This window comes from Chachezhania sediminis (assembly GCF_009765275.1).
Classification (GTDB): Bacteria; Pseudomonadota; Alphaproteobacteria; order Rhodobacterales; family Rhodobacteraceae; genus Chachezhania; species Chachezhania sediminis.
Map to the genome: position 1 here is coordinate 1 of NZ_VOPH01000002.1, position 908,793 is coordinate 908,793.

General features: G+C 66.0%; 840 protein-coding genes, 7 tRNA genes, 5 pseudogenes and 2 riboswitches (1 of these 854 only partly in view). Of the genes and pseudogenes, 425 read left to right on the forward strand and 427 right to left on the reverse strand.

The features are described 5' to 3' along the window. The 3 genes from FQK05_RS04990 to FQK05_RS05000 form a co-directional block, all read right to left on the reverse strand. A partial coding sequence (locus tag FQK05_RS04990) for a GTP-binding protein (RefSeq protein WP_233270435.1) occupies window positions 1-123 on the reverse strand: 123 nt, incomplete at its 3' end. Between the two features lie 161 nt (window positions 124-284). After that, complete coding sequence (locus FQK05_RS04995; protein WP_158964824.1) at window positions 285-992, reverse strand: hypothetical protein; 708 nt, start codon at window positions 990-992, stop codon at window positions 285-287. A 103-nt stretch (window positions 993-1,095) separates the two neighbouring features. Then, window positions 1,096-3,459 (reverse strand): DNA topoisomerase IV subunit A, encoded by a 2,364-nt coding sequence (locus FQK05_RS05000; protein WP_158964825.1) that lies wholly within the window; start codon window positions 3,457-3,459, stop codon window positions 1,096-1,098. A gap of 177 nt (window positions 3,460-3,636) precedes the next feature. Between FQK05_RS05000 and FQK05_RS05005 the strand changes: the two genes are divergently transcribed. The 4 genes from FQK05_RS05005 to FQK05_RS05020 all read left to right on the forward strand — a co-directional run bounded on the left by FQK05_RS05005 (window position 3,637) and on the right by FQK05_RS05020 (window position 6,081). Further along, the gene (locus FQK05_RS05005; protein WP_158964826.1) at window positions 3,637-4,296 is read left to right on the forward strand and encodes an SH3 domain-containing protein; all 660 of its coding nucleotides are present in this window, start codon (window positions 3,637-3,639) and stop codon (window positions 4,294-4,296) included. Window positions 4,297-4,366: 70 nt separating this feature from the next. Continuing rightward, window positions 4,367-5,197, forward strand: a complete 831-nt coding sequence (locus FQK05_RS05010; protein ID WP_158964827.1) for an SDR family NAD(P)-dependent oxidoreductase — start codon at window positions 4,367-4,369, stop codon at window positions 5,195-5,197. Between the two features lie 98 nt (window positions 5,198-5,295). After that, window positions 5,296-5,505: a twin transmembrane helix small protein gene (locus tag FQK05_RS05015; RefSeq protein WP_158964828.1), complete on the forward strand. Its 210-nt coding sequence runs from the start codon at window positions 5,296-5,298 to the stop codon at window positions 5,503-5,505. Between the two features lie 3 nt (window positions 5,506-5,508). Further along, window positions 5,509-6,081: a cob(I)yrinic acid a,c-diamide adenosyltransferase gene (locus tag FQK05_RS05020; RefSeq protein ID WP_158964829.1), complete on the forward strand. Its 573-nt coding sequence runs from the start codon at window positions 5,509-5,511 to the stop codon at window positions 6,079-6,081. A gap of 10 nt (window positions 6,082-6,091) precedes the next feature. Here FQK05_RS05020 and FQK05_RS05025 read toward each other — a convergent pair whose 3' ends face one another. Then, window positions 6,092-6,571 (reverse strand): GyrI-like domain-containing protein, encoded by a 480-nt coding sequence (locus tag FQK05_RS05025; RefSeq protein ID WP_158964830.1) that lies wholly within the window; start codon window positions 6,569-6,571, stop codon window positions 6,092-6,094. Between the two features lie 305 nt (window positions 6,572-6,876). Between FQK05_RS05025 and FQK05_RS05030 the strand changes: the two genes are divergently transcribed. The 5 genes from FQK05_RS05030 (at window position 6,877) to FQK05_RS05050 (ending at window position 13,699) form a co-directional block, all read left to right on the forward strand. Beyond that, the gene (locus FQK05_RS05030) at window positions 6,877-7,635 is read left to right on the forward strand and encodes an electron transfer flavoprotein subunit beta/FixA family protein (RefSeq protein ID WP_158964831.1); all 759 of its coding nucleotides are present in this window, start codon (window positions 6,877-6,879) and stop codon (window positions 7,633-7,635) included. After that, entirely contained in the window at window positions 7,635-8,561 is a 927-nt protein-coding gene (locus FQK05_RS05035; RefSeq protein WP_158964832.1) for an electron transfer flavoprotein subunit alpha/FixB family protein, read from the forward strand. Before FQK05_RS05030 ends, FQK05_RS05035 begins: the two co-directional genes overlap by 1 nt. A 207-nt stretch (window positions 8,562-8,768) precedes the next feature. Further along, window positions 8,769-9,836: an HlyD family secretion protein gene (locus FQK05_RS05040; RefSeq protein ID WP_158964833.1), complete on the forward strand. Its 1,068-nt coding sequence runs from the start codon at window positions 8,769-8,771 to the stop codon at window positions 9,834-9,836. After that, window positions 9,833-12,583, forward strand: a complete 2,751-nt coding sequence (gene rbbA, locus FQK05_RS05045) for a ribosome-associated ATPase/putative transporter RbbA (protein WP_158964834.1) — start codon at window positions 9,833-9,835, stop codon at window positions 12,581-12,583. The genes FQK05_RS05040 and rbbA overlap by 4 nt, the downstream gene beginning before the upstream one ends. 3 nt (window positions 12,584-12,586) lie before the next feature. Further along, entirely contained in the window at window positions 12,587-13,699 is a 1,113-nt protein-coding gene (locus FQK05_RS05050) for an ABC transporter permease (RefSeq protein WP_158964835.1), read from the forward strand. Between the two features lie 320 nt (window positions 13,700-14,019). On the opposite strand, the gene FQK05_RS05055 is transcribed toward FQK05_RS05050, so the two are convergent. Then, window positions 14,020-14,094, reverse strand: a tRNA-Thr gene (locus tag FQK05_RS05055). A gap of 84 nt (window positions 14,095-14,178) precedes the next feature. Here FQK05_RS05055 and FQK05_RS26010 point away from each other — a divergent pair. The 7 genes from FQK05_RS26010 to FQK05_RS05090 all read left to right on the forward strand — a co-directional run bounded on the left by FQK05_RS26010 (window position 14,179) and on the right by FQK05_RS05090 (window position 19,056). Next, entirely contained in the window at window positions 14,179-14,388 is a 210-nt protein-coding gene (locus FQK05_RS26010; protein ID WP_158964836.1) for a hypothetical protein, read from the forward strand. Window positions 14,389-14,393: 5 nt separating this feature from the next. After that, complete coding sequence (murA, locus tag FQK05_RS05065; RefSeq protein ID WP_158964837.1) at window positions 14,394-15,662, forward strand: UDP-N-acetylglucosamine 1-carboxyvinyltransferase; 1,269 nt, start codon at window positions 14,394-14,396, stop codon at window positions 15,660-15,662. Then, window positions 15,659-16,138 (forward strand): DUF2948 family protein, encoded by a 480-nt coding sequence (locus FQK05_RS05070; RefSeq protein WP_158964838.1) that lies wholly within the window; start codon window positions 15,659-15,661, stop codon window positions 16,136-16,138. The genes murA and FQK05_RS05070 overlap by 4 nt, the downstream gene beginning before the upstream one ends. Window positions 16,139-16,218: 80 nt before the next feature. Next, window positions 16,219-17,517 carry a histidinol dehydrogenase gene (gene hisD / locus FQK05_RS05075; RefSeq protein ID WP_158964839.1) on the forward strand — a complete coding sequence of 433 codons (1,299 nt, stop codon included), beginning with the start codon at window positions 16,219-16,221 and terminating at the stop codon, window positions 17,515-17,517. Window positions 17,518-17,531: 14 nt separating this feature from the next. Continuing rightward, window positions 17,532-18,011 carry a UPF0262 family protein gene (locus tag FQK05_RS05080; protein WP_158964840.1) on the forward strand — a complete coding sequence of 160 codons (480 nt, stop codon included), beginning with the start codon at window positions 17,532-17,534 and terminating at the stop codon, window positions 18,009-18,011. Between the two features lie 2 nt (window positions 18,012-18,013). Then, complete coding sequence (locus FQK05_RS05085; RefSeq protein ID WP_158964841.1) at window positions 18,014-18,475, forward strand: arsenate-mycothiol transferase ArsC; 462 nt, start codon at window positions 18,014-18,016, stop codon at window positions 18,473-18,475. After that, on the forward strand, window positions 18,448-19,056 hold the full coding sequence (locus tag FQK05_RS05090) for a GNAT family N-acetyltransferase (protein WP_158964842.1): 609 nt from the start codon (window positions 18,448-18,450) through the stop codon (window positions 19,054-19,056). The genes FQK05_RS05085 and FQK05_RS05090 overlap by 28 nt, the downstream gene beginning before the upstream one ends. Before the next feature lie 115 nt (window positions 19,057-19,171). Here the strand turns inward: FQK05_RS05090 and FQK05_RS05095 are convergent, their stop codons facing one another. The 3 genes from FQK05_RS05095 to leuD all read right to left on the reverse strand — a co-directional run bounded on the left by FQK05_RS05095 (window position 19,172) and on the right by leuD (window position 22,114). Next, complete coding sequence (locus FQK05_RS05095; protein ID WP_158964843.1) at window positions 19,172-20,224, reverse strand: MBL fold metallo-hydrolase; 1,053 nt, start codon at window positions 20,222-20,224, stop codon at window positions 19,172-19,174. A gap of 167 nt (window positions 20,225-20,391) precedes the next feature. Further along, entirely contained in the window at window positions 20,392-21,489 is a 1,098-nt protein-coding gene (locus tag FQK05_RS05100; RefSeq protein ID WP_158964844.1) for an endonuclease/exonuclease/phosphatase family protein, read from the reverse strand. Between the two features lie 19 nt (window positions 21,490-21,508). Continuing rightward, on the reverse strand, window positions 21,509-22,114 hold the full coding sequence (gene leuD / locus FQK05_RS05105; protein WP_158964845.1) for a 3-isopropylmalate dehydratase small subunit: 606 nt from the start codon (window positions 22,112-22,114) through the stop codon (window positions 21,509-21,511). A 178-nt stretch (window positions 22,115-22,292) separates the two neighbouring features. Here leuD and FQK05_RS05110 point away from each other — a divergent pair, with 178 nt between their 5' ends. Beyond that, entirely contained in the window at window positions 22,293-22,574 is a 282-nt protein-coding gene (locus FQK05_RS05110) for a hypothetical protein (protein ID WP_158964846.1), read from the forward strand. A gap of 392 nt (window positions 22,575-22,966) precedes the next feature. Here FQK05_RS05110 and FQK05_RS05115 read toward each other — a convergent pair whose 3' ends face one another. Both FQK05_RS05115 and leuC read right to left on the reverse strand, forming a co-directional pair. Then, window positions 22,967-23,488 carry an HdeD family acid-resistance protein gene (locus tag FQK05_RS05115; protein ID WP_158964847.1) on the reverse strand — a complete coding sequence of 174 codons (522 nt, stop codon included), beginning with the start codon at window positions 23,486-23,488 and terminating at the stop codon, window positions 22,967-22,969. A 149-nt stretch (window positions 23,489-23,637) separates the two neighbouring features. Continuing rightward, entirely contained in the window at window positions 23,638-25,041 is a 1,404-nt protein-coding gene (gene leuC, locus FQK05_RS05120; RefSeq protein WP_158964848.1) for a 3-isopropylmalate dehydratase large subunit, read from the reverse strand. Window positions 25,042-25,439: 398 nt separating this feature from the next. Between leuC and rsfS the strand changes: the two genes are divergently transcribed. The 7 genes from rsfS to FQK05_RS05155 all read left to right on the forward strand — a co-directional run bounded on the left by rsfS (window position 25,440) and on the right by FQK05_RS05155 (window position 31,745). Then, window positions 25,440-25,832 (forward strand): ribosome silencing factor, encoded by a 393-nt coding sequence (rsfS, locus tag FQK05_RS05125; protein WP_233270436.1) that lies wholly within the window; start codon window positions 25,440-25,442, stop codon window positions 25,830-25,832. Window positions 25,833-25,892: 60 nt separating this feature from the next. Then, a complete protein-coding gene (rlmH, locus tag FQK05_RS05130; RefSeq protein ID WP_158964849.1) occupies window positions 25,893-26,363 on the forward strand; it encodes a 23S rRNA (pseudouridine(1915)-N(3))-methyltransferase RlmH in 471 nt (156 codons plus the stop codon). 304 nt (window positions 26,364-26,667) lie between these two features. Next, window positions 26,668-28,125: an FAD-linked oxidase C-terminal domain-containing protein gene (locus FQK05_RS05135; protein ID WP_158964850.1), complete on the forward strand. Its 1,458-nt coding sequence runs from the start codon at window positions 26,668-26,670 to the stop codon at window positions 28,123-28,125. 75 nt (window positions 28,126-28,200) lie between these two features. Then, the gene (locus tag FQK05_RS05140; RefSeq protein WP_158964851.1) at window positions 28,201-29,322 is read left to right on the forward strand and encodes an FAD-binding protein; all 1,122 of its coding nucleotides are present in this window, start codon (window positions 28,201-28,203) and stop codon (window positions 29,320-29,322) included. Between the two features lie 8 nt (window positions 29,323-29,330). Beyond that, window positions 29,331-30,626, forward strand: coding sequence for a glycolate oxidase subunit GlcF (gene glcF / locus FQK05_RS05145; RefSeq protein ID WP_158964852.1), 1,296 nt, complete (start codon window positions 29,331-29,333; stop codon window positions 30,624-30,626). Between the two features lie 155 nt (window positions 30,627-30,781). Beyond that, the gene (locus tag FQK05_RS05150) at window positions 30,782-31,261 is read left to right on the forward strand and encodes an Hsp20 family protein (protein ID WP_158965953.1); all 480 of its coding nucleotides are present in this window, start codon (window positions 30,782-30,784) and stop codon (window positions 31,259-31,261) included. A 256-nt stretch (window positions 31,262-31,517) separates the two neighbouring features. Continuing rightward, window positions 31,518-31,745: a DUF2798 domain-containing protein gene (locus FQK05_RS05155; protein ID WP_158964853.1), complete on the forward strand. Its 228-nt coding sequence runs from the start codon at window positions 31,518-31,520 to the stop codon at window positions 31,743-31,745. Window positions 31,746-31,944: 199 nt separating this feature from the next. Here the strand turns inward: FQK05_RS05155 and FQK05_RS05160 are convergent, their stop codons facing one another. Next, window positions 31,945-33,180 (reverse strand): argininosuccinate synthase, encoded by a 1,236-nt coding sequence (locus FQK05_RS05160; protein WP_158964854.1) that lies wholly within the window; start codon window positions 33,178-33,180, stop codon window positions 31,945-31,947. A gap of 129 nt (window positions 33,181-33,309) precedes the next feature. Between FQK05_RS05160 and FQK05_RS05165 the strand changes: the two genes are divergently transcribed. Together FQK05_RS05165 and FQK05_RS05170 are read left to right on the forward strand one after the other, a co-directional pair. Then, on the forward strand, window positions 33,310-34,080 hold the full coding sequence (locus FQK05_RS05165; protein WP_233270383.1) for a hypothetical protein: 771 nt from the start codon (window positions 33,310-33,312) through the stop codon (window positions 34,078-34,080). Between the two features lie 118 nt (window positions 34,081-34,198). Continuing rightward, complete coding sequence (locus FQK05_RS05170) at window positions 34,199-34,954, forward strand: hypothetical protein (RefSeq protein ID WP_158964856.1); 756 nt, start codon at window positions 34,199-34,201, stop codon at window positions 34,952-34,954. A gap of 3 nt (window positions 34,955-34,957) precedes the next feature. Here FQK05_RS05170 and FQK05_RS05175 read toward each other — a convergent pair whose 3' ends face one another. Further along, window positions 34,958-35,278, reverse strand: coding sequence for an Hpt domain-containing protein (locus tag FQK05_RS05175; RefSeq protein ID WP_158964857.1), 321 nt, complete (start codon window positions 35,276-35,278; stop codon window positions 34,958-34,960). A 223-nt stretch (window positions 35,279-35,501) separates the two neighbouring features. Between FQK05_RS05175 and FQK05_RS05180 the strand changes: the two genes are divergently transcribed. Next, window positions 35,502-36,761 carry a PP2C family protein-serine/threonine phosphatase gene (locus FQK05_RS05180; RefSeq protein WP_233270437.1) on the forward strand — a complete coding sequence of 420 codons (1,260 nt, stop codon included), beginning with the start codon at window positions 35,502-35,504 and terminating at the stop codon, window positions 36,759-36,761. Window positions 36,762-37,091: 330 nt separating this feature from the next. Here FQK05_RS05180 and FQK05_RS05185 read toward each other — a convergent pair whose 3' ends face one another. From FQK05_RS05185 to FQK05_RS05210, 6 genes are all read right to left on the reverse strand, one after another. Beyond that, window positions 37,092-37,556 (reverse strand): PTS sugar transporter subunit IIA, encoded by a 465-nt coding sequence (locus FQK05_RS05185; protein ID WP_158964859.1) that lies wholly within the window; start codon window positions 37,554-37,556, stop codon window positions 37,092-37,094. Window positions 37,557-37,613: 57 nt separating this feature from the next. Then, window positions 37,614-38,177, reverse strand: a complete 564-nt coding sequence (hpf, locus tag FQK05_RS05190) for a ribosome hibernation-promoting factor, HPF/YfiA family (RefSeq protein ID WP_158965955.1) — start codon at window positions 38,175-38,177, stop codon at window positions 37,614-37,616. A 271-nt stretch (window positions 38,178-38,448) separates the two neighbouring features. Beyond that, on the reverse strand, window positions 38,449-39,210 hold the full coding sequence (gene lptB / locus FQK05_RS05195; RefSeq protein ID WP_158964860.1) for an LPS export ABC transporter ATP-binding protein: 762 nt from the start codon (window positions 39,208-39,210) through the stop codon (window positions 38,449-38,451). After that, on the reverse strand, window positions 39,207-39,686 hold the full coding sequence (lptA, locus tag FQK05_RS05200; RefSeq protein ID WP_158965957.1) for a lipopolysaccharide transport periplasmic protein LptA: 480 nt from the start codon (window positions 39,684-39,686) through the stop codon (window positions 39,207-39,209). Before lptA ends, lptB begins: the two co-directional genes overlap by 4 nt. 25 nt (window positions 39,687-39,711) lie before the next feature. Beyond that, window positions 39,712-40,371, reverse strand: a complete 660-nt coding sequence (locus tag FQK05_RS05205) for a hypothetical protein (protein WP_158964861.1) — start codon at window positions 40,369-40,371, stop codon at window positions 39,712-39,714. Between the two features lie 58 nt (window positions 40,372-40,429). Continuing rightward, window positions 40,430-41,044 carry a ribonuclease D gene (locus FQK05_RS05210; RefSeq protein WP_158964862.1) on the reverse strand — a complete coding sequence of 205 codons (615 nt, stop codon included), beginning with the start codon at window positions 41,042-41,044 and terminating at the stop codon, window positions 40,430-40,432. A gap of 159 nt (window positions 41,045-41,203) precedes the next feature. On the opposite strand from FQK05_RS05210, the gene FQK05_RS05215 reads away from it, so the two are divergent. The 4 genes from FQK05_RS05215 (at window position 41,204) to hemP (ending at window position 45,256) form a co-directional block, all read left to right on the forward strand. Continuing rightward, window positions 41,204-42,259 carry a GSCFA domain-containing protein gene (locus FQK05_RS05215; protein ID WP_158964863.1) on the forward strand — a complete coding sequence of 352 codons (1,056 nt, stop codon included), beginning with the start codon at window positions 41,204-41,206 and terminating at the stop codon, window positions 42,257-42,259. 4 nt (window positions 42,260-42,263) lie between these two features. Next, the gene (locus tag FQK05_RS05220) at window positions 42,264-43,070 is read left to right on the forward strand and encodes a hypothetical protein (RefSeq protein WP_158964864.1); all 807 of its coding nucleotides are present in this window, start codon (window positions 42,264-42,266) and stop codon (window positions 43,068-43,070) included. An 84-nt stretch (window positions 43,071-43,154) separates the two neighbouring features. Next, window positions 43,155-44,705 (forward strand): sialate O-acetylesterase, encoded by a 1,551-nt coding sequence (locus tag FQK05_RS05225; RefSeq protein ID WP_158964865.1) that lies wholly within the window; start codon window positions 43,155-43,157, stop codon window positions 44,703-44,705. A gap of 383 nt (window positions 44,706-45,088) precedes the next feature. Then, window positions 45,089-45,256 (forward strand): hemin uptake protein HemP, encoded by a 168-nt coding sequence (hemP, locus tag FQK05_RS05230; RefSeq protein ID WP_158964866.1) that lies wholly within the window; start codon window positions 45,089-45,091, stop codon window positions 45,254-45,256. A gap of 122 nt (window positions 45,257-45,378) precedes the next feature. On the opposite strand, the gene FQK05_RS05235 is transcribed toward hemP, so the two are convergent. After that, on the reverse strand, window positions 45,379-48,753 hold the full coding sequence (locus FQK05_RS05235) for a transglutaminase family protein (RefSeq protein WP_158964867.1): 3,375 nt from the start codon (window positions 48,751-48,753) through the stop codon (window positions 45,379-45,381). Window positions 48,754-48,866: 113 nt separating this feature from the next. Here FQK05_RS05235 and FQK05_RS05240 point away from each other — a divergent pair, with 113 nt between their 5' ends. From FQK05_RS05240 to FQK05_RS05250, 3 genes are read left to right on the forward strand one after another with little or no spacing between them, the layout of a single operon-like run. After that, entirely contained in the window at window positions 48,867-50,282 is a 1,416-nt protein-coding gene (locus FQK05_RS05240; protein WP_158964868.1) for a circularly permuted type 2 ATP-grasp protein, read from the forward strand. After that, window positions 50,279-51,265, forward strand: coding sequence for an alpha-E domain-containing protein (locus FQK05_RS05245; protein WP_158964869.1), 987 nt, complete (start codon window positions 50,279-50,281; stop codon window positions 51,263-51,265). The genes FQK05_RS05240 and FQK05_RS05245 overlap by 4 nt, the downstream gene beginning before the upstream one ends. Window positions 51,266-51,314: 49 nt before the next feature. Continuing rightward, window positions 51,315-52,046 (forward strand): peptidase, encoded by a 732-nt coding sequence (locus FQK05_RS05250; protein WP_158964870.1) that lies wholly within the window; start codon window positions 51,315-51,317, stop codon window positions 52,044-52,046. Window positions 52,047-52,454: 408 nt separating this feature from the next. Here the strand turns inward: FQK05_RS05250 and FQK05_RS05255 are convergent, their stop codons facing one another. The 4 genes from FQK05_RS05255 to FQK05_RS05270 form a co-directional block, all read right to left on the reverse strand. Continuing rightward, window positions 52,455-54,866 carry a glycosyltransferase family 2 protein gene (locus FQK05_RS05255; RefSeq protein ID WP_233270384.1) on the reverse strand — a complete coding sequence of 804 codons (2,412 nt, stop codon included), beginning with the start codon at window positions 54,864-54,866 and terminating at the stop codon, window positions 52,455-52,457. A gap of 2 nt (window positions 54,867-54,868) precedes the next feature. After that, window positions 54,869-55,756, reverse strand: coding sequence for a hypothetical protein (locus FQK05_RS05260; RefSeq protein WP_158964872.1), 888 nt, complete (start codon window positions 55,754-55,756; stop codon window positions 54,869-54,871). A gap of 3 nt (window positions 55,757-55,759) precedes the next feature. After that, window positions 55,760-56,410: a class I SAM-dependent methyltransferase gene (locus tag FQK05_RS05265; protein ID WP_158964873.1), complete on the reverse strand. Its 651-nt coding sequence runs from the start codon at window positions 56,408-56,410 to the stop codon at window positions 55,760-55,762. A gap of 223 nt (window positions 56,411-56,633) precedes the next feature. Beyond that, window positions 56,634-57,518, reverse strand: a complete 885-nt coding sequence (locus FQK05_RS05270) for an AraC family transcriptional regulator (RefSeq protein ID WP_233270385.1) — start codon at window positions 57,516-57,518, stop codon at window positions 56,634-56,636. A gap of 81 nt (window positions 57,519-57,599) precedes the next feature. On the opposite strand from FQK05_RS05270, the gene FQK05_RS05275 reads away from it, so the two are divergent. Beyond that, complete coding sequence (locus FQK05_RS05275) at window positions 57,600-58,970, forward strand: SLC13 family permease (protein ID WP_158965959.1); 1,371 nt, start codon at window positions 57,600-57,602, stop codon at window positions 58,968-58,970. 12 nt (window positions 58,971-58,982) lie between these two features. Here FQK05_RS05275 and FQK05_RS05280 read toward each other — a convergent pair whose 3' ends face one another. Then, window positions 58,983-60,152 carry a S8 family serine peptidase gene (locus FQK05_RS05280; protein WP_233270386.1) on the reverse strand — a complete coding sequence of 390 codons (1,170 nt, stop codon included), beginning with the start codon at window positions 60,150-60,152 and terminating at the stop codon, window positions 58,983-58,985. Between the two features lie 215 nt (window positions 60,153-60,367). On the opposite strand from FQK05_RS05280, the gene FQK05_RS05285 reads away from it, so the two are divergent. Beyond that, a complete protein-coding gene (locus FQK05_RS05285; protein WP_158964875.1) occupies window positions 60,368-60,940 on the forward strand; it encodes a hypothetical protein in 573 nt (190 codons plus the stop codon). A 12-nt stretch (window positions 60,941-60,952) separates the two neighbouring features. Here the strand turns inward: FQK05_RS05285 and FQK05_RS05290 are convergent, their stop codons facing one another. After that, a complete protein-coding gene (locus FQK05_RS05290; RefSeq protein ID WP_158964876.1) occupies window positions 60,953-61,504 on the reverse strand; it encodes an RNA polymerase sigma factor in 552 nt (183 codons plus the stop codon). A gap of 189 nt (window positions 61,505-61,693) precedes the next feature. Next, on the reverse strand, window positions 61,694-62,128 hold the full coding sequence (locus tag FQK05_RS05295) for an NUDIX hydrolase (protein ID WP_158964877.1): 435 nt from the start codon (window positions 62,126-62,128) through the stop codon (window positions 61,694-61,696). 78 nt (window positions 62,129-62,206) lie between these two features. Between FQK05_RS05295 and hslO the strand changes: the two genes are divergently transcribed. The 8 genes from hslO to FQK05_RS05335 all read left to right on the forward strand — a co-directional run bounded on the left by hslO (window position 62,207) and on the right by FQK05_RS05335 (window position 71,686). Then, entirely contained in the window at window positions 62,207-63,214 is a 1,008-nt protein-coding gene (gene hslO, locus FQK05_RS05300; protein ID WP_158964878.1) for an Hsp33 family molecular chaperone HslO, read from the forward strand. 25 nt (window positions 63,215-63,239) lie between these two features. Further along, window positions 63,240-63,878, forward strand: coding sequence for a CoA pyrophosphatase (locus FQK05_RS05305; protein WP_158965963.1), 639 nt, complete (start codon window positions 63,240-63,242; stop codon window positions 63,876-63,878). Continuing rightward, window positions 63,878-65,044 carry a CCA tRNA nucleotidyltransferase gene (locus tag FQK05_RS05310; protein ID WP_158964879.1) on the forward strand — a complete coding sequence of 389 codons (1,167 nt, stop codon included), beginning with the start codon at window positions 63,878-63,880 and terminating at the stop codon, window positions 65,042-65,044. Before FQK05_RS05305 ends, FQK05_RS05310 begins: the two co-directional genes overlap by 1 nt. Before the next feature lie 129 nt (window positions 65,045-65,173). Beyond that, window positions 65,174-67,027 (forward strand): ABC transporter ATP-binding protein, encoded by a 1,854-nt coding sequence (locus FQK05_RS05315; protein ID WP_158964880.1) that lies wholly within the window; start codon window positions 65,174-65,176, stop codon window positions 67,025-67,027. Beyond that, window positions 67,024-68,895 carry an ABC transporter ATP-binding protein gene (locus FQK05_RS05320; RefSeq protein WP_233270387.1) on the forward strand — a complete coding sequence of 624 codons (1,872 nt, stop codon included), beginning with the start codon at window positions 67,024-67,026 and terminating at the stop codon, window positions 68,893-68,895. Before FQK05_RS05315 ends, FQK05_RS05320 begins: the two co-directional genes overlap by 4 nt. A gap of 9 nt (window positions 68,896-68,904) precedes the next feature. Continuing rightward, window positions 68,905-70,128, forward strand: a complete 1,224-nt coding sequence (locus FQK05_RS05325; RefSeq protein WP_158964881.1) for a class I SAM-dependent RNA methyltransferase — start codon at window positions 68,905-68,907, stop codon at window positions 70,126-70,128. Window positions 70,129-70,163: 35 nt separating this feature from the next. Beyond that, entirely contained in the window at window positions 70,164-70,994 is an 831-nt protein-coding gene (locus FQK05_RS05330) for an ion transporter (protein ID WP_158964882.1), read from the forward strand. 188 nt (window positions 70,995-71,182) lie between these two features. Beyond that, window positions 71,183-71,686 carry a L,D-transpeptidase family protein gene (locus FQK05_RS05335; protein ID WP_233270388.1) on the forward strand — a complete coding sequence of 168 codons (504 nt, stop codon included), beginning with the start codon at window positions 71,183-71,185 and terminating at the stop codon, window positions 71,684-71,686. A gap of 83 nt (window positions 71,687-71,769) precedes the next feature. Here the strand turns inward: FQK05_RS05335 and dalA are convergent, their stop codons facing one another. Further along, the gene (gene dalA / locus FQK05_RS05340) at window positions 71,770-72,354 is read right to left on the reverse strand and encodes a divisome-associated lipoprotein DalA (protein WP_158964884.1); all 585 of its coding nucleotides are present in this window, start codon (window positions 72,352-72,354) and stop codon (window positions 71,770-71,772) included. A gap of 244 nt (window positions 72,355-72,598) precedes the next feature. Between dalA and FQK05_RS05345 the strand changes: the two genes are divergently transcribed. The 3 genes from FQK05_RS05345 to FQK05_RS05355 all read left to right on the forward strand — a co-directional run bounded on the left by FQK05_RS05345 (window position 72,599) and on the right by FQK05_RS05355 (window position 74,040). Beyond that, window positions 72,599-73,207, forward strand: a complete 609-nt coding sequence (locus tag FQK05_RS05345) for a L,D-transpeptidase (RefSeq protein WP_158964885.1) — start codon at window positions 72,599-72,601, stop codon at window positions 73,205-73,207. A 272-nt stretch (window positions 73,208-73,479) separates the two neighbouring features. After that, window positions 73,480-73,662: a hypothetical protein gene (locus tag FQK05_RS05350; protein ID WP_158964886.1), complete on the forward strand. Its 183-nt coding sequence runs from the start codon at window positions 73,480-73,482 to the stop codon at window positions 73,660-73,662. A gap of 195 nt (window positions 73,663-73,857) precedes the next feature. After that, on the forward strand, window positions 73,858-74,040 hold the full coding sequence (locus FQK05_RS05355; protein WP_158964887.1) for a hypothetical protein: 183 nt from the start codon (window positions 73,858-73,860) through the stop codon (window positions 74,038-74,040). A gap of 107 nt (window positions 74,041-74,147) precedes the next feature. Here the strand turns inward: FQK05_RS05355 and hemH are convergent, their stop codons facing one another. Further along, window positions 74,148-75,173 carry a ferrochelatase gene (gene hemH / locus FQK05_RS05360; RefSeq protein WP_158964888.1) on the reverse strand — a complete coding sequence of 342 codons (1,026 nt, stop codon included), beginning with the start codon at window positions 75,171-75,173 and terminating at the stop codon, window positions 74,148-74,150. An 84-nt stretch (window positions 75,174-75,257) separates the two neighbouring features. Then, window positions 75,258-76,085: a methyltransferase domain-containing protein gene (locus FQK05_RS05365; protein WP_158964889.1), complete on the reverse strand. Its 828-nt coding sequence runs from the start codon at window positions 76,083-76,085 to the stop codon at window positions 75,258-75,260. Here FQK05_RS05365 and FQK05_RS05370 point away from each other — a divergent pair. The 4 genes from FQK05_RS05370 to FQK05_RS05385 all read left to right on the forward strand — a co-directional run bounded on the left by FQK05_RS05370 (window position 76,076) and on the right by FQK05_RS05385 (window position 78,521). Next, complete coding sequence (locus FQK05_RS05370) at window positions 76,076-76,834, forward strand: double zinc ribbon domain-containing protein (protein WP_158964890.1); 759 nt, start codon at window positions 76,076-76,078, stop codon at window positions 76,832-76,834. The two genes, FQK05_RS05365 and FQK05_RS05370, sit on opposite strands and share 10 nt — an antisense overlap. A 69-nt stretch (window positions 76,835-76,903) precedes the next feature. Beyond that, window positions 76,904-77,164: a glutaredoxin 3 gene (gene grxC, locus FQK05_RS05375; RefSeq protein WP_158964891.1), complete on the forward strand. Its 261-nt coding sequence runs from the start codon at window positions 76,904-76,906 to the stop codon at window positions 77,162-77,164. Window positions 77,165-77,180: 16 nt separating this feature from the next. Then, entirely contained in the window at window positions 77,181-78,026 is an 846-nt protein-coding gene (locus tag FQK05_RS05380) for a carbon-nitrogen hydrolase family protein (RefSeq protein ID WP_158964892.1), read from the forward strand. 39 nt (window positions 78,027-78,065) lie between these two features. Then, window positions 78,066-78,521, forward strand: a complete 456-nt coding sequence (locus FQK05_RS05385; protein ID WP_158964893.1) for a MarR family winged helix-turn-helix transcriptional regulator — start codon at window positions 78,066-78,068, stop codon at window positions 78,519-78,521. Window positions 78,522-78,591: 70 nt separating this feature from the next. On the opposite strand, the gene ubiG is transcribed toward FQK05_RS05385, so the two are convergent. After that, entirely contained in the window at window positions 78,592-79,335 is a 744-nt protein-coding gene (ubiG, locus tag FQK05_RS05390) for a bifunctional 2-polyprenyl-6-hydroxyphenol methylase/3-demethylubiquinol 3-O-methyltransferase UbiG (RefSeq protein WP_158964894.1), read from the reverse strand. A 49-nt stretch (window positions 79,336-79,384) separates the two neighbouring features. On the opposite strand from ubiG, the gene pip reads away from it, so the two are divergent. The 7 genes from pip (at window position 79,385) to FQK05_RS26485 (ending at window position 87,461) form a co-directional block, all read left to right on the forward strand. Continuing rightward, the gene (gene pip / locus FQK05_RS05395; RefSeq protein ID WP_158964895.1) at window positions 79,385-80,362 is read left to right on the forward strand and encodes a prolyl aminopeptidase; all 978 of its coding nucleotides are present in this window, start codon (window positions 79,385-79,387) and stop codon (window positions 80,360-80,362) included. Continuing rightward, the gene (locus tag FQK05_RS05400; RefSeq protein ID WP_233270389.1) at window positions 80,362-81,228 is read left to right on the forward strand and encodes an ABC transporter substrate-binding protein; all 867 of its coding nucleotides are present in this window, start codon (window positions 80,362-80,364) and stop codon (window positions 81,226-81,228) included. The genes pip and FQK05_RS05400 overlap by 1 nt, the downstream gene beginning before the upstream one ends. A gap of 178 nt (window positions 81,229-81,406) precedes the next feature. Further along, window positions 81,407-82,012, forward strand: a complete 606-nt coding sequence (gene rimP, locus FQK05_RS05405) for a ribosome maturation factor RimP (RefSeq protein WP_158964896.1) — start codon at window positions 81,407-81,409, stop codon at window positions 82,010-82,012. Window positions 82,013-82,024: 12 nt separating this feature from the next. Further along, complete coding sequence (nusA, locus tag FQK05_RS05410; protein ID WP_158964897.1) at window positions 82,025-83,665, forward strand: transcription termination factor NusA; 1,641 nt, start codon at window positions 82,025-82,027, stop codon at window positions 83,663-83,665. A 28-nt stretch (window positions 83,666-83,693) separates the two neighbouring features. After that, entirely contained in the window at window positions 83,694-84,317 is a 624-nt protein-coding gene (locus tag FQK05_RS05415; protein ID WP_158964898.1) for an RNA-binding protein, read from the forward strand. 5 nt (window positions 84,318-84,322) lie between these two features. Next, window positions 84,323-86,881 carry a translation initiation factor IF-2 gene (infB, locus tag FQK05_RS05420; protein ID WP_158964899.1) on the forward strand — a complete coding sequence of 853 codons (2,559 nt, stop codon included), beginning with the start codon at window positions 84,323-84,325 and terminating at the stop codon, window positions 86,879-86,881. Window positions 86,882-87,257: 376 nt separating this feature from the next. Next, window positions 87,258-87,461, forward strand: coding sequence for a YjhX family toxin (locus FQK05_RS26485; RefSeq protein ID WP_407644488.1), 204 nt, complete (start codon window positions 87,258-87,260; stop codon window positions 87,459-87,461). Window positions 87,462-87,888: 427 nt separating this feature from the next. Here FQK05_RS26485 and FQK05_RS05430 read toward each other — a convergent pair whose 3' ends face one another. The 3 genes from FQK05_RS05430 to FQK05_RS05440 are packed head-to-tail and all read right to left on the reverse strand — an operon-like array spanning window position 87,889 to window position 90,377. Next, window positions 87,889-88,287 carry a (deoxy)nucleoside triphosphate pyrophosphohydrolase gene (locus tag FQK05_RS05430; RefSeq protein ID WP_158964901.1) on the reverse strand — a complete coding sequence of 133 codons (399 nt, stop codon included), beginning with the start codon at window positions 88,285-88,287 and terminating at the stop codon, window positions 87,889-87,891. Further along, window positions 88,284-89,510: a bifunctional glutamate N-acetyltransferase/amino-acid acetyltransferase ArgJ gene (argJ, locus tag FQK05_RS05435; RefSeq protein ID WP_158964902.1), complete on the reverse strand. Its 1,227-nt coding sequence runs from the start codon at window positions 89,508-89,510 to the stop codon at window positions 88,284-88,286. Before argJ ends, FQK05_RS05430 begins: the two co-directional genes overlap by 4 nt. A gap of 6 nt (window positions 89,511-89,516) precedes the next feature. Beyond that, window positions 89,517-90,377, reverse strand: a complete 861-nt coding sequence (locus FQK05_RS05440; RefSeq protein ID WP_158964903.1) for a peptidylprolyl isomerase — start codon at window positions 90,375-90,377, stop codon at window positions 89,517-89,519. Window positions 90,378-90,549: 172 nt separating this feature from the next. On the opposite strand from FQK05_RS05440, the gene secA reads away from it, so the two are divergent. Together secA and FQK05_RS05450 are read left to right on the forward strand one after the other, a co-directional pair. After that, window positions 90,550-93,279 (forward strand): preprotein translocase subunit SecA, encoded by a 2,730-nt coding sequence (gene secA, locus FQK05_RS05445; protein WP_158964904.1) that lies wholly within the window; start codon window positions 90,550-90,552, stop codon window positions 93,277-93,279. Between the two features lie 133 nt (window positions 93,280-93,412). Then, complete coding sequence (locus FQK05_RS05450) at window positions 93,413-94,978, forward strand: phosphate ABC transporter substrate-binding/OmpA family protein (protein ID WP_158964905.1); 1,566 nt, start codon at window positions 93,413-93,415, stop codon at window positions 94,976-94,978. Window positions 94,979-94,981: 3 nt separating this feature from the next. On the opposite strand, the gene radC is transcribed toward FQK05_RS05450, so the two are convergent. The 8 genes from radC to dnaK all read right to left on the reverse strand — a co-directional run bounded on the left by radC (window position 94,982) and on the right by dnaK (window position 103,320). Beyond that, window positions 94,982-95,743, reverse strand: a complete 762-nt coding sequence (gene radC / locus FQK05_RS05455; protein ID WP_158964906.1) for a RadC family protein — start codon at window positions 95,741-95,743, stop codon at window positions 94,982-94,984. Between the two features lie 66 nt (window positions 95,744-95,809). Then, window positions 95,810-96,289: a MarR family winged helix-turn-helix transcriptional regulator gene (locus FQK05_RS05460; protein WP_158964907.1), complete on the reverse strand. Its 480-nt coding sequence runs from the start codon at window positions 96,287-96,289 to the stop codon at window positions 95,810-95,812. 18 nt (window positions 96,290-96,307) lie between these two features. After that, complete coding sequence (locus FQK05_RS05465) at window positions 96,308-96,868, reverse strand: maleylpyruvate isomerase N-terminal domain-containing protein (RefSeq protein ID WP_158964908.1); 561 nt, start codon at window positions 96,866-96,868, stop codon at window positions 96,308-96,310. Then, entirely contained in the window at window positions 96,865-97,950 is a 1,086-nt protein-coding gene (locus FQK05_RS05470; protein WP_199252606.1) for a cupin domain-containing protein, read from the reverse strand. Before FQK05_RS05470 ends, FQK05_RS05465 begins: the two co-directional genes overlap by 4 nt. 30 nt (window positions 97,951-97,980) lie before the next feature. Next, the gene (locus FQK05_RS05475) at window positions 97,981-98,676 is read right to left on the reverse strand and encodes a fumarylacetoacetate hydrolase family protein (RefSeq protein ID WP_158964909.1); all 696 of its coding nucleotides are present in this window, start codon (window positions 98,674-98,676) and stop codon (window positions 97,981-97,983) included. Between the two features lie 19 nt (window positions 98,677-98,695). Continuing rightward, entirely contained in the window at window positions 98,696-99,904 is a 1,209-nt protein-coding gene (locus FQK05_RS05480) for a 3-hydroxybenzoate 6-monooxygenase (RefSeq protein WP_158964910.1), read from the reverse strand. 282 nt (window positions 99,905-100,186) lie between these two features. Beyond that, window positions 100,187-101,335: a molecular chaperone DnaJ gene (gene dnaJ, locus FQK05_RS05485; RefSeq protein ID WP_158964911.1), complete on the reverse strand. Its 1,149-nt coding sequence runs from the start codon at window positions 101,333-101,335 to the stop codon at window positions 100,187-100,189. Window positions 101,336-101,409: 74 nt separating this feature from the next. Further along, window positions 101,410-103,320, reverse strand: a complete 1,911-nt coding sequence (gene dnaK / locus FQK05_RS05490; protein WP_158964912.1) for a molecular chaperone DnaK — start codon at window positions 103,318-103,320, stop codon at window positions 101,410-101,412. A gap of 299 nt (window positions 103,321-103,619) precedes the next feature. On the opposite strand from dnaK, the gene FQK05_RS05495 reads away from it, so the two are divergent. Continuing rightward, window positions 103,620-104,222 carry an alpha-ketoglutarate-dependent dioxygenase AlkB gene (locus FQK05_RS05495; RefSeq protein ID WP_158965970.1) on the forward strand — a complete coding sequence of 201 codons (603 nt, stop codon included), beginning with the start codon at window positions 103,620-103,622 and terminating at the stop codon, window positions 104,220-104,222. A 109-nt stretch (window positions 104,223-104,331) separates the two neighbouring features. Further along, window positions 104,332-104,421, forward strand: a tRNA-Ser gene (locus FQK05_RS05500). A gap of 319 nt (window positions 104,422-104,740) precedes the next feature. Here FQK05_RS05500 and FQK05_RS05505 read toward each other — a convergent pair. From FQK05_RS05505 to FQK05_RS05520, 4 genes and pseudogenes are all read right to left on the reverse strand, one after another. Then, window positions 104,741-105,241: pseudogene (locus tag FQK05_RS05505) on the reverse strand (recombinase family protein); the annotation flags it as partial. A 202-nt stretch (window positions 105,242-105,443) separates the two neighbouring features. Then, complete coding sequence (locus FQK05_RS05510; protein WP_158964913.1) at window positions 105,444-106,361, reverse strand: plasmid partitioning protein RepB C-terminal domain-containing protein; 918 nt, start codon at window positions 106,359-106,361, stop codon at window positions 105,444-105,446. Continuing rightward, window positions 106,358-107,266, reverse strand: coding sequence for a plasmid partitioning protein RepB C-terminal domain-containing protein (locus FQK05_RS05515; RefSeq protein WP_158964914.1), 909 nt, complete (start codon window positions 107,264-107,266; stop codon window positions 106,358-106,360). The genes FQK05_RS05510 and FQK05_RS05515 overlap by 4 nt, the downstream gene beginning before the upstream one ends. Then, window positions 107,266-108,789: a recombinase family protein gene (locus FQK05_RS05520; protein WP_158964915.1), complete on the reverse strand. Its 1,524-nt coding sequence runs from the start codon at window positions 108,787-108,789 to the stop codon at window positions 107,266-107,268. The genes FQK05_RS05515 and FQK05_RS05520 overlap by 1 nt, the downstream gene beginning before the upstream one ends. 145 nt (window positions 108,790-108,934) lie before the next feature. Between FQK05_RS05520 and FQK05_RS05525 the strand changes: the two genes are divergently transcribed. Next, window positions 108,935-109,345 carry a hypothetical protein gene (locus FQK05_RS05525; RefSeq protein ID WP_158964916.1) on the forward strand — a complete coding sequence of 137 codons (411 nt, stop codon included), beginning with the start codon at window positions 108,935-108,937 and terminating at the stop codon, window positions 109,343-109,345. A 581-nt stretch (window positions 109,346-109,926) separates the two neighbouring features. Here FQK05_RS05525 and FQK05_RS05530 read toward each other — a convergent pair. The 3 genes from FQK05_RS05530 to FQK05_RS05540 form a co-directional block, all read right to left on the reverse strand. Beyond that, window positions 109,927-110,412, reverse strand: a complete 486-nt coding sequence (locus FQK05_RS05530; RefSeq protein ID WP_158964917.1) for a MarR family winged helix-turn-helix transcriptional regulator — start codon at window positions 110,410-110,412, stop codon at window positions 109,927-109,929. A 7-nt stretch (window positions 110,413-110,419) separates the two neighbouring features. After that, the gene (locus FQK05_RS05535) at window positions 110,420-110,845 is read right to left on the reverse strand and encodes an organic hydroperoxide resistance protein (protein ID WP_158964918.1); all 426 of its coding nucleotides are present in this window, start codon (window positions 110,843-110,845) and stop codon (window positions 110,420-110,422) included. 444 nt (window positions 110,846-111,289) lie between these two features. Next, complete coding sequence (locus FQK05_RS05540; RefSeq protein WP_158964919.1) at window positions 111,290-111,949, reverse strand: hypothetical protein; 660 nt, start codon at window positions 111,947-111,949, stop codon at window positions 111,290-111,292. A 238-nt stretch (window positions 111,950-112,187) separates the two neighbouring features. Here FQK05_RS05540 and FQK05_RS05545 point away from each other — a divergent pair, with 238 nt between their 5' ends. Then, window positions 112,188-113,156: a hypothetical protein gene (locus tag FQK05_RS05545; protein WP_158964920.1), complete on the forward strand. Its 969-nt coding sequence runs from the start codon at window positions 112,188-112,190 to the stop codon at window positions 113,154-113,156. 2 nt (window positions 113,157-113,158) lie between these two features. Here FQK05_RS05545 and FQK05_RS05550 read toward each other — a convergent pair whose 3' ends face one another. From FQK05_RS05550 to FQK05_RS05625, 16 genes are all read right to left on the reverse strand, one after another. Further along, window positions 113,159-114,742: a formylglycine-generating enzyme family protein gene (locus FQK05_RS05550; protein WP_233270390.1), complete on the reverse strand. Its 1,584-nt coding sequence runs from the start codon at window positions 114,740-114,742 to the stop codon at window positions 113,159-113,161. Further along, complete coding sequence (locus FQK05_RS05555) at window positions 114,739-115,941, reverse strand: ABC transporter permease (protein ID WP_158964921.1); 1,203 nt, start codon at window positions 115,939-115,941, stop codon at window positions 114,739-114,741. The genes FQK05_RS05550 and FQK05_RS05555 overlap by 4 nt, the downstream gene beginning before the upstream one ends. Continuing rightward, the gene (locus FQK05_RS05560; protein WP_158964922.1) at window positions 115,938-116,684 is read right to left on the reverse strand and encodes an ABC transporter ATP-binding protein; all 747 of its coding nucleotides are present in this window, start codon (window positions 116,682-116,684) and stop codon (window positions 115,938-115,940) included. The genes FQK05_RS05555 and FQK05_RS05560 overlap by 4 nt, the downstream gene beginning before the upstream one ends. Further along, entirely contained in the window at window positions 116,681-118,609 is a 1,929-nt protein-coding gene (locus tag FQK05_RS05565; RefSeq protein WP_158964923.1) for a vWA domain-containing protein, read from the reverse strand. The genes FQK05_RS05560 and FQK05_RS05565 overlap by 4 nt, the downstream gene beginning before the upstream one ends. A 49-nt stretch (window positions 118,610-118,658) precedes the next feature. Then, the gene (locus FQK05_RS05570) at window positions 118,659-119,732 is read right to left on the reverse strand and encodes an SEL1-like repeat protein (protein WP_158964924.1); all 1,074 of its coding nucleotides are present in this window, start codon (window positions 119,730-119,732) and stop codon (window positions 118,659-118,661) included. Window positions 119,733-119,760: 28 nt separating this feature from the next. After that, a complete protein-coding gene (locus tag FQK05_RS05575; RefSeq protein WP_158964925.1) occupies window positions 119,761-122,457 on the reverse strand; it encodes a virulence factor SrfC family protein in 2,697 nt (898 codons plus the stop codon). 10 nt (window positions 122,458-122,467) lie between these two features. Then, window positions 122,468-125,569: a virulence factor SrfB gene (locus FQK05_RS05580; protein ID WP_158964926.1), complete on the reverse strand. Its 3,102-nt coding sequence runs from the start codon at window positions 125,567-125,569 to the stop codon at window positions 122,468-122,470. Continuing rightward, the gene (locus FQK05_RS05585) at window positions 125,569-126,888 is read right to left on the reverse strand and encodes a hypothetical protein (RefSeq protein ID WP_158964927.1); all 1,320 of its coding nucleotides are present in this window, start codon (window positions 126,886-126,888) and stop codon (window positions 125,569-125,571) included. Before FQK05_RS05585 ends, FQK05_RS05580 begins: the two co-directional genes overlap by 1 nt. A gap of 12 nt (window positions 126,889-126,900) precedes the next feature. After that, complete coding sequence (locus FQK05_RS05590; protein WP_158964928.1) at window positions 126,901-128,727, reverse strand: S1 family peptidase; 1,827 nt, start codon at window positions 128,725-128,727, stop codon at window positions 126,901-126,903. Window positions 128,728-129,150: 423 nt separating this feature from the next. Then, window positions 129,151-130,578 (reverse strand): peptidoglycan-binding domain-containing protein, encoded by a 1,428-nt coding sequence (locus tag FQK05_RS05595; protein WP_233270391.1) that lies wholly within the window; start codon window positions 130,576-130,578, stop codon window positions 129,151-129,153. 604 nt (window positions 130,579-131,182) lie between these two features. Continuing rightward, window positions 131,183-131,311 (reverse strand): cytochrome bd-I oxidase subunit CydX, encoded by a 129-nt coding sequence (gene cydX / locus FQK05_RS05600; RefSeq protein WP_158964930.1) that lies wholly within the window; start codon window positions 131,309-131,311, stop codon window positions 131,183-131,185. Window positions 131,312-131,326: 15 nt separating this feature from the next. Then, window positions 131,327-132,490 (reverse strand): cytochrome d ubiquinol oxidase subunit II, encoded by a 1,164-nt coding sequence (gene cydB / locus FQK05_RS05605; RefSeq protein ID WP_158964931.1) that lies wholly within the window; start codon window positions 132,488-132,490, stop codon window positions 131,327-131,329. 5 nt (window positions 132,491-132,495) lie between these two features. Next, on the reverse strand, window positions 132,496-134,115 hold the full coding sequence (locus FQK05_RS05610) for a cytochrome ubiquinol oxidase subunit I (RefSeq protein ID WP_158964932.1): 1,620 nt from the start codon (window positions 134,113-134,115) through the stop codon (window positions 132,496-132,498). A gap of 138 nt (window positions 134,116-134,253) precedes the next feature. After that, on the reverse strand, window positions 134,254-135,909 hold the full coding sequence (locus tag FQK05_RS05615) for an amino acid ABC transporter ATP-binding/permease protein (RefSeq protein WP_158964933.1): 1,656 nt from the start codon (window positions 135,907-135,909) through the stop codon (window positions 134,254-134,256). Further along, a complete protein-coding gene (gene cydD / locus FQK05_RS05620; protein ID WP_158964934.1) occupies window positions 135,906-137,543 on the reverse strand; it encodes a thiol reductant ABC exporter subunit CydD in 1,638 nt (545 codons plus the stop codon). Before cydD ends, FQK05_RS05615 begins: the two co-directional genes overlap by 4 nt. Before the next feature lie 89 nt (window positions 137,544-137,632). Then, window positions 137,633-138,070 (reverse strand): MarR family winged helix-turn-helix transcriptional regulator, encoded by a 438-nt coding sequence (locus FQK05_RS05625; protein ID WP_158964935.1) that lies wholly within the window; start codon window positions 138,068-138,070, stop codon window positions 137,633-137,635. An 84-nt stretch (window positions 138,071-138,154) separates the two neighbouring features. Here FQK05_RS05625 and FQK05_RS05630 point away from each other — a divergent pair, with 84 nt between their 5' ends. Next, on the forward strand, window positions 138,155-138,580 hold the full coding sequence (locus FQK05_RS05630) for a hypothetical protein (protein ID WP_158964936.1): 426 nt from the start codon (window positions 138,155-138,157) through the stop codon (window positions 138,578-138,580). A 58-nt stretch (window positions 138,581-138,638) separates the two neighbouring features. On the opposite strand, the gene FQK05_RS05635 is transcribed toward FQK05_RS05630, so the two are convergent. From FQK05_RS05635 to FQK05_RS05645, 3 genes are all read right to left on the reverse strand, one after another. Further along, entirely contained in the window at window positions 138,639-138,872 is a 234-nt protein-coding gene (locus FQK05_RS05635) for a Rieske (2Fe-2S) protein (RefSeq protein ID WP_158964937.1), read from the reverse strand. A gap of 26 nt (window positions 138,873-138,898) precedes the next feature. Continuing rightward, window positions 138,899-140,281: a siroheme synthase CysG gene (cysG, locus tag FQK05_RS05640; RefSeq protein ID WP_158964938.1), complete on the reverse strand. Its 1,383-nt coding sequence runs from the start codon at window positions 140,279-140,281 to the stop codon at window positions 138,899-138,901. Window positions 140,282-140,493: 212 nt separating this feature from the next. After that, window positions 140,494-141,363, reverse strand: coding sequence for an aldose 1-epimerase family protein (locus tag FQK05_RS05645; protein WP_158964939.1), 870 nt, complete (start codon window positions 141,361-141,363; stop codon window positions 140,494-140,496). 171 nt (window positions 141,364-141,534) lie between these two features. Between FQK05_RS05645 and FQK05_RS05650 the strand changes: the two genes are divergently transcribed. Further along, the gene (locus FQK05_RS05650) at window positions 141,535-142,677 is read left to right on the forward strand and encodes an AI-2E family transporter (RefSeq protein ID WP_158964940.1); all 1,143 of its coding nucleotides are present in this window, start codon (window positions 141,535-141,537) and stop codon (window positions 142,675-142,677) included. An 18-nt stretch (window positions 142,678-142,695) separates the two neighbouring features. Here FQK05_RS05650 and FQK05_RS05655 read toward each other — a convergent pair whose 3' ends face one another. Genes FQK05_RS05655 through FQK05_RS05665 form a run of 3 tightly spaced genes read right to left on the reverse strand, consistent with a single transcriptional unit; the run spans window position 142,696 to window position 146,414 of the window. Further along, window positions 142,696-143,484 (reverse strand): FAD binding domain-containing protein, encoded by a 789-nt coding sequence (locus FQK05_RS05655; RefSeq protein WP_158964941.1) that lies wholly within the window; start codon window positions 143,482-143,484, stop codon window positions 142,696-142,698. A 55-nt stretch (window positions 143,485-143,539) separates the two neighbouring features. Then, window positions 143,540-145,915, reverse strand: coding sequence for a xanthine dehydrogenase family protein molybdopterin-binding subunit (locus tag FQK05_RS05660; RefSeq protein WP_158964942.1), 2,376 nt, complete (start codon window positions 145,913-145,915; stop codon window positions 143,540-143,542). A 13-nt stretch (window positions 145,916-145,928) separates the two neighbouring features. After that, window positions 145,929-146,414, reverse strand: coding sequence for a (2Fe-2S)-binding protein (locus tag FQK05_RS05665; protein WP_158964943.1), 486 nt, complete (start codon window positions 146,412-146,414; stop codon window positions 145,929-145,931). A gap of 388 nt (window positions 146,415-146,802) precedes the next feature. Between FQK05_RS05665 and FQK05_RS05670 the strand changes: the two genes are divergently transcribed. Then, window positions 146,803-147,870 carry an AraC-like ligand-binding domain-containing protein gene (locus FQK05_RS05670; RefSeq protein ID WP_158964944.1) on the forward strand — a complete coding sequence of 356 codons (1,068 nt, stop codon included), beginning with the start codon at window positions 146,803-146,805 and terminating at the stop codon, window positions 147,868-147,870. Window positions 147,871-147,935: 65 nt separating this feature from the next. On the opposite strand, the gene FQK05_RS05675 is transcribed toward FQK05_RS05670, so the two are convergent. Next, window positions 147,936-149,384 (reverse strand): calcium-binding protein, encoded by a 1,449-nt coding sequence (locus FQK05_RS05675; RefSeq protein ID WP_158964945.1) that lies wholly within the window; start codon window positions 149,382-149,384, stop codon window positions 147,936-147,938. Window positions 149,385-149,766: 382 nt separating this feature from the next. Here FQK05_RS05675 and FQK05_RS05680 point away from each other — a divergent pair, with 382 nt between their 5' ends. Then, a complete protein-coding gene (locus FQK05_RS05680) occupies window positions 149,767-151,047 on the forward strand; it encodes an NAD(P)/FAD-dependent oxidoreductase (RefSeq protein WP_158964946.1) in 1,281 nt (426 codons plus the stop codon). Window positions 151,048-151,059: 12 nt separating this feature from the next. On the opposite strand, the gene FQK05_RS05685 is transcribed toward FQK05_RS05680, so the two are convergent. Then, complete coding sequence (locus FQK05_RS05685) at window positions 151,060-151,824, reverse strand: aldolase (RefSeq protein WP_158964947.1); 765 nt, start codon at window positions 151,822-151,824, stop codon at window positions 151,060-151,062. Window positions 151,825-152,163: 339 nt separating this feature from the next. On the opposite strand from FQK05_RS05685, the gene FQK05_RS05690 reads away from it, so the two are divergent. Both FQK05_RS05690 and FQK05_RS05695 read left to right on the forward strand, forming a co-directional pair. Beyond that, window positions 152,164-153,189, forward strand: a complete 1,026-nt coding sequence (locus FQK05_RS05690; RefSeq protein ID WP_158964948.1) for an AraC family transcriptional regulator — start codon at window positions 152,164-152,166, stop codon at window positions 153,187-153,189. A 218-nt stretch (window positions 153,190-153,407) separates the two neighbouring features. Beyond that, window positions 153,408-155,366 carry a primary-amine oxidase gene (locus FQK05_RS05695; protein WP_158964949.1) on the forward strand — a complete coding sequence of 653 codons (1,959 nt, stop codon included), beginning with the start codon at window positions 153,408-153,410 and terminating at the stop codon, window positions 155,364-155,366. 667 nt (window positions 155,367-156,033) lie between these two features. Here FQK05_RS05695 and FQK05_RS05700 read toward each other — a convergent pair. The 3 genes from FQK05_RS05700 to FQK05_RS05710 all read right to left on the reverse strand — a co-directional run bounded on the left by FQK05_RS05700 (window position 156,034) and on the right by FQK05_RS05710 (window position 159,472). Continuing rightward, entirely contained in the window at window positions 156,034-156,504 is a 471-nt protein-coding gene (locus FQK05_RS05700) for an RrF2 family transcriptional regulator (RefSeq protein WP_158964950.1), read from the reverse strand. Between the two features lie 169 nt (window positions 156,505-156,673). Further along, complete coding sequence (locus tag FQK05_RS05705) at window positions 156,674-157,387, reverse strand: Crp/Fnr family transcriptional regulator (protein WP_158964951.1); 714 nt, start codon at window positions 157,385-157,387, stop codon at window positions 156,674-156,676. A gap of 312 nt (window positions 157,388-157,699) precedes the next feature. After that, entirely contained in the window at window positions 157,700-159,472 is a 1,773-nt protein-coding gene (locus tag FQK05_RS05710; RefSeq protein WP_233270392.1) for a tetratricopeptide repeat protein, read from the reverse strand. A 544-nt stretch (window positions 159,473-160,016) separates the two neighbouring features. On the opposite strand from FQK05_RS05710, the gene FQK05_RS05715 reads away from it, so the two are divergent. After that, on the forward strand, window positions 160,017-161,678 hold the full coding sequence (locus FQK05_RS05715; protein ID WP_158964953.1) for an arylsulfatase: 1,662 nt from the start codon (window positions 160,017-160,019) through the stop codon (window positions 161,676-161,678). Window positions 161,679-161,934: 256 nt separating this feature from the next. Then, window positions 161,935-163,899, forward strand: a complete 1,965-nt coding sequence (locus FQK05_RS05720; RefSeq protein ID WP_233270393.1) for a multiheme c-type cytochrome — start codon at window positions 161,935-161,937, stop codon at window positions 163,897-163,899. Between the two features lie 355 nt (window positions 163,900-164,254). Here FQK05_RS05720 and FQK05_RS05725 read toward each other — a convergent pair whose 3' ends face one another. Both FQK05_RS05725 and FQK05_RS05730 read right to left on the reverse strand, forming a co-directional pair. Beyond that, window positions 164,255-164,863, reverse strand: coding sequence for a 2-hydroxychromene-2-carboxylate isomerase (locus tag FQK05_RS05725; protein ID WP_158964954.1), 609 nt, complete (start codon window positions 164,861-164,863; stop codon window positions 164,255-164,257). A 63-nt stretch (window positions 164,864-164,926) separates the two neighbouring features. Next, entirely contained in the window at window positions 164,927-166,585 is a 1,659-nt protein-coding gene (locus FQK05_RS05730) for an alpha-glucosidase (RefSeq protein ID WP_233270394.1), read from the reverse strand. A gap of 430 nt (window positions 166,586-167,015) precedes the next feature. Between FQK05_RS05730 and FQK05_RS05735 the strand changes: the two genes are divergently transcribed. From FQK05_RS05735 to FQK05_RS05755, 5 genes are all read left to right on the forward strand, one after another. Next, the gene (locus tag FQK05_RS05735; protein ID WP_233270395.1) at window positions 167,016-168,122 is read left to right on the forward strand and encodes an NAD(P)H-dependent glycerol-3-phosphate dehydrogenase; all 1,107 of its coding nucleotides are present in this window, start codon (window positions 167,016-167,018) and stop codon (window positions 168,120-168,122) included. Beyond that, window positions 168,119-168,916 carry an HAD-IIB family hydrolase gene (locus FQK05_RS05740; protein WP_158964956.1) on the forward strand — a complete coding sequence of 266 codons (798 nt, stop codon included), beginning with the start codon at window positions 168,119-168,121 and terminating at the stop codon, window positions 168,914-168,916. Before FQK05_RS05735 ends, FQK05_RS05740 begins: the two co-directional genes overlap by 4 nt. Next, on the forward strand, window positions 168,906-170,402 hold the full coding sequence (ggpS, locus tag FQK05_RS05745) for a glucosylglycerol-phosphate synthase (RefSeq protein WP_158964957.1): 1,497 nt from the start codon (window positions 168,906-168,908) through the stop codon (window positions 170,400-170,402). Before FQK05_RS05740 ends, ggpS begins: the two co-directional genes overlap by 11 nt. A gap of 149 nt (window positions 170,403-170,551) precedes the next feature. Then, entirely contained in the window at window positions 170,552-171,778 is a 1,227-nt protein-coding gene (locus FQK05_RS05750) for an MFS transporter (protein ID WP_158964958.1), read from the forward strand. A gap of 185 nt (window positions 171,779-171,963) precedes the next feature. Continuing rightward, entirely contained in the window at window positions 171,964-173,190 is a 1,227-nt protein-coding gene (locus FQK05_RS05755) for an MFS transporter (RefSeq protein WP_158964959.1), read from the forward strand. A gap of 102 nt (window positions 173,191-173,292) precedes the next feature. Here the strand turns inward: FQK05_RS05755 and speB are convergent, their stop codons facing one another. The 6 genes from speB to FQK05_RS05785 all read right to left on the reverse strand — a co-directional run bounded on the left by speB (window position 173,293) and on the right by FQK05_RS05785 (window position 179,591). Next, window positions 173,293-174,252 carry an agmatinase gene (gene speB, locus FQK05_RS05760; RefSeq protein ID WP_158964960.1) on the reverse strand — a complete coding sequence of 320 codons (960 nt, stop codon included), beginning with the start codon at window positions 174,250-174,252 and terminating at the stop codon, window positions 173,293-173,295. 149 nt (window positions 174,253-174,401) lie between these two features. Beyond that, window positions 174,402-175,916: an aldehyde dehydrogenase (NADP(+)) gene (locus tag FQK05_RS05765; RefSeq protein WP_158964961.1), complete on the reverse strand. Its 1,515-nt coding sequence runs from the start codon at window positions 175,914-175,916 to the stop codon at window positions 174,402-174,404. Between the two features lie 5 nt (window positions 175,917-175,921). Next, window positions 175,922-176,716 carry an NAD-dependent epimerase/dehydratase family protein gene (locus FQK05_RS05770; protein WP_158964962.1) on the reverse strand — a complete coding sequence of 265 codons (795 nt, stop codon included), beginning with the start codon at window positions 176,714-176,716 and terminating at the stop codon, window positions 175,922-175,924. Window positions 176,717-176,726: 10 nt separating this feature from the next. After that, the gene (locus FQK05_RS05775; protein WP_158964963.1) at window positions 176,727-178,004 is read right to left on the reverse strand and encodes a TRAP transporter large permease; all 1,278 of its coding nucleotides are present in this window, start codon (window positions 178,002-178,004) and stop codon (window positions 176,727-176,729) included. Beyond that, complete coding sequence (locus tag FQK05_RS05780) at window positions 178,004-178,537, reverse strand: TRAP transporter small permease (RefSeq protein WP_158964964.1); 534 nt, start codon at window positions 178,535-178,537, stop codon at window positions 178,004-178,006. Before FQK05_RS05780 ends, FQK05_RS05775 begins: the two co-directional genes overlap by 1 nt. A gap of 76 nt (window positions 178,538-178,613) precedes the next feature. Continuing rightward, window positions 178,614-179,591 carry a TRAP transporter substrate-binding protein gene (locus FQK05_RS05785; RefSeq protein WP_158964965.1) on the reverse strand — a complete coding sequence of 326 codons (978 nt, stop codon included), beginning with the start codon at window positions 179,589-179,591 and terminating at the stop codon, window positions 178,614-178,616. Window positions 179,592-179,744: 153 nt separating this feature from the next. On the opposite strand from FQK05_RS05785, the gene FQK05_RS05790 reads away from it, so the two are divergent. The 4 genes from FQK05_RS05790 (at window position 179,745) to FQK05_RS05805 (ending at window position 183,474) form a co-directional block, all read left to right on the forward strand. Further along, on the forward strand, window positions 179,745-180,500 hold the full coding sequence (locus FQK05_RS05790; protein ID WP_233270396.1) for a FadR/GntR family transcriptional regulator: 756 nt from the start codon (window positions 179,745-179,747) through the stop codon (window positions 180,498-180,500). A 62-nt stretch (window positions 180,501-180,562) separates the two neighbouring features. Next, the gene (gene kdgD / locus FQK05_RS05795; RefSeq protein ID WP_158964966.1) at window positions 180,563-181,468 is read left to right on the forward strand and encodes a 5-dehydro-4-deoxyglucarate dehydratase; all 906 of its coding nucleotides are present in this window, start codon (window positions 180,563-180,565) and stop codon (window positions 181,466-181,468) included. Further along, complete coding sequence (locus tag FQK05_RS05800) at window positions 181,465-182,598, forward strand: mandelate racemase/muconate lactonizing enzyme family protein (protein ID WP_158964967.1); 1,134 nt, start codon at window positions 181,465-181,467, stop codon at window positions 182,596-182,598. The genes kdgD and FQK05_RS05800 overlap by 4 nt, the downstream gene beginning before the upstream one ends. A gap of 3 nt (window positions 182,599-182,601) precedes the next feature. Continuing rightward, window positions 182,602-183,474, forward strand: a complete 873-nt coding sequence (locus FQK05_RS05805) for an amidohydrolase family protein (protein ID WP_158964968.1) — start codon at window positions 182,602-182,604, stop codon at window positions 183,472-183,474. Here FQK05_RS05805 and FQK05_RS05810 read toward each other — a convergent pair. Then, complete coding sequence (locus FQK05_RS05810; RefSeq protein WP_158964969.1) at window positions 183,471-184,421, reverse strand: AraC-like ligand-binding domain-containing protein; 951 nt, start codon at window positions 184,419-184,421, stop codon at window positions 183,471-183,473. The genes FQK05_RS05805 and FQK05_RS05810 overlap by 4 nt on opposite strands. A 158-nt stretch (window positions 184,422-184,579) precedes the next feature. Between FQK05_RS05810 and FQK05_RS05815 the strand changes: the two genes are divergently transcribed. Further along, window positions 184,580-185,608 (forward strand): carbon-nitrogen hydrolase family protein, encoded by a 1,029-nt coding sequence (locus tag FQK05_RS05815; protein WP_158964970.1) that lies wholly within the window; start codon window positions 184,580-184,582, stop codon window positions 185,606-185,608. A gap of 54 nt (window positions 185,609-185,662) precedes the next feature. Next, complete coding sequence (locus FQK05_RS05820) at window positions 185,663-186,328, forward strand: pyridoxamine 5'-phosphate oxidase family protein (protein WP_158964971.1); 666 nt, start codon at window positions 185,663-185,665, stop codon at window positions 186,326-186,328. Window positions 186,329-186,332: 4 nt separating this feature from the next. On the opposite strand, the gene FQK05_RS05825 is transcribed toward FQK05_RS05820, so the two are convergent. From FQK05_RS05825 to FQK05_RS05840, 4 genes are read right to left on the reverse strand one after another with little or no spacing between them, the layout of a single operon-like run. Beyond that, window positions 186,333-187,058, reverse strand: coding sequence for an SDR family NAD(P)-dependent oxidoreductase (locus FQK05_RS05825; RefSeq protein ID WP_158964972.1), 726 nt, complete (start codon window positions 187,056-187,058; stop codon window positions 186,333-186,335). Beyond that, a complete protein-coding gene (locus tag FQK05_RS05830) occupies window positions 187,055-187,534 on the reverse strand; it encodes an aromatic-ring-hydroxylating dioxygenase subunit beta (RefSeq protein WP_158964973.1) in 480 nt (159 codons plus the stop codon). Before FQK05_RS05830 ends, FQK05_RS05825 begins: the two co-directional genes overlap by 4 nt. Then, complete coding sequence (locus tag FQK05_RS05835; protein WP_158964974.1) at window positions 187,531-188,883, reverse strand: aromatic ring-hydroxylating dioxygenase subunit alpha; 1,353 nt, start codon at window positions 188,881-188,883, stop codon at window positions 187,531-187,533. Before FQK05_RS05835 ends, FQK05_RS05830 begins: the two co-directional genes overlap by 4 nt. A 13-nt stretch (window positions 188,884-188,896) precedes the next feature. Beyond that, a complete protein-coding gene (locus FQK05_RS05840; RefSeq protein WP_233270397.1) occupies window positions 188,897-189,844 on the reverse strand; it encodes a PDR/VanB family oxidoreductase in 948 nt (315 codons plus the stop codon). A gap of 212 nt (window positions 189,845-190,056) precedes the next feature. On the opposite strand from FQK05_RS05840, the gene FQK05_RS05845 reads away from it, so the two are divergent. Genes FQK05_RS05845 through FQK05_RS05860 form a run of 4 tightly spaced genes read left to right on the forward strand, consistent with a single transcriptional unit; the run spans window position 190,057 to window position 193,388 of the window. After that, window positions 190,057-191,079 (forward strand): TRAP transporter substrate-binding protein, encoded by a 1,023-nt coding sequence (locus FQK05_RS05845; RefSeq protein ID WP_158964976.1) that lies wholly within the window; start codon window positions 190,057-190,059, stop codon window positions 191,077-191,079. Beyond that, window positions 191,076-191,594, forward strand: a complete 519-nt coding sequence (locus FQK05_RS05850) for a TRAP transporter small permease (protein WP_158964977.1) — start codon at window positions 191,076-191,078, stop codon at window positions 191,592-191,594. Before FQK05_RS05845 ends, FQK05_RS05850 begins: the two co-directional genes overlap by 4 nt. A 1-nt stretch (window position 191,595) precedes the next feature. Then, window positions 191,596-192,882 carry a TRAP transporter large permease gene (locus FQK05_RS05855; RefSeq protein ID WP_158964978.1) on the forward strand — a complete coding sequence of 429 codons (1,287 nt, stop codon included), beginning with the start codon at window positions 191,596-191,598 and terminating at the stop codon, window positions 192,880-192,882. Between the two features lie 5 nt (window positions 192,883-192,887). Next, window positions 192,888-193,388, forward strand: a complete 501-nt coding sequence (locus FQK05_RS05860) for a MarR family winged helix-turn-helix transcriptional regulator (RefSeq protein ID WP_158964979.1) — start codon at window positions 192,888-192,890, stop codon at window positions 193,386-193,388. A 3-nt stretch (window positions 193,389-193,391) separates the two neighbouring features. Here the strand turns inward: FQK05_RS05860 and FQK05_RS05865 are convergent, their stop codons facing one another. The 3 genes from FQK05_RS05865 to FQK05_RS05875 all read right to left on the reverse strand — a co-directional run bounded on the left by FQK05_RS05865 (window position 193,392) and on the right by FQK05_RS05875 (window position 195,942). Further along, window positions 193,392-194,174: a hypothetical protein gene (locus tag FQK05_RS05865; RefSeq protein ID WP_158964980.1), complete on the reverse strand. Its 783-nt coding sequence runs from the start codon at window positions 194,172-194,174 to the stop codon at window positions 193,392-193,394. Between the two features lie 313 nt (window positions 194,175-194,487). Further along, window positions 194,488-195,306 carry an isocitrate lyase/PEP mutase family protein gene (locus tag FQK05_RS05870; protein WP_158964981.1) on the reverse strand — a complete coding sequence of 273 codons (819 nt, stop codon included), beginning with the start codon at window positions 195,304-195,306 and terminating at the stop codon, window positions 194,488-194,490. A gap of 189 nt (window positions 195,307-195,495) precedes the next feature. Further along, window positions 195,496-195,942 carry a VOC family protein gene (locus tag FQK05_RS05875; protein WP_158964982.1) on the reverse strand — a complete coding sequence of 149 codons (447 nt, stop codon included), beginning with the start codon at window positions 195,940-195,942 and terminating at the stop codon, window positions 195,496-195,498. A 52-nt stretch (window positions 195,943-195,994) separates the two neighbouring features. On the opposite strand from FQK05_RS05875, the gene FQK05_RS05880 reads away from it, so the two are divergent. Then, window positions 195,995-196,585 carry a TetR/AcrR family transcriptional regulator gene (locus FQK05_RS05880; RefSeq protein WP_158964983.1) on the forward strand — a complete coding sequence of 197 codons (591 nt, stop codon included), beginning with the start codon at window positions 195,995-195,997 and terminating at the stop codon, window positions 196,583-196,585. A gap of 121 nt (window positions 196,586-196,706) precedes the next feature. Here FQK05_RS05880 and ggt read toward each other — a convergent pair whose 3' ends face one another. After that, the gene (gene ggt / locus FQK05_RS05885) at window positions 196,707-198,302 is read right to left on the reverse strand and encodes a gamma-glutamyltransferase (protein ID WP_158964984.1); all 1,596 of its coding nucleotides are present in this window, start codon (window positions 198,300-198,302) and stop codon (window positions 196,707-196,709) included. Between the two features lie 212 nt (window positions 198,303-198,514). Here ggt and FQK05_RS05890 point away from each other — a divergent pair, with 212 nt between their 5' ends. Continuing rightward, complete coding sequence (locus FQK05_RS05890; RefSeq protein WP_158965979.1) at window positions 198,515-199,027, forward strand: Lrp/AsnC family transcriptional regulator; 513 nt, start codon at window positions 198,515-198,517, stop codon at window positions 199,025-199,027. Window positions 199,028-199,049: 22 nt separating this feature from the next. Here FQK05_RS05890 and FQK05_RS05895 read toward each other — a convergent pair whose 3' ends face one another. The 10 genes from FQK05_RS05895 to cysQ all read right to left on the reverse strand — a co-directional run bounded on the left by FQK05_RS05895 (window position 199,050) and on the right by cysQ (window position 210,012). After that, a complete protein-coding gene (locus FQK05_RS05895) occupies window positions 199,050-199,478 on the reverse strand; it encodes a c-type cytochrome (RefSeq protein ID WP_158964985.1) in 429 nt (142 codons plus the stop codon). Window positions 199,479-199,598: 120 nt separating this feature from the next. Further along, window positions 199,599-200,627 (reverse strand): P1 family peptidase, encoded by a 1,029-nt coding sequence (locus FQK05_RS05900; RefSeq protein ID WP_158964986.1) that lies wholly within the window; start codon window positions 200,625-200,627, stop codon window positions 199,599-199,601. A 128-nt stretch (window positions 200,628-200,755) separates the two neighbouring features. Continuing rightward, window positions 200,756-201,175: an alternative ribosome rescue aminoacyl-tRNA hydrolase ArfB gene (gene arfB, locus FQK05_RS05905; RefSeq protein WP_158964987.1), complete on the reverse strand. Its 420-nt coding sequence runs from the start codon at window positions 201,173-201,175 to the stop codon at window positions 200,756-200,758. Window positions 201,176-201,439: 264 nt separating this feature from the next. Next, complete coding sequence (locus FQK05_RS05910) at window positions 201,440-202,888, reverse strand: nodulation protein NodH (protein WP_158964988.1); 1,449 nt, start codon at window positions 202,886-202,888, stop codon at window positions 201,440-201,442. A 3-nt stretch (window positions 202,889-202,891) separates the two neighbouring features. Then, a complete protein-coding gene (locus FQK05_RS05915) occupies window positions 202,892-204,589 on the reverse strand; it encodes a DUF5927 domain-containing protein (RefSeq protein WP_158964989.1) in 1,698 nt (565 codons plus the stop codon). Further along, on the reverse strand, window positions 204,586-205,518 hold the full coding sequence (locus tag FQK05_RS05920; RefSeq protein ID WP_199252608.1) for a glycosyltransferase family 2 protein: 933 nt from the start codon (window positions 205,516-205,518) through the stop codon (window positions 204,586-204,588). The genes FQK05_RS05915 and FQK05_RS05920 overlap by 4 nt, the downstream gene beginning before the upstream one ends. A gap of 264 nt (window positions 205,519-205,782) precedes the next feature. Further along, window positions 205,783-206,814 carry a glycosyltransferase family 2 protein gene (locus FQK05_RS05925; protein WP_407644498.1) on the reverse strand — a complete coding sequence of 344 codons (1,032 nt, stop codon included), beginning with the start codon at window positions 206,812-206,814 and terminating at the stop codon, window positions 205,783-205,785. Window positions 206,815-206,931: 117 nt separating this feature from the next. After that, a complete protein-coding gene (galE, locus tag FQK05_RS05930) occupies window positions 206,932-207,915 on the reverse strand; it encodes a UDP-glucose 4-epimerase GalE (protein WP_158964991.1) in 984 nt (327 codons plus the stop codon). A 63-nt stretch (window positions 207,916-207,978) separates the two neighbouring features. Beyond that, window positions 207,979-208,872, reverse strand: a complete 894-nt coding sequence (gene galU / locus FQK05_RS05935; RefSeq protein ID WP_158964992.1) for a UTP--glucose-1-phosphate uridylyltransferase GalU — start codon at window positions 208,870-208,872, stop codon at window positions 207,979-207,981. A 342-nt stretch (window positions 208,873-209,214) separates the two neighbouring features. Beyond that, window positions 209,215-210,012, reverse strand: a complete 798-nt coding sequence (gene cysQ / locus FQK05_RS05940) for a 3'(2'),5'-bisphosphate nucleotidase CysQ (protein ID WP_158964993.1) — start codon at window positions 210,010-210,012, stop codon at window positions 209,215-209,217. A 216-nt stretch (window positions 210,013-210,228) separates the two neighbouring features. On the opposite strand from cysQ, the gene FQK05_RS05945 reads away from it, so the two are divergent. The 3 genes from FQK05_RS05945 (at window position 210,229) to FQK05_RS05955 (ending at window position 213,063) form a co-directional block, all read left to right on the forward strand. Further along, window positions 210,229-211,050, forward strand: coding sequence for an ABC transporter permease (locus FQK05_RS05945; protein ID WP_158964994.1), 822 nt, complete (start codon window positions 210,229-210,231; stop codon window positions 211,048-211,050). A gap of 37 nt (window positions 211,051-211,087) precedes the next feature. Continuing rightward, window positions 211,088-211,771 carry an SDR family NAD(P)-dependent oxidoreductase gene (locus FQK05_RS05950; RefSeq protein WP_158964995.1) on the forward strand — a complete coding sequence of 228 codons (684 nt, stop codon included), beginning with the start codon at window positions 211,088-211,090 and terminating at the stop codon, window positions 211,769-211,771. 68 nt (window positions 211,772-211,839) lie between these two features. Next, window positions 211,840-213,063, forward strand: a complete 1,224-nt coding sequence (locus tag FQK05_RS05955; protein WP_158964996.1) for an MFS transporter — start codon at window positions 211,840-211,842, stop codon at window positions 213,061-213,063. Window positions 213,064-213,155: 92 nt separating this feature from the next. On the opposite strand, the gene FQK05_RS05960 is transcribed toward FQK05_RS05955, so the two are convergent. From FQK05_RS05960 to arsC, 3 genes are read right to left on the reverse strand one after another with little or no spacing between them, the layout of a single operon-like run. Beyond that, entirely contained in the window at window positions 213,156-213,578 is a 423-nt protein-coding gene (locus FQK05_RS05960; RefSeq protein WP_158964997.1) for a VOC family protein, read from the reverse strand. Window position 213,579: 1 nt separating this feature from the next. Next, window positions 213,580-213,978 (reverse strand): DUF2306 domain-containing protein, encoded by a 399-nt coding sequence (locus FQK05_RS05965; protein WP_158964998.1) that lies wholly within the window; start codon window positions 213,976-213,978, stop codon window positions 213,580-213,582. A gap of 7 nt (window positions 213,979-213,985) precedes the next feature. Beyond that, on the reverse strand, window positions 213,986-214,411 hold the full coding sequence (gene arsC / locus FQK05_RS05970; protein ID WP_158964999.1) for an arsenate reductase (glutaredoxin): 426 nt from the start codon (window positions 214,409-214,411) through the stop codon (window positions 213,986-213,988). Window positions 214,412-214,495: 84 nt separating this feature from the next. Between arsC and ade the strand changes: the two genes are divergently transcribed. The 3 genes from ade (at window position 214,496) to FQK05_RS05985 (ending at window position 218,255) form a co-directional block, all read left to right on the forward strand. Next, window positions 214,496-216,298, forward strand: coding sequence for an adenine deaminase (gene ade, locus FQK05_RS05975; protein ID WP_158965000.1), 1,803 nt, complete (start codon window positions 214,496-214,498; stop codon window positions 216,296-216,298). A gap of 4 nt (window positions 216,299-216,302) precedes the next feature. Then, a complete protein-coding gene (locus FQK05_RS05980) occupies window positions 216,303-217,766 on the forward strand; it encodes an AMP nucleosidase (RefSeq protein WP_158965001.1) in 1,464 nt (487 codons plus the stop codon). A 201-nt stretch (window positions 217,767-217,967) separates the two neighbouring features. After that, entirely contained in the window at window positions 217,968-218,255 is a 288-nt protein-coding gene (locus FQK05_RS05985; RefSeq protein WP_158965002.1) for an HU family DNA-binding protein, read from the forward strand. 81 nt (window positions 218,256-218,336) lie between these two features. On the opposite strand, the gene FQK05_RS05990 is transcribed toward FQK05_RS05985, so the two are convergent. The 5 genes from FQK05_RS05990 to FQK05_RS06010 all read right to left on the reverse strand — a co-directional run bounded on the left by FQK05_RS05990 (window position 218,337) and on the right by FQK05_RS06010 (window position 222,712). Beyond that, window positions 218,337-218,753, reverse strand: coding sequence for a PaaI family thioesterase (locus FQK05_RS05990; RefSeq protein WP_158965003.1), 417 nt, complete (start codon window positions 218,751-218,753; stop codon window positions 218,337-218,339). Window positions 218,754-218,852: 99 nt separating this feature from the next. Next, window positions 218,853-219,617 carry a class II aldolase/adducin family protein gene (locus FQK05_RS05995; protein ID WP_158965004.1) on the reverse strand — a complete coding sequence of 255 codons (765 nt, stop codon included), beginning with the start codon at window positions 219,615-219,617 and terminating at the stop codon, window positions 218,853-218,855. 15 nt (window positions 219,618-219,632) lie between these two features. Beyond that, window positions 219,633-220,583, reverse strand: coding sequence for a ketopantoate reductase family protein (locus FQK05_RS06000; protein WP_158965005.1), 951 nt, complete (start codon window positions 220,581-220,583; stop codon window positions 219,633-219,635). Window positions 220,584-220,667: 84 nt separating this feature from the next. Continuing rightward, window positions 220,668-222,077 carry an amidase gene (locus FQK05_RS06005; protein ID WP_158965006.1) on the reverse strand — a complete coding sequence of 470 codons (1,410 nt, stop codon included), beginning with the start codon at window positions 222,075-222,077 and terminating at the stop codon, window positions 220,668-220,670. After that, window positions 222,077-222,712, reverse strand: a complete 636-nt coding sequence (locus FQK05_RS06010) for a helix-turn-helix domain-containing protein (protein WP_158965007.1) — start codon at window positions 222,710-222,712, stop codon at window positions 222,077-222,079. The genes FQK05_RS06005 and FQK05_RS06010 overlap by 1 nt, the downstream gene beginning before the upstream one ends. Before the next feature lie 79 nt (window positions 222,713-222,791). On the opposite strand from FQK05_RS06010, the gene FQK05_RS06015 reads away from it, so the two are divergent. The 4 genes from FQK05_RS06015 to FQK05_RS06030 are packed head-to-tail and all read left to right on the forward strand — an operon-like array spanning window position 222,792 to window position 226,581. After that, window positions 222,792-224,111 carry a TRAP transporter large permease gene (locus tag FQK05_RS06015; protein WP_158965008.1) on the forward strand — a complete coding sequence of 440 codons (1,320 nt, stop codon included), beginning with the start codon at window positions 222,792-222,794 and terminating at the stop codon, window positions 224,109-224,111. Between the two features lie 27 nt (window positions 224,112-224,138). Continuing rightward, on the forward strand, window positions 224,139-225,131 hold the full coding sequence (locus FQK05_RS06020) for a TRAP transporter substrate-binding protein (RefSeq protein WP_158965009.1): 993 nt from the start codon (window positions 224,139-224,141) through the stop codon (window positions 225,129-225,131). After that, window positions 225,128-225,643 carry a TRAP transporter small permease gene (locus FQK05_RS06025; RefSeq protein ID WP_158965010.1) on the forward strand — a complete coding sequence of 172 codons (516 nt, stop codon included), beginning with the start codon at window positions 225,128-225,130 and terminating at the stop codon, window positions 225,641-225,643. Before FQK05_RS06020 ends, FQK05_RS06025 begins: the two co-directional genes overlap by 4 nt. Beyond that, the gene (locus FQK05_RS06030; protein WP_158965011.1) at window positions 225,640-226,581 is read left to right on the forward strand and encodes an ornithine cyclodeaminase family protein; all 942 of its coding nucleotides are present in this window, start codon (window positions 225,640-225,642) and stop codon (window positions 226,579-226,581) included. The genes FQK05_RS06025 and FQK05_RS06030 overlap by 4 nt, the downstream gene beginning before the upstream one ends. Before the next feature lie 46 nt (window positions 226,582-226,627). On the opposite strand, the gene FQK05_RS26490 is transcribed toward FQK05_RS06030, so the two are convergent. The 6 genes from FQK05_RS26490 to FQK05_RS06060 all read right to left on the reverse strand — a co-directional run bounded on the left by FQK05_RS26490 (window position 226,628) and on the right by FQK05_RS06060 (window position 232,212). Beyond that, the gene (locus FQK05_RS26490) at window positions 226,628-227,023 is read right to left on the reverse strand and encodes a DUF5615 family PIN-like protein (RefSeq protein ID WP_158965012.1); all 396 of its coding nucleotides are present in this window, start codon (window positions 227,021-227,023) and stop codon (window positions 226,628-226,630) included. Between the two features lie 87 nt (window positions 227,024-227,110). Then, a complete protein-coding gene (locus FQK05_RS06040; RefSeq protein ID WP_158965013.1) occupies window positions 227,111-227,755 on the reverse strand; it encodes a DUF433 domain-containing protein in 645 nt (214 codons plus the stop codon). Between the two features lie 212 nt (window positions 227,756-227,967). Continuing rightward, window positions 227,968-228,043: transfer RNA gene (locus tag FQK05_RS06045), tRNA-Thr, on the reverse strand. A 136-nt stretch (window positions 228,044-228,179) separates the two neighbouring features. Beyond that, entirely contained in the window at window positions 228,180-229,745 is a 1,566-nt protein-coding gene (locus FQK05_RS06050) for a heme biosynthesis protein HemY (RefSeq protein WP_158965014.1), read from the reverse strand. A gap of 13 nt (window positions 229,746-229,758) precedes the next feature. After that, window positions 229,759-231,423 carry a COG4223 family protein gene (locus FQK05_RS06055; RefSeq protein ID WP_158965015.1) on the reverse strand — a complete coding sequence of 555 codons (1,665 nt, stop codon included), beginning with the start codon at window positions 231,421-231,423 and terminating at the stop codon, window positions 229,759-229,761. Between the two features lie 51 nt (window positions 231,424-231,474). After that, a complete protein-coding gene (locus FQK05_RS06060; RefSeq protein WP_158965016.1) occupies window positions 231,475-232,212 on the reverse strand; it encodes a uroporphyrinogen-III synthase in 738 nt (245 codons plus the stop codon). Between the two features lie 100 nt (window positions 232,213-232,312). Between FQK05_RS06060 and tsaD the strand changes: the two genes are divergently transcribed. The 4 genes from tsaD to FQK05_RS06080 are packed head-to-tail and all read left to right on the forward strand — an operon-like array spanning window position 232,313 to window position 235,286. Beyond that, window positions 232,313-233,431, forward strand: coding sequence for a tRNA (adenosine(37)-N6)-threonylcarbamoyltransferase complex transferase subunit TsaD (gene tsaD / locus FQK05_RS06065; RefSeq protein WP_158965017.1), 1,119 nt, complete (start codon window positions 232,313-232,315; stop codon window positions 233,429-233,431). After that, entirely contained in the window at window positions 233,428-234,399 is a 972-nt protein-coding gene (locus FQK05_RS06070; protein WP_158965018.1) for an NAD(P)H-dependent glycerol-3-phosphate dehydrogenase, read from the forward strand. Before tsaD ends, FQK05_RS06070 begins: the two co-directional genes overlap by 4 nt. Before the next feature lie 25 nt (window positions 234,400-234,424). Then, window positions 234,425-234,847, forward strand: coding sequence for an EVE domain-containing protein (locus FQK05_RS06075; protein ID WP_158965019.1), 423 nt, complete (start codon window positions 234,425-234,427; stop codon window positions 234,845-234,847). Between the two features lie 28 nt (window positions 234,848-234,875). Next, a complete protein-coding gene (locus FQK05_RS06080; RefSeq protein ID WP_158965020.1) occupies window positions 234,876-235,286 on the forward strand; it encodes a DUF1761 domain-containing protein in 411 nt (136 codons plus the stop codon). A 285-nt stretch (window positions 235,287-235,571) separates the two neighbouring features. Here the strand turns inward: FQK05_RS06080 and FQK05_RS06085 are convergent. The 3 genes and pseudogenes from FQK05_RS06085 to ahcY all read right to left on the reverse strand — a co-directional run bounded on the left by FQK05_RS06085 (window position 235,572) and on the right by ahcY (window position 238,846). After that, window positions 235,572-235,914 (reverse strand): annotated as a pseudogene (locus FQK05_RS06085) (DUF2853 family protein). A gap of 481 nt (window positions 235,915-236,395) precedes the next feature. Further along, window positions 236,396-237,187 carry a hypothetical protein gene (locus FQK05_RS06090; RefSeq protein WP_158965021.1) on the reverse strand — a complete coding sequence of 264 codons (792 nt, stop codon included), beginning with the start codon at window positions 237,185-237,187 and terminating at the stop codon, window positions 236,396-236,398. Window positions 237,188-237,451: 264 nt separating this feature from the next. Next, on the reverse strand, window positions 237,452-238,846 hold the full coding sequence (ahcY, locus tag FQK05_RS06095) for an adenosylhomocysteinase (RefSeq protein WP_158965022.1): 1,395 nt from the start codon (window positions 238,844-238,846) through the stop codon (window positions 237,452-237,454). Between the two features lie 174 nt (window positions 238,847-239,020). On the opposite strand from ahcY, the gene betC reads away from it, so the two are divergent. After that, a complete protein-coding gene (betC, locus tag FQK05_RS06100; protein WP_158965023.1) occupies window positions 239,021-240,529 on the forward strand; it encodes a choline-sulfatase in 1,509 nt (502 codons plus the stop codon). 8 nt (window positions 240,530-240,537) lie between these two features. On the opposite strand, the gene FQK05_RS06105 is transcribed toward betC, so the two are convergent. After that, a complete protein-coding gene (locus FQK05_RS06105) occupies window positions 240,538-241,218 on the reverse strand; it encodes a TetR/AcrR family transcriptional regulator (protein WP_158965024.1) in 681 nt (226 codons plus the stop codon). A gap of 143 nt (window positions 241,219-241,361) precedes the next feature. Between FQK05_RS06105 and FQK05_RS06110 the strand changes: the two genes are divergently transcribed. From FQK05_RS06110 to FQK05_RS06150, 9 genes are all read left to right on the forward strand, one after another. Then, complete coding sequence (locus FQK05_RS06110) at window positions 241,362-242,531, forward strand: HlyD family secretion protein (RefSeq protein WP_158965025.1); 1,170 nt, start codon at window positions 241,362-241,364, stop codon at window positions 242,529-242,531. Beyond that, window positions 242,528-244,099, forward strand: coding sequence for a DHA2 family efflux MFS transporter permease subunit (locus FQK05_RS06115; RefSeq protein WP_158965026.1), 1,572 nt, complete (start codon window positions 242,528-242,530; stop codon window positions 244,097-244,099). Before FQK05_RS06110 ends, FQK05_RS06115 begins: the two co-directional genes overlap by 4 nt. 94 nt (window positions 244,100-244,193) lie before the next feature. Then, window positions 244,194-244,598 carry a DUF302 domain-containing protein gene (locus tag FQK05_RS06120; protein WP_158965027.1) on the forward strand — a complete coding sequence of 135 codons (405 nt, stop codon included), beginning with the start codon at window positions 244,194-244,196 and terminating at the stop codon, window positions 244,596-244,598. A 326-nt stretch (window positions 244,599-244,924) separates the two neighbouring features. After that, a complete protein-coding gene (locus FQK05_RS06125; protein WP_158965028.1) occupies window positions 244,925-245,776 on the forward strand; it encodes a helix-turn-helix domain-containing protein in 852 nt (283 codons plus the stop codon). After that, on the forward strand, window positions 245,766-246,149 hold the full coding sequence (locus FQK05_RS06130) for a hypothetical protein (protein WP_158965029.1): 384 nt from the start codon (window positions 245,766-245,768) through the stop codon (window positions 246,147-246,149). Before FQK05_RS06125 ends, FQK05_RS06130 begins: the two co-directional genes overlap by 11 nt. Window positions 246,150-246,423: 274 nt before the next feature. Then, window positions 246,424-247,863, forward strand: a complete 1,440-nt coding sequence (locus FQK05_RS06135) for a hypothetical protein (protein ID WP_158965030.1) — start codon at window positions 246,424-246,426, stop codon at window positions 247,861-247,863. Next, window positions 247,860-248,228: a hypothetical protein gene (locus tag FQK05_RS06140; protein WP_158965031.1), complete on the forward strand. Its 369-nt coding sequence runs from the start codon at window positions 247,860-247,862 to the stop codon at window positions 248,226-248,228. Before FQK05_RS06135 ends, FQK05_RS06140 begins: the two co-directional genes overlap by 4 nt. A 114-nt stretch (window positions 248,229-248,342) precedes the next feature. Beyond that, on the forward strand, window positions 248,343-248,822 hold the full coding sequence (locus FQK05_RS06145; RefSeq protein WP_158965032.1) for a DUF6634 family protein: 480 nt from the start codon (window positions 248,343-248,345) through the stop codon (window positions 248,820-248,822). 113 nt (window positions 248,823-248,935) lie between these two features. Then, window positions 248,936-249,328: a hypothetical protein gene (locus FQK05_RS06150; RefSeq protein ID WP_158965033.1), complete on the forward strand. Its 393-nt coding sequence runs from the start codon at window positions 248,936-248,938 to the stop codon at window positions 249,326-249,328. 505 nt (window positions 249,329-249,833) lie between these two features. Here the strand turns inward: FQK05_RS06150 and FQK05_RS06155 are convergent. The 4 genes from FQK05_RS06155 to FQK05_RS06170 form a co-directional block, all read right to left on the reverse strand. After that, complete coding sequence (locus tag FQK05_RS06155) at window positions 249,834-252,326, reverse strand: hypothetical protein (protein WP_158965034.1); 2,493 nt, start codon at window positions 252,324-252,326, stop codon at window positions 249,834-249,836. Further along, window positions 252,326-253,456 carry a hypothetical protein gene (locus FQK05_RS06160; RefSeq protein ID WP_158965035.1) on the reverse strand — a complete coding sequence of 377 codons (1,131 nt, stop codon included), beginning with the start codon at window positions 253,454-253,456 and terminating at the stop codon, window positions 252,326-252,328. The genes FQK05_RS06155 and FQK05_RS06160 overlap by 1 nt, the downstream gene beginning before the upstream one ends. Then, window positions 253,450-254,367 carry a hypothetical protein gene (locus FQK05_RS06165; RefSeq protein ID WP_158965036.1) on the reverse strand — a complete coding sequence of 306 codons (918 nt, stop codon included), beginning with the start codon at window positions 254,365-254,367 and terminating at the stop codon, window positions 253,450-253,452. The genes FQK05_RS06160 and FQK05_RS06165 overlap by 7 nt, the downstream gene beginning before the upstream one ends. Before the next feature lie 75 nt (window positions 254,368-254,442). Then, window positions 254,443-255,054 carry an NUDIX domain-containing protein gene (locus FQK05_RS06170; protein ID WP_158965037.1) on the reverse strand — a complete coding sequence of 204 codons (612 nt, stop codon included), beginning with the start codon at window positions 255,052-255,054 and terminating at the stop codon, window positions 254,443-254,445. Between the two features lie 41 nt (window positions 255,055-255,095). On the opposite strand from FQK05_RS06170, the gene FQK05_RS06175 reads away from it, so the two are divergent. The 5 genes from FQK05_RS06175 (at window position 255,096) to FQK05_RS06190 (ending at window position 261,847) form a co-directional block, all read left to right on the forward strand. Next, window positions 255,096-256,985, forward strand: a complete 1,890-nt coding sequence (locus FQK05_RS06175; protein ID WP_158965038.1) for an AAA family ATPase — start codon at window positions 255,096-255,098, stop codon at window positions 256,983-256,985. A 506-nt stretch (window positions 256,986-257,491) separates the two neighbouring features. Next, on the forward strand, window positions 257,492-258,694 hold the full coding sequence (locus FQK05_RS06180; protein WP_158965039.1) for an SIR2 family NAD-dependent protein deacylase: 1,203 nt from the start codon (window positions 257,492-257,494) through the stop codon (window positions 258,692-258,694). Then, complete coding sequence (locus tag FQK05_RS06185) at window positions 258,681-260,585, forward strand: ATP-binding protein (RefSeq protein ID WP_199252609.1); 1,905 nt, start codon at window positions 258,681-258,683, stop codon at window positions 260,583-260,585. Before FQK05_RS06180 ends, FQK05_RS06185 begins: the two co-directional genes overlap by 14 nt. A gap of 4 nt (window positions 260,586-260,589) precedes the next feature. Continuing rightward, complete coding sequence (locus FQK05_RS25835; RefSeq protein WP_199252610.1) at window positions 260,590-260,808, forward strand: KTSC domain-containing protein; 219 nt, start codon at window positions 260,590-260,592, stop codon at window positions 260,806-260,808. Between the two features lies 1 nt (window position 260,809). Next, complete coding sequence (locus FQK05_RS06190) at window positions 260,810-261,847, forward strand: hypothetical protein (RefSeq protein WP_158965040.1); 1,038 nt, start codon at window positions 260,810-260,812, stop codon at window positions 261,845-261,847. 476 nt (window positions 261,848-262,323) lie between these two features. Here the strand turns inward: FQK05_RS06190 and FQK05_RS06195 are convergent. Both FQK05_RS06195 and FQK05_RS06200 read right to left on the reverse strand, forming a co-directional pair. Continuing rightward, window positions 262,324-263,291: pseudogene (locus tag FQK05_RS06195) on the reverse strand (IS110 family RNA-guided transposase). Window positions 263,292-263,591: 300 nt separating this feature from the next. Continuing rightward, the gene (locus FQK05_RS06200; RefSeq protein WP_158965041.1) at window positions 263,592-264,227 is read right to left on the reverse strand and encodes a helix-turn-helix domain-containing protein; all 636 of its coding nucleotides are present in this window, start codon (window positions 264,225-264,227) and stop codon (window positions 263,592-263,594) included. Between the two features lie 122 nt (window positions 264,228-264,349). On the opposite strand from FQK05_RS06200, the gene FQK05_RS06205 reads away from it, so the two are divergent. The 3 genes from FQK05_RS06205 to FQK05_RS06215 are packed head-to-tail and all read left to right on the forward strand — an operon-like array spanning window position 264,350 to window position 265,855. Continuing rightward, window positions 264,350-264,559, forward strand: a complete 210-nt coding sequence (locus FQK05_RS06205) for a hypothetical protein (protein ID WP_158965042.1) — start codon at window positions 264,350-264,352, stop codon at window positions 264,557-264,559. A gap of 10 nt (window positions 264,560-264,569) precedes the next feature. Then, a complete protein-coding gene (locus tag FQK05_RS06210; RefSeq protein ID WP_158965043.1) occupies window positions 264,570-264,743 on the forward strand; it encodes a hypothetical protein in 174 nt (57 codons plus the stop codon). Further along, window positions 264,728-265,855 (forward strand): tyrosine-type recombinase/integrase, encoded by a 1,128-nt coding sequence (locus tag FQK05_RS06215; protein WP_158965044.1) that lies wholly within the window; start codon window positions 264,728-264,730, stop codon window positions 265,853-265,855. Before FQK05_RS06210 ends, FQK05_RS06215 begins: the two co-directional genes overlap by 16 nt. A 7-nt stretch (window positions 265,856-265,862) precedes the next feature. On the opposite strand, the gene FQK05_RS06220 is transcribed toward FQK05_RS06215, so the two are convergent. Continuing rightward, window positions 265,863-265,938, reverse strand: a tRNA-Lys gene (locus FQK05_RS06220). A 194-nt stretch (window positions 265,939-266,132) separates the two neighbouring features. On the opposite strand from FQK05_RS06220, the gene dapF reads away from it, so the two are divergent. Continuing rightward, window positions 266,133-267,002: a diaminopimelate epimerase gene (gene dapF, locus FQK05_RS06225; RefSeq protein WP_407644489.1), complete on the forward strand. Its 870-nt coding sequence runs from the start codon at window positions 266,133-266,135 to the stop codon at window positions 267,000-267,002. Continuing rightward, entirely contained in the window at window positions 266,999-268,279 is a 1,281-nt protein-coding gene (gene mtaB / locus FQK05_RS06230; protein ID WP_158965045.1) for a tRNA (N(6)-L-threonylcarbamoyladenosine(37)-C(2))-methylthiotransferase MtaB, read from the forward strand. The genes dapF and mtaB overlap by 4 nt, the downstream gene beginning before the upstream one ends. A gap of 135 nt (window positions 268,280-268,414) precedes the next feature. Here mtaB and FQK05_RS06235 read toward each other — a convergent pair whose 3' ends face one another. The 13 genes from FQK05_RS06235 to FQK05_RS06295 all read right to left on the reverse strand — a co-directional run bounded on the left by FQK05_RS06235 (window position 268,415) and on the right by FQK05_RS06295 (window position 282,656). Continuing rightward, window positions 268,415-269,482 carry a flagellar basal body P-ring protein FlgI gene (locus FQK05_RS06235; RefSeq protein ID WP_233270399.1) on the reverse strand — a complete coding sequence of 356 codons (1,068 nt, stop codon included), beginning with the start codon at window positions 269,480-269,482 and terminating at the stop codon, window positions 268,415-268,417. Window positions 269,483-269,514: 32 nt separating this feature from the next. Next, window positions 269,515-270,519 carry a flagellin gene (locus tag FQK05_RS06240; RefSeq protein ID WP_158965047.1) on the reverse strand — a complete coding sequence of 335 codons (1,005 nt, stop codon included), beginning with the start codon at window positions 270,517-270,519 and terminating at the stop codon, window positions 269,515-269,517. Window positions 270,520-270,522: 3 nt separating this feature from the next. Beyond that, window positions 270,523-271,971, reverse strand: coding sequence for a flagellar hook-associated protein FlgK (flgK, locus tag FQK05_RS06245; RefSeq protein WP_158965048.1), 1,449 nt, complete (start codon window positions 271,969-271,971; stop codon window positions 270,523-270,525). A gap of 30 nt (window positions 271,972-272,001) precedes the next feature. Beyond that, window positions 272,002-273,303 (reverse strand): flagellar hook protein FlgE, encoded by a 1,302-nt coding sequence (locus FQK05_RS06250; protein ID WP_158965049.1) that lies wholly within the window; start codon window positions 273,301-273,303, stop codon window positions 272,002-272,004. Window positions 273,304-273,399: 96 nt separating this feature from the next. Then, entirely contained in the window at window positions 273,400-274,236 is an 837-nt protein-coding gene (locus FQK05_RS06255) for an OmpA/MotB family protein (RefSeq protein WP_158965050.1), read from the reverse strand. 154 nt (window positions 274,237-274,390) lie between these two features. Next, on the reverse strand, window positions 274,391-276,022 hold the full coding sequence (locus FQK05_RS06260) for a long-chain fatty acid--CoA ligase (protein ID WP_233270400.1): 1,632 nt from the start codon (window positions 276,020-276,022) through the stop codon (window positions 274,391-274,393). A gap of 321 nt (window positions 276,023-276,343) precedes the next feature. After that, window positions 276,344-278,272: a 1-deoxy-D-xylulose-5-phosphate synthase gene (gene dxs / locus FQK05_RS06265; protein WP_158965051.1), complete on the reverse strand. Its 1,929-nt coding sequence runs from the start codon at window positions 278,270-278,272 to the stop codon at window positions 276,344-276,346. Between the two features lie 58 nt (window positions 278,273-278,330). Continuing rightward, complete coding sequence (locus FQK05_RS06270; RefSeq protein ID WP_158965052.1) at window positions 278,331-279,197, reverse strand: polyprenyl synthetase family protein; 867 nt, start codon at window positions 279,195-279,197, stop codon at window positions 278,331-278,333. A 3-nt stretch (window positions 279,198-279,200) separates the two neighbouring features. Beyond that, window positions 279,201-279,455 (reverse strand): exodeoxyribonuclease VII small subunit, encoded by a 255-nt coding sequence (locus FQK05_RS06275; RefSeq protein ID WP_158965053.1) that lies wholly within the window; start codon window positions 279,453-279,455, stop codon window positions 279,201-279,203. Continuing rightward, window positions 279,452-280,378, reverse strand: coding sequence for a histone deacetylase family protein (locus FQK05_RS06280; RefSeq protein WP_158965054.1), 927 nt, complete (start codon window positions 280,376-280,378; stop codon window positions 279,452-279,454). Before FQK05_RS06280 ends, FQK05_RS06275 begins: the two co-directional genes overlap by 4 nt. Window positions 280,379-280,560: 182 nt before the next feature. Next, the gene (locus FQK05_RS06285) at window positions 280,561-281,346 is read right to left on the reverse strand and encodes a delta-class carbonic anhydrase (protein WP_158965055.1); all 786 of its coding nucleotides are present in this window, start codon (window positions 281,344-281,346) and stop codon (window positions 280,561-280,563) included. A 99-nt stretch (window positions 281,347-281,445) separates the two neighbouring features. Next, entirely contained in the window at window positions 281,446-282,147 is a 702-nt protein-coding gene (locus FQK05_RS06290) for a response regulator (protein ID WP_158965056.1), read from the reverse strand. Further along, complete coding sequence (locus FQK05_RS06295; RefSeq protein ID WP_158965057.1) at window positions 282,147-282,656, reverse strand: MarR family winged helix-turn-helix transcriptional regulator; 510 nt, start codon at window positions 282,654-282,656, stop codon at window positions 282,147-282,149. The genes FQK05_RS06290 and FQK05_RS06295 overlap by 1 nt, the downstream gene beginning before the upstream one ends. 296 nt (window positions 282,657-282,952) lie before the next feature. Between FQK05_RS06295 and FQK05_RS06300 the strand changes: the two genes are divergently transcribed. Both FQK05_RS06300 and FQK05_RS06305 read left to right on the forward strand, forming a co-directional pair. Then, on the forward strand, window positions 282,953-283,819 hold the full coding sequence (locus FQK05_RS06300) for a branched-chain amino acid aminotransferase (protein WP_158965058.1): 867 nt from the start codon (window positions 282,953-282,955) through the stop codon (window positions 283,817-283,819). A 214-nt stretch (window positions 283,820-284,033) separates the two neighbouring features. Continuing rightward, complete coding sequence (locus FQK05_RS06305) at window positions 284,034-285,323, forward strand: MFS transporter (RefSeq protein ID WP_158965059.1); 1,290 nt, start codon at window positions 284,034-284,036, stop codon at window positions 285,321-285,323. Between the two features lie 39 nt (window positions 285,324-285,362). On the opposite strand, the gene FQK05_RS06310 is transcribed toward FQK05_RS06305, so the two are convergent. The 6 genes from FQK05_RS06310 to FQK05_RS06335 form a co-directional block, all read right to left on the reverse strand. Beyond that, a complete protein-coding gene (locus FQK05_RS06310) occupies window positions 285,363-286,307 on the reverse strand; it encodes a DMT family transporter (RefSeq protein ID WP_158965060.1) in 945 nt (314 codons plus the stop codon). Window positions 286,308-286,424: 117 nt separating this feature from the next. Beyond that, window positions 286,425-287,036, reverse strand: coding sequence for an HD domain-containing protein (locus FQK05_RS06315; protein WP_158965061.1), 612 nt, complete (start codon window positions 287,034-287,036; stop codon window positions 286,425-286,427). Between the two features lie 56 nt (window positions 287,037-287,092). Continuing rightward, the gene (locus tag FQK05_RS06320; protein ID WP_158965062.1) at window positions 287,093-287,743 is read right to left on the reverse strand and encodes an ABC-type transport auxiliary lipoprotein family protein; all 651 of its coding nucleotides are present in this window, start codon (window positions 287,741-287,743) and stop codon (window positions 287,093-287,095) included. Window positions 287,744-287,748: 5 nt separating this feature from the next. Continuing rightward, window positions 287,749-289,884, reverse strand: coding sequence for an MlaD family protein (locus FQK05_RS06325; RefSeq protein WP_158965063.1), 2,136 nt, complete (start codon window positions 289,882-289,884; stop codon window positions 287,749-287,751). A gap of 9 nt (window positions 289,885-289,893) precedes the next feature. Further along, window positions 289,894-290,709: an ABC transporter ATP-binding protein gene (locus FQK05_RS06330; RefSeq protein WP_158965064.1), complete on the reverse strand. Its 816-nt coding sequence runs from the start codon at window positions 290,707-290,709 to the stop codon at window positions 289,894-289,896. Next, on the reverse strand, window positions 290,709-291,833 hold the full coding sequence (locus FQK05_RS06335; RefSeq protein WP_158965065.1) for an ABC transporter permease: 1,125 nt from the start codon (window positions 291,831-291,833) through the stop codon (window positions 290,709-290,711). The genes FQK05_RS06330 and FQK05_RS06335 overlap by 1 nt, the downstream gene beginning before the upstream one ends. Before the next feature lie 211 nt (window positions 291,834-292,044). On the opposite strand from FQK05_RS06335, the gene FQK05_RS06340 reads away from it, so the two are divergent. Beyond that, window positions 292,045-292,920 (forward strand): DMT family transporter, encoded by an 876-nt coding sequence (locus tag FQK05_RS06340; RefSeq protein ID WP_158965066.1) that lies wholly within the window; start codon window positions 292,045-292,047, stop codon window positions 292,918-292,920. Between the two features lie 181 nt (window positions 292,921-293,101). Here FQK05_RS06340 and FQK05_RS06345 read toward each other — a convergent pair whose 3' ends face one another. Next, window positions 293,102-293,653 (reverse strand): glutathione peroxidase, encoded by a 552-nt coding sequence (locus tag FQK05_RS06345; RefSeq protein ID WP_158965067.1) that lies wholly within the window; start codon window positions 293,651-293,653, stop codon window positions 293,102-293,104. A gap of 151 nt (window positions 293,654-293,804) precedes the next feature. On the opposite strand from FQK05_RS06345, the gene msrB reads away from it, so the two are divergent. After that, window positions 293,805-294,254 carry a peptide-methionine (R)-S-oxide reductase MsrB gene (gene msrB, locus FQK05_RS06350; protein WP_158965068.1) on the forward strand — a complete coding sequence of 150 codons (450 nt, stop codon included), beginning with the start codon at window positions 293,805-293,807 and terminating at the stop codon, window positions 294,252-294,254. Beyond that, entirely contained in the window at window positions 294,251-294,763 is a 513-nt protein-coding gene (gene msrA / locus FQK05_RS06355; RefSeq protein WP_158965069.1) for a peptide-methionine (S)-S-oxide reductase MsrA, read from the forward strand. Before msrB ends, msrA begins: the two co-directional genes overlap by 4 nt. Before the next feature lie 196 nt (window positions 294,764-294,959). On the opposite strand, the gene queG is transcribed toward msrA, so the two are convergent. From queG to FQK05_RS06385, 6 genes are all read right to left on the reverse strand, one after another. Continuing rightward, on the reverse strand, window positions 294,960-296,012 hold the full coding sequence (queG, locus tag FQK05_RS06360) for a tRNA epoxyqueuosine(34) reductase QueG (RefSeq protein ID WP_158965070.1): 1,053 nt from the start codon (window positions 296,010-296,012) through the stop codon (window positions 294,960-294,962). A gap of 15 nt (window positions 296,013-296,027) precedes the next feature. Continuing rightward, window positions 296,028-296,705, reverse strand: a complete 678-nt coding sequence (fzlA, locus tag FQK05_RS06365) for an FtsZ-binding protein FzlA (RefSeq protein WP_158965071.1) — start codon at window positions 296,703-296,705, stop codon at window positions 296,028-296,030. A gap of 56 nt (window positions 296,706-296,761) precedes the next feature. Continuing rightward, window positions 296,762-297,496 carry a monofunctional biosynthetic peptidoglycan transglycosylase gene (gene mtgA, locus FQK05_RS06370; RefSeq protein WP_158965072.1) on the reverse strand — a complete coding sequence of 245 codons (735 nt, stop codon included), beginning with the start codon at window positions 297,494-297,496 and terminating at the stop codon, window positions 296,762-296,764. Between the two features lie 69 nt (window positions 297,497-297,565). Next, entirely contained in the window at window positions 297,566-298,276 is a 711-nt protein-coding gene (locus tag FQK05_RS06375) for a sulfotransferase-like domain-containing protein (protein ID WP_158965073.1), read from the reverse strand. Further along, a complete protein-coding gene (locus FQK05_RS06380) occupies window positions 298,276-299,190 on the reverse strand; it encodes an aminotransferase class IV (protein ID WP_158965074.1) in 915 nt (304 codons plus the stop codon). The genes FQK05_RS06375 and FQK05_RS06380 overlap by 1 nt, the downstream gene beginning before the upstream one ends. A 58-nt stretch (window positions 299,191-299,248) precedes the next feature. Continuing rightward, window positions 299,249-300,037 carry a peptidoglycan-binding protein gene (locus tag FQK05_RS06385; RefSeq protein ID WP_158965075.1) on the reverse strand — a complete coding sequence of 263 codons (789 nt, stop codon included), beginning with the start codon at window positions 300,035-300,037 and terminating at the stop codon, window positions 299,249-299,251. A gap of 190 nt (window positions 300,038-300,227) precedes the next feature. Here FQK05_RS06385 and FQK05_RS06390 point away from each other — a divergent pair, with 190 nt between their 5' ends. Then, a complete protein-coding gene (locus FQK05_RS06390; RefSeq protein ID WP_158965076.1) occupies window positions 300,228-300,437 on the forward strand; it encodes a hypothetical protein in 210 nt (69 codons plus the stop codon). Window positions 300,438-300,529: 92 nt separating this feature from the next. Here the strand turns inward: FQK05_RS06390 and FQK05_RS06395 are convergent, their stop codons facing one another. Further along, window positions 300,530-301,405 (reverse strand): ribokinase, encoded by an 876-nt coding sequence (locus FQK05_RS06395; RefSeq protein WP_158965077.1) that lies wholly within the window; start codon window positions 301,403-301,405, stop codon window positions 300,530-300,532. Further along, window positions 301,402-303,660 carry an NADP-dependent malic enzyme gene (locus FQK05_RS06400; protein WP_158965078.1) on the reverse strand — a complete coding sequence of 753 codons (2,259 nt, stop codon included), beginning with the start codon at window positions 303,658-303,660 and terminating at the stop codon, window positions 301,402-301,404. Before FQK05_RS06400 ends, FQK05_RS06395 begins: the two co-directional genes overlap by 4 nt. A 170-nt stretch (window positions 303,661-303,830) precedes the next feature. Between FQK05_RS06400 and mutS the strand changes: the two genes are divergently transcribed. Continuing rightward, complete coding sequence (gene mutS / locus FQK05_RS06405; protein ID WP_199252620.1) at window positions 303,831-306,452, forward strand: DNA mismatch repair protein MutS; 2,622 nt, start codon at window positions 303,831-303,833, stop codon at window positions 306,450-306,452. A 376-nt stretch (window positions 306,453-306,828) separates the two neighbouring features. Here mutS and FQK05_RS06410 read toward each other — a convergent pair whose 3' ends face one another. Both FQK05_RS06410 and hrcA read right to left on the reverse strand, forming a co-directional pair. After that, window positions 306,829-307,410: a nucleotide exchange factor GrpE gene (locus tag FQK05_RS06410; RefSeq protein ID WP_158965080.1), complete on the reverse strand. Its 582-nt coding sequence runs from the start codon at window positions 307,408-307,410 to the stop codon at window positions 306,829-306,831. Window positions 307,411-307,419: 9 nt separating this feature from the next. Further along, window positions 307,420-308,484: a heat-inducible transcriptional repressor HrcA gene (gene hrcA / locus FQK05_RS06415; protein ID WP_158965081.1), complete on the reverse strand. Its 1,065-nt coding sequence runs from the start codon at window positions 308,482-308,484 to the stop codon at window positions 307,420-307,422. A 124-nt stretch (window positions 308,485-308,608) separates the two neighbouring features. Between hrcA and rph the strand changes: the two genes are divergently transcribed. Genes rph through hemW form a run of 3 tightly spaced genes read left to right on the forward strand, consistent with a single transcriptional unit; the run spans window position 308,609 to window position 311,098 of the window. Next, window positions 308,609-309,322 (forward strand): ribonuclease PH, encoded by a 714-nt coding sequence (rph, locus tag FQK05_RS06420; protein ID WP_158965082.1) that lies wholly within the window; start codon window positions 308,609-308,611, stop codon window positions 309,320-309,322. Then, a complete protein-coding gene (rdgB, locus tag FQK05_RS06425) occupies window positions 309,319-309,933 on the forward strand; it encodes an RdgB/HAM1 family non-canonical purine NTP pyrophosphatase (RefSeq protein ID WP_158965083.1) in 615 nt (204 codons plus the stop codon). Before rph ends, rdgB begins: the two co-directional genes overlap by 4 nt. Further along, on the forward strand, window positions 309,923-311,098 hold the full coding sequence (gene hemW / locus FQK05_RS06430) for a radical SAM family heme chaperone HemW (protein WP_158965084.1): 1,176 nt from the start codon (window positions 309,923-309,925) through the stop codon (window positions 311,096-311,098). Before rdgB ends, hemW begins: the two co-directional genes overlap by 11 nt. A 293-nt stretch (window positions 311,099-311,391) precedes the next feature. Here the strand turns inward: hemW and FQK05_RS06435 are convergent, their stop codons facing one another. The 7 genes from FQK05_RS06435 to FQK05_RS06465 all read right to left on the reverse strand — a co-directional run bounded on the left by FQK05_RS06435 (window position 311,392) and on the right by FQK05_RS06465 (window position 318,890). Next, on the reverse strand, window positions 311,392-312,282 hold the full coding sequence (locus FQK05_RS06435; RefSeq protein ID WP_158965085.1) for a ParB/RepB/Spo0J family partition protein: 891 nt from the start codon (window positions 312,280-312,282) through the stop codon (window positions 311,392-311,394). 18 nt (window positions 312,283-312,300) lie between these two features. After that, window positions 312,301-313,107: a ParA family protein gene (locus FQK05_RS06440; protein WP_158965086.1), complete on the reverse strand. Its 807-nt coding sequence runs from the start codon at window positions 313,105-313,107 to the stop codon at window positions 312,301-312,303. After that, window positions 313,100-313,711 carry a 16S rRNA (guanine(527)-N(7))-methyltransferase RsmG gene (rsmG, locus tag FQK05_RS06445; protein WP_158965087.1) on the reverse strand — a complete coding sequence of 204 codons (612 nt, stop codon included), beginning with the start codon at window positions 313,709-313,711 and terminating at the stop codon, window positions 313,100-313,102. Before rsmG ends, FQK05_RS06440 begins: the two co-directional genes overlap by 8 nt. Beyond that, window positions 313,708-315,576, reverse strand: coding sequence for a tRNA uridine-5-carboxymethylaminomethyl(34) synthesis enzyme MnmG (gene mnmG / locus FQK05_RS06450; protein WP_158965088.1), 1,869 nt, complete (start codon window positions 315,574-315,576; stop codon window positions 313,708-313,710). The genes rsmG and mnmG overlap by 4 nt, the downstream gene beginning before the upstream one ends. A gap of 12 nt (window positions 315,577-315,588) precedes the next feature. Beyond that, a complete protein-coding gene (gene mnmE / locus FQK05_RS06455) occupies window positions 315,589-316,875 on the reverse strand; it encodes a tRNA uridine-5-carboxymethylaminomethyl(34) synthesis GTPase MnmE (protein WP_158965089.1) in 1,287 nt (428 codons plus the stop codon). A 22-nt stretch (window positions 316,876-316,897) separates the two neighbouring features. After that, complete coding sequence (gene rho, locus FQK05_RS06460) at window positions 316,898-318,169, reverse strand: transcription termination factor Rho (protein ID WP_158965090.1); 1,272 nt, start codon at window positions 318,167-318,169, stop codon at window positions 316,898-316,900. 271 nt (window positions 318,170-318,440) lie between these two features. Further along, window positions 318,441-318,890 (reverse strand): CopD family protein, encoded by a 450-nt coding sequence (locus FQK05_RS06465; protein WP_158965091.1) that lies wholly within the window; start codon window positions 318,888-318,890, stop codon window positions 318,441-318,443. Between the two features lie 405 nt (window positions 318,891-319,295). Between FQK05_RS06465 and FQK05_RS06470 the strand changes: the two genes are divergently transcribed. The 4 genes from FQK05_RS06470 to dnaQ are packed head-to-tail and all read left to right on the forward strand — an operon-like array spanning window position 319,296 to window position 321,991. Then, the gene (locus FQK05_RS06470; RefSeq protein WP_158965092.1) at window positions 319,296-319,892 is read left to right on the forward strand and encodes a Maf family protein; all 597 of its coding nucleotides are present in this window, start codon (window positions 319,296-319,298) and stop codon (window positions 319,890-319,892) included. Next, a complete protein-coding gene (locus FQK05_RS06475; protein ID WP_158965093.1) occupies window positions 319,889-320,722 on the forward strand; it encodes a shikimate dehydrogenase in 834 nt (277 codons plus the stop codon). Before FQK05_RS06470 ends, FQK05_RS06475 begins: the two co-directional genes overlap by 4 nt. Continuing rightward, on the forward strand, window positions 320,719-321,312 hold the full coding sequence (coaE, locus tag FQK05_RS06480; RefSeq protein ID WP_158965094.1) for a dephospho-CoA kinase: 594 nt from the start codon (window positions 320,719-320,721) through the stop codon (window positions 321,310-321,312). The genes FQK05_RS06475 and coaE overlap by 4 nt, the downstream gene beginning before the upstream one ends. Beyond that, on the forward strand, window positions 321,305-321,991 hold the full coding sequence (gene dnaQ / locus FQK05_RS06485) for a DNA polymerase III subunit epsilon (protein WP_158965096.1): 687 nt from the start codon (window positions 321,305-321,307) through the stop codon (window positions 321,989-321,991). The genes coaE and dnaQ overlap by 8 nt, the downstream gene beginning before the upstream one ends. Window positions 321,992-322,242: 251 nt before the next feature. Here dnaQ and FQK05_RS06490 read toward each other — a convergent pair whose 3' ends face one another. The 3 genes from FQK05_RS06490 to FQK05_RS06500 form a co-directional block, all read right to left on the reverse strand. Continuing rightward, entirely contained in the window at window positions 322,243-322,857 is a 615-nt protein-coding gene (locus FQK05_RS06490; protein WP_158965097.1) for a Smr/MutS family protein, read from the reverse strand. Then, window positions 322,857-323,852: a murein transglycosylase A gene (gene mltA, locus FQK05_RS06495; protein WP_233270439.1), complete on the reverse strand. Its 996-nt coding sequence runs from the start codon at window positions 323,850-323,852 to the stop codon at window positions 322,857-322,859. Before mltA ends, FQK05_RS06490 begins: the two co-directional genes overlap by 1 nt. A gap of 149 nt (window positions 323,853-324,001) precedes the next feature. After that, a complete protein-coding gene (locus FQK05_RS06500; RefSeq protein WP_158965098.1) occupies window positions 324,002-324,658 on the reverse strand; it encodes a Tim44/TimA family putative adaptor protein in 657 nt (218 codons plus the stop codon). A 138-nt stretch (window positions 324,659-324,796) separates the two neighbouring features. On the opposite strand from FQK05_RS06500, the gene FQK05_RS06505 reads away from it, so the two are divergent. Next, complete coding sequence (locus FQK05_RS06505; RefSeq protein ID WP_158965100.1) at window positions 324,797-325,312, forward strand: FxsA family protein; 516 nt, start codon at window positions 324,797-324,799, stop codon at window positions 325,310-325,312. Window positions 325,313-325,402: 90 nt separating this feature from the next. Further along, the gene (gene secB / locus FQK05_RS06510) at window positions 325,403-325,924 is read left to right on the forward strand and encodes a protein-export chaperone SecB (protein ID WP_158965101.1); all 522 of its coding nucleotides are present in this window, start codon (window positions 325,403-325,405) and stop codon (window positions 325,922-325,924) included. A 251-nt stretch (window positions 325,925-326,175) separates the two neighbouring features. Here the strand turns inward: secB and FQK05_RS06515 are convergent, their stop codons facing one another. From FQK05_RS06515 to regB, 12 genes are all read right to left on the reverse strand, one after another. After that, entirely contained in the window at window positions 326,176-327,297 is a 1,122-nt protein-coding gene (locus FQK05_RS06515; RefSeq protein ID WP_233270402.1) for an alpha/beta hydrolase, read from the reverse strand. Between the two features lie 131 nt (window positions 327,298-327,428). Beyond that, window positions 327,429-328,736, reverse strand: coding sequence for an ATP-dependent protease ATPase subunit HslU (gene hslU / locus FQK05_RS06520; RefSeq protein WP_158965104.1), 1,308 nt, complete (start codon window positions 328,734-328,736; stop codon window positions 327,429-327,431). Continuing rightward, window positions 328,733-329,296: an ATP-dependent protease subunit HslV gene (gene hslV, locus FQK05_RS06525; protein WP_158965105.1), complete on the reverse strand. Its 564-nt coding sequence runs from the start codon at window positions 329,294-329,296 to the stop codon at window positions 328,733-328,735. The genes hslU and hslV overlap by 4 nt, the downstream gene beginning before the upstream one ends. 276 nt (window positions 329,297-329,572) lie before the next feature. Further along, complete coding sequence (locus FQK05_RS06530; RefSeq protein ID WP_233270403.1) at window positions 329,573-330,004, reverse strand: PaaI family thioesterase; 432 nt, start codon at window positions 330,002-330,004, stop codon at window positions 329,573-329,575. Window positions 330,005-330,129: 125 nt separating this feature from the next. Beyond that, on the reverse strand, window positions 330,130-330,450 hold the full coding sequence (gene trxA / locus FQK05_RS06535) for a thioredoxin (protein WP_158965106.1): 321 nt from the start codon (window positions 330,448-330,450) through the stop codon (window positions 330,130-330,132). A gap of 37 nt (window positions 330,451-330,487) precedes the next feature. Continuing rightward, window positions 330,488-333,871, reverse strand: a complete 3,384-nt coding sequence (gene addA / locus FQK05_RS06540) for a double-strand break repair helicase AddA (RefSeq protein ID WP_158965107.1) — start codon at window positions 333,869-333,871, stop codon at window positions 330,488-330,490. Then, the gene (gene addB, locus FQK05_RS06545) at window positions 333,868-336,789 is read right to left on the reverse strand and encodes a double-strand break repair protein AddB (RefSeq protein ID WP_158965108.1); all 2,922 of its coding nucleotides are present in this window, start codon (window positions 336,787-336,789) and stop codon (window positions 333,868-333,870) included. The genes addA and addB overlap by 4 nt, the downstream gene beginning before the upstream one ends. Beyond that, window positions 336,782-337,441, reverse strand: coding sequence for a nucleotidyltransferase family protein (locus tag FQK05_RS06550; protein WP_158965985.1), 660 nt, complete (start codon window positions 337,439-337,441; stop codon window positions 336,782-336,784). The genes addB and FQK05_RS06550 overlap by 8 nt, the downstream gene beginning before the upstream one ends. 14 nt (window positions 337,442-337,455) lie before the next feature. After that, window positions 337,456-338,484: an aminoglycoside phosphotransferase family protein gene (locus FQK05_RS06555; RefSeq protein WP_233270404.1), complete on the reverse strand. Its 1,029-nt coding sequence runs from the start codon at window positions 338,482-338,484 to the stop codon at window positions 337,456-337,458. Then, window positions 338,450-339,007, reverse strand: coding sequence for a tRNA (adenosine(37)-N6)-threonylcarbamoyltransferase complex ATPase subunit type 1 TsaE (tsaE, locus tag FQK05_RS06560; RefSeq protein ID WP_158965987.1), 558 nt, complete (start codon window positions 339,005-339,007; stop codon window positions 338,450-338,452). Before tsaE ends, FQK05_RS06555 begins: the two co-directional genes overlap by 35 nt. 168 nt (window positions 339,008-339,175) lie before the next feature. Continuing rightward, window positions 339,176-341,023: a PAS-domain containing protein gene (locus FQK05_RS06565; protein WP_233270405.1), complete on the reverse strand. Its 1,848-nt coding sequence runs from the start codon at window positions 341,021-341,023 to the stop codon at window positions 339,176-339,178. A 100-nt stretch (window positions 341,024-341,123) separates the two neighbouring features. After that, window positions 341,124-342,518, reverse strand: a complete 1,395-nt coding sequence (regB, locus tag FQK05_RS06570; protein ID WP_158965109.1) for a sensor histidine kinase RegB — start codon at window positions 342,516-342,518, stop codon at window positions 341,124-341,126. A 114-nt stretch (window positions 342,519-342,632) separates the two neighbouring features. On the opposite strand from regB, the gene FQK05_RS06575 reads away from it, so the two are divergent. Together FQK05_RS06575 and FQK05_RS06580 are read left to right on the forward strand one after the other, a co-directional pair. Then, window positions 342,633-343,253 (forward strand): SCO family protein, encoded by a 621-nt coding sequence (locus FQK05_RS06575; RefSeq protein WP_158965111.1) that lies wholly within the window; start codon window positions 342,633-342,635, stop codon window positions 343,251-343,253. Between the two features lie 210 nt (window positions 343,254-343,463). After that, window positions 343,464-344,018 carry an ActR/PrrA/RegA family redox response regulator transcription factor gene (locus FQK05_RS06580; protein ID WP_158965113.1) on the forward strand — a complete coding sequence of 185 codons (555 nt, stop codon included), beginning with the start codon at window positions 343,464-343,466 and terminating at the stop codon, window positions 344,016-344,018. Between the two features lie 205 nt (window positions 344,019-344,223). On the opposite strand, the gene FQK05_RS06585 is transcribed toward FQK05_RS06580, so the two are convergent. The 5 genes from FQK05_RS06585 to FQK05_RS06605 form a co-directional block, all read right to left on the reverse strand. Then, a complete protein-coding gene (locus FQK05_RS06585) occupies window positions 344,224-344,631 on the reverse strand; it encodes a SufE family protein (protein WP_158965115.1) in 408 nt (135 codons plus the stop codon). A gap of 139 nt (window positions 344,632-344,770) precedes the next feature. Then, the gene (gene gltB, locus FQK05_RS06590; RefSeq protein ID WP_158965991.1) at window positions 344,771-349,306 is read right to left on the reverse strand and encodes a glutamate synthase large subunit; all 4,536 of its coding nucleotides are present in this window, start codon (window positions 349,304-349,306) and stop codon (window positions 344,771-344,773) included. 219 nt (window positions 349,307-349,525) lie between these two features. After that, entirely contained in the window at window positions 349,526-349,966 is a 441-nt protein-coding gene (locus FQK05_RS06595) for a GFA family protein (protein ID WP_158965117.1), read from the reverse strand. Further along, entirely contained in the window at window positions 349,963-350,409 is a 447-nt protein-coding gene (locus tag FQK05_RS06600; RefSeq protein WP_233270406.1) for a GFA family protein, read from the reverse strand. The genes FQK05_RS06595 and FQK05_RS06600 overlap by 4 nt, the downstream gene beginning before the upstream one ends. A 17-nt stretch (window positions 350,410-350,426) precedes the next feature. Continuing rightward, on the reverse strand, window positions 350,427-351,860 hold the full coding sequence (locus FQK05_RS06605; protein WP_158965119.1) for an NAD(P)-dependent oxidoreductase: 1,434 nt from the start codon (window positions 351,858-351,860) through the stop codon (window positions 350,427-350,429). 310 nt (window positions 351,861-352,170) lie between these two features. On the opposite strand from FQK05_RS06605, the gene FQK05_RS06610 reads away from it, so the two are divergent. Beyond that, on the forward strand, window positions 352,171-352,986 hold the full coding sequence (locus FQK05_RS06610; RefSeq protein WP_158965120.1) for an undecaprenyl-diphosphate phosphatase: 816 nt from the start codon (window positions 352,171-352,173) through the stop codon (window positions 352,984-352,986). An 8-nt stretch (window positions 352,987-352,994) separates the two neighbouring features. Then, entirely contained in the window at window positions 352,995-353,531 is a 537-nt protein-coding gene (locus FQK05_RS06615) for a hypothetical protein (protein WP_158965121.1), read from the forward strand. A gap of 42 nt (window positions 353,532-353,573) precedes the next feature. On the opposite strand, the gene FQK05_RS06620 is transcribed toward FQK05_RS06615, so the two are convergent. After that, complete coding sequence (locus FQK05_RS06620) at window positions 353,574-354,566, reverse strand: complex I NDUFA9 subunit family protein (protein WP_158965122.1); 993 nt, start codon at window positions 354,564-354,566, stop codon at window positions 353,574-353,576. A 214-nt stretch (window positions 354,567-354,780) separates the two neighbouring features. Between FQK05_RS06620 and FQK05_RS06625 the strand changes: the two genes are divergently transcribed. Further along, a tRNA-Leu gene (locus FQK05_RS06625) sits at window positions 354,781-354,867 on the forward strand. A 1,093-nt stretch (window positions 354,868-355,960) separates the two neighbouring features. Then, entirely contained in the window at window positions 355,961-356,650 is a 690-nt protein-coding gene (locus FQK05_RS06630; RefSeq protein WP_158965123.1) for a sugar transferase, read from the forward strand. Between the two features lie 127 nt (window positions 356,651-356,777). Here FQK05_RS06630 and FQK05_RS06635 read toward each other — a convergent pair whose 3' ends face one another. Beyond that, on the reverse strand, window positions 356,778-357,524 hold the full coding sequence (locus tag FQK05_RS06635) for a metallophosphoesterase (RefSeq protein WP_158965124.1): 747 nt from the start codon (window positions 357,522-357,524) through the stop codon (window positions 356,778-356,780). A 199-nt stretch (window positions 357,525-357,723) separates the two neighbouring features. Here FQK05_RS06635 and FQK05_RS06640 point away from each other — a divergent pair, with 199 nt between their 5' ends. The 4 genes from FQK05_RS06640 (at window position 357,724) to FQK05_RS06655 (ending at window position 362,791) form a co-directional block, all read left to right on the forward strand. Then, entirely contained in the window at window positions 357,724-359,835 is a 2,112-nt protein-coding gene (locus FQK05_RS06640) for a YjbH domain-containing protein (protein WP_233270440.1), read from the forward strand. Further along, window positions 359,832-360,497, forward strand: coding sequence for a YjbF family lipoprotein (locus tag FQK05_RS06645; RefSeq protein WP_158965126.1), 666 nt, complete (start codon window positions 359,832-359,834; stop codon window positions 360,495-360,497). Before FQK05_RS06640 ends, FQK05_RS06645 begins: the two co-directional genes overlap by 4 nt. Window positions 360,498-361,063: 566 nt before the next feature. Continuing rightward, entirely contained in the window at window positions 361,064-361,270 is a 207-nt protein-coding gene (locus tag FQK05_RS06650) for a hypothetical protein (protein WP_158965128.1), read from the forward strand. A 147-nt stretch (window positions 361,271-361,417) separates the two neighbouring features. Beyond that, on the forward strand, window positions 361,418-362,791 hold the full coding sequence (locus tag FQK05_RS06655; protein WP_407644490.1) for a polysaccharide biosynthesis/export family protein: 1,374 nt from the start codon (window positions 361,418-361,420) through the stop codon (window positions 362,789-362,791). 124 nt (window positions 362,792-362,915) lie between these two features. Here the strand turns inward: FQK05_RS06655 and FQK05_RS06660 are convergent, their stop codons facing one another. The 3 genes from FQK05_RS06660 to glpD form a co-directional block, all read right to left on the reverse strand. Beyond that, on the reverse strand, window positions 362,916-365,120 hold the full coding sequence (locus FQK05_RS06660) for an NADP-dependent isocitrate dehydrogenase (RefSeq protein WP_158965130.1): 2,205 nt from the start codon (window positions 365,118-365,120) through the stop codon (window positions 362,916-362,918). 279 nt (window positions 365,121-365,399) lie between these two features. After that, window positions 365,400-366,896 (reverse strand): glycerol kinase GlpK, encoded by a 1,497-nt coding sequence (gene glpK, locus FQK05_RS06665; protein WP_158965131.1) that lies wholly within the window; start codon window positions 366,894-366,896, stop codon window positions 365,400-365,402. Window positions 366,897-366,926: 30 nt separating this feature from the next. Next, window positions 366,927-368,498 (reverse strand): glycerol-3-phosphate dehydrogenase, encoded by a 1,572-nt coding sequence (gene glpD / locus FQK05_RS06670; RefSeq protein WP_233270407.1) that lies wholly within the window; start codon window positions 368,496-368,498, stop codon window positions 366,927-366,929. Between the two features lie 253 nt (window positions 368,499-368,751). Between glpD and FQK05_RS06675 the strand changes: the two genes are divergently transcribed. The 8 genes from FQK05_RS06675 (at window position 368,752) to FQK05_RS06710 (ending at window position 377,613) form a co-directional block, all read left to right on the forward strand. Continuing rightward, on the forward strand, window positions 368,752-370,233 hold the full coding sequence (locus FQK05_RS06675) for an ABC transporter substrate-binding protein (protein ID WP_199252612.1): 1,482 nt from the start codon (window positions 368,752-368,754) through the stop codon (window positions 370,231-370,233). 145 nt (window positions 370,234-370,378) lie between these two features. Continuing rightward, window positions 370,379-371,509, forward strand: coding sequence for a calcium:proton antiporter (locus FQK05_RS06680; RefSeq protein ID WP_158965134.1), 1,131 nt, complete (start codon window positions 370,379-370,381; stop codon window positions 371,507-371,509). Between the two features lie 95 nt (window positions 371,510-371,604). Further along, complete coding sequence (locus FQK05_RS06685; RefSeq protein WP_158965135.1) at window positions 371,605-371,949, forward strand: DUF4440 domain-containing protein; 345 nt, start codon at window positions 371,605-371,607, stop codon at window positions 371,947-371,949. 310 nt (window positions 371,950-372,259) lie between these two features. Beyond that, the gene (locus tag FQK05_RS06690) at window positions 372,260-373,207 is read left to right on the forward strand and encodes an ABC transporter permease (protein ID WP_158965136.1); all 948 of its coding nucleotides are present in this window, start codon (window positions 372,260-372,262) and stop codon (window positions 373,205-373,207) included. Further along, window positions 373,204-374,028 carry an ABC transporter permease gene (locus tag FQK05_RS06695; RefSeq protein WP_158965137.1) on the forward strand — a complete coding sequence of 275 codons (825 nt, stop codon included), beginning with the start codon at window positions 373,204-373,206 and terminating at the stop codon, window positions 374,026-374,028. Before FQK05_RS06690 ends, FQK05_RS06695 begins: the two co-directional genes overlap by 4 nt. Beyond that, complete coding sequence (locus FQK05_RS06700) at window positions 374,025-375,623, forward strand: ABC transporter ATP-binding protein (RefSeq protein ID WP_158965138.1); 1,599 nt, start codon at window positions 374,025-374,027, stop codon at window positions 375,621-375,623. The genes FQK05_RS06695 and FQK05_RS06700 overlap by 4 nt, the downstream gene beginning before the upstream one ends. A gap of 3 nt (window positions 375,624-375,626) precedes the next feature. Further along, window positions 375,627-376,172 carry a hypothetical protein gene (locus FQK05_RS06705; protein WP_158965139.1) on the forward strand — a complete coding sequence of 182 codons (546 nt, stop codon included), beginning with the start codon at window positions 375,627-375,629 and terminating at the stop codon, window positions 376,170-376,172. Further along, complete coding sequence (locus FQK05_RS06710) at window positions 376,105-377,613, forward strand: aldehyde dehydrogenase family protein (RefSeq protein WP_158965141.1); 1,509 nt, start codon at window positions 376,105-376,107, stop codon at window positions 377,611-377,613. Before FQK05_RS06705 ends, FQK05_RS06710 begins: the two co-directional genes overlap by 68 nt. A gap of 93 nt (window positions 377,614-377,706) precedes the next feature. Here FQK05_RS06710 and pncB read toward each other — a convergent pair whose 3' ends face one another. The 3 genes from pncB to pncA form a co-directional block, all read right to left on the reverse strand. Then, entirely contained in the window at window positions 377,707-378,996 is a 1,290-nt protein-coding gene (gene pncB / locus FQK05_RS06715; RefSeq protein ID WP_158965142.1) for a nicotinate phosphoribosyltransferase, read from the reverse strand. Between the two features lie 152 nt (window positions 378,997-379,148). After that, entirely contained in the window at window positions 379,149-381,398 is a 2,250-nt protein-coding gene (locus tag FQK05_RS06720) for a hybrid sensor histidine kinase/response regulator (RefSeq protein WP_158965144.1), read from the reverse strand. Between the two features lie 139 nt (window positions 381,399-381,537). After that, window positions 381,538-382,131 (reverse strand): bifunctional nicotinamidase/pyrazinamidase, encoded by a 594-nt coding sequence (pncA, locus tag FQK05_RS06725; RefSeq protein WP_158965145.1) that lies wholly within the window; start codon window positions 382,129-382,131, stop codon window positions 381,538-381,540. A gap of 106 nt (window positions 382,132-382,237) precedes the next feature. On the opposite strand from pncA, the gene trhO reads away from it, so the two are divergent. After that, window positions 382,238-383,146 carry an oxygen-dependent tRNA uridine(34) hydroxylase TrhO gene (trhO, locus tag FQK05_RS06730; RefSeq protein WP_158965146.1) on the forward strand — a complete coding sequence of 303 codons (909 nt, stop codon included), beginning with the start codon at window positions 382,238-382,240 and terminating at the stop codon, window positions 383,144-383,146. A 274-nt stretch (window positions 383,147-383,420) separates the two neighbouring features. On the opposite strand, the gene FQK05_RS06735 is transcribed toward trhO, so the two are convergent. The 5 genes from FQK05_RS06735 to paaA form a co-directional block, all read right to left on the reverse strand. Next, the gene (locus tag FQK05_RS06735) at window positions 383,421-384,470 is read right to left on the reverse strand and encodes a 2Fe-2S iron-sulfur cluster-binding protein (protein WP_158965148.1); all 1,050 of its coding nucleotides are present in this window, start codon (window positions 384,468-384,470) and stop codon (window positions 383,421-383,423) included. Between the two features lie 13 nt (window positions 384,471-384,483). After that, window positions 384,484-384,972 carry a 1,2-phenylacetyl-CoA epoxidase subunit PaaD gene (paaD, locus tag FQK05_RS06740; protein WP_158965149.1) on the reverse strand — a complete coding sequence of 163 codons (489 nt, stop codon included), beginning with the start codon at window positions 384,970-384,972 and terminating at the stop codon, window positions 384,484-384,486. Continuing rightward, window positions 384,972-385,700: a 1,2-phenylacetyl-CoA epoxidase subunit PaaC gene (gene paaC / locus FQK05_RS06745; protein WP_158965151.1), complete on the reverse strand. Its 729-nt coding sequence runs from the start codon at window positions 385,698-385,700 to the stop codon at window positions 384,972-384,974. The genes paaD and paaC overlap by 1 nt, the downstream gene beginning before the upstream one ends. After that, complete coding sequence (gene paaB, locus FQK05_RS06750; protein ID WP_158965153.1) at window positions 385,700-385,984, reverse strand: 1,2-phenylacetyl-CoA epoxidase subunit PaaB; 285 nt, start codon at window positions 385,982-385,984, stop codon at window positions 385,700-385,702. The genes paaC and paaB overlap by 1 nt, the downstream gene beginning before the upstream one ends. 200 nt (window positions 385,985-386,184) lie before the next feature. Then, on the reverse strand, window positions 386,185-387,168 hold the full coding sequence (gene paaA, locus FQK05_RS06755) for a 1,2-phenylacetyl-CoA epoxidase subunit PaaA (RefSeq protein ID WP_158965155.1): 984 nt from the start codon (window positions 387,166-387,168) through the stop codon (window positions 386,185-386,187). 107 nt (window positions 387,169-387,275) lie between these two features. Here paaA and FQK05_RS06760 point away from each other — a divergent pair, with 107 nt between their 5' ends. Beyond that, the gene (locus FQK05_RS06760; RefSeq protein ID WP_158965156.1) at window positions 387,276-388,148 is read left to right on the forward strand and encodes an SDR family oxidoreductase; all 873 of its coding nucleotides are present in this window, start codon (window positions 387,276-387,278) and stop codon (window positions 388,146-388,148) included. Further along, the gene (locus tag FQK05_RS06765; RefSeq protein WP_158965157.1) at window positions 388,145-388,810 is read left to right on the forward strand and encodes an exopolysaccharide biosynthesis protein; all 666 of its coding nucleotides are present in this window, start codon (window positions 388,145-388,147) and stop codon (window positions 388,808-388,810) included. Before FQK05_RS06760 ends, FQK05_RS06765 begins: the two co-directional genes overlap by 4 nt. Window positions 388,811-388,950: 140 nt before the next feature. Here FQK05_RS06765 and FQK05_RS06770 read toward each other — a convergent pair whose 3' ends face one another. The 4 genes from FQK05_RS06770 to FQK05_RS06785 form a co-directional block, all read right to left on the reverse strand. Continuing rightward, window positions 388,951-389,577 carry a queuosine precursor transporter gene (locus tag FQK05_RS06770; RefSeq protein ID WP_158965159.1) on the reverse strand — a complete coding sequence of 209 codons (627 nt, stop codon included), beginning with the start codon at window positions 389,575-389,577 and terminating at the stop codon, window positions 388,951-388,953. Window positions 389,578-389,745: 168 nt separating this feature from the next. Next, the gene (locus FQK05_RS06775) at window positions 389,746-390,615 is read right to left on the reverse strand and encodes an esterase-like activity of phytase family protein (protein ID WP_158965160.1); all 870 of its coding nucleotides are present in this window, start codon (window positions 390,613-390,615) and stop codon (window positions 389,746-389,748) included. 7 nt (window positions 390,616-390,622) lie between these two features. After that, window positions 390,623-391,549 carry a penicillin-insensitive murein endopeptidase gene (mepA, locus tag FQK05_RS06780; protein ID WP_158965161.1) on the reverse strand — a complete coding sequence of 309 codons (927 nt, stop codon included), beginning with the start codon at window positions 391,547-391,549 and terminating at the stop codon, window positions 390,623-390,625. Further along, window positions 391,546-392,934 (reverse strand): MFS transporter, encoded by a 1,389-nt coding sequence (locus FQK05_RS06785; RefSeq protein WP_158965162.1) that lies wholly within the window; start codon window positions 392,932-392,934, stop codon window positions 391,546-391,548. Before FQK05_RS06785 ends, mepA begins: the two co-directional genes overlap by 4 nt. Window positions 392,935-393,087: 153 nt before the next feature. Between FQK05_RS06785 and FQK05_RS06790 the strand changes: the two genes are divergently transcribed. From FQK05_RS06790 to yaaA, 3 genes are all read left to right on the forward strand, one after another. Beyond that, window positions 393,088-393,375, forward strand: coding sequence for a YggT family protein (locus FQK05_RS06790; protein ID WP_158965163.1), 288 nt, complete (start codon window positions 393,088-393,090; stop codon window positions 393,373-393,375). A gap of 378 nt (window positions 393,376-393,753) precedes the next feature. Then, window positions 393,754-395,796: a DNA helicase RecQ gene (recQ, locus tag FQK05_RS06795; protein ID WP_158965165.1), complete on the forward strand. Its 2,043-nt coding sequence runs from the start codon at window positions 393,754-393,756 to the stop codon at window positions 395,794-395,796. A 30-nt stretch (window positions 395,797-395,826) separates the two neighbouring features. Continuing rightward, the gene (yaaA, locus tag FQK05_RS06800) at window positions 395,827-396,615 is read left to right on the forward strand and encodes a peroxide stress protein YaaA (RefSeq protein WP_158965166.1); all 789 of its coding nucleotides are present in this window, start codon (window positions 395,827-395,829) and stop codon (window positions 396,613-396,615) included. An 88-nt stretch (window positions 396,616-396,703) separates the two neighbouring features. Here the strand turns inward: yaaA and FQK05_RS06805 are convergent, their stop codons facing one another. Further along, window positions 396,704-399,028 (reverse strand): response regulator, encoded by a 2,325-nt coding sequence (locus FQK05_RS06805; RefSeq protein ID WP_158965168.1) that lies wholly within the window; start codon window positions 399,026-399,028, stop codon window positions 396,704-396,706. Window positions 399,029-399,199: 171 nt separating this feature from the next. Between FQK05_RS06805 and FQK05_RS06810 the strand changes: the two genes are divergently transcribed. From FQK05_RS06810 to FQK05_RS06820, 3 genes are read left to right on the forward strand one after another with little or no spacing between them, the layout of a single operon-like run. Next, on the forward strand, window positions 399,200-404,686 hold the full coding sequence (locus tag FQK05_RS06810) for an MG2 domain-containing protein (RefSeq protein WP_233270408.1): 5,487 nt from the start codon (window positions 399,200-399,202) through the stop codon (window positions 404,684-404,686). Next, window positions 404,683-406,722, forward strand: coding sequence for a penicillin-binding protein 1C (pbpC, locus tag FQK05_RS06815; RefSeq protein ID WP_158965170.1), 2,040 nt, complete (start codon window positions 404,683-404,685; stop codon window positions 406,720-406,722). Before FQK05_RS06810 ends, pbpC begins: the two co-directional genes overlap by 4 nt. 30 nt (window positions 406,723-406,752) lie before the next feature. Beyond that, window positions 406,753-407,598: a 2-keto-4-pentenoate hydratase gene (locus FQK05_RS06820; RefSeq protein ID WP_158965171.1), complete on the forward strand. Its 846-nt coding sequence runs from the start codon at window positions 406,753-406,755 to the stop codon at window positions 407,596-407,598. Between the two features lie 101 nt (window positions 407,599-407,699). Here FQK05_RS06820 and FQK05_RS06825 read toward each other — a convergent pair whose 3' ends face one another. Genes FQK05_RS06825 through FQK05_RS06840 form a run of 4 tightly spaced genes read right to left on the reverse strand, consistent with a single transcriptional unit; the run spans window position 407,700 to window position 414,438 of the window. Next, on the reverse strand, window positions 407,700-409,739 hold the full coding sequence (locus tag FQK05_RS06825; protein ID WP_158965173.1) for a hypothetical protein: 2,040 nt from the start codon (window positions 409,737-409,739) through the stop codon (window positions 407,700-407,702). A gap of 27 nt (window positions 409,740-409,766) precedes the next feature. Then, window positions 409,767-412,562, reverse strand: coding sequence for a DUF4159 domain-containing protein (locus tag FQK05_RS06830; protein WP_158966001.1), 2,796 nt, complete (start codon window positions 412,560-412,562; stop codon window positions 409,767-409,769). After that, on the reverse strand, window positions 412,562-413,434 hold the full coding sequence (locus tag FQK05_RS06835) for a DUF58 domain-containing protein (RefSeq protein WP_158965175.1): 873 nt from the start codon (window positions 413,432-413,434) through the stop codon (window positions 412,562-412,564). Before FQK05_RS06835 ends, FQK05_RS06830 begins: the two co-directional genes overlap by 1 nt. Continuing rightward, window positions 413,431-414,438, reverse strand: a complete 1,008-nt coding sequence (locus tag FQK05_RS06840; RefSeq protein ID WP_158965177.1) for an AAA family ATPase — start codon at window positions 414,436-414,438, stop codon at window positions 413,431-413,433. Before FQK05_RS06840 ends, FQK05_RS06835 begins: the two co-directional genes overlap by 4 nt. A gap of 96 nt (window positions 414,439-414,534) precedes the next feature. Between FQK05_RS06840 and FQK05_RS06845 the strand changes: the two genes are divergently transcribed. From FQK05_RS06845 to FQK05_RS06855, 3 genes are all read left to right on the forward strand, one after another. Next, entirely contained in the window at window positions 414,535-415,143 is a 609-nt protein-coding gene (locus FQK05_RS06845; RefSeq protein WP_158965178.1) for a DUF1285 domain-containing protein, read from the forward strand. A 404-nt stretch (window positions 415,144-415,547) separates the two neighbouring features. Then, window positions 415,548-416,306 carry a hydroxypyruvate isomerase family protein gene (locus tag FQK05_RS06850; protein ID WP_158965179.1) on the forward strand — a complete coding sequence of 253 codons (759 nt, stop codon included), beginning with the start codon at window positions 415,548-415,550 and terminating at the stop codon, window positions 416,304-416,306. A gap of 258 nt (window positions 416,307-416,564) precedes the next feature. Next, window positions 416,565-418,019 carry a calcium-binding protein gene (locus FQK05_RS06855; protein ID WP_158965180.1) on the forward strand — a complete coding sequence of 485 codons (1,455 nt, stop codon included), beginning with the start codon at window positions 416,565-416,567 and terminating at the stop codon, window positions 418,017-418,019. Window positions 418,020-418,326: 307 nt separating this feature from the next. Here FQK05_RS06855 and polA read toward each other — a convergent pair whose 3' ends face one another. After that, on the reverse strand, window positions 418,327-421,134 hold the full coding sequence (gene polA / locus FQK05_RS06860; RefSeq protein WP_158965181.1) for a DNA polymerase I: 2,808 nt from the start codon (window positions 421,132-421,134) through the stop codon (window positions 418,327-418,329). 387 nt (window positions 421,135-421,521) lie between these two features. Here polA and FQK05_RS06865 point away from each other — a divergent pair, with 387 nt between their 5' ends. Continuing rightward, complete coding sequence (locus FQK05_RS06865) at window positions 421,522-422,775, forward strand: acyltransferase family protein (RefSeq protein ID WP_158965182.1); 1,254 nt, start codon at window positions 421,522-421,524, stop codon at window positions 422,773-422,775. A gap of 4 nt (window positions 422,776-422,779) precedes the next feature. Then, window positions 422,780-423,532, forward strand: a complete 753-nt coding sequence (locus FQK05_RS06870; protein ID WP_158965183.1) for a YqiA/YcfP family alpha/beta fold hydrolase — start codon at window positions 422,780-422,782, stop codon at window positions 423,530-423,532. 22 nt (window positions 423,533-423,554) lie between these two features. On the opposite strand, the gene FQK05_RS06875 is transcribed toward FQK05_RS06870, so the two are convergent. Further along, a complete protein-coding gene (locus tag FQK05_RS06875; protein ID WP_158965185.1) occupies window positions 423,555-423,737 on the reverse strand; it encodes a zinc-finger domain-containing protein in 183 nt (60 codons plus the stop codon). A gap of 214 nt (window positions 423,738-423,951) precedes the next feature. Further along, a complete protein-coding gene (locus FQK05_RS06880) occupies window positions 423,952-424,419 on the reverse strand; it encodes a DUF1203 domain-containing protein (protein ID WP_158965186.1) in 468 nt (155 codons plus the stop codon). Between the two features lie 278 nt (window positions 424,420-424,697). Here FQK05_RS06880 and FQK05_RS06885 point away from each other — a divergent pair, with 278 nt between their 5' ends. The 4 genes from FQK05_RS06885 (at window position 424,698) to FQK05_RS06900 (ending at window position 432,172) form a co-directional block, all read left to right on the forward strand. Then, entirely contained in the window at window positions 424,698-427,787 is a 3,090-nt protein-coding gene (locus FQK05_RS06885) for an error-prone DNA polymerase (RefSeq protein WP_233270409.1), read from the forward strand. Window positions 427,788-428,165: 378 nt separating this feature from the next. Next, the gene (gpmI, locus tag FQK05_RS06890) at window positions 428,166-429,683 is read left to right on the forward strand and encodes a 2,3-bisphosphoglycerate-independent phosphoglycerate mutase (protein WP_407644491.1); all 1,518 of its coding nucleotides are present in this window, start codon (window positions 428,166-428,168) and stop codon (window positions 429,681-429,683) included. Next, entirely contained in the window at window positions 429,680-430,807 is a 1,128-nt protein-coding gene (locus tag FQK05_RS06895; RefSeq protein WP_233270410.1) for a murein hydrolase activator EnvC family protein, read from the forward strand. The genes gpmI and FQK05_RS06895 overlap by 4 nt, the downstream gene beginning before the upstream one ends. 15 nt (window positions 430,808-430,822) lie before the next feature. Continuing rightward, complete coding sequence (locus FQK05_RS06900) at window positions 430,823-432,172, forward strand: S41 family peptidase (RefSeq protein WP_158965188.1); 1,350 nt, start codon at window positions 430,823-430,825, stop codon at window positions 432,170-432,172. Between the two features lie 117 nt (window positions 432,173-432,289). Here the strand turns inward: FQK05_RS06900 and FQK05_RS06905 are convergent, their stop codons facing one another. The 5 genes from FQK05_RS06905 to ilvD (FQK05_RS06925) all read right to left on the reverse strand — a co-directional run bounded on the left by FQK05_RS06905 (window position 432,290) and on the right by ilvD (FQK05_RS06925) (window position 436,888). Beyond that, the gene (locus tag FQK05_RS06905) at window positions 432,290-432,814 is read right to left on the reverse strand and encodes a MarR family winged helix-turn-helix transcriptional regulator (RefSeq protein WP_158965189.1); all 525 of its coding nucleotides are present in this window, start codon (window positions 432,812-432,814) and stop codon (window positions 432,290-432,292) included. 352 nt (window positions 432,815-433,166) lie between these two features. Continuing rightward, window positions 433,167-433,541 (reverse strand): hypothetical protein, encoded by a 375-nt coding sequence (locus FQK05_RS06910; RefSeq protein WP_158965190.1) that lies wholly within the window; start codon window positions 433,539-433,541, stop codon window positions 433,167-433,169. 32 nt (window positions 433,542-433,573) lie between these two features. Then, window positions 433,574-434,335: a DUF6478 family protein gene (locus tag FQK05_RS06915; protein WP_158965191.1), complete on the reverse strand. Its 762-nt coding sequence runs from the start codon at window positions 434,333-434,335 to the stop codon at window positions 433,574-433,576. Window positions 434,336-434,443: 108 nt separating this feature from the next. Continuing rightward, window positions 434,444-435,118, reverse strand: a complete 675-nt coding sequence (locus FQK05_RS06920) for a hypothetical protein (RefSeq protein WP_158965192.1) — start codon at window positions 435,116-435,118, stop codon at window positions 434,444-434,446. 6 nt (window positions 435,119-435,124) lie between these two features. After that, complete coding sequence (ilvD, locus tag FQK05_RS06925; protein WP_233270411.1) at window positions 435,125-436,888, reverse strand: dihydroxy-acid dehydratase; 1,764 nt, start codon at window positions 436,886-436,888, stop codon at window positions 435,125-435,127. Between the two features lie 194 nt (window positions 436,889-437,082). Between ilvD (FQK05_RS06925) and FQK05_RS06930 the strand changes: the two genes are divergently transcribed. The 4 genes from FQK05_RS06930 to FQK05_RS06945 all read left to right on the forward strand — a co-directional run bounded on the left by FQK05_RS06930 (window position 437,083) and on the right by FQK05_RS06945 (window position 441,321). After that, window positions 437,083-437,982, forward strand: coding sequence for a CPBP family intramembrane glutamic endopeptidase (locus FQK05_RS06930; protein WP_158965194.1), 900 nt, complete (start codon window positions 437,083-437,085; stop codon window positions 437,980-437,982). 99 nt (window positions 437,983-438,081) lie between these two features. Then, on the forward strand, window positions 438,082-439,074 hold the full coding sequence (accD, locus tag FQK05_RS06935) for an acetyl-CoA carboxylase, carboxyltransferase subunit beta (RefSeq protein WP_158965195.1): 993 nt from the start codon (window positions 438,082-438,084) through the stop codon (window positions 439,072-439,074). Between the two features lie 85 nt (window positions 439,075-439,159). Then, a complete protein-coding gene (locus tag FQK05_RS06940; RefSeq protein WP_158966005.1) occupies window positions 439,160-440,398 on the forward strand; it encodes a bifunctional folylpolyglutamate synthase/dihydrofolate synthase in 1,239 nt (412 codons plus the stop codon). Window positions 440,399-440,454: 56 nt separating this feature from the next. Then, window positions 440,455-441,321, forward strand: coding sequence for an MBL fold metallo-hydrolase (locus FQK05_RS06945; protein ID WP_158965196.1), 867 nt, complete (start codon window positions 440,455-440,457; stop codon window positions 441,319-441,321). Between the two features lie 21 nt (window positions 441,322-441,342). Here the strand turns inward: FQK05_RS06945 and zapE are convergent, their stop codons facing one another. Next, entirely contained in the window at window positions 441,343-442,449 is a 1,107-nt protein-coding gene (gene zapE, locus FQK05_RS06950) for a cell division protein ZapE (RefSeq protein ID WP_158965197.1), read from the reverse strand. 177 nt (window positions 442,450-442,626) lie between these two features. Here zapE and FQK05_RS06955 point away from each other — a divergent pair, with 177 nt between their 5' ends. Beyond that, window positions 442,627-443,868: an MFS transporter gene (locus FQK05_RS06955; protein WP_158965198.1), complete on the forward strand. Its 1,242-nt coding sequence runs from the start codon at window positions 442,627-442,629 to the stop codon at window positions 443,866-443,868. Between the two features lie 50 nt (window positions 443,869-443,918). Here FQK05_RS06955 and FQK05_RS06960 read toward each other — a convergent pair whose 3' ends face one another. The 6 genes from FQK05_RS06960 to mbfA all read right to left on the reverse strand — a co-directional run bounded on the left by FQK05_RS06960 (window position 443,919) and on the right by mbfA (window position 449,297). Next, window positions 443,919-444,830 carry an ornithine cyclodeaminase family protein gene (locus FQK05_RS06960; RefSeq protein ID WP_158965199.1) on the reverse strand — a complete coding sequence of 304 codons (912 nt, stop codon included), beginning with the start codon at window positions 444,828-444,830 and terminating at the stop codon, window positions 443,919-443,921. Then, window positions 444,827-445,450, reverse strand: a complete 624-nt coding sequence (locus FQK05_RS06965; RefSeq protein ID WP_158965200.1) for an HAD family hydrolase — start codon at window positions 445,448-445,450, stop codon at window positions 444,827-444,829. The genes FQK05_RS06960 and FQK05_RS06965 overlap by 4 nt, the downstream gene beginning before the upstream one ends. A gap of 10 nt (window positions 445,451-445,460) precedes the next feature. Beyond that, window positions 445,461-446,291: an S-formylglutathione hydrolase gene (gene fghA / locus FQK05_RS06970; RefSeq protein ID WP_158965201.1), complete on the reverse strand. Its 831-nt coding sequence runs from the start codon at window positions 446,289-446,291 to the stop codon at window positions 445,461-445,463. A 112-nt stretch (window positions 446,292-446,403) separates the two neighbouring features. Continuing rightward, the gene (locus tag FQK05_RS06975; protein WP_158965202.1) at window positions 446,404-447,330 is read right to left on the reverse strand and encodes an AEC family transporter; all 927 of its coding nucleotides are present in this window, start codon (window positions 447,328-447,330) and stop codon (window positions 446,404-446,406) included. A 77-nt stretch (window positions 447,331-447,407) separates the two neighbouring features. Continuing rightward, window positions 447,408-448,211: an alpha/beta hydrolase gene (locus tag FQK05_RS06980; RefSeq protein WP_158965203.1), complete on the reverse strand. Its 804-nt coding sequence runs from the start codon at window positions 448,209-448,211 to the stop codon at window positions 447,408-447,410. Between the two features lie 111 nt (window positions 448,212-448,322). Then, window positions 448,323-449,297, reverse strand: a complete 975-nt coding sequence (gene mbfA / locus FQK05_RS06985; RefSeq protein WP_158965204.1) for an iron exporter MbfA — start codon at window positions 449,295-449,297, stop codon at window positions 448,323-448,325. Between the two features lie 203 nt (window positions 449,298-449,500). On the opposite strand from mbfA, the gene FQK05_RS06990 reads away from it, so the two are divergent. The 4 genes from FQK05_RS06990 to FQK05_RS07005 all read left to right on the forward strand — a co-directional run bounded on the left by FQK05_RS06990 (window position 449,501) and on the right by FQK05_RS07005 (window position 453,133). Further along, a complete protein-coding gene (locus FQK05_RS06990) occupies window positions 449,501-450,112 on the forward strand; it encodes a glutathione S-transferase (protein WP_158965205.1) in 612 nt (203 codons plus the stop codon). 271 nt (window positions 450,113-450,383) lie between these two features. Beyond that, window positions 450,384-450,944, forward strand: a complete 561-nt coding sequence (petA, locus tag FQK05_RS06995) for a ubiquinol-cytochrome c reductase iron-sulfur subunit (protein ID WP_158965206.1) — start codon at window positions 450,384-450,386, stop codon at window positions 450,942-450,944. 12 nt (window positions 450,945-450,956) lie between these two features. After that, a complete protein-coding gene (locus tag FQK05_RS07000; protein ID WP_158965207.1) occupies window positions 450,957-452,300 on the forward strand; it encodes a cytochrome b in 1,344 nt (447 codons plus the stop codon). Between the two features lie 29 nt (window positions 452,301-452,329). Continuing rightward, entirely contained in the window at window positions 452,330-453,133 is an 804-nt protein-coding gene (locus FQK05_RS07005; protein ID WP_158965208.1) for a cytochrome c1, read from the forward strand. A gap of 778 nt (window positions 453,134-453,911) precedes the next feature. Here FQK05_RS07005 and fliP read toward each other — a convergent pair. The 4 genes from fliP to fliF form a co-directional block, all read right to left on the reverse strand. Next, window positions 453,912-454,616, reverse strand: coding sequence for a flagellar type III secretion system pore protein FliP (gene fliP, locus FQK05_RS07015; protein ID WP_158965210.1), 705 nt, complete (start codon window positions 454,614-454,616; stop codon window positions 453,912-453,914). 517 nt (window positions 454,617-455,133) lie between these two features. Further along, entirely contained in the window at window positions 455,134-455,427 is a 294-nt protein-coding gene (locus FQK05_RS07020; RefSeq protein WP_158965211.1) for a FliM/FliN family flagellar motor switch protein, read from the reverse strand. Further along, a complete protein-coding gene (locus tag FQK05_RS07025) occupies window positions 455,420-456,019 on the reverse strand; it encodes a FliH/SctL family protein (protein WP_158965212.1) in 600 nt (199 codons plus the stop codon). Before FQK05_RS07025 ends, FQK05_RS07020 begins: the two co-directional genes overlap by 8 nt. Continuing rightward, on the reverse strand, window positions 456,019-457,641 hold the full coding sequence (gene fliF / locus FQK05_RS07030; RefSeq protein WP_158965213.1) for a flagellar basal-body MS-ring/collar protein FliF: 1,623 nt from the start codon (window positions 457,639-457,641) through the stop codon (window positions 456,019-456,021). The genes FQK05_RS07025 and fliF overlap by 1 nt, the downstream gene beginning before the upstream one ends. Window positions 457,642-457,760: 119 nt before the next feature. On the opposite strand from fliF, the gene FQK05_RS07035 reads away from it, so the two are divergent. The 10 genes from FQK05_RS07035 to FQK05_RS07080 all read left to right on the forward strand — a co-directional run bounded on the left by FQK05_RS07035 (window position 457,761) and on the right by FQK05_RS07080 (window position 468,311). Continuing rightward, the gene (locus FQK05_RS07035) at window positions 457,761-458,261 is read left to right on the forward strand and encodes a flagellar basal body-associated FliL family protein (protein WP_158965214.1); all 501 of its coding nucleotides are present in this window, start codon (window positions 457,761-457,763) and stop codon (window positions 458,259-458,261) included. A 9-nt stretch (window positions 458,262-458,270) separates the two neighbouring features. Further along, complete coding sequence (locus FQK05_RS26495) at window positions 458,271-458,906, forward strand: hypothetical protein (RefSeq protein ID WP_407644492.1); 636 nt, start codon at window positions 458,271-458,273, stop codon at window positions 458,904-458,906. Then, the gene (locus tag FQK05_RS07045) at window positions 458,903-459,595 is read left to right on the forward strand and encodes a MotE family protein (RefSeq protein WP_158965215.1); all 693 of its coding nucleotides are present in this window, start codon (window positions 458,903-458,905) and stop codon (window positions 459,593-459,595) included. Before FQK05_RS26495 ends, FQK05_RS07045 begins: the two co-directional genes overlap by 4 nt. A gap of 73 nt (window positions 459,596-459,668) precedes the next feature. After that, entirely contained in the window at window positions 459,669-460,538 is an 870-nt protein-coding gene (gene motA, locus FQK05_RS07050; RefSeq protein ID WP_158965216.1) for a flagellar motor stator protein MotA, read from the forward strand. Then, entirely contained in the window at window positions 460,535-462,937 is a 2,403-nt protein-coding gene (locus FQK05_RS07055; protein WP_158965217.1) for a hypothetical protein, read from the forward strand. Before motA ends, FQK05_RS07055 begins: the two co-directional genes overlap by 4 nt. A 258-nt stretch (window positions 462,938-463,195) precedes the next feature. Further along, window positions 463,196-463,948 (forward strand): transglycosylase SLT domain-containing protein, encoded by a 753-nt coding sequence (locus FQK05_RS07060; RefSeq protein WP_325063858.1) that lies wholly within the window; start codon window positions 463,196-463,198, stop codon window positions 463,946-463,948. Between the two features lie 4 nt (window positions 463,949-463,952). Then, on the forward strand, window positions 463,953-466,034 hold the full coding sequence (gene flhA, locus FQK05_RS07065) for a flagellar biosynthesis protein FlhA (protein WP_158965218.1): 2,082 nt from the start codon (window positions 463,953-463,955) through the stop codon (window positions 466,032-466,034). Beyond that, window positions 466,031-466,819, forward strand: a complete 789-nt coding sequence (locus FQK05_RS07070) for a flagellar biosynthetic protein FliR (RefSeq protein WP_407644493.1) — start codon at window positions 466,031-466,033, stop codon at window positions 466,817-466,819. The genes flhA and FQK05_RS07070 overlap by 4 nt, the downstream gene beginning before the upstream one ends. Further along, window positions 466,816-467,901, forward strand: coding sequence for a flagellar type III secretion system protein FlhB (flhB, locus tag FQK05_RS07075; RefSeq protein WP_158965219.1), 1,086 nt, complete (start codon window positions 466,816-466,818; stop codon window positions 467,899-467,901). Before FQK05_RS07070 ends, flhB begins: the two co-directional genes overlap by 4 nt. After that, window positions 467,898-468,311, forward strand: coding sequence for a hypothetical protein (locus FQK05_RS07080; RefSeq protein ID WP_158965220.1), 414 nt, complete (start codon window positions 467,898-467,900; stop codon window positions 468,309-468,311). Before flhB ends, FQK05_RS07080 begins: the two co-directional genes overlap by 4 nt. Window positions 468,312-468,336: 25 nt before the next feature. On the opposite strand, the gene FQK05_RS07085 is transcribed toward FQK05_RS07080, so the two are convergent. Genes FQK05_RS07085 through FQK05_RS07125 form a run of 9 tightly spaced genes read right to left on the reverse strand, consistent with a single transcriptional unit; the run spans window position 468,337 to window position 472,937 of the window. Continuing rightward, a complete protein-coding gene (locus tag FQK05_RS07085) occupies window positions 468,337-468,900 on the reverse strand; it encodes a flagellar basal body-associated FliL family protein (protein ID WP_158965221.1) in 564 nt (187 codons plus the stop codon). Between the two features lie 9 nt (window positions 468,901-468,909). Further along, a complete protein-coding gene (gene flgH / locus FQK05_RS07090; protein ID WP_158965222.1) occupies window positions 468,910-469,644 on the reverse strand; it encodes a flagellar basal body L-ring protein FlgH in 735 nt (244 codons plus the stop codon). Continuing rightward, complete coding sequence (gene flgA, locus FQK05_RS07095) at window positions 469,641-470,057, reverse strand: flagellar basal body P-ring formation chaperone FlgA (protein WP_158965223.1); 417 nt, start codon at window positions 470,055-470,057, stop codon at window positions 469,641-469,643. Before flgA ends, flgH begins: the two co-directional genes overlap by 4 nt. Then, window positions 470,057-470,842, reverse strand: coding sequence for a flagellar basal-body rod protein FlgG (gene flgG, locus FQK05_RS07100; RefSeq protein WP_158966010.1), 786 nt, complete (start codon window positions 470,840-470,842; stop codon window positions 470,057-470,059). Before flgG ends, flgA begins: the two co-directional genes overlap by 1 nt. 15 nt (window positions 470,843-470,857) lie before the next feature. Then, the gene (locus FQK05_RS07105; RefSeq protein ID WP_158965224.1) at window positions 470,858-471,571 is read right to left on the reverse strand and encodes a flagellar hook-basal body complex protein; all 714 of its coding nucleotides are present in this window, start codon (window positions 471,569-471,571) and stop codon (window positions 470,858-470,860) included. After that, a complete protein-coding gene (locus FQK05_RS07110) occupies window positions 471,571-471,843 on the reverse strand; it encodes a flagellar biosynthetic protein FliQ (RefSeq protein ID WP_158965225.1) in 273 nt (90 codons plus the stop codon). The genes FQK05_RS07105 and FQK05_RS07110 overlap by 1 nt, the downstream gene beginning before the upstream one ends. A gap of 1 nt (window position 471,844) precedes the next feature. Then, window positions 471,845-472,135, reverse strand: a complete 291-nt coding sequence (gene fliE / locus FQK05_RS07115) for a flagellar hook-basal body complex protein FliE (protein ID WP_158965226.1) — start codon at window positions 472,133-472,135, stop codon at window positions 471,845-471,847. A gap of 12 nt (window positions 472,136-472,147) precedes the next feature. Further along, on the reverse strand, window positions 472,148-472,540 hold the full coding sequence (gene flgC / locus FQK05_RS07120; protein WP_158965227.1) for a flagellar basal body rod protein FlgC: 393 nt from the start codon (window positions 472,538-472,540) through the stop codon (window positions 472,148-472,150). 10 nt (window positions 472,541-472,550) lie between these two features. After that, window positions 472,551-472,937: a FlgB family protein gene (locus FQK05_RS07125; RefSeq protein ID WP_158965228.1), complete on the reverse strand. Its 387-nt coding sequence runs from the start codon at window positions 472,935-472,937 to the stop codon at window positions 472,551-472,553. A 93-nt stretch (window positions 472,938-473,030) separates the two neighbouring features. Here FQK05_RS07125 and FQK05_RS07130 point away from each other — a divergent pair, with 93 nt between their 5' ends. Then, window positions 473,031-474,350: a FliI/YscN family ATPase gene (locus tag FQK05_RS07130; RefSeq protein WP_158965229.1), complete on the forward strand. Its 1,320-nt coding sequence runs from the start codon at window positions 473,031-473,033 to the stop codon at window positions 474,348-474,350. A gap of 55 nt (window positions 474,351-474,405) precedes the next feature. Here the strand turns inward: FQK05_RS07130 and FQK05_RS07135 are convergent, their stop codons facing one another. After that, entirely contained in the window at window positions 474,406-475,179 is a 774-nt protein-coding gene (locus FQK05_RS07135) for a VOC family protein (protein ID WP_158965230.1), read from the reverse strand. Window positions 475,180-475,219: 40 nt separating this feature from the next. Next, on the reverse strand, window positions 475,220-475,909 hold the full coding sequence (locus tag FQK05_RS07140; protein ID WP_158965231.1) for a TetR/AcrR family transcriptional regulator: 690 nt from the start codon (window positions 475,907-475,909) through the stop codon (window positions 475,220-475,222). A 233-nt stretch (window positions 475,910-476,142) separates the two neighbouring features. Here FQK05_RS07140 and FQK05_RS07145 point away from each other — a divergent pair, with 233 nt between their 5' ends. Then, window positions 476,143-476,937 carry an enoyl-CoA hydratase gene (locus FQK05_RS07145; protein ID WP_158965232.1) on the forward strand — a complete coding sequence of 265 codons (795 nt, stop codon included), beginning with the start codon at window positions 476,143-476,145 and terminating at the stop codon, window positions 476,935-476,937. Between the two features lie 48 nt (window positions 476,938-476,985). Here the strand turns inward: FQK05_RS07145 and FQK05_RS07150 are convergent, their stop codons facing one another. Continuing rightward, window positions 476,986-477,858: a LysR family transcriptional regulator gene (locus tag FQK05_RS07150; RefSeq protein ID WP_158965233.1), complete on the reverse strand. Its 873-nt coding sequence runs from the start codon at window positions 477,856-477,858 to the stop codon at window positions 476,986-476,988. Window positions 477,859-477,960: 102 nt separating this feature from the next. Here FQK05_RS07150 and FQK05_RS07155 point away from each other — a divergent pair, with 102 nt between their 5' ends. Continuing rightward, entirely contained in the window at window positions 477,961-478,242 is a 282-nt protein-coding gene (locus tag FQK05_RS07155; RefSeq protein ID WP_158965234.1) for a DUF1330 domain-containing protein, read from the forward strand. Between the two features lie 6 nt (window positions 478,243-478,248). On the opposite strand, the gene FQK05_RS07160 is transcribed toward FQK05_RS07155, so the two are convergent. From FQK05_RS07160 to FQK05_RS07175, 4 genes are all read right to left on the reverse strand, one after another. Next, window positions 478,249-479,184, reverse strand: a complete 936-nt coding sequence (locus tag FQK05_RS07160) for an HNH endonuclease (protein ID WP_158965235.1) — start codon at window positions 479,182-479,184, stop codon at window positions 478,249-478,251. A gap of 108 nt (window positions 479,185-479,292) precedes the next feature. Beyond that, a complete protein-coding gene (fdhF, locus tag FQK05_RS07165) occupies window positions 479,293-482,061 on the reverse strand; it encodes a formate dehydrogenase subunit alpha (RefSeq protein WP_158965236.1) in 2,769 nt (922 codons plus the stop codon). Window positions 482,062-482,312: 251 nt separating this feature from the next. After that, window positions 482,313-483,521, reverse strand: a complete 1,209-nt coding sequence (locus FQK05_RS07170; protein WP_158965237.1) for a cytochrome P450 — start codon at window positions 483,519-483,521, stop codon at window positions 482,313-482,315. Between the two features lie 168 nt (window positions 483,522-483,689). Next, window positions 483,690-484,307 carry a TetR/AcrR family transcriptional regulator gene (locus tag FQK05_RS07175; RefSeq protein ID WP_158965238.1) on the reverse strand — a complete coding sequence of 206 codons (618 nt, stop codon included), beginning with the start codon at window positions 484,305-484,307 and terminating at the stop codon, window positions 483,690-483,692. 251 nt (window positions 484,308-484,558) lie between these two features. Between FQK05_RS07175 and FQK05_RS07180 the strand changes: the two genes are divergently transcribed. Next, window positions 484,559-485,899 carry an adenylate/guanylate cyclase domain-containing protein gene (locus FQK05_RS07180; RefSeq protein ID WP_158965239.1) on the forward strand — a complete coding sequence of 447 codons (1,341 nt, stop codon included), beginning with the start codon at window positions 484,559-484,561 and terminating at the stop codon, window positions 485,897-485,899. A 17-nt stretch (window positions 485,900-485,916) separates the two neighbouring features. On the opposite strand, the gene FQK05_RS07185 is transcribed toward FQK05_RS07180, so the two are convergent. The 3 genes from FQK05_RS07185 to FQK05_RS07195 all read right to left on the reverse strand — a co-directional run bounded on the left by FQK05_RS07185 (window position 485,917) and on the right by FQK05_RS07195 (window position 487,965). After that, the gene (locus tag FQK05_RS07185) at window positions 485,917-486,687 is read right to left on the reverse strand and encodes an isocitrate lyase/PEP mutase family protein (protein WP_158965240.1); all 771 of its coding nucleotides are present in this window, start codon (window positions 486,685-486,687) and stop codon (window positions 485,917-485,919) included. A gap of 98 nt (window positions 486,688-486,785) precedes the next feature. Next, window positions 486,786-487,445 (reverse strand): ChrR family anti-sigma-E factor, encoded by a 660-nt coding sequence (locus FQK05_RS07190; protein WP_407644494.1) that lies wholly within the window; start codon window positions 487,443-487,445, stop codon window positions 486,786-486,788. 10 nt (window positions 487,446-487,455) lie between these two features. Continuing rightward, entirely contained in the window at window positions 487,456-487,965 is a 510-nt protein-coding gene (locus tag FQK05_RS07195; protein WP_233270442.1) for a sigma-70 family RNA polymerase sigma factor, read from the reverse strand. A gap of 370 nt (window positions 487,966-488,335) precedes the next feature. On the opposite strand from FQK05_RS07195, the gene FQK05_RS07200 reads away from it, so the two are divergent. The 5 genes from FQK05_RS07200 to FQK05_RS07220 all read left to right on the forward strand — a co-directional run bounded on the left by FQK05_RS07200 (window position 488,336) and on the right by FQK05_RS07220 (window position 492,153). After that, a complete protein-coding gene (locus FQK05_RS07200; RefSeq protein WP_158966012.1) occupies window positions 488,336-489,673 on the forward strand; it encodes an NAD(P)/FAD-dependent oxidoreductase in 1,338 nt (445 codons plus the stop codon). Continuing rightward, on the forward strand, window positions 489,670-490,464 hold the full coding sequence (locus FQK05_RS07205; RefSeq protein ID WP_158965243.1) for a DUF1365 domain-containing protein: 795 nt from the start codon (window positions 489,670-489,672) through the stop codon (window positions 490,462-490,464). Before FQK05_RS07200 ends, FQK05_RS07205 begins: the two co-directional genes overlap by 4 nt. Next, the gene (locus tag FQK05_RS07210) at window positions 490,461-491,027 is read left to right on the forward strand and encodes a DUF3833 family protein (RefSeq protein ID WP_158965244.1); all 567 of its coding nucleotides are present in this window, start codon (window positions 490,461-490,463) and stop codon (window positions 491,025-491,027) included. The genes FQK05_RS07205 and FQK05_RS07210 overlap by 4 nt, the downstream gene beginning before the upstream one ends. Before the next feature lie 4 nt (window positions 491,028-491,031). Further along, window positions 491,032-491,763 carry an SDR family NAD(P)-dependent oxidoreductase gene (locus FQK05_RS07215; protein WP_158965245.1) on the forward strand — a complete coding sequence of 244 codons (732 nt, stop codon included), beginning with the start codon at window positions 491,032-491,034 and terminating at the stop codon, window positions 491,761-491,763. A gap of 72 nt (window positions 491,764-491,835) precedes the next feature. Further along, a complete protein-coding gene (locus FQK05_RS07220) occupies window positions 491,836-492,153 on the forward strand; it encodes a DUF3775 domain-containing protein (protein WP_158965246.1) in 318 nt (105 codons plus the stop codon). A 36-nt stretch (window positions 492,154-492,189) separates the two neighbouring features. On the opposite strand, the gene FQK05_RS07225 is transcribed toward FQK05_RS07220, so the two are convergent. The 6 genes from FQK05_RS07225 to FQK05_RS07250 all read right to left on the reverse strand — a co-directional run bounded on the left by FQK05_RS07225 (window position 492,190) and on the right by FQK05_RS07250 (window position 499,060). Then, window positions 492,190-493,332, reverse strand: a complete 1,143-nt coding sequence (locus FQK05_RS07225) for a saccharopine dehydrogenase C-terminal domain-containing protein (RefSeq protein ID WP_158965247.1) — start codon at window positions 493,330-493,332, stop codon at window positions 492,190-492,192. A 23-nt stretch (window positions 493,333-493,355) separates the two neighbouring features. Next, window positions 493,356-494,417: a saccharopine dehydrogenase gene (locus FQK05_RS07230; RefSeq protein WP_158965248.1), complete on the reverse strand. Its 1,062-nt coding sequence runs from the start codon at window positions 494,415-494,417 to the stop codon at window positions 493,356-493,358. A 4-nt stretch (window positions 494,418-494,421) separates the two neighbouring features. After that, entirely contained in the window at window positions 494,422-495,060 is a 639-nt protein-coding gene (locus tag FQK05_RS07235; RefSeq protein ID WP_407644495.1) for a glutathione S-transferase family protein, read from the reverse strand. Window positions 495,061-495,067: 7 nt separating this feature from the next. Then, window positions 495,068-495,721: a histidine phosphatase family protein gene (locus FQK05_RS07240; RefSeq protein WP_158965249.1), complete on the reverse strand. Its 654-nt coding sequence runs from the start codon at window positions 495,719-495,721 to the stop codon at window positions 495,068-495,070. Between the two features lie 281 nt (window positions 495,722-496,002). Next, window positions 496,003-498,510: a heavy metal translocating P-type ATPase gene (locus FQK05_RS07245; protein ID WP_158965250.1), complete on the reverse strand. Its 2,508-nt coding sequence runs from the start codon at window positions 498,508-498,510 to the stop codon at window positions 496,003-496,005. A gap of 157 nt (window positions 498,511-498,667) precedes the next feature. Beyond that, window positions 498,668-499,060 carry a MarR family transcriptional regulator gene (locus FQK05_RS07250; protein WP_407644496.1) on the reverse strand — a complete coding sequence of 131 codons (393 nt, stop codon included), beginning with the start codon at window positions 499,058-499,060 and terminating at the stop codon, window positions 498,668-498,670. A gap of 367 nt (window positions 499,061-499,427) precedes the next feature. Between FQK05_RS07250 and FQK05_RS07255 the strand changes: the two genes are divergently transcribed. The 3 genes from FQK05_RS07255 (at window position 499,428) to FQK05_RS07265 (ending at window position 502,932) form a co-directional block, all read left to right on the forward strand. Then, window positions 499,428-500,846, forward strand: coding sequence for a pyridoxal phosphate-dependent decarboxylase family protein (locus FQK05_RS07255; RefSeq protein WP_158965252.1), 1,419 nt, complete (start codon window positions 499,428-499,430; stop codon window positions 500,844-500,846). A 94-nt stretch (window positions 500,847-500,940) separates the two neighbouring features. Continuing rightward, complete coding sequence (locus FQK05_RS07260) at window positions 500,941-501,705, forward strand: aldolase/citrate lyase family protein (protein ID WP_158965253.1); 765 nt, start codon at window positions 500,941-500,943, stop codon at window positions 501,703-501,705. A gap of 177 nt (window positions 501,706-501,882) precedes the next feature. Next, window positions 501,883-502,932 carry an aspartate-semialdehyde dehydrogenase gene (locus tag FQK05_RS07265; RefSeq protein ID WP_158965254.1) on the forward strand — a complete coding sequence of 350 codons (1,050 nt, stop codon included), beginning with the start codon at window positions 501,883-501,885 and terminating at the stop codon, window positions 502,930-502,932. Between the two features lie 261 nt (window positions 502,933-503,193). Here FQK05_RS07265 and FQK05_RS07270 read toward each other — a convergent pair whose 3' ends face one another. Next, window positions 503,194-503,844, reverse strand: coding sequence for a carbonic anhydrase (locus FQK05_RS07270; RefSeq protein ID WP_158965255.1), 651 nt, complete (start codon window positions 503,842-503,844; stop codon window positions 503,194-503,196). Window positions 503,845-504,011: 167 nt separating this feature from the next. Between FQK05_RS07270 and FQK05_RS07275 the strand changes: the two genes are divergently transcribed. The 3 genes from FQK05_RS07275 to FQK05_RS07285 all read left to right on the forward strand — a co-directional run bounded on the left by FQK05_RS07275 (window position 504,012) and on the right by FQK05_RS07285 (window position 506,715). Then, a complete protein-coding gene (locus FQK05_RS07275) occupies window positions 504,012-504,401 on the forward strand; it encodes a hypothetical protein (RefSeq protein ID WP_158965256.1) in 390 nt (129 codons plus the stop codon). Window positions 504,402-504,496: 95 nt separating this feature from the next. Then, window positions 504,497-505,891, forward strand: a complete 1,395-nt coding sequence (locus FQK05_RS07280) for a leucyl aminopeptidase family protein (RefSeq protein WP_158965257.1) — start codon at window positions 504,497-504,499, stop codon at window positions 505,889-505,891. Beyond that, the gene (locus FQK05_RS07285; protein ID WP_158965258.1) at window positions 505,888-506,715 is read left to right on the forward strand and encodes a C40 family peptidase; all 828 of its coding nucleotides are present in this window, start codon (window positions 505,888-505,890) and stop codon (window positions 506,713-506,715) included. The genes FQK05_RS07280 and FQK05_RS07285 overlap by 4 nt, the downstream gene beginning before the upstream one ends. Window positions 506,716-506,912: 197 nt before the next feature. Here the strand turns inward: FQK05_RS07285 and FQK05_RS07290 are convergent, their stop codons facing one another. Genes FQK05_RS07290 through paaZ form a run of 3 tightly spaced genes read right to left on the reverse strand, consistent with a single transcriptional unit; the run spans window position 506,913 to window position 510,101 of the window. Beyond that, window positions 506,913-507,257, reverse strand: coding sequence for a DUF2794 domain-containing protein (locus FQK05_RS07290; protein ID WP_158965259.1), 345 nt, complete (start codon window positions 507,255-507,257; stop codon window positions 506,913-506,915). A 24-nt stretch (window positions 507,258-507,281) separates the two neighbouring features. Next, window positions 507,282-508,064: a PaaX family transcriptional regulator C-terminal domain-containing protein gene (locus tag FQK05_RS07295; RefSeq protein WP_158965260.1), complete on the reverse strand. Its 783-nt coding sequence runs from the start codon at window positions 508,062-508,064 to the stop codon at window positions 507,282-507,284. 9 nt (window positions 508,065-508,073) lie between these two features. Next, the gene (gene paaZ, locus FQK05_RS07300) at window positions 508,074-510,101 is read right to left on the reverse strand and encodes a phenylacetic acid degradation bifunctional protein PaaZ (protein ID WP_158965261.1); all 2,028 of its coding nucleotides are present in this window, start codon (window positions 510,099-510,101) and stop codon (window positions 508,074-508,076) included. A 122-nt stretch (window positions 510,102-510,223) separates the two neighbouring features. On the opposite strand from paaZ, the gene paaI reads away from it, so the two are divergent. From paaI to FQK05_RS07320, 4 genes are read left to right on the forward strand one after another with little or no spacing between them, the layout of a single operon-like run. After that, window positions 510,224-510,652 carry a hydroxyphenylacetyl-CoA thioesterase PaaI gene (paaI, locus tag FQK05_RS07305; protein WP_158965262.1) on the forward strand — a complete coding sequence of 143 codons (429 nt, stop codon included), beginning with the start codon at window positions 510,224-510,226 and terminating at the stop codon, window positions 510,650-510,652. 2 nt (window positions 510,653-510,654) lie between these two features. Continuing rightward, window positions 510,655-511,851, forward strand: a complete 1,197-nt coding sequence (pcaF, locus tag FQK05_RS07310) for a 3-oxoadipyl-CoA thiolase (RefSeq protein ID WP_158965263.1) — start codon at window positions 510,655-510,657, stop codon at window positions 511,849-511,851. Then, window positions 511,848-513,161 carry a phenylacetate--CoA ligase PaaK gene (gene paaK, locus FQK05_RS07315; RefSeq protein ID WP_158965264.1) on the forward strand — a complete coding sequence of 438 codons (1,314 nt, stop codon included), beginning with the start codon at window positions 511,848-511,850 and terminating at the stop codon, window positions 513,159-513,161. The genes pcaF and paaK overlap by 4 nt, the downstream gene beginning before the upstream one ends. Before the next feature lie 16 nt (window positions 513,162-513,177). Beyond that, a complete protein-coding gene (locus tag FQK05_RS07320; RefSeq protein WP_158965265.1) occupies window positions 513,178-513,747 on the forward strand; it encodes a TetR/AcrR family transcriptional regulator in 570 nt (189 codons plus the stop codon). Window positions 513,748-513,812: 65 nt separating this feature from the next. On the opposite strand, the gene FQK05_RS07325 is transcribed toward FQK05_RS07320, so the two are convergent. Beyond that, the gene (locus FQK05_RS07325; RefSeq protein ID WP_158965266.1) at window positions 513,813-514,631 is read right to left on the reverse strand and encodes a sulfotransferase family protein; all 819 of its coding nucleotides are present in this window, start codon (window positions 514,629-514,631) and stop codon (window positions 513,813-513,815) included. A gap of 145 nt (window positions 514,632-514,776) precedes the next feature. On the opposite strand from FQK05_RS07325, the gene FQK05_RS07330 reads away from it, so the two are divergent. Further along, complete coding sequence (locus FQK05_RS07330; RefSeq protein WP_158965267.1) at window positions 514,777-516,354, forward strand: DUF5928 domain-containing protein; 1,578 nt, start codon at window positions 514,777-514,779, stop codon at window positions 516,352-516,354. Window positions 516,355-516,395: 41 nt separating this feature from the next. Here the strand turns inward: FQK05_RS07330 and FQK05_RS07335 are convergent, their stop codons facing one another. Further along, window positions 516,396-517,040, reverse strand: a complete 645-nt coding sequence (locus FQK05_RS07335; protein ID WP_158965268.1) for a DUF1523 family protein — start codon at window positions 517,038-517,040, stop codon at window positions 516,396-516,398. 157 nt (window positions 517,041-517,197) lie between these two features. Between FQK05_RS07335 and smpB the strand changes: the two genes are divergently transcribed. The 3 genes from smpB to FQK05_RS07350 all read left to right on the forward strand — a co-directional run bounded on the left by smpB (window position 517,198) and on the right by FQK05_RS07350 (window position 520,008). Beyond that, window positions 517,198-517,674, forward strand: coding sequence for an SsrA-binding protein SmpB (gene smpB, locus FQK05_RS07340; protein ID WP_158965269.1), 477 nt, complete (start codon window positions 517,198-517,200; stop codon window positions 517,672-517,674). A gap of 268 nt (window positions 517,675-517,942) precedes the next feature. Next, window positions 517,943-518,800: a 3-mercaptopyruvate sulfurtransferase gene (sseA, locus tag FQK05_RS07345; protein WP_158965270.1), complete on the forward strand. Its 858-nt coding sequence runs from the start codon at window positions 517,943-517,945 to the stop codon at window positions 518,798-518,800. A gap of 23 nt (window positions 518,801-518,823) precedes the next feature. After that, complete coding sequence (locus tag FQK05_RS07350) at window positions 518,824-520,008, forward strand: amino acid aminotransferase (RefSeq protein WP_158965271.1); 1,185 nt, start codon at window positions 518,824-518,826, stop codon at window positions 520,006-520,008. Here FQK05_RS07350 and FQK05_RS07355 read toward each other — a convergent pair. The 3 genes from FQK05_RS07355 to FQK05_RS07365 all read right to left on the reverse strand — a co-directional run bounded on the left by FQK05_RS07355 (window position 520,005) and on the right by FQK05_RS07365 (window position 522,426). Further along, window positions 520,005-520,643 carry a glutathione S-transferase family protein gene (locus FQK05_RS07355; protein ID WP_158965272.1) on the reverse strand — a complete coding sequence of 213 codons (639 nt, stop codon included), beginning with the start codon at window positions 520,641-520,643 and terminating at the stop codon, window positions 520,005-520,007. The two genes, FQK05_RS07350 and FQK05_RS07355, sit on opposite strands and share 4 nt — an antisense overlap. Before the next feature lie 81 nt (window positions 520,644-520,724). Next, a complete protein-coding gene (locus FQK05_RS07360) occupies window positions 520,725-522,056 on the reverse strand; it encodes an ammonium transporter (RefSeq protein WP_158965273.1) in 1,332 nt (443 codons plus the stop codon). A gap of 31 nt (window positions 522,057-522,087) precedes the next feature. Beyond that, window positions 522,088-522,426 carry a P-II family nitrogen regulator gene (locus tag FQK05_RS07365; RefSeq protein WP_158965274.1) on the reverse strand — a complete coding sequence of 113 codons (339 nt, stop codon included), beginning with the start codon at window positions 522,424-522,426 and terminating at the stop codon, window positions 522,088-522,090. 269 nt (window positions 522,427-522,695) lie between these two features. Between FQK05_RS07365 and FQK05_RS07370 the strand changes: the two genes are divergently transcribed. Next, complete coding sequence (locus FQK05_RS07370; RefSeq protein WP_158965275.1) at window positions 522,696-525,092, forward strand: transglycosylase domain-containing protein; 2,397 nt, start codon at window positions 522,696-522,698, stop codon at window positions 525,090-525,092. A 491-nt stretch (window positions 525,093-525,583) separates the two neighbouring features. After that, window positions 525,584-526,524 (forward strand): annotated as a pseudogene (locus FQK05_RS07375) (LysR substrate-binding domain-containing protein). On the opposite strand, the gene FQK05_RS07380 reads toward FQK05_RS07375, so the two are convergent. From FQK05_RS07380 to FQK05_RS07395, 4 genes are read right to left on the reverse strand one after another with little or no spacing between them, the layout of a single operon-like run. After that, entirely contained in the window at window positions 526,521-527,507 is a 987-nt protein-coding gene (locus tag FQK05_RS07380) for an OmpA family protein (protein WP_158965276.1), read from the reverse strand. The pseudogene FQK05_RS07375 and the gene FQK05_RS07380 sit on opposite strands and share 4 nt — an antisense overlap. Beyond that, a complete protein-coding gene (locus FQK05_RS07385) occupies window positions 527,504-528,076 on the reverse strand; it encodes a peroxidase-related enzyme (protein WP_158965277.1) in 573 nt (190 codons plus the stop codon). Before FQK05_RS07385 ends, FQK05_RS07380 begins: the two co-directional genes overlap by 4 nt. A gap of 16 nt (window positions 528,077-528,092) precedes the next feature. After that, a complete protein-coding gene (locus FQK05_RS07390) occupies window positions 528,093-528,836 on the reverse strand; it encodes a GNAT family N-acetyltransferase (protein WP_158965278.1) in 744 nt (247 codons plus the stop codon). Next, window positions 528,833-529,555, reverse strand: a complete 723-nt coding sequence (locus FQK05_RS07395; RefSeq protein ID WP_158965279.1) for a competence/damage-inducible protein A — start codon at window positions 529,553-529,555, stop codon at window positions 528,833-528,835. The genes FQK05_RS07390 and FQK05_RS07395 overlap by 4 nt, the downstream gene beginning before the upstream one ends. A gap of 48 nt (window positions 529,556-529,603) precedes the next feature. Here FQK05_RS07395 and sfsA point away from each other — a divergent pair, with 48 nt between their 5' ends. The 3 genes from sfsA to map all read left to right on the forward strand — a co-directional run bounded on the left by sfsA (window position 529,604) and on the right by map (window position 532,474). Next, entirely contained in the window at window positions 529,604-530,314 is a 711-nt protein-coding gene (sfsA, locus tag FQK05_RS07400; RefSeq protein WP_158965280.1) for a DNA/RNA nuclease SfsA, read from the forward strand. Between the two features lie 117 nt (window positions 530,315-530,431). Continuing rightward, a complete protein-coding gene (locus tag FQK05_RS07405; RefSeq protein WP_158965281.1) occupies window positions 530,432-531,391 on the forward strand; it encodes a pirin family protein in 960 nt (319 codons plus the stop codon). Window positions 531,392-531,646: 255 nt separating this feature from the next. Further along, a complete protein-coding gene (gene map / locus FQK05_RS07410) occupies window positions 531,647-532,474 on the forward strand; it encodes a type I methionyl aminopeptidase (RefSeq protein ID WP_158965282.1) in 828 nt (275 codons plus the stop codon). A 384-nt stretch (window positions 532,475-532,858) separates the two neighbouring features. Here the strand turns inward: map and rsmD are convergent, their stop codons facing one another. Together rsmD and FQK05_RS07420 are read right to left on the reverse strand one after the other, a co-directional pair. Then, window positions 532,859-533,416, reverse strand: a complete 558-nt coding sequence (rsmD, locus tag FQK05_RS07415) for a 16S rRNA (guanine(966)-N(2))-methyltransferase RsmD (RefSeq protein WP_158965283.1) — start codon at window positions 533,414-533,416, stop codon at window positions 532,859-532,861. After that, window positions 533,416-534,627, reverse strand: coding sequence for an NAD(P)/FAD-dependent oxidoreductase (locus FQK05_RS07420; protein ID WP_158965284.1), 1,212 nt, complete (start codon window positions 534,625-534,627; stop codon window positions 533,416-533,418). The genes rsmD and FQK05_RS07420 overlap by 1 nt, the downstream gene beginning before the upstream one ends. A 97-nt stretch (window positions 534,628-534,724) precedes the next feature. Between FQK05_RS07420 and FQK05_RS07425 the strand changes: the two genes are divergently transcribed. Continuing rightward, window positions 534,725-535,213: a peroxiredoxin gene (locus tag FQK05_RS07425; RefSeq protein WP_158965285.1), complete on the forward strand. Its 489-nt coding sequence runs from the start codon at window positions 534,725-534,727 to the stop codon at window positions 535,211-535,213. Between the two features lie 159 nt (window positions 535,214-535,372). On the opposite strand, the gene FQK05_RS07430 is transcribed toward FQK05_RS07425, so the two are convergent. From FQK05_RS07430 to FQK05_RS07455, 6 genes are all read right to left on the reverse strand, one after another. Further along, window positions 535,373-535,666, reverse strand: a complete 294-nt coding sequence (locus tag FQK05_RS07430; RefSeq protein ID WP_158965286.1) for a 4a-hydroxytetrahydrobiopterin dehydratase — start codon at window positions 535,664-535,666, stop codon at window positions 535,373-535,375. After that, window positions 535,663-536,850 (reverse strand): GNAT family N-acetyltransferase, encoded by a 1,188-nt coding sequence (locus tag FQK05_RS07435; protein ID WP_158965287.1) that lies wholly within the window; start codon window positions 536,848-536,850, stop codon window positions 535,663-535,665. The genes FQK05_RS07430 and FQK05_RS07435 overlap by 4 nt, the downstream gene beginning before the upstream one ends. A gap of 219 nt (window positions 536,851-537,069) precedes the next feature. Beyond that, window positions 537,070-537,840: a glycerophosphodiester phosphodiesterase family protein gene (locus tag FQK05_RS07440; RefSeq protein ID WP_158965288.1), complete on the reverse strand. Its 771-nt coding sequence runs from the start codon at window positions 537,838-537,840 to the stop codon at window positions 537,070-537,072. A gap of 5 nt (window positions 537,841-537,845) precedes the next feature. Next, a complete protein-coding gene (locus tag FQK05_RS07445) occupies window positions 537,846-538,304 on the reverse strand; it encodes a RidA family protein (protein ID WP_158965289.1) in 459 nt (152 codons plus the stop codon). A gap of 134 nt (window positions 538,305-538,438) precedes the next feature. Next, on the reverse strand, window positions 538,439-539,743 hold the full coding sequence (locus FQK05_RS07450) for an HlyD family type I secretion periplasmic adaptor subunit (protein ID WP_158966016.1): 1,305 nt from the start codon (window positions 539,741-539,743) through the stop codon (window positions 538,439-538,441). Window positions 539,744-539,826: 83 nt separating this feature from the next. Next, window positions 539,827-541,551: a type I secretion system permease/ATPase gene (locus FQK05_RS07455; protein WP_158965290.1), complete on the reverse strand. Its 1,725-nt coding sequence runs from the start codon at window positions 541,549-541,551 to the stop codon at window positions 539,827-539,829. Between the two features lie 283 nt (window positions 541,552-541,834). On the opposite strand from FQK05_RS07455, the gene FQK05_RS07460 reads away from it, so the two are divergent. The 3 genes from FQK05_RS07460 (at window position 541,835) to FQK05_RS07470 (ending at window position 543,944) form a co-directional block, all read left to right on the forward strand. Next, window positions 541,835-542,656 (forward strand): MlaA family lipoprotein, encoded by an 822-nt coding sequence (locus FQK05_RS07460; RefSeq protein WP_199252613.1) that lies wholly within the window; start codon window positions 541,835-541,837, stop codon window positions 542,654-542,656. 19 nt (window positions 542,657-542,675) lie between these two features. After that, window positions 542,676-543,296, forward strand: a complete 621-nt coding sequence (locus tag FQK05_RS07465) for an MlaC/ttg2D family ABC transporter substrate-binding protein (protein WP_158966018.1) — start codon at window positions 542,676-542,678, stop codon at window positions 543,294-543,296. A 165-nt stretch (window positions 543,297-543,461) separates the two neighbouring features. Then, a complete protein-coding gene (locus tag FQK05_RS07470; RefSeq protein WP_158965292.1) occupies window positions 543,462-543,944 on the forward strand; it encodes an RNA pyrophosphohydrolase in 483 nt (160 codons plus the stop codon). A gap of 165 nt (window positions 543,945-544,109) precedes the next feature. Here FQK05_RS07470 and FQK05_RS07475 read toward each other — a convergent pair whose 3' ends face one another. From FQK05_RS07475 to nth, 3 genes are read right to left on the reverse strand one after another with little or no spacing between them, the layout of a single operon-like run. After that, window positions 544,110-544,706 (reverse strand): GNAT family N-acetyltransferase, encoded by a 597-nt coding sequence (locus FQK05_RS07475; RefSeq protein ID WP_158965293.1) that lies wholly within the window; start codon window positions 544,704-544,706, stop codon window positions 544,110-544,112. A 4-nt stretch (window positions 544,707-544,710) separates the two neighbouring features. Then, window positions 544,711-545,703 carry an adenosine kinase gene (locus tag FQK05_RS07480; protein WP_158965294.1) on the reverse strand — a complete coding sequence of 331 codons (993 nt, stop codon included), beginning with the start codon at window positions 545,701-545,703 and terminating at the stop codon, window positions 544,711-544,713. Continuing rightward, a complete protein-coding gene (gene nth, locus FQK05_RS07485; protein WP_158965295.1) occupies window positions 545,700-546,347 on the reverse strand; it encodes an endonuclease III in 648 nt (215 codons plus the stop codon). The genes FQK05_RS07480 and nth overlap by 4 nt, the downstream gene beginning before the upstream one ends. Window positions 546,348-546,619: 272 nt before the next feature. Here nth and FQK05_RS07490 point away from each other — a divergent pair, with 272 nt between their 5' ends. The 3 genes from FQK05_RS07490 to FQK05_RS07500 all read left to right on the forward strand — a co-directional run bounded on the left by FQK05_RS07490 (window position 546,620) and on the right by FQK05_RS07500 (window position 549,027). Beyond that, window positions 546,620-547,489, forward strand: coding sequence for a methylated-DNA--[protein]-cysteine S-methyltransferase (locus FQK05_RS07490; protein WP_158965296.1), 870 nt, complete (start codon window positions 546,620-546,622; stop codon window positions 547,487-547,489). 156 nt (window positions 547,490-547,645) lie between these two features. Next, window positions 547,646-548,344: an OmpA family protein gene (locus FQK05_RS07495; protein ID WP_158965297.1), complete on the forward strand. Its 699-nt coding sequence runs from the start codon at window positions 547,646-547,648 to the stop codon at window positions 548,342-548,344. A gap of 140 nt (window positions 548,345-548,484) precedes the next feature. Further along, window positions 548,485-549,027, forward strand: coding sequence for an NADPH-dependent FMN reductase (locus FQK05_RS07500; protein ID WP_158965298.1), 543 nt, complete (start codon window positions 548,485-548,487; stop codon window positions 549,025-549,027). Window positions 549,028-549,240: 213 nt separating this feature from the next. Here the strand turns inward: FQK05_RS07500 and FQK05_RS07505 are convergent, their stop codons facing one another. Continuing rightward, on the reverse strand, window positions 549,241-549,642 hold the full coding sequence (locus FQK05_RS07505) for a VOC family protein (protein ID WP_158965299.1): 402 nt from the start codon (window positions 549,640-549,642) through the stop codon (window positions 549,241-549,243). A 16-nt stretch (window positions 549,643-549,658) separates the two neighbouring features. Continuing rightward, window positions 549,659-550,690: an NAD(P)/FAD-dependent oxidoreductase gene (locus tag FQK05_RS07510; RefSeq protein ID WP_158965300.1), complete on the reverse strand. Its 1,032-nt coding sequence runs from the start codon at window positions 550,688-550,690 to the stop codon at window positions 549,659-549,661. A 55-nt stretch (window positions 550,691-550,745) separates the two neighbouring features. On the opposite strand from FQK05_RS07510, the gene mnmD reads away from it, so the two are divergent. Both mnmD and FQK05_RS07520 read left to right on the forward strand, forming a co-directional pair. Further along, on the forward strand, window positions 550,746-551,459 hold the full coding sequence (gene mnmD / locus FQK05_RS07515; protein ID WP_233270412.1) for a tRNA (5-methylaminomethyl-2-thiouridine)(34)-methyltransferase MnmD: 714 nt from the start codon (window positions 550,746-550,748) through the stop codon (window positions 551,457-551,459). Further along, window positions 551,456-552,328 carry a DMT family transporter gene (locus tag FQK05_RS07520; protein ID WP_158965301.1) on the forward strand — a complete coding sequence of 291 codons (873 nt, stop codon included), beginning with the start codon at window positions 551,456-551,458 and terminating at the stop codon, window positions 552,326-552,328. The genes mnmD and FQK05_RS07520 overlap by 4 nt, the downstream gene beginning before the upstream one ends. A 193-nt stretch (window positions 552,329-552,521) precedes the next feature. Here the strand turns inward: FQK05_RS07520 and FQK05_RS07525 are convergent, their stop codons facing one another. Beyond that, window positions 552,522-554,516 (reverse strand): lytic transglycosylase domain-containing protein, encoded by a 1,995-nt coding sequence (locus tag FQK05_RS07525; protein ID WP_158965302.1) that lies wholly within the window; start codon window positions 554,514-554,516, stop codon window positions 552,522-552,524. Between the two features lie 223 nt (window positions 554,517-554,739). Between FQK05_RS07525 and dapA the strand changes: the two genes are divergently transcribed. The 6 genes from dapA (at window position 554,740) to FQK05_RS07555 (ending at window position 561,894) form a co-directional block, all read left to right on the forward strand. Continuing rightward, window positions 554,740-555,615, forward strand: coding sequence for a 4-hydroxy-tetrahydrodipicolinate synthase (gene dapA, locus FQK05_RS07530; RefSeq protein ID WP_158965303.1), 876 nt, complete (start codon window positions 554,740-554,742; stop codon window positions 555,613-555,615). 432 nt (window positions 555,616-556,047) lie between these two features. After that, window positions 556,048-558,849: a molybdopterin oxidoreductase family protein gene (locus FQK05_RS07535; protein WP_158965304.1), complete on the forward strand. Its 2,802-nt coding sequence runs from the start codon at window positions 556,048-556,050 to the stop codon at window positions 558,847-558,849. Continuing rightward, on the forward strand, window positions 558,846-559,580 hold the full coding sequence (locus tag FQK05_RS07540; protein ID WP_158965305.1) for a 4Fe-4S dicluster domain-containing protein: 735 nt from the start codon (window positions 558,846-558,848) through the stop codon (window positions 559,578-559,580). The genes FQK05_RS07535 and FQK05_RS07540 overlap by 4 nt, the downstream gene beginning before the upstream one ends. After that, window positions 559,581-560,447 (forward strand): dimethyl sulfoxide reductase anchor subunit family protein, encoded by an 867-nt coding sequence (locus FQK05_RS07545; protein WP_158965306.1) that lies wholly within the window; start codon window positions 559,581-559,583, stop codon window positions 560,445-560,447. A 60-nt stretch (window positions 560,448-560,507) separates the two neighbouring features. Continuing rightward, a complete protein-coding gene (locus tag FQK05_RS07550; RefSeq protein ID WP_158965307.1) occupies window positions 560,508-560,852 on the forward strand; it encodes an ArsR/SmtB family transcription factor in 345 nt (114 codons plus the stop codon). Next, window positions 560,845-561,894: a permease gene (locus FQK05_RS07555; protein ID WP_158965308.1), complete on the forward strand. Its 1,050-nt coding sequence runs from the start codon at window positions 560,845-560,847 to the stop codon at window positions 561,892-561,894. The genes FQK05_RS07550 and FQK05_RS07555 overlap by 8 nt, the downstream gene beginning before the upstream one ends. A gap of 79 nt (window positions 561,895-561,973) precedes the next feature. Here the strand turns inward: FQK05_RS07555 and FQK05_RS07560 are convergent, their stop codons facing one another. After that, entirely contained in the window at window positions 561,974-563,365 is a 1,392-nt protein-coding gene (locus FQK05_RS07560) for an aminotransferase family protein (RefSeq protein WP_158965309.1), read from the reverse strand. Window positions 563,366-563,591: 226 nt separating this feature from the next. Between FQK05_RS07560 and FQK05_RS07565 the strand changes: the two genes are divergently transcribed. After that, window positions 563,592-564,401, forward strand: coding sequence for a division plane positioning ATPase MipZ (locus FQK05_RS07565; protein ID WP_158965310.1), 810 nt, complete (start codon window positions 563,592-563,594; stop codon window positions 564,399-564,401). 118 nt (window positions 564,402-564,519) lie between these two features. Here FQK05_RS07565 and FQK05_RS07570 read toward each other — a convergent pair whose 3' ends face one another. The 10 genes from FQK05_RS07570 to FQK05_RS07615 form a co-directional block, all read right to left on the reverse strand. After that, window positions 564,520-565,110 carry an SCO family protein gene (locus FQK05_RS07570; RefSeq protein WP_158965311.1) on the reverse strand — a complete coding sequence of 197 codons (591 nt, stop codon included), beginning with the start codon at window positions 565,108-565,110 and terminating at the stop codon, window positions 564,520-564,522. 7 nt (window positions 565,111-565,117) lie between these two features. Beyond that, a complete protein-coding gene (locus FQK05_RS07575) occupies window positions 565,118-566,092 on the reverse strand; it encodes a DUF1775 domain-containing protein (protein WP_158965312.1) in 975 nt (324 codons plus the stop codon). Between the two features lie 94 nt (window positions 566,093-566,186). After that, the gene (locus FQK05_RS07580; protein WP_158965313.1) at window positions 566,187-566,540 is read right to left on the reverse strand and encodes a hypothetical protein; all 354 of its coding nucleotides are present in this window, start codon (window positions 566,538-566,540) and stop codon (window positions 566,187-566,189) included. 66 nt (window positions 566,541-566,606) lie between these two features. Continuing rightward, window positions 566,607-570,062 carry a chromosome segregation SMC family protein gene (locus tag FQK05_RS07585; RefSeq protein WP_158965314.1) on the reverse strand — a complete coding sequence of 1,152 codons (3,456 nt, stop codon included), beginning with the start codon at window positions 570,060-570,062 and terminating at the stop codon, window positions 566,607-566,609. A gap of 139 nt (window positions 570,063-570,201) precedes the next feature. Next, a complete protein-coding gene (locus FQK05_RS07590) occupies window positions 570,202-570,552 on the reverse strand; it encodes a hypothetical protein (protein ID WP_158965315.1) in 351 nt (116 codons plus the stop codon). A gap of 195 nt (window positions 570,553-570,747) precedes the next feature. Continuing rightward, the gene (locus tag FQK05_RS07595) at window positions 570,748-571,326 is read right to left on the reverse strand and encodes a F0F1 ATP synthase subunit B (RefSeq protein ID WP_158965316.1); all 579 of its coding nucleotides are present in this window, start codon (window positions 571,324-571,326) and stop codon (window positions 570,748-570,750) included. Window positions 571,327-571,330: 4 nt separating this feature from the next. Continuing rightward, window positions 571,331-571,900, reverse strand: coding sequence for a F0F1 ATP synthase subunit B' (locus FQK05_RS07600; protein ID WP_158965318.1), 570 nt, complete (start codon window positions 571,898-571,900; stop codon window positions 571,331-571,333). 147 nt (window positions 571,901-572,047) lie between these two features. Next, on the reverse strand, window positions 572,048-572,284 hold the full coding sequence (locus tag FQK05_RS07605; protein ID WP_158965320.1) for a F0F1 ATP synthase subunit C: 237 nt from the start codon (window positions 572,282-572,284) through the stop codon (window positions 572,048-572,050). Between the two features lie 157 nt (window positions 572,285-572,441). Then, complete coding sequence (locus FQK05_RS07610) at window positions 572,442-573,197, reverse strand: F0F1 ATP synthase subunit A (RefSeq protein WP_158965322.1); 756 nt, start codon at window positions 573,195-573,197, stop codon at window positions 572,442-572,444. A 72-nt stretch (window positions 573,198-573,269) separates the two neighbouring features. Beyond that, entirely contained in the window at window positions 573,270-573,638 is a 369-nt protein-coding gene (locus tag FQK05_RS07615; protein WP_158965324.1) for an AtpZ/AtpI family protein, read from the reverse strand. 219 nt (window positions 573,639-573,857) lie between these two features. Between FQK05_RS07615 and FQK05_RS07620 the strand changes: the two genes are divergently transcribed. Continuing rightward, the gene (locus FQK05_RS07620) at window positions 573,858-574,205 is read left to right on the forward strand and encodes an ArsR/SmtB family transcription factor (RefSeq protein WP_158966022.1); all 348 of its coding nucleotides are present in this window, start codon (window positions 573,858-573,860) and stop codon (window positions 574,203-574,205) included. Between the two features lie 203 nt (window positions 574,206-574,408). Here FQK05_RS07620 and FQK05_RS07625 read toward each other — a convergent pair whose 3' ends face one another. The 4 genes from FQK05_RS07625 to FQK05_RS07640 form a co-directional block, all read right to left on the reverse strand. Further along, entirely contained in the window at window positions 574,409-575,308 is a 900-nt protein-coding gene (locus FQK05_RS07625) for a DMT family transporter (RefSeq protein WP_233270413.1), read from the reverse strand. Then, window positions 575,305-576,183 carry a LysR family transcriptional regulator gene (locus FQK05_RS07630; protein WP_158965328.1) on the reverse strand — a complete coding sequence of 293 codons (879 nt, stop codon included), beginning with the start codon at window positions 576,181-576,183 and terminating at the stop codon, window positions 575,305-575,307. The genes FQK05_RS07625 and FQK05_RS07630 overlap by 4 nt, the downstream gene beginning before the upstream one ends. Window positions 576,184-576,373: 190 nt before the next feature. Next, the gene (locus FQK05_RS07635; RefSeq protein ID WP_158965330.1) at window positions 576,374-576,727 is read right to left on the reverse strand and encodes a cupin domain-containing protein; all 354 of its coding nucleotides are present in this window, start codon (window positions 576,725-576,727) and stop codon (window positions 576,374-576,376) included. Window positions 576,728-576,760: 33 nt separating this feature from the next. Further along, on the reverse strand, window positions 576,761-577,567 hold the full coding sequence (locus tag FQK05_RS07640; protein ID WP_158965332.1) for a glycosyltransferase family protein: 807 nt from the start codon (window positions 577,565-577,567) through the stop codon (window positions 576,761-576,763). Window positions 577,568-577,819: 252 nt separating this feature from the next. Between FQK05_RS07640 and ffh the strand changes: the two genes are divergently transcribed. The 10 genes from ffh to trmD all read left to right on the forward strand — a co-directional run bounded on the left by ffh (window position 577,820) and on the right by trmD (window position 583,929). After that, window positions 577,820-579,325, forward strand: coding sequence for a signal recognition particle protein (gene ffh, locus FQK05_RS07645; RefSeq protein WP_158965334.1), 1,506 nt, complete (start codon window positions 577,820-577,822; stop codon window positions 579,323-579,325). Window positions 579,326-579,395: 70 nt separating this feature from the next. Further along, window positions 579,396-579,911 carry a GNAT family N-acetyltransferase gene (locus FQK05_RS07650; RefSeq protein ID WP_158965336.1) on the forward strand — a complete coding sequence of 172 codons (516 nt, stop codon included), beginning with the start codon at window positions 579,396-579,398 and terminating at the stop codon, window positions 579,909-579,911. Next, the gene (locus FQK05_RS07655; RefSeq protein ID WP_158965338.1) at window positions 579,908-580,429 is read left to right on the forward strand and encodes a GNAT family N-acetyltransferase; all 522 of its coding nucleotides are present in this window, start codon (window positions 579,908-579,910) and stop codon (window positions 580,427-580,429) included. The genes FQK05_RS07650 and FQK05_RS07655 overlap by 4 nt, the downstream gene beginning before the upstream one ends. Continuing rightward, window positions 580,426-580,968, forward strand: a complete 543-nt coding sequence (locus FQK05_RS07660) for a GNAT family N-acetyltransferase (RefSeq protein ID WP_158965340.1) — start codon at window positions 580,426-580,428, stop codon at window positions 580,966-580,968. Before FQK05_RS07655 ends, FQK05_RS07660 begins: the two co-directional genes overlap by 4 nt. After that, window positions 580,965-581,570, forward strand: a complete 606-nt coding sequence (locus FQK05_RS07665) for a GNAT family N-acetyltransferase (protein WP_158965342.1) — start codon at window positions 580,965-580,967, stop codon at window positions 581,568-581,570. Before FQK05_RS07660 ends, FQK05_RS07665 begins: the two co-directional genes overlap by 4 nt. Window positions 581,571-581,586: 16 nt before the next feature. After that, window positions 581,587-581,883, forward strand: a complete 297-nt coding sequence (locus FQK05_RS07670; RefSeq protein WP_158965344.1) for a chorismate mutase — start codon at window positions 581,587-581,589, stop codon at window positions 581,881-581,883. A 120-nt stretch (window positions 581,884-582,003) separates the two neighbouring features. Then, a complete protein-coding gene (gene rpsP, locus FQK05_RS07675) occupies window positions 582,004-582,390 on the forward strand; it encodes a 30S ribosomal protein S16 (protein WP_158965346.1) in 387 nt (128 codons plus the stop codon). 39 nt (window positions 582,391-582,429) lie between these two features. Further along, window positions 582,430-582,579, forward strand: a complete 150-nt coding sequence (locus tag FQK05_RS07680; RefSeq protein WP_158965348.1) for a hypothetical protein — start codon at window positions 582,430-582,432, stop codon at window positions 582,577-582,579. A gap of 1 nt (window position 582,580) precedes the next feature. Next, window positions 582,581-583,084 (forward strand): ribosome maturation factor RimM, encoded by a 504-nt coding sequence (gene rimM, locus FQK05_RS07685; RefSeq protein WP_158965350.1) that lies wholly within the window; start codon window positions 582,581-582,583, stop codon window positions 583,082-583,084. Window positions 583,085-583,098: 14 nt separating this feature from the next. Further along, on the forward strand, window positions 583,099-583,929 hold the full coding sequence (gene trmD / locus FQK05_RS07690) for a tRNA (guanosine(37)-N1)-methyltransferase TrmD (RefSeq protein WP_158965352.1): 831 nt from the start codon (window positions 583,099-583,101) through the stop codon (window positions 583,927-583,929). A gap of 4 nt (window positions 583,930-583,933) precedes the next feature. On the opposite strand, the gene FQK05_RS07695 is transcribed toward trmD, so the two are convergent. After that, window positions 583,934-584,419: a hypothetical protein gene (locus FQK05_RS07695; RefSeq protein WP_158965354.1), complete on the reverse strand. Its 486-nt coding sequence runs from the start codon at window positions 584,417-584,419 to the stop codon at window positions 583,934-583,936. Between the two features lie 204 nt (window positions 584,420-584,623). Here FQK05_RS07695 and FQK05_RS07700 point away from each other — a divergent pair, with 204 nt between their 5' ends. From FQK05_RS07700 to FQK05_RS07715, 4 genes are all read left to right on the forward strand, one after another. Then, on the forward strand, window positions 584,624-584,911 hold the full coding sequence (locus tag FQK05_RS07700) for a GNAT family N-acetyltransferase (RefSeq protein ID WP_158965356.1): 288 nt from the start codon (window positions 584,624-584,626) through the stop codon (window positions 584,909-584,911). Between the two features lie 300 nt (window positions 584,912-585,211). Next, complete coding sequence (gene rplS / locus FQK05_RS07705) at window positions 585,212-585,604, forward strand: 50S ribosomal protein L19 (RefSeq protein ID WP_158965358.1); 393 nt, start codon at window positions 585,212-585,214, stop codon at window positions 585,602-585,604. A gap of 11 nt (window positions 585,605-585,615) precedes the next feature. Further along, window positions 585,616-585,837, forward strand: coding sequence for a 50S ribosomal protein L31 (rpmE, locus tag FQK05_RS07710; RefSeq protein WP_158965360.1), 222 nt, complete (start codon window positions 585,616-585,618; stop codon window positions 585,835-585,837). A gap of 332 nt (window positions 585,838-586,169) precedes the next feature. Next, on the forward strand, window positions 586,170-586,628 hold the full coding sequence (locus FQK05_RS07715) for a GNAT family N-acetyltransferase (RefSeq protein WP_158965362.1): 459 nt from the start codon (window positions 586,170-586,172) through the stop codon (window positions 586,626-586,628). Here the strand turns inward: FQK05_RS07715 and FQK05_RS07720 are convergent. From FQK05_RS07720 to FQK05_RS07730, 3 genes are all read right to left on the reverse strand, one after another. Then, window positions 586,625-587,578, reverse strand: a complete 954-nt coding sequence (locus FQK05_RS07720; protein ID WP_158965363.1) for a DMT family transporter — start codon at window positions 587,576-587,578, stop codon at window positions 586,625-586,627. The genes FQK05_RS07715 and FQK05_RS07720 overlap by 4 nt on opposite strands. A 278-nt stretch (window positions 587,579-587,856) precedes the next feature. Then, a complete protein-coding gene (locus FQK05_RS07725; protein ID WP_233270414.1) occupies window positions 587,857-589,233 on the reverse strand; it encodes a lytic murein transglycosylase in 1,377 nt (458 codons plus the stop codon). Between the two features lie 103 nt (window positions 589,234-589,336). Then, window positions 589,337-590,338 carry an asparaginase gene (locus tag FQK05_RS07730; RefSeq protein WP_158965365.1) on the reverse strand — a complete coding sequence of 334 codons (1,002 nt, stop codon included), beginning with the start codon at window positions 590,336-590,338 and terminating at the stop codon, window positions 589,337-589,339. A 171-nt stretch (window positions 590,339-590,509) separates the two neighbouring features. Here FQK05_RS07730 and FQK05_RS07735 point away from each other — a divergent pair, with 171 nt between their 5' ends. Both FQK05_RS07735 and rlmN read left to right on the forward strand, forming a co-directional pair. After that, window positions 590,510-591,073 carry an invasion associated locus B family protein gene (locus FQK05_RS07735; protein WP_407644497.1) on the forward strand — a complete coding sequence of 188 codons (564 nt, stop codon included), beginning with the start codon at window positions 590,510-590,512 and terminating at the stop codon, window positions 591,071-591,073. A 119-nt stretch (window positions 591,074-591,192) separates the two neighbouring features. Then, window positions 591,193-592,392: a 23S rRNA (adenine(2503)-C(2))-methyltransferase RlmN gene (rlmN, locus tag FQK05_RS07740; protein WP_158965367.1), complete on the forward strand. Its 1,200-nt coding sequence runs from the start codon at window positions 591,193-591,195 to the stop codon at window positions 592,390-592,392. Between the two features lie 80 nt (window positions 592,393-592,472). Here the strand turns inward: rlmN and FQK05_RS07745 are convergent, their stop codons facing one another. From FQK05_RS07745 to FQK05_RS07755, 3 genes are all read right to left on the reverse strand, one after another. Next, window positions 592,473-592,811, reverse strand: coding sequence for a hypothetical protein (locus FQK05_RS07745; RefSeq protein ID WP_158965369.1), 339 nt, complete (start codon window positions 592,809-592,811; stop codon window positions 592,473-592,475). Continuing rightward, window positions 592,811-593,809, reverse strand: a complete 999-nt coding sequence (locus FQK05_RS07750) for a DnaJ C-terminal domain-containing protein (RefSeq protein ID WP_158965371.1) — start codon at window positions 593,807-593,809, stop codon at window positions 592,811-592,813. Before FQK05_RS07750 ends, FQK05_RS07745 begins: the two co-directional genes overlap by 1 nt. A 97-nt stretch (window positions 593,810-593,906) precedes the next feature. Further along, window positions 593,907-594,749 (reverse strand): LOG family protein, encoded by an 843-nt coding sequence (locus FQK05_RS07755; RefSeq protein WP_158965373.1) that lies wholly within the window; start codon window positions 594,747-594,749, stop codon window positions 593,907-593,909. 353 nt (window positions 594,750-595,102) lie between these two features. Here FQK05_RS07755 and FQK05_RS07760 point away from each other — a divergent pair, with 353 nt between their 5' ends. From FQK05_RS07760 to dapD, 3 genes are all read left to right on the forward strand, one after another. Continuing rightward, window positions 595,103-596,026 carry a threonine/serine dehydratase gene (locus FQK05_RS07760; protein WP_158965375.1) on the forward strand — a complete coding sequence of 308 codons (924 nt, stop codon included), beginning with the start codon at window positions 595,103-595,105 and terminating at the stop codon, window positions 596,024-596,026. 198 nt (window positions 596,027-596,224) lie between these two features. Beyond that, a complete protein-coding gene (locus FQK05_RS07765; protein WP_158965377.1) occupies window positions 596,225-596,845 on the forward strand; it encodes a glutathione S-transferase family protein in 621 nt (206 codons plus the stop codon). A gap of 84 nt (window positions 596,846-596,929) precedes the next feature. Continuing rightward, entirely contained in the window at window positions 596,930-597,757 is an 828-nt protein-coding gene (gene dapD / locus FQK05_RS07770; RefSeq protein WP_158965379.1) for a 2,3,4,5-tetrahydropyridine-2,6-dicarboxylate N-succinyltransferase, read from the forward strand. A gap of 284 nt (window positions 597,758-598,041) precedes the next feature. Here the strand turns inward: dapD and FQK05_RS07775 are convergent, their stop codons facing one another. After that, entirely contained in the window at window positions 598,042-598,599 is a 558-nt protein-coding gene (locus tag FQK05_RS07775; protein ID WP_158965381.1) for a TetR/AcrR family transcriptional regulator, read from the reverse strand. Between the two features lie 86 nt (window positions 598,600-598,685). On the opposite strand from FQK05_RS07775, the gene FQK05_RS07780 reads away from it, so the two are divergent. Together FQK05_RS07780 and FQK05_RS07785 are read left to right on the forward strand one after the other, a co-directional pair. Further along, window positions 598,686-599,537: an alpha/beta hydrolase family protein gene (locus FQK05_RS07780; RefSeq protein WP_158965383.1), complete on the forward strand. Its 852-nt coding sequence runs from the start codon at window positions 598,686-598,688 to the stop codon at window positions 599,535-599,537. A 268-nt stretch (window positions 599,538-599,805) separates the two neighbouring features. Next, on the forward strand, window positions 599,806-600,171 hold the full coding sequence (locus FQK05_RS07785) for a hypothetical protein (protein ID WP_158965385.1): 366 nt from the start codon (window positions 599,806-599,808) through the stop codon (window positions 600,169-600,171). A 123-nt stretch (window positions 600,172-600,294) separates the two neighbouring features. Here FQK05_RS07785 and FQK05_RS07790 read toward each other — a convergent pair whose 3' ends face one another. Then, window positions 600,295-600,702: a YbaN family protein gene (locus FQK05_RS07790; protein WP_233270415.1), complete on the reverse strand. Its 408-nt coding sequence runs from the start codon at window positions 600,700-600,702 to the stop codon at window positions 600,295-600,297. Between the two features lie 220 nt (window positions 600,703-600,922). Here FQK05_RS07790 and FQK05_RS07795 point away from each other — a divergent pair, with 220 nt between their 5' ends. Together FQK05_RS07795 and recO are read left to right on the forward strand one after the other, a co-directional pair. Then, window positions 600,923-602,500, forward strand: coding sequence for an acetolactate synthase large subunit (locus FQK05_RS07795; protein WP_325063859.1), 1,578 nt, complete (start codon window positions 600,923-600,925; stop codon window positions 602,498-602,500). A 54-nt stretch (window positions 602,501-602,554) separates the two neighbouring features. Beyond that, complete coding sequence (gene recO, locus FQK05_RS07800; protein WP_158965387.1) at window positions 602,555-603,289, forward strand: DNA repair protein RecO; 735 nt, start codon at window positions 602,555-602,557, stop codon at window positions 603,287-603,289. 33 nt (window positions 603,290-603,322) lie between these two features. On the opposite strand, the gene FQK05_RS07805 is transcribed toward recO, so the two are convergent. Further along, on the reverse strand, window positions 603,323-603,718 hold the full coding sequence (locus FQK05_RS07805) for an META domain-containing protein (RefSeq protein WP_158965389.1): 396 nt from the start codon (window positions 603,716-603,718) through the stop codon (window positions 603,323-603,325). Window positions 603,719-603,721: 3 nt separating this feature from the next. Further along, window positions 603,722-604,489, reverse strand: coding sequence for a sulfite exporter TauE/SafE family protein (locus FQK05_RS07810; RefSeq protein WP_158965391.1), 768 nt, complete (start codon window positions 604,487-604,489; stop codon window positions 603,722-603,724). Between the two features lie 144 nt (window positions 604,490-604,633). On the opposite strand from FQK05_RS07810, the gene FQK05_RS07815 reads away from it, so the two are divergent. After that, window positions 604,634-606,322, forward strand: coding sequence for an acyl-CoA dehydrogenase family protein (locus FQK05_RS07815; RefSeq protein ID WP_158965393.1), 1,689 nt, complete (start codon window positions 604,634-604,636; stop codon window positions 606,320-606,322). Window positions 606,323-606,646: 324 nt separating this feature from the next. Here FQK05_RS07815 and FQK05_RS07820 read toward each other — a convergent pair whose 3' ends face one another. Then, window positions 606,647-608,245 carry a phosphoenolpyruvate carboxykinase gene (locus tag FQK05_RS07820; protein WP_158965395.1) on the reverse strand — a complete coding sequence of 533 codons (1,599 nt, stop codon included), beginning with the start codon at window positions 608,243-608,245 and terminating at the stop codon, window positions 606,647-606,649. 468 nt (window positions 608,246-608,713) lie between these two features. Between FQK05_RS07820 and FQK05_RS07825 the strand changes: the two genes are divergently transcribed. The 7 genes from FQK05_RS07825 (at window position 608,714) to FQK05_RS07855 (ending at window position 614,537) form a co-directional block, all read left to right on the forward strand. Continuing rightward, on the forward strand, window positions 608,714-609,412 hold the full coding sequence (locus tag FQK05_RS07825) for a response regulator transcription factor (protein ID WP_158965397.1): 699 nt from the start codon (window positions 608,714-608,716) through the stop codon (window positions 609,410-609,412). A 22-nt stretch (window positions 609,413-609,434) separates the two neighbouring features. After that, window positions 609,435-611,168: a sensor histidine kinase gene (locus FQK05_RS07830; RefSeq protein WP_158965399.1), complete on the forward strand. Its 1,734-nt coding sequence runs from the start codon at window positions 609,435-609,437 to the stop codon at window positions 611,166-611,168. Between the two features lie 124 nt (window positions 611,169-611,292). Continuing rightward, window positions 611,293-611,727 (forward strand): HPr kinase/phosphorylase, encoded by a 435-nt coding sequence (locus tag FQK05_RS07835; protein ID WP_158965401.1) that lies wholly within the window; start codon window positions 611,293-611,295, stop codon window positions 611,725-611,727. Continuing rightward, window positions 611,724-612,611, forward strand: a complete 888-nt coding sequence (gene rapZ, locus FQK05_RS07840) for an RNase adapter RapZ (protein ID WP_233270416.1) — start codon at window positions 611,724-611,726, stop codon at window positions 612,609-612,611. Before FQK05_RS07835 ends, rapZ begins: the two co-directional genes overlap by 4 nt. A 5-nt stretch (window positions 612,612-612,616) precedes the next feature. Continuing rightward, the gene (locus FQK05_RS07845; RefSeq protein ID WP_158965403.1) at window positions 612,617-613,009 is read left to right on the forward strand and encodes a PTS sugar transporter subunit IIA; all 393 of its coding nucleotides are present in this window, start codon (window positions 612,617-612,619) and stop codon (window positions 613,007-613,009) included. A gap of 104 nt (window positions 613,010-613,113) precedes the next feature. Continuing rightward, the gene (locus FQK05_RS07850; protein WP_158965405.1) at window positions 613,114-613,383 is read left to right on the forward strand and encodes an HPr family phosphocarrier protein; all 270 of its coding nucleotides are present in this window, start codon (window positions 613,114-613,116) and stop codon (window positions 613,381-613,383) included. Between the two features lie 185 nt (window positions 613,384-613,568). After that, window positions 613,569-614,537 (forward strand): lysophospholipid acyltransferase family protein, encoded by a 969-nt coding sequence (locus tag FQK05_RS07855; RefSeq protein ID WP_407644499.1) that lies wholly within the window; start codon window positions 613,569-613,571, stop codon window positions 614,535-614,537. 134 nt (window positions 614,538-614,671) lie between these two features. Here the strand turns inward: FQK05_RS07855 and FQK05_RS07860 are convergent, their stop codons facing one another. Further along, window positions 614,672-615,547 carry a 3-hydroxybutyryl-CoA dehydrogenase gene (locus FQK05_RS07860; RefSeq protein ID WP_158965407.1) on the reverse strand — a complete coding sequence of 292 codons (876 nt, stop codon included), beginning with the start codon at window positions 615,545-615,547 and terminating at the stop codon, window positions 614,672-614,674. Between the two features lie 182 nt (window positions 615,548-615,729). On the opposite strand from FQK05_RS07860, the gene FQK05_RS07865 reads away from it, so the two are divergent. After that, window positions 615,730-616,563 (forward strand): DUF6473 family protein, encoded by an 834-nt coding sequence (locus FQK05_RS07865; RefSeq protein ID WP_158965409.1) that lies wholly within the window; start codon window positions 615,730-615,732, stop codon window positions 616,561-616,563. 437 nt (window positions 616,564-617,000) lie between these two features. Here FQK05_RS07865 and FQK05_RS07870 read toward each other — a convergent pair whose 3' ends face one another. Further along, window positions 617,001-617,708 carry a GntR family transcriptional regulator gene (locus FQK05_RS07870; protein WP_158965411.1) on the reverse strand — a complete coding sequence of 236 codons (708 nt, stop codon included), beginning with the start codon at window positions 617,706-617,708 and terminating at the stop codon, window positions 617,001-617,003. 919 nt (window positions 617,709-618,627) lie between these two features. Here FQK05_RS07870 and FQK05_RS07875 point away from each other — a divergent pair. The 3 genes from FQK05_RS07875 (at window position 618,628) to FQK05_RS07885 (ending at window position 623,676) form a co-directional block, all read left to right on the forward strand. Further along, on the forward strand, window positions 618,628-620,211 hold the full coding sequence (locus FQK05_RS07875; protein WP_158965413.1) for a class I adenylate-forming enzyme family protein: 1,584 nt from the start codon (window positions 618,628-618,630) through the stop codon (window positions 620,209-620,211). A gap of 271 nt (window positions 620,212-620,482) precedes the next feature. Beyond that, window positions 620,483-621,385 carry an NAD(P)-dependent oxidoreductase gene (locus tag FQK05_RS07880; RefSeq protein WP_158965415.1) on the forward strand — a complete coding sequence of 301 codons (903 nt, stop codon included), beginning with the start codon at window positions 620,483-620,485 and terminating at the stop codon, window positions 621,383-621,385. A 140-nt stretch (window positions 621,386-621,525) separates the two neighbouring features. Further along, window positions 621,526-623,676, forward strand: a complete 2,151-nt coding sequence (locus tag FQK05_RS07885; protein ID WP_158965417.1) for an acetate--CoA ligase family protein — start codon at window positions 621,526-621,528, stop codon at window positions 623,674-623,676. 360 nt (window positions 623,677-624,036) lie between these two features. On the opposite strand, the gene FQK05_RS07890 is transcribed toward FQK05_RS07885, so the two are convergent. After that, window positions 624,037-624,113, reverse strand: a tRNA-Pro gene (locus FQK05_RS07890). 197 nt (window positions 624,114-624,310) lie between these two features. Between FQK05_RS07890 and FQK05_RS07895 the strand changes: the two genes are divergently transcribed. Then, window positions 624,311-624,865 carry a hypothetical protein gene (locus FQK05_RS07895; protein ID WP_158965419.1) on the forward strand — a complete coding sequence of 185 codons (555 nt, stop codon included), beginning with the start codon at window positions 624,311-624,313 and terminating at the stop codon, window positions 624,863-624,865. A gap of 75 nt (window positions 624,866-624,940) precedes the next feature. Here the strand turns inward: FQK05_RS07895 and leuB are convergent, their stop codons facing one another. Next, complete coding sequence (leuB, locus tag FQK05_RS07900) at window positions 624,941-626,047, reverse strand: 3-isopropylmalate dehydrogenase (RefSeq protein WP_158965421.1); 1,107 nt, start codon at window positions 626,045-626,047, stop codon at window positions 624,941-624,943. Window positions 626,048-626,156: 109 nt separating this feature from the next. Between leuB and FQK05_RS07905 the strand changes: the two genes are divergently transcribed. Next, window positions 626,157-626,696, forward strand: coding sequence for a redoxin domain-containing protein (locus FQK05_RS07905; RefSeq protein WP_158965423.1), 540 nt, complete (start codon window positions 626,157-626,159; stop codon window positions 626,694-626,696). Between the two features lie 214 nt (window positions 626,697-626,910). Here the strand turns inward: FQK05_RS07905 and FQK05_RS07910 are convergent, their stop codons facing one another. Further along, window positions 626,911-628,038: an S-(hydroxymethyl)glutathione dehydrogenase/class III alcohol dehydrogenase gene (locus FQK05_RS07910; protein ID WP_158965424.1), complete on the reverse strand. Its 1,128-nt coding sequence runs from the start codon at window positions 628,036-628,038 to the stop codon at window positions 626,911-626,913. Window positions 628,039-628,177: 139 nt separating this feature from the next. Here FQK05_RS07910 and FQK05_RS07915 point away from each other — a divergent pair, with 139 nt between their 5' ends. Beyond that, the gene (locus FQK05_RS07915) at window positions 628,178-628,573 is read left to right on the forward strand and encodes an I78 family peptidase inhibitor (RefSeq protein ID WP_158965426.1); all 396 of its coding nucleotides are present in this window, start codon (window positions 628,178-628,180) and stop codon (window positions 628,571-628,573) included. A 102-nt stretch (window positions 628,574-628,675) separates the two neighbouring features. On the opposite strand, the gene FQK05_RS07920 is transcribed toward FQK05_RS07915, so the two are convergent. After that, on the reverse strand, window positions 628,676-629,161 hold the full coding sequence (locus FQK05_RS07920; RefSeq protein ID WP_158965428.1) for a cytochrome c: 486 nt from the start codon (window positions 629,159-629,161) through the stop codon (window positions 628,676-628,678). Window positions 629,162-629,287: 126 nt separating this feature from the next. On the opposite strand from FQK05_RS07920, the gene FQK05_RS07925 reads away from it, so the two are divergent. Further along, complete coding sequence (locus FQK05_RS07925) at window positions 629,288-630,943, forward strand: DUF6504 family protein (protein ID WP_158965430.1); 1,656 nt, start codon at window positions 629,288-629,290, stop codon at window positions 630,941-630,943. Between the two features lie 386 nt (window positions 630,944-631,329). Continuing rightward, window positions 631,330-632,988: an ArnT family glycosyltransferase gene (locus tag FQK05_RS07930; RefSeq protein WP_158965432.1), complete on the forward strand. Its 1,659-nt coding sequence runs from the start codon at window positions 631,330-631,332 to the stop codon at window positions 632,986-632,988. 247 nt (window positions 632,989-633,235) lie between these two features. On the opposite strand, the gene FQK05_RS07935 is transcribed toward FQK05_RS07930, so the two are convergent. Continuing rightward, entirely contained in the window at window positions 633,236-634,711 is a 1,476-nt protein-coding gene (locus tag FQK05_RS07935; protein ID WP_158965434.1) for an NAD-dependent succinate-semialdehyde dehydrogenase, read from the reverse strand. Between the two features lie 81 nt (window positions 634,712-634,792). Here FQK05_RS07935 and FQK05_RS07940 point away from each other — a divergent pair, with 81 nt between their 5' ends. Continuing rightward, a complete protein-coding gene (locus FQK05_RS07940) occupies window positions 634,793-635,581 on the forward strand; it encodes an alpha/beta hydrolase (RefSeq protein WP_158965436.1) in 789 nt (262 codons plus the stop codon). A gap of 227 nt (window positions 635,582-635,808) precedes the next feature. Here FQK05_RS07940 and FQK05_RS07945 read toward each other — a convergent pair whose 3' ends face one another. Beyond that, window positions 635,809-636,702 (reverse strand): LysR family transcriptional regulator, encoded by an 894-nt coding sequence (locus FQK05_RS07945; RefSeq protein WP_158965438.1) that lies wholly within the window; start codon window positions 636,700-636,702, stop codon window positions 635,809-635,811. Window positions 636,703-636,813: 111 nt separating this feature from the next. Between FQK05_RS07945 and FQK05_RS07950 the strand changes: the two genes are divergently transcribed. Further along, window positions 636,814-637,746, forward strand: coding sequence for a Rossmann-fold NAD(P)-binding domain-containing protein (locus FQK05_RS07950; RefSeq protein WP_158965441.1), 933 nt, complete (start codon window positions 636,814-636,816; stop codon window positions 637,744-637,746). A 206-nt stretch (window positions 637,747-637,952) separates the two neighbouring features. Here the strand turns inward: FQK05_RS07950 and aroC are convergent, their stop codons facing one another. Further along, window positions 637,953-639,050, reverse strand: coding sequence for a chorismate synthase (gene aroC, locus FQK05_RS07955; protein WP_158965443.1), 1,098 nt, complete (start codon window positions 639,048-639,050; stop codon window positions 637,953-637,955). Window positions 639,051-639,257: 207 nt separating this feature from the next. Then, window positions 639,258-639,358, forward strand: a riboswitch (TPP riboswitch). Window positions 639,359-639,393: 35 nt separating this feature from the next. On the opposite strand from aroC, the gene thiB reads away from it, so the two are divergent. The 4 genes from thiB to FQK05_RS07975 all read left to right on the forward strand — a co-directional run bounded on the left by thiB (window position 639,394) and on the right by FQK05_RS07975 (window position 643,363). After that, the gene (gene thiB, locus FQK05_RS07960) at window positions 639,394-640,386 is read left to right on the forward strand and encodes a thiamine ABC transporter substrate binding subunit (protein ID WP_158965444.1); all 993 of its coding nucleotides are present in this window, start codon (window positions 639,394-639,396) and stop codon (window positions 640,384-640,386) included. Continuing rightward, entirely contained in the window at window positions 640,362-641,921 is a 1,560-nt protein-coding gene (locus FQK05_RS07965; RefSeq protein ID WP_158965446.1) for a thiamine/thiamine pyrophosphate ABC transporter permease ThiP, read from the forward strand. Before thiB ends, FQK05_RS07965 begins: the two co-directional genes overlap by 25 nt. Continuing rightward, window positions 641,908-642,612 (forward strand): thiamine ABC transporter ATP-binding protein, encoded by a 705-nt coding sequence (locus FQK05_RS07970; protein WP_158965448.1) that lies wholly within the window; start codon window positions 641,908-641,910, stop codon window positions 642,610-642,612. The genes FQK05_RS07965 and FQK05_RS07970 overlap by 14 nt, the downstream gene beginning before the upstream one ends. A gap of 136 nt (window positions 642,613-642,748) precedes the next feature. Further along, the gene (locus FQK05_RS07975) at window positions 642,749-643,363 is read left to right on the forward strand and encodes an FMN-binding negative transcriptional regulator (RefSeq protein ID WP_158965450.1); all 615 of its coding nucleotides are present in this window, start codon (window positions 642,749-642,751) and stop codon (window positions 643,361-643,363) included. 189 nt (window positions 643,364-643,552) lie between these two features. Here FQK05_RS07975 and FQK05_RS07980 read toward each other — a convergent pair whose 3' ends face one another. The 5 genes from FQK05_RS07980 to FQK05_RS08000 all read right to left on the reverse strand — a co-directional run bounded on the left by FQK05_RS07980 (window position 643,553) and on the right by FQK05_RS08000 (window position 649,063). After that, window positions 643,553-644,158, reverse strand: a complete 606-nt coding sequence (locus tag FQK05_RS07980) for a glutathione S-transferase family protein (RefSeq protein WP_158965452.1) — start codon at window positions 644,156-644,158, stop codon at window positions 643,553-643,555. 60 nt (window positions 644,159-644,218) lie between these two features. Beyond that, complete coding sequence (gene holA, locus FQK05_RS07985; RefSeq protein WP_158965454.1) at window positions 644,219-645,250, reverse strand: DNA polymerase III subunit delta; 1,032 nt, start codon at window positions 645,248-645,250, stop codon at window positions 644,219-644,221. Then, complete coding sequence (lptE, locus tag FQK05_RS07990; RefSeq protein ID WP_158965456.1) at window positions 645,247-645,771, reverse strand: LPS assembly lipoprotein LptE; 525 nt, start codon at window positions 645,769-645,771, stop codon at window positions 645,247-645,249. Before lptE ends, holA begins: the two co-directional genes overlap by 4 nt. Beyond that, the gene (leuS, locus tag FQK05_RS07995) at window positions 645,758-648,379 is read right to left on the reverse strand and encodes a leucine--tRNA ligase (protein ID WP_158965458.1); all 2,622 of its coding nucleotides are present in this window, start codon (window positions 648,377-648,379) and stop codon (window positions 645,758-645,760) included. Before leuS ends, lptE begins: the two co-directional genes overlap by 14 nt. Before the next feature lie 198 nt (window positions 648,380-648,577). Beyond that, entirely contained in the window at window positions 648,578-649,063 is a 486-nt protein-coding gene (locus tag FQK05_RS08000; RefSeq protein WP_158965460.1) for a DUF3576 domain-containing protein, read from the reverse strand. Window positions 649,064-649,438: 375 nt separating this feature from the next. On the opposite strand from FQK05_RS08000, the gene FQK05_RS08005 reads away from it, so the two are divergent. Both FQK05_RS08005 and FQK05_RS08010 read left to right on the forward strand, forming a co-directional pair. Next, window positions 649,439-650,530, forward strand: coding sequence for a porin (locus FQK05_RS08005; protein WP_158965462.1), 1,092 nt, complete (start codon window positions 649,439-649,441; stop codon window positions 650,528-650,530). 107 nt (window positions 650,531-650,637) lie between these two features. Next, window positions 650,638-651,294, forward strand: a complete 657-nt coding sequence (locus tag FQK05_RS08010) for a YggS family pyridoxal phosphate-dependent enzyme (RefSeq protein ID WP_158965464.1) — start codon at window positions 650,638-650,640, stop codon at window positions 651,292-651,294. Window positions 651,295-651,418: 124 nt separating this feature from the next. Here the strand turns inward: FQK05_RS08010 and FQK05_RS08015 are convergent, their stop codons facing one another. Both FQK05_RS08015 and ribA read right to left on the reverse strand, forming a co-directional pair. After that, window positions 651,419-651,913, reverse strand: a complete 495-nt coding sequence (locus FQK05_RS08015; protein ID WP_158965466.1) for a L,D-transpeptidase family protein — start codon at window positions 651,911-651,913, stop codon at window positions 651,419-651,421. Continuing rightward, window positions 651,910-652,971: a GTP cyclohydrolase II gene (ribA, locus tag FQK05_RS08020; RefSeq protein ID WP_325063860.1), complete on the reverse strand. Its 1,062-nt coding sequence runs from the start codon at window positions 652,969-652,971 to the stop codon at window positions 651,910-651,912. Before ribA ends, FQK05_RS08015 begins: the two co-directional genes overlap by 4 nt. Window positions 652,972-653,169: 198 nt before the next feature. Between ribA and FQK05_RS08025 the strand changes: the two genes are divergently transcribed. After that, window positions 653,170-653,856, forward strand: a complete 687-nt coding sequence (locus FQK05_RS08025; protein ID WP_158965470.1) for a response regulator transcription factor — start codon at window positions 653,170-653,172, stop codon at window positions 653,854-653,856. A 145-nt stretch (window positions 653,857-654,001) separates the two neighbouring features. Here the strand turns inward: FQK05_RS08025 and FQK05_RS08030 are convergent, their stop codons facing one another. Then, window positions 654,002-654,292 (reverse strand): hypothetical protein, encoded by a 291-nt coding sequence (locus FQK05_RS08030; RefSeq protein WP_158965472.1) that lies wholly within the window; start codon window positions 654,290-654,292, stop codon window positions 654,002-654,004. Continuing rightward, window positions 654,289-654,666, reverse strand: a complete 378-nt coding sequence (locus FQK05_RS08035; RefSeq protein ID WP_158965474.1) for a hypothetical protein — start codon at window positions 654,664-654,666, stop codon at window positions 654,289-654,291. Before FQK05_RS08035 ends, FQK05_RS08030 begins: the two co-directional genes overlap by 4 nt. A gap of 160 nt (window positions 654,667-654,826) precedes the next feature. Between FQK05_RS08035 and FQK05_RS08040 the strand changes: the two genes are divergently transcribed. The 4 genes from FQK05_RS08040 (at window position 654,827) to FQK05_RS08055 (ending at window position 657,517) form a co-directional block, all read left to right on the forward strand. Beyond that, on the forward strand, window positions 654,827-655,639 hold the full coding sequence (locus tag FQK05_RS08040) for an exodeoxyribonuclease III (RefSeq protein ID WP_158965476.1): 813 nt from the start codon (window positions 654,827-654,829) through the stop codon (window positions 655,637-655,639). Window positions 655,640-655,743: 104 nt separating this feature from the next. Then, window positions 655,744-656,664 carry a thioredoxin gene (gene trxA / locus FQK05_RS08045; protein WP_158965478.1) on the forward strand — a complete coding sequence of 307 codons (921 nt, stop codon included), beginning with the start codon at window positions 655,744-655,746 and terminating at the stop codon, window positions 656,662-656,664. 26 nt (window positions 656,665-656,690) lie between these two features. Then, window positions 656,691-657,329 (forward strand): LON peptidase substrate-binding domain-containing protein, encoded by a 639-nt coding sequence (locus tag FQK05_RS08050; RefSeq protein ID WP_158965480.1) that lies wholly within the window; start codon window positions 656,691-656,693, stop codon window positions 657,327-657,329. Further along, window positions 657,326-657,517, forward strand: a complete 192-nt coding sequence (locus tag FQK05_RS08055) for a Trm112 family protein (protein ID WP_158965482.1) — start codon at window positions 657,326-657,328, stop codon at window positions 657,515-657,517. The genes FQK05_RS08050 and FQK05_RS08055 overlap by 4 nt, the downstream gene beginning before the upstream one ends. 116 nt (window positions 657,518-657,633) lie before the next feature. Here the strand turns inward: FQK05_RS08055 and FQK05_RS08060 are convergent, their stop codons facing one another. After that, complete coding sequence (locus FQK05_RS08060) at window positions 657,634-658,860, reverse strand: FAD-dependent monooxygenase (RefSeq protein ID WP_158965484.1); 1,227 nt, start codon at window positions 658,858-658,860, stop codon at window positions 657,634-657,636. 83 nt (window positions 658,861-658,943) lie between these two features. On the opposite strand from FQK05_RS08060, the gene FQK05_RS08065 reads away from it, so the two are divergent. The 4 genes from FQK05_RS08065 to FQK05_RS08080 all read left to right on the forward strand — a co-directional run bounded on the left by FQK05_RS08065 (window position 658,944) and on the right by FQK05_RS08080 (window position 665,705). Continuing rightward, entirely contained in the window at window positions 658,944-660,272 is a 1,329-nt protein-coding gene (locus FQK05_RS08065; RefSeq protein WP_158965486.1) for an amidase, read from the forward strand. 109 nt (window positions 660,273-660,381) lie between these two features. Beyond that, complete coding sequence (locus FQK05_RS08070) at window positions 660,382-661,563, forward strand: aminotransferase class I/II-fold pyridoxal phosphate-dependent enzyme (RefSeq protein ID WP_158965488.1); 1,182 nt, start codon at window positions 660,382-660,384, stop codon at window positions 661,561-661,563. 15 nt (window positions 661,564-661,578) lie between these two features. Then, the gene (locus FQK05_RS08075; RefSeq protein WP_158965490.1) at window positions 661,579-664,959 is read left to right on the forward strand and encodes a DNA translocase FtsK 4TM domain-containing protein; all 3,381 of its coding nucleotides are present in this window, start codon (window positions 661,579-661,581) and stop codon (window positions 664,957-664,959) included. A 125-nt stretch (window positions 664,960-665,084) separates the two neighbouring features. Beyond that, complete coding sequence (locus tag FQK05_RS08080) at window positions 665,085-665,705, forward strand: LolA family protein (protein ID WP_158965492.1); 621 nt, start codon at window positions 665,085-665,087, stop codon at window positions 665,703-665,705. Window positions 665,706-665,761: 56 nt separating this feature from the next. Here the strand turns inward: FQK05_RS08080 and FQK05_RS08085 are convergent, their stop codons facing one another. Next, window positions 665,762-666,340 (reverse strand): transglycosylase SLT domain-containing protein, encoded by a 579-nt coding sequence (locus FQK05_RS08085; RefSeq protein ID WP_158965494.1) that lies wholly within the window; start codon window positions 666,338-666,340, stop codon window positions 665,762-665,764. 207 nt (window positions 666,341-666,547) lie between these two features. On the opposite strand from FQK05_RS08085, the gene hspQ reads away from it, so the two are divergent. Continuing rightward, a complete protein-coding gene (hspQ, locus tag FQK05_RS08090) occupies window positions 666,548-666,874 on the forward strand; it encodes a heat shock protein HspQ (RefSeq protein WP_158965496.1) in 327 nt (108 codons plus the stop codon). A 401-nt stretch (window positions 666,875-667,275) separates the two neighbouring features. Here the strand turns inward: hspQ and FQK05_RS08095 are convergent, their stop codons facing one another. Together FQK05_RS08095 and FQK05_RS08100 are read right to left on the reverse strand one after the other, a co-directional pair. Next, entirely contained in the window at window positions 667,276-667,737 is a 462-nt protein-coding gene (locus FQK05_RS08095) for an ATP-binding protein (protein WP_158965498.1), read from the reverse strand. Window positions 667,738-667,883: 146 nt separating this feature from the next. Further along, on the reverse strand, window positions 667,884-668,222 hold the full coding sequence (locus FQK05_RS08100; RefSeq protein ID WP_158965500.1) for an STAS domain-containing protein: 339 nt from the start codon (window positions 668,220-668,222) through the stop codon (window positions 667,884-667,886). A 114-nt stretch (window positions 668,223-668,336) separates the two neighbouring features. On the opposite strand from FQK05_RS08100, the gene FQK05_RS08105 reads away from it, so the two are divergent. Together FQK05_RS08105 and FQK05_RS08110 are read left to right on the forward strand one after the other, a co-directional pair. Next, window positions 668,337-669,509 (forward strand): thiolase family protein, encoded by a 1,173-nt coding sequence (locus FQK05_RS08105; protein ID WP_158965502.1) that lies wholly within the window; start codon window positions 668,337-668,339, stop codon window positions 669,507-669,509. Window positions 669,510-669,679: 170 nt separating this feature from the next. After that, window positions 669,680-670,138, forward strand: coding sequence for a GAF domain-containing protein (locus FQK05_RS08110; protein ID WP_158965504.1), 459 nt, complete (start codon window positions 669,680-669,682; stop codon window positions 670,136-670,138). A 133-nt stretch (window positions 670,139-670,271) separates the two neighbouring features. Here the strand turns inward: FQK05_RS08110 and FQK05_RS08115 are convergent, their stop codons facing one another. Next, window positions 670,272-670,772, reverse strand: a complete 501-nt coding sequence (locus tag FQK05_RS08115) for a DUF992 domain-containing protein (protein ID WP_158965506.1) — start codon at window positions 670,770-670,772, stop codon at window positions 670,272-670,274. Window positions 670,773-670,986: 214 nt separating this feature from the next. Here FQK05_RS08115 and FQK05_RS08120 point away from each other — a divergent pair, with 214 nt between their 5' ends. Next, complete coding sequence (locus FQK05_RS08120) at window positions 670,987-671,601, forward strand: LysE family translocator (RefSeq protein ID WP_158965508.1); 615 nt, start codon at window positions 670,987-670,989, stop codon at window positions 671,599-671,601. Between the two features lie 188 nt (window positions 671,602-671,789). Here the strand turns inward: FQK05_RS08120 and FQK05_RS08125 are convergent, their stop codons facing one another. Next, window positions 671,790-672,200, reverse strand: a complete 411-nt coding sequence (locus FQK05_RS08125) for a nuclear transport factor 2 family protein (protein WP_158965510.1) — start codon at window positions 672,198-672,200, stop codon at window positions 671,790-671,792. 102 nt (window positions 672,201-672,302) lie between these two features. Here FQK05_RS08125 and FQK05_RS08130 point away from each other — a divergent pair, with 102 nt between their 5' ends. After that, on the forward strand, window positions 672,303-672,956 hold the full coding sequence (locus tag FQK05_RS08130) for a pseudouridine synthase (RefSeq protein ID WP_158965512.1): 654 nt from the start codon (window positions 672,303-672,305) through the stop codon (window positions 672,954-672,956). Between the two features lie 87 nt (window positions 672,957-673,043). Here FQK05_RS08130 and FQK05_RS08135 read toward each other — a convergent pair whose 3' ends face one another. Both FQK05_RS08135 and FQK05_RS08140 read right to left on the reverse strand, forming a co-directional pair. After that, a complete protein-coding gene (locus tag FQK05_RS08135) occupies window positions 673,044-673,892 on the reverse strand; it encodes an alpha-1,2-fucosyltransferase (RefSeq protein WP_158965514.1) in 849 nt (282 codons plus the stop codon). A gap of 100 nt (window positions 673,893-673,992) precedes the next feature. Next, window positions 673,993-675,447 (reverse strand): aldehyde dehydrogenase family protein, encoded by a 1,455-nt coding sequence (locus tag FQK05_RS08140; protein ID WP_158965516.1) that lies wholly within the window; start codon window positions 675,445-675,447, stop codon window positions 673,993-673,995. Between the two features lie 246 nt (window positions 675,448-675,693). On the opposite strand from FQK05_RS08140, the gene FQK05_RS08145 reads away from it, so the two are divergent. Then, the gene (locus FQK05_RS08145; protein ID WP_158965518.1) at window positions 675,694-676,347 is read left to right on the forward strand and encodes a peroxiredoxin; all 654 of its coding nucleotides are present in this window, start codon (window positions 675,694-675,696) and stop codon (window positions 676,345-676,347) included. An 84-nt stretch (window positions 676,348-676,431) separates the two neighbouring features. On the opposite strand, the gene FQK05_RS08150 is transcribed toward FQK05_RS08145, so the two are convergent. The 3 genes from FQK05_RS08150 to pnp all read right to left on the reverse strand — a co-directional run bounded on the left by FQK05_RS08150 (window position 676,432) and on the right by pnp (window position 681,289). After that, a complete protein-coding gene (locus FQK05_RS08150) occupies window positions 676,432-677,694 on the reverse strand; it encodes a glycosyltransferase (protein ID WP_158965520.1) in 1,263 nt (420 codons plus the stop codon). Between the two features lie 9 nt (window positions 677,695-677,703). Continuing rightward, window positions 677,704-678,756, reverse strand: a complete 1,053-nt coding sequence (locus tag FQK05_RS08155; protein WP_158965522.1) for a glycosyltransferase family 4 protein — start codon at window positions 678,754-678,756, stop codon at window positions 677,704-677,706. A gap of 385 nt (window positions 678,757-679,141) precedes the next feature. Further along, a complete protein-coding gene (gene pnp / locus FQK05_RS08160) occupies window positions 679,142-681,289 on the reverse strand; it encodes a polyribonucleotide nucleotidyltransferase (protein ID WP_158965524.1) in 2,148 nt (715 codons plus the stop codon). A 271-nt stretch (window positions 681,290-681,560) separates the two neighbouring features. On the opposite strand from pnp, the gene FQK05_RS08165 reads away from it, so the two are divergent. Further along, entirely contained in the window at window positions 681,561-681,878 is a 318-nt protein-coding gene (locus FQK05_RS08165; RefSeq protein WP_158965526.1) for a hypothetical protein, read from the forward strand. Window positions 681,879-681,888: 10 nt separating this feature from the next. Here the strand turns inward: FQK05_RS08165 and FQK05_RS08170 are convergent, their stop codons facing one another. Next, on the reverse strand, window positions 681,889-682,359 hold the full coding sequence (locus FQK05_RS08170; protein WP_158965528.1) for a winged helix-turn-helix transcriptional regulator: 471 nt from the start codon (window positions 682,357-682,359) through the stop codon (window positions 681,889-681,891). Between the two features lie 91 nt (window positions 682,360-682,450). Between FQK05_RS08170 and FQK05_RS08175 the strand changes: the two genes are divergently transcribed. After that, the gene (locus FQK05_RS08175; protein WP_158965530.1) at window positions 682,451-683,884 is read left to right on the forward strand and encodes an MATE family efflux transporter; all 1,434 of its coding nucleotides are present in this window, start codon (window positions 682,451-682,453) and stop codon (window positions 683,882-683,884) included. Between the two features lie 74 nt (window positions 683,885-683,958). Here FQK05_RS08175 and rpsO read toward each other — a convergent pair whose 3' ends face one another. From rpsO to rbfA, 5 genes are all read right to left on the reverse strand, one after another. Next, window positions 683,959-684,228: a 30S ribosomal protein S15 gene (gene rpsO / locus FQK05_RS08180; RefSeq protein WP_158965532.1), complete on the reverse strand. Its 270-nt coding sequence runs from the start codon at window positions 684,226-684,228 to the stop codon at window positions 683,959-683,961. 436 nt (window positions 684,229-684,664) lie between these two features. Next, the gene (locus FQK05_RS08185; RefSeq protein WP_158965534.1) at window positions 684,665-685,186 is read right to left on the reverse strand and encodes a DUF1643 domain-containing protein; all 522 of its coding nucleotides are present in this window, start codon (window positions 685,184-685,186) and stop codon (window positions 684,665-684,667) included. After that, complete coding sequence (truB, locus tag FQK05_RS08190; protein WP_158965536.1) at window positions 685,183-686,085, reverse strand: tRNA pseudouridine(55) synthase TruB; 903 nt, start codon at window positions 686,083-686,085, stop codon at window positions 685,183-685,185. Before truB ends, FQK05_RS08185 begins: the two co-directional genes overlap by 4 nt. A gap of 190 nt (window positions 686,086-686,275) precedes the next feature. Then, window positions 686,276-686,956, reverse strand: a complete 681-nt coding sequence (locus tag FQK05_RS08195; protein WP_233270418.1) for a phosphodiester glycosidase family protein — start codon at window positions 686,954-686,956, stop codon at window positions 686,276-686,278. Window positions 686,957-687,072: 116 nt separating this feature from the next. Further along, window positions 687,073-687,477 (reverse strand): 30S ribosome-binding factor RbfA, encoded by a 405-nt coding sequence (gene rbfA, locus FQK05_RS08200; RefSeq protein ID WP_158965538.1) that lies wholly within the window; start codon window positions 687,475-687,477, stop codon window positions 687,073-687,075. 101 nt (window positions 687,478-687,578) lie between these two features. On the opposite strand from rbfA, the gene dapB reads away from it, so the two are divergent. Then, window positions 687,579-688,388 (forward strand): 4-hydroxy-tetrahydrodipicolinate reductase, encoded by an 810-nt coding sequence (gene dapB / locus FQK05_RS08205; RefSeq protein ID WP_158965540.1) that lies wholly within the window; start codon window positions 687,579-687,581, stop codon window positions 688,386-688,388. A gap of 197 nt (window positions 688,389-688,585) precedes the next feature. On the opposite strand, the gene FQK05_RS08210 is transcribed toward dapB, so the two are convergent. After that, window positions 688,586-689,050 carry a hypothetical protein gene (locus FQK05_RS08210; protein ID WP_158965542.1) on the reverse strand — a complete coding sequence of 155 codons (465 nt, stop codon included), beginning with the start codon at window positions 689,048-689,050 and terminating at the stop codon, window positions 688,586-688,588. A 23-nt stretch (window positions 689,051-689,073) separates the two neighbouring features. Continuing rightward, window positions 689,074-689,283 carry a DUF1674 domain-containing protein gene (locus tag FQK05_RS08215; protein ID WP_158965544.1) on the reverse strand — a complete coding sequence of 70 codons (210 nt, stop codon included), beginning with the start codon at window positions 689,281-689,283 and terminating at the stop codon, window positions 689,074-689,076. Window positions 689,284-689,372: 89 nt separating this feature from the next. Here FQK05_RS08215 and FQK05_RS08220 point away from each other — a divergent pair, with 89 nt between their 5' ends. The 7 genes from FQK05_RS08220 (at window position 689,373) to FQK05_RS08250 (ending at window position 698,369) form a co-directional block, all read left to right on the forward strand. Beyond that, on the forward strand, window positions 689,373-690,650 hold the full coding sequence (locus FQK05_RS08220) for an RsmB/NOP family class I SAM-dependent RNA methyltransferase (RefSeq protein WP_158965546.1): 1,278 nt from the start codon (window positions 689,373-689,375) through the stop codon (window positions 690,648-690,650). A 92-nt stretch (window positions 690,651-690,742) separates the two neighbouring features. Further along, window positions 690,743-692,485, forward strand: coding sequence for a heparinase II/III family protein (locus FQK05_RS08225; RefSeq protein ID WP_158965548.1), 1,743 nt, complete (start codon window positions 690,743-690,745; stop codon window positions 692,483-692,485). A gap of 85 nt (window positions 692,486-692,570) precedes the next feature. Beyond that, window positions 692,571-694,160 (forward strand): bifunctional phosphoribosylaminoimidazolecarboxamide formyltransferase/IMP cyclohydrolase, encoded by a 1,590-nt coding sequence (gene purH, locus FQK05_RS08230; protein WP_158965550.1) that lies wholly within the window; start codon window positions 692,571-692,573, stop codon window positions 694,158-694,160. A 137-nt stretch (window positions 694,161-694,297) separates the two neighbouring features. Continuing rightward, a complete protein-coding gene (lspA, locus tag FQK05_RS08235; protein ID WP_158965552.1) occupies window positions 694,298-694,837 on the forward strand; it encodes a signal peptidase II in 540 nt (179 codons plus the stop codon). A gap of 71 nt (window positions 694,838-694,908) precedes the next feature. Continuing rightward, a complete protein-coding gene (locus FQK05_RS08240; RefSeq protein WP_158965554.1) occupies window positions 694,909-695,424 on the forward strand; it encodes a DUF3035 domain-containing protein in 516 nt (171 codons plus the stop codon). Between the two features lie 189 nt (window positions 695,425-695,613). After that, window positions 695,614-697,020 (forward strand): M16 family metallopeptidase, encoded by a 1,407-nt coding sequence (locus FQK05_RS08245; RefSeq protein ID WP_158965556.1) that lies wholly within the window; start codon window positions 695,614-695,616, stop codon window positions 697,018-697,020. Next, window positions 697,017-698,369 (forward strand): M16 family metallopeptidase, encoded by a 1,353-nt coding sequence (locus FQK05_RS08250; protein WP_158965558.1) that lies wholly within the window; start codon window positions 697,017-697,019, stop codon window positions 698,367-698,369. Before FQK05_RS08245 ends, FQK05_RS08250 begins: the two co-directional genes overlap by 4 nt. Window positions 698,370-698,487: 118 nt before the next feature. Here the strand turns inward: FQK05_RS08250 and FQK05_RS08255 are convergent, their stop codons facing one another. From FQK05_RS08255 to deoC, 4 genes are read right to left on the reverse strand one after another with little or no spacing between them, the layout of a single operon-like run. Next, entirely contained in the window at window positions 698,488-699,309 is an 822-nt protein-coding gene (locus FQK05_RS08255) for an SDR family oxidoreductase (protein WP_158965560.1), read from the reverse strand. A gap of 24 nt (window positions 699,310-699,333) precedes the next feature. Next, a complete protein-coding gene (locus tag FQK05_RS08260) occupies window positions 699,334-701,670 on the reverse strand; it encodes an aldehyde dehydrogenase family protein (RefSeq protein ID WP_158965562.1) in 2,337 nt (778 codons plus the stop codon). After that, on the reverse strand, window positions 701,667-701,915 hold the full coding sequence (locus tag FQK05_RS08265; RefSeq protein WP_158965564.1) for a DUF1272 domain-containing protein: 249 nt from the start codon (window positions 701,913-701,915) through the stop codon (window positions 701,667-701,669). The genes FQK05_RS08260 and FQK05_RS08265 overlap by 4 nt, the downstream gene beginning before the upstream one ends. Before the next feature lie 5 nt (window positions 701,916-701,920). Then, complete coding sequence (gene deoC / locus FQK05_RS08270) at window positions 701,921-702,910, reverse strand: deoxyribose-phosphate aldolase (RefSeq protein WP_158965566.1); 990 nt, start codon at window positions 702,908-702,910, stop codon at window positions 701,921-701,923. Between the two features lie 303 nt (window positions 702,911-703,213). Between deoC and FQK05_RS08275 the strand changes: the two genes are divergently transcribed. From FQK05_RS08275 to FQK05_RS08305, 7 genes are all read left to right on the forward strand, one after another. Beyond that, window positions 703,214-704,209, forward strand: coding sequence for a metal ABC transporter solute-binding protein, Zn/Mn family (locus tag FQK05_RS08275; RefSeq protein ID WP_158965568.1), 996 nt, complete (start codon window positions 703,214-703,216; stop codon window positions 704,207-704,209). Between the two features lies 1 nt (window position 704,210). After that, window positions 704,211-705,014 carry a metal ABC transporter ATP-binding protein gene (locus FQK05_RS08280; RefSeq protein ID WP_158965570.1) on the forward strand — a complete coding sequence of 268 codons (804 nt, stop codon included), beginning with the start codon at window positions 704,211-704,213 and terminating at the stop codon, window positions 705,012-705,014. A 21-nt stretch (window positions 705,015-705,035) separates the two neighbouring features. Then, on the forward strand, window positions 705,036-706,241 hold the full coding sequence (locus FQK05_RS08285) for a metal ABC transporter permease (RefSeq protein WP_158965572.1): 1,206 nt from the start codon (window positions 705,036-705,038) through the stop codon (window positions 706,239-706,241). Further along, on the forward strand, window positions 706,238-707,167 hold the full coding sequence (locus FQK05_RS08290) for a metal ABC transporter permease (RefSeq protein WP_158965574.1): 930 nt from the start codon (window positions 706,238-706,240) through the stop codon (window positions 707,165-707,167). Before FQK05_RS08285 ends, FQK05_RS08290 begins: the two co-directional genes overlap by 4 nt. 131 nt (window positions 707,168-707,298) lie before the next feature. Further along, on the forward strand, window positions 707,299-708,357 hold the full coding sequence (locus tag FQK05_RS08295) for a cytochrome ubiquinol oxidase subunit I (RefSeq protein ID WP_158965576.1): 1,059 nt from the start codon (window positions 707,299-707,301) through the stop codon (window positions 708,355-708,357). Window positions 708,358-708,433: 76 nt separating this feature from the next. After that, window positions 708,434-710,326 carry a DNA mismatch repair endonuclease MutL gene (gene mutL, locus FQK05_RS08300; protein WP_158965578.1) on the forward strand — a complete coding sequence of 631 codons (1,893 nt, stop codon included), beginning with the start codon at window positions 708,434-708,436 and terminating at the stop codon, window positions 710,324-710,326. Continuing rightward, a complete protein-coding gene (locus tag FQK05_RS08305) occupies window positions 710,323-711,609 on the forward strand; it encodes a DNA recombination protein RmuC (RefSeq protein ID WP_158965580.1) in 1,287 nt (428 codons plus the stop codon). Before mutL ends, FQK05_RS08305 begins: the two co-directional genes overlap by 4 nt. A 228-nt stretch (window positions 711,610-711,837) precedes the next feature. Here the strand turns inward: FQK05_RS08305 and FQK05_RS08310 are convergent, their stop codons facing one another. Beyond that, window positions 711,838-712,704 carry a hypothetical protein gene (locus FQK05_RS08310; protein ID WP_158965582.1) on the reverse strand — a complete coding sequence of 289 codons (867 nt, stop codon included), beginning with the start codon at window positions 712,702-712,704 and terminating at the stop codon, window positions 711,838-711,840. A gap of 187 nt (window positions 712,705-712,891) precedes the next feature. Here FQK05_RS08310 and miaB point away from each other — a divergent pair, with 187 nt between their 5' ends. The 8 genes from miaB to metK all read left to right on the forward strand — a co-directional run bounded on the left by miaB (window position 712,892) and on the right by metK (window position 720,972). Continuing rightward, window positions 712,892-714,217 carry a tRNA (N6-isopentenyl adenosine(37)-C2)-methylthiotransferase MiaB gene (gene miaB / locus FQK05_RS08315; RefSeq protein ID WP_158965584.1) on the forward strand — a complete coding sequence of 442 codons (1,326 nt, stop codon included), beginning with the start codon at window positions 712,892-712,894 and terminating at the stop codon, window positions 714,215-714,217. A 255-nt stretch (window positions 714,218-714,472) separates the two neighbouring features. Further along, a complete protein-coding gene (locus FQK05_RS08320; RefSeq protein ID WP_233270419.1) occupies window positions 714,473-715,042 on the forward strand; it encodes an OmpA family protein in 570 nt (189 codons plus the stop codon). 11 nt (window positions 715,043-715,053) lie between these two features. Beyond that, a complete protein-coding gene (locus FQK05_RS08325; RefSeq protein ID WP_158965586.1) occupies window positions 715,054-715,353 on the forward strand; it encodes a hypothetical protein in 300 nt (99 codons plus the stop codon). A 148-nt stretch (window positions 715,354-715,501) separates the two neighbouring features. Beyond that, window positions 715,502-716,512: a PhoH family protein gene (locus tag FQK05_RS08330; RefSeq protein WP_158965588.1), complete on the forward strand. Its 1,011-nt coding sequence runs from the start codon at window positions 715,502-715,504 to the stop codon at window positions 716,510-716,512. Further along, window positions 716,513-717,013: an rRNA maturation RNase YbeY gene (ybeY, locus tag FQK05_RS08335; protein ID WP_158965590.1), complete on the forward strand. Its 501-nt coding sequence runs from the start codon at window positions 716,513-716,515 to the stop codon at window positions 717,011-717,013. It abuts the gene before it with no gap. 173 nt (window positions 717,014-717,186) lie between these two features. After that, a complete protein-coding gene (locus FQK05_RS08340; protein WP_233270420.1) occupies window positions 717,187-718,122 on the forward strand; it encodes a hemolysin family protein in 936 nt (311 codons plus the stop codon). Window positions 718,123-718,150: 28 nt separating this feature from the next. Further along, window positions 718,151-719,695 (forward strand): apolipoprotein N-acyltransferase, encoded by a 1,545-nt coding sequence (lnt, locus tag FQK05_RS08345; protein WP_158965592.1) that lies wholly within the window; start codon window positions 718,151-718,153, stop codon window positions 719,693-719,695. Between the two features lie 39 nt (window positions 719,696-719,734). After that, a riboswitch (SAM-SAH riboswitch) is annotated at window positions 719,735-719,784 on the forward strand. 6 nt (window positions 719,785-719,790) lie between these two features. Further along, window positions 719,791-720,972 carry a methionine adenosyltransferase gene (metK, locus tag FQK05_RS08350; protein WP_158965594.1) on the forward strand — a complete coding sequence of 394 codons (1,182 nt, stop codon included), beginning with the start codon at window positions 719,791-719,793 and terminating at the stop codon, window positions 720,970-720,972. Between the two features lie 22 nt (window positions 720,973-720,994). Here metK and FQK05_RS08355 read toward each other — a convergent pair whose 3' ends face one another. Together FQK05_RS08355 and cls are read right to left on the reverse strand one after the other, a co-directional pair. Next, entirely contained in the window at window positions 720,995-721,684 is a 690-nt protein-coding gene (locus FQK05_RS08355; protein WP_158965596.1) for an endonuclease/exonuclease/phosphatase family protein, read from the reverse strand. Window positions 721,685-721,689: 5 nt separating this feature from the next. Further along, the gene (gene cls / locus FQK05_RS08360) at window positions 721,690-723,105 is read right to left on the reverse strand and encodes a cardiolipin synthase (RefSeq protein WP_158965597.1); all 1,416 of its coding nucleotides are present in this window, start codon (window positions 723,103-723,105) and stop codon (window positions 721,690-721,692) included. Between the two features lie 108 nt (window positions 723,106-723,213). Between cls and trmB the strand changes: the two genes are divergently transcribed. From trmB to FQK05_RS08415, 11 genes are all read left to right on the forward strand, one after another. Further along, on the forward strand, window positions 723,214-723,912 hold the full coding sequence (gene trmB, locus FQK05_RS08365) for a tRNA (guanine(46)-N(7))-methyltransferase TrmB (RefSeq protein ID WP_158965598.1): 699 nt from the start codon (window positions 723,214-723,216) through the stop codon (window positions 723,910-723,912). A 41-nt stretch (window positions 723,913-723,953) separates the two neighbouring features. After that, window positions 723,954-725,030 carry an amidohydrolase family protein gene (locus FQK05_RS08370; protein WP_158965600.1) on the forward strand — a complete coding sequence of 359 codons (1,077 nt, stop codon included), beginning with the start codon at window positions 723,954-723,956 and terminating at the stop codon, window positions 725,028-725,030. Window positions 725,031-725,115: 85 nt separating this feature from the next. After that, window positions 725,116-726,483 carry a 3-phosphoshikimate 1-carboxyvinyltransferase gene (aroA, locus tag FQK05_RS08375; RefSeq protein ID WP_158965602.1) on the forward strand — a complete coding sequence of 456 codons (1,368 nt, stop codon included), beginning with the start codon at window positions 725,116-725,118 and terminating at the stop codon, window positions 726,481-726,483. Further along, complete coding sequence (locus tag FQK05_RS08380; RefSeq protein WP_158965604.1) at window positions 726,480-727,097, forward strand: (d)CMP kinase; 618 nt, start codon at window positions 726,480-726,482, stop codon at window positions 727,095-727,097. The genes aroA and FQK05_RS08380 overlap by 4 nt, the downstream gene beginning before the upstream one ends. A gap of 409 nt (window positions 727,098-727,506) precedes the next feature. Next, entirely contained in the window at window positions 727,507-729,186 is a 1,680-nt protein-coding gene (rpsA, locus tag FQK05_RS08385) for a 30S ribosomal protein S1 (protein ID WP_158965606.1), read from the forward strand. 441 nt (window positions 729,187-729,627) lie between these two features. Further along, window positions 729,628-729,909: an integration host factor subunit beta gene (ihfB, locus tag FQK05_RS08390; protein ID WP_121061407.1), complete on the forward strand. Its 282-nt coding sequence runs from the start codon at window positions 729,628-729,630 to the stop codon at window positions 729,907-729,909. A gap of 3 nt (window positions 729,910-729,912) precedes the next feature. Continuing rightward, window positions 729,913-730,275, forward strand: coding sequence for a lipopolysaccharide assembly protein LapA domain-containing protein (locus FQK05_RS08395; protein WP_158965608.1), 363 nt, complete (start codon window positions 729,913-729,915; stop codon window positions 730,273-730,275). Continuing rightward, window positions 730,272-730,928, forward strand: a complete 657-nt coding sequence (locus FQK05_RS08400) for a phosphoribosylanthranilate isomerase (protein WP_158965610.1) — start codon at window positions 730,272-730,274, stop codon at window positions 730,926-730,928. The genes FQK05_RS08395 and FQK05_RS08400 overlap by 4 nt, the downstream gene beginning before the upstream one ends. Window positions 730,929-730,962: 34 nt before the next feature. Continuing rightward, complete coding sequence (locus tag FQK05_RS08405; protein WP_158965612.1) at window positions 730,963-731,205, forward strand: N-(5'-phosphoribosyl)anthranilate isomerase; 243 nt, start codon at window positions 730,963-730,965, stop codon at window positions 731,203-731,205. A 116-nt stretch (window positions 731,206-731,321) separates the two neighbouring features. Further along, on the forward strand, window positions 731,322-732,569 hold the full coding sequence (gene trpB / locus FQK05_RS08410) for a tryptophan synthase subunit beta (RefSeq protein WP_158965614.1): 1,248 nt from the start codon (window positions 731,322-731,324) through the stop codon (window positions 732,567-732,569). Next, on the forward strand, window positions 732,566-733,030 hold the full coding sequence (locus FQK05_RS08415; RefSeq protein ID WP_233270421.1) for a GNAT family N-acetyltransferase: 465 nt from the start codon (window positions 732,566-732,568) through the stop codon (window positions 733,028-733,030). Before trpB ends, FQK05_RS08415 begins: the two co-directional genes overlap by 4 nt. 20 nt (window positions 733,031-733,050) lie before the next feature. On the opposite strand, the gene FQK05_RS08420 is transcribed toward FQK05_RS08415, so the two are convergent. The 6 genes from FQK05_RS08420 to FQK05_RS08445 form a co-directional block, all read right to left on the reverse strand. Then, on the reverse strand, window positions 733,051-733,377 hold the full coding sequence (locus FQK05_RS08420) for an antibiotic biosynthesis monooxygenase family protein (RefSeq protein WP_158965616.1): 327 nt from the start codon (window positions 733,375-733,377) through the stop codon (window positions 733,051-733,053). 113 nt (window positions 733,378-733,490) lie between these two features. After that, a complete protein-coding gene (locus tag FQK05_RS08425; RefSeq protein WP_158965618.1) occupies window positions 733,491-733,868 on the reverse strand; it encodes a DUF2237 family protein in 378 nt (125 codons plus the stop codon). Between the two features lie 2 nt (window positions 733,869-733,870). Next, window positions 733,871-734,911 (reverse strand): DUF2332 domain-containing protein, encoded by a 1,041-nt coding sequence (locus tag FQK05_RS08430; protein WP_158965620.1) that lies wholly within the window; start codon window positions 734,909-734,911, stop codon window positions 733,871-733,873. Beyond that, complete coding sequence (gene pth / locus FQK05_RS08435; protein WP_158965622.1) at window positions 734,908-735,603, reverse strand: aminoacyl-tRNA hydrolase; 696 nt, start codon at window positions 735,601-735,603, stop codon at window positions 734,908-734,910. Before pth ends, FQK05_RS08430 begins: the two co-directional genes overlap by 4 nt. A gap of 143 nt (window positions 735,604-735,746) precedes the next feature. Beyond that, the gene (locus FQK05_RS08440) at window positions 735,747-736,367 is read right to left on the reverse strand and encodes a 50S ribosomal protein L25/general stress protein Ctc (protein ID WP_158965625.1); all 621 of its coding nucleotides are present in this window, start codon (window positions 736,365-736,367) and stop codon (window positions 735,747-735,749) included. A gap of 111 nt (window positions 736,368-736,478) precedes the next feature. Further along, entirely contained in the window at window positions 736,479-737,645 is a 1,167-nt protein-coding gene (locus FQK05_RS08445; protein ID WP_158965627.1) for an alpha-hydroxy acid oxidase, read from the reverse strand. Window positions 737,646-737,994: 349 nt separating this feature from the next. On the opposite strand from FQK05_RS08445, the gene FQK05_RS08450 reads away from it, so the two are divergent. Further along, complete coding sequence (locus tag FQK05_RS08450) at window positions 737,995-738,483, forward strand: MarR family winged helix-turn-helix transcriptional regulator (RefSeq protein WP_158965629.1); 489 nt, start codon at window positions 737,995-737,997, stop codon at window positions 738,481-738,483. Between the two features lie 59 nt (window positions 738,484-738,542). Here FQK05_RS08450 and FQK05_RS08455 read toward each other — a convergent pair whose 3' ends face one another. From FQK05_RS08455 to FQK05_RS08475, 5 genes are read right to left on the reverse strand one after another with little or no spacing between them, the layout of a single operon-like run. Beyond that, window positions 738,543-739,322: an enoyl-CoA hydratase/isomerase family protein gene (locus tag FQK05_RS08455; RefSeq protein ID WP_158965631.1), complete on the reverse strand. Its 780-nt coding sequence runs from the start codon at window positions 739,320-739,322 to the stop codon at window positions 738,543-738,545. Between the two features lie 18 nt (window positions 739,323-739,340). Next, a complete protein-coding gene (locus FQK05_RS08460) occupies window positions 739,341-740,468 on the reverse strand; it encodes a CaiB/BaiF CoA transferase family protein (RefSeq protein ID WP_158965633.1) in 1,128 nt (375 codons plus the stop codon). Continuing rightward, window positions 740,465-742,609 carry a 3-hydroxyacyl-CoA dehydrogenase NAD-binding domain-containing protein gene (locus FQK05_RS08465; protein WP_158965635.1) on the reverse strand — a complete coding sequence of 715 codons (2,145 nt, stop codon included), beginning with the start codon at window positions 742,607-742,609 and terminating at the stop codon, window positions 740,465-740,467. The genes FQK05_RS08460 and FQK05_RS08465 overlap by 4 nt, the downstream gene beginning before the upstream one ends. A 17-nt stretch (window positions 742,610-742,626) precedes the next feature. After that, window positions 742,627-743,835: an acetyl-CoA C-acetyltransferase gene (locus tag FQK05_RS08470; RefSeq protein WP_158965637.1), complete on the reverse strand. Its 1,209-nt coding sequence runs from the start codon at window positions 743,833-743,835 to the stop codon at window positions 742,627-742,629. Window positions 743,836-743,872: 37 nt separating this feature from the next. Next, window positions 743,873-744,493 carry a TetR/AcrR family transcriptional regulator gene (locus FQK05_RS08475; protein ID WP_158965639.1) on the reverse strand — a complete coding sequence of 207 codons (621 nt, stop codon included), beginning with the start codon at window positions 744,491-744,493 and terminating at the stop codon, window positions 743,873-743,875. A gap of 111 nt (window positions 744,494-744,604) precedes the next feature. Here FQK05_RS08475 and FQK05_RS08480 point away from each other — a divergent pair, with 111 nt between their 5' ends. Then, window positions 744,605-745,762 carry an acyl-CoA dehydrogenase family protein gene (locus FQK05_RS08480; protein WP_158965641.1) on the forward strand — a complete coding sequence of 386 codons (1,158 nt, stop codon included), beginning with the start codon at window positions 744,605-744,607 and terminating at the stop codon, window positions 745,760-745,762. On the opposite strand, the gene FQK05_RS08485 is transcribed toward FQK05_RS08480, so the two are convergent. Then, a complete protein-coding gene (locus FQK05_RS08485) occupies window positions 745,759-746,421 on the reverse strand; it encodes a glutathione S-transferase family protein (protein ID WP_158965643.1) in 663 nt (220 codons plus the stop codon). The genes FQK05_RS08480 and FQK05_RS08485 overlap by 4 nt on opposite strands. A gap of 157 nt (window positions 746,422-746,578) precedes the next feature. Further along, complete coding sequence (locus FQK05_RS08490) at window positions 746,579-748,159, reverse strand: long-chain-fatty-acid--CoA ligase (protein WP_158965645.1); 1,581 nt, start codon at window positions 748,157-748,159, stop codon at window positions 746,579-746,581. A gap of 396 nt (window positions 748,160-748,555) precedes the next feature. Here FQK05_RS08490 and FQK05_RS08495 point away from each other — a divergent pair, with 396 nt between their 5' ends. From FQK05_RS08495 to FQK05_RS08515, 5 genes are all read left to right on the forward strand, one after another. Further along, a complete protein-coding gene (locus tag FQK05_RS08495) occupies window positions 748,556-749,773 on the forward strand; it encodes an MFS transporter (protein WP_158965647.1) in 1,218 nt (405 codons plus the stop codon). Window positions 749,774-749,951: 178 nt separating this feature from the next. Then, the gene (locus FQK05_RS08500) at window positions 749,952-751,121 is read left to right on the forward strand and encodes a pyridoxal phosphate-dependent aminotransferase (RefSeq protein WP_233270422.1); all 1,170 of its coding nucleotides are present in this window, start codon (window positions 749,952-749,954) and stop codon (window positions 751,119-751,121) included. Between the two features lie 239 nt (window positions 751,122-751,360). After that, window positions 751,361-753,142, forward strand: coding sequence for an IlvD/Edd family dehydratase (locus FQK05_RS08505; protein ID WP_158965649.1), 1,782 nt, complete (start codon window positions 751,361-751,363; stop codon window positions 753,140-753,142). 112 nt (window positions 753,143-753,254) lie between these two features. Continuing rightward, window positions 753,255-753,989 (forward strand): SDR family oxidoreductase, encoded by a 735-nt coding sequence (locus tag FQK05_RS08510; RefSeq protein ID WP_158965651.1) that lies wholly within the window; start codon window positions 753,255-753,257, stop codon window positions 753,987-753,989. A gap of 68 nt (window positions 753,990-754,057) precedes the next feature. Continuing rightward, on the forward strand, window positions 754,058-754,897 hold the full coding sequence (locus FQK05_RS08515) for a fumarylacetoacetate hydrolase family protein (protein ID WP_158965653.1): 840 nt from the start codon (window positions 754,058-754,060) through the stop codon (window positions 754,895-754,897). A gap of 17 nt (window positions 754,898-754,914) precedes the next feature. Here FQK05_RS08515 and FQK05_RS08520 read toward each other — a convergent pair whose 3' ends face one another. The 3 genes from FQK05_RS08520 to FQK05_RS08530 all read right to left on the reverse strand — a co-directional run bounded on the left by FQK05_RS08520 (window position 754,915) and on the right by FQK05_RS08530 (window position 757,694). Then, a complete protein-coding gene (locus tag FQK05_RS08520) occupies window positions 754,915-756,555 on the reverse strand; it encodes a DUF427 domain-containing protein (protein ID WP_158965655.1) in 1,641 nt (546 codons plus the stop codon). 160 nt (window positions 756,556-756,715) lie between these two features. Then, window positions 756,716-757,420, reverse strand: coding sequence for a winged helix-turn-helix domain-containing protein (locus tag FQK05_RS08525; RefSeq protein WP_158965657.1), 705 nt, complete (start codon window positions 757,418-757,420; stop codon window positions 756,716-756,718). Then, window positions 757,392-757,694 (reverse strand): hypothetical protein, encoded by a 303-nt coding sequence (locus FQK05_RS08530; protein ID WP_158965659.1) that lies wholly within the window; start codon window positions 757,692-757,694, stop codon window positions 757,392-757,394. Before FQK05_RS08530 ends, FQK05_RS08525 begins: the two co-directional genes overlap by 29 nt. Before the next feature lie 233 nt (window positions 757,695-757,927). Here FQK05_RS08530 and FQK05_RS08535 point away from each other — a divergent pair, with 233 nt between their 5' ends. From FQK05_RS08535 to FQK05_RS08550, 4 genes are all read left to right on the forward strand, one after another. After that, window positions 757,928-758,455 (forward strand): hypothetical protein, encoded by a 528-nt coding sequence (locus tag FQK05_RS08535; RefSeq protein WP_158965661.1) that lies wholly within the window; start codon window positions 757,928-757,930, stop codon window positions 758,453-758,455. A 108-nt stretch (window positions 758,456-758,563) separates the two neighbouring features. After that, window positions 758,564-759,190, forward strand: coding sequence for a ribonuclease HII (locus FQK05_RS08540; protein ID WP_158965663.1), 627 nt, complete (start codon window positions 758,564-758,566; stop codon window positions 759,188-759,190). A 99-nt stretch (window positions 759,191-759,289) separates the two neighbouring features. Beyond that, on the forward strand, window positions 759,290-760,411 hold the full coding sequence (locus FQK05_RS08545) for a site-specific DNA-methyltransferase (RefSeq protein ID WP_158965665.1): 1,122 nt from the start codon (window positions 759,290-759,292) through the stop codon (window positions 760,409-760,411). Between the two features lie 159 nt (window positions 760,412-760,570). After that, a complete protein-coding gene (locus tag FQK05_RS08550; RefSeq protein WP_158965667.1) occupies window positions 760,571-761,956 on the forward strand; it encodes an adenylate/guanylate cyclase domain-containing protein in 1,386 nt (461 codons plus the stop codon). A 123-nt stretch (window positions 761,957-762,079) separates the two neighbouring features. Here the strand turns inward: FQK05_RS08550 and FQK05_RS08555 are convergent, their stop codons facing one another. After that, window positions 762,080-763,213, reverse strand: coding sequence for an alkane 1-monooxygenase (locus FQK05_RS08555; protein WP_158965669.1), 1,134 nt, complete (start codon window positions 763,211-763,213; stop codon window positions 762,080-762,082). Between the two features lie 42 nt (window positions 763,214-763,255). Beyond that, complete coding sequence (locus tag FQK05_RS08560; RefSeq protein WP_158966046.1) at window positions 763,256-764,299, reverse strand: A/G-specific adenine glycosylase; 1,044 nt, start codon at window positions 764,297-764,299, stop codon at window positions 763,256-763,258. A 150-nt stretch (window positions 764,300-764,449) separates the two neighbouring features. Here FQK05_RS08560 and FQK05_RS08565 point away from each other — a divergent pair, with 150 nt between their 5' ends. From FQK05_RS08565 to FQK05_RS08580, 4 genes are all read left to right on the forward strand, one after another. Then, window positions 764,450-764,971: a DUF721 domain-containing protein gene (locus FQK05_RS08565; protein ID WP_158965671.1), complete on the forward strand. Its 522-nt coding sequence runs from the start codon at window positions 764,450-764,452 to the stop codon at window positions 764,969-764,971. Further along, window positions 764,971-765,603 (forward strand): DsbA family protein, encoded by a 633-nt coding sequence (locus tag FQK05_RS08570; protein ID WP_158965673.1) that lies wholly within the window; start codon window positions 764,971-764,973, stop codon window positions 765,601-765,603. The genes FQK05_RS08565 and FQK05_RS08570 overlap by 1 nt, the downstream gene beginning before the upstream one ends. After that, window positions 765,600-766,712 (forward strand): CaiB/BaiF CoA transferase family protein, encoded by a 1,113-nt coding sequence (locus FQK05_RS08575; protein WP_158965675.1) that lies wholly within the window; start codon window positions 765,600-765,602, stop codon window positions 766,710-766,712. Before FQK05_RS08570 ends, FQK05_RS08575 begins: the two co-directional genes overlap by 4 nt. Window positions 766,713-767,010: 298 nt before the next feature. Then, window positions 767,011-767,463 carry a GNAT family N-acetyltransferase gene (locus tag FQK05_RS08580; RefSeq protein WP_158965677.1) on the forward strand — a complete coding sequence of 151 codons (453 nt, stop codon included), beginning with the start codon at window positions 767,011-767,013 and terminating at the stop codon, window positions 767,461-767,463. Window positions 767,464-767,469: 6 nt separating this feature from the next. Here FQK05_RS08580 and lpxK read toward each other — a convergent pair whose 3' ends face one another. The 6 genes from lpxK to FQK05_RS08610 all read right to left on the reverse strand — a co-directional run bounded on the left by lpxK (window position 767,470) and on the right by FQK05_RS08610 (window position 773,986). Next, window positions 767,470-768,468: a tetraacyldisaccharide 4'-kinase gene (gene lpxK / locus FQK05_RS08585; protein WP_158965679.1), complete on the reverse strand. Its 999-nt coding sequence runs from the start codon at window positions 768,466-768,468 to the stop codon at window positions 767,470-767,472. Continuing rightward, complete coding sequence (locus tag FQK05_RS08590; RefSeq protein ID WP_158965681.1) at window positions 768,455-769,624, reverse strand: 3-deoxy-D-manno-octulosonic acid transferase; 1,170 nt, start codon at window positions 769,622-769,624, stop codon at window positions 768,455-768,457. The genes lpxK and FQK05_RS08590 overlap by 14 nt, the downstream gene beginning before the upstream one ends. A 26-nt stretch (window positions 769,625-769,650) precedes the next feature. Then, a complete protein-coding gene (locus tag FQK05_RS08595; RefSeq protein ID WP_158965683.1) occupies window positions 769,651-769,893 on the reverse strand; it encodes a DUF4170 domain-containing protein in 243 nt (80 codons plus the stop codon). Window positions 769,894-770,182: 289 nt separating this feature from the next. Continuing rightward, window positions 770,183-770,971 carry an inositol monophosphatase family protein gene (locus tag FQK05_RS08600; RefSeq protein ID WP_158965685.1) on the reverse strand — a complete coding sequence of 263 codons (789 nt, stop codon included), beginning with the start codon at window positions 770,969-770,971 and terminating at the stop codon, window positions 770,183-770,185. Further along, a complete protein-coding gene (locus FQK05_RS08605; protein ID WP_158965686.1) occupies window positions 770,958-772,322 on the reverse strand; it encodes a TldD/PmbA family protein in 1,365 nt (454 codons plus the stop codon). The genes FQK05_RS08600 and FQK05_RS08605 overlap by 14 nt, the downstream gene beginning before the upstream one ends. A gap of 122 nt (window positions 772,323-772,444) precedes the next feature. Further along, window positions 772,445-773,986: a DUF2125 domain-containing protein gene (locus tag FQK05_RS08610; protein WP_158965688.1), complete on the reverse strand. Its 1,542-nt coding sequence runs from the start codon at window positions 773,984-773,986 to the stop codon at window positions 772,445-772,447. Between the two features lie 164 nt (window positions 773,987-774,150). On the opposite strand from FQK05_RS08610, the gene FQK05_RS08615 reads away from it, so the two are divergent. Both FQK05_RS08615 and FQK05_RS08620 read left to right on the forward strand, forming a co-directional pair. Continuing rightward, window positions 774,151-774,921: an SDR family oxidoreductase gene (locus tag FQK05_RS08615; RefSeq protein WP_233270423.1), complete on the forward strand. Its 771-nt coding sequence runs from the start codon at window positions 774,151-774,153 to the stop codon at window positions 774,919-774,921. Further along, window positions 774,918-775,526, forward strand: a complete 609-nt coding sequence (locus FQK05_RS08620) for an enoyl-CoA hydratase/isomerase family protein (protein WP_158965692.1) — start codon at window positions 774,918-774,920, stop codon at window positions 775,524-775,526. Before FQK05_RS08615 ends, FQK05_RS08620 begins: the two co-directional genes overlap by 4 nt. Before the next feature lie 205 nt (window positions 775,527-775,731). On the opposite strand, the gene FQK05_RS08625 is transcribed toward FQK05_RS08620, so the two are convergent. From FQK05_RS08625 to FQK05_RS08655, 7 genes are all read right to left on the reverse strand, one after another. Beyond that, on the reverse strand, window positions 775,732-776,070 hold the full coding sequence (locus FQK05_RS08625; RefSeq protein WP_158966048.1) for an HNH endonuclease family protein: 339 nt from the start codon (window positions 776,068-776,070) through the stop codon (window positions 775,732-775,734). A gap of 458 nt (window positions 776,071-776,528) precedes the next feature. Then, entirely contained in the window at window positions 776,529-777,335 is an 807-nt protein-coding gene (locus FQK05_RS08630) for a DUF1217 domain-containing protein (RefSeq protein WP_158965694.1), read from the reverse strand. Further along, window positions 777,332-777,736 (reverse strand): flagellar biosynthesis repressor FlbT, encoded by a 405-nt coding sequence (gene flbT / locus FQK05_RS08635; protein WP_158965696.1) that lies wholly within the window; start codon window positions 777,734-777,736, stop codon window positions 777,332-777,334. The genes FQK05_RS08630 and flbT overlap by 4 nt, the downstream gene beginning before the upstream one ends. Beyond that, window positions 777,733-778,323 (reverse strand): flagellar biosynthesis regulator FlaF, encoded by a 591-nt coding sequence (gene flaF, locus FQK05_RS26405; protein WP_158965698.1) that lies wholly within the window; start codon window positions 778,321-778,323, stop codon window positions 777,733-777,735. Before flaF ends, flbT begins: the two co-directional genes overlap by 4 nt. Window positions 778,324-778,404: 81 nt before the next feature. Beyond that, the gene (locus FQK05_RS08645; protein WP_158965700.1) at window positions 778,405-779,250 is read right to left on the reverse strand and encodes a flagellin N-terminal helical domain-containing protein; all 846 of its coding nucleotides are present in this window, start codon (window positions 779,248-779,250) and stop codon (window positions 778,405-778,407) included. Between the two features lie 212 nt (window positions 779,251-779,462). After that, on the reverse strand, window positions 779,463-779,834 hold the full coding sequence (locus FQK05_RS08650; protein WP_158965702.1) for a flagellar biosynthesis protein FlgN: 372 nt from the start codon (window positions 779,832-779,834) through the stop codon (window positions 779,463-779,465). Continuing rightward, entirely contained in the window at window positions 779,818-780,048 is a 231-nt protein-coding gene (locus tag FQK05_RS08655; protein ID WP_233270424.1) for a rod-binding protein, read from the reverse strand. Before FQK05_RS08655 ends, FQK05_RS08650 begins: the two co-directional genes overlap by 17 nt. A gap of 1,553 nt (window positions 780,049-781,601) precedes the next feature. Between FQK05_RS08655 and fliK the strand changes: the two genes are divergently transcribed. The 3 genes from fliK to FQK05_RS08670 all read left to right on the forward strand — a co-directional run bounded on the left by fliK (window position 781,602) and on the right by FQK05_RS08670 (window position 784,376). Continuing rightward, window positions 781,602-782,138 (forward strand): flagellar hook-length control protein FliK, encoded by a 537-nt coding sequence (fliK, locus tag FQK05_RS08660; protein ID WP_158965706.1) that lies wholly within the window; start codon window positions 781,602-781,604, stop codon window positions 782,136-782,138. A 4-nt stretch (window positions 782,139-782,142) separates the two neighbouring features. Continuing rightward, on the forward strand, window positions 782,143-782,832 hold the full coding sequence (locus FQK05_RS08665) for a flagellar hook capping FlgD N-terminal domain-containing protein (protein WP_158965708.1): 690 nt from the start codon (window positions 782,143-782,145) through the stop codon (window positions 782,830-782,832). A gap of 611 nt (window positions 782,833-783,443) precedes the next feature. Next, entirely contained in the window at window positions 783,444-784,376 is a 933-nt protein-coding gene (locus tag FQK05_RS08670) for an aminoglycoside phosphotransferase family protein (RefSeq protein ID WP_233270425.1), read from the forward strand. Here FQK05_RS08670 and FQK05_RS08675 read toward each other — a convergent pair. The 5 genes from FQK05_RS08675 to FQK05_RS08695 all read right to left on the reverse strand — a co-directional run bounded on the left by FQK05_RS08675 (window position 784,355) and on the right by FQK05_RS08695 (window position 789,794). After that, on the reverse strand, window positions 784,355-785,677 hold the full coding sequence (locus FQK05_RS08675) for an NAD(P)/FAD-dependent oxidoreductase (RefSeq protein WP_158965710.1): 1,323 nt from the start codon (window positions 785,675-785,677) through the stop codon (window positions 784,355-784,357). The genes FQK05_RS08670 and FQK05_RS08675 overlap by 22 nt on opposite strands. Further along, window positions 785,674-786,498, reverse strand: a complete 825-nt coding sequence (locus FQK05_RS08680; RefSeq protein ID WP_158965712.1) for an ABC transporter permease — start codon at window positions 786,496-786,498, stop codon at window positions 785,674-785,676. The genes FQK05_RS08675 and FQK05_RS08680 overlap by 4 nt, the downstream gene beginning before the upstream one ends. Next, window positions 786,495-787,385: an ABC transporter permease subunit gene (locus FQK05_RS08685; RefSeq protein WP_158965714.1), complete on the reverse strand. Its 891-nt coding sequence runs from the start codon at window positions 787,383-787,385 to the stop codon at window positions 786,495-786,497. Before FQK05_RS08685 ends, FQK05_RS08680 begins: the two co-directional genes overlap by 4 nt. 2 nt (window positions 787,386-787,387) lie before the next feature. Next, on the reverse strand, window positions 787,388-788,512 hold the full coding sequence (locus FQK05_RS08690; RefSeq protein WP_158965716.1) for an ABC transporter ATP-binding protein: 1,125 nt from the start codon (window positions 788,510-788,512) through the stop codon (window positions 787,388-787,390). Between the two features lie 196 nt (window positions 788,513-788,708). Further along, window positions 788,709-789,794, reverse strand: a complete 1,086-nt coding sequence (locus FQK05_RS08695) for a polyamine ABC transporter substrate-binding protein (protein WP_158965718.1) — start codon at window positions 789,792-789,794, stop codon at window positions 788,709-788,711. A 215-nt stretch (window positions 789,795-790,009) separates the two neighbouring features. Between FQK05_RS08695 and FQK05_RS08700 the strand changes: the two genes are divergently transcribed. The 8 genes from FQK05_RS08700 to FQK05_RS08735 all read left to right on the forward strand — a co-directional run bounded on the left by FQK05_RS08700 (window position 790,010) and on the right by FQK05_RS08735 (window position 799,882). Next, on the forward strand, window positions 790,010-790,738 hold the full coding sequence (locus tag FQK05_RS08700; RefSeq protein ID WP_158965720.1) for a GntR family transcriptional regulator: 729 nt from the start codon (window positions 790,010-790,012) through the stop codon (window positions 790,736-790,738). Between the two features lie 159 nt (window positions 790,739-790,897). Next, entirely contained in the window at window positions 790,898-792,295 is a 1,398-nt protein-coding gene (locus FQK05_RS08705) for an aspartate aminotransferase family protein (protein ID WP_158965722.1), read from the forward strand. A 247-nt stretch (window positions 792,296-792,542) separates the two neighbouring features. After that, a complete protein-coding gene (locus FQK05_RS08710) occupies window positions 792,543-793,643 on the forward strand; it encodes an ABC transporter ATP-binding protein (RefSeq protein WP_233270426.1) in 1,101 nt (366 codons plus the stop codon). Window positions 793,644-793,745: 102 nt separating this feature from the next. Then, window positions 793,746-794,858 (forward strand): extracellular solute-binding protein, encoded by a 1,113-nt coding sequence (locus tag FQK05_RS08715; RefSeq protein ID WP_158965726.1) that lies wholly within the window; start codon window positions 793,746-793,748, stop codon window positions 794,856-794,858. Between the two features lie 58 nt (window positions 794,859-794,916). Then, on the forward strand, window positions 794,917-795,213 hold the full coding sequence (locus tag FQK05_RS08720) for a DUF1330 domain-containing protein (protein WP_158965728.1): 297 nt from the start codon (window positions 794,917-794,919) through the stop codon (window positions 795,211-795,213). Between the two features lie 93 nt (window positions 795,214-795,306). Further along, complete coding sequence (locus tag FQK05_RS08725; RefSeq protein WP_233270427.1) at window positions 795,307-797,067, forward strand: ABC transporter permease; 1,761 nt, start codon at window positions 795,307-795,309, stop codon at window positions 797,065-797,067. A 3-nt stretch (window positions 797,068-797,070) separates the two neighbouring features. Beyond that, window positions 797,071-798,264 carry an ABC transporter permease gene (locus FQK05_RS08730; RefSeq protein ID WP_158965730.1) on the forward strand — a complete coding sequence of 398 codons (1,194 nt, stop codon included), beginning with the start codon at window positions 797,071-797,073 and terminating at the stop codon, window positions 798,262-798,264. A gap of 265 nt (window positions 798,265-798,529) precedes the next feature. Continuing rightward, the gene (locus FQK05_RS08735; RefSeq protein ID WP_158965732.1) at window positions 798,530-799,882 is read left to right on the forward strand and encodes an esterase-like activity of phytase family protein; all 1,353 of its coding nucleotides are present in this window, start codon (window positions 798,530-798,532) and stop codon (window positions 799,880-799,882) included. Between the two features lie 182 nt (window positions 799,883-800,064). Here FQK05_RS08735 and FQK05_RS08740 read toward each other — a convergent pair whose 3' ends face one another. The 3 genes from FQK05_RS08740 to FQK05_RS08750 all read right to left on the reverse strand — a co-directional run bounded on the left by FQK05_RS08740 (window position 800,065) and on the right by FQK05_RS08750 (window position 804,899). After that, window positions 800,065-801,117: a 2,3-butanediol dehydrogenase gene (locus FQK05_RS08740; RefSeq protein WP_158965734.1), complete on the reverse strand. Its 1,053-nt coding sequence runs from the start codon at window positions 801,115-801,117 to the stop codon at window positions 800,065-800,067. Window positions 801,118-801,208: 91 nt separating this feature from the next. Then, window positions 801,209-803,008, reverse strand: a complete 1,800-nt coding sequence (locus tag FQK05_RS08745) for an NAD(P)/FAD-dependent oxidoreductase (protein ID WP_158965736.1) — start codon at window positions 803,006-803,008, stop codon at window positions 801,209-801,211. Between the two features lie 139 nt (window positions 803,009-803,147). Further along, complete coding sequence (locus FQK05_RS08750; RefSeq protein WP_158965737.1) at window positions 803,148-804,899, reverse strand: sigma-54-dependent Fis family transcriptional regulator; 1,752 nt, start codon at window positions 804,897-804,899, stop codon at window positions 803,148-803,150. 379 nt (window positions 804,900-805,278) lie between these two features. On the opposite strand from FQK05_RS08750, the pseudogene FQK05_RS26600 reads away from it, so the two are divergent. Then, window positions 805,279-805,432: pseudogene (locus tag FQK05_RS26600) on the forward strand (IS110 family transposase); the annotation flags it as partial. A gap of 394 nt (window positions 805,433-805,826) precedes the next feature. Here FQK05_RS26600 and FQK05_RS08755 read toward each other — a convergent pair. Both FQK05_RS08755 and FQK05_RS08760 read right to left on the reverse strand, forming a co-directional pair. Then, on the reverse strand, window positions 805,827-807,050 hold the full coding sequence (locus tag FQK05_RS08755; RefSeq protein WP_158965739.1) for a GDSL-type esterase/lipase family protein: 1,224 nt from the start codon (window positions 807,048-807,050) through the stop codon (window positions 805,827-805,829). A 1-nt stretch (window position 807,051) separates the two neighbouring features. Then, on the reverse strand, window positions 807,052-808,182 hold the full coding sequence (locus FQK05_RS08760) for an MFS transporter (protein WP_158965741.1): 1,131 nt from the start codon (window positions 808,180-808,182) through the stop codon (window positions 807,052-807,054). Window positions 808,183-808,343: 161 nt separating this feature from the next. Between FQK05_RS08760 and FQK05_RS08765 the strand changes: the two genes are divergently transcribed. Continuing rightward, on the forward strand, window positions 808,344-809,189 hold the full coding sequence (locus FQK05_RS08765) for a LysR family transcriptional regulator (protein ID WP_158965743.1): 846 nt from the start codon (window positions 808,344-808,346) through the stop codon (window positions 809,187-809,189). A gap of 358 nt (window positions 809,190-809,547) precedes the next feature. Here FQK05_RS08765 and FQK05_RS08770 read toward each other — a convergent pair whose 3' ends face one another. From FQK05_RS08770 to dctP, 3 genes are read right to left on the reverse strand one after another with little or no spacing between them, the layout of a single operon-like run. Beyond that, window positions 809,548-810,861: a TRAP transporter large permease gene (locus tag FQK05_RS08770; RefSeq protein ID WP_158965745.1), complete on the reverse strand. Its 1,314-nt coding sequence runs from the start codon at window positions 810,859-810,861 to the stop codon at window positions 809,548-809,550. A 4-nt stretch (window positions 810,862-810,865) separates the two neighbouring features. Then, window positions 810,866-811,348 carry a TRAP transporter small permease gene (locus tag FQK05_RS08775; protein WP_233270428.1) on the reverse strand — a complete coding sequence of 161 codons (483 nt, stop codon included), beginning with the start codon at window positions 811,346-811,348 and terminating at the stop codon, window positions 810,866-810,868. A gap of 52 nt (window positions 811,349-811,400) precedes the next feature. Beyond that, on the reverse strand, window positions 811,401-812,354 hold the full coding sequence (gene dctP / locus FQK05_RS08780; protein WP_158965749.1) for a TRAP transporter substrate-binding protein DctP: 954 nt from the start codon (window positions 812,352-812,354) through the stop codon (window positions 811,401-811,403). 433 nt (window positions 812,355-812,787) lie between these two features. Here dctP and FQK05_RS26020 point away from each other — a divergent pair, with 433 nt between their 5' ends. The 3 genes from FQK05_RS26020 to FQK05_RS08795 all read left to right on the forward strand — a co-directional run bounded on the left by FQK05_RS26020 (window position 812,788) and on the right by FQK05_RS08795 (window position 815,605). After that, on the forward strand, window positions 812,788-813,570 hold the full coding sequence (locus FQK05_RS26020; protein ID WP_233270429.1) for a transporter: 783 nt from the start codon (window positions 812,788-812,790) through the stop codon (window positions 813,568-813,570). A gap of 203 nt (window positions 813,571-813,773) precedes the next feature. Further along, entirely contained in the window at window positions 813,774-815,177 is a 1,404-nt protein-coding gene (locus FQK05_RS08790; RefSeq protein WP_158965751.1) for an MATE family efflux transporter, read from the forward strand. Then, window positions 815,174-815,605, forward strand: coding sequence for a glyoxalase superfamily protein (locus tag FQK05_RS08795; RefSeq protein ID WP_158965753.1), 432 nt, complete (start codon window positions 815,174-815,176; stop codon window positions 815,603-815,605). Before FQK05_RS08790 ends, FQK05_RS08795 begins: the two co-directional genes overlap by 4 nt. Before the next feature lie 9 nt (window positions 815,606-815,614). Here the strand turns inward: FQK05_RS08795 and FQK05_RS08800 are convergent, their stop codons facing one another. Continuing rightward, window positions 815,615-816,085: a MarR family winged helix-turn-helix transcriptional regulator gene (locus FQK05_RS08800; protein WP_158965755.1), complete on the reverse strand. Its 471-nt coding sequence runs from the start codon at window positions 816,083-816,085 to the stop codon at window positions 815,615-815,617. A gap of 165 nt (window positions 816,086-816,250) precedes the next feature. On the opposite strand from FQK05_RS08800, the gene hmgA reads away from it, so the two are divergent. From hmgA to FQK05_RS08830, 6 genes are read left to right on the forward strand one after another with little or no spacing between them, the layout of a single operon-like run. Beyond that, window positions 816,251-817,612: a homogentisate 1,2-dioxygenase gene (gene hmgA / locus FQK05_RS08805; protein ID WP_158965757.1), complete on the forward strand. Its 1,362-nt coding sequence runs from the start codon at window positions 816,251-816,253 to the stop codon at window positions 817,610-817,612. 48 nt (window positions 817,613-817,660) lie between these two features. Continuing rightward, window positions 817,661-818,017, forward strand: coding sequence for a VOC family protein (locus FQK05_RS08810; protein ID WP_199252624.1), 357 nt, complete (start codon window positions 817,661-817,663; stop codon window positions 818,015-818,017). A gap of 4 nt (window positions 818,018-818,021) precedes the next feature. Continuing rightward, the gene (locus tag FQK05_RS08815; protein ID WP_158965761.1) at window positions 818,022-818,972 is read left to right on the forward strand and encodes an MBL fold metallo-hydrolase; all 951 of its coding nucleotides are present in this window, start codon (window positions 818,022-818,024) and stop codon (window positions 818,970-818,972) included. Beyond that, a complete protein-coding gene (locus tag FQK05_RS08820; protein WP_158965763.1) occupies window positions 818,969-819,493 on the forward strand; it encodes a DinB family protein in 525 nt (174 codons plus the stop codon). Before FQK05_RS08815 ends, FQK05_RS08820 begins: the two co-directional genes overlap by 4 nt. A gap of 22 nt (window positions 819,494-819,515) precedes the next feature. Beyond that, complete coding sequence (locus tag FQK05_RS08825; RefSeq protein ID WP_158965765.1) at window positions 819,516-821,147, forward strand: FAD-dependent oxidoreductase; 1,632 nt, start codon at window positions 819,516-819,518, stop codon at window positions 821,145-821,147. After that, the gene (locus FQK05_RS08830) at window positions 821,144-821,341 is read left to right on the forward strand and encodes a DUF2783 domain-containing protein (RefSeq protein WP_158965767.1); all 198 of its coding nucleotides are present in this window, start codon (window positions 821,144-821,146) and stop codon (window positions 821,339-821,341) included. The genes FQK05_RS08825 and FQK05_RS08830 overlap by 4 nt, the downstream gene beginning before the upstream one ends. Before the next feature lie 221 nt (window positions 821,342-821,562). On the opposite strand, the gene FQK05_RS08835 is transcribed toward FQK05_RS08830, so the two are convergent. From FQK05_RS08835 to FQK05_RS08845, 3 genes are all read right to left on the reverse strand, one after another. Then, window positions 821,563-822,273, reverse strand: coding sequence for a response regulator transcription factor (locus FQK05_RS08835; protein ID WP_158965769.1), 711 nt, complete (start codon window positions 822,271-822,273; stop codon window positions 821,563-821,565). 7 nt (window positions 822,274-822,280) lie between these two features. Continuing rightward, window positions 822,281-824,182, reverse strand: coding sequence for a hybrid sensor histidine kinase/response regulator (locus FQK05_RS08840; RefSeq protein WP_158965771.1), 1,902 nt, complete (start codon window positions 824,180-824,182; stop codon window positions 822,281-822,283). 84 nt (window positions 824,183-824,266) lie between these two features. Further along, window positions 824,267-825,355, reverse strand: a complete 1,089-nt coding sequence (locus FQK05_RS08845) for a Hint domain-containing protein (RefSeq protein WP_158965773.1) — start codon at window positions 825,353-825,355, stop codon at window positions 824,267-824,269. Between the two features lie 648 nt (window positions 825,356-826,003). Between FQK05_RS08845 and dapE the strand changes: the two genes are divergently transcribed. From dapE to rnr, 3 genes are all read left to right on the forward strand, one after another. Continuing rightward, window positions 826,004-827,182, forward strand: coding sequence for a succinyl-diaminopimelate desuccinylase (dapE, locus tag FQK05_RS08850; protein WP_158965775.1), 1,179 nt, complete (start codon window positions 826,004-826,006; stop codon window positions 827,180-827,182). Window positions 827,183-827,186: 4 nt separating this feature from the next. Next, window positions 827,187-827,801: a TIGR04282 family arsenosugar biosynthesis glycosyltransferase gene (locus tag FQK05_RS08855; protein ID WP_158966056.1), complete on the forward strand. Its 615-nt coding sequence runs from the start codon at window positions 827,187-827,189 to the stop codon at window positions 827,799-827,801. A gap of 141 nt (window positions 827,802-827,942) precedes the next feature. Further along, window positions 827,943-830,216: a ribonuclease R gene (rnr, locus tag FQK05_RS08860; RefSeq protein WP_158965777.1), complete on the forward strand. Its 2,274-nt coding sequence runs from the start codon at window positions 827,943-827,945 to the stop codon at window positions 830,214-830,216. Window positions 830,217-830,435: 219 nt separating this feature from the next. Here rnr and FQK05_RS08865 read toward each other — a convergent pair whose 3' ends face one another. The 7 genes from FQK05_RS08865 to FQK05_RS08895 form a co-directional block, all read right to left on the reverse strand. After that, a complete protein-coding gene (locus FQK05_RS08865; RefSeq protein ID WP_158965779.1) occupies window positions 830,436-830,750 on the reverse strand; it encodes a YciI family protein in 315 nt (104 codons plus the stop codon). 34 nt (window positions 830,751-830,784) lie between these two features. After that, the gene (locus FQK05_RS08870; RefSeq protein WP_158965781.1) at window positions 830,785-831,219 is read right to left on the reverse strand and encodes an SRPBCC family protein; all 435 of its coding nucleotides are present in this window, start codon (window positions 831,217-831,219) and stop codon (window positions 830,785-830,787) included. Continuing rightward, complete coding sequence (locus FQK05_RS08875) at window positions 831,212-831,544, reverse strand: ArsR/SmtB family transcription factor (protein WP_158965783.1); 333 nt, start codon at window positions 831,542-831,544, stop codon at window positions 831,212-831,214. The genes FQK05_RS08870 and FQK05_RS08875 overlap by 8 nt, the downstream gene beginning before the upstream one ends. A gap of 79 nt (window positions 831,545-831,623) precedes the next feature. Then, on the reverse strand, window positions 831,624-832,502 hold the full coding sequence (gene serB, locus FQK05_RS08880) for a phosphoserine phosphatase SerB (RefSeq protein ID WP_158965785.1): 879 nt from the start codon (window positions 832,500-832,502) through the stop codon (window positions 831,624-831,626). Window positions 832,503-832,672: 170 nt separating this feature from the next. After that, complete coding sequence (locus tag FQK05_RS08885; protein ID WP_158965787.1) at window positions 832,673-837,004, reverse strand: hypothetical protein; 4,332 nt, start codon at window positions 837,002-837,004, stop codon at window positions 832,673-832,675. A 684-nt stretch (window positions 837,005-837,688) separates the two neighbouring features. Continuing rightward, window positions 837,689-839,530, reverse strand: coding sequence for a dihydroxy-acid dehydratase (ilvD, locus tag FQK05_RS08890; RefSeq protein ID WP_158965789.1), 1,842 nt, complete (start codon window positions 839,528-839,530; stop codon window positions 837,689-837,691). A gap of 273 nt (window positions 839,531-839,803) precedes the next feature. Continuing rightward, window positions 839,804-840,334, reverse strand: a complete 531-nt coding sequence (locus tag FQK05_RS08895) for a hypothetical protein (protein WP_158965791.1) — start codon at window positions 840,332-840,334, stop codon at window positions 839,804-839,806. A gap of 247 nt (window positions 840,335-840,581) precedes the next feature. Here FQK05_RS08895 and FQK05_RS08900 point away from each other — a divergent pair, with 247 nt between their 5' ends. Continuing rightward, entirely contained in the window at window positions 840,582-841,940 is a 1,359-nt protein-coding gene (locus FQK05_RS08900) for an FAD-dependent oxidoreductase (protein ID WP_158965793.1), read from the forward strand. A gap of 617 nt (window positions 841,941-842,557) precedes the next feature. Here FQK05_RS08900 and FQK05_RS08905 read toward each other — a convergent pair. After that, a complete protein-coding gene (locus tag FQK05_RS08905) occupies window positions 842,558-843,886 on the reverse strand; it encodes a plasmid recombination protein (protein WP_158965795.1) in 1,329 nt (442 codons plus the stop codon). Window positions 843,887-844,157: 271 nt separating this feature from the next. After that, entirely contained in the window at window positions 844,158-845,024 is an 867-nt protein-coding gene (locus FQK05_RS08910) for a hypothetical protein (protein WP_199252614.1), read from the reverse strand. Between the two features lie 350 nt (window positions 845,025-845,374). Between FQK05_RS08910 and FQK05_RS08915 the strand changes: the two genes are divergently transcribed. Both FQK05_RS08915 and serA read left to right on the forward strand, forming a co-directional pair. Then, window positions 845,375-846,529 carry a phosphoserine transaminase gene (locus FQK05_RS08915; RefSeq protein WP_158965796.1) on the forward strand — a complete coding sequence of 385 codons (1,155 nt, stop codon included), beginning with the start codon at window positions 845,375-845,377 and terminating at the stop codon, window positions 846,527-846,529. Window positions 846,530-846,714: 185 nt separating this feature from the next. Continuing rightward, on the forward strand, window positions 846,715-848,310 hold the full coding sequence (gene serA / locus FQK05_RS08920; RefSeq protein WP_158965798.1) for a phosphoglycerate dehydrogenase: 1,596 nt from the start codon (window positions 846,715-846,717) through the stop codon (window positions 848,308-848,310). A gap of 399 nt (window positions 848,311-848,709) precedes the next feature. Here the strand turns inward: serA and FQK05_RS08925 are convergent, their stop codons facing one another. After that, window positions 848,710-849,087 (reverse strand): hypothetical protein, encoded by a 378-nt coding sequence (locus FQK05_RS08925; RefSeq protein WP_158965800.1) that lies wholly within the window; start codon window positions 849,085-849,087, stop codon window positions 848,710-848,712. Between the two features lie 192 nt (window positions 849,088-849,279). On the opposite strand from FQK05_RS08925, the gene FQK05_RS08930 reads away from it, so the two are divergent. Then, window positions 849,280-850,011 carry a metallophosphoesterase family protein gene (locus FQK05_RS08930; RefSeq protein ID WP_158965802.1) on the forward strand — a complete coding sequence of 244 codons (732 nt, stop codon included), beginning with the start codon at window positions 849,280-849,282 and terminating at the stop codon, window positions 850,009-850,011. Window positions 850,012-850,173: 162 nt separating this feature from the next. Here the strand turns inward: FQK05_RS08930 and putA are convergent, their stop codons facing one another. Then, window positions 850,174-853,575, reverse strand: a complete 3,402-nt coding sequence (gene putA, locus FQK05_RS08935) for a bifunctional proline dehydrogenase/L-glutamate gamma-semialdehyde dehydrogenase PutA (protein ID WP_158965804.1) — start codon at window positions 853,573-853,575, stop codon at window positions 850,174-850,176. Window positions 853,576-853,730: 155 nt separating this feature from the next. Between putA and FQK05_RS08940 the strand changes: the two genes are divergently transcribed. Both FQK05_RS08940 and FQK05_RS08945 read left to right on the forward strand, forming a co-directional pair. Continuing rightward, window positions 853,731-854,330 (forward strand): tetratricopeptide repeat protein, encoded by a 600-nt coding sequence (locus FQK05_RS08940; protein WP_233270430.1) that lies wholly within the window; start codon window positions 853,731-853,733, stop codon window positions 854,328-854,330. 142 nt (window positions 854,331-854,472) lie between these two features. Further along, window positions 854,473-854,557: transfer RNA gene (locus FQK05_RS08945), tRNA-Leu, on the forward strand. A 60-nt stretch (window positions 854,558-854,617) separates the two neighbouring features. On the opposite strand, the gene FQK05_RS08950 is transcribed toward FQK05_RS08945, so the two are convergent. Together FQK05_RS08950 and FQK05_RS08955 are read right to left on the reverse strand one after the other, a co-directional pair. Continuing rightward, entirely contained in the window at window positions 854,618-856,198 is a 1,581-nt protein-coding gene (locus tag FQK05_RS08950; protein ID WP_199252615.1) for a DHA2 family efflux MFS transporter permease subunit, read from the reverse strand. A 3-nt stretch (window positions 856,199-856,201) separates the two neighbouring features. Continuing rightward, entirely contained in the window at window positions 856,202-857,251 is a 1,050-nt protein-coding gene (locus tag FQK05_RS08955; RefSeq protein WP_158965807.1) for an HlyD family secretion protein, read from the reverse strand. 161 nt (window positions 857,252-857,412) lie between these two features. Between FQK05_RS08955 and FQK05_RS08960 the strand changes: the two genes are divergently transcribed. Continuing rightward, window positions 857,413-858,249, forward strand: a complete 837-nt coding sequence (locus tag FQK05_RS08960; RefSeq protein ID WP_158965809.1) for a BKACE family enzyme — start codon at window positions 857,413-857,415, stop codon at window positions 858,247-858,249. A 250-nt stretch (window positions 858,250-858,499) separates the two neighbouring features. On the opposite strand, the gene FQK05_RS08965 is transcribed toward FQK05_RS08960, so the two are convergent. The 3 genes from FQK05_RS08965 to FQK05_RS08975 are packed head-to-tail and all read right to left on the reverse strand — an operon-like array spanning window position 858,500 to window position 860,649. Further along, on the reverse strand, window positions 858,500-859,336 hold the full coding sequence (locus FQK05_RS08965) for a metal ABC transporter permease (protein ID WP_158965811.1): 837 nt from the start codon (window positions 859,334-859,336) through the stop codon (window positions 858,500-858,502). A 9-nt stretch (window positions 859,337-859,345) separates the two neighbouring features. Next, window positions 859,346-860,137, reverse strand: coding sequence for a metal ABC transporter ATP-binding protein (locus FQK05_RS08970; RefSeq protein ID WP_158965813.1), 792 nt, complete (start codon window positions 860,135-860,137; stop codon window positions 859,346-859,348). Continuing rightward, a complete protein-coding gene (locus FQK05_RS08975; protein WP_158965815.1) occupies window positions 860,134-860,649 on the reverse strand; it encodes a Fur family transcriptional regulator in 516 nt (171 codons plus the stop codon). The genes FQK05_RS08970 and FQK05_RS08975 overlap by 4 nt, the downstream gene beginning before the upstream one ends. 94 nt (window positions 860,650-860,743) lie before the next feature. Here FQK05_RS08975 and FQK05_RS08980 point away from each other — a divergent pair, with 94 nt between their 5' ends. The 6 genes from FQK05_RS08980 (at window position 860,744) to FQK05_RS09005 (ending at window position 865,690) form a co-directional block, all read left to right on the forward strand. Continuing rightward, the gene (locus FQK05_RS08980; RefSeq protein ID WP_158965817.1) at window positions 860,744-861,751 is read left to right on the forward strand and encodes a zinc ABC transporter substrate-binding protein; all 1,008 of its coding nucleotides are present in this window, start codon (window positions 860,744-860,746) and stop codon (window positions 861,749-861,751) included. A 147-nt stretch (window positions 861,752-861,898) separates the two neighbouring features. Further along, window positions 861,899-862,516, forward strand: coding sequence for an ATP-dependent Clp protease proteolytic subunit (locus tag FQK05_RS08985; protein ID WP_158965820.1), 618 nt, complete (start codon window positions 861,899-861,901; stop codon window positions 862,514-862,516). A 435-nt stretch (window positions 862,517-862,951) separates the two neighbouring features. Further along, complete coding sequence (gene clpX / locus FQK05_RS08990; protein WP_158965822.1) at window positions 862,952-864,220, forward strand: ATP-dependent Clp protease ATP-binding subunit ClpX; 1,269 nt, start codon at window positions 862,952-862,954, stop codon at window positions 864,218-864,220. A 223-nt stretch (window positions 864,221-864,443) separates the two neighbouring features. After that, complete coding sequence (locus FQK05_RS08995) at window positions 864,444-864,827, forward strand: NADH:ubiquinone oxidoreductase subunit NDUFA12 (protein WP_158965824.1); 384 nt, start codon at window positions 864,444-864,446, stop codon at window positions 864,825-864,827. 21 nt (window positions 864,828-864,848) lie between these two features. After that, window positions 864,849-865,304, forward strand: coding sequence for an outer membrane lipid asymmetry maintenance protein MlaD (gene mlaD / locus FQK05_RS09000; protein ID WP_158965826.1), 456 nt, complete (start codon window positions 864,849-864,851; stop codon window positions 865,302-865,304). Beyond that, entirely contained in the window at window positions 865,301-865,690 is a 390-nt protein-coding gene (locus FQK05_RS09005) for a DUF2155 domain-containing protein (RefSeq protein WP_158965828.1), read from the forward strand. The genes mlaD and FQK05_RS09005 overlap by 4 nt, the downstream gene beginning before the upstream one ends. Here FQK05_RS09005 and aat read toward each other — a convergent pair. From aat to FQK05_RS09045, 8 genes are all read right to left on the reverse strand, one after another. Next, window positions 865,654-866,286 (reverse strand): leucyl/phenylalanyl-tRNA--protein transferase, encoded by a 633-nt coding sequence (aat, locus tag FQK05_RS09010; protein WP_158965830.1) that lies wholly within the window; start codon window positions 866,284-866,286, stop codon window positions 865,654-865,656. The two genes, FQK05_RS09005 and aat, sit on opposite strands and share 37 nt — an antisense overlap. A gap of 127 nt (window positions 866,287-866,413) precedes the next feature. After that, a complete protein-coding gene (accC, locus tag FQK05_RS09015) occupies window positions 866,414-867,766 on the reverse strand; it encodes an acetyl-CoA carboxylase biotin carboxylase subunit (protein WP_158965832.1) in 1,353 nt (450 codons plus the stop codon). A 91-nt stretch (window positions 867,767-867,857) separates the two neighbouring features. Further along, entirely contained in the window at window positions 867,858-868,361 is a 504-nt protein-coding gene (gene accB, locus FQK05_RS09020) for an acetyl-CoA carboxylase biotin carboxyl carrier protein (RefSeq protein WP_158965834.1), read from the reverse strand. Between the two features lie 344 nt (window positions 868,362-868,705). After that, complete coding sequence (locus tag FQK05_RS09025; protein ID WP_158965836.1) at window positions 868,706-869,461, reverse strand: ABC transporter ATP-binding protein; 756 nt, start codon at window positions 869,459-869,461, stop codon at window positions 868,706-868,708. An 84-nt stretch (window positions 869,462-869,545) separates the two neighbouring features. Beyond that, window positions 869,546-870,301, reverse strand: a complete 756-nt coding sequence (locus FQK05_RS09030; protein WP_158965839.1) for an ABC transporter ATP-binding protein — start codon at window positions 870,299-870,301, stop codon at window positions 869,546-869,548. Window positions 870,302-870,313: 12 nt separating this feature from the next. Next, complete coding sequence (locus FQK05_RS09035; protein ID WP_158965841.1) at window positions 870,314-871,516, reverse strand: branched-chain amino acid ABC transporter permease; 1,203 nt, start codon at window positions 871,514-871,516, stop codon at window positions 870,314-870,316. Between the two features lie 3 nt (window positions 871,517-871,519). Continuing rightward, on the reverse strand, window positions 871,520-872,551 hold the full coding sequence (locus tag FQK05_RS09040) for a branched-chain amino acid ABC transporter permease (RefSeq protein ID WP_158965843.1): 1,032 nt from the start codon (window positions 872,549-872,551) through the stop codon (window positions 871,520-871,522). Between the two features lie 127 nt (window positions 872,552-872,678). After that, a complete protein-coding gene (locus FQK05_RS09045) occupies window positions 872,679-874,070 on the reverse strand; it encodes a substrate-binding protein (protein WP_158965845.1) in 1,392 nt (463 codons plus the stop codon). A 242-nt stretch (window positions 874,071-874,312) separates the two neighbouring features. Between FQK05_RS09045 and FQK05_RS09050 the strand changes: the two genes are divergently transcribed. The 5 genes from FQK05_RS09050 to FQK05_RS26350 all read left to right on the forward strand — a co-directional run bounded on the left by FQK05_RS09050 (window position 874,313) and on the right by FQK05_RS26350 (window position 880,631). Continuing rightward, window positions 874,313-875,614, forward strand: a complete 1,302-nt coding sequence (locus tag FQK05_RS09050; RefSeq protein ID WP_158965847.1) for a helix-turn-helix transcriptional regulator — start codon at window positions 874,313-874,315, stop codon at window positions 875,612-875,614. A 106-nt stretch (window positions 875,615-875,720) separates the two neighbouring features. Further along, window positions 875,721-876,101: a response regulator transcription factor gene (locus tag FQK05_RS09055; protein ID WP_158965849.1), complete on the forward strand. Its 381-nt coding sequence runs from the start codon at window positions 875,721-875,723 to the stop codon at window positions 876,099-876,101. Further along, on the forward strand, window positions 876,098-876,466 hold the full coding sequence (locus FQK05_RS09060; protein WP_158965851.1) for a hypothetical protein: 369 nt from the start codon (window positions 876,098-876,100) through the stop codon (window positions 876,464-876,466). Before FQK05_RS09055 ends, FQK05_RS09060 begins: the two co-directional genes overlap by 4 nt. After that, complete coding sequence (locus FQK05_RS09065) at window positions 876,466-879,144, forward strand: sensor histidine kinase (RefSeq protein ID WP_158965853.1); 2,679 nt, start codon at window positions 876,466-876,468, stop codon at window positions 879,142-879,144. Before FQK05_RS09060 ends, FQK05_RS09065 begins: the two co-directional genes overlap by 1 nt. A gap of 95 nt (window positions 879,145-879,239) precedes the next feature. Next, on the forward strand, window positions 879,240-880,631 hold the full coding sequence (locus tag FQK05_RS26350) for a FliM/FliN family flagellar motor C-terminal domain-containing protein (RefSeq protein ID WP_158965855.1): 1,392 nt from the start codon (window positions 879,240-879,242) through the stop codon (window positions 880,629-880,631). A 164-nt stretch (window positions 880,632-880,795) separates the two neighbouring features. On the opposite strand, the gene FQK05_RS09075 is transcribed toward FQK05_RS26350, so the two are convergent. From FQK05_RS09075 to FQK05_RS09085, 3 genes are read right to left on the reverse strand one after another with little or no spacing between them, the layout of a single operon-like run. Next, the gene (locus FQK05_RS09075) at window positions 880,796-881,224 is read right to left on the reverse strand and encodes a DUF6691 family protein (RefSeq protein ID WP_158965857.1); all 429 of its coding nucleotides are present in this window, start codon (window positions 881,222-881,224) and stop codon (window positions 880,796-880,798) included. Then, window positions 881,224-881,652, reverse strand: coding sequence for a YeeE/YedE family protein (locus FQK05_RS09080; RefSeq protein ID WP_158965859.1), 429 nt, complete (start codon window positions 881,650-881,652; stop codon window positions 881,224-881,226). The genes FQK05_RS09075 and FQK05_RS09080 overlap by 1 nt, the downstream gene beginning before the upstream one ends. Before the next feature lie 10 nt (window positions 881,653-881,662). Further along, window positions 881,663-882,526, reverse strand: coding sequence for an MBL fold metallo-hydrolase (locus FQK05_RS09085; RefSeq protein WP_158965861.1), 864 nt, complete (start codon window positions 882,524-882,526; stop codon window positions 881,663-881,665). 225 nt (window positions 882,527-882,751) lie between these two features. Between FQK05_RS09085 and FQK05_RS09090 the strand changes: the two genes are divergently transcribed. After that, window positions 882,752-882,967: a hypothetical protein gene (locus tag FQK05_RS09090; protein WP_158965863.1), complete on the forward strand. Its 216-nt coding sequence runs from the start codon at window positions 882,752-882,754 to the stop codon at window positions 882,965-882,967. Between the two features lie 52 nt (window positions 882,968-883,019). Here the strand turns inward: FQK05_RS09090 and FQK05_RS09095 are convergent, their stop codons facing one another. After that, window positions 883,020-883,238 (reverse strand): hypothetical protein, encoded by a 219-nt coding sequence (locus FQK05_RS09095; protein ID WP_158965865.1) that lies wholly within the window; start codon window positions 883,236-883,238, stop codon window positions 883,020-883,022. Window positions 883,239-883,405: 167 nt separating this feature from the next. Here FQK05_RS09095 and FQK05_RS09100 point away from each other — a divergent pair, with 167 nt between their 5' ends. Continuing rightward, entirely contained in the window at window positions 883,406-883,684 is a 279-nt protein-coding gene (locus FQK05_RS09100) for a DUF2312 domain-containing protein (RefSeq protein WP_158965867.1), read from the forward strand. 85 nt (window positions 883,685-883,769) lie between these two features. On the opposite strand, the gene FQK05_RS09105 is transcribed toward FQK05_RS09100, so the two are convergent. Both FQK05_RS09105 and FQK05_RS09110 read right to left on the reverse strand, forming a co-directional pair. Continuing rightward, window positions 883,770-884,648: a hypothetical protein gene (locus tag FQK05_RS09105; protein WP_158965869.1), complete on the reverse strand. Its 879-nt coding sequence runs from the start codon at window positions 884,646-884,648 to the stop codon at window positions 883,770-883,772. Between the two features lie 67 nt (window positions 884,649-884,715). Further along, on the reverse strand, window positions 884,716-885,540 hold the full coding sequence (locus FQK05_RS09110; protein ID WP_158965871.1) for a YdcF family protein: 825 nt from the start codon (window positions 885,538-885,540) through the stop codon (window positions 884,716-884,718). Between the two features lie 348 nt (window positions 885,541-885,888). On the opposite strand from FQK05_RS09110, the gene FQK05_RS09115 reads away from it, so the two are divergent. The 17 genes from FQK05_RS09115 to eutC all read left to right on the forward strand — a co-directional run bounded on the left by FQK05_RS09115 (window position 885,889) and on the right by eutC (window position 900,890). Beyond that, window positions 885,889-886,686 carry an urease accessory protein UreD gene (locus FQK05_RS09115; protein ID WP_233270431.1) on the forward strand — a complete coding sequence of 266 codons (798 nt, stop codon included), beginning with the start codon at window positions 885,889-885,891 and terminating at the stop codon, window positions 886,684-886,686. A gap of 1 nt (window position 886,687) precedes the next feature. Further along, window positions 886,688-886,990: an urease subunit gamma gene (locus tag FQK05_RS09120; protein WP_158965873.1), complete on the forward strand. Its 303-nt coding sequence runs from the start codon at window positions 886,688-886,690 to the stop codon at window positions 886,988-886,990. A 56-nt stretch (window positions 886,991-887,046) separates the two neighbouring features. Further along, window positions 887,047-887,229, forward strand: a complete 183-nt coding sequence (locus FQK05_RS09125) for a hypothetical protein (protein WP_158965875.1) — start codon at window positions 887,047-887,049, stop codon at window positions 887,227-887,229. Next, complete coding sequence (locus FQK05_RS09130; protein WP_158965877.1) at window positions 887,226-887,534, forward strand: urease subunit beta; 309 nt, start codon at window positions 887,226-887,228, stop codon at window positions 887,532-887,534. The genes FQK05_RS09125 and FQK05_RS09130 overlap by 4 nt, the downstream gene beginning before the upstream one ends. A gap of 29 nt (window positions 887,535-887,563) precedes the next feature. After that, window positions 887,564-888,136: a GNAT family N-acetyltransferase gene (locus tag FQK05_RS09135; protein WP_158965879.1), complete on the forward strand. Its 573-nt coding sequence runs from the start codon at window positions 887,564-887,566 to the stop codon at window positions 888,134-888,136. A gap of 22 nt (window positions 888,137-888,158) precedes the next feature. Further along, window positions 888,159-889,868, forward strand: a complete 1,710-nt coding sequence (ureC, locus tag FQK05_RS09140) for an urease subunit alpha (RefSeq protein ID WP_158965881.1) — start codon at window positions 888,159-888,161, stop codon at window positions 889,866-889,868. Between the two features lie 134 nt (window positions 889,869-890,002). After that, a complete protein-coding gene (locus FQK05_RS09145) occupies window positions 890,003-890,227 on the forward strand; it encodes a DUF1127 domain-containing protein (protein WP_158965883.1) in 225 nt (74 codons plus the stop codon). Window positions 890,228-890,258: 31 nt separating this feature from the next. Further along, window positions 890,259-890,762, forward strand: a complete 504-nt coding sequence (locus FQK05_RS09150; RefSeq protein WP_158965885.1) for an urease accessory protein UreE — start codon at window positions 890,259-890,261, stop codon at window positions 890,760-890,762. Continuing rightward, entirely contained in the window at window positions 890,746-891,399 is a 654-nt protein-coding gene (locus tag FQK05_RS09155; protein ID WP_158965887.1) for an urease accessory protein UreF, read from the forward strand. Before FQK05_RS09150 ends, FQK05_RS09155 begins: the two co-directional genes overlap by 17 nt. Further along, complete coding sequence (gene ureG / locus FQK05_RS09160; protein ID WP_158965889.1) at window positions 891,396-892,007, forward strand: urease accessory protein UreG; 612 nt, start codon at window positions 891,396-891,398, stop codon at window positions 892,005-892,007. The genes FQK05_RS09155 and ureG overlap by 4 nt, the downstream gene beginning before the upstream one ends. A gap of 462 nt (window positions 892,008-892,469) precedes the next feature. Then, window positions 892,470-893,750 (forward strand): urea ABC transporter substrate-binding protein, encoded by a 1,281-nt coding sequence (gene urtA / locus FQK05_RS09165; RefSeq protein WP_158965891.1) that lies wholly within the window; start codon window positions 892,470-892,472, stop codon window positions 893,748-893,750. Between the two features lie 257 nt (window positions 893,751-894,007). Then, window positions 894,008-895,963: an urea ABC transporter permease subunit UrtB gene (urtB, locus tag FQK05_RS09170; protein WP_158965893.1), complete on the forward strand. Its 1,956-nt coding sequence runs from the start codon at window positions 894,008-894,010 to the stop codon at window positions 895,961-895,963. A gap of 3 nt (window positions 895,964-895,966) precedes the next feature. Beyond that, window positions 895,967-897,160, forward strand: a complete 1,194-nt coding sequence (urtC, locus tag FQK05_RS09175) for an urea ABC transporter permease subunit UrtC (protein ID WP_158965895.1) — start codon at window positions 895,967-895,969, stop codon at window positions 897,158-897,160. After that, on the forward strand, window positions 897,157-897,897 hold the full coding sequence (urtD, locus tag FQK05_RS09180) for an urea ABC transporter ATP-binding protein UrtD (protein ID WP_158965897.1): 741 nt from the start codon (window positions 897,157-897,159) through the stop codon (window positions 897,895-897,897). Before urtC ends, urtD begins: the two co-directional genes overlap by 4 nt. Then, window positions 897,878-898,594, forward strand: coding sequence for an urea ABC transporter ATP-binding subunit UrtE (gene urtE / locus FQK05_RS09185; RefSeq protein ID WP_158965899.1), 717 nt, complete (start codon window positions 897,878-897,880; stop codon window positions 898,592-898,594). Before urtD ends, urtE begins: the two co-directional genes overlap by 20 nt. Window positions 898,595-898,752: 158 nt before the next feature. Further along, a complete protein-coding gene (locus FQK05_RS09190; RefSeq protein WP_158965901.1) occupies window positions 898,753-900,150 on the forward strand; it encodes an ethanolamine ammonia-lyase subunit EutB in 1,398 nt (465 codons plus the stop codon). After that, on the forward strand, window positions 900,147-900,890 hold the full coding sequence (gene eutC / locus FQK05_RS09195; RefSeq protein ID WP_158965903.1) for an ethanolamine ammonia-lyase subunit EutC: 744 nt from the start codon (window positions 900,147-900,149) through the stop codon (window positions 900,888-900,890). Before FQK05_RS09190 ends, eutC begins: the two co-directional genes overlap by 4 nt. 10 nt (window positions 900,891-900,900) lie before the next feature. On the opposite strand, the gene FQK05_RS09200 is transcribed toward eutC, so the two are convergent. Then, window positions 900,901-901,314, reverse strand: coding sequence for a Rid family hydrolase (locus FQK05_RS09200; protein ID WP_233270432.1), 414 nt, complete (start codon window positions 901,312-901,314; stop codon window positions 900,901-900,903). Window positions 901,315-901,566: 252 nt separating this feature from the next. Here FQK05_RS09200 and FQK05_RS09205 point away from each other — a divergent pair, with 252 nt between their 5' ends. From FQK05_RS09205 to FQK05_RS09240, 8 genes are all read left to right on the forward strand, one after another. Continuing rightward, window positions 901,567-903,540: an AMP-binding protein gene (locus FQK05_RS09205; protein ID WP_158965905.1), complete on the forward strand. Its 1,974-nt coding sequence runs from the start codon at window positions 901,567-901,569 to the stop codon at window positions 903,538-903,540. A 113-nt stretch (window positions 903,541-903,653) separates the two neighbouring features. Then, on the forward strand, window positions 903,654-904,133 hold the full coding sequence (locus FQK05_RS09210) for a hypothetical protein (protein ID WP_233270433.1): 480 nt from the start codon (window positions 903,654-903,656) through the stop codon (window positions 904,131-904,133). Continuing rightward, the gene (locus tag FQK05_RS09215) at window positions 904,130-904,942 is read left to right on the forward strand and encodes an ABC transporter ATP-binding protein (RefSeq protein WP_158965909.1); all 813 of its coding nucleotides are present in this window, start codon (window positions 904,130-904,132) and stop codon (window positions 904,940-904,942) included. Before FQK05_RS09210 ends, FQK05_RS09215 begins: the two co-directional genes overlap by 4 nt. Before the next feature lie 39 nt (window positions 904,943-904,981). Beyond that, entirely contained in the window at window positions 904,982-905,935 is a 954-nt protein-coding gene (locus FQK05_RS09220) for a branched-chain amino acid ABC transporter permease (RefSeq protein WP_158965911.1), read from the forward strand. Window positions 905,936-905,977: 42 nt separating this feature from the next. Further along, window positions 905,978-906,220, forward strand: coding sequence for a hypothetical protein (locus FQK05_RS09225; protein ID WP_158965913.1), 243 nt, complete (start codon window positions 905,978-905,980; stop codon window positions 906,218-906,220). 77 nt (window positions 906,221-906,297) lie between these two features. Next, window positions 906,298-906,720, forward strand: a complete 423-nt coding sequence (locus FQK05_RS09230; protein ID WP_158965915.1) for a hypothetical protein — start codon at window positions 906,298-906,300, stop codon at window positions 906,718-906,720. Between the two features lie 38 nt (window positions 906,721-906,758). Then, window positions 906,759-907,844, forward strand: coding sequence for a branched-chain amino acid ABC transporter permease (locus FQK05_RS09235; protein ID WP_158965917.1), 1,086 nt, complete (start codon window positions 906,759-906,761; stop codon window positions 907,842-907,844). Between the two features lie 56 nt (window positions 907,845-907,900). After that, window positions 907,901-908,793, forward strand: the 5' portion of a protein-coding gene (locus tag FQK05_RS09240) for an ABC transporter substrate-binding protein (RefSeq protein WP_158965919.1). It continues 424 nt past the right edge of the window; only the first 893 of its 1,317 coding nucleotides appear in the window; the start codon lies at window positions 907,901-907,903; the stop codon falls past the right edge of the window.

A 908,793-nucleotide genomic window follows, 5' to 3' on the forward strand; every position in this document is an offset into this window, starting at 1 on the left:
GGCCTTGAACTCGCCGAAATACTTCGTGATCGCGGCCGTCAGAGTCGTCTTCCCGTGGTCAACGTGACCGATCGTGCCGATGTTCACGTGCGGCTTCGTACGTGCGAACTTTTCCTTTGCCATCGTCGGGCGCCTTTTTCAGATTGAGGGGCGCGCGTCATCCTACGCGACCCGAGGTTGTCGTACTGCGGGCGCGACATATTGGGTTCGAAACCTAAAATCAAGCCATCTGGGCCCCGCTGCCGCAGGGAGAAAAGGGCCGTTGCAGGACGTCCCCGTCCGACCTAGCCACCCGTCGGCAGAACGGGCGGCAGCGCGGCCGGCGCCGTCCCACCGGCCTTTGTCGCGTCGATGGCGCCCTGCACCGCACCGGGCGTCTTCTGCACCGGGATCGGCTGGCCCATCATTGCCGGCCGGTCGCCGGCCTTGCCGTCGGGCCGCGCATCGAACCAGCCGTTGGTCGCGTGCATTTCGGCCAGCCAGTCTTCGATCTTCTCAGCCGCATTGGCGCTGAGCCCCGCCATCTGCTGCGCCTTGGTCCGGGCATGGCCCGAGCCCTTCCAGAAAGACCCCGAGGTCGTGTCCTCGAACACCGACAGCTGGTGCACCGTCTCGTTCAGCTTCACGCGGCGGGCATCGTCCCAGACCGTGACCCGCAGGATCAGCAGCGACTTCGGGTTGTAGATGACCGGAATACCACCCGGCGCCAGCGCATAGCCTTCGACCGAGATACCGAAATTATAGTACTGGTCGCCCTGGTAGCGGCCCAGCTGATCCTGGACCGCCTTGCGGACTGCGGCGTTCCATTCCTCTTCGGTCGCATCGCGGGAGACCGGGCCCTTCTTCATCTTGGACGAGATGACGATCACGTGGCCAAGCTTGAAGTTGCCAAGGTCGACCTTGGGCTGTTGCTGCAACGGCACGTCGGCCGTACAGGCGACCAGGGTGACGGCGGCAACCAGCGCGGCGAGGCAAAGGCGAAGTCGGGTCATGCAGGGGTCCGTTCCAGGGTCCGTAGGGCAGAATGCGCAACAGCGATAGCCCAAGCCCGCGTCCTGCGCAAACCGGACCCGGCAGGGCCTTGCTGCCGATACCTCATGAGAAGCGGTAATTCCGCGGGAAACCGTGTGGCGGGCGCTTGCCCACACCGCCGCGCCGGCCGATCCAGGGCGTCATGTCGGTTTCGGTCCGCGTCCGCCCGCCGGTCGCGGGCCAGCTGAGCCCGGTGGCCAGGTCGAAGGTCGTGGCATCCGACAGGCCGCCGTCCAGTTCCAGCGCGCCCTGACGGCCGCGGGCCATGTTGTACTTCTGCAGCCGCACGCCCTTGCCCCGGCCCAGTTCCGGCAGTTCGGACACCGGGAAGGCCAGCAGCTTGCCGTTTTCCGACACGACGGCGACATGGTCCCCCGTCACCGCCCGACAGATCCGGGCCACGACATTGTCCTTCACGTTCAGCACCTGCCGACCCGTCCGGGTCTGCGCCAGCACCTCTTCCGCATCGATGACGAATCCGTCCCCCGCGCTGGAGGCGACCAGCAGCTTCCGGCCCGGCACGTGCAGGAACAGGTCGACGATCTGCGCCTCGTTCGGCAGGTCGACCATCAGGCGCACCGGTTCGCCCATGCCCCGCCCGCCGGGCAGGTTCGCCGCCGACAAGGTATAGAAGCGCCCGTTCGACCCGAAGAGCACAAGCTTGTCGGTGGTTTCCGCATGGAAGATGAAGCGGGGGCCGTCACCATCCTTGAACTTCAGCTCCCGCGTCAGATCGATATGGCCGGTCATGGCCCGGATCCATCCCATCTGCGAACAGACGACGGTGATCGGCTCGCGCTCGATCATGGCTTCCAGGGGGACGTCCTCGACCACGCCGGCCTCGGCAAAACGCGTCCGGCGGGCGCCGCCCGGGTAATCGCGGCCGAATTTCTTCTTGGTCTCGCGCAGCTGGTCGGTGATCCGCGCCCATTGCAGGGCAGGGTCGGACAGCAGATCTTCCAGATCCGCGCGTTCGGCCATCAGGTCCGACTGTTCGGTCAGCAGGGCCATCTCCTCCAGCCGGCGCAGGGCGCGCAGCCGCATGTTGAGGATCGATTCGACCTGCAGTTCCGACAGGGAATAGTCGTCCGAGGGCGCCGGCGGCACATAGTCGGCCTCGGACATGGCCCGCGGGAAATCCTTGCCCCAGACCTCGCGCATCAGCGCGTCCTTGGGCTCGTCATCGTAGCGGATGATGTCGATCACGCGGTCCAGGTTCAGGAAGGCGACCAGCAGGCCTTCCAGCACTTCCAGCCGGTGGTCGATCTTTTCCATCCGGTGGCGTGACCGGCGCTGCAGCACTTCCTGGCGGTGGTCCAGAAAGGCACGCAGCACTTCCTTCAACGAACAGACCTTGGGCGTCAGCCCGTCGATCAGCACGTTCATGTTTAGCGAAACCCGCACTTCCAGCTCCGAGCTTCGGAACAGGAGGCCCATCATCACCTCGGGGTCGACGTTCTTGGACCGGGGTTCCAGAACGATGCGCACGTCTTCGGCGCTTTCGTCGCGAACATCGGCCAGGATCGGGACCTTCTTCAGCTGGATCAGCTCTGCCAGCTTCTCGATCAGCTTGGATTTCTGGACCTGATACGGGATCTCGGTCACGACGATCTGCCAGACGCCGCGGTCGAGCTTTTCGACCTCCCAGCTGGACCGCAGGCGGAAGCCGCCACGGCCGGTCCGATAGGCCTGCGCGATCGAGGCCGGGTCTTCCACGATCACGCCACCGGTCGGGAAATCGGGCCCGGGCACGTAGTTCAGCAGCGTGTCGTCACGGGCATCCGGCGTCTTGATCAGGTGGATGCAGGCATCGCACAGTTCCGCGATGTTGTGGGGCGGGATATTCGTCGCCATCCCCACCGCGATGCCGCTGGCGCCATTGGCCAGAAGATGCGGAAATTCGGCCGGCAGCACGACCGGTTCGGTCAGCGTTCCGTCATAGTTATCGCGGAAATCGACCGCGTCCTCGTTCAGGCCGTCCAGCAGCGCCTCGGCCACGACGGTCAGGCGGGCTTCGGTATAACGGGACGCCGCGGGGTTGTCGCCGTCGATGTTGCCGAAGTTGCCCTGCCCGTCGACCAGCGGGTAGCGGACGTTGAAGTCCTGGGCCAGGCGGGCCATCGCGTCATAGATCGCGCCATCGCCATGGGGGTGATAGTTCCCCATCACATCGCCCGAAATCTTGGCGGACTTCCGGAAGCCGCCGGTCGAGGTCAGCCGCAATTCGCGCATCGCGAACAGGATTCGCCGGTGGACCGGCTTCAGCCCGTCGCGCGCATCCGGCAGCGCCCGGTGCATGATCGTCGACAGCGCATAGGTCAGATAGCGTTCGCCAATGGCCCGGCGCAGCGGTTCGGCCAAGGCCACGGGGCCACCGGATACCCCGGCTGGGGGCTGCATCTTGGGGTCGTCTGACGTGTCGCTCATAGATGCGGTGATACGCTGGCTGACGGGCAGCGTAAAGCATTGCCGCACCGCCACAGAGCCCTATTTGCAGCACTGTCCGCGGCAATGCTTGCTGCGGGTTTCGCGAATCTGGCATTTGATTAATGTACTGGCTCCCGGCAAGATCGTGCTGCCGGAGTGAAGCCTCAGGGGGGCGTAATGTTTCGGTTTGTCCTTGTTTCCTTTCTCCTACTCGGTTTGGCGTTCTACGAACTTAGCGGCGGCGCGGATTTCGAACCTGCGAAGGTCCGCCGGTCGGTAGAATTCGCGCCCGAATCCCCGGTCGACGTGACCGAACGCGACGCGGTCATCGTCGTGGCCCAGCCCGCCGAGGCCCGCCCCCTGCAGGCAGAGACCGTTCTGGCCCAGGTCGAGACGCTGGCCACCAAGCCGGTCGTGACCGCACCCCCGCCCCAACCCACTGCCGCCGAACAGATCAAGTTTGGCCTGACCACACTGCCCAATGGCGGCGCGCCGGTCACGCGGCTGTCGGCGCTGGAAACCACCGGCACCGCGCTGGCCGGGCTGGGCACCGCGGGCCTGAGCGTTCTGATCGACGCCGCCTCGGACGATCAGGCCCCGACCGAGGTGATGGTCGAGGAAGATGTGGACGGCCCCGATATCCGCCAGATCACCGCCACCCGTGTGAACATGCGCGGCGGGCCCGGCACCGGCTTCGACGTCGTGGGCCAGTTGTCCCAAGGGACCCAGGTGCGGGTCGTGGGCGAACCTTCCAATGGCTGGCTGATGCTGCGCACGGTCGGGGATGACCAGTTGGGCTATGTCGCCGCCTCGCTTGTGTCGGCGCCCAACGGCTGATCCCGTTCCCGTTGCACCGCCCCGCGATCCGCGCCACAACACGCCGGCTCGGCTTCGGCAAAGGTTTGAAATGCAGCAGAAAACCATCCTGATCACCGGCTGTTCGTCCGGCATCGGCCGCGACGCGGCCATGGGCCTGCGCGATGCCGGCTGGCGTGTCTTCGCTTCTTGCCGGCAGGAAAAGGACTGCGAGGAGCTGCGGTCCCTGGGCTTCGACAGCCCCCGCATCGACTATACCGACGAGGCCAGCATCGAAAGCGGGCTGGCACAGGTGCTTCGGGCCACCGGCGGCACGCTGGACGCGCTGTTCAACAACGGCGCCCATCCCCTGTCGGGCGCGGCCGAGGATCTGCCGACCGACGGCCTGCGCGCGATCTTCGAAGCGAATTTCTTTGGCTGGCACAGCCTGACCCGCAAGGTGATCCCGGTGATGCGGGCCCAGGGGCACGGGCGAATCGTCAACTGCTCGTCCTCGCTGGGGCTGGTCACGATTCCCTGGCGCTGCGCCTATGCGTCGACCAAGTTCGCGCTGGAAGGCTATACCGACACGCTGCGGCTGGAACTGCACGGCACCGGCATCCACCCGATCCTGATCGAACCAGGCCCGATCACCACGAAGTTCCGCCAGAACGGCGTCCATTACTTCGAAAAATACATCGACTGGAGGAATTCCGTCCTGCGCGACAGGTACGAACAGACGCTGGTCAAACGGATGTACGGAAATGTGGGCCCCGACCCGTTCGAACTGCCGCCGTCTGCGGTGACGAAGAAAGTTCTGCGGGCACTGGACGCAAAACGGCCGAAAGCGCGCTATCCCGTGACGGTGCCGACCTGGATCAGCTACTACCTCCGCGGCATCCTGCCCACGCGGGTTGCGGATTGGATCACGCTTCACATCTGAAGACATGAATGGATTTCCGGTTCGCTTTCCGGGCCGGAACCGCTAGATCCGGACATGCGCCCGACAGATTCCGGGACCGCAGTCAGGAGAAGCGCAGAATGGAACATGCACTCTACATCGCGATCCTGGTCGCCATGGGCGCCACCGTGCTGGTGCTGATGATCGGCATCGGCGGCTACGCCAAGGGCGGCAAATTCAACAAGAACTACGGCAACAAGATGATGCGCCTGCGGATTCTGTGCCAGTTCATCGCCGTGGTGCTGATCGTTCTCTTCGTGACCGTCCGCGGCATGATGGCCGGAGGGTAATCGATGGTTGTCCTGTCCAAGATCTATACCCGCACTGGCGACAAGGGCGAAACCGCACTGGGCAACGGCGCCCGCGTGGCCAAGCATTCGCCAAGGGTCGAGGCCTATGGAACGGTGGACGAGCTGAATTCGACCCTGGGTGTCGCGCGTCTGCACGCGACGGGCGACGCGGAAAGCGCCCTGTCCCGGATCCAGAACGATCTGTTCGACCTGGGCGCCGACCTCTGCAATCCCGACCTCGACAAGGATGCGACCGCCGAATATCCCCCGCTGCGCATGGTGGCCGAACAGGTCACCCGGCTGGAGACAGAAATCGACGCGATGAACGCCAGGCTGACGCCCCTGCGCAGCTTCATCCTGCCGGGCGGATCGGCCTTGGCCGCACATCTGCATGTCTGCCGCACAGTCGCCCGCCGGGCCGAACGGCTGACCGTCGAACTGGCCGGGGTCGAGGCGGTGAATGCCGAGGCCATACGGTATCTAAACCGTCTGTCCGACTGGTTCTTCGTCGCCGCCCGCATAGCCAACGACGACGGTCGGTCCGACGTGCTGTGGGTGCCCGGCGCCAACCGCTAGCGGCCTGACCCTAGGGCCCTGCCCGGACCGGCACCCAGATTTCATAATCCATGTCCAGGGCGGCAGGATCGCTGGCGGGCGGGTAGTATTCGAAGACCGCGCCTTCCCGCTGGACCACGTCCGCCCGGGGCAGCCAGTCCGAGAACATCCAGTCGAAACTGTCCGGCAGGCCCGCCATCGGGCCCTTCGCCCTCAGCACGGCATAGTTGCCCGCCGACAGGACCACGTCGCAAAGACCATCGGCAAGCGTTGCCGGAACCTGCGACACCTCCTGCGCCACAGCATAGCGGAAGCCGCCCAGACCGTCGGCCGCGAAGGAAATGCCAAGGCTGCCTGCGCCGACGCGGTGCGGAATTTCGTAGCCGGCATCGAAGAAATCGCGCCACTGCACCCCGATCAGGTCGCGGGTCTGCATGGTATAGGCGCGAACTGTCCCGACGGCATGACGTTCGGCCCTCACGACGATCTCGACCTCGGCACGGATGGTCATTGCACTGTGTCTCCTGTAGTCCTGACAAGCCTAGCCTGCACCGCGCAGTCGGGCAAATCGCCCAATGCGGAGCCGCGCATATCGACCCTCAACCGGCCGGTGATCGACGGGTGCGGCGATTTTGCACTGCGGAATAATGTTTTGCAGGGGCGCCATTTGCGTCAAGTCAGCTTGCAAACGCAGCGTCTTTCGGGTTTCGGGGACGCATTAACGCTGTAACCCTGCGGTGGGCCTCGTTATCAACAGGCCCATCCAACGAAGCACGAGTCGACCGGGCTCGTGAAATAACACTTAGGAGAGACGCCATGAAGGTCCTGGTCCCTGTCAAGCGCGTGATCGACTACAACGTGAAGGTCCGTGTGAAAGCGGATGGCAGCGGGGTCGATCTTGCCAACGTGAAGATGTCGATGAACCCCTTCGACGAGATCGCCGTCGAAGAGGCGATCCGACTGAAGGAAGCCGGCAAGGCGGAAGAGATCGTCGTCGTCTCGATCGGTGTGAAGCAGGCGCAGGAAACCCTGCGGACCGCTCTCGCCATGGGCGCCGATCGTGCGATCCTGGTCGTGGCCGCCGATGACGTGCACAACGACATCGAACCGCTGGCCGTCGCGAAGATCCTGAAAGCCGTTGTCGATGAAGAGCAGCCGGGCATCGTGCTGTGCGGCAAGCAGGCCATCGACAACGACATGAACGCCACCGGCCAGATGCTGTCGGCGCTTCTGGGCTGGTCCCAGGCGACCTTCGCGTCGAAGCTGGACATCGAAGGCGACAACGCCCTGGTCACCCGCGAAGTCGACGGCGGCCTGCAGACGATCAAGGTGGCGATGCCCACCATCGTCACGGTCGACCTGCGCCTGAACGAACCGCGCTATGCGTCGCTGCCGAACATCATGAAGGCGAAGAAGAAGCCGCTGGATGAAAAGACCGCCGCCGATTACGGCGTCGACGTCACGCCGCGCCTGACGGTCGTCAAGACCTCGGAACCGGCGGGCCGCGCGGCCGGCATCATGGTGGGCTCGGTCGACGAACTCGTTGCGAAACTGAAAGAAGTGGGGGCTGTTTGATGGCTGTTCTTCTGCTTGCTGAAATCACCGACGGCACGCTGAGTGTCGATGCCACCGCCAAGGCGCTGAGCGCGGCAAAGGCCCTGGGCGACGTGACCGTCCTGGCCGCCGGCGCATCGGCCGCAGATGCGGGCGCCGAAGCGGCGAAGCTCGACGGCGTGTCCAAGGTCCTGGTGGCCGAAGACGCCGCCCTGGGTCACCGCCTGGCGGAACCGACCGCGGCGCTGATCGCATCGCTGGCCGGCGACTACAGCCACATCCTGGCGCCCGCCACCACCGACGCCAAGAACGTGATGCCCCGCGTGGCAGCACTTCTGGACGTGATGGTGCTGTCGGACATCTCGGGCGTGGTCGATGCCGACACGTTCGAACGCCCGATCTATGCCGGCAACGCGATCCAGACCGTGAAATCGGCTGACGCGACCAAGGTGATCACGGTCCGTACCGCGTCCTTCGACGCCGTGGGCGCCGGCGGTTCGGCTTCGGTCGAAACCGTGTCGCTGCCGGATCTGCCGGGCCTGTCGGAATGGGTCGAGGACAAAGTTGCCGCAAGCGACCGTCCGGAACTGACCTCGGCCGGCATCGTCGTGTCGGGCGGCCGTGGCGTGGGTTCGCAGGAAAGCTTTGCCATCATCGAAGCCCTGGCCGACAAGCTGGGCGCCGCTGTCGGCGCATCGCGTGCGGCTGTCGATTCGGGCTATGCCCCGAACGACTGGCAGGTCGGTCAGACCGGCAAGGTGGTTGCACCGGACCTGTACGTTGCCGTCGGCATCTCGGGCGCGATCCAGCACCTTGCGGGCATGAAGGATTCGAAGGTGATCGTCGCGATCAACAAGGACGAAGAAGCGCCGATCTTCCAGGTCGCGGATTTCGGCCTGGTTGCAGACCTGTTCTCGGCCGTACCGGAACTGACCGAAAAGCTGTGATCGTGGATGGTGCGTGAGCACCACGCACCCTGCTGCCAGTTCGTGAAGGCCCGCTGTCAGGCGGGCCTTTTTCTTATGAACCGGCACGGAATCGAACCGAGCGGTTTGGCGCATTGACGATGCCCGGACGCCCTTGCATCCTGTAGGGACCCCCCATCGGACCCCGTCGCACCACGCGACGGGCGCCCTTAGCCCGGATACGAGTTCATGACGCGTAACAGACGGAAGTTGCTGGTTTTCGGAGCCGCCATCCTGGCCTGTGTCGCGGCCTTCACGGCCTGGTCCGTCCTGACCGATCCCGGCCTGCCGGACGGCATCGCAACCGGCAACGGCCGCATCGAAGGGACGGAGATCGAGATCGCCGCCCTAGCCGGCGGCCGGATCGCGGAAATCACGGTCGACGAAGGCCAGATCGTCCAAAAGGGCGACGTTCTGGTGAGGATGGACACCGTCCTGCTGGAAGCCCAGAAACGCCAGGCCGAGGCCGCACTGGAACGTGCGAAGGTGGCCATCGAGACGGCCAAAAGCATCGTGGCACAGGCAGAGGCACAGAAGACCGCGGCCGAGGCCGCCGTGGCCCAGGCCGAAGCCGGCCAGACCCTGGCCGAGGCCGAGGTCGCGCGATCGAAGAGCCTGGCCAAGAACAACATCGTGGCCCAGCAGGTGCTGGATGCCGATATCGCCGATTACAAGCGGGCGGAAGCCACCGTCGCGTCGGCCAAGGCCAATGTCATCGCCGCCGAGGCCACCATCGGCAGCGCCAGGGCGCAGGTGAACGATGCCGAGGCCGCGGTCGATTCGGCCAAGGCCCAGATCGACTATGTCACCAAGCAGATCGAGGACAGCACCCTGACCTCTCCGCGCGAAGGCCGGATCCAGTACCTGGTCGCGCGCGAGGGCGAGGTGGTGTCAGCCGGCGCCCGAATTCTGAGCCTGGTGGACCTGACCGACATCTACATGACCTTCTTCCTGCCCACCGCGCAGGCCGGCCGCGTGGCCGTCGGGGCCGAGGCGCGGCTGGTGATGGACGCGGCACCCGATTACGTGCTGCCGGCCCATATCTCTTATGTCGCGGACGTGGCGCAGTTCACGCCCAAGACGGTCGAGGCACCGGACGAACGCGACAAGCTGATGTTCCGCGTCCGCGCACGGATCGATTCCGCACTTCTGGAAAAGTACATCACCTATGTTAAGACCGGCCTGCCCGGCGACGCCTATGTGAAGACTGACCCGGACACGCCCTGGCCGGCCTTCCTGACCAACGTCGTGCAATGACCCAGTCAGGGACTTCGTCGGGCGCCGTCGCACAAGTCGCGGGGCTGACGCTGCGCTATGGCAAGACCCTTGCGCTGGATGACGTGACGCTGGACATCCCGGCCGGCCAGATGGTCGGCCTGATCGGCCCCGACGGCGTGGGCAAGTCCAGCCTGCTGTCGCTGCTGTCGGGCGCCAAGGTGATCCAGGACGGCACCGCCCGGGTGCTGGACGGCGACATGGCCGATGCCGGTCACCGGACCGCGGTCTGCCCCCGCATCGCCTATATGCCCCAGGGTCTGGGCAAGAACCTGTACCCTACGCTTTCGGTCTTCGAGAACGCGGAATTCTTCGGCCGTCTTTTCGGGCACAACCGCCGGGAACGGACGCGCCGCATCGACACGCTGCTGGCAGCCACCGGCATGTCCGCCTTCCGCGACCGCCCGGCGGCGAAGCTGTCGGGCGGCATGAAGCAGAAGCTGGGACTGTGCTGTGCGCTGATCCATGACCCCGATTTCCTGATCCTGGACGAGCCCACGACCGGGGTGGACCCCCTGTCGCGCCGACAATTCTGGGAACTGATCGACGAGATTCGCCGCGAACGCCCGACCATGAGCGTCATCGTCGCCACCGCTTACATGGAAGAAGCCGCGCGCTTCGACTGGCTGGTGGCGATGAACGCCGGGAAGGTCCTGGCCACCGGCGCGCCCGCCGACCTGCTGGCCCAGACCGGGGCCAAGGACCTGGACACCGCCTTTATCGCACTGCTGCCCGAAGACGCACGTCGTGGCCATTCCAAGGTGACGATCCCGCCCCGTGGCAAGGACGACAGCGACGTCCCGGCCATCGAGGCCGAGCACCTGACCATGCGCTTCGGCGATTTCACCGCGGTCGACGACGTCAGCTTCCGCATCCGGAAGGGAGAAATCTTCGGCTTCCTGGGGTCCAACGGCTGCGGCAAGACCACGACGATGAAGATGCTGACCGGCCTGCTGGAACCGACCGAGGGCAGGGCCGAACTGTTCGGCGCCACGGTCGATCCCCGCGATATGGACGTCCGACGGCGCGTGGGCTTCATGAGCCAGGCATTTTCCCTTTATACCGAACTGACGGTGGCGCAGAACCTGGACCTGCACGCGCGCCTGTTCGGGATGGACCCCGCGAAGATTCCCGGGCGGACCCGGGAAATGGCCGACCGGTTCGACCTGCACGACGTGATGGACGCCCTGCCCGACGCCCTGCCGCTGGGCATCCGGCAACGCCTGTCGCTGGCGGTGGCGATGATCCACGGGCCGGAAATCCTGATCCTGGACGAACCGACATCCGGCGTGGACCCGGTGGCACGGGACGGGTTCTGGCAAATCCTGTCGGACCTGTCGCGCAAGGACGGGGTTACGATCTTCGTTTCCACCCATTTCATGAACGAGGCGGAACTCTGCGACCGCATCTCGCTGATGCATGCGGGCCGCGTGCTGGTCAGCGAAACCGCGGCCGAGATCACGCGGATGAAGAGCGCGGACACGCTGGAAGATGCCTTCATCGCCTATCTGGAAGAGGCCATAGGCACGTCCGACGATACCGCCCCCCCGCCCGACACCGCACTGGCGAAGCAAGGTCTGGCCCAGCATGCCGCAACCGGCGGCTTCAGCCTGCGGCGGCTTCTCAGCTATACCCGGCTGGAGGCGCTGCAGCTTCAGCGCGACCCGATCCGGCTGACCATGGCGCTTCTGGGTTCGCTGATCCTGATGCTGGTGATCGCCTATGGCATCAACATGGATGTCGAGGATCTGACCTTTGCCGTGCTGGACCGCGACGATACGTTCGTCAGCCGCAGCTATATCGCCGACCTGTCCGGGTCCCGGTACTTCATCGAACAGGACCCGATCCTGAACTATCGCGACATGGACGAACGCATGCGCAGCGGGGCCCTCAGCCTCGCGATCGAGATCCCGGCAAATTTCGCCGCCGACGTCGCCCGCGGCCGAGAGGTTGCAGTGGCAGCCTGGATCGACGGCGCCAACCCGACCCGGGCCGAAACGGTCAGCGGCTACGTGCAGGGCATGCACGCCGAATGGCTGCAGCGCGCCGCCCGCGTGGCCTATGGCGACGCCGGCACCGCGGGGAATTTCGAACTGGTCACCCGCTATCGCTACAACCCCGAGGTCCGGAGCATCATCGCCATGGCCCCGGCGGTCATCCCGCTTTTGCTTATGATGATCCCGGCCATGCTGACCGCCCTGTCGGTTGTGCGGGAAAAGGAACTGGGGTCCATCGTCAATTTCTACGTCACGCCGGTGACGCGAATCGAATTCCTGCTGGGCAAGCAGATGCCCTATGTCGTGCTGGCGATGCTGAACTTTGCCCTGATGTCGGCCTGCGCCGTCTTCGTTCTGGGCGTGCCCTTCACGGGCAGCCTGATGGCCTACACGCTGGCGGGTCTGCTTTACGTCATGTGCGCGACGGCGCTGGGCCTTGTCTTTTCGGCCTTCCTGCGCAGCCAGGTCGCGGCGCTGTTCGCGACCGCGATGCTGACCATGATTCCGGCGTCCCAGTTTTCCGGCATGATCGACCCGGTGTCGTCCCTGCAGGGCGCGGGGCGCGTGATCGGCGAGATCTATCCCACCAGCCATTTCATCATCATCTCGCGCGGGGCCTTTTCCAAGTCGCTCGGTCTGACCGACCTGTCCGCGTCGCTCCTGGCGCTGGCGGTGGCCATCCCGGTGATCCTGGGTATCGCCACCATGGCGCTGCGCAAGCAGGAGAAATAGGCGATGAACCTGGCCAATGTCTTCCAGCTGGGCGTCAAGGAACTGCGCGGCCTTCTGCGCGATCCGGCGATGCTGGTGCTGATCGTCTATTCCTTCACCCTGTCGATCTACACCGAATCGAACGCCCTGCCGGACACGCTGTCGAATGCCACGATCTCGATCGTGGACGAGGATCGCTCGACCCTGTCGAACCGAATCGCATCGGCCTTCTATCTGCCCTATTTCGTGCCCCCGGATCTGATCACGATTACCGAGATGGACGCCCGCATGGACCGCGGGCAGGACACCTTCGCGCTGGACATCCCGCCCGACTTCGCCCGCGACGTGCTGGCAGGCAACGTTCCGCAAATCCAGCTGAACGTGGACGCCACAAGGATGAGCCAGGCCTTCACCGGCGCAGGCTATATCCAGCAGATCGTCACGAACGAGGTGTCGGAATATGTCGACCGCGTCCGGTCGACACCCCGGATGCCCGTCGATCTTGTCCTGCGCGCGCGGTTCAACCCGGAAATGAACGCCAGCTGGTTCGGCGCGGTAAACAGCGTGATCATGTCGATCACGATGCTGTCGATCATCCTGACCGGCGCCGCCCTGATCCGGGAAAAGGAACACGGCACGGTCGAACACCTGCTGGTCATGCCCGTGTCCGCGGCCGAAATCATGCTGTCCAAGATCTGGTCCATGGGCGCAGTGGTACTTCTGGCCTCGGCTGTGGGGATCACCTTCGTGCTGCAGGGGGCGCTGCAGATCCCGATCGCCGGGTCGCTGGGCCTGTTCTTCCTTGGGGCGGTCCTGATGCTGTTCGCCACGACCGCGCTGGGGATCTTCCTGGCGACGGTGGCCGGATCGATGCCGCAATTCGGGCTTCTACTGATTCTGGTCCTGCTGCCGCTGAACATCCTGTCAGGCGGATTGACCCCGCGCGAGAGCATGCCCGAAGCGATCCAGGCCATCATGCTTCTGGCCCCCAATACCCATTTCATCATCCTGTCGCAGGCGATCATGTTCCGCGGCGCCGGGCTGGAGGTCGTCTGGCCGCAGTTCCTGGCCCTCCTCCTGATCGGCACCGTATTGTTCTGGCTGGCGTATCTGCAGTTTCGGAAATTCTTGCGGTAACGGACCGGGCCAGAACCTGTTTCCTGACAAGCCCGAACTCGAAGGCAGGTACTACCAAGGTCGGAGGTCAGGACCCAGGCTGGCTCCGACCGTGGTGGCAGCGCAAGGAGCCCAAGTGTCTTTGCGACAATACATGTTCACGTGACCGTCAGAGCGGCGGTGCAGGATGAATTGGTCCTGGTCCCAGCCATCGTAGCGACGCGCTCTGCCTCGGCCGAAACGATCTTCCTCCGGATGGCAGTCCAACACCAGTCGTCCCATCGAACGCATATGCGCCGATGTGAACACGATCCGGGTTACAACACATTTCAACGGAAGGATGGTGCTGTGAGAGAGGATTGAACTCTCGACCTCTCCCTTACCAAGGGAGTGCTCTACCACTGAGCTACCACAGCAACGTGGGCGGTGAATTAGACTCAATCGCCACCCCGTGCAAGGGCAATCTGGACGCTTTTTCCATGCTAGGATAGGTAGGGCCCATGGCAGAGAACCCCACCGGTAGAAGACCCGGCGGTCAGCCACGGGAAACGGGCCCGTCCCGCCCCGGAACGGACCGCGAAGATCGTCTGAAAGCCGCGCTGAAAGCCAACATGGCCCGGCGCAAGGCGCAGGCGCGGGCGCGCGCGTCAGTTGACGCGACGGGGGACAACGAAGGCGACGCACAGACGTCGGGCAGCGAGGAAAGGTAAGGCTCATGGACACGATCGTCGTGACGGGCAACGGGGCGCTGAATGGCCAGATCCCCATCGCGGGCGCCAAGAACGCCTGCCTGACGCTGATGCCGGCAGCCCTTCTGAGCGAGGAACCGCTGACGCTGACCAATGCGCCGCGTCTCAGCGACATCCGCACGATGACGGATCTGCTGACCTCGCTGGGGGCCGAAGTCACCGCGCTGAAGAACGGCCAGGTGCTGGCCATGTCCTGCCATGACCTGAACAACCACACCGCCGACCACGGCATCGTGCGCAAGATGCGCGCCTCGATCCTTGTCCTGGGCCCGATGCTGGCCCGCGACGGACACGCGGTCGTGTCCCTGCCCGGCGGCTGCGAGATCGGGGTGCGCCCCGTCGACCTGCACCTGAAGGCGCTGGAAGCCATGGGCGCAGAAATGGAACTGAAAGGCGGCTACGTCCATGCCAAGGCGCCCAGCGGGCTGAAGGGCGGGATCATCGACTTCCCGCTGGTGTCCGTGGGTGCAACCGAAAACGCGCTGATGGCCGCAACGCTGGCCAAGGGCACCACGGTCATCAACAACGCCGCACGCGAACCGGAGATTGTCGACCTGGCCGTCTGCCTGCGCCGGATGGGCGCCCAGATCGAGGGCGAAGGCACTTCGACCATCACGATCCAGGGGGTGGACCGGCTGAACGGCGCGACCCACCCGGTGGTCGTCGACCGGATCGAGCTGGGGACCTACATGCTGGCGCCCGCCATCACCGGCGGCACGGTGGAATGCCTGGGCGGCCGGCGCGAGCTGGTGGCCAGCTTCTGCGACAAGCTGGACGAGGCGGGAATAGAGGTGACGGAGACCGAGGCCGGCCTGTCCGTCCGCCGCCGCGACAACCGGATCCATGCAGTCGATGTGGTGACCGAACCCTTCCCGGGCTTTCCCACCGACCTGCAGGCCCAGATCATGGCGCTGCTGTGCACGGCCGAAGGCGAAAGCGTGCTGGAGGAACGGATCTTCGAGAATCGCTTCATGCACGTTCCGGAACTGGGCCGCATGGGCGCCCAGATCGAGGTGCACGGCGGCACCGCCAGGGTGACCGGCGTGTCCCGCCTGAAGGGCGCACCGGTCGAGGCAACGGATCTTCGTGCCTCGGTCTCGCTGATCCTGGCGGGGCTGGCAGCGGAAGGCGACACCATCGTGTCCGAGGTCCAGCACCTCGACCGCGGCTATGAGCGCGTGGTCGAGAAGCTGCAGGCCGTCGGCGCCAAGATCGAACGGACCCAAGCCCAGTGACACAGGACGCACGCTTTGAAGACGGCCGCGAGGCCCCGCTGAACCTGGGCGCCGTGGATGCCGAGGATCTGCAGGTCGTATCCTCGCTGGTGCAGGACGCGGTCTTCCCAATCACGGAAATCAAGTGGCTGCCAGCCGAACGCCGCTTTGCCCTGCTGCTGAATCGCTTCCGCTGGGAAGACGCGCCCAGCGCGCAACGCCGCCACCGGCCGGTGGAACGGGTGCAGTCGCTTCTGATCGTGGCCGACGCGATGCGCGTGGCCAGCCAGGGCATCGACCGCAGCGACAAGGACACGATCCTGTCGGTCCTGTCGGTCACCTTCGAACCCGGCGAGGACGGCACCGGCGCGGTCCTGATCACGCTGGCCGGCGACGGCGCCATCCGGCTGGAGGTCGAAACGCTGGACGTGACCCTGCGCGACGTGACCCGCCCCTATCAGGCACCGTCGGGCAAGATGCCGGGCCACCCGGACTGATCCCCGACCCCCACGGGACAAGCCGGGTCTTGAGACCCGGCGGACCCTTGGATATCCCCCTCTGAACGATGGAGGGCACGATGCCTGTTTTTCTCGACACGACCGACGCCGATTTCGCCGCGAAGTTCGAAACGCTTCTGGGTACCAAGCGCGAGGATGCGCCCGACGTGGCCGATACCGTGTCGGCGATCATCGCCGATGTGCGCGCCCGCGGCGACGCGGCGGTGATCGAGTTGACGGAACGCTTCGACCGCCTGTCCCTGACGCCCGAAACGCTTGCCTTTTCCGCCGACGAGGTCGACGCGGCGATCGAGACCGTGAACCCCGACGACCGGTCGGCGCTGGAACTGGCCGCGCAGCGGATCCGTGCCTACCACGTCCGCCAGATGCCGCAGGACGCATCCTGGACCGATCCCGAAGGCGCCACGCTGGGCTGGCGCTGGGGACCTGTGACGGCCGCGGGGCTTTACGTGCCCGGTGGGCTGGCGTCCTATCCGTCCTCCGTCCTGATGAACGCGGTGCCGGCCAAGGTGGCCGGCGTGGACCGGCTGGCCATCACGGTCCCCTGCCCCGATGGCGTGGTGAACCCGCTGGTCCTCTTGGCCGCGCGGCTGGCGGGCGTGGACGAAATCTATCGCATCGGTGGCGCGCAGGCGGTGGCGGCGCTGGCCTATGGCACCGAAACCATCCCGGCGGTCGACAAGATCACCGGTCCGGGCAATGCCTATGTCGCGGCGGCCAAGCGGCAGGTCTTTGGCAAGGTGGGCATCGACATGATCGCGGGCCCGTCGGAAATCCTGGTCATTGCGGATGAGGACAACAACCCCGACTGGATCGCGCTGGACCTGATGAGCCAGGCGGAACACGACCAGAGCGCGCAGTCGATCCTGATCACCGACAGTCCGAAGATGGCCCAGGCCGTGACCGAGGCCGTCGCCCGCCGCCTGGAGATGCTGGAACGGTCGGAAATCGCCGGCGCCAGCTGGCACGACTTCGGCGCAGTGATCACCGTGGCCTCGCTGGACGAAGCGGCGGAACTGTCGAACCGGATTGCGCCGGAGCACCTTGAACTTTGCGTGGCCGATCCGGATGCGCTGGCCGCCAAGTGCCGCCATGCCGGCGCCATCTTCCTTGGCGCCTGGACGCCCGAGGCCATCGGCGACTATGTCGGCGGCCCGAACCATGTGCTGCCCACGGCGCGGTCGGCCCGCTTTTCTTCCGGCCTGTCTGTCATGGACTTTTTGAAGCGGACGACCATGGCGAAGATGACTCCGGACGCCCTGCGTGCTATCGGCCCTGCAGCCGAACGCCTGGCGCAATCCGAAAGCCTTCAGGCCCACGGGTTGTCGGTGCGCGCAAGGCTCGACAGTCTGAACTGAGTGAACCGTCGCCCATGTCGCATATCGCCGAAATTTCCCTGGACGAAACTGGCCTTGCGCCGCCGACGCCCGAGATCGAACAGGAACGCAAGGTGGCGATGTTCGACCTCCTGGAGGAAAACACCTTTGTCCTCCCCCGGCGCGACGACCGGGACACGCCCGAAGGCCCCTATAACCTGGGGCTGGCGATCCGGGACAAGCGACTGGTCTTCGACGTGACCACCGCAGATGGCGAAAAGGCGGCGGAATTCCACCTGTCGCTGGGGCCCTTCCGGCAGGTGGTGAAGGACTATTTCCAGATCTGCGCCAGCTATTTCGAAGCGGTGAAAAGCCTGCCCCCCAGCCAGATCGAGACCATCGACATGGCCCGGCGCGGCATCCACAACGAAGGCAGCCGCATCCTGCAGGAACGGCTGGACGGCAAGGTCGAGATCGACGAGGACACCGCGCGGCGTCTCTTCACCCTCATCTGCGTGCTGCACTTCGGGGGCTGATCATGGCCGAACGGCTGCCGCAGTCCATTCTATTCTGCTGCGACCACAATGCCGTTCGCTCGCCGATGGCCGAAGGGCTGATGAAGAAGCTTTACGGCACCGGCACCTATGTCCAGTCCGTGGGCGTGAAGCACGACCTAGAAATCGATGGCTTCGCCATCGCCGTCTGCCAGGAAATGGATATCGAGCTGTCCCGCCACCGGGCGCGGTCCTTCGACCAGATGGAACAACTGGGCGACGATCTCAGCTCGTTCGACCTGATCGTCGCCCTGTCGCCGGCCAGCCAGCAGCGCGCGCTGGACCTGACGCGGTTCTATGCGCTGGACGTGGAATACTGGCCGATCCTGGACCCGACCGGACAGGGCGAAAGCCGCGAGGCGAAGCTGGTCAGCTATCGCCAGACCCGCGATCAGCTGATCGAGCGCATGACCGAGAAATGGGGCGAACCGGAGCACCTGCGGTGACCGAGCTGCGCGTCCTGACCGGCCCGGCGCTGGACGCGGCCCTTGACGATGTCGCCCGCCTGAGGATCGAGGTCTTCCATGCCTTCCCGTATCTCTACGACGGCGACCTGGCCTATGAACGGAAGTACCTGGAAAGCTATCGCACCAGCCCCGGCGCCATCGTCGTGGGGGCCTACGACGGCGCGCGGCTGGTGGGGGCGGCCACGGGCACGCCGCTGACGGACCATGCCGACGACTTCGCGGCGGCCTTCGACGGCACGGGGATCGACCTGTCCACGGTCTTCTACTGCGCGGAATCGGTGCTGCTGCCAGGCTTTAGGGGACAGGGCATCGGCCACGGTTTCTTCGACGCCCGAGAGGCCCATGGCCGGGCCCTGGGCTTCACCCGGTCGGCCTTCTGCGGCGTGATCCGGCCGGCGGATCACCCGGCCCGGCCCGCGGATTACGCGCCACTCGACCCGTTCTGGCGCAAACGGGGCTATGCGCCCCTGCCCGACGCGGTGGCAGAGTTCCGCTGGAAGGACCGGGACCAGGCAGAGGAGACGCCGAAGCGTCTCCAGTTCTGGATCCGGGATCTCTAGATCGTCGGCCGGGGCGGCTGGGCAAACCCCGCCCAACGCGTAAGACGTAAAGATGTGCGGGGACCGCGCACCCTACGAGGTGGTCACAGCTGAACGCGGGGGAACAATCCCGCCGTCAGGTCGGGCGGACGCGGTGGATGCCGTCGTCGACCAGCCATTCCAGCCGCCCGTCTTCCACCAGCCGGTTCACGTGTGCCAGTGCCTCGGAAAATGCGAAGGAAAACTGGTGCGGGTCCAGCTGGCGGTGGAACAGCAGCGGCGTGATCTCTGCCGTGGTCAGCGGGCTTGGGCTGACGATCTCCACCACCTTGTCCAGCCGTTCGTCATGATGGGCGATCAGTTCATCCGCGCGGACATGGGGCGCCGCAATCGGCAGACGGTGGCCCGAAAAGGTGACCGCATCGGCCGGCACGACCCGCTTGATCTGGTTCAGCGACCGGACGAAGGCACCCAGCGGGTCCGAATGGGGTTCCATCGCGTGGACCGAGACATTGGGCGAAATCCGCTCGATGATCTGGTCGCTCGCCATGAAAAAGTTCTCGTCCCGGCAGTACAGCATCGCCTGGTCCACCGAATGCCCGCCGCCGGTCAGCACCTCGAACTTTCGTCCGCCCAGCGTCAAACCCTGCGAGGGATCCAGCGCGATGAAGTCGTCCGGCAGGCCGGAGACCATCTGAAGGTAGTGCAGCCCCCTGCCGGCCACGACCTTTGCCTGTTCGGCTGTGGCGCCGTGCTTCAGGTAAAAGTCGGAATAGAAATGGCCTTTTTCCGCGAAGGGGCCCAGCCCCAGATAGCTGCCCATCAGGTATTCCGTCAGGGTCATGTGCAGCGGGATGCCGAATCGTTCGGTCATCCAGCCCGCCAGGCCGATATGGTCCGGGTGGTGGTGCGACACGATCAGGCGCGAAAGCCTGATACCCTTCAGCGCATTCTGGAATGCGTGGTCCCAGATCTCCTTGGTGCGGTCGTCGCAGATGCCGGTATCCAGCAGGGCGAAACCGTCGTCGTCCTCGATCAGGTAGAGGTTCACGTGATCCAGCTGGAACGGCAACGGAAACCGCATCCAGAGCACGCCGGGCGCGACCTCGATCGTTTCACCCGGGGCGGGCGGTTCCGTGAGGGCGGCCGCCGACAGCGGCGCGGGCGTGGTCTTGATGGCATGCACCATGGAAGTCTCCGTCTTGGGGCGCCGGCCGGATGCGTGGCGCCGAAATATCAATGTCCCTGTTGTAGGTGCACTCTGTGGCGCAAAGGGGGCAGGCCTGTAAAGCCCGGGCTTGCAAGGATGACAGTCCGCAGAAGGATCGTTGCGTCACATTCAGGCTTCAGGTGCCCCTACGGAAAATGCAAATCCACCCAGACCAGCGCATGGCGGCTGGCGCCTTCGCCGATCCCCTGCGCCCCGGGACGCAGGATGCCGGCATCGACGACGCTCAGGTCGGCCGAGGGCAGGACATAGTCGACCCGGAACCGTCCGATCCCGTCCCACTCGACAGTGGCCAGATCGCCTGTCGCACCGGCGAACGGGTCCTGCAGGCGCGGGTCGGCCAGCAGGGCCTGGATCGCCGCCTTGCGGCCTTCGCCCTCTGCCGGGTCTTGATTGGTATCCCCGGCCACGACCGGCAGACCGGGCGGCAGGGGGCCGAAGGCGCCGTCCAGCCACAGCGGCCAGAACCGGATCTCGTCCGCATTGCGTCTGCCATTGCGATCCTCGGGTCCATCGAAAACCGGGGGCGCCGCGTGAAAGGTCAGAACCGTCAGGACCTGCCCGCCCGGCAATTCGACCGGCACCGCCCAATGACCGGAGGAGGACAGGCGCTGGACCTGCAACGCCTCGGATGACGGGAAGGGGCTGCCGTCCGGATGGACGGGCAGGTCGGCGCCGGGCAGATCGCGCCACAGCAACGCGTCGAAGACCTGCGCCCTGTCCGCAAGGATCGGGAAACGGGACAGGATCGCCATGGCCCCCTGCCCCGTGAACGCGCCGAAACCTTGCATGTCTTCCGGTTCGCCCGGCCTGCCGTCGCCGTCCAGATCGGCACCCGACGGCAGGCCCCGGTTGCCGCGGGGAAAGAAGGTGTGGGGATAGTCGATCCCGGCATCGGCCAGGCGGGCGGTGAAGGCCGCCAGGGTCAGGCCGTCATGGTCCCAGTCGATGCTTTGCAGGGCCAGGATATCGGGGGCGGCCACGGCGATCATATCGATGACAGCGGCGATCTGCTTGTCCTCGCCACGGTCGATATCCCGCAGAAGAAGGCCGGGGCCGTCACGCTGAAGTTCGGCATTGAAGGTGGCAATGCGGACGGTATCGGCGGCCAGCGGACCGGCAATCAGCCACGCCAGCAGCCCCAGAGCGAAACATGCGCCCCGCCCGGCCGGGCGACGCGCATGACAGGGGCGACCTGCGCCCGCATGTGGTGCCCGGTCCGCCATCGGGTCCGGGCTGAGCAATTCAGACCCAGGGGCGCTGGGTGGCCAGCTGCGCCTCGTAGGACTGGATGGCGCCGACCTTCTCCATGGTCAGGCCGACATCGTCCAAGCCTTCCAGCAGGCAGCGCTTCTTGAAGGAATCGACCTCGAACGAGAACGACTCGCCGTCCGAGGTAGTGACGGTCTGCGCTTCAAGGTCCACGATCATGCGTGCGTTCGCACCCTTTTCAGCGTCCTTCATCAGAACGTCGACCACCTCTTGCGGCAGGGCGATCGGCAGGATGCCGTTCTTGAAGCAGTTGTTGTAGAAGATGTCGGCAAAGCTGGGCGCGATCACGCAGCGGATGCCGAAATCCTTGATCGCCCAGGGCGCATGTTCGCGCGAAGAACCGCAGCCGAAATTGTCGCCGGCCACAAGGATCTCCGCCTCGCGATAGGCGGGCTTGTTCAGGACGAAATCGGGCTTCTCGTTGCCGTTGTCGTCGTAACGCATCTCGTCGAACAGGTTCACGCCTAGGCCCGACCGCTTGATGGTTTTCAGGAACTGCTTGGGAATGATCATGTCGGTATCGATGTTGATCATCGGCATCGGTGCCGCAATGCCCGTGAGTTTCTCGAACTTGTCCATGGCGTCTCTCCTGATCGGGATGGCCTTCTTAATCATGCCTCGCGCCCCGGGACAAGTCGCCCCGCGTTCCGGCAGGTCTGTCACATGGCGTTTATATCCCGCGCCTAGGGTCGCGCCGGATCCGGCAGGCGACAGCGCCCCCCCCCGGACACCAAGGGACCATCCAGGAGAGCGGGTCATGAAGAAGTATCAGGCCGTCATCATGCACGGCGCCCACGAGGGCGAGGCGGATTACATGTTCGAAGGCCCCGATGACCTGATGGACCGCACACCGGTCCGGGTGATGCGGGCGTTCATGGAATATCTCGACAGCACCGCGGGGCTGGGCCACATCGACTATGAAATCAACGCCGCCAAGCGCAACCGCGAACAACGGGTCGTCACGATCCTGGGCGATCTCGTTTTTGCGCCCGACGACGTAAAGCCCTTCATGTGCATGATCTCGGAAAAGAAGGACTGAACATACGGCCCTGACGGACCAGCGTTTCGGACCCCACCATGACGTGGCCGCCAGCGTTCTTCGGGGCCGGACAGGCGTAGCGGAAGAAGAAATACGTGGACCCGCCCCCGTTTCCGGGCCGCGGGATCGTGTCTGCAGGATGTATTCGGCGGGAAAGGCGGGGCGGTCGGGCCGCCCCGGTCGGGATCGTGACGCAGGTCACGTCCGTCTTGTCGGTCTCACCCCGGAAGACATGGGAAGGTCAGGGACAAGACCGCCGTCGGTCGGCGTGTGGACCAATCTGACCCAGCAGATCCCGGTGCCGCAATAGATGCAGGTGTGACCGGGCGGGATCCTGGTCACCGTTGCTTTGTCTTCGGGGCGCGGCCCTGTCGGGCAGCGCCCCATGCGTATCAGCCCTTGGTCTTGGCCCGCAGGAACAGGCCCATGACCACCAGACCGGCGCCGTTGAAGATCAGTTCGATCCCCAGAAGGATGCCCAGCAGGCTGGTCGAGATCTCGGCGAAGTAGCTCCAGATATAGCCGGCCAGCAGGACCGACAGCGCGCCCGACAGCAGCATCGCCCAGAACAGGGGGCTGGCCCGCATGGACCAGGCCATGATGATGCGGATGATGCCGCCCAGACCCATCAGGATCAGGATCAGCAGCGCCAGAGACACCGCGCCTTCCAGCGGATTGTACAGGAACGACGCGCCCAGAAGCGCCGCAAGGATGCCCATCATGATGGTCAGCAGGCGGTTTTCCATCGCCTTGGTGGTCATGCCACCCCAGATCTGGATCACGCCGACGACCAGGAACAACGCCCCGGTCATGATGGCGACGGCCAGCGAGGCCGCCACGGTATTGCCCAGTGCGATCACGCCGAAGATGACGGACGCGATGCCCAGGAACAGGAATTTCAGCCAGTCGCTCATGGTACTGCCCCCCAGGGAGTTGAGATTGACCCAAGCCCTACAGTTTTTCGGGGCGCTGCGCCATTGCCTAAACCATTGGCAGCACAGGAAACGGGGCATCGTTGCCCCTGCGCCGCGCCCCGCGAAGCGGGGGCGCGGCGAGAACCCGATCAGATCAGGTCGCGCACGTCGGTCAGCTTGCCGGTGACGGCGGCCGCTGCGGCCATGGCCGGGCTGACAAGGTGGGTCCGGCCGCCACGGCCCTGACGGCCCTCGAAGTTCCGGTTCGAGGTCGAGGCGCAGCGTTCGCCCGGGGCCAGCTGGTCCGGGTTCATCGCCAGACACATCGAACAACCCGCAAGGCGCCATTCGAACCCGGCTGCCTCGAAGATCTCGGCCAGGCCTTCATCTTCCGCCTGGGCACGGACCAGGCCGGAACCCGGAACGACCATGGCACGCAGGCCGTCCTTGACCTTCTTGCCTTTCAGCACTTCGGCCGCGGCGCGCAGATCCTCGATCCGGCCATTGGTGCACGAGCCGATGAAGACCGTGTCGATCTCGATCTCCGACAGGGGCATGCCCGCGGTCAGGCCCATGTAGTCGATGGACCGCTTCACCGCGTCGACCTTGCCGCCCTTGTAGTCTTCGGGGTGCGGGACGGTCGCGGTGATCGGCAGCACGTCTTCGGGGCTGGTGCCCCAGGTGACGACCGGCGCGATGTCTTCGCCCTTCAGCGTGATGACCTTGTCCCAATGGGCGTCATCGTCGGAATAAAGCGTCTTCCACCAGTTCAGCGCAGCTTCCCATTGGGCGCCCTTGGGCGCGTGGGGCTTGCCCATGCAGTATTCAAAGGTCTTCTCGTCCGGCGCGATCAGGCCGGCGCGGGCGCCGCCTTCGATCGCCATGTTGCAGACGGTCATCCGGCCTTCCATCGAAAGGTCGCGGATGGCTTCGCCGCAATACTCGATGACGTAACCGGTGCCGCCGGCGGTGCCGGTCTCGCCGATCACCGACAGGGTGATGTCCTTGGCCGTGACGCCCGGGCGCAGCTTGCCCGTGATCTCGACCTTCATGTTCTTGGACTTTTTCTGGATCAGTGTCTGGGTGGCCAGCACATGTTCCACCTCGGACGTGCCGATGCCGTGGGCCAGCGCGCCGAAGGCACCGTGGGTCGCCGTGTGGCTGTCGCCGCAGACGACAGTCATGCCGGGCAGGGTCCAGCCCTGTTCCGGACCCACGATGTGGACGATCCCCTGACGGATGTCGTCCATCGGATAATAGTGCAGGCCGAATTCCCGGGCGTTCTGGTCCAGCGCCTCGACCTGGATGCGGCTTTCCTCGTTGGTGATTCCGTTCACCCGGTCGGCGGTCGTCGGTACGTTATGGTCCGGCACGGCAATGGTCTTGTCCGGCGCGTGCACCTTGCGGCCCGCCATGCGCAGACCTTCGAAGGCCTGCGGGCTGGTCACCTCGTGCACCAGATGGCGGTCGATATACAGAAGGCAGGTGCCGTCTTCCGCCTCGTGGGCGACATGGGCATCCCAGATCTTGTCGTAAAGCGTCTTGGGGGACATCGGTCCTCTCCCTTTTCGGGACGTATGGGTATTCTTGGTGTTGCCTGAGGGTCCGCAGGACGTCAGCCGCGCGCCAGTACCGATCTGGCGGCGCCGAAAAAGCGCTCGGTCAGCCGGGCGCGATCATCCAGGTCGAAAACAACGATCATGCAGCGCAGATACAGCCTGTCCGCCCGTCTATCAAGGCTTCGCCATTGGCCGATTCACAACCGGAAATTGCAGATGATGAAGCGGAAACTAACCATGCGCTGGCATGCCCGGCGGTCGTCATTGAATTGTCGCGCAAAAATTGCTAGGTTAAAGGGACAACCCAGCCTCCCCCGGCCCTTAATTGTCAGGACAGCCGGCGGACGTACAAACAGGAGGACACTGTCCTGTCGACCCTTACTGACGCGGCCCTGGCCGCTGACGACCGGGCCGGAAAGCCGGCGGCCCAAGACGATCCGACGAGCGAAACGCTCCTCGATCGGATTCTGACCTCTCTCGACGACGATAAGGCCGAAGATATCGTGCAGATCGATCTGCGCGGCAAATCTTCCATTGGCGACTACATGGTCGTGGCAACCGGGCGCTCCTCGCGTCAGGTGTCGGCCATGTCGGAAAAGCTGGTGGAACGGCTGAAATCCGACTTCGGGCGCAATGCCCGGATCGAGGGCAAGGAAACCGGCGACTGGGTGCTGATCGACACGGGCGACGTCATCGTCCACGTGTTCCGTCCCGAAGTGCGCGATTTCTACCAGCTGGAAAAGATGTGGCTGCCGGCCGGTGCTCCTGCTACTGCCTCGACCTGACGCCGGGACGCCCCCAACGACACGCCGTCGCCGGTTGACCCCGGCGCGAAAGGACCGGCAATGCGACTTACGATCTGCGCGGTCGGGCGCCTGCGCGCCGGACCAGAACAGGCGCTTGTCGACGATTACCTGACCCGTTTCGACCGGACCGGCCGCGCGCTGGGGCTTGGCCCGGCCCGCGTGGCCGAGGTCGAGGACAAGAAGAACATCGGCATGTCGGCCGAGGCGGAGTTGCTGCGCAAGGCCCGCCCCGACGGGGCCGTGACGCTGATCCTGGACGAACGCGGCAAGACCCTGACCTCGCCCGCCTTCGCGGACCAGCTGGCCGGATGGCGCGACCAGGGCCGGGGCGACGTGGCCATCCTGATCGGCGGCGCCGACGGTCTGGACCCGTCGCTGCGCGCCGAGGCCGACATGGCCCTGTCCTTCGGCAAGATGGTCTGGCCCCATATGCTGGTCCGGGTGATGCTGGCCGAACAGCTGTACCGCGCCGCGACGATCCTGGCCGGCGGCCCGTATCACCGGGTGTAGCTTTTCGGCCGGCGGGCAATATCACCGGGTTGAGTTTCGGGTCATCGGTTTCAGCTTTTCGCCCGGCCGCAGGCTGGGCAACGGCCGACCCGCCCCCCCCGTTTCAAGACATGGGCGGCCGCTTTGCGACCTCCCCGCGGGCCGGCCGCTGCCCTTCTCTCGATCCGATCGACGTCCCGCCTGACGGCGTGTGGTCTTGGCAGACATGTCACCCCGGCAAGACCGGTTTCCGAGCCCCTTCAAACACGCTAGACTTCCTCATCGGTCAGGGCGGGCACGCGGCCCGCCGCGATGGAGGACAGCCATGCAGATGCCAAAGCCCGATCCCGCCGTCCTGGCAGCCAAGGATCGTGTCCGCGAACGGCTGGAGGAAGTCCTGCCAAAGGACGCCGTGATTTCCGACCCGGTCGAGGCGCGGGTCTATGAATGCGACGCACTGACTGCCTACAAGTGCCCGCCGATGCTGGCTGTTCTGCCGTCCTCGACCGAGGAAGTGGCCGCGGTGCTGAAGATCTGCCACGAGGAAGGCGTGCCGGTGGTGCCCCGAGGTTCCGGCACGTCGCTGGCAGGCGGCGCGCTGCCCACGGCGGACAGCGTCATCCTGGGCGTGGCGCGGATGAACAGGGTGCTGGAGACGGATTACGACAACCGTTTCATCCGGGTGCAGTCGGGGCGGACCAACCTGTCGGTCACCGGCGCGGTCGAGGCGGACGGATTCTTCTATGCCCCCGACCCGTCGAGCCAGCTGGCCTGTGCCATTGCCGGGAATGTTGCGATGAATTCCGGCGGGGCGCATTGCCTGAAATACGGGGTGACGACGAACAACCTGCTGGGGGTGACCATGGTGCTGATGGACGGCACGGTGATCGAGCTTGGCGGCGCGCATCTGGACGCCGGGGGGCTGGACCTTCTGGGCGTGGTCTGCGGGTCCGAAGGCCAGCTGGGCGTGGTGACCGAGGCGACCTTGCGCATCCTGCACAAGCCGGAAGGCGCGCGGCCGGTGCTGATGGGCTTCGACACGAACGAGGCCGCGGGCGCCTGCGTGGCCGACATCATCCGGGCGGGCGTGCTGCCCGTGGCGATCGAGTTCATGGACCGCCCCTGCATCGAGGCCTGCGAGGCCTTTGCCGGCGCCGGCTACCCGATGTGCGAGGCGCTACTGATCGTGGAGGTCGAGGGATCGGAAGCCGAGATCGCGGCGCAGCTGGAAAAGATCCTGCAAATCGCCCGGCGGCACGATCCGGTGGAACTGCGCGAGGCGAAGGACGCCGACGAGGCCGGCCGCATCTGGCTGGGCCGCAAGAGCGCCTTCGGCGCGATGGGGCAGATCAACGACTACATGTGCCTGGACGGGACGATCCCGGTATCGGCCCTGCCGGAAGTGCTGCGGCGGATCGGCGAGATGTCGGACCAGTTCGGCCTGAAGGTGGCGAACGTGTTCCATGCCGGGGACGGTAACATGCACCCGCTGATCCTCTTCGACGCCAATATGCCGGGCCAGCTGGAGCTGTGCGAAGAGTTCGGGGCCGAGATCCTGAAGCTGTGCGTCGAGGTCGGCGGCTGCCTGACCGGCGAACATGGCGTGGGCGTGGAGAAGCGCGACCTGATGGGTGTGCAATACGCACCCAAGGACCTGGAGGCGCAGATGGCGGTGAAAGACGTCTTCGACCCGGCCTGGCTGCTGAACCCGGCCAAGGTTTTCCCGCTGGATGTCTCGGGCGCGCGCCGGACCGCTTCGGCTCCGGCGGACGCGGCCGCGTGAGGGCGGGTGTCGGACGGGGGGCTGGTTGCCCCCCGACCCCCGCGAGGTATTTGGAAAGAGAAGAAGGACAGGCGCGTGACACCGGGCAGTGAAGCGGAACTGGCAGAGCTGGTCGCGGCGGCGCGCGGGCCGCTGTGCATTCGGGGCGGCGGCACGCGGGGGCTGCCGGTGGAAGGCGAGGTACTTTCGACGGCAGGGCTTTCGGGCGTGACGCTCTACGAGCCCGGCGCGCTGACGCTGGTCGTCGCGGCGGGGACCCCCCTGGCCGAGGTCGAGGCGGCACTGGCGGCAGAGGGGCAGCGGTTGCCGTTCGAGCCGATGGACCATCGAAGCCTGCTGGGAACGGTTGGGGACCCCACGATCGGCGGGGTGATCGCGGCCAATATCTCGGGCCCCCGGCGGATCCAGGTTGGCGCGGCGCGGGATTTCGCCTTGGGCGTGCGTTTTGTCGATGGAACCGGTACGGCGATCCGGAACGGCGGGCGTGTCATGAAGAACGTGACCGGCTATGATCTGGTCAAGCTGCTGTCGGGCAGCTGGGGAACGCTGGGCGTGTTGACGGAGGTCGCGCTGAAGGTGCTGCCGGTGCCGGAAACCGAGGGCAGCGTCGTCCTGCATGGCCTGACGCCCGAACGCGCCGTGGCGGCGATGGCGCGGGCGCTGGGATCGCCTTTCGAGGTGAGCGGGGCAGCGCATCTGCCGGCCGGGCCCGGGGGCACGCCCAGGACGCTGATCCGGATCGAAGGCTTCGGGGATCAGGTGACATATCGGACTGGGCGAATCCATGCCCTGCTGGCAGGTTTCGGCGAGGCGCATGTGGAGATGGAGACCCGGGCAGACTGGGCCGATATCCGAGACGTGCGCCTGTTCCACGACATTGCGGGCGATGTCTGGCGGGTGTCGTGCAAGCCATCCGACGCGCCGGGACTGGCCGGGCGGATGGACGCCCGCGGGCTGGTCTTCGACTGGGGTGGCGGGCTGATCTGGGCACTTGTGCCATCGGGCACCGACGTCCGGGCGAAGCTGGGGACCTTTGGCGGCCATGCGACACTGGTGCGCGCCGCGCCCGAGACACGCGCGCGGCTGGGAACGTTCCAGCCGGAACCGGCCCCCGTGGCCGCCCTGACCGCCGGGATCCGCGCACGCTTCGATCCGAAAGGACTCTTCAACGCCGGCCTGATGGCCCCGGCCGCCTGAGAGACGACATGCAGACGACATTTACCGAAGAGCAACTTGCCGATCCGGGCACGGCCCGGGCCAACCAGATCCTGCGGGCCTGTGTCCATTGCGGGTTCTGCACGGCCACCTGCCCGACCTATCAGGTGCTGGGCGATGAACTCGACAGCCCCCGGGGCCGGATCTACCTGATCAAGGACATGCTGGAGAACGAGCGGGTGCCGGACGCCCGCACGGTCAAACATGTCGACCGGTGCCTTTCGTGCCTGGCCTGCATGACGACCTGCCCGTCGGGCGTGCACTACATGCACCTGGTCGACCATGCCCGGGCCTATATCGAGAAGCGCTACAAGCGCCCCCTGTCCGACCGCGCGCTGCGCTGGGTGCTGGCGCAGATCCTGCCCTATCCGACGCGGTTCCGGCTGGCGCTTCTGGGTGCACGGGTGGCGCGGCCGTTCCGGCGGCTGGTGCCCGGCGCGCGGCTGCGGGCGATGCTGGAGATGGCGCCGGCCCGCCTGCCCTCGCCCAGCCGCAACGACGATCCGCAGAGCTTTGCGCCCGAGGCCGCACCCCGGATGCGCGTGGCACTGATGACCGGCTGCGCCCAGCGCGCGCTGAACACCGATATCAACGATGCCACGATCCGGCTCTTGACCCGGCTGGGATGCGAAGTCGTGGTGGCCGATGGTGCCGGCTGCTGCGGGGCGCTGACCCATCACATGGGGCGCGAGGACGAGGCCCACGGAACGGCCGCGAAGAACATCCGCGCCTGGACGGCCGAGATGGACGGCAAGGGGCTGGACGCCATCGTCATCAACACCTCGGGCTGTGGCACGACGGTGAAGGATTACGGACACATGTTCGCACAACACGCCCTGGCCGGGGATGCCGGGCGGGTGGCGGGGATCGCCATGGATATCTCCGAACTCTTGGTAAAGCTGGGCCTGCCCGAGGGCGTGGAGAATCCCGCCGCCGGAACCCGCGTGGCCTATCACGCCGCCTGTTCCCTGCAGCATGGCCAGAAGGTGAAATTTGCGCCGAAGGACCTGCTGAAGGCCGCCGGTTTCCAGGTGGTGGAGCCCGCCGACAGCCATCTGTGCTGCGGGTCCGCCGGCACCTACAACCTGATGCAGCCCGAGATCTCGGGCCAGTTGAAGGCGCGCAAGGTGGCGACGCTGGAAGCGACAGAGCCGCAGATCATCGCTGCCGGCAATATCGGCTGCATGATCCAGATCGGATCGGCCGCGAAGGTGCCCGTGGTTCACACGGTGGAACTGCTGGACTGGGCCACCGGCGGGCCGAAACCCGCCGCCCTGTCGCAATAGACCGCGAATTCAACCGTTTGGCCGCCCCTTGACAGAGGCGGCCGGGCTTCCCAGATCAGGGATGTCGGGGCGCCGCTTACGGGTCCCGCACGACAGAACCGCCCGTCCAGACCGGAGGGCACATGACAGAGATCGCTCACAAGATGAGGATGACCATGCGTACGTTCGATTTTGCTCCGCTGCACCGCGCCACCGTTGGCTTCGACCAGATCGCCGACCTGATGGACCGGGTCCTGACCACGGAAGCCACGCAGCCGACCTACCCCCCCTACAACATCGAGAAGACCGCCGCCGACGCCTACCGCATCTCGGTCGCCGTGGCCGGATTCTCGGCCGACGACCTGTCGGTGGAAGTGAAGGAAAACGCCTTGGTGGTGTCCGCCCGCAGGGCCGATGACGGCGCCGATCGCAAGTTCCTGCACCGCGGCATCGCCACCCGCGCCTTCGAGCGCCGCTTTGCCTTGGCCGACCATGTCCACGTGACTGGCGCCAGCCATGCCGACGGAATGCTGCACATCGACCTGAAACGCGAGATCCCCGAGGCGTTGAAACCGCGCCGGATCGCCATTTCCTCCGACAGTGCCGTGCAAGGCAATGTCGTCGAAGCCAGCGTCGATCAGTCGACGGTCAACTGATCCGTCCGATTTCCCCTCGGATCGATCACCGGGCCCCGTGCGACACCGCGCGGGGCCTTTCACTTTGCGGGGCTTGACCCAATTGCCCGGCCTGCTAGACCGGATCCGTCGAAAAGAGGCTCATGCCGGATAGGTCATCCGGCACCGCGCAAGCGGGCCACGTTTCCAATGAACCCGCGACACCTGACCCCCGAAACCGGGCAGGTGTCGGCGCGGGATCATGCGCCGCCCTGCCGTGATCAAAGGAAACAAGCCAATGACCCTCGAAACCCGCCGCGCTGTCCTCTCCGGCCTCATGATGTCCTGCGCGATGTCACTGTTCTTCTCCGGCTTCTTCACCTTCCTGGCCCTCGGGCCGACGCAAGTCTGGCTGATGGCCTGGGCCCGCGGCTTCTGCATCGGCTGGCCGCTCGGCTTCGCGCTGGCAAGCTGCCTGGCCCGGCCGTTCGATAGCCTCGCTGCCAGGCTCAGTGGCAAAGACTGATCCTTGATCTCGGGGCCGGTGCAATTGGCCGGAACCGGAGACCGGGGACGCTGTCCCCGGACCCCTGAGGTATTTGAAGACCAAAGAAGAAGGGCCGCGGGCCCGAAGTGGCGCGCGACCCCTGCTTCTTCTTTTCCCAAATACTCCCGCCGGAGGCAGACCGGCGGCAACGTGGACCCGTCCGGCAGGGGAGCGGGGATCAAACCTCGGTTTCGACCCGCTTGTTCCGGGCGGCGATCAGCTTCAGGCGCAGGGCGTTGAGCTGGATGAAGCCGGCCGCGTCCTTCTGGTCGTAGGCGCCGGCGTCCTCCTCGAAGGTCACGTGCGCCTCGGAGTAGAGCGAGTGCTTGGACCAGCGTGCCACGACACGGGCCTGGCCCTTGTATAGCATGAGCTTCACCGTGCCCGTCACGTGCTCCTGGCTCTTGTCGATCAGGGCCTGCAGCATCTCGCGCTCGGGGGAATACCAGAAACCGTTGTAGATCAGCTCCGCATAGCGGGGCATGATCGAATCCTTCAGGTGGCCGGCGCCGGAATCCATCGTGATCTGTTCAATCCCGCGGTGGGCGCGCAACAGTATCTCGCCGCCCGGGGTCTCGTAGATGCCGCGAGACTTCATGCCGACAAAACGGTTTTCGACGAAGTCCAGGCGGCCGATGCCGTGCTTCTTGCCATAGGCGTTCAGCGCCGTCAGCAGCGTGGCCGGCGACATCGCCTCGCCATTAATCGCCACGGCGTCGCCCTTCTCGAAGGTCACCTCGATATATTCCGGCGTGTCCGGTGCGGTCAGCGGATCGTCGGTGCGCTGGTAGACATATTCCGGCGCCTCGACCGCCGGATCTTCCAGGACGCGGCCTTCGGACGAGGTATGCAGCAGGTTCGCATCGACTGAGAACGGCGCTTCGCCGCGCTTGTCCTTGGCGATCGGGATCTGGTTCTGTTCGGCGAATTCCAGAAGCCTGGTCCGGCTGGTCAGCGACCACAGCCGCCAAGGCGCGATCACCTTGATGGCGGGGTTCAGCGCATAGGCCGACAGTTCGAACCGCACCTGGTCGTTGCCCTTGCCCGTCGCACCGTGGGCCACGGCGTCCGCGCCGGTTTCCGCCGCGATCTCGACCAGACGCTTGGAAATCAGCGGCCGCGCGATCGAGGTGCCCAGCAGATATTCGCCTTCATAGACCGCGTTGGCGCGGAACATCGGGAAGACGAAGTCCTTCACGAATTCCTCGCGGACGTCCTCGATATAGATCTCCTTGACGCCCAGCATCTCGGCCTTGGCGCGCGCCGGTTCCAGTTCCTCGCCCTGGCCCAGGTCGGCGGTGAAGGTCACCACCTCGCAGCCATATTCCGTCTGCAGCCACTTCAGGATGATCGAGGTATCGAGCCCCCCGGAATAGGCAAGGACGACTTTCTTCGGTGCAACGAATGCGGACATGGGCGCGGATTCCTTTCAGGCGATGCGCGCGCGAATATCCCTTTTCCCGTGGCGGAGCAAGGTGGCCGGCTATCTATCGCGTTGCGGCCTGGGTGAAACTCAGCCTATACGTGTCTTGCGCATGTGCAGATGTTCAAGGGTTTCGGTATGGGATGGTCGATCTTCAGACAATCGGTGCTTGCGCTCTGGCACAATGCCGGGACTGCGCTGCGCCTGTCGCTGATACCGTCTCTCCTGATAGTCGCGGCCCTGGTTCTTGCCTTTGCAGCCGTCTATGCCATCCCGTCGCGGCCCGGAGCTGCGGTGACGCCGGTCCCGTTTCTGGCGATCTGGAGCGCGGTGTTTCTGATCCTCGCGCTGGTCCCGGCCTGGATCGCGGTCGGTTGGCACCGGTTCATGCTTCTGGGAGAACGCCCGCGCGGCTGGTGGCCCCGGCTGCACGGCGTAAACCTGGGGCGTTACATCCTGCGTGCCGTCCTGGTCTTTCTGGCGACAGCCGTGCCGACCCTGATCGTCGGGATCGTCCTGGTGAAGTATGTCCTTCCGACACCGGCATCGGGCGGCGGTTACTTTCTTCTGAAAGGATGCCAGCTTGGCCTGAGTCTCCTTTGGGGAGCGGCCATCCTGCGGTTCAGCCCGGTTCTTCCGGCAGCGGCCCTGGGCGAGACGATGCCGCTGGAAGACGCGCTGGACGCCACTGTCGGCACCAACGGGACCATGCTTGCGCTGGTCGCCCTGATCGTCGCGACCAATATCGCCCTTCAAATTCTGGGGTTCGTTCCCGTTATCGGCATCCTGGCCCGGCTTGCGACCGGTTGGGTGATGATGATGATCGGCATCAGCATCATCACCACAGTTTTCGCCCGTTTTGTCGAGGAAGATCAAACGGCAGGCGACTAGCGGCTGCACCGCCCGGCCCGGACCCGCTGTCCGGTGCTGCGGCATCGGCGCCAGCGTCTGGCCCCCCGGGCCGGGGCCGTGCTATCCCGCTTCGGGACCGATCAGGGAGAGTGGGCGATTGGGCTGGGCAATCTTCGTGCATGCCGTGGGCATGGTTTTCCGCAATCTGGGCGCGGCGCTGCGACTGTCCCTGGTGCCCTTTGCCGTGCCCACCGTGATGATCGTCCTGACGATCCGCGACGCGCTGGCCAATGGCGCCGAAGGCGACATGGTCGCGGACGAGGTGATCGGTCTTTTCACCTCGCTGCTGCCGGGGGGGCTGCTGATGGCGCTGGCGGCGCTGTGGGTCGCCGTGTCCTGGCATCGCTTCGTGCTGCTTGAGGAATATCCCACCGGCTGGATCCCGCGGTGGCATGGCGGCGTCACGTTCAGCTATTTCGTGAAGGGGCTGCTTCTTAGCCTGGTGATGATCGGCCCGGCCTTCCTGGTCATGATGGCGGCCGGGGTCGTGGTGGCCGCCGCCGGGACGGCGGTGCTGATGCTGGACTATGTCCTGCAGATCGCCGTGTCGGTGGCCATGGGCTGGTTCTTCTTCCGCTGGTCCCCGATCCTGCCCGCCGCGGCGCTGGGGCAACGGATGTCCCTGGGCGAGGCATGGGCCGCGACGTCGCAGGGCGCACAGCCCCTGCTGGCGCTGGCGATCATCGTGCAGGGCGTCAACGTGCTGATGACCGGCGTCGCCGTCCAGCTGGCCGCCGTGCCCGCCGTCCTGATGGTTGCCACCGTGGCCTGGAGCTGGGTCAACTTCGTCGTCGGCGTCAGCATCATGACCGCGATCTACGGCCACTATGTCGAAGAACGGCCCTTTGCCTGAAGTCTAGGCGGCAAGGCCACTCAGGAATTCGACCTTGGATTTCGAGAATTCGGTCGCCATGGCGTCCAGGTCGATCTCCTGCGCACGGCCGGCGGCGGCCATCTGTTCCCCCTGACGGCACAGCTCGGAAAAGGTGCGGAAGCCCAGGCTGGCGGAACTGCCCTTCAGGAAATGCATCGCCTCTTCCAGGCGGCCTTCGGCGGCGACCTGCGGCAGGGTCCGGATGGCGGCCGACACTTCCTCGACGAAAAGCTCGACGACGTCGGCGAAATCCTCGGCCCCGACCTCGCTGCGAAGCTCCTCCACCCGTGTCCAGTCGATCATGCGAACCCTCCCGGCCCGGTCGACATGACGAGGCGCGCTGTGTCGGACGGACCATCGCAGATCGGGTTTAAGCGCGGATTAAGCCCGTGCGGGACATGGGTATCCGTCGGTACAGTGCCGTCTTTCACCCTGCCTTAACCGGTTTGGTGTCAGGGTCGGCAGGATGGCCCGTGACGGGCGCCTGCAGGGGATCGACCGCGTGCAAAACTCGACAGCAGCCGGGCTGACGGCCATCCGAGCCTCGGACGCCAAGGTCGGCTGCGGCGCAATCCGGCGGGTCCTGATCGTGGACGACAGCCGGCTTCAGCGGCGCATCCTGGCCAGCCACCTGGAAAAATGGGGGCTGGAGGTGGCCGAGGCCGACAGCGGCGAAATGGCGATGCAGGTCTGCACCGACTGGGCCCCCGATCTGGTCATCAGCGACTGGATGATGCCCGGCATGAACGGGCTGGACCTGTGCCGCCAGTTCCGCAAGCTGCCCACCTTCGGCTATTTCATCCTTCTGACCTCGAAAAGCGAGAAGGAGGAGGTCGCGGAAGGCCTGAATGCCGGCGCCGACGACTTCCTGACGAAACCGGTGAACGCGGGCGAATTGCGCGCACGGATCTCGGCCGGAGCGCGGATCCTGTCGATGCACCGCGAACTCAGCCAGAAGAACGCCCTGCTGACTGAGGCGCTGCGCAAGCTGCAATCCTTTTACGATTCGATCGACCGCGACCTGATCCAGGCCAAGACGATCCAGGAATCGCTTGTCCCGGAGCGCACCCGCGCATTCGGCCGGTCGCGGGTCGACCTGCTTCTGAAGCCCTGCGGACATATCGGTGGCGATCTGGTCGGCATGTTCTCGCCCGACGACGAACAGGTCGGATTCTTCAGCATCGACGTGTCGGGGCACGGCATCACATCGGCGATGATGACCGCCCGCCTGGGCAGCTACCTGTCGAGCAGCTTCTTCGACCAGAATGTCGCGATGGAGAAACGGCCCGACGGCAGCTTCACCCTGCGCCCCCCGCACGACGTAGCGGCGCAACTGAACGCAAGGATCGCCGCCGACAAGGGGATCGAAGAATATTTCACCATGGTCTATGCCACGGTGGAACTGGCGACGGGCCGGGTCCGCATGGTGCGTGCGGGCCATCCCCATCCACTGCTGCTGCGCGCGGACGGCACTGCGGAATTCGTCGGCGAAGGTTGCCTGCCCATCGGACTGATGCCCGAGGCGCGCTATATCTCCAACGAGTTCGAGCTGACGGCCGGCGACCGGTTGCTGGTCTTTTCCGACGGCTTCCCCGAATGCCGCGTGATGGGCGGCCGCTACCTTGAGGATTTCGGCTTGCTGGAACTGGTCCGCGCCTGCGAGGGCGTTCGCCCCGGCCGCGCCTTCCTGGACGAACTCTACGGCGGCCTGTTCAAGATCATGGACAACGAGGACGGGCTGGAAGACGACGTGTCCGCCGTCCTGTTCGAATTCTACGACGGCTGATCGGGTCGAGGCCCCAAGGCCGGGCATGCAGAAATGGGACCATGCCGGCCGGCCTGTCACTGACCCGGCCCGCCAACCTGCCTCGCCAGAAAGTAAGCCGGGTATCGGGATCCGTGGCGGGCGGCCCCGTGGCGTCGGGGCGCCACGCAGCGGATCCGACAAGTCCGGGCGTCTAGGACGCCGGTCCGGCGTCCTGCCCGAACCGCGGGGCGGTTCGGAAGGGCCGTATCGATCATAGGGTTCCGGCGCCATGACCGCGGGTCCGGCGCAATTCCAAGGGCTGAAAAGATCGCGGAAATGTCGGTCCGGGATAACGGTCCCGGCGAAGGATCAGGCGGCCTTGTCGGCCTGGGCCTCGGTCAGGATCGCGTGCAGCTTGGCCGGATCGGGGTTGGCGCGCAGCTTGGCGCACAGATCGGGATTGCGCAGGGTGCGGGACACCAGCGCCAGAGCCTTCAGGTGCAGCACGCCCGCTTCGAGCGGCGCCAGCAGCGAAAAGGCGATGTCGACCGGCTGACGGTCGACCGATTCGTATTCGATGGGACGTTCCAGCATCACAAACAGGCCGACGACACGGTCCAGCGCCGGAATCCGGGCATGGGGCAGGGCCACGCCATGGCCCACGCCCGTGGGGCCCAGCCCCTCACGCTCGATCACGGCGTCCAGGACAGCCCGCGACGGCAGCTTGTAGACACTGGCCGCCATGTCCGCGATGTCGTGCAGCAACCGCTTTTTGCTGGATGGTCCCGCTAGGACCTTCACGGCATTGGGCGGCAGTAGTCCGGACAGAGTCATCGTTACAGCCTCCTGGGCCCGGGTGCCGTTAGAGGCACCCGGTCTCTTGCGCATCGCTTACGGGTCGATCCAGCCGATGTTCCCATCGTCACGTCGATAGACCACGTTCAACTCGTCCTTGCCCTCGTTTCGGAAAACGAGAACAGGCGCGCCGGCCAGCTCCATCTGCATGACCGCCTCGCCCACCGAAAGGGACGGGATCTTCGTCTCCATCTCGGCCACAATAATCGGCTGCAGGCTTTCGGGCTCATCGTCCCCGGCCTGCTCCTCCGCGGCGAGGATATACGAGGAGGCGCCCAGAAGTTCAACCGGCTCTACCCGGTTGCGGTGGTGATCCTTCAGGCGCCGCTTGTAGCGGCGCAGTTGCTTGTCGAGTTTTTCCGCGCAGGCCTCGAACGCGGCGTAGATTTCGCCTGCCATCCCCTTGGCCTGGGCGGTCAGCCCAGTGGACAGGTGCAGCGTCGTCTCGCAGACGAACTGATGCCCCGATTTCGAGAATATGATGTTCGCATCCGTCGGTCGGCCCGCATATTTGGCGATGACGGTATCCAGTTCAGTTTCGACATGTTCCTGCAATGCGGTGCCGATGTCGATCTGATGTCCGGCGATTGTGTAGCGCATGTTCACTCCACGGTCTGAGTTCGCAAGAGGCACGGAGGGCGCCGGCTGGCGACCCCTGGACCTGCTATGCGAATGGAAGGGACGATCGGTCAAACAGACCTGTGACAAGACCAGGGCAAAGGGCCGAATGACCGGCCGCACCCGTGTCTTGATCTGGTTGACGCGTCGCCATGACCCCATTTGAGGCGAGGTCGCACCTTGCTGTCAATCAAAAGCGGAAGGGTGGTTACCTTACGGCAGGGGACTGCCAGCGAATCAAGCGCAGGGTGAGTCAGCCCATCCGGAAGCTATCGCCCAGATAGACACGGCGCACGTTCTCGTTCTCGATGACCTCGGTCGGGGTGCCGGACATCAGGACATGGCCGTCGTGCAGGATATAGGCGCGGTCGACGATTTCCAGCGTCTCGCGAACGTTGTGGTCCGTGATCAGGACGCCGATGCCCCGGGTCTTCAGATCCGCCACCAGATGGCGGATATCGCCCACCGAAATCGGGTCGACGCCGGCAAAGGGTTCGTCCAGCAGCAGGTAGCGCGGATCGGCCGCAAGCGACCGCGCGATTTCGACCCGCCGCCGTTCGCCGCCCGACAGGGCCAGCGCCGGCACCCGGCGCAGGTGCTCGATCGAGAAGTCGGACAGCAGTTCCTCCAGCCGGGCACTGCGGGCCTGGCGGCTCGGAATATGGATGTCCAGCACGGCCGAGATGTTGTCTTCGACCGACAGGCCGCGGAAGATCGACATTTCCTGCGGCAGATAGCCTATGCCCAGCCGGGCGCGTCGGTACATCGGCAGGGCGGTCACGTTGCGGCCGTCCAGCCGGACGGTCCCCGCCTCGGGGAAGACCAGGCCGGCGATGGAATAGAACAGCGTCGTCTTGCCGGACCCGTTCGGCCCCAAGAGCGCCACCACCTCGCCCCGGTCGAGCGAGATCGACACGTCGCGGATGACCACGCGGCGGCGATAGCTTTTGCGCAGCTTTGACACCCGCAGACCGGCGGATCCGTCCTGCACCGTCAGGTTGGGTGTCTCTGTCATTGGCTGTCCGGGATCAGGATAGTGCGCACGCGACCCGACATCTGCGCCGTGCCGGTGGCCATGTTGACGGTCATCTTTTCCGAACTGATCGCATTGGCGCCCTGGGTCACCATCACGTTGCCGGTCATCACGATCTGACCCGAGTCGGGCGTATAGACCGCGCGTTCCGATTCCGCCGCATCCGGCCCGCTGACCAGCAGCACCTCGCCCGTGGCCACGACCTTCTCGATCGCGCTGCGTGCGCGGGCGTAGGTCACGACGACCTGGTTGGCAGACAGACGCATCTCGCCCTGGACGACCACGACATTGCCGCGAAACAGCGCAGTCCCGTCGGTCTGGCTGACATCCAGCGTGTCCGAGGTGACCTCGACCGGTTGGTCCGGCGTGGTGGGCGTGGTGCCGAAGGCCATGGTCTGCGCTGCGGCAGGCAGCGGTGACAGCACAGGCACCAGGATCGCGACAAGCGCGCACTGCATCAGGATCGCCGGCACGCGGCGCTTGTTACTGGTCTGTGTCACGCTGATTGTCCCCGTCGCTGCGCGGATCATATACCAGCCGGACGCCGCCTGTGAAACGAAGACGTGGTGCCGTTTCGACCTTCGTTGTTGCATCTGTGGCGCCCGCGCCGCCCGCGACCGGTTCCGAGGTGATGAACATCTGCCCTGCGCTCAGGTGGCCGGCCGGCCCTGCCCCTTCCACCGGCCCGCCGGACCGGATCGCGGTGCCGTCCAGCATCGCGATCATCGTCTCGGTCTGAAGGTTGTAGCCGCTGGAGCTGTCGATCTGCACGCCGCCGGTGAACTCCGCCTCGCCCGAGCCATTGGGCATGCTGCCAGTGGGTGCCGTCATCGTGACCCAGCCGCCGTCCCGGAACGAAATGGTGGCATCCAGCTCCTCGGCCGAGGCCGGCTGCCCCATCAGACCCGGACGCGCGCGGGCGGCGGCGACAGTGATCTCGTCCCCGTTCTTCGTGGCGCCGGTATAGACGGGCGATGTCACCTGCTGGGCGGCTGTGCGCTGGTCGATTTCGTCCTCGGCAAAGGGGATCGCGACGGTCGTGTCGACGGAACGCGACAGCAGGAACACCGTCGACATCAACCCGAGGGCCGCCAACGGCAGCATCACCTTCAGGATGGCGATCACGCGCGAATGACGGTCCATGCCCCGCATCGACTTCAGCCTCCGCCGTGCGGCCCGCCGATGCCGTGCCGCCGACCCGTCATGAATGGGAGAAGATATCGAGATCGGGCCATCCTTCCAGATCAAGCAGGGCACGGGCCGGAAGGAAGTCGAAACAGGCCTGTGCCAGTTCCGTCCGGCCCTCGCGCGCCAGCCGCGTATCCAGCACCGCCTTCAGACGGTGCAGATACAATACGTCCGAGGCCGCATATTCCACCTGCGCCTCCGTCAGATTTTCCGCGCCCCAGTCGCTCATCTGCTGCTGCTTCGAGATATCGACGCCGATCAGCTCCTGGGTCAGCGATTTCAGGCCGTGGCGGTCGGTATAGGTGCGCACCATCTTGCTGGCGATCTTGGTGCAATAGACCGGTGCCGCCAGCGCGCCGAAGGCATTGTACATCGCGGCGATGTCGAAGCGGCCGAAATGGAACAGCTTCAGCACGTCCGGGTCGGTCAGCATGGCCGACAGGTTCGGTGCCTCGGTCTGGCCCTTTGCGATCTGGACCACGTGGGCATTGCCGTCGCCGCCCGACAGCTGGATCACGCACAGCCGGTCGCGGTGGGGATTAAGCCCCATCGTCTCGCAGTCGATGGCGACCACGGGACCAAGATCCAGCCCGTCGGGAAGATCGTGCTTGTAAAGGTGATTGGTCACGGACTCGCTCCCGTCGGCCCGGTGCGGCCGTATCTGATCATTTCTCGTGGTCGAGATAGGGCCTTTGCAAGGCGAACTCAACTCTGTCCGGGGCCAAGCCGGGTTGTGGAAACTTCATCCCTGCCGTGCTAGGCGGGGTCTTCAGGCCGGAGCAAGCCCATGCCCTATTCGTCGCTGCCCCCGCGGGCATTCTGGAAGTCGTGCCGGTCCGAGCCGGATTTCCGCCTGCGCGAGATCCACCAGCCCGCCTTTCCCCTGACCCGCGGCATGCGCGTGGCGACCGCCGGCAGCTGCTTTGCCCAGAACGTCCGCCCCTGGCTGGAAGCCACGACGCTGAAGGTGCTGGATGCCGAACCGGCGCCGGCCAAGATGGATCCGGGCGTGGCCCGGCGTTTCGGCTATGGCCTGTTTTCCGCCCGCTACGGCAACATCTATACCGCGCGGCAGCTGCGTCAGCTGCTGGCCGACTGCATGGAGGATCGCGTGGGGTCCGATGCGGTCTGGGAAAGGTCCGGCCGCTGGTTCGATGCGCTGCGCCCCGGGGTCGAACCCGAAGGGCTGGCCTCGGTCGAAGAAGTGCTGCTGCACCGGCGCGACCACCTGCGGCGGGTGCTGAACCTGTTCGCGTCGATGGATCTGTTCATCTTCACCCTCGGCCTGACCGAAGCGTGGGAGGATACCGAGACGGGCCGCATCTACCCTTCGGCACCCGGGGTGATCGCGGGACAGTTCGACCCCGACTGCCACCGTTTCGTCAATTTCGGCCTGTCGGACACACTGGCGGACCTGACCGCCGCGCTGGCCCTGCTGCGCGACATCAATCCGGGCGTTAAGGTCCTGCTCACCGTGTCGCCGGTGCCCCTGACCGCCACCGCCACCGGCCGGCATGTCCTTGCGGCCACGACCTATTCCAAGTCCGTCCTGCGCGCCGTCGCGGGCGAGGTCGCGGCCACCGACCCCGACACCGACTATTTCCCAGCTTACGAGATCGTGGCGGGAACGCCCTTCGGCCCCGAACGCTATCGCGCCAACCTGCGCAACGTGTCCGAGGCCGGCATCGCTGCGGTCATGGGCGCCTTCTTCGCCGCCTACAGCCTGCCGGTCCCCGAAGGCCGGCCGGTTCCCGTCGCCACCGCCCTGCCGCCCGAAGCGGAAGACGAAGCGGACGAGGCGATCTGCGAGGACGCCCTGCTGGAAGCCTTTGCAGGACGCTGAGACGATGAAGATCCTGATCCTGGGCAATTCCCACACCGCGATGATGATCCAGGCGGCCGACGATGGCCTGCCGCCGGGCATGGACGTGACCTTTCTGGCGAAACCCGGGCCCGGGCCGGAAGGCCTTCGGCTGGACGGCAAGACCCTTGTCGCCGAGGACCCTGACCTGATCGCCTTCCTCGACCGCACCGGCATGCCGCGATCTGTGGACCTGTCGGCCTACGACGCCGTCGCGCTGGTCGCGATGGGGATCACGGTCTACCACGCCGCCGGGCTGGTCCGGGGCCACGCCCTGCCCGGCTGGCCTTCGGCCGACGGAATCGGTGCGCTGCTGAAGGACGACTTCCAACCCCTGCCCCGTCCGCTTCTGTCGGTGCCCGCCGCTACCGCCTCGCTTCATGCGCTGGCGGAAGGCTCGCTTTCGAACCGGTTGCTGGGCATGGTCCGGCAGGCCACGGACCGGCCGGTCTTTGTCGTGCCGCAGCCCTATCCGTCCGCCGGTCTGCTGACCCGGACCGACCGGGCGCAGGCGTTGCGCGATGTCCACAAGGCCGGCGATGGCGCGGCGATAGCCGCGTTGCTGGCCGCGGCCCAGGCCCGGGCGGTTGCAACCGTACCGGACGCCCACGTCCTGCCCCGGCCAGAGGCCAGCGTGCGGCACGGGTTCCTGACCGATCCGGCCTGGATGCGCGGATCGCTTCGCCTGGGCGGGGCCACGGGACATGGCGAAGACGACGTGCTTCACGCCAATGCAAGCTATGGCCGGGCGCTGTTCGATCTGATCGCCCAGGCCACGGAGAAATTTGAATAAAATCCGGGATAATCCGGCCCGCGGCGGTAAGCCCCCCTCAATCAACCCCATCGATAACCGGAACGCTCGTTTCCGAGGGTTTCGATGGGACTGCCGATTTTCGTTCTGGCCGGGCAAAGCAATGCTGCTGCGATCCGCTCTGCTTTGGAAAGGGCGCTGGACCAGCGCCATGGGCCGGACGGCTATCGGCTGGTGACCGTGGCCGATGCCGGTGCGCCGCTGTTGCGCGGCCGCGACGGGATGGATTGGGCAACTGCGTCGGAACTGCCAGCGGACCTTGCGGCGCAGACCCGCGCGATGCTGGACGGGACCCCGGACGGGGACCTTCACGGCCTGATCTGGCTTCAGGGAGAGGCCGACACCTATGATTTCACCGGCGCCGACGGATACAAGGCGGCGCTGGATGCACTGTTCACCGCCTTCCGCAGCGCGGTGCCCGGGGCTTCTGACATCCCCGTGTCGCTGGTGGCACTGTCGGGCCTGGCGGCCGCGGCGCCCGACCGGGCAAACTGGAACACGATTCGGGATGCGCAGGACCGCCTGGCCCAGGACGACCCGCGCGTCCATCTTCTGGACCCCGATGCCGTGGCCGCCGCAGCGGGCATCGACCTGGCCGCGATGTTTCAGGACCATCTGCATTATTCCGACGCGATGCGCGCTGAACTGGCCACCGCAATCCTGAACCTGCTGGACAGCGCCGGGCAAACCGGCAACGGGCCCGTCCGGAACGGCGTGCCCACCGACGGCGACGATATCTTCGGGCCGGACGGCGCCGTGTCGGCCATGGCCGGGGGCGCAGGAAGCGACATCTATTTCGTCGACGACCGGGGCGACCGGATCACCGAACTGAAGGATCAGGGCAACGACACGGTGATTGCGTCGGTGTCCTTCTCTCTTCGCCCCGTCAGCAGGCATGTCGAGGGGCTGACTCTGACCGGCGACGCCCGGCTGAAAGGCATCGGCAACGGGCTGGACAACACGATCACCGGCAACACCGGCAACAACCGGCTGAAGGGCGGCGCGGGCGACGATGTCCTGCATGGCGGGGCCGGCAACGACGTGCTGGTCGGACAGGCCGGGTTTGACCGGCTGGAAGGCGGTGCCGGGAACGACCGTTTTGTCGTGACCGACCGGAACGACATGCCCGTCGAATATGCGGGCGAAGGGCGGGACACCGTGATCGCCCGCGTGTCCTTTGCCCTGCGCGACCACGGGCACGAGATCGAGGTACTGCGCCTGAAGGGCACACGCGACCTGAACGGCATGGGCAACGGCGCCGACAACCTGATCGTCGGCAATGGCGGCGACAACCGGCTGAACGGCGCCTGGGGCGACGACCGGATCATCGGCGGCGGTGGCCGGGACCGGATCGCAGACGACAAGGGCGACGACATCTTCACCGGCGGCGGCGGCGCAGACACATTCGTCTTCGCCCTGGCTGCCGGCAACGACCATATCACCGACTTTCGTCCCGGCACCGACAGGCTGGCCTTCGAAGGGCTGACGGGCATGGCCGACCTGACTTTCACGTCGCCCGAGGGCAGTACCGCCATCGCCTTCGGCGAAGGGTCCGTCCTGACGCTGGACGGGGTATCGGCCGGGCACCTGACCGCGGACGATTTCCTGTTTCTTTGACGCGCGCCCGCGTCTTCAGGGGGTCTTCCGGCGGTATCGGCGGTAGATTGCATATACCATGCATCTTTTCCCATTTCCGGCCGATTGACTTATCCGATTCTTTCAGTCAGGAATAGGATATCCGCTCAGCCACCCGGGCGGGGCCGGCGCGTCAGGCGCGCAGGTCACCCGGGAAGCCCGGCACACATCCGGAGAGCATCCATGCGGACATCCGATGCCCGACCGCCGCTGCACAGCCCCCGCTCCGCCCATCCCGGCGGCCGGACAGAATGTTCGGACCTGCGCGCGCTGATGGACCTTATGGGTCAGCACGGCCAGGAATGGGATGGGGTCCCCTGGCTCTGCGATATCCTGAGCGCACGAAAAGAGGCAGAACCGCGATGATGGCGACCACGCAAATCAGCACCGTACATTCCGAAGAAACCAACACGCCCCCCGTCCACCGCGCGGAACAGCTGGTCGGCGCGGGCAAGCAGGCGCATATCCTGCTGGGCGATCAGACCTATATCCTGCGCATTACCCGCGCCGGAAAGCTGATCCTGACCAAGTAATCTCTGTGTCGCAACACCCGTCGGTGCTGGTCCCAGGACCGGCCCCGACGGGTGTTGCGGCCCCCTGCATTCGCAGTTGCGGACGCTGAAAGGGCGGGCCGGTGGCCCGCCCTTCGGCGTTATCACAACCGGCGCATGTCCAGCGTCAGCGGGAATTCCTCGCTGCGGGCGACATGGCGCGCGGCCATCGGCCCCGGCGTGTGGAAATGGTCGAACCGCGCCAGGCGACGGCCCTCCGCTTCCAGCTCGTTGATCGGGCGGAATTCATGCGCCCGGCCGCCGCTGTGGGCCACGCGGTAGGTGCAGCCGCCCAGCGACCGGCCCTGTTTCGGATCCACCAGGTCGAAGACCAACGGCGCATGGGGCGGGATCGTTGGATGCAGGCAGTGCGCCGGCCACCAGGCGCGGAACTTGACGCCCGCGACCCAGGTCTCGTCGTCCACCTTGGTCAGCGGAATCTCTACCCCGTTCACCGTGGGAATCACGCCCTTCTTCAGGTTCCGGATCGTCACCTGCACCCGTTCAAGCGAACTGTCGACGAAACGCGTGGTGCCGCCGATGCTGCCTTCCTCGCCCAGGGTAGGCCAGGGTTCGATGGCGTTGCGGATCTCGATCTCGGTGCCGTCGACATTCGCCTCGCCCGCGATGGGGAAACGGAAGGCCAGCTGCGCCTTGAACCATTCCGGGTCGAATTCCATGCCCAGATTGGCCGACAGATCCGCCAGCACCGCCTTGAAATCCTCCCACACGAAATGCGGCAGCAGGAAACGGTCGTGCAGCGTCGTGCCCCAGCGGATCAGCGGTTCGGTGTAAGGCTTTTCCCAGAACCGCGCGATCAGAGCGCGCAGCACCAGCGCCTGAGCCGAGGCCATACGCGGATGCGGCGGCATCTCGAACCCGCGGAACTCGATCAGGCCCAGCCGGCCGGCGGGACCGTCGGGGGAATAGAGTTTGTCGATGCAGATCTCGGCCCGGTGGGTGTTGCCGGTGACATCGACCAGCAGGTTCCGGAACAGCCGGTCGACCAGCCATGCGGGCGCCGAGGGCGGCGCGGGCAGCTGGGCGAGTGCGATCTCCATCTCATAAAGCGAATCGTGCCGCGCCTCGTCCAGGCGCGGGGCCTGGGACGTGGGTCCGACAAAGAGGCCCGAGAAGAGGTAGCTGAGCGACGGATGGTTCTGCCAGAACCGGATGATCGAGGCCAGCATGTCCGGCCGGCGCAGGAACGGGCTGTCGGCGGGCGACGATCCGCCCATGACGATGTGGTTGCCGCCGCCCGAACCGGTGACCCGCCCATCGACCATGAAGGTCGAGGCATCCAGGCCCACCTGCCGTGCCTCTTCATAGATGGCGTCGATGATGTGGACCTGGTCGGTCCAGTTGGTGGCGGGGTGGACGTTCACCTCGATCACGCCGGGATCCGGCGTGACCTTGATCACATTCAGCCGCGGGTCCTTCGGCGGGGCATAGCCTTCGATATGAATCGGGATGCCCGTTTCCGACGCGGTGTCTTCCAACGCGTTCAGCAGGCCCAGATAGCCTTCGGTGGAATAAAGCGGCGGCAGGAAGACGTTCAGGATGCCGTTGCGGGGTTCGACCGACAGCGCGGTACGCACATGGCCGCCCACGGGGCTCTCCGGCACCTCCGGCTCTTCCCACTCGGGTTCTTTCAGGAAATCCTCGATCTCCGGCAGGGGTTCGCCGTTCTTGCGGGCATCCTGCAGCTTTTCCAGGAAGACGCGGCGGGCCTTGGCCTGGGCGCCTGTCTGGAACTGCGGCGGGGCGCCGAAGCGGCTGGGCAGCGGCGCACGGTAGGTAAAGCTGTCGCGTTCCACCTGGATCGGGGCCACGCCTTCGGGCAGGTCAGGCAACGCCTCCAGCGGCAGGCGCAGGCCCGCGGCGCTGTCGCCCGGAATCAGGTACAGCCGGCCGCGGCGGGTCTGCCACAGTTCCGACAGCCACAGCAGGGGCGAGGCTTCGGACTGCGCCTGCTGCAGCGGCAGGACGAAGGCCACCGGATCGTCCAGGTCCTTTTCGAAGACGCGCACCAGGCGGCGGCGCATTTCCGGGTCGGACACCTTGTTGGTTTCCGGCGTGCTGTTCGACGGCAGGTTTTGTTCGCGCAGCGCGAATTCGACCGGATCTTCAAAGGCCGGGATCGCATGGGTGCGCGGCACGTCCAGGCGTGCGCACAGCGTCTGGACGAAGACTTGTGCGTCATGCACGTCGGCCGGGCGCCGATCCGGGTCGGCCTCCAGCGCGATCAGGTCGGGATTGTTCCATAGCGGCGCACCGTCGCCCCGCCAGTGAAGCTCGAACGACCAGCGCGGCAGCTGCTCGCCCGGATACCACTTGCCCTGCCCGTATTGCAGCACGCCACCGGGCGCGAACCGGTTGCGGAAGCGGCGGATCAGGCGGTCGGCATAGGCCCGTTTCGTCGGTCCCACGGCCGCGATGGTCCATTCGTCTGCATCGCGGTCGGTGGCGCAGACGAAGGTCGGTTCGCCGCCCACGGTCAGGCGCACGTCGTTCTTTTCCAGCACGTCGTCGACCGCGCGGCCGGCCGCAAGAATCTGCGTCCAATGGCCCGGCTCCAGCGGCCGGGTCGACCGCGGCGGCTCTGCCAGACGCTGCACTGACATTTCGAAATCGAAAGACACTTCGCACTTGTCCACTGCCCCAGAAATAGGCGCTGCGGACCGCGGGTTGGGGGTACAGGCCAGCGGAATGTGGCCTTCGCCTGCAAAAAGACCCGAGGTCGGATCCAGTCCGACCCAGCCCGCGCCGGGCAGATAGACCTCGCACCAGGCGTGCAGATCGGTGAAATCCTTTTCGGGGCCCGACGGACCTTCGACCGGTTTGATGTCAGCCGTAAGTTGAATAAGGTATCCCGACACAAACCGCGCGGCATAGCCCAGTTCGCGCAGCATCTCGACCAGCAACCAGCCGGAATCGCGGCAGGACCCCAACGCCCGGGTCAGCGTTTCCTCGGGCGTTTGCACGCCGGGTTCCATCCGCACGATATACCCGACGGATTGCTGCACATACTGGTTCATGGCCACGATATAATCGATCGTGGAGCCCTTCTGTTTCGGCGAGGAGGCAATGAAGTCCTTGAATCGCGGCGTCAATTTCGGCTTCACCATGTAAGCCTTCAGATCCGCGGCGGTATCGGCGTCATATTTGAAATCGGCTTCCTGCGCGGCTTCCTCCAGGAAGAAATCGAACGGGTTGATCGCCTCCAGCCGGGCGACGACGTCGATCTCCACTTCCAGGTGGTCGGACTTTTCGGGAAAAACGATTCGCGACAGATAATTGGCAAAGGGATCCTGCTGCCAGTTCACGAAATGCTCGCCCGGCGACACGCGCTGGGTGTAGCTCAGGATCTTCGTTCGGGTATGGGGCGCAGGCCGCAGACGGATGATGTGGGGGGCCATGTTGACCAGCCGGTCATAGCGATAGCGAGTCCGGTGATTAAGTGCGACGTCGATGCTCATTCTTTGATCACTACCCCGTTGCGGCCGCTGGCCAGTCGAAAATTTAGTCGTTCCTGTTCGATCGCCACGACCGTTTCGATTGCCCTAGCCGCTGGCTCTGTTAGCTTCAACTTATGTTTAACGAGATGCTTTCGCAAAGCGGAACGCGCCCCGAATATGCGCAGATCGAACGCTGGATCGCCGAGGAAGGCGTCGAGGCGTTGATGCAGAGACGCGCAGAGGCCGAGGCCCTGTTCCGAAAAGTGGGGATCACTTTCGCCGTCTACGGCGAGGGTGGAGACCCCGAACGCCTTATCCCCTTCGACATGATCCCGCGGATCTTTACGGGGTCGGAATGGGATATCGTGGAACGTGGCTGCATCCAGCGCTGCAAGGCGCTGAATGCGTTCATGGCCGATGTATACGGGCCAAGGGAAATCCTGAAGGCGGGGATCGTGCCGACCGAACTGGTCGACAACAATCCGGCGTTCGAGAAGGCGATGATCGGCCTGCGTCCGCCCAAGGATGTCTGGGCGCATATCTGCGGCGTCGACATCGTTCGGACCGGCCCCGAAGATTTCTTTGTCCTCGAAGACAACTGCCGTACCCCGTCGGGCGTTTCCTACATGCTGGAAACCCGCGAGGTGATGACCCGGATGTTCCCGCAGCTGTTCCTGGACGGCTCGGTCCGGCCGGTCGATGACTACCCCGAGCTTCTGGCCGATGCCATGGCCTCGGTCGCGCCGCCGATGTGCGACGACACGCCGACGCTGGCGATCCTGACGCCGGGCTACTTCAACTCGGCCTATTACGAACATTCCTTCCTGGCCGACCGCATGGGCGTGGAACTAGTCGAAGGACAGGATCTTTACGTCGACGACGGCCGCGTCTGGATGCGCACCATCCGGGGGCCGGAACGGGTCGACGTGATCTATCGCCGGATCGACGACGCCTTCATCGACCCCGCCGTCTTCAACCCGGATTCGGTTCTGGGTGTGCGCGGGCTGATGGACGTCTACCGCAACGGCGGGGTGACCATCGTCAACGCGCCGGGCACCGGTGTGGCGGACGACAAGGCGACCTATGTCTTCGTGCCGGACATGATCCGCTTCTACCTGGGCGAAGAGCCGATCCTGAAGAACGTGCCGACCTGGCGCTGCTCGCAGCCGGATGACTGTGCCTACGTCATCGACCACCTGGACGAACTGGTGGTGAAAGAGGTGCACGGGTCCGGCGGCTACGGCATGCTGATCGGGCCCAAGTCGACCAAGGCGGAACAGGAAATCTTTGCCAAGAAGCTGATGGAAAATCCCGAAGGCTTCATCGCGCAGCCGACGCTGGCGCTGTCGACCTCGCCCGTGCTGGTCGACGAAGGGCTGGCACCGCGGCACGTCGACCTGCGGCCCTTCGTGATCTCGGGGACCGAGACCAAGCTGGTGCCGGGCGGGCTGACCCGCGTGGCTTTGCGCGAAGGCTCTTTGGTGGTGAACTCCAGCCAGGGCGGCGGCGTGAAGGATACCTGGGTACTGAAGGCGGGGCTGGGCGTATGACGATGCTAAGCCGCACGGCAGAAGGCCTGTTCTGGCTGGGCCGCTACATGGAACGGTGCGACAATTTGGGCCGCCTGGTCGAGGCCGGACGCCGGTTCGACCTGACCGGCGCCCAGATCGACGCCGACACCAACGAATGGGGCGCGATCCTGATCGCGGCCGGCTGCAGCGGCACCTATCCGGGCGAGGTCAAGAAGGCCACCGGGGAAGAGGCGCTGCACCACCTGATCCTGGACCCGTCGAACCCATCGTCGGTCCAGGCCTGCTTTGCGCAGGCCCGGGCCAATGCAAGGGCCCAGCGCGGGTCGATCACGCTGGATGTCTGGACTGCCGTGAACGACGCCTGGTCGGAAACGCGGCTGTTTTCCGAACGCGACTGCGCGCCCCGGAATCTGCCGTCGACCGTGGACCAGATCCGCCAGTACACCGCCCGCTTCCGGGGCTGCGTGGAAGGCACGATGCTGCGGGACGAACGCTATCAGTTCCTGCGGCTGGGCCAGTTCGTGGAACGGGCCGACGCCACGGCGCGCCTGGTCGACGTGAAGTATCACGTCCTGATGCCGGAGGAGCACCCGGTCGGGTCCGCCATGGACCAGCTGCACTGGAACAACCTGCTGATCGCTGCCGGGGCCCGGTCGGCCTATCGCTGGGTCTACCGCGCGCCGGTCCAGGTCCGGCTGGTGATCGACTTCCTGCTGCTGAACCGCCGCAACCCGCGGTCGTTGCGCCACTGTTTCGACAATATTCTGGCGGAACTGGGCAACCTGCACAGCGAAGGCGCCTATGGCGGCGGGTCGCTGGCAGATGCGATCAATCTGCGCGACGAGTTGTCCGGGACGGAAGTGGATGTTGTCATCGGCCGCGGTTTGCACGAGTACTTGACCGAGATGATCGTTCGCTCCAACAACCTGGCGATATCGATCGGCAGCGATTTCGGCTTCGGCCCGATCCTGACCGACGAGACCCAAGCACAATCGCAGTAGAGCGCGGCCGCCCGGCGGCGCCCTTCTGCGCCGACGAGGCCCAAAGACCATGACCTATTGCGTGGCGCTGAAACTGAATGCCGGCCTGATCTGCCTGTCCGACACGCGGACCAATGCCGGCGTCGATAACATCTCGCGCTACAAGAAGATGTTCACCTGGCGCAATCCGGGTGAACGCGCCATCACCATGATGACCTCCGGCAACCTGGCGATCACCCAGGCGGTGATGTCGCTGCTGCAGGAAAACATCGACAAGCCGAAACAGGGGATCGAGACGCTGTTTTCCGCCCCGTCCATGTTCCGCGTGGCGGAAATCGTGGGCGATGCAATGCACGTGGTCCAAAGCCGCTACGGCCCGTCGCTGGCCTCGCGCGGGGAAAGCTCGGAATCCTCGATCATCTGTGCCGGGCAGCGGGCCGGCGGGCAGCTGCGGCTGTTCATGATCTATTCGGCCGGGAATTTCATCGAAGCGACGGACGACACGCCCTTCTTCCAGATCGGTGAACACAAGTACGGCAAGCCGATCCTGGACCGGGTGATCACGCCGGAAACGCCGCTGGACGACGGGATACTGGCCACGCTTCTGTCGATGGATTCGACCCTGCGGTCGAACCTGTCGGTCGGCATGCCGCTGGACCTGACGGTGCAGCGCCGCGGGGTCTTCGACTTCGATCAGCAGCGCCGGATCGAACCCGACGACAAGGGCTTTCAGGCGCTGTCGCAAAGCTGGTCCGACGCGCTGCGAAACGCCTTCACCAACATGCGGGAAGTGTTTCAGTAACCCTTCCCGGGCAGGACCGGACACGAAGACGCCCCCGCCTTCGGGGGCGTTTGCTTTTCAGGGGCCCTTGTCCCGCCGGCCAATCACCGACACCGGGCGGCGCAGGATGGGCGACGTCCGCGACCCGGCGGTCGCAGGAGTCGCAGGATCGGATCGCGGGCCTTCTTCGATACGGCCCGGGGAGAGCGGGCGCGGGCACAAAGGGTGCGCTTGCGCCAGCCTGCACAATTCTTGCGAAACGGGACCCAGCCCCGCCACAAGCCCGGACGCTGTATGCGTCGGACCTGACCATGATCGCCCGGATGACGATCCTGAAGCTGCTGCCTTACGGTTCGCACGGCATCGGGGCGGCATCACACCCGGCCGCTATCCTTCCTGCAATGGCACGGAACGCCCAGCTTTGCAGCCTCAGCCCTTGGGATCCGGCACGTTGAAGAAGTACTGCTTCGGCAATGCCTCCTGCAGGGCTTCGTCCGGGATCACGTCGGGGCCGGCCGCGAATACCGCCGCCCCGAAATGGCGCAGGCGCGTAGACAGGCGCCGCAAACGTTCGCCCGTTATTCCGGCGTAAAGGCCAGCGTATTCGCCATCGGCCTTCAACTCCGCAATCCGAGCCCGGTGCGCGGCGACGCAGGCCCGGTGGGCCGCCGCGATTTCGGGATCGGCCATCAGGCGGGCGTGTTCCGCCCTCATCCCCGGCAGGTTCCGCTGGATCGACAAGTCTTGCTCGGCATTGTTGTTCATGCGGAACCAGTAGTGCAGGCCCTGGTCCCGCGCGACATGGTTCACCCGGCCGCGGTCGCGTTTGACCAGGAAACTTTCGGCCGACCGCAGGGCATAGTGGTTCAGCGTCACCAGGTCATAGCCCACGGTCTGCAGGCTGGACCGCCAGGCATTGCGCAGTTCGCTTTTCGGCATCGGCTTGCCGGATCCGTTGACCCAGCGCACCTGCGCTGCAAGTTCCGGGTTCAGGCCCTTGGGACGGTGGACCCCCAGCTTGCGGAACAGACCCTGATTGCGGTGCAGGGTCTTGAAGCCCCAGGCCTGGTGCGGCACCCGGATCAGCTTTGGCGCGCAGCGGGTGAACTGTTCGGTCACGAAGGCGTCGCGATAGGGCGCCACGTCGGCATTCCCGAACAGCCGCCAGGTCATCGAGATCAAGTTGGCATCCGGCACCGCGGCGAACAGGTCGTCCAGGTGCCCGCGCCCGACATGGATGTTGATGAACTCGTCTACGTCCATCGACAGGACCCAGCCCGCGTTCTCAACGACAGGCTCGCGATCCGCGGCGGCCAGCGCCGTCTGCTGGGGCTTGGTGCCGCCGGTCTGTCGAAACGGGTTGTCGCGGCGCTGGACCAGGCCCCTGGCCTGCAGCAGGTCCAGGAATGTGTCGGTCCCGTCGGTGCAGTCGTTGGTATAGACCAGCACGTCGTCCACGCCGATGGACCGGTGATAGGCCAGCCATTCCAGGATGAAGGGACCTTCGTTCTTCATGCAGGTGACGATCACGACCCGGCCCCGGGCCTGCGGCACCGCCGGGACTTCGGGGTACGCCGGGGCCTCCGGCATGCGCTGGGGACTGGCGCCCAGCGCCCCGGCCAGGCGCAGCAGGTCCGGCGTCTCGGTCAGGCAGGATTTCGGCACGAGACGCGAGACCTTGCCGCCCAGCCGGTCGGTCCCGTCGAAACGCAGCGCCATGCAGCGGTAGAATCGGAAGGTCTGGCGGACGGCACCGACACCCAGCACCCGGGTCAGCAGCAGCGTGGCGCCATCGGGCAGCCGGTCCGGCACGATGCACCAGCGCCGGTGATGAGAGATGCGGTCGAAGCGGCGGCAGATATGGTCGCCGAAGCCGGCGGGCCGTCCCTTGCGCAATCCCCAAGGATAGGCGCGTTCCCCGGCCAGAAGAACCGCGCCCTTGTCCGATCGTCGGGCCGCGTCGAAAACCGTGGCCGGCAGGACCTGCAGGCCGTCGTCGCCGGCCCGGACCAGCCCATCCTCCGGCAGGGGCAGGATGTCGTGCATGTCTATGTTCATCACCGCCGCGGCCTGCGACAGGAAGCGGTGGCGGACGATCTCGAAGACCGAAACGACCCCCAGCGGCGCGGTCCATGGATCGGCACCGGGCGGCTTCATCCTGTCCTTGCCGGGTGCGTCGGGGGCAAGGTAGGGATGCGCCTCGGGGCCCGTCCGGGGCTTGCCCAGGGGCAGGTCCGACGACAGCGACAGAAGCATCAGCCCGTTGGACCGCGCACCGTCCGCGCCGGCCAGCAGGACGTCGCCGTCCAGCGCCTGTGCCAGGTCCCGGGCAAAGGCTTCGGCTTCGGCCGGGGGGGCACGGTCGACCATGACCACGCCCTGCACCCCGTGACGGGCGTGATGCCACATCACCCAGTCCCGCACCGTGGCCAGGCTTTCGCCGTTGCGTTCCGCAATCACGCAGTCCCGCCCGGCGAAAAGATCCGGTTCGGCGCGCGAGGTCGGGATCGGCCGGTCGACGCCGTGCAACGGGTAATGCGCAGCCTGGGCCGCCGACACCTGAAGGGTCACCACGATTCCGCCGCCCATGCCGCGGCGCCCCAGTTCGTGTTGGGGCGGCGTTGCGGGCAGAACGGCGAATTCCGTGCCCGCCGGAAGGTACAACTGCACCAGATCCTGGCCCGGCACATCGGACGGCAGGCGCAGGGCCTCGGTCACGTGAAGCTGCCCCCCGTCCGGCGTGGGCACGGGCCAGCCGGCCAGCCTGCGCACGGCGATCGCATCGGCCACGTGCCCGGGGTCCTGCCCGGCCCGGCCCGGATGAAGCGGTTCTTTCGTCATGGTCAGACGGTCAGAAGCGTGACGCCGCTCATCCGGCCGATCTCGGCCACATCGCTGCGATAGTGGCGGGTGATGTCGTTGACCACCTCGGCCGTCCAGCCCGGGACCTCGATCACCTCGGTCAGGTTGTCCGGCTTGACGAAATGCTTCAGGTACACGTCGAAGACCCGCGCCAGCGCCCTGTGATCCACCATGTCCTTGCGCTGGATATATTCTTCAAGCGAGACCTTCGCCTCGGCCGGCAGCAGCTCCCTCAACCCGTCGGCGGTGCCGTGAACCAGCACCTCGGAGTCCAGCCCGGCGGCGCGATGCATCAGCTGCGGCCAGGTAAAGGGCAGCTCCTCGCGCGTCCAGACGACAATCGGCGTCGACGGGTTGGCCTGTTGCAGGCGGGTGATGACGTTGGTCCAGGACAGGCCCGCAGGCTGGATCGACGCCAGCGTGGCGGCCAGCTCAGGGTTCTCGATCGTGGCCAGGGCACGGCTGATCATCGTCGCCGGGTTCACCAGCCCCAGAAAGAAGGTGCAATCGACCTGGTCCAGATAGCGGCGCACCGCAGTCGGCCGGATCGCAGCCCCGGGAAGGAAGCTGCCGTCGCGGATCAGTTCCTCGTCCGGGCCAATAAGCGAGGGCATGTTCAAGAAGGCATGGCGTGGAATGCTGTCGTCCGGGAAGGCCTGCCAGATCTCTGCGATCTGTTCCGAGGTCGCGGGATCGGCGCCCGGATCCTCGGCCACTTCCTGAAGCCTGCGGCGATAGAACCGCGGCCGGCGGACCGAAATGCCCAGTGCGGCCAGCAGTTCGGAGTTCCGCCGCAGGGACGAAACCAGCTCCATCGCCCCGTCGTGGACCGACCCGATATGCAATGCGACCGTGCCGCGTTCTGCCATGCCTTATCGCCCCGCGCCTTCGATCAGCCCAGGATCCGGTTCGCGGCCTGCGTGCCGGAAAATGCGATATAGGCGTAACTCATGCCGTAAAGCTCCTCCTGCAGGGCGCGGTATTGCCCCCGATCCCAGAACGGATAACCGATCAGCTGTATCGAATAGCACGACGGAGCCGGGAGCAAGCCTTCGCCGTACCAGTTTCAGGGCAAGTGCGGCAGGAGAGTGACCGTCCGTGTGCAAATGCAGAAACGCCACCGGGCCGTAATTCTGTTCCAGGAACGGTTTCAGCGTCTCCTCGATGTGACCGCGGATCAACTGGACATTGTCCGCCACGTCCGGCAGGGCGCCGCCCCGGTCACAGGACCCGCGGGTCAGGTTCAGACCGGGCAGGTTCAGGCGCAGGCCCCGGACATCGTCGAAACCGAAGACGATCCGGTCCGGCAGGGCCGCGGCGAAGGCCTTGATCGACCGGCCTTCGAAGACGCCGCATTCGATCAAAGGACCATCGGCCGGGATTTCGGCCGCCAGCCAATGCCACAACCGGGGCTTGTGGGCAAAGATCAGCGCCCCCTCTGCCTGGATCTCGATGAACTCGGCCGGGGGCAGGGCCGCACGATGGTTCAGGATTTCGAGCGCGCTTTCGGAAAGCAGTTTCACGGGGCGGGCCTCTGCTGGGAAAAGGCCCGGTCGCCGGACAAAAATGGATCGAAAAGGCCATCCAGTGAGGGCCGACACCGGACGAAAGCGCCGGGCATCGGCCCCCGCCGACGGGACCGGGCGCGGCGGATGGGGTCGAACGGTCATGGCCTGCCCCTTGCGGTGACGGTTTCCGGTCCGTTCGGGCGCGATCCAAAGGCGGTTCGGCCCGCAGGCGAAACCGCTATCGGCCGTGGCTGCGGGGCATTTCGACCGCGTTCCGATCCTGGTGCCCTGGCGGTGCCTCGCGGCCGGGGTGATTGCCCCGATAGGCCGTTGGCGGCGCGCCGAAATGTCTGCGGAAGGCCGCCGTGAAGGCGCTGGTCGTGGACCAGCCCAGCCGGGCCGCCAGCGCGGTGCTGGTTTCCCCCCGTTCCAGCCCTTCCAGCGCCAGCATGAAACGCATGCGGTTGCGCCAGTCGCGAAAGGTCATCCCCGTGTCCGCCGGGAACAGCCGCGCCAGCGTCCGTTCACTGCACCCCGCCGCGCAGGCGGCGCCGGACAGGCCGTGACGGTCGGCCGGATCCCCGACCATGTGCGCCATCGCCGCCGCGACCCGCGCGTCCCGCCCGCCAGGCAGGCGCATGTCGGGCCGGTCCAGTCGCGCGATCTCTTCCAGGGTGACCCAGGCCAGCCGGCGCATCTCGGCCGCGGCCAGCCCGCCGACCGCCGCAGGCGCCAGCCGCTGCGCGATTCCCCGCAGCAGCGGCGAGGCACGCACCACGGTCGGCGCGTCGGGCAACCCGTCACGCCGGGCCGCAAGGGGGTCGATGAACAGGCTGTGCAGGTCCACGTCCGTCTGGGCGGTCAGCCGATGGACCCGCCCTGCCGGGATCCAGACCCCGAAGCGGGCCGGGATGAACCAGGCGTCCTCGTCCACCCGAAGCTGCATCAGCCCGTGATAGCACAGCGCCAGCTGCGCCCGCGGATGGGAATGGCTGCGGGTGCCGAAGCCGCCCTTCAACGTGCCGGTCCAGGCCACCACCGGGCGACGCGGATCCTCGACAAATCCCAGCGGGCCGGGTCCATGAGAGCGGTCGTCGGCATTTGGCGGAATTTCGACATCCATTGGCATTTTGTCGTTCTTTCACATCGACGCGCCAAAGACTATCCGGTTCTTCAACCGCAGCAGGGGAAGGAGAACGCCATGATGACCGGCAAGACATTCGTGATCGGCGCGACCGCAGTCGCCGCCGTGGCGATCGCGATCCTGGTCCCGCCGGGGCTGGCGCCCGCGCAAGCCCGGATTCTGGGCATCGTCCTGTTTTCGCTGGGCCTTTGGGCCACGTCGGCGATCCCGGCCTACCTGACCTCGCTGATCTTCTTTTCCGCCCTGCTGATCGGCGGGCTGGAAACGCCCGAGGTGGTCTTTTCCGGCTTCACCTCGGCCGCGATCTGGCTGGCGGTGTCGGGCTTCGTCATCGGCGCCGCGATCACGTCGACCGGGCTGGGCACGCGGCTGGCCCGGGCCGTCTCGCCGCTGTTGTCGCGAAATTACGTCATGCTGATCGCAGGCGTGATGGCGCTGGGGGCGCTTCTGGGCTTCCTGATGCCGTCATCGACCGGACGGGCAATGGTGCTGGTGCCGCTGGCCATGGCGGTGGCCGACGGGCTGGGGCTGGAGCGCGGGTCGAACGGGCGCATCGCCGTGGCGGTGACCGTCGCGCTCAGCTCCAACCTGCCCAGCTTCGCGATCCTGCCCGCCAACCTGCCCAATATCGTGCTGGCCGGCGCGGCAGAGCGGATTCACGGCATCCAGCTGGGCTATGCCGATTACCTGCTGCTGCACTACCCGGTTCTGGGCCTGCTGAAATCGGTGCTGATGGTGGCGGTCGTCCTGCGCTTCTACCCGGCCGAGGCACGCCCGGCGGCCCCGACCGCTGCCCTGCCGCCCGACGCCGGTGCGCGGCAAGGCCAGTTGATGGCGATCCTGCTGGCGATGCTGGTCCTGTGGGCCACCGACAGCCTGCACGGCGTGCAGCCGGCCTGGATCGGCATGGCCGCGGCGGTGCTGCTGCTGATGCCGGGGATCGGCTTCGTCTCGCCCCAGCAGTTTCGGCAATCGGTCGATTTCGGCACGATCCTGATGGTGACCGGCGTTCTGGCCGTGGGCACGGTCGTCAACCAGGCCGGGCTGGGGGAACCCATCGCCGGGCTGGTCGCCCGCATCTTGCCGCTGGCGCCCGGGCACGACTTTGCCAACTTCGTGTCGCTGTCGCTGCTGTCGGTCGTGACCGGTCTTCTGACCACGGTTCCCGGCGCACCGGCCGTGCTGACGCCGCTGGCAGGCGATCTGTCCACCGCCACCGGCCTGCCGGTAGAGGTGGTGCTGATGACTCAGGTCATCGGCTTCTCGACCGTGGCGCTGCCCTATCAGGCGCCGCCGCTGATCGTTGCCATGGGCCTGGCGGGGGAACCCCTGAAGGCGCTGGCAAAGGTCACGCTGGCGGTGGCCGGGTTGACCCTGCTGGTGCTGATCCCGCTCGACTTCCTGTGGTGGAAGCTGCTGGGCTGGATCTGACCGGCGCGCGCATCAGCCCGGACAGGCCGCGTTCCCGACGACCAGACCGGCCCCGAAGACCGGATCCCGGCCCGGCGCGCCCAGGTCGACGCTGGACGCGCCCAGCGCCTGCCGAATCTGCCCGGGCGATCCCCGGAACAGGCGCGGGTCCGACGCAATACGCGCGGTCACGAAGGGCGTCGCGATCGAGGTGCCGGTGACGAACCGTGTCCGCCCGTCGACCTTCAGCAGGATGTCGACCCCGGGGGCCGCCACGTCGACGTAACTGCCGCGCACGGCATTGCGATAGATCGCCTTGTCGGCGTCCACCGCCGTCACCCCGATGACATTGCCCAGCGCCGCCGGATAGCGCGGCGCGGCCGTAGCCCCGTCATTGCCCACGGCCGCCACGAGGATCATGCCCCTGGTCGCCGCGACGTCGATGCCCCGGTCCAGAAGCTTGTTGTAGGGGCCGGCCAGGCTGATGTTCACCAACCGCACGCCATTGGCGGCCAGCCAGTCCAGCGCCTCCAGCAGGCTGTCGACGCCGGCCTCGTCCCGGCCGCGGGCGGATTCGCCGATCACCGCCGCACTGAAAAGCGTCACGCCGGACAACCGCCGGGGATCGGCCAGCACCGCCGCGACCTCGGTCCCGTGCCGGTCCGGCGCGGCGCCGCCGCGGGCAAAACTTTCGGCCACGATCTTCACGCCCGCCAGTTCGCGGATCGACCCGTTGACGCTGGTATCGATCATCCCGATGGGCCCTGCCGCCCGGCAGGCATGGTCCGGCCAGGCGATCAGGGTGTTGGCATAATCCAGCGACGCCGCCGCGACAGGCTTGTAGGCGTGGTTCACGCCGGCGGTCGACGTAGGCTCGATCCGTTCCAGCGCGGCGATGGCGCCGGGGCCGTTCAGCGGTTCCGGGATCGTGTACCGCTGCATGTAAAGGCCAAGGGCGCCCAGCCAGCGCTGGTCCCGCAGGACGAAACCTTCAGCCGCCGCCCCCTTGCGCAGGTGCGCAGCGGCGCCGGTCGTGGGCACCAGCACCACGATTTCCCGGTCGTCGACGACATCGCCGGCATCGGCCTTGATGAATTCCGGGGCCGGCGGGTTCAGGGTGAAACTGGCACAGGACGCCAGTGCAAAGGCAGAGACAGCAAGAACAGCCGCCATCCGCGCAAGCGGCGGGAAGAAAGGGGTCATGGGCATTTGTATCCGCGATCCCTCCCGCGGTTCAATCCGACCGTGCCTTTTGTGCACGACCCGTTCCCCTGGCGGAATGACTTTGAACCGAACGGGGCCAGGTTTCGACCAAGCCGTGACGGCAGTCGAAGGGCGGGCCATGTTTTCCATGCGTCACCCTTCTGTTTCAGGCCCATGTCTGGAACAACTGGCAGCAACGTGAAAGGCTTGGGCACATGGAAGACGACGACCGACTGGTAGCCTGGCTTCAGAACCGCCTCGATCCGGCGGCCCGCGCGGCTTTCGAGGCAGAGATGGCAGCGGACCCTGACCTGCGGGCCGCCGCCACCGCGCTCCGCGCTGCCGCCGACGAGCTGGGCAACCGCCCCGTGCCCGAAGGGATGAAAGAGGCCGGCTGGGACCGCCTGTCCAGGGCCATCGACGCAGACCGCATTGCCGCCCCGGCCAACCTGAACCGGGGCCTGACCGCCCTGAAGGTTGCGGGCATCGTCGTGGCGACCATCGTCTTCTGGCAATTCGGCGTGGCCCCGCGCCTGCCGGAACCGGGCGCCGGCTTCGCCCCGGCCTCGGTCTCGGTCGCAGGGCCGGCCCTGCGCCTGGCCTTCACCGAAACCGCGCCCGCGGCCGAGGTCACGGCCTTGCTGCAAAGCATCGGCGCCACCGTCATCGACGGGCCCGGCGCGCTGGGGCTTTACACGATCGGCTTTGCCGATGCCGCCGCCCGGGATGCGGCCGAAGCCGCCCTTTCGGACCGGCCCGACCTGGTGATGGCCGTCACGAGACCCTGATCGATCGATGGTTCAATCCCGGCCGCCAAGGCAGTGCAGCAGGGCCGACTTGGCATGGAAGATCCGCGTCTTCACGGTGCCCAGCGGCACGCCCTCTATCTCGGCGATCTCGGCATAGGGAAGCTCGTCGAAGAAGGCCAGGCGGATCACCGCAAGCTGCACTTTCTTCAGCTTGTTCAGGCAGTCCCGCAGCAGGGACGCATCCTGCGACGCCGCGATCACCGACACGGCATCTGGGGACTCGTCCACCTCCTCTGGCACGTCGTCGGTGAAGGACAGTTGCGAGGACTTGCGCAGCCGGTCGAGCATCTTGTTCCGCGCAATGGCGAAGATCCACGTCTTGACGGAACTCCTGCCGGCAAAGCGTCCGGCGCAGCGCCAGACCTCCATCATCGCGTCCTGCACGACATCGGCGGCCAGCGCATCGTCATCGCAGCGCATCCGGATGAAGGCGAACAGCGCATCGTGGTGGCGCTGATAAAGCGCGTGCATCGCGCGCTTGTCGCCCTGCGCCGCCCCTGCCAGAAGCCGGCGGTCCTGTTCGGCCGTGGAACTTGCGACCATTACACTCTCCCCATCGCGCTGAAGCCGATCCTGGTTAACGCGCCGACCGGCCTTTGGCAAAAGCCCGGATCCGGTCCGCTTGCGCGACCCGTCGCCACCCGCACTGGAAGATTAATAGAAAATGCGATTCGCCTCGGGGTTGGGCCGTGCATTTCCGTGCGGCGCGTTTCGGGCAAGGAGCTTCTGCCACTATCCCAGCAACAGCCCGGCAAAGTACTGGTCGCCCTCGTTGCCCAGCATCTCGGCGGCAAGGTCCACGTCCATCCACAGCGCGGTGTGGTGCGGTTCTGTGGGCTCGCCCAGCGGGCGGACGGGGTGGGCCAGATAGATCAGGCAGATCTTTTCCGCCCACAGGTCGTATTCCGGCATATAGGCATAGCGGCGGAAGGCGCCGACGCGCAGCGGTTCGGCGATGCGCCAGCCGGTTTCCTCCATCACCTCGCGGTGCAGGGCCGCGACCGGCGATTCGCCCGGATCGATGCCGCCGCCCGGCAGCTGCAGGTCCGGCTCCGGCCGTTCCTGAAGCGTCAGCAACAGCTGCCCGCCCCGCGGAAGCAACGCATAGACACCCGTCCTTCGGGTATAGATCCGGCCGGGTTCGGGGGCCTCTCCGAAACGTCTCATGCCTGCTGCCCCTTTCATGAAGCCTTGCTGCGCCTATATAGCGGCGGTATGCCAAGACCAGGCGCACAAGGAAACCCCATGACCATCGGTGAGAAACTCGCGTGGGACGACGCCGTCCTGCCCTTCCAGCTCGATGCCTCGGACATCCGGGGCCGCGTCGCGCGCCTTGACGGCGTGCTGGACGGCATCCTGAAACAACATGACTATCCGCCCCAGGTCGAAGCGCTGGTGGCCGAAATGGCGCTGCTGACGGCGCTGATCGGCCAGACCGTGGCGCTGCGCTGGAAGCTGTCGCTGCAGGTTCAGTCGAACGGGCCGGTGCGGATGATCGCGACCGACTATTTCGCGCCCGAAAAGGAAGGCATGCCGGCCAAGATCCGCGCCTATGCCAGTTTCGACGCGGACCGGCTGACGCCCGGCGCCCCTTTCGACCAGGTGGGCGATGGGTACTTTGCCATCCTGATCGACCAGGGCCCGGGCACGCAGCCCTACCAGGGCATCACGCCGCTGGCCGGCGGGGCGCTTGCCCGCTGTGCCGAGGCCTATTTCGCCCAGTCCGAACAGCTGCCGACCCGCTTTTCGCTGGCCTATGGCCGGTCGCGGATGCCCGGATCGGCGGAACGTTGGCGGGCGGGCGGCGTCATGCTGCAGCACATGCCCAAGGCCTCGCCCTTCGTGGCATCGGGCGATGCCAGCGGCGAAGGCGCCGTCCTTCTGGCCTCCGACCTCGTCGATGGCGAAGAGAAGGAGAACTGGGACCGCGTGAACATCCTTCTCGACACTGTCGAGGAGATGGAGATGATCGGCCCCACGGTCCCGCCGACGGACCTTCTGGTGCGCCTCTTCCACGAGGAACAGCCCCGGGTCTACGATGCGCAGGCGGTCCGCTTTGGCTGTACCTGTTCCGAGGCGCGGGTGCGGCAAAGCCTGTCGATCTATTCCGCCCGCGACATCCAGACGATGACGACGGAAGACGGCCGCGTCACCGCCGACTGCCAGTTCTGCGGCGCGCATTACGACCTGGACCCTCTGACCGTGGGGTTCGAGGCGGTGAAATCCGAAGATGGTGCGGATGGCGACAGCTGAGGCATATGGCACCCGGCCGCACGACATGCAGGCTCTGACCGATGCCCTGCGTGCGGCCATCGCGCGCCCCGGGCATCGCAGTTCGGATTTCGACCTGAACCCCGAACTGTCCGCCGACGCGGCCACGGCCGGCAAGCGGAAGCTGCGTAATGCCGGCGTTCTGGTGGCGGTGGATGTCAGCGCCGCAGAGCCGCGGCTGATCCTGACCAAACGGTCCTCGCGCCTGGCCCACCACCCGGGCCAGATCGCCTTTCCCGGCGGCAAGCAGGATCCGGAGGATGCGGATGCAACCGCCACCGCCCTGCGCGAGGCCGAGGAGGAAATCGGCCTGCCCCGCGACCTGCCGCAGGTGCTGGGCCACCTTCCCCCGCATGAAACAGTGACGAATTTCCTGGTCACGCCGGTGATCGCGCTGATCCACGAACCCTTCACCCTGCGCCCCGAACCGGGCGAGGTGGAGGAGGTATTCCGCGTGCCCTTCGACCACGTCATGGCGCCCGACCGCTATGCCATCGAAAGCCGGCGCTGGCTGGGCATCCACCGGCGCTATTACACTGTGCCTTACGGTCCCTATTACATCTGGGGCGCCACCGCGCGGATGCTGCGGGAACTGGCGGCACGGATGGCCGGCGACCAGTCCCCCGATCACTCCAATTTCCTCTGATGGCGACCGCGGCCCGGATCGACACGCCCTGGCTGGCCGACCCGGCCGTGCAGGCGGTCTGCGCCGCGCTGGAGGCCGGGGGCGCCAAGGCGCTGTTTGTCGGCGGCTGTGTCCGAAACGCTCTGATGGGCACCGGCGTCCGCGATATCGACATCTGCACCGATGCCGTGCCGGAACGGATCATCGAACTGACAAAGGCCGCCGGGCTGAAGCCCGTGCCCACAGGCATCGACCACGGCACGATCACCGTCGTCTCGCAGGGCGAAGGATTCGAGGTGACGACCTTCCGCCGCGACGTCTCGACCGATGGACGCCGGGCCGTCGTCGCGTTCTCCACGAAGGTGGAAGAAGACGCCGCGCGACGCGATTTCACCATGAACGCGCTTTATGCCCGGCCCGACGGATGGGTGCTGGACCCGCTGGGCGGCCTGCCGGACGTCCGCGCGCGGCGCGTGCGCTTCATCGGCCGGGCCACCGACCGCCTGCGCGAGGATTACCTGCGCGCACTGCGCTATTTCCGTTTCCTGGCCTGGTACGGCGACCCGGCCGACGGCGTCGATGCCGAGGCGCTGTCGGCCATTGCCGAAACGCTGGACGGGCTGGCATTGCTGTCGCGCGAACGTGTCGGGATCGAGATGCACCGCCTGCTGGAAGCGCCCGACCCCGCGCCCGCCGTCGCCTCCATGCGGTCCTGCGGGGCGTTGACGGCACTGCTGGAAGGCGCCGACGACCGGGCGCTCGCCCCCCTGATCCACCTGGAAACGGAAGCCGGGGCCAAGCCGGACGCCACGCGGCGCCTGGCCGCCCTGGGCGGCGTGGACCTGCCGGAAAGCCTGCGCCGCCCCAAGGCGGAGATCCGGCGCATCGACCGTCTGCGCCAAGGTGCGCTTGAAATACAAAACCCGGTCGAACTGGGCTGGCGCCTGCAGGACGATGCCCCCGATGCGCTACTGCTGCGCCACGCGCTGATGGAAACGCCGCTGGATCCGGCCGCGCTGGACGCGGTCGAACGGGGTCGCGCAGCCGTCTTCCCTGTGAAGGCACAGGACCTGATGCCCGATTTCCGGGGCGCGGAACTGGGGGCGGAACTGGACCGGCTGAAAACGGTCTGGCTCGACAGCGGGCTGACCCTGACCCGGGACCAGCTGTTCGCCAGACGCACCTGACCTGTGCGCCCGTCCCGGCTGGCCCCTTCAGACCGGAACGTCTATAGAACAGCCAACCCCTGATTCAGTGAGGCCCCCTGCCACCGGTTGCATCCGGCCAGCCTGCGGGGTCCAGAACCCTGCGCATCCATGTTCCGTTACTTCGAGTCCCTCGTCGACCCGTATGTCGACTATCCCGAGGACGATCGTCCTCCCACCCGGCTCTGGCCGATCATGCTGGGCTATGCCCGGCCCTTCCGTCGTGTCCTGGCCATTACCGCCGCGCTGGCCACCGTCGTGGCCGCGATCGAGGTCTGGCTGCTGGCCTATATGGGCCGGCTGGTCGACTTCCTGCCGGCCGGCCCGGCCGAGGTGTGGGCGAATTACGGGATCGAGCTGATTCTGGTCGCGCTGTTCATCCTGTTCGGGCGCACCGGGATCCACATTGTCAGCATCCTTCTGCTGAACAACGCGATCATGACAAATTTCGCGACGCTGGTCCGCTGGCGGTCGCACCGGCACGTCCTGCGCCAGTCCGTGGGCTGGTTCGAAAACGACTTTGCCGGCCGGATCACCAACCGCGTGATGCAGACGCCGGCCGCCGCGAACGAGGTCGTCTTCCAGGTCATCGACGCGATCACCTTTGCCATCGCCTACCTGATCGGCGCCGCCGTGCTGCTGACGGCCGCCGATCCGTGGCTTCTGGTGCCGCTGGTGCTCTGGGCGATTGCCTATGGCTGGCTGATGCGCTGGACGGTGAAGAACGTGACCCCCGCCTCGCAGGCCGCGTCGGATGCGCGGTCCAGCCTGACGGGGCGGATCGTCGACAGCTATACCAACATCCATTCCGTCAAGATGTTCGCCCATGACGACCGCGAACTGGACTACGCGAAAGAGGCGATCGAGCACACGCGCACCACGTTCCGGGCGGAAATGCGGGTCTATACCATGATGGACGCCATCCTGTTCTCGCTGAACGGGATGCTGATCGTGGGCGTTGTCGGCTGGGCGCTGCTGCTGTGGGTGCAGGGCGTCACCTCGGTCGGCGTGGTGGCCGCCGCCACGGCGCTGACGCTGCGGCTGAACGCGATGACCGGCTGGATCATGTGGGCGCTGACCACCTTCTTCCGCGAACTGGGCGTCGTGGCCGAAGGGATGGAGACGATTGCCCAACCCATCGACCTGGTCGATTCGCCCGACGCGAAACCGCTGGAACCCGGCCCCGGCAAGATCGAGCTGCAGGGCCTGTCGCACCATTACGGCCGCGGCAAGGGCGGGCTGGACCGTATCGACCTGACCATCGCCCCGGGCGAGAAGATCGGCCTGATCGGCCGCTCCGGTGCGGGCAAGTCGACGCTGGTGAAGCTGCTGTTGCGCTTTTACGATATCGAGACGGGCAAGATCCTGATCGACGGTCAGGACATTTCCCAAGTCACGCAGCAAAGCCTGCGCCGGCGGATCGGCATGGTCCAGCAGGACAGCGCGCTTCTGCACAGGTCGGTCATGGACAACATCCGCTATGGCCGCCCCGAAGCGACCGAGGAAGAGGCGTTCGAAGCTGCCCGCAAGGCCGCCGCGCATGACTTCATCCTGACCCTGCAGGACCCGCAGGGCCGGCAGGGCTATGACGCGCAGGTGGGCGAACGCGGCATCAAGCTGTCGGGCGGCCAGCGCCAGCGGGTGATGCTGGCCCGCGTGATCCTGAAGGACGCGCCGATCCTGCTTCTGGACGAGGCGACGAGTGCCTTGGACAGCGAGGCCGAGGCGGAAATCCAGAAGACCCTCTATGGCATGATGGAGGGCAAGACGGTGATCGCCATCGCGCACCGGCTGTCGACCATCGCCCAGATGGACCGGATCATCGTCATGGATCACGGCCGGATCGTCGAAATGGGCAGCCATGCCGAGCTTCTGGCGCAGGGCGGCCTATATGCCCAGTTCTGGGAGCACCAGTCCGGCGGTTTCCTGATGACCGACGACGAACAGACGGAGGCAGCGGAATGAGCGCGAAATGGTATCCCCTGGGCGACTGGATCGACGCCTTCCGCCCGGCCCCCGGCGCGCCCCCACAGACGCTGGGCGCGTTCATGCGCTGGTGTCTTTCGGGCGCCTGGCCCGGCCTGTGGGCTGCGGCCGTCGTGTCGATCTTCGCCGGCACGCTGGAGGTTTTCAACGCCTATATCCTGGGCAAGGTGATCGACGTCACCGTCTCGTCCGGGCCCGAAGGCGCCTTTGCCTGGGAAAACCTGTGGGTCTATGCGCTGGCACTGGCCTTCTTTCTGGTGGCGCGGCCGCTGATCATGGCGGCCTCGTCCGCCACGAACTCGATCTCGGTCCAGCCGAACGTCATGCCGATGGTGCTGGCGCGGCTGCACCGCTGGACGCTGGGACAGTCGGTCCGGTTCTTCGATGACGATTTCGCCGGCCGCATCGCCCAGAAACAGATGCAGGCCGCCCGCGCGATGACCGATGTCGCGGCAGAAACGATCAACGTTCTGTTCTTCGCCCTGGCCTCGCTGATCGGGACCTTTCTGCTGCTGGCCTCGATCGACTGGAAGATCAACGCGATCTTCGCCGTGTGGCTGTGTGCGTATATCGCACTTATCTGGTACTTCCTGCCCCGCATCCGCGCCCGGGCCGCAACCCGCGCCGGCGCGCGCGCGGCCTCGTCCGGGCAGATCGTCGACACGATCACCAACATCAAGACGGTGAAACTGTTCGCCCGCGCGGATTTCGAAAACGAGGCCGCCCAGAAATCGCTGGGCCACCTGCGCGATACCTCGCTGACCTTCGGCTATATCTCGGCCCGGTTCCGGTTCTGGCTGATGACGCTGGCGGGCACCCTGCCGGTGCTTCTGCTGGGGGCGACGCTGTTCCTGTGGAAAAACGGCATGGCGACCGAAGGCGACATCGTATCAGCCGGCAGCATCGCCGTGCGGATCGCGCAGATGACCGGCTGGGTCAGCTTCACGCTGATGACGATCTATTCCAATATCGGCGAGGTCGAGGACGGCATGGCCACCCTGACCCCGCGGATCCGGGTCGACGACGAACCGGGCGCGCAGGACCTGGCCGTTCCAAATGGCGAAATCGCGTTCCAGAATGTCACTTTCACCTATGGCCGCGGATCCGAACCCGTCGCCAAGGGCAATCCCGGCGGCATCCACGACGTGAACCTGACCATCCACGCCGGCGAAAAGCTGGGCATCGTCGGCGCGTCCGGTGCGGGCAAGTCGACGCTGGTCTCGCTTCTGCTGCGGCTTTACCGCGGCGAGGAAGGCCGGGTCCTGATCGACGGGCAGGACCTGGAGCACGTCACGCAGGCCAGCCTGCGCCGCAATATCGGCATGGTCACGCAGGAAACCGCGATGTTCAACCGCTCGGCCCGGGACAACATCCGGTATGGCCGCCCCGACGCGACCGAGGCCCAGCTGATCGCGGCCGCCGAAAAGGCCGAGGCGCACGATTTCATCCTGAACCTGAAGGACCACCGCGGCCGTACCGGCTATGACGCCTATCTAGGCGAACGCGGCGTGAAGCTGTCGGGCGGCCAGCGGCAGCGGATCGCACTGGCCCGCGCCATCCTGAAGGACGCGCCGATCCTGGTGCTGGACGAGGCGACCAGTGCCCTGGACAGCGAGGTCGAGGCATCGATCCAGACCGCGCTGCACCGGGTGATGGAAGGCAAGACCGTCCTGGCCATCGCACACCGCCTGTCGACCCTGTCGGAAATGGACCGTATCCTTGTCATGGACCACGGACGCATTGCCGAGATGGGAACTCATGACGAACTTCTGGCCAAGGGCGGGCTTTACGCCCGGTTCTGGGACCGCCAGTCCGGCGGCTTCATCGGGTCCGAAGCGGCCGAGTAGGACCGCGACATGGAACTGACTGTCGAGCGGCTGGGCCATCTGGGCGACGGAATCGCCCGTGGGCCAGACGGCACCGCGATCGTCGTGCCCCGCACCCTGCCGGGCGAGGTCGTCACCGGCACACTGGTCGACGACATGCTGGAAAACGTGCGGATCGTCACCCCGTCCTCGGACCGGGTCCGCCCGCCGTGCCGTCATGCCGGACCCTGCGGCGGTTGCCAGGTGCAGCATGTCAGCGACAGCGCCGTCCGCGACTGGCGGGTGGATGTCGTGACGACCGCACTGGCCGCACAGGGGCTTGAAGCCGAATTCCTGCCCATGCACGTCTCTCCGCCCGCCAGCCGGCGGCGGGCGACGCTGGGCGCGCGGCGGACCAAGAAGGGCGCGATGGCAGGCTTTCACGGCCGTGCCTCGGACAGCCTGGTCGAGATCCCGGATTGCAAGCTGCTGGCACCCGCCGTGGCGGCGGCCCTGCCGCTGGCGCAGGACCTGGCCGCGGTGGCCGGATCGCGCAAGGGAACGCTGGCAGTGACCGTCACGTCGTCCGGCAGCGGGCTGGATATCGCCGTGTCGGGCGGCAAGGAGCTGGACACGCCGCTTCAGGTCGAACTGGCCAAGCTGGCCGGGGCCAGCGACCTGGCCCGCCTGACATGGGGGGGCGAGACCGTCGCCCAGCGTCGCCCGCCCTTCCAGACCTTCGGCCGCGCCCGCGTGGTGCCGCCGCCCGGTGCCTTCCTGCAGGCCACCCCGGAAGGCGAGGCCGCCCTGCTGGCCGATGTCCGCACCATCGTAGGCGACGCCAAGCGGGTCGCGGACCTGTTCGCCGGCTGCGGGACCTTCTCTCTTCCCCTTGCCGAAACGGCCGAGGTGCACGCGGTCGAGGGCGATTCCGCAATGACCAAGGCACTGGACCGCGGCTGGCGTGATGCCGAAGGGCTGAAACGCGTCACGACCGAGGCAAGGGACCTGTTCCGCCGGCCGCTGACGCCGGACGAGTTGAAACGCTATGACGCCGTGGTGCTGGACCCGCCCCGGGCCGGTGCACAGGCGCAGGTGGCCGAAATCGCCGCAGCACGGGTTCCGGTCATTGCGTATGTGTCCTGCAATCCTACGTCATTCGCACGCGATGTCCGCGTGCTGGTGCAGGCGGGCTATTCGCTTGAGACATTGAGGATCGTCGACCAGTTCCGCTGGTCGACCCATACGGAACTGGTCGCCCGACTCGTGCTCTGACCGGCCCGGGCCGGCCCCCTGCGCATGAGAGAGACATGATCGACAGAGCCTCGCTGACCCGTTGGATCGAGCGGCCCGTCTTTTCCGATTTCATTTTTGGCGTGATCATCTTCAACGCCGTGCTTCTGGGGCTGGAAACCTCGCCCCATGTGATGGCCGAAGCCGGCTGGATGATCGTCACGCTGGATTCGGCCTGTCTTGCGATCTTCGTGGCGGAAATCCTGCTGAAGATCTTCTGCTACGGAAGGGACTACCCCAAGGACGGCTGGAACGTCTTCGACTTCCTGGTCGTGGGCGTGGCCCTGGTGCCCGGCGGCGGCAGCCTGTCGGTGCTGCGGGCCCTGCGGATCCTGCGGGTACTGCGCGTGATATCGGTGGCGCCGCGGCTGCGCCGCGTGGTCGAAGGCTTCGTTTCGGCCCTTCCCGGCATGGGCAGCGTCTTCCTGCTGATGGCGATCCTCTTCTACATCGGCGCCGTCATCGCGACGAAACTGTTCGCCACCGCCTTCCCGGAATGGTTCGGCACGCTGGGCCGGTCGGCTTATTCCCTGTTCCAGATCATGACGCTGGAAAGCTGGTCCATGGGGATCGTCCGCCCGGTGATGGAGGTCTATCCCCAGGCCTGGGTCTTCTTCGTGCCCTTCATCATGGTCACCACCTTCGCCGTGGTGAACCTGCTGGTCGGCCTGATCGTGAACTCGATGCAGGACGCCCACCAGGAGGAAGAGATTCTGCGCACCGAGGCCTATCGCGACGAGGTTCTGGCCCGATTGGCCGAAATCGAACGTCGCCTGGCCGCGCAAACAGGGGAAAATGCCGATTCCGCAGGCATCCGAACGGCTGCCACGTCCGATACGAAGAATTGATTTGCGTTCCCATTTCTGGCAATTATTGGGGAAAGGCAGCCGTTCGAAGTCCCGGATAAAAGGGGCAGGCGGCGATCAGAAAACCAGACCGCTGGGGCAGAAACATGACCGAACCCAAACGACCCGATCAGGGGCGTGGCGCCGCGATTGCCGCGACGTCCCCCTTGGTGCGACCGAGCAGTACAGGATTGCAGACCTTCACCCGCCGGGCCTTCGGGTTGACCCTTGGTGCCTCGGCGCTGACCGTCGCCGCCTGTGCGAAGCGTCCCGCCTATAACGGCCCGCCCGTCACCGGCATCGTCGTGAACAAGAGCGCACGGCGCATCTACCTTCTGAACTACGACAATGTGCTGAAGGCCTATGACGTCGACCTGGGCTTTTCCCCGGAAGGGCACAAGCAGTTCGAGGGCGACGGCCGCACGCCGGAAGGCACCTACCAGATCGACCGCCGCAATCCGCGCAGCCAGTTCCACCTGTCGGTCGGCATCTCCTATCCCAACGACAACGACCGGGCGCTGGCCTTCGCCGCCGGAAAGCGGCCGGGCGGCGACATTTTCATCCACGGCGAGCCGAACAACGAAAGGCCCAAGAAGCGGGACTGGACGGCCGGCTGCATCGCCGTGAAGAACGATGAAATCGAAGAGATCTATGTCATGGTGCCGCTGGGCACATCGATCTCGCTCCGCGCCTGAAGCCGGGCCGGCATCGGGAAAGAAAAAGACCCGGGGCTCTCGCTCCGGGTCTTTCCGTTTGATCTGATGTTGCGGCGCCCGGGTCAGCCGGCGCTGCGGGTCGGGGCCGGCAGGTCCACGATGCCCGTAGCCTCCGAAGTCACCGCCGGCGCCGAGGGGACGACCCCCGGCTGTTCCGTCGTTCCGGTGATCAGGGTCCACCACAGCTTGCCGTTGGAATCCTGATACCACGCAAAGCCAAGGTCCCGCGCGGCCGGATCCATGATCACCTGCTTGGTGCCGGGGTTCTGGACCCAGGCGCCCAGCGTCTCCAGCTCGCTCTCGAAGGTTTCCGAGATGTCTTCGCCCAGAAGACGGCCCGGATATCCCGCCCGTGCCACGCGATCCAGGGGCGAGGACCCGTCGGATCCGAAATGCCACGGCCGGTTCTGGACCGACATGTCCTTGGAATGGGTGGCGGCGGCAGAGGTCAGCTGCGCATTCATCTGCAGCGGCACCAGCCCCGAGGACGAGCGCAGCGCATTGATCGAATCCAGCATCCGGATCTGGATATTGCCTGCGTCCTTGCCGCGGATCCGGTAGACATGTCCGTCGGCACCCCCTCCACCATCACTGCATGCCGCCAGGGTCAGCAGCGGCAAAAACAAGAGCAGGGCGATTCGCACCATGGAGCCTCTCCGGGTCGGACAAATGGAACGGCCGCAGCAACTTGGCCGCGGAACCGGCATCATGACACGCTTTACCTTGACGGATGGTCCGGCGCAAACCGCCTGAAGGCCTGACATTATCGTGATTACGTATATGAAGCGGCGATGTGACACCTGAGGTGTCGGCGTTTGATTTGCGCCGTGACCGGACTAGTCTTATATTTTTGCATGTTGCCAGAAATACGAACCGGAAAGGACTGCCCTGATGTCTGATAGGACGTTTCGCACCCCGACCCGTCGCGGTTTCCTGGCCGGTTCGGCTGCCCTGATCGGCGCCCCGGCCTTTGCCCAGACCTCGGAAACCGAAGCCTACGACCCGCTGCGTCCACCGCCCGCGCCCGAAGCCCCGGTTGCCCGCAATATCTCCAGTTTCCGCGCGCTGGACTGGCGCCCCTACTTCAGCAATCTGAACGGCGGTGCGATCCTGGTCGACACCCAGTCGCGCGCGCTTCACTACTGGGGGTCGGACGGTGTGACCTACAAGCTGTACCCGACCAGCGTGCCGCTGTCGGACGAGATGACCCGGCTGGGCCGGACTTCCGTGATTCGCAAGGTCGAGGGGCCGTCCTGGGCGCCGACCCCGTCCATGAAGAAGCGCAATCCGGAATGGCCGGACTTTATTCCCCCGGGCCCCGACAATCCGCTGGGCACCCACGCGCTGTATCTCAGCTGGAAGTACTACCGCATCCACGGCACCCACGACACGCGCAAGATCGGCCGGAAGGCATCGAACGGGTGCATCGGTCTTTACAACCAGCACATCCAGGAACTGTACGGGCTGACCGGGGTCGGCACCCAGGTCCTTCTGATCTGACCTTCGGATCCCGGTGTGCCCGCCTGCCGGCGGGCATGCCTGCCCGGCCTTCAGGAACGGCCGTTAACCCCTGCCGAACGCCCGAAATTTTCGTCCGGGCACCGTATGCCTGACAAGTGTTGCCGATTTGACCACATCCGCAGGTCTGGATGTACCCGGCTTCCAACAAGCATTTGCAATCGCAGGGCCGAACTGCTTAGAAAAAACCACGAGGTAAGTCTTGGGATGCCGGCCGTCACCACCGGTCTGCGTCAAAACTGGAGGTTAACATCATGAAGAAACTCGTTCTCGCAGCCGCTCTCGCTGGCGCAGCATCGACCGCAACTGCCGGCAGCCTGGCCGAGCCGATCGTCGAGCAGCCGGTGATCGTGGAAGAAACCCAAAGCTCGTCCACCGGCATCCTGCTGCCGCTGATCCTGCTGGCCGTCGTGGCCGTCGCAGTCGCGTCGAGCTAAGCTCTTCTGCAGCGGCTCTTGTGCCGCTTGCCGAAAAGTTACTGGAAAAAGGCGGTGTTGCATCACCGCCTTTTTCTTTTTCTCATTCCGACAAAGTTCTCTTTACAGCCGCCGGCGATACCTGCTGGATCGGTCCATGGGGGTTTACCTGGGCGCCGGTCTAGCCCCCAGCCGGCGAAAGACTTGGAGATCGTCATGAAGAAACTCATCCTCGCAGCCGCTCTCGCCGGCGCCGCGTCGACCGCATCCGCCGGCAGCCTGGCCGAGCCGATCGTCGAACAGCCGGTGATCGTCGAAGAAACCCAAAGCTCGTCCACCGGCATCCTGCTGCCGCTGATCCTGCTAGCCGTCGTGGCCGTCGCAGTCGCGTCGAGCTGACCCCGGAACCGCGGCGCGCCCTGCGCCGCACGCCTTTCGGAAATTGAAAAAGGCGGTGGGTGCCCACCGCCTTTTGTCTTGTCTGCCCGCCCGGTCCGTCCCGCGGATCAGACCCAGCCCATCAGGTTCCGGTCGATGGCCGCGGTCAGCGCCGCGATATGGGCCGGGTCGTCGTTCAGGCAGGGGATATAGGTGAAGCTTTCGCCGCCCCCCTCCTCGAAGGCGTGCCGGATCTCTCCGTTGATTTCTTCCAGCGTCTCGATGCAGTCGGCCGAAAAAGCCGGGGCGCAGACTGCGATCCGCTTCTTGCCGGCCTGTGCCAGGCGCGCGACCTCTTCCACCGTATAGGGCTGCAGCCATTCCTCGGACCCGAAGCGGGACTGGAAGGTGGTGATCACCTCGTCCGTCTCCCAGCCCAGCCGTTCCCGCAGCAGTCGCGTCGTCTTCTGGCACTGGCAGTGATAGGGATCGCCTTCCAGCAGATAGCGTTTCGGCAACCCGTGATAGGAACAGACCAGCACGTCCGGCCGGCTGTCCGGATAGGCGCGTTCGATCGACTGGGCCAGCGCCTCGATGTAATCCGGTTCGTCGAAATAGGCCGGCACGGTGCGCGTGGCCGGTTGCCAGCGGCCGTGCATCAGGGCGCGGAAGAACTGGTCGTTCGCGGTAGCGGTCGTGGCGCCGGCATATTGCGGGTACAGCGGGAAGAACAGGATCCGCCGGCAGCCGGCGTCGATCATCGCCTGCACCTTCGACTGCGTCGACGGGTTGCCGTAGCGCATGCAGTAATCGACCATCACGCCTTCACCGTACTGCGCCCTTGCCCAGTCGGCGATGGCCGCTGTCTGCTTCTTGGTGATGGTCATCAGCGGGCTTTCGTCCGCTTCGTTGTTCCAGATCGTGCGATAGGCCGCTCCGCTGGTGAAGGGCCGCTTGGTCAGGATCACCAGCTGCAGCAGCGGTTGCCAGAACAGCGGCGAATAGTCGATCACCCTCCGGTCCGACAGGAACTCGCCCAGATAGCGCCGCATCGACCAGTAATCGGTCGCGTCGGGCGTGCCCAGGTTGGCCAGAAGGACGCCGATCTTCTCGGCCGGGACGGTGGGATGATCAGCGGGAAGGTGGTCGGTCATGGCGTCATTCTCTTGCTTCTTGCGCTGCACATATGCCGGCCGGCCCGGGGGTCAATCAGAATGCCGCGTCGTTTCAGTCGCATTTCAGTCGGGCAGCTTGAATTCCTCGGTCCCCAGCGCATCGGCCAGCCGTTGCGCCGCCGATCCGGGGCGTAGCGGTTGCGGCTGGCTGGCATCGGGTGCCCATCCGGTCAGGCAGATCAGTTCGAACGTGGCGGGCAGGCGGCCATCGGGCCGGGCGAAACGGTCGGCATAGATGCGCTGCGCCTCGGCAAAGACCGCGCGGCGGGTCGGGTGACGCAGGCGGTCGGTCATGGCGTTCGCCTCGCCCATCGCGCGCAGGTCCTGCATCAGGTGCAGCACGTCGCGATAATCGGCCGTCAGGTCCACGGTGTCGGCCACAGGCAGGGCCAGCCCGGCACGTTGCAGCAGCGCGCCCATGTCCCGGATCTCCGCCATCGGCGCCACGCGGGGGGACAGGCCGCCGGTCACCGCGGTCTCGGCTTCGGCCAGGGCGGTGCGCAGTTCGTTCAGCGTGCGGCCCCCGAAGGCCAGCGACAGGAACAGGCCGTCGGGCGTCAGCGCGCGGCGGGACTGAATGATCTGGCCCACCGGATCGTTCGCCCAGTGCAGCGCCATGGCGTGGATCACCAGGTCGTGTTCCTGGACCGACAGATCCAGCACTTCGGCATCCGGAATCACCTTCAGACCCGGCATCAGGTCGCCCCAGATATCGGGCACCGGCGTGATGACCGCCGGGGACGTAAACGTTCTCTTAACCATGCTCAGGCGATCCTCGACTTCCTCGCGGGCGATGCGGTGAAGGAAGAGCGCGTCGTCCCGGACCCGCCGGCGGCGGGCGGCAAGGGCGGAGCGGTCGAAAAGGGTGGGGATCTGTTGCGATGGCTGCATGGGCGCTAGGTAACCATTTGCGCGCGCCGGTTCAAACGGTGCTGTCGCTGGTCTACCCGCCGCGCTGCCTGGGTTGCGGCGGGCTGGTGGAAAGCGACTTCGGCCTGTGCGCCGGATGCTGGGCCGAAACGCCCTTTGTCGGCGGCACGGTCTGCGACAGTTGCGGCGCGCCGGTGCCGGGGGAAACGGACGGGGGCCGCATCGAATGCGACGACTGCCTGCGCCGACCGCGACCCTGGTCCGACGGGCGGGCGGCGCTGATCTACGACGGCAGGGCCCGGCATCTGGTGATGGCCCTGAAACATGGCGACCGGGCAGATATCGCGAGGCCCGCTGCAGACTGGATGGTCCGCGCGGCAGGGCCTGCCCTTCTGGCCGGCGATCCGCTGGTTGTGCCGATCCCGCTGCATTGGCGGCGGATGATGAAGCGCCGTTACAACCAGGCGGCGCTGCTGGCGCAGGCGGTCGCGAAGGCCGCGGCGCTGGACTGGTGCCCGGACCTGCTGCAACGGCCCCGGCACACCCTGTCGCTGGATCACCGCAGTGCCACGGAACGGTTCGCCACGCTGGAAGATGCGATCCGCCCGCATCCGCGGCGGGGCGCGCGGGCGCAGGGCCGGATCGTGCTGATCGTCGACGATGTCATGACATCCGGCGCCACCTTTGCAGCAGCGACACAGGCAGTCCGGGCGGCTGGGGCGGCAGATGTCCGGGTTCTGGCGCTGGCGCGCGTAACCAAAACTCCCTAGATTAGCCGAGTTCATGAAATTGCTGCGGTCGCGAAGGCGGCCCAGGGACGGGGCTAGACGGGGGCCAAGATGCCGGATGTTGTGATTTATGCCAGGCCGATGTGCGGATACTGCGACGCGGCCAAGCGCCTGCTGACCAAGAAGGGCGTGACCTTCACCGAATACGACATCTGGGCCGAACCCGAACGCAAGGCCGAGATGGTGGCCAAGTCGAACGGCGGCCGGACCACGCCGCAGATCTTCATCGGCGACATCCATGTGGGCGGCTGCGACGACCTGTTCGCGCTGGACGGGGCCGGCAAGCTGGACCCGCTGCTGAAAGCAGGCTGAACAGGAGCGACACCGCATGAAAGCCGCGCTGATCCAGATCACCGCCAGCGACGACCCGGCCGCGAACCTACCCGTGACGCAGGGCTATATCGCCGAGGCCGCCGCGAAAGGTGCGCAGTTCGTGCTGACGCCCGAGGTGACGAACTGCGTGTCCGCCAGCCGGACCCGGCAGATCGAGGTGCTGCGGACAGAGGCGGAGGACAAATCCCTGCCCGCCTTCATGGCCCAGGCGAAGGATCTGGGGATCTGGCTTCTGATCGGATCGCTGGCGGTCAAGACCGACGACCCGGACGGTCGGTTCGCCAACCGGTCCTTCCTGATTTCGCCCAGGGGCGAGATCGTCGCGCGCTATGACAAGATCCACATGTTCGACGTCGAGGTCAGCCCCGAAGAAACCTACCGCGAATCGGCGGGTTACCGCCCGGGGGCAGAGGCCGTCGTCGCAGACACCGATTTCGGCCGGGTGGGCCTGACGATCTGCTACGACATCCGCTTTGCGCGCCTGTACCTCGCTCTGGCCGAAGCCGGGGCGCGCATCCTGACGGTGCCGGCCGCGTTTTCCCCGGTCACGGGCAAGGCACACTGGGAAACCCTGCTGCGAGCACGCGCGATCGAAACGGGATGCTTCGTCCTGGCCCCGGCCCAGACCGGCACGCACGAGGCGACCGGGGGGCGCCAGCGGTCGACATATGGCCATTCCATGGCCGTGGCCCCATGGGGCGAAGTGCTGGTCGATGGTGGGACCGAACCCGGTCCCCTGGTGTTCGAGATGGACCTGGATGCGGTGGACAAGGCGCGGGGGCGGGTGCCGTCCCTGGCCAATGCCCGCAGCTTCGCCGGCCCTGCCCGGATCGATGCCTGACCCGGCCGCGCAGCCGGAATCGCCGACCGGTACGACACCATGACCGAAAAAACCGGAACCGATATCCACGCGCTGGCGGTGACCTTCTTCAGCGAGATCCTGGCGACCGAACAGATGTTGCGGAACCGCCTGTCCCGCGTGCTGCCCAAGGGGATGGAGCTGTCGCATTTTTCCGTGCTGAACCACCTGGCCTACGTGGCCGAGGAACGCTCGCCCGCGCAGCTGGCCAAGACCTTTCACGTCACCCGCGGGGCGATGACCAACACGCTGGCCAAGCTGGAATGGGCCGGGCACATCCATATCCGCCCCGACTGGGACGATGCGCGGCGCAAGATGGTGGCGATTTCCCCGTCGGGCCGACAGGCGCGGGACGCGGCGATCAGAGCGATCACGCCGCTGATCCACCGGATGGTGGACGACATGGGCGGCAAGGAAATGCGGACGCTGCTGCCGGTGCTGCGGGATCTTCGGATCAGGCTGGAAAACGAGAAGTAAGCATCGGGGGGCTGCCCCCCGCCCCCCAACCTTTTGCGGGCACGTTTTCCCCGCGCCCCTTTGCCGGGGTCTAGGGCTTCAGGGCGGCGGTGACGTAGTTGACCGACAGGTCGCGGGACGAGATCGACCAGGACCAGCCCAGCGGATCGAAGACGAACCCCTTGCGGTCGACAGGCTTCAGCCCTGCGCCGGACAGCAGGTCGTAGAGTTCGTCGGGCGTGATGAATTTCGACCAGACATGGGTGCCCCTGGGCAGCCAGCGCATCACCTGTTCCGCGCCGAAGATCGCCACGGCCCAGCTTTTGGGGTTCCGGTTGATCGTCGAACAGATGTGAAGCCCCCCCGACCGCAGAAGCGAGGAACAGGTGGACAGGAAGGCGGATGGCTCGGCCACGTGTTCCACGACTTCCATGTTCAGGACCACATCGAACTCTTCGCCCGCCTCGGCGATCGCCTCGGCCGTGGTGTGGCGATAGTCGATGGGCAGGCCGGATTGTTCGGCATGGATCCGGGCCACCGGGATATTGCGTTCGGCGGCATCGGCACCGACCACCGTCGCCCCAAGGCGCGCCATCGGTTCGGACAAAAGCCCTCCGCCACAGCCGATATCCAGCAGGCGCAGGCCTTCGAACGGCCGCGGCGACGCAAGGTCACGGTCGAATTCGCCCGCGATCTGGGTCGTGATGTAGTCCAGCCGGACCGGATTCATCATGTGAAGCGGTTTGAACTTGCCCGTCGGATCCCACCATTCGGCGGCCATCGCCTCGAACTTTGCCACTTCGCTTGCGTCGATACTGGTCTGACCCGCTTGCATTCCGAATGCCCCGTGCGCTTTAACTTCTGCACGTCTATATAGGTCTTCGATGGATAAAATCCCCGACGAAAAGCGCGCAGTCCAGTATCTCTATCCGCCGATCGAACCCTTCGATCAGCGCATGCTGGATGTGGGCGACGGTCACCGCATCTACATGGAACAGTGCGGCAACCCGGATGGGCGCCCTGTCGTGGTCCTGCATGGCGGGCCCGGTGGCGGCTGCAGCCCGGCGATGCGGCGCTATTTCGACCCCAAGATCTATCGCATCATCCTGTTCGACCAGCGCGGCTGCGGCCGGTCGCGCCCCCATGCCGAGGTCGACAACAACACGACCTGGCACCTGGTCGCGGATATCGAACTGATTCGCGAAACCCTGGGCATCGACGCCTGGTACGTCTTCGGCGGCAGCTGGGGCGCCACGCTGGCGTTGGTCTATGCGCAGGCCCATCCCGACCACGTGAAGCACCTGGTCCTGCGCGGCGTCTTCCTGATGACCCAGCCGGAACTGGACTGGTTCTATGGCGGCGGCGCGGGCCGGTTCTGGCCAGAGACCTGGGCGCGCTTCGTGGCGCCGATCCCGGAAGAGGAACGCGACAACCTGATCCTGGCCTATCACCGGCGCCTGTTTTCCGGCGACCGGACCGAAGAGACGCGGTTCGCCCGGGTCTGGGCCGCATGGGAAAACGCGCTGGCCTCGATCCATTCGTCGGGCAATTCCGGGGAAAGCCCCGGAGAATACGCCCGCGCCTTCGCCCGGCTGGAGAATCACTATTTCATCCACCAGGGCTTTCTTCAGGACGGGCAGGCGATCTTTGACCGGATGGACCGGATCGCCGATATCCCCGGCACGGTGGTGCAGGGGCGGTACGACATGATCTGTCCGCCGCAGTCCGCCTATGACCTGTGCCAGCGCTGGCCGCGCGGGGAACTGACGCTGATCCGGAACGCGGGCCATGCCCTGTCGGAGCCCGGGATCAGCGCCGAACTGGTCCGCGTGATGGACCGGCTGGCGATGGGGCCCTTCTGATGACGACCCGCAAGGCTTCCGCCCTGCCCCGGCTGGACCGACGGGCGCTTGTCGCCTCGGGTGCGGCGGCGGCGTTGCTGGCAGCAACGGGCATGGCCTCGGCCGGGGTGCCGCGGCGCGGCGGCCGGTTGCGCGTCGCGCTGGAACGGCCCGAAGGCGATACCCTGCCCGCCGCCCGCGCGGCGGTCTTCGACACGCTGATGGAAATCGGGGCCGATGGCCTGCTGACCGGGGAACTGGCGACCGGCTGGGACAGCGACGCGGACGCCATGACCTGGCAGATCCGCCTGCGCCCGGGCGTGACCTTCCACGACGGTACAAGGCTGGGAGCCGAGGATGTTGCGGCATCCCTGCGCAATGCCCCGTTCTGGGCAGACGCGACCGATATCGCCGCGGTGGCCCGCGACCGGGTGCGGGTCACGCTGGCCCAGCCCGATCCCAACCTGCCCTTCCGGCTGGCCGATCCGGCGCTGATCGTGACGCCGCACGGCATTGCGACGGACGACCCGTCGACCTGGAACGGCACCGGGCTTTACCAGATGATTTCTGCCCGGCCGGGCCGGCACTTCCTGGGCCGGCGGCTGGAGCGGCACTACAAGGACGGGCGCGCGGGCTGGGCCGATGCGGTGGAATTCGTCGTCGTCCCCGATGCCCGCGTCCGGGCCGAGGCGCTGGCCGGCGATCATGTCGACGTGGCCGAACGGCCCGCGGTCGATGCCCTGCCCGCCAGCGACTCGCTGGCCCGTCTGCCCGCCGGCATGGCCGGACAGGTCGCAGCGCGGCGCGGCGTGGGAATCCCGGCCCATGTCGGAACGCGCGCGCCCCTGGACGATCTGCGCATCGCCGAACGCTGGTGGCTGGCCTGATCGCGGACCGTTTTTGACGCCATTTTACCGGGCATTTTGACGGGGCTTGCAGATCGGCCACATCAGGCGTATATGCCTTGACAACAGCGGCGCGTCGGGCTCTGGGCCTGAAGCACCATCGGGACTTTTCTGACGGGCCGCGCGCCCGTTTTTTCGTTTCGGAGACCCCGCAAGTTCCATGTCCAACACCCTGATTGCAAAGGCCGCCATCGACCGACGCCTGGCCGAGATCATCACCCCGGTGATCGAGGACCTGGGCTTCGAACTGGTGCGCGTGCGGTTGATGTCGGGCAAATCGACCACCCTGCAGATCATGGCCGACCGCCCCGATGGCGGGATCGAGGTCGACGACTGCGCCGAGATATCGAATGCCGTCAGCGCCGTGCTGGATGTCGAGGACCCGATTCTCGACGCCTATACGCTGGAAGTGTCGTCGCCGGGCATCGACCGGCCCCTGACCCGGCTGAAGGATTTCGAGACCTTCGAAGGCTACGAGGCCAAGATCGAGACCGGCGAGCTGATCGACGGTCGCCGCCGCTTTCGCGGCATGTTGGCGGGGGTCGAGGACGACGAAGTGCTGATCAACATCGAGGAAGGCACCGTCGGGCTGAAGTTCGACTGGCTGTCCGATGCCAAGCTGGTCCTGACCGACGACCTGATCAAGGAAATGCTGCGGCAGCGCAAGGCTGCCGGCGCGATCGATGAAACCCAGTTCGACGAGATCGTCGAAGATGATTCCGACGCCGGAACCGCGAATGCGGCCGGCGCCGACAAGACCGAGTAAGGAGACCGGCTGATGGCCATCACATCCGCAAACCAGCTTGAACTCCTGCAGACCGCCGAGGCGGTCGCGCGCGAGAAGATGATCGACCCCGGTCTGGTGATCGAGGCGATGGAAGAAAGCCTCGCCCGGGCCGCGAAAAGCCGCTACGGCTCCGAGATGGACATCCGCGTGTCCATCGACCGCAAGACCGGTCGCGCCACCTTCACCCGCGTCCGCACCGTGGTCACGGACGAGGAGCTGGAAAACTACCAGGCCGAGATGACGGTCGACCAGGCCAAGCAGTACATGGTCGATCCCAAGGTCGGCGACACCTTCGTCGAAGAGGTCCCGCCGGTCGAGATGGGCCGAATCGCTGCGCAGTCGGCCAAGCAGGTGATCCTGCAGAAGGTCCGCGAAGCGGAACGCGATCGCCAGTACGAGGAATTCAAGGACCGGGCCGGCACGATCATCAACGGCCAGGTCAAGCGCGAGGAATACGGCAACGTCATCGTCGACGTGGGTGCCGGCGAAGCCATCCTGCGCCGGAACGAGAAGATCGGCCGCGAAAGCTATCGCCCGAACGACCGGATCCGCTGCTACATCAAGGACGTCCGTCGCGAACCCCGCGGCCCGCAGATCTTCCTGTCGCGGACCGCGCCGGAATTCATGGCGGAACTGTTCAAGATGGAAGTGCCGGAAATCTATGACGGCATCATCGAGATCAAGGCCGTGGCCCGTGACCCGGGTTCGCGCGCGAAGATCGCCGTGATTTCCTATGACAACTCGATCGACCCGGTCGGTGCCTGCGTCGGAATGCGCGGCAGCCGCGTGCAGGCCGTCGTGAACGAGCTTCAGGGCGAAAAGATCGACATCATCCCGTGGAACGAGGATCAGCCGACCTTCCTTGTGAACGCGCTGCAACCGGCCGAGGTCACCAAGGTGGTCCTGGACGAGGAAGCCGAGCGGATCGAGGTCGTCGTGCCCGAGGAACAGCTGTCGCTGGCCATCGGCCGCCGCGGTCAGAACGTGCGTCTGGCCTCGCAGCTGACCGGTCTGGACATCGACATCATGACCGAGGCCGAGGAAAGCGCCCGCCGCCAGGCCGAGTTCGAGACCCGGACAAAGCTGTTCATGGACACGCTGGACCTGGACGAGTTCTTTGCCCAGCTGCTGGTGTCCGAAGGCTTCACCGACCTGGAAGAAGTGGCCTATGTGGAACTCGATGAACTGATGGTCATCGACGGCATCGACGAAGGCACGGCCGAGGAGCTGCAGGCCCGCGCCCGCGACTATCTGGATGCACAGGCCCGTCAGGCCCTTGAAAACGCCCGTGAACTGGGCGTCGAGGACAGCCTGGTTGAATTCGACGGCCTGACGCCCCAAATGCTGGAAGCGCTTGGCAAGGACGGCATCAAGACGCTGGAAGACTTTGCGACCTGCGCCGACTGGGAACTGGCCGGTGGCTGGACCTCCGTCAATGGCGAGCGCGTGAAGGATGACGGCATCCTGGAGCCGTTTGACATCTCGCTGGAAGAGGCGCAGCATCTGGTGATGACCGCGCGCGTCCTGCTGGGATGGGTCAATCCCGAGGATATGAACCCGGAAGACCCCGAAGAGGACGCCGCTGAAGATACCGACGCGGCCACTGACGACGAGGCGGAGGCACGGGCCTGATGGCCCGGGTGCGCTTCGGAGGATCTGCATGGGACGCGGCGGGGTCGACAAGCTTCGGGAAGACGGACCGGAACGCAAATGCGTGGTTACCGGCGAGGTGGGACCGAAAGCCGGTCTGATCCGCTTCGTCGCCGATCCGGAAGGGCGCATCGTGCCGGATATTGCCGGCAAGCTGCCGGGGCGCGGCGTCTATGTGACGTCCGAGCGGGCGGTGCTGGAAAAGGCCGTGGCCAAGAAAAGCTTTGCCCGCGGCCTGAAGCAGCAGGTCCAGGTGCCCGAGGGGCTTGTCGACATGGTCGAGAAGCTTCAGGCCCGCCATGTGGTGGACCTGATCAGCCTGGCACGAAAGTCCGGCGATGCCGTGGCGGGCTATGAACGGGTCAAGGACTGGCTCGAACGGGAAGAGGCGAGGGTCCTGTTGCAGGCCGTCGACGGATCCGGAAGGGGCAAGTCCAAGCTGTCGACACCGCACTATGGCCGCTACATCGGCTGGCTGACCGCGGACGAGCTTGGACGGGCCTTTGGCCGTGAAACTGTAATCCATGCGGCGCTGGGCTCTGGCGGACTGGCGCGACGTGTTGTAGAGGAGGCCCAACGATTGAAGGGCCTGCGCGAAGCGAACGGCGACAGCGGTCGTCGGGAAGGACGTTGAACTTGATGAGCGATAGTGACGGCAAGAAGACTTTGGGAGTACGGGGCGGAGGTCCTCGGTCGGGCAATGTGAAGCAAAGCTTCAGCCACGGCCGGACGAAGAATGTCGTCGTGGAAACCAAGCGTAAGCGCGTGGTCGTTCCGAAACCCGGTGCAGCCAACAAGGGCACCGGCACGGCTGGCGCGGCTTCGGGCGATCCGTCGCGCCGTCAGTCCGCCGGTGTCACCGATACCGAGATGGCCCGGCGCCTGAAGGCCCTGCAGATGGCCAAGGCGCGCGAGGCCGATGAGGCCGCGCAGCGCGAAGCCGACGAAAAGGCCCGGGCCGAGGAGCGTGAGCGCCGCCGGGCTGAGATCGAGGCCAAGGAGCGCGAGGAACGCGAACGCGAAGAGCGCGCGCGCCAGAAGGCCGAGGAAGAAGAACGCAAGCGTCTGGAGGCCGAGGCGGAAGCCAAGCGCCAGAAAGAGGCCGAGTCGGCCCGCGGTGCCGAACCGCGTCAGGGGGCCACGGCCCGCGCCGGCGCAGGCGCGCCTGCGCGTCCCGAAGACGATACCCCGGCCCGCCGCGGTGGTGGTGGTGGTGGTGGTGCGAACGATCGCCCCGGCCGCAACGACAACCGCGACAACCGCGCCCCGCGCGGCGGCAAGGGTCGTGACGACAACCGTCGTTCCGGTAAGCTGACGCTGAATCAGGCGCTGTCGGGCAACGAGGGCGGCCGCGAGAAATCCATCGCAGCGATGAAGCGCAAGCAGGAGCGTGCGCGTCAGAAGGCGATGGGCGGTCAGGTCGAGCGCGAGAAGATCGTCCGTGACGTCCAGCTTCCGGAAACCATCGTGGTTTCGGAACTGGCGAACCGGATGGCCGAACGCGTGGGCGAGGTCGTCAAGTCGCTGATGCAGATGGGCATGATGGTCACGCAGAATCAGACCATCGATGCCGACACGGCTGAACTCATCATCGAGGAATTCGGCCACAAGGTGGTCCGGGTGTCCTACTCGGACGTGGAAGACGTGATTCAGCAGGTCGAGGATTCGGCCGAGAATCTGCAGCCGCGTCCGCCGGTCATCACGATCATGGGCCATGTCGACCACGGCAAGACCTCGCTTCTGGATGCGATCCGCAAGACCAAGGTCGTCGCAGGCGAAGCCGGCGGCATCACGCAGCACATCGGCGCCTACCAGGTGACGACGGAAAGCGGCGCGGTGCTGACGTTCCTCGATACGCCGGGCCACGCGGCCTTCACCTCCATGCGTTCGCGTGGTGCACAGGTGACGGACATCGTGGTTCTGGTGGTGGCAGCGGACGATGCGGTCATGCCGCAGACCGTCGAAGCCATCAACCACGCCAAGGCGGCCGGCGTTCCGATGATCGTTGCGATCAACAAGATCGACAAGCACGGCGCCGATCCGATGAAAGTCCGTACGGACCTGCTGCAGCACGAAGTCGTCGTCGAGGCGATGTCGGGCGAAGTGCAGGACGTCGAGGTTTCGGCCATGACCGGCCAAGGCCTGGACGAACTGCTGGAAGCCATCGCGCTGCAGGCGGAGATCCTGGAACTGAAGGCGAACCCGAATCGCGCAGCGCAAGGTGCTGTGATCGAGGCTCAGCTGGATGTGGGCCGCGGCCCGGTTGCCACCGTTCTGGTGCAGAACGGCACCCTGAAGCAGGGCGACATCTTCGTCGTCGGCGAACAGTGGGGCCGCGTCCGCGCGATGGAGAACGACAAGGGCGCCCGGGTCAAGGAAGCCGGTCCGTCGGTTCCGGTCGAGGTGCTGGGCCTGAACGGGACCCCGGAAGCCGGTGACGTGCTGAACGTCGTCGACACCGAGGCCCAGGCCCGCGAGATCGCAGATTACCGTGCCGACGTCGCGAAGGAAAAGCGCGCCGCAGCCGGTGCAGCGACCACGCTGGAACAGCTGATGGCGAAAGCCAAGGAAGACGCCAACGTCGCCGAACTGCCCATCGTGGTGAAGGCGGACGTGCAGGGCTCTGCCGAGGCGATCGTCCAGGCGATGGAAAAGATCGGCAACGACGAAGTCCGCGTGCGCGTGCTGCACTCGGGCGTGGGCGCGATCACGGAAACCGACGTGGGTCTGGCGGAAGCGTCCGGCGCACCGGTCTTCGGGTTCAACGTCCGTGCGAACGCTCCGGCCCGCAACAGCGCCAACCAGAAGGGCGTGGAGATCCGTTACTATTCGGTGATCTACGACCTGGTGGATGACGTAAAGGCGGCTGCCTCGGGCCTTCTGGGCAACGAGGTGCGCGAGAACTTCATCGGTTACGCCCAGATCAAGGAAGTCTTCAAGGTGTCCCATGTCGGCAAGGTTGCCGGCTGCCTGGTCACCGAAGGCGTTGCGCGCCGGTCCGCAGGTGTCCGCCTGCTGCGCGACAACGTGGTGATCCACGAAGGCACGCTGAAGACGCTCAAGCGCTTCAAGGACGAAGTCGCCGAGGTCCAGTCGGGCCAGGAATGCGGCATGGCCTTCGAGAACTACGAAGACATCCGCCCCGGCGATGTCATCGAGATCTTCGAGCGCGAAGAGATCGAGCGTTCGCTCGCCTGATCCCGACGCCAGTTTCGAACAGGGAAAGGCCGGCCTTGCGCCGGCCTTTTCTTTTGCAAGGACCGTTGACGACTTGGGCCGGCGAAATGGGATCGGGTCGGGCAGCCCAAGCAAGAGTTCATGTCGAAGCTTGTTCGGAAACCCCGATCGCTGCCATTACGCCTGCTTGATCGATGCGGGGGCGGACAAGATGGTCCGGTTCTCCGGACTCGATGGGCCCGTACGGTCCATTTTCCTGAACTTCTCGAAGATCGAACAGCGCGCACCGGCACAGGGCGGCTGTGTCCGCTCTGAACGCGGTCCAAATGGCAGCCGCCCCAAACCGGATGCGTGACCGCGCTGAAAACGCCATTCTGGCGGGTTGCCCCCTGCCCTGGTGCCGAAGCTGCGCCGCAGGCGGCTGATCCGGTCGCGCGACTCCGCGCCTGCCCGGATCGCGGCCACAGGCGTCCGGACGGTCCAGTCCCAGGCCGACAATAGGGTCGGTGGCACGGGGCGCCGTGGCAGAGCTGCCCCGAACCCGCCCAGCTCGCTGCAACCGGGACGGACCCTGGCGGCAGGAGCCAAGCCATTCATCTGAAAAGGAAAACAAAACCCGCGCGGCGAAGCCAGCGCGGGGGATCTTCAATCCAGTCGCTTCTTAGCTGATCGCCGTCGAACGCGCCCTTGTACCGGACGTCGCGGTTCGGCGTGTCGGTTCAGCAGGGACGGCCAGCGAAGGTCTTGTCGCCAACCTGAACTGCAATGTGCCCGTTCGGCATATTACGAACGAAGACACCTTGAACGAAGACACAGCTTCCGATGATGATCGTGCGCAGCACTGCTTTGTCCTCCATAAGAGCAGGAGTCATTTATCGCATGGAACCCTTAACCGAACCATAACAAAGAATTTGCAATTCTGTCATTTTTCAAGAATTACCGCTCAAATGTTAACCATTTACTCGGAATTCTTCTATTTCGCACCTGCAGCATCTGGACATCTTAAGAATCGCTGCAAACGCGAAAGACTACAGCCAGTCCCGCAGCATCGCCACCAGCGGCACGTCGGCCGGTGGCATCGGGAAATCCTTCAGCTTTTCGGGCCGCACCCAGGCCAGGTTCTGGCCCTCGGCCGACTGCACGAAGCCGTCCCACTTGCGGCAGGCATATAGCGGCATCAACAGATGGAAATCGTCATAGGAATGGCTGGCGAAGGTCAGCGGCGCCAGGCAGGACGCCCAGGTGTCGATGGCCAGTTCTTCCTTCAGTTCGCGGATCAGCGCGGCCTCCGGGCTTTCGCCCGGTTCGACCTTGCCGCCCGGAAATTCCCACAGACCCGCCAAGGACTTGCCCTCGGGCCGCTGTGCCAGAAGCACGCGGCCGTCGGGATCGATCAGGGCAACGGCCGAAACCAGGACGATCTTCACGACCGGTAGTCCGCGTTGATCGAGATGTAGGCGTGGGTCAGGTCGCAGGTCCACACAGTGGCCTTTTCCGTCCCCAGGCCCAGATCGACCGAGATCACCAGTTCCTGCTGCCGCATATAGGCGGCGCCTGCTTCCTCGGTATAGCTCGGGCTGACCCAGCCCTGTTCGGCCACGACGATGTCACCGAAGGAAATCCGGATCAGGTCGCGGTCGGCCGGCGCGCCGGACTTGCCGATGGCCATAACGATCCGGCCCCAGTTCGGATCCTCGCCCGCGATGGCGGTCTTGACCAGCGGAGAGTTCGCGATGGACAGCGCATGGGTCCGTGCGTCCTTTACCGTGGGCGCGCCCGAAACGACGATTTCCACAAACTTGCTGGCGCCTTCGCCGTCGCGGACGACCTGGTGGGCCAGGTCGCGCATCACGTCCTCCAGCGCCACGGCAAAGGCCGCGTCGCCGGTCGCATCCACGCCCGAGGCCCCGGTTGCCGCCAAAAGCAGCGAATCGGAAGTCGATGTGTCGCTGTCGACGGTGATGCAGTTGAAGGTGCGGTCGGTCAGTTCGGCCAGAAGTGCCTGCAGCGCGGCCTGTTCATAGGCCGCGTCGGTGAAGATGTAGACCAGCATCGTCGCCATGTCGGGCTGGATCATGCCCGAGCCCTTGGCGAAGCCCGCGATGTTGATCGTCTTGCCGCCGATCTCGACTGCGGCCTTGGCCCCTTTGGGGAAGGTGTCCGTGGTCATGATCGCGCGGGCCGCTTCCTCGATCCGGTCGGGGGCCAGCGTGTCGGTCAGTTCCTGCAGCTTGGCAACGATCCGGTCGTGGGGCAGCCGTTCGCCGATCACGCCGGTCGACGCGGTGAAGACCCGTTCCACCGGGATACCGGCGGTTTCCGACACGGCCGCGGTCAGCGCGTGCACCGTGCCTTCGCCGTGCCGGCCGGTGAAGGCATTGGAATTGCCCGAGTTCACCAGGAATGCCGCAGGCCCGTCCGAGGCGCCGCCGATCTTGGCCTGGCAGTCCAGCACCGGCGCCGAGCGGGTGGCCGAGCGGGTGAAGACGCCGGCGACCGAGGTCCCCGGCGCAAGGCGCGCCAGCATCACGTCGGTACGGTCTTTGTATCGGACGCCGGCGGCGGTGGCCGAAAACTCCACCCCGCCGATTTCGGGCAGTTCGGGAAAACGATCAGGCGCCAAGGGCGACAGGGCGTATTTTCCGGCCATTTTGGGTCACTTCCTCACGAGGTCGATGTTACGAATGGTCTCCGGCGGAATGTCGGTCAGCTCCACCTTTTCGACATCCGCCGCCTCCACCAGCTTTTCCAGCTCGCGCGTGACCGCTTCCTGGCGCATCTCGTTGGCGATCTGGTCCGCGACTTCCTCGAAGGGCGGAGCGGTATTGCGGCGCTTGTCGTTCAGCTTAATCACGTGCCAGCCGAACTGGGTCTGAACGGGATCCGAAACCTGGCCCGATTCCAGCCCTTCGACCGCTTCCTGGAAGGGAGCGACCATCATGCCGGCCGAGAACCAGCCCAGTTCCCCGCCCTGGGGACCCGACGGGCCTGTCGACTTTTCCTTGGCCAGGGTCGCGAAGTCGGCGCCATTCTCCAGTTCCTCGCGGATCGCGGCGGCCTCTTCCTCGGTCTCGACCAGGATGTGCGAGGCATTGAATTCCTCGGCGCCATAGCCGCTGCCGTATTGGGAATCATAGGCGGCGCGCAGGTCCTCTTCGGACGCGGCTTCGGCCATGATCGCCTCGACGGCGGTCGACGCGATCAGCGCGCGGCGTTCATTGTCCACGGCAAAGCCCACGATCGGCGGTTCGGACGCGAATTCCGACTGGACCAGCGCGGTCTGCTGGATCAGCTGGTCCAGGATTCCGCTGAACAGGACGTCCGGCGGAAGCTGCTGGTATTGTTGCGGCAGGTTGGCCTGCGCCACGATCATGTGGCCAAGCGTGATCTCCTGACCGTTGACGCGGGCGACGACCGTGTCCGGATCCGGCGCGTCTGCGACAGTCTGGGCCGCAACGGGCAGGGACAGACCGGCCACGCAGGCGACAGTCAGGAAAAAACGGGTTGATGAAGGCATGAAAACCTCTCCTTTGGCAGCGCGAGGGGGCACGGCGTTGACACTCTACCAGTGGCCCCTTACATCGCGGTGTGGCCGGAACGGACCGGTTTTTCCCGCACGTGTCTACGGGCAAGGGGCGGGGCGGGCAAGATAGCGCCGACCACCGGGAACGAGAATCGTCGGAGCACGCATGCTGGGTATCGGAACACTGGCCAAAAAGGTGTTCGGCACGCCGAACGACCGCAAGATCAAGGCAACGCAGCCGCTGGTCGCGAAGATCAACGCGCTTGCACCTGAATACGAAGTGCTGAGCGATGCAGACCTGATCGCCCGGACGGAAAGCTTCCGCGAGCGGTACAAGGCGGGCGAGAGCCTGGACGCCCTGCTTCCGGAAGCCTTCGCCAATTGCCGCGAAGGGGCAAAGCGGGCGCTGGGCCTTCATGCCTATGACGTTCAGTTGATGGGCGGGATCTTCCTGCACCAGGGCAATATCGCGGAAATGAAGACCGGCGAAGGCAAAACGCTGGTCGCCACCTTCCCAGCCTACCTGAACGCCATCGCGGGCCGGGGCGTGCATGTCGTCACCGTGAACGACTACCTTGCCAAGCGGGACGCCGAGTGGATGAGCAAGGTCTATGCCCAGCTGGGCATGACGACCGGCGTCATTATCCACGACATGGATGAAAATGCGCGCAAGACCGCCTATCGCGCCGACATCACTTATGGCACGAACAACGAATACGGCTTCGACTATCTGCGCGACAACATGAAGTCGTCGCTGGATGACGTGCTGCAGCAGGATCACTTCTTCGCCATCGTCGACGAGGTCGACTCGATCCTGATCGACGAGGCGCGGACGCCGCTGATCATCTCGGGCCCGTCGCAGGACCGGTCGGACCTGTACCTGGCCATCGACAAGCTGATCCCCGACCTGACGGACGATCACTACGAGATGGAGGAGAAGTCCCGCAGCGTCAGCTTCACCGAGGACGGCAACGAGTTTCTGGAGCAGCAACTGCTGGCCCGCGGGATTCTGGAAGCCGGTCAGTCGCTGTACGATCCGGAAAGCACCACCGTGGTGCACCACGTGAACCAGAGCCTGCGCGCCCACAAGCTGTTCCAGAAGGACAAGGACTATATCGTCCGCGCGGGACAGGTGGTGCTGATCGACGAATTCACAGGCCGCATGATGCCGGGCCGCCGCCTGTCGGAAGGCCTGCACCAGGCAATCGAGGCCAAGGAAGGCCTGCAGATCCAGCCGGAAAACGTGACACTCGCCTCGGTCACGTTCCAGAACTTCTTCCGTCTATACGACAAGCTGTCCGGCATGACCGGGACCGCCGCGACCGAGGCCGAAGAATTCCACGAGATCTACAAGCTGGGCGTGGTCGAAGTGCCGACCAACCGTCCCATCGCCCGCGTGGACGAGGACGACCAGGTCTTCCGGACCCAGGGCGAAAAATACGCGGCCATGATCGAGGAGATCAAGAAGGCGCACGAAAAGGGCCAGCCGGTCCTGGTCGGCACCACCTCGATCGAGAAATCGGAAATGCTCAGCCAAATGCTGACGGCGCAGGGCCTGCAGCACAACGTTCTGAACGCGCGCCAGCACGAACAGGAAGCCCAGATCGTGGCCGATGCCGGCCGCCTGGGCGCGATCACCATTGCGACCAACATGGCCGGCCGTGGGACCGACATCCAGCTGGGCGGCAATATCGACCTGAAGGTGATGGAGGCGCTGGCCGCCGATCCCGAGGCCGACCCCGAGGCCTTGCGCGCCGCCGAAGAGGCCAAACACGCGGACGAGAAGGCCAAGGTGCTGGAAGCCGGCGGTCTTTACGTCATGGCCTCGGAACGGCACGAAAGCCGCCGGATCGACAACCAGCTCCGCGGCCGGTCGGGCCGTCAGGGCGACCCCGGGCGGACGTCCTTCTATCTGTCGCTGGAAGACGACCTGATGCGGATCTTCGGGTCCGAACGGCTCGACAAGGTGCTGAAGACGCTGGGCATGCAGGAAGGCGAGGCGATCGTGCACCCTTGGGTGAACAAGTCGCTGGAACGCGCGCAGGCCAAGGTCGAAGGCCGCAACTTCGACATGCGCAAGAACGTGCTGAAGTTCGACGACGTGATGAACGACCAGCGCAAGGCCATTTTCGCCCAGCGGCGCGAAGTAATGGGCGCCGGCGACGTGTCGGAAATCGTGGCCGACATGCGCCACCAGGTCATCGACGACCTGGTCGAACGCTACATGCCCGCCAATGCCTATGCCGACCAGTGGGAAACCGAGGCGCTTTACGCTCAATGCATCGAGATGCTGGGCCTGGACGAGCCGGTCATGGAATGGGCGGCCGAGGAAGGCGTCGACGACGAGGAAATCCGCGAGCGGCTGATCAAGGCCTCGGACGAGTTCATGGCCAAGAAGGCCGTGGCCTTCGGCCCGGAGAACCTGCGCAACATCGAAAAGCAGATCCTGCTTCAGACCATCGACGAGAACTGGCGCGAGCATCTCTTGACGCTGGAACATTTGCGGTCGGTCATCGGCTTCCGCGGCTATGCGCAGCGCGATCCGCTGAACGAATACAAGAACGAGGCGTTCCACCTGTTCGAAGCCCTGCTGGACGGCCTGCGCGAGAAGGTGACCAAGACCCTCGCCCAGATCCGCCCGCTGACGGAAGAGGAACAGCAGCAGATGCTCGCCCAGATCGCCCAGCAACGCGCGGCGATGCAACAGCAGGCCGAAGCCGCCGCCGACCGCACGGCGCACGAACTGGGCACCGTCGACGAAGATGCGGGCCCCGGCACTCCTGCCCCGGGCTTCGTGGAAGACGACCCCTCGACCTGGGGAAACCCGGGCCGGAATTCGCCCTGCCCCTGCGGCAGCGGCAAGAAGTTCAAGCACTGCCACGGCCGGCTGGCGTAACGCCTGACGGACCATGTGTGGACAATAGGGCGCGCCCGGAAGCCAGATCGGCTTTCGGGCGCGCTCTTTTGTTGAACCCCGGGCGGGCACGTCGGAAGATCGCCGGTGACAGGTGACGATCCGACAGGTTTTCATGTTTTTCCCCCGCGCCGCCCGGCTGGCCGCACTTCTTGGCGCGCTGACGATTCCCGCCACGTCCGCACTGGCGCAGGACGTCACGCTGACCTCGCGCGATGGGGCGGTAGAGCTGTCGGGCACGCTCTTGGGCTTCGACGGCGAATTCTATCGGCTGGACACGATGTTCGGCGAATTGACGGTCGACGGATCGGGCGTGACCTGCGACGGGCCGGGTTGCCCCAGTCTGACCGGATTCGTCGCCCGCATCGGCTTTTCCGGAGCGGCCAGCATGGCCGATGTGCTGCTGCCCGCCCTGATCGAAGGTTTTGCGCTGCGGAACGGCTATGACACCGACCGGACACAGGGCGAGTCGGCGGATTTCACCTATGCCCTGTCGACCCCCGATCCTAAGACGCCGGTCGCGACCTTTTCCTTCCGGGTGACCAACAGCGATGAAGGCTTTGCCGACCTCCTGGCGGACGAGGCCGACATCGTCATGTCCACGCGCGAAATCCGGCCCACGGAACGGACGCTTGCCCACGACGCCGGCATGGGCGACATGACCCAAGCGAACAGAAGCCGCGTGCTGGCGCTGGATGCGATGGTGCCGGTCGTCTCGCCCGAAAACCCGGTGCGCGCGATTTCCGTCCCGGCCCTGGCCCAGGTCTTCGCCGGGCAGATCGCCAACTGGCAGGACCTGGGCGGTCCCGACGCCCCCATCGTTCTGCACCTGCCCGAGGCGCAGTCGGGATTTGCCCAGGCCGTGACGGACCGGCTGCTGGTCCCGGCAGACCTGCCCCTGGCCGCGGATATCCGCCGCCACCCCGACAGCCGTACCCTGTCCCGTGCCGTGTCGTTGGACCCTTTCGCGATCGGCCTGGCCAGCTTTGCCGATGTCGGCGCCGCCCGCGCACTGATGCTGACCGGCGCCTGCGGCTATGGCATCGCAGCCACCCGACGGTCGGTGAAGACCGAGGATTATCCGCTGACCGCGCCGCTGTTCCTGTATATCCCCGCCCGGCGCCTGCCGCAGGTCGCGCGGCAGTTCCTGGCCTATACGACCAGCGCCGCCGCGCAGCTTGTCATCCGGCGTGCGGGCTTCGTCGACCTTGCGGCCGAACGCATTCCCGTGGGCGACCAGGGCACCAGGCTGGCCAATGCCATCCGCTCGGCCGGACCAGAGGTCTCGCTCCGCGAACTGCAGAAGATGGTGCAGGTCCTGGCGCCCCTGTCCCGCCTGACGACCACCTTCCGGTTCGAGGCCGGGTCTGCGCGCCCCGACGCGCAGTCCCGCAGCAACATCCTGCAACTGGCCCACGCGCTGGAGGCAGGGACCTATGACGCCCACAGGCTGGTCTTTGCGGGCTTCAGCGACGGCGAGGGGGCGGCCGAACCGAACCGGGCCATATCGCTGGGCCGCGCCCAGGCCGTCCGCGATGCGGTCGTGGCCATGGCCGAGGCCAGCGGGCTGCAACAGGTGGAACTGGAGGTCGCGGGTTTCGGCGAAGCGCTGCCCATGGCCTGCGACGACAGCGAATGGGGCCGGCAGGTGAACCGCCGGGTCGAAATCTGGATCGACTGACCGTCAAAGATAGCCTTCGGACCGGAAGCTCAGTTCCCGCGACTTGCCGATGATCAGATGGTCGTGCAGCGCGATGCCCAGAGCCTGGCAGACCGACTGGACCTGCGCCGTCATGTCGATGTCCGCCTGACTGGGAGTGGGATCGCCCGACGGGTGGTTGTGGACCAGGATCAACGCCGTGGCATCAAGTTCCAGCGCCCGCTTCGCGATTTCGCGCGGGTAGACCGGGACGTGGTTCACGGTGCCCCTGCCCTGTTCCTCGTCCGCGATCAGGGTGTTGCGGGTGTCCAGGAACAGAACCCGGAACTGTTCCGTCGCCCGGTGGGACATGGCGGTATGACAGTAATCCAGCAGAGCGTCCCAACCGGACAGGACCGGCCGCTGCATTACGCGGGACCGCATCATCCGGTGCGCCGCGGCTTCCAGGATCTTCAGGTCGGTGGCCACGGAATCGCCGATCCCCGGCACCTCTACCAGCTGGTGCATCGGCGCCGACAGCACCCGGTTGAAATCGCCGAAACGGTCCAGCAGCGCGCGTGCAAGCGGCTTCACGTCCTGCCGCGGGATGGCCCTGAACAGCACCAGTTCCAGCAGTTCGTAATCGGGCATCGCCTGCGCCCCGCCCTCCAGAAAGCGCGCGCGCAGCCGGGCACGGTGATCCTTGATATAGGATGGCAGACGCCCTTCCGGCAAAGGCACCGGCTGGGCCTCGTCCGAGCCGAACAGCGGCAGGGCCGCATCTTCGAAGGCGTTGCGTCTGGTCATGGCGCCAGAGTGGCGCAAAACTGGTGAACAGCGTGTTAACGGGCCGGAGGCCACGTTCACGACTGATCAGTCGGCGGGGCCCTTGTCGGCACCGGCCAGCGGAGCCCGGCTGAACTTGTTGCCCGCGGCGGCCGCCTTGGCGGCAAGGCGCAGGAATTCGGCCTGCTCCTCCTCGGTCAAACCACACAGGATCTGGGACTGAAGCGCGCGGACGACGGGGACGATGCCGGCCAGCACCTCGCGCCCACGGTCGGTCAGCGCCACCTCGCGCGCGCGGCGGTCGCCTTCGCGGATCTCGCGCGTCAGCAGACCCTTGGCTTCCAGCCGGTCGACGACCCCGCCGATAGTGGCCCGGTCATAGGCGATCAGCCCCGCCAGCGTTGCCTGGTCGATACCGGGATTGGCGCTGACGGCATTCAACGCGGCGTACTGGACGGCGGTCAGGTCCTGCCCGGCCTCCTTGACATGGGCCTGGAAAACCGAGGTCGAAATCTGGTGCAGCCGCCGGATCAGGTGCCCGGCCATGTTGTGGATTTCCAGCGCCATCCCCGGTCCCCCGTCAGCCTAGGGTCGAAACACTGGCGGAATATCCGCCAGCCGTCCCCCATTGCCCAGATCGACGGCCAAGGTCCAGATCTCGTGTGCGCGCAGCCGCGGCGTGCCGCGCGCCGGAATGACGGAACCGTCCAGCAAGGTGACGGGCGCATCCCACGCCCTATCGTCCATGTCCCGCCATTCCACATTCAGGTGGATCTCGGAATGCTGGAACAGGCTGCGCAGCGCACGGGGCGGCAGGGTTGCGCCCAGCTCGACCTCGGCATCGCGGGCTGCGACAGACGGATACATGGTCCCCGGCACCCCGGACCGCGCACCGGCGATCAGGCGCGCCAGGGCACGCGCGTGATAGCTGACATGGGCCACCACATGCGCCCGGGTCCAGCCGTCGCGCAGGGACGGGCCGGTCAGGTCCGCATCCGGCAGCGCGTTCAGGAAGCGCGCGAAATAGGCGGTGCCGCGGCGGGCCAGCAACAGGTCGTCGTGGGGTGCCGCCTCGGCGTCGTAGCGCGCACCCGCACCCTGCCGCGCCCGCAACTGCGCGCGCGCGGCATCGTCGACCTGGGTCATTGACCGGCGACCTTAGTCCGCATGAAGCCCAGACGCTCCATGATCGGCGCATCCGAGAAACGGAACAGGTCGAACTGCGTTTCCGCCTGCAACGACCACGGGATCCAACTGGGCGCCACGAACATGTCGCCCTTTTCCAGCTTCCGCAGCTCTCCGTTCAGGACAACCGCGCCGCGGCCTTCGAAGACCTGAAAGACGGTCGACCCGACCTCCTGCCGCACCGGCGTTTCGGTGCCTTCGCGCAGGCGGTGGAACTCGCACCGGATGGTCGGCATCACGTCGCCGCCGGTGGTCGGGTTCACGTACCGGATCCCGGCATGGCCCGGCCCGAAGGTGGCGGGCTGGCCTTCGTCCTCCAGCAGCAGCTGTTCCGTCAGCGCCCGGTCGGTGAATTCCCACCGGAAGGCCGCCAGCGGGGACGAGACCGTGTCCTGCAGCCCCGACAGCGGACGCAGGCCCGGATAGGCCCACAACCGTTCGCCCCGGCTGAAATTCGGGGTGGCATAGTCGGTCACCCGATCCGACCCGAACTCGAAGAAGCCCACGTCATTCTGGCGCGAGAACGGGATGTCCAGACCGTCGATCCAGGCCATCGGCTGATCGGTGTCGTTGTGGTGCCCGTGAAAACGCCAGCCCGGCGTCAGCAACAGGTCGCCCCGCGACATCCGCACCGGGTCGCCGTCGACCACGGTCCAGACGCCTTCGCCTTCCACGACGAAGCGGAACGCGTTCTGGCTGTGGCGGTGTTCCGGCGCGGTTTCCCGCGGGCCCAGATACTGGATCGCGGCCCAGAGCGTCGGCGAGATATAGGCGTTCGGCGCCAGCCCCGGATTGGCCAGCCCCAGCGCGCGGCGTTCGCCGCCGCGACCGACGGGGACCAGTTCGCCCGACTTTTCCGCCAGGGGCAGAAGGTCCGCCCATTTCCAGACATGCGGCACGGCGTTCGATTTGGGGTGCACCGGCATCAGGTCGCCCAGCTGGGTCCATAGCGGCATCAGCGACAGCTTCTCGAAGCCGGCGTAAAGCTCGCGCAGCTCCGGGGTATCCTCGGGCTGCATCGAATGACCCTTGTCGTCCTTCATGAATTCTCCTCCCTTGGGATGGGTCGGGGCTTACGCCCGGGGCCCGATATGGGTGGTCAGCGTTCCAAGGCCCTCGACCGTGACGACACAGGTGTCCCCGGGGGCCAGCGGGCCGACACCGGCCGGCGTGCCGGTCATGATCAGGTCGCCCGGCATCAGTTCCATCGAGTGCGACAGGATCGAGATAATCTCGGGCACGGACCAGATCAATTCGGCCAGGTCGGCCTGCTGCTTTGTCTCGCCGTTGACGGTCAGCGTGATGGCGCCGCTGGCGGGATGACCCACGGCCGAAACGGGATGCGCGGGCGCGATGGGGGCGGACCGGTCAAAACCCTTGCCCAGATCCCAGGGGCGGCCCTGTTCGCGCGCCTTCAACTGCAGGTCGCGGCGGGTCAGGTCGTTGCCCACGGCATAGCCCCAGACATGGTCCAGCGACTGTTCTTCCGGGATATTGGTCCCGCCGGTGCCGATGACCACCACCAGCTCCGCCTCGAAATGAAAGTTCTCCGTCTCGGGCGGATAGGGGATCGTGGCGCCGTCCTCGACCACCGCATCGGCGGGCTTCAGGAAGAAGAAGGGCGGATCGCGATCCGGGTCCTTGCCCATCTCGCGCGCATGGGCGGCATAGTTGCGACCGATGCAGAAGATCCGCCGGACCGGGATCCGGTCGTTGCTGCCGGCAATGGCAATGGTCGGGATCGGGGCCGGATCGAAGGCATAACCCATCGTAGTGATTTCCTTTTCGTTATTGTGCGGCCAGCGCCTGGTCGGACCCATCCAGCCCGGTCGAGCCATAGATCCACTTCAGCTGCTGATACCAGTCGTCGGGCGACATGGAGCGCATGACCTCGTTCCGGACCGCCGCCTTGGCGTCGTCGGGGTGGTAGATGTATTCGCCGATCAGGCGGCTGTTCATCTGCACCCGCGCCGTGCGCACCCGACGCATGTCCTGATAGCGCTGCAGCATAGCTTCGGTATCGTCGCCGAAATGTTCGACGCAGTGGGACAACGCCACGGCATCCTCCATCGCCATGCAGGCTCCTTGCGCAAAGTACTGCAGCATCGGATGCGCCGCATCGCCCAGCAGCGCCACACGCCCGTCGACCCAGTTCGAGATCGGCTCGCGGTCGCACAGTACCCAAAGCTTCCAGTTGTCGCCGTGTTCGATGATCTGGCGCGCCTTGGGGTGGATGTGTTCGAAACCCTGCGCCACCTCCTCCTTGGACACCGGACGGCCGGCAATCGCCTCCTGCACGTCGCGGTGGTAGGTGACGACCAAGTTGAACATCTTCCAGCCCTTCAGCGGGTAGTGGACGATGTGGCACTTGGGCCCGGCCCAAAGCGTCGCCGCGTTCCAGCGCAGGTCTTCGGGCATCTGTTCGGTCGGGATGACCGACCGATAGGTCGTGTGCCCGGAAATCCGCGGCTCCCCATCACCGATCATCTGCTGGCGGATGGGCGACCGCAGGCCTTCGGCGCCGATCAGGAACTTGCCCCGGATCGGATCCCGGTCCCGGCACAGCAGCGTGACAGAGCTTTCGTCCTGTTCGTACCCGGTGACGGCGTGATCGGTCCGGATGTCGACCAGCGGGCTGTCTTCGCAGTACTTCAGCAACACGCCGTGCAGGTCGGCCCGGTGCACCACGGCGTAAGGGTTGCCATAGAACTTGCGGAACGGTTCATCCAGCGGAATGCGGGTGATGTCCTCGGCCGTCTGGGCATCCATCAGACGCAGCGCGTCGATATAGACCGCCTTGGACCGTGCTTCGTCGCCCACGCCCAGATAATCGAAGCAGTGGAACGCGTTCGGTCCGATCTGGATCCCTGCGCCAATCTCGCCCAGTTGCGGGGCCTGTTCCACGACGATGGAGCGTTGCCCCTTTCGCGCCAGGCCACAGGCTGCGGCCAATCCGCCGATGCCGCCGCCGGCAATCAGGATGGGTAAGTCGGTCATGACGTTCCTCCGTCGGGTCCGGCCATCGACTCGCGCCAGCCGCCTGTCCCTATTAGTAAGATGTCTTACTATTGGCGTACTTATCATGAGTCTGTCAAGGGGGTTTCCGGGCGGCTACGGGCTTCGGAAACGAAAACGCCCCCTCCGGGATGGAGAGGGCGTTTTCTGGTTCCAAAGACCCGAAGCATCGCGCATCCGTCGGTGAGATCGCCGCACCGGGGCGAATTCAGGACGCGTCGTTCGGCACTGCGAAGGTCCCAGCGGAACCTTCGCAGGCGTGCCTCACCCTTTCATGCTATCCCAGAAGGACTTGACCGAGGAGAAAAAGCTTTTTTCTTCCGGATGGTTATCCTCGCTCAGTTCTTCGAACTCCTTCAGGATCTCCTTCTGGCGGGCCGTCAGATTCACGGGCGTCTCGACGGCCAGCTCGATATACATGTCGCCCGGGGCACCGCCGCGCAGAGCCGGCATGCCCTTGCCGCGCAGGCGCATCTGGCGGCCCGACTGGCTGCCCGGCGGGATCTGGACCCGGCCACGACCACCGTCGATCGTCGGCACCTCGATGGATCCGCCAAGAGCGGCCTTGGCCATCGACACCGGCACACGGCAATACAGGTTCGTGGCGTCCCGTTCGAACAGGTCGTGCTTTTCGACCTCGACGAAGATGTAAAGGTCGCCCGGCGGCCCACCGCGCATCCCGGCCTCGCCCTCGCCGGCCAGGCGGATGCGGGTCCCGGTCTCGACGCCGGCGGGGATATTCACCGACAGCTGGCGTTCGCGTTCGACACGGCCCGCGCCATTGCAGCTTTTGCAGGGGTTCTTGATGATCTGGCCCAGGCCCGAACAGGTCGGGCAGGTGCGTTCGACCGTGAAGAAACCCTGCTGCGCGCGCACCTTGCCCATGCCGGAACAGGTCGGGCACGACGTCGGCTGCACACCGCCTTCGGCGCCGGTGCCTTCACAGGACGAACAGGCCACCGCGGTCGGCACCTTGATCGTGCGCTGCACACCGTTGAACGCGTCTTCGAGCGACACCCGCAGATTATAGCGCAGGTCGGACCCGCGCGCCGCCCGGCGGCCACCGGCGCCACCGCGCCCACCGCCCATGAAGTCGCCGAACAGGTCGTCGAACACGTCCGAAAACGCGGACGAGAAATCGCCCTGTCCAAACCCGCCCGCACCGGGACGCGGTCCGCCGCCACCACCTTCAAAGGCGGCATGACCGAAGCGGTCATAGGCAGCCTTCTTCTCGGCATCCTTCAGGATCTCGTAGGCCTCGTTGCACTCCTTGAACCTGGCTTCCGACGACGGATCGTTGCCGTTGCGGTCCGGGTGCAGTTCCTTCGCCTTCTTGCGATAGGCCTTCTTAATTTCGTCCCCCGAGGCCGAGCGGCCGACCCCGAGCACTTCGTAGAAATCGCGTTTCGACATGATTTCACTCCAAAGCGGAACGTGAACGGGCCGGCCCGGATCCCGGACCGGCCCGCCTCATGCCCGGTTATTCGTCAAGCGCGCTTGCTGTCATCGAGGTCTTCGAAGTCGGCGTCGACGATATCGTCATCGTCGGACCGTCCGGCATCCGCCGCCTTCGGTTCGGCCTCGCCCTCTTCCTGGCTGGCCTTGTAGATGGCCTCGCCCAGCTTCATCGCGGCTTCGGTCACGTTCTGGATGCCCGACTTGATCTTGTCGGCATTGTCCGACTCGACCTCGTCCTTCAGCGCGGCAATGGCCAGCTCGATCGCTTCGACGGTCGAGGGGTCGACCTTGTCGCCGTGCTCTTCGATCGATTTCTCGGTCGAGTGGATCAGGCTTTCAGCCTGGTTCTTGGCTTCCACCAGATCGCGACGCTTCTTGTCGGCTTCAGCGTTGTCCTCGGCGTCGCGGACCATCTTGTCGATGTCCTCGTCCGACAGACCGCCCGAGGCCTGGATCGTGATCTTCTGTTCCTTGCCGGTGCCCTTGTCGGTGGCGCCGACCGACACGATGCCGTTGGCGTCGATGTCGAAGGTCACCTCGATCTGGGGCATGCCGCGCGGCGCAGGCGGGATCTGTTCCAGGTTGAACTGACCCAGCATCTTGTTGTCGGCGGCCATTTCACGTTCGCCCTGGAACACCCGGATCGTCACGGCGTTCTGGTTGTCCTCGGCGGTCGAGAAGACCTGAGACTTCTTCGTCGGGATCGTCGTGTTCCGGTCGATCAGACGGGTGAAGACACCGCCCAGCGTCTCGATCCCCAGCGACAGCGGCGTCACGTCGAGCAGGACCACGTCCTTCACGTCACCCTGCAGCACGCCGGCCTGGATCGCGGCGCCCATGGCGACGACTTCGTCCGGGTTCACGCCCTTGTGGGGTTCCTTGCCGAAGAACTTGGTAACCTCTTCCACGACCTTGGGCATGCGGGTCATGCCGCCGACCAGGACGACCTCGTCCACGTCGGCCGCGGTGATGCCGGCATCCTTCAGAGCCGCCTTGCAGGGGTCCATCGACTTCTTGATCAGGTCGCCCACCAGGCTTTCCAGCTTGGCACGGGTCAGCTTCATGACCATGTGCAGCGGCTGACCGGTCTTGCCCATCGAGATGAAGGGCTGGTTGATCTCGGTCTGCTGGCTGGAGGACAGTTCGATCTTGGCCTTTTCGGCAGCTTCCTTCAGACGCTGCAGGGCCATCTTGTCCTGGGTCAGGTCGACGCCGTGTTCCTTTTTGAACTCGTCGGCCAGGTAGCTGACGATCCGCATGTCGAAGTCTTCACCGCCCAGGAACGTGTCCCCGTTGGTGGATTTCACTTCGAACAGGCCGTCGTCGATTTCCAGGATGGTCACGTCGAACGTACCGCCGCCAAGGTCATAGACCGCGATGGTGTGCGTGTTTTCCTTGTCCAGACCATATGCCAGGGCGGCGGCCGTCGGTTCGTTGATGATCCGCAGCACTTCCAGGCCGGCGATCTTGCCGGCGTCCTTGGTGGCCTGACGCTGGGCGTCGTTGAAGTATGCGGGAACCGTGATGACAGCCTGGGTGACGTCTTCGCCCAGGAAGCTTTCAGCGGTTTCCTTCATCTTGCCCAGGATGAAGGCCGAGATCTGCGACGGCGAATACTTCTCGCCGCGGGCCTGCACCCATGCGTCGCCATTGCCGCCGTCGACGATGGAGAAGGGCAGGTTCTTCTTGTCCTTGGCCACGTACTCGTCGTTGATCCGACGGCCGATCAGGCGCTTGACGCCGAAGATGGTGTTTTCCGGGTTGGTGACCGCCTGGCGTTTTGCCGGCTGACCGACCAGACGCTCTTCTTCGGTGAAGGCGACGATCGAGGGCGTGGTCCGCGCCCCTTCGGAGTTTTCGATCACGCGGGCGGCAGAACCGTCCATGATCGCGACACAACTGTTCGTGGTGCCGAGGTCGATGCCAATAACTTTACCCATTGTTCGATCCCTTTTAGCTCAAGGCGATATCCCGAGACGGAAGACCCGTTACGGCATCCCCGCCCCGACTGCGGTGCGCTGACCCTGCGTGTCGTCCCCCGTGCCCGGTTCGGGCGGTGGAAAGGCGGCTGCACTGGCGCGCGTCTGGGCGTATATAGGGGGCGCCCCGATGGGCTGCAACCGGCCTTCAACGCCGGATTTTACGATTCTGGACGCCTTTAAAGCCTGCCTGCACGCCATATGGAACATCTGTTTCCACTTCGTTTCCCTTGCCCTGCCCCGAAGGCCCGCCGATGACCGTGACCCCGCTGACGATCCGCGGCTTCCGGATCTGGAAAGGATGGCTGGACGCCGCCGCCCAGGCCGAGCTGATCGCCGCCCTGCGCCCGGTGCTGAAGGCGGCGCCGCTCTACCGCCCGGCGACCCCGCGCGGCAAGAAGATGAGCGTCCGGATGACATCCGCCGGGCAATGCGGCTGGTTCTCGGACGCGGCCGGCTATCGCTACATCGACCATCACCCTTCGGGCGCGCCCTGGCCCGCGATCCCCGAACCCGTCCTGAAGATCTGGCGCAGCCTGGGCGATGGAGACCGGATGCCGGAATGCTGCCTGGTCAATTATTACGACAGCGAGGCGAAGTTGGGCCTCCACCAGGACAAGGACGAGGCCGATTTCTCCTATCCCGTCCTGTCGATCTCGCTGGGCGACGACGGACTGTTCCGGATGGGCGGGGACCGGCGAGGCGGGCCGACGGAATCGGTCTGGCTGAACTCTGGCGACGTGGTCACCATGGGGGGAGAAGCGCGGCTGGCCTATCACGGCGTGGACCGGATCCGCTTCGGCTCGTCCCGGCTTCTGCCCAAGGGCGGCCGGCTGAACCTGACCCTGCGCGTCGTGACCTGACCCCCCCTGCCGTCCCGCCGTGAAGGAGCCACCAAAATTCCTTGCCATGGCCTTGGGCCCTGTCTAGATCGGGCCGGTGACGATCAGGGCCCCTTGGGCCGACACCTTCGGGGAGGTGGCAGAGTGGTCGAATGCGGCGGTCTTGAAAACCGTTGGGCGTGAAAGCGTCCCCAGGGTTCGAATCCCTGTCTCCCCGCCACACCTCAACGCTGAATCCGTCTAAGGGCCCCTATTGGGGTCTTTTTTCTTTTTGTTTCAAAGGGCGTTGGCAGGGCCTTCCGCCCTTCGGAGACTGGGCGCTTGGCCAAGAACGGGTCTCCGAATGGCCCGTGTCTCTCTTTGAGCGCCCCTCGACGGTCACGGGACGACGCAAAACGTCCTCGCATTTTCAATGGGTTGCCGCATTCACGGGTTCGTCCCGTTCGCGAGATAATCCGGTGACGGAGTCCGAGACGAAGGCGCAGGGCGGACAGAAGGACGGCTCCGTGCCGGCCGATCACCGGGCCTTGGCGCTGGTGCATCCACATGCCCGTCATGCGGGAGGCGCGGACCTTGTCGCGGATGCGCTCGGCCGTGACCTCACGCTCGAACTGGGCGAACGAGAGCAGGATGTTCAGCGTCAGCCGCCCCATGGACGTCGTCGTGTTGAAGGACTGCGTTACTGAAACGAAGGTCACGCCGTTCCGATCGAAGACCTCGACCAGCTTCGAGATGTCCATCAGCGACCGCGACAGGCGGTCGATCTTGTAAATGACCACCACATCGATCAGGCCGTCCTAGATGTCGGCCAGAAGCTGCTTGAGGCCGGGCCGTTCCAGCGTTCCGCCCGAGATGCCGCCGTCGTCGTACTGATCGCGGACCAGCACCCAGCCCTCGGAACGCTGGCTGGCGATATACGCCTCGCAGGCCTCTCGCTGGGCATGCAGGCTGTTGAACTCCTGCTCCAGCCCTTCCTCGGACGATTTGCGCGTGTGGATGGCACAGCGTTGGCGGCGGACGGGATTTGCGCGTTGAGCCACGACTCGACACGCCCGAAGTTTGACGCAACCGCGGGTGCGGCCGCGCGGCCGCGCGGCCGCGAAAGTTCGACCCGGCCTGGTGGGCTCCGAGCGGGTTCGCCGCCATCCCCACCGCCGCGCTCGATCCGGCCCACAGTCCGGCACCCCCCGCGGTCCCCGCGCTTGTGTTGGGTCCGGGTCCCCATCGTTGGCCTACGGGCCGCTACTCGGCCTGGGCGGCCTCTGCCGGCGTAATCTCGGTGATGGTCTGAAACTCTCCAAGGAACTCGGGATGGTTCTGCGCCAGATAGCGCACGACCCGGGCGTTCCCGAGCAGCTTGCCGACATATCCTTTGATCACGGTCAGATGCAGATGATCCTGGCCGTAGGTGTCCTGGATGGAAGCGATGCCCTCCTGAAGGCGGGCCAGTTCCTGCTCCATGCGCGCCATGGCCTCGGGGGTGATGCCCTTGACCTTCTTGGGCTTGGAGGACTCGACCAGTTGAGCCTGCGGCGTTCCTGCCAGGATCGCATTCACGTAGGCGACGGAATAGTTGTTCGCGTTGACCAGAAGCTCGGCCGCCTCGATCTGGCGCATGGTCTTCATCTTGCGCAGCGCATCGAACACGGCGTTCGTGCACGGCTTGTCTTTCAGGATCGCGACGGCTTCTTCGCAGATACCGTCGAGCAGGCGTGCCTTGCGGCGGATGCTTCTCAGGTTGAGGTCAAGCGCGAGCGCGATCTTCTCTTCGGGAACGCCGCGCTCGATCGCCTTTCGGATCATCTTGTGTTCCTGGATCGGCGCGAGTCGGCTGACCTGGCGGTTGTAGGTGAAGGCCTCGTCGTCGGTTGAGACCAGACATTCCACCTCGCTCTCGCCTGCCTCCTTCAGCGCCTCGATCCGCAGGTGCCCGTCGAGCAGCAGCCAGGTCGCGGACTCGTCCGGATTTCGGACAACGACGGGCGGCTCGACGATCCCGATCTGGGCGATGGAGGCCACGATCTGGCGGTATTTCCGGCTGGATTTCGCGGACTTCCCGAGGGCGCGGAGCGGCAGGATCGCGTCTATGGCGAGGGTCATGCAGTCGTCCTCGAACCCGAGCGTGACGCTCTTCGGGGTGTCGCGAGCGTCGCGATTCATGCCGGTGCTCCGTCAGCCACTGACCGCGCGAGATCGGCGGGCATCGTCTCGAGCCCCTCGGCTCTGAGCAGGGTCATGAAATGGTCGTCCGCGCAGAGCTTGCGGAAGGCCTCGCGCACGAAGATCAGCCGGCTCTGGGTGAGCTCTGCCTTCTTGATCAGCAGCTTCTGGCGCGTGGCTTCCTGCTGATACGCCCGGACAAGCCCCTCGCTGGTCAGCGTCCGCTTCGGAGGCTTGCGTCCGAGCGGGTTGCTGTTGATCTGCGGGCCGCGCAGTTCGCGCTGCTGGATCAGGCGGCGCACGAGCGCCAGCTTTCGTCCCCGCAGCTTGTTTTGTGTGTAGGCGTCCATCAGCGCCTTCTGCGCGCCCTTCGCGTCGGTCCTGGAGATCTGGATCGCAAGGTTCAGCGGAAGGACTCCGGTTTCCACGGCTGAGACCAGGCGTTCCTCGCCCTTCTCCAGCAGCCCCGCGATCATGTTCACATATTCGGTCGAGACCCCGATCTTCTCCCCGATCTGGCGGTCGTTGTAGCCGCGCTGGCGGAGCGCGCCGATCTCGCGCATCAGGTCGATGGGGTTGTGCTGCCGCCGCGCGCAGTTTTCGACGAGGCTCATGATAAGGCAATCGCTCTCGTCGGCTTCGATCACGATGGCCGGGATGTTGTCCTGCTTGAGTTCGACGAAGGCCTCGAGGCGGCCCTGACCGCAGACGAGGTCATACTCCTGCGGATCAGTCCCGGCACGCGGCGCCACGGTAATCGGGCGCTTCAGGCCGATGCGTGCGATGTTCTCCACCATCGCCTCGAAGGTGCGACGGTTGCGGACGCGAGGGTTGAGGATCCTGATCCGGTCACAGGGGATGAGGGTCACCTGCTTCTGGCCAGTCGGCTCCGTATCGTCGGGCATTACGCCACCTCCGCGATCCTGGCCCGCGAGGCGAGCGCGTAGAAGAAATCGAGCGTGTCGAACCTGTAGGCATCGAGCGCGAGCCCGTTCTGCTCGGCGAATTTCAGTTTCCCTAAGTCCATGTCGATGCTGGGCAGCACGTAGTAGTCGCGCGGCGCCTCGTTGACCTCGTCCATGCGCACGGCGATCGTGATGTCGGGAACCAGGCCGGTGTCGAGACGGATGCGCCAGCGCAGCGACCCGGCCGCCGTCGCCGTGCAGCGGGCCAGCACGATGGACACGGTGAACTCGTCGTTGACACGAACGAGGTCAGTATCCGGGTCCTGCACAGCCCGCCCGCCGCACCGCGTGACCCCGGCGATGATTTCGGCCACGACCTGCGGATGCGCCTGCCGCAGCGCCCGGTTCACCTCGATGTAGCTGTAGTCGCGATCCGGCTCGTAGCCGATCAGCCGGTAGGCGCGCAGAAGGCTGCCAAAGCGGCTGCGATAGGTGCTGGAGGACGGCAGGTCGTCCTCCTCGTCGATGATCAGGCCCGACAGCATGCCTTGTCGCTGGAGGATCGCGCGCAGCGCGTCGAGCAGTTCCTCGTCCGAGAAATGGCGGCTGCGGGCATCCACAATCTCCCGTGCACGCAGGAAGAGCGCCTGGTCCACGATGGCGGGATAGGCGCCCTCGGCCCGGATCCACATCTCGCGCGGGTTCACCACGCGGCGCTGCTTCAGCTTGAAGGATACCTTCGCGAAGACATTGTTCCCGATGTATTTTTCGTTGGTCAGCACTTGGTGCACCGTCGCTCGCGTCCAGGGGCGGTCAAGATCGGTCCGGTGTCCTTCGGCGTTCAGGACCTCCGCAATCTCGCGCTCGGCGCGCCCCTCGTTGACGAACATCTCGTACATGCGCTGGACGACCAGTTGTTCCGCCTCGGGGCCGGGGAAGAGGATCACGCGGTCGGTCTGCAGGCTTTTCTGCTCGCCGCGCGACAGTTCGCCCTTGGGGTTGCCGTGCTCGTCGATCAGCACACGCCGCAGCCCGTATCCCGCCGCGCCGCCCTGGCGATAGCCGAGTTCCACCAAGCGGCACTGCCCGGCGAAGACCTTCACCGACAGCTCGCGGCTGTATTCGCCCGCCATGACCCGCTTGACGGTCTTCAGCAGGTTCGAGCCGATGCTGCCATCGTTCTCGAACTGCTCGCCGCAGTAATGCACCCGGATCCCTGCACGAGAGCAGACATGCTCGTGATAGGCGCCTTCATCGGCGTCCTGAAATCGGCCCCAGCGGCTGACGTCATAGACGAGGATTGCCTTGAACTCGGCCTGGCCGGACTGGACGTCGGCCATGAGGTTCTGCAGCGCCTCCCGGCCGTCGAGTCGCAGCCCGGATCGCCCGGAGTCCTCGAACACGCGCAGGATTTGCAAGCCGCGGGCGACAGCGTAGCTGCGGATGACGTCCAGCTGGTTCTCGGTCGAGTATTTCTGGTGATCGGTTGACATCCGCACATAGGCGACTGCTGGGACGTCCATCTCTGGCGCACCGTCGCTCTTGCAGGAAATGGTCGAAGATCGACCGCTCACACATGCATCTCCTCGGTCTTGCTGGCAAATCCATCCGAACCGACTGAATCCAGGGCTGAATCCCTCCGATCCATGTAAAGCGATGGAGGCCGGAATGTCGTTTCCGAAAAAGGGCAAGTTCTTTCCGAAAGAAAATGGGTATGGTGGAAACGGTCGGCAGCAATCCGAGGACGGGTTCACCGACGAAATCGCAGCGGCGCTGCGCAGGTCACTCGGCGACAGCAGGGCGGGGGCGAAGGTCGTTTCGTCCTGGACCGGGGCGAACGAGAAGACAGTCAAGAATTGGTTTGCCGGACGGTACGGTCCGAGCGGTAGCCACCTGGTCTCGCTGGCCCGACACTCCGACGAAGTGCTGGGAACATTCCTTGCGCTGGCGGGACGGCAGGATCTGATGGTGGCTGTGAAGCTCGCGGCCGCAGAGCACGCAATTGAGGAGCTTCTGGTGGCCGTTCGCCAGTTGGGAGCGGATGATGGTCAGGGCGGGCCGAGCGTCTCTTCTAACTAAAGACCGTGTTTCTGTCCCTCGTTGATGCGCAGGTTTTGGCTGCGATCCCGCGCTGAAGCCATCGACACGGGAGAGAGTTCGGTGTTTGTTACACTTCCTCCGCCACCATCACCCTTTCGAACCCGTTCAGACGGCCCGTCCGAAGCAGAATTTCTCCTGTTTTCAAAGGCGTTTTCCGTATGGGTGCGAACCGCTGAGACGGCGGTCCACAGCGATCTCCGTCTCTGAATTGCCGCTCGTCTCTGGTCGGGCGAACCGCACCGATTTCGGTTCGGTCGTAAATTTCCTCGCTTTTCCAATGGCCTGACTCGCAGCTCCGCCAAGACTGCGCCCTGTTTCCATCGCTATCGCGCGAGACAGAGTCCGAACATGCAGGAGGCGCACCCTCCCCGCCAATCGCGCCGATAGCCGTACAAGCCGCCAGATATCTGTCTTGATATCAGTGCGATAGAATTTCCAATGGCTGCGTGGGAAACTGCGTTCTCGCTCTGTGACGTCTAGCGCGGACTTCTGCTGCCATCGGCGGTCACCGATGCTGCGTCCTGGCGATTGCGGTCATGGTCGGGGCGGACGCGACCTGGCTATCGAGCTTCCGCGCCGCCACTGCCTTCCTTTCCTCTGTCGAGGTCATCGGCCAGATGGTGCACCAGCGACACCACGGAGTTGCGCAGGGTGTCGATTTCTCCCGTCCCGAGGGCAATTCTCTGCGCAAGGTCTTCAGGTATCCTGAGCGCTTGCGTGCGAAGCTCCAGACCCTGAGGTGTCGGTGCGACCAGTACCCGACGCTCGTCACGCGGGTCGCGGCTGCGGGTGATGAAGCCGCCTCGTTCCATGCGCTTCAGGAGCGGCGTCAGCGTACCGTTGTCGAGATGCAGGCAGGAGCCGATTTCGCCAACGGTCACCGGCGCGCGCTCCCAAAGGATCAGCATCACCAGGTATTGCGAATAGGTAAGCCCCAATGGCGCGAGCAACGGGCGATACAGCCGCTGCAGCAGGTTGGTCGCCGCATAAAGCGGAAAGCAGACCTGATTAGCCAGCCGCAGGGGATCGTCGCTCGATTCAGCCATGGGAGTTCTACCTGGTCTTTACGGACAGTTCGACATCGATATTCCCACTGACCGCATTTGAATAGGGGCAGGCCTTGTGGGCCTCGGCAACGATCTCCTCGGCGGTGGTCTGATCGACGCCGGCGATGGTGACGTCAAGCGCGACCGTCAGGCCGAACCCGCCGCTTCCGTTGGGGGCCATGCCGACCGTGGCGATCACGGCGACATCGTCATCCTTGATCTTGTTTTCCTTGTTGCGCGTCACGTGGATGACCGCGTTGCCGAAACAGGCGGCGTAGCCGGCCGCGAACAGTTGTTCGGGGTTGGTGGCTTCTTCCTTGCCGCCGAGCTTCCTGGGCAGGCTGAGGTTCAGTTCCAGCAGCCCGTCGTCGCTTTTGACCGTGCCCGCGCGTCCGCCAACTGCCGTCACCGTGGTGGAATAGATCGTGCTCATCTTGGTCTCCATTGGCCATATTAATATAGTCAGCCATTATATGGCTAGCAATCTATCTAGGTGCTTCGCTTCCGTGACGCAAGTGGCGATCCGGCACAGAGGTTTCGGGCCTATGGACAGGCCGCTGAATGCGCTTACCTGAACCTCCGCAATGGGCGAGCCGCGGATGTCTGATGGCTGCCGGTTGGCCTTATGCCAATTTTCCAGAGGCGCAGAGCGCTACGGACCAGATATGGGGCCCATCGCGATCTCGCATGTCCCGCCGCATACAGATGCTGAATCCGCCCAGGGGCCCCGATGGGGGCCGTTTTCATTTTTGCGTCAAAGGATGTTTGCAGGGTTGTCCAGCCTTCGGAGACCGGACACCCGAGGCAGAAAGGGCGGGCCCCGGGAACGTCGCCCGGCGGCCGGGCAGGCCCGTTACCCTGGCCGGGACTAGGCGGCCTAGTTCAGGTCCCGCCGGGCCAGCGTCACGTCGGCGGCGCCGCCGGCTTCAGGCTGAAGCGTGGAGCACACGGCGCTGCCCTCGTCCGTCATACGGCACGAAATCTCGCGCCGGTGAACATAGCCCCCATCGCCGCAGGGCAGGTTATCGGCCTCGATCAGGGCCAGGTTGCCTTGCGAGAAATTCGCCTTCACCGGGCCCTCGCAGACGATCCCGGTCGTGTCCCGCATGATCTGGCGACCGTTGCCCTGCGCATCGAAGCACATCTGCCATTCGGTATAGCCCATGACCCCGTCCGTATCGACATCGCGGGTTTGGTAATCCAGCGACACATCCCAGCAACCATAGAGCATCTGGACGACCTCGTTGTCCCAGCCCTGCGGCATCAGCGGGCGCTGCGGGTCAGGGGTCGTGGCCACGCATTGCGCGCCAGACAGCTCGCGTTCCAGCGCATAGACTTGCCGTTCCAGCGCGATCCGCTCGACCTCCAGTTCGACCAGCCGCGCCTCGGCGCGGGTTTCAGAGCTGGGGCGACAGATGCCGTACCGCTCCAGCACCGCCAGGTTCAGCGCGCAGGGCTCCAGCAGCAGGAAGGCCGCCACCGCTACGACGACAGCCAGCAGGGCGGCAGGCAGGGCCAAGGTCAGAAAGGCGCGCATCCCAGGGGTCGTCCGGTCGGTTTCGGCTGTGTCCGAACCTGACCGCGATTGGCCTGCACGTCAATCGAAGGGGCCCGTCGCTTGCCCGATACCGGCCCCCGGCTCTCCCGGCCCCCTGTCACGACGGGCCGACGGATCAGGGCCACAGTTCGGGCAGATCGCCCCCTGCCCTTTGCCTTTGACCGATCTGGCCCTATGATCGGCAGGATTGCGGGTCCATACCGGTGCAGGACGGTTCATGACATTCAGGTTCCCGGTAATATTGGCCGCTGTGCTGGTCCTGCTTCTGGGCGGGCTGTCCCCGATCGCGGCATGGGCGCAGAACGGTCCCTTCGCGGTCCTGTGGTGGAACGCCAACCCGGACGAAGGCACGTTCAAGCGTGCCCATCACCGCGAGGCGATGGCCACCTACCTGGACAAGTACGACAACGGCGCCCTGTTCCGGGTGACCTATGGCATCCACCGCCGGGGCGGAGACCTGGCCCGCGCACTGATCGGGCAGAACTATGACGTCGTCGTGCTGGACCTGACCGAACGGCGCAGCCGGTTCAGCAAGGCCGACCTGGAAGCGCTGAAATCCTTCTATGCCGGCGGGCACCGGGCGATCATGCTGGACGGCACGCTGAACATCCGCCACGTGAACTATGACCGCTGGACGACGTTTCCCGGCCCGAACGGATCCAATGCCGGCCTTCTTGTGAATCAGGTCGCGGCCATCGGGCGGGCCGGCGGCGGCATCCTGATCGGCGCCGATCACGCGGCCTTCCAGGTCAGCGCCAATGCGGCACTGCGGGCGCTGGTCCCTGGCGCACGCTTTTCCGGCACGACCAACCCGTCCACCGACGGCACCTTCCTGGGCCGCAGCCTTCTGGGCGAGGTCGTGACGGTTCCCGCCAACGATCTGTTGCAGCATTGGCAGACCATCCCGAACCAGGGCGAGGCGCCGGTGGGCGATTTCACCGACTTCCTGGGCCAGACGGTGCATTTCCATTCGCTGGTCGAAGCCGCGGACAAGCCCGGCGGTGGCAGGAAACGCCCCTATATCTCGGCCAGCTTCGATCCCGGCGCCGAGAGGACGGCCATCGACTCGGATCGGGTAACCTTCCAGAAACCCGCCCCCCCGACGACGCCGGAACCGGTGGAGGAGGTCGAGGAAAAACCGCAGCTGCCGCCCAACATGCCGACGCGGAAGGGCCCACCGACCTAGGGTCAGGTCCCGTCGATGGCCATCTGCAGCAGCTGCACCTCGTCCATGTCCGGGGACTGTTCGTAAAGGGTCAGGTCTTCCCAGAAGCTGTTCACCCGTTCCATCAGCTGCGACTGCCCCGATCCGGCAAGGTCGCGGCCCAGCGTCTGGAAGGCCGCCTCGCGCTGGTCTGGGGGGATATCGTCGGCAAGCGTCTCCAGCGCGGAACGATAGGACAGAAGGTAGGTCCGCAGGTTCGACCGCAGACCGTCGATCCGTTCGTTCGTATCCATCCACTGCCGCATGAAGTCGGCCCGCTGATCGCCGATGGCCGTCTTGGCCAGGTCTCGCAGGCCCAGGGCCGCATATTGCAGGCGCGAGATTTCGGCGCTGTCCTCGACCAGCGTGTCGACGAAGGCCGCCCCGCTCAGCAGCGTGGACTTGGCCGCCTGGGCCAGCGATTCCTGCGCCTCTTCTCGCGCGCGGCGGAATTCCAGCTGCAACGCGCCAAGGGACTCCTTGCGGCGGGGGTCGACCTCTGCCTCCAGCATCATCGCAAGGGCGCCCAGCGGATCGGTACTGGCCCCGGCCTCGCCATCGGCCTCGGCGATCCATTCGCCCCGGATCCGGTCGTAATTCGCGTCCGTGACGATCTGGGCCGAGATCACGGGACGGATGCCGAAGAAGGGGCCGACAAGCGCCGATCCCGTGGCGGCGCTGAACATCGGGTATTCACGGCGCTGCGCGGTGTAGATCTGCGCCTCTTCGGTATCGATGGACCCGCCCCGCGTCACCAGCCCGCCGGTCTGGCCATGGGCGCGGCCGATGGCGTTCAGCCGGTAGGGTTCCAGCATCAGCTCTTCGGCATTGCCGTAGATGTCGTAAAGCCCCAGGGGATTCGGCTTGCGGATGCCCACGGGACGCAACTTGCCCCGCCCTTGTCCCGGCGCCTGGTAATGGGCAAAGTCCGACATCTTGCCGTCGGCATAGAACCGGCGGGCGACGAAGGTGCCTTGATCCGCCTTGATTCCGCCCCGCGCGGCGAATTCCCATTCCGGTTCGGTCGGCAATCGCAGGAACCCGGTCCGGTCCCCTTCCGACGGCATCGCGTCGCCGGCATGGGCCAGCAGCCATTCGGTATAGACCCGCATCAGGTCCACCGCCTGGAACCAGGTCAGGTCGCCCTTGGCGAACTGGTCCTTGCGGGTGAAGGGTGCGGTGCAATTGCCGGTCAGGGCGCGGTACTGCGCCTCGTTCATCTCGTACCGCGCAACATAGTAGACCGACGCGCCCGCATCGTGATCGTTGAAGGCGCCGCGCAGGTAAGTGGGCTTCAGATAGTCGGAAAAGCCCGTGTCGCTGCCGGACTGGCCCATGCGAAAGGGCCGGTCGGCCAGCGGGTTGTCCACATCCGTGGGCACCGCGACCTTCTGGAAAGCCATGCCGCCGCCGCAAGGCATCGGCAGGATCAGGTCCGCCGGGGCTGCATCCCCGATCACCGCTGCCGGGTCGATCAGTTCCGGCGGCCAGGGGTCGGCCAGCCCGGTATCCTGCGCCGCGGCGGTGGAGGCCAGCAGGCAAAATGCCATTGCGACGCTGCGGATCATGTCACCCCCTGCCGCAGCACCTCGGCCGGGTCGGTGCGCCCGGCCTGCCGCGCGGCGAAAAACGAGGCGCCGGTGACGAAGACCAGGACCAGCAGGGCGATGGTGGCGCCCTGGGCGAAGCCGAGGGAGACGAGGCCCCCCGCCTCGGTCAGGCCGCTGTCGAACAGGCGTTCGGCCACGCTGCCCGCGATCCGGAACAGGCCGAAGGAAAAGGCCAGCCCCAGCACTCCGGACGCCAGCGCCTGCACCACCGGGAACAGCCACAGCGACCGGCCGCCGATCCCCAGCAGCGCCAGCGCCGCCAGCACCTGCCGCTTGCGCGCGACCTCACCCCAGAAGCCGAAGATAAGCGCCGCCGCCAGCCCGATGCCCGCGACCGCCGTGGTGAAGAGAAGCGCCAGGTTCAGGTTCCGGCCAAGGCTCAGGATCGCCTCGACCTGGGTGGTCTGTGCTTCGGTCCGGACAGCGAATTCGCGTTCCATGCGGGCCTGAAGACCGGCCAGGCTTTGCAGGTCGCGGGCAAAGACGCGCAGCCCTTCGAAGACCGGGGCCCGCTGTTCCAGCGGACGGCCCTGGGTGATCCCGTGGTCCGGCAGGGCATAGGAATCATAGAACGCCTCGACCAGATCCAGCACGTCGATGCCGGCCAGCACGTTTCTCCCACCGGAGCGATCCGGCGGCAGGACGGCGACAACGTTCACCGTCAGCGCCAGCTGCCGCGGACGGTCGTCGGCCTGTGTGAAGATCTGGATCTGCGTTCCCGGTTCAATGGCCAACTGCTGCGCCAGCGTGGCGCTGATCGCCACGTCGTCCGGGCCCATCACCAACCCCGCCGGCAGGTTGGGATCGCCTGTGCCCGAGGGGATCAGCAGCGCATCCCGCTTTTCCCGGCCGCCGACCGGGCGGACATTGACGTAGTCGAACAGGCTGCGGGTCTTCAGCGTGACGAAGCCCGCGTCCGACCACGACCGCACGGTTTCTGCATCCGCAGCCGAGAAATTCTCGTTCCCCGCCGTATCGATCTGAAGCGTTGCCGGGTTCGACAGCAGCCGGCCGATCATCGCGTCATAGACGCCGTTCTTGACCCCGAACAGCACCAGCAAGGGCACCAGCACCCCCGCAAGGATCGCGATATTGCAGATCAGGTGGATCTTCTGATGCGCCAGATCGCGCAGGGCCAGAAGGACGACCAGCTTCATGCCTGCTCCCCCTGCATTTCCGTCAACTGGCTGACCACATGGGCCGGATCTTGCGACGGCGCCAGCTCCAGCCGGAAGCGGCGCATCGCGAAACGGTCCAAGAGGTCCAGATCGTGGGAGGAGATGGCAACGGCCGCTCCGCCCCCGCGCGCGGCGCGGATCAGCAGTTCCATCACGCCGGCGGCATTTTCGGGGTCCAGCGCGGCGGTGGGTTCGTCGGCGATCACGATATCGGGCCGGTGCGACAGCGCGCGGGCGACGGCCACGCGCTGACGCTGGCCGATGGACAGCGCATCGGGCCGCAGCCTGCGCAGACGGTCGATGCCCAGAAGCGTTTCAAGGTCTGCCTGCCAGTCCGCATCCACCCGGCCCGCGATCTTCTGGCTGAGCGAAATGTTGTCGGCGACGGACAGGAACGGCAGCAGGCCACCGGATTGCGGGACGAAGCCATAGTGCCGGCCGCGCAGCGCGGGCGCTGCGACCCGGATCCCCGGCTTCGTCCACATGGCCGCCAGGTCGACCGTTCCGCCGGGCGTCGTCAGGGCGAAGGTGCTGCCCGGATCGGGGCGGCGCAACAGGCCCAGCACCTCCAGCAACATGGTCTTGCCAGTGCCGCTTGCACCCTGGATCCCCGCAACTTCTCCGGCCGCGATCTCCAGCCTGTTGATCTCCAGCCGGAAACTGCGGTCGCTGTCCGACGCGCCGACCGAAAGGTCCGCGATGGCCAGCCGTGGCGCCGTCACGGCAGGACTTCGAAGGGCATCGCGAAGACATATTCGCCATCGGGTGCGCCTTCGTAGGGTTCTGTCCAGGCCGAAGGATCGAACAGCCACTTGCGGTACTGCGTCAGCTTCTGGCGCATCCCGTCGATGATCCCGCGCCGCATCATCGCGCTTTGCAGCCACCGGTCCTCGGTCAGTTGCAGGATCTGGCTCTTGTACGGCAGCCGCGTCAGGTATTCGAGCGACCGGCCCACGGTCTGGTCGTTCACCTCGGCCAGCCTTTGGGGGTCGGTGACCGCCTGCTGGATGACGCCCTGCACCTGGCCGAAAAAGGTCTGCATGTCGTCCGCGCCGCGCGACTGTTCGGCCAGGCCGATCAGCCGGTCCAGCACCTCCGCCATGGTCGCCATCTCGTTCTTGGAGACCAGAAGGCGGGGTTCGAAAGCCAGGGTTTGCGGCGCCTCGATGGCCTTGTCCGACACCCAGCCGGTGATCACATCCGGCGCTTTGGCCCCCGTCTTGGCGCCCAGCCACGCCAGTTCGGCAGCCTTGAACAGACCCTTCAGGTTCTCGTCGACCTCGGATTCGTCCAGCACGGCCTCTTCGCCCTGCAACGTGCGGACATGATCGGTGATCGCCGTCACCAGCCGGTTCGCGACCCCTTCGAAGGCCTGCTCCGACCCGCCTTCGATGGGGAAATAGAATTCGCGTCCGGCAAAGCGCGACAGCTGGCGATAAGCGCCGGCGGCATAGTCATGGGTGCCGGACCCGCCCGGCGTCTTCAGGTGCAGCGACATGAGCGCGATGTTGCGATCCTCGGCCTCGGCCTGAAGTTCCAGCGCGCTGATGGCGGACCGGGCATTCGGGTCGCGCACGTCCTTTGGGCCGGCATCGGTCACCAGGATCACGTACCGCGCGTTGATCGGATCGCCGTTCGTCTTCAGCTGGTCCCAGTCGATCAGGTCGATGGCATCCTCGACGCCCGCAAGGCTGTCCTCGTTGAAACCCGGCGTGCTGACGGTCGTCACCTCCGTCGCCTCTGCCAGGGCGTTCAGCACCTCGGTCTCGTCCGTGCGGCGCTTCAGGTCCGCCAGGATCTTGGTCCGATAGCCGATTTCCGGCACCGCATCGACATTGTCGCGAAAGCCCACGACGCCGAAATTGACCAACCCGCCGATATCGGTCCCCGCGATCTGGCGGACGGTGTCCTGAAGCACCTTCCGCGTCCGTTCGATATAGTTCCGCATGGACGAGGTGGTATCGAGGACAAAGACGATGCCGACGTCGAACTGGTCATCCTCGTCCACGGGATGTTCGACCGGCAGCCGTTCCTCGTCCTTGTTGATGGACGCGATCTGCATCAGCAGGATGTCTTCGTAGTTCAGCGGATGCAGGTCCTCGACGAAATCCAGGATCGGCATGACGTAAAGGCTGTCGCGGATGTTCACGTATTCCGCGGGTTCCACGCTGACCACGCCGAACTGTCCGTCCACCGTCCCGGCCGAGGCTTCGGCGACCAGCCGTTCCTCGATCGCGGCCAGGTTTTCTTCGGCCATCAGGGCCCGTAGGTCGTCTTCGGTGTCGATCACCAACTGCCGGCTGCGGCCCGCGGGGTTGGTGAAGGCGGCGATGATGTTGTGCTTCCAGTCGACGACCTGATCGTCTTTCATCCAGCCGATGGGCGGACGCGCGGCGGACGGGCCGACCTGGACCCAGCCATCCTGACGCTGAAAGACATAGAAGGGCTGGAACGCGGCATAGGCATCCAGGGCCCGCCCGCCAGGTGCATCGTAGAGGCCGGCCGCCGGACGGGTCAGGACGCGCTGGTAGACGGTGCTGGTCTCGCCCATCAGCAGGGGCGTCTGGGCCTGCGCCCCGGGCGCCGCGCCAAAGGCCCAACCGATCACGGCCAGAACGGCGGCGGCACTGCGAAGAAGGCCAGTCATGTCGTATCCCCGTTTCATTGCCGCTTCCCGGCCCGTGTCATCGTGCGCGTCATTGGCTGCAGAAGTCCTGCCTTGCGCTGCGCGACAGCGTGTCGGTGGCCTCTGCCAGGCGGGCGCAGACCTGGCCCAGCGCCTCGGCCGCGCCGACGCCGTCACCGGCATTGACCGCACGGGAATAGTATTCCGCCGCCCGCGCCGGGTTGTCCTGGAAAGTCAGGCCCATCGTCGTCTCGACCCCGTCGATCGTGACCCCGGCATCGTAGAGCTTGCCCAGTGCTGCCAGCGCGGCCGGGTCGCCCGCATCGACGCCTTGTTCCAGCAGGCCCAGCGCCGCGTCGGCCGAAATCCGGGCCCCGCAGACCCGCAGCTGTTCGATCACCGGGCCATAGCCCCGGCTGACCACCGCCGCCAGTCCGGCAACGGAACAGGGGGCGGGGGCCGGCGTTTCGGCCGCCTCTTCGGATGTGTCGAACGGCAGGGCTTCCAGCTTCCGTTCTTCGTCCCGCGTCAGGACCCAGAAGGTGGCCGCGGCTGCCAGCAACACCAGGACCACAAGCCCGGTGATCAGGCCCCATTTCCTGCCACCCCCGGTTTCCGGTGCGGGCGGTGCGGATCTCTTGGGCGTAACCGGCGCAGCGGGACGCGGCGGAGGAGGCGGTGGCGGAGGTACAGGCACCTCTTCCTTGCGGTCCTCGCCCTGCGGGTCTTCGGGCTTCGGCTCTTCCTTGGCCTTGCCGACCAGGGTCGGGCCCTTGGCCGCGCCCGGTTTCGGCGGCGTGGCATGGACACCGCCGACAGTCGCGGCGGGCGGGCCCTGCTTGATGTCGTCGGGCCAGCTGACCTCGAACTCCCGGCCACCGATTTCGATCACCAGGGCGGTGTATTCCTCGACCTGGTTCACGATCTCGGTGCCGACGATGAATTCCAGGCGGTCGCCGGCAGGGCGCAGGGCATAGGGCCCGAAATAGGCCTTTTCCGACTGCCAGCCGTCTGCGCCCAGATACTTGTCGTTGAAGCTGTTGCGCAGCGTGATGCCGACCGTGTCGCCGGTGGCGGCCCCCGCATCGATGCCGATGCAGGCATAGCCGCCCAGCGGATGGTCGGGATCTGGTCGAATGATCATCGCTGCCCTGCCCCCGTCAGTTGCCCAGTCAATTGCCAAGCCCGTTCAGGATCTGCCCGATCCGCTGGTTCTGTTCGATGTTGATCGCGCCGGAACTGCCGTCCATCGCATTGCCGACGAACAGCGCCTCCAGCGTGAAGACCCAGTCGGACCAGGTATCGACATGCGCCGCCCGTGCCGTGGCCGGCAGCGTGTCCGCCCGGTCGTGGGCCGCAGCCTTCGGGAACACCGGCCGCGTCCCGCCATCGGGCAGCGGGATCACCGGCCGTTCGGCCGGATCCATATCGTCGGCCCCCAGCGTGGTAACGAAGCGGTTGATCGCCTCGGAACAGACGACGGCCCCCGGTGCCGCCTGCTTGTCCATGGTCAGGCCATAGCCGATTTCCCGCAGCACGCCCATCATCCGCTCGCGGCACTTCAGGCGCTGGAAGCCCTGCGCCATCTCGCCCATCAGGGTCGAGATCAGTTCCGAGGTCAGGTGGAACACCGCCAGCCGGTGCTCGTCGTCGCGCAGCCGGCCCAGCGTGTCCATCCATACGTCGATGGCGCCGTCGGCCTGGAAGGCCTCGGGTGTCATGGTGCGGATGCGGGTGGCCGGATCGTCCTGCGGCGCGGGCGCAGCGGCGGGTTCCGGCCGGGCCGGGGCGCCAGGTCGCAGGGGCGCACCCGGCCGCGCCGGGGCCCCCGGACGGACAGGCGCACCGGGCCGGATCGGCGCGCTGGTCCCGGCGGCGCCCATGGTGCGGACGTCCTCGGTCTGGGTCACGCTGGTCAGCCTGACCCACGGATCCACCCGGGAAATCCGATCCTGGATCAGGTCCTGATCGACGCAGAGCGCGTGCAGCAGCGCCCCGAAACGGTGGCCCTGCAGCGTCAGTTCCAACCGGTCGATGATCTGACCCGCAAGGGCGCGCTTTTCTTCGACCCGTTTCTCGATATCGTCCGAGACGTGAAAGCCGGCCAGCTCTGCCAGAAGCGAGGAGGCCACGGATTCAACCTGGTTCGCGATCTGGCGCAGCTTGCTTTCCGGCTTGCAGACCAGCGTCAGCTGTTCGGTCAGATAGCCCACACCGCCATCGTTCAACGTCAGCGCCGCGTCCCAGGCGCGTTCCGGCTCCTTGAAATGGGCCTGAACGGACGGCGTGGCCAGGCAACCCGCCTTCAGTTCGCCGACACGGTCCACCTTTTCGGGGCGGATCTCGCGCTCCGTCTCGTCCTCGTTGTAATTGATCAGACCTTCGACGAAATAGTTCGGGTTCCGCAGCCAGTAACAGTTCCGGAACGGCGCGGTGTCGGTCCACCTGTGAACCCAGTTGTCCGACACCTTGCCGAAGCCCTTCAGCAGCGACGCATCCATCCGCCGTTCGAACCGTTCGGACGCCGTCCCGCCGGACGCGCTGTCCCCCAGATGCTTGTCGAACTTCGTCATCACGAAGAACAGGATGCAGTCATTCCTGGCCCGCTCGGCCGGGGTGGCGCCGTGGGTCATCTCGATCCAATTGTCGACCAGTCCCGGCAGGCTCAGCGTTTCCATGTTGCTGTCCGGCACGCAGAGCAGCATGGACGTGATTTCCTGGTTCGCCACATACCGGTCGAAAAGGTACGACACCTTCCCCCGCAAGAGCATGTTGGTCACAGCTTCTTCGGGCTTTTCCAGCGTCTTGGCCAGGGGCAGTTCGAACCGGTTGCGGGCGCCGGGAAAATCCAGCAGGTCGGTTTCGGCAAAGAAATCCGACGGCTGTTCCATCATCGGGAACACCAGTTCGGCCGCCAGCGCGCAGATCACCGCGCGGTTCAGGCTGGCGACCTTGCCGGCAGCAGTCCGGATCGTCAGCTGATCCTGATCTTCCGGCTGGAACAGGCCCTGCAGCGTGTTCACGTCGATGATCGACGTCTCGCGCGGTTGCAGCGCGTCCAGCCCGGCATAGATCACCTCGGCATGATCGATCCGCGCCAGCGCGGAGGCAAGTTTCACGTAAAGATCCGTCAGTTCCTGATAGCCACCCCAGAGGATCGACAGGAACGCGCCCCGGTCGGCCACAGACATGCGCGGCGCCAGATAGGCGGCGTCGTCCCAGAACCCCTTCAGACCCGCGGCATAGGCGGTTTTTCCGAAGGTCTGCTCGACATATTCAGCGATCTCGTAGATGTCCTCGAAGGACAGGCCCCAAACCTCCGGGCCGCCTGCCTTGCCAGAATGGGTCGCAAAATGCGCCTTCAGGTTTTCGGCATCGGGGGGCGCTTCCGATTGGTCCCCGTCCTCGAAGAAGCTGTTGACGATGGTCCGGGCGATATCCGCCTCGGTCAGCAGGTTCAGCTTGATGGGGAATCCGTCCGGCGTCGGGTCCTTGCTCATGGTGAACCGGGTCACCAGCCCTGTGCTTTCGCCGTCGCCCGCCGGGTTGATCTGGCTGATGTAATCCAGCGTCCCGCCCGGACCCTGGAAATCCGCCACCAGCCGCCCGTCCTTCGGCCGTGCCAGGACCGAGACCAGGAAGGACTTGCCCGCCTGGCTGGGTCCGAAAACGCTGACGCTCATCTTGGTCTTGGCAGATTTCGACAGCCGTTCAGCCCGCCGCGCGCCCTTGCGCAAAAGCTTCGACAGCTCCTTCCTGCGGGCCGAGACCTTTTCGGCATTCTCGTCGTCATTGATCCAGGCCAGCGCCTCGCGTGAGAGGCGGGCGATGTCGTCGCAGCGGGCGGCAAGCCGTTCCTGTGCTGTCATGCTGTCCCCCTCAGAACCTGAACACGCCGGCGTCAAGCCAGTAATCATCCTCGAACCCCAGCGTGTGCAGGGTCAGGGACACATCGCTGCGCTTCATCGCGTCGTCCTCGCCATCCGTCACCTCGCCCACGTCGAAAGCCTCCTGCATCGCTTCTCGGCGCAGCTTGGCCTCGGAATCCTGACGTTCGTCGTCGTCGTCGAATTCGGTCCGTATCAGTTCCACCTTGATGGGCGGCGGTCGCGAATGGGCGTTCGTGTTGGCAAAGTCCAGCCGGTAGAGCGGCGTCGTCGTCCAGCGTTCCAGCGGCAACTGGCGCGAGCCGATGTAGACGGGCGAGAAGATGTTGACGATCGCCGTCTCGCCCCCGCCGGGCTTGTCGGTGTCGATATCGGCGAACAGCACCTTGTCGGCCACGATCTGGCCGTTGCTGTCCATCTCGCCGATATAGCGCGCGGTCGACCGCATCTGGAAAGCGCCGGTGAAGACCTTGAAGTTCGGGATCCGGTTTTCCGACAGCGCGATCAGCATCCCGCCCACGGCCACGGTGCTTTTCGGGTCGCCGATCTTCTGCGTGACCGGATCGCGGAACGGATACCAGCGCCCGGTCTTGTAGGCATGCATCGAAATCAGCCGGTGCGGCGGGACGACCATCATCTCCTCGACAATGGACCGCACCGCCGGCAGGCGCGACGGCCGGCCGGTCAGCAGCACGATGTCGACGCCCAGATGGTCGATCACCTCGCAGAGATTGCCCAGGACCTTCTGGAACACCTCGCGGCTGATTGCGTCCACCTCCTCTCGCGTGGTGGCGACCACGACATCCGCCAGACGCCAGTCCTGGGCGCCGACAGCCCGCGCCGCGTCCTCGATATAGGCCACGACGCCGGCGCTGACCTTCAGGTCCACCGGCGGCGCGGGCTGGTCTTCGCCCCCCGCTTCGTCCGCCTGCGGCCGGTGGGCGCCAAGGATGTCGGCCACGGCCAGGTCGAAGCGTTCGAATTCCCCGGACTTCTCGCAATGTTGGATGACAGCCTCGGCCAGCGGCACCAGAACCCGGATCGCGAACTGTCGCCGGCGCTGGACCGATTGCTGGTCCTGACCGCCCATGTCGCCACCGAAAAGCTCGCGCAGCTTCTCGGCCACGTAGCGTCCGCCCGCAGCTTCGATCGTGGACTGGATCCGCGGTAGGATGATCGCGCTGATCACCCGGTGGATCAGGTCGTCGCCCGCCACGCGGAACCCTTCGCGGAAAGTCTGTTCCGGGTGCAGGACGCGGTTCGCCTCGCCCCGGTAGGTCGTGATCATCAGGTCGGTCGTGCCGCCGCCGATGTCGATGCAGGCAAGCCTGAGCGACGGTTCCATCTGCCCTTGGGCGTTGGGACGTTCCCGTCCCTTCAGTTTCAGGAAGGTGTCGATGCGCCCGTCGAATTTCTGCGTCACCTCGCTGTAGAGATAGACCAGCTGGGTGCACGATGCCTCATCCCAGTCGACGAAGGACTTGGGCCGTTCGGCTTCCGCCATCCCCAGCACGTCGCAGACCAGTTTCAGCGCGCCCTCGGTGCGGGACCGGATGATCGCCTGTTCCTGCACGGACGTGGCCGTCGGCATCGACAGGATCACCCGCTTCAGCCGCCGCGGCAGGTCGCTTTGCGCACGGCGCGACCGCAGGGCAGGGTCGTTGATCTGGACGAAGGCATGGGCGATGATTTCGGCCATCGCAAAACCGAACATGGACGACCGCGAAAACCGCGGCCGGATCGCCCGCTGGGTGGATGTCGTGCCCCGCCGGCGGAGGCGCTGATCTTCCTCGTATTCCACCTGGGCGATGACGTCCCCGGCCTCGTTCAGGTGGCGCATCGCGGCGCGGACCGATTTCGGCAGGTTGTTCGGATCGTCGTGGTTGTGGAACCGCCAGTCCTGTTTCGACGCCGCATCGTCCCACAGGTAACGCTTGGGTGACGACAGGCCGGACAAGGTTTCCGTCCCCTCTTCGCCTTGCGTCAGACGCACGGCTTCGGGCCCGATGCGGACAAAGCTGGGCCACAGAAAGGCGTTCCGGCGGCCCGACCGGCTGGCATAGCGGTCGTTGCCCAACTTCAGTTCCGCGAATTCCGCCCGGCTGGGGAACAGGCCCGAGTAATAGAATTCCGGCTTCGACAGGTCCCGGATCGCCAGCGGATAGGACCGCGCCAGATCCACCCGGGATTCGCCCGGGAAGCTTTCGATCAGGATGCCGCAGGTCCGGCTGTTGCCCACGTCCAGCACCAGGTCGACGTCCACTGGCGCCACGGCGTCACGCGCCGACACGGTGTTGACAAAGCGCATCTTGGGCGGCTTCGCGACCTTCTGGATCAGGTTCAGATAGGCCAGGTAGCGCGCCCAGTGTTCGAACAGGTAGGGCAGCTTGTCTTCGGAAAACAGCCGCGTCGGGTTCTGCGCGCGCTTGTAGCCTATGAAGACGTCCTTCAGCCAGTCCGACACCCACAACTGCAGGTCCAGGACGTTCCCGTCCTCGTCCGTTTCCAGCCGGCGCAGGAACCAGTCCATGTCATAGGGATCGGACACCAGCCGGAATTCGCGCTGCTTTTCCGCGTCGCCGCTTTCGGGCGCCAGGTAGTGGTCGCCCTGTTCCCCCGCCATCAGCGTCGTGTCCAGCGCCAGCTGCACCCGGTGGGTGTGCCCCGTCGCAGGATCGGGTTCGTCCAGTTCCACGGTCCGCAGCCGCGCCCAGCTGCTGGGACCCGGATCGAACCGTTCCTCGCCGCTGGGGCCCCGCTGGCTTTTCAGCCGCAGGACCGGAACCGGCACCCATTTTTCCAGGTAGGGTTCAAGCGCGGCGACGGGGCGGATCGAATATTCCTCGTCGTCCCGCTGCATCCGGTTCAGGACCTCGGCATCGCGTTCCGCATCGCCGCTGAGCGGCTGCAGGCTGCGTTCCGGCACGCCATCGTTTTCGCCGGTGGTGCGTTCGATGAACTTTGACGGCTTCAGATCGATGTCATGCAGGTTGAACCCGAAATCCAGGATCTGGATGCCGGAAAACGGGACCAGCGTGATCTCGTCCTTGAACTCGACCAATGGCCGCAAGCGGCTTGCCTGTGCGCCCAGCATCAGTTGCTCCCGAACTTGTAGGTGTTGCGCCATTCGGTGCTGCGCCCCGAAACCGCGCCTTCCAGGATCTGCGTCTTGTCACCATCGCGGACCAGCACCTGGAATTTCTGTTCCGCCCCGTCCCGGCGCGATGTCGGCATCGTCACCCGGATGCCATAGTCGCCTGGTGCGGGAGAGGTGAAGAAGATGTTTTCCACCGGCTCGGGCGACGGCGCGCCCACCCCGGTGTCGATGTCCACGACACCGTTGCAGGCCGACCGGATACCCCAGAACAGGCGGCCGCCATCGGGGCAGTTGACTTCCAGGTCCAGGTCGTCCGGCCCGTCCCAGATCAGCGAGAATGTCAGGTCGCCCACCTTGGCCCCGGCCCGGTCCAGCCGGTTGTCGATGACACCCACGTCTTCCTGCGGCACCGGCGTCTCCTCGGCCATGCGGGGCGGCAGGAAGGGCGGGATGTCGGGCTGCGGCTGGCAGGCGCGGTCGGTGATCGCGATCTCGCGCTCGATCATCGCGATCTCGTCCCGCAGCAGCATCGTGTACCGCTGCTCGGCCGAGGCTTCGTCCTGGATGCCCGGGCAGAAGTTCGGCAGGCCCGGGATCCGCACCGCGCAGGGCGCGATCATAAGCGCAAGGATGATCGCGATCAGGATCGCCAGCAGCAGCCAGCCCAGCCAGTACAGCCACCACCAGAAGGGCGACGGCCCGGCCGCCGTGCGGCGCTCGTCTTCCTCGACCTGTCGCCGGGCTGCATCCTCTGCCGCCAGGGTCGCATCTTCACGGGCCTTCGCCTGCGCGGCGGCAGCCGCCGCCGCTGCAGCGGCCGCTGCGGCCGCAACACGCGTGTCCACGCCGCTCAGCACGCCCCGGACGGCATTCTGCCGGTCTTCGACCCAGGCCCAGTTGACCAGGACCGGATCGGCCGCCCCGTCGGGTGCGATCACGGCATAGATGCTGTCCTCGTTCGGGATCTCCAGCGCATTCAACAGCGCCTCGGCCAGGCGCAGGCTGTCATTGGCGGGCTGATCGCCGGCCTGAAGCGCCTGGGCCTCGGCCCGGATCCGGCCCACCAGGTCGGCCAGCCGCGCCCGCAGGGCGGTCTGCCGGTCCTGGTCCAACTGCGCCAGCGGCACGGCACGGCCCGGCCGTTCGGTGTACCAGTCGACCGTGTCGCCATAGTCCGACATCACCGGCTCGGCAAAGATCCCGGCCGCCTCGGCGTCGCGCAGCGCATTCACGATCAGTTCGTAGGACCGCTGCGGCGCAGTGCCCAAAGGTTTCAGCCCTTCGGTCGACGTCGTGGCTATGAACAGGTTCTCCACGCCGGCCCCTTGTCAGTCTTTGATCTTGGGCAGGGCAAGCGGCGGCAGGTCCGCGGGCACGTCGTCAGCAGCATCTGCCTGGGCCACGGCGCGCTTCACCCGCGGCGCGCATTGCGAGGTGACGACCGTGGGCACCGCCGGCGTCCCTTCCAGGAAATCGACCAGGTCGGCGCCCGACAGGGCGAAGTTCAGGTTCCGCAGGGGACCCTGGACGACGAAGGTGTTCACCCCGATCAGCCGGCCGCACATGTCGATCAGCGGCCCGCCGGAATTGCCGGTGGAAATCGGCGCGGAATGGACCAGAACCTCGCTGCCGATGCCCATCTGCTGTTCGGCGCTGATGGTGCCGTCGGTCACCGCCAGATTCGGCACCGCATCCAGGTTGCCGCTGCGCAGCGCGCGGAACTGGCTGTCGGTCTTCAGGAGATCGCCCGGGTAACCGGCGGCAATCACCGATTGCAGGCGCTGGCTGGCCTGCGCGGAATGGATCTGGAACGCCGGCTGGTTCGCCCCTTCCACCCGCAGCAACGCGAAATCGCCGCCCGTCGCGGGCAGCGGTCCCAGCGCCTTCAGAAGCTCTGCCGGTTTCAGCGAGGCAAGCGCGGGATTCGTGACATAGATCCCGCCCTCGCCCGCGTTTTCGACCACGTGGTAGTTCGTGACCAGCAGATCCGGCCCGACGAAGAACCCGGTGCCGACCGACAAGCCGCCGGCGCCCTGCACCAGCACCATGGCCGTCCGCCGCTCGATATGATCCAGAAGCGAGGTCGTAGCGCCCCCCGCACTGGCGACCTGTGTCCGCTCGGCCCCCGGGGGGACCAGCGACGGCACCCGTGCGTCCTGGATCATGCCGGGACCGGTTGCCGGGTCCAGGTCGTTGGGCGGCAGCAGGCCTTCGATGGTCACGCCATCGGGCATCAGCAGCGTGCCGTCCCGCAGGCACATGGCCCCGTCCAGTGCAGCGCGGAGGGTCTGCACGCGTTCTTCCAGCGTGCGGTTGACCTGTTCCGACAGGATCACCGCCTCTTCCGGGTCGGAAAAGCCTGCGCGGTGTTCCGGGAAGATCCGGTTGCCCGGGATCATCAGCCAGGCCAGGAACCCGCCCGCCAGAAGCAACAGGATCACCAGCGGGACCCACGCGCCCACCGGCACCCCGAGCCGTTCGCGGGGCGGCAAAGGTGGCGGCGTCGGAGGTGCCGCCTTGGGCGCATCCTGCGCTGCGGCAGAGCGGGTGCTTGCGGCCGTTGCCCCGGCAACCCCAGCCGCGACTGCGGCCCTTGGCGCTGCTGTCCCCGCGTCGATGGGCCCGGTTTCGTCCCGTTCGGCCTCCGTCAGCGGCGGCGCCACGGACAGGGGCAGGAAACGGCCCAGCGTCCGGCCATAATGCACGGTACGGCTGGCCGGGTCGCAGGCCATGCCCGCAGGCAGCATGCCCCAGTTCAGCAGGACCGGCTGGCCGCCGACCACCCAGATGTCGTCGGGGTCCTTCACGTGGAAGGCCGCGGCCACCAGCGATCCGACCTCTGGATCGTGCACCAGGGGCTCGATCTCCTTCAACCGGGCGGACAGCGTCTCCGTCACGCCCGACTGGGCGGCGGCCGGGAGGCGGCCGAAAGGCTGACCGGTGCCCGGGACATCGGAATACCAGGAAACGCTGGGGGCCACGTTGTCGTTGCCCCGGCTCAGCAGCGGTTCGGCGAAAAGGCGCGCGGCCTCGGGTCCGACCCGGGCCTTCAGCGCCTCGGCCAATGCCGGATAGGCATCCAACGCCAGGCCGTCGCCGAATGGCAGGCACTGGCCAAGATCGATCCGGTTCTTGGTCAGGAAATTGTCAGCCATCGCCCCGCCCCACTGGTTTCACCACGCGCCGGCTCGAAGAAATGGCTGGCCGGCGTGACCGTTCTTCGTCCCGTTCCCGTGCAGGAGAGGGGGCCCTTCGGCCCGTCCCGGCCCGCGGCCCGTCCGGCGTCCCTGTCGTCACCCGGTGGACGATCGCGGAAACCAACAACCGAAGACCCGGGCGTGACACCGGAAACCACTCTTTGCGGGGCCCAATAAATGAGACTTGCCCCAACAGGTCAACCGAATAACGGACCAGAAACATTGAACAGATTGGCCAGGAACGGGGCAGTATCGGGCGGCGGTATGCCGGGACGCCGGCGGCCTTTCCCCGGGCGCGGAAGACCGAAACGGCGGACATGAAAAGACCGGGGACAGCTGCCCCCGGTCCGAATGGCATCGCACGCATCGCGGTCGGGACGATCAGTTGCCGCCCAGGTTCAACGGTGGCAGGATCTGGCTGGCCGCGGGCATGGCGGTGGCCTGCTGGCCATCGGCCTGCACCGCGGCGCGGATGATCGCGGCGCGCTGGATCGACTGGCTGGGCAGGACCGCTGGCGGCTGGTTGCTGTCCAGCGCATCCAGGCCCGCGACATACCAGGTGTTCGCGGCCGTCGGATTGACCCCGGCGCCGAAACCGTTGCGCAGATGGTGGCCCACCATTTCCGCATAGGGCGCGCGGCCCGCGCCCATCAGCACCATGGCCCCGGCCAGCGCCATATCGGCGTCGTTCTCGCGATAGCCAAGACCCAGGCACAGCTCTCCGTACTGCGCGGCGGCGGCCGGATCGGTCAGCCCCAGCGCGGAGGCCGAGATGCCCTTCGCCTCGGCCGCGATGGCCGCCGGATCCTTGGAGGCGAGGTTGGCCACGACAGGCTCCATCGCGGTCTGAACGGTGCCGCAGGCCTGCACCAGCTGATCCTCGGTCGCGCGGGCGCTGCCCAGTATGGTCTGGACGCGCCCCATCAGGAAGGTCCGGGCGTCACAGAACTGTTCGTTCAGTGCCTGGTCCGGATCGGTCATGTTGGCGGCCATGATCTGCTGGCCATTGGTCTGGGTGGTCAGCTTCGCAAAGTCGCAATGGTCCTGCATGGACGCGGCGACCTCTCCGACCTGGCCGATCTGGGGCAGCGGCGCCAGCGCACCGGCGCCGGTCGCGATACCTCCCACCTGGCCCGCCGTCGGGCGCGGCGCCATTGCGCCGTTGCCCTGCAGAGCGGCCCCCTGGCCGGCCATGTTCTGAAGCGGCTGCTGCTGTTGCGGCTGGGCGGCGGCATATTGCGGCTGCACGTTCCCATAGCCGTTCTGGTTGCGATAGCGCTGGTTATAGTAGTTGGGATCCGCCGTTGCGCGCACCAGACCCTGCGGCCCCTCGGCCTGATACAGGCCCGGATAGGTGCTGTTGTGCATGCCGGTCTTGTAGGAGTTGTGGGCCCCCAGCAGCATCTGCTGTTCATAGGGCGTCAGGGTCCCTGTCACCGGATAGCCCATGGAGGCCTGGAAGTTGCTGACACCGGACCGGGTCTTGGCGCCATAGACGCCATCGGCGCCGCCCACCGGGAAACCGAAATCGTTCAGGGCCGACTGCACCGCGGCGCGCTGCTGGCGTTCGGCCGACCAGGGCTGCGGCGCCCGCGGCGCGGCGGCACGCGTGGTCGCCTGTGGCTGCGGCTGCGGCTGGGTCTTGCGCTTGCAGTTGCCGGTCGCCCCGCAATAGATCGCGCCAGCCGCGACGGCGCCCGCGATGATCTTGACCGCATCGTTGGCAGAAGCGGTGTTTGCAGTCGCCGTCATCGACAGGGCAGCCACGCCCGCGACGAGCATTTTCTTCCCGGCTCCGTAGAACTTCATCGTGACCTCCAAGATCTGCATCGCCCTGCCTGTACCCGGTGCACCCTGCGGCACGGCGTCAGATTATCAAATTCCGTGACCGGCCGCTCCAACCTGCTGTCCCCTGCCGACCTAGCGCCCGTCGATTCGATCCGAACCTATCAACAATCCCTGCTTTTTTCATCTTCGATGGCCCGGCAGGGCATGGCCGATCATGGCCGGGAAAGCCGGAACCGACCTGTACCGAGAGGAACAATCAATGGCCTGACCACGATGGCAGCTTGTATCCGATCGGACAAGAACACGTCATGCGGACAAAACATGCCATTTTCGACGCTTTGTCCGAAGTGCCGCCGACATCCCGGCGAAATGGCATGGCGCCGCGACACCCCGATTGTTCCGGGCATTCTTCGGTTGATCGCAGGTGTTTCCGTAGCGGTCTCCGGCAGTTTCAGTTCCGTCTGCGACTTCCACGAACAGCCGCGGATTTTCCGTCGCCGGTTCCGGCGTCACAAAAAAGTGTGGCCGGCGCCGGGCCGGCGACATCTGCTGTCACCGGGCCGGCGCCGGCCGGAACGGCACATCCGTGCCGCGGATCGGATCGTCGCGGACGGGGGGGGGCGGATCACTCCGCCGCCGGGTTGTCCCCTTCGTCGGCCAGGAACGCGTCAGTGCGCATTTCCAGCCAGATCGCGTTCAGGACGGCAAACAGCGCCGCCAGCGGCAGGCCCAGAAGCCAGGCGAAATACCACATGCGGGATCTCCTTCCTTAATAGACGGTGTCGGCGTTATCGGTGACGTGCTCCTCGGTCACCTTGCCCCAGAGCACTTTGTAGACCCAGGCCGTGTAGGCCAGGATCAGCGGCATGAAGATCACCGCCGAGACCAGCATGATGAACAGCGTCTTGTGAGAGCTGGAGGCGTCCCAGACGGTCAGCGAACTGTTCGGGTCCACGGTCGACGGCAGGATGAACGGGAACATGGTCAGCCCGACGCTGGAGATGATACCGACAATGCTGAGCTGACCGGCCAGCAGGGTCGTAACCTCGCGCCCGGCGCGCAGGCCCAGGACACACAGGCCGATACCGGCAAAGGCCAGCACGGGCGCAATCAGGATCCAGGGCCGGTCGACATAGGCCGCCAGCCAGGTGCCGCCACGGGCAACCTCGCTCAGCAGCGGGTTCGACGGGCCGTCGGCCACGACCTCGCCCACGAGGTGATAGCCCTTGACGCCGACCAGCAGCCACAGGCCGGCCAGCAGGTAGCTGCCAGCGGCCGCGGCACCGGCCAGCGTGCCGATCCGGCGCGCGCGTTCGGCGATCACGCCTTCGGTCTTCAGGCCCAACCAGGCGGCGCCCAGCATGACCAGCATCGACAGGCTGACGACCCCCGACAGCAGCGCGAAGGGCCGCAGCAGACCAAAGAGCTTGCCCAGCGTGCTGCCGTCATAGATCGGCATCAGCGACGGCGTCAGATGGAAAGGCACGCCCAGAAGGACATTGCCCACCGCCACGCCGAACAGCAGCGCCGGAACGGCCCCGCCGACGAACAGCGCCTTGTCCCAGGCGGCACGCCATTTCGGGTCGTCCCGCTTGGACCGGTACTTGAAGCCCACCGGCCGCAGGATCAGCGACGCGAGCACAAGGAACATCGCCAGGTAGAAGCCGGAAAAGCTGACCGCGTAGAGCGGCGGCCAGGCGGCAAAGATCGCACCGCCCCCCAGGATGAACCAGACCTGGTTGCCTTCCCAGACCGGGCCGATGGTGTTGATCACCACGCGGCGTTCCGTATCGGTCTTGGCCACGAAGGGCAGCAGCGCGCCGACCCCCATGTCGAAGCCGTCGGTGACGGCAAAGCCGATCAGCAGGACGCCCAGAAGCACCCACCAGATGACGCGCAGCGTGTCGTAGTCGATGAAGTTGGAAAGAACCATGTCCGTCACTCCGCCTGGATTGCCGCTTCGGAAATCGGATCGTCCGCGCGCCCGGCCCGGAGCCGTCGCGTGTGACGTTCCATCCAGGCCTCTGTTTCCTCGACATCCTGGTGCGGGCCCTTGCGGATGTATTTCACCATCAGTCCGATCTCGACGATGAAGAGGGCGGTGTAGAAGATGACAAAGCCCGCCAGCGTGATCAGCAGGTCCCAGACCCCAAGATGCGAGACCGACAGCGCCGTGGGCAGAACCCCGTCGACCGTCCAGGGCTGACGCCCGTATTCGGCGACAAGCCAGCCCATTTCAGCCGCAATCCACGGTGTCGGGATCGCCGCCACCGCGAAGTACAGCGACCAACGCGGGAACTGCATCCTGTAGAACGAGGCGCGGACGAAGAAGAAGATCATCACTGCGATGAACATGAAGCCAAGACCGACCATGATCCGGAACGCCCAGAAGATCGGGAAGACGCCCGGCACGGTATCGGCCGCCGCCAGCGCGATCTGGTCGTCCGTCGCGGTCCGCGGATCGTCGACGTAAGGCAGCAGCAGGTAGGCATAGCCCAGGTCTTCCGAATACCGGTCGAAGGTGGCGCGCACATCGGCCGGCGTGTCGGCGCCCTGTTCGCGGATCGTCATCAGCGCATCATAGGCGATGGTGCCGGTCCGGATCTTCTGGTTCGCCTCTTCGACCAGCTGGTCGATGCCTTCGATCGGGCGGGTCAGCGACCGGGTGCCGATCAGGCCCATGACATAGGGGATCTCGACCGCGTAATGCGTTTCATGCGTTTCCTGGTCGGGAATGCCGAACAGGGTGAAGGACGCGGGCGCCGGTTCGGTTTCCCACATCGCCTCGATCGCGGCCATCTTCATCTTCTGGTTCTGGCCGGCGTCATACCCGGATTCGTCCCCCAGAACGACGACCGACAGGGCCGAGGCCAGACCGAAGGCGGACGCCACCGCGATGGACCGCCGCGCCAGATCGGTATGCCGCCGCTGGATCAGGTACAGCGCCGAGACGCCCAGCACGAAGACGCTGGCCGTGACGTAACCGGCCGACACGGTGTGCACGAACTTGGCCTGCGCAACCGGGTTGAACAGCACCTCGTAGAACGAGGTCATCTCCATCCGCATGGTGTCGGGGTTGAACTTGGCCCCGACCGGGTTCTGCATCCAGCCATTGGCGATCAGGATCCAGAGCGCCGAGAAGTTCGACCCCAAGGCGACCAGCCAGGCCACGACCATGTGCTGGACCTTCGACAGCCGGTCCCAGCCGAAGAAGAACAGGCCCACGAAGGTCGCTTCCAGGAAGAAGGCCATCAGGCCCTCGATCGCCAGGGGCGCCCCGAAGATGTCGCCGACATAATGGCTGTAGTAGCTCCAGTTCATGCCGAACTGGAATTCCATTGTAATGCCGGTGGCGACCCCAAGGACGAAGTTGATCCCGAAGAGCGTGCCCCAGAACTTGGTCATCTGGCGCCATATCGGACGGCCGGTCATGACATAGACCGTCTCCATCGTCGCCACGAGAACCGACAGACCGAGAGTCAGCGGAACGAACAGAAAGTGGTACATGGCTGTCATGGCAAATTGCAGCCGCGACAGCTCGACAACGCCTATCTCCATCGGAGGGCTCCTTTGTCTGCGGACATGCCAGGCCCCTCGGGTCCCGGTCACGAGCAATATATTCCGATTCCTAGATGCTTGTCCGCTGTGGATCAACCTACGGTATCGGGACGCCGGGTTTCGGCTGGTGCAACCCTCTCAGAGCGGAGCGGTCACGGCGACACGGCGAACTGACGCAAGCACCTCGATTTCCTTGTGTGCGGCGATCACGATTGCGGCATCGGGCAGCGAGGTGCGCATTCCCGACAGCACCGCGGCGGCGGTTGGCGCGTCCAGGCCCTCGGTCGGTTCGTCCAGAAGCAGGATTTTCGGCTTCCGCAGAATCGCCCGGGCCAGCGCCAGGCGACGGCCTTCGCCGCCCGAAAGGCCGGCACCGCGAAAGCCCAGTTGCGCCTGCAGCCCGCCCTTTTCAGCGATCACCTTGTCCAGCGCGACGGCCTTCAGGGCCTTCAGCAGGGCTTCGTCGTTCGCCTGCGGATCGGCCAGCCGCAGGTTTTCCGCAATCGTACCGCCGATCAGCGCGTGGCGCTGCGGGACAAGGGCGATGGCCTGCTGCCGGGCTTCTGCCGGCAGGTCTGCCAATACCGTACCGCCGAAGGCGATGCTGCCGCCCGAAGGCGACAGCGCCCCGGCGATCATCAGAAGGACCGTGCTCTTGCCGCTGCCGCTGGGGCCGGTCAGGGCGACGGTTTCCCCGGCGGCGACGTGCAGCGACACCGGCGCGCAGAGGTCACGGGCGGCGGTGCCCCGACGAATGCGCAGTTGATCGACCGTCAGCGGCAGCATGTCGGGCAGCGGTGCGCCGGTCGGCACCGGCAGCGGATCCGGCGCAATGTCGGGCGCCACGCGGCGGGCCGCCTGCAGAACGCGGCCCATCTCGGCCAGGGCGCGGGCGACGGGAGCCATGGCTTCGGCCAGGGCAAGGGCCACGAAGACGCCGATGGCGGCCTGCGCGGCCGTGATCTCTCCGGTCTGGGCAGACTGGATGCCAAGGCCCAGCGCGGCGGCTACGGCCACGGCGCCGATCAGATCCAGGACAAGGCCCGCGCCGGTTTCGATCCGGGACAGGCGACGGCGGGCGGACAGGTGCCAGGCGGCGGCGCGGGCGGCGCTGTCGCGTGCGTCGGCCAGGCGGCCATAGACGATCAGGTCCTCGCGCATGGCGATCAGGTCGACCAGCCGGCTCCGCAGCGCCTGAACCCCGGCCTCGGCCCGACGCGACGGCGCCTGCGCCCGACGCTGGCCCCACAGGAACAGCGCCGTCGGGCAGATCAGGCAAAGCCCGCAGACCACCAGCGCCGTCGCCGGGGTGACCAGGAACCACAGGGCCACGCCCGCGCCCAGAATCGCGGCGCTGCCGGCCAGCGCGGGCAGGACCAGCCGCAGCGCCACGCTGTCCAGCGTGTCGATATCCGCCGTCAGCCGGTTCAGTGCGGCACTGGCCCGAAGGCGTTCCAGCGACCGGAAAGGTTTCTGCAGGGTCGCGACCAGCAGCCGGACCCGCAGCCGCGCCAGCGCGCGCAGGGTCGCGTCATGAGTGGCAAGCCGTTCGCCATAGCGCGCGGCAGTCCGGCCCAGCGCCAGCATCCGCACCATGGCCGAAGGGCGGAAGATGTCGAAGACCTGCCCTGCCCCGGCCAGCCCGGCAACGGCCGCAGCCGTGATGAACCAGCCGGAAACGCCCAGCAGCGCGGCGCCGGCCGCCAGCACCAGCACCGACAGCAGCAAGCCGCGCAGGAACACGCGCCGTTCCTCTCGCCACAGGGTCAGGACGATCCGGACCAGCGCCTTCATGCGGCACCCCCGATCCGGATCTCGCGGTCCATGCAGGCGATCAGGCGCGGGTCATGGGTGGCCACGACCAGCGTGCCGCCGGCGTCGGCAAAGCGCAAAAGGCCCTGGATCACCTGCGCGGCCGTGGCATCGTCGAGGTCGGCGGTGGGTTCGTCTGCCAGCAGCAGATCCGGGCCGGCCTGAAGCGCACGGGCCAGGGTGACGCGACGCGCCTCGCCGCCCGAAAGGCCGGCACCGCGTTCGCCCAGGGTGGTCCGAAGCCCCCGGGGCAGCGCGGCCAGCACCGGCTCCAGCTGCGCATCGCGCAGCGTTTCCGGGCGGACGGGCGCACCGAAACCGATGTTGTAGCCCAGCGAGCGATTCACGAAATGCGGCGCCTGCGGCATCCAGCCCAGCCGCGCCCGCCAGGCATCGGCCGTGTCGCTGTCCAGCGGGTGTCCGTCGATCAGGACGTCGCCGTGCGCCGCGGGTTCCAGCCCCGCCAGCGCACGCAACAGGGACGTCTTGCCCGACCCGCTGGGCCCGGTCAGTGCAATGCGGTCGCCGGCAGTGATATCGATGTCGGGATAAACGATCTGTCCGGCGCCCCGATCCAGCGCCAGTCCATGGATCGACAGGGTCAACGGTGTGGTCGCCCTTGTCGCGGCCATGCCGCTGCCGGTCAGTGCGGGACGTTCCTGTTCGCGCCAGGTGCGAACCTCGTCCAGCACGGCCTCGCCCGCGGCGCGGTCATGCCAGGCGGCAGAAAGATCGCGGAGCGGCTGGAAGAATTCCGGCGCCAGCAACAGCAGGTAGATCCCGGCAAAAGGCGACAGTTCCGCACCCCATGTGCCCCAGCCCACCAGGTCCAGAAGCGAAAAGCCGACCCAGACCGCGATCATCGCCACACCAAGCGCGGCGAACAGTTCCAGCACGGTTGAAGACAGGAAGGCGATACGCAAAACGGCCATCGTACGGGCGCGCAGGGATTCCGACGCTTGCGCGAAATCCGCCACCACCGGCCCGGCGGCCCCGATCAGGCGCAGGTCGGACAGGGCCGCCAGCCGGTCGGCCAACAGGTCGTTCAGCGCGCCGACCTCGACCATCTGGCGGTCGCTGGCATCCTTCGCGGCCCAGCCGACCAGCGCCATGAAGACCGGAATCAGCGGTCCCGCCACCAGCAGCACCGCCGCCACCGCCCATCCGTGCCAGAGTGCTATGGCCAGGATCACCAGTGGCAGGACCATGGTCCGCATCTGCGCAGGGCGATAGCGCAGAAGGTAGGGCCGCAGCGCCTCCAGCTTGCTGCCGGCCAGCGCGGCGACGGCGCCCGGCCCGCCCAGGGCAGAGGGGGCGGTGGTGGCGGCCTCTCCGGCCACGATGTCACACCGGATCCGGTCGATGACCTTCTCGGCCGCGCGGTCCAGGACGGCATCGGACAGGGCCCGCAGCGCGGCCTTCAGGACAGCCAGAAGAAGAAAACCGCCCACGGCCCACAGGACGGGAACGGTGCCACCCGCGACAAGGGCCGACAACGCCCAGGCGATGATCGCCGCCTGTCCCAGCCAGACAAGGCTGGCCGCCAGCGACAGCACGGCCCCGGCCTTCAGGCCGGGGGTCGCGGCAAGGGCAGGATCGGCAGGGCGGCGTGGCATCGCGTCTTGTTCCGGAAGAAGTCGTTGCCGTTCAGGTAAAGGTTCTGGCCCGATTTGCGATGAGACATGGCGTTACACCGCACCCGGGTTCAGTCCGTTTCCGCCGCGGGCCCCGCGATCAGACGCCGCAGCAGGTGGATGAACTGGGCCTGCTCCTCCTCTGTCAGGGGGGCCAGGCGCTCGGCATTTTCGGCGATGGCCTGGGCCACGGCGGCGTCTTGCAGGGCGCGCGCTTTCTCGGTCAGGCGGACGCGCTGGACGCGGCGGTCCTTGGCATCCTTCTCGCGCCGGACCAGCCCGTCGCGTTCCATCCTGTTCAGGGTGTTGGCCATGGTCGCCTGTTCGATATCCAGCCGGTCGACCAGCTGCTTCTGGGTCAGCCCGTCCTCGGCCCAGAGCTCCAGCAGCGCGGGGAAGGCCCCTGTGGTCAGCCCAAGCGGTCGGATCCGGCCCGACAGCCCGCGTTCGAATATGCGCGCCAACTGGTTCACCAGATAGCCCGCCGATATATCCTTTGAAAAATCCAAGCTGCCCCCATTCGTTACTTGCATAGCAAGCTATTTATTATTACATAGCATGCTATACCTTTCATCCCTTCGCGGAGAATTGCAATGGCGAAAGCTGTCCACCCCGTTGCCGGCGCCATCGCGCTGGCACTGATATCGACATTCTGGCTGTCCACCCTTCTGTCGGAACTGCTGGCCGGTCCGGCAGTGGTGACCCTTGTGAAGACCACGATCCCATGGGGGTTCCTGATCCTGATCCCGGCCATGGCCGCCGTGGGCCTGTCCGGCCGGCAACTGGCGCGGAACTTCAGGGGTCCGGTCGTCGCCGCGAAACAGAAGCGCATGGCGGTGATCGCGGGGAACGGGGTGCTGGTCCTTGTCCCGTCGGCCCTGTTCCTGGCGGCAAGCGCCCGGGCCGGGGAGTTCGGCACCGCCTTCGTGGTCGTGCAGGTGCTGGAACTGGCGGCCGGCGCCACGAATATCGTGCTGATGGTGCTGAACATGCGCGACGGGCTCCGGTTCCGGCGCTGAACACGCGAAGAGACCGGGGCACTGCGGCGTCCCGGTCCCTTTGCATTCCTCCGAAGGATCAGGCGCCGGGCGTCGGGTTCTGGCAGATATCCCGCCCGGCCGGCAGCACGGCGAAGGTGGTCCCTGCCCGGTCGTCGCCCCCCGGCACCGATCCCTCGGACTGAAAGAGTGGCCAGTTGTGCGGAAGGCAGGCGATACAGCCGTCATGCACGATCCCCTGGCGCCGCAGACCGTGCTTGCAGCGGCAAAGGCAGACACGCAGGGCATGTCCGGTGCCGCTCGGCCAGTGCACCGGGTCTTCCGTGCCGCGGTGCGCGATCAGGCAGCGCGGGTTCCCGCGCCCGCCTGCCCGGCCGCCAGCGACTTGGGATAGCGCACCATCAGGATCGCCGGGCTGACGATGCCGTGGTCGCGGACCGCCTGCGCCAGCCGGTCCAGCGTGGTCGCGACATGGGCCTGCCGCCCGGTCGAGACGGCGGCCACGATATCCACCGGGCATTTCCCCGGCGCGCCGGCCGCGATCAGGTCGCCTTCGACCTGCGCCGCCTTTTCCACCGCCATGTAGAAAGCGACAGACGTGCCGGGCCGCGCCAAGAGCGACCGGTCGGGACCTGCGTCCCCGGGGCGGCAGGTGCCGGTGGTGATGACGAAAGTATCCGTCTCGCCCCGTTCGGTCAGCGGACGGCCGATGGCGGCAGCGGCAGCGGAGGCAGCGGTGATGCCCGGAACGATCTCGACCTCGATGCCCGCGGCGGCAGCGGCGTCCAGTTCCTCGCAGGCGCGGCCAAAGACCGACGGATCGCCGGATTTCAGGCGCACGACGCGCCGGCCCCTGGACGCTTCGGCCACGATCAGCCGGTCGATCCTGTCCTGCGGCCATGCATGGGCGCCGACCTCCTTGCCCACGTAGACGCGGTCGGCATCGCGGCGGGCCAGCTCCAGCACCTCCGGGTCGACCAGACGGTCATAGAAGATGACATCGGCCTGCTGCAGGCGCCGGACCGCCCGCATCGTCAGCAGGTCGCGGGCGCCGGGCCCGGCACCGACCAGCGCGATATGGCCCTTGTTCCCGGGCGTTTGCCCTGCGGCGATGGCATCCTTCAGCAGGCCGGCCGCCAGACGTTCGCGTCCGTCCAGATGGGCGCGGAAGGCTTCGCCGCTGAACGCCCATTCCCAGAAGGACCGCCGGTCCCGAGGCGCAAAGGCCTGAGCCACCGCACCGCGCAGATGCCCCGCCAGTGCCACGAACGATCCCAGACGCGGGGCCAGCATCGTCTCGATCTCGGTCTTGATGGCACGGCCGAGGACGGGTGCCGCCCCTTCCGTACCGATGGCCACGACCACCGGGTCGCGGTCGACGATCGACGGCGTGAAGGCATCGCACAGGTCGGGCCGATCGATCACGTTGACCACGGCGCCGGCGCCACGGGCCTCTGCGGCCAGCGCCGCGTCCCGGGCCGCGTCCCCGGTGTGGATGAAGACCAGCACGGCGCCGGCAAAGGTTGCGGCATCTTCGGCACAGCGGGTCGCCCGTCCCGAGGCGACAAGCCCCGCAAGCTCGGCATCCAGCGTATCGGCCAGGATCGCGATGCGGGCCTCGGTCTTCAACATCAGGCGGGCCTTGCGGGCGATCTCCTCGCCGCCGCCGCACAACACGACACGGCGTCCGTCCATCCGCAGGAACATCGGAAAGTTCTTCATGCTTGGTCCTCGCAACGAAAAAAAGCCGCCGACGGTCACGTGACGCATGTCACGTTCGGTCGAGCAGCCTTGCCCATGGTTCCGAAAATCAGGAATCGGCGACGCCGTTGTCGCTTGTCTTTCAATACTACAGCGGCCCGCCACCGGGCAAGCAAGCATTCCGGTCCAGCGAATGTATACTGCCGACCGCAGCGCAGTCGGCCCCGCGCCCATCAGCCCGGGACGGTCACCGAATAGCCGAAGCTGGCGCTTTCGCCCGGCTTCAGAACCGTGCTGTTCGGCCGGTCGGCGATCTGCGGCCCGTCACCCACGTAAGATGCCGTGCCGTGCCAGGGTTCGATGCATACGAAAGGTGCGCCCGGCGGCTGCCACAGCGCCAGATCCGGCAGATTGCGAAAGGTGAAGGCCAGGCCCGGACCCTCCTCGGGGCCATAGCGCAGCCCGGCGCTTCCATTCGGAAAGACCAGTGCGCCATCTTCGAAGAGCGCGTGGTCCAGCAGCAGCCGGCCGTCCCTGAAGGGCCCGGGGATCGGCGCGGATTCGAGCAGGCCGTCGTTCAGGCGGCGCCTGTCGGGCAATCCGGCACCGTCCAGCACCACCGCGTGCGGGGCGTCGCCGGCGCCGGGAACGGGCCACAGGAAGGCAGGGTGGAAGCCCAGCCCGAAGGGCATCGGCGCATCGCCCAGATTTTCGACCGTCGCGTCGCAATGAACGGTGCGGCCATCCAGCCGGTAGGTCAGGTGCAGCGCGAATTCTGCCGGATAGACGGCCCGCGTCGCGTCCGAGGCGCGCAGGACATGGTGGCACGTCGTGTCAGTCTGGTCGACCAACTCGAACGTGCTGCGCCGGGCAAAGCCGTGCTGGGGCATGGTCGCCTCGTGATCGCGCACCGCCACCCTGTCGTCCGCCGCGCGACCGACGATGGGAAACAGCACCGGCGCCCGCCCGGTCCAGAAGGCGGCATCCCCGTGCCAAAGGTAATCGGCCCCGGCGCTGTCCCGAAGGTACTGCATCTCGGCCCCCAGCGGAGCGACGGAGAGGGCAAGGTCGTCGTTGAACAACACGCTGTCTGCGGCGGGCATGGGTGGTCCTTCCTCTGGATCTCGGGCCGGATGCCCGCAGTCTAGCCGCGCCGGGCCGTCGCCGCGTATCGCATTTCACGGCAACGCGCGCATCGGCCGCAAGCCGCCCTTTCCGGCCCCCGAAGGGGCAGTGACGCGATAGGAATGCCACATTCCGGAGGAATTGGGCCTGTGACCACGGGTCGGCTGTTCCGGCCGCTCTGCTCATGCCAGAGCATGTCGGACATCGCAGCAACCGACGGCCATCCCTTGAACCCGATCCTTGTCGTCTTCCTTGGTCTTGCCAGCTTTGTCCTGTCGGTCGGGCTGCTGGTCGTGGGCAAGCCCATCATCCTGCCGGTGCTGGCGTCCGGCATCGCGGTCTATGTGCTGCATGCCTGCGTCGAATGGGTCCGGGGCTTTCCGGTCCTGCAGCGCGTGCCGCGCTGGATGATCAGCGTGGCGGTCCTGTCCATCTTCGTGGCCTGCGTCCTGCTGATGGGTCTGGTCGTGGCCGTGACGCTGGAAGAGATGGTGGACCGGTCCACCACCTACCAGGCGACGCTGGAAGGCATGATCGGTCAACTGGCCACCCGGTTCGGCGTCGAAGGCGACCCCGACTGGCAGGACATCCGCCAGGCCACCATCGGCCGGCTGGACCTGCCGACTATGCTGCGAAGCCTGTTCAATTCGCTGACCAGTTTCGGCACGATGCTGTTCCTGATCATCGTCTATTCCGGCTTCCTGATGACCGAGATCGGCCGCTTCCCGGCCAAGATCGACCGCGCCTTTCCGACCGAAGGCCGGTCGGGCAAGATCATCACCGTCGCGCGCGACATCAACCGCAACATCGGCGACTACCTCTTCGTCAAGACGGCGATCAACGTGCTGCTGGGGTTGCTGTCCTATGCCGTGCTGTGGGCCTTCGGCGTGGATTTCGCCCTGTTCTGGGCGGTTCTGATCGGGCTTTTCAACTACATCCCCTATCTGGGATCGTGGCTGGGCGTGGCCTTCCCGGTGATCCTGTCGGTCGCGCAGTTCGGCGACCTGTGGCAGACGCTGCTGCTGACTGTGGCACTCACCATCCTGCAACTGGTGATGGGCAGCGTGGTCGAACCGCGATGGATCGGGCGGCAACTGAACCTGTCGCCCTTCGTCGTGATGCTGGCCCTGGCCTTCTGGTCGGCACTGTGGGGGCTGGCAGGCGCGATCCTGGCGGTGCCCCTGACCAGCGCCTTCGTCATCATCTTCAGCGCCTTCCCGGATACGCGGCCGATTGCCATCCTGGTCTCGGACGCGCTGGGCGACGATCCGGAAGAGGACCGGGCGCGCTGACGCCCGGCCCCCTGTGGATCAGCCTGCCGCGGACACCGCGCGCCCGGTCATGACCTTCACGAGGTTGGCACGATAGGCGCCGGTCCCGTGCAGGTCCGAGATCAGCCCGTCGGCCGAAGCCTCCAGCCCGTCCAGCGCCCCGGCCGAGAAGTCGGCCGAAAGCGCCTGTTCGGCATCCGTCCAGCGGAAGACGCCGTTCTCGCTGGCACCGGTCACCGCCACGCGGACACCCGAGGCGAAGCGCGCCACGAAGACCCCCACCAGCGCAAAGCGCGAGGCCGGCTGCTGGAACTTGGCGTAATGCGCGGCCTGCGGGACGGGGAAGCGGATCGCGGTGATGATCTCTCCCGGTTCCAGCGCGGTTTCGAACATGCCGACGAAGTAGTCGTCGGCCGCGATTTCCCGCCTGTCGGTCACGACCGTGGCCCCGGTGCCCAGAACCGCCGAAGGATAGCAGGCCGCCGGGTCGTTGTTGGCCACCGACCCGCCGATGGTGCCGCGGTTGCGGACTGCCGGATCGCCGATCCCGCCGGCCAGCTTCGCCAGCGCCGGGAAGGCGGATGCCGCCTCCTCCGCCACCTGGGCATGGGTCGTGGCACCGCCGATTTCCACCACGCCGCCAGAGGCGTTCACATGGGCCAGACCGTCGATGCCCGACAGGCTGACCAGCTTCGTGGGCGAGGCCAGCCGTGCCTTCATCGTCGGCAGCAGCGTCTGACCGCCGCCCAGCGCCTGCGCGTCTTCGTCCGCCAGCGCCGCCACGGCATCCGCGACAGAGGCGGGTCTCAGGAATTCGAAATTGTACATCTTCAGATCTCCCGTCAGGGGTGTCGCGGCCGGACAGCGCCGGCCGCGTGCCCTGTCACTTCCCGTGGATTGCCGCCCAGACCCGCGCGGGGCTAAGAGGCATGTCGATATGGGTGACGCCGGTGTTACCGGTGCTGTGGATCGCGTCGATCACGGCATTGACCAGCGCGGGCGGGGACCCGATCGCCCCGGCCTCGCCGCAGCCCTTCACGCCCAGGGGGTTGTGGGTACAGGGCGTCAGCGCGGAATGGTCGACCTTGTACATCGGCACGTCATCGGCCCGCGGCATGGTGTAATCCATGTAGCTGGCCGACAGAAGCTGCCCGTCGCCGTCATAGACCGCATGTTCCAGCAGCGCCTGCCCGATCCCCTGCGCCAGCCCGCCATGAACCTGGCCTTCGACGATCAGCGGATTGATGACATTGCCAAAGTCGTCTGCGGCGGCGAAGCTCTTCACCTCGACCTTGCCGGTCGCGGGGTCCACCTCCACCTCGCAGGCATAGGCGCCCGAAGGATAGGTAAAGTTCGCCGGATCGTAGAAGGCGGTTTCCTCCAGCCCCGGCTCGATCACCTCCAGCGGGAAGTTGTGGGGGATATAGGCCTTCAGCACCACGTCGCCCCAGGGCACGTTCTTGTTCGTGCCCTTCAGCGAGAAGACACCGTCGTCGAAATCGACCTCTCCGTCCGGGCTCTCCATCATGAAGGCCGCGATCTTCTTGGCCTTGTTGATGACCTTCTCGGTCGCCTTGACCACGGCCGATCCGCAGACCGCAAGGCTGCGCGAGCCATAGGTGCCCATGCCAAAGGGGATGCGGGCGGTGTCGCCGTGCACGATCTCGATGTTTTCCTCCGGGATGCCCAGGCGGGCTGCCACGATCTGCGGGAAGGTGGTTTCGTGCCCCTGCCCGTGGCTGTGGGCGCCGACCATGACGACCACGTTGCCCGTCGGGTTCACCCGCACCGTCGCCGCATCATAGAGCCCGACACGTCCGCCAAGTTGCCCCACCAGGTTCGACGGCGCGATCCCGCAGGCCTCGATATAGGAAGAAATGCCCAGGCCCCGCAGCTTGCCCGCGGCCTCGGACTCGGCCCGGCGCGCCTTGAAACCGGCTAGGTCCGCCATCTCCTCCAGCTTGTCCATGACGGCATCATAGTTGCCGGTATCGTAGACCAGCGCCACCGGCGTCGTGTAGGGGAACTGGTCCGGCTTGATATAGTTCTTGCGCCGGATCGCGACCGGGTCGATCCCCAGTTCGCGCGCGCACTTGTCGATCACGCGCTCCAGGCTGAAGGTCGCCTCGGGCCGCCCGGCACCGCGATAGGCATCGACCGGCACGGTGTTGGTGAAGACCCCCTTCACGTTCACGTAGACATTGGGAACGGTGTAGTTCCCGGCCATCAACGTTCCGTGCAGGAAGGTGGGCGTGGCGGTGGCGAAGTTCGACAGATACCCGCCAAGGTTTGCCAGCGTCGTGGTGCGCACGGCGATGAAGGACCCGTCCATTTCCGTCGCCAGTTCGATGGTCGTCACATGGTCACGACCATGGGCATCGGTCAGGAACGCTTCGGACCTGGACGAAGTCCACTTCACTGGCCGGCCCAGCTTGCGCGCGGCAGCCAGAACCAGCGCTTCTTCGCCGTAGTGATAGATCTTGGACCCGAAGCCGCCGCCCACATCGGGCGCCACGACACGTAGCTTGTGTTCCGGGATGCCCATCACGAAGGCGGAAATCAGAAGCCGCGTCAGGTGCGGGTTCTGCGACGTGGTGTAAAGCGTGTAGTCCCCGGTCCCGGTGTCGTAGTCGCCAATGGAACAGCGCGGCTCCATCGGGTTGGGGGACAGGCGGTTGTTCACCAGTTCCAGCGTCGTGACATGCGGCGCGGCCTTGATCGCGGCATCCACGGCCCCGCGGTTGTCCTCGACCCAGCCCCAATCGAAGCAGACGTTGGACGGCGTGTCGTCGTGCACGCGGTTGTCGCTGTTGGCGACGGCATCCGCCATGTTCACGATGGCGGGAAGTTCCTCGATATCCGCTTCCAGCGCCTCGGCGGCGTCGCGGGCCTGTTCGGGGGTTTCGGCGATGACGGCGGCATAGGCGTCGCCCACGTGGCGAACCTTGCCATGGGCCAGCACGGGCCGCTTGGGTTCGGTCATCGGCGTGCCGTCGCGGCTGTTGATCAGCCAGCCCGCCGGGTTGCCGCCGACCTCGACGAAGTCGTCGCCGGTGAAGATGGCCAGAACGCCCGGCATCGCCTCGGCCGCGGCGGTGTTGATGCTGTTGATCCGGCCATGGGCCACCTCGGACCGGGCAAAGGCGGCATAGGTCTGGTTCTTCAGGACGATGTCGTCGGTGTACCGGCCCTTGCCGGTGGTGAAGCGTTTGTCCTCGCGGCGGGTCTTGACCTCGCCGAGTGCGGCATCCTTGGGCATGTCGTCTCCTCCCTTATTCCGCGGCCAGCGCGGGGACGTCCTGACCGGACGCGGCCAGGACGGCCTTGACGATGTTGTGATACCCGGTGCAGCGGCAGATGTTGCCTTCCAGGTAGTGGCGTACCTCGGCCTCGGTCGGCTTCGGGTTCTCGGCCAGAAGGGCCGCGGCCGACATGATCATGCCCGGCGTGCAAAAGCCGCACTGAAGCCCGTGATGTTCGTTGAAGGCCGCCTGCAGGCGGTGCAGGTCGTCGCCCGAAGGCGCCATGCCCTCGATCGTGGTAACCTGGGCGCCCTCGGCCTCGGCCGCCAGCATGGTGCAGGATTTGACCGCCTTGCCGTTCACATGCACGACGCAGGCGCCGCACTGGGACGTGTCGCAGCCGACATGGGTGCCGGTCAGCTCAAGGTCCTGCCTCAGGTATTCGACAAGCAGTCGGCGCGCTTCGACATCGCGCGCGACGGCCTTGCCGTTCACGGTCATTGATACTTGGGCCACGTGTTCTCCTCCCTGGATACGCGGCGGGCCGGCGGCCGGTATCGGACCGCGGCCAACCTTGATGTCTGGGTCGGGCTGTCGGAAGCCGATGCTGCCGAGTCCCGTCGGAACGTCCTCCTCGCTCCGGTGCGCGGAAGGCCCCGCGTCCTGTCCCTGCCGGCGATGCCCTCGTTCGACGGGGCGGCGGCGGGACTCGGACCGCGAAGGGGCCTGCGCACGCCCCACGTTCGCTTGGCGACCCGCGCCCTGTCCAGAGGCTTCTTGAAAAATCCGTTCCGAAAGGGCGGTTAGGCGGCCATGACCCTGCCGGTCGGTCCCAAGGTCAACTTTCTTCTGCAATTCGCCGCCGGCTTGCTATGATCCCGTCCGGAGCGAAGAGGACGGCTGCGTGTCGAGAACTGGCATCAACGGTGCGAAAGACGGAAAGGCCACGATCCAGCGGTCGGTTCTGGAGCTGCCCGCTGGCGCCCGACCCGAAGAACGGTTCCAGTCCTGGCAGTCGCAGATCGCGCCCTTCTTCGACGTGGGTTCGGGCGACAGGATCGACCTTGCCGCCTTCGACGCGCGGTTCGACCTCAGCCTGATCGGCGACATGATCTTCGGGTCCTGCCAGACCGTGGCGCAGCGGTTTCAGCGTTCGGCGTTGAAGGTCGCGCACGAACCGCACGACATGTTCATGTTGCAGATGTTCCGCACCGGCGAAACCCGGGCACAGATCGGCGCCCGTGAAGTGATCGCGCGGCCCGGCGATATCTGGGTCATCGACCTGGCGGAACCGATCGACGCGGTGAACTCGGACTTTCATAACCTGTCGATCATCGTGCCGCGCAGCCTGATCGAAGGGAACCTGCGCAGCCCCGATGCCCACCACCTGCGCCGCATTCCCGCCGACACGCCGATGGCGCGGATCTTCGGCAATTTCCTGGCGGGCCTGATGGGCAGCGTGGGGTCGATGACCCTGGCCGACGCGGCGGAACTGGCACCCGCCACCGCCCGCCTGTCCGAGGCGCTGCTGAACGTCGGCACAGGCCACAGCCGCCCCGAGATGGACGCTTCGGCGGCCGATCAGGTGCTGTGCCTGGCTGCCCGCCGCCTGATCGAGTCGCACCTGACCGATCCCGACATGGACCCGGATAAGGTAGCGTCGATGCTGGGGGTGTCCCGGTCCAAGCTGTATCGCGTTTTCGCGCCGATGGGCGGGATCGCGGCCCATATCCGGAACCGTCGCCTGAAACGCAGTTCGGCCGACCTGCTGGACCGGAACCGGGCCGACAGGCCGATCTACGAGATCGCGTTCAAATGGGCCTTCACCAGCGAAAGCGACTATTCCCGGGCCTTCCGGCGTCAGTTCGGCCTGTCCCCGCGCGAGGCCCGCGGCGCCTATCACGCGGGCCTCGCGGCCCCGGGCATCGACAGTCCCGACCACGCCGACTGGCTGAGGCATATCGGCGCCTGACGAAACGAATCGCGCCGCCCCGGTTCAGGCCGGGGCGGCGCGCAGTCTTCATGACATCGATCAGGTCAGAGGATGAAGTCACTCGCCGTCATTCGGATCGCCCCGGTCAGGTCGATGGCGAAGTCGGCCTCCCCGTCCCCGTCGCTGTCCAGTTGGACCATCGTCGTGCCATCGGCCCGCTGAAAACGCAGCTCGCCCGCGGTGCCGCTGAACTTGTCAGTGCCGATGAAGTCCAGGGGGACGGTCGTCACCTGCGACAGGTCGATCTTGTCGTCGCCCCTGGTGAAGTCGGTGATCACGTCGCGCCCGTTCGGGTTCGGACCCGATTCCGCCAGGTCGTTGTAGACGAAGGTGTCGTTTCCGGCGCCGCCGGACAGGCGGTCGGGCCCGTCGCCACCGACCAGAGTATCCTTGCCTGCGCCACCGCGGATCGTGTCGGCGCCGCCCCCGCCGAACATGCTGTCCGCGCCCGTGCCGCCGACGATGAAGTCCTTACCGCGCTGACCCCAGATACTGTCCGCGCCAGCACCGCCGAACAGCCGGTCGTCACCGACCTGCCGGACGACGCAATTGTCGTCCGAAACCCCGTCGCCCCAGATTCGGTCGGCGCCGCCCCCGCCCCGGATCGTGTCGGACCCGTAGAAAACCCTGGTCCCCCACGCGTTGAACAGATCGCCGATCAGCGTGTCGCCGCCGGCACCGCCGGAAATCGTGTCGTCGCCCGCGCGCAGGACGCCTCCGTTCAGCTCCAGCACGTCGCCCACGATCCGGTCGACGGATGCGCCGCCGTCGATTGTGTCGTTCCCGGCCCGCAGGACGGTGTTGTTCCCCGTCAGCCGTTCGGCATCCCCGAAAAGGTTGCCCGACCCGCCCTTCGACGCATAGACGATGGTGTCGTCGCCGCCGACGACCGTGCCGCCGTCGATCCTGCTGACGTCCCCGACCACTGTGCCGATGAAGGACCTGCCCGGAGCGATGTCGAAATGGTCGTTGCCGCCGGTCAGCTTGCCGCCGGTCACAACTTCCGCGTCCCCGTCGATGTGAATGTTGCCATAGCCGTTGGCCTTGCTGATGAACCGGTCGTTGCCGGCGTCCACCGTCTCTCCGCGCTTCACGTCGGCCAGGTCGCCGTAGATCCGCAGGTCGCCGTTCGTGACGATGGTGTCGTCCCCGGTCAGCAGCGTTTCCCAGAACGCCTTGTTCTGCTGCGGGACGGTGCCGCCCGGCATCAGGTCCGCCAGCGCCACCTCGGCCCCGGTGACGGTCGCCTTGGGCGCAAACTGTCCGCCTCTCTCGAAGCTCAGGATATTGACGCGGGTCACGGTCCCCGCGGTCGGCAGCCCGTCGCGGCCATAGGCAAAGCCCGATCCCTTCGCCTCGCTGTAGATCGGGAATGGCCCGGCCTCTGTCACCCAGCGGAAGGTCCCCGCCCTGGCGATGTCGGTGTCCGAATACTGGATCAACGAATTGAAGAAGTTCAGCCCCGGCAGTTGGCCTGCATTCACCTTTACCATAGTTCCGTCCCTCTCTCACTGCGCGCTTGCCCGCGGCTGACCGCCCCTCGGGGCCGGTCCTGTCCCGGATGCACGGGCGACGGTGTCCGGGCCTTTCCCGATGCCGCCTTTTTGCCGACCGCCTCTTTCGGGCCCAAACCTGCACGTCCGACCGCCGTGCGCGTCCCGCGGGGGAAGATAGGCCGTTTCCCGTCGGGGCTGCCATGACCCCATGTCCCGGATTCAATACAATCCGTCCACGGAGCGGCTGCGTTTCCGTTCCCGGGCCGGGTCGACATCCATGGCAGGCCCGGCCGACCGGTCGGGTCCGAAAGTCCCTTGTCCCGGTTCGGCTTTCTGACATGGTGCAGGGACCGTCCTTCCCGTTCCCGCGGATGACCTCGTGACCAGCAGATCCCACCACGCCCCGCCGCCCTTTCGGATCGCCGTCATCGGCGCCGGTGTCGTGGGGTTGTCGACCGCCTTGTGGCTACAGAAATCCGGTCACGCGGTGACGCTGTTCGACCCGGCAATGCCCGACGACCTGGCCCGCGCGGCCGAGGCCTGCAGCTTCGGCAATGCCTGCACCATCGCCCTTGGCGCGGTCCTGCCGGTGGCCAGTCCCGGCATTCACTGGCAGGTCCCGTCCATGCTGGCCGACCGGAAGGGGCCGCTGTCGATCTACTGGCGCGACCTGCCCCAGCTCACGCCCTGGCTTCTGTCCTTCCTGAAGGCCAGCGGGCCGGCCGAGTACGACCGCATAACCGCCATCCTGGGCGGTCTGATGCGCCAGGCCCAGGACGGGCACCTGCCCCTGTTCGAGGAAGCAGGCGCAACGGACCTGATCCGGAAAAACGGGTGCCTGTACCTTTACCGGGACGAGGCCAGCTTTCGCGCCGCGAAGCCCGCCATCGACCTGCGCGCCCGCGAAGGCGTGGCCCAGTCCTTTCTGGACGCCGGCCAGATCCGCGAGCGGGAACCCGGCCTGGCGCCGCTCTATCACCGCGGGCTGCTGTTCGACGATGCCTACCACCTGGACGACCCGGCCACCTATCTGCAGCGGCTGCTGGCCGCGGTCCGGGTGCGGGGGGCGGAATGCGTCGCCCGCAAGGTCACGGCGCTGCTGCCGACCGAAGCCGGGATCGTGCTTCGCGCGGGCGAGGACGACCTGTCCTTCGATCGCGCGGTCGTGGCGGCCGGTGCATGGTCCCGCGATCTGGCACTTCAGGTCGGCGACACGATCAGGCTGAACAGCGAACGCGGCTATCACGTGCTGTTCGAAAACGACGGGCCCCTGCTGTCGGCGCCGACCTGCTATCCCGAATACGGCTTCTACATGACGCCCCTGACCGAAGGCCTGCGGTCGGCCGGGACCGTGGAACTTGGCGGGCTGGGCAAACCGCCCCGGCCCGCACGGACGGATGCCATAGAGGAACGCACCCGCCGCATACTGCCCGCCGTGGGTCAGGTCACCCGCAAATGGCTGGGCTTTCGCCCGTCGACACCGGATTCCCTGCCCGTCATCGGACCCAGCGCGCAGGACCCGCGGGTCCTCTACGGCTTTGGCCACGGCCATGTCGGGCTGACGCTGGCCGGGCTGACCGGCAAGCTGATCGCCCAGTGCGTCGACGGACAGGAACCGTCCGTCGACCTGGGCCCGCTACGCCCCGACCGCTGGGGCTAGGGTGCCTTTGCCTCAGACGGCGTAATCCGATCCCGCCCGATCCAAACGGCGACGGATGCTGGCCAGATGCGCGCGGCTCGAATCCGGCCCGACGCTCTGGGTCTGGGCATAGGTCGCCTCGATCACGTCCTGCGCCACGGGCACCAGCTTGCGGCCGGTGGATTCCGCGATCACCTGCGCCTCGCAGGCGCGTTCCAGGTAATAGAGGTCGTCCCAGACCTGCGCCACGGATGCGCCGATGACCATCACCCCGTGGTTGCGCATGAAGACCACATCGGCATCGCCGATGGCGCCCGCGATCCGGTCGCCCTCGGTCGTGTCCAGCGCCAGGCCGTTGTAATCCTCGTCAACCAGCATCCGGCCATAGAAACGCAGCGCATTCTGCCCGGCCCATTGCAGCGGCGGCCCTTCGACCATGCTGAGCGCGGTCGCATAGGGCATGTGGGTGTGGAACGCGACCTTGGCGCGGGGCAGCAGCTTGTGCAGGCGGCTGTGGATGAAGAAGGCCGTGTCCTCCGGCTCTCCTTCCCCTTGCAGGACATGGCCGTCGTGGTCGCAGACCAGAAGGTCGGACGCCCGGATCTCGGCAAAGGCCAGGCCGAAGGGGTTCACCACGAACAGGTCGTCATTGCCCGGCACCACGGCCGAGAAGTGGTTGCACACCCCTTCGGCAAAGCCATGGTCGGCAGCGGCCCGGAAACAGGCGGCCAGGTCCTCGCGCAGGGCGCGCAGGCCCTCCGGGTCCGGGGTCAGGTTGTCTCTGGCTGTGTCCGGCATCGTGGCATCCCCTTCATGCGATGGTCAGGTCCCCGGCGACGCCCATCTGCAGCACGTCGCGCCCAAGGGACCGCGGTCAAGGACTTCGTCGGCCAAGGCGCCGCGGAATTCAAGCGGTTCAGCCCCGTCGCCCGGGCCGGGCGGGCTGCGATCGCCGCCGGAGCGGCCTTTTGAACGGTCGTGCACCACAGGGTCGGGGTCGCCCACAAGGACCGGCTGCAAGAACGGGCCAAGGGCCGACATTCGGGCACTGCGACGGCCGGGTCCCGGTCGCAGGAGACTTGAACCCTAAGCCGCCGCAGGCCTAGCCTGCGGCAGCGAAACCGGGAAATGCCTGCCGTGCCGAACAGCCCCTTCCTTTCCAGCCATGGCCCGTCGTTGCGCGCCGCCGCTCTGGCGCCGATCCTGCGCCATTTCGGCGACCGGCAGGCGGATCTGGACCGGATCCTGCGGCAGCGCGGGCTGGATCCCGCCGCGGTGCAGGACCCCTATGCCGTGATCCCGCTGACCGCCTACCTGACCGTCTTCGAAGACGCCGCGCGGCTGGCGAAAGACCCGGTTCTGGGCGCCCGGCTGGGCCGGCGCATCGGCCCGGCGGATCTTGGGCCCAACGGGTTGCTGATGATCCAGTCCGGCACGATGCGCCGCGGGCTGGACCGGTTCCGCCGCAACCTCGCCTCCTTCCAGAACGGCACCGAGTCGCGACTGGTCGAGGACGGCCCGCAGGCCGCCTTCAGCTATCAACTGAATCGTCCCGATGCCGTCGCCTGGCCTCAGGACGCGGCCTTTTCCATGTCCTGCCTGTGCCACATGATACGCACCGCCTTCGATCCCCGCTGGTCGCCGGAGGAGATCCACTTCATTCATGCGCCCTCGCCGCGACCGGATGTGCTGGAACGGCTGTTCCGCGCGCCGGTGCGCTTCGGCCAAAGCGCCAACCGGGTGATCTTTGACGCCCGCGCGCTGGACAGGGTGCACCGGGCCGAGGACACGGCCCTGATCGCCGTGATCAAACGCCACGTGGCCGACCTGATCCTGACCGAGGACACGGACACCAGCCTGTCGGACCGGGTCGGGCTGGTGGTCAGTCGCAGCCTGGGCCAGCGCCCCGTGACGCTGGACAGCGTGGCCCGCGAACTGGGCCTTGCCCCGCGCAGCCTGCAACGCCATCTGGCGGCCGAAGGCACCTCGCTGCGCCGGATCGTGCAGGCCCACCGGGAACGGATCGTGGCCACCCAGCTGGACACGCCCGGCACCAGCCTTAAGGCGGTCGCGCAAAGCCTGGGCTATTCCGACGGCACCGTCTTCTGGCGCGCCTATCGCGGCTGGACCGGGCACGCTCCGTCGAAGCGAACCCTGAGCTGAGGTCCGGGCGCCTGCGTCGGCGCCAATCTGGCGCGAAAGAAGGCAGCGTGAAAACCTGTACCCTGGCCGATCTGCCACGCCGAACGGCCGCCGGACCGGGATTGTCGCCCGACGGCCACCCTTGGCGCAAATTATCGATTTATCGGCGCATTCGGCAATTGGTGCATGTCCCCCGCCTTTTCAAACTCCCTCCAGTTCCAGCAGCCGGAGAGCCCGCCATGACCGAAACCGCACTTGCCCCCGAGACCGCGGTGAAACACCCGCTGGATCCGATCACCGCGTCCGAAATCGTCCAGCTGAAGGCGGTGCTGGACGAGGCCGGCTTCACCGGCGACGGCATCCGCTATTCCTATGTCATGCTGCGCGAACCCGCGCGCGAGACGCTGGCCGCCTTCCGGGTCGGCCAGACCGTCCCGCGGGAAATCGGGGTTCTGGTGTCCGACGTCGAGGCCCGCAAGGTGACCGAGGTCGTCATCGACATCCCTGCCGGGAAGGTCGTCCACCGGCGGGCGTTGGACCCGTCCCGGGAAGGCTGGGGCCCGGTGCTGGACGAGGATTACGTGGCGGCCGGCGACATCGCCAAAGCCGACCCGCGTTTCATCGAGGCGCTGGCCAAGCGCGGGATCACCGACCTCGACACCGTCTTCTGCTGCCCGCTGTCGGCCGGTGTCTTCGGGGACGAGGCCGAGATCGGCCGCCGGATGCTGCGCGTGCTGAGCTTCCATGCCCCGGATCCGGAGGCCATCCACATGCTGTGGGCGCACCCGATCGAAGGCGTCGTCTGCCATGTCGACCTGACCGAACGAAAGGTCCTGCGCTTCGTCGATACCGGCTACATGCACGTGCCGGAGGAGACGGACGACTACCTCGACCCCGCCATCGCGCCGCGCACGACGATGAAGCCGCTGAACATCACCCAGCCCCAGGGCGGGTCCTTCACAATGGCGGACAACGTGCTGGAATGGGAAAACTGGTCCATCCGCGTCGGCTTCAACGGGCGCGAGGGGCTGACTCTGCACGACATATCGTTCCGGGACCGGGGCGTGAAACGGTCGATCCTGAACCGGGCGTCGATATCGGAAATGGTGGTGCCCTATGGCGAACCGCAGCCAACCCATGAATGGCAGAACTATTTCGACGCGGGCGAATACCAGTTCGGGCGGCTGGCCAACAGTCTTGTGCTGGGCTGCGACTGCCTGGGAGAAATCCATTATGTCGACGCCACCGTGGTCGACGACTTCTGCAACCCGGTCGAGATCAAGAACGCGGTCTGCATCCACGAGGAGGACTTCGGCACCCTCTGGAAGCATACCTGCGTCTTCTCGGGCCAGTCGGACGTGCGGCGGCAGCGGCGGCTGGTGGTCAGCTTCTTCGTGACCGTCGGGAACTATGATTACGGCTTCTACTGGTACTTCTACCTCGACGGCCGGATCGAACTGGAATGCAAGGCGACCGGCGTTGTCTTCACCTCGGGCAGGCCCGAAGGCGACTATGAATGGGCGACGGAAATGGCCCCGCGACTGGGCGCGCCGCAGCACCAGCACCTGTTTTCCGCCCGTCTGGATTTCGCGGTGGACGGGCCGCGGAACGTCGTTGACGAAATCGACGTGAAGCGGGTCCCCATGGGGCCCGGCAACCCGGTGGGGAATGCCTTCACAAGGCAGATCACAAGGCTGCAACGCGAAGGCGATGCGCAGAGGGTCGCGCGGAACGACCTTGGCCGGATCTGGCGCATTTCATCGACCGACCGGGCCAACCGCGTGGGCGAGCCCACGGCCTATGTCCTGACCCCCGAAGGGCTGCCGCTGCTCTTGGCAGACGACGAGGCGTCGATCACGAAGCGGGCAGGCTTCGCGACCAGATCGCTGTGGGTAACGCAGTTCGACCGGGACGAGCTTTGGGCCGCCGGCTATACGCCGAACCAGCATCCGGGCGGCGCGGGCCTGCCGGCCTATGCCGCCGCGGACAGATCCGTGAATGGCGAGGATATCGTGGTCTGGCACACGTTCGGCCTGACCCATTTCCCCCGGTCCGAGGATTGGCCGGTGATGCCGGTCGACTATGCAGGTTTCAAGCTGCGGCCCGAGAATTTCTTTGACCGCAATCCGACGCTGGACGTGCCGAAGGACCCCAACGGCGCCCATTGCTGTCATTCCAACAAGACGGCGGCGGAATGAGCAAAGGCCCCTCCGGACCGGAGGGGCCGCACCCGCCCTGCCAGGCGTATCAACCCGGGCACGTGCCCGGCCTTTCGATCTTCACGCGGTAGCCCTTCGGCTTGGGATCCGCTTTGGAACAGGATCCGACGGCGACGCGCAGAGCCCCGTCCTGTCCCGGGTCCTGTCCGTGGCCATGGCGCTGCACTGCGAAGACAAGGACGGCCCGCCAAGGCGGGGCCGGTCGGGATGGGCCGTCCGGGGCTTATTCCGCCGGAACGCCTGCGGCACGGCGGACGGCCAAGGGGAAGGCCCGCCAGGTCATGCAATGGAAAACGGCGGCGCGAGGGCGCGGTCTTTCCCCGGTCTGATCGTATCAGGAGAAGAGCAGCGCCGTTGCCGCGGGATGGCCCATCGGGGCCGGTCGGTTCAGGATCGGCGCGTCCTTGCGACGGCGGCAGGGTTAGCGACACTGCCTAAACATTCAGATTGAATGAATAGTTTTGCATGCCAGGACATTTTTGATGCTTTTACCGGTTTCTGGCGCCCGCCGGCCCCGTGACCCCGGCGCAGGGGATGGAACCGGGGCCGGACTGGATGCGAAACCGGTGAATTGCCGAAGTTCGGTGCAGTTTGCGAAACCCGGTCCCGCCCGTGCAGGGCGACCGGCGGCGGTGGAGAGGCGGCGCTACCGCGTCCGGATGCGCCGCGGCGATTCGAGCCGCCGGTTCGCCCCTTCGGCCGCGCCTTGCAGGATTGGCAGCGTTCGGGGATGCGACAGGATCCCGTCGGCCAGGCTGTAGCGGTCCAGGGCGTCGTAAAACGCGACCTTGGCCTCTTTCAGGCCCGCGACAAGCCCGCAGGCGCCCAAAAGGATGCAGGAGGCGCAATCGACCAGCCTGGTCTCGCCCTCCATATAGCGCACCACGTCGCCCACCCGGATATCGGCCGCGGAACGGGCCAGCGCCACGCCGCCGGACCGGCCGCGCGTGCTTTGCACAAAGCCGCCGTTGACCAACTGGTTCACCACCTTCATCAGGTTGCTTTGGGACAGTTTGTGCGCTTCGGCGATTTCGGAAATGGGGACAAGACGGTCCTGGTGGGCGCCCAGATACAGGCAGACCCGCAATGCATAATCTGTGAATTTCGAAAGATGCATGGCCGCCACCGCCCCTTAAACCATTCGACATTGAAGAATGATTTCCCCAAGGTCAACCACGCCCGGTTCTGCAGTGGTGATCAGGCCACGCCCTTCCGACGATGCCATGCCTGCAACAAACCCTGCACTGAAGCCACGATGCCTATCGCAGGTCCCCAGGGTCCTGACCCTAGATGTCGGATTCCACGAACTGCTGCAGTTCGTCCCGTTCGACCACCTCTATCACGCGATAGCCGACCCGCAGCCAGCCCTTTTCGGCGAATCGACCCAGGGCCGCGTTCACCGTCTTGCGCGAGGTGCCGGTCATCACCCCCAGATCCGCCTGCGAGATGTTGACCTGCTCGGGTTGCATTTCTGTCACGCGCAGCAGGGCCGAGGCGATGCGGCGTTCTTCGGACAGGCTTTGCAGCTCGTGCAGGGCATGCATCAGGACGTCGAGGTTTTCCATCAGAATGCCGACGAAGCAGCGCGTCACCGGCAAGGGGTCGCGCTGGGCCATCTGTTCCATCGCTTCCAGCGGCAGGTGCATCAGCCAGCATTCGCCCGCTGCCTGCAACATCAACCGCCGCTTGGCCCGGCCAAGAAAGCCGCCTTCACCCAGCCAGGCGCCGGGATTGCTGACATGCATGAGACGCGGCGTTTCCTGTGTCGGGCTCATCATCACCATCAGCGATCCGGTGACCAGACCATAGATTCCCCCGGGCGGATCGCCGGGCCGGAACAGGACATCCCCCTTCGACAGGCGCACCAGGTTCGCGCGCTCCATGACCGCGTCCTGGAAGGCCGGCGGCTGTCTGGACAGCCAGCCGACAGAAGTCAGGATCTCCCTCGCCTGGGCGGGCGTCATGGGGGTGCCGCGTCTGGTGCCGGTAAGATCAGCCATTTCGATACCTTGGTTTCATCCCATGTGACCTTCGGCAGAAAAAGCCGGACGAATGTCCGCCGCGTGACAGTCTGCACAACAGGATCGGCCTATGATGCGCCGAATCGATTGCTTGGGGGGCGATACGATGGCGAACCGCGTGCCCTGTCCATGCTTTTTGCGCGAAATCGCATTCAACTGGTCGATTCCTGACGTTTTGCCGGTCCTTCCCGGCACCGCCAGAGGACCGTTCCCCCATGTTATGACCTTGCCGTCCCGGTCCTGGACAAACGCCGCGTGATCATCGGGGGCACAACGAACGGCTCTGCGGGCTCAGATCTCGCCCGAGGCGACCTTCCTGGCCTTGTCGAGGCCGGCAAGGACCATGGCGACGGTCTCATCGTCGACGCCGTGCTGGCGGAAATAGGTAGCGACGCCCCGCTGCATGGCGGGCACACTGTCCATCCGCTCCAGCGCCTCGCGGGCACGGGCGGACTGGCCCAACGCGCCCGCGACAATGGCCGACATCGCCTCGCCGAACCCTGTGTCGTCGTGTTCGTAGCGGCGCACGATCCGGTCCATCGCGACATAGTCGCCGTTCTTGAACCGATCCAGCGCGATAGCATAGTTGTACCAGAACGGCGGGTTGACCGTCCGCGCCATGGCGCGTTCCAGAAGCGGCAGGCCTTCTTCCGGGTTGCCACGGATCACCAGCCGATAGCCCAGCTGCGCCAACGCATCGGGGTCGTTCGGGTTGAGCTCGGCCGCTCGGCGCGACAAGCGCTCGGCGCGGTCGAAATTGCCCGTGTAATACTCGACCGCGGCAAGCGACTTCAAAGCCAGCGTGTTGTCGGGGTCCAGCTCCATCGCGCGTTCCGACGCGGCACGGGCAGCTTCGTAATCCGGCGCGGGGTCCTGGTGGCCGTCAAAGGCGAAACGGCCCGCATCCAGGTAGGTCCAGCCCAGCATCGCCCAGGCATCGGCATAATTCGGATCCCGTTCGACCGTCCGCTGCAGGCAGTCGATGACCGGCTGATAGGTCGTGTTCTCGAACGCGCGGCGATAGCCGAAGGCGCGCTGGACACACAGATAGCTGTCGATCTCGGCCGAGGCATCCATGGCCGCCTTGCGGCGCAGGTCATCCGCGATCACGCCATAGGTCTGCCCCAGGGCCGTGGCGATCTCGTCCGCGGCTTCGGCCTGGACCTTGGTCAGGGCCTCCGGGCGCAGCGGGCGCTGATAGCTTTCGCTCCACAGGATGCGGGCGGTGCGGGCATCGTGAAGCTCGGTAAAGACATAGACCGTTTCGTCCTGCACATGGACGTTGCCCGTCACCTCGTAGAAGGCGGGCAGCCCGGCGCCGGAAATCGCACGGCCGACACGTTCGCTGTCCCAGTCATAGACCCGGATGCCGGGAAAGCGCATCAGATCGCCGATCAGCGCATTTGTCATGCCCATCGCCATGAAGCGGCTGCTTTCCGTGGGGCCGGCGGATTCGAAGGGGCGCACGACGACGGCCGGCAGGCGTGCCTCGGCCCGGGTGCCGACCAGATCGCGGTCCCAGACCTGCCACAGGAAGATCCCGCCCCCGGCCAGGACCAGAAACAGGACCCCGGCCAGCGGCAAAAGAAGATGCGACAGGCGCGACCGGGGACGCGGATGGCTTTCCGGTGTTGCAACAGGTTCCGGCGCCGCCGGGTCATCCGGTGCAACAGGTTGGTCCGGAACGATATTCGTCCGCTCGAAGGTGGGGATATAGCTGCCCTTGGGAATCGCGATGCGCACCGGGTCGGTCCGGCCGGCATTGGCATAGTACCCGTCCAGGTCGGCCCGCAGGCGGCGCGCTTCCAGCCGCACGACGGAATCGGACTGCGGGTCGAAATCCTCGCTACGGCCGAAAACCTCGACCGCGATGGTATAGCCCTTCAGCCGCGGGCCATCGCCCGCCAGCGTCCGTTCGACGATGTATTCCAGGAACGCCCGCCGGCGCGCGTTGGCCGAAAAATCCGAACTGGCCAGCACACGGTCCAGGGCGTCACGCATGTCTGCCTGGGTCGGGGCATTGCCTGTGGACCCATGTGCCGTGTTGTCGTCTGGGGTGACCACCGTGTCCTCCAAATCACTGACCGTCGCCGCGGCGGCAGGACAATGCTAGGCGCGACACATGCTACAAGATCGCCGAAACATGCAATCTTCTACCTCGGATCTTCGTCAAAGAGACGCCGAAATCCAGTGATAAAATCCTTTTGTCACATGCATGTGGCAGATTTCCTACCGAGGGTGCGCACATGTTCGCCCCTTCCGCGCCGCGGCCGGCGAGAGAATATGCCTGCAGTTCAGTGCAGGATCCGGGTTCGACGACCCCAGCGGAGTTCCCGCGGCTTTTGCTACCGAACCGGGAGGTGGGCGTGCATTGTATGTTTGCCAGCAGCGAGTGTTTTTCCCCGGCGTTTCGCCGGCGGGCTGCGCACGCCCACCTTTCCCACACGATCGGGCGCAGCCGCCTGCCCGACTGTATCGTGGCTCGATCGAGCACAACCTTTACAAAAAAAGATCATCAACAAATGCATCTTTTAGTAGTCCTAGCAATTTCAGAGAATAGCGCAGTTGCTCCGGCAGCGTGCCATCAACCAAGACTTGGAGGATCATTATGAGAGTTGGCAATCTACGGGCCGCCGCGGCGCTGGCCTTCGGAATAGGGGCCGTGGCCCTGCTTCCGATGTCCGCCCTGGCCCAGGAAGCATCGACCAAGAAGCCGAACATCCTGCTGATCGTGTCCGACGATACCGGTTGGGGCGACCTGGGCCCCTACCTTGGCGGCGAAGGCCGCGGCATGGCGACCCCCAGCTTCGACAAGCTGGCCTCCGAGGGCATGATCTTCACCAACTTCTACGGTCAGCCTTCCTGCACGCCGGGCCGCGCCGCGATCCAGACCGGCCGTATCCCGAACCGGTCGGGCATGACCACCGTGGCCTTCCAGGGCCAGGGCGGCGGCCTGCCGGCGGCGGAATGGACGCTGGCCTCGGTGCTGAAGGAAGCAGGGTACGACACCTACTTCACCGGCAAATGGCACCTGGGGGAATCCGACTATGCCCTGCCCAATGCGCAGGGCTACGACCACATGAAATATGCGTTCCTGTACCACCTGAACGCCTATACCTACACCGACCCGAAATGGCACAAGGCCATGTCGCCGGAAACGCGCGAGATATTCGTGAAGGCCACCAAGGGATCGCTGTCGGGCGATGCGGGCCAGCCGGCCAAGCAGGACTTCGAGGTCAATGGCCAGTATGTCGACACGCCCGACAAGGGTGTCGTCGGTATCCCCTATCTTGATGCCTATATCGAGAAGGCCGGAATCGAGTTTCTGGAGGACGCCGCCAAGACGCCCGACACGCCGTTCTTCATCAACATCAACTTCATGAAGAACCACCAGCCGAACATGCCGCACCCGGATTTCGAGGGCAAATCGACCTCCAAGTCCGACTATGCGGATGCTGTCGTGGAACTTGATACCCGCGTCGGCAACGTGCTGGCCAAGCTGGACGAACTGGGCCTGGCCGACAACACGCTGGTCTTCTACACCGTCGACAACGGCGCATGGCAGGATGTCTATCCGGATGCGGGCTATACCCCGTTCCGCGGCACCAAGGGCACCGTGCGTGAAGGCGGCAACCGGGTTCCGGCCATGGTTCGCTGGCCGGGTCACGTGCCCGCAGGCGCGATCAACCACGACATCTCGGGCGGTCTGGACCTGATGGCCACCTTCGCGTCGGTCGCGGGGCAGGAGCTTCCGAAGAACGACCGCGAAGGCAAGCCGATCATCTTCGACAGCTACGACATGACCCCGGTCTGGACAGGCAAGGGAGATGATCCGCGGAACTTCTGGTTCTACTTCACCGAAGACGAACTGACCCCGGGCGCCGTGCGCAGCGGGCCGTTCAAGTTCACCTTCAACCTGCGCGGCGATGACGGTGCCACCACGGGCGGTCTGTCGGTCGACACCAACCTGGGCTGGAAGGGCGCGGCGTCCTACGTTGCTACGGTGCCGCAGGTCTTCAACCTGCTGGACGACCCGCAGGAGCGCTACGACATCTTCATGACCACCTTCACGGAAAGCACCTGGGCTGCCGTGCCGGTCAACGATGCAGTGGCCGACCTGATGAAGACCTATGTCCAGTATCCGCCGCGCAAGCTGCAGTCGGAAACCTATTCCGGGCCGATCACGATCACCAGCTACCAGCGCTTCAAGTACATACGCGACCAGCTGGAATCCGGCGGCGTGACCATCGGTCTGCCGACCGGCAACTGACCGGGCGACCAACACGTAACGAGTACCTTGGGGGTTTAAAGTCTTAACAAGTACTGGGGATGTTGTGTGTGCGTAAAGAGTTCCCTGTCTAGTGAGTGAATCGGGCCGGCTTGTCCGGCCCGATCTTATTTCGGCGCCCTGTCCGTGCGCCCCTTTCCCGTCTTCACGATCCCGCCTCCGTGTCCGCCCCACCTTGACTTGGGGCGCTGCGCCACGGAACGGTTCCCAGGATCCAGCCAGCCCCGGAGCCCGCCTCTTGTTCCCGTTTCCCATCGCCGCCTGTCGCCCCCTTGCCGCCGCCCTGTTCCTGGCCTTCGTGTCCGGGCAGGCCGCCCTGGCCCAGGACGATCCGGCGACCCAGCCGCCGCACTATGTCGGGTCCGAAACCTGCACGACCTGTCATGAAGAGGCGACCGCACACTGGATCGGCTCGCACCACCAGCTGGCCTGGACGATGCCGGGCCCGGACACGGTGATCGCCGATTTCGATGGCACGTCCTTCGACGGGGCCGGGATGCATGTCGAGTTTTCGCAGGATGAAGACGGCTATCATGCCGCGGTGACCGAGGCGGACGGCTCTCGGGCCGCCTATGACATCCATTCCGTCGTCGGCATCGCGCCCCTGCAGCAGTACCTGATCGAGACGGAGCCGGGGAAACTGCAAAGTTTCGACGTGGTCTGGGATGCCGCCAAGGGTGAATGGTATCACCTGTATGGCGACAATGTCCTGCCGCCGGCCGACGGGCTGCACTGGACCGGGCCCTACAAGAACTGGAACGCCCGCTGCGCCGAATGCCATGCAACCGGGTACAAGAAGAACTATGATCCCGCCACCGGCCGATACCAGTCGACAGAGGTGGAGATCGGCGTGGGATGCGAGGCCTGCCATGGCCCCGGCTCGGCCCATGTCGAATGGACCACCACGCAAGGTTCGGGGCCGGCGAACGCATCCTATGGCCTGGTCATGTCGCCCGACGCCAGCCCCGAGGACTGGATCCAGCAATGCGGCACATGCCATTCCCGGCGGGAACCCTTGGGCGACGGCAACCCGATGCCGGGCGCGCCCTATCACGACAATTTCCGTCTGCTGCCGCTGACGCCGGGCCTCTACCACGCCGACGGGCAGATCCTGGACGAAGTCTATGTACTGGGGTCTTTCCTGCAGTCGAAGATGTACGACAAGGGTGTGACCTGCACGAACTGCCACGACCCGCATTCGATGCAGCTGGTCGCCGAAGGCAACACGGTCTGCACCCAGTGCCATTCGCCGGCCGGCAACCCGGATTTCCCGTCGCTGCCGCTGAAGGTCTTCGACGGGCCCGAACACACGTTCCACGAACCCGGTACGGCCGGTGCGGAATGCAAGAACTGCCACATGGTGGAACAGGTCTACATGGGGATCGACTGGCGGGCCGACCACAGCTTCCGCATCCCGCGCCCCGACCTGGATGCCCGCACCGGTGCGCCGGATGCCTGCACCACCTGCCACACCGACCGGACACCGGAATGGGCGGCGGCCGAGATCCAGAAGCGGTTCCCCGAGTCCACCCATCGCGGGTCCCACTATGGCACGCTCTTCGCGCGGGCACAGCGCGATCCGGCGGGTACCCAGCGCGGGCTGATCGAGCTGGCGCAGGATCCCGTGACGCCGGACATCGTGCGGGCGACCGCGCTGTATCTCATGACCTCCGCCGCCGGGCCCCGCGCCGCGGACGGGACGGTCGCCCTGCTGGACGACCCGAACCCGCTGGTCCGCGAACACGCAATCCCGCTGCAGGGCGCTCTGCCCGATCAGCAGGCCGCCGACCGGATCGCCCCTCTGCTGCGGGACCCGTCGCGGAATGTCCGTCTGGCCGCGCTGCGCAGCCTGCTGCAGCTTCAGTCTGCCACACTGTCGCCCGAAGCGATGGCCGACCGCGACAAAGTCATGGCCGAACTCAGCCAGTCGCTGGGCGACCGCTTCGACTTTCCGGAAACGCAGCTGGTGATGGGCGGCATGGCGCTGTCGCAGCGCCAGTTCCCGGCGGCGCTGTCGGCCTTCCATAGGGCGGTTGAGATGGACCCGCAGCTGACCGACGCGTGGAGCCTGATTATCCGCCTGACCGCCGCACTGCAGGGCCCCGAAGCCGGCCAGCAACAGGCCCGCGCCGCGCTGGCCGCCAACCCGGATGTGCCCGCGCTGCAGGAACTGGCCGCGCAGCTTGGGATCACCCAGCCCTAGGGTCAGGACCTTATCATCCTGCGCCTTCGGGGCCTAATCTGCGAAAGATCAGGGGTTTGGGGAATGCCGGGAATAGCGGTTCTGTTTCCAAACGGCCCGAGCCCCTGAGATGAACCGGATATGACGTCCTTCGGATTTGACGACCCCCCTCTTGGGGCCTCACAAGCGATTGAAATAAATGTACTATTCCTGCGAACTCGTTCGTGACCATAGGGGAAATCCGTCAAACCGACGGTGCAGGATGAATGGGTCCTGACCCTGCCCCCCCGACAGAGGGACGTCTGCCGCTTCTTCACAAGGAAGTGTGCGGCCCGCCCTTGGCGCCGTCACGAAGCTGTCGCGATCACAGCCGGACCTAGACCCAGCCCTGCCAGGGGTTTCGGGCCCATTCCAGCGCCTGTTCCAGCCGGTCGTTGCCCCAGAACAGCTCTCCGTCCGGGGTGCGCCAGGTGGGGGCGCCGAAGATGCCCAGGCCCTTGGCCTTCGCCGTCTGGGCTCGCAGCGCGTCCTTGTTGTCCTGGGTGTCCGCAACTTCCATCACAGGGCGGGGGTCCAGGCCCATGTCCAGCAGGACGCGGCCCAGAACGGTCCGGTCGGCAATCGGGCGGCCTTCGGCAAATTGTGCGGCATAGACGCCACGACTGAACCGCGCCCGGGTCCCGTCATCCGGCAGGGCGATGGCGATCCGCGCCGCTTCCAGTCCGTTCTGTGGGAATTCGGACGGGCGCCGGAACGGCACGCCGGCACGCGCGCAGATCCGTTCCATGTCACGCCACATATAAGTGCCCTTGACCGGCTGCAGGACGAATGGCGAGGTCGTCCAGCCCTGTTCGGCAAAGATCGGACCCAGAAGGAAGGGCCGCCAGCGCAGGGTCAGCCCGGCCTCGGCCGCCAGGGCCTCGGCCCGCATTGCGGCGGGATAGGAATAGGTGCTGGCGAACTCGAACCAGAACTCGATCTGCATGGGGCAACCTTTCACCGGAACGGGGCCAAGGTAGACCGGTTGCAACCCGAAGGGGAAGCGTCCTCAAACGCGTTCCAGCGCGAAGGCCGCCTGCCAGGGGCCCAGCACCGTTTCGTCCTCGCCCGGCGCCAGAATGAAGGGGGATCCCAGGTCCCGCTGCCAGTCGCCCGGCGGCAGGATCAGGTCCGTCGGTTCTGGCGACAGGTTGAAGCTACAGAACAGCCGTTCGTCGCCATGGGTCCGCAGGAAGGAAATCGCACCCGGGGTGGCCGACACGATTTCCAGCCTGCCCTTCACCAGGCAGGGATGGGCGCGGCGGAAGGCGATCATGTGGCGATAGAAGGCCAACATGCTGTCCTCGCGGTCCGACTGGACACTGACGGCGCTTTCCAGATGCTCCATCGCCACCGGCAGCCAGGGTTTCACGTCGGTGAACCCGCCGTACTGGTGATCCTGGACCCAGGGAATCGGCGTCCGCGCCCCGTCGCGACCGCGGTATTTCGGCCAGAACTGCTTGCCATAGGGGTCCTGCAGATCCTCGAAGGCCACATAGGCCTCGCCCAGGCCCAGTTCCTCGCCCTGGTACAGACACACCGACCCCCGCAGCGACAACAGCAGGGCGGCATAGATCCGGGCGGAAGGGTCATAAAGACCCCAGCGCGTGACGTGCCGTTCGACATCGTGGTTGGAAAAGGCCCAGCAGGCCCAGCCATCGGCCATCATCTGGTTTGTGCGCTGCAGGATATCGGCCAGATAGTCGCCCGTGGGTGTATGGCCCGACAGGAACTCGAAGTCATAGCACATGTGCAGCTTGTCATCGCCCTGCGTGTATTCGGCCTGAAGGGCTGCGCCATGCAGGCCGTCGCCCACCTCTCCCAGCGTCGTGCGGTCTTCGAATTCTTCCATCAGCGCCCGGATCCGCTGCAGGAAGACCAGGTTGGCGGACTGGTTCTTGTCGTGGACATGGTCCTGGAAATTATAGGGGTTTACGGCCGGGGCATGGGTTTCCGTCCGTTCCGACCGCTGCAGCGCCGGGTTGTCGCGCAGCTTCTCGTCGTGGAAGAAGTAGTTCACCGTATCCAGCCGGAAGCCGTCGACGCCGCGTTCCAGCCAGAAGCGGACGACGTCCAGAAGCTCTTCCTGTACATCGGGATTGTGCAGGTTCAGGTCGGGCTGTTCGGGCAGGAAGTTGTGCAGATAGTACTGCATCCGTTCGCCATCCCACTGCCACGCGGATCCGCCGAAGAAGGACAGCCAGTTGTTGGGCGGCGTGCCGTCGGGCCGGGGATCGGCCCAGACATACCAATCCGCCCGCGAATTGGTACGCGAGGCGCGGCTTTCCGTGAACCACGGATGCTGCGCGGCGGTATGGGACAGCACGAGGTCGATCAGCACCCGCAGGCCCAGGTCGTGCGCCCGGGCGATCAGCGCGTCGAAGTCGCCGATGGATCCGAAGATCGGGTCGACATCGCGGTAATCCGAAACGTCATAGCCGAAATCCAGCATGGGAGAGCGGTAGAAGGGCGAGATCCAGATCGCGTCCACGCCCAGCTGCGCGACATAGGGCAGCCGGTGGATGATTCCCGACAGGTCCCCGATCCCGTCCGAGTTCGAATCCTGGAAAGACCGCGGATAGATCTGGTAGATCACCGCGCCCCGCCACCAGTCGGGGTCCGCCGTCAGGACACGGGGAGGCTGCTCGGTCTGGTCGGTATACGGCACGGGCGGCTCCTTTTCTGCATCGGCATGGCGGCGACTTTGCACCCGCCGCATGACCGAATGGAACACCGGATATGGCGCATCTCGACGGCCTGTCCACGACTGGAAATGCCGGCCGCGTCAAAAAGTTGCTCGAAACCGACACATCATAGTCGTAAACAGGCCACTTCAGCCCAGGAGCGCGTCATTCGCCCGCAATGCGCCCAAAAATGCATCCAGGCTTAGGCCAATCATCGCTTGTTGCATTTTTTCGGGAACAATTCTGCGCATGCAGCATTACATGTGCGTTAGCGAAAGATGAAAAACGACATGAACGGACGGAAAACGACGATGACACAAGCATTTTGCACAAGGGGAACTGCGCTTCAGACCGACGTGACCGACGAGGTCGCCCATGAAGCATGACAACACATTCCAGGGTGATCCCCTTCCCATGAAAGTACGCTCCTATGCCCGGGTGGCGGTTATCGGCGCAGGGTCCTGGGGGACCGCGCTGGCCGCAACACTGGCCCGCGCTGGCGTCTCGACCCGAATCTGGGGGCGCGACCCGGAGGTGCTGAAGGAAATCAACAGCCGCCACACCACCGAACGGTTCCTGCCGGGCGTGACCCTGCCGGACAATCTGCTGGGCGTCTTCGACATGGAACGCGCCCTGGCAGACGCGGACGCGGCGTTGATCGTCGTACCTTCGCGCAGCGTGCGCAGCGTGGCCCGTCAGGTCGCCGAATACGCGCCAGCCGACATGCCCGTCGCCATCTGTGCCAAGGGGATCGAGGCCGAAACCGGCCTGCTGATGACCCAGGTCGCGCAAGAGGAACTGGGCAACCGGCCCGTCGGCTGCGTGTCGGGTCCGACCTTCGCCCGCGAAACGGCCCTTGGCCATCCGACCGCAGCGACAGTCGCCTTCCCCTTCGGCCATGTCGACCGGCTGAAGCCGGAAGAAAGCCCGGCCGTTCGTCTCGCCGTGTCGCTGAGCACCGAGGCGTTCCGGGCCTATGTTTCCGACGACCTGACCGGCGTGGAAATCGGCGGCGCGGTCAAGAACGTGATCGCCATCGCCTGTGGCATGATGACCGGCGCGGGCTTCGCCGAGAACACGCGCGCCGCGCTGATCACCCGTGGCCTTGATGAAATGAAGGCCCTGGCCGAGGCCCTTGGCGGCCGTCGCGAAACGGTCACTGGCCTGTCGGGTGTGGGCGATCTGACGTTGACCTGTTCCAGCACCACCTCGCGCAACATGGCGCTGGGCGTGCAGCTGGGCGAGGGGACCCCCCGGGCCGACTGCTTCGACGGCAAGCCCGTCGTCGTGGAAGGCGAGGTCAACGCCAAGTCGGTCACCGACCTGGCCCGGCGCCTGGGCGTCGACATGCCGATCTGCGAAACTGTCCGGTCCGTCCTGCACGACAAGGTCGACCTTGGCACCGCATTCGCTTCGCTCTGGGCACGTCCCATCGAGGCCGAACCGAAGGCGATGAGCCTCGCCTTCTCTCATCCCGCAACCGATCAAGATATAGCAACACTTGCAGAAAGGATCTCATGACCCGTCACGAGCGCTTCGCCGACAAGGACTTCTCCAACAAGGACTTCGTACTGGCCACCGATCTTGACGGGACATTCCTGGGCGGATCCGACAAGGACCGCGAGATGTTCTATGGATGGATCGAGGCCAGCCGCGACCGCGTCGGCCTGATTTTCGTCACCGGGCGCGATCCCGGTTTCATTTCCGACCTGACCAAGAGGCGGGGCGTCCCGCGTCCCGACTATGTCGTGGGCGACGTGGGCACCACCATCGCTTCGGTCGATCACCACCACTTCCTGTCGCCGATCCAGGCCCTGGAAGCCCATATCTCGGAAGCCTGGGGCGATGCCGGGGCCCGCGTGAACGCCGCGCTGCGCGGCGTGTCGGGTCTGCGGTTGCAGCCGACGCTGTTCCGTCACCGCGTCAGCTATGACATGGACCCGGCAGAGTTCGACCCCCGCGCGGTCGAGATCGTCGAGGATCTGGGCCTGGACGCCCTGATTTCCGACAACCGGTTCTTCGACGTGCTGCCCAAGGGCGTGAGCAAGGGGCCGTCGCTGCGCCGCCTGCTGGAATACCTGGGCGTCGAGGAAGGCCGCACGCTGGTCGCCGGCGACACGATGAACGACCTGTCGATGATCGCGTCGGGCCTTCCGGCCGTGGCCGTCGGCAATTCGGAAGAGGCGCTGAAGAAAGAGGTCGCCGACCTGCGCAGCGTCACCGTGGCCCAGGCCCATGGCGTCGCCGGGATCGCCGAAGCGATCCAGCGCTTCGAGATGTTCCCCAAACCGAAGGAGGCTGTCGATGTCGTCTGAACTGGTGATCGTATATCACCGGCAGCCCTACGAGGAGCATGTCGACGAGAACGGCAACACGGTGCTGAAGGAAAACAAAAGCCCCAACGGCATCGTGCCCACGCTGAAAAGCTTCTTCGGCAGCGTCGATCACGGCGCCTGGGTCGCCTGGAAGCTGGCCGACGATCCGGATAATCCGGCGTTCGAGAAGCGGATCGAGATCGACGACAGCTATGGCAAGTACTCGGTCTCGCGTCTACCGCTGTCGGCGGAACAGGTGCGCGAGTTCTACCACATCACCTCGAAAGAGGCGTTCTGGCCGATCCTGCACGGGTTCAAGGAACGCTACAACTATGACCCGGTAGACTGGAAGAACTTCCAGGACGTGAACCGCCGTTTCGCCGAAGCGGCGGCCGAGGAGGCCGCCGAAGGCGCGCTGGTCTGGATCCACGACTACAACCTTTGGATGGTGCCGCTTTACCTGCGGGAACTGCGGCCCGACGTCCGGATCAGCTTCTTCCACCATACGCCCTTCCCCGCGGCCGACGTCTTCAACGTGCTGCCCTGGCGGCGGCACATCGTGGAAAGCCTGCTGGCCTGCGACGACGTGGGGTTCCATATCCCGCGCTATGCGGCGAACTTCGTGTCGGTTGCCTCCAGCCTCTTCGATGTCGAAATTGCGGAAATGAACCGCGTTCCGGACAAGTGGATTTCCGACGATACCGCGCTGATCGAACGGATGCTGCCGTCGGCCGTGACGCATCAAGGCCGCAAGGTCGCGATCAGCGTCACCCCGGTGGGGGTCGACGTCGAATTCATCGACGAACGCACCCGTCTGGAGGCGACCGAAACGCGCCTGGCCGAGATCCGGTCCGAACTGGGCGATGCCAAGATGATCCTGTCGGTCGGTCGCACCGACTATACCAAGGGCGGGATCGAGCAGCTGACCAGCTTCGAGCGGATCCTGGAACAGAACCCGGACCTGCGCGGCAAGGTCCGTCTGATGCATGTTTCGGTATCGGCCAATACCGGCATGACCGCCTATGAAGAGGTCCAGAACGAGATCGAGCAGATGGCCGGCCATATCAACGGCCGCTTCGGCCGCTTCGACTGGCAGCCGGTCACGCTGATTTCCCGCGCGATCCCGTTCGAACAGCTGGTGGCCTATTATCGCGCAGCCGACGTGGCGTGGATCACGCCGCTGGCGGACGGGATGAACCTGGTGTGCAAGGAATTCGTGGCATCGCGCTTCGACGGGGACGGCGTGCTGGTCCTGTCGGAATTCGCCGGTGCCGCGGTGGAACTGGGGGGCGCCGTGATCACAAACCCCTATTCCTTCAAGTCGATGGATGCCGCCATCCTTGAGGCGCTGGCCATGCCCGAAGACGAACGCCGCCGCCGGATGGCGCGGCTGCGGGTGGCCGTCTTCGCGAACGACGTGCGCCAGTGGGGGCCGGGCAGCCTGTCCCTGAAACGCTCGTTACTTCAGGAAGTGCCCGCGGCCTGACCGCAAATCCAGACCGATGACTGCCTGACCGGCCCCCGTTCGCGGGGCCGGCCAGACAGTCCTGATGCCGTCGCCGGGGCTTCCGAGTGACCAGCGGCAGCCATTGTCCGACACTGACCTGCGTGCAGATCCAGACCGGAGTCCCATCCATGTTGAAAAGTATCCTGCCCCTGTCCGCCCTGCTGCTGGGCTCTGCCTTCCTGATGTTCGCCGGCGGCGTGAACGGGCTGATCCTGCCGATCCGGGGCGAGATCGAAGGCATGTCCGCCGCCTCGCTGGGTCTTCTGGGGACCGGCTGGGCGCTTGGCTACGTGCTGGGCTGCCTGCGCACGTCCTATCTTGTGGCCCGGGTCGGCCATGTCCGCGTGTTCGGGGCGATGTGCGCAGTCGCCACGATCTCGATCCTGTTTTCGCTGCTGTTCGTCACGCCCTGGGTCTGGATCCCCCTGCGGGGGCTTTCCGGTTTCTGCTTTGCCGGCGCCGCGATGGTCGTCGAAAGCTGGATCAACGAACATGCCGACCATTCGACAAGGGGCCGGGTCTTCGGCATCTACACCATGGTCAACCTTGCCGCGACCACGGCGGGCCAGCTGGCACTGACCGTCGGCAATCCGGCCGGTTTCCTATTCTTCGTGCTGCCCGCCATCGTCTATTGCATGGCGCTGCTGCCGACGGCCATATCGGCCGCCTCCAGCCCCAGCCCCATCGTTTCGGTGAAGCTGGACGTCGCCACGTTGTGGCGGAACTCTCCGGTGGCGGTCTTCGGGGTGTTCATGGTGGGGATCTCGAACGGCGCCTTCGGCACGCTGGCCGCGGTCTATGCCGCCTATGCGGGCCTGGCCGTGCACGAGGTCGCCTTCTTCGCCGCCCTGCCCGTCCTGGCCGGCGCCATCGCGCAACTGCCCATCGGCTATCTGTCGGACCGCTTCGACCGCCGCCTGGTCCTGATCGCCACGGCGATCGTGGCGCTGGCAGCGGATGCGACCTTCGTCTTTTTCACTCCGCAGGGGGTCATGCCCAACATCATCGCGGGCGCAATCTTCGGCGCCGCCGTCTTTTCCATGCAGCCGATCATCGTGGCCCATGCCAACGACTATGCCGAACCCGGGAAATCGATCCAGGTCGCGGGCGGGCTGTTGCTGGTCTTCGGCATCGGCACCATCATCGGCCCCACCGTCGCGGGTCTCGCGATGTCGGAATTCCATTCGACCAGCCTGTTCTGGATCACCGCGGGCTCTCACATCCTGCTGATCCTCTTTGCCGTGGCCCGGATCCGCGCCCGCGATTCCCTGTCCGAAGAAGACAAGGGCAGCTTCGTCGCGTCGCCCCTGCCACGATCGACGACGCCGGTCACGCAGGTCATGGCGGAAAGCTGATGCGCGCGCCCCGGAACGCGCCTCGGCGCCTTCCGGCTGGTCGGGCGAAGGGGTGAACCATTGCCCGCTGGCTCGCCCCCGGCCTATGCTCTAGGGGAGCGAAAACAGCGTCGACCACGGCGCGACCGGAGTCGGGCCGGGCAAGAGCCGCGACGTCGGAAGACATCGGATCGACGCAGGCCGCCATGCTGAAGACTATCTTCCCCCTTTCCGCCCTGTTCCTGGGATCGTCCTTCCTTCTGATCGCGGGGGGCATGAACAGCCTGATCCTGCCGATCCGGGGCGAGATCGAGGGCATGACCGCCGCCTCGCTGGGCCTTCTGGGCACCGGCTGGGCCATTGGCTATGTGCTGGGCTGCCTGCGCACATCGGCGCTGGTGGCACGGGTCGGCCACGTACGCGTCTTCGGCGCGATGTGCGCAGTGGCGACGATTTCGATCCTGCTGTCGCTGATCTTTGTCACGCCCTGGGTCTGGGTGCCGCTTCGGGGGCTGTCGGGCTTCTGTTTCGCCGGCGCCGCCATGGTCGTCGAAAGCTGGCTCAGTGATTATTCCGACCAGACCACCCGCGGCAGGGTCTTCGGGATCTACACACTGGTCAATCTCGCCTCCTCGACCATAGGGCAACTGGCGCTGACGCTGGGCGATCCGACCGGGTTCCTGTTCTTCGTGCTGCCGGCGATCATCTATTGCCTGGCACTGCTACCCACCGCGATTTCGGCCGCCTCCAGCCCCAGCCCGCTGGTCAGCGTGAAACTGGACCTGCGGGCCCTGTGGCGCAATTCGCCGGTGGCGGTCTTTGCCGTCTTCATGTCGGGGATATCGAACGGCACCTTCGGAACCCTGTCGCCCGTCTATGCCGCCCGCGCCGGGCTGGATATCCGAGAGGTCGCATTCTTTGCGGCCCTTCCCGTGCTGGCGGGCGCGCTGGCGCAGCTGCCCTTCGGATACCTGTCGGACCGGCACGACCGCCGGAAGGTGCTGGTCCTGACCGCCGTTCTGGCGCTGATCGCGGACGGGTTCTTCATCTTCTTCACGCCCGAGGCGGTCTGGCTGACCCTGGCTGTGGGCGCGCTGTTCGGGGCCTCGATCTACACGATGTATCCGATCATCGTGGCCCATGCGAACGACCATGCCACGCCGGGCACAGCGATCCAGGTCAGCGGCGGGCTGTTGATGGTCTTTGGCTTCGGCACGATCATCGGGCCGACGGTCGCGGGCTTCGCCATGACCGGCTTCGGCAGCACCAGTCTGTTCTGGATCACTGCCGTGGCGCACATCCTGATCATCCTCTTCGCGGTCGCGCGGATCTATGCCCGCAAGCCCATGGCCGAGGAAGACAAGTCCGCCTTCCGCGCGGCCCCCATGGGCCGCGCCACCACGCCGGAGACGTCCAGCCTGGCAGAAGGCTGATCGGGCGGGGCGCTTCCGTTTCGGCAAGAAGGATGGCGGCCGCCTCGGGGTGCGGCGGCCGATACCCGGCGTGCCGCCGGGTGGGACTTCAATTCCAAGGCCTCAGCCCCGCCGCGCATCCACGGCCAGGGCCAGGACACACAGGATCTCGTACATCACGTTGGCCGCGTTCAGCGAGGTGATGGTGCCGTTGTCGAAGGGCGGCGAAACCTCGACGACGTCCGCGCCGATCAGGTCCACGCCCTTCAGTTCGCGGATCATCCGCTGCGCCTCGATCATGGTGATGCCCCCCGCCTCCGGCGTGCCGGTGCCCGGCGCATAGATCGGGTCCAGCGCGTCGACGTCGAAGGACACATAGACAGGCCCGTCGCCCACGACCGCCTTCGCCTCGGCAATGGCGGCGCGCCAGCCCATGTCGGTGAATTCCTCCATGCGGATCACGCGCATCCCGCTGTCGTAGGAGAACTTCCACAGGTCCGGATCGCCCATCGAACCGCGGATCCCGATCTGGCAGACGCGTTTCGGGTCCAGAAGCCCCTCCAGCACCCCGTTCCGGAAGGGGGAGCCGTGGTGGAACCGCGATCCCATGTAGTCGCCCCCGGTATCGGCATGGGCGTCGATATGGATCATCCCCACCGGCCGGTCCGCCGCCAGCGCCCTGAGGATCGGAAGCGAGATCGAATGGTCCCCGCCGACGCTGAGCGGCACTGCCCCGGCCGCGTGCAGGCGGGCAAAGCCGGCGCGGATCTCGTCATGGGCGTGGTTCAGTTCGAACGGCTCCTCGGGCCAGATGTCGCCCACATCCGCCACCTTGCACAGCTTGAACGGGTTTACGTCCAGCACCGGGTGGTGCGTCCGGATGATCGACGACTGGTTGCGCACCTCGCGCGGGCCATGGCGGGCGCCGGTGCGGTTGGTCACGCCGCCGTCGAAGGGAACGCCCACCAACGCGATTTCGACGCCCGCAGGGTCCTCGGTATAAGGCGCGCGCATGAAGGTCGGCACGCCGGTATAGCGGGGCCGCATCTGGGGGTTCGCGTATTCGGGGTATTTCTCGGACATGGGCCACGCTCCTGCCATCGGTTCGGATGGTACTGTGCGAAGGCCGGCCCGTTCCCCGCAAGCGGGAAAACCGGGGCGCGACGATCGGATCCAGCAAATGGTCGCGCCCCCGGGGACCTGCCGGCGGCCGGCAGGTCCTGGAGGTCCGGTTACTGCAGGTCTTCCGGCAGAAGACCCACCGGCATGTTCTGATAGCTGACCGGCCGCAGGAAGCGCCGGATCGCCATGGTCCCGACCGAGGTCGCGCCAAAATTGGTCGACGCCGGGTAGGGACCGCCATGGACCATCGCCTCGCTGACCTCGACCCCGGTGGGGAAGCCGTTGGCCAGCACCCGGCCCGCCTTGCGCTCCAGGATAGGCAACAGCCGCGCGGCGGTGTCCATGTCGCCCTCGTCCATCTGCAGCGTCGCGGTCAGCTGGCCTTCGAAGCCTTTCGCCAACGTTTCCATCGCTGCCGTATCCTCGACACGAACGACCACGCCCAGGGGGCCGAAGACCTCTTCGCCCACCGTGTGATCGGCCAGGAACGCCTCGGCATCGATTTCATAAAGGGCGGGCCTGGCAGTCCGACCTTCGTTGTCGTTCTGCAGAAGCGGCGTCACGGCATTGCGGCCGTCGAAACGGTCCACCCCGTCGCGATAGGCAGCGGCGATACCGTCGGTCAGCATTTTCTGGGCGCCGACCTTGGTCAGGGCATCGGTGGCGGCCGCGACGAAGGCGTCGCCATCCGCGCCCTTCCGGACGACGGCGATGCCCGGGTTGGTGCAGAACTGCCCCGCCCCCATGGTCAGCGACCCGGCCCAGCCTTCGCCGATGGCCGCACCGCGGGCCTTCGCGGCCTCCGGCAGGACGAACATCGGGTTGACGGAGCCCAGTTCGCCATAGAACGGGATCGGTTCGGGCCGCGCCATGCACAGGTCGAACAGCGCCTTGCCGCCCCGAAGCGACCCGGTGAAGCCCACAGCCTTGATCAGCGGATGCTGGACCAGGGCCGCGCCCAGTTGATGGCCCGAGCCCTGAATCACGCTGAAGACGCCGGGATGGATCCCGCATTTCCGGATCGCCGCGTCGATGGCCTGGGCCACGATGTCGGTGGTGCCTGGATGCGCCGGGTGGCCCTTCACGACCACCGGACAGCCGGCGGCCAGCGCGGATGCCGTGTCCCCGCCCGCGGTGGAAAAGGCCAGCGGGAAGTTCGAGGCACCGAAGACGGCGACCGGCCCGATGGGCCGCTGGATCAGCCGGATGTCGGGCCGCGGCAGGGGCTGGCGGTCGGGCAGCGCCATGTCGTGACGCCGGTCCAGGTAGTCGCCCTTTTCGATATGATCCGCGAACAGGCGCAACTGGCCGGTGGTCCGGCCGCGTTCGCCCTGAAGCCGCGCCTCGGGCAGACCGCTTTCCTTCATCGCCATAGGCGTGATCGCGTCGGCCCGTGCCTCGATCTGGTCGGCGATCTCGCGCAGGAAGGCGGCCCGTTCGGCCCGGGTCGTATAGCCATAGGACCAGAACGCCTCTTCCGCCGCCTCGCAGGCCAGCGCCACCTGTTCGGGGGTGCCTTCGGCAAAGCGGTCGGGCGCGCCGTCGAAGGGCACGTTGGCAAAGCTCTCCTCGCCACCGACCCAGTCGCCGGCAATCAGGTGTTTCCCTTTCAGTTCGACTGACATCTTGGTCACTCCTTTAAAATCGGGTCCTGGGTAAATGCCCCGCCCTGATAGACCGAGGCCGGATCGTCAACCGGGGGCGGCGGACCCGCGGCATCCAGTTCGGCCCGGTATGTTTCGGAATTGTCCTTCGGCCGCCAGCCCAGGTAGCGCGCCGCAGAATTGTCCCACCAGGTCACGTCGTTGTTGGAAATGCCCCAGATGATCGGACAGCCCAGCATCGGCGCGCGAAAGATCGCCTCGATCATCGAAACGAAGTCGTCATAACTCATCCACGTGCCAAGCATACGGTGATTGACCGGCTTCGGAAAGCAGGACCCGATCCGGACGATAGCCGTCTCCTGCCCGAACTTGGAATGGTACATGGACGCCATCGCCTCGCCGAAACATTTGGACACGCCGTAAAGCCCATCGGGCATTACCGGATCGGTCGCCTGCAGATGGCTGTCCTGCCTGTGAAAGCCCACCACATGATTCGAACTGGCGAACACGATCCGCGGCATGCCATGGGCGCGCGCGGCCTCGTACAGGTTGTAGACCCCTTCGATATTGCCCTTCAGGATCTGGGCAAAGGGCCGTTCCACCGACACGCCGCCCAGGTGGACGATGCCGTCGCAACCGTCGACAAGATCCATTACCGCGGCCGCATCGGCCAGGTCGCACTGCACGACCTCTTCGTTCGGACCGGCCGGATCCATCGGGGCGATATCCGACAGGCGGACAGTTTCGGCCATGTGGGCCAGACGGGTGCGCATCACCTTGCCGACACCTCCGGCGGCGCCGGTGATCAACAGTCGCTTCACGGCGGTCTCCCTATTTCATCAGGCTTGGCAGGAACATCGAGATCGCGGGCACATAGGTAACCAGCACCAGCGCCACGAGGATCGCAAGGTAGAAGGGCCAGATCGTCCTGACCGCCTGTTCGATCCGGACACCGCCGACGACGCAGCCCACGAACAGGCAGGCGCCGACGGGTGGCGTGCACAGGCCAAGGCCAAGGTTCATCATCAGGATCACGCCGAACTGGATCGGGTCCATGCCCAGGTCCACAACCACGGGCAGGAAGATCGGCGAGCAGATCAGGATCAGCGCGGCCATGTCCATGATCATGCCCAGAACCAGCAGGATCAGGTTCAGCATCAGCAGGATCACGAAGGGATTGCGGCTGATACCGGTCACGCTGGCGGCCAGGAGGTCCGGCACCCGGTAAAGCGCCAGCAGGTAGGCAAAGGCCGATGCGGTCGCGACCAGCAGCATCACCAGCGCCGTGGTGCCCACGGCGGACATGACGGCGCGCTTGAAACCCGCCCATGTCAGTTCGCGATAAACCAGCGCCGTGACAAGGATCGCATAGATCGCCCCGAAGGCACCGGATTCCGTGACCGTCATGATCCCCGACAGGACGCCGCCCACGATGATGATCGCCGTCATCAGCCCGGGCAGCGCCACCACGAAGCTAAGCGCAAGGGACGGCCAGCCGGGAAAAGGCTCGGACGGATAGCCGCGCTTGACGGCGACGATATAGGCCACGACGCCAAGGCACAGGCACATCAGGATGCCGGGCACGATCCCCGCTATGAAGAGTTGCGAGACCGAAACGCCGCCGGCGGCGACCGCGAACAGGATCATGTTGTGGCTGGGCGGAATGACCACGCCGGCGACCGATGATGTCACGGTCACGTTCACAGCGTAGTCGGCGTCGTATCCCTTTTCCTTCATCACCGGCATCAGGATCGAACCCAGGGCCGATGTATCGGCCACGGCCGAGCCCGAAATCCCGCCGAAAAGCATGGAGGAGGCGACGTTGACCACCCCCAACCCACCCCTGACGCTGCCAACGGCGGCCGATGCCAGCCGGACCAGCCGCACGGCGATCCCGCCCTGCAACATCAACTCGCCCGCGAAGATAAAGAACGGGATGGCCAGCAGCGAGAAGACAGAGATGCCTGACACGACCCGCTGGAAGGCCACGAAAAGCGGCAGCCCTTCGTAAAGAAAGCCCGCCACGGTGGCTACGCCCAGCGCAAAGGCCACGGGCACACCGGCGATCAGGCAAAAGAAGAAAAGCCCGAAGAGGATAAGCAAACCCATCAGTCGCGACCCTCGGCCAGGCGTTTGAAGTAGTCGGCCAGGTGGGCCAGCGAGAACAGGACGCAGAGCACGCCGAATACGGCCATCGGGATCGCGCGCCAGGCTTCGGAGATGTCGAGCATCGGCACCATGCGCGGCCATGTCTTCTGGGCCAGGCCCCAGCCCTGCCAGGCCATGACGGTTCCGAAGAAGATCATCAGAAGAATGCTGACCAGCCGCAGGATCTCCTTCGGGACGCGGGGCATCATTTCGCGCACGAAATCGACCGACAGGTGCGATCCGCGCCAGACACCGACCGCACCGCCCAGAAAGACGATCCAGACGACCAGCAGAAGCGCCGCCTGTTCGACCCATGTGGGCGTGTCGTTCAGGACATAACGCCCGAAGACCAGCCAGCCGAAGATGACGATCAGCGTCACCATCTGGATCCCCGCCACCGTGAGGCAGAGCCGTGCGATCACATCGAGGATCCGGTGGATTGCGCCGCGGGGCAGATCGGCCCCCGCCGGCAAGGTTGCAGTGTCCTGCGCCATCTTCGGCTCATGTCTCTCATGTCAGGCACCCGGCGGCATCAGGGCCACCGGGCGCGATGTCATCGGGATGAAAGGATCACTCGGTCGTCTGGATCGCGGTCACGATGACGACCATGTCCGGGTTCTTGGCCAGGAACTGGTCATAGACCGGCTTCATCGCCGCCTGGAACGCAGTCTTGTCGTCGACCTCGTTGATCGTGGCGCCTGCGGCCTCGACCTTCTCGCGGCTGACCTTCTCGCGCTCGGACCACAGTTCACGCTGGGTCTCCGCGGCCTTCACGGCGGCGGCCTTCACGATTTCCTTGTCCTCGTCCGACAGGGCATCCCAGGCCACGGTCGACACGCACAGGCATTCCGGAATGATCAGGTGGTCGGTGATCGAATAGTACTTGGCCACTTCATAGTGGTTGGAGCTGTCATAGGACGGATAGTTGTTTTCCGCCCCGTCGATCACGCCGGTCTTGAGGGACTGATAGACCTCGGAATAGGCCATCGGCGTCCCGTTGCCGCCCAGATTGTCGACCATGTCGACGAACAGCGAATTGTTCATCACCCGGATCTTCATACCATCCATGTCGGCCGGCGACGTGATGGCATGCTTGGTGTTGTAGAAGCTGCGCGATCCGCTGTCGAACCAGCTGAGCGCCACGAGGCCTTCCTTTGCCAACTCGTCCGAGAATTGTTGCCCGACCGGCCCGTCCATCACACGGTGCATGTGGTCGATGTTGTTGAAGATGAACGGCAGCGACATCACGTTGGTTGCCGGCACGATCTGCCCCATCGGCCCCATGTTGAAGTTGGCGAACTGCAGCGCGCCGTTGCGGACCTGTTCGATCGCGTCGGGCTGCGCGCCCAGGATCCCGTTGTGGAACACCTGCGCGTCCACCCGGCCGTCGGTTCCTTCGGTCACGTCCTTGGCGAACTGGTCCAGGGCCACGCCGTTCGGATAATCCTCGGGGTGGATGTTCCACCCCCGCCAGGTCGCCGCATCGGCACTTACGGTGGCAGCGCCAAGCGCCAGAGCCGCCGCGACGGTCAGTGTGCTGAACTTCATCGCTATTCCTCCCCTATCAGGAATCATTCGATTTCCCGGCGTCATAATATAAATTGCAGAAAAGCCGTCAACTCATATTATAACTTGGGCCAGCCTTCCTTGACAGCCTACCGGAAATAAGGACCATTGGGATGGAAAAAGGCGGAGGAAACGGTGGAAGACAGCGGAGCAGCCAGCACCATGCGCAACAAGCGGGGCAATCTTGTGGCACAGGTCAGCGACGATCTGCGGCAATCGATTCAGGCGGGGAAATTCCGCACCGGGGACAAACTGCCCTCCGAATCGAAGCTGACCGGGCTTTACGACGTGTCGCGCACCGTGATCCGCGAGGCCATCGCCGCCCTGCGGGCCGACGGGTTGGTGGAACCGCGTCAGGGGGCCGGCGTCTTCGTGACCGAACCCGTCGCGCGCGACGCAAGCCCCTTTCAGGCCATTGATTTCAAGAAGATATCGTCGATCATCGAAATGCTGGAGCTGCGCGCCGCGGTCGAGATCGAGGCAGCAGGCCTTGCCGCCCAGCGCCGTTCGCCCGCGCAGGAAGAGGCGATTCTGGCCGCCCACCAGGACATCCTGGCCCTGATCGCGCGCGCGGAACCCACGGTCGCGGCCGATATCGACTTCCACATGGCCATTGCCCAGGCCACGAACAACCCGCGCTTCCCTGAATTCGTTGGCTTCATGGGCCGCGAACTGATCCCCCGCGCGGCCCTTCAGGACAACAGCACCGACCTACGCACCGACCCCGCCTATCTGGCCCGCATCGCAGAGGAACACGCCCAGATCGCCACCGCGATCGCCGACGGCGACCAGATCGCTGCGCGCCGGGCCATGCGAGACCACCTGAAGGGCAGCCAGCAGCGCTATCGCAACCTGATCCGGCGCAGCGCCCAGGACTTGTCACTCAACTGATTGACACTTGTATGATGACTTTGCTATCCCCCGATCAAAGACATCACAGCGAGGCGCGGCCAATGGACCCTCAAACCCTGAAATCGGCGCTTGGTGCCGGCCTTCTTTCGTTCCCGGTCACCCCGTTCGACGCCGACGGCGAATTCAACGAAGGTCCCTATCGCGAACATGTGGAATGGCTGTCGGGCTATCCGGCCAAGGTCCTGTTCGCGGCCGGCGGAACGGGCGAGTTCTTCTCGCTGTCGCCGGACGAGGTGCCGACCGTGGTCGCGGCGGCCAAGGCGGCATCGGGCGACACACCCATCGTGTCGGGCTGCGGCTATGGCACGCGGATCGCGGTCGACATGGCGAAGGCGGTCGAAAAGGCCGGGGCCGACGGCATTCTGCTGATCCCGCACTACCTGATCGACGCGCCGCAGGAGGGGCTTTACGCCCATATCAAGGCGGTCTGCGATGCGGTGGGCATCGGGGTCATGGTCTATAACCGCGACAACTCCATCCTGAGGCCCGACACGCTGGCGCGACTTTGCGATGCATGCCCGAACCTGATCGGCTTCAAGGACGGGTCCGGCGACATCGGCCTGGTGCGCGAGGTGACCGCCAGGATGGGCGACCGGCTGATGTATCTCGGCGGCATGCCCACGGCGGAACTGTTCGCCGAGGCCTATCTGGGCGCGGGTTTCACCACCTATTCGTCGGCTGTCTTCAACTTCGTCCCCGGGCTGGCCATAGAATTCTACGACGCGCTGCGCGGCGGCAACCGCGGGCGCTGCGAGGAGATCCTGAAGGATTTCTTCTATCCTTTCATGGCGATCCGGAACCGGGAAAAGGGCTATGCCGTGTCGGCCATCAAGGCGGGCGTCAGGCTTCAGGGCTTCGATGCGGGTCCCGTCCGCCCTCCCCTCTCCGACCTTACGGGCGAAGAGACCGAGATGCTGACCGCGCTGGTGGCGCCCTACAAACGATGAAAATCGCGGCCGTTCACACCCATCTTCTGGACCACAAGCTGGACGTGCCCTTTGAAAGCGCGTCCATGCGGTTCGACCGGCGGACCCATGTCCTGGTCGAGGTCGTCTGCGACGACGGCACCACGGGCTGGGGCGAATGCCTGGGCCCGGCACGGCCCAATGCGGCGGTGGTCGCGGCCTATGCCGGCTGGCTGGTGGGCATGGACCCGCTGGAGACAGAAAAGATCTGGGTCACGCTCTACAACGCTTTGCGCGACCAGGGCCAGCGGGGGCTGGCGGTCACGGCGCTATCGGGCATCGACATGGCGCTGTGGGACATCAAGGGCAAGCATTTCGGCGTCCCGGTTTCCACCCTGCTGGGCGGGCGGTTCAGGGACCGCGTCCGGGCCTATGCAACCGGCAGCTTCAAGCGCGACGGCGTCGACCGGGTGGAAGACAATGCCAACGAAATGGCGGGCCACAGGGCCGCCGGTTTCCATGCGGCGAAGATCAAGATCGGCTTCGACGTGGCCGAGGATCTGCGCGTGATCCGCGCCGTGCGGGACGTCATGGGCGACGACATGCGCCTGATGATCGACGCCAACCACGGCTATGACACCATCGAGGCGGTCCACCTGGGCCGCGCCGCCGCCGAATACGACATCGACTGGTTCGAGGAACCGGTCCTGCCGGAACAGCTGTCCGCCTATCGCGAGGTGCGCGCCGGCCAGCCGATCCCCATTGCGGGTGGCGAGACCTGGCACACACGATGGGGCATGAAGGAGCCGCTGGAAACTCGCTGCGTCGACATCATCCAGCCCGATCTGGCGGGTTGCGGCGGCTTTACCGAAGCCAAGCGGATCATGGACATGGCCGCGCTGAATGGCGTCCGGCTGGTGCCCCATGTCTGGGGCACGGCGGTCCATATCGCGGCGGCACTGCAGTTCATGGCCGCCCTGGTCCCGAACCCGCCACGGGTAAACCCGGTGGAACCGATCGTGGAATTCGACCGCACCCCGAATCCGTTCCGGCAGGCCATCGTGACCGCCCCTATCGAGCACGAAAACGGCTGGGTCGCGATCCCCGACGGCCCTGGCCTGGGGATCGAGATCGACCGGGCCGCCCTGAAAGAGTTCGCCCCGAAAGACTGACCCATGATCACCCGCAAGCTGACCGGTGCGAAGCCGGCGATCACACTTCCACCCGGGGCGGTCGACTGCCAGACCCACATGTACCTGCCGGGCTTCCCCGCGCTTCCGGGCGGACCGCCGAACCCGAAGGGCGACCTGCCGACACCCGCGCAGTACCGGCAGGTCATGGACTGGCTGGGCATCGACCGCGTCGTGATCACCCAGGGCAACGCGCAGCAGGGCGACAATAGCAATCTGTTGGCCTGCCTGGCCGAAATGGGCGACATCGCCCGCGGCGTGGCGGCCATCACAGGGCACACGTCGGATGCAGAGATGACCGCGCTGTCGGATGCCGGTGTCGTGGGCGCACGGATCATGGACCTGCCCGGCGGCGCCGTGGGCCTGGACGCGCTGGAAGCCGTCGGCGCGCGGGCCGGGGCTTTCGGCTGGCTGATGGCGGTGCAGTTCGACGGCAGCGCCATCGCCCGGCACGCGGACCGGCTGGCCGCCATCGGGACGAACTGGATCCTGGACCACCACGGCAAGTTCTTTGCCGGCGCGACGCCCCACAGCCCCGAGGTCGATATCGTCAAGCGCCTGATCGACCGGGGCAATTGCTGGTTCAAGTTCGCCGGCTGCTATGAAAGCACCCGCACCGGCGGCCCGGATTTCGAAGACATCGCCGCGGTGGCCCGGGAAATCGCGTCCTATGCGCCGGACCGGATCGTCTGGGGCACCAACTGGCCCCACAACCTGGCCCAGACGACCGGGGACTATCCCGACGACGGCGCCCTGCTGGACACCGTCCTGTCGTGGTTGCCCACCGATCAGGTCCGGGCGCAGGCCCTGGTGAAGACACCGCAAGCGCTGTTCGGTTTCCCTGCCTGGACGGCCTAGTGCCGCTGGCGATAATCGCGCGGCGTGCAGTCGAACTGCCGCCGGAAGGCGGAGGCGAAACCGTCGAGGTTCCGCACCCCGTGGCGCAGCGCGATGGCGGTGATGGACAGGCCCGCAAAGCGCGGATCCCGCAGGTCTGACGCAATCCGGACCATCCGCGCCTGCCGGATGACGGCGGAAATCGAATAGCCCTCCTTCTGGAACAGCTCGTTCAGGCGGCGCACCGACAGGCCCAGCGCCGAGGCCACGCGGACGCGGTCCAGATCCGGATCCGACAGGGTTTCATCGATGAAGACCCGTGCGCGGTGTAGGATTGTCTGTTCCGGCAGTTTCAGGTCGGCGTCGCCGCCCACCAGCGTGGCCAGCCCGGTAGCGACAAGATCGGTCAGCGACTGTTCCAGATGCCCGGCCACCAGCGGATCGGCCTGTACCAGGCTTTCGACCAGCATCAGGATCGACCGCGACACCGCCGCCGTCATCGGCCCGTCCGCGGCCACCCGGCGCCCGGTCAGGTGATCGGCCCCGGGCAGCCGGTCCAGCAGGGCGGCCCGCGGGATCTGGATCACCAGTTGCCGGAACCCGTCCGGCAGCCGCAGCTGATAGGGTGCCGTGCTGGAATAAAGTGCAAAGTCCCCTGGGCTCAGGTCCGCCACCCGTGCCCCCTGCTCCACGACCCCGCATTCGTGCATCTGCAGGCTGACCAGGAAACTGTCCTCGGCCGCGCGGCGGATATCGGTGGGGCGGCGGGTGACGACCTGCGCACTGCCCGACACTTGCGACAGGATCACCTTCGACAGCCCGGTCAGCGCGATGGAGCCGGTGAACATCTCCGACCGTGCCGGCGCGTCGCAGCCCAGCCGGACATAGCTGTCGCAGACCGCCTCGCGCCAATAGGCCAGGCGATCCTGCGGGCGGACGTCGTCGGTGTTGTAGAGCCTGTGTTCCACGCTGCGAACTCTCCCGCCCCGCAGCATACGCGAATCGGCCCCACCCGGCAAAACCGAAGCGTACCGCCCAAAAGCGGGGGCGATTACGCCCAGATCCACGGGACAGAAAACAGGCAGTCCCGCAGCATCCGCCACAGCAATCGACAGGAGGATTGAAGATGACAGGACCGTTCAAGGTGGCCGCAGTACAGGCGGCCCCGGTGTTCATGGACCTTGATGCGACCATCGCCAAGGCCGTGGACCTGATCGACGAGGCCGGCGCCAAGGGCGTGAAGCTGATTGCCTTCCCCGAAACCTGGGTGCCCGGCTATCCTTGGTGGATCTGGCTGGACGCACCCGCGATGGGGCTGGGGAACATGGTGCCCTATTCCATGAACTCGTTGGTCGCCGGCAGCCCCCAGGACATGCTTCTGGCCGAAGCGGCCAAGCGTAACGGCATCCAGGTGGTCATGGGGCTGTCCGAAAAGATCGGCGGATCGCTTTTCATGTCGCAATGGCACTATGGCGCGGATGGAGAGACGATTTCGCGCCGGCGGAAGCTGAAGCCCACCCATGTCGAACGCACCGTCTTCGGCGAAGGCGACGGCAGCGACATGGCGGTCAAGGACACGCCGCTGGGCCGGGTCGGTGCGCTGTGCTGCTGGGAACATCTGCAGCCGCTGAGCAAGTACGCAATGTACGCGCAGAACGAACAGATCCATGTCGCCGCCTGGCCCAGCTTCAGCCTGTATCTGGGCGCGGCCTATGCGCTGGGGCCGGAACTGAACACGGCCGCCAGCCAGATGTATGCGGCCGAAGGCCAGTGCTTCGTGCTGGCCGCCTGCGCCACCGTCTCGCAAGCCATGGTCGACTTCATGTGCGACACGCCGGTGAAGCAGCAATTCCTTCAGGTGGGCGGCGGGCACGCCAACATCTTCGGGCCCGACGGTGCGCCGCTTCTGCCCTTCATGGATCCCACGGCGGAGGGCCTTCAGATCGCCGAAATCGACCTGGCCGCCATCGCCGTCGCCAAGGCCGCCGCCGATCCGGCGGGGCATTATTCACGCCCCGATGTCTTCCGGCTGATGTTCAACGACAAGCCCGCGCCCAGGGTGATGAGCTTTGCCGACGGGTCCGCAGCCGTGGCCGAGGCGGAAGAGGCTGCCGCCGCCGCCCAGATCGCGGCCGTGTCCCACGCGGCCGAATAGGCGCATGGTCCGGGGCTGCCCCCGGCCCCGGACCCGACAAGGAGGTACAAGAACATGCTGACGGCAGACGACTTCTATACCGATGCGGAACGCGACCTGCAGGCCGCCCATGACAGCCGGTCTCTGGCCGACGTTGTCGTGCAGGCCATCGTCCGGGACGAGATGGAGCCGCCCAACATCGACTTCATCGCGTCCCGCGACTTCTTCTTCCTGTCCACGGTGAACGACAGGGGCGAACCCACGGTCAGCTACAAGGGCGGCGCGCCGGGTTTCGTGAAGGTGCTGGACGCGAACACGCTGGTCTTCCCGAACTTCGACGGCAACGGGATGTTCAAGTCTATGGGCAACATCGCCTCCATGACGAAGATCGGAATGCTGTTCATCGACATGGAGACCCCGAACCGCGTCCGCGTGCAGGGAGAGGCGACACTGTCGACCGATCCGGCGGACCTGGCGCTTTATCCCGGGGCGAACATGGTGGTGAAGGTGACGGTGACGTCCTGCTTTCTGAATTGCGCGCGTTACATCCACAAGCACACGCGGGTCGAGGCGAGCCCCTACGTCCCCGACGCCCAAGGCGATCAGCCCTATCCGGCGTGGAAGCGGATCGACATGGTGCAGGACGCCCTGCCGGAAAAGGACCGCGGCAAGGCCGACGCCCATGGCGGGACGATCACCATGGACGGCTATGTCGAACGGCTGATGGCCGGGACGTCCTGACCCGTCAGATCTGCAGCGATCCGATGGAGGCGCCGCCACAGACATTCAGCACCTGACCGGTGATGAACCCGTTCGCGGGGTCGCAGAAGAACAGGAAGGCGCGGGTGATATCTTCAACCGTGCCGATCCGTCCCACAGGGATGCGCGACGCCAGAGCCTCCTGTTGGGGGCTGCCCTTGGGGATCACGCCCCAGAAATTGTCGGTCAGGACAGGGCCCGGGGCCACCACGTTCACGGTGATCTGGTGCGGCGCCAGTTCCAGCGCCCAGGTCCGTGCCATGCCGATCATACCGGCCTTGGTCGCGGAATAGGCCGTCCGCGTGGGCGCGCCCAGCGCCGCGCGGGACGAGGTGAAGAGCACCCGCCCGAACTGCCGTTCCTTCATCGCTGGAAGGAACGCCTGCAACAATTGCAGCGCCGCGCCCAGATGCAGCTGCGCCAGCCCGGTGATGTCCTCGGGCTTCGCATCCTCGACCAGGTTGGGCCAGATCACGCCCGCATTGTGGATCAGGTGCGTGACCTGGTGCCGGCTGGCGATGTCCGCGGCCACCGGGGCCACGACGGCCGGGTCCAGCAGGTCGCAGGCCAGGTATTCCAGTTTCGGATGTCTGAATTCGGGTGCCACCAGGTCCAGCACGACAACGGTATAGTCCTGTTCCAGCAGCCGCTGGGCCAGGTCGCCGCCGATGCCCTTGGCCCCGCCGGTGATGACGGCCGTGTAGCCGGTCATGGCAGCAGCTGGATGTTGCCGAAGGCCGCGTCGCAGTTCAGGATGTCCACCCGTTTCTGCGCGATCTTCAGGGCACCGTCCTGCAGTACAAGATCGTGCCGCGCGGTGACCGCCAGCAGGAACTGGTCGTCCAGCCGCGTTTCGACATAGTGCATCTGCGTCGTCACCACGTATTTCCCGGCCTCGTCGTCGATCAGGTCGACATAGGGCCGCTGGATCACGTGATGGCAGCGGCTTTTCGGCTTCTGGCTGAAGGTGCGGGCGCCCTTCAGACGCTCGATCCGCAGGCGCAGCATGAACTGGTCTTCCCACATCAGCGAGGTTTCGTGGATCGGATCCGCCTGTTTCCAGTCCAGTGGCATCCAGTACATGCCGTCCGCCGTCCACAGCGCCATCCAGTCGTCATAGCGGCCTTCGTCCAGCATCCGGACCTCGTCATAGACGAAATCGATCAGGTCGTCCTTCGACACCGTCATTCCGCGGCCTCCAGCACTGCCGCGTCGTCGGGCATCGTCGCGATCATGAATTTCACCCAGGCGTGGAACTGGTTGCGCATCTGCCGTTCCGTCGTCCCGTTCTCGACTGCCTCGTGGTCGAAATCTTCCTCGTCCCCGGGATAGAGCCGCTGGACATTGACCCATTCCAGCCCGTCCGAGGCCAGGCCTTCCTGCGCGCGCTCGTACATCTCCAGATCGTCGTGCCCGACGATCGAGGTGGGCGCGTTGATCATCCGGTTGTACATCGCCGTGCGCGCGACCAGCTGGTCGGGTGCGTCGACCAGGCGATAGATCCAGCTTTCGACCAGCGTCTTGTCCGGGCCAAGGGGGATGAAGTTCCGCAGCTGCTGGATCGGGCCCTTGATCATGATGTTCGGGAAATAGACCGTGTTGTGCCGGTTCTCGCCCAGGATCGCCTTGGCCTTCTCCTCGCCATAGGCCTCGACCATCTGTTCGAAATAGCCCGGGATCGCGGAATAGTCCGAGTGGATGGAATGATGCACGCCCGTGTGCCCGTGGCCATTGGGCCAGGTGCGGATGCCCATGTCCTCGAAGAATTCGTAGGGGCTCATGAAGGGGGCGATGATCTCCATCGCGGGGGGCTTGGGGCCGTCCTTGGGCAGGCCCAGCTCCTCGAAGATCTGAACTGCCGTCCCGGCCGAACTTTCATGCGCGACCATCGGGTGGCAGGTGTCGGTCTGGTTCTCGACCAGCATCTTCCAGTTGCACTTGTGCATGTAGCGCAGCGGCTGGCCCACGACCTCCAGCCTTCCGGCAGGCGAACGGTCGACCATGTTGTCGAAACTGGAGAGAGAGCCGCCGAAATAGTCCTCGAACCCGATGCCCTCTTCCGCCAGGCGCGCGAAGACGAAGCCACGATAGTTCATGACGGCGCCCACGGCCTTCATGCCCTTGGAATTCTCGGTCTTCTCGAATCCCGTGTCTGCGTAGCCCTTCTTCAGCGGGATCGCCAGAAGGCAGCCGTCGGTCTTGAAGGACCAGGCGTGATAGGGGCAGCGGAAGAACTTGCCGGTATTGCCGTTGCGGTCGATGGCGATCTTGGTGCCCTTGTGGGGGCAGCGGTTGTAGAGGACCTTCACCTCGTTATCCGTGTGCCGCACCATGATCACCGGCTGGTCGCCGATCTGGGTCGTGTAGTAATCGCCCTTGTTCGGCACCTGGCTGTCGTGGCCGACGAAGACCCAGGTGTTGGCGAACAGGTGCTTCATCTCCAGCCGAAAAAGCTCGTCCGAGATATAGACGTCGCGGTGCACCTGTTCGGGCGTCACCAGGGCTTCGATGTCGTTCCTTGTCCGGTAGGTGGTCATCCTGCCCTCCGCATCAGAGATCGAGTTTCAGTCGGGGCGATTTCGCGCGGCTCACGCAGATCTGCATGACCGCGTTGCTGGCGCGCTCCGCGTCCGTCAGCACCACGTCGCGGTGGTCGGGAATCCCGTCCAGGACATCCGTCTGGCAGATGCCGCAATCGCCGCGCTGGCAATCGTAGACCAGATCCTCGCCCGCTTCTTCCAGCACCTCGATGATCGTCCGGCCCGCCGGGATCGTGTAGACCTTGCCGGAGGACGCCAACTCGACCTCGAAGGCGGTATCGCCATCCTGCTCGGCGGCGGATTCGAACAGTTCGAAATGGATCTGGTCCGGGGCGAAGCCCCTGTGTTCGGCGGCGGTCTTCACCGCCTCGATCATGGGCTTCGGGCCGCAGACATAGATGTGTGTCGCGGGATCCGCCGCGTCGATCAGGGCGGCCACGTCCAGTGGGCCGCCGGCCTCGTCATCGCGGTGCAGGACCACGCGGTCGCCATGGGCCCCGGTCAGCGCATCGACAAAGGCGCCGGCACCCGCGTTCCGCATGGCATAATGGAAGGTGAAGGCGCGACCGTCGCCGGCCAGCGCGGTCGCCATGGAAATCATCGGCGTGACCCCGATGCCGCCCGCGATCAGCAGCGACGGCGCATCGCTGTCGGCCAGCGGGAATTCGTTCTTCGGCCCGGTCACCTCGACCGTGTCGCCTTCTTTCAGGTCGTGCATGAACCGCGACCCGCCAGTGCCCGGATCTTCCAGCCTTATGCCCAGACGATAGGCTTTCGGCGCGGCCGTCGACCCGTCCGTGTCGATCAGGCTGTAATGCCGGGTCGTGCCATCGGGAATCGTCACCTCGACATGGGCGCCGGGGGTGAACGGCGGCAGGATGCTGCCATCCGGTGCCTCCAGCACGACCGAGCGAATCAGATCCGCTTCGGCAACCGTCAGGCGAACCTTCAGTGTCATGGCCGGCATTTGTCTGGCTGTCCCCCTGGCTTTTCGGCTGGCGTCCGAGGCCCGCTCAAATCTCGGGCACCTCGATGCTCAAAGCATGAAATAGCATGTAATAAGCTGTCAAGATTTAAGTCCAAAAAGTTGAGATTTCATATTTTGAGATTGCCAGACCGCTTTTTGCGCGCTTACGCTGAGGGCAATAATACCGAACAGGGAGTTCAACCATGAAATCGTTCTTCGGAACACTTGCGGCCGGGGCCATCGCGCTTGCGGCCTTTGCCCTTCCGGCTTCGGCGCAGACGGTCCTGCGCGTTTCGAACTGGCTTCCGCCCTCGCACCCGATCGTGAAGGACATCGTCCTGCCCTGGGCCGCGGCCGTGGAAGAAGCCACCGACGGACGCGTGACGGTTCAGATGCTGGACGCGCCGCTGGGGCCGCCGCCGGCGCATTTCGATCTGGCCGCCACCGGCGCCGCCGACGTGACTTTCGGCGTGAACGGTTACACCCCCGGCCGGTTCAGCCTGAACCAGATCGCCGAACTGCCCTTCCTGACCCCCAGCTCCGAAGCGCTGTCGGTCGCCTACTGGCGCGTCTACGAGAAGATGCTGGCCGAGAAGGACGAGTACAAGGGCGTCAAGGTCCTGGCGGTCTGGGGTCATGGCCCGGGGATGCTGTTCACCACTGGCGCCGAGGTATCGCCGCTTTCGAAGCTGGACGGCCTGAAGGTCCGGGTCGCGGGCAAACTGACCTCGATGCTGGCCGAACAGATGAAGATGGTCTCGGTCCAGGCGCCGTCGCCCAAGACCTACGAGGTCCTGTCGGGCGGTGTCGCCGACGCGATCTACTTCCCCTACGAATCGGTGCCGTTTTTCAAGCTGGACAGCCTGCTGACGAAAGCCCTGCGGGCCGAGGGCGGCCTTTACAACGTGTCGTTCTTCATGGTCATGAACCAGGCCAAGTTCGACGGCCTGTCGGACGAGGACAAAGCCGCGATCGACGGCGTGTCGGGCGAGGCGCTGGTGCGCATCGCGGGCAAGGCCTGGGACGCAGCGGATGCCACGGGCCACGACATCCTGGAATCCACCGTCGCCTTCCACGACGCGTCGGAGGCCGAGATGGAAGAACTGGTAGCCATGTCCCAGCCGCTTTATGACGCCGTCGCCGCCGACTATGCGGCCAAGGGTGTCGACTTCGACGCGGCGCTGGAGATGCTGAAGGCCGAAACCGCGAAGGTTCTTCAGGAATGAGCCAGGGAACCACCGGCGTGGGGCATCGCGCAAGCGCCCTGCGCCGGACCTTCCGGCTGATCACGGCGGTTCTGACCGGCGTCCTTCTTCTGGCATTGACCGGGGTGACGCTGGTCGACGTGGTCGGTCGCTACTTCTTTTCCCGCCCCCTCAGCGGCGCGTCCGAGATGACGGAGCTTCTGGTGATGGCCGTCGTCTTCACCGGCCTGCCCGCGATCTGCCTGGACGATGGGCACATCACCGTCGACCTGTTCACGGCCAAGCTGAAGGGCACCGCCGAAACCGTGCAGGTGATGCTGGCCCGGCTGGTCGTGGTGGTGATGCTGGGACTGATCTCGTGGCAGCTGTGGGAACACGGCGCACGGATCGGGGCCTGGGGGGAAACCACCGTCTACTTGCGCTTTCCGCTGGCGCCCGTGGCCCGTGCGGCCAGCGTCCTTTGCGCGCTGTCGGCGGCCATCGTGCTGATGCTGGCGGTGCTGCGCCTGCCCAAAGGCAAATCCGGAGACATCTGACATGGACTGGCCAATCGGGCTTGTCGTTCTGCTGGCCCTGATCTTCGCCGGCGTTCCCATTGCCTTCGCCCTGTCAGCCGTTGGGCTGGTCGGCGTGATCTCTATCATCGGGCTGGACCCGGCACTGGCGATGTTCGGGCAGATCTATTTCGACAGCGGGCGCAGCTATACCCTGTCGGTGGTGCCGCTGTTCCTGCTGATGGGGAACTTCATCGTCCAGTCCGGCATCGCGTCGGAACTTTATGATGCGGCCAATGCCTGGCTGCGCCACCGCAAGGGCGGGCTGGCCATGGCGACCATCGTGGCCTGCGCCGGTTTCGCATCCGTCTGCGGATCGTCCCTGGCCACCACCGCCACCATGGGTCGGATCAGCCTGCCGGCGATGCGCCGATACGGCTATTCCGACCGGCTGGCCGCTGCATCGGTCGCCGCAGGCGGCACGCTGGGGATCCTGATCCCGCCTTCGGTCATCCTTGTGATCTATGGCATCCTGACCCAGCAGGACATCGGCAAGCTGTTCCTGGCCGGCCTTCTGCCCGGGCTGATCGGCGTGATCTTCTATATCGTCGCCGTCCGCCTGTCGCTGTGGCTCCACCCCGAGGATCTGGGCCGCCCCGAAAAGCTGCCCCTGCGGGACCGCCTGCGCGCCACCCGGGGCGTGTCCGGTGCGCTGGTCCTCTTCGTCTTCGTGCTGGGCGGGATCTATATCGGCTTCTTCACCGCGACCGAAGCCGCGGGCATGGGCGCCGGCGGCGCGATCCTGATCACGGCCCTGCGGGGCAAGCTGGGCCTGCGGAACACGCTGGAAACGCTGTTCGACACCGCCAAGACCACGGCGGTGATGTTCTTCATCCTGTTCGGCGCGCTCTACTTCCTGAACTACGTCAACCTCTCCGGGCTGACGACCGACCTGCGGTCCTGGATCGACGCGATCGATGCCGGGCCTACCGGCGTCATCCTTATGCTGATCGTCCTGTTCCTGATCCTGGGCTGCCTGCTGGAAAGCCTGTCGATGATCCTGCTGACGGTGCCGGTGCTGTTTCCCATCGTTTCGGGCCTTGGCTTCGATCCGATCTGGTTCGGCATCTTCGTCGTCGTCGCCACGGAGCTGTCCTACATCACCCCCCCCATCGGCATGAACGTCTTCGTCATGAGGATCGTGGCCCCCGAAATCCCGCTGGAGCGTGTCTTTGCCGGGGTGCTGCCCTTCGTCTTCGTCGATATACTGCGTCTTCTGCTGTTGATCGCGGTGCCCTGGCTGGTACTGGTCATCCCGAATTCGATGTGAGGCCCATGATCGACAACACCGCCAGCCTGCTTGCCCCCGACCCAAGCGATCCGGACGACCAGCCCGACGCCGGCACGCCATTCCTGGACGATTACCTGCTGTTCCTGCTGGCCTCGGTCTCGCAGGCGGCAAGCGAGGAGTTCCACGCCATGGTCCGCGCCCGGGGTCTGCGGGTGCCGGAATGGCGGGTGCTGGCCTGCCTTTACGACCGCGACGGGCAGATGGTGACCCGCGTCGCGCAATTATCGATGATCGAACAGTCGCGGCTGACCCGGATCGTCGACCAGATGCAGGACCGCGGTCTTGTCGAACGCCGGTCCGACATGGCGGACCGGCGGCGGGTGCGGCTGTTCCTGACCGCGCAGGGCGCGGCGCTGGCAACGGAAATGGTAGGCCTGGCCAAGGCGCACGAGGCCGCCTTCCTCGACCGGTTGCCAGTGCGGCTGGGGCGGGACATGAAGGCCCGGATCAAGGACCTGTACACCCGGATTTGCCCGGGTGACTGACCGTCAGAGGTTGATCATCGAACTGATCAGCGTGCGATAGTAATCCTCGCGCAGGGCCAGAAGATCGGTCGGCAGGGCCCAGACCGCGTCAAGGAAGGCCTGCTCCACCTTGCAGTAATCGGCAAACCTGTCCTCGGTCAGTTCCACCTGCCCGACATAGACCGGCAGTTCTTCCGGGAAACGCGCCTGCAACTGTGCCAGAAGCGCCTTGGATATCATGCTATAGCGGGTGTCCGGCATCAGCGGACGCTGGGGCGCGCCTTCGAAGGTCAGAAGATCGCCCAGAAAGATCGAACTGCTGGCCAGCAACATCTCCTCCGCCGCCGGGTCGGCAACGGGTCGCGCATCCATTGTGCCCAGGCACAGCTTCGGATCCGACGCGATCAGCGCCCGTTCGATCCTGACCCGCGCCGCCAGGACGCGGGTGACCGTTTCCTGATCTGCCCGCAGCAAAAGCAGGTTGGTCAGAAGCGACCCCCGCAGCCGGGTCCGTGCCGCGATTTCTTCGTCGGTCAGACCGTCTTCGCTGGCAGCCATCGCCTCGTGGAACAGCCACGTCAGATAGCGATCGACCAGGGCCGGATGATCGTTGCGTGCGGTACGCAGGAAGGCCGCGCCCAGGCTGTCGCCTGACAGGGCGACATCGCGGAACTGGTCTTCGGAGCGGATCAGAGGCTGCGGCTGCGGCGCATCCGCTGCGACATCGTCGGCCCCGGCCGGCATCGACAGGGCGAGCAGCGCGACAAGGCCGGTTATAGCGGTCCTTCGGACGACAAGCTGTGCCAAGTGTTCACCTGAGGATTGACAAGATTCCTGCCGCATATCGTAGCCATCCGGAACGCCAATGGTCCAGCCCCAAGCCCCGCGAAGTGGGGTCATCCGGTGCGAACGATCCGGCGCCTTTCGATCCGCGCCCGCAACCTGCAAGTGCAAGGCACGCCATATGCCCGGCCCCGCGGCTGGCACTGCCGCGGCGGGGGAACCCGCTTGCGCCGAAGAAAGGACAAGGGCGCCGAGCCACGACCGGGGCCTCCCGCTCTCTCGGATTTTCGGAAAGCCGGCAGGGCTCTTTCCCCGAGCTTCGGAGAGCGGCACCCTTTCACCGGTCGGCCATCGCGGCCGTCAGGGTCCCGTGCGGGATGGCATCGCCCGCATAGCCGAACGTGCCGGCCTTCACCTCCTCTGCCGCGCGCATCAACCCACCCATGGCCGCACGATAGAAGGACCCCCCGACCGAGATCCGGCGCACCCCGGCCTGGGCCAGGACCTCGACCGACAGGCGGGGGCCCGAGAGCCCCATGACCACGTTCACCGGCCGGTCCACCGCGGCACAGACCGTGCGGATGGATTCCAGGTCCGGCAGGCCGGGGGCATATAGCACCGGCGCCCCCGCATCCTGGAAGGCCTGCAGGCGGGCGATGGTCTCGGCCAGGTCGGGGCGGCCCCACAGGTAATTCTCGGCCCGTGCAGTCAGCAGGAAGGGCAGGCCGGCGGCGGCCTCGACCGCAGCGCGCACGCGGTCGGCGGCGCGGTCCAGGTCATAGATCGGATCGTCGTCGCCGGTTGCGTCCTCTATCGATCCGCCGACCAGGCCGGCGGCCGCGGCCAGGCGGACGGTTTCGGCACAGTCTTCGGGCGCGTGGCCAAAGCCGTTCTGAAGATCGGCCGACACCGGCAGGTCGGTTGCGGCGACGATGTCGGCGGCATTGGCCAGGACGCCGTCACGCGTGATCGCGGTGTTCATGTCCTGCCGGCCGATAGAGAACGCATAGCCGGCGCTGGTCGTGGCCAGTGCGGGAAATCCCAGCATCGACAGAAGCCGTGCAGAGCCGGCGTCCCAGGGGTTCGGCATGACGAAGGCGCCGGGCCCTTCGTGCAGCCGGGCAAAAGTTTCAAAGCGGGCGGACTGGTCAGGCATCGGGGCCCTCCTCGCTGATGCGGCAGGTCAAGCGATGCCAGCTTGGCACGGACAGAACAGAAAGGGAACAAAATTCCACGGGGGTAACGCGCTCCGTTCGATAGGGAAAGCCCTGCCCGGCAGCGCGCGACCGATCCCGAAGAAGCCCGGCCACGCGGGCGCGCCGGCCGGTTCCCGGGCTTGCCGGGGTCAGGCAGAGGTTTCCTGCTCCCAGCGGCGCTGCATCTCTTCGGGCGAAACCTCTTCGATGGTCTGGGACAGCATCCAGCGGTGGCCGAATGGATCCTCCAGCAAGGCGCTGCGTTCACCGAAGCTCTGGTCTGCCGCGGCGCGCAGGACCGTGGCCCCGGCGGCTTCGGCCTGGGCCAGAAGAGCGTCGACGCCGTCGGTCGCCAGGTACAGCGTCACTGGCGTGCCGCCAACACTGTCGGGACCCAGCGCGCCGAAATCCGTGTATTCGTCGGACAGCATCAAGGTGCTGCCGCCCAGCTTCAGCTCCGCATGGCCAACGCGGCCGTCGGCGGGGTCGGTCATGCGGAATTCTTCCGTCGCCCCGAACGCCCGGACATAGAAGTCGATGGCGGCGGCGGCGTCCTTTGCGACGATATAGGGCATCAGCGCTGTGATCTCGGTCATCGTTCGGGTTCCTTGCCATGAGATTCTATTTACGTTACGTTCTGTAATATAAATGAGTCAAGACACAGAACCCAAGCCCCGCGGACGTCCGCCCAGCAAGGCGGCCCGTGCGAAGGCGCTGGCGGCAGCGCATGCCATCCTGATGGAAGACGGTTTCGGCCGCCTGACGATCGAGGCGGTGGCGGCACGGTCCGGCGTGAGCAAGCCCACGATCTATCGCAACTGGGCCAATGCCGGCGAACTGGCGATGGCCGCCCTGATCGTGGACCAACCCGATCGGAAACCGGCCCTGGGCGCCGGGCTGGAAGACAGCCTGCGCCGGCAGATGCGCAGCCTGGTGCAGGCCTTCGCCACGACCCGCGGGCGGCAGATCGCGATGACGCTGGCCGCAGCCGATCCGGAAAGCGAGATGACCCGCGCCTTCCGCAACCGGGTGATCCTGTCCAGCCGCGCCGCCGGCGCCGCAATGATCGAGGCCGCCGTGGCCAGGGGCGAGATCCGGGCGCCAGCGGATCCCGACACGCTGCTGGACATGCTTTATGCCCCGGTCTTCTATCGCCTTCTGGTCGGGCACCGGCCGCTGGGCCCGGACTTTGCCGAGGCGCTGGTGACGCAGGCGATGGTGTTGCTGCGCGACGTCTGACGGAAAAGCAGGAAAGGTGGCGGTGGGCCCGCCGGACGGTCGCAAAGCGGCCGCCCTTCGGGGGGGGACGGCCGCCACCCGGCCTGCAACCGGGTGGACCCTTCATTTCAAAGGGCGCGGCTCAATACCCGATGGCACAGCCGTCCTTGCGCGGGTCGGACCCGCCGACCAGCATGCCGGTCGCCTGGTCGATCATGATCGCCTGCCCGCCCCCGATAGGGGAGCCGGGGCGCACGAACTGATGGCCCATGGCGGTCAGTGCCGCGACGGTTTCGGACGGCATGGTGCCCTCGATCTCGACCTTGCCGATGTAGGGATCGGGGAAGAAGCGGGGCCGGTCCAGCGCCTCCTGGATGTCCAGGCCGTAATCCATCAGGCCGGTCAGGAACTGCATGTGCCCGAACGCCTGGTACTGGCCGCCCATGACGCCATAGGACATGACCGCCTTGCCGTCCTTCGTGACCATGCCCGGGATGATCGTGTGCAGCGGCCGCTTGCCCGGCGCGATGCAGTTCGGGTGATCCGGGTCCAGCACAAAGCCCATGCCCCGGTTCTGCAGCACGACGCCCGATTCCGGCGCGGTCTGGGCGCTGCCAAAACCTTCGTAGATCGTGTTGATCAGGCTGCAGCAGTTCCGGTCCTTGTCGATGACCGTGATATAGACGGTGGACGGGTGTTTCGGCACTGTGAACAGCGGCAGGTCGGTCAGCGCACGGGCCGGGTCGATGGCGCCGCGCAGTTCGTCCGCGTGGGCCGACGACAACAGCCATTCGACCGGGACATCCGCGTATTTCGGATCGGCCACGAACAGGTTCCGGTCGCGATAGGCCAGGCGGCCGGCCTCGATCTCCAGGTGGATCCGTTCGGGCGACAGCAGCCCACCCGGCACCGGGTCGAAGCCTTCCATGATCTTCAGCAGCATCAGCGCCGTGACGCCCTGCCCGTTCGGCGGACATTGATGGACGGTATGCCCCCGGAAATTGGCAGAGATCGGGGTGACGTATTCGCCCTCGAAACCCGCAAAGTCCTCCAGCGAGTGAAGACCGCCGCGGGATTGAAGGAAACCCACGATATCTTCGGCCACGGCGCCCTTGTAATACCCGTCGCGGCCTTCCTCGGCGATGCGGCTCAGGGTTGCGGCGAGCTTGGGAAAGTGCAGCACCTCGCCCACCTTGGGCGCACGGCCTTCGGGCAGGAACATCGCGGCGGAATTGGCCTCCTTCGACAGGATGGCCTCGTTCCGGGCAAAGTCGGTCGATACGCGGGACGACACCGGGAACCCGTCGCGGGCATAGCCGATGGCGGGCTGAAGAAGCTCGCCCAGCGCCATGGTGCCGTGATCGCGGACCAGCCGGTCCCAGGCGTCGACGGCGCCCGGGATGGTCACCGAATGCGGCGTCTGGCGTTCGATCTTGGTGATGCCCTGCGCCGCGAACCATTCGGGCGTTGCGCCCGACGGTGCGCTGCCGGATCCGTTGAAGGCCACGATCTCGTCCGTGCCGCCCTTGGCGAACAGGCAGAAGCAGTCGCCGCCGATGCCGGTCGAGCCCGGTTCGACCACACCCTGCACGGCAACCGCGGCGATCGCGGCGTCCAGCGCGTTGCCGCCGCGGCGGAGCACGTCGACGGCCGCCTGGGTCGACAGCGTGTGCGACGTTGCCGCCATAGCGGTGGGGGCATGGGCCGGGGACCGGCCGGGGCGTTCAAGGTCGCGCATCTGGGTGCCTTTCGTGGAATTCCGACCCCCGGAAGGAACCCGAAAACCGCCGGGACGGCAAGCCCGCTTGGCCCCTGCCGCTCCATGGCCGACAGGGCCGGACATCTGCCCGGCAGCCACCGATCCGCGGCGCGTCCACGCGGGATTGAACAGCCGGCTTCAAGTATGTTGTATAGGTTGAACCGTGTTCCACAACATGTTGAGTAATGATGATGCCAATCAGGCACAACACAATCGATACGAAACCAGAAGACGTCCCGGACCTTCCATCCGAAAAAGCCCAACTGGATTGGGTCGACAAGGTGATTCTGCAATCGCTGATCCGGGACGCGCGGCTGCCCCGGGCCGAACTGGCGCGGCGGGTCGGTATGTCGCCGCCAGCCGTGGGCGAACGGCTGCGCCGGCTGGAAGAAACAGGCGTCATCCTGGGCTATCACGCCCAGATAAACCCGGCGCGGCTGGGCTTCGGCCTGACGATCATGATCCGCGCCCAGCCCGACACAGGGCAGATGGCGGACATGATCGCCGCCATCGAGGCCACACCGCAGATCGTCCGGTGCGAGCGCATCTCGGACAAGAACAGCCTGGTCGCCTGGGCCCATGTCCGGTCGGTCGCCGAGATGGAGCAGCTGACCGACCGGCTGATGCCCCATGGCAAGGTCGATGTCTCGATCGTGCAATCGACACCCGTCGAACCCCGGCCGCTGCCTCTTGAAAAAGATTAGCTGGCGCCGCCGCTACTGTGGATCAGTTCTGCGGGCCCACACTGACCAGATAGGCCGCAATGTCGTCCACCCCCTTGTTGGTGCGGAAGGTCATCTTGGTCGTCACCTTCTGCACATCCAGGAACTCTGCCAGGAATTTCTTGGGATCGGCGACATAGGTCACGATGTTGTCCTGATCCCAGACCAAGCCCTTTTCCCCGGCTTCCATCATCGCGGTAGAGTACTTGTAGCCGTCAAGGCTGCCGGCCGTACGGCCGATCACGCCGTAAAGGTTGGGCCCGACAGGGCCGCCGGCAAAGATCTTGGTGCCGTCGGGCGCAGTGATCGAATGGCAGGCCTTGCACTTGTTAAAGTTCTTCTTGCCGGCCTCGATGTCGGCATGATCGTCGGCCAGCGCCGGCAGGGCAAGAACGGCAAGGGCAACGGTGGCAAGCGCGGCTAGACGGGTCATGGCTCGGTCTCCTCGGGTACAGGCGGTATCCGCAGTACATATACGCCTCCGCCCTAGCGGGGGAGTCCGCGATCAGCCTTGATTCAGGTCAATCCCAGGCGCTTGGCCGCACCCGGCGGTTCAACCGCGGTTCAGGGCGGCCCAGGTCGGCATGATGTCCCCGGGTTGCGTTTCTGCCAGATATACACCGCGGGCGACAGCCCGGGCCAGGACCAGCGCCGCGACATGGCACAGGTTCGGCAGGATCGGGTTCAGGCCCTGCATCCCGCCCTGGTCCTCGGGCGTGGGGCGGTCGCCGGTCGACACGGCAAAGACCAGATCGCCGTCGCTGGGCAGATGCGCAGGCACCACGGCGCGGCCGATCCCGTCATGGGCGGCAATAGCCATCCGACGCGCCTCGGCCTTGGTCAGGGTGGCGTCGGTGGCGACGATGGCGATGGTGGTGTTCGCATGTTCGGCAAAGGCCGCCAGCTTCTGGCTGACATAGCCCGGTCCAAGACCTGTCGCCGGATCCGGCCCCAGCCCGCCGAATTCGCCGTCGACCTCGAACGGTGCGGCCCAGAAATGTTTCTCGCCCGGGGTGCAGGCCGCGCCGACCGCGTTGACCACGACCAGCGCACCGACGGTCGTTCCGTCCTCCATCACATAGGAGGCAGAGCCGAGGCCCCCCTTCATCGTTCCCGTCAGCGCGCCACAGCCGGCGCCATGGCTGCCAAGGGCGAAATCTGGGGCCGCGGCTTCGAAGGCCGCGCGGCCCAGCGCGGGATAGGGCGTGTCGGTCCAGTCCTTGTCGCCGCCGTTCAGGAGGTCGAAGACGATGGCCGCGGGCACCAGCGGGATATGCAGCGTATGCAGCGCCAGGCCACGTTTCCGGGCGCGCAAACCCGCCACCACGCCGGACGCGGCATCCAGCCCATAGGTCGATCCGCCCGACAGAACGATGGCATCGACGCCGGCCACCGATTTCTCGGGGTCCAGCAGCGCGACTTCGCGCGTGCCCGGCGCACCGCCATGGATCGCGCACGAGGCGGTCATCGCCCGGCTTTCATGCATCAGGACAGTGGTACCGGACCGCAAAGCGGCGTCCTGCGCGTTGCCCACCAAAAGGCCCGGCACATCGGTGATCACATTGCGGGGACCGGGGCGCATCAGCGGCACACAGGGGCCGTGCCCCCAAAATACGTGATTGCGTTCAACATCATGGCCGTTCCTGTCCCTTCATCCGTGCCGGACAGTACCAGCCGCGCCAAGGATCTCAATCGGGAAACGACGCGGGCCTACTCGTCCTCGACGCGGCCGCGCAGCGCCTTCACACCGCCGCGCGTCTTCTTCGCCGTCAGCCGCCGTTCCACCGATCCTCGGGTGGGCTTCGTCGCGATCCGCCGCTTCGGCGCAACCATCGCGCGAGAGATCATTTCCGCCAGCCGTTCGCGCACCAGTGCCCGGTTCCGGGTCTGGCTGCGGGTCTCATCACATTGCAGGACGATGGCGCCGTCCTGGGTCCAGCGGCGGCCCGCGATCCGCTTCAGCCGCGCCTTCACCGGCGCCGGAAGCGAGGGCGAGCGCGCGGCCTCGAACCGCAATTCGACCGCGGACGAGACCTTGTTGACGTTCTGCCCGCCGGGGCCCGAGGCCCGCATGAACTGTTCCGTCAGTTCCCAGTCCTGCAGGACGATATCGTCAGAGATCCGCAACATGGGCCAAACCCATAACACCTTATGCCCCATGCAAAAAGGGCCGCCCTGTCGGGACGGCCCTTCGAAAGTCCAAGGAGGCGGGTCGGTTCAGACCAGCCTGGTCAACGTGGGCGGATCGACCGCCAAGGGTTGCCTTAGCTGGCGACCTCCCACGCTGTCCCGACACCTCGCTCCAATCCCTTTCTCGACACTGGATCACCTCCTTTTCTGTTGTTTCAGGTAGGCTCAGCGTGACACGGGTTGGCCGATGCGCAAAACGAAATCTTATCCTTCGGCCAATTGTGGCTGCCGTTTCGTTTCGAAACCGAACATCATGTAATCACGCTGGTATATTTCGGCGGCACGGGCCTCCAGCGCGCTGTCCAAAATCGCCTCCAGTGTGTGGGGGCCGTCCGGTTTTTCCGGTTGCGGGCGCGGCGCAGTGTCGATACCGACATCGGCCGCCAGCCGCGGCAGGGCCCATGGCAGTTCGTCTTCCCGCAGAATCCGGTCCGGCAGGGCGAACTCTCCGAACCCGCGAAGCGTCTCTCCCTGGCTGGCCCATGTGGGATCGACCCGGACCGGGGTCTGGCCGGCAAGGTTGGCGGCGACGAAACCCAGGAAGATGTCAAACCCGGCGCGGTGACGGTCGGCCGAATAGGAAGGATCGTCCATCCGGTCCGGCAGCGGCGCATTCCGGTCGCGGATCAGCGACGTGCGGATGGCCGAAAAGGTGCCCGGTCCGGTGGCCAGGATCCGCGTGCAAAACACGTGGTGGATACGGTCCAGCGGATGGCGCAGGATGGCAAAGCTGCGGTGGCCGGGGTGCTTCGTTTTCCATTGCCGCATCTGCTTCTGGTTCATGCCCCGCTGCAGATTGGATTCCGGCTCGTTGTCCAGCGCGGCCAGCCAGCGCTCGACGGATGCCGCCGGCCCGCCGCTGATCGGCAGGAACAACAGGGGCGCCCGCGCCGCCGCAACGTGCCGCTTAACCGACGGTCCCCGGCGCGGTTCGAAATTGGGGACCCGGTTCAGGTTGAACGTATCCAGCTTCGCCAGCGCCTCGGTCATGACGGAAAGGTTGGCGACCTTCGCCGAAAGCGGTCCCGGGTTCTGCGGGATCAGGCTGCTGTCCAGCGCGTCAAGCCGTGCGTCCACGCCCAGCCACTTTGCCAGGCCATTCATCGTCTCAAGATCCCGCAGATCCTCGTAACCGACATGGAACGCGGTCTGTCCGCTGTGCTGCAGCGCTTTCAGGATATCGACCTGGAAGGACTGCAGGTCTTCAAGAAACTGCTCGAACTCGGCCAGGCGGAAGGTGGCGCGCCCGTCCTTGCGGCGGTTCACGTCGGTCAGGATCCACTGTCCCGTGGACTGCGCGATCTTCCACGAGACATAACTTTCCAGCGGATTGCGGTTCAGCACGATCTTGGCGCAGCGCGGATCGTCCAGCGCCAGCTTCAGCGCCCGCGGGTCGTGATCGTAAAAGAAGCGGAAGCCCCCCAGCACGCCGCTTTCGTTCCTGATGGCGCTGATCAGCCCGCCCGGGTCCAGGTCCCGCGCGGCCCTGGAAATCCCCAGGACATCCTTCGACTTCGGATAGCCGATGAAATGGGGATTGAACGCCTCGCCATGGCATTTGACGCCGTCCAGCGCGTTCAGGTTGGCCTCCAGGAAGTTGGAGCCGGTGCGCATGCCTGCCAGCACGACGAAATAATCAAAATTGGTAATCATCGATCAACGGACCAGATAGGGCTTTCGGGCTGGCGGAGCATAGATCTGATCCGTCGATTCCATCGGGAAGTCCCCCATCAGATAGGGGTGCATGCCCTGGTTTTTCAGTTGCTGCAGGAACTGGCCGAAGCCGGACAGGTCCACCATGTGGGGCGCTTCGGACAGGTGGCGCTGTCCGGTGCCGCCCATTTCGTCGATGATGGTCTGCAAGGGCTCCATCGGGGCTTCGATGAACTCCGCCATGCTCCAGATCCGGACGCGGGCATTGGCCCAGGACGCACGCAGGATTTCCAGCTGCCGCGCCTCGATCTTCTGAAGGCGGGCGGCGGTGCGACGCAGCTGTGCGAAGGTACTGCCGGACTTGAACAGCGGCACCGCCCAGGCGCCCGAGATGATCGAGACCTGTGCATTGGGATCGCGGGCCATCATCTCGACGATGTCCTGCGTGTCCTCGGGGCCGTACTGGAAACACTGGCGTTCGCCTCGGGTGTTCCAGATCAGGCTGGTCAGGAACTGCTGCGCGTCATAGTCGCGAAGGGCGGCGCTGTCGGACAGGGCGCCGTTCATCATCCGCTGGCCTTCGGCAAAATGCACCCGGTCCGGCGCGAAGATGTGGCCGTGGACCCGGGCGCCCGTGGTGCGGGACAGCCAGTCCTCGAAATCCTCGAACAGTTCGGAAAAGCCCTGGAACACGGAATAGGGCTTGGCCGTGATCCCGTGTTCGAAACCGTGCCGCGGCTTGCGGCTTTGCATGATCAGGCCGGGGCGGCCCCGCAGGCGCCGTTCGACCGCGCGCGAGAAGATGCGGTCGATCTTGCCCGGATTGGGTTCCGACCGGCCCGCGGGCACGCCGCCGGTGCCCAGGAAAGTCTGGTAGAGCCGCGTGGCCTGCGGCCAGATCTTGCGGGCGACAAAACAGTCGGACCGCCGCAGAAGCTGCAGGTGGTCGTCATAGAAGACGTGCGGCTTGCCCTGGAAATCGAACTTGGACAGGGTCAGCGACCGGCTTTCGATCCGGGTGGAATAAAGCCGCGTCAGTGTCTGGAAATAGCTTTCGTCGGGGATCCAGACGCCGTGGAAATACCGTTCGTACCGGTTGCGCTTCGGGTCATTCAGGATCGCGGCCAGGGTGGACCGGGTCAGGCACCACCACTGGCTGCCCATATGCGGCACCAAGCCTTCGGGGATCCGCCGCCGCACCCCCAGCTTGCGCTGGAAATCCACGAACCTGTCGAAAAGAAAGCGCTGGCGCTTCCACGAGAAGGGGAAAAACAGTGTGAAGCGTTCATCCGACAGGCCGCCCACGATCCAGGGCACATCCGCGGTGGTCGCGCTTTCGATGAAATCGACATGGGGCCGTTCGGCCAGATAGTCGCGCAGCTCGGCCACCGGGCGCAGCGGGATGCACGCGCCCGAGGCCAGAAAGACGTGATCCGCCTGCGGAAATTCCGTCAGCATCAGCTCGGACGCGGAAATCGTCGCCTCGACAAGGCTCCACGTGCCCCATTCGCAGCGGTGACGCTTGGAAAACCGGACCAGGGGATCGGCCGACAGCGCAGTATGCAAGGCATCGGCATCGTCCCGGGCGACGTTATTGTCGATGTGGATCACCACCGGGCAACCACCGCGGGTCCAGTGCCGGGCCACCTGCTCGGCCCGGTCGAAGGCCGTGTGGACCAGCATCACGACACCGAAGGTCATGCCCAGTTCCCCTTGGACATCAGACCCAGAATTTCAAGCTGGCGCCAGTTGATGTAGCGTTCGGAGCACCGGCACCACAGGTCCGACGTTTCCGGCCCCTTGCGGATATAGGCCCGGTATTCCATCGATCCGGCATAGTGCTGGCGGCGGGCCAGTTCCTCCTTTGCCTTGTCGGCAAAGGTGTGCAGGAACTTGGCATGAAGCAGCGCACCCGATGCCTTCTCGCCGCCCCATTCCTCGTAGACCATGTTCAAACCGCGCGGCAGCAGGCAGTGGGTGGAACTCAGGTAGACATAGCGCCGCGACCACTTCACCAGCGGGATCTTGTTCAGCGCCGGCGCCTTTTCCGGCGCTTCGGAAAAGAACGCCCGGGCCCGCGGTCCCCCCTGGATCCACAGGTCGTGATAGGCCGGATTGCGACGCAGTGTGTAATTGCCGCTGTCGAACCAGTCCGCAATTTCGAACGGATTTTCGCCGCGCTGGTACACCGTCGCGCCGATCGGCCCCTTGGGATACATGTCCAGCAGCATCGCGCTGAAGCTGCGGATAGCCGAGGCATCCAGCCAGTCGGCCAGCGCGCTGAGCGGTCTTGTATCGCAGAACGGATAGACGAAGAATTCGTCGGGATCGACGATCAGGCACCAGTGATTGCAGCCATGGCGACGCAACAGGTGGTTGATCCAGTCCATGCCGAACCGCGAGCGCTTGTAACTGCCGTTCGTGGTCCAAACCGAAACATCCGGCTGTTCGGCCAGATAGTCGACGCTGCCGTCGGAACTGTCGTTATCGACGAACAGGAAATGGTTGATCCCCAGATCGCGGTAATATTTCAGGAAAAACGGAAGCCTGACATTTTCGTTCCGGGCCGTGCAGAAAAGCAGGATATCGTCCTGACGAATCGCAGCGGTGCGATCGACGACGGATCGCATTTCCCTACGCTTTCGAAACGCCCTTATCTGGTATCTCCGCCGCTTTACGCGCAACCGGAATCTGCGTGCGATTCCCAAATCACGTCCCCCGCATCTGGGTGTTCCGAGTTGCCGAAGTGTTCGTCAAATCATTTTGCGGCATGCTTAGGACCCAGGCGCTCATGTCCCGGCAATTACCGCCCCAGTTTCCCCAGAAGCAATAGTAGCAAACACCTTCTGGACGGTAAACAGCGATCGGGTCATGGATGGTCAAGCTGCATGTCCTCAGGTCCAGCCGCCGCGAGACATCAGGCCCAGCGCCTCCAGCTGGCGCCAGCCGACAACGCGGCGCGACCGGTCACACCAGAGCGTCGGGTTCCCGATCAGCCGGTCGTAATATGTCTCGTACAGCGCGCTGTTTTCGAAGTGCTCGCGCCTTTGCTTCTCTTCGGAAGATTTTTTCACGATGGAATCAAGGAACTTGGTGTGCAGCAGAATGCCCGAGGCCTGTTCCCCGCCATCCGTGGCATAGACCCCGTTCAGATCAGGCGGCAGCAGATAGTGGGTCGATGTCGCATAGCAGTACCGCCGGCTCCACCGCACCAGCGGGATCTTGTTCAGCGTCGGCGACCGGCGCGGCGAGGACGCGAAGAATTCTCGGGCCCGGGGCCCGCCCTGGATCCACAGGTTGCCGTGCCGGGGCTGCAGGCGGACAGTATAGTTGCCGCTGTCGAACCAGGGCATCACCTCCAGCGGGTCCTGACCGGGACGATAGGGCGTGTCGCCCAGGGGACCTTCCGGATAGAGGTCCAGCATCATCGCCCCGAAACTGCGCAGACCGCAGCGGTCCAGCCAGCCGGTCAGGGCTGGCAGCGGTCGCGTGTCGTGGTGGGGATAGATCAGCAGTTCGTCCGCATCGACGGTCAGGCACCAATGATCGTGGCCGTGGCGGATCATCAGCCAGGTCAGCCAGTCCATCCCGAAGCGCGCAGCCTTGTAGCTGGATCCGGTCCGCCACAGCGACAGGTCGGGCTGGGCTTTCAGGAACGCCCTAGTCCCGTCGTCAGAGCTATTGTCGACGATCAGGAAATGGTCGACGCCCAGCTTTCGGTAATGTTCCAGGAAATACGGCAGCCGGGCCGCCTCGTTCCGGACACAGGCGAACACGAGGATGGCACCCGGCGCGATGTCCGAGGTGCGGTCGATCACGCCCGTCAGCTGCCGCCGCCGGTGCACCGCTCTGACCAGAAGCCGCCGCCGCTTCAGGCGGAGCCGGTATTTCTGCCAAAGGGTGCGGTCCAGGGCAAGTTCTCCGATGACGGCACGAATCCCGCGCCCCGCGACACAGCCAGTACGGCCCCGAGTCGCGCGTCCCCCATCATTGCCCCTCGGCCGCCGACGGGCAACGGCCGAGCGGTCCTGTCCGCAGGGGCCCTATTTGTCGTAGTGGCCGGACTGGTGCCAGCGCCAAGCGTCGCGGATCATCGTCGACAGGTCCGACCGTTCCGGGGTCCAGCCCAGTTCGGTCCCGGCGCGTACGGATCCCGATACCAGCTTGGTACAGTCCCCGGCGCGGCGGGGGCCCAGGTCATAGGGCACGTCGCGGTTGGTGACCTCGCGCGAATGGTCGATCACCTCTCGGACGGAATAGCCGGTGCCGGTTCCCAGGTTGAACACCCGGCTTTCCTTGCCGTCTTCCAGCCATTTCAGGCCCAGAACGTGGGCATCGACCAGGTCGCAGACATGGACATAGTCGCGGATGCAGGTGCCATCCGGCGTGTCGTAATCGGTGCCGAACACGGTCAGGGCCGCGCGCTTGCCGTCGATGGCATCCAGCATCAGCGGGATCAGGTGCGTCTCGGGGCGGTGGAATTCGCCGACCTCGGCATCTGGATCGGCACCGGCCACGTTGAAATAGCGGAAGATCACGGACCGCAGGCCATAGGCGGCCTCGAAATCGTGCAGCACGTCCTCGATCGCGCGCTTCGATGCGCCATAGGCGTTCAGCGGATATTGCGGCGTATCCTCGTCCAGCACGACATTGTCATGCTCGCCATAGGTGGCGCAGGTCGACGAAAACACGAAGTCCATGCAGCCGGCGGCGACCGCCGCCTCGATCAGGTTCAGCGACCCGCCGACATTGTTGTGCCAGTACTTGCCCGGCTCCTTCATCGCCTCGCCGACCTGGCTGAGGGCGGCAAAGTGCATGACGGCCACGGGCTTGTGCTTGGCAAAGACCTCGTCCAGGCGGGCACGGTCGTGCAGGTCGCCTTCTTCAAGCGGCCCGAATTTCACGGCATCGCGCCAGCCGGTGACGAAATTGTCGTATGTCACGGGCGTATAGCCCGCGTGTTTCAGGGCCTTGCAGGCGTGAGACCCGATGTAACCGGCCCCCCCGGTCACAAGTACGTTCGGCATGTCGTGGCTCCGATACAGGAACGGCCCCGCCAGAGGCGAGGCCGTGTCATGACTTGAAAGGCGCTACTGGGCGGCCTTGTCGACCTGGACGATTTCGCGCAGGAAGCTTTCCAGATCGTCCCGCAGATCTTCGCGTGCCATGGCAAAGGCCACGGTGGCCTGAAGGAAGCCCGCCTTCGACCCGCAGTCGAAACGCTGGCCCCGGAAACGCATGCCATAGACACCCGCTTCGCTGTCGATCTCGTTCGCGATGGCGTCGGTCAGCTGGATTTCCCCGCCGGCGCCGGCCTTCATGTGGTTCAGCGTCTTCAGGACCGACGGCGTCAGGATGTAACGGCCGATCACCGCCAGGTTCGACGGTGCCTCGCCCTTCTTGGGCTTTTCGACCATGCCCTTGACCTTGGCCAGCGAGCCCATGTCCTCGGACACGTCCAGGATCCCGTAGGAGGACGCCATTTCCGGCGGCACTTCCATCGCGGCGACCATGTTGCCACCGGTTTCCTCGTAGGCCTCGACCATCTGCTGAAGGCAGGGCTTTTCGGCAGCGATGACGTCATCCGGCAGGATCACGGCAAAGGGTTCGTTGGCAATCAGGCGCCGGGCGCACCACACGGCATGACCCAGGCCCAGGGCCTGGTGCTGGCGGATATAGGCGATGGCGCCGCTGTCCATGTAGGTCTGCTTGAGAACCTCGAGCAGGTCGTCCTTGCCCTTCTTGCGAAGCTCCTGCTCCAGCACCGGGGCGTGGTCGAAATAGTCTTCCAGCGCGTTCTTGCCGCGCGAGGTCACGAAGATGAACTCCTTGATCCCGGCAGCGCGCGCTTCGTCGATGGCATACTGGACCAAGGGACGATCGACGAGAGTCATGATTTCCTTTGGCACGGACTTGGTCGCCGGAAGAAACCGGGTGCCCATACCTGCCACGGGGAAAATCGCCTTGGTTACCTTTCTACGCATGAGCGCTCCTTAATTACTCTGGCTGGCGGAAGATACTTCCGGCCACCCGTGATAAGCCGCATTCCCCCCACAGTGGGGTAACAGGGAACCTTCAGTTTCAAAACAATTTTATAACGTTTTTTGCCGTTCCAATAGGCAAGGGCTAATCTCGGCGGCGCCCGATTTCAACGCCGAATTGGCGGCATTTTTTCGCCACTCACGGATTGTCAGGGCCGTTTCGTCCGGGGGATTATCCTTTGATCTCACTCCCTTGTCGGTTCGGTTTCGCACTGCCCCTTGCCGCGTGCGGAACTGGCAGGGTCTACCCGCTGCGCGGTCCCGCCGCACGCCGCGCCCAGATTTTCAGCTCTCCTTGAGCGCGACGCCCGGAGCATAGGCGATGAAGAACGGGTTTGCATAGCCGTCTTTACCGTAGGTAAGCGGACTCAGGTCGTCAAAACGCACGACCGCCCCGCCGGCACCGGCCAGAACCGCGTGACCGGCTGCGGTGTCCCATTCCATCGTCCGGCCCAGGCGCGGGTACAGGTCCGCCTCGCCCGTGGCGACCAGGCAGAACTTCAGCGACGAACCCGCGCTGGTCATGTCCTTGACCGCGTATTTCGCGATATAGTCGTCGGTGGCCTGATCACGGTGCGATTTCGAAGCGACCACCATCAGCCCGCCGTTGTCCGGGGTCGACACGGACAGATTGGTCACGGGGCCGGGCATCGCAGGGTCGAAGTCGCCGGTTTCTTCCACCGTCTGGCCATCGGCGAGGGTATAGAACATGCGGTTCTTGGCCGGAGCATAGACCACGCCCCGCGTCGGCACGCCGTCTTCGACCAGGGCGATGTTCACCGTGAAATCGCCGCGGCGGTTGATGAATTCCTTGGTGCCGTCCAGCGGATCGACGATCAGAAAGGTCTTGGCCGAAATGCCGTGCGAGGCCGCCTGTTCTTCGGTCACCAGCGCGATATCCGGGAACGCCGCCTTCAATCCGGCCGAGATCAGCGCATCGGCAGCTTCGTCCGCGACGGTGACCGGGCTTTCGTCCGACTTCACCTTCACTTCGAAATCTTCATCCTCGTAGATCCTCATGATCTCCTGGCCGGCTTCGATCGCCAGCTTGCGCATCACGGGGATGAGCGTTTCGAATTCCATGCGAACCTCCTGGGCGTTTTCTGATACGTGGCGCCCGCCTTCGGCAGAAGCGACCCGCGTTGCCATGTGAATTGCTGGCGGTTATGGTTGTAAGCTAATGGATAAGCAAGGAATCCGTGTCAGCGAACCCAGCGACACAGGCACGCACCTGCCGATGCCGCGCGCGGCACGCCGGGCAGGCCGGGCCGCATCGCCAAACATTTTCGGTCAGGCATCATGTTCAAGTATTCCAGATCCACCTCTCCGCTGAACAACGCCCTGATCACGCTGGAGCTGATCTATCACACCGCGGTGCGCAAGGTTCGGGCGACACACAACAACGCGCTGGTGGCGATCGGCCTGGTGATCATGCAGTCGCTGATCATGGTCACGATCTTCTACGTGATGTTCATGATCCTGGGCCTGAAGAAGTCCGCGATCCGCGGCGACTTCCTGCTGTACATCATGTCGGGGATCTTCCTCTACATGACCCACGTCAAGGTGCTGGGCGCCGTGGTGGGGTCGGACGGACCGGCCAGCCCGATGATGCAGCACGCCCGGATGAACACGGCCATCGCGATCTTCGGGTCGGTGCTGGCGGCGTTGTACGTGCAGATCCTGTCGATCATGGTGATCCTGTTCACCTACAGCGTCGCCGTGAACCCGATCACCATCTACAGGCCCGTTCCGGCCTTCGGCATGCTGCTTCTGGCCGCCTTCACCGGGTTCGGCGTCGGCATGGTCATGCTGGCGGTCAAGCCCTGGGCCCCGGCAGCCATCGGCATCGTCCAGCAGATCTATACCCGCGCAAACATGATCGCCTCTGGCAAGATGTTCGTGGCCAACACGGTTCCGGCCTACCTGCTGCCGATCTTTGCCTGGAATCCGCTGTTTCACTGCATCGACCAGGCCCGCGGCTTCATCTTCGTGAACTACACGCCGCATCGCACCAGCTGGGAATATGCCTTCTGGGTCGGCCTGGCCCTGATCGCCCTGGGCTTCATCGGCGAATTCTATACCCGCCGCCATGCCTCGATCAGCTGGGGCGCGCGGGCCTGACGCCGCCCTGTTCCCCTGATCCGAAGGACACCGGACCATGACATCCGCCACCGCCCTGATCGTCGGCGCAGGCCAGGGCCTTTCGGCCGCGCTGGCCCGCCGGCTGGCCGCCCGGGGCTATGCCCTTGTCCTGGCCGCGCGCGACCCGTCCGACCTGGCCCCGCTGGCTGCCGAAACCGGCGCCCGGACCGTGGCCTGCGATGCCAGCGACCGCGCCGATATGGCCCGCCTGTTCGCCGAGGTCGACACCACCGGCACCCCGCTGGAGGTTGCGGTCTACAACCCCTCTGCCCGGATCCGCGGCCCGATCGAGGAACTGGACACCGAAGCCGTCGAAAAGGCCGTGATGGTCACCAGCTATGGCGCGTTCCTGATGGCCAACCTTGCCAGCCAGCGGATGCTGAAAGAGGGCAAGGGCGCGCTTCTGTTCACCGGCGCCTCGGCCGGGGTGAAGGGTTTCGCCAATTCATCGGTCTTCGCGATGGGCAAGTTCGGGCTGCGGGGCCTGGCACAGTCGCTGGCGCGGGAACTGCACCCCAAGGGCATCCATGTCGGCCATTTCGTCATCGACGGCGGCATCGCCAGGGCGGACGAGGCGAACGAGGACGACAGCCGGCTGGACCCGGAAGGCATCGCGGACAGCTACATGGCCTTCCTCGATCAGCCCCGGTCCGCCTGGGCCTGGGAAATCGAACTGCGCCCCTGGACCGAACGGTTCTGACGGCAGGTCCGCCGGCCCGGTCCGCAATCTGCCCTTGCAATGGGCAGGGCGCCGTCTAGCGTGCGCATATGACAAGCGACACCGACATCCACGACAGTCCTTATTCCTGGCTTCGGCTGGCGATCACCATTCTTGCAGGCCTGGCCGCCAATACCGGCATGTGGGTCGTGGTGGTGATCCTGCCGGCGATGGAGGCCGATTTCGGCGCCACCCGCGCGCAGGCCTCGATCCCCTATATCATGACCATGGTGGGATTCGCCGTCGGCAACCTGCTAATCGGCCGGGTGGTCGATCGCTTCGGCGCCGCAACCGCGCTGGCCGGGGCCGCCGTGGGGATCGCCGCGGGCTATGTGCTGTCGTCGCTGGCACCGTCGATCTGGGTTCTGGCCGCGACGCAACTGCTGCTGGGCCTTGGCACTGCCGTGGGCTTCGGGCCGATGATTGCCGACATCTCTCACTGGTTCCTGCGCCGGCGCGGCATCGCCGTGGGGCTGGCGGCGTCCAGCAACTATGTCTCGGGCGCGCTGGCCTCAACCGTGGCGTCGGCGCTTTTGCCGGATCTGGGCTGGCGCGGCGTCTACCTGGTCTTCGCCGTGCTGACGCTGGTGGTGATCCTGCCCCTGACGCTGCCGCTGCGCCGCAAGCTGCCCGCCCACGCCCATGACCAGGCCGAGGCGATGTCCGCCGTGAACCGCCGCTCCAGCGGGCTGTCGCCCCGGGCGCTGCAATGGCTGCTGGGATTGGCCGGGATCGGCTGCTGCGTGGCGATGTCGATGCCGCAGGTCCACATCGTGGCGTATTGCGTTGGGCTGGGCTACGGGCCCGCCGTCGGTGCCCAGATGCTGACGCTGATGCTTCTGGGCGGCGTGGTCAGCCGCGTCGTGTCCGGGCTGGTCGCCGACAAGCTGGGCGGGGTGGCGACTCTGCTGATCGGATCGGTCCTGCAGTGCATCGCGCTGATGCTCTACCTGCCCTGGGACGGGCTAATGCCACTTTACGTCGTCAGCACCGTTTTCGGCCTCAGCCAGGGCGGGATCGTGCCGTCCTATGCCGTGGTCGTTCGCGAATACATGCCCGCGCGCGAGGCCGGGGCCCGGGTCGGCTTCGTCCTGATGTTGACCATCCTGGGCATGGCCCTGGGCGGCTGGATGGCAGGCTGGATCTACGACGTGACCGGCAGCTACCGGCTGGCCTTCCTGAACGGCATTGCCTTCAACGCCCTGAACATTGCCATCATGCTGATGCTGCTTTTGCGCTCCCGTCCCAAGACCCCGCTCGCGGCAGCCGCCTAGGGGGCTCCGGGGGAGTGTCGCTCGCCCGGGCGGGGGGTGGTGGCCGCCCCCCGTTTTCCCGGGCGACACGGGCCACGCGGCGCAACAGAGTTTCAGACCAAGGGCTGGCTCGGCACCCAGGCATAGCCATTCGGGCACAGCACATAAGCCTCCCGCAGGCCGTGAGGTTTGTTGGCGGGCCTCTGCAGCACCGTCCCGCCCGCGACCCCGGCCTTCGCCGCTGCCTCGTCCGGGTCGGTATCGTACAGCCGGATCTCGATCCCCGCCCCGCGCGGGGGCGTTTCCGGCAGAAGCCCCAGCAGTGGATTCGCGTGATAGGTCGCGTCCGCGTGCAACTGGATCAGCTGTCCCCGGTAGCGCAGGATCGCGAAATCGGTGGACACGCGCATGACCTCGATCCCGAAGACCACGCTCAGGAAGGCGCATTCCTCCAGCACGTCACGCACCAGAAGGTTCAGGCCAAGGCCACGCAGCGACCGGCCGAAGACGTCCGCCTCGACCTTTTCATAGTCCATGTCAGCCTCCCAGAATGACCTCGTGCATGACCCGTCCCGGCAGGACTGTGAAGGCCCCCGTCAGCAGAAGGGCCATGAAGAACAGCGCCAGCATGATACGCCGGTGCCGGTCGATCTGTCCCCTGCGCGCCGCCCGCATCCCCGCCCACAGCCAGAAAAGCGTGACCGCCGAAAGCACATGCAACGGACTGAAGGGCCCGAGCATCCGGATCGTGTGGATGAAGAAGCTCGACACGGCCACCGCCGCCATCAGCGCGATCCAGACCCGCCCGGTCCAGACATGCAGCCGGGTGCCCTTCGGCAGGGCCAGCTGCCCCAGGCCCAGCACGCAGGCCGCCATCGCCGCCACCGCATGCAGCGGGATCGGCGGCCGCGCCGCCCAGAGCGGGGCCAGCGCCATCCCCGGCCTATTCGCCCACGCGGTTGCCGTCGGCGTCGATCACAAGCTCGCCGTCCGACTTGGCCCAGGGACCGGCCGGCCATTTCTCCAGCAGGTCCAGCACCGCGCCCGACGGCCGGCAAAGCTTCACCCCCTTCGGGCTGGCCACGATGGGCCGGTTTACCAGAACAGGATGTTCGACCATCGCGTCCAGAAGCACCTCGTCCGGGACGGACGGGTCCAGCAGGCCCAGGTCCTCCGCCGGGGATTTCTTCTCGCGCAGCGCCGCGCGCGGGGTCAGGCCGGCAGCTGCGAACAGGGCCTGAAGCTGCGGCTTCGTCCAGCCGGTCTGCAGATATTCGACCACTACGGGATCGTAACCGGCATCGCGGACAAGCTGCAGAACGTTGCGCGAAGTGCCGCAGTCGGGATTGTGATGAATGACGATACTCATGGTGCGTGCTAGCCCGCGGTCAGGTCTTGTTGGTAGAACTGGTTCATCCTACCCGTAACCCCTTCACCAAGGATAGGCCCCGTCATGGCTTCTGCACCGTTCCCCGCCTGGCCCGATGTCGCACCGAAACTGATCGAGGTCGCGGCGGCCCGAGCGCATGCGGACATGGTGATCCGCGGCGGCAGATGGGTGAACGTCCACAGCCGCGAGGTGCTGGACGGCTATGACATCGCCATCGTCGCGGGCCGCATCGCCTGCGTCGTCAGGGATGCCTCTGACCGGATCGGCCCCGCGACCCATGTGATCGAGGCAGAGGGGCGGTACATGATACCCGGCCTCTGCGACGCGCACATGCATATCGAATCCGGCATGCTGACCCCCGCCGAATTCGCCCGCGCCGTGATCCCCCACGGCACGACGTCGATGTTCACCGACCCGCACGAGATCGCGAACGTGCTGGGCCTTGAAGGCGTCCGGATGATGCACGACGAGGCGCTGATGCAGCCCGTCAACATCTTCACCCAGATGCCGTCCTGCGCGCCCTCGGCCCCCGGGCTGGAGACCACGGGATTCGAGATCACGCCCGAAGACGTGGCCCAGGCCATGCACTGGCCTGGCATCATCGGGTTGGGAGAGATGATGAACTTCCCCGGCGTGGCCAATGCCGATCCCAAGATGCTGGCCGAAATCGCGGCGACCCAGCGCGCCGGCAAGACTGTGGGCGGGCACTATGCCTCGCCCGACCTGGGGCCGGCCTTCGCGGCCTATGTTGCCGGCGGCCCGGCCGACGATCACGAAGGCACGCAGGAATCCGATGCCATTGCACGCGTTCGTCTGGGGATGCGGTCTATGATGCGGCTGGGGTCTGCCTGGTACGATGTCGAAAGCCAGATCACGGCGGTGACGGAAAAGGGGCTGGATCCCCGGAACTTCATCCTGTGCACCGATGACTGCCATTCCGGCACGTTGGTCAACGACGGTCACATGAACCGCGTGGTCCGCCACGCCATCGCCTGCGGCTGCGATCCCCTGATCGCGCTCCAGATGGCCACGATCAACACTGCCACCCATTTCGGGCTGGAACGCGACATCGGTTCGCTGACACCCGGCCGCCGGGCCGACGTGATCCTGACCTCGGACCTGACCGACCTCCCGGTCGAGATGGTGATCGCCCGCGGGCAGGTGGTGGCCAGGGACGGCAAGATCCTGGTCGACTGCCCGCACCTGGACTGGCCCGACATGGCACGCCAGACGGTCCATCTTGGCCACGAACTGTCGGACCGGGACTTCGAGATCAAGGCACCGTCAGGCGCCAATTCCGTCCGCGCCAACGTCATCGGTGTCGTCGAAAACCAGGCGCCGACCAAGGCGCTGCAGATGGACCTGGAGGTCGCGGACGGCCTTGTCGGCCCGCAGGGCGACGTGGCCCAGATCGCGCTGGTGGAACGTCACCGAGGGACGGGGGGCGTGACCAATGCCTTCGTGTCGGGCTTCGGGTACACGGGCCGGATGGCCATGGCATCCACCGTGGCCCATGACAGCCACCACATGATCGTCGTCGGCACCGACCGCGCGCAGATGGCGCTGGCCGCGAACCGGCTGGCCGAGGTCGGCGGCGGCGTCACGCTGTTCGTCGACGGGGTTGAAAAGGCGCTGGTGGAACTGCCCATCGCCGGCCTGATGTCCGACAGCCCCGCACAAGAGGTCGCCGCCAAGGCCCAGGCCCTGGGCGAGGCGATGGTGGCTTCGGGCTGTTCGCTCAACAATGCCTACATGCAGCATTCGCTTCTGGCGCTGGTGGTGATCCCGGAACTGCGGATCTCGGACAAGGGTCTGATCGACGTGCGCAGCTTCGAAAAAATCGACCTCTTCATCCCGCAGGACTGAAGGCATGACCCGTATCGAAACACCCGACGTCCCCGGTCCCGAAAACTTCACCGACCCCGCCGCCGCCGTCGCCCGGCTGGAGGAGTTGTACGAAACCGCCACCGGGTTCCTGTGCACCCGCTTTGCCGATGCGATGCAGAACGGGGCGCCGGACCACCGCTATCGCGCCTTCTATCCGGAAATCCGGCTGACCACGAAGACCTATGCCCAGGTCGACAGCCGGCTGAGCTTCGGCCACGTGGCCATGCCCGGCACGCATTCCACGACCGTCACCCGGCCCGACCTGTTCCGCGCCTACCTGCAGGAACAGATCCGGCTGCTGATCCGGAATCACGGCCAGCCGGTGCAGATCGGGGTGTCCGACACGCCGATCCCGGTCCATTTCGCGGTTGCCGCCAGTTCCGGCATCACCGTGCCGCAGGAAGGCGCCGCGGGTTTCACCCTGCGCGATGTCTTCGACGTGCCGGACCTGGCCACGACCAGCGACGACATCGTCAACGGCACCCATGTGCCCGCCCCCGGCACCGGGCCGCTGGCGCTGTTCACCGCGCAGCGCATCGATTACTCGCTGGCCCGCCTGGCGCATTACACGGCCACCGATCCGGCGCATTTCCAGAATTTCGTCCTGTTCACGAACTACCAGTTCTACGTGACGGAGTTCGAGGCCTTCGCCCGCCGGATGCTGGCCGATCCGGACAGCGGCTATACCGAGTTCGTGTCGACCGGGAATGCCTCGATCACCGATCCCGACGGAGTGCTGGCAGTCCCGGCCAAGCTGCCGCAGATGCCGTCCTATCACCTGAAACGGGACGACTGTTCCGGCATCACACTGGTCAATATCGGTGTCGGCCCGTCGAATGCGAAGACCGCCACCGACCATATCGCCGTGTTGCGCCCCCATGCCTGGCTGATGGTCGGTCACTGCGCCGGCCTGCGGAATACGCAGGCCCTGGGCGATTTCGTCCTGGCCCATGCCTATCTGCGCGAGGACAGGGTGCTGGACGACGACCTGCCGGTCTGGGTCCCGATCCCTCCGTTAGCAGAGGTGCAGGTGGCGCTGGAAAGCAGTGTCGCCGAGGTGACAGAACTTCAGGGATACGAGCTGAAGCGGATCATGCGGACGGGGACCGTCGCGTCGGTCGACAACCGCAACTGGGAACTGCGAGAGATGTCCGGCCCGGTCCAGCGACTGTCACAGTCGCGCGCCGTGGGGCTGGACATGGAAAGCGCCACCATCGCCGCCAACGGATATCGGTTCCGGGTGCCCTATGGCACGCTTCTGTGCGTGTCGGACAAGCCCCTGCATGGCGAGCTGAAACTGCCCGGAATGGCCTCGGACTTCTATAATACGCAGGTCGCCCGCCACCTGGACATCGGCATCCGGGCAATGGAAAAACTTCGCCAGATGCCCTTGGAACGGCTCCACAGCCGCAAGTTGCGCAGCTTCGACGAAACCGCTTTCCTGTGACCGCCGGCAAGTCCTTGCCCAAAACGGTAGGCGGACCCTTGCGATTCAACTGCTTTTCGACTCAAAAACACCACAAATGGCCCTATTTTACTGGGCTTTCGCACCGCAATATGTTGTAGGCCCCGACTATATTGGGGTATTGTCCGCGGATGAGGCCCAAGATGGATCGGACCGATCGGGCAGTTAAGGAGACCTGAGAACATGGCAAAGCCAATGACCAAGACCCAGCTTGTGGCCGCGCTGGCCGAAGACATGGGCACGGACAAGAAATCGGCAACGGCAGCCCTGGAAGCCGTTTGCAACGTGATCACTCGCGAAGTGACCGCCGGCGGCGCCGTGACCCTGCCGGGCGTCGGCAAGATCTATTGCCGCGAACGTCCGGAGCGTGAAGTCCGTAACCCGGCCACCGGCGACAAGCTGGTGAAGGAAGCCGACAAGGTGGTCAAGATGACCATCGCAAAGGCCCTGAAGGACAGCGTGAACGGCTGATTGCCGGCACGCCATCCTGAATACCGAAAGGGCCGCCCTGCGCGGCCCTTGTCATTTTCGGCGTCATGTCCGTTGTCCGGTTCAGCCCACCTTGGGCGAATAGGTCCCGCGGCCCACGGCGGTCAGCCGGCCCTGGCTGTCGGTCACGTCGATATCGACCACCGCCATGGACTTGCCCAACCGACGCGTCACCGCACGGCCGGTCAGGTACGCGCCCCCCGACGGGCGCAGATAATCCACGCGAAAGTTCATTGTCGGCACCGGCGCCCCTGCCGTCAGCGCGACGGCGAAATCCCCCACAGTGTCGATCAGCGAAGCGACCGCCCCGCCATGGAACTGGCCTTCGATCGGGCCGCCGCGGGCGAGTTCCGGGCGCATCGGCATGATCATCGTGACGGCGCCAGCATCCATCTCGACCTCGGTCACCTTCAGGCCAAGGAAGGCAACGAAGGGCGAAGCATCGAACAGCTTTGCAATCGCGTCGGGATCATGGGCCATTGCTGTGTCCTTTCGGGGGTCTGAAACGCTGACGCACGGACCCTGCGGACCCGTGCGCCATTTGTCGACCGAAAGAACGTGTGACCCTGCGGCGCGGGATTAGACCCCGGCGGGGAAACCTTCGCGCTTCATCTTGCGGACCATGGCGTCGAACAGCAGTTCGGCGAACTGCCCGCCCTCGCGGCTGAGCCGCATGGCATCGTCAGCGCATTTCTGACGGATATCCGCCGACAGTGGCGTGTTCGGGCCGGGCAGTGCATTCGCCGTGCACTGGATTTCCGCCGCTCGCTGCACGGTCCACAGCAGCATGAAGGTCAGCGGAATGTCCCGTTCGCACACCGCGATGCCGTGGTTGCGCAGGACCAGCACGTTCTTGTCGCCCAGGCTTTCCAGCATCCGGGGGCGTTCATCCTCGTACAGCGTGATCCCTTCGAAGGCGTGATAGCCGACGCGCCCGTAGAGCTGCGCGCCATAGAAGCTGTCATGCTCGATCCCGAAATCCTTCAGCGTGATGGCACTGATCGGCGTGGTGTGGGTGTGTGCGACACAGCCCACGTCGGGCCGGTTCTGGTGGATCACGCCATGCAGCGCGAACCCGGCCGGGTTGGCGTTGTAGGGCGAATTGTCCAGCTTCCGCCCGTCTACGCCGACACGGATCAGATTGTCCGGCGTCACCTCGTCATAATGCAGGCCGAACGGGTTCACGAGATAGGCGTGTTCCTCGCCCGGCAGGCGGACCGAGATGTGGTTGAAGATCAGCTCGGTCCAGCCGAGATAGCTGACCAGGTGATAGAAGTCGGCCAGCTGGATGCGCAGCTCTTCCTCGGATTTGCCAGGCATCAGCTCGTTCTCCTGGATGGTCATTGCGGTGTCCTCCTGTCAGGCGGCCGCGTCGAAGCGGCGGCGCATGTCGTCAAGCAATCGGGTCGTTTCCGGCATCGGCACGCCCTGCGCCGCAGCCAGTTCCAGGGGCGCCTGCACGATGGGCGCCAGTTCCAGTGGCCGCCCGGCCCGGGCATCCTGCAGCATCGAGGTGGCGAAATCACCCGCCTTCGCCAGCCGCGCGCCCAGACCCGTCGGATCGACGGTCACGCCGAAAGACCGGGCCAGGTCCCGCACCTCGCCCGCCAGGGCTTCGGCCCGGGCCAGAGAGGTCGGGTTGGCCGCGATCCGTTCCAGCGTCTCGCCCGTCAGGGCCGACACGGGGTTGGTGGCCAGGTTCAGCATCAGCTTGTTCCAGACCAGCGGATAGACGTCGTCGGCCCGGTCCAGCGTGATGCCCGACGACACCAGCGCCGCCGCCAGGTCCACGGGCCGGGGGCCGTCGTCGACGATGGGCCCCAGGACCAGGTGATGGGGAATGGTGGACCGCACGGTTTCGCCGTCTTCGTCGAAGCCGGCCGTCATGGCGGTGACGGACCCGACGATCTGCCTGAGGGAGATCAGGGTCAGCAGTTCGCCACCGGGATCCACGGCCTGCACGGGGCGGGACGGATCGGCATGGAACCACCACGGGATGCCGTTGACCAGCGGGATGACCCGCGTGTCAGGCCCGATGCCCGCCAGGTTCTGTTCGATGGCCGCCTTCAGCGCGCCGCATTTCACGCAGACGAACAGGACGCTGACCGGCCCGGTCAGTCGTTCCGTCACCTTGGGCCTTGCGGTGAAGGTCCCTTCCAGGTCTTCCAGCCGCACGCCATTGGCGCGCAGCGCCGCGGCGCGCTGGCCCCGGGCGACGAAGGTCAGGTCGTCTGTGGCAGCGGCCAGCCGGGCGGCCAATGCCGTTCCGATGGCACCGGCACCGATGATGGCGATCTTTGGAGCGGACATGGGACCTAACCTACTTCCGACATTGGAAAGAAATCGTGTGTCGCGGGCCTCCCACCCGCAGGATACCAGATCGGCGCGCGGACGTCACAGCAGGATCGGGCGCCAGCCCATCGCGTTCTCGATCTGCGCCGCAAGTTTCAGCACCGTGGCATCGTCCGCATAGCGCCCGACCAGCTGCACCGCGACCGGCAGCCCGTCGTCGGTGGCATGGACGGGAAGCGAGATCGCGGGCTGCCCGCTGGCATTGAACGTGGCCGTGAAGGGCGACAGCCTGAACAGGCGGTCCATGAACAGGTCCAGGTCCGGGTCGTCGGTCGGCAGCGCGCCATGTTTCGGTGGCGGCGTGCCGGTGGCCGGGGTCAGCAGGATGTCGTAGGTTTCCCAATAGGCCGACAGGCGCCGCACCTCGCGGTTGATGACCGCCGCGCGGGCGACGTGATCCGATAGCGGGATGCCGTTGGCATAGGCCAACGTCGCGACCGTCACGGGTTCCAGCCCGTCGACGATATCGCCTATGGCCACGCCCGGGAACATGCCCGACAGCGATCCGAACAGGTAACGGATCATCGCGTCGGTCAGGGCGTGGACATCGAAATCGGGCATCGCCTCCTCGACCGCATGGCCCAGCGCCTCCAACTGTTTCGCGGTCTTCGTCACCGCCGCCTTGCAGGCCGGATCGACGGGCGAGCCATCGAGACAGGTATCGACAAACCCGATCCGAAGCCGTTCCGGCGGGGTCTGGATCAGGATCTCGAACGGTTTCGGGGGCCGCGGCGCGAAATAGGGGGCGCCCGCGTCCGGCCCCGCGGTCACGTCCAGAAGCGCGGCGGTGTCCCGCACGGTGCGCGATACGGCATGTTCATGGCTGATCCCACCATTCGGATCGCCCCGGTGCGGGCCCCAGGGGTTCAGACCGCGCGTGGGCTTCAGCCCGACCAGCCCGTTGAACGACGCGGGGATCCGGATCGATCCGGCACTGTCGGTGGCATGGGTCGCGGGCAACATCCCAGCCGCGACCGACGCCCCTGCCCCGCCCGACGATCCACCGACGATATGGTCCGTGTTCCAAGGGTTCCGTGTCGTGCCCCAGGCCTTGGTGTTGGTCTCCGCCGACATGCCCATTTCCGACGACGTGGTCCGGCCCAGGAAGGAAAATCCGGCCGCCCGCAGCCGCGCCACAAGGCTGCTGTCGAAGTCCATCATCATGCCCTTGAACCGGCTGGACCCGTTCGACAGCGGCATGCCCCTGACTGGGGCGTAAAGGTCCTTGATCAGGTAAGGCATGCCCAGGAACCGCGGGCCTTCGGGCGCGGCGTCCAGGTCGGCCAGCGCCTCCTCGAACCGTGTATAGATGACGGAGTTGATCCTGGGGTTCTGGGCCTCGATCTCGCGGATGGCGGTTTGCAGGACCTCCTTCCGGGCGATCTCTCCCGCCTCGACCAGTTGGACCAGGCCCAGAAGGTCCTGCGCGATCCATTCTTCCCGTGTCAGCATCAGCTTTCTCCTGTCGGGACCGATCCGCCCGTCACGATGTTCAGCAAGGTCGCCTCCCCCTCACCGACATTGATCAGCGCGTGGCCCATGGCCGCGTCGTAGTAGACGCTGTCCCCCGGCCCCAGCCGGATCGGGGCGTAAAGTTCGGAATGAAGCTCCACCTCGCCCGACAGGACATAGACCAGCTCTTCACCGGGATGAGACACCAGATGATCGAACTGCGCAATGTCCCGGGCCTTGACCACGACGTGGGTGGCATCCATCAGCTTTTGCTTCAGCCCCATGGCCAGCGGTTCATAGACATAGGTTGCGGCGTCGATGGCGTGCCGTTCGGCGGCGCGGGTCACGTCGATCCGGCCCAGCATCGGGGTCTTCTCGCGTTCCGGTTCCGCCCGGGGGCGATCGTCCAGAAGGGTGGTCAGGTCGACCTCCAGCCCCTTGGCCAGTTTCAGCAGGCCGTCAAAGGTGGGAGAGAGGTTGGAATTCTCGATCTTGGAAATGGTCGACCCTGACATGCCGGCGCGGTCGGCCACCTGTTGCAAGGTCAGCCCCTTGCCCTGCCGCAGCTTGCGCACCCGCGCACCAAAGGCGCTGAGCGCCCGTTCCGCATCCATGTCGCCTGTCGTATCGACCATGCATTCTTTCCTATACGACATTTTCTGTTGACATATTTCGTATCCTCAATCTTCCTTCCCGGTCAAGGAGGCTTCGTCCATGGCCCTTATCCTGATCGTCGCGTTCATCCTGGCTGCCGTTCTTGGCGGCGTGGCGATCAGCTATGTGGCAGGGGCGGCCGCCGTGCTGGCCTTCATCGCGACGGGCTATTCCAACTATCTGGCGATCCTACCCCAGCGGATCTTCAGCCAGATCGACGTCTTCACTTTCCTGTCGATGCCGCTGTTCATCCTGGCGGGCGAGATGATGACCCGCGGCGGCGTGACCAAGGTCCTGATCGACCTGGCCATGCTGGGGGTCGGGCGGCTGAAGGGCGGGCTGGGCTACGTCAACATCCTGGCAAGCGTCTTCCTGGCCGGCATCTCCGGCTCTGCCGTGGCGGATGCGGCGGCCACGACCAAGACGCTGGTCCCCGCGATGCGCGACAAGGGATACAGCAACGATTTCGCTGCGGCCCTGACGGCCGCCAGTTGCGTGATCGGGCCGATCATACCGCCGTCCATCGTGATGATCTTCTACGGCGCGCTGATGAATGTCTCGGTCGCGGCGCTGTTCGCGGGCGGGATCATCCCGGGCCTGCTGATGGCCCTGTTCCTGTGCGCCTACAATTTCTGGATCGCCCGGCGCGACGGGCACCCGGGCGGCCGGGACATGGTGCTGCCGGCCTTCTGGGCGACCATCGTGCGCGCCGCCCCGGCCCTGCTGATCCCCGTCACCATCGTCGCCGGCATCGTCTTCGGCGTCGTCACGCCGACCGAGGCCGCGGCGCTGGCCGTCGCCATCACGCTGCTTCTGATCTTCGTCTACCGCCTGCTGGGGCGTGACCGGCCGGGACGGGCGTTCCGGGAAACCGTGAACATCTCGTCCGACGCGCTTTCAAGCTCGGCCATGCTGACGGGGTCGATCTTCATGATCCTCTTTGCCGCGGCCATCTTCGGCTATCTGATCGGCATCATGCGCCTGCCCGAAGGCATCGCCGCCGCGGTGCAGGACCTGGGCCTGGGCGGCACGCAGTATTTCCTGGTCGCCAGCCTGGTCATGTTCGCCGCCGGCATGGTGATGGACGTGACCATGGCGCTGGTCCTGCTGGTCCCGGTCCTGATCCCCGCTGCCATCGCGTCGGGCTGCAACCCGGTCCATGTCGGCGTGGTCAGCTGCCTGAACCTGACGCTGGGCCTGATCTCTCCCCCGTTCGGGGGGATCCTGATGGTGGTCTCGGCCGCGGCCGACGTGAACTACCTGCGGCTTTCCCGAGCCATCCTGCCCTTTCTGGCCGTGCAGGTGGCGCTGCTGCTGCTTCTGATCCTCGTCCCCGACCTGACGCTGGCGCTGCCCCGACTGGTCGGACTGATCGACTGAACAACCAAAACAACAGGGAAAACGACAATGAAACATCTGCGCACCACCCTTTCCGGACTGGCCCTTGCGGCAGGCATGGCCCTTGCCGGCACGGCCCAGGCCCAGGACATCAAGATTGCCGTCCAATGCCCTCCGGTCCCCGCCTGCGCCGACTGGGTCTATGCCGAAGACTTCGCCGCCGCGCTTCGCGAAGCGGGGCTGGAGGCGACCGTCTTTGCCGGCGGCGCCCTGGGCAAGGATGCCGAACTGGTCGACCAGCTGTCGCAAGGTTTGCTGCAGTTCGCCGTCACCAACTTCGTCATGATCGCGCAGGTCGATCCGCGGATCCTTGGGTTCCTGGCGCCTTACGTCTTCGAATCCTCGGAACAGTTCTTCAAGGCCACTCAGGAAGTGGACAGCGAGATGCTGGCCGAGATCAAGGAGAAGATGAAGGCGCAGGGCGTCATCGTCGCGGCGCTTCCCGGTCTTGGCGGTCAGATGGGCCTGTTCAATGACGAGCACGAGGTCGCATCGGTCGACGACCTGACCGACCTGCGGATCCGGGCCATCGACCCGAACCAGGTGAAACTGTTCGAGGCCTGGGGCACCCAGGGCGTCGTGGTCGACATGCCGGAATTCGCGGGCGCCGTGCAGCAGGGGATCGTCGACGGTTACTTCAACCCGCCGGCCGTGCCGCTGATCTTCAAGCACACGGAATTCCTGAAGTACTTCACCGACCTGAAGGCCGGCACGCCGTTCCGGGCCGCACTGATGTCGGCCGACTGGTACGACATGCTGGCGGATGACCAGAAGGCCATCGTCGACGCCGCTGTCCTGACCGCCAATGCCAGGAACCGCGATTGGACCTATGCCGCCGAAAAGGCGGAGATCGAGGGCCTGAAGGCCGCCGGCGTCACCGTGACGGAACTGAGCCCCGAGGCGCTGGCCGAATTCAAGGCCCGGAGCCAGCAGGTCTGGGACACGCTGATGCCGTCCGGATCCGTTGCCGACATGCAGGCCATCGCGGATTCGGTAAAGTGAACCGGCTGGATCGCATCAGCGCGGGTGTCGACCGGGTCTGCCTGGCGCTGGCCAAGGCCTGCCTTCTTGGCATCGCGCTGACGATCCTGTTCCAGATCGCGGGCCGCTACGGCCTGCGCAGCCCCTATGCCTGGACCGAGGAACTGGCCCGCTACCTGATGGTGTGGGGCGGTCTCCTTGGTGCCAGCTGCGCGTTCCGCCGCGCACTGGACCCGGTGATCGTCACGGTCACGCAAGGAAGCCCCCCGGCCGTGCAGGTGCTGGCGAAGGTGATGCTGGCCGCCACGGTCGTCATCTTCCTGGCGCCGGTCCTCTACTACGCGTTCTTCGGCGCGGGCTGGAATTTTCAGCGCGGGTTCATGTGGCGCAACTTCAACCGCTCGTCCGCCGGGCTGGGCGTGAACCTGGCTGTGATCGGCGCCGCGATCCCCGTCACCTGCCTGATCTTGCTTCTTCACTGCGCCGCACGGCTGGCCAGCCCCCTGCCCCAACCGACCGGAAAGACCTCATGAAAGTCATCACCGCCGACCAAATCCGCGCCACCCTGACCGTGGGGGCCCTGATCCCCGCGATAGAACAGGCGATGAAGGAGGTGTCGGCCGGCGATGCCCTGCACCCGCCGCGCTTTGCCGTGCCGATCAACGAAAAGGGCCGGATGGCGCTGATGTACGGCGCCCTGCGCGAACCGCGGCGGCATGGGCTGAAGGTCCTTAGCCTTTACCCCGACGCGCCAAAGATGGGCCTGTCCAGCCACCAGGGTTTCGTCGTCGTCTTCGACAGCGACACCGGCGTCCCCCTGATCGCCGCCGATGCCGACGCGCTGACGGCGCTGCGCACGTCGGCTGCGTCGATGCTGTCGATCCGGGCGCTGGCCCGGCCCGACCCCAAGGTCTTCGCCGTCTTCGGCGCGGGCGAGCAGGCCGAATGGCACATCCGCGGCGCGCTGGAGTGCTTCGCGCCCACGGAAATCCGCCTCTGGTCCCGCCGCCCCGAACAAGCCCTGCACCTGGCCGCCCATTTCCCCGAAGCCGCAGCCATCCTGCGCTGCGTGCCCACGCTGGAGGTGGCAGCGGGCGGCGCCGACGTCCTGATCACAGCCACGGCGGCGCGCACGGCGTTTTTCCCCGGAGCGCTGCTGGAGCCCGGCCAGCACCTGATCCTTGTCGGCGCCAGCCTCGCCGACGCGCGCGAGGTCGACGACGAAGCGGTCGCCCGGGTGCGGATGTTCACCGATTCCCTGGAAAGTTCGTCCCGCGAGTCGGGCGAGATCATCGACGCCAGGACGGCGGGCGCGATCCCGGAGGACTATGCGGTGACCGAGATCGGTGCGGTCCTGTCGGATCCGTCGCTGTTCGTGCGGGGGGACGGAGAGATCACGGCCTACAAGTCCCACGGGCTGATCGTGCAGGACCTAGCGGCGGCGGTGCTGGCGGGGGAGCGGGTGGGGTAAATGCACCTTTATTCCGAGAAACTTCACGTGTCGTGGGGTCTACGCTTCACAGGTGGATTTGAACTCGATGGCTGCCTACGCGAACAATAGCGGGATTTTCCTGATCTCGCCGTAGTGCGAACTCCACGACGTCGAAGACCTCGGTGAGACGAGCCGCCCCTGAAGGTTCTGGCCCTGACATCATTATTCGTGACAACTGCTCAAAACGGGGTGATGCAAATCTCTGGGCGTTGAAGTCCCTGTCCCAGCTAATTAGAATTCTTCCGGCTTCGATTGCTGCCCGCGCAACCACCGGGTCAGGAGAGTTCACGGGCATTATTTCGCTAATTCGCACGACGTCATGCCCCATCGCAATCAATGCATTTCCCAGAGAGACGGGAACATTGTGATCGGTCAAGAACCGAAATACGCCTAATCGATGCTCCTGATCATCCTCAGTCACGCCTGGTACCCCAGCAGCTTTCAGACAATGAGCCTCGCAGATTATCGAACTTCACATGCAAATTCGACATCCAGTGTAGTTCATCTGTTAAGCTGCGGTTTGACCATTGCCCAATGACCGAGCTGCTTCAACATCCACAAGCGTCAGATCGGGAAACTCTTCCAGCACTTCTTCAGGAGAGAACCCCAGATCCAAATAGTGAATAACAGTTGAGACAGGAATACGCGTTCCCTCAAAAACCGGTTCATTCTGCAACACGAACTTTCCGTGTACAACTTGCCCTAAAGCATCGGTACCACGCTTATTCAAGTCAGCAACAGCCTTTTTGGTGTCGGATATGACGACACGCAAAGGGATATCAAAGACCCGCTGTCCGCTTACAACTTCAACGCGCTTGTCTGACCGCGGATCGGTGAAAACAACTTTCTTGCCGAGAACATAGAGGGTAGCCGACGTCCACTTAGAGTCACCAAGATGAGACAAGTTATCAGATACTTTCCTCAGGTGCTGCAAAGGCACTTTATACGTGTTCCGAAGCTGGCCCAGAACCCGCAATGAGACGATGTCCCGAAACGAATAGACTCTGCTGTAAGGGAGGCGACGATTGTCTTCAGCAAAACTGGGACTAATGAAGCCCTTACGGTCCCAACTCCGCAATTGCCCTACCGATAGTCCAGACAAGCGAGCGGCGTCTGCCTCACTGAACGCTCCGATGACATTCTCGTGTTCCACAAGTTTCCCTCACGCCCGACGGCGTCTTCAATAGGAATGGTTACGATGAGGCATTCCGTCAACTCCCAACCGTACGTCTGCGCTGCGCGGGATCGCTATGAGCCCGCAGGCAGGTTACCGTCGGGTGGCGCCGGCAGGCTTACTTCAACAAGCTAAGCTACAGCGTACCTAGCACCGGCTACCCACGCGAAGGCGCTTGTTTCCCAGAAAAGTGGTGCCGCAGAAGGGACTCGAACCCCCGACCCCATCATTACGAATGACGTGCTCTACCAGCTGAGCTACTGCGGCATCTTCCGGTGACCGGCGGCGCTGGCGGCCGGTCCGGAGCCGGGGCGGTCCATGTCCGACAGACATTTCCGTACCCGGTGGGGCGGTCCTTTAGCACCGCCCCGAGAGGGTGGAAACCCCCAATTTGTCACCCGGGTCAGCTGGACGCGGACCGGCGGGGTTCCTCGCCCGGCGGAACGTCTTCCGCCGTGGGCACGGTGTCGTCTTCGGCCGCAGGCTCCACCGGATCGGCAACCGACACGTCCACGTCTGCCATGGTCGGCGTGGACGCCGTTTCAGGGGCCGGATCGAACGGCACAGGCATGTCCTCGGCCGTGGCCGCGGGCCCGCCGACGATCAGCGGGATCAGGTGCGTAGCCGCCCCCGTGCCCGTCACCGGCGCCTTGGGCGTGGTCCAGGACAGCGTGTCGAAGCTTTCGCAGGACGAACAGACCGGCGCCCATTCGGCGTGGGCGGTATGGCAGTTCTCGCAGACCCATTGCGGGCCGCGGGGCGCCTGCAGCGCGCGCGCCAGCCAGCCCTTCACGATGGTGTCCGATGCGCCCTCGCCCCGTTCGATGGCGGCCATGAGGGTGTAGAAACGCGCATCCGGCGCCTCTTCCGCCAGGGGACCCAGCGCACGGCGGGCACCCGGGAAATCCTCGGCCGCGACATGCAGTTCGGCGTCGACCAGGCGGGTTTCGGGATTGTCCGGCTTGACCTTCAAAAGCGGCTGGAAGCGCTTCAGGCGGGCGGCGGGGGTTTCGGACGGTTCCAGTTCCGCGAAGGCGGCGGCCAGGTCCGGGTGGGGCGTGGTGTCCCAGGCCTTGCGGATCACCTTGGCGGCAGGCTTCGGCCGACCTTGCGCGTTCATCGCACGGGCGGCAGCGACGGCGGCGGGGACAAAGTCCGGCGACAGTCGGTTCGCCTCGATCGCCTGGTCGCGGGCGGCCGGCGTCGTCTCGCCGTTCATCATCGCAGCCTCCGCCTGGCTGAGCGCCAGAACGGCGGTGCGTCGGGTATAGACGTCCTTGGGGATCGTGCCCGACTTCAGCTTGGCCGCCAGCGTGCCACGCGCGCCGGTCCAGTCGCCCGAGGTCGCCTGAAGACGCAGCAGGGTGTCCTGCACCTCGGCATTGCGGGGGCGCAGGGACTGGGCCTTCTGCGCAAGCTTCAGCGCGGTTTCCTTGTCCCCTTCGGCCAGTTTCTGGCGCAGGATGCCGCGGACACCGACGAAGCGGGTTTCGTCATGGGTGATCAGCGCCTTGTAGGCAGCGGTCGCGCGCGACCGATCGCCGGCCAGTTCCGCCGCCTGGGCCGACAGAAGGCCGGTCAGTTCCGGGCGTTGCAGCAGCTTTTCGGCGCGGGATGCCCTGCGCATCGCCTCGCGCCCTTCGCCGCCGGCCATGGCGATCATCGCCTCGGTAAGCGCCTTGTAGCCGCGGCGTTCGCGGCCGCGGTCGAAGAAGCGGGTGATCGCCGTTTCATCCCCGGCCAGGAAGCTGAGGAAGGCGAAAAGGAACGACACCACCTTCAGCAGGATCCACATGGCGAACAGCAGAACCAGCAGCGCGATCACCGCCTGCAGGGGCTGCAGCGTGAATTCTGTCCCGGCCATGGTGATCTGCACACCGCCGGCGCTGTCCATCAGGTATTCCGCGCCCAGTGCCAGTCCCGCGATGATGGCGAGGAAGACGACGACCTTGATCAATGACCACAACATGGCGGCGGATCCTTCAGTTGGAGTTCAGGCTCTGCGCCAGCGACTCGTTGGCTTTCACGGCAGCGAGGCGGGTCTGCGCCGCGGACTCCCAGGATTTCATGGCGTCTTGCGCCGGTTCGGGCAGCGTGCCGATCATCGTCAGCGCCTGATCCAGATCACCAGCCGACACGGCCTGCTGGACCCGGGACAGAACCGCATCGGGCCCGTCGCCCTGCCGCGGCGTGACCGAGCGCACCTGAAGCTGGCGTTCGAAGAAGCCCGCGATGCCGCCGGTCCCGTCCTTCTGTCCGGTCCGCACGGCAAAAAGCGCATCGCGCGCCGCGTCCGGGAAGGACGCACGCAGCTGCGCCAGCGTGGGCACGCCGTCCGCCGCCGGTCCCGACAGGGCGGCGGGCACGTCGATGCCGCCGTCCTTCAGCGAGGCGACAAGATCGGCATAGGGCGTACCATCGCCCAGCGCGGCCGCGATATTGCCCACGACGGCGCGCATCTCGGCCCGCTGGGCATCGGCGGCGGCCTTGGCTTCCAGTTCCTTGGCCTTCGCCTCGGCTGCCTTGGCCTCGTTGACCAGCGCCTCGATCTGGGCCTGCTGGGCCTCGGCCACTTCGGACAGCTGCTTCTGGCTGGCGGCAACCTGCTGGTCCAGCGTCGCCTGCTGCGCCTTGACGGAGTCCGTCAACTGGGCCAGTTCGGCCTTGAAGGTATCGGTCGCGGCCTTGGTGGCGGCATCTGCGTTCGGATATTGTTCGATGGTGGTGATCCGGTCCGCCAGCGGCCCGATCTTGGCAGAGAGATCGCCCACGGTGGTCTGCAGCGCTGACAGTTTCTGGGTCAGGTCGGTGACGCTGGTCTGCACGGTCTCCAGACCGTCGGTCGCCGGTTCCGCAAGCTTGCCCTGCAGGGCGGCGAGGGTATCGGCCTGCTTGGCCAGGTCCGCCTTCAGCGCGGCAATTGCATCCGCGGTCTGGGCCGAGTTCGTTTCCAGGTCCTTCTTCACCGAAGACGGCAGAACGGAGTCCAGAAGGCCGGTGCTGCCGGCGGCAAAGCCCAGGCCTGCGGCGACGACACCGCCAAGGAAGATCGGGAAGAAACCACCGCGGCGTTCGACCACGCGTTCGGGCGCGGGGGCCGTCGCCGCAGGTGCCGGCTCAGGCTCGGGCGCAGGTTCGTGGACGGGAAGGACGACACCCGCGGCCGTTGCGGCGGCCAGCGCATCGGGATCGTCGTTCGGTTCCGGCATGTCGCCTTCGGAATCGACCGGATCACTGTCTTCTTTTTCCAGCGCGGTGTCCTCGGGCTCGGTCGGGTCGGTGTCTGTCCCGTCCTCCTGCCCGCTGTCCGAGGTCGCGCCTTCGTCCAGCGCCGCGTCGGTCAGAGTGTCCGGATCTGCCAGGGGCAGGTCGCTTTCCGGTTCGACCGTCGTTTCGCCGGGTTCGGCCATCACGCCCCGGGGCTGGTCCTCCAGCGGCGCGGACGCGCTTTCCAGCGCTTCGGGGTCCGCGACGGGATCGGTGCCCGCCTCGAAACCGGCGTCGGTCGTGACCGGTTCTTCCGACACTTCCGGCGTGCCGGTTTCCGGTTCGCTCTTGTCGATGCCCGTTTCGGTCACGGCGTCGGCGGGGGAATTCCCCTTGGTTGACCCATCGGTCGGCTGGTCGGAGGATTTCCTCTTGGCCACGCGCTACCCCTTCGATTCTCAAATCGGACAGTCGATTTTCCGCAGTGCAGCTTAACCGTGCCCCCTTCCCCTCTCAAGCCGACAGACCTTAACCGCGACATTTTCAATCGCCTGGCGCATCGCATCTGCATCGGGGCGTTCGGCAATGGTCACCGAACGAGGGAACAGGCGGCGCGTCACATCCGCCACCGCACGGCTGAGCGCCACGATGTGAAGCGGCGCCTGCATTGCGCCGGACTGGATGAAAAGCTGTGCCGTCCGGGGGGAAAACAAGGGCACCAGCACCGGCTGCATCCCGTTCAGCACCGCCATGGCCTGGGCCGACATCGGGCGCTTGCGCTGATCGTACAGCACCTGTTCGCGGGTGCGAAGACCCGCGGCCGACAGCCGCTGCGCCACCGACCCGCGGCTTTCGGCGCCCCGCAGATGGACCAGCGGCCCGGCGGGGCGGCGCTGAAGCAGGCTGCTGATCAGCGTTTCGGCATCGGTGCCGCGGCATTCGGCAGGCCATCCGGCGTCTTGCGCCGCAGCCGTGGTGGCCCGTCCGACGCAATAGGCCCGCAGCGTCCGGTTGCGGGACAGGATGGCGGCCGCCCCCACGCCGTTGGCGGAACTGAAGATCAGACCCTTGGCATTTCCGGGCTCGAACGGGTCGCCGGTAATGCATATCTCCAGTAGCGGCGACATGCAGACGTCCAGCGCCACCCTCACCCGTTGCGGCAGGCTCGCCGCAAAGCGAAGCGCTGCGGGCTCGGGCCGTGTCAAAAGCAGCACTGGGCGGTTAGTCATGTTCGGGTCTGGCGTCGGGACGTCGGGCAATTGTTTCGGTAGTTGGGGAATGTTACCTGCCCCAAGTCAACACGCAAAGCGGGAGCGCGCGATCAACGAGATGAAGCCTGTCCTTACCATACTGGGGCTGGAAAGCAGCTGCGACGACACCGCGGCGGCGGTCGTGCGCCAGCATCCCGGCCGGCGGGCTGAAATCCTGTCGTCGGTCGTGGCCGGCCAGACCGACCTGCACGCGCCCTTTGGCGGCGTGGTCCCTGAACTGGCCGCCCGGGCGCATGCGGAAAAGCTGGACGGTTGCGTCGCTGCCGCGCTGGCCAAGGCCGGTCTGGGCGACGCCCCGGCCGAAGCGCTGCAGAAAGTCGATGCCATCGCCGTGACCGCAGGCCCCGGCCTGATCGGCGGCGTGCTGTCCGGCGTGATGTGCGCCAAGGGGCTGGCCATGGCGGCCGCGAAGCCGCTGATCGGCGTGAACCACCTCGCCGGACATGCCCTGACACCGCGGCTGACGGATGGCGCCGAATTCCCTTACCTGATGCTCCTCGTCTCGGGCGGGCATTGCCAGTTCCTTGTGGTCGAGGGCCCGGAACGCTTTCGCCGGCTGGGCGGCACCATCGACGACGCCCCCGGAGAGGCCTTCGACAAGGTCGCCCGCCTGCTGGGCCTGCCGCAACCCGGCGGCCCGTCGATCGAGGCCGAAGCGAAGATGGGCGATCCGAAACGTTTCAGGTTTCCCCGGCCGCTGCTGGACCGGGACGACTGCAACCTGTCCTTTTCCGGGCTGAAGACGGCGCTGCTGCGGCTGCGCGACCGGATCGTGGAAGAAAAGGGCGGGCTGACACGCGCCGACCGGGCCGACCTGTCGGCCGGGTTCCAGCAGGCTGTGGCCGACGTTCTGGCCGCCAAGACCGCCCGCGCCCTGAAGATCTACATCGCCGAAAGCGCGCCCGCGCATCCGCTCGTCGCCGTGGCCGGCGGCGTGGCCGCGAACCAGTCGATCCGCGCGGCACTTGAACAGGTGGCCGACGCGGCCGGGGCGCAATTCCTGGCGCCCCCGCTGCGGCTTTGTACCGACAACGCGGCGATGATCGCCTATGCGGGGATCGAGCGATTCAGGCTGGGGGGGCAGGACGGGCTTGACCTGGCCGCGCGTCCGCGCTGGCCCCTGGACAGCACCAGCCCGGCCCTTCTGGGCAGCGGCCGCAAGGGGGCCAAGGCATGACCGGCATCGCCGTCCTGGGCGCTGGCGCCTTCGGCACCGCGCTGGCCATCGCGCTGGCAGAAAACGGCACCGTCCACCTGTGTTCCCGCGATGCCGATCTGGTGGCCGAGATGCAGCAGACCCGCCGCAATCTGCGCAGCCTGCCCGGCGCGGTGCTGCCCGAAAACCTGATGCCCACCGCCAACCTGACCGCCGCACTGGCCACCGGCGGGCCGGTGCTGCTGTCCGTCCCGCTGCAACAGCTGCGCGGCCTGCTGGAACAGTACCGCAGCGTACTGGACGGTCGGATCCTTGTCGCCTGCTGCAAGGGAATGGAGCTGAAGACCGGCCTGGGCCCGGCCGGCGTGATCCACGATGTCCTGCCCGAAGCCTATGCCGCGCTGATGACCGGCCCGTCTTTCGCGGCCGACATCGCCATCGGCCTGCCCACCGCCCTGACGCTGGCCTGCGACGTGCCGGATCTGGGCGAACGGCTGCAGCATGCGCTCTCGACCCCGACCTTGCGACTGTATCGCACGACGGACGTGGCCGGAGCGGAAATCGGCGGAGCCCTGAAAAACGTCATCGCCATCGCCTGCGGTGCCGCTATCGGTGCGGGGCTTGGCGACAGCGCCCGCGCCGCCCTGATGACCCGCGGCTATGCCGAGATGCTGCGCCTGGCCGAAGCCCGCGGCGGAAGGGCGGAAACGCTGGCGGGCCTGTCCGGCCTGGGCGACCTGGCGCTGACCTGCACGTCGGACCTGTCGCGGAACTATCGCCTGGGCCGAAGCCTGGGCGCGGGAGAGAAGTTCGACCCCAAGGTCACCGTCGAAGGGGCGGCCACCGCCCGCGCGGTGGCCGCCATGGCGCAACCGCTGGACCTTCAGATGCCGATCACGCAAGGTGTGGTCGATCTTCTGGACGGCGGATCGGTCGAGGACGCGATGCAGACCCTGCTGGCCCGCCCCCTGAAGGAAGAACGAGACTGATCCTTCACGCGAAAGGCGCTGCCTCATGGCCTATTGGCTTTTCAAATCCGAACCCTCGACCTGGAGCTGGGACGACCAGGTCGCCAGAGGCAGTGCAGGCGAGGAATGGGACGGCGTCCGCAACTATCAGGCCCGCAACTTCATGCGCGAGATGAAGCTGGGCGACAAAGGCTTCTTCTATCATTCCCAGACGGAAAAGGCTGTCGTCGGCATCGTCGAGGTCGCAGCCCTGGCGCATCCCGACAGCAAGACCGACGATCCCCGCTGGGAATGCGTCGATATCCGCGCCGTCCGCCCCTTTGCGAAACCTGTCACGCTTGAGACGATCAAGGCAGACGAAGGCCTGGCCGAGATGGTATTGGTCAGGAATTCGCGCCTGTCGGTCCAGCCGGTGACCGAGGCCGAGTGGCGCGCGGTCTGCGCGCTGGGCAATACCGATCCGGACTAGGGCCGGACAGGCAACTGGGGGACAGGAAATGTTTCACACCATCGTCGAGGTTGCAAACGTATTGGCGGCGACCGCCGCGGCTTTTGCACTGGGCACGGTCTGGTACGGCTGGCTTTCGAAGCAGTGGCTGAGGGCCACGGGCATTCCGGCGGGCGCCGATGGTCGGCCGGTCAAGGGCGGGTCGCCCATCGTCTTCGTCATCGGCTTCTTCCTGGAACTGCTGGTCGCCGGCATGATGCGTCACGTCTTTGCGATGGCCGGGATCAACGGTCTTGGCCTGGGGATCCTTGCCGGTTTCGGCATCGGGCTGTTCTTCATCACGCCCTGGATCGCGATGACCAACCTTTATGCGATGCGGCCGATCAAGCTGACTCTGATCGACGGCGGCTATGCCGTGATCTCGACTACGGTCATGGGCTTCATCCTGGCGCTGTTCTGAAGACTGTTCGGCGGGACCACACGCCATGTCCGGCGCCGCATCCCGTCTGGATCGGCCCCGATGCCGCCGGTCCCGGCCCCGATGGGTTAACGGGAGGATCCTGGGCCCGAGGGCCGATCAGGATCCTCCCCCTCACCCCACGTGGCCCCAAGGCGCACCACGTTTCGGGTATTCAAAAGGTCCCGACCGTTCTGGTCTCTGTTTTCTGGTTTAACGCGAATTCCTCCCCCGGACAACGACCATGCCCGGGGCATTTGTCTTGAATTGCAGGTACTTGCGCGGGGCTCAGGCGTAGACCGACTCTTTGCCGAAATGTTTCGTCAGCATCGTAGTATACGACGGCCCGGTACTTGTTCCGCTCCGAGGCGCCGTATGTCTCGACCACGCGGGCGATGGCGGCGTCCAGCTCCGGCCCATCGGGCAGGCCCAACTTCTTGATCAGGAAGTTTTTCTTGACGGTCTCCAACTCTCCCGGCTGGCTGGCGGCGACGGTGTTGGAATCGGCGTCATAGATCGACGGTCCGCAGCCGATGGTGACCTTGGTCAGCAGGTCCATGTCCGGGACCATCCCGCATTTGTTCTTCAGATCGTCGGCATATCTCGCGATCAGATCGTCACGCTTGCCCATTGGTCTCTCCTCTCTCACTGGCCTGTACGGCCACGGGGAAAGGGTAGACCCTTGCCGATGTCGCACAACCTTTAAGTGTCGTCTCTGCCAGTGCCGGTCGGGTCGCGCCAGCATGTCCGGCAGTCCCGGGCGGTAGACGCGAAGATCCGTCGACAGGACAGCCCGCGGCAACTCGGCCGGGCCACAGGCGCCAGGCCCTGCACCGGCCGAAAGACCATCAGTGCGGGCTTTCCCGGCCCACAAGAGGCTGCCATTCCCGGCCAGGCGTCGAATGTTCCCGCCGTAGCGGACGAAAAGCCCCCGTGACCGGGGCCCGCATTTCCCACAGGGTCGCCACCGACGGGTATCTGCAACACCAAGGTGGCGGGAAAGACCGGCAACGAAAAACCCGCGCCGGGGGAGGCGCGGGTTTTCCCGTCCGGGGGACCGGACGAAGGGGCGGTCCCCCGGGCAGACCGGGCAGGACCGGGGAGAGGACCTGTTACGAGCCGCTCATCGTGTCCGGCTTGTCGGCGCCTGTGGCCGGCATCGTGGTGGTGCCGGTCATGACTTCGGCCATCGACAGGTCGTGGGGCAGGCCCTCGACACCGGCCTCGTCGAATTCCGGCTGCTCCATCAGGGCGTCCTTGGTCGTATCGAGCGTGAAAAAGGTACCGTCCTCGCTCAGCTTGAATTCGGACATCGGTAGGGCGACGGTGTATTCACCCAGGCCCAGGAAGCCACCAATGCCGATCACAGCCGACGGTGCACCGGCGGGAACGACGACATAGTCGATTTCGCCGATCGCCTTTTCTTCCGGGTCATAGACAACCATACCCACGACGTCGCCCACGGTCATCTGTTCGATGCTGGTGAACTCCCGCTCGCCCATCAGGGCGTCGCCGGCATTGTCGGCCGCGTTCGCGATGTCGTCAGCCGTGTTGTCGGCCGCATTGGCGATGTCGTTCACGGTGTTCTCGGTCGCCTTCGCGGCGTCCTCTGCCGTGTTCTCGGCGGCGTTGGCGACGTCATCGACGGCATTGCCCGTGGCTTCGGCAGCATCCGAGGCCATGTTCTTGGCACCGTCAACGGCATTGCTCGCGGCATCCTTGGCAGCCTGGACCGAATCCTCGACACGGGTTTCGGAATCGTTCACGCCGGGACTGACCTGCGCCGAAGCGGCCGGAGTTTCTGCATTCATTTCAGCATCTTGCTGCACGGCCGTTCCCGCCAGGGCGGTGGTCGACAGCAGGGCGGCAACGGCGGTACCGGCGGCGATCTGTTTGAAGAGCATGATTTCCTCCATCGTTTGCGTTCAGTTGGGGAAACAGCGTCCGACGACGGGAAATGTTCCGGAAAAGATCCGGCTACAGGGCCCGTTTTTCCGCCCCTCTGCCCGCGGGCCCTGGCGGTTCGGGGCATGGTCGGAACCCGCAGAAACCACGTATCCGTCTGTATCCAAAAGAATAATGCAGGCCCGAAACGAAACCGGCCGGCCCCTGCACGACATGTGCAAGAACCGGCCGATCGTTTTGTCAGGATCTGGCGAAAGCCCGGATCAGTAGCGGTAGTGGTCCGGCTTGAACGGGCCTTCCGGGGTCACGCCGATATAGGCGGCCTGTTCGGCCGACAGCTTTGTCAGCTTCACGCCGATCTTGTCCAGGTGCAGACGGGCGACCTTTTCGTCCAGGTGCTTGGGCAGGACATAGACCTTGTTCTCGTAATTCTCGCCGCGCGTGAACAGCTCGATCTGGGCCAGGGTCTGGTTGGTGAAGGATGCCGACATCACGAAGGACGGGTGGCCGGTGGCGTTGCCCAGGTTCAGCAGGCGACCTTCGGACAGAAGGATCAGACGATTGCCCGAAGGCATCTCGATCATGTCCACCTGGTCCTTGATGTTGGTCCACTTGTGGTTCTTCAGGTTGGCCACCTGGATTTCATTGTCGAAGTGGCCGATGTTCCCGACGATGGCCATGTCCTTCATCTCGCGCATGTGCTCGATGCGGATCACGTCCTTGTTGCCGGTCGTGGTGATGAAGATGTCCGCGATCGGCAGCATGTCTTCCAGCGTGGTGACCTGGAAGCCGTCCATGGCCGCCTGCAGCGCGCAGATCGGGTCGGCCTCGGTCACCACGACACGGGCACCGGCGCCGCGCAAGCTGGCGGCCGAACCCTTGCCCACGTCGCCATAACCGCAGACCACGGCGACCTTGCCGGCCATCATGGTGTCGGTGGCGCGGCGGATGCCGTCGACCAGCGATTCCTTGCAGCCGTACTTGTTGTCGAACTTCGACTTGGTGACGCTGTCGTTCACGTTGATCGCGGGGAACGGCAGGTGGCCCTTCTCCATCATCTGGTACAGGCGATGGACGCCGGTCGTCGTTTCCTCGGTCACGCCCTGGATCATGTGGCGCTGCTTGCCGAACCAGCCGGGGTTCGCGGCCATGCGCTTCTTGATCTGGGCGAACAGGGCCACTTCCTCTTCCGAGGTGGGCGTTTCGATCAGGTCCTTTTCACCTTCCTCGACGCGGGCGCCCAGCAGGATGTAGAGCGTGGCGTCGCCCCCATCGTCCAGGATCATGTTGCAGCCGCCTTCGGGGAAATCGAAGATCTTGTCGCAATAGTCCCAGTATTCCTCCAGCGTCTCGCCCTTCACGGCGAAAACGGGAACACCGGACTTGGCGATCGCGGCGGCGGCGTGGTCCTGGGTCGAGAAGATGTTGCACGAGGCCCAGCGGACCTCGGCCCCCAGTGCTGTCAGCGTCTCGATCAGGACGGCGGTCTGGATCGTCATGTGGAGCGAGCCGGCGATGCGCGCGCCCTTCAGAGGCTGGGCGGCCCCATACTCCTCGCGCAGGGCCATGAGCCCCGGCATTTCCGTTTCCGCAATATCCAGCTCCTTACGGCCGTATTCGGCCAGGGCGATGTCCTTGACGATGTAATCTTCGGTCATGGCGGTGCTTGGTCCTTGTCTCTGCGGTCCTTGGCGGACTTATCAGCCCGAAAGACGACTAGCAACGCGCAAGCCCGTGCAATGCAACCTATGCGTCCATGGGCCCCGCACGATTTCCCGATGGCATGCGAAGCGACGCGGAACTAGGCTGCGCGGAAACGCGGAAAGGCCCCCATGACAAAGCCCAACATCCTGATCCTGATGGTCGACCAGCTGAACGGCACGCTGTTCCCCGACGGGCCCGCCGACTGGCTGCACGCGCCGAACCTGAAACGGCTGGCCGCGCGGTCGGTCCGGTTCGAAAACTGCTATACCGCCTCGCCGCTCTGCGCACCGGGGCGGGCGGCGTTCATGTCGGGGCAGTTGCCGTCGGTCACCGGGGTCTATGACAACGCCGCCGAATTCCCGTCGGACCTGCCGACCTATGCCCACCACCTGCGCCGGGCCGGATACCAGACAGCACTTTCGGGCAAGATGCATTTCGTTGGCCCCGACCAGCTTCACGGGTTCGAGGAACGCCTGACCACCGACATCTATCCCGCCGATTTCGGCTGGACCCCGGATTACCGCAAGCCGGGGGAGCGGATCGACTGGTGGTATCACAACATGGGGTCCGTCACCGGCGCCGGCGTGGCCGAAATCACCAACCAGATGGAATACGATGACGAGGTCGCCTACGAGGCCGTCCGGAAACTGTATGACCTGTCGCGTGGCCATGACGACCGGCCGTGGTGCCTGACCGTCAGCTTCACCCATCCCCACGACCCCTATGTCGCGCGGAAGACGTACTGGGACCTTTACGAGGACTGCGAGCATTTGCAGCCCGAGGTTCCGGCGATGGCCTACGAGGATCACGACCCGCACGCGAAACGGATCTTCGATGCCAACGACTGGCGGAACTTCGACATCACAGAAGAGGACATCGCAAAGTCGCGCCGCGCCTATTTCGCCAATATCTCCTATCTCGACGACAAGATCGGCGAAATCCTGGATACGCTGGACCGCACGCGGCAAGAGGCGGTGATCCTTTTCTGTTCGGACCACGGCGACATGCTGGGCGAGCGGGGGCTGTGGTTCAAGATGTGCTTCTACGAAGGATCCGCCCGGGTGCCGATGATGCTGGCCGCGCCCGGTCTGGACCCACGACACGTCACGACACCGGTCAGCAATATCGACGTCTGCCCGACGCTGTGCGATCTGGCGGGGATCTCGATGGACGACATCGCACCCTGGACGGCGGGGGAAAGCGTGCTGCCGCTGGCACGGGGCGGCGACCGGACCAGCCCCGTCGCCATGGAATACGCGGCAGAGGCCAGCCAGGCGCCGCTGATTTCCCTGCGCACGAAACGGTACAAGTTCAACCGCTGCGCGCTGGACCCCGACCAGCTGTTCGACCTTGACGCCGATCCGCACGAGCTGACGGATCTGGCGAACGACCTCGCCCATGCCGACGCGCTGGAAGAACTGCGGGCGATGGCCGATGCCCGCTGGGACCTGGACCGCTTCGATGCCGAGGTGCGGCGCAGCCAGGCGCGGCGCTGGATCGTCTACGAGGCCTTGCGGAACGGGTCCTATTATCCCTGGGATTACCAGCCGCTGAAGAAGGCCAGCGAACAGTTCATGCGCAACCACATGGACCTGAACGTGGTCGAGGAAAACCAGCGATTCCCTCGCGGGGAATAGAATAGGGGTCAGGTCTTCGGCGCGCCGTAGGCCGCCATGAAAATGCGCACCGCCTCGGCCGTGTTGCGCTCGATCTCCTCGGGGCTGGGCGGGTTCGGTTCCTCGCCGAACAGGCGCCGACGCCAGAGCCCCGAGACGGTCAGGTCGATAAAGACCTGCCCCGCTTGGATCGGATCCTCGACGGCCAGCGTCCCCGCTTCCCTTTCGCGGACCAGCCAGTCCGACAGGGCCCGCATAGAATGGGTCGCCCCCGCCTCCCAGAAGCGTTTCGCCAGCCAGGGCATCCGCTCGCCCACGCCGATGATGATGCGCTGTGCCCGGATCACCTCTTCCGAGGTCAGAAGCGTGCCCAGCGCGATCCCGTATTCCGTCAGCAGTTCCTCGACCGATCCGGCCTTGGCCAGCCGCGTGCCAAGGTTCAGGAAGAACAGCCGGCGCTTTTCCTCGACCAAGGCGACGAACAGGTCCTCCTTGTTCTGGAAGTATACGTAGAGCGTCCCCTTCGACACGCCCGCCGCCTTGCAGATGCTGTTCATCGAGGCCGCGTCGAAGCCCTGTTCCATAAAGACACGCCACGCCCCCTTCAGGATCTGCTCGCGTTTCCGCGGATCCTCTCCTGCCGCGTGCCGCTTGCGGGGTTCGTCGTTGCAGGCGGTCTGGATCGTCGTTTCGGTCTGGGTATCGGTCATGGCGGGCCCCTCTGCGCTTCGCCAAAGATAATCGAACCGACCGGTTCGATAAACCCCTTGAAGCGACTCGGGCTCCGCCCTAAGTGTGGAACGAACCGTTCGGTTCGATTGAGAGCAAGCCAAAGACCGAAGGTCCGTCCCCCATGTCGCGTCACGACCGCATCGACAGCACCACCGCCAAGACCGCCCCCACGCCCCCCGCGCCCGAGGCTTCGCCGCCCCCGGCCTCCGGGGCCGACGCGACCAAGGCGAAGACGGGCGGCAAGAAGAAGGTCTTCCTGGCCATCGCGCTGGCCGCAGTCCTGGGCGGCGGGTACGCCGGGTACGAATGGTGGACCACTGGCCGCTTCATGATCGACACGGACGACGCCTATGTGCATGCCGACCTGTCGATCGTGTCTTCGCGGGTTCAGGGCTATGTCTCGGAAATCCCGGTCGAACCCAACCAGCACGTGAAGAAGGGGGATGTGCTGGTCCGGATCGACGACGGCGACTACCGGATCGCACTGGACCAGGCAGAGGCGAAGCTGCCGACGCTGGACCGCACGCTGGACCGGATCGACGCCCAGATCGCGGCCGCCGAGACCACGGTCACGCAGGCACGTGCACAGTTGGATGCGGCCGAAGCCTCGCTTCGCAACGCCACCTCGGCCGCCAAGCGGGCCAAGGGGCTGGCGGAACGCAACATCACCTCGCAGGCGACGCTGGATGCCGCGAACGAGGCGCTGGACACCGCCCTGGCCAACAAGGCCGCGGCCCAGGCCGCCATCGCCGGCGCACAGGCGCAGGTCGAGGTGCTGAAGGCCCAGCGGGACGAAACGGAATCGGGCCGCGCCGCGTTGCAACTGGATGTCGACCAGGCGAAACGCGATCTTGACCTGACGGTCCTGCGCGCGCCCTTCGACGGCATCGTCGCCAATGTCGCGACCGAGGAAGGCGAACTGGTCAGCCCCGGCGCCCGTCTGGCCGCCGTCGTCCCGGACGAAGGGCTTTATGTCGAAGCGAACTTCAAGGAAACACAGCTGGAAGGCATCGTCCCGGGCGAAACCGCCCATATCACGATCGACGCGTTCGACGGGCACGAGATCGAAGGCAAGGTCGTGTCCATCGCGCCTGCCACGGGTTCCATCTTCTCGCTGCTGCCGGCCGACAACGCGACCGGCAATTTCACCAAGATCGTTCAGCGCGTCCCCGTCCGGATCGAGCTCCCGGCCGGCACCGAGGGCCTGCGCGCCGGTCTGTCGGTCATCGTTGAAATCGACCGCCGCACGGCACCGAAGGCCGATGGCCGACTGGCGGACGCCTCGGAATGAGCACTGCGGTGGAAACAGATTTGGAAACGGGTGAACCCGAACTGACGCCGCGAAAGATCGCGGCGTTTCTCGTCATGGTCTTCGGCATGTTCATGGCGATCCTGGACATCCAGATTGTCTCTGCCTCGCTGCCGGAAATCCAGGCGGGGCTGGGCGCATCAAGCGACGAGATCAGCTGGGTCCAGACCTCCTACCTGATTGCCGAGGTCATCATGATCCCTCTGTCCGGCTTCCTCGGCCGGATGATGTCGACGCGGCTGATCTTCGCGATCTCGGCCGCGGGTTTCACCGCCGCGTCCTTCCTTTGCGCCACGTCGTCGTCGATCAACGAGATGATCCTGTGGCGCGGCGTCCAGGGCTTCCTGGGCGGCGGCATGATCCCGTCGGTCTTTGCCGCGGCCTTCACCGTCTTTCCGCCTTCGAAACGGTCGCTCGTCTCTCCCATGATCGGCCTTGTGGCGACGCTGGCGCCGACGGTCGGCCCGACCGTGGGCGGGTTTCTCAGCCACACGATGTCCTGGCACTGGCTGTTTCTGGTCAACGTGCCCGCCGGGATCCTGGTCACCATCGGCGCGCTGACCCTGATCGATTTCGACAAACCCAACTGGAAGCTCTTCGACAAGTTCGACTGGCTGGGCCTTGTGGCGCTGGCCTGCTTCCTGGGCGCGATGGAATACGTGCTGGAGGAAGGCCCCGGCAACGACTGGTTCGATGACGAGATCGTCTTCGTCCTGTTCTGGGTCATGGTCATCGGCGGCGTCACCACCTTCTGGCGCGCCTTTACGCGGGACGAACCAGTCGTCGACTTTTCCGCCTTCGCCAACACGAACTTTGCCGTGGGATCGGTCTTTTCCTTCGTGATGGGGATCGGGCTTTACGGGATGACGTATCTGTACCCGCTCTACCTGTCCTCGATCCGCGGCTATGACAGCCTGATGATCGGCCAGACCGTCTTCGTGTCCGGCGCGGCCATGTTCCTGACGGCGCCCTTCGCGGGCCGGATGTCGGCCAGGATGGACCTGCGGCTGATGCTGCTGCTGGGTTTCGTCGGATTCGGCTATTCGTCCTGGATGCTGACCCACATGACGGCCGAATGGGACTTCTATGAACTGATGTGGCCGCAGATCCTGCGGGGCTGTTCGCTGATGATCTGCATGGTCCCGATCAACAACCTGGCCCTGGGCACGCTGCCGCCGGACAAGATGAAAAGCGCGTCCGGGCTCTACAACCTGATGCGGAACCTGGGCGGGGCCGTTGGGCTTGCGATCATCAACACGGTCCTGACCGACCGCCGCGCACTGCATTCCGCCCGGCTGGAGGAAGCGCTGAACTGGACCAATACCGAGGCGCTGCGCCAGCTGGACCTGATGGCCGCCAACCTGTCGGCCCAGGGCGTGGACGGCACCCGCGCGGCGCTGGTCCAGATGGGCCAAAGGATCGCGCAGCAGGCGGCGGTGATGTCCTTCATCGACGTCTTCCTGCTGCTGACGGCGATCTTTGCCGGACTGGCGGTGATGGCCCTTGCGATGAAGCCGCCGCCCAAGGACGCCAAGGTCGACGCACACTGACGCAGGCCGCACATCTGGCAATCCGGTCCGGTCAGGACCATGTTTCAGGTCAGGGACGCAGGTCCCCGACCTGATTCAACTTATGGGGCAGACCATGACCGACCTCGGCTTTACCGTGACCCTGAACCAACCTTTCGACACAGCGCTGGACACCGTGATCGCGGCCCTCGGCGCCGAGGGCTTCGGCGTCATCTCCCGCATCGACCTGGACAAGGCCTTCGCCGAAAAGCTGGGCGAAAGCTTCCGCCGTTACACCATCCTGGGTGCCTGCAACCCCAAACTGGCGCACAAGGCCGTGGGCGCACGTCCCGACGTGGGCCTTCTGCTGCCCTGCAACGTGACCGTGGAAGAAGACGGCGTCGGCGCCATTGTCCGCATCGTCGACGCGGGCCAGATGATGAGCATGGGCGACCTGTCCGGGACCCCGGCGATTGCCGAGCTCGCCACCGATGCCGGCGCCCGCTTGGACCGGGTGGCCAAGGCCCTTAAGGCCGCCTGACGAACCTGCCTGCGGCGGGGCGACACGCCCCGTCTATCAGGCCCTGGCGGCCTACCGGAACGCCCGCGCCCCGTGCTTCTTTGAAAAGAGTGGTGAGCCGTGCAGGACTGTGCGGGGGGAGATAACTCAACGGCTTGCAATGGCGAACCGGAAAATTCCACCCTTTGATATGATTGGGCTTTTCGGGCCTCTGACGAACCGTTTCAGGGGACCTAGAAACCGAAAGGCCGCTGACTGGGCTGGCACCCGAGTCAACGGCCAAATCGAAAAGTTTGCTCAGTTTGGATACCAGATCGCGCCCGTGATCGCAATCGCGGGAGGGGCCGATGCCTGAGGTTCTGCCCTTCTGCAAGATCAAGCTGCAATACCTGCTGGAGATGGTCACCGACCACGACCTGGACGACAACGCCTTACGCGTGGCCCTCTACCTGGCACTGGCGCATGCAGACCACGAGACCGGCGAGAGCCGCCCGTCTTTCGAGACCATCGGCGCGGCCATCGGCAAGCACGCCAAGTCGGTCAAACGGGCGCTGAACAAGGTCGAGGCGGCGGGTTACATGACCGTGGAGCGCGGGACCTACAAGGGGAAATCCTCGCGCTACCGACCGACGAAAGCGGCCATGCGGCGGGCCACCGAGCGTCGCCGGGAGGGGGACAAGGTTGTCCCGCTTAGCCGCGCGAAAGGGGGACAATCCTGTCCACAAAGCGGGACAGACCTGTCCGGCAAAGGGGGACAGGATTGCCCCCCGAACAGAGAACAAGAACCTAGAAAAGAACAAGGGCGCGCGTCCGCGCCGGATTTGCCCGATGAACGGCAATCCGGCGGAACGCGCCCGGACCTTGTCTTCGTTCCAAGGGGCATCTGCTTTGTCCGGGACTGGGACGCGCGGCTGGCCCAGGAAGGGATGACGACGCTGGAGCGCAGCCTGCCCCTGTCACCGCACGAGCATCACCTGGGCTTCTGGCTTCCGGCCCGGACACCGGCCCCAGTGGGCAGTGCGGAATGGCAGGCGCAGTTGCGCGTTCTGCGGGATGTCATCCGTCAGTCGCAGGACGGCACATGCCCCGCGCCGTCTGCGCCACTCATCGCGTCCTTTGCACCGCGTCAGATGCAGCGCGCATCGCGTCTTGGGCAGGATTTTGCCCCAGCCGTAGGGGGGAACCGCCATGCGATCTGAGAAAACAGCAAGGCGAGATCGGCCGACCTCGCTCAAGCTGGCCCGGGATGCGCTGTCCGAGGTGACGGCGGCCGAACTGCTGACGGCGGTGAAGGCCTACGCCAAGCACTCGGCCGGGCACACCCGATCGAAGGTCAGCTTTTCGGACAACTGGTTCAGGCTGGGGAAATGGCGACCCTTCGTCGAGGCGGCCAGGGCCGAGGCGCACAGGCCGCAAGAGATCGCCGAGAGGCAGCTCAGCGACGCGGCCGACGCCATCCGCGAGCGGAAGGACTGGATGTACCGGCACCTGCCGGAGGACAGGGTTTTCCAGGCGGTGCAGCGCGGGCTGATCACGCGGGAAGAGGCCCAGGCAGCGGGGTTCCTGCGATGACCAGACCCGGCATGATCCCAGCCTTCGCTTCGCCAACGGACCCCGCCCCGGGGCAGTCCGCGCTCCCGGGACACCCCGCAAAAGCCTGCCGACGCGCCACCCCCATGGCTGGCGGAGAAGGGCTTCTGCAGTCGCCATGGGCGGCTTCGATCCGGGACGAATCGGCGGCGCAGCCGCCTGGCTGGGTGCAGGGGCGCAGCGCCTTGCCCGACGTGTTGCTTGCCAACACAGTAGTCGGTCCATATTGCGTTGCCCGGGGAACGGAGGTCGCAGCATGAGCGGCCCCCAGTTCTTCCACCTCCAGAGCTTTTCGCGCAAGGCCAACCCCGCCGGCCAATCGGTCGAGCAGGTGCTGGCCGAAGCGGCCCGCGTCCCCCGGTTTTCCACCCACGTCCCCTCCCCTCGTTCGCCGCGCGTCGTCGCGGGTCTGCACCCGGCGCGGATCAAGGAGCGTCATGATGCGATGGTGGAGGCCGGGCGGATTTCCGTGACGCTGGCCGATGGCTCGACCAAGGAGCGCGGCATTCGCAAGGATCGGCACACGCTGCTGACCTGTGTGGCCTCGCATCCGCTCCTGTCCAGCCAGGTCGAGGCGGACGCGGAAGCCCGTCGGAAATATGAGACCTGGGTTGAGTACAACCTCGCCCATTTCCGGCGGATGTTCGGCGACAAGCTGATGGGCGTGGTCGAGCACCTCGATGAAGAGCACCCGCATCTGCACGCCTTCGTCCTGCCGACGGATGATCCCACCTGTTCCGCCCGCGACCTGAACCCAGCCTGGGCCGCGAAGACCGAAGCCGAAGCCGCCGCCCGCGAGGCCGGGCACGATGCAAAGGCCGCGGTGAAACTCGGGAACAAGGCCTACAAGGCCCGGGCGCGGGAGCTTCAGGACGAGTACCATCGCGAGGTCGGCATTGCCGCCGCGCTCACCCGGCTGGGTCCGAAGCGAGAAAGGCTGTCCCGGGCAGAGTGGCGCGCGCGAAAGGCGGCTGCGGAGCAGGATGCGCTGCTGCTGAGGGAGATGGAGGATCGTGTCTCGGCGCTGGCCATCCACGAGGAAGAACTCTCGGCCACGGAGGAGGAGATCACGGCCCGTCTGGCGGAGCAGCTGGAACAAGCCGCCCTCCTGGACGCCGAGGCAGAGGCGAAACGACAGAGCGCCTCGACCGAAAGCGACGCACTGCTCGAGGCGGCCCGCCGTGATCGGGAGGCGGCAGTGGCCAGGCTGGCCACTGCGGAGGCGGAGGCAAGAAGGCTGGAAAACCGTGCCCGGAAGAAGGCCGAGGAAGATACCGCCGTGGCCGACGCCTATCTCCTCGACGCCAAGCGGAAGGCTCGGCAGCTGCGGCTCGACGCCGAGCGCAAGATGGAGGAGGTCCACTCCCAGGCCGATTCCTTTCGCCGGGACGGGGTGCATGAGGCCTTCGAGCTGGCCCGCAAGCTGATGATCGGCGTGCTGACCGGTGAAGTCGCGCCGGCGCCAAGGGGGGAAGGCTGGACCATCCACGATGAGCGCCTGAAGCGTCGGGTCGGAGAGCTGGGTGTCGCCAGCTCCCTGGATCGTATCCTCCAGATCGTCTCCCGGTGCTGGGAGCTGATCAAGCGCCACCTGAAACCGGCTGCGGCCGAGGCTGAATTGAGCGACCTGGTGGAGGATAAGCTCCCGATCGGGCGCGATCCGCTACATCAGCCCGAGAAGGGGATCGAACCATGACCCGAGAGCTGGACGCCCGGATCGGAGAGCTTCGGGCCAGACGAAGCGACACGATCCGGAAGACGGAGGCAGAGCTGGCAGAGATCCAGGCTGAGCTCGAACGGCAGATGACGGCCTTCCGCAAGGAGGTGGCGGCTGAGGCAAATCGGATCGGTGGCGACATGCAGGTCACCGGCCGAAGGGTTGTTGCGGCGGAAAAACGGCAAGCGAAGCTCGAGGCAGACCTCGCCATCCTAGGCAAGGAGAGCGGCCTCCTTTTGCGGAGACACAAGCGTCTTGGTCTGGGCATATTGCTGGGAAGCGTCCTGCTGGGCGGCGCCTTCATATCCCTGGCGCTCTGGGGGGCACCGCATTGGCCCTATTGATCACCTCGGCGATGACGGGATCAATCATGATCGGTTGCCCCGATCACGACGCGATGCACTATTCAAAGGCACGACCGGCTGCCATCGGACAAGGGGGCCTGAAGAATGCGACACATGAGCTGTGAGGATTGGTTGTCCGCTATCGAGCAGGCCGAGGCTGGGCCGAACTCAGGTGACATCGATGGCGCCCCGATGATCGACAACTGGTTCCTTGTCTGGCGCGACGGTGATGCCATCCGGGCCGACGGCGACGTGAGCGGCCACCCAGAGATTTCAGACCCATGGGTGACGACGTCTCCTGTGCTGGGTTTCCGGTACGATTTCGACCTTGAGGCAGGCTGGTTGCGGACAATGTCGCGCTGGTATCGCCTTGGTCGGCTGAGGGCGGTGCCGGTTGCGTCACCTGATCCGCAGGCAAAGCGGAGAGAAGCTCTTGATGCCGCGCAGGATCTGCTCAGACGACTTCGGGAGGCTTGGCGAGACCAAGTCTCGTCGGGCGGACGACCAGTGGCAACTGAACTGCCAGAGTCGGAGACGGTTGGGGGCGATTGGCCGAATGAGCCCCTTGGCCCGGTCACGGGCCTCTTCATCTAGCGGGAGTCAGTTGTGCCCGGAAACGTTCGAAAGATCATGGGAAACGCCGTCTCAGACTCGAGGCGGCCCTTGTTCTACCTGTGTGGAAGAAGTGCGAACTTGGAGAGACGCTGATGTCAGAGATAGGTGGCAAATACCTTTTCGGAACTTGGCTGAGCGCCACTGAAATCGCAAATCTTGCAGTCTGCGCCGACGTGTCAGAACGGGGCGAAGCATGGACCGCGGAAGCGAAGGACGCCGTCTACAAGCAGCTCAAGCCCACGATATCACCGCACATCAGCTCGCGATCCCGCGGCGGTGCCGGGTCCACGAGAAGCCTCGACCAAGCCTATCAGCTCCTCCTGCTTGACCTGGCCACAAACGGAATGGACGCGCCCGAAGCCGTCATGCGGAAGCTCCTGACGATCTGGGCTCTGGAGACGTTTGGTCGCAGCACTGCGCTATCGGGGTTCGATGATGGTCAAGTTCTCGACGCCGTGCTCGAGGAACTCGGCCTGTCATCCTAGTTGCACCCAGAAACTGGCTAGGTTCGGCCCGAACTGGTCATGCGGCGGCATAGCGGCCAGGGCCAGTCTCCATGGCGGGCGACTTGGTATTCGGCCCAAAGGAGCCATTCAACTCCCTTGCTCGGCGCGGTCGGTTCTGGCCCGAAGCCGACCTTCGTGATGGCCAAAGCGGAAGACCGTCTTTATCCCAGCCACCACTGTGCGCCGCACAAAGTGAGAGTTCGACCTAAGACTAGGAGCTTAAAACTGTCTGAGGTGACAGTGGCATGGCCTCCGCAGAAAGCCTCAACCGCACGCCTTCAACCCAAGCATGGCCGACACATCGTCCGGCGTCCGCATCTCGATCCTCCCCGACACCACCGTCGGCGAAAGACCTTTCCTCAAATCGTTCATCTTGGAACCTCCTCTCCACAGGAGGGGGCAGTTCCTCATGTCGACAGGGGGTCAGTTTGCCGTGTCGCCTGACACGTGGCAAATTACCTTGATGCTGCCCGCATGCACCGTGTCAGGCGCGGGCGGCGCAAAGCTCCAGCAGCGATTGACCTGCGCTGCGAAGTTCGCGCGCGATGACCTTGTCCAGCCCGTGCAGATCTGCGCCGCCGCCGAGTGCGGACAGTTGGTCGTGCAGATCCTGGACCTCTTGCACAGAGGCGCCATTCAGGAACGCATCGACTAGATCCAGGAAAATCCGGTCGATATCCGTCACCACCGCCTCGTCCGAGGCGTTCAGCCAGGCAGCCCGCTGCGCCGCGATCTCTCGGGATAGGTCAGCATCTGTCACCGTGTCGGGGATGTTCAGCGAATTGCCAGGAACCATGTGACCGATGGCATCGAACACGCACAGGTTCAGCGTTGCCTGACGCAAGATATACTTCCGCGCGCGGACTTCCTGCTCGTTCAACTCGCCTGGGTCGAGCCCGTCGATTATCTGCAGAGCGGAAACGAACGCACTTCGCTGCTCGTGCAGCGCGGATGCGTTCAGCCGCTCCTCACCGGCTTCAAGGCGCCGCGCCTGCTCGAACAGCTGAACAGTGGCGCGCTCGGACAGTGCACGGGCCCGGACCAAAGCTCCGTAGGCGCAGCTGATCGCCCTGCCCCGCCGTTCGGATTCGTCCAGCGAATCCCGCGCCCGCTGGAAGAAATCACCCTTTGCCATCCGCATGCGGCAGGCATAGCCCAAAATGTAGGCCGCCTCGGCATAGGCCTTGTCCAGCATTGCATCTGGATTCGCCGATGCCTCGGCATGGATCGCGTTGTGTGCGCGCTCTGCGAACCAGACCGCTTCGCTCCAAGCATCGGCATAACAGGCAAGCGCCGCGCATAGAAGCAGGCCTTTCCAAGTCTCTTCCTCTGACAGCCGGTGGATATTTTCGTCGATCTTACGCCTGTGCTGGTCGCTTCTCGGCTTCTTCAGTTTCTGTGCGGCTTCATACACCGAGCCATCCGTCAGGACCGACAACTCGACCAGCAGCGGCAACCGGTTCCGGTCCTCTCTGCCCTCGCCCTTTTGGCGCAGGCTCTCCGACAACGCCACCAGACCACGACGAGCCGCCCAGTACAAGCTGACGCGCTGGATTGCCAGCGTCGTTTCCAGTTGCTCGCGCTGCAACGGATCGCTCATCTCGTCGTGTTCGGCGCGAAGCTCAGAGCGCAGGCCCCGGGCGAAATCCGCCCTCGACTGCAAGAGTCGCCTGTTGACCAGCAATGTTGCCCGTCGAAGACGGTTCCACTTGTCCTTCAACTCGTCCGACTGCTCCCGAAGCTGGTCGTCGTCCGGCAGTCGCTTGTTAGAGATCTGACCCACTTTGCTTTTGAAATTCTCCTTCGATGTCCGGACGGCCAGCATCGCCATATCCAGAGCGTCTCGCTCCGAACACCGTTTCAGCGCAAGCGTGGCTTCCGCTGCGGCAACCACCTCGTCGAACAAGGACTCGTCGGTGATCTGGTTCGGCATGTCCGCCTGATTGAGCATCGGCACGAATTGACCTGGATGGCGCAGATAGTAGGATTCCGAGAAATCGCCTGTCTCTAGGTCGATCTGCGTGGCATCTATCCCCTGCTCATGGGCGTAAAGCTTCGCCTTCCGTTTGTAGTACACCTCGTGCAGGTGCTTGTCGCCTGAAACAAGGCAGTGAATGGTCCTATCACCGGCCTCGATCGATGCCCTGTTCAACGCTTCAATCTGGGCTATGGCAATTGCGTCGTTGCGCGCCGCTGATGGGCTTTTCGCAAACTGTTTGAGATCTTCATGCCAGGGCTCCAGCGCGTCGATATCCTGAATCTCCGCGGGAAGATGCAACGCCGGCTCGACAGGCCGCGAAAACCGGAACCTGCGCACCATCGCACGTTGAAGAATTTCGGTGTCCTCAAATGTCGCGGAGATATCGATGACATGACCGATCTTGTTGAGATCCAGATTTGGCTTGTCGGCACCGTTCCGCACCGCTTCATTGTACTGATCAAGGTAGGCCTTCCGAATCTTCTTGGCCCTCGCATGCGCCGAATCGTACTCGGCCAGCAATTTCTCTTTGGAGGGTTTGCCCCGCTCGGCATCGGCCGGCCATGCCAACCCCTCGTTCACAAATTCCGTCAAGCGGGCCGCGAGTTCTTTCCAATGCGGTTCCAGAATGAAGCGCCGCACGGATGTTTCCGCTTCGGGCCGCGGCGATTTACGCAATGCGCGCGCCTTCGAATGCAGCGCATCGGAAAAAAGAAACTCCCCCGTCAAGGCTGCCTCAGCGACCTCCTCGGCCGAAATGGGATCTCCGATGTTCGAAATATAATCCCTATTGTTCGCCTCACTGTCGGGCGAACCTAAAGGCCAGGCGAACCTTCCCGGCCAAATATAAAGCGCAAGAATCACGCCGGCATCGATGTAATACCGCACATCGCCGCCGTCGCAGACGTAGTCAAAGTCGCGATCATTGAAATAGGCAAGCCCCCGAAACCTTGCGGCCTCGTAAAGGAAATCATCAGCGTCCGAGTTGGATTGCGCCATCAGCTCTCCTCCCCCTCGAAGGCAAGGTTCGCGAACAAATCATTCCCGTCCTTAAGTGATGCCTTACGCTTGGGTGTCGGATCTTCGAAAGCCGAGTTTTTGAATGCTTCATCATAGTCGTCAAGTATCACCATCTTCTCGCCCGACAACTCCGCGAACTTGCGGTTGAGGTCGCTCAACGACAGGCTCCCTAGGCCGGGCCGCGCATGCCCGGTCTCCGCCTCGTCGAACAGCGAATAGCTCCGGTCGCCAAAATGAATGGCTTCGTTGTGATATCGCAACGGTGCCTCAGGTCCAGTAAACAACATCTTAAGCGCTTGCAGTTCCAAGGGCGGCCCGCCTGCCAAAATATGCGCCGCATCGCGAACGACATCGACAAAGTCGGCCGCCTCGACCAGTGCCCGCAAATTTACCCGTCGTACGATCGGCTTCGCATCCGCGAAGCGCTCGCGATGCTGAGCCAACAACATAGGCCACTGATCCGGCATCGCACGGACACGTCCGACGCAGACTATCGGGCCAAGGGAAGCGTCCCACAAAACGGGATGGCCCTCGATGTTGCTCAGGATCCAGTCGGCATAGGATTCGAGGACCCCTGCACTGATCGCCAGATCGACGAACCGGTACCCGATCTCAGCCGAGCTCGCTGTTCCATCTAGCCGCTTCAGCCGTCCCGCACGTAACAGCTCGGATGCCGCTCGCACCCCCAGGACCGAACGCCGCTCGGTCAGAATCTCCAGCAGAAGGCCAAGAGCCCCGACGCCGTCGCCGTCCTGCCAACGGCGCACCGCTTGCGCCGAGGCGCATTCGAGATGCGCCGTAGCGAAACGTTCGGTTGCCGAAGCGCCCTCGCGGCGGGCCGATATCTCGCGACGTTCAGCGGCGTACAGAAGCACCCCGACGAAACTGACATCGTCGTGATGCTCAAGTGGGCTCAGCGCGGCGCTCAGCGCCAATGAAGTCTCGCCGGTGCCGCGGTTGCGCGCCTCGGAGACGGCGGTGGCATAAGCCTGTGCCGCGTCGAGAAGCCAATCGGCCAGCGCCGCCTCGCTCAGCTCGAACAGCGCGGCCTCGGCCTGATGGTCGCCTGCCACCTCGCCGTGCGAGAAGCCTTCCTTGTCCGTCACCATCCCATGTACTGCCTCACCGTGGCGCTCGCAGTTCCCGGTAGCGCGCCGTTTGACATGAACGCCAGAATACTCCGCTCATCCACCGACGCGGCAGGCGGCTTACCAAGAAGCAAGCAGCGCTCGACCCGCGTCGCGGCCATGCTGCTCAGCACAATTTCCGGCCCGCCCTCGGCCGGGACTGTCGGATCGTCGAGATGCGCGAGGTTCAGGGCGCGGTTCCACCCGTCGGGATGCGCTGTTCGGGCGAATAGATGAAAGCACGGGTTGTCGATCCCGTCGAACAGATAAGGCCGGCATATCTCGCCATTATGGTCTTCGGCTGCATTGGCATCGAAAACCAGCAGGACCGCATCGCGACCACCGAGATGCGACAGCCCCAGATGGTCGCGCAGCGCCTTCACCTTTTCCGGTGACAGGGGGCCGCGGCCATTGACCTCCGGCACGATGCGGCTCAGATCGTCGAAGCGCGTCGCCCAGAAGATGGCCCGCTGCCGCGCCGCCGGCGTCGGCCCTATCTGTGCACCCGCGAAATCTTGCGAGGTGGTATTGGCCACGTCATCGGGATCAAGCTTGGATGGCGCGCTACCATAAGTGCCGGTTAGGAATTGAAAGGTCGGCGCCTCGACCACCGTGGCAAGCCTGTGTGGCCGCTCCAGCGTGCCCTTGTCGGCGAAGAACCAGAAGCGCGGTTCCGCGAAGATGATCGGGGCGACCAGACTTTTTTTTATGTCCAGTGCGCCATCCGGGGTGCGGGCAAGTCGCGACGCCAGCGCCATATCTCGGCATTGCTCCAGAAAAGCGGACAGCTTTTCTTTCAACTCGGGCGTGTTCGCCTCGGCGATTGCACGGGCAATCTGGGCCAATACGATCTGCCCCCGCGTACATCCGTTAAGTTCGTTCACAAAAACCATGCGCATCTCGAAATGGGATGGCTTGAGCTTTTCGCCGCGCCGCCCCCCTGTCAAGGAATTTGGCCGGCGCCCCACTTAGCCTACGGCCAGGGCGCCGGGAAGATCGCCGCGCAGCAGCGAAAGCTCCAGCCATTGCAGCGCCAGAACCGTCTTGGCGTCCTGTACAACGCCATCACGTAGCCACGCCAGGGCCTCGTCCACGGACAGGCGCAAGACGCGGATATCCTCGCCTTCCGACGCCAGACCCGCCGTTTCAGGTGCATCGGGACGCAGCGCGATCAGCCCGTGAAACACGTGGATCCGTTCGGATGAGCCGCCCGGACTGGGATATACGGTGGCGATCGGCGTCAATGCCTTGACCGCATGGCCGGTTTCCTCGTCCGTCTCCCGTTGCGCACAGACCTCGGGCGTCTCGCCGTCATCCAGGATGCCGGCCGGGATCTCGGCCAGCCAGCCCGGCCCACGGGCCGCGGTCGGGGCGCGGAACTGCTCGCACAGCAAAACCATTCCCGCGACGGGATCGTGCGGTAGCACCGCAACACTGTCGCCCCGGTCCAACACCAGCCGATGTATCTCGGGACCCATTCCACCGGCATACAGTTCGTGCCGAAGTGTCAGTTCCTCAATCCGGAAAATGTGTTGCTCGAAGACTATTTTTCGTTGTGAAATCTTGATGCGTCGGTCCAAGCTTGCCTCATTTCCAGTTTGACACGACATTGAGGTGGGAATTGACAACGCCGATTGAAACCTCCGCATCTTCCAAAGATCTGCTCGACCGCGCAATAAAATATGTCAAGACCGGCAACGGACTTGACGACTGGACCACCAAAGTCGCCGGCTTGGTTCTGCCCACTGGGAACCGCGCCGCCGATGAACGCGTGCGCCAAATCGAGCACATCATCGCCATGCTGCAGGCCTATCATGACCGGCCGGCGCCGAAACGGCCGCTGTCGATCGCCGTGTTCGGTCCCCCTGGCTCGGGCAAGTCATTTTTCGTGGACCAGATCGCCGGCCATGTGACGGGTTGCAAGCCGCAGGAAACGGCGAACCTCACGCAGATCGAGCGCCCAGAGGATTTGGCCAAGCTCTTCGCCAAGCATCCCGAGCCGGGGGACGAAACCGCCGAAAAGGCTGAAGGCACCAATCGAATCACGCCAGTCTACTTCTTCGACGAATTCGATGCCGCGCTAAACGGGGCGCCGCTGGGCTGGCTGCGCTGGTTCCTCGCACCGATGCAGGACGCCACGGTTCAGATGGGGGCCAACATCGAAGGGGCCAGCGTCACAAAGCATGTCAAAAGGGCCGTTTTCATCTTCGCCGGTGGCACCGCCGAAACCATGGACGAGTTCAACCGTCGCGCCCTCCTTGACCCCGACGCCTACCGCGCGCGCAAGGTCCCAGATTTCGTCAGCCGTCTGCGCGGTGTCGTGGATATCGGCGGGGTGAACGAGGACGGCGACGACCGCATTGTGCCCCGCGCGCTGGTTCTGCAACGACTCCTGAAGAACCGGGCCGACCTGCCCGACGACGAACGCCTGCAGCAGCTTCTGTCCTACGGCCATTTCGTGCACGGCGTCCGCTCGATGGAAACGCTCCTCGATGCGGATTGGGGCGCAAAGAACGGGCTCTATCTACCCAAAGCTATCGAAAGCCGGCACTTCAGCCGCGGCGCGCTCGACGGACAGATCGTCGGCATCTCGGCAGGGCTGGAAAAGGACGACTCCGGTGCGATCCTGCCCGCGTTGACGCGCCGCCTTCTGGGCAACGGCGCAACGCTGGCTTATGGCGGCGCCTTCGCCCCGTCAGGGACGCTGGAACAGGTGGTGACGGCGGTGCGCGAGGCGCCGCCGGACCTGGTCTCCGGCCGCAACCAGAAACGCGTGCGCAACTATTTGGGGTATCCCGCCTCTCTCAAGGCTAAAAACGGTATCGTCACGGCCGACCACGCACTGATCGAGTTCATCACTCTCGAAACCCTCGACCGAGAAGAGCTGCGCGATCTCTGCGCGCCGACCGAAGGGTATTTCGACGCGATGCCGAAACCGGGCCACGACTTCGACGACTACAATCCCCACCTCCAACTCGCTTGGGCGATCAGCCTGTTTCGGCTGCGGGTGCGCCTGTTGCAGGATGTCAGCGCGCTGGTGGTTCTGGGAGGCAAGGACGACGGCCGCAGCTGGGGCCGCGTGGCCGGCATCGCCGAAGAGGTGATGATCGCCCTCGCCCTGGGCAAACCCATCTACGTATTGGGTCAGGCCGGCGGCGCGGCGCGCGAGGTCGGGCGGCTTCTGGGCCTCGACCATGCGCCGGTGAACCCGGACAGATGCCTGGCGCCGGCAGCACGTGGCGCCTTCGACAAGCTGCTGACGCAATACGAGTCGAGCTTCACAATCCCGGGGCTCGAGGACGGTCCACATACCCTCAAGGCCCTGAGGAAATTCCTGTTCCATCGCGGCGCGACGACCAACGCCTGGCCCTGGAACGGTCTGACGCTGGAGGAGAACCGTATGCTCTTCGACTGCCCGATATCCGGGCCGAAGGCGGATATCGACGAGGCCGTCAAGCTGATCCTGCAGGGACTGTCCCGCATCGAATGGAAGCCCGTACCCGCAGGATAGGAGACATAGCGTGCCGAACTGGCCCGTTGCCACGCTCAGCCGGACAACGTCCAGCACAGTCCGCGTTCGGGCGCCCTGCTTCGCTGTGATAGGCGGCGGCGTGCCTTCGGCGCGGCGCGGGCGAAGGCCTCGTAAGGCACTGTCAGATGAACGGGCAGGTGATCGAACGGAGCGGCTTGCGGCACCGCTGCGGCCGACTCGCTCTGGTGAGACGGTCTGCCCGGTAGAGACGGCCCATTGCCGCCGGTCATCAGTTCGCCCATGTGGCAGCGTGGCTTCCCCGAAGCGGCCGTTCACGGCTTAGCGCAGCAAAAATTTGGAACAAACATCACCGGTGACCACCTCAGCCAGAACATCAAACACGCTCAAGTGCAGCATCATACATTTCATTTGAGAAACCGAAAAACACATGCTTTCTGTCTTAACCTGTCTTAACGGCGTTGTTATTTTCGACTAGGAAAGGCAAGGTGCGATGATTAGGACGAGAACGCCTGCAAGGGGTCAAGATGCATAAACATGATCCAGCTCGTCAAATCAGCTTTGTCCAACAAGCCCTTTCGCAAAACCGAAAGCCGATCGGATTCTTCCTTGGTGCTGGTTGCCCCCTGTCGATCCGCGTCAACCACCGGGAGGAGAATGGGAAAGCCGTTACCGACCCACTGATCTGGGATGTATCCGGATTGACGAAGGTTATTGCTCAGACCCTTTCGAGTGGCGACCCGGAAAATCCCACAAGCTGGGACAAAATCGTCCAGATCGTCAAAGAAGATGGTGGTGACAGTGGTAATATTGAGCTGCTGCTCAGCCGCATTCGCGTTTTCGCGAGCGTTGCCGGCAGCGGGAATGTGCGCGGCCTTACACAGGCCGAACTTACAGAGCTTGACACTAAAGTCTGCAATGTCATCTCGCGAGAGGTAACTCGCTCGCTGCCGACCAAGGACACCCCTTACCACAATCTCGCGATTTGGAGCCGCTCGATCCGCCGCGAGCGTCCAGTGCATCTTTTTACTACCAACTACGACCTACTGATGGAGCAGGCGCTCGAGGAGAGTTCTGCGCCCTATTTCGACGGCTTCATCGGTGCGCGAAAGGCATTCTTCGATTTGGGTGCGGTCGAGGATGAGGGCCTGTTGCCTCCGCGGTGGACCCGGCTCTGGAAGATTCATGGCTCGCTAAACTGGCGGCTCGAAAATGAAACCGACGTTGTTCGAACCCATGAAAAGAACGACAAGCAGAGTTATCTGATCTACCCGTCGCACCTGAAATATGACCAGAGCCGCAAGATGCCCTATCTAGCGATGCTCGACCGCCTGAAAGCTTTCCTGCTCGCTCCATCTTCGCTGCTGTTCATTTGCGGCTATTCCTTCGCTGATGAGCATATCAACGACGTGATCTGCCGCAGCCTTGAAGCCAATCCGACTGCGCACGTTTTTGCCTGTGTTTTCGGCGAACTTGAAGCAAGTTCCTATAAGCTCGCCCGGCAGTGCGCCATGTCGACCCCTAATCTCAGTCTGCTGGGTTTCGACAAAGCTATCATCGGGCGCACATTGGGCAGTTGGACTGCCGACGGTTCAGATGATCTCTTGCTGCCGCCCACCATTCTCGTGAGAGATGGCGAGAATGTTGCCTTGCGGCTCGGAGATTTTGCAGCACTCGGCACGTTGTTGCGTGGCCTCTCAGGTGACGGAATGAGCGATGTTGCGGCCTGATCTCGTCGATCGGGCGACCGTCATCGGAACGGTTCAAGACGTCAGCGGCACGTCGGTCAGCGTGACCTTGACCTCGGACCGCTTCTCAGGCTTGAGCTTTGTCCACGGCCAGGGTCACAAGATCGGCCAGATCGGCAGTTTCGTCAAAATCCCGATCGGCTATGTCGATCTCTACGGGATCGTCTCGCAGGTAGGCGCCAGTGCGGTGCCGGAAAAGGTGGCGATCGCCATGCCCAATGGGCTGCGTTGGATGACGGTCCAGCTGATCGGCGAAGGTTATCGGACTGGTAGATTTCAACGCGGAATTTCGCAATATCCCACTTTCGAGGATGAAGTTCATCTTGTTTCCGAGGCCGACCTCCAGGCCATCTATGGACGATCGAACAAGCAAAACCATCTGGTCCGTGTCGGCCATGTGGCGGGAAGTGAATCGATCGACGCGCTCGTCGACGTTAACAAGCTCGTCACCCGCCACAGCGCTGTGGTCGGAACGACCGGCTCGGGCAAGTCGACAACAGTGGCCGGACTGCTCAACGTCCTGTCGGATGAAAGCCGATTCCCTTCCGCGCGGATCGTCGTCCTCGACCTTCACGGGGAATATGCCAAGGCGCTTGGCGACCGCGCGAACATCTTTAAGATCAGCCCGGATGCCCGCAACCTTAACGAGCACCGGCTGTGCATACCGTTCTGGGCGCTGAGCTTCGATGAGCTCATGCGGGTGACTTTCGGAAGCCTTCCGCCCGACGGAAAAGCACGCAACATCATCCTCGAGCAGATCCTCGAGGCCAAGATCGCAAGCCTTTCAGCGCAACCGATCGCCGGTGTCGACCCTGCCAGCATAACCGCCGATAGCCCTGTGCCTTTCTCGCTCAACAAGCTCTGGTATGACCTCTATTGCCGCGAGTTCGGAACCTATTTCAGTGGCGGCGGCGCAAACCCGTTAGATCAGGCGACCTGGGCCTATGAGCTCGATCCTACGGGCAAGAAGATGGTGGGGGATGCGCATGCAGCGGTTCCACCGCGCTTTCGCAAGGTCAAGAATGTCGGCTCTGATCCGGAGAAGATCAATTGGCTCCCGGACGTCCTCAACATTCGGGGGCCGCTTGAGGCGCTCGGCGCCCGGCTTCGCGTCGCGCGCTACGACTTCCTGCTGAAGGCCGGCGACTGGCACCCAGATCTCGATGGTACGACGACCAAGACACTCGCCGATCTGGTCGAACACTGGCTCGGCAGTAACAAGCCGATCACGATCCTCGATCTGTCGGGCATTCCCTCAACGGTAACTAACGACATCATCGGCAACATCTTGCGCGTCCTTTACGATGGTCTTTTCTGGGCGCGCAACCTCTCGGAGGGCGGGCGCGAACGCCCGCTGCTCGTAGTGATGGAAGAAGCGCACAGCTATCTTGGCGACAATGGAAGCAGCGCCGCCTCGATCGCGACCCAACGCATCGTCAAGGAAGGGCGCAAATATGGGATCGGGGCAATGATCGTCAGCCAGCGCCCGGCCGAGATCAATGCGACGATCCTGTCTCAATGCGGGACCTTTTTTGCCATGCGGTTGAGCAATGCCACCGACCGCTCACATGTGACCAGTGCTCTCTCTGACAATCTCGAAGGTTTGACGAGCATGTTGCCTGTGCTGCGCACCGGCGAGGCTATCATCCTCGGTGAAGCGGTAAGCCTCCCGATGCGGACAATGATCCAGGCGCCGCCTCGCGATCGTCGCCCCGACAGCCAGGATCCACTGATCTGTGACGAAGCTGCGCCCGAGGATTCGATGACACCGGGCGGTTGGAACCTGCAAACGCACTTTGCCGCAGACTATCGCTATTTTGTAGAGACCTGGCTCCAGCAGAACCCACTCACCACCCTGCCTGAGAAGGAATAACTATATGGCCTGGCAAGATTTCGCCCCCTTCACCTCGTCGAACGTCGCTGCAATCCGCTACGACGAAGATCAGCTACTGCTTGAGGTCGAGTTTCTCAACAACACCCGTTATCACTATTATGAGGTGCCTCCGCATATTGCCCTAGCTTTTGATCAGGCCGGATCGAAGGGGACTTTCCTCGCGTCGACCATCAAGGGTCACTATCGCTACAGCCGGGTCTGATATGCCACTTGTCGGCCTCGATCAAAAAAATTCTCGCGTTCAGTTTGGTGCCTTCGAAGTCGAAAACAAGATCTTGTTCGAGTTCTTCAACAAGGTTCCGTCAGCCGACCGAGACGAGCAGCTTCACAAAGCTCTATACATCGGCGTCCTGGCGCTAATGGAGGACCGGCTCTCGAGCTTCCTTTCGAAAACCGCCAACGAGCTCGGCACCGAGCTCGAAAGTCTGAAGCTCATCTTCGACATGAAGAAGGAGCTTTTCTATCGCTCAGCAGTCAAAGGCGTGCTCGCTGAAACTGAAATCGCCGACTTCCTGTCCGAGTTTTTCGGTCGCCAGAAGATCGCTGACCGGATCGAGCTTACTGGCGATCGTGCCGGTGCGATCCGTCGGAATAAGACCGGCGACATCGTCTGCCATCTGGCCGGTGATAGCGGTAAACGAATCGCGATCGAGTGCAAGTTCGACAAGAGCATTCGCCTTGGTGACATCCAGACCAAGGATATCTTTACGAAGAAAGCGGACACAGCTTGGAGCCAACTCCTCGAAGCGCAGGCGAACCGCGACAGCCAGGTTGGGATCATTGTGTTCGACGCCTCGCTTGTCGACAATAGCATCCTGGTTGTGGTGCAGGATCTGAAATTCCTGCCCGGTATTGGTCTGATCGCGATCATCGATTCCCAAAAGGGTGATTATCGCAACCTCGCGATCGCCTACATGCTCGCACGCGACATCGCCCTCAACGCAAAGACGATCGAGCTCGACACAGATGTCCTCAAGATCATCGTTAATCGGCTGATCAAAGATGCGCGCGACATGGCGTTGGTGAAGCACCTTGTTACTGCCAACATCGACAATATGAAGCAGATCCTCGCACAAATCGAGAAGGGCATCCTCCTCGCCGAATTCAATCAGCGCTACCTCATCAAGTTTCTCGCCGAGGGGACACTCACTAAGGAAGATATGCTGGCGTTCTATGCGGGCGAAGAGGTTAAGGAACACTTCCGCTTAATCGAACGGGAAATTGGAGATCTTTGCTCTTGATCTGGAGAGCTCCCCTAGTCGCAATGCCCTCCTTGCGGGATCCGCTTTGGTGGCAGGTCACTCTCATGGCGGTGAGTTAACGCGCCACGGTTGCACTAGCCAGATGCTGCGATCGCGCTGCCGCACATACATCGAGCCGCTCTCGGCCCTTCGAGTCGACAAGGCAGGTGTCGGTTCTGATACGTCACTGAATGTCCTGTGTGGATGGCTCCCGCATAGCAAGGCGTAAATGAGACTGCGTGTACCTTTTCAGAAGAGGTCTTGTGTCCGGCCTGTTTGCGCGGTTCACGCCGCTGGCCCTCCCTCTCGTGCATGTAAACATGCACTGCCGGGCAGTGGATGGGATCCGCAGATCAGGTTCCTATCTGCTTTGCGGGCAATGTCGCCCGGGTCATTCGGCGGAGCGTCCTGATCGTCGCGGCTGAAGGGTACACCATCACATCGTTGGTCTTGCTATCTCGTGGGCGCGTGCCGGCTTAAGCGGCGTGCGGCTTGTAGGGCTCGTTCCTGGTCAGGACTGCCCACATGATCCGCGCCGTCTTGTTCGCCATGGCGACCGTCGCGAGCCGGGCCGGCTTTCTATGCAGCAGCTTCGTCAGCCAGGGGTCGGCGCGCTCGGGATAATTGGCGACCTGCCGCACGCGCGATGTCATTCCGACCACGATGAGCTGGCGCAGATACCGATCGCCCATCTTGGTGATCCTTCCCAATCGCTCCTTACCGCCGCTGGAATGGTTGCGCGGTGTCAGCCCCAGCCATGCCGCGAACTCCCGCCCGCTCTTGAACTGGTGTCCCGACCCGATCGTGGCTGCCACGGCCGAGGCCGTTACCGGCCCCACGCCGGGAATGGTTTGCAGGAGTTGGGCCTGGCGGCTGAGACGGGCCTGAATGCGCATCGTGATCTCGTACCAGCCAAGGCGGTTGTGCAGATCGACCAGCTGACGGCTGAGGACCCGCAGGACGTCCTGGGCGAGCTCGGGCAGTCCGGACTGCTTGCCCTCGATGATCCCCTTCGCAAAGTCGATGGCCCGCGCCACGCCCCGAGCGATGGTGATGCCGAACTCCGCCGCAAGGCTCCGCACCATGTTGATCAGCTGGGTGCGCTGGCGAACCACGAAATCACGTGCGCGGTGCAGGGACAAAAGCGCCTGCTGGTCCTCGGACTTGATCTCGACGAACCGCATCGTGGGCCGCGTCACTGCTTCGCAGATCGCTTCGGCGGCATCAACCGGACTGTGTGGCCCAGCTTCGAAAGCTCCCGCGCCCAGTGGTGGCTCGATGCGCAGGCCTCGATGCCGATGAGGCAGGGGGACAGTCGCTCGAAGAACGACAGCACCTGCGCCCGACGCAAAGGTCGGTTGAAGGCCACTTCGCCGCCTTCCGTCACGCCATGGACGTGGAAGATGGTCTTGGCCAGATCGAGGCCGACAGTGGTAACCTGCATGGGGTGGCTCCTCTCGATTGCAGATTCTGACACCTGCACTATGGCGCATTGCGACGCCGGGGAGCGGGAGCCATCCACCCCATCTGCTTTCTGAGAGAGGACGGAGTACATGCATGCCCGCAGCGAAAGTCCGCTCTCCGTCGTTCGTGTCGTCCAGGCGGGTGCCGTCATGCTGCGGCTCGCTTGAGTGACCGCATACGGCTGACAGGGAGCGTAGGCCAAGCCAGGAACCATGCGCGTTGGAAGCCGAGCAAGTCCACGTCATCGGCCATGCTGCTTCAGAAGCGCGGCGTTCGTGGTTCACCGCGGCGACCAGCGCCCTTCTAGTCCCTCATCGACGTGCTTCTGCCAAGCCGCCTCGTCACGCTCATACTGTTCGAACTGACTATCCTCGTAGGCTTCTGGATCCGGCGGCGCGGGGATGTTCTCCGGATGGAACTTGTACACCATCTCGCTTGCGACCACCTCATCGACCAGACGCTTGTCGATCATGAGCCCCCGCTCCTGCGCATAGCCGATCGTTTCATTGATGATCTTCTCCTGCCTCGAAAGGGGGATACCCTTGTAGTCGGTCAGGAGAACGCGAAGCATCCAGATCGTCGTGGATACGACCCGCTCGTACGCCTCGCTTGACGGGCGGCCGGTCAGGATCTCGTTCAGATCAACCCCGGTGTACATGTTGAGGCGGACGAGCGCCTCGGTCGGGATCGATCGCTTCCCGCTTTCATAGGCGTAGTAGCTCCGCGGCGTGATGCCCATCATCTCCGCCATCTCGGTCTTGGTGAAGCCGCGCTTCTTCCTGAAGCGTTCGAGGTTGGCGTGGGGCTCCGCCGCGAGCGCGGCCGCCAGGGCCTCTTCCTGGCTTCGGGCTTCCTCCTCTTCCTCGAAAGCACGGGCATACTCGTCCGGGTCGACCGGGGTGAATTTGAACGCCATTGTCACGGCCTCGCAGGATAGGAACAATCGTTCCGGCAATTGTGCCCGAAAAAAGAAAGTCTGTGAAGCCGTGCATTTGACTGGTAGCATCGGCCCGACAGCGCATGAAACCGGAGGCACCGATGTCGGAACTCTTGATGGAAGGGAAAACCCCGGAGAACTGGGCGAAGCAGTTGCTCGAGCACGGTGTGCGGGTGTCGCCGCGCCTCATCCGCACGAAGGCGCGTGAGACCGGCAACTACTACCAGCTTGGCAACCTGATGCTCCTGTCTCCGGAGCAGATCGAGGCACTGCTGATGCCGGGGCGGCCCCAGGCTGACCAGAGAGCCTGAGGGGGCGAAGATGGCGGCAGAGAAGGCACGCATCACGCAATCCGAGTTGACCCGATACCTGAAGGCGTATCGGGATGCCGGGATCCCCATCGGGCGTTCAGAGATCAGCCGTGATGGCACCGTCGTCATCTACACGGCCACGCCGAAGGCGCAGGAGGAGGACAACCCGTGGGATCAGGCCTGAAACGGAGCCGCCAGTATCCCGGCGCGACCTCTTATTTCGACCGCCACGGCAAGCGCCGCTGGCGCTTCCGCAAGGGCGGCTTCTCGGCCGAGCTTGGATCGGACTACGGCTCAGAGGATTTCATCCGGCGATACGAGGCCGCGCTGGAGGGGCATCGGACGCGCGGAGGCGTCGGCGCCGGCCGCGCGAAACCCGGCAGTGTCGGTCTGCTCGTCTCGAAATGGTACCGGTCGCAGGACTTCCTGGCGCTCGAGGCATCGACGCAGCGCGTTTACCGCGGTGTGGTCGAGAGCTTCCGCCAGCAGCACGGCGACAAGCCCGTGCACCTGATGCAGCTCCGTCATGTGCAGGACCTTCTGGCTTCCAAGGCGGACACGCCTGCAGCGGCCAACAACCTGCGCAAGAGGCTGATCCAGCTTCTGGACTACGCGATGACGCTGGAATGGCGGACCGACAACCCGGCACGTGCCACGAAGCCCTACAAGGTCGCCACGGAGGGCTTTCACACCTGGACCGAGGCGGAGATTGCGAAGTTCATCCAGACACATCCTGAGGGCACCGAGGCGCACAGGGTGATGACGCTGATGGCCTACACCGGAGTGGCCCGCGTGGATGCGGTGCAGCTTGGCCCTTGGAACATCAAGGATGGGCGGTTTCAGTACCGTCGCCAGAAGACGAAGAAGACCAACGGGCGTCTGATCTCGATTCCCGTGCATCCGGACCTTGCAGCGGTGTTGTCCAAGTTGCCGCCCGACCGCCCCTACATCTCCACGAGGCGCGGTACGGCGCGCACAGCGGCCGGCCTGGGCAATCTCATGCAGCGCTGGACCCGTGAGGCGGATTTGCCCGCCTGCTCCTCTCACGGCCTGCGGAAGGCCTGTGCGCGGCGACTCGCGGAGGCAGGAGCGACCACGAACCAGATCGCGTCGGTGACCGGCCACAAGACGCTGGCGCTTGTGCAGCACTACACGGCTGCGGCAGAACGCGAAGGATTGGCGGATTCAGCTTTCGAGAAGCTGCTCGCACGTCCGAATGGAGAACAAAACTTGGCGAACCTTCCTGATTGGTTCGCCAATATCGACACCAAGTCCCTTAAAGGAAAGGAAAACTGATGTTCAGTGGTGAGCCGTGCAGGATTCGAACCTGCGACCCACTGATTAAAAGTCAGTTGCTCTACCAACTGAGCTAACGGCCCACTCTGTTGCGCCATTCTGGCGCTGTTCCACCCTTCTGTCGTTCCGTGCATCCAGACCGGATGAACACCGAGCAGCGTCCGGGAGGGTCGGCCCCGATCATTGACCGGTGTCGACTAGGCGGCCCTAATATGAGAGGTCCCGAACGCGGTCAACCCCGGAACTGAAGAATTTCCGCAAGCTGCCGCAGGGGGATATGGATTCCGTCCGCTGCGGCGGCTATATGCGCCCAATGTCCAATGCCGCGACCCCCGATCTGCCCTTCATGAAGATGCACGGGCTGGGAAACGACTTCGTCGTTCTGGATGCGCGTGCGCGCCCGATCGATGTGCCGCCCGCGCTGGCGCTGGCTCTGGCCGACCGGCACCGCGGCGTGGGCTTCGACCAGCTGGCGGTGATCGAGAACGGCGCGGGCGACGCCCACCTGCGGTTCTTGAATGCCGACGGCTCGGCCTCGGCCGCGTGCGGGAACGCGACGCGCTGCATCGCGCGCTACCTGATGGCCGAAACCGGCAAGACCCGTCTGCGCCTGACCACCGATCGCGGCGAACTGGACGCGTTGGACGCCGGGAACGGCCTGACCTCGGTCAACATGGGGCCGCCGCAGCTGCGCTGGGACGAGATCCCGCTGGCGCGCGAAATGGACACGCTGGAACTGCCCATCGACGGGCGCCCCACGGCGACCGGCATGGGCAATCCGCATTGCACCTTCTTTGTCGATGATGCCGAGGCCATCGACCTTGCCACCTTCGGCTCGGCCATCGAACACCACCCGCTGTACCCGGAACGCACAAATGTGCAGGTCGCCCATGTGCTGGGTCCCGACCGGCTGCGTATGCGGGTCTGGGAACGGGGGACGGGGATCACGCTGGCCTCGGGCTCGTCCTCCTGCGCCACGGCCGTCGCAGCGGCGCGGCGCGGACTGACCGGGCGGTCGGTGGACATCGTGCTGGACGGCGGCACCTTGCGGGTCGACTGGCGCGAGGACGGCGTCTGGATGACCGGACCGACCGCCCATGTCTTTTCCGGCACCCTGACCGCGTCCTTCCTGGAGGGGCTGCTGTGACGGATGTGCCCACCTTCGTTACGCTGGGCTGCCGGCTCAACGCCTACGAGACCGAAGCGATGAAGCGCCTGGCCGAGGACGCCGGTGCCGAGGATGTCGTCGTCGTCAACACCTGCGCCGTAACCTCCGAAGCGGTGCGCAAGGCCGGGCAGGAGATCCGCCGCCTGCGCCGCGAACGGCCCGATGCGCGGCTGGTGGTGACCGGATGCGCCGCGCAGGTCGAACCCGAACGTTTCGCGGCAATGCCCGAGGTCGACGTCGTCGTCGGCAATGCCGAGAAGATGCAGCCCGCGACCTGGGCCGGGCTGGCCGGCGGTTTCATCGGCGATGTGGAACCCGTGCAGGTCAACGACATCATGTCGGTGACGGAAACGGCGGGGCACCTGATCGATGGATTCGGTACGCGCTCGCGCGCCTATGTGCAGGTCCAGAACGGCTGCGATCATCGCTGTACCTTCTGCATCATCCCCTTCGGGCGCGGCAATGCACGGTCCGTCCCGGCGGGGGTCGTGGTGGACCAGATCAAGCGGCTGGTGGATCGCGGCTTCAACGAGGTGGTGCTGACCGGGGTCGATCTGACCAGCTGGGGCTGCGACCTGCCGGGCAATCCGCCGCTGGGCGACCTTGTGATGCGGATCCTGCGACTGGTCCCGGATCTGGCGCGGCTGCGCATCAGTTCCATCGATTCGATCGAGGCAGATCCACGGCTGATGGAGGCGATCGCCACCGAACCGCGGCTGATGCCCCACCTGCATCTGTCGCTGCAGCACGGCGACAACCTGATCCTGAAGCGAATGAAGCGCCGACACCTGCGCGACGACGCGATCCGGTTCTGCGAGGAAGCGCGCGCGCTGCGCCCCGACATGACATATGGCGCCGACATCATCGCCGGTTTCCCGACGGAAACCGAGGAGATGTTCCAGAACTCCCTTCGCCTGGTCGAGGAATGTGGGCTGACCTGGCTGCACGTCTTCCCCTATTCGCCACGCCCCGGAACGCCGGCGGCACGGATGCCGCAGGTCCGCGGCGACCGGATCCGCGACCGGGCCCGTCGCCTGCGTGCCGCCGGGGAGTCACGCGTGGGCGCCTATCTGGCCTCGCGGGTTGGCGAAACGCATCCCGTGTTGATGGAATCCCCGACACGTGGGCGCACGCCCCATTTCGCCGAGGTCGATCTGCCCGATCCGGTGGCAGAAGGCTCCATCGTCACGAGCCGGATCACGGGCCTCAGCGGATCTGTCCTGACTGGAACACCGGTTGTCGCCGACGCCGCCTGACAACCTCGTCCCCTGCCCGTCCAGCGCCCGCAGCGCGATCAAACCCTGGTGCGGCCGACATCACCTGCGCGCCATCGCCCGGAGATACGCAAGCCTGCAACCGCCCTCTACCGGCAACCGTGCTGCAGGCTCTGTTCAGCGCACCAGGAATTCGGCGTGAAGTGCGCCCGCAGCTTTGATGCTTTGCAGGATATCGATCATGTCACGGGGCGAAACGCCCAGCGCGTTCAGGCCGCTGACCACCTGTGACAGGGTCGTCCCTTCCGGCACCTCGGCCAACTGGATTCCCTGGTCCTGCTGGATGGTGGCGCCCGTGCGCGGCACGACCACGGTTTCTCCCCGGGCGAACGGGTTCGGTTGCACGACCAGCGGCGTTTCGTCGATCCGCAGCGTCAGGTTCCCCTGGGCCACCGCAACGCGCGAAAGCCGCACATCCTCGCCCATGACGATGGTGCCGGACCGCTGGTCAACGACCACCCGCGCCTTCGTCTCGGGCTCGATCAGCAAGTTCTCGATCTGGCCGATGGCATGGGCGGCATTGCCGACATCCGCAGCGGAAACGCTGAAGCGCACGGTCCCTGAATCCAGCATCTGAGCGACCGGACGCTGGAACGCGCGGTTGATCGCCGCCTCGATCCGCCCCGCGGTCGTGAAATCCGGGTCCCGCAGCGCCAGACGCACATTCGACAGCGACGACAGCTCGAACTCGATCTCGCGTTCGACCCTTGCGCCAGAGGGGATCACGCCAGAGGTCGGCACGCCCTGCACCACTTTTGCCGCGTCGCCTTCGGCTGCGACCCCCCCGGCCAGTACGGTGCCCTGCGCCACGGCATAAATCCGGCCGTCCGCGGCATTCAGCGGCGTCATGATCAGCGTCCCGCCCAGCAGGCTTTTGGAATCTCCGATGGCCGAGACGGTGACGTCGATCTGCGACCCTGTCCGCGCAAAGGGCGGCAGCGTCGCCGTCACCATGACCGCGGCAACGTTTTTGGGGCGGAACTGTTCGCCCGTCACGTTGACGCCAAGGCGTTCCAGGATATTGGCCATGATCTCTTCGGTGAAGGGCGCGTTGCGCAGCCCGTCGCCGGTGCCGTTCAGCCCGACCACAAGGCCATAGCCGATCAGGTCGTTGCCCCGGACACCGTCGAATTCGACCAGATCCTTCAGGCGCACGACCCCGGCCGCAGCCGCCTGGACAGACATCAGGGTAACGAGAAGCGCCAGAAGGACCCGCCTCACAGGAAGTTCACCAGCTTCAGCCGCGACGACCGTGCCGCAACGGAAAACAGCGCTTCCAGCTGGAACTGGACGATTTCAAGCTGCGTGGCGATGTCGATTGGGTCCGCTTCCAGAAGCTCTGTCCTTGCCTGCTGAAAGGCGCTGCTGGCCGCTCCGTTGCGGCTTTGCGCTTCCTCGATCCGCTGTTCGGCGAAGCCGACATCGGCGCGCATCCCGGTCAGGCCATCCGACACGGACAAGAGTTCCAGCGCCGCGGCGTCGATCAGTTCGCTTTGCACCGATGGGGCGAGGCCCAGCGTCGGATCGTCGATCAGGGCCCCCACCGCTAGGTTGCGCAACATGTCCTTGAACGTGTCGTTGTCGGCCCGAAAATCCAGCGTGACCTCCTGCCCCTCGCCCACCCGGAGGGGCGAGACACTGGTGGCCGAACCGCCATAGAAGACCGTGTCGTAACCGGCGGGATCGTCGAACCAGGCCTGGGCTGCCGCGATCACATCGGCAGCGGTCGTGGCCCCGGCCAACTCGGTCCGCAAGGCCGTCAGCAATGTATCCGTATCCTGCACCGACCGCTGGTCCGTCGCCGTGCCGGCAAACAGGCTGCGCCCGCCGACGGAAGTGTTCAGCATGGTGATCACGGCGTCCAGCTGCTGTTCGGCCGAATGGGCCAGGTGCGGCAGCGATGGCCCCGCCGTCGACTGGCTGGCCGACATTGCCGCGCCGATCATGGTCTGGGTCGATTCGTACATGTGTTCCAGGCTGGTCTGCATGCCGGTCGCCACCAGCTTGGCCTCGGCCGCGGCGGTGTTGATGCCATTCAGCTTCGCCAACCGGTGATCGATATCCGCAAGATAGACATAATCGCCCCCCAGCCGCGCCGAAACGTTACTGGTTATCCCGCTGGCGAGTTCTTCCGTCAACGTCGACAGGGCCCGCTTGGTCCTGTTGGCCGAGGACGTCAGCATCAGTTGATGCGACCTGTCACCGATAGAATTCAAAGCCATACGTCAGATCCGCAATAGAGTGTCCATCATTTCGTCCACCGCCGCGATCATCCGCGCATTGGCGGCATAGATCTGTTCGACGACAATCAACGTCTGCATCTCGGCATCGGTATCGACGCCTTCGGCCAATTCGATGCGCTGCAGTTCCGTCCGCGAGGCGGAGGCGAAGCTCAGCCTCTGGCCGGCATAATCCGCCCCCTGTGACACCCGCGACATCAGCGATGCCGCCAGGCCAGAGGCTGTCAGCGCAACGGAACCGAACCGGCCCGACGCCGGCACGCGACCGTCAGACATGATATCGGCGAAGGCCTGCAACTGGCCGGCATAGCCGACGTCGCCCGGCATGGCCGCACCGAAACCGTCACGCAGATAGGTGCTGTCGCCGCCCTGTGCCGGGTCGATGATCGTGTTGACGGAAATCCGGCTGGCGATGTCCAGTTCGTCCAGCGGATCGAAGGCCGCACCCTCGTCCGTGAACAGGCCCGGGTCGCCGATCGCGGCCGTCGGATCCAGGCCCGGGGTCTGGAACCGTTCGATCAGATCGCGCGCCATGCTGTCGAGATCGGACTGCATTTCCACCGCAAGCTTGTCCCGGATCTCGAACGCGGCGGCCAGCGATCCGCCGGCAATCGCGCTGGAGGCGCTCAGCGTCGTCACCGGTTTGTCGTTGATCGTCAGCCCCGACAGCAGCCCATTGTCCACCGTCATGTAGGGCGTCGTCTCGCCGACGACGCTGAACCCGATAGTCGCCGCAACACCGTCCAGCATGCGTGATCCGGTGGTCGTGTAGATCGCGATCTGGCCGTTTTCGCGCGTGACTTCCTGGATCGGGATGATGGTGTTCAGTTCGTCCAGAAGGACTTGCCGTTCGTCCCGCATGCCGTTCGAGTCGCCCCCCGATACCTCGATCGAGGTGATCCGGGTGTTCAGCAGCTGGATCCGGCCGAGGATTTCGTTCGCGCGGGTCACCTGAATGCCGATGGACCGGTCCGCGCGTGAACGTTCTGCCCGCAGGCCGGCGGACGCATCGTTCAGCCCCTCGGCCAGCAGACTGGCCTGGGACACCACAGAATCCAGCCTGTGGATGCTGTCGGGGCGGCTTTGCGCCTCGAACAGGGAAGATTCGAAGCCGGACACGCGGGCGGCCAGGGAATCCCCCTCCGTCGCGCTGCCGACGACGCGCACCATCGCGTCGTGATACCGGGACAATGCCGAGAAGTTCGATTCCTCGGCATCGGCCACGCGGCGGTTCGACACCATGACGGGATCGACATTCCGCGTAATTCCCACGAAACGCACGCCGCCGGTCACCGATGCCGACGCCAGATCCAGGCTTCGGCGCCCGTAGCCCGGCGTCAGGGCGTTGGAGATATTGTCCGAAACCACGGCTGTTGCACGGCCCGCCGCAGCGAGTCCGGTCATCGCATTGTTCAGGGCCGTACTGAGAGACATGCAAGGTACTCCGGTCAGGGGTTAAAAGGCTCAGCGGATGATGTTGGTCGTCTCCTGCAACATCTCGTCCACGGTCTGGATAACTTTGGCGTTCGAGGAATAGGCCCGTTGCGTGCGGATCATGTCGGTCAGTTCGCCGGCGACGTCCGTGGTGGATTCCGCTAGGGCAAAGGGCACAATGTCGCCCACCGGACCTTCGCCCGCATTCCACAGGTAATAGGCGCCGCTTGCGTCAGACGGCGCGAAGGTCTGGCGGTCCAGTGTCGTCAGGCCGTTCGGGTTCGGCACGTCGACGATCGGAATCTGAAACAGCCTGCGCGAGGCGCCCGTGTCGTAGGTCGCCACGACAAAGCCGTTGCCGTCGATCTCGTAGGCCTGGATCTGCGCGGCCTGCGACCCGTCCTTGGTGATCGAACTGGTCTGGAAATCATAGGACAGCTGCTTCATCGGGCCACTTGTGTCGTCCAGTTCGCCCAGCGTGATTTCCACCGGGCCAGAGCCCACGTTGATGATCACCGACCCGGTCGCCGGGTCATAAGCCCCGCCGGACACGGTCGTGACCGACCCCAGCGTGCCACCCGCGGTCCGGCTGTCGTTGAAGGTCAGGTCGTATTCGCCGACCAGGGTCGGCAGGGATGCGTCATCGTCGATGGTCATGGTCCAGGCATTGGAAACGCCCACCGCGGGCACCGTCGGTGTGAAGGTGACATCCAGCGACTTGTTCCGGCCCAGGTTGTCGATGTACTGGATCGTGGTCTGACGCGGGTCGCCCGATGCCCCCGCTTCGGTATCCGCGGCCGGCAGTGTGACGCCCATGCTGATCGCCGTTGTCGGGAAAGCGGCCGGCTGGGTCGTGATCCGGACTGGCGTCAGGCTGTCGGAATTGCCGCGCGCCACCGTGGGCAGCGTTCCGTCCTCGCTCAGCTCCCAGCCCATCAGGACAAGGCCGGACGTGGTGGTCAGGTAGCCGCTGGCATTCGTCTTGAACGATCCGGTCCCGGTCAGCAGCATCTGCGGCGTGTCATCGCCGGCATTCACCTCGGTCAGGTTGGCCACGGGAATCAGGCCCCGGCCCTGGATGGCGATATCCGTACCGCTACCCGAGGAGATGATCGAACCGCTCTGGTCCACCAGGCGCGTCGAGGAGGTGCGCACGCCCCCCGCCGTATAGGACCCGCCCGAGGCTGCCAGCGCCATGGAATGGAAATCCGTCTGTACCCGCTTGTAACCGTAGGTCGAGGAATTCGCGATATTGTCGGAAATACCCGCAAGACGGCTGGCATTCGCGGACAATCCGGCAACCCCGGCATTCAGCGAAGAGGAAATGGTCATAGGGCGCGCCTTTCTGCTGGCTCCAGAATTCGACAAAAAATAAGCGCGGCGCCTTAACGCCGCGCTAACATGTAAAATCCTTCGAAAATCCGGATCTTACTGTTTCCGCAGGAGAGTGATCTCGATGCGGTTGTTCCGGGCGGCCATCGGTTCGTCCGGAAGGGCCGGTTCGCGGTCCGCATGGCCGACGACGCGGCGGATACGGCTTTGCTGGATGCCCGAGGATTCGAGCAGCTGGCGGACGGCGCCGGCCCGGTCGGTCGACAGTTCCCACACCGGAGCCTTTGCCACCACCACGGGATAAGAGCGCATGTAGCCCGCAATCTCGATCCCGTTGGTCACCTTCCCGGATACCCGGGCCACCATGCCCACGATCTGGCGCAGCAATTGCGTCGGCTGTGCGGTGCCCTCCTGGAACAGGGCCTGCTGATCGGTGGCGTAAAGCTCGATGATCAGGCCCTTGTCGGTCACCCGGGTCACGATGTGCTTCAGCATCGAGTCCGAGATCAGGCTTTCGCCGGAATTGCCGCGGAGTTCGGAGTCCAGCTCCTTCAGTTCCTTGTCGTCACCGGCAACTTCCTGTTCCTGGTTCTGGTCGCTCGAGGCTTCGTTGGTTTCCGCCAGGTCGCGCTGTGCCGCGCCGATCCCGTCCGGAGACATGCTGTCTTCCGAGAACGTGGAAGACCCTTCGAAGGCCCCGTCGCCACCGCCGGAGGCCCGGCTGATCGGAACGGAAGGAGAGAAGTAGGCCGCCAGACCCTGGCGTGCATCTTCGGAAGTCGCGTTCAGCAGCCACATCAGCAGAAAGAAAGCCATCATCGCAGTGACGAAATCGGCATAGGCGACTTTCCACGCCCCACCGTGGTGTCCGTCACCGCCAACGACTTTCTTACGCTTGATGAGGACTGGCGCCGCGTTTGGCGTCGCAGTCATATCACCACCCATTTTCTTTCACCCACGGCCCTTTTAGCGGGCAGGAGTTAAGGGCGGCTTAACAGGAACAATTGTCCGCATCTGCGGAAACAATCTGTTTCCCGTTCGAAATCAGTGGCTTCCGGGGCGCGATCCCGTCGCGCCCCGGAAAAAGTCAGGCGTGTTCGGCGATCAGGACGTCGCCATACTCGTCCCGTAGCTTGTTCTTCAGCACCTTGCCGGTGCCGCCGATGGGCAGGCTGTCGACGAAGATCACCCGGTCGGGCACCTGCCAACTGGCGATCTTGCCCTTGAAGTGGTCCAGGATGTCCGCCTCGGTCGGGTTGGCGCCTTCGGCCTTGACCGCCAGGACAACGGGCCGTTCGTCCCATTTCTCGTGCCTGGCGGCAATGGCCGCGGCATTGGCCACGCCGGGATGCGAGATCGCGATGTCTTCCAGTTCCACGGTCGAAATCCACTCGCCCCCAGACTTGATGATGTCCTTGGACCGGTCGGTGATGAAGACATAGCCGTCTTCGTCGAGCATCGCGACGTCACCGGTGTCGAACCAGCCATCCGCGGTCAGCGCCGATTTTTCCGCCTTGAAGTAGGTGTCGACGACCCAGTGGCCGCGGATCTGCAGGTTGCCGGGTGTCTTGCCGTCATTGGGCAGGACATTCCCCGAATCGTCCACGACCCGCAGCTCCACGCCGAAGGGCGGGCGGCCCTGGTTGGCGCGCAGCTTCAGTTTTTCCTCCTGGCTCAGATCCGCGTGCTTGGCCAGAAGCTGGTTGATCGATCCCAGCGGGCTGGTTTCGGTCATGCCCCAGCCGTGCAGCAGTTCCACGCCGTAGATCTCGTTGAAATCGCGGATCATGAAACTGGGCGCGGCCGAGCCGCCGATCAGGGTCCGCTGCAGGCTTTCCGCCTTGGATCCCCGCTTCTTCAGCGCGTTCAGAAGGCCCAGCCAGATCGTCGGCACCCCCAGCGCCATGGTCACCTTTTGACCGTCGATCAGGTCGGCCAGGCTGTCGCCGTCCAGGTGCGCCCCCGGCAGCACCATCGAGGCACCGACGGCCGCCGCGGCATAGGGCACGCCCCAGGCATTGGCGTGGAACATCGGCACCACCGGCAGAACCGTATCCCGCGCCGACAGCGCGATCCCATCCGCCATGTTGGCGCCCAGCGTATGCAGTACGGTGGACCTGTGGGAATATTCCACGCCCTTGGGGTTCCCCGTGGTGCCCGATGTGTAGCACAGGCTGGAGGGCATGCGTTCGTCCAGCTCGGGCCAGGTTGCATCGTCGGGCTCGGCGTTCACCAGGTCGTCATAGAACAGGACGCCGTCGATGGCGGCCGCAACCTCCGGATCCGGGGCCCCCATGTAGACGAAGTGCTGGATCGTTTCCAGGTGCGGGCGCAGCTGGGCGATGGCCGACACGAAGGTCTTGTCGAAGAACAGGACCCGGTCGGCCGCATGATTCATGATGTAGATCAGCTGTTCCGGGAACAGGCGCGGGTTGATCGTGTGGCAGACCATGCCGGCGCCGGCGACGCCGAAATAGATCTCCAGGTGACGGCGGTTGTTCCAGGCGATGGTGGCGCAGCGATCGCCCATTTCGCAGCCCAGCCGCTTCAGCGCGGCAGCCAGCTTGCGAGAGTTGCTTTCCACCTCGGCCCAGCCGGTGCGTGTCACCGTGCCGTCAGTCTCGACCGAGATCACCTCTGTCTTTCCGTGGTAACGCGCCGCATGCTCGATCAGCGAGCTGATCGTCAGCGGCATGTCCATCATCTTTCCGAACGACATCCCTGCTCCTCCCAAAGAGTCCGATGTTATGTCCCAGCGCCCCGGGCGTTTCCGCCCGGGGCGTCCTCCGGGTGCTATCGAACGCCATAATCGGGGGGACTGTCGAGAGGGGACCGCGCGGTCGGCGGTGTAAATCAACAAGCTTGGGGCTATCGGGGCCCCGAACGGGCGGATCGGTGCCTGTTTGGGGGGCATTCCATAGGGCTCTGCCCCCGCCGCGCGCCCTGCGCGCGCCCCGCCCGAGGAATTTGGAGACCAAAGAAATCAGGGCCGGGGCGCCTGCGGATGCCTTAGGGTGCGTGGTCGCCACGTACCCTTGGTTCAGGCGCGCTGCGCGTCGATCCGGGCGATGCCAAGCGTGTCGAGAACCTTTGCCTCGATATCCGCGGCGTTCAGGCCGGCGGTCGCATACATGTCTTCGGGGCTGGCCTGGTCGATGAAGATGTCGGGCAGGACCATCGAGCGGAACTTCAGACCGCGGTCGAAGATGCCTTCGTCCGCCAGAAGCTGGGCCACATGGCTGGCGAAGCCGCCAATGGCGCCTTCCTCGATCGTGATCAACGCCTCGTGCCGCGTGGCGAGGTCCAGGATCATGTCGCGGTCGAGCGGCTTGGCAAAGCGGGCATCGGCCACGGTCGGATGGATGCCGCGGGCGTCCAGCGCTTCGGCCGCTTCCAGAACTTCTTTCAGGCGGGTCCCGAAGGAAAGAAGCGCCACGCCCTTGCCCTCGCGGATCATGCGGCCCTTGCCGATTTCAAGCGGCACTCCCTTCGCCGGCATCTCGACCCCCACGCCTTCGCCCCGGGGATAGCGAAAGGCGATGGGACCGTGGTCATGGGCCACGGCGGTGGCGACCATATGCTTCAGCTCCGCCTCGTCGGCCGCGGCCATGACGACGATGCCGGGCAGGTTGGCCAGGAAGGCCGTGTCGAAGCTGCCGGCATGGGTCGCGCCGTCGGCGCCGACCAGGCCCGCGCGGTCGATGGCGAAGCGGACCGGCAGGCGCTGGATCGCCACGTCATGGACGACCTGGTCGTATCCGCGCTGCAGGAAGGTGGAATAGAGCGCACAGAAGGGTCTCAGCCCCCCGGCGGCCAGGCCCGCGGCGAAGGTCACCGCGTGCTGCTCGGCGATGCCCACATCGAAGCAGCGGCTGGGGTAACGTTCGGCAAAGCGTTTCAGGCCGGTGCCGTCCGGCATGGCGGCGGTGACGGCGACGATGCGGCTGTCCTCGGCCGCGTGATCCAGCAATGCCTCGCCGAAGACGTTGGTGTAGCTGGGGGCATTCGACGGCGCCTTCTTCTGCTCACCGGTCAGGACGTTGAACTTCGCCGTCGCATGGCCGCCGTCGCGGGCGCGTTCTGCCGGGGCATAACCCTTGCCCTTCTTGGTGATCACGTGGATCAGCGTCGGGCCCTTGGCCCGCGCCCGCGCCATGCGCAGGACCGGCAGCAACTGGTCCATATCGTGGCCGTCGATGGGGCCGATATAGGAAAAGCCCAGCGCTTCGAACAGGGTGCCGCCCACGGCGACGGATTTCAGCACTTCCTTGGCGCGCTTCGCCCCCGCGCGGAACGGTTCCGGCAGCAGGGATACCGCGCCCTTGGCGGCATCCTTCAGGTCCTGGAACGGCCCTTCGGCATAAAGACGCGAGAGATAGGACGACAGCGCGCCGACCGGCGGTGCAATCGACATCTCGTTGTCGTTCAGGATGACGAAAAGGCGGCGGTCCAGATGGCCCGCGTTGTTCATCGCCTCGAAGGCCATGCCCGCGCTCATCGCGCCGTCGCCTATGACGGCAACCGCATCGCCCAGGCCTTCGGGCGCGGTGCCGCCCAGATCGCGGGCCACGGCAAAGCCAAGTGCCGCACTGATCGAGGTCGAACTATGCGCCGCGCCGAACGGGTCGTAGGGCGATTCCGACCGCTTGGTGAAGCCCGACAGGCCGTTCTTCTGCCGCAGCGTCCGGATCCGGTCACGGCGGCCGGTCAGGATCTTGTGGGGATAGGCCTGGTGGCTGACATCCCAGATGATCTTGTCCTTCGGCGCCTCGAACACGGCGTGCAGCGCGACAGTCAGCTCCACCACGCCCAGGCCCGCACCCAGGTGCCCGCCGGTTTCCGACACGGCGGAAATCGTCTCGGCCCGAAGCTCGTGCGCGACCTGGACCAGCTGCGCGTCCGAGAAGCGGCGCAGGTCGGCCGGGCTGTCCACGAGATCGAGCAAAGGGGTCTTCGGACGGTCGGACATGGCTTCCTCGGGGTCTCCTCGGGGCGGCTGAGCGCGTTCGGCGCACTCTCTGGCGCGGTCAGGCTTCGCGCGCAATCGAAAAACGGGCGGCGTCCTTCAGCATGTCGGCAGCCGGGCCGTAAGGTGCAAGGGCGGCGCAGGCCTGTTCCGTCAGGTCGGCAGCCCTTTGGCGGGCACCGTCCAGGCCCAGATGGGTGACGAAGGTCGCCTTGCCCGCATCCTGGTCCTTGCCCACCCGTTTGCCCGCCGCGGCGGCGTCGCCGGTTACATCTATGATGTCATCCGCAATCTGGAAGGCAAGGCCCATGGCCTGCGCATAATGCTTCAAAGGCTGCGGATCGGCGCCGGCCATGACCGCGCCGGCGGTGGCGGACCATTCGAACAGCGCGCCGGTCTTGCCGGCCTGAAGCCGGGTGATCTGGTCCAGCGTCAGGGGTTTGCTGGCGGTTTCCGCCGCGATATCAAGCGCCTGACCCAGGACCATGCCACCCGCGCCGGAGGCCTGCGCCAGGCCGCGGGCCAGGGCCGCGCGCGCCTCGGCCGGGCCGGTGTCGGGGTGGCTGACCAGTTCGAAGGCCAGTGCCTGCAGGGCGTCGCCCGCCAGGACCGCCGTTGCCTCGTCCCATTTCACGTGGACCGTGGGGCGGCCGCGGCGCAGGTCGTCGTCGTCCATCGACGGCAGATCGTCATGGACCAGCGAATAGGCGTGCATCGCCTCGATGGCGGCGGCGGGCCAAAGGGCGCTGTATTCGGAAATGTCGTGCAGGCGGGCGCTTTCCAGCACCAGGAAACCCCGCAGGCGCTTGCCGCCTTCGGCGGCATGGGCCATGGCATCGGTCACCGTGACCGGCGGAAAGGCGCGGATCGCGGCCAGAAGATGCGCCTCGATCCGGGCGGCATCTGCGGCCAGCCGGGGGGCGAACACAGGTTACAGCCCTTCGACGGGCGTCGTTCCGGTCGGATTGCCGTCGGCGTCCAGCGTGATAGCGGCGATCTTTTCCTCGGCGCGCTTCAGCTCTTCCTCGCAGCGCTTCTTCAGAGCCGCGCCACGTTCGTAAAGGTCGATGGACGCGGACAGCGGCACGTCGCCCCGTTCCAGCCGGTCGACGACGCTTTCCAGTTCCTTCATCGCATCCTCGAAGGACATCTCGGCAACAGGGCGATCGGCGGGGCGGTCGGTCATGACGGGGCCTTCATCAGTTCGTCGACATGGGCGCGCGCAGAGGCGGCGAGTGCGGCAAGGTCATAGCCGCCTTCCAGCACGGAAACCACCCGTCCGCCGCAGATTTCGGCGGCAATCGCGCAGATCTGCGCCGTGATCCAGGCGAAATCCTCGGTCTTCCAGTAGAGCTGTGCAAGCGGGTCCGAGGCATGGGCGTCGAAGCCGGCCGAGATCACGATCAGGTCCGGTTTAAACGCCCGCAGCCGCGGGAAGGCGTCTTGCTGGTAGACGCGGCGCATTTCCGCCCCCCCGGACCCGGGGGGCAGCGGCAGGTTCAGAATAGTGTCGTGTGCGCCGGTTTCGTCCGCGCGGCCGGTGCCGGGCCACAGCGGCATCTGTTGCGACGTGATCACCAGTGCCCGGGCTTCGTCCCATAGCAGGTCCTGGGTGCCGTTGCCGTGGTGGACGTCGAAATCGACGACCGCCACACGCTTCAGGCCATGATGGTCCAGCGCGTGTTTCGCGGCCAGCGCGGCATTGCCGAAGAGGCAGAAGCCCATGGCGGTGTCCGTCTCGGCATGGTGGCCGGGGGGGCGGATGGCGCAGAAGGCGTTCTGAACCTCGCCCGACAGGACCATGTCGACCGCCCTGACCGAAGCGCCGGCCGCCCGGAACGCCGCGTGGAGCGAGCCCGGCGACAGGTAGGTGTCGGCGTCGATGGTGTGAAGCCCGTCCGCCGGAAGGTTCCGGCGCAGGTCCGCAAGATAGCTGGCGGGATGGACGCGCAGGATATCGTCTTCGGCCGCAAGCGGGGCCGTGACGCGTTTCAGGTCCATTCCTTCCAGCGCGTGCAGCACATGTTCCAGGCGGGCCACCTGTTCGGGGTGGCCGTCGGGCGTGACATGCATCAGGCAGTCGGCATGGGTCAGAAGCGCGGTTGTCATGGCCGCGACGCTAGCAAGCGTCGCGGCGCGCGGCAATGGCGCTGCGGGATCCATGCACGCGGACAAGATGGGAAGCGTCGCCGATTCCGGCAGAAGGCCGTATCCGACGCGCCGTTTGCGGCCTGTGCCGCCCTGCTCAGGGTCCTTTGCCCCCTTTTGCGGGGTCTCTGGCCGATCCGATGTTACTGGATCGGGGCCAGAAGCTGCAGTGCGGTGACGATCTGGCGGACGCCGTGGCTGTGGTCTTCCTCGAACACATTGCCATCGGCGACCCATTTCAGAAGCGAACGATAGTTCACCTTCTGGCACTGAGGCCGAACGCTCCACGTGACTTGCAGGGGCGAACAGGTGGCCTGAGTGTACTTCGTACCCGTGGTCGAGCCCGGGAAGACCACCGGCGTACCTGTGCCCGCGGGCAGGGCGCGCGGCTGGTGCAAGCCGTTCCGCATGGTGCCGCGATAGGCGTAATCCATGAAATCCGCGGCATCGTCATCGTTCACGACAAGGAAGACCTGTGCTTCGACCCGCAGGACCGGATTGGCACAGCTTTCCGACAGGCACGAACCCAGCCCCGGGCCGGGTTCAACCTGGCACGAGGTATGGACCCAGTGCACCTCGATCGTGTCGCCGGGCTTCACGCCGTGAAAGGCACCGTGGCCATGGGTCGGGTCCTCAAGCTCTTCCGCGGTCAGGCTTTCGGTTTCGTTGCACTTCCAGCCACCATGGTCGCCGTCGCCGGCATAGACCGAAAAGCCCGGGCCCTTGTGTTCGGCATTGGTGTGCGTGTGGATGTTGCACAGGTTCATTTCCGTGCTGGCGGGCGCCGCCGGGAAGATCTGCGTGTTGCGGCCACGCAGGTCCGAGATGTCCCGCGGGGTCTGCGGCCCGAAGCCGCTGCAGATCTGTTCGGATGTGGCGGACGTGGCAAGGCAGGCGGCCATCGTGGCCACGGCGGCGATGCGGATCATACGGTGAAGCTCCTGATCAACAAAGTATCGACCGGGATCATCGCCGAGGGAGATTAAGAAAGGCCTTCCGCCACCCCGGAAAACCGCTTCGGGACCGGGTCAGTCCGGCGCCAGCATGTAACCCGCGCCGCGCACCGTCTGAAGATAGCGGGGTTGCTTCGGGTCGGCCTCGATCTTGCGGCGCAGGCGCGTGATCTGGACGTCGACCGCGCGTTCCTGGGCCTGGCCGCGGTCGCGGCCCAGGTCCTCGACCAGTTTGGTGCGGCTGATCACCTCGCCCGGGCAGGCGGAAAAGATCCGCATCAGCTGGCTTTCGGTGGCCGTCAGATGGACGATGTCGGTGCCGTCCCACATCTCGCCCCGTTCGATGTCGTAACGGATCTGGCCCAGGGTCAGGATCTTGGGACCGGCGGGATCTTCGGTCACTTCCGGCATCCGGCGCAGGATCGCGTTAATGCGCAGCAGCAGTTCGCGCGGTTCGAACGGCTTCACCAGGTAATCGTCGGCGCCGGCTTCCAGCCCGGTGATGCGGTCGTCGGTTTCGCCCCGCGCGGTCAGCAGCAGGATCGGTGTCATCCGTTCTGCCCGGATCGCGCGGGTCAGCGACACGCCGTCTTCGCCCGGCATCATCACGTCCAGCACGATCATGTCGAAATCCAGACCCTCCAGCACGCGGCGGGCATGGGCCGCATCGCGGGCCGACGTGACAAGATATCCGTTCCGGCGCAGGAACTTCTTCAACAGGTCCCGGATCCGTTCGTCGTCGTCGACGATCAGAAGATGCGCATCCATCGCGGCCATCAGGCACGGTCCTTAAGGGTGGAATAGACGCGGTGGGTGTCCGCGCTCATCATCGCCTCCAGCACCCGGCGGAACCCCGCCACGGCATCGGGCCCGGCATCGCGATAGGCCGACCGCATCCGGGCGCGCTGCGCCTCGGACAGGCGGGCCTCCAGCTCCTGCCCCGCCTCGGTCAGGTAAAGATGTCGCTCGCGTCGGTCGGTGGCGCCGACGCGGCTTTCGACCAGGCCCTGTTCGACCAGCGCCCGCAGAACGCGGTTCAGAGATTGCTTGGTCACGCCCAGGATCGACAGCAGGTTGTTCACCGTCGTCCCTGGTGCGCGGTTGATGAAGTGGATCGCCCGATGGTGCGCGCGGCCCAGGTCGATCTCGGCCAGGATCCGGTCCGGATCGGCCGTGAACCCGCGATAGGCGAAGTACATCGCCTCTATCCCCTGCCGCAACTGTTCGTCGGTGAGGAAAAGAAGCTCGCCCCCGCCGGGAGACTGTACCGCCCGTCCGCTGCTCATGTCCGCTCCTCCTAAACTGGTGCCGTCGGTCCTCGTAGTCCGTTTGATGCGACAGCGCACCGGACTTGTCACCCTCGATCTCTATCCCTTGGCCGTTGCGCGATCACCATTTCCGCCAAAGTAAGTCAGCCTCGTTGACATTCCAAGAGCGAAAGAGTATCGAATCGCCGCGTGAACGCAACAATATGTCCAAGTCGGACGCGAACACGCAATGTTAGTAAAGTGGAGGAGGCCGGGACGGCATAAGATCATGTCGAGCCGAAACGACCGCACCGAAGAGAACAAGGACCAAGCCCATGCCGGGATATGACGAACTGGAAGGCAAAATCTGGATGGACGGCCAAATGGTCGACTGGAAGGATGCAAAAGTGCACATTATGACCCACGCGCTGCACTATGCCTCCGCGGTATTCGAAGGCGAGCGGGCTTATAACGGCAAGATCTTCGAGTCGCGCGCGCACTCGGACCGGCTGCGGAACTCTGCCAATCTTATGGATTTCGAGGTCCCCTATTCCTCGGACGAGATCGACGCGGCCAAGGCGGCCGTCCTGACCGCGAACAAGCAGACCGACGCCTATGTCCGGGCCATCGCCTGGCGCGGCGTGGGCGAGGACATGGGCGTTTCGGCCAGCCGGAACCCGGTGCGGATGGCGATCGCGTCGTGGCAGTGGGGCGCCTATTACGGCGACGCGAAGATGAAGGGCGCAAAGCTCGACATCTCCAAATGGAAGCGCCCCAGCCCGGAGACGATCCCGTCCAAGGCCAAGGCGGCCGGTCTCTACATGATCTGCACGATGTCCAAGCACGCGGCCGAGGCCAAGGGCTGTTCGGACGCGATGATGTTCGACTATCGCGGCTACGTGGCCGAGGCGACGGGCGCGAACATCTTCTTTGCCAAGGATGGCGAGGTCCATACGCCCAAGGCCGACTGCTTCCTGGACGGGATCACCCGCAAGACCGTGATCGGGATGCTGCAAGAGCGCCAGATCAAGGTGCACGAGCGGCACATCATGCCGGAAGAGCTGGAAGGCTTCGAGCAGTGCTGGCTGACCGGCACCGCGGCCGAGGTCACCCCCGTGGGCCAGATCGGCAGCTACAACTTCGAGGTCGGCGCGCTGACCCGCGATATCGCAACCGGCTACGAGAAGCTGGTCCGCGCGTGACGCATCGCAGGAAGCCGCTTTGAAGCGGCTTCCAGGCGCATCCTGAATGCGCTTGCCAGGGCCCTTCCAAAGGGCCTTGGGTCCAGGCCGCCGCCGTTTTGCCACCCCACCGCAACGATCAAGTGTTTTTTGCGACCGCCCGGGTCGCAATCGAAACACCGCCATGCAACCGTTCCTTCAGTTAAACCAGTGTTGAACGAGGGAGCGAGTACAAATGGCATTGTCAGATCGTGCAAAGACCATCCTGTCCGGGGCCGCGGGGAACGTCGTCGAATGGTTCGACTTCGCGATCTACGGCTATCTGGCGACCATCATCGGGCACAACTTCTTTCCATCGGAAGACCCGTTCGTGTCGACCGTCGCGGCCTTCGGGACCTTCGCGGCCGGCTATCTGATGCGGCCCGTCGGCGGCGCCGTCTTCGGCTATATCGGCGACCGCTGGGGCGAAAAGGTCGTGCTGATCTGGTCTGTCGTCATGATGGGCGGCGCCTCGGGCCTGATCGCCATCCTGCCGACCTATGACACGGCGGGCTACTTTGCCTCCATCGGTCTCGTCGTGCTGCGGATGATCCAGGGCTTCTCGGTCGGCGGTGAATTCACAGGCTCCATCGTCTATCTGGTGAAATCGGCGCGTACCTCGCAACGGGGAATCGTTGGCGCGACGGCCAATACCGGGGCGATCATCGGCTTCCTGATCGGGTCCGGCGTTGCGGCAGTCCTGACCACCACCCTGACCCAGGCCGAAATGGCCGCCTGGGGCTGGCGCCTGCCCTTCGCCATCGGCGTCCTGATTGCGGCCCTGGCCTTCCTGATGCGGTCCGGCGGGCTGAACAGCGCCGAGAACATCGAGAACGAGATCACGGAAGAGGCCCTGTCGGAAGAGGATCTGGCCGAGGAAAACGTGCCGATCATGGTCGCGCTGAAGCACCACTGGACCGTGATCCTGAAGTTCCTGCCGCTGGTGGCGGCGGCCAATATCGCCTTCTACGCCATGTTCACCTTTGCGGTGGACTTCATGTCGTCCCATTACCACGTCAAGGAATCCCTGGTCCTCGACATCAACACGCTGAACATGGGGATGATGGCACTGTTCACCATCGTCGCTGGCTGGCTGGCGGACAAGCTGGGGCGCAAGCCCGTGCTGCTGCTGACCTATGGGTCGCTGGCGCTGTTTTCGCTGCCGCTGTCCTGGCTGATGTTCCACACCAACCCGATGCTGATCTTCCTGGGCCAGCTTGGCTTTGCCGCGATCTGCGGCTTCGGGCTGGGTGTGAACCCGGTCATGCTGGTGGAATGGGCCCCGAAACGGGCCCGGAACACCGTCATCTCCATCGGGTACAACATCACGCTGGCGGTGTTCGGCGGCACCACGCCCATGGTCGCCACCTGGCTGATCAAGGAGTTCAAGAGCCCGCTGTCCCCCATCGTCTACCTGGTGACCTTCGGCGCCGTGGCCTTCGTGATCGCGCTGTTTTCAAAGGAATCGAGGGGCAAACACCTCTGACCCCGACCATCGGGCCGCGGGCAGGGTTCTGCCCGCGCCTCAGCCCTTGGGTGGGACCACGGCATTGGCCCGGGATCGTTCCAGCCCCAGCTGCCGTTCGCGCCAGATGACCAGGGCGTTCCCCGCGATCACAAGGGCCGCGCCCGCCATCATCGGCAAGGTCGGCACCTCGGCGAACCAGACATAGCCGATCACCAGCGCGAACAGCATCGACGAATAGTCGAAGGGCGCAATCAGCGAGGCCGGGCCAAAGCGGTAGGAGGTCGTCACCAGGATCTGGCCGATCCCGCCCAGAAGGCCCATCAGGACCATCAGCAGGAACGTGTCCCAGTCGGGCATCACCCAGCCGAACGGCAGCGTCAGCAGCGAGGCGACGGTGGACGACAGGGTGAAGTAGAACACGATGGCCGAAGAGTTTTCCGTCTTCACCATCTTGCGGATGTGGATCTGGACCACGGCACGCAGGGCGGTGGAGCCCAGCACCATCAGGGCCCCGACCGTCGCCATGTCGGCCGCGACATTGCCGGCCATCACCCCGCCGATCCGGGGCCAGATCATGATCAGGACCCCGACCAGCCCGACCCCCACGGCGGAAATCCGGATCATCCGGATCTTCTCGCCCAGAAGCAGGGCCGCAAGGATCACGGTGAAGATCGGTGCGGCATAGCCGATGGCCGTGGCTTCGGGCAGTGGGATCAGGCCCAGCCCCCCGAACATCAGCGCCATGGACGACGTGCCCACCAGCCCGCGCCAGACATGGGCGCCGGGCCGCTTGGTCCGCAAGCCCTGACTTAGCTGGCCGCGCATCACCAGCAGGATGATGATCGGCGGAAAGCCGAAGAAGGATCGGAAGAACACCAATTCGCCCGCCGGGATCTCTTCCGACAGCGACTTGACCATGGCCGACATCACCGAGAACAGGAAGATCGACGAAAGATACAGGCCCACGGCGCGGGCCGGGCGATGAGATGTCAGCGCTTCCATTGCGGGGACCCTGCTCCTGGCCACGGCAAAGCACAATGCGCGCAGCGCGCCTTGCCGGGGGTTGCATGACGGGATTGTCGAAGATGCAAGTCGATTCCCGTCACGCCCTGATCCCGGTCACATCCGGGCCAGCAGGGCGGCGTGCCGGGCGGTGAAGTCGGCCCGTACCTCGACCGGCGGGCGCAGGTGGATGTCTGCGCCTTCGATCAGCCCTGCATCGGGGCGACCGAAGAACCTGGTCGCCTCGGCTTCGGTAAAGCCCGCGATCCGCACCGCCTCCAGCCAGGCAGAGATGCGGTCGGCCTTCTTGATCTGTTTCTTCACCTGCTGCGGCAGGGAAGACGGCAGGCCAAACCGGATGTGGATCGCGGCCGTCAGCCTGGCGTCCAGGTCTTCGTATTCAGGTCCCACAGCCGCCTTCACCGGAGAGATCATGTCGCCGATCACGTATTCGGGCGCGTCGTGCAGCAGCGCGGCCAGCCGCCATTTCGCCGGTGCCGACGGATTCATCCGCCCATAAAGCTGTTCGACCAGAAGCGAGTGTTCGGCCACCGTGTAGGCAAAGTCGCCCTTGGTCTGGCCGTTCCAGCGGGCCACGAAGGCCAGCCCGTGGGCAATGTCCTCGATCTCGACATCGACCGGGGTCGGGTCCAGCAGGTCCAGCCTGCGGCCCGACAGCATCCGTTGCCATGCGCGCGCCGTCTTCACCGCGCTCTCCCGCCTGTTCATCATTCCCTGCGGGACATGCCGGGAAACCGGCCGCGCCGCAACCGTGCTTGTCGGTTCTATTGGCTATAGGCCTGCTGGGTCCGGCGTGCGTGCTCGGAAATCCGCCGGATCGACCATTCGACCGCATCCCGCATCGTCTTGCCCAACGCATCGTCGAAGGTCTTGACAAGGTCCGGCGCCTTGGCCGACGGCGACAGCGCGTATGCCTCGAACGAGGCCGAGCCGATGATATGATCCTCGTAGGCATCGACCAGCTTGATGTTCAGCCGCACGTCGACCTGCAGCGGCGATTCCGGGTTTTCCGGGTTGGTCACCATCGCCTGGAATTCCCGCAATTCGGGCACGATGTTGTAGTCCGGGCGAATGCCGACGGCAGACCGGCCGACGGCGGTCACCTTCTTCGTGTTCTCGAAGCTTTCGATCAGCAGCGTCTGGACGATCGACGGCGCCCGGTCGACCCAGCGGGCGCCCGGGATGTACTGGACCTGAAGCGGCGTCGGCTGCACCGCGATCCGGTCCGTGTTCACGGCGGCCGAAGCGGTGGGTTCCTCGACCACGATCTGCGCGTTCAGACTCGGCAGGTTGGACGAAAAGGTGCTTTTCGGCGTCAGCAGGTACAGGTCCGTGGGCCGGGCCGCGTCGAAACCGGCACAGCCGGCAAGGGCGGTCAGGGACAGGGCCGTGACGGCCGTAAGAATGCGTTTCATGACCATCATCTTCTGAAATTCGACCCCTGCGTACCTAGAAGGAACCGGGCCGGATCGCGTTCAAGCCGATCCGCAAGCCGATCCAGATTGCCGACCAGCCGCCGTGCTTCCTCGATCAGGCCCTGCACCTGAGGCAGCCCCAACCGCAGGAAGTCCGAGATCTGGCGGCGGTTCTGCTGAACGATGCCGTCCACCGTGCCCATCATTTCCGAAGCGCTGGCGGCGGCGCTGCGCATGTCCGCGGCCACGCTGTTCACGTCGCTGGTGACAGAGCCGACCGTATCCTTCACCTGCGCCACAGCGGTGCGGATATCGGCAAAGATGCCATCGACATCTTCGTTCATGATCCGGTTGGCCGACGCGAAAGTTTCCTGCGCGGTGCTCAGGGTGCCGGTCGCCGTCACGACCGCGGTGTTGATCACACCCATCGTCTCGTTCGCTTTCGTCATCGTCTCGGTCGCGGCAGAGAGCGCGGTGCCGGCCTGTTGCGACAGCGTGTCGACATTGCCGGCCACCTTGTCCAGCGTGCCGCTGAGAGACTGGATCGTGTCATTGGCGGTCTTCGCCGCGGCGGTGACGTTGTCCATCAGCGGCGGCAGGTCTTCCTGGACCGCGGTATTGATCGAATCCATCGCTTCCCGCGCGGATGCAGCCGCGGCCTGGGCGTCGGCGACCATGGTCTTGCCCTCGCCGTTGATCATCTGTTCGACGCTGTCGGCGGATTTCTGGACCGATCCCAGCGTTTCGGTGCCTTTCTGGATCGCGGTGTTCAGGCCCTGGATCGTCGTCTCGGCCTCGGCCAGGCGCTTGGTCGCCTCGGTGATCATGGTCTGGCCGCTGGTGCCCAGCGACCGGACCTGCTGGTCCAGCCCGGTCAGCGTCGCCGTGGCCTGATCGATCAGCGGCGGCAGCTGGTTCTGGGCCAGCGTCTGAACGGTGCCCATGGTCTGGGTTATCTGCTGGACCAGCGGCTTGCCGTCGGTTTCGATGAAGGTCCGCACGCTGTCCGATGTCTGGGCCAGCGACTGCATCGTCTTCGCGGCCTGGTCCGTGGCGGAATTGGCGTGGGCGATCAGCTCCTTCGACTGTTCCGCCCGCGCCTGCAGTTCCTGCCCAAGCTGTGCATAGCCCTGGATCAACTCCGATGCGTCGCCGGTCAGCGTGGTGAATTCCGTATCGATCTTGTCCAACACGGTCTGGACGGTGCCCAGCATGTCCGGGATCTTGCCGTCGACGGTGCCTTCCAGCGCGGTCAGTGTCGCCAGGATCTTGGGCTGCAGGGTCTGGACCATGTCGTCGATGGTCCCCATGGTCGCCGCACCGCGATCCGCGATCTCGGCCACGCTGCCCTTGATCAGCCCTTCGGCGCTGTCGAACACGGTCTTGGCGCTGTCCAGCGTCGAAGTCACCGTATCGACGGCTCCTTCCGCCTTCTGGATCGCGGTATCCGCCGTTTCCAGCGTCTTCGTGGCGGCGTTCAGCGTCGTCTCGGCCGTAGCCGACAGCGACTTCAGGCTGCCGGTAAAGCTTGAAACATCGCGCGCCGCACCGCCCAGATCGGTCGTCAGCCCTTCGACATCCGACAGCACCTTGTCCAGCCGGCCCGAGGCCGAGGAAAGGTTCGCCAGCATGTCCGATACTTCCTTGGTGTTCTGTTCGCTGACCACGGAATTCAGGCTGTCCAGCAGATCCACTGCCTTGTTCAGCAGCTCTGGCGCGCCTTCGAAGATCGACTGAAGCGAAGAGCGGGCAGACTTGATCAGGCCGCCTTCGGGCAGGGGCGTGCCGCCAGGCGTCTTGTTTTCCAGAGAGACATAGCTGACGCCGGTCACGCCCTGCGATTCCAGCGTGGCCACCGTGCCGGTGGTCACTGGCGTCTTCTGCTGGACCTCGATGCCCACCCGGACCTTGGACGGATCGTCGTCATCCAGCCGGACGGATATCACCTGCCCGACCTTTAGCCCGTTGAACTGCACGTCGCCAGCCGTGGTCAGGCCGGACACGGAATCGAAACGGATGTGGTAATAGGCATACTGGTTGTTGGCATCGAACTTGGCCAGCCAGATCAGGAAGGCGAAGGCACCGATCAACCCGGCCAAGGTAAAGGCCCCGATCAGGACGAAATTCGCACGCGTCTCCATATTCGTCCTCTAACTCTTTTTCTTCGCCTGGGCTGCACGCGCCCGGGGACCAGTAAAATATTCTTTCACCCATGGGTGGTCCACCGAAGTCATATCTTCGATGGGCCCCGTCACCAACACCCGCTTTTCCGCCAGAACGGCGATCCGGTCACAGATCGCGTAAAGACTGTCCAGATCATGTGTCACCATGAAGACGGTCAGACCCAGCGCCCGTTGCAGGCCGCGGATCAGTTCGTCATAGGCCGCGGCGCCGATGGGATCGAGCCCGGCAGTCGGTTCGTCCAGGAACAGGATCTCGGGGTCCAGCGCCAGGGCGCGGGCCAGGGCGGCGCGCTTGCGCATCCCGCCCGACAGTTCCGACGGATACTTGTCGGCGGCATTGGGCGGCAGGCCGGCCAGGCCGATCTTGACCTCGGCCAGCGCCTTCATCATCGCACGGGGCAACTTCAGGTGCTCGCGCATCGGGGCCATGACGTTCTGAAGAACGGTCAGCGACGAAAACAGCGCCCCGTCCTGGAAAGCCACGCCCCAGCGCCGTTCAACCTGCAGGCGCTCGGCTTCCGGGCCGTTCAGAACGTCGACGCCCAGCACCTCGATCGAACCTTCCTTTGGCCGGTTCAGCCCGACGATGGTCCGCAGCAGCACCGACTTGCCGGTGCCCGACCCGCCGACGATGCCCAGCACCTCGCCCCGGTAGACATCCAGATCCAGGTGGTCGTGGACCACCTGCTTGCCGAACTGGTTCACCAGGTCGCGGACGCGGATCACCACCTCGCGCGTGGTGTCGGGGGCCGTATCGCCCAACGGAACCGCCGCACCGTCCATCACAGATCCATGATCGAGAAGAAGATCGAAAAAACCGCGTCCAGCGCGATGACGATGGAAATCGACTGCACGACGGACGCGGTGGTCCGCTGGCCCACGCTGACCGAGGATCCTTCGACCTGCATCGCCTGCCACAGCGCGATGGTGCCGATCACCAGCGCAAAGAACGGCGCCTTGATCATGCCGATGCCGACCTGCCAGCCGTCGATATCCTCGTAAAGCCGCGCGACGAACAGGCCCGGACTGACGCCCAGATCCATCCAGCTCATCAATGCGCCGCCGACCAGGCCCGCGATATTGGCGATGAAGCCCAGGACCGGCAGCATGATCAGCAGCGCCAGCACCCGCGGCACCACCAATACCTCGATCGGATCAAGGCCCAGCGTTTCCATCGCGTCGATTTCCTGCTGCAGCTTCATCGACCCGACAGAGGCCGTGAAAGCCGACCCGGACCGGCCCGCCACGATGATCGCGGTCAGAAGGATGCCAAGTTCCCGCAGGACGGAATAGGCGATCAGGTCGACGACATAGACCTCGGCCCCGAACTGGGACAGCTGTGCCGCACCCTGGAAGGCCAGCACGACCCCGATCATGAAGCCCATCAGCACCACGATGGGAACGGCCTTCAGGCCGGTTTCTTCCATATGGGTGAAAAGCGCCGCCGCCCGCAGCCGCCAGGGCCGGACCAGAACGCCCACCAGCCGCACAAGGATCAGGCCGAAGAAACCCAGAAGCGATACGATGTCCTCGCCGGTCCCCACCGTACGGCGGCCGAAACGGTCCAGGAACGGGATCAGGCCCCGGGCCGGCGCCTCGACCAGTTCCTCGTCGGGAATGGCATCGGTCACCGTCTTCAGAAGGGCCTGCTGGGTTTCGGTGGCGCCGGTGATCTCGACCGTGCAACCCTCGGCCTCCAGCTTGCGGCCCAGATCGGCCAGAAGCCAGGCGCCGCCGGTATCCATCGCCTCGACATCGGACAGGTCGATCTTCAGCGTCTTCGTGCCCGATGGAACGGAAGGCATTGCCCGCTCCACCGCGCCCAAGGCCACGGTCAGAAGCCGACCGGTCACACGCAGGACAACCGGATCGGTGTCCCCGTCCAGTGTGATCGAAGCCATCATCATGGTTACCATTAGAAATCGCCAGCACCCGACTCTCAACTGAAAATTGTCCGGTAATCAAGGATTTCCGACAAGGGATGCTGCGCGGCTACACCGGTGGTGCGCCGCACGTTGCGGCCCCGGCTTGCGGCACGGCGACAATTGCGAAAGGGTACGCCCCGGGGGACATGGGAGGATGGCGCAATGCACCGCAAGATGACGGGACGGATCTGACATGGACGCACGGACCGTGGCCATGGGGCTTGCCTTTTCGCTGATGTGGTCGTCGGCATTCTCCACCGCGCGCCTGATCGTGGCGGATGCCTCGCCGATCTATGCTCTGGCGGTCCGCTTCCTGATCTCCGGACTGATCGGCGTGATCTGGGCCCGGTTACTGGGCCAAAGCTGGAACCTGACACGGCCGCAATGGACCGCAACCGCGATCTTCGGCATCTGTCAGAACGCGCTCTATCTGGGGCTCTTCTTCGTCGGCATGCAGACGATCCAGGCCTCGCTGGCCGCGATCATCGCCTCGGCCCTGCCGCTGCTGGTGGCGCTGGCCAGCTGGCTGATCTTCCGCGAAAGGCTGCGCCCCTTGGGCGTTCTGGGCCTGGCCGCGGGCTTTGGCGGCGTCGCCCTGATCATGTCGACGCGGTTGTCCGCCGGGATCGACATGTTCGGTCTGGCCTGCTGCTTCGTGGGTGTCCTGGCGCTGACAACGGCCACGCTGACGGTGCGCAACGCCACCTCGGGCGGGAATTTCCTGATGATCGTGGGACTTCAGATGCTGGTGGGCTCTGCCTGCCTCTTCATCGCCGCGATCTTCCTCGAAACCTTCTACCTGAACCCGACCTGGTCGCTTCTCCTGGCCTTCACCTACACGACGCTGGTCCCGGGTCTGACCGCCACCTTCGTCTGGGTGCTGCTCCTGGACCGCATCGGCGCCATCCGCGCCGCCACCTTCCACTTCCTGAATCCGGTCTTCGGCGTGGCCATCGCCGCCCTCCTGCTGGGAGAGGCGCTGGGCCCCCTCGACGTGGTCGGCGTCCTGATCACCACCGCCGGCATCCTCGCCGTCCAGCTCGCCCGCCGGCCCCCGAAATCGATATAGCGGTGCGTGGAAACCACGCACCCTGCCCGCCCTCGGAAGGCGAACACCGTGGCGGGAACTTTGGCGCCGCCCCGGACCCTGGCCCGACGCCCCCACTTCTTTGATCTTCAAATACCCTCGGGGGAGGCGCGCCAAGGGCGCGGCCGGGGGCAGAGCCCCCGTCCACCGCAACGCAGGGCGCTCAGTTCAAAAGCCGCTCCACCGCGCCGGTAATCTTCCCGGATTCGGGTCGCACGGAAGACCCCCAAGTCGCCACCACCTCGCCCGAAGGCGCGATCAGCACCTTGTTGAAGTTCCACCCGGGCTCGAACCCCGTCTCGGCCTTCACTGCGCGATAGAATTCATGTGCGCCAGCCCCCCGGACAGGGGTAATGTCCGTCATCGGCAGCGTCAGATCATAGTTCAGCTCGCAGAATGCCTTGACCTCCTCCGCCGTCGCCAGCTCCTGGTTGAAGTCATCGGACGGCACCGCCAGCACCACCAGTCCGCGGTCGCGGTACGTGTCGTAAAGCGCCTGAAGCCCTTCGTATTGCGGCGTGAACCCGCATTGCGAGGCAGTGTTGACCACCAGCACCGGATGCCCCCGCCAGTCCTCGACCGACAATGTGCCGCCGTCGATGGACGGGAAGGTGCCCGAAACCGGCCCCGCCAGGGCGGGTGCTGCGGCAAGCGCCACGATCAGGCTCAGACTCGAACTCAAACTCAGGGCGGGACCTTTCGCTGCGGCTTTCATGATCGCTCCTTTTCGGGTGGCTCCTGACAGTATACGCGGCCGGAACCCGTGCGGATCTTCACGTATGCTTGTGCATACGGGATGCCGCGCAAACCATTTGATTTCTGCATCCTGGCCCCATCTAATCGGCAGGACATCTTTCGGAGGACCCATGACCAAATATTTCAAGGACCCCGACGCCGTCGCCGCCCTCTCGCCCGAGGAATACTGGGTGACCCAGGAAAGCGGCACGGAACGCCCCGGCACCGGCAAGCTTCTGTCGAACAAGGCGGCCGGCATCTATGTCGACATCGTGTCGGGTGAACCGCTCTTTGCCTCGGCCGACAAGTACGAATCCGGCTGCGGCTGGCCCAGCTTCACCAAGCCGATCCAAGCGGCCCATGTCGTCGAACTGCGCGACGTGACCCACGGCATGATCCGGACCGAGGTCCGGTCGGCCCATGGCGACAGCCACCTGGGCCACGTGTTTCCCGACGGCCCCCGCGACCGCGGCGGGCTGCGCTACTGCATAAACTCGGCCTCGCTCCGCTTTGTCCCGCGGGACGAGATGGAGGCGGAAGGCTATGGCGCCTACCTGGATCAAGTGGAGGACGTGGCATGACGACCGAACGCGCCGTACTGGCGGGGGGATGCTTCTGGGGCATGCAGGACCTGATCCGCAAGCTGCCGGGCGTGACCAGGACCCGCGTGGGCTATACCGGCGGCGATGTCGCCAACGCCACCTACCGCGACCACGGCACCCATGCCGAGGGGATCGAGATCCTGTTCGATCCGGCGAAGACCTCGTACCGCAAGCTGCTGGAATTCTTCTTCCAGATCCACGATCCCACGACGCTGAACCGGCAGGGCAACGACCGCGGCATGAGCTATCGGTCGGCGATCTATTTCGTCGACGAAGCACAGAAGGAGATCGCGCTGGAGACCATCGCGGACGTCAACGCCTCGGGTCTCTGGCCCGGGCGTGTGGTGACCGAGGTGGAACCGGTCGGCGACTTCTGGGAGGCCGAGCCCGAGCACCAGGATTACCTGGAGCGGATCCCGAACGGCTATACCTGCCATTTCCCGCGGGCGGACTGGGTTCTGCCGAAACGGGCTGCCGAGGTGTCCTGATATCCGGCGGGGTTTAGGGGCTCTGCCCCCGCCGCACCTGCGGTGCGACTCCCCCGAGGGTATTTGAAGATCAAAGAAGTGGAGGCGTCGGGCGAGTGTTCGGCGCCTTTCGCGTTTTTCTGGGGGGTGACGCCAAGGTTCCCGCCAGGATGATCGACGTCCAACGGTGGGTAGGGTGCGTGTTTTCCACGCACCGCTACGCGGTCGAGGCCAGGCGCGCGGCGGCCCATCGTGCCGCATCGGCAACCGCGGGGTCGGGATCGCCGGTCAGGGCTGCGGCTGCGGCGCGAAGCTGGGGCCGGGCGGAATTGCCGATGGCGTAAAGGACGTTCCGGACGAAGCGGTCGCGGCCGATGCGCTTGATCGGGCTGCCGGAGAACATCGCCCGGAAGGACGGGTCATCGAGTTGCGCCAACGTCTCCAGCGGCGGGGCCAGCAGATCTTCCCGCGCGGCGTAGCGGAGTTCCTGCGCCTGGACCGCGAACTTGTTCCAGGGGCAGGCGGCCAGGCAGTCGTCGCAGCCGTAGATGCGATTTCCGAGCGCGGGGCGCAGGGCCTCGTCCACCGGACCTTTATGCTCGATCGTCAGGTAGGAAATGCACCGGCGCGCGTCCATGCGGTAGGGCGCGGGGAAGGCATCCGTCGGGCAGATGTCGAGACAGGCGCGGCAGCTGCCGCAGTGATCGCGTTCGGGGGCATCCCTGGCCAGATCGAGTGTCGTGAAAATCGCGCCAAGAAACACCCAGTTGCCGAAGGCCCGGCCGACCAGGTTCGTGTGCTTGCCCTGCCAGCCCAGACCGGCCGCCTGTGCCAGCGCCTTTTCCGGCACGGGCGCGGTGTCGACGAAGACCTTCACCTGGCCCCCTGCCTCGGCGATCAGCCAGCGGGCCAGGCGCTTCAGCTTCTTCTTCAGGACATCGTGATAGTCGCGGTTCTGGGCATAGACCGAGATGGCGGCGCGATCGGTCCTTTCCAGCACCGTCAGCGGGTCGTGATCGGGGGTATAGCTTTCGGCCAGCATGATCACCGACCGCGCCTCGGGCCAGAGTGCGGAGGGATCGCCGCGCCAGTGTACGCGGTCGGCCAGCCAGCCCATCTGGCCGTGGTGGCCGGCCTGAAGGAATTCGGTCAGGCGGGGCATGACCTGCGGGACGTCGCCTGGGCCGCAGATGCCGGTGGCCGCAAGGCCAAGCTCTGCGGCCTCGGCCTGCAACCGTGTCTTCAGATCGTCGTTCTGATCGTCGCCCATGGCGGGCAGCCTAGCCTAGAAATCCAGGTCAGCGTAGTGCGCCGGCGGGCGAAAGCCCGGAACCTGGTCGGCGAGGATACTGCGAAAGGCCGGGCGCGACTTGATCTTGGCGTACCAGTCCTTGACCGCCGGCTGCCGGTGCCAGTCCACGTCGGAAATGTAGTCGAGACAGGACAGATGCGCCGCCGCCGTGAAGTCGGCCAGGGTCATCATGTCCCCCGCCAGCCAGCGGCGGTGGTCCAGAAGCCAGCCCATGTAATCCAGGTGGTACTTGATCGCCTTGGCGCCCGCCTTCACCGCCGTGCTGTCGGGATAGCCGCGGCTGGCGATCTTCTTGTTCACCCGTTCATAGAGCAGCTGCGACGTAACCTCGGCGTGGAACTTGTCGTCGAACCAGCCGATCAGGCGCCGGACCTCGAACCGCGCGGCGGGGCGTTTCGGCATCAGCGGCGGTTCCGGCCGGGTTTCTTCGACATATTCGCAGATCGCGGCGCTTTCGGCCATGATCTGCCCGTCCAGTCGCAGGACCGGGACCTTGCCGGCCGGGTTGCGGCGCAGGAAGTCGGGATCGGCCTCCCAGTACCGTTCCTCGACCAGTTCGACCTCTACCCGCTTTTCCGCAAGGACCAGCCGCACCTTGCGGCAGAAGGGCGAAAGCGGAACGTGGTAAAGGCGGGCCGTATCTGTGTTCATGGTTCAATGCATGTGCGTGGTGTGGGGATCAGCAATGCCTGCCTTCGAAAGGTTTTTCAATCCTCGAAGCAGGCGGCGCGGCCGTCGGCGGCGATGGTTGCCGCCCCATCCGCGATACGGGCGGCGCGCTTCTTCAACCATTGGGTGGGATTGGCAGGATCCCGCCGCTTTGGATCCGGCAGGACAGCGGCCAGCTGGGCCGCCTGCCGGGCGGTCAGCCTGTCGGGCGTGGTGTTGAAATACGCCTTTGCCGCGGCGCCGACGCCGAAGATGCCCGGGCCCATCTCGGCCACGTTCAGATAGACCTCGACGATGCGGCGCTTGGACCAGACCAGTTCGACCAACGGCGTCAGGCCCGCCTCCAGCACCTTGCGGATCCAGCTGCGGCCCTGCCACAGGAACACGTTCTTGGTCACCTGCTGACTGAGGGTCGAGGCGCCGCGCACCGCGCCGTCGGCCATGGCCATCTTGATCGCCTTGACGTCGAAGCCCCAGTGCCGGCAGAAATTCGCGTCCTCGGCCGCGACGACCGACCGGGCCATGACCGGCGCGATATCGTCCATGGAAACCCAGAAATGCTGAACGGAACCGCGCTGACGGCGCTCCTCCAGCATGGTCAGGGTCGTGGGCGGGTTCACCTTGGAATAGATCAGGATCAACGTCGCGATCATCACAAGGCAGAACACCACCGCCCGGCGCGTCCAGCGCAGCAGCCAGCGCACAGGTCTGCGATCGGCGCGGGGGCGCCGCCGCGGTTTCTGCTCTTCGGGTTCGGCCTTCCGACGTGCCATGTATTATCCCTGCCTCGTCCCCATCCTATGCCAAGACCGAGCCGGAAAGGCAAAGCTTCAGGGCAGGCGTCAGGGTCGGGATCCCAGGGCCCGGGCTTTCATGGCGTCGTAGACGGGCATCAGGTCGGCGGCCAGTTCGGCCGCAGTGCCCTGCAGCACCGGCAGCGGACCTTCTGCACCGGCAAACCCGGCAGAGCCATGGATCGCCCCATACCAGTGCGGCGCCCAGACGCCGTCTTCGGGCAAACCGCCCCTGGGCCAGGACAGCATGGCATCGGTCCAGGACAGGCCGATTTCCGTGCAAAGCGCCCGCAGCACGGCGCCCGGGTCGCGGCGGATCTCGTCGCTGTCGATCACCGGGCCGCCGAACATCTCATAGAGTTCAAGCTGCCGGTCGAAGCCCAGGTCGGCCCGGGTCGGGTGTTCGCGTTTCACAGTGTAGGAGGCGACGACCCGTGCAGGATGACGGATCAGGAACACGTTGACCATGTCCCCGGCCCAGCCCGTGTCCATGCCCGGCAGGATGTGCTGGGTCATGTGCTTCTGATACCAGTGCGGGCGGTCGCCGGGAGTGGGGCCGGTGATATATGCCTCGACCGCGGCCGGGTCGTTCGGCTGGCTTTGCAGGATCTCGTCCCGCATCGGGTGGTCCAGCCCGGTTTTTGCCAGGTAGGCGGCATAGAAGGGTTCGTCGCTGACCGCGCAGTCGCCGCGTGACCGGAAGGCATACATCATCGCGGTCGACAGGTTCCGCGGGCCGCTCCACATCGCGATCCGCATCAGGCGACGTCCTTGGCGACCAGCGCCTTGTAGAGTTCGCGGATCCGTTCGGTCATCGGCCCAAGTTCGCCCGTGCCGATTGTGCGCCCGTCGATGTCGCCCACCGGGGTCTGGGCGCCGAATGTGCCGGTCAGGAACGCCTCATCCGCGCCATAGGCATCGACCAGGGAATAGTTGCGTTCGTAGACCGGGATATCGTTTGCGCGGCAGAGGTCGATCACCTTCTGACGCGTGATCCCGTTCATGCAGTAATCGCCGGTCGAGGTCCAAACCTCGCCCTTCCGGACGATGAAGAAGTTGCAGGCATTGGTCGTGTTCACGAAACCATGCACGTCCAGCATCAGGCCTTCGTCCGCGCCGGCCTTTTCGGCGGCGACGGCGGCCAGAACGCAGTTCAGTTTGGAATGCGAATTCAGCTTGGGGTCCTGGCTCATCGGCAGGCCGCGGATCTGAGGGACGGTGGCCAGCCGCACGGGGCGCGGCAGCCTGGGGCGGGAATGTTCGGCGATGATCACCATCGTGGGACCGGACCGCGACAGGCTGGGATGCTGGAACGGCCGGATCTTGGTGCCGCGGGTCACCATCAGGCGGGCATGGGCGTCGGTTTCCATGCCATTGGCCCGTCGGACCTCTTCCAGCGCCGCGATGACGCCCGCGCGGTCCATGCCGATGTCCAGGTCGATGGCCTTCGCCGCCTCGAACAGGCGATCCATGTGGTCCGACAGGAAGGCCCATTTGCCATCATAGAGCCGCAGCCCTTCCCACACGCCGTCGCCCAGCAGGAAACCGCTGTCATAGACGCTGACCGTCGCCTCGGCCCGGGGTTTCAGGGCGCCGTTCACCCAGATCAGGATGGTTTCGTTGCGAACATCGTCCTCGGACGTGTGGGTCGTCAGTTTCTCGGTCTCGGTCATGCACGGCTCCCCTGTTTCGTCCTTGCTAGGACGTCCCCCGCACGGCTTCAATGGGCGCTCAGACTCCCAGCGCGTCCCAGGTCACCCGGCCGACGATGCCGTCGGCCGTCAGCCCGTTACTGGTCTGCAGTTGCAGCACCGCCAGTTCCGTCGCCGCGCCGAAATCGCCGTCCACCGCCAGGGGCCAGCCGGCCTCGCGCAAGGCGGTCTGAAGCCTCTCCACCTCGGCCCCGAAGGAGCCGCGGCGCAGGACCGATCCCGTGCCCCCCTGCAAGTGCGAGACGATGATGCCCTGTCGCCGGCGCAGGGCCGTCTTGGCCCGGGACAGGCACTGCCCGCGCTCTGCCAGCCCGTTGGTCCCGCCGTTCACCCGCCGGGTGATGGCGACCAGGTTGTCGCGGTCCGCCAGCGCGTTCAGCCCGTGATCGTCCCAGTAGGTGCAGGCGATCCGAAGCGAGGTCAGAGGCTGTGCCGCCAGCTCCGGCTGGTCCTCCAGCGGCAGGTTCAGAAGGTCCCCGTACCGGCGGTAATTTTGCCGGCCGGTCAGCTGGATCAGTCCCCGCCCCTTGTAGCGCATGCCATCGCCGGCCTGCATGTTGCCCAGATCGGTCCGGCCTTCATAGTCGGCGCCGCTGGCGAATTCCTCGGTCGTGCGGAAGCCCGCACATTCATGGGTCACTTGGGCCATGAAATGGGCGATCCGAAGGTAGGTATCGATCCCGTAACCATCCAGCATCGTTGCGAAATCGTCGGCAATCGCCGACACGATCCGCCGTTGCGCCACCAGGAAGCGCCCGGAAAAGGTCGGGGCGACCTCGTAGATGAAATCGGCGTCGAGGGGGATCATCGCGGGTCTCCTGCCTGTTGCACCGCTGGCAGTACGAAGCGGACAGAATCAACCTTAGCATGTATATACGGAAGCGAACATGCAGCTTTGGTCCCTGCCCTGCGATCACGTCGGTGTGAGTTCGCCGTTCAGTGACTTGAGCGTGACGGCCCGTCCCGCCAACCTGTCGCCGAAAGGAGTGACCCCCGAAATGTCCTCAAACCTCACCGTAAAGGCCATCGCCCTGGCGACGCTCATGCTTGTCGCCCATGTCCTGGAATGCCTGCCCATCGGCTCCACCGGCCCGGTGGAAACCGCCGGGACCGAGGTCGAGCTGTCGGTCACCCCGATTCGCGTCGAATCGCTGACGATCCGCACGGCCGGGGCAATCCACGTGACCACGCCGTCGGCGTCCGCCTAGGGCCCGACACACGAACGGCCCGCCCCACCAACCCAGCGCATTGCAGCACGGCAGGCGGTGGACTGGTCAGACATGCTTGCAGGATGTCCGGCTCAGCGGCCGAGGGCGGCCTGAACTTCCTTCAGATCGGGAATAACATCGGCGGTGCCGTGGCGCGTGACCATCAGGGCACCTGCCTGCATCGCCAGCTCCATGGCCTGCGCCATGTCCAGCCCGCGATCCAGCCCCGCCAGCAGGAAACCTGTGACGGTATCGCCCGCGCCCGTCGTGTCGACAGGCGTCACCGGCACGGCCGGATAGTGGGTTTCTTGTGCACGGACCGTATCGATATGCCGCGCGCCGTCGGCGCCCAGCGTGATCACGACATGGGCCACCGGCAGATCGGCCGGCAGGATACCGGTGGCGGCGGCCAGCTGTTCGGCCTCCACCGCGTTCAGGATCAGGATGTCGATGAAGGGCAGGACGGCCCGGACCGCCGCCGCTTCGAACGGGGCCGCGGCATAGGCCACCTTCAGGCCCAGGTCCCGGCCCATACGGGCAGCGTGGTCCTGGGCGTTGGTCTCGTTCTGGATCAGCAGGATATCCCCGGCCGCGGCCTCGGTCAGGGCTTTGCCGATCAGGTCTTCCGGGATTGTGCGGTTGGTGCCGGGCCAGATCAGGATCTGGTTCTCGCCCGTCGGATCCACGGCGATGATCGCGTGTCCCGTGGCGCCGCCCTGCCGGTCGATGAACCGCGTGTCGACCCCGTATTCCGTCAACCGTTCGACCGCCCAGCCGCCATCAGTCCCCACGGCACCGACATGGGCCGCATGGGCCCCGCCCCGCGCGGCGGCGACCGACATGTTGGCCCCCTTGCCGCCCAGGAACTGCCGCAGGGTCGATGCCGCCAGCGTCTCGCCCGCCTGCGGCAGGTGCGGCACGGCATAGACCATGTCTGCATTGATGGAACCGAGGTTCCAGATCGTCATGAGCCGATCTCGCAGGCGGCCAGAAGGGCCATGTTCAGGATGTCGTTGGCCGTGGATCCGGTCGAACAGATCTGGATCGGCTTTTCCACGCCCGCCAGGATCGGCCCGATCACGGTGGCGCCGGCCATTTCCTGCATCAGCTTCACGCTGATCGAGGCCGAGTGCCGCGCCGGCACGACCAGGATGTTCGCCGGCCCGCTCAGACGCTGGAACGGATAGGACTTCTGCGCGGTCGCGTTCAGCGCCACGTCCACCGTCATCTCGCCCTCGTACTCGAAATTCGCGCCGCGCCGTGCCAGCACGTCCGGGGCCTTGTGCATCTTCTCGGCCCGTTCCGACACCGGATAGCCGAAGGTCGAGAAGCTGACGAAGGCCACCCGCGGTTCCAGGCCCAGGTGCCGCGCCACGTCGGCGGCGCGTTCGGCGATGGTGGCCAGGTCTTCGGGTTCCGGCCATTCGTGGACCAGCGTGTCGGCCATCAGGACGATCCGGCCCTTGTGCAGCAGCGCCGTGACCCCGGCCGCGCCATGGGCGGCATCGGCATCGAAGACCCGGTTGATCTGCGCCAGCACATGGGCCGACTTGCGCGTCGCCCCCGACACCAGCCCATCGCCGTGCCCGTGCGCCAGCATCAGCGCGGCAAAGACGTGCCGGTCACGCGCGGCCAGCCGGTGAACGTCGCGCTGGTCGTGGCCCTGCCGCTGCAGACGGGCATAGAGGAACTGCTTGTAGGTCTCCAGGTGCAGGGAATTGGCGGCATTCACCACCTCGATCTCGCGCACGGCGTCTTCCAGGCCGGCATCGACCAGCTTGGTCTTCACGTCGTCAGGCCTGCCCACGACCAGCGCGGTGCCATAGCCCGACCGTTGGTACATGACGGCGGCGCGCAGCACCCGCGGGTCGTCACCTTCGGCGAAGATCATCCGGGCCTGCGCCTTGCGCGCCCGCGCGGCGATGCCCCGCAGAATCGACGCGGTGGGATCCATCCGCGTCTTCAGCCGCACCTCGTAAGCGTCCATGTCGACAATGGGCCGCCGGGCGGCGCCGGTCTGCATGCCCGCCTTCGCCACTGCCGGCGGGATCCGGTGGATCAGCCGCGGGTCGAAAGGCGTGGGGATGATATAGTCGCGCCCGAAGGTCAGGTTCTTGCCATAGGCGACTGCGACCTCGTCCGGCACGTCCTCGCGCGCCAGCGCCGCCAGCGCATGGGCGCAGGCGATCTTCATCTCGTCATTGATGGCGCGCGCGTTGATATCCAGCGCACCGCGGAACAGGTAGGGGAAGCCCAGGACGTTGTTCACCTGGTTGGGATAGTCCGACCGGCCCGTGGCCACGATCGCATCCATCCGCACGGCGTGCGCCTCTTCGGGCGTGATTTCCGGATCCGGGTTCGCCATGGCGAAGATGACCGGGTTGTCCGCCATGGACGCCACCATCTCCTGCGTCACGGCGCCCTTGACCGACACGCCCAGAAAGACGTCGGCGCCGACCATCGCCTCTTCCAGCGTCCGAAGCTCGGTCGCGATGGCATGGGCCGACTTCCACTGGTTCATGCCGTCGGTCCGGCCCTGATAGATGACGCCCTTGGTGTCGCAGACGACACAGTTGTCGTGCCGCGCGCCCATGGACTTCAGCAGCTCGATACAGGCGATCCCGGCCGCGCCGGCACCGTTCAGGACGATCTTCACGTCCTCGATCTTCTTGCCAGAGATATGGAGCGCGTTGATCAGACCCGCCGCACAGATCACGGCGGTGCCGTGCTGGTCGTCGTGGAAGACGGGGATGTCCATCTCTTCCTTCAGGCGCTGCTCGATGATGAAGCATTCGGGCGCCTTGATGTCTTCCAGGTTGATGCCGCCGAAGGTCGGCCCCATCAGCTTGACCGCCTTGCAGAATTCGTCCGGGTCCTCGGTATCCAGTTCGATATCGATGGAATTGACGTCCGCGAACCGCTTGAAGAGGACCGACTTGCCTTCCATCACAGGCTTGGACCCAAGCGCACCAAGGTTGCCCAGCCCCAGAACGGCGGTCCCGTTCGAGATCACGGCGACAAGGTTGCCCTTGTTGGTATAATCGTATGCGGTTTCCGGCCGTTCGGCGATTTCCAGGCACGGCACGGCCACGCCCGGCGAATAGGCCAGCGACAGGTCGCGCTGGCTGGTCATCGGCACGGTCGCCTGCACTTCCCACTTGCCCGGTGTCGGGTCCATGTGGAAGGCAAGCGCCTCTTCCCGGGTGATCTTCAGTCTGGTCATAGCGCCCTGGCCTCCCCTTGGCCTCCCTTGGCCATACTGCCGACGTGCCGATCCTCTTAACCCGCGAGTACGGCAGTCTCAACGCCCGGGTTTTCGCTTTTTCCCGCCATGGTCACTGGCTATGGTGCCCGCCGATACGCTGGAGAACCGCCTTGACCACCGTCACGCCCATGATGGCGCAATACCTGGAGATCAAGGAAGCGCATCCCGGTGCGCTTTTGTTCTACCGGATGGGCGACTTCTACGAGATGTTCTTTGACGACGCGGTGGATGCGTCGGCGGCGCTGGACATCGCCCTGACCAAGCGCGGCAAGCACGACGGTGACGACATCCCGATGTGCGGCGTGCCGATCCACGCGGCCGAAGGCTATCTGCTGACCCTGATCCGCAAGGGGTTCCGCGTCGCCGTCTGCGAACAACTGGAAAGCCCGGCCGAGGCGAAGAAACGCGGGTCGAAATCCGTCGTGAAACGCGACGTGGTCCGCCTGGTGACGCCGGGCACGCTGACCGAAGACGCGCTGCTGGAGGCGCGCCGCCACAACTTCCTGGCCGCCTATTCCGAAGTCCGCGGCGAAGCGGCGCTGGCCTGGGCCGACATCTCTACCGGTGCGTTCCACGTGATGCCCCTGTCCCGCGTGCGGCTGGGCCCGGAACTGGCCCGTCTGGCGCCGTCCGAACTGCTGCTGGCCGACCCGGCAGAACCGGAAGTGGACTCCATTGCCCGCGACATGGGCGTGCCGGTCACACCGCTGGCCCGGTCGGCCTTCGATTCCTCCGGCGGGGCCGGCCGCCTGAAGGACCTGTTCCGCGTCGGCACCCTGGACGCCTTTGCGTCCTTCGGCCGGGCCGAGATCGGCGCCATGGCGGGCCTGATCGGATACCTGGAGATCACGCAGAAGGGCAAGCTGCCCCTGCTCCGTGCTCCGCAGCGCGAAAGCACCGACGGCGTGATGCAGATCGACGCCGCCACCCGCCGGAACCTGGAACTGACGCGCGCGCTGTCGGGCGGCCGCGAAGGGTCGCTTCTGTCCGCCATCGACCGGACAGTCACGCCTGCCGGCGCCCGCCTGCTGGAACAGCGCCTGTCCTCGCCGTCCCGCCGGCTGGATGTGATCCACGGCCGTCTGGCCGCGGTCGACCTGTTCGTCGAGGATACGGGCCTGGTCCGCGACCTGCGCGAGGCGCTGAAGAAGACGCCGGACCTCGACCGCGCCCTGTCCCGCCTGTCGCTGGACCGCGGAGGCCCGCGGGACCTGGCCGCGATCCGGTCCGCACTGGGACAGGCCGAAGCCATCGCCCATCGCGCCACAGCGGCCGACCTGCCACCCCTGCTGGTCGAGGCGGTGTCGGCCCTGACCGGGTTCGACGCGCTTTCCGCCTTGCTGGAAACGGCACTCGTCGCCGACCCGCCCCTGCTGGCCCGCGACGGCGGCTTCATCGCAACGGGCTTCGATGCCGATCTGGACGACGCCCGGCAGCTGCGCGACGAAGGCCGATCGGTGATCATGTCCCTGCAGGCGCGCTATGCCGAACAGGCGGGCGTCTCGGCGCTGAAGATCAAGCACAACAACGTGCTGGGCTACTTCATCGAAACGCCGTCGACCCACGCGTCCAAGATGCAGGCGCCGCCGCTGTCGGAAACCTTCATCCACCGCCAGACGACGGCCAACCAGATCCGTTTTACCACGGTCGAACTGTCGGATCTGGAAGCGCGGATGCTGAACGCCGGAAATCGTGCGCTTGAGATCGAGAAGCGCCACTTCGCTGCCTTGCGCGACGCGGTCCTGGCCGAAGCCCCCCGCCTCAGCCTTGCCGCCCGCGGCCTGGCCGAACTGGACCTGTCCACCGCACTGGCCGAACTGTCCCGGGCCGAAGACTGGACCCGGCCCACGGTCGACGACAGCCGCGCCTTCCGGATCGAGGATGGCCGCCACCCGGTGGTCGAAATGGCCTTGCGGCGGGAAAACACGCCCTTCATCTCCAACGACTGCGATCTATCGGCCACCGACGGCGCCGCGATCTGGCTGCTGACCGGCCCCAACATGGCTGGCAAATCGACCTTCCTGCGCCAGAACGCCCTGATCGCACTGCTGGCGCAGATGGGCAGCCACGTACCGGCATCCGCGGCCCATATCGGCCTCGTCTCGCAGCTCTTCTCGCGCGTCGGTGCGGCGGACGACCTGGCCCGCGGCCGGTCGACCTTCATGGTGGAAATGGTGGAAACGGCCGCCATCCTGAACCAGGCCGACGACCGTGCGCTGGTGATCCTGGACGAGATCGGCCGCGGCACGGCAACCTATGACGGCCTCTCTATCGCTTGGGCGACGCTGGAGCACCTCCACGACATGAACCGGTCCCGGGCCCTCTTCGCGACGCACTACCACGAACTGACCCAGACCGTGTCCCGCCTGAAAGGCGCGGAAAACGCCACGGTCGCCGTCAAGGAATGGGATGGCGAGGTCATCTTCCTCCACGAGGTGAAGAAGGGTGCCGCCGACCGCTCCTACGGCGTGCAGGTGGCGCAACTGGCGGGCCTGCCCCGCGCCGTGGTCGACCGCGCCCGTTCGGTGCTGGAGTCGCTGGAACGCGGCGAGCGCGAAGCCGGGAAACCCATGGCCTTCGTCGACGACCTGCCGCTCTTCTCGGCCGCCGCCGCGGTCAGCGCCGCCCAGGCCCCGGCTCCCGCCAAGTCCCCCGCGCTGGATCTCCTGGGCGAGACCAATCCCGACGACCTCACCCCGCGCGAGGCACTGGAACTGGTCTATCGGCTAAAGGCGGCCCTGAAGGGCTGACGCCGATGGTGCGTGGATACCACGCACCCTACGGCAAGATGCCCCGCTGCCCTTGCGAACAGCGGGGACTTCTTCGATCACGGCCATCGGCGCCTCCGCCTGTACCGTGTCGCGACAATGCCAAGTCAAGGTTAACAACGACCCCTTACTTCTTTGATCCTCAAATACCTCGGGGGAGTCCGGCGCGCAGCGACGGGCGGGGGCAGAGCCCCCATGCTACGTCAACACAAAGCCAGAGGTCGGGGGGGGCTCTGCCCCCCGCCCGCTCCTTCGGAGCGGTCTCCCCCCGAGGTATTTGAGGATCAAAGAAGATGGGCGGAGATCATGATCCCTCACCGTAAGGTGCGTGGTTTTCACGCACCTTGGCCGGGTCGGATCAGCTGGCCGGCATAGACGACACGCCGACCTGCGCGGGGCGCAGAAGGCGGTCGTGGAGGAGGAAGCCTTCGGCCGCCACCTGGATGATCTCGCCCGCCTTGGTGCCGGGGACCGGGGCCTCGAACATGGCCTGGTGCATCTGCGGGTCGAAGCGGTCGCCAACCTGGGGCGAGATGACCTCGATCCCGTGACGGGAGAAGACGTTCTGCAGCTCGCGCAACGTTAGTTCCACGCCCTCGATCAGAGCGGCCGACGCTTCCCTCTGCTCGTCCGTCGCCGCATCGAGCGCGCGCTTCATGTTATCGTAGACCGGCAGCATGTCGCGGGCCAGTTTCGAACCGCCATAGCGTTCCGCATCGCGGCGTTCCTTGTCGGCACGCTTGCGCAGGTTCTCGGCATCCGCCAGCGACCGCATGAAGCGGTCCTTGTACTGGTCGCGCTCGGCCATCACGGCCTCGAGCTGTGCATCGCTGCCGGGCGCATCCGCACCTTCCAGGTCGTCCGCCAATTGCGCCGCCAGCTCTTCCGCTTCGGCGTCGGCGATATCGTCCAGGAAATCCTCGTTCTTGGGATCAGCCATTCTTCACCTCTAGTTCCGGTCGGACACGAGCCGCCCCACAAGTTGCGCCGTGTAATCGACGATGGGGACGATCCGGCCGTAGTTGAGGCGCGTGGGTCCGATCACGCCCACCGCGCCGATGATCTTACGGTCCGCGTTCATATAGGGAGAGACCACCAGAGAGGAACCGGAAAGTGAGAAAAGTTTGTTCTCCGACCCAATAAAAATACGGACTCCCTCTCCGGCTTCGGTCGAGTCCAGAAACTCTGCGATATCGCGCTTGCGTTCGAGGTCGTCGAAGAGCGTGCGGATCAGGTCGAGCCCGACGTCTTCGGCGCTGCCGGACAGAAGATGCGACCGGCCGCGCACGATCAGGCGGCCCGAATCGCCGTCCTGTTCCGCGTCCCAGACCGCCAGGCCGCGTTCGACCAGGTCATGGGCCAGGCTGTCGATTTCCTGCCGGCGCACGGCGATCTGGCGGGCGATCACGTCGCGGAATTCGGACAACGTCCGCCCTTCGATCAGGGAGTTCAGGAAATTCGCCGCCTCTCGCATCGCGCTTTGCGTCTGGCCCGGCGGCGGCGTGAAGATACGGTTTTCGACATGACCGTCCTCGAACACCAGAACGACCAGTGCGCGGTCGGTGCCCAGGCCCACGAATTCCACGTGCTTGATCGCCGCTTCACGCTTGGGCGTCAGGACCAGCGACGCACCGCGGGTCACGCCAGACAACGCCTCGCCCACCCGGTCCAGAAGGACCGACACGTCGCCCGCCCCGTCCGTCGTGGCATCGATCGCCTCGCGCGCACGGGCATCGGGTTCGCCGACCTCCAGCAGGCCATCGACGAACAGGCGCAGGCCCAGCTGCGTCGGCACCCGGCCCGCGGACACGTGCGGGCTGCCCAGCAGGCCCAGGTATTCCAGGTCCTGCATCACGTTCCGGACCGTCGCCGCCGAGACCTTTTCGCTCATCGCACGCGTCAGGGTCCGGCTGCCCACCGGGTCGCCGGAATTCAGGTAGGATTCGACGACCAGGCGGAAGACCTCGCGCGAGCGGTCGTTCAGTTCCTGAAGAAGTCTTGCTGCCTCGCTCATCACCATTCGTCCCCGGCCTTTCGCCGACCGGCGGTCAATACGCTTGCACCTTGCGTGTTTCGGGCGCTATCCCCCGTCGCGAACGGCCGGGCCGACAGCCTGGCGCCCACAACAGGAAAAACCGATGCGACCGTCAGGACGAGACTTAAGCGAAATGCGCAAGGTTTCAATCGAAACCGGCGTTTCCCGCCATGCAGAGGGATCATGCCTGATCAAGGTCGGCCACACCCACGTGCTGTGTACCGCCACGCTGGAAGAACGCGTACCGCCCTTCGTCAAGGGGTCGGGCCTGGGCTGGGTCACCGCGGAATACGGCATGCTGCCGCGCGCGACCAACACGCGGATGCGGCGCGAGGCAGCGGCCGGCAAGCAGGGCGGCCGCACGGTCGAGATCCAGCGCCTGATCGGCCGGTCCCTGCGGGCCGGCGTCGATCGCGTGGCCCTGGGCGAACGCCAGATCACCGTCGACTGCGACGTGCTGCAGGCCGATGGCGGCACACGTTGTGCATCCATCACCGGGGGCTGGGTCGCCCTGCGGCTGGCCGTCAACAAGCTGATGAAGGCCGGCGACGTAATTTCCGATCCGCTGATGGACCCGGTGGCGGCCGTATCCTGCGGGATCTATGCCGGCCAGCCGGTGCTGGACCTGGATTACCCGGAAGACAGCGAAGCCGGCGTCGACGGCAACTTCGTCATGACCGGATCGGGCCGCCTGATCGAGGTGCAGATGTCCGCCGAAGGATCGACCTTCAGCCGCGACCAGCTGAACACGCTGATGGACCTGGCCGCCAAGGGCACAGCCGAACTGGTTGCCGCGCAAAAGGCCGCCACGGCATGAGACGGCGCTTCGACGGTGACCGGCTGCTGATCGCCACGCACAATGCCGGCAAGCTGGAAGAAATGCGCCAGCTGTTCGGCCCCCTGGGCGTGACCGTGGTCGGCGGGGCCGAGATGAACCTGGCAGAGCCGGAGGAGACGGAAACGACCTTCATCGGCAATGCCCGCATCAAGGCCCGGGCCGCCGTCGAAGCCACCGGCCTGCCCGCGCTGGCCGACGATTCCGGGATCGAGATCGAGGCGCTGGACGGCGCCCCCGGCGTCTATACCGCCGACTGGGCCGAAACGCCCGCCGGCCGCAATTTTCACATGGCGATGACCAGGACCTGGGAAAAGCTGGAGGCGATCGATGCGCCTTTCCCGCGCCGCGCCCGGTTCTGCTGCACGCTGCTCCTGGCCTGGCCCGACGGACACGAGGAGATCTATGAGGGCCATGCGCCCGGTCAGATCACCTGGCCGATGCGTGGCGCGCAAGGCCACGGCTATGATCCCATCTTCCAGCCGGACGGGTATCATATTACCTTCGGCGAAATGGATGCGGATCAAAAGAACCGCATCTCGCACCGGGCGCGCGCGTTCCAGGCGCTGATCGAGGGATCCTTTGGACGTTGAATCCGTCGAAGGGGGCTTTGGCCTCTACGTGCACTGGCCGTTCTGCGCGGCCAAGTGCCCTTACTGCGACTTCAACTCCCATGTCGCGAAAGTGGTCGACCACCGCGCGTGGGTGGAGTCATATCTATCTGAAATAAAACGCATTTCTTCGGAAACTGGCCCCCGTGTCCTGAACACGATCTTCTTCGGCGGCGGTACGCCGTCGCTGATGGAGCCTGAAACCGTCGCCGCCGTCATCGACGCCGCCCGCGCCGCCTGGCTGCCGGCGAACGACATGGAAATCACCCTGGAAGCCAACCCCGGCTCGGTCGAAGCCGGCCGCTTCGCCGCCTTCCGCCAGGCCGGGGTCAACCGCGTGTCGCTGGGCGTCCAGGCGCTCCACGATCCGGACCTGCGCCGACTGGGCCGGATCCATTCGGTGGCAGAGGCCCGAACGGCTTTCGACATCGCCCGAAACACCTTCGACCGTGTCAGCTTCGACCTGATCTATGCCCGCCAGGACCAGTCCCGCGAAGACTGGCGCCGGGAACTGACCGAGGCCCTGTCGATGACGGCAGACCACCTGTCGCTGTATCAACTGACGGTCGAGGACGGCACTGTCTTCGGCGCCCGCGCCGCCGCCGGACACTTGCGGGGCTTGCCAGACGAGGACCTTGGCGCCGACCTGTACCAGATCACCCAGGACCTGTGCGAAGCCCGAGGCCTTCCCGCCTACGAAGTATCAAACCACGCGGTCCCCGGGTCCGAATCCCGTCACAACCTGATCTATTGGCACGCTGGTGACTGGGCGGGCATCGGCCCCGGCGCCCATGGCCGTCTGACAATCAACGGCCAGCGCTTTGCCACCGAAACGGCAAAAGCCCCGGCGAAATGGCTGAAAGATGTCCATACGGGTTCAGGGTACTCCGACCAAACCACCATATCTGGTAATGATCAGGCCGATGAATACCTTATAATGGGCCTTCGCCTTACAGAGGGCATCGAACCAGCCCGATACGCGCGGCTGTCCGGTCAGCACCTCTCGGCCCAGACAATCGCCCATCTGTCCGACCTTGGACTGATCGCAGAGACGTCGACGCCTGCAGGCCTGCGCCTTGCGGCGACGCGGTCCGGTCGTGCCGTCCTGAACGCCGTCATTGCAGAGCTTGCCGCAACGGCAGGCTGACGCCGCGCCCGCGCGACCTGGATCAGGTTTCGAAACCCTGGCGCAACACCCTGCTTCTTTGATCTTCAAATACCTCGGGGGAATCGCCCGGCACGGGCGATGGGGGCAGCGCCCCCCGGCCTTCGGCTTCACCTCACGCGATCATCGGGGGCCCTGCCCCCGCCCGCTCCTGCGGAGCGGACTCCCCCGAGGGTATTTGAAGACCAAAGAAGTTCAGTTCAGCACATGGTACTGCCGTAGACTGCGTGATTTCCACGCGCCGTACCTATTCCCGCAAAACGCCTTGTGGAAGCTCAGCTTGCGCCAAGCTTGGCACAGAGCGTGTCCAGTTCATCAAGCGACCCATAGCGGATCACGATGTGACCGGATTCCTGTCCCGGCTTGTGATGCAGTTCGACCTTCATGCCCAGATTGGCCGACAGGTCGCCTTCCAGCGCCGCGGTGTCGGCGTCCTTCTCGGGACGCGCCTTTGCCTTCACCGGAACGGCAACACTTCCCGCCGCCTTCTTTGCCAGAGCTTCGGCAGCGCGCACCGACAACCCCTGCTGCACGATCTGCCGTGCCAACCGCGACGGGTCTTCGGCGGTGACCAGCGTCCGGGCGTGGCCCGCCGACAATTGACCGTCCCGCACCATTTCCAGCACGTCCGGCGGCAGGTTCAGCAGACGCAGCAGATTGGCAATGTGGCTGCGGCTTTTGCCAAGGGCTTCGGCCAGCCGCTCTTGCGTGTGTCCGAAGGTGTCCATCAGCGACCGGTAGCCGGCCGCCTCCTCCACCGCATTCAGATCCGCGCGCTGGACGTTCTCGATGATCGCGACTTCAAGGACCTCGGCATCGTCGTAGTCGCGGATCAGAACCGGCACTTCGTGAAGCTGGGCACGCTGAGCAGCCCGCCAGCGACGTTCGCCAGCGACGATCTGGTACTTGCCGCCCTCGATCATGCGAACAATCAGCGGCTGCAGGATCCCCTTTTGGGACACCGAGGCGACCAGATCGGCCATATCCTCGTCCCGGAAGGTGCGCCGCGGCTGGTTGGCATTCGCCTCGAGCTGTTCGATCGGAATCATCACGTCCGGACGCCGGGCCGTCTGCCGGCCTGCCCCATCCAGTTCGGGTGTCACATCCGCCATCAGGGCCGACAGTCCCCGGCCCAGTCCCCGCGGCTTCATGTTCTTGTCGTTCACGGCCATGCTCCTGTCGCCTCAGGCGGCCACGCTTTCGTGGTTCCGCACCAGTTCCGCCGCCAGCGCGCGATAAGCCCGCGCACCGGTCGAATTCGTGTCGTAGTTCAGCACCGGAATCGCATAGGACGGCGCTTCGGAAATCCTTACGTTCCGCGGAATCTTCGTTCGGAACACCAGGTCACCCAGGTTCGCACGCGCATCAGCCTCGACCTGCTGGGACAAGTTGTTGCGTTTGTCATACATGGTCAACACAACACCTTCGACTCTCAGGTCGGGATTGGCCGAGGCGCGTACTTCGCGGATCGTCATCAGAAGCTGCGACAGACCTTCCAGCGCAAAGAATTCCGACTGCAGCGGCACCAGCACCGAATTCGCAGCCACCATCGCGTTCACCGTCAGAAGGTTCAACGACGGCGGGCAATCGATCAGGATGTAATCCAGCCCATAAGCCGCCATCGCGTCCTGCCGCAGCGCCTGTTTCAGAAGATAGGACCGGCGTTCGACTTTCGCCATCTCCATGTCCGCAGAGCTTAGGTCGACATTTGCCGGAATGATGAAAAGCCCTTCGATTCCAGCACTTTGCACCATTTCCGACAGATTTCCGTCGCTCAGAAGCAGGTCATAGCTCGTCAATTCGCGCGCCTCGTCCACCACGCCGAGGCCGGTGGAGGCATTCCCCTGCGGATCCAGGTCCACCACAAGAACCTTCATCCCGATCTCGACCAGGGCCGCGGCCAGGTTAATCGCGGTCGTGGTTTTGCCCACCCCGCCCTTCTGGTTCGCAACCGCAATGATTCGGGGTTCGTTGCGTGAAAAGTCAGACACGCGACACTCCTTCGATGGACAGGATAACCGCTCCCGGCTGAGTACGACTTTTAATCGGGAGGGCCGAGAATTGCCATCTCTGCCGCGCCTCTGCCAACTCTTTTTCCCAGGTCTCGCCCTTCGGGAACAGCGCCGTTCCGCCTGGGGCCAAGTGCCGATCGGCGAATTCAAGCAGAAGGTCCAGGGATGCAAGGGCGCGTGCCGATATTACATCGGCACGCTGCGGCTCTGCCGCCTCGATACGGGCCGCGATGATTGTGGCATCGATGCCGGTCTCGCGGGAAACCGTCCGCAGAAAGGCGGCTTTTCGTTGATCGCTTTCGATCAGGGTGACTGCTGGCCCGTCAGGTTCCCCTGCCGCTAGAATCGCAATCACAAGACCGGGAAACCCGCCACCAGAGCCAAGATCCGCCCATGTCACCGCTCTGGGTGCAGCATCCCAGACTTGAACCGAATCCAATATGTGGCGGTTCCATAGATCTGGGATACTTGATTTAGAGACAAGATTGATCTTCGGATTCCACTTCTCCAGCAGTGCAGCGTAGATCTCAAGCCGCTCCATTGTTTCACGTGAAACATTGTCCGGCAGACCGGGGCGCGTCATGCTCTTTTCGCCTGCCGGTCGCGACGAAGGCGTGCCAAAAGCAAGGCAAGCGCCGCTGGCGTCATCCCTTCCATACGCCCAGCCTGAGCCAGCGATTCTGGACGAATTCGGGACAACTTCTGCTTCAGTTCGTTGGAAAGACCTTCAATGGACGAATAATCGAAGCCCGCCGGTATGACGTGCGCCTCTTCACGCTTCAGCGTCGCCACATCCCGTTTTTGCCGTTCGATGTAGGACGCGTACAGCGCATCCCTCTCTACCTGTCGCCGGATCGGTTCCTCGACAGCATCGAGTTCCGCCTTCAGCGGCATCACGTCCTCGAAAGTGACGTCCGGAAAAGCCAGAATTTCCAAACCTGTCCGGCGGTTTCCGTCTTCCTTGACCTTGATTCCAACAGATCCGACCTGCTTCGGCGTATAGGTCTCTGCCGTCAGCAATTCCCGCGCGATGTCCAGCTTCTCCATCTTATCCAGAAACGCCCGGCGGCGTGCCTCGCTTACGCAGCCCAGGTCAAGCGCCAGGGGCGTCAGACGCTGATCGGCATTATCCGCCCGCAACGAGAGCCGAAATTCCGCCCGAGAAGTAAACATGCGATAGGGTTCCGCCACACCGCGTGTGGTCAGATCGTCAATCATGACGCCGATGTAGCTGTCGGTTCTGCTGAACGTCACCGGGTCCCTGCCCCGAACGGAAAGCGCGGCATTCAGACCGGCGACCATGCCCTGGGCCGCAGCTTCCTCATATCCGGTAGTTCCGTTGATCTGGCCCGCAAGATACAGTCCCGGGACATCGCGAACCGCGAGTTGGGCGTTCAGCGCGCGGGGATCGACGTAGTCGTATTCAATCGCATAACCCGGTTGCAGGATCCTGACATTCTCCAACCCGACGATGGAGCGCACATAGGCCTCCTGCACATCTTCGGGCAAGGACGTCGAGATGCCGTTCGGATAGACCGTAGGATCGTTCAGCCCTTCCGGTTCCAGGAACACCTGGTGGGAACTCTTGTCGGCGAAGCGGACCACCTTGTCCTCGATCGACGGGCAATAGCGGGGACCGACGCCGTCGATATGGCCTCCGTACATTGCCGACCGGGAGAGATTCTGTTCGATGATCTCGTGCGTGCGGGCATTCGTATGGGTGATTCCGCAGGAAATCTGCCGTGCCACTACCTTGTTGGAAAGAAAGGAGAAAAGAACCGGATCATCGTCACCGGGCTGGGTTTCCAGGCCATCCCAGTTGATCGTCCGGCCGTCCAGCCGGGGCGGAGTGCCCGTCTTCAGCCGTCCCATTGGCAGGTCAAAGGAATCCATCCGCTCAGCCAGCGCCACAGAAGGCTTGTCGCCCATACGGCCGCCAGGTTTGCGCACATCACCAATGTGAATCACGCCGCGAAGAAATGTGCCCGTGGTCAGAACGACCGCACCAGAGGGGATCTCGGACCCGTCGGCAAGCAGGACTCCGGCCACCCGGGGGCCATCCATCAGGAAATCGGTGACTTCGCCTTCAACGATCTCAAGATTCTCCTGCTTCTCAGTCTCTTCCAGCATTGCCGCTCGGTACAGCGCGCGGTCGGCCTGGGCCCGCGGGCCTTGAACGGCGGGACCTTTCCGCCGGTTCAAAAGGCGGAACTGGATCCCTGCCCTGTCCGCGACGCGGCCCATGACACCGTCCATGGCGTCGACTTCGCGCACCAGGTGGCCCTTTCCAAGGCCGCCGATGGCTGGATTGCAGCTCATAACGCCAATTCCGTCACGTCGCAGCGTCACAAGAACGGTTCGCGCACCCACCCGGGCCGCGGCATGTGCGGCTTCGGCGCCGGCATGGCCACCACCGATTACAACGACATCAACAGGCGAATGTTTCACGTGAAACACTCCTCATTTCCCAAGACAGAAGCTGGCGAAGATTTCATCCAGCAGGGTCTCCACATCTATGCGTCCGACAAGAGATTCAAGGGCACGAATCGCATGGCGGAGATCCTCGGCTGCCAGATCATACATGTCGGGGCCGATTTCCAGAAGCCCCTGCGCCGAGGAAAGACCTTCGACCGCACGCGACATGGCGGACCGATGCCGATCCCGCGTCGCCAGACCAGCGCTGACTGTCCGTCGGGACAGGGTCTCGCTGACAGAGGCGATCAGCCTGTCGACCCCCTGCCCCGTCAGGCCTGACACCGCGCCTTCGCCATCCGAAAGCAAATCCGCCTTCGGACGCACGACAATATCGCCGTCGCGCAAAAGTTCGGCCGGAACCTCATTCTTGGACATCAGGAACACCCGGAGGTCTGCCGAGGCGGCACGTTCCTTGGCCAGGGCCACTCCAATGGCTTCGATCTTGTCTTCGGCTTCCCGCAATCCCGCCGTGTCCAGCAAGGTTACCGGCAAACCGGCCAGATCCATACGGACCTCGATCACGTCGCGGGTCGTTCCCGCGATTTCCGACGTGATCGCCGCCGGGCGCCCCGCCAGAGCGTTTAGCAGCGTCGACTTCCCCGCATTGGGCGGACCGACAATTGCGACCTCGAATCCCGTGCGGATGCGTTCGGCTATGCGAACACCCTCGATCTCGTGGTTCAGGTCGTGTTTAACTGCCGTCAGTAGTGCTTGGACCTCCGGCGTCACATCTTCGGGAACGTCTTCATCGGCAAAGTCGATGGTCGCTTCGATCAAGGCCGCCGCCCGGATCAGCTGTTCCCGCCACCGGTCGGCCTTGCGCCCCAGCGCGCCGCCCAGGACGGCCTGGGCCTGTTTGCGCTGTGTCTCCGTCTCGGCGTCAATCAGATCGGCCAGGCCTTCGACCTGTGCCAGATCCATCCGGCCGTTTTCCAGCGCGCGGCGGGTAAACTCGCCAGGTTCGGCGATCCGCAGCCCGTCGAGATCGGCCAATCGTTCCAGAACGGCCGAAGTCGTCGCGATACTGCCATGGATCTGAAGCTCGGCGACATCTTCGCCGGTAAAACTGCCCGGACCCGGGAAGGTCAAAACGACAGCTTCGTCCAGGACATCCTTGTCCGCAGAAAAAAGGCGCCGGAGCGTCAGGCCGCGGCCTGCCAATCCGGCGCCGGTGATTTCTGACACTGCGGGAAATGCGGCCGGGCCGGAAATCCGGATCACCGCCACCCCTGCACGGCCCGGGGCGCTGGCCAGGGCGAAGATCGTGTCCATCGCCGGCCCTCCCCCGGTCTTGTCAGGCGTTCATCGAATCGAAGAATTCCCGGTTCGACTTGGTCTGCTTCAGTTTCGACAGCAGGAACTCGATCGCATCAGTCGTGCCCATCGGGTTCAGGATCCGGCGCAGGGCAAAAGTCCGCTGCAGGTCGGTCTTGTCGACCAGCAGATCTTCCTTCCGGGTGCCGGATTTCAGGATGTCGATGGCCGGGAACACGCGCTTGTCTGCGATCTTGCGATCCAGCACCAGTTCCGAGTTACCCGTACCCTTGAATTCCTCGAAGATAACTTCGTCCATCCGGCTGCCAGTGTCGATCAGCGCGGTCGCGATGATGGTCAGCGAACCGCCTTCTTCGATGTTCCGGGCGGCACCGAAGAAGCGTTTGGGCCGTTGCAGCGCGTTCGCGTCCACACCACCGGTCAGGACCTTGCCCGACGACGGCACCACAGTGTTGAACGCCCTACCAAGTCTTGTTATTGAGTCGAGAAGGATAACAACATCTCGTTTATGTTCGACTAGGCGCTTGGCCTTTTCGATCACCATTTCAGACACGGCGACGTGACGCGCGGCCGGCTCGTCGAAAGTCGACGACACGACTTCGCCCTTCACGGACCGCTGCATGTCGGTGACTTCCTCGGGGCGTTCATCGATCAGCAGCACGATCAGATAGCACTCGGGGTGGTTCTTTTCGATCGAGTTGGCGATGTTCTGCAGGATCACCGTCTTACCGGTCCGCGGCGGGGCGACGATCAGCGACCGCTGGCCCTTGCCGATGGGCGCGACCAAGTCGATCACTCGGGCCGACTTGTCCTTTATGGTGGGATCCTCGATCTCCATCTTCAGGCGTTCGTCGGGGTAAAGCGGCGTCAGGTTGTCAAAGGCGATCTTGTGGCGCGCCTTCTCGGGGTCTTCGAAGTTGATCTTGGTGACGTTCGTCAGCGCGAAATAGCGTTCGTTGTCGTCGGGCGCCTTGATCACGCCCTCGATCGTGTCGCCGGTGCGCAGGGAATAGGTGCGGATCATGTCCGGAGAGACATAAATGTCGTCCGGACCCGGAAGATAGTTCGCCTCGGTGCTGCGCAGGAAGCCGAAACCGTCCTGCAGGACCTCCAGCACGCCATCGCCCGAGATTTCCCAGCCCTCGTCCGCGCGTTCGCGGAGGATCTGGAACATCATCTCGCCCTTGCGCATGGTCGAGGCGTTTTCGATCTCCAGCTCTTCGGCCATGGACAGAAGGTCCTTGGCGGTCTGCGCCTTGAGATCGGAGAGGTTGAGGGATTCGAGTGTCATGGGAAAAATACGAGCCTTGCGAGCGCCCTTGTGGTCGGGGCTTCAACTGTTCTGGTTCTGGGAAGGCACGCTGTCCGGACGGACAGGTTGGCAGCGCATATAGGCAAAGCTGGACCGCGAGTCAAACCTTTCCCGCGCACGGGTTCCACGATGGTAGTCGCGGTTGGATGCAGGGACGGTGTGTGGGGACCACACACCCTACGGTAAGGTTTCTGCCATCCGGATCAAAGTTCGATGCTGGGAAGGGTGCGTGGTCCCCACGCACCACCCTTCAGAACCGCACGACCACCGAAATCACGATCACGGCCATCAGCAGCGTCGGCACTTCGTTCATCATCCGGTAACGCCGCCCTGTCAGCGTATTCCGCCCCGCGGCAAAGTCCTTGCGCCGCAGCGCCAGCCAGTGGTGGAACCAGGTCATGCCCAGCACGCCCGCGGCCTTGGTCCAGGGCCACACCGCCGACCAGTCCACGATCCCCGGCGTGAAGACCAGCATCAGACCAAAGACCCAGGTCGCTACCATCGACGGGTTCATGATCATCCGGAGAAGCTTCATCTCCATCGTGTCGAAGACCGGCCCCAGACCGTCGGTCTTCCCGGCCATTTCCACGTGATAGACGTAAAGCCTGGGCAGATAGAAGATACCGGCCATCCAGGCGATGACCGACATGATGTGGAAAGCCTTGGTCCAGGGATAGAGCCAGATCAGTATGTCTTGCATTGCGGTCGTGTCCCCCGGCCGGGTCCTCTTAATCTTAAAGAATTATAAAGAAAGGATGATGATTTTGTAGCAAGGCCCGGATCTGTGGATCCTTTGGCTGTCACCAGATCCATCCACAGGGGCGAACTTGTGAATTCGTTTCGTGTCGGATTTGTGTAGATCTTGTAACATCCTTTATTTTCAGCAACTTGCCCTGTTCAGAACCGGCCTGTTCCTGTGGAAAACGAAAGGACAAGATTCCCTGCCCCGCCTTGCCCCCGGTTTCGGGTTATCCTTATCCCGGGTGGGAAGATCACGGCAACCCGTCCCTGGAACCCGGTCTTGTCCTGCCTCTTGCGCTTGGGGCCGATTTTCCCGACAACCGATCCCTAGGTTTCACGTCGCTTTTCCCACCAGGTTGTCCACATGCCGCCGCTCCTCCTCGCTTCCGGGTCCGAAATCCGCGCGCAGCTTCTGGCCAATGCCGGCGTCGAGGTTGAAGTCGTGCGTCCCCGCGTGGACGAGGAGATGCTGAAGTCGGCGCTCCTGGCCGAAGGATCCAGCCCGCGCGATCTGTCCGACGCCCTGGCCGAGGCGAAGGCCCGCAAGGTGGCGTCGCGACGACCCGAGGCTATGGTGATCGGCTGTGACCAGGTGCTTGAATTCCAAGGCGAAGTGCTGTCCAAACCAGAGACGGAGGAAGACGCGATCCGTCAGTTGCGCGCAATGCGGGGCCATGGGCACAAGCTCTGGTCTGCCGTGGTCGTCTATGAAGCCGCGGCGCCGGTCTGGCGCCATGTCGGCCGCGTGGACATGACCATGCGCGACCTGTCGGACGCCTATCTGGAGGACTACGTGACGCGGAACTGGGGAAGCATCCGGCACGCCGTTGGCGGCTACAAGCTGGAAGAGGAAGGAGCACGCTTGTTCTCGGGCGTGAGCGGCGATTACTTTACGGTCCTGGGGCTGCCGTTGATGGAGCTTCTGGGCTATCTGATGGTGCGAAAGGTTCTGGTGTCATGACGGCAACGCGGATTCCCCTGGCCGGGGTGATCGGATCGCCGATCGCGCATTCGAAATCGCCACAGATCCATCGGCACTGGCTGAACGCCTACGGGCTGTCCGGCCACTATATCCCCATGGACGTCGACCGCGACGATCTTCCGGAAGTTCTGCGCACCCTGCCCAAGATGGGTTTCGTCGGCGTCAACATCACCGTACCCCACAAGGAACTGGTGATGGATATCGTTGACACGCTGACCGACCGGGCGATCCTGATCGGCGCGGTGAACACGCTGATCTTCCGTCCCGACGGCAAGATCATGGGCGACAATACCGACGGCTACGGGTTCATGGAAAACCTGCGCCACGGCGCACCGAACTGGGACCCGAAATCGGGCCCCGTAGCAGTGCTGGGCGCCGGTGGTGCCGCGCGCGCCGTGGTCGCGGCCTTGTCGGATGCCGGGGTGCCGCAGATCCTGCTGGCGAACCGCACCCGCGTCCGGGCCGAGAAGCTGAAGGAAGAATTCGGCCAGCGCGTCCGGGTCACGGACTGGGTCCAGGCCGGCAATATCGTGGACGAGGCTGTCCTGGTCGTGAATACGACCTCTCTGGGCATGGTCGGCCAGCCGGAGCTTCGGATCCCGCTGGATGCCCTGGCGCCGGGCAAGATCGTTACGGACCTTGTCTATAACCCGTTGAAAACAAGACTTCTTTCGGCAGCCGAGGCGGCGGGGTGCACCGTCGTCGACGGCCTTGGCATGCTGCTGCATCAGGCGGTTCCGGGCTTCGAACGCTGGTTCGGCATAAGGCCAGAGGTCGACGCGGCGGCCCGCACGGCGGCGCTCAGATGAGCTATGTCCTCGGCCTCACCGGCTCCATCGGGATGGGCAAGAGCACGACGGCGCAGATGTTCGCCGACGAAGGCTGTGCCGTCTGGGACGCGGACGCGGCGGTGCATCGCCTTTATGCCAAGGGCGGCGCCGCGGTCGAACCGATGCGCGCGGCCTTCCCGAATGCGATCTTCGACGAACAGGTCAGCCGGCAGGCCCTGAAAGAGATCATCGAGGCGGATCCCGCGGCCCTGAAGGCGATCGAAGGCATCGTCCATCCGCTGGTCGGTGCCGACCGGGCCCAGTTCCGTGCCGAAACGACGGCCGACATCGTGGTCGTCGACGTCCCCCTGCTGTTCGAGACCGGCGGCGACCGTCATGTCGACGGCGTGGCGGTGGTCAGCGTGGATGCTGCGACCCAGAAGGCCCGTGTGCTGGCCCGTGGCACAATGACCGAAGCGCAATTTGAAAGCATCCGGGCCAAGCAGATGGCCGACGCGATCAAGCGCGACCGCGCCCACTGGGTCATTCCGACCCATACGCAGGAAGAAGCGCGCGAGAAGGTCAAAATGATCGTGGAAGAGATCCGGGAGAAGCTGCTTCATGCGTGAGATCGTCCTCGACACCGAAACCACGGGCTTCAAGCCGGAGGAAGGCCACAGGATCGTCGAAATCGGGGGTGTGGAACTCTACAACCACCTGCCGACCGGCAAGACCTATCACCAGTACATCAACCCCGAACGCGACATGCCGGAAGAGGCTTACAACGTTCACGGCCTGTCGATCGACTTTCTGTCCGACAAGCCCCGCTTTGCCGAAGTGGGTCAGGCCTTCCTGGACTTCGTGGGCGACGCCAAGCTGGTGATCCACAACGCGTCCTTCGACATGCACTTCCTGAATGCGGAACTGCGCTGGATGGGCCTGTCGCTCTTGCCGATGGATCAGGCGATCGACACGCTGGCCATGGCGCGGGAACGCTACCCGGGGTCGCCCGCATCGCTCGACGCGCTCTGCCGCCGCTTCGGTATCGACAACTCGGCACGTACCTTCCACGGTGCGCTTCTGGACTCGGAAATCCTGGCCGAGGTCTATCTGGAAATGATCGGCGGCCGGCAACCGGATTTCGCCCTGTCGACGGCGTCGACAAACGCTGGCGCCGGCCAGTCCGACTGGCGCCCCAAACCGCGGGATAAGGCGCTGCCGCCCCGGATCACGGCCGGGGAACGCGCCGCGCATGAAGCGTTCGTGGCCAAGATGGGTGACGCGGCGCTCTGGTCCAGAGTGCAGTAAGAGGCCGGAGAAGCGTGCAGTACACGGAACCTTGCGGTGTCGCTACAGGCGTGACTGCCACCGTTGGGGGCTCTGCCCCCGCCGCCCGTTCCGGGCGACTCCCCCGCGGTATTTGAAGATCAAAGAAGTCAGGGGCGGTCGTCCCGGTTTTCGAAGGACGGCATATGCCGCCTTCTTCTCTTCACAAATATCTCCAGGGGTGTGGGGACAGCGTCCCCACTCCGTCGGTCATGCCAGAGGGTTGTGCCGGGTTACCGGGGCTTGCGGAGGTAGACGTAGAGCGCGCCCTCGCCGCCGTGGCGGACATGGGCGGCCGTGATCTGCAGAACGGCATGGTTCAGCGGCGGCATGGCCAGCCAGCGGGGGACGTGGTGGCGCAGGATGCCGTGGGGTTCGGGGATCGGGCCGGTGGCAGCGCCAGGGCGGCCCTTGCCGGTGATCACCAGGACAAGGCGGCGGCCCTGCCCTTGCGAGGACAGTATGAAGCGGGTCAGAGCCGGATGGGCGCGGGCCTGGGTCATGCCGTGCAGGTCGATCCTGGCCTCTGGTTCCAGCTTGCCACGGCGGAGGCGGGTAAAGGCCTTTCGGTCCATGTGAAGCGGCTGGTTCCGCAGCCGTTCTGCCAGCGGCGGCACAAGGTCGTGGCCCGGGGCCGGCCTGTCGGATGTCTTGCCTATGCGCAAGCTTGCCAGGCCGGGGCGTTCCGGCACCGCCGTGTGGGTGCCGTTGATCCGGCCGTCCGGTTTGGGGTCCGGTTTCAGTTCGGCGCCGCTGTCCAGTTTCCGGCGGCCGATCGGATCGGCGCTGCGCGCGATCCGGCCCCAGAGCTCCAGCTCTTCCTCGGTCGGCCGACGTTTGCGGGACACTAGATGTCCCCGGGCAGCAGCGCATAGGCGCGCTGGATCGGCATCAGTACAACCATCCGCCCGGTATCGCGCATCCGCCCGGCCATCCGGCCCGCCGCCGCGCCCGAGCCGGTAAAGATGTCTGCCCGCTGCGCCCCGCGGATCACGGACCCGGTGTCCTGCGCCACCATCAGACGGCGCATCGGCACTGCGCCGTCGGCCTCCAGCCACACGGGGGCGCCCAGCGGCGTATAGGCGGGATCCACGGCGATGGACCGCATTGGCGTCAGCGACCGGTTCATCGCGCCTAGGGGCCCCCGGCCGTCGGGCATGTCGTCCAGCTTGCGGAAGAAGACATAGGACGGATTGTGGAACAGCAGCTCCTGCCCCTCTTCCGGGTTCCGCCGGACCCAGTTTCCGATCACTTTGGCGCTGACCTGGTGGGGGGAATAGACGCCGCGGCGGACCAGTTCCTCGCCCACCGAACGATAGGGCTGGCCGTTGGCGCCGCCATAGCCGACCCGGATCGACCCGCCTTCGCGCAGGCGGATCCGGCCGGAGCCCTGGATCTGAAGGAAGAACAGCTCTACCGGGTCGTCGACCCAGGCGATTTCCAGTCCGCGGTTGTCCATGACGCCCGAGGTCAGGATTTCCCGCCGGGTCAGCCAGGGGCCGCCCCTGGCCTCTGGCGGCATGGCGTAGAGCGGATAGCGAAAACGCGCGTCGGGATGCCGGCTGCCGGTCAGTTCGGGTTCGTAATAGCCGGTGAACAGCGCAGGCTGGTTCCGGGTGATCTCGACCGGGCGGAAAAACAGCTGGAAGAAGCTTTTCGCCTCTTCCCGCCGCAGGCTTTGCGCGACGGCGCATATGTTGCGCCAGTCGGGTTCGGTCATGTCGGCGCAGGTTTCGGTAAAGACTTTCAGCGCGGCGGCGTGGTTGTCATCTTCCCAGCCGTCCAGATCAGAGAAGTCCAGGATCCGGTGCGTGACCTGAGGATCGCGGTGGTCGGCCCGCAAGGGCGGTGCGGTGGCGACAGAGGCGATGGCTGCGGCAAGGCCCAGCCCGGCCAGTCCCGCCCGGGCGCTACGTGCGCTGCGCCCGATCCATCCCCCGTTCTCGCACCTGTCCTCGATCACCGGGTCGCGTCCCCCCCTGGCCCGTCCGATCAGGCGTCCGTTGCCACCAGGATCCAGTTCGGATCGTCGGTGCCCATGGTCCGGGCAAAGGTCCAGACGTCCTTCTGGCGCTTCGACGCCGTCGGGCTGCCCTCGATCACGGTGCCGTCGCGGTCGCGGATGACCGAAGTCAGCTCGCCCACGAAGCGCATGGTGATTTCGGCCCGTCCGGTGTCGCGGGCGAAGTCGGCGTCGGCAATCGCGATCTCGCGCACGCCGATGAATTCGCTTTCGATGGTCAGGCCCTTGTCCTCGCGTTGGGCGACGACGTCGACGAAAGTGTCGAACACGTCTTCGGCCAGGAAGGGCTGAATCTGGGCCAGCTCGCCCTTGTCGAAGCCTGTCACGATCATCTCGTAGGCGCCGCGGGCGCCCTGGACGAACTGGGTGACGGAAAAGCTGGGTTCCACCCGCTTCATCGCGGCCAGTGCCTCGGCCGCCTTGGAGCCGGCTTCGACATAATCCGTGATGTCGTGATCCGGGCCGCCCTCGATAACTTCGAAGTCGGGGCGTGGGCCGCGCTGCACGGGTTCGGCGACGCGTGGTTTTTCAAAACCCTCCCTTGTACCCAGCACGTTGCGAAGGCGCAGGATCAGGAAGATGGCAATGCCGGCCAGGATCAGAAGGTGAAGAAGGGGCGATTGCATGTGGTCCTCGTCTGGGCGTGAAGGTTCACGTCTCGGGCAACGGGACGTTGTGTGATGCCCCGCACCCATTATGTAGGGGAGGGGCGTGGTCAAGTCCACCGCCCGCACCAAAGCTGTAAGGGGCTGAAAGGAAGGTTCATGTATCTTTTTCTGGCATTCGTGCTGTTGCCGATCGTCGAGATCGGTCTGTTCATCAAGGTCGGGGGGCTGATCGGGCTGTGGCCGACGCTGGCGATCGTGGTGGGCTCGGCGATGCTGGGAAGCTGGTTGATGCGCACTCAGGGCCGCGTGGCCCTGGCCGAGGTACAGCGCGCCTTCAACGAAATGCGCGATCCCGGAACGCCCCTGGCCCATGGGGCCATGATCATCGTGGCCGGCATGCTGCTGATCACGCCGGGCCTTCTGACCGACACGATGGGCCTTCTGCTGCTGATCCCGGCCGTGCGGCTGTGGGTGATGCGGACGATCCGGGCCAGGATGAACGTGCAGGTCTATGGCATGAACGCCCAGGGCGGCGCGCGCTATGGCGGCCGGCCGGGGGACGACATCATCGATGGCGACTATCGCGAAGTTGATCCGTCGCGAGGAGCGGATCGGCCCAAGACCGGACCTTCGGGTTGGGTGCGCGGGCCGGACGACACGCCCGGGTCGTAGCGGCAAGCAAAGCCTCATTGTCCTGACCGTGCCGGACTGATACTCAACGGCGCGAAGATTGAGTTATTTCCGGAAGTCGAGGAGGCCCCAATGGCCGAGAACGGAGCCGATCAGACGGCACAGCCGGCGGAAGCCGCGCAGCAGCCGCCGCAAGTCCAGATGAACATCCTGAACCAGTTCGTTCGCGACATGTCGTTCGAGAACGTGATGGCGCAGAAGGGTATTTCAGGCGAGGTCCAACCGGACATCAGCGTCCAGGTGAATCTGGACGCCCGCAAGCGCGCGGACGATGTCTTCGAGGTGATCCTGAAGCTGAACATCGAATCGAAGTCGAAGGCCGGCGGCGAGGTCCTGTTCGTGATGGAACTGGACTATGCGGGCCTGTTCCGCATCTCCGGCGTGCCGGAAGAGCAGATGCACCCGTTCCTGCTGATCGAGTGTCCGCGGATGCTGTTCCCCTTCGTGCGCCGCATCGTGTCGGACGTGACGCGCGACGGTGGCTATCCGCCGCTGAACCTGGATACGATCGACTTCGTCGCGATCTACCGTCAGGAACTGGCACGCCGCCAGGCAGCGGCCGCCGCGGCAGCACCGGCCCCCGCCGAGAACTGATTGCCAGGGGCGCGCACAGGGCCCCGGCCGGCGAACAGCTGTGCCGCCTGCCCCGCGCGCACCGTCCGAAGGCGCCAGGGCGCCTTCGGACCTGCCGCCTGCGACGCGCAGGCCCGCTGACAGACGGCGCGCCGGCCGGACTGGCCCGGCGACAGACCCTTGATTGACTGCATTGGATGGGATGGCGCAGGGACCTGGCGGTCGGTGCTGTCGCGGACCGATGTCCCGAACGTTCGGGTCACGGCGTGAAATCAGCGCAGCCCGGCGCCCGGGCTCTGTGGCACGGCGGGCAGCTTGACCGCTGCGGCCTGACCGGATTGCGCGACCGTGGCTTGGCCGAACCGGCCCGACAGCGTGACGTTGTTTTCGCCGAAGACCCTGTCGACCCAGCCGGTTTCCGACAGCACCGCCAGAAGCGCCGGGGACGAGGCCGGCAGGAAATGCGACAGGCCCCTGGGGTCGTTGAATTCCGACATGTCGACCAGAAGCACAGGCAGATCCGTCAGTTGTTCGATCCCGTCGACATTGCCCAGCCGGCCCTTCGCGCGGTCCCCGCGCATCCACCCCGACACGTCCAGCGCCCGGTCCCCGGTGTTGGAAAAGATGACCAGCGGGCTGGGCGGCGGCTGGAGCCTTGCCATCTGGGTGCGGAAGACCTCGATATCGAGGTCGGGAGAGATCAGGATCACGCCGGCCAGCGCCCTGGATGACCAGCCGGGCGTCTTGATATCGGCCTGGCGCAGCGCCTCCATCGACAGGTAGCTGCCCAGCGAATGGGCGATCAGCAGGACCGGCCGGCCGGTTTCGGACCGGATGATGCGCAAAAGCCGTTCCAGCCCGTCGCGTCCGAAGGCCATGCTGTCCTGGTCGTAGATATAGCCCAGCGGCGACCCGCGACTGGGCCAGGAATAGGCGATGATCACGCCCGGGATCTTCAGGTCGCGCTGCATCTGGGCCACCCGAAAGGCCGAGGCCGGCTGGGTATCGTTGTAGCCGTGCACGAAGACGGTGACTGCCCGGCGGTCCGGCGGCAGCCTGTCCAGTTGCGCCTTCAGCCGTTTGCGAAAGACGGCCTCGGACGGCAGTATCTCGCGTTCTGCGGTGACGAATTCGCGGCGCGGATCGACCGGGGGACGGGGTTTGCGGAACTGGCCCGGAATGCGGTCCGGCGGTACGGACACGGTGACTTCCAGCAGCGACAGGTCCTGCGACCGCCCTGCCCCGAAGGTTCCGTCGTCCTCCTGCGCCCGGGAGGTGGCGACAAAGACCGTTTCGGGCGACCCGACCTCCAGCGCGGTCGGATCGACCGGGTCGATCACGCGTGGGGCGCAAGACGCGCACAGAAGCAGCGCAACCAGGACGAGTCGAGACAACATGGCATTCCGCGGGAAAAGGGTCCCTGCCGGAATAGCGCACCGGGCCCTGCTCGTGAACCCGAAGCGCTGCCTTTCGCAAGGTTCGGGCTGCCGCGGCCCGGTGCCGGACCGCAGTGCCCACTATTGCGTCACAGCATGTAGCGGCTGATATCCGTGGACCGGCTGAGCGCACCCAGATTGGCCTCGACGAAGGCGGCATCGACCGTCACCGCCTCGCCGCCGCGGTCTGGGGCGGAATAGGACAGCTCCTCGAAAACGCGTTCCAGGACGGTGTGCAGACGCCGGGCGCCGATGTTTTCCACGGCGCGGTTCACCTCGGCCGCGATCCGCGCCAGGGCGGCGATGCCGTCGTCGGTGAAGGCGACGGTCACGCCCTCGGTCCCCATCAGCGCCGTGTACTGGCGAGTCAGGGCGTTGTCGGTTTCGGTCAGGATGCGGACGAAATCCTCTTCCGACAACGCCGACAGTTCCACCCGGATCGGCAGGCGGCCCTGCAGCTCCGGTAGAAGGTCCGACGGCTTGGCCACGTGGAACGCGCCCGAGGCGATGAACAGGATATGATCGGTCTTCACCGGCCCGTGCTTGGTCGACACGGTGGTGCCCTCGATCAGCGGCAGCAGGTCGCGCTGGACGCCTTCTTGGCTGACATCGGCCCCGCGGGCATCGGCCCGGGCACAGACCTTGTCGATCTCGTCGATGAAGACGATGCCGTTTTCCTGCACGCTTTCCAGCGCGGCCTTTGTGACGATCTCGTCGTCCAGCAGCTTGTCCGCTTCCTCGCCGATCAGCAGGTCATAGCTTTGCGCCACGGTCATGCGCTTGCGGACGGTGCGACCGCCAAAGGCCTTACCGAAGATGTCGCCCAGGTTCATCATGCCCATCTGGCCGCCCGGCTGCCCGGGAATGTCGAAGGCGGGGAACGGGGACGAGGTATCGGCCACGTCCAGCTCGATCTCGGTATCGTCCAGCTCTCCGGCGATCAGCTTCTTGCGGAAGGCATCGCGGGTGGACGCACGCGCATCCGCACCGGCAATGGCCGTGATCACGCGCTCCTCGGCCGCCTTCTGGGCGTTGGTCTTCACTTCCTCGCGCATCGCCTCGCGGGTCTGCACGATGGCGGCATCGACCAGGTCGCGGATGATCTGTTCGACATCGCGCCCGACATAGCCGACCTCGGTGAACTTCGTGGCCTCGACCTTCAGGAATGGCGCCTTGGCCAGTTTGGCCAGGCGGCGCGAGATTTCGGTCTTGCCGACGCCGGTGGGCCCGATCATCAGGATGTTCTTCGGGAACACCTCGTCCTGCAGGTCGGCGGCCAGGTGCTTGCGCCGCCAGCGCGACCGCAGCGCAACGGCCACGGCGCGCTTGGCATCGGCCTGGCCAATGATGAAACGGTCGAGTTCCGATACGATTTCGCGGGGGGTCAGATCGGTCATGCCTTGGCCTCGATGGTTTCGACGGTCAGGTTCGTGTTGGTGTAGACGCAGATGTCCGCGGCGATGGCCATGGCGCGCCGGGCGATGTCCTCGGCCGTGCGGTCGGTGTCCATCAGCGCGCGCGCGGCAGCCAGCGCATAGTTCCCGCCGGATCCGATGGCGGCCACGCCCTGCTCCGGCTCCAGCACGTCGCCGGCACCGGTGACGACCAGAAGATCGGTTCCGTCGGTGACGATCAGCATGGCTTCCAGCTTCTGCAGGTACTTGTCGGTGCGCCAGTCCTTGGCCAGCTCGACACAGGCCCGCGCCAGCTGCCCGGGTGCCGCTTCCAGCTTGCCCTCCAGCCGCTCGACCAGAGTGAAGGCATCGGCGGTGGATCCGGCAAAGCCCACCACCACATCGGCGCCGCCGGGCGTCAGGCGCCGCACCTTGCGGGCAGTGCCCTTCATCACGGTCTGCCCCATGGAGACCTGCCCATCGCCCGCCACGGTGACGCGCCCATCCTTGCGGACGCCGATGATCGTGGTCCCGTGCCAGCCGGGGAAAGCATCGTTGCTCATGTTCTTTTCCTTTCCCGGGCCGGGCCCGGTCGTGGTCAGGGAGCACATATGTAACCCTTGGCGCCGGGGGACAAGAGGAGGGTGCCGCACCCCGGTTTCCGGACCGGGCGCGCGTGTTCCGGTCGGTCTGCCTCCGGCGGGAGGTATTTGGAAAGAGAAGAAGCCGGGCGCGCATCCTTCCTTCTTCTCTTCACAAATACCTCCAGGGGTGTGGGGACAGCGTCCCCACTCCGACATTGGCATGATGTGCGGCGGCATGATGTGCGGCGCGGGACTTCAGGCCGTAACGGGAATGATCGTCCCCTGGCACACGGCGACCAGTTTCCGGGTCCCATCCGGGGCTTCGGCGAAAACGTCGGCCGCGACGGGCACGATGCGGCGGCCGGGCTTCAGGATGCGGCCTTCGGCGATCAGGTGGCCCTCGGCAGGGGATAGGAAGTTGATCTTGATCTCGACCGACAAGACATCGACCTCGGGCGGCAGGACCGACAGCGCGGCATAGCCGGCGGCGGTGTCGCCCAGGGCGAAGGTCAGGCCGCCATGGGCAAAGCCCTGCTGCTGGCGGAAGTCCGGGTGGACCGGCCCCGAGATCGTGATCCGGCCCCAGCCGACGGCGTCCAACGTCGCGCCAGCCGTCTGCATCATTGTCTGGCGGGCAAAGCTTTCGCGGATCTTCGCCTCTACGCCCGGCGCCATCTGGCCGTCCATGCATTTTCCTTTCGTCATTGGCCGCGCCACGTTACCGGCGGGGATGGCGCGTGCAACCGGACAAACAAAAAGCGCCCCGGGGGGAAACCCGAGGCGCCCGGCGTCGATCTTTCAGATCTCTTGGATCAGATCGCGCTGTCGATCCAGCTTTGCAGTGCGGCCTTGGGGGCTGCACCGGCACGGTTCGACACGACCTGACCGTCCTTGAAGATGAAGAGCGCGGGAATGCCGCGCACGCCCAACTGGGCGGCGGTGTTCGGGTTCTGGTCGACATCGACCTTGGCCACCTTGATCTTGCCGCCATACTGGGTGGCCAGCTCTTCCAGAGCGGGGCCGATCTGGCGGCACGGGCCGCACCATTCCGCCCAGAAGTCGACGACGACGGGAACGTCGGACTGGCGGACTTCGCTGTCAAATGTGGCGTCGGTTACGGCTACGGTGGACATGGGCTGTCTCCAAATGTGAAATCTCGACCTCGGGAACCTAGGAAGGGGACGCGGCGCCGTCAAGATCTTGGGTCCGGGCCAGCGCGGCCCGCAGGGACTCGTGTGGCAAGACCATGTGAGTGGCGGTTCGGGTCCAGATCAGGCCGACCTCGATCGTGCGGTCGGGATAGATCCGTTCCAGGGCAACAAGATAGGCGCCCATCTGCCGCAGGATGCCTTCGGGGCAGGACAGGGGCGTTGCGGGCACCACCGCATTCGATTTGAAATCCGCAAGGCGGATATGCGTGCGCGTCACGATCAGCCGGTCGATCACGCCGTGCAGTCTGCCGTTGCCCAAGGGCGACGTGATCGGCACCTCGGCCAGTGCATCGGGCGCGAAGAATGGCGCCAGTGCCGGGGCGGTCAGGGTCGTCGTGGCCTCGGCCAGCAGGTCCGGCAGGTCTGCCGGGTCGACTTCGGGCAGGATGCGCGGTGCCGAGTCGGCCCAGCGGTCGGGCCTCGCGGTCGGCAGATGTTCCAGCAGCAGGTGGATATGCGTGCCGCGCAGCTTGGCCGCGGCCTCGTCCAGCCCGGCCTCGCCCGGCAGCGCCTTGGCGCCGCCCAGATCGGAAGGTTTCAGGACCTGCGCCCCGGGCGCCGGGGGTGGGACGGGGTGGCGGAAGAGGTCGGGAAGGGCGGGCGGGGCCGCCTTGACCGCTGGCGCGGACTCCGGCACCGCGCCGTTCCAGTCGCCCGTGGCCAGCCGCAGGCCCGGGCCGCCGTCGCAGTCGAGTTCCGCTGCGCCTTCGGCCCTGAGCGCCGTTTCGACCCGTTCGTACCAGGTGGAGGCATCCTTCGACAGATCGCCGGACGCCGCCACGACCAGCCAGCTTTCTGCCCGCGTCAGGGCGACGTAGAGAAGCCGCAGCCGCTCTGCCTCTTGCCGGGCCCGGTGGGCCTCGCGTGCCTCGCGCATGGCGGCGGGGGTTTCGGCGGATACCGTGCGCCACAGGGGCAGGGGGCCGTCCGGGGTTTCCACATGGGTGATGTCGGGATCGGGGGCGGCGCGTTGGAGGGCGGTGTCGGGCAGGATCACCACCGGGGCTTCCAGCCCCTTGGCGCCGTGGACGGTCATCACGCGGATCTGGTCGCCGACATTGCCCATCTGGCGCTTGATTTCCAGATCGTCGGTTTCCATCCAGGTCAGGAAACCGGTCAGGCTGGGGATTTCCGACCGTTCATAAGCCAGCGCCTGGGACAGGAGCGCATCGATCCCGTCCTCTGCCTCTGGCCCCAGCCGGCCCAGCAGGCGGCGGCGGCCGTCATGGCGCGTCAGGATGCGGTCGATCAGGTCATAGGGGCGCAGGAAATCGGCGTGGTCGCGCAGGTCGGTCAGGATCGCGACGGTCTGCGGATGCAGGTCAGCCCGGCGGCGCAGAACTTCCCACAGATAGGCGCCGTCGCGACCATGGGCGAGGGCATAGAGTTCCTGTTCCGACCAGCCGAACAGCGGCGATTTCAGGGCCGAGGCCAGCGACAGGTCGTCTTCGGGCGTGGCCAGGAAGGACAGGACGGCAGCCAGGTCCTTGACCGCCAGTTCGGCGCCGACCTTCAGCCGGTCGGCACCGGCGATGGGCAGGTCCAGCTGCTTGCAGGCGCGGATGATCGCGGCGAACAGGTCTGATCGGCGGCGGACCAGGATCAGCACGTCGCCATAGCGCATCGGCCGGCGGTCGGAACCGTGGGGCAGGGTTTCGCCGCCTTCGACCTGTGCCTTGATCCAGTGTGCGATACGCTGGGCCAATACGGTCGCGTGATGGTCCTGTCCGGGGCGGTCGACGGGATCGGTCCAGTGGCCGTCCTCTTCCGCCTGGGCCTTGTCCACCACGGGCCACAGGTCGACGCGACCCGGCATGTCAGACCGGAACGCGCGGTGCTGGCTGTCCTTGGCGAAATCCGGGACTGCTTCGGGCGCGAAGACCCGGTCCACCAGTTGCAGGATCGCCGGGGCCGAGCGGAAGGAATATTCCAGCGTCAGGTCCTGCAGGCCCGGGCCCGCGGCCGTCAGGCGGTCCTTGAAGGTCCGGCGCATGGTGTCGAAGGCCGCGGCGTCTGCGCCCTGAAAGGAATAGATCGACTGTTTGCGGTCGCCGACGACGAAGAGTGTCCGCGGGCGATCCCGTTCGGCGCCCTGTCCGGCCATGAATTCCTGGGTCAGCGCCTCGATCACGTCCCACTGGGCGGGGCTGGTGTCCTGTGCCTCGTCCACCAGGATGTGTTCGATTCCGCCGTCAAGACGATAAAGCACCCAGGACGCGACCCCGGGATCGCGCAGCAGGCGCCGGGCGCGCCCGATCAGGTCGTCGAAGTCGAGCCAGCCGCGCAGTTCCTTCCGGCGGTCGTATTCCGGCAGGAAGGCGGCCGCGAACCGGTGCAGGGCTTCTGCCCTGGCGGCAGCGGCCAGGCCAAGGCGCTTGTTGAACGCGCCCTCCACCCGGGCCATGAAATCGTCCAGCTCGTCCATGGAGGAGGCAAGGCGCGCCTGCGTCGCCTTGGTCGGGAACCTGCCGATCTTGGCGCCAAAGGGGGTTTTCGCCGTCGCGCCGAACAGGAACACCTTTTCCAGCACCGGCAGGTCGGCGACCCCGGGCACGCCCACCGACATCAGCGCCGCTGCCGCATCCACGTCGGTCTTGGAGCCTTCGACCAGCGCTTCGCGAAGCGCTTTCAAAAGCGCTTCCTCGCCGCCGGTGAAGGTCTCTGCCGCAAGGTCGGCCATTGTGTAGCCGTCGGGCAGGTCCAGGGCACGCAGCAAGTCCGCACGCGTTGGCGCCGGATCCATCCTGTCCCGGGCAGATGTGATCGACCGTGCCAGCGCGGCAAAGTCGCTGTCCGACAGATAGGCCGCCACACCGTCGACCAGATCGACCAGCGGACCCGACGCCATGTCTTCCACGATCTCGGCCCGCAGCATGTCCGCCGCGCGGTCCTCCATCTCGGCGAACTGGGGGCTGACGCCGGCCTCCAGCGGAAAACGGCGCAGAAGGGCGGCGCAGAAGGCGTGAATGGTCTGGATCTTCAGCCCGCCCGGCGTCTCGATCGCGCGGGCAAAAAGCGTGCGCGCCCGGGCCAGGTCGCCCGCCGTGGGCGTCGCGGTCTCCCACGCGCCCAGTTCCTCCAGCGTGGCGGCCAGCGTCGCGTCGTCCAGCATCGCCCATTCGCCCAGGCGGCGGAACAGGCGGTTCTGCATCTCGGCCGCGGCGGCCTTGGTATATGTCAGGCACAGGATCTTCTGCGGGTCGGTGCCCTGCAGCAGGATCCGCGCCACCCGGTCGGTCAGCACCCGCGTCTTGCCCGATCCTGCGTTGGCGGAAAGCCATGTGGACGACTGCGGCTGCGCCGCCTGTACCTGCCGTTCGCTGGCGGCGTTGCGCGCGATCATCCCACGTCCTCCGGATTGGACGGCGCCGTCACGTCCCATTCGCCGAAACGCGACAGGTGGTCGTAATCGCTGACATCCGTGTCCTTTCGCATCGCCCGCCGCGCGGCAAAGCCCTGTGACAGATCAAGGTAGGCCGCCATCAGCTTGCCCAGATCCGCCCAGACTTCGGCCGGGGGCATATCGGCCAGCGGCGCCTCGACAGTCTTGGCCTGTGTCCCCACGCCTAGATAGCTGGCGCCTGCCACCGGAGTTGGCGGAAAATCTTCGAACGCACCTCTTTCCGCCATCGCGGCCTCGATCAGAAGTTGCTTGTCGAACCCCTTTTGTTCGGCCTCGGTCGGCACGTGCCCGGTCTTGTAATCATAGAGGACGATGCGCCCGTCATCCGTCCGGTCCAGCCGGTCGGCGCGGCCGGTCAGGGAAACCCCGTGGGGCGCGATCTCGTCTTCCGCCTTCACCTCGAATCCGGTGGGTATGCCGCGTTTCTGCCGCTCCTTCTCGCCCGCGATGAAGTCGTTCGTGATGCGGGCCAGCTTGGCCCGCCACAGCCGGCGGGCGGCGGGCCAGGGCAGGTCGGCCAGTTCCCGGTCGGCGCATTCCAACAGGCGTTCCGGCGTCAGGTCATCCGGACCGGCATCCTTGATGAAGCGTTCAAAGACCTTGTGGATCAGCGTGCCCCGGTCGGCTGCGTCCGCCTCCTGCATAAGCGGGTCGAGCGGCTGAAGACCCAGCACCTTCCTGGCATAGATGGCATAGGGGTCGCGGATCAGGGTCCGGATTTCCGTCACGCGGTAGTGCCTTGGCCGGGCGTCCAGTGGTGGGCGCGGGGCAGGGCGGGGCGCGGCGGGTGTGGGCAGGGGGCGTTCCAGCTCCTCGGCCAGTTCCAGCCAGTACTTCCCGCGTTTCTGCATTTCGGCCAGCAGCGCCGGGCCTTCGGTGTCGCGCAGTCCGCCCAGCAGGTTCGTCAGCCGGTTCAGCCAGCGGGACGGCACGGTATCGGCATCTTCGGACCGGACCGCGCGGGTCAGCCAGACCTCGGCCGCGCCGATGGCCTGCTGAAAATCGTGCGCAGCCAGACCGATCCGGCGTTCCGGCAGCAAAAGGCCCGCATCCTTGCGCATCTGGCGGTTCAGCCAGGGGTCGGGCGCCGGCGCCTCGGGCCAGGAGCCTTCGTTCAGCCCGCCAAGGATCAGCAGGTCGGCGCCCATCACCCGCGCCTCCAGCGTGCCCCAGATCATGATGCCGGGATGGGCGGCGTCGCGGTCGCGGACCTCTTCCCCCGACAGGAGCGCGCCCAGCAGATCGGCGAATTCCGTGGCGGTCAGGTCACCGCCCGCCGGAGCCTCGGCCTGCAGCAGGTCCAGCACGGAACGGGCCTTGATCCCGGCATTGCGTTCCCACAGCCCGCCAGAGCCTTCGGCCGGCCCGCCGGCCACCCGTTCGGCCACCGATAGCAACCGTTCCGTCCAGCCTTCCAGCGTATCCTCGGCCCGGTCGTCCAGCCCGCACAGGGTGTCGGTCAGCCATTCCACCCAGATCCCCCGCCGGTCGGCCTGTTTCTCGGCCCAGCGAACCAGTGCTGCGGCGTCCGGAAAGGCGGGGCCGTATCGGCGCAGGTGCAGTTCCAGATCGCGGGTAAGCAGCAGGTGGATGCCGCGGCCTTCGCCCGAATGGGTCAGCGGATGCTTCAGCAGGGCGATCAGCGCCGCGCCGGTCATCGGCCGCACGAAAAGGGATGCCACCTGCCGCAGGAACCGCCCCGGGGGCGACAGTTGCAGCGGCATGCCCGCGCTGTCGTCTGGCGTGATTTCCCACCGGGCCAGCGCAGCGGCGACCTGGCGGGTCAGCATCCGGTCCGGCGTGATCAGGGCGGCGCGGATGCCGTCCTCGGCCGCCTGGCGCAGGCGCATGGCGATGGCCAGCGCCTCGGCCCGGGGGCTGGGGGCTTCCAGAAGGGTCACGTCCTTCAGACCGTCCGTAAGGCCTTGCAAGGCGGGGCCTTCGGTCAGCCAGGCATGGGTCACAGGCGCGGGGCGCAGGGCCAGCGAGACCAGGCGGTTCCGCGCGGGCGAGGGCGGGGACGTATCGGACCACGGGTGGATGTCGGCGGGACCGATGCCCAGCCCGTCCATCAGGCGGCGAAAGCGGTATTGTGGATGATCCTCGGCGGTCAGGGCATCGTCCATGCCGTCCCAGACCTGTGCTGGCTGGTCGAAATCATAGCCCGGCAGGATCAGCGCGCCCTGCGGCAGGCGGGCGACCGCCTCCATCAGCATCAGCGTCGTACCGCGCGACCCGGTCGATCCTGCCACGATCACCGGATGCTGCGGCGGGTTCGCATGCCACGCGGCGATCCGGCGTTCGACGGCCAGCCGCTGGCGGCCGGCGGCGTCCATTGTCCCGTCGGTGGTGGCCAGGAAACCGCGCGCGATCGCGATAAATTTCAGGGCGCGGGCCCAGTGGCCGGACATGTCCGATACGTCCAGCCCCGCGATGGTGTCGGCCGATACGCCTTCGCCCTGCATCTCGTCCATCAGCGCGGCCAGGCTGGTGGCCAGGTCGAACAGGGCGGCCCGGGCGGCCAGGCGGGGTTCGCGGTCCAGCAGGGCGCGGATCAGCTGAACCAGTTCCAGCCTGCGGCGCAGCGACGGGACTGCCGGCGGCAGGTCGGCCAGGTCCCACGAAAGCCCCGGATCGGTAACCAGCGACAGCCGCGGCAGCAGGCGGGCAGGACCTGCGTCGAAGATCGCGCGGATGCGGCGGGCCATGCGACGGGTGTTGACCATCAGTTCGACCCGCGCCCAGTCTTCCGGCGCGTCGGCGCCAAGTCGTGCGGTCAGGCCCGCGACGATCTCGGCCGGGACATCGACGCCAAGGGGCAGGGCGAAGGCGCGGGGTGTGGGCGAAGGTTCAAACATCGCCCTGCAGCATCCGTTCGGCAAGGGCGATGCCCTCGGGGTGGCCGACATCGCACCAGTGGCCGGGATAGTCCAGGCCGTACATGCGACCGTCCGCCAGCATCCGGTCCCACAGCCGGTTGAGAGAGAAGACCTTGTCCGGAATGGCGTCTAGGCCCCCGGTTTTCAGGATCTGCACGCCGCCATAGATCCCGCCGGGGCCGCGCGCGATGCGGCCGTCCGCGTCGAGCAGGAAGTCGCCCTTGCCCTTGTGGCCGACGGCACGGTCCCGCGGGATCACGATGGCCAGGGCATCCATCTTCTCGGGGTCCCAGGCTTCGGCCAGCATCGTCACCGGGTTCGGACCCGCCCAGACGGCATCGGAATTGGTCGTGATCACGGTCTTGGCGCCCAGAAGCGGCAGGGCAAGTCGCAGCCCGCCGCCGGTGTCCAGCACCTCGGGCTGCTCGTCCGAGATCAGGATGTCCCGACCCGCCAGATAGGCCGCGATCTGGTCGCCCTTGTAGTGCGTGTTCACCACGATCCGCGGGGCACCAGCGACCAGGTCCAGCGCGTGGTCCAGCAGGGGCCGGCCGGAGACGTGGATCAGCGGTTTGGGGCAGTCCTGTGTCAGGGCCCCCATCCGCGTGCCGAAGCCGGCAGCGAAAAGCATGGCGGGCGGAAGGGTCACCGGCCCCTCAGCTTGTCGAGCGCGGCGGGGTCGGGCGCGGGCAGGGAATCGCGGACGAGGTCGGAAATCGGGGCCAGTGCGGTGTGGTCCAGATCGCGCATCGCGTGGTCCCAGACGCGGGGGATCAGGTCGACATAGCGAGGCTTGCCGTAATCCGTGGCCAGCCGCGCGAAGACGCCGATGATACGCAGGTTGCGCTGGGTGCCGATCAAGGCATAGCCGGTTCGGAAGGCATGATCGTCGGTGCCCGTCGCCTCGATATACCGGGCGATCATGCGGTGTTCGATCACGGGCGACACGTCGCGGCGGGCGTCCTGCAACAGCGAGACAAGGTCATAGGACGGATGGCAGGTCATCGCGTCCTGGAAATCCAGAAGGCCCACCCGTTCCAGCCCGTCGCGGTCCGGCAGCCACAGCAAGTTTTCGGCGTGGTAATCCCGCAGCGCCAGCACCGGCGGGGTGCGGGTGGTCTGGTGCAGCAGATCCTCGAACCGTTCGGTGAAGCGGGCGGTCAGGGCCGGGTCGTCCTCGCCGGTCACGGCGGTGCGGTACTTGGTGAAGGCCAGTGCCGCCAGTTCCGCCATCAGGCCGGGGGAATAGTCCGGCGCCTCTGGCAGGTCGCAGTTGTGAAGGCGGACCAGGACGTCGACGGCGGCCTCGTATAGCTGGTGCTCCATCTCTGGCTGACGTTCCAGAACGCGGGCAAAGAGGGCATCGCCCAGGTCTTCCAGCAGCAGAAGGCCGGTCGTCGCATCTTCGGCCAGGATCTTCGGCGCGGCCAGGCCGCAGGCGGTCAGATGGCGGGCGATGGTGACGAAGGGGCGGACGTCCTCGTCCTTTTCCGGGGGCGCGTCCATCAGCACGGCGCGGGTGCCGTCGGCTGCGGTCAGCCGGTCGTAACGGCGGTTCGAGGCATCGCCAGCCAGCGGCGCGATGGCCGCGTCGCCCCAGCCGGCATCGGCCAGGAAGCTGCGGATCGCGGCGGTGCGGTCAGCGTTGGACTTGGGCGGGGATGAGGTCTGCAAGCTTGGTCGTCCATTTCGGGTCGCGCCAGGACAGGCGCAGGTGGCGGGGGGCGTCGTCGGCCTCGGGGCTTATGGGCCGGCCGGGGATCAGAGACAATGCCAGCGCAGCGGCCGGCGCCAGGTCGCCCAGCCGGTCGGGCCATTCGATCACGGTCACGGCGGTTTCGAAAGCGTCGGCCAGGCCCAGTTCCTGGACCTCGGATGTGTCGGTCAGGCGATAGAGGTCGGCATGCCAGATCTCGTCCTCAGGCGGGCCATAGGTCTGGACCAGCGTGAAGGTGGGCGAGGGGACGTCCTCGGAAGGGCTGCCAAGTCGCGCGCGGATCAGGGCGCGGGTGAAATGGGTCTTGCCGGCACCGATGGGGCCGGTCAGCAGCAGGCAGTCGCCGGGGGCAAGGCAGGCGGCCAGGCCTTCGGCAAACGTGGCGGTTGCGGTTTCGTCCGCAAGGGTCAGGTCACGGGTCTCGCCCGGCGGATCGGACGGGGCGCAACGGTCGGACGGGTCTGCGGCAGAGGGGCTCATGGCCTGCAGGATGGCGTCCGGGCGGCAGGGCTGCAAGGGCGATCGTGTGGACGTCGCGCCCGGTTTCCGCCCCCGGATCGCGCGCGCCGTTCCGCCCGCCGGCCCGCCGGTGGTTGCGTGCCGCAACCGCCTCGCCTCGGGCGATTCTTTGGGCCTGTGGACCGGGGGTCAGGGTTGCGGATCGGGCGGCGTTTCCGGCAAGCCGCCGGGGCGTTCGCGGCCGCGGGGCCGCGGCGAGGTGCTGCCCGGGACCTTCCCAGACTTGGCCGGGTGTGCGGCGGCGGGTCCCGGGTGGGCCGCCAGCATGGCGGAATGGATCGCGGGGGCCATGGTCAGGTCGGCATCGCCGCGGCTGCGGTTCGTCCGGACGAACCGCACCAGCGTGGCGCCGCCATGGATCGGGTAGACGCCGCACCACAGGGGCTCACCCGACCGCAGGTGGGCTGTGGCAGACCATTCCGAACGGTTTTCCCGCAAGGTGACGAAATCGCGGACATCGCCCCAGGCCGGGGTCGCCTTGCTGTGATCCTGCCAGACGCGGATTGCATCGACGATGGTGGTCTGGGCGAAGCTGCTTTCGGGATCCACCCCCCACAGCCGGCAATAGGCGGGGTTGGAAAAGGCCAGCATCCCGTCGGCGGTGAACACGGCCACGCCGTCTTCCAGCGAGTCGATGACCGACTGGCCCAGTTCCAGGTCCGACCGGAAGCGGCGTGTCAGCGTGACCTCGGCGGTGATATCCTCGAACAGGAAGGCCACGGCGCCGTCGGGATGTGGCCGTCCGCTGACCGAGAAGACCGACCCGGACGGCAAGCTCCAGGTTTCCTGGTAGCGGCCGTTGGCGGCGGCGGCCATCAGTTCGGACAGCTGTTGGCGCCAGGTGGAATAATCCTTGGGCTCCGGCATGACATTGCGGTCGCGCAACCGGTCGAAGAACGAAAACAGGTCCGGCCGTGCCGACAGGAATTCCGCCGGCAGCGCCGTCAGGTCGATCAGGGCGGGGTTGAACAGTGCCAGCCGCTGGTTCCGGTCGAAGATCGCCAGCCCGATGGACAGCTGCGCAAAGGTCTTGGCCAGGGTCTGAACGAAATTGCGCTGGGCGTATTCGGCGTTCACCACGGCGTTGATGTCATTGGCAAAGAACAAGGACCCCTCGCCGGCGACGACGCGGCTGATCTCGAACCAGAGCTTGGTATCGGTGCCCTTCGCTTCCAGCGCGTGCCGGACGGGCCGTCCGTCCGGGGTGCGGTCCAGCTTGGGCGGGAACAGCGGTCGGCTGCCGTCGTCGCAATCGCCGAAGACGCGGCGGCAGAGGGCCAGATAGGCCTCGTTCGACCAGACCACCGCGCCGTGCTTGTCGACCTGCCAGACCGGATAGGGCGCCTTTTCCGCGGCAAGACAGGCGGCGGTGACGCCACCCAGCGCTTCCAACAGCCCGGTGGCGCGTTTCGGGCCCACGACCCGGATCAGGATCCGGTGTGCCCAGCGGGCGAGGAACGTCGCGTCTTCGCCCGGCTGGGCACCGACCGACCGAAGACCGGGCGACCGCCGGTCCGCCGGTCCGCCAGTCCGCAGCCGGCGATCGCGGATTTCGACCCGGACCGCACCGTCCAGCCATTCATAGACGATTTCGCCCGGATCGTTCTGGACCCGGGCGATGCTGTGCAGCCGCCCGGCCTTTTCCACCATGCTTAAGGATTTGGGGACGCCGTTGAACCGGACGGTCAGGATCGATGCCAGGTCGGCCCAGATCACTTCGCCTTCGTCGGCCGACAGCATTTCCCGCATCGGGCCGGAGGCCCCGATCAGGTGACTGCCGTCAAAGAGAAACACCGACCCCTGCGCCCCGTCCGGTGCGGCAAGCGCCGAAGGCAGGGCCGCAACCCTGCGTCCCGGGCGCCGCAGCCGTTCGATCATGCAGCGGCCCGACGGCACCAGCCACGCAACCGCGGCCACGGCGCCCAGGGTGCAGGCCGCCGTCGTGATAATCAGTTCCGCGATCGCAATGGTATGCATCTGATCACCAGTCCTAGCCGTCGCTACGCCTTTTCAGACTGGCGCGCCGTAGTTAAGCCATGGTTAACGTCTGAAATGACGGTACGTCAGAGCTGTGTATTCACACCTCGATGGGCAAGTTTCGACCGGTCGGCACCTGGTTGCCTTCGGCCCGGGCGTCGATGGTACGACGGGGCCAGACGACCTCGACAATCGCACCGATCCGGTCGTCCGGGCTTTCGCCTGGCTGATAGGGGTCGGACCCGTTGGCGAAGGTCAATTCCGCCCCGGACCGTTCCAGCAGCGTCTTTGCAATGAAAAGGCCCAGCCCCATACCTTCGTATTCGGGCCGTTTGGTCGTGTCACGCTCGGTCCGTCGGCGGCGCATGAAGGGATCGCCGATCCGTCCGATCAGGTGCGGGGGATAGCCTTCGCCATCGTCCAGGATCCGGACCGAAATCGCTTCGGCCGACCAGGTGCTTTCGACCCAGACCCGCGCCGACGCGAAATCGACGGCGTTCTGGATCAGGTTCCGCAGGCCGTGAATGACCTCGGGTTTGCGCAGGACCGAAGGCTGGGGGCCGCCGGCGCCTTCGGGATCGTTCCGGATCTCGACCAGCTTGCCGCGGTGCATGTGCGGCTCGGCCGCCTCGGCCAGGACGGCGCTCAGCGGGGCCTGCCGCAGGTGCAGGTCGTCCTTCCCGGCACGGCCCATATCCCGCAGGATGTCGCGGCAGCGGTCGGCCTGTTCGCGGATCAGGGCCGCATCCTCGCGCAGGTCGGGCCAGTCTGCCAGCTCCTCGATCAGCTCGGACGAGGTCAGCTTGATCGTGGCCAGCGGCGTGCCCAGTTCGTGGGCCGCGGCGGCGACCACGCCGCCCAGATCGGTCAGCTTCTGTTCGCGTGCCAGTGCCATCTGGGTCGCGGCCAGCGCGTCGGCCATGGAATGCATCTCGGACGAGACGCGGCGGGAATAGACGCCAAGGAAGACAATGGCGATCAGGATCGCCGCCCAGTTGCCGAAGACGAAGAGGTCCGGCACCCGCAGGACAAAGCCCTGTGCCGTGCGAAGGGGAATGTGGTACTGCGCCAGCAGCGTGACCAGGATGATCGCCGTGCCGCCCACGATCAGCGTGGGCCGCAACCCCATCACGCTGGCGGAAATGGTGACCGGTCCCAGCACCAGCAGGGTGAAGGGGTTGTTCAGCCCCCCCGTCAGGTACAGCAGGAAGGACAGCTGCAGCAGGTCGAACATGACCATCAGAAAGTTTTCGGATTCCGACAGGCGCTTGTTTTCCGGGAAAACGAACATTGCGATCAGGTTGCCGATGGCGGAAATGCCCACCGCCAGGTAGCACAGGCCGAATTCCAGCCAGAGGTCGAACATGTACTGGGCGACAGTCAGCGCGGTGACCTGGCCCGCGATGGCGACCCAGCGAAGCAGGATCAGGGTACGCAGGCGGATCCAGTTGCTGCGGGCCTCTTCTGAAAGAAGACCCATCTTTATGTCGGGCATTGTGATCGGGCGTCCGGTTGCATCGGCTCCGGACAGTGATAGGTCTCCCGCAGGTCCGGATCAACCGCCGCTTTGACAGGATGTCGCAGGACCGGCCGAAAAGGAGCACGCCCCATGACCCGCCTCTATGCCATCCTTGCCGCCGTCGTCGTGGTGCTGTTCGTCGGAGGGATCTGGGCCCTCACCGCCTGGCCGCGGGAGGACGACCGGTTTGCCATGTGCCGCAACAGCGCGGTGGCCGGTGGCGGCGCGCTGGGCGGCCCGTTCGAGCTGGTGAACGCCAAGGGCGAGACGGTGACCGACGCGGAAGTGATCACCGAACCCTCGCTGGTCTATTTCGGCTATACGTTCTGCCCCGATGTCTGTCCGCTGGACACCGCCCGCAACGCAGAAGCCGTGGACGTGCTGGCGGATCGGGGCATGTCGGTGACGCCGGTCTTCATCTCGGTCGATCCGAAACGGGACACGCCCGAGGTGGTTGGCAACTTCGCCGAGGCGCTTCACGAGAAGATGATCGGCCTGACCGGCAGCCCGGAACAGGTCGCGGCAGCGTCCAAGGCCTATCGCACCTACTACAAGGCCCATGACGACGAAGGCGACGATTACTACCTGGTCGACCATTCGACCTTCACCTACCTGGTGCTGCCAGATGTCGGCTACGTCGACTTCTTCCGCCGGGACATGTCGCCGGAAGCCATGGCCGACGCGGTGGGCTGCTTCGTCGATCGGATGTGAGAGCCGTCCGGCGCACGGGGGTGGACCGGCGCTTCAGCCGGCCGCGCCCTCCCTGGCGGCGGATCGACCCGGCCGGGCGGGGCAAATGACCTGATTTGCAGCAAGACTTTCCTGCAACACAGGCTGGAGCGTGATGTTTGACCTTTCCGTGCCGCGGCGCCATAGTCCCGCCGAAATGCGGCATTGACGCGCAGGCAGAGGACCCCAGCCATGGCAGAGACCGCCCGTACCGACATCGGCCCGGACAAATCGCTTCTCCTCGTGGACGACGACGAACCGTTCCTGCGTCGGCTGGCCAAGGCCATGGAAAAACGCGGCTTCGAGATCGAGATGGCAGCCTCGGTCGCGGCCGGCAAGGCCATCGCCACGGCGCGGCCCCCGGCCTATGCCGTCGTCGACCTGCGGCTGGAAGACGGCAACGGGCTCGACGTGGTGGAAGTGCTGCGCGAACGCCGCCCCGATTCCCGCGTGGTCGTGCTGACCGGTTATGGCGCCATCGCCACGGCGGTCGCCGCCGTCAAGATCGGCGCCACCGACTACCTGTCGAAACCCGCGGATGCCACCGACATCTGCGATGCGCTGCTGACCCGCCCGGACGAGTTGCCGCCCCCGCCGGAAAACCCTATGAGCGCCGACCGCGTCCGCTGGGAACATATCCAGCGGGTCTACGAGCTCTGCGACCGCAATGTTTCGGAAACGGCGCGCCGCTTGAACATGCACCGCCGCACGCTGCAGCGGATCCTGGCCAAGCGCAGCCCGCGCTGAATGCCGGTGACGGCGGGGTGAACCCCCGCCCTACGCGGCCTTGATATTCACGATGAATGCCGGGCGTCGCGTTCGGGTCTCCCGTCGGACCGCCTCCGGCGGGAGTATTTGCGAAGAGAAGAAGCATGGCGCACGCCTGTTTCTTCTTCTCTTTTCAAATACCTCCAGGGGTGTGGGGACAGCGTCCCCACGCGACGGGGATCGTTCAGGCGGCGGCAGCCACCGAGCGGATCCGTTCGATCATGGCATTCAGGCCGTTCGAACGTTGGGACGAGAGGTTCGATTCCAGGTCGAGGCGCGCCAGTTCGGCCTTGGCATCGAGGCCGGGGACCTCTGCCACCGGCAGATCGTTGTAGAGCGCGCGGAGGACGGCGATCAGTCCGCGGACGATCATCGCGTCGCTTTCGCCGTCGAATTGGAAGCGCCCGTTCTCGATCTGGGGATGCAGCCACACCTGGCTGGCGCAGCCATGGACCTTGGTCGCCTCGACCTTCAGGGCCGGGTCCAGTGGGTCCATCGCCTTGCCCTGTTCGATGACATAGCGATAGCGGTCTTCCCAGTCCTCCAGGAATTCGAAATCTTCGACGATGGCTTCGAATGCCGGGCTGGCCATGGGAACTCCGTGCGCTTTGGGATGCGGTGCGGCACAGATAGGGCGGAATGACGCCGGCGTCACCCCCGGCAGGCGCCGGAAATGGCCGCATCGTGGCGCACGCCCGGCACCCTGGGGGCGCCGGACGACGTTCTCGCCGTTACTCCGCCGGAACTGCTTCGGCGGTGAAGCCCAGCGGGACTTTCAGATGCGGCAGCATCTCTTTCGGGCAGAGCTGCAGGAACAGGCCCTTCTCGACCTCCCAGTGCTGCAGGATCGAGGCAGCACGGCGGCTGCCGGTTTCCGCCGCATGGCGTTGGATCAGTTCTTCCAGCTGCGCTTCCCAGTGCGGGTCCGTGACCCGGCCCATGACCAGCGTGTCCGGGTTGACCAGACGGCGCACCTCGCCATCGGGGTCGTAGATATAGGCCATGCCGCCCGTCATCCCTGCCCCGAAATTGGCGCCGATCCGCCCCAGGATCACGGCCACGCCCCCGGTCATGTATTCGCACCCGTTCGTGCCGCAGCCTTCGACCACGACCTTCGCACCCGAGTTCCGCACCGCAAAGCGTTCGCCCGCACGGCCGGCAGCAAAGAGGAAGCCGTCGGTCGCCCCGTAAAGAACCGTGTTGCCGATGATCGTGTTCTCGTCCGCAATCAGCGGGCTGACCTGCGGCGGACGCACGATGATCGTGCCGCCAGACAGGCCCTTGCCGACATAGTCGTTGGCATCGCCCGACACCTCGATCCGCAGGCCGGGTGCCGCGAAGGCGCCCAGGGACTGGCCGGCAGAGCCCTGCAGCTTGACTGTCAGGTGGTCCGGCTGCAGTCCGTTGTTGCGCATGCCGAAGCGGCGCACCAGTTCGGACGAGGTCCGCGTGCCCACCGTGCGGTGCGTGTTCTGCACCGCATAGTAAAGCTGCATCTTCTCGCGGTCTTCCAGGAACCGGCTGGCATCCTTGACGATCTGGGCGTCCAGCGTGTCGGGCACCGGATTCCGCGGCTTGTCGCGGTTGTAGACGATCTTGGACGCGCCATCGACCGTGATCAGCAGCGGGTTCAGGTCCAGGTCATCGAGATGCGCGGCCCCGCGCGACACCTGCGCCAAGAGGTCCGCCCGGCCGATCACCTCGTCCAGCGACCGCGCGCCGATCTCGGCCAGCAGTTCCCGGACTTCCTGCGCGTAGAAGGTGATCAGGTTCACCACCTTGTCTGCATTGCCGGTGAACTTCTCTCGCAGGCGCGGGTCCTGGGTGCAGACGCCCACCGGACAGGTGTTCGACTGGCACTGGCGCACCATGATGCAGCCCATCGCGATCAGCGCGGCGGTGCCGATGCCGAATTCCTCGGCCCCCATCATCGCCGCCATGACGATGTCGCGCCCCGTGCGAAGACCGCCATCGGTCCGCAGCGTGACCCGGTCGCGAAGCTTGTTCATCGCCAGGACCTGGTGCGCCTCGGTCAGGCCCATTTCCCAGGGCAGGCCCGCATGCTTGATCGACGTCGCGGGCGAGGCGCCGGTGCCGCCATTGTGGCCCGAAATCAGGATCACGTCGGCCTTGGCCTTGGCCACGCCGGCGGCGATGGTGCCCACGCCCGAAGACGCCACCAATTTCACCGTCACCTTGGCGCGCGGGTTGATCTGTTTCAGGTCATAGATCAGCTGCGCCAGGTCCTCGATCGAGTAGATGTCGTGGTGCGGCGGGGGGCTGATCAGCGTCACGCCCTTGGTCGAGTGCCGCAGCCGGGCGATCAGGTCGGTGACCTTCATGCCCGGAAGCTGGCCGCCCTCGCCGGGCTTGGCGCCCTGAGCCACCTTGATCTCAAGCTCTTCGCAGTGGTTCAGGTACTCGGCGGTCACGCCGAACCGGCCCGATGCCACCTGCTTGATCTTGGCCGACGGGTTGTCGCCGTTGGCCTCCGGAACGAAATGCGCCGGATCTTCGCCGCCCTCGCCGGAATCCGACTTGGCTCCGATCCGGTTCATGGCGACGTTCAGCGTCTTGTGCGCCTCTGGGCTCAGCGCACCCAGGGACATGCCCGGCGTCACGAAGCGCTTGCGGATCGAGGTGATCGATTCCACCTCTTCCAGCGGGACCGGGCGGCCCAGCGGCTTGATGTCCAGCAGGTCGCGCAGATGGATCGGCGGGTTGTCACGCAGAAGCTTGGAATAGGTCTTCCAGATCTCGAAGGATCCGCGCGACACGGCCGATTGCAGCAAGTGCATGGTCGTCGCTTCCCAGGCGTGCTTTTCGCCGCTGGCCCGCGCCTTGTAGAATCCGCCGATGGGCATGATGTCGGTGCCCGACGTCCAGCCGCGCTTGTGGATCTCTTCCGCCTTGTGCTGGATACCCGTCACGCCGATGCCGGAAATCCGGCTGGTCATGCCCGGGAAAAATTCCGCGACCATGGCGCGGCTAAGACCCACGGCTTCGAAGTTCAGCCCGCCGCGATAGGACGAGATGACGGAGATCCCCATCTTCGACATGATCTTCAAGAGACCCTGGTCGATGGCCTCGCGGTAGCGGGATACAGCCTCGGTCAGGGGGCCGTCCAGCAGGCCGCGGCGAATGCGTTCGGCGATGGAATCCTCGGCCAGGTAGGGGTTCACGATGGTGGCGCCGCAGCCGATCAGCACCGCGAAGTAATGCGGATCGATGCATTCGGCGGCGCGGACGTTCAGCGAACAGAAGGTCCGAAGCCCGTTCCGCGTCAGGTGCGAGTGCACGGCGCTGGTGGCCAGGATCATCGGCATGGCGATCTTGCCGTCGCCCGACTTGTGATCGGTCAGGACAAGGTGACCTGCGCCCGAACGCACGGCATCCTCGGCCTCGGCCCGGATCCGGTCAAGCCCCTTGCGGAGAGCACCCGTTCCGGCCTCGAAGGTGCAGTCGATCTCGACCAGGGGCGCGTTGAACTGTTCGACCAGCCTGTCCCACTGGGCGTTGCCCACGAAGGGGCTCTCCAGAACGATGATCTCGGTCTGGCTGCTGTCTTCGTCCAGCACGTTCTTCAGGTTGCCGAACCGCGTCTTCAGGCTCATCACCCGGAATTCGCGCAGGCTGTCGATCGGCGGGTTGGTCACCTGGCTGAAGTTCTGCCGGAAGAAGTGGCTGAGCGGACGGTACTGCTTGGACAGGACCGCGGGCGGCGTGTCGTCTCCCATCGATGCCAGGGCTTCCTTCGCGTCCTCGACCATGGGCGACAGGATCTGCTCCAGGTCTTCCATGGTATAGCCGGCCGCGATCTGCCGCTTGCGCAGCTCCTCGCCTTCGAACAGCGGCGTTTCCACGGCCTTGGCCAGTTCGGCGTCGGCATCGTTGATCTTGCCGACCCAGTCGCCGAAGGGCTGCGCCGCCGCCAGCTTGTCCTTGATGTCGGCATCGTGGAACAGCGTGCCCGTGGCCATATCGACGGCGATCATCTGGCCAGGGCCAAGCGCGCCCTTCTCGACGACCGATGCTTCTTCCGGCGGGACCATCCCGGCCTCGGAGCCGGCGATCAGCAGGCCGTCGCCCGTCACGACATAGCGCATCGGACGCAGACCGTTCCGGTCAAGCCCGGCGCAGACCCACCGTCCGTCGGTCATGGCAAGGGCCGCGGGACCGTCCCAGGGCTCCATGACCGAGTTGCAGTAGGAATACATGTCCCGCCAGGCGTCCGACAGTTCGACCGCCTGCTTGGACCAGCTTTCCGGGACCAGCATCGTCTTGGCCATGGGCGCGGACCGGCCGGCGCGCACCAGGACCTCGAACACGGCATCGAGTGCCGCGGAATCGGACGATCCCTGCGGGATGATCGGCTTGATCTCCTCGGCGAGGTCCCCGAACGTGGCAGAGGCCATGCGGATCTCGTGGCTCTTCATCCAGTTGACGTTGCCCTTCAGCGTGTTGATCTCGCCGTTATGGGCCAGCATGCGGAAGGGCTGCGCCAACCACCATTGCGGGAAGGTGTTGGTCGAATAGCGTTGGTGATAGATCGCGAAGGCGCTTTCGAACCGCGGATCCATCAGGTCGGGATAGAAGACGGCAACCTGTTCGGCCAGCATCATGCCCTTGTAGATGATCGACCGGCAGGACAGCGAGGCGAGGTAGAGGCTGGAAATGCCTTCCGCCTGCGCCGCCTTCTCGATCCGGCGGCGGATGACATAGAGCTCGCGCTCGAAGGTTTCCTCGTCCACGCCCTTGGCGTTCGAAATCAGGATCTGCTCCATCTCTGGCCGGGTGGCATTGGCCTTCTCGCCCAGGCAGGTGATGTCGACGGGAACGTGGCGCCAGCCATAGATATAGTAGCCCATCCGCAGGACTTCGCGCTCCACGATGGTCCGGCAGGATTCCTGTGCGCCGAAATCGGTGCGCGGCAGGAAGACCTGGCCTACGGCGAACAGCTCGTCCATACGCGGCTCGTGCCCGGTGCGCTTGATCTGGTCATAGAAGAAGGCCACCGGCAACTGGACGTGGATGCCCGCGCCATCGCCGGTCTTGCCGTCAGCATCGACCGCGCCGCGGTGCCAGATCGCCTTCAGCGCCTCGATGCCGGACTCGACCACCTTGCGGCTTTTCTGACCGTCGATGGAGACCACAAGACCGACGCCGCAGGACGAATGCTCGTCTTCTGGGGAATACATGCCGTATTCCGCCATCCACTTGCGCTTCTCTTCCTCGGCCCGGACCCAGGCTTCGTTATATTCCACCATCATCGACCTCCTTCGCTGGCTGGCCGCACCCGCAGTGCGACGTGGCCCGCTCGCTCAAACCTGTCCTCCGGGGACGGGGGCGCCGCCCCCGCCCGGGCCTTCCGGCCCGGACTCCCCCGGAGGTATTTTCAAAGAGAAGAAGCACCGGACGCGCGCCCCCTTCTTCTCTTTCCAAATACCTCCCGCCGGAGGCATCCGACGCTGCGGCGCTGGCCGCGGTCAGTTGCCTTCAGGCGCGATCCCGAAGGCCGCCATCACCTGGGCCTCGGTCATCTTCTTCGTGTCGCCGGCAAAGGCGTGGCCCGAGGGCTTCGAGTCTATGTAGATCTCGGTCGTCAGCGTCAGGCCTTCGAGGCTGTCGAGAGAGCCGCCGGCCATGCTCAGGAAGCCGGCCGCGGGGCCGTCGCCGACGGTCCGGTAAAACAGGCTGGACCCGCAGGTGCCGCAGAAGCCGCGTTCCGCCCAGTCCGAGGACCTGTAGGTGCGTATGTTCTCTGCGCCTTCCCAGGTGACGCTGTCGGGGGGCGTGTCGAAGCCGAACTCCACCCCGCCCGAGAACTTGCGGCACATTCCGCAATGGCAGGCATCGTAATGGTCCGGCGCCTGCACCAGCGTGTAGCGGACCGCGCCGCAAAGGCATCCGCCCGTAGTGCAGATCATGACGGCGACTCCTCGTAGGAAAAGCGGCGGCGGGCCTCTTCCGCGGTCATGCGGGTGTGCTCGCCGGCGATGGCAAAGCTGTCCGGGGCCATGTCGACATAGATCTCGCCCCGAAGGTCGAAGCCCGAAGTATCGTCGAAAAGGCCGATCGGCACCTCGTAGTTGCCCTTGTGCGGACCTTCCGCCGTCACCCGATACCAGAGATGGCCGCCGCAGCGGTCGCACCAGGCGCGTTCGGCCCAAGACGAGGACTGGTAGCGGCGGATCAGGCTTTCGCCGGTCCAGGTGATGTCTGCCTCGGGGACCGAGACGGCAACGAAGGCCGTGCCCGTCCAGTGCTGGCACATCCCGCAATGGCAGGCACCGTAGTCACGGCGCACGCCGCGAGCGGCGAAACTCACCGCCCCGCACAGGCATTGCCCCGATCTGTCGATGCCGCTCATCGCGCCCCGTGCTCCGCTTACTCGGCCGCGACCGCGGCCCTGGCGTCCAGGTCCTTCAGCAGGGCCGCCGCGCAATCGCGCCCGTCGCGGATCGCCCAGACGACCAGAGAGGCGCCGCGGACGATGTCGCCCACTGCGTAGACCCCAGGCAGCGCCGTGCGCCCGGACGTGAATTCCGCCTTAACCGTGCCCCAGCGGGTCACTTCCAGCGCGGGTTCGTCCCAGAGCGCCGGCAGGTCCTCGGGCTCGAAGCCCAGGGCCTTGATCACCAGCTCGGCCGGTTCGACATAGTCGGCGCCTTCCATCGGCACCGGCGACTGCCGGCCGGTCGCGTCCGGCGGCCCGAGGCGCATCTTCTGCACCATCACGCCCGACACCGCATCGCCGGCAAAGCCCTTGGGCGCCGACAGCCATTCGAAGATCACGCCTTCTTCCTCGGCGTTCTGCACCTCGCGCTGCGAGCCCGGCATGTTGGCCCGGTCGCGGCGATAGAGGCATTTCACGCTGACCGCGCCCTGGCGGATCGAGGTGCGGACACAGTCCATGGCTGTGTCGCCGCCGCCGATGACGACGACGCGCTTGCCCTTGGCATTCAGAGTGCCGTCCTCGTATTCCGGGACGGTGTCGCCGAAGGACACGCGGTTCGAGGCGGTCAGGAAATCGATGGCGCGGACGATGCCGGCGGCCCCCGATCCCGGCCCTTCCAGATCGCGCGATTTGTAGACGCCGGTCGCGACGATCACGGCGTCATGTTTGGCGCGGATATCGGCAAAGGTCATGTCCTTGCCCACGTCGCAATTCATAACGAAGGTCACGCCGCCCTGTTCCAGCTGGTCCATGCGCCGCATCACGACGTCCTTTTCCAGCTTGAAGCCGGGGATGCCGTAGGTCAGCAGACCGCCGCCGCGGTCGTAACGGTCATAGACCGTGACCTGCAGACCGGCACGGCGCAGCATGTCGGCCGCCGCCAGCCCGCCGGGGCCCGCGCCGATGATGCCCACGCTTTCGGGGCGTTCCTGGGCCGGGGACGGCGGCTTGACCCAGCCTTCTTCCCAGGCGGTGTCGGTGATGTACTTTTCCACCGCGCCGATGGTGACGGTGCCATGGCCCGACTGTTCGATGACGCAGGAGCCTTCGCACAGGCGGTCCTGCGGGCAGATGCGGCCGCAGATCTCCGGGAAGGTGTTGGTCGCCTGCGAGACCTTGTAGGCCTCTTCCAGCCGGCCGGTCGCGGTCAGGCGCAGCCAGTCGGGGATGTTGTTCTGCAGCGGGCAGTGGTTCTGGCAATAGGGCACGCCGCATTGCGAACAGCGCGACGACTGTTCCTTCGCCTTGGCATCGGCGAATTCGGCATAGATCTCAAGGAAATCGCCGCGGCGCGCCTCGGCTGCCCGCTTTTCGGGCATGTCGCGGGTCACGTCGACGAATTTCAGCATCGGCTCCTTGGCCACGGCATTCCTCCTTATCGGCCGTCTGGCGCCGGTCCGATCCTGAATTGATCGCGTACCGGCCCTAACCTGGCCCTCAGTCATCCCCGGCGCAAAGGCCCTGTGATTTCCCGGTCTATTAGACGCATTCCGACGATATGAAAAGTCAGTACTTATGACCTAAATAGCGAAAAATACTCGCCTGGCGCCGCCGCTGATCGAAAAAGGTTGAAAATTAGGTTTCAAACCGGACCCAACAGCAAGCTTTCCTTTTTCTGGCAAGCGCCTATACCTCGACCGCGAGGGAGATTGCACGAACGAGGTCCGGTCGTCTATGTCGTTGTTTCAACTGATACTTGTCGCAGTCATCCAGGGCATTACCGAGTTTCTTCCGATCTCGTCCTCTGGTCACCTGATTCTGTTGCCCGGCCTGACCGGGATGGAAGATCAAGGACAGGTGATCGACGTCGCGGTCCATGTGGGGACGCTTTTCGCGGTTGTGCTGTATTTCTGGGCAGACGTGAAAGTTGCGCTGATCGGGACCGGGCGCATGCTGACCGGCCGTCTGGACACGCCGGGCGCGCGGCTGGCACTGCAACTGGTCGTGGCTACGATTCCGGTGATCGTCGCGGGCTTCATCCTCCATGAAACCGGGCTGTCGGACGCGATGCGGTCGGTCAAGACCATCGCCTGGACGACGCTGGTCTTCGGCGTGGTGCTGTACGTCGCCGACCAGTGGGGGGCGACCGACAAGGGTGCCGGGGACTGGACCGTGGGCCGGGCCCTGATCGTCGGGCTGTTGCAGGCGGTGGCTCTGATCCCCGGGACCTCGCGGTCGGGGATCACCATGACCGGCGGCCGGATGCTGGGCTTCAACCGGCACGAGGCGGCGCGCTTTGCCATGCTGATGTCGATCCCGACGATCATGGCGTCTGGTCTGCTGCTGGGGATGGACGTCGTGAAGGACGCCGACGTCTCCATGGCCAAGGACGCGGCCATCGCGGCGGTCTTTGCCTTCATCTCGGCCCTGCTGGCGCTGTGGGGGATGATGAAGATGCTCGAAAAGATCAGCTTCACGCCTTACGTCATCTATCGCCTGGTCCTGGGCGCCTTCCTGCTGGTCTACGTCTACGTGTTCCACGCGGCATGACAGGACGGGTGACCATCCGAGCGGCCCTTGCTCTGGCGGCGCTGCTGATCGGCGGCGCCCCGGCCCTGGGGCAAAGCATCGGGCGGCCTGTCCGGCCGCTGCTGCCGATCGTGAAGGTTGAAAACGAACCCGTCATGCGCGGAATCGATGCGCTGATCTTGTCGTTCCGCATCATGGGCCCGGCCATGCCGCCCCCGGTCGACGGAGAGCAGCCCAAGCCCAACTTCGCCTTCGTCGCCGGCGAGGGCTATATCGTGGGCGGTCACCCGACAGAGAAAAGCGTGGCCATCTTTCCCGAGCCGCTGCGCGAAGTGATGATGGCCCAGGACGCGGGTGCGCAGACCTGCGTGCTGCGGGAACTCAAACTGGACGATGGGACCACCGGCGTACTGACGGTGTCGGACCTGGATCCGGCGCGGCTGGATCTGACCTATGCCTGTTTCACCGGGGCGCTGTGGTGGCACACCTATGGAAACCTGGGCGGTTTCCAGGGCCTCGACTGGCGCGAGGCACTGGGCACGATCTACAAGCATATTTCCGGCTAGGGGCGGACCCCGGCCCGAAGGCGGGGATCGGAAAGTGGGGGATCAGACCCCGTCGGTCCGCATGCGCTTGGCGCTTTGCTGGATATCGTTGAACTGGCCGGCGGGGCGATAGACCCACATGTATTCTGGCAGCACTGCGTCCATCGCCGTGGGTTCGATGCCCAGATCGGCAAAGCCCCTGGCCCCTTCGGCCACGACATTGTCCGATTTCAGCATCCGCAGCTGATCGCGGGTCAGGACGCCATTCGACACGATGCCGAAGGTCGCCTTTTGCAGCATGTCGAAGCCCCAGGCCATCATCTGGGCCAGGACCATCGGCAGCGGCAACCGCGGACGGTTGCGGCGGATGGTTTCGATTACCTTGCCGAACAGATCGTACATCGACAGCGTTTCCGGCCCGCCCAGCTCATAGACGCCGGGCGCCACGTCACTGGTCACCGCCTTTTCCACCGCCGCGGCGACATCGTCGACATAGACCGGCTGAAGCATGGTGCCGGAGGCCACGATCGGCACGATCGGCGCGCAGGTTGCCAGCCTGGCGAATCGGTTCATCAACCCGTCTTCCGATCCGAAGATCACCGAAGGTCGCAGGATCACGGCGCCGGGCATCGACACCAGCACGCCGTCCTCGCCTTCCGCCTTGGTGCGGGCATAGTGGCTGTGGCTTTCCGCATCCGCGCCGATGGCGGAGACATGGACCATCTTGGTAATTCCGGCCTCGGCCGCCAGACGGGCGATGCGCGCGGCGCCTTCGGACTGGACGGCGTCAAAGGTCTGGGCGCCGGATTCGTTCAGGATACCCACGCAGGACACAACCGCATCGGCGCCATGCATGACAGAGGCGACGGATGCGTCGTCACGGATATTGCACAACACCGGTTCGACCTGGCCAACGACACCATAGGGACGGACGAAGATCGCCTCGTTCGGGTGGCGGCAGGCCACCCGGACACGCCAGCCGGCCTTGGCCATGCGTCGTGCGACGTAGCGGCCGACAAAGCCCGACCCGCCGTAGATCGTCACCATCTTGGACATCGCGCGCTCCCTTGTGGCTTGAAGCTCAGACTTCGGCTTAGCTGGCCGAACGCCATGGAACAAGACGCAAAAACGCCGCGACAGGCCGGGCGGCAGTTTGCGACGGGCCGGATTTCAGGACTTTTCACGGCCCGCGAAAAAACTTCGCGAAAGGGTGTGAAAATCCGGTTGACGCCCCCCGCAACGACGCGTAAATCCCCGCCTCACACCACCTGCCCAGGTGGCGGAATTGGTAGACGCGCTGGTTTCAGGTACCAGTGGCTTAACGGCCGTGGAGGTTCGAGTCCTCTCCTGGGCACCAAGTCTTCTTCGACGTTGTCATTGAAGATCTGGTTCGGGACGGGCCGGCGGAAACGCCGGCCCTCCCCCGGTTTTTTCTATACAATGCGCCCCCATGTCCCTCTGGATCTCCCTCTCGACAGATGTCTGCGGGCAGACAGAGACGTGTGCGATCCTTTGACTGGATTGCACTGTTTCCTGGGTCTTGAACTTGGATACCAGTAAACGATCCCGGACCTTGTGAATGACGTGGCCCGGCATGGGGCAGCCGCTCTCCTTTGGGTGGTTGGGTCCTGACCGGTATTCGGACAGCCCGGAGCACCGGAGAAGGGTCCCGGAAGCTGGCCGCGCGCCTCTTGCGGGACAGCGCCGGCGGATCGGCGCCGGTCTCCTGTTCGGGACTTGAAAAATGCGGACGGAAACGCCAGCAAGGCGGCGGCGACGCGCGTGCCACGCGAGGTCCGAGTCGCCAGCCATGTTTCCCGGGACCGTGGAACACGTCCTGGTTGCTGTCAGGAAATGAAATGTCAGGCGCTGCAGTCCGCCAATGCTGCAAGTGCACAATCGCCTGCACCTTGAGCCTGCCTGGAATCGCCGATATCGAACTTTTTCCTCCGTGCGTGCCGGGGATTCGTCAAAAAATGCGATTATAACAGGCATATTTGCTCTGATCGCCTGATTGATTCGCTTTGCGGTTCAGATTTTTGCTCAAAAGTTGTGCGAAAGGCGGGAACCCGCTGGTCTACTTATCGGGCTTTATGAACATTTTCTGAATGTACTCGCCCGCAATTGGTGCATTCCGTCAATTAAGAACAACCTAAGGATTATCTCCAGGCAGGCAGACCCTTGCAGCCATGACCAGGAAAGTGATTGATTGACAAGGGTTTGCTTGAAATTTTCGTAGAGTGCCTGACAGTCCGGCGTCGGCGCGGGAAACCGCACAAATTTCTGACAGGTTCCAAAAGGTTTGCGCAAGGCAGGATCTCCGGCACTTTGCAGGCGCAGCGTCATGCGTTAACAAAGCGTAAATCATGGGTTCCGCCTCGGCTACGTCGACAGCAAGGACCGATGAACCTGCTTAAACAGATATTCGAGTGATTTTAGGGATCGTAACAATGTCAGCTGCACATACCGCCGATTTCGACAAGATCTCAAACCAAGCTGTCCAGTCCGCAGTTTCTGAAAGTGAACGGGCATTTTACCCGCGGTTTGGTAAACGAGTCATGGACATCGTCTTGGCTCTGGCTCTTCTTCCTGTTCTTCTCCCGGTCATCCTGGTGCTTTGGGTCCTTGTGCGGCGCGACGGCGGTGCCGGATTCTTCGGCCATCGCCGCATCGGACAAAACGGCCGGGTGTTCCGTTGCTGGAAAATCCGCACGATGGAAGTCGATGCCGAAACCAAGCTGATCCGTTACCTGGCCGAAAATCCGGATGCAGCGCTGGAATGGGAGCGGGACCGCAAGCTTGAAAACGATCCGCGTATCACGAGCGTGGGGCGCTTCCTGCGCAAGACCAGCCTGGACGAGCTGCCCCAGATCTGGAATGTGCTGAAAGGCGACATGAGCTTTGTCGGCCCGCGTCCGATTGTGCGCTCGGAAATGAACAAGTACGGCGTCTACCGCGATGCCTACAAGACCATGAGACCTGGGATCACCGGCCTGTGGCAGGTGTCCGGCCGCAACGACATCAGCTATGATGAGCGGGTCGAACTGGACCTGCAGTACATGAAGACAGTGTCTCTGCGGAAGGACTTGGAACTGGTCGTGAAGACCGGCACCGCCGTCCTGGGCCGTACAGGAAAGTAAGTTTTGCCTCTCGGACATGCGAAGGGCCGTGCCGGACAGTTGTCGGCGCGGCCCTTTCCGTTACGGCGTTGCAGGCACGCTCAGCGGTGCTTCGGTCGGCTCCGCGATGCAATCCGCGACCTGCCGCCTAGGCAGTGATGTACTGAACCGATCCGTCGCCGACCCAGGCCGCCGACAGACGCCCGGTGGCATAGGCACCTGAATCCGTCGGAATGCAGCCATTTTCCACCTCCAGCGTCTCCTGGATCACGTGACCATGCACGACCCAGATGCCGTCGGTGCGCAGCGTTGTGCCGAATTCAGGGTGTCCCCACAGCAGCGTTTCTTCGGGCTGCAGTTGCATTGGTAGTTCAGGATCCGCCGCTGCATGAACCACCGCAACATTTCCAGTTTGCCAAATCAGGGGAAGGTTGCGAAGCCAGTCCGGGATCTCTCCCATCTGCTCGACAAGCGCGTCCCGGGCGGCATACCAGTCTTCTTCGGTGGCATCGCTGCCGGTCGGCGGGGCCACCCGGTAGCTGGAACAGGTCTGAAGCCCGCCATGACGCATCCACCAGGCGCCATGTTCAGCCGGATCGTCCAGGAACATCAGCAGCATCTCTTCGTGGTTTCCCCGCAGGAACACCGCCGAATCGTCTTCCTTGCTCAGGGAATGCAGCCGTCTGTGGACCATCGCGCTGTCTTCGCCGCGGTCGGCATAGTCGCCGACGAAGACCTTTCGGCCCGGCAGACCGGACTCTTGGATCCTTTCCAGCAGTGCGGCCAGCTTGAAGTCGCAGCCATGGATGTCTCCAATGGCAAAAAACGGCTCACCTGGGTTGATTGGAGCGTCGAATGTGGGCTTGTTGCCACGCCGGCCGAAAAGAAATCGCATGAGCAGGAAATAGAAGGTTTGACTGGCATTTCCAAGACAGCAAAACCGGAGTCTGAAAAACGACGACGCCTATGCCGCAGTTCTTCCACTGCCAGGGAAACGCTATACAGGCCTACGGGCCGCTTGCGGCAGGGTGCCAGACATTCGGGGGAATGAATTGCAAGCCAATCGACGACATCGGCTGAGGACGTGCGCCGTGATGGCGGCAGTCGCGATGTCATCGGCCTTGCCGGACACCGGTGCCGCGGACCCCGTCACCTGGGCACGGCCGACGCTTAGCTTCATGGGCGTTCCGGGCGTGATCGACATGCCGTCGGCGCACCAGATGGAAGAAGGCGACCTTAGCTTCGCGTTCAACTCCATCGGCAGCGACATCCAGCGGATCACCCTGGCGTTCCAGTTCACGCCGCGGTTCTCGGGCGTGTTCCGCTATGGTCGGATCTATAACTTCTTCGATAACGATGCCGGCTTCTATGACCGCAGCTTCGACTTGCGCTACATGCTGGCGGAAGAGGGCCAGTTTGCACCGGCCGTCACCGTAGGGCTGCAGGATATCGGCGGCACGGGTATCTATGCCTCGGAATACCTGGTCGCGGCCAAGACCTTCGGCCGGTTGCGCGCAACCGCGGGGATGGGCTGGGGTCGTCTGGGGTCCTACGACGGGTTCTCCAACCCGCTCGGAGTTTTCGGAAACTACTTCAAGACACGCCCTGGCCAAACCGGCGGCATCAACCAGACCGGCCGTCTGGACGCCGGCAGTTGGTTCCGTGGTGACGCGGCCGTGTTCGGTGGCCTTGAGTACCGTTACTCAAACAAGCTGAGCTTCTCGGCCGAATACTCGTCTGACGCATATAGCCAGGAGCAGTCGCGGATCGATTTCAAGCACCGGTCGCCGCTCAACTTCGCGGTTAACTACAGGCTGAGCGACGATTTCGACGTCCGCGCGGCCTATCTTTACGGCAGCGAAGTCGGAATCCAGCTGAGTTATGTCTTCAATGCCAAGCGGCCGCTGAAATACGAAGGCGGACTGGACAATGCGCCGGTTCCGGTGCGGGTCCGGCCGGCCGGATCTGCCCGGGATCTGGGCTGGACGTTGCAGCCCGAGGCCCGTTCTACCTATGAAAAGGCGATCGACGCTGCACTGACCGCCGAAGGCTTTACCTTCGAGGCCCTGAAGCTGGAGCCGCACGTTGCCTATCTGCGTTTCCGCATGGGCTCGACCTTCTATACCGCACAGGCGGTCGGACGGATCTCCCGGATCATGACCCAGGTCCTGCCGGATTCGATCGACAAGTTCGTCATCGTGCCGGTCTCTTTCTGGGGCCAGCCTGCCTCGCAGGTGGTGATCAACCGCAGCGACATAGAAGAGCTGGAGTTCGCACCGGACGGCGCGTGGGAAACCTTTGCCCGGGCCCAGATCAGGGACATCTTCCAATCGGATGTCGACCTGCAGTTCCCGACCAACACCTTCCCAAGCTTCGACTGGGGCGTGTCCCCTTACCTGTCGATGGCCTTCTTCGACCCCGACAATCCGCTCAGGGTCGACTTCGGGATCCAGGCCAGTGCGCGCTATGAACCCTCGGAAGGCGTTGTCCTGTTCGGCCAGCTTCAGGCCAAGCTGCTGGGCAACCAGAGCGACCTGCCGCCCTCGAACTCGGAAATCCAGCACGTCCGGTCCGACTACAATCTCTATGCCCAGCAGGGCGAGGTCGCGATGACCGAGCTGACTGCGGCCAAGTACTTCCGACCGGGTGAAAACATCTATGGCCGCGTGACCGGCGGCTATCTGGAACCGATGTATGCCGGTATCTCGGGCGAGGTGCTATGGAAGCCCGTGGACAGCCGCGTCGCCTTCGGGGCGGAACTGAACTATGTCCAGCAGCGGGACTACAACCAGCGCTTCGGCCTTCTGGACTACAAGGTCGCCACCGGGTTCCTGTCGGCCTATCTCGAGGGGACAAAGGGCTTTTATTACGAACTGGACGTGGGCCGCTATCTGGCGGGGGACTGGGGCGCGACGCTGTCGATCGACCGGGTCTTCGACAACGGCATCCGGGTCGGCGCCTTCGCGACGTTGACGGACGTACCTTTCGACCAGTTCGGCGAAGGCTCGTTCGACAAGGGCATCGTCGTGGATATTCCCTTTGCCACGATTTTCGGCCGGTCCAGCGACCAGACACTGAACCGTACCATTCGCCCGGTTCTGCGGGACGGCGGTGCGCAGCTGGATGTGTCCGGGCGCCTCTTCGAGTCGGTCCGCAAATTCCACCAGCCTGGACTTGAACGCGATTGGGGGCGGTTCTGGAGATGATACGCGCAGGTATCCGGAGCATAATCATTGCGGCCAGCCTTGCCGCGGCGCTGGCGGGGTGCGACGTAATCGAGGGCGACGGCATTGTCGGGCAGACGCTGACAAGCTATCGCGCCTCGCGCCAGAACAAGGGCCTGGATCTTCGCAAGTCGATCACGCCAGCAGCGGTCGAGGCGACGGGCGAGCCGGTGATCTTTGTCGAGGTGCCCAACCGCGAAGCCCAGGCCTTCCTGGGGCTTCGGGGGCGGAACGGCCCGAACGATACCTGGCTGACCAACGACAATATCTCGATCAGCTACAATGACGGCGTCATCGTCGCGACGCGGGGGCTGGGCTCGGATGTGATGACCGTCGACGTGTCCGAGGTTCTGCCGGCCATCCGGGGACGGCGATCCGAGGCGATGCGCGTCAACCGCTATCTGAACGGCGAAGGGCACATCGTGCCCGAGGTCTATTTCTGCGACTATGCCCGGACGCCTGGTGTCGTGGCCGACACTGCGCTGGGGCCCAGGTCCTCGACCAAGATTGTCGAAGTCTGCCAGGGCCGGGAAAGAACCTTCGAGAATATCTACTGGTACGCACCGGGCGGCAAGCCGCTGATGAGCCGGCAATGGATCAGCGAAACGAACCAGTACGCGCTGACCGAATTTCTGAACAACTGAACCTGACAGGCGCAGGCCGGCAGGTGGTGCCGTTAACATTTTTCGAATTTCGGAAACTTCGGATGCCGGCCCGTCCATGCCGACGTCGACGCGCGCCTATCGAACCCCTGCCGGCCATGGTGATTCGTCCGATCCGCGGGGTGCGCACCGGTTTCGGGGCATCGATTCGCTGAAATGTCTGCCCGACCGGCCGAAATTGTTGCTAATGGGATACCATTCCCGAAAGATCGACGGAACTTCGGCCCGTTTCGCTTTCCCTGTATCAATCGGGCCTGCGTGCGGGGGAATCCAGGCGGGAAACACGGGATATCGGTCAACTATTGGGCATAGCGGGTCCTGGTGATCGAATCTTGAAGATTTCATGAACAAAGTCGCGCGGATATCCGCGCATGCAAGGCAGTTTTTCCGGTTTGGCGCCATGCCGTACTTGTCCGTTAAAGCCATTGATAATAAAACGATTTCATAGCCAGATACTATTTTCACACATAGCATGCTGCACGTGCAAAGGCCTTGCTTGAAGATCGTGGATATATTAACGTTTGGTTAGTTCATTTTGGAGGCTCGACATGAAGAAATCCATCATTGCAGGCGTTCTGGCGAGCGCTCTGGCACTTTCCGGTACCGTTGCTTCGGCTCAGGGCACTGGTGGCGCAACGCTGCTGGGCGGCGGGGCAGGTGGCCTGTCCACCGGCGCGATCGCAGGCATCATTGCAACCACGATTGTCGTGGGTGTCGCTGTTGGTGACTCGAGCAGCAGCAACAGCACCAACTAACTCGGTACGCTGAGACACAATACTGAAGAGGGCGGGCCTGCATCAGGTTCGCCTTTTTTGTTGCGGCGTCTTCCCGGAGCATGGAGGCGCGCATCGAATCCGATTATGGTTTTAGCAAATCGAACGACGGGAATGCTGAGGCGTGGCATGAAGAAAATGGAACTCCGAGCCTTGCTGGCGTGCGCACTGGTTTTTCTGGGTGGATGTGACATCGTCTATTTCTCGCCCAAGGTTAACCCGCTTTCGACGAACGGTTCCAAGGTTCGGGTGGTGGCGATGACGCCAGAGAGCGTGATGCTCGCGAACCAGTCCACCTACAGCCCGAAGGAACTGCCTTCGGTCTTCTTTGCGACCGCAGGGGGTGCCCAAGCCGCGCGCGCGGCCGAGCGTCTGCCGGACAGCGTGGTGGATGAACGCAACCGGCCGGCCTTCCTCGCGACCCGTCTCCCGCCGCCGGTAAAACAACACCCCTATACGATCGGCGTCGGCGACGTGCTGGTGTTGGCGACGCCGCAGGGCGGAAACACAGTGGAACAGCTTACGGGCCTTCTGGCAGCGCAGAATGCCAGGCAGGGCTATACCGTGCAGGACGACGGATCGATCGCGATTCCGAACGTCGGTCGCGTACAGCTGGCCGGCCTGACACTGGAACAGGCCGAATCCGAGCTTTTCCGACGCCTTGTCGACAATCAGATCGACCCGACGTTCAGCCTGGAAATCTCGGAATTCAAATCCAAGAAGGCAGCGATCGGTGGCGCCGTGGCCCACCCAACGGTTGCACCGATTACTTTGACGCCGCTTTACCTGGATGCAGCGCTGGCCGCGGCCGGCGGGATCACTGTGTCCGACCTCGACTATGCATCGATCAGGATCTACAGGGACGGTCAGTTGTACCAGATCCCCCTGAGCGAACTCTATTCGAACAGGGGCATGCAGAAGATCCAGCTGATCGACGGGGACAGCGTTTTCGTCGATACCGAGTACGAGCTGGACAAGGCGCAGACCTATTTCGACCAGCAGATCCGCCTGGCTGTCACACGTCAGAACCTTCGAACCGCGGCCCTCGATGAAATGCGCCATGCGGTCGAGATCGTGCGAAGCAACCAGCAGGATGCCCGGGGCAATTTCGAAAAGCGCGACAGTTACGGGGCGGTCGACCGCGACTATGTCTACCTGACAGGCGAAGTCGGTAAGCAGTCGCGGTACGCGCTGCCCTTCAACCGCAAGGCCTTCCTTGCGGATGCCCTGTACGATTCCGGCGACGGCGTTCCGACGCGGACCGCCAACGTCAAGCAGATCTATGTGCTGCGGGGGTCACCGGATCCGCGGGAATTCGGTGCCGTCACCGCGTGGCAGCTGAACGGGCGGGATGCGTCGAACTTCGTGCTGACCACGCGGTTCGAACTGCGCCCGAATGACGTGATCTTCGTCGCCGAACAGCCGGTCACGAAGTGGAGCCGCGTGATCACCCAGATCACCCCGTCGCTCATCACCTCGACTGCGGCTGGCGTGGCCGACTGATAGGGGGCTGTCCTGGCCCCGCGCCGGGACATCGACCGACACGAAAAAACCCGCCGCTGGCATCCAGCGGCGGGTTTCCTTTTGTCCCGGGGGGGGCGGCGCCCTCAGGCGCCGATTGTCAGGCTCAGCCGATGATCGCGTTCAGCGAGGCAGACGGGCGCATGACCGCCGCGGTCCTTTCCGGATCCGAGTGATAATAGCCACCCAGGTCCACCGGCTTGCCCTGCACGGCGGCCAGTTCGGCCAGGATGTCCGCTTCCTTCTCGGCCAGCGCGGACGCGACGGGGGCGAAGTGGGCTGCCAGGTCCGCGTCGCTGGTCTGCGCGGCCAGGGCCTCGGCCCAGTAACGCGCAAACCAGTAGTGGCTGTCGCGGTTGTCGGGCTCGCCCACCTTGCGGCTGGGGCTGCGGTCGTTGTCCAGGATGCCTTGCGTCGCCACGTCGACGGCCTCGCCCAGCACGCGGGCCTTCTCGTTCCCCTTGGCGTCGGCAAGGAACTTGAAGCTCTCGCCCAGGGCACAGAATTCGCCCAGGGAGTCCCAGCGCAGGTGGTTTTCCTCGACCAGCTGCTGCACGTGCTTCGGCGCGGACCCGCCGGCTCCGGTCTCGAACAGGCCGCCGCCGTTCATCAGCTTAACGATCGACAGCATCTTGGCCGAAGTCGCCAGTTCCAGGATCGGGAACAGGTCGGTCAGATAGTCGCGCAGCACGTTGCCGGTGATGGCGATGGTGTTCTCGCCCTTGGTGATCGTCTCCAGCGACGCGATGGTGGCTTCGCGCGGCGCCATGATCTCGAACTTGTCGGCGACGCCCCTGGCTTCCAGGATCGGTTTCACCTGCTCGATCAGCTGAGCGTCGTGGGCGCGGGCCGCGTCCAGCCAGAAGATCGCGCGGTAACCGGTGGCCGCCTGACGGTCGATGGCCAGGTTCACCCAGTCCTCGATCGGCGCCTTGCGGGCCGAAGACGACCGCCAGATGTCGCCGGCTTCCACGCCTTGCGAATGCAGCACGGTGCCGTCGTCCAGGATCATCTTCACGGTGCCCGCTTCCGGGATCTCGAAGGTGGTCGGGTGCGAACCGTATTCCTCCGCCTTCTGCGCCATCAGGCCGATGTTCTGGACCGTACCGGCGGTGGCCGGGTTCAGCTTGCCGTTGGCCTTGAAGAATTCGATCGTCGCGTCATAGACAGGGGCATAGCAGTTGTCCGGGATCACGCAGTTGGTGTCGTGCTCCTTGCCGTCCGGACCCCAGCCCTTGCCGCCGGCGCGGATCAGCGCCGGCATCGAGGCGTCGATGATCACGTCCGACGGGACATGCAGGTTGGTGATGCCCTTGTCGGAATTCACCATGTACATCGGCGGCTGCGCGGCCATCACGGCGTCGATTTCGGCCTTGATCTCGGGCTTGTCGGCGACGCGGGCCAGCAGGTCGCCCAGGCCGGAATTCGGGTTCACGCCGGCGGCCTTCAGTTCCGCGCCGTACTTGTCGAAAACCGGCTTCAGGAAGGCCTTCACGGCATGGCCGAAGATGATCGGGTCCGAAACCTTCATCATCGTGGCCTTCATGTGAAGCGAGAACAGCGTGCCCTCTTCCTTGGTCTTGGCGATTTCGTCCAGCAGGAAGGCATCCAGCTTGGCCGCGCTCATGAAGGTCGCGTCGACGACGGTGCCGGCCGGGTACTTGATGCCGTCCTTCAGGACCGTCTCGCCACTTGCGGTTTCCAGCACGATCTTGGCGGTCGCGGCCTTGTCCAGCGTGGCCGAAACCTCGTTCGAGAAGAAGTCGCCGCCGTCCATCGCCGCCACGCGGGTCTTCGACGCCGAGGTCCACTCGCCCATGCGGTGCGGGTTGGCCTGGGCGAATTTCTTGACGGCGATGGCGGCCCGGCGGTCCGAGTTGCCTTCGCGCAGGACCGGGTTCACGGCCGATCCCTTGATCGCGTCATACTTGGCGCGGACGGCTTTTTCCTCGTCGGTCGCGGGCTCTTCCGGGTAATCCGGAAGAGCATAGCCCTGGGCCTGCAGCTCCTTGACCGCGGCCACCAGCTGCGGGACCGAGGCCGAGATGTTCGGCAGCTTGATCACGTTGGCTTGCGGAGTCTTCACCAGTTCGCCCAGCTCAGCCAGGTCGTCCGACTGGCGCTGCGCTTCGGTCAGCGCTTCCGGGAAGGTAGCGATGATGCGGCCGGCCAGCGAGATGTCCTTGGTGCCGATGGTCACGCCGGCGGCGGACGCAAAGGACCGGATCACCGGCAGGAGCGAGGCCGAGGCCAGCTCGGGCGCTTCGTCGACCTTGGTGTAGATAATGTCGGGGATGTTCGAATCAGCCATGTTTTCCACGCCTCTGGTAAGTCCGTGGTGGCATATCCCGATGTGAGTCAATCGTCTACCGCGCGGATCCCCGCAGGCGGCAGTGGGGGGCGCTGCCCCCCGTCCGCCCGTCCCGGGCGGCCCCCCCCGGAAGTATTTGTGAAGAGAAGAAGCCTGGCACGAGGCCCTTGTTTCTTCTCTTTCCAAATACTCCCGCCGGAGGCGGCGCGCCGCGGCGGCCGGGCCCGGGTTCCGAAACCGGGTGCCCATGGGGCGCGTTTCACCCAGCGGCCCCCGATCTCACTCCGCCTGGGGCGGCACCGATTGCGCGGCCGCGACAGCCTTCTGCCAGCGGGCATAGCGCGCATCGCGCAGGGCAGCGTCGGTTTCCGGCACGAACTGGCGGTCCAGCCGCCAGCGGGCGGCGAAACCGTCCATGTCGGGCCAGAGACCGGCCTGGTGAGCGGCCAGCCAGGCGGCGCCAAGCGCCGTGGTTTCCGGGATGGTGGGCCGATCGACCGGGGCGCCCAGGATGTCGGCAAGGCCCTGCATCGCCTGGTTGGACACCGCCATGCCACCGTCGACCCGCAGCACGGTTTCGCCGGCACCCAGCCAGTCGGCCTGCATCGCCTGCCACAGGTCGCGGGTCTGGAAGCCCACCGCGTCCAGTGCGGCGCGGGCGAATTCGGCCGGGCCGGAATTGCGGGTCAGCCCGAAGATGGCACCGCGGCAGTCCGGGTCCCAGTAGGGGGCGCCAAGGCCGGTAAAGGCGGGGACGATGATCAGGTCCTGGCCCGGGTCCGCCTTGCGCGCCAGGGGGCCTATCTCGGGTGCGGCCGAGATCAGGCCCAGCCCGTCCCGCAGCCACTGGACCACGGCGCCCGCGATGAAGATCGAGCCTTCGAGCGCATAGGTCCGCTGACCGTTCAGCTGATAGGCGATGGTGGTCAGCAGCCGGTTCTTCGACGCGACCGGTTCCGTCCCGGTGTTCAGGAGAGCGAAGCAGCCCGTGCCATAGGTCGATTTCATCATGCCCGGCTGGAAACAGGCCTGGCCCAGGGTTGCGGCCTGCTGATCCCCGGCAGAGCCGCGGATCGCGATTGGCCCGCCGAACAGCCGGTCTTCGGTCGTGCCGAACTCGGTCGCGCAGTCGCGGATTTCCGGCAGCATCGCCAAGGGGATTTCCAGAAGGTCGCAGATATCGGCGCTCCAAGCGCCTGTGCGTATATCGCACAACATGGTGCGGGCCGCGTTGGTCGCGTCGGTCGCGTGCACCTTGCCGCCCGTCAATCGCCAGATCAGCCAGGTCTCGATCGTGCCGAAGAGGATCTCTCCCTTCGCGGCGCGCGCCCGCGTCCCGGGATAGGTGTCGAGGATCCACTTGATCTTCGTGGCCGAAAAATAGGGATCCAGCAGCAGGCCCGTGACCTCGGTTACCATGGGTTCGTGGCCGCCGTCGCGCAGCGCCTCGCACAGGCGGGCGGTGCGGCGGTCCTGCCAGACGATGGCATTGTGGACCGGCTTGCCCGTGTCCTTTTCCCAGACCACCACGGTTTCGCGCTGGTTGGTGATGCCGATGCCGGCGATCATGTCGGCGGTGGCCATGCGGGCCATCGCCGCGCGGGTGACCTGGACCGTGGCCTGCCAGATCTCTTCCGCGTCGTGTTCGACCCAGCCGGAATGCGGATAGTGCTGCGTCAGTTCTTCCTGCGCGCTGTCCTGCAACTGCATATCGGCGTCGAACAGAAGGGCACGGGTCGACGTGGTGCCCTGGTCGATGGCCAGAACATGGCTCATGGGATCCTCCGCTTGTCTTTCCGGGGCAGGTTAGCCCGCGCTGCGTGCCTTCATCCAGCTTCGAAGCAGCGCCACCTTGTCGGGGCCAAGGCGCAGGCCCAGCTTCGACCGCCGCCACAATACGTCTTCGACCGTACGGGCATATTCGCGGTCCATCAGCCAGGCGACCTCGCGCCCGGTCAGGGTGGCGCCGAAATCCTGGCCCAGGTCGCCGGGGGACTGGGCCTCGCCCAGGATGGCGTGCGCCTCGGTCCCGTAGGCGCGGAACAGGCGGCGGGCCCAGCCTGCATCCAGGAAGGGATAGGCCGACTGCAAGGTCGCGATTTGGTCTGCCACGTCGCCCACCGGGAAATCGCCGCCCGGCAGGGCCGCGCCGGCGGTCCAGGCGGTGCCGGTGTGGTCGAGGACGCCGGCGATCTTGTCCAGCGCATGTTCCGCCAGCCGCCGGTAGGTCGTGATCTTGCCGCCGAAGACATGCAGCACCGCCGCGCCCCCGGTGCGTTCCAGGTTCAGCACGTAATCCCGCGTCGCCGCCGTGGCCGATCGCGCGCCGTCGTCGTAAAGTGGCCGGACCCCGGAATAACGCCAGACGATATCCGCCTCGGTCACCGGGACCTTGAAGTAGTCGGACACGAAGCGGCACAGATATGCCTCTTCCTCCGGCGTGCATTCGGGGCGGATGTCTGGGTCGGTGTGGTCGGCATCGGTGGTGCCGATCAGGGTGAAATCGTCTTCGTAGGGAATGGCGAAGACGATCCGCCCGTCGGGGCCTTGCAGGAAATAGGCACGGTCGTGGTCGAAAAGCCTGCGCGTCACGATATGGCTGCCGCGCACCAGCCGGACCTTGGCCGGGCTGTTCGACCGCACGATGCCGGTGGCGACGTCGCCCACCCAGGGGCCGGCGGCATTGACCAGCACGCGGGCGACGCGGGTTTCTTCCTTGCCCTGGGCATTGCGGACCCGCAACCGCCAGAGCCCGGCGCGCGGTTCGGCGGACAGGACCGTCGTCCGGGGCAGGATCGTTGCGCCGCGGGCTTCGGCATCGCGGGCGTTCAGGACGACCAGGCGGGAATCCTGGACCCAGCAATCGGAATATTCGAAGGCCGCGTGAAAGCCGGGCTTCAGGGCTTGGCCTGCCGGATCGTTGTCCAGGTCCAGCTTTTTCGTACCGGGCAGGATCTGGCGCCCGCCCAGGCGGTCATAAGCGGCAAGGCCCGCCCGAATCATCCACGCGGGACGCCGGCCCTTCAGCCAGGGCAGGGTGCGGGACAGGACCTTGGCGGCGGGCGTGTCGGCGGGGAAGCGCATGTCCGGCGACAAGGGCAGGACGAAGCGCATCGGCCAGCTGATATGGGGCATGGCGCGCAGCAGTACCTCGCGCTCGGCCAGTGCCTCTTTGACCAGACGGAACTCGAAATATTCCAGATAGCGCAGGCCGCCGTGGAACAGCTTGGTCGAGGCCGAGGAGGTGGCCGATGCCAGGTCGCCCTTTTCCGCCAGAACGACGGACAGGCCGCGACCCGCCGCATCGCGGGCGATGCCGCAGCCGTTGATGCCGCCGCCGATCACGAACAGATCGCTGATGCCGCCGTCGTCGCTCACGCTGTCTTCCCGTTTCCAATGGCGCCGAAAACGCCCCGTCGTTGCAGGACGCCGCCCTGCGAGTCCATGACAAATCAGGAATATGTGACAGAACGACCTTTGGGCCAGCCCTGATTGCGACCTTTCGGGGCGATGCCTGCCCGGGCGCGTCTTCCGCGCCATGAAAGCACTTGTATCGCACCGAAACTCCGCCAAGACTGTCGCCCGACGAATGCCCGAAGGGCTGAATTGCAAACGTCACGGGAGCAATCAGATGAAACATTTTGCCAGACTCGCGATGGTCAGCGCCATCGCCTTGGCCGCCGGCGCAGGCGCCGCTGCCGCCAAGGATGACGTTGTCATCGCCATGCAGCTGGAACCGCCGCACCTGGATCCGACCAGTGCCGCCGCGCAGGCCATCGACTCGGTCCTTTATACCAACGTCTTCGAAGGCCTGACCCGCTTCATGGGCGACGGATCGGTCGTGCCGGGCCTGGCGGAAAGCTGGGACATTTCCGAAGACGGCAAGACCTACACCTTCCACCTGCGGGACGGCGTGCATTTCCACGACGGCACGATCATGGACGCCGAGGATGTGAAGTTCTCGCTGGATCGTGCGCGCGCGGATGACAGCACCAATGCCCAGAAGGCGCTGTTTTCGGGCATCGAAAGCGTCGAGGTCGTCGACCCGCTGACCGTCAAGGTCACGCTGGCCGAACCGCAGGGCAGCCTGCTGTTCAACCTGGCCTGGGGCGACGCGGTGATCGTGGCACCCGAAACCATCGGCGACATCAAGGAACACCCGGTCGGGACCGGAGCCTATACCTTCAAGGAATGGGTGAAGGGCGACAAGATCGTGCTGGACCGCAACCCGGACTACTGGGGCGAACAGCCGGCCATCGCCGAGGCCACGTTCAAGTTCATCTCGGACCCGACGGCCGCCTTTGCCGCCGTGATGGCGGAAGACGTGGATGCCTTTGCCGGCTTCCCGGCGCCGGAAAACCTGCCACAGTTCGAAGCCGACCCGCGCTTCCAGGTGCTGGTCGGGTCGACCGAGGGCGAGACGATCCTTGCGATGAACAACAAGGAAGCGCCCTTCGACAACAAGCTGGTGCGCGAGGCCGTGGCCCACGCCATCAACCGGCAGGAAATCATCGACGGCGCGATGTACGGCTATGGCACGCCCATCGGCACCCATTTCGCGCCGCATAACCCGGCCTATGTCGATCTGACCGGCCTGTCGGACTATGATCCCGAAAAGTCGAAGGCCCTGCTGGCCGAGGCCGGCTTCCCCGACGGGTTCGAGACGACGCTGTACCTGCCGCCCCCGTCCTATGCCCGCCGCGGTGGCGAGATCATCGCCAACCAGCTGGCCCAGGTCGGCATCAAGGCCAATATCGAGAATGTCGAATGGGCCCAGTGGCTGGAATCGGTCTTCAAGGGCAAGAATTTCGGCCTGACCATCGTTTCGCATACCGAACCGATGGACATCGGCATCTATGCGCGGCCGGACTACTACTTCCAATACGACAATCCGGCCTTCCAGGAACTGATGGCCAAGCTGAACGCAACCACCGACCCGGACCAGCGGACGGCAATGTTGCAGGAGGCGCAGAAGATCATCGCCGAGGATTATGTGAACGGTTACCTGTTCCAGCTGGCCATGCTGAGCGTCGCCAAGGAAGGCCTGACCGGCATGTGGACCAATGCGCCCACCGCGGCCACCGACCTGACCGGGCTGAGCTGGCAGGACTGATCCCTTCGATTGCCTGAATGTCGGAAGGCCCGTCGCGCATGTCGCGGCGGGCCTTTCCATGTCGGACCATCCGGAAGAAGCGGGCTTGTTACCCGCCGCGCCCTGTGATGCAGTTGCCGCATCAATCCAAGGACACTTCAGCCCGATGGCCGCTACCGAAAAACCCGCACCTCTTTGGGCAGACTGGCCCGTTCTTCTGATCTGGGCCGGGTTCGCCCTGATGTCGACCGTCGGCACCGGGCTGAAGCCGGAATATATCGGCAGCACAGGCGCACTGATCGTCCTTGGGGTGCTGTTCGCGGTCATGCTGACGGCGGTCTTCCGCGTGGTGCATCACGCCGAATGCCTGGCAGAGATCTTCGGCGAACCCTTCGGCACGCTGATCCTGACCCTGGCGGTCATCGGGATCGAGGTGGCGCTGATCACTGCGGTCATGCTGACCGGCGACAACACACCGACGCTGGCGCGGGACACGATGTTTTCGGTCCTGATGATCGTGATGAACGGGCTGGTCGGGCTGTCGCTGTTGCTGGGCGGGCTGAAACACCGGTTGCAGATCTTCAACCTGTCCGGGGCCAATGCCTATCTTGTCGTGCTGCTGCCGGTCGCAATCACCAGCCTTGTGCTGCCAAGCGTCACCACCTCGGCCCCCGGCGGCGGACTGTCGAGCCTGCAGACCGTCTTCCAGATCGTGATCTCCATCGCGCTTTACGGGGTCTTCCTGCTGTACCAGACGGTCCAGAACCCGATGGTGTTCCAGCAGCCGCTGATCGATGGAGAGGCCCCACCGGCCCATTTCGGCCACAAGATGTATCCGCGCAGCGCGGGCTTTCATGTCGCGGGCCTGCTGTTGACGTTGATCCCCATGGTGCTGATGTCGAAGAAACTGGCCGTCTATGTCGATTTCGGCATCGCCCAGGTCGGCGCGCCGGTGGCGCTGGGCGGCTTCATCGTCGCGATCATGATCCTGACACCCGAAGGGCTGGCCGCCCTGGACGCGGCCAGGAACAACCAGTTGCAGCGCGCCGTGAACATCTGCCTGGGCTCGGCGCTGGCGACGATCGGGCTGACGGTGCCGGCGGTGTTGCTGGCCGCCTGGTTCGTCGACCTGCCGATCGAACTGGGGCTAAGCCCGGTCGGTATCGTGACGCTGGTGCTGACGCTGGCGATCAGCATCGTCACCTTCGTCGGCACCCGGACCAATGCGCTGCAGGGCGTCGTCCACCTGGCGGTGTTTCTGGCCTACGTGTTCCTGATCTTCGACGGGGATTTCTGAACGCGGCATCAAGATTGCCGTTGGGGCAACCGATAGCTTAACGGAACTCTTCAGTCGCCAAGTTGTTCCCCATAGTAACCGATGGGAGAGCAAAAATGGATTGCGACGACTTCTGGGACATAGAAGAAGCGCTTTGGAAAGGCGGTTCCGGGCGATTCAAAGACCGTCTGGCCAAGGGTGCGGTGATGGTCTTTCCGGCACCCCTTGGCATCCTGTCCGGCGAGGCGCTGCACAATGCCATCGCCAAGAACGCCTCGTGGCGGACCGTGAAATTCAAGAACCAGTCCGTCGCCCATGACGGCGAGACCTGCGTGCTTGCCTACAAGGCGGAAGGCAAGCTGGACGGGTTGCCGGCCTATCGCGCCCTGTGTTCCAGCACCTACGTCAGCGATGGCCCGAAATGGAACCTTCTTTCGCACCACCAGACGCCGGTCTTCTGACGCGCTACGATAAGATACGGCCACATGGCGCCGGACGGCGGGCCTGGAGGGTAATCCGCTTCCAGAACCCGACCGCCTGGTCGGGCGGATGCCGCCCTGTCCCGAAAGCATCGCAACGGACCGGATCCCGACGCCAGATTTCAACCTGAGCGAAATCGACCTGACGTCTACGACAGCCTGACGGTGCAACCCACCCGGACACGGACGATGCGGCGACCATCCGGGCGCGGCCCCCTGTCGCCGGGCGTTGCGGGTCATCGGTGTTCGAAGCCTCTGGAACTCCCCCGCGGCCGACCATAACGTGGCCGCGATGTTGAGATATGTCCTGAAACGCCTGCTGTCGCTGATCGTCACCCTTGCGGTCGCCAGCATGGTCATCTTCGCCGTGATCGAGGTCGCCCCCGGCGATCCCGCATCCTTCATGCTGGGCGTCAATGCCCAGCCCGACACCGTGGCCGCCCTGCGGACAGAGCTTGGTCTGGATCAGCCCAAGGCCGAACGCTATCTCAGCTGGATCGGCAACATGCTGACCGGGGATTTCGGCACCTCCTACACCTATCGCAGTTCCGTGGCGCAGATCATCGGCGACCGGCTGTGGGTGTCGGTGCCGCTGGCCCTTTATGCGCTGATCCTGTCGACGGTGATCGCCTTCCCGGCCGGCATCTATGCCGCCGCGCGCCGGGGCAAGGCGGGCGACGCGGCCGTCATGGGCGGCACCCAGCTGGGCGTGGCGGTGCCGAACTTCTGGTTCGCGATGATGCTGGTCCTGATCTTCGCCATCAACCTGCGCTGGTTCGGCGCCGGCGGCTTCCCCGGCTGGTCAAAGGGGGTCTTCCCCGCGATCAAGGCGCTGACCCTTCCGGCCATCGCCCTGGCCCTGCCGCAGGCCGCGATCCTGACCCGGGTCATGCGGTCGTCGCTGATCGATGTCCTGGGCGAGGATTTCATGCGCACCGCCCGCGCCAAGGGCCTGACCCGCAGCCAGGCCATCTGGCGCCATGGCGTCCGAAACGCGCTGATCCCGGTCCTGACGATCCTTGGTCTGCAGGTGTCCTTCCTGATTGCCGGCGCCATCGTGATCGAACAGGTCTTCTATCTTCCCGGTCTGGGCCGGCTGATCTTCCAGTCGATCAATGCCCGTGACCTGATCGTCGTCGAATCCGTGGTGATGCTGCTGGTCTTTGCCGTGGTCCTGATCAACTTCCTGGTCGACATCGCCTATTCCATCGTCGACCCGAGGCTGAGGCAACGGACATGAGCCGCGCAAATGTGAACCTGATCCTGGGCACGCTTCTGGTGGCCGCCCTGGGCGGCTTGGCGCTTCTGGCGCTGGTCTGGACGCCCTATGACGTGAACGTCATGAACATCGCCGGCAAGCTGAAGCCGCCGTCGGCGGAACACTGGCTGGGCACCGACCAGCTGGGCCGGGACATCCTGTCGATGATCATGGTGGGGGCCGGAACATCCATCACCGTGGCCGCGCTGGCCGTGGCGGTGGGGCTGGTCTTCGGCATCCCGCTGGGCCTGCTGGCCGCCGCGCACAAGGGCGGGCTGATCGACGAAACGATCATGCGCCTGAACGACGTGGTCTTTGCCTTCCCCTTCCTGTGCCTGGCGATCCTGATCACCGCGGTGCTGGGCGCATCGGCCGGCAACGCCGTGCTGGCCTTCGGCATCTTCAACATCCCCGTCTTCGCCCGGGTTACCCGCGGCGGCGCCCTGTCGCTGTGGGAACGTGAATTCATCATGTCTGCACAGGTGTCGGGCAAGGGCGTGGCGCGCATCTCGGCCGAACATATCCTGCCCAACGTGCTGAACCTGCTGATCGTGCAAGGCACCATCCAGTTCGCGCTTGGCATCCAGGTCGAGGCCGCGCTGTCCTTCATCGGCCTTGGCGTCCAGCCGCCCACGCCGTCGCTGGGCCGGATGCTGGCCGATGCCCAGACGCTGGTCACGCTGGCGCCGCACATGGCGATCTTCCCGGGCATGGCGATCATCCTGATCGTCCTGGGCCTGAACCTGATGGGCGACGGCCTGCGCGATCTTCTGGATCCGCGCCTTTCGGGGGAACGGACATGAGCCTTCTGCAGATCCACGACTTGTCCCTGTCGATCGGGGCCTTCGACATCCTGAAACGCGTGTCCTTCGATGTGGCCGAGGGCGAGATCGTGGCCGTCACCGGCGAAAGCGGATCGGGCAAGTCGATGACGGCGCTGGCGGTGATGCAGCTGATGCCGGACCGGGCGCGCGCCGTGGGCAGCGTCCAGCTGGACGGGCAGGAGCTTCTGACCATGCCCGAAGCCCGGATGTGCAAGATCCGCGGCGCCAGGGTTGGCATGGTCTTCCAGGAACCGATGACGGCGCTGAACCCGGTCAAGACCATCGGCGCGCAGGTGATGGAGACGATCCTGCTTCACACCGATGCGTCGAAGGCCGACGCAGAAGCGCAGGCGCGCGAGGTCCTGACCCGCGTTGGCCTGCCGCCCGACCGGTTCCCGCTGACGCGCTTTCCGCACGAACTGTCCGGCGGTCAGCGGCAGCGGGTGGTGATCGCCATGGCCATCGCGCTGCGGCCCCGCCTGCTGATTGCGGACGAACCGACCACGGCCCTGGACGTGACCACGCAGGCCCAGATCCTGGACCTGCTGAAGGAACTGGTGGCAGATTACGGCATGGGCATGCTGATGATCACCCACGACCTGGCCGTCGTGGCGGGCATGGCCGACCGGATCGTCGTCATGCGCCATGGCGAGGTGGTGGAAACCGGCCTGACCCGACAGCTGTTCGCCAACATGCAGCATCCCTATACCAAGATGCTGTTCGAAGCCTCGCGCCACGAGGTCGACCTGCCCGACGTTCCGCCGGCGGCGCCGCTGCTGGAGGTGAAGGGCGCGGTTCGGGACTATGCCCTGCCGCGAACGCAGCTGTTCGCGCCGCGTCAGCACTTCCGGGCGGTGAAGGGCGTGTCCTTCACCCTGAACAAGGGCGAAAGGCTGGGTCTGGTCGGCGAATCCGGGTGCGGAAAGTCGACCCTGACCCGTGCGATCCTGGGGCTGGAGCCCTTGCAGGGCGGGGAGATCCTGCTGAACGGCAAGCCCGTCGCCTCGGGCGGCCAGGCCAACACGGCCGTGCGCCGGCAGATGCAGGTCGTGTTCCAGGACCCGTTCGGGTCCTTCAATCCGCGCCACCGGGTCGAACGGCTGGTGACCGAACCGTTCCATCTGCTGGACAACCCGCCCACCGGCGCCGCCCGGCAGAAGGCCATCGACGAGGCGCTGACGGCCGTGGGCCTGAAGCCGTCGGATGCGCGGAAGTTCATCCACGAGTTTTCCGGCGGTCAGCGGCAGCGGATCGCGATCGCCCGCGCCCTGATCATCCGGCCCGACATCATCCTGTTCGACGAGGCGGTCAGTGCGCTCGACGTCTCGGTCCGGGCGCAGATCCTGGACCTGATCGCGGATCTTTGCCGGTCCTACGGGCTCAGCTATCTTTTCATCAGCCACGACCTTAGTGTCGTGCGCACCATCACCGACCGCGTCATGGTGATGAAGTCCGGCGAGATCGTCGAAGAAGGCGCAACCGAAACCGTGTTCAACGACCCGCAGCATCCCTATACCCGCGCGCTGATTGCAGCGGCCCCGGTCCTGCCGGATCCCGTGGCAGAGGCGATCTAGGAAATGGCAGTGGAAAAGGTCGGATTGAAGCCGGTCCCGCCCGAGGACGCGCGGTTCCTGTCGGTGCTGATCCGCGCCTACCTGATGGAAGCGGCGCCTGGCGCGCAGCTGGACCCGGTGCATGTGGTCGACCGGATCTGGTCGGAAAAGGGCCGATATGGCCTGTGGATCACGCACGGGGTAAAGCGCGTCGGATTCGCGCTGGTGCGCGATACCCTGACCGGCAAGCGCGAGCTTTCGGAATTCGCGATCCTCGGCGCCTATCGCCGCCGACATATCGGCCGCCAGGCCGTGCACATGCTGGTCAACGACCTTCCGGGGTCCTGGTATCTGGGGGTTTCCCTGGCATCCAGGGCGGCACAGGATTTCTGGCCCTCGGTCCTTGCGGATTGCCCGAATATACGCAATCTGCGCCGTGGTTCGCCGCAGAACCATCATCAGACGCAGACCCTTCATTTCGATATCGACGAGGAAACCGGACATGACTCAGGCATCGGACACCCTGACCAAGGACGCACAGGGGACGACCGCGGCGCCGTCGAAGCCTGAGGCGCTGTGGTTCGATCCTTCGCTCTGCCTGATCGGTGGGGAATGGGTCAGGGCTGCGGGCGGCACGCTGCCGCTGGTGAATCCGTCGGACGGCACCGTGATCTGCGACATCGCCCGTGGCGGTGCGCCGGAAATCGACGCGGCCGTGGCCGCCGCCCATGCTGCGCTGGAAGGCGACTGGGGCCGGCTGACCGCGCTGGAACGCGGCCGGTTGCTGGTCAAGCTGGGACGGCTGGTGGAATCCCAGGTGGATGAACTGGCCGCGCTGGAAGCGGCCGATGTGGGCAAGCCGCTGAGCCAGGCCCGGGCCGACGCCGTCGCGCTGGCGCGTTACATGGAATTCTACGGCGGTGCCGCCGACAAGGTCCATGGCGAGACGATCCCCTACATGGACGGCTACACCGTCTATACCCTGCGCGAACCGCACGGGGTGACGGGCCATATCGTGCCCTGGAACTATCCGATGCAGATCATCGGCCGTTCGGTCGGCGCAGCGCTGACCATGGGCAATGCCTGCGTGCTGAAACCCGCGGAAGAGGCCTGCCTGACCGCGCTGGCCTTTGCCCGCCTGGCGGAAGAGGCAGGCTTTCCCGCCGGTGCGCTGAATGTCGTGCCGGGCCTCGGCGCCGAGGCCGGGGCAGCCCTGTCGGGTCATCCGAACGTGCAGCACATCAGCTTCACGGGGTCCGTCGCGACCGGTGCCATGGTGCAGGCGGCAGCCGCAAAGAACGTGGTGCCGGTGACGCTGGAACTGGGCGGCAAGTCGCCCCAGCTGGTCTTCGACGATGCCGACCTGGACGCGGCGCTGCCCTTCCTGGTCAACGCGGGCGTGCAGAATGCGGGCCAGACCTGCTCTGCCTCGTCCCGGATCCTGGTCCAGCGCGGCGTCTATGACGAGGTGCGCAAGCGCATGGGCGAAGCCTATGGCGCGCTGACGGTCGGACCGGCCACGGCGGACATGCGCCTTGGGCCGCTGATCTCGGCCCGTCAGAAGGAAATCGTGACCGGCTTCCTGGAACGCGGGTCGGACCTGCCCATCGCGGGGCAGGGCGTGGTGGTCGACGACGCGCCCGAGGCCGGCGCCTATGTCCGCCCGACGCTCTTTGCCGATGTGCCCGCGACCCACGCGCTGGCGCAGATGGAAATCTTCGGCCCGGTGCAGGTCCTGATCCCCTTCGACACCGAAGACGAGGCGATCCAGATCGCGAATGGCACGGAATACGGCCTTGTCGCCTCGATCTGGACACGGGACGGCGCGCGGCAGATGCGTCTGGCGAAGAAGCTGCACACGGGGCAGGTCTTCATCAACAATTACGGGGCCGGCGGCGGTGTCGAACTGCCCTTCGGCGGCGTGGGCAAGTCCGGCCACGGTCGCGAAAAGGGGTTCGAGGCGCTCTATGGCTTCTCGCAGCTGAAGACGGTCGCCGCCTATCACGGCTGATCCGGTCGCAACTGGCGAAAGCCGCTTTTCGAAGCGGCTTGCCAAGGCCGTTTCAAACGGCCTTGGTCGCGGTTTGGGACGAAGTGCCCGGGCTCAGACCAGCACGGCCATCCGCTGCTGTTCTCCCACGCCGAAGACCCGCTTGTAGCGCTCGACCTCGTCCTTGGGGCCCACCGCCTTTTCCGGGTTGTCCGACAATTTCACCGTCGGCCGCCCGTTGGCGCTGATCGCCTTGCAGACCAGCGAGAACGGCGCCAGCGCATCCCCGGGCACCAGGCCGCGGAAATCGTTGGTCAGAAGCGTCCCCCAGCCATAGGACACCAGCGCGCGGCCATAGAACCGCTTGTGCAGGTCCAGGATCGTGTCGACGCTCAGCCCGTCCGAAAAGATGATCCGCTTGGTCGTCGGATCTTCGCCCTTGGACTGCCACCAGGCGATCGCCGCCTCGGCCGCCGCGGCGGGGTCGCCGCTGTCGATCCGGACGCCGGTCCAGCCCGCCAGCCATTCCGGAGCGCGTTCGAAGAAGCCCCTGGTCCCATAGGTGTCCGGCAGGATGATCCGAAGGTTGCCCTCGTGCTCCTCGTGCCAGTCCTGCAAAACGTCATAGGGGGCCTGGGCCAGCGCCGCGTCGTCTTCCGCAAGTGCGGAATAGACCATCGGCAGTTCGTGCGCATTGGTGCCGATCGCCTCGACCTCGCGCCGCATCGCGATCAGGCAGTTCGAGGTGCCGGTGAATTTCGGGCCCAGCCCTTCCATCATCGCCTGCACGCACCAGTCCTGCCACAGGAAGGAATGCCGCCTCCGCGTGCCGAAATCGGCAATGAACAGGCCTTCGACATCGCGCAGACGCTCGATCTTTTCCCAGAGCCGGGTCATCGCACGGGCGTAGAGCACCTGAAGCTCGAACTTGCCCATGGAGTTCAGGACGGCGCGGCCCCGCAGTTCCATCAGCACGGCCAGCGCGGGGATTTCCCACAGCATGACCTCGGGCCAGGCGCCTTCGAAGGTCAGCTCGTACTGGTCGCCCTTGCGTTCCAGGTGATAGGGCGGCAGGCGCAGCCCTTCGAACCACTCCATGAAGTCCGACCGGAACATCTGCCGCTTGCCATAGAAGGTGTTGCCGCGCAGCCAGGTGCTTTCGCCCCGGGACAGTGACAGTGACCGGATATGGTCCAGCTGTTCGCGCAGCTCGCCCTCGTCGATCAGCTTGGCCAGCGGAATCGACGTTGTGCGGTTGATCAGCGAAAACGTGACCTGGGTGTCGGGCTTGTTGCGAAACACCGACTGGCACATCAGCAGCTTGTAGAAATCCGTGTCGATCAGCGACCGGACGATCGGGTCGATCTTCCACTTGTGATTGTAGACACGTGTCGCAATATCCACGACCGGCTCCTCCGCCTCCGATCCCAGCGGTCGCCCCAGGGGGCATCGACCGCAGCCCGGGCATGTCACACCATGGGAAGAAGCAACGCAAGCCGCATTGCGGGCCCCCACAGCAGCGCAACCCGGGTATGCGTTGGGTGCATGTGCAACTTTTATTCCGCCGCGCGGCGGGGCAGGGCGGTGCAATGGGCCCGGATCGCGGCAAAGAGTTCGGCCTTGCGCACGGGCTTGGACAGGAAGGCGTCCATCCCGGCCTCCAGGCACTCGGCGCGGTCGCAGGCAAAGGCATTGGCGGTCAGGGCGACGATGGCGGGCTGCGGACCGCCGCCGGCGCGGATCTGCTTCGTCGCCTCGATCCCGCTCATCACCGGCATGGACATGTCCATGAAGACGATGTCCGGCGCCTGCGTGCGGACCTTGTCGACCGCTTCCTGCCCGTCATGGGCAAAGTCCACGAGGACGGGAATGTCCTGCAGGAGCTTCTGGATCAGAAGACGGTTCACCCGGTTGTCCTCGGCCACCAGGATCGACAGGCCGGCATAGCGGGCCATCGCGGCCGCCGCCAGACGGGGTTGCGCCGCGGCCGCGGCAACCGCCGCCTCGTTCCCGTAGCCCAGCTTCAGGCGGATGGTGAAGGTCGTTCCCCTGCCAGGCTCCGACGCGACCTCGATCCGGCCGCCCATCGCCTCGACCAGCATTCGGGCGATGGTCAGGCCCAGTCCGGTGCCGCCGAAGCGCCGCGTGGTCGTTGCCTCGGCCTGCGAGAACCGTTCAAAGACGTGGTCAAGCTTGTCGGGGGCGATGCCAATGCCGGTATCGGCAACCGTCAGCGTCAGGTCATAAGATCCGCCGGTATCCCGTGTCCGGGCCTTCAGCGTGACCGACCCGCGGTCCGTGAACTTGATGGCGTTGCCGACCAGGTTCAGCAGCACCTGCCGCAGCCGCCCGTCATCGGCCTTCACCCATCGTGCCAGATCGCCGCCGATATCCAGGATCAGCTGCAGGTTCTTGTCCTGCGCCTGTGGTCCCAGCAGGCGCACCAGCCCCCGCAGGCTGTCCGGCAGGTCGAAATCCACCGGGCTGAGCCGCATCTTGCCGGCATCGAGCTTCGACAGGTCCAGCACGTCGTTGATCACCGTCAGAAGCGCCTGGGCGGACCCGCGGATCGTGTCGGCGTAAAGCCTTTGTTCTTCCGTCAGGTCGGTTTCGGACAGAAGGTCCGCCATGCCGATGACGCCGTTCATCGGCGTCCGGATCTCGTGGCTCATGGTGGCCAGGAATTCGGCCTTGGCCTGGGCGCCTTCCTCGGCCGCCAGCTTGGCCGCCGCCAGTTCCGCCGCCTGCCGCCGCGCGACCGACACGTCGCGTTCCACCGCGACGACGGTCTCGGTCCGGCCGTCCTCTCCCGCGACGGGGACGATGTTCGTTTCGATCCAGATCTTTTCGCCCGACTTGGTGTAGTTCAGGATCTCGCCCCGGAAGGGTCGGCCGTGGCGGACCGCGTCTGCAATCGCCCCGATCGTTTCGGGATTGGTTTCGGGCCCGTTGAGCAGATCGCCGATCCGCCGGCCCACCGCATCTTCGCGCGAATAGCCGGTGATCCGGGTGAAGGCGTCGTTCACCCACGAGATATGGCCCCCCGGCCGCGACAGGATCACGCTGTCGTTGGCGTTCCGGGCGACCAGGTTCAGCCGGTGCATTTCCCGCTGCCGGCGGCGCATCGCGGCATTGGTGGCCGCCAGGGCGGTAGCCTGTTCCTGCATGACGCGATCCTGCCGGCGGCGCATCCGCATGCCGGAATAGACCGTGTCCAGGAAGGTGCGCATGTAGAAGGCCAGGAAGGCCGCACCGACGGTTTCCAGCACCAGCCGCGGTCCCCATTCCTCGGTCAGGATCAGGGATCCGGTCAGCAGGCTGGCGAAGGTCAGGCCGAAGACGATCAGCCTGATCCGTGTGGCGGCCGGGTGATAGGCCATCAGCAGGCCGCCATTGGCGGCCATCCCGATCAGGAAGGCATAGGAGAACAGAGGCGCCTGCCCGGTCCCTTCCGAGAAGAAGGTGATATGAACGCAGGCCGCCAGGATGACCGATTGCACCGCGGCGGCAATCAGGGTCAGCCGGAACCCCTGGTCGGCCTCCATCCCTTCGGTCAGCTTGCGCCCGACCCGCCGTGCCGTGCCGTTTTCGACGGTTTCGCCGATCTGGGACAGCACGTAGACGCAGACCCCCAGAACGACCCCGTCGAAGGCCATGAGCAAGAGCCCGGCAATCGCGATGCCGAACTGCCGCGTCATCAGCTGTTCCAGGCGCAGCTCGACATAACGGGCCAGCATGGCCCGCCGGTCTTCGTGCAGCATCAAGGGCTCGGCGTCGTCGCCGCTGCCCTGGGAATTGGAGCTCATCCGCGCCCTCGGGTCCGGTGCCAGTCGCTGGGAAAGTCATAGCCCCAAGGGGGTTAAGACTTCGCAAGCGTGGCGGGGCCCGCCTCGTGCGCGTTTCAGGACCTTGTAAGGCCTGTGTCAGGCCCGCGTCAGGTCCATGTCAGGCCAGCGTGACGCCCGCGTCACGCATCGCGTCCAGCGCCGCGGCCATCGATCCGTCCAGGTCGATCCCCCGGCAGGCGTCCAGCACGACCGTCGTCGCATAGCCCAGCTTGGCCGCGTCGACAGCCGAGTAGTGGACGCAGAAATCCGTCGCCAGCCCCACAAGAGTCAGCGTGCTGATGCCCCGGCTTTTCAGGTATCCGTCCAGCCCGGTGGCGGTTGTGCGGTCGTTTTCGAAAAACGCCGAATAGCTGTCGATCTGGGGGTTGCAGCCCTTGCGGATGATCAGGTCCGCATCGGTCCGTAGGTCCGGGTGAAAGGCCGCGCCGTCGGAGCCCTGGATGCAATGGTCGGGCCACAGCACCTGGTCGCCGTAATGCATGACCGTCATGTCATAGGGCGCCTTGCCGTCATGGGACGTGGCAAAGGAGGAATGCCCACCCGGGTGCCAGTCCTGGGTCAGGATCACCGCGCCGAACCGGTCCATCATCGCGTTAATCGCGGCGACGATGGCGTCGCCCTCCGGCACGGCCAGGGCACCGCCCGGGCAGAAATCGTTCTGGACGTCGATGACGACAAGCGCTTCGGACATGAGGGCTCTCCGGATGCTAGGAACGCCCCAAGGGGTAGGCACGGATGCGCGGCCCGTCAACCGCGGGGCTTGCGCGGTCCGAAGGGCAGGACTAGAGAACCGGCCCATGTACGTGATCGCCGCTCTCTACCAGTTCACCCGTTTCGAGGACCCGGCCGCCCTGCAGGGCCCGCTGGAGGCCACCTGTGCTGCCGGCGGCGTGAAGGGCACGCTGCTGCTGGCGCGCGAGGGGATCAACGGCACTATCGCTGGGCCCCGCGCGGGGATCGACGCGGTGCTGGCCCATATCCGCGCCTTGCCGGGCTGTGCCGGGCTGGACTGGAAGGAAGCGGAAAGCGACCATCCGCCCTTCGCCCGCCTGAAGGTGCGGCTGAAGAAGGAAATCGTCACCATGGGCCAGCCGGACGTCGATCCGCTGGCTTCGGTCGGGCGCTATGTCGAGCCTTCGGACTGGAACGACCTCATCCGCTCGCCCGACGTGGCGGTGATCGACACCCGCAACGATTACGAGGTCGCCATTGGAACCTTCGAAGGGGCCATCGACCCGGAAACCGCATCCTTCCGCGATTTTCCCGCCTGGTGGGAGGCGAACAAGGACCGCTTCGGCAACAAGCGCATCGCCATGTTCTGCACCGGCGGCATCCGCTGCGAGAAATCGACGAATTACCTCCTGGGCCAGGGCGTGCCCGAGGTCTTTCACCTGAAAGGCGGCATCCTGCGCTACCTGGAGGACATCCCGGCCGAGGACAGCACCTGGCAGGGCGAATGTTTCGTCTTCGACAACCGGGTCAGCGTCGGCCACGGGCTGAAGGAAGGCCCGCATGAGCTGTGCCACGGCTGCCGTCGCCCGATTCTGCCCGAAGACAAGGCCCGCCCGGAATACGAGGACGGCGTCTCGTGCCATCACTGCTTTGCCGAGACCACGGACGAGGACAAGGCCCGTTTCCGCGAACGCCAGCGCCAGATCCACCTCGCGCGGGAGCGCGGGGAAGAGCATCTGGCGCCGCTGGAGTGACGCCGGTGGTGCGTGGGGACCACGCACCCTACGGTGTCGGTTTTCGTTTCAGCGGGGTGGGGGGCTCTGCCCCCGCCGCCCGTGCCGGGCGACTCCCCTGAGATATTTGAAGACCAAAGAAGACGGGGCGCGCCCGGGTTTCCGGGAGCGCCCCTGTCCTATTGGTCGTAGGGTGCGTGGTTTCCACGCACCGCAACGGGCAGGTGGGCGGGGCGGGGTTCACCCCGCCGGTTCCGAAACCGGGTGACGCAGGCGGCCGGGTGAACTCCGCGCCTTACGCGGCGTCGAAATCCAGCACCAGCTTTTCGGTCAGGGGACGCGTCTGGCAGGCCAGGACAAACCCGGCCTCCAGCTCCCAGGGTTCCAGCGAATAGTTGAGCGCCATCTCGCCCTTGCCTTCCGACACTTTGCACCGGCAGGTGCAGCACATGCCGCCCCGGCAGGAAAACGGCAGCTCCAGCCCCTGGCGCTCGGCCGCATCCAGCACGGTGTCGTCGGTTTCCTGGACGTTGAAGCTCTTCCGCGTTCCGTCCAGGATTACCTCGACCGACACGCCCGCGCTCGCCGCCGCCTCTGCCGCGGCGGACCGGGGGGCCCGCACGGCATCCTCCTCGGTGTAGAACCGTTCGAACCGGACCTTGTCCTGCGGTACGCCGGCCTCGGTCAGCGCCATCGACACGTCGTCGATCATGCCACCGGGCCCGCACAGGAACACCGCTTCGGCCGCGTCCAGGTCCACCGCACCCGCCTTTGCCAGCTGCAGCACCTTCTCGCCCGTCACGCGGCCGTTCATCAGCGGCACGTCCTGCGCCTCGCGGCTCAGGATATGGATCAGCGTGAACCGGTCCATGTAGCGGTCCTTCAGCGCGTCCAGCCCCTCGCGGAACATGATCGAACCTGCATTGCGGTTGCCGTAGACCAGCGTCGCCCGGCCGCCGCGCGCCAATACGTCCGCCGCGATCGCCATCATAGGCGTGATGCCCGAGCCGGAAGCAATCAGCACCACCTCGGCTTCGCCCTTGCAGGTAAACCGCCCCTCCGGCGGCATGACCGCGACCGTGTCCCCGGCCTTCAGGGCCTGGGCAAAGGTTGAAAACGCCCCGCCGTCCACGCGCTTCACGCCGACGGTCAGCGTCTCGCCTGGAGCCGAGGCAATGGAATAGGACCGCCGGATATCCGCGCCTTCCACCTCTGCCCGCAGGGTCAGGTATTGCCCCGGCTGATAGGCGAAGGCTTCGGCCTTGCCCGCCGGCACCTCGAACGAGATCGCCACGGAATCGGGCGTCTCCTGCCGCACGGCGGCCACTTTCAGGTCGTGGAACATCAGGCCCCCTCCCTCAGATGCACTTGAAATAATCGAAGGGCTCGGCGCAGGCGGTGCAGCGATACTGCGCCTTGCACGCGGTCGAGCCGAATTCGGACAGCCGCTCCGTATGGGTCGAGCCGCAGCGGGGGCAGGTCACGCTTTCCTCGCCGAAGAGCGCCCGCTTTCCGCGGCCCCCCTCGGGCGGGGCGATCCCGTAGTCCCGCAGCTTCTCGCGCCCCTCGGCGCTGATCCAGTCGGTGGTCCAGGCGGGGCTTAGCACGCGTTCGATCCGCGCCTCGAACCCGGCCTCGCGCAGGGCGACCTCGATCGCCATCTCGATGGCCAGCGTCGCCGGGCAACCGGAATAGGTGGGCGAGACCCGGGCCACCGCGGCCCCGTCCTCGATCCGGACGTCGCGCAGGATGCCCAGGTCGGCCACTGTCACGCAGGGGACCTCCGGGTCCGGCACGGCGGCCGCAGCCTCCCACGCGCGTCGCTGGTCCAGCGCCGCCACCGCCATCACCAGGTCACGCCGGGATGGGCGCGCGCCAGCGACTGCATCTCGGCCAGCATGTGGCCCAGCTGTTCACCATGGTTGCCATGCCGTCCGCCGGCCATCGGCACCACCTCGCCCGGCCAGTCCAGCAGCGCCTGAGCAAAGATGTTCTTCAGCGTCGCTTCCCATTCGTCCCGCATCGAGGCGCGGGACGGCAGCGCCGCATCCCCGGTCCCCTCGTCGAAGAGTTCGCCGGTATAGGGATGCAGTTCCTCCACCGCTTCGGCCATCCGCCGCGCGCTTTCCTCGGTGCCGTCGCCCAGCCGGATCACCCATTCGCCGGCATGGCGGACGTGATAGGCCATCTCCTTCACGGCTTTCCCGGCAATCCCGCGGACCGCCTCGTCGGGGCTTTCCAGCGCGGCGGTCCAGTAGGGCTCCATGAAGGCAGCGAAATACAGCTGCCGCAGCATGGTCTGGGCGAAATCGCCGTTCGGCCGTTCGACCAGCAGGATGTTGCGATAGTCGCGCTCGCCCCGGAAATAGGCCAGGTCGTCCTCGTCGCGCCCCTTGCCTTCCAGCTCGCCGGCCCGGGAATAAAGCGACCGCGCCGTGCCGATCAGGTCCAGCGCCATGTTGGGCATGGCCAGGTCCTCTTCCAGCATGGGCGCATGGCCGCACCATTCGCTCACCCGGTGACCCAGCACCAGGTGATCGTCGGCCAGTTCCAGCAGTGCATCCGCCAGGGCCATCACATGTGCCCCACTTCTTCGGGGATGTCGTAGAAGGTCGGGTGACGATAGATCTTGTCCGCCGTCGGCTCGAAATTCTCGGCCGCCTGGTCGGGATCCGACGCGGTGATCGCCGCTGACGGCACCACCCAGATCGAGGTCCCCTCGCCACGCCGCGTATAGACGTCCCGCGCTGCCTGCAGCGCCATGACTTCGTCGGCCGCGTGAATGGAACCCACATGTTTGTGTGCCAGCCCGTTGCGCGGCCGGATGAACACTTCCCAAAGGGGGATTTCGCCACTCATGTCCGAAGCTTCCTTCCCAAGTCCCGGGCGCCCTGGGCGCCCATATCCAAAAGACAGCACCGGCCGGCCCTGCCGCCCCGATGCACCCCGGCCGGGCCCTGACGGCCCGCCCTTCAAACTTCTTCGGTCTCTAAATACCTCGGGGGAATCGCCCGGAACGGGCGATGGGGGCAGAGCCCCGCCACCCCCGTCGAACCGGTCTACTCGGCCGCCATTTTCCGCGCGCGGCGCTTCTCGGCATGGGCCAGGGCCGCTTCGCGCACCCAGGCGCCGTCGTCCCAGGCCTTCCGGCGCGCCTTGATCCGGTCGCGGCTGACGGGGCCATGCCCCTTCACGACCTTCCAGAATTCGTCCCAGTCGATGGGGCCGTGTTCCCACAGCTGGGTTTCCTCGTTGAACTTCAGGTCCGGGTCCGGGACCGTCAGGCCCAGATACTCTGCCTGCGGCACCGTCGCGGTGATGAACTTCTGACGCAGCTCGTCGTTGGAAAACCGCTTGATCTTCCACGCCATGTTCTGGTCGGAATGCTGGCTGGCGCTGTCATGGGGCCCGAACATCATGACCGACGGCCACCACCACCGGTTCAGCGCGTCCTGTGCCATGGCCTTCTGTTCGGGCGACCCCTTGGCCAGCGACATCATCAGCTCATAGCCCTGGCGCTGGTGGAAACTTTCTTCCTTGCAGACCCGGATCATCGCCCGGGCGTAAGGTCCGTAGGAACAGCGGCACAGCGGGATCTGGTTCATGATCGCCGCTCCATCCACCAGCCAGCCGATGGCGCCGATATCGGCCCAGGTCAGCGTGGGATAGTTGAAGATCGATGAATACTTGGCCTTGCCGGACAGCAGTTCCTCGGTCATCTGCTCGCGGCTGACGCCCAGCGTCTCGGCCGCAGAGTAAAGATAGAGCCCATGGCCCCCCTCGTCCTGCACCTTGGCCAGCAGGGCCGCCTTGCGGCGCAGGCTGGGGGCGCGGGTGATCCAGTTGCCCTCGGGCAACATGCCGACGATTTCCGAATGCGCGTGCTGGCCGATCTGGCGCACCAGCGTGCGGCGATAGCCTTCGGGCATGGCATCGTTCGGCTCGATCTTTTCCTCGGCATCGATGCGTCTTTGGAACGCTTCGAGGAATTCGGGCGTTTCCTCCGTGCGGCTGTCCGCACCGATCAGGCCTTGGCTGTACATGGCGGGGCTCCTCCAAACCGGTATCTGCACCATATGTTACAAAATTCAAAAAATCAATCAGTTTCTGTAACGCTTGCACCTGTACCCTGCTGAGACCATCTAGGCGCATGGATAAGACACTGCTTTCCTTCGGCCACGGATATTCCGCAAAGGCCCTGTCCAGACGGCTGATCGCCGACGGCTGGACCGTGCACGGGACGACCCGAACGGTCGAGAAGGCCGAGGCGATTCGCGCAACCGGCGTGATACCGCACCTGTTTCCGGAAGCGGCGGGCCTTGAAGGCGTGATGGCCGCGCTGGAAAGCGCCACCCATATCCTGATGTCCGCTGCCCCGAACGACGACGGCGACCCGGTGCTGGGTGCCATCGGCGACCATATCGCGCGGAAGGCACCGCAGCTCGAATGGGCCGGCTATCTGTCGACCACCGGCGTCTATGGCGATCACGACGGCGACTGGGTGTCCGAGGACGCGCCCCTGACACCTTCGACCAGGCGCGGCAGGATGCGGGTCGCGGCCGAAGCGCAGTGGCAGGCGATCCCGGACCTTCCGATCCATGTCTTCCGCCTGGCCGGCATCTACGGTCCCGGCCGCGGCCCGTTCGAAAAGGTCCGCAACGGCACCGCCCGGCGGGTGATCAAGCCGAACCAGGTCTTTTCCCGCATTCATGTAGAAGACATCGCCCAGGTGCTTCTGGCGTCCATTGCGCGGCCCAATCCCGGCGCGGCCTACAATGTCTGCGACAACGATCCGGCACCGCCGCAGGACGTGCTGACCTATGCGGCCGAACTGCTGGGCATGCCGCCCCCGCCCAAGGTCGATTTTGACACGGCGGACATGTCGCCCATGGCCCGCAGTTTCTATTCCGACAGCAAGCGGGTCCGGAACGACCGTATCAGGGACGAACTGGGGGTGGAGCTTCTCTACCCCGATTACCGCACGGGCCTGGCGAAAGTCCTGGCCGAGGAAACCCCGAAATGACCGACGCCAACGCCATCAATCCCAGCGAGCCGCCGCTGCCGGGCGAACCGGACTTCCCGGCCCCGGGCCAGTCGCCGGACGGGGTCGTGCCCTATGCGCCGCTGGGCGATCTGCTGGACCGGCTGGAAAACGTCGCGGGCGACGACCGGGACCTCTGCGTCGGCTCGATCGTCGACGATCTGGGCGAAACGGCGGTGACGCCGCTGGTCCTGCTGATCGCGATCCTGATGGTGTCGCCCCTGTCGGGCATTCCGCTGATGCCGACGCTGTCGTCGATCATCCTGCTGACGCTGAACGTCCAGTCGATGTTCGGCCGGAACCACCTGTGGTTGCCGGACTGGCTCCGCCGGCGGCAGATTCCGCACGGGCGACTGACGCAGGCCATCGGCTGGCTGCGCAAGCCCTGTGCCTATATCGACCGGCATTCGCAGCCGCGCTTCGCGATCCTGACCTATGGGCCGATGCGGCTTCTGGCCTTCATCGTCTGCCTGGCGATCCCGCTGACCTGGCCGTTCCTGGAAATCCTGCCCTTCGTCACCTCGATCGGCGCCCTGGCCCTGGCCCTGGTGGCCTTCGGCCGGATGACCCGCGACGGGCTGTTCCTGCTACTGGGCTATTCGGTCGTCGGCGGCGCCGTGGGCCTGGGCTTCTGGGTCGCCTGATCCCACCGAACCCCTGACCGGACCCCGGCCGCGCGAGCGGTGCGCAAGGCCTCTGCGCGCATCGCGTGCAGAGGACGGGGGCGTGCGGGTGTGGGCGCAACGGGCGCGCGGCGGCAAGGCCGGGCGTGCCCGCAAACTCTTCAGGCGTTCCGCGGAGAGGTGACCATGGCGACGATGGCCCGGAAGGGCATCAGCGCGATCAGCGCCAGCGCCATCTTCACCATCCAGTCCGCGGTGCCCAGCGACACCCACAGCGGCACCGTCGGGCCGACACCCAGCAGCGGCAGCGTCTCGTTCGCCCAGGCGACGTCGACCGCAGGTGCGATGAAGCTGAGGCTGGCCGCGAAGGCGACCGAGAAGAAGATCGCCGTATCCAGCACGGATCCCACGACGCTCGATGCCAGGGGGGCAAGCCACCACTGCCGCTGACGCAGACGCGAGAAGATGGCTACGTCGCTCAGCTGTGCGCAAAGGAACGCCAGGCCGGACCCCAGCGCGACACGGGTCGTGACCAGCGGCCCGAACTCGCCGTCGATCTGGGTGCCGATCAGCGAACAGGCCACGCCTACGGCAAAGCCCGCCAGCACCACGCGGCGCGCGGCTTCGGGGCCGTGAAGGCGGTTGGTCAGGTCGGTGACCAGGAAGGCGAAGGGATAGGTGAAGGCACCCCAGGTCAGCCATTGGCCGAACAGGAACTGCACAAGGATGTTCGAGGCGACGACGATGACCGCCATCGCGAGAACCGCGGGAAGAAGCGAACGCTGCATGTTGTGATCCGTTTTGACAAGGTCGCGGAGACTTGGCCGCCCCACCGGACTGAAGCCCGGGAATCGGCAGCCGCCCTGTTAGCGGATCATCGAAAACGCGGCAAGCGTTTCGCCGATCCGGTCAGGCTCCGCGGTCCGGTTCAATCCGGCCTGTTCAGTCGGGCGGTTTCAATCCGGCAGCCGGTATTCGACCAGCTGGGTCCGCAGCGGCCATCCGAAATTGTCGTCCGCCACCAGCGTTGCCCGCAGATGCCCCGCGCCGTCCCGCCAGACCGCAATGCCTTCCAGGTTGCCATGGGTGCCGGTGCCGGTGGTCAGAAGTTCCTGTTCATCCGCCAGTCCCCGCTCCGTCATGGAAAAGCGGCGTATCCGGGTGCGGAATCCCAGCGGGCCCAGGGCCCGATCCAGAAGGTAGAACCGTCCGTCCGGACCGATGTCCGCGCCGACCGGCCGGAACTTGCGGTCGGCGGGGATCGTTCCGTAATCTGCCCAGCCCGTCCCGCGGGACCAGCGATGGACCGGGATCCGGCCCTGCGCATCCGGCGCGTTCTCGGGCAGGGTATAAAGCCGCCCCGCGGAATCAGACGCCAGCGCTTCCAGCGCGCCGTTCCCGGGCAGGTCCCGGAACCGGCCCCCGTCCGGAAGCCGCCGCGCGCGGCTGAAATCCGGCGGCAGGATCATCACCCGCGCATCGCCTTCGAAGGACATCGCGAAGCGACCGTTCGGCAGGCGGGTCAGCCCTTCGCAATCCTGTTGGGCCGGGAACAGGGCCTTCCCCTTGACGCCCCGCACCTCGGCCGTGCCGGTCAGTTCGACATCGACGATCCGGTCGCCCGCGCGCAGGATCCGGCCGGTGAAGACCCGGCAGCGATCCGACAGGACGACGATCTGCCGACCGTCGTCCGACAGGACCAGCCCCGACAGCCCGCCAAAGCCTTCGGCCTGGCTCTTCCAGTTGAAATCCGACAGCAGATCGGCCGCGGCCAGCGGACTGGCGCAGGTCAGCGCGACCGCGCAGAGCAGGGCCTTCAGGCGCAAGCCGGGATCAGTTCGCGGCCAGGACGGCCGCGCATTGCGACGGCAGGTCCGACAGGACCAGTTCCCGCTTGGGCCGCGGCTTCGGCGCATTGGGATCGGGCGGCGGCGGGTTCAGGATGCTGTTCACCCAGGCCTGCGCATCGGCGCAGCCGTCGCCCGCCGGGATCGGATCCTGGTCCTGGCAGGCCTTGTCGCCCTTCGGACAGTTCAGCCGGACATGGAAATGATAGTGATGCCCGTACCACGGACGGATCTTGTGCAGGTAGGACCGGTCGCCCTTTTCGTCGTTGCACATCTTCACCTTGGCGCCCGGGAACACGAAGATCCGTGCCACCCGGGGATCCGAGGCCGCCATCTTCAGAAGCTGCCCGTGCTGGGGCGTCCAGTTCTCGTTCACATAGGCCCCGTTCGCCCGCCGCAGCGAGATGGACGAGATCGACTCGCGTTCCGCCACGGACAGGTTCAGCCGTTTCGGCGGCAGCATCCAGATGTCGGCATCCAGACCCACCTGGTGGCTGGCATGGCCGGTCAGCATCGGTCCGCCGCGGGGCTGGCTGATGTCGCCGACGTACAGCCCTTCCCAGCCCGGCAGCGTCGCAGCCCTGGCGGACAGGTCCTTCACGAACTGCACGACCTCTGGGTTGCCCCAGTTGCGGTTGCGCGACAGGCGCATTGCCTGCCAGGTCGGTCCGGTTTCGGGAAGTTGCGTACCGCCGGCCAGACAGCCCCGGGAATAGAAGCCCAGCGAATCCGGCTTCTGCGCCGACGGCGTCCGTTTCGCCCCGAACAGCTGCTTGGCGATCGGCCCGGCAGAGGCCTGTGAAACCTCGGGCAGGGGCCCGGGTTCCTCGGATGCCGTGCCGCCGCTGTCACCGCCACCGCAGGCCGCGAGGACTGCCAGCCCGATCAAGGATGCCACATGCCGCAGTTTCATTCGTACCGGTCTCCCTCTGCCTTCACGAAGCATAGCAGAACCAGCCCGATCGCAAAGAGGGCGAGAAGCGGAAGTGCGCCCAGCCGCTGAGAGCCGGACAGGTCGGTCGCAATCGCGATGGTCGCGGGCGCGATGAAGGTGGTGGCCTTGCCGGACAGGGCATAAAGGCCGAAAGCTTCCGTCATGCGTTTCGGATTGCCCTGGCGGGTCAGCATGTTGCGGCTGGCCGACTGCAGCACCCCGCCGGCGGCACCGATCAGGATGCCGGCCACGAAGAACAGCTGCGTCGGCAGCGACGATCCTTCGGGAACGTCGAACCACAGGACCGAGGTCGGCGAAAGCGACACGATCAGCCCCACCGTGGCCACCAGGATGACGCAGTTCACGGCGATGACGGGCTTCGGTCCGAAGGCCCGGTCGGCATAGCCCCCCAGCCAGGTGAACAGCGCGCCGCTGATCGCCCCGATGATGCCGAATATGCCGACCTGCAGGATGGTCCAGTTCAACACTCCCAGCGCATAGATGCCGCCAAAGGTATAAAGCCCGTTCAGCGCGTCGCGATAGAACATGGACGATCCCAGGAACGACAGAAGCGAGGGATGCCGGGGCAGGGTCCCGATGGTCCGGATCAAGGCGTCGATCCCCGACAGCGGCCCGCCCGCAGACGGCGCCGGCGTTTCCTTCACCCACAGGACGAAGGGGATCATGAAGATGGCGTACCAGATCGCGACCAGCGGTCCCACGATCCGCGTATCCTCGCCCGTGGCGGGGTTCAGACCCAGGGCCGGGTTCAGGCCCAGCAGGGTCTTGCCGTTGTCGCCGGCCTGGAAAAAGATCAGCATGATCGCCAGCGCCAGAACGCCCCCGACATAGCCAAAGCCCCAGCCGGTGCCGGAAATGCGGCCCAGTTCCTCCCTGGGTCCCAGGCTTGGCAGGTAGGAATTGGTGAAGATCGTGGTGAATTCCATCCCGATCAGGCCCAGCCCGAAGAAGGCCAGTACCATCGGCACGTTGAAATGGTCGGGCGCCGCGTACCAGCAGCCGAAGGCGCCGACGACATAGGCTGCGGAAAAGGCCCAGACCCAGGGCAGCCGCCGGCCGGCGTTGTCCGCCACCGCGCCCAGCGTCGGCGCCATCACCGCGATCAGGATGCCGGTGACGGTGAGGCCATAGCCCCACATCGCCTGCGCCTGCGCGGCGGCCGCGTGGGGGTCCATGCCGCCCGCGACATAGGCCGCGGCTGCGGTCTTGGCGAAATAGGGGCCAAAGATGAAGGTCAGCATCAGCGTGGCATAGGGCTGGCTGGCCCAGTCGAAGAAGTACCAGCCCCAGATCCGCTTCTTCAGCGGGACCGCCTCCTCGTAGGTGCCCGAAATGCCTGCCATGCCGCCCCCTGATCGTTGCGGCGGATAAGAGACTGGAAAGCTCCTTGTGGCAAGGAAATGAAGGGCGAATATTCGCGGCCCTGCGACGCAGCGCGGACTTGCCCTGCGCCCGGCCGCAGCCTAAGTCGGACTGGCACGAAAAAGGAACCATGCATGGTCTCGCTGATCCAGATCCTCCTCCTGATCCTTCAGGTGGCGCAATTCTTCATCATCGCCCATGTCGTGATGAGCTGGCTGATCAACTTCAACATCCTGAATGTCCGTCAGCAGCTTGTCGGCCAGATCTGGTACGGCCTGAACCGGTTGCTTGAACCGGTCTACGGCCCGATCCGCCGGATCCTGCCGGCGATGGGCGGCCTGGACCTGGCGCCGCTGGTGGCACTTCTGGCCATCTATGCCCTGCGCATCGTCATCGTGAACAACGCCGGCTACCTGATGTAGGGTGCGGGGTCTCCACGCACATTTCCCGCCGACGACCTCGCCCCACGACGCTTGGCACCCGCGCGCCCTGCGGCTACATCGCCCCGTGGGCCCGACGCGTCATGGCGACCCCGTCTTCGCGCCGGCCCACCCGCCCGCCCCGTCCCGAAGCCGGGCCCGCGCCCCGGTTTCCGAACCCGACGGCGATACCGCGCACAAAGCCCCCACTTCTTTGATCTTCAAATACCTCAGGGGGAGTCCGCACCGTAAGGGGCGGACGGGGGACAGCGTCCCCCGTCCATCGGGACGAACCATGTCGTGTCCCGCAGACTCTTGTTCACCGAATCCCAGTATGAGACTGTCTCGCTGCAGAGCAGTTAACAGCCCGGACCTAGCCTCATGACCACCCCAACCCCGCTTCTGCGGGACGTCTTCGGATTCGACGCCTTCCGCCCCGGGCAGGAAGAAATCGTGGAGGCCGTGGCCAGGGGCGACAACGTGCTGGCCATCATGCCCACAGGCGGGGGCAAGTCGCTCTGCTTCCAGTTGCCGGCGCTGATGCGTCAGGGGGTGACCGTCGTCGTCTCTCCCCTGATTGCCCTGATGCGCGACCAGGTCCGCGCCTTGAAGGAGGCCGGGGTCGCCGCTGGCGCGCTCACCTCCGGCAACACGGACGAGGAAACGGCCCAGGTCCACGACCAGCTGGCCCAGGGCACGCTGAAGCTTCTGTACCTGGCCCCTGAACGGCTGGCCTCGGTCTCGGCCATGGACATGCTGCGCCGGATCGACGTGGGCCTGATCGCCGTGGACGAGGCACATTGCGTCAGCCAGTGGGGTCACGACTTCCGGCCCGATTACCTGCGGATCGGCGACCTGCGGGCCATGCTCGACGTGCCGGTCGCGGCTTTCACCGCCACGGCAGACGCCGAAACGCGCGAGGAAATCGTTCAGAAACTGTTCGCGGGCCAGACGCCCACGACCTTCCTGCGCGGCTTCGACCGGCCCAACATCCATCTGGCCTTCGCCGCCAAGGACAATCCCCGCCGCCAGATCCTGGCCTTCGCCGGCGCGCGGAAAGGGCGGTCGGGGATCGTCTACTGCTCGACCCGGGCCAAGACTGAAAGCCTGGCCGACGCGCTGTCGCGGGACGGGCACAACGCCTGTTTCTACCACGGCGGCATGGATGCCGAGGATCGCCGCGCCGTCGAGACCCGTTTCGCGCGCGAGGACGGTCTGATCGTCGCCGCCACCGTCGCCTTCGGCATGGGGGTCGACAAGCCCGACATTCGCTGGGTCGCGCATGCCGACCTGCCGAAATCGATCGAATCCTACTACCAGGAAATCGGCCGTGCGGGCCGAGACGGGGCGCCGGCCGAGACGCTGACGCTTTATGGTCCCGACGACATCCGCCTGCGCCGCACACAGATCGACGAAAGCCCCGCCCCGCCGGAACGGCGCGAGGCCGATCATGGCCGGCTGAACGCCATGCTGGGCCTGGCCGAGGCGCTGGGCTGCCGGCGGCAGGATCTGCTGGCCTATTTCGGCGAAGAATCCGACCCATGCGGCTATTGCGACCACTGCGACCGCCCGCCGGAACTGTTCGACGGCACCACCCCGGTGCGCAAGGCGCTGTCGGCGATCCTGCGGACCGAGGAATGGTTCGGCGCCGGGCACCTGATCGACATCCTGCTGGGTGCGGACACGGAAAAGATCCGCGCCCGCGGCCATGACCGGTTGCCGACCTACGGGGTGGGCACCGAACTCGACAAGCGCGAATGGCAGGCCGTGTTCCGCCAGATGATGGGCCGCGACCTGATCCGGCCGGACCCGACCCGCCACGGCGCGCTGAAGATGACCGAGGCCGCCCGCCCGATCCTGCGGGGCGAGGCGGAGATCCAGTTGAGGAAGGACGCGGTGAAAGCCGCCTCGGCCGCGCGGGCCGAAGCCAAGGCGCTGGTGTCGGAGGAGGACGCGCCGCTTCTGGCCGCGCTGAAGGCGAAACGCCGGTCGCTGGCCGAACAGCAGTCGGTCCCAGCCTATGTCATCTTCCCCGACAAGACCCTGATCGAGATGGCCGAACGCCGCCCCGCCAACCTGGATCAGATGGCCCGCGTGGGCGGTGTCGGCGCCAAGAAGCTGGACAGCTATGGCGCCATCTTCCTGAAGGTCATCAACGGCGCGGCCGAGGAGGCCCATCCCGCCCGCCGCAAGGCCGCGGCCAACGGCTCGGGCGATGTCTATGACGCGCTTTGCGCCGCGCAGGCCCGCCTGTCCCGGGGCGAGGACGGGATCGGCAAACCCCTTTCCTGTTCCGCCACGCTTCTGGCCAAGGTGGCAGAGGTGCGCCCCGACAGCGAGGTCGCGATGGAACGGCTGCTGGGCGAACGCCGGGCCGAACGCTTTGGCGCGGCCTTTCTGGACGTCCTGCGCACGGCCGGATAGACCGGCGGGCGATGAAGTGAAGGTGCCTGAATGCTGATCGTGATTTCACCGGCCAAGCGGCTGGACTGGGCCGAACGCGACATGGACATGACCGCGCCGGCCTTCCCGGACGATGCCGCGCGTCTGGCCAAGACCATGCGCAACCTTCCTCTGGGCGATCTGAAGGGGCTGATGAATCTGTCGGACGACCTGGCGCGGCTGAACCGCGACCGGTTCCAGGCCTTCGAGGACGCCCCCAGGCCAGAGATCACCCGCCCTGCCGTGCTGGCCTTTGCCGGCGACACCTACCAGGGGCTGGACGCCGCGACGCTGGAGCCCGAGGCGATGGATTGGGCACAGGATCACCTGCGGATCCTGTCGGGGCTTTACGGGTTGCTGCGCCCGCTGGACGGGATCCAGCCCTATCGCCTGGAAATGGGCAGCCGGTTAAAGACACGGCGCGGTGCGTCGCTGTACGACTACTGGCGCGACCAGCTGTCCAGGGCATTGAACGACCAGGCCGAAAGCCTTGGCACCGATACCCTGCTGAACTGCGCCAGCCAGGAATACTTTGGCGCGGTGCCGCTGAAGGCGCTGAAGCTGAAGGTGATCACGCCCCAGTTCCTGGAAGAAAAGGACGGCAAGGCCAAGATCGTCAGCTTCTTCGCCAAGCGCGCGCGGGGCGCGATGGCGCGCTTTGCCATCCGGAACCGCCTGACCGATCCGGCACAGATCACCGGCTTCGATCTGGACGGGTACACCTATCGCCCCGACCTGTCGCAGCCGGACCGGCCGACCTTCACCCGGCCCTATGCCGGACCGGCCGGCAAGAAAGGCTGATCGCGGGGCAGGTTTCGGGCAGCGATCGGACCGCCGCCCGACACGTCATGGCCAAATGGCCAAAATCCCGGATCGAACGAAGCCCGGGCTAGAGCGCAGCGCGGGCTTTCGGGGTGCGCGGTTCGAATGCGGCAATTGGGGCCCGGGCGTCGGCAGGGCAGGAGCCCGCGATCCGGTCCAGGATCTGGGCCTTGCGCAGCGGTTTCGTCAGGTACTCGTCCAGCCCGGCATCCAGGATCGACCGGGCGTCGCCTTCCATCGCGTGGGCGGTTACCGCCACGATGGGCACATGGGCGCCGGTGCCGGCCTGCGCCTCCAGCGCGCGGATGCGGCAGGTCGCTTCCTTCCCGTCCATGCCGGGCATCGAGATGTCCATGAACACGATATCCGGCGCGAAGCTTGCGAATTTCTCCACCGCTTCGGCACCGTTGCCGGCGAATGTCAGTTCGATATCCAGGTCCTTCACCATCTTCTCGAACAGAAGCTGGTTGGTGCGGTTGTCCTCGGCCGCCAGGACCCGCATCCGGCGGGCCAGCGGCGGCACAGGGGCCGGCCGCGACGGGCTGTCACAGCCGTCGCCGAAGATCGGCGGCCCGTTCGTGGCGCAGGCCTGTCGCCGCATCTGGATGCAGGGCGTGCCGCCCGGGCGCAGCAGCGCCGCCGGGCAATCCGCGCAGGGCGCGTTCACCTCTTGCGCGGCCTCGATCGAAAGCACCTGCAACAGGTCCCGGCGCGAGACCGGTTTCTGCAGCACGGCCTGCACGCAGTTGCGGCCCGGCTGGTCCTTGTCGAAATGCGGGTTCGAACTCATCATCACGAAGGGCGTGTTGTCCCAGCCTTCGGCCCGCATCGTTTCGGCCAGGACGACGCCGTCCATCCCGGGCATGTGGTGGTCCGACAGGACGATGTCGACGCTTTCGTCCATCTGCGCCAGCGCCTCGTGCCCCGAGGCGCAGCTGGTCACGCGCACGCCCAGCTGGGCCAGCCGCCGTTCCAGGATCTGGCGGTTCACCGGCATGTCGTCGACGATCATCGCATGTTTCAGGCGCTGCGGCAGGCTGGCGGGGTCGGCCTCGACCGCCGAGGCGACGGGCAGCGTGACATGGAAACCGAAGCACGATCCCTGGCCTTCGGTGCTTTCGACCCAGGGCGTCCCGCCCATCATGTCGATCAGGCGGTGCGTGATGGCCAGGCCCAGGCCGGTGCCCTCGAACTGGCGGTTCATCTCGCTTTCGACCTGGTTGAACTCGCCGAAGATGTGTTCGATCTGGTCGGCGGGGATGCCGATGCCGGTATCCTCGACCGCGATGTGGATCGTGCAGGTCCGGTTGTCGTTCCGGCCGGTCACGCGGATCACGACATGGCCTTTCTCGGTGAACTTCACGGCATTGCCGGCCAGATTGGTCAGGATCTGCCGGATGCGTCCGGGATCGCCCACCAGCCGTGTCGGCAGGAAGATGTCGTAATCCACCAGAAGCCGGATGTCCTTGTCCCGGACCGAGGGCTGAAGGAGCATCGCCACATCGTGGATCGACCGTTCCAGGTCGAAGGGTTCGGGATGCAGTTGCAGCTTGTCCGCCTCGATCTTGGAATAGTCGAGCACGTCGTTGATGATGACCAGCAGCGCCTCGCCGGAATTGCGGATGGTTTCCGCATAAAGGCGCTGATCCTCGGTCAGGGTGGTTTCGGCCAGTAGCTCCGCCATGCCGACGACGCCGTTCATCGGCGTCCGGATCTCGTGGCTCATGTTCGCCAGGAACGCGGACTTCGCGCGGTTCGCGGCCTCTGCCCGATAGCGGGCGGCCTTCAGCTCCTCCTCGTACCGGACGGTATCGGTGATGTTCAGCGAGGTCACGACCCGGTCGCCATCGTATCCCGGCTGTTCCAGCACCCGGAAATAGGTGTCGTCCCACAGCCGCAGCACCAGCGGGGGCGGCTTGGGATCGTGGCGCCGGGCCAGCATCATGCCAAGCCATTCGACGGCCGTCATTGGGTCGGGATTGACGATGCCCTCATCGATAAGGATTTCGGCGATGCGACCGTACGAGATGCCGGGCTTCACCTCCTCTATCCCTTCGAAGGCAGCAAGATAGGCGGCATTCGCCCCGATCAGCAGCCCGTCTGAATTGAAGAAGGCGAATCCGTCCCGAATCGTCTGGATCGAATGCCAGAGGCGCCGTTCCGCCAGCTCCACCTTCTCGTTCGCGACGTCCAGATCGGTCCGGAACTTCAGGTTCTCGTCGCGGACATGGGCGACTTCGGCCCGTGTTTCGTCGATGCGGCGCGACAGGTTCAGCGCGTGTTTGCTCAGCTTCTCGTTCGCCGCGCGCAGTTCGGTCTGCTTCAACTCCAGCAGCCGCTCGGCAGCCAGGCGTGCGCGCCGTTCCTCCGCAAGTTTGTCGGCAAGGGTCATGTGCCGTACGTCCGCTGCCTGCCGGTTTCAGTGTTCCGGAACCACCTTGAAGTCCGGCGGTGAAAAAGGACTTAAAGATGGTATTGTACGAGTCGGATCCCATGGGTGCCGTTCCGGTCCCATGCCCGCAGACGCCGCACGCGCGGCAGCAACGGACGCTGGGAGGCAGCCATGATCGTGAAATTCCGGACCCTCGCCCGCTGGACGGGCGCTGTTCTGGTCTCTGCGCTGATGATGGCGCCGGCCGCCCATGCGCAGGGACAAGGACAGGTGCAGGCCCAGCCGATTCCGGCTTTCCGCTATCTTGTCGAACCCGACACCGACTTCTACGGCGACGACCTGGGCCCGCTGTTCGATACCAAGCTGGCCGATTGCGTCCGCGCCTGTACCGCGCAGGCGGCCTGCCAGGCCTTCACCTTCAACAGCCGCTCGAACGCCTGTTTCCCGAAAAGCGGCGTGCAGCGCCGGACCGAATTCCAGGGCGCTCTGTCGGCCGTGAAGGCGCAAACCCCTGTTGCCGTGCGCAAGCTGGGCGCCGAACGTGCAGCGACGCTGGGTTTCCTGGGGGATGCCGACATTGCCGCCGCCCGGCTGCAGGCGCGTGACCTGGGCCTGACCCATCCGACCGGAACCGTCGATCTGCAGACTGCACTGTCGGGCATCCAGGCGGCCGCCAGCCAGGGCCAGGCCGACCGGGCCGCGCGCTGGACCGGCGTTGCCGTGGTGCTGTCGGACCGGGCCGATCTGTGGGCCGAATATGCAAATCGCCTGCTGGCCCTGCAATCGGACGATCAAGGTACGCTGAACGCCAACCGCCGCCGCGCGCTTCAGGCCTCGGTCAATGCCTACCTGCGGGCGGGCGACGACGGCACCGAAGTCAGCGCGCTGGAAATCATGGCGCGTGCGCTGGAGCAGTCCGACCGCGGCAAGGAGATGGTCCCGGCCCTGCGTCTGGCCACTTCGATTCAGCCCCGCTCCGATCTGGAGGCGATGCTGGAAGATGCCATTGGCAAATACGGCTTCCACATCGTCGAGACGGAGGTGGAAAGCGACAGCGCCAGCCCCCGGATTTGCGTCCAGTTCACCGATCCGCTGGTGAAGGCGGGCGTCGATTATGAAACCTTCGTCCGCCTGCCGTCCCCGTCGCTGGTGGTCGAGGCGGACGGCAACCAGCTGTGCGTCGACGGCGTGGACCACGGCGAACGCTATCGCATCACCTTCCGCAAGGGTCTGCCCGCCGCCGATGGCGAAGTCCTGAACAAGGATGTCGAGATCACGCAATACGTCCGCGACCGCGGCCCGTCGCTGCAGTTCTCGGGCCAGGCCTACCTGCTGCCGAAAAGCGCGGGTGCGGCCCTGCCGATCCAGACGGTCAATGTCGACACTGTCGACCTGACCCTGTCGCGCGTGTCCGACCGGTCCCTGATCCGCGCGATGCAGGAAGATTTCTTTGCCCGGCCGATGAACCCCTGGCAGGTGGACCAGTTCAACGACCAGATCGGCGAAACCGTCTGGACCGGGACCGGAGAGGTCCAGAACACCCTGAACCGCGACATGACCACCCGCCTGCCGCTGGGCGAAGCGCTGAAGGATCAGCCCGCCGGCATCTACGTTCTGGACGCGCATCTGCCGGGGCAGGATGGCTATGACGACCCGCGGGCGACGCAGTGGTTCGTGCTGTCGGATCTGGGGATCGCGACGGCGGCAGGGACCGACGGGCTGAACGTCTCTGTCCGCTCGCTGGCGGATGCAGGGGCCAAGGCGGGGGTCGAACTGACCCTGATCGGGGCCGCGAACGGCGTGCTGGGCACGGCGGTGACGGATGACAATGGCGTGGCAACCTTTGCGCCCGGCCTGATGCGCGGCACGGCAGGTGCCGCGCCAGCGCTGTTGCTGGCCAGGGCGGACGACGACATGGGCTTTCTTGCCTTGACCGGTCCGGCCTTCGACCTGTCCGACCGCGGGGTGGAAGGTCGTGCGCCGGCGGGCCCGGTCGACGTCTTCATGACCACCGACCGCGGCGCCTATCGCGCGGGCGAGACGATCCATGCCACCGTGCTGGCCCGCGATCCCGAGGCCGCGGCGATCGAGGACCTGCCGCTGACCGCGATCCTGTCGCGCCCCGACGGGATGGAATACCTGCGCACCGTCTCCGATGGCGGTCATGCGGGCGGCCACGTCTTTTCGCTGGCCACCGGCCCGGGCGTGCCCCGCGGCACCTGGCGGCTGGACATCAAATCCGACCCCGACGGCGCGGCGCTGGCCAGCCAGACGGTTCTGGTCGAGGATTTCCAGCCCGAGAAGATCGATTTCGACCTCTCCCTGCCGGATGCGCCGGTCAGGGTGGGCGACACGCCGCCCCTGTCCATCGACGCGCGCTTCCTGTTCGGGGCGCCGGGCGCGGACCTGTCGGTCAGCGGCAATGTCCGACTGTCGGGCGCGACGTCCGTCGACGGCTGGCCGGGCTTCGTCTTCGGCCGCTATGACGCCAACATGTCGCCGCAAAGCGATTATTTCGGGGGCGACCGCACCGATGCCCAGGGTCAGGCCGTGGTCGATCTGGATATTCCGATGCCCGACGTCGACGGCGTGCCTTTGGAACTGACGGCGACGGTGCAGCTGGCCGATGGATCGGCCCGGCCGGTCGAACGCCAGATCACGGTCCCGGTGCGCCCGGCCACGCCCGTCATCGGCATCAAGCCGATGTTCGAGGAGGTGGCGGCCGAAGGATCCGACGCCGCCTTCCAGGTGATCGCGCTGGACCCGACGCTTCAGCCCATGGGCATGGACGTGAAATGGACCCTGAACCGGGTCGAGACGCGGTATCAGTGGTATCAGCTTTACGGCAACTGGAACTGGGAACCGATCACCCGCCGCACCCGGATCGCCACGGGAACGGCGACGCTTGGGGCCGATCCGCTGACCCTGTCCCATGCCGTCGACTGGGGTGAATACGAACTGATCGTGGAACGGACCGGGGGTGATTATGTCTCGGCCGCCTACGACTTTTCCGCCGGCTGGTACGGCGGCGCCGACAGCGCGGATTCGCCCGACCGGCTGGAGGTCTCGCTGGACCAGCCGTCCTATGCCATCGACGACACCGCCCGCTTCCGCATCGTGGCGCCCGAGGCCGGTATCGCGCTGGTCGAGGTCATGTCGGACCGCCTGATTTCCCGCCAGGTCGTCTCGGTCGATCCGGGCGAAAGCATGGTCCCGCTGCAGATCACGGGGGACTGGGGCACGGGCGCCTATGTCACGGCGACCTATCTGCGCCCCGTGGACGGCGCGTCCGACGGGCATACGCCGATCCGGGCGCTGGGCATCGCCCATGCGGCGGTGGATCCGGGAGCGAAGCAGCTTCAGGTCACCATCGACGCGCCGGACACGACCACGCCGCGGCAGGTTCAGGATGTGACCGTCAAGGTCGCCGGCGCCGCCGAAGAAGAGGTCTGGCTGACCGTCGCCTCTGTCGACCTGGGTATCCTGAACATGACCGGGTTCAAGTCGCCCGATCCGTCCCACTACTATTTCGGTCAGCGCCGCCTGGGGATGGAGCTGCGCGACGTCTATGGCCGCCTGATCGACCCGACCAACGGGGCGATGGGGACGGTACGCTCCGGCGGTGATGGCGGCGGGTTCAGCCTGAATTCCCCGCCCCCGACCGAGGATCTGATGTCCGTCTTCTCCGGCCCCGTGCAGGTGGGCGCGGATGGCACGGCGCAGGTTCCGGTGACGTTGCCGGCCTTCAACGGCACTGTCCACGTGATGGCTGTGGCCTGGTCGAAGACCGGGGTGGGGCAGGCGGACAAGGACATGATCATCCGCGATCCGGTCGTCGTCGCCGCCACCGTGCCGCAGTTCCTGGCGCCCGGCGACACCAGCCGCATCCGCATCGCGCTGACAAACACGGACGCCCCGGCGGGGCAGATGGAACTGGCCGTGGTCCAGACCGGCACCGGGCTGAGCCTTGGCGCCTCTCCCGGCCGGTTCGAACTGGCGAAGGGGGCCAAGGCCGTCTTCACCGTTCCGGTCTCGGCCACCGCGGTCGGGGATCCGGAACTGGACATCGCCCTGACCTTGCCGGACGGGCGGATCCTGAACCAGACGCTTCGGATGCCGGTCCGGGCCAACGATCCGGAAGTCGCCGAAACCCGCCGTTTCGCGCTGGGCAAGGGGAACAGCTTCCTCTTCAGTCAGGACGTCTTTGCCGGTCTGCGCCCGGGCACGGGCCGCACCCTGCTGTCGGCGGGGCCCCTGGCGAAATTCGATGTGCCCGGCCTGCTGTCGGCGCTGGACCGTTACCCTTACGGCTGCACGGAACAGGTGACCTCGCAGGCGATGCCGCTTCTGTACCTGTCCGCCGTGGCGCAACAGATGGGGCTGGGCGACGGCCCCGCGGTCGCCAAACGGATCGACGAAAGCATCCAGCGGATCCTGACGCGTCAGGCCTCCAGCGGCGGGTTCGGCCTGTGGCGGGCGGAAAGCGGCGACTTCTGGCTGGACACCTATGTCACCGACTTCCTGTCCCAGGCGAAGGCGCAGGGCTACGACGTGCCCGGCATCGCCTTCCGGCTGGCCATGGACAACCTGCGCAACCGCATCGCCTATGCCCCCGACTTCGACAGCGGAGGAGAGGACATCGCCTATGCGCTTTATGTCCTGGCGCGCGAAGGGGCCGCATCGATGAGCGATCTGCGCTACTATGCCGACGTGAAGGCCCAGGCGTTTTCGACGCCGATGTCGGCCGCCCAGCTGGGCGCGGCGCTGGCGGCCTATGGCGACCAGACCCGCGCCGACGCCATGTTCGCCGAAGCCGCGCGCATGATCGTCGACGCCCGGCCGGAACCGGCGGGCCCGGTCTTCCGCGCCGATTTCGGCACCCAACTGCGGGACAACGCGGCGGTCCTGACATATGCCGCCGCGGCCGGCAGCACGGCGGTCGATACCGCCCGCCTGTCCGACCGGATCGCGCAGCTGGTCACGGCCCGGGATGCGGACCTGTCCACGCAGGAGGCGACCTGGACCCTGCTGGCCGCCCATGAACTGGTGACCGATCCGGCCGTGTCGGGGCTGACGGTCGACGGCCAGCCGGTCACCGGACCCTTTGTCGAGATGCTGCGGAACGACGAAGCGGCGGGCGAACGCAACATCACCGCGACCGGCAACAGTGCCACCGACATTACCCTGACCACCTTCGGCATCCCCGAAACCCCGCCCGCTGCGGGCGGTTACGGCTATGGCATCGAACGCGCCTACTACACGATGGAAGGCGAAAAGCTGGACGGCAACGCCTTCGCCGTGGGCGACCGGTTCGTGACCGTGATCACCGTCAACCCGTTCGAGGACGGCGGTGCCCGGCTGATGATCAACGATCCCCTGCCGGCGGGGGTGGAGATCGACAACCCCTCGTTGCTGCGGTCGGGTGACATCGGCGCGCTGGACTGGCTGCAACCGTCCGAGACGGAGCATGCCGAGTTCCGGTCCGACCGTTTCCTGGCGGCAGTGAACCAGAACGAAACCGACCCGATCACGCTGGCCTATGTGGCGCGCGCGGTCAGTGCGGGCGATTACCGGCGGCCTGCCGCCTCGGTCGCCGACATGTACCGGCCACGGTTCCGGGCCCATACCGACACGACCCGGGTGACCGTGGCGGAATGATCCGCCGCGCGCCCAAAGCGCTCTTTGCCGCGGCGCTGGTCCTCTGGGCCGGCGCCCTGGCACGGGACCGGGTCGATGCCTGGATCGACCGGACGGTCCTGCCGCAGGTCCTGACCGAAACCTCGGTCGAGATGCGGGACAGGACCGGCACCCTGATGCGCGCCTTCCCCGTCTCCGACGGGCTGATGCGGCTGGGCGTGGGATCGCTGGAGGAGGTCGACCCCCTCTACCGCGCGATGCTGGTCCGGTACGAGGACAAGCGGTTCCGCGACCATGGCGGCGTCGATCTGATGGCGATGGCGCGCGCGGTGGGTCAGGCGGTTCTGTCAGGCCGGGCCGTGTCGGGCGGCTCGACGCTCTCCATGCAGGTCGCCCGCCTGATGGAAGACGGGACCACCGGCCAGCTGGCGGGCAAGCTGCGCCAGATGCGGGTGGCGATGGCGCTGGAACGCCGGCTGGGCAAGGACGAGATCCTGCGCCTCTACCTCGCCAACGCGCCCTTCGGGGGCAACCTGGAAGGCGTCCGCGCGGCCTCCTATGCGTGGTTCGGCAAACCGCCCCGGCGGCTTCGGCCGGAGGAAGCGGCGCTGCTGGTCGCCATTCCCCAGTCGCCGACAGCCCGCCGCCCCGACCGACACAACGCGTCCGCCCGCGCCGCCCGCGATCGCGTTCTGGACCGGATGGAACGCGACGGCGTGATCGACGCGGCGACCGCCCGCGTGGCGCGTGCGGCCCCGGTGCCGCAGGTCATGCGCCGCTTTCCGATGCTGGCCCCCCACCTGGCCGACCGGCTGCGGGTGGAAGATCCGGCGGCCCGCCTGCACGACGTGACGCTGGACGCCGCCTTGCAGGCGAAGCTGCAGACCCTGGCCGCCCGTGCCGCCGCGGCCGCCGGGGATCGCGTGTCGGCGGCCATCGTTGTGGCGGATTACCGGACGGGGGACATCCTGGCCTCTGTCGGGTCGGCAGGATACGGGGCGGCGCGTCAGGGCTATGTCGACATGACCGTGGCATTGCGCTCCCCGGGATCGACGCTGAAACCGCTGGTCTACGGACTGGCCTTCGACCGCGGGATCGCCCATCCGGAAACCGTGATCCGCGATGCGCCGGTCCGTTTCGGCACCTATGCGCCGCGCAATTTCGACGGTGAATACCGCGGCGATGTCCGCGTGCGCGAGGCTTTGCAACAGTCGCTGAATGTGCCTGTCGTGAAACTGACCGAGGCGCTGGGCCCTGCCCGCGTCATGTCCGCCCTGCGGAAATCCGGCGCGCATCCGGTGGTGCCCGGCGGCAAGCCGGGCCTTGCGATCTCGCTGGGCGGGGTGGGGATCACGCTTCAGGATCTTGTCCAGCTTTACGCCGCGCTGGCCGCGGGCGGGCAGGGGCCGGCGTTGCACGTGACCGGGGCCGCCTCCGACCTGCCCCGCCTGGTCTCGCCCGAGGCCGCATGGCAGGTGGGCCATGTGCTGGCCGGCCTGACGCCGCCGCCCGGCGCGCCGCGGGGGGCGCTGGCCTACAAGACCGGGACCTCCTACGGGTATCGCGACACCTGGGCGGTGGGCTTCGACGGCGCCCATGTCGTGGGCGTCTGGATGGGCCGTGCCGATGGCACACCGGTGCCGGGCGCCATGGGCGCGGACCTTGCGGCCCCGGTCCTGTTCGAGGCCTTCGGCCGCCTGAAACCCGCCTTCGACCCGCTGCCGCCCCCGCCGCCGGCGACGCTGATCGTCGACACGGCCGACCTGCCGCCGCCCCTGCAACGTTTCCGCGAACCGGGTGCCGTCTTTGCGGCAGCGGCCGACGCGCCGGAACTGTCCTTCCCGCCCGACGGCGCCCGCCTGGCCCGGGGCGAGGCGCTGACGGTGAAGCTGCGCGGCGGATCGGCACCCTATACCGTGCTGGCCGACGGCCGCCCGCTGGCCACGGGCCTGCGCGGGTGGGAATGGGCCCTGCCATTGCAGGGGCCCGGCTTCTCGACCCTTGTCGTGGTCGATGCAAAGGGGCGATCCGATCGGGTCAGGGTGGAATTCCAGTAGGTACAAAACGGACTCTCGGGGGAGGAGAACATGTACAAAACGCACATCATGGCCCTGTGCACCGCGATATTGCCCGGCGTGGCGGCGGCCGACTGCGCCACCGACGATCAGGTCGCGGCCTATGTCGAAAGCTTCAGGACCAGGACGCCGGCCAAGGCGCTGGGCGCGGACGGCACTATGGACGACGCGCTTTGCACCCAGGGTAAGGTCGTGCAGATCCTGACCGAAACGCTGGGCCCGGTGGTCGGCTACAAGGCCGGCCTGACCAGCGCGCCGGCACAGCAGAGGTTCGGCGTGGCAGAGCCTGTGCAGGGTGTCCTCTACCGCGACATGTTCCTGAAATCAGGGGCAGAATTGCCGCTGACCTTCGGCGCGGTCCCGATGGTGGAGGCCGATCTTGTACTGGTTGTTGGCGACGCGGGCATCAATGGCGCAACGACCCCGGCCGAGGTTATGGAACACGTGTCCGAGGTGCGCCCCTTCATCGAACTGCCCGATCTGATGGTGGCGAAGGGAGAACCGCTGACCGGCATCACGATCACCGCCGGCGGGGTCGGTGCGCGCGCCGGCATCCTTGGCGATCCGGTCCCCGTGGCGGACCCGGTTTCGATGACCAAGGCGCTGGAAACCATGACCGTCACCATGCGCACCGCCACTGGCGAGGTGCTGGCCGAAGCGCCCGGGAAGGCGGTTCTGGACCACCCCGCGAACGCGGTTTTATGGCTTCTTTCCAAGGGGGTGGAGCTTCAGCCGGGCGAGATGGTCTCTGTCGGGTCCTTCGGTCCGCTGATTCCGCCGATGAAGACGGGCGGGGCAGTGACCGTGTCCTACCGGGGGCTGCCCGGCGACCCGGAAATCGGGGCGTCCTTCCGCTAGCGATCAGGGCGAAAGCCGTTGGAACGGCTTTCCGAAGCGGCTTTGAAAGCCGCTTCCCAAGGGCCTTTCAAGGGGCCTTGGGCCGACGCTGCATCGTCGCTCTACTGTCGTCCTTCGCGCAGCCATCCGCCGATGATCAGCATCGCCGCCAGCACCAGCACCAGCCAGGGCGGCAGCAACGACATCTGCCGGACATCCCGCGTCTCGAATGCCTCGCGCGGCGTGATCCCCAGCCAGCCGCGCCCTGCCGCGGGCCGTCCTTCACGCGCGTCGCGGATCCGGGGCAGGCCGTCTTCCAGCCGGAACACGCCGCCCCGCAGGGGTTCCAGCACCGGCTCCAGGACCGATCCCGTCGCGATCGTTTCCTCGAACTCCTTCGGTGCGGCGGGTCCCAGACCGATCACCGCCGTCCGGTCCCCCTCTTCCAGGCGGTATAGCCCGATCTCCGGCCCCTCGTATTCCGCCTCGAACTGGCCCGGGCTGACCTCTTTCAGAACAACGCTTTCCTCTGTCCCGTCGGGCCGGGTCACCGTCACGGGGCCGATCTCCTGGCCCAGGGTCCGGCGCACGATCCGCATGGTCTGGCCCGTCGCCTCGGCCCAGAGCGCCTCTTCCTCAAGCTCGGGTTCCTTCATCATCCAGTGGGCCAGCCGCCGCAGCAGTTCCAGCTGCGGGCCGCCGCCGTCATAGCCGCGGGTCCAGAGCCACGCATGATCCGACGCCAGCAGCGCCACCCGCCCGTCGCCCACGCGGTCGAGGATCAGCAGCGGACGCCCGTCCGCACCGGTCATCACCGTCTGGCCTTTGTCCGGTTCAAGATCCACCAGCCGCAGCCAGTCGCCCCATTCTCCGGCATGCGGCAGTTCCGAGGTCACCGGATGGCGTTCTCCCAGATCGGTCACGGTGGGCTTGTACCGTTCCTCGATCACCCGCGCGCTGGGCTGGGCGGGCAGGATCGCACCCAGGGGCGAGCGCGCCAGGCTGTCGGCGCCCGCGAAATCCGGCCCGGCCGAGATCAGGACCGCCCCGCCGTTCCGCACGTAATCCGCCACGTTGTCGAGATAGATCGGCGGCAGGATCCCGCGGCGCTTGTAGCGGTCGAAGATAATCAGGTCGAAATCCTCGATCTTCTCCATGAACAGCTCGCGCGTGGGGAAGGCGATCAGGGACAACTCGCCCACGGGCACACCGTCCTGCTTTTCCGGCGGCCGCAGGATCGTGAAATGGACTAGGTCCACGGAACTGTCCGATTTCAACAGGTTGCGCCATGTCCGGCTGCCCTGGTGCGGCTCGCCCGAGACCAGAAGCACCCGCAGCCGGTCGCGCACGCCGTTGATCTGGATGACGGCGGCATTGTTGCGGTCGGTCAGCTCTCCCTCCGCTTCCGGCACGGAAAAGCGGATCACGTTCCGTCCGCCATGGGGCAGGGTCACGGGCAGGTCGATCTGCTGGCCGATGGGCACCGTGAACCGTTCCGGCGGGCGCCCGTCGACCGAGATATCGAGATCGGCGCTGATGTCGCCGGGCGCCGCGCCGCTGTCCTCGACCCTCAGGGACAGGGTCACCGGTTCGCCGATGATGGCAAAGGCGGGGGCGTTTTCGACCACCAGCCGGCGGTCCCAGTCGGTGTCGTGCCCCGACAGCAGCAGGTGCATCGGCGCAGGCAGGTCGGGGGCGCGGTCGATGTCGTGGACGCGTCCGTCGGACAGGGCGATGATGCCTGCGACCCGGGCCTGCGGTTCCTCGGCCAGCGCCGCCGACAGCGCCGTCATAAGTTCGGTCCCGGCATTCCGCTGGCCGTCCGGCACGCGGATGCGGCGGACCTCGGTATTCTCGCGCTGGGCCAGCTGGGCCGCGATCGCTTCGGCCGCTGCGCCGGTCTGATCGGCCCGGTCCGACAGGCGCTGGCTGGCGCTGTCATCTTCGATCAGCAGGACGATGTCCGACAGCGGCGCGCGATCCTCGCTGAGGTAGGCCGGCCCCGTCAGGGCTGCGACCAGCACCAGTGCCGCCGCGGCCCGCAGCGCCCAGCCGGCCAGGCCGCGCCACAGCGCCAGGCCGATCCCTGCCGTGGCAATGGCGGCCAGCCCGGCCAGGATCGGCCAGGGCAGCAGGGGGTCGAAGACGATGGTTCCGGTCATGAAACGCTCCGGTCGGGGCGGAAATGGCTACTGGCCCAGACGGTCCAGCAGGGCGGGGACGTGGACCTGGTCGGACTTGTAGTTGCCGGTCAGCACGTACATCACGAGGTTGACGCCGAACCTGTGGGCCAGTTCGCGCTGGCGTTCGCCGGCAAAGCCGCGGCCCACGGGCAGCAGGGGACGGCCGTCGGCGTCGGTTGCCCAGGCGGCGGCCCAGTCGTTGCCGCCGAAAATCACCGGCGTCACCCCATCGTTCAGGTTGCGGAAGGGCATGCCTTCCGCGATCTCGGCATCGGGGGGCGCGGCCTCGACCCAGATGCCGCGACCGTTGTAGCGGCCGGGATAGTCCTGAAGCAGATAGAAGGTGCGGGTCAGCACGTGATCTTCCGGCACCGGTTCCAGCGGCGGGATGTCCAGAGGCGCGGCCAGCTGCTGCAGCTTGCGGCCGTTGGGGCTGGACGATCCGAAATTGGCGATATTGGCATCGCGCGTGTCGAAGACGATCATGCCGCCCGACCGCAGGTAGTCGTTCAGCTTGGCATAGGCCTTGGCCGACGGTTGGGGCTGATCCGGGGTGATCGGCCAGTAGAGCAGCGGGAAGAACGCCAGATCGTCGGTTTCCAGGTCCACGCCCATGGGCTGCGAAGGTTCGACCGAGGTCCGGAAATAGAGCGTGTCCGACAGGCCGCGCAGGCCTGCCTGGGCGATGTCGTCGACTTCGGCATTGCCGGTCAGGACATGGGCCAGGACCAGTTCGTCCGCCGCCATGACGTCCCGGGCGGTCTGATCGGCCGAGGGGTCCTGTGCCCGTGCATCACCGGGGGCAAGGCCCGCCATCAGCACCGCCAGCGCCAGCGCCGCGGCCGCGCGGGGGGCGCGGGCCCGGGCAGAGGTCAGCCGGCCCGACAGGGCCAGCGTGGCCACCACGTCGGCGGCCAGCAGAAGCAGCGCCAGGCCCAGCAGCCAGCCGCCCAGCGGGCGTTCGCGGACCAGGCCCATGCCTTCGACGGGCACGTCCGCGGGCCAAGTCGCAGCGGTCAGCGTCCCGCCGTCGGCCATCACGTTGCGGGCCAGCCGGCGGTCGCCGCTTTGATAGAGACCCGGGCGCAGGTCGGGTCCAAGCGGATCGGCCGCCAGCGCCGGGCCATCGACGCCGGGCAGGGTGCCGGCATCTTCCAGCGTGCCGAAGGCGTCCAGCACCCGCTGCGGGGCCCAGACGGTGCCTTGCAGATCTTCGGCCGCGGGCATTCCGCCAGCAGTGGACACGGCCAGACGTTCCAGCATTTCCACGAACAGGCCGGAAAGCGGAAGCGTCGACCATTCGGCATTCGCGGTGACGTGGAACAGGACGACCTGGCCGTCGCCCAGGGCCTTGCGGGTCACCAGCGGCGTACCGTCGGACAGGGACGCGATGACCCGGTCGGCCAGCGTGGGGTCGGGCTGGGCCATGACCTGTGCGGTCACCCGCACGTCATCGGGGATTTCCAGCCCGGCAAAGGGACTGTCGGCCTTAAAGGGCGCCAGCGTCTTAGGCGATCCCCAACTCATCGCGCCGCCGACGCTGCGGCCGCCGACGCGCAGGCGGACGGGCATCAGCGGGTCTTCGGCATCGCGACTGACATCGCTGGCCGCCAGCCGCGGCCCGGCAAAGCGGACCAGCAGGCCGCCGTGGTCGACCCATTCCTCCAGCGCCGATTCCTCGGCCGGGGAGAGGGTCGCGACATCGGCCAGGACAATGGCGTCCGGATTGGCCGGCAGGATGTCCAGCAGCGCGCCGGTCAGGATGTCGGCCGTGGGCTCCAGCGCCTGTTCCAGGTAGTGGACGGGCGACAGCAGTTCCAGCCCTTCCTGCCCGGTGCGTCCGGCGATCAGCGCGACCTCCCGCCGGCGAAGACCGTCGTCGCCAAGGCTGACGGCGCCGGCGGAATTCTGCCCCTGTAGTTCGAAGCGGGTGATCCGGGCGCGCAGTTCGGCCGGCAGGGACAGGTCGACCTGGGCCCGGGTCTCTCCCTCGGCAAAGACGGCTTCTCCGCCTGCCAGAAGGCGTTCGGTGCCGGACGGATCGCGGCCCTGTGCCATCACGCCGACCACCCGTTCCGGGCCGGGCAGGGCGCGGACGACGCCCAGGCGGATCACGCCGTCCTCGAATTTCGCGGGCCAGATCGCCAGGGTTTCGTGCATGGTCTGGATGATGCGCAGGTCGCCGGCATCGCGGGCGGCAGCTGTCAGGTCGGCGCGGCCGGGATAGTCGATCCCGTCGGAGATCCAGCGGATTTCCGTGCCCGCGGGCAGATCGTCCAGCGCGGCCATGACCGTTGTGACCTGGGCCGGGCCGGGTTGCCAGGGCTGCGGCTGCAGCCCGGCCAGCCGGCTGCGCCAGGCGGTGGAGGTCTGGAACACGGGGTCTTCCGGCTGGGTCAGGCGGACCATGGCGACGGGACGGCCGGCGCGGCCGGCCTCGGCCAGTTGCTGGTCCAGCAGGTCGGTCACGCGGGTCCAGGCAGTGGCGCCGGCCCAGCTGGCATCCAGCAGCACCAGAACGGGACCGGAGCCCGGAGCCTGGCTGCGTGGATTGAGGACGGGACCGGCCAGGCCGACGATCACGGCCGCCACGGCCAGGATCCGCATCAGAAGCAACCACCAGGGCGTGCGATCGGTGACGGTTTCGTCGTCCTTCAGACCCAGAAGCAGCGTCACGCCCGGGAACATGCGCCGGATCGGCGCGGGGGGCACCGCGCGCAGCAGCAGCCACAGCACCGGCAGCGCCGCCAGTCCCAGCAGAAGCCAGGGGGCCGTGAAGCCTATGCCAAGGATCGTCGTCATCATGCGCCCCTGTTCAGCGCCGTCCACAGCCACAGAAGCGCCGATTGCGCGCTGTGGTTCGTCAGATGCAGTCCCATCTGCCAACCGGTCGCCCGGGACAGCCGTTGCAGCCAGTCACGCCGCGCCGCCAGCCGGTCAAGGTAGCGTTGCCGCAATTCGCCCGCCTTCAGGGTTTCATGATGGACCGTGCCGCCGACGCTTTCAAAGATGGTTCGGCCGCGGAAGGGGAATTCCTCCTCGGACGGGTCCATGACCTGCAGAAGCACGCCCCGGACGCCGCGGTCGGCGGCCTTGGTCAGGGCGACCTCGACCTCCTCCATGGGGCCGAGGAAGTCCGAGATGAAGAGCGCGCGGGCATGGGGGATCATCGCCCGGTGTTCGGGCGGGGCATAATCGCCCTCGGCATCTTCGGAAAACATTTCCGCCAGACGCAGGATCTGGTTCCGGCCGCGGCGGGGCGGCAGCGACGTGCCGGTCAGGCCCACGCGTTCGCCCCCGCGCACCAGCAGGACGGCGGTGGCCAGGCCCAGAAGGCGGGCGCGGTCGGCCTTGGAGGGCAGGCTGTCGTCGGAGGCGAACCGCATCGAGGCGCCGCGATCCACCCAAAGCATCACCGACTGGGCGATCTGCCATTCCCGTTCGCGGACGAATTGCTGGTCGCCGCGCGCCGACCGGCGATGGTCGATGGACCGGCGGCTGTCGCCCGGCTGCACCGGTCGGTACTGCCAGAAATCGTCGCCCATGCCGGCCCTGCGGCGGCCGTGATCGCCCAGAAGGACGGTGCCCGCCAGGTGATCGGCGCGGGCCAGAAGGGGCGGAAGCCGGCCGGCCTCTGCTTCGGCCCTGTGTCGAAGACCGTTTGCCGCGGTCACGCCGCCGCCTCTCGCCCGTCGAGGCGGGCGGCGGTTTCGTCGATCAGCCGGGCCAGGCTGTCGCCGCGCGCACGGGCGGCGAAAGTCAGCGCCATCCGGTGGGTCAGCACCGGCTGGGCCAGCGCGATCACGTCGTCGGTGCTGGGCGCCAGCCGGCCTTCCAGCAGCGCGCGTGCCCGGACCGTCAGCATCAGCGCCTGCGCGGCCCGCGGACCCGGGCCCCAGGCCACGGTATCGCGCACCTTGTCGGACACGCCCGGTTCATCGGGGCGGAAGGCGCGCACCAGATCCAGGATCATGTCCATCACCGCCTCGCCCACGGGCATCCGCCGAAGCAGCGTCTGGGCCGCGATCAGGTCGGCGGGCGAGAACACGGTTTCCGCCGCTTCCTCGGCCACGCCGGTGGTGGCCAGCAGGATGTCCCGTTCCGTCGCACGGTCGGGGTAGCGGACATCGATCTGGACCAGGAAACGGTCCAGCTGTGCCTCGGGCAGGGGATAGGTGCCTTCCTGCTCGATCGGGTTCTGGGTCGCCAGCACGTGGAAGGGCGTGCCCAGCGGCCGGTCCTGCCCGGCCACCGTCACGGTGCGTTCCTGCATCGCCTGCAGCAGCGCGGATTGCGTCCGGGGCGAGGCGCGGTTGATTTCGTCAGCCATCAGAAGCTGGCAAAAGATCGGCCCTTCGACAAAGCGGAAATGGCGGCTGCCATCCCCGGCCGTATCCAGTACCTCGGACCCCAGGATATCGGCGGGCATCAGGTCGGGCGTGAACTGGACGCGGTTGGAATTCAGGCCCATGACGGTCGCCAGCGTTTCCACCAGGCGGGTCTTGCCCAGGCCCGGCAGACCGATCAGCAGCCCGTGGCCACCGCACAGAAGCGAGGTCAGCGCCAGGTCGACCACCTGTTTCTGGCCGATGAAGCGGCGGTTGATCGATGCCTTCGCGCGTGCCAGTTTTTCTTCAAGGGCTTCGATCTCGGCAACCAGCGCGGTGGGGTCGGACATGGAAATCCTTTCGGGACAGCTTGGGCGTTCTGTACTGTGCGGGGGTTTACCCGGTCGAGACTAAGACTATCTCGACACAAGGAAATGGCAAAAGCGATGAACGGACAAATAAACGTGACACCATCCGCAGAAGGGATCGCAGCGTCGATCCGCGCAGCCGGTAAGGGCAGCGCCCAGGAAAAGGGCAAATCGCGCGGACTACCGCCGGTTCACCTGTGGAATCCGCCGTTTTGCGGCGACCTGGACATGCGGATTGCCCGGGACGGGACATGGTTCTACCTCGGCACGCCGATCGGCCGGAAGGAATTGGTGAAGCTCTTTTCCTCCATTCTTAAGTTGGAAGACGGTAAATATTTTCTTGTCACGCCCGTCGAAAAGGTGGGCATCACCGTTGACGATGCGCCCTTCGTGGCGGTCGATTTCACCGCCGACGGCGAAGGGAGGGACCAGGTCCTGACCTTCACGACTCAGGTCGAGGACGTCACCGTGGCCGGCCCCGACAACCCGCTGCGGGTGGTCAAGGATCCCGAAACCGGCGAGCCGTCGCCCTATGTCCATGTCCGCGCGGGACTGGAGGCGCTGATCGACCGCAAGAGCTTCTATCGCCTGGTCGATCTGGGCGAGGATCACGACGGCTGGTTCGGCGTGTGGTCCAGCGGCACGTTCTTCCCGATCATCCCGTCGTCGGAACTGGCGGGGCTCTGATCCGGGGCCGACACGCCGCCAGCCGGCGTTCTGCCCGACCCTTCGATCCTTGTCGGGACAACCGTGACGGTTTCGGTCCTTTTCGGATCCTGCTGGACATGCAGTTTGGCCAGCCGAATCCTGGCGATGGCAAAGCGCGTAGCGCAGACCGGGACGCCCGGCACGGCTATGCCATGGCCGGTCAGGGACGTAGAAGTCTGGGGCGACCCTTCGCAGGGGCATGTCCGGACCCGACCAACAGGCCGTCCATCCCGGGAATCCGGTCCAAGTCCGGCAGGATACCGGTCTGTGGCCCGTCGGTTTTTTCGCGTCTGGCGGGTATCCATGGTCCGCACGCTCTGGTGGTGCGCCGCAATTGTCCCTAAGCTCCTATCGGACACAGGACTTTTCGGGATCCATCGCACGTGAGACTGGCTGCCAATATCTCTCTCCTCTTCACGGAATATCCGTTCGAGGATCGCTTTCGCGCCGCGGCCGATGCCGGTTTCGACGGGGTGGAGATCCTGTTTCCTTATGACCGCCCCGCGACAGCGGTGGCCGACCTTGCGCGGCAGGCCGGGCTGGTCCCCGTGCTGATGAACGCGCCGCCCCCGGTGCCGGCCGGACGGCCCCGCGGCTTTCCCGCCGAACCCGGCCAGGGCGCCATCTTCCGCGCGCAGATGGAGGGTGTGCTGTCCTATGCCGGTGCCTTCCGGCCGGGGCTGATCCATGTGATGGCGGGTTATTCCGACGATCCGTCCGCGGTGGGCCTGTTCGTCGACAACCTGCGCTGGCTGTGCGACCAGGCGCCGGATCAGGGCTTCGCCATCGAGCCGCTGAACCAGGGCGACCAGCCCGGCTATGTCCTGTCGGACTATGCCCTTGCGGCCGAGATCCTGGAGGCCGTGAACCGCCCGAACCTGGGTCTGCAATACGACAGCTATCATTCCGCGGTGATTCATGGGGATGCGCTGGAGGTCTGGAACCGCTACGGCGCCCGGGCCGTCCACGTGCAGCTGGGGGCCGCACCGGATCGCAGCGAACCGGGCCGGGGCCCGACCGATTTTACCACACTGTTGTCGGCGATCGAGGCGTCGCGTTACCGGGGCTGGATCAGCGCCGAATACAATCCCAGCACGGACCGGACCGAAGACAGCCTGGGCTGGATGTCCGGCCGGGCCTAGCGTCCTGACCCCAGGGGCGCAGCTGCGATCCCAAGCCGGATTCCTGCTTTGGCCGCGGCTCTTGCGCCGGTTTCGGCCACTGCACGGGTACAACTCCATTCTGCCGGGCAAGAACCTGTTCCTGCACAATCCGAAGGGCGCGGGCACAGGCCGCTTTCGACCGCGGGGTGGCGGTTTCTTGCCAAAGTATGAAAGAACGTGGAAGCAGGGTGATGGCCGCCCTAGTTAGTCATGAAACGTTCAACCGGTAGAAAGTCCATGTCCGCAGCCTTCAGCACCTCCTCCTATACCTCCGCGCCCCAGATCCTGCTTCAGGACGTTCTGACCGATCCTGACGCCCATATCCTGTCCAGCACGCCGGGGCGGATCGATTATGGCACCAACCCGATGCGGGATACCTATACCCAGTTCTTCGGCTGGGCGATGACCAGCGGCGGCACGGGCTTTGTCACCGACATCGACGTCTACTGGCCGAACCAGGGGTCGCTGGGTTTCCACATGGACGACCTGCCGGAAATTCCGCTGCAGGACCTGTTCGCCGTGACCGACATGATCCAGCTGCAGACCGTTCTGGGCCGGACCGACTGGACGGGTCACGGCAACGGCTACAGCCAGTCGTTCTGGGGTTTCTACAGCGAGGATACGATCGAAGCTGGCGGCGGCGACGATGTCTACCGCGCGACCATGGCGCCCGGTCAGGCCCGGAACATCGTCGACCGCTTCGATGGCGAAGAGGGCGAAGACAGCGTCAACCTGCACTACCTGAACGCGCCGGTGAGCATCGAGAACGGTGTCGTGACCTTCCAAGAGATGGTCAACGGCATGTCCTACCAGCGCCAGCTGGTGATGGAGAGCGTCGAGGACGTGACCGGCACCCGCTTTGACGACACGTTCCGGGGCACGGACGCGCCGAACAGGTTCTTCGGCGGCGGCGGAGAAGACAGGATCATCGGCGGCGGATCCTCTGACCATCTCAACGGCAACGGTGGTGCGGACGTGATCAAGGGCCTGGGCGGAAGTGACATCATCTACGGCGGTGGTGGGGCCGACAAGCTGTTCGGCAATGGCGGTCAGGACACGATGTCCGGCGGTGGCGGGGCCGATACCCTGCTGGGCGGTGGCGGCGACGACACGCTCGATGGCAACGGTGGCGGCGACATCCTGAAAGGCCATGGCGGCAACGACTTGCTGTATGGCGGAAAGGGGGCCGACGAGTTGAACGGCGGTGGCGGCAGCGACAGCCTTTTCGGCGGCAAGGGCGCCGACACGCTTTTCGGCCGTGGCGGAGCCGACGAGCTGTACGGTGGCCAGGGCGATGACACGCTCAATGCCGGCGGCGGCAAGGATATGCTGTACGGTGGCAAGGGCCATGACATCCTGAACGGCGGCGGTGGCGCCGACCAGCTGAGCGGCGGCCAGGGTGACGACATCCTGAACGGCGATGGCGGCAAGGATATCCTGGAGGGCGGCAAGGGCGCCGACGTCCTGACCGGCGGCGGCGGCAAGGACGAGTTCGTCTTCGACGTCACCAATGGCCGGCAGGGAAATGACCGGATCACCGATTTCCACATGAAGGCCGACACGCTGACCTTCGTCGGCCTGTCGAGCGATCCGGACGTGACCCATGTGGGGGCGGACACCTTCATCATGTATGATGGCGGCTCGGTCCTGTTGGAAAACGTGCACCTGTCGGACGACCAGATCCTGGCCTGATCCAAGGGCGGTGCGCGGCTGAGTCTACGTGCGATGCGCACGTCAACGGTGCGTGGGAACCACGCACCTTTGACGCCGAGGTGCGGATGATCCACAGGCCGGAACCGATGCCACGCGTAGGGTGCGTGGTTTCCACGCACCATGGTCCCTACGGAAACAGGCGGATGGTCGGACGGGTCCGGAGTCGGTCACGGTGCGTGCAGAGCACACACCCTACGGCCTTGGTCTGTCGCCTTCGGGGCGGTTCGCGCACGATGTCCGCCCCGTAGGGTGCGTGGTTCCCCACGCACCATGCCCGGCCTTCGGTTCAGTGCGCCGCGGCCCAGTTCGCCCCCTGTCCGGCATCCACGACCAGCGCCACGTCGAGCTTCACCGCCGGATCGGCCGCGTTTTCCATGACCGCGCGCGCGGCGGCGATTGTCTTGTCCACCTCGCCTTCCGCCACTTCGAACAGCAGTTCGTCGTGGACCTGCAGCAGCATCTTCGCCGACAGGCCCGCGATCGCGTCGGGCATACGGATCATCGCCCGGCGGATGATGTCCGCTGCCGTGCCCTGGATCGGCGCGTTGATCGCCGCGCGCTGGGCAAAACCGGCCTTGGGCCCGCGGGCGTTGATTTCCGGGGTATGGATCCGCCGGCCGAACAGCGTCTGAACGTGGCCGTGTTCCTTGGCAAAGGCCTTGGTCGCGTCCATGTAGGTGCGGATGCCGGGGAACCGTTCGAAATAGCGGTCGATGAAGCCCTGCGCCTCGGACCGGGGGATCCGCAGGTTCCGCGCCAGGCCGAAACCGGAAATCCCGTAGATGACGCCGAAGTTGATCGCCTTGGCCCGGCGGCGGATGTCGGGCGTCATCTCCTCCAGCGGCACGTCGAACATTTCCGACGCGGTCATCGCGTGGATATCCAGCCCGTCGGCAAAGGCCTGTTTCAGTTCCGGAATGTCGGCGATATGGGCCAGGATGCGAAGTTCGATCTGGGAATAGTCCAGACTGACCAGCACGTTGCCCTCTTCTGCGACAAAGGCCTCGCGGATTCGGCGGCCTTCTTCGGTCCGGACGGGGATGTTCTGCAGGTTCGGATCGGTGGATGCCAACCGGCCGGTGGAGGCCCCGGCGATGGAATAGGACGTGTGGACCCGGCCCGTATCCGCGTTGATGTGTTCCTGCAGGGCGTCGGTGTAGGTCGACTTCAGCTTGGACAACTGCCGCCAGTCCAGGATGCGACCCGGCAGGTCGTGGGTGGTCGCCAGATCCTCCAGAACGTCCGCCGGGGTGGAATACTTGCCGTTTTTGCCCCGCTGACCGCCTTCAAGCCCCATCTTGTCGAACAGGATCTCGCCCACCTGGCTGGGCGAGCCCACGTTGAACGTCTCGCCGGCCAGTTCGTGGATCTCGGCCTCCAGCCCCGCCATCTTCTGCGCGAAGGCCGAGGACATGCGCGACAGGGTCTGGCGGTCCACCTTGACGCCGTCCATCTCCATCTTCGCCAGGACAGGCACCAGCGGACGTTCCAGCGTTTCGTAAACCGTCGTCACCTTCTCGCGGTGAAGCTCGGGCTTCAGCGCTTCCCACAGGCGCAGGGTGATGTCCGCATCCTCGGCCGCATAGGCGGTGGCCTCGGCAATCGGCACCAGGTCGAAGGTCCGGGCCGACTTGCCAGACCCCAGCAGCGGCTTGATCGGGATCGGCGTGTGGCCAAGATAGCGTTCGGACAGCGTGTCCATCCCGTGCCCGTGCAGGCCCGCATGCTGGACATAGGAGATCAGCATCGTGTCGTCGATCGGCGCCACGTTCACGTCGTAGCGGGCAAAGATCTTGGCGTCGTATTTCATGTTCTGGCCGATCTTCAGGACTGCCGGATCCTGAAGCACCGGTTTCAGCGCGGCAATCGCGTCGTCCAGCGGGATCTGGCCTTCCTCCCGCGCGTCCGACCCGAAAAGGTCGTCCGCCTCGCCCTTGCGGTGGGCCAGGGGGATATAGCAGGCCTCGCCCGCCACGACGGACAGAGAGATGCCGACAAGGTCGGCCGTCATCTCGTTCAGGCCCGTCGTCTCGGTGTCGACGGCGACATAGCCGCGTTCGTTGATCTTCGCGATCCAGGCGTTCAGCGCATCCATGTCCCGGACGCATTCGTACTTTTCGGTGTCGAAGGGCACGTCGACGGCCGGCGCCTCGCCCACGCTTTCCGGGGCGGTGGGCGCCTTGATCTCGGGCGCCTCGACACCGATCTGGTCGGCGATCCGCTTGGTCAGCGTGCGGAACTCCATTTCGGCCAGGAAGGGCATCAGCACCTCCGGGTCGGGTTCCAGCACTTCCAGGTCGTCCAGGGTGAAGTCCAGCGGCGTTTCGCAATCCAGCTGCACCAGCTGCCGCGACAGGCGGATCTGGTCGGCATGGTCGATCAGCGTCTGGCGGCGCTTGGGCTGCTTGATCTCCTCGGCCCTCTCCAGCAGCGCGTCCAGGTCGCCGTATTCGTTGATCAGCAACGCGGCGGTCTTGATCCCGATCCCTGGCGCACCCGGCACGTTGTCGACGGAATCGCCGGCCAGCGCCTGCACGTCGACCACGCGGTCGGGCTTGACCCCGAACTTTTCGACCACGCCGTCCACGCCGATGCGGCGGTTCTTCATGGCATCCAGCATCTCGACCCCGTCGCCGACCAGCTGCATCAGGTCCTTGTCGGAGGAGATGATCGTGACCCGTCCGCCCGCGTCCCGCGCCTGGCAGGCCAGCGTCGCGATGATGTCGTCGGCCTCGAACCCTTCCAGTTCCTTGCAGGCGATATTGAAGGCACGGGTCGCCTCGCGGGTCAGGGGCATCTGCGGGCGCAGGTCCTCGGGCATTTCCTCGCGGTTGGCCTTGTAGAGCGGGTAGAGGTCGTTGCGGAACGTGTGCGACCCCTTGTCGAAGATGACGGCGGCATGGGTTGGCGCGTCGGGGCCTGCATTGTCCTCGATGTACCGGAACAGCATGTTGCAGAAGCCGGCCACGGCACCGATGGGCACGCCATCGGATTTCCGCGTCAGCGGCGGCAGCGCGTGGTAGGCCCGGAAGATGAAGGCGGACCCGTCGATCAGGTGCAGATGGCAGCCCTTGCCGAATTTCGTGTCGGTCATGTCATCCCCCTTAGCGACGCGCCGCCCCGTTATCCGGCATCGCAGCAGTCATCGCAATCGCCCTTTCCGGCGGTGTGAAGCCCGGGTGCGGGCCCCACTCCGGTCCGCGGCGAAGGCCAGCCGCACATGACCGACTCGGGCCTTTTCGGCCGCCTGCCTCATGGAAATCACGGGCCAACCCGCACCGGCCCCGCGTCCGCTCGAAAACATGAGCGTGCCCTCTGGTGGACCCGAAAGCCTTTGGCGGCTATGGTTTATCCATTCTTCGAAACCATTCGGTCAAAGCCTGACAGGCCGACCGGATCCTGCAACAAGCCCCTAGGCCCAGATGGGCCGCACGGCAATGGATACAGAACCGGAAAGGGGCCTGCACATGGCCTGGCAACCATGAACGTCATTGCCACGACCCGGCCCGGCGCCCTTGCGGTGCCGCCCGGCCCGCGCCTGGCCCTGATCCTCTCGGCCGTCATCTTCGCCTTCTACTGCTGGTACGTCTATTCCGGCGCGGGCGAGGCGCTCTATGAATGGACCAAGACCTGGGCGCCCTATTCCGTCCGCCAGTACCTGGGGATGAGCAAGCGATTCCTCTGGCAATACGGGCACGTGGTGTTCCTGTTCGGGCTGCTGGTCCTGTCGCGCTACATCTTCCTGTCGGACCGCAGCCTTCCCCTGTCGGGAAAGGTCATGGATTTCGCGGTCCGCTATTCCTCGGTCGTGTTCCTGTGCCACTTCCCGATCCTTTTCTTCCTGGCCGCCGTTACGCCGTACAACAAGGACAGCGTGATCCAGCAGATCGCGCTTCTGGGGACAACGCTGGCGCTGTGCATCGCGATGGGCCAGATCTGCTTTGCCGTGAAGCCCGCCTTCGACCGTTGGCAGAGGTCGTTGCTGGCCTGGGCCGACCGGCGCTTCCCACGGTCCGACCGGGTGGAAACGGCAACGGTGCCGCTGAAGATCACCCGCTCGCACAGCGAATTCCTGAATTACGTCAAGGTCCTGGCCATGTTCTGCGTGGTGCTTGGCCATTTCAGCTTCAACCGCCTGTCGACGATCCACATCCCCGGCTTCGACGGCGCCGCACCGCGTTTCGCGGTGCCTGCCTTCTTCATGATCTCGGGCTATTTCCTGATGATGTCGATCGACCGGTCCCGCTCCGGTCCCATGGCACTGTCGATCAAGCGGGGCTTCAGCCTGTACTACGTCATCGTCCCGGCGCTGGTCATGACGATCATCCTCGACCGCTTCGGCATCCCGGCGAACCCGCAGCTCTATGATTTCCAGGACTACTACACGCTCGATACGCTGCAGAAGCCTTATGCCCCGTGGGAGATCGGGGCGGCCTTCACCTCCAGCCTGGCCTACATGAACAGTTCCTGGTGGTTCGCCTTCCTGGGCGTGCAAGGCGATCACGGGGGCATGCGGGCCTTCTCGAACGACCCCTACTGGTTCATGTGCTACCTGATCCCGTTCTCGATCCTGCTGATCGCCGGACGGCTGCTGCATGGGCCCGCGCGCTGGATCGCCTATGTCCTGTGGCTGGTGATCTACGGCATCCCGATCCTGCTTCTGACGCCGCTCTTCTTGTCCGGAAGCCTGGCCTATGTCATCCACAAGCGGTGGGGTGTTCCCAGTTCGGAGTGATCGCATGACCCAGACCGCCGTCTTTCGCCGTCCGTTGTTCCCGTCCATCCGGCGGCTGACCGCGTTGCTGGTCCTGGCGCTGGCCTCGGCCACCGGTGTCGCGGCGGACCCGATCCGTTATGCGACCTACGATTCCTTCACCCTTTACAAGGCCGATCCCGGACCCCTGAAGGACGATGTCCTGTTCGTGTTCCACGGCTTCGGCTCCGCCGTGCCGAACGGCGCCTACAAGCGCGTCGACAAGGTCTTTCGCCAGCACTATTCGGTGATCGGCTTCAACTACGACTACTTCGACTTCGCCGCCAACGACGCCTTCATGGACCAGGTCTGGACCGAGATCCTGAAGGACCGGAACGTGACCTTCGTCGGCACCTCGCTGGGCGGGTTCTGGGCCAACTACTATGCCCAGATATACGGCGTGACGCGCGAGATCCTGGTGAACCCGGCGGTCGACCCGGCCGAACAGCTGAAACAGTTCATCGGGATCCTTGCGGTGGAAAAGCGCAACCAGGTCATCGATGTCACGGCCGAAGCCGTCGAAAGCTATCGCGCCCGCACGGTTGCGCCGCAGCCCGGGATCGACCGGCTGGTGATCCTGTCCCGCGACGACGCGGTGCTGGACTACCGACTGGCGGAACGGGCCTATGACCTGCCCGACACGACCATGCTGATCTTCGACGACGGCGGCCACACGGTCGACATGCGCCAGGCACGCTACCTGGACGCGATCGGGGCCTTCCTGAAGACGGACGGCTGACCGTTACGCCGGCAAGCGCCGCTCAGGCGGCCTTTTCGGCAAAGTCCTTGTGGACGTACTTGCAGTCGCAATAGCCGCATTCGACAAAGCCGGTGTCGTGGGGGATCTGCAGCCAGACGCGGGGATGGCCAAGGGCGCCCTCTCCGCCGTCGCAGGCGATGCGGTACTTGTCCACGATCTTGGTTTCCGGCGCGTCGATGGTCATCTGGGGCGTCCTCGGCTGCAGGTGGCTGGCGTTCCCGGATTTATGCGGCAGCTCCGCGCAGGGGACAAGGGGGCAAGGCGTCGCTCTTGTCCCGCGCCCGCGGCGGCTCGCCCGTCCCCGCCTGCCCGTCCCCGCCGCGCCGGTCAGATCCGTTCCGGATCCTCCTGCCGCCACGGGCGCGCGGCCTTTCTTGGCCGGCGCCACGGCGGGGGCTTCAGCCCCGGTCGATTCGCGCCTGGTAGCAGTTGTTCCGCGCCGACCGGACATGGACATAGGCCACGTCCTCGCGCGTCAGCACCTCGGCCGCATAGTCCCGCATCGCTTCCGACGCCACGATCCGGCCGGTGCCATAGACGATCCGGTCCTCCGCCGAATAGCCCTTCAGCAGGTAATCGGGCGCGCTTTGCAGGACTGGGGGGACGGCGCCGTCATCCTCGTGGCGCTCGCACGGATCGGCGCACAGGAAGATCGGCCCGGCCTCGGCATAGGGCTGCAGCTTCGGGAACGGCCGGAAGGCCAGGACCAGCATCTCGGCCCCCGCCGGCACATCCCGCAGGCAATGGCGGCAGGGCGTGCCCGCCCCGTCCGAGATCTTTCGTTCCGGCACATGGCCATGGGCATCGGGCCCGCCCGTCTGCAGCGCGCGGACGACATCTGTGGGAAGGGCTTGGAAACGGGGCATCGCATATCTCCTGTTGGACGCCTCCTTCCTGCCCGCCGCCGCCCCCGCCGGGCGACCCGGAAGCTGCGCAATGGGTCACGGTGCGTGGCGCCCCCGCACCCTGCGCGGGGCCTCATCCGCCACTCTCGGAACCCGGGCACCTCGGCCCCTGACTTCTTTGGTCTTCAAATACCTCGGGGGGAGCGCCGCAGGCGCGTGGGGGGCAGAGCCCCCTCTTTCACCGGGACTCCAAAAGAGAACAAAACAGGAATATACTCCCCGACGGGATGCCTGCCACGATGTTTGCCGAACTGTCGATCACGTCCAACTTCACCTTCCTCACCGGGGCCTCCCACCCCGAGGAGATGATGATCCGCGCCTGCGAACTGGGCCTGTCCGCCATCGCCATCGCCGACGACAATTCCGTGGCTGGCATCGTCCGCGCCCATACCGAGGCGCGCACGATCCGCCGCCTGGTGCAGGAGCGGACGGACTGGGACGCGCGGAACCCTCCCATCGGGCCGCCGCGTCCCGAGGCCATTCCGGCCCCGCCCTCCTTTCCGATCCGGAACGCGCCGCGGCTGATCCCTGCGGCGAAGCTGATCTTCACCGATGCGCCCCCGGTCACCGCGCTGCCGCGGACGCGGGCAGGGTGGGGGGCACTCTGCCGGATCCTGTCGGCGGGTCGGCTGAGAGCCGGGAAGGGGCAGTGCATCCTGCATCTCTCCGATCTGCTGGAGAGGGGAGAGGATCTGGAGCTTCTGCTCTGGCCGGATGCGGGGTCGAACGGGGGGCCGAATGCGGGGCCGGAGGCGGGATGGGCTGGACATCTCCGCGCCCTGCGCCAGCGATTCCCCGATGCGCTGCACCTGCTGCTGGTCCCGCGCTATGACGGAACCGACACGATGCGCTTTGACGCACTGGCAGAGGAGGCCGCGCGGCTGGGCCTGCCGCTGCTTGCCAGCGCCGCGCCGCTGATGCATCGCGGCCAGCGGCGCCGGATGGCCGATGTGCTGACCGCGATCCGCCTGAAATGCAGGGTCGAGGCGCTGGGGCGCCATGCGCTGGCGAATGCCGAACGCAGGCTGAGGAGCGAGGCGGAGATGCGGCGGCTTTTCAGGGGCCACGAGGGCGCGGTCGATGCGGCCGGACGGGTCATGAAACGGCTGACCTTCTCGCTGGACGAGTTGCGCTACGAATACCCGTCCGAAGTGGCCGAAAACGAAACCCCCTCGGATCGCCTGCACCGGCTGGCCCATGAAGGGCTGAAATGGCGCTACCCGGGCGGCGCACCGGATCGGGTGCGGAAGATGCTGGCGCATGAACTCGCCCTGATCGGCAAGCTGAAATACGAACCCTACTTCCTGACTGTCCGCGACATCGTTCACTTTGCCCGTTCGCGCGACATCCTGTGCCAGGGGCGCGGATCGGCGGCGAATTCGGTGGTCTGCTACTGCCTTGGCGTGACCTCGGTCAGCCCCGAGATGGGGACGATGGTCTTCGAACGCTTCGTGTCGGAAGCGCGCGACGAGCCCCCCGATATCGATGTCGATTTCGAACACGAGCGGCGCGAGGAAGTGATCCAGTGGATCTACGAACGTTATGGCCGTCACCGCGCGGGGCTCTGCGCCACCGTGATCCACTATCGTGGCAAGCGCGCCATCCGCGAGGTCGGTCGCGCCATGGGCCTGTCGGACGACACGATCTCCGCCATGTCCTCGCAGCTCTGGGGGTTCTTCTCGTCGAAGGGGCTCGAGGCGCATCGGATGCGGGAAATCGGGCTCGACCCGAACGACCGGCGTCTCCAGCAGACCATGCAGCTGGTCTACGAGATCGACGGCTTCCCCCGGCACCTGAGCCAGCATGTCGGCGGCTTCATCATCACCGAAGGCCGGCTGGACGAACTGGTGCCGATCGAAAACGCGGCGATGGAGGACCGGACGGTGATCTGCTGGGACAAGGACGATATCGATACGCTGGGCATCCTGAAGGTCGACGTTCTCAGCCTTGGCATGCTGACCTGCATCCGCAAGGCCTTCGACCTGCTGTCCATGCACCACCGCGAGGACTATACACTGGCGACCCTGCCGCCCGAGGATCCGGCGGTCTACGACATGCTCTGCCGGGCGGATTCGGTGGGGGTGTTCCAGGTGGAAAGCCGGGCGCAGATGAATTTCCTGCCGCGGATGAAGCCCCGGAACTTCTATGATCTGGTGATCGAGGTCGCGATCATCCGACCCGGTCCGATCCAGGGGGACATGGTTCACCCCTATATCCGGCGGCGCAACGACGAGGAGCAGGTCTCCTTCCCCTCGGACGAACTGGGCGAGGTGCTGGGCAAGACGCTGGGCGTGCCTCTGTTCCAGGAACAGGCGATGCAGATCGCCATCGTGGGGGCCGGCTTCACCCCCGAACAGGCGGACCGGCTGCGGCGGTCGCTGGCGACGTTCAAGAAGCACGGGAATGTCAGCGACTTCCGGTCGATGTTCCTGAAGGGCATGGCGAAGAACGGCTATGAACAGGACTTCGCCGAACGCTGTTTTTCCCAGATCGAGGGCTTCGGCTCCTACGGGTTCCCCGAAAGCCATGCGGCCAGTTTCGCGCTGCTGGTCTATGCCTCGGCCTGGATCAAGTGCCACCACCCGGGGATTTTCGCCTGCGCGCTGCTGAACGCGCAGCCGATGGGGTTCTATGCCCCGGCCCAGATCGTGCGCGATGCGCGCGAACACGGGGTGACGGTGCGCCCGATCTGCGTGAACGAAAGCTACTGGGACAACACGATGGAACCCGACGGCCGCGGCGGGCTGGCCTTGCGGCTGGGCTTCCGCCAGATCAAGGGGTTCACGGAGGAGGACGCGGCCTGGCTGACAGCGGCGCGGGGCAACGGCTATCGCGATGTCCCGGCCATCTGGCGCCGCGCCGGGCTGGGGCCCGCAGTGCTGCAGAAACTGGCCGAGGCGGACGCCTTCCACGCCCTGGGCATCTCCCGCCGCGAGGCGCTGTGGGAGGCGAAGGCGATCGCCGCCGACAGGCCCCTGCCGCTTTTCGCGGGCGATCTGGGCGGGGAAAGCTTCGACGAACCGGCAGCGCAGTTGCCGGCTATGACCCTGGGCGAGGAGGTGGTCGAGGACTACGTCGCCACCCGCCTCAGCCTGAAGGCCCATCCGATGGCCCTGCTGCGGGACAGACTGACCGCGGGGACCTGGCCGCTTTCGGCGCTCATCACGGGCGGGAAGGGCGAGAAGCACGGCGCTGGTCGGCGTGGGGGCGCGCCTCGCCACCCCATGGGGGGCGGGTTGGCGCGGCCCGGCGTGCCGCCGGGCGGGACATGGGTCGGCGGCGCGCGGGACGTCCAATGCGGCAGCAAGGGTCCGCAGGGGGAAGACTAGCCGCCGCAGGGGCATTGGCCGGGGCGCTGATCGCCATTTGTGGAGCCCCGGCGTCGCGGGGGCGGTGATCCGGCATCCGGGAACGTATCAGCCGCGTTGGGGGCTCTGCCCCCGTCCGCCCGCAGAGCAGACTCCCCCGAGGATATTTGGAGATCAAAGAAGCCGGGGCCGAAGCCCAAGGTTCCCGTGACGGTGATCCGTGCGCAGAGGGTCGGTAGGGTGCCTGGTTTCCACGCACCATTCCGGGCAATGTTCCCCATTTCCGGCGGACAACCGCTCTGCGGCACCTTTCGGCCGTGCCCCCAAGGAAACCGGTTTTGTTCCCCGCAGCCAGCCGCTAGAACCCGGGACGGATCCGACACAGCGGGGGCGATGACGATGGCACCGAAACCAGTGGTTCTCTGCATTCTCGACGGCTGGGGCCTGTCCGACCGGACCGAGGCGAATGCCCCGCACCTGGCCGACACGCCGGCCTTCGACGCGATCATGGCGGATTGCCCGAACGCGAAGCTGATCACCCACGGTCCCGACGTGGGCCTGCCCAAGGGGCAGATGGGCAATTCCGAAGTCGGCCACATGAACATCGGCGCCGGGCGCGTCGTCGCCATGGACCTGGGCCAGATCGACCTGGCGATCGAGGACGGGTCCTTTTTCGAAAACGATCCCCTGAACGCCTTCATCGCCGCGCTGAAAGCCTCGGGCGGCACCGCGCATATCATGGGCCTCGTCTCCGACGGGGGGGTCCATGGCTCGCTGACCCACATGGAAGCGGCCGTGAAGGCGCTGGTCGATGCCGGTGTGCCGGTCGTCATCCACGCGATCACCGACGGGCGCGACGTGGCGCCGTCCTCGGCCGGGTTCTTCGTGACCAAGCTGATGACCGACCTGCCGGAAGGCGCCAGGATCGGCACCGTCGTGGGCCGCTACTATGCCATGGACCGCGACAAGCGCTGGGAGCGCGTGCAACAGGCCTATGACGCGATGATCAGGGGTCAGGCCAAGCACCGCGCCGAAAACGCCGCCGCCGCCGTGACCGAAAGCTATGACCGGGGCCACACCGACGAATTCGTCGAGGCGACCATCGTTGGCGACTACGCGGGCGCGAAGGATGGCGACGGCATCTTCTGCCTGAACTTCCGCGCCGACCGCGCGCGCGAGATCCTGTCGGCCATCGGCGACCCGGCCTTCGACGCGTTCGAGACCGGGCCGCGGCCCCAATACGCGGGGCTTCTGGGCATGGTCGAATATTCCGACGACCACAGCACCTACATGACCACGGCCTATCCCAAGGCGGAAATCGTGAACACGCTGGGCGCCTGGGTCGCGAAACAGGGCCTGCGCCAGTTCCGCCTGGCCGAGACCGAGAAATACCCCCACGTGACCTTCTTCCTGAACGGCGGCAAGGAAGTGCCCGAAGGCGGCGAGGACCGGTTCATGCCGCTGTCGCCCAAGGTCGCGACCTATGACCTCCAGCCCGAGATGTCGTCGGGCGAGGTGACCCAGAAATTCCTGGCCGCCATCGCCGAAGGCTATGACCTGATCGTGACCAACTATGCCAACCCCGACATGGTGGGCCATACCGGCGATCTGCAGGCCGCGATCCGTGCCTGTGAAGCCGTCGATACCGGCCTGGGCCAGGTGATCGAGGCGGTGAAGGCCGCGGGCGGTGCCATGATCGTGACCGCGGACCATGGCAACTGCGAACAGATGGTGGACCCGGATACCGGCGGTCCGCACACGGCGCATACCACGAACCTTGTGCCGGTCGTCCTGGTGGGCGGGCCCGAAGGGGCGACCCTGCGCGACGGACGTCTGGCCGATCTTGCCCCCACGCTTCTGGACCTGATGGGCCTGGAAACCCCGCCCGAGATGACGGGGACGAGCCTGATCAAATGATCCTGGCCCGCGCCGCGCTCTGCCTGTGTCTGGCTGCCGCCTGGCCTGCCGCCGTTGGGGCTGACCCGGCCGGCGATGCCCGGCGGGCCTCGGCCGCGCTGGAGGACGCGTCGCGCCAACTGGCGCAGGCCTCGACCGCGCGCGACCAGGTAAAGGCGCTGACCCGGACCGTGCAGGCCTTCGAGGCCGGGCTGGGCGCGCTGCGCGACGGCATGCGCCAGGCCGCCGCGCGCGAGGCGGAACTGGAAACCTCGTTGGCAGCGCGCGAGGCCGAGACTGCGGCGCTGGCCGGTGCCCTGCTGACGATCAGTGCAGCGCCCCCGCCGGTGCTGCTGGCCCATCCCGACGGGCCCCTGGGCGCCGCACGGTCCGGCATGATGCTGGCCGAGATCGCGCCGGCGCTGGAAGCGAAGGTGGACAGCCTGAAGGACGACCTTGCCGAGATCCGCGATCTGCAATTGTTACAGTCCGGCGCGGCCGAGACGCTGCGCCAGGGTCTGATCGGCGTTCAGGACGCCCGTGCAGAACTGAGTCGCGCCATGGCCGACCGGACCGACCTGCCGGTGCGTTTCGTCGACGATCCGATCCAGACCGCCCTGCTGATCGCGGCAACCGAAACTCTGGACGCCTTTGCCTCCGGTCTGTGGTTGCTGACGGATGCCGAGATCGCGGCGGCCGAACCGGGCCTGTCGGCGCGCATGGGAACACTGCCCCTTCCGGTCGCCGGACGCCTTCTGCGCAAGGCCAAAGAGGCCGATGCCGCAGGCGTCGAGCGCCCCGGCGTGCTGGTGGCCACGCAGCCCCGCGCGCTGGTCGTGGCACCCACCTCGGCCACGATTCGCTATGCCGGGCCGCTGCTCGATCTCGGAAATGTGGTGATACTTGAACCTGACCCGACCACTCTTTTCATTCTCTCCGGTCTGGCAGAGGTGTACGGTCACGCAGGTGAGGTGATCCCCGAAGGCTCTCCGGTGGGTCTGATGGGCGGTCCGGTGACCGATCCGCAGGCTGTATTGTCACCAATCGGTGATGGTGCTGGAACTGAACGGCCGGAAACGCTCTATATTGAGGTCAGACAGGACGGTGTGCCGGTCGATCCGGCCAGCTGGTTCCAGATGCAATAGATGGACGCACGAAACATGAAGAAATTCGTCATTGCCGCCGTCGGTGGCGCTTTTGCAGGTATCGTGGCCACGACGCAGATCGCTGGTCCGCTGCTGGCCGATGAACCGACGCACAGCGCCAGCGTCTACGAGCAGCTGGACCTGTTCGGCGACATCTTCGAGCGGATCCGTTCCCAATATGTCGAGGAAGTGGACGAGGGTGAACTGATCGAGGCGGCCATCAATGGCATGCTGACCTCGCTCGACCCGCATTCCAGCTATCTCTCCCCCGACGACGCCAGCGCCATGCGGGTGAAGACCCGCGGCGAATTCGGCGGCCTGGGGATCGAGGTGACGCAGGAAGACGGTTTCGTGAAGGTGGTGTCGCCTATCGACGATACGCCGGCACAGGAAGCCGGGATCGAGGCGGGCGACTTCATCACCCATGTCGACGGCGAAAGCGTGCTGGGCCTGACCCTGGACGAGGCGGTCAAGATGATGCGCGGGCCGGTCGGTTCCGAAATCATCGTGACCGTGGTGCGCGAGGGCGAGGACGAACCCTTCGACGTCTCGATCATCCGCGACACGATCAAGCTGACTGCGGTGAAGGGCCGGACCGAAGGCGACACGATCGTCCTGCGCGTGACCACCTTCAACGACCAGACCACGCCGAACCTGGAAGAGGACCTGAAGGAACAGATCGAGGCCGCCGGCGGGCTGGACAAGATCAACGGCGTCGTTCTGGACCTGCGCAACAATCCGGGCGGCCTGCTGACCCAGGCGATCAGCGTGTCGGACGCCTTCCTGGACGAGGGCGAGATCGTGTCGACACGCGGCCGCGATCCGAAGGACGGCGAACGCTTCAACGCGACCGCAGGCGACCTGATCGACGGCAAGCCGATGGTGGTGCTGATCAACGGCGGTTCGGCCTCGGCCTCGGAAATCGTGGCGGGCGCGTTGCAGGATCACCGCCGTGCCATCGTCGTCGGCACCAAGAGCTTCGGCAAGGGGTCGGTCCAGACGGTCATGCCGCTGCGGGGCGACGGCGCGATGCGCCTGACCACGGCGCGTTACTACACGCCGTCGGGCCGGTCGATCCAGGCGCTGGGCGTGTCGCCTGACATCGTGGTGGCGCAGCCGCGCCGGACCGCCGCGGCCGAGGAAGTGGACGAACCCCGTTCGGCCGTCAGTCGCAACCGGTCGGAAGGCGACCTGCGCGGCAGCCTGGACAACGACAGCCTGACCGAGGACGAACTGCGCCAGATCACGGAAGAGCGGGCCAAGGCCGAAGCCGCGGCCAAGCTGCGGGAAGAGGATTACCAGCTGGCCTATGCCATCGACATCCTGAAGGGCCTGTCGAAACTGACCCCGGCCGAGCAGAACTGAGGCGGGGACCAGCCCCGGACATGACGACGACAAGAAAACGGCGCGCAGGGGATCCTGCGCGCCGTTTCGCTTTTGTCGTTTCGTGCCGCCGGGCCCGGGTTCCGGGCCGTGGCCGGTTCAGTTGGCGGTCGAGGATGTCATCTGCATGACATCCAGGAAGGCCAGATCCTCGTCGCTGGCGACATGGCGCAACACGTCCAGGAAACCTTCGACGGCAGCCGGGGTTGACGCCTCGTATGCGCGGCGCAGGCGTTCGGTCTGAAGCTGGGCCAGCTGCTGGAAGAGTTCCGCCCCGGTCTCGGTCGAATAATGCAGCCGCTGGCGGCGGTCGACGGGCGAGACGCGCTGTTCGACATAGCCGGTTTCGATCAGTTCGCGCATCGGCCGGTTCAGGGCCTGGTTGGTGATGCGCAGGGTCTTGGTGATCTCGCCCGAGGTGACGCCGGGTTTTCGGTGGCAGATATAAAGAACGCGGTGGTGAGTACGACCAAGCTTGAGGTCGGAAAGTTGCTTGTCGGCATCCTCGGTCAGGTTGAGCTGGGCGAAGAAGTGCAGGGCAAGCCCCATGAGCAGATCGTCGAAGGTCCAGCCCGGCGTGTCGGCCTTGGTGGTGGAGGCCGCCGTTCCCTGGGTTTCTACCATATTCCCTGTCCGTTTATTGTTCTGGCAGGAAGGTAGTGTTGCACGACCGGAAAGCGAATGAAAGCTTCAGTCCGGTTTGCCCGAATATCCAACCGCCTTGACGGACCGTCCGGATAAGGGGGCGGCGCCGGGTCATGGACCGCGCCGGCGCCGCAAGCTGGACCCTGCCGGCACGGGCGGGCGGGGCAGGACCGGCGCCTTTCCGGCCGGGTTTCCCGGGCATCAGGGCCGCAGCGCAGGCTGGCCCCGGCCCCGGCGGGACCCTGTTATGGCCAAGCCGTCCTGACAAGGGTTGCAGCGGGACAGGTGTCCCGTTTGGCCGATCCACCTGTCCGGGCAGGGGATGCGCGGCCTACATCGTTTCCAGGCAATGTCGGCGGAAGGCGCGTTTGATCATGTCCATCTCGGCCCTCAGCAGGTCGACCTCGGCCCGCAGGTCTTCGCCCGCGGCGTCGCCCGCGATCAGGGTGAAGGAACCCAGCTTGGTGTCGTCGGACGCATCGCGGACCAAGAAGGTGTGGACACCGTCGGCAATCGCCTCGGCCGGGACCTTCACCTGAAGCAGCCAGCCGCCTTCCTCGGGGTCTTCGGTCAGATCCACCGTTTCGACCGGCCGGTCGTGGAGCGTCACACGGATCATTGGCGGGCTCTGGTCGCTTTCGCCCTTGATGATCGCCTCCCAGATTCCGGTGCGCAGGCGGATCGGGGTCAGAGAGAGATTGCTCATCTGCGGAAACTCCGGTTGATCGGCTACGGCACTCAGATCGAGGCACGCATGTGGCGGGCGAAGGTCACGTCACGCAGGGTGACCTGGTTCATTTCGGGCGCTTCGAAGATCAGGTCCAGCCAGACTTTTTCGATCCGCCGTTCGTTCAGGCGGGAATAGGCCAGGTCGAAATCGACGCGGACGTCCTTTTCGTGCAGGGGCAGTTCGCGCACGACCTGTTCGGTATTGGGCCCGTGGCGGACATTCAGCCTGGCGAAGATTTCCAGCGGCTTTTCGGCTTCGATGATCGTGTTCACGCGGACAAGGTGCGCCTTGGTCAGCCCCTGCGCGGCGGCATCCGGCAAGTCGATCACCAGCGACAGGAAAGACCCGTCAAAGCGGAACACGTCCAGCCGCAGCCCATAGGCGGCCAGGTCGTCGGCCCGCAGGTTGCGGATCTGGCGCAGCGTCACCTCGGACGCGTCGCAATCGTGGAACAGCGTCACCTCGTCCCCCAGCGCCGCGCGGGTTGGCGCGGCGGCGATCCCGGGCGAGGCAAGAGAGCCGCGCCAGGCCTCGGGGCGCCAGGCCCAATCGGTGCCGTGGGGGCGGGCGAAGTTGGAGTTTCCGGGTTGCGGCAGGGAAAGCCGTTCGTCGGCGACATGGATCAGCCGGTTGACATGGGTGCGCAGCTGCTGCGCGCGGGAGCGTTGGTTCCTCAGGTCCGTCAACAGGGCATCCGGCGCCTGTCGCGCTACCTTTCGCCAGCGCTTGACCGACAGGGAATGCAGAAACAGATCGTAGAAACTGGGCATGTTCGGATCCGTTCAGATTTTCCCGCCGTATCGACGTAACCGTGCGTTTATTCCGGTTTATGAACTGCAGGCGGGGTCGTCAAACAGGTGGATGTCGCACCAAACACCTCAGCCAGAGGTTTTGGCAATTGTGCCTTCGTTTCGGGCTGCCGATGACGGCTTTGCGGTTGCGGCCGTCGTCCGGCGCGCCAGCTGGCGCAGCGCGCGGGCACCGGCATCGCCCAGGGCGGCGCTGCCCGGGGGGGCGTAGAGCGTCAGCCCGACCAACTGGCCACCGGCGGCAAAGGCCCCGCGCCAGCGCCGCGGGCTGGCCAGGGCCACGTCGCTGCCGGTGTCGTTCACCTGGATCAGGGTCAGGATGCCGTCGTCCGACCGGGTCACGGTGGCGCCACCCTGAAGCCGCGACAGGCGCGCGGCATCCGGCACGGTGGAGCCGTCCTGAAGGGGCGTCGTCGTCACCGCGATCATCGCCGGCGCCGCCCCAAGCGAGTTCGCGCAGCGCGACATCAGCACGAAGCCCCCGTCATCGACCCGCCGGACCGATCGGCGGTCGACGCAGAATCCGTCCGGGGCGACGATTGTGACCTGCCCACCGGCAAAGGCCACACTGGACGGCGCCAGACCTGCAAGGCCGCCGGCGCCGTCGGTACAGCCCGAAAGGGCAAGTCCTGCAAGGGCGTAGAGCCCCGCGATACCGCCCCGCGCAACAAGCGGGGCCTTTCCGCGATCCCTTCGGCGGTGCGACCGCGCGACGGGTCCGGTGTTACTCGTACTGTTGGTCACCCGGTTCTATAGATCCATGTAGTCGTGTTTTTCCGCCGCCCCGCCGGGATGCGTGACTGCCCCCTTGTAGGTGGCCCCCACCAGCTGGGCGTATTTCCAAAGCGCACCCGAGGCATAGATCGTCTCGCGCGGGCCTGTCCACTGGGCCTTGCGGGCGGCCAGTTCCTCGTCCGTCAGATCGACGGAAATCTCGCCGATGGTGGCGTCGATGGTGATCAGGTCGCCGTCCTTCAGCAGGGCGATGGGTCCGCCATGGGCGGCTTCGGGCCCCACATGCCCCACGCAGAAGCCGCGCGTCGCGCCGGAAAAGCGGCCGTCGGTGATCAGCGCCACCTTCTTGCCCATGCCCTGACCGGACAGGGCCGCGGTGGTGGCCAGCATTTCCCGCATGCCGGGCCCGCCGGACGGGCCTTCGTTGCGGATGACGATGACCTCGCCTTCCTTGTAGGTGCGGGCCTTCACGGCGGCAAAAGCGTCTTCTTCGCATTCGAAGACCCGTGCCGGGCCCACGAAACGCTGGTGCTGGGTGTCGATACCCGCCACCTTCACGATGGCGCCTTCAGGTGCAAGGTTGCCCTTCAGGCCCACGACGCCGCCGGTCTTGGTCAGCGGCGTTTCGATCGGATAGATCACGCGGCCGTCGGCCTCGCGGCTGATGCGGTCCAGTTCCTCGCCGATGGTGCGGCTGGTGGCGGTCATGCAATCCTCGTGGATCAGGCCCGCCTTGCGCAGTTCCTTCATCACGACTGGGATACCGCCCGCGTCATAAAGATCCTTGGCCACGTATTGTCCGCCCGGCTTCAGGTCGACGAAATAGGGCGTGTCGCGGAAGATCTCGCACACATCGTCCAGGAAAAAATCGATCCCCGCCTCGTGCGCGATGGCCGGCAGGTGCAGGCCGGCATTGGTCGACCCGCCGGTACAGGCCACGACGCGCGCGGCGTTTTCCAGCGACTTGCGCGTAACCACGTCGCGCGCGCGGATGTTCTTTTCGATCAGGTCCATGACCGCCTGGCCCGACGCTTCGGCATATTGATCGCGCGATTCATAGGGCGCGGGCATGCCGGAGGAGTTCATCAGTGCCAGCCCGATGGCCTCGGACACGCAGGCCATGGTATTGGCGGTAAACTGGCCGCCGCAGGCGCCCGCCGACGGGCAGGCGACCCGTTCCAGCATGTCCAGCGCGGCATCCGACATCTCGGCGTTCTGGTGGCGGCCCACCGCTTCGAACATGTCCTGGACGGTCAGGTCGCGGCTGCGAAAATCTTCCGGGATCTCGGCCACCTGGGGCGCCTTGCCCGGCAGGATCGAGCCGCCGTAGATGAACACCGACGGCACGTTCAGCCGGACCATGGCCATCATCATGCCGGGCAGGGACTTGTCGCAGCCGGCAAGGCCCACGATGGCGTCATAGCAATGGCCGCGCATCGTCAGTTCTACCGTGTCGGCAATCGCCTCGCGCGACGCCAGCGAGGACCGCATCCCTTCGTGCCCCATGGCGATGCCGTCGGTCACGGTGATGGTGGTGAACTCGCGCGGCGTGCCGGATGCCGCCTTCACGCCCAGCTTCACGGCCTGGGCCTGCCGGTTCAGGGCGATGTTGCAGGGCGCGGCCTCGTTCCAGCAGGTGGCGACGCCGACCAGGGGCTGGTGGATCTCCTCCTCGGACATGCCCATGGCATAGTAGTAGGACCGGTGCGGCGCACGCTCGGGCCCTTCGGTCACATGTCGGCTGGGCAGCTTCGACTTGTCGAACTTGCGCTTGAGCACGGGCGGCCTCCCTCTTCCTTGCGTGTCCCGAACGGGCATAGCCTGTCCGGGACGGTCCGTACAAGCATCATGGCCGGACGGGCAGGGCGGGCGCCAGCCCCCTGGGCCGGAGTACCTTTCAGCCGCCTGCCGCAGTGATTAGGTTCACCGGGCGCTTCGCACCGCGCCCCCGATCCGGACATCTGACCCAGCCCATGGCCAACGACCGCTATCCCGAACACGAGATCCTTGTCGGCCCTGTCCGGGCGCGGCCCGAAATCTGGCGGATCCTGGCGACCCTGGCGGCGGCCTTCGTGGCGTTCTATGGCCTTGATTCCCTACTGAACGGCGTACTGTCGGCCGTCCTGCGGGACCGCTGGTGGACCTGGCTGCGCGATGACGGGCTGACCGGGTCGACGGCGCCGGGGCTTCTGATCCTGCTGTACTGGTTCGGGGTGATGGGTGTGGCGCTGGCCCTTGGTGTCCGGCTGGTTCAGGCGCGCGGGCCGCAGACGCTGCTTGGCCCCGCGTCGCTCTTCGTCCCGCAATTCGTGCGGGTCTTCCTGTACTGCGCGGGCGTCACGGCCGTCATCGGCATCCTTCCGCCCTACGATTTCGGCGATCCGCTGGTGCCCAACATGGAGCTTGGCCGCTGGATCGCCTTCCTGCCGCTGGCCATCCCGGCGGTTCTGGTCCAGGTCGGCACCGAGGAGGTCATCTTTCGCGGCTTCCTGCAGCAAAGCCTGGCCGCGCGCTTCAACCGGCCCTGGGTCTGGATGGCCGTGCCTTCGGCCCTGTTCGCCTTGGGCCATTATGCGCCGGACGAAATGGGCGACAGCGCGGTGCTTTACGTCCTGTGGTCCTTCACTTTCGGCGTGCTGATGGCGGACCTGACGGCACGGGCCGGCACGCTGGGCCCGGCCATCGCCGTGCATTTCGTCAACAATCTGGTGGCGATCCTGTTCATTTCGCTGCCCGACAGCCTGAACGGACTGGCGCTTTACCTCACGCCCTACGATCTGAGCGAAGGGGTCGATGCGCAGGGCTGGCTGCTGGTCGACCTTGCCGGCATCATCGTCATGTGGCTGGCCGCGCGGCTGGCGCTGCGGCGATGATCGGGACCCCCGATTGATTTCACCCCTTGGGCGGTCTATCTGGTGCCCGTCAAGGCGGAGCCACGGGTCCGCGCAACATGGATCGAGTGGAAAACGGCGATGAACTGGATTACCAACTACGTCCGGCCGCGCATCAACTCCATCTTCTCCCGTCGGGAGATGCCGGATAACCTGTGGCTGAAGTGCGATAGCTGCGGAACGATGCTGTTCCACCGCGAACTGACGGAAAACCTGCACGTCTGCACCCATTGCGGCCATCACATGGCGATCACGCCGCGGGAACGGTTCCACGCCCTGTTCGACGGCGGCACCTTTGCCGAGATCGCTGTGCCCGAACCGCTGGCGGATCCCCTGGCCTTCCGCGACCAGAAACGCTACCCGGACCGGATGCGCAGCGCGCAGCGCGACACCGGCGAAAAGGACGCGATGCTGGTCGCGACCGGAGAGATCGGGCGCACGCCCATCGTCGCCGCTGCGCAGGACTTTTCCTTCATGGGCGGGTCGATGGGCATGTATGTCGGCAACGCCATCATCGCCGCCGCGGAAGAGGCGGTGAAGCTGCGCCGCCCGCTGATCCTCTTTGCCGCCGCCGGCGGTGCGCGGATGCAGGAAGGGATCCTGTCCCTGATGCAGATGCCCCGGTCGACCGTGGCCGTGCAGATGCTGAAAGAGGCCGGCCTGCCCTATATCGTCGTGCTGACCAATCCGACGACCGGGGGTGTCACCGCGTCCTACGCGATGCTGGGCGATGTCCAGATCGCCGAACCCGGTGCGCTGATCTGCTTTGCGGGCCCCCGCGTCATCGAACAGACCATCCGCGAAAAGCTGCCCGAAGGCTTCCAGCGGGCGGAATACCTGCTGGATCACGGCATGCTGGACCGCGTCACCCCCCGCGGCGACATGCGGGAAGAGCTGATTTCCATCGTCCGGATGCTGCTGGGCCTGCCGCCCGCGATCCGCGGCGACCTGCCGCCGCCGGATGCGTCGGAACTGACCCAGGCGGACACCGCGGCCCCGGCCGAAACGGCGCCTGCGCCGGAAAAGGCGGCCAAGGACGCGCCCGCCGATCCCAAGAAACCCAAGGCGAAGTGATCGCGCCCTCGTGTCGGCAGGAGACGTCGTGCTGAACCCGGTACACTCTGCGTCGCAGGACTCGTCCGAGGCGATCCTGGCGGGCATGATCGGCGTGCACCCCAAGGTCATCGACCTGGGGCTGGGCCGCATGGAACGGCTGCTGGCCGCACTGGGCAACCCGGAACGGAAGCTGCCGCCGGTGATCCATGTCGCCGGCACCAACGGCAAGGGATCGACCGTCGCCATGATGCGTGCCGGGATCGAGGGCGCGGGCAAGACCGTTCATGCCTATACCTCGCCCCACCTTGTCCGTTTCCACGAGCGGATCCGCCTGGCCGGCACCCTGATCGACGAGGCCGCGCTGGTCGACCTGCTGCACGAATGCAAGGCTGCGAACGGCGACGAGCCCATCACCTTCTTCGAGATCATCACCTGCCTGGCGCTGCTGGCCTTCTCGCGCCAGCCTGCGGATTACACCCTGCTGGAGGTCGGCATGGGCGGGCGGCTCGATTCCACCAATGTGGTGGACCGTCCGGCCCTGACAGCGATTGCGCCCGTGTCGATGGACCACCAGCAGAACCTGGGCAACACGATCGAGGAGATCGCGGCCGAAAAGGCCGGGATCCTGAAGCGCGGCGTTCCTTGTGTCGTGGGCCCCCAGGACGACCGCGCGCTGGAGGTGATCGAACGCCAGGCCGCCCGCGTCGGTGCATCTCTGCTGGTCCATGGCCAGCACTGGCACGCGTGGACCGAAGGCGGCCGGCTGGTGGTGCAGGACGAAACCGGCCTGGCCGACCTGCCGCTGCCGAACCTTCTGGGCGCGCATCAGATCGACAATGCCGGCATGGCCGTCGTGGGCCTCCGCCACCTGGGCTTTGCCGAGGACGCGCTGACCGCTGCCGTCACCCGTGCCGAATGGCCTGCCCGCCTGCAGCGTCTGACCGCGGGTCCGCTGATCGATGCCGCGCCCAGGGCGCAGCTGTGGCTGGACGGCGGGCATAACCCGGCCGCGGGGCAGGTTCTGGCCAATGCCCTGCAGGCCATGCCGAAGATGCCGACCTACCTCGTCTGCGGCATGCTGAACACGAAGGACCCGAAGGGCTTCCTGCGGCCGCTGGCGCCTCTGGCGCAGGCCCTGTTCGCCGTGGGCATCCCGGAGGAGACGGCGACCCTTCCGGCCGAAGCCACGCGGGAAGCAGCGGATGCCGTGGGCCTGACTGCCGAAACCGCGGACAGCGTCGATGCGGCCGTGGCACAGATCGTCGCCCGCGACCCCGCGGCGCGGATCCTGATCTGCGGATCGCTGTATCTGGCGGGCCATGTCCTGACCCTTAACCGCTGATTGCCGCTCTTTGCGTTGCGGGCTAGGCTTTCGCGACCCCGCGGGAGAACCTGACCATGTTGATACGGATCGGTGACGTCGAGATCTGGCGGATCCTGGAGCACGAGTTGGCCATGGCGCCGCTGGTCCGGGTCTATCCGGACCTTGATGGCGACCCGGACGCGCAGGCGCTGTTCCGCGACCTGGCGCCCCGTCAGGTGGATGCGGACGGCATGTGGGTCATCCCGGTGCAAAGCTTCCTGCTGAAGTCGCCGTCGCACGTGATCCTGATCGACGCCTGCGTCGGCAACGACAAGTCCGTCAGCCAGCCCCCCGAATGGGCCAACCGGACCGACGACCGGTTTCTGGCCGGGCTGACGGCGGCCGGGGTGACGCCCGGGGATGTGGATTACGTCCTGTGCACCCATCTGCATGTCGACCACACCGGCTGGAACACGCGGCTGCTGGACGGGCGCTGGGTTCCGACCTTCCCGAAGGCGCGTTACCTGCTGCCGGCCGAGGACAACGCCCATTTCTCTGTCGCGGGCCCGGACGGTGGGCCCACCCTTTCCTTCAGCGAAAGCGTGGCCCCCGTGATCGCGGCGGGGCAGGCGGATTTCGTGTCGGGGGCCCATGCGCTGGGCGATCACGTCACGCTGGTGCCGGCCCCGGGGCATACGCCCGGCCATGTCTCGGTCCATATCCAGTCGAACGGCGCGCAGGCCCTGATCACCGGCGACGCGATGCATTCGCCGGCCCAATGTGCAAGGCCCGACTGGCGCTTTGCCTGGGATGTCGACACCGCGCAGGCGGCCGAGTCGCGGGTGAAATTCCTGGGCCTTGCGGCCGAAAGCGGCGCCAAGGTGCTGGGCAGCCACTTCCCGCTGCCCTCGGTCGGCAGGGTCACGGCAAAGGGGAACGCGTTCCGCTTCACCGAAGACTAGTGTCAGGACCCTGGTCCGGGATCACACCTCGGCCTTGCCCCATTCGCGGTCCTGCATCTCGATCAGGCGGCTGACGGTGCGTTCGAACTCGAACGATCCCTCGCCCTCGACATAGAGCATGTCGGGGGTCGCTGCGGCCGAGCAGACAAGGCGCACCTTCGCCTCGTAGAGCGTGTCGACCAGCGTGACGAAACGCTTCGCCTCGTTGAAGTTCGACCGCGACAGGCGGGGAATGCCTTCCAGCACCAGGATGTCGACCGCGTCGGCGACGGCCAGGAAATCGGCCGGGCCCAGAGCGTGGCCGCAGAGGTCATAGAACGACGCCCGCGCGCGGCGGTCGCGATAGGCGGGCAGCACCACCTTGCGGCCATAGACGTCCAGTTCCAGCGGTTCGGTATGACCGCCGGACAGGCCTTCCCAGATCCGGTTGATCTCGGCCCTTGTCTCGGCATTGTCGGGGGTGAAATAGACCTGCGCCAGGTCGGTGTGCAGCAGACGGTAATCGGTTTCGCTGGCCAGTTCGTGGACGACCATCCTGTCCTTGATCATCTCGATGAACGGAACGAAGAGCTGGCGGTTCAGACCGTCCTTGTAGAGGTCGTCGGGCGGCCGGTTCGAGGTGGTGACGACCACCACCCCTTCGGCAAAGATCTTTTCGAACAGGCGGCCCACGATCATGGCGTCGGTGATGTCGGTGATCTGCATCTCGTCGAAGGCCAGCACCTTGACCGAGGATACGACGCTGTCGGCCACGGGGCCGATCGGGTCCTGGATGTGCTGTTTCCGGGCCGCGTTCATGCCGGCGTGGATTTCCTGCATGAAGGCGTGGAAGTGGACGCGGCGCACGGGGATGTCGTCCAGCGTTTCCACGAAGAGGTCCATCAGCATCGACTTGCCGCGTCCGACGCCGCCCCACATGTAAAGGCCCTTTGGCGCCTCGGGCACCTTGGCGGTCCGGCGCAGGAAGCCGCGGCGCTGCGGTTGCGCCGGGGCTGCCCGCAATTCGGTGTGGATCCGGTCCAGTTCCGGCAGCGCGGCCGTCTGTGCGGGATCGGGCTTCAGATCGCCTGCGGCCACCCGGGCGGCATAAAGCGACGCAACGTCGGAATAGGAACTGGCATCGGTCATGGCCGAGCCATAGCCCGCGCCGAAGCCGTTGAAAAGCGGCCAAGCCGCCGCGACCGTATGGGATTTTGCCTACCGGAGGGCAGAGCGTTCACCGGGCGGCATGGGTGCCATTCCAAATCCTGAATTGACCCTTCCTTCACATTCCGTAGTGTCCGTGCATCTGCAGCAGGAGTTCCCATGGACCGCAGTACCCGTTTCTTCACGCCGGTCCTGGTGGGCGGCTGCATCATCGTTGTCGTCAGTTTCGGCGCACGCGCCGGTTTTGGCCTGTTCCAGATTCCGGTTTCGGAAACCTTTGGCTGGCCGCGGGCCGATTTCTCGATGGCGATCGCGATCCAGAACATCGCCTGGGGCATCGGGCAACCGATCTTCGGCGCCATCGCGGAAAAGCTGGGGGACCGGAAGGCGATCCTGCTGGGGATCGTGCTGTACACGCTGGGCCTTTTCGCATCGGCCTTTGCCGTGACGCCGGGCGCGCACCAGTTCCTGAACATGGTGATCGGCTTCGGCATCGCCGGCAGCGGTTTTGGCGTGATCCTGGCCATGGTGGGGCGCGCGGCGTCCGACAAGAACCGGTCGCTATCGCTGGCGTTGGCCACGGCCGCGGGCAGCGCGGGGCAGGTCTTTGTCCCGCCCTTCACCGAAGGGCTGATCGGCAATGTCGGCTGGCAGACGACCTTCATGATCCTGGCGGGGATCGTCGCGGCCTCGGCCCTGATCCTGCCGATGATGAAGACGACGCCTGTCGCCTCGAAGACGGAGCTGGAATTGAGCATGGGCCAGACCCTTGCCGTCGCCTTCCGCGATCCGTCCTATGTCATGATCTTCCTGGGCTTTTTCAGCTGCGGCTATCAGCTGGGCTTCATCACGGCCCACTTCCCCGCCTTCGTGACGGAACTGTGCGGCCCGATTGCGCCGGGTGGGATGCTGGACAGCATCGGCATCAGTTCCACCTCGGCGCTGGGGGCGATTTCACTGTCGCTGATCGGGATGGCCAATATCGCGGGCACGTTGCTGGCGGGCTGGGCCGGGAACCACTTTACCAAGAAGTACATTCTGGCGCTGATCTACACCCTGCGCACGCTGGTGTCGGCCGCCTTCATCCTTATGCCGATCACGCCGCTGACGGTGATCCTGTTCTCGGTCTCGATGGGGTCGCTGTGGCTTGCCACGGTGCCGCTGACCTCGGGGCTGGTGGGCTATATCTACGGCCTGCGCTACATGGGGACGCTTTACGGGTTCGTCTTCTTTTCGCACCAGCTGGGCAGCTTTCTGGGCGTCTGGCTGGGCGGGCGGATGTACGACATCTATGGCAACTACAACGCCGTCTGGTGGATCGGCGTGGGCGTGGGCGCGTTTTCGGCACTTGTGCACCTGCCGATCAAGGAACGGCCGAACGCGGGCCTGGTCGCCGCCTGACCTGCCTGTGACCTGTCGGGCCCAGGCGCGCCGAACGCGCCCGGGCGGTTTCAGGCGTTCCAGCGATCCAGGATGTAGCGGGCGGTCATCAGGTCCAGATGCGCACCGCCGCCGTTCTTGAACAGCGTGATCGTGTCGGGCTTTGCCTGTGCGAAGGCATCCAACTGGTAGAAGTCGCCCAGAACGTCCTGCCGCCCGATCACGCCGTGGGACAGGGGGGACTTCAGTTCGCCGATATGGTCCAGCGTGGTGTCGAAGCAATCGACATAGACGCGCGACCGGAACAGCGCAGTATTGTCCGTTTCCCGCATGTCGGGGCGATAGGCGCCGATCAGGTTCAGGTGCTGGCCGGGCCGTAGCCAGTCGCCCAGAACCACGGGTTCCGACGACATGGTGGCCGTCACGATGATGTCCGCATTTTCGACGGCATCTTCCAGATCGGTCACGGTGGTCACGCCGGGATAGGCCTTCGCGGTTTCCTCGGCGGTGGCGGGCGTCCGGCTCCACATCTGGAACTCGGCATCGGGGAAACCGGCGCCGAAGGCCTCGATCAGGGACCGGCCGACCGTGCCGGCGCCGACGATCAGGATCTTCTTCGAATCCGGCCGGGCCAGAAGGCGCGCGGCCAGCAGGCTGTCGCCCGCGGTCTTCCATTTGGTCACGAGGTGAAAGTCGACCATCGCCTCCAGCGTGCCGTCGGTGTCGGAAAACAGGCTGACCGCCCCGTTCACCATGGGCTTGCCGCTGGCGGGATTCTTCGGGAACACGTTCGCCGTCTTGACCAGCGATCCCATGCCGTCGATCCACGCCGACCGCGACAGAAGCGTGTCGGGGTCGCGATACAGGAACGTGTCGCCGATGGACGCCTTGGGCAGCTTGTGCCCAAGGGCCAGCGCATCGGTCAGGCCGATCCAGTCCAGCTTGGCCTCGCCTTCGGCGAAGGGGATGAAGGGTATGCTCATGCCGCTTCCTCTGCTGTCAGCAGGCCTTCGGCGACCAGACGGTCGGCCCAGCCCTGCGGATGTTCGAACAGGTGCGTCTGCCAGCCGCGCGCGGCGGCAGTGGCGATGTTGTCGGCCCGGTCGTCGGCGAACAGAAGGCTTTCGGGGGCCAGTCCGCAATCGGCCTCGACCATTTCATAGATCGCGTGGTCCGGCTTGATCATCGCCATGTGGCCGGAGACGTACTTGCGGTCGAACCCTTCCAGGAACGGATAGGCGGTGCAGGCGGTCTCGAAGGTCTGGATGCCGAAATTGGTCAGGGCAAAGACCGGCACCCCCTTGGCCCGCAGCGCGTCGCGCAGGCGGACCGAATGGGGGATCGCGGGGCTGGCCAGTTCCAGCCACTTGTCGTGCCAGGTCTGGATCTCGTCCTGCCAGTCGGGGTGTAGCGCGCGGGTTTCGGCGATCACCGTCGCGAAATCCTCGCCCAGGTCGAGGCGTTCATTCATCGCCAGCAGGTCGACCGCGGCGAAAGCCTCCTTCCGCCGCGCCTCTCCGAAGGTCCGGTCATAGTACCGTTCGGGATTCCACTCGATCAGCACGTTTCCGATGTCGAAGATGACCGCTTCGATCTTGCCCATGGGCCGCTCCTCAGGCGTAGAGAGCCTCGGCATGGAAGGCTATGTGCTCTTCCATGAAGCTCATCATGAAGAAATAGGAATGGTCGTATCCCTTCTGCATCCGGAACGCGCCTTCCTGGCGGCGGGCGGCCATGGCGGCGGACAGGGTTTCGGGCTTCAGCAGGTCCAGGAACTGGTCCTTGGTGCCGGTGTCGACCAGAACGGGACCGTCGAAGCCCCTGTCGGCCATCAGCAGGCTGGCGTCATGGGCGGCCCACTTCGTCTCGTCCGCGCCGAGGTAGGCCTTGAACTGCTTGCGGCCCCAGTCCGACGCGGTCGGGTTGCAGATCGGCGCGAAGGCCGAAACCGATTTGAAGCGGCCCGGCAGCGACATCGCCAGCGTCAGCGCACCGTGCCCGCCCATCGAATGGCCGGTGATCGCCTGGCGCTCCATGTCCAGCGGGAATTCGTTGCCCAGAAGGTCCGGCAGTTCGTTCGCCACATAGTCCCACATGCGGAAATGCGGCGCCCAGGGCTTTTCGGTCGCGTTCACGTAGAAGCCCGCACCCTGACCCAGATCGTATGCGTCGTCATTGGCCACGCCTTCGCCCCGGGGCGAGGTGTCGGGGAAGACCAGCGCGATCCCGTTTTCGGCGGCAAAGCCCTGGGCCGCGGCCTTGGTCATCGCGTTTTCGTGGGTGCAGGTCAGGCCCGACAGATACCACAGGACCGGAACGGGTCCGTCCTGTGCCTCGGGCGGCAGGTACAGACCGAAGGTCATGTCACAGGAACAGGCGGACGAAGCGTGGGTATAGACGCCCTGGACGCCACCGAAACAGGTGTTTTCCGAAACCGTTTTCATGCGAGTTCTCCCGTGAATGCGGGGATTGGGTAGCGCCTTGGGCCCGCGCGGTCCAGCCGTGGGGCCGGGGCAGGCTGATTTGTCCCGCCCGGCCCGCCGGACATCCTATGCGTCACGGGGTGACCCAGGCGATGACCAGCGGCAGCGTCACGATGGACACGATGGTGGAAATCAGGATCGAGGTCGAGACCCGCACCGGCGCGATGCGATAGTGCTGGGCCAGCATGAACACGTTGTTGGCCACCGGCATCGCCGCGGCGGAAATGACGATGGCCGCCGCGAACGGGTCCAGGGGGATGATGTAAAGGACCGAGATGGCGACCAGCACCGGGTGAAGCACCAGTTTGCAGAAGCTGAGCCAGCCGGCGATGAACGGCCGTTCCGCTGACCGTCCGGCCAGCGAGGCGCCGATGGCGAACAGCGCACCGGGCGTTGCGGCGCCGGCCAGGATGGACACGGCATTGGTCATGGCTTCGGGCTGGGGCAGCTTCAGGATCGACCAGCCCAGGCCCACCACCAGCGACACGATCATCGGGTTCTTCAGAAGCCCCATTCCCGCCATCCGGAAGGACGCCAGGCTGACATGGCCGGACCGCGCGGCGTTGATCAGGATGACGATCAGGCTGGAAAAGACGATCAGGTCCACCGACAGGACCAGCATCAGGGGCGGGATCGCCTCGGGCCCGAACAGAAGCAGGAACATCGGCAGGCCCAGGAAGCCCACGTTGCCGATGGCGGCGCACTGCGCCTCGATCGCGGCGGTCTGGACGTTCTGGCGGCGGACGAAGGCCACCGCCATGGCGATGACATAGACCCCGACCGTGCCGATCAGGTAGGCCCAGACCAGCCGGGGATCGAAGATCTCGGCCACCGGAAGGGCGGCGGAGAACTTGAAGATCAGGGCCGACAGCGGGAAGAAGAAGACGAACTTGGTCAGGGACGCGGTCCCGGCCTCGTCGATGAAGCGTGCCTTGCCCGCACCGTAGCCAAGCCCGATGATGACAAAGAACGGCAGGGTGCGCAGGAAGATATCGAGCATGTCCGAGGGTTAGCCGCCCGAAGCCCGTCGGGCAAGGGCGCAACCTGCAGGACAGGCCTGCGTTTCTGAACGTGTGTTCAGGCGCACAGGAAATCGGTGACGGCCGCCAGCGTTTCTTCCGCCTTCAGGATCCGGTTGTGACCAAGGCCCGCGGTTTTGACCACGGTCGCCCCGGGCCACCGGGCGGCGATGGCGTCCCCGTCGGACTGCTGCACCCGGTCGTCGTCGGCGTCATAGATCGCCAGCATGTCGGCGCCGTCTTCTGGGGCGAAGCTGATTCCGCCCGCGATGTCCGACCAGCGCGTCTGGAACTGCAGGCTCAGCGAGAACTTCACATGCTCCAGCGCCTCTTCCGTGACGCCGTTGGCGCGCATCGTATTCAGCGGCGGGTAGGGAAAGAAGGGGGCGGCGATCACGCCGTACCTGCGGGCGGTCACGCCATAAAGCGCGCGGGACCGCATCATGCCAAGACCCCCGGCGGAATGGCCGATCAGCCCGTGCACCGGCCGATCCAGAACGGCGCAGATGTCCCGGGTGTCGGACATGAAGGTGCTGAAGCCGATCTGCTCGGGCGCCGCATCGCCGTGGCCGCCGGCATCGAAGAACACCGCGCGAAAGCCGTTTTCGGCCAGGCGGTGCGCCAGCGGTGCCATCTGCGATCCACGCCCGCCATAGCCGTGGACCAGCACGACCAGGGGGCCTTCGCCCACCGACCAGGCCGGGCGGCTGTCCCCGGGGCCGAAGCGGAAGGGTTCGGTGCCGTCGAACAACGCTGCGTCCTGCGGGCGCAGCGGCATCACCTCGGCCTTGCCCATGTGCGAGGCCAGGACGCCCGCAAGTTCGAGCGCGGGAGAGGTTCGGCGGTTCAGTTCCATGCTCATGACGGCGGCGTCCTGTGGGTCATTTTCCGGACCCTTGCGGCAGGGTCCGGGCCAAGACTTCCCCTTGCTGCACCGCGGCGTCAATGATCGCCGGGATAAAGGGACGTACCGTCACCCGCTGCCGATCAGGATCCCGGCGCCCAGCACCAGCGCACCGCCGACCACGACCTGGAAGGCGGACCGCCAGAACGGCGTATGCATGTACCGGTTCTGGATCCAGGCGATGGCCCAGAGTTCCACGATCACGACGCAGATCGCGATGCTTGTGGCGGTCCAGAAGTCGGGGATCAGGTAGGGCATCGCATGGCCCAGCCCACCCACGGCCGTCATCACGCCCGAGGCGATCCCGCGCTTGACCGGCGATCCGCGGCCCGACAGTTCGCCGTCGTCCGATGCTGCCTCGGTAAAGCCCATCGAGATGCCGGCGCCCACAGAAGCCGCAAGCCCCACAAGTAGTGTCGTCCAGGAATTGTGCGTGGCAAAGGCGGTGGCGAAGATCGGCGCCAGCGTCGACACCGACCCGTCCATCAGCCCCGCCAGCCCCGGCTGGATCCAGGTCAGGATGAACTGACGCTTGTCCGCGGCCTCTTCGCTGTTCAGGGCATCGGTATCCAGGTATTCCCGCGCCAGGTCGTCGGCCACCACCTGGTGACCGGCTTCTGCCGCGGCCAGGAAGCCCAAAAGCTTGCGCGTCTGGCTGTCCTGTGTGCGCTGGGCGGCGGCGACATAGAAGCGTTCGGCGTCCCGCTCCATCGCTTCGGCTTCCTCGCGGATCCGTTCGATCCCCAGGTTTTCGACCAGCCAGATCGGGCGACGGGTATAATAGCCGGCTACATGTTCCCGCCGGATCAGCGGAATCACCTTGCCGAAGCGCTGTTCGTGCAGGCGGATCAACCGCTCGCGGTGATCGTCCTCTTCGGCGGCCATACCGTCGAAGATCTTGGCCGTGGACGGAAATTCTTCCCGAAGTCGTTCGGCATAACCGCGGTAGATGCGGGCGTCGTCCTCTTCGGACGAAATCGCCAGCGCCACGATTTCCTGTTCGGTCAGATCCCGGAATTGCTTGCGTTGGGACAGAAACCGCATGCTCCGTTCGCTCCCTGCTCGATGGGGTTAAATGCGTCTTATTCGCAACTGGCGCGAAAGGACGCCGTCACCCACCAAGGTGCGGTGCGGCCGCGCCCCCGTCAATGCGACCCATCGGAACATCGTGTGGATGGACGGGACATGGACAGGGCGGGGGGCGCTGTCTACGGTCCGGCCCAACGGTTCGGAGAGGAGACCTCGCAGTGAAGCTATACTATTCCCCGTCATCCCCCTTTGTCCGGAAGGTGTTGGTCGTCGCGCACGAGACCGGACAGGCGGATGATCTCGCGCTGGTCGAGATTTCGACCACGTCCATCGCCCCGTCCGAGGAGCTGCGTGCCCAGAACCCGCTGGCCAAGCTGCCGGCCCTGGCGCGCGACGACGGGCCCGCGATCTATGATAGCCGCGTCATTTGTGCCTTCCTCGACGACCGCGCCGGTGCGGGCCTTTACGGCACTGGCCCCGCCCAGTGGGAGATGCGCACGCTGGAGGCGACCTGTGACGGAATCCTCGATGCCGCGGTGCTGATGGTCTACGAAAGCCGGGTCCGCCCCGAGGACAAGCGTTTCGACGGCTGGGTCGAAGCGCAATGGGGCAAGGTGGTCAGCGGCCTGAAGGGGATCGAGGATCGCTGGATGGGCCACCTGAGCGGCAAGCTGAACATCGGCCAGATCGGCCTGGGCTGCGCATTGGGCTATCTCGACCTTCGTCACGGCCCGCGCGACTGGCGTCAGCACGTTCCTGCCCTTGCGGCATGGTACGAAACCTTTGGCGCACGGCCGTCGATGGAGGCCACGAAACCGCCCGCGGCCTGAGTCGACTGCCGAGTCGATCCTTGCGAAGACCCCCGAGTCGACCCGGCCGAACCTGTGTCGGACCACGACCGGAACGCGACGGCCCGCGGCGGGCCGTCACATCGTTTTTTCTACATCTTTGGGTGCAGTACAGGGATCTTGGGGCCTCCTGCGCGGCTTTGACCGCTGGACGAACGATATCGTCGCCGATACAGGAAGTCTTTGAAACGCTTCCGCTCACGCGGTCGAGAGGTATAAGGCCCCAAGGGTCACGGAACTGGAGAGAAACCTCGTGTCACACGCAGAAGACCACGACGAAGACCGCCGGGATTTCCTTTACTACGCAACCGCCGGCGCCGGAGCCGTGGTCGCCGGTGCCGCGATATGGCCGCTGGTGAACCAGATGAATCCCTCGGCCGACGTCCAGGCAATGTCGTCGATCCGTGTCGACATCGCCGGCGTCGAGGAAGGCACCCAGCTGACCGTCAAATGGCGCGGCAAGCCCGTGTTCATCCGTCACCGCACGGACGAAGACATCGAACTGGCCCGCGCCGTCCAGATCAGCGATCTGCAGGATCCCATCGACCGGAACGAGAACAAGCCGGGCCTGCCCGCCACGGACGAAAACCGCACGCTGGATGCGGACGGCCGCTGGCTGGTGATGATCGGCGTCTGCACCCACCTGGGTTGCGTTCCCGTCGGCGATCGCTCGGGCGATTTCGAAGGCTGGTTCTGCCCCTGTCACGGGTCGCACTATGATACGGCCGGGCGGATCCGCCGCGGGCCGGCACCGCGGAACCTGGAAGTTCCGATCTCCGCCTTCGATGGCGAGACCACGATTGTTCTGGGATAAGGGAACGCGCTGATGTCCGGAATTCCGCACGACCACTACGAACCGAAGACCGGTATCGAAAAGTGGATCCACACCCGCCTGCCGATCGTTGGTCTGCTTTACGACACGATCATGATCCCGACGCCGAAGAACCTGAACTGGATGTGGATCTGGGGCATCGTCCTGGCATTCTGCCTGGCGCTTCAGATCGCGACGGGCGTCGTCCTGGTGATGCACTACACCCCGCATGTCGACCTGGCCTTCGCGTCGGTCGAACACATCATGCGTGACGTGAACGGCGGCTTCATGCTGCGCTATCTGCATGCCAACGGCGCTTCGCTGTTCTTCTTCGCCGTCTACATCCACATCTTCCGCGGTCTCTACTACGGGTCCTACAAGTCCCCGCGGGAAATTACGTGGATCGTCGGCATGCTTATCTACCTGCTTATGATGGCCACCGGCTTCCTCGGTTACGTGCTGCCGTGGGGCCAGATGTCCTTCTGGGGCGCGACCGTGATCACCGGCCTGTTCGGCGCCATCCCCTTCGTGGGCGACGCGCTGCAGACCTGGCTGCTGGGCGGGCCCGCCGTGGACAACGCCACGCTGAACCGCTTCTTCTCGCTGCACTACCTGCTGCCCTTCGTCATTGCGGGCCTGGTGATCGTGCACATCTGGGCCTTCCACAACACCGGCAACAACAACCCCACGGGTGTTGACGTCCGCAAGGGGTCGAAGGCCGAGGTCGAGAAGGACACCGTTCCGTTCTGGCCCTACTACATCATCAAGGACTTCTTCGCCCTGGCGGTGATCCTGCTGATCTTCTGGGCCGTCGTCGGCTTCATGCCGAACTACCTGGGCCACCCCGACAACTATGTCGAAGCCAACCCGCTGGCCACGCCGGCGCACATCGTCCCCGAATGGTACTTCCTGCCGTTCTACGCGATGCTGCGTGCCATCACCGACGATCTGTGGATCTCGCAATTCGCCAAGTTCATCACGGGCGGCATCATCGACGCGAAGTTCCTGGGCGTGCTGGTCATGTTCGGCTCGATCCTGATGCTGGCGCTGGTGCCCTGGCTGGATACCTCGCGGGTCCGTTCGGGCCGCTACCGGCCGATGTTCCGCTGGTGGTTCTGGCTGCTGGTCGTCGACTTCATCATGCTGATGTGGCTGGGGGCCATGCCTGCCGAGGAGCCCTATACCTCGCTGGCCGCCATCGGTGCCGCCTACTGGTTCGGTTACTTCCTGATCGTCCTGCCCGTCCTGGGCGTGATCGAGAAGCCCGATCCGATCCCGGCGACGATCGAGGAAGACTTCGAGGCGCATCTTGCCAAACACAAAGCGGCCGACAGCGCCCAAGCGACACCTGCAGAGTGACAGGCCAGGGAACGACAAGGACGATGCACATGTTCAAGCAACTCGCATTCGGAGCCGCCGCGGTCCTGTCCATGGGGCTGGCAACGGTCGCCTACGCCGCGGAAGAGGGTGGCGGCCATAGCGGCGGCCATGTCGAGGACGTCCGGTTCCCCTTCGAAGGGCCGTTCGGCGTCTACGATCAGAACCAGCTGCAACGCGGCCTGCAGATCTACACCGAAGTCTGCTCTGCGTGCCACGGCCTGCGCTATGTCGCGTTCCGGACGCTGGCGGATCAGGATGGCCCGGGACTGTCCGAAGCCGAGGTTCGCGCCTATTCCGCGAACTACAATGTGACGGACAAGGAAACCGAAGAAGACCGCGTCGCGATCCCGTCGGACCACTTCCCGCACGTGACCTCGATGAATGCGCCCGACCTCAGCCTCGTGGCCAAGTCGCGCGCCGGGTTCCACGGCCCCTACGGCACCGGCTTGTCGCAGCTGTTCAACGGCATCGGCGGCCCGGAATACATCTACTCGCTGATGACCGGCTACACCGGCGTTCAGCAGGAACAGGCCGGCCGGCTGTACTACGAGAACACCGCTTTCCCGAGCGGCTGGATCTCCATGCCGCCGCCGCTGTCGGGTGAGGACGTGGAGTTCGTCGACGGCTCGCCCAACGACCTGCATAACGAGGCGATGGACATCGCGGCCTTCCTGATGTGGACCGCCGAGCCGAAGATGATGGCCCGCAAGCAGGCCGGATTTGTCGGTGTGCTGTTCCTGGTGGTGCTATCGGTGCTGCTTTACTGGACCAACAAGCGCATCTGGGCCGGGATCAAGGGCAAGAAGGCCTGATCCCTCCGCTCGCTGGATTACGAAGACAGCCCCGTGCCTCTGGCCGGGGCTGTTTTCGTTGCCGGGCTGGGCTGTTCTTCCTGCCCGTCGTTGCCGGCATGCGTGGCTGTTCCGCATGGCAATACGGATCGGTCCCGGGGCGCCGACCTTGGGGGTTCGCCTCTTTCTCCCCTCCGCGGCACCGGCACTTGGCGGTGGCTCGCCATCTGGGCCGGCAGCGTGGATCGTTTCAGACCGATTGAATCTACCGGCAGCGCCTGCGGAACGGATCCGTCGGTCCGGCTTTGCGGCGTTTGGACGGGCCCAAGGACGCCCGGGTTCGGCAACCGGGACTGCCTTGATACCTGACGTGCGAAATCCTCCGGCGACGGGGGGCATCGGATCGGGGGCGCCAGGACCCAACGCCTTGGCCCGTCGATGCGCGCAGGACCGGGAAATTCCGCCGCTGCACAACTGCAGTCCCGATTGCCCGGAAGCCGGCACAGGGTCCATACGCATTTGGCAGGCCATGGGAAGCCGGACACCGCTCTGATCCCCAAAGGGTTGACCCCGTGCGCCATGACTGCAGTGCTCGGTGCTCGGTGCTCGGTGCTCGGTGCTCGGTGCTCGGTGCTCGGTGCTCGGTGCTCGGTGCTCGGTGCTCGGTGCTCGGTGCTCGGTGCTCGGTGCTCGGTGCTCGGTGCTCGGTGCTCGGTGTCCGCCTTGTCTGGTTGTCCGGCCTGCGAGGCCTTTCGTCGTTTGCCTCCGCCCTGGGACTGACCCGGCTGTCGTGGCCACTCTACTGCAGGTAACTACGGACAAGTGCGCCGGCCACCAGGCTCCACCCATCGGCGATGACGAAGAAGGCCAGCTTGAACGGAAGAGATACGATGGCGGGCGGAACCATCATCATTCCCATGGACATCAGGACCGCCGCCACGACCAGGTCAATGATCAGGAAGGGAAGGAAGACCAGAAACCCGACCTGGAAGGCGCGGGCGATTTCGGACAGCATGAAGCTGGGCACAAGGACCGAAAGCGGTGCGTCCGGGGCAGGGGTTCCAACCGTCACATCCGGCCGCAGATCGGCCATCGAGGCGAATGTTTCCGCGTCGACCCGGGCTGCCATGAAAACCCGGAAGGGTCTCAGCGTCTCGATCACGGCCTCCTCAACCGCAATCCGCTCGGCGATCAGCGGGGAAATCCCGTTCTCCCACGCTGTCGTGAAAACCGGCGCCATCACGAAATAGGTCAGGAACAGCGCAAGGCTGACGATCAGCATGTTGGGTGGCGACTGCTGCAGCCCGATGGCCTGCCGCAAGATCGCCAGCACCGTCACGATGAACGGGAAACAGGTGATCATGATGGCCAGACCGGGGGCGAGGCTGAGCACCGTGACCATCGCGATCAGCTGAATGGCCCGGGCCGAGATGGATTGGCCATCCCCCAGCGACAGCGTCACGTCCTGTGCTGCGGCGGGCCCTGCACCAAGCCCCAGCCACATGGCTCCGACGAAAAGGACCCAGATCACAATGAAAAGGTATCGGGCCCGGGGCTCCGGCGATCGACGATGAAGGGTCCGAAGCTGAGGAACCGACGCCGTGCCTGCGGCACGTCCAAACTGCCCGGTGCCATGGACCCGCCGGGCACCTGGTGTGCCTCCGGTCAAGGAAGCCCGGGCGAGATCTCGATCCTCCTTGACGGGCCCCTGCCGATAGCGCCCGATTTCTTGTATCAGCCGACCGTTGCCACGGCCGTGACACAACTGAGCGCCACTTATGAAGCGGTGCATGGGCCCGTCGTCCGGTCCGGGGATCGGGCGATCGGTCTGCCGGTTCCGGACCTGGCTTTCGATGCGGGACAGGGGGATTGTCAGCCCATCCCCCGGTTTTCGCGTCACCTGTATACTACCGACGCCGGGCGCAGTCGGACCGACGGGGTCCCGTCCCGCCCGGGCGCTGTCCGGCAGCGCCGGTCGGGCCTTGGCTCCCGAAGCCGGGCCATCGGCCGGGCCGGTCATCTCAGCCCAGCCCGTTCTTCAGGTCCGCGATCTCTGTCAGGCGGACGCCCAGCTGGCCTTGCTGGTCGCCGTCCAGCTCTTCCAACTGGCCGCGGGCGACCAGCCGGTCGCCGACATACAGGTCCACCGGATCCTCGACCCGCTTGTCGAGTTTCAGGATCGCGTTCTCGCCCAGGTTGATCAGGTCGCGGATCAGGGGCCTTGCCTTGCCGACTGCCACCACGATCTCGATCGGGACAGAGACGAACGGGTTCGACGGTTCGCCGTCGCGCATCGGGCCGTCCTGGTCAGCCATGACGGATGTCCTCCTTGGTTTGATATATGAATGCGTCGACCGCGGCGCGGATGGCGTCCAGCACGCCGCTGCCGTCGATCTCGCGCCCGGTTTCGCCCAGCCTCAGGCTCGCCTGGCCCGGGGAAAGGGTGTCGTCCTCGGTCAGGGACAGGTCTTCATAGCCGTTGGCGTCCAAGACGGTGCGTATTGCATCGACCGAACCGGGGGGCACCGACAGGATCAGCGGCACGTCGGCCCGGGCGCGGGCCATGGAGGCCAGTTCCTCCACGATCTGGGGGCCAAGGGCCGCGGCCAATGCCTCGGGCAGGATCGTGTCGGTCAGGATCTCGAAGACCGGCTCGACCTTTTCCAGAAGCTGCTGCAGCGCGTCGTGGTACGAGAAGTTCAGCTTCTCGATCCCCTCGACCAGGTCTGCGGTCAGTTGCACCCCCTCCTTCGACTTCGCGGAGATCGCGTCGTCCCAGCCGGCGGTATAGCCCTTCTCGAACGCTTCCAGCCGGTGCTCTTCCAGGTCGACATCGCTCATCATGTGCAGCACGTCGTCATCCGATGCGGAGGAGGCGAAATCCTCAAGCAGGTGGGCAATGCTCATCAGGCCTTCTCCTTGCTTTCCTGAAGCCAGCTGCGGAGGATCTCGACCGTCTCCTCCTGCTTTTCGCCGATCAGTTCGCGGAGCTGGTCGACAGGTATCTCGTCGACCGGATCGTCGCCCTGGGCATTGGCCAGCATCATTGCCGGATCGGCGGTGCCGAAGCCGCTCGTCAGGCCGTCACCCATCGGCTGGAAGGCCGGGGCGATGTCGAAGCCCGGTAATTCCGGCAAGCCGCCAAGACCGCCGCCCATGTCGTTGTCGCCCCCCAGCGGCCCGTCGCCCATCGGCGCCGCCGAGGCCAGGATCGGCCGCACGACGAAGAGACCCAGCAATAGGGCCACGATTCCCAGGACCGCCAGCTGCAGCACCGCGCCAACGTCGATGTGAATGCTGTCTAGGAAACCGGGCACCGCAAGCGTGCCTGCAGGTTCGATGGCCGCAAGATCCATCGACTTCAGCGTGATCACGTCGCCTCTTTCCGCGTCGAATCCAACGGCCGAGGCGACGAGTTCGCGCAGCGACTCCAGTTCCTCTGTCGGGCGAGGTTCGAAGGCTGCAATCGCGCCCGCCGCACCCGGGATCCCGTTGACCAGCACCGCCACGGTCAGTCGCTTGACCGCGCCCGGGACGCGGCGGATCTCTCGCTCCGTCTCGGACACCTCGTAATTGATCCGTTCCCGGGTCGAGGTGCCGGATGATTTCGATTCCCCGCCATTGGCGCCCTGTCCGTCCGGCAGGTTCGACGCGACGGTGACGTCGGAATTCTGGTTGGTGGAGGTGTCGCTGCTTTCCTCGGTATCGGTGCTGATCGCGACCCGGCCCTCCGGGTCGAAGCTGCGCTGGCGGATCGTCTCTGCCTCGGTATTTGTATCGACGCTGACCTCGACCACGGCATTGCCACGGCCGACGCGCGCCTCCACCAGGCGCAGCACGCGTTCGCGCAGAACCTCGGCCCGGGCTTCGGCCGTGGTGCCGGCGGTCGATTCGTCGTTGGTGCCGACGACCGTGCCGTTCGCATCGATCACTGCCACGTCGTCGACGGCCAGCCCGGCCACGGCCGAGGCCACCAGATAGCGCAACGCATTGGCCTGATCGGCCGTCAGCGTGGTTCCCGTCGGCACGACGGACACCGACGCCGTGGGTTCGGCCCCGCGCAAGAACGGGCTGGACTGCGGATTTGCGATATGAACCCGCGCCTGGCCGATATGCGGGCTGGCCACGATGGTGCGGGCCAGCTCCCCTTCCTTCGCGCGCCAGTAGGCGGCGTCGAACATCTGCGAGGTGGTGCCGAACCCGCTGAGGGCATCGAGCAGTTCGTAGCCCTTGCCCCCGGTCGCCGGCAGCCCCTCGCCGGCTAGGGACATCCTAAGGCTGTCGCGGTCGCTGCCCGGCACGAAGATCGAAGAGCCCCGTACCTCGTAGGCGACGTTCCGGGCCTCCAGTTCGCGAATCACGTCCGCCGCGGCAGAGCTTTCCAGCCCGGCATATAGAAGCCGCATCGTCGGCGCGGTTGCGACGCGCGACATGAAGACCACGGCCGCCACGATGGCCAAGGCGGCCAGCACGACGCTGACTTGCTTGCGTGTATCGAGCCCGGCCCAGACAGTTGCGATCTGCTGCACGACATCCTCCGAAGCGCCGCCGTTCTGCGCGGCACGGAAACGAACATCGCGGGTTTGACTTAACATTCGGTTAGGTCTGCCCGGTTAGAAAGGCATCGGTCGCAGAAACGGGACGAACGATGTCGGACGCAACTGCAGAAATGGCAGAACCCTCTGAAGAGAAGGGCAAATCCGGAAAGATGAAGTTGATCCTCGGGGTCGTCCTGGCGCTTGTCGGGGCCGGCGGGGGATTCTTCGCGACGCAGATGGGTCTGATTCCCTCAGGCAGCTCCGCCCCGCACGAGGAAGCGGCACCCGTCTTCCAGGGAGAGGACCTTTCCGGCATCGCCTTTGTCGAGATGGAGCCGATCGTGATCTCGGTCTCGATGGGCGGCCGGTCGCGTCACCTGCGGTTCCGTGCCCAGCTGGAAGTGCCCGCCGGGGCCGAGGCCGATGTCGTCAAGGTCATGCCGCGGATCGTCGATGTTCTGAATGGCTATCTGCGCGCACTGGAAGTCAGCGATCTGGAACATCCGGCGGTGCTGCCCCGCATGCGGGCGCAAATCCTGCGTCGAATCCAGATCGTTGTCGGCAAGGAGCGGGTGCGCGACCTGCTGATCATGGACTTCGTGCTGAGCTAGGAGGCTTTGATGGAACTGGTGGCTGACATATTGCTGGTGGCCGGTGCGCTGGGGGCGGGGTTCTATTGCTATTTCCTGGCCCAGCGGTTGAACCGGTTCAACGACCTCGAGAAGGGTGTCGGCGGCGCGGTTGCGGTCCTGTCGACCCAGGTCGATCACCTCAGCAAGGCGCTGGAGGCTGCGCAGTCCACCTCGGAAGGATCAAGCGCTGCGCTGGAGGCGTTGACGGAACGTGCCGAATCAGTGGCGCAGCGCCTGGAACTGATGATGGCCTCGATGCACGACATGCCGCTGCCGGAGACCGCCGACCCGCAGCCGGCTGTCCCGCCTTCCCCGCCGCAGAGTGCTGCTCCGGCCGTCGCGCCGCGGCATGCCGCACAGGCTGCGGCCCCGTTTGCGGCTCAAACTGCTTCCCACACTGCGGCCCAGCCTTTTGCCGAAGCCTCTGTGCCCGCGCCAGCGGCTCCGGCGCCTTCCATGGCGGCCACGCCCGGGGAGTTGAGGCCAACCACGCCCGACCCAGATCCATATCCTGTGGCGGAACCGGATCCGCCACAACCTTTCCGCGCAGAGGAACCGATGGTCGAGGCATCGGGTCCGATGTTCATCCGCCATGACCGCTCGGCACGAAGGGCTGCACAATGAAGATCAAGGTGAAACGCGCGCCTGGGTCAGCCGCGAAGCCGGCCAAGGCGGCAGGCAGGGCCGGAAAGAAGCGCCGCAAGGCCGCAACCGGGACACGCCGCGGTGCCCTGGTCCTGTTGTCGGCGCTGCTCGTCGCCTCGGCCCTGATCCGGATCGGGATCGAGGCCGGGCCGGCGCTGGCGGAAGCGACGTCGTCCTCCCACGCGGCCGATCAGGGCGCCTCGGAGCACGGGGCGGCCGGATCGGACAACGGGGATGGCCATGGCGACGCCCGCACGGCGGACGACCTCGCGCCCATGATCCAGGCGCTTCAGGCCCGGGAACACGCGCTGGATTCGCGGGAACGCCAGATCGAGGATCGGATGAAGGCACTTGCCATCGCCGAACGTTCGGTCCGCGAAAAGATCGCCGCGATGCAGGAGGCCGAGGCACGGCTGAATTCCAGCCTCGCCATGGCGGAAGCCGGGGCTGAAGACGACGTGGCGCGGCTGACATCGGTCTACGAACGGATGAAGCCCAAGCAATCGGCCGAGCTTTTCTCGCAGATGGATCCGGAATTCGCGGCAGGATTCCTGGCGCGGATGAAGCCCGAAGCTGCGGCGAGCATCCTGGCGGGGATGGAGCCGCAGACCGCCTACACGATCAGTGTCGTCCTGGCGGGTCGCAACGCCCGCGCTCCGGCCCAGTAGGTCCCGGGCAGTGAGCCTTTTTTAAGCGATTCTGCTGCACTGTCGCGGCAGAGCAATCTGGAGAACCTGACGCATGGTCGGTCTGATCGGCATAGTCGTGATCTTCGCGATGGTTTTCGGCGGCTACATCCTGGCCGGCGGAAAGCTCGGGATCATCCTGAAATCCCTGCCGTTCGAGATGATGATGATCGGGGGCGCCGCCATCGGTGCCTTCCTGATCTCGAACGAGATGTCGGCGGTCATCCATACGCTGAAGGATATCGGCAAGGTCTTCAAGGGCCCGAAGTGGAAGCATGACGACTACCGCGACCTGCTGTGCCTGCTGTTCTCGCTGATCCGCCTGGCCAAGCAGAACCAGGTCGAGGTGGAAAGGCATATCGAGGCGCCGAACGAATCCGAACTGTTCTCGAAATACCCCAAAATCCAGGCCGACAAGGAGGCCATCGCCATCATCTGCGACACGATGCGCTCGGCTGCCATGAACTATGACGATCCGCACCAGGTGGAGGAAGTTCTGGAAAAGCGGATGGAGGCGGCACTGCATCACGCCATGCATTCCAGCCATGCGCTGCAGACGGTCGCCGATGGCCTGCCGGCCCTTGGGATCGTGGCGGCCGTGTTGGGCGTAATCAAGACCATGGGCTCTATCGACCAGCCGCCCGAGGTTCTGGGCAAGATGATCGGCGGCGCGCTGGTGGGAACGTTCCTTGGCGTGTTCCTGGCCTACGGGCTGGTCGGTCCCTTTGCCGCGAAGCTGAAGACCGTGATCGACGAGGACGCACATTTCTACCAGCTCATCCGCGAGGTGCTGGTGGCCAACCTGCATAACCACGCGCCCGCCATCTGTATCGAGGTGGGCCGCCAGAACACGCCGGCGCACATGCGCCCCGGCTTCTCCGATCTGGAGGAGGCGCTGAAGGCGCTGAAGCAGGACGCGGCATGATGTGGCGGACGGCGCCTGCCCTTGTCCTGGCCGTGCTTCTGGCGCTGTGGGGTGGCGGCGTCCGGGCCCAGGCGCTGACGATTCAGTCGGGTGAACATGACGGTTTCACCCGGCTGGTGATCCGCCTGCCCGAGACCGAAAGCTGGTCGATCACCCGGGACGGCCGGACCGCGCAGCTGAAGGTCTCGCGCCCGCAGGCGAGGTTCGACCTTTCGGGCATCTTCACGAAGATCCCGCGGACCCGGTTGCTGCAGGCGGCACAGAACGACGGGATGCTCGACCTGACACTGGGCTGCGATTGCACGATCGACGCCTTCCGGGTCAGGGGCGGCTATCTTGTTCTGGACATCCGCGGCACGCCGGGCGCGGGCATTGAAGGGGCGGCGGGCCGCAATGACCGGGCTGCCCTGCGGGACGCGGCCCGTGCTGGCAGTGTCGTGCAGGCGCGTTTGGACGATCTGCGCCGTGTCGGCCTGCAGCACCCGTATCGCTATCGACAGTCCGATCTTTCGCCGGGGGAGTTCAGGTTTCCGACACGGCGTGCCGAACCGGCGTCCGGGCCTCTGCCGGACATGCCGACGGTGCCACCCCCGGGGCCTGGGGGTATTCTGCCGGTGGTGCCCCGAATGGGATCGGATCGTGTGGCCGGGGCTGGTCGCGCGTCAAACCCGCTGGAGCAGCCGTTGATCGATCGCGCGGTCTCGGCCGGATATGGCGGTGCGCTGGACATTTCCGAGGACCGGCTGATCGAGCAGCTTGAACGTGCGACCGATCAGGGCCTGCTGGAACGCTCTGGCAACCGGTTGGAAGCTCCGCACGGCGACACCGGGGAGAGGGGCAGCCCGTTGCCCATCGGGATATCTTCTATGACGGCCGTCGACCGGGAGATGAGGGAGCTGAGCGATGCCCTGCAACGCACGGGCGAAGGCACGAGGTGTATCCCGGACGAGATGATCGCGGTGCACAAATGGGCCGGCGACGGTTCCTTCGACGACGAGATCAGCGCCCGCCGGGGCAATCTGATCGGTGAATTCGACACGGTCCAGTCGGGGTCGGTCATGTCCCTGTCACAGGTCTATCTGTATTTCGGCTTCGGTGCGGAAGCGCGTTACACCCTTGGCCTTCTTGAGGACGACAACCGGGACATGGACGTTCTGAAAGCCATGTCACGCATCATCGACGGGGATCCCTTGGCTGAGGACAATCCCTTTGCCACGCAGGGCCGCTGCGGCAGCGATGTCGCGCTTTGGGCCTATCTCGCGTCCGCCGACCCCAAGATGCCCGACCTGAATGTCGAGGCTGTCCTGACCGGCTTTGCCCGGCTGCCGGCACATCTGCGGCGCCATCTTGGCCCCCGTCTCGGCCGGCAGTTCGCGGAACGCGGCGACCTTTACGCCGCCGAAACCGTCATGCGGGCTTCTGACAGGGCGGGGTTGCAGGAGACTGCACCGGCGGACCTGGCCCGCGCGGCCATCGCGGATCTGAAGGGCGACACTCGTGCAGAGGAAACCTACCTGGAAAAGGCGATCACCAAGGCCGACCAGGAAACCCCCGAAGCGCTGGTGTCACTGGTGGAAACCCAGTTCAAGGCGCGCGGCCACATCGATCCGGACTACCCGGACCTGATTGCGGGGTATGCGCACGAATACCGCAATGTGGAAAGGGGACGTCAGTTGCGCAGGGCCCATGTCCATGCTCTGGCCCTGCTGGATCAGTACGACGAAGCCTTTGGCGAGCTTGCCTCCGTCCGGGCCCGGGACGGCAAGGAGGCCGAGGACGCACTGACGCAGGATCTGCTGGCCATCCTGACCGGGATCGGGCGCGATGCCGATTTCATGAAACACGTCCTGGCGCAGGCTCAGAACGGGGCGCACCGATGGCCCGAACAGACGGGAATGGATGTCGCGGACCGCCTGATGGGCCTGGGCTTTGCGTCAGAGGCGGCACGAATACTGGACGACACCGCGCCGCCGCACCCGACGGACGCGCGGCGCATCCTGCGCGCGCGGGCAGCTCTGGCCGAGGCGCAGCCAAACCGGGTCCTGACAGAGCTTGCGGATCTGACCGGCCCCGAGGCGGACCGCCTGCGCAGCGATGCGCTGCTGATGACAGGACATATCGACCAGGCCGGTGCGCTGCTCGCGGCGCAGCCCGACCCGCAGGCGCGGGATCGCGGTCTGTGGCTCAGCGACGATCCGGATGCGCCGGACCTCGCTACGGGCGAACAGTTCTCGGCCTTGCTGGCGGCAAGTCAGGGCGTCGAAGCGCTGGCCGATGCGCCGGAAGGAAAGCCGCCGCTGGCGGCCGCCCGGGCCCTGCTGGAGGAAGGGGCCGCCCTGCGTGGCGCTGTCAGCGATCTTCTCGGCATGGTCTCGGTCGAAGGGCTGGCCACGAACTAGTCCGATCCGAATGGCGGCAGCTAACGGATTGTCAATGTCCGGCCGCTAGCATTGGGCATCCCCTCCTCGGGCGGAGACAGAATGTCTACCTTGCGCAACGACGGCATGGGCCGGACCAGTCGGCCAAAGAGAAAAAGATCGGCGGATCGGGTGGCACGGCCACGGAAAGTCCTGCCGACACAACCTGCTGCAGGGTTGGCGTCGAGGCCTGGAACCAGCCATGGGGCCACGGCCCGGTGGGTATGCTCCGGGCTGCACTTGTTCGCTTTGGCCATGGTGCTCTGCCTTCCGGCAGGGAATGCGGGCGCGGTCGCCCGTCTGGCGCAGATCTGCGACAGCGTCGCCGTGACGGCGTCGCAGCGGTACAACGTGCCGCTGGACGTCCTTCGCGCCATCACCCGAAGCGAAACGGGCCGCCCGGGGCCGGACGGACTGGCCCCATGGCCCTGGACCGTGAACATGGAAGGCGTCGGCAAGTGGTTCGATACCCGCGACGAAGCCCGCGCCTATGTCTTCCAGCACTACAAGCGTGGCGCCCGCAGTTTCGACGTCGGCTGCTTCCAGATCAACTTCAAATGGCACGGTCAGGCCTTCGCCTCCATCGACGAGATGTTCGAGCCACAGCCAAATGCCGATTACGCCGCACGGTTCCTGGGCGAACTGTATCAGGAGCTCGGGTCGTGGGAAGCGGCAGCCGGTGCCTATCATTCCCGGACCCCGAAATTCGCCAACCGTTACACCGACCGGTTCCAGCGCATCCGGTCCGGCCTGTCGGGCGATGTGATCCCGGCGGCGGAAACCGCGCCGTCGAGGATCCTGCGCCGCCGCGGCCCGCCGCCGCCGTGGCCGCAGGTGGCCATCGAAGCGGATCGCGTGCGCCCGATCCTGGGAACTGGCGGCACGGCCCTTCTCGGTAACCCGGATGACACGGCCGAGACTGCCGAGCTTGCGCGCGGATCGCTGTTTCCCCTGGGTGGCGGCGCTGGATCTTCGTTCATTTCGGTCGATTGATGCCATGCCGACCCTGACGCTCAAGCAGCTTTTCAGCCCGACGATCCTTCTGGCGATTGCCCTGATGACGGTCATCGTGATGATGATCCTGCCGGTCCCGGCCTGGTTCCTGGACGTGGGGCTAGCCGCCTCCTTTGCGCTGGCGATCCTGATCTTCACGGTGACGCTGTTCATAGAAGAACCGCTGGATTTTTCGGCCTTTCCGACGATCCTCCTGGCCTCGCTGATGCTGCGGCTGTCGCTGAACGTGTCGTCGACCAAGCTGATCATCGGGCAGGGACACACCGGTCCGAATGCCGCGGGCGACGTGATCGAAGGTTTCGCCCAGTTCATCATGGGCGGCAGCGTGTTCCTGGGCCTGGTGGTCTTCGGCGTGCTGCTGATCGTCAATTTCGTCGTGATCACGAAAGGCGCCGCCCGGATGGCCGAAGTCGGGGCACGTTTCGCGCTCGACGGGATGCCGGGCAAGCAGTTGGCCATCGACAGCGACATGGCCGCCGGCGCCATCACGCACGAGGAGGCGCGCGCCCGCCGGACCCACGAACAGCAGGAAACGACCTTCTTCGGCTCGCTGGACGGTGCGTCGAAATTCGTGAAGGGCGATGCCGTTGCCGGCCTGCTGATCACCCTGCTGAATCTGGTCATGGGTCTGGTCATGGGCATCGTCGTTCATGGCATGGATATCGGCAATGCCTTTGAAACCTATGCCATCCTGACCGTCGGCGACGGGCTGGTGACCCAGATCCCGGCCGTGATCATCTCGATCGCCTCGGCGCTGCTGCTGGCGCGGGGGGGCACGCTCGGCGCCACCGACATGGCGATCTTCACCCAGATGGGCCGGCACCCGGCCGCGCTGGCGACTGTGGCGGGGCTGATGACGGTCTTTGCCCTTGTCCCCGGCTTGCCTTTCCTGCCCTTCATCGCCGCCGCCGGGCTGCTGGGCGCTGCCGCCTATATCCTGGCGAACCGCGGCAGAACGGCCAAGCCCGTGACAGACGACGACGCGGCCCAGGCCCCCGCGGCGGAACGGTCGATGGGTGATGTGCTGGACCTGGACGATATCCACGTCGAATTCGCGCCGGACCTCGTGTCGATGGTCCTGGATGCAGGCACCGGACTGGACGTGCGCATTGCCAACATGCGGACCTATGTTGCCACGGTTTTCGGTCTGATCCTGCCGGAAATCCGCCTGACCGATCAGCCGGAGCTGCCGGTCGGCACCTATGTCGTGCGGATCCAGGGCGTGGAACAGGCCCGCGGCAGCCTGCACCCGGACCTGGTCCTGGCGCTTCTGCCCCATGCGACCGAAAACCTGCCCGCGGGCCGCGACGTGACCGAACCGGTCTATGGCGCCCCGGCCCGCTGGATCGCGCCCGATGATCAGGAGGACGCGGCGCTGGTCGGCGCCACCATCGTCGCACCGCCGGAAATCCTGGCCACCCACCTGCTGGAGGTGATCAAGCAGAACTTTGCCCGTCTTTTGACGTTGAAGGCGCTGCGCCGCCTCCTGACGGAGATGACACGCCTGTCCGACCCCGTCCGTGCCGAGGCAAACCGCAAGCTGCTGGACGAACTGATCCCCGACAAGGTGCCGCTGGACACGCTCCATGCGGTCTTGCGGCTGCTGCTGGACGAAAGGGTCTCGATCCGGAACCTGCCTCTGATCCTCGAAGCCGTGGCCGAGGCGCGCCTGTCCACGACCCAGGCCGAATCCATCTGCGAGAAGGTGCGCCAGCGTCTGGGCTTCCAGATGGTGGCCGAGATGAAGCGTGCCGACGGGTCTGTCCCGCTGATTCAACTGGCGCCGGAATGGGAGGAAATCTTCGGCGCTTACCAGATCGACAACCAGGGAGGGCTGGACGTGGCGCTGCCGCCGGACCTGTTCAACAAGCTGGCCGACGGGGTGACGCGTCAGGTGACGGAAACTGCCGAACGGGGACTGAACGCGGCGGTGGTCACTTCGTCCCCGAGGCGGCGGTTCCTGCGCACGATCATGAAGGCGCGCGGTATCTCCAACCCTGTGTTTTCCTACGAGGAAATCGGCCTGGACGCCCGGCCCGCGCTGGTGGGCGTGGTGGCCGCGTGACCGCCCTGGCAGAGCTTCTGACCGGCGCTGCCGCCTTCTGGTTCTGGGCCGGCGCGGCGGTGTTCCTGCGGGTCGGCGCGATGGTGTCGGTCATGCCGGGCTTCGGCGAACAGGTCGTGCCGATGCGCATCAAGATCGCGATCTCGCTGGCCTTCACCGTCGTCGTGACACCGGCGATGGTCGACGGTCCCGGCGCGATCTGGTCGGAACCGCCGTCGACGCTGCTGACCTTTGCGGCGGTGGCCTTTCCGGAAACGATCGTGGGCCTGGCGCTGGGCGTCGGCATCCGACTCTTCGTCAATGCGATGCAGATCGCCGGCGCCATGGCGGCGCAGGCGACGTCCCTGTCGCAGATCCTGGGCGCCGCGGCCGTGGAACCGATCCCGGCCATGGGCCATGTCCTGGTGATGGCGGGCTTTGCGTTGGCGATGATGTCGGGGCTCCACGTCGCGGCGGCCCGGATCATGATCGAAAGCTATTCCGTCTTCCCGCCGGGCCAGCCGCTTGATGCGTCGGAACTGGGGCAATGGGGCGTCAGGCGGGTGGCGGCAGCCTTCTCGCTCGCCTTTTCGCTGGCGGCGCCCTTCATCATCGCTTCGGTGCTCTACAACGTGATGCTGGGTGTCATCAACCGCGCGATGCCGCAGCTGATGGTGGCCTTCGTCGGCGCACCGGTGATCACATTCGGCGGGCTGGCGCTTCTGCTGATCGCCGGGCCCTACATGCTGATGCTTTGGCGAGAGGAACTTATGCTGTTCCTTGCCGATCCGCTGAGGCCGCAATGAGCGAGGAAGACGACGAAAGCCAGAAGGTCTTCGACCCCACTCCCGAGAAACTGCGCAAGGCGCGCGAGAAGGGGGATGTTGCCAAGTCGGTCGACCTGTCGGTGGCGGCGACCTATGCCGGCGTCCTGGTCGCGGGCATGACCTTTGGCGCCGCCTCGATCGAGGAAACGGGCCGCCGGATGGCCATACTGCTGGACCGGGCGCCCGAACTGTCGCAGCTGCTGTTCGAAGGCGCCCCGCAGGCGCCCTTGGGTGGCATCATCGGCGGCGTGGCGCTGGCGCTGGCCCCGTGGTTCGGGATCCCGGCGGCCGCGGTCCTGATCTCGATCGTCGGGCAGCAGGCCTTTGTGGTGGCGCCATCGAAACTTGAACCGAAGATGTCGCGCATCTCGATCATGCAGAACGCGAAGAACAAGTTCGGCAGATCCGGCCTGTTCGAATTCGGCAAGAGCCTGGTCAAGCTGGTGCTCTATTCGGTCTGCCTGGGCCTCCTGCTGGAAACGATGCTGCCCGAAATGATTGGCGCGATGAATGCCGGGGCCGCCCCGGCCGCCGCCCTGATGGTCGAGATGTGCCGGCAGTTCCTGTTCATCGTCGTGCTGATCGCGGCTGCGCTTGGCATTGTCGATGCGCTGTTCCAGCAGATGGAACACCAGCGCAAGAACCGTATGACCCGGAAAGAGGTCATGGACGAAACCAAGGACAGCGAAGGCGATCCGCACATCAAGTCCCAGCGCCGGCAGCGCGGGCAGGAGATCGCGATGTCCCAGATGATGGCCGAGGTGCCGAAGTCGGACGTCGTGATCGTGAACCCGACGCATTATGCCGTGGCCTTGAAATGGGATCGCAAGCCAGGCACCGCGCCGGTCTGCGTCGCCAAGGGCGTCGACGAGATGGCTGCCAGCATCCGCCGTACCGCGGCCGAGGCCGGCGTGCCGATCCACCTGGATCCGCCAACCGCCCGCGCACTGCACGCAACGACCGAAATGGGGCAGGAAGTTTCGCCCGACCATTACGCCCCGGTTGCGGCCGCGATCCGCTTTGCCGAAGCCATGCGCAAGCGCGCGAAGATGGGCGTATGACCACGCGTCGTGACCTCGAGGACCTGACCCGGGCGAGCGAGATGCTCTACGCCCGCGAACGGCAGGCCGTGGCCTCGATCTTGCAGGAGGAGGCGCGCCTGCGGGCGCAACTGGCGCGGCTGGATCGGATGATCGTCGCGGCAAGGGAAGAGGCCGGGCGCGACACCGCCTTTCGTGCGCTGGGCGCCGACCTGCAATGGCAGCAATGGACCGCGCGGGCCCGCGCGGGCCTGAACGCCGATCTGGCCAGGGTCATGGCGCGCAAGATGCGGGTCATGGACCGCCTGCGCCGCGCCTTCGGCCGCCGTGATGCGGTGGCGCGTTTGGAGCAGGGGCGCCAGCAGGAAGTCCGGGATGCCGCGCAACGGCGGGCCTGGGACAGGATCGCCGAGCTGATGGTGATGAAATAGGGCGACAGTCCTGATGATCGGGATGTCAGCTGTCCGAACGCGCGATGTCGACGATCAGCACGTCCTTGACGGTGTCGCCAAGCATCAGCTGCGCCTCTTCCTTCAGGGCGGTGCGCAGCAGGTCCAGTTGGTCGGGATGGGTGAAGGTTCCGCCGAAGCCGCCGCGATTGGCATGTTCGAACAGCACCCGCAGGAACGCGTCCCGAAGCTTGGGTTCCTTCTTGAAGATCAGTTCCGTTCCGCCGGGGCCTGTTTCAAGGCTCAACGTCAGGACGATCATCGATGTCACCCGGTCCTTCTTGACGACGGGAACAATGAACTGGCTCTTGAAGGGCACGAATTCATTCGGATGCTCGGGGTCTTCGTCGCCGCCGCTGCCATGATCGCCAGCAGCCCTTGCGGCCTGTCCGCCACCATGGCCGTCATCCGATGCGGCGCCATGGTCCCCCGCGCCCGCATCCGTGCCGTGACCCTCTGCCCCGTCCATCGCCTGTTCCTCGGCCGGGGGAGGCGCCAGGAACAGGCCGGCGCCGACGCCGATACCGGCGCCGACCAGGAGAAAGATCAGGGGCATGAGTTTGCCGAGCATGGGACGTCCTCAGAAAGGCAGGATCATGTCGAGCACCTGCTGACCGTAACGGGGTTGCTGCACGTCGGTGATCTGACCGCGCCCGCCGTAAGAAATCCGTGCCGAGGCGATCTTGTCATAGGTGATCTGGTTCAGGCGCGAGATGTCCTCGGGGCGCACGAAGCCGGTGACCAGCAGTTCGCGCATCTCGAAGTTGACCCGCACTTCCTGCGAACCGGCGATCGAAAGGATTCCGTTCGGCAGCACGTCGATGACGGTGGCGGCGACCTTCAGTTCCAGCTTCTCGTTCCGCTTGACCGACCCCTTGCCATTGGTGGCGCTGTCCGAATTGATGCCGACGGCATTCGCCATCGACGCCCCTTCGGGCAGGTGCCGGTCGATCCGCTGCGGCACGCCGAAGAAATCCGGGACGCCCATCGATTCCGACCCCGAGCGCGACCGGTTGGTGTCGTTCGAGATCTCGGCCTTTTCATCGATCTCGATCACCACGGTCAGGATGTCGCCCTTCTGCACGGCCCGCCGGTCGCCCAGAAGCGATTCCGGCCCGTGGTTCCACAAGGATGCCTGCTGTGTGGGGCTGCGCGGCTGCGTGTTCCGCGGCAGGCCGGCGCTGAGCATGGCGACATGTTCGGCGCTGTTGGTGTTCGGCGTGAAGCTGGGCGGTTTGCCGAAGTGATCCATCCGGCCGCAGCCGGCAAGGCCCGTGGCCAGCGCAAGGGCGGAAAGGGTGACGGCGCGGATCATTCGACCACCACCGCGCCATCGTCCCGGATCCGGCCGGTGACCGTCGTCCGCGAAGCCGTGTTCATTACGCGCACATCCTCTCCTGCTGCGCCGCGGCCCAGTGCGCGGCCCTCGGCTGTAATGGTCAGGCCGCCCCGCACGAAGACCAGGGTGACCAGGTCATTGCGGTCGACCAGGGCGGGCGGCCCGATATCGCCCGGGTGGACCGGCCGGCCCGGGTACAGCGCCACGCGCGCCTCCAGCCCGACGATCTCGTCGATGTCGGTGATGGCGCCGGGCACCTTGGTGGGGTTGAACATCAGGTCCTCGGCCTCGATCACTTCCTTGGCGCGGATGACGCGGGTGGGGACCAGGATGTCGGCCAGGGCGGATTGTGCGGCCAGGGCCAGGACAAGAGCGACCAGGATCCGCATCACCGCACCTGTGTCAGCGCGGCCATCATCTGGTCGGCGGCCGAGATCACCTTGGCATTCATTTCATAACCGCGCTGCGCCTCGATCAGCTCGGTCACTTCCTGCACCGCGTCGACGGAGCTGCCTTCGAGGTAGCCCTGTCGCACGGTGCCCAGCCCGTCCTCACCGGGGTTGGACACCAGCGGCGGGCCCGATGCTTCCGTCTCGGCAAAGAGATTGCTGCCCAGGGCCTCCAGGCCCTTGGCATTGACGAAGTTCGCCATGGTGATCTGGCCCAGTTGCTGGCCCTGCGGGTTGTCGCGGAAATAGGCCCAGACCTCGCCCGCCCCGTTGATGGAAATCGACAGCGCGTCCTGCGGGATCACGATTTCCGGCTGCAGGGGATAGCCGTCCGAGGTCACGACCACCCCGTCGGGCGACCGTTTCATGCTGCCGTCGCGGGTATAGGCCGACTGGCCCGAGGGCATAAGCACCTCGAGATAGCCGGCGCCCTCGATCGCGATGTCCAGGTCGCTGCCCGTGCGGGCCAGGGCGCCCTGCGCCAGTTCCACGGTCACGGCGGCGGGGCGGACGCCCAGGCCCAGCTGGATGCCGGTGGGCAGCACCGTTCCGTCCGTGGCCGACACCGATCCGGCCCGCGCGATCTGCTGGTAATGCAGGTCGGAAAACTCGGCCCTGCGGGTGTTGTAGCCGGTCGTGTTCATGTTCGCGAGGTTGTTCGACGTCGTCTCCACCCGCATCTGCTGGGCGCTCATGCCCGTGGCGGCGATCTTCAGGGCGCGGATCATCGGAACTCTCCCTTATCGGTTCAACGTGTCGAGCGCGTCGCGGACGCGGCGGTCCTCGGCGTCGAGAAATTTCTGGCCCAGCTCATAGGCGCGCTGGACCTCGATCATGCGGGCGACCTGAAGCACGGCATCGACGTTCGAACCTTCCAGGAAGAACTGCAGTACGCGCGCCCCTTCGGCGGGTTCGACACCCTCGTCGGCACGGAACATCACGCCGTCCTCGCGCACGATGTTTTCCGGGGTCGTTGGCATGACGATGCCAACCTGGCCGATCTGGACACCGTCGGCGCTGATCGTGCCGTCCGATCCGATCAGGATCTGGGCATAGGTTCCGGGCACGAAGACCGGCGCCCCGCCGGCGTCCAGCACGCGGTGGCCGTCCATCGTGACCAGGTCCCCGGCGGCATTGGGTGAAAAGGCCCCGGCGCGGGTCAGGCGCTGGCCATTGGGCGTGTCGATCAGGAAGAAGCCGTCGCCTTCGATCGCCAGGTCGAAGACGCCGTCGGTGCGGCGCAGCGCACCCTGGCTGTGGGATGTCGTCTCGATCCGCGCACCGGCCATCGACACGGACGGTTCCCCCGGCGCGCGGCGGATGAATTCCGAAAAGGTCAAGCCTTCCTGCCGGAAGCCGGTGGTCGATACATTGGCGATGTTGTTCGCCACGATCTGCATTTCGCGCATCAATCCCGACTGGCGGGAAAGCGTGGCATAGACAGTGGTTTCCATCAGTTCCCCCCGGCTATCAAAGGCACGATCTGCATCTGGAAGAACGAGATCAGGCTGTTGGTCATGAAGCCCATGGACAGCCAGAACACGATCACGATGGCGATCAGCTTCGGCACGAAGGTCAGGGTCATTTCCTGGATCGAGGTCAGCGCCTGGAACAGCCCGATGGCCAGGCCGGTCACCAGCGCGACCGTCAGGATCGGGACAGAGGTCACCACCGCGATCCACAGACCCTGCCGCATCGTGTCGAAGAAGACGCCTTCATCCAGCATGTCAGACCGGCATCCTCAGGATTTCCTGGTAGGCCTCGACGACCTTGTTGCGCACGGTAACTGCGGTCTCGACCGCCAGTTCGGTCTGGGCCAGGGCCTGGACCAGCGCGTGCGGATCGGCCTTGCCGCCCATCGACGACAGCGCGGTCTGTTCGCCTTGCTGCAGCGTCTGGACGAAGTCCTGCGTCGCCTGGCGCAGGGTCGCGCCGGCCCCGGGCTGGGTCGGATCGGGTTTCGTTGCCGTCCGCGCGGCGGAATAGCTTTGCAGGGCTGAAATTTGTCTCAGGTCCATTCTGGAACCTCCTTATCGTCTGAGCAGATCCAAGAGGCCGGAAGACATCTTCCGCGCCTGGTCGAACATCTTCAGGTTGGCTTCGTAGCTGCGTTGCGCCTCGCGGGCGTCCGCGATCTCGATCATCAGGTCGACATTCGAACCCTTGTAATGCCCGGTGTCGTCCGCCAGCGGATGGCCGGGATCGTAGATGTCGACCGGATCGGTCCTGGACAGGCGCACGCGCCCAACCTCTACTTTCTCGGGGCCGCCGGTTTCCTCGCGGACAGCGTTGAATGCCACGGTCTTGCGCCGGTAGCCGGGCGTATCCGCGTTGGAGATGTTTTCGGATGTCAGCCGCAGCCGCATGGCCTGTGCCTTCAACCCGCTGGCGGAAACGGACAGGGCATTGGAAAAGTCGCTCATCCCCATTCCCTCAGCTCCGGCCCAGGCTGGCGCGCAGGATGGTCAGCGACGACCTGTAGATCGCCAGGGCCCGGTCATGCTGGCGCTTGGTTTCCACCGCCTTCACCATCTCCTCCTCGATCGAGACGGCGTTCTGGCCGTCCGTCAGCCGCATGGCGCGGCCGTCCTCGTCGGCGCGGAAGGGACCGTCTGTTGCGTGCAGATGTCGGGGTCGGGTGGCGCGCAGGGCGGCATCGTCGGGCCCGCCCGAAAGGGATTCGGCAAAGGGCACCAGGTCACGCGCCTTGAATCCGGGCGTGTCGGAATTGGCCATGTTCTCGGAAATCAACGATTGCCGCTGGCCCGCGTGATAGGCCATCGCGTGGGCAACTCGAAAGATGTTCAGATCAGCAAACACCGGGGCTTCTCCCTCGATCCATTTCAATCAAGGCTTAACGGGGATTCCTTTAGAAACGGTTTTCGGGAGGGGGCCTTGGAAAGGCAGGCACCCATGGGCCAGGCATTGGAAACCCTGATTGCGGACCTTGGCGCCGTCCGCAGGTCGCATCCGGCTGGGCGCGTTCTATCTGTGGGCGACGGCGTCGTGCGCATCGGCGGGCTGGCACAGGTCGCCCGAATCGGCGACCGGGCGGCGATCCGGATGAAGGGCGGCCGGTCCCTGGCCGGAGAGATCATGGCCGTGGGCGAGAGCGATATACAGTTGTTCGTCGACCGCGCACCGGACGGGGTGGCAGTGGGCGACCGGGTGGCGCTGATGCCGGCCCCGCCCTTCGCGCCCTGCGACGGCTGGCTGGGTCGCGTGATCGACCCGGACGGGCATCCGCTGGACAATCGCCCGCTGCCGCGTGGCAGCCGTGCCTGCACCACCACCGCCGCGCCGCCGCCCGCCGCCTTGCGCCGCGGGCTGGGCCAGCGGCTGGCAACGGGCATGTCGGTCCTGAACACGCTTTTGCCCCTGGTCCGGGGCCAGCGGATCGGCCTTTTCGCAGGTTCTGGCGTGGGCAAGTCGCGGCTGCTGGCCCATCTGACCAAGGCGGTGGAGGCGGACGTCGTCGTCGTGGCCATGATCGGCGAGCGTGGCCGCGAGGTCAGCGAATTCGTCCGCCGCACATTGGGAGAGGACGGGCTGGCGCGCACGGTTGTCGTCGCCGCGACCTCGGACCAGTCGGCGCTGATGCGGCGTCGCTGCGCCTGGTCCGCGATGACGGTGGCCGAACATTTCCGCGACAAGGGCCTGAACGTGTTGTTCCTGGCCGATTCCATCACCCGCTATGCCGAAGCCCATCGCGAGATTGCCGCCGCCTCTGGCGAATTACCGGCGCTCAGGGGGTTTCCCGCCAGTATCGTGCCGCTGATCACCGGTTTGTGCGAACGCGCGGGCCCCGGTGTCGGCGACATGGGCGACATCACGGCGGTCTTCAGCGTGCTGGTGGCGGGTTCGGACATGGACGAACCCGTGGCCGACATCCTGCGCGGCGTGCTGGACGGTCATATCGTCCTGAACCGCGACATCGCCGAACGCGGCCGCTATCCGGCCATCGACGTCCTCCGATCCGTGTCGCGCAGCCTGCCGGATGCGGCGACCGACGAGGAAAACCGCCTGATCTCCGAAGCACGGGCATTGCTGGGCGCTTACGAACGGTCCGAGGTCATGATCCGCGCGGGCCTCTACTCCGAAGGCAATGAGCCCCAACTGGACCGCGCCGTTCGCATCTGGAGCGACCTTGACGCCTTCTTTGCCAAGACCGGGGACCAGACCGTTCAGGCGAGTTTCGACCGGCTGGCCTTGTTGATCCGGCGCGCGGGGTAGCGCCGGACATGTCGTCCCGGGCTGCCCGGGCTCGGGTCCGCCGGGTCAGGGTCCGTCACGGCGTAACGAAATGCAGGCGCATCCCGCAGGCGGTGACGGTGTTGCCATCCACCGGCAGTTTCAGCGATGCCGCCCGCGCGATCACTGCATCCGGATCTGCACATGCCAGGTCGATCCCGCCCAGGCAGGGCCCGCGCCCGTCCGTCATCGGCACGAAGCGCAGCACGGCATTGCCCAGGGCGACCGACCACAAGTCGCCCGACCGCTCGACGTCACAGCCGATCACCTCTGCCCACCGTACGGCCAGTGCGGCCGGGTCCTCTGCCTGCATTTCGGCGGCGACGATGCCCGTGACCTCTGCACTGGCGGCTTCCTGCCACGCCATCCCGCCGGCCGGTTCCCAGTTGCCGGTCACATCGCCCGAGGCATCCCAGTCCACTTCCAGGAAGGCGGCGCCCATGTCGGCGGGGTGCAGCTGCATCAGGCTCCAGCTCTCGCGGTCCTCCTCAAAGGCCACCCGAACCCCGGCGGCGGCGGAACGGGTCCGTATGGCCTGTTGCTCGGCCTTCGCGGCCACCTGCGTGATCACCATGTAGCCGCCGTCGCCGCCACGCCGTGCCAGGAAGCGGCCGGCCGCCGTGCCGTCCCGCAGGGGCGAGACGACCTCCAGGAACTGCGTTCCCAGCGCCAGCAGGGCGTTTTCCAGACCGAAGGTCCCGACCGCCGGATCGACATGGGCGACGCGCGCGCCCAGCAGGGCGCCAAGGGGCGAGATCGCATCGTCCAACCGGGCGGCGACCAGGCAGATCTGTCTCAGGTGAAGTGTCATGGCGCCTCCTCCCCGATGCGCTGCCGATGCAGTGCCCGGGTCAGCCGTTCGCAGGATCCTTGCAGATTTCGTCGATCATCTTCTCGACTGCCGCCGCGGCCCCGGCCGAGATCAGCTGCACCATGTCTTCGTTCGGGATGTCGCGGGTCAGCCAGTCGCGCATGGGCGCGAAGGCGGTCAGAAAGACCAGGAGGTTCGCGATCACCTCCACCCGCTTGTCGTCGGGCATGTTGCCGGCGCGGCGGTGCAGCTGAACGCACAGGTCCTCGATCAGCTTGCGTTCGCGCATCCGCATCGCCTTGCGATCCTCGGCCTGCATGTGGGGGACGGACCGGTAAGCCAGGAGCGTCCCCTTGCGCTTCATCGCCCAGGCCTCGCGGAAGTACCGCGCCAGTACCTCCTGCATCGACAGGTCCTGATTCGCCATCAGTTCCGGCAGGTTGACCACGTCGCGGCGGAACCAAAGCTGGTTCAGAAGCCGCCGCAGGATATCGTTCTTGTTGGCGATGTAGTCGTAGATCGAGGCCTGGTTCACACCGGACCCCGCGCAGATGTCGCGGATCGTCGTGGCGGCGAAGCCCTTCATCAGGAACAGCTCGAGCGCCGCATCGCAGATCTGTTCACGCCGCTGGCGGACAAGATCCTCGTTCCGGACGCCGTTCAGTTCGGCCTCGGCCAGCATCGGTTCGGCGGACTGCAGATCGGGCGTCTCCGGTTTCCCGTTGGTCATTGCGCTGTCGCTCTTCCTGTGCCGTCCAGAACCGTCATGTCGGGCAAGCCTAGTCGCACCCGCGCCGCCGCACAAGCTTGGCGCCCGACCTGCCGCAGATGGTTGACCGGTCGTCCGGCCGCCCCTAGCGTGCAGCGTGCCTGACATATGTCAGATTTTAACCCGCCCGCCCGGAGCCACCGTCAGATGCGGCTAGGGGCCAGGGGCAGGGTGCAATGAGGGAGGAGACCCCGATGACCGACGTGCTTCTGTCCGAACGACGGGACGGACTGCTGATCCTGACCATGAACCGGCCGGACCGGCGCAATGCGCTGGATGCGGCCCTGACCCAGGCGCTGGTGTCCGCCGCTGCGGAAGCTGCGCTGGACGATACGGTGCGCGCGGTGGTGCTGACCGGGTCTGCCGGGCATTTCTGCGTCGGCGGCGACGTTAAGGCGATGAACGCCGGGGCGGGCGCGGACCTGTCGCTGGGCGAACGGATGCATGGTCTGCGGGACCGGATGACCGTGTCGCGGTATCTGCACGAGATGAAGAAGCCCACCATCGCCGCGGTCGAAGGGTCCTGTGCGGGGGCGGGCCTGTCCATCGCCCTGTCCTGCGATTTCCGCATCGTGGCCGAGGATGCCAAGATCACCACGGCCTTCAAGAACGTGGGCCTGTCTGGCGATTTCGGCGGGACGTATTTCATGACCCGGATCCTTGGCGCTGCGAAAGCGCGCGAGATGTACCTTCTGTCGCCGCTTCTGTCCGGAACCGACGCCGCGGCGATGGGCCTGGCCACCCGCGCCGTGCCGGAACCGGACGTGCTGGAAACGGCCATTGCGCTTGGCGCTGAACTGGCCGCGGGACCGACCCTGACCTTGGGCCGGATCAAGGACAACTTCCTTCTGGCGGAATCCGGGGCCAGCCTGACGGAGTGCTTCGACCGCGAGGCGCTGAACCACACCCTGTCCGCGACCACCGCAGACCACAGGGAGGCCGCTGCGGCCTTCGTGGAAAAGCGCAAGCCGGTCTTTACCGGACGCTGACCTTTTCGGCTGGTGCCTTCGGGCGCCGGCACTGGCCTGTTTGGCCTGTCAGGCCACGAAATCCTGCCGCCGGGCACGGAAATGGGGCACCAGCAGCGTGCGGAAGGCCGCCACCTTGGCCGACCGCCAGATGTCGTCGTAGGCCACGGCCCAGACATCCGGATAGGGTTCCGGCGGCAGGAACGGCACCTGCACCAGCCAGGGCGTCGAGCGGCCCAGGAAGAACGGGATCCGCACCACGCCCAGACCCGCCTGTGCCGCGCCCAGAAGCGCCGCCATGTCGTCGAAGACCATGCGCACCCGCCCGTTGGGACAGCGGTCCTGCGCGGCCTTCGGGATCTCCGGCCGGTCCGCGAAGACCAGCCAGGGGATCGGGGCGGCGGGGTCCCTCTCGATCCGCTTCGCGGCTTCGGTACTGGCGAAGGAGGCGCGCTGCTGTGCGCACAGCCGCACGCCGATCAGCGCATCGCCGGGCGAGTCGTGGATGCGGATCGCCAGGTCGGCCTCGCGCCTGTTCAGGTCCAGAAGGTCGTTTGTGGCGCGGATCTGCAGGTCGACGGCGGGATGGATGCGGGTGAACTGGTCCAGCACCGGCGCCAGGTACGGCCCGATCAGCAGCTGCGGCGCCGTGATCACCAGCTTTCCCGACAGTCGCCTGTCCCGCCCCTGGATCTTGCGCAGCAGCGTCGTCTGTTCGCTTTCCATCCGGTGGGCGTAATCCGCCACCAGCCGCGCCGTGTCCGTCGGGCGATAGCCGTCGGCCAACCGTTCGAACAGCTTCTCTCCCAACGCCTGTTCCGCCCGCTGCACCCGGCGGGCGACGGTGGTGTAGGACACGCCAAGATCCGCCCCCGCCGCGGCAAGGGTCCCATGGCGCACCAGCGCCAGCACGGTCTTCAGATCGTCCCAGTCGGCATCCATGCACACAGAATTGCACGGGCCGCATGCAAAGACACGCGTTTTCGCGCGAACCCGCGCGATCCAGGGTTGCGAAACCTAACCCTGACATATCGGAGTGAACAGATGATTTATGCCATCTTTCGGGCCACGATCACCAACCCTGACTCGATGGCCCGCTACCGCGAGGTCGCGGGGCCGGTGCTGGAAAAGCACGGCGGAAGGGTCGAGAAGATGTCCCGCGAAGCCGAAGCGCTGGACGGCACGCCTGACATCCCGTCGATGATCGCGGTGATGTCCTTCCCGGACGCGGAGGCCGCCCGTGCCTGGATCGCCGACCCCGACCATGCCGATGTGCACGCCCTGCGCCGTGGTGCAGGGCGCACGGACATCACCCTGCTGGTGTGAAGGCCGTCAAAAGGGCAGGTCGCCGGACATCGGCAGGACCTGCCCGAACCGGTTCTCGCGGTGCCATTTCAGCGCCTCGGGGTTCGGGCGGTTCCTTGCATCTTTCGGCAGGATCAATCGCCCGCCCGGGTGGATCAGCCGGTTGACGACATCCCCGGGCACCTTGTTGTGCGAAACCAGGATTTCGTCCTGCGGCCCGACCGAGATCAGGCCGCGGTCGAACATCCAGTGCAGCGTGGCCGACAGGGCCAGCCCGTTGTTCACGCTGTCGCTGCCATTCTCGGCCACGGGCCGGATATGGGCGGCCTGGACCTCGGGCCGGTCGCCGCCATTGCGCAGCTTCAGGCCGGAAATGGCGCAGGTATAGTCATAGGCCTCGCGCACCTTCCGGCGAAAGGCCACGTCCCGATATTTGCGGTTCGTCAACCGTTCGACCACGGGTCGGTCAAAGTGCATCTGCGCATCGGCCAGGCCGGGGACCTCCGCCGCGGTATCGTACCGGCGGGCTTCCAGGGTTTCGAGGTCGGCCGGCAGGCCGGCATTCACGATGGCCGCGAATTCGGCGTCGGGTAACAGGCGGACGGAATTCTGATTGTTCCCTCCTCGCATGGGGGTGCCGTCTGGGTTAACCAAGCTGCTTTCCCGAAGTCGCCCTTGATCTTCACGCGGAAGCTCATGGTCAAACGGAAAGAATGTGCCAGGTTCCATCAAGGCGAGGTACCGACCTTTTGCACCTGGTTTGGGGATTACATCCTGAACTTTTGCGACTGCAAAGTATCCTCGGCTGCCGCGAACCCTTGTTGGTTCGTAGTAGACAATCCAATCACCCACAGTCTCCTGGGCGTCCTGGACGTATCGTTTGATGTCGGGAAAATCGTACACCGACTCCAGCTTGTCGCCGTAATGCGTGTCCGCACGGTGAAGAAGAACAGCCTTTGCCATGCCGTCATCTAAGCGTGTGCAGACGCTCCCTGCAACACGCGACACACGCGCGGGACCCCGGGCAAGGATTTTCGAAAAACCTTGCAAGGCGCTTTGAAGCGCCTTGGCTCACTCTGCTGCGACCGTATCTTTCAGGGCTTCGACGCGGACGGCCGAATACTTGAACTCCGGGATCTTGCCGAAGGGATCGAGTGCGGGGTTGGTCAGAAGGTTTGCCGCCGCCTCGACGAAGGCGAAGGGGAGGAAGACCATGTCCTCGGACACCGCCCGGTCGGCCCGCGCCATGATCTCGACACTGCCCCGCCGCGTCGTCAGGCGCAGCATCTCGCCCGGGGCCACGCCCAGCTTGCGCAGCGTCGCGGGGTGCAGGGAACAGTTCGCCTCGGGCTCCACCGCGTCCAGGACCGATGCGCGGCGGGTCATCGACCCCGTGTGCCAGTGTTCCAGCTGCCGGCCTGTGGTCAGGATCATCGGGTAATCCGCATCCGGCGCCTCGTCCGGCGGAATGACCGAGGCCGGGGTGAACTTGGCTCGTCCCCCGGCCCGCGGGAAGCCGTCGCCGAAGACGATCGGCTGCCCCGGATCTTCGGGCGACAGCGACGGATAGGTCACCGCGTTCTCGGCCTCCAGCCGGGCCCAGGTGATGTTGTCGAGCGACTCCATCCCCAGCTTCATCTCGGCAAAGACCTGCGCCGGATTTTCGAAATGCCAGTCCAGCCCGCAGCGCTTCGCCAGTTCGACCGTGATCGCCCAGTCCTCGCGCGCCTCGCCCGGGGGGGCCACCGCCGGGCGGCCCATCTGCACCTGCCGGTTGGTGTTGGTGACGGTCCCGGTCTTTTCGGCAAAGGCCGAGGCAGGCAGGATCACGTCGGCATAGTTCGCCGTTTCCGTCAGGAAAATGTCCTGCACCACCAGGTGATCCAGTGTCGCCAGCGCCTGGCGGGCATGGGCCACGTCGGGGTCCGACATGGCCGGGTTTTCGCCCAGGATGTACATCGCCCTGATCTGGCCCGCGTGGACGGCATCCAGGATCTCGGTCACCGTCAGGCCCTTCTCGGCGTCGGCATAACGCTGGTTGCCCCAGATCTGGGTAAAGGTCGACCGCACGCCGTCGTCGCGCACGTCCTTGTAGTCCGGCAGGAACATCGGGATCATCCCGGCATCGGACGCGCCCTGCACGTTGTTCTGCCCCCGAAGCGGGTGCAGGCCCGTGCCTGGCCGCCCGACCTGTCCGCACATCAGCGCCAGGCTGATCAGGCAGCGGGAATTGTCGGTTCCGTGGATGTGCTGCGACACGCCCATGCCCCAGAAGATCATGCCCGCCCGTGCCGTGGCAAAGGTCCGCGCCACGTCGCGCAGGACGTCAGGGGCGATGCCGCAGATCTCGGACATCCTCTCGGGGCTGAAATCGGCCAGATGCGCCTTCTCGGCCTCCCAGTTCTCGGTGAAGGCCTCGATGTATTGCCGGTCGTAGAGCCCCTCGTCGACGATCACGTGCATGATCGCGTTCAGCATCGAAACGTCTGCGCCGGGGCGGAACTGCAGCATGTGGCTGGCGTGGCGCTTCAAGGCCTGCCCGCGCGGGTCCATGACGATCAGCTTGCCGCCGCGCTTGGCGAACTGCTTGAAATAGGTGGCGGCGACGGGATGGTTCTCGATCGGGTTGGCGCCGATGACGATGGCGACGTCCGCATTCTCGATCTCGTTGAAGGTGGCCGTGACGGCGGCCGACCCCACGTTCTCCATCAGCGCCGCGACCGAGGACGCGTGACACAGCCGCGTGCAGTGGTCCACGTTGTTGTGCCCGAACCCTTCGCGGATGAAACGCTGGAAAAGATAGGCTTCCTCGTTCGTACACTTGGCGGAACCGAAACCCGCCACCTCGCGCCCGCGGTCCTTCAGGCCCCTTGCGGCAAACTCCATCGCCTCGTCCCATGTGGCTTCGCGGAAATGGGTCTGCCAGTTGGCGGGATCGACGTTCAGCCCCTTGGCCGGGGCGTCGTCCCGCCGGATCAGAGGTTTCGTCAGCCGGTGCGGGTGGTGGATATAGTCGAAGCCGAAGCGGCCCTTGACGCACAGCCGCCCCTCGTTCGCGGGTCCGTCCACGCCCTCGACATAGACCACCCGGTCGCCCTTGACCTTCAGCGAGACCTGGCAGCCCACGCCGCAGAAGGGACAGACGCTCTGCACCTCGCGGTCGAAGTCCTGGCTGTCGCCGACCTGTGCGCCGTCCAGAACGGTCGCGGGCATCAGGGCGCCGGTCGGGCAGGCCTGCACGCATTCGCCGCAGGCCACACAGGAACTTTCGCCCATCGGATCCGACAGGTCGAAGACAGGATAGGCGTCGTGGCCGCGCCCCCCCATGCCGATCACGTCGTTCACCTGCACCTCGCGGCAGGCGCGCACGCACAGCCCGCACTGGATGCACGCATCCAGGTTCACCCGCATGGCGACATGGCTGTCGTCCAGAAGCGGCACGCGGTCGGCCTCCAGCACCGGCAGGCGGCTTTCCGCAACACCGTTCGCCGCCGCCATGTCCCAGAAATGGCTGGATCTGTCGTGGGCGGCCTCGGGCTCCGGCTGGTCGGCCATCAGCATCTCGATCACCATCCGCCGCGCGCCTTCGGCCCGGGGCGTGGCGGTCTTCACCACCATGCCGTCCGACGGTTCGCGGATGCACGAGGCGGCCAGTGTCCGCTCGCCCTCGATCTCGACCATGCAGGCGCGGCAGTTGCCATCGGGGCGATAACCCGGCGCCGGCTTGTGGCACAGATGCGGGATCACCAGCCCGCGGCCATTGGCGACTTCCCAGATCGTCTGGCCGGGCGCGGCCTCGACTTCGGCGCCGTCGAGCGTGAAGCGGATCGTGTCGGTCATGGGGCGGTTTCCTTGCGGCGGGCTTGGCTTCGTTGCGCAGAATACAGAAGTCGGGCCGCCTTGCGGACCCCAATCGCGACATGGTGGCCGAAATTTGCGTCCGGGCTGTGGACCGGACCGCCGCCGGCGGGGATATCCGGGGGCCAAAGAAGGCCGGTCGCGCGGCCCCTTTCTTCTTTGATCTTCAAATACCTCGGGGGTGCGGGGGCAGAGCCCCCGCTTTGCGCGCAATGCCGGGGCGCCCGGGCGCCCTACATCCGCACGACCATCGGTGTCAGGGCCCGCGTCGCACCATAGCCGCGCAGACGCGCGGGCGGGCTCTCCAGCTCCATGTCGGGTGCCAGGCGGACCAAGGCCTTCAGCGCCTCTTCCAGTTCCAGACGTGCCAGAGCTTCGCCCAGGCAGCGGTGGGGACCGCCGCCGAAGATCGGGTGCAGCTTCGGGTGATCCGTCCGCGTGATGTCGAAGCGGTGCGGATCGGCATAGACCGCCGGGTCCCGCAGGGAGGTCAGCATGCAGGCGCCGATGAAGGTCCCGGCCGGCAGGTCGTAACCCGCGACGCTGTGCCGTTCCGTCAGGATCCGGGCCAGCGATCCGATCACCGGGTCATAGCGCAGCCCTTCCGAAACCGCAGCCGGGACCCAGCGGTCGGGATCGGCGACCAGCATCTGCCACTGGTCCCGGTTCTGCATCAGTTGCGACACGGTGGATGTCAGCGCCCCGCGCGTCGTGTCTGACCCGGCCAGGACCAGGACCATGATCTGTGTCCGGATCTCGGCCTCGTCCAGGGGGCCGCCCTCGACCCGGTCCAGGAAGCGGGTCAGGAAATCGTCGGCGCCTTTCGCCCGGCGGGACGCAATCAGCCGTTCGACATAGGCCGCCAGCGCGGCCATGTCGGCGTTGGCCTCCAGCCAGACCTCCTCCTTCACCAGGGACAGGCCGCGGATGGCGGAATAGACGTGGCGGGCGACCAGCTCCACCTCGCCCTCGGGCGCACCGATGATCGAGGCGATGACATGCGCGGGCAGGGGGCTCGCCAGTCTGCCCACGAAGTCCACCGGGCCCGATCCGGCCAGTTCCGCTACCATTCGTTCGCAGCGGGCGGCGATGGCGGGGCGCGAGTCCTCGATCACACGGTGGGCGAAGGTGCGCACCAGCGGCCCGCGGCGATTGCGATGGACCTGTCCGTTCGAAAACAGCAGGACGTTGTCGAAGAAATCATAGACCGGCCCGCCGCTGATGGCGGCGATCTGCATGCTTTCCATCTCGATCTGCCGGGTCCAGCGGTCGTCCATCAACTCGGACATCAGTGCCGCCGGGAACGCCCGGATCAGGCCCCGCCGGTCGCGGGCCAGCGGGCCGCGGGCCCACGCGCCGTGCATGTAGTCGTGGTCGGTCTGCCCGTCGACGTAATCGGGCAGCTCGGGAATATCGCGGAACTTTGCCAGCGTTTCGACCATGGGTCCCCTCCTCCATGAGGCGCGGCCGCAGCTTATGATGCCGGTCCGCGCGTGGCCTGGTCGGGCCCAGCCTAGCATCCGGGGACAGGATTTGGTGCGCGTCAGGAGTACATGACCCAAGGTCAAGCCCGGGTGCCCTTACGTGAGGTTCTTCTGAAAGACGGGCCGTCAGGCGCTGTAGCGGGCCATGAACACATCGACGGCCGACTGTACGACGCGGTCGATTTCGGCCTGAGTAAAGCTGGTCTGGATGCCGAAGACGGCCCGCGCGAACAGGTGCGACTTGCACAGCTCGGAAAACTGTTCCGCGGCCAGCGACAGGTCTTCGATCTTCAGCTCGCCCCGGTCGCGGGCCTTGCCCATGTACTCGACCAGTCGCTTGCGCCCCATTTCCGGACCGCTGGCATAGAAATCGGCGCCCAGTTCCGGGAACCGGTCCGATTCCGCCACGCAGATGCGGAACATCTTGATCGAAAATTCCGACAGCATGAACGGGATCAGCTTCTGGGCGGTGCGGGTCAGCACCTCGCGCGGGGGAAGGGTGGCATCGATCTCGTTCACCGCAAGTTCGGCCAGGCGCATGCATTCGACCCGTGCCACTTCCATGAACAGCAGCCGCTTGTCCGGGAAATAGCTGTAAAGCGTGGCCTTCGACACGCCGGCGGCGCGGGCGATGTCGTCGACGCTGGCCCCTTCGAACCCGTCCTTCAGGAAAACCGTGCGCGCACCATCCAGGACCTGGTCGAACTTGCGACCGGTGCGGACGATGACGGCGGCTTGGGACATGGACATATCTCCTGGCGGGGCGTTCAGGGCGGTGGGGCTGGCCGGAACGGACCCGGTCGGAAGCCCGGGCCCGCGACCTGCGTGGCCAAACATAGCCGCTGGTGCATATAAGGGGCAACCGTTACGGCAAGCTGCTTGTGCCAAGTCGTGGCGGATGTCGCGACGGAAATGGCCGTTTGCCGTGTGTCAGTCTATGACGGTCCCGGGGGTCGTCCCCGTTTCCCGCGTTCCGGATCAACGAAGCCGCCGACATGTCCCGTGAATTGCCCGCCAGTCCCATCAGTGCCGAGCCGGAGCCGGATATCCGCCCCCTGCTGCTGGAGGCGGAGCTGGACACCGAACGCCTGGTCGCGGTGCTGCGGATGGCGGTGGCGGCGGGGCTGGCGCTCTTTTTCTCGACCGTGATCATTCCGGGCGCGCAGGGATATGGCGATCCGGTGCTGGGTCGGCAATGGCTTTACGCCGCCGGGGCGATGGGGGCCTATTTCGTGCTGGGCCTGGTGACCTGGTTTCTGGCACGGCGCGGGTTGCTGCGGCGCTGGATGATCTGGGTGGGGGCCACAGCCGACCCGATGTTCCTCGTGATCAACGTGGCCCTGGGGCTGGAGAACACGGGCTTTTCCGGCGACATGGTGTTCCTGCTGCCGCCGGTCTGGCTGATGCCGATGGTGCTGGCGATCAGCGTCCTGCGGATCAATCCCTGGGCCATGGTCTATGTGCTGACGCTGTCGATCCTGGGGCTTGGGGTTCTCGTCGTGCTCTATTCCGGGCCGGAACTGACGGTTGGCAGCGACACCGGGCCGATCCGGTTCTTCCTGTCCCTGCCGCCCAACGCGATGCGGCTGGCCATGCTGGCAGTGGGCGGCGTCGTCTTCGTCGTCGGCGCCCGGCGGATGCGCACCCTGCTGAAACGGTCCATCGCGGAAACGCTGGCCCGCGTGAACCTGACCCGTTACCTGCCGCAGCAATTGGCGCCGCGGCTGGGAAGCGGCGGCCTGGACGAGCTGCGCCGCGGAGCCCGGGCCGAGATGGCGGTCCTGTTCGTCGACATGCGTGGCTTCACCGGCCTGACCCAGAACATGGCCCCGGAAGAGATTTCGGGCTTCGTCACCGCCTACCGCGCGCGGATCACGGCGGCGGCGCGGGCGACGGGCGGGCTGATCGACAAGTTCATGGGCGATGCGGCGATGATCGTCTTCGACGATCCCGCCGGCCCGGGGGCTGCGGCACGGGCCTGCCTGGACTGCGGCGCGCGGCTGGACCGGGACATCGCGGCCTGGTCGGCCGAACGCGTGGCCAGCGGCCTGCCGCCGGTGCACATCGGCGTCGGCATGCACTGGGGAACGGTCTTTTCCGGGGTGATCGGCGATGCCGAACGGCTGGAATTCTCTGTCTTCGGGGACACGGTGAATATCGCCGCGCGGCTGGAGCAGCTGACGAAAGAGCTCGGTTATCCCTCGGTCGCCTCGGTCGCGCTGCTGAAGGTGGCCGGTATCGACTGCACGCAGGACCGGGCGTGGACGCGGCTTGCCGACACGCAGGTCCGGGGACGGGATACGCCGCTGGCCATTGCAGGGGCTTCGTCCGACTAGGGCCAGGGCCCTGGGCGTCAGGCGCGGGCAAAGATCCGGCTGGCCCGTTCCGTCAGCTGTGCCATGGCGGCGATGAAGGGCGCGGGGCCGAAACTGATCCGCGACACGCCCAGACCGGCCAGCGCGCGGATGTCCGCCGTCTCTCCCGGTTGCATGACGTTGACGGGCAGGGGCGCTGCCCCGCACAGCTGTTCGATCAGGTCATGGTCCAGAAGGCCCGGCACGAACAGCCCGTCGGCCCCGGCATCCGCATAGGCCGCCGCGCGGTCCAGCGCCTGCGGCATCAGCCGGGCGTGCACCTCGCGCGACTGGCCCTTGAAGAACAGGTCGGTCCGGGCATTGATGAAGACCGGGACGCCCGCCGCCTCGGCCGTGCGGCGCAGGGTGGCGATGCGGGCGCTCTGGTCCTCGACGTTGCGCAGGTCGCCGGTGCCCCCGATGCGGTCGTCGAAGTTCACGCCGACCGCACCGACATCGATGATGCGGGCGAAATTCGACGACAGTTCGCGCAGGTCATCGGCAAAGCCGGCTTCGAAATCGTGGGTAACGGGCAGGGACACGGCCCGCACGATCCGGGCCAGGTTCAGGGTGCTGGCGGCGAAGGGCACCCGTTCGCCGTCGGCGATGCCATGGGCGGTGGACAGGGCCCAGCTGCTGGTGGCGATGGCATGCGCGCCGGCGCGGGCAACGGCCTTGGCGCTGCCGACATCCCACACGTTATAAAGGATCAGCGGGTGCCCGGATCGGTGCATCGCAGCGAAAACGCGGGCCAGGTCTGCCTGGGACATGCGCGGCTTCCCTTTGCCGTTGCCGGAGGTCTGACAAGATGTACGATTTTACCGATCGGTCAATCTTAGCACTCTGCTTTTGAGTGTGTCGAGTCTGGTCATATCCGCAGAAGGGGTTGAAGCAGTCGGGGGATCAGGCTGTTGAACCGCAGGCGGGCATCGGCGGCGATCACGCAAAGGCAGGCCTTGTCGTCTGTCGCCACCGGCACGTGATCGACGGAGGCATCGGCCACGGCGATGTCGCCGGCGCGGTAGAGGCCGAAGGCGTCGCTGAAGGCCCCGTCCAGTACCAGCGTCATTTCCATCCCGTGGTGGCCGTGGTCGGGCATGGCGACGCCGGGCGGAATGTGCATCATCCGTGCGGTTGCCGTCCTGCTGGTGCGCAGGATGGCCTGTTTCACGCCCATGCCGACGGGGCGCCAGCGGATGTCCGACAGGCGGCTGCCGGCATAGTCGGCCAGCGGCTGGGGCAGGGTGAAGGCGCTGTCGCGCGTTTTCGCGCGGCGCGCCGGTTTCGGGTCGGGGGCCTGCAGCATGGCCAGCGTGGCGGCCAGACTGGCCTCGGACATCGCGGCCTCGGGCACGTCCTCCAGCAGCGCGCCGCCCACGGCGTCATAGCTTTCGGCGGCAGCGCGGCAGCGGTCACACATCGACAGATGCGTGGCGACCAGAAGCGAAAACGCCTCGGGCAGGGACCCTGCGGCATAGGCCATCAGCAGGTCGTCGGGAAGGTGATGTCGGATCGTGTCGGTCATCATCGGTACATCGTCAGGTCATGGCGTGGCGCAAGCGGTCCAGCGCCAGGCGGATACGGGATTTGATCGTGCCCAGCGGCAGGCCGGTGCGGTCCGCGATCTCTCGGTGGGACAGGTCGCCGAAATAGGCTTGCCGGATCAGGTCGGCCTGCGCCTCGGGCAGATCCGACAGGGCCTGGTGCAGGATCTCGGACTCCTGCTTCAGGACGGCGACGTCTTCGGCGGGGGGATCGGCTTCGGGCCCCCATCCCAGGTCTTCGGGTTCGGGTCTTCGTTCGCGGCGCAGAAGGTCGATCCTGCGGTTTCGGGCGATGGTGAAGATCCACGTCGCGGCCGAGGCGCGGGCGGGATCGTACATGTGCGCCTTCCGCCAGAGCGTCGCCATCACGTCCTGGGCGCATTCCTCGGCCTGGGTGGCTTCGGCGCCCGATTTCATCAGAAAGCCCTTCACCCGCGGGGCGAAATGCCGGAACAGCGCGGCAAAGGCCGCCTGATCCTGGTGATCGCGGATCCGCAGGATCATCGCCTCCCAGTCGGGGGCTGCCTCGACCGCGCGGGCGCTGCGGGCAAGATCCTGGGCAGAGCGGGAAGACGGCGTTTCGGGCGTCATCGTCCTCGGGCACGTGGCGACACGGGCCCGGCGTGGCCGGGACGCCGGGCCGGCATCTGGAATTTCTGGTTCGACCGTCAGCAACATGAACGGGTTACGGGGACGAGGGAAGGGTGGATCACTTCCTCGGGAAGATTTTTGGGCCCCGTCGTTCCGCGCGCATTTCTTTGTCATCCGGTTTCGGCCCTGCTGCGTACATCCTTTGGAAGAGGCCGTTTAAGAAGGACAGGACATGCCGTTCGAATACCCGCAGATCTCCGGTGCCAACGAATTCGGGCCGGCCATGCGTGATGCGCGCCCGGCGCCTGGCGCCCGCATTGCAGTGATCGGCGGCGGCATTTCCGGGCTGGGGGCGGCTGCACTTCTGTCGGGTGCGCATCGCGTGACCCTGTTCGAATCCGACGACCGACTGGGCGGTCACGCCCGCACCGTGATGGCGGGCCGCACCGGGCAGCAGCCGGTCGATACCGGGTTCATCGTCTTCAACCACGCGAACTATCCGCACCTGACTGCGCTTTTCGACCGGCTCGGGGTCGAAACGGCGAAAAGCCGGATGGGCTTCGGCGTCTCGGTCGATGGCGGGCGCTTCGAATATGCGCTCAGCGGGCTTTCGGCGCTGTTCGCCCAGCCGGGCAATGCGCTGCGCCCCGCCTTCCTGCGCATGGTCCGCGACATCTTCCGCTTCAATGCCGGGGCCGAGGCCGCGGTGACTGGTCCCGACATGACCGTGGGCGACCTGCTGCAGGCGCTGGGCACGGGCGAGGCCTTTCGCGACTATTACCTGACGCCCTTTTCCGGGGCCATCTGGTCCTCTCCCAAGGCGCAGATGCTGGATTTCCCGGCCGAGGCGATGATCCGCTTTTTCCGCAATCACCACCTGCTGTCCGCCACGGGCCAGCACCAGTGGTACACGGTGAAGGACGGATCGGCCCGCTATGTCGAGCGGCTGGCGGCGATGCTGCGGGCGCAGCAGGTCGATATCCGCCTGAAGGCCCCGGTACAGGCCGTACGGCGCAATGGGCAGGACGTGATGGTTCGCGCCTGGGGCGGCCAGTGGGAGGTCTTCGACCAGGTCGTCCTGGCCACCCATTCCGACGACAGCCTGCGGATGCTGGACGATGCCGACCTGTTCGAACAGGCCGCGCTGGGCGCCATAGCCTATCGGCCGAACCAGGTGACGCTGCACGCCGATCCGTCGCTGATGCCGAAGCGGCGCAAGGTCTGGTCGTCCTGGAACTATGCCGAGGCCGCGGGCGGCGGCGCGGGCGAAATCGACGTGACCTACTGGATGAACGCGCTGCAGCCGATCCCGGCCGACGATCCGCTGTTCGTGACCCTGAACACACGCCGCCCGATCCGGGAAGAGCTGATCCACGATCAGGTCACCCTGCGCCACCCGGTCTATGACGCGGGCGCCTTCGATGCGCAGGGACGGATCGCCCGCCGGAACGGGCGGAACCGCACCTGGTTCTGCGGCGCCTGGATGAAGAACGGCTTTCACGAGGACGGGCTGGCCAGCGCCGTCGACGTGGCCCGCGCCATGGGGGTCGAGGAACGGCCCTGGGGCGCCGCCCCCGCAGGTCCGTGCCCGGTGGGGCCCGCCGCGATGGCCGCGGAATGAGACCCTCTGTCGAACATATCTCCGGCACGACCTGGCACGGTCGGCGCGGGGCGATCCGGAACGGGTTCAGCTATCACGTCGACATGCTGTGCATCGACCCGGAAGATCCCTGGCCCCGGGGTCCGCTGGGCTATGCCCGCAACCGCCGGGCGCCGCTGGCGATCCACGACCGGAACCATGGCGGCCCGCCCGGCCATGGCATGGGCGCCACCTGGGTCCGCCGGGTGCTGGCCCAGCGGCAGATCCCGTCCCCCGACCGGATCGAGCTTCTGACCCAGCCCACCGTTCTGGGCTATGTCTTCAATCCCGTCAGTTTCTGGCTGTGCTATCGCGACGTTGCCCTGACGGCGGTGATCGCCGAGGTCACGAACACTTTCGGCGAGCGCCACAGCTATCTGTGCCACCGTCCCGATCACGGGCCGATCATGGCCAGCGACAAACTGGAGGCGCGCAAGGTCTTCTATGTCTCGCCGTTCCAGCCGGTCGACGGGACCTATGTATTCCGCTTCGCGATCGATCCCGACCGGATCGCGATCCGCATCGACTATCGCGTCGATGGAGAGGCCGAAAAGGGCGACGGTGAAGGTCTGATTGCCACGCTGACCGGCGAACGGCGGGCACTGAACTGGCTGCGGGTGATGGGGATCCTGTTGCGGCGGCCGCTGGGTTCGCGCTGGGTGATGGGGCTGATCCACTGGCAGGCGCTGAAGCTGTGGTGGAAGGGTGCGCGCTACCGGGACAGGGGCGCGCCACCGGATTCCGATGTGACGACGACGCGGGCGATGCGATGATGGTGGCGGTCTGGATGGCATTGGGCGCGGCCCTGGTCCTGGCCTTGTTGTGGGCGCGTCGCCGCTGGCTGGGTTTCGCGGCACAGCGACCTGCGGACTATGCCGGGGTCGAAGGCCCGGCCCTGGACCTGCGGCAACACCTGGACGGTCCGATCCTGTGCGACGGTGCGATCTTCGGGCCGACGGGGCGGATTTCCACCCGTTTCACCGGTACGTTTCATGCCACCTGGGACGGCAACCGGGGCCGGATGACCGAACATTTTCAATATGACAGCGGCACCACGCAGGACCGGGAATGGACCCTGCTGCTGGAGGACGACGGCAGCGTCCGGGCCCTGGCGCCCGACGTGATCGGAACCGGGCGGGGGCAACTGGCTGGCCCGACCCTGCAGCTGTGCTATCGCCTGAAACTGCCCGAGGGCGGCGGCGGACATGTGATCAACGTGACCGACTGGATGTATCTGGCGCCCAACGGGCACCTTGTGAACCGCAGCCAGTTCTTCATGTTCGGCCTGAAGGTGGGCGAACTGGTCGCCACCCTGCGCCCCGCGCCCGCGGCCTGATCCGATGCGCGACTGGACCGGCAAACGCTATTGGCTGATCGGCGCCAGCGAAGGGCTGGGCGCCGCCCTGGCCAAGCATATGGCCGATGCGGGGGCGCAGGTGATCCTGTCGGCGCGTTCTGCCGATCGCCTGCGGGACCTGGCGGACAGCCTGCCGGGCGATCCGCAGGCGGTTCCGATGGACGTGGCCGACCGGGACAGCGTGGCGGTGGCTGCGGAACAGGTCGGAAAGATCGACGGGCTGGTCTTCCTGGCCGGGCTCTACTGGCCGATGGCCGCGACGGACTGGAACGCCGAACAGGCGGAACAGATGGCCGATGTGAACTTCACCGGCCTTGTCCGCGTGCTGGGCGCAGCGCTGCCGGGCATGGTGGCACGCGACCACGGACACATCGTGGTCGTGGGCTCGCTGGCCGGGTTCCGGGGGCTGCCGGGATCGGTGGGCTATGGCGCGGCCAAGGCGGGGTGCATGTCGCTGGCGGAAACGCTGGCGTGCGACCTTCGGAGGACGAACGTGCAGGTGCAACTGGCCAATCCGGGCTTCATCCGCACGCGTCTGACCGACAAGAACGACTTTCGCATGCCTTTCCTGATGGAACCGGACGATGCGGCAAAGGTGATCTTCGATCACATGAACACGCGCCGGTTTCAGCGCAGTTTTCCCACGGTGTTCTCGTGGGTGTTCCGCCTGGCGCGCCTGCTTCCCGAACCGGTTTACCGGCACCTGTTTGCGTAAGGTCAAAGACGCGCGGTATTCTATCTGATCGTAGCCTCCATTACGGGAGAGGCGACAGAACGGAGTGGGAAAATGCAGGAACTGTCAGCACGAAAGGTGGCCGAGATCGCGATTCTCGCCCGCGAGATCGAACGGGCCGAACCGGAATTCCGGGGTCTGGTCGAAGCGATGACCGAGGACGAGCAGGCGGAACTGGTGGCCGTCATGTGGATCGGCCGCGGCGCCTTCGAGGCCGAGGAATATGCCGACGCGGTCGCAACCGCCCGGGCAGAGGCCACGACGCCGACCGCCGACTATCTGATCGGCACGCCACACCTGGCCGACAATCTGGAAGCCGGGCTGGAAGCCCTGGGCATTTCCGCCACGGGCGAGGAAGACGAACTGCTGTGATCCCGGGGGCCCTTCGGGGCCCCGCAGGAACGATCTTCAGGCCAGCTGGTCGACCAGGGCAAGGTGCTGGGCCTGACGGCCAACTTCTTCCAGCCATTCGGTCACCAGCTCGGGCTGGCTGGGCGCGGCGTGGACGCCGGGCTCGATCCGGCCCTTGGCGACCGCTTCCACGGCCAGCGCCACGGTGATCGACACCAGCCGTGCCATCGCCGTGCCGCGCTCGTCGCCCCAGGCATCCATCACATAGGCCTGGTGCCAGACAGGCTGGCCGTTCTTCTTCGCTTCCAGCGCCACGCACAGGACCACCCGGTCGGGCTCGCCCTCGTCATAGGCGTGGTCATTCCAGAACTGGTCCGACATTTCCTTCAGGCGGGCATCGCCTTCGGGACCGGAGAGGGTTTCCACCTCGGCGAAGACGTTGGCCCAGGCCTTGGCCCAGCCGTCCAGCCGCAGCGTGCCGCGGACGAAGTCCGTGACCGGCCAGGCGGGGTCGAAATGGTACTGTTCCATGAAGGGAAGGCTGTCGCGGTTCGGATAGACCTCGAAGCTCTCGGCCTCCGGCAGCGGCGCGTCGTAATGGGTGATCGCGTCCCAGGGACGGTCGACCTTCAGTTCCGCCCCGTCCTTCAGCGACCGGGACGGCGAGCGCAGCGCCTTCAGCACGCCCAGCGGCGACCAGCTGAACTTGTAGCGGAAGTCGTTGGCGATCTTCGGCACGCCACCGCAATAGGAAATGAAGCTGAGCGCGTTGTCCGGCGCGTATTCCGGTGCTGCGCGGTACATCTCGACCAGGCGGTGGGCCATCAGGTGGTCGATGCCCGGGTCCAGCCCGACCTCGTTCACCAGCACGACGCCGGCGGCCTTGGCATCATCCTGAAGCGCCCGCATTTCCGGCGCGATGTACGAGGACGAGACGAAATGCGCCTTGGCCGCGATGGCCGCCCTGGCCAGCGGCACATGCCAGTCGCCCGGCAGCATGGAAATGACGATGTCGCCGGGCGCCAGCGCGGTCGCGACCGCATCCAGGTCGAAGGCCCGGATGTCGTCGGTCAGATCGCCGACGGCTTCCTTCGCCTTTTCGACCGTGCGGTTCCACACGGTGACGGTCATGCCCTCTTCGATCAGGCGGCGAAGGCCGGGGATGGCGGACAGGCCGGTGCCGCACCAGTGGACGGTCATGTCGAATGATCCTTCTATCTCGGTTACGCCGGAATACCGGCGGTATGGGTCTTGAAGACCTCTGCCGCACGGCCCCAGACGCCCGCATCGGGGGTGCCCAGCGTCTTCAGGTGGGGCAGAAGCTGTGACGCGAAATCTTCGGAGCTTTCCAGCGGCAGAAGCGACGGCAGGTTGTCGATGGCGGTCACGTCAAGGACCGGGGCCTTTGCCACGCGAACGGCGGGATGGTCCCAGTCGGTGACGTGGTCATAGACCTTGATCGGGTTGAAGTCGCTTTCCGGATCGCAGGCGATGTCGCCGATCACGGTCAGGCGGCGGGGTTTGGCCGGATCTTCCGGATAGACGAAGACCGGGGTCTTCGGGCCCGCCAGGATGCAGTTCAGGAACAGGTCGTGGTGCAGGATGTCCGGGAACGGCCCGCCAGAGGCGGTTTCCGCCATGTCCCATCGGGTGACGGCCACGCCCATCGCGGTCAGAAGGTCTGTGGCCCCCGATCCCACGCGCCCCAGCGCGCCGATGACGATGGCCTTGGGCCGGTGGGGGCCCACGGCGGACAGTTCCGCCTGCAGGTCGGCTAGCAGCTTCTTCTTGTCGGTGCAGACGTCGACCGGTCCGCACAGTGCGCTGCGCTGCTGCGCGGCCCAGCATTTCAGCGCCACCCAGGCCCCGGCGAACCCGGCCCAGTAGCCGAAGGCCGCGACGCGGCGGCCGGTTTCGTCCACCAGGTATTCCAGGTCGTACAGCGCGCCGCCGCCGGCCTTCAGCCGTTCCAGCACCACCCGGCCTGCCGGCTGGCCCTTGAAGGCATGGCCGAAGAAGATGTGGCGATGCTTCAGCGCCGCCGGTGCGTCGGGCAGTTCCTTCAGGCCCAGGATGAAGGCCTCTGCGGGCGCGTCGATCCAGGAGCCTGCCGGCGCGATCTCGCATCCGGCGGCGCGGTATCCGTCCAGGCTCAGGCAGCGTGTCGGGCTGTCCTCGACCGTGACCTTGAAGCCCATCGCGATCAGTTCCGCCGCGCCGGCGGGGGTCAGCGGCGTGCGTTGTTCGTTGGCGCGCTGTTCGGCGCGGACCCAGAGATGTACCATGGTTCTATCGGCTCAGCATGTTGCGGCTGCGGACGGTCGCGACAGAGGCGCGTTCCTCCATCGCGGCGGCGAAGACGGCGAGTTTCGGATACTCGGCAATGTCGACCTCGTCCGCCTTCAGCCAGGTCGTGATCACGTAAAGATAGGGGTCGGCCAGCGTCAGCGTCTCTCCCAGTACGAAGGGGCCTTCGATGACGTTGTCTTCCAGGAAGGCACAGCAGTCGGCCATGTTCTGGGGGACCTTGGCGGCCATGTCCGCGAAAGAGCTTTCCTGCGTCGCCCAGCGGGTCCCGCGCCGCATGTGGGCATGGGCCACGTGCACGGTCGAGGCGAGGTAGTACATCACCGACCGCACCCGCGCCGCGTCATAGGCATCCGCGGGCATCAGCGCCGCGCCCTCTGGCCCGCCGGCGGGGGCCAGCTGCGCCAGGTATTCCAGGATCGCGCCGGTTTCCGTCAGCGGTCCGCGAGCGGTGACCAGGACCGGCACGCGGCCCTTGGGGTTCAGGGCGTGGAAGGCGGGCCCGGTCTGCTCGGCCTCGGCAAAGCTGACCTGCTGCAGTTCGTAGGGCAGGCCCAGTTCTTCGAGCGCGATGGCAACCGCACTGGCGATTGTTCCGGGGGCATAGTGCAACACCAGCATGGCGACCTCACAGATGGGTCTGGGCGAAGGCCCGATCCGGAGCTTCCAGATGGGGAACCGCGTTGAACAGGACCGGCGACAGCTGGGCGCCGATTGGGAACAGACGATGCACGGAGGTATTCATGATGGCAAGCGCCATCCGGGCCATGCCCGCGGGCGACAGCTCCATCGCCTGGCGCAGCGCATTGGCGATCACGCCCGACGAGGTGACGACCAGCGCCGGCCCGTCGCCCGCGTGGATCTCGGCCAGGGCGGCCTGTACGCGGGTTTCGAAATCGGCGAACCGTTCGGGGGCATCGTCGATCCGGTCCTCGGCCCAGAAGGCGAAGACCTGCGGCATGTGCAGGACGAATTCCTCGCGCCCGGCCGGGATCTTCAGCCCGTGCTGTTCCTTGGCCAGGCGGGCCAGGTCGAAATAGGCCAGTTCGTTCAGGCGCGGGTCCTGCACCACTTCGGCCTCCAGTCCCATCGCCGCGGCGGTCTGGACCTGCCGGTGCAGCGTCCCGCAATAGATGCGGTGATGGTACTGCTGGGTGTCTTCCAGGTGCCGCCCCAGCCAGGCCGCCTGCTGCGCGCCCAGGTCGCTCAGACGGTCGTATTCTTCCTCGGTCCGTGCGCCGGTATTGGCCTGTCCGTGGCGGACGAGGGTGATGTGCGACATGGGTCTGGCTCCGGTCTGCCGGATGGCGGGGATGCCCGCTTAGGCGCCAACCGGACGGGCGAAGTCAAGAAGTGCCCTGCCGGAACGGCGGTGGAATAATGCCGCAACTGCACGATCAGGCGGGGGCGGTGGGCCGGCTTGCGTTGTCCTGCGTCGGTCCGGCCTGGTGCCAGGGCCGTTTTCACAGGCCTTCCCCCTGGCGGCGGTCTTCGGTCGCGGCGAAAGCGGATGAAGGAACGGCTTTCGCGGCGTTGACTGGTCGGGGCCTTGGCATGTGTCTTTCAGGCCGTAGCGGGGCGCCCGTGCAGGTCCGGCATGCCCCCGGCCGGCCCGTCGTCCAGTGGCAGGGCCGGGGACAGGCGACCCAGCCGTAGCGCGTTGGTCAGCACGAAGACGGAACTGAGCGACATCGCCGCCGCCGCCAGGACTGGCGAAAGCATCCAGCCGAAGGCGGGATAGAAGGCGCCTGCCGCCACCGGGATCAGCGCCGCATTGTAGGCGAAGGCCCAGAACAGGTTCTGGCGGATGTTCGACAGAGTGGCCCCGGCCAGGGCGACCGCGTTCACCACGCCGCGCACATCGCCGGACACCAGCACCACGTCCGCGCTTTCGATGGCGACGTCCGTGCCGGTGCCGATCGCGATCCCCACATCGGCCTGCGCCAGCGCCGGTGCATCGTTGATCCCGTCGCCCACGAAGGCCACGCGTCCACCCGTTTCCTTCAGCGCGGCCACGCGATCCTGCTTGCCGTCGGGCAGGACCTCGGCCTCGACCCGGGCGATGCCCAGTTCGGCCGCCACGGCGGCGGCGGTGCGCGCGCTGTCGCCGGTGATCATCGCGACCTCGATCCCGCGGTTCTGCAGGGCTTTCACGACGGCGCGGGCCTCTGGCCGGATTCGGTCGGCAATGCCGAAAAGGCCCGCGACCTCGCCATCCACGGCGACGAAGACCGGTGTGCGGCCGGCGTCCTGCACTGTCTCCAGCGCGGGGTCCAGCACGCCGCGCGCCAGACCTTCGTGGTCCATCAGCCGCGGGGCGCCGACCAGAAGGCGGTGGCCGTCGACCTCGGCCGACAGGCCGAAGCCGCCGATGGCTTCCATGGCGGTGGCCCTGGGCAGGGCCAGCCCCTGCGCCTCGGCCACGATGGCCCGGGACAGGGGGTGTTCGGACGCAGCCTCGGCCGCGGCGGCCAGCGACAGGACGCGGTTGCGGTCCCAGCCCGGTGCCAGGTGCAGGTCGGTCACGGCCGGGCGGCCTTCGGTCAGGGTGCCGGTCTTGTCGAAGGCGACGGTCCCGACCTCTCCCAGCGCCTGCAGCGCCTCGCCCTTGCGGAACAGGACGCCCATGCGCGCCGCCCGCCCGGTGCCCACCATGATGGAAACGGGCGTGGCCAGTCCCATGGCGCAGGGGCAGGCGATGATCAGGACCGACACGCCGGCGACCAGCGCATGGGTCAGGATGGGCGCAGGCCCGAAGATCAGCCAGGCGGCCACGGTCAGGACGGCGATGGCCAGGACAGCCGGCACGAAAATCGCCACGACCCTGTCGGCCAGCGCCTGGATCGGCAGCTTTGCGCCTTGTGCGGCCTCGACCATGGCGACGATCCGGGCCAGCATCGTGTCGGCACCGACCTGTGTGACGGTCACGCGCAGGGCGCCGGCTCCGTTCACCGTGCCCCCAACGACGATGTCGCCCGGGGCCTTCGCCACCGGGATTGGTTCGCCCGTGATCATGCTTTCGTTCACGTGGCTGCGGCCGTCCAGCACGGTGCCGTCGGCGGCCAGGCTTTCGCCGGGTCGAACCACGAGCACGTCGCCGACCGACAGGTCGGAAACCGGGCGTTCAACCACGCCATCGGGCGTCTCGACCTGCGCCGTATCGGGCCGAAGCGTCGTCAGGGCCCGGATCGCGGCGCCGGTCCGGCCGCGGGCGCGGGCCTCCAGCCAGCGGCCCAGAAGGATCAGCGTGACGATCATCGCCGCCGCTTCGAAATAGACGGCGCGGGCGCCGTCCGGCAGCACGCCCGGCAGGAACAGGGCCACGGTGGAATATCCCCAGGCCGCCAGCGACCCGAGGGCCACCAGCGAGTTCATGTCCGGCGCACCATGGGCCAGCGCCGGCAGGCCCCGCTGATAGAAGGTGCGGCCAGGCAGGGCCATCACCGCCGTCGTCAGCACGAAGAGGATCAGCTGGTAGGTGAAGGTTCCGACCGTGCCCAGGATGAAATGGTGCAGCGCGGGGATCGCGTGGCCCCCCATCTCCAGCAGGAAGACCGGCAGGGTCAGGGTGGCGGCGACGACGAAACGCTGACGCGCGGTTTCGGTTTCCTCTGCCGCGCGCCGGGCGGCGCGGTCTTCGGTTCCGTCCTCGGTCACGGTCGCGGCATAGCCTGCGGCCTTCACGGCGTCGGTCAGGTCGCGGATGCCGATGGCGCCGTCCAGCGCGCTGACATGGGCGGTCCGTGTGGCGAAGTTCACGCGTGCGGACACGACGCCGGGCACCGCCTGCAAGATGCGCTCGGTCCTGGTCGCGCAACCGGCACAGGACATGCCATCGATGTAAAGGATCGTTTCGGCCTCGGCCGCGGGCTTGCCGGCGGCGCGCAGCGCCCCGGTTACCGCCGACAGCTCGGCATAGCCGGGATCGACCGTTGCCGACCGGGTTGCCAGGTTCACATGGGCCGATGCCAGCCCCGGCACCGCCTTCAGCGCCCGTTCGGCCGAGGCGACGCAGCCCGCGCAGTTCAGGTTTTCCAGCTGGAAGGTCAGGGGCTTCGGTACTTGGGTCATCTGGCAGGTCTCCGGGCGGTGACGGATGCCCGGATGGCGGCGCCGTCAGCGCGTGCGCCGAATAAGAGGATTTCGGCACCCCCGATCAAGCCCGCGCGCTGTCGCGGCCGGCCGGGATCGCCTGTCCCGTTCCCGGGGACGGGTCAAGGGGTCCGGATCAGCCGGTGTCCTTGCCGGCCTCTGGTGCGGCGTGCAGCGTGTTCAGGTCGCCCAGGATGTCCAGCAGCAGTTCGTAGCGGTCCTGCCCCAGATGGGTACGTACGGCATCGGCCAGTTGCTGGCTGGAGGACAGGTTCCGGTCGATCAGTTTCTGCCCGCTACGTGTGATCTCGACCACCTGGCGGCGCTTGTCCGAGGGATGCGCTTGGCGGACGATCAGTGCCTTTTCCTCCAGTTTCTGGAGGATCCGGGTCAGGCTGGGCAGCAGCAGGCAGGCCTGGTCGGCAATTGCGGTCGGCTCCATCGCGCCGCCTTCGTCCAGCACCCGCAGCACGCGCCATTGCTGTTCGGTCACGTCGGCATCGGCCAGCATGCCACGGATCGGGCCCATGACCCGCTCGCGTGCGCGCAAAAGGGCGATCGGCAGGGATCGGTCGGTGGTTGGTGCAGACGAGGCCATGACTCCAGCCTGCCTTGTCCCGATGCGCAGCGCAAGATGACACAGTTGACGTGACGTCCACCTGATGCGCGCCAACCTGCCGATCCCGGTTGACAGGTGATCGATTTAAGTGCACATGTTAAGTAAATTGCGGAGGGAGACCGGTCTCCGGTCCGGCCCCGGACCTCGCGCCAGGGGCCGACCGCGCGGCGCCTTCGGAACGGCCGGCCACAGGGGGTCTTGCGATGGCTTTGTCGTCGGGGCATCCCGATTGCAGGGGCCCGGTGCGCCACCGGCAGGGAACTTGGGGGACACGGAAATGAAATGGTCTGACTTCGCGGCATGGGGACGGAAGGTCGCCGACTGGACGCAGGACTATCACCTGACGGTGGGCCAGCGCCCGGTCCGCGCCCAGACCGAGCCGGGCGAGATCCTGAACGCCCTGCCTGCCGCGCCTCCGGAAGATCCGCAGCCGCTGGAAGACGTGTTCCGCGATTTCGAGAACATCGTCATGCCCGGCATGACCCATTGGCAGCACCCGCGCTTCTTCGCCTATTTCAACGCCAACGCCTCGCCCGCCTCGGTGCTGGCCGAATTCCTGACCTCTGCCGTCGCGGCGCAATGCATGCTGTGGCAGACTTCCCCGGCCGCGACCGAGATGGAAACCCGCATGATGGACTGGCTGCGCCAGTCGCTGGATCTGCCGACCCGCTTTTCCGGCGTGATCCAGGACAGCGCGTCCTCGGCCACGCTGGCGGCGGTGCTGACCATGCGGGAAAAGGCGCTGGGATGGACCGGAAACACGGCCGGTCTGGCCGGGCAGAAGCCGCTTCGGGTCTATGCCTCGGTCGAGGTTCATACCTCGGTCGACCGGGCGATCTGGATCGCGGGCATCGGGCAGGACAACCTGGTCCGCGTACCGACCCAGGGTCCCATGCGGGGCATGGATCCGGCGGCGCTGGACGCGGCCATCACGGCGGACAGGGCAGCAGGGCTCTTGCCCGCGGGCGTCATCCTGGCCGTGGGCGGCACGGGGACCGGCGGAACCGACCCGATCGCCGACTGCATCGCGGTGGCCCACAGGCACGGTCTTTACGTCCATGTCGATGCGGCCTGGGCGGGTTCGGCGATGATCTGCCCGGAATTCCGCGACATGTGGGCGGGTATCGAAGACGCGGACAGCGTCGTCTTCAACCCGCACAAGTGGCTGGGGGTACAGTTCGACTGCGCCGCGCATTTCCTGGCAAACCCGGACGATCTGGTCCGCACCCTGGCAATCCAGCCGGAGTTCCTGAAGACCCATGGCAAGGACGGCATCGTCAACTATTCCGAATGGTCGGTGCCCCTGGGCCGCCGCTTCCGGGCGCTGAAGATCTGGTTCGTGCTGCGCGCCTACGGGCTGGAAGGGCTGCGGAACCGCATCCGCAACCATGTGACGTGGAGCCTTGATCTTCATGACCGCCTGAAGGCCACGCCGGGGTTCGAGATCGTGACGGAACCGGTCCTGTCGCTTTTCACCTTCCGCTATGCGCCCGAAGGCGGCGACGCGGATGCGCTGACGCTGGCGCTGGTGACGGCGATCAACGACGACGGGCGTATCTACCTGACCCAGACCAGGGTGGGCGGTCAGATGGCGATCCGCTTTCAGGCCGGCCAGTTCGAAACGACCGAGGACGACGTGAAGCTGGCCTATGACGTGATCCGCGACATGGCGGCGGCGCTGCCCTGCCCGGCCTGACGGCTTGATTTCCGTGGCCGGGTGACCGACTGTCGCCGGGCCCGATGCGCCCGGGGCAGCGACCCCGGCTTGCGAACCCAAGGAGTGCTTTGCGATGCCCGTACCCGTCAACACGTTCAAGGCAGCCCTGAAGGCGGGCGAGGTCGTCTGGGGCTGCTGGCTGTCGACCTGCCATATCGGCGTGGCCGAACTGATGGGGGACACCGGCTTCGACTGGCTGGTGCTCGACGGCGAACATTCGCCCTATGACATCACGGCGATCCGCGACCAGCTGATCGCGCTGGACCGCAGCCCGTCGACCCCCGTGGTGCGGGTCCCCATTGGCGAGCCGTGGATGATCAAGCAGGTGCTGGATTCCGGTGCGCAGACGGTTCTGGTGCCCGTCGTCGAAAGCGGCGAACAGGCGGAGCTTCTGGCGAAGTCGATGATCTATCCCCCCGCGGGCATCCGCGGCGTCGGGGCCGCAGTTGCCCGCGCGTCCCGCTTTTCCGGCATCAAGGACTACAGCGCCACGGCGGATGCGCAGATGTGCCTGATCGTCCAGGTCGAAACCCGCAAGGGCCTGGCGGCCCTGGACGACATCTTGGGCGTAGAGGGCGTCGACGGTGTCTTCATCGGCCCGGCGGACCTGTCCGCGGACCTGGGCCACATGGGCAATCCGACCCACCCCGAGGTGCACGACAAGATCATGGACGCGATCCGCCGCATCCGCGCCGCGGGCAAGGCGCCCGGGATCATGTCGCTGGGCGACCGCTCGGCCGAATATATCGAGGCCGGGGCCCAGTTCCTGGCCATCGGTGCCGACGTGTCGATCCTGTCGGACGCGGCCAAGGCGCTGGCGGCCTCGGTCAAGGGCTGACCCCGGCGGCGGCGCAGCGGGAAGCCCCCTTTCGGAAGGGGCCTCCCAAGCGGCCCCTCGCCGCCTGCAAGGCGTTTCGAAACGCCTTCTCCCCAAGCCTTTCCCCGCGCGAACGTTTCCTGTATAGCGCCCCGGTCGGCCCCGGCCCGGGGCCGGTACACCTGTTGGAGAAAGAAAATGGGATACCGTATCGTCGTTGCGGGTGCCACGGGCAACGTGGGCCGCGAAATGCTGAACATCCTCGCCGAGCGCGAGTTTCCGGTTGATGAGATTGCCGCGCTGGCGTCGCGAAAATCCATCGGGACCGAGGTCAGCTTCGGCGATAAGACACTGAAGACCAAGGACATCGACACTTTCGACTTCACCGGCTGGGACATCGCGCTTTTCGCGATCGGCTCCGGCCCGACGAAGGAATACGCGCCGAAGGCTGCCGCCGCCGGCTGCGTCGTGATCGACAATTCCTCGCTCTATCGCTACGATCCGGACATCCCGTTGATCGTTCCGGAAGTGAACCCGCAGGCCGTCCACGGCTACGCGAAGAAGAACATCATCGCCAATCCCAACTGCTCGACCGCGCAGATGGTCGTGGCGCTGAAGCCGCTGCACGACCGCGCAAAGATCAAGCGCGTCGTGGTGTCGACCTACCAGTCCGTCTCGGGCGCGGGCAAGGACGGCATCGACGAACTCTGGGACCAGACCAAGGCGATTTACAACCCGACCGCCGAATACGAACGCAAGAAGTTCACCAAGCAGATCGCCTTCAACGTGATCCCCCATATCGACGTCTTCATGGACGACGGCTCGACCAAGGAAGAATGGAAGATGGTGGCCGAAACCAAGAAGATCATCGACCCCAAGATCAAGGTCACCGCGACCTGCGTCCGGGTCCCGGTCTTCGTCGGTCACTCCGAAGCCGTCAACGTCGAGTTCGAGGATTTCCTGGACGAGGACGAAGCCCGCGACATCCTGCGGGAATCGCCCGGCTGCATGGTGATCGACAAGCGCGAGGACGGCGGCTATGTCACCCCGCTGGAATGCGTGGGCGACTTTGCCACCTTCATCAGCCGCATCCGTCAGGATTCGACGATCGAGAACGGCCTGAACATGTGGGTCGTCTCGGACAACCTGCGCAAGGGTGCCGCCCTGAACGCGGTCCAGATCGCCGAGCTTCTGGGCCGCGAGTGCCTGAAGAAGGGCACGCCCGCAGTCGCAACCGTGGCAGAGTAAGCTTTCCAGGGTAGCGGTGGGTGCGGGACCCGCACCCCTACGGCAATGATCGGCCCGGACGCTGGAAGCGGCGTCCGGGCTTCTTCTTTTCGAAAATAATCCGGGGGAATCGCCCGGCACGGGCGATGGGGGCGGAGCCCCCGCTTGCGCCGGCCTCACCTGTCCCTGCCCCGGGTACGGTGCGTGGCCGCACGCGCCGCCGCTTGTCCTGCCCCGTAGGGTGCGTGGTCCCCACGCACCGCCCCCCCGGGAGGCCAAGGATCAAATCGGCTGGTAGGTCCCGCTCTGCGGATCGAAGGCTTCCAGCGCGCCGGCGCCGATATCATGCCACAGCCCGTGCAGGGTCAGCGACTTGTCCTTCACCGCATTCGAGATGAACGGGAAGGTCATCAGGTTCTCCAGCGACGCCAGGACCGCCTGACGCTCCAGCGCGCGCGCCTGCTGGTCCGGATCCTCGATCTCTGCCACGCCCTCGAATTTCGGCACCAGGATGTCCATCCAGCGGCCGACGAAGCTGTCCTTCGCCTTCAGCTGCGGGGCATGGCCCTTGCACATGTCGATGCAGCCCTGCACCCCGCCGCAGCCGGAATGGCCCAGCACGATCAGGTGCGCCACCTTCAGAACGGTCACGGCATATTCCACCGCGGCCGAGGTGCCGTGGTGATCGCCGTCCGGTTCATAGGGCGGTACAAGGTTCGCGATGTTGCGGTGAATGAAGAACTCGCCCTGATCGGCCCCGAAGATAGAGGTCACATGCACCCGGCTGTCGCAGCACGAGATGATCATGGCGCGCGGGTGCTGGCCGTCCGTGGCCAGGTGGCGATACCAGGCCTCGTTCTGGACATAGGACGTGGCCTTCCAGCCGCGATAGCGCTGGACCAGATAGGAGGGCAGGGGGCGGGCAAAATCCATGTCGCTGGGCGTCCTTCGAGATGGGGTCGTCAGACGGTCTATCCGTCCTTGCCGGGATAATCGACGCAAAAAATGCCCCCGCTTGTCCCCGAGGGTCAATGATTTGGCAAGACCGCCGTGCTCTGCTGTCATGGGGTGAGGGGCATCACAAAGTGGAAGACCGTGCAATGAAGGCCGTAGCGACGATCAATGCGATCAACACGATGGAAACGGTCCGGCTGGACCCGGACTGTCTGACCCGTCTTTACTGCCAACTGGGCGAAACCGGGGCCGAAGACGTGATCGGCCGCGCGGTGGAGGAACTGGCCGTCCGCCTGGCCCAATGCACGCTTCAGCGCTGCAACGACGACATGGTCGGCCTCCGCAAAAGCGTTCGGGCCGTTGCCGCGATTGCCGAACAGATCGGCATGAACACCCTGGCACGGGTCGCCCGCGACGCTTCGGAAGTCATCGAAAACGGCGACGACATCGCGCTCGACGCGATCCTCGCCCGGCTCATGCGTATCGGGGAAAGCTCGCTGACGGCGGTCTGGGATCTTCACCACCTGCCGGTCTGATCATAGCTGACCCGCGTCCGGTGGGACTTCCGGTCCGCGGATCGCGGGGCTAGGCTGGTGCCGACAGTGTACCATCCAAGACCGAAGAGGCCCGCATGTCCGATCCCGAAGCCTGCACGTTCGACCGTTCCGATGCCCCGGCCGTCCCCCTTCACGTGATCGAGCTCGACGCGCTCGACGGTTGGCTGGCCGCTCAGACCGATGCGGTGAAGGCCTGGGTTCAGGCGGCCGGCTTCACCGGCGCGCGGGGGCAGTCGCTGCTGGTCCCGGGTCCCGATGGGGGGCCGGCCATGGCGCTGGTGGGCTATGCCAATGCCGGCCAGCGGTCGCGCCGCCGCTACATGCTGGCCATGGGCGCCGAGTCCCTGCCTGCCGGCAGCTATGCCATCGCCTCGGGTCTGGATGCCCCCGCGCTGGAGGTCGAATGCCTGGGCTGGCTGATGTCCGGCTACCGCTTCGACCGCTATCGCAAGCAGCCCCCTTTCGCTCCGCGGCTCAAACCGCCTGCCGGTGTCGATGCCGACAAGCTGGAAAAGATCGCCGCGGCCGAGATCCTGATCCGCGACCTGATCAACACCCCGGCCGAGGACATGGGCCCGGCGGAACTCGAAGCCGCCGCCCGCGCCCTGGCCGGTGATTTCGGTGCCGCCATCGAGGTGACGGAAGGCGACGCCCTTCTCGACGCCAACTTCCCGATGATCCACGCGGTCGGCCGTGCCTCGACCCGCGCGCCGCGGCTGATCGACATGCGCTGGGGCAAGTCCGGCCCGACCCTGACCCTGGTCGGCAAGGGCGTCTGCTTCGATACCGGCGGGCTCGACCTGAAACCTGCCAGTTCCATGCTGAACATGCGCAAGGACATGGGCGGCGCGGCCAATGTGCTGGGTCTGGCCCGGATGATCATGTCGCTGGAGCTGAACCTGCAGTTGCGCGTCCTGATACCGGCGGTGGAAAACGCCGTCGCCGGCAACGCCATGCGCCCGGGCGACATCCTTAACTCGCGCAAGGGCCTGACGGTCGAGGTCAACAATACGGACGCCGAAGGCCGCCTGGTCCTGGCCGATGCGCTGGCCCTTGGCGCCGAAGAAAATCCCGACCTGATGATCTCCATGGCCACGCTGACCGGCGCGGCCCGCGTGGCGGTCGGCGCCGACCTCGCCCCCTACTTTACCGACAGCGACGCCGTCGCCGCGGCATTGGATGCCGGTGGGAAGGACCTGGCCGATCCGGTCTGGCGCCTGCCGTTCCACGATCCCTACGAGCTGAAGATCGAACCGCCCTATGCCGACCTCGACAACGCGCCGTCGGGCGGGCAGGCCGGGGCCATCACCGCGGCACTGTTCCTGCGCCGTTTCGCGGGCGAAGGGACCTATGCCCACTTCGATATCTTCGCCTGGTCGATGTCGAACCAGCCCGGCCGGACCAGGGGCGGCATGGGCCAGGGCGTGCGCGCGGTCCTTGCCGCGCTGACCCCGGTGCTGAAACTGTGACGGACCCCCGCCGCTGGCCGGCCAATCCCCGCGTCGCCGCCGCCCGCCTGGCCGGCGTGCCCGAAGGTGTCGAACGGGTCGAGGGCGAGGCGCGCATGGTCCTGCGTCCTCTGGCCAACCTCTGCCGCACGCCGGCCGGGGCGCTCGATCGTCAGATCCTCTTCGGCGCCCCGGTCACGGTCTACGAGGACCGCGGCGGCTGGAGCTTCATCGAAACCGTCGACGATCCCTATGTGGGCTATGTCGAAACCGCGGCGCTGGGATCGCTCCGCGCCGCCACGCACCGCGTTTCGGCCGCCTCGACCCGGCTCTACAGCAACCCGGATCCCAGGGCCTTTGCCGGTCCCGCGCTGACGCTGAACGCGCGGGTCACCGTCGACGCCACCTTCGGCCGCTTTGCCGAGACGGAGGACGGCTTCATCCCGCTCTCCCACCTTCGGGCCATCGGCACGCCAGAACCCGACCCGGTCGCCGTCGCCGAACGTCTGCTGGGCACGCCCTATCTCTGGGGCGGCAACAGCCGCGCGGGCATCGACTGTTCCGGCCTGGTCCAGGCCGCCTGCCGCGCCTGCGCCATCCCATGTCCCGGCGACAGCGACATGCAGGCCGCCGAACTGGGCGAGGCGCTGCCCGACGGAACCCCCCGCCGGCGCGGCGACCTGCTGTTCTGGAAGGGCCACGTCGCCTTCGTGTCCGACCCTGACACATTGCTGCATGCCAACGGCTACCACATGGCCGTGGCCTATGAACCTGCCGAAGACGCCATCGCACGCATCGCGGCTGCCGGTCATCCGGTCACGGTCCACCGCCGCCTGTCGTCGTGAATGCGGAACGGTGCGTGGATACCACGCACCCTACCTGCCGTCGGAAGGCGAGAGCCGTCAGGGGAACCTTGCCCGGGTAAACGGCCCAAGGGCGCCGGCTTCACCGCCCAACGCCCCCACTTCTTTGATCTTCAAATATCCTCGGGGGAGTCGCGCCAAAGGCGCGGCGGGGGCAGAGCCCCCAACAGCAACGCCGGTTACTCGACGATCCGGATCAGCTTCCGCTCCAGCACTCGCAGCACGGTCTTCAACTCGTTCCCGCGCTTCAGGATCTGTCCGTCCATGGCGACGACTGCATACTGTCCCTGCCGCCCGCGCAGCTTGGGCCGTTTCTCGATCCGGTAAAGCGGATTTTCAGCTGTCCGCCGGAAGACCGAAAACACCGCCATGTCCGTCAGGCAGGATATCCCGTAGTCCCGCCATTCCCCGGCGGCCACCATGCGACCGTAAAGCGACAGGATGACCGACAATTCGCGCCGGTCGAAGGCCACCTGGGCAGGAACGGGGCCGGTTTGCAGGGGACTGGGGGGCTGGAATGTCATACCCTCAGCCTCGCGCCAAAAGGTTTACAAATCAAGCCCGCCGAAGCGTCCCGTCGCGGCCCGCTTGGCGGCGGATGTGGGCCAGTCCGTGCCCAGCCAGCGTTCGGCCGCGGGGCTGAGATGCCGGTAGGTATCGGCCACCGCCGTGCGCGGATCGCGCAGCGGCGTATCGTCGGGCATCAGCTCGGGCGCCATGTCGGGCCAGCGCAGCACGATCCGCCGCCAGCGGTGGATCAGCAGCATCCGTGCCGCCGCGGCCTCCAGCGGATTGGGGGGGACTGCAGCCAGCACCGGCAGATCGGCTGCCAGACCTTCCAGCGCCGCGCGCCGTTCGGCCGTCAGCAGGGTCGCGCGATAGGCGGGGCTGAGCGCCGCCAGTGTCCCCACGACCCGCAGGTCCGCCGCCTCTCCCTGAAAGCCTTCGGGGTCCAGCCTCAGGTCGGGGCTGCCATTGCCGTTCAGATAGGCCGACAGGACCCAGCGCTTTACCGGATCCGTCCGCGGCGGGGCATAGATGCGGGACGTGGCGGGCGCGAATTCCCGCACGCCGTCGGGGGTCAGCCTGTACCGGCTGGTCCGCCCGTCCCGCTCCGAAGTCACCCAGCCGTCGCGGGCCAGCCGCGACAGCGCCGTGCGCAGCGCCCCCGGTTCCACGCCGACCCGGCCCAGGATTTCCCCCAGCTGGCCGGTCGTGATCTCGCCCCCCCGATGCTGGACCAGGTCGCCGAAGACGGTGATCACCAGTGACCAGACGCGCAGGCGGCCTTCGGAATGCAGGGCGGTGACAAGGGGCGCTAATGGATCCATCGCGCCGGTCTAGCGCGAGAAGGCCACCATGGTCAAAAGCTCGTAATTCGCCACCTGCTCGTCGCCCTCGTTGAACAGCGTGACGTCCCAGGCCACCTCGCCATAGGTGGGCGTCCGCCGGGTCTTGCGCTTGACCGTCAGGCGGACCTTCATCACCTCGCCCGGGCTGACCGGCTTCTGGAAACTCAGGGAATTCAGCCCGGTATTCGCCAGCACCGGACCGGGATCCGGTTGCACGAAAAGGCCGGCCGCGAAGGACAGCAGAAGGTAGCCATGGGCCACGCGGCCGGGGAAGAACGGGTTCGCCTTGGCCGCGTCTTCGTCCATGTGGGCATAGAAGGTGTCGCCGGTGAACTCGGCGAAGTGCTCGATGTCTTCCAGCGTGACGGGACGCGACGCGGTGCGGATCGTCTCGCCGATCGACAACTCGTCATAGGTGCGCTGGAACGGGTGGTCGGGGCCTGTGACCTCGGCCGCGCCGCTCTGCCACTGGCCGGTGATCGCGGTGATCACGTCCGGGCTGCCCTGGATCGCGGTGCGTTGCATGTAGTGCAGGACGCCACGGATACCGCCCAGTTCCTCGCCGCCGCCGGCCCGTCCCGGGCCGCCGTGGATCATGAAGGCCAGGGGCGCGCCGTGGCCGGTCGATTCCTTGGCCGAGGACGCCCCGGTGATGTAAAGCCGCCCGTGCCACGCGGCCGTGGCCAGCGTGACGTCCCGGGCCACAGCCGGGTCGTCCGTCACGAGAGAGGCGACCAGCGACCCGCCGCCGCGATTGGCCAGCGCCGAGGCATGGTCCACGTCGCGATAGGGCATCAGCGTCGACACCGGGCCGAAGGCCTCGACCGAATGCACGGCCTGTGCCGCGTCCGGGTCTTCGCAACGCAGCAGCGTCGGCGCCAGGAAGGCGCCGTTATTGTCGGCGCCGATCAGGTCGATCTCTTCCGGGCTGCCGGTCAGGCGGGTGGTTTCCGAACTGAGGACATCCAGCTTGCTCAGCACATCGACCTTCTGGCTGTTCGAGGCCAGCGCACCCATGCGCACATCGGGCGAGGCCGGATCGCCGATGGTCACCTTGGCCAGCCGCGCCAGCAATGCGTCGGCCACGTCGCCCATCATCGATTCCGGCACGATGATCCGGCGGATGGCGGTACATTTCTGGCCCGCCTTTACCGTCATCTCGGTCCCGGCTTCCTTGATGAACTGCTCGAACGCGGGCGACCCCGGCGCCACGTCGGGGCCCAAGATCGTCGCGTTCAGGCTGTCCTGTTCGGAATGGAAGCGCACCGAATTCCGGATCAGGTTCGCATTCACCCGCAGAGTTTCCGCGGTCGAGGCCGAGCCGGTGAAGCCCACCACGTCCTGCGGTCCCAGCCGGTCCAGCATGTCGCCCAGGCCGCCCACGACCAGCTGCACCGACCCTTCGGGCAGGATGCCGCTTTCGATGATCATGCGAAAGCAGAGTTCGGTCAGATAGCAGGTCTGGGTCGCGGGCTTCACGATGCAGGGCACGCCGGCGATGATCGCGGGGGCCAGCTTTTCCAGCATTCCCCAGACGGGAAAGTTGAAGGCGTTGATATGGACGGCCACGCCCTGCAGCGGCACGGCGATATGCTGGCCGATGAAGCTGCCGCCGCGGGACAGGTGTTCCACGCTGCCGTCGACATAGACCTGTCCGTCCGGCAGTTCCCGCCGCGCCTTGGACGCGAAGACGAACATCGTGCCGATGCCGCCTTCGATATCCACCGCCCCGTCGCGCCGCGTGGCGCCGGTCAGCGGGTTCAGGGCGTAAAGCTCTTCCTTGCGGCCGTCGATGTACTGGCCCAGGTCCTTCACCAGCCGCGCGCGGTCGTGAAAGCCCATGGCGCGCAGGGCCGGTCCGCCCACGCTGCGTGCCCAGTCCAGCATCGCCTGTGCGTCGGGCGCCGGGCCGCCGGCCTCGGCAATCATCTCGCCCGTGACGGGGCCATAGACGGGCCGAGCGCCGGTCCCTGGCGCGATCCACGACCCAGCGGCAAAGCTTTCGGGTTTCAGCATGACGGATCCTCCCTCGCGTCTTTGCGCCGACACTACAGGGATCCGGGCCGAACGCAATACTCTTGACCGTCCGGTCGGGTTTGTGCAAGGGATTCGCCAGGAGAGAGATCGGGGGGAAGCGCATGACGCCACAGGAGCGGGCCGAGCGCAGTGCGCAGGCCATGTGGGCCAACGACCGGGCATCGAAATGGCTGGGCATGACGCTGGACGCCGTGGGCCCCGGCACCTGCACGATGTCCTTCGAGGTTCAGGATCACCATCTGAACGGCCATTTGATCTGTCACGGCGGTTATATTTTCACGCTGGCCGACAGCGCCTTTGCCTTTGCCTGCAACAGCCACAACAAGAACGCCGTCGCCCAGCAGAACCAGATCAGCTTTCTCAGCCCCGGAAAACCGGGCGAACGACTGGTGGCAGTGGCCGCCGAAGTCTCGCTTTCTGGCCGGTCGGGGGTGTATGACGTGGTCGTCACCGGGGCTGACGGCCGTCAGGTGGCTTTGTTCCGCGGCCTGAGCCGTATCATCAAGGGCCATCATTTCGAGGAAGAATGATCATGACCAACGCTTATCTCTGCGACGGTATCCGTACCCCCATCGGCCGTTTCGCCGGTTCCCTGTCCAGCGTCCGTCCGGACGACATGCTGGCCCACGTGATCAAGACCGTGGTGGCCAAGTATCCCGATCTGGTGGTGGACGAGGTGCTTATGGGCTGCGCCAACCAGGCGGGCGAGGACAACCGCAACGTGGCCCGCATGGCGGTGCTGCTGGCGGGCCTGCCGGACACGGTGCCGGGCGGCACGATCAACCGCCTGTGCGGATCGGGCCTGGATGCCGTGGGCACCGCCGCGCGCATGATCCGGAACGGCGAGGCCGACGTGGTGATCGCCGGTGGCGTCGAAAGCATGAGCCGCGCGCCCATGGTCATGCCCAAGGCCGACAGCGCGTTTTCGCGCAAGGCGGAAATCTATGACACCACCATCGGCTGGCGCTTCATCAACAAGGCGATGCACAAGGCCTATGGCACCGACTCCATGCCGGAAACGGCCGAAAACGTCGCCACCGATTTCCAGATCAGCCGCGAGGACCAGGACGCCTTTGCCTATCGCTCGCAGGCCCGTGCCGCCGCGGCACAGGACAGCGGTCGCCTGGCGCGCGAGATCGTGGCGGTGACCATCCCGCAGCGGAAGGGCGATCCCAAGGTCGTCGACAAGGACGAGCATCCCCGCCTGACCTCGGTCGAGAAGCTGGCCGCGCTGCCGGCGCCCTTTGCCGAAAACGGTTCGGTCACGGCGGGCAACGCCTCTGGCGTGAACGACGGTGCCGCGGCGCTGATCATCGCATCCGAGGCGGCGGTCGAGAAGTACGGGCTGACCCCGATTGCCAAGATTTCCGGCATGCAGACCGTGGGCGTGCCGCCGCGGATCATGGGGATCGGGCCGGCGCCCGCGACGCAGAAGCTTCTGGAGCGTCACGGCCTGAGCGTGGGCGACATCGGCACCTTCGAGTTGAACGAAGCCTTCGCCTCGCAGTCGCTGGCCGTGATGCGCCAGTTGGGCCTGCCGGATGACGCCGACCACGTGAATCCCCATGGCGGGGCCATCGCGCTGGGGCATCCCCTGGGCATGTCCGGCGCCCGCATCGCGCTGAGTGCCGCGATCACGATGAAGGACAACGACATGGACCGCGCCGTCGCCACGATGTGCATCGGCGTAGGCCAGGGCATCGCGCTGCTATTGGAGAGAGCCGCATGAAAGACCTGACACCCCCGCGGGACACCCTTGACCCGATCGAGATCGCAAGCCGCGACGAGATCTCTGCCCTGCAGCTGCAGCGCCTGAAGTGGTCGGTTCGGCACGCCTATGACAACGTGCCGTTCTACCGGGAGTCCTTCGACAAGGCGGGGGTGCATCCGGACGACCTGAAGGACCTGGCCGATCTGGCCAGGTTCCCCTTCACGGCAAAGCAGGACCTGCGCGCGAACTATCCCTTCGGGATGTTCGCCGTTCCCCGGGAACAGGTGAAGCGCATCCATGCCTCGTCCGGGACGACCGGCCAGCCCACCGTGGTGGGCTATACGGCCAATGATCTGGATGTCTGGGGCGCCGTCGTCGCGCGGTCGCTGCGTGCTGCCGGGATGCGCCCCGGGGACATCCTGCACAACGCCTATGGCTATGGCCTGTTTACCGGCGGTCTGGGTATCCATCTGGGCGCCGACCACCTGGGCCTGACGACCGTTCCGGTGTCGGGCGGCATGACCCAGCGCCAGGTCCGCCTGATCGAGGATTTCGGCGCCAAGGGGATCACGGTCACGCCCTCCTATGCGCTGTCGATCCTGGACGAATACGCGGCGCAAGGCCTGGATCCGCGGAAGTCGCCGCTGGAAGTCGGCATTTTCGGGGCCGAACCCTGGACCAACGCGATGCGGAGAGAGATCGAGGACGCCTTCGACATGAATGCCGTCGACATTTATGGCCTGTCCGAGGTGATGGGCCCCGGTGTCGCCTGCGAATGCGTGGAGACGAAGGACGGCCTGCATATCTGGGAAGATCACTTCTATCCGGAGGTCATCGACCCGGTGACGGGAGAGGTGCTGCCGGATGGCGCAACCGGTGAGCTGGTCTTCACGTCACTGACCAAGGAAGCCTTTCCGATCATCCGCTATCGCACCCGCGACCTGACGCAGCTTCTGGCAGGATCCGCCCGGTCGATGCGGCGGATGGAAAAGATCACCGGCCGGTCCGACGACATGATCATCCTGCGGGGCGTGAACGTCTTTCCGACCCAGATCGAGGAACAGCTTATGTCGGTCGACGGGCTGGCACCGCATTTCCAGATCGAACTCAGCCGGCCCGACCGGATGGACGTGCTGACGGTCCTGACCGAGGCGGTCGAGACCCACAGCCAGGCCGAGGCTCGAGATGCGGCCGCAAAGGACCTGGCGCATCGGGTGAAGGCGACCGTCGGGATCTCGATCCGGGTCCTGGTTGCCGATCCGGGCGGGGTGGAACGCAGCCAGGGCAAGGCGGTGCGCATCGTCGACAACCGGCCCAAGAGCGACTGAGCCGGGGAGGGCGGCCTTGGCACGCGGACTGGCCCGGGACCACGAGGAGAAACGCGCAAGCCTGCGGAACGGGGCCGCGGCCTATTTCGCGGCCCATGGCTATGACCGTGCGTCCATGACGGGCGCGGCGCGGTCGGCCGGTGTGTCGAAGGCGTTGCTCTACCACTACTACGACAGCAAGGAAGCGCTGCTTTACGACATCCTGCACACCCATCTGGCCGAACTGGCCGCGGTGGTCGAGGCTGCCCGGCCCGACGGTCTGCCGGGCCTGATCGCGGCAGTGCTGGACGCCTACGAGGATGCGGACGCCGCCCACAAGCTGCAGCTGGAAGCGCTGGAGGCGCTGCCGGACGAGATGCAGGCGCCGCTTCTGGCGCTGCAGCGGCAACTGGTGCGCGACATGGGCGACGCGGTCCGGGCCGAACGCCCGGATCTGGAACCCGACCGGGTGCGCGCCGCGACGATGTCGGTCTTCGGCATCCTGAACTGGGTCTACATGTGGCACCGGCCGGGCCGGGGGCTCAGCCGTCAGGACTATGCCGTCCTTGCCGCCGATTTCGTCCGTGGCGGACTGGCGGCGATCTGACCGGACACGTTGATCGGACCGGGCCGCGAAGACGATTCAAATCGGCTTCGCGGGAGGTCGCCCGGTCAGTCTCCCAGCTTGGCGTGAACCTCGTCCAGGTCGATTTCGCCCACGGGCATCTTGTTCGACGGATCTTCGAAGTCGTACTTGAACAGGTCGAAATCGCGTTTGTAGATCTCGTACATCATGTGCATCGACAGATCGTCGAAGTAATCCTCGACCGGGTGCGCCCGCTTTGGCCCGTGCCCTTCGCTTTCGTTGAAGCGCGGGATCTGGTCCAGGTCGACCTTGTGCGGCGTCTCGATCGCGTCCAGCACCGACTGCATGCCGGGATTGAAATCCTCGGTCCAGAAGATCCTGTCGTAGCGCCCGCCGTTGACAATGAAGGTCGACACGTGGCCCGACATCGCGGACCAGTGGATGTCCGGCTCCATCGGGCGCCGCCAGCGGATGGTGTCGCGGGCGAACAGAAGGAAGCGCCGGAACGATTCGATCTGGTCGAATTCCTGCTTGCCGTCGTCGCCGCCGACCTCGATCCCGTAGCGATAGATCAGCGTCGGCACCAGGTTGCCGCGATACCGCTTGCCGTTCCGCTGTATGCCGCAGATCTTGTCGAAGAACGAGGACAGGATCCGCGTGTACGGATTGCGCACGCAGGTGAATGCGTAGGTGTTCTGCGCCTGGACGTTCCGTGTGATCAGGTCCTGGCTTTCGGTCACGGACCACTTGTGCATGCCCTCGCGGGCGTCGTGGATGTCGCCGTCGAAGAACCGGCCGTGGTCGGAATAGAACATGATCTGTCCGATGGTCGAACATGCGCATTTCGGAACGACCCGATAGACCATGCTTTCGGATTCGGTCATCCAGGTTCCGGGAAAACCCATAGTACTCTGCCTCCTCGCCCAGTGTTGCCGTATTATGCTTGGGGAGCCGAGGGCCAGTTGAAAACAAATTTACCGGCGTTCTTCAATTGCCAATCGCACTTGTCATCGCGTACGGCAGAATAATCGTTGTTTGCCGGGGTCCGTCGTGTCGAAAATCGCTTATATCCTTCTTTGTCACAAGGAACCGGAAGCGATCATCCAGCAGGCGCAGCGGCTGACGGCAGTAGGCGACTACATGTCGATCCATTTCGACGCGCGTGCCAAGCCGGAACACTATGCCACGATCCGCAAGGCCCTGGACGGCAATCCGAACGTCACATTCGCCCACAAGCGGATCAAGTGCGGCTGGGGCGAATGGTCCCTGGTCCAAGCCTCGCTCTACGCCATCGAAAGCGCGGTCGAGGCCTTCCCGCGCGCCACCCATTTCTACATGCTGTCGGGCGATTGCATGGCGGTGAAGACCGCCGAATACGCCCATGCCTTCCTGGATGGCGACGACTGCGATTACATCGAAAGTTTCGATTTTTTCGAAAGTGACTGGATCAAGACCGGGATGAAAGAAGACCGGCTGATTTATCGCCACTGGTTCAACGAGCGCACCCAGACATGGCGTTTCTATACCGCGCTGGAGCTGCAGCGCCGCTTCAAGCTGACCCGCGAGGTGCCCAAGGATATCCAGGTCATGATCGGCTCGCAATGGTGGTGCCTGCGCCGCCGCACCGTCGAATGGATCCTGGATTTCACCCGCAAGCGCCGGGACGTGATGCGCTTCTTCCGTACCACCTGGATCCCGGACGAGACGTTCTTTCAGACGCTGGTCCGTCACCTTGTGCCAGAGCGCGAGATCCGCACCCGCACGCTGACCTTCCTGATGTTCTCCGACTACGGGATGCCGGTCACCTTCTACAACGACCACTATGACCTGCTGGTGGGGCAGGATTTCCTGTTCGCGCGCAAGATCAGCCCCGAGGCGGCAGAACTGCGCGCCCGCCTGGGCCGGCTTTATTCGGCCGAGGACGTGACCTTCCAGGTCTCGAACGAAGGCCGCGATCTTTACCCGTTCCTGACCGGCCGCGGCCGGATCGGCCGCCGCTTCGGCGCCCGCTTCTGGGAGACGGAAGGATCGCTGGGCCGCGACCGCGAGCTGATGATCGTCATCTGCAAGAAATGGCATGTCGCCAAGCGCCTGCTGGAGCGGATCCGCCAGGTCACGAACGTGCCGGCGGTCGAATACCTTTTCAACGAGGAAGCGACGCCGCTGCCGGACCTGGGCGGCATCCAGACAACGCTGGAAAAGCGCACCCGCCACCGGCGTGCGCTGATGCGGATGCTGTTCGAGTATTTCGAGAACGACCGCATGATCATCTGCCTCGACCCCGCCAGTTTCGACCTGCTGGAGGATTTCTATGGCGACCGGTCGGTGACGAGGATGCTGGACGTCCAGTGCGATTTCTCGGACGATTACCTGATCGGCCATGCCAAGCGCGTGGGCCTGGCGGGCGAACATACGTCGTCCGCGACGCTGGAGCGGATCCTGCCCACCTTGCGGAACGACCTCGCCTACGAGGCCGACCGCATCCGCGACGGGGATTTCGACCGCTTCAATCGCATTCGTCAGTCCGACAGCGTCGACAAGATGGCGGAACGGATTGCGGATTTCCTGTCGATCCCGCTGGAATCTGCGCTGGAAATCGCGCGGACCGATCACCTGTTCGCAGAATAGGCCAGGGCAGCGGACCTCGCGGCCCGCGCGCCCGGGCCGGATCAGGTCCGCCGCCGGTCCCGCCAGTCGCGATAGTCGCGCCGTTTGTCGCGGAACCACAGGCCCAGATCTATGAACCAGTCGTCGATCCGGTCCAGCACCGGGTCGATTCGCCGCTCCCGGAACCGGCGCCACCGCCGCCACAGCGCCACCATGATCATCACGAATCCTGCGATGAAGATGATGTTGAACCAGTTGATGACCTTGTGGTCCGGGCTGTCGACCGCCCAGACCTTGACGGCATTGGGATAGAGCGAGCGTAGATTGAACCGCCAGCCATAGTAGCGCACCAGCACCCATTTCGGCGCCTCCGCGGTCGAGACCATGGATTGCGCTTTGGCCTGCAAATCGGCCGAGTTGAACTTGAAGTAGGGCGGCCAGTGCCAACCGGTGTCCTGGTTGCGATAGACGCGCGGCTGCCCGTTGGGGCGGATCGCGTTGATCATGTAGACGTCGGCCGTGTTGTCCTGCCCGACCTCGCCCCCGGTCGAGACGGTGGACCAGAACCAGGAATTGCCTTCGAAATTCACCCGCTTGATATCGGTGCCGGTGATCTGAACGACATCGTGCCGCGGCAGGGTGTACCACAGGAACACGGCGATGACGCTCCAGATCAGAAGCGTGAAGAACCATTTGATGTAGAACATGTCTGGCCCCCGGGCTGCCCCTGTTCGTGCGCGTTTTCGTTCGCCTGTGCTTGCCCCAGATGAAGGCGGCGGATCCGGGATGTCAACGCGGCGCGGTTGCATCCGTTCCGTTCAAGGACCTTGCGGCGGGGCGCCGGGCAGCCTACATCCAGCCGCCATGGCACAGGGCAAGTCGGATCCGAATTACAGGGTGATCGCCGAGAACCGGCGTGCGCGTTTCGATTATGCGATCGAAAGCGATATCGAGTGCGGCATCCTGCTGGAAGGCTCCGAGGTGAAGTCGATGCGCGCCCATGGCGCCAACATCGCCGAAAGCTATGCCATGGTCGAAAACGGCGAGCTGTGGCTGACCAACAGCTATGTCGCGCCCTACGAGCAGGCCAAGACCTTCGGCCACGAGGAGCGCCGCAAGCGCAAGCTTCTGGTGTCGCGGAAGGAACTGGCGGATCTGTGGAACGCGACCCAGCGCAAGGGCATGACCCTGGTGCCGCTGGTGATGTACTTCAACCACCGCGGCATCGCCAAGATCAAGCTGGGCGTGGCCAGGGGCAAGAAGAACCACGACAAGCGAGAGACCCAGGCCAAGCGCGACTGGTCGCGGGACAAGCAGCGCCTGCTAAAGGAAAACCGCTGAGATCCGGCCACATGCCGGCCGTCGCCGTGGGGGGCGCTGCCCCCCGCCCGCCCGTTCCGGGCGGACTCCCCCCGGAGGTATTTGTGAAGAGAAGAAGGGTCGGGCGCGCCCCTGGCTTCTTCTCTTCGAAAATACTCCCGCCGGAGGCGGTCCGCGGTCTGCAGTAAGACCCGTTTTCGGAAGGAAGGCGCATACCTTGGCGCGGCTTCGCCTTGTCAGCCTCTGCGTCAATCTGTAACCAAGCTGGAAACGCCTTAGGGAGGGTTCCATGCAGGACGATCCGACGACTCTCGTCTCCACCGAATGGCTTGCAGCCCATCTGAAGGATCCGGACCTGCGGGTGCTGGACGGTTCCACCTATCTGCCCGGTGCCGGCCGCGACGGAAAGGTGGAATACGGGGCCGCGCATATTCCGGGGGCGCGATTCTTCGACATCGACGACATCTCGAACCATCGCTCGGACCTGCCGCACATGGCGCCGCCGGCCGAGAAGTTCATGTCGCGCCTGCGCGCCATGGGCGTGGGCGACGGCCACCAGGTGGTGGTCTATGACGGGTCGGGCCTGTTTTCGGCGGCCCGTGTCTGGTGGCTGTTCAAGCTTATGGGCAAGACCGACGTGGCCGTACTGGACGGCGGTTTCCCCAAGTGGCAGGCCGAAGGCCGCCCGGTCGAGGACATGCCCCCTGTGGTGCGGGACCGGCACATGACCGCGCGGGTCCGGAACGCGCTGGTCCGCGATGTGACCCAGGTCAGCCAGGCGATTAAGCTGGGCGATCACGAGATCATCGACGCGCGCTCGGCCGAGCGGTTCCGGGGCGAAGTGCCCGAACCGCGGGCCGGCCTTCGGTCCGGGCATATCCCGACCTCGAAGAACGTGCCCTATACCACGCTCTTGAACGGCGATGGGACGATGAAGTCCCCGGATGAGATGCGCGCAGTGTTCGAGGCTGCCGGCGTCGACCTGTCGAAGCCCGCGATCACCACATGCGGGTCGGGCGTCACCGCCGCAGTCCTGTGTCTGGCGATGGAGCGGATGGGCAAGCCCGACTATGCGCTTTACGATGGGTCCTGGACCGAATGGGGTGCCTTCCCGACGCTGGCGGTCGAGACCGGGCCGGCGCGTTAAGCCGTCCTTCTGGAGATACGGACATGTTCGAAGCCCTGCCGGTTCAGCCGGTCGATCCCATCCTTGCGCTGATGGAGGCCTATGGCGGCGACACGCGGCCCGGCAAGATCGACCTGGGCATCGGTGTCTATCGCAACGCGGCCGGCGTCACGCCGGTGATGCGCGCGGTCAAGGCGGCCGAGGAACGGCTGTGGCGCGAGCAGGAGACCAAGTCCTATATCGGCTTCCTCGGCGACGCGGCCTTCAACGACGCGATGACCGGGCTGGTGCTGGGCGATGCGATCCCGCGGGCCAACGTGGCCGCAGCGGCGACGCCCGGCGGCACGGGCGCCGTGAGGCAGGCCTTCGAGGCGATCCAGGCCGCCAATCCGGTGGCGCGTGTCTTCATCAGCGATCCGTCCTGGGTGAACCATGCCTCGATGCTGGACCACCTGGGCCTGGCGCGCAGCTATTACCGCTATTTCGACCCGGAGACTCGGGGCGTGGCTTTCGACGCGATGATGGCGGACCTGCAGGCGGTGAAGGCGGGCGATGTCGTGCTGCTGCATGGTTGCTGCCACAACCCGACCGGCGCAGACCTGAACCCGGTGGAATGGCAGGCGGTGCGCGACCTGATCGCAGACCGCGGCGCGCTGGCGATGATCGACCTGGCCTATATGGGCCTTGGCGACGGGGTCGAGGAGGATGCGGCGCTGGTGCGGGGCATGGTTTCCGGCCTGCCGGAGTGCCTGATCGCGGTCAGCTGTTCCAAGAACTTCGGTCTGTACCGGGACCGCGCCGGGCTGCTGATTGCCACGGCACAGGATCCGGCGCTTCAGGGCCGGCTGAAGGGCACGCTCGCGCACCTGAACCGGCAGAATTTCTCGTTCCCGCCGGACCATGCGACGCGGACCGTTTCGACCATCCTGCAGGATGACGCCCTGCGCGCCGACTGGCAGGCGGAACTGACCGAGATGCGGGGCCGCATCAACGGCGTGCGCCGGGCGCTGGCAGACGAACTGCAGCGGCTGACCGGGTCCGACCGGTTCCATTTCCTGGCGCAGCACCGGGGCATGTTCTCGCGCCTGGGGGCAACGCCGGACCAGATCCGCTATCTGCGGGATGAACATGCCGTCTACATGGTGGGGGACAGCCGCATGAACGTGGCCGGCCTGACCGAAGCCGCCGTGCCGGTGCTGGCGCAGGCGATCGTCGACGCGGGCCTCTAGGCGCGCAGTTCCTCGTAGTCGACCATGACATGCTCCCGGTAGGCCGGGCGCTGTACCAGTCGCGTGTAGTAGTCCGCCAGCGCGGGCAGAGGCGCGCGGTCGGTGTCGATATCGAAATAGCGATGGAGGACGTGGCCGAACTGGATGTCGGCCAGGGTGAAGCTGTTGCCGGCCAGAAAGGGCGACTGCGCCAGCCGGGTGTCGGCGATGGCCAGGAACCGTTCCAGCGCGGTGACGGCCTGGCGGATAGCGTCCGGGTCCCGCTGTGCCGCGGGTGTGCGGACGACGCGCCAGAAGACGGGCGCGGTGAAGCCCAGGGCCACGTTGATCTTGGCCCATTCCGCCCAGCGGTCGACATCCGCCCGCGCCACGGGATCGACCGGCCAGAACGTGTCCCGGGCATAGCGCCCGGCCAGGTAGCGCAGGATCGCACCGGTTTCCCACAGGGGCGGATCGTCCCCGTCCTGAAGGACCGGAACCGTGCGGTTCGGGTTCAGCGCGGCGAAGGCAGGCGTGTCGGTGACGCCGTAGCGGTGGCCCGCATTGTGGCGGATGAAGGGCAGGTCCAGTTCGCCGATGCACCACATCAACGCCTGCACGTTGGACGATGTCCTGCGTCCCCAGACTGTCAGCATGTCCCCGATTCCGGAAGAGGTTCCATATAAAAAGCCCGGGCGCGAGCGCCCGGGCTGGAGTTTGGCTGATGGGAGGAGGTATCAGCCCTTGGAGAACTCCGGATAGGCTTCCATGCCCAGCTCGGCCATGTCGAGACCGTTGATCTCTTCCTCTTCGCTGACACGCAGGCCGAAGATGGCCTTGATCAGCAGCCACAGGACCAGGCTGACCACGAACACGAAGGCGCCGATGGCCACGAAGCCGAAGATCTGGGTGCCGAAGCTGGCGTCCGCATTGGTCCACGCGACGATGAACGTGCCCCAGAAGCCGCAGATCAGGTGGACCGGGATGGCGCCGACGACGTCGTCGATCTTCATCTTGTCGATCAGCGGAACGGTGAAGACCACGATCACGCCACCCACTGCGCCGATGATCAGCGCCTGGAACAGCGACGGGGCCAGCGGTTCTGCAGTGATCGACACGAGGCCGGCCAGCGCGCCGTTCAGCACCATGGTCAGGTCGGCCTTGCCGTAGGCCAGCTGGGTCAGGATCATCGCGGCGATCGCACCGGCAGCAGCGGCCATGTTGGTGTTGGCGAAGATCCGGCTGATGTCGGCGACGTCACCTGCGGTGCCCATGGCCAGCTGCGAACCGCCGTTGAAGCCGAACCAGCCCAGCCACAGGATGAACGTCCCCAGGGTGGCCAGCGTCAGGTTCGAACCGGGGATCGGGATGACCTTGCCGTCCTTGTTGAACTTGCCGATCCGCGGACCCAGGACGATGGCGCCGGACAGGGCCGCAAAGCCGCCAGCCGCATGCACCAGGGTCGAGCCTGCGAAGTCCTGGAAGCCCATGGCGTCCAGCCAGCCGCCGCCCCATTTCCACGACGCTTCGATCGGGTAGATAAAGCCGGTCATGAAGACGCAGAACAGCAGGAAGGGCCACAGTTTGATGCGCTCGGCCAGGGTGCCCGACACGATGGAGCAGGTGGTGGCGCAGAACATCAGCTGGAAGAAGTAGTCCGAACCGACCGACGCATAGCTGAGATCGGTGTCGGTGGCGGCAACGCCCACCGGTTCCAGCGTGGTCATCGAGAAGGCGCCGAGATAGCCCGCGATCGACCATCCGTCGCCCGGGTACATCAGGTTGTAGCCGACGGCCCAGTACGCGATGGCCGCGATGCCGAACAGGGCCACGTTCTTCAGAAGCTGCATCGCCACGTTCTTGGAACGGACAAGGCCTGCTTCCAGCATGGCAAAGCCTGCGGCCATCCACATCACCAGGAAACCGGCAACGAGGAAAAGGAAAGTGGTCAGGATATACTGCGTTTCGGGCGACACCCCGGCCGCCGGCGCTTCGGCATCCTGGGCCAGCGCCAGCACCGGCAATGCCGTAAGCCCGGCCGCCAGCGCGAATGTCTTCAGGTGTTTCATTGTCCGTGTTCCCCTTGGTCCCTGTGCCGCCTTACAGCGCGTCGTGGTCGGTTTCGCCGGTGCGCACCCGCACGGCCTGTTCGACGTTCAGCACGAAGATTTTCCCGTCGCCGATCTTGCCCGTGCGCGCCGAAGTGGAGATCGTCTCGACGACCTTGTCCGCCATGCTGGCCGGCACGACGACCTCGAGCTTGATCTTCGGTACGAAGTTCACGGCGTATTCCGCACCGCGATAGATTTCCGTATGTCCCGACTGGGAACCGAATCCCTTGATTTCGGTAACCATCAAGCCGCCGACACCGGCCTCGGTCAGCGCCTCGCGGACCTCCTCCAGCTTGAAGGGCTTGATCGTTGCGATAACGAGTTTCACGTCGCTTCCCCTTTTCTCCTTTGACCCCATCTCGGCCGTGTGGGGCCGTGGCGATTGCATACGCATTCATGCCGACGCCGCAGGGAAAGATGAGCCGTCGCGCGCCTCCAAACGGCCCTCCCCCGGAGATTGTGCGCATTTTTTGCACAGAAAATGGAAATCGATTACGAATTGATCGATCTTGGAATGCACCTGCAGAATCCGCGGTCTCAACAATCCGGTCGGAACAGGTTATGGTGAACGCAACAATAAGCCGGGCAGGGCAGAGCATGACCGATTCATCCAGAGCGACACCGCCGCTCAGGGCCGAACGCCGCGGCAGCGGCGCGCCCGACGGGCAGTTGCGCGCCACGCGCGGTCAGACGTCGTCGGCGGCCGGCGGGGCTGCGCCGGGCAAGGGGCCGAGGAGACCCGGGAACGGGCAGAAGCCCGCGCCGAAGCCGGCACCGAAAAGCGCACCGAAATCAGCGGCCAAGACATCTGCAAAGCCGCCGGCCAAGGCCGGGCGGCGATCCGGTGGGGGCGGCGGAAGCGGCAATGGTGGCGGCAAGGGCGGCAGCGGGGGCCGCAAGAGGGGCGGCGGGGCGCGCAAGGGCCCGCTGGCCACGGTCGGCCGGGCCATCGGCCGGTTCTTCGGTTTCATCCTGCGGGTGATCTGGGGCTTCTTCTGGCGGATCTCGCTGATCATGGCGGCGATCATCGGGATCGCCGTGGCCTATGTGTATGCCACGCTGCCCGACGCGTCGGACCTGTTGGACGGGCGGGCCCGCGGATCGGTCACGATGCTGGACCACAATGGCGATGTCTTCGCCTGGCGCGGCGATCAATATGCCGGCGCGGTGACGGTCGAGCAGATGTCGCCCTATATGGGCGAGGCGGTCGTCGCGACCGAGGACCGGCGATTCTATTCCCACTTCGGCGTCGACCCGCGCGGCATCGCCAGCGCCGTGGCGATCAACCTGCGCGAAGGGCGCGGGCCGCTGTCGGGCCACGGCGGGTCGACGATCACCCAGCAGACCGCCAAGCTTCTGTGCCTGGGAGAGGATTACGATCCGTCCACCGGCCAGACCGAGGCCGAATTCGAGGCCGCCTGCCGCGAGACGACGATGGTGCGGAAGGTCAAGGAAGCGATCTTCGCCATGGCGATGGAGGCGAAGTACACCAAGAACGAGATCCTGACGATCTACATGAACCGGGCCTTCCTGGGGGCGGGCGCTCGCGGATTCGAGGCGGCATCGCGGCGGTATTTCGACAAGTCCGGCGCCGACGTGACCCCGGCCGAGGCCGCGATGCTGGCGGGCCTTCTGGTGGCGCCGACGCGGTATGCGCCGACGGCCAGCCTGGAACGCGCACAGCGGCGCGCCTCGGTCATCGTGGGACTGATGGAGGATCAGGGCTATCTGACCAAGGCCCAGGCCGAAGAGGCGCGGGCGCATCCGGCGGTCCTGTCGGAAGCCGCGGCCGCGCGGGCGGGCGGCTATTTCGCCGACTGGGTGATGTCGACGGGCCCGGATTTCTTCACCCGGAAGACGACCGAGGACGTGATCATCCGCACCACGCTGGACCCGCATGTCCAGGCCGCGGCGGAAGAGGCGATGCAGATCATCTTCCAGGAGAAGGTTTCGCCCGAATCCCAGGCGCAGGCGGCGATCGTGGTGATGTCGCCCGATGGCGCCGTGCGCGCCATGGTCGGCGGGCGCGAAACGCGCGTGTCGGGCGCCTTCAACCGGGCGACGCAGGCCGTGCGGCAGCCGGGGTCGTCGTTCAAGCCCTTCATCTATGCCACCGCGCTGGAACTGGGCTATTCGCCGCTGGACACGGTGGTGGACGAACCCTTCTGCATGAACATCCCGGGATCGGGGCAGTGGTGCCCCGACAACTATACCCACAAGCACTATGGCCGTGTGACGCTGACAGAGGCGCTGAAGAAGTCGCTGAACATCCCTGCGATCAAGATTTCGGAGAGCGTGGGCCGGGACATGGTGAGGAAGGTCGCCGGCGATTTCGGCATCGCAAGCGACCTGGCCGATGGTCCGTCGCTGGCGCTGGGCGTGTCGGAAAGCACCCTGCTGGAGATGACCGGCGCTTTTGCGGGTATCCTGAACGGCGGATCCTCGGTCACGCCCTACGGGCTGGAGGAACTGCGGCTGCAGGGCGACGATGCACCACTGATCGGGGCGTCCGGCGGGATGGGCGAACGCGTGATCCGGCAGGAAGCGGCCGAGCAACTGGTCTGGATGATGGAAAAGGTCGTGTCCGAGGGTACCGGCGGGCGCGCGAAGCTGCCGGGCTGGGAAGCGGCGGGCAAGACCGGGACCAGCCAGTCGTCGCGGGATGCCTGGTTCATCGGCTTCACGGCGGATTACGTGACCGGGGTCTGGATGGGCTATGACGACAACTCGCCCCTGAAGGGCGTCACCGGCGGTGGCCTGCCGGCCGAGATCTGGCGCGAGACGATGATTCGGGCCGAGGACGGCCGGACGCCCCGGCCGCTGCCGATGCGGGCACCGGAAGGAGCCTCGCAGGCGCGGGATCCGGATGCGACGACGGCCGGTGGGGCGCCGCAGGGCAGCATCGCGCAGGGTGTCGACAAGGTGCTTCGGAGCCTGTTCGGCGGCGATGTCGGGGCTGGCAGCACAAGCGGGTTCCAGGGCGGAGACCGCTGAGGCTTTGCGCTGGCTGGAGCGGGGGGGCGCTGCCCCCGTCCGCCCCTTCGGGTCGGACTCCCCCGGAGTATTTGTGAAAAGAAGAAGCGGCGGGCGCGCCAGGTTGTGGGCGGCGCGGCCGTTTTCCTGCGTTCGGGCGCGGTCTGCCATGCGGCAGGCCCGGATGACGCTGGCGATGCGCACACGGTCATCGGCGAAGGGGCCGGCCCGGGCTGCGTGGTGTCGGGCCCAGCCTGCGCCATCTGTGTAGCGGCTCTTCATCCCGGAGAACGGACAACGGCAGGAGTTTGCCCGGATGAGGGGGTTCTCGAAGCGTTCGATGCCGGGGACGCCGAGGATGGCCGTCACCACGGGGCCAGGCTTCGATGGCGGTCGAATCGTGGCGGCTTCGCGATATTGCCACGGGCTTGCCCAGATTGTGCCGGGTTCCGGTGGCAGGACCGGGACGGTGGATTGGGACGGTGAACCGGGTTTCGGAACGACTGTGCTGCATGGATCGACTGACCGAAATGGAAGCCTTTGCCGCCGTGGTGGACCAGGGGGGCTTTACCGATGCCGCGCGGAAGATGGGGATATCCAAGTCCGCCGTGTCGAAACATGTGTCCAGCCTGGAGGCCCGGCTGGGGGCGCGGCTTCTGGACCGGACCACGCGGCGGGTCAGCCCGACCGAGATCGGCCTCGCCTATTACGACCGTGCGCGCGGCAGGTGCTGAACGATGCGGGGGCGGCCCAGGCGCTGGTATCGTCGATGCAATCTGCGCCGTCCGGCCTGCTGCGGATCGCGGCGGCGGGCGATTTCGGCAGTGCCTTCCTGTCGCCGGTGCTGGGACCCTTCCTTGCGCGCTATCCCGACATCACCGTCACCATGGAGCTGGGCGAACCGACGGCGGGGCCGATCCCCGAAGGTTTCGACGTGGCCGTACGGGTGGGGGCGCTGGAGAACAGCACGCTGCGCGCGCGGAGGCTGGCCCTGACGGTGCCGCGGCTGGTGGCCAGCCCCGCATATCTGACGCGGGCCGGGCGGCCGGCGCGGATCGACGATCTGGACGGGCACAGCCTGCTGCACCGGTCCGGGCGGCCCGGGGGCGCCACGTGGACGCTGGTGGACCCGTCGGGCGAACTGCGGGCGGTGCGCACGGGCGGCGGGCTGTCGGTGAATGACGGGCCGTCGCTGCTGAATGCGGCCATTGCCGGGCTGGGGATCGCCTGCCTGCCCAGTTTCCTGTTCTGGGAAGCGATGGATCGGGGACTGGTCGTCGACGCCCTGCCCGCCCTGCCGGAGGTGCGGCAGGAGATCCACGCCGTCTATCCTGCCGGCCGCTTTACCCAGCCCAAGGTCCGCGCTTTCATCGATTTCCTGGTGGAGACCTTCCGGGAGCAGGGCCCGATGCGCTGGGACCGGCCTGGACTGATCCTGCCGGGATTGGCCTAGCCGTCGCCCAGGGTGATCAGCACCGCCTCGACCCGGCGGTTGGTTTCGGGGCCGCCTGGGGCGAGGTTCGATGCCCGCGGTGCCAGGTAGCCCACGCCTTCGGCCGTCAGCTGGCCGGCGGGGATGTCGTAGGTGTCGATCAGCCGCTGGCGCACGGCTTCGGCCCTTTTGCGCGACACGGTCTGGTTCGCGATCAGCGATCCGGAGGTATCGGTATGGCCGACCAGCGCCACCTCGGCCCCCGGACGGGCCTTGAGGAAATCAGCCAGATCGGCCAGCGAGGCATAGGGATGGTCTTCCAGTGCCGAATGGCCGGTCGAGAATTGCAGGTCGTCCAGCGCCGCCATGCCCCGGTCGATCAGGGCGCGGCCCACGGCGCCGATAGGCCTGGACGCGACAATGGTCGCCGGGTCGCCGGTGGCGGCACGCGACACGGTTTCGGACCCTGCTTCGGGGGCCGTGGCGGGCGTGCCGGTCATGGGTGCGGCCCGGGCGGTGACGATCTGGACATAGGCGGCGGACCGGCTGCGGCTGACCAGTACGCTGGCCACGGTGCCGTCGGGCCGCCGGGCCGCCAGGAAGCGATAATCGCGCAAGTCGACATGCATGCCCGGCGCGGGCAGCACGTCGGTGCCGAAGCGGAAATCGAAGCCGCCGCAGGTCTGTGCCGCGCATTCGAAGACGGTTTCAAAGCCGGCTTCGGCCAGCTGTGCCTTCAGCGGCGCCAGGATCTGCGAGGGCGTCGAACGGTCCCCCACCATCTGCCAGCTTTGCCGACGCACCTCGCCCTCGACCGTTTCGACCGGGACGGTGCCATCGGCGAAGGGGCCGGTCGGCAGGGCATAGCTGCCCAGGTCCTGTTGCTGGTCGACCAGCTGCCGTGCGCCCGCCGGAAGGGCAGGTGCAAAGACAGTGGCCGCCCCGGCGGGGACGGCCACGGCCAGAAGCACGGACAGGCAAAGGGCGCGGCGCGTCGGGATCATCTCGCCTGGGTGTGGTACTCGTCGTTCGGGCGCATGGCGGTGGCGCTGGCGACCCGGTTCGTCATGTTGAAGAAGCCCGCGACATTGGCGATATCCCAGATGTCCCGGTCCGTGAAACCGGCATCGCGCAGGCGCTGGCGGTCGGCTTCCTCGATCTCGGCGCTGCCCGTGGTCATCTTGGCGGCGAAGTCCAGCATCGCGCGCTGGCGGGTGTCCAGCGGTGCCACGCGATAGTTCATGACCAGCATTTCGCCCAGTTTCGGATCGCCCGACATTTCGCGCACGGCGGCGCCATGGGCCACCAGACAGTAGAAGCAGCGGTTGATCGACGACACGACCACCGCGATCATCTCGCGTTCCAGCTTCGTCAGGCCGGACGGCGCCAGCATCAGGTCGTTGTAGATGCCGGTGAAGGCATTCAGCTTGGCGATGTCGAAGGCATTGGCGCGCAGCACGTTGGGGATCATTCCCAGCTTTTCCACGCAGATGTCGAAATAACGCTGCGTTTCCGGCGGCAGCGGGTCCACCATCGGCAGATCCAGCGCGGTGGGCATATCGGTGTCGGTCATGGTGGGTCTCCTCGCCCTACGACGGTTTCACGGGTGGCTTGCGATAGTGGTACTGGCCCACGATCTTCATCCCAAGCCGGTTGTATAGCGCACAGGCCCCGACATTGTCGCGCCGGCAGATCGCCACCAAGTGCTTCGCACCATGTTCGGCCGCCCACAAGGCAGCCTTGCGCACGGCCCAGTTGGCGACGCCCTGCTTGCGGTGCTGCGGCACCACCTCCAGCGCGTGAAGCATCGCGATCTCGCCGTCGACAGCGACATAGCCCACGCCGGCGGGCTTGTCGCGGTTGCGCGAGAAGACGGCCGTGAACGGGCCCGGCGCGCGGGCCATCACCGCCAGACGGGCCGGGCCGATACCGCCGGCTTCCCAGATTTCCGTCATGATCGCCAGCGGCGGCCATATGGTGAAGGCGCGGACCGGGGGAATCGGTTCGGATGTCAGGTCGGCGATGTCGCCCTTGTAGATCACCACCGGGTCGTAGACGGAATAGCCGCGCCTGCCCAGTTCGATGTCCAGCTTCGGGTGATCGATGTCGCGGACCTGGAACAGCGGGGCCTGGCCCAGGTCGCGCATCCCTTCCTCGGCCTGGTCGAAGTCGACCGCAAGCGGCAGGCGATGCGGATCCGTCAGCGTGGCCGAGGACACGCGGCTTCCGCCGCCCAGCCCTTCGCGCAGCGTCCAGATGCCTGCCTGCACCTTGCGGGCAGGCGACCAGGTGCCGTCGACAGCGGCGTAAAGGCGTTCGCGTTCGTCCCTCATGTGCCCATCTCGGTCGCGAGGCGGGTCATCGCGGCGTCCACGCGGGCGCCTTCGGCGCCGCGGATCACCACGTTGGCGCCATAGATGCCGTTCTGCTGGAACGGGTAGCAGCCGATCGACAGGTCGGAGAATTCGGCCGCCAGGCTGCCCAGGAAGGCCGCGATCTCTCCCTCGCCCCGCAGGATGCGCAGGGACTGGGACAGAAGCGGCTTGCCGCCGGTCAGCGTCGGCAGGACCGATGCCACCATCGCCTCGAACACGGCTGGGACGCCCGCCATCACGTGGACATTGGCGATGGTGAAGCCGGGCGCGGTCGATACCGGGTTGTCGATCAGCGTGGCCCCGTCGGGGATCCGCGCCATCCGCAGGCGGGCTGCGTTCAATTCCGCACCGGTGCGCTTGTAATGCGCCTCCAGCAGGGCCCGGGCGTCGGCACGCACATCGATATGGGCATCGAAGGCGCGGGCGATGCAGTCGGCGGTGATGTCGTCATGGGTCGGGCCGATCCCGCCCGAGGTGAAGACGTGGTCGTATCGGGCCGACAGCGCCTTCACGGCATCGACGATGGCATCGGCATCGTCGGCGACGACGCGCACCTCGGCCAGGTCGATGCCGACCTGCGTCAGTTGCTGCGCCAGGAAATACATGTTGCTGTCGCGGGTTCGACCCGAAAGGATCTCGTCCCCGATGACCAGCATCGCGGCGGTTGGGTTCGCCATGCAGGTCTCCCTTGCTTGCTCGGCCCGAACACGTATAGGGCGGCTGTCATGCGCTTTGAAGCCCCCCAGAGTGCCCCGCTGGTCCCGGCGCGGCTGATCCGACGCTACAAGAGGTTCCTGGCCGATTGCGTGCTGGACGACGGGACTGAGGTGACGGCCCATTGTGCCAACCCCGGCGCCATGACCGGGCTGGCCGATCCGGGGATGCGGATCTGGCTTCAGGATGTGGCCGACCCGAAACGCAAGCTGCGATGGAGCTGGAAGCTGGCGCAGACGGATGACGCCTTTGCCTGCATCGACACTGGCCTTGCGAACCGGCTCGTGGCCGAGGCGCTGGACGAAGGCCGCATTCCCGCACTGGCGGGCCATGACGGCTATCGGCGCGAGGTCGCCTATGGCACCGGCAGCCGGGTCGATTTCCTGCTGTCGCCCGGCGGCGTGGCCCCGGTTCACGTCGAGGTGAAAAGCGTCACGCTGCTGCGCCGGCCGGGCCTGGCCGAATTCCCAGATACCGTCACCGCCCGTGGCACCCGACACCTGGGCGATCTGGCCGAGGTCGTTGCGGCCGGGGGGCAGGCCGTTCTGCTCTACCTTGTGCAGAGGACCGATGCGGATCGGGTCGGCGTCGCGGCCGATATCGACCCGGCCTATGCGGCCGCACTGGTTCGCGCACAGGACGCGGGGGTGCAGATCCTGTGCCACGCGGTGGACATGGATCCGATCGCGATTTCGGTCGGCGTACAGCTGCCCTTCGTCTGACTGCACAGACCCTGTTCGCCTGTCGCGTGTACCAAGGGGTCGACCCGTGGCCCCCGGTCCCCCATCTTCCTGTCATCGAACGCCCCGACAACAGCCCCGGGGCGCAGGAGAGATCCGATGAGCTGGAACCCGACCCAAGGCCCCGACTGCCCCGACCAAACTGGGGCCCTTGAAACGCTGATCATCCCCCGCGCCCGCGATCTGGGCGGGTTCGAGGTGCGTCGCGCGCTGCCATCGCCCAAGCGGCAGATGGTGGGCCCCTTCATCTTCTTCGACCAGATGGGCCCGGCAGAATTCATCACCGAAGGCGGGATCGACGTCCGCCCCCATCCGCATATCGGACTGGGCACGGTGACCTACCTGTATCAGGGCGAGTTCGAACACCGCGACAGCATCGGCACCCACCAGATGATCTATCCGGGCGAGGTGAACTGGATGACCGCAGGCCGCGGCGTGACCCACTCCGAACGGACCAGCGCCGAGACCCGCAAGCAGCCGCACCAGAAGCTGTTCGGCATCCAGACCTGGATTGCCCTGCCCAAATCGCACGAGGAGATGGCGCCGGACTTCGAACATCACAAGCAGGACGCCCTGCCGGTGCTTCAGGATACCGGGGTCGAGGCGCGGCTGATCCTGGGCACCGCCTACGGGATGGAAAGCCCGGTCACCATGCATACCCAGACCTTTTATCTGGACGTCACGCTGGCGCCGGGTGCCGCGATCCCGCTGCCGGACGATCACGAGGACCGCGGGATCTATGTGACCCAGGGCTCGATCGAGGTGGCCGGCGACTTGTTCGAGGAAGGCCGCATGATGGTCTTCCGCCCCGGCGACCGGCTTTCGGCCAAGGCCGGTCCGGCGGGCGCGCGGCTGATGCTCCTGGGCGGTGCGACCTTCCCGGAACAGCGCTATGTCTGGTGGAACTTCGTGTCCTCGTCCAGGGAACGGATCGAGGAGGCGAAAGAGGCCTGGATGGCCGAGGACTGGACCAACGGACCCTTCCACCTGCCCCCGGGCGACGAGGCGGAGTTCATCCCGATCGACCCCGCCATGGCCCGGACGCGCCCCAAGGGCTGATCACCGGCAACCGGCAGTCGCCGCAAGGCAGCAACGCGTCGGGCCGCCCCGCGGCAGCGGCCGCACTGGGCCTTGCGACCGTCTGGCCGGGCTGTTGGAAAAGGAGTGCGACATCGCGCACTTGTGCGCATTTTCCGGGATTTCCCGCCGTTGTGAACGGTTTCCCACGGCAAACGCTGCGGCTGCGCGGTCGCCCCTCTGGCGTTCGGGCCTTCTGTGACTTATGTTCCCGTCAAGGAAGGACCAAGGATCAAGATGGAAAAGCGAGTGGACGACGCGCGCGGCAGGCTGACGAAGGACGGGATCCGCATCTACGATTCGGCGGATTTTGCCGGCATGCATGCGGCAGGACGCGTCGCGGCCGATATCCTGGACAAGATGGCGGCCCATGTGTTCCCGGGCCAGACCACGGGCGAGATCGACCGCATCATCACCGATCTGGTGAACGAGGCCGGGGTGATTTCCGCGACCATCGGCTACAAGGGCTATCAGCACGCCAGCTGCATTTCCGTGAACCACGTGGTCTGCCACGGGATTCCGGGACCGAAACAGCTGAAGGACGGCGATATCCTGAACATCGACGTGACGGTGATCGTGGATGGCTGGTTCGGCGATTCCAGCCGGATGTACGTGGCGGGCAAGCTGGGCCGCAAGGCGGAACGGCTGATCCAGGTGACCCACGATGCCCTGATGAAGGGGATCGAGGTCGTGCGCCCCGGCAAGACTTTCGGCGATATCGGCCACGCCATCCAGGCCTATGTCGAAGCCCACCGCATGAGCGTGGTCCGCGATTTCTGCGGCCACGGCCTGGGCCGGGTGTTCCACGCCGCACCCAACGTGCTCCATTACGGCCGCCCCGGCACCGGCGCGGTGCTGGAAGAAGGCATGTTCTTCACCATCGAGCCGATGGTGAACCTGGGCCGCCCGGAAACGAAGACGCTGGCCGACGACTGGACCGCCGTGACCCGGGACAAGTCCCTCTCGGCCCAGTTCGAACATTCGATCGGCGTGACGAAGGACGGGTGCGAGATCTTCACGCTCTCGCCGGCGGGCCGCTTCCACCCGACATACGACGCCGACTGATCCGCGGTCTGCTGGCGCAGCAGCGCCGGCAGCGGGGTATCCCCCTGCCAGGGCTGTACCGCATCTTGCAAGATCACTGGCTGCCGCTTCGGTGGCGCCGGGTCGGATACGGGTTTGTCCGGCCGATGTACCGCCGACCAAAGGGCTTTCAGTGCAAATGTCCCATCCCGGGACGATCCCCCGGCAGCATCGCGTGTTTGGACGCCGGAACCGCCTCCGGCGGGAGTATTTGGAAAGAGAAGAAGCCAGGCGCGCCTGCCCCCTTCTTTGGTCTTCAAATATCTCGGGGAAGTCCTCCCCGCAGGGGAGGGCGGGGGCAGAGCCCCCGTGGATATGAACGCCGCGTAGGGCGGGGTTCACCCCGCCACCGCGATCAGCCCAAGTTCATCCCCGCCGCAGCAAGGTGACATGCGTGTCCCCATAGCGCCGGCTTTCATCCGGCAAGAAGCCCGCCGGTGCAGCCATGGGCGCGTTCTCTTCCCAGACGATCAGGGCATCCGGCGCGATCCAGCCCTGCTCTGCCAGCCGTTCCAGCACCGGGCCGCCAAGCCCCTTGCCATAGGGCGGATCCAGGAACACCAGGTCCGCCGGCAGGTCTTCTCCGGTCGCAGGTCCCAGCTTCTGCGCTTCGCGTCCTATGACGCGGGTCTCCTCCCGGACACCCAGAAGCGCCACGTTCGCCGCGATCAGCCGCCCCGCCGCCCGTCCGCTGTCGATGAAGACGGCCGAGGCCGCGCCGCGCGACAGCGCCTCCAGCCCCAGCGCGCCGGTTCCGGCAAAGAGATCCAGCACCCGCGCCCCGTCAATCGCATCGCGCGAGGCCAGCATGGAAAACAGGCTTTCGCGCACCCGATCCGGCGTCGGCCGCAGATGGGCAGCCGGATCGCCCTTGCCGACCGGGGTTAGCGCCCGGCCGCGGAACCGTCCGGCGACGATGCGCATCAGTTCTTCATCAGCTCCTTCAGGTCGGTCGCGGGATCCGCGACCTTCACCGGATCGGCCGTCTTGCCGGCCTCGATCAGGCGCTTGCCTACCATGTAGCCGCGCGGATCGTTCATCGCGTCCACGGCCACCAGCCGGTCGCCGGCATAGTACCAGAAGGACATGGTCTGACCCTCGCCCGGGCGTGTCACCACAGAGGTGTAGCCGCCGTTCAGCCCGGCGATCTGCAGTTTCACGTCGTACTGGTCCGACCAGAACCAGGGCTTTGGCACATAGACCGTGTTGCCGCCCAGCATGTTGCCAGCCACGCATTCCGCCATGTCGATGGCATTGGGCACGCTCTCCAGCCGCAGCCGGCTGGCGCCGTACGGGAAGGACGCGCAATCGCCGGCCGCCCAGATCGATGCGTCAGAGGTCCGCCCGTGTTCGTCCACGGCAATCCCGTTGTCGATGGCCAGGCCCGCGGCCTGGGCGAGCGTCGTCTCGGGCACGATACCCACGCCCACCACGACGAAATCGACGTCAATCTCGGTCCCGTCCGACAGCTTCGCTCCGGTTACTTGGCCACCGGTGCCGATCAGCCGTTCAAGCCCCACGCCTTCGCGGATGTCGACGCCGTGGCCTGCATGCAGCGCGCGGAAATAGTCCGATGTCTGGGGCGCCGCCACACGTTGCAGGATCCGGTCTGCCATTTCGACGAGGGTCACCTGCACGCCGCGCTTGGCGGCGACCGCCGCGGCTTCCAGCCCGATATAGCCGCCGCCGACGATCAGAGCCTTCCTGCCCTCGACCACGACCGGCGCCATCGCATCGGCATCGGCCAGGTCCCGCATCACGAAGACGCCGTCCAGGTCGCCGCCGATGGACGCTGGCAGACGGCGCGGCGCCGACCCGGTGGTCAGCGCCAGCTGGTCATAGGAAATCACCTCGTCCCCGACGGTGACGGTCTTCGCCACCGGGTCGATCGCCGTCACCGGCGCGCCCAGCTTCAGGTCGATCTTCTCGTCGGGATAGAAGTGATCGGCGCGCAGGAACAGCCGTTCCAGTGCCATGTCGCCCAGCAGATAGGCCTTCGACAGCGGCGGCCGCTGGTAGGGCGGAACAGGCTCTGCCCCGATCAGCGTGACCTGGCCATCGAACCCGTCCTTGCGCAGTTTCGCCACCAGCGAGGCCCCGGCCTGCCCGGCCCCGATCACGACAATATGGCTCATGCCTGTTCCTCTTGCGATTTCATTGGCCCCGGGGGCGCAGGGAACCTATATCCGGCAGGGAAGACAATGCCAAATCCTTGACCCGGGAGTTTTTCAGATGACCATTACCACCGGCGACACGCTGCCCGAAGCCACGCTGATCGCTTTCGGCGAAGGCGGGCCGGAACCGGTCTCGATCACCGAGCGGACCAAGGGCCGCAAGGTCGTGATCTTTGCCGTGCCGGGCGCCTTCACGCCGACCTGCAGCGTGGCCCACGTGCCCAGCTTCATCCGCACCAAGGACCAGTTCGATGCAAAGGGCGTGGACGAGATCATCTGCGTCTCGGTCAACGACCCCTTCGTCATGAAGGCCTGGGGGGAATCGACCGGCGCGACCGAGGCCGGGATCACCATGCTGGCCGACCCGCTGAGCACCTTCACCAAGGCCATCGGTCTCGATTTCGACGCGCCGCCGGCGGGTCTGATGGGCCGGTCCAAGCGCTATGCCATGCTCGTCGACGACGGCAAGGTCACGGTCCTGAACCTGGAAGAAAGCCCCGGCACCTGCGAGATTTCGGCCGGCGAAGGGCTGCTCGAAAGCCTCTGACGGCGCACACGCCGCTGATGGCGATCCGCCTCCGGCGGGAGTATTTGCGAAAAGAAGAAGCCGGGAGCGCGTTCCCGGCTTCTTTGATCTTCAAATACCTCGGGGGAGTCGCGCCGAAGGTGCGGCGGGGGCAGAGCCCCCAACCACTGACGCCACCGCTCAGACCAGCGCGTCGAACTTCCGCGCCAGGGTGACGTCCTTTTCCGACAGTCCACCCGCATCATGGGTGGTCAGCACCACGTCGACCGTCTTGTATACGTTGGACCATTCCGGATGGTGATCCATCTTCTCGGCCCAGAAGGCCGCGCGGGTCATCCAGCCGAAGGCCTCGACAAAGTTCTTGAAGACATAGGTCTTGGAGATGGCGTCTTTCCCGTCGACTGCCGTCCAGCCCTCGGCGGCCAGGGCCTCCAAGGCTTCTGTGCGGGCGGCGCCTTCCAGTTTATCCGTCATTCCTGTTCCTCCACATGGGCGCGCCTGAAGGGACCGTAATCCGTCAGGATCTCGATCTCTTCTTCCACGGCGCGGCGTTCCGCCTCCAGATAGCGGCCGACGGCCTTGGCAAAGCCCGGATCCGCGATCCAGTGCAGCGAATGGGTCTGGGTCGGCAGATAGCCGCGGGCCAGCTTGTGTTCGCCCTGCGCGCCGGCCTCGACCCGTGCGAGGCCGTGTTCGATGGCGTGTTCGATGGCGCGATAGTAGCAGAGTTCGAAGTGCAGGCAGGAATGGTGTTCGATACAGCCCCAGTACCGGCCATAGAGAACGTCGCGGCCGATGAAATTCAGCGCGCCCGCGATCCAGCGGCCGTCGCGTTCGGCCAGGACCAGCAGGATGTCGCCGCGCAGCGTCTCCTGCGCCTCGTCGAAGAAGGCGCGGGTCAGGTAGGGGCGGCCCCATTTGCGCGATCCGGTGTCCTGGTAGAAGTGCCAGAATGCGTCCCAGTGTTCGGGTTCGATCCGGTCGCCGGTCAGGGCGTGGATCCGGCCGCCGAATGCGTTGGCGGTGCGGCGTTCCTTGCGGATCGTCTTGCGCTTGCGCGAGGAGAGGCTGTCCAGGAAGGCGTCGAAATCGGCATAGCCTTCATTGGCCCAATGGAACTGCTGGGTGGTGCGGACCATCAGGCCCATGGCGTGCCCGGCTTCGGCCTCTTCCTCGGTGCAGAAGGTCACGTGCAGCGAGGAGAGGTCGTTCTGGTCCGCCAGCTGCACAGCCGCCTGGACCAGGGCCGCGGCGCCCATTTCCTCGTAGCCCGGGCGGACCAGAAAGCGGCGGCCGGTGGCGGGCGTGAAGGGGACGGCGATCTGAAGCTTCGGGTAATATCGCCCGCCGGCGCTTTCGTAGGCATGGGCCCAGTTGTGGTCGAAGATGTATTCGCCCTGGCTGTGGGACTTCGCATAAAGCGGCGTGACGGCCACGATCTGGCCGTCGTGGTGGACGGTCAGATATTGCGGTTGCCAGCCGCTTCCCCGCCCGACAGAGCCGGAGCGTTCCAGCGCCAGCAGGAACCGGTGGGTGGTGAAGGGATCGGCGGGCGGTCCGCCATCGGCGGTTTCGGGGCAGGCGCAGGCGTCCCAGTCGGCGGCCGGGATCTGCTCCAGCGATGCCAGTACCTGCACTTCGATCTGCGCCTGATCCATGTCTGCCCGTGTTCCTTCGTCCTTCGTCCTGCGGCCTGCCGGCAGGGTGGCCGTCGCCGCGCCATCCCCCCCTTCGCCGCGCCCGAACTGTTACGGCGGCTTTGCGGCGCGACGGCCATGATGCGCGGCCCATGCGTGATACGCTTGGGTGTTTCCAGCGTTTGATTCCCGCCCCGTCGCCCCGCGCTGTTCCAGTATCTGTGCCCGATCGCCCGGCGATCAAGCGCCCAGGGGCGGAAGATAGCCTTCGAAGGTCACGTTGTCGGCCCGGGCCCGGGCCTCTGCCTCTTCCTCGGGCGACCGGATCGTCCAGCACAGCACCGGCACGCCATCGCCCCACAGCTTTCGCACCCGGGGCCGGGACAGGTCGGTCCAGTGGTGCGAAATGAAGCTGGCGCCCACCCGGTCGAAATCGGCGATCCGATTCAGGTGGTCGCAGGTTTCGGCCGGCAGGTTCCCGACCCCGGCGTCATAGAACATGGTGACCAGCCCGCGCGGGACCGCTGGCGCCAGGTCCGCCATTGCCGCGACAGAGGCCGGGTTGAACGACATCACCGCCACCGGCCCGGCATAGCCTGCCAGCGCCTCGGCCGCCGCGCGTTCCAGGACGCCGGTGCCGGGCGCGCCGTCGCGGTCCTGATCCTTGATTTCCACGAGCAGCGGCACGCGGCCCGCGACGGCTGACAGCACAGACGAGAACCGCGGGATGCAGGCGCCGCCGCCTCCCGTCAGCGGCGTGGCAGAGGCTTCGGCAGCCGTCAGGTCGCGCAGGAGCCCCGCGCGGCCTGTCAGGCGTTCCAGCGCATAGTCGTGAAAGACCAAGGCGTGCCCGTCCGACGTGACCTGCAGGTCGATCTCGATGCCGTATCCGGCATCCACTGCGGCCTGGATGGCCGGCAGGGAATTTTCCGGCCGGCCCGCAGACAGGTCGTGCAGGGCGCGGTGGGCGATGGGCAGGCGCAGGAAGGCGTCGGGCAGGGGCGGGCGCATGGGGATCACTTGATCTGGAAGATGCCTTCGATCTCGACCGCGACGCCCCGGGGCAGGGCGGCGGCCGAGACGGCAGAGCGGGAATGACGGCCGGCATCGCCCAGCGCCTGGACCAGGAAGTCCGAAGCGCCGTTGATCACTTCCGGCTGGTCGGTGAAATCGGGGGTGGAATTGACGAAGCCGGTCAGCTTCACCACGCGCACCAGGTTCGACAGGTCGCCGCCGCAGGCCGCCTTGACCTGGGCCAGCAGGCTGATCGCGCAGGCGCGCGCCGCCGCGGCGCCGGCGGCCACGTCCAGGTCGGCGCCCAGCTTGCCCTTGATCGGACCGTCGGTGCCCTGGCTGATCTGGCCCGACACGTAAACGATGTCGCCCACCTGCACGAAGGGCACATAGTTTGCCGCCGGCGCGGGTGCGTCGGGCAGGGTGACACCAAGTTCGGCCAGTTTCGCTTCGATACTCATGGGATCCTCCGTCAGGGCTGCGCGACCGCCGCACTGCGGTCGCGCCGGACGCTAGCCCGGCACGTGCGCCCCTTAAAGCCGGAAAATGTCACGGGATTGCGACGGCCGCCGGGGGACCGGCTGCACGGCCAGGGTCAGCCTTCCTTGAACGCCTTCGCGAAATAGTCGGTGAAGGGCTTCAGCAGGTAGGACAGCGGCGTCCGCGCAGAGGATGAGATGAACGCCTCGACCGGCATGCCGGACACCAGCACCGTGCCTTCGGGCAGCTTTTCCAGCTCGCCGGGGTCCGGCAGCACTTCGGCCCGGTAGAACGAGGCACCGGCATGCTGATCTTCGAACGTGTCGGCCGAAATCTGGTCGACCGTGCCATTCAGTTGCGGCGTGGTGCGTTGGTTCAGGGCCGACAGGTGCATGACCGCCTTTTGTCCGACGAAGATCTGGTCGATATCGGTCGGGCTGATCCGCACCACGGCGACCAGCGGCCGGTCCTGCGGCACAAGGTGCAGCACCGGGTCCGCCGGGCGGATCACCGATTGCGGCGTCTTGAATTGGAGGCCATAGACGATGCCCGAAACCGGCGCCTTGATGTCCAGCCGGTCCAGTTTCTGCAGGATCGAGCGGCGTTCCTCGGCCAGTTCCAGTTCGCGGTACTGCAGGTCCCGCAGGCGCGTGGTTGCGTCCTCGCGCATCTGGGTGCCCAGTTGCAGGATCTGCAGATCGATCTCGGTGATGCGGCCTTCGTTCTGCGCGACCGAGGCGCTGAGTTCGCCCAGCGAGCCTTCCAGTTCCGCCTGAGCCCGTTGCAGCGCCAGCACGGTGCCGGATTGCGTCAGGCCCTTGGCCAGAAGCTGCTGCTGCTGGTCCAGCTCCTGTTCGATCAGCGCCAGCCGCTTGCCCAGCGAGGTCTGCTGCGCATTGATCCCGTCGATCTGGTTGGTGATCTGGGCGCTGCGCTTTTCCAATTGTTCGGTCTGCTTGTCTACCGACTCGCGGCGGGCCTTGAACAGCTTTTCCTGGCCCGCGACCAGTTCGGCCACGTCCTTGTTGCCGTCGGCGGCTTCCAGCAGGACCGGATCGAAGACGATGGTGTCGCTGTCGTCCTGTTCGGCTTCCAGGCGGCCGCGGCGGGCCATCAGTTCGAACAGTTGGCCTTCGGTGATCACCAGCTGCGACTTCAGCTGGGAATCGTCCAGCCGAACCAGCGTGTCGCCGGCCGCGACCAGGTCGCCCTCGTCCACCAGGATCTGGTCCACGATGCCGCCGTCCAGGTGCTGGACGACCTGCCGGCTGCTGTCGACCTCGAACCGGCCGGGGGCCACCACGGCACCCGAGATGCTGGCGAAGACTGCCCAGGACCCGAACCCGCCAACCAGCAGCAACAGGCCGAAGGTGCCGAACAGCACCGGCGCGCGGGCCGACCATTTCTGGGGGTGTGGCATGGGTGCGGCGGCCTTCTGGGGGGCGATCTTGCCCACCGTGGCCATCTTTGCGGGTTTCGGCATCCCGCCGCCGTTCTGCGCGTTCATCGCACACCTCCCATCGAGGCGGTCTTCTGCAGTTCCTCGTGGTTCGACACCATCTGGCGCAGCACCTCGTCCTTGGGGCCGAAGGCGGCGCGGGTGCCGCTGTCGATCACCAGCAGCATATCGCATTCCTGGATTGCCGCGGGCCGGTGGGCCATGATCATCACCGCGTTCCCGGCGGCCTTCATTTCGCGGATGGCGGCGTTAAGCGCCATCGAGCCTTCGTTGTCGAGGTTGGAGTTTGGTTCGTCCAGGATCAGTAGCACCGGGTCGCCATACATGGCGCGGGCCAGGCCCACCCGCTGGATCTGGCCGCCGGACAGACGCCCGCCGCCCTGGGTGATCCGCGTGTCATAACCGTCGGGCAGGTTCACGATCATGTCGTGGGCGGCGGCCTTCTTGGCGGCTTCCACGACCTTTTCGGCATCGGGTTCCTGTTCCAGCCGCGCAATGTTCTGCGCCACGGTGCCGTCGAACAGCATCACCCGCTGGGGCAGGTAACCGATGTGATGGCCCAGCACCGACGGGTCGTATTGATCCAGCGCCGCGCCATCCAGCCGGATCACCCCCCCCGCCGGGCGCCAGACGCCCGTCAGCGCCCGCGCCAGTGTCGACTTGCCTGACCCGGACGGCCCGATGATACCCACGGCCTGGCCCGGCTGAACCTCGAAGGACAGTGTGCGCAGAACGGCCCGCGTCTCGCCCGGGGGAACAACGGTCAGGGACTGGACCTGAAGCCTGGCCTTGGGGCGCGGCAGTGCGGTGCGGGTGTCTTCGGCCGGGACATTGTCCAGAAGGCTGCTGAGCGAGCTCCAGCCTTTCATGGCGCGCTGCACGACGGGCCACTGGCCGATCGCCATCTCGATCGGGGCCAGCGCACGGCCCAGAAGGATCGAGCCCGCGATCATCGCGCCGGCCGACAGTTCGCCCTGCAGCACAAGATAGGCGCCAAGGCCCAGCATGGCCGATTGCAGGAACAGCCGCAGTGTCTTGGTCAGGGAAGAGAAGGTGCCGCCCACATCGTTGGCGCGCATGGTTTCGTCCAACGAGGCATTGCGCGCCACCAGCCAGCGGCGGAAGGCGGCCTGGCGCATGCCCATGGACTGGATCATCTCGGCCTCGGTCCGGATTTCCTCGGACAGGATGTTGGACCGGTTCGACGCCTGCCCGGCCTTCAGCATTGGCCGGCGGGTCAGGGTCTGGTTCAGCCAGGTGATCAGGATCAGAAGCGCGCCGCCGCCCATCGCCAGGTATCCCAGCCAGGGATGGAAGAACGAGATGCCGACCAGGAAGACCGGGGTCCAGGGAATGTCGAAGACGGCCATCAGAACCGGCGAGGCGATCAGCCGCTGCACCGATTCGAGGTCCGCCAGCCCGGTCTGCGCCGCCGGATCGCGCGACACGGCAGAGCGACGGATCATCGCATCGAAGACCCTGTGGTCCAGTGCCGACTGGAACCGGGCCCCCGCCCGCGCCATGATTCGGCCGCGGGTATAATCCAGGATCCCCATGATGCCGTACAGGAACGCGACCAGCAGCGTCAGCGCCAGCAGCGTCGCCTCGGACCGCGATCCCAGCACGCGATCATAGACCTGCAGCATGTACAGCGGACCGGTCAGCATCAGCATATTTGCGAAGAAACTGAAGATTCCAACGATCCAGTACAGACCACGGCTTTGCTGCCGTGCGGCGATCAACTCGTCCTTGCCGCTGCGGTGGATCATGGCGGTTGCTCTTTCCTGTAAACGTGTCGTCTTGAAATTCAGTTGATTCGTCTGCCGGCTGGGTTCAACGGATCTTTACTCAATAGAATGCACTAAGGGGTTGCACCACACCGCAAGCGGTTTCAATTCACAAGAAAATTAACTATCCAGTGCCCCGGACCGTCAGTGATCTAACAACTGGATCTCGCCGAATGACGGACTACATTAGACGAGGTTCGGTCCGACGCGCGGTGTGCGGGGTAGGGCACCACCTGTTGGCACGAGAACGATTGGACGAGACGTGATGCAAGTTTTGCGCCGCCCCCTGGCCGCCCTTTTCGCCGGCGCCGCCCTTCTGACGCTCGCGGCCTGTGCCGGTCCGAAGGCAGGGGAAGAGGTGTCCAGCGGGGTCTACGATCCGCTCGAAAAGATGAACCGGGCCACGCACCAGTTCAACCGCGGCATGGACCGTATCCTGTTCCGGCCGGCTTCCAAGGGCTATGTCGTCGTCATCCCGCAAAGCGTTCGGACCTCGGTCAGCTATTTCGCCGAGAACCTGGGCAAGCCGGCCGAGACGGTGGACTATATCCTGCAGGGCAAGCTGAAAGAGGCCGGGGTGACCGTCCTGCGCTTCGTCACGAACCTGACAATGGGCATCGGCGGCTTGGGCGATCCGGCGACCGAACTGGGCATCCCGAACTACGACACCGACTTCGGCGAAGTGCTCTATACTTGGGGCGTGGGCGAAGGTCCCTATGTTGAACTGCCGTTCTTCGGTCCCTCGACCGCGCGGGATTCCGCCGGTCTGGTGGTCGACTTTTTCACCAACCCGATCGCCTACGCGACCGGCGACCAGACCTTCCGCTATGTGCGCTACGGCTCTTATATCCTTGATCAGCTTAACTCTCGCGGCACGTATTCGGAGCTGATCGACTCCATCCTGTACGGCAGCGCGGACTCGTATTCGCAAGCACGGATCATTTACCTGCAGACCCGCCGTTACGAACTGGCGGGCGACGACGGCAGCACCTATCTTGAATCCGACGCCGATGCCAATGCCGACTCTTACGAGGATTTCTATGCAAATGCCTATGACGCCCCGCCCTACGGTGACCCGCCGCTCTGACCGGATGCGTTCCGTGGCCATGCCGCCCGCAAGCCTAAGCCGCCGCGCCGTCCTGACATCCGCAGCCGCGGGGGTCGGCCTTGCTGCCGTGCCGTCGCAGCTTCTGGCCCTGACGCAGGCCGGAGCAGAAGGCCTGCTGAACCAGCTGCTGGCCGAGATCAACAAGGTGATCGCGGACGTCGAAGCCGGTCGCAAGTCGGAAACGGCCGCGATCAACGACTTCCGCAAGCTGTTCGTGAAATACGCCGATACGGCTTTCATGGCCTACTATGCGCTGGGCCGGGATGCCCGAAGCATTTCCAAGCCGAAGCTGCGCGAATTCACCGCCGCGTTCCAGACCTATATTGCCAACACCTATGGCAGCCGCTTCCGCGAGTTCATCGGTGGTACGGTAACGATCAAGAGCACCCGCAAGGCCGGGTCCGATTACCAGATCAACGCCAGCGCCAACCTGGTGGGCCAGGCACCCTTCGACGTGACCTTCATCGTGTCGGACAAGTCCGGCCAGCCGCGGTTCTACAACATCTACATTGCCGGTCTGAACATGCTGCTGACCGAACGCGACTCCATCGGTCAGATGATGGACCGCAACGGCGGCAACATCGACAAGACCATCGCTCAGCTGAAGGCAAAGAGCTGAGGCCGGTCAGTCCTGCCTGACGACCCTTCAGGGCCCCGGAGTTCCGGGGCCCTTTTCGTTGGCGGGTCGCCATTGTGTCCATTCCGCCTCTGGCCCGCAGCGCCGCCACGGGGTACATCGGGGCCAGGCCACAGCCGCACCCACAGCAAGACCGGAGACCGCGCGATGACCCCGGAAGAGATCGCACGCCTGCCCTATCGCCCGAATGTCGGCGTCATGCTGATGAATCCGCAGGGCGCCATTTTCACCGCCCGCCGCAACGACCGCGACCATGACGCCTGGCAGATGCCGCAGGGCGGCGTGGACAAGGGCGAGGACGCAAGGACGGCCGTCCTGCGCGAGCTGGAAGAGGAAACCGGCGTTCGCCCCGACCTGGTTAAGATCATCGCCGAGACGCCGGGCTGGCTGACCTACGACCTGCCGCACGAGATCGTGCCCTTCACCTGGAAGGGCCGCTTTCGCGGGCAGGAGCAGAAGTGGTTCCTGATGCGCTTCCTTGGCACCGACGACCAGATCGACATCGCGACCGAACATCCCGAATTCTGCGAATGGCAATGGCGCAGGCCGGATCTTCTGGTCGACGGCGTCGTGGCCTTCAAGCGCCAGGTCTACCGCCAGGTACTGGACGCTTTCGCAGACTATCTCTGAGGTCCGGAGAAGGGCGTACTACTCGGTCGCAGGTCGGGTTGCGGCCGCCCCATCCTCGTGGGTCGGCCCCTTCGCGACGGCCGCTGGCCTTCCTGCTGAAACGTCAGACGTCCCGCCGCGCAGATTTCGGATTCTGCGCAGAGGGCGAGTCTTGTTCTTTGATGGTCAGGGACGGACCAGCGGGATCTGCGGGGCGCAGTGCTCGGGGATCAGGCCCTTCAGGCGCGGGTCGGGCTGGTGTTCGAATTCCCGGGCATAGGGGACGAAGCCGGATCGCATGTAGAACGGCACCGCCTTCTGATCGTCGAAGGTGCAGGTATGGACCCAGAATCGCGTGATCGGGCGGGACCAGGCCAGGATGACCGCAAGGTTCATCAGCGCCCGTGCTGCCGTCGTGCCGATCATGGGCCCGCTGACGCCGAAGAACTTCAGCTCGCATTCGCCCATTGTGCGGAAATCCAGCTCCATCAGCCCTTCGGCCTGGCCGTCGACCATCAGCGCGTGAACCTGCACCTCGGGGTCGTGGAGGATCGCGGTCAGGTCCGCGTCGCTCATCTCCAGGCGGGAAGACCAGATATAGGCCTCGCCCACACGCCGGAACAGCGCGCGATACCAGTCCGGATCCGGTCGTTCGACCCGTTCGATCCGGGCGCCCTCGGGCGGGGTGGCGGGACGGATCGGCGCCCGTTCCAGCATCTGCATATGGGTGATCACACAAGCCACGTGGCCGGGCGGGACGGGAAGGACGGTGATGTCGGTCATCGAATCAGAGCAGCCCCGCGTCCTTCATCAGCGCCGCGACCGAAGTCTCGGGCCGGGGGCCGATATGGGAAATCACCTCGCGCGCGGCGACATTGCCCATGCGCGCGGCGGTTTCCATGTCGCGGCCGGTGGCCATGCCATAGAGGAAACCCGCCGCGAACTGGTCGCCCGCGCCGGTGGCATCGGTGACCTTGATCTTTTCCACGGGTACGTCGATCCGCCGCGTGCCCTGCATGACCGACACGCCGTCGCCCGACCGGGTGCAGACCACCAGATCGCAAAGCGCGGCGGTCAGGGACAGCGCGTCCTCCAGTCGGTCGGTCTGGAACAGGGAACAGATCTCGGCCTCGTTGCCGATGACATAGTCCATTTCGTGTTCGATCAGGCCCAGGAAGTCGCCGCGATGGCGGTCGACGCAGAACGGGTCGGAAATCGCGATCCCGGTCTTGCCCCCGGCCTTGCGGCAGGCGCGCGCGGCCTTGCGGAACGCTTCCTTCCCCTTGTCCTTGTCGAAGAGATATCCTTCGAGGAACATCAGTTCGGTGTCGGCCGCGATCTCCTCGGGCACGTCTTCGGACCCAAGTTCGGCCGAGATGCCCAGATAGGTGTTCATCGACCGCTCGCCATCGGGCGAGACGAAGATCATCGAGCGCGAGGTCGGCAGTTCGCCCGACGGGATCGGTGCGTTGACGAAGGTGACGCCGTCCTTTTCCATCGCTTCGGCGTAGAACTTGCCCAACGAGTCGTCGCGGACACGGCCGATGAAGGCGGTCCGGAGCCCCAGCGCGCCGGCGCCGGCGATGGTGTTGGCCAGGGACCCGCCCGGCGTCTGGACGCGTTCGCGCATGGCGGCATAGAGCACTTCGGCCCGTTCGCGTTCGACAAGCTGCATGATCCCCTTTTCGATTCCCATGTGATCCAGGAAATCGTCGTCATGCTGCGAGATGACATCGACGATGGCATTGCCGATGCCGACAAGCTGGTAGGTCTTCTTCATAGCTGGGTCTTGTCCTCGAATTCGCAGAGATCGGCGATCAGGCAGGTCGGGCACTGCGGCTTGCGCGCCTTGCAGTGATAGCGACCGTGCAGGATCAGCCAGTGATGGGCGTGAAGCTGGTAGGGGGCCGGGATATTGTCCTCGATCGCCCTTTCGACAGCGTTGACGTCCTTGCCGGGCGCGATGCCCGACCGGTTGCCGACCCGGAAGATGTGGGTGTCGACCGCCTGGGCCGGAAAATGCCACCACATGTTCAGCACCACATTGGCCGTCTTGCGCCCCACGCCCGGAAGCGATTGCAGCGCTGCGCGGGAGGACGGGACCTCGCCCCCGTACTGCTCGACCAGGATCCGGCTGAGCGCCATCACGTTCTTCGCCTTGTTGCGGTAAAGCCCGATGGTCTTGATGTGCTGGATCAGCTGCTCCTCGCCCAGGGTCAGCATCTTTTCCGGCGTGTCGGCGATTTCGAACAGCGCCTTCGTGGCCTTGTTCACGCCGGCATCGGTGGCCTGCGCGGACAGCGCCACGGCGACCAGCAGGGTGAAGGCATTGGTATGGTGCAATTCGCCCTTGGGTTCGGGCTCGGCCGCGTGGAAGCGGGCGAAGATCTCGCTGATCGTGGTGTAATCGAGCTGTCGGGCCATGAGCACGAGCTATGCCCGTTTGACCCGCGTGGGGCAAGGGAAGGCTGCAGGGTGCGGGGATGGCGCGCACCTTTGGCGGAAAGGCGGTGCGCGGGAACCACGCAACCCACGGGGCGGTTTGCGTGTTGCGGTCGACGGGGGGCTCTGCCCCCGGCCGCGCCTTTGGCGCGACTCCCCCGGAGGTATTTGGAAAGAGAAGAAGGCGCAGGTTTCGGGTCGATTGGCGGGGCAGGGCGGCGTATTTTCCGGGAAAGCCAGTTGGAGTCTTTGTCATGAACATCCAGGCCGTCGAGCCCGCAGAAGACGGGTATCATTACCAGGTGATGCGCCGCGCGATCGAGCTGATCGATGCCGCGGACCGGGACGGGGCGCAGCTGACGCTGGAGGCGCTGGCGCGGCAGATGGACATGAGTCCCGCGCATTTCCAGCGCCTGTTTTCGGCCTGGGTGGGCGTGTCGCCCAAGCGCTACCAGCAATACCTGGCGCTGGGCCATGCCAGGACCCTGTTGCGGGACCGCTTCACCACGCTGGAAACCGCCCATTCGCTGGGACTGTCGGGGACGGGTCGGTTGCACGACCTGTTCCTGCGCTGGGAGGCGATGAGCCCGGGCGAGTTCGCACGGAAGGGCGAGGGGCTGACGATCTTCTGGGGCTGGTTCGAAAGCCCGTTCGGCCCGGCGCTTGTCATGGGGACCGAGAAGGGGATCTGTGGCCTGGGTTTCGCCGCCGAGAACGGCGCCGAAGAGGCGATGTCCGATCTTGTCGGGCGCTGGCCCCATGCCACCTTCGTCGAGGATGCGACCATGCTGCGGCCCTGGGTGCTGGAGGCCTTCGGCGCCGAACGGACCGAGTTGAGCCGGGCGCCCCTGTTCCTGATCGGGGCGCCGTTCCAGATCAAGGTCTGGGAGGCGCTTTTGCAGATCCCGTCGGGGCAGGTCACGACCTATTCCGAGATCGCGAATTCCATCGGGTCGCCCCGTGCGGTGCGGGCGGTGGGGACGGCGGTGGGCCGGAACCCGGTCAGCTGGCTGATCCCGTGCCACCGGGCGCTGCGGAAAAGCGGGGGGCTGGGCGGCTATCACTGGGGGCTGCCGGTGAAACGGGCGCTTCTGGCCTATGAAACCGCCCGGGCCGAGGCCTGAGGGGGCCAAAAAGCGCATTTCGGGGCCCTGGCAGTGCAATTGGTGCCTTTAGCCGGTGCAGCATGCCGTGTAATCTACCGCCTATATGTCCTGCCGGGAAGCGAAGCCCTATATCGGGGGCCGGCGGCAGGATGCGAGCAGAGGACCACGCGTATCATGACCCGCCAAGTTTCCGGCGCCCGGCGTCGATTCAGAACCTTGCCTTTCATCGTGCCCGCCCTGGCCGGGGCGCTGGCTCTGTCGGCCTGTACCGATCCGGCGAAGCTGGGGACCGATCTGGCCCCGGGCAATGCCCACCAGAACCGGAACAACGCGGCCGTCGCCGGCGGCATCGTGGGCGGCGGTCTTGGGGCGATCTTCGGCGGTTCGACCACCGCGGCCGTGGCGGGCGCTGCCGTCGGTGCCATGGCCGGTGCCGCAATCGGGGACGAACTGGACAAACAGGCCGCCCAGCTGCGCAACCAGCTGACAAGCCAGGGCGTGACCGTCCGGCAGGATGGCCAGCGCGTGATCGTGACGCTGCCGCAGGACATCACCTTTGCCACCAACAGCTTTGCCGTCAAGGACAGCCTGAAGCCGGATCTGGCCCGGCTGGCGCAAAGCATGAATGCCTATCCGAACAGCACCGCGCAGGTCATTGGGCACACCGACAATACCGGCGATGCGACCTACAATATCGGGCTGTCGCAGCAGCGGGCCGAGGCGGTATCGAACATCCTGATCATCGACGGCGTGGCGGCCAGCCGGCTGCGGACCGTGGCGGCTGGGGAATCCTCGCCCATCGCGTCTAACCTGACGGAAGAGGGCCGCGCCCAGAACCGTCGGGTCGAAGTTGTGATCACCCAGAACAACTGATCGCCGGTCGCGCGGCGGTGGCGCAATGGTGCCGCCGCAAAGACGCGGTTCGGACGGCCAAGGGTTGAAACCCTGTCCGGGCCTGCGAGGATGGGTCCGGGCGGTGCGCCGATGGCACCGCGATGACAGAGAGACATGCGATGACCGACACGCCCCGCCTTCTGGGCCTTTGCGGCGCGCTGCGCGCCGGCTCGACCAACCGGATGCTGATGCTGGAGGCGGCGCGGCTGTTCGGCCCGGCCGACTTTTCCGCCGCGGATCTGGACCTGCCGCTCTACGATGGCGATCTGGAGGACAGTGCGGGCATTCCCGACAAGGTCGCCGCCCTGGCCGAGGCGATCAAGGCTGCGGATGCGGTGATCATCTCGACGCCCGAGTACAACAAGGGGATCACGGGCGTCCTGAAGAACGCGTTGGACTGGGTCAGCCGGACCAAGCTGGCGCCGTGGTCGAACAAACCGGTGGCGGTGGTGTCGGCGGCCGCTGGGCGGTCGGGGGGCGAGCGCGGACAGGCGATGCTGCGCCAGTGCCTGGTGCCGTTCCAGCCGCGGTTGATCAGCGGTCCCGAGGTGCACCTGGCGAATTCGTCGAAGGAATTCGACGAGGAGGGCCGCCTGACCAGCGAGGTCTACACGAAGACGCTGGCCACGCTGATGGAAAAGCTGCGGGCCGATATCGGCTAGGGGGCATCGTCTTCGAAATGAATGTCCTACCCGGCCGCGGGGCAGGGTAGCGGTCGGCCTGCCCCCGCCGAATTCATTTGGCGGCGGCCGTTTCGCGGGCTTTCCGTGGGTCGGCCGCTGCCGTTTTCGCGATGGCGCAGGACGTCCCGCCGATCTGGCGTTGCGCCGCACGAAGATGTTGCGCGGTGCAGCCTTCAATCCGTGCAGGCATCCTCAGCCGGCGTTCGAAATCTCGACCAGGTTTCCGTCCGGATCCCGCAGGTAAATCGAGGTCAGCGGCCCCGTGGCCCCGGTGCGCGGCACGGGGCCGTCCAGGACGGACAGGCCGATTGCCTCCAGATGCGCGATCCAGATGTCGACAGAGGTGTCCGACAGGAAGCACAGGTCGGCCGTCCCGGGCAGGGCGACCAGCGCCTTCGGCTCGAAGGGGCTTTCCGCCGGATGAAGATTGATCTTCTGGCTGCCGTATTTCAGCGCCAGACGTTCGGTCCCGTCGGTGACGGTGAAGCGTTCCGCCTCCATGCCCAGCCCGTCGCAATAGAAGGCCAGGGTGCGGTCGATATCCGCCACGGTCAGGACCAGATGGTCGAGGGCGGACAGGGTCGGGGTTTGCATGATTTTGCTCCGTAGCTCAGAACGAGGTTTCGACGGCGAAGGCGGGGGGATAGGTGACGCGGCCGTCCAGGATCAGGTCGGCCATGCACTGGGCCACCTTGGGCGCCATGCCGAACCCGATCTTGAAGCCGCCATTGGCAATGAAATGGCCGGGCCTTTCGGGCCAGGGGCCCAGCATCGGCGCCCGGCTGCGGGCGCGGGGGCGCAGGCCGGCCCAGCGGTCGATCACCGGCGCACCGAAAAGGGCAGGCACCAGTTCCACAGCCCTGGTCAGAAGGCCGTCCAATTGCGCATCCGTGCCGGTAGGGTCGTCAAAGATCCGCTCTGTCGTTGAACCGATGGCGACGGTTCCGTCCGCGTGGGGCACGATATGAACGCCGTCCGCGAAAATCTGCGGCATGTCGGGGGCGGCAAAGCCCAGCAGCGCGGACTGCCCCTTGATGCCCTGCCCGACGATACGCGGGCGATCCCGGGACAGGGCGTCCAGACCCGCGGCACCGGTCGCCCAGACGACGGCGCCACGGTCCGGGCCTTCGGCATGGATCGAAACGCCGCGCACCTTCAGCGCAGCCACCAGCGCCGCCACGCCGGCACGGGGCGAAACGCGGGCGGTCAGGGTGTCATGGACGTAGAGGCCGGTCGGGCTGGGCGGGACGAAGCCGCCGTCGGGGCGCGGGATCACTTCCCAGATTGCCGCACCTTTCCAAAGTGCTAGCGCAGATGCGGAACGGTCGCGGGCCAGGTCCACCGCGCGGTCGTCGGCCAGCGGTTGCAGCCGGCCGGTCCGGGCATAGCCCGGATCGCGGCCGCCGGCTTCGGCAATCCCGGCCCACATGGATTCGGCCAGCAGGAGGCTATCGTATTGAAAGGCTTTCTTGTCGTTCCAGTTCTCGGGCACATGGGGGGCGAGCGCGCCGACATGACCGCCGCTGGCGCCCGCACCGGGCCCGGCCGGGTCCACGACCTGGACCTTTGCGCCGCGCGCCACAAGCGCCCATGCGACCGACAGGCCAAAGACGCCCGCCCCGCGTACCGTGACATCGACCATTGCCAAACCCCTTCCGGCAGGCCACATTCGCGCCTCCTGAGAGGAGACAGGATCCGTGGTAGGCGAACATTTCGACGAGGGCCAGCAGGCTTGGCTGGCTGGCCCGACGGGCTTGACCTGGACTCCGGGCGGCGTTCCGATCTCGCGTCGGTTCGAAGACCCGTATTTCTCGTTGTCGGACGGCTTCGAGGAAACGAAGCACGTCTTCCTGTCAGGCAACGATCTTCCCGCCCGTCTTGTTCCCGGCTTCCGCATCGCCGAACTGGGTTTCGGAACGGGCCTGAACCTGCTGGCGACGGCGCAGATGCTGCGCGACAACGGCCTGCGCGGCCCGCTTTATTACACCACTTTCGAAGCTTTCCCCCTGTCCAAGGCCGAGGCCGCGGCGGCATTGTCGGCCTTTCGGGTGCTGGACGGTCCGGCCTCGGAACTGCTGGAGGTCTGGGACGATCTGGGCACCCGGCCGGTGTCCTTGTCAAACGGGCTCTCTCTTGAGGTGATCGTCGGCGATGCCCGCCAGACCCTGCCGCAGTGGGCGGGGCAGGCGGATGCGTGGTTCCTGGACGGTTTCGCCCCGGCACGGAACCCGGAGCTGTGGGAGCCGAGCCTGCTGCAGGCGGTGGCGCGCCACACCGCGCCGGGCGGGACGGCCGCGACATATACGGCAGCGGGCCGGGTACGGCGCGCGCTCGACACGGCGGGCTTTGACGTCGAGCGGGTGGAAGGATATGGGCGCAAGAGACATATGACCAAGGCCCGCCTTCGATGAGTCCATCCGAAAGCCAGACGCGCGCCGGGATCCTTCTGATGATCGGCGCGACACTGGTTTTCGCGACGCAGGACGGTCTCTCGCGGCATCTTGCCAGTGAATACAACACCATCATGGTGGTGATGATCCGTTACTGGTTCTTTGCCGCCTTCGTCATCGCCATCAGTGCCCGCAAGGCTGGCGGCCTGCGCGCCGCAATCCGCACAGAACAGCCGCTGTTGCAGGCCTTCCGTGGCTTCCTTCTGGCGGGCGAGGTCTGTGTCGCGGTCTATTCGTTCACGCTTCTGGGCCTGATCAACAGCCAGGCGATCTTCATCGCCTATCCGTTAATGGTGGCGGCCCTGTCGGGGCCGGTGCTGGGCGAACAGGTCGGGTGGCGGCGCTGGACGGCCATCGGCATCGGCTTCGTGGGCGTTATCCTGATCCTGCAGCCGAACGATGGCGTGTTCGAACCCGCGGCCATCGTGCCGGTGATCTCGGCCACGATGTTCGCGCTCTACGGTCTGTTGACGCGCTACGTGGCGCGGAAGGACACGACGGCCACCAGCTTCTTCTGGACCGGCACCATGGGGGCCGTGATGATGACCGTCGTCGGCCTGCCCTTCTGGGAGCCGATGGCGGCGTCGGACTGGTCGTGGATGGGGATTCTTTGCGTCACCGGTGTGCTGGGGCACTGGCTGCTGATCCGCTGCTACGAACTGGCCGAGGCCTCTGCCGTGCAGCCCTTCGCCTATCTTCACCTTGTCTTCGCCGCGATCATAGGCACAGCCGTCTTCGGCGAGGTGATCCGCATGAACGTCGCCATCGGCGCCGCCATTGTGGTCGGCGCGGGCCTGTTCACCTTGTGGCGGGAACGCGTGCGGGGGTAGGTCCGGCATGGCCCGGACGGAACGTCAGACTTTCCAGCAATCAGACGAGCGGCCGCCCCGAGGGGGGGGCTGGTCGCCCGCGACCTGGCCTGCGGCCGGTTCGCCCCTGAATTCTGTGAAAACCTCGACCTTTCTGCGGATCGCCCGCGACCCCGCTTGCTCAAACGGCAACGTCCCGCTGCATTCGGAACGATCACTGCTTTCGCGCGACCTTCAACAGGGATCCCTTCAGTTCTTCCGAGAACGGCACCGGCAGCGGCTCCAGCCCCAGCCGGGCGCGGTAGATCGGCAGGCTTTCGGTCACCCGCATGACATAGTTCCGGGTCTCGTCGAAGGGGATCGCCTCGATCCAGTCGACTACATCGACATCGGCCCGGCGCGGGTCGCCCATCTGGGCCATCCAGCGTACCGGCCGTCCGGGACCCGCGTTGTATCCGGCCGACATCAGCACCGGATTGCCGTCGAACTGGTCCGACAGTTTTGCAAGGTATTCCGCGCCCAGCGTCGCATTGTAGCGCCAGTCGGTGATCAGCCGGTCGGTCGAATGACCGTCGTCCAGATCCAGCGACACGGCCACCGCCTGCGCCGTGGCCGGCATCACCTGCATCAGCCCCCGCGCGCCCGCGCCCGAAATCACCGTGGGGTCGAACTCGCTTTCCCGCCGGGCGATGGACAGGACCATTTCCGGCGCCATGGCCAGGCGCATCCGGCCGACATCGTGGACCGGGTAATAGGCCTCGGCCAGGACCACACCGTCCTGCGCCGCGCGCTTGGCGATCATGACGGCCAGGTGGGGGTGGTCTTCCTCGATCGCCCAATGGCCCAGCTGAGCGGCCGATACCGGGTCCAGCCCTTCGACAAGATGGGTCAGGAAACGTTCGCCCAGCACCGCGTCGCCGGCGTCCAGCAGCATCTGGCCGGCCTCGAAGACAGAGGAGTTCAGGAATGGCGCGCTGTCCAGCGGCGGCACCTCGGGCGGGTCGACCAGTTCGGGATCGAAGGGCCGGCCCAGCTTCTCGGCCGCCAGCAGGCCGTAGTAGGACGTCTGTTGCAGCGCGCCTTCGGCATAGGCCAGGTCCGCCATTTCCCGGTCGCCCATCGCCTCGTAGGCGCGGCCCCGCCAGTACCCGCCGCGTCCCTTGGAAATCGGGGTTTCGACCGCCGCGTCGAACAGCTCGAAATGGCCGGCGGCGCGTTCGGGGTCCTTCAGCATGGTCAGCGCGACATAGCCCGCGATCCAGTGGAGGTCGGCATAGACATAGCCGTCCGCAGGGCTGAGGAACCCGGTTGAGGCCAGCTGATAGGCGCGCTTCGCATGGCCGGCCAGCATTTCCGTCCTTGCGTAATCCGCGCGGCGGCGGGCCCAGGCGGCAGGCTCGCCCAGGGACGCGGCGTTCCTGCCTTGCTGGATCAGCAGTTCCATCGCGTCGGCGCGTCGGCCCTTGCGGGCCCGCCATTCGAAACGCGCATGCGCCAGGCCCGGGGCGCTGGACCAGGGCGCCGGCACCTCGGCGATCAGCGTGTCGACATTGCCGGCGCCGGTATAAAGCCCGATCCGCGCCTGGGCGAGCTTTTGCGGACCTTCGCCCACCAGCATCAGGAGCTGCCGCGCGCTGGCCAGGTGGCCGTCCCACAGCATCCGATCCAGCCGCGACTCGGTATGGGGGCGCAGCAGGTCGCCGTATTTCGACAGATATTCGGCCTGAACGTCCGCGCCCATGGCCATGGTGCGCCAGGCCAGGACCAGGTTCGCCTCGGCCTCGCCCACCTCTCCGTCGTCGATCAGGGCACGGGCCTGGATCAGCACGCCTTCGGGGCTTTGCGCCATCTCGTCCCCGAAGAATTCCCGGACCTGGGATGACGGAGCGGTAAGGAACGCGGCCTCGCTCTTTTCCCGCAGCCAGTCGAGGCCCGGCCAGTCCGGGTTGCGGGCCAGGAAATCCATCACCTCGTCCGGCGTGCCCTTGCCGGCGCGAAGATAATACCATTCGATCACGTCGCGGCCCGGGCTGTCTTCCGGCCCCGCATAGTCGCGCGCCAGATCCCAGTCGCCCGAACGCAGGGCGTCCATCGCGGCGCCAAGGTCCGGTGGCGCGGCCAGGACCGGGCCGGCTCCGGCCAGGGGCAGGCAGGTCAGGGCAAGCACAGAGACGGTGCGTCGAACGTGGCGAAAGATGGCCGGGGCCATGATGTGACAATATCCTTTTGGCAGAGAGTTGCGGCGCAGGCCCCCAACGCCCCTTGCATTTTCCGCCGGGGTGAGGCTAGAGGCACAGCAATCGTTCCCGTCCGTCCCGCGCTGAACAACTCAAAAATGCGGGAGATGGCGCAAGAAGGCGTAAACCCGCGCGGCATCTGATAGGGATATGGGGCGATCCGGGTGCAACTCAACCAGCGACAGGAGAGCGCAGATGTTCAAAGGCTCGATGCCGGCCCTCGTCACACCGTTCCGTAACGGCGAGCTGGACCTGGATGCACTCAAACAATTGGTCGAATGGCATATCTCGGAAGGGTCCTCGGGCCTGGTGCCGGTGGGCACGACCGGGGAAAGCCCGACCCTGTCGCATTCCGAGCACGAGATCGTGGTCGAAACCGTGGTCAAGGCCGCAGCCGGCCGGGTGCCAGTGATCGCAGGCGCAGGATCCAACAACACGATCGAGGCGATCCGCCTGATCCGCCACGCGGAAAAGGTCGGCGCCAGCGCGGCACTGGTCGTGACGCCCTATTACAACAAGCCCACCCAGCGGGGGCTGATCGCCCATTTCACGGCGCTGCACGACTGCTGCACACTGCCGATCGTGATCTACAACATCCCGCCGCGATCGGTCATCGACATGACCCCGGCCACGATGGGTGAACTGGCGAAACTGCCGCGGATCGTGGGCGTCAAGGACGCGACCGGCGACGTGACCCGTGTCAGCAAGCAGCGCGCGACCTGCGGACCGAATTTCGTCCAGCTGTCGGGCGAAGATGCCAGCGCGCTGGGCTTCAATGCCCATGGCGGCGTCGGCTGCATCTCGGTCACCGCGAACGTGGCGCCGCGGCTTTGCGCCGAATTCCAGGCGGCGACACTGGCCGGCGACTATGCCAAGGCGCTGGAATACCAGGACAAGCTGATGCCCCTCCACGACGCGATCTTCCTGGAGCCGGGCCTTGTCGGTGCGAAATACGCCATGTCCAGACTGGGCCTGTGCAGCGCCGAGGTCCGCCTGCCGCTGACCGGCCTGACCGACGCGACCTGTGCCGCGATTGACGCGGCCATGGCCCACGCCGGCCTCGTCGGCTGACCCTTGGGCATCGGGGCGGGTTCGACCTGCCCCGACCCGCCGGGCCGTGCCGCTGCGCCGGTCCCGTAATCTTTCCTATTTCTGCCAGCCTTTCGCCACGGGGCCGAAGGCCCGGGCACAGGCAAGCTGGACGCGCATCTGACCGGCCAGGCAAGGGCCGGCACTGCCTTTGCCCTGTCCGGCATGACCGTCACAGCCCGCCGGGATAACGAAAAAGCCTGACGCAGGGCTTCCGCGCGACCTTCGCCTTGCCGACAGTCTGGCGGCACTGTTCCCCACGGCCGAGACGGTGCAGTGCGACAGTGGGTCGGACACACGTTCCAGAGATTCGTCGGGTATCGGGAGATTTTCCCGTCATTGCGCAGAAGGGGAAGAAATTCTCTCGCCTGAGGGGAAATGGCGCGCTACGCTCCGCCCAGTTTCGGAGAACCCATGACCCCGACCAAGACCCCGACTGCCCCCGCGTCCCCGTTCGCTGACGAGATCCGCAAGACCACCTGCTACATGTGCGCCTGCCGGTGCGGGATCGACGTCCATATCAAGGACGGGCGGGTTGCCTATATCGACGGGAACCGCGACCATCCCGTGAATGGCGGGGTGCTGTGCGCCAAGGGATCGGCGGGGCTGAAAAGCCACACCGCGCCGTCCCGCCTGCGCGCGCCCCTGCGCCGGACCGGCCCCCGCGGTTCGGGGGAATTCGAGGAAATCACCTGGGAAGAGGCGCTGTCGACCGCTGCCGACTGGCTGCGGCCGATACGGCAGGACGCGCCTGAAAAGCTTGCCTTCTTCACCGGGCGTGATCAGTCGCAAAGCTTCACCGGATTCTGGGCGCAGGCCTATGGCACGCCGAACTATGCCGCCCACGGGGGCTTTTGTTCGGTCAACATGGCGGCGGCCGGGATCTACACGATGGGCGGCGCCTTCTGGGAGTTCGGGCAACCGGACTGGGACCGGACGAAGCTGCTGGTGCTGTTCGGCGTGGCCGAGGATCACGACAGCAACCCGATCAAGGTGGGCCTGGGCAAACTGAAGGGCCGCGGCGCGCGGGTGATTTCCGTCAACCCGATCCGCACCGGCTACAGCGCCATCGCGGATGACTGGTACGGGATCACGCCAGGGACCGACGGGCTGCTGATCCTGTCGCTGATCCACGTGCTGCTGAAGGCCGGGAAGGTGGACCTGGACTACCTTGCCCGCTGGACCGATGCGCCAGTCCTGCTGAAGGAGGCGCCGGGCGCCCCCGATCACGGGCTGGTCTTGCGGAACGACGAGGGCAAGGCGCTGGTCATCGACCGCCGCACCGGCCAGCCTGCGCCTTTCGACGCGGCCGGCGTGCGGCCCGATATGGGCGGGCGGCTGGTGAAGGACGGCACGTCCCACCGCACCGTCTTCGACAAGCTGATCCGCCGCTACATGGATCCGATCTATGCGCCCGAGGCCGTGTCGCGCGCCTGCGGCATCGCCCCCGACCGGATCCATGCGCTGGCCGCCACGCTGGCCGATGCGGCCTTTTCCGAACCCGTGACCATCGCCCAGCCCTGGACCGATTTCCGCGGCGAACGGCACGAGGAAATGACCGGCCGCCCGGTGTCGATGCACGCGATGCGCGGGATTTCGGCCCATGCCAACGGATTCCAGACGGCGCGCGCGCTGCATGTGCTCCAGATCCTGCTGGGCACAGTCGAAACCCCCGGCGGTTTCCGGTTCAAGCCACCCTATCCGAAGCCGTTCCATGCCCATCCCGTGCCCCACAGCGCCTGCCACCCAGGCACGCCCCTGGCCGGCCCGCATCTGGGCTTTGTCCGCGGGCCCGACGATCTGGCCCTGAAGGACGACGGGACGGCGGCGCGGATCGACAAGGCCTTCACCTGGGACAACCCGATGTCGGCCCATGGGCTGATGCACATGGTCATCGCCAACGCCCATGCCGGTGACCCTTACAAGATCGACACGCTGTTCCTCTACATGGCGAACATGGCGTGGAATTCGTCGATGAACACCGCCGGCACGATGCAGATGCTGACGGATACCGACGAAAACGGCGACTATGTCATCCCGCGGATCATCTATTCCGACGCCTACGCGTCGGAAATGGTGGCCTATGCCGACCTGATCCTGCCGGATACGACCTATCTGGAGCGGCACGACTGCATCTCGCTTCTCGACCGCCCGATATCCGAGGCCGACGCCGCCGCCGATGCGATCCGCTGGCCGGTGGTCGAACCCGAAAGGCCGGGCCATGAAGGCGTCCGTGGCTTCCAGTCCGCACTGCTGGATCTTGGCGTGCGGCTGGGCCTGCCCGGTTTCGTGGATGGGGACGGTCAGGCGCTTTACAGCGATTACGCCGACTACATGGTCCGCCACGAACGCCGCCCCGGTATCGGTCCGCTGGCCGGTTGGCGTGGCGAGGACGGAAGCAGGGAAGGGCGCGGCGCACCGAACCCGGATCAGCTGCAACGCTATATCGACAATGGCGGCTTCTGGGTCGGGCACATGCCGGACGAGGCGCGGTTCTTCAAGCCGTGGAACAGGGCCTACCAGGACTGGGCGGTGAAGATGGGGTTCTATGACGCCCCGCAGCCCTATCTTTTTTCGCTTTACTGCGAACCGTTGCGGCGGTTCCAGCTGGCGGCCGAAGGTCATGGCGAGCGTCAGCCGCCCGAACGCCTGCGCGCCCGGATCAAGGCGCAACTGGACCCGCTGCCGCTTTGGTACCGGGCCGAGGCGGAAGGCGACACCGACTATCCGATCCACGCCCTGACCCAGCGGCCGATGGCCATGTACCACAGCTGGGGCAACCTGAATGCCTGGCTGCGTCAGATCCACGGGGCCAATCCGCTTTACGTCCCGCTGGAGATCATGGAACAGCACGGCCTGAAGGACGGCGACTGGGCGCACGTGACTTCGCCCCACGGGCGGATCACGGTGCCGGTCGTGGGGATGGCGGCGGTCAACGGGAAAACCGTCTGGACCTGGAACGCCATCGGCAAGCGCAAGGGCGCCTGGGCGCTGGACGACGGCGCGCGCGAAGCGACCGAAGGGTTCCTGTTGAACCACCTGATCCACGAATTGCTGCCGCCCAAGGGCGACGGGCAGCGCTGGTCGAATTCCGATCCGGTCACCGGGCAGGCCGCATGGTTCGACCTGAAGGTCCGGATCGAGAAGGCCGCGGTCCAGCCCGAATCCCAGCCCGCCTTTCCGCCCCTGAAACGCCCGCCGGGGATCCGCCCATGACCTGCCTGCCGACGACAACCGACCGCAAGCTGGGTCTGGCCATCGACCTGGATACCTGCGTCGGCTGCCATGCCTGCGTGATTTCCTGCAAGGGCTGGAACGCGGGCGATGACGGCGCGGGGCTGGGCGATGCCGACCCCTATGGCGCCGATCCCCTGGGTGCCTTCCTGAACCGGGTCCACACCTTCGAGGTTCAGCCAGAGGATGCGCCGGCCCAGATCGTCCACTTCCCCAAGTCCTGCCTGCATTGCGACGACGCGCCCTGCGTCACAGTCTGTCCCACCGGCGCCAGCCTGAAGCGGACCGAGGACGGGATCGTTCTGGTGAACGAGGCCGACTGCATCGGTTGCGGCCTGTGCGCCTGGGCCTGCCCCTATGGCGCGCGCGAAATGGACCCGGTGGCCAAGGTCATGCGCAAGTGCACGCTGTGCGTCGACCGGATCTACAACGACGCCCTGCCCGAGGAAGATCGTATTCCGGCCTGCGTCCGCACCTGCCCGGCCGGCGCCCGGCATTTCGGCGACTTCGCGGATCCCGACAGCCATGTCAGCCGCCTGACCGCCGAACGCGGCGGGTTCGCCCTGATGCCGGAACAGGGGACCCGGCCGGTCAACCGCTATCTGCCGCCCCGGCCCCGCGACCGGGCGCCCGAGGTGCCGATGCTGACGCCGGTGGCCGAGGAACCGACCGGTTTCCTCGCCTGGCTCGACCGCGCGCTGGAGAAGCTCTGAATGCACCCCGCACCGTCCGTGATCCTGTTCACCTCGCTCAGCGGGCTGGGCTTCGGCCTGCTGGTGTTCCTGGGCCTTGGCCTGCCGCCCGTCACCGGCTGGGTCGCCTTTGTCTTCTGGCTGATCGGCTACGTGCTGGCCTGTGGGGGGCTGATCGCCTCGACGTTCCATCTTGGCCACCCGGAACGGGCGCTGAAGGCCTTCACCCAGTGGCGGTCCAGCTGGCTGAGCCGCGAGGCCTGGGGATCCGTGATTGCCCTTGTGCTGATGGCCATCACCGGCATCGGCGCCGTCTTCCTGGGCGCGCGCTGGGCGCTGCCCGGCGTGCTGGGCGCACTGGTCTGCCTGGGGACGGTCTTCATCACGTCCATGATCTATGCACAGCTGAAATCCGTGCCCCGCTGGCACAGCGCATGGACTCCGCTCCTGTTCCTGGCGATCTCGCTTGCCGGCGGGGCGCTGTTGGCCGGGCAGGCATCCGTCGCGGTGCCGCTGCTGCTTTTGGCCGGTGCCGTGCAGATCGTGGCCTGGTTCGCGGGCGACAGGGCGATGGGTCGGTCAGGCACGACGCTGGCAACGGCCACCGGCCTTGGCCCCAAGGTTCGCCTGCTGGCGCCGCCCCATACCGGCCCGAACTACCTGACGCAGGAAATGGTCTTCGTCATCGGCCGCAAGCACGCCACGCGCCTTCGGGCCATCGCGCTGCTTCTGATGAGCGTCCTGCCCGTGATCCTGCTGCTTTTGCCGTTCCACCACCTTCTGGGCCTTCTGGCCGTCCTGTTCCACGTCGCAGGCGTCGTCGTCTCGCGCTGGCTGTTCTTCGCGGAAGCGGAACATGTCGTTGGCCTTTACTACGGGCAACGCTGAAGCCTCTTGCGCCACAGATTGATTCTATATAACTAGGTTACTAGTTTTATGGAGGTGATCATGGACTGGACGAAGGCGGCCGAAGGGTTTTCGGCCATGGGATCCGAAGCGCGCCTGCAGGTCCTGCGCGCGCTGATCCGGGCGGGCAGTGCGGGGCTGACGGTGGGCGACATCCAGACCCGCACCGGCATGGCGCCGTCCACTTTGGCGCACCACCTGAAGGCGCTGGCCGCCGGCGGTGTGGTCGAACAGGAAAAGCAGGGCCGGACGGTGATCAACCGCGCGTCCTATGCCCGGCTGAACGCGCTGGCGCAGTTCATCCTGTCGGAATGCTGCGCGGACGAGGCGCTGCTGGCGGGGGCCTTGTGCGGTGGCTCCGAAGCAAAGGAACCGGCAGATGGCTGACATCTCGCATGAGGCAGGTTCCGCGCCCCGGAAAGGCCCGGGGCTGGGCGCGCGGCTGAAACTGCTGAATTCGCCCCTGACGGCCATCGTGGCGATTTTCGCCGCCGTGGCCATCTGGGACGGGCACAATCTGGGCGACGTCTTCGGGATCGCCATCGGATCGCTGATCGGGACCGCGCCCTATATCTTCTTTGCCGTGCTGCTGCTGGCCTATCTGAAGGCCACGGGGGCGGAAACCGCGCTGTCCAAGGCCTTTGAGGGGCGAGAGACCCGGATGATCGTACTGGCCGCGATCTTCGGCGGGCTGGCGCCGTTCTGTTCCTGCCAGGTCATCCCCTTCATCGCCGGGCTTCTGGCGCTGGGCACACCCCTGTCGGCAGTGATGGCCTTCTGGCTGTCGTCGCCGCTGATCGACCCGCCGACGCTGCTGATCACGGCCGGTGCGCTGGGCTGGCCCTTTGCCATCGGCAAAGCCGTCGCGGCCGTGGGGCTGGGGCTTGCGGGTGGCTTCATCATCCGGGCGCTGATGCGCACCGGCGCCTTTGCCGAGCCGCTGAAGATCCAGCAACGCACCCGCTGCGGCTGCGGCGCCAAGACCAACGGCAAGCCGGAATGGCGCTTCTGGACCGAAGCCCCGCGGCGCGAGACCTTCCGCCACGAACTGGTGACCAACGCGCTGTTCCTGCTGAAGTGGCTGGCGCTGGCCTATACGCTGGAAGGGATCATGATCGAATACATGCCCGCCGACCTGATCGCCCGCGTGGTGGGCGGCGAAGGCGTGGTGCCCGTGGTGATCGCGGCGCTGGTGGGGATGCCGGCCTATCTGAACGGCTATATTGCCCCGCCGCTTCTGGCCGGATTGATCCAGCAGGGTATGTCCATCGGTGCCGCCATGGCCTTCGTGATCGCGGGTGCCGTGTCGTCGATCCCCGCCATGGCCGCCGTCTGGTCGCTGGTTAAACCCCGCGTCTTCGCCGCCTATCTGGGGCTGGGGATCGTCGGTGCCATCGTGTCGGGCCTGATCTTCCAGGCGGTGGTCTGAGGGGTCAGCCCTGCGCAGGCCATGAAAAAGGCGCCCCGGCAAGCCGGGACGCCTTCTTTCGTTTCCGAACGGCTGACGATCAGCCGAAGACCTTCGTCAGCGCCTTGTCGAGCGTCGACGTGATCAGGTCGATGTCGTCCTTGGTGGCGATCAGCGCGGGCGAGAAGCAGAGCGTGTTGTTCTTGCCCGGGATCGACCGGTTGGTGACCCCGATCAGCACGCCTTCGGCCGCGCAGGCGCCGACAACGGCCTGGGCGTCCTTTTCGGCCACCGGTTCCTTGGTCCCGCGGTCGGCCACCAGTTCGGCCCCGCAGAACAGGCCCGCGCCGCGGACGTCGCCGATGACGGAATGCTTGTCCATCAGCTCGGCCAGGTTGTCCATCATGCGCGCACCCATGGCGGTGCAGTTGTCCAGAAGCTTCTCGTCCTCGATGATCCGCATGTTCTCGATCGCGGCCGCCGGGCCGGCCGTGCAGCCGCCGAAGGTCGAGATGTCGCGGAAATAGTTCAGCGGGTCGGACGGATCGTCCTTGAAGCCGTCGAAGACGGATTCCTTCGTCACCAGGCAGGCGATGGCCGCATAGCCGGAGGCCACGCCCTTGGCCATGGTCACCATGTCGGGTTCGATCCCGTAGTTCTGGTAGCCGAACCATGTGCCGGTTCGGCCGACGCCGCAGACGACCTCGTCGATGTGCAGCAGGATCTCGTACTTCTTGCAGATCTCCTGGACCTTCTGCCAGTACCCGTCGGGCGGCACGATGACGCCGCCGCCGGCGGTGACGGGCTCAAGGCAGATGGCGCCCACGGTGTCGGGCCCTTCGGCCAGGATCACCTTTTCGATCTGTTCGGCCGCCCAGACGCCATAGTTTTCGACCGGGGCGCCGTCCTGTTCGTGCTTGCGGTATTCCAGGCAGTGCGGGACGCGCACGAAGCCGTCCAGGAAGGGGCCGTATTGCGCGTTGCGTTCGTCCTGGCCGCCGGCCGACAGGGCGCCGATGGTGGTGCCGTGATAGTCGCGGTCGCGGTAGAGGATCTTCCACTTCTTGCCGCCATGCTTGGCATGAGCCAGCTGGCGGACCATCTTGAAGGCCTTCTCGTTCGCCTCGGACCCGGAGTTGGTGTAGTAAACCCGCTTCAGGCCCGGCATCTTCTCGATCAGCTTTTCGGCGAAGATCGCACCGGGAACGGACCCCGCGGCACCGGCGAAATAGTTCAGCTTCAGAAGCTGGTCGCGGACGGCATTGGCGATGGATTCGCGGCCATAGCCCACGTTCACGGTCCAGACGGCGCCCGACACGGCATCCAGGAATTCCTTGCCGTTCTGGTCCCAGACCCGCATGCCCTTGCCTTCGACGATGATCCGCGGATCCGACGTCTCGAAGGGTTTGTGCTGGGTCAGGTGGTGCCAGACATGGGCCTTGTCGGCCTCGACCACGTGGCTGATGTCATTCTGGGAAAGTTGTCCGTCCATGGCCGGTCCTTTCGAACGTCGCGCCGCCGCCGAAGCGCGGGGCGCGGAGAGGGGAATAAATACCAGGAGCAGATCACAACATGGGGACACGCGCCAGTCCCATCGCGCGGTGTGGCCTCATGTCGATGCCATGGATTTTTGGCAGGTCTCCGGGCATGGATCCCTACACAAGCGGGCCTGCGCGGGATAGAAGGCGAGCCTTGAGGAACGGGAACGGGCAGGGCGCATGGCGCATATCATCGTCGTCGGCAACGAGAAGGGCGGGGCGGGGAAATCCACCGTCTCCATGCATGTGGCTACGGCCCTGTCGCGGCTGGGCAAGACGGTTGCCGTGCTGGACCTGGACCTGCGGCAGCGGTCGCTGCTGCGCTACATGGAAAACCGGCAGGATTTCATCAAGCGTTCGGGGATCGAGCTTCCGACGCCCACCTATCACGAACTGCCGGAGATCGACCCGTCGACCCTGGCCGAGGGCGAGAACGTCTTCGACAAGCGCCTGACGGCCGCGGTCGAGGGCGTGGCGCCGGATTGCGACTTCATCCTGATCGATTGCCCGGGTTCCCATACGCGGCTCAGCCAGATGGCGCATTCGCTGGCGGATACGCTGATCACGCCGCTGAACGACAGTTTCGTCGATTTCGACCTGCTGGCGCGGATCGACCCCAAGGCGGAAAAGATCCTGGGCCCGTCGGTCTATTCGGAAATGGTCTGGAACGCGCGGCAATGGCGGGCGCAGGCGGGGCTGCAGGCGATCGACTGGATCGTGGCGCGCAACCGGGTCGGCAGCCAGCGGATGCTGAACAAGGACAAGATGGCCAAGGCGGTGTCGATGCTGGCCAAGCGCATCGGTTTCCGAGTGGCGCCGGGCTTCAGCGAAAGGGTGATCTTCCGCGAATTGTTCCCGCGCGGCCTGACGCTTCTGGACCTGAAGGACATCGGGATCAAGCAGCTGAACATCTCGAACATCGCGGCCCGGCAAGAGATGCGGGACCTGATGAAGGCCCTGAACCTTCCCAACGTCATGATCGACTTCTAGGCGGCCGGCCGCCGCATCGAAGGCGACTTAAAGCGCCTTCCGTGGGGTGGCGCGGACCCTGCAGGCCCGCGCAGGCCAAGCCGCCGGAAGGAAGCGGCCTGGCCCAGGCCGGACCCGGTCAGAGCACGTTGCGGATCTTGGCCAGAGCCTCGTCCTGGGACGAGCCATAGCTGATCGGCTGGTCGAAACGGCCTTTCGCATCGAAGAGCAGCACATAGGCCGTGTGGTCCATCGTATAGCCGCCGCCGTCGATGGGGACCTTGCGGGCATAGATCCGGAAGGCCTTGATCGCCTTGTCGATCTCGGCCCGTGACCCGGACACGCCGACCACTCCGGGGACCCAGCCGACATAGTCGCCCAGCATTTCCGGCGTGTCCCGTTCCGGATCGACGGTAACGAAGAAGACGCGCAGTTCCTCTCCGTCCTCGGCCAGCTCTGCCTGCCAGCCGGCGACTTCGCCCAGCGTGGTCGGGCAGACCTCCGGGCAATGGGAGAAGCCGAAGAACACGGCCGAGGGCGCGCCTTTCAGCGTGTCCTGGGTGAAGACCGTCCCGTCGGTGGCCACCAGTTCATAGTCGCCATGGCCCAGCTGGTCGGCGATCGTCCGGTTCAGCTTCGGCTCCAGCCATGCGACCCAGATAGCGGCGAGGAAGGCCAGGACCCCCAGCCCCCCCGCTGCCACCAGCACCAGCTTGCGTGCGGTTGTCATGGCTGTCTCAGTTCGAGCCATGGCCGGCATGGTTGCCATGACCGCCCGACTTCACGTCCTTGCGGTCCTTCACCGGGAAGGTCATCGAAACCTTGCCCGCCTTGGCGAAGTCCAGCGTGACCTCGACCTCTTCGCCGGCGACCAGGGGCTGCTTCAGGTCCATGAACATGACGTGATAGCCGCCCGGCTTCAGGTTGACTGTCTCGTGCGCCTGGATCGGCAGGCCGCCGGGCAGCTCCCGCATCTTCATGACGCCGTCTTCCATCTTCATCTCGTGGATCTGCATCTCGCCCGCGACGGGGGATGAGGCGCCCACCAGCACGTCGCCTTCGGCGCCGGTGTTCGAGATCGTCACGAACCCGCCCGCAACCGGCTGGTTCGGCAGGGTCGAGATGGTAAAGGGCCCGGACAGTTCCAGTGCTCCCAGCGTCACCGGGGCCATGGCCATGCCGTGGCCGTGGTCTGCGCCACCCGCGCCAGCGACCAGGGTCAGCTTCGGCGCCGGATTCGGCACGTCATGGGACCCGCTGGTGTCGGTCCAGTCGGCCACGCCGTTGGCGCAGGTCTGCAGCGACGGGAAGAACAGCACCGTGCCGGGTTCCATGTTCGGACCGACCGTGCCGCGGACGGTGAACTCGTCGTACCAGGCATCTTCCAGGTGGCCGCCGGACCAGGTGACCACCTTCGGGCCTTCGGTCATCTGCGTGCCGTGGTTGTCATAGGGCGTGGCATAGGCGCCGGTCTCGATCGCCAGGTCCCAGCCGGGCTTGGGCATCGGCTTCACGGCATAAAGGCCTTCGGGGATCTCGATCCGGACGGTATGGGTCGCCTCGCCCTTGCAGCCGTGAGGCACGCGCAGGGTGACCTTGGTGGTGGTGCCGATGGCGGCTTCCTTCTGTTCCAGGGTGGCATGGGCCAGCGCGGATCCGGCGGTTGCGCAAAGTGTCAGGGCCGCGATGGCGGCGGATTTCAGGATGGTCATGTCTGTCTCCAAGGGGTCCCGCAGTGCCGGCAGGGCCGGATCACGTCACGGGGCCGGCCAGTTGCGGCCGGTCATTGATCTGATGAGCGAAAGGTCAGATCAGCCGCGGTGGTGCGCGGACGGAGACGTGGGAAAGCGTGTATTGCGGCCCCGACACCAGGTCGCGCCCGGTATCGGAAGCGACAGAGTAGACGGCCGGATGGGCGCGGTCGGGCGCCTGCGCCTGCGGCGGGGTCGGCAGCTTGTGGCAGAACGGGCAGTCGTGGTCGTGGTGGCCGTGACCGTCGACGGCACAGAGATCATCGACCGTGGCCCCCATGGCCAGCATCTGTTCCATGCCGGCATCGGACCGGTCGGGCGCCATCAGGGACGCCGACACGACACTGAACGCCGCCAGCATCAGCACGGCGGCAATCGCGATCAGGGTCTGGCGGAACGAACGGTCCATGCGCCTGTTTACTCCTCCGTCAGGGCAGGCGCAAAGGGGTGCGGCTGTCGCAGGGCAGGGGTGGCCTCAGGCGACCAGCGCCTCGGCCTTCTTCAGATCGACGGAAACCAGCTGCGACACGCCCTGTTCCGCCATCGTCACGCCGAACAGGCGATCCATCCGCGCCATGGTTACCGCGTGGTGGGTGATGATCAGGAAGCGGGTGGCGGTCTGGCGGCACATCTCGTCCAGAAGGTCGCAGAACCGGGTCACGTTGGCATCGTCCAGCGGCGCGTCGACCTCGTCCAGGACGCAGATCGGGGCCGGGTTGGCCAGGAAAACGCCGAAGATCAGCGCCATCGCGGTCAGGGTCTGTTCCCCGCCCGACAGAAGCGACAGCGTCGACAGCTTCTTGCCCGGCGGCTGGCACATGATTTCCAGCCCGGCATCCAGCGGATCGTCGCTTTCGACCATGACCAGGTTCGCCTCGCCCCCACCGAAGAGGTGCTTGAACAGCATCGTGAAGTTCGAATTCACCTGTTCGAAAGCGGTCAGCAGCCGTTCGCGCCCTTCGCGGTTCAGGCCCGCGATCCCGCCGCGCAGGGTGCGGATCGCCTCTTCCAGGTCCAGCTTTTCGGTCCTGAGCGTATCGTGTTCGGTCCGCACCTCGCGCGAGTCCTCCTCGGCCCGCAGGTTTACCGCCCCCAGCGCCTCGCGCTGGCGCTTGTGGCGGCCGATCTCGTTTTCCAGGCTTTCCGCATCGGGGATCCGGTCAGGGCCGATCTCCAGCCCTTCCAGCAGGGCTTCGGGTGTCAGATCCTGTTCCTCGGCAATGCGCTCGGCGGCGGCTGCAACGGTCTCGCGCGCGGCGTCGCGGCGGGCCTCGGCCCGGGCCCGCGCCTCGCGCGCGTCCGAGGACAGTCGTTCCGCATCGCGTTCCGCCTGAACGGCGGTGCGCAGGGCGGCTTCGGCGCCGGCCAGCTTGTCCTTGGCGGCGGCCATCCGGGCCTCGGCATCGCGGATCGCGCCCGACATCTCGTCCCGCTTGGCGGCGATTTCGGCCGGGGCGGCGGCGGCCTCCTTCAGTTCGGCCTGGCTTTCGGTGCGCCGTTCGGTCAGTTCCGCGATCCGCTTGCCGGCGGTCTCGCTCCGATGCCGCCAGCCGCTGATTTCCTTGGTCACTTCCTGCTGACGCTTGGTCCGGGCCTCGCCCTCGCGGCGCAGCTCGTCATGGGTCGACCGGCGGGTCATCATCGTGATCCGGCTGGCATCGACGGCGCGCTTGATCTCCTCGACGCCGGCGCGGGCCTGGTCCAGATCCTCAAGCCCGCGCTGGGCGGTTTCGGCTTCGGTCAGCTGGGCCTTGGCGGCCAGCGCTTCCTCGCGGTGGCGGGCGACGGCCAGGCCCAGCGTCTCCTGCCTGCCGCGGGCCAGGTTCAGATCCGATTCCGCGCGGGACATGGCGCGCGAGGTTTCGGCCACCCTTGTATCCGCGGCGCGGCGGGCGGCGCGGGCGTCCTTGTCGGCCTGGGTCTTTTCGGCCAGATCGCGGTTCAGCGTATCATGTGCCTCGCGCGCGGCGGTGGCGCGGGTTTCGGCGGCTTCCAGGTCGGCACGCATGGCAGTCAGGCGGTTGATCTGTTCCAGCCGCAGGGCGGCCGCGTTGGGCGTATCCTCGGCCCAGGCGCGATAACCGTCCCAGCGCCACAGGTCGCCGTCGCGCGACACCAGCCGCTGGCCTGGCTTCAGCTGGGCCTGAAGTGCCGGGCCCTGGTCTTTCGATACGATACCGACTTGCGCCAACCTGCGGGCCAGGGCGGACGGCGCCTCGACCTGCGGTGCCAAGGGTTCGGTGCCTTTCGGCAGCGGATAGTCCTCGTCATAGCCCGGCAACGTGACCCAGCCGGAGGGGCCTTCGACCTCCACCAGCGGTGCGCGCAGGTCGTCGACCATGGCCGCCCCAAGCGCCTTTTCGAAGCCGGCCGCGACCGAGACCTGATCAAGCACCTGACCCCCGGTGCCGCTGTCGCGAGCCACCAGTTTGGCCAGGGCGCCCACTTCGGCGCGCAGGGCGCTGGCCTCGCCTTCGGCCTCTGACCGGGCGGCGCGGGCGTCGGTTTCGCGCGATTGCGCTTCGGTCCGGGCGGTTTCGGCGCGGGTCAGGGCGGCTTCGGCCTCTTCGGCCTCGCGCACCGCATCGGCTTCGGCCGCGCGGGCGGTGGTGAAAGCCGCATCGGCAGAGGTCGCGGCCTCCTCCGCGGCCCTGACGGCGGCGCGGGCCTTTTCGGCCTCCTGCTCTGCCCGGTTCAGGGCGGTGCGGTTGTCCTGCACAAGACGCTGGGCGGATTGGTGGCGGGCCGACAGGCGGGCCACGTCCTCTGTCACCTGGGACAGGTGGCTTTCGCGGTCCTGCAGGACCGATCCGGCCTCGCGGGCCGCGATCTCTGCATCGGCCAGCGTTTCATTGTGACCGGCGCCAGCCTGTTCCAGCGCCTGGGCTTCCCATTCCAGCTTCTCGATCGTTTCGCCCGCGTCGCGGCTCAGCCCTGTCTCGCGTTCGATGTCCTTGCCCAGTTGATCGATCCGCGCGGTCAGCGTCTCGATGATCTCTCTCGCGCGGGTTTCCTGATCGTCCAGCGTGTCGCGCTGGACCACCAGACGCTGCAGGATTGCGGCGGCGATGGCCTCTTCTTCCCGCAGGGGGGGCAGGGCGTCTTCGGCCGCGGCGCGGGTCTTGACCGACTGGCGCACGGCGGCTTCGGCCTGCGATGCCTCGACCACGCGTTCTTTCAGGGCGGCATCGGCGGCCAGCCGCGCCGTCTCGGCCTCGGTCCAGCGGCGATAGAGCAGCATGCCTTCGGCCCGGCGCAGTTCGATGCCGATCTTGCGATAGCGTTCGGCCTGCTTCACCTGCCGGTCCAGCTGGGTGATCTGCGCCGCAAGCTGTTCCAGCACGTCGTCGACGCGCAGCAGGTTGGTTTCGGCGTTCTTCAGCTTCAGCTCTGCCTCGTGCCGGCGCTGGTAAAGGCCCGAGATTCCGGCGGCCTCTTCCAACACGCGCCGGCGCGCCTTGGGCTTGGCATTGATCAGTTCGGAAATCTGCCCCTGCCGCACCAGCGCAGGGGATTGCGACCCGGTGGAGGCGTCGGCGAACAGCATCTGCACGTCCCGCGCGCGGACGTCCTTGGCATTGGCCTTGTAGGCCGACCCCACGTCGCGGGTGATGCGCCGGATGATTTCCAGGCTGTCGCTGTCGTTGAAGGCGGCAGGCGCCAGCCGTTCGCCGTTGTCGATCTGCAGGACGACCTCGGCAAAGTTCCGGGCCGGCCGGGTCGAGGCGCCGGCAAAGATCACGTCCTCCATCCCGCCGCCACGCATGGCGGTGGGGCGATTTTCGCCCATGACCCAGCGCAGCGCCTCCAGCAGGTTGGACTTGCCACAACCGTTCGGTCCGACGATGCCGGTCAGACCATCGGCGATGATCAGGTCGGTCGGGTCGACGAAGCTTTTAAAGCCCGAAAGGCGGAGGCGGGAAAAGCGCACGGGCGCCGGGTCCTTCTGATTCCTGCGAGGTCCGTACAGTGTGGGGACGTAATTCCCCAAGTCAACGGTGCACGCGCAGGATGTGGCGCGACCCCGGTCCTTTTCCACAAGATATTGACGCCCGGGTGGTCAGAAGTGCCTAGTGACCGGCCAGATCGCAGCGGTAGGGCGCCAGTTTCAGCTGTCCTTCGACCCAGTTGGGCAGGGGCAGACAGCGATAGCTGGCCCGCTGCAGCGGTTCCGGACGGACCAGTTTCGCCATGTCGCGACATTTCAGTCCCGCGGTGGTGATGATCCCGTCGCTGTAAACGTTCCTGACGATGCAGCCACTGACCATTTCCATCGCGACGGCCGCCCGGGCCATGGTGGCCCCCTTGCCCAGCATCAGGTCCTTGTCGACCCGGACTGCCTGTGCCTGTCGGCCGGCCAGCCGCACGTCATAGGTGCTGCCGTTGATCGTCAATTGCTGGACGGTGGCGCCGTCGAACATCTTGCTTGGCACCTCGCACGCTGGAAGCAGCATCAACGGAAGGAGAAGGAGGAAAACCCGTTTCATGCCGTCAGACTTGCGCCACGACGGTTAAGATCGGTTTACCAGCCTGGAACCGAAAACGAAAAAACCCGGCCTTTGGGGCCGGGTTTCGTACGGGGCGCGTGCGCGCCGGCCCCGAAGGTTCGATACAGATCAGTGCAGCTTCTGGTCGACTTCGGCGATGCCGTCCTCGATCAGCTTGCCGGACCGTTCCGGGGTCATCTTGTCCTGGATCACCCGGCCGGCGGCCGCGACCGAAATCGCGATGGCCTGGTCGCGGACTTCCTTCACGGCGGCGGCTTCGGCCGATGCGATCTGGTCTTCCGCGGTCTGCAGGCGACGGGCGATGGATTTCTTCAGCTCTTCCTTGGCCATGTCGGCCGCGGCGGCTGCGTCTTCCTTGGCCGTCTTGACGATCTGGTCGGCCAGGTCCGTCACTTCGGCATGCTTGCGCTCGAACGAAGCCAGCAGCGTCTGGGCTTCTTCCCGCAGGGCGCGGGCCTCGTCGAGCTCGGCCTTGATGGTCTTTGCGCGGTCGTCCAGCAAGTTTCCGACGATTTTCGGCACACCCACGTAAAGGATGATGCCGACGAAGATCAGGAACGCCAGAAGAACGATGAAGTTGGTGTTCGACAGCGAGAAGAACGGGCCGCTGGCGGCAAGGGCCGGACCGGAGGTCACGGCCAGGGCTGCGACGGCGCCAAGGGCGGTGCGAAGGGGCTGGGTGCGCATTCGCTTATCCTTTCATCCGGTCTTCGACGGCCTTGGCGATCACGGCATCGTCTGCCGAGGCACCAAGGGCTGCGACCAGTTCTGCGGCCGTGGCGGTGGCCACCTCGCGGACGCTTTCGACGGCCGAGGCACGGATTTCGGCGATGGCTTTCTCGGACTGCGCGGCGCGTTCCGAAATTTCGGCATCGGCCTGTGCGATGGCCTCGTCCAGGTCGGCCTGAATCTCGGCGCGGGTGTCCGCGGCGATCTTCTGGGCCTCGGCCCGGGCGTCTGCCAGGGCCTGGTTATAGGCCGCATCGGCTTCTGCAGCCTTGGCCTTCAGGTCCTCGGCAGCGGCGAGGTCGTTGGCGATCGTGCCGTGGCGTTCGCTCAGGATGCCTGCGATGCGGGGCAGGGCCACGCGCGACAGGATCAGGTAGAGCGCAATCAGCGCGACGATCAGCCAGAAAATGAGGTTGGGAAAAACGGCGGGGTCGAGTTGCGGCATCCCGGCCGACTCTGCGGCCACGGATGCCATGTCTGCGCCGCCATGTGCGGCATCAAGCGCGGCAGCGCCGTGCGTCTCCGTTGCCATGTCGTCCTCCGATCAGGGTTGCCGGCCCGTGGTCCCGGGAGATCCGGACCCGATGGCCTTCGCTTCAGTGGACGGGGATTGAAGTCCGTCCCACCGGACGGGGCACGCGATGCGCCCCGTCCGGCCGTAAGGATGGGTGTTCGTGTCTTAGACTGCGAACATCAGCAGAAGCGCGACGAGGAACGAGAAGATCCCCAGGGCTTCTGCGAAGGCGATGCCGATGAACAGCGTCGCGGTCTGGCTGGCGGCTGCCGACGGGTTGCGCAGGGCGCCGGCCAGGAAGTTGCCGGCAACGTTGCCGACACCGAGAGCTGCGACGCCTGCGCCGAAGCCTGCGAGGCCTGCACCGATGAACTGGCCGAGTTGTGCGATATCGCCTTCCATGTGTCTGTCTCCTTACGATGGAATTGCTGATTGTCTTACGCGTGGCGGGGAAACCCGCCCTACGGGTGTCGTTCTTGCGGTCGGCGGTGGTCTTGTCCGCCGGACCCGGAAAGCTTGCGCAGTGCGGGGTTCACCCCGCCGCTACCGTCAGGCCACGTCAGTGGCTGGGATGCAGTGCGTCCTTCAGGTAAACGCAGGTCAGGATCGTGAACACATAGGCCTGAATGAAGGCCACCATGACCTCGAGCCCGTAGATCGCGACCACGCCGGCGATGGCGATGGGCGACACGGCGGCCACCTGTGCAAAGCCCGCGAACACCTTGATCACCGCGTGGCCGGCCATCATGTTGCCGCCCAGTCGGACAGAGTGGGTGATCGGACGCACGAAGTAGGAAATCAGTTCGATGATCGCCAGGATCGGGCGCAGCGCCAGCGGGGCGGAGGCGACCCAGAAGAGGCCCAGGAACTTGGTGCCGTTCAGCACGAAACCCAGCACGGTCACGGTCAGGAACACGGCCAGTGCCAGTACGCCGGTCACGGCCACGTGGCTGGTCGGCGTGAAGGCCATCGGGATCAGGCCCAAGAAGTTCGAGATCACGATGAACATGAACAGCGTCATGATGTACGGGAAGTACTTCAGGCCGTCCTTGCCGGTCACGTCTTCGATCATCTTGTGGACGAAGACATAGGCCAGTTCGGCGATCGACTGACCGCGGGTGGGCACCAGTGCGCGGCGCGCGGTCGGCAGCACCAGAAGCGCCACGACGGCCAGGATACCGATTGCCATCCAAAGGGTGGCGTTGGTGGGCGTGTACCAGGAAAACTCGTCGCCGCCAAAGATCGGCTTGACGATGAACTGGTCCATCGGGTGGAAGGAAAGCCCGGACCCTTCGGTATGCGCGTCGGTGGCCATGTCGATCCTAGCTCCGTCCTCTGTCTGGGTCTGCCCTCGTGCCGGGGTTGCCCATGGTCTGTTCCGCTTCGGCTACCCCTTGCGGGGCGCGTCGTCCTCGTCTTTGTCGTCATCGGGCATGTCAACCGCCCCGTCGAGGGAGGCTTCGCTTGCCTGTCTGACCTCTTCGGCGCTGCGCAGCATCGTCTTGATGCCGGCGGCGAAGCCGAAGAAAGTGAACACGATCATGAAGATCGGTTTCGTGCCGAACAGGGCATCAAGCCCGTATCCCATGCCGAAACCGATCCCAAGACCGGCCACCAGTTCCATCACCATGCGCCAGGCGAGTTGGGCCTGGGAATGCATGTCCTGCTGTTTGGGTTCCGGCTCTTGCGCCTTCCGGCGGGCTGCGAGCTTCTCCTCTAGCTGCGCCAGGCGCTGCCGTTGGTCGTCTTCACTCACGTCCGCCGCACTCCCTGCAGGGTCGGGCACTTGCTATGCCGAGAGGGGGTGCGAGTCAATCGCGGTGAATGAATGATTAAGCGTCTGTATCTATTGAGCTAAATTCGAAAACCGGGGGTGAGGCCATTGTGCCGCATCGGTCTGTTACCGCTAGCGGCGGCCGAAAGCATATTTAACCGAATGGTTGACGATACTCGGGCAGCGGCGCTACGCGGGATCATGTCCGATCCGCTCGATATCGTCTTTGCCGCGCTGGCCGACCCGACCCGTCGGGCGATCCTGGCCATGCTGTTGGAAGACGACATGGCCGTGACCGACGTGGCGGAACCGTTCGAGATGTCGCTGGCCGCGATTTCCAAGCACCTGGCGATCCTGACCCGGGCCGGCCTGATCGCGCAGGAAAAGCGGGGTCGGGTCAAGTGGTGCAAGCTGGATCCGTCCGGCATGCGGTCCGCCAGCGTCTGGATGCAGGGCTTCGGCCAGTTCGAGCCGGTGCATCTGGATGCCTTCGAACGGTTCCTGGAGCGGGAACTGAACGAACCCTTCCCTGAAGCGGACACGGACTGAACGATTTCGGTAGATTTCGGCGCTTGCCCTTTCCGGCATCTGCCATGTGACCCGGCATGGCTTTGCCTTGGCGCCAAGGCACGCGGTCCAGGGCACGGGCCGTCATGCCGATACTTCGTTTGCCGTACCCGCGAATCCCGGCTGTGCCGCGGTTTTGCATCCGACCGGGGCTTTATCCTGCCCATCAGGGTGAAGGGGCCGCTTCAGGCGGTGCGCGGCACGGCTTCCTCGTCCCTGAGCAGCATCAGCAGGGCCGCGACGGTCAGGGCGACCCCGATCAGGACGGCGGGCGGCGGCAGGCCGTTGCCCAGGGCCGCCTCCAGCAGGATGACCCAGGACGGCGCCAGATAGGTATAGGCCATGACCTTGGCGGACGGGATCCGCAGCGCCGCGAATTGCAGCAGCACGAAGGTGGCGGCGCTTGCGAAAAGCGCCAGATAGACGACGCCGGCCCAGAACAGCGGCGGCAATTCGGCCCAGTGGATCGCGCGCAGTTGAGGCCAGCCATAGGCCAAAAGGACCACCAGCCCCGCCAGCAGCATCCCGAAGGTGAAGACGACTGGCGGCTCGCCCCGGTTCAGCTTGCGCACCAGCGGAGTATAGATCGCGTGGGCCACGCAACCCAGGAAATAGATCGCCTCGCCCTCGCCGATCTGAAAGGCCATGGCATTGCCCCAGTCGGCGCGAAAGATCACCCACAAGGCCCCCAGCCCACCGATGGCCAGCGCCAGCGCCATCCGCGGCGTCGTCACCTGCCGCAGCATGAAATAGCCCACGAAGGCGGTCACGATGGGTGTCAGGGTAAAGACGGCCGCGGCGCTGACCGCGGGCGTGGTCTTCAGCCCTTCGAACATCAGCACGAAATAAGTGGCGAAGGTGCCGCCCAGCAGCAGATACCGCCAGGGCGCCCGGAAATAGTCGCGCTTCAGCCCGACGGTCGAAACGGCGGCGACGCCGATCACCAGTGACGCGAGCGCAAAGCGCAGGGCATTGATGGCGGCGGGACCCGCATCGTTGGCAATTCGCGACCCCAGCGAGAACGACCCGGCGACCAGAAGCGAAAAGGTCAGCATCGCCAGGTGACCCTGGGCGGAACGTGTCACGTCTGCCACTCCTGCGCGCGGGACTTGAGGAATTTCAGGAAGGTCTGCACCTTGGTCGTGCGGTGCAGGTCGACATGGGTCACCAGCCACAGCGGCGATTCCCATTCCGGCCGCGGCGGCAGCACCTGGATCAGGTCGGCATCCTGGGTCGCGTCCCAGATCGGCAGGAAGCCCATGCCGGCGCCTGCGCGCACGGCATCGCGCATGGAACTGTCGGCATTGGCGCGGAAGGCCAGCTGTTCGTCCGACACCTTGTCCCGCAGCCAGATGCTGAACGGCGCGCGGGTGTCGGGATCGTCGAAATCAACGAAGCGGTGGCCCATGAAGTCCAGTTCGTCCTTCGGCTGGCCGCGCTGGTTGATATAGCAGGTGCTGGCATAAAGCGCGACGCGCTGCCGGATGAAGGGCTGGACCACGTTGTCCGGCTGATCCGGGGCCGATCCCGCACGGATTGCCACATGGGCCTCGCCGTATTCCAGGCGGAACAGGCGCGGGCCGGCCAGGAAGCGGACGGTGACGCGCGGGTTCTCGTTCTGGAAGGCGGCCAGCGTCGGCACCAGAAGCGGGCTGAGTCCGGCCAGCGAGGTCACGACAAGCTCGCCCGCGACGTCGTCGCCATGGCCCTTCAGCCGCGCGGTCAGCTGGCCGAACTGGTCTTCGGTCGCCTGCGCCACGCGCATCAGGTCGGCGCCGGCCTCGGTCGGCGTATAGCCGCGGGCATGGCGGTGGAACAGCCGGATGCCAAGGCGGGCCTCCAGCGCGTCGACATGGCGGATGACGGTAGCATGGTGCACGCCCAGCACCTCGGCCGCGCCGCTGACGGTGCCGATCCGGGCGACCTGGAAGGCCGTGCGCACTTCGTCCCAGTTGTTCATTGGCCTCTCGTCCTCTGTCTTGCGGCCATCCGGAGGCGTCCCATTAAGGGTGCCGGGCCGCATCCGCGCTGGACAGGTTGCCGGACAGAAGTGCCAAGGCCGGGCCGTCGCCGCAAGGGAAATCCCGAAAAACCGGTACTTTCCGATGAACCGCGGTCGGATGAACCGCAGGGCGCGGGGTCCTGCCGGATCAGACGACCCTGCGCGCCGCCGCGGTGGCCGTATTGCCGGTATTCGGCGTACCGGTAGGTTCGATCAGAAGAAGGTGGGTTTCCTGCCGCGCCACGGGCCGGTGTTCGACGCCTTTCGGGATCACGAACATCTCTCCCGGCTCCAGGTGCACGGTACGGTCGCGCATCTCGATATCCAGGGCGCCTTTCAGGACAAGGAAGAAGTCGTCGGTGTCGCGATGGGAATGCCAGGTGAATTCGCCTTCGACCTTCACCACCATCACGTCGTGCCCGTTGAATGTCGTGACGGTCCGCGGCGACCAGCGTTCGTCGAAGGTGGACAGCTTGTCGGCAAGATTGAGGGCGTCGGTCATGGCGGGTCCCCCGTTCCGGACGACCTGCAAGGGTCACAGGCCGCTGTCAAAGCTTTCGTCGACATCGCCGAAGCGGGCGGCGGGATCAATACCGGCCGGCACCGGCCCGGGATGGCCGACATGGGCCTGCCATTCCCGACCCAGCGCCTCGCGCTCCAGCGCCGCGATTTCCTCGACCGTTGTCACCCGCTGGCCGCGTCCCCGCAGGTGCTGCAGCAGCCTGTGGGAATGCAGGATCGTGGGGCGCGCATCCAGCGGCTCCCACGCGTCGAGCATGGGCGTCCGGCGCAGGTTGAATTCGGGCGGCAGGACATAGAAGCGGATGTCGCTGTCCCACAGCAGGTCCTTCAGCGTGATCTGGTCCCGAAGGTGGCCAGCGGCGTCATAGCGGCGTTTCCATTCGGCGAAGAAGGCCGCCGTCTCCTCTCCCCGGCGATAGAGCAGCACGCCCGAATTCAGTTGCGGAAAGGCATAGGGCGTTTCCGCCGCGTGGCCCTGCCGGACCAGCGGCGAGCGGCGGCGGACGTCATGGGCCATGGCCAGCGGGAACCGGTCGGCCACGGAAAACAGGTCGCCCAGGGGGCCCAGCACCAGCACGTCGGCATCCAGGTACAGCGTCCGGTCGAAGCGCGAGCGGGCGAAACAGTCCAGCTTGGCCCGCGGATGGGGCGCGGGGATCGGATGGACCTGGTCGAAGACATGATGCGGAGGCAGGGGACCGTCGGTGAAGATGTCGACCGGAAGACCCGGGTTCGACATGGCCAGGCTGGCCGCCGCCTGGCAGGCCAGGTCGCGGTAGCCGTTCCCCACGGCCACGAAGATCACACCGTCCTGTCCCACCCGACTGCCCTTTCCGTCGCTCCGGCATCCGGGATAATAGGGCGGCCGCCGGGCGCCGCCACTCTTGACAGCACTCCCCTGTCCCCGTATCCGCGCAGCTTATCTCCGGAAGTTTACCCGCTTCCGGTCCCGGCACGATTCGGGATCGCCACCAGTCAGCGCGTTGCGCCCACTGGTGCGTTTGTGCTTTGTGCCGCCGGCCCCTAACTAGGGGACAACCGGAGATACCTGAGTTGAGGAGCGCAGAGCGCCATGTTTGAAAATCTGTCCGACCGCCTGGGTGGCGTTCTCGACCGGCTGACCAAGCAGGGTGCGCTGAGCGAGGACGACGTCAAGACCGCGCTGCGCGAGGTCCGCGTGGCCTTGCTCGAGGCCGACGTCTCGCTGCCGGTGGCGCGCGACTTCGTGAAGAAGGTGCAGGACCAGGCGACCGGCCAGGCGGTGACGAAATCGGTCACGCCGGGCCAGCAGGTCGTCAAGATCGTGCACGATGCGCTGGTCGACACGCTGACCGGGTCCGAAGATCCCGGCGCGCTCAAGATCGACAACCCGCCCGCGCCCATCCTGATGGTGGGCCTGCAGGGCTCGGGCAAGACCACGACCACCGCCAAGCTGGCCCGCCGCCTGAAGGAACGCGAAGGCAAGCGCGTGCTGATGGCCTCGCTCGACACCAACCGTCCCGCGGCGATGGAACAGCTGGCGATCCTGGGCAACCAGATCGGCGTCGACACCCTGCCCATCGTGAAGGGCGAAAACCCGGTCCAGATCGCCAAACGCGCCAAGACGCAGGCGTCCCTGGGCGGCTACGACGTCTACATGCTGGATACCGCCGGCCGTCTGCATATCGACGAAGAGCTGATCCAGCAGGCCGCCGACGTGCGCGATGTCGTTTCGCCGCGCGAAACGCTGCTGGTGGTCGACGGCCTGACCGGCCAGGACGCGGTGAACGTCGCGACCGAATTCGACGACAAGATCGGCGTCTCGGGCGTGGTCCTGACCCGGATGGACGGCGACGGCCGCGGCGGTGCGGCACTGTCGATGCGTGCGGTGACCGGCAAGCCGATCCGTTTCGTGGGTCTGGGCGAGAAGATGGACGCGCTCGAAACGTTCGAGCCGGACCGGATCGCGGGCCGCATCCTCGGCATGGGCGACATCGTGGCCCTGGTCGAGAAGGCGCAGGAAACCATCGAGGCCGAACAGGCCGAAAAGATGATGCGCCGGATGGCCAAGGGCCATTTCTCGATGAACGACCTGAAGATGCAGCTGGAACAGATGCTCAAGATGGGCGGCATGGAAGGCATGATGTCCATGTTGCCGGGCATGGGCAAGATGGCCAAGCAGGTTCAGGACGCGGGCTTTGACGACAAGATCCTGAAGCGCCAGATCGCGCTGATCCAGTCGATGACCAAGAAGGAACGCGCCAATCCGGGCATCCTGCAGGCCAGCCGCAAGAAGCGGATCGCGGCCGGTGCCGGCATGGACGTGGCCGAACTGAACAAGCTTCTGAAGATGCACCGCCAGATGGCGGACACGATGAAGAAGCTGGGCAAGATGAAGGGCGGCGCCATGAAGCAGGCGATGCGCGCGCTGGCCGGCAAGGGCGGTATGCCCGGGCTGGGCGGCGCCGGCGCGCCCGATGCCAAGGCGCTGGAAGCGGCGGCCAAGCAGATGTCGGGCAAGATGCCCGGCGGTCTTTCCGGTCTGGGCGGAGGCATGGGCCTGCCTTCGGGCCTGTCGGGGTTCGGCAAGAAGAAATGACCCTGTCTTCTTCTCTTTCCAAATACTCCAATACGACGCGGACCCGTTTCCGCGGGCGGAGGGTCCTGGCATGACTGCAGCCTCGCTGACGACAGACCGCCTGATCCTGTCCCCGCCGGGCGCGGAAGACGTGGATGCAATGCTGGCCTTCTTCGCCGCGCCGCGATCCGAGTTCTATGGCGGGCCCCTGAGCGCGGGCGCGGCATGGGAGAAATTCGCGGCCTATGTCGGCCAGTGGACGCTGACGGGCTATGGTCTCTTCGCCATCCGGCTGAAGGGCGGCGGCGAAACCATCGGGCTGGCCGGCCCGTTCCATCCGTCGCATTTCCCCGAGCCGGAGATGTGCTGGCTTCTTGCCTCGGACGAGCATGAGGGCCGGGGCTATGCCAGCGAGGCCTGCCGCGCGATCCTGGAATACCTGTTCACCGATCTGGGCTGGACCACCGCCGTCAGCTATATCGACATGGCGAATGTCCCGTCCCGTGCGCTGGCCCTGCGTCTGGGCGCGCGGCTGGATCCCGATGCGCCGGCGATGATCCCGAACTGCCAGACCTATCGTCACTCGGCACCGGAGGGGGCGGCATGACCTTCGCTGTCCAGATCCCGACCATCGAGACCGAGCGGCTGATCCTGCGCGGGCCGAAACTGGCGGATTTCGAACATTGGGCGGATTTCTTCGCCTCACCCCGCTCGGAGTTCGAACGTGGCCTGCAGAGCCGTGACCAGGCCTGGCGGATCTGGGCCTCGGACGTGGCGATCTGGTCGCTTCGGGGCTATGGCCCCTTCGGCGTCGACGACCGCGAAACCGGCGCGTATCTGGGCGAGGTGGGCATCTATGAACCCGACGGCTATCCCGGGCCGGAGTTGGGCTGGTTCGTCGTGCCCGACGCCGAAGGCCGGGGCATCGCTGCGGAAGCCGCGCGCGCCGTGCTGACCTGGTCGCGGCAAAGCTTCGGCTGGGACCGGCTGATCAACATCATCGACCCGCGGAACGCCCGCTCCATCGCCCTTGGCCAACGGATCGGCGGCGTGATCGACCCGGATGCGGAAGGTGAAGATCCCGGCGACGTGGTCATTGTGCACGACCTGAGGGCGCTTGCATGACCGTCACGCTCGCAAATACGCCGGTGATCGAAACGGAACGCCTGATCCTGCGCGCGCCGAAGGGCAGCGATGCCGAAGCGTCGGTCGCCTTCTTCGGCACCGACCGGTCGCGCTATATGGGCGGTCCTCAGACCCGGGCCCAGGCCTGGCGCAGCTTTGCCGGCGTGATCGGCCACTGGGTGGTCCGGGGCTGGGGCCTGTTCGTCGTCTGCGAAAAGGGATCCGACACGCCCCTGGGCGCTGTCGGCCCGTGGATGCCGGAAGGCTGGACCGACCGCGAGATCGGCTGGTCGATGTGGGACCCCTCGGTCGAGGGCAAGGGCTATGCGTTCGAGGCCGCGCAGGCGGCCCGGGCCTATGCATATGGCACCTTGGGCTGGACCACGGCGATCAGCTATATCGACCCGGAAAACGCCCGTTCCATCGCGCTGGCGAAACGGATGGGCTGCACGCTGGACGACGACCTTCCGCTGCCGGACCTGCCCGACTGGGACGGCACGCTGGTCTTCCGCCATCCGGGACCGGACGCGCTGGCATGACCGAACTGGCGATCCCCGTCCTGGAAACCGAACGGCTGATCCTGCGCGGGCCAGAGCCCGAGGATTACCCGGATTTCAAGGCCACCTTCACGTCCTACCGGGCGCGGTTCATGGGCGGGCCGCTGAATGCCTACGAATCCTGGATGCTCTACGCGGCCGAGATCGGCCACTGGGCGATCCGTGGCTTCGGCATGTGGATGATCCGCGACCGGGTGACCGACCAGACCTATGGCATGGCCGGCGGCTGGAAGCCCGCGAAATGGCCCGAGGCGGAAATCGCCTGGGTGATCTGGCCGGGTGCCGAAGGCCGCGGCATCGCGCTGGAAGCGACCAATGCGGCGCGCCGGTATTTCTACCGCGAATGCGGCTGGGAGGGGGCGGTCAGCTATATCGACCCCAAGAACCTGGCCTCGATCCGACTGGCGGAACGGCTGGGCGCGAAGCTCGACAAGGCGGCGGCCGGCATCGATGGCAGCGACGCGGTCTATCGCCATCCGGGCCCTGCGGCTCTGGACGGGACCCAGCTGGCGCATGGCATCGAAATGGAAATCCGGCACTATGCCGATCCGCTGTTCAGACCGAAAGGATGGGCACTTGACTGAGGGGGAGAGTCTGACGATGACCGACGACACCGCGCGCGCGGCCGCGATCCTGAAGGAACACCGCGAAAGCATCGACCGGCTGGACGCGATTCTGGTTTACACGCTGGGCGAACGCTTCAAGCACACCCAGGCGGTGGGCCGGCTGAAAGCGGCGCACGACCTGCCGCCCAGCGACCCGAAACGCGAGGAGGTCCAGATCGCCCGGCTGGAAGAACTGGCCCTGGCCGCGGACCTCGACCCCGAATTCGCCAAGGCTTTCCTGAATTTCATCATCCAGGAAGTCATCCGGCACCACAAGAAACACCAGGCGTGACGGCGGGCTAACCCCCGCCGCGCCGACACCAACCACCGGGCGGACCCGCCCGCCCGACAGAAGTTCAAGACACCGGCCGGGGGGAACCCCGCCGACCAAGCCATTCGAAGGAGAAACACAATGGCAATGAAGATCCGGCTCGCCCGCGGCGGCTCGAAAAAGCGTCCCTTCTACCGTATCGTTGCAGCCGACAGCCGCATGGCACGCGACGGCCGCTTCATCGAGAAGCTGGGCACCTACAACCCGCTGCTGCCGAAAGACAGCGAAGAGCGCGTTAAGATGGACGTCGAGCGCATCCAGTACTGGATGTCGAAAGGCGCCCAGCCGACCGACCGTGTCGCCCGCTTCCTGGAAGCCGCCGGCGTGATCGCCAAGACCGAGCGTTCGAACCCCAAGAAGGCCGAGCCGGGCAAGAAAGCCCAGGAACGCGCTGAAGAGAAAGCCGCCAAGGCAGCCGCCGCAGCCGAAGCCGCTGCCGCTCCGGCCGAAGAAGCCGCAGCCGAGTAAGGCCCGGCCTTCTAGCCCGGTAGCCAGAACGGCGCCCCTATGGTCCGTCTCGTCTTTCTTGCCTTCATCTTCGGGGCCGGCTTCTATGCCGGCATGAAGCTGGAGCGCGGGCGGGTCGAGCAGAATTGCTCGGCCGCCGGCGGTATGCTGACGGTGCAGGGATACTGCGACCTGTCGGAAGGGGTCTGAGATGACGGAACTGGTCTGTGTGGGCGCCGTGGCCGGCGCCTATGGCGTCAGGGGAGAGGTGCGGCTGAAAAGCTTCTGCGCCGAGCCCGAGGCCATCGCCGACTATGCACCCCTTCAGACCGAGGATGGCGCCCACAGCTATTCCGTCGTGCTGACCGGGCAGATGAAGAACGGCTTCACCGCCCATCTGGGCGGTGTGGCCACGAAGGAACAGGCCGACGCGCTGAAGGGGCTACGCCTCTATGCCCCGCGCGATCGCCTGCCGGCACTGGAAGACGACGAATTCTACCATGCCGACCTGATCGGTCTGGAAGTCGTCGATACCGGCGGCACCGTCCTGGGCCGCGTGAAGGCGGTGATGAACCACGGCGCGGACGACCTGTTGGAAGTCTACGGGCCGGGGATGAAGGCCACGGTCCTCATCCCCTTCACCCGCACCGTCGTCCCGACAGTCGACCTGACCCTGGGCCGGATCGTTGCCGATCCGCCCGAAGGGCTGTTCTGAATGCAAAGAGCCTGATGCCCGATTCCGACGATATCCCGGCCCGCCCCGTCCAGGCGCCGGCACGATCCCATGGCCGCAAGTCGATCAGCGCCTCGGTCCGTCCGCGCGACCTGATGGCGACGCCGGACCTTGTCGGTGTCTGGAAGGCCAAGGTCATCACCCTGTTCCCCCACGCCTTTCCGGGCGTGCTGGGGGAAAGCCTGACCGGCAAGGCGCTGCAGATGGGTTTGTGGCAACTGCAGACATTCGACCTGCGCCAGTACGGCGTGGGCAAGCACCGCAATGTCGACGACACGCCTGCGGGCGGTGGCGCCGGCATGGTGCTGCGCGCGGACGTTCTGGGCCATGCCATCGCCGATGCGATGGCCGGGACGCCGCAGGGCTGGCCGCTGATTTACCTGTCCCCCCGCGGCCGGCCGATGACCCAGAACCTGATGCGCGGCCTGGCCGCCGCACCCGGTGTCACACTGCTCTGCGGTCGGTTCGAAGGGGTGGACCAGCGCGTGCTGGACCATTTCGGCATTGCCGAGGTCAGCCTTGGCGATTTCGTCATGACCGGCGGAGAGATTGCCGCCCAGGCCCTGATCGACGCGACCGTGCGGCTGATTCCGGGCGTGCTGGGCAACGAAAGCTCGACCGAGGAAGAAAGCTTTTCGGCCGGGCTGCTGGAACATCCCCAGTACACCCGTCCGGCGGAATGGCAGGGGCTGGAGATCCCGGAGGTGCTGATGTCCGGCCATCACGGCCGCATCGCGGACTGGCGCAAGGCGCAATCGGAAGAGATCACCCGGCAACGCCGACCCGACCTTTGGGAGGCCTGGCGGCGTGCCAAGGGCGAAAGCTGACGTGTCAGCAGCCGTGCCCGGACCGGTCGAAGCGGAATTCCTTCGGCGCGGAACAGGCTTCGCGCGTGTAGGGTACCTGGCCCGTCGACAGTTTGTAGGGATCGCCCGGCAAGCGGGCGACGATGCCGCTGCGCGCCAGTTTCAGTGAATTGCACTGGAAATCCCGGCCAAGCTCGGTGTCCGATCCTTGCGGATGACGCCAGCAGATCATGTCCATGGAACCGCTGCGGCCCAGGCGCCATTCCTCGGCGATGCCTTCGGCAATGCCGGGATACCACAGCCAGGCCTCGCCATTGGGCGCGATATAGTTCACCTGATAGCCGATCCCGTCCCGGTACGTCAGATAGGTAGTTCCGGGTTCGGGATAGCTTTGCGCACTGCTCATGCGGGACGGACTGTCCGTCCCGATATCGGTCGCGGCGGTCGTGTCGGTGGCACAGATGGCCAGGCCCAGGATCGAGCCGGCCAGAAGCAGGCAGTTCTTAAGCAATTTTCGCTCCTCGTTAAGAATTTGCCAATGGTTTCGGCGTTGGCAGGTGAAGTCAACGCAGGTCGGACCGGGCGGCACGTTGCTGCCGTGAAAGCCCTTGCATGCAGGATCCCGATGGCCAATCTGGCAGCAGGGCCGATCTGGTACGGGGGACCCGGCCCGCATGCCCAAGCCGACTGCCGACCCCCTGACGGAGTGTCCCAAATGACCGATATCGAGATCACTCGCGAGGAAAACGAAACCCGCGGCCGCTTCGTGACGATCGTCGAAGGGCAGGAGGCGGAGCTGACCTTTTCCAAGACCAACCCGACCCTGATCATCGCCGACCATACCGGGGTGCCGGAGGACCTGGGCGGACGCGGCATCGCCAGGAAGCTGGTCGAGGCGCTGGTAGCCGATGCCCGCGAAAAGGGGTACAAGGTGATCCCGCTTTGTCCTTACGTGAAGGCGCAGTACCAGCGGCATCCGGAATGGGCGGACGTGTTCGCGTAAGGCCCTCGCCCGGCGGGGCCGCAAGGCCCTGCAAGCCCTTTGGACAAAGGGCTTGATCCGCCTTCCGACTCCTCCTATACCGCCGGCGTTCGGGTCCTTTCGGGGTCACCGGACCGGGTGCCTTTTGTCCATCCCCCGGCCTTCTTCCGCTAGGGGTCCGCAAGGGGCCGGACGATCAAGAAACGTGACCTGAAACCTCCTGCGGGCGTCCCGATCCATCGGGCCGGACCCGGACGAAGACCGGAGCTCTGAGGCACAGCACCTTCCCGGAATAACCGGGGGCAGAAAAGGAGTAGGTCAATGGACCTGATCGCACAGCTGGAGGCGGAACAGATCGCTTCCCTCGGGAAAGAGATTCCCGACTTCAAGGCCGGCGACACCGTGCGTGTCGGCTTCAAGGTGACGGAAGGCACGCGGACCCGTGTGCAGATGTACGAAGGCGTCTGCATCAGCCGCAAGAACGGCAAGGGCATCGCCGGTTCGTTCACCGTCCGCAAGATTTCCTTCGGTGAAGGCGTGGAACGTATGTTCCCGCTGTATTCGACCAACATCGATTCGATCACCGTCGTTCGTCGCGGCAAGGTGCGTCGCGCCAAGCTGTATTACCTGCGTTCGCGCCGCGGCAAGTCGGCCCGGATCGCAGAGGTCTCCAACTACAAGCCGAAGGCCGATGCGGCCGGGGCCCAGGCATAAGGACGCGCGCGATGAAAAAGGATACGCATCCCGATTATCACATGATCGACGTCAAGCTGACCGACGGCACGATCTACAAGATGAAATCGACCTGGGGCAAGGAAGGCGACACCATGACGCTCGACATCGACCCCACCGTGCACCCGGCCTGGACCGGTGGCGGCGCGCGCCTGACCGACTCGGGCGGCCGTGTGTCGAAGTTCAAGAAGAAATACGAAGGGCTCGGTTTCTGAGCATTCGCGGTTCCGGCGTGGCAAAAGCTGCGCCGGTCCGACCGTGTCGGTCAGAATGGCCGGACCTGGCGCGCAGAACGCGCTGACTTCCACGATCCATATCCTATGGTCCGCCCGGCCGATTCTTCGGTTGCGCAGGTACTGCAGGACAGGCTTTGCGTGGGAGAGCCCGCAATTAGGCTTCGGCCGACCTCTCACGCAGCCGGGACGCTGCAGGCGACTGCAGCGTCCCGGATCTGCGCATTTTTCGAAGAACGACATCATGAAACCCGGACGCGCTGCCGCGCGCCCGGGTTTCGCGCATTTGTCAGCCGTCGCGGAGGAGTTGCCCCATGCTGATCCGAACCCCCACGCTTGACGAATTGCCGGCCCTGACGGCGCTGTGCCGCCGGTCCAAGGGGTACTGGGGCTACGACGAGGCCTTTCTGGACGCTTGCAGGGACGAACTGGCGCTGCGCCCCGAGGATTTCGACCACGATTTCGCCCTGGCCGAGGTGGACGGGGTGCTGGCCGGCCTGGCATTGGTCGAGACGAAGGGGGACGAGGCAGAGCTTCTGTCGCTGTTCGTCGACCCTTCCTTCATCGGGAAAGGCGTGGGCGCGCGTCTGCTGCGCTGGGGCATCGATGTCGCGCGGGCGGCAGGGGCGGCGCGGATGATGATCCAGGCGGATCCCAACGCCGTGCCCTTCTATGTGGCGAAAGGGGCGGTGCAGGTGGGCGAGGTGCCGTCGGGCGCGATGCCTGGCCGCTCGCTGCCATTGATGCAGCTGGGCCTGGCCCAGGAGGCCTAGGCCTGGGCCTGCACCCGACGGCGGTCCAGCGCGCCCAGGCCCACGGTCAGGCCAAGGCTGGCCAGCAGCGCGCCCAGGGCTTCGGTGGTGGTCGGGAATTCTCCGGTCACGGGGATGCCCACGGCCAGCGTGGCGGCGGGGACGATGCCCGGGAACAGGGCCGCACGGGCAGTGCCCAGGTCGGTTACGGCACGGGTGAAGGCGGCGATGGCGATGATCCCGGCGCCCAATCCCTGAAACAGGGCCTGACCCGCGATGGCGTGCCAGGGCAGGGCGGCCAGCCGGTCGAAGGTGCCCAGCATCAGGAAACCGGGAAGAACGATGGCAGCCGACAGGACGGCGACGATAGAGGCCGCGGCCATCGATCCGATCTTCCATTGCCGCACGGCCACGGTGAAGCCCACCCAGCACAGGCCCGCACCCACGAAGATCAGGTCGCCGATCCAGGCATCCGGCATCGCTTCGGCCATCATCAGCGACCGCGAGGCGATCAGCGCCACGCCGGAGACGACCAACAGGGTGCCGATGGTGCGGGAAGACGTCATGCGTTCACCCAGGAACAGCCATCCGACCAGAAGGCCGCCAAGGGACGCGGTGGAGGGCTGGATGACGGCGCCATGGGACAGCGGCGTGAACATGTAGCCAGCCGCGCCGAGGAAGACGAAGCCGACCCCGGCACACAGCGTCAGGGCGATGCCCCGCGGCCAGCCGACGCCGGCCAGGTCGCCGATCCCGGCGCGCAGCAGCCAGGGCAGCAGGACCAGACCCGACACGCCGAAGCGGATGACAAGGATATCGGCAGGCGACAGGCCCATCTGGATGCCCTGCCGGGAATAGGCCATCGACCCGGCCCACAGCAGCACCGCCAACAGACCGAACAGGACCCCGCGCATCATGCGCACCGGCGCCTCGGCCGGGGCGCTTTGCAGGATCGGGGTGGTATCGGTCATGGAAAGGGATCTCTGGTCGCTGGGTCCGGGTACCAGAAAGGCCGGGTGCCGCCGCGACAACGCTGACGTTACGGCACGGATTTTGTTGTCTGTGGCGGTGGGGGGGGAGGTCGGTGCCGGTTGGGCGCCCACCCGGCAGCAGGCCGGGTAGGGGCCGACCCGCCCCCCAGCCGACGGAACAGGGGGCGGCCGCTTTGCGACCACCCCGCCGGACGGCCGCTACCCTAATAGCTTTAAGGTCAGACGTCCCGCCGGATTGCTTGGGGAGAATTAGGAACCTAGCGCAGCCGTTGCAGCACCGCCATCGACGGGAACCCGTCCGGAACCATCCCGGCGGCCTGCTGATAGGCGCGCACCGCGCTGACGGTCTTCGGACCGATCCGGCCGTCGATCCCCAAAGTGTCGAAGCCGCGGGCGGTCAGAAGGGCCTGCATCTCCTTCCGTTCCGACAGCGACAAGGTGCGGTCGCCGGTCGGCCAGCCATGCTGGATCGCGGGCCCGCCCTTGATCCGGTCGGACAGGTGCCCCACCCCGATCACATAGGCATCGGCAGAGTTGTAGCGTTCGATCACCGCGAAATTGTCGAAGATCATGAAGGCCGCGCCGCCCCCGCCTGCCGGCAGCAGAATCGAGGCCGCACTGTAATTCGGAATCGACCGGCCGTTGTAGCCCGCCACGCCCAGCCGCGCCCATTCGGACGGCGTTTTCTTCACCTTGCGGTCGGCCTGGGTGTAGTCGAAGCCGCGGGGCAGCTTCACCTCGACCCCCCAGGGCTGACCCTTGGTCCAGCCGTGCCGCTTCAGGTAGGCGGCGGTCGAGGCGAGCGCGTCCGCGGGATCTTCGCCCCAGATATCGCGCCGGCCGTCGCCGGTATAGTCGACGGCATATTCCAGGAACGAGGTCGGCATGAACTGGGTATGGCCCATCGCGCCTGCCCAGCTGCCCTTCATGCTGGCGGGCACCGTGTCGCCGGCCTGCAGGATCTGAAGCGCCGCGATCAGCTCGCCCTCGAAGAAGGACGACCGGCGGCCTTCAAAGGCCAGCGTGGCCAGCGAATCGATCACGCTGTTACGGCCGCGATAACCGCCATAGTTGGTTTCCATCCCCCAGATCGCCAGGACGACTTCCTTGTCGACGCCATAGCGGCTTTCGACTCCGGCCAGAGTGCGCGACTGGGCGGCCAGCGCGGCCTTGCCATTGGTGATGCGGGAATCGGATACCGCGCCGTCCAGGTATTCCCAGATCGGCTTGCTGAACTCGGCCTGGCTGCTGTCCAGCCGGATCACGTTCGGGTCGAACTGGACGTTCCGGAACGCGGAATCCAGTGTGGCGGGGCGGATGCCCTGTGCCTCGGCCCGGGGACGGAAGGCGCGGATCCAGGCGTGGAAGCGCGCGTTTTCGTCCGCGGTGTCGGACAGGCTGGCCACGACATTGGCCGCCTCTGGCCGGGTCGCGGGCCGCGCGATGGGGCGCGGCGACTGGTTCACCGCCAGCGACGCCATGCGGACGCTGGGGGCAGAGGTCGCGGCGCGGCCGACGGCAATGCTGTCGGGGCGGGTTTTCGGGCGCAGGTCCGTGGTGCCAGCCGTTCCGGCCATTGAAATTGCCGGAAGGAACAGCACCACAGCGCCCGCAAGGGCGTTGTGACGAAACATGTGGAATCCGATTTTACTGCTCTGGTTTTTTCAGCAGTCTACCGCGAATCCCCGACCCGACAAAGCCCCAACGTGAGGGTGCCCGGCCCTGTGGCCGGATCGCTTACAGCGACAGCCCGGACGCCGGCGCGATGCGCGCCGCCGGGATCCCGCGTCGGTTCAGTTGCGGCGGGCACATCAGCGATTGTGCCACCGGGTCTTCCGCCGCGATCAGGCCCAGTTCGACCAGGATCGTGGCAAGCGCGGCCTCGGACGCGCGGGTGGCGCCATCGGTGATCTTCAGCGCAATGCCCAGCCGGCGTTCCGGCACGATGGCGATGAAGACGCCTTCGGCCCCGGTCTTGACCGCGACCTTGCCGCCCATGGCCCGCATCAGCCGGGTGCAGGCGCGTTCCTCGCCCGCGACCAGTTCCGGGTGGGTCACCATCGCCGCGACCAGGCGGGCGGCGGCGTTGCTCTGGCTGTCGTTGCGGTCGGTCGCCGTAGCGAACCAGGACATGGCGCGGGCCAGTCCGTGCAGCGTTGTCTGGAAGTTCGGGGCGGAACAGCCGTCGATGCCGAAGCCCGGGCTTTCCATGTCGGTCGCGTCCTCGAACGCCGCGCGCACGGCCAGCTGGACCGCGTGGTCGGGTTCGACATAGTCGGGGCCCGCGCCCAGGTGCTTGTTCAGCGTCAGAAAGCCCGCATGCTTGCCGGAACAGTTGTTGTGGATCTGGCAGGGGCTTTCGTTGGCGCGGATCATCGCCTCCATCGCGGGACGGTCCGTCGGTTCCTGCGGGCCGCAGCGCAGGTCGTCGTCGGTCAGGCCCAGGTCGGCCAGCCACGAGGCGACGCGCGTCGTGTGAATCGCCGCCCCCGAGTGCGAGGCGCAGGACAGTGCCAGCTGTTCGGTGGTCAGCCCATGGGCATCCGCTGCACCGGAAGTAATAAGCGGCAGCGCCTGGATCATCTTGCACGAGCTTCGGGGGTAGATCAGCGCCTGCGGGTCGCCCCAGCTGTGCAGGATTTCGCCACCGGCGTCACAGACTACCGCATGCCCGAAATGCAAGCTTTCCAAGAGGTCCGCACGCCACAGCTCCACCATCGGCACCGCATCTTGCGTCATTGAACCCTCCTGTCGGGTTGGAAAATTTTCGGCAACGGCCTTTCGCAATGCGGGATAATTACGCTAGTGTACGCGCGTCAGCAAGCGAGGCACCGGGACAGGTGCCCAGTGAGGCAACCGGCAGCCAAAGCCGGACGAGTAGGCTTGACGGAGAGGCGCAGGAATATGGCGGTGCAGTTTCTGGTAACGGGCACGAACGAACGGCGTTGGGGTTTGAAGGCAGTCATTGCCGCTGTGGGTCTGGCGGGCGCATTGGCGCAACCGGCCGTGGCCCAGTCCACGACCGACAACCGGGTGGCTGCCGAGACCGACTGGAGCGTCTTCGTCGAGGACAATCCCAAGGAATGCTGGAGTGCGTCCGCGCCCAAGGAAACCGTGAACACACGCGATGGCCGCGTGGTGCCGGTGCGGCGCGGTGACATCCTGCTGATGGTCTTCTTCCGGCCCGATGCCGGGGTGAAGGGCCAGGTGACCTTTACCGGCGGCTATCCCTTTGCCCGCGGGTCGAACGTGTCGCTTCAGATCGGCGATTCCACCTTCAATCTTTTCACCGATGGCGAATGGGCCTGGCCGACTTCGGAAGGCGAGGACGCCAAGATCGTCGCCGCCATGAAGGCCGGCGCGACGGCCGTCCTGACCGCGCGGTCGACCCGCGGCACCCAGACCAAGGACACGTTCTCGCTGTCCGGGTTCACGGCAGCCACGGAAGACGCACAGAAACGCTGCGGCGGCTGACGGGACTTCGGGCGCATCGCCGGACGAATAGGGTTTTGCAGACGGGCTTCCTTCCTATATAGGAGCCCATCCCCCGCCCCTGTCCGCATTCCATGCCCGCAAACCCGAGTATTCGCCCCATGTCCGCCCCCCAGCCGATCGCCCCCATCACCCAGGATGTCCTGACCGTTCCCCGGAAACTGCCCGAGGGGCCGGTGAACCTTGTCGGCCTGACCCGGGCGGCCATGCTGGACGCGCTGATTGCCGCCGGTACGCCGGAAAAGCAGGCGAAGATGCGGGTGAACCAGGTCTGGCAGTGGATCTATCAGTGGGGCGTGCGCGACTTTTCGGCGATGACGAACCTGGCCAAGCCCTATCGCGCGCTTCTGGCCGAGAACTTCACGGTGGCCATCCCCGAGATGGTATCCAAGCAGGTGTCCACCGACGGCACCCGCAAGTACCTGGCCCGCATCGCCGGCGGGCACGAGGTCGAGGTGGTCTATATTCCCGAGGAAGACCGCGGCACGCTCTGCGTCTCGTCCCAGGTGGGCTGCACGCTGACCTGTTCCTTCTGCCATACCGGCACGCAGAAGCTGGTCCGGAACCTGACGGCCGGGGAAATCGTGGGCCAGATCATGATGGTCCGCGACGACCTGAACGAATGGCCGACCCCCGGCGCGCCCAAGGATGAAACGCGCCTTCTGTCCAACATCGTGCTGATGGGGATGGGCGAACCGCTGTACAATTTCGACAATGTCCGCGACGCGATGAAGATCGCGATGGACCCGGAAGGGATCCAGCTGTCGCGGCGCCGGATCACCCTGTCGACCTCGGGCGTGGTGCCCGAGATTGCGCGCGCGGCGGAAGAAATCGGCTGTCTGTTGGCCGTGTCCTTTCACGCGACGACGAACGAGACACGGGACAAGCTGGTCCCGATCAACAAGCGCTGGAACATCGAGACGCTGCTGAACGCACTGCGGGAATATCCGAAACTGTCGAATTCGGAACGGATCACCTTCGAATACGTGATGCTGAAGGATGTGAACGACAGTGACGAGGATGCGCGGCGGCTGGTGCATCTGATCCAGGGCATCCCGGCCAAGATCAACCTGATCCCGTTCAACGAATGGCCCGGCGCGCCTTACAAGCGGTCGTCGAACAACCGCATCCGGGCCTTCGCCGACATCATCTACAAGGCAGGCTATGCCAGCCCGATCCGGACGCCCCGTGGCGAAGACATCATGGCCGCGTGCGGCCAGCTGAAGTCCGCCACCGAACGCGCCCGGAAATCGAAGGCCCAGATCGAAGCCGAAGCCGGCCTCGGGGGTTCGGGCAACTGACGGTCCCCTGGGCAGGGGGCCGGGGGGCGGCAGGCCCCCCGCTTTGCCGGGCGCCGCACGCAGGTGCGGCGCAACAGCACTTAGCCGGCGCGCGCAGCCTTCAACAGCTCGACCACCCGCGCCCGGGTTGCATCGTCTTCCGCCTCCAGGGCCGACAGAACCGCCTTTAGTTCGGCACGCACGCCGTGCAGCTGGTCGACCAGCCCCATGACCATGGCCAGCGCGTCGGGTTCCAGCGCATAGGTCTCGGTCAATTCGCACAACAGTTCCATCCGGACCACGTCCAGCCTGCGATAGACACGGCCCGTGGCGCCTTCCATCGGGGCCACGACTTCGGCCTCGACGAAACGGGTCAGCTGGACCCGTGTCAGGGGCGCTACCGCCTCCAACACGTCTTCTTCGGTCAGGAATCCGTTCATCACATCTTTCCTCCCCGCGGGTCATAGCGGTGGTCCTTTGCCCACCGCTCCATGAACTCGGCCAGGTCCGTGTCGACGGTCTTGGGCATCCGGATCGACAGTTCCACGAACTGGTCGCCCCGCCCGGAATCCTTGCCGCGCTTCTTTGCGCCGCGGCCCCGCAGGCGCAGGGTCTGGCCGCTCGATGCACCTTTCGGGACCGTCAGGCCCACCGGCCCGTCGATGGTCGGCGTTTCGACCTTGCCGCCTAGCACCGCCTCGTCGATCGAAATCGGCAGCACGATGCGGATGTCGTCGCCATCGCGCGTAAAAACGTCATGCGGCCGGACCGACACGGTGATCAGCGCGTCGCCTGCGGCCCCCTTGCCATAGCCCTTGCCGCCCTTGCCGCGCAGCCGGATCACCTGGCCGTCGCGGGTGCCTTCCGGGATCTGAACCGCGATGGCGCCGCCTTCGGGCAGCACGATCTCGGTCTTGCCGCCCTTGACCGCATCCAGAAAGTCGACCTCCAGCGCATAGTGACGGTCCTGTCCCGGCATGTCGAAGTCGGCCTCCCAGCCGCGGCGGCCGCCCGTGCTACCCGTTCCGCCCATGCCGGCGCCGGCGCCCGCCGCCTGGCGGCGCAGGAATTCGGCAAAGATGTCGGATGCGTCGCCGAAATCCGGGTCCTGGGCCCCGGCGCCCGTGCTGGACCAGCGGGTGTTCCGGGACCGGTACGGGTTGCCCGGCTGTTCGGCATAGTCGCGATAGAAGTTCCGTTCCTGCCGCTGCTCCTGTCCCGAGGCGTCGATTTCGCCCCGGTCGAAGCGCGCGCGCTGTTCGGGATCCTTCAGAAGGTCATAGGCCGCGGACGCCGCCTTGAAGCGGGCCTCGGCGGCCTTGTCGTCGGGGTTCAGGTCCGGGTGGCAGGTCTTGGCGATCTTGCGATAGGCCTTCTTGATCTCGTCGGCCGTGGCGGTTTTCGTCAGTCCCAGCGCCGCATAGGGATCGGTGCTCATGGGGTCCTCGTGAAGCGTACTGTTGCCTAAAAATAAAGCATTTTTCGCCCGATTTTCAAGAGGCAGGCGGGCACAGGGGCCCGCCCGTCCCTTGGATCTAGCGTCCGGGAATGACCGAGCGGACGGTCGCGGGTTCCCAGCCTTCGATCAGGGCCATCGCCTCGTCCGCCGTGTCGACGAAGCGGAACAGGTCCAGATCCTCGTCCGCGATGGTGCCCGAGGCCGCCAGTTCCTTCCAGTTGATGATCCGCGTCCAGTAATCCGTGCCGAACAGCAGGAAGGGTACGCGTTCCATCCGGCCGGTCTGGATCAGGGTCAGCGCCTCGAACATCTCGTCCATGGTGCCGAAGCCGCCGGGGAAGACGCAGACCGCCTTGGCGCGCATCAGGAAATGCATCTTGCGCACGGCGAAATAGTGGAAATTGAAGCTGAGGTCCGGCGTCACGTACTCGTTCGGCGCCTGTTCGTGCGGCAACACGATCGACAGGCCGATCGAGATGCCCCCGGCCTCGGCCGCGCCGCGGTTGCCGGCCTCCATCACGCCGGGGCCGCCTCCGGTTGCGATCACCCAGTCGCGGCAGCCGGACATCAGCGACTTTTCGGTCATCAGCCGGGCGAACTTGCGGGCCTCGTCGTATTGCGCCGACAGTTCGGCCAGCATTGGCGTCCGGGCGCTGTCCTTGTTGGCGGGTTCGGGGATCCGGGCGCCGCCGAAAAGCACCACGGTGCTGTCGATGCCGCGTTCGTCCATCAGCAGGCCGGCCTTCAGCAGTTCCAGCTGAAGGCGCACCGGGCGCAGATCCTCGCGGCACAGGAAGGATTCGTCCGCGAAGGCCAGGCGATAGGACGGCGAGGCCGACTGTTCGGTCTGCGGCACGTGGCGCGCGGCATCGATATCGGTCGGTGCGTCCCGGAAGGGATGGTTCCGTTCGTCTTTCATTCCATACTCCGCGCCGGTCGCGTCATGCCCGGCGACATGTCTGTCACATGGTCCCGGGGCGGGACAAAATCCAGACCGGGGATCCTGCCATGCCACGGTTAAGGATGCCCTTCCGGGCCAGAGTCACGCCATCGCCCAGCCCGTGGTCGGGCCCCCAATCCCGTCAGGGCGCCGCCGCGCCGGGTGAAATCGCCGAAATCAGCGGCAACAAGGGTGGGGCTGCCAAGAAATGCGCCAAATCCGAAGGATCCGCAACCGGCGGCTGCCGGTGTCATGGGCTTGTGCCATGGGCTTGCATCCGCCGCGGCCCGCGGCAAAGGTCGCGCCGGCAGATACCGGACAGGAGCATCGACATGGGCTGGCAGGACGAGATCGAGGCCGCGGCAGCGCGGATCCGGGGCCATGTGGTGCGGACGCCGGTGCTGGAGTTCGACGGCTTCGGGCTGGACCGGCCGGTCGCGCTGAAGCTGGAACAGATGCAGCATACCGGCAGCTTCAAGGCCCGTGGCGCGTTCAACACGCTGCTCAGCCTGGATGTGCCGGAGGCGGGGATCGTCGCGGCCTCGGGCGGGAACCACGGTGCGGCGGCGGCCTATGCGGCCTCGCGCCTGGGTCACCCGGCCAAGATCTTCGTGCCGGAAATGGCGGGCGCGTCGAAGATCGCACTGATCGAACGGGCCGGCGCCGACCTGACCGTGGTGTCCGGTGCCTATGCCGACGCGCTGGAGGCGGCGCTGGAACACGAGGCCCGCACCGGCGCGATGCAGATCCACGCCTATGACGCCCAGCCGACGGTCGCGGGGCAGGGGACATGCTTCCGCGAGTGGGAGGAACAGGGGCTGGAGGCCGACACCGTCCTGATCGCGGTCGGGGGCGGCGGCCTGATCGGTGGCGCGCTGGCCTGGTTTGCAGGACGACGGAAGGTGGTGGCGGTGGAACCCCGCACCTCCTGCGCGCTGAACGCGGCGCTGGAAGCGGGTGGGCCGGTGGATGTCGAGGTCTCGGGCATCGCCGCCAATGCGCTGGGGGCCAGGCGGATCGGATCGATCTGTTACGATCTGGCGGTCGAATACGGTGCGGTTCCGGTGCTGGTGGAAGACGATGCCATTGCCGCAGCCCAGCTGGCCCTGTGGCAGCAATTGCGGCAACTGGTGGAGCCTGCAGGCGCCGCGGCGCTGTCGGCGCTGATGTCGGGGGCCTATGTACCCGAACCGGGCGAGAAGGTTGCCGTTCTGGTCTGTGGTGCCAATCCGGCGCCGGATCCGCTTGGGGTGTGACAGCCGATACAGAAGATTGCCGACCCGTCCGGCCGCCCGCCGGGCAGCGGCCGACCCGTCCCCGCCGTTTCAACAAATGCCGGCCGGTCTGCGACCGCTCCGCTGGCCGCCCGCTGCCCTTCTTGCTGTTCGACCGACGTTCCGCGACCTAGGGTGCGCTTGCCCGAGACAGATGTCGCGAAAGGGAGCGCCCGGCCGATGACACTTCGCCTGCATGTCTACCCGCCCAGCGTCTATTGCCAGATCGCCCGGATGACGCTGGCCGAATGCGGGGTGCAGGCAGAGTTGGTTCCCTGCGATCCCTTCAGCGGGACCGTTCCTGAACATCCCTTCAACCGCGTGCCGGTGCTGGACCATGACGGCATCCGGATCTTCGAGACGACGGCGATCCTGCGCTATCTCGACAGTCGCTTCGCCGGCGGGCGGCTGACGCCGGCCGAACCGCTGGCCGCGGCGCGGATGGTACAGGTGCAGGCCGTGGTCGATTGCTACGGCTATTGGCCCATGGTCCGGCAGGTTTTCGTCCATGGCGCCAATCACTCTGGGGATGCGGACAGGGCGGACCTGGCCGAAGGGCTAGGCGGTGCGGCCAGGGTGCTGGACGTGTTGGAGCGGATCGCGGCCGAAGGGCGGGTCCTGACCGGGGCCGGGATCACGTTGGCCGACTGCCATCTGGCGCCGATGATCGGGTTTCTGGCCCGGGCGCCCGACGGCGCGGCGCTGCTGGCGGCCCGTCCCATGCTTTCGGCCTGGTTTTCCCGGGTGAGAACCCGTGACAGCTATCACCTGACCGACCCCAACCGGGTCATGAAGGGATGAGGTCTTAGCAGGTTGTCGGTTGGCCCGCGGCGCTCTATAGCCGGGCCGAAGCAGATCTGCCGTAGATTTCCAGGGGAGTGAACCATGTCGAACGCCCAGCTCGAAACTGCCATCGAAGCCGCCTGGGAGGCGCGCGATACCATCACCCCCGCGACCACGGGCGAAATGCGCGAAGCCATCGAGGACACGCTGAACGCGCTCGACGGCGGCACCCTGCGCGTCGCTGAAAAGCAGGATGACGGATCCTGGCACGTGAACCAGTGGGCCAAGAAGGCGGTGCTGCTGGGCTTCCGGATCAAGGACATGGAACCCCACACCGGCGGGCCGCAGGACGGCACCTGGTGGGACAAGGTCGACAGCAAGTTCAAGGGCTGGGGCGACAACCAGTGGAAGGCCGCGGGCTTCCGCGCCGTGCCGAACTGCGTCGTGCGCAAGTCGGCCTATATCGCCCCCGGCGTGGTGCTGATGCCGTCCTTCGTGAACCTGGGCGCCTATGTCGACAGCGGCACCATGGTCGATACCTGGGCCACCGTCGGGTCCTGCGCGCAGATCGGCAAGAACGTGCACCTGTCGGGCGGCGTCGGCATCGGCGGCGTGCTGGAACCGATGCAGGCCGGTCCTACGATCATCGAGGACAACTGTTTCATCGGTGCCCGGTCCGAGGTTGTCGAGGGCGTGATCGTCCGCGAAGGTTCCGTCCTGGGCATGGGTGTCTTCCTGGGCCAGTCGACCAAGATCGTCGACCGCGCCACGGGCGAGGTCATGTATGGCGAGGTGCCGCCCTATTCGGTGGTCGTCTCAGGCTCCATGCCGTCGACGGGCGGCGTGAACCTCTATTGCGCGGTGATCGTGAAACGCGTCGATGCGCAGACCCGGTCGAAAACCGGCATCAACGATCTGCTGCGGGACTGATCCCGAATTGCCGGATGGCGGGTCCGTCGCGGGCCCGCCGACCGGACGGACAAGATGCGGGGACGGGGCCGGCCAATTACCGGTCCGCTGCGTGCGACGCGGACCGTCCGTAAGATGCCGCCGGGCCGGGCTTGTGACCGGTCCACCGGCGCCATGACGCCGCTGCCATGGGCACAGGCGATGGCCGCCCGGGCGCGGTGGCCTGGGTCCGGCGGAAGACTGTCGAACAGACCGTGAAATTGATCGTGAAACAGGCCGCCGCTGCCGGTGCCCCCGGGCTGCGGTCAGACCCGCAATCCGGCGCGATAAAGCTGTGCCAGCCGTTCGAAGGGCCGGGCATTCTGTTCGGCGACGGCCAGCAGCCAGGCGCCTTCCATCTGCATCAGAACCAGGTCGGCCACGTCATGCGGTGTCGGATGACCCAGCCGAGCCGCGTGCATCACCAGGCATTCGCCCCAGCTTTTCAGCACCTGTCGCGCCGCCTCGCGCAGCTCCGGCTCTGACGTCGAGGCCTGCAGGACGCTGGCCACCGGGCAGGCCTCGATCATCTTGCCGGGTTGCAGGAAGTCCGCGATCTCGTCACAGAAGGCCGCGGCGCCGGCACCGAAACTGTCCGCGTCCCCGAAGGCGCGGTTGACGATCTTCTCGACCGTCCGGCCGGCGGCCAGCGTCGCCTGCGTGGCCAGGTCCCGCTTGCCCCCCGGGAAGTGATAGTAGAGCGACCCCTTTGGCAGGTCGGCGGCCTTCAGGATCTCGGCCAGGGCCACGCCGTGATAGCCCCTCTGCCGGAACAGCAGCGCGGCGGCACGGATCAGGGCGTTTCTGTTTTCCGAAGTGACCATAGGTCCATTTTGCACCCTGTAGACCACATGGTCTACGGTCTTCCTGGACCATGCGGTCTACAGCGAGTCGCGAAGGATTGCACGCCATGTCGGACAGGACGCAAAGGATCGAGATCGAGGCCGAAGGCGCCAGGCTGGCGGGCCGGTACATGCCGCCCGAAGGCGACGTCCGGGCGAACCTTGTCCTGCACGGGGCGACGGGCGTGCCGCAGCGGTTCTATCGCAGCTTTGCCGACTGGGCCTCGGGGCAGGGCATCGGAGTCCTGACCTATGATTACCGGGATTTCGGCGAGTCGCTGCACCGCAGGCTGAAGCACAGCGACACGACCTTCGCCGACTGGATCCTGCGCGACCAGGCCGCGGCCGAGGCGGCACTGGCGGACATCGCGCCGGACGGGCCCTTGTGGATCCTGGGCCATTCGCTGGGCGGCTTCGGCACAGCCTTCCGCGACTATGACCCGCGGGTCGAACGGATTGTGACCGTTGGAACGGGACGCGTCCACGTGACCGACCATCCGTGGAGCTATCGCCCGCTGGTCATGGCGTTCTGGTTCGGGATCGGGCCGCTGGCGACGACGATTGCCGGTTATCTGCCGGGCCGTAGGATCTTGTTCGGGGCGGACCTGCCGGCGGGCGTCTACTGGCAATGGCGCCGCTGGTGCGTGCGACGCGAGTTTTTCTATTCAGATGTCGGCCGCAGCCTGCCGGAACCGGACTTCGCCCGTTCCGGCCCGGAAATCCGCCTGTTCACCATGTCCGACGACGTGGTCGCCCCGCCGGTGTCCGTCCGCCGCTTTGCCGATGCCTTCGCCCCGGGCCGCGCGGCCTATCGTGAGCTGAAACCGAAGGAATTCGGCATCCCTGCGCTGCGCCATATCGAGGTGCTGTCCCGTCTTGGCGCCCCCGCCTGGCCCGCGCTGCTGGGGGTCGAAGACTGAGGCCGGCGCGGACTGCGCAATTATTTTTACCATCTGGTCAAGAGTCCACTGTGCCGGCGGAACGCCGTATTCCAAAATTTGACCAGGCGATAAAAATTCTAACGGGACCTTTCCCATTGCGCCGGCCATTCGTGATCATCGCCAATTTTGACCAATCGATCAAAATCCCATTGCCTTGAACCTGCCTGGTCGGGGACATGCCCTTTCCGGCCCTTCCGCGGGCAGTCCAAATCCTGTACGGCGGGGGCGCGCAAGGATGGGGCGAGAGATGTCCGAGAAGGTGAAACGTCCGCAGGAGGTCTTTACCCTGCTGGTACAACTGGGCCGCAAGGCCGGCGATGGCCTGCCCGAAGGGGCGACAGGCGCGGCGCTGATGGTCTATGCCTCGGGCGTGGACGAGGCCGAGGCGGTGCGCGAGACGGTGGCGATCCTGAAACAGGCCGACACAGCACCCCTGGACGTGACCGGATACGGCACGCTGGCCGAGCGCGAGGCGCAGGGCCACGAGATCGACGAGGAAGAGCGCGCGCTGATGGACCGTGCCCTGGCCGAGAATTCGGTGATCGTGGCCCAGATGACGCCGTTCTTCGGGGATGACGGATTCGACGACGAGGACGACGACGAAGACGAATAGGCGGTGCCGTGCGTGGGGACCACGCACCCCGCGGGACCGCCCCGGCGGTGTTGCGGTGTTGCAGTGTAGGACGGGGTTTACCTACCGTCCCCGGTCAGGCCGCGCGGCGGGGTAAACCCCGCACTATGCGGTGTCTCCCGGGCCGTTTGGCCTGGTCAGCACGAAGGTCGCGGCGCCGCCCAGGCAGATGCCCTGGATCAGCAGGATCCACCATTTCAGGCCCATGACCAGGCTGAGCAGGAAGACGGCGCCCATCATGGTGCAGGCCAGCGCCTTGGATCTTGGCGCGATGGCGCCGTATTTTTCCCAGTCGGTGATCAGCTTGCCGAAGATGTGGTGATCGACCAGCCATTGCCGAAGGCGCGGAGAGCCCTTGCCAAAGCAGAAGGCCGCCAGGATCACGAAGGGCGTCGTCGGCAGGACCGGCAGGGCGACGCCCAGTATTCCCAGCCCCAGGGCCACGAAGCCCAGCGCCAACCAGACCGCGCGCCGGATATGGGGCAGGGCCGGTTTGACATGTTTCAGCGGCAAGGTCCGACTCCTTCGCGGCGGGCGCTGCGGCAAAGTCTAATGCCTTTCCGGGACGACATGCACCGGCTTTCGTGCCGTGTCGCGGGATTGCGCCCGCGGCAGTGCGGATCGGAACCGGGCGGAACGGTCGGGGGCGGGTGCCGCCCTCGTGCCCGCCCGGGCTACGCCGCGCGCGGGCAGATGAAGGCTTTCGGCAGGGCCGCGGCCGTGTCAGAACACATTGGTTAACGAACTGGAGGAAGAGGCCATGCCGAACGGGGCCGATCTGCTGTGCGATACGCTGCTGCTGAATGATGTCGATGTCTGCTTTGCCAATCCCGGCACGTCCGAGATGCACTTCGTGGCCGCGCTGGACCGCAAGCTGGACATGCGCTGTGTGCTGGGCCTGTTCGAGGGCGTGGTGACGGGGGCGGCCGACGGCTATGCCCGCATGACGGGGAAGCCGGCGGCGACGCTGCTGCACACGGGGCCCGGCCTGGCGAATGCGCTGGCCAACATGCACAATGCGCGCCGCGCCAATACGCCGATGGTGAACGTGGTTGGGGACCATGCGTCCTACCACCTGCCCTTCGATGCGCCGCTGACCTCGGATATCGAGGGGCTGGCCCGGCCGATGTCGCGTTTCGTGCGCCGGATCGCCGGGGCCGACGACGTGGCCACCGCAACGGCCGAGGCGATTGCCGAGGCGCAGCGCCCGCCGGGGGGCGTGACGACCCTGATTCTGCCGGCGGACGCGGCCTGGACCGATCCGACCGTCTATCGCCCGGTGAAGGCCGACCTGCGGGCGCCGGCGGCCCCGGATGCCAGCCGGGTCGCGGCTGCGGCCGCGGCGCTGCGCGCTGAAGGTTCGGCAACCGTCCTTCTGCTGTCGGGAGATGCGCTGCAGCCGGGGGCGCTGGACCATGCCTTTGCCATCGCCGCGGCGACGGGGGCCGAGGTGCTGGGCCAGCAGGCGAATGCCCGGCTGGAACGGGGAACGGGCCGTCACCCGCTGGAACGTGTGCCCTATGTCGTCGACATCGCGGTGAAGCGCTTTGCCAAGGTCCGGCAGGTGATCCTGGTCGGAGCTGCGGCCCCGGTCGCCTTCTTTGCCTATCCGGGCAAGCCGTCTTCGATCCTGCCGCCGGACTGTGCCGTCACCACACTGGCCGCGCCCGAAGACGATACGCGCGCGGCCCTGGCGCAGCTGGCGGACACGCTGGGTGTCGCACCCGCGCCCGCATCTGCACCCGAGCCGATGGCGGACCTGCCGACCGGCGCGATCACGCCGCTGAGCCTGGCGATTGCCGTGGGACGGGCGCTGCCCGACAACGCGATCCTGTGCGACGAATCCGTCACTTCGGGCCGGGACCTCTTTGCCCATACCCACGGTGCCGCGCCGCATACCCATCTGCAACTGACTGGTGGCGCCATCGGGGAAGGCCTGCCGCTGGCCGTGGGCGCGGCAGTGGCCTGCCCGGACCGCAAGGTCTTTGCCCTACAGGCGGATGGCAGCGCGATGTACACGAACCAGGCGCTTTGGACGATGGCGCGCGAAAACCTGGACGTCGTCGTCATCCTGCTGTCGAACCGCCGCTATGCCATCCTTCAGGGCGAACTGGCGGCCGTGGGTGCCGGCACGCCGGGCCGCAACGCCCAGCGGATGCTGGACCTGGACCAGCCGGCGATCGATTGGGTCTCGCTGGCGCGGGGCATGGGCGTCGACGGCGCGCGCGTGGAAACGACCGAGGCGCTGGCCGACAAGCTGGCCTATGCCACGGCGCAAAAGGGCCCGTTCCTGATCGAGGTCATGATCTGAGTTGACCTTGGCCCCTGCCCGCGTCCCTATGGGGCGCCGGGCAGGGAGTAGACGGTGGACTGGCGTGACACGGGCATCCTTCTGACGGTGCGCCGCCATGGCGAGGCGGCTGCAATCATCGATGTCTTCACCGAAAGCCACGGCCGCCACGCGGGCGTGGTGCCGGGAGGCGCGGGCCGCCGCCTGTCGCCCCTGCTGCAGCCCGGGGCCCAGCTGGACGTCAGCTGGCGCGCGCGGCTTGAAGACCATATTGGCACCTACACGGTCGAACCCCAGCGCAGCCGTGCGGCGGCCGCCCTGTCGGGCAGGCTGGCGCTGGCAGGCTTGAACGCGGTGACGGCGCTTCTGGCCTTCACCCTGCCGGAACGCGAGGTCCATCCCGCGCTTTATGCCCGGACCGAACCGCTATTGGATCTGCTGGGCAATGACGACCTGTGGCCGCTGGCCTATCTGCGCTGGGAGCTGGCTTTGCTGGAGGAACTGGGGTTCGGTCTGGACCTGACCGCCTGCGCGGTAACCGGCGCGACCGAAGGGCTGGCCTATGTCTCGCCCCGCACCGGCCGGGCGGTGTCACGGGCCGGGGCGGGCGACTGGGCCGACCGGCTGCTGCCCCTGCCGCCGATCCTGCGCGGCGAAGGCGACGCCGGGGATGCCGAGATTGCCGAGGCCTTCCGCACCACCGGCCATTTCCTGGAACACCGCGTCGCCCCGGCGTTGGGCAACAAGCCGTTGCCGGAGGCGCGCGCGCGCTTCGTCGACCTGTTCAGCCGGCGGTCGGCGCGGTCCTGAAACCGGCCGGGTCCGCTCAAACGCCGAAGCGGGTCAGTCGACCCCGGGCCGGGCCCCGAAGACCATCGAGAAATCGTCGGGCCCGTTCAGGACCATGTTGTTGCCATCGAGGGTCATCGACGTCACGACGCCCAGGGCGTTGAAGAACGCCGTCTCCTCCTGCATCTCCGGGCAGGCCATGCGGGTCGAGGCGATCGGACCGACCTGGAAGGCGGGAGGCTGCGACTGAAGTTTGGCACTGTACTGGTTGCAGGGTGCCGCGCCGCTGATGCGGCCGTCGTCGCCGAAGATCAGCGTCGCCTCGGACGGCGGGAAGGCTTCGCCGTTCAGGGCCTGAAGGACCCAGGTCTTGCCGGTCAGGTCGTCGGCAAAGGCCGCTCCGGCGGTCAGGATGCAGGCAAGGCCCAGGGCGGGAAAAAACTTGTACATGGTCTATCCGATCAATCCGCGACGCACGAGGTTGAAGCCCGCCACCGTCAGCACGACAAGCGTGATCTTGCGGAAGGTCTCCTGTTCGATCCTGTCATGGATGCGCCCGCCGATCCACATGCCCGCCAGCGCAGGTGCCAGCAACGCGATGGACAGCGGCAGCGTGGCCCAGCGCAGCACGCCCGACCCGATATGTGCGATCAGCAGCGCCACGGCGCCCAGACCGTAGATCACGCCCTGGATCCGCACCTGGTCCGATTTCGGCGTGTTCAGCGCCGTCAGGTACAGCACCGTCGGCGGCCCCCAGACCCCCGACAGGCCGCCGATGAAACCGGCGATCCCGCCGATCGCAGCCTCGATCCAGGCCTTGGGTTCGTCCAGCGAGAAGCGCAGCCCCAGAAGCTGGATCAGCGCGAAGAAGGAAATCGGGACGCCGATCAACAGCAGCAGCGCCTGCACCGACAGGACGGTCACCAGCTGCGCGCTGAGAAACAGGAAGATCCCGCCCACGATCAGGAACACCCGGAACCGCCCGACCGAGGACCAGGCTGCCGCCGGCCCCTGCCGCAGCGCCTGCAACGCATTGGTTGCCACCGTCGGCAGCAGCAGGCCCGCCAGTGCCAGCTCGGGCGGAAGGAACAGCGTCAGGCCCGAGATCATGATCATCGGCATGGCAAAGCCTACCATGCCCTTGATCAGCCCGGCCAGAAGCGCGATGCCGAAAGCCATGACGATTTGCAGCGGAGTGATGAGGTCGAGAAGTCCGGTCATGCCTTCCATTGGAGCATCGCCGCGGCCAAGTGCAAGCGAATAGAGCGCGCAACTATAATTCGCATTTGCGTTGCGGGTTGTGTTTATGTTGCGCTGCACCTGCGAAATGCTTAGGTCCAACGTGATGAACAAAGGATGTGATTCATGGCCCATGACGGACAGGACGTAACTCTTTCTGCCGGCGATCCGGCGCTTCCCGATCTGATCGAGCTGACCCGCGCGGCTGTCGCGCCGGCCGAGGCGATTCTGGATGCTGCAACTGCAAGACTGAAAGAGGAGGTCAGCGTCGAGGGCCGGGTCTCTGTCGCGCGGGTCGAGGCGGAACAGACCGCGACTCACGGGCTGGCATGGCTGGCCACTTATGTCGAAAGCCTGCGTCAGATGCAGGCCTGGGCCGACCGCCTGTCCGGCATGGGCAAGTTCGGCGAGGCGGAACAGCTGCTGCTGCAGATCGCCTTCGGGGAATACCTGGCGCAGATCGCGGGCGGCATCGCCATGAACCAGGGCGAGATCGTGCGCCCGCAGGACATGGGTCTGGCCCAGTCGGATCTGGGTGCCCTGGCCGTGCCCGCGGTCGAGACGCTGATCGCCCGGGGCAACACCCAGGCCGCGCGTGCGCGGCTGGTCGAACTGCTGGTCGAACAGAGCGCCAATACCACCTTCGGGAATACCGGCCTCGACGAAGAGCTGGAGATGATCCGCGAACAGTTCCGCCGTTACGCGGTGGAGAAGGTCGAGCCCTTCGCCCATGAATGGCACCTGAAGGACGAGCTGATCCCGATGGAGACCATCGAGGAACTGTCGGAAATGGGTGTCTTCGGTCTGACCATCCCGGAAAACCTGGGCGGTCTGGGGTTGGGCAAGGCATCGATGTGCGTCGTGTCGGAAGAACTGTCGCGCGGCTATATCGGCGTTGGCTCGCTGGCAACGCGGTCCGAAATCGCGGCCGAGCTGATCCTGGGTGGCGGCACCGACGAACAGAAGGAAAAGTGGCTGCCGCTGATCGCCAGCGGAGAGATCCTGCCGACGGCTGTCTTCACCGAGCCCAACACCGGTTCGGATCTGGCCCAGTTGCGGACGCGGGCGGTGAAGGAAGGCGACGATTATTACATCACCGGCAACAAGACCTGGATCACCCACGCGGCCCGGACCCATGTGATGACGGTGCTGGCCCGCACCGATCCGGCGTCCAAGGACCACCGCGGCCTGTCCATGTTCCTGGCGGAAAAGACGCCCGGCACCGACGAGGATCCGTTCCCGACCGAAGGCATGACCGGCGGCGAGATCGAGGTGATCGGCTACCGCGGCATGAAGGAATACGAACTGGGCTTCGACCGCTTCAAGGTGAAGGGCGAGAACCTTCTGGGCGGGGCCGAAGGCCAGGGCTTCAAGCAGCTGATGCAGACCTTCGAAAGCGCCCGCATCCAGACCGCGGCCCGCGCCATCGGCGTGGCCCAGGCGGCGCTGGACCTGGGCCTGCAATACGCGCAGGAACGCAAAGCCTTTAACAAGGCGCTGATCGAGTTCCCGCGGGTGTCGAGCAAACTGGCGATGATGGCGGTTGAGATCATGATCGCGCGCCAGCTGACCTATTTCTCGGCGGCCGAGAAGGACCAGGACCGGCGCTGCGATCTGGAGGCCGGCATGGCCAAGCTTCTGGGCGCGCGCGTGGCCTGGGCGGCGGCGGACAACGCACTGCAGATCCACGGCGGCAACGGCTTCGCGATGGAATACAAGATCAGCCGTGTCCTGTGCGACGCGCGCATCCTGAACATCTTCGAAGGCGCGGCCGAGATCCAGGCCCAGGTCATCGCCCGGCGTCTGCTGGGCTGACGCCCGCCGAAAGCCGGACGAACGACGATCCATGGGACCCCCGGGCTTCGGCTCGGGGGGCTGCGTTTCAGGGGCGCGGCGGGGTGAACCCCGCACTAATCAGAGTTCCAGCCGCGTCATCTTGCAGAGGCCGGACCGCCTCCGGCGGGAGTATTTTTGAAAAGAAGAAGCCGGACGCGCGCTTCTGACTTCTTTGGTCTTCAAATATCCCCGGGGGTGTCCGCCCAAAGGGCGGGCGGGCGCAGAGCCCCCGACCTGCAAGGGACGAAACGAAAACACCCGGCCAGGTGGCCGGGTGCATGATCTTTGACGAAGGGTGCGGCGTCAGCCGATGGCGACGGCCTTCACGTCGTCGTCGATGTAGGGGACATATTGTTCGAAATTGTCCGCGAACATCTGCACCAGCTTGGCCGCCTGCGCGTCATAGGCCGACTTGTCTTCCCAGGTGCGGCGCGGGTCCAGCAGGACCTCGGCCACGCCCTGGACTGCCACCGGAACCTCGAAACCGAAGTTCGGGTCCTTGCGGAACTCGGCCTCGGACAGCGACCCGTCCAGCGCCGCGGTCAGCAGGGCGCGGGTGGCGCGGATCGGCATGCGCGAGCCGGTGCCGTAGGCGCCGCCGGTCCAACCGGTGTTCACCAGCCAGCAGGTCGCGCCATGGGTCGCGATCTTGTCGCGCAGCAGGTTGCCGTAGACTTCCGGGCGACGCGGCATGAAGGGCGCGCCGAAGCAGGTCGAGAAGGTGGGTTCCGGCTCGGTCACGCCGCGTTCGGTCCCGGCCACCTTCGAGGTGAAGCCCGACAGGAAGTGGTACATCGCCTGCGCCGGCGTCAGCCGTGCGATCGGGGGCAGGACCCCGAAGGCGTCGCAGGTCAGCATGATGATGTTCTTCGGATGCCCGCCAAGGCCGGTGTCCGATGCGTTCGAGATGTACTCCAGCGGATAGGCGCACCGCATGTTGGCCGTCAGCGAGTCGTCCTCGAAGTCGAGATCGAAGGTTTCCTCGTCGAAGACCATGTTCTCGATCACGGTGCCGAACTTCTGGGTCGTGGCATAGATCTCGGGCTCGGCCTTGGCCGAGAGCGAGATCGTCTTGGCATAGCAGCCGCCTTCGAAGTTGAAGGTGCCGCGGTCGGACCATCCGTGTTCGTCGTCGCCGATCAGCGTGCGCTTGGGGTCGGCCGACAGCGTGGTCTTGCCGGTGCCCGACAGGCCGAAGAAGACGGCGGTGTCGACCGGGTTGCCGATGGCGTGGTTGGCCGAGCAGTGCATCGGCATGATGCCCTGTTCCGGCAGCAGGTAGTTCAGCAGGGTGAACACCGACTTCTTGTTCTCGCCAGCGTATTCGGTGCCGCCGATCAGGATCATCTTCTTGTCGAAGTTCAGCGCGATCACGGTATCGGTGCGGCAGCCGTGCTTGGCCGGATCGGCCTTGAAGTCGGGGCAGTTGATGATCGTGAAATCCGCCACGAAATCGTCCAGCTCGGCCCGGTCCGGGCGGCGCAGCAGGTGTCGGATGAACAGGCCGTGCCAGGCGAGTTCGGTCACCATGCGGACCTTGATCGAGCAGGTCGGATCGGCACCGCCCACCAGGTCCTGCACGAAATATTCGCCGCCCTTCATATGCTCCAGCATGTCGGCTTCGAGCACGTCGAAGGCGGCCGGTTCCATCGGGGCGTTGTTGTCCCACCAGATCTTGTCGGCGACGCCTTCGGTCTTGACGACGTGTTTGTCCTTGGGCGACCGGCCGGTGTACTTGCCGGTGGTCACGAGGAATGTGCCGCCCTTGCCGATCTGGCCTTCGCCGCGTTTGACCGCGGCCTGCATCAGCGCCGGCTCGATCAGGTTGTAGTGGACCGTTCCGATCCCTTCGATGCCCTGGTCTTCAAGGCGGAAATTCGGGTTGACCCGTCCGGATGTCATGCGCGTCGTCTCCTGTGCCGGCGTATTTACGTGTCGCGGGGACATGTCGGTCCTACTCCTCCTCCCGCCAAAATGGCGGTGCGGGGACCGATAGACGGCTGCATAACATGTCGTCTCCGGCCATGAACAGGACGGTTTTTCGCAGTTAGCGCCACCACTTCGCAGGTTAGCGCAACCACCCGGAACGGCCCGGTGCGGGTGGCGAAACCTTGCCCATCCTCCGTGTCCCGACCCGGGAAAATCCGTGTCGACCTTCAGGTCCTTGCGAAAAATGTAACACTTTCTTGGCGATATCGCGACGAAACTGGGACCGAAGCCCGGCGGCGAGATTGATTCGCAAAGGCAAAACACCGGTATCGGGCAAAAATTGGGCAACCGCGCAGGAAGGCGCCAAAAAATATCGGATTGGCCGGATCCCGGGGGCAGGCGGGCCGGATCGATGACGTCTATGGTCAAGGGGCAAGGGTCATGTCGAAGATCGCGCTGGTCGACGATGACAGGAATATCCTGACATCTGTCGCCATGACGCTCGAGGCCGAGGGTTTCGAGGTCGAGACATTCAATGACGGGCAGGCCGCGCTGGATGCGTTCAGCCGGCGGCTGCCGGACATGGCCGTGCTGGACATCAAGATGCCCCGCATGGACGGAATGGACCTGCTGCAGCGGCTGCGGCAGAAATCCCGGATGCCGGTGATCCTGCTGACCTCGAAGGATGACGAGATCGACGAGGTGTTGGGCCTGCGGATGGGGGCCGACGACTATGTGAAGAAGCCGTTCTCGCAGCGGCTGCTGGTGGAACGGATCCGCGCCCTGCTGCGCCGGCAGGACACCCTGATCGGCGAGGGGCAGGAGGCAGTGGCGGGCCCGGTGCTGGAACGGGGCGACCTGCGGATGGACCCGGCACGCCACGCCGTCAGCTGGAAGGGCGCGGACGTGTCGCTGACCGTCACCGAATTCCTGTTGCTTCAGGCCCTGGCCCAGCGTCCCGGCTTCGTCAAGAGCCGCGATCAGCTGATGGATGTCGCCTATGACGACCAAGTCTATGTCGACGACCGGACCATTGACAGCCACATCAAGCGGCTGCGCAAAAAACTCCGGACGGTCGATGCCACCTTCTCGGCGATCGAGACGCTTTACGGAATCGGATACCGCTATACCGGGGCCTAGCGCCTTGGCGGGCTATGCCGATATGTCCGCCGATCCGGACCAGGCCGGGCCGGCGCCGGTCGGCGGCACTGCGGACGACAGGAGAGCCGGCGACACTGGCGACAAGGCGGGGGCCGAAGATGCGGCAGGGGACGCCGGGACAGAGAGGCCGGAAAGACGCCGGATCTTTAGCCTGCATATCTCGCCGCTGACGCGACGGATCGTGACGCTGAACCTGATCGCGCTGAACGTGCTTGTGGCGGGGATCCTCTACCTGAATGCCTCGCGCGAGGGGCTGGTGCAATTCCATGCAAGGCGCCTGACCGGCGAGGCGCAGCTGATCGCCAACGTGATCGAGGCCCGGTTGGCCCCTCCCGGCGGGATCAGGCCAGACGGCCGGGCAAAGGTCGACGGTGCGACCATGGCGGCGGCCCTGCAGGACCTGACCCTGCGGGAGGGGCTGGATGTCTTCGTCTACGACACGGACCGGCAACTCATGGGCCAGACCCGGGGCGCGGGCCTTCGGGGCAGGGCCGATCCGGGGGCAGAGGGCATTCTTGCGCCGGACGGTCTGGACCGGGCGGTGTCGGGTCTCTGGTCCGTGCTGTCGCGCCCGCAGGGGCCCGGGGCCCATCTGTCGCTAGATACGCAGTTGCGGCGCATGGTGGACCGGGCGCTGCCCAGCGATTCCCAGATCGGGATGGGGCTGGAAACCGATCGCGGCCGGGTGATCGCCAGCGTCGTTCCGATCCGCGGCGGCACGGGCCATGTCGGGGCCGTGGCCGTGATCAGCCCGACCGGGGAAATCGATGCGCTGGTCCGGGTGGAACGGCAACGGGTGCTGCGGATGTTCATCGTGGCCCTGCTGGTGTCGGTCGGGCTCAGCCTCGCGCTGGCGTCCACCATCTCGAACCCGCTGGCCGCCCTGGCCGAGGCGGCAGAGTTGGGACGCGATCACGACCGGCGGCGGCGCAGGCCCGGCCGCATCCGCATCCCCGACCTGTCGGCCCGCCGGGACGAGATCGGGCGCCTGTCGGCGGCCCTGCGGGGCATGGTGGGCGCGCTTTACGACCGGATCGATGCCAACGAACAGTTCGCCGCCGATGTCGCGCACGAAATCAAGAACCCGCTGGCCAGCCTGCATTCCGCCGTGGGCACCCTGCGCATGGTCCGCGACGACCGGCAGCGCGACCAGTTGCTGGCCGTGATCGAACACGATGTGCGCCGGCTGGACCGGTTGGTCAGCGACATTTCGAATGCGTCGCGGCTGGACGCGGAACTGGTGAAGGAAGACCAGCGGGAATTCGACCTGCTGCGGATGCTGGGCAATCTGAATGCCTACCTGGCCGAGGACGCGGGCACGAAGGGCATCGACTATTTCACCGACCTGCCGTCGGAACCGATCCGCATTCACGGGCTGGAGGCGCGGCTGGCGCAGGTCTTCGTCAACCTGATCGCGAACGCCATTTCCTTCTGCGAGGAAGGCGATGCGCTTCGCGTCTGGGTCCGTCGCCGCCAGAACCGCGTGTTGGTCGTGATCGAGGACACCGGCCCCGGCATCCCGGAGGAGGCGCTGTCGAACATCTTCAAGCGCTTCTATTCCCAGCGCCCGCCCCAGCATTTCGGCAATAATTCCGGGCTGGGCCTGGCCATTTCCAAGCAGATCGTCGAGGCGCATGGTGGCGTGATCTGGGCGGAAAACATCCGCCCCACCGACGCCGATATCGGTTCCGGCCCGATGGGGGCGCGGTTCGTGGTGGGCCTGCCCGCGGGCTAGGCCCGGGGACAGGCAATGGGATGGGCCATGGGATGGTCCACGGATCGGGCCGGCGGATCGGGCCTTCGCGCCGCAGGGGCCGGCGGCCCGACTTGCGCTAGGTTGCGCGGGGGAGGCCGGCACGATGACCGACGAGATCAGACAGGAGGTGGCCCATGCGACCACGGTGGCCTTCGACCAGGGCGCCGTGCTGATCCTGGGTGCCTCCGGGTCGGGCAAGTCCGGGCTTGGCCTGTCGCTGATGGCCCTGGGCGCGCGGCTCGTGGCCGACGACCGGACGGTGCTGACCGTTGACGGCAAGGAAATCGTGGCCTCCGCACCGCCGACGATCCGTGGCCTGATCGAGGCGCGGGGCGTCGGCATCCTGAATGCGCCCGTGGTGGACCGGGCGCCGGTCCGACTGGTCGTGGACCTGGACCGGACCGAGACCGACAGGCTGCCGCCGGTGCGCCATCGCACAGTCGTGGGGCAATCTGTGCCCTTGCTTCACAAGGTGGACAGCGCCCATTTTCCGTCAGCCATTCTGCACTACATCGCCTGGGGGAGACGCGAGGAATGACGACGACCTTGTCCATGTCCAGCTCGAAACTCGTCCTGGTGACGGGACCCGCGGGGGCCGGCCGGTCGACGGCGATCAACGTCCTGGAAGACCTGGGCTTCGAGGCGATCGACAACATGCCGCTGGGCCTTCTGCCGCGCCTGTTCGACGGTCCGGTCCGCCCGGTGCAGCCCATCGCGCTGGGCATCGACACGCGCAACCGGGATTTCGCGACCACGGCGCTGCAGGACCTGATCGTCGAACTGCGCGCGGTGGCGGGGACCGAGGCGACACTTCTTTACCTCGACTGCGCGCCCGAGGTTCTGCTGCGCCGCTATTCCGAAACCCGCCGTCGCCACCCGATGGCCCCGGGCGAGACGCCGGAACTGGGCATCCGGCGGGAACTGGACCTTCTGGCGCCCCTGCGGGAACGGGCGGACATCCTGATCGACACGTCCGAGCTGAACGTTCACCAGCTGCGGGACGAACTGAAGACCTGGTTCGCCACCGGCGACGAGGGCATGCTGGCGCTTTCGGTCCAGTCCTTTTCCTACAAGCGGGGCTTGCCCAGGGGGGTCGACATGGTCTTCGACTGCCGCTTCCTGCGGAACCCCTACTGGAACGCCGCGCTGCGCGAGCTGGACGGGCGGGACCAGGCGGTGAAGGACCACGTGATGGGCGACGCCCGCTATGACGGGTTCTTCGACCGCGTGCTGGACATGTCCCGGATGCTGCTGCCCGCCTTCCAGGAGGAGGGAAAATCGCACCTGTCGATTGCCTTCGGGTGTACCGGCGGGCAACATCGTTCCGTCACCCTCGCCGAAGCGCTGGCGAAGGCCCTTGCGGCTGACGGAAGACAGGTGTCAATTAGGCACCGGGAACTAGAGCGCCGGCAGAACGGATAGGCAGGGTGATCGGCATCGTCATCGTTGCACATGGCGGGTTGGCGCAGGAATACCTCGCCGCGGTCCAACACGTCGTTGGGCCCCAGACAGGCATGCGCGCGATTTCCATCGAACCGGACCATGACCGCCTGGCCAAGCAGTCCGAAATCTGCGAGGCCGCGGACCTTGTCGACGAAGGCGATGGCGTGATCCTGGTGACGGATCTGTTCGGCGGGTCGCCGTCGAACCTTTCGCTTCGGGCCTGTGCGCCCGACAACCGGCGCATTGTCTATGGCGCCAATCTGCCCATGCTGATCAAGCTGGCCAAGAGCCGCCGTCTGCCTGTATCCCAGGCGGTGGCCGGTGCCCTGGAGGCCGGTCGCAAGTACATAAATTCTCAGGATATCCGCGACGATTGAAGCCGCGGTCTGCACGGGGCCGGCCGCGGGGAGGCGTGCCGGACCTCAACAGGGCGAAAACCGGGGAAAACCGGGTGCCCGATTGGGGGAGGAGAGGGGACAGAATGGCGAATCGGACGCTGAAGATCGTCAACGAAAAAGGACTGCATGCGCGGGCCTCGGCCAAGCTGGTCGAGGTGGTCGAGCGGTTTGATGCCACGGCAAAGGTGTGCCGCGACGGTATGTCGACGTCGGGCGACAGCATAATGGGACTTTTGATGTTGGCAGCCTCCAAGGGAACGACTATTGACGTTCAAACGGATGGGCCAGAGGCCGACGCCCTGGCCGATGCGCTCGAGGCGCTTGTCTCGGACAAGTTTGGCGAAGGGTATTGACCGGTGGCCGTCCGCGGTGCAGTGGCGGCGAAGGTCTGGCAGGGAATGCAGAACTGAACCGCTGATGGGATCCCGGAGATCTGCGCAGCGGCCGGATCGGAGAACGGTCGGACGGCAGCTAGGACGGATCCGGTGCACGGATCCCCATCGAAACGTCAGGCACATGAACTGAATGGTGAATGCCCGTGGTTGACAGCTATCACAACTCGCCAGGCATGGCGCGCCGCGGTCGTCCGGGGGGCAAGGGCCTTGGCACCGGCAAGTCCGTCGGCATTGGCAAGCCCAACCGCAAGACGGTCGAGGCACCCGTGATCACCGACACGGTTGATTTCAAGACCTATGACCGGCGCAGCCTGTCCTATGCCTCGACCTTCGACGACCCGTGGAAGGAACGCTTCATCCGCGTGATGGAGATGCTTACCGGCAAGCTGACGATCCTGCGGCTGATCAACAAGTTCGAAAAGCGCGGCGTGCCGCGGGGCCAGGACTTCTGGCGCGGCTGCCTGGATGTCATGGGCATCGAGCTGACCACGCCTCAGGAACAGCTGGAGCGGATCCCCTCCGAAGGTCCGGTGATCGTGGTGGCCAACCACCCGCACGGCATGGTCGACGGCATGATCTTCGCCGATCTGATCGGCCGGGTGCGGCCCGACTATCGCATCCTGACGCGCTCGCTTCTGACCTCGCTGGACGAGGTCGCCGGAAGCTACATGATCCCGGTGCCGTTCCCCCATGACGAGGACGCGCAGCGCAAGGGCGTGGAAATGCGCGCCAAGGCGATGAGCCATCTTAAGGACGGCGGCGTCGTGGCGCTGTTCCCGTCGGGCGTGGTCGCGCATTCGCAAAGCTGGTGGGGCCCGGCGATCGAGGCGGAATGGAACGTCTTCACCGCCAAGATGATCCGCCGGTCCGGTGCGACGGTGGTGCCGATGCGGTTCCCGGGCGCGAATTCGCGCATCTACCAGATTGCCAACCAGATCTCGCCCATGCTGCGGCAGGGTCTGCTGCTGCACGAGATCGTGCATGCGCTGAACAAGCCCCAGGGCCCCATCGTCGGCCATCCGCTGTCGAAAGAGGTCGTGGACGGCTGGGCGGACGATCCGCGCGGCTTCATGGCGTGGTTGCGCGAATACACGCTGGCCCTGAAGAACTGATGCCCTGAAGAACCAGGGCGCGACGCCTGCCGTCCCGCCGTGCAACGGTTTTGAAAAACCGTTCCCAAGACCGTTCAGGAAACGGTCCTGGTGAAACTTTGCATGCCTTGAACAGCTTCCGGCCGTCCGGTGCCTCAGCGGGTGGGAACCGGCACCTCGCCCCGATAGTCATAGAACCCGCGCTGGGTCTTGCGGCCCAGCCAGCCGGCCTCGACATATTTCGTAAGCAGTGGGCACGGCCGGTACTTGGTGTCCGCCAGCCCGTCGTGCAGCACGTTCATGATTGCAAGGCACGTGTCCAGCCCGATGAAATCGGCCAGCTCCAGCGGGCCCATCGGGTGGGCGGCGCCCAGTTTCATCGAGGTATCGATGCTCTCGATCGACCCTACGCCTTCGTAGAGCGTATAGACCGCTTCGTTGATCATCGGCACAAGGATCCGGTTCACGATGAAGGCCGGGAAATCTTCGGCCGTGGCCGAGGTCTTGCCCAGCCTGGCGACCACTTCCTTGCAGGCGTTGAACGTGGCCTCGTCCGTGGCGATGCCGCGGATCAGTTCCACCAGCTTCATCACCGGCACGGGGTTCATGAAATGGAAGCCCATGAACCGTTCCGGCCGGTCGGTCCGGCTGGCCAGCCGCGTGATCGAGATCGAGGACGTGTTCGACGTCAGTATCGTGTTCGGCTTCAGGCTGGGCAGCAGATCCTCGAAGATCGCCTGCTTGATGCTCTCGCGCTCGGTCGCGCTCTCGATCACCAGGTCGGTCTGGCCGACATCGCTCAGCGTCATCGAGGTCGTCATCCGGCCCATCGCCGTCTTCATCTCGTCCTCGGAGATCGCCCCGCGCGAAACCTGGCGCACCATGTTCTTCTCGATCGTGGCCCGGGCCTTGTCCAGCGCAGCCTGGCTGATGTCGTTCAGCAGGACGTCATAGCCCGCCAGCGCCATCACATGCGCGATCCCGTTGCCCATCTGACCGGCGCCGATCACGCCCACCGATTTGATCGTCATCTTCCGATCCCTCGCGCCATCGCTCGCCGCGGTTCTGCGGCACGGGGAACCCTATTGCCTGCGCCCCCTCCCGACAATAGCCCGCTATGCCGGGATTTTGCGGCAAAACCGCACTTTAGGGCCTTAGTAAGACCTTTGGGTCATCCTGACGCCCGGGTGAGAATCAAAATTGGTGGGGAACCATGAGCTTTCATGCGCGGGGCGCGGGGGCGCCGGTTGACGAGTCGTGCCACTACGGTACGTCCAGGCTCGAATGTCGTGGACCGCAGCGGTCGCTGGCCGCGCCGTATATCGCGGTTCTGGGCAGTTGCGAATCCTATGGCCGGTTCGTGGATGTGCCCTTTGCCGATCTGGTGGAACGGCGGGTGGGGCAGACGGTGGTTAATCTAGGCGCCGTTACGGCCGGGATCGACACTTTCCTGCGGGACCAGGTGATCCTGAAGATCGCACAGGACGCCGACCGGGTCGTAATCCAGGCGATGAAGCCGGAGCACCTGTCGAACCGGCTCTACCGCGTGCACCCGCGCCGCAACGATCGTTTCCTGGCGCCGTCGGAACTGCTGCGGAAGCTGTATCCGGATGTCGATTTTACCAATATCCATTATACCGGCGACCTGCTGCGCCTTCTGCTCCAGCATTCGCCCGACCGGTTCGACGTGGTCCGGGCGGAACTGCGGAAGGCCTGGATGGCGCGGATGCGGACGCTTCTGGGTCATTTCCCGGGGCGCGGCATGGTTCTGTGGGCGCGTTATCGGAACCCGCTGGTCGGTCCGGCCGACGTTCGGGTGGACGAAGACATGATCGACTCGCTGGACGATTGCTGTGTCGGGGTGATCCGGGTGACTGTCGAGTCCGCCCAGGACGCGGGCGACTTCGATACCTTCACGATCGGCGCAATGCCGGTGCCGGCCGCCGCCTACCTGATCGGGGCGACCGGCCACCAGGCCATCGCCGACAAACTGACCAGGGTTCTGGCGCCGGCCCGTCTGTCGGTCCTCACGGCCAAAAGCGCCTGAGGCCGCCCGACACCGGCCGACACCGGGCGGCACCCCCAAAGGCATCCACAGGGTTCGAGGCCGCGATGGACCGCACCCACCGGACGGCCGAAGTGGGTATCGACATGCTGTTCGTCGTGGCCCCCGAAACCGTGGAGGAGATCTGCGCCATCGGCAGGATGGAGGCGCCGCATCTGGCGAACGTCGTCTTCGGCGGCCATAGGGTCCCCCGATCCGTCGAAGCGGCAGCCGGACGGGATGGGCGGGTCGTGCCTGTCGAAGGTCCGTGTCGTCGGGGCGCCACCACGGCCGGACGCGGACGTGGATTGCACCTTCGCGCCAGGTGGCCATGGACAGGGCCGTGGTGGATCAGGCCGGGAACTGCGGCAACATGGTTTGGGACAAGGGACCGGCGGCCTGGGGAACCGGGATATGTGGACGGTTCTGGTACGCCAGCCTCAGGCCGCGCTGCCATCCTTCCGGGCGGCTTTTTCAAGCGCCAGCTTGGCATGGATCCGCGCGTTCCGCAGATGGGTCCGCATCGCCGTTTCGGCCTTGTCCGGATCCTGGGCCGCCAGCGCGTCCACGATGGCGTGGTGTTCCGCCACAGCCTCGGCCGCGCGGCCGCCCATGGTGGACGACTTGTAGCGATAGACCCGCAACAGGTCATAGAGGTCGTCCGTCACCATCGAGATCAGGAATTCGTTCTGTGACGCCTTGGCGATCCGGAAATGAAAGTCGAAATCGCCGCTTTGCTGGTAATAGCCTTCTCCGGCCGCGACATCTTCGTGCCGGGCATGATCGTCGATCATCCGGCGCAGCTCGGCCACTTCGGCATCGGTGATCAGCTCGGCCGCCAGCCGGCAGGCCATGCCTTCCAGCGCCTCGCGCACGGTCAGCAGTTCATCCAGCCGCCGGGTCGACAGTTCGGCCACCCGGACGCCGATATTCGCGCGCCGTTCCAGCAAACGACGGCCTTCCAGCCGGCGGATCGCCTCGCGCAGCGGGCCGCGGCTGATGCCCATCTCAGCGGCCAGGACCTGTTCATAGATGCGCTCGCCCGGGGCCAGTTCCCCGGCGATGATCGCGTTCTCAAGCCGTTCCGCCACAGCGTCGACCAGAGACTTGGGAACGATCTTGTTCGAGGTTGTCGTATTTGGCGGCATGCTCGGCCCCTCGTTCTGAGGTTCCAATCTAGGTGCCGGATCGCTCACTGTAAACAATCCGGGCCGAAGGGGTATCAGCATGCTGAAAAACCGTGCTTTCCCGCGCGTGTCGTCCCGCTGAATGATCATGATGTGGCGTAGTCTTATGGGCGTTCAGCTGCTGACAATAAACCTGCAGGGTGCATGCCCTCGCTCACCCGGCGCGTTGGAGGGCGGGTGCCGAAATGTCGGCCTATGGCTTCTGCAACAGGCATGACGGCTCCGGATTTCAAGACGGTATTTCAAGACGGTGGCGAAGGTCCGACTTCAGACCGTTTCCACGTCGTGCGGGCCGCCGCACCCTTTTTCCGGGAACAAGTCAGGGGCGTGTGCGTTCACTTCTAGTCAACTTCGGGTCTTTTCGGGAACCTGGGGCAGGTGCGTGACGCCGTGGTCAAGACCGGCATCATCGGCTTGTCGAAAGGGGGGGTCGAAAGGGGATCGCGATGGACGTGGAACGCTTCGGCGTCCGGTTCCACCGCATTGCACCCTTTGCCCGGTCGCAACTGATCGGCACCATCCCGACGGATACGAAGGACGCCGCAAGACGCGTTGGAAAGCGGAAGGAAATGCGGTCGGTCGGGATCGTTCCACCGGATCGCTTCGCTGACCGCTTACCCGGCCGGCGACCTGACCGAAGCCGTTTCGGCGCCTGTCCAGGCTGGCAGGATGAACGAAACCTTGCCGTTCAGCGGGTCTGTCGCCGCGAAGGCCGGTCGTCCCGGGCCGGCGCGAAACGCGGAATAGTTGCAATGGACCCGGGCTTCGACGGTCCGGACAGGACAAGCGAACTGATCGGCTGGGAACCGGTCTGAACGAGACATCGCCCCACCGGCACGGACGCCGGCGGGGGACAATCGGGTCAGGGACCCTTTCAGCAATGGGCTTTAACAGCGATATTCGACACCCTTTCGACGGTCTGAACCTGGGCTGGCTTCTGGACAGCCACGCGCGCCAGAGGGGGGACCGCCCATTCCTGATCTACGAACCCTTCGGCGGCGCGCCCGTCCGGTTGAGCTATCGCCGGGCCGCCATGCTGGCCCGGCAGGTGGCCGGCGGGCTGGTGCATCGCGGCGTCCGTCCGGGCGACCGTGTCATCGTTCACATGGACAACGCGCCCGAATTCCTTCTGACCTTTCTGGGCTGCGCCCTTGCCGGTGCGGTGGCGGTGACGACCAACACCCAGGCCACCGCGGCCGAACTGGCCTATTTCATCGACCGCTCGGGCGCCCGGGCTGCGGTGACCCAGCCCCGTTTCGAGGACGTGGTCGAAGAGGCGGGCCCCGGCCTGTTCTGGATCGCGGTGACCGAAACCGATTGCGGCGAACCCGCGAACCGGCCGGGCACAGGTTTCAAGGCGTTGATGCGCGAGGGCGAGGGCATCGTCCTGCCCGAGATCCACGACATGGATCCGCTGTGCGTGCAGTTCACGTCCGGAACGACGGCGCGGCCGAAGGGAGCCGTGTGGACCCATGCCAACGCGTTGTGGGCAGGCCGGGTCGGTGCCGCGCACCAGGGGCTGACGCCGTCCGACGTACACCATTGCGTGATGCCGCTCTATCATGCGAACGGGCTGTCCTATTCGTGGCTGTCGACCTTGTGGGCCGGGGGCACCCTGCTGCTGCAGCCGCGCTTTTCGGCCAGCCGGTTCTGGGACGTCGCTGTGCGGAACTGCGCGACCTTGTCGTCGCTTACCCCATACTACTACAAGGCGCTTCGGGCGCATCCGCGGCCTGACGTGCACTGTTTCCGCCACTGGGGCGTGGCCCATTCCAACCCGCTGGTAAGCGAAGGTTTCGGCATTCCGCCCATCGGCTGGTACGGCATGACCGAGACGGTGACCCAGGTGCTGGTCGGCGTGCCCCAGATCGACACGCCCCATGGCGCCATCGGTCGCGTGGCGCCCGAATACCGGATCCGCATCCTGTCGGAAGACGGCCGCGCGGTGCGCGTGGGCGAAACCGGGGCCCTGTCGATCAAGGGACAGCCGGGCCTGTCGCTGTTCAAGGAATATCTGGGCGACGCCGCCGCCACCCGTGCCGCCTATGACGACGATGGCTGGTTCGACACCGGCGACCGGATCACCGTGCTGGAAAACGGTTTCCTGAAATTCGCCGACCGGGCGAAGGACATTCTGAAATCCGGGTACGAGACTGTTTCGCCATCGGAGGTCGAAGCGGTCATCAGGGCCATTCCCGGTGTTCTGGAATGTGCCGTCGTCGGCCGCCCGGACGCGATGCGGGGCGAGGTGCCCGTTGCCTTCGTCCGGGTCTCTCGGTCGCTGGCGGGTATGACGCAATCCGCCCTGCTCCGTTACGTGACCGTCGCCTGCAGCGAGCAGCTGGCGGGCTTCAAGGTTCCGCACGACGTGATCGTCGTGGACGAATTCCCGCGGGCCAATGTCGGCAAGATCGCGAAGGCAGAGCTGAGGGCCGGGCTGAAGATGCCGTCGCAGGCGGCCTGATCGTTCAGGCCCCCCGGGGGCGTCGCGGTTGTGGACGCGTTCGCGGCCTTCGACCCTTCGGTCACTATGTCGACCGGCGATTGCGCCCGGACCTTGCCGTGCGGTGAAGCGTTGGTGGCCCCTTCCCCTGGTCCCGGTCGCAGCATGTGGCCACCGCGACGCGCGCCGGATTGCCCGGTGCCGCATGACGGCAAACCGGTGGCACGAACTATGTGTGCAAATTGCTGCCGACACGTCATGGTAGACCTGACGAGGGAGAGGGAGGTCCGGCATGGGCACGAGGGTCGCGGTTGTCGGGACCGGGCTGATGGGGGGTGCGATGGCGCAATCCCTGGCAGCTTCGGGGGCCGACGTCATCGGATATGACGTGTCGGAAGACAGCGTTGCCAGGCTGGCCGCTCTGGGCATTCCCGCGACGACCGACATGGCGCAGGCCCTGCCCGGCGCGCAGGTGATCGTGTCGAGCCTGCCGAACTCCCAGATCGTCCGGGCTGCCTGGATGGCGGACGGGGCGGGGCTGGACCATGCCGACCCGGGCGCCATCGTCATCGAGATGAGCTCCATCGATCCGCAGACCATGAAGGACCTGGACGCGGCCTGCCAGGTCAGGGGCGTCGAGGCGCTGGACGTGCCCGTCAGCGGCGGCCCGGGGGAAGCGGCGACCGGCAATCTGGTCTTGATGATCGGCGGCGAGGATGCCGTGATCGCGAAGGCCAGACCCGTGCTGGACGCACTGGGCGCCACGCATCTGTTCACCGGCGCTGTCGGCACGGCCAAGGTCGTGAAGATCGTCAACAACGTGATGACCATGGGCAACGTGCTGGTGGCGTCCGAAGCCTTTGCGCTGGGCACTGCCGCCGGAGTCGATCCCGAAAGGCTCTATGACGCGCTGTCGCAAAGCGGGGGGCGGTCGCATCATTTCACCAAGCGGTTCCCGAACGCGCTGCAGCAGAACTATGACCCGGGCTTCCGCATGGCGCTGGGCGAAAAGGACGTGGCCCTGGCCATCGACGTGGCGCGCGACCTGGGCCAGCCAATGCCCGCCGCCTCGCTCATCCGCGAGATGTACATGATGGCGATGGGGCTGGGCTACCGCGACAAGGATATCGTGGCGCTTCTGGACATGTATCAGCGGCTGGGCGCAGAGGGCGGTTTCACCCCGCCCGAGACGTGATTTCGGAAGAGAGGGGGGGAGAATTGACCGAAGTCCTGAATCAGGAGTTCGCGGACAAGGGCGCGGAAGCGGCCGAGGGCGTCGCGGCCTTCCATGAAAAGCGCGCGTCCGACTTCCGCAAGCTGGCCTGAGGAGCGGATATGACCGACCTTCGTCGTGCCAACCTGGAACGTCTGCTACGCCCGTCCTCGGTCGCCGTTATTGGCGCGTCGGGCGATCCCGCGCGGATCGGCGGGCGGCCCGTGCGCTATCTGAAAGCGGCCGGTTTCGCCGGCCCGATCTATCCGATCAACCCGAACCGCGAGGAAATCCAGGGCCTGAAGGCCTACCCGTCCATCGCGGCCGTGGGGCGGCCGGTGGACGTGGCGGTGATCGCCGTCCCCGCCGCCGCAGCTGTCAGCGCCATCGCCGAATGCGCGGCGGCGGGCGTGGGCGGCTGTGTCGTCTTTTCCGGCGATTTTGCCGAATCCGGGCCGGAAGGCGCCGCGCGTCAGGCGGAACTGACCCGCATCGCGCACGACACCGGCATCCGCATTCTTGGCCCCAACTGCCTTGGCCTCTTCAACGCGTCGTCGGGGGCGTTCCTGACCTTCAGTTCCTTCTTCGACCGGGGGCAGCCCAGGGGCGGCCGCACCGCGCTGATCAGCCAGTCGGGCGGGTTCGGATCGCATCTGCTGGAAGTGGTGAAGGAAGCCGGGATCGAGGTCGGAAGCTGGATCACCACGGGCAACGAGGCCGATGTCGAGATCGGCGAATGCCTGGACTGGGCCGCGCGGGAAGACGGGATCGACACGATCCTGGCCTACTCCGAAGGCGTGAAGGACGGTGCCACACTGCGCCGCGCGCTGGAAACCGCGCGGGACAGGGGCAAGCCCGTCATCTTCCTGAAGGCCGGGCGCAGCGTCCGCGGGGCGGCGGCGGCATCGACCCATACGGCCGCGATGGCGGGGTCGGACGCTGTCTATCAGGGTGTCTTCGACCAGTTCGGCGTGCGCCGGGTCTATTCGGCCGAGGAACTGGCCGACGTGGCCTATATGCTGGGCGGCCGGCCGATGCCTGCGAACCGCAGCGCGGCGCTGTTCACCGTGTCGGGCGCGGGCGGCGTGCTGATGTCCGACAGCGCCGAGGACGTGGGGCTGGACATCCCGATTCTGCCGGCCGAAGCGCAGGCAAAGATACGTGCCATCGCCTCCTTCGCGGCACCCGCCAATCCGGTCGACTTCACGGCGCAGGCGGTGAACGATCCGAAGATCGTGGGCGGATGCCTGCAGGCGGTGGCGCAGCACACCGATATCGGCAGCTTCGTCATCTACACGACCATGACGGCGGACGACGCGAACCTGCGCGAACCGATCTTCGACAGCCTGACCGGCTTCGCCGCAGAGCATCCCGACAAGGTCTTCGTCCTCTGCATGATCGGCAGCGCCGAGCTGAAGGCCCGCTACGAGGCCAGGGGGTTTCGCGTCTTCAGCGATGCCTCTCGCGCGATTCGCGCCCTGGGGCTGGCCTTGCGGACCGCATCGCCTGCCGGGGCCGGGGTGACGCCGATGAAGCGCCTGTCCGGCGACGCCCTGACCGGGGCCGCATCTTCCGAAGCCGGGGGCAAGGCGCTGTTGAAGACCATCGGCCTGCGGGTGCCCCAGGGCGCCGTGGTTGCCGATGCGGCCGAGGTTGCGCGCATCGCCGAAGGTCTGCGCTTCCCGCTGGTCGTAAAGATCCTGTCCGACAGAATCCTGCACAAAAGCGATATCGGCGGCGTCCGAATCGGCATCCGTTCCCCGGCCGAAGCCGAAGAAGCGGCCGCGCAGATCCTCGCGTCGGTCAGGGCCGCGATGCCCGACCTGACGGGCGAAATGCTGTTGCTGGAGGAGCAGGTCGAGGCCGAGGCAGAGCTGATCCTGGGCATCGATTGCGACCCCTCGCTGGGCCAGATGGTCATGGTCGGCTTGGGCGGCGTGCAGGCAGAGGTCTACAAGGACGCCGTCTTCCGCATGGCTCCGGTGGATCCGGCCGAAGCTTTGCGGATGCTGTCGGACCTGAAGGGCGCGCGGCTTTTCGACCCTTTCCGCGGCCGCGGTGCGCTGGATGTTCAGGCGGTGGCGCAGGCCATTTCCGACCTCTCGCGCTTTGCCGCCACCCATGCCGACCGGATCCGGTCCATCGACGTGAACCCGCTGATGGTAGAGACGGCTGCAAAGGGGCAGGGGACGGGCGCCATCGCCGCCGACTGCGTCATCGTGCTGGCCGATCCCGCGCACCCGTCACAAGCAGGGGCGCCCGCCCAAGGCTGAGCGTTGCGAGGTGTGCGCGAAGGCCCGCTGACGGCGGTCACGCCGACCCGGGCCGGGATCCGGCCATCGCGACAGGGGGGCGGATTTCGCCCGCGCCGGCGCCGTCCGCGGCTTTTGTCGAAGCACGGCCCCTGCCATTCGAAGCGAATGATGAAAGCCTCACCCATGGCGCGCCCCCGGACATGGGGAACGGGGCGCTTCGCGTGAGAGAGGCAGATGTTCTCGGCGCATTTTGCACCGTCGCAGGCCCCGGCCGCGTCTTCTTTGTGCTAGTGCCGGAAATCAGCCGCAAACTGCGCGGTCGCACAGTTTGCGCCGTCGGGCGCAAAGTGGGAGGCAATGATGTGTATTTGAAAAGATTGGTCGGAGTAGCAGGATTCGAACCTACGACCCCTGCCTCCCGAAGACAGTGCTCTACCAGGCTGAGCTATACTCCGACCGTGCCGCGGCGGATACCGCCTGCCGCGGGGAATGGCAAGTGGGGATCGGTTGAAAATGACGGGTTTGGCAACAGAAGTCCGTCGTCGCCCGGCAGGGACCTGATCCGGGACCTGATCCGGGGCCTGACAGACAGACTTGATGGACGGGGCCCAAGCCTGTCTTCTGGGCGCGTCGCAGCCTGGGAGGGAATGCCGTGGCACGTTCGATCCTGAAATCTCTTGCCGTCATGCTTTGCCTCGCCGCCGCACCGGCTGCGGCCGACATGGCGAAACCCGAAGGCATGGTCATTCTGACCGTCGCCGGGAATGTGGGCGAAACCAACCGCGGCCCGGCCGGGGCCGAAGACTGGACCCTGATGGCGGAACTGGAACTGACCTTCGACAAGGCCGTGGAATTCGACGCGGCGATGCTGGACGCGCTGGACCAGTCGCAGATGCAGGTCCCGGTGCCCGGGGGCGCCGGCATGGCGACCTTCACCGGGCCCAGCGTGGCCGCCCTGCTGAAAGCCGTGGGGGCCCAGGGCAAAGGCATCCGCGCGGTGGCCTTCGACAATTTCTCGGCCGAGATTTCGGCGGACCTGATCGCCCAGTTCGATCCCATCGTGGCGACGCGGATGGACGGCCGGCCGCTGCCCCTGGGTGGGCGGGGGCCTGCGATGATCGTCTTCCCGGACGGCAAGACGCCGGAACAGGTTGAACAGTTCAAACCGCTGCAGGTCTGGGCGATGTTCTACATCTCGGTCGACTGACACCAGGATACGAGCCCAAAGAAAAAGGCCGCGCCCCTTGGGGCACGGCCTTTGCATTCTGGTGACGGTCGCGGATCAGAGCGATTCGTCGAGTGCTGCTACGATGGCATCGCCCATTTCGCCGGTCGACACCGGCTGAACGCCTTCTTCGCCCAGCAGGTCCGCGGTGCGCAGGCCCTTGGCCAGAACGGCCTCGACGGCCTTTTCCAGCCGGTCGGCTTCCGCGCCCTGGTCGAAGGAATACCGCAGCGCCATCGCGAAGCTGAGGATACAGGCGATCGGGTTCGCCTTGCCCTGGCCGGCAATGTCGGGGGCCGAACCGTGCACGGGCTCGTAAAGCGCCTTCGGACGGCCGTTTGCCATCGGTGCGCCAAGGCTGGCCGAGGGCAGCATGCCCAGGCTGCCGGTCAGCATCGCGGCCAGATCCGACAGAAGATCGCCGAAGAGGTTGTCGGTGACGATCACGTCGAACTGCTTGGGCCAGCGGGTCAGCTGCATGGCGCCGGCATCGGCGTACATGTGGCTCAGCTCGACGTCCGGGTAATCCTCGTCATGGACCTTCTGGACGACCTCGCGCCACAGGATGCCCGATTCCATCACGTTGGCCTTCTCCATCGAGCAAACCTTGTTGCCCCGCTTCCGCGCCATCTCGAAGGCAGAACGCGCGACCCGGTCGATCTCCGACTCGGTGTAACGCTGGGTGTTGATGCCGACGCGCTCGTTGCCTTCCTCGAAGATGCCGCGCGGTTCGCCGAAATAAACGCCCGAGGTCAGTTCGCGGATGATCATGATGTCGAGACCGGCAACCACGTCCTTCTTCAGGGACGAGAAGTCGGCCAGCGCGTCGAAGCACTGCGCGGGACGCAGGTTGGCATAAAGGTCCATTTCCTTGCGCAGACGCAGGAGGCCGCGTTCCGGCTTCACCGAGAAGTCGAGCGCGTCGTATTTCGGGCCACCCACCGCGCCCAGCAGAACCGCATCGACTTGCTGGGCTTTTTCCATCGTGGCGTCCGAAAGCGGCACGCCGTGCACATCATAGGCGGACCCGCCGACCAGGTCTTCCGAGACATCGAAGACCAGGCCGCGCTTGGCGCCGTACCAGTCGATGATCTTGCGGACTTCGGCCATGACCTCGGGGCCGATCCCGTCGCCGGGCAGGATGAGAAGGGAAGGGTTGGTCATGGCGGTCTCCTTGAAACGGGTCGCAGAGGGCGTAGCTTGCACTTTGCGGCAGGTCAATCCGGAGGGTCTGCATCCTGTGCCGCGCTTCCTGATGAAGAAGGATTGGACGATGCTGTTGCCGTCACAGAAACTGCCTGCCCTGACGATCGAGACCCTGGACCACGGCACATTCGACCTGGACCGCGACCACGGGCCGAACGGCACGCTGGTGATCTTCTATCGCGGGCTGCACTGCCCGATCTGCATCCGCCAGATGGGAGAGGTCGAGGCCGCCCTGGACGATTTCACCGCCGCCGGGGTCGAGGTGATCATGATCTCGGGCGACCATGCCGAAAAGGCCCGTGCCACGGTCGGGAAGGCCGGCACCACGCGCCTGCGCGTAGGCTATGGCATGGATCTGAAGGCGGCCCGGGACAACTGGGATCTGCTGATTTCCAAGGCCAGGGAAGGCTCGTCCGAGGCGCCCTATTTCTTCGAACCGGCGCATTACTACGTGGCCGAGGATCGGACGCTTTATTACGCTTGGCAACAATCGGCCCCGTTCTCGCGGCCGGCGCCGGCGGACATCCTGCGGGGAATCACCTTCCGGATCGAGAACCAGTACCCGCCGCGTGGCATGTACGCAGGCCGGCTGCCCGGAGAGGGCTGAGGCAGAGCCTTTCGGGGATCCGGGGAAGGGGGGCGCTGCCCCCCGTCCGCCCGCGCCGGGCGGACTCCCCCCGGAGGTATTTGTGAAGAGAAGAAGGAGCGCGGCAGCGGCGTGGTCCCCTGTCTTCTTCTCTTTCCAAATACCTCCCGCCGGAGGCGATGCAACGCCCGCGGCAGGGTGGCCGCCTGGAGGGCCGGGCGGCACCTTAAGGGTCTTAGTAGAGGACGACCGAGCGGATCGATTCGCCTGCGTGCATCAGGTCGAAGCCCTTGTTGATGTCGTCGAGGCCCATGGTGTGGGTGATCATCGGGTCGATCTCGATCTTGCCGTCCATGTACCAGTCGACGATCTTGGGTACGTCGGTCCGGCCGCGCGCGCCGCCAAAAGCGGTGCCTTTCCAGGTGCGGCCCGTGACCAACTGGAAGGGCCGGGTCGAGATTTCGGCCCCGGCGGGTGCCACGCCGATGATGACCGACTGGCCCCAGCCGCGGTGGGTGCATTCCAGCGCGTCGCGCATCACCTTCACGTTGCCGGTGCAGTCAAAGGAATAGTCGGCGCCGCCGATCTGGTCGAAGGGGGTCTTGGTCAGGTTCACGATCTCGGCCACGACATTCTCGCACTCCGACGGGTTGACGAAGTGGGTCATGCCGAAGCGTTCGGCCATTTCCTTCTTGGCCGGGTTCAGGTCGACGCCGATGATCATGTCGGCGCCCGCCATGCGCAGGCCCTGGAGCACGTTCAGGCCGATGCCGCCCAGGCCGAAGACCACCGCCTTGGCGCCGATCTCGACCTTGGCCGTGTTGATCACCGCACCGATGCCGGTGGTCACGCCGCAGCCGATATAGCAGATCTTGTCGAAGGGCGCGTCCTCGCGCACCTTGGCCACCGCGATTTCCGGCAGGACGGTGTAGTTCGAGAAAGTCGAACAGCCCATGTAGTGCAGGATCGGGTCACCATCGAGCGTGGTGAAGCGCGAGGTGCCGTCGGGCATCAGGCCTTGACCTTGGGTCGCGCGGATCGAGGTGCAGAGGTTCGTCTTCTGGCTGAGGCAGGACGGACAGGCGCGGCATTCCGGCGTGTAGAGCGGGATCACGTGGTCGCCCGGTTTCACGCTGGTGACGCCTGCGCCGACCTCGACCACGACGCCCGCGCCTTCATGGCCCAGGATTGCGGGGAACAGGCCTTCGGGGTCGGCGCCCGACAGCGTGAATTCGTCGGTGTGGCAGATGCCGGTGGCCTTGATCTCGACCAGGACCTCGCCGGCTTTGGGACCTTCGAGGTTCACCTCCATGATTTCGAGCGGCTTTCCGGCGGCTACGGCGACGGCTGCTTTTGTGCGCATGGGGATCTCCTGGGTGCGGGCTCAAATGTCGCGCGGACCCTGCGGCACGCAGGTCGGTTTTTCAACCTGATTTGCCATGGCGCTGGCAAATCCGGCCGGGTTGTGAAGAATGGCGCCGTCTGTGGAACGGAGGATGTGGATGAAACGAATATCGCTGATTATGCTGCTGGTTGCAGCCTGCGGGCCGACCCAGGCGCCGATGTCGCAGACGGTTCCCGGGGGTGCCGCGCCAGCCGCCGGTGTATCCGGGCCGCCGCCGACCGACACGCCGTTCCAGCCGTCCGGAGAGGCCGGCGCGGCCGCCGGGGAAACCGGCGATGCCGCCGCCGGAGAGACGGTCAAGGTGCCGGACATGTGCGGGGCCGATACACGACAGGGCCAGATCGGGTCGTCGCTGTCGGATCACCAGGCCGGCCTGCCGGAAGGGACGCGGATCATCGATCCGTCCACCATCGTGGCCCAGGACTATAATCCCCAGCGGCTGAACGTGAATGTCACCTATTCCGGGCTGATCATGCGGGTCTGGTGCGGCTGAGCGCCGGTCCCGTGCCGCTTTTGCCCGGTCGTCTGACCGGGTCGCGGCCGGCGCAAGGCCCTTTGCAAGGCCCTTTGCAAGGCCCTTCCCTGCCGGCCCGTTTCAGTATGTGCGATACCGGTCATGGCAGCTTTGGCAGGCGATCAGCATCGGACCGAGCGATGTGCGCAATTGCGCCCGGGATCCGATCTCGATGTCGCGGGCGCGGTCCTCGGCGATGCGGGCCTGGCGCAGGAAATCGTCCCATTGGTGCCAGATCCGTTCCTCTGCCCGGTCCAGCGGATCGCCGCGTTCGCGGCGGAAGCGGCGGGGGATGTCGGCCATCAGCCGCTTCAGTTCCTTCTGGGCATAGCGGGCGTTTGGTTTGTCATAGGCGGTCTTGCCCGCCAGCATGTCGGTCAGGATATCCAGGACGGTCTGCGCCTCGATCATGTCGGTCACGCGGGTCTGGACCCGTTCGTCGTCGATGAAGAGGTCGGTCGTGTCCGGTTCGACGCCGCAGGCCATAAGAAGCGCCAGGCCCATGTAAAGAACCACGCGGATCTGCCAGCCGAAACGGTCGGTGCGCCGCTTGATCGGGTCGATCACGGCCCCGCCCTCCGCTGGCGGGGACCGGCCGCAGGCTCGACTCCGCCGGCGACTCGGGGTATCGAGAACAAATAGGGAACATATGCATTCCCGCTGCCTGCCACCGTTCCAGATCCTGCTTGCCGCATGTCCACGCGCCGCATCCTTTCGCTGTGGTTTCCCCGTCTCGGCGCCGAACGGCTGATCCGTGCCGACCGGTCGCTGGGCGACGGGCCTTTGGCCGTCGTGGCGGAACAGTCCAACATGCAGGTTGTGATGTCGTTAAACGCCGCGGCCCAGGCGGCCGGCGTCTTTCGCGGTCAGCCGGTACGCGATGCCCATGCCGTCTGTGGCGGGCTGGTGACCCGGACGCAGAACCGGGCGGCCGAGGCGGCGTTCCTGATCAGCTTGCGCCGCTGGGTCGGCCGCATCTCGCCCTGGGTCGCGGAAGAGGCGCCGGACGCTCTGCTGGCCGACCTGACCGGTTGTGCGCATCTCTTCGGGGGCGAGGCTGCGCTGGCCGCGCGGCTGGAGGAGGACTGTGCCAGGCTGGGGCTGACGGTGCGGCTGGGGATCGCCGATACGGTGGGGGCCGCCTGGGCGCTGGCGCGCTTCGCGGGGCAGGGGGCGGCGCCAGTGCGGTCGGGCGATGCCATCGACCAGGAGGCGCGGGCGACCCGCGCCCGGGCCGCGCGGCGGCGGCACTGGACCAGGGGCGGGCCCGCGCCGGCGGGGCAGGCGGGGCCCACGCAGGCCACGCGGATCGCGGGGAGGGGGCAGACCTTTGCGGCGCTCAGCCCCCTGCCTGTCGCGGCGCTGCGGCTGGAGGCGGACACGGCGGCCGAGTTGGGCCGGCTGGGCCTGCGGCGGATCGGCGATCTGCTGGGCCAGCCGCGGGCCGCGGTGGCGCGGCGCTTCGGCAAGGGGCTGGTGCTGCGCCTGGACCAGGCGATGGGCAGCGTGCCGGAGCCGGTCTCGCCCGCCCGCGCGCCGGACCATTTCGCGGTGCGGTTGACCCTGCCGGAACCGATCGGGCTGGTCGACGACATGCTGGCCGGGATCGACCGGCTGCTGCCGCGGCTTTGCGCGGCGCTGGCGGCGCGGGGGCGCGGGGCGCGGACGCTGCAGCTGGAGGCGCACCGGACCGACCGTGCGGCCGAGGTGGTGACCGTCAGCCTGGCCCGGCCCAGCCACCGGCCGGACCGGATCCGGCCCCTGCTGGCGATGAAGCTCGATGGGATCGACGCGGGTTTCGGCATCGACATGCTGCGGCTGGAGGCGGTGGTGACCGAGGTGCTGCACGACCGGTCCCAGGTCGGCCACCTGCAGGCCGGCCGTGCGGTGAAGGCCCGGCTGGAGAGCGGATCCGCCCTGGACGATCTGGTCGGCCGGCTGGGCGCGCGGGTGGGGACGGAGGCGATCACCCGGGTGCATCCGGCGTCGAGCCATATCCCAGAAAAGGCCGCGCAGGTGCTGGCCGCCGCCTGGTCCGATCCGGCGGGGGACTGGCCCGTGGGCGATGCCCTGCGTCCCCTGCTCTTGTGGCGGCCCGAGCCGGTGACGGCGCCGGACGAGGCCACCCTGCCGCCGACCTTCCGCTGGCGGGGCCGCAACTGGGAGGTGGCGGCGGCGGCAGGGCCCGAGCGGATCGCGCCGGAATGGTGGCTGGACGAGCCCGACTGGCGCAGCGGCGTGCGGGACTACTGGCGGGTCGCGACGGTGTCGGGCGCGCGGCTGTGGCTGTATTTCGGCCATGGCGGGGCGATGTCGAAGGGCTGGTTCTGCCATGGGCAATTCGCGTGATCTCTGCGGAGGTGGGTCATCGCGCCTTCGACGGGCCCGCCCGCCCCCGGCGGATGCCTGCCGCATCCGCCGACCCGCCTCGGGCGCGATCCGGCGCGGAACGCGCCGGCGGCAGGTCGCCGGGTGCAGGGCCCGGCATTCCGGACGCGAGCCGCCCGCGCGGGGTGCAAACCTCCATGGTCCGACGTTCCGGTCGATCCCGTCGCGTGTTCTCTGGGGCGGCGTGGGCTGAAAGCGGACCTGACGGCTTGCCGGAGTGCGGAGAAATCCGGATGCGGTCGCGCCCGGAGATGTCCGTGCCGGAAGGCCGCGGGGAACCCTTCGCCCCGCTGGACCGTTGAGCCCTTGGGCCCTAAGACGGGCGGGACAGGACAGCGGGGCATGGCATGGACAGGGCACTGAGACGGATCGAGCTGGGAATGGACCGGCTGGGCAATGCGCGGCCGCCGGTGCCGATGCTGCTGGTGGCGGTCCTGGCCCTGATCCTGTTCCTGCCGGGCTTCTTCGAGATGCCCCCCGTCGACCGGGACGAGGCACGGTTCGCCCAGGCCTCGCGCCAGATGGTCGAGAGCGGGGATTTCGTCGATATCCGACTGGGCGAGGAGACGCGCTACAAGAAGCCCGTGGGGATCTACTGGTTCCAGGCCGCCGCGGTGAAGCTGTGCGGGCCGGACTGCCAGGACGAGATCTGGGCCTATCGCCTGCCGTCGCTGGCCGGTGCCGTGGCCGCCGTGCTGCTGACCTACCTGATCGCGCTGACGCTGATGGGGTCGGGATCGGCCCTGGTCGCCGCGATCCTGATGGCCAGCTGTTTCGTGCTGGGGGCCGAGGCGCGTCTGGCCAAGACCGATGCCGTGCTGCTGGCCGCGATCCTGAGCGCGCAGGCGGTGCTGGCGCGGCTGTGGATGCGGCCCGGGGACCGGCTGCCCGCCGTGCTGGCCTATGCCTTCTGGGTGGCACTGGCCGTGGGCACGCTGGTCAAGGGACCGATCCCGGCGCTGGTCCTGGGCACCACGGTGCTGGGGCTGGCGATGAAGGAACGCGGCTTTGCCTGGTTGCGGGAACTCCGGCCCCTGCCGGGCTTCATCCTGTTCCTGGCGCTGGTGATCCCGTGGTTCGTGCTGATCAGCGTGAAGGCCGGCCATGCTTTCTGGGACGAGGCGCTGGGCCGCGATCTTCTGGGCAAGATCGGCGAGGGGCAGGAAAACCACGGTGCGCCGCCCGGCACCTACAGCCTGGGGATCTGGCTGACCTTCTGGCCGGCGTCGATCTTCCTGCCGCTGGGGCTGGTCGCGGCCTGGAAGGGCTGGCGGCTGCGGTCGGTGTGGTTCTGCCTGGTCTGGATTCTGCCCAGCTGGATCGTGTTCGAGATCGTGGCGACGAAGCTGATCCACTATGTCCTGCCGGTGATCCCGGGACTGGCGGTGCTGTCGGCCTCGGGCTGGCTGGCACGGCCCGAAGGGCGGCCGAAGATCGGCCTGCAGATTTACGTGGGCATCATGCTGGGGCTGGCGGTGCTGCTGCTGGTGGTGCCGGCCTACGTGACCTTTGAAGGCGGGCAGTGGCCCGGGATCTGGTGGTATGCGGGCGTGGTGGTCATGGCGCTGTCGGGATTTGCGACCTGGCGGGCGGTGCGCCAGGGCTGGCGGTACACGCCGGTGCTGTGCGCGGCCGGGCTGGGATTGGCGCTGTCGATGGCCTTCTATGCCCAGGTCTCGCGCGTGGCGTTCATGTGGCCGTCGGTGCCGATGGCGACGCTTCAGAACGAGGCCGAGCTGTGTAACGGCGACCCGGTGCTGCTGACGGTGGGCTATGCGGAACCGTCGCTGCTGTTCCTGACCCATGACTGGGCCAAGAGCGTGGGCCCCGAGGAAGCGGCAGCCGCGGTCGAGCAGGCGGACTGCGCCTTCGTGCTGGTCGAGAAGCGCGACGAGGCGCGGTTCCAGGCAGGGCTGACCCGCGCAGGTGTCGCGACCGGGACGGTCAGGGGCATGAACATCGGCAACGGGCGCGAGGTCGAGATCACCGGGTATCTGTTCCGGTAGGTCCGGTAAGGGGTCGGTGCGGGGTGGTGCGTGCGGAGCACGCACCCTACGGGCCGGCGGACGTGTCGCGGTTGACGGGGGCTCTGCCCCCGGCCGCGCCTCTGGCGCGACTCCCCCGAGGGTATTTGGAGACCGAAGAAGTTGGGGGACGCGCCCGGGTTGGGTGCGTCCCCCTGTTTCTTTTCCCGACGAGGAGGGCCGGCGGTAGGGTGCGTGGTTTCCACGCACCGTTGCCTGCCGCGTTTCGTCAGATCGAGGTGCAGACGTATTTCAGCTCCAGGTAATCCTCGATCCCGTGGTGGCTGCCTTCGCGGCCGAGGCCCGACTGCTTGACGCCGCCGAAGGGGCCGAGCTCGGTCGAGATGAGGCCGGTGTTCACGCCGACGATGCCGTATTCCAGCGCTTCCTGAACGCGGGTGATCCGGCCGATGTCGCGGGCGTAGAAATAGGAGGCCAGACCGAAGATCGTGTCGTTGGCATAGCCGATCGCCTCTTCTTCGGTCGAGAAGCGGAAGAGGGGGGCGAGGGGGCCGAAGGTTTCTTCCTGTGCGACCTTCATGTCCTGGGTCACGCCGGTGACCACGGTCGGTTCATAGAAGGTGCCGCCCAGGTCGTGCCGCTTGCCCCCTGTGAGGATCGTGCCGCCGTGCGCCGTGACGTCGGCCAGATGTTCCTCGACCTTTTCCACAGCGGCGGGGTTGATCAGGGGACCGGTGGTCACGCCGGGGGTCAGGCCGTCGCCCACGTTCAGCTTGGCCACGGCCGCGGCCAGCTTTTCGGCGAATTCATCGTAGACGCCATCCTGCACGTAGATCCGGTTGGCGCAGACGCAGGTCTGGCCGTTGTTGCGGAACTTGCAGATGATCGCGCCTTCGACCGCGCGGTCGAGATCGGCGTCGTCGAAGACGATGAAGGGCGCGTTGCCGCCCAGTTCCATCGAGCATTTCAGGACCTGGTCCGCGGCCTGTTTCAGCAGGATCCGCCCGACCTCGGTCGAGCCGGTGAAGGTCAGCTTGCGGATCTGCGGGTTTTCGCAGAATTCCTTGCCGATGTCCGAGGACTTGGACGAGGTGACGACGTTGAATACGCCCGCCGGGATGCCGGCGCGTTCGGCCAGTTCCGCCAGCACCAGTGCCGAAAGCGGGGTTTCCGCGGCGGGGCGCGCGACGAAGGCGCAGCCGGCGGCCAGCGCGGGCGCGGCCTTGCGGGTGATCATCGCGTTGGGGAAGTTCCACGGTGTGATCGAGGCCGCGACCCCGATCGGCTGTTTCAGCACGGTGATGCGCTTGTCGCGCTGGTGGCCGGGGATCGTTTCGCCATAGATGCGCTTGGCTTCCTCGCCGAAGAATTCGACGAAGGAGGCGCCATAGGCGATCTCGCCCACCGCTTCGGCCAGGGGCTTGCCCTGTTCGGCGGTCAGGATGGTGCCAAGGTCGTCCTTGTTTTCCATCATCAGGTCGAACCAGCGGCGCAGGATCGCGGCGCGTTCCTTGCCGGTATGGGCGGCCCATTCCTTTTGCGCGTCATAGGCCTGGGCGATGGCATCTGCCACCTGCGCGCGGGTCAGGTCGGCGACCTCGGCCACCACGTCGCCGCGGGCCGGATTGGTCACGGCGAAGGTGCCGCCGTCGCCGTCGATCCACTGGCCCCCGACATAGGCCTGCGTCACCAGCAGCGTCGGGTCCTTCAGAAGCGATTTGAGGTCGGTCGTGGCGTCCAGCATGGGATGTCCTTTCGCGATAAGTCCTCGCGCAGGCTTTGCCAATCGGGCAGGGTTTGTCCAGATGCTGTGGGGAGAAAGACCATGTCCGAGATCGACGATGCCTATGATAATTCGGGGTTCATCCCGGATGCCGCGTCCTTTCCGCCGCGCTGGGCCGCCAGGGCGGAAGCGTTCCGGGCCGGTCTGGGCGCGCGGGCGAAGCTGGACATTCCCTATGGGTCTGGTGCGCGGGAAGTCTTCGACCTGTTCCTGCCCGAATGCCCGGCAGAGGGCACGGTCGTCTTCGTCCATGGCGGGTACTGGCGAGCCTTCGACAAGTCCGGCTGGTCCCATCTTGCGGCGGGGCCGCTGGCGCGGGGCTGGGCTGTGGCGATGCCGTCCTATGACCTGTGCCCGGATGTGCGTATAACGCACATTTCCCGGCAGGTGGCTGCGGCGGTGACGGCGATCGCCGACCGTCAGCAAGGCCCGCTGACGCTGACGGGCCATTCCGCGGGCGGTCACCTGGTGGCGCGGATGCGGGATCCGTTGATGTTGTCGGGGGCGGTGGCAGAGCGGATCGCCCATATCCTGCCGATCTCTCCGCTGGGCGACCTGCGTCCGTTGCTGGAGACGGGGATGAACACGGACTTCCGGCTGGACGAGGCCGAGGCGGCGGCGGAAAGCCCGGCCCTTCTGACGGATCTTCTGGATGTGCCGGTCACCGTCTGGGTCGGCGGGGATGAACGGCCGGGGTTCCTGGATCAGTCGCAATGGCTGGCCGAAAGCTGGCGGGTGGAGGAGGTCGTCGCCCCCGGCCGTCACCATTTCGACGTGATCGACGATCTGGAAGATCCCAAGAGCGATATGGTGCACCGGCTGACGTCGTGAGGAGGCGGCGCGAGGACGCAGCACGGCGGGAATCCTGCAGATCCCTTGCCGTTCAGGGGAGGTCGGGCGTTCCTGCCGAAGGGCTGAGGGTGCGGCGGTCCGGGTGTCGGCCGGCCCGCGGACAATTCGCCAATCGGTCGCTGCCTGTTTGATCGGCGGGGGGCGGCGGGCCGGCCGCTGTCCGGGCGTGACCTCTGCTTTTGCGTCGGGTCCGCCGGGAAGGATCGTTACCGCAGTGGGGCCAGCGCCTCTACCAGCAGCGTCCACACCCGCCGGATCCGGGGCGTGTGGCGCATGGCCTCGGGCGCGGTCAGCCAGACGGGCAAGGGCGGGATGGCGATCCCCAGGTCCAGTTCCTCGACCGCCGGATCGGCGCGGCCGACGCCCCGCTGGCTGAACCCGAGGCCGCAACCCGCGCGAACCAGCTGCCAGTAGATCGCCTGGTTGTCGCAGCGCAGGGCAAAGTCACTCCGGTCGACGGCATGACCCTGCGCGGTCATCGCCTGGACGATCTGTTCGTTCCGGTCATAGCCCACGAGGTCGTGGTTCCCCAGGTCGCCGGGCCCTTTCGGCCGCCCGCGCCGGTCCAGATAGCTTTTCGCGGCAAAGATCCCCAGTTCCAGGTCGGTCACATGTTGCGTCACCAGCCCTTCATGGGTCGGCCGGTACATGCGGACGGCGATATCGGCCTCGCGGAACAAGAGGTTTTCGGACGCGTCGGACGCGACGAGGTCCAGCTGGATCGCCGGTTCCGCCTGGCGGATGTCCGACAGGATCTGCGGCATCAGGTAATGGGCCATGAAGACACTGGCGGCGATCCGGACCGTGCCTTCCAGCCGCTGCGACTGGCCGGCGGCGGTCAGGCGCAGGGCCTGCATCGCCTCGCGCATGGCCATGGCATGGGGCAACAGGGCGGCACCTTCGGCACTGGGGTGCAGGCCGCGGGCATGGCGTTCGAACAACTGCGTGCCCAGGGTTGTCTCTAATGCGCGGACCTGCCGGCCCAGTGTCGGCTGGCTTTGCCCCAGTGTGCGGGCAGCGGCGGAGAGCGACCCGGTCTCGGCCACGGCCAGGAAGGCCTGGATCAGCGACCAGTCGGCAAGGGGGGCACGGTCATCCATTCGCAAATGAATACCAGACCGTCAAATTTGGGCAATGTTCTGAATGCTGTTGCATGGATAAATCCGGGCCAGACGCCAATTCGGCCAGCTATTCAGTCAGGGAAGCAGATCATGGCAGACGACAGGAAAACGGGTGGAACGGTCCTGATTCTTGGGGCATCGGGCCGGTTCGGGCGAAACGCAGCCGATGCGTTCTGGAGCGCGGGATGGACGGTGCGCCTTTTCGACCGCGCGAAGGACAACCTGATGCAGGCGGCGCAGGGCACGGACGTGATCGTGAACGCATGGAACCCGCGCTACGATCACTGGGCGGCACAGGTGCCTGGGCTTCATGCACAGGCCATCGCGGCGGCCAAGGCCGCGAGCGCCACGGTGATCGTGCCGGGCAACGTCTATGTCTTCGGGGAGCAGACACCGGCCCCCTGGTCGGAACGCACGCCCCATGCGGCGCAGAACCCGATGGGCCGGATCCGGACCGGGATGGAGGACGCCTATCGCCGGTCCGGGGTGCGGACGATCATCCTGCGGGCAGGCGATTTCCTGGACATCGAGGCCTCGGGCAACTGGTTCGACCGGGTGATGGCGCCGAAGCTGGCGAAGGGGAAATTCACCTATCCGGGGGATATGGACGTGATGCGCGCCTGGGCCTTCCTGCCGGACCTGGCCCGTGCAGCCGTGATTCTGGCGGAAAAGCGGTCGGAGCTGCCGGTTTTCGTCGATGTGCCTTTCGAAGGCTATTCGATCACAGGTGCCGACATGGTCGCGGCCGTGCGCCGTGTGGTGCCGCGTAAGGTGCGGGTGGCGCGGTTCCCCTGGTTTGCGCTGCAGGTGGCGGGGCTGGTCAACCCGATGATGCGCTGCATGGTCGAGATGTCCTATCTCTGGCGCACGCCGCATCGGCTGGATGGCACGCTGTTCCGCCAGCTGGCCCCGGACTTCCGGGAGACGCCCCTGGACGAGGCGGTGGCACGGGCCGTGGCCTTCACGGGGGTGATGGATCGGGGGGTGCGGGAAGCAACCCCGGTGGCGCGCGCTTCGGCGTGAGACCGACCGCGCAGAGGGATGCCCGCAGGGTGCGTGCTTTGCGGGCACCATCCTTCGGGTGATGGCCGCAACGGTACGTGCAAAGCACGCAGCCCGCGGGGCTTGCGTGTGGCCGGCCCGGTTTGGGAACGACGTGGTGCGTGCAAAGCCCGCGCCCTACGGCTTTGGACGGGATGGAAGCCGGCCGAGCGTGCCGGCGCCCCTGGTTACAGCGTCGCGGGACGGCCCACCTGGCCACGGTGCAGCAGGAAGTGATCCAGCAGAACGCAGGCCATCATCGCCTCGCCCACGGGCACGGCGCGGATGCCGACGCAGGGATCGTGCCGGCCCTTGGTGATGATCTCGTGCGGCTGGCCGTCCCGGGTGATGGTCTTGCGCGGCGTCAGGATCGACGAGGTCGGCTTGACCGCGAAACGCACCACGACGTCCTGCCCGGTAGAGATCCCGCCCAGCACCCCGCCCGCGTGGTTCGAATTGTAGACGGGCGCGCCGTCGTTGCCCGGGAAGATCTCGTCGGCATTCTCGGCCCCGGTCAGTTCGGCGGCGGCGAAGCCTGCGCCGATTTCCACGCCCTTCACGGCATTGATGGTCATCATCGCCATGGCCAGATCGCTGTCGAGCTTGCCGTAGATCGGCGCACCGAGGCCTGCGGGCGCGCCCGAGGCGGTGATCTGGATCACCGCGCCGACGGAATTCCCGTCCTTGCGCAGCGCGTCCAGCGTGTCGGCCCAGCGGGCCGCGGCCTGAGCATCGGGGCACCAGAACGGGTTCTGGCCGATCTGGTCGCCGTCCCAGGCGGCGCGGTCGATCCTGTCGGCACCCATCTGGACCATGGCGCCCCGGATCGTCACGCCGGGCATCAGCTGGTCCAGCGCGGCGCGCGCCAGTCCGCCGGCGGCTACCCGGGCCGCGGTTTCGCGGGCGGACGAACGGCCGCCGCCGCGATAGTCGCGGATGCCGTATTTCTGCATGTAGGTGATGTCGGCATGACCGGGGCGGAACGTCTGGGCGATCTCGGAATAATCCTTGGACCGCTGGTCGGTGTTCTCGATCATCAACTGGACGGGCGTGCCGGTGGTCACGCCCTCGAAGGTGCCGGACAGGATCTTCACGGCATCGGGTTCCCGCCGTTGCGTCGTGAAACGGTTCTGGCCGGGTTTGCGCTGGTCCAGCCAGTGCTGCAGCATTTCTTCCGTGACGGCGATGCCCGGCGGGCAGCCGTCGACGGTGGCGCCCAGGGCCGGCCCGTGGCTTTCGCCCCAGGTGGTCACGCGGAAGAGATGTCCGAAGCTGTTCATCGACATGGGGCGTCTCCTGTCCTTCATCGCGCCTGACCGGTCTGGCTGTCGTCGGACCGGCTGCGGGCCACGAAAGGCCTTTGCAAAGCCGTTTCAAGCGGCTTTGGCCCCGGTCCGGCCGTCCCTCCGGCCCGATCAGCGCCGATCTAGCCGCGCGGGCCCGCGCTCACAAGCGCTTTCGCCTTGCGGCGGACCTGCGCCCGGCATAGCGTGCGCCCTACCTCGGGGAGCCTGCAAGGGCTGAGATGCGCATAAGCGAACCCGTTGAACCTGAACCGGCTCGTACCGGCGGAGGGAAGGTTTTCCGGCATCACGCCACCTTTGCCTTTCGCCGCAAATGGAGGATGCCATGAGACATCTTGCGATTGCAGCGCTTTTCACCAGCACCACGATGCTGACCCCTGTCTTTGCCGACGATGCGAAGCCGGAACTGGTGGTCTATACCTATGACAGCTTCGTGTCCGAGTGGGGCCCTGCCCCCGTGGTCGAAAAGGCCTTCGAGGAGACCTGCGGCTGCGACCTGAAATTCGTCAGCGCGGCCGACGGGGCAGCCCTTCTGTCCCGCATCCGCCTGGAAGGCGCGCGCAGCGCGGCGGACGTCGTCCTTGGCCTCGACACCAACCTGATGGCCGAAGCCAGGGCCACCGGACTCTTCGTCCCCACAACGGTCGAGGCGCAATACGACCTGCCCATCGCGTGGACCGACGACACCTTCATCCCCTTCGACTGGGGCTATTTCGCCTTCGTCCACGACAAGACCCTGACCTTTCCCACCGATTTCGAGGCGCTGGGCCAAAGCGACGTGACGCTGGTGATCGAGGATCCGCGGTCCTCCACCCCCGGGCTGGGCCTGATCCTGTGGATCCAGGACGCCTATGGCGACCGCGCGGGCGAGATCTGGCAGGGGTTGGCCGACAATATCGTCACCGTGACGCCGGGTTGGTCCGAGGCCTATGGCCTGTTCCTGAAAGGCGAGGCGCAGGCGGTCCTGTCCTACACGACCTCGCCCGCCTATCACGTCATCGCCGAGGATGACGACACCAAGACCTCTGCCGCGATGACCGAGGGCAATTACCTGCAGGTCGAGGTCGCGGCGCGGCTGAAATCCTCGGACCAGCCAGCGCTGGCGCAGCAGTTCCTGGATTTCATGGTGACCACCCCCTTCCAGTCGGCGATCCCGACGACGAACTGGATGTACCCGGCCGTGACGCCCGAGGGCGGCCTGCCCGCGGGATTCGACACGCTGGTGCAGCCGGAAAAGGCCCTGATGATCCCGCCGGCGGAAGTGCCGGCCCAGCGAAAGGCGGCGCTTGACGCATGGCTTGGCGCGCTCAGCCGGTAGGGCGTACGCCCGGCACGATCGCGGCGGCGGGGATCTTTGCCCTGGTCGCCGCCTGCCTGGCCGCCGTGGCCTGGCGCGCGGCGGATGACGGGGTGCCGTCGCTGGGACCGGCGGACTGGGCCGCGCTGCGGTTCACGGTGCTGCAGGCCTGCCTGTCGGCCTGCCTCAGCGTCGTTCTGGCCATTCCCGTCGCCCGCGCCCTGGCGCGGCGCAGCTTCGCGGGCCGGCGCGCCCTGGTCGCCCTTCTGGGTGCGCCGTTCCTGCTGCCGGTGATCGTGGCGGTGCTGGGCCTGCTGACGGTCTTCGGGCGCGGCGGCTGGATCAGTTCCCTGCTGGGCCTGTTCGGTCTGCCGCCGCTGTCGATCTACGGCCTGCAGGGGGTCGTTCTGGCCCATGTCTTCTTCAACCTGCCGCTTGCCACCCGTCTGCTGTTGCAGGGCTGGCAGGAAATCCCGCCCGAACGCTTTCGCCTGGCCGCGCAGCTGGGCGCCGGCCCGCGCGAGGTGCACCGGCTGCTGGAACGTCCGATGCTGCGCGAGGCCGTGCCGGGCGCGCTGGCGCTGGTCTTCGCCGTCTGCCTGACCAGTTTCGCCGTGGCGCTGACGCTGGGTGGGGGCCCGCGCGCCACGACGCTGGAACTGGCGATCTACCAGGCGGTGCGCTTCGATTTCGACCTGGGCCGGGCGGCGGTGCTGTCGGTCCTGCAACTGGCGCTGGGCCTTTTGGCCGTGGTGGCCGGGCTGGCCGTCGCGGCGCCTGCGGGCTTTGGCGGCGGCATCGGCCGGGTGCCGGTCCGCTGGGACCGGACCGGGCGCGCGGCGCAGGTGCTGGACGGTCTGGCGATTGCGTTCGCGGCGCTGTTCCTGCTGGTGCCGCTGGCAGCGATCCTGCTGGCGGGACTGAAGGGTCTTCCGGCGCTGGAAGGACCGGTCTGGCGGGCGGCGGCGACATCGCTGATCGTGGCGGGGGCGAGCACGGTGCTTTACCTCGCCCTTGCCCTGCCCGTCGCGCTGACGGCGGCCGCGGGCCGGCCGCTGGCCGAAACGGCGGGACTGCCGGGGCTTGTCGCCTCGCCCCTGGTGATCGGGACGGGACTGTTCCTGATCCTCTATCCCTTTATCGACCCGGGGCGTGCGGCGCTGCCGGTCACGGTGTTGTCCAACGCGGTGATGGCCCTGCCGTTCGGGCTGCGGGTGCTGGTCCCGGCCGCCCGGGCCGAGCTGGCCCGCAGCGGGCGCCTGGCCATGGGGCTGGACATGGGCGGATGGAACTATCTGCGCCATGTCCTGCTGCCGCAATTGCGAGGGCCGCTGGGATTCTCCGCGGGGATCGCCGCGGCGCTGTCCATGGGGGATCTTGGGGTGATCGCGCTTTTCGCCGATCCGGACCTGGCGACGCTGCCGCTGGCGATCCTGCGTCTGATGGGCGCCTACCGGATGGAGCAGGCGGCAGGCGCGGCACTGGTGTTGGCGGTGCTGACGCTGGCGGTGTTCTGGATGTTCGACAGGGGAGGACACGCCCGTGCTGCGCTTTGACGATGTCGGGGTCCTGAACGGCACCTACCGCGTGACGGCGGACATGGAAGTGGGCGCCGGGGGCATCGTCGGCGTGATCGGGGCCTCGGGCTCGGGCAAGTCGACGCTGCTGGAGGGGCTGGCGGGCTTCCTGCCGCTGGAGCGGGGGCGGATCCTGTGGCGGAACGAGGCCATCGAGGACCTCGACCCGGGCAGGCGGCCGGTGGCGATGCTGTTCCAGGACGGCAACCTGTTCCCGCATCTGACGGTGGCGCAGAACGTCGGGCTGGGGATCCGGCCCGACTTGCGGCTGAAAGGCGATGACAAGGCCGCGGTCGAGAAGGCGCTGGACCGGGTTGGCCTGGCCGGGCTGGGCCCGCGCCGGCCCGGCGAACTGTCGGGCGGGCAGCGCAGCCGCGCGGCGCTGGCGCGGGTGCTGGTTCAGGGGCGGCCCGTGCTGCTGCTGGACGAACCCTTTGCGGCGCTGGGACCGGCGCTGAAGGCCGAGATGCTGGATCTGGTGAAGACGTTGGCGGCCGAGCGTGGTGCGCTGGTCCTGATGGTGACCCACGATCCGGGCGACGTGGTGCGGATCGCGGACCGGGTCGTGCTGGTCGATGGAGGCGAGGCGCGGGCGCCGGTGCAGGTCAGGGAATTGCTGGAGGCGCCGTCGGAAGAGTTGAAGGCCTATCTGGGGGATTGGGCTCTGTAGGGGGATTGCGCCGCGTGGCCGCGTCGCCCGAAGGAACGGGGGGCTGCCGCCCCCCGTGCCCCCCGCTTCCGGGGGGCCTTGGCCCCCCGGGCCCCCGGGTGGTAGGTCGGAACGGCACAACGTGGAGACAGGGCAGATGCATCCCAATCCGATCTACAGGACCGCGGAAGACACGCAGAACCTGGCCTTTGCCCGCGACCGCGGGTTCGGGATGCTGGCGGTGTCGGACCCGGACGGGGGCGTGCCGCTTCTGTCCCACGTGCCCTTCTGCGTGAGCGAAGACGGTACGGCGCTGGAATTGCACCTGGTCCGGTCGAACCCGATTGCCCGGCGTGTCACCGCCAGCCAGCCGGCACGGATCGCGGTGCAGGGACCCGAAGCCTATATCTCTCCGGACTGGTACGGGATGGAGGACCAGGTGCCGACCTGGAACTATGTCGCCGTCCATGTCGACGGGGTACTGGAACGGATGCCGGACGACAGCCTGCGCGGCGTGCTGGACCGGCTGTCGGCGGAATTCGAAAACCGGCTGGCGCCGAAGACGCCCTGGACCCTGGCCAAGACCGACCCGGAGGCCACGGCAAAACTGATGCGGATGATCGTGCCCTACCGGCTGACCGTCACGGCCATCGACGGCACCTGGAAACTGACCCAGAACAAGCCCGACGCCGCCCGGCTGGGCGCGGCCGACGGGGTCGAGGCCAACGGGGCGGCAGAGCTGGCAGTGCTGATGCGCGATCTGCCGGTTTAGGCGCGCGGGCGTTCCGGGTTTCGCGACCCGGAGGCCGTCCGGACGCTGCGTGGCCGCCGGCCTGTCGGGCAGGCCCGGATAGCGCGTTCACCATGCGGGGCCAGCCCGCGAACGAGCTGGCCCGGAATCGGGTCGGGCAGGCGTGGGAGCCCGAAGGCGCAGCCTGCCCGACCCTGCGGCAATCCGCGATCAGGCCGCTTTCTGACCCAGCGCGAAGGCTGCCTTGTAGCCGGGGCGGTCGCGCATGGCCTTGGCATGGGCAAGGACCTTGTCGCTTTCGATGTCGAACTTGATCGCCCGGGCCCAGCCCACGCAATGGGTCAGGATGATGTCCGGGATGGTGAAGGTGTCGCCCATCAGGAACGGGCCGTGGATCATCGCGTCCAGCCGCGCGATGGAGCGGCTGAATTCGTATTTCAGGCTGGGGATCACGTCCGGCACGTGCATCTCTTCCGGCAGGAAGCGCCCGGTCATCCGGTTCGCGGTCCACAGGCAGCCGTCGATCTCGTCCAGCAGCATGTTGGTGAAACCGTCCTGCCTGGCCCGGTCCACCGTTCCGGCGGGGAAGGTCACCGCGGCGTGCTTGTCGGCAAGAAAGGTCATGATCGCCGTCGAATCGGTCAGGATCGTCCCGTCCTCCAGCCCCAGGGCCGGCACCTTGCCCGACGGGTTCACCGCCTTGATCTCGGGGCTGTGCGCATCGCCCGGCACGTGGGTGTAGGGCGCGCCGATCTCCTCCAGGCACCAGAGTACGCGCAGCGTCCGCGTGTAGGCATTGCCATAGACCGTGTACATGGGAACTCCTCTTCGTCGGGTCACGGCGCACAAAGTGGCCGAGCGCGCACCGCGGTCAAGTCAAACCCGGCGTTGACCCATCATGGCGAGACGAATGAACGCGCGTTCGACCAGCGCCATCGCGGGTGCGGTGGCCCCGGCCGACCGCAGCGCAAGGTCGGTATCGGTCAGGACGGTCAGCGCCGTCTGCAGCCGCGCGGCCCCCCACTGGCCCGCCTGCCGTTCCAGACGGTCCCGGCGGGGGCCGAAGACCGGTGGGCGCAGCTTCTGCACGCCGGCGCGCGGCCCGCCCGGGTCGGCCGCGGCGGCATAGAGCGTGCGGAAATGCCGGGTCGCCCCGATGCAGAGGCCCACGGCCTGGGTGCCCTGCGCCTCCAGCCGGCGAATCAGCGGGCCGATCTCGGCCACGCGGGCCTCGGCCACCACGTTCAGCAGATCGTCCAGCGCGGCATCGGTCGTCTGGGGGGCACAGGCAGAGATGTCGTCCGAGGTCAGCGGCGCGGAATCGCTCCGCTTGTAGAGGGCCAGCTTCTCGGCCACCTGGGCAAAGGCGCCCGGGCCGATCTCGGCCGCGAGGGTTTCCAGTGTGGCCAGCGCGTCGGAAGGGACCGCGGACAGGCCGGCGGCGCCCAGCATCCGTTCGATTTCCGCGCGGGACGGCGGTTCGTCGTAGATCGCGGCGGTCAGGACGGCCGGGTGGCCTTCGAAGAGTTTCCGCAGCTTGGAGCTGGCCTTCAGCGCCCCGGCGGTCACGACAAGGCGCGCGTCGTCCGGGGTCCAGTCCCCCAGCGCGGCCTCGAAGGCCGGGGCGGTGCCGTCGGTCGCGTCCTCGACATGGACGGCGCGCAGGCCCGGAAAGAAGCCCACGGCCTTCAGCGCATCGTAAAGACCGGCCGGATCCTTGCGCAGGTCGGCGCCCGACAGGCGGGTCAGGCGCATTTCCTCCTCGGCGCCGGGGCCCAGAAGGGCGGCCAGCACCTGCTGGCGCTTCAGCGCCACGCGCATGCCGTCATTGCCATAGATCAGCAGACCGGCGCGGCCCGTGTCGGGACGGGCGCAGTACCCGTCGACTTCGCGCGCCGACAGCTTCATCCGCTCAGGTCTGCCGTCGCGAACAGCCGCGTCACGACCCGTTCGGCCAGAAGCGCCATCAGGCGGGCATGGGCATCGCGTTCGGCGGCCAGCGTTTCCACCGTGGTGCCGGTGGCCGAATAACCGGTGAAGCTTTCGATCCGGCCCGAGGCCAGCACATCGTCGGACCCGATCTTCATCAGGCGGTAATTGACCGCGCCGATGACGCTGTAGCGTGTGGTTTCGTTGTTCGGCGTGATCGCCTGGCCTTCCTCGACCACGGCCATGTCCCAGGCCAGGCGGTAGGTCGGCTGGGTCGCGTGGCCCAGCTGCGTTTCGACCGCCTGCACGAACAGATAGCCTTCGACACTGTCGGCCTTGTCGATCACCACGGTATTGCGCAGCGCCGTGCCGGTGCCGCCGGGCCCGTAGACCGGGGTGAAGCCGCATGCCGACAAGCCGGCGGCAGCACCGCCCGCAAGCCCGAGCTTCAGGACGGCGCGACGGCCGACCGGACCTGTTATCCGGTCAGACCACCACATTCACGATCCGTCCGGGCACGACGATGATCTTCTTCGGCGTGGCGCCATCCAGGCTGCGCTGGACATGGGCATCGGCCATGGCGATGGCCTCGATCGCGGCCTTGTCTGCCTCGCGCGGGACCTCGATTTCCGCCCGGCGCTTGCCGTTGACCTGCACGGGCAGGACCACGGTGTCCTCGACCAGCATCGCGTCGTCCGCCTTGGGCCAGGGCGCGCGGGCGACCAGGCCTTCGGCGCCCAGCATGGACCAGATTTCCTCCGACAGGTGGGGGGTCATCGGCGACATCAGCTGGACCAGCACCTTCACGGCCTGAAGCTTGGCGTCCTTGCCGGCCTTGGACCGGGACAGCGTTGTGGTGAAACCGTAAAGCTTGGCGATGGCCGCGTTGAAGCCGAAGCTTTCGATGCCGCCCGTCACCTCGTGGATGGCCTTGTGCGTCTCGCGCAGCAGCGCCTCGTCATCCGTGCCGGGCCCGTCGGGCATGGCCACGATGTCGGACGCGATGCGATAGACGCGCGCCAGGTGGCGGTGCGCGGCCTCGGCCCCGGCGGCGGTCCATTCGACGTCGCGTTCCGGCGGACTGTCGGACAGGACGAACCAGCGGGCGGTATCCGCGCCGAACCGTTCCACGATGTCGTTCGGATCGACGACGTTCTTCTTGGACTTCGACATCTTGGCCGAGGGGACAACCTCGACCGCCTCGCCCGTGGCCTTGACCACCACGGAACCGTCCTTCGCCACCACGTCCTCGGGCAGGTGATAGACCGGACGGCCGCGGTCGTCGCGGGTCTGGTAGATCTCGTGTGTGACCATGCCCTGCGTGAACAGCGCATCGAAGGGTTCGGCGCATTTTGCCGGCAGGTGGCCGGTGATGTGCATCGCCCGGGCGAAGAAGCGGGAATACAGAAGGTGCAGGATCGCGTGTTCGATACCGCCGATATACTGGTCGACGTTCATCCAGTAATCGACATCGGCCAGTTCCGTCGGCGTGGTGGCGCGCGGCGCGGTGAAACGGGCGAAGTACCAAGAGCTGTCGACGAAGGTGTCCATCGTGTCCGTCTCGCGCTTGGCCGGCTTGCCGCAGGACGGGCAGGGCGTGTCGCGCCAGGTTGGGTGACGGTCCAGCGGGTTGCCGGGGACGGAAAAGTCGATGGGCTTGCCGCCTTCGTCATAGGGCAGCTGGATCGGCAGGTTTTCCTTCTTTTCCGGCACCACGCCGCAATCGGGGCAGTGGACGACCGGAATCGGGCAGCCCCAATAGCGCTGGCGGGAAAGGCCCCAGTCACGCAGGCGGAACTGTTCCTTGCCCTGGCCCAGGCCCTGCTTTTCGGCCCAGTCGATGGTGGCGTCGATGGCTTCCTGCCCCGTTGCGACGTCCAGGCCCGCGGGTTGGTCGACCCAGCGGACCTTTTCGGTCTTGGCGGGCACGAAGGCCTCGGTCCCCACGGGGTCGCTGCCGTCGAGCGCAAAGAAGGTGTCGATGACCGGCAGGTCGTATTTCCGTGCGAAATCAAGGTCGCGCTGGTCGTGGGCCGGGCAGCCGAAGACGGCGCCGGTGCCGTAATCCATCAGCACGAAGTTCGCGACCCAGACCGGCAGGGTCTGGTCGGGGAAGAGCGGATGCTGAACGGTCAGCCCGGTATCGTAGCCACGCTTTTCGGCCTTTTCCAGTTCCGCTTCCGACGTGCCGGACTTGCGGCAATCGGCGTTGAAGGCGGCCAGGCTAGCATCGCCCGCTTCCAGCGCCTTGGCCAGCGGGTGGTCGTTGGCGATGGCGACGAAACTGGCGCCCAGCAGCGTATCGGGGCGGGTCGTGTAGACCTCGATCCCGTCATGCCCCTCGACCGGTGCGGTCAGGTTGAAGACCATCTGCAGGCCACGGCTGCGTCCGATCCAGTTTTCCTGCATCAGGCGGACCTTGGCGGGCCAGTTTTCCAGCCCGTCCAGCGCGTCCAGAAGCTCGCCCGCCATGGACGAGATCTTGAAGAACCACTGGGTCAGCTCGCGGCGTTCGACCTCGGCCCCCGAACGCCAGCCCTTGCCGTCGATCACCTGTTCGTTCGCCAGAACGGTCATGTCGACCGGGTCCCAGTTCACGACGGCGTTCTTGCGGTAGACCAGGCCCTTTTCCAGGAAGTCGAGGAACAGCGCCTGCTGCTGGCCGTAATATTCCGGGTCGCAGGTGGCGAATTCGCGGGACCAGTCGATGGACAGGCCCAGCGGCTTCATCTGTGCGCGCATGTCGGCGATGTTGCCGTAGGTCCAGTCCTTCGGATGCCCGCCCGAGGCCATGGCGGCGTTTTCGGCAGGCATCCCGAAGGCGTCCCAGCCCATCGGGTGCAGGACGCTGAACCCGCACGAGGATTTGTAGCGGGCGATGACGTCGCCCATGGTATAGTTGCGCACATGCCCCATGTGGATCCGGCCCGACGGATAGGGGAACATCTCAAGCACGTAATACTTGGGCCGCGCCGGATCGCGTTCGGCGCGGAACAGGTCGGCACCGTCCCAGGCTGCCTGCCATTTCGCTTCGATGGCGCCGGCGGAATAGACGGCGCCTGCCGGGGCGTCTGCGGCGGGCGACTTGGTCGGGATGGCGTCGGACATGGGCAGCGTGAATCCTTCATCGAATAGGCGGCGTCCGGGCATGCCTGAAGGCGCGTCCGGGCCCGGCGACGTCATAGAAGGATTGTCGCGCGGTGACCAGAGGGGTGACCGGCCAGAGGGCACGCAGAATCACGGGTGCGACGACGGAAGACCGCGCGCACTACCCGAACTTTGCCGGACCTGCCCGATGGCAGGGCGTCAGAGCTTGTTGTCGGCGATCCGCAACTGGCGGGCGCGGGACAGAATCGCATCTTCCACGGCGCGCGTTGTGGCCGGGCTGACCGGTCCGCCTTGGGTCTGCAGGGACACCCGCAGGGAGCGGGCCGTCAGCGACGGGTCCTTCACGTGCACGGTCGCACGATAGGACCGGCCGCCGCCGGGCGGGCGGCCATAGCCCGTGACGATGATTCCGGTGAACGGATCGACCGACTGGATCGGCAGGAAGCTGAGCACGTCGAGCGACGCGAACCACAGGTAGCGGTTGACCTGGACTTCCTGACCGGACTTGTCCGGACCGAAGGCATCCCAGATCGTCGTGCGACCGGTCGTCTTTTCATCCGCGATGAAGATACCGGCGTCGGGATCCCGTTCGGCCGGAGGGCCGTTGCGGGAACATGCAGCAAGACCGGCAAGGGCGGCCAAGCAGAGACAGAGCGTATTTCGGCGGAAGCGACCGAGCCTCATTGGGCCTACCTGTATTCAACTGTAATGATTTTCTGAATATCCAACCCGACCCCGCATAGCAAGGCAGGCATTGTCCCATGGCGCCAGCGCGCCGCAGGCCGACTCGGTCCCGGCCCGGGGCCGCCTGCCTGAACGCCGCGGCGCCGCGGGGCGACCTTGTTTTTCACGGGATTGGCTTGCAGGATCAGATGCTTCGGGGGCAGCCTTCGCCCTGCGTCACAAGACTGTGGCATTGCTGCACCAAGATCGACGTGATTAAGCCAAGGCCGACCTCCGCCCTTGCCAAAGGCGCTCCTAAAAAGCGAAACCGCTTTCCATACCCACGCCGGATTCACTGGCATGGGCGTGTGAATGAGAAACTCCGAGGGGAAAACCATGAAAAAGGTTCTGATCCTGACCACCGCCCTGGTCGCGACCGGCTCGGTCGCAGCGGCGGACGTCCGTCTCAGCGGCTACGGCCGTTTTGGTCTTGACTACAACAGCGCCAACAGCACTGACGCGACCGGCAACAACACCCGCGACATGAACCTGACCAGCCGTCTGCGTCTGCAGTTCGACATGTCGGCGGAAACCGACAACGGTGTGGGCTTCAACGCTCGCTTCCGTGCTCAGGCCGACAACCGCAACAACAACCCGGGCGGCGCTGTCTTCAACGCACCGCGCTTCGGTGTGACCTACAGCGGCTTCACGCTGAACGTGGGCAACATCCTGGGTGCCGTCGACAACATGCCGGGCCTGTACCTGCCGACCACGTCGGTTGGCACCGGTGTTGACGGCTCGGGCTTCCAGTCGCTGGTTCTGAACTCGGCCGGCCGTCAGTGGGCATGGGACGCGTACAACTCGACCGGCACCTCGTCGGGCGCAGCTGGCCAGGCAACCGGCTTCGAAGTCATCTACTCGCAGGGCGGCTTCACCGGTCAACTGTCGTACTCGCAGACCAACCCGAAGGCGGTTCCGATTCCGGGCGTTGCGGCTCCGATCAACGATCAGGGCACCGTTACCGCAACGGGCATTATGCTGGCCTACACCTTCGGCGACTGGACCGTTGCTGCAGCGCGTCAGCAGGCATCGCTTGACGGCGCCACGAACGACAAGGCCGACCTGAACGCAGCCGGCCTGGCAAAAGAACTGACCGCAGTGTCCGTCGGCGGCACCTTCGGCCAGTTCGGCGTTGGCCTGGCCTACGGCGACAACGACGGCGTGTCCAAGTACCGCCTGTACGGCTCGGTCGACGTGGGTGTCGGCGGCTCGCTGGTGGCATGGGTTGCTCAGGAAGACGACAACACCAACGCAGCTGGCACCACCTTCGGTGGCAACAGCTACGGTGTGAACTACGAATACGACCTGGGCGGCGGCGTCACCTTGGTTGCCGGTCTGGTTTCCTACCGCAACACCGCTGGCACCAACCTGGCGAACTCCGACAAGGACATCACCCGGGCACAAACCGGCGTCGTGTTCCGCTTCTAATCGAAGCGCGTCATCTGACGGAATTGGGCAGGTCTTCGGACCTGCCCTTTTCTTTTGTGCCGTATTGGTGTTTCCCTGCAGCCGTTCCCGTTCGAAAGGCTGTTTCCATGTCCCTTCAGGAAATCCGATCCGCCATCGCCAAGGCCGAATCCGATGCCGGCCGCACCCCCGGTTCCGTCACGCTGATCGCCGTGTCGAAACAACAGCCGCTGGAGCGGGTCGAGGCGGTGCTGGACGAGGGCCAGCGCATCTTCGGCGAAAACCGTGTGCAGGAAGCCGCGGGCAAGTGGCCGGACTTCCGCACCCGTTACGACGGGATCGAGCTTCACATCATCGGCCCGCTGCAGTCGAACAAGGTCCGCCAGGCGATGGAGCTTGCGCAGGCCATCCATTCCGTCGACCGTCCGAAGCTCGCCACCACGATCGCCCGCATCGCACAGGAAATTGGGTCCTGCCCGGAACTGTTCATTCAGGTGAACACCGGGGAAGAGGACCAGAAGGCCGGGATCGCGCCCACGGACACCGATGCCTTTGTCGCGGAATGCCGGGCGCTGGACCTGCCGATCAGGGGTCTGATGTGCATCCCCCCGGTGGAAGAGGAAGCCGCGCTTCACTTTGCCCTGCTGGCCAAGATCGCCGCTCGCAACGGGCTGGACGGCCTTTCGATGGGCATGAGCGGCGATTTCGAGAAGGCCATCGCCTTGGGTGCGACCCATGTCCGCGTCGGATCGGCCATCTTCGGGGACCGGAACCCGCTTCGCTGAAAATCGGCCTCAGGGTCTGAAAGCACTGTACCGCCCGGCGGCAAGCCGGTCAGCGGTCGCGGCCTTCCGCGGCCTTCGCACTTTGACGCTGGCCGGGCTCAGGCGAGTCGCAGGCGCCCTGAAGCTAGACGATCAATCGCGTGCGTCCGGGCTCCAGCCTTGCGGCGATCCACAACAGATCCGCCCGGTCAAAGGCCACGCAGCCTTCGGTCGGGTAACCGGGCCTGCGGCGTTGGTGCAGAAAGATTGCCGATCCCTTGCCGGGTTCGGCCGGATCGGTGTTCCAGTCCGTCAGCAGCACGACATCATACAGCGGATCGGCCCGGCGCAGCTTTTCGTGGCTGTAGTTATGCGGTGCGTGGACATGCGTGTTGTAGGCGGGATCGGCCGGATCGTCCGACCACAGGTCCCGCGGCCCGATGGGCCGGGCCAATGGATGCGGGCGGGGCAGGCGATCCGCGCGATAGAGGATACCGGTGATCCGATGCACGCCGGATGGTGTCGCGCCGTCGCCTTCCCGTTTTGAGTCGGAAATCCCGCCCTTGCCGATGCTGCAGGAAAAGGTTCGGCCGCGAAACCGCAGTCCGGTGGGGGTCAGGACCAGGTCCCGTGGCGTCAAAACAGGTGGCCGGATTTCGACGCCTTGGTTTCCAGATAGGCCCGGTTATGCTCGGTGTGACCGGCGATCAGGGGGACGCGCTCCGTCACCGTGATGCCTTCCTTTTCCAGCATGGCGACCTTGGCCGGGTTGTTGGTCAGCAGCCGTGCCGAAGAAAAGCCCAGCTTGCGCAGCAACTCGGCCCCCAGGCGGAAATCGCGTTCGTCGTCCTCGAATCCCAGGCGGTGGTTCGCCTCGACCGTGTCGAAGCCCTGGTCCTGCAACGCATAGGCGCGCATCTTGTTGGCCAGGCCGATGCCGCGGCCTTCCTGGTTCAGATACAGCAGCACGCCCGCGCCTTCGGCCCCCATCTGGGCCATGGCGCCGCGCAGTTGCGGACCGCAATCGCATTTCAGGCTTCCCAGCAGGTCGCCGGTGAAGCAGGCGGAATGCAGCCGCGCCAGTACCGGTTGCGACCGGTCGGGGCGGCCGATTTCCACCGCGTAATGCTCTTCCCCACCGTCGGAGGGGCGGAAGACGTGCAGACGGCCGGCCTCGGACACCGACAGGGGCAGGCGGGCGCTGACCACAGGCTCCATCGGTTTGGGATCGTCGAAATGGCGCATCGCCTCGTCCTGGTCGATGCGGGTGATGCTTTGCGGCACCAGTGCCACGGCGCGGGGTTCCAGCGGCGCCACCACGGCAGAGGGCAGAAGCTGCGCCGACTTGGCCAGAAGGATCGCGGTGCGGTGCAGGTCCGCGGTACCGTCCCGCAGCGACAGCAGCGGTCCCTTCATCGGCGTGGCAAGATCGTCGGCCGGATCGGCCACGGCCCGCACCCAGGCCAGCCCGGCATCGGCCGGCAGGCGCACCCGCGCCATGTCGCCGTCATAGGCGCGCGCCTTCAGGGTTTCGGCCCGGCGGGCGGTGATGGCCAGGGACACGTCGTTGGACAGGGCGCACAGCTGCGCCAGCCGGTCCGAAGGCAGCGTTTCCGCCGCCGCCGCCAGCACGGCGCGCCCGGCGCGCGTTATCAGGACCGGCAAGCCCATGCGCAGATCGGCGCGCGCACGCGCCATCAGCTCGCCCGTATCGGGGGCCAGAGTCCTGGCCGTCGGTCCTGGTCCTGTCGCTATCATGCCCTGCCTTAGGCCATTTCGAAAAAAGTTTGAAACAAATCGCTGCGTCAGCACACGTCGGCGTGAGTCTGGCGCAGCAATTCTTGCCGATACACATGGCGTCACACATCTAGAAGCACAAGCAGTCGGAGGCAGAAGATGGCGCAAATCAAGAACATTCTCCTTGTGGACGATGATGACGACCTCCGCGATGCGTTGAGTGAACAACTCGTGATGACCGAGGATTTCGACGTCTTCGAAGCGGGCGACGGCGCGCAGGCGCTGGAGCGCACGAAGGAGAAACTGTACGACCTGATCATCCTGGACGTGGGTCTTCCCGATACCGACGGGCGGGAACTGTGCCGGCTGATGCGCAAGCAGGGCGTGAAGGCGCCGATCATGATGCTGACAGGCCAGGACAGTGATGCCGACACGATCCTGGGGCTGGACGCCGGCGCCAACGACTATGTCACCAAGCCCTTCAAGTTCCCGGTGCTGCTGGCCCGCATCCGCGCGCAACTGCGCCAGCACGAACAGTCGGAAGATGCCGTCTTCACCTTGGGGCCCTATACCTTCAAGCCGGCGATGAAACTGCTGGTCACCGAAGACGACCGCAAGATCCGCCTGACGGAGAAGGAAACGAATATCCTCAAGTTCCTCTATCGCGCGACCGACGGCGTGGTGCCGCGCGACGTGCTGCTGCACGAGGTCTGGGGATACAATGCAGGCGTCACCACCCATACACTGGAAACCCACATCTATCGCTTGCGCCAGAAGATCGAGCCCGACCCGTCGAATGCGCGGCTGCTGGTCACGGAATCCGGCGGATATCGGCTGGTTGCGTGAAATGATTTCGATCAAGGAACTTGTCAGATCCATGATCTAGACACATGTATCCTGTGCCTGTCCAGGTTTCTGACAGGCAACTCCCTGTTGGACTAGCCGGGCCATTGAGCCCGGCATTTTTCTTTTCCGGGGGGCGTTTGCGGTTTCAACCCCGGGCGCGCAGGCAGCCCAGCAGGATCGCGGCCGGGTCGGTCGCGTGGTGACGGGCCGCCTTTTCCACATTCTTGTGCAGGTCATGCGGCAACTGGACCAGCAGCACCTGACGCACGGCGCCCGGCAGGGCGGGGCGCACGGTGGCCATGTCCGTGGCGCCCACGATCCGGCGGACGATATCGGCCAGGCTGCGCCCGGGGGCGCGGCGCAGGCCGTGCAGAAGGTCCAGCGTTTCCGCGTCACAGACCAGCCGGATCGCCCGGCGGGTGTCCTTGCGGCTCATGCCCCCATCGCGCGGCGGATGGCGGCGCGCAGGATCTGGCGCGGGGTCACGCCCTTCTGGCGCGCGGCCTCGGCCAGGGCCGAGCGTGTGGCCTTGGGCATCTGCACAGGCCACAGCGTCTCGCCCGGCATGATCCAGGCATAGTCGGCGGGGGGCAGGTCCTCGGGCACCTCGATGCGGGTGGCGTGGTCGTCGGGCTCGATGGCCTCGCTTCCCTTTTTCAGTGCATGGCGCAGGGCAGAGGCGCGGGTGGGAAAGCGCCGCGTTCCGCTGCCCTGCCGCCGTTCCGCCATGATCGCGGACAGATAGGCGTATTCGTCATCCTCGAAGCGGATGGCGATGGATTTCTGCGTACTGGTGAAGAGTTCGAACATGGGGGTCGTACCGGGGATTGAATCGCTTGGCGCGCGCAAATTGCCCGCGCTCTGAAACCCATTTGTGACGACCTGCGCAAGGGGAACAGGGATCGGGTTGAGGAACGGCAAGGTCCCGCCTAGGGTGGCGCCGGTCACGCACAACCTTCGGTCTGTCTTCATGTCCTTTACGCTTGCCACCTGGAACATCAACTCTGTCCGCCTGCGCGAACCGCTGGTCTGGAAGCTGCTGGACGAGGAAGGCCCGGACGTCCTGTGCCTGCAGGAGTGCAAGTCGCCGGTCGACAAGATCCCGGTCGAAGGCTTCCAGGCGCGGGGCTACACCCACATGGTTGCCCGCGGCGACAAGGGCTATAACGGCGTGGCGATCCTGTCGAAACTGCCGATCACCGAGGTCTGCGCGCAGGATTTCGCAGGCCTGGGCCATGCCCGTCACATCGCGGCCAGGCTGGAAAATGGCGTCACGGTCCACAATTTCTATGTCCCTGCGGGCGGGGACGAGCCCGACCGCGAGAAGAATCTGAAGTTCGACCAGAAGCTGACCTACCTGAACGACATGCGCGACTGGTTCCGGACCGAGGCGCCGGAAAAGTCGATCCTGGTGGGCGACCTGAACATCGCCCCGCGCGAGGACGACGTCTGGAGCCACAAGCAGCTTCTGAAGGTGGTCAGCCACACGCCGATCGAGGTGGAGCATCTGGCCGAAACCCAGGACGCAGGAAAATGGGTCGACATCACCCGGCAGGACATCCCGGACGGGCTGTTGTACAGTTGGTGGTCCTATCGGTCGGCCGACTGGGCGGCGGCGGACAAGGGCCGGCGACTGGACCATATCTGGGCCACGCCCGACATTTCCAACGCGGCCCATTCCAGCCGGATCCTGCGCGACGCGCGCGGCTGGGAGCTGGAGGCAAGCCCAAAGCCGATCAAGCCGTCGGACCATGCGCCGGTCTTCGCGACCTTCGACCTTTAACCTTACGGTTGCGGTATTCTGGGCCGCCACCTGCGCGAGGGCCTTGGTTTTAGGGCCGACAGGCTTCATATACGGCTCAAACCCAAAGCGGAGTGAGTAAGACGATGGACATTCTGGGCGGAACGCAAGCCGCTGCTCCGGCGGGCGACCTGATCAAGGACACGACCGAGGCGAACTTCATGGCGGACGTCGTCGACGCCAGCCAGGAGGTGCCGATCGTGGTCGACTTCTGGGCGCCGTGGTGCGGTCCCTGCAAGACGCTGGGCCCGATGCTGGAAGACGCGGTCAAGGCGGCCAAGGGCGCCGTGAAGATGGTGAAGGTCAACGTCGACGAGGCGCAGATGATCGCAGGCCAGCTGCGCATCCAGTCGATCCCGACGGTCTATGCCTTCTATCAGGGCCAGCCCATCGACGGGTTCCAGGGCGCGGTGCCGGCATCGGAAGTGAAGGCTTTCATCGACCGGCTGGTGCAGGCTGCCGGTGGCGAAGCGCCCGGCGCCGGTCTTGATGCGGCGGTCGAAGCGGCCGAGGAGATGCTGGGCGAAGGGGCTGCGGTGGATGCCGCGCAGACCTTTGCCGCGATCCTGGAAGAGGACCCGCATCACGCGGCCGCCTATGGCGGTCTGGTGCGCGCCCATATCGCCATGGACGACCTGGACCAGGCCGAGGCGATCCTGAACGGGGCGCCGGCCGAAATCTCGCACAGCCCGGAACTGGAAGCGGCCCATGCCCAGCTTGAACTGGCGCGGCAGGCGGCCGGTGCCGGCCCGGTGGCCGAGCTGCAGGCGAAGGTCGACGCCGATCCGGGCGATCTTCAGGCGCGCTTCGACCTGGCGCAGGCGCTGCATGCCAATGGCAAGGTGCAAGAGGCGGTGGATCAGCTGCTGGACCTGTTCAAGCGCGACCGCGAATGGAACGAAGGCGCGGCCAAGGCGCAGCTTTTCACCATCTTCGATGCGCTGAAGCCCAACGATCCCATCGTGCTGAACGGGCGCCGCAAGCTCAGCTCGATGATATTTGCCTGACCGGGGGAACGGGCTACCTTGATGTGATGTTCCAGGCTGCCGATCTTCCCGACATCGTTCCGGTGTTTCCCCTTCCCGGGGCGCTTCTGTTGCCCCGGTCGCGGCTTCCGCTGCACATCTTCGAACCGCGCTACCTTCAGATGATGGAGGACGTGCTGAAGACGCCACAGCGGCTGATCGGGATGATCCAGCCGAACCCGCTGCCGGGGCGCGAGGAATCGCTGCATTCCATTGGCTGTGCCGGGCGTGTGACCCAGTTTTCCGAGACGGAGGACGGGCGCTATCTGATCACGCTGACCGGCGTGTCGCGGTTTCGGGTCAGCAGGGAGATTTCGGGCTTTACCCCCTATCGCCGGACCGAGGTCACCTGGGACGGGTTCGAACGCGACATGGGCCGGGCCGAGGCCGACACCGAATTCGACCGCGACGCCTTCATGGATCTGCTGCACCGGTTCTTTTCCGCGCGGAAGCTGGACACGGACTGGGACACGCTGAAAGGGGCCGAGGACGAGTTGCTGATCAACTCGCTGTCGATGCTTCTGGATTTCGAACCCGAGGACAAGCAGGCCCTGCTGGAGGCGCCGTCGCTGTCGACGCGGCGCGAGACGCTGGTAACGCTGATCGAATTCACACTGCGGTCAGGCGGAGAGGAACGGTTGCAATGAGTACTGGCGATCCGAAATTGCAGACCGAACGGACCATGCTGGAAGCGCTGGTCTGTCCGCAGACGCAGGCCACGCTGGAATACGATGCCGCGGCGCAGGAGCTGATTTCCCGCCCGGCCGGTCTGGCCTTTCCGATCCGGGACGGCATCCCCGTGATGCTGATCGACGAGGCGCGCAAGCTGGACTGAACGGGCGGTTTCCGGGCCGGGCCGCGGATTGCCGGGCGACCGGTCCCCCCCGGCCGTGCACGGCTGCGCCGCACACGACCTCGCGGTCCCCGGGCGATCCGTCTTTTGATCGGTGGCTAAAGCGGCTGACCCTGCATCAGGCGGGGCAGGGCGCCGGACAGGCCCGCGGCCTCGCGGATGAAGTTTCGGCGCAGGCCCGGCAGCGACTGGACCAGGCCCATGCCCAGGTCACGGCCCATGCGCAGCAGCGGATTGTCGTTCGAGAACAGCCTGTTGAACCCGTCCGTCGCCATTGCCAGCGATACCGCGTCGAACCGGCGCCATTGCTGATAGCGTTCCAGCACGTCGATGGATGCCATGTCCTCGCCCCGGCGGTTCGCGTCGGTCAGGACCTCGGCCAGGGCCGCCACGTCGCGCAGCCCCACGTTCAGGCCCTGGCCCGCGATCGGGTGCATGCCGTGGGCGGAATCGCCCACCAAGGCCACCCGCGGCGCCACGAAGTCGTAGGCGACCGACAGGCCCAGCGGATAGGAGAACCGCGCGCCGGCCAGGGACAGGTCGCCCAGGAAATCGCCGAAACGGGGACGAAGGGCGGCAAGGAAGGCGTCGTCGTCCAGTACCGAAAGGGTCCGCGCGGCCTTGGTCGATGTCGACCAGACGATGGAGGACCGGTTGCCCGTCAGGGGCAGGATCGCCAGCGGGCCTTCGGGCATGAAGAACTGATGTGCGGTGCCGTTGTGGGGCAGCGTGTGGCCGATGGCCGCGACCAGTGCGGTCTGGTCATAGGACCAGGCGATCCGGCGGATGCCGGCGCGGGCGCCGGTGCCGCTGTTGCGCCCGTCGGCACCGATCAGCAAGCGGCCGGTCAGGGTCGAACCATCGTCCAGTGTAACGGTGACACCGGCCGGCCCCACCTCCTGCGACACGACCTGGCGGCCGCTCAGCTGGGTGATCTGCGGCGTGCGATCCAGCGCGTCCATGACGGCGGCGCGCAGGTGGCGATCCTCGACCATGAAGCCCATCGGGCCTTCCTCGATCTCGGCATGGTCGAAGCCCATCCAGAAGGGGCCGGGGCCCTGTCCGGCGTTGCCGTCGGTCACCCGGATTTCAAGGATCGGCTGGGCGTCGTCGTCCAGCGGGTCCCACAGGCCCACCGCGTCCAGCAGACGCTGGCTGGCCAGTGCCAGGGCATAGCCGCGGCCGTCGAAGCCGGGGGCGTGGCGGACCGGCGCCGGCAGGGCGTCGATCACCGTCACGCCGAAACCGGCGCCTGCAAGGGCAAGGGCCAGCACCGGGCCGTTCAGCCCGCCACCGACGATCAGGATATCGCTTGCGTGTTCCATAACCGCGAATATGCGTCCGCCTGCGCCATTGTCCAGATGCGGCACTGTCGCTACCGTCCGCGCAACCGGCACGGAGGCATATCATGAACGACTGGCTGAAACAGAGCGCGGCGGATCTGGGGCGCGGCATTGCGGCGGGCAAGATCGACCCGGTGGCCCTGACCGAGGCGCAGCTGAACGCCATCGAAGGCCATCCGCTGAAGGATCGCATCTATGCCCGCACCACGCCAGACCGAGCCTTGGCTGAAGCCAAGGCAGCGTCGGAACGGGCCCGGCTGGGCCTGCTGCGGTCGCCGCTGGACGGGGTGCCGGTGTCCTGGAAGGACCTGTTCGACACCGCGGGCGTCGCCACCGAAAGCGGATCGGCCCTGCTGAAGGACCGGATCCCCGCCACGGATGCAAAGGTCCTGACCACCGCGACCGCGCTTGGATCCGTCTGCCTGGGCAAGACGCATATGAGCGAACTGGCCTTTTCCGGCCTGGGCTACAACCCGATCACGAACACGCCGCCCTGCGTGAACGACCCCGATGCCCTGCCGGGCGGGTCGTCGTCGGGCGCCGCGGCATCGGTCGCCTTCGGGCTGGCGCCGCTGGCCATCGGGTCGGACACCGGCGGCTCGGTCCGGGTGCCGTCGGCCTGGAACGACCTGGTGGGCCTGAAGACCGCGCATGGACGGGTCAGCCTGGAAGGGACGGTGCCGCTCTGCGCTTCCTTCGACACGGTGGGTCCGCTGGCCCGCACGGTCGAGGACGCGGCGCTGGGGCTGGCGCTCTTGGAAGGCGGCAAACCCGCCGACCTGCGCGGCGCCACGCTGAAGGGGCGGAAGATGGCGATTCTTCAGACCTCGGTCTTCGATGGAATCGACGACGCGCCCCGCGCGGCCTTCGAAAGCGCCGTCGAACGGATGAAGGCTGCCGGTCTTGCCGTCGAACCGCTGGAGGTGCCGGAACTGGAAGAGGCGATGATGCTGTCCCCCGTCGTTTTCCCGGGCGAGGCCTATGGCACCTGGCGCGAGGAGATCGAGGCGGCGCCGGAAAAGATGTTTTCGGAAATCCTCAAGCGGTTCCGGCAGGGGGCATCGGTCACGGCGCCGGATTTCGTCGCTGCCTGGCTGAAGCTGGACGAGGTGCGGGCGATCTGGGCGAAGGTCACGGCGCGCTTCGACGCGGTGCTGTGCCCGACGGCGGCGATCCTGCCGCCGAACCTCGACCGGCTGCTCTCGGACGAGGAGTACTATGTCAAGACGAACCTGATGGCGCTGCGCAATACCCGCGTCGGCAACCTGATGGGGCAGGCGGCGCTGACGTTGCCCACGGGCGTGCCCAGCTGCGGGATTTCCCTGATGGCGGGGCCCGCGTCGGAAGAACGGCTGCTGCGCCTGGGGGCGGCGGCCGAGGCGGCGCTGGCCTGAATGCCACAAACGTCGGCGAACGCACACGAATAACTGGACCGGAACTGAACGCCGGGGTAGATTTCTGCCAAAGCGGGGCGAAAACGATCCCGTATCAGAGGCAGTATCGATGGATTTCCCCGAGCGGTTTTCGAACCTACCGGTCTATGCATTCCCGCGTCTTCGGGAATTGCTGGACGCGCATGCACCGGGCGGCGATGTCATTCACATGACCATCGGCGAGCCCAAGCATGCGTTTCCGTCCTGGGTCACCGATACCATCGTCCAACACGCCGCGGGCTTTAACTCCTATCCGCCCAACGAAGGGTCGGAGGATCTGCGCGCGGCCTATGCCGGGTGGCTGGCGCGGCGCTATGGCTATGCCGCCGACCCCGACACCCACGTGCTGCCGCTGAACGGAACCCGCGAAGGGCTTTACAACGTCGCCATGGCGCTGCTGCCCGAGACGAAGAACGGCAAGCGGCCGGTCGTCATCGCGCCGAACCCGTTCTACCAGGTCTACATGGTGGCCGCGATTTCCGTGGGGGCGGAGCCCGTCTTTGCCCCGGCCACGGCTGCGACCGGCCACCTGCCGGACTTCGCGTCGATGGACCCGGAAATCCTGAACCGGACCGTCGCCGTTTATATCTGTTCGCCGGCCAACCCGCAGGGGACGGTGGCGACGGCCCAGTACTGGAACGATCTGCTGGACCTGGCAGAACAATACGATTTCCGCATCTTTGCGGACGAGTGCTATTCCGAAATCTTTCGGGATCAGGCGCCCACGGGCATTCTGGAGGTGTTGAGGGCCCGTGGAAGCGATCCCGACCGGGTGGTGGCGTTTCATTCGCTCTCGAAACGGTCGAACCTGCCGGGGCTCCGCTCTGGCTTCGCCGTTTCGGGCCCCGGGAACATCGCGCGGATGAAACAGCTTCGCGCATATAGCGGCGCGCCCTTGCCGGCGCCCCTTCAGGCGGCCGCGGCCCGCGTCTGGGCCGACGAGGTCCATGTCGAGGAGAACCGCAGGCTATACCAGGAAAAATTCCTGGCGGCAGACGAGGTCCTGGGCGTTGTCCAGGGCTATCGGGGGCCCGAGGCCGGGTTCTTCCTGTGGCTGCCGGTCGACGACGGCGAAGCGGCGGCGCTGAAGCTTTGGACCGAAACCGGCGTGCGCGTCCTGCCGGGCGCCTACCTGGCGCAGGGCGAAGGCAGCGCCAATCCGGGCAAGGGATATATCCGGGTCGCGATGGTGGCCGAGAAGGACCAGATGGTGCGCGGGCTGATCGCCCTGCGCGATTGCCTGTACAAGTAGGGAGCAGAAGACCGCATGGCCTATAATACCCGGGCGCGAGATCCGCTCTTCGACAGCGACATGCAGTCTGCCTTGCAACGGCGGGGTCGAGAGCTGATGGGCCTTGGCCTGGTGGCGCTTGCGGCACTGGTCGCGGTGATTCTGGCAAGCTATTCGCCCGAGGATCCGAACTGGATGGCGTCGACCGACGCGCCGGTGCGGAACATGGCCGGGCAGGTGGGGGCGTCGATCGCGGCGTATCTCATGTTCTTCTTCGGCATCGCGTCCTGGGTCTTTGTCCCGATCCTGGCAGTCTGGGGCGGCCGGATGATGTTCCATCGGGGCGAGGACCGTGTCGCCCGCCTGATCTTTGCGCCAATCCTCGTGTTCCTGCTGGCCGCGCCCTATTGCGCAACGCTGGTGCCCGAGCCCGACTGGATCCAGGCACAGGATGCGGGCCTGGGCGGGAAATGGGGCGACGTGGTCCTGGGTGTCCTGCTGACCGCCCTGCCGTTCGAAACCACTTTGGCGCTGAAATCCGTCTCGGTCGCGCTGGGCCTTGGCAGCCTCTACGTCTTTGCCTTCGTTCTGGGTTTCACCGGGCGCGAGATCCTGAACGCCCTGCGATTTGCCCTGTTTGGGGCCGTCATGGGCTATAACGGGCTGATGAATGCGCTGGGCAGCGGGGCGCAGAAGACCGCCGCTGCCGCCCGGGCGCGCCGCGAGGCACGGGCCGCCGCCAAGGCCGAAGCGGCGGCTGCGGCCGCGGCTGCGCAATATGCCGTGGTCGACGATTATGGCCGGGACGACGACTTCTACCCGGAACCGGAGCTTGCTCGGGCGCCTGCACCGGAACCGCGCCCAAAGGCGGCCGAGATCAAGCGCCCGCCGGCCGTTGCCCAGCCTGCCGTTCCGCCGGCTCCGCCGGTGGTCGCGCCCACCGTCCCGCCCGCACCCAGGGCCAAGCGCCCCGTGGTTGCTCCGGCACCCGCTCCGGCGCCCGAGGCGCCGACGTCTCTGACCGGGGGCCTGATCTCGCTCATCCGCCGCGCGACTTCGTCCGAACCTGCGATGCCGCAGCCCGAACTGGTCGAGCAGGGCAGCGTCGAAGGCTATGACGAGATGCCGGGCGACGACCGCATCAAGGCCAAGATCGTCGACGCGGTCCGCGCCCGTGGCCGCACCGCCCCGCCGCTGCCGGAACCCGAGCCGGAGATCGACTATTCCGACCGTCCGCTGACCCGTGGCCGGGGCCGCCGTCCCGCCCCGCTGGTGCTGGACACCCGTCGCCCGGCTGCCGTGCCGCCGGCGCCGCCGCTGACTGCCTCGCGGGACGAACCGCCGCTGAGTGCGCCAGAGCCGGTCGCCGAGTACGTGCCGGAGCCCGCGGTGGACCACGCGCCCGAGCCCGTGGCCGAGTACGTGCCGGAGCCCGTGGCGGACTATGCGCCCGAGCCTGCCGCCGAATACGCGCCGGAGCCCGAGGAGGACTTTGTCGCCGAACCCACGCCGCTGCGCGTGGTCCGCGATCACGCACCCGAACCGATGCCGGAGCCGGCCCCCCGCGCCGCCATGCCCGAACCCGAAATGGATCAGGATGACGAGGACGAGGATCCGTTCGGCGCGCCGGAAGCCGCTGCTCCCGTCTCGGCCCGGGTCGAGCCGCGCCGCGATCCCTATCTGGGCGGCAATACCGATTTTGCCCGGGACGAGGACCAAGATGAAGACGAGGACGAGGACGACGATGCCGCCCTGCCGCTGACGGCGCAGGAGCCGGTGATGCCACGTGCGGTCCCCGCACAGCCCAAGAAAGTGGTCCAGTACGCCCCCCGCCGTGCCACGTCGCCGTCGCGCCGCGCCGCGGAAGAGGCGCAGCCGGGCCTGGCTTTCGAGGAGCGCATCGCCGATTTCGAACTGCCGCCGCTGGCGCTCCTGGAAAATCCGGCCGATGTCGAACGGCACTACCTGTCGGACGAGGCGCTGGAAGAAAATGCGCGCATGCTGGAAAACGTGCTGGACGACTATGGCGTCAAGGGCGAGATCGTCAGCGTCCGCCCGGGCCCCGTTGTCACCATGTACGAACTGGAACCCGCGCCGGGCCTGAAGGCCAGCCGTGTGATCGGCCTGTCCGACGACATCGCCCGGTCCATGTCGGCGCTGTCGGCCCGTGTGTCCACCGTGCCGGGCCGGTCGGTGATCGGGATCGAACTGCCGAACGAGAACCGCGAGAAGGTCGTCCTGCGCGAGATCCTCGCGACCCGCGACTTCGGCGATTCGACCATGCCGCTGCCCCTGGCGCTGGGCAAGGATATCGGTGGCGACGCGGTCGTGGCCAACCTGGCCAAGATGCCCCACCTTCTGATCGCCGGGACCACCGGGTCGGGCAAGTCGGTGGCGATCAACACCATGATCCTGTCGCTGCTTTACAAGCTGACGCCGGAAGATTGCCGGTTGATCATGATCGACCCCAAGATGCTGGAACTGTCCGTCTATGACGGCATCCCGCACCTTCTGTCCCCCGTCGTGACCGACCCGAAAAAGGCGGTCGTGGCCCTGAAATGGGTCGTGGGCGAGATGGAGGAGCGCTATCGCAAGATGTCCAAGATGGGCGTCCGGAACATCCAGGGCTACAACAGCCGGGTCGCCGATGCGCTGAACAAGGGCGAGATGTTCAGCCGCACGGTCCAGACCGGGTTCGACGACGACACGGGCGAGCCGGTGTTCGAGACCGAGGCCTTCATGCCGGTCAGGCTGCCCTATATCGTCGTCATCGTCGACGAGATGGCCGACCTGATGATGGTCGCAGGCAAAGAGATCGAGGCCTGTATCCAGCGTCTGGCACAGATGGCGCGGGCCTCGGGCATCCACCTGATCATGGCCACGCAGCGGCCGTCGGTCGACGTCATCACCGGCACGATCAAGGCGAACTTCCCCACCCGGATTTCCTTCCAGGTGACGTCGAAGGTCGACAGCCGCACCATCCTGGGAGAGATGGGGGCAGAGCAGCTTCTGGGCATGGGCGACATGCTCTATATGGCCGGCGGGGCCAAGATCACCCGCTGCCACGGGCCCTTCGTGTCGGATGAAGAGGTCGAGGAGGTCGTGCGCCACCTGAAGTCCTTTGGCCCGCCCGAATATATCGGCGGCGTGGTCGAAGGGCCGGACGAGGATCGCGAAAGCGATATCGACGCGGTGCTGGGCCTGGGCGGCAATACCGATGGCGAAGATGCGCTGTATGACACCGCTGTCGCGATCGTGATCAAGGACCGCAAATGCTCCACCTCCTACATCCAGCGGAAGCTGGCCATCGGCTATAACAAGGCCGCGCGCCTGGTCGAGCAGATGGAGGAAGAGGGGGTCGTGTCGCCTGCGAACCATGTCGGCAAGCGCGATATCCTGGTGCCGGAACAGGGCTGATCGCCGCCTGGCATTGGCAAGGATGGAACCGTGACCCTATCTAGGGTGTTGAACCCGACAGAAGCAGGGGGGACCTTCGCCCCGCTGCAGACCCCGCTACAGGGAAAGCGATCCGTACCTTGACCATGATCCGTACCATCCGAACCGCCCTGGCGGCAGCCGTTGTGACCGCCGCGACCGCGTTTTCCGCGCTGCCCCTGGCGGCGGCGGAAAAGCTGGACCTGGGCACGCTGTCGTCCTACCTGAACCAGCTGAAGACGGCCGAGGCGAGTTTTACCCAGATCAGCAATGACGGGACGCTGGACACCGGGCACCTGTGGATTTCCCGCCCGGGCAAGATGCGCTTCGAATACGACCCGCCGAACGGGGCCACGGTGATGGCCCGGAACGGTGCAGTAGAAATTTATGACCCGAAGTCGAATGTCGGCCCCGAGACCTATGCTCTGAACCGCACACCGCTGTCGATCGTGCTGGCGCCCAACGTGGACCTCGGGCGGGCGAACATGGTGGTGGGTCACGGTTTCGACGGGACATCGACCGTGGTGTCGGCACAGGATCCCGAACATCCCGATTACGGGCGGATCGACCTGTTCTTCACCGGCAACCCGGTCGAGCTTCGGAAATGGGTGGTCGTCGATGGCGCCGGCGCCAAGACGACGGTGATCCTGGGCGAGATGGAGACGGGCCACGACCTGCCGTCGCGGCTGTTCCTGCTGCCGGACAAGTCGCCTTCGCGCAACCGATAGGGCAGTGCGGGACAGACCGGCCGGAAACCTGCGGGAAAGGCGCCAGGCCGCGGGGCCTAGCGGCAGGATTTCAGCTGGACGGCATACATGTTGGAGCGGGCGTCGACCTTGTCGGCGACGCCCACCAGCCAGACCTTGTTGTTATAGCTGCCGCGGGCAAAGCCTGCATGGCCTTCGTGATAGGCAAGGTACTGGTTCCGCGCATCGCTCAGCCGCACGCCGTTCTTCGCCTGGGTCTGGGTCATGTACCAGCCCATGAAGTCGGTCGCGTCGCTGATCCGGTCGCGCTTGGCCCTCCGGTTGCCGGTCTTGACCTTGTATTCCTCCCAGGTGCCGTCCAGCGCCTGACTGTAGCCATAGGCGCTGCTTTGCCGGCCCATCGGGATCACGCCCAGCACGTATTTGTGCGGCGTGCGCGCGTCGGACCGGAAACTGCTTTCCTGGTGGATGGTGGCCATCTGTACATGCACGGGCACGCCCCAGCGCTTTTCCGCCCTGCGGAAGGCACGCTTGTACTCGGGGCGCTCAGCCAGGATGCTGCACGCGTTGTTAAGGTTACTGGGCGGCGGCTTATGACTGCCGCCACAGGACGCCAGCATCAAAAGCCCCACCACCGCTATCAGACGTCTGCTCATCTGCCTCGAACGGTGTTTGTATTTTTTTAAGACTCTACACCAAGATCGGGCGCAAAGGAAACACGTTCCCGTTGGGGCGGCGGGTTCCGGTGAGGGCCCGGATGCAGGGCCTGTGTTCACACACTGTTTCCTTTCCTGTATGTCGGCGTCGCATGGACATTCCCGGGCGAAACCGAGTACCACTGCGTCAGAAAGGGCACGCCACACATGCACAAGACGCACGCGAAATATAATCTGGGTCAGGTCGTCCGGCATCGGAAGCACCCGTTCCGTGGTGTGATCTTTGATGTCGACCCGGAATTCAACAATACCGAGGAATGGTACGAAGCCATCCCCGAGGAAAGCCGCCCGATCAAGGAACAGCCCTTCTATCACCTGCTGGCCGAAAACGACCACAGCTACTATGTGGCCTATGTGTCCGAGCAGAACCTGGAAGCGGATTGTTCGGGCGAACCGGTGGACCATCCCGATGTGCCCGACCTGTTCGGCCCGTTCGAGGACGGCGCCTATTCCCTGCATTTCCAGTTGAACTGAGACCGGTTCGGGGGACAGAAGTCCCCGGCACCGCGGTCTGGGTGGGGGCGTGGTGACGCGGTGCCGAGGAATGCGCCGGATGGCGCAGATCCCGGCTTAATCCGAAATTGCGGCGTGGATTTGGCCGGAATGGGGCGCCTTCAAGAACCGATGCCCGGGTCGCGGTCCTATCGCAAGCGGACCTGAGCCGCGCCCATGGCCGTACAGGCATCGCCCTGGCGCAGGCAGGTGGTTGGATCTGTGCTCCTTGGCCGCTGCGGACCCCCGCTGCGTTCCAACCTCGACCGGTTTTCCCCCACCTGGTGCCCTTCTGATCGGGACGACCCGGGTCAGCCCGGCAAACCGGTGCGCAAAACGCAACCGGTCGCCCGCACTCTTGCCCGCCCCCCGGCGCACAGAACCTAGCGGCAGAAGGCGCGGGACAGCTCGCGCTCCAGGAAGATGCTTAACGTCAGAACGTTCCGGTTGCGGTGGCGCCGGTACTGGACGTGGTCGGTCAGCTCACGAATCAAGGCCCAGCCGAAACCGCCCTCTGGCAGGCTGTCGAGTTCACATGCCACCGCGGGCTGGGCATAGGGGGGAAGCCGGTTCCCGGGATAGGGCCGGCCGTTGTCGACGACGATGACCAGAAGGTAAAGGTCGGTAAGCCGGGCCCGGACCCGCACCTGCCCGTCCGGCTGCCCGGCGCAGGCATGTTCGACGATGTTGTTCAGCGTCTCGGCCAGCACGATCTCGATACAGCCCAGCATGGTCGACTCCAGCCCGCCGTCGCGCAGCCGGCCGATGACGTCGGTCAGGGCGGCGCGGGTGCCCGTCTCTGTCGCTTTGAAGCCGAGTTCTATCCTTGGGCCAACCGGGGCCATCCCACGATCCTTGTTGCCTTCGGTCGGTGCGACCGGCCCCGTCGTGCCTGGCCGATTGCCGGGTTGACCGTGTTCTTTCTGACGTCCCCTGCATCGGTCGGGTCCGCCGCCGCGCGCGACCGGCCGATGGATCCGGGATCCGGCGATCAGGAGGCGGTGGCCGCCATCGCGTCGTCGAGATCGGGGAAGATCTTGAACACGGTGTCCATCCGCGTCAGCTGGAACACTTTCTTGACCGTGGGCGTCAGGCCCGACAGGTCCAGGCGGCGCGCGTCGCCCAATTGCTTGCGCACGGCGACGATGGCGCCCAGCCCGCTGGAATCGATGAAATCGACCTTGGACAGGTCCAGGATCACCCGGTCCGGCCCGGTTTGCGTTTCCGATCGCATGTCTTCCTTGAACTGAATGGCGATGGCCGCGTCGATCCGCGACAGGTCGACCGCGACCACCAGGACGTCGCCTGTAACCCGGCATTTCAAACCCATTGCTGGCTCCTTCACGCAGCTGTTCGGGAGTTGAGCCTAGACGCCAATCCTTAGCATTCGGTATTCAGGGACGGGCGTTCGCACCGGACGCACAGGTTTCGTACGGAGGAATACATGAGGGACGTTGTCATCGCGGGGGCCGCGCGCACGCCCATGGGCGGTTTCCAGGGGGTCTTTGCCGGGGTTTCGGCGGCCGAACTGGGGGGGGCGGCGATCCGGGCCGCCCTGGCGGGCGCCGGGGCCGAGACGGTGGACGAGGTCCTTATGGGCTGTGTCCTGCCCGCAGGCCAGGGTCAGGCGCCGGGCCGCCAGGCCGGGTTCCTGGGCGGCCTGGGCGAAGAGGTTCCGGCCACCACGCTGAACAAGATGTGCGGGTCGGGCATGAAGGCGGCGATGCTGGGTTTCGACCAGATCGCGCTGGGCCACAACGACGTGATGATCACGGGCGGGATGGAAAGCATGACCAATGCGCCCTACCTGATCCCCAACATGCGCGGCGGGGCCCGGATGGGGCACACGGCCGCCGTGGACCACATGTTCCTGGACGGGCTGGAAGATGCCTATGACAAGGGCCGCCTGATGGGCACCTTTGCCGAGGACTGCGCCGAGAAGTACCAGTTCAGCCGCGAGGCACAGGACGAATACGCGCTGGCTTCGCTGTCGAACGCGCTGGCGGCGATGGAAAGCGGCGCCTTCGCCGACGAGATCACGCCGGTGACGGTCAAGTCCCGCAAGGGCGAGAGCGTCGAGGCCGAGGACGAGCAGCCGAAAAGCGCGCTTCCCGACAAGATTCCGACGCTGAAGCCTGCCTTCCGCAAGGACGGCACGGTGACGGCCGCCAATGCCTCGTCGATTTCCGACGGCGCGGCGGCGCTGGTCCTGGCCTCGGAAGAGGTGGCGCTGGCCCGCGGGCTGACGGTGCGGGCGCGGGTGCTGGGCCATGCCTCGCATGCGCAGGCGCCGGCGTGGTTTTCGACCGCCCCGGTGCCGGCGGCGCAGAAGCTGCTGGCCCGGATCGGCTGGTCGACGGACGATGTGGACCTGTGGGAAGTGAACGAGGCCTTCGCCGTCGTTCCAATGGCCTTCATGCAGGAAATGGGCATCCCGCGCGAGAAGGTGAACGTGAACGGCGGCGCCTGCGCGCTGGGTCACCCGATCGGTGCGTCCGGCGCGCGGATCATCGTCACGCTGCTGAACGCGCTGGAAAAGCGCAATCTGAAGCGGGGCGTGGCCGCGATCTGCATCGGTGGTGGCGAAGGCACGGCCATCGCGATCGAGCGGGTCTGAAACCCCGCCGCGGGACGGGATCGCGGGGGCGGTATCGCGCCCCCGACGGGCTCGCCCGCACGCCCCGGACGGATCCCTGCGGGATCCGTCTGCCCGCCTCGGGCGCGAGGGGCGCGGTTCAGGCGCCCGGGACCCTGCCGGCGGCCGACAGCCTTGGAAAGGAAAGTGCAATGGCGCACGTGGACTATGACGAGCTGGCCGCCACGATCCGGTCCCTGACCGAGGGCGAGACCGATCCGGTGGCCCTGATGGCGACGGTCACCTGCGAGGTGCACCATGCCGACGACCGCTTCGACTGGACCGGGTTCTATCGCGTTGTCGAACCGGGCCTGCTGAAGATCGGGCCCTACCAGGGCGGCCATGGCTGTCTTGTCATCCCCTTCGACCGGGGCGTCTGCGGCGCGGCCGCGCGGACCGGAGAGGCGCAGCTGGTCCCCGATGTGGATGCCTTCCCGGGGCATATCGCCTGTGCGTCCTCGACACGGTCGGAACTGGTGCTGCCGGTCCGGAACGGGGCGGGAGAGGTGATCGCGGTCTTCGATCTGGACAGCGACCGGCCGGACGCCTTCACGGAAGGCGATGCGACGGCGTTGGAAGCGATCCTGGCCGAGACCTTCGGCCGGATCTGAGGGTCCGACTGGCCGTAAAATCGGGTTTTATAGACGGGCCTGCAAAGACGGGCCTGCAAAAAAGCCGGACCGGCAAAGGAAATGGGCCGGGCGCATCGCGCACCCGGCCCCGTAACATGGATCCGCTGACGGATCAGTTGGACGCCGGGGCCGGCGCCACGTATTCCAGCGTGACCGTCTCGACGGCGAGCGCGATGTTCGCGCCGGCCTGGGTCGACACGCTGAACGGCTGCAGCGCGAAGGAATTCTTGAAGCCGCCGACCAGCACATTGGCGCCGATGCCGCCCGCGATGGTCACTTCGCCGCCCACGCCGGCATAGGTGCCGGCCAGTTCGCCCGCGTCATGCTTGCCTTTGGTGGCGAAGACCTCCCAGATGATGTGGCCTTCGGTGGTCTTGCCGATGTCGATCCCGACCTTGGTGATCTTGCCGGTATAGTCCTCGACGCCACCGTCCTTCTTCTTGAAGGTGCAGTTCATCTTCTTCTGGGACCCCAGGATCAGGCCTAGGCCACCGGAGACATCACAGTCAAGGGTCCCCATTGCGACGTGATCCTCCGCCATCGCGGGCGCGGCCAGGGCCATGGAAACGGCGGCCGCTGCTGCGGTCGCGGTGAGGATACGGAACTTGGTCATTTCTAACTCCATTACGTGGGCCGCAGGAAAGACCCGCACGGCGAAGCCACCCTAGCGGGAAATGCGGTATTTGGAAGTGTCTACCGAGAACGTCGCGGTTTCGCGATTGTTCCGCGTAAAGTTAGCCGAGGTTCGGGATGGCCGATATTGCGGCCCGATAGTGCCGGTCATAAGGTACGCCGCAAACCCGGCCGGGACCAAGGGAGAGACCGCCGTGAGCATGGATGGCTGGATCGTCTTCGCCCTGTTCTGGGTGGTTTTCGTGACGACGCCGGGACCCAATGCGGTCAACTGCATCTCGAACGGCCTGGCCTTCGGCTTCGTGCGGGCATTACCGGGGGTGCTGGCGATCCTCACCCAGGCCACGGCTTTCATGATCCTGTCGGCGCTGGGGGTGACGGCCCTGCTGGTTGCGGCCCCCACGGCCTTTCTGGCGCTGAAGATCGCGGGCGCGCTGACACTGATCCTGCTGGGGATTCGCGGCTGGCTACGGGCCGGGGACACGGTGGTTCTGGACGAAAAACCGGCGACCCACATCTACATGCACGCGCTGGCCATCGCCACGATCAACCCGAAAAGCCTGGCAGGTTACCTTGCCGCCTTTTCGCAATTCGTCGAACCGGGCGTGCCGATCTGGACCCAGATGCAGGTGATCATGCCCACGGCCCTGACCATCACGGCGCTGAGCTATTGCAGCTACACGGCGCTGGGCGCGCTGATGGGGCGGTCTGCGCTGGCGGCTGTCTTCAACATCTGGGTGCGGCGCCTGCTGGCGGTGTGCTTTGTGATCTACGGGCTGCTTCTGGGGTTCAGCGGCCTGCCGGGGTAGGGGGCAGGGTCATTCGACCGGCCAGGGGCCGTTCGGCAACGCCGACATGCACGCAAGGGGGCAACAGCCCGCCCGCTGGGGCAGGCCGTTGCGCGAATGGAGATCTGCGGCAGGGTCGGCCGATGTCCGGCTCTTGGCCAGGCGGGACAGCGCCGTGGGCGCCACCGGTCCAGGAGGCGAAGAGAGCGCTATCTCAGCCCTCTCCTGAACTCCAGGAAGCGGGGATCGGTCGACACGCGTTCATTCATCGCCTCGCGGAGCGCCGCGATCGACTTAAGCGGCCGCATGACGACTTCGAAGGTCTCGATCAGGCCGTCGGGGCCGAGGGTCAGAAGATCGACGCCCACGGCATCCAGATCGCCGACCCTGCACTGGAATTCCAAGGCCCAGTCATTGCCCGATCCCATGATCCGGCGATAGCGGAAGTCGGTGAAGACCTGCCCCACATGCCCCAGGACAGCGGCGACCGCTTCGCGGCCTTCCCAGGTCGCCCAGTAGGTGGGGGGCCGGAAGCGGACATTTTCCGCCAGGACCTCGTGGAGCAGGGCCTCGTCGCCCTTCGACACGATCTCGACCGTGCGTTCGATGGTGGGGTGCATTCCGGGTCTCCTCCGATTGCTTTCCAGAGTGGCGGCGCGAACCGACTTGGGCAAGCTTGACCTCGGGTTGTGAGGCGGCGGGCATGGCGCTAGGACAGGCGCATGAGCACGCAATCTGAATACGATCCGCCCCAGGACCCGCTGGAACTGCTGCACCACGACATGGACGTTCTGGCGGTGGCGAAGCCCGCGGGCCTGCTGTCCGTGCCGGGCCGGGGCGAGCATCTGGCGGATTGCCTGCTGACCCGGGTTCAGGCGGCTTTTCCGACGGCATTGCTTGTCCACAGGCTGGACCGGGATACGTCGGGCGTGATGGTCTTCGGACTGTCGCCCCATGCCCAGCGCTTCCTTTCGATGGAATTCGAGACGCGGAAGACCAAGAAGACCTATGTCGCCCGCCTGTCCGGCAAGTTGGAGCCGAAGACCGGCACCGTCGACCTGCCGCTGGGCGTCGACTGGCCGAACCGGCCGCGGCAGATGGTGGATCACGAAAACGGGCGCGAGGCGGTGACCGACTGGCGGGTCCAGCGCTGGGACGCGGACGGCACGACACGGGTCAAGCTGATGCCCAGAACCGGGCGCAGCCACCAGCTGCGCGTGCATATGCTGGAACTCGGGCACCCGATCCTGGGCGATCCGCTATATGGCGGCGGCCTGGCAGAAGCGCCGCGGATGATGCTTCATGCCGAGGAGCTGCGGATCAATGCGCCGGACGGCGGCACGTCCCTCAGGTTCCGGGCCCCGGCGCCGTTCTGAAAGACCGTCGGCAGGCCATTCGCTGCCCGTGCCGGCCAGCGCCGTTCGCAGGCGGGTGCCGGGTGGGCAGACGGGCCGGGGGGGGCGTCAGCCCACGGGCTCGATCGCGTTCCACCGGGCGGGAAGGGCCGCCTTTTCCGGCAGCCGCGGATCCCCGATCCAACGTGCCGGGACCGCCACGAACTTGTTTTCGTTGGCGTTCAGCCACCCTGCCCACCAGGCGTTCGCTGTGGTCGACAGGATGTTGTGCATGCACATCGACATCAGCCGCATGTCCTCGTAGCTCTGGGCAGGGCCATTGTGGTCGATGAAGACGGTCTCGACACCCAGCGAAACCGTCTCGTGCGCCCAGTCCGGATCGTCCGAGAAGACGAAGACGACCGGTTCTGTGTCCATCGTTTCGGCAATCGCCTTCAGCGCGGCATCCCAGAATCGGGGGCCGGAGGCGGGGCCGGGTATCAGCCAGCAGCCGGGGCTGCGCGTCGCGTGCAGCGACACGGACGGCGATCCCGCGATCCGCAGCGCCGCCTGAGCATTCTGGCTGTCGGCCATGGGGCGAAAGGTGAAATCGCTTCGGATTGTGTCGGCATGGGCCGCGAAATAGCGCTCTGACTGCCAGGCGCCGTCCAGATAGCTGTCGTCGGGCCAGGTCATGAAGGCCGGATCGTAGCCCGTTCCGCGTTCGCGCCGCCGTTTCGGGGACTGTCCGCTGAGCCGCCAGTATAGATAGGGAAGGCCGCTGTCTTCGGCCGGGGGCAGGGAGCCCGAGGTCTCGACCGGGAGATCGAAGACCATGTTCAGGCAGCCGCGACCCGCGATGTTGGACTGCCGGTCGTCCAAGATGACCCCGGTGCCAAGGTCCAGTGCCCGTGCCCGTGCGGCAGCGTACTGGAACATCTGCTCGCCAAGCGAGCCCTTGAGCCGGGTGTAGATCATCTCTGCACCGCATTCACCGTCAGGGCGTGCGCGCCTTTCGTCGGCGCGCACGTGACGTCGTAGGCTGGCGCCGGGCAGGGCCCGGCGCACACTGGGCGGCTTACTCGGCCGCCTGGGTCTCGGGCGTCCAACCGCTTACCGCCTTCACCTCAAGGAAGTCCTCGATCCCGAAGACACCGCCTTCGCGCCCGTTGCCTGACATCTTCATGCCGCCGAAGGGCGCGCCGGCACCGCGGGGCTGGCCGTTCATCTCGACCATGCCCGAGCGCAGCACGCGGGCCATGCGGTTGGCTTTGGCGCCGTCCTGGGTCTGGACATAGTTGGTCAGGCCATAGGGCGTGTCGTTGGCGATCTGGATCGCCTCTTCCTCGGTCTCGAACTTCATGATCGACAGGACCGGGCCGAAGATTTCCTCGTTCGCGATGGTCATGTCCGGGGTCACGTCAGCAAAGACGGTCGGACGGACGAAGAAACCGCGGTTGAACCCTTCGGGACGACCCGGGCCGCCGGCAACCAGCCGTGCGCCTTCGTCGATCCCCTTCTGGATCAGACCCTGGATCTTTTCGAACTGGACCGCGTTCACGACCGGGCCGATGTGGCGGCCTTCCTCGTGCGCGTTGCCAACCGCGACCTTGGCCGCCACGGCTGCCGCCGTTTCCACGGCCTTGTCATAGACCGACGACTGCACCAGCATCCGCGACGGCGCGTTGCAGCTTTGGCCCGAGTTGTTCATCATATGCATCACGCCGCGCTTCACGGCGCTGTCGTCTGCATCTTCGAAGATCACGTTGGCGCCCTTGCCACCCAGCTCCAGGTGGACCTTCTTCAGCGTATCCGCTGCAGCGACCGAGATCAGCTTGCCCGCGCGGGTCGAGCCGGTGAAGGACACCATGTCGACGTCCTTGTGGCTGGACAGCTGCGAGCCGACGCCGGCACCGTCGCCGTTCACCAGGTTGAAGACACCGGCCGGGAAGCCGGCCTCGTCCATCAGCTCGGCGAAGATCATCGCGTTCAGCGGGCTTTCCTCGGACGGCTTCAGCACCATGGTGCAGCCGGCGATGGCTGCGGCGCCGACCTTCAGCGTCACCTGGTTCATCGGCCAGTTCCACGGCGTGATCAGCGCGGCAACGCCCACGGCTTCGTAGATGATCCGGTCGTTCGGTGCGTGATCGCCCAGCGGACGGTCGAATTCGAACGACTTGGCCGCACGGACGAAGTTCTTCAGGTGGCCGATGCCGGCACCCACCTGCGCGCTGCGCGACAGGTCGATGGGCGCGCCCATTTCCGACGACATCGCCTGGGCCAGGTCTTCGGCACGGGACTTGTAGACTTCGATCAGTTTCTCGACGAGCGCGATCCGCTCGGCCGGGGGCGTGGCCATCCAACCCGGCAGCGCGGCCTTTGCGGCGGCGACAGCAGCGTCGGTATCGGCCTGGCTGCCCAGCGAAATGATGGCGCAGGGCTCTTCGGTCGAGGGGTCGATCACCTGATGGTCGCGCGGCGTGGCCGGGGCGACCCATTTGCCGTTGATATAGAAATCGCGTTTCTCGATCATGACGATCCTCCCACAGGGGTAATGGCCCCGTCCAAGGGAGCGGACGGAGCGGGTCTCAGGCGCACTCTGTCATTCGTCAGGCGCGGGAGCAAGAGAGGCTATGCGAGCGGCGGCAGTTAAGAGCGCAGTTCACAGGGCCGAGATCGAAGGGCATGTCGGGGCAGTTCGGGGGATGCCGCCCGGTGAGCCGGACGTTAGGATGTCCCGGAAAGCGAGTCGCGTATCCGCGGCAGAAGAGGAGACATCATGAGCCTGCGCATCAACGACACCGTGCCCGATTTCACGGCGGAAACCGATCACGGAACCATCGGCTTCCACGACTTCATCGGTGACAGCTGGACCATCCTGTTCTCGCACCCGAAGGATTTCACCCCCGTCTGCACGACCGAATTCGGCGCCGTGGCACAGCTGGCCGACGAATGGGCCAAGCGCGGCACCAAGGTGATCGGCGTGTCCGTCGACAGCGCGGAAGAGCACAAGGGCTGGAAGGGCGATATCGAGAAGGTGGCCGGAACCAAGGCGGGCTTCCCGATCATCGCGGACCAGGACCTGGCCGTGTCCAAGGCCTTTGACATGCTGCCGGCCGAGGCCTATCTGCCCGATGGTCGCACGCCTGCCGACAGCGCCACGGTGCGGTCGGTCTTCATCATCGGCCCGGACAAGAAGCTGAAGCTGTCGATGACCTATCCGATGACCGTCGGCCGCAACTTCGCCGAGGTGCTGCGCGCGCTGGACGCGCTGCAACTGTCGACCTCCAAGGGCGTGGCCACCCCGGCCAACTGGAACACCGGCGACGACGTGATCATCCCGACCTCGGTCTCGGACGAGGACGCCAAGACCAAGTTCGGCACTTTCACCACCGTGCTGCCCTATCTGCGCACGACCGCCGATCCCAGCTGAGACAGCGGCGGTTCAGAGAATAGCGAAAGGGACGCCCAGGTGGCGTCCCTTTTTTCGTGCCCGTTTCGTCTTTGGGTCAGGACCCTAGTCCAGCTGCCGCACGGCGGCCTCGGCATCGCGGGCCACGTCGGCCCAACTGCGCAATGTCGGTTTCGCGGTCTTGATCCGTTCGACCAGCGCATCGCGATAGCCGGGTACGTTCATCAGCCGGTCGACGTGATCGGCCAGTTGCTCGGGCTTGTCGGCTTCGAAGTAAAGGCCCAGGTCGCCGCAGACCTCGTGCAGCACGGGGGCGGTCGAACACAGGGCGGGGGTGCCCAGCCACAGCGCCTCGCCGGCGGGCAGGCCCCAGCCTTCGATCCAGCTGGCCAGCACCAGCCCCAGCGCGCCTTCGTAATACCGGATCAGGTCGGTCTGGTTCGGGTTCGCCGACTGCTCGACCTTGTCCCGGATCGGGGCGTATTTCTCCTGTTGCAGGTACTTGGTCACATGTTCCCGCACCGCGCCGGCCAGTACCACATGCGGCACCGGCAGCCCGCGTTCGTGCAGGACCAGCATGGCGTTGAACACGATCTCCAGGTTCTTGCGACCGATCAGCGCGCCCACGGCCAGCAGATAGGGTTCGTCCGGCAGCACTTTTTCGGGGGCCTCTGTCCCGGGGCGGCATTCGTGGCACAGCTGGACCGTCGTCGTGGGCGGCAGCGGCGGCAGGACGCCTTCATCGGCAAAGGCGCGTATGTCGTCTTCGGTGAAATGGGAATTGGCGATGATCTGGGCAGACCGTTCGATGACGAAGCGGTTGTCGTTCAGGAAGTTCCGTGGAAAGGCCTTGGACCGCAGCCCCTTGGCATCGTGCAGCGGGATCATGTCGTGCAGCAGCGCATGGACCCGGACGTCCCAACCCTTTTCCTCGATCCGCTTCAGCGGCGACAGCATCAGCTTGGGCCGGCCGGTCATGACCAGGGCCTTGCCATCCAGGTTGATCTTCGGCAGGTCCACCCCCGCCTCGCGCCAGCGCTTGCGGTTGATCATCTTCGCGACCTGCAGCACGCCCTTGACCAACATGTCCCGCAACGCGTGGCGGTCGTGATAGATCTCGCGGATCCGGGCGGGGCAGGCGGCCACGGGGACGTTCATGGCCACGCCGCCCTCGACACTGTCGTCCAGCGTCGGGAAGACCTCCAGGAAATCCTCGTGCGCGGGGGAATAGATGCAGTACCGCGTGCCGGGCGCGTGCTTCAGCAACTCGGCCGCGATATCGGCCACCACGCGGACGATGCCATAGTATTTCAGCTTCCCGCGAGAGCCATAGAAGACTTCGGTCAGGTCATAGACGATTTCGCGCATCTTCCGTCCTCAGGCTTGGCTGTCCTGCCCTAAAGCCTCGCGATAGATCTTTGTCAACGCGGCGGCCTCTCGGGTCAGGGCAAAGTCGGCAAGGACATGCGCGCGGGCGTTCCGGCCCATCCGCGCCGTCTTCTCGGGGTCATCCAGCATCTGGGCAATCGCGGCCTCCAGTGCGGGGGCGTCCTCGATATCCACGACATGGCCGGTTTCGCCTTCGACGACCATGTCCTCGAAGGCCCCGGCGCGGGTGGTGGCGACCGGCACGCCCGAGGCCATGGCCTCCAGCGGGGTCAGCCCGAACCCTTCCCAGCGTTGGGGGCCGACGAAGATGTCCATGGCGCGGAAATAGGCCGGGACGCTGGCGTCGGGTTGTTCGCCCAGGAACAGGATCCGGTCTTCCATCCCAACGGCCGCGACCCGAAGCTTCAGGTCTTTCAGGAACTCCTGCTGGTCGGATGTGGTGCCGCCCATGATCACCCCGGTGATGTCCGGATATCGCGCGGCCAGCTTGATCATGATGTCGACGAAGATGTCGGTGCCCTTCTGCGCCCGGATCCGCCCGAAGACGCCGATCAGGCGGCGGTCGGTGGGCAGGCCCAGGTCAGCGCGCACAGCCGTCTTGTCCTCCGCCGGATGGAACCGTTCGCTGTCGACCCCGTGCATGATGACGGTGTTCGGGACCTCCAGATATGCGGAGGCTTTCGAAGACGTGGCAACCACCCGGTCCATCCTGCGGATCAGCCATTGGGTGTAGCCGCTGTGCTTCCTCTGTGCGGCAGAGGTGAACATAAGCGCCAGGTTCTTGCGCAGGACCGTCTTCACCAGCAGCCCGGCCAGCATTTCCGTATTGCGGCGTGCATGCCAGACGCGGCGCGTGCGGGCCTTCAGGCTCAGGATCTGCCGGAAGGTGATCTTCGGCAGGTCGGGCGGAAGGTTCGGCCCGGTACAGGCGATGGGGATCATCTGCGCCTGCACGGGCACCAGCCGGAACACGGTCGACGTCACGCCGGACCAGCGTTTCTTCAGGTTCGGCGCTATGACCAGGATGTCGTCGGGGTTCATGGGGCAACCTTGTACCAGAGTGGCCCCGTCTGCAAACCGGACCCGCAGCATCCCTTGGGTAGTGCCGGGCCGGTGCAGTGTCGAGCCCTAGCGGACCCCGTTGTCCAGCAGCGTGCGGACATCGTCCGCCGGGGGGCCGTATCCGGTTGCGCGGGGCCTGCCGGTCGATGCCGCGAGCCCCGATCCCGAAAAGACGTGGTGCCTTTCGGTCCGGGATCATCGGGCCGCAAGGAAGATCGACAATGAAGGGCGGTGGCCGGTCCTCCACGGGCTCTTTTTTCTTGCAGATCACAGGCCGTGATCCCGGAGAAACGGTATTGTCCGTTGGGCGCAACGAAAAAGGCCCCGGTTTCCCGGGGCCTTCCGAAGGGGTCGAAGGGACAGATTACTCTGCCGTTTCTTCCTTCTTCTTCTCTTCCGGCTTGATCTCCTCGCCGGTCTCCTGGTCGACGACCTTCATCGACAGGCGGACCTTGCCGCGGTCGTCGAAGCCCAGAAGCTTGACCTTCACTTCCTGGCCTTCCTTCAGGACGTCCGACGGATGGTTCAGGCGGCGGTTTTCGATCTGGGACACGTGGACCAGGCCGTCGCGCTTGCCGAAGAAGTTCACGAAGGCGCCGAAATCGACGATCTTCACGACCTTGCCGGTATAGACCTTGCCCTCTTCCGGCTCTGCCACGATCGAATAGATCATGTCATAGGCCCGCTGGATCGCCTCGCCGTCCGAGGACGCGATCTTGATCACGCCGTCGTCGTTGATGTCGACCTTGGCGCCGGACTGTTCCACGATCTCGCGGATGACCTTGCCGCCGGACCCGATCACTTCGCGGATCTTGTCGGTCGGGATGGTCATCGTCTCGATGCGCGGGGCATGGACGCTGAAGGCGTTGGTTTCGGACAGCGCCTTGGCCATCTCGCCCAGGATGTGCATCCGGCCGTCCTTGGCTTGGGCCAGGGCTTTCTCCATGATCTCGGGCGTGATGCCCGCGACCTTGATGTCCATCTGCAGCGAGGTGATGCCGTTTTCGGTGCCTGCGACCTTGAAGTCCATGTCGCCCAGGTGGTCTTCGTCACCCAGGATGTCGGTCAGGACCGCATAGGAACCGTCGTCTTCCAGGATCAGGCCCATGGCCACACCTGCGACCGGCGCCTTCAGCGGAACGCCCGCATCCATCATGGACAGCGAACCGCCGCAGACCGACGCCATCGAGGACGAGCCGTTGGATTCCGTGATCTCGGACACCAGGCGGATCGTGTAGGGGAAGTCGGTCGCGGCCGGCAGGACAGCCTGCAGCGCGCGCCATGCCAGCTTGCCGTGGCCGATTTCACGGCGACCGGGCGAACCGACACGACCCACTTCGCCGACCGAATAGGGCGGGAAGTTGTAGTGCAGCAGGAAGTTCGATTTGAAGTTGCCGTGCAGTGCGTCGATGAACTGTTCATCGTCGCCCGTGCCCAGCGTCGCCACGACCAGCGCCTGCGTTTCACCGCGGGTGAACAGGGCCGACCCGTGGGTCCGCGGCAAGAGGCCGGTTTCGGCCACGATCGGACGGACCTGGGTGGTCGAACGACCGTCGATCCGGGTCCCGCCCTTCACCACGTCGCCGCGCAGGATGGATGCTTCCAGCTTCTTCAGCGCCGAACCCAGGTTGCCGTCGGCCTTCTGTTCGTCCGACAGCGCGGCCAGGATGGTCTCGCGCGCGGCGGACACGGCAGCGGTGCGCTCCTGCTTGTCGCGGATGGAGAAAGCGGCGCGCATCGCGTCCTCACCGGCGGCCTTCACGGCAGCGTACAGCTCCGAATAGTCCGGGGGGGTGAAGTTGAACGGCTCTTTCGCGGCATCTTCGGCCAGCGAGACGATCAGGTCGATGACCGGCTTGATCTGCTCGTGCGCAAAGGTCACGGCGCCCAGCATCTCTGCTTCGGTCAGCTCGTAGGCTTCCGATTCCACCATCATCACGGCATCGCGGGTGCCTGCAACGATCAGGTCCAGGCGCTGTTCCGGGTTCGAACGAATGTCCTGCATGTCGTCGACGGCGGGGTTCAGAACGTATTCGCCGTTCGCGAAGCCCACGCGGGCGCCGGCGATCGGGCCCATGAAGGGCACGCCGGAAATGGTCAGCGCGGCCGAGGCGGCGATCATCGCGACGACGTCGGGATCGTTCACCTGGTCGAAGCTGAGCACGGTGCACATGACGAGCACTTCATGCTTGAAACCGGGCACGAACAGCGGGCGGATCGGACGGTCGATCAGGCGCGCGGTCAGCGTTTCCTTTTCGGACGGACGCGCTTCGCGCTTGAAGAAGCCGCCGGGCACCTTGCCGGCAGCGTAATACTTTTCCTGGTAGTGAACGGTCAGCGGGAAGAAGTCCTGGCCTTCTTTCTGCTGCTTGGCGAAGGTCACGTTGGCCATGACACTGGTCTCGCCCAGGGTGGCAATGACCGAGCCGTCGGCCTGACGGGCAACCTTGCCCGTCTCCAGCGTGAGCGTTTCATCGCCCCACTGCATCGTCTTCGTCGTGATGTTGAACATTTGCGTATCCTAATGTGGGAGCGCTCCCGGGCGTATCCCGGGTCCCCCTGTATATGGCGGCCCCATTGCCGCCGACCCCGATCATCCTTTTGGCCGAGTGCCGGGGTCCATGACACTCTTTCAGATGCCGGGGGCCATACAGGATTACGGCCGGTTTGGAAACAGCCATTACAACCGGCGTCCGCGACAATCGCAGCTTGATATAGGTTATTTTGAATTTGTTTCGGGGTTGTGTGCTGGCTGTCGCCGGACAGCTTGGGGAAGATTTTTCATGTTCAGGACCTTGTTCGCCTCGGGGCTCGTCCCGGGTCTTCTGCTGGCGCGGTCGCCCGGCCGCTTGCCGCGGGACGGGTCGCCCCACAAGCTGGACGTGCTGATCGACTTCGACGGGCAGGGGGGGGGCTTCGACGCCACCGTCTGGCTGGACGGGACGGTGCAGCTTCAGGGTCGCTATCAGCCCTCTGCCCGCGCTGACGCCTATCCGTCGAAATACTTCTATTTCAAGCACGGGGTCTATTCGCCCCAGATGTTCGACTATGTCCTGACCTCGACCGGCATGACCGTGAAGAAGGTCCGCCTGAAGAAATAGGCGCCCCCGGTCAGCCCCGTTTCGCGTCCCATTCCGGCATGCTGGGCGTGATCCCCCGCACCGATGTCAGCGTGATCGGCTCGCCCGTGTTGGCATCGACGACCTCCGGCCGGATCGGTTCGCCACTGGTCTTCGACAGCAACCTGACGCTGGTGCCGTCCTTCGGCGGGACATGGGCTTCGGTCCAGTCCACGATCGCGACGAAGGCCGGATAGAATGCCTTCCCGGCCTCGGTCAGCCGGTATTCGTGGCGCAACGGACGTTGCTGATAGGGCTCGCGCCGCAGGATGCCCGACGCTTCCAGCGATTTCAGCCGGTCAGACAGAACGTGGCGTGTGATGCCCAACCGTTCCTGGAAATGATCGAAGCGGCGGATGCCGAAATAGCAATCCCGCAGGATCAGCAGGGTCCAGCGGTCCCCCACCACCGAAAGGGCGCGGGCGACAGGGCAGCTCTGGTCTCTCAGTTCAGTCCATTTCATGGCCCGACCCTAGCAGAGATTGACGGGTTCCAAAAGGGAACCTAATGTCAGTTCTGTTTTGGAACCTATTATCGCTCAAGGGAGGCGGGCCATGAACCGCGCATTGAACCATCCGCCCAAAGGGGCGGCCGCGCCCAATGCTGCGGCCAATGCCCCACGCACCGGCGCCGCCGTGCGGTCCGCTGCGCGCACGAAGCTGCTGCTGGACGGGCCCATCGGCCCGACGCTGGCGCGGCTGGCCTTCCCCAATGTCCTGTCGATGCTGGTCATGGCGATCTACTCAATTTCCGAGGCCTATTTTGCCGGTCGCCTGGGGGTCGAGGCGCTGGCGGGGCTGGCGCTGGTCTATCCGCTGGCCATGTTCACCCAGATGCTGTCGGGGGGATCCTTCGGCGGGTCGATGGCTGCGGCGGTGGCCCGCGCGCTTGGGCGGGGCGACACGACCGCAGCGGCGCGGCTGGTCTTCGCGGCCTGGGGCATCGCCATCGGCGTTGCAGTCCTTTCGGCCGTGCTGATGGCGGTACTCGGCGCGCCGATCTTCCGCCTGCTGGGCGGCCAGGGCGGCGCGCTGGATGCGGCGCTGGGCTATGCCGCGATCTACTTCCCGCTCTGTATCGCGATCTGGCTGGCCAACGCGTCGTTCAGCCTGATGCGGGGCACCGGCGACATGCTGACCCCGTCGCTGGTCCTGACCGCGGTCTGCGCCGTCTCGGTGCCCTTGTCGGGTGCCCTGTCGCTGGGCTGGGGCCCGTTTCCCGGCCTCGGCATCGCCGGACTGGCCCTGGGCCAGACGTCGGCCTTCGGCGTGGGGGCGCTCTTTTCCGTGCTCTATGTCCTGTCGGGGCGCACGGGGCTGAACCTTGCCGGCGCGCTTCGCGGTGTGACCCGCGCCCATGTCCGGGAAATCCTGCGGGTGGGTCTGATGGCCTCGCTCAGCCCGGTGCAGACGGTCCTGACGGTGGTCGTGATGGTGGGCCTCGTCGGCCGTTTCGGGGCCGAGGCGCTGGCAGGCTATGGCCTGGGCGCGCGGCTGGAATTCCTGATGGTTCCGGTGGCCTTCGGGATCGGCACGGCGATGACCGCCATGGTCGGCGCCAATATCGGCGCGGGCCACCGGGCGCGCGCGCTTCGTATCGCCTGGACCGGCACCTTCGGCGCTGCCGCCATCGTGGGGGCCATCGGCCTTCTGGTGGCACTGATGCCAGACCTGTGGCTGGGCCTCTTCCTCGACCCCGCCGCCAGCGGCGCGTGGAAGGCCGGGCGCGCCTATCTTCACATCGTGGGCCCGGTCTATGCCTTCTTCGCGCTGGGGCTCGCGCTCTACTTCGCGTCGCAGGGGGCCGGTCATGTGGCCTGGCCGGTGATCGCGGGCTTTGCCCGGCTGATCGTGGCCTTTGGCGGCGCGGCGCTGCTGGTGGCCACGACGTCCATGGGCGTCACGGGCATCTTCGCTGCCATCGCCGCGGGCATGCTGACCTATGGCGTGATCACCGCCGTGGCGGTCCGCCTGACCGGCTGGCGATAGCACAACGAAAAGGGCCCCAGCTTTGCAGCTGCGGCCCCCAAGGTCCGTCCGGACCGACCGTTAAGGTGCGCGTCTTAGCGGCGGATACCCAGGCTCTGGATCAGGCTCGTGTAGCGCGCCTCGTCCTTCGCCTTCAGGTAGTCCAGCAGCTTCCGGCGCTGGGCGACCATCTTCAGAAGGCCACGGCGACCGTGGTTGTCCTTCTTGTGGATCTTGAAGTGTTCCGTGAGCGTGGTGATCCGCGAGGTCAGGATGGCCACCTGGACTTCCGGCGAACCGGTGTCGCCTTCCTTGGTGCCGTATTCCTTCATCAGGCGGGTCTTTTCTTCAACCGTGATCGACATCGGGGTCTCCTCGTGTTCGAATGGGATAAGGTCATGGCGCAGGCCGGGATGTCGTCCAGCTCAGGCCCGTGGAGAATATCTGCCGGCAAACCGCGAAAACGCGACTCGCCCGCAGAACGGCGCGTATAGGGCCATCTCCCCCCTTTGGCAATCCCGCATCACCTTGCGCAGACTTGGCGGTCCTTCCGGTGGACAGCGCATTCGGCTTCGCCCGGCAAGCGACCCGGGGCATCGCACCACTCCCGGCACGGTGCGTGGAGACCACGCACCCTGGGCGCTTTGGCAATTGCGCAAACCATCAACGCCGGCGCGCGCCGCCCCCTTCTTCTCTTCGCAAATACTTCCGGGGGAGTCGCGCCAAAGGCGCGGCCGGGGGCAGAGCCCCCGTCCAAGGCCGACAAGACCCCGGCCACAAACGTCCCAGGCCAACATTGTCTCAGGCCGGCAGCCAGCCCACCGGCCCGACGGCATAGCCCACATAGAGCGGATGGCGCGGATGCCCGTCCTTGGTCAGGCCCAGATGCCCGATGGCGACGCCGGTCTCGCCCAGCAGCCGGCAGACCTCGGGGCCGCGGCCCCTGTACACGCCGTGCACACCCCAGGCCGCGATCACCCGGTCGGCCCATTCGGCGCAGTCCCGCAGAGCCTCGTCGTTCAGGGGCCCGACCGGATCGCCAGCCAGCTTCAGGTCCTTCGGATCCGTCGCGCGAAAGGCAAAGAGGTTCGTCACCCGGAACGCGCCATAGCCCCAGGCCCGCGCCCGCCGCTCGCAGCGTTCGACCGTGGGATCGTTGCGCAGTTCCGACGCCGTGGACGGGTTCAGCATGACGAAGGCGACCTTCGGCAGGCCCGCATCCCATTCCCTCGTCAGCGCATAGCGATAGGTTTCGCAGTCGGAATAGACCGCGGTCGACAGGGTTCCCTCTGCCCCGTGCTCCCTGGTGACGGTACCGTTCACTCCTGCACGAAGACCCGGCTGGGGTGGAGCTCGCCCGACCTGTAGATGCCCACTGCCACGGCGCGCCCGTTTTCCGAGGCCCAGGCCTCGTCGCCGTATTCGACATCGCCCGGCAGGACCTGGCCCGGATTGCCGTTGCGCAGGCGTGTGGCGCCGGCGCCGGTGGCCTTCAGCTCGGGCAGGTCGGCCAGACCCTCTTCCAGAGGGCGCAGCTTTTCGTCGAGTTCCGGCGTGCGGGCCAGCGCCTCGATCTCTTCCATGGTGATGCCGTCGGTGGCTTCGAACGGGCCGGACCAGATCCGGCGCAGGCACTTCACGTGACCTTCGCAGCCCATTGCCCGGCCCAGATCCCGGGCGATGGCGCGGACATAGCCGCCCTTGCCGCAGATCATCTCCAGCTCGACATGGTCGGCATCGGGGCGGTCGGTCATCACCAGTTCCTCGACCCAGAGGGGCCGGGCCGCGATCTCGACCTCCTCGCCGTCGCGGGCGCGCTTGTAGGCGCGTTCGCCGTCGATCTTCACGGCCGAGAAGGCGGGCGGCACCTGCATGATGTCGCCGACAAAGGCGCCGAGCGCGTCCTTGATCTGATCGTCGGTGGGCCGCAGGTCGGACCGTGCGACGACCTCGCCCTCGGCATCGTCTGTATTGGTGGATTCGCCCAGCTTCACGGTGAAGCGATAGGCCTTCAGCGCATCGGTGATGTAGGGCACGGTCTTCGTGGCCTCGCCCAGGGCAATCGCCAGGACGCCGGTCGCCTCGGGGTCCAGCGTGCCGGCATGGCCGGCCTTCTTGGCGTTCAGGGCCCAGCGGACCTTGTTTACCACGGCGGTCGAGGTCGGGCCGGCCGGCTTGTCCACCACCAGCCATCCGGAAATGTCGCGCCCCTTGCGTGCCATCCTGTCGCCCCTTGCCCATTGTTCGAGAGGTCGGCGCTGTAGCGCCGGGGCTTTTGTGGGTCAACCTTTATCGGATGGCGCACCTGGTGGCGGGGGTCGTCGGGGGCTCTGCCCCCGCCGCGCCCTTGGCGCGACTCCCCCGAGATATTTGCAGACCGAAGAAGCGGGGGCGGGGCGCTTTGGGCGCGCGTCAGTCGAGCGGGGCGACGGTGCCGACGATGGGGCCCAGTTTCCAGCCGGGATCGCTGCGGCCGATGGCAGGCGCGTGGAGGCGCGAGACGTTGCCGTCGAAGTAGAGCGCATCGGGGAGGCCCAGTTCGTCCCGGAAGAGGCTGGCGAAATCGTGGAAGTTCACCAACTGGCGCGAGATCGCGAAGACCACGCGCCTGCCGTCTGCGGAGGTGCCGACGCCGTTGCGGATATGGCGGGACGTGCTGTCGGGCAGGAAGCGCGGGTGCAACTGGCCGTCGATGACCAGCATCGGCCCGGACTGGGTGGCGAAGCGGCAGGCGGGTTTCCGTTTCAGGAAGTCCTCGGTCTCGTAGACCCGGGCGGTGCCCTCGCCGATGCAGAAGACGCCGTTCGGGACCATGCCGAAATTGCCGGGGCCGGGTCCGGGGATCACGCGCATGATCTCGGCCCCGTCCTCGACATAGTGGCCCACGGGCGCCCGGTCCTCGTGGTACATGCCTGCATTCATCGCGAAGGACAGCCGCTTGCCCTGTTCCGCCAGCGCCGCGTCGATGGCCGAGAACTGGCCAAAAGGCTGGCCTGTGCCGTCATAGAGGAAAAGGCGGAGTTCCTCCTGCGCCGGGTCGACCTCGCAGATCGTGTAGTCGGCATTGCGGAACGTGGTGTCGGTGCACGTCACGGCCCCGGCCTGGGACGCGGTGACGAATAAGCCGACCGAGGCCGCGCAGGCCAGCCGCAGAAGGATGGAACGGCCCGGGCGGCGTCCGGAACCGTCGGCGCACCGCGCCGACCCGGTCACGATTCGATATCGCGGCGCACCGCCTCCTGGTTCAGGAGCCGGCGAGTGTCGTCCATACGGTCGAAGGTCTCGTCCAGCTTGAACCGCAGCTCGGGCGCGAATTTCAGCGCCATCTTCTTGGCCACGGCACGGCGCAGTTCCGCGCGGTTGCGGCGCAGCAGATCCAGCGCGTCGTCGCGGCCTTCGCCGCCCAGGGGCAGCACGAAAGCCGTCGCGACTTTCAGGTCGGGCGAGGTGCGGACCTCTCCCACCGTGATTGACAGTCGGTTCAGGTCGGGATCGTGCACGTCGCCGCGGGCCAGCACCTCGGACAGAGTCCGACGGATCAGTTCGCCCACGCGCAGCTGGCGCTGGGACGGACCGTGTGCTCCGGGAGTGTCGTGCGTTCGGGACTTCGCCATTTCTCTCCTCTACGCCCTCGTCGGGGCTTTGCCAAGGCAGGCAAGATTGGGTAGGCAGGCCCGGCTTGCAAGGGGCAGGCGCGAAATTCGGGAGAGACGTCATGGCAGAGCTGCCGGGGATCGTGGTGACGGGTGCGTCGGGCCGCATGGGACAGATGCTGATCCGCGAGACGGTGGCCTCCGACAAGGCCCGCCTTGTCGGCGTCGTCGAACGTCCGGGACATGACTGGATCGGCCGCGACGTGGGCGAGGCGATGGGTGGCGCCCCTATCGGGGTGATCGTGTCGGACGACCCGGCCGCAGCGTTCAGGGGCGCGCAGGCGGTGCTGGATTTCACCGCGCCGGCCGCGACCGTGGCCTTTGCGCGGATGGCTGCCGAGGCCGGGGCCGCGCACATCATCGGCACCACGGGGTTCGAGGAGGCGGACATCGCCGCCCTGGCAGAGCCTGCGAAGGTGATTCCCATCGTGCGGGCCGGGAACATGAGCCTGGGCGTCAACCTGCTGGTGCAGCTGACCAGGACCGTGGCCGCCGCCCTGGACGAGGATTTCGACATCGAGATCGTCGAAACCCATCACAACCGCAAGGTCGACGCGCCGTCGGGCACGGCGCTGATGCTGGGCGAGGCCGCGGCCGAGGGCCGGGGCGTGTCCTTGAAGGAAATGTCGGACAGCGGCCGCGACGGGATCACCGGACCCAGGGGCCGGGGCCGGATCGGCTTTGCCGCGCTGCGGATGGGCGATGTCGTGGGCGAACACGACGTGACCTTCGCCGCCGCCGGCGAACGCATCACGCTGCGCCACGTGGCGACCGACCGGGCGATCTTTGCCCGCGGAGCGCTGAAGGCCGCGCTTTGGGCGCAAAATCGCGCTCCGGGAGAATATTCGATGCTGGATGTGTTGGGACTGTGATCCAGTTCACATATTTTCCGCGACGGAGGTGAACTGATCTCCCGTGTCAGACGTAGTAATCTCTGAACACAGGACAGGGGGATTGGACATGATCGGATTTCGCAAGGGCCTGAGGGGCCTGGTTCCCGAAGCCGTGCTGGTGCCGCTGACCACGGTGCTGATCGTGGTGGTCGCACTTATCGGCTGGACCTGAGGGATCACATGCGCGGTTCGGGCCTTGCCCGGGCCGAAGCGCCTTGATGGTCGATCCTCGACAGGTAACGCGCGGCCCGCGAGATCGGGTCGTGCAGGTACTGGTCGGGGCCAAGCATCTTCCGCGCGTTCAGCGCGGGCGTCGACAGAAGGTCGAAGCCGACCGTTTCGACCGAACAGTGCCAGCCGTCATGCCGTGCGGACCAGCCGCGTGCATGATGAGCCAGCAGGTTTTCCAGAATCGAATAGCCGTGGTAATCGAAGGCAATCTGGCCATCGGTGAGATAGACATGGTTGCCGGGCAAGCCTTCGGCCGGAATGATTCGTTCCGCGTGAAAGCCGGGCAGGGGCGGATCGCGCAGCCACGTCCCGGCCAGGATCGCGCAGGCGCCGTGGCCGAAAAAGATCCGGTCGGGCAGCGCCCAGCGGCGGACGGGGTCGCGCTTGATCCCGGGTTTCAGGACATACATGGGATGACCAGGGCCTGGCCCGATCAGAAATCGATGGCCAGGCCCTTCTTTTCCCAATCTCCGTAACGCACCGGTTCCGGGCCATCCCGGCCGCCCAGTTCCAGGGGCAGCGGCGCGGCCGCTTCGGCGGCCTTGCGACGCTCGGCGGCTTCGGCCAGGGCACGCAGGGCGGCGGGCGACAGCTCTTTCTTCGGGGCGTCTTCGGGGATCGGGTCGGGCGAATGCTCTGCCATTTGGCTTCCTTTCGTTGACGTCCGTGATATACGCCGCGCGCCGCTGCTGGCAAGCTGGTGGCAGACCGTGGGAACGAAAGGGGCCGCGCATGACGAAAACCGGCGCAAAATCCGGCCTGGCCGCGCGCGAAGGCGCGGCGTTCCTGCTGAACCAGGTTCTCGACGACCGGCAGCTGCTGTCGTCGGCGCTGGGCGCGCCGCAGATCGCGCGGCTGGACCCGGCCGACCGCGCCCGCGCGCAGAGGCTGGCCACCGATACACTGCGGGGGCTGGAACGGGCCGACCGCCTGCTGGAAACCCACCTGCGCAAGAAGCCGGATGTGCCGGTCCTGAACCTGCTGCGGCTGGGGACGGTCGAACTGGCCGGGGGCGAGGCGGCGCATGGTGTCGTCGACGCGATGGTCGAACTGGCCGGGAAGTCGCCCCGCCACGCGCGGCAGAAGGGACTGGTGAACGCCGTCCTGCGCAAGGTGGCGGTCGAGGCGCCCGGAGCCTGGCCCAGGATGCGCGTGCCGCGCCTGCCCGACTGGCTGCGCGATCCGCTGACCGAGGCCTGGGGCAAGGATGCCATCACGGCGATGGAGCGCGCCCATTTCGCCGGCGCCCCGCTGGATCTTTCCACCAAGCCCGGGGCGACCGCCCTGCCGGAAGGTGCCGAACGGTTGCCGACCGGGTCGCTGCGGCTGACGGACCCGGGGCAGGTGACCGCCCTGACCGGATACGACAAGGGCGACTGGTGGGTGCAGGACGCGGCGGCGGCGCTGCCGGCCATGGTCCTGAAGCCGCAGGCGGGCGAGACGATCATCGACCTTTGCGCGGCCCCCGGCGGCAAGACGCTGCAACTGGCGGCCGCCGGCGCCAAGGTGACTGCCGTCGATACCGCCGAACACCGGATGGAAATCGTGCGCCAGAACCTGGCGCGGACCGGCCTGTCCGCCACGCTGATCGTGGGCGATGCGCTGGAACAGGGGGGCCAGTACGATGCCGTCCTGCTGGACGCACCCTGTTCGGCCACGGGCACGATCCGGCGTCACCCGGACCTGCCCCATGCCCGCGACGGCAGCGGCATCGGCGAACTGATCGAGCTTCAGGCGCAGATGCTGGCCCATGCCTGGACGCTGGTGAAGCCCGGCGGGCGGCTGGTCTATTGTACCTGCTCGCTGATCCCGGACGAGGGCGAGGTCCAGGTCGAGGAAGCCCTGGACATGTTCCCGGACATGGAAATTGACCGCGCGGCGCTGGGCCTGCCCGGCATCGATCCGGCGTGGATCGCGGAAGAGGGCGGCCTTCGCCTCAGGCCCGACTATTGGGCGGACCGGGGCGGGATGGACGGCTTCTACATCGCCTGCCTCAGAAAACAGGGCTGAGTCGCGCGAAGGACATGACGAAGGGCATGACTCGGGCCCCGTCCGGCGTTAAAGTTTCCCCAACGCGCCTCAGAGCGCCCGGGGCAGATCGCATGTCGACCACCAGCGCCAGTTTCAGCCGTCAGAACAGGCTGTTGGACCGCCATTATGCTTGGCGGAGCCGCAACAAGGCGGCCGGGCACGGTTTTGCCCGCGCGCCCGAACCCCGCACCATCGGCAATGCCGTGCGCGGTCAGGAACTGGTGCAGGGCAACCTGCTGTTCGCCGGATACCTCGTCACCTCGGACGATACCGACCTATGGGACGTGGCCGCCCCCGACGCAGCTTTCGAGCAGGAACGCCAGGGGTTCGACTGGCTGGACGACTTGGCGGCCGTGGGCGGTTTCAGGGCGCGGCAGAAGGCGCAGCGCTGGCTGAAGGTCTGGATCGACCTTTACGGACGCGGCAGCGGGCCGGGCTGGACGCCGGAACTGACCGGGCGCCGGATGATTCGCTGGATCAACAACGCGCTGTTCCTGCTGCACGGGATGCGGGCCGAGGAACGCGAACGGTTCCACGCGGCGCTGTCGCGGCAGGCCTGGTTCCTGTCCAAGCGCTGGAAGGCGGCCCGGCCCGGCGTGCAGCGGATCGAGGCGCTGTGCGGCCTGATCTATGCGGCCCTGTCGCTGGAAGGCCATGCGCAGCTGGCCGACCTGGCGGTGCCGGCGCTGGCGTCCGAATGCAACACGCGGATCGACCGGTCGGGGGGCCTGCCCTCGCGGCGGCCCGAGGAACTGCTGGAGGTGCTGGTCCTCTTGAACTGGGCCGCCGCAGCCCTTCTGGAAGCGGGCCGGGGCACGCCGCCCGCGCTGCACGAGGCTATCGAGCGGATCGCGCCGACACTGCGGGCGCTGGCCCATGGCGACGGATCGCTGGCGCGGTTTCATGGCGGCGGCCGCGGGCTGGAGGGCCAGCTGGAACATGCGCTGGCCGATGCCGGCGGCAAGCGGCGCGTGCACGAAGGTCTGGCCATGGGGTATGCCCGGCTGGCCGCGGGGCGCACGACCGTGATCGTCGATGCGGCGCCTCCGCCGACCGGGGCCGCGGCGGTGGAGGCCCATGCCTCGACCCTTGCGTTCGAACTGACCTCGGCCCGGCGGCCGCTGATCGTGAACGCCGGGTCCGGCACCAGTTTCGGGCCCGACTGGCGGCGCGCGGGGCGGGCCACGGCCGCGCATTCGACGCTGTGCCTGAACGGAACCTCCAGCGCCGGGCTGTCGGCGCCGGACCCGGACACGGGGCTGGAGGCGCTGACCGGCGGTCCCCGCGACGTGCCCACGGAAATCGCCCGTGCCACCGGCTCCACCCGGTTCGACGGCGGGCACGAAGGCTATGTCCCGTCCTACGGGCTGACCCATGCGCGGTCTCTGGAGCTTTTCAACGACGGCCGCACGCTGGAGGCCGAAGACATGCTGTTCGCCGTCGACAAGGCGAACGAGGCGCGGTTCCGTGCCGCCGGCGGCGGGCGCGAAGGCGTGGGCGTTCCGGTCGACATCCATTTCCACCTGCACCCCGACGTGGTGCCCGAGGTGGATGAATATGCCGGTTCCGCCGAACTGAAGCTGCCCAATGGCGAGGTCTGGCTGTTCACCCATGACCGCCATTTCGCGCTGAGCGTCCAGCCGGGGTACTACCTGGAACGGGGGCGGCTGGAACCGCGCGCGACAAAACAGGTCGTTCTCTCCGGCCGGGCTTCGGAGTATGCGACGCGCGTCCGATGGGTGCTTGCGAAATCGGCCGAAACCGCTGTAGCGGTGCGGGACGTCGACCGCGAGGATGCAGAGACCGGCGAATGACCGTCTGCCGCCCCCGGGGCGACGACCGGAAGACCGATGGATGACCCTGCGCCGGGGCCTGCGCGAAACGAAAAGGAGACCCGAGATGACCGACCTGCAGCCGATCCGGCGTGCGCTGATCTCTGTGTCCGACAAGGACGGGCTGATCGATCTGGGGCAGGCACTGGCCGCCCGCGGCGTAGAACTCTTGTCGACCGGCGGCACGGCCAAGGCCCTGCGCGATGCCGGCCTGACGGTGCTGGACGTGTCCGAGGTGACCGAGTTCCCCGAGATGATGGACGGTCGGGTCAAGACCCTGCACCCGCGCATCCACGGCGGCCTGCTGGCGCTGCGGGACAAGGACGATCACGTTTCGGCCATGGTGGAGCACGGGATCCCGGAAATCGATCTGCTGGTCGTGAACCTTTACCCGTTCGAAGAAACCGTCGCGAAGGGCGGCGACTACGAGACCTGTGTCGAGAACATCGACATCGGCGGCCCGGCGATGATCCGCGCGGCGGCCAAGAACCACGGTTTCGTGTCGGTGGTCGTGGATGCCGAGGATTACGCCGCCCTGCTGACCGAGATGGAGGCGCATGACGGCGCCACCTCCTATGCGTTCCGGCAGCGGCTGGCGCAGACGGCCTATGCCCGCACGGCGGCCTATGACGCGGCGGTGTCGGGCTGGATGGCGGCGGCGCTGGGCCAGGCGATGCCGCGGCGGCGCGTGTTCGCGGGCCACCTGGCGGCCAAGATGCGCTATGGCGAGAACCCGCACCAGGACGCGGCCTTCTATTTGGACGGCACCGGCCGGCCCGGCGTGGCCACCGCGCAGCAGCACCAGGGCAAGGAGCTGTCCTACAACAACATCAACGACACCGACGCGGCCTTCGCGCTGGTCAGCGAGTTCCGCCCCGAGGACGGGCCGGCCTGCGCGATCATCAAGCATGCCAATCCCTGCGGCGTGGCCCGTGGCGCGACGCTGGAGGAAGCCTATCGTCGTGCCTTCGACTGCGACCGGACATCGGCCTTCGGCGGGATCATCGCGCTGAACCAGCCGCTGGACGTGGCGACGGCAGCGGCGATTTCCGAGATCTTCACCGAGGTCGTGATCGCGCCTGACGCCGAAACCGCGGCGATCGAGCGGCTGTCGAAGAAGGCCAACATGCGGATCCTGACCACCGGCGGCCTGGGCGACCCGCTGGCGCCTGTTCTGGCGGTCAAGCAGGTGTCGGGCGGGTTCCTGGTGCAGGATGCCGATGCCGGCCATATCGGCCGCGAACACCTGAGCGTGGTGACCAAGCGTGCACCGTCGGAAGAGGAAATCGCCGACATGCTGTTCGCCTGGACCGTGGCCAAGCATGTGAAGTCGAATGCCATCGTCTATGCCAAGGGCGGCGCCACCGTGGGGATCGGCGCGGGCCAGATGAGCCGGGTCGACAGCACGCGCATCGCGGCACGCAAGGCCCTGGACATGGCCGAGGTGCTGGGCCTGTCCCAGTCGCCGACCGTCGGCTCTGTCGTCGCATCCGACGCGTTCTTCCCCTTTGCCGACGGACTGATTACGGCTGCCGAGGCCGGCGCCACGGCGCTGATCCAGCCCGGCGGGTCCGTGCGGGACGAGGAAGTGATCGCGGCGGCCGACGAACTGGGCCTGGCTATGGTCTTCACCGGCATGCGTCACTTCCGGCACTGAGATGAACCACGCCCTGTCCCTTTCGGCGATGCGCCCGGCGGCCTATGGCGGGATCGCGCCCTCGGGGGCCCGCCCGCCCGCCCTCGCCGGATCCATGCGGGATCCGGCGCACCTGCGCCGCGGGCGGGGCTGAGCCGATGCGCCTGCTGTTCTGGGCCTCGTTCTGGGCCTTCCTTCTGGACCAGATCTCGAAATACTGGGTGATCCACGGGCTGGGCCTGTCCCGGATCCGGGCCATCGACGTGCTGCCGCCCTTGCTGAACTTCCGCTACGGCGAGAACACCGGCATCAATTTCGGCCTGTTCGGCGATGACAGCGACCTGTTGCGGTGGGGGTTGATCGGCTTTTCCGTGCTGGTCGCCGTGCTGATCTGGTACTGGGCGCTGCGGCGCGAGCGTGGCTGGGCCTCGCTGATCTCTGCCGGCCTGCTGATTGGTGGCGCGCTGGGCAACGTGGCGGACCGGCTGCTTTACGGCTATGTGCTGGATTTCCTGAACGTGTCTTGCTGCGGCATCGATAATCCGTTCGTCTTCAACCTGGCGGATGTCTTCATCTTTGCCGGCGCGGCCGGCGTGATCCTGTTCGAACCGGCCACCCCGGCCAAGCCCGGGACCGGCGCCAAGGGCCCCGGGCAGAAGGGCGCTGGCCCGAAGGGCACCGGGCAAAAGGGACCGTGACGCCCCGGGCGAAATGGGCTAAACCTCTGCGAAACGTGATGAACCGGGCCCAAGGGGCAGGAGAGCGACGGATGAAGGTCAGGACGGCCGTGCTTGCGCTGATTGCGCTTTCGGTGGTGGCAGGATGCAGCGGCAAGAACGGCCTGCGGCAGCTGCGCGCGCCGGGCCGCGGGCCGGACGAGTTCATGGTGATGCCGGCCAAGCCGCTGACCGAACCGAAATCCTATTCGGAACTGCCGCCGCCGACCCCGGGCGGGGCCAACCGCACCGACCGCGACCCCGAGGCCGAGGCGATCCTGGCCCTGGGCGGGAAGCCGCAGGCGGCAACGGCCGTCCCGTCTTCGGACAGCCAGCTGGTCGCGCAGGCGGGCCGCTACGGCATCGACAGCTCCTCGCGCCAGTCGCTGGAGGTCGAGGACGAGAAGTTCCGCAAGCGCAAGGCCCGCGCATCCAGCTTCAAGCTGTTTCCGGTCGACCGCTACAGCCAGGCCTACAAGCGTCAGGCCATCGACCCGTTCAAAGAAAACGACCGCTGGCGCCGGGCCGGCGTGCCCACGGTTACCGCTCCGCCGGAGAAGCTGAACTAGCAATCAGCTAGCACTGTTTCGTGAGCGGTGTTTCCGATCACGAATTGCTAACCATATTGTGCCAGCCACGTTCTTGACCTTGCCCGTCCAGGCGCAGAAGTGCCGCGGGTGTGGTCGGGCCATGTGCGCCCCGGTCTTGTGACCCGGGGCCACGCCCCGCTGCCGGATGATGGAGGACCGATACCGCCGATGAACCGACTTTCCGGAACCCTTGCCGCCCTTGCCGCGGCATTCCTCGCGACAGGCATCGCGACCGCCGCCCCGGCGGCCGACCGGCCCGACCCAGTTTCCACCTTCACGCTGGACAACGGCCTGCAGGTCGTCGTGGTCGAGGATCACAGCGCCCCGGTCTTGCAGCACATGCTGTGGTATCGCGCCGGATCCGCGGACGAACCGCTGGGATCCTCGGGCGTGGCGCATTTCCTGGAACACCTGCTGTTCAAGGGCACCGACACGCTGGCGCCCGGCGAATTCTCGGCCACCGTCGCAGCCAACGGCGGGCAGGACAACGCCTTCACCAGCTACGACTACACCGCGTACTACCAGCGCGTCGCCGCCGACCGGCTGGAGCTGATGATGCGGATGGAAGCCGACCGGATGAAGAACCTGAAGCTGAGCGAGGAGGACATCGCCACCGAACGGGACGTCATCCTGGAAGAACGCAACCAGCGGACGGAAAACGAACCCCGGGCGCTGTTCAGCGAACAGATGGGCGCGGCGCAGTACCTGAACCACCGTTACGGCCTGCCCGTGATCGGCTGGCGGCACGAGATGGAGGCGCTGGACCGCGACGCCGCGCTGAATTTCTACCGGACGTATTATTCGCCCAACAACGCGATCCTGGTCGTGGCCGGCGACGTGACGCCGGAACGGGTGCGCGAACTGGCCGAAACCTATTACGGCCCGATCCCGGCCAACCCGGACCTGCCGGAACGGCTGCGCAGCCAGGAACCGCCCCAGACCGCGGCCCGGCGCGTGATCTTCAAGGATCCGCGCGTGGCGCAGCCCTATGTCAGCCGGTCCTACCTTGCGCCCGAACGCGACAGCGGCGCGCAGGAAAAGGCGGCGGCGCTGTCGCTTCTGTCCGAGATCCTGGGCGGCGGTTCGACCTCGTACCTGGCCGACAAGCTTCAGTTCCAGAACCAGGTGGCGATCTATGCCGGAGCCCATTACGGCGGCACCTCGCTGGATGCCACGACCTTCGATTTCACGATCGTCCCTGAAAACGGCGTCTCGCTGGAGGAGGCCGAGGCGGCCCTGGACGCGGCCTTGGCGGATTTCCTGAAGGATGGCGTGGATCCGGAACAGCTGGAGCGGATCAAGACCCAGTACCGCGCGGCCGAAATCTATGCCGGCGACAGCCTGAACCGGATGGCCGACCGTTATGGCCGCGCGCTGAGTTCCGGCCTGACGGTCGAGGACGTGAAGGCCTGGCCCGCGGTGGTGCAGGCGGTGACGGCCGAAGACATCATGCAGGCCGCGCGCGACGTGCTGCGGCCCGAGGCATCGGTGACCGGCTGGCTGATGCGGGCCGAGCCGCCCGAGACGGTGACCGAAGCGGCAACTGAAACCCCGGCAGAGGAGGTGAACCAATGATGCGGTTCGCGACATGGATCAGGGCCGGTGCTGTGGCCGGCTTTCTGGCCGCGGGCCTGGCCCTTCCGGCCGGCGCTGCAGTCGAGATCGAGGACGTCACCACGCCCGCCGGCATCTCGGCCTGGCTGGTCGAGGATCATTCCAACCCGTTCACGGTCCTGGAAATCCGGTTCCGCGGTGGCACGTCGCTGGACCAGCCGGACAAGCGCGGCGCGATCTACCTGATGATGGGCCTTCTGGAAGAAGGCTCGGGCGATCTGGACAGCCGTGCCCATGCCCGCGCGCTGGAAAGCATCGCGGCCTCGGTCGACTACGATGCCTCGGACGACGAGGTGTCGATCACCGCGACCTTCCTGACCGAAAGCCGGGACGAGGCGATGGCGCTTCTGCACGATGCCCTGCACGATCCGCATTTCGACCCCGACGATATCGACCGCGTGCGCCGGCAGGTGCTGTCGTCGCTGGCGTCCGACCTGCAGGATCCGAACGCGATCGCGGGCAAGACCTTTTCGGCCATGGCCTTCGGCGACCACCCCTATGGCAGCCCGGGCGAAGGCACGATCGAAAGCGTTTCCGCCCTGACCCGGGACGATATCGTGGCGGCCTATGACGCGGTCTTCGCGCGCGACCGCCTGTATGTGGGCGCCGTGGGCGACATCACCGCGCCGGAACTGTCCGAAATCGTGGACGGCCTGCTGGCGGACCTGCCGGAAACCGGCGCGCCCCTGCCGGGTAAAGCCGATTTCCAGATGACCGGTGGCGTGACGGTGGTCCCGTTCGAGACGCCGCAGTCGGTGGCGATCTTCGGGCAGAAGGGGCTGGACCGGGACGATCCCGATTTCTTCGCGGCCTATGTGCTGAACCAGATCCTGGGGTCCGGGGGGTTCGAAAGCCGCCTGATGAACGAAGTGCGGGAAAAGCGCGGCCTGACCTATGGCGTTTATTCCTATCTGGTGCCCAAGGACCACGCGGCGATCTACATGGGCAGCGTGGCATCGGGGAACGACCGCATCGCCGAAGCCGTGGAGGTGATCCGCGACGAATGGCGCCGCATGGCCGAAGAGGGCGTGACTCAGGAGGAACTGGACAAGGCCAAGACCTACCTGACCGGGGCCTTCCCGCTGCGTTTCGACGGGAATGGCCGGGTCGCGTCGATCATGGTCGGCATGCAGATGGAAGGCCTGCCGGTCGATTACATCGCGACCCGGAACGACAAGGTGAACGCGGTCACGCTGGATGACGTGAACCGGGTCGCGCGCGAATTGCTGGATCCGGATGGCCTGCACTTCGTCGTCGTGGGTCAGCCGATCGGCATGACCTCGACCCCGGTTCCGGGCAGCGAGGGCTGAAACCCGGTGCACGGCAAGGCGCTTTTCAAGCGCCTTCGCCGCCCGGCCGGCAGCTCCGGGCGACCGGCAATGGAACCGCAAGGAAGCCGCTTGCAAGGCGGCTTCGCGGCCGCGCCCGTCAGCGCCCGGCGACCTGGCGCAGCATGGTGCCCAGCTGCTGGCTCAGCATTCCCAGCCCGCCCTGGTACAGCGCCCCGTCGACCGCGATCACGGTACCGCTGACATAGGACGCCAGCGGCGAGGACAGGAACAGACACATCCCGGCAATATCGGCCTTGGTCCCGAACCGGTTCAGGGGGATCGCGGCCATGGTGGCCGCCTTTGCCTCATCCGTCGGGGCCAGACGCTCGGCGCCTTCGGTCTCTTCGATGAAGCCCGGGACGACCGAATTGATCCGGATCCCCTCGTGCCCCCATTCCATCGCCAGCGTCCGGGTGATCTGGTCCACCCCAGCCTTGGCCGCGCAGACATGGACCTGGCCCTCGCAGGGCAGATAGGCCTGCGGTGCGGAAATCGAGATCACGGACGCCCCTGGCCGCCTCAGAAACGGATAGGCGGCCTTCATCACGTGGACAGTGCCCATCAGGTCGATATCGACGACGGTCTTGAAGGCGTTGTTCGACATCTCGGACATCAGAGCCGGGAAGTTCCCTGCCGCGCCCGAGACCAGCACGTCGAAATCCCCCAGCTTCGCCTGGAAGCTTGCCAGCCCTTCGGCCACGCCCACGGGATCGCGCACGTCGAAGGACGTGCCCATGGCGACCTCGGCCCCCGCGGCCTCAAGCGCCTTGACGGTATCGGCGACCTTTTCCGGGTTGCGACTGGCCACGGCCACCTTCGCCCCCGCGGCGGCAAAGCCTTCGGCCACGCCCCGGTTGATGCCGCTGGTGCCGCCCACGACCACCACCGTCTTGCCTGCGAAATCCAATGTCAGGTTCATTTGCTCCCCTCTCTTTTGCGAAAATCATTCCCCGTAGGGGATCCAGACCGTCCGGACCTCGGTCGCTTCCTCCAGGAACGGCCGCAGGTCGCGGTCCGTCCAGTCGGTCGCCAGGCCATGGTTCACCCAGGTCCGCTTCAGGTTCCCGGCCGAGGCCCGTTCCACCACGCCCGACAGGTCTGCGGCGGAGAAGGACCAGACCGCGTCCACGTCCAGATGCGCGGCCATCACCGGCGCCAGGTCCGCCTGGGCCCCGGTCAGGATGTTCGCCACGCCCCCCGGCACGTCGGAGGTATCGAGAACCTGGTAGAACTCCGTCGCCACCAGCGGCGCGCCTTCGCAGGCGGCCAGCACGACCCGGTTCCCCATCGCCATGGCCGAGGCCAGCGCAGTCACCATCCACAGCAGCGGCGCCTCTTCCGGGCACAGAATGCCCAGGACGCCCACCGGAACCCTGGTCGCCAGCGCCACGCCCTTCAGCGGCACGCCCGCGATCCGGCCGTCGAACTTGTCGGCCCAGGCGGCGGCCGTGAACAAACGGTCCAGCGTCGCCTCGACCTCTGACACACCATCGCCCCGGCCGGAGGCCGCATCCAGCAGCCCGGCGAAATCCCCTGCCCGGGCGCCAAGGTTTTCGGCCATGTAATACAGCACCTGCGCCCGCTGGTGCCCCGACATCGACGCCCAGCCCGATGCGGCATGGGCCGCCTCGACCGCATTCCGCACGTCCTTGCGGCTGCCCATGCCGACATGGCCCAGGAGTGCACCGCCGGCCCCGTGCACCGCGCGGACATAGCCGCTGTCGGGTCGGGCCTGCTTGCCGCCGATGTAGAGCTTCGGTGTCCGGTCGATGCCCGGCGAAAGCTCTGCCACCGTCTTGCCGGCGGCGGGTACCTTCAGTGGCGCGGGTTCGACCGCGGGCCTGGTATAGGCCGAAAGCCCTTCCCAACCGCCTTCGCGGCCGAAGCCGCTTTCCCGCACGCCGCCGAATCCGGCCGCCGCATCGAACAGGTTGGTCGCGTTCACCCAGACCACGCCTGCCGCCAACCTCGGCGCGATGTCGAGCGCGAGGTTCACGTTCTCGCTCCATACCGTGGCGGCCAGCCCGTAGCGGGTGTTGTTGGCCAGCTGCACCGCCTCGGCCTTGGTGCGGAAGGTGGTCGACACGAGCACGGGGCCAAAGATCTCCTCCTGCATCAGGGGATCTGCGGGCTCCAGCCCCTCGATCAGGGTCGGGGGATAGAAGCAGCCGGTGCCGGGCAGGGGGGACGCCGCGCGGTGGATCAGCCCGCCCGCGCAGCCATCGACCATCGCTGCGACGCGGGTCAGCTGTTCGGGCGCGACCATGGCGCCGACGTCGATGCTCTTGTCCAGCGGATCGCCGATGCGCAGCTTGTCCATCCGGGCCTTCAGTCGGGCGTGGAAGTCGTCGGCCACGCTTTCCTGCACGATCAGGCGGGATCCGGCACAGCAGACCTGGCCCTGGTTGAACCAGATCGCGTCCACCAGACCTTCGACAGCGCTGTCCAGGTCCGCGTCCTCGAAAACGATGTAGGGGGACTTGCCGCCCAGCTCCAGCGTCAGGCGCTTGCCCGTCCCGGCGGTGGTTTCGCGGATCCTTCGCCCGACCTCGGTCGATCCGGTGAAGGCGATCTTGTCGACCTTCGCGCCCACGATCATCTCGCCCACCGCCCCGTCGCCGGTCACGATGTTGACGACGCCCTTGGGCAGGCTGGCCTGCTGGCAGATATCGGCGAACAGAAGCGCGGTCAGGGACGTCCACTCCGCCGGCTTCAGCACCACGGTATTGCCCATGGCCAGCGCCGGCGCGATCTTCCAGGCCAGCATCAGCAGCGGGAAGTTCCACGGCACGATCTGGCCGCAGACACCGACGGCGCGACGACCGGGTAACTCGGTCTCCATCAGTTGGGCCATACCGGCGTGGTAATAGAAATGCCGCTGCGCCAGCGGCACGTCGATGTCGCGGCTTTCCCGGATCGGCTTGCCGTTGTCCATCGTTTCCAGCACCGCGAACAGCCGCGCGTGTTTCTGCAACAGGCGCGCCAGCGCATAGAGGTATCGCGCCCGGCCAGCGCCGCCCAGGCCTTCCCACGCAGGCTGCGCCGCGCGGGCGGCGGCAACGGCGGCATCCACGTCCCCGGCGGTCGCCTGTGTCAGGGTCGCCAGCACCTCGCCCGTCGCGGGGTTGACCGTCTCGAACGCGTCGCCCGGGGCCGTGAAGCCACCGTCGATGAAATGCCCGAACCGCCCGTCACGGGCGGCGATCCAGTCCCGCGCTTCGGCAGTACTTTCCGGGGCGGTTCCATAGCTCATGGTGGCGAAGATCTCGGCGATGCTCACGCGGCTTTCCCGCAACCTTCGGGATGGAAGACCCGCGTGGTCGAGGCCGGGTGCCTGGCCAGCATGTTGACCGGACGGATCGGGCGGGGGACGAAGTTGCCGCCGCAATTGGGGCAGACGCCGCCCAGCACATCGTCCACGCAATCCGCGCAGAAGGTGCATTCATAGGTGCAGATCCGCGCGTCCGGGCTTTCCGGGGGCAGGTCCTTGTTGCAGCATTCGCAGTTGGGCTTCAGTACCATCATTGCGCTTACCCCATCGGATGGCGCCACGCGGCGGAATAGGCGCCGGTGACATGGTGTTCCAGTTGGCGTTCGATATCGCCCAGAAGGGACGACGCCCCGAAGCGGAAGAGGTGGGGGGAAAGCCAGTCGTCCCCAAGCTCTTCCTTGATCATCGACAGGTAGACCAGCGCGTCCTTCGCCTTGGATATTCCGCCGGCGGGCTTGTAGCCGACGCGGAACCCGGTCGCCGCGTGATAGGCCCGGATGGCGCGCAGCATGACCAGCGTGACGGGAAGCGTGGCATTGACGCTTTCCTTCCCCGTGGACGTCTTGATGAAATCCGCCCCGGCCATCATCGCCACCAGCGAGGCCTTGGCGACATTGCGCAGCGACCCCAGTTCGCCGGTGGCCAGGATCGCCTTCAGATGGGCCTCGCCACAGGCGGCGCGGAAGGTGCGGACCTCGTCGTATAGCGCCTGCCAGTCGCCGGTCAGCACGTGCCGGCGGGAAATGACGATGTCGATCTCGGCTGCGCCCGCGGCGACGCTTTCGCCGATTTCCGCCACCCGCAGATGAAAGGGCGACAGGCCCGCCGGAAAGCCGGTGGAGACAGCGGCGACCGGGATGCCCGATCCGTCCAGTGCCTGAACGGCGGGCGCGATCATGTCGTGATAGACGCAGACCGCGCCGACGGTGATGGGGCCCATGCCCATCGCATCCAGCAGGTCGATCCGGACCGGGGCCCTGGCCTTGGCGCACAGGCGCCGCACACGGCCCGGCGTGTCGTCGCCCGATAGGGTCGTCAGGTCGATGCAGGTCACGGCTTTCAGAAGCCAGGCCGCCTGATGATCCTTTTTGACCGACCGTCGGCCCGGCAAGGTCGCTGCGCGGCGTTCGATGGCAGGCGTGTTGGCCTGTGCCGACCGGACCCAGCCCATGTCCAGCGCCATGCCGGGATTGCGCGGTTCGCTGTGCGCCGGAACGGCGCCTGCACCGGTGGCGGATTCCATCTTCATGCCGGCCTCCCTTCCATGGCCGGGACGGTGGCATGGGCCCGGCATCAAGGCAAGGCCCGGCCCGTGGTCCGTCTCCGTATCGCGGCCCGCCGAATCGGGTGCCGCGGGCCCGCCGGGGCATTCGGAGTTCCGAATTTCGCCCGAATTCTGTGCAAAATGCACGGAAATCATGGATCGGACGCCGGTCCGGGATGTGTGGTTTGTCCGTTCCGGGGCCTTCTTGCGAATAAGTCGCAAAAACATTGACAGAGTTGCGAACGGCTCTCATATTCGTTCTAACATAGAGCCAGGGATCTGTTAGCCATGTGGACGCCAGCGCGCCGAACCGGCCGCCGCGGAATACTGAAGAATGTCGCCGCCGCGGTGACGCTTGTTGCCTTGTCGGTCTTTTCCACCGAAACCCGGGCCGGGGACGCGACCCTGAACGTGGTCGCCACCACCGGCATGATCGCCGACGCGGCCCGCCAGATCGGCGGCGATGCGGTCGAGGTGAAGGCCCTGATGGGGCCGGGGGTCGACCCCCATTCCTATCGTCAGACCCGGTCGGACATCGTCGCCATGACCCGGGCAGATATTGTGCTGTACCACGGGCTGTACCTTGAAGCGCAGATGGAGCAGTTCCTGCAGGACCTGGCGCGCAACCGGAACGTCGTGCCGGTGGCCGATGCGCTGCCCAAGGATCTTCTGCGCGCCAATATCGACTATGAAAACAAGTTCGACCCCCATGTCTGGATGGCGCCGGAGCTGTGGTCCGGCGTGGTGGTCGAGGTGGAGCGCGCGCTGAGCGAAGCCCGCCCCGAGATGGCAGAAACCTTCGCCGCCAATACAGAGGCCTATCTGGAACAGATCGACCGCCTGCACGACTATGCCGTGGAAACCCTGTCTAAGGTTCCGGCCCAGTCGCGGGTGCTGGTCACCGCCCATGACGCCTTCGGGTACTTCGGCGAGGCCTACGGTTTCGAGGTGCTGGGGATCCAGGGCGTCTCGACCGAGAGCGAGGCCGGGCTGAACCGGATCCGGACGCTGGTCAATGCGCTGGTGGACAACGACGTCCGTGCGGTCTTTGTCGAAAGCTCCGTCTCGGACCGCAACATGCGGGCGCTGGTCGAAGGGGCAGAGGCCCGGGGGCACGAGGTTGCCATCGGTGGCGAACTTTTCAGCGACGCCATGGGCCGGGACGGGACCTATGAAGGGACCTATGTCGGCATGATCGACCACAACGTCACGACCATCGCCAGTGCACTGGGGGCCGACGTGCCCGCCGGCGGCATGGACGGCAAGCTTTCCCCGGGGATCTGACATGCTGGAACTCGCAACTGCCGACGGTCGCGTGCCGGCCGATGACGCCCGCAAGGACAGCCCGCTGGCGGTCCGCGGCCTGACCGTGTCCTACGGTGAAAAGCCGGCCGTCTTCTCGGTCGACATGACGGTGCCGAAAGGATCGATGACCGCGATCATCGGACCCAACGGTGCCGGCAAGTCGACCATGCTGAAGGCGGTGTTGGGCATCGTGAAACCCCTGTCGGGCCAGGTAGAGGTCTTTGGCTGTCCGCTGGCCGATCAGCGGGCCAGGATCGCCTATGTGCCCCAGCGCGCCAGCGTCGACTGGGATTTCCCGACCAGGGTGATCGACGTCGTGCTGATGGGCCTGTACCGCGAGGTCGGACTGCTGGGCCGCCTGCGCGGCGCCCATGTCGACCGCGCGCGGTCCTGCCTGGACCGGGTCGGCATGGCGGCATTTGCCGACCGCCAGATCGGCCAGTTGTCCGGCGGCCAGCAGCAGCGGGTCTTCCTGGCCCGTGCCCTGGCGCAGGACGCCGACCTCTATCTTCTGGACGAACCCTTCGCCGGTGTGGATGCCGCGACCGAAAAGGCGATCATCGCCGTCCTGAAATCGCTGAAATCCGAAGGCAAGACCGTCGTTGCCGTGCACCATGACCTGGCGACCGTGCGGGACTATTTCGATCATGTCTTCCTGATCAACGTCCGCCGCATTGCCGAAGGCCCCGTCGACGAGGCCTTCACCGCCGAAACCCTGCAAGAGGCCTATGGCGGGCGGCTGGCCAGCACGCAGGTGGACCAGCTTTCGGCCGTCCTGGCCTGACTGAACTGAAGGATCCGACCCATGCTGGCCGACGCGCTGCTTCTGCAGCTTGGCTACAACGCCACCCTGGTGGCCATCGGGGCGACGCTTCTGGGCGTGGCCGCCGGCATGACGGGCGCGTTCCTGTACCTGCGCAAGCGCGCGCTGGTCAGCGACGCGATTTCCCATTCGACTTTGCCAGGCGTGGGTCTGGCCTTCATCGTCATGGTGGCGCTGGGCGGTGACGGGCGGGCACTGCCCGGCCTGTTGCTGGGATCCGCCCTGTCGGCCTGGGCCGGGCTTCTTTGCCTGGGCTGGCTGGTCCGCCGCACGCGACTGGCGGAAGACGCGGCGATCGGCGCGGTGCTGTCGGTCTTCTTCGGCGTGGGCATTGTCCTTCTGACCGTGATCCAGACCATGTCCGCGGGCAAGCAGGCGGGGCTGGAGAACTTCCTTCTGGGTTCGACCGCCGGAATGCTGCGGACGGACGCGATCGTCATCGCCGTGGGGGGGCTAGCGATCCTGGCCGCGATCTTCGTCCTGCGCCGCCCGATGCTGGAGGTGGCTTTCGACCCCGAATATGCCGCCGCGCGGGGCGTGAATGTCGACCGGGTGGATCTGGCGATGATGGGTCTTGTCATGGCGGTGACGGTCGTGGGCCTGAAAGTCGTGGGCCTGATCCTGATCGTGGCGCTGCTGATCATCCCGTCGGTGACCGCCCGGTTCTGGACCGAACGCGCCGACCGGGTGATCCTGATCGGCGGTCTGGTGGGCGGTCTGGCAGGCTATGCCGGCGCGGCCCTGTCTGCGGCAGAACCCAAGGTGCCCACGGGCCCGATCATCGTGCTGATGGCCTTTGTCCTCTTCCTGCTGTCACTGATGCTGGCCCCCGGCCGCGGCGTCCTGGCGGCGCTGATCCGCCACCTGCGGTTTCAGCAGCGCGTCCACCTGCGGCAGGGTCTTCTGGCGCTGGCGCAGGCCCAGCCGATCTACGAGGTGCGCACCCGCCGCCTGTTGCGGCGTGCCGGCCTGGCCCGGGCCGATGGCGTGGCGACCGAGGCGGGGCGCGCCCGTGCCGCCCGGGCGCTTCGCGACGAGAAACGGTGGGAGATCGTGCGCACCGACCCCGCGCACGAGGCGGCGGCCGAATTCTATGACGGGCTGACCGATATCGACACCGTCCTGACCTCCGACCAGATCGCCGAGATCGACGCAAGGATCGGTGCACCAAAGGGGGTCCCTGCATGATGGGCGCCGAATTCGTTCCGCTGTCGCTGCCGCCGATGCTGATCGGCACCTTTGCCGCCATCGCCTGCGCGCTGCCCGGCAACTTCCTTCTGCTGCGCCGTCAGGCCCTGATCGGCGACGCGATTTCCCACGTGGTCCTGCCAGGCATCGTCGCGGCCTTCCTGCTGACCGGTATGGTGTCGACATGGCCGATGATGCTGGGCGCCATGGCCGCGGCCGTCCTGGCCGTCCTGCTGATCGAGACGATCCGTCGTCTGGGCAAGATCGAACCCGGCGCCGCGATGGGGGTGATCTTCACCTCGATGTTCGCGGGGGGCGTGCTGCTTCTGGAGATGACCGATACATCGGCCGTCCACCTGGATGTGCAGCACGCGCTTTACGGCAATCTTGAAAGCCTGATCTGGCTGGATGCGACCGGCTGGTCCTCGCTTCTGGACCCGGATGCCCTGCGGTATCTGCCGGCCGAGCTTCCGCGGATGGCGATCACGCTGGTCGTGGTCGCGCTGTTCATCGCGGCGATCTGGCGGCCTCTGAAGATTTCCACCTTCGACGAAGGCTTTGCCCGCACGCTGGGCATCCCCACGGGTCTGATCGGCATGGCGCTGGTGACGGTCGCTGCGGTGGCCGCGGTGGCGGCCTTCGATGCCGTGGGATCCATCATCGTGATCGCCATGTTCATCTGCCCGCCCGCCGCCGCGCGGATGATGACCAACCGGCTGGAACGCCAGATCGGGTGGAGCGTCGTCTTCGCAACGATCTCGGCCGTGCTGGGGTACGTTCTGGCAGGCTATGGCCCGCTGTGGCTGGGTGCACAGGACGCGGTCAGCGCCGCAGGGATGATTGCCACCGTTTCGGGCCTGATCCTGGGGATCACGGCGCTGGCCGGTCCCTGCCGGACCCGTTCCGGCGCGCCCGAAGGCGCCTGACCCGGCAGCCTTCAGGACGGCGTTCCGGACCGGCCGGTCCTGCGGCGCCCGGTCGCTGTCTGGGCCTTTGACCGAAGGGCCATCGTCCCCCATATTAAAATTTCCTTCCGAAACACTAACCCACGGTTGACATGGACGTCCTCCTGCTGGCCCGGACGCAGTTTGGGATTCTGGCCTCCTTCCACGCTCTGTTCCCGGCGATCACCCTGATGCTGGGCTGGGTGCTGTTCGGGCTTTACGCCCGTGCCCTGCGGCAGCGGGACAGCGGCGGTGCGTCGGCACGGGACAAGCGCCGCGTGCGGGCGTTCTGGACGCGGGTCCATGCGCTGGCCTTCATGCTGAGCGGGATATCGGCCCTGGCGCTGTCTGCGCAGGCCGCGGTGCTGCAGGGGACCGAGGCGGTGTTTTCCCCACTGGCGGGTCTTGGGTTCCTGGTGGCCTTCGGCATGCAGGCGCTGGGTCTTGTCGTCCTGCTGGCCCGCCGGATGGTGGTGCGCCGCCGCGTGCAGGCGGCGGGTGCGCTGCTGGTGGCGTTGGGCGGCACGCTCTGGTCCGCGGAACTGGCGATCCTCGGCTACCTGGTGGGCGGGGCCGCGGCCGGCGTCACGCTGCTGCAAAGCGGGCTTCTGGCGCTCCTGATCTCGAACCTGACGGTGGGCAGCCTGCTGTCGGGTCTGTCTTCGCTGCGGATCCTGACGGGCGAACGGACGCGGGCGCAACGCGCGATGCTGCGGACCGGTCTGTGGATGACGGCGCTGTCGGCGCCCCTGATTGTCCTCTTCTGCGCCCGGCTGGCCCGGCTGGACGGCACCCAGGCGACGGTCTTTGCCGTGGCGCTGGTGGCGCTGGCGCTGCTGTCCTGGGCCACGCTCAGCCTACAGCCGCGCCATGGCAGCCAGGTGGCCGTGGGCCTGCCTTCGCCCGGCCTGCTGACGGGCCTTCTGGGGGCCAGCTTCGCCGGCTGGCCGGTGACGCTAATCCTGCTGCACGGCGCGGTGCCGCTGCGGGCGCTGATGCCGCTGCCCCTGCCAGCGGGCGTCGCCGGGGACCTGCCGCAGACCATGGTGGCCTATGCAGCCGTGACCGTCCTGCTGGTCGCCTTCTTCTGTGCGGCCATCGTCGGCATGGCCCGGAATGCCGCTGTCGAACGGTCTGCCAGGATCGGCATGGGGCTGCTGCCGGCCGAGTGATCGCGGGCAACCATTCCGCAGGATCCGGGCCCAGGGCCGCTGGCAGAATCGCGGCAGCGGTGCTAGGTCTTGGGGCATGTCTCAGCCAGACCCCAATATCGGCGACCTGCCTGCACGATCCGTGATCCGTCAGCTGGACGATGCCGCAATCAACCGCATCGCCGCGGGCGAGGTCGTGGAACGCCCGGCGTCAGCCGTGAAGGAACTGGTGGAAAATGCCATCGACGCGGGTGCGCACCGGGTGACAGTGGACATCGCCGATGCCGGCAAGACGCTGATCCGGGTGATGGACGATGGCTGCGGCATTCCTGCAGCGGAACTGCCGCTGGCGCTTTCGCGCCATGCCACGTCCAAGATCGACGGGTCGGACCTTCTGAACATCCACACCTTCGGCTTCCGGGGCGAGGCGCTGCCGTCGCTCGCCGCCGTCGGTCGCCTGACCATCACCAGCCGCGTCGCGGGGGAACCGGCGCATGCCCTGTCCGTCACCGGCGGCCGCATGGGCGATGTCCGGCCGGCGGCCCACAATCCCGGCACCACGGTCGAACTGCGAGAGATCTTCTACGCCACGCCCGCGCGCCTGAAGTTCCTGCGGTCGGACCGGGCCGAGGCGCAGGCGGTGACCGATGTCGTGAAGCGCCTGGCGATGGCCGAACCGGCCGTGGGTTTCGTCCTGCGCGACGTATCCGGCGGGGATGCGCGCGAACTCTTCCGCGCGGATGCCGAACAGGGGGACCTGTTCGAGGCGCTGTCGTCCCGCCTTGGCACCGTGATGGGCCGCGCCTTCGTGGAAAACGCCCTGCCCATCGACGCGCTGCGCGAAGGCCTGCACCTGACCGGGCTGGCCGCGCTTCCCACCTATTCGCGCGGCGCCGCCGTGGCGCAGTACCTTTTCGTCAACGGCCGTCCGGTCCGGGACAAGATGCTGACCGGCGCCCTGCGTGCGGCCTATTTCGATTACCTTTCCCGCGACAGGCACCCGGCGGCGGCGCTCTTCATCGACTGCGATCCGGAACTGGTCGACGTGAACGTCCACCCGGCAAAGACCGAGGTGCGGTTCCGCGATCCCGGCCTGGCTCGCGGGCTGATCGTCTCGGGCCTGCGCCATGCCCTGGCGCAGGCCGGGCACCGCGCCTCGACCACCGTCGCTGGCGCCACGCTGGGCGCGATGCGGCCCGAAGCGCGCCACGAATCCTTTGGCCATGAACCCGTTGGCCAGGCACCCCAGCCTACGGCCCGCATCTACCAGATGGACCGTCCGTCCGAATCCGCGCGGCGCATGTCCTACCAGATGCAGGCGCCGGCCCCCGGTTTCGACGGCATGGCCGAAGCCTATAGCGGCCGGGTCGTCGTACCCGAGGACCCGGAACGCGAAGCCCCTCGCGAACAGCTGCCGCTGGGCGCCGCTCGCGGCCAGGTGCACGAAACCTACATCATCGCCCAGACCGCCGACGGCATGGTCATCGTCGATCAGCACGCGGCGCACGAACGTCTGGTCTATGAACGGCTGAAGGCCCAGATGGCGGAAAAGGGCGTGGCTGCCCAGGCCCTGCTGATCCCGGACATCGTCGACCTGCCCGCTGCCGACTGCTCCCGCCTTCTGGAGGTTGCCGAAGACCTTCACCGCATGGGTCTGGGCATCGAACCCTTCGGCGGAACGTCGATCGCCGTGCGCGAGACGCCCGCGATCCTCGGTCCCGTGAATGCCGATGCGCTTCTGCGCGACATCGTCGACGAACTGGCCGACCAGGACGGATCCCTGACCCTTCAGGCCCGGATCGAGGCGGTGCTGAGCCGCATGGCCTGCCACGGTTCCGTCCGTGCCGGCCGCCGTATGGGCGCGGAAGAGATGAACGCCCTTTTGCGCGAGATGGAGGCCACGCCTCATTCCGGCCAGTGCAACCACGGCCGCCCGACCTATGTCGAACTGAAGCTGTCGGACATCGAAAGGCTTTTCGGCCGCGCATGATTCAGATCGGCGAATATGTCATCGACCCGGCCCAGCCGGAAGGCCAGCTGATCCTGGGCGGGGCAGGGCTGGTCGTGCTGGTCCTTCTGCTTCTGGTGCTGACCATCCGGGCCTCGGCCCGGTCGGCACGGATGGCGGCGCCCCTGGCGCGGCAGATGGCGATGATGGGCGAAACGCTTCGCGCGCTGGGGCAGGGGCAGGAACAGCTGCGCGGCGGTCTTCAGCAGGTCTCCGACACGCAGGCCAATGCCCAGGTACAACTGATCCAGACGGTCGAGGCGCGGCTGAGCCATGTCCAGCAGCAGATGTCGGACCGTCTGGCGGGGGTGCAGCAGAACATGGCCGACCGGCTGGCCGACAATGCCATGCGCTCGTCCCGTGCCCTGACCGAGATGCACGAGAAGATGAACGCCTCGCTCTCCGGCGCGTCGAAGCAGACGGTCACCTCGCTGACCCGGCTGCAGGAACGGCTGGCGGTCATCGACAAGGCACAGGACAATATCACCAAGCTTTCGGGCGACGTCCTCGGCCTCCAGGACATCCTGTCGAACAAGCAGACCCGTGGCGCTTTCGGGGAAATCCAGCTGAACGACATCGTCTCGAAGGCGCTGCCGGCGGGCAGCTATACCCTTCAGGCGACGCTGTCGAACGGCAGGCGGGCCGACTGCCTGATCCACCTGCCGAACCCGCCGGGTCCCATCGCGATCGATTCGAAGTTCCCGCTGGAAGCCTACGAGGCGATCCGCGCCGCCCATGGCCCGGCCGAAGCGAAGGCCGCTGCTCAGGGTTTTCGCGCGGCGGTGCGCGCCCATATAAAGGCGATCTCGGAGAAATATATCCTCGACGGGGAAACCGCCGACGGCGCCCTGATGTTCCTCCCGTCCGAAGCGGTCTATGCCGAGCTTCACGCCAATTTTCCCGAAGTGGTGCGCGAAGGATTCGCGGCGCGGGTCTGGATCGTCTCGCCCACCACCTGCATGGCCACGCTGAACACGATGCGCGCGATCCTGAAGGACGCCCGCATGCGCGAACAGGCCGGCGCCATCCGCCGCGAACTGGGGCTGTTGCACAAGGACGTGGAACGGCTGGGCGACCGGGTCGAAAACCTGGATCGTCACTTTCATCAGGCGTCCAGGGACATCTCGGAAATCAAGATATCGGCCGACAAGGCTGGCCGCCGTGCCCAGCGTCTCGACAATTTCGACTTCGAGGATATTGCCCCCGAAGCGCCCGACCTGAAGCTCTCGCCCGCAGGCGCCGAGCCGGCCGAACCGGCGGAGTGATCGCGTCCCCGACGGGCCACCGCTGGCCGGCCGGCCAGTGCCGCCCTTGCCAGCGACCCCCTTACGGGCTCCGCCGAACCGCCTCGGGCGCGGTGCCGTGCGCGCCGCACCGGGGGGCCGGGACCGACCCTCTGCCTTCTTCTCTTCTAAAATACTCCAGGGGTCCGGGGACAGCGTCCCCGGCCGGCCGGCCGCAGGGCCCGCGGCCGGGCTCTTGCCGGCGGGCGCTCAGAACCACTGCCCGGGCTCCATCAGCCCCATGTCCAGCAGCTGCCTGGAATTCCACTCGAAGGGGATCGAGTTCAGCCAGCGGAAGGTCTCGATATCATAGGTCGAGCCCGGGTTGCGCTTCAGCGCCTTGGCCGTCCGGAACGAACATATCGCGGCCGTCAGATTGTGGTGCCAGGGGCAGGAATAGGTGTTGTATTCCTCGATGTTGAAGGTGTGGTCGGGCCGGATCTGCAGGCCCTCCTTCGCCTTGAACAGCGCGATCCGGTCGATCTTGCGGCTGCGGGGCGGAATGTGCTCCTCGAACCGCCAGCGCAGGCCGCCATAGAAGTCCAGCTGCCGGTCCTTCGCGTCGCCGCTGACGGTGTCCTTGCGTGCCTGCGCGTAATAGCCCGACCGGTCCAGCAGCGCATGTTCCAGCGACACGGCTTCGGGAAAGCGGTGCAGGTCCCCGGCGTAAAGGTCGACGACATAGGTCAGCATCGCGTCGCGGCGTTCTTCCGTGTGGAAGGTCAGCATCTCGCCCACCGTCCGCGACTCGCAGAACGGATAGAACAGGTATTCGGCGTTGTAGCAGTAATAGAACCAGGTGCCGTGCGCGGCCGGGATCAGGCGGTTGATCGTCTCGAACACCGTTTCGGGCCGCGGCACCTCGTAGGGGATGCGGTGGACTTTCTCCTCGATATCCGGGGGCAGGGTGAAGCTGTCGGGCATGAAGGCCAGGACCGACCGGAAGCCCGATCCCAGGTGATGGGCCAGGGTCGTCACGACCTCGACGTCGTCTTCGACGAAGATCAGCGCCACCGGCCCGCGGGCCAGGACCGCCACGCCCCGGCGCAGGAAATCGTCAAGCGATGCGTACTTCATACCCGGGCCACGGCCTCACCATTTCAACGCCCCGGCCCGCATCCACGCGCGGGGCCGGTCCTGCCTATGGCCAGTGTCTGGCCTTTTCCAGCAAATTCCGCTAACTGCGGCCCCAATGCAAGCCGACCGCCCCGTCCATTCCAGGGCATGTCGGCCAAGACCTCCCATCCCTCGACCGGACCGATCCATGACGGCGCACAAGAAACTCTTCATCAAGACCTATGGCTGCCAGATGAACGTCTACGACAGCGAGCGCATGTCCGAGGCGATGGAGAAGGCGGGCTATCGGCCGACGGATTCGGCCGAAGATGCCGACATGATCCTGCTGAACACCTGCCATATCCGGGAAAAGGCCGCGGAAAAGGTCTATTCCGAACTGGGCCGGTTCCGGGGGCTCAAGGCCGACAAGCCCGATCTGAAGATCGGCGTTGCCGGCTGCGTCGCCCAGGCCGAGGGCGAGGAGATCGTGCGCCGCCAGCCGCTGGTCGATCTGGTCGTGGGGCCGCAAAGCTATCACCGCCTGCCGGAAATGGTCGCCAAGGTCGACAGTGGCGCCCGCGCGCTCGACACGGACTTCCCGGCCGAGGACAAGTTCGAGCACCTGTCCGCCCGCCCCAAGGCGGCCCGCGGCCCGACTGCCTTCCTGACGGTGCAGGAAGGTTGCGACAAGTTCTGCGCCTTCTGCGTCGTGCCCTATACCCGCGGGGCCGAGGTCAGCCGCCCCGCCGACCGCGTCCTGACAGAGGCCCGCGACCTGGTCGACCGCGGCGTACGGGAAATCACGCTGCTGGGCCAGAACGTGAACGCCTATCACGGTGCCGGCCCCGACGGCGACTGGTCGCTGGCCAGGCTGGTGCGGGAACTGGCCCGCGTCGACGGGCTGGAGCGGATTCGCTACACGACTTCGCACCCCAACGACATGGAAGACGACCTGATCGCCGCCCATGGCGACGAGCCGAAGCTGATGCCCTACCTGCACCTGCCGGTTCAGTCCGGGTCCGACCGGATCCTGAAGCGGATGAACCGCAGCCATACCGCCGAATCCTATCTGCGCCTGATCGAACGGATCCGCGCCGCGCGGCCCGACATCCTGATGTCCGGCGATTTCATCGTGGGATTCCCGGAAGAGACCGAGGCCGATTTCCAGGCCACGCTCGACCTGGTTCAGGCGGTGGGCTATGGCTATGCCTATACCTTCAAGTACTCGACCCGCCCCGGCACGCCGGCGGCGGAACGCCCCCAGGTCGATCCGGCCGAGGCAGACGACCGCCTGCAGCGCCTGCAGGCCTTGATCCACCGCCAGCAGCACGAGGTGCAGGACGCGATGGTCGGCCGCACCGTCAAGGTCCTGTTCGAAAAGCCCGGCCGCAAGGATGGGCAGATGGTCGGCAAGTCCGAGTACCTTCATGCCGTCCATGTCGACGAAGCGGGGCCCCAGACCGGCCAGATCCGGACGGTCGAGATCGTGAAGTCCGGGGCCAATTCGCTTTTCGGCAAGCTTTCCGGGACCTGATCGGGGTAAAATGAAGGCGAGTCGGCTTTGGGGCCTTTCTTGGGGTCAAAATCGAAGGTTTCTTGCGGCCCGTTTGCGACAAGAGCCCGAAAATCATGGATCTGATGACTGTCGGGTGACGATTTGACGTTTTTTAATCTTCTTTTTGGACAGTTCCTTTCATATGGATGATGTAGCAATGGCCTTCGCGGTCTGCGGGCGTCCCGGCATGGGATCCGGCGCGGGCGGCTGTGGTGAAATGTGGGGAATGTAACGGTGATCAGACTGGCAAGAATGATCGTGGCGGTGATGGCGCTTTGCGGCGCCATGACGGCCGGGTTTGCGGGCATGGCGTCAGCTCAGGGTAACAAGGCGGTCAAGGGTGTGGGCGAAATCTACGAACCCACCATCTGGGTCGATCCCGACGGATGCGAACACTGGGTGATGGACGACGGCGCCGAAGGTTTCATGACGCCGCATGTGCGCCGCGACGGAACGCCGGTCTGCCGGCGGATCAAGGCCTGCGGCACGCTGGCGGCGGACCAGTTCTTCGCCGATGGCAGTGCCACGATTTCCGCGGCAGGGCGGCAACGCCTGGCCAAGTTCTTCCGCAACCAGAAGGCCGAGGGCTTCATCGTCAGTGGCCACACCGACAGCGCCGGCGCATCCCAGGCGAACCGCAAGCTGTCGACCGAACGCGCAGCCGCCGTGGCTGCCGTCGGCCAGGCGGTCGGGGCCAAGATCATCTCGGTCAAGGGGTACGGTGAGCTTCAGCCGCGGGCGTCGAATGCCAGCGAAACCGGCCGGGCGCAGAACCGGCGTGTCGACATCGTTTGTGTGAACTGAGGAGAAGACAGATGCGTAAAGTTACGGCCCTTCTTCTTCTTGGTGCGGCGGCAGGTCTTGCTGCCTGCGACACGGCCACGGTGAACAAGACAGTCGACCACGGCCTGGACCGCAAGGACCTCAGCCAGCTGGAAGCGGGGATCTGGGTCGACCCCACCGGGTGCGACCACTGGATCATCGACGACGGCTTCGAAGGCTACCTGTCGCAGCGGCTGTCGCCGGAAGGCAAGCCGGTCTGTTCGGGAATCGCCCCGCCGGGAGTGGCCACCGGTCCCTACAAGGGCGACAGCTGGGTTTCCGACATCCTGTAAAGGGTGCCGGTTGGCCCATATGGCGTCCAAGGAACGGGCAATACACTGCCTGTAGTGTTTCAACTTCGTGAAATGTGCGGTTCCGTGCTTGCGCGATGGCCCCTGAAACTGGCACGCTCGTCCCATAGACCCGAGCGAGGAGAGCGGATTGGCCATTCGTGCCCTTACCCCACCGCCTAACGAGATTGCGCGTCCTGACGTGCAGATCGAATTCCCCGACAATCGTCTGCTGATAGACCTGTGTGGCGAGCACGACCGGAACCTGGTCGCGATCGAAAGCGCATTGTCCGTCCAGCTGGTCCGACGCGGCAACGTCATCGCCGTGATCGGAGAGCCTGCGGCCCAGACCCGTGCGGCCGAGATCCTGAACGCGCTTTACGCGCGGCTGGAAGCCGGCCGCCCGCTGGAACCGGGGGATCTGGACCGCGAGTTCCGGATGGGCCGCCCAGCACCCTTCGATCCGGATCAGGACGCGGACGACCAGCTGGAGATGTTCAACGGCGACCACGTGGAAATCCGAACCCGAAAGAAGATCGTCGAGCCCCGGACCGAGGCGCAGAAGGCCTATGTCCGTGCGCTGTTCGACAATGAACTGGCCTTCGGCATCGGCCCGGCGGGCACCGGCAAGACCTATCTGGCGGTGGCCGTGGGCGTGTCGATGTTCGTGACCGGCCAGGTCGACAAGATCATCCTGTCCCGCCCCGCCGTCGAGGCGGGCGAGCGCCTGGGCTTCCTGCCCGGCGACATGAAGGACAAGGTCGATCCCTACATGCAGCCGCTTTACGATGCGCTGAACGATTTCCTGCCGGGCAAGCAGCTTCAGAAGATGATGGAGGAAAAGCAGATCGAGATCGCGCCGCTGGCCTTCATGCGGGGGCGGACGCTGTCCAATGCCTTCGTCGTGCTGGACGAGGCGCAGAATGCCACCACCATGCAGATGAAGATGTTTCTGACCCGCCTGGGCGAAGGCAGCCGCATGGTGATCACCGGCGACCGCAGCCAGGTCGACCTGCCGCGGGGCGTGGCATCGGGCCTTGCGGATGCGGAACGGTTGCTGAAGGCGATCCCGCGGATCTCGTTCAACTATTTCACCTCGAAGGACGTGGTCCGGCACCCGCTGGTCGCCGCGATCATCGAGGCCTACGAAGCCGACGCGTGAATGGTCGCCGACGTCCAGCTTGAAGATCCGCGCTGGGAAGCCTGCGACCTGGAGGCCATAGCCGAGGCGGCGGCGGCCGCCGTCTGCATCTGGGCGGGGCTGGACCCGGACCTGGTCGAAGTGGCGGTGCTGGGTTGTGACGATGCGCGCATCGCCGAACTGAACGGCGATTTCCGCGACAAGCCGCAGCCCACCAACGTGCTGAGCTGGCCGGAAGAGGAACTGGGCGCGGACCAGCCTGGCGGAAAACCATACTCGCCCTCGCCGGACCATGACGGGCAATATGCCCTGGGCGATATCGCGATCGCCTGGGAGACGTGCGAACGGGAAGCGCTGGAGGCCGGCAAGCCGATCAAGGACCATGCGACGCATCTGGTCGTTCATGCGATGTTGCATCTTCTGGGTTACGATCACGTCCAAGATGCAGATGGCGACTTGATGGAGGCCATAGAGGTTGAAATACTTTGGAAATTGGGTATCGCGAACCCATATGCGGACTGATGAATTGATTTGACGGTGAAGGGGCACGCGCCCCGACATGCCGGACAGGAAAAATGGGCGATAACGACGGTAGTTCTGGCGCGGCGCAGGGCGCGCAGGCGAAGGCCCCCACCGGGGCCACATCTTTAAGACCGACAGAGGCCACGCGGCCCCGGGCGGTCGCACCTTCAACGATGCAGTCGCCCCCGGCGACGGTCCAGCCCCTGCGGCCGGGCGTGATGCCGATGGTCCAGGCGGCTACGCAGCCGGTCCAGCCGCCCGCGCCCGCCGCGGTGACGCCGCTGCCGGCATCGGCCCCCGGCACGGGCGTGTGGAAGCGGCTTCTGGGCAAGCTGCGCCCCGATGCGGCACAGTCCGGTTCCACCAATGGCAGCCCGGCGGCACAGCCCCCGCGGCACGGTATGATCAACCTGCGCAGGATGCGGGTCGAGGACGTTGCGATCCCGACCGCCGACATCGTGGCCCTGCCGATCACTTCCAGCCGCGAGGACCTGGTCCATACCTTCCGGGAAAGCGGCTATAGCCGGATCCCGATCTATGACGGCACGCTGGACACGCCGCTGGGCTTCGCGCACCTCAAGGACTTTGCGCTCAGCTACGGGTTCAATGGCAACGGGTCGGATTTCGACCTGCACGCGATGCTGCGGCCGCTGCTGTTCGTGCCGCCGTCCATGCCCATCGGTGTGCTGCTGACCAAGATGCAGACCCAGCGGCGCCACATGGCGCTGGTGATCGACGAATATGGCGGGGTCGAAGGCCTGGTCACGATCGAGGACCTGATCGAACAGGTCATCGGCGAGATCGAGGACGAGCACGACACCGACGAAAGCCAGACCTGGCGCAAGGAAAAGCCCGGCGTCTATGTTGCGCTGGCCAAGACGCCGCTGGACGAATTCGAAGCCGCCATCGGCCGGTCGCTGACCGATCACGAGGACGTGGCTGAGGAAGAGGTCGACACCCTGGGCGGACTGGTCTTCATGTTGTCCGGACGGGTGCCGACGCGCGGCGAGGTGATCCCCCATCCCGACGGCCCCGAATTCGAGGTGATCGATGCCGATCCCCGCCGCATCAAGCGCCTGCGGGTCCGGTTGAAGGAAGAGACCGCCTGAAGGCCGCTGTTCACGATGATCCCCAGCCATGACTGACGGACCCAAGCTCCGGCACGGCCGGCGCCGCCTTGCGCTTCTGGCGGGCGGGTTGATCCTTGGCGCCCTGGGTGCCCTGGGGCTGGCGCCGCTCTACCTGTGGCCGGCGACCGTCATCATGCTTCTGGGCGTGGCTTTTGCGTTCGACCGCTGCCGCACGGCGGGGCAGGCGGCGCTGTTCGGCCTGGCCCTGGGGGGCGGCTGGTTCGGTATCGGCCTGTCCTGGATCGTCGAGCCGTTCTTTGTCGATGCCGCGCTGACCGGCTGGCTGGCGCCCTTTGGTATCTTCTTCATGGCGGGTGGCATGGCGCTGTTCTGGGCGGCCGCCTTCTGGATCGCCTTCCGGATGGGGCGGACGCTGAACGCACGCATCTGGGCGCTGTGCCTGACCTGGACGCTGACGGGCCTTGCCCGCGGTTACATCCTGACCGGCTTCCCCTGGGCGGGCCCCTCGCAGATCTGGGTCGACAGCGCGCCCGCGCTGCTCCTGGCCTGGATCGGCCCCTATGGTCTGACGCTGGCGACCTTCGCGGCCGTCCTGCCGCTGGGTGTATTCCTGCTGGGCCTGTTGCAACGCCGCCCCGACCTGAAGATGGCCCTGCCGGCCTGCGCCGGGGCCGCCGCCGTCGCCGCGGCCGTCCTGACGGCGCCCGAGGTCACGATGACCGGGCAGACCGTCCGGGTGGTCCAGCCCAATGCGCAGCAGGACCTGAAATGGGATCCGCTGTTCCGGGACATCTTCTTCGACCGCCAGATCGACTTTACCGCAGCCGAAGGAGAGACGGGGCGCCCGGACCTGATCGTCTGGCCGGAAACCGCGCTGCTGGCGCTGCTGGACCGGGCCCAGTCCGATCTGGCCCGCATGGCCGGGGCCGCCGCCGGCGTGCCGCTGGCCTTCGGCGCCGTGCGGGACCAGTTCGCCGAAGACGGCGTGCGCTACTACAATACGCTGGCCGTGATGGACGATGCGGGCGACGTGACCGAGCTTTACGACAAGCACCACCTTGTCCCCTTTGGCGAATATCTTCCCTTTCGCGGGCTGATGTCCCGCATCGGCCTGCGCGGCCTGGCCGAGAACATGGGATCGGGCTATTCCTCGGGCCCCGGCCCGGCGCTGATCGACCTGGGGCCTGCGGGCCAGGCGGTGCCGCTGATCTGTTACGAGGCGGTGTTCCCGCAGGACGTGGGCGGCGCGCCGGGCCGGGCGGACCTGCTGTTGCAGGTGACGAACGACGCCTGGTTCGGGTCGCGTTCGGGCCCCTATCAGCACTTGGCGCAGGCGCGGATGCGGGCGGTGGAACAGGGCCTGCCGATGGTACGTGCGGCCAATACCGGCGTGTCCGCCATGATCGACCCGCTGGGCCGGATCCTGGCGCAGATCCCCCTGAACGAGGCGGGCTTTTTCGACGCCGCGCTGCCTGCGCCATTGCCACCCACGCTCTATGCCCGGTCCGGCGACTGGCCGGTCTTCCTGGGGGCGCTCGGGCTGGTCCTCATGTGGATGATGAGGATTTTGGGTAGAAAACGAAGGACATAAGTGTTGACCGGGGGGGCGTGGGGGCGTACCGCGGCTTGATGACCGCCACAACGGCTTCCTGGCGTGGCGGGTATACACCTAATGGAGCGTTTCTCATGGCCCGCAAGAACTATACTTTCACCTCGGAATCCGTTTCCGAGGGTCACCCGGACAAGGTCTGCGACCGGATTTCCGATGCCGTCCTGGACGCCTTCCTGACCGAGGAGCCCGAAGCCCGCGTCGCGTGCGAGACCTTTGCCACGACTGGCATGGTGGTCATCGGCGGCGAGGTCGGTCTGTCGGACCAGGAGAAGCTGAAGAACTACATGGGCCGCATCGGCCAGATCGCCCGCGACTGTATCAAGGATATCGGCTACGAGCAGGAGAAGTTCCACTGGAACACCTGCCACGTGCTGAACTTCCTGCATGAACAGTCCGCCCACATCGCCAAGGGCGTGAACGCGGCCGAGAACAAGGACGAAGGCGCGGGCGACCAGGGCATCATGTTCGGCTACGCCGTGACCGAAACGCCGGAACTGATGCCGGCGCCGATCACCTACAGCCACAAGATCCTGAAGCGCCTGGCCGAGGTGCGGAAATCGGGCCAGGAACCCGATCTGCGCCCCGATGCGAAAAGCCAGATCTCGCTGCGCTACGAAGACGGCAAGCCGGTCGAGGTGACGTCGATCGTGCTGTCGACGCAGCATGCCGACGAAAGCCAGGATTCCGACGTGATCCGCGGCATCGTCGAACCCTATATCCGTGAAGTGCTGCCGACCGAATGGATCACGGAAAAGACCGAATGGTGGATCAACCCGACCGGCACCTTCGTGATCGGCGGGCCGGACGGTGACGCGGGCCTGACCGGCCGCAAGATCATCGTCGACACCTATGGCGGTGCCGCCCCCCATGGCGGTGGCGCGTTTTCGGGCAAGGATCCCACGAAGGTGGACCGTTCGGCGGCCTATGCAGCGCGCTATCTGGCGAAGAACGTCGTGGCCGCGGGCATCGCGGACCGCTGCACTGTGCAGCTGTCCTATGCCATCGGCGTGTCGAAGCCACTGTCGATCTATGTCGACACCCACGGCACCGGCGAGGTTCCGGAAGAGGTGATCGAGAAGGCCCTGGGCCAGGTCATGGACCTGTCGCCCCGCGGCATCCGCGAGCACCTGCAGCTGAACAAGCCGATCTACCAGCGCACCGCGGCCTATGGCCATTTCGGGCGCGAGCCCGATGCCGATGGTGGCTTCTCGTGGGAAAAGACCGATCTGGTCGAGGCCCTGAAGAAGGCCGTCTGACGGATGCGGCCAGGCGGGACGCCTAGTCCCGCCGCAGTGCGAATTCCGCCCAGATCGGCAGATGATCGGAAGCGGTCCGGCTGACCGGATCGCTTTCCACGCCCGAATTCGTGACCTGAAGCCCCGGACCATGGGCCAGCCGGTCCAGCGCCGCCACCGGGTAGGCGGCCGGAAAGCTTGCGACATGGGGCACAGGGCTGAACGACGGCGCCAGGGGTTCATGCGCGTGGCGCGCCGACCATTCGTTGAAATCGCCGCCGATGACCGTCCGCGGAGCGTTGTCGTCCTCCAGCAGGGTCCGGATCGTTTCCAGCTGCTTGCGGCGCGACGGGCGCAGCAGGCCAAGGTGCACGCCCACCACCCGGACCGGCGTCCTGCCCTTCACCTCGACCGACACGGCGCCCCGGGGTTCCAGCCCCGGCAGGTCGAAACGCTGGATCTGTCCGATGTCGATTCCGTTCCGGACCAGAACCGCGTTGCCGTGCCAGCCGATGCTGACATCGTTTTCGGCAAGCGGAGCGACGTGATAATCCGTCTCGCGCTCGATCAGTTCGCGGGGCAGGGCGGTGGGGCGGGGCCCCAGGCGCAGGTCGGCCTCCTGCAGAAGGACCACGTCGGCGCCCATTTTCGAGACGACATCAAGGATACGTTCCGGCGCGCGCTTCTGGTCCAGGCCGCGGGCCTTGCGGATGTTGTAACTGGCAATCTTCATCGGGCTCACAGGATCGGGGCGAACAGCCTTGCAACGGGGGCGCCATAGCGGATCTTGGGCGGCTGCTGGTCCAGGGTCTTTTCCAGCAGCACGGCCCGTTCAAGGTCGCGCAGCAGCATCGTTTCGACCGCCTGCGCGGCGCGTTTATCGAACAGGACCGCCATCGTCTCGAAGTTCAGGCGGAAAGACCGGTTGTCCATGTTCATGGATCCCACGGCCGCCATACGGTCGTCGACCAGCACCGCCTTCTGGTGCAGGAACCCGTCGTGATAGCGCCAGATTTCCACGCCCGCGGCGCGGCATTCGTCGAAGACGGCGAAGGCGGCCAGCCAGGGCAGGGTATGGTCGATCATGTCGGGGACCATGATCTTTACGTCGACGCCCCGAAGGGCGGCCTGTTTCAGCGCGCTCAGCACGTCGATGTCCGGCACGAAATAGGGCGAGGATACCCAGATCCGTTCCTTGGCTGCGACGATGGCCGACAGGAAGAACAGCGTTCCCGTTTCCATGTCGTCGGCGGGACCGGCGGGCAGGATCAGCCCGGTCATGTCGGCCTCGGCCCTGGCCGGGTCCCAGTGCAGGGGCTTGATCAGCACCTCGCCGGTCGCCCAGTGCCAGTCCTCGGCATAGGCAACCTGCAATTGCGAGACCATGGGCCCCCGAAGCCAGATGAAGGTGTCCCGCCAGTTCCCAAAAGCCGGGTCGCGGCCCAGGTATTCGTCGCCCACGTTCAGCCCGCCGGTAAAACCGTGGATCCCGTCCACGATCAACGTCTTGCGGTGATTGCGGTAATTCATCTGAAGCCGCCCGCTGCGGTGGTTCAGGCTGCGCCGGCTGGGGACGGTGATCCCGGCCTCGCGCAGGTTTTCCAGATAGGCCTCGGGCAGCGAGTGGCTGCCGACGGCATCGTAGATCAGCCGGACCTTCACACCGCGGTCTGCAGCCGCGATCAGGTGTTCGGCGAATGCCTTGCCGATGTCGTCGTCGTGGATGATGTAGAACTGCGCCAGGATGTAGTTCTGGGCTCCGTTGATGGCCTCGAACAGGGCGGCAAAGGTTTCGTCGCCGTCCACCAGCAGCGTCATGTCGTTGCCCGAGGTGGCGCCAAGTGCTGCCAGCTTCTCGAACGGCCTGGGGTCGACATCGCCCCGGGACAGGCCCGGCGGAAACCGCTGGGCGAATTCGCTGGCCGCTTCGATCACGCGACCCGTCTCGCGCCGCGAGACCAGGTAGTTGCGATAGCGGTGGTGGCCAAGGAACAGGTAGCTCAGCAAGGCGACATGGGGGGCCGACATCAGGAACACCACCCAGCCCACCGCGCCCTGCGGGGTGCGGGATTTCTGGATCGCCCGCCACGAGGCGACGATGGCCGCGAAGAAAAGCAGCGTCGCGATGGTGGACAGGATCAAGGCGATGTTCATTCTTTTCTCCCTCGGGTCGGTCGAGGTGCATCAAACCTCATTCCGGGCCCGTTGTCTTGTCGTGTGGCCCCGTTGCCCCCGAACCCGTTGCACGCTAAACGCGCGCCCATGACATCGACCCGTCCTTTCCGCAATTTCTACGGCCGCCACAAGGGCAAGACCCTGAAGGCCAGCCAGAAGACCTATCTTGACGAAGACCTGGCGCAACTGTCGCCGGGCCCGGTCGGCTGGGAAGAAAATCCCGACCGCGCGCCCCTGGACCTGAAGGGGCTGTTCGGCGACCGTCCCGTCTGGCTTGAAATCGGCTTCGGCGGGGGTGAACACATGGTGCACCAGGCGGCCGGGAACCCGGACGTGGGCATCATCGGGGCCGAACCCTACATAAACGGTGTGGCGATGCTTCTGGGCAAGATCCGCAAGGCCGGCGTGACCAACCTGGCGGTCCATCCGGGCGACGCGCGCGATCTGTTCGACGTGCTGCCCGAAGGATCGATCGACCGGGCCTTCCTTCTGTACCCGGACCCCTGGCCCAAGACACGCCACCATCGTCGCCGCTTTGTCACGCCGGAACACCTGGATCCCTTGGCAAAGGTCCTGAAACCCGGCGCGATCTTCCGCGTGGCCACCGACATCCCCGACTACGTCCGTCAGGCACTGATCGAGATCCCGAAGGCCGGTTTCGAATGGCTGGCGGAAAAACCGCAGGACTGGCGCGAACCCTGGGCCGACTGGTTTTCGACCCGGTACGAACAGAAAGCCCTGCGCGAGGGTCGCAGTCCGCATTACCTGACTTTCCGCAAAGGTTGATCGCGCGCTACCATGGGCTGAAACGGGATCGGGGTCAGTCCATGAAGCATATTCGCATCACCAATTGTCATACGCATCTTTTCACCTCGGCCCATGTGCCGGACAGCTACCCCCACTGGGCCCTGCGGCCGCTGAAGAGCAGCCCCAACCTGGTCACCTTCATCGCCTGGATCCTGTCCCTGCTGGGCTTTGACGAGGCGGCCGTCCAGGTTCGCCGCCTGCGACGATTCCAGGAAGAGACGGCCTCCTCCAGCCAGCAGGAAGTGCTGGAGCACATGCGTCTGCATTACCCGACCGACACCCGCTTCGTCGTGCTGCCCATGGACCTGTCGCAGATCGGCTATGGTGCGCCGTCCGTTCCGCTGGCCGACCAGCATGACGACCTGCACCGGCTGGCGACCAGCGCGGACTTCGGCCCCAGCCTGATCCCCTTCGCCACTATCGATCCGCGCGCGGACCCGCAGGCAAAGGAGCTTTGGCGCGCCATCGACTCGCTGGGCTTCAAGGGCATCAAGATCTATCCGCGGCTGGGCTTTTCGCCCACCGACCCGGTGCTGATGGAACATGTCTACCCCCGGGCCGAACAGCTTGGCCTGCCGGTCATGACCCATTGTTCCCGCGGTGGCGTGAAGCAACATGGCCTGCCCGACCGGATCGCGGACCATTACACCGATCCGATGACCTATCTGCCGGTGCTGAAGCGGTTCCCCGACCTGAAGGTCTGCCTGGCCCATTTCGGCGGGCAGCGCGACTGGGAGGCCTACGTGAATCCGGAATTGCCGTCGCCCTATCACGACGAACGGGTGCGGAACTGGCAGGTGATGATCCGCCAGATGATCTGCAGCGGCGACTATCCGAACCTCTGGACCGACATCAGTTACACGTTGTTCGATTTCGAGGAATACATCCCCTTCCTGCGGACCTTCCTGACCGGCGATGACGAAGGCACGGAACGGTTGCGCAGCCGGGTGCTGTTCGGGTCCGATTTCTACATGACAAGGCAAGAGGCGCTGTCGGAACGCGCGGTCTGCATCCGGCTGCGGAACGCCCTGGGAGAGGAGCTGTTCCACCGCATCGCCGAGGTGAACCCCGAGGTGTGGCTGGGCGAGCGGGCCTGAGCGCCGAAAGGTCATTGGATCTGGACCGACGCGGCCGAATTCGGTAGGCGCGGGGGTTGAAACTGGACCTCGGGGGAGAAGTCACATGTCCGGCCATGGCCAACCGATTGCTATGCGGTCCCGCCCGCGCGGCCCCCTGTCTGGCACCGCCAATGTGCCGGGGGACAAGTCGATTTCGCACCGGGCCCTGATTCTGGGCGCCATGGCGGTGGGCGAGACGAAGATCACCGGCCTTCTGGAAGGCGAAGACGTGCTGGACACGGCCAAGGCCATGCGCGCTTTCGGGGCCGAGGTCTACAGGCACGAGGATGGCAGCTGGTCGGTCCACGGCGTGGGCACGGGCGGTTTCGCCGAACCCTCGCAGGTGATCGACTGCGGCAATTCCGGAACCGGCGTGCGGCTGATCATGGGCGCGATGGCGACCTGCCCGATCGCCGTGACCTTCACCGGCGACGCCAGCCTGGTGAAACGTCCGATGGCGCGGGTGACCGATCCGCTGGCGCTGTTCGGGACGCAGGCCGTGGGCCGGGCGGGCGGACGCCTGCCTATGACCATCGTCGGCGCGGCCGAACCGATCCCGGTGACCTATACCGTCCCCGTGCCGTCGGCACAGGTGAAGTCGGCCGTCCTGCTGGCGGGCCTGAACGCCCCCGGCAAGACCGTGGTGATCGAACGCGAGGCGACACGGGACCATACCGAACGGATGCTGACGGGCTTCGGCGCCGACCTGACGGTCGAGGAAACCGAAGAGGGCCGCGTCATCACCCTGACCGGCCAGCCCGAACTGAAACCGCAGACCATCGTCGTGCCCCGTGATCCGTCCAGCGCGGCCTTCCCGGTCTGCGCGGCGCTGATCGTGCCGGGGTCGGACGTGCTGGTCCCCGGCATCGGCCTGAACCCGACGCGGGCCGGCCTGTTCTATACCCTGCAGGAGATGGGCGCCGATCTGACCTTCGAGAACATGCGCGAAGAGGGGGGCGAACCTGTCGCCGACCTTCATGCCAGGTACTCGCCCGACATGAAGGGGATCGACGTGCCGGCAGACCGGGCGGCCAGCATGATCGACGAATACCCCGTGCTGTCGGTGGTCGCGTCCTTCGCCACTGGCGCGACCCGGTTTCTGGGCGTGGCAGAACTGCGCGTGAAGGAAAGCGACCGGATCCAGGCCATGGTCGACGGGCTGATCGCCTGCGGCGTGGCCGTCGATGCGGGCGACGACTGGATGACCGTGAACGGCGACGGCCCCGGCAGCGTCAAGGGCGGCGCGACCTGTGTCAGCCACCTGGACCACCGGATCGCCATGTCCTTCTTGGTACTTGGGATGGCCGCGCGCGAAGGCGTGGGCGTCGACGATGGCAGCCCCATCGCCACCTCGTTCCCGATCTTCGAGCCGCTGATGCAAAAACTGGGCGGCGACATCGCCCGCGAGACACTGGGCGCCGTTCCGGCATGAGCGGGCCTTTCACGGTTGCCATCGACGGGCCGGCGGCCTCGGGCAAGGGGACCATCGCCCGGGCGGTGGCCGAAAGGTTCGGCTTTGCCCATCTGGATACCGGGCTTCTCTACCGCGCCGTCGGTGCCCGGCTTCTGGACGGAGAGGAGCCGGTGGCAGCCGCCCGCGCGCTGACGCCCAAGGACCTGGACCGCCCGGGCCTGCGCGGCGCCGACGTGGCCCAGGCGGCGTCGAGGGTCGCCGTCATCGCCGAGGTGCGGCAGGCGCTTCTGGATTATCAGCGCGCCTTTGCCCGGCGTGCCGCCGGTGCGGTGCTGGACGGGCGCGACATCGGGACGGTGATCTGCCCCGAGGCGGAGTTGAAGCTTTACGTAACTGCCAGCGCCGAAACCCGCGCTGCACGCCGGTTCAAGGAACTGCAGGCCTCGGGCGGCGATACGACCTATGAAGCGGTACTGGAGGACGTGCGCATCCGCGACGCCCGCGACAGCGACCGGGTCCATGCGCCGATGACCGCTGCGCCGGATGCGATTCACCTCGATACCACCGAGATGAGTATCGAGGATGCGGTGGCGCGCGCCGTAGCCCTGGTCGAGGACCGCCGCGGAGCCTGACCGACGCAGACCGGCACGAAGATGCGCAGGATGGGCCGGAACGGTACTGCTGGCCCGATTCGGGACCGTCGAGGCCCCCTGGGGCGCGGAATATGTGCGGATTCCGCAACGCAGTGTCTTCAAAAAACGAATGAGCGGGTGTATAGTCCGAGTCAGAGTTTCATTCACACACCTCCATAAACTCGACAAGGGGCGGGCGGCACGTGCGGGTTGCACAGCCGCCCGTCCTGCGTTATGAGGCGCCGGTCAACAAGGCGCGAAAAGCCGCAGGATATCGAGCATTTGCAGGGTCGGGAACAACCGGCCCTTCTTGCTTTGCGGCTGACCCGCGGACCAACAAGCCATCAAGACCGGCGGAGACAACCGCTCGGCCAGTTAAATCGAAGAAAAAAGGATACCGAGACCGCTCATGGCTCAAACCAATTCGATGGAGGAATTCGAAGCCCTCCTGAACGAAAGCTTCGAAATCGACACGCCCCAGGAAGGGACCGTTGTCAAAGGCAAGGTCATCTCGATCGAGAACGGCCAGGCCGTCATCGACGTAGGCTACAAGATGGAAGGCCGCGTCGAACTCAAAGAATTCGCAAATCCCGGTGAAGCGCCCGACATCTCGGTCGGCGACGAGGTCGAAGTCTACCTTCGCCAGGTCGAGAACGCGCGCGGCGAGGCTGTCATCAGCCGCGAGATGGCGCGCCGCGAGGCTGCCTGGGATCGTCTGGAAAAGGCTTACGCCGACGATGCACGCGTCGAAGGCGCGATCTTCGGCCGCGTCAAGGGTGGCTTCACCGTCGATCTGGGCGGTGCCGTGGCCTTCCTGCCGGGTTCGCAGGTTGACGTCCGCCCCGTGCGCGATGCCGGCCCGCTGATGGGTCTGAAGCAGCCGTTCCAGATCCTGAAGATGGACCGCCGCCGCGGCAACATCGTGGTTTCGCGCCGTGCGATCCTGGAAGAATCCCGCGCCGAACAGCGCGCCGAGGTCATCGGCAAGCTGCAGGAAGGCGATGCGGTCGACGGTGTCGTCAAGAACATCACCGAATACGGGGCCTTCGTGGACCTGGGCGGTGTCGATGGCCTGCTGCACGTCACCGACATGGCATGGCGCCGTGTGAACCACCCGTCCGAGATCCTGTCGATCGGCGAGACCGTCAAGGTCCAGGTCATCAAGATCAACAAGGAAACCCACCGCATCAGCCTGGGCATGAAGCAGCTGCAGGAAGATCCGTGGGATCTGGTGGCCGCCAAGTACCCGCTGTCGACCGTGCACACGGGCCGCGTGACCAACATCACCGACTACGGCGCATTCGTCGAGCTGGAGCCGGGTGTCGAAGGTCTGGTCCACGTGTCGGAAATGTCCTGGACCAAGAAGAACGTCCATCCGGGCAAGATCGTGTCGACCAGCCAGGAAGTGCAGGTCATGGTGCTCGAGATCGACGGTGCCAAGCGCCGCGTCTCGCTGGGTCTCAAGCAGACCATGCGCAACCCGTGGGAAGTCTTTGCCGAGACTCACCCCGAGGGCACGCAGGTCGAGGGCGAGGTCAAGAACATCACCGAGTTCGGCCTGTTCATCGGTCTCGACGGCGAGATCGACGGCATGGTTCACCTGTCCGACCTGTCCTGGGACGAGCGTGGCGAGGATGCGATTCAGAACTATCGCAAGGGCGACATCGTCCAGGCCGTGGTTTCGGAAGTCGACATCGACAAGGAGCGGATCTCGCTCTCGATCAAGGCGCTGGGCGGCGACAAGTTCGCTGAAGCGGTCGGCGGCGTGCGTCGCGGTTCGATCGTCACCGTCGTCGTGACGGCGATCGAGGACGGTGGCATCGAGGTCGAGTACGAGGGCATGAAGTCCTTCATCCGTCGCTCGGACCTGTCGCGGGATCGTTCGGAACAGCGTCCGGAACGCTTCTCGGTCGGCGACAAGGTCGACGTGCGCGTCACCAATGTCGACTCGAAGACCCGTCGTCTGGGCCTGTCGATCAAGGCACGCGAGATCGCGGAAGAGAAGGAAGCCGTGGAACAGTACGGCTCGTCCGACTCGGGCGCATCGCTGGGCGATATCCTGGGCGCGGCGCTGAAGGGCGACAACTAAGTCCTGACAGCGTTTCGCTGACGCTTCTGCAAGATCCGGCCCCGCAGCCTACACGGTTGCGGGGCCTTTTCTGTTTCAGGCCGCGGCTAGGTCCGCCCGGCCCGCGCCGCCTCCACCCACCCATCCCCGTCGGATGCGGTGCCTGCCCCCGACGCTGTCCAAGCCGGGGGCGGACGGACCCTGTCAGGGGCCGGGGAATCGGGACGGGAAGGTCGGGCCGAATCAGCACCGGCAGACCTGTGGATAACCCGGGATCCGGTGCGGCAGGGGGGTGGGCGTCCTGTCAAAGGCCCTTCCGGGCGTGCCGCATCGGCCACGGCATGGACGCAGTGCCCTGATTTCCGTGATTTTTCCGACAGTTCGTGTTTGAGAAGTGAGGTAACATTCGTATAGTCCCGCACGAGCGCAGCTGGGATTGCTCTGCGAGGGAGGTGAGCGCCGATGATCCGGTCGGAACTGATTGCAAAGATTGCCGAGGAGAATCCTCATCTCTACCAGCGCGACGTCGAGCGCATCGTGAACACCGTCTTCGAAGAGGTGACGGACGCGATGGCGCGGGGCGACCGGGTGGAACTGCGGGGCTTCGGCGCATTTTCGGTTAAGAAGCGCGACGCGCGGATCGGTCGCAATCCAAGAACCGGCGAAACGGTGCATGTGGAAGAGAAGTTCGTGCCCTTCTTCAAGACGGGCAAGCTTCTTCGGGACCGACTGAACGGGAAATAATTCATGCGCTATGTCCGCTATGCCATCCTTGCGATCCTTGCCATTGTCTTCGTGTCGATCGCGATGGCGAACCGAGATCAGGTGACGGTGGAACTGCTGGCGCCCGCGTTCGAGAATGTCGTGGGCCGGAACTGGGAGATCACCCTGCCGCTGTTCCTGGTGATGCTGATCAGCGCCCTGGGCGGGCTGGTCTTCGGTTTCGTCTGGGAATGGATCCGCGAGCACAAGCACCGTCGCGAGGCCGGTCGCCGGCGGCGCGAGGTGAAGCGGCTGGAACGTGAAGTGGGCCGCCTGACCGACGAGAAGCACGCCGGCAAGGACGAGGTGCTGGCGATCCTCGACGAGGCGGATCGCCGCCGGGCATGATGTCCGACATCAGGGTCAAGATCTGCGGGTTGTCCGATGCGGCGACCTTGTTCGCCGCTGTCGATGCCGGCGCGGCCTATGTGGGCTTTGTCTTCTTCCCGAAATCGCCACGCTGCGTGACGCCGGAGCTTGCTGCCGAACTGGCGGCACAGGTGCCGCCGGGCGTGTGCAAGGTGGCGCTGACCGTCAACATGGACCCGGCAGAGCTGGAAGGGCTGGCGGCCCGGGTGCCGCTGGACATGCTGCAGCTTCACGGGTCGGAATCGCCGGAACAGGTGGTCGAGGTTCGCGCGCGAACCGGCCTGCCGGTGATGAAGGCCGTGGGCGTGGCCGAGGCCGCGGACCTGGCGCGGCTGGAAAGCTATTGGCCTGTGGCGGACCAGATCCTGGTCGATGCCAAGCCCCCCAAGGGGGCGGATCTGCCGGGCGGCAACGGGCTGGCCTTCGACTGGCAGCTGCTGGTCAAGCGGCGCTGGCCTGTGCCGTGGATGCTGGCGGGCGGGCTAACGGCCGATAACGTCGCCGAGGCGATCCGGCTGACGGGGGCCAAGCAGGTCGACGTGTCGAGCGGCGTGGAAGGCGCGCCGGGCGTGAAGTCTATCGACAGGATCCGGGCCTTCATCGCATCTGCGCAGGGCGCGGTCGCGCGTTAATCGCCCCTTAACCCTGTTCTGCGACAGCAGGGGCATGGCTTCCATCACTGACATGATGACGGGCGACCGCTGGCTGGCACAGGTCTTCGCCTCGACCGAGGCGCGGAAGGGCGGGATCGTGAAGCGGCAGATCCGGGATGTGGACCGGTTCGTCGGCCGCGAGGAATTCCTGGACGAGGTGCACAGGCGGGGGTTCCAGGTGCTGGAAAACGGCCGGCACTATGTCGTGTTCTGCAACGATTACCCGATACGCCCGCCACGGGCGAAGGGCCTTTGAAAAGGCCCTTCCAAAGCCGCCGAAGGGCGGCTTCCAAGGCGATTTAAATCGCCTTGCGCTTGCCCTTGGGGCGGTGCCCTACTAGACCTTGGGGAACGCGCGGAAGGGCAGAGCACATGGCCAACGATCTTTTCAATTCCTTCATGTCGGGACCCGACGAGAACGGCCGCTTCGGCCTGTTTGGCGGGCGTTTCGTCAGCGAGACGCTGATGCCGCTGATCCTGGACCTGGAAGCGGAATACGAGAAGGCCAAGACCGACCCGACCTTTTGGGCCGAGATGGACTATCTCTGGAAGCACTATGTCGGCCGTCCCAGCCCGCTCTATTTCGCGGAACGCCTGACCGAGCATTTCGGCGGCGCCAAGATCTACATGAAGCGGGACGAGCTGAACCACACCGGCGCGCACAAGATCAACAACGTGCTGGGCCAGATCATCCTGGCCCGCCGCATGGGCAAGACCAGGATCATCGCCGAAACCGGCGCAGGCCAGCACGGCGTGGCGACCGCCACCGTCTGCGCCAAGTTCGGCCTGAAATGCGTGGTCTACATGGGCGCCCACGACGTCCAGCGCCAGTCGCCCAACGTCTTCCGGATGCGCCTTCTGGGGGCCGAGGTGATTCCGGTCACATCGGGCCGCGGGACGCTGAAGGACGCGATGAACGACGCGCTGCGGGACTGGGTGACCAATGTCCACGACACGTTCTACTGCATCGGCACCGTCGCCGGGCCGCACCCCTATCCGGCCATGGTCCGCGACTTCCAGTCGATCATCGGCAAGGAAGCGAAGGAACAGATGGCCGAAGCCGAGGGCCGCCTGCCGGACACGCTGGTCGCCGCCATTGGCGGCGGGTCGAACGCCATGGGCCTTTTCTACCCGTTCCTGGACGACCCGTCGGTCAACATCATCGGCGTCGAGGCCGGCGGTCGCGGCGTCGACGACCGGATGGAACACTGCGCCTCGCTGACCGGCGGGCGTCCGGGGGTGCTGCATGGCAACCGGACCTACCTGCTGCAGGACGATGTGGGGCAGATCCTGGAAGGCTACTCGATCTCGGCTGGTCTGGATTACCCGGGCATCGGGCCGGAGCACGCCTGGCTGCACGACACGGGGCGCGCACAATATGTCTCGATCACCGATGCCGAGGCGCTGGAGGCGTTCCAGCTCTGCACCTCGATGGAAGGGATCATCCCGGCGCTGGAACCCAGCCACGCCCTGGCCCATGTCGCCAAGATCGCGCCCGATCTGCCGAAGGATCACCTGATCTGCATGAACCTGTGCGGACGGGGCGACAAGGACATCTTCACCGTTGCCAAGCACCTTGGCTTCGACATGAGCGACACAGAAGGGCGCGAGGCCAAGTGAGCCTGCGCCTGCGTCTGGCCCGGTCCGACGAGGCGGATACGGTCCGGGCGCTGGCGCGCGTCTCTTACGCCCGTCATGTGCCGAACATCGGTCGCGAACCCGCGCCGATGACGGAAGATTACACCGCCCGGGTCGCCGAGGGCACCGTGCAGGTGCTGGTCGACGGCCCGGAGGAGACGGGCGGGATCCTAGGTTACCTGATCCTTTTCGACGAACCAGATGCCCTGATGCTGGACAATGTCGCCGTGGCCGAACATGCGCAGGGCAGGGGGCTGGGACGCTATCTGGTGGAAGCGGCCGAGGCCGAGGCACGGGCCCGCGGATATGACCTTGTCCGGCTTTACACCAATGCGAAGATGACGGGGAACATCGCGCTCTACACCCATCTGGGCTTCGAGGAGACGGCGCGCGTGACCGAGAAGATGTTCGAGCGCGTCTACATGGAAAAGCGCCTCGGCTGAGGCGCTTTCCCGAGGTTGGATCAGCCTTCGCGGACCACGGTTTCGAACAGTTCGACCTGCGGCGGGCCCATCAGGGCATCCCGGGTGCCGTTGTTGCCGGCGTTCTTGTGGGCGTCGCGGAACTGTTCCGACCTGGTCCAGGCGGTAAAGTCGTCCTTGCTGCCCCAGATGGTGTGGCTGGAATAGAGGGTATAGCCCTCTTCCTCGTTCGCCGCACCCTTCAGCAGACGGAATTCGACAAAGCCGTCCATCTCCTTCAGGCGGCTTTCCCGGCTGGTCCAGATGTTTTCGAAATCGGCTTCCTTGCCGGGTTTCACCTTGAATCGGTTCATGGCGATGAAGGCCATGGCGCGCTCCTTCCTGATTGGGTTCGGGCAGGCTGGCATTCGGCCCGTGACGGGCACCGCGGCTGGCTATCGGGCCTAAGTGACACGTTCAGGGGGCCAAGGGCAACCGCCGATCAGGCCGGCTTGGCGTCGTATTGCTGCAGGATCTCCAGCGGCACGATGTCCAGCGCGCGGGCATGGGTGGCTTGAAGGTGGACCAGCGGCGCACAGCCCTCGTCGTGGGCTTGAAGAAACCGGGCGGCACACAGGCACCAGCTGTCGCCGGGCTTCAGCCCGGCGAAGCGGTATTCCGGCCGGGGCGTCGACAGATCGTTGCCCACATATTTCGAGTAGGCCAGGAATTCGGCTGTCATGACGGCGCACACGGTGTGGCTGCCGGTGTCCTGGTCGCAGGTGTTGCAATGTCCGTCGCGGAAGAAGCCGGTCACCGGATCGGCGGAACAGGACACGAGGGACTGGCCAAGGACGTTCAGGCTGGGGTCCGGGGTCATCGTCATTCTCCTTCCGGGCGGGCCAGCCACTTGATCCAGTGGCCATGAAAATCGACCCGGGCCAGTTCCGTATCGGTATCCCCGGGCCAGAGACGAAGGCCCAGCCGCGCGCTGCCCTTCGTTGCGTCCGCCTCCATCGAGAGCCATGCCAGCGGCGCATCGTCGGTGGCCCGGGCGCCGGCGGCTTCGATCAGGGCGGTGGCCCGCGCGCTGACGTCGGCCGGGAAGTACTGCCAGGCGATGGTGTGATAGATCAGATGGACATGGCCCGGAAAGGTCGAGGCCAGTTGCGTTTCCAGCCAGTCGGCGGCATCGCCCGCCTCGACCTTCGTGTCGATGGCGGCCATGGCGGCCGTCGTCAGTTCTACCCTGTGGGGCTGATCGGCCCACAGATAGGCCTTCATCCGCAAGGCCTGCGCCGGGTCAGTCAGGTCGACCGGCCGCAGGTCCACGGCGGCCTTCCGATCGACACGGATATCCCGGGCGGTGGGGACCGGACCATCCCAGTCCGGCGTCAGGGTCAGGACCGGGTTGGCGGGCCCCAGGCGGGTGTCGCCGGCCTGAAGGGCGTACCGGTCCCAGTTCGTGTTCAGCCCGCCCGAGGCGCCCAGTTCCGAGGTCACGAAGGGCAGGGGATGGCGCGCGGCCACCCAGTGCGCCCCGGCGATCAGGGCCGCGCTGCGACGTACCTCGTTCGTCTGGGGCGGGCTTTTCATCCATTCGGTGAAAAAGTCCCGGTGCCGGTCCATGGCGGCAATTGCCTGCGGGATCAGCGTTGCGGCCACCACCTCGTTCGGCGGATACTGCGCGGCCAGCGCGTCGTCCTGCCCTGTCAGCACCAGCGCATGAAGGCCACCGGCCACCCGCAGCGGCAGAGAGTGGCCGTTGGGTCCGGTGTCGCCGTCGAAGCCGCGGCAGATCCTGTCGATATGGGATCCCTCGGGCCAGTTGTCGGCCAGCCCCTCCAGCAGGATGCCCATGAAGGGCGACCCCAGCCCGGTACAGGCCCGGGCCTGGCCGCGGAAATCGTCAAGCAAGCTCATTTGAACCGGTCCATTAATCGTTCAAGGGGGGATCGTGTGTCGGGTGCGGGCTCTGCCGGTTTCGGGGCGGGCCTTTCCGTCGCCGGCTTCGGTGCGTCGTCCTTCGCGGTCTTCGACGACCGCGGCGGCGCGGTCCGTTGCGACACCGCGTTCATGAAGCGCCCGGCATCGCCATTGGCCAGGTGCGCGGCCCCGTCCGAGACGCCGCGCATCAGGTCGTCCAGCCAGTCCTCGTCCGCCTTGGCGAAATCGTGCAGGACATAGCCCGCGACCAGTTCCTTGCGCCCCGGATGGCCGATGCCCAGGCGGACCCGGTGATAGGCCTCGCCGATATGGGAATGGATCGAGCGCAGGCCGTTGTGACCCGCATGGCCGCCGCCGGTCTTCACCTTCAGGCGGCCGGGGGCCAGATCCAGTTCGTCGTGAAAGACGGTCACTTCGTCCGGTTCCAGCTTGTAGAACCGCATCGCCTCGCCCACCGACTGGCCGGAGAGGTTCATGAAGGTCTCCGGCTTCAGCAGGATGACCCGGTCGCCCCCCAGCCTTCCTTCGCTGACCTGGCCCTGGAACTTGGAGCGCCATGGCGCAAAGCCGTGGTCGGCGGCAATCCGGTCCAGGACCATGAAGCCGATATTGTGCCGGTTTTGTGCGTATTTCGCCCCGGGATTGCCGAGACCGACGAAAAGCTGCATGGCGCGCCCCCTGAACGTTCGGGTTCAGCGCCCGTCTTGCCCGGTTCTCGCGGGAAAATCCAGCCCGGGGCCCGCAACGAAAAACGGGGCCCGATGGGCCCCGCTTCATCGTTCGATGTATCGTCCGACGGACGGAAAGCCGATTATTCCTCGGCTTCGCCTTCGTCTTCCTCGGCGGCATCGGCCGACCGCAGGCCCGAGGGCGCCGCGATGTTGGCGATGACGAAGTCGCGGTCGATGGTCGGCTTGGTGCCGTCCGGCAGCGTGATCGACGAGATCGTGATCGTGTCGCCGATGGTCAGGCCCGACAGGTCCACCGTCAGGTGATCCGGGATCTCGCTGGCGGTGACGACCAGTTCGACTTCGGGACGGACCACGGTCAGCACGCCGCCGCGCTTCAGGCCGGGGCAGGCTTCGTGGTTGATGAACTCGACCGGGATGAAGAGGTTGATCTTCGTCGTGCGGCGCAGGCGCAGCAGGTCGAGGTGCGTCGGCAGGTCCTTGACGACGTCGCGCTGCACGTCGCGGCAGATGACGCGGACGTCTTCGTGACCTTCAACCTTCAGGTTGAACAGCGTTGCCTTGAACCGGCCGGCCTTCAGCTTGTGCAGAAGGACGTTGAACGGAATCTGGATCGGCAGCGGATCTTTGTCGCCACCGTAGACAACCCCGGGAACCATGCCATCGCGGCGTGCCTGACGAGCGGCGCCCTTGCCTGTCCCCGTGCGTTCCTGGGCTTCGAGATCGGGAATCTCATTGGCCATGTTGATATCTCCTGGTAGGGGCGGGCATCCTCCAAGGCTGTATGCCCGCATGAAGGCCGCCCCTTAGGCGATTCCGCGCCAAAAGGAAAGGGCCTTCGGTCCCTGCCCGGGTCATGGCTGCCAGTTGCCTTCGAAATCGGCCGGGACCAGAAGGTTGTGCCGCCCCAGGTCGTTGACCGAGGTTTCGCCGCACAGCGCCATGGACGTGTCCAGCTCCTTGTGGATCACGTTCAGCGCGGCGGTCACGCCTTCCTGGCCCATGGCGCCCAGACCATAGATGAAGGACCGCCCGATAAAGGTGCCCTTCGCGCCCAGGGCCATGGCTTTCAGCACGTCCTGACCCGACCGGATACCACTGTCCAGGTGCACCTCGACCCTGTCGCCGACGGCGTCCACGATCGATGGCAGCATCCGGATCGAACTTAGCGCGCCGTCCAACTGGCGGCCGCCGTGGTTCGACACGACGATGGCATCGGCGCCTGCATCGGCGGCCATCTTCGCATCTTCCGGGTCCAGGATGCCCTTCAGGATCACCTTGCCGCCCCACTGGTCCATCAGCCGCTTGACCTTGTCCCAGTCCAGCGTCGGGTCGAACTGTTCCGCCGTCCATGCGCCCAGCATCCGCGTGTCGGAAATGCCGTCCACGTGACCCACGATGTTGCCGAAATTGCGCCGCTTGGCGCCCAGCATCCCGATGCCCCAGCGCCACTTGGTCGCCAGGTTGGCGATGGTCCTGGGCGTCATCTTGGGCGGGGCGGACAGGCCGTTCTTCAGGTCCTTGTGCCGCTGGCCCAGGATCTGCAGGTCCAGCGTGATCACCAGCGCCGAACAGCCGGCCGCTTTCGCCCGTCCGATCAGGCGCGCCGTATAGTCGGTGTCCTTCATGGTATAAAGCTGGAACCAGAACGGCCGCGACGTCGCCTCGGCCACGTCCTCGATCGAGTTGATGGACATCGTCGACAGCGTGAAGGGCACACCGAAGGCCTCGGCCGCGCGGGCGGCCTTGATCTCGCCATCCGCGCATTGCATGCCGGTCAGCCCGACCGGGGCCAGGGCCACCGGCATTGCCACGTCCTGTCCGATCATCTGCGTTTTCGTGGTTCGACCAGACATGTCGACGGCCACACGCTGCCGCAACCTAATCTTTTCGAAGTCAGTGGTGTTTTCACGGAAAGTCTGCTCGGTCCAGCTGCCGCTTTCCGCGTAGTCAAAGAACATGCGCGGGGCGCGCCGTTCATGGATCCGTTTCAGATCCTCGATACAGGTAATGACCGGCATGATGCGCGTCCTCCAACCGTCCCCCGCTGCTGCAGGTAAGCTAGCCTTATCAATGCGTCACGGGCTTCTCAACCGCTCCGACGTCCTCTGCATAAGATCCGACGCAGAATAAATTGGTTCTATTTCGAATATCTATGCTGATGGTATTTTCTAGTTCTTTTTCGAAATTGATATTACTCTGAAGATACAATGTGCACTTTGGATATTCCAACGGCGCTATACAGTTTCTGATAAACAATTTAATCGGTATGTATAAACTGAACTTTCAATTGCAGATGGCGTCGCGGTATGGTCGAGTTCCACGGAACGGCCGTACGATGAACGCAGGGAGACGTTTGCGAAAACGACTATGAATAGTGATGACCCCTCAAGACTTCTGGACCTTTTCAACGAGATCTCGGTGATCGAGCAGCTGGGGCGTATCCTGGTGGATGCCCGGTTGCCGGCGGACCTGATAGGGCCCCAGTTCCGAGTTCTGGACTATCTGGTTCGGGTTGCCGACGGTCGTACGCCAGTCGAGTTGGCGCGTGCGTTCCAGGTGCCCAAGACGACGTTGACCCACACGCTGTCGCGGCTGGACCGGCAGGGGCTTGTACGCACCCTGCCGAACCCGAACGACCGTCGGTCAAAGTGCATATGGACCACGGAAAAAGGACGTGCGGCCCGGGCCCAGGTGGCGGCGGAACTGTCGTCGGACCTGGAAAAGCTTGCACAGACTTTCGGGGCCGAGCGGATGTCCAATCTGCTGACCCAGCTGAAGGCCATGCGCGATATCCTGGTGGAATCGCGCACGGCGGAATTGCCCCGCGACAGCCAGTTTGCCATCGCCGACGACTAGGCGAAGACCGGGCGCCGCAGCGCCCGGACTGGCCAGCCCACGATTGCGGAATCCGACCCTTAGCTTCCGGTGAATTTGGGCGACCGCTTTTCCAGGAAGGCGGCGACACCTTCCTTGAAGTCGGCCGACTTCGCCAGCTGGGTCTGTTCCAGGCCTTCCGCCATGATCGCGTCGCCGAAGCTCATCCCGTCCATCTGGCGCAGCAGCCGCTTTACCGCGCTGGCGGCCATCGGTGCGCCGCCGGCAAGCTTGGCCGCCAGGGCGCGCGTTTCGCGGCCCAGTTCGTTCATCGGATGCGTGCTGTTCGCCAGCCCCAGGCGCAGCGCCTCGGCCGCCGGGATCTTGCGACCTTCCAGGATGGTCTGCATGGCCCGGTGATAGCCCAGCCCTTTCAGTAGCAGCCAGCAATTGCCGCCGTCGGGGACCAGCCCGATGGCTGCGAAGGCCATGTAGATCGACGCGTCTTCCGACATGGTGACCAGATCGCAGTTCATGGCGAGCGCGGCCCCGATACCCGCGGCCGAACCGTGGACCTGCGCGATCCAGATCTTCGACGAATTCGCGATCCCGGTCAGGATCGGGCGGTATTCCTCCTCGATCATCTGGTGGGTAGGCTGGTTCAGCCCCGCGGTTTCCGTCAGGTCGGCCCCGGCACAGAATCCGCGGCCTTCGCCTTTCAGGATCACGACGCGGATGTCGGATTTGACCTCAAGCTCGCTGATCGCGGTGCGCAACTGGCGGCGCAGCGAGCCGTTCAGGGCGTTGTACGATTCCGGACGGTTCATGGTCACGGTCGCGACGTGGCCGTCGCGTTCGATCAGCACGGAAGTTTCGGCCATCTTGTCTCCTCCTCGGGATCAGGTCAGCGCGCCGGCAGCACGAAACCGGGCAATGGTGTCGTCATCGCAACCGGCGGCCCGAAGGACCTCTTCCGTGTCGCTGCCGGGTGCGTGGGGCGGTTCCGGCATCGTGGCCGGCGTGCGGTCGAACCGCGGCGCCGGGGCTGCCTGCATGACATCGCCTATCTTCGTAAAGATTCCCCTCGCAGCCATGTGCGGATGGGTTGCCGCCTCGGACCACGTCAGGACAGGTGCCACGCAGCCGTCGGTTCCGTCGAAGATCGCGGCCCATTCGTCCCGGGTCTTCGTCTTGAAGACGGCCGCGTACTCCTCGCGCCGGGGCGCCCAGGTGGCGGTGTCGTTCTGGTCGGCCCTGTGTTCGGCCGGCAGGCCCGCCTTTTCCACCAGCACCGCGAAGAACTGCGGCTCCAGCGGTCCGACCGAGATGAACTTGCCGTCGGCGCATTCATAGGTCCGGTAATAGGGCGCGCCGCCGTCCAGCCAGTTCGATTCGCGCTGTTCGGTCCAGTGCCCTTGCGCGATCATCGAATGGATCAGGGCCATCAGGGCGGAAGCCCCGTCGACCATGGCCGCATCCACGACCTGTCCCTTGCCGGAGGTCTGGCGTTCCCAGAGGGCCGCGAAGATGCCGAACAGCAGGAACATCGTGCCCCCGGCATAATCCGCGCCGATGTTCAGCGGCGGCGTCGGCACGTCATTTGCCTTGCCGATGGCGTTCACGAAGCCGGTCAGACCCAGATAGTTGAGGTCGTGACCCGCCATCTGGGCCATGGGGCCGGTCTGGCCCCAGCCCGTCATGCGGCCATAGACGACACCGGGCGCACGGGCGTGCACCTCGGCCGGGCCCAGGCCCATGCGTTCCATCACGCCCGGACGGAAGCCCTCGATCAGGACATCGGCCTTTTCGATCAGGGCGAAGGCGGCCTGGATCCCTTCGGGGGTCTTCAGGTTCAACGCCGCGGACTTCTTGCCGCGGTCGTTGATCTGGGTCGGATCGGCGGCGCCGGATTTCCGCGTGATCAGGATCACCTCGGCGCCCAGGTCCGCAAGGAATTGCCCTGCCAGGGGGGCAGGGCCTATCCCGGCCATCTCCACGACCCGAAGGCCGTTCAGGGGTCCGCTCATGCAGCTTTCGCCTTTTCGTTGCGAAGTTTATCAAGCGCCGCGGCCGATACCGTGAACCGTTCGCCATAGGCGTCTGCCAGTTCCTTGGCCCGCGCCGCGAAGGCGTCGATGCCGATGCCGCGGATGAACTGGATCGCACCGCCGGTGTGGGCGGGGAAACCGATGGCGAAGATGCCGCCAAGGTTGGCTTCCACTTCCGTCCGCAGCACGCCTTCGTCCAGACAACGCAGCGTCTCGATCGCTTGCCGGTACAGGATCCGGTCGACCGCATCCTCAAGCGAGACCTGGGCATTGCCTTCCGCGAATTGCGACAGACCCGGCCACAGCGATTTCGACCCGTCGGCGGCATAGTCGTAGAAGCCGCCGCCATAGTGGCGCCCGCCGCGACCCTGTTCCAGCATCGCGTCGACGATCTTGGCCGAGGCAGTGTTGAACTTGCCGAAGTCCGACGTGACGCCCAGACGCTTGTCCAGCGCCTCGTGCGTCTTGCGGACCTTCTGCGACAGGACCAGCGACACCTCGTCATGGACCGCCAGCGGCCCCACCGGCATGCCGGCCAGCCATGCGGCCCGTTCGATGGCCACGGGTGCCATGCCGTCGACCAGCAGCGCCTCGCCTTCGTCCATGAAGGTTCCGAAGACACGGCTGGTGAAGAAGCCGCGGCTGTCGTTCACGACGATGGGCATGTAGCCGATCTGCTGGACGTAATCGTAGGCTTTGCGAAGCGTCTGTTCCGACGTCTTCTCGCCCATGATGATCTCGACCACCTTCATCTTGTCGACGGGCGAGAAGAAGTGGAGGCCGATGAAACGCGTGGGATCCGGGCAGAACTCGGCCAGGACCGAAATCGGCAGGGTCGAGGTGTTGGAGCCGTAGATCCCCGTGTCCGACAGCTGGCCGAAGGTGGCGCCGATGACCTTTTCCTTCAGGTCGACGTCTTCGAACACGGCTTCGATGATGATGTCGGTGCCGGCATAGGCCGCGTCGTCGGTGGCGGGCGTGATCAGCGACAGCAGCGCGTCCTTCTTGGCGTCGTCCATGCGGCCGCGCTTGATCAGCTTGTCCGCCAGTCCGGCCGAATAGGATTTGCCCTTCTCGGCCTTCTCCATCTCCGTGTCCTTGAGGACGGTGGGCAGCTTGGCCTGTGCATGGGCCCAGGCGATGCCCGATCCCATCATGCCGGCGCCCAGAATGGCGGCCGATCCGGCCTTCCACTTGTCGCCTTCGGGGCGGACCTTGCCACCCTTGATCGCCTGCGTGCCGAAGAAGAAGGTGCTGATCGACGCCTTGCATTCCGGCGTGGGGATCAGGGCCGCCAGCCCGCGGCTTTCCACGCGCAGCGCGCTTTCAAAGCCCATGCGCATCGAATTGACGGCAATATCCAGGATCTTTTCCGGCGCCGGCAGCAAGCCCCGGGTCTTCTGGAACAGCATCGCGGACGAGGCCTGGATGATCTGCCGGTTCTTCGGCGCGGTCGTGTCGCCGCCCGGATACCGGAAACCCTTCTGGTCCCACGGCTGGGTATGCGCGTCGGGGTTTGCCTTGATCCAGGCCTTGGCGGCGGGAACCAGGTCGTCGACCGTTTCGACGATCTCGTCCACCATGCCGATCTTCAGCGCGGCCTCGGGTTTGACCTGCTTGCCTTCCAGGAGGAAGGGCAGGGCCTTTTCCAGACCCAGAAGCGCGGTCAGGCGGACCACGCCGCCGGCGCCGGGCAGCAGGCCCAGCGTCACCTCGGGCAGACCCACCACGGCCCGCGGGTCATTGACCACGATGCGATGGTTGCAGGCCAGGCACATCTCGTAGCCGCCGCCCAGGGCCGCGCCGTTGATGGCGGCAACGATGGGAACGGGCAGCTTCTCCATCTCGCGATAGGGGGCCTTGTTCGCTTCCAGATAGTCGAAGATCTTCGGATCGGCTTCCATGCCCAGCAGCAGGTGCAGGTCGCCGCCGGCAAAGAAGGTCTTCTTGGCCGAGGTGAAGATCACGCCGGTCAGGCCGTCCTCGGCCTTCAGCTTCGCCAGTACCTCGTTCATGCCGGGCACATAGCGTTCGTTCATCGTGTTGGCGCCCTGGCCCTGCATGTCCATCGTGATGGTGACGATGCCGTCGGCGTCTTTTTCGTAGTTGAAATCGCTCATTGTCTTTTCCCCCCGGTTCAGACGCGTTCGATGATGGACGCGATGCCCATGCCGCCGCCCACGCACATGCAGATCAGCGCGCGCTTCAGATTCCGGCGTTCCAGTTCGTCCAGCATGGTCGACACAAGCGCACCGCCCGTGGCACCCAGCGGGTGGCCCATGGCGATGGCGCCGCCGACGACGTTCAGTTTCTCGTCCGGGACATTCAGGTCCTTCTGCAGGCGCAGCGCAACCGATGCGAAGGCCTCGTTGATTTCCACCAGATCGATGTCGTCGATGGTCAGCCCGGCCTTGGCCAGTGCCTTTTCCGATGCCGGTCCGGGGCCGGTCAGCATGATCGTGGGATCGGTCGCCGTCAGCGCGATGGACACGACGCGGCCGCGGGGCGTCAGGCCCAGATCCTTGCCGACCTTTTCGTTGCCCAGCATGATCAGCGAGGCGCCGTCGACGATGCCCGACGAATTGCCGGGCGTGTGGACGTGGTTGATACGCTCTACCTCCGGGTACTTGGCCAGCGCCACGGCGTCGAAACCGATGGATCCGGGAAGCGCGAAGGACGGCTTCAGCGCGCCCAGCTTCTGCATGTCGGTGTCGGGCTTGATGAAGTCGTCCCGCTCCAGGATCACGACACCGTTTTCGTCCCGGACCGCCACGACCGACCGGTCGAACCAGCCGCTGTCACGGGCGTGCGCGGCCTTCTTCTGGCTGTTCAGTGCGAATTCGTCGACATCGTCGCGGGACCAGCCCTCGATCGTGGCGATCAGGTCGGCGCCGATGCCCTGCGGCACGAAGCCGGTCTGGATCGCGGTGCCGGGATCTTCGGCGAAGGGGCCGCCGTCGGCGCCCATCGGCACACGCGACATGGATTCGTAGCCGCCGGCGCAGACCAGGTCTTCCCAGCCCGACGCGATCTTGGCGGCCGCGGTGTTAAAGGTGTCGAGGCCGCTTGCACAGAACCGGTTGACCTGCGCGCCCGCGACCTTCTGGTCCCAGCCGGCCTTCTGCAGCGCGATCTTGGGCAGCACCGAGCCCTGTTCCATCACCGGCGCCACGCAGCCCAGCATCACGTCGTCGACGCGGGACGTGTCCAGGTCATGGCGTCCCTGCATTTCGGTCAGGAGCGTGGTGACGAGGTCGATGGGCTTCACCTCGTTCAGGGAACCGTCCGCCTTGCCCTTGGAACGGGGGGTGCGGATGGCATCGTAGATATAGGCAGCTTCCGTCATTTGGATCTCCTCCAGATCAGGTCATTGCAACGCGGGCTCAGGCCGCGTCGAACATCGTCATGCGCGGCAGCGGGTCGAAATCTGCCGAGGCCAGCCTGCGGGCCTCGGTCGGGTCGATCCCGATGCCGCGCAACATCACTTCGGCCGTGTCGCTGGCGGCCTGCCGCCAGGACCGGTGGCCCTGCAGCACAAGGGTCATGGCGCCGAAGGCCGCCCCGCCTATCGCCGCGGCGACGGATGCGACCTGTTCGGCCTTAAGATCGAAGCGTCCGGTGGCGATTCCACGCTGCAGCTCTCGCGCGGGATAGCGGCCCCAGAAGTCGCCCAGCCGGTGTTCGGTCACGGCATAGCGCGCCAGGAACTGGCCCCAATGGGGTTCTTCATGCACCCGGCGGATGCACAGGCGCACAACGTTCGACAGCCGTTCGGCCGGGTCGCTGATACCGGACAGGCTGGCCTGCACGGTCGAGGCCATCTCGTCCGCGACCATGTCGCAGACCGCATCGAACAGGCCCGCCGGGTCTTCGAGGTTGTTGTAGATCGTCCCGCGCGACAACCCGGCCTCGCGCGCGAGGTCGCTGATCGCCACCGTGCGGCCGCCCTGGTCGGAAAAGATCCGCATTGCGGCCTCGTGTATGCGGCATCGGGCGCTGGACATCGTTCCCTCCTCGGTCGCCGAGGTTTGAGCACGAGTGTTTAATTCTTGTCAACTGTGTTCAATGGTGGAACAACGCGGATGACCCGGGGAGAATGGGAGGAGAACCAAGCCATGATAAGACGGTCCATCTACGAAGAAGAACACGAAATCTTCCGACGCAGCGTCAGTGCATGGGCAGAGAAGGAAGTGTTCCCCCACGCCGAGGCGTGGGCCGACGACGGCGTGATCCCGCACGAGGTCTGGCGCAGCGCGGGCGAACAAGGCTACCTGGCCATGTTCGCGGATGAAAAGTACGGCGGCCTTGGCGTCGACGATTTCCGCTATGACATGATCCTGAACGAGGTTCTGGCCGCGCGCGAGTCGGGGCTGTTCCTGACGCTGCACAACCGCATCGTGGCGCCGTACATCCACAAGTTCGGCACCGACGATCAGCGCGAACGCTATATGCCCGGCATCGTGTCGGGCGATACGGTGCTGGCCATCGCGATGACCGAACCCGGCACCGGGTCGGACCTGGCCGCCGTGTCGACCCGCGCAGTGGAACACGACGATCACTGGGTGCTGAACGGGTCCAAGACCTATATCTCCAACGGGATGCTGGCGGGGCTGGTGGTGGTCGCCGCCAAGACCAACCCGCAGGCCAGCCACGAAGTGGGGCTGTTCCTGGTCGAACCGGGCATGGAAGGGTTTGCCCGGGGCCGCAATCTGAAAAAGCTGGGCCTGCCGTCGCAGGACACGTCGGAGCTTTTCTTCGACAACGTGAAAGTGCCGAAGGCCAACGTGCTGGGGGATCCGACCAAGGGCTTCCGCATGATGATGACCAACCTGGCCGAGGAACGGCTGATCGGCGCGGTGGGCTTCATGGCGCGGGCCGAACGTGCCTTCGAGATCACGCTGGAGTATATCCAGGAGCGCCGCGCCTTCGGGAAACCGGTCGGCACCTTCCAGAATTCGCGCTTCAAGATGGCGTCGATGCGGACCGAACTGGACGCGGGCTGGGCCCTGACCGACCACTGCGCCCGGTCCCACATGGAAGGCGAGCTGTCGGGCGAGATGGCGGCCGAAGTGAAGCTGTTCACCTCCGAGGTCGAGGGCCGCGTGGTCGACGAATGCCTGCAGCTTCACGGCGGCGCGGGTTACATGGAGGAATACGAGATCAGCCGGCTGTACCGGGACGCGCGGATCAGCCGGATCTATGCCGGCACGTCCGAAATCATGCGCGAGATCATCGGCCGCGGCCTGGGCCTGGACGATCGCGGCCGCAACTAGGTGGGCTGAAGGACCAGGCCCCGGGCGCCGGTTTCGGCCAGCGCCCGGGCCTGCACCTCCTGGGCGCGGCGGAAGGCGTCGCGCCTTGAAAGGGTCTCGAACCAGGCCAGGCAGGATGGGGGAAGCGCGTCCCGGCCCGGCAGTTTCACGGCCACCTGCATGGCATATCCCACGGCAATGTCAGCCATGGTGAAGCCTTCCTTCAGTAGGAAGGGCCGCCCGTCAGCCAGCGTCGCCTCGGCCAGGCGAAGGCGGGCCAGAAACCAGGCCCAGTAATCCTCGGCCACCTGCGGATTGCGGCGTTCCTCGGGTTCGAAGAAGGCGTAGCGCAGGACCAGCGTCTGCGGGAAGGTCAGCGTCGCCTCGCCATGATGCAACCAGTTCAGGTAGGCGCCGTATTCGGGATGGTCCGCGGCGACCGACAGCCGGCCGCCGGCATGGCGCGCGGACAGGTAGTGGATGATCGCGCAGCTTTCGGTCAACCGCGTGTCGCCGTCGACCAGCAGGGGCACCGTGCCCAGCGGGTTTTCGTCCTTGTAATCCTTGTGGAAGGCCCGCGGCGGGAACGACAGCATCTGTAGGTCGTAGTCCAGCCCCAGTTCCTCCAGCGCCCAGAGGACGCGGAAGGACCGCGCGTTTTCGGTGTGCCACAGTTTCATCGATTTGCCTCCCGACTCCGCGGCCGACGATAGGGACGCCAGGCCATGTCGGCCAGCCCCCAGATCGGCGGGCCCCCAGATCGGCGGGCCCCCATGTCGGCGGGCCCCCATGTCGGCCGGTCCGTTGTCGCGCCGGGCCGGCCGCTTTGGCGCGGGATCAGACGCCGGTGTCTTCCAGGATCCGGGCGCGGATCGCCATCTTGTCGATCTTGTTGGTGGGCGACAGCGGCAGCGCCCCGACCCAGAGCGTGATCGCCCGCGGCGCCTTGTAATGGGCGATCCGTTCGCGGCAATGGGCGATCAGGTCCTCGACTGTCGCCTCGCGCCCGCCATGCAGGGCCACGGCGGCGTGCACCGTTTCGCCCCAGGTCGGATCGGGCATCCCGAAGACTGCCGCCTGCGCCACGGCAGGGTGCGAGGACAGGGCGTTCTCGGTCTCGATAGGATAGACGTTTTCGCCCCCGGTGATGATCATCTCCTTCGTGCGGCCGACCAGGAAAAGGTATCCGTCTTCGTCCAGGTAACCCGCGTCGCCGGTGTGATAGAAGCCGCCGCGCATGGCATGGGCCGTCTCCTCGGGCCGGTTCCAGTAGCCGTTCATGACATGGGGGCCGCGGGTCACGACCTCTCCGGCCTCGCCCGCGGGCAGGACGTTGTCGTTCTCGTCGACGATCCGGACATCGGCATAAGGCACGGGCCGGCCGACGGAGCCCAGCTTGGCATAGCCGGGCGTGCCGGGCACGTGGTCCATCGCCGGCAGGATCGCGACCGCGGGCGCGGTTTCGGTCATGCCGTAGCCCTGCACGAAAGTGACGCCGGGAATGGCCTCGACCGCGCGTTCCATAAGGGCCAGCGGCATCGGCGCCGCGCCATAGGTCAGGCAACGCAGGGACGAGATATCGAAACCCGGAAAGGCCGGATGGTCCAGCACCATGCGCAACATTGTGGGCACCAGCGTCATGGCGGTGATGCGGTGGGTTTCCACCAGTTCCATCATCTCCACCACTTCGAACCGCGCCTGCAGGACCATGGTCGAGCCGTAGTAGACCCCGGTGTTCACGCGCCCCCCGGTGGCCATATGGAAAAGCGGGCCGGTCAGCAGCAGCATGTCGTCGGCCCGGTAGCCATAGACCGCCCCGGATCCGGCAGAGTTCGCGAAGGCGTTCGTGTGGCTGAGCATCACGCCCTTGGGCCGTCCGGTCGTGCCGGAGGTGTAAAAGAGGAACATCGTATCGTCCGAGGCGCTGGCGCGGTCGTCGAAGGCGTCCCCGGCCGCGGGGCCGGCAATGGCCAGCAGCATGTCGTAGTGCTGGGTTTCCGGGGGCAGGCCGGGGCCGGGAAGGTCCCAGTCGGCGTAGAGGATGTGGTCCACCGAAGGGCAGCGATCCAGCAGCGGCTGGGCCAAGCTGCCGAAATGGCGGTCGACGATCAGGACCGTGGGGGTGCAGTCGTCGAGCGTGGCTGCGATCTCGTCGAGGGAAAGCCGGTGGTTCACGGGCACCGAGATCGCGCCGATCATCGAGGGCACATAGTACATCTCGACCAGCCAGTGGGAGTTGAGGCCCAGATAGGCGATCCGGTCGCCCGGGGCCACGCCCAGCGTGGCAAGGGCATTGGCCATGGCATGAAGGCGGCGGTTGAACTCGGCCCAGGTGAAGCTGCGGCCTTCGAATATCGTCGCGATCTTGTCGGGCGTGCGGGCGGCATGGGCGCGGATCAGATCGGGATAGCGGATCACGCGTGCGCCCTGCGCTTGCGGCGGTTACGGATGCCGGACCGGACGGCCGAGGCGCCGCCCGGGGAACGGTGTTCGGGGAACATGGCGCATCTCCTCCCTGATCTGCGACCGTGCGGGGGCCGGGTTCTCTGGCCCGACTCGGGTCGATGGTAGGCACCTGCCGGGGTCGATCAAGTCAAATCACCGCGGGGCAGGGGATCGCGCCCTCACCGCCCCGCCGGGGCCGTTCGGGCGCGATGCGGTGCCGTCGGCCCCGCGGCCCCGGTCGGTCGCGGGGGATTTATCCGGCTTGCGTTGTGCGAGATGCGGGCGATTGCTAGGTCAACGCAGTTTCCGCGGTTCCGCGGACGGGAGATCTGACATGAGCGATGCGCTGCCCTTCCGGGCGAACCGGCGATGACGGTCGAGCTGGGCAACCGCTGGGCCGCGCTGGCGCTGATCTGTTTCGGCGTGGTGGGCGGTATGACCACCTGGTTTTCGGCCACGGCCATCGTGCCGGAGCTGATCGAGGCCTGGGCGCTGGATGCAGGCCAGGCGGGCTGGCTGACGAATGCGGTGCAGCTGGGCTTTGTCGTTGGCGCCCTGGGATCGTCGCTGCTGAACGTCCCGGACCTGGTCCGGCCCGTGCGGCTGGTGGCGGTGTCGAGCTGCGCCGCCGCCCTGGCCAACCTGTCGCTGCTGGCCGAGCCAGGGCTGGGCCCGGCGATCGCCGCCCGGTTCCTGACCGGGGTCTTCCTGGCGGGCGTCTACCCCCCGGCGATGAAGCTGATGGCGACCTGGTTCGCCACGGGCCGCGGGCTGGCGCTGGGGTTCCTTGTGGCGGCGCTGACTCTTGGATCCTCGGTCCCGCACCTGTTCCGGGCGCTGACCGCCGGATACGCTTGGCAGTCGGTGGTCCTATGGACCTCGATGGCCGCCGGCCTGAGCGGCCTGGCCTTCGCCGTCTTCGGGCGCGAGGGGCCCTATGCCTTCGGTACGGCCAGTTTCGATCCGCGGCAGGCGCTGGCGGCACTGCGCTCGCGCCCCGTGTTCCTGGCGAACCTGGGCTATTTCGGCCACATGTGGGAGCTTTACGGCATGTGGGCCTGGATCCTGGCCTTTGCCGCGGCGGCGGAAGCCGGGCTGATGCCGTTTCCCTTCGGCTCTGCCTCGATGCTGAGTTTCGTCGTCGTGGCCTCCGGTGTGGTGGGCTGTTTGCTGGGGGGCTGGCTGTCGGACCGGATCGGGCGCTGCCGGACGACGGCCGGGTTCATGATCGTGTCGGGAGCCTGTGCCGTGGCGGTGGGCTTTGCCTTCGACGGGCCGGGCTGGGTGCTGGGGGCGCTGGCGGTCCTGTGGGGCATGTCGGTGATCGGCGACAGCGCACAGTTTTCGGCCGCGGTGACCGAACTGGCGGACCGGAGCTTCGTCGGCACGGCGCTGGCGCTTCAGACCGGGATCGGCTTTGCGCTGACGGCGGTGGCGATCTGGGCGCTGCCGCGGTTCGCGGGGCTGGTGGGCGGCTGGCAGTGGGCGTTCCTGTTGCTTGCCCCGGGACCCGCGCTGGGGGCTGTCGCGATGCTGGCGCTTCGGCGGCTGCCGGAGGCAGAGGCGCTGGCCGGGGGGCGGCGATAGTTCCGGGCGTTCCGGATGCGGCCGGCGGCGACCGGGGACGCTGTCCCCGGACCCCTGAGGTATTTGAAGACCAAAGAAGCGGGGGCTTGCGCCCCGGATCGGCCTGTGTCGGGGCCCATGGCCATCCCGGGTCGGGTTGGGCTAGGCATTGCGCATCGGTCCAGTGGAGGGAGTGCCCATGACACAGATGATCTTTGCCGACAGCCTGTCGCGGCTTGGAACGGAATCGGCCTTCGTGGTGCTGGCGCGGGCGCAGGCACTGGCGGCTGCGGGGCGGGACATCATCAACCTTGGCATCGGGCAGCCGGATTTCGCCACACCGCCCCATATCGTCGAGGCCGGGATCCGGGCGCTTCGGGACGGGCACCATGGCTATACGCCTGCTAACGGATTGCCGGCGCTGCGGCAGGCGGTGGCGGCGGATCTGCACCGGCGGCACGGGGTCGAGGTGAACCCGGACCATGTCGTTGTCGTGCCGGGTGGCAAGCCCACCATGTTCTTCGCCGTGCTGATGTTTGGGCAACCGGGGGCGGAGATCATGTATCCGAACCCGGGCTTCCCGATCTACGAGTCCGTCATCCGCTATTCGGGGGCCACGCCGGTGCCGATCGGGCTGGAGGAGAAGAACGGCTTTGCCTTTTCGGCAGAGGCGGTACTGGAGAAGATCACGCCTGCCACGCGGCTGATCATCCTGAACAGCCCGGCCAATCCGACGGGGGGCGTCACACCCAAGCAGGAGATCGACAAGCTGGTCGCGGGGCTGGAGGCGCATCCCCATGTCGCGATCCTGTCGGACGAGATCTATTCCTGCATGCTCTATGGTGGGCGGTCCCATGTCAGCCTGCTGCAATATCCCGAGATCCGGGACCGGCTGATCGTGCTGGACGGCTGGTCCAAGACCTATGCCATGACCGGCTGGCGGCTGGGCTATGCGGTCTGGCCCGAGGCGGCGGTCGACCATGTCACGCGGCTGTGCATCAACGACCATTCCTGCGTGAACGCGGCGACGCAATTCGCGGGCATCGCGGCGCTGGAAGGGCCCCAGGATGCGGTGCGGGACATGGTGGCCCAGTTCGATGCGCGGCGGCAGGCGATCGTCGAGGCGTTGAATGGCCTGCCGGGCGTGCGCTGCGCCGAGCCGGCGGGAGCGTTCTATGCGTTTCCGAACATCGAGGGGACGGGGATGACCTCGAAAGAGGCGCAGGACCGGTTCCTGGACGAGGCCGGCGTGGCGACCGTGGCCGGGACTTCCTTCGGCGCCTGGGGCGAGGGGTATCTGAGGTTGTCCTATGCGAATTCGCAGGAGAACATCCTGCGGGCGGTGGACAGGATCGCCGCGGTTTTGTGACATCCGGGGCGGGTTCGTCATGGCAACGGGGGCGGCGGGGGGGGCCGCCCTGCGACGTTGCATGTGTCGTGCCCGTTGCCGGGCGCGAAGGATCCGGCGGATCGCATGGCTGGCTGAGCATGCACCCTGCGGCACGGGGAGGGGGCCATTGCCGTTATCCCGGCCGGCGGGGCTTCCAGTCCGGCGGCGTTCGGCGCATGGTGCGCCGAGGAAAAGGACAAGTCTCTTGGGAGGTGGCGATGTCGGATACCCGTGCGCACAAGCGATTCCGGTCGCAGGAATGGCTGGATAACCCGAACAATCCGGGCATGACGGCGATCTATGTGGAGCGCTATCTGAACCAGGCCTTTACGCGGGAAGAGCTTCAGGGTGACAAGCCCATGATCGGGATCGCCAACACCGGGTCCGACCTTGCGCCCTGCAACAAGATCCATGTCTTCCTGATGGACCGGATCAAGGCGGGCATCCGGGATGCGGGCGGCATTCCCATCGAGTTTCCGGTGCATCCGATCCAGGAGACCTCGAAACGCCCGACGGCCGCACTGGACCGTAACCTGGCCTATCTGGGGCTGGTCGAAGTGTTGCATGGCTATCCGATCGACGGAGTCGTGCTGACCACCGGCTGCGACAAGACCACGCCGGCGATGCTGATGGGCGCGGCCACGGCCGACCTGCCGGCCATCGCGCTGAACGGCGGGCCGATGCTGGATGGCTGGTGGAAGGGCAAGCGCGCGGGTTCGGGCACGATCGTCTGGGAAAGCCGGCGGCTTCTGTCGGAAGGCGCCATCGACTATGACGAGTTCATGGAGCGGGTCTGTGCCTCGGCCCCGTCGCTGGGGCATTGCAACACGATGGGTACGGCATCGACCATGAACGCGATGGCCGAAGCGCTGGGCATGACCCTGCCCGGCAATGCCGCGATCCCGGCGCCGTTCCGCGAGCGGATGGCCATGGCCTACGAGACCGGCAGGCGGATCGTGGGCATGGTGCTGGAGGATCTGAAGCCGTCCGACATCCTGACGCGCGCGGCTTTCGAGAATGCCATCGTCGTCAATTCCGCCATCGGCGGGTCGACCAATGCCCCGCCGCACCTGCAGGCCATCGCCCGCCACGCGGGGGTGGAGCTGGACGTGAAGGACTGGGAGACGGTCGGTTACGACGTGCCGCTGATGGTCAATGTCCAGCCGGCGGGCGAATATCTGGGCGAGAGTTTCTTTCGCGCGGGCGGCGTGCCTGCGGTGATGGCCGAGCTGATGGCCGCCGGGCGGCTGAAGGGCGAGGCGCGGACGGCAACCGGCAAGACGCTCGCCGAGGATCTGGCCGGGGTCGAAGGCGCGGATGGCGAGGTGATCAAGGCCTATGGCGCGCCGATGCGGACCAGGGCCGGGTTCAAGGTGCTGTCGGGGAACCTGTTCGATTCCGCGTTGATGAAGACCGCCGTGATTTCCGAGGAGTTCCGGGACCGTTTCCTGTCGGAGCCGGGAAAGGAAGGCGTGCACGAAGCGACCGCCTTCGTCTTCGAGGGGCCCGAGGATTACCACGACCGGATCAACGATCCCGCTCTTGGCATCGACGAACACGCGATGCTGTTCATCCGCGGTGTGGGCTGCGTTGGCTATCCGGGGTCGGCCGAGGTGGTGAACATGCAGCCGCCCGATGCATTGATCAGGCAGGGGGTCAGCCACCTGCCGACGGTGGGCGACGGACGGCAGTCGGGAACGTCGGAAAGCCCTTCGATCCTGAACGCCTCGCCGGAATCGGTTGTCGGCGGCGGGCTGGCCTACCTTCGGACCGGGGACCGGGTGCGGCTGGACCTGAACGCGTCGCGGCTGGACGCCCTGGTCGATCCGGAGGAATGGGAGCGGCGGAAGGCCGAATGGACTGCACCCGAGATCCGGAACCAGACGCCCTGGCAGGAGATCTATCGCACCCATGTGGGGCAGCTGGCGGACGGGGGCTGCCTGGAGCTGGCGACGGCATACCGGCAGGTCGCGAAGGATCTGCCGCGGGACAATCATTGACGGTGTTGGGGGGGCTCTGCCCCCGCCGCGCCCTTGGCGCGACTCCCCCGAGGGTATTTGAAGACCGAAGAAGCGGGGGCCATGGTCCTGGAATGACGAGGGGAGAGTGGGCGTGAAGACGATCATCATTACCGGGGCAGGGCGCGGGATCGGGCGGGCCTGTGCCGAGGCGTTCCTGGCCGAGGGCTGGGCCGTGGGCCTGATCGGACGGACGGCGAAGCCGCTGGAGGAGCTGGCAGACGCCTGGCCGAATGCGCTGGCCCTGCCCTGCGACGTGACGGACGAGGCGGCAGTGGATGCGGCCTTTGGGACGGCGGTGGCAGCCTGGGGCCGGCTGGACGTACTGTTCAACAACGCAGGCATTTCCGCGCTGGGCGCCACGGTGGACGAGATCCCGGTGGCGGACTGGCGGGCCTGCATCGACATCAACGTGACGGGCAGTTTCCTGTGCGCGCGGGCGGCTTTCCGGGCGATGAAGGCGCAGGACCCGCAGGGCGGGCGGATCATCAACAACGGCTCCATCTCTGCTCATGTGCCGCGGTGGGGATCGGCGCCTTACACCGCGTCGAAACATGCGATCACCGGGCTGACCCGGTCGCTGTCGCTGGACGGCCGGCCCTATAACATCGCCTGCGGGCAGATCGACATCGGCAATGCCTTGACCGAGATGGCGGCGAAGATGGTCACCGGCATGCCGCAGGCCGACGGGTCCATCAAGGCCGAGGCGGTGATGGACGTGGCCGAGGTGGCGCGGTCGGTGCTTTACATGGCGTCGCTGCCGGAAGGGGCCAATGTCCAGTTCCTGACGGTGATGGCGACCAACATGCCCTTCATCGGGCGGGGCTGAGCGGCGCGGTTGTAGATGGCCCGGGCCCATGACATGACTTTGCGGCACAGGCCGGAGGAGGACAGGCGATGAAACTATTGCGGTATGGGCCAAAGGGCAGCGAACGGACGGGCATGCTGGCCAAGGACGGCACGATCCGGGACCTGTCGGCCCACGTGCCAGAGCTGGCCGGGACTGCGGTCGCCCTGCACAGGCTGGCGGCGCTGAAGGCGCTGGCGCCCGAAGCCCTGCCGGTCGTGAGCTCGCCGGGCCGGCTTGGCCCCTGCCTGGCCTGGGTGCCGAATTTCCACTGCGTGGGCCTGAACTACTCCAAGCACGCGGCCGAGACGGGGATGCCCGAGCCGGCCGAGCCGATCCTGTTTTCCAAGGCGACGTCCTGCGTTGCGGGTCCGCAGGATCCGCTGCGCCTGCCGGAGGCGGCGAAGAAGGGCGACTGGGAGGTCGAGCTGGGCGTCGTCATCGGGACCGAGGTCGACAACGTGTCGGAAGAGGACGCGCTGGCCACGGTTGCGGGCTATTGCGTGGTCAACGACCTGTCGGAGCGGGCCTTCCAGATGGACCGCGGCGGGCAGTGGATCAAGGGCAAGTCGCTGCCGGGCTTCGGGCCCATCGGGCCCTGGTTCGTCACCGCGGACGAGGTGCCGGACCCGCAGGCGCTGAAACTGTCGCTCGACCTGAATGGCGAGCGGGTGCAGGATTCGGACACCTCGGACATGATCTTCGGTGTCGCCCGGATCATCAGCCACATGAGCCAGTTCATGCGCCTGCTGCCGGGCGACATCATCGCCACCGGCACGCCGTCGGGCGTGGGGCTGGGCATGAAGCCGCCACGGTTCCTGCGTCCGGGCGACGTGATGGTCGCCCGGGTCGAAGGTCTGGGGGAGCAGCGGACCGAGGTGGTCGCCTGACGGCGTGAAGACCGCCCCTAGTGGCGGACGCCCCGTGGCGTGTAACGGCCGTGGGGCAGGGCCAGGGGCACCGGCGGCATCGCGACGGCTGGACGTTCGCCCAGCGGTGTCACAGCCGCGGCGGGCACCGGACGGGCGATGTTGTGCAGCTCCAGCGCGCCCAGCATCCGGATGTCTTCGCTGGACTTCGGCGGCACCACGTCGGCCGTGACCACGATCGGATAGTCGGCTTCCTTGGCATAATCCGCAAGCCGCGCAGCGATGTTCGCCGGCTCGCCGATCACGGTGAAGTCCAGCCGCTCGCGAGAGCCCACGTTGCCATAGGTCACGCGGCCATAGGCGATGCCGATCGCGGCCTCGCTGGCGGCCTCGCCGTCGGCGGGCAGGCTGTCCAGCATGGTGATGATCTGCCGGGCCGAGGCCAGCGCCTGACCGCGCGCGGAAAAGTCGCCTTCGGCCGGAAACACCGCCAGCACGGCGTCGCCGATGAATTTCAGCACCTCGCCGCCATTGCCGTGGACCACGTCCGACACCGTCTCGAAGAACTCGTTCAGCAGGCGGATATAGTCGCTGCGGCCCAGTTCGGATTCCAGCCGGGTCGAGTTCCGGAGGTCGACGAACATGATCGCGGCGTCGATCTCGTCGCCGTCGCCGCGGCGGATCTCGCCGCCCAGGACGCGGGCGCCGGACCGCTTGCCGACGTAGGTTTCCAGCAGGGCCTGCGCGTTTTCACGCTGCATGAACACTTCGTAGAACCGGCTGATCGCCGGCGCGCATTCGAAGATCAGGCCCAGACTGGCGGTGGTGAAACCGTTCGGATGGTCCGAGGTCAGCGTCAGCACGTTGATCCGCCCGTCCGAGAACTTCAGCGGCATGGCGACGTAATCCGTGCCGCCAAGCGCGCGCAGATCGGCCATGATCGGGAACATGTCTTCCGTGTCCGTGTCGGTCAGCCGCTGCCGTACGCCGCCCATGCCGTTCGAGACATGGCGGAGCGGGCTGTTGGCGAAACCGGCATGGTCGTGGATTTCGTAGGACGGCGCATAGGTCGACACCGACCCGGTCCCGTCGTCACCCTTGCGCCAGACATAGTTCTTGCCCGCGATCAGCGGGTGCAACGACCAGATCATGATCGACATCCGCGTCAGCGACACGCCGTTTTCGGCCAGCTTGTCGGCCAGCGCCGCAGTCAGTCCTTCGGGCGTGTCGATGCGGCCGGCGTCGCGCACCAGCCAGTCGACCAGGGGGCCGGACATGTGGGTGTCGCTGCGCTGGCGGATGATGTTGTGGCCCAGGTCCATGCGCGTGACGACGCCCGGCACGAAGGCGACATAGCCGTCGATGTCGCTGGTGTCGGGCAGCGGCAGGTCATAGCGCCAGACGGCCTGGGGAATCGTCTCTCCCCCGACCTCCATCTGGCCGCAGATCGCGCTGCCCTTGAACGGGCAATAGCTGCGCCTGTCGGGTGCGCAGTCGACCTTGCCGGCCAGGTCCTCGATCGGGAAATAGATGACGGGTTCGCAGCGGGTTTCGTAAAGCACGCGCGCGCGCGTCGTCGACGCCAGGACCACGTCGCCGCGATACGCGGTCACCCGACCAGACAGGGGCTCGACATCGATTTCGTATCCCGGGGTCGGGAACTGAACCTGCGCATTCATGGGGATAGTGCTTTCAACTTGAACCGTCATTACGCTGCATTGCAGCGTTCCCCCCTAAATAGGGGTGGGTGTGGACTATACCAATAGCTCATTTGTTGACAAAGATGTGCGTTTTTCAGACGGCAGGCCGCCGCTGACGCACGGATATCTGCAAAAAAGCTCAGATCATCCGGATCACGGTCTTGTCAATCGCAAGCATGTATCTCTTGCGCGCGACGGTCCGGACCAGAAGTTCGGTCACCATCTGGTTGCCCAGGGTGTCCCGCAGGCGCTTGATTCGGGTGGCGCCGGCGGCTTCGTCGCAATCTGCGGCGTCCTTGCCCGATACCATCGCCTCGATCTCGGCGCCCGACAGGACGTCGTCGTCCATCCGCGCCTCGGCCAGGACCGACAGGGTTTCCATGGCGGCCTGGGTCAGCTTGAATTCCAGGTTGTTCAGGTAGACGGCGTTTTCCTCCCTGCTGATCAGCAGGGAACTGACCTGGATCCCGGTCCGTTCGATCTGGGCCAGGCGGCGGTTCATCATGACCAGCATGAACAGGAAGACGAAGGCCGCGATCAGCATGGCGCTGGCAAAGACCAGCAGGACATAGATCACCACCCGGTATCCGGCCAGCGTTTCGGAAAAGGCGGTGCCGGACTGGGCCAGGATTTCCAGGAGCTGTATGTCGGTGGGCGTGGTCAGCCCGTCCGACTGGGTGAACAGGCGCTCGACGCGGGCGTTGAAGGCATTGGCATCGGGCAGGGTCAGAAACAAGACCAGCGCGCCCGCGGCCAGCACCAGCACGATGGCCGCAATGCCGATCCCTGCGAACAGCGTGCCCGACCGGCGCGCCTCAGAAACGGAGAAAGAAGTTTCCGGCATCGGCTTTCCTCTGATCCAGTCCTTCGGGTCCGAAGATGGAGACGACGTTCAGCAGGATCCAGCCATGGGCGACCAGCCGGCGGGCGACCTCCTCCTGCGCGGGGCCGCGCCGGCAGGGGCCCTGCAATTCCATCACGCCATATTGCAGGCGCAGGGGCGCGTCCTTCTTGGCCTTGTAATCGGCATAGCACTGGTCCGCCGCCGCGGGGGCGGCAAGGGCCAAGGCGGGGACCAGAAAGGCCAGGATCAGCAGAAGGGCGCGGGGCGATGTCATGGCCGCACCCTGCGCGGACGAGGTTTGAAATTCAATAACAAGGCCCCCTGCACCCGGCTGTTATCCCATGACGGGGGGCCGACATTGCCTGTCCCGCCGGGCCGGATCGAGGGTCGGGGCAGGTCCTGTTCGCCGGCCCTCTCTGCGGGTGCGGCGCCGGACCTTCCCCCGAACCCGGCCGGTGCCCGCAGATGGTCCTGCGCGCCGGTCCCGATCCGAAGGAAGCTATCGACATGATCAAACGCCTCATCGCGCCGGCGCTGGGCCTGGCCCTGGCGGTTTCGACCCTGACCGCCCCGCCGGTTCGCGCGCAGAGCAACGAACAGGTGCTGGGCGCCCTGGCCGGGTTCGCGGCGCTGGCCGTCCTGGGCACCGCGATTGCCAATGCCACCAACGACCGACCCCCGCCGGTGATCGTACCCGTGAAACCGGCAAGGCCGGTGGTTGTCTACCGTCCGGCTCCGCCGCCGCCTCCGCCGGTCTGGAGGCCTGCCCCGTACCGTCATGGCTGGGCGCACCGCTGGCCCCGGACCGTGATCCGCCCGGCCCCGCAAGTGCAGTACGTGCAGCCCGTGACGAAGAACATCTTTCGCCGTGTTCCGGTGCCCGTGCAAAAGGACTGGAAGGGCTTCCCGTACGACCGTCACCCGGGGAAGCCCGGTCCGCACCATGGCTATATCGACCGCAAGGCCTTCAAGCCCGGCGACAAGCATGAAGGCCAGGGCAGGCGGTGGGACGGCCACCGCTCTCACGGCCGGTAAGGCGTCCATCGGGGCGGCGGTGAAATTCGCCTTGCCGCCCCGTCCCCGGATCGGTTCATTGGGACCATGCCGCGCCCGCCCAAAGTCATCGCCCGTCCCCCGCGTCCCATGCCCGACGACCGCTTCGAGGCGGCCTTTCGCGCCGAGGGCCTGACCCGCATCGCAGGTGTGGACGAGGTCGGCCGCGGTCCCCTGGCCGGGCCGGTCACCGCAGCGGCCGTGGTGCTCGACATCGACCACGTTCCCGAAGGGCTGAACGATTCCAAGAAGCTGAGCCTGAAGGCCCGCGTCCGCCTGGCCGAGGAACTGGCCGCCTGCGCCGAGATTTCCATCGCCCATGCCACGGTGGAAGAGATCGACCGCCTGAACATCCTGCGCGCCAGCCACCTGGCCATGGTGCGCGCGGTGGACGGGCTGACCGAACGGCCGCAGGCCATCCTGGTCGACGGCGCCATGGTGCCCCAGGGCATGGGTCACCCGGTGCAGGCGGTGGTCAGGGGCGATGCGCGGTCGCTGTCGATCGCCGCAGCGTCGATCGTGGCCAAGATCGCCCGCGACCGCATCATGGCAGAGCTGGCCGAAGAATGCCCGGGCTATGGGTGGGAGCGCAATGCAGGCTATCCCACGCGTGAACACAAGGCGGCACTGCTAGATCTGGGGGTCACCCGGCATCATAGACGCTCCTTTCGCCCGGTACACAACATCTTGTACCAAGGCAAATTCTTAAACCCTTGATTCAAAAAGAAATTGACGCCGAATCGGTTATGAATCATTCTCTGCGGGACCCATACGAGTGCAAAAACGCACCACCACACCGGGTTCGAGGCAGAGATTATGAAAAACAAGATTGCGCCCGGGGTCACCCCCGAAGGCGGCACGACTGACGTGCCGCGTAACACCATCCTTCGGGGTGATTGTATCGAACAGATGAACCGGCTGCCGGCCGGGTCCGTGGATCTGATCTTTGCCGATCCGCCCTATAACCTGCAGCTGAAGTCGGAACTGCACCGTCCCGACAACTCGCTGGTCGATGCCGTCAACGACGAATGGGACCGCTTCGCCAGCTTCGAGGCCTATGACAAGTTCAGCCGCGAATGGCTGGCCGCAGCGCGGCGCCTGTTGAAGCCGAACGGCGCGCTGTGGGTGATCGGGTCCTACCACAACATCTTCCGCGTCGGCGCCGCGCTGCAGGATGCCGGCTACTGGATCCTGAACGACGTGGTCTGGCGCAAGTCGAACCCGATGCCGAATTTCCGCGGCAAGCGCCTGACCAACGCGCACGAGACGATGATCTGGGCCAGCCGCGACGAGGGCGCGAAGTACACCTTCAACTACGAGGCGCTGAAGTCGCTAAACGAAGGCGTGCAGATGCGGTCCGACTGGGTGCTGCCGCTGTGCACGGGGCACGAGCGCCTGAAGGACGGCAATGGCGACAAGGCCCACCCCACGCAAAAGCCCGAAAGCCTGCTGCACCGCGTCCTGATCGGCACGACCAATCCGGGCGATGTGGTGCTGGATCCGTTCTTCGGCACCGGCACCACTGGCGCCGTCGCCAAGATGCTGGGCCGCGACTATATCGGGATCGAGCGCGAGGACCGCTATGCCGACCTGGCCGCCAAGCGGATCGACCGGGTCCGGCGGCTGGACAAGTCGGCGCTGGAGGTCTCGACCTCGAAACGGGCGGCCCCGCGGGTGCCTTTCGGCCAGCTGGTCGAACGCGGCATGCTGCGCCCGGGCGAACAGCTTTACAGCATGAACGGCCGCCACAGCGCCAAGGTGCGCGCGGACGGGACGCTGGTCGGCGGTTCCATGACCGGATCGATCCACCAGGTTGGCGCGCATTTCGAAGGCGCGCCCAGCTGCAACGGCTGGACCTACTGGTGCATCCGCAAGGAAAACACGATGGTGCCCATCGATTACTTCCGCCAGCAGATCCGGGACGAAATGGGGGCCTGACCGGCCTTCACCTTCGGGCCTTGGACAGCCTGCGCGCTTCCGCCGCAGATGTGAATCGTATTAACATTCCCATGTGCGAAATGTCCCGGGCGCCGCGGCTTTGATCGCGGCGCCTTCGGGCGTAGGATCGCCGGGCGCAGGGACCGGACGGGAGGGGACATGACCGACGCATCGAGGCCTGCATTTCCACTGTTCAGGTTCCTGCGGACCGAACGCCCCGACGCGGCCGAGATCCGTGCCAATGCCCATACCGAGGCGGCGCTGGAACGGCACAAGAGGGAAGGCATGGAACTGGCGATCCGGGCGCGTTTCGTCGCGCTGGCCGTGATCGCGGTGATGCTGCCCTTCCTGAACTTCCGCTGGGAGATGTTGTTCTACGAGGGCATACTGGCGCTGCTGGCCCTGAACGGCTGGTTGCAGTGGCGGGTGGGGCGCGTGGGCCGGTCGCGGGCAGAGCTGGCGCTGATCTTCATCGACCTTCTGCTGATGACCGCCACGGTGGCGGTGACGAATCCGTTGTTGCAGGAGCCCTGGCCGACGGCGATGAACTTCCGCTTTGGCAACTTTGTCTATTTCTTCGTGATCCTGGCAGCGGCGACCCTGGCTTATTCCTGGCGCACGCTGTTCGCCATCGGGGCCTGGACCGCGGGCCTGTGGGCGTTGGGGGTCCTGGCGGTCTGGAAATGGGGCGCGGTCTTCCCGGAACTGACCGCCCGCGCGGCCGATGCCTTTATCGATCATCCGCTGGTGCTGGAGATCCTGGACCCCAACAGCGTGGACATCGAGCTGCGTGCGCAGGAGGTGGTGGTCTTCATGATCGTCGCCTTCATCCTGGCCCTGACCATGCGGCGCTACAACAACCTGCTGATGGGCAGCGCCGCGCTGGAACGGGAAAGGGCGAACCTGTCGCGCTATTTCTCGCCCAACGTGGTGGAGGAACTGAGTCACAGCGACGAGCCGCTGAAGCGGATCCAGACCCACAATGTGGGCGTTCTGTTCGTCGACATCGTGGGCTTTTCCACCTTCGCCGCCGCCCGGCACCCGGAAGAGGTCATCGGCACGCTGCGCGCTTTCCTGGTCCGGATGGAGACGGAAGTCTTCCGCCATGGCGGGACCCTGGACAAGTATCTGGGCGACGGGCTGATGGCGACCTTCGGAACGCCGGTCGCCGGCCCCAGGGATGCCTGTTCGGCCCTGGCCTGCGCCGAGGCGATGATCCGAGTGACGGACGCCTGGAATGCCGAACGCGCGCGTCTGGGCGAGGTGCCGATCCGGGCCAGCGTCGGTGTGGACTATGGCCCGGTGGTCCTGGGCGATATCGGCGCCAACCGGCTGGAATTCGCGGTGATCGGCAACACGGTCAACGTCGCCAGCCGGCTGGAGAAGCTGACGCGTCAGCTGAACGTGCGCATCGCCGTCAGTGACAACCTGCGGGCCCAGGCGCTGAGCGAGGCCGATGGCGATGGCGCGGTCGCGGCGCTGTGCGACTGCGGCCCGCAAGAGATCCGCGGCCTGGACCGCCCCGTCCGGGTCTGGGCGATCTGATCGGACCGCTTCTGTCGTGACCTGGCTGGGCAAAGCGCCCGTCGTGGGTCCATCGGGGGGCCCACCGCCCGGCCCGGCATCCTGCCTGGGGCAGCCGGCCCCCCTCTCCGCCCGTGACGGGGATCAGCGCGGCATCGGCAGGTCCTGGGTCTTGTAGGGGGTCCAGTCGGTGATTTCCGGGTAATACCGCCGGCGCCAGTCGCGGACGCGTGGGTTCATCATCCGGCGCCACAGCGGCGGGATCATCGCGATGATGCCCATCAGCGGATAGGCATAGGGCAGCTGCGGCGCCGCATCGACATCGTGGTGCTGCAGCAGCGGGAACCGACGATCGGGTTTGTAGTGGTGATCCGAATGGCGCTGCAGGTTGATCAGCAGCCAGTTCGACGCCCTGTGGCTGGCATTCCAGGAATGCCGGGGCCGGACATGTTCATAGCGCCCTTCGCCCAGGTGTTTCCGCGTCAGGCCGTAATGTTCGATGTAATTGATCAGCTCCAGTTGCCAGATGGCGACCCAGGCCTGCAAGACGAAAAGCCCCAGCCCCGCCCACCCCCCCAGCGCGAAAGCCAGCGCCAGCATTGCTGCCTGAAGCGCAGCATAGCGCCAGAAGGGGTTCCGGGGATGCGCGGCGGGCAGGCCGGCGCGGGCCAGCCTGGCGGTTTCGGCCCGGACGGCGGACCGGAAGCTGCCGATCAGGACACGGGGGAAGAAACGGTGGAAGCCTTCGTTATAGCGGGCCGTCACGGAATCCCTTGGCGTTCCGACATAGCTGTGATGGACCAGCAGGTGTTCCGACCGGAAATGGGAATAGAGCACCATTGCGCACAGCAGATCGCCCAGGAACCGTTCGGCGCGCGGCTTCTGGTGCATCAACTCGTGTGCATAGTTGATGCCGATGGTGCCCGACAGGATCCCCATGCCGAAAAAGGCCATGCACTTGCCCGCCGTGGACAGGTGGTCGGTATGGGTCACGTACCAGATCAGCGCGAAAAGCGTCACGAACTGGACAGGCACCCAGAGCATGGTCAGAAGGCGATAATGGCCAAGGTCGGTGTCCGGCGTCAGCGGATCGGCGTTTTCCGTGTTCAGCCCCAGCACCCGGTCGATGGCGGCGAACAGCCACCAGGTGGCCAGCGGCATCAGGAAGAGCGCCCAGCCGCCCCGAACCGCGCCGTACCACATCAAGGGGACCAGCAGGAAACTGATCCAGAACGGCAGCGCATGGCGCCAGCTTCGAAGGACGGGGGCAGGGATCATCGACTGGGTCCCGGGGTTTTTGTTGCCGAATACAGGCTGCACCTAGGGACCGCCCAAGACCGGATGGGTCCGCGCCAGGTCGAAGGCCTTGCGCATCACGGTCGGAAGGTCCGACGGGCGGAAGGCCTCCGCCGGCATGAACCGTCCGGCGGTCAGCGGCTCTGTCCCGTCCAGCATTGTGACCCGAAGCGTCAGGATCAGGTGAAAATGGGTGAAGGTGTGGCGCACCTCTCCCGGCAAGACGTGCCAGTCGGCAACCGCAGGGGGCAGGGCGGGTGGCTGCGTTTCGGTCCAGTCGGTGCCGGGCCAGCCCAGCATGCCGCCCAGCAGACCGCGATCAGGACGCCGTTCCAGCAGCCAAGCGCCGTCGCCCCGACGCCGGGCCAGGTAGACGGTGCCCTGCCGCACCGGCTTGGCCGCCTTGGGCGTCTTGCGCGGCAGCTCGGGCGCGGTGCCGGCGCGGCGCCCGTCGCAGTCGGCGATCAGCGGGCACAGCCCGCAGGCAGGGCTTTTCGGCGTGCAGATCGTGGCGCCCAGGTCCATCACCGCCTGGGCATAGTCGCCGGGCCGCCTGTCCGGCGTGTGTCGGGCCGCAAGCGCGGTCAATTCCGGCTTCGCGGCGGGGAGGGGCGTTTCGACATCGTGCAGCCGCGCCATGACGCGTTCGACATTGCCGTCGACCACGACCTCGGCCCGGTCGAAGGCGATGGCGCCGACGGCGGCGGCGGTATAGGGGCCGATGCCTGGCAGCTTCAGCAGGGACTCGCGGTCGGACGGAAAGACCCCGCCAAGGTCGGCGGTCACCACGCGGGCACATTTCAGAAGGTTCCGCGCCCGGGCATAGTATCCAAGGCCTGCCCATTCGCCCATGACGTCGGCGTCTTCGGCCATGGCCAGCGCCTGGACCGTGGGCCAGCGGGTCGTGAAGCGGTGGAAATAGTCCTTCACGGCGGCGACGGTGGTCTGCTGCAACATGATCTCGGACAGCCAGACGCGATAGGGGGCGGGCACCACCCCGGCGGCACGATCCGCGGGCGCCACACGCCATGGCAGACTGCGCGCATGGACATCGTACCAATCCAGCATCCGTGCAGCCACGCTGTCGGCTGCGGGGTCGGATTTGGGCGCGGTACGGGTCGTATGGTCGTCACGCAATCTTTATGCTCCGCCGGGTCGGATTCGCTGGCGCCCGCCGGTGGCGGGCCTAGAATATGCCAGACCTACAGGGAGTAAGCCATGCCGCCAAGGTCATCGACGACCCGCGGATTCAAGCGCACGGACGCCCTTCTTGGCGACCGGATCCGCAAGGCGGGCGAAACGCGCGGTTTCGCCGTCTCGCGCGTGCTGACCCATTGGGAAGAGATTGCCGGCCCGGACATCGCCAGGATCGCCCGGCCGGTCGACGTGAAATACGGTCGCGACGCCTTTGGCGCCACGCTGACAGTGCTGACGACGGGATCCATGGCACCGATCATGGAAATGCAGAAGGACCGCCTGCGCGAACGGGTGAACGCGGCCTATGGCTATAACGCCATATCCAAGGTCCGCATCACCCAGACGGCACCGACGGGCTTTGCCGACGGGCAGACGCCCTTCACCGGCCCCGGGGCCGATGGGCCGGACACGCCCGCGCCCGAGGTCGAGCGCAAGGCGGCACAGGTCACGGCCCAGGTCCGGGACGAAGGGTTGCGCGCGGCCCTTGAACGTCTGGGGCAGGGCGTACTATCGAAATCGGAAAAATCGGAAAGGGGCCGTTGATGACCCGCATGACTACCTTCCTTGGCGCCGTGGCCGTGATGGCCGCGGGGGTTCTGACCGCCGGCTGGGCGACGGATGCTGCCGCGCAGGATGCCCAGGCACCGGAAATCGTCGAGATGGTGCTGGGCGATCCCGATGCGCCGGTCGAGATGATCGAATATGCTTCGTTCACCTGCCCGCACTGCGCGACCTTCAACACCGGCCCGCTGAAGCAGCTGAAGAAGGACTATGTCGACACCGGGAAGGTGAAGCTGGTCTATCGCGATGTCTATTTCGACCGTTTCGGCCTTTGGGCGGCCATGGTCGCGCGCTGCGGCGGCCCCGAGAAGTTCTTTGGCATCTCGGACATGATCTATGAAAACCAGGCGCAATGGACCCGCGCGGGCGATCCGGTCGCCATCGTGGGCGAGCTGCGCAAATTCGGCAAGATCGCCGGCGTGACCGACGAACAGCTGGACGTCTGCCTGAACGATGCCGCCAAGGCGCAGGCACTGGTCGAATGGTACCAGAAGAACGCGACCGAGGACGGGATCACCGGCACGCCCAGCTTCATCATCGATGGCGAGATGGTCGAGAACCAGCCCTATGACGACCTGAAGGTCGTCCTGGACGAAAAGCTTGCCGCGAAATGAGCGCACCTCTTGAAGGACTGAAGGTCATCGAGATGGCCCGCATCCTGGCTGGCCCCTGGGCCGGTCAGACCCTGTCGGATCTGGGCGCCGAGGTGATCAAGCTGGAAAGCCCCGAAGGCGACGACACCCGCCGGTGGGGCCCGCCCTTCGTGGAACGCGACGGCGATGTCTCGGCCTCGTATTACCATTCCACCAACCGCGGGAAGGCATCGGTCGTCGTCGATTTCTCGACGCCCGAAGGCCAGGCCAAGGTGCGCGAGATGGTGGCGGATGCCGACATCTTCCTTGAGAATTTCAAGGTCGGCGGGCTGAAGAAATACGGGCTGGATTACGAAAGCCTGGCGCAGATCAATCCCCGGCTGATCTATTGCTCGATCACCGGGTTCGGGCAGACCGGGCCCTATGCGCACCGGGCAGGTTACGACTTCATCATCCAGGGCATGTCGGGGCTGATGTCGCTGACCGGCGAACCGGGCGGGCAGCCGCAGAAAGCGGGCGTGGCGATCACGGATATCTTCACCGGCGTCTATTCCGTCAGCGCGATCCTTGCGGCAGTGATCCAGCGCGGTCGCACCGGCAAGGGCCAGCACATCGACATGGCGCTGTTGGATTGCGGCGTGGCCGTGACGGCGAACCAGGCGCTGAACTACCTGACCACGGGCGTTTCGCCGGGGATGATGGGCAATGCCCACGTGAACCTGACGCCCTACCAGGTCTTCGACTGCGCCGACGGGCACATCATCATTGCCACCGGCAATGACGGCCAGTACCGACGCCTGTGCAACATCCTGGGCCTGGACGAGCTGGGCGAACACCCGGATTTCGTCCACAATCCCCAGCGTATCGCGCACAGGGACGAACTGACGCGGATCCTGACCGAGGCGACCTCGAAATGGGGCAAGGCGGAACTGCTGGCGGCCTGCGAGGCGCAGGGCGTTCCGGCAGGGCCGATCAACAAGCTGGAAGAGGTCATGGCCGACCCGCAGGTCGTGGCCCGCGGCATGCAGATCGAGCTGGACGGGATTCCGGGCGTGCGCTCGCCCTTCCGGTTCTCGGACGCTGAACTGAAACTGGAACACGCGTCGCCCATGCTTGGGCAGGACGGGTGATCCCTTGAAAGCGGGGGCACAGGGGGCTGCACCCCCGTGCCCCCGCCCTTTGCGAGGACAGTGTCCCCGCACGCCTATGCCCTTGCGGCGGCAACCGTTCGGCTTTCGCGTGTTGCGAAGGGGCTTGACGCGCACGGGGGCCTTCGGGCACCTCTCGCGGTCATGTGCATGACCCGTCTTCAGACCTGGACCTATTACGCCCGCCTCAGCTGAGCGCGGTCATGCCTGTTTCAACATGGTGCCGCCCCAGGGTGGCCGCCGGTCGAACGTCCCCCTGCGGCGCAGAGGAGCGTTCGGAATGACCCAGATCGACACTCGTGCCGCCTTGCCGGCGGATATCCCCGACCTTCTGGCGATGGTCGAACGGCTTGCCGTACATCACGGCGACACGCCCGGAGTTTCAGAGGCATCGCTGCACCGCGACCTCTTCGGTGCGGATCCCTGGCTTGTCGTCCTGCTGGCCAGGCATGACGGGCGGCCAATGGGCTATGCGGCCTTGTTCGGGACGGCGTACCTGCACTTCGGCGCGCGTGGGATGGAACTGCATCACCTCTTCACCGAGGCAGAGGCCCGTGGGCTGGGTGTCGGCCAGGCGCTGATCGGCGCGTCCGTCGCCCTGGCGCGGGACCGGGGCTGCACCTTCATGACCGTCGGCACCCATCCGGAAAACCTGGCGGCACAGGCCTTCTATCCGAAACTGGGCTTCGAGCGGCGCGATGGCGCCGGGCCGCGGTTCCTGTTGCGGCTTTAGGGCCGCTCAGGGGGCCGGGGCCGCGGCTTCGATCAACGACAGCAGCGGTTCGGCGGGTGTCACCTGCAGACGGACGGGCAGGGTGATCACCCGGCTGCGCCAGCTGGAGGGCAGGCGGGCGGCGTCCTTTTCGGTGCAGACCAGCTGGGCGCCAAGGGCGAAGGCCTGCGCCTCCAGCCGCGTCAGCAGGGCCGCGGCCAGTGGCTGATGGTCGTCCAGCGCATGGGTCGCCACGAGATCGGCACCCAGGTCGCGGAGCGTGGCGAAGAACTTGCCCGGATGGCCGATGCCGGCAAAGGCCACGACACGAAGGCCGGCCCAGTCCATGCCGGTCTGAAGTGGCAGAAGTTCCCCGGTCACGTGGGGGATCGTAACGGACGGGCCCCATTGGTCTGCGAATTGTGCCTGGGCATCGGCCCCACCGATGGACAGGACCGCATCGGCCCGCGTCAGCCCGGTGGCCACGGGTTCCCGCAAGGGGCCGGCGGGAATGCAGCGACCGTTGCCGAATCCACGGGCGGCATCGACGACGACCAGCGACAGGGCCTTGGCAAGGGACGGGTCCTGGAACCCGTCGTCCAGCACGACGACCGTCGCCCCGGCCCGCGCCGCCGCCTGCGCCCCGGCGACGCGGTCGCGCGCCACCCAGACTTCGGCAAAGCTGGCCAGCAGCAGGGGTTCGTCGCCCACCCGGGTCGGGCCGTGACGCGATGGATCGACCTGCAGGGGGCCTTCCTCGGTCCCGCCATACCCGCGCGAGACGACATGGGGCTGGTGGCCGAGTTTCCGCAGCGCCTCGATCAGCCAGATGGCAGTGGGGGTCTTGCCGGTGCCGCCGGCATTCAGGTTGCCGACGCAGATCACCGGGACCGGCACCTGGGCGGGTTCGGTCCCGGCCAGACGCCGTGCCGTGCCGCGGGCATAAAGCGCGCCCAGGGGCGACAGAAGGCGCGCCTGCCAGGCCGGACGGTCCGGCGCCGTATTCCAGAACTCAGGCGCGCGCATCGAGCCGTGCCTGAACGATGTCGACGATCCGGTCCGACAGGGCGGCGCCTTCGGTGGCGATGGTCCATCCGGCCAGCGCCATGGCGGCCGCCTGATCGGGCGCCGACAGGCGGATGACCGCGGCGGCCAGATCCTCGGCCCCTCGCACTGTCAGCGCGGCGCCGACCCGGTCCAGCCGGGCATAGCTGGCGGCATGGTTGCGCACGTTGGGGCCGTGCAGCACCGCCGATCCCAGCGCCGCGGCCGCCAGCGGACAGTGCCCGCCGCGCCGGGTGGTCAGCGACCCGGCGACGAAGGTCACCGGCGCCGCGCGATACCATAGCCCCAGGTCTTCCTCGTAATCGCAGACCAGTGCCTGCATGTTGTCCTCGATCGCCGCGCCCGGTTGCCAGGCCGCGGCGCGCAGTCCCGCGGCGGTTATCGTCTCGATCATAGCATCCGCGGTTTCGGGCTGCGCGACATGGGCCACCAGAAGCAGCCGGTGTGACAGCCGCACGATGGCGCGCTGGGCGGCGACGATGGTCTCGAACTCCGACGGCTCGGTCCAGGCGGTCAGCCACAGCGGCCGGCCGGCCAGCTGGCGCGAGACCTTGTCGAAATCGGAATCGAGGCAGGCCGGAGGGGTGACGCCCGCGGCCAGGGGGGCCGTGACTTCTACCCGGTCGGGATGACGCAGGATGCGCCGCAGCGCCTCGGCATCCGCCGTGCCGGGGGCAAAGATCGGGTCGAACAGCCCCAGAGCCCCCCGTGGGCTGCCGCGCCAGACGCCGCGCAGCGTGGCGGTTTCCTCGCGCGTGACGTCGACCAGGATCATCGGCATGCCGGTCGCCGCGGCCTTGTGGAGCAGGGTCGGCAGCAGCGGCAGTCCGGCCCAGAGGCAGATGTCCGGCGCCCAGTCCGCCAGGAACTGGCGGGCGGTCCCGGCCTCGGCGGTCAGCCGTTCCATCCGGTCGATGCCGGTGCGCCGGACCTGCGCGGGGGGTGCCACGTCCCCGGCAAGCGTCAGCAGGGCGAACAGGTCCGGGCGCTGCGCCTTGCAGCGCAGCGCGATCTCGGCCAGGGCGGCGGCCCGTTCGGTCGAGGTTGCGTGCATCCACAGGACCTCGGCCCCTTCGGGGCGAGGACGGTCCGCCGTGACCTGGGTCCCATTGGTCAAGGGACCGGTGCTGGAAAGGCTTGAGATCAGTGGAGCTCCTCGGTGGCCGACGCCTCGCGCTCCTCGTCCCGCAGGCGATGGATGTGGGCGATGAAATAGCGCATGTGAGCGTTGTCGACGGTCTTCTGCGCCTCGGCCTTCCAGGCCTCGTAGGCGGTCTGGTAGGACGGGAACATGCCGACGATGTGGATGTCGTCGGGGTTCTTGAACGTGGTCTTGGAAGGGTCGATCAGTTCGCCCCCGAAGACGAGGTGAAGGCGTTGCGTCATGGGTGGCATCCTTTTCGGTTGCGACAAGGGGTAACGGTAACGACGGTCAACGAAAAGTGCGTCTTCAAGGTAGTCGGCCCGGTCCCGGGGTCAAGGCGCCGCCCGGTCGCATCAACCGCTGGGATGGGTGGGGTCATAATCGGTGTCGGGCTCGTATTTACGTCCCACCCGGCCGCGGACCGGGTCGCGGTCGACCCGTCCCGGAGAAGCCGCTTTGCGCCCTTCCCGCGGGTCGGCCGATACCCTTCTTGCTGTAACGCTGGCGTCCCGCCGGGCTGGCAACGGCGCCCTAAGCACTGCCCCCGGCTACCAGCCTGGCAATCTGATCGTGGACCGCGGCGCCACCGGCCATGATACCGTTCACCGTCGGGTGCGGATTGTTGAACCGCAGTGCGCCGCCGGTCTTGTCCGTCACCCGGGCGCCGGCCTCTCGCAGGATCAGCTCTCCGGCGGCGACGTCCCATTCCCAGCTGGGCCGGAAGGTGATCATCCCGTCGAAACGCCCCTGCGCCACAGCCGCCATGCGATAGGCCAGCGACGGCCGGTAGACCCGGTTGAACTTGGGCGCCAGCCCCGATTGCCAGTGCTGTGCCTGCAGCGCCGGGCGGGCGGCCAGGATATCGGCCTGCTCCAGCTCCTGCCGGTCGGACGGGCGGATCGGCTGGCCGTTCAGATAGGCGCCGCGCCCCGCCGCCGCGGAATAAAGCTTGCCCTTCTGGGGCAGATAGACCACCGCTGCCGTCACCACGCCCCGTTCCGCCACCGCCAGCGCATGGGCCCAGGTGCCGGACCCGTCGGCAAAGGCCCGGGTCCCGTCGATGGGATCGACGATGAAGACCTTTTCGTGCTGCAGCCGGACGGGGTCGTCCTCGGTCTCTTCCGACAGCCAACCGTAATCGGGGCGGGCGGGGCGAAGGATTTCGGCCAGAAGCTTGTCGACCGCAAGGTCGATTTCCGTCACCAGGCCGGCATTGTCGGCCTTTTCCCACGCCTTCGCCAGGCGGCCCGGCACGCGCAGGGCGACCTTGCCCGCCTCGGCCGCGGCGTCGATCAGAAGGTCTATGTCACTGCCCGGCAATGGTCATCCCGTCGATCAGGATGGACGGCACGACCCGCGACAGCCAGGTCCGCGCATCGTTGGCCGGCACGATCCGCAGCAGCATGTCCTTCAGGTTCCCCGCCAGGGTACATTCGTTGACCGGATAGGCAATCTGCCCGTTTTCCACCCAGAACCCCGAAGCACCACGGGAATAGTCCCCGGTATTCGGGTTGATGGTACTGCCGATCATGGACGTCACAAGAAGCCCGGTGCCCATGTCCGCCAGCAGATCCGCGCGGCTTTGCGCGCCCTGCGTCATTGCGACGTTCCAGTTCGCGGGCGACGGCGTGCCCGAGGTCGAGCGCGCGGCATTGCCGGTGGACTGCATTCCCAGCTTGCGTGCGCTGGCCAGATCCAGCGTCCAGCCGGTCAGCACGCCCTTGTCGACGATGGTCCGTTTGACGGTCGGCAGCCCTTCGGCATCGAAGGGGCGAGAGCCCGATATGCGCGGCCGGTGCGGGTCTTCCACGATGGAAAACGCCTCCGGCAGGACCTGTTCGTCCAGCTTGTCGGCCAGCCAGGTCGAGCCCCGGGCCACGGCGGCGCCGTTGGCGGCGCTCAGCAGGTGGCCGATCAGCGACGATGCGATGCGTTCGTCGAAGAGCACGGGATAGGTCCCGGTCTTGGGCTGGCGCGCGCCCAGAAGCGAAACGGCGCGTTCACCGGCGCTGCGGCCGATTTCCTCGGGCGAGCGCAGGTCGACCCGGTGCGCGCGGCCATCGCCGTCGCCATCGCGTTCCATGCCCGTCCCGGTGCCGGCAATCGCGGTGGCGGACAGGGCGTGGCTGGTGCGGGTATATCCGCCCAGGAAACCGTTCGATGCGGCCAGCACGACCTCGTACCGGCCGGCGGCGGCGTGCGCGCTGTCGGACTGGGTCACGCCGGGGACGGACAGGGCCGCCGCTTCGGCCGCGAAGGCGGCGTCGCGCAGGGCGTCGGGCGACGGCATCTCTGCCCCGTCGTCCAGGTCCAGCCCGGCGTCGTTGCGTCGGGTGGAAAGCTGGTCGGGATCGGCGATGCCTGCATAGATGTCTTCGGGTGCCGCACGGGCCATGGCCACCGCGCTGGCGGCCAGGTCCGGCAGCCGGTCGTCGGCCGTGGCCGAGGTGCCCGAGGCCGAAACCACCGCCTGCCGCTTGCCCACGAAGACCCGCAGGCCCAGATCGGCGGCCTCGGACCGTTCCGCCATCTCCAGCGCCTGGCCCCTGACCTCGATGGAAATCGAGCTGCCGCGCAGCACCATCGCGTCGGCGGCATCCGCACCGGCGGCGCGGGCGGCGTCCAGAAGCATGGCGGCAATGGTATCAAGCGAACGGGGGTGATCGGTCATGAGCGTTCCCAACGGGCCCTTGCAGGTTGACCGGACCTAGCCTTGCAGGACCCGTCAGGCAAGGGGCAGGCACGAAAAAGGGCCGCCCCGGCGAGGCGACCCTGTCGCGGAAAAATCCGCGGTCACTGGATCCGCTGGCCGTTGGCCAGGATCTCGCCCAGCCGGTTGATCTCCAGCGTCGAGGTCAGGGTATCGTCGCCGCCCGGCACACCGAAAAGGCCCATCATCATCCGCGCGGCCATCGACTGTTCGCTGGTCACGAGCCCCATCTTCACCAGCGAATCCAGAAGCGCGTTGCCGCCCTTCAGCTCCAGGCTCATCTTGCCGGTGGGGCGGGGATAACCTTCGAAAGTGGTGGTGTCGGTATTGTCGAAGGTCGCCGAACCGTTGCCCTTCAGCTGTGCGCCGATCGCCTTGATCAGGAAGGAATTCAGCGAGACGGAGTCAAGCTGCGCGGGCGGCTCTTCGTCCAGCGTTTCGGCCAGGTCGGGGGCCATCAGGTCGGTCAGAAGCGTGGCCTTGCCCGTCAGGTCCAGCGACAGGGTCGCCGGGTCGCGGGGCAGGACGCTGCCGGGATCCAGGATCGACCAGATCGTGTCGGACATGGTGAAGTCGGTCAGGCCCAGTTTCAGGCCAAAGTCCTGCGGTTCCTTGGTCGCGCCCAGGGGCATGGTCAAACCCGCGCTCAGCGAATCCGTCGTCAGTTCGACGGGGAAGGGCAGCTGGCTGGCGTTCAGCGACAGCTTCACGTCCTCGGTCCCGGTGTCGAAGCTGATGGCATCGCCGTCCATGGATATGGAATAGGTCCCGCCGGTGGCGAAGGTGTGAAGAGCGAAGGTGCCGCCGTCGGCCGCGCCTTCCACGGTCATGCCGTTTTCACCGAAGGTCACGGTGCTGCCAAGGGCCAGCCCGGCATTGAAGTAGCTGCGGGAATCTTCCGGATCCAGCGCGGCCTTGTCCAGCGGCAGGTCATAGTTGCTGTCGGCGACCATTTCGGCGACTGCGCCTTCCACGGTCACATGGGCCTGGTCTTCTGCAGTGGCGGTGGTGTCCAACGTGTAGCGCATGCCGGACGCGGTCATCTGCTGTTGCACGCTGCGTACCGTGTCGACCTTGACCGCGGATTTTAACACGACATCGTCCAGGCCAATCAATACGGTCGTGTCCGTCGCGACGGTCCGCTCACCGCCAGAGACCTCGGCGGCCTGCTGCAGGCCGACCTCCATGCCCACCGCGTCGGCGGTGTAGTCATAGGTCATGTCGCCGGGATTGCCGGTCACGGTCATGGCATGGCCGCTTTGGGTGATGTCCATGACCACGTTGACGTCGTCATCGGTGCTGTCGCCGACCTGGGTCGTGATTGGGAAACTGTCGGGCATGCCCACGGTGACCGAACCGTCGTCGTGTCCCATGAAGGTCAACGACAGGTCGCCGGTCGACAGGGTGACCGTCTCGCGGCCCTGGGTCACGGACATCTTCAGGTTCGAGATCGTCAGCACGTCGCCCGACAGATCCTCGGTCGCGGCCACGGTATATCCCTGGCCTTCCATCTGGGCGCGGAAGTCGGCCCAGACATCGGTCGGCGTCAGATCGGCTGCGGCGCTTTGGGCCAGCAGCATCAGCGCCGCCGAGGCGCCGGCGATCCGTGCAATGGGAAATGTCATGCGTGCACCTTTCTGGTCTTGGTTGGCCGCATCGTCCGGTGTCGTGCCGCGGGCGTCAAGGGCAGCTTACCCCCACTTTTCACGGCTTCGGCTCCAAGGACTGGACCGGCGTCGGCCGGGACAGTACCACGTGTGAAAGCGGAGCGGCGAGAAGGATTTGTAACTTGAGCGTGACTGGGACATTCGACGGCAAGACCGTGCTGATCACCGGGGCCAGCCGGGGCATCGGCGCCTCGGCGGCCGAACTTTTCGCCCGGGCCGGGGCCAATGTCGTGATGGCGGCCCGCAGCGACGACGCCCTGCAGGAGGTTCGCGCCCGCATCGACGGCGCCGCGGGCCGGGCCGTGATCCAGCTGTGCGACGTCAGCAAGTACGACGACCTGGCCGCGGCCGTGGGCACCTGTGTCGACCGGTTCGGGGGGCTCGACATCCTGATCAACAATGCCGGGGTGATCGCGCCGATTTCCCGCATGGCCGAGGCCGATCCCGAAGGCTGGGGCCAGGCCATCGACATCAACCTGAAGGGCGTCTTCTACGGCATGCGCGCGGCGCTGCCGGTGATGCTGAAGGCGGGCGGCGGCACCGTGCTGACCATCAGCTCCGGCGCGGCCCATAATCCGATCGAGGCCTGGAGCCATTACTGTTCTTCGAAGGCTGGCGCCGCGATGCTGACCCGGATGCTGGACGCCGAATACGGGCCCGAGGGGATCCGCGCCATCGGCCTGTCGCCGGGCACTGTGGCCACGGAAATGCAGCGCGAGATCAAGGCGTCCGCCATCAACCCGGTCAGCCGTCTGGAATGGACGGACCATATTCCGCCCGACTGGCCGGCGCGCACGCTGATGTGGATGTGCGGGGCCGGGGCCGACGACTGGCTGGGGCAGGAAATCTCGCTGCGGGACCCGGAAATCCGCCAGAAGGTGGGCCTGGCATGATCGATCTGAAGCAGGAAGGCGATTTGTGGATCGTCACCCTGGCGCGGCCCGACAAGGCCAATTCGCTGACCCGTCCCATGTTGGAACGCTTGGTCGAGATCGCGGAAAGCGCTGGCGCTACGCGGGCGCTGATCCTGACCGGGCAGGGCAAGGTCTTTTCCGCCGGGGCCGATCTGGAAGAGGCGAAGGCGGGCCTTGCGGTATCGGATCTCTGGGAACGTCTGTCGGGCGCACTGGCGCGCCTGCCGGCGCTGAAGATCGCGGCGCTGAACGGCACGCTGGCAGGCGGGGCGAATGGCATGGCGCTGGCCTGCGACATCCGGATCGCCGTGCCGGGGGCGAAGATCTTCTATCCCGTCATGAAGCTGGGCTACCTGCCGCAGCCATCGGATCCGGCGCGGATGATAGCCCTGATCGGGCCTGCACGGGCCAAGCTGATCCTGATGGGCGGGCAGAAGATCACGGTGGAAGAGGCCTATGATTACGGCCTGATCGACCGGATCGTCCCGCCGGAGGATCTGATGGCCACCGCCCGCGCCCTGTGCGCGGACACGCTGGCCGCCCCGGCCGAGGTCGCAGCCGGCATTGCCCGAATGTGCTCCTGACCTTCGGGTCCAGCACCGGGGGGCGAAGGCGAAGTATCGCAAATCGCAGCTGGCCACGGGGCCGGGTCGCGGTCGGCCGTTCCCGGGCTGCGATTTGCAGAATTATAGCGAAAGGCCCGGGCCTCCGGTCCCGGGATCACAGTTGCCCCTCCGGGCCTCTGTCCTGCTTCAAGGTTTCTGCAGCAGAGGGTGAGGTGGCGGGACCTTAGCGTCGGGCTCTGCGCCGTCCCGGCACCTTCGAGACAAAACCCGGCGGGCGTTTCCCGTCCCAAGCGATGAACTTTGCCAGCCGCGGATGCGTTTTCAGCGCGTCGATGGTGTTGAAGCTGCGCGCCAGTTCGCTCTCGGTCAGGCTGACATGGATTTCCCGGTGACAGATATGGTGCAGCAGCACCGTTTCGCCCCCCTTGCCGCCCCGCAGCCGCGGGACCAGGTGATGCAGGCTTTGCGGGACGTCGGACGGGATCGGCCTGTCGCACAGCGGGCAGATCGGCGCCGTCGTTCCATCGGACGTTCTATCGGGCGGATCGTTCGCATCGGTCACGGGCAGGCCCCGGCAGGCAAGGTTGTGCGCCCGAAGGCCGGGCCTCCGGGACATCCGACACTCTGCCCTGTGGCCGGCAAATGTTAAGCGGCGGCGCCGGCGCTTTCCGGGCCCGGCGGACCGTGAAAGCGGGTCGCTCCAACGGGATGTCCGCCTGTCGTTGCGTTCCGTGCCCGCTGCTTTTGTTCACGTCGAGGTCGGTTGGCCTTAGCTTCTGTCCGTGTCCGGATCGGCGCGTTTCAGTGCAGGATGGTCTGGTGCCATCGCCAGTGTCGGGTGCCGTCCCGCCGCCCGATGTCGTGTCTGGTGATGTTGCACAGAATGACGTCCAACGACGCCATGTCTTGCGATGTCGTGTCCTTTGTATCGTGTCCGTTATATCGTGTCTTGTTATGTCGTGCCGGGTGATTTCGGTGCCGGGCAACCCTGAATCCTACGGCCCAACTGGCTGGCGCGGATCAATAGATGGACGCCGCGCCCTGCAGAAGGAACAGCGCGTTCGAGGCCGAGCTTGTGCTGGCATTGATCGTCTCGATCTGGGCACGGGCCAGGTAGCGGACAGTCATCTTTTCCAGAGCTTCCGGATCCTTGAACTGATCGATATCCGACCGGCCTGTCACGGCCTGGACCTTCTCGCGGAAGATCGAAAGCTGCTTGTCGATGTTCAGCTGTCCCAGCGCCTTGGGCAGGCCCAGGCCCGTCTCGAAGAACTTGCGCAAGGGGGCCTGGCCCATGATCGTGAACCACTTGGCGGCGTCGCTCATGTTGTCGTTCGCCAGCGTCGCGACCTCGCGTTGGGCATACAAGGCGATGCGCATGGATTCGTCCTGCTCGCCCACCGCGGCCTCGAACTTCTGGACCCGGTACGCATCGACGATCTCGGTCATGGCCGCGGCCTTGCCGGTCTGGACCGAGGCCAACGGGCCGAACCCGAAGGCGGCGCTGAATTTCTTATAGCGATCGTCAGCCATCCGGTTGGCTAGGGCATCGTCGGCGACGGTGCCATCCTCCAGCATCTTCCGGATGAAGTACTTGTTGTTGATGTCGTCCTGCAGGCCAAAGGCCCCCAGGGCGACCGACAGCAGACGGCGGTCCGCCACCAGTTCCTCGGCGCTGGTGATCTTGCCGATGTTCTGGGTGAAATAGTCGGCGTCGCGTTCCAGCTGGGCGCTTTTCGTGAAGGCGTCGAACTGAGACTCGCGCGTGCGCTCCAGGAAGCGCCAGCCGGCCAGGCCTCCGATGGGTATGACCGGCTGGAAACTCATTGCCGTGTCGCTGCGAACAGCCGCTCCTCCCGCGGGAGGAGGCTGCGCAACGCCTTCAGGCACTTGTAATGATTGGCACCGATCAGCGCCTCTGTCGCCTCGGCCAGCGATTTGCGGCTGTCCGGATCGGTGAATACCTGGCTCAGCTCCTCCAGCCGGCGCAAGAGTGGCATGTGCGCCTCGTCGGGAGAGACATCGCCCGACAGGACCAGCTGCGTGGCATAGCAGGCCCGGCGCACTGGGGTCGTTGCTTCGTCGGGATGGATTGCGTCGCGCAGGCGCAGGATATGGGCGTCGGGCGTCACGATGGACACCCGCCCCCGCCGGTCGCCGTTTTCGATGACGGCGCCGTTGATCAGCACTCGTTCGCGAGGCGCGAGTTTCAGGACAAGACCGCTCATGTGCGATCTCCGCTCTGGCGCCGGGGGCCCTTGGCGGGACCAGGGTGCGGAGCAGGGCCCTTGCGCACAGCAGGGCCGGCCGCGGCTGCCGGGCGCTGTCCGGCTGTCCGCTTCATCTGCTTGCTGCGCGGGGGCGTGCCGGGGTGCTGCGCGCGGGCCTTGACACGGACGGGCTGGGCCGCTTGTTGGGGGCGATGCTCCTGCGCCGGCTCGGGCGGGGTCAGATCGCCCCGCAGACCGCGCATGATGGCCGTGTTGATGTCCAGCAGCGGCGTGATGTTGGCCTTCCGGGCCAGCACCTTGCTGGTATGTTCCCGCGTGAATTCCGCCAGATAGAAAATGCGTGCCCGCAGATCTGCCGGCAGGTTGTTGCCGGGATCTGCGACGTCGATGGCGAACAGGTCCCACAGCTTGCCATTGTCATGAAGGGCTTGCGCCAGTTTGGGAAAATTGTTGCTTCCTTGTGCATCGGCCTGTCGCAGCCGATGCGTGATACGCGCCAGGGCCTCGTATTCGATGCCGCGTGGCGTTCGGGTCGACGCTGCGGCCTTTGTATAGCCGCGTTGAGCCAGATTCTGGGCGTTCACGTCAGATCCTCGCGTGAAAGGGGCGTGCTGGGTGCCGGGGCGCGATTATTCGCGCCCCGGTCGAGAGTCTTTACGAGGGTCTTAGCGGAACAGCGACAGGACCGACTGCGGCGCCTGGTTTGCGATCGACAGGGCCTGGATGCCCAGCTGCTGCTGGGTTTGCAGGGCCTGAAGGCGGGCCGAAGCCTCTTCCATGTCGGCGTCGACCAAGGTGCCGATACCGGCCTTCATGGCATCCGTCAGTTTGGTGACGAATTCCTTCTGACCGTTGATCCGGCTGGCCGATGCACCCAGCGCGGCGGCACCGTCAATGGCGGTCTGCAGGAAGGTCTCGATCTCGCCCAGGGCCGTGGCCGCCGTCGCCGTGTCGGTGATGGCGGTCAGGTTCGTTGCCAGGTCCACGTCGGCTTCGAAGTCCGTGGTCGCGACGGTGAAGGTCGACGCGGTCGGCGCGGAAGAGCCGACGCGGTCGAGCGAGGCGATGACTGTCAGCCCGGTTGCGCCGTTGCCATCGACGTCGGTGGCCAGCAGGTTCGCACCGTTGAACTGGGCGCCGCCGATGATCGAGGCAACCGTTGCGGACTTCGCCGCGATGTCGGCCTGGATCTTCGAGAAGTCGACGTTTTCGGATTGGGCCGAGATCGCCAGATCCTTGATGTCCTTCAGGACGCCGACGATCTGCTCGGCTGCGGCCGAGGCCACGGCGACAGTCGATTCCGCCAGCGACAGCGAAGCCGAGATGGCCTTGAAACCGGACGCATCGGATTCCATCACCTTCGAGATTGCGAAGATTGCCGAATTGTCCTTGGCAGTCGAGATCGACTTGCCCGAGGAGATTGCGTTCTGGGTTTTCTCCAGTTGGTTGTTGGTGTAGCGCAGCGACTGCAGCGCGACCATTGCACCATTGTTCGTCAGAATGCTGGTCATTTTCACTTTCCTTCAGTCTGGGGCCATTTTCGACCCCGGGTTAAACGCCAGATGGCGGTCCATGACGTCTTTCTGACTGATGCGGCCTGCCGTCGTGTCTGGGCCCGGCCGCGCCACCCCTGTCAGAGGTGCGCTTTCCTTTTGCGGCCAAAACCCCTAACGTTGCCCTAACGGTGTTGGTGCCCTTACCGCAGATTTTCATCAAACGGCGCTCATGCCCGCCGTTCGACCTTGGGCTTCTTCGGGGCGCTCAGGCTTGTACGGCGACCTGAGCGGTCATAGGTGTCCAGTCCGGCGCGCACGCGGCGCATCTCGGCCATGCGGTCGGCGACGGACCGGATGCCGTCCAGCGCACCGCCGAGCAGCGACTGGTTGCGACGAACCTTCGCCTGGACCGTGGCCAGCTGCGCGGCCTCGAGATCCGGGGTCGTGTTGAGCAGCTCTATTACCTCGGACTTTTTCTGCAGGAACGTTTCCAGCTGTCGCAGGTCGCCGGCGACCAGCGCCGCGCGCTCCTCCTCCAGAAGCGAATCGAGTGTGGCGATCAGCTTGTCCGCGCTTCGCGGTTCACTCGACCCCGACATCGGTCTGCGCCTCCATCATTGCGCGAAAGAATGTGTCGGCCAGGCCGATTCCGCCCGCGGCGGCGATGGCACGGGCCTGTTCGCGGACCAGAAGGGACGAAAACTGCTCCTCTCCGGCGCCGCCACCGAAGCTTTCCGAGGTCTGCCCAAGCCCCGCGGATTTCAGCATTTCCGCAAGGAAGGTCGCTTCCAGTTCCCGGGAGGCCTCGCGCATGAGCCGCGCGCGCGCATTTGTGGAGCTTGTCCCGATTGTATCGTTCGTCCGCAGCGGGTCCCCGCGGGGTTGGGAGGCCATGGCGACCGGGTCCATCCTGTTCCCTCCAATTGAGTCGATTTCCGCATCATGGACCTGTGCCAGTTAAAAAATTCGAAACCCCTCGGAGGCATGATCGGTCAGATCCAGGCAGAATGCGGGGCAAGATGCAGACGTTTTCCCAGCCGGCCGCGGCTCTTGGCGGCGCAATCGGGGGGCCCCCGGGACCCGACCGTCGAAGCGCGGCCAAGACGGCTGGCCAGGGGGCATCCTCTGCGTCGCATGCGGCCCGTTCATCGAAGGCCGATCAGGTCAATGGCAGGTCGCAATCAGACAATGCCGGCGACGGTAGGTCCGGTAGCAAGACGCTGAGCTTCGATCAGCATTATTCGGGAAAGGGGACGGACCCCGCAAAGCTCCAAGAGGGCGCCGTCACGGCGTTGGCTGGCGCCGACGGGGATCAGGCAGACCAGGCGCCTGCGATCGATGAGGATACCGAGGTCGATCCTCTCCTGGGACGCGACGAGGAACCGGATCTTTCGGCTGTACCTGGATCTGATCCCGGGTCCTTGGCGGGCCAGGAAGGTGCCAGCCTGACGGCCGGCCTTGCCGGTGACGGTGAGGCGCGGCCGGCGAGTGCCCAGAACGGTCGGCCCGCGGGTCCAGCCGGCGCGGAACAAGGCGCGCAGTCGATGGTCCAGGCCGGCCCGGTAACCATGGATTCGAGGGAAGGCCTTGGTCCGGCCTCGGACGGAAAGACAGGCGCGGCGCATGTTTCGGGGCCGGCCCGACACGGTCGTGGCGACGGGTCGCCGGCTGGTCTCGATCGCGGGGGCGATGCCGGGTCTCTTGCCGAAGGCGCAAGGGGCGGGCGTGGCGATCCGGCCGCGGACGGCGCGGACGCTCCGGGCAACCGCCGGACTTCGGGCCGCGGGGCGGAGGTGGACAAGAAGGCACCAATGTCAGCCTACGATGTTGCGGCCACCCGGGACCGTGATCCGGCGTGGAGAGGACTGTCTGGCGCCATCGGGACTGCGGAAGCCGGGCGGGAGAGAGGCACGCCAGCCAAACCGGCCACCATGGCGGAGACCGCGATGCGGCACCTGGCCGAAGGGACACCGCAGACCCGGACCGGTTTCGGGCAGCGGTCTGCTGTGCCGACAGCAATGGGGTCCGAGCTTCGGCCGGACGGATTCGCTGCGGGCGCGACCGTGGGCGGCGGCAATGGCGCGCCCGCTTTGCCCACAGGCGGATCGGCCGGGGCCGCTGCACACTCCGCGGCCGCAACGGTAGCGGTTTCATCGGGGATGGCCCCGACCGGGACCGCGCAGGCCACTTCGGAACAGGTGGCAGGGAAGCGCCCGGAAGCCGATGACCTTCCCGTTCTGTCCGGGCGCCGGGGCGTGGGCAGCATCGGCCGGTTCCCCGGGGGGCCTGCCACAGACCTGGCAAAGCGGGCCAGAGACCTGCGGACGACCAGTGCTGCCGTCTTGTCGGCCGGGATCGATCCGGCAATGGCCGACGTCTCTTTCGAAGGCGCGAGAGAGGTCTTGTCGGCCGCCGGTCACGTCGCGGCAGCAGCCCACGGCGCCGATTCACCGGGGCATTCGGGGCCGGCGACGCTGGCGGGGCAGTCGACGGTGCGTCAGATCCTGCCGCATCTGTCCGACCTGTCGCGCAGATCAGGGGACCGATCGGTGGAGATCGCCCTCGAACCGGCAGAGCTGGGGCGGGTGCGGATGACCCTGTCTACCACCGTCGACGGTGTGATGACGCTGCATGTTACGGCCGACAGGCCGGAGACGCTGGACCTGATGCGCCGCCACATTGCCGAGCTGTCGCAGGAATTTCGCCGGCTGGGCTATGCCGATGTCGGGATGAGCTTTTCGGCCGGAAACGGCGCCACACCGGAGCGCGGTCAGGGCTACGAGGCGACGGGCACCGTTGCCGCGCAGGAGGCCGTGGCAGAACCGCGGCCGGAGAGCGCTTCTGCCATCCTTCGGAACGTACCCCGCACCGCGATGGCGGGCGGGCTGGACATAAGGATCTAGGGATATGGAAACCTCCACCGTCGGACCGCAGCCCGTCACGCGGCCGGTCGATACCTCCCAGGGAGACAAGCAGGCCGGATCGCCGGGCACAGGCACGACGGCCATCGCCTCGGATTTCGAGACATTCCTGAAGATGCTGACAGCGCAGGCGCGTTACCAGGACCCGCTGGAGCCGATCGATTCCACCGAATATGCGGCGCAGCTGGCGCAGTTCTCGATGGTCGAACAGCAGGTGAAGACCAACGATTTCATGTCCAACCTGATCCGCGCGACCGAGACGAGCAACATGGCCGCCCTGGCCGGGTGGGTCGGGATGGAGGTGCGGGCCGCCGTGCCGGTGGACTATGACGGGGCACCTGTGACGGTGATCCCGTCCATCGCCGACGGGGCCGACCGCGCGGAACTGGTGGTCCACGACACCTTCGGCGCCGAGGTGCAGCGCCTGCCCGTGCCGCTGGACGGTGGCGAGGTGGTCTGGGCCGGCGTGTCGCAAGACGGCGCGCCGTTGCCGTCCGGGACCTATGCGCTGACGGTCGAAAGCTTCACGCAGGACAGCCTGGTCGGCACGACGAAGGTCGAAAGCTATGCCCGAGTGAAGGAAGCCCAGATCGCGAATGGCAATGTCTCGCTGCTGGTCGCGGGTGGGCAGAGCATCGCCGCCGGTGACGTGACCTCGGTCCGCAAGGCGACCTGACGTGCCGGCGGTTCGTGCCTGTCGGGAAGGATCGGGCGCCGGGGACGGGTCCCGGCGTGCCGGGGCGTCATCGCCACGTTCGGCTTGGGCTGGCGCAGGTGGGCAAAAGATCCCGGCGCGCCGAGCGGCCTGGGCGAGGGAATGGCCATCCGTACCCAGTCATCCCAGCGATCCGGGGGGCCGAAATCCGGAGCGCCCGGATGCAGGGACCGAGATATTGGGACCGAGATGCTGGGGACCGAGAGCCAGGTTGCCGGGGCTGCGCCGCAATGGTCCGATCTGTAAAGTTCCGGCCCGAAAAGATCCAGTTCGCAATGAACCAGATCGCAAAGGCCCAGAACGTAAAGCCCGGGGTTGCGGAAAAGCAAGCTGCGGATGCCCGGTCCGCACAAGTCCGGCTTGCTATGACCTGGCCTGCCAGGATCCGGGCCTGAAATTCCGGCGCGCAAGGCTCCGGATTGCGGCCGTTCCGGGACGGGGACCGCACGCGTGGCGCTGACAGGTGGGGCTGGCCTGCCTTTGGGCGGATGGTACTGGCCGGTCGATGCGTGTAGGAACGGCAGGGACCGAAACCCGCGCCTATAGCGCTTTGGGACCCTGTCGCTGCCGAGATGCTGCACCATTCCTCCCTTGTGGCTGGCCGGCCGGGGCCAAACGACCAGCCGCCAAAGGCCTTGCTGGCCGCTGTGGGGGATGCGGGTCTGAAGATCGCGGCGGAAGCCTGTGCCTGGCTGCCGGGCGGCCGGACAAACCGGCTGTGGCTTTGCGAAGGGCCGACGGGGCGGGTGGTGCTGAAGCTTTATGCCGCCCCCGATGGTAATCCCCTGTTCGACAACGACCCGATGCGGGAACGGGCGGCGCTGCAGCTTTTTGCAGCGGAAGGCCTGGCCCCGGCGCTGCGGGTGGCCGGATCGTCGGCTGTGGGCGACTGGTCGGTCTATGACCATGTCCGCGGGGGCATCTGGCAGCAGGATGCGGCGCCGGTGGCGCGGGCACTGGCCCGGGTGCACCGGATGGCACCGGCACCGGCTTCGGCCTTTCCAATCCGCGCCAGCGGCAGCGCTGCCTTGATGGCGCAGACACTGGCGATGATGAAGGGTTCAGGTGACAAGTCTGGCGACATGCGCCGGCTGTTGACCGCGATCCGGCGCACGCCGGTGCAGCCTGTGGTCCGCGGGGCACTGCTGCATGGCGATCCCGTGCCGGGCAACATCATTGCCGAAGGACCCACATTCATCGACTGGCAATGCCCTGTCCTGGGCGACCCGGCCGAGGATCTGGGCCTTTTCCTGTCGCCTGCGATGCAGCTGCTTTATCGTGGCAGGCCATTGGACGATGGCGAAATCGCCGCGTTCCTGGATGCCTACCCGGACCGGGACACAGTACAGCGCACGATGGCGCTGGCCCCGTGGTTTCACGCCAGGACGGCCGCCTATTGCCTGTGGCAGGTCGCCCGGGGGCAGACAGATTATGCCGCCGGGCTGAAGCTGGAACTGGTCGCCCTGACCGCCAGCCTGACGGATCAGAGATCCGCCAGAGCGTAGCTTGCATAGGCCGCGGGCATGACCACGCGGCGGAAGCGTCCGAAGGGGAATCGCGTCAGCGGGCGGCGCATGGTGACCGGCACCTCGTCGTCATGTCCCAGGATCTGACGCGCCATCAGGTGGCCGGACAGGCTGCCCATCGCCACGCCGTTGCCGTGATAGGCCATGGCGGCATACATGCCGGCGCTGCCGGGCACCGCTCCCACGAAGGGCATCAGCCGTCGCGCCAGGCAGACGAAGCCGGACCAGCTGTGGGTCGACGACACGCCCGCCCATTGCGGAAACATGCGATCGAAATCGCGGCGGGTGCGGGCACGGGCCTGGGCTTCGGCCCCGGGTGTCGACCGGATCCCGCCGCGCATCCCGAACAGGAAGCGCCCGTCGGGCATCAGGCGGAAATAATGCAGCAGCCGGCGGGTGTCGTAACACATCTGGTCCGTGGTCCAGCCCTGGGCCGCCTGCTCCTCGGCCGTGATCGGGCGCGTGACCAGCACCGTGGACTGGGCCGGCATATAGCGGGCCGACAGCCAGTCGGGCAGATCTTCGGACGAATAGCCATTGGTGGCGATCAGCACCGCATCGGCGGTGACCGTGCCGGCGGGCGTCGATACCGTCCAGCCGTTGCCGGTCTTCTTCGTTCCGGTCACGGGGCTTTGCGCAAAGATCCGGGCCCCGGCACCGGCCGCGGCGGCCGCAAGTCCCAGCACGTATTTCCGGGGGTTCAGGGCAAAGCCAGTCCGCACCGTCAGGGCGCCGTGAAAATTCCCGCCGATGCCGATGCCGGGCAGGTCCGCGGGCCCGGTCACAACCGGGTTGTCCCAGCCTTCGGTGGCGATCTCGTCCGCCTCGCGCTCGAGTTCCTGAAGGCGCGACTTGGTGTGGGCCAGCTTGGTTTCGCCATTCGAATGGCGGTCGGCGTCGATACTGAACCGGTCCAGCAGGGCGCCGACATGGTCGATGGATGCGCGTTCGGTGGCAAAGAAGTCATGCGCCGCCTGCGGTCCGAATTCGGCCGCCAGCGACTTGAAGCTGCGCCGCCCGCCACCCAGGCAGCAGAAGCCGCCATTGCGTCCGGAGGCGCCCCAACCGGGATACATGGCGTCCAGCACGACCACGTCGGTCCCGGCCTGGGCCAGGGTCAGTGCCGCGTTCAGGCCAGTGAAGCCGCCGCCGATGACGACGACATCGGCCTTCAGTGCGCCTTCCGCTGCCGGCCAGTCCGGCAGCGGGGCAGTTTCATCCCACCAGCACCCGGTGCGGGGGCCGGCTCCATAGGCATAAGCGCCAAAGATATGTCTCACGCGGCCTCGGCTCTGACAGCGGCCGCTTCGTCGGCTTGCCTTTTGACGAGGCTCCGCTTGGACACCAGCGACGCGGCCAGCACACCGACGGCGACGATGCCGATCATGATGGTCGAAAGCGCGTTGATCTCGGGGCTGACGCCCAGGCGGACCGAGGAGAAGATCTTGATAGGCAAGGTCGTCGACGAAGGGCCGGAGGTGAAGGACGCGATCACGAGGTCGTCCAGCGACAGCGTGAACGCAAGAAGCCATCCCGATATGACGGCCGGTGCGATGATGGGAAGGGTGACCAGACGGAAAGCTTCCGCCGCGGTACAGCCCAGGTCGCGCGCCGCTTCTTCAAGCGACAGATCGAAGGTCATCAGCCGCGACGACACGACGACCGAGACATAGCACATGGCAAAGGTCGTGTGCGCCAGCACCAGTGTCAGGATCCCGCGGTCCAGCCCGATGGAGATGAAGAGCAGAAGCAGCGCCAGGCCGGTGATCACGTCGGGCATAACCAGCGGCGCATAGATCATGCCGGAAAACAGCGTCCGCCCCAGAAAGCGGCCGCTGCGGATCAGGGCATAGGCCGCCATGGTCCCCAGCACCGTGGCGATGGTGGAGGAGAAGAACGCCACCCGCAAGGTCACCCAGGCGGCATCCAGGAACTGCTGGTTCTGCGCCAGCGACCCGTACCACTTGGTGGAAAAGCCCGCCCATACCGTCACCAGTTTCGATTCGTTGAAGCTGTAGATCACCAGGATGACCATCGGGATGTAAAGGAACGCGAATCCCAGCGTCAGCGCGATCATGTTGAAACCGGACATGCGTCTCATGCTTCGGCCTCCGCCTGCTTTTGCTGGTTCTTCTGGAACAGGATGATCGGAATGATCAGGATGATCAGCAGCACCACCGCCACGGCCGAGGCGACGGGCCAGTCGCGGTTGGAGAAGAACTCCTCCCACAGGACCTTGCCGATCATCAGCGTGCTGGATCCGCCCAGAAGCGACGGGATCACGAATTCGCCCAAGGTCGGGATGAAGACCAGGAAACAGCCCGCGATCACGCCGGGCCGCGACAGCGGGAAGGTCACCAGCCAGAAGGCGGATGCGCGCGAACAACCCAGATCCTCGGCCGCTTCCAGCAGGGCGCCGTCAAGACGGTCCAGCTGGGAATAGATCGGCAGGATCATGAAGGGCAGGTAGGTATAGACGATGCCGATATAGACCGCCCAGTTCGTGTTCAGGATCTGCAGCGGCGTGGAAACGATGCCAAGCCATAGCAGCAGCTGGTTCAGGTAACCTTCGGTCCCCAGGATGCCCATCCACGAATAGACCCGGATCAGGAAGCTGGTCCAGAAGGGCAGGATGATCAGCATCAGAAGCGTCGGTCGCCAGTCTTCCCGGGCGCGGGCCATGGCATAGGCCATCGGATAACCCACCAGCAGCGTCAGGAAGGTCGAGACGGCAGCGATCTTCAACGACGACAGGTAGGCCTTCCAGTACAGGCTGTCCGTGGTCAGGAAGATGAAGTTTTCGAAATCCAGTTCCCGGACGAAGTCCAGAATGCCGGACAGGCCCTGGCTCAGGTCCAGTTGCGGCGTGTAAGGCGGACGGGCCAGCGCCACGTCCGACAGCGATATCTTGAAGACGATCAGGAACGGCACCAGGAACAGGACCAGGAGCCAGGTGAACGGGATCAGGTATACGATTGCGCGGCGCATGGTCAGTTGGCCAGCAGGATGCCGCAGCGATCGGTCCAGTTCACCCAGACGGTATCGTCCCAGGTAAAGGCCTGCTGCGTGGAGCGTTCGGTATTGAAGTTCTGTGCCCGGATCGTCTGACCGTTGGCCAGCTGGACGTGATAGGTGGAAATGTTGCCCAGGTATCCGATGTCGATGACCTTGCCCTGCAGGACATTGTCGTCCTCGGGCTTGTCGTGGTGGATTTCCACCTTCTCGGGCCGGATCGCGTAATAGCAGGTATCGCCCGGCCCGATCTCCAGCGCGGATTGCGCGACGATCGGGGGCTGGCCGTCTGCCCAGGCCAGTTCATAGCGGTTGCCTTCTTTCCGGGCGCGGCCTTCAAGGATGGTCACGTCGCCGATGAAGTCCGCCACGTAGCGCGAATTCGGGTTTTCATAGATCTGCGACGGCGTCGCCACCTGTTTGAGGACGCCGGCATCCATGACCGCCACGCGCGACGCCACGGTCATCGCCTCTTCCTGATCGTGGGTCACGATCACGAAGGTGGTGCCGGTTTTTTCCTGGATGTCCATCAGTTCGAACTGTGTTTCTTCCCGCAGCTTCTTGTCCAGCGCGCCCAGGGGTTCGTCCAGCAGCAGAAGTTTCGGCGCCTTGGCCAGCGACCGCGCCAGCGCCACCCGCTGCCGCTGACCGCCGGAAATCTGGTGCGGCTTGCGGCTTGCGAACTTTTCCAGCCTGGTCAGGCGCAGCATTTCGGCCACGCGGGCGGAAATCTTGTCCTTGGCCATGCCTTCGCGCTTAAGGCCGAAGGCGATGTTGTCATGGACCGACAGGTGCGGGAACAGCGCATAGGACTGGAACATCATGTTCACGGCGCGCTTGTTGGGGGGCACGTCGACGATATCGGCACCGTCCAGTTCGATGTTCCCCTCGGACGGGTTCTCGAAGCCCGCCAGCATCCGCATCATCGTCGTCTTGCCGCAACCCGACGGGCCCAGAAGGGCAAAGAACTCGCGCTCGTAGATATCAAGCGACAGGTTGTCGATGGCGACGAAGCTGCCGAAGCGCTTTGTCACGTTCTCGAAGCGGATCATCGGGCGGGCGCCGGGATCTTCCCAGGGCGCGAATTTTGTCGAAGCAGCCATTTACCGTCTTTGCACCGTCTGTCTTGGCGATCCGGACCTGCCCTTGGGCAGGCGGGGCGGGGGAGAAGGAAGCGGGCGGTCCCACCGGGTTCGGGTCGGCTCCGTACAGGTTGGTCCGCGCGATGCGCAAGCTTCCCGATGGCGGAGCGCTGAAACGAATGTCCCCGGAGCGGCGGGCTCCGGGGACGGGATCAGGTCAGGTGCCCGACTTGATCTTGGTCCACATGCGGGTGACGGTCCGCTGCACCTTCGGGTCATAGGCGGTCACCGTGTAGAGGTTCGCCATCGTCGCCTCGTCCGGATAGACCGCCGGGTCGCCGATCACGTCCTCGATCAGGAATTCCTGCGAGGCCTTGTTGCCGTTGGCATAGTAGACATAGTTCGACGCCGCGGCCATGTTTTCCGGGTCCATGATGAAGTTCAGGAACTTCAGCGCACCGTCTGGGTTCGGGGCGTCGACCGGGATCGCCATCTGGTCGAACCACATCAGCGCGCCTTCCTTCGGCGCGTTATAGACGATTTCCACACCGTTGTCGGCTTCGGCCGCGCGGTCGCGGGCCTGCAGGATGTCACCCGACCAGCCAAAGGCCACGCAGATCTCGCCGTTGGCCAGACCGTTGATGTATTCGCTGCTGTTGAACTTGGCGACATAGGGGCGGACGGCAGCCAGCACCGGTTCGACCTTGGCGATGACGTCCGGATCGTGGCTGTTCGGGTCCTCGCCGATATATTTCAGCGCGGCCGGGATCATCTCGGTCGGCGCGTCCAGGAAATAGACGCCGCAGGACGCCAGCTTTTCCATGTTCGCCGGGTTGAACACCAGGTCGAGCGAGTCGAGTGGCGCGTCGTCGCCCAGCACTTCCTTCACCTTCGCCTCGTTGGCGCCGATGCCGGTGGTGCCCCACATGTAATTGATCGAATATTCGTTGCCGGGATCGTAGGTCGCGGTGCGCTCGGAAACCTCGTCCCACATGTTGCCGATATTCGGCAGCTTGGACATGTCCAGCTTCTGGAAGGCGCCGGCCTGGATCTGGCGTTCCAGGAACGAACCGGTCGGCACCACGACGTCATAGCCCGAACCGCCGGCCAGCATCTTGGTTTCCAGCACTTCGTTCGAGTCGAACACGTCGTAGATCAGGTTGATCCCGGTTTCCTGCTGGAATTTCTCCAGCAGCGATTCGTCGATGTAATCCGACCAGTTGTAGACACGGACCTCTTCGGCCATGGCGGCCGACGTGCCCAGGGCGACGATGGCCGTGGCGGTCAGCAGATAGGTTCTCATTGGTCGTTCCCTTTATTCAAAATGGGTGGCCATTCGTCCGGCTGGGGCCGGGCGGCAATTCGGATAGGAGCAAGTTTTGCCAACGCTGGCAACAGAACCTATGCTAAGTCTTCAGGCTTTGCCCCGCGAAAAGCGGGCAACGCGCCCGGCTTTACCGCCGGATTCGGGGTGAGGTTTTGTGAAGTGCACAGATCTGAGGCAATCGGGAGAAACGCATGGAGTCCGTCGACGCAAAACGGGCCGCCCCCCCGGACGATCCGGTGGACGAACTGTCCGGCGCGTCCGATACGGGCGGCAAGGTCCCGGTTCACGAACTGGTCTACCGCCGTCTTCGGGCACTGATCCTGTTCGGCGACATGGCGCCCGGGCAGGCGGTGACGATCCAGGGTCTGACCTCGCAGCTGGAGGCCGGGATGACACCCGTGCGCGAGGCTATCCGCCGGCTGATTTCCGAAGGCGGGCTGACCTTCCGCGACAACCGCCGCGTCTCCGTCCCCGTGCTGTCAGTCGAGAACATCGCCGAACTGAAGTTCCTGCGCTCGGCGATCGAGCCGGAACTGACCCGCCTGGCCACGCCGCGCCTGTCGGTTGCGGAGATCGACGCGCTGGAACGGATCGACACCGAGATGGACGCGGCCATCGCCGGCGGCGACCTTGAAAGCTATCTGAAGCAGAACCACGCCTTTCACACCCGCATCTATGCCGCGGCCGAAGCGCCGATCATGACGTCGACGGCGGACCGGCTGTGGCTCCGCTTCGGGCCGTCGCTGCGGTTTGTCTGTGCCCGCGTGGAAAGCGTGGCGCTGCCGGACAATCACAAGACCATGATCGCGGCCTTCCGGGCGGGCGACGCCGAAACGGCCGCCCTGGCGATGCGTGCGGACGTGCTGCAGGGGATGGTACAAATCGAAACCTGCCTGGCCGAGGATTTGTACAAATCGTAAGATTTGCTGTCTTCCGTCGCGTTCAGGCGCATGCTTCGGATTGACTCGGCAAAATTTGATCATATTGTCGAGATGACGCCGAAGCTCCAGTCCGCGCCGTATCTGCGCGCGGTCCCTGGTCGGCACCCCCATTCAGACGACCGACATCGGAGGCGCGACATGTCCACACTCGCCAATCTCATGCCCACTGCCGAGCTTCAGGCCCGGGACGCGGCACACCACATCCACCCGTTCACGGCGAACAACGCGCTGGCCCAAAAGGGCGCGCGGGTCATCACCAATGCCGAAGGCGTCTTCCTGACCGACAGCGACGGCGAACGGATCCTGGACGCGATGGCGGGCCTGTGGTGCGTTAACATCGGTTATGGCCGTAAGGAACTGGCGGACGTGGCCGCGCGGCAGATGAACGAACTACCTTATTACAATACGTTTTTCCAGACGACCCACATCCCGGCCATCGATCTGGCCGAACGGCTGGCACGCCTGGCGCCCGGCAACCTGAACCATGTCATGTTCGCGTCCGGCGGGTCCGAAGCCAACGACACCAACATGCGCCTGGTGCGGACCTACTGGAAGTTCCTGGGCAAGCCGTCCAAGCAGATCGTGATCTCGCGCTGGAATGCCTATCACGGCTCGACTGTCGCGGCCTCCGCGCTGGGCGGTATGGCCGGGATGCACGCCCAAGGCGTGCCGTCGCTGGCGGGCATCCACCACATCGGTCAGCCCAACTGGTGGGCCGAAGGCGGCGACATGAGCCCCGAGGACTTCGGCCTGATGCGCGCGCGCGAACTGGAAACCGCGATCAAGGAACTGGGCGCCGAAAACGTTGCGGCCTTCATCGCCGAACCGGTCCAGGGCGCTGGTGGCGTGATCGTTCCGCCGTCGACCTACTGGCCTGAAATCCAACGGATTTGCGACGAGAACGAGATCCTGCTGATCGCGGACGAGGTCATCTGCGGCTTTGGGCGGACCGGCAACTGGTTCGGCACCAACACCTATGACATCCGCCCCGACGTGATGACCGTCGCCAAGGGCCTGTCGTCGGGCTATCAGCCCATCGGCGCCTCGATCGTCAGTGACGAGGTGGCCGAGGTGATCGGCCGGGACGAGTTCAACCACGGCTACACCTATGCCGGTCATCCGGTGGCAGCAGCCGTCGCGAACGAGAACCTGCGCATCATGGAAGACGAGGACGTCGTCGGCCACGTGCAGCGGGTCGCCGCGCCGCATCTGGCCAAGCGCTGGGCGGAACTGGGCGATCATCCCATGGTGGGCGAGGTCAAGCTGGTCGGCATGATGGGTTCCATCGCGCTGACGCCCCAGAAAGAGACTCGGGCCAAGTTCGCGTCGGACGTGGGCACCATTGGCTTCATGTGTCGCGAACGCTGCTTTGCCAATAATTTGATCATGCGCCATGTCGGCGACCGGATGATCATTTCGCCGCCGCTGGTCATCCAGCCGCTGGAAATCGACCTGCTGATCGCCCGCGCCAAGACCGCGCTGGACGAGACATACGAGGCCGCGACGAAGCAGGGACTCATGGTGCCTGCCGCGTAAGCTGCCCAAATTACGGACATTTTGACGCCACACCCTTGGGGTGTGGCGTTTTTTGTGCGCCCAACTTTTGGGCGTATTCCCGATGCTGCGTTCGCCGAAACGGCGCTTCAACGGGGAATTCGTACAAATGGCTGTGTACGAACGATCTGCATCAGGCCCGGTTGAAAACTGGCCCGCCCCTGTGTTTGACTGTGTTCACGCCGCATCCGACGCGAGATGCGGGACAACAGACAACGGGGAGCTTACTGTGCTCGACACCAGGATCGACGATGCATTCGTCGAATTCGAACACGTTCAGAAAAGCTATGACGGCGAAACGCTTGTCGTGAAGGACCTGAACCTGAGCCTTCCCAGGGGAGAGTTCCTGACCATGCTTGGACCGTCGGGGTCCGGCAAGACCACCTGCCTGATGATGCTGGCCGGGTTCGAGACGGCCACCTTCGGCGACATCCGCCTGGGCGGCGTGTCCATCAACAACATCCCGCCCCACAAGCGCGGCATCGGCATGGTGTTCCAGAACTATGCCCTGTTCCCGCACATGACGGTGGCCGAAAACCTCGCCTTCCCGCTGGAAGTCCGCAAGATGGGCAAGTCCGAACGCGACCAGAAGGTGAAGCGCGCACTGGACATGGTGCAGATGGGCAAGTTCGGCGGCCGGCGCCCGGCACAGCTTTCGGGCGGCCAGCAGCAGCGGATCGCCCTGGCCCGCGCCCTGGTGTTCGAAGCCGAACTGGTGCTGATGGACGAACCGCTGGGCGCCCTGGACAAGCAACTGCGCGAACACATGCAGTTCGAGATCAAGCGCATCGCCGACAATCTGGGCATCACCGTGGTCTACGTGACTCATGACCAGACCGAGGCGCTGACCATGTCGGACCGCGTCGCAGTCTTCAACGATGGCCGCATCCAGCAGTTGGCCCCTCCCGACAAGCTGTACGAAGAACCCGAAAACAGCTTCGTCGCCCAGTTCATCGGTGAGAACAACACGCTGGAAGGCGTGGTCAAGGAAATCTCCGGCGACCGCTGTGTCGTCCAGCTGGACGGGGGCGAGGTGATCGACGCCAAGCCAGTGAACGTGACGAAGCCGGGTGAACGCACCAAGGTGTCGATCCGGCCCGAACGGGTGGAATTCAAGGCCGAACGGCTGTCGTCCGAAGCGCACCTGCTGGACGCGGAAGTGCTGGAATTCATCTACATGGGCGACGTGTTCCGCACCCGTCTGAAGGTGGCGGGTAACGAGGACTTCATCATGAAGTGCCGCAACGCCCCCGACCAGGAACGCCTGACACCGGGCGAGAAGATCCGCATCGGCTGGCTGGCAGAGGATTGCCGCGCGCTGGACGCCTGAGTCCCGCGAGAGGCAGATCCCGGCATCCGCCGGGGTCGGCGGGGCATCGCAGCAAGACGGCGCCCCGAACACCCGAAGATAAATCAGAGGAGTGTATCAATAATGATGATCAAGAAAATCAGCGCCCTGGCGGCCTGTACCGCGCTTGTCGCGCCGGCGGCCTTCGCGGCCGACATGGCCGACGAGATGACCATCGTCAGCTGGGGCGGTGCCTACCAGTCCAGCCAGGTGAACGCCTATTCCGATCCCTACAAGGCCAAGAACGATGGCCTTGAAGTCGTCTGGGACGAAAGCTCGGCCCAGGCCGTGTCGAAGCTGCGCGCGCAAAGCGAAGCCGGGAACATCACCTGGGACCTGGTCGACGTGGAAGCCGCCGACGCCATCCGCCTGTGCGACGAAGGCCTGGCGATGGAAATCGATCCGGACGAAGACCTGGCCGCCGCGCCCGACGGCACCTCGGCCGAGGACGACTTTGGCGACATGCTGGTTTCCGACTGCTTCATCCCGCAGATCGTGTTCTCGACCACCTTCGGCTATCGCACCGACATGGTTCCGGACGGTGTCGAGCCGCCGACCAGCGCCTGCGATGTCTTCGATACCGAGAAGTACCCGGGCAAGCGCGCACTGAACAAGCAGCCGATTGCCAATATGGAATGGGCGCTGCTGTGCGATGGCGTGGCCTATGAAGACGTCTATGACGCGCTGGAAACCGACGAGGGCGTCGAGCGAGCCCTGGCCAAGCTGGGCACCATCAAGGACGACACGATCTGGTGGACCGCTTCGGCGCAGACCCCGGAACTGCTGGCCTCGGGCGAGATCTTCATGGGCTCGGCCTACAACGGTCGCCTGTTCTCGGCCATCGAGGAGAAGAAACAGCCCATCGGCATGGCCTGGGACTGGCAGATGTTCGACCTGGACGGCTGGATCATCCCCGCCGGCCTGCCGGAAGACCGTCTGGCCCGCGTCAAGGACTTCGTGATGTTCGCCACCGACACGCAGCGGCTGGCCGACCAGGCGAAGTACATTTCCTACGGTCCGGCGCGTGCGTCTTCTGCACCGCTGGTGGGCAAGCACGCCACCCTGGGCATCGAGATGGCACCGCACATGCCGACCGATCCGAACAACGCCGAAAACACCTTCGTGAACAACTACGACTGGTGGGCGGACCATCGCGACGACCTGGACGCCAAGTTCCAGGCCTGGCTCGCACAATAACCTGACGGCGCGGGGCGGGCATCTTGCCCGCTCCGTTCTTCGTTCCGGAGGACCGAACATGCCGAAGGGCTATATCATCGGGCACATCACGGTCACGGACCCTGAGGCCTACCAGGAATACGTCATCAAGGACACGCCGATCCTGAAGGGGCTGGGGGGCAAGTTCATTGTCCGCGGCGGCCAGTCGGAAACGCCGGAAGGCGCGACGCAGAACCGGCACGTGGTGATCGAATTCCCGACCTACGAGGAAGCCAAGGCTGCCTATTACGATCCCGACTACCAGGCGGTGGCCGAGATCCGGCGCAGGACGGCGGAAAGCACCATCATCCTTGTCGAAGGTCATGATGACATCTGATCCGGTAACGGATCAGACACGAAATAAAAGCGAAGGCCGGCACAAGACCGGCCGACGCGCCCAACTTGGCGACAACATGGGGACTGGTGCCAAATGACCGACGCGACCATGGATAGAGGCAGTGCAGACAGCGGGCCGATGCGCGCTGCCGACGGCACGCCGCTGAAGCGCAGCCTTGCGCGATCGCTCCGGATGCAGAAAATTCGGGCCCTGGCCCTGGTGCTGCCGCTTCTGATCTTCGTTCTGGTCACTTTCCTGGCGCCGATCTTCGACATGCTGTTCCGGTCGGTCGAAAACAGGATCGTCGAAGACACGCTGCCGGCCACGGTGGTGGCGCTTCAGGACTGGAACCCGGACCAGGACGAACTGCCGCCGGAAGATGTCTTCCGCGCGGTCTATTTCGACCTGTTCCTGGCGGCCGAGGCCAAGAAGCACACCCGGCTCGGCACCCGCCTGAACTACGAGATGCCTGGGATATCCTCGCTGTTCCGCGGGTCGGGCCGGGCGATGGACGACGTGGCCAAGGACCAGGTCGAGGCCATCGAGGATACCGACAAGAAAGCCTGGCGCGACGGCGCCTTCTGGTACTCGATTCTGGGCGGCGATGCCGGCCAGGCCGAGATCGAGGAGGCGCGCTCCCGTTTCATCGCGCTTCAGGGCGAAAGCGCCCGCGGCCCGGTTGGCCAGTCATGGTGCGCGGTCCGGGGCGTTCTGGGCGCGCCCTGCGCCGTGGCGCCGAACAGGACCGACCTGAAATTCGGGCTGTCGCCCGAAGCGATGGCGCTTCTGCCCCGCACGTCACGCCAATATGCTGAATTCGGCGTCTTCGCGGTGCTGGAGGACGGCGACGTCCTGCAGGAGGAAGACCCGTGGGAAGCCGTCTATGTCGCCATGGCGCTGGATCTGACCGATCCGGCCATCGCGCCCAGGATCGCGTCCTATACCGGCCCGGGCGCCGAGCAGTTGCAGGCTGCCGCCGCGGCGGTGGCGACGCTTCCGGCGATCAACTTCAAGGACGCGATGGCCGCGGTCGACGAGGAATGGCTGGACCCGGAGGTCTGGCGCACCATCAAGGTCAATTCCGGGCGCTATACTTCGGGCTACTTCCTGAACGCCGCAGATCTGAAGCTGGGGTCTGACGGGGTCGAGGTGCGCCCGGAAAACGAGCGCATCTACATCATGTTGTTCAAGCGCACGCTGATCATGTCGCTGATCATCACCGGCACCTGCATCGTCCTGGGCTATCCTGTGGCCTGGCTGCTTGCGAACCTGCCGTCGCGGCGCGCGAACCTGATGATGATCCTGGTTCTGCTGCCGTTCTGGACCTCGCTTCTGGTGCGGACCTCGGCCTGGAAGGTGATGCTGCAACAGCATGGCGTGGTGAACGACACGCTGGTCTGGCTGGGCATCGTCGGCGAAACCGGAAGGCTGGCGCTGATCAACAACCAGACCGGCACGATCATCGCGATGACCCACATCCTGCTGCCGTTCATGATCCTGCCGCTTTATTCCGTGATGCAGACCATCCCGCCCAGCTATCTGCGCGCGGCAAAGTCGCTGGGTGCCAATGACTGGACGGCCTTCTGGCGGGTCTATTTCCCGCAAAGCGTGCCGGGCATCGGCGCGGGGTCGATCCTCGTCTTCATCCTGGCCATCGGCTACTACATCACGCCGGAACTGGTCGGCGGCACGACCGGCACGTTCATTTCAAACCGGATCGCCTATCACATCTCCAATTCGCTGAACTGGGGCCTGGCGGCGGCGCTGGGGACCATCCTGCTGGTGGCGGTGCTGGTGCTCTACTGGGCCTACGACCGCATCGTCGGCATCGACAACGTCAAGCTGGGAGGCTGAGCCATGAGCTTCGTGACCGACACCTTCCGGCCCTCCCCGCGTTTCACCGTGGGCCTTGTCGCGGCCTTCGGGGCGCTGGCGGGGCTGTTCATGGGCAATGCCCAGGGCAGCCTGCTGTTTGGCATTGTCGCCGGCGCTGTGCTGGGTGCCGTGGTGGGCCTTGGCGCGCTGGCGCTGGCGGAAGGCAAGTTCCCCGTCAGCCGTGCAGCGGCCCGCTGGGCCATCGTCATCCTCTTCGCGGCTGCGGGCTATGCCATCGCTGGCCTGGCCTCGGCCGTGGTGGCGGGGCTGGCGGGATGTTTCTTCGGCTGGTTCGCGACCTGGATCGCGAACGGCACCTACCGCCGCGGACTGGCGCCCTACCTCACGCCCCGGCAGGTGCTGTGGTACTATACCTTCCGGGTGATCGTCTGGTCGATCCTGATCTTCCTGATCACGCCGATCCTTGTCGTCATGCCTCTCAGCTTCAACGCGCAGGACTTCTTCACCTTCACGCCAGAAATGCTGGCGCTGAAGGCCGAAGGTTTCTCGCTGAAGCATTACCATGATTTCTTCTACAATCCCGACTGGCAGCAGGCGCTGTGGAACTCGCTGGCCATCGCGCCCGCGGCGACGGTCCTGTCGGTGGCCTTCGGCACGCTGGCCGCCATCGGCCTGTCGCAGCCGCATGTGCCATTCCGGCAGACCATCATGGCGATCCTGATTTCGCCCATGATCGTGCCGCTGATCATCTCGGCCGCGGGGATGTACTTCTTCTATTCCCGGATCGGGTTGCAGGGGACCTATGTCGGCGTCGTGCTGGCCCATGCGGCCCTGGGCATTCCCTTCGTGATCATCACCGTTACCGCGACGCTGGTGGGCTTCGACCGGTCGCTGACGCGCGCCGCGTCCAGCCTGGGGGCGAACCCGGTCACCACCTTCTTCCGGGTGCAGATGCCGCTGATCCTGCCGGGCGTGATCTCGGGCGGGCTGTTCGCCTTCATCACCTCGTTCGACGAGGTGGTGGTGGTGCTGTTCGTGGGCTCGGCCAGCCAGAAGACGCTGCCCTGGCAGATGTTCATCGGCCTGCGCGAACAGATCAGCCCGACAATCCTGGCGGTGGCGACGGTGCTGGTCGCGATTTCCATCGTCCTGCTGACCGTGGTCGAACTGCTGCGGCGCCGGTCGGAACGGCTGCGGGGCATGTCGCCGGGCTGACCGTCCTTGACGTCGCGGGAGCCCCTGGTTGACGTGACAGCGAGGCCGGGCCAAAGCGCAGAACTGGAAAACCCATGAATTAAAGGGGCTTGGCGGATCGCCGGGCCCCTTTTCGCATCTGGCAGGGCGGGGCAGGGGCCATGTCGGCCCCCGTGTTGCCTGGATGTCATCGACCGGTTACCGAATTGACACCGCAGGGCCATACCACCGTTACGCGGGACCTCTAGCAGCGCGTCATCCTGAATTGTCGAATGGATGACATCCCATGCGTACCACGCTTTCCGTCCTTGCCCTTTCCACCGCATTTGCCGCCCCCGCCGCCGCGGACGAGGTGGTCTTTCCCGCCACGCTGGCCGGCCACGCCTTCATCCCGGCGCTGACGCTGGTCACGCCCCCGGCCGACGCCCCGCGCGAGGCCTGGGTTTCCGGCAAGTTCACAGGCGGCGCCCGGAACGAGGCGCCGATGTCCGTGATGGGCAATGTCGGCAAGGGTTATGGCGGACATGATACCGGCATTGCGCTGCCGTTCATCGGCCAGCCGATGCAGGGCATGTCCGGCTTCGCCATGATCCCGCACGAGGACGGCAGCTGGTACACGCTGACCGACAACGGCTATGGCAACAAGCGCAACTCTGTCGACGCGATGCTGTTCTTCCACCGCATGGCGCCCGACTTCGACACCAACACAGTCGACCGTCGCGAAACGATCTTTCTGCGCGACCCCGACCACAAGGTCCCGTTCCGCATCGCCTATGAAGGCACCGAAGGCCGCTATCTGACCGGCGCCGACTTTGATCCGGAATCGATCCAGGTCCTGGGCGACGAGGTCTTCATCGCCGAGGAATTCGGCCCCTACATCATCCGGGCCTCGCTGGACGGCGTGATCAAGGACGTCTACCCGACGGTCCTGGGTGGCCAGGAATTGCGCGGCCCCGACAATTATGCCCTCTACGTCCCCGCGGCGGCCGGCACCGACTATCAGGTGCAGCGTTCGGGCGGTTACGAAGGCATGGCGCTTCAGCCTGGCACCGACATGCTGTGGGCGATGCTTGAAAAGCCGCTGTTGGTCGAAGGCGGACAGACCGAAGGGTCCTTCCTGCGGGTCATCGAATTCGATCCGAAGGCGGGCGAATGGACCGGCCGCAGCGCCAAGTTCAAGCTGGCCGAGGGCGCGACCGCCATCGGCGACTTCAACTTCATCGACGACACCCGCGCGCTGGTGATCGAACGCGACAACGGCGAAGGCGATCCGTCGCGCGGCTGTGCCGAAGGGGCCACCGACACCTCGACCTGCTATCCCAAGCCGGCGATGGTCAAGAACATCGTGCTGGTCGACATGTCGGACATGGACGAAGACGGTTTCATCCGCCGCATCGGCCATATCGATCTGATGGACATCGACGACCCGAACGGCGTGGCGCTGGACGGCATGAAGCCCGCCGAAGGCAACTTCACCTTCCCGTTTTTCACGATCGAGGACGTGGCCCGCGTGGACGACACCCACATCATGGTGGCCAATGACAACAACCTGCCCTTCTCGGGCGGGCGTCAGCCGGGCGTTGCCGCGAATAACGAGTTCATCCTGCTGTCCGTGCCGGAACTGCTGTCGGCCAAGTAAGGCTGTTGAACGCCGGATGGCCGCGTCCCCAGGGGGCGCGGCCATTTGACCTGCCCCCTGCGGCTCCCTGATTTATAACGAGAGTCTGCTGGTTGGATTTTGGTATTCGGGCGCCTCGTCGGACGCAAGCGGTCCGGCCGCCGCTCAATGCAGGGGCGGCCGGTTGTTTCCCCGGTGAGATGTCAGTCGGGGGCCTTGACCAAGATCTTCACATGCGACTTCTCCGCGACCAGCGCTTCGAAGCCTTCGACGACGATCTCTTCCAGCGCGATGCGCTTCGTTACCAGCTGATCGGCGCTGAAATAGCCTTGGGTCATCAGCGCCATCACAGCCGGATAGACGTTGCGATAGGCGATGGTGCCCTGCACCTGGCGTTCCTTGAGCACGACTGTATTGGGCTGGAAGGATGCCTCCTTTTCCCAGATCGACACGACCAGAACCTGTCCTTCGTGGCGGGTGGCGTCGATGCACTGTGGCAGGACCTGAGGCACGCCGGTCACTTCGAAGGCGACATGGACTCCGCCCGTGGCGCCGCGGATTTCCGCGACGGCATCGGTTGCCGTGGGGTCGATCACCGACGTCGCGCCGAGATCCAGCGCCTTTTGTCGCCGCACCTCCGAGGGTTCGACGACGTGTATCTCGGACGCACCGGCCACACGCAGCGATTCCACCACCAAAAGCCCGATCGGGCCCGCGCCGAAGACGGCGGCCTTGTCACCGGCCTTGATCTTGGAAAGGCGCACGGCATGAAGCGCGACGGCCGCAGGCTCCACAAGCGCGCCCTGTTCCATCGACAGCCCGTCGGGCATCTTGTGGACCATGCGCGCGGGCACGACGCTGTGGGCGGCAAAGCCGCCATGTCCGCCAGACAGGCCGACGAAGCCGAGACTGTCGCAAAGATTGTACTTGCCTTCCAGGCACGCCGGACATTCCCCGCAGGCAAAGATCGGCTCGATCGCGACGCGGTCGCCGACCGCGAGACCGGTGACCCCGTCGCCCAGTTCGGAGACCGTGCCGCAATACTCGTGCCCCATGGTGATCGGCGCCTTGTCGTGGCTCAGGGGGTGGTCTTCGTCCACGGGCACGAAGATCGGCCCGGCCAGGTATTCGTGCAGGTCGCTGCCACAGATCCCGGTCCATGCGACCTTGACCTTCACGTCGCCCTTGCCAGGCTTCGGTTCCGGGATGTCTTCGACGCGAATGTCCTTCACGCCATGCCAACGTGCTGCTTTCATTTCTTTTCTCCAATCTCAGAAAGGGGTGCGCCCGGCGGGAGGAAGGGCCGGGCGCTTGGCCGCGACACTTATCGCGCGGCCGGGTCAGGCATCACGACAGGTGGTGCACCTCTTGCAGGCCGTAGACGGGCGTATCGAGCCCCTCCATCCGCGCCTTCAATTGCAGCGCCAGGTACAGCGAGTAATGGCGTGACTGGTGCAAGTTGCCGCCGTGGAACCAGAGGTTCTCCTGCCGGGTCGGCTTCCACATGTTGCGCTGCTCGCCCTCCCAGGGGCCGGGGTCCTTGGTGGTGTCGGACCCGAGGCCCCAGACCTTGCCGACCTTGTCCGCCACCTCCTGGCTGATAAGATCGGCAGCCCAGCCGTTCATCGACCCGTAGCCCGTCGCCATGACCACGAGATCGGCATCGAGATGAGTTCCGTCCGACAGCACCACGCCGGTCTCGTCAAAGCGATCGACCTGACCTTTGACCAGCTTCACTTCGCCGTCGATGATCAGCTGGCTGGCACCCACGTCGATATAATAGCCCGAGCCGCGGCGAAGGTACTTCATGAACAGCCCCGAGCCGTCATCGCCCCAGTCAAGGTCGAAACCGGCCTTTTCGAGCCCTGCGTAGAACTCTGCGTCCCGCTCCTTCATCTGGTCGTAAAGCGGAATCTGGAATTCGTGCATGATCCTGTAGGGCAGGGAGGCAAAGACCATGTCGGCCTTCTCCGTTGTCATCCCGCCGGCCACCGCCTCCTCCGAATAGAGCGCACCGAGGCCGATCTCCATCAGCGTGTCCGAGCGCACGATATGGGTCGAGCTTCGCTGCACCATGGTCACGTCGGCATCGGCTTCCCAAAGCGCGGCGCAGATGTCGTGAGCAGAGTTGTTGGAGCCGACGACCACGACCTTCTTGCCGGTCCAGGCGTCCGGACCTTCGTGTTGCGAGCTGTGCTGGATCTCGCCCTTGAAGCTGTCCATGCCCGGAAACTCCGGCATATTGGGTTTGCCGGACATGCCGGTCGCCAGAACCAGTTGCGTGGGCCGCAGCGTGACCTCTTCACCGTCGCGGTTGACCTTGACGGTCCATGTCCCGGCGTCCTCGTCGTATTGCGCGCTCTGCACCTCGGACCGGGTCCAGTAGTTGATCTCCATGACCTTGGTGTACATCTCGAGCCAGTCGCCCACCTTGTCCTTGGGCGTGAAGACCGGCCAGTTGTCGGGGAACTTGATGTAGGGCAGGTGGTCATACCAGATCGGATCATGCAGGCAGAGCGACTTGTAGCGCGACCGCCACTGGTCGCCGGGGCGGTCATGCTTGTCGAGAACGATGGTCGGCACGCCGAGCTGCCGCAGCCGCGCGCCAAGCGCGATGCCGCCCTGTCCGCCGCCGATTATGACGGTGTAGGGCTGCTCGGTGTAGCCAAGGCTCTCCGCTTCGGCCTGGCGCTTTTCCATCCAGGACTTGCGATTCTTCGCGGCGCCGTGTTCGGCGCCCATCGGGCGGCGTTTGCCCCGGTGCTCCTCGAAGCCCTTCAACTCCTGCAGGGCGGTCAGCAGCGTCCAGATGCGACCGTCCTTCAGGCGCATCAATCCCCAGCCCCGCCCGACGGCGGTCTCGAAGGTAAGCCACGCGGTGATGACGCCGCCATCCTCATCGGGCAGTTCGCCCTCCTGAATGGCGAAATTGCCGGGCCTGGTGTGTTTCAGCTGTGCCGCGAGCATGTCCTGAATGCCCGAGGGGCCCTCTGCGGTCTTCAGGTTCCAGGTCACGGCGATCAGGTCGCGCCAATAGCTGTCGGTGGCGAACAGTGCGCTGGCGGCCTGCGCGTCGCCCGCCTCCAGGGCTGCGTTCAGGCTGTCGAGCGTGGCCTGCACCTCGGCGGTGATGGTCGAGTCGAGCATTGCGTATCCTCCTCATAGGCAATGTGATGAGGAGAGTGTGGCGAGCCTGACCGCCCGCGCGCTACGAGAATCCGGCGGTTTTGCCGACTTGTGGGTTGCGGCAATGCAGCATGTTGCAAACGCAACGCCGCGCAACGCGTCAGCCGGGCGCGCGCAATCCTTCCTTGCGGATGCGGCGCAGAACCGTCGAGCGGTTCACCCCAAGCCGCCGGGCGGCGCGGGCCATGTTCCAGTTGCAGGCGTCGAGCACGGCCTCGAGGCTCTGCTGATCTGTGCAGGGCCGCGGCGGCGCGGGCAGATCTGGCAGATCGATCACGTCGCCTTCCGCCAAGGCGCAGGCCACGTCGAGAACATGGCCCAGTTCGCGCAGATTGCCGGGCCAGTCACGGGCCATCAGTTCGGCGCGGGCCGAGGGCGTCAGCCGCATCTCGCCGCTGCAGCGGCGGCGCAACAGCCGCTCGATCAGCCAGCCGAGATCCTGCCGCTCGCGCAGCGGCGGCAGTTCGTACACCGCCCCGGCGAGCCGGTGATAGAGCGCAGAAGGCAGGGTCTCGTGCGACAGCAAGGCACTGGGTCCGATGCCGCTCGTCGAGACCGGGCGCAGCTCGGGATGCGCATCGAGAAGACCGGGCAGCGCGCGTGCGGCGGCTTCGGAAAGATCCTCGATACGGCGCAGAAGCAGCGTTGCCGGGCCGGAATGCGCCGAAAACACCGACGCTAATTCGTCTGGCCCTGCCCCTGCGCAATCCATGGTGACGAACCCGCCGCGCCCGGAGGCCATGTGCAGCGCGCGCGCGAGCTTGGTCTTGCCGCTGCCGCTTTCGCCGCAGACCACGAGCGGCACCTGGGTCGGCGCCAGCCGCTCTGCCTGCGACAGGAGCCTCGCCATGGTCGGGTCGTGGCCTGCCAGCCCGGACAGGACACCGCCGCCCGCACGCCGCGGGGCGAGAGCAGGCGCCATGGTCCGCGGCCTGCGCGGCGCCTGCGGCGCGATCGCATGGCCGAAGACCGCGCCGCCGTCACCCAGCGCCACGACACGCTCCTCGGTCGGCCGGTCGCGCATCAGGTCGGTCAGGTCATCGACGCCGATCCCGAGCAGACTATCGATCCTCTCTCCGATCAGGCTGCCCCCGCGCGACAGCATCCGCGTTGCCGCATGTGTGGCGCCGATCACCCGCCCCGAGCCGTCCAGGGCCACGGCCCCTTCCGGGTCCACGTCGAGGAAGTCGGGGCTGGTGGAAAAGCGAAGCACCCATTCGCGGCGGCTCGCCGCCATCAGGTTGGCCATCTCCACCCGCCGCGCCGCCGCCGTCACCAGCGACATGGCGAGGTTCTGGCTGCTCTTTGGCGACGGCGAGCGCAGCAGCGAGATGTCGAGCACCGCGGCGAGCTTGCCAAGGCTGTCGTAGATCGGCGCGGAAGTGCAGGAGAGCGCGGTATGGGCATTGCCGAAATGGTCGTCCTGGTGAACCGTCACCGGCTCGCCTGTCACGATGCAGGCGCCGACGCCACAGGTTCCGGCAAGGTCCTCGGACCAGTTCGAGCCGAGATAGAGCCCCGCCCCGCGCAATTCTTCGGTAAAGAGGCTATCGCCGAAGAAATCGACGCAAACGCCGTTCGCGTCGGTCAGCAACAGCACGTAGTTCTGCCCCGCGACCTGCCGGAAGAGGCTTTGAAGGCTGGCGCGGGCGGCGCCAATCATCCACTCAGCCTGATCGCGGTGGGTTCGGAACTCGGCATCGGTGACGATATGCGCGGGCTCGCTGCGGGCGGGATCCATGCCATAGACTTCGACGCAGCGTCGCCAGGACGCATCGACATAGCTGTCGCGTCCGGTGGGACGACCGTCCAGCACCTGCGCGATTTCCTCGACGTGATGTCGCTCGACCATCAGAACGTTCTCCTGAAGCCGACTATACATTCAAGCTGCGTTCACCCAAGGGCGGACTTTGGTTGCAGGCTTTGGTGCTTGAAGATCGCGTCAGGTGCATGGCGCGGCCGGCAAAGGAATGTACTGAAAGCGGCACTGAACTGATGCGGTGGACGCCCCCACGCAACGGCATCTCATATGCCCTGATCGTTCCATCGGAACCAAACGGAGGGCGCATCGATGACGACGAAGATCGGTATGCTGGCGATCCACCTGGCGAAGGGCAGCTTCCAAGTGTGCGCAATCGGAGCGGATGGGGCGGTTCTGTACAACCGAGTATTCTCACGGACGCGCCTGATGACGCTTCTTGCGGAGCAGCCGACCTGCATTCTTTGCGATGGACGCTTGCGCCACGTCGCGTCACTGGGGCCCGAGTGGCGCTGTCGCACGGTGACGAGGTGTGCCTGGTTCCGGCGGCCTATGTGAAGCCGTTTGTCAAACGGCAGAAGGACGACAAGGTTGATGCCGAAGCTATAGCGGAGGCGACTGCCCGGGGGGAGCGATCGACGAGGAGCAGGCGACACGGACTTCGAAGTTCAAGGCAGGGAGATCCAGTCCCGGGGCTCGGGCGCTTGCAGCTCTCTGAACCGATGTGAACCCAGCCTTCCGAACAACATGCCGGCCCCATGGCGTCTTGGCCCGTGGCGCCATGGAAGGCCAGGGTCAGAGGCCTGACACACGTCCGATCGAAGACCAGGCCGACAAACCGAAGATCATGCCTGCCAAACAGCGGGCACCCACACAGGTCGTCATCGCGGCCGATGCCCGCCAGCCGACGATCCTGCGGGCGTAAACGTCGATGACGAAGCTGCGCACGCACCTCGTGGACTTCACGGCGGCCTACACCTTCGCCCGCAGGCTGAAGGCATGCCGTGGCGGGCACGACCTTCATTTTCCCATTCCGTCCAGAAGGGGTCCTGCCACGGCTTCGGCCATGGCGCGGTTGCCTTCCGCCCCCGGGTGAAGGTGGTCGCCGCTATCATGGGCCGGGTTCAGGCGCGCGTCGTCGCCCACAGCGCCCAGCACCCGGTCGAAATCCACGAAGCCGTCGTGGAAATCGGCTTTTCGGAGCCAGTCGTTCAGGGCCCGGCGCAGGCCGTCCTTCTTGGGGCTCCAGTAGGTCGTTTCCATCGGTGTTCCCGGCAGCGCGCGCTTGAATGGCGGGACGGTGCCCAGGATCAGCCGCATGCCCTGCGCGTGAACGCGGGCCGCGACCTGCAGGAACCCGGCCTGAAGACGGTCGAGTTGCATCGGTGGCTCGTCAGGCGCGAACGGCGTGCCCGGCCAGGCGATGTCGTTGGTGCCGATCAGCAGGACGAGCGTATCGGCCCCCGGCACCGCCAGGGCATCCTGCCCGAGCCGTGCCAGAACGCTGCGCCCCATGCCGTCGCTCAGCAGGCGCCCTCCGGAGATGCCGGCATTGACCACGGCGATGCCCTGTCCGGACAGGGCGCGGGCCAGGAAGTCGGGCCAGCGCGCCATGGCGTCCATCGGGGCCCCGTTGCCGTCGGTGATCGAATCCCCCATGGCGATGACCACCTGTCGTGCCGGCCGGTCCGACAGCACCGCGCTGAGGGTCAGACGCGCCGGGATTTCGGCCAGTATCTCCGGCGCCGGGCGATCGGCATCGATCAGATAGCTGGTCTCGCGGGCGTCCCAGTGGAAATCTTGGGCCAGGGTGGCCGGACCGTAGGTGAGCGTGGCGGCGATCCTGTCCCCGGCTTCGGCGGGAAAGGGCGCAGGGTCCGAAACAAGCTTTGCCCCCGGCGCGATGACGGCATCGGGCCTGCCGCCGAAAAGGACGGGCGTCGGTGCCTCGGCCCTTGCCCCGCCGACGCTGCGGGCCAGGGTCACGGCATCGACCGGAAGGGGCCGGGTGCCGTGGACGTTGGACAGGACCAGCCGCAGTCGGTCCGCTGCATAGCCAAGCGTCAGCGGCTGCCGGATCGTCACGCCGGCGATGCTGTCGGGCAGGCCGGTCTCGAAGACCGAAGTATCGTTCCAGACAGACTGGGGGCTTGCCATCCAGGCCGGGGTCCAGCTGTCGGCCAGCGCGGGCGTGGCGAGGCTGATTGCAAGCAGGGTCGCGGACACGTGGGAAAGAGAGCGCATGTCAGGTCCTTTCGGGGAGGAAGGCCAGGGCCAGAGCGGCCAGTGGCAGCAGGGCCGCGAGCGGCGGCAGGGACGACAGGCCAAGACCTGCCGCGATGGCCAGACCGCCGAGCCAGGCGCCGATCGCATTGCCAAGGTTGAAGGCCGAGATGTTCAGCGTGGCCCCCAGCGTGTCGCTGCCTGTGGGAGTCCGGGTCATCATGTGGGACTGAAGCGGGGCGAGTGTGGCAAAGGCCAGCATGCCGAGCAGGAGCATCGCCGGGGCGGCAAGCAGCGGCAGGGTCAGCGCCAGGCGCAGGGCCAGAAGCCCTGTGGCAAGACCTGCCAGGACCAGCGGCACCGAAGCGCCGGGCCAGCGATCCGCAAGCCGGCCGCCTGCGAAATTGCCCCCGACAATTCCCAGCCCGAACAGCAGCAGGTAAAGCGCCACGCGCTCGTCAGGCACGCCGGCCGCCTCGGTCAGAAGCGGGGTGATGTAGGTGAAGACCATGAATACCCCCGCATAGCCCAGCGCTGTCATCGCAAGCGCGCGCCGCGGCGCGGGCCGCAGGAACAGTGCCAGTTGCCGCAGCTTCAACGGTGTGCCGGCATCGGTCTGCGGCACGAAGAGGGCGATGGCGGCAAGGGCAAGGGCACCGATGCCCGCTACGGCCCAGAAAGTGGCGCGCCAGCCGAAGATCTGGCCCAGCCAGGTGCCGAAGGGCAGGCCCAGGACGGTGGCCAGCGTCAGCCCGGTAAAGACGGTGGCAATGGCCGAGGCCTTGCGATGCGGCGGCACGATGGCCTGCGCCACCACCGATCCGGTCCCGAAAAAGGTGCCATGGGCGAAGCCGGTGACCACGCGCGCCGCGAGCACCAGCCCGAAATCCGGGGCGAGGGCGCACAGCAGGTTTCCTGCCGAGAAGATCGCCATCACCAGCATCAGGACGGCCCGATGCGGCAGGCGGCTGGCCGCGATAGCAAGGACCGGTCCACCAATGGTGACGCCAAGCGCGTAGCCGGTGATCAGCAACCCGGCGGATGGCAGGCCGACGCCGAGATCCTCTGCCACCTGCGGCAGCAATCCCATGATGATGAATTCCGTCAGGCCGATGCCGAAGGCCCCGATCCCGAGGGCGATGAGCGGGAGCATGCGAGCGGGTGCCCCCACACGGTCCGCCTGTGTTGAAAGTGCCACCTGGCTGTCTCCTTGCGATGCACGTCTTGGCCGGGAGAAGACTGGCAGGTCATGACTTGTGAATTAATCTGCCCATGAATAACAATGCTTATGCCGCTAGTTCACAGGTTGCCGCGATGAGAGATACAAATCGCCTGCAGGAAATGGAAGTTTTCCTGGCCGTCGTTGACGAGGGCAGCTTTTCTGCCGCTGCTCTGGTGCGCCGGATGACGCCCTCTGCCGTGTCCAAGATGATGACGCGGCTGGAACGGCGCCTGGGCGTCACGCTGATGCGGCGTACCACCCGCAGCATCGCCATCACCGACGAAGGGATGGCCTTTGCACGATCGGCACGCGGCATTCTGGCAGCCCTCGACCAGGCAGAACGGGAGGTGGGCTGCGGTCCGGTGGCCGGCACGGTCCGCATCGCCACCAGTGCCGCCTATGCCAATCACATCCTTGCGCCGATCCTGCCCGCATTGCTGCGCGCGCATCCGGATCTGGAGGTCGAGTTGCTGATCGGGGACAATCTGGTCGACATGGGCGGGCAGCCGGTCGACCTGGGCGTCAGGGCCGGGCCGCTGCCGGATTCGACGATGCGGGCCCGGTCCCTTGGCGTCAGCGAGGTGATTGCCGTGCGGGCGCCGCACGGTCCCGTCGACTCGGTCGGTTTCGCCTATCCCCGCCGGGATCCGATCTGGCGCGAGGCCGCCATGCGCCTGCGGGCAACTGATGGCAACACCCTTGCGGCACTGGCGCTGCATGGCAACGGAACGGCCCGCGTGGGCCGGTTCCTGGTCCGGGAGGAGCTTGCGACGGGCCGTTTACAGGTTGTGCGCGATATGCCCGTCGCGCGCGAGGAATTCCATGTCGTCTATCTTGGCAAGGCTGGTGCGCTGCCCGCCCGCGTATCGACCGTTGTCGAGCACTTGGTCCGCGAAGGACGGGTCGACAGGTCGCCCGCCGGATTGCCGTCCGCGTAGGATACACCGAAGGACGACGGCCTTGTCGCCCGGCCGCCGGGGCCGGATGTCATCGTCTGGACTTGGGGCGCAGAAGACCCGCCGCCTTTCCGGCCTCGACGTCTTTCCGGGTGCTGGGTTCCCGGTCAGACGGTGCGATCCACTCGCTGGAATGGAGGCATGCCCGAGGGGGCGCCAGTACGTCGAGCTTGCACCATTCCGGCGCCCGTCATGCGGTGGCCGTGATGGCTTGCGCCTTCGATCCCGGTCCCGCAAGCCTGAACCGCCCTGCGCCCTGCATGTGCATCCCGATGGTCCGTAGGGCGGCACCGGCGGATTTGACCGTCGACCCGATCCACCGGATGCCGGGACAGAACGGCTAGCGGATCATGTGCGGCAGCCAGGTGGCCAGCGCCGGGATCCAGACGATGCCGGCCAGGACCACAAGCTTGATCGTCACGAATGGTAGGATCGCACGATAGATCGTGCCCATGCCGATTTCCGGCGGGGCCACGCCCTTCATGACAAAAAGCAGCAGGCCGAAGGGCGGGGTCAGCAGGCCGATTTCCATCGTCAGCAGATAGATCACGCCCAGGATCAACGGGTCGATGCCGGCGGCCTTGGCCAGCGGTACGAAGATCGGCACCGTCACCATCAGCATGCTGACCTGATCGACGAAACAGCCCAGCAGCAGCAGCAGCGCAATCATGGCCAGCATGATCTGGATCGGGGTCAGATCATAGGCCTGGATGATCTTGATGACGCCCGACGTCGCGCCCGAGAACGACAGGACCTGTGCGAAGGTTTGCGAGGTGACGATGATGAACAGGATCATCACCGACAGCTTCACCGTCTCGCCCAAGGCCTTCACCAGCTTCTCGACCGAGATCGCCTTGTAGCAGGCACCAAGGACGATGGCCGCGACGGACCCCAGTGCCGCGCTTTCGGTGGGTGAGGCGAGACCGGCGAGAAGGCTGCCGATCACCACGACGAAAATCAGGGACAGGGGCGCGACATAAAGCAGGAACGGCGTCCAGCGTTCGCGCAGGGTCAGGCCCAAGGTGTCGTCCGGCGGGGCCATTTCCGGGTTCATCGTGGCGCGGACCACGATCCAGACGACGAACAGGATCGACAGCAGCAGCGCGGGCACCACACCCGCCATCAGAAGGCCGGAGATCGAGATGCCGGCAAGGCTGCCCACCAGCACCGCCAGCGCCGAGGGCGGGATCAGCATGGCGATGGCGCCGGAGGCCATGATCGGCCCCATGGCCAGCGTCGGGGCATAGCCCTTCTTCAGCATTCCCGGCAGCAGGGTCGACCCCAGCATCGCCGTGTTGGCGATGGTCGACCCCGACAGGGCCGCAAAGATCGTGCCGCCGAAGACCGTCACAACGGACAGGCGCCCCGGAATGCGGGTCACCACGCGGTCCACCGCGTCGATGGCGCGGTGGGCAACGCCGGTCTGAAACAGGATTTCCCCCATCAATATGAAAAGGGGTATCGGCGCCAGCTGGAAGTTCGACACGGAGGTCGAGGCATTGCGCGTGAACTGGATCAGCCCGCGTTCGCCGCCTAGCACCAGCCAGGACCCCACCAGGGTCACCGCCAGGAAGGCGAAGGCCACGGGCAGGCCCAGAAGCAGCAGCACCGCCAGCCCGCCCAGCATCAGCACAAGGATCAGTTGCCAGTCCATGCGATCACAACCCCGCCAGTTCGGGCGTTCCGGGGGGCCGGATCGCCTGTCGGACGAACTCGATCGTCAGCAGGGCAAAGGCCGCGGGCATCACCGACAGCACCCACCATTCCGGGATGGTGAAGGCGGTGCGGATCATCGATCCCTTCCCGGCCGAGATCAGGGCCGCTTGCGCCGCGTACCAGACCACGACGGCGCAGACGCTGGCACCGAAGGCTGCCATGACCCGCGCCAGCGCGCGGGCGGTAGGCCGGGGCAGGGCGCCGGTCACAAGGTCCACGGCGACATGGCCGGATTTGGACAGGACCCAGGGAGCGCCCAGGAAGGTCGCCAGCAAAAGCCCGTATTCCACGGCATCCAGCAGCCCGAAAATGGGCGTGCCGAAAGCGTTCCGCAGCACCACGTTGGCGGAAATTGCCAGCGCGATGGCCGCCAGCACCAGCCCGGCGAAGGCGGCGCACAGCCCGATCAGTCGGTCGAAGAACATGTCCAGCATCTTGGCAGGGACAGGGCCGGCGCGGAAACGTCGGCCCCGGTCCTTATTTCAACAGGCAGGATTTCAGGTCGGCGGCGATGGCCGGATCGACCTGTTCCACCGCGGCCCAGCCGGCCGATTGCGCCGTGTCCAGCCACTTGGCCGTGTCCTCGTCCGAGAAGGTGATCACCTCGATCCCGGCCTCGGCCTGCTTGCCGGCCTCGGTCTCGTTGATGGCGATGTTCTGGGCGTTCTGTTCCTCGGTCCAGATGGCGGCATCTTCCAGCACCTTCTTCGCCTCGTCCGACAGCCCGTTCCAGCGGTCGAGGTTCACAAGGAAGTTCACGTCGACCTGGTAAAAGCCCGGATCGACCCGGTACTTGGTCTGTTCGTCCCAGCCCAGGTCCATGACCCCCTGCACCGGCCAGCCGTAGCCGTCGATCGAACCGCGCTCCAGCGCGGTATAGACCTCGCCCGGGGCGGTGCGGACGGGGGTGCCGCCCAGGGCTTCGAACATGGCGCGATAGACGGGCGTCGTGCGAAGCGTCAGACCTGTCAGGTCGGGCTTGTCGATCGGTTTCGTCAGGTAGAGATGGAACTGGATGTTGTCGCCGGTCCGGGCCAGGTATTTCACGTTCATCTGGTCCTGGTGGATGGCGTCGATCTTGTCGAAACAGCCGTTCGCCCGCTGTTCCTGCACCGTCGTGGTGGCCAGGTGCAGCGCGTCGCCGGTCGGGACGAGGTTCGTGTAGAAGGCGGTCGTGTTGTTGGCGATGTCGACGATGCCCGAAGACACGGCATTGCCCAACTCGAAGGTCGGCACGGCTTCGGGCCCGCCGACATATTCGATCTGGACCACGCCCTTGCCGGTTTCGTTCACGTGCTCGACAAAGGCCTCGAACGGGCGCGAGAAGGTGGAGCCGGGGGCAAATGCGGTCACCCCGCGCAGGGTCACTTCGTCGGCCACGGCAGCCGTGGCCAAGCTGGCGACGGCCAGACCGGTCAGAATGCGGTACATTGTCTTCTCCCTCACATGGCGGCCGCATCGGGCCAGCAGCCTACCCGGTGAAATTGCGCCGGCGGCCAGATCTTTTATGCTTAAAGCTTACACGCGGGTTTTCGTTTCGCGCAAGGCTATGGATTTCGGGTGGCGCAAAAAAGCGCCTTCGAGACGAACAGTGGATGCCTTGGTTTTTCAGGAAAAATCCCGCCAAGGTTGATCCTTGGCGGTGTGGCCCCGCCGCCGGGGGACGGGGAAGGCCCCTTCGATCCGGCCGATTGCGGGGCTTGCCCCGGTTCCGGGATCGGCTGCAACCGGCCACGCGACCCCGTGTTGCCGGACAGGTCGGACCGAGGCCGTTGCGATGCTGCAGGCCCCGGGAGTATCATGGGCGACAAGCGCCACTGGGGTTCGCGCCAGAATTGCATTTTACTGGAGTGGGAACATGGGAATGATCCGGAACCTGGCCGCCGTGGTTACACTGGCTGCTGCCGCGACGCAGGTGTCGGCAGAGCAAAGCGCAAGCGACCTGGCCAAGCAGTTGTCGAACCCCGTGGCATCGCTGATCAGCGTGCCGCTGCAGTTCAACTATGACCAGAACATCGGCCCGAACGACAAGGGACACCGGACCTCGGTCAACATCCAGCCGGTGATGCCGGTGACGCTGAACGCGGACTGGAACCTGATCATGCGGACCGTGCTGCCCGTGATCAGCCAGGACGACGTGATTCCGGGCCGGTCGCAGCTCGGGTTCGGCGATACCCTGCAGACCTTCTTTATCTCGCCCAGCAGGCCGGGTCTGATCTGGGGCCTTGGTCCCGCCTTTCTTCTGCCCACCGGCAATGACGATCTGGGCCTGAACCAGTTCGGCGCCGGGATCGAAGGTGTGGTGCTGAAGCAGGCGGGGCCCTGGACCGTCGGCGCGCTGGGCTACTACCTGTGGGACGTGGGCGGCGGCAGCAATGCGACCGACATCCAGCAGGCCTATGCCCAGCCCTTCGTCAGCTACACCACCGCCGGCGGCTGGACCTATACGCTGAATTCCGAAACCACCTATGACGTGCTGACCAACCAGACGAGCATGCCGTTCAATGCCGTTGCCACGAAGGTGACGAAGCTGGGCAAGCAGCCGATCAGCATCGGCGGCGGCGTCCGCTATTACGCGGAAAGCACGCCGAACGGCCCCGAAGGCTGGGGCGCGCGGCTGATCCTGACCTTCCTGTTCCCGAAATAGCGGGACCCGCCGGGTCTGTTCCGGCTTGACAGGGCCGCAGGGCCGGTCGTATGCGGCGCGCAGGTATCGGGCACCTGCCGCCTGCGGACGAAAGTCACGGTGAAGCCCGACGCAGAAGACGACATCTCACCCTCGGAATGCATTTCGACGGTGGGCAATGCAGGCGCCCATCCGACTCGGAATGCCCTTCAGAGGAGTGAGCGATGTCGATGAGGCACGCACCCGAGAACCGTTTCCTGACCGCGCCCGTCTGGCGCGTCTTTGCCGCGCAGGCCGTGCCCATGGTGCTGGTCCTGACCATGGGCGGGATCCAGAACATCGTCGACGCGGTGTTCCTGGGCCGGCTGGTCGGCGCCGATGCGCTGTCCGCCGTCAGCATCGTCTTTCCCGCCCTGATGATCCTGATCGCGCTGTCCAGCCTGACCGGCGGCGGCATGTCCAGCCTTCTGGCCCGCCATCTGGGGGCCGACCGTATGGACGATGCCGAGGCCGTCTTTGCCCGGGCCCACGGGCTGGCGCTGACCTTCGCGCTGTCGGTGATCGTCCTGTTCTTCGCCTTCGGACGGCCGGTCCTGACGGTGCTGTCCGGCGGGCCGGGACGGATCGCCGACATGGCCTGGACCTATCTTGCGATCTCTGCCGTGGCGTCGCCCGTACAGTTGTTGTTGTCGGTCCACGCCGACACCTGGCGGAACGAAGGCCGCGCGCCGGTGATGGCGTTGCTGTCGGCCGTAGTGACTTTGGCCAACATCGTGCTGAATTACGTTCTGATGGTCTGGTTGGACATGGGAGTGGCGGGCGCCGCGTTGGGCACCGCGCTCGCCACGGTCACGGGACTTGCGCTGCTGGCCGTACCACGCGCGTTCGGTGCCGGAAGCGTACCGCTGGGCGCCTTGCTGCGGCACCGCTGGACCGGCGGCTGGGGGCCGATCCTGGCCCTGGGTGCCCCGCTGAGCCTGAGTTTCATTGGGATCGCGCTGGGATCGGCCATCGTGCTGGCGGTGCTGCGGGTGACGGCCGGCGCGGCCTTTGCCGATACGGTCGCGGCCTATGGCATCGTCACGCGGGTCTATTCCTTTGCCTACCTGCCGATGATGGCCGTGGCGCTGGCCACGCAAAGCATCGTCGGCAACAATGTGGGGGCGGGCCTGCACCACCGGTCCGACGCGACGCTGCGCCTGGCGATGGGGGTGATCCTTGTCTACTGCCTGACGGTCGAGCTGACGCTTCTGGGCGCCAACCGCAGCATCGGGCGCGCCTTCGTCCACGATCCGGCCGTGGTGGACCAGCTGGGCACGATCCTGCGGTCGATGCTGCTGCTGTTCTTCACCACGGGTCCGATCCTGATCCTGGCGCTTTACTTCCAGGCTGTGGGGCAACCGGCACGGACCGCGGTGCTGACCCTGTCCAAGCCCTTTGTCATCGCGCCGGTGCTGGTGATCTCTCTTGGGCTGATCTGGGGGCCGCCTGTGATCTGGCTGGCCTATCCGATCGCGGATACCGTGCTGGTGGTGCTGGCCCTGACCGTCGCCGTGCGGGTGCTGCGCCGCCATACCACCGGACCGGGCTTCGGCCTGGCGGCCCCGGTGGCGGAGGACTTGGCATGACCATCCGCACGCTGGAAGACGCCAAGGCGCAGGCCAGGGCCCTGCGCCAGGCGCTGGCGGAAGAGGGCACCAAGATCGGCCATGCCCAGGCGCTGGAACGGATCGCGCGCCTGAACGGCGCCCGGAACTGGAACGTTCTTCACGCCCGCCTGTCGCAGGCCGAACCTGAACCGCTGACGATGGACCAGCGCGTCACTGGCCAGTATCTGGGCCAGCCCTTCGCCGGCCGGATCGTCGCGCTGGAAGGTGCGGGGCAGGGCTATGCCCTGACCGTCCGCTTCGACGAACCGGTCGATGTCGTGCGCTCGCCAGCCTTCCAGAATCTGCGTCGGCAGGTGCGGGCCACGGTCGATGCGTGGGGACGGTCGGCGGACATGACGTCGGATGGCGTGCCGCAGATGGTGCTGGATGTGGCAGCGAAGGTCTGAGCCCGCGCGTCAACCCTTGGGCGGGATCGGCTCGATGTCTTCCAGAAGCTTGGCCAGCCCGGCCTCCAGCTGGGCGAAGGCCTCGCCCATCCGTGCCTCCAGCGCGTCCTGGTGGGCGCGGGCCATGGGTAGCAGCTCCGCCATCATCAGCCGCCCCTTGGGCGTCAACGCCAGATCGACCAGCCGCCGGTCGGCCTGGTTCACCCGTTTCTCGATCAGCCCGGAGTCCTCCAGCCGCTTTGCGGCGCGGCTGACCTCGTATTTCTCCATCGCCACCCGCGCCTCGATATCCCGGACCGAGACATTGCCGGAATGTGCCAGGTGCACCAGCACCCGCCATTCCGGGATCGAGATTCCGAACCGCGCCCGGTAGTGCCGGGCCAGTTCCTCGCTTGTGCGCTTGGCGGCCACGGCCAGCCGATAGGGCGTGAAGTGCGCCAGGTCGAATTCGGGCAGGGGCGGGAAGCCATGGTCGGTCATGGCGCCCATCACAGCAACGAAGCCAGCCGCCCGCAAGAGATTTCGTAGCAGATGCGACGATTTCTTGACATCGTTGCATCTGCTACGTTTAATCCGTTCAAGCGATTCCGCCGTGCACCTTTGGGTCAGGACCCCGGGTCGGGGCGACATCCGGGAGGACCAGCGATGACCAGACATGAACTGCCCAAGGGCATGGTGCGCGCGGCCGGCGGGACCGGCACGCACGAAGGCTACATGCCCGGCTTCGGCAACGATTTCGAAACAGAGGCCCTGCCGGGCGCCCTGCCGCAAGGCATGAACTCGCCCCAGAAGTGCAACTATGGGCTTTATGGCGAACAGCTGTCGGGCACGGCCTTCACGGCGCCCGCGCATCAGAACGAACGGACGTGGTGCTATCGCATCCGCCCGTCGGTAAAGCATTCGGGGCGCTACAAGAAGATCGACCTGCCTTACTGGAAGACCGCCCCCCACGTGGATCCGGACGTGATCAGCCTGGGGCAGTACCGCTGGGACCCGGTGCCCCATTCCGACCAGCACCTGACCTGGCTGACCGGTATGCGCACCATGACCACCGCCGGCGACGTGAACACGCAGGTCGGTATGGCCAGCCATATCTATCTGGTCACCGACTCGATGGTCGACGAATACTTCTTTTCCGCCGACAGCGAGCTTCTGGTAGTCCCGCAGGAGGGCAAGCTTCGCTTCTGCACCGAACTGGGCGTGATCGATGTCGAACCGCAGGAAATCGCGATCCTGCCCCGCGGCCTGGTCTACCGGGTCGAGGTGCTGGACGGCCCGTGCCGCGGCTTTGTGTGCGAGAACTATGGCCAGAAGTTCGCCCTGCCGGGCCGTGGGCCCATCGGCGCGAACTGCATGGCCAATCGCCGCGATTTCAAGTCGCCGGTCGCGGCCTTCGAAGACCGCGAGGTCCCGTCGACGCTGACCATCAAGTGGTGCGGCCAGTTCCATGAGACGAAGATCGGCCATTCGCCGCTGGACGTCGTGGCCTGGCACGGCAACTACGCGCCGGTGAAATACGACCTGAAGACCTATTGCCCGGTCGGCGCGATCCTGTTCGACCACCCGGACCCGTCGATCTTCACCGTGCTGACCGCGCCCTCCGGGGTCGAGGGAACGGCCAATATCGACTTCGTCCTCTTCCGCGAGCGCTGGATGGTGGCCGAGGACACGTTCCGCCCCCCCTGGTATCACAAGAACGTCATGTCCGAGATGATGGGCAACATCTATGGCCAGTACGACGCGAAACCGCAGGGCTTCGTTCCGGGGGGCATGAGCCTGCACAACATGATGCTGCCCCACGGCCCCGACCGCGACGCCTTCGAAGGCGCGTCGAATGCGGACCTGCAGCCGCACAAGCTGGACAATACCATGTCCTTCATGTTCGAGACGCGCTTCCCGCAGCACCTGACCGCCTTCGCCGCGCAGGAGGCACCGCTGCAGGACAACTACATCGACTGCTGGGACAGCCTGGAGAAGAAGTTCGATGGCACTCCCGGCAAGAAGTAACCCGAGCCCCGAACCGGCCCGGCGCCGGTCCGGGGGCCGGACCCCATGATGCTGGCCCTCGACCATGTGCAACTGGCGATGCCCGAAGGCGCCGAGGATCTGGCCCGCGCCTTCTGGTCGGACCTCGTCGGACTGACCGAGATCGAGAAGCCCGCAGCGCTGAAGGCGCGGGGCGGGGTCTGGTTCCGGCTGGCGGGAACCGAACTGCATCTGGGCGTCGAACGGCCCTTCCGGCCGGCGGCCAAGGCGCATCCCGGGTTCCGCTGCACCGCGCTGGACGAACTGGCTGGCGCTTTGGCGGCGGCGGGGTACGAGGTAAACTGGGACAACGCGATTGCAGGACGCCGGCGCTTCTTCTGCGCGGATCCGTTCGGCAACCGACTGGAATTTTTGGACGAGGACTAACGACATGGCCAAGGCATTCGCGTCGCAAGGCGACATGAGCGAAAAGAAGATCTCCTTCACCGAAGTGGGCGAAGGGCTCTATGCCTTCACCGCCGAGGGCGATCCGAACACTGGCGTCATCATCGGCGACGAAAGCGTGATGATCGTCGAAGCACAGGCCACCCCGCGGCTGGCCCGCAAGGTGATCGAATGCGTGCGGTCCGTGACCGACAAGCCGATCAGCCACCTTGTGATGACGCACTATCACGCGGTTCGCGTGCTTGGCGCCTCGGCCTATGGTGCGCGCGAGGTCATCATGTCCGACGTGGCCCGGGCCATGGTGGCCGAACGCGGGCAGGAGGACTGGGACAGCGAATTCGGCCGCTTCCCGCGCCTGTTCCAGGGGCACGAGGAAATCCCCGGCCTGACCTGGCCCACCACCACCTTCAGCGACAGCATGACCGTCTACCTGGGCAACCGCCGGGTCGACATCGAATGCGTGGGCCGCGCCCATACCGCAGGCGACGCAGTGGTCTGGGTGCCGGATCAGGAAGTGCTGTTTACCGGGGACATCGTCGAATACCATTCCGCCTGCTATTGCGGCGACGGGCATTTCAACGACTGGCCGGACACGCTGGATGTGGTGGCGAGCTATGAGCCGCGCGCCATCGCACCGGGTCGGGGCGATGCGCTGGTGGGAACCGAAATGGTGACCGCGGCCATCGAGAACACGAAGGACTTCGTGCGGTCGACCTACAAGCCGGTGGAGAAGATCGTGGCCCGCGGGGGCACGTTGAAAGAGGCGTGGGACGCCGTCCGCGCGGCCTGTGACCCGAAATTTGCCGACTACGCGATCTATGAACACTGCCTGCCCTTCAACGTCGCCCGCGCCTATGACGAGGCCCGCGGCATCGACACGCCCCGGATCTGGACTGCGGAACGCGACCAGGCCATGTGGGCGGACCTGCAGGGATGAGCGCGGTCGCACCTTTCGTCACGATGGCGCTGAACAACGCCTGGGCGAACGAGGTGCTGCATGAAGCGGTGGCGGACATGGGCGAGACGGCGTTCACCGCCCCCCGCCCGGGGTTCTTTCCGTCCATCGCGGCGACGCTGAACCATATTCTGCTGGTCGACCGGTTCTACCTGGCCGCGCTGGAAGGGCACGCGCTGCCCTATGAACGGTTCGAGGCGCCGGACATTACCGACCCCGCGGCGCTCTATGCCGCGCAACTGGTGCAGGACCGGCGGCTGATTGCGTTCTGCAAGGGGCTGGGCGTGGCGGCGCTGGGCCAGACGCGCGACACGGCCCGCGCCACGGGTGCGGTGCCGGAACGGGTGGATGCGCTGCTGCTGCACCTGTTCCAGCACCAGATCCACCATCGCGGACAGGCCCATGTGCAGGTGCAGGACGCAGGCCTTGCGCCGCCCCAACTGGACGATTTTCATCTGGATTATGGCCGCGTGACATCGGCCAAGGCATGGCTGGACGGCTAAGGGCCGTCCGGGAGGAGGAGACATGCTAGACGACAGGTATGCGCTGGCTTTCCGGCTTTACCCCTATGAACATTCGCCCGACCAGGACGCCGAGGCGCCAGTCCGGCATCCGGTCGTGGTGCAGGGTGGCGGGCCCATCGGCGTCGCCATGGCGCTGGATCTGGGTTTGCAGGGCATCCCCGTATTGGTGCTGGACGACCACGAAGGCATCGGCCAGGGCAGCCGCGCGATCTGTTTCGCCAAGCGCTGCCTTGAAATCGCGGACCGCTACGGGGCGGCCGAACCGATGCTGGACAAGGGCGTCGTCTGGAATCTGGGCAAGGTCTTTCACGAGGACCGCAAGGTCTATGAATTCAACCTCCTGCCCGAGGCCGGTCACCGTTTCCCGGCCTTCATCAACCTGCAGCAACCCTATTTCGAGAAGTTCCTGGTGGAACGCGTCCGCGAGGCGCAAGCGGCCGGCGCGCCCATCGAGATCCGGGGCAAGAACCGCGTGCAGTCGGTCGAGATCTTCGACGATCACACGCGTCTCCAGGTCGAAACCCCCGAAGGGGGGTATGTCCTGGAAGCGGACTGGCTGATCGGCTGCGACGGTGCCGGATCGCCGCTGCGCGGGATGATGGGGCTCGATTTCGACGGGCGGGTGTTCCAGGACAGCTTCCTGATCGCCGACATCACGATGAAGGCGGATTTCCCGACCGAACGCTGGTTCTGGTTCGAGCCCTGGCACAAGGCGGGCGCGTCGACGCTGCTCCACAAGCAGCCCGATGGCGTCTGGCGGGTGGACTTCCAGATCGGCTGGGACGTGGATCGCAAGGAAGAACTGAAAGAGGAGAACGTCCGCCGCAGGCTCGATGCGATGCTGGGTCCGGACGTCGAATACGAACTGGTCTGGACGTCGATCTACACCTTCCAGTGCCGTCGGATGAAGAAGTTCCGGCACGGGCGGGTGATCTTCGCCGGCGACTCGGCACATCAGGTTTCGCCCTTCGGGGCGCGCGGCGCCAATTCCGGTATGCAGGACGTCGACAATCTGGGCTGGAAACTGGGCATGGTCATCCGGGGCGAGGCACCGGACGCGCTGCTGGACAGCTATTGCGCGGAACGCCGCCACGGCGCGGACGAGAACATCCTGAACTCCACCCGGTCGACGGATTTCATCACGCCCAAGTCGAAGATCAGCCATGTTTTCCGGAACGCAGTGCTGGACCTGGCGCAAGAATACGAGTTCGCCCGCCCGCTGGTGAATTCCGGCCGGCTGTCGGTGCCCTGTGTCTATGACGGTCTGCCGCTGAACGGGCCCGATGCGCTGCCCGGCGGCCCCCTGCGCAGCCGCGTCGGCAGCCCCTGCCCGGACGCCCCCCTGGGCAACGGCTTCCTGCTGCCGCAACTGGGCGGGCGCTTCACGATCCTGACCGTGGATGCCGAAGCGCCGGACGCGGTGGCCGAGGACGGCGTGACCGCCACGCGCCTGGCGCTGTCGGCCGCGGACGATACGACCGGTGCGCTGGCCGAACGCTATCTGGGCGCTGCCATGTCGGCCGTCTATCTGATCCGCCCCGACCAGCACGTCGCGGCGCGCTGGGATCGCTATGACGAGCCGGCGCTGCGGGCCGCGCTGCGGGCCGCCTGCGGGAAAGGGCATGACCGATGACCATCCTGACCACGACCCCCAACATCCCCGACGGCGACGGTTTCTATTCCGACCTGATCGCCGCCCATGACGGCCTGAGCGACGATGAAAGCGCGGCGCTGAACGCCCGTCTGATCCTGATCCTGGCCAACCAGATCGGCGACCGCGCAGTGCTGACGGCCGCCCTTGACGCGGCCCGTCCGAAACCGCGGTAGGGCGGGGTTCACCGCGCCGCCGTTTCCGGCCGGGGACGGCGGGGCAGACGCCGCCCTGCGCAGGATTCCCGACGCCGGAAACGCCTTGCGCATTGGACTGCCTCCGGCGGGAGTATTTGGGAAAAGAGAAGAATCTGGGTGCGCGCCCTGTCTTCTTTGATCTTCAAATACCTCAGGGGTGCGGGGACAGCGTCCCCGCTCTGCCGGCGACGCTCAGTGACTCAGCTCCAGTCGACGTCGCCCAGGAAGATATAGCCTGCGCCATAGATCGTTTTGATAAGGCGCGGGTTTTTCGGATCCTCGCCCAGCTTGGCGCGCAGGCGCGAGATGCGGACATCCATCGCGCGGTCGAAGCTTTCGCCGGCCGTGCCGCCCAGGGTGTCCTGCATCTGGGTCCGGCTGATCAGGCGCTTGGGGTTTTCCAGGAACAGGCGCAGGACCTCTCCTTCCGCGTGGGAAAAGCCGGTTTCGGTGCCGTCGCCGTTTTCGAGCGCGTAACGGTTGAAATGGGCGACCCAGCCGGCGAAGGCCGCGCGCTGGCCGGACTGGGGCGCCGCGCCTCGGCTGCGCAGGCGGGCGCGGATCCGCGCCAGCACTTCGGCCGGGTCGAAAGGTTTCGTGATGTAGTCGTCCGCGCCCAGTTCCAGGCCCGTCACACGGTCCTGCACCTGTACCCGGCCCGAGATGATGATCACCGCCGCGCCCTGTTCCAGTGCCAGCCGGTGGACCAGGGCCAGCCCGTCGGTATCCGGCAGCGACAGGTCCACCAGGCACAGGTCCGGGGTGGCGCGCTGCAATGCCGCCTCGAAAGCGCGGGCGCGGCCGAAACACTGGGTACGATAGCCGGCCTCTTCCAGCGCATCGGTGAGGATCTGGCGGACCTCGGGTTCGTCGTCGAGGATCCAGATCAGGGCTCCGTCGGTGCGGGTCATGGTGTCCTCATGCGGCTTCGGCCTGGCCAAGCAGGGCGGCCAGGCGGCCGACGGTGAAGGGTTTCTGCAGCACCGGGCCGTGGGTCAGGGCGGCCCGGTGCAGGGGGTCGTCGACCGGAAGCGAGGTCATCAGGACCAGGGGGGTCTGCCCCGCCCTGGTCTCGGCCGCGAGATCGAGACCGGTGGCCGAGCCTTCCAGGCGGATGTCCGAGAGGATCAGGGCGATGTCGTCGAGGTCGGCCAGAAGCGTGCGCGCCTCCTCGACCGAGGTCGCCTCGATCACGGCGTAGCCCAGCGACATCAGGATCGCGCGATAATCGGTGCGCAGGTCGACATTGTCCTCGACCAGAAGGGCCAGGCCGCCGATGCCCGCGGGGGCAAGGCGCAGCGGCAGGCGCAGGCGCACCTCGGCCCCGCCGGACCAGTTGCCCAGATCCATCGTGCCTCCGGCCATCTTGACCATGTCGTAGACCATCGGCAGGCCCAGGCCTGACCCGGCATCGCCCTTGGTCGTGAAGAACGGGTGCAGCGCCTTTTCCAGCGCCTCGGGCGAGAAGCCCGTTCCGGTGTCGGCGACTGCCAGTTCCAGCCAGATGTCGGACACGGGATGGGCGGTGATCGTGATCTGCCCGCCGTTGCTGCAGGCATCGCGCGCGTTCAGGATCAGGTTCAGAAGCGCGTCCTGCAACATCCCCGGATCCAGCATCAGCGGCCGGTCGGGGCAATGGTCCAGCACCGTCATTTCCACCGCCTGGGGCAGGCTGGGCGTTGCCAGGAGCTTCAGGTCCGCCAGGAAGGCATGCATGTCGGTCGCCTGGGGCCTTGGCGTGCGCTGGCCGGTCATGTCGGCCAGCCGGTGCAGCAACCGCCCGCCGCGGTCCGCGGCCGCGCGGGTGGCGGCGACCAGACCTGCGGCCTCGGGCTCCAGATCCATCCTGGACAGGCGGCTTTGCATGCCGAGGATGATGGTCAGCAGGTTCGAGAAGTCGTGGGCAATCCCGCTGGTCATCTGGGCCGCGATTTCGCGCCGGCGGGACTGTTGCAGGGCCGCGCGGGCCTGGGTTTCGGCCGTGACGTCCATCGACAGGATATAGGCGCCGCCCTGGCCATCGGGCGTGAACGCCGCCCGCAGGCGGCGGGCGTCCTGGGGTTCGGTGAATTCGAAGACAGCGCTCTCGCCCCGGAAGGCCGCCTGCAGGTGCGGGTGGATCATGGGATAGATCTGCGGGCCCACGGCCTGGGCCAGGGTCATGCCCATCACATCGGCCGGCCGTCCAGGCATGATCGCCGACAGCCGCCGGTTCGAATAGGTGTACTGCCCCGCCGCGTTTACGTGGGCGATATGGGCCGGCATCATCTCGGTCACCAGGCGCGTCCGCGCCTCGATCTCTGTCAGTTCGCGCTTGGCCTCGGCCAGGGCGGCGTTGGTGGCCGCCAGTTCCCGGTTGGCGGCAGCCAGGTCTTCGGAATGGCTGACCAGCCGGTCGCTGAGTTCTTCGGACCGGGCGCGCAGCAGCGCCTCGGACCGTTTCGTCTGGGTGATGTCGGTATAGACGGTGACCCAGCCGCCCTGCGGCAGGGGCGAACCCTCGACCGAGATCGTCCGCCCGTTGGACCGGGTGCGTTCCATATAATGCGGTTCGAACGCGCGCGAGATCTGGACCTTGTCGGCGACATAGACGTCGACATCGTCCAGGGGCCCGTATTCGCCGCTTTCTGCCAGATACCGGATCGTGTCCTCGAACGAAGCGCCGGGCGTGGTCAGCCAGTCGGGCAGGTCGAACATGGCCTGGAACGGGGCGTTGCAGACGGCAAGCTTCAGTTCGCGGTCATAGATCGTGAGCGCCTGCGCGATCAGGTTCAGCCCGGCAGAGGTCATCGCCTTGGTCTGTGCGTCGTCCTGCGTCATCGATCCCGAAAGCTCTCCCGAGGTGCGAGGCTAGCACCGGCCGGCCCGGCCGGCAATCGCGTCGCATGCCGTCGGCCCCGGCGGTCAGGCGGCACGGCCTTCGGTCAGGACCGACGCGGCGAACCGGCCCAGGACAGTGGAGGCCGGGGCGCCGTGGTCCGGCAGGTGCACCCGGCAGCGGCCGTCCAGGTGGCTGGCAACCAGCCAGTCGCGGTTGCGGCCCATCTCTCCGAAATAGAGGCTTTCGACCTCGGCACCCGAGGCGCGCACGCGGGCATGGCGCGGCAGAAGGATCTGGGCGTATTGCACGGTCCAGCGGTCCGGCATCCGGTTGCGGACCGAGGAGGGCAGGTGTTCGGCCGCCACCAGCACGTGTTCGTGGCCGAACAGGTCCTCGACATCGTTGCCGCTCATGAACAGGCGCTGGAACGGGGCCATGGTGATCGGGCGCCGCAGCCCGAAATAGGGCGGACGGACCTGCAGGGGTTTGAACGAGCCCATGGCCGGCACCTGCCAGCAGAGCGTTGCCAGAACAGGCAGCGGCTCGCCGCTTCCGGTCACGACCATGTCGCCTCGGCGCAGGTGGCCGACAGGCGTCGGGCCGTCCAGGGTGGAGACAATCGTGTCGAGGCAAAGCGACGGTGCCGGGCCCGCTGCCACGATATCGGTCGAAAGCGCCAGAAAGGACAGGCCGGGTGGATAGGAGCATTTCCCGGGGTCCACCAGCCAGGCGAAGACGTCGACCGGGATCGGCTGGGGCGCCGGCAGGTTATGCAGGTGCAGCGTGTCCGCGCCGACCTCGACCACGGTCAGCTGGGCCGTCTGCAGGGCGACGTCCCAGGAATAGGTCAGGCGCAGCCGTTCGGCCGTGCTGTTTTCGGTCACCGGCACCCGGCAGCCGGTCAAGTGGTCGCCCTGTCCCAGCTGGAAATGCAGCGCGCCGTCGTAGTCCGGGCCCAGCCTCAGGCAGAAGGGACACGGGCTGCTGCGGCGGATGTCCAGGATCGGGGCAAGCCATTCATTGTCCAGGCCTCGGATCTCGATCACCAGGGATCCGCGGTTCAGAACCGTGTTTGGCCCGGCTTCGGGCAGCGGGCTGTCATGGGGCAGGGGGTCGATGCCAGCGGGGTCAAACCGGCCGTGGGTGCCATCGGAAAGGGCGATCCATGCCATGGCCTATGCGGTCCGCCGGGCCGACAGGCGGTTTGATCCGGTGAAGGTCCGGACCTGCCCCGTCGACCGCATCCGTCCGGTGTCCGCCGCCATGGCGGCGGGCAAGCCCGCCCCGCCCCGGCCGGGGATGCCCCGGGCGCGACGATCCCCGCCATGGAAGGCAGGTCGGGCCTGCCCGCTGTCGCGGAAGACCGGCTTTGCCCTATTCGTTGCCGACGCAACGATACCGACCGGTGACCTGAAAGCACTGACCATTCAAACCGTCCCCTGTTGCCATGCGTTGCCCTTGGGGGCAATCTATGCGGCCATGTGTCCGTCCAGGGTCTGGCGGTAATCCGGACCTGCCGCCGTCTATGGGCGGGCAGGATCGGAGTGCGGTTTCACCTTCCCTTCATTTCGTCGAACTGGTCCGAAGTCGGGCCGTTGCGAGTTATGTGAAGGGTCGGCTCTTCTAACGTGCGATTTGCGTGCCGTGACCCGGACAGGTTGTCGTGAACTGAAAACTATCACCCCCGGGGTTGTCTGTTAAGACGCTTTGCGCACGGGGTGACCCAGGGCCGATGCGGTTTTTAGGGTGCGTCGTGCTTAACTGGTGACAAATCGGACCAAGCGTTTCAGGTTCGTACGAGATATGGGAGACAGAACAGCATGACCTCTGCGGCAGAAGCATCCAGCGGCACCCCCTTTGGCACCGATCCGGTAGAGCTGACGGCGGCGCTGGTCCGGTGCGCCTCGGTCACGCCGGCGGAAGGCGGGGCGCTGGTGGTGCTGGCCGATGCGCTGTCGGCGGCCGGGTTCGAATGCGTGCGCGCTGACCGGGGCGAGGTGTCGAACCTCTATGCCCGCTGGGGCGCCAGGGGGCATCCGAAAACGATCGGGTTCAACGGCCATACCGACGTTGTGCCGACCGGCGACCCTGCCAGCTGGACGGTCGATCCCTTCGGGGCGGAAATCCGGGACGGCATCCTTTATGGCCGCGGTGCGGTGGACATGAAGTCGGGCGTCGCGGCCTTTGCCGCCGCTGCCATCGATTTCGTGACCCAGACGCCGCCCGATGGCGCCGTGGTGCTGGCCATTACCGGCGACGAGGAAGGCGTGGCCACCGATGGCACGGTGGCGCTTCTGGATTACATGGACCGGGCGGGCGAGAAGATGGCGGCCTGCATCGTGGGTGAACCTACCTGTCCCAGCCACATGGGCGAGATGATGAAGATCGGCCGCCGCGGGTCGATGACCGCGGATTTTCTTGTGACCGGCGTTCAGGGGCATTCCGCCTATCCCCACCGGGCTAAGAATCCGCTGCCGCCGCTGGTCCGGCTGATGGACCGGCTGGCCAGCCACGAACTGGACAAGGGCACCGATCACTTCGATCCCTCGACCCTGGCCGTGGTCACGGTGGATACCGGCAACCCGGCCAACAACGTGATCCCGGAAAAGGCCATGGGCCGGGTGAACATCCGCTTCAACGACGCGCATTCGGGTGCCTCGATCTCGGACTGGCTGAAGGCCGAGGCGGCCGAGGTCGTGGCGGAATTCGGCGTCGCGATCGATGTGCAGATCAAGATTTCCGGCGAAAGCTTCCTGACGCCGCCGGGGCCGCTGTCGGAGTTGGTCGCCCAGGCGGTCGAGGCGGAAACGGGTGTGACCCCGGTCCTGTCGACCTCGGGCGGCACGTCGGATGCACGGTTCATCAAGGATCACTGCCCGGTGGTCGAATTCGGTCTGGTGGGCGAAAGCATGCACCAGGTCGACGAGCGGGTGCCGGTGGACCAGGTGCACCAGCTGAAGGCGGTCTATGCCCGCGTGCTGAAGGGCTATTTCGCTTGACGTGGTGACGCGTACCCTGATCGTGATGGTCAAGGTCCCGCGCCCGGGCCGCGTCAAGACGCGGCTGGGGGCCGGGATCGGGATGACCGCTGCCGCCTGGTGGTTTCGCCACCAGGCCGCGCGGCTGCTGCGTCGGGTCGCGGACCCGCGCTGGCAGGTGGTGCTGGCGGTCAGCCCCGATGGCGAAGGCATGGCCGCCCGATGCTGGCCGGTTTCGATCCGCCGCCGGCCGCAGGGCAGGGGGCATCTGGGCACCCGGATGCTGCGCCAGATCGCAGGTGCCGCCCCCGGTCCCGTCTGTCTTGTCGGCGCGGACATTCCCGGCCTCGACCGTTCCCATATCGCCCGGGCCTTCGACGCCCTTCGGGGCGCGGATGCGGTGCTGGGCCCGGCCGAGGATGGCGGCTACTGGCTGATCGGGATGCGTCATCCGGCGCTGGCGGGCCGTGCGCTTCGGGCCGGCGCGCTGGACCGCGTCCGCTGGTCCACGTCCCATGCGCTGGCGGACACAGTGGCCGGGCTTCGGCCCCTGCGCGTACGCTTTGCCGACCACTTGGCGGATGTCGATACGCCGGCCGATCTGGGCACCCGGACCGGACAGGCCGGGGGCGGGGCATAGGGGGCTTTCCGCCGCGCTTGTCCGCCATGTGCGGCCGACGCGCCGGGGCCCGGCGGAAAGCCGTTCACCCCCCCCCCACACACACCGGGGCGCACACCATTTGCTCATGACGCCGCCTGCGGCCCGTGGTAGATCCCGGGCATGACACGGATCCCCGACCGTCGCGAGATCCTCGACTGGATCGCCGCGCATCCCACACAGAACAGCAAACGCGATATCGCCAAGGCCTTCGGCATCAAGGGTGCCGAACGGATCGAGCTGAAGCGCATCCTGCGTACGCTTGAAGACGAAGGCCACCTGGCCAAGCGCAAGCGCAGCTATACCGACCCGGAGCGGCTTCCGCCCGTGTCCGTCCTGGAGGTGCGCGCGCCCGACAGCGACGGCGACCTCTTTGCCCGGCCGCTGGAATGGCATGGCGAGGGCGTGGAGCCCGTCGTGCTGGTTCTGCCGCGCGAGAGCGATCCGGCGCTGGCCGCCGGCGACCGGATCCTGGCTCGCCTGCAACTGGTGCAGGGCGAGGATCATCATTACGAGGCGCGCCTGATCCGCCGTATCGGCACACATCCCCGCCGGGTTCTGGGCGTCTTCCGCAAGGGGGCCGAGGGCGGGCGGATCGTGCCCATCGACAAGGCCGTCCACAACGACTGGACTGTGGCCGAGGCCGACCGGCACGGCGCCAAGGACGGCGAACTGGTCGAGGCGGAACAGATCGGTTCGTCCCGCGCCGTCCGCATGGGCTCGCCCCGGGCGCGGGTCATCGGCCGGCTGGGCGATCCCAGCGGGCCCAAGGCGGTGTCCCTGATCGCGATCCACGAACACGGTATCCCGGACGATTTCCCGGTCGAGGTGCTGGACGAGGCCGACGCGATGAAGCCCGTGGGCCTGAAGGGCCGCGAGGATCTGCGCGAGATGCCGTTCGTCACCATCGACCCGGCCGATGCGCGCGATCACGACGACGCGTGCTATGCCCATGTCGACGACGATCCGGCGAACGAGGGCGGTTTCGTCCTGTGGGTCGCGATTGCCGATGTCGCCGCCTATGTGCGCCCCGGCACCGCGCTGGACCGCGAGGCCCTGCACCGGGGCAATTCCACCTATTTCCCCGACAGGGTCGTGCCGATGCTGCCGGAACGGCTGTCGGGCGATCTGTGTTCGCTGCACGAAGGCGTGCCGCGGGCGTGCATCGCCGTGCGCATGCAGCTGGACAAGGACGGCAAGAAGATCGGCCACCGCTTTGTCCGGGGACTGATGCGGTCGGCTGCATCCCTGACCTATGAACAGGTGCAGGCGGCGCTGGACGGCGCGCCCGGTGACAAGGCCGGGCCGCTGCTGGAAACGGTGTTGAAGCCCCTGAAGGGCGCCTATGACGCGTTGGCGGCGGCGCGGGATGCGCGCCAGCCGCTGGACCTGGACCTGCCGGAACGCCAGATCGTTCTGTCCGACGAAGGCAAGGTCGTGTCGGTCAATTTCCGCGACCGGCTGACCGCGCACAAGCTGATCGAGGAATTCATGGTCCTGGCCAATGTCGCCGCGGCCGAAACGCTGGGCCGCAAGCGGTCGCCCCTCCTGTTCCGGGTGCACGAGGAGCCGTCGCAGCAGAAGCTGGACGCCTTGCGCGAAACCGCGCGGGCGGCGGGCTATGCGTTGGCCAAGGGGCAGGTGTTGCAGACACGCCACCTGAACCAGCTGCTGAACCAGGCGGCCGGGTCCGACGATGCCGAACTGATCAACATGTCGACGCTCCGGTCGATGACACAGGCCTATTACAGCCCCGACAACCTGGGCCATTTTGGCCTGGCCCTGCGGGAATACGCGCATTTCACCTCGCCCATCCGGCGCTATGCCGACCTGATCGTCCACCGCGGCCTGATCGCGGCCCACGGCTGGGGCAAGGACGGTCTGACCGAGGGCGAGATCGAGGTGCTGGAAAAGACCGCCATCCACATCTCGGAAACGGAACGCCGGTCGATGACGGCCGAACGGGACACGACCGACCGCTACCTTGCGGCCTACCTGGCCGAGAGGGTGGGGGCAGAGTTCACGGGTCGGATCAGCGGCATCGCGCGCTTCGGCGTCTTCGTGAAACTGGACGAAACCGGCGCCGACGGTTTGATCCCGATCCGGCAGCTGGGGCAGGAATATTTCAAGTACGATCACGAGGCCGGCACGCTGATGGGGGCCGACACGGGCCTGATAATCGCTCTGGGTCAGAGGGTGAAGGTAAAGCTGGCCGAAGCCTCGCCCGTGACCGGCGGGATCGAGCTGGAGCTGCTGGAACTGGACGACCGCGCCATGCCCAAGGCGCCGCCGCGGTCGGGCCGGCCGATGCGCGGCAAGCCTGGACGCCCGGGGGGACGGTCCGGCAAGCCGGGAGGCAAGGACAAGAGCCGCAAGGTCTCGCGCAAAAGGAAGTGACAGGCTTCGGGTCGGGTGGAGCGCGTTCCGCCGGCCCCGCGCCCGTCCCGGGCCGACCACCCGCCCGCCCAAGCCGGTCGCCTGCGGCACCCACCTTGCCCGGGACGGGCGCGAGGCCGGCCGTGTCGGACCGGGTGGATTTGCGAACGGCGATCTGCGCGACGGAAGTCGCCCGCCCGCAGGCGTCGTTCCGGCACCCGCGGGGGGCAGCCGTGACCGTCACATCTCGATGATCGGCGCGACCTCGACCGAGCCGGATCCGTCGATGACCATCGGGCAGCCCTTGGCCATCTCGATCGCGGCTTCGAGCGAGTCCGCTTTCACAACGGTGAAGCCCGAGGCCGGGTTGGGCCCGCCGTCATCGGTTACGCCGGACGAGGTCACGGTCCGGGATGCCCCCACCGCGTTGCCCGGGATGACCAGGGCGTCGCCCAGGGCACCGAACCAGTCGCCCCAGGCTTCCATCGCCTTCTGGCCTTCCTCCGGCGTCCGCGGGACCGCGCCGCCGTGGTACACGAAAAGATAATCCGTCATTTGGTGTCCTTCCTGTCGTTGCGGTCCCTGTCCGTCAGGGCCCCATGATGATCTTGCCCAGCTTGGCGAAGGTCGAGATCCAGCCGCGCTTGTGGTCCGCCGCGCTGTCATCGTCGGTCAGGTCGCGGTGGTCCAGGATCAGCCGCGCGCCGCACGGGGCGGGCTCGACCGTGAACGTCACGTGGCTTTCCTGTCCGCGGCGTCCGTCGACATCGTGCCAGGCCCAGGTCAGCCCCACGGATTTCGGGGGGGTCACATGGGTCACATGGCCCGAAACCTGCACCGTCAGGTCGACCCCGTTGGTCATGACCGACTGCCATGGCCCTACCCTTGTGAAATCCGGCGCGCTGCCGGAGACATAGATCCCTTCCGGTCCCCACCAGGACAGGAGCTTCACCGGATCCGTCACCCAGGCGAACAGTGCCTCGGGCGAAAGCGGGAAGTCGCGTTCCATGTGCAGATCAGGCATCGGGGCCGCCTTCCAGATCTATGGCCGCGGCCAGCCGGTCGAACTGGCTGTCCCAGTAGATCCGTCGCGACAGGGTCCAGTCGGCGATCCGGCGCAGGCCCCGGGCATCGGCGGAATAGATCCGCTTCGTCCCTTCGGCCCGCTGGCGGATCAGCCCGGCGTCCCGCAGCACCTTCAGATGGCGCGAGATAGCGGGAGCGGTGATGTCGACGCCAGCCACGATGTCGCCGGCCGGCAATTCGCCTTCGGCCATCAGCCGTTCGACGATGGCCAGACGGGTGGGGTCGGCCAGGGCCGAGAAGGATTTCACAAGTTCATCGCTCATCCGCTCTTTATTGCGCATGATGCTAATTAACGGAAGTGTTAAATTTTGGGTGACCGGCGAAGGCTCGGCCGGTGGAGGGTCAGCGGAAGTCGTCCGCCGCGTAACCCTGAAGGAACAGAAGCGCGGACAGGTCGCCGAAATTGATCCGAACGTCGCATTGCGCGGCGACCGAGGGCTTGGCGTGCAGCGCCACGCCCGTGCCTGCCCGGTGCAGCATCGCCAGGTCGTTGGCGCCGTCGCCCACGGCCATGACGTCGGACGGATAAAGGCCCAGCCGTTCGGTAATCTGCTCCAGCGCCTCGACCTTGGCCTCGCGCCCCAGGATCGGGTCGATCACGCGGCCGGTCAGGCGGCCTTCGGCGATCTCCAGCGTGTTGGCGCGGTTTTCGTCGAAACCCAGATGCGAGGCGACGCGCGCGGTGAAGGCGGTGAACCCGCCCGAGACTAGCGCGGCATAGCCGCCCTTGCGCATGGTGGTCACAGCTTCCAATCCGCCGGCGCGATAGGTGATGCGCTCTGCGATGACCTCTTCGATGATGCCGGCATCCAGCCCTTCCAGAAGGCCCACCCGTTCGCGCAGGGCGCCTTCGAAGTCCAGTTCGCCGTTCATTGCGCGGGCGGTGATCGCCTTCACCCGGTCGCCGACGCCGGCGACATCGGCCAGTTCGTCGATACATTCCTGTTCGATCATGGTGCTGTCCATGTCGGCCAGCAGCATCTTCTTCCGTCGCCCTTCGGTGGGCTGCACCGCCATGTCGACGCGCTGGCCCTGCAGATCTTCCCAAACGGTCCAGCGGTTGTCGGGCAGGGCGGGCACGGCGAATTCGGCGGCCTCGTTCATGGCCAGCCAGCGGATCGGGCCACCGCCCCAGGCATTGCGCAGCGCTTCGGCCAGGGGGATCTCCAGCGAGGGTGCGGCGGGATCGGTCAGAAGCGTGACGGTGAAGGGCAGGGTCATGGCAGGCGATCCGGGATCAGGGGTCCAAGGGGCGGCGCCGCCATCCGGCCGGTGCCTGCCCGGCGGATTAGCCCGAAATCGCGGGCTCTGCCACCCGGTCCCGTGTCGCGGAATGCGAAACGGGGGGCCCGAAGACCCCCCGATCGATCAATTGCAGGCGCCTTCCCGGATCAGAGAAGGAAGGTGATATCCGCGGCCTCGGTTCCGTCAAGGCCCGTAAAGCGGACAGAGCCCGCACCGCCCAGGTCTTCGAGGTCAAGACGCAGCGTGCCGTTCGGCGCTTCACCCATGGCCGCAGCAATCATGGCATCGGCCACGTCCGGTGCCAGGTCGAAGGCCCTCAGGTCCACGATGTCCTCGCCGATGTGGTAATCCCTGATCCGGTCGTTGCCGTTCTGAAGCTGCATGACGAAGACGTCGTCGCCTGCGCCGCCCAGCAGGACGTCGTTGCCGCGCCCGCCCTGAAGGCTGTCTTCGCCCAGGCCGCCCTGCAGGCGGTCGGCGCCGCGGCCGCCGTGCAGGATGTCGTCGTCCTGCCCGCCGTAAAGCTTGTCCTTGCCACGCCCGCCGGTCACCGTGTCGTTGCCGTTTCCGCCGCGCAGAACGTCGTCGCCGCGCCCGCCGCGCAGGCTGTCTTCGCCCGCGCCGCCCTTCAGCAGGTCCATGCCCCGGCCGCCGTGCACGCTGTCCTGGCCGGCACCGCCGGCGAACAGGTCCGACCCGCGGCCCATGGATACGTGGCCGTCGAACTCGCCCGGACCCCGGACCACATCGTCGCCATCGCGCAGCGAGATGTTGCCGCTGATCAGCCCGTCGTTGAGGATGGTGGCGGGACCGGACCCGCGGGCCATGTCCAGGACATCGCCGTCCCCGTCGCTGCGCAGGACCAGCCTGCCGTCCTCGCCCACGACCACCTTGACGCCGCCGCCCTCGACCTCGACGCCGCCTGCGCCGTGGAAGATGGCCGTGCCCTTGATCTTCAGGTGCGCGGGATCGTCGGCCGTGGCCAGCAGCGTCAGCCCGTGGCCCGGGCCTCCGTCGTCCGGGGTGTAGGACACGAACTTGTCCCCGGCCCGCACGACAGCCTTTTCTTCCAGAACCAGGGGCACATAGGTGGTGCCGTCCAGCCGGCCGTCGTCGCTGGCCGTGACCGGCGTCAGCCGCACCGTCATGTCGTCATAGTCGCGGCTGCCGGTCCCGTCCTCGAAGGTGAAGAAGTTCTCGCCCATCACGCGCAGAGCGTCGCCATCGCCTTCATCACCGTTTTCGGCCGGGGCGAACAGCACTTCTCCTGCGCTGTTGATCAGCACCGGGGCATAGAAGCCGGTGTCGCCCGCGACGGTCCAGACGCCGTCCTTCTCGAACTGGCCCTTGCCGCGAAGAGAGAATTCCGCATCCATCTGGGCGCGTACTGCCGCCTTGAAGCCGGCCTCGCCCTCGGCGACGCCGTCGACGGTCCAGGTGTCGTCCGCCGTGTCGACCTCGACCCGGACAAAGCCCATGCGGTTGCCGGTTTCGGCATCGCCGGCCATGTCGACCATGACCTGGGTGCCGTGGCTCAGATAGACCAGCGCCTCGCCTGTGGCACGCTGGGCATCGGCCAGAAGCGCGGCGGCCGACAGGGTATTGTCGACTTCGGCGGTCAGCACGTGACCGCCCACCGTCACCTCGGCCCCGCCCTTCGGACCGACCGAGACGGTGGCGACCCCCGACGTGTCGTCCCAGTCGGTCGCGTTCAGCGCCACGAAGCCCAGCCGCAGGTTTTCCGGCAGATAGACGGTCTGCGTGCCCTTCAGCGATCCGTCCTGGAACGACACGCCGCCCATGGTGGTCAGCGTGGCATCGGAGACCGAAACGCCGGTCTCGCCCGTGTGGGGATCGACCCGTTCGCCGCTCTTGTTCAGGAGCACGACCGCCACCGCGGCGCCGGCTGCGGCCGGGCTGTCGGTGACCGACAGCTTCACCCAGTTGCCATCGACGTCGCCGGCCATGTCCGCCGAGTTGTCGAGCCTCAGGCTTTGCCCGCCATGTGCGCGGCCCAGCCCCAGTTCGGCGACATCGACCGTCAGGGTCAGGGCGCTGCTTTCCTTGCCGACCAGGGTCTTCTGTGTTGTATCGCTGGCCAGATACTCCTTCATCGTCACGGTATAGGTGCCGTTGCCCAGCGTGGCGGCACGGGTCGTCCACATGCCGTCCAGGTCACCATTGGTCAGCAGCGGCGTGATCGCCTGCCCGCTGCCAGAGGATACCGAGACCTGGGCGTAGTTCAGCGGATTGACCTTGTTGGTATAATGGGCAAGCCAGTCGGTGGGTGCATCGGCATTGTCGCCGGTCCAGCCAAAGGCGATCTCGGAACTTTTCGAGGTCGCCTTGGTGGCGGTCATGGTCGTGTCCTGGCCGGACAGTGCGCCGAACTTGTCGCCATCCAGCGTGCCGGCCACCGGTGCCGCGGGCGTCGGGAAGTCGGTCGCCTGGCTTTCGGCGTAATTGTACTCCAGCATGTCGGACGGCAGGACCGAGGTCGCGCTGTAGAGGAAGCCCACGTTGAAGGTCGGGACGGTTTCGGCCGTGGATTGCTGCGGCGTCAGAAGCGCCAGCCCGTCGACGGCCAGGCCGATCTGGTCGCCCTGGACCGCAGGGTTCAGAAACATGCCGTCCGACTGCACGTTGGTGTAAAGGTTGAAGGTCTTCGCCGCATCGTCCGAACCGATGGTAATGCGGGACCAGTGCACGCCTTCCTCGTTCCCGGGGAACTGGGTCAGCAGCAGGTTGCCCGCGGTCGTTACGATGCCGCTTGGAACGATCTTGTAGGTCCCGTCGGTATCGATCTGGAAGCCCCAATTCTGCCACAACGTGTGATAGTTGGCGTCCTTGCTCTTGGCATCGGTCTGGATCGTCACCGACTGCCAGTGCGATCCTTTCGAATCGGCCTTGTCGGTGTAGATCTCGATCGTGATGGGCGTGTCTTCCTTCACGATCATGTCGGCGTTGAACAGGCTCAGGCCCACGCTGTTGCCGGACGTGTTCGTGCCTGCCTTGGCCTCCGTGTACCCTTTATCGCCGGGCGCGATATAGTTGTAGATCAATGGCTCGACATATCCGTCGGGCGTCTCGGTGTCGTCGAAGATGGTGATCGACAGCTCGTTGACATTGCTGCCATTTGCGTTCGACACCGACACCAGCGGCGAGCCCTGGTTGTATTCGCGCATCAGGTTATCGGTATAGCCCGACCCGTAGGAGTTCGAGGTTTCGTAGAAGACCTTGGAATAGGGGTCGAACCCGTCCGGTGCGCCCGACGAGAGGTGGGCGCCGAAGGCATAGGTGGGATCCCAGTTGATGTTCTGGTTCAGGTCGATCGCGTCGCTGTTGTCGTCGTTCAGCGACTTGCCGACCGAGTTGTAGTACCCGCCCGTGAAGCCGGTCAGGAACTGGGCAATGACGGCGCCCCACTGGTTGTTCTCGCCCGAGTTCATTGAGGCGAGTTCTGTGTCGCTGTTGTAAAGCGGCTTGGACGGATTGTGACCAAAGATCTGGTAAGGCGTGTCCGATCCTTCTTCGTAGATGCCCACGTTGCCCAGCGTCGAATAGATGCTGTTGGCCAGGTCGGCCTCGGTGAACTGGATGCGGCCCCGGACCTGGCTGGTGCCGGTCGGATCAAGCCAGAAGCGGCCGCCGTCCGAGGAATCCCAGCTCAGCTGATAGGAATAGAAGGCGCCGTCGTGCCAGATTTTGTTCGCGTCGGGCGCCCCATTGAAATAGCCCGCGATGACGATGTCGCTGGCCGGCGCCTTCACCTTGTCCAGGTAGGCGTTCCAGTCATCGGCAGAGTAGTGGCCCAGATCGTTCGACAGCGCAATGACCGGCGCGATGCCGGCACGATAGACATCCTTCAGCGGCCCTTCCGAGAACTTGACGGCAGAGCCTGCGCTGGCATCGTCAAAGTCCTTGAACATCGTGTTGCCGGGGACCTTGTAGCCCACAGTCGCCGGGGTCTTGCCGTCGTTGTAGGTGACCTCCAGCTTCATCGGCAGACCGAACCCGTTGACCGAGGTCAGGTTGCCCTGGTCGAAGGGCGAGTTTTCCAGCGTGACCTCGAAGCTGTCATAGCGATAGTCGTACTGGTCCGAGGAAACCCAGTTGATCGTGCTCTCGGTAGTCAGTACCGATTTCAGGTCGGTCTTGTTGCTGTCCGACTGGCTCTGGACCAGGAAATAGACCTTGCCGCCGCTCATGCCCTCGAAGGCGCCGTCGACGGTCTGGGTCAGCGGGATCGTGTTCAGGCCGACGATCGCTTGGCCTTTTATCTCGACGTTGCTGGTGATCGATCCGTTGTCGACAAGGGTCGTCCAGGTCGGATTGTTGCCGTTGGCGTCGTAATAGACGGCATAGGCGTTCACGCCATCCTGCCCCAACGTGGTCTGCAGCTTTTCGCTAAGTCTCACGTTCAACGAGGTGTTGACGAAATCGGCGACGAGAGTGCCGTCTTTTTCGGTCTTGGTCATGCTGCAGTTCCTCCCCAGTCGGACATCGTCCGCATTACTCGCGATACCCTATAGTACGCTGAACCAATTCTATGCTGACCGCCGCCGGCGCCGTGCCGGGCTTACGCGGATCTGTCCAAACTCGTATCGGTCGTTAACTTCGTTACAATCTCGTAAAGCCTCTGGGCCATAACGGCGGCCCTTCGCCCTATCAATGTGCGTTCTTTCCGGCTTTTGCGCAACGGCTGTACCGACGGTGTGAACTTCTTAGCGGAAATCCAGAGGTCGAGGACCGCTGCTGCGGATTTCTGGCCGGGATCCGGTCACATTCGTCCGGAGTTCCGAAAGCCGCGCGCCTCTTCCTGCCCGATTGTTACAGGTGCGGTCCCTGTCTTTGCCGCGATCCCGCAGGTCGCGGCCCGGGACGGGGCCGCAGGGGCGCGTCGGATAAGACGGTCCGCACATGGCGGCGCCCCCTGGTCTGGGCTGGGGGCAAGGGCGACTATCGCGGGGGCCGCGGTGCCGGTCACAGATCGTGCCGTGGGGGCATGGCACGCGGGCGTCCGACAGCCGGGTCGCAGGGGGACGGGATGGCGTGCCGCCGCCCTGTCTGCGGCTTCTGCCCCGGCAGTCCGAAGGCGGCCCCGGATACGGTCAGGCGCGCCGGGCAGTCGGGGCGCGCCTGTCTGTTTCAGTCCGGCAGGATCACGGATCCAGGCGCACGGCGCCGTGGCTGGCATTCGCCACCAGCGAGGCATAGGCCCGAAGCGCGCGGCTGACCTTGCGCTTGCGCGGCTTGGCCGGCTTCCAGGCAGCATCGCCCTTGGCCTCCATCTCGGTCCGGCGGGCGGTCAGTTCCGCGTCGGTCAGGGCCACGTTGATGGTCCGGTTGGGGATGTCGATCTCGATCATGTCGCCTTCGACCAGCAGGCCGATATTGCCGCCTTCGGCCGCTTCGGGAGAGACGTGGCCGATCGACAGGCCGGACGTGCCGCCGGAGAAACGGCCATCGGTGATCAGGGCGCAGGCCTTGCCCAGCTTCATCGATTTCAGGTAGCTGGTCGGGTACAGCATTTCCTGCATCCCGGGACCGCCGCGCGGGCCTTCATAGCGGATGATGACCACGTCGCCGGCCTGAATCTCCTTGCCCAGGATGCGGTTCACCGCCTCTTCCTGGCTTTCGCAGATCTTGGCGGGGCCGCTGAATTTCAGGATGCTTTCGTCGACGCCCGCCGTCTTCACGACACAGCCTTCCTGCGCGATGTTGCCGAACAGGACCGCAAGGCCGCCGTCCTGGCTGAAGGCATGGTCCTTGGACCGGATCACGCCCTTTTCGCGGTCGGTGTCCAGGCTGCGATAGCGGCTGGCCTGGCTGAAGGCCTCGGTCGTGCGCACGCCGCCGGGGGCCGCGCTGAACAGCTCGTGTACCTTGTTGTCCTTGGTGCGGGCGATATCCCAATGGTCGATCGCCTCGCCCAGGGTGGCGGTGTGGACGGTCGTCACGTCGCGGTTGATCAGGCCGGCATCGTCCAGCTGGCCCAGGATCCCGAAGATGCCGCCCGCGCGGTGGACGTCCTCCATGTGGACGTCGCCCACGGCCGGCGCGACCTTGCAGAGGCACGGCGTCGTGCGGGACAGCTTGTCCATGTCGTCCAGGGTGAAATCGACCTCGGCCTCGCGCGCGATGGCGAGCAGGTGCAGCACCGTGTTGGTCGATCCGCCCATGGCGATGTCCAGCGCCATCGCGTTCTGGAACGCGGCATGGGTGGCGATGCCCCGGGGGCTGACGGAGGTGTCGCCACCTTCGTAATAGCGCTTGGCGAGATCCACGATCTTGCGGCCCGCTTCCAGGAACAGCGCCTTGCGGTCGGCGTGGGTGGCCAGTGTGGATCCGTTGCCGGGCAGGGCAAGCCCCAGGGCCTCGGCCAGGCAGTTCATCGAATTGGCGGTGAACATGCCGGAACAGGACCCGCAGGTTGGGCAGGCGTTCACTTCGAATTCGTTGACCTGCTCGTCGCTCAGGTCCGGATTGGCTGCCTGCACCATGGCATCCACCAGGTCGACGGCGATTTCCTTGCCGTCGAAATTGACCTTGCCGGCCTCCATCGGCCCGCCGGAGACGAAGATCGAGGGGATGTCGACCCGCATCGCCGCCATCAGCATGCCGGGCGTGATCTTGTCGCAATTGGAAATGCAGATCATGGCGTCGGCGCAGTGGGCGTTGACCATGTATTCGACGCTGTCGGCGATGATCTCGCGCGAGGGCAGGGAATACAGCATCCCGTCATGGCCCATGGCGATGCCGTCATCGACCGCGATGGTGTTGAATTCCTTCGCCACGCCACCGGCCTTTTCCACCTCGCGGGCGACCATCTGGCCCAGGTCCTTCAGGTGCACGTGGCCGGGCACGAACTGGGTGAACGAATTCACGATGGCGATGATCGGCTTGCCGAAGTCGCTGTCCTTCATGCCCGTCGCACGCCACAGGGCGCGCGCGCCGGCCATGTTCCGTCCGGAGGTCGATGTCTTTGAACGATAGGGTATCATTGCTGTCTTTCCCGCGCAGGGTATGGCTGTCCGGGCCGTCTTAGTCCGAAAATCGCGGGAAGGCCAATGCGCGAGGCCGGCATCGGATGCAATTCCCATGCGCGGGCCTGCCCGGGGCCGGGGGGCACCATCCGCCCGGCGGCAGCCCGGGCCCAGACGTTCAGCGCCGGGAACGGGTCGGCCGGTTGCAGGGCTTTCGGATCGGGCAGCTTTGTCCGGGAAGGACGGGACCGTCCGGTTCGCCCGCTGCCAAAGCGACGGACGGATCGGTGTCTAGTCCAGCCATTCCTCGGCAAGGTCGTCGGGCAGATGTTTCCGGATCCCGTGAAAGAAGATGTCGATCTCCAGCGCCAGGCCCATCTCGAACTCGTTCAGTTCGGGGCCGCTCCAGCGATGCTGTTCCAGCCGGGCCAGGAATTCACGGCGTGCCTGATCTTCGGGCGGCTGCAGCGGAAAGGTCCCGGCGACACGCAGCATGTCGATCCGCCTGTGCATCTCGCGCATGGCGGCGAAGGCTTCGGTCATCACCCGCGCCAGCCGCGGTTCGTCGCGCCAGGTCAGGCCGCCGAAGACCTCCTGCACCACGCGGTTGCCGGCGCCCATGCAGTCATAGGCGACACAGCCGCGGAACCCTTCCTGCTCCAGCCGGTCGTGGATCGCGCAGCTGTGCCCCGACAGATTCCGGCAGGGTTCGCCCGGGTTCTTGTCGAAGGCGAAATCACGACCCTTGTCGAAGGCAAGCGCCAGGCAGCAGAGCGCGGCACACTTGGAACAGTCGGTCTTCAGGTGGTCCGTCTGGGGCATTCGGGCTTCCGGTCCTTCCCTTGGGGCATCACATGACGGCCGTATCCCGCGGAACATCCTGGAAATGCAAGGTCCCGCCCCTTGGGCGCGCCCGGATCGGCTGTATCGAGGCAGGATGACCCGGGACCGCCGCCGCGACGATACACGCGGATCCGTGACCGCCCTGCGCGGGAACTTCGTTGCCGCCACCGGACGGCACCGATATGGCTGGGGCCGGGTCAATGGCCACCATACTCTCGGGAAACGCATGCAGATCACAGAACCTTCCCGCCAAATCGACGTCGTGCATGCGACGGATGTCCTGGTCGTCGGTTCCGGCCCCGGCGGGCTGGCGGCGGCGCTTGCCGCGGCGCGCGCAGGTGTCGAGGTGACGCTGGTCGAACGCTTCGGCTGTTTCGGCGGCAATATCACCACGGTGGGCGTCGAAGGCTTTGCCTGGTACAGGCATGAACAGACGGTCGAGGCGAACGGCATCGGCCGGGAGTTCGAGGAACGCGCCAAGGCCATGGGTGCGGCCGTGCCGGAAAGCCAGTCGCTAAGCTACGAGCTGGACAGCGAAGGCTTCAAGATCGTCGCCGACCATTTGGTGCAAGAGGCCGGGATCTACCCGATGCTGCACCGGATGTTCGTGGCGCCCATCGTCGAAGGCGACCGGATCACCGGCATCATCACGGAATCGAAGGCGGGGCGTGAGGCGATCCTGGCCAAGGTCGTGGTCGACGCCACCGGCGACGCCGATGTCGCGACCCGGGCTGGCGCCCCGGTCGTCCATCCGCCCCGGGAAGAGCTTCAGGCGGCCAGCGTGATGTTCCACCTGGCGGGCGTGGACAAGGCCCGTTTCATGGAGGACGTGCGCGCCAATCCCCAGACCTATGCCGACTGGTCCACTGGCGAATGGACGGTCGAGACGGACGGGAAGGAGGATGCGATGTTTTCTCCCTTCCTGAAGAAACCGTTCGAAACGGCGCGGAAAGCGGGCGTCATCCCCGCCGACCTGACGACCATCGCAGGCACCTGGGGCGCGCTGCACGACAGCGGCGAGATGACCTATATGAACCTCGTTCACCTTGGGAACTGCGACGGGACCGACCCGAACGACCTGACCCATTTCGAGATGGAGGGCCGACGCCAGGCCATGCTGGCGATCGAGGCGCTGCGTCAGTTCGCGCCGGGCTGCGAAGGCGTGCGGCTGCGGAACTTCGGGATGACGCTGGGCGTGCGGGACACGCGCAAGATCGATGCAGTCTACAACATGACCGAAACCGACGTGCGCCAGCAGGGCCGGTTCGAAGACAGCATCGGCATCTATCCCGAATTCATCGATGGCTACGGCATCCTGATCCTGCCCACGACTGGCCGCTACATGCACATCCCCTACCGGTCGATGCTGCCCAAGACGGTGAAGGGCCTTCTGGTGGCCGGGCGCGCGACCGGCGGGGACCGCGTGGCGCATGCGGCCACGCGCAACATGGCCTGCTGCGCCGTGTCGGGGCAGGGCGCAGGCATCGCCGCGGCCCAGGCGGTCAAGACCAGTGTCGCACTGGATGCCGTCGACCTGACCGCCATCCAGGCCGAACTGACCCGGCAGGGCGTGCGCTACACCTGACCGGGGGTCTGCCGCCAGACCCGGGCCTGGGCGGTGGCTGCCTGCGGGTCACGCGGCCGAATCCGGGCGGACAAACCGGCTCTTTCCGGGGCGGTGATGTCGTGCCGAGGATCCGGGCGGACGCAGTTCCGGGCGGGAAGACCCCGGTGCAGCCGCTGCCCCGGGCGCAGTCACCGATGCGGCAGTGCGTGCGCAACACGCGATGCCCGCGGACCTGAAAACACCGCGCAAACAATGGGATATTCCAGAAGCCCCTCCCAGGGGCGGCGACCGTGTTCCTGTCAGTGGCATGGTCTTCGGACGGCCATCCGGCCAATGGCGCTGGGGGCATCTTCCGTGCCAACAACTCTGGATCTTGCGCGATCGGGGGGGCAGGCGTATGTTGGCTTCCTCAACTAGGACACTTATACGCTCCTGATGCTGCAGGAGCTCATCGTGAGCCCGCTCAACCGCTTCCAGGCGACCCAGAAGTGGCAGGTTCTTTCTGTGGAGCTGGGCACGTATTGCCTCAGCATGATTGCTCAGCTCGTCCTTCAGTGCGGTCACGTCGACAGCCGGAGCTGCTTCCCTCGGGCTGCTGCGGCGGCTCACCTCAGCGATCCTTGCTTCCAGTTCGTTCATGGTTTGAAACCTCTCTGTTTGGGGTGGTCGATCTGGACGTTGCCGCTGCTCAGCGCGCGTCCGGCGGTTTCCGCCTCGTGGGCACGCTCGCGGTTCGTCAGGCGGTTCGACAGCCGTTCCCAGACGTCGGCGAAAGCGACTACCATCGGGGTGATTGCCTTGCGGAGGCCAAGCCGGGCGACGTCCTGCGCGAGGGCGTTGTCGGTGATCTTCAAATCCGTTTTTCCGCGACCTGGCCGCACTGAACCGTCGAGCACGCCGGCGAGCACGCGCATCGCAGTCCTGACGGTCATTCGAGCGGCGCCGATTGCCTGGCGGGTTGTCTCGGCCTGGAATTCTCTCCGCTCGCGGGTCAGGGCCTCCTTGTCCGCTTGCAGGGCAGCCTCGTCCGTCTTCACTCGGGCGAGGCGGTTGTCGGCCTCGCGCTCCTTTTCAGCCGCTTGGGACAGTTGCGCTTCCGCTGCCCTCAGCTCCGCGTCGACCTGATCGACAAGGCAGGCGAGGCGGATTTCCAAGCCCTCATGAGACCGAGCTTGGTCGGCTTCGGCGTCGATCAAACCGGCGATGCGGTCATCCAATTGGCTTTGACGCCGCGCGTTGCGCCGAGCCTCGGCTTTTCGAGCCCGCCACTGCTGTCGGGATAGTCGCTCACGTGCTGGGCCGGTCCTGGTCAAACCGCAGGGAACACCGACTCTCTTGTGGCAATCGTCCTGAACCTCACGAGCTTTGGCCCGGTAGGCAGCGTTGCCAAGCTTGACCGCTTCACGGTCGCTCTGACCGCCTTCCCGGGCAGCGGCTTCGGCCTTTGTCTTCGCCTGCCATGCCGGGTTCAGGTCTCTCGCAGAGCAGGCAGGATCGTGAAGGGGCAAGATGAATGCATGCAGATGCGGATGTGCTTCGTCGGTGTGTTCGACAGCGCTGACCAATTGGTCGCCGTACATCTCGGAAAGCCAGTCAATCGTTCGCCTGACCCAATCGTCGTAGCGTTCCTTCGCCTCGCTGTCTGAGGCAACCTGCTCGCACAATAGCGGATAGGATGCGACGCAGGTCAGCATCGTATGCCGGTCCTTTCGGACGGCCCTCTGCGCGGTTCGACCGTCCTTCAGGCGGACCTCGACGCTGCCCGAATTCAGCATTTCATCGTGCTGCTGACGGACTGCCGCCGGTGCTACTCCGAAGATGATCCTTGGAGCCTTCGGAGCTTCAACGTGGAGGGAAAACTCCGGCGCGCGGGCGGCTTCGGCCAGCACCTGTTTGACTGACTGGCCTGCCGGATTCGGCTTGCGAGAGAAGGTTTGGAATCGAACAAATTGAGGCCCGCTCATCAATGGCCCCTCGCGGTCGGGGAACGCAATATGGACCGACGTTTACGTTGCAAGCAACGTGTCGGCGAGGGCGCTGCGCCCCTCGACCCCGCGTGCGGCTTCGCCGCCGATCCGTTCCGGATCGAAGCCACTTTCAGTGGCTGCCAAACCCACCCTCCGCCAGCCGTCTGATGGGCGCTGCGGGTGGGTTTGGCGAAGGGACGACACGGCGGCGCTTGTGTCGTTTCGGTGCCGTGAGTCTGCTCCGGGGAGCTTTGGCCGCGTGTCCAGGTCATTTCAGAACACCGGCTGCCGTGGCTTCTTCGCGCGTGATCAGGCCCCGCTGCAAGGCCGCTGTGACCTGGCCGCTTGTCACGTGCCTACACATCCCGTGGCGGGTCTTCACCCAGCCAGCGACCTGGGTCAGGATCTTCTCCGCACTCTCCGTTGATGTGGCCTTTCGCTGCCGCAACTCATCCACATGCCGCCGCCATTTCCCTAGACGCAGCCAGTTGTCGATGAAGGATACCTTCGAGCGCGTGTAGCCATCGGTTTCGGCGGCATACGCAGCAGCGGCAGCAGCGAGTTCGTCGACCGAGGTGTTGCCAAGCGCCTCTGCGAGGTGGCGGCGACACCCCTTGCGGTCCCTGCGGCGATCGGAGGGGTAGGCGGCCCAGATCTTCTCCAGATCCATCTCCTCCGCCTCGCGCGCCTCGGCGCGCGTAGGAGGTTTCAAAGGATTGTTCCCAGGATTGTTAGGGGGTCGTGGTGAACCCCGTCGAGGGGTCACCGTGACCCCCCTTGGGGTATCATCATGAACCGGGTTCACCGTGACCCCGGTCCCTTTTGACGCCTTCTGGGGCAGCAGTGACTCCAGTTCGGACACCGCTTCGAGGACGAGGCGATAGACGACGGTATGGCCGTGATCGCAGGCCCGCCGTTCGCCGGTTTCGACCAGCAAGCCCTCGTCGAGGAAATTACGGATCGTCCGTTTTACGGTGGCGAGGCTCAGCTCCGTATGCCGCGCTATGGTGTGCTTCGAACACCAGATCCCGGCCCCGTCGTCGCTCGCCTTGTTCGCGAGGTACATGGCGATCTGCTTGCGGGCGGCGCTTCCGAATCTGCGGCGGTCGCAGAGCGCTTCGACGTGATAACTCATCCCGCGGCCCTCTTCTCAGGGGTACCACCGGGATGAATCCCATCCCGGGCAGTGGTCTGGCAGGCCCGAAAATCAGCTGGGCACAGGGATGTGTCGCAGCAAGTGCCAAGAGGCGGAAAACCTGCCGTCAGACCGTGCCAAACGGCATGATTTCCTGCCCCGGTCCGAAAGATCGCTGTGTCAGATTTGTGCCAATCTGGGAGTGACGTTCCCTCATCGTTCCGGAACTTCCCGCAGCCAGCTTCAAGGCAAACCACTTTGGATCTTGCTTGTTTTAAAGGGCAGGCGTATGTCCGGCGGTGGGACACCCCTCCCCAACGAGGGGCGTATATCTGGAAGGTTATGCACCAATGGCAATCGCCCAACCGGCCGCGCGGCCGGCAAATCCGCGTTTCTCCTCTGGCCCCTGTGCCAAGATCCCCACATTCACGCTCGACGCGCTCGCCGATGCTCCGCTCGGCCGAAGCCACCGCGCCAAGATCGGCAAGGCCAAGCTGAAGGCCGCCATCGAGGAAACGCGCGCGATCTTGGGCGTGCCCGCAGATTACCGCATCGGCATCGTGCCGGCCTCGGACACCGGGGCAATGGAAATGGCCATGTGGTCGATGCTGGGCGCCCGCCCGGTCGAGATGCTGGCCTGGGAAAGCTTCGGCGAAGGCTGGGTCACCGACGTGGTCAAGCAGCTGAAGCTGGACGCCGTGGTCAAGAAGGCCGACTACGGCCAGATCGTCGACCTGGCTTCGGTCGATTTCTCCAAGGACGTCGTTTTCACCTGGAACGGCACCACCTCGGGCGTGCGCGTCCCGAATGCCGACTGGGTCCCCGCCGACCGCGAAGGTCTGGCGATCTGCGATGCGACCTCGGCCGCCTTCGCGATGGACCTGGACTGGGCCAAGCTGGATGTCGTGACCTATTCCTGGCAGAAGGTGCTGGGCGGCGAGGCCGCGCACGGGATGCTGATCCTGTCCCCGCGTGCCGTGGAAAGGCTGGAAAGCTATACCCCCGCCTGGCCGATGCCCAAGATCTTCCGCATGACCAAGGGCGGCAAGCTGAACGAAGGCATCTTCGTCGGCGAGACGATCAACACGCCGTCCATGCTGGCGGTCGAGGATTACCTCGTGGCACTCGACTGGGCAAAGTCCGTCGGCGGCCTGAAGGGCCTGATCGGCCGGGCCGATGCCAACACGGCGGCCGTGGCGGCCTTTGTCGCGGCGCATGACTGGATCGACTTCCTGGCGGACGACCCGGCCATCCGGTCGAACACCTCGGTCTGCCTGAAGTTCACCGATCCCCGGATCACCGACGGCGCGGCCTTTGCCAAGGCAGTCGCGGCACGGCTGGAAGCCGAAGGCGTGGCGCTGGACATCGGTGCCTATCGCGATGCGCCCGCCGGTCTGCGGATCTGGTGTGGCTCGACCGTCGAGACCGCGGATGTCGAGGCGCTGATGCCCTGGCTGAACTGGGCTTTCGAGGCCGAGATCGCGGCCTTGGCGCAAGCCGAGTAAGGCAGGCGGCGGGGGTGACCCCGCCCTTCACGGCCTTCGACGACCGGGTGAGGTGCGTGGGGACCACGCACCCTACCGCTCCCGACCAGCCGGTGCCCTGCGCACCCTCTCTTCCCATTCCCGTAGGGTGCGTGTTTCCCACGCACCGCCACGTATCCCAAACGTATTCCACAAGGACCATTCCCATGGCACCCAAGGTACTCATCTCCGACAGCCTTTCCGACGCGGCCGTCCAGATCTTCAAGGACCGCGGCATCGATGTCGACTTCCAGCCGGACCTCGGCAAGGACAAGGACAAGCTGCTGGAAGTCATCGGCAAATATGACGGCCTGGCGATCCGGTCCGCCACCAAGGTGACCGACAAGATCATCGAGGCGGCGACCAACCTGAAGGTCATCGGCCGCGCCGGGATCGGCACCGACAACATCGACAAGCCGGCAGCATCCAAGAAGGGCATCATCGTGATGAACACGCCCTTCGGCAACACCATCACGACGGCCGAACACGCCATCGCCATGATGTTCGCCGTGGCCCGCCAGATCCCCGAAGCCAGCGCATCCACCCATGCCGGCAAGTGGGAGAAGTCCAAGTTCATGGGCGTCGAACTGACCGGCAAGACCCTGGGCGTCATCGGCGCCGGAAATATCGGGTCCATCGTCTGCGACCGCGCCCGCGGCCTGAAGATGAAGGTCGTGGCCTACGATCCGTTCCTGGGCGAGGAACGCGCCAAGGCGATGCAGGTCGAGAAGGTCGAACTGGAAGACCTGCTGAAGCGCGCCGATTTCATCACCCTGCACGTGCCGTTGACCGACCAGACGCGCAACATCCTGTCCAAGGAAAACATCGCCAAGACCAAGAAGGGCGTCCGGATCATCAACTGCGCCCGCGGCGGCCTGGTGGACGAGGAAGCCCTGGCCGAGGCCCTGAAGGCCGGCCACGTGGCGGGTGCCGCCTTCGACGTGTTCTCTGAAGAACCGGCCAAGGAAAACGTGCTGTTCGGTCTGCCGAACGTCGTCTGCACCCCGCACCTGGGCGCCGCGACCTCGGAAGCGCAGGAAAACGTGGCGCTGCAGGTGGCCGAACAGATGGCCGACTACCTGCTGACCGGCGCCGTGCAGAACGCGCTGAACATGCCGTCGGTCACCGCCGAGGAAGCCAAGATCATGGGCCCCTGGCTGAAGCTGGCCGAGCATCTGGGCGCCTTCATCGGCCAGATGACGGACGAACCGGTCAAGGCGATCAACATCCTCTATGACGGTTCCGTGTCGCAGATGAACCTGGATGCGCTGAATTGCGGCGTGGTCGCGGGCCTGATGAAGAGCGTGACGCCCGACGTGAACATGGTTTCCGCCCCGGTCGTGGCGAAGGAACGCGGCGTCAAGATTTCGACCACCAAGCAGGACCAGTCGGGCGCCTTCGAAGGTTATATCAAGGTGACTGTCGTCACCGACAAGCGCGAGCGGTCGATTGGCGGCACCGTGTTCTCGGACGGGAAGCCGCGGTTCATCCAGATCAAGGGCATCAACATCGATGCCGAGATCGGGGCGAACATGCTTTACACCACGAACGAAGACCAGCCGGGCATGATCGGCACGCTGGGCAACACGATGGGCCAGAACGGCGTGAACATCGCCAACTTCACCCTGGGCCGTGCGGCGCAGGGCGGCGAGGCCATCGCGCTGCTTTATGTCGATGCCCCGGTCCCGGCCGAAGTGCTGGCCGAACTGCGCAACTCCGGCAAGTTCCGCCAGGTCGCGCCGCTGGAATTCGACGTCGTCTGAGGCCAGCCGAGCCGGATGACGCTCTGACATTTGATCTCCGTGCCCGCGGGACCTGGTCCCGCGGGCATTTTTCGTGGTCCCACCCCGGATACCCGAAGGCCTGGGTCGCCGCGCTGCAACCATTCCCGAGATGACCTGTTCTGGCCTGCCGGCAGCCTTCCGGCTGCAGGGCGACCGCATAACGCCGGGCCTGCCTGATCGGCGGCGTCAGCGTGCTGCGTCGGCGGGCGTTCCGGATCCTTTGCCGACGATGATCGCGATGGACCGCGGCCTGGACGATGTGTCGGCGCTCCTCGGGCCGAAGGAATGGCTGGTGGATGACAGGGGCCTTTGGCGACGGGCCTTGTCAGGCATCTGGGAAAGGGGTGTCCGTCCTGTGACGGATCGGGATAGTCCGCATCACGCGCCGAGGCGGCATCCGTTCGTCAGCACGTTGACCAGGAACAGCGTCGCCGAGATCAGGGCCGCGGCGGCGCCGATGCCGGCCAGCATCTCGCCTGCGCCGGAAATGGCCAGGGCCATGCCCGCGGGCATTGCGGCCGTGGCGAACAGCTGGACGATGAAATGCAACCGCGCCAGCCCGGTGTCGGCCGCGCCCGGAACGGCGTGGTAGGTCAGGCCATAGATTGCGCCGGTCACCCAGCCGACCAGGTTCAGTTGGCCATGGGCAGGCGACATCGTACGGTCCATGGCGACGGCCATGCACAGGCCCCAGATCGTGCCGATCAGAAGGGCAACCGTCGAGACGACGACAAAGGCAAGGGGAAGGGGTTTCATGGACCTCTCCTTCGAGGCTTGACCCGTGAGGGTCTGGCGTCAGGCATCCGGCCTGCGGGGGGTGAACACGGGGGCCGGTCGCGTCCGGAAGGTTCCGGGACGCGGCGATTTGGCCGGGCCATTGCGGTACAAGCCGGTGCAGGGAATGAGTAGGTAGGGAAATTCCTACCCGGCAACGACGGAGAATGCGGGATGAGCGATCCGGTCTATGTCATCGGCGATGTCCACGGGCACCTGTCCCAGGTCGAACGCGCGCTTGCGCTGATCGAGGCCGATGGCGGCCCAGAGGCCAAGGTGATCTTTCTGGGCGACCTGGTCGACCGCGGCCCCGACAGCCGGCGGGTGCTGGAACTTCTGATGGCGGAACAGGCAGCCGGGCGGCCCTGGACGGTGCTGAAGGGCAACCATGACGACATGCTGGTGGACTATCTGGCCAACGGGACCGAGTTCGACCACCGGATCTCGATCGAGCTGAGCTGGCTTGATCCGCGGCTGGGCGGGGCGTCGACGCTGGCCTCCTATGGCATGACGGGGCTGGAACGTCGGACCTTCACCCATATCTGGGAAGAGGCGCGCGAACGGGTGCCCCAGGCGCATCGCGAGTACCTGGCTGGGTTGCCCCTGACCGAGGAACGCGACGACGTGCTGTTTGTCCATGCCGGGATCCGGCCGGGTGTCGACCTGGCCGAGCAGCATGTCGACGACCTGATGTGGATCCGGAAGCCCTTCCTGGACGATCCGCGGGACCATCCCTGGCTGGTCGTGCACGGGCACACGGCACTGGACGAGCCGACCCATTTCGGCAACCGCGTCGACCTGGATGGCGGGGCCGGATACGGGCGGACGCTGCATCCGGTGGTGTTCGAGGGACGGGAGAGCTGGCTCCTGACGCCGACGGGGCGGAAACCCCTGGCGCGGGGCTGAGGTTTCGGGGTCGGAGGGGGGCTCTGCCCCCCGCCCGCGCCCGTGGCGCGGACTCCCCCCGAGGTATTTGAAGACCGAAGAAGCGGGGGCCGAGGGCCCGGTTTCCGGGCCCCGTCCGTGACGCCGCCGTAGGGTGCGTGCTGTGCACGCACCGCACCGGGGTTATTCGAGGCCGCCCAGCAGCTGCGTGTTTCCGCCGGCGGCGGTGGTGTCGACGCAGACATGGCGTTCGGCCAGTACGCGGTCGCGGGAGGGCAGGCCCGGGATCAGGGGGACCAGCGGACCGTCGCGGTGGGCCAGGGCCCTGTCGATGGCGCGGGCCGTATCCGCGTTGCCCCACCAGAGCGCGCCCGAAATGCCAGGAAGGCCTGTCAGGTCCTCGGGCGGGATCGTGCCGTCGGCGCGGATGGCGAGGCCGCCGGCCTGGGTCACCGCGCGGACTTGTTCGTCGACCGCATGCGTGCCCGGCCCCATGCAGAGAAGGGGGGAGCGCGGGACAGTCGAGTAGCGGTTCGATTCGCCCGTGGGCCCGGGCATCGTCAGGGTCCTGTCCTTCCTTTCGCCGCCCACCGGTGCGGGTAGCTTGCCCGCTGGTGCCGTGAAGCCCCCGCTGGCCGACTGGCGATCCGGGGCCAGGAACCGCGCCATGTAGAGCGGGCCGCCGGCCTTCGGCCCCGTGCCCGACAACCCCTCGCCGCCGAAGGGCTGCGAGCCCACGACGGCGCCGATCTGGTTGCGGTTGACGTAGATGTTGCCGGCGTGGATCGCCTCGGTCACCTGCTGGACGCGGTCATCGATCCGGGTCTGAAGCCCGAAGGTCAGGCCGTAGCCCGTTGCGTTGATGTCGGCGATGATCTTGTCGAGATCGGCTGCCTTGAACCGCGCCACGTGGAGGACGGGACCGAAGATTTCGCGTTCCAGCGCTCCGATACCGGGGACCGAGATCATGGTGGGCGCGATGAAGGTGCCGCTTGCCGGCACGGGCACTTCCTTCAACAACCGGCCGTCGGTGCGGGCGGCGGCGATGTGATCGGCGATGGTCTTGCGGGCGGCCTCGTCGATGACGGGGCCGGAATCCGTCGCGAGATCCCAGGGGTTGCCAAGGGTCAGTTGGTCGACGGCGCCTTCCAGCATCTCGAGCACGGAGTCGGCGATATCGCCCTGCAGATAGAGGCAGCGGAGCGCGGAACAGCGCTGGCCGGCCGACTGGAAGGCGCTTTCGACGATGGCCTGAACCGCCTGTTCCGGCAGGGCCGTGCTGTCGACGATCATCGCGTTCAGACCGCCGGTTTCCGCGATCAGGGGCGCGCCGGGGGCCATGTGTTCGGCCATAGCCGCCCGGATGCGTTTCGCCGTGGCGGTCGATCCGGTGAAGGCCACGCCTGCGACTCGGGGGTCGGAAGTCAGCATTGCACCGACCGATCCGCCGCCAGGCAGAAGCTGCAGCGCGGTGGCGGGCACGCCGGCCTCGTGCAGCAGCCGGACCGCCAGGTCGGCGATCAGCGGTGTCTGTTCCGCGGGCTTGGCCAGCACCGCGTTGCCCGTGGCCAGCGCCGCCGCGATCTGGCCGGTGAAGATCGCCATCGGGAAGTTCCAGGGCGAGATGCAGGTGAAGACGCCCGCAGGCACGCCGTCGGGGATGTTGGCGGCGTAGTAGCGCAGGAAATCCACCGCCTCGCGCAGTTCGGCGACGGCGTCGGGAAGGGTCTTGCCGGCCTCGCGGGCGAGGATGGCGAAGGCCTCGCCGAAATGCGCCTCGTAGAGGTCGGCGGCGCGGTTCAGAACCTTTTCGCGTTCCTGCGGGGGGGCCTCCCAGGGCTGTGCATTGGCGAGCGCCGTTTCGACATCGGCAGCACTTGCCGGGGCGACGGTGCCGGGGCTGTCGGCGGGATCGGCCGGGTTGGTGACGGGAACGGCCGGGTCCGGGGCCGTCGGGCCGGCAAGGCGTGGCTCGGCCGACCACTGATGATGACGGAATGGCGCTCGCGCCGCTTCGATCCGGGCCAGCGTCGGGCGGTGGGTCAGGTCGAAGCCGAGGGCATTCCTCCGTTCGGGGCGGAACAGATCTGGGCCCGTGGCGATGCCGGGTGCCGGGGCCTGCACCGCCTCGAACGGGTCGGCGGCGACCTTTTCGGGGGGCACGGCCTCATCCACGATCTGGTTCACGAAACTGGAATTGGCGCCGTTCTCCAGCAATCGCCGGACAAGATAGGCCAGCAGGTCCCTGTGCGCGCCGACCGGCGCATAGATGCGGCAGCGGGTATGGTTCTTCTTCTTGACGATGTCGTGCAGCGCTTCGCCCATGCCGTGCAGGCGCTGGAATTCGTAGGTGCCGTCGGCCCCCATCTCCTCTGCCATGTGCAGGACCGCCGAGACGGTGTGGGCGTTGTGCGTGGCGAATTGAGGATAGATCCGGTCGGTCATGGTCAGAAGCTTGCGGGCATTGGCGATATAGGACACGTCCGTTGCCGCCTTCTGCGTGAAGAGCGGGAAGCCCTCGACCCCCTTGACCTGCGCCCGCTTGATTTCCGTGTCCCAGTAGGCGCCCTTGACCAGGCGGACCATCAGCTTGCGGTCGTGCCGTTTCGCCATGTCGTAAAGCCGGTCGAGCACGGCGCCCGCGCGCAGGCCGTAGGCCTGGACCACGACGCCGAAGCCGTCCCAGCCGGCAAGCGAGGGTTCGGCCAGCGCAGCCTCGATCACGTCCAGCGACAGGGACAGGCGGTCGGCCTCTTCCGCGTCGACGTTCAGGCCCATGCCGGCCGACCGGGCCAAAAGCGCCAGCGAGCGCAGGCGGGGGACCAGCTCGGTCATCACGCGCGCTTCCTGCGCGACCTCGTAGCGGGGATGCAGCGCCGACAGCTTGACCGAGATTCCGGGATTGCTTCGGATGTCGTCATGGGTGCAGGCGCCGGCGATGGCGGCAATGGCCTGCGCATAGGCCAGGTGATAGCGCTTGGCATCGCCTTCGGTCCGCGCGGCTTCGCCCAGCATGTCATAGCTGTAGGTATAGCCGCGAGTTTCCATGCCGGAGGCGCGGGACATGGCGTTGCCGATGGTTTCGCCCAGGACGAACTGGCGGCCCATTTCCTTCATCGCGCGGCCGACTGCAGTGCGGATGACGGGTTCACCCAGCCGCTTCATGGCGGCGCGCAGCGACTTGGCCGGGCTGGGACGTTCGTCGTCCAGCACCTTGCCGGTCAGCATCAGCGCCCAGGTCGAGGCATTGACCAGCACCGACGACGACTGGCCCATGTGCTTGCCCCAGTCGGACGGGGCGATCTTGTCTTCGATCAAGGCGTCGATCGTGTCGGCGTCGGGGACGCGCAGCAGCGCTTCGGCCAGGCACATCAGGGCCACGCCCTCGTCGGTCGAGAGACCATATTCGGCCAGGAAGGTTTCCATAAGGCCCGGGGTGGAATGGCTGCGGATAGCCCGCACAAGGTCGGCCCCGGCGGCGGCGATGGCGGCGCGCGCGCCGTCGTCCAGTCCTGCGTTCCGGATCAGGCTTTCCAGAGTGGCATCCGGGTCGGCATAGGTCAGGTCGTCGAGAGGGATGTGCATCTGTACGCTCGTATGCTTGATGTGGGCCGAAGCCTTGATCGCTGTGGTCGCGGCAATGTGCGATCCCACCCTGCGGTCTGGCGGGGCGTGTCGCAACCCCGCCGGGCCCGAAGATGTGACTTGACCGGCCGGCCCCGGCAGAGCCAGCATGCGATATGCGTTTCCGGGCCTGCCTTCTTGCGGCGAGTGTCGCCGCGCTGTCCTCTCCCTCTGGTGCCCAGCCGGTGGTCGGTCCTGTGCCGGTCCAGGACATCTGCCCCGCGGCGCCCGATCACCGGGCCGAACTGGACGCTCTGATCGCCCGGACCCAGGCGGCGCAGACCGAAGGACAGGCGCGGGCGATTTCCGGACAGATGTGGGAATTCTGGGCGGATGCACCGAACGAACAGGCGCAGGCGATTCTGGACCGTGGCATGTCGATGCGGCGGTCCTTCGACCTGCTGGGGGCCCTGGCCGAGTTCGACCGGTTGGTCGATTACTGTCCCGACTATGCCGAAGGCTATAACCAGCGGGCCTTCGTGTCCTTCCTGCAGCAGGATTTCATGACAGCGCTGGCGGACCTGGGCCGGACGCTGGACCTGTCGCCCCGCCATATAGGCGCGCTAAGCGGGCGGGCCCTGTCGCTGGCGGCGCTGGGCCGGATTGCCGAGGCGCAGCTGGCGCTGGACCGGGCGCTGGAACTTAACCCCTGGCTGCCCGAACGCCACATGCGCGCGCCGGGCGGGCCGCTGGCGGATCGGGGCAAGGATATCTGAGACCGTTCCATGGCGCCCGGCCGCGGATCGCGCCTGCGCCGGCCCTCCCGCCCGTCCCCGGCGGGTCCTTGCGGGATTCGCCGTCCGTCGCAGGTGCGATGCGATTGTCGTCGTCGTCCTGTGGCTGTAGGATTGGGCCTGTGCGGGCGTGATGGAATGGTAGACATATCGGACTTAAACTCCGAAGGGCCTGGCCCGTGTGGGTTCGAGTCCCACCGCCCGCACCATTGATCCCGATCTCTGACGATGGCCCGGCGATGGGGCGGATCCCGCGAAGGAATGCGGCTTCAGTCCGCTTTCTCGCGCTCGCCGTGGCCCCAGCGGTCCCGCGGGACGCCGCGGGCCAGAAGGGCCAACGGGATCAGACCCAGAAAGCTGAGCGCGATCAAGGCGAAGACCTGAAGGAAGGCGGCACTTTGCGCCTGCTGGTTCAGAAGCTGGCCCAGAAGGGCCGGGGCCCTGGGGTCCGACAGGGACAGGCCTTGCGCGGACAGCCATTGTTTCACTGCCGGGTTGAAGGCGTTGATATGGCCGCCCAGCATGTCCCATTGGGCCTGCGCGTAGCGGGTTTGCAGCGTCGCGGCGATGGATATGCCGATGGACTGCCCCAGCGTCCGGGCAAGGTTGTAGAGGCTGGCGGCCTCGGTCGTGGACTCGCGGGGCAGGGTGGCATAGGCCATGGTCGAGATCGCGACGAAGAAGAACCCCATCCCGAAGCCCATGACCGAGATCGCAGGGACGAAGTTCCAGGGGCCTGCCTGCATCGACAGGCCCGACAGCATCCAGGCGCCGAGCGCGGAAAAGACCATCCCCGACATCACGAAGACCCGGGGCGGAAGGGTGCTGTTCAGGCGCGCGTAAAGGCCCATCGACACCAGCGAGAGGATGCCTTGCGGCGCCAAGAGCAGCCCGGCATCGACGGCCGGGTAGTTCATCAGGTTTTCCAGAAACAGCGGCAGGATCGACAGGGTGCCGAACATGCCGAAGCCGAAGACGAACATGATGATGCAGGCGATGGCCAGGTTGCGGTCGCGCAGCAGGCGGATGTCGACCACCGCGTCCCGGCGCGTCAGGGCGCGGGCCACGAACCATCCCACCAGCGCCACGCCCAGCACCGCGCAGGCCAGGATGAAGCGCGACTGGAACCAGTTGTCGATATTGCCCTTGTCCAGCATCACCTGCAGCGCGCCGATCCCCAGCGCCAGAACCAGGGCGCCCAGCACGTCGACCCGGCCGCTGCCGCGTGGTTCATGCCGCAGGGTTGCGGCCAGGACCAGCAGCGTCAGGGCGCCCACAGGCAGGTTGATCAGGAAGACCCAGGGCCAGTCGAGCGCGCTGGTCAGGGTCCCGCCCAGGATCGGCCCCATGACCGGCCCCACCATGATTCCCATGCCCCAGAAGGCCATGGCACGGCCGCGTTGTTCCGGCTCGAAGGCATCGACCATCAGGGATTGCGACAGCGGGATCACGCTGGCCCCGGCAACGCCCTGGATGAAACGGAAGACGACGATTTCCCCGAGAGAGGTCGCCTGGCTGCACAGGACCGAGGCCACGACGAAGCCCCCGACCGACCACAGCATGACGTTCCGACGCCCGAAGCGCCGGGCAAGGTAGCCCGACAGCGGGATCACCATTGCCTCGGCCACGATATAGGATGTCAGGACCCAGGTGATCTGGTCGGGCGAGGCGCCCAGCGTTCCGGCCATGTGGGGCAGGGCGACATTCACGATGGTCTTGTCGAGGATGATCATGACCGTGGCCATCATCACGGCAACCGCCATCAGCGCGCGACCCTTGTGGGCCGCGACGCCGGGCATGTCGGGGACGGTCGGGGCGCCTCTCGGGTCGCTGCTCGGGGCGGTGGCCACGGATCAGTTCTTCGCGGCAGGCGCCGCGGCCTGTTCCGTGTCGATTTTCACTGTGGCCGAGGCGCCGACGCGCAGTGGCGCTTCGGCCCTGTCGTTCGTCATCGCGATCCGGACCGGGAACCGTTGCGTGACCTTGACCCAGTTGCCGGTGGCATTCTCGGGGGGCAGCAGGGCGAAGGCCGCGCCCGAGGCCGGCGACAGGCTTTCCACCGTGCCGGTCCAGCTTTGGCCTGGATACATGTCGATGGTCACATGGGCCGTCATGCCGGGACGGATCCTGGTCAGGTCCGTCTCCTTGAAGTTGGCGGTGATGTACCAGGTGTCGTCCTCGACCAGCGGGAAAAGCGACTCGCCGGCCTGGACATAATCGCCCGGGCGCAGCGTGACCGGGCCCAGCGTGCCGTCTGCCGGGGCATGGACGACGGCATGGGACAGGTTCAGCTTTGCCTCGGTCAGGTTGGCCTGGGCGACCTGAACGCGGGCGTTGTCCGTTTCCGTGCCGCCCACCTTGGCCTGAGCTTCGGTCAGGCGGGCCTTCGCGGCCTCGACCTCGGCCTTGGCCTGGTTCAGGGTCGACGTGATGTCGTCGCTTTTGGAGACGGTCTGGTCGCCCTTTGCCACCAGGTCGGCGATGCGCTTGTACTGGGCCTCGGCATTGGTCAGAATCGCCTGCTGCGCCGCGATCTCGGCCCTGGCGGCGTCGACCGCGGCAATGGCCGAGGCGACCTCCTGCTGGGCCAGGCTGACCTGGGCGGCCTGCAGGGTCTCTTCCGCTTCGAACTCGGATGCGTCCAGCTGGACCAGGACGTCGCCGGCCTTGACCGCCGTGTTGCTGGCATTGGGGACCCTTGTCACCTGCCCGGCGACCTGGGCCGAGACATGGACGATATTGGCGCCCACATAGGCGTCCCGGGTCGACGGGTGAGTGTCGGAGTAGCGGATATACCAGTAGCCGCCGGCGATCAGGCCGACCAGGGCCAGAAGCACCACGATCCGTGCGATCCAGGGGGTGCCCCTGTGCGGCTGGTCCGGTGCGGTTGCGGTGTCGCTCATCGTGTTCTCGTCTCCGTGCCGTTCCGAATTCTCCGCCCGTGCGATGATTAGCACGGTGCATCCGGCAGGCAAGCTGCAGTGGCGGGTCGCGTTGACAATCGGTGCGGGATCGAAACACTTCGCATCGCCCGTCCATGGGCCGCGCATCCGGAGGACATGCCATGACGACCCCCTGCATCATCTGCGTCGCGATCACCGGATCGCTGCCGACCAAGGCCAACAACCCGGCGGTGCCGATCACGGTCGAGGAGCAGGTGGAAAGCACGCAGGAGGCGTTCGAGGCCGGGGCCACGATCTGCCACGCCCATGTCCGCAATCCCGACCAGACGCCCAGTTCGGACCCGGAGAAGTTCGCGCGGCTGAAGGAAGGACTGGAAAAGCACTGCCCGGGCATGGTGATCCAGTTTTCCACCGGGGGACGGTCCGGATCCGGGCGCGAGCGCGGGGGCATGTTGTCCCTGCGGCCGGACATGGCCAGCCTGTCGGTGGGGTCGAACAACTTTCCCACGCGGGTCTACGAGAATGCGCCGGACCTGGTGGCCTGGCTGGCGGACGAGATGAAGACCTATGACATCAAGCCGGAGATCGAGGCCTTCGACCTGAGCCACATCTTCAAGGCGGCCGAGATGCATGCGGCGGGGGCGATCAAGGATACTCCCTATGTCCAGTTCGTGATGGGCGTGAAGAACGCGATGCCGGCCGACAAGGATGTGTTCGATTATTACGTGAAGACGGTGAACCGGTTCTTCCCAGGGGCGCCGTGGTGTGCGGCGGGGATCGGGCCCAAACAGATCGTCCTGAACGAATGGGCGATTGCGGCCGGCGGCCATGCAAGAACGGGGATGGAGGACAACGTCCGCCTGGACCGCGACACGTTGGCGCCGTCGAACGCCGCGCTGGTCCGGCGCGCGGCCGAAATCGCGGAGAAGCACGAACGCCCGGTTGCGACCTTTGCGCAGACCCGTTCGATGCTGGGTCTGCGGCCCTTCGCGGCCTGAATTCCGGGGCTGCGTGCAGGCATCGCGCCTGCGCCGCACCACCTTGGTCGTCTCCTGCGGAGCCGACCTCGCACACCCGCCGGATCCCTGCGGGATCCGCTGTCGCGGTGCAGGTGCGATGCCGTTTGCGACCGGGGAAGGGGAACAGGATCTTCGTTACGACAGGCATTCCGGACCGGCATGGTCCGCCCGTGCCATGCCATCCCGGTGTGAGAGCCGTGTGACAGCGCCGTCGACAACGATGGCGAACTCAGCCGTCGGTGCGCGGCACGGCACCGGTGCCGGTTCTGCGGCCCAGGGCGCGGATCAGGCCGGCGAGGGCGGTGGTCACGACGAAAAGGCCGGCCGCGGTGCAGACGATGCTGGGACCTGCGGGCGTGTCGAAGGCAAAGGCCAGTTCCAGCCCGCCGATGGCCGCGGCGACGGCCAGGACGGTGGCAACCAGCGCCATCGCCTCGGGTGTGCGGACCAGCGGGCGGGCGGCGGCGGCGGGCAGGATCAGCAGGGCCGTGATCAGCAGGACACCCACCACTTTCAGCGCAACCGCCACGACGATGGCCAGCGCCAGCGTCAGGCCGAAGGCATCGTGGCGCGGGTTCCGCCCGGCGGCGCGGGCAAGGTCGGGCGATAGCGTCGCGGCCAGCAGCGGGTTCCAGCGCCAGACCAGCAGGGCCAGCACCAGCGCGGCGCCGACCCAGATCGTCACAAGGTCGCCCTTCGACACGGCAAGGATGTCGCCGAAAAGATAGCTCATCAGATCCAGCCGGACATGGCCCAGCAACGCCACCGCGACCAGCCCCGCGGCCAGCGCGCTGTGGGCCAGGACCCCCAGCGCCGTGTCCATGGCGCGCGCGCGCCCGGTGAGCGCGGTCGCGGCCGAGGCCATGGCCAGCGCGGCGATCAGCACGGCCGGCATCGGGGGCATGTCGGTGGCCAGCGCCAGTGCAATGCCCAGGATCCCGGCATGGGCCGTCGCATCGCCGAAATAGGCCATCCGCCGCCAGACGACGAAACAGCCCATCGGTGCTGCTGCCAGTGCCACACCCAGCGCCGCCAGCAGCGCCCGCAGGAAGAAATCGTCCAGCATGGGAAAGGGTTACTCCGCCAGCCGCAGGCCCAGAGGTTGACCGGCGGCGGGGTGCAGATCGTCGCCCGAACGGTGCAGCACCGCCATGCCCGGCGCGGCCGCGCCGAACAGCGCACGATAGGCCGGGTCGGCCCCGACCTCGGCCGGGGTGCCGTCGCAGAGCACGCGGCCCCCCATCACCACGACCCGGTCCGAGGCCGCCATGACCACGTCCAGATCGTGGCTGACCATCACGACGGCGCAGCCCAGATCGCGGCGCGTGGTTTCGATCAGCCGATAGAAGCTGGCGGTGCCTTCGGCATCCAGGCCCTGGGTCGGTTCATCCAGCAATAGAAGGTCGGGCCTGCCCAGAAGCGCGCGGGCCAGAAGCACCCTCTGCCGCTGACCCCCGGACAGGTCCGCCAGCTGGCGCCGGGCCAGGTGGGCGGTGCCGGTGCGGTCGAGCGCCTCTTCGGCCTTGCCGCGGGCCGCACGGCGCGGCAGGTCCAGGAACCGGCGCGCGGTCATCGGCAGCGTCGGGTCCAGCGTCAGCGTCTGCGGCACGTAACCGATCCGCAGGCCGGGGTCGCGCTGAATGTCCCCGGCGGCGATGCGGACCGCCCCGATCAGGCTGCGCAGCAGGGTGGACTTGCCGGACCCGTTGCGGCCGACGATCGTCACGATCTCGCCCCGGGCAATGGTCAGGGACACGTCCTGCAGGACCGGCGTGCGATCCAGTACAACCGACAGGTTGCTGATGCGCACCAGCGGGGCCGCCGCGGGCACCGGGCCCGGCAGGATATCGGCCGCGCGCAGGCTCATGCCGCGACCTCGGCCGCGGCCGGGTCCTTGCGGCAGGCGGGGCAAAGCCCCTCGGCCTCGACCACCTGGCGTTCGACCAGGAAACCCGTGGCCGCCGCGGCCTCGGCCAGGCCCGAGATGGTCAGATCGCCTTCGGCCTCGGCCACGGACCGGCAGTGGCGGCAAATCAGGAAGGCCGGCACGTGATCGTGCGCGCCATGACCGTGTTCGTCCAGAAGGGCACAGGCGGCATAGGCGTTCAGACGCTCGATCCGGTGAATCAGCCCGGCCTTCAAAAGGAAGTCGAGCGCCCGGTACACCGTCGGTGGCTGCGCGGCGTGGCCGTCCTGGACCAGAACTTCAAGGATGTCGTAGGCGCCGAAGGCCCGGTGCGCTTCCAGCAGGATTTCGAACACCCGGCGGCGCATGGGCGTGAACTGCAGCTTGTCTGCCTTGCAACGCGACTCGGCCTGCCGCATCGCGTCGTCGATGCAGCCAGCGTGATCGTGGCGTTCGAATCCTATGGCGGACAAGGGCAGTCTCCGGAACCTGTCGAGAAGGGTTGTTACAGTATAACATCTCATCTATCAACCGCCCCCGAAGCGATTCTGTTTTGCGGAGATCCCCATGGTTCCAGTCCTGTTCCCGCGCTGCCGTTCCGGCTGGCGCGCCGCCCCCCTGCGTGCGATTCGCCTGTCGGTGGCCGGCCTGTGCCTGAGTTCCGCCGCGCTGGCGGGGCCTGCGCCGAAGGTCGTGGCCGATATCGCCCCGGTGCAGTCCCTGGTTGCGATCGTCATGGCCGGTGTCGGAACGCCGAGCCTGCTGGTGCCCGTCGATGCATCCCCCCACAGCCTGGCGCTGAAGCCCAGCCAGGCCCGGGCGCTTTCGGAAGCAGACTTTGTCGTCTGGGTCGGGCCGGAACTGGAACCCTGGCTGGACCACCCGCTCGACTCGCTGGCCCCCGATGCGGCGCGCCTGTCGTTGCTGGACGACGGCGGAGCAGAGCCGTTGCCGTTCCGGCAGGGCATGGCGGTCGAAGGGCACGACGATCATGACGACCATGCGGATCACGACGATCATGACGACCATGAGGGCGACGAGCACGGCCACCACCACGGGGACGAGGATCCCCATGCCTGGCTGGATCCGGCGATCGGGCGCAAGTGGCTGGGGGCCATTGCCGCGCAACTGGCAGAGGTCGATCCGGAAAATGCCGGGACCTATCGCGCCAATGCCGAGGCAGGGCAGGTGGAACTGCTGACGCTGGAACGGTCGGTGGCGGCCGAACTGGCGCCGGTGCGGGACCGCGCTTTCGTGACCGGGCACGACGCCTTCCAGTATTTCGAACACCGCTTCGGACTGAACTGGGTCGGGTCGGTCGCAGGCGGCGACGCCACCGCCCCCGGTCCGCGCCGGATCGCCGAGCTGCGCGACGTGCTGGCCGAGCGGGATGTCGTCTGCGCATTTTCCGATCCGCAGGTCAGCGACAAGCTTTTGCGTGCGGTGATCGAAGGCACGGATATCCGGCTGGGCACCATGGACCCGATCGGCCGGACCCTGCCGGAAGGGCCGGCGCACTATGCGGCGTTGATCACAGGACTGGCCGATGCCCTGAAGGGTTGCGTCGCGGAATAGGGATGCAACCGAATCTCGTGCCCGTTCAGGGGCGGCCGCTTGGCACGGGGCCGGCGGCCCCTCTTGAAGGCCCCCCGGCACGATACTAAGATTCGCTTAACGCATCTCCGGCTATGCTGCCGGACACCAGAATAAGGGGCAGGTGCCATGAAGGATCCGATTTCGCAACTTACCAGTTTCGTGATCCCCACGGTGGAAGAAACCACCGCACGCGGATCTGTCCGCTATGATATCTTCTCGCGCCTGTTGAAGGAGCGGATCGTCTTCGTATCCGGCCCGGTGCAGGACGATATGGCCACGATCATCGTGGCCCAGCTGCTGTTCCTCGAGGCGGAAAGCCCGTCCAAGGAAATCTCCATGTACATCAACAGCCCGGGCGGCATCGTCACCTCGGGCCTGTCGATCTATGACACCATGCAGTACATCAAGCCCAAGATCGCGACCGTCTGCATTGGTCAGGCGTCCTCGATGGGGTCGGTTCTGCTGGTGGGTGGCGAACCCGGCATGCGGATGTCGCTGCCGAACAGCCGCATCATGGTCCACCAGCCGTCGGGCGGGTATCAGGGCCAGGCGTCAGACATCATGATCCACGCGGCCGAGACGCAGAAGCTGAAGGACCGCCTGTACGAGATCTATACCAAGCACACCGGTCAGCCGAAGGAAGCGGTCGAGAAGGCCTTGGATCGCGACAACTTCATGTCGCCGGAAGAGGCCAAGGCCTGGGGTCACATTGACGAGATCGTGGCACATCGCGGCGACGCGTGATCCTGACGGATTCGGACGCCGGCACCGGATAGGTGCCGGCGACACCGGTCAGCGGTCTTCGGACCGGGTGCCATGATGACGGATTGGGCCGTTTGGGATTTTATTCCAAAATGACGTAGCGTCATTTTGGCCGGGGCGACCCGGGCCGGCAAAATGGGCCGGTGTAAATGGCCTTTTTGACCCTTCTCGCCGGTCCCGTCGCATCCGGGGCCGCCGGTCCGCAGGATGCCGGTCCGGACAGGTTACCTTAACCAGTGGGGAAGGCAGGGCCTTTACCAGCCGCGATTTTGAGATTGTAGTGACTTTGGCGCTGTCCTAGATTGCCTAGAAGTCGGACGCGAAGGCCCGGACGCGGGGGTCTGAACAAGAAGATCCGGCAGTGCCGGGGGGCATGTTGGACGACGAGGCCCGAAAGGGAAGCCCGAAAGGTAGAACATGGCGACGAATTCTAGCGGCGACAGCAAGAACACGCTCTACTGCAGTTTCTGCGGCAAGAGCCAGCATGAAGTGCGCAAACTGATCGCCGGTCCGACTGTCTTCATCTGCGACGAATGCGTAGAGCTGTGCATGGACATCATCCGCGAGGAAACGAAGGCCAACGGGCTGAAGACCTCGGACGGGGTGCCGTCGCCGAAGGATATCTGCGACGTGCTGGACGATTACGTGATCGGCCAGGCGCGGGCCAAGCGGGTGCTGTCGGTGGCCGTGCACAACCACTACAAGCGCCTGAACCATTCGCAGAAGGCCGGCGCCGATATCGAGCTGGCGAAATCGAACATCCTGCTGATCGGCCCGACCGGCTGCGGCAAGACGCTGCTGGCCCAGACGCTGGCGCGAATCCTGGATGTGCCCTTTACCATGGCAGACGCGACCACGCTGACCGAAGCCGGTTACGTGGGCGAAGATGTCGAAAACATCATCCTGAAGCTGCTGCAGGCGTCGGAATACAATGTAGAGCGGGCACAGCGCGGCATTGTCTACATCGACGAAGTCGACAAGATCACCCGCAAGTCCGAAAACCCCTCGATCACCCGCGACGTGTCGGGCGAGGGCGTGCAGCAGGCACTGCTGAAGCTGATGGAAGGGACCGTTGCGTCGGTTCCGCCGCAGGGCGGGCGCAAGCATCCGCAGCAGGAATTCCTGCAGGTGGACACGACCAACATCCTGTTCATCTGCGGCGGCGCCTTTGCCGGTTTGGACAAGATCATCGCGCAGCGCCACAAGGGCTCGGCCATGGGTTTCGGCGCCGACGTGCGGGACAATGACGAACGCAACATCGGCGAGATCTTCAAGGATCTGGAACCGGAAGACCTGCTGAAGTTCGGCCTGATCCCGGAATTCGTCGGCCGTCTGCCGGTTCTGGCGACGCTGGAAGACCTGGACGAGGACGCGCTGGTCACCATCCTGACCACGCCGAAGAACGCCCTGGTCAAGCAGTACCAGCGCCTGTTCGAGCTGGAGGACACCGAGCTGGTGTTCACCGACGACGCGCTGCAGGCGATCGCCAAGCGGGCCATCGAACGCAAGACCGGTGCGCGCGGGCTGCGCTCGATCCTGGAGGACATCCTGCTTGACACGATGTTCGACCTGCCGAGCCTGTCCAGCGTGACCAAGGTCGTCGTGAACGAGGAATCGGCGAATTCCGATGCCGCCCCGCTGATGATCCACGCAGATGCCGAGCGCGAGCCGGCCTCGGCAGGCTGATCGGCACGGCAATCGGCGGGCCCGTCAAATCAAATCCGGACAGGCAGGACGTTTCATGGTATCTTTGGCCGGGGCTTCCCCAGGACCAAAGGTCCTTGCTGCCGCCGGGTTGCCACCCTGCGCGCCCGTGTCGCCCCGCGTCATCCAGCCAGTCCCGATGCGGCCACTGGACCTTGCCGGGGCTTTGCGCCATATCTGAACCAGCACAAGGCCGGAGGCACCCATGAGCATCAAGGACATGTTCCTGCACGCGACGACCTGGTGGCACGGCCAGACCCTGCCGACCAAGATCTTCACGTCCCGTCACGGCGTGAAAGTGGGCGAGGACGACCAGGGCAACATCTATTACCGTACGCGCGACGACAGCCGCCGGTGGGTGATCTTCAACGGCCTGGTCGAGGCAAGCCGCATCGGTCCCGACTGGCACGGCTGGCTGCACCGTACCTTCGACGATCCGCCGACGGCCAAGCCGCTGGTGCACAAGCCGTGGGAAAAGCCCCATATCGAGAATCTGACCGGGACTCCGCTGGCCTATGTGCCACCCGGATCGCTGCGCCGGCCCGACCCCGTCGCCCGCAGCGACTACGAGGCGTGGAGCCCCGAATAATCATTCAAGGGACCTGACCCCATGTCGCAGAATCCCGTCGAGATCGTCGTCGGTGGCGTCGTTCTTGCCGCCGCCATCGCCTTTGCCGTCTTCGCCGGACAGACCGCCGGTATCTCCGGCGGCGGATCCAGCTACCCGCTCACCGCCTCGTTCCGGTCGGTCGAAGGGGTCAGCGTCGGAACCGACGTGCGCCTGGCCGGCGTCAAGGTCGGAACTGTCTCGCGCCTGGACCTGGACCCCGACACCTATCGGGCAACGGCCACGCTGAACGTGACGGACAAGATCCTGATCCCCGACGACAGCGCCGTCATCGTGTCTTCCGAAGGTCTTCTGGGCGGCAACTTCGTCGAGATCAGCCCCGGCGGCTCGATGGACTATTTCGCCCCGGGCGGAGAGATTACCGACACCCAGGGGGCGGTCAGCCTGATTTCGCTTCTGGTCCAGTTCGTCACCGGCAGCGGGAGCAGCGAAGAGTGATCCGCGCGGCCCTGCTGGCACTGGCAGGGCTGGCGGTGTCGCCGGTCCTGGCACAGGATACGTCCGTGCCGGTCCAGGCCGGTCCTTCCGTCCTGTCTGGCTCCGGTGCCGTGCTGCGGGGCCTGGACAAGGTCAGCGGTCACAAGATGGACGTGGAACTGTCCCGCGGCGGCCGGGCGGTGATCTTCGGTCTGGACGTGCGTCTGGGCGACTGCCGCTATCCCCGCAGGAACCCCACGGGCGATGGTTATGCCTTGCTGGAGGTGCGCCGCGTCGGACATCCGGAAATCGAGTTCGAAGGCTGGATGGTCGCGTCGGCCCCGGCACTGAACGCGCTGGACGATCCCCGCTACGATGTCTGGCTGGTGCGCTGCAAGATTTCCTGAACCGACGGTATCGCCGGAGCGGTGAACGAGGCGGGGCGGGCAATCGCTTCGGCCAGCTGTCGGCGGTATTCGCCTCGCGAAATCTCTACCGCGCCCAGCGAGGCCAGGTGTGATGTCAGGAACTGCGTGTCGAACAGGGTGAACCCGCCGCGGTTCAGCCGGTCCACAAGATAGGCCAGCGCCACTTTCGACGCATCCGTCCGGCGCGAGAACATGCTTTCCCCGAAGAAGGCCGCCCCCAGCACCACGCCGTAGACCCCGCCGACCAGCAGATCGCCGTCATAGACCTCCAGCGAATGGGCATGGCCCAGCTCGTGCAGGTCCAGGTATCGGTCGCGAATCTCGTCGTTGATCCAGGTCTCGGCCCGGTCGGCACAGCCGTCGACAACGCCGGCAAAGTCGCGGTCGGTGTCGATGCGGAAGACCCCGCTGCGGATCCGCCGTGCCAGAGACCGCGAGATTCGGAAACCGTCCAGCGGGAACACGCCCCGGCGCCGCGGATCGACCCAGAAGATTTCCGGGTCGTCGCGATGCTCGGACATCGGGAAGATCCCGATGGAATAGGCATGCAGCAGCAGTTCGGGCGTCAGGGTCATAGGCCGTCAAAATGCCCGGCGCGGCGCGCAGGCGCCGCATCGCGCCCGATCCGCCGGGGCGGGCGGGTGGGGCGGTGAGGGCGCGATCCCGCCGTCACGGACGATGGACCGCCGCCCCCCAAGAGGATCACTCCGCCTTGGCGTGATCGGCCAGCCACTGTTCCAGCCAGTGGATGTTGTAGTTGCCGGCCTGGATGTCCGGATCGCGCAGCAGCGCATCGAAGAGCGGCACCGTCGTGTGCACGCCATCGACGATCAGTTCCCCCAGCGCGCGGTCGAGACGGGCCAGCGCCTCGGGCCGGTCGCGTCCGTGGACGATCAGCTTTGCGATCAGGCTGTCATAGTTGGGTGGGATCGAATAGCCGTCGTAAAGCGCCGAATCCATCCGCACCCCCAGACCGCCGGGCGTGTGAAAATGGGTGATCTTGCCCGGGCTCGGCGCGAAATCCGGCAACCGTTCGGCGTTGATCCGCACCTCGATGGCATGGCCGCGGGGGACAAGGTCCTCCTGCTTGAACGACATCTTCAGGCCGGCGGCGATGCGGATCTGTTCCCGCACCAGATCGACGCCCATGATCGCTTCGGTCACCGGGTGTTCCACCTGCAGGCGGGTGTTCATCTCGATGAAATAGAACTGGCCGTTCTCGTACAGGAACTCGACCGTGCCGGCGCCGGAATAGCCCAGCTTGGCCATGGCGTCCGAACAGATCTTGCCGATCCTGGCCCGTTCGGCCGGGGTGATCGACGGGCCGGGCGCCTCTTCCAGCACTTTCTGGTGGCGCCGCTGCAGGGAACAGTCGCGTTCCGCCAGATGCACGGCCGTGCCGCGGCCGTCGCCGAAGACCTGCACCTCGATATGGCGGGGCGTGGTCAGGTACTTCTCGATATAGACCTCGTCATTGCCGAAGGCGGCCTTTGCCTCGGCCCGCGCGGTGCGGAAGGCGCTTTCCATCTCCAGCGCGTCATGGGCGACCTTCATGCCGCGGCCGCCGCCGCCGGCGGTGGCCTTGACGATGACCGGATAGCCGATCTGCTCGCCCAGTTCGCGCGCGGTGTCGAGGTCCGGCACACCGCCTTCGCTGCCGGGCACGCAGGGCACGCCCAGCATCTTCATCGTGTCCTTGGCGGTGATCTTGTCACCCATCAGCCGGATATGTTCCGACGAGGGCCCGATGAACGCGATGTTCATCTCTTCCAGGATTTCGACGAACCGGGCGTTTTCCGACAGAAAGCCGTAGCCCGGGTGGATCGCCTCGGCGCCCGTGATCTCGCAGGCGGAAACGATGGCCGGGATCGAGAGATAGCTTTTCGGGCTTGGCGGCGGACCGATGCAGATCGATTCGTCGGCCATCCGCACATGCATGGCGTCGCTGTCGGCGGTGGAATGGACCGCCACGGTGGCGATCCCCATCTCTCGGGCGGCGCGGACGACGCGGAGCGCGATCTCACCCCGGTTGGCGATCAGGATTTTCTTGAACATCTCTAGGCCCCGCGCGGTCCTTGATTGGGTCGCGCCGCCCTTTTGACGGCGCAGGGATCGAATGGCCGCCCCGTTGCGGGCGGCCGGCGGATCATTCGATGATGACGAGCGGCGTGCCGTATTCGACAGCCGCCTGATCCTCGACCAGGATCCGGCGCACGGTGCCGGCCCGCGGCGCGGGGATGTGGTTCATGGTCTTCATCGCCTCGACGATCAGCAGGGTCTGACCTTCGGTCACGGTAGCGCCCACGGAAACGAAGGGATCCGCGCCCGGTTCGGCCTGCATGTAGACAGTGCCCACCATGGGTGAGGTCACGGCGCCGGGATGGTCGGCCGGATCCTCGGCCGCGGCCGGTGCGGCGGTTGCGGCAGCGGGTGCTGCGGCAGGGGCCGCTGCCGCCGGGGCGGCGACCGGGGCGGCGGCGGGCACATGAGCCACCACTTGCGGCGGCGTCCGGGTTACGCGGACATTGAGGCTGTGATGCGAGCCGTCCTCGCGTTCGACATGAAGCTCTGTCAGGTCGTTCTCGCGCAGGAGACGGGCCAGAGCCTCGATGAAGGCCACGTCGGCGTCGTGTGTGTTGCTCTCGGTCATACAGGTCCTCGGCCTATGTCGAAACGGGCGGGCTCCGTTTTCGCGGTTTTGGGGGCTTATAGGCCAAGGGTAAACGGGTGAAAAGCGGTCTCGCACATGTCGGCAAGGGCTCGTTCGCGGAACTGTGCGTCGGATGGGGGCACGAAGGGTGCCCCAGGGTCATGCAAGTGGCCCCCGTAGCCGTTTGGGCCCGGCGTGCTCCGATCCGCCGGATGTCTTCGGCGTTCGATGCCCCGGACCGGGCGCGGGACGGGCGATCCGGACGCGGGGCAGGGGGGCAAACGGAAACGGGCCGCATCCCAGGATGCGGCCCGTCTGAGGAATCCCGCCAGGGATGGGGAGGGTCAGATGGCGAGATATTCCGAACGCAGCTCGGCATTGGACAGGACGTCCTTGGCCGAGCCGTCGAAGACCACGGAGCCGGTGTCGAGGATCACGGCCCGGTCGGACAGTTCCAGCGCGCGGACGGCGTTCTGTTCGACGATGATCGTGGTCATGCCCTGTTCCTTGATGTGCATGAGCGTCTTTTCGATCTCGTCGACGATCACCGGGGCCAGGCCTTCATAGGGTTCGTCCAGGAGCAGCACCTTGATGTCCCGTGACAGGGCGCGCGCGATGGCCAGCATCTGCTGTTCGCCGCCCGACAGCGTCACACCTTCCTGCTTGCGGCGTTCGCCCAAGCGCGGGAAAAGTTCGTAGACCCGCTCCAGCGACCAGCCGACCGGCGGGGCGATCTGGGCCAGCTGCAGGTTTTCCTCGACTGTCAGGCCGGGGATGATGCGGCGGTCTTCAGGCACCAGGCCAAGACCCGCGCGCGCTGCCTGGTGGCTGGACATGTTGTGCAGCGGTTGGTGGTCCAGCCAGATTTCACCATGGGTGACCTGCGGATCGCCGATCCGGGCGATGGACCGCAGGGTCGAGGTCTTGCCGGCGCCGTTCCGGCCCAGCAGTGCCAGGATCTCGCCCTCGTGCACGTTGAAGCTGACGCCCTGCACGATGTAACTTTCGCCGTAATAGGCATGCACGTCCCAGACCGACAGGAAGGCCGGTGCCGTGGCCGCCATGTTGGCGTTCTTGGAGAAGTCGGGTTTGACGTTCATCTTCGGGTCCTCTCGGAAGGAGGGGGCGGACGTACCGCCATAAGTTGAGCCGGTCGGCGGGGTTTGCCCCGCCGTTGCCGGTGATCAGGCGCTTTCGCCCAGATAGGCCTCGCGCACCTTCGGATTGCCGCGGATATTCTGCGGCTCGTCCTCGACCAGGGGCGTGCCCTGGGCCAGGACGGTGATCCGGTCGGCCAGCGAAAAGACGACGTGCATGTCGTGCTCGATGATCGCGATGGTGATGTCGCGTTCCGCCTTGATCTGCCTCAGCAGGTCGATCGTGTTGTTGGTATCGGCCCGCGCCATGCCGGCGGTGGGTTCGTCCAGAAGCAGCAGGCGGGGCTGCTGCGACAGGCACATGCCGATCTCCAGCCTTCGCTTGTCGCCCCGTGACATCGACGCCGCGTGCATGTGACGCTTGTCGATCATGTTCATGTCGATCAGCATCTTTTCCGCCTGCTCGACCATCTCGGCCTCGCTGGCCACGGTTTCGTAAGCGTGCATCCGGAACGACCCGTCGCGCTTGGCAAAGATCGGGATCATCATGTTTTCGAACACGGTCAGGTCGCCGAAGATCTCGGGCGTCTGGAACACCCGGGATATGCCCATCTGGTTGATCTCGTAGGGCGCCCGGCCCAGCACCGACTGCCCGTCGAACATGACCGACCCGGTGTCGGGGATCAGCTTGCCGACCAGGCAGTTCAGCAGGGTCGACTTGCCGGCCCCGTTCGGCCCGATGATCGCGTGAACCGTGTTCTCCTTGACCGAGAGGTTCACGTCGGACAGTGCCTTCAACCCGCCGAAGCGCTTGGAGACGTTCTTTACGTCGAGAATGCCCATTCTTCGCCCTCCTTATTCCGCGGGTTCGGTCTTGGTTTCGGCGGCTTTGGCCTTCCGCTTGGATCCGGAGATCCAGGCGTAGATCCGCTGTCCGCCTTCGACCAGGCCACCGGGCAGGAAGATCACCACCAGCATGAACAGGATGCCCAGCGTCAGGTGCCAGCCCGAGCCGACGAAGTGGTCCGCCACCCATACGACCGCGTGCTGCAGCCCGTCGGGCAGGAAGGAGAACCAGCCGTCCAGCGTCGATTCGTTGATCTTCGAGAAGATGTTCTCGAAGTACTTGATGAAGCCCGCGCCCAGGACCGGACCGATCAGGGTGCCGGCACCGCCGAGGATGGTCATCAGGACCACTTCGCCGCTTGCCGTCCACTGCATCCGCTCGGCGCCTGCCAGCGGGTCCATGCAGGCCAGAAGGCCACCCGCCAGGCCGGCATACATGCCCGAGATGATGAAGGCCGTCAGCGTGTAGGGACGGGTGTTCAGGCCCGTGTAGTTCATCCGCTGCTGGTTCGACTTCACCGCCCGCAGCATCAGGCCGAAGGGCGACCGGAAGATGCGGATCGACAGGTAGAAGGCGATCAGCATGATGATGGCGCAGGTGTAGAACCCGACCGAGAACTGGAACGCCCAGGGCCCGATCTGGATCTGCTCGGCCGCCCGCATTTCAAGCCCGAAGAGGCTGGTCACCGGGATCGAGCCGTCTGCCGTGGCGCTGGAGCCCAGGATCCGGGGATCGTTCAGCGACAGCTGCAGGCCGGTCTCGCCGTTGGTGATCGGCGTCAGGACCGAGTAAGCGAGGTTGTAGGACATCTGCGCGAAGGCCAGCGTCAGGATCGAGAAGTAGATGCCCGAGCGCCGCAGCGAGACGAAGCCGATCACGGCGGCGAAGATCCCCGAAACCAGGATCGACAGGACGATGGCGGGGATGATGTTCATGCTGAGCAGCTTGAACATCCAGACCGCCGAGTAGGACCCCACCCCCAGAAAGGCCGCGTGGCCGAAGGAGAGGTAGCCTGTCAGGCCGAACAGGATGTTGAACCCGATCGCGAAGATCCCGAAGATCACGAAGCGCTGCATCAGGTCCGGATAGCCGGCGTTGAACTGCGCCATGGCCGAGCCTTCGGGGAACGGGTTCAGGATGAACGGTGCCAGGAGCACCATCAATGCCACGACGATCAGGAGCGTGGTGTCTTTTTTGTCGAGACCGAACATGGATCAGTCCTCCATCACGCCCTTGCGACCCATGAGGCCACGCGGACGGGTAAGCAGGATGAGGATGGCAACCAGGTAGATGATGATCTGGTCGATGCCGGGGAAAATGGCCTTGATCTGGTTCATCGAGGCAAAGCTTTCCAGGATGCCCAGCATGAAGCCCGCAAGGACGGCGCCGGGCAGCGAGCCCATGCCGCCCACGACCACCACCACGAAGCTGAGAACCAGGAAGTCCATGCCCATGTGATAGTTCGGTGCGTTGATCGGCGCGTACATGACGCCCGCCAGCCCCGCCACGGCGGCCGCCAGGCCGAACATGATGGTGAAGCGGCGATCGATGTCGATGCCCAGAAGGCCCACGGTTTCGCGGTCCGCCATGCCGGCACGGACGACCATGCCGAAGGTGGTGAATTGCAGGAACGAGAACACGCCGGCGATCACGATGGCGGCAAAGCCGAAATAGACCAGGCGCCAGTAGGGATAGATGATCACGTTCGGATCGAAGCCCAGGATCGTGCCGAAATCGAAAGAACCCCGGAAGATGTCGGGTGCCGGCGTCTGGATCGGGTTGGCGCCGTAGTAGTGCTTGACCAGTTCCTGCAGAACGATGGCCAGGCCGAAGGTCACCAGGATCTGGTCGGCATGGGGGCGCTTGTAGAAGTGCTTGATCAGCCCGCGTTCCATGGCATAGCCGATCAGCAGCATGATCGGGATCGCGAAGAGGATCGCCAGGGGCACCGACCAGTTTATGATCGCGGCTCCCGTATCCGCGCCGAACCAGGCCTCGACATAGGGCGTCTTGACCTTCATCGGATTGCCAAGGAAGTCCGTCCTTGTCGGGTCGACGGTTTCGAAACTCAGCGTCAGAAAACGCTGGACGGTAACGGCGCAGAAGGCGCCGATCATGAACAGGGCGCCGTGGGCGAAGTTCACCACCCCGAGCGTGCCGAAAATTAGGGTCAGGCCCAAAGCGATCAGCGCATAGGCCGACCCCTTGTCGAGCCCGTTCAGGATTTGCAGGATGATGGCGTCCATCGGCTCTCCCTCCCGGCGGAAAATGACGGAAAGACATGACCATTCCACCGGCCGGAATCACGGGCCGGTGGTCTGGTCGGGTGATCCGGCCGCGGCGTGCCGCGGCCGGGGTATCGGGGGTACTTGATCAGGCGCCCGGGTTGCACTTGCCCAGGTTGCCGCCCGCGAACATCGGGTTGTCGGGCTCGTACCAGACCTGTGCGACCGGGGTGACCTCGACCACTTCGAGAAGGTCGAATTCCGAGGTCGGGTTCTCCTGGCCCTTCACGACCAGAACGTCCTTGAAGCACTGGTGGTCAGCCGAACGATAGAGCGTCTGGCCATTGCCCAGTCCGTCGAACAGGTAGCCCTTGTTGGACGGGGACGAGATGCCCGGCAGCGAGCTGTCGCCGCCTTCCAGCGCCTCGACCACGGCACAGGGGTTGAACGACCCGGCGCGTTCCACGGCATCGGCGTAAAGCAGGGCCTGCACATAGCAGGTCTGCGCCGCCTGGCTGGGCGGGAAGCCGTACTTGGTGCCGAAGGACTTGACGAAGGCCTTGGTGCCCTCGTCCTGCAGTTTCCAGTCCCAGTTGGACGAACCGACGATGCCCTTGATGTTCTCGCCCGCGCCCTTGGCCATCAGTTCCGAATAGAGCGGCACCACGATTTCGAAGTTCTTGCCGTTGGCCTGCTTTTCGCGCAGGCCGAACTGCACGGCGTTGGTCAGCGAGTTGACCATGTTGCCGCCATAGTGGTTCAGGACCAGCACGTCGGCGCCCGAGTTCAGGACCGGCGCGATGTAGGACGAGAAGTCGGTCGAAGCCAAGGGCGTCAGCACGTTGTTGACGGTTTCCCAGCCCATTGCCTCGGTAGCGGCGGCAATGGATTCCTGCTGCGTCCAGCCCCAAGTATAGTCCGCGGTCAGGTGATAGGCCTTGCGATCCTTGCCATAGAGCTTCTCCAGCACCGGTGCCAGCGCGGCGGCCGACATGTAGGCGTTGAAGAAGTGGCGGAAGCCGTTGGCCTTCTTGTCCTTGCCCGTGGTGTCGTTGGAGTGGGTCAGGCCCGCCATGAAGATGACGCCGGCTTCCTGGCAGAGGCCCTGCACGGCCACGGCCACGCCCGAGGACGAACCGCCGGAGACCATGATGGCGCCGTCCTTTTCGATCATCGACTTGGCCGAGGCGCGGGCGGCGTCAGATTTGGTCTGGGTGTCGCCGGTGACGAACTTGACCTCCTTGCCAAGGATCCCGTTGCCCTTGAGCGCCTTGGACGAGAAGGTCTGCAGCATGCCGCCGTCGCCGCCGCCGTTCAGGTGCTCGACCGCCAGCTGGAAGGCCCGCAGTTCGTCCATGCCTTCGTCGGCATAGGGCCCGGTCTGGGGCACATTGAAGCCCAGCGTGACCGAACTGCCGGTCGGCTCGTTTGTGAAGGCGTGCGCGCTCGACGCCGTGAAGATCGTCGGCACCGCTAGACCGGCCCCGGCCACGGCGCCGGACTTCAACACGCCGCGGCGCGAGATATCCGTCTTGGACATGGAAATCCTCCCTATCATCCCGTTTTCGTGATGAACGCTGCGCGGGCTCCTCTTTCCCGCGAAACGTATGCACTATGTGCAAACCCACTATGCGGCAGGAATGTAAAACCGCGCAATAAACCCTTTGCTTGGAACGAAAATTCTGTAAATCTCTGAACAGGATCTGGGGGCGTTTTGTAAATTCTTGTACGCTGCGCCGCGGAAAGATCTTGAAATGGCTCTGAAAAGACGCGGGAGGGCGCATGAGCCGGGACACGCTGACCGGGAGTCGAATACGCGAAAGACGGGCCATCACCGGTCTACGGCAGGCAGATCTTGCCCGACAGGTGGGGATTTCGGCGTCCTATCTCAACCTCATCGAACACAACCGGCGCAGAATCGGTGGGAAACTGCTGATCGATATCGCCGCCGCGCTGGGGGTCGAACCGGCCGTCCTGACCGAAGGGGCCGAGGCCGCGCTGATCTCGACCCTGCGGGAGGCGGCGGCGGATACGGCGGCCATTGCGGCCGAAGTCGACCGTGTGGACGAACTCGCCGGCCGGTTCCCGGGCTGGGCAGAACTCCTGGCATCGTGCCATCGCCGCAATGCCTCGCTTGAACGGACGGTAGAGGCCCTGTCGGACCGGCTGACCCATGACCCGCATCTGGCGGCGTCCCTGCACGAGGTCCTGTCGAGCGCCGCGGCGATCCGGTCGACATCGTCGATCCTGGCGGAATCCGCGGATCTGGAAACCGAATGGCGCGACCGCTTCCATGTCAGCCTGAACGAGGAGAGCGCGCGCCTGGCCGACAGTTCCAAGGCGCTGGTCCGCTACCTGGACGAAAGCGGCGGGGACGAAGACCGCCGCGGCGTCCCGCAGGAGGAAGTCGACGCCTTCCTGGCTGCCCACGACTACCACTTCCCGGGGCTGGAGGACGGGTCGGAAGATATCGACACGCTGGTCCGGTCGGCGTCCGAACTGGGCACGACCGCCGCGCGGTCGATGGCCCGGGGCGTGCTGAACCAGTATGCCGAGGATGCGCGGCGGCTGCCTCTTGGTCCCGTCGGCACCCTGATCGCCCGGGTCGGGGCGGATCCGGCCGCGCTGGTGCGCGAGACCGGGGAAAGCCTGCCCTGCATCCTGCGCCGCCTGGCGGCGTTGCCATCGACGCTGGTGGGGACGGACACGGGGCTGGCGATCAGCGATGCCTCCGGCAGCCTGGTCTTTTCCAAGCCCGTGGCCGGCTTTGCGTTGCCGCGGCTGGGGGCGGCCTGTCCGCTCTGGCCGCTTTATACCGCGCTGACCCGGCCGCAGGTTCCCCTGCGCCGCACCGTGGCCCAGGCGGGCCGGTCGCCCGCGGTCTTCGACTGCATGGCAGTGTCCTGGCCGGTCTCGCCCCCGTCCTTCCGCGACGATCCCCAGATGATGGCGGTCATGCTGGTCCTGCCGCGGCGCGGGGACGTGCCGCCCGATGCCGCGCCGGTCGGCACGAGTTGCCGGATCTGCATCCGCCGGGCCTGCCCGTCGCGGCGGGAACGGTCCATTCTGAAGGAGGAGTTTTGAGTTTTGACAGTTTGAACCGATGCCGGATAAGTTGAATAACATATTCAAAAAGGGCGGATCGAACCGGGACAACAAATCCGGCGCCGTCGGGGAGGGATGGGACTCGATGGGCCGCAAGGTTTTGCTGATCGAGGATGAAGCGAATATTGCCGAGGCAATCCGCTTTTTGTTGTCGAGGGAGGGCTGGCAGGTGCGCGTGCACGCCGACGGGGCCGATGCGGTTCAGGTGATCCGGGACATGGCACCCGATCTGGTCATCCTGGACGTTATGCTTCCGGGCAAAAGCGGGATGGACGTGCTGCAGGAACTGCGCTCGACCGAGGTGATGAAGGCGCTGCCGGTCCTGATGCTGACCGCCCGCGGCCAGTCGCGCGACCGCGAGATGGCGGAACGGGCCGGTGCCAGCCGTTTCATGACGAAACCGTTTTCCAATGCCGAGGTGCTGACCGCGGTGCGCGACCTGGTGGCCGGGGCCGGGCAGGCATGACCGAACGGCCACCCCCGGTCTTCCTGGAGCGGCGGACCTATCGCCGCCGTCGCGCCATCGATGCGATCCGGGTGCTGCCGATCTTCGGTACGGGTCTGTTCCTGCTGCCGCTGCTGTGGCCTGGGGCCGGGCACCGAGGCGACGCCGATGCCATGCCGATGTCGGACATCCTGATCTACATCTTCGCCGCCTGGGCTGTCCTGATCCTGGCTATCGTGGCACTGGGCCGGCTGGAACGCGGTCTGGCCGGCGACGAGGATGACGGCCCCGAAGGCTGGCCCGGCACACCTTCCACACCGTCCCGCCCGGTGGCCGCCGGCCTTCAGAGCCGTCCGCCAACAACCGGAGAGGGCGGAGCGGACTGATGGCGACCCTCGACCTCATGGTCCTGGTCTGCCTGATCTACGTGGTCTTCCTGTTCGTCGTGGCCTTTGCCGCCGAACGGCTGGCCACACGGCGCCGCGGCGGCTGGCTGCAATCGCCGCTGATCTACACCCTTTCCTTGTCGATCTACTGCACCGCCTGGACCTTCTATGGCGCCGTGGGCTACGCCGCCCGGTCGGGGATGGAGTTCGTGACGATCTACCTTGGCCCTTCGCTGGTCATGGCCGGCTGGTGGTGGGGGCTAAGGAAACTTGTCCGGATCGGGCGCAGCCAGCGGGTGACCTCCATCGCCGACCTGGTCTCGGCCCGCTATGGCAAGTCGAACCTTCTGGCGATTTCGGTCACCATCCTGGCCGTGATCGGGGTCACACCCTATATCGCGCTGCAATTACAGTCGATCACCCTGTCCTTCGCGGCCTTCTCGGCCATGGACAGCGGCAGCACCTTTGCCGAGACGCAGACGGTGTTCTGGGCGGCCGGCGGCCTGGCGGTCTTCGCGATCATTTTCGGCACCCGGAACCTGGATGCCAACGAACGCCACCACGGTGTCGTCACCGCCGTGGCGCTGGAGGCGGTGGTGAAACTGGTGGCGTTGCTGTCGGTCGGCATCTTCGTCGTATGGGGCCTGTCCGGGGGGATCGGCCCCACGATGGACCGCATCGATGCCTCGCGCATCGGCCAGTGGCAGGTCGACGGCGGCCGATGGGCCACAATCACCGCGCTGGCGGCGGCGGCCTTCCTGACCCTGCCGCGGATGTTCCAGGTGATGGTGGTCGAGAATTCGGACGAAGGCCATCTGCGCACCGCCGCCTGGGCCTTCCCGCTCTACCTGATGCTGATGAGCCTTTTCGTGATTCCCATCGCCGCCGTGGGTCTGGAGGTGATGCCGGACGGCGCGAACCCGGACCTGTTCGTGCTGACCCTGCCCCTGGAAAAGGGCGAAACCGCGCTGGCGATGCTGGCCTTTCTGGGCGGATTTTCTTCTGCCACCTCGATGGTGATCGTGGCGGCAATGGCGCTGTCGACGATGGTGTCGAACCACCTGGTCATGCCGATCTGGCTGGCCTTCAAGACATCCGGCGCCCAGGTCTCGGGCGATGCGCGGGCCGTGGTGCTGACGGCAAGGCGGATCTCCATCGCCGTGATCATGGGGCTGGGGTATTTCTATTACTCGCTGTCGGGGGGCGGCGCGGCGCTGGCCTCGATCGGGCTGATCGCCTTTGCCGGCGTGGCCCAGATCCTGCCGGCCATGATCGGCGGCATCTTCTGGCGTGGTGCCACCCGGATCGGTGCGCTGACCGGGCTGACGGTGGGCTTCGTCCTCTGGGTCTACACGCTGCTTTTGCCGGGCATTGGCAGCGGCCTTCTGCCGCCGGAGATCATGGCCGACGGCCCCTTCGGCCTGACTTGGCTGAAGCCGCAGGCGCTTTTCGGCTTCGTGGGGCTCGACCCGCTGGTCCATTCGGTGCTGTTCAGCCTGGCCCTGAACACGACGGTCTTTTGCGCGGTGTCCGTCGTCAGCTTTCCCAGCCCGCTGGAACGCCTGCAGGGGGCGCAGTTCGTCAACGTGTTCGACCATTCGACAGCCACTCGCCGCTGGACCGGGTCCGTCGCGCAAAGCGAGGACCTGATGATCATGACCCAGCGCCTGCTGGGCGCGACCGAGGCACAGGCCCTGTTCGAGGCCGAGGCAAAGCGGCAGGGCGTCACCGGCCACCTGCCCACGCCGACGCCTGCCTTCCTGGAGCGTCTGGAACGCGTCCTGTCGGGGGCGGTGGGGGCTGCTACGGCCCATGCCATGGTCGACCAGATCGTCGGCCGGTCGTCGGTGTCGGTCGAAGACCTGCTGGCCGTGGCGGATGAAAGCGCCCAGATGCTGGAATATTCGTCTCAGCTGGAAGCGAAGTCGGACGAACTGGCCCGGACCCTGCACCAGTTGCGCGAGGCGAACCAGAAGCTGACCCAGATCAGCCTTCAGAAGGACGCGTTTCTAAGCCAGGTCAGCCACGAATTGCGGACGCCCATGACCTCGATCCGGGCCTTTTCCGAGATCCTGCGGGATGCCGAAGGGCTGGGGCCCGTGGACCAGACCCGCTATGCCAACATCATCCATGACGAGGCGCTGCGGCTGACGCGTCTGCTGGACGACCTGCTGGACCTGAGCGTTCTGGAAAACGGACGGGTCACCCTGAACCTGCGCCAGGGCCGGCTGGGCGACGTCCTGGACCGCGCGGTCGATGCGGCGCTGGCAGGTGCCGACCGGCCGCTGACGGTGCGGCGGCGGCGGGTGGCCGAAGCGGTCGAGGTCGAGACGGATCTGGACCGGCTGGCACAGGTCTTCATCAACCTGATCACCAACGCGCAGAAATACTGCGACGCGGCGCGACCCGAACTGACGATCGAGGTGCACAGTCTGTCAAGCGGCGTGGCCGTGGACTTCATCGACAATGGCGGCGGCATCCCGGCCGAGGCGCAAGCCACAGTTTTCGAGAAGTTTTCACGTGTCCACGCCGAAAAGGCCGGTGGCGCGGGTCTGGGCCTGGCGATCTGCCGCGAGATCCTGCTGCGGCTGGGGGGCGACATCTCCTATCTCCAGGGGCACCGGGGCGCGGCCTTCCGGGTGACGCTGCCGCTTGTCCACGTTCCGGTCCCGGCCTGAGCCCTTCGGCATCGCGGTAAAGCGAATCGTAACGTCCTGCGCGCTATGACTTGCGCTTGGATGTGGGGATGGCGCGATCGGGGCGGATGCAGGCAATGGCATCGACGGCGACGAACGAGGTTGAGACGGACCCGGCCGGGGGCGATCCGGCCGCTTCGGCGACGGCTTCTGCAGCTTCGGCTGCCAGGGCGGCTGCGGGCAGGGGCCCGGCGGCGGCGCTGGCGCGCAAGCTGTCGGCGGCCAAGGCCGGCGCCTCGACCACCGAAAGGACGGCGCTGCGGGCGCTGCGCCTGGCGGCTGCGCGCACCGCCGACGACCTGTTCGACCTGCCTGTCGCTGCCATCGGTGCCACGCAGGATCGTTGCATGATCGACGATCTGCGCCGTCATTTTTCGGACAACTGGCTTCTGGTGCTGCTGGACGGGCCCGACGGGCGCTTCGGCATGGCCAGCTTCGATCCTTCTGCCGTCATGGTCCTGATCCAGCAGCAGACCATGGGCGAGGTGACGGGCGGCACCCCGTCCGACCGGCCCTTCACCGACACCGATGCCGCGTTGGCCGAGCCGCTGATCGAAGGGATCCTGTCGCGGGCTGCCGACCTGGCCGAGGTCGAGCATGATCGCCGCTGCCTGACTGGCTATCGCTTCGGCGCGCGGGCGGCGGACGTGCAGGATCTTGTCCTGGCGCTGGAAGACGATCGCTATCGCGTGTTCGATCTGACGCTGGATATCGCCCACGGCAAGGTGCAAAGCGTCGTGCGTTTTGCTCTGCCGGACCTGACGGAAGAGGAGCAGGGAGAGGAAGCGGCCGGCCCCCGCGGCCCGCATCTGGATCAGGCGGCCGGCGTGATCCGGGCGGAACTGACGGCGGTGCTGGGGCGGATCCGGATGCCGTTGTCGCGCTTTGCCCGCCTGGCGCCGGGGATGTTGCTGGAACTGACGGATGGCGATCTGGCCCGGACGGAACTGCGCACCATCGCGGGCGGAAAGGTGGCGGTGGCGCGGCTGGGGCAGGCGGGTGGCATGCGTGCGCTGCGGATGAATGAGCCGCCGGAACTGCGTGCCCGTCCGGATCCGGGCGAAGCCTTCGAACCCGCCGGCCCCGCTTCTGTCGGCGGTTTCGGCATGGGGGGCGCCATGGCCGGGGCAATGGACGGTCTGCCGCCGATGGGGGGCTTCAGTGCCGGTGCCGGCATGGCCTTCGGCGACGACGGCGACGGCGCGGGCGATCTGCCAGCCTGGGGGGCCGATGCCGAAGCGGATGACCTGCCCCCCCCTGGGGGGGATGCCGGATTCTCGGATCTTCCGGCCTTCGGTGGCGATGACGATGGCGGCCTGCCTCCGCTGGGTGGAGGGGACGGTCTGCCGCCGCTGGAGGGCGACGGTGACTTGTCGGACCTTCCGCCCCTTGGCGGAGAGGACGATCTGCCCGACCTGCCGATGGGCACGCCCATGTCGATGGACCTTGGCGATCTGGGCGACGACTAGGGTCAGGACCTGTCCATCCTGCACCGCAGCGATGGGACGGGGGACATCGGAAGGGTACGTCTGTCAGAAGCAGAGAGAACGTTTCAGGTTCCGAAGGGGCCGCGAAACAAGAAGGCCGCGCCCCCGGGGTGGGGACGCGGCCTGGCAGATCGAAGCGGTGCAGCTCAGGCTGCCGCGATCCGGTCGATGCGGGCGCCTATGGCCGGCGCCGCCCCCATGCCGACCAGCATGGCGGCGACGAAGACCAGCCCGCCGGCGCCGCCATAGGACAGCGATGCGATGGACGGTCCGGGGCACAGCCCGGCCAGACCCCAGCCCATGCCGAAAAGGACCGACCCCACGACCAGGCGGTGCCCGATCTCGTGCTTGGGCGGGGTGGGGAATTCCCCGCCCACCAGCGGATGACGGCCGCGGGTCAGTTGCCAGGCGATCATCATCGGGATGATCGCGCCGCCCATTACGAAGGCCAGCGTCGGGTCCCAGTTGCCGAAGACGTCAAGCCAGCCCTGCACCTTGGTGGTGTCGGTCATGCCCGACAGGAACAGGCCGGTGCCGAACAGCGACCCCGCGATCAGGGAAAGAAGCAGACGCATCAGATCACCCCGAAGACATGGCGCATCAGCGTCAGCATGATGCCGCCGGCCAGAATGTAGAATACGGTGGCGACCATGCCCCGCAGCGAGAAGCGCGAGATGCCGCAGACACCGTGACCGGAAGTACAGCCGTTCGCGATCCGCGTGCCCACGCCGACCAGAAGGCCCGCGGCCACGATCACGAACCAGTTGGACGTGACGTTGGTCGTCTTCTCCATCCCGGTCAGCACGTAAAGCGCCGTGGGTGCCAGAAAAAGGCCGGCCAGGAAGACCAGCCGTTCCGCAGCTGTCGACCAGCCGGTTCCGTCGACCAGCCCGCCGATGATGCCGCTGGCCCCCATGATGCGGCCGTTGCCAAGAAGGTACACCGCACCTCCCAGCCCGATCAGCGCGCCGCCGATCAGGCCCATGATCCAGTCGTGATCCATGACCTCTCCGTCAGAGTTTGTTTACGGGCAGTTTCAGGAAGACGTTGCCCTGTTCGTCCGGCGGCGGCATCTGACCTGCGCGCATGTTCACCTGCAGCGACGGAAGGATCAGCCGCGGCATCGCCAGCGTCGCGTCCCGCGCATCGCGCATTGCCACGAAATCCTCGATCGGCTTGCCCTGGCCTACATGGATGTTCAGCGCCTTCTGTTCGCCCACGGTGGTTTCCCAGGCGTATTCGTCACGACCCGGTGCCTTGTAGTCGTGGCCGACGAAGATCTTGGTGTCGTCCGGCAGAGCAAGGATCTTCTGGATCGACTTGAACAGCGTTTCCGACGACCCGCCCGGGAAGTCGCAGCGCGCGGTGCCGAAATCCGGCATGAACAGCGTGTCGCCCACGAAGGCCGAGTCGCCGATGACATAGGTCAGACAGGCCGGCGTATGGCCCGGCGTGTGCAGCACGTCGCCGCGCAGCTGGCCGATATGGAAGCTGTCGCCATCCCTGAACAGCGCATCGAACTGCGAACCGTCGCGCTGGAACTCGGTGCCTTCGTTGAAGACCTTGCCGAATGTATCCTGCACCACGGTGATCCGTTCGCCGATGCCGATCTTGCCGCCGACCTTTTCCTGGATATAGGGCGCGGCGGACAGGTGGTCGGCATGGACATGGGTTTCCAGGATCCATTCGACCTTCAGGCCCTGATCCTGGACATAGGCGATGATCGCATCCGCCGAACGCGTGTCGGTGCGGCCCGACGCATGGTCGAAGTCCAGCACGCTGTCGACGATCGCGCAGGCGCTGCCCTCGGGCTCCTTCACGACATAGGAGACGGTGAAGGTGGCTTCGTCGAAAAAGGCTTTCACTTGGGGTGTCATGTGACTCTCCATCTGTGGTCGAAACACATATACATTTTTGTGAATGTATTGCAAGGGTGTTCCGGCCCTTGCCGTCGCGTCGCGACAATGTCCCGTATATCCAAAGCGGTCCGGGACGGCGTCCACATCCGGCGCGCCATGTGCTAGGGTGTGCGTGGTCGATTCTGGTCTGCCATGGGTTGATCCGTGGCGCGGGGACCGGCCTGTCGGAGGGGAGAAGACGCTATGAGCAAGCATGACCTGTCGCGCCAGATCAAGGCCCTGGAAGCCCGCATCGATGCGGCCGATGTCGGTACGCGCCTGGTGCTGGAGCCCGAATTCCGCGGTGCCCTGCAGAAGATGCGCAATTCGGGCGAGCCGATTCCCGCCCGCTGGCGCGAGCTGGAGGAAACGCTGGTTGCCGAACGGGTCGAGGCGACCTTCGATAATCTTCCGATCTGACAGTCGCTGCCGATCTGACAGTCGCTGCCGATCTGACAGGTCGGGCCGGGCGTCAGCCCAGGATGACGCCCACCGCGACCAGGGCCAGGCCCAGGGCCGATACCAGCAGTGCGGCCAGGTTCAGCGGCACGATGGATTGCAGCACGACGCGCAGTTCGTCGTCGTTCAGGCCCTTGCGGCGGGCCCGGACGACCTTCAGCACGCACCAGAACAGCCCGGCCACACCCGCAAGCGACAGGACCGCGCCGGCCCAGATGATGATGTCGAACATGGCGGCTTTCCTGTCACGGTGAACGGTATCCGCCCGCGGCTATCGCAAGACGGGTGGGCGATCAAGCGCCCGATTGCCCGGGAGATCTTGCCTTGCCGGGTCCGGATCGTCCATGTATCCCCCCGACCCACCGCGAGCAGTGGCACCATCCGAGAAGGGTACGAGGCATGGAAGATTACGACGTCAGTGACGGTCCGTCGGTCGATTCGACCTACAAGGTGACGGCGGCTGAGCTGCGCCAGTTCATCGAACGGTTCGAGCGACTGGAGCAGGAAAAAAAGGATATCGCCGAGCAGCAGAAAGAGGTGATGGCCGAGGCCAAGGGTCGTGGCTACGACACCAAGGTGATGCGCAAGGTCATCGCGCTCCGCAAGCGCGACAAGGACGACATCGCCGAGGAAGAGGCGGTGTTGGAAATGTACAAGGAAGCGCTGGGCATGTCCTGACGCGCGTCCGGCCCGCGCCGGTCGCGGTGCGGGCACGATCCTTGCAGGCATCGCGGCAGGCCGGACCTGCCGGATGCCGCGGGCGTCACGGAAACAGCACGGTGACCCCGGGCAGTTGCTGCATGACTTCCATGTCTTCGTCATAAAACTGGGTCAGCGTCTCGATCGTGTCGTCGGTCCAGCCGGGCATGTCGATCTCTTCCTCCATCAGGTCTTCGACCGAGTACTTTTCAAGGAAGGCCAGCATCAGCTGCCGGATCCGGTCTGCCGACGGGTTGTCCAGCAGGCGGACATAGGCGCGCAGCCGCTTCAGACCCTCGACCGTCATCACGTCCGACAGCGCTTCCAGCCCGCCGACGATCTTTTCGTCCCGGCCGTATCCCGCGATCCGGCGCAGCACCTGCGGCCAGATCAGGGGCGCGTCCTCGTTGCACCAGATGGTGATCGGCATGTTCGGCGCCGTACGGCGGATCCGCCTGATCGTGTCCGACCAGCGCAGGGCAAGGGGATCGGTCCCGGCCAGCATGTCATGCGCCGTGTTGCGATGGATCATCTGGGCCCGGATCTCGGGCAGAAAGGTCGCGGGATTGCGGACCGCCAGCACCATCTCGACGTCGTCGGGCCGGAAGATCCCGCACAGAAGCTCGATCCGCCGGGGGGCGTCGGGATAGAAGCGCCCGGACCCCAGTGCCGATCCGAAGGCGCCGAAGAAATGTTCGTTCGACAGGATCACGCGCTCGACCTCGTCATCGTCCAGCACGGCGTCGATCAGGATTTCGCGCGTGTCGGGGGCGGGATCGGCATCGGGCGGCGCCTGGAAAATGGTCTTGAACAGGGAGCGGTAGCGCGCGGGGCCCGGGACGGCGACACGACGCTCGGCGAAATCTTCGCTGTTTCGCAACAGGCATTTCATCAGCCTGTCGGACTGGGTGAAATGCGCGCCGGCGTGGAAAACGATCTTCATTGTGCTCCGGATCGGTGAATGATCGCAGTCGGTGTTCCGCATGGGGTAAAGGTTCCGGCCCTGCTGGTCAAACCGGGCGTATCCCGGGGGCAAGACAGGAAACCGTCTTCGGGTCGGTTCCACGGCCAGTCAGGCGATAGCCCAGAAGGCCCAACCATTCCTTTCCGGCCAGGATCAGTTCGGCCAGGTGAGATGAAAAGGCCCAGTCCGGGCGGCCGTTCCACGCGGTCGTCCGGAAATCCGTGGGCCAGGGCACCAGTTTGGTCCAGCCCGCCTGGCAGAAGGTTTCGACCGATCGGCGCATGTGAAAACCGCTGGTGACCAGAAGCCAGGGCCGGCCGCCGCCGTCGGGCGACATCTCCAGCAGGAAGCGCGCGTTTTCGGCCGTGTTGCGCGAAGCGGGTTCGATCACCAGCCGTGCGGGATCGATGCCCAGATCGGTCAGCACCCATTCGCCGATGTTCCGGGCGCCCGGTCGCGCGCCCTGCAGGGTGGGCAGCCCACCCGTGAACAGGACCGGCGCCGCCGGGAACCGCCGCGACAGGGCCAGCGCCTCGGTGAAGCGTTCGCCGCCGTCGTTGACTAGGGGGTGGTTCCACCATGTACTGGCCCCGAACTCCTCGGCTCCGCCCAGAACGATGATGCCGGCGATGTCGTCCACGTCGGGATCCGGCGGGTAGCTGCGTTCCAGGGGCAGCATCAGGAACCGCCCGACCGGGACGGTCGCGATCGCCAGCATGGTCAGGCAAAGAATGCCGGCCATCCATCGCGCCGGACGCAGCCGTCCGGCCAGAAGACAGACGAATGTCCCCGATGCCAGCAGGATCAGAAGGGTATCTGCCCGGATCAGGTAGAAGGCCGATTTGTAGAGAATGAAGAGAACCGAATCCATTTTGCCTGCCGATCACTGTCCGGTGCGGACCCTGCATGGATCCTGAAAAAGCGGCAACCTGCCGATAGCCCAAGGCGGATTGACGCCGATCTGGGCGTCTTTCGGCGGGGGAGCGTGGCCAATGGCTGTGAAATACCATGCTTGCGCATTTATTACGCAATTTACGCTTGATAGGCCCGAGGGCTACGCAATACCCATGGATGTGGAGCCTTGGGTCGGGAAGCGGATGGACGATTTCGGGCAGGGCGCCGAAATGGGTATCGCACTTCAACGTGATGGGCGGAGCGTCCGATTCAAACCTCGACCGATATCGCATCGCAGTCCCGGACCGCGGGCCCGCCCCGGGCCTTGGGCACGGCAGATCTGTCGGTCAAACCGTCGGCGGGCCGGACCGGGATCGACAGGTTGCGGACCTCGGGCTCGCTGCGGATGCTGTTTCCGCGCACCGCTCTGCGGACGACCTCTGTGCTTCTGAACACGGCCGGGGGAATCACCGGGGGCGACCGGTTCACGACTTCGGTCCGGGCGCAGACGGGGACGGGGCTGACCCTTACCACCCAGGCGGCCGAACGCGCCTATCGCGCGCAGCCGGGCGAAACCGGCCGGCAGGATACCCATCTGACAGTCGACGACGGGGCGGAACTTTTCTGGCTGCCGCAGGAAACTATCCTGTTCGAAGGATCGGGTTTTCGCCGCCGGCTGCATGTGGACCTGACTGGCGCCGCCTCTTTTCTGATGGTCGAGGCGCTGGTCTTCGGCCGGCAGGCTATGGGCGAACGCCTGAAAGACATCCGTTTCGACGACCGGATCGAGATCCGCCGCGACGGCCGCCCGCTGTTCCTGGATGCGCTGAAGCTGTCGGGCGACGTGGACGGCCAGATGGCCGAGCCGGCCCGCGGGGCGGGGGCGGGCGCCATGGCAACGGTGGTTCACATTCGCGAAGATGTGGAACTGCATCTGGACGCGCTGCGCCGGCTCGTGCAGGACTTGTCCGGCAGGGGACTTCGTGCCGGGGTCAGCCTTGTGCGCGGCGGAATGCTGGTCCTGCGTGCGCTGGCGCCGGACAGTTACGTGCTGCGCCTTGCGCTGGTTCCGGCGCTGGAACTGCTCGCTCGTACCGAAATTCCAAGACCGTGGAAGATCTGACATGCAATTGACCCCCCGCGAGAAAGACAAGCTGATGGTCGCCATGGCGGCCGAGGTTGCGCGCAAGCGTCTGGCCCGTGGGGTCAAGCTGAACCATCCCGAAGCCATCGCGCTGATCACCGACGCGGTGGTCGAAGGCGCCCGCGACGGCCGGTCCGTCGCCGACATGATGGAGGCGGGCGCCCATGTCATCACGCGCGACCAGTGCATGACTGGCGTGCCGGAAATGATCCACGAGGTGCAGGTCGAGGCGACGTTCCCCGATGGCACCAAGCTTGTCACCGTTCACAACCCGATCCGCTAGGACCGCGCCTTCGGCCCGCCATTCTACCCAATTCTTGAAGAACCAGGAGAAAGATCATGAAACGATTTGCAGCGGCAGCCGCGGTCCTTGCACTGGGCGCCGCCCCGGCATTTGCCCATGCGACCGGCGAGGCGCACACCCACGACAGCACCATGACCATCGTCGCGGGCCTGGCCGTGATCGCGCTGGCCGTGGGCACCGGCCTGGTTCGCCGCCGCCGCGCCCGAGTGGTGGCATGATCCCCGGAGAGCTTTTCCCGGCCGAAGGCGACATCGTCCTGAACGAAGGGCGCGAGGCGATCACCCTGATGGTCGCAAATACCGGCGACCGCCCCGTGCAGGTCGGTTCGCACTATCATTTCGCCGAGACGAACCCGGCGCTGGATTTCGACCGTGACGCCGCCCGCGGCATGCGGCTGGACATCGCGGCAGGCACCGCCGTCCGGTTCGAACCGGGCCAGAAGCGCGAGGTCCAGCTGATCGCGATCGGCGGGGCGCGGGTGATCTGGGGCTTCAACCAGAAGGTCATGGGCCCGCTCGACTGAGCCGGCCGACAGGGGGGGGGACCAGCAGGATGGGGCAGTCTGGCCCGGCGCAGGACAGTACCGCCACCGTCCCGACCGGAGCGGCGGCAGGCCCGGGTTATACCGGCGTGATCCGCATCCGCAGCGCGGCCGAGATCGAGGCCGCGAAGGCGCTGGTCTGGGAATTCTTCGATGCCCTGCGCGAACGATATCCCGAAATGCACGACACGCTGGACGCCTACCTGAGTGAAACCGACGTGGCCGGTGGGCTGGAGCGGTTTGCCGACACCTTCCTGCCGCCCCGGGGCGAAAGCTTTCTGGCGCTGGCGAACGGTGTGCCGGTGGGGATGGTCCTTCTGCAGCCCCACGGGGACAACGATGGCGAGATGAACCGCATGTTCGTCCGCGACAGCGCCCGGGGTCTTGGGCTTGGCCGCAAGCTGGGCCAGGCGCTGGTCGCCGAGGCCCGCGCCATCGGCTACGGCACCGTCTGGCTGGATGCGCTTTACCGCCATGTCGAGGCGCTGCCGCTCTATGAAAGCCTGGGTTTCGAATATTACACCGACCCGAATGCCTTTCAGGCCGATGATGACCGCGTCATCCACATGAAACTGAAGCTCTGACAGTCCGTACCGGAGGCCGCCAATGCCCGCACGTATCTCGCGTACCGATTATGCCCACATGTTCGGCCCGACCACGGGCGACAAGCTGCGGCTGGCCGACACCGACCTGATCATCGAGGTTGAGAAAGACCTGACCACCTATGGCGAGGAGGTCAAGTTCGGCGGCGGCAAGGTGATCCGCGACGGCATGGGGCAAAGCCAGGCGACGCGGGCCGCGGGTGCGGTCGACACGGTGATCACCAATGCGCTGATCCTGGACGTGACGGGCATCTACAAGGCGGATATCGGCCTGCGCGACGGCCGCATCGCGGCCATCGGCAAGGCCGGCAACCCCGACACGCAGCCTGGCGTGAACATCATCGTGGGTCCGGGGACCGAAGCCATCGCGGGCGAAGGCAAGATCGTCACCGCGGGCGGTTTCGACAGCCACATCCACTTCATCTGCCCGCAGCAGATCGAGGACGCGCTGCATTCCGGCCTGACCACCATGCTGGGCGGCGGCACCGGACCCGCGCACGGCACGCTGGCCACCACCTGCACGCCCGGCCCCTGGCATATCGGGCGGATGCTGCAGTCGCTGGATGCCTTCCCGATGAACTTCGGCCTGGCGGGCAAGGGCAATGCCTCGCAACCCGCGGCGCTGGTCGAAATGGTCGAGGCCGGCGCCTGCGCGCTGAAGCTGCACGAGGACTGGGGCACCACGCCGGGCGCCATCGACTGCTGCCTGTCGGTGGCCGACGACATGGACGTGCAGGTGATGATCCATACCGACACGCTGAACGAATCCGGCTTCGTCGAAAACACCGTCGCGGCTCTGAAAGGCCGGACGATCCACGCCTTCCACACCGAAGGCGCGGGCGGCGGCCATGCGCCCGACATCATCAAGATTTGCGGCGAATCCTTCGTCCTGCCGGCGTCGACCAACCCGACGCGGCCCTTCACGGTGAACACCGTGGACGAACACCTGGACATGCTGATGGTCTGCCATCACCTGGATGCCGAGATCCCGGAAGACGTGGCTTTTGCCGAAAGCCGGATCCGGCGCGAAACCATCGCGGCCGAGGACATCCTGCACGACATGGGCGCCTTTTCGATCATCGCGTCGGACAGCCAGGCCATGGGCCGCATCGGCGAGGTGATCATCCGCACCTGGCAGACCGCCGACAAGATGAAGAAGCAGCGCGGGCGTCTGGCCGAAGAGACGGGCCAGAACGACAATTTCCGGGTCCGCCGCTATGTCGCAAAGTACACGATCAACCCCGCCATCGCGCATGGCCTGTCGGCCGAGATCGGGTCGATCGAGGTGGGCAAGCGCGCCGATCTGGTGATGTGGAGCCCGGCCTTCTTCGGCGTGAAGCCGGAGATGGTGCTGATGGGCGGCATGATCGTCGTGGCACAGATGGGCGACCCGAACGCGTCGATTCCCACGCCGCAGCCCGTCTATACCCGCCACATGTTCGGCGCCTACGGCCGTGCGGTGGAAAAGTCGGCCGCACTGTTCGTGTCGGCTGCGGCGCAGGCCAACGGCATCGGAGCCAGGTTGGGCCTGGCCAAGGAAACCGTCGCAGTGGCGAACACCCGGGCGATTTCAAAGGCCGACCTGCTGCTGAACACCGCGACGCCTCATGTCGAGGTGAACCCGGAAACCTACGAAGTCCGCGCCGACGGAGAGCTTCTGACCTGCCAGCCGGCCGAGGAACTGCCGATGGCCCAACGCTATTTCCTGTTCTGAGGTCGACATGAAAGGGCTTGCCTTGCATTTCCTGCACATCGGCTATTCGCGAACGGGACTACCCAATGCTGCAGTTGCAGCATATTTTCGGTGCCAAGGGAGGGGATTGATCTTTAAACAAGGATACATCTCCTATGGCAAACATCACCGTGAACGCACCGGCCGCCGGCGCAGCACAATCCGCAATCAGCCGCATCTTCGGCTCGATTGGCAACGCACTGGTCGCAATGGCCGAAAACAGCTCGAAGATGAAGCAAATCCGCGCCCTGGAATCGCTGAGCGACGCCGATCTGGCCAGCCGCGGCCTGAAGCGCGAAGACATCGCCCGCTACGTCCTGTCGCCGGGCTACTGGATCTGATCGTCGATCCCCGGACACAGCAGGTGCGGCCATGACCGCCCCTGAATCCGGACCGAAAGATGCACGCGCAGCATCCGATGATGCTGCGTTGCGGCTAGAGGCGCGAAACTATCACGCGCATGCACATCGGTCCGCACCGGCGGGCCGTCTGCACCTCGACTACGAAGGCCGTTTCATCCGCAGGCGTGTCCTGACGCTGGAGGACGGCCGCAAGATACTGGTGGATCTGCCCAAGACCACCTCGCTGGACCATGGCGGCGTCCTGATCACCTCGGACAACGAGGAGATCGAGATCGTCGCCGCCCCCGAGCCCCTCCTTGAGGTCCAGTCCGAGGATCTGACGCGGATCGCCTGGCATATCGGCAATCGGCACACGCCCTGCCAGATCGAGGCGGGGCGGCTGCTGATCCAGCCGGACCACGTGATCGCCGATCTGCTTGGAAAGCTGGGCTGCACGGTGCGCGAGGTGACGGAGCCCTTTACGCCGGAAGGCGGGGCCTACGGTCACGGGCGGACCCATGGTCACAGCCACTGACACCAATCTTCTGACATTGGCGCAATGGTTTTCCCCTGCCTACCCGGTGGGGGCCTTTGCCTATTCCCATGGCCTGGAATCGGTCATCGAGGCGGGCGAGCTGATCAGTGCCCGGGACCTGGACCACTGGGCCCGGATCCTCATCGACCACGGATCGGGCCGGTCCGACGCTCTGTTCCTGTCGGCGGCCTATTTGGCCGGAACCCCCGAAGACATCGCCGAAATCGACGCCACGGCCCGCGCCTTCGCCCCGTCGCGCGAACGGCTGATGGAGACGGAGCTGATGGGCGCCGCCTTCTGCCGGACAACGGCCGCGCTGCACGGTGTGGCTTTGGTGGACCTGACCTATCCCGTGGCCGTCGGTCGTGCCGCGCGGCTGTGCGATCTGCCGCAAGAGACCGTCGCCACCTGGTTCCTGCATGCCTTTGCCGCGAACCTCGTCTCGGCCGCGATCAGGGCTGTCCCCCTGGGCCAGACCGAAGGGCAGGGGGTACTGGCATCTCTCGCCCCCTTGTGCGTCGCCGTCGCGCGTGAGACGCTGAACGGTGACCTGGATGCGCTGAGCGGCACCGCCCTTGCAGCCGACATCGCGTCCATGACCCACGAAACGCTCTATTCCCGGAGTTTCCGCACATGAAGGACATGAACGGCCCCCTGCGCGTGGGCATTGGCGGCCCGGTGGGCGCCGGCAAGACGACCCTGACCGCCGCCCTGTGCGAGGCATTGCGCGACAGCCATTCCGTCGGTGTCGTCACCAACGACATCTATACCCAGGAAGATGCCGAGGCGTTGATGCGCCTGCAGGTCCTGCCGCAGGACCGCATCATCGGGGTGGAAACCGGCGGCTGCCCGCATACGGCGATCCGCGAAGATGCCTCGATCAACCTGGCTGCCGTGGCCGAGATGGTGAAGCGGCATCCGGGGGTGGAAATCGTTCTGATCGAATCCGGCGGCGACAACCTGTCGGCAACCTTCAGCCCGGAACTGGCGGACGTGACGCTGTACGTGATCGACGTGGCCGCGGGCGAGGAGATCCCCCGCAAGGGCGGCCCGGCCATCACCAAGTCGGACGTGCTGGTCATCAACAAGACCGACCTGGCCCCCTATGTGGGCGCCGATCTGGGCGTGATGGAGCGCGACGCGCGGCGGATGCGGGGCGACCGGCCCTTTGTCTTCACCAGCCTGCGTCAGCGGCAGGGCGTGGCGGATGTGATCGCATTGCTGCGGGATGTCGGCGGTCTCTGACGCCGAATCATCATCTGCTCTGTCTAATTGATGAGCACCCGCGGAGGCCGGCTTCGCCGGCCGGTTGTCCGTCCCTTTCTTTCCGTTTCACGCGAATTCTGACCAAACCTTGTCAGCCTGGGGTTCGGGTCCAATTGCCGTTTGGGCAACTTCCCGCTGGGCGTGCGCTACAGCTTTGCCTGCGTTCAGGGCACTTCCCGCGGCGTGCGGCCAAAATGCGGGCAAACTTCACCGAACTGTCATGACGGACGGCGCGCCGGTTTGTGTTGCTGCGGGAATATAAGAAGCTCTCCTCCGGGGCGGAGCGCAATGTACGCGACACCCCCGACGCTGTGACGGATCGCAATTGGTGCGGGCGGTCGCGGGGTCGAGCGCAACATAAGGTGCAGGTCTTCGGAATTCTTCCGGTTCTCGTCCCCGGGCGAGGCCACGGGATTGCTGTGCCTGCGGGGAGACTGACGTATGAATTTCATGAAAAGTGCGCTGCTGGGAACCGTTGCCGCGGCAGGTCTGACGGCGCCGGCATTTGCCCAGGATTGCCCGATCAAGGTCGGCGTCCTGCATTCGCTGTCGGGCACGATGGCCATTTCCGAAACGACGCTGAAAGACACGATCCTGATGCTGGTCGACGACCTGAACGCCCAGGGCGGCCTTCTGGGCTGCCAGGTCGAGGCGGTCGTGGTCGACCCGGCATCGGACTGGCCGCTGTTCGCGGAAAAGGCCGAAGAGCTGCTGGACACTCACGGCGTCGACGTGATCTTCGGCAACTGGACCTCGGTGTCGCGGAAGTCCGTCCTGCCGGTGATCGAGGAGAAGAACGGCCTGCTGTTCTACCCGGTCCAGTACGAAGGCGAGGAATCGTCGAAGAACGTGTTCTACACCGGCGCCGCCCCCAACCAGCAGGCGATCCCGGCCACCGACTATTTCCTGGATGAACTCGGCGTCGAGAAATTCGCTCTGCTCGGCACCGACTATGTCTATCCGCAGACCACCAACAACATCCTGAAGGCCTACCTGATTTCCAAGGGCATTCCGGAATCCGACATCTTCGTGAACTACACGCCCTTCGGTCACTCCGACTGGTCCAAGATCGTGTCGGACGTCGTGGCGCTGGGCGCCGACGGCAAGAAGGTCGGCGTGATCTCGACCATCAATGGCGACGCGAATGTCGGCTTCTACAAGGAACTGGCCGCACAGGGCATTTCGGCCGACGATATTCCGGTCGTGGCCTTCTCGGTCGGGGAAGAGGAATTGTCGGGTCTCGACACCTCGAACCTGGTGGGCCACCTGGCAGCCTGGAACTATTTCCAGTCGGCCGACACGCCGGAAAACGAGGCCTTCGTGGCCAAGTGGAAGGAACGCATGGGTGAAAACCGGGTGACTAACGACCCGATGGAAGCCCACTACATCGGCTTCAACATGTGGAAGAACGCGGTGGAAGCCGCCGGCACCACCGATGTCGATGCCGTGACCGAGGCCATGTACGGCCAGGAGTTCCCGAACCTGACCGGCGGCACCGCCGTGATGCTGCCGAACCACCACCTGGCCAAGCCGGTGCTGATCGGCGAGATCACCGCGGACGGCCAGTTCGACATCATCTCGAAGACCGACGAGGTCGACGGCGACGCCTGGACCGACTTCCTGCCGGAATCCAAGGTCCTGACCTCGGACTGGAAGGACCTCAAATGCGGCATGTACAACACCGAAACGAAGACCTGCGTGCAGCTCAAGTCGAACTACTGATCTGACCTGACGGTCTGATCCGGGCGAAGGGGGCCGGTGCCGCCTTCGCCCAAGCCGCGCCGCGGCGCGAAGGTATCGGGCATAGGGGCTGCGCGCCTTGCCCCGGAGCATGCCCGACCGCCATCCCGCCCGCCGAACAGGTCGCCAGATCGACCGATTGCGTGCCGCATCCGTCCGTTCGGTCCGGCGCGGGCTTCCCCGCCAAGCGACGACCCGGTGCACTGCCCTGGATGACCCCTCTGCCGATTGGGACCTTCATGAAACGAATATTGCTGGCCTTCTGGGCCGTGCTGCTGTGGACGGGGCTGGCCTATGCCCAGACAGGGCCCCTGCAGACGATCCTGCAGGAAAACCGTGACCTGATCGAAAAGTCTTCGCGGCAGACGATCCAGCCGGCGATCAACGCCATCGCCGACAGTGGCGTGCCGGGGGCGGCCGACCTGCTGGTGACCTGGGAAGCCCGGCAGATGTACTTGCGGGACAGCGACGGCCTGTTCTTCCGCGGCGTCGAGGAAGCGGACCGCAATACGCGCCTGTTCGACCTCGACACCGGCGAGGACATGGGTGTCTATGAACGGGGGGCCGTCGACCAAATACGCCCGAATTCCGGTGTGCAGGGCCTGATCAACGCGGCGCTGGTCCGGTTTCGCCTGTCCGACCCGGATCCGAAGGCCCGCATTGCCGCGCTGCAATCGCTGGAACGTCGCCCGGATGCCGAAAGCCTGGAACTGCTGCGCGATTCGATCCCGGGCGATCCCGATCCGGCGATCAAGGCACGCAAGGAACGGCTGGAACGGCTTCTGACCATCACCTACGACCCCGACGAAAGCGCCCGGATCGCCGCCATCGAGGAAATGTCATCCGAAGTTGCGGTCGACGTGCGCGCGGCGCTGAACCCGCTGGTCGCGACCCAGACCAGGGTTTTCGAAGGCGCCGTGCCAGCGGACCTGAACGTGGCCCGCATGCTGGAACCCGGCTCGGACGCGCTGTCGCGGGAAGCGGCCTATGAAATGCTGGTTGCGGCCGGGAATGCGCCGGCACGGATAACCCCGGCCGACGTGAAGGCGGCACTGGGCGAACATGTCGACGGCGGCCTGGTCGGTGGCGTGCCGGTCCATTCGCTGATCACGGACGAGGCCCGCTATGGCGCCTATGCCGCGCTGGTTCGGGGCGGGTTGGTCCCGCCGTTCCTGACCGACGACGACGTGGAACGGACGCTGGCCGCCTATACCTTTGCCGAGATCTATTCTGATCCGTCCCCTGCCATCACCGATGCCGCGGGCGATGCGCTGGAAAAGATCGAGCTGAAGGTCGGCCTTTACACATTCGTCGACCTTGTGCTGGACGCGCTGTCGCTGACCTCGATCTACTTCCTGGCGGCGATCGGGCTGGCGGTGACCTTCGGCGTCATGGGCGTGATCAACATGGCCCATGGCGAATTCATCATGATGGGCGCCTACACCGGTTACGTGATCCAGCAGATCATCCCGGATCACACCATTTCCATCCTGGTCGCGCTGCCGGTGGCCTTCGTGGTGACCTTCCTGGCCGGTGTCCTGCTGGAACGGCTGGTGATCCGCTGGTTGTACGACCGGCCGCTGGAAACGCTGCTGGCCACGTTCGGCGTGTCCATCGCGCTGCAGCAGCTGGCCAAGAACATATTCGGCACGCAGGCGCGTCCGCTGACCGCGCCCGCGTGGCTGGACGGGGCGGTGACGTTCAACGATGTCGTTTCCATCAGTTCGATCCGGGTGGCGATCTTCGTGCTGGCTGCGATCTTCTTCGCGCTGGTTCTTCTGGTGATGAAACGCACGCGGCTGGGTCTGGAAACCCGCGCGGTGACGCAGAACCCGCGCATGGCGGCCTCGATGGGGATCGACCCGAACAGGGTCAACATGCTGACCTTCGGCCTGGGATCGGGCATCGCGGGCGTGGCCGGCGTGGCCATCGGCCTGTTCGCGCAGGTCACGTCGGAACTGGGGCAGGCCTATATCGTGCAAAGCTTCATGACCGTCGTCGTGGGCGGCGTGGGCAACATCTGGGGTACGCTTGCGGGTGCCGCCATGATCGGCTCGCTCCAGAAGGGGATCGAGTTCTTCAATCCCGCGAATACGCTGGCGGCGCAGACCTACATGATCGTCTTCATCATCATCTTCATCCAGTTCCGGCCGCGCGGCATCATCGCGCTGAGGGGCCGGGCCGCGGGGGACTGAGATATGCAACAGGGCTTTCTGTCAAAAAACCCGTCGGTCCCGGTGTTCCTGGGGATCCTGGCGGCCTTCACGCTGCTGATCACGCTGACGGCCGAAGGAACGGGCACGGGCGCCGTGTCGGCGACCTTCGTCAAGGTGCTGGGCCGGACCCTGTGCCTGGCGCTGATCGCCGTCGCGATGGATCTGGTCTGGGGCTATACCGGCATCCTGTCCTTGGGCCACTTCGCCTTCTTCGGGCTGGGCGGCTACATGATCGGCATGTGGCTGATGTATCAGCGGACCCGCGACATCGTCGTGGCCTCGCTGGCGGACACGCCGATCCCCGCGACCGAGACCGAGATCAACGATGCCATCGGCAACCAGATCTTCGGGGTGGTGGGATCAAGCGAGTTTCCGGCGATCTGGGTCTTTGCCGACAGCCTGCCGATCCAGCTGGCGCTGGTGGTGCTGGTGCCGGGCGTGCTGGCGCTGGTCTTCGGCTGGCTGGCTTTCCGGGCGCGGGTGACGGGCGTCTATCTGTCGATCCTGACCCAGGCGATGACGCTGGCGCTGGCGCTCTACCTCTTCCAGAACGAAAGCGGCCTGCGCGGCAACAATGGCCTGTCGGGGCTGCAGAACATCCCCGGGCTGGAGGCCGTCCCGCCGGCGACGGTGACGATGTGGTTCTTCTGGGCCTCGGCCCTTGCGCTGGGTCTGGGCTATCTGCTGGCGGCCTGGATCGTGTCGGGCAAGTTCGGGTCGGTCATCCGCGGCATTCGCGACAACGAAGCCCGGGTGCGGTTCCTGGGCTATTCGGTCGAGGCCTACAAGTTGACCGTCTTCACCCTGACGGCCTGCATCGCCGGCGTGGCGGGGGCGCTTTATTATCCGCAGGCCGGCATCGTGAACCCGGCGGAAATCGCGCCCATCGCGTCCATCTACCTTGCGGTCTGGGTGGCTATCGGCGGGCGTGGGCGGCTTTACGGTGCCGTGATCGGCGCGGTGGTCGTGTCGATGCTGTCGACCTGGTTCACCGGCGGCCGTGCGCCCGACATCAACCTGGGCTTCTACACGATCAAGTGGGTCGACTGGTGGCAGGTGGCGCTGGGCCTGTCCTTCGTGCTGGTCACGCTGTTCGCGCCCAAGGGCATCGGCGGCCTGGTCGACATCTTCACCGATCGCAGGAAGGCCGGCGTCGCCGGGGAGGCGGGGAAATGAGCACGCTTCTGGAAGTGTCCGGCGTGTCCGTCACTTTTGACGGGTTCCGGGCGATCAACAACCTGTCGTTCCAGATCGGCCCGGCCGAGATGCGGGCGATCATCGGCCCGAACGGCGCCGGCAAGACGACCTTCATGGACATCGTCACCGGCAAGACCAAACCGGACGAGGGAAGGGTGATCTGGGGTGACGAGAACGTTTCGCTTCTGAAGATGTCCGAGGCGCAGATCGCGCGGGCCGGTATCGGTCGGAAGTTCCAGAAGCCCACGGTCTTCGAGGAACAGACGGTGCGTGCCAACCTGCTGATGGCGCTGAAGCACGAACGGTCTCCCTTGCAGGTCCTGTTCTTCAAGGCAGGGCCCACGGACGCGGAACGGGTCGAGGAACTGGCGGCCGAAATCGGGCTGACGGAACAGCTGGAGCGGATTTCGGGCGAACTCAGCCACGGTCAGAAGCAGTGGCTGGAGATCGGGATGCTGCTGGCGCAGGATCCGCGGCTTTTGCTGGTCGACGAACCGGCGGCCGGCATGACCCCGTCGGAGCGGGAACATACAACCAGCCTGCTGGTTCAGGCCGCGAAGACGCGGGCCGTCGTGGTGGTCGAACACGACATGGAATTCGTGCGGCGCCTGAACTGCAAGGTGACGGTGCTGCACGAAGGATCGGTCCTGGCCGAAGGCGGCCTGGATCACGTGACACAGAACCAGAAGGTGATCGATGTCTACCTCGGGCGATGAACTTCTGAAGATCGAGAACCTGAACCTGCACTACGGGCACAGCCAGATCCTGTACGACGTGTCGATGACGGCGAAGCGGGGCGAGGTGACATCCGTTATGGGCACGAACGGGGTGGGCAAGACCAGCCTGATGAAGGCCATTTCCGGGCGCCATCCCCGCTCCGGCGGTCGGGTCTGGCTGGACGGGGAGGAGCTGAAGATCCTGCCGGGCTATGAAATGGCCAAGAAAGGTGTGGGCTACGTGCCCCAGGGGCGTGAGATTTTTCCGCTGCTGACCGTGCGCGAGAACATGGAGACCGGGTTCAACTGCCTTCCGCCGGGCGAGCGGCGGGTGCCGGAAGAAATGTTCGAGCTGTTCCCCGTCCTGCGCGAGATGCAGGGCCGGCGCGGCGGCGACCTGTCGGGCGGGCAGCAGCAGCAGCTGGCGATTGCCCGCGCGCTGATCACGCGGCCGAAGCTTCTGGTGCTGGACGAACCGACCGAAGGCATCCAGCCCAACATCATCCAGCTGATTGGCGAGGTGATCAGGAAGCTTAGGGACGAGGGCGAGATGGCCATCGTGCTGGTCGAGCAGTTCTTCGATTTCGCCTACGATCTGGCGGACAGTTTCGTGCTGATGCGCCGGGGTGCGGTGATCCTGAAGGGCCCAAAGGCCGAGCTGGACCGGGAGGAGCTTCTGGCCGGCGTCTCGGTCTGAGGCTTCGACGGGGGATTGGGGCTCTGCCCCCGCCGCGCGCTTGCGCGCGCGACTCCCCCGGAGGTATTTTCGAAGAGAAGAAGCGGAGGGCGCGCTGCTTTGGCGTGGTGCGCAAGACGTGAAGCGGGGTAGCCTTCGGGCGGAACCTGGAGGTGTCGATGAGTTACGTGACCACGCTGGAGCAGACGCGGTTCGTGTTCCCGGATCTGAGGACTCTGCTGGCCAAGGCGACGCCGCTGCGGAGCGGCGACGTGCTGGCAGGGGTTGCCGCCGATGGCCCGGTGGAGCGGCTGGCGGCGCAGATGGCGCTGGCGGACCTGCCGCTGGCGGCCTTCGTGGGCGCCGACGTGCCGGGGGTCGAGGGCGATGAGGTGTCGGAGCTGATCGCGGCGCGGCACGATCCGGCGGCCTTTGCGCCGGTTGCGTCCCTGACGGTGGGCGAATTCCGCGAATGGCTGCTTGCGCCAGAGGCGGACGCAGCCGCCATCGGCGCGCTGAAATGGGGGCTGACGCCCGAGATGGTGGCGGCGGTGTCGAAGATCTGCCGGATGCAGGACCTGGTGTCCATCGCCGCGAAGGTCCGGGTGCTGAGCGCCTTCCGGTCGACCATCGGTCTGCCCGGGCGGCTGGCGACGCGGAACCAGCCGAACCATCCGACCGACGATACACGGGGCATCGCGGCCTCGGCCCTGGACGGGCTTTTGATGGGGACGGGCGATGCCGTGATCGGGGTGAACCCGGCCACCGATTCGGTCGAGGATTACATCCGCATCGTGACCCTGCTGGACGACCTGCGGCTGGCACTGGAGATTCCGACGCAGTCCTGCTGCCTTGGGCATGTCACGACGGCGATGGCCGCCATGGACAAGGGAGCGCCGGTGGACCTGGTGTTCCAGTCGGTCGCGGGATCCCAGAAGGCCAATGACGAATTCGGCGTGACGCTGGCGATGCTGGCCGAGGCGCAGGAGGCGGCGCTGGCGCTGGGGCGCGGGACCGTGGGCACCAACGCGATGTATTTCGAGACCGGGCAGGGATCGGCGCTGTCGGCCGAGGCGCATTACGGGGTCGACCAGCAGACGATGGAGGCGCGGGCCTATGCCGTGGCGCGGGAATTCGATCCGCTGCTGGTCAACACGGTGGTGGGCTTCATCGGGCCCGAATACCTGTTCAACGGCAAGCAGATCCTGCGGGCGGGGCTGGAGGATCATTTCTGCGGCAAGCTGCTGGGCCTGCCGATGGGGGTGGACGTCTGTTACACGAACCATGTCGAGGCGGATCAGGACGACATGGACACGCTGATGATCACGCTGTGCGCAGCTGGGGTGAATTTCGTCATCACGGTGCCGGGGTCGGACGACGTGATGCTGAACTATCAGTCGCTGTCCTTCCATGACGCGGTCTTTGCGCGCGAGACGCTGGGGCTTAAGCCCGCGCCGGAATTCGAGGACTGGCTGAAGCGGATCGGGCTGACGGATGCCGAGGGCCGGTTGCAGGATGCGCCGCCCGCACTGGCCGGGAACGCGGCAGTGACGGGTCTGCTGGAGCTGTCGGCATGAGCGGCAAGAGCCGGACCGAGGCGTTGATGGCGCCGCTCAAGGCGATGACCGAGGCGCGGATCGGCATGGGCCGGTCGGGCGGGGGGCTGCCCACGCGGGCCAGCCTGGCCTTCGCGCTGGATCATGCGCGCGCCAAGGAAGCCGTCTGGTCGGAAATGGACCGGACGAAGCTGGCAGAGACGCTGGCGGATCTGGGGCCCATAGGCTTTGCGTCCAGCCGGGTTTCGGGGCGCGAGGAATACCTGACGCGGCCGGATCTTGGCCGGCTGCTGGGCGACGAGGCGGACCTGCCGGGCGCCGAGCCGGGCGGGCTGGCGATCGTCGTGGCCGATGGGTTGAGCGCCACGGCCGTCGAACTGAATGCGGCGGCCGTCCTTCGGGCGCTGGTGCCGGCGCTGGGCGACACGGGGCTGCCGCTGGCCGGGATCGTGCTGGCGCGGCAGGCACGGGTGGCGCTGGGGGACGAGATCGCCCAGCGGATGGGGGCCGCCGCCGCCGTCACGCTGATCGGCGAGCGGCCGGGGCTTTCGGCATCGGACAGCCTGGGGGCCTATATCTCGTGGGCGCCGCGGCCGGGGATGCCCAATGCCGACCGGACCTGCATTTCCAACATCCGGTCCGGCGGGCTGGTCCCGGATCTTGCCGCGGCGCAGATCGCGCGGCTGCTGAAGGACATGAAACGTGTCGGCGCCAGCGGGCTGGAGATGAAGGCGCGGCTGGCGACCTTGCCGGCGCCCTGAGGATCCGGAGTCACGATCCGGTATCGGGCCAGCCGGCGATGACGGCATCGACCTCGATCTCCACCAGCCATTCCGGATTGACGAAGCGGGTGACGGCCATGATCGTGTCCACGGGGCGCGCGTCCAGGCAGTAGAGCTTGCGCGCCTCGATGGCCTCGCGCCAGCGGTCGATGTCGGTCAGGATCACGCGGGTGCGGACGATGTCGCCCAGGCCGGCGCCGGCCTCGGCCAGCGCGGCCTTGACGATCTCGAAACAGCGGACAGTCTGGGCGTGGACGTCGCCCAGGCCCACGGTCCTGCCATCGGGGCCCACGGGCGCCGTGCCGCCGACCGAGATATAGGGTCCGACCCGGACGGCGCGGCTGAAACCCACGATCTCCTCCATCGGGTTGCCGTTCGAAACGCGCTGACGATCATAGGCCATGGCTGTCCTCCCAGGGATGGCTGATACGCGAGGATAGCACGTATTCACGCGGGGCGTGCGGGCGATGCAGGGGGTTCGCGTGTGCGCTTGGGACGGTTAACGTGGTCGCCGGGCCTGTTACAATTCGCAAGATTCTCGAAAACCTCAGGACAAAGTTGCAGGCCAGCTTGGCGCAGCGCTCCACAGGGCCGGCTTGTCCGGTCCGAACACGGTGCGCCGGCGGGTCAACGAGCCTGCATTGGGAGGAAGATCATGTCTGTGTCGCAGGGCGGCGCTTCGGCGCTGCAATCCGTGCCCGCGTTGCTGAAGCGCAATGCCACCGAATTCGGCGACAAGGCCGCCTATCGCGAAAAGGAATTCGGGATTTGGCAGACCTGGGGCTGGTCGGCCGTTCACGAGGAAGTCGAGGCGCTGGCGCTGGGCCTGATCAATCTGGGCGTGAACGAAGGTGACTATATTGCCGTCGTCGGCCGCAACCGGCCGCACCTGTACTGGGCCATCGTCGCGGCACAGCGGGTCGGGGCGATCCCGGTGCCGCTTTACCAGGATTCGGTGGCCGAGGAGATGGCCTATGTGCTGGGCCATTGCGGGGCGCGTTTCGTCATCGTGGGGGACCAGGAACAGGTCGACAAGGTGATCGAGATCCAGGATCAGCTGCATCAGTTCGAGCACATGATCTATCTCGACCCGCGGGGCCTGCGGAAATACGATCATTCCCACCTGCATCAGTACAGCCATGTTCAGGATCAGGGCCGGGCGGCCCGGGACGAATACATCAAGGAACTGGAGCGGCGGACAGCGAAGGCCGATTTCGACACGCCCTGCGTGATGCTCTACACCTCCGGCACGACGGGCAAGCCCAAGGGGGTGGTGCTGTCCAACCGGAACGTCATCGAAAGCTCCCGCCTGTCGTCGGAATTCGATCGCCTGAGGCGCGATGACGAGGTGCTGGCCTACCTGCCGATGGCCTGGGTGGGGGACTTCGTCTTTTCCGTCGGGCAATGCTTCTGGACGGGGTTCTGCGTGAACTGCCCCGAAAGCGCCGAGACGATGCAGACCGACCTGCGGGAGATCGCGCCGACCTATTTCTTTGCCCCGCCCCGGGTGTTCGAGACGCTGCTGACCCAGGTCATGATCCGGATGGAGGATGCGGGCCGGTTCAAGAAGCGCCTGTTCGACCATTTCATGGCGCTGGCGCGGCGGGTTGGTCCGAACCTTCTCGACGGCAAGCCCGTGGGGCTGGGCGACAGGCTGGCCTACGCGGTGGGTGAAGCGCTGGTTTATGGCCCGCTGAAGAACCGCATGGGCTATTCCCGGATGCGCGTGGGCTACACCGCGGGCGAGGCCATCGGGCCCGAGATCTTCGATTTCTTCCGGTCGCTGGGGATCAACCTGAAACAGCTTTACGGCCAGACCGAGGCTACGGTCTTCATCACCGCACAGCCGGACGGCGAAGTGCGCTCGGACACGGTGGGCGTGGCCTGCCCGGGCGTGGAGCTGAAGATCGGCGACACGGGCGAAGTGTTCTATCGTTCGCCCGGGGTGTTCGTCGAATATTACAAGAACCCGGAAAGCACCGCCTCGACCAAGGATGCCGAGGGCTGGGTGGCGACGGGGGATGCCGGCTTTATCGAGGATGGCACCGGGCACCTGCGGATCATCGACAGGGCGAAGGACGTCGGCAAGATGGCGGACGGCAGCCTGTTCGCGCCGAAATATGTCGAGAACAAGCTGAAGTTCTATCCCAACATCCTGGAAGCGGTACTGTTCGGGAACGGTCGGGACGAATGCGTGGCCTTCATCAATATCGACCTGACGGCGGTCGGGAACTGGGCGGAACGCAACAACATCGCCTATTCCAGCTATCAGGAACTGGCCGCCCATCCGCAGGTGATGGCGACGGTGCAGGGCCACGTGGAAGAGGTGAACCGGTCGGTCGCCCAGGACGAGATGCTGTCGGGCTGTCAGGTCCATCGTTTCGTGATCCTGCACAAGGAACTGGATGCCGACGATGGCGAGCTGACGCGGACCCGCAAGGTGCGCCGGCGGATCATCGAGGAGAAGTTCGCCGATATCGTGACGGCGCTTTACGACGGGTCGGAACGGATCTCGACCCGGACGGAAGTGACCTACGAGGATGGGCGGAAAGGATCGATCAGTGCCACGCTGGAGATCCGCACGGCGGATGTCGTGCCAGTGATCCCGCATCGGGTGGCGGCGGAATGACGGGGGACGTGCGCCTGCGGCGACACCCCTCCCGCCATCCCGCATGGGCCGGCGCGCTGGCGGCTGCAATCTTGGCCGGGCCTGCGACGGCGGGCTTTGCGGAAAGCTGGTCCATGGCCGCGGATCGCTGCCTGGCCGCTATCGAGAGCGGCGGAAAACTGGAAACCGCCGGCTTCGACCTGGCGCGGGGCGATGCCGGGGCCGACTGGCCCACGGCCACCTGGACCCAGGGCATCGTGCTGATGCGCCAGTTCGACCGGCAGGCGGGCGGCAATGTCGACCCCCGGGTCTGCGAGGTGCAGAACACCGAGTACCTGACGCTGGGCCAGATCGCGGATGCGACCGGCGCCTATGCCGACATGATGACCCGCCTGGTCGAGGGCGGTGCGTATTACCCGCGGCAACTGCCGCCGGGCTGGCCGAAGCTGCCGGCCATGGCGTCGGAACTGCGGTCGGCCACGGCGGGGCCAAGGGGGTGCCGGATGGCGGTCAGCTTCGTCACCGAACCCGTCGCCGGGATGGCGATCTTTTCGGTGAGCGAGATCGGCCGCGCGCCCTGCGGGACGCTGCCGGCAGAGGAGAAGGCAGGATGAAGGACACCGAGGGCTATATCACCGAGGACGGCCGCAAGATCGGCGGCGTGGTGATGGAGATGAAGAACATCACGCTGAAATTCGGTGGCGTGAACGCGATCACCGACATCTCGTTCGACATCCGCGAGGGCGAAATCCGCGCGATCATCGGCCCGAACGGCGCCGGCAAGTCGTCGATGCTGAATGTGATTTCCGGCTTCTACATCCCGCAGGAAGGTGAGATCTGGTTCCACGGCAAGCCCCGCCCGCAGATGCGCCCCTATGAGGTGGCGCGGCAGGGGATCGCCCGGACCTTCCAGAACATCGCCCTGTTCGAAGGCATGTCGGTTCTGGACAACGTCATGACCGGCCGGCTGACCCACATGAAGTCCGGGTTCTTTTCCCAGGCGATCTGGAAGGGCCGGGCCGAACGGGAAGAGATCGCGAACCGCGAGATCGTCGAGCGGGTCATCGACTTTCTGGAGATCCAGAACATCCGCAAGACGCCGGTCGCGGGCCTGTCCTATGGCCTGAAGAAGCGGGTCGAACTGGCACGGGCGCTGGCGGCAGAACCGAAACTGCTGCTGCTGGACGAACCCATGGCCGGCATGAACGTCGAGGAGAAGGAGGACATGTGCCGCTTCATCCTGGACGTGAACGACGAGTTCGGCACCACCATCGCGCTGATCGAACACGACATGGGCGTGGTCATGGACCTGTCCGACCGGGTGGTCGTCATGGATTACGGCAAGAAGATCGGGGACGGCCCGCCCGACGAAGTGCGGTCCAACCAGGAAGTCATCGACGCCTATCTGGGCGTCCAGCATTGACCCGCGGCGCGGCCCGGCAACGAAAGACAGGACAGACGCATGTTCTATGACATCTTCATCGCGCCCTTCGTGGACATGGTTGAGGCACCCGACTTCCTGATGCAGGTGCTGTGGGAAGGCCTGGTCTCGGGCATCCTTTACGCGCTGATCGCGCTGGGCTTCGTGCTGATCTTCCGGTCCAGCCGGATCTTCAATTTTGCCCAGGGCATCATGGTCGTCTTCGCGGCGCTGACGCTGGTCGGTCTTTACGCCATGGGCGTGCCGGCCTGGATCTGCGTGATCCTGACCCTGGGGGTCATGTTCGTCCTGGCGGTGGCCATCGAACGCATCGTGCTGCGGCCGCTGGTTGGCCAGCCCGACATCATCCTGTTCATGGCCACCATCGGCATCACGCTGTTCCTGATCGGTTTCGGCGAAGTGATCTTTGGCGGCGAGAACAAGGTGATGATCACCGAGGAACTGGGCATTCCCACGGGTTCGGTCCTGCTGGAACCCTTTGGCGGCCTGCTGATCCTGGAACAGAAGGACATCACGGCGGTGGTCGTGGCGGCGCTTCTGGTGGTCGGCCTTCTGGTCTTCCTGAACCGCACCCGCATGGGCCGCGCGATCCGGGCCCTGGGTGACGATCCGCAGGCGGCGCTGTCGGTCGGCATCTCGATCCAGACGATCTGGGTACTGGTCTGGTTCATCGCGGGCATCATCGCGCTGGTCACCGGCATCGCATGGGGCGCCCGGGCCGGCGTGTCCTTCGCGCTGGAGGTCATCGCCTACAAGGCGCTGCCGGTCCTGATGCTGGGCGGGCTGGAAAGCATCGCCGGCGCCATCATCGGCGGGCTGATGATCGGGATCCTGGAAAAGCTGTTCGAAATCTACTGGGGCCAGCCCCTGCTGGGCGGCAACACCGAGACCTGGTTTGCCTTCGTTCTTGCCCTGATTGTACTGCTTTTCCGTCCTCAGGGCTTGTTCGGAGAGAAGATCATCGAAAGGGTCTAGGGCAGGCGCGCGAGGAGGCGCGCCAGCCAAGGGAGGTTACACATGGCAAAACTGATCGCGATCCTGAACGTCGTTGCCTGGTCCGGCTTCTGGGCCTTCGGCTACCTGGCGCTGACGTCCGACCCGCAGGCGTCTGGACGGATGACCACCGCCGTGATCCTGGCGGCCGTCGGCGGGGCACTGGGACTTTGGGCCTGGTTCTGGCTGGTGCGGCATTCGGAACGGTTGGGACTGACCCGGGGCCACAAGCGGGCGCCGATCATCGACGACCCGGACATGGCCTGACCGGCCGGATGACGTATCAAGGCTCCGGGCGCAGGACCGCGCCCGCCCGAGCAACCGATTGAGAGACCGTAAAAGTCATGACCCGCAAAACGATCCTTGCCGCCCTGACCGCCACGCTGCTGACCCCGGCCGCGGGCGCCCTGGCCGATTGCCGACCCATCGAGGAGCCGGCCGCCAACCCGGGGCTGGAACAGATCAAGACCAACATGTCGCTGGGCCATTTCGGAGCTGCGCTGGACGGCTTTGACGTGCCGACCGAAACCAAGAACAAGCTGATCGACGACCTGACCCGCACCTTCGGCAGCGACGGAGCCCGCTGCACCACGATCCGCCGCGTGGCGCAGGGCCCCTATTTCATGAGCGAGATCGTGCTGTTCGAGGAAAGCCCACAACAGCTCTTCTACTTCGTGATCAGCGGCCAGACGGATGGCGACACGTTCCGCATGACCGACATCAACATCACCTCGAAATACGACGACGTGCGTCCGCTGCTGTTCTGACACCAGCCTGACGACGGCCCATACGAAGGACGGACCCGATGTTCTACCGCACTGCCGGACAGTTCAAGACCACCTACCGCGACGATCAGGCCCTGTTCCCGATCCGTCAGGACGGTGTCCTTGTGGGGATCTTCCTGATCCTCGCCTGGGCGGTCCTTCCCTTCGTGGCCAGCGAATTCGCCTTCCAGACGCTGCTGATCCCGATCCTGATCTATTCGCTGGCGGCGCTGGGCCTGAACGTGCTGACGGGATACGCCGGTCAGCTGTCCCTGGGCACCGCGGCCTTCATGGGTGTGGGCGCCTATGCCTGCTACAAGATGCTGACGATCATGCCCTGGCTCGACCCGGTGATCGCGATCCTGCTGTCGGGCTTCTTCAGCGCCGGGATCGGCGTGGCATTCGGCATCCCCAGCCTGCGGATCAAGGGGTTCTACCTCGCCATCGCCACGCTGGCGGCGCAGTTCTTCCTGGTCTGGCTGTTCGAGAAATGGGCCTGGCTTTACAACTACAACGCTTCCGGCGCGATCCAGGTGCCGAACCTGACCTCGGTCGCGGCCGGTGGGAACTATGTCGCCGGGCCGCTGGCCTCGTCCCTTACCCAGTACTACATCGTGCTGGGCATCGTGACGCTGCTGACGATCCTGACGATCAACCTGACCCGCGGCACGCTGGGGCGGACCTGGAAGGCCACCCGCGACATGGATTTCGCGGCGGAACTGATCGGCATCAACCTGATGCGGTCGAAATTGTCGGCCTTTGCCGTGTCGTCCTACATCGTCGGCGTGGCCGGTGCGCTGTTCGTCTTCTGCTGGCGCGGCGCGGCGGAACCCAACCTCTTCGACATCCCGCTGTCCTTCTCGATCCTGTTCATCGCCATCATCGGCGGACTGGGATCGATCCTTGGCAACTACCTGGGCGCGATCCTGATCGTGGGCCTTCCGGTGGTGCTGAACACCGTGCCGCCCGCGCTGGGGATCCCGATCTCCTCGGCGCTGGTCGAACACCTGAACCTGATGATCGTGGGAGGCTTGATCATCTTCTTCCTGATCGTCGAACCGCACGGCCTGGCGCGCCTGTGGGGACTTGCACGCCAGAAACTGATCGTCTGGCCGTTCCCGTACTGACGGGGTCGGCCATCCAAACCGAAGTCATCGGAAGAGAATTCCAAGGGAGGAACTCGATGAAACACTTCACCAAACTTGCGGCAGCGGCGCTGGCCCTGTCGGTGCTGGCCGGAGGAGCCGCCGCCGACGAGACCGAAGCCCTGTTCGTGCCGAACCTGGCCTACCGGACCGGACCTTTCGCAGCCACGGGCATTCCGCTGATGAACGGTCAGCGCGACTATGCGCTGATGCTGAACGCCCGCGATGGCGGTGTCGGCGGCATCAAGCTGAACTTCGAGGAATGCGAGACCGGCTATAACACCCAGAAGGGCGTCGAATGCTACGAGAAGACCAAGGGCACGGCGATCGTGACCCAGCCCTGGTCGACCGGCATCACGCTGCAGGTCCTGCCCAAGACCAACGTGGACCAGATCCCGATCCTGGCGCCGGGCTATGGCTTCTCGCCCATGGCGGACGGCAAGGTGTTCCAGTGGGCCTACAACATGCCCGGGTCCTACTGGGACGCGGCGTCGATGATCCTGAAATACATCTCGGACGGTAACCTGGACTCGCTGAAGGGCAAGACCATTGCCTATCTGCACCTGGACCATCCCTTCGGGAAGGAACCGCTGCCCTATCTGGAGAAGATGGCCGCCGATCACGGCTTCAAGCTGGAACCGATCCCGGTCGGCCTGAAGGAAATGCAGAACCAGTCGGCCCAGTGGCTGCAGATCCGCCGGTTGCGGCCGGACTATGTGATCATGTGGGGCTGGGGCGCGATGAATGCCGGCGCCATCACCGAAGCGGTGAAGACCAAGTTCCCCATGGAAAACTTCGTGGGCACCTGGTGGTCGGGGCATGATGCCGACCTGAACATCGTGGGCGACAAGGGCAAGGGCTACAAGTCGATCTCGTTCTCGCGTCCGGTTCTGGACGCGCCGATCATGGCCGACCTGAAGAAATACGTCTA

Bases quoted from the DNA above. Each gene is read 5' to 3' on its own strand.
- FQK05_RS04995 (WP_158964824.1), bottom strand. From the start codon at position 992: ATGACCCGACTTCGCCTTTGCCTCGCCGCGCTGGTTGCCGCCGTCACC.
- FQK05_RS05000 (WP_158964825.1), bottom strand. From the start codon at position 3,459: ATGAGCGACACGTCAGACGACCCCAAGATGCAGCCCCCAGCCGGGGTA.
- FQK05_RS05005 (WP_158964826.1), top strand. From the start codon at position 3,637: ATGTTTCGGTTTGTCCTTGTTTCCTTTCTCCTACTCGGTTTGGCGTTC.
- FQK05_RS05010 (WP_158964827.1), top strand. From the start codon at position 4,367: ATGCAGCAGAAAACCATCCTGATCACCGGCTGTTCGTCCGGCATCGGC.
- FQK05_RS05015 (WP_158964828.1), top strand. From the start codon at position 5,296: ATGGAACATGCACTCTACATCGCGATCCTGGTCGCCATGGGCGCCACC.
- FQK05_RS05020 (WP_158964829.1), top strand. From the start codon at position 5,509: ATGGTTGTCCTGTCCAAGATCTATACCCGCACTGGCGACAAGGGCGAA.
- FQK05_RS05025 (WP_158964830.1), bottom strand. From the start codon at position 6,571: ATGACCATCCGTGCCGAGGTCGAGATCGTCGTGAGGGCCGAACGTCAT.
- FQK05_RS05030 (WP_158964831.1), top strand. From the start codon at position 6,877: ATGAAGGTCCTGGTCCCTGTCAAGCGCGTGATCGACTACAACGTGAAG.
- FQK05_RS05035 (WP_158964832.1), top strand. From the start codon at position 7,635: ATGGCTGTTCTTCTGCTTGCTGAAATCACCGACGGCACGCTGAGTGTC.
- FQK05_RS05040 (WP_158964833.1), top strand. From the start codon at position 8,769: ATGACGCGTAACAGACGGAAGTTGCTGGTTTTCGGAGCCGCCATCCTG.
- rbbA (WP_158964834.1), top strand. From the start codon at position 9,833: ATGACCCAGTCAGGGACTTCGTCGGGCGCCGTCGCACAAGTCGCGGGG.
- FQK05_RS05050 (WP_158964835.1), top strand. From the start codon at position 12,587: ATGAACCTGGCCAATGTCTTCCAGCTGGGCGTCAAGGAACTGCGCGGC.
- FQK05_RS26010 (WP_158964836.1), top strand. From the start codon at position 14,179: ATGGCAGAGAACCCCACCGGTAGAAGACCCGGCGGTCAGCCACGGGAA.
- murA (WP_158964837.1), top strand. From the start codon at position 14,394: ATGGACACGATCGTCGTGACGGGCAACGGGGCGCTGAATGGCCAGATC.
- hisD (WP_158964839.1), top strand. From the start codon at position 16,219: ATGCCTGTTTTTCTCGACACGACCGACGCCGATTTCGCCGCGAAGTTC.
- FQK05_RS05080 (WP_158964840.1), top strand. From the start codon at position 17,532: ATGTCGCATATCGCCGAAATTTCCCTGGACGAAACTGGCCTTGCGCCG.
- FQK05_RS05085 (WP_158964841.1), top strand. From the start codon at position 18,014: ATGGCCGAACGGCTGCCGCAGTCCATTCTATTCTGCTGCGACCACAAT.
- FQK05_RS05090 (WP_158964842.1), top strand. From the start codon at position 18,448: ATGGGGCGAACCGGAGCACCTGCGGTGACCGAGCTGCGCGTCCTGACC.
- FQK05_RS05095 (WP_158964843.1), bottom strand. From the start codon at position 20,224: ATGGTGCATGCCATCAAGACCACGCCCGCGCCGCTGTCGGCGGCCGCC.
- FQK05_RS05100 (WP_158964844.1), bottom strand. From the start codon at position 21,489: ATGGCGGACCGGGCACCACATGCGGGCGCAGGTCGCCCCTGTCATGCG.
- leuD (WP_158964845.1), bottom strand. From the start codon at position 22,114: ATGGACAAGTTCGAGAAACTCACGGGCATTGCGGCACCGATGCCGATG.
- FQK05_RS05110 (WP_158964846.1), top strand. From the start codon at position 22,293: ATGAAGAAGTATCAGGCCGTCATCATGCACGGCGCCCACGAGGGCGAG.
- FQK05_RS05115 (WP_158964847.1), bottom strand. From the start codon at position 23,488: ATGAGCGACTGGCTGAAATTCCTGTTCCTGGGCATCGCGTCCGTCATC.
- leuC (WP_158964848.1), bottom strand. From the start codon at position 25,041: ATGTCCCCCAAGACGCTTTACGACAAGATCTGGGATGCCCATGTCGCC.
- rlmH (WP_158964849.1), top strand. From the start codon at position 25,893: ATGCGACTTACGATCTGCGCGGTCGGGCGCCTGCGCGCCGGACCAGAA.
- FQK05_RS05135 (WP_158964850.1), top strand. From the start codon at position 26,668: ATGCAGATGCCAAAGCCCGATCCCGCCGTCCTGGCAGCCAAGGATCGT.
- glcF (WP_158964852.1), top strand. From the start codon at position 29,331: ATGCAGACGACATTTACCGAAGAGCAACTTGCCGATCCGGGCACGGCC.
- FQK05_RS05150 (WP_158965953.1), top strand. From the start codon at position 30,782: ATGCGTACGTTCGATTTTGCTCCGCTGCACCGCGCCACCGTTGGCTTC.
- FQK05_RS05155 (WP_158964853.1), top strand. From the start codon at position 31,518: ATGACCCTCGAAACCCGCCGCGCTGTCCTCTCCGGCCTCATGATGTCC.
- FQK05_RS05160 (WP_158964854.1), bottom strand. From the start codon at position 33,180: ATGTCCGCATTCGTTGCACCGAAGAAAGTCGTCCTTGCCTATTCCGGG.
- FQK05_RS05165 (WP_233270383.1), top strand. From the start codon at position 33,310: ATGTTCAAGGGTTTCGGTATGGGATGGTCGATCTTCAGACAATCGGTG.
- FQK05_RS05175 (WP_158964857.1), bottom strand. From the start codon at position 35,278: ATGATCGACTGGACACGGGTGGAGGAGCTTCGCAGCGAGGTCGGGGCC.
- FQK05_RS05185 (WP_158964859.1), bottom strand. From the start codon at position 37,556: ATGACTCTGTCCGGACTACTGCCGCCCAATGCCGTGAAGGTCCTAGCG.
- hpf (WP_158965955.1), bottom strand. From the start codon at position 38,177: ATGCGCTACACAATCGCCGGACATCAGATCGACATCGGCACCGCATTG.
- lptB (WP_158964860.1), bottom strand. From the start codon at position 39,210: ATGACAGAGACACCCAACCTGACGGTGCAGGACGGATCCGCCGGTCTG.
- lptA (WP_158965957.1), bottom strand. From the start codon at position 39,686: ATGCAGTGCGCGCTTGTCGCGATCCTGGTGCCTGTGCTGTCACCGCTG.
- FQK05_RS05205 (WP_158964861.1), bottom strand. From the start codon at position 40,371: ATGGACCGTCATTCGCGCGTGATCGCCATCCTGAAGGTGATGCTGCCG.
- FQK05_RS05215 (WP_158964863.1), top strand. From the start codon at position 41,204: ATGCCCTATTCGTCGCTGCCCCCGCGGGCATTCTGGAAGTCGTGCCGG.
- FQK05_RS05220 (WP_158964864.1), top strand. From the start codon at position 42,264: ATGAAGATCCTGATCCTGGGCAATTCCCACACCGCGATGATGATCCAG.
- FQK05_RS05225 (WP_158964865.1), top strand. From the start codon at position 43,155: ATGGGACTGCCGATTTTCGTTCTGGCCGGGCAAAGCAATGCTGCTGCG.
- hemP (WP_158964866.1), top strand. From the start codon at position 45,089: ATGGCGACCACGCAAATCAGCACCGTACATTCCGAAGAAACCAACACG.
- FQK05_RS05235 (WP_158964867.1), bottom strand. From the start codon at position 48,753: ATGAGCATCGACGTCGCACTTAATCACCGGACTCGCTATCGCTATGAC.
- FQK05_RS05240 (WP_158964868.1), top strand. From the start codon at position 48,867: ATGTTTAACGAGATGCTTTCGCAAAGCGGAACGCGCCCCGAATATGCG.
- FQK05_RS05245 (WP_158964869.1), top strand. From the start codon at position 50,279: ATGACGATGCTAAGCCGCACGGCAGAAGGCCTGTTCTGGCTGGGCCGC.
- FQK05_RS05250 (WP_158964870.1), top strand. From the start codon at position 51,315: ATGACCTATTGCGTGGCGCTGAAACTGAATGCCGGCCTGATCTGCCTG.
- FQK05_RS05255 (WP_233270384.1), bottom strand. From the start codon at position 54,866: ATGACGAAAGAACCGCTTCATCCGGGCCGGGCCGGGCAGGACCCCGGG.
- FQK05_RS05260 (WP_158964872.1), bottom strand. From the start codon at position 55,756: ATGGCAGAACGCGGCACGGTCGCATTGCATATCGGGTCGGTCCACGAC.
- FQK05_RS05270 (WP_233270385.1), bottom strand. From the start codon at position 57,518: ATGGATGTCGAAATTCCGCCAAATGCCGACGACCGCTCTCATGGACCC.
- FQK05_RS05275 (WP_158965959.1), top strand. From the start codon at position 57,600: ATGACCGGCAAGACATTCGTGATCGGCGCGACCGCAGTCGCCGCCGTG.
- FQK05_RS05280 (WP_233270386.1), bottom strand. From the start codon at position 60,152: ATGACCCCTTTCTTCCCGCCGCTTGCGCGGATGGCGGCTGTTCTTGCT.
- FQK05_RS05285 (WP_158964875.1), top strand. From the start codon at position 60,368: ATGGAAGACGACGACCGACTGGTAGCCTGGCTTCAGAACCGCCTCGAT.
- FQK05_RS05290 (WP_158964876.1), bottom strand. From the start codon at position 61,504: ATGGTCGCAAGTTCCACGGCCGAACAGGACCGCCGGCTTCTGGCAGGG.
- FQK05_RS05295 (WP_158964877.1), bottom strand. From the start codon at position 62,128: ATGAGACGTTTCGGAGAGGCCCCCGAACCCGGCCGGATCTATACCCGA.
- hslO (WP_158964878.1), top strand. From the start codon at position 62,207: ATGACCATCGGTGAGAAACTCGCGTGGGACGACGCCGTCCTGCCCTTC.
- FQK05_RS05305 (WP_158965963.1), top strand. From the start codon at position 63,240: ATGCAGGCTCTGACCGATGCCCTGCGTGCGGCCATCGCGCGCCCCGGG.
- FQK05_RS05310 (WP_158964879.1), top strand. From the start codon at position 63,878: ATGGCGACCGCGGCCCGGATCGACACGCCCTGGCTGGCCGACCCGGCC.
- FQK05_RS05315 (WP_158964880.1), top strand. From the start codon at position 65,174: ATGTTCCGTTACTTCGAGTCCCTCGTCGACCCGTATGTCGACTATCCC.
- FQK05_RS05320 (WP_233270387.1), top strand. From the start codon at position 67,024: ATGAGCGCGAAATGGTATCCCCTGGGCGACTGGATCGACGCCTTCCGC.
- FQK05_RS05325 (WP_158964881.1), top strand. From the start codon at position 68,905: ATGGAACTGACTGTCGAGCGGCTGGGCCATCTGGGCGACGGAATCGCC.
- FQK05_RS05330 (WP_158964882.1), top strand. From the start codon at position 70,164: ATGATCGACAGAGCCTCGCTGACCCGTTGGATCGAGCGGCCCGTCTTT.
- dalA (WP_158964884.1), bottom strand. From the start codon at position 72,354: ATGGTGCGAATCGCCCTGCTCTTGTTTTTGCCGCTGCTGACCCTGGCG.
- FQK05_RS05345 (WP_158964885.1), top strand. From the start codon at position 72,599: ATGTCTGATAGGACGTTTCGCACCCCGACCCGTCGCGGTTTCCTGGCC.
- FQK05_RS05350 (WP_158964886.1), top strand. From the start codon at position 73,480: ATGAAGAAACTCGTTCTCGCAGCCGCTCTCGCTGGCGCAGCATCGACC.
- FQK05_RS05355 (WP_158964887.1), top strand. From the start codon at position 73,858: ATGAAGAAACTCATCCTCGCAGCCGCTCTCGCCGGCGCCGCGTCGACC.
- hemH (WP_158964888.1), bottom strand. From the start codon at position 75,173: ATGACCGACCACCTTCCCGCTGATCATCCCACCGTCCCGGCCGAGAAG.
- FQK05_RS05370 (WP_158964890.1), top strand. From the start codon at position 76,076: ATGGCTGCATGGGCGCTAGGTAACCATTTGCGCGCGCCGGTTCAAACG.
- FQK05_RS05365 (WP_158964889.1), bottom strand. From the start codon at position 76,085: ATGCAGCCATCGCAACAGATCCCCACCCTTTTCGACCGCTCCGCCCTT.
- grxC (WP_158964891.1), top strand. From the start codon at position 76,904: ATGCCGGATGTTGTGATTTATGCCAGGCCGATGTGCGGATACTGCGAC.
- FQK05_RS05380 (WP_158964892.1), top strand. From the start codon at position 77,181: ATGAAAGCCGCGCTGATCCAGATCACCGCCAGCGACGACCCGGCCGCG.
- FQK05_RS05385 (WP_158964893.1), top strand. From the start codon at position 78,066: ATGACCGAAAAAACCGGAACCGATATCCACGCGCTGGCGGTGACCTTC.
- ubiG (WP_158964894.1), bottom strand. From the start codon at position 79,335: ATGCAAGCGGGTCAGACCAGTATCGACGCAAGCGAAGTGGCAAAGTTC.
- pip (WP_158964895.1), top strand. From the start codon at position 79,385: ATGGATAAAATCCCCGACGAAAAGCGCGCAGTCCAGTATCTCTATCCG.
- FQK05_RS05400 (WP_233270389.1), top strand. From the start codon at position 80,362: ATGACGACCCGCAAGGCTTCCGCCCTGCCCCGGCTGGACCGACGGGCG.
- rimP (WP_158964896.1), top strand. From the start codon at position 81,407: ATGTCCAACACCCTGATTGCAAAGGCCGCCATCGACCGACGCCTGGCC.
- nusA (WP_158964897.1), top strand. From the start codon at position 82,025: ATGGCCATCACATCCGCAAACCAGCTTGAACTCCTGCAGACCGCCGAG.
- FQK05_RS05415 (WP_158964898.1), top strand. From the start codon at position 83,694: ATGGGACGCGGCGGGGTCGACAAGCTTCGGGAAGACGGACCGGAACGC.
- infB (WP_158964899.1), top strand. From the start codon at position 84,323: ATGAGCGATAGTGACGGCAAGAAGACTTTGGGAGTACGGGGCGGAGGT.
- argJ (WP_158964902.1), bottom strand. From the start codon at position 89,510: ATGGCCGGAAAATACGCCCTGTCGCCCTTGGCGCCTGATCGTTTTCCC.
- FQK05_RS05440 (WP_158964903.1), bottom strand. From the start codon at position 90,377: ATGCCTTCATCAACCCGTTTTTTCCTGACTGTCGCCTGCGTGGCCGGT.
- secA (WP_158964904.1), top strand. From the start codon at position 90,550: ATGCTGGGTATCGGAACACTGGCCAAAAAGGTGTTCGGCACGCCGAAC.
- FQK05_RS05450 (WP_158964905.1), top strand. From the start codon at position 93,413: ATGTTTTTCCCCCGCGCCGCCCGGCTGGCCGCACTTCTTGGCGCGCTG.
- radC (WP_158964906.1), bottom strand. From the start codon at position 95,743: ATGACCAGACGCAACGCCTTCGAAGATGCGGCCCTGCCGCTGTTCGGC.
- FQK05_RS05460 (WP_158964907.1), bottom strand. From the start codon at position 96,289: ATGGCGCTGGAAATCCACAACATGGCCGGGCACCTGATCCGGCGGCTG.
- FQK05_RS05465 (WP_158964908.1), bottom strand. From the start codon at position 96,868: ATGACCCAGGTCGACGATGCCGCGCGCGCGCAGTTGCGGGCGCGGCAG.
- FQK05_RS05470 (WP_199252606.1), bottom strand. From the start codon at position 97,950: ATGAAGGACGACAAGGGTCATTCGATGCAGCCCGAGGATACCCCGGAG.
- FQK05_RS05475 (WP_158964909.1), bottom strand. From the start codon at position 98,676: ATGGGTTATGCCTTCGATCCGGCCCCGATCCCGACCATTGCCATTGCC.
- FQK05_RS05480 (WP_158964910.1), bottom strand. From the start codon at position 99,904: ATGACCGACTTACCCATCCTGATTGCCGGCGGCGGCATCGGCGGATTG.
- dnaJ (WP_158964911.1), bottom strand. From the start codon at position 101,335: ATGTCGAAACGCGATTTCTACGAAGTGCTCGGGGTCGGCCGCTCGGCC.
- dnaK (WP_158964912.1), bottom strand. From the start codon at position 103,320: ATGGGTAAAGTTATTGGCATCGACCTCGGCACCACGAACAGTTGTGTC.
- FQK05_RS05510 (WP_158964913.1), bottom strand. From the start codon at position 106,361: ATGAATCGCGACGCTCGCGACACCCCGAAGAGCGTCACGCTCGGGTTC.
- FQK05_RS05515 (WP_158964914.1), bottom strand. From the start codon at position 107,266: ATGCCCGACGATACGGAGCCGACTGGCCAGAAGCAGGTGACCCTCATC.
- FQK05_RS05520 (WP_158964915.1), bottom strand. From the start codon at position 108,789: ATGGACGTCCCAGCAGTCGCCTATGTGCGGATGTCAACCGATCACCAG.
- FQK05_RS05525 (WP_158964916.1), top strand. From the start codon at position 108,935: ATGTCGTTTCCGAAAAAGGGCAAGTTCTTTCCGAAAGAAAATGGGTAT.
- FQK05_RS05530 (WP_158964917.1), bottom strand. From the start codon at position 110,412: ATGGCTGAATCGAGCGACGATCCCCTGCGGCTGGCTAATCAGGTCTGC.
- FQK05_RS05535 (WP_158964918.1), bottom strand. From the start codon at position 110,845: ATGAGCACGATCTATTCCACCACGGTGACGGCAGTTGGCGGACGCGCG.
- FQK05_RS05540 (WP_158964919.1), bottom strand. From the start codon at position 111,949: ATGCGCGCCTTTCTGACCTTGGCCCTGCCTGCCGCCCTGCTGGCTGTC.
- FQK05_RS05545 (WP_158964920.1), top strand. From the start codon at position 112,188: ATGACATTCAGGTTCCCGGTAATATTGGCCGCTGTGCTGGTCCTGCTT.
- FQK05_RS05550 (WP_233270390.1), bottom strand. From the start codon at position 114,742: ATGATCCGCAGCGTCGCAATGGCATTTTGCCTGCTGGCCTCCACCGCC.
- FQK05_RS05555 (WP_158964921.1), bottom strand. From the start codon at position 115,941: ATGAAGCTGGTCGTCCTTCTGGCCCTGCGCGATCTGGCGCATCAGAAG.
- FQK05_RS05565 (WP_158964923.1), bottom strand. From the start codon at position 118,609: ATGACTGGCCTTCTTCGCAGTGCCGCCGCCGTTCTGGCCGTGATCGGT.
- FQK05_RS05570 (WP_158964924.1), bottom strand. From the start codon at position 119,732: ATGATCATTCGACCAGATCCCGACCATCCGCTGGGCGGCTATGCCTGC.
- FQK05_RS05575 (WP_158964925.1), bottom strand. From the start codon at position 122,457: ATGACAGCACAGGAACGGCTTGCCGCCCGCTGCGACGACATCGCCCGC.
- FQK05_RS05580 (WP_158964926.1), bottom strand. From the start codon at position 125,569: ATGCTGGGCGCACAGGCAAGCCGCTTGCGGCCATTGGTCGAGTTCAAG.
- FQK05_RS05590 (WP_158964928.1), bottom strand. From the start codon at position 128,727: ATGGCTGACAATTTCCTGACCAAGAACCGGATCGATCTTGGCCAGTGC.
- FQK05_RS05595 (WP_233270391.1), bottom strand. From the start codon at position 130,578: ATGAAGTTCTACGGAGCCGGGAAGAAAATGCTCGTCGCGGGCGTGGCT.
- cydX (WP_158964930.1), bottom strand. From the start codon at position 131,311: ATGTGGTATTTCGCCTGGCTTCTGGGCCTGCCGCTGGCGGCGCTGTTT.
- cydB (WP_158964931.1), bottom strand. From the start codon at position 132,490: ATGGTTCTTTCCAACTTCATCGACTACGACACGCTGCGCGTCATCTGG.
- FQK05_RS05610 (WP_158964932.1), bottom strand. From the start codon at position 134,115: ATGGAGATAGGCGTTGTCGAGCTGTCGCGGCTGCAATTTGCCATGACA.
- FQK05_RS05615 (WP_158964933.1), bottom strand. From the start codon at position 135,909: ATGAAGGCGCTGGTCCGGATCGTCCTGACCCTGTGGCGAGAGGAACGG.
- cydD (WP_158964934.1), bottom strand. From the start codon at position 137,543: ATGCCACGCCGCCCTGCCGATCCTGCCCTTGCCGCGACCCCCGGCCTG.
- FQK05_RS05630 (WP_158964936.1), top strand. From the start codon at position 138,155: ATGGCGAAAGCTGTCCACCCCGTTGCCGGCGCCATCGCGCTGGCACTG.
- cysG (WP_158964938.1), bottom strand. From the start codon at position 140,281: ATGAAGAACTTTCCGATGTTCCTGCGGATGGACGGACGCCGTGTCGTG.
- FQK05_RS05645 (WP_158964939.1), bottom strand. From the start codon at position 141,363: ATGCCCGCCGCAGACAGCGTGTTGTTCAACGACGACCTTGCCCTCTCC.
- FQK05_RS05655 (WP_158964941.1), bottom strand. From the start codon at position 143,484: ATGTACAATTTCGAATTCCTGAGACCCGCCTCTGTCGCGGATGCCGTG.
- FQK05_RS05660 (WP_158964942.1), bottom strand. From the start codon at position 145,915: ATGCCCAAGGATGCCGCACTCGGCGAGGTCAAGACCCGCCGCGAGGAC.
- FQK05_RS05675 (WP_158964945.1), bottom strand. From the start codon at position 149,384: ATGGTAAAGGTGAATGCAGGCCAACTGCCGGGGCTGAACTTCTTCAAT.
- FQK05_RS05685 (WP_158964947.1), bottom strand. From the start codon at position 151,824: ATGCCGGACACAGCCAGAGACAACCTGACCCCGGACCCGGAGGGCCTG.
- FQK05_RS05695 (WP_158964949.1), top strand. From the start codon at position 153,408: ATGACCGAAACCGCACTTGCCCCCGAGACCGCGGTGAAACACCCGCTG.
- FQK05_RS05700 (WP_158964950.1), bottom strand. From the start codon at position 156,504: ATGCATCTTTCGAAATTCACAGATTATGCATTGCGGGTCTGCCTGTAT.
- FQK05_RS05705 (WP_158964951.1), bottom strand. From the start codon at position 157,387: ATGGCTGATCTTACCGGCACCAGACGCGGCACCCCCATGACGCCCGCC.
- FQK05_RS05715 (WP_158964953.1), top strand. From the start codon at position 160,017: ATGAGAGTTGGCAATCTACGGGCCGCCGCGGCGCTGGCCTTCGGAATA.
- FQK05_RS05725 (WP_158964954.1), bottom strand. From the start codon at position 164,863: ATGCAGATCGAGTTCTGGTTCGAGTTCGCCAGCACCTATTCCTATCCC.
- FQK05_RS05735 (WP_233270395.1), top strand. From the start codon at position 167,016: ATGAAAGTACGCTCCTATGCCCGGGTGGCGGTTATCGGCGCAGGGTCC.
- FQK05_RS05740 (WP_158964956.1), top strand. From the start codon at position 168,119: ATGACCCGTCACGAGCGCTTCGCCGACAAGGACTTCTCCAACAAGGAC.
- ggpS (WP_158964957.1), top strand. From the start codon at position 168,906: ATGTCGTCTGAACTGGTGATCGTATATCACCGGCAGCCCTACGAGGAG.
- FQK05_RS05750 (WP_158964958.1), top strand. From the start codon at position 170,552: ATGTTGAAAAGTATCCTGCCCCTGTCCGCCCTGCTGCTGGGCTCTGCC.
- FQK05_RS05755 (WP_158964959.1), top strand. From the start codon at position 171,964: ATGCTGAAGACTATCTTCCCCCTTTCCGCCCTGTTCCTGGGATCGTCC.
- speB (WP_158964960.1), bottom strand. From the start codon at position 174,252: ATGTCCGAGAAATACCCCGAATACGCGAACCCCCAGATGCGGCCCCGC.
- FQK05_RS05765 (WP_158964961.1), bottom strand. From the start codon at position 175,916: ATGTCAGTCGAACTGAAAGGGAAACACCTGATTGCCGGCGACTGGGTC.
- FQK05_RS05775 (WP_158964963.1), bottom strand. From the start codon at position 178,004: ATGGGTTTGCTTATCCTCTTCGGGCTTTTCTTCTTTTGCCTGATCGCC.
- FQK05_RS05780 (WP_158964964.1), bottom strand. From the start codon at position 178,537: ATGGCGCAGGACACTGCAACCTTGCCGGCGGGGGCCGATCTGCCCCGC.
- FQK05_RS05785 (WP_158964965.1), bottom strand. From the start codon at position 179,591: ATGAAGTTCAGCACACTGACCGTCGCGGCGGCTCTGGCGCTTGGCGCT.
- kdgD (WP_158964966.1), top strand. From the start codon at position 180,563: ATGGACCCTCAAACCCTGAAATCGGCGCTTGGTGCCGGCCTTCTTTCG.
- FQK05_RS05800 (WP_158964967.1), top strand. From the start codon at position 181,465: ATGAAAATCGCGGCCGTTCACACCCATCTTCTGGACCACAAGCTGGAC.
- FQK05_RS05805 (WP_158964968.1), top strand. From the start codon at position 182,602: ATGATCACCCGCAAGCTGACCGGTGCGAAGCCGGCGATCACACTTCCA.
- FQK05_RS05815 (WP_158964970.1), top strand. From the start codon at position 184,580: ATGACAGGACCGTTCAAGGTGGCCGCAGTACAGGCGGCCCCGGTGTTC.
- FQK05_RS05820 (WP_158964971.1), top strand. From the start codon at position 185,663: ATGCTGACGGCAGACGACTTCTATACCGATGCGGAACGCGACCTGCAG.
- FQK05_RS05825 (WP_158964972.1), bottom strand. From the start codon at position 187,058: ATGACCGGCTACACGGCCGTCATCACCGGCGGGGCCAAGGGCATCGGC.
- FQK05_RS05830 (WP_158964973.1), bottom strand. From the start codon at position 187,534: ATGACGGTGTCGAAGGACGACCTGATCGATTTCGTCTATGACGAGGTC.
- FQK05_RS05835 (WP_158964974.1), bottom strand. From the start codon at position 188,883: ATGACCACCTACCGGACAAGGAACGACATCGAAGCCCTGGTGACGCCC.
- FQK05_RS05840 (WP_233270397.1), bottom strand. From the start codon at position 189,844: ATGACACTGAAGGTTCGCCTGACGGTTGCCGAAGCGGATCTGATTCGC.
- FQK05_RS05845 (WP_158964976.1), top strand. From the start codon at position 190,057: ATGAAATCGTTCTTCGGAACACTTGCGGCCGGGGCCATCGCGCTTGCG.
- FQK05_RS05850 (WP_158964977.1), top strand. From the start codon at position 191,076: ATGAGCCAGGGAACCACCGGCGTGGGGCATCGCGCAAGCGCCCTGCGC.
- FQK05_RS05855 (WP_158964978.1), top strand. From the start codon at position 191,596: ATGGACTGGCCAATCGGGCTTGTCGTTCTGCTGGCCCTGATCTTCGCC.
- FQK05_RS05860 (WP_158964979.1), top strand. From the start codon at position 192,888: ATGATCGACAACACCGCCAGCCTGCTTGCCCCCGACCCAAGCGATCCG.
- FQK05_RS05870 (WP_158964981.1), bottom strand. From the start codon at position 195,306: ATGCCTGACCAGTCCGCCCGCTTTGAAACTTTTGCCCGGCTGCACGAA.
- FQK05_RS05875 (WP_158964982.1), bottom strand. From the start codon at position 195,942: ATGACCGAGATCACAGCGCTGATGCCCTATATCGTCGCAAAGGACGCC.
- FQK05_RS05880 (WP_158964983.1), top strand. From the start codon at position 195,995: ATGAGTCAAGACACAGAACCCAAGCCCCGCGGACGTCCGCCCAGCAAG.
- ggt (WP_158964984.1), bottom strand. From the start codon at position 198,302: ATGCGCGACCTTGAACGCCCCGGCCGGTCCCCGGCCCATGCCCCCACC.
- FQK05_RS05890 (WP_158965979.1), top strand. From the start codon at position 198,515: ATGCCAATCAGGCACAACACAATCGATACGAAACCAGAAGACGTCCCG.
- FQK05_RS05895 (WP_158964985.1), bottom strand. From the start codon at position 199,478: ATGACCCGTCTAGCCGCGCTTGCCACCGTTGCCCTTGCCGTTCTTGCC.
- FQK05_RS05900 (WP_158964986.1), bottom strand. From the start codon at position 200,627: ATGCGCCCCGGTCCCCGCAATGTGATCACCGATGTGCCGGGCCTTTTG.
- arfB (WP_158964987.1), bottom strand. From the start codon at position 201,175: ATGTTGCGGATCTCTGACGATATCGTCCTGCAGGACTGGGAACTGACG.
- FQK05_RS05910 (WP_158964988.1), bottom strand. From the start codon at position 202,888: ATGATTACCAATTTTGATTATTTCGTCGTGCTGGCAGGCATGCGCACC.
- FQK05_RS05915 (WP_158964989.1), bottom strand. From the start codon at position 204,589: ATGACCTTCGGTGTCGTGATGCTGGTCCACACGGCCTTCGACCGGGCC.
- FQK05_RS05920 (WP_199252608.1), bottom strand. From the start codon at position 205,518: ATGCGATCCGTCGTCGATCGCACCGCTGCGATTCGTCAGGACGATATC.
- galE (WP_158964991.1), bottom strand. From the start codon at position 207,915: ATGCCGAACGTACTTGTGACCGGGGGGGCCGGTTACATCGGGTCTCAC.
- galU (WP_158964992.1), bottom strand. From the start codon at position 208,872: ATGCGTAGAAAGGTAACCAAGGCGATTTTCCCCGTGGCAGGTATGGGC.
- cysQ (WP_158964993.1), bottom strand. From the start codon at position 210,012: ATGGAATTCGAAACGCTCATCCCCGTGATGCGCAAGCTGGCGATCGAA.
- FQK05_RS05945 (WP_158964994.1), top strand. From the start codon at position 210,229: ATGTTCAAGTATTCCAGATCCACCTCTCCGCTGAACAACGCCCTGATC.
- FQK05_RS05950 (WP_158964995.1), top strand. From the start codon at position 211,088: ATGACATCCGCCACCGCCCTGATCGTCGGCGCAGGCCAGGGCCTTTCG.
- FQK05_RS05955 (WP_158964996.1), top strand. From the start codon at position 211,840: ATGACAAGCGACACCGACATCCACGACAGTCCTTATTCCTGGCTTCGG.
- FQK05_RS05960 (WP_158964997.1), bottom strand. From the start codon at position 213,578: ATGGACTATGAAAAGGTCGAGGCGGACGTCTTCGGCCGGTCGCTGCGT.
- FQK05_RS05965 (WP_158964998.1), bottom strand. From the start codon at position 213,978: ATGGCGCTGGCCCCGCTCTGGGCGGCGCGGCCGCCGATCCCGCTGCAT.
- arsC (WP_158964999.1), bottom strand. From the start codon at position 214,411: ATGAGTATCGTCATTCATCACAATCCCGACTGCGGCACTTCGCGCAAC.
- ade (WP_158965000.1), top strand. From the start codon at position 214,496: ATGGCTTCTGCACCGTTCCCCGCCTGGCCCGATGTCGCACCGAAACTG.
- FQK05_RS05980 (WP_158965001.1), top strand. From the start codon at position 216,303: ATGACCCGTATCGAAACACCCGACGTCCCCGGTCCCGAAAACTTCACC.
- FQK05_RS05985 (WP_158965002.1), top strand. From the start codon at position 217,968: ATGGCAAAGCCAATGACCAAGACCCAGCTTGTGGCCGCGCTGGCCGAA.
- FQK05_RS05990 (WP_158965003.1), bottom strand. From the start codon at position 218,753: ATGGCCCATGATCCCGACGCGATTGCAAAGCTGTTCGATGCTTCGCCC.
- FQK05_RS05995 (WP_158965004.1), bottom strand. From the start codon at position 219,617: ATGACCATCCAGGAGAACGAGCTGATGCCTGGCAAATCCGAGGAAGAG.
- FQK05_RS06000 (WP_158965005.1), bottom strand. From the start codon at position 220,583: ATGTCCGCTCCAAAGATCGCCATCATCGGTGCCGGTGCCATCGGAACG.
- FQK05_RS06005 (WP_158965006.1), bottom strand. From the start codon at position 222,077: ATGCTGACACGGGAAGAATGGATCGCGCAGGACCTTCTGGGCCTGGTC.
- FQK05_RS06010 (WP_158965007.1), bottom strand. From the start codon at position 222,712: ATGGTCGATACGACAGGCGACATGGATGCGGAACGGGCGCTCAGCGCC.
- FQK05_RS06015 (WP_158965008.1), top strand. From the start codon at position 222,792: ATGGCCCTTATCCTGATCGTCGCGTTCATCCTGGCTGCCGTTCTTGGC.
- FQK05_RS06020 (WP_158965009.1), top strand. From the start codon at position 224,139: ATGAAACATCTGCGCACCACCCTTTCCGGACTGGCCCTTGCGGCAGGC.
- FQK05_RS06030 (WP_158965011.1), top strand. From the start codon at position 225,640: ATGAAAGTCATCACCGCCGACCAAATCCGCGCCACCCTGACCGTGGGG.
- FQK05_RS06050 (WP_158965014.1), bottom strand. From the start codon at position 229,745: ATGTTGTGGTCATTGATCAAGGTCGTCGTCTTCCTCGCCATCATCGCG.
- FQK05_RS06060 (WP_158965016.1), bottom strand. From the start codon at position 232,212: ATGACTAACCGCCCAGTGCTGCTTTTGACACGGCCCGAGCCCGCAGCG.
- tsaD (WP_158965017.1), top strand. From the start codon at position 232,313: ATGAAGCCTGTCCTTACCATACTGGGGCTGGAAAGCAGCTGCGACGAC.
- FQK05_RS06070 (WP_158965018.1), top strand. From the start codon at position 233,428: ATGACCGGCATCGCCGTCCTGGGCGCTGGCGCCTTCGGCACCGCGCTG.
- FQK05_RS06075 (WP_158965019.1), top strand. From the start codon at position 234,425: ATGGCCTATTGGCTTTTCAAATCCGAACCCTCGACCTGGAGCTGGGAC.
- FQK05_RS06080 (WP_158965020.1), top strand. From the start codon at position 234,876: ATGTTTCACACCATCGTCGAGGTTGCAAACGTATTGGCGGCGACCGCC.
- FQK05_RS06090 (WP_158965021.1), bottom strand. From the start codon at position 237,187: ATGCTCTTCAAACAGATCGCCGCCGGTACCGCCGTTGCCGCCCTGCTG.
- ahcY (WP_158965022.1), bottom strand. From the start codon at position 238,846: ATGACCGAAGATTACATCGTCAAGGACATCGCCCTGGCCGAATACGGC.
- betC (WP_158965023.1), top strand. From the start codon at position 239,021: ATGACAAAGCCCAACATCCTGATCCTGATGGTCGACCAGCTGAACGGC.
- FQK05_RS06105 (WP_158965024.1), bottom strand. From the start codon at position 241,218: ATGACCGATACCCAGACCGAAACGACGATCCAGACCGCCTGCAACGAC.
- FQK05_RS06110 (WP_158965025.1), top strand. From the start codon at position 241,362: ATGTCGCGTCACGACCGCATCGACAGCACCACCGCCAAGACCGCCCCC.
- FQK05_RS06115 (WP_158965026.1), top strand. From the start codon at position 242,528: ATGAGCACTGCGGTGGAAACAGATTTGGAAACGGGTGAACCCGAACTG.
- FQK05_RS06120 (WP_158965027.1), top strand. From the start codon at position 244,194: ATGACCGACCTCGGCTTTACCGTGACCCTGAACCAACCTTTCGACACA.
- FQK05_RS06125 (WP_158965028.1), top strand. From the start codon at position 244,925: ATGCCTGAGGTTCTGCCCTTCTGCAAGATCAAGCTGCAATACCTGCTG.
- FQK05_RS06130 (WP_158965029.1), top strand. From the start codon at position 245,766: ATGCGATCTGAGAAAACAGCAAGGCGAGATCGGCCGACCTCGCTCAAG.
- FQK05_RS06135 (WP_158965030.1), top strand. From the start codon at position 246,424: ATGAGCGGCCCCCAGTTCTTCCACCTCCAGAGCTTTTCGCGCAAGGCC.
- FQK05_RS06140 (WP_158965031.1), top strand. From the start codon at position 247,860: ATGACCCGAGAGCTGGACGCCCGGATCGGAGAGCTTCGGGCCAGACGA.
- FQK05_RS06145 (WP_158965032.1), top strand. From the start codon at position 248,343: ATGAGCTGTGAGGATTGGTTGTCCGCTATCGAGCAGGCCGAGGCTGGG.
- FQK05_RS06150 (WP_158965033.1), top strand. From the start codon at position 248,936: ATGTCAGAGATAGGTGGCAAATACCTTTTCGGAACTTGGCTGAGCGCC.
- FQK05_RS06155 (WP_158965034.1), bottom strand. From the start codon at position 252,326: ATGGCGCAATCCAACTCGGACGCTGATGATTTCCTTTACGAGGCCGCA.
- FQK05_RS06160 (WP_158965035.1), bottom strand. From the start codon at position 253,456: ATGGTGACGGACAAGGAAGGCTTCTCGCACGGCGAGGTGGCAGGCGAC.
- FQK05_RS06165 (WP_158965036.1), bottom strand. From the start codon at position 254,367: ATGGTTTTTGTGAACGAACTTAACGGATGTACGCGGGGGCAGATCGTA.
- FQK05_RS06180 (WP_158965039.1), top strand. From the start codon at position 257,492: ATGCATAAACATGATCCAGCTCGTCAAATCAGCTTTGTCCAACAAGCC.
- FQK05_RS06185 (WP_199252609.1), top strand. From the start codon at position 258,681: ATGTTGCGGCCTGATCTCGTCGATCGGGCGACCGTCATCGGAACGGTT.
- FQK05_RS25835 (WP_199252610.1), top strand. From the start codon at position 260,590: ATGGCCTGGCAAGATTTCGCCCCCTTCACCTCGTCGAACGTCGCTGCA.
- FQK05_RS06190 (WP_158965040.1), top strand. From the start codon at position 260,810: ATGCCACTTGTCGGCCTCGATCAAAAAAATTCTCGCGTTCAGTTTGGT.
- FQK05_RS06200 (WP_158965041.1), bottom strand. From the start codon at position 264,227: ATGGCGTTCAAATTCACCCCGGTCGACCCGGACGAGTATGCCCGTGCT.
- FQK05_RS06205 (WP_158965042.1), top strand. From the start codon at position 264,350: ATGTCGGAACTCTTGATGGAAGGGAAAACCCCGGAGAACTGGGCGAAG.
- FQK05_RS06210 (WP_158965043.1), top strand. From the start codon at position 264,570: ATGGCGGCAGAGAAGGCACGCATCACGCAATCCGAGTTGACCCGATAC.
- dapF (WP_407644489.1), top strand. From the start codon at position 266,133: ATGGATTCCGTCCGCTGCGGCGGCTATATGCGCCCAATGTCCAATGCC.
- FQK05_RS06235 (WP_233270399.1), bottom strand. From the start codon at position 269,482: ATGTCTGTCCAGGCGGCTGCGGCCGGGGTCGTGCGCCTGAAGGATCTG.
- FQK05_RS06240 (WP_158965047.1), bottom strand. From the start codon at position 270,519: ATGGCTTTGAATTCTATCGGTGACAGGTCGCATCAACTGATGCTGACG.
- flgK (WP_158965048.1), bottom strand. From the start codon at position 271,971: ATGTCTCTCAGTACGGCCCTGAACAATGCGATGACCGGACTCGCTGCG.
- FQK05_RS06250 (WP_158965049.1), bottom strand. From the start codon at position 273,303: ATGACCATTTCCTCTTCGCTGAATGCCGGGGTTGCCGGATTGTCCGCG.
- FQK05_RS06255 (WP_158965050.1), bottom strand. From the start codon at position 274,236: ATGACTGCGACGCCAAACGCGGCGCCAGTCCTCATCAAGCGTAAGAAA.
- FQK05_RS06260 (WP_233270400.1), bottom strand. From the start codon at position 276,022: ATGTCGTTCGGAAAGATGATGGACATGCCGCTGACGATCAGCTCGCTG.
- dxs (WP_158965051.1), bottom strand. From the start codon at position 278,272: ATGTCCGACCGTCCGAAGACCCCTTTGCTCGATCTCGTGGACAGCCCG.
- FQK05_RS06275 (WP_158965053.1), bottom strand. From the start codon at position 279,455: ATGACCGACCGCCCCGCCGATCGCCCTGTTGCCGAGATGTCCTTCGAG.
- FQK05_RS06280 (WP_158965054.1), bottom strand. From the start codon at position 280,378: ATGACAACCGCGCTTCTGACCCATGCCGACTGCCTGATGCATGTCACG.
- FQK05_RS06285 (WP_158965055.1), bottom strand. From the start codon at position 281,346: ATGATCCGCATCGCCGCCGTGGCCACGATGGCCGCCTGCCTTGCCACG.
- FQK05_RS06290 (WP_158965056.1), bottom strand. From the start codon at position 282,147: ATGGCCGCGATGGATGCGCATCTTCTGATCGTCGACGACGACGAACGG.
- FQK05_RS06295 (WP_158965057.1), bottom strand. From the start codon at position 282,656: ATGAGCAGCGGACGGGCGGTACAGTCTCCCGGCGGGGGCGAGCTTCTT.
- FQK05_RS06300 (WP_158965058.1), top strand. From the start codon at position 282,953: ATGCCGGGATATGACGAACTGGAAGGCAAAATCTGGATGGACGGCCAA.
- FQK05_RS06305 (WP_158965059.1), top strand. From the start codon at position 284,034: ATGGCATTGTCAGATCGTGCAAAGACCATCCTGTCCGGGGCCGCGGGG.
- FQK05_RS06310 (WP_158965060.1), bottom strand. From the start codon at position 286,307: ATGGAAGCGCTGACATCTCATCGCCCGGCCCGCGCCGTGGGCCTGTAT.
- FQK05_RS06315 (WP_158965061.1), bottom strand. From the start codon at position 287,036: ATGAACAGGCGGGAGAGCGCGGTGAAGACGGCGCGCGCATGGCAACGG.
- FQK05_RS06320 (WP_158965062.1), bottom strand. From the start codon at position 287,743: ATGAAACGCATTCTTACGGCCGTCACGGCCCTGTCCCTGACCGCCCTT.
- FQK05_RS06325 (WP_158965063.1), bottom strand. From the start codon at position 289,884: ATGGAGACGCGTGCGAATTTCGTCCTGATCGGGGCCTTTACCTTGGCC.
- FQK05_RS06330 (WP_158965064.1), bottom strand. From the start codon at position 290,709: ATGGACGGTGCGGCGGTTCCGTTGGGCGATACGGCCCCCGACACCACG.
- FQK05_RS06335 (WP_158965065.1), bottom strand. From the start codon at position 291,833: ATGATGATGGCTTCGATCACACTGGACGGGGACACCGATCCGGTTGTC.
- FQK05_RS06340 (WP_158965066.1), top strand. From the start codon at position 292,045: ATGGACGCACGGACCGTGGCCATGGGGCTTGCCTTTTCGCTGATGTGG.
- FQK05_RS06345 (WP_158965067.1), bottom strand. From the start codon at position 293,653: ATGAAAGCCGCAGCGAAAGGTCCCGCCCTGAGTTTGAGTTCGAGTCTG.
- msrB (WP_158965068.1), top strand. From the start codon at position 293,805: ATGACCAAATATTTCAAGGACCCCGACGCCGTCGCCGCCCTCTCGCCC.
- msrA (WP_158965069.1), top strand. From the start codon at position 294,251: ATGACGACCGAACGCGCCGTACTGGCGGGGGGATGCTTCTGGGGCATG.
- queG (WP_158965070.1), bottom strand. From the start codon at position 296,012: ATGGGCGACGATCAGAACGACGATCTGAAGACACGGTTGCAGGCCGAG.
- fzlA (WP_158965071.1), bottom strand. From the start codon at position 296,705: ATGAACACAGATACGGCCCGCCTTTACCACGTTCCGCTTTCGCCCTTC.
- mtgA (WP_158965072.1), bottom strand. From the start codon at position 297,496: ATGGCACGTCGGAAGGCCGAACCCGAAGAGCAGAAACCGCGGCGGCGC.
- FQK05_RS06375 (WP_158965073.1), bottom strand. From the start codon at position 298,276: ATGCGGATCGCGATGTGGAGCGGCCCGCGGAACCTGTCGACCGCGATG.
- FQK05_RS06380 (WP_158965074.1), bottom strand. From the start codon at position 299,190: ATGACCGAGACCGAGAAACTGACGACCCACACGTCCGAGGACGATGTT.
- FQK05_RS06385 (WP_158965075.1), bottom strand. From the start codon at position 300,037: ATGATCCCCCTCGACGCCGATTTCATCTACGAGGTCGCCCCGACCTTT.
- FQK05_RS06390 (WP_158965076.1), top strand. From the start codon at position 300,228: ATGTCCTCAAACCTCACCGTAAAGGCCATCGCCCTGGCGACGCTCATG.
- FQK05_RS06395 (WP_158965077.1), bottom strand. From the start codon at position 301,405: ATGACGATCTGGAACCTCGGTTCCATCAATGCAGACATGGTCTATGCC.
- FQK05_RS06400 (WP_158965078.1), bottom strand. From the start codon at position 303,660: ATGACCAGACTGAAGATCACCCGGGAAGAGGCGCTTGCCTTCCACATG.
- mutS (WP_199252620.1), top strand. From the start codon at position 303,831: ATGATGGCGCAATACCTGGAGATCAAGGAAGCGCATCCCGGTGCGCTT.
- FQK05_RS06410 (WP_158965080.1), bottom strand. From the start codon at position 307,410: ATGGCTGATCCCAAGAACGAGGATTTCCTGGACGATATCGCCGACGCC.
- hrcA (WP_158965081.1), bottom strand. From the start codon at position 308,484: ATGAGCGAGGCAGCAAGACTTCTTCAGGAACTGAACGACCGCTCGCGC.
- rph (WP_158965082.1), top strand. From the start codon at position 308,609: ATGCGACCGTCAGGACGAGACTTAAGCGAAATGCGCAAGGTTTCAATC.
- rdgB (WP_158965083.1), top strand. From the start codon at position 309,319: ATGAGACGGCGCTTCGACGGTGACCGGCTGCTGATCGCCACGCACAAT.
- rsmG (WP_158965087.1), bottom strand. From the start codon at position 313,711: ATGACGCGCCCCGGTCTGCCGGACAATGTTTCACGTGAAACAATGGAG.
- mnmE (WP_158965089.1), bottom strand. From the start codon at position 316,875: ATGGACACGATCTTCGCCCTGGCCAGCGCCCCGGGCCGTGCAGGGGTG.
- rho (WP_158965090.1), bottom strand. From the start codon at position 318,169: ATGACACTCGAATCCCTCAACCTCTCCGATCTCAAGGCGCAGACCGCC.
- FQK05_RS06465 (WP_158965091.1), bottom strand. From the start codon at position 318,890: ATGCAAGACATACTGATCTGGCTCTATCCCTGGACCAAGGCTTTCCAC.
- FQK05_RS06470 (WP_158965092.1), top strand. From the start codon at position 319,296: ATGCCGCCGCTCCTCCTCGCTTCCGGGTCCGAAATCCGCGCGCAGCTT.
- FQK05_RS06475 (WP_158965093.1), top strand. From the start codon at position 319,889: ATGACGGCAACGCGGATTCCCCTGGCCGGGGTGATCGGATCGCCGATC.
- coaE (WP_158965094.1), top strand. From the start codon at position 320,719: ATGAGCTATGTCCTCGGCCTCACCGGCTCCATCGGGATGGGCAAGAGC.
- dnaQ (WP_158965096.1), top strand. From the start codon at position 321,305: ATGCGTGAGATCGTCCTCGACACCGAAACCACGGGCTTCAAGCCGGAG.
- FQK05_RS06500 (WP_158965098.1), bottom strand. From the start codon at position 324,658: ATGCAATCGCCCCTTCTTCACCTTCTGATCCTGGCCGGCATTGCCATC.
- FQK05_RS06505 (WP_158965100.1), top strand. From the start codon at position 324,797: ATGTATCTTTTTCTGGCATTCGTGCTGTTGCCGATCGTCGAGATCGGT.
- secB (WP_158965101.1), top strand. From the start codon at position 325,403: ATGGCCGAGAACGGAGCCGATCAGACGGCACAGCCGGCGGAAGCCGCG.
- hslU (WP_158965104.1), bottom strand. From the start codon at position 328,736: ATGACCGATCTGACCCCCCGCGAAATCGTATCGGAACTCGACCGTTTC.
- hslV (WP_158965105.1), bottom strand. From the start codon at position 329,296: ATGAGCAACGATGCTTTCCCCGGCTGGCACGGGACCACGATCATCGGC.
- FQK05_RS06530 (WP_233270403.1), bottom strand. From the start codon at position 330,004: ATGGACGGCCAGATGGCGCCGGGCGTAGAGGCGAAGATCCGCGAAAGC.
- trxA (WP_158965106.1), bottom strand. From the start codon at position 330,450: ATGTCCACCGTAGCCGTAACCGACGCCACATTTGACAGCGAAGTCCGC.
- addA (WP_158965107.1), bottom strand. From the start codon at position 333,871: ATGATCGCGCGCAACGCCGCCAGCGAACGGCAGGTACAGGCGGCGCAG.
- addB (WP_158965108.1), bottom strand. From the start codon at position 336,789: ATGTTTGAACCTTCGCCCACACCCCGCGCCTTCGCCCTGCCCCTTGGC.
- FQK05_RS06550 (WP_158965985.1), bottom strand. From the start codon at position 337,441: ATGCTTTTCGCTGCCGGCTTCGGCACGCGGATGGGGGCCCTGACACAG.
- tsaE (WP_158965987.1), bottom strand. From the start codon at position 339,007: ATGAGCCCCTCTGCCGCAGACCCGTCCGACCGTTGCGCCCCGTCCGAT.
- FQK05_RS06565 (WP_233270405.1), bottom strand. From the start codon at position 341,023: ATGCATACCATTGCGATCGCGGAACTGATTATCACGACGGCGGCCTGC.
- regB (WP_158965109.1), bottom strand. From the start codon at position 342,518: ATGCCCGACATAAAGATGGGTCTTCTTTCAGAAGAGGCCCGCAGCAAC.
- FQK05_RS06575 (WP_158965111.1), top strand. From the start codon at position 342,633: ATGACCCGCCTCTATGCCATCCTTGCCGCCGTCGTCGTGGTGCTGTTC.
- FQK05_RS06580 (WP_158965113.1), top strand. From the start codon at position 343,464: ATGGCAGAGACCGCCCGTACCGACATCGGCCCGGACAAATCGCTTCTC.
- FQK05_RS06585 (WP_158965115.1), bottom strand. From the start codon at position 344,631: ATGGCCAGCCCGGCATTCGAAGCCATCGTCGAAGATTTCGAATTCCTG.
- gltB (WP_158965991.1), bottom strand. From the start codon at position 349,306: ATGGTGGAATATAACGAAGCCTGGGTCCGGGCCGAGGAAGAGAAGCGC.
- FQK05_RS06595 (WP_158965117.1), bottom strand. From the start codon at position 349,966: ATGATCTGCACTACGGGCGGATGCCTTTGCGGCGCGGTCCGCTACACG.
- FQK05_RS06600 (WP_233270406.1), bottom strand. From the start codon at position 350,409: ATGAGCGGCATCGACAGATCGGGGCAATGCCTGTGCGGGGCGGTGAGT.
- FQK05_RS06610 (WP_158965120.1), top strand. From the start codon at position 352,171: ATGTCGTTGTTTCAACTGATACTTGTCGCAGTCATCCAGGGCATTACC.
- FQK05_RS06620 (WP_158965122.1), bottom strand. From the start codon at position 354,566: ATGTCCAAGATGGTGACGATCTACGGCGGGTCGGGCTTTGTCGGCCGC.
- FQK05_RS06630 (WP_158965123.1), top strand. From the start codon at position 355,961: ATGTCAGCTGCACATACCGCCGATTTCGACAAGATCTCAAACCAAGCT.
- FQK05_RS06635 (WP_158965124.1), bottom strand. From the start codon at position 357,524: ATGCGATTTCTTTTCGGCCGGCGTGGCAACAAGCCCACATTCGACGCT.
- FQK05_RS06640 (WP_233270440.1), top strand. From the start codon at position 357,724: ATGGCGGCAGTCGCGATGTCATCGGCCTTGCCGGACACCGGTGCCGCG.
- FQK05_RS06645 (WP_158965126.1), top strand. From the start codon at position 359,832: ATGATACGCGCAGGTATCCGGAGCATAATCATTGCGGCCAGCCTTGCC.
- FQK05_RS06650 (WP_158965128.1), top strand. From the start codon at position 361,064: ATGAAGAAATCCATCATTGCAGGCGTTCTGGCGAGCGCTCTGGCACTT.
- FQK05_RS06655 (WP_407644490.1), top strand. From the start codon at position 361,418: ATGAAGAAAATGGAACTCCGAGCCTTGCTGGCGTGCGCACTGGTTTTT.
- FQK05_RS06660 (WP_158965130.1), bottom strand. From the start codon at position 365,120: ATGGCTGATTCGAACATCCCCGACATTATCTACACCAAGGTCGACGAA.
- glpK (WP_158965131.1), bottom strand. From the start codon at position 366,896: ATGAGCCATGTTCTGGCCATCGACCAGGGCACCACGTCGACCCGTGCC.
- FQK05_RS06675 (WP_199252612.1), top strand. From the start codon at position 368,752: ATGAAACATTTTGCCAGACTCGCGATGGTCAGCGCCATCGCCTTGGCC.
- FQK05_RS06680 (WP_158965134.1), top strand. From the start codon at position 370,379: ATGGCCGCTACCGAAAAACCCGCACCTCTTTGGGCAGACTGGCCCGTT.
- FQK05_RS06685 (WP_158965135.1), top strand. From the start codon at position 371,605: ATGGATTGCGACGACTTCTGGGACATAGAAGAAGCGCTTTGGAAAGGC.
- FQK05_RS06690 (WP_158965136.1), top strand. From the start codon at position 372,260: ATGTTGAGATATGTCCTGAAACGCCTGCTGTCGCTGATCGTCACCCTT.
- FQK05_RS06695 (WP_158965137.1), top strand. From the start codon at position 373,204: ATGAGCCGCGCAAATGTGAACCTGATCCTGGGCACGCTTCTGGTGGCC.
- FQK05_RS06700 (WP_158965138.1), top strand. From the start codon at position 374,025: ATGAGCCTTCTGCAGATCCACGACTTGTCCCTGTCGATCGGGGCCTTC.
- FQK05_RS06705 (WP_158965139.1), top strand. From the start codon at position 375,627: ATGGCAGTGGAAAAGGTCGGATTGAAGCCGGTCCCGCCCGAGGACGCG.
- FQK05_RS06710 (WP_158965141.1), top strand. From the start codon at position 376,105: ATGACTCAGGCATCGGACACCCTGACCAAGGACGCACAGGGGACGACC.
- FQK05_RS06720 (WP_158965144.1), bottom strand. From the start codon at position 381,398: ATGAGCTCCAATTCCCAGGGCAGCGGCGACGACGCCGAGCCCTTGATG.
- pncA (WP_158965145.1), bottom strand. From the start codon at position 382,131: ATGTCCGAAGCGCTTGTCGTCATCGACGTCCAGAACGATTTCTGCCCG.
- trhO (WP_158965146.1), top strand. From the start codon at position 382,238: ATGTACGTGATCGCCGCTCTCTACCAGTTCACCCGTTTCGAGGACCCG.
- FQK05_RS06735 (WP_158965148.1), bottom strand. From the start codon at position 384,470: ATGTTCCACGACCTGAAAGTGGCCGCCGTGCGGCAGGAGACGCCCGAT.
- paaD (WP_158965149.1), bottom strand. From the start codon at position 384,972: ATGGCGGTGGCGGCGCTGGACCAGCGACGCGCGTGGGAGGCTGCGGCC.
- paaC (WP_158965151.1), bottom strand. From the start codon at position 385,700: ATGGCCCTGGCGGATGCACTGCTGGAACTGGCCGACGATCACCTGGTG.
- paaB (WP_158965153.1), bottom strand. From the start codon at position 385,984: ATGAGTGGCGAAATCCCCCTTTGGGAAGTGTTCATCCGGCCGCGCAAC.
- paaA (WP_158965155.1), bottom strand. From the start codon at position 387,168: ATGTACAGCCAAGGCCTGATCGGTGCGGACAGCCGCACGGAGGAAACG.
- FQK05_RS06760 (WP_158965156.1), top strand. From the start codon at position 387,276: ATGGATAAGACACTGCTTTCCTTCGGCCACGGATATTCCGCAAAGGCC.
- FQK05_RS06765 (WP_158965157.1), top strand. From the start codon at position 388,145: ATGACCGACGCCAACGCCATCAATCCCAGCGAGCCGCCGCTGCCGGGC.
- FQK05_RS06770 (WP_158965159.1), bottom strand. From the start codon at position 389,577: ATGCAGCGTTCGCTTCTTCCCGCGGTTCTCGCGATGGCGGTCATCGTC.
- mepA (WP_158965161.1), bottom strand. From the start codon at position 391,549: ATGAAACTGCGGCATGTGGCATCCTTGATCGGGCTGGCAGTCCTCGCG.
- FQK05_RS06785 (WP_158965162.1), bottom strand. From the start codon at position 392,934: ATGGCAGGCATTTCGGGCACCTACGAGGAGGCGGTCCCGCTGAAGAAG.
- FQK05_RS06790 (WP_158965163.1), top strand. From the start codon at position 393,088: ATGGTCTCGCTGATCCAGATCCTCCTCCTGATCCTTCAGGTGGCGCAA.
- recQ (WP_158965165.1), top strand. From the start codon at position 393,754: ATGACCACCCCAACCCCGCTTCTGCGGGACGTCTTCGGATTCGACGCC.
- yaaA (WP_158965166.1), top strand. From the start codon at position 395,827: ATGCTGATCGTGATTTCACCGGCCAAGCGGCTGGACTGGGCCGAACGC.
- FQK05_RS06805 (WP_158965168.1), bottom strand. From the start codon at position 399,028: ATGACCCTTGCCGACAAACTTGCGGAGGAACGGCGCGCACGCCTGGCT.
- FQK05_RS06810 (WP_233270408.1), top strand. From the start codon at position 399,200: ATGATCGTGAAATTCCGGACCCTCGCCCGCTGGACGGGCGCTGTTCTG.
- pbpC (WP_158965170.1), top strand. From the start codon at position 404,683: ATGATCCGCCGCGCGCCCAAAGCGCTCTTTGCCGCGGCGCTGGTCCTC.
- FQK05_RS06820 (WP_158965171.1), top strand. From the start codon at position 406,753: ATGTACAAAACGCACATCATGGCCCTGTGCACCGCGATATTGCCCGGC.
- FQK05_RS06825 (WP_158965173.1), bottom strand. From the start codon at position 409,739: ATGACCGGAACCATCGTCTTCGACCCCCTGCTGCCCTGGCCGATCCTG.
- FQK05_RS06830 (WP_158966001.1), bottom strand. From the start codon at position 412,562: ATGACGACGATCCTTGGCATAGGCTTCACGGCCCCCTGGCTTCTGCTG.
- FQK05_RS06840 (WP_158965177.1), bottom strand. From the start codon at position 414,438: ATGTCCGACCCCACCGCGCTGGTTGCCGAGATCGAAGCCCTTGAAGAA.
- FQK05_RS06845 (WP_158965178.1), top strand. From the start codon at position 414,535: ATGAACGGACAAATAAACGTGACACCATCCGCAGAAGGGATCGCAGCG.
- FQK05_RS06855 (WP_158965180.1), top strand. From the start codon at position 416,565: ATGTCCGCAGCCTTCAGCACCTCCTCCTATACCTCCGCGCCCCAGATC.
- polA (WP_158965181.1), bottom strand. From the start codon at position 421,134: ATGACCGACACGAAATTCGGCAAGGGCTGCCATCTGCACCTGATCGAC.
- FQK05_RS06865 (WP_158965182.1), top strand. From the start codon at position 421,522: ATGAACGTCATTGCCACGACCCGGCCCGGCGCCCTTGCGGTGCCGCCC.
- FQK05_RS06870 (WP_158965183.1), top strand. From the start codon at position 422,780: ATGACCCAGACCGCCGTCTTTCGCCGTCCGTTGTTCCCGTCCATCCGG.
- FQK05_RS06875 (WP_158965185.1), bottom strand. From the start codon at position 423,737: ATGACCATCGACGCGCCGGAAACCAAGATCGTGGACAAGTACCGCATC.
- FQK05_RS06880 (WP_158965186.1), bottom strand. From the start codon at position 424,419: ATGCCCCGTTTCCAAGCCCTTCCCACAGATGTCGTCCGCGCGCTGCAG.
- FQK05_RS06885 (WP_233270409.1), top strand. From the start codon at position 424,698: ATGTTTGCCGAACTGTCGATCACGTCCAACTTCACCTTCCTCACCGGG.
- gpmI (WP_407644491.1), top strand. From the start codon at position 428,166: ATGGCACCGAAACCAGTGGTTCTCTGCATTCTCGACGGCTGGGGCCTG.
- FQK05_RS06895 (WP_233270410.1), top strand. From the start codon at position 429,680: ATGATCCTGGCCCGCGCCGCGCTCTGCCTGTGTCTGGCTGCCGCCTGG.
- FQK05_RS06900 (WP_158965188.1), top strand. From the start codon at position 430,823: ATGAAGAAATTCGTCATTGCCGCCGTCGGTGGCGCTTTTGCAGGTATC.
- FQK05_RS06905 (WP_158965189.1), bottom strand. From the start codon at position 432,814: ATGGTAGAAACCCAGGGAACGGCGGCCTCCACCACCAAGGCCGACACG.
- FQK05_RS06910 (WP_158965190.1), bottom strand. From the start codon at position 433,541: ATGAGCAATCTCTCTCTGACCCCGATCCGCCTGCGCACCGGAATCTGG.
- FQK05_RS06915 (WP_158965191.1), bottom strand. From the start codon at position 434,335: ATGCCCAGTTTCTACGATCTGTTTCTGCATTCCCTGTCGGTCAAGCGC.
- FQK05_RS06930 (WP_158965194.1), top strand. From the start codon at position 437,083: ATGGCCAACGACCGCTATCCCGAACACGAGATCCTTGTCGGCCCTGTC.
- accD (WP_158965195.1), top strand. From the start codon at position 438,082: ATGAACTGGATTACCAACTACGTCCGGCCGCGCATCAACTCCATCTTC.
- FQK05_RS06940 (WP_158966005.1), top strand. From the start codon at position 439,160: ATGATCGGCGTGCACCCCAAGGTCATCGACCTGGGGCTGGGCCGCATG.
- FQK05_RS06945 (WP_158965196.1), top strand. From the start codon at position 440,455: ATGTTGATACGGATCGGTGACGTCGAGATCTGGCGGATCCTGGAGCAC.
- zapE (WP_158965197.1), bottom strand. From the start codon at position 442,449: ATGACCGATGCCAGTTCCTATTCCGACGTTGCGTCGCTTTATGCCGCC.
- FQK05_RS06955 (WP_158965198.1), top strand. From the start codon at position 442,627: ATGGACCGCAGTACCCGTTTCTTCACGCCGGTCCTGGTGGGCGGCTGC.
- FQK05_RS06960 (WP_158965199.1), bottom strand. From the start codon at position 444,830: ATGAGCATACCCTTCATCCCCTTCGCCGAAGGCGAGGCCAAGCTGGAC.
- FQK05_RS06965 (WP_158965200.1), bottom strand. From the start codon at position 445,450: ATGGGCAAGATCGAAGCGGTCATCTTCGACATCGGAAACGTGCTGATC.
- fghA (WP_158965201.1), bottom strand. From the start codon at position 446,291: ATGAAAACGGTTTCGGAAAACACCTGTTTCGGTGGCGTCCAGGGCGTC.
- FQK05_RS06975 (WP_158965202.1), bottom strand. From the start codon at position 447,330: ATGCTCGATATCTTCCTGCGCACCCTGCCGTTCTTTGTCATCATCGGG.
- FQK05_RS06980 (WP_158965203.1), bottom strand. From the start codon at position 448,211: ATGAGCATGGAACTGAACCGCCGAACCTCTCCCGCGCTCGAACTTGCG.
- mbfA (WP_158965204.1), bottom strand. From the start codon at position 449,297: ATGCGGTTTCTGTCCCAACGCAAGCAATTCCGGGATCTGACCGAACAG.
- FQK05_RS07000 (WP_158965207.1), top strand. From the start codon at position 450,957: ATGTCCGGAATTCCGCACGACCACTACGAACCGAAGACCGGTATCGAA.
- FQK05_RS07005 (WP_158965208.1), top strand. From the start codon at position 452,330: ATGTTCAAGCAACTCGCATTCGGAGCCGCCGCGGTCCTGTCCATGGGG.
- fliP (WP_158965210.1), bottom strand. From the start codon at position 454,616: ATGTGGCTGGGGCTTGGTGCAGGGCCCGCCGCAGCACAGGACGTGACG.
- FQK05_RS07020 (WP_158965211.1), bottom strand. From the start codon at position 455,427: ATGGCTGACCAGGACGGCCCGATGCGCGACGGCGAACCGTCGAACCCG.
- FQK05_RS07025 (WP_158965212.1), bottom strand. From the start codon at position 456,019: ATGAGCATTGCCCACCTGCTTGAGGATTTCGCCTCCTCCGCATCGGAT.
- FQK05_RS07035 (WP_158965214.1), top strand. From the start codon at position 457,761: ATGTCGGACGCAACTGCAGAAATGGCAGAACCCTCTGAAGAGAAGGGC.
- FQK05_RS26495 (WP_407644492.1), top strand. From the start codon at position 458,271: ATGGAACTGGTGGCTGACATATTGCTGGTGGCCGGTGCGCTGGGGGCG.
- FQK05_RS07045 (WP_158965215.1), top strand. From the start codon at position 458,903: ATGAAGATCAAGGTGAAACGCGCGCCTGGGTCAGCCGCGAAGCCGGCC.
- motA (WP_158965216.1), top strand. From the start codon at position 459,669: ATGGTCGGTCTGATCGGCATAGTCGTGATCTTCGCGATGGTTTTCGGC.
- FQK05_RS07055 (WP_158965217.1), top strand. From the start codon at position 460,535: ATGATGTGGCGGACGGCGCCTGCCCTTGTCCTGGCCGTGCTTCTGGCG.
- flhA (WP_158965218.1), top strand. From the start codon at position 463,953: ATGCCGACCCTGACGCTCAAGCAGCTTTTCAGCCCGACGATCCTTCTG.
- flhB (WP_158965219.1), top strand. From the start codon at position 466,816: ATGAGCGAGGAAGACGACGAAAGCCAGAAGGTCTTCGACCCCACTCCC.
- FQK05_RS07080 (WP_158965220.1), top strand. From the start codon at position 467,898: ATGACCACGCGTCGTGACCTCGAGGACCTGACCCGGGCGAGCGAGATG.
- FQK05_RS07085 (WP_158965221.1), bottom strand. From the start codon at position 468,900: ATGCTCGGCAAACTCATGCCCCTGATCTTTCTCCTGGTCGGCGCCGGT.
- flgH (WP_158965222.1), bottom strand. From the start codon at position 469,644: ATGATCCGCGCCGTCACCCTTTCCGCCCTTGCGCTGGCCACGGGCCTT.
- flgA (WP_158965223.1), bottom strand. From the start codon at position 470,057: ATGCGGATCCTGGTCGCTCTTGTCCTGGCCCTGGCCGCACAATCCGCC.
- FQK05_RS07105 (WP_158965224.1), bottom strand. From the start codon at position 471,571: ATGGAAACCACTGTCTATGCCACGCTTTCCCGCCAGTCGGGATTGATG.
- FQK05_RS07110 (WP_158965225.1), bottom strand. From the start codon at position 471,843: ATGCTGGATGAAGGCGTCTTCTTCGACACGATGCGGCAGGGTCTGTGG.
- fliE (WP_158965226.1), bottom strand. From the start codon at position 472,135: ATGGACCTGAGACAAATTTCAGCCCTGCAAAGCTATTCCGCCGCGCGG.
- flgC (WP_158965227.1), bottom strand. From the start codon at position 472,540: ATGAGCGACTTTTCCAATGCCCTGTCCGTTTCCGCCAGCGGGTTGAAG.
- FQK05_RS07130 (WP_158965229.1), top strand. From the start codon at position 473,031: ATGGGCCAGGCATTGGAAACCCTGATTGCGGACCTTGGCGCCGTCCGC.
- FQK05_RS07135 (WP_158965230.1), bottom strand. From the start codon at position 475,179: ATGACACTTCACCTGAGACAGATCTGCCTGGTCGCCGCCCGGTTGGAC.
- FQK05_RS07140 (WP_158965231.1), bottom strand. From the start codon at position 475,909: ATGACCAACGGGAAACCGGAGACGCCCGATCTGCAGTCCGCCGAACCG.
- FQK05_RS07145 (WP_158965232.1), top strand. From the start codon at position 476,143: ATGACCGACGTGCTTCTGTCCGAACGACGGGACGGACTGCTGATCCTG.
- FQK05_RS07150 (WP_158965233.1), bottom strand. From the start codon at position 477,858: ATGGATGCCGACTGGGACGATCTGAAGACCGTGCTGGCGCTGGTGCGC.
- FQK05_RS07155 (WP_158965234.1), top strand. From the start codon at position 477,961: ATGATTTATGCCATCTTTCGGGCCACGATCACCAACCCTGACTCGATG.
- FQK05_RS07160 (WP_158965235.1), bottom strand. From the start codon at position 479,184: ATGGCAAAGGCTGTTCTTCTTCACCGTGCGGACACGCATTACGGCGAC.
- fdhF (WP_158965236.1), bottom strand. From the start codon at position 482,061: ATGACCGACACGATCCGCTTCACGCTCGACGGCGCCGAAGTCGAGGCC.
- FQK05_RS07170 (WP_158965237.1), bottom strand. From the start codon at position 483,521: ATGGTCGAAACGCTGGCAAAGTTCCGCGATATTCCCGAGCTGCCCGAT.
- FQK05_RS07175 (WP_158965238.1), bottom strand. From the start codon at position 484,307: ATGTCCCAAGCCGCCGTCATCGTCCGCACCGGTCGCAAGTTCGACCAG.
- FQK05_RS07180 (WP_158965239.1), top strand. From the start codon at position 484,559: ATGTCCCGTGAATTGCCCGCCAGTCCCATCAGTGCCGAGCCGGAGCCG.
- FQK05_RS07185 (WP_158965240.1), bottom strand. From the start codon at position 486,687: ATGTCCCAGGCAGACCTGGCCCGCGTTTTCGCTGCGATGCACCGATCC.
- FQK05_RS07190 (WP_407644494.1), bottom strand. From the start codon at position 487,445: ATGATGACCGACACGATCCGACATCACCTTCCCGACGACCTGCTGATG.
- FQK05_RS07195 (WP_233270442.1), bottom strand. From the start codon at position 487,965: ATGATCCTGCGGATCCGCGATCACCAGGATCAGGCGGCCTTTGCCGCG.
- FQK05_RS07200 (WP_158966012.1), top strand. From the start codon at position 488,336: ATGCGTGATGCGCGCCCGGCGCCTGGCGCCCGCATTGCAGTGATCGGC.
- FQK05_RS07205 (WP_158965243.1), top strand. From the start codon at position 489,670: ATGAGACCCTCTGTCGAACATATCTCCGGCACGACCTGGCACGGTCGG.
- FQK05_RS07210 (WP_158965244.1), top strand. From the start codon at position 490,461: ATGATGGTGGCGGTCTGGATGGCATTGGGCGCGGCCCTGGTCCTGGCC.
- FQK05_RS07215 (WP_158965245.1), top strand. From the start codon at position 491,032: ATGCGCGACTGGACCGGCAAACGCTATTGGCTGATCGGCGCCAGCGAA.
- FQK05_RS07220 (WP_158965246.1), top strand. From the start codon at position 491,836: ATGCAGGAACTGTCAGCACGAAAGGTGGCCGAGATCGCGATTCTCGCC.
- FQK05_RS07225 (WP_158965247.1), bottom strand. From the start codon at position 493,332: ATGACCGTCCACTGGTGCGGCACCGGCCTGTCCGCCATCCCCGGCCTT.
- FQK05_RS07230 (WP_158965248.1), bottom strand. From the start codon at position 494,417: ATGGTACATCTCTGGGTCCGCGCCGAACAGCGCGCCAACGAACAACGC.
- FQK05_RS07235 (WP_407644495.1), bottom strand. From the start codon at position 495,060: ATGCTGGTGTTGCACTATGCCCCCGGAACAATCGCCAGTGCGGTTGCC.
- FQK05_RS07240 (WP_158965249.1), bottom strand. From the start codon at position 495,721: ATGTCGCACATCACCCTCGTCCGCCACGGACAGGCCAATACCGGCGCA.
- FQK05_RS07245 (WP_158965250.1), bottom strand. From the start codon at position 498,510: ATGACCCAAGTACCGAAGCCCCTGACCTTCCAGCTGGAAAACCTGAAC.
- FQK05_RS07250 (WP_407644496.1), bottom strand. From the start codon at position 499,060: ATGGGCCCGATCCGTGGCATGCTGGCCGATGCCGACGTGACCGAACAG.
- FQK05_RS07255 (WP_158965252.1), top strand. From the start codon at position 499,428: ATGAAATGGTCTGACTTCGCGGCATGGGGACGGAAGGTCGCCGACTGG.
- FQK05_RS07260 (WP_158965253.1), top strand. From the start codon at position 500,941: ATGCCCGTACCCGTCAACACGTTCAAGGCAGCCCTGAAGGCGGGCGAG.
- FQK05_RS07265 (WP_158965254.1), top strand. From the start codon at position 501,883: ATGGGATACCGTATCGTCGTTGCGGGTGCCACGGGCAACGTGGGCCGC.
- FQK05_RS07270 (WP_158965255.1), bottom strand. From the start codon at position 503,844: ATGGATTTTGCCCGCCCCCTGCCCTCCTATCTGGTCCAGCGCTATCGC.
- FQK05_RS07275 (WP_158965256.1), top strand. From the start codon at position 504,012: ATGAAGGCCGTAGCGACGATCAATGCGATCAACACGATGGAAACGGTC.
- FQK05_RS07280 (WP_158965257.1), top strand. From the start codon at position 504,497: ATGTCCGATCCCGAAGCCTGCACGTTCGACCGTTCCGATGCCCCGGCC.
- FQK05_RS07290 (WP_158965259.1), bottom strand. From the start codon at position 507,257: ATGACATTCCAGCCCCCCAGTCCCCTGCAAACCGGCCCCGTTCCTGCC.
- FQK05_RS07295 (WP_158965260.1), bottom strand. From the start codon at position 508,064: ATGGATCCATTAGCGCCCCTTGTCACCGCCCTGCATTCCGAAGGCCGC.
- paaZ (WP_158965261.1), bottom strand. From the start codon at position 510,101: ATGCTGAAACCCGAAAGCTTTGCCGCTGGGTCGTGGATCGCGCCAGGG.
- paaI (WP_158965262.1), top strand. From the start codon at position 510,224: ATGACGCCACAGGAGCGGGCCGAGCGCAGTGCGCAGGCCATGTGGGCC.
- pcaF (WP_158965263.1), top strand. From the start codon at position 510,655: ATGACCAACGCTTATCTCTGCGACGGTATCCGTACCCCCATCGGCCGT.
- paaK (WP_158965264.1), top strand. From the start codon at position 511,848: ATGAAAGACCTGACACCCCCGCGGGACACCCTTGACCCGATCGAGATC.
- FQK05_RS07325 (WP_158965266.1), bottom strand. From the start codon at position 514,631: ATGGGTTTTCCCGGAACCTGGATGACCGAATCCGAAAGCATGGTCTAT.
- FQK05_RS07335 (WP_158965268.1), bottom strand. From the start codon at position 517,040: ATGTTCTACATCAAATGGTTCTTCACGCTTCTGATCTGGAGCGTCATC.
- smpB (WP_158965269.1), top strand. From the start codon at position 517,198: ATGGCACAGGGCAAGTCGGATCCGAATTACAGGGTGATCGCCGAGAAC.
- sseA (WP_158965270.1), top strand. From the start codon at position 517,943: ATGCAGGACGATCCGACGACTCTCGTCTCCACCGAATGGCTTGCAGCC.
- FQK05_RS07350 (WP_158965271.1), top strand. From the start codon at position 518,824: ATGTTCGAAGCCCTGCCGGTTCAGCCGGTCGATCCCATCCTTGCGCTG.
- FQK05_RS07355 (WP_158965272.1), bottom strand. From the start codon at position 520,643: ATGCTGACAGTCTGGGGACGCAGGACATCGTCCAACGTGCAGGCGTTG.
- FQK05_RS07360 (WP_158965273.1), bottom strand. From the start codon at position 522,056: ATGAAACACCTGAAGACATTCGCGCTGGCGGCCGGGCTTACGGCATTG.
- FQK05_RS07370 (WP_158965275.1), top strand. From the start codon at position 522,696: ATGACCGATTCATCCAGAGCGACACCGCCGCTCAGGGCCGAACGCCGC.
- FQK05_RS07380 (WP_158965276.1), bottom strand. From the start codon at position 527,507: ATGATCCCGACGCGCCGCGCCCTTTGCCTGTCCGTGCTTCTGGCCGTG.
- FQK05_RS07385 (WP_158965277.1), bottom strand. From the start codon at position 528,076: ATGACCGACACCGATATGCCCACCGCGCTGGATCTGCCGATGGTGGAC.
- FQK05_RS07390 (WP_158965278.1), bottom strand. From the start codon at position 528,836: ATGAGGGACGAACGCGAACGCCTTTACGCCGCTGTCGACGGCACCTGG.
- FQK05_RS07395 (WP_158965279.1), bottom strand. From the start codon at position 529,555: ATGGCGAACCCAACCGCCGCGATGCTGGTCATCGGGGACGAGATCCTT.
- sfsA (WP_158965280.1), top strand. From the start codon at position 529,604: ATGCGCTTTGAAGCCCCCCAGAGTGCCCCGCTGGTCCCGGCGCGGCTG.
- FQK05_RS07405 (WP_158965281.1), top strand. From the start codon at position 530,432: ATGAGCTGGAACCCGACCCAAGGCCCCGACTGCCCCGACCAAACTGGG.
- map (WP_158965282.1), top strand. From the start codon at position 531,647: ATGGAAAAGCGAGTGGACGACGCGCGCGGCAGGCTGACGAAGGACGGG.
- rsmD (WP_158965283.1), bottom strand. From the start codon at position 533,416: ATGCGCATCGTCGCCGGACGGTTCCGCGGCCGGGCGCTAACCCCGGTC.
- FQK05_RS07420 (WP_158965284.1), bottom strand. From the start codon at position 534,627: ATGAGCCATATTGTCGTGATCGGGGCCGGGCAGGCCGGGGCCTCGCTG.
- FQK05_RS07425 (WP_158965285.1), top strand. From the start codon at position 534,725: ATGACCATTACCACCGGCGACACGCTGCCCGAAGCCACGCTGATCGCT.
- FQK05_RS07430 (WP_158965286.1), bottom strand. From the start codon at position 535,666: ATGACGGATAAACTGGAAGGCGCCGCCCGCACAGAAGCCTTGGAGGCC.
- FQK05_RS07435 (WP_158965287.1), bottom strand. From the start codon at position 536,850: ATGGATCAGGCGCAGATCGAAGTGCAGGTACTGGCATCGCTGGAGCAG.
- FQK05_RS07440 (WP_158965288.1), bottom strand. From the start codon at position 537,840: ATGCGCCCGCCCCTGCCCGACGCCTTCCTGCGCCTGCCCATCGCCCAC.
- FQK05_RS07445 (WP_158965289.1), bottom strand. From the start codon at position 538,304: ATGAGTATCGAAGCGAAACTGGCCGAACTTGGTGTCACCCTGCCCGAC.
- FQK05_RS07450 (WP_158966016.1), bottom strand. From the start codon at position 539,743: ATGCCACACCCCCAGAAATGGTCGGCCCGCGCGCCGGTGCTGTTCGGC.
- FQK05_RS07455 (WP_158965290.1), bottom strand. From the start codon at position 541,551: ATGATCCACCGCAGCGGCAAGGACGAGTTGATCGCCGCACGGCAGCAA.
- FQK05_RS07460 (WP_199252613.1), top strand. From the start codon at position 541,835: ATGCAAGTTTTGCGCCGCCCCCTGGCCGCCCTTTTCGCCGGCGCCGCC.
- FQK05_RS07465 (WP_158966018.1), top strand. From the start codon at position 542,676: ATGCCGCCCGCAAGCCTAAGCCGCCGCGCCGTCCTGACATCCGCAGCC.
- FQK05_RS07470 (WP_158965292.1), top strand. From the start codon at position 543,462: ATGACCCCGGAAGAGATCGCACGCCTGCCCTATCGCCCGAATGTCGGC.
- FQK05_RS07475 (WP_158965293.1), bottom strand. From the start codon at position 544,706: ATGACCGACATCACCGTCCTTCCCGTCCCGCCCGGCCACGTGGCTTGT.
- FQK05_RS07480 (WP_158965294.1), bottom strand. From the start codon at position 545,703: ATGAAGAAGACCTACCAGCTTGTCGGCATCGGCAATGCCATCGTCGAT.
- nth (WP_158965295.1), bottom strand. From the start codon at position 546,347: ATGGCCCGACAGCTCGATTACACCACGATCAGCGAGATCTTCGCCCGC.
- FQK05_RS07490 (WP_158965296.1), top strand. From the start codon at position 546,620: ATGAACATCCAGGCCGTCGAGCCCGCAGAAGACGGGTATCATTACCAG.
- FQK05_RS07495 (WP_158965297.1), top strand. From the start codon at position 547,646: ATGACCCGCCAAGTTTCCGGCGCCCGGCGTCGATTCAGAACCTTGCCT.
- FQK05_RS07500 (WP_158965298.1), top strand. From the start codon at position 548,485: ATGACCGACACGCCCCGCCTTCTGGGCCTTTGCGGCGCGCTGCGCGCC.
- FQK05_RS07505 (WP_158965299.1), bottom strand. From the start codon at position 549,642: ATGCAAACCCCGACCCTGTCCGCCCTCGACCATCTGGTCCTGACCGTG.
- FQK05_RS07510 (WP_158965300.1), bottom strand. From the start codon at position 550,690: ATGGTCGATGTCACGGTACGCGGGGCGGGCGTCTTTGGCCTGTCGGTC.
- FQK05_RS07520 (WP_158965301.1), top strand. From the start codon at position 551,456: ATGAGTCCATCCGAAAGCCAGACGCGCGCCGGGATCCTTCTGATGATC.
- FQK05_RS07525 (WP_158965302.1), bottom strand. From the start codon at position 554,516: ATGGCCCCGGCCATCTTTCGCCACGTTCGACGCACCGTCTCTGTGCTT.
- dapA (WP_158965303.1), top strand. From the start codon at position 554,740: ATGTTCAAAGGCTCGATGCCGGCCCTCGTCACACCGTTCCGTAACGGC.
- FQK05_RS07535 (WP_158965304.1), top strand. From the start codon at position 556,048: ATGACCCCGACCAAGACCCCGACTGCCCCCGCGTCCCCGTTCGCTGAC.
- FQK05_RS07540 (WP_158965305.1), top strand. From the start codon at position 558,846: ATGACCTGCCTGCCGACGACAACCGACCGCAAGCTGGGTCTGGCCATC.
- FQK05_RS07545 (WP_158965306.1), top strand. From the start codon at position 559,581: ATGCACCCCGCACCGTCCGTGATCCTGTTCACCTCGCTCAGCGGGCTG.
- FQK05_RS07550 (WP_158965307.1), top strand. From the start codon at position 560,508: ATGGACTGGACGAAGGCGGCCGAAGGGTTTTCGGCCATGGGATCCGAA.
- FQK05_RS07555 (WP_158965308.1), top strand. From the start codon at position 560,845: ATGGCTGACATCTCGCATGAGGCAGGTTCCGCGCCCCGGAAAGGCCCG.
- FQK05_RS07560 (WP_158965309.1), bottom strand. From the start codon at position 563,365: ATGGACGGACAACTTTCCCAGAATGACATCAGCCACGTGGTCGAGGCC.
- FQK05_RS07565 (WP_158965310.1), top strand. From the start codon at position 563,592: ATGGCGCATATCATCGTCGTCGGCAACGAGAAGGGCGGGGCGGGGAAA.
- FQK05_RS07570 (WP_158965311.1), bottom strand. From the start codon at position 565,110: ATGACAACCGCACGCAAGCTGGTGCTGGTGGCAGCGGGGGGGCTGGGG.
- FQK05_RS07575 (WP_158965312.1), bottom strand. From the start codon at position 566,092: ATGACCATCCTGAAATCCGCCGCCATCGCGGCCCTGACACTTTGCGCA.
- FQK05_RS07580 (WP_158965313.1), bottom strand. From the start codon at position 566,540: ATGGACCGTTCGTTCCGCCAGACCCTGATCGCGATTGCCGCCGTGCTG.
- FQK05_RS07590 (WP_158965315.1), bottom strand. From the start codon at position 570,552: ATGTTCGACGGCGCCACCGTCCAGCAATTGACGATCAACGGCAGCACC.
- FQK05_RS07595 (WP_158965316.1), bottom strand. From the start codon at position 571,326: ATGCGCACCCAGCCCCTTCGCACCGCCCTTGGCGCCGTCGCAGCCCTG.
- FQK05_RS07600 (WP_158965318.1), bottom strand. From the start codon at position 571,900: ATGGCAACGGAGACGCACGGCGCTGCCGCGCTTGATGCCGCACATGGC.
- FQK05_RS07605 (WP_158965320.1), bottom strand. From the start codon at position 572,284: ATGGAAGGCGATATCGCACAACTCGGCCAGTTCATCGGTGCAGGCCTC.
- FQK05_RS07610 (WP_158965322.1), bottom strand. From the start codon at position 573,197: ATGGCCACCGACGCGCATACCGAAGGGTCCGGGCTTTCCTTCCACCCG.
- FQK05_RS07620 (WP_158966022.1), top strand. From the start codon at position 573,858: ATGTCCGATCCGCTCGATATCGTCTTTGCCGCGCTGGCCGACCCGACC.
- FQK05_RS07630 (WP_158965328.1), bottom strand. From the start codon at position 576,183: ATGAACAACTGGGACGAAGTGCGCACGGCCTTCCAGGTCGCCCGGATC.
- FQK05_RS07635 (WP_158965330.1), bottom strand. From the start codon at position 576,727: ATGACCGACGCCCTCAATCTTGCCGACAAGCTGTCCACCTTCGACGAA.
- ffh (WP_158965334.1), top strand. From the start codon at position 577,820: ATGTTTGAAAATCTGTCCGACCGCCTGGGTGGCGTTCTCGACCGGCTG.
- FQK05_RS07650 (WP_158965336.1), top strand. From the start codon at position 579,396: ATGACTGCAGCCTCGCTGACGACAGACCGCCTGATCCTGTCCCCGCCG.
- FQK05_RS07655 (WP_158965338.1), top strand. From the start codon at position 579,908: ATGACCTTCGCTGTCCAGATCCCGACCATCGAGACCGAGCGGCTGATC.
- FQK05_RS07660 (WP_158965340.1), top strand. From the start codon at position 580,426: ATGACCGTCACGCTCGCAAATACGCCGGTGATCGAAACGGAACGCCTG.
- FQK05_RS07665 (WP_158965342.1), top strand. From the start codon at position 580,965: ATGACCGAACTGGCGATCCCCGTCCTGGAAACCGAACGGCTGATCCTG.
- FQK05_RS07670 (WP_158965344.1), top strand. From the start codon at position 581,587: ATGACCGACGACACCGCGCGCGCGGCCGCGATCCTGAAGGAACACCGC.
- rpsP (WP_158965346.1), top strand. From the start codon at position 582,004: ATGGCAATGAAGATCCGGCTCGCCCGCGGCGGCTCGAAAAAGCGTCCC.
- FQK05_RS07680 (WP_158965348.1), top strand. From the start codon at position 582,430: ATGGTCCGTCTCGTCTTTCTTGCCTTCATCTTCGGGGCCGGCTTCTAT.
- rimM (WP_158965350.1), top strand. From the start codon at position 582,581: ATGACGGAACTGGTCTGTGTGGGCGCCGTGGCCGGCGCCTATGGCGTC.
- trmD (WP_158965352.1), top strand. From the start codon at position 583,099: ATGCCCGATTCCGACGATATCCCGGCCCGCCCCGTCCAGGCGCCGGCA.
- FQK05_RS07700 (WP_158965356.1), top strand. From the start codon at position 584,624: ATGACCGATATCGAGATCACTCGCGAGGAAAACGAAACCCGCGGCCGC.
- rplS (WP_158965358.1), top strand. From the start codon at position 585,212: ATGGACCTGATCGCACAGCTGGAGGCGGAACAGATCGCTTCCCTCGGG.
- rpmE (WP_158965360.1), top strand. From the start codon at position 585,616: ATGAAAAAGGATACGCATCCCGATTATCACATGATCGACGTCAAGCTG.
- FQK05_RS07715 (WP_158965362.1), top strand. From the start codon at position 586,170: ATGCTGATCCGAACCCCCACGCTTGACGAATTGCCGGCCCTGACGGCG.
- FQK05_RS07720 (WP_158965363.1), bottom strand. From the start codon at position 587,578: ATGACCGATACCACCCCGATCCTGCAAAGCGCCCCGGCCGAGGCGCCG.
- FQK05_RS07725 (WP_233270414.1), bottom strand. From the start codon at position 589,233: ATGTTTCGTCACAACGCCCTTGCGGGCGCTGTGGTGCTGTTCCTTCCG.
- FQK05_RS07730 (WP_158965365.1), bottom strand. From the start codon at position 590,338: ATGACGCAAGATGCGGTGCCGATGGTGGAGCTGTGGCGTGCGGACCTC.
- rlmN (WP_158965367.1), top strand. From the start codon at position 591,193: ATGTCCGCCCCCCAGCCGATCGCCCCCATCACCCAGGATGTCCTGACC.
- FQK05_RS07745 (WP_158965369.1), bottom strand. From the start codon at position 592,811: ATGAACGGATTCCTGACCGAAGAAGACGTGTTGGAGGCGGTAGCGCCC.
- FQK05_RS07750 (WP_158965371.1), bottom strand. From the start codon at position 593,809: ATGAGCACCGATCCCTATGCGGCGCTGGGACTGACGAAAACCGCCACG.
- FQK05_RS07755 (WP_158965373.1), bottom strand. From the start codon at position 594,749: ATGAAAGACGAACGGAACCATCCCTTCCGGGACGCACCGACCGATATC.
- FQK05_RS07760 (WP_158965375.1), top strand. From the start codon at position 595,103: ATGGGCTGGCAGGACGAGATCGAGGCCGCGGCAGCGCGGATCCGGGGC.
- FQK05_RS07765 (WP_158965377.1), top strand. From the start codon at position 596,225: ATGACACTTCGCCTGCATGTCTACCCGCCCAGCGTCTATTGCCAGATC.
- dapD (WP_158965379.1), top strand. From the start codon at position 596,930: ATGTCGAACGCCCAGCTCGAAACTGCCATCGAAGCCGCCTGGGAGGCG.
- FQK05_RS07775 (WP_158965381.1), bottom strand. From the start codon at position 598,599: ATGGTCACTTCGGAAAACAGAAACGCCCTGATCCGTGCCGCCGCGCTG.
- FQK05_RS07780 (WP_158965383.1), top strand. From the start codon at position 598,686: ATGTCGGACAGGACGCAAAGGATCGAGATCGAGGCCGAAGGCGCCAGG.
- FQK05_RS07785 (WP_158965385.1), top strand. From the start codon at position 599,806: ATGTCCGAGAAGGTGAAACGTCCGCAGGAGGTCTTTACCCTGCTGGTA.
- FQK05_RS07805 (WP_158965389.1), bottom strand. From the start codon at position 603,718: ATGTACAAGTTTTTTCCCGCCCTGGGCCTTGCCTGCATCCTGACCGCC.
- FQK05_RS07810 (WP_158965391.1), bottom strand. From the start codon at position 604,489: ATGACCGGACTTCTCGACCTCATCACTCCGCTGCAAATCGTCATGGCT.
- FQK05_RS07815 (WP_158965393.1), top strand. From the start codon at position 604,634: ATGGCCCATGACGGACAGGACGTAACTCTTTCTGCCGGCGATCCGGCG.
- FQK05_RS07820 (WP_158965395.1), bottom strand. From the start codon at position 608,245: ATGACATCCGGACGGGTCAACCCGAATTTCCGCCTTGAAGACCAGGGC.
- FQK05_RS07825 (WP_158965397.1), top strand. From the start codon at position 608,714: ATGTCGAAGATCGCGCTGGTCGACGATGACAGGAATATCCTGACATCT.
- FQK05_RS07830 (WP_158965399.1), top strand. From the start codon at position 609,435: ATGTCCGCCGATCCGGACCAGGCCGGGCCGGCGCCGGTCGGCGGCACT.
- FQK05_RS07835 (WP_158965401.1), top strand. From the start codon at position 611,293: ATGACCGACGAGATCAGACAGGAGGTGGCCCATGCGACCACGGTGGCC.
- rapZ (WP_233270416.1), top strand. From the start codon at position 611,724: ATGACGACGACCTTGTCCATGTCCAGCTCGAAACTCGTCCTGGTGACG.
- FQK05_RS07850 (WP_158965405.1), top strand. From the start codon at position 613,114: ATGGCGAATCGGACGCTGAAGATCGTCAACGAAAAAGGACTGCATGCG.
- FQK05_RS07860 (WP_158965407.1), bottom strand. From the start codon at position 615,547: ATGACGATCAAATCGGTGGGCGTGATCGGCGCCGGTCAGATGGGCAAC.
- FQK05_RS07865 (WP_158965409.1), top strand. From the start codon at position 615,730: ATGAGCTTTCATGCGCGGGGCGCGGGGGCGCCGGTTGACGAGTCGTGC.
- FQK05_RS07870 (WP_158965411.1), bottom strand. From the start codon at position 617,708: ATGCCGCCAAATACGACAACCTCGAACAAGATCGTTCCCAAGTCTCTG.
- FQK05_RS07875 (WP_158965413.1), top strand. From the start codon at position 618,628: ATGGGCTTTAACAGCGATATTCGACACCCTTTCGACGGTCTGAACCTG.
- FQK05_RS07880 (WP_158965415.1), top strand. From the start codon at position 620,483: ATGGGCACGAGGGTCGCGGTTGTCGGGACCGGGCTGATGGGGGGTGCG.
- FQK05_RS07885 (WP_158965417.1), top strand. From the start codon at position 621,526: ATGACCGACCTTCGTCGTGCCAACCTGGAACGTCTGCTACGCCCGTCC.
- leuB (WP_158965421.1), bottom strand. From the start codon at position 626,047: ATGACCAACCCTTCCCTTCTCATCCTGCCCGGCGACGGGATCGGCCCC.
- FQK05_RS07905 (WP_158965423.1), top strand. From the start codon at position 626,157: ATGCTGTTGCCGTCACAGAAACTGCCTGCCCTGACGATCGAGACCCTG.
- FQK05_RS07910 (WP_158965424.1), bottom strand. From the start codon at position 628,038: ATGCGCACAAAAGCAGCCGTCGCCGTAGCCGCCGGAAAGCCGCTCGAA.
- FQK05_RS07915 (WP_158965426.1), top strand. From the start codon at position 628,178: ATGAAACGAATATCGCTGATTATGCTGCTGGTTGCAGCCTGCGGGCCG.
- FQK05_RS07925 (WP_158965430.1), top strand. From the start codon at position 629,288: ATGTCCACGCGCCGCATCCTTTCGCTGTGGTTTCCCCGTCTCGGCGCC.
- FQK05_RS07930 (WP_158965432.1), top strand. From the start codon at position 631,330: ATGGACAGGGCACTGAGACGGATCGAGCTGGGAATGGACCGGCTGGGC.
- FQK05_RS07935 (WP_158965434.1), bottom strand. From the start codon at position 634,711: ATGCTGGACGCCACGACCGACCTCAAATCGCTTCTGAAGGACCCGACG.
- FQK05_RS07940 (WP_158965436.1), top strand. From the start codon at position 634,793: ATGTCCGAGATCGACGATGCCTATGATAATTCGGGGTTCATCCCGGAT.
- FQK05_RS07945 (WP_158965438.1), bottom strand. From the start codon at position 636,702: ATGGATGACCGTGCCCCCCTTGCCGACTGGTCGCTGATCCAGGCCTTC.
- FQK05_RS07950 (WP_158965441.1), top strand. From the start codon at position 636,814: ATGGCAGACGACAGGAAAACGGGTGGAACGGTCCTGATTCTTGGGGCA.
- aroC (WP_158965443.1), bottom strand. From the start codon at position 639,050: ATGTCGATGAACAGCTTCGGACATCTCTTCCGCGTGACCACCTGGGGC.
- thiB (WP_158965444.1), top strand. From the start codon at position 639,394: ATGAGACATCTTGCGATTGCAGCGCTTTTCACCAGCACCACGATGCTG.
- FQK05_RS07965 (WP_158965446.1), top strand. From the start codon at position 640,362: ATGGCTTGGCGCGCTCAGCCGGTAGGGCGTACGCCCGGCACGATCGCG.
- FQK05_RS07975 (WP_158965450.1), top strand. From the start codon at position 642,749: ATGCATCCCAATCCGATCTACAGGACCGCGGAAGACACGCAGAACCTG.
- FQK05_RS07980 (WP_158965452.1), bottom strand. From the start codon at position 644,158: ATGTACACGGTCTATGGCAATGCCTACACGCGGACGCTGCGCGTACTC.
- holA (WP_158965454.1), bottom strand. From the start codon at position 645,250: ATGAAGCTGTCGGCGCGCGAAGTCGACGGGTACTGCGCCCGTCCCGAC.
- lptE (WP_158965456.1), bottom strand. From the start codon at position 645,771: ATGTGGTGGTCTGACCGGATAACAGGTCCGGTCGGCCGTCGCGCCGTC.
- leuS (WP_158965458.1), bottom strand. From the start codon at position 648,379: ATGTCCGACGCCATCCCGACCAAGTCGCCCGCCGCAGACGCCCCGGCA.
- FQK05_RS08000 (WP_158965460.1), bottom strand. From the start codon at position 649,063: ATGAGGCTCGGTCGCTTCCGCCGAAATACGCTCTGTCTCTGCTTGGCC.
- FQK05_RS08005 (WP_158965462.1), top strand. From the start codon at position 649,439: ATGAAAAAGGTTCTGATCCTGACCACCGCCCTGGTCGCGACCGGCTCG.
- FQK05_RS08010 (WP_158965464.1), top strand. From the start codon at position 650,638: ATGTCCCTTCAGGAAATCCGATCCGCCATCGCCAAGGCCGAATCCGAT.
- ribA (WP_325063860.1), bottom strand. From the start codon at position 652,971: ATGGCGCGTGCGCGCGCCGATCTGCGCATGGGCTTGCCGGTCCTGATA.
- FQK05_RS08025 (WP_158965470.1), top strand. From the start codon at position 653,170: ATGGCGCAAATCAAGAACATTCTCCTTGTGGACGATGATGACGACCTC.
- FQK05_RS08030 (WP_158965472.1), bottom strand. From the start codon at position 654,292: ATGAGCCGCAAGGACACCCGCCGGGCGATCCGGCTGGTCTGTGACGCG.
- FQK05_RS08035 (WP_158965474.1), bottom strand. From the start codon at position 654,666: ATGTTCGAACTCTTCACCAGTACGCAGAAATCCATCGCCATCCGCTTC.
- FQK05_RS08040 (WP_158965476.1), top strand. From the start codon at position 654,827: ATGTCCTTTACGCTTGCCACCTGGAACATCAACTCTGTCCGCCTGCGC.
- trxA (WP_158965478.1), top strand. From the start codon at position 655,744: ATGGACATTCTGGGCGGAACGCAAGCCGCTGCTCCGGCGGGCGACCTG.
- FQK05_RS08050 (WP_158965480.1), top strand. From the start codon at position 656,691: ATGTTCCAGGCTGCCGATCTTCCCGACATCGTTCCGGTGTTTCCCCTT.
- FQK05_RS08055 (WP_158965482.1), top strand. From the start codon at position 657,326: ATGAGTACTGGCGATCCGAAATTGCAGACCGAACGGACCATGCTGGAA.
- FQK05_RS08060 (WP_158965484.1), bottom strand. From the start codon at position 658,860: ATGGAACACGCAAGCGATATCCTGATCGTCGGTGGCGGGCTGAACGGC.
- FQK05_RS08065 (WP_158965486.1), top strand. From the start codon at position 658,944: ATGAACGACTGGCTGAAACAGAGCGCGGCGGATCTGGGGCGCGGCATT.
- FQK05_RS08070 (WP_158965488.1), top strand. From the start codon at position 660,382: ATGGATTTCCCCGAGCGGTTTTCGAACCTACCGGTCTATGCATTCCCG.
- FQK05_RS08075 (WP_158965490.1), top strand. From the start codon at position 661,579: ATGGCCTATAATACCCGGGCGCGAGATCCGCTCTTCGACAGCGACATG.
- FQK05_RS08080 (WP_158965492.1), top strand. From the start codon at position 665,085: ATGATCCGTACCATCCGAACCGCCCTGGCGGCAGCCGTTGTGACCGCC.
- FQK05_RS08085 (WP_158965494.1), bottom strand. From the start codon at position 666,340: ATGAGCAGACGTCTGATAGCGGTGGTGGGGCTTTTGATGCTGGCGTCC.
- hspQ (WP_158965496.1), top strand. From the start codon at position 666,548: ATGCACAAGACGCACGCGAAATATAATCTGGGTCAGGTCGTCCGGCAT.
- FQK05_RS08095 (WP_158965498.1), bottom strand. From the start codon at position 667,737: ATGGCCCCGGTTGGCCCAAGGATAGAACTCGGCTTCAAAGCGACAGAG.
- FQK05_RS08100 (WP_158965500.1), bottom strand. From the start codon at position 668,222: ATGGGTTTGAAATGCCGGGTTACAGGCGACGTCCTGGTGGTCGCGGTC.
- FQK05_RS08105 (WP_158965502.1), top strand. From the start codon at position 668,337: ATGAGGGACGTTGTCATCGCGGGGGCCGCGCGCACGCCCATGGGCGGT.
- FQK05_RS08110 (WP_158965504.1), top strand. From the start codon at position 669,680: ATGGCGCACGTGGACTATGACGAGCTGGCCGCCACGATCCGGTCCCTG.
- FQK05_RS08115 (WP_158965506.1), bottom strand. From the start codon at position 670,772: ATGACCAAGTTCCGTATCCTCACCGCGACCGCAGCAGCGGCCGCCGTT.
- FQK05_RS08125 (WP_158965510.1), bottom strand. From the start codon at position 672,200: ATGCACCCCACCATCGAACGCACGGTCGAGATCGTGTCGAAGGGCGAC.
- FQK05_RS08130 (WP_158965512.1), top strand. From the start codon at position 672,303: ATGAGCACGCAATCTGAATACGATCCGCCCCAGGACCCGCTGGAACTG.
- FQK05_RS08135 (WP_158965514.1), bottom strand. From the start codon at position 673,892: ATGATCTACACCCGGCTCAAGGGCTCGCTTGGCGAGCAGATGTTCCAG.
- FQK05_RS08140 (WP_158965516.1), bottom strand. From the start codon at position 675,447: ATGATCGAGAAACGCGATTTCTATATCAACGGCAAATGGGTCGCCCCG.
- FQK05_RS08145 (WP_158965518.1), top strand. From the start codon at position 675,694: ATGAGCCTGCGCATCAACGACACCGTGCCCGATTTCACGGCGGAAACC.
- FQK05_RS08150 (WP_158965520.1), bottom strand. From the start codon at position 677,694: ATGCGCGAAATCGTCTATGACCTGACCGAAGTCTTCTATGGCTCTCGC.
- FQK05_RS08155 (WP_158965522.1), bottom strand. From the start codon at position 678,756: ATGAACCCCGACGACATCCTGGTCATAGCGCCGAACCTGAAGAAACGC.
- pnp (WP_158965524.1), bottom strand. From the start codon at position 681,289: ATGTTCAACATCACGACGAAGACGATGCAGTGGGGCGATGAAACGCTC.
- FQK05_RS08165 (WP_158965526.1), top strand. From the start codon at position 681,561: ATGTTCAGGACCTTGTTCGCCTCGGGGCTCGTCCCGGGTCTTCTGCTG.
- FQK05_RS08170 (WP_158965528.1), bottom strand. From the start codon at position 682,359: ATGAAATGGACTGAACTGAGAGACCAGAGCTGCCCTGTCGCCCGCGCC.
- FQK05_RS08175 (WP_158965530.1), top strand. From the start codon at position 682,451: ATGAACCGCGCATTGAACCATCCGCCCAAAGGGGCGGCCGCGCCCAAT.
- rpsO (WP_158965532.1), bottom strand. From the start codon at position 684,228: ATGTCGATCACGGTTGAAGAAAAGACCCGCCTGATGAAGGAATACGGC.
- truB (WP_158965536.1), bottom strand. From the start codon at position 686,085: ATGGCACGCAAGGGGCGCGACATTTCCGGATGGCTGGTGGTGGACAAG.
- rbfA (WP_158965538.1), bottom strand. From the start codon at position 687,477: ATGGCGAAGTCCCGAACGCACGACACTCCCGGAGCACACGGTCCGTCC.
- dapB (WP_158965540.1), top strand. From the start codon at position 687,579: ATGGCAGAGCTGCCGGGGATCGTGGTGACGGGTGCGTCGGGCCGCATG.
- FQK05_RS08210 (WP_158965542.1), bottom strand. From the start codon at position 689,050: ATGTATGTCCTGAAACCCGGGATCAAGCGCGACCCCGTCCGCCGCTGG.
- FQK05_RS08215 (WP_158965544.1), bottom strand. From the start codon at position 689,283: ATGGCAGAGCATTCGCCCGACCCGATCCCCGAAGACGCCCCGAAGAAA.
- FQK05_RS08220 (WP_158965546.1), top strand. From the start codon at position 689,373: ATGACGAAAACCGGCGCAAAATCCGGCCTGGCCGCGCGCGAAGGCGCG.
- FQK05_RS08225 (WP_158965548.1), top strand. From the start codon at position 690,743: ATGTCGACCACCAGCGCCAGTTTCAGCCGTCAGAACAGGCTGTTGGAC.
- purH (WP_158965550.1), top strand. From the start codon at position 692,571: ATGACCGACCTGCAGCCGATCCGGCGTGCGCTGATCTCTGTGTCCGAC.
- lspA (WP_158965552.1), top strand. From the start codon at position 694,298: ATGCGCCTGCTGTTCTGGGCCTCGTTCTGGGCCTTCCTTCTGGACCAG.
- FQK05_RS08240 (WP_158965554.1), top strand. From the start codon at position 694,909: ATGAAGGTCAGGACGGCCGTGCTTGCGCTGATTGCGCTTTCGGTGGTG.
- FQK05_RS08245 (WP_158965556.1), top strand. From the start codon at position 695,614: ATGAACCGACTTTCCGGAACCCTTGCCGCCCTTGCCGCGGCATTCCTC.
- FQK05_RS08250 (WP_158965558.1), top strand. From the start codon at position 697,017: ATGATGCGGTTCGCGACATGGATCAGGGCCGGTGCTGTGGCCGGCTTT.
- FQK05_RS08255 (WP_158965560.1), bottom strand. From the start codon at position 699,309: ATGAACCTGACATTGGATTTCGCAGGCAAGACGGTGGTGGTCGTGGGC.
- FQK05_RS08265 (WP_158965564.1), bottom strand. From the start codon at position 701,915: ATGATGGTACTGAAGCCCAACTGCGAATGCTGCAACAAGGACCTGCCC.
- deoC (WP_158965566.1), bottom strand. From the start codon at position 702,910: ATGAAGATGGAATCCGCCACCGGTGCAGGCGCCGTTCCGGCGCACAGC.
- FQK05_RS08275 (WP_158965568.1), top strand. From the start codon at position 703,214: ATGTGGACGCCAGCGCGCCGAACCGGCCGCCGCGGAATACTGAAGAAT.
- FQK05_RS08280 (WP_158965570.1), top strand. From the start codon at position 704,211: ATGCTGGAACTCGCAACTGCCGACGGTCGCGTGCCGGCCGATGACGCC.
- FQK05_RS08285 (WP_158965572.1), top strand. From the start codon at position 705,036: ATGCTGGCCGACGCGCTGCTTCTGCAGCTTGGCTACAACGCCACCCTG.
- FQK05_RS08290 (WP_158965574.1), top strand. From the start codon at position 706,238: ATGATGGGCGCCGAATTCGTTCCGCTGTCGCTGCCGCCGATGCTGATC.
- FQK05_RS08295 (WP_158965576.1), top strand. From the start codon at position 707,299: ATGGACGTCCTCCTGCTGGCCCGGACGCAGTTTGGGATTCTGGCCTCC.
- mutL (WP_158965578.1), top strand. From the start codon at position 708,434: ATGTCTCAGCCAGACCCCAATATCGGCGACCTGCCTGCACGATCCGTG.
- FQK05_RS08305 (WP_158965580.1), top strand. From the start codon at position 710,323: ATGATTCAGATCGGCGAATATGTCATCGACCCGGCCCAGCCGGAAGGC.
- FQK05_RS08310 (WP_158965582.1), bottom strand. From the start codon at position 712,704: ATGAAGTACGCATCGCTTGACGATTTCCTGCGCCGGGGCGTGGCGGTC.
- miaB (WP_158965584.1), top strand. From the start codon at position 712,892: ATGACGGCGCACAAGAAACTCTTCATCAAGACCTATGGCTGCCAGATG.
- FQK05_RS08325 (WP_158965586.1), top strand. From the start codon at position 715,054: ATGCGTAAAGTTACGGCCCTTCTTCTTCTTGGTGCGGCGGCAGGTCTT.
- ybeY (WP_158965590.1), top strand. From the start codon at position 716,513: ATGGTCGCCGACGTCCAGCTTGAAGATCCGCGCTGGGAAGCCTGCGAC.
- FQK05_RS08340 (WP_233270420.1), top strand. From the start codon at position 717,187: ATGCAGTCGCCCCCGGCGACGGTCCAGCCCCTGCGGCCGGGCGTGATG.
- lnt (WP_158965592.1), top strand. From the start codon at position 718,151: ATGACTGACGGACCCAAGCTCCGGCACGGCCGGCGCCGCCTTGCGCTT.
- metK (WP_158965594.1), top strand. From the start codon at position 719,791: ATGGCCCGCAAGAACTATACTTTCACCTCGGAATCCGTTTCCGAGGGT.
- FQK05_RS08355 (WP_158965596.1), bottom strand. From the start codon at position 721,684: ATGAAGATTGCCAGTTACAACATCCGCAAGGCCCGCGGCCTGGACCAG.
- cls (WP_158965597.1), bottom strand. From the start codon at position 723,105: ATGAACATCGCCTTGATCCTGTCCACCATCGCGACGCTGCTTTTCTTC.
- trmB (WP_158965598.1), top strand. From the start codon at position 723,214: ATGACATCGACCCGTCCTTTCCGCAATTTCTACGGCCGCCACAAGGGC.
- FQK05_RS08370 (WP_158965600.1), top strand. From the start codon at position 723,954: ATGAAGCATATTCGCATCACCAATTGTCATACGCATCTTTTCACCTCG.
- aroA (WP_158965602.1), top strand. From the start codon at position 725,116: ATGTCCGGCCATGGCCAACCGATTGCTATGCGGTCCCGCCCGCGCGGC.
- FQK05_RS08380 (WP_158965604.1), top strand. From the start codon at position 726,480: ATGAGCGGGCCTTTCACGGTTGCCATCGACGGGCCGGCGGCCTCGGGC.
- rpsA (WP_158965606.1), top strand. From the start codon at position 727,507: ATGGCTCAAACCAATTCGATGGAGGAATTCGAAGCCCTCCTGAACGAA.
- ihfB (WP_121061407.1), top strand. From the start codon at position 729,628: ATGATCCGGTCGGAACTGATTGCAAAGATTGCCGAGGAGAATCCTCAT.
- FQK05_RS08395 (WP_158965608.1), top strand. From the start codon at position 729,913: ATGCGCTATGTCCGCTATGCCATCCTTGCGATCCTTGCCATTGTCTTC.
- FQK05_RS08400 (WP_158965610.1), top strand. From the start codon at position 730,272: ATGATGTCCGACATCAGGGTCAAGATCTGCGGGTTGTCCGATGCGGCG.
- FQK05_RS08405 (WP_158965612.1), top strand. From the start codon at position 730,963: ATGGCTTCCATCACTGACATGATGACGGGCGACCGCTGGCTGGCACAG.
- trpB (WP_158965614.1), top strand. From the start codon at position 731,322: ATGGCCAACGATCTTTTCAATTCCTTCATGTCGGGACCCGACGAGAAC.
- FQK05_RS08420 (WP_158965616.1), bottom strand. From the start codon at position 733,377: ATGGCCTTCATCGCCATGAACCGATTCAAGGTGAAACCCGGCAAGGAA.
- FQK05_RS08425 (WP_158965618.1), bottom strand. From the start codon at position 733,868: ATGACCCCGGACCCCAGCCTGAACGTCCTTGGCCAGTCCCTCGTGTCC.
- FQK05_RS08430 (WP_158965620.1), bottom strand. From the start codon at position 734,911: ATGAGCTTGCTTGACGATTTCCGCGGCCAGGCCCGGGCCTGTACCGGG.
- pth (WP_158965622.1), bottom strand. From the start codon at position 735,603: ATGCAGCTTTTCGTCGGTCTCGGCAATCCCGGGGCGAAATACGCACAA.
- FQK05_RS08440 (WP_158965625.1), bottom strand. From the start codon at position 736,367: ATGGCCAATGAGATTCCCGATCTCGAAGCCCAGGAACGCACGGGGACA.
- FQK05_RS08445 (WP_158965627.1), bottom strand. From the start codon at position 737,645: ATGCCGGTCATTACCTGTATCGAGGATCTGAAACGGATCCATGAACGG.
- FQK05_RS08450 (WP_158965629.1), top strand. From the start codon at position 737,995: ATGAATAGTGATGACCCCTCAAGACTTCTGGACCTTTTCAACGAGATC.
- FQK05_RS08455 (WP_158965631.1), bottom strand. From the start codon at position 739,322: ATGGCCGAAACTTCCGTGCTGATCGAACGCGACGGCCACGTCGCGACC.
- FQK05_RS08460 (WP_158965633.1), bottom strand. From the start codon at position 740,468: ATGAGCGGACCCCTGAACGGCCTTCGGGTCGTGGAGATGGCCGGGATA.
- FQK05_RS08465 (WP_158965635.1), bottom strand. From the start codon at position 742,609: ATGAGCGATTTCAACTACGAAAAAGACGCCGACGGCATCGTCACCATC.
- FQK05_RS08470 (WP_158965637.1), bottom strand. From the start codon at position 743,835: ATGACGGAAGCTGCCTATATCTACGATGCCATCCGCACCCCCCGTTCC.
- FQK05_RS08475 (WP_158965639.1), bottom strand. From the start codon at position 744,493: ATGTCCAGCGCCCGATGCCGCATACACGAGGCCGCAATGCGGATCTTT.
- FQK05_RS08480 (WP_158965641.1), top strand. From the start codon at position 744,605: ATGATAAGACGGTCCATCTACGAAGAAGAACACGAAATCTTCCGACGC.
- FQK05_RS08485 (WP_158965643.1), bottom strand. From the start codon at position 746,421: ATGAAACTGTGGCACACCGAAAACGCGCGGTCCTTCCGCGTCCTCTGG.
- FQK05_RS08495 (WP_158965647.1), top strand. From the start codon at position 748,556: ATGACGGTCGAGCTGGGCAACCGCTGGGCCGCGCTGGCGCTGATCTGT.
- FQK05_RS08500 (WP_233270422.1), top strand. From the start codon at position 749,952: ATGACACAGATGATCTTTGCCGACAGCCTGTCGCGGCTTGGAACGGAA.
- FQK05_RS08505 (WP_158965649.1), top strand. From the start codon at position 751,361: ATGTCGGATACCCGTGCGCACAAGCGATTCCGGTCGCAGGAATGGCTG.
- FQK05_RS08515 (WP_158965653.1), top strand. From the start codon at position 754,058: ATGAAACTATTGCGGTATGGGCCAAAGGGCAGCGAACGGACGGGCATG.
- FQK05_RS08520 (WP_158965655.1), bottom strand. From the start codon at position 756,555: ATGAATGCGCAGGTTCAGTTCCCGACCCCGGGATACGAAATCGATGTC.
- FQK05_RS08525 (WP_158965657.1), bottom strand. From the start codon at position 757,420: ATGCCGGAAACTTCTTTCTCCGTTTCTGAGGCGCGCCGGTCGGGCACG.
- FQK05_RS08530 (WP_158965659.1), bottom strand. From the start codon at position 757,694: ATGACATCGCCCCGCGCCCTTCTGCTGATCCTGGCCTTTCTGGTCCCC.
- FQK05_RS08535 (WP_158965661.1), top strand. From the start codon at position 757,928: ATGATCAAACGCCTCATCGCGCCGGCGCTGGGCCTGGCCCTGGCGGTT.
- FQK05_RS08540 (WP_158965663.1), top strand. From the start codon at position 758,564: ATGCCCGACGACCGCTTCGAGGCGGCCTTTCGCGCCGAGGGCCTGACC.
- FQK05_RS08545 (WP_158965665.1), top strand. From the start codon at position 759,290: ATGAAAAACAAGATTGCGCCCGGGGTCACCCCCGAAGGCGGCACGACT.
- FQK05_RS08550 (WP_158965667.1), top strand. From the start codon at position 760,571: ATGACCGACGCATCGAGGCCTGCATTTCCACTGTTCAGGTTCCTGCGG.
- FQK05_RS08555 (WP_158965669.1), bottom strand. From the start codon at position 763,213: ATGATCCCTGCCCCCGTCCTTCGAAGCTGGCGCCATGCGCTGCCGTTC.
- FQK05_RS08560 (WP_158966046.1), bottom strand. From the start codon at position 764,299: ATGCTGGATTGGTACGATGTCCATGCGCGCAGTCTGCCATGGCGTGTG.
- FQK05_RS08565 (WP_158965671.1), top strand. From the start codon at position 764,450: ATGCCGCCAAGGTCATCGACGACCCGCGGATTCAAGCGCACGGACGCC.
- FQK05_RS08570 (WP_158965673.1), top strand. From the start codon at position 764,971: ATGACCCGCATGACTACCTTCCTTGGCGCCGTGGCCGTGATGGCCGCG.
- FQK05_RS08575 (WP_158965675.1), top strand. From the start codon at position 765,600: ATGAGCGCACCTCTTGAAGGACTGAAGGTCATCGAGATGGCCCGCATC.
- FQK05_RS08580 (WP_158965677.1), top strand. From the start codon at position 767,011: ATGACCCAGATCGACACTCGTGCCGCCTTGCCGGCGGATATCCCCGAC.
- lpxK (WP_158965679.1), bottom strand. From the start codon at position 768,468: ATGCGCGCGCCTGAGTTCTGGAATACGGCGCCGGACCGTCCGGCCTGG.
- FQK05_RS08595 (WP_158965683.1), bottom strand. From the start codon at position 769,893: ATGACGCAACGCCTTCACCTCGTCTTCGGGGGCGAACTGATCGACCCT.
- FQK05_RS08605 (WP_158965686.1), bottom strand. From the start codon at position 772,322: ATGACCGATCACCCCCGTTCGCTTGATACCATTGCCGCCATGCTTCTG.
- FQK05_RS08610 (WP_158965688.1), bottom strand. From the start codon at position 773,986: ATGACATTTCCCATTGCACGGATCGCCGGCGCCTCGGCGGCGCTGATG.
- FQK05_RS08620 (WP_158965692.1), top strand. From the start codon at position 774,918: ATGATCGATCTGAAGCAGGAAGGCGATTTGTGGATCGTCACCCTGGCG.
- FQK05_RS08630 (WP_158965694.1), bottom strand. From the start codon at position 777,335: ATGAGTTTCCAGCCGGTCATACCCATCGGAGGCCTGGCCGGCTGGCGC.
- flbT (WP_158965696.1), bottom strand. From the start codon at position 777,736: ATGAGCGGTCTTGTCCTGAAACTCGCGCCTCGCGAACGAGTGCTGATC.
- FQK05_RS08645 (WP_158965700.1), bottom strand. From the start codon at position 779,250: ATGACCAGCATTCTGACGAACAATGGTGCAATGGTCGCGCTGCAGTCG.
- FQK05_RS08650 (WP_158965702.1), bottom strand. From the start codon at position 779,834: ATGTCGGGGTCGAGTGAACCGCGAAGCGCGGACAAGCTGATCGCCACA.
- FQK05_RS08655 (WP_233270424.1), bottom strand. From the start codon at position 780,048: ATGCGCGAGGCCTCCCGGGAACTGGAAGCGACCTTCCTTGCGGAAATG.
- fliK (WP_158965706.1), top strand. From the start codon at position 781,602: ATGGCCGACGTCTCTTTCGAAGGCGCGAGAGAGGTCTTGTCGGCCGCC.
- FQK05_RS08665 (WP_158965708.1), top strand. From the start codon at position 782,143: ATGGAAACCTCCACCGTCGGACCGCAGCCCGTCACGCGGCCGGTCGAT.
- FQK05_RS08670 (WP_233270425.1), top strand. From the start codon at position 783,444: ATGCTGCACCATTCCTCCCTTGTGGCTGGCCGGCCGGGGCCAAACGAC.
- FQK05_RS08680 (WP_158965712.1), bottom strand. From the start codon at position 786,498: ATGAGACGCATGTCCGGTTTCAACATGATCGCGCTGACGCTGGGATTC.
- FQK05_RS08685 (WP_158965714.1), bottom strand. From the start codon at position 787,385: ATGCGCCGCGCAATCGTATACCTGATCCCGTTCACCTGGCTCCTGGTC.
- FQK05_RS08690 (WP_158965716.1), bottom strand. From the start codon at position 788,512: ATGGCTGCTTCGACAAAATTCGCGCCCTGGGAAGATCCCGGCGCCCGC.
- FQK05_RS08695 (WP_158965718.1), bottom strand. From the start codon at position 789,794: ATGAGAACCTATCTGCTGACCGCCACGGCCATCGTCGCCCTGGGCACG.
- FQK05_RS08700 (WP_158965720.1), top strand. From the start codon at position 790,010: ATGGAGTCCGTCGACGCAAAACGGGCCGCCCCCCCGGACGATCCGGTG.
- FQK05_RS08705 (WP_158965722.1), top strand. From the start codon at position 790,898: ATGTCCACACTCGCCAATCTCATGCCCACTGCCGAGCTTCAGGCCCGG.
- FQK05_RS08715 (WP_158965726.1), top strand. From the start codon at position 793,746: ATGATGATCAAGAAAATCAGCGCCCTGGCGGCCTGTACCGCGCTTGTC.
- FQK05_RS08720 (WP_158965728.1), top strand. From the start codon at position 794,917: ATGCCGAAGGGCTATATCATCGGGCACATCACGGTCACGGACCCTGAG.
- FQK05_RS08725 (WP_233270427.1), top strand. From the start codon at position 795,307: ATGACCGACGCGACCATGGATAGAGGCAGTGCAGACAGCGGGCCGATG.
- FQK05_RS08730 (WP_158965730.1), top strand. From the start codon at position 797,071: ATGAGCTTCGTGACCGACACCTTCCGGCCCTCCCCGCGTTTCACCGTG.
- FQK05_RS08735 (WP_158965732.1), top strand. From the start codon at position 798,530: ATGCGTACCACGCTTTCCGTCCTTGCCCTTTCCACCGCATTTGCCGCC.
- FQK05_RS08740 (WP_158965734.1), bottom strand. From the start codon at position 801,117: ATGAAAGCAGCACGTTGGCATGGCGTGAAGGACATTCGCGTCGAAGAC.
- FQK05_RS08745 (WP_158965736.1), bottom strand. From the start codon at position 803,008: ATGCTCGACTCGACCATCACCGCCGAGGTGCAGGCCACGCTCGACAGC.
- FQK05_RS08750 (WP_158965737.1), bottom strand. From the start codon at position 804,899: ATGGTCGAGCGACATCACGTCGAGGAAATCGCGCAGGTGCTGGACGGT.
- FQK05_RS08755 (WP_158965739.1), bottom strand. From the start codon at position 807,050: ATGCGCTCTCTTTCCCACGTGTCCGCGACCCTGCTTGCAATCAGCCTC.
- FQK05_RS08760 (WP_158965741.1), bottom strand. From the start codon at position 808,182: ATGCTCCCGCTCATCGCCCTCGGGATCGGGGCCTTCGGCATCGGCCTG.
- FQK05_RS08765 (WP_158965743.1), top strand. From the start codon at position 808,344: ATGAGAGATACAAATCGCCTGCAGGAAATGGAAGTTTTCCTGGCCGTC.
- FQK05_RS08770 (WP_158965745.1), bottom strand. From the start codon at position 810,861: ATGGACTGGCAACTGATCCTTGTGCTGATGCTGGGCGGGCTGGCGGTG.
- FQK05_RS08775 (WP_233270428.1), bottom strand. From the start codon at position 811,348: ATGTTCTTCGACCGACTGATCGGGCTGTGCGCCGCCTTCGCCGGGCTG.
- dctP (WP_158965749.1), bottom strand. From the start codon at position 812,354: ATGTACCGCATTCTGACCGGTCTGGCCGTCGCCAGCTTGGCCACGGCT.
- FQK05_RS26020 (WP_233270429.1), top strand. From the start codon at position 812,788: ATGATCCGGAACCTGGCCGCCGTGGTTACACTGGCTGCTGCCGCGACG.
- FQK05_RS08790 (WP_158965751.1), top strand. From the start codon at position 813,774: ATGTCGATGAGGCACGCACCCGAGAACCGTTTCCTGACCGCGCCCGTC.
- FQK05_RS08795 (WP_158965753.1), top strand. From the start codon at position 815,174: ATGACCATCCGCACGCTGGAAGACGCCAAGGCGCAGGCCAGGGCCCTG.
- FQK05_RS08800 (WP_158965755.1), bottom strand. From the start codon at position 816,085: ATGACCGACCATGGCTTCCCGCCCCTGCCCGAATTCGACCTGGCGCAC.
- hmgA (WP_158965757.1), top strand. From the start codon at position 816,251: ATGACCAGACATGAACTGCCCAAGGGCATGGTGCGCGCGGCCGGCGGG.
- FQK05_RS08810 (WP_199252624.1), top strand. From the start codon at position 817,661: ATGCTGGCCCTCGACCATGTGCAACTGGCGATGCCCGAAGGCGCCGAG.
- FQK05_RS08815 (WP_158965761.1), top strand. From the start codon at position 818,022: ATGGCCAAGGCATTCGCGTCGCAAGGCGACATGAGCGAAAAGAAGATC.
- FQK05_RS08820 (WP_158965763.1), top strand. From the start codon at position 818,969: ATGAGCGCGGTCGCACCTTTCGTCACGATGGCGCTGAACAACGCCTGG.
- FQK05_RS08825 (WP_158965765.1), top strand. From the start codon at position 819,516: ATGCTAGACGACAGGTATGCGCTGGCTTTCCGGCTTTACCCCTATGAA.
- FQK05_RS08830 (WP_158965767.1), top strand. From the start codon at position 821,144: ATGACCATCCTGACCACGACCCCCAACATCCCCGACGGCGACGGTTTC.
- FQK05_RS08835 (WP_158965769.1), bottom strand. From the start codon at position 822,273: ATGACCCGCACCGACGGAGCCCTGATCTGGATCCTCGACGACGAACCC.
- FQK05_RS08840 (WP_158965771.1), bottom strand. From the start codon at position 824,182: ATGACGCAGGACGACGCACAGACCAAGGCGATGACCTCTGCCGGGCTG.
- FQK05_RS08845 (WP_158965773.1), bottom strand. From the start codon at position 825,355: ATGGCATGGATCGCCCTTTCCGATGGCACCCACGGCCGGTTTGACCCC.
- dapE (WP_158965775.1), top strand. From the start codon at position 826,004: ATGACCTCTGCGGCAGAAGCATCCAGCGGCACCCCCTTTGGCACCGAT.
- rnr (WP_158965777.1), top strand. From the start codon at position 827,943: ATGACACGGATCCCCGACCGTCGCGAGATCCTCGACTGGATCGCCGCG.
- FQK05_RS08865 (WP_158965779.1), bottom strand. From the start codon at position 830,750: ATGACGGATTATCTTTTCGTGTACCACGGCGGCGCGGTCCCGCGGACG.
- FQK05_RS08870 (WP_158965781.1), bottom strand. From the start codon at position 831,219: ATGCCTGATCTGCACATGGAACGCGACTTCCCGCTTTCGCCCGAGGCA.
- FQK05_RS08875 (WP_158965783.1), bottom strand. From the start codon at position 831,544: ATGAGCGATGAACTTGTGAAATCCTTCTCGGCCCTGGCCGACCCCACC.
- serB (WP_158965785.1), bottom strand. From the start codon at position 832,502: ATGACCCTGCCCTTCACCGTCACGCTTCTGACCGATCCCGCCGCACCC.
- FQK05_RS08885 (WP_158965787.1), bottom strand. From the start codon at position 837,004: ATGACCAAGACCGAAAAAGACGGCACTCTCGTCGCCGATTTCGTCAAC.
- ilvD (WP_158965789.1), bottom strand. From the start codon at position 839,530: ATGATACCCTATCGTTCAAAGACATCGACCTCCGGACGGAACATGGCC.
- FQK05_RS08895 (WP_158965791.1), bottom strand. From the start codon at position 840,334: ATGCCCCAGACGGACCACCTGAAGACCGACTGTTCCAAGTGTGCCGCG.
- FQK05_RS08900 (WP_158965793.1), top strand. From the start codon at position 840,582: ATGCAGATCACAGAACCTTCCCGCCAAATCGACGTCGTGCATGCGACG.
- FQK05_RS08905 (WP_158965795.1), bottom strand. From the start codon at position 843,886: ATGAGCGGGCCTCAATTTGTTCGATTCCAAACCTTCTCTCGCAAGCCG.
- FQK05_RS08910 (WP_199252614.1), bottom strand. From the start codon at position 845,024: ATGAGTTATCACGTCGAAGCGCTCTGCGACCGCCGCAGATTCGGAAGC.
- FQK05_RS08915 (WP_158965796.1), top strand. From the start codon at position 845,375: ATGGCAATCGCCCAACCGGCCGCGCGGCCGGCAAATCCGCGTTTCTCC.
- serA (WP_158965798.1), top strand. From the start codon at position 846,715: ATGGCACCCAAGGTACTCATCTCCGACAGCCTTTCCGACGCGGCCGTC.
- FQK05_RS08925 (WP_158965800.1), bottom strand. From the start codon at position 849,087: ATGAAACCCCTTCCCCTTGCCTTTGTCGTCGTCTCGACGGTTGCCCTT.
- FQK05_RS08930 (WP_158965802.1), top strand. From the start codon at position 849,280: ATGAGCGATCCGGTCTATGTCATCGGCGATGTCCACGGGCACCTGTCC.
- putA (WP_158965804.1), bottom strand. From the start codon at position 853,575: ATGCACATCCCTCTCGACGACCTGACCTATGCCGACCCGGATGCCACT.
- FQK05_RS08940 (WP_233270430.1), top strand. From the start codon at position 853,731: ATGCGTTTCCGGGCCTGCCTTCTTGCGGCGAGTGTCGCCGCGCTGTCC.
- FQK05_RS08955 (WP_158965807.1), bottom strand. From the start codon at position 857,251: ATGAGCGACACCGCAACCGCACCGGACCAGCCGCACAGGGGCACCCCC.
- FQK05_RS08960 (WP_158965809.1), top strand. From the start codon at position 857,413: ATGACGACCCCCTGCATCATCTGCGTCGCGATCACCGGATCGCTGCCG.
- FQK05_RS08965 (WP_158965811.1), bottom strand. From the start codon at position 859,336: ATGCTGGACGATTTCTTCCTGCGGGCGCTGCTGGCGGCGCTGGGTGTG.
- FQK05_RS08970 (WP_158965813.1), bottom strand. From the start codon at position 860,137: ATGAGCCTGCGCGCGGCCGATATCCTGCCGGGCCCGGTGCCCGCGGCG.
- FQK05_RS08980 (WP_158965817.1), top strand. From the start codon at position 860,744: ATGGTTCCAGTCCTGTTCCCGCGCTGCCGTTCCGGCTGGCGCGCCGCC.
- FQK05_RS08985 (WP_158965820.1), top strand. From the start codon at position 861,899: ATGAAGGATCCGATTTCGCAACTTACCAGTTTCGTGATCCCCACGGTG.
- clpX (WP_158965822.1), top strand. From the start codon at position 862,952: ATGGCGACGAATTCTAGCGGCGACAGCAAGAACACGCTCTACTGCAGT.
- FQK05_RS08995 (WP_158965824.1), top strand. From the start codon at position 864,444: ATGAGCATCAAGGACATGTTCCTGCACGCGACGACCTGGTGGCACGGC.
- mlaD (WP_158965826.1), top strand. From the start codon at position 864,849: ATGTCGCAGAATCCCGTCGAGATCGTCGTCGGTGGCGTCGTTCTTGCC.
- aat (WP_158965830.1), bottom strand. From the start codon at position 866,286: ATGACCCTGACGCCCGAACTGCTGCTGCATGCCTATTCCATCGGGATC.
- accC (WP_158965832.1), bottom strand. From the start codon at position 867,766: ATGTTCAAGAAAATCCTGATCGCCAACCGGGGTGAGATCGCGCTCCGC.
- accB (WP_158965834.1), bottom strand. From the start codon at position 868,361: ATGACCGAGAGCAACACACACGACGCCGACGTGGCCTTCATCGAGGCT.
- FQK05_RS09025 (WP_158965836.1), bottom strand. From the start codon at position 869,461: ATGAACGTCAAACCCGACTTCTCCAAGAACGCCAACATGGCGGCCACG.
- FQK05_RS09030 (WP_158965839.1), bottom strand. From the start codon at position 870,301: ATGGGCATTCTCGACGTAAAGAACGTCTCCAAGCGCTTCGGCGGGTTG.
- FQK05_RS09035 (WP_158965841.1), bottom strand. From the start codon at position 871,516: ATGTTCGGTCTCGACAAAAAAGACACCACGCTCCTGATCGTCGTGGCA.
- FQK05_RS09040 (WP_158965843.1), bottom strand. From the start codon at position 872,551: ATGGACGCCATCATCCTGCAAATCCTGAACGGGCTCGACAAGGGGTCG.
- FQK05_RS09045 (WP_158965845.1), bottom strand. From the start codon at position 874,070: ATGTCCAAGACGGATATCTCGCGCCGCGGCGTGTTGAAGTCCGGCGCC.
- FQK05_RS09050 (WP_158965847.1), top strand. From the start codon at position 874,313: ATGAGCCGGGACACGCTGACCGGGAGTCGAATACGCGAAAGACGGGCC.
- FQK05_RS09055 (WP_158965849.1), top strand. From the start codon at position 875,721: ATGGGCCGCAAGGTTTTGCTGATCGAGGATGAAGCGAATATTGCCGAG.
- FQK05_RS09060 (WP_158965851.1), top strand. From the start codon at position 876,098: ATGACCGAACGGCCACCCCCGGTCTTCCTGGAGCGGCGGACCTATCGC.
- FQK05_RS09065 (WP_158965853.1), top strand. From the start codon at position 876,466: ATGGCGACCCTCGACCTCATGGTCCTGGTCTGCCTGATCTACGTGGTC.
- FQK05_RS26350 (WP_158965855.1), top strand. From the start codon at position 879,240: ATGGCATCGACGGCGACGAACGAGGTTGAGACGGACCCGGCCGGGGGC.
- FQK05_RS09075 (WP_158965857.1), bottom strand. From the start codon at position 881,224: ATGCGTCTGCTTCTTTCCCTGATCGCGGGGTCGCTGTTCGGCACCGGC.
- FQK05_RS09080 (WP_158965859.1), bottom strand. From the start codon at position 881,652: ATGGATCACGACTGGATCATGGGCCTGATCGGCGGCGCGCTGATCGGG.
- FQK05_RS09085 (WP_158965861.1), bottom strand. From the start codon at position 882,526: ATGACACCCCAAGTGAAAGCCTTTTTCGACGAAGCCACCTTCACCGTC.
- FQK05_RS09090 (WP_158965863.1), top strand. From the start codon at position 882,752: ATGAGCAAGCATGACCTGTCGCGCCAGATCAAGGCCCTGGAAGCCCGC.
- FQK05_RS09095 (WP_158965865.1), bottom strand. From the start codon at position 883,238: ATGTTCGACATCATCATCTGGGCCGGCGCGGTCCTGTCGCTTGCGGGT.
- FQK05_RS09100 (WP_158965867.1), top strand. From the start codon at position 883,406: ATGGAAGATTACGACGTCAGTGACGGTCCGTCGGTCGATTCGACCTAC.
- FQK05_RS09105 (WP_158965869.1), bottom strand. From the start codon at position 884,648: ATGAAGATCGTTTTCCACGCCGGCGCGCATTTCACCCAGTCCGACAGG.
- FQK05_RS09110 (WP_158965871.1), bottom strand. From the start codon at position 885,540: ATGGATTCGGTTCTCTTCATTCTCTACAAATCGGCCTTCTACCTGATC.
- FQK05_RS09120 (WP_158965873.1), top strand. From the start codon at position 886,688: ATGCAATTGACCCCCCGCGAGAAAGACAAGCTGATGGTCGCCATGGCG.
- FQK05_RS09125 (WP_158965875.1), top strand. From the start codon at position 887,047: ATGAAACGATTTGCAGCGGCAGCCGCGGTCCTTGCACTGGGCGCCGCC.
- FQK05_RS09130 (WP_158965877.1), top strand. From the start codon at position 887,226: ATGATCCCCGGAGAGCTTTTCCCGGCCGAAGGCGACATCGTCCTGAAC.
- FQK05_RS09135 (WP_158965879.1), top strand. From the start codon at position 887,564: ATGGGGCAGTCTGGCCCGGCGCAGGACAGTACCGCCACCGTCCCGACC.
- ureC (WP_158965881.1), top strand. From the start codon at position 888,159: ATGCCCGCACGTATCTCGCGTACCGATTATGCCCACATGTTCGGCCCG.
- FQK05_RS09145 (WP_158965883.1), top strand. From the start codon at position 890,003: ATGGCAAACATCACCGTGAACGCACCGGCCGCCGGCGCAGCACAATCC.
- FQK05_RS09150 (WP_158965885.1), top strand. From the start codon at position 890,259: ATGACCGCCCCTGAATCCGGACCGAAAGATGCACGCGCAGCATCCGAT.
- FQK05_RS09155 (WP_158965887.1), top strand. From the start codon at position 890,746: ATGGTCACAGCCACTGACACCAATCTTCTGACATTGGCGCAATGGTTT.
- ureG (WP_158965889.1), top strand. From the start codon at position 891,396: ATGAAGGACATGAACGGCCCCCTGCGCGTGGGCATTGGCGGCCCGGTG.
- urtA (WP_158965891.1), top strand. From the start codon at position 892,470: ATGAATTTCATGAAAAGTGCGCTGCTGGGAACCGTTGCCGCGGCAGGT.
- urtB (WP_158965893.1), top strand. From the start codon at position 894,008: ATGAAACGAATATTGCTGGCCTTCTGGGCCGTGCTGCTGTGGACGGGG.
- urtC (WP_158965895.1), top strand. From the start codon at position 895,967: ATGCAACAGGGCTTTCTGTCAAAAAACCCGTCGGTCCCGGTGTTCCTG.
- urtD (WP_158965897.1), top strand. From the start codon at position 897,157: ATGAGCACGCTTCTGGAAGTGTCCGGCGTGTCCGTCACTTTTGACGGG.
- urtE (WP_158965899.1), top strand. From the start codon at position 897,878: ATGTCTACCTCGGGCGATGAACTTCTGAAGATCGAGAACCTGAACCTG.
- FQK05_RS09190 (WP_158965901.1), top strand. From the start codon at position 898,753: ATGAGTTACGTGACCACGCTGGAGCAGACGCGGTTCGTGTTCCCGGAT.
- eutC (WP_158965903.1), top strand. From the start codon at position 900,147: ATGAGCGGCAAGAGCCGGACCGAGGCGTTGATGGCGCCGCTCAAGGCG.
- FQK05_RS09200 (WP_233270432.1), bottom strand. From the start codon at position 901,314: ATGGCCTATGATCGTCAGCGCGTTTCGAACGGCAACCCGATGGAGGAG.
- FQK05_RS09205 (WP_158965905.1), top strand. From the start codon at position 901,567: ATGTCTGTGTCGCAGGGCGGCGCTTCGGCGCTGCAATCCGTGCCCGCG.
- FQK05_RS09210 (WP_233270433.1), top strand. From the start codon at position 903,654: ATGGCCGCGGATCGCTGCCTGGCCGCTATCGAGAGCGGCGGAAAACTG.
- FQK05_RS09215 (WP_158965909.1), top strand. From the start codon at position 904,130: ATGAAGGACACCGAGGGCTATATCACCGAGGACGGCCGCAAGATCGGC.
- FQK05_RS09220 (WP_158965911.1), top strand. From the start codon at position 904,982: ATGTTCTATGACATCTTCATCGCGCCCTTCGTGGACATGGTTGAGGCA.
- FQK05_RS09225 (WP_158965913.1), top strand. From the start codon at position 905,978: ATGGCAAAACTGATCGCGATCCTGAACGTCGTTGCCTGGTCCGGCTTC.
- FQK05_RS09230 (WP_158965915.1), top strand. From the start codon at position 906,298: ATGACCCGCAAAACGATCCTTGCCGCCCTGACCGCCACGCTGCTGACC.
- FQK05_RS09235 (WP_158965917.1), top strand. From the start codon at position 906,759: ATGTTCTACCGCACTGCCGGACAGTTCAAGACCACCTACCGCGACGAT.